Origin of the sequence: Rothia kristinae (genome assembly GCF_016028855.1) — a bacterium.
GTDB classification, from domain to species: Bacteria; Actinomycetota; Actinomycetes; order Actinomycetales; family Micrococcaceae; genus Rothia; species Rothia kristinae.
Window position 1 is genome coordinate 114,223 of sequence record NZ_CP065738.1, and the last position, 914,010, is coordinate 1,028,232.

General features: G+C 71.7%; 798 protein-coding genes, 15 tRNA genes, 4 rRNA genes, 1 other RNA gene, 16 pseudogenes, 1 CRISPR repeat array and 2 riboswitches (2 of these 837 cut by a window edge). Of the genes and pseudogenes, 339 read left to right on the forward strand and 495 right to left on the reverse strand.

Annotated features, from left to right (window positions below; genetic code table 11):
- Positions 1–849: the 5' portion of an NAD(+) diphosphatase gene (gene nudC / locus I6G21_RS00490; RefSeq protein WP_129357423.1), read on the reverse strand. It extends 273 nt beyond the left edge of the window; 849 of the gene's 1,122 nt are visible here — the first part of the coding sequence; the start codon lies at positions 847–849; the stop codon falls past the left edge of the window.
- 41 nt (positions 850–890) lie between these two features.
- Between nudC and I6G21_RS00495 the strand changes: the two genes are divergently transcribed.
- Positions 891–1,868, forward strand: coding sequence for a phosphotransferase (locus I6G21_RS00495; RefSeq protein WP_064725211.1), 978 nt, complete (start codon positions 891–893; stop codon positions 1,866–1,868).
- A gap of 114 nt (positions 1,869–1,982) precedes the next feature.
- On the opposite strand, the gene I6G21_RS00500 is transcribed toward I6G21_RS00495, so the two are convergent.
- Entirely contained in the window at positions 1,983–5,624 is a 3,642-nt protein-coding gene (locus I6G21_RS00500; RefSeq protein WP_129357422.1) for an ATP-dependent helicase, read from the reverse strand.
- Positions 5,621–9,091, reverse strand: a complete 3,471-nt coding sequence (locus I6G21_RS00505; protein ID WP_129357421.1) for an ATP-dependent helicase — start codon at positions 9,089–9,091, stop codon at positions 5,621–5,623. The genes I6G21_RS00500 and I6G21_RS00505 overlap by 4 nt, the downstream gene beginning before the upstream one ends.
- Positions 9,092–9,232: 141 nt before the next feature.
- Here I6G21_RS00505 and I6G21_RS00510 point away from each other — a divergent pair, with 141 nt between their 5' ends.
- Positions 9,233–9,955, forward strand: a complete 723-nt coding sequence (locus I6G21_RS00510) for a 3'-5' exonuclease (protein ID WP_129357420.1) — start codon at positions 9,233–9,235, stop codon at positions 9,953–9,955.
- A gap of 109 nt (positions 9,956–10,064) precedes the next feature.
- On the opposite strand, the gene hemL is transcribed toward I6G21_RS00510, so the two are convergent.
- The 8 genes and pseudogenes from hemL to hemE form a co-directional block, all read right to left on the reverse strand.
- Positions 10,065–11,405 carry a glutamate-1-semialdehyde 2,1-aminomutase gene (gene hemL / locus I6G21_RS00515; RefSeq protein ID WP_129357419.1) on the reverse strand — a complete coding sequence of 447 codons (1,341 nt, stop codon included), beginning with the start codon at positions 11,403–11,405 and terminating at the stop codon, positions 10,065–10,067.
- 73 nt (positions 11,406–11,478) lie between these two features.
- The gene (gene hemB, locus I6G21_RS00520; RefSeq protein ID WP_193553993.1) at positions 11,479–12,519 is read right to left on the reverse strand and encodes a porphobilinogen synthase; all 1,041 of its coding nucleotides are present in this window, start codon (positions 12,517–12,519) and stop codon (positions 11,479–11,481) included.
- 132 nt (positions 12,520–12,651) lie between these two features.
- On the reverse strand, positions 12,652–13,473 hold the full coding sequence (locus I6G21_RS00525) for a uroporphyrinogen-III synthase (protein ID WP_197939449.1): 822 nt from the start codon (positions 13,471–13,473) through the stop codon (positions 12,652–12,654).
- A 259-nt stretch (positions 13,474–13,732) separates the two neighbouring features.
- Positions 13,733–14,626 (reverse strand): annotated as a pseudogene (hemC, locus tag I6G21_RS00530) (hydroxymethylbilane synthase); the annotation flags it as partial.
- Entirely contained in the window at positions 14,623–15,954 is a 1,332-nt protein-coding gene (locus I6G21_RS00535; protein WP_058731133.1) for a ferrochelatase, read from the reverse strand. The gene I6G21_RS00535 and the pseudogene hemC, both read right to left, overlap by 4 nt.
- Entirely contained in the window at positions 15,951–16,724 is a 774-nt protein-coding gene (hemQ, locus tag I6G21_RS00540) for a hydrogen peroxide-dependent heme synthase (RefSeq protein ID WP_064725175.1), read from the reverse strand. Before hemQ ends, I6G21_RS00535 begins: the two co-directional genes overlap by 4 nt.
- A 96-nt stretch (positions 16,725–16,820) precedes the next feature.
- A complete protein-coding gene (hemG, locus tag I6G21_RS00545; RefSeq protein WP_129357416.1) occupies positions 16,821–18,272 on the reverse strand; it encodes a protoporphyrinogen oxidase in 1,452 nt (483 codons plus the stop codon).
- The gene (gene hemE, locus I6G21_RS00550; protein ID WP_224799736.1) at positions 18,259–19,431 is read right to left on the reverse strand and encodes a uroporphyrinogen decarboxylase; all 1,173 of its coding nucleotides are present in this window, start codon (positions 19,429–19,431) and stop codon (positions 18,259–18,261) included. The genes hemG and hemE overlap by 14 nt, the downstream gene beginning before the upstream one ends.
- A gap of 151 nt (positions 19,432–19,582) precedes the next feature.
- Between hemE and I6G21_RS00555 the strand changes: the two genes are divergently transcribed.
- From I6G21_RS00555 to I6G21_RS00570, 4 genes are all read left to right on the forward strand, one after another.
- Entirely contained in the window at positions 19,583–20,890 is a 1,308-nt protein-coding gene (locus I6G21_RS00555) for a glutamyl-tRNA reductase (protein ID WP_129357414.1), read from the forward strand.
- Positions 20,891–21,061: 171 nt separating this feature from the next.
- Complete coding sequence (locus I6G21_RS00560) at positions 21,062–21,295, forward strand: DUF3107 domain-containing protein (RefSeq protein WP_055684453.1); 234 nt, start codon at positions 21,062–21,064, stop codon at positions 21,293–21,295.
- A gap of 177 nt (positions 21,296–21,472) precedes the next feature.
- Positions 21,473–23,113, forward strand: a complete 1,641-nt coding sequence (locus I6G21_RS00565) for a DEAD/DEAH box helicase (RefSeq protein WP_129357413.1) — start codon at positions 21,473–21,475, stop codon at positions 23,111–23,113.
- Positions 23,114–23,172: 59 nt separating this feature from the next.
- On the forward strand, positions 23,173–24,003 hold the full coding sequence (locus I6G21_RS00570; protein WP_055684639.1) for a DNA-methyltransferase: 831 nt from the start codon (positions 23,173–23,175) through the stop codon (positions 24,001–24,003).
- Between the two features lie 7 nt (positions 24,004–24,010).
- On the opposite strand, the gene I6G21_RS00575 is transcribed toward I6G21_RS00570, so the two are convergent.
- Positions 24,011–24,865 carry a PHP domain-containing protein gene (locus I6G21_RS00575; protein WP_055684455.1) on the reverse strand — a complete coding sequence of 285 codons (855 nt, stop codon included), beginning with the start codon at positions 24,863–24,865 and terminating at the stop codon, positions 24,011–24,013.
- Between the two features lie 62 nt (positions 24,866–24,927).
- Here I6G21_RS00575 and I6G21_RS00580 point away from each other — a divergent pair, with 62 nt between their 5' ends.
- Entirely contained in the window at positions 24,928–26,490 is a 1,563-nt protein-coding gene (locus tag I6G21_RS00580; protein WP_081046287.1) for an aminopeptidase P family protein, read from the forward strand.
- A 76-nt stretch (positions 26,491–26,566) separates the two neighbouring features.
- Here the strand turns inward: I6G21_RS00580 and I6G21_RS00585 are convergent, their stop codons facing one another.
- On the reverse strand, positions 26,567–27,454 hold the full coding sequence (locus I6G21_RS00585; protein ID WP_129357412.1) for a general stress protein: 888 nt from the start codon (positions 27,452–27,454) through the stop codon (positions 26,567–26,569).
- 125 nt (positions 27,455–27,579) lie between these two features.
- Here I6G21_RS00585 and I6G21_RS00590 point away from each other — a divergent pair, with 125 nt between their 5' ends.
- The 3 genes from I6G21_RS00590 to I6G21_RS00600 are packed head-to-tail and all read left to right on the forward strand — an operon-like array spanning position 27,580 to position 30,702.
- Entirely contained in the window at positions 27,580–28,872 is a 1,293-nt protein-coding gene (locus I6G21_RS00590; RefSeq protein ID WP_055684457.1) for a magnesium transporter MgtE N-terminal domain-containing protein, read from the forward strand.
- Positions 28,865–29,548, forward strand: coding sequence for a DUF1003 domain-containing protein (locus I6G21_RS00595; protein WP_224799738.1), 684 nt, complete (start codon positions 28,865–28,867; stop codon positions 29,546–29,548). Before I6G21_RS00590 ends, I6G21_RS00595 begins: the two co-directional genes overlap by 8 nt.
- A complete protein-coding gene (locus I6G21_RS00600) occupies positions 29,545–30,702 on the forward strand; it encodes an Mrp/NBP35 family ATP-binding protein (RefSeq protein WP_061225063.1) in 1,158 nt (385 codons plus the stop codon). The genes I6G21_RS00595 and I6G21_RS00600 overlap by 4 nt, the downstream gene beginning before the upstream one ends.
- A gap of 65 nt (positions 30,703–30,767) precedes the next feature.
- Here I6G21_RS00600 and I6G21_RS00605 read toward each other — a convergent pair whose 3' ends face one another.
- The 4 genes from I6G21_RS00605 to I6G21_RS00620 form a co-directional block, all read right to left on the reverse strand.
- Positions 30,768–31,127 carry a Sec-independent protein translocase family protein gene (locus I6G21_RS00605; RefSeq protein ID WP_055684459.1) on the reverse strand — a complete coding sequence of 120 codons (360 nt, stop codon included), beginning with the start codon at positions 31,125–31,127 and terminating at the stop codon, positions 30,768–30,770.
- A gap of 96 nt (positions 31,128–31,223) precedes the next feature.
- Positions 31,224–31,391, reverse strand: coding sequence for a DUF3117 domain-containing protein (locus I6G21_RS00610; protein ID WP_064724935.1), 168 nt, complete (start codon positions 31,389–31,391; stop codon positions 31,224–31,226).
- 119 nt (positions 31,392–31,510) lie between these two features.
- Entirely contained in the window at positions 31,511–32,869 is a 1,359-nt protein-coding gene (locus I6G21_RS00615) for a hypothetical protein (protein WP_061225064.1), read from the reverse strand.
- Positions 32,866–33,030, reverse strand: coding sequence for a hypothetical protein (locus tag I6G21_RS00620; RefSeq protein WP_165590111.1), 165 nt, complete (start codon positions 33,028–33,030; stop codon positions 32,866–32,868). The genes I6G21_RS00615 and I6G21_RS00620 overlap by 4 nt, the downstream gene beginning before the upstream one ends.
- Before the next feature lie 104 nt (positions 33,031–33,134).
- On the opposite strand from I6G21_RS00620, the gene I6G21_RS00625 reads away from it, so the two are divergent.
- From I6G21_RS00625 to I6G21_RS00640, 4 genes are read left to right on the forward strand one after another with little or no spacing between them, the layout of a single operon-like run.
- A complete protein-coding gene (locus I6G21_RS00625; protein ID WP_061225065.1) occupies positions 33,135–33,917 on the forward strand; it encodes an amino acid ABC transporter ATP-binding protein in 783 nt (260 codons plus the stop codon).
- 34 nt (positions 33,918–33,951) lie between these two features.
- Entirely contained in the window at positions 33,952–34,788 is an 837-nt protein-coding gene (locus I6G21_RS00630; RefSeq protein WP_061225066.1) for a glutamate ABC transporter substrate-binding protein, read from the forward strand.
- Positions 34,789–34,801: 13 nt separating this feature from the next.
- Positions 34,802–35,476, forward strand: a complete 675-nt coding sequence (locus I6G21_RS00635; RefSeq protein WP_055684463.1) for an amino acid ABC transporter permease — start codon at positions 34,802–34,804, stop codon at positions 35,474–35,476.
- Positions 35,473–36,333, forward strand: a complete 861-nt coding sequence (locus I6G21_RS00640; RefSeq protein ID WP_055684464.1) for an amino acid ABC transporter permease — start codon at positions 35,473–35,475, stop codon at positions 36,331–36,333. The genes I6G21_RS00635 and I6G21_RS00640 overlap by 4 nt, the downstream gene beginning before the upstream one ends.
- 69 nt (positions 36,334–36,402) lie before the next feature.
- Here I6G21_RS00640 and dapE read toward each other — a convergent pair whose 3' ends face one another.
- On the reverse strand, positions 36,403–37,518 hold the full coding sequence (gene dapE, locus I6G21_RS00645; protein ID WP_061225067.1) for a succinyl-diaminopimelate desuccinylase: 1,116 nt from the start codon (positions 37,516–37,518) through the stop codon (positions 36,403–36,405).
- A 79-nt stretch (positions 37,519–37,597) separates the two neighbouring features.
- Here dapE and dapD point away from each other — a divergent pair, with 79 nt between their 5' ends.
- Both dapD and galE read left to right on the forward strand, forming a co-directional pair.
- On the forward strand, positions 37,598–38,569 hold the full coding sequence (gene dapD, locus I6G21_RS00650; RefSeq protein ID WP_061225068.1) for a 2,3,4,5-tetrahydropyridine-2,6-dicarboxylate N-succinyltransferase: 972 nt from the start codon (positions 37,598–37,600) through the stop codon (positions 38,567–38,569).
- A gap of 45 nt (positions 38,570–38,614) precedes the next feature.
- Positions 38,615–39,634: a UDP-glucose 4-epimerase GalE gene (galE, locus tag I6G21_RS00655; RefSeq protein WP_061225069.1), complete on the forward strand. Its 1,020-nt coding sequence runs from the start codon at positions 38,615–38,617 to the stop codon at positions 39,632–39,634.
- Positions 39,635–39,784: 150 nt separating this feature from the next.
- Here galE and I6G21_RS00660 read toward each other — a convergent pair whose 3' ends face one another.
- The 5 genes from I6G21_RS00660 to typA all read right to left on the reverse strand — a co-directional run bounded on the left by I6G21_RS00660 (position 39,785) and on the right by typA (position 46,313).
- The gene (locus tag I6G21_RS00660; protein ID WP_058731120.1) at positions 39,785–41,065 is read right to left on the reverse strand and encodes a citrate synthase; all 1,281 of its coding nucleotides are present in this window, start codon (positions 41,063–41,065) and stop codon (positions 39,785–39,787) included.
- Between the two features lie 289 nt (positions 41,066–41,354).
- Positions 41,355–42,482 carry a succinyldiaminopimelate transaminase gene (gene dapC / locus I6G21_RS00665; RefSeq protein WP_055684469.1) on the reverse strand — a complete coding sequence of 376 codons (1,128 nt, stop codon included), beginning with the start codon at positions 42,480–42,482 and terminating at the stop codon, positions 41,355–41,357.
- A gap of 8 nt (positions 42,483–42,490) precedes the next feature.
- Positions 42,491–42,814, reverse strand: coding sequence for a ferredoxin (gene fdxA, locus I6G21_RS00670; RefSeq protein WP_055684470.1), 324 nt, complete (start codon positions 42,812–42,814; stop codon positions 42,491–42,493).
- A gap of 208 nt (positions 42,815–43,022) precedes the next feature.
- Positions 43,023–44,375, reverse strand: a complete 1,353-nt coding sequence (locus tag I6G21_RS00675; RefSeq protein ID WP_055684471.1) for a PIG-L family deacetylase — start codon at positions 44,373–44,375, stop codon at positions 43,023–43,025.
- Positions 44,376–44,396: 21 nt separating this feature from the next.
- Positions 44,397–46,313, reverse strand: a complete 1,917-nt coding sequence (typA, locus tag I6G21_RS00680) for a translational GTPase TypA (protein ID WP_055684472.1) — start codon at positions 46,311–46,313, stop codon at positions 44,397–44,399.
- Between the two features lie 288 nt (positions 46,314–46,601).
- Here typA and I6G21_RS00685 point away from each other — a divergent pair, with 288 nt between their 5' ends.
- Positions 46,602–47,621, forward strand: coding sequence for a hypothetical protein (locus I6G21_RS00685; protein WP_129357411.1), 1,020 nt, complete (start codon positions 46,602–46,604; stop codon positions 47,619–47,621).
- A 33-nt stretch (positions 47,622–47,654) separates the two neighbouring features.
- Here the strand turns inward: I6G21_RS00685 and I6G21_RS00690 are convergent, their stop codons facing one another.
- Positions 47,655–49,562 carry an ABC transporter ATP-binding protein gene (locus tag I6G21_RS00690; RefSeq protein WP_129357410.1) on the reverse strand — a complete coding sequence of 636 codons (1,908 nt, stop codon included), beginning with the start codon at positions 49,560–49,562 and terminating at the stop codon, positions 47,655–47,657.
- Positions 49,563–49,637: 75 nt separating this feature from the next.
- Here I6G21_RS00690 and I6G21_RS00695 point away from each other — a divergent pair, with 75 nt between their 5' ends.
- Entirely contained in the window at positions 49,638–50,261 is a 624-nt protein-coding gene (locus I6G21_RS00695; RefSeq protein WP_129357409.1) for a PH domain-containing protein, read from the forward strand.
- A gap of 22 nt (positions 50,262–50,283) precedes the next feature.
- Here the strand turns inward: I6G21_RS00695 and I6G21_RS00700 are convergent, their stop codons facing one another.
- From I6G21_RS00700 to I6G21_RS00715, 4 genes are all read right to left on the reverse strand, one after another.
- On the reverse strand, positions 50,284–51,414 hold the full coding sequence (locus I6G21_RS00700; protein ID WP_408015181.1) for an ABC transporter permease: 1,131 nt from the start codon (positions 51,412–51,414) through the stop codon (positions 50,284–50,286).
- Entirely contained in the window at positions 51,411–52,964 is a 1,554-nt protein-coding gene (locus I6G21_RS00705) for an ABC transporter permease (RefSeq protein WP_129357408.1), read from the reverse strand. The genes I6G21_RS00700 and I6G21_RS00705 overlap by 4 nt, the downstream gene beginning before the upstream one ends.
- 163 nt (positions 52,965–53,127) lie before the next feature.
- Positions 53,128–54,861, reverse strand: a complete 1,734-nt coding sequence (locus tag I6G21_RS00710; protein WP_055684476.1) for an ABC transporter family substrate-binding protein — start codon at positions 54,859–54,861, stop codon at positions 53,128–53,130.
- Between the two features lie 291 nt (positions 54,862–55,152).
- Positions 55,153–56,979: a BCCT family transporter gene (locus tag I6G21_RS00715; RefSeq protein WP_100463099.1), complete on the reverse strand. Its 1,827-nt coding sequence runs from the start codon at positions 56,977–56,979 to the stop codon at positions 55,153–55,155.
- Positions 56,980–57,281: 302 nt separating this feature from the next.
- Here I6G21_RS00715 and pgi point away from each other — a divergent pair, with 302 nt between their 5' ends.
- Together pgi and I6G21_RS00725 are read left to right on the forward strand one after the other, a co-directional pair.
- Positions 57,282–58,958, forward strand: a complete 1,677-nt coding sequence (gene pgi / locus I6G21_RS00720; protein WP_129357407.1) for a glucose-6-phosphate isomerase — start codon at positions 57,282–57,284, stop codon at positions 58,956–58,958.
- Between the two features lie 119 nt (positions 58,959–59,077).
- Positions 59,078–59,692, forward strand: a complete 615-nt coding sequence (locus I6G21_RS00725; protein WP_058743725.1) for a DUF805 domain-containing protein — start codon at positions 59,078–59,080, stop codon at positions 59,690–59,692.
- 104 nt (positions 59,693–59,796) lie between these two features.
- On the opposite strand, the gene I6G21_RS00730 is transcribed toward I6G21_RS00725, so the two are convergent.
- The 5 genes from I6G21_RS00730 to I6G21_RS00750 all read right to left on the reverse strand — a co-directional run bounded on the left by I6G21_RS00730 (position 59,797) and on the right by I6G21_RS00750 (position 63,723).
- Complete coding sequence (locus I6G21_RS00730) at positions 59,797–60,486, reverse strand: pyroglutamyl-peptidase I family protein (protein WP_055684480.1); 690 nt, start codon at positions 60,484–60,486, stop codon at positions 59,797–59,799.
- 14 nt (positions 60,487–60,500) lie between these two features.
- On the reverse strand, positions 60,501–62,510 hold the full coding sequence (locus tag I6G21_RS00735; RefSeq protein ID WP_129357406.1) for a S9 family peptidase: 2,010 nt from the start codon (positions 62,508–62,510) through the stop codon (positions 60,501–60,503).
- A gap of 3 nt (positions 62,511–62,513) precedes the next feature.
- Positions 62,514–62,939 (reverse strand): NUDIX hydrolase, encoded by a 426-nt coding sequence (locus I6G21_RS00740; RefSeq protein WP_064724936.1) that lies wholly within the window; start codon positions 62,937–62,939, stop codon positions 62,514–62,516.
- Positions 62,940–62,986: 47 nt separating this feature from the next.
- Positions 62,987–63,271, reverse strand: a complete 285-nt coding sequence (locus I6G21_RS00745; RefSeq protein WP_129357405.1) for a hypothetical protein — start codon at positions 63,269–63,271, stop codon at positions 62,987–62,989.
- Positions 63,272–63,372: 101 nt separating this feature from the next.
- The gene (locus I6G21_RS00750) at positions 63,373–63,723 is read right to left on the reverse strand and encodes a DUF488 domain-containing protein (RefSeq protein WP_055684484.1); all 351 of its coding nucleotides are present in this window, start codon (positions 63,721–63,723) and stop codon (positions 63,373–63,375) included.
- Between the two features lie 171 nt (positions 63,724–63,894).
- On the opposite strand from I6G21_RS00750, the gene I6G21_RS00755 reads away from it, so the two are divergent.
- Positions 63,895–66,147 carry an NADP-dependent isocitrate dehydrogenase gene (locus I6G21_RS00755; RefSeq protein WP_129357404.1) on the forward strand — a complete coding sequence of 751 codons (2,253 nt, stop codon included), beginning with the start codon at positions 63,895–63,897 and terminating at the stop codon, positions 66,145–66,147.
- A 95-nt stretch (positions 66,148–66,242) separates the two neighbouring features.
- Positions 66,243–66,512: a DUF3072 domain-containing protein gene (locus I6G21_RS00760; protein ID WP_129357403.1), complete on the forward strand. Its 270-nt coding sequence runs from the start codon at positions 66,243–66,245 to the stop codon at positions 66,510–66,512.
- Between the two features lie 43 nt (positions 66,513–66,555).
- Here the strand turns inward: I6G21_RS00760 and I6G21_RS00765 are convergent, their stop codons facing one another.
- The 6 genes from I6G21_RS00765 to I6G21_RS00790 form a co-directional block, all read right to left on the reverse strand.
- Positions 66,556–67,995, reverse strand: coding sequence for an MFS transporter (locus I6G21_RS00765; protein ID WP_224799859.1), 1,440 nt, complete (start codon positions 67,993–67,995; stop codon positions 66,556–66,558).
- A gap of 137 nt (positions 67,996–68,132) precedes the next feature.
- A complete protein-coding gene (locus tag I6G21_RS00770) occupies positions 68,133–69,065 on the reverse strand; it encodes a DUF2382 domain-containing protein (RefSeq protein WP_055684487.1) in 933 nt (310 codons plus the stop codon).
- A gap of 229 nt (positions 69,066–69,294) precedes the next feature.
- Complete coding sequence (locus I6G21_RS00775) at positions 69,295–70,701, reverse strand: amino acid permease (protein WP_081101663.1); 1,407 nt, start codon at positions 70,699–70,701, stop codon at positions 69,295–69,297.
- A 220-nt stretch (positions 70,702–70,921) separates the two neighbouring features.
- A complete protein-coding gene (locus I6G21_RS00780; protein ID WP_058731359.1) occupies positions 70,922–71,368 on the reverse strand; it encodes a SufE family protein in 447 nt (148 codons plus the stop codon).
- Positions 71,369–71,376: 8 nt separating this feature from the next.
- A complete protein-coding gene (locus I6G21_RS00785; protein ID WP_055684489.1) occupies positions 71,377–72,273 on the reverse strand; it encodes a sulfurtransferase in 897 nt (298 codons plus the stop codon).
- 195 nt (positions 72,274–72,468) lie between these two features.
- On the reverse strand, positions 72,469–72,846 hold the full coding sequence (locus I6G21_RS00790) for a hypothetical protein (protein ID WP_129357402.1): 378 nt from the start codon (positions 72,844–72,846) through the stop codon (positions 72,469–72,471).
- 221 nt (positions 72,847–73,067) lie between these two features.
- On the opposite strand from I6G21_RS00790, the gene I6G21_RS00795 reads away from it, so the two are divergent.
- Positions 73,068–73,556 (forward strand): MarR family winged helix-turn-helix transcriptional regulator, encoded by a 489-nt coding sequence (locus tag I6G21_RS00795; protein ID WP_058731337.1) that lies wholly within the window; start codon positions 73,068–73,070, stop codon positions 73,554–73,556.
- Between the two features lie 22 nt (positions 73,557–73,578).
- On the opposite strand, the gene I6G21_RS00800 is transcribed toward I6G21_RS00795, so the two are convergent.
- Complete coding sequence (locus tag I6G21_RS00800) at positions 73,579–74,031, reverse strand: hypothetical protein (protein ID WP_058731338.1); 453 nt, start codon at positions 74,029–74,031, stop codon at positions 73,579–73,581.
- Positions 74,032–74,076: 45 nt separating this feature from the next.
- A complete protein-coding gene (locus I6G21_RS00805) occupies positions 74,077–74,889 on the reverse strand; it encodes an alpha/beta fold hydrolase (RefSeq protein WP_129357401.1) in 813 nt (270 codons plus the stop codon).
- 37 nt (positions 74,890–74,926) lie between these two features.
- On the opposite strand from I6G21_RS00805, the gene I6G21_RS00810 reads away from it, so the two are divergent.
- Positions 74,927–75,430: a phosphoribosyltransferase gene (locus I6G21_RS00810; protein ID WP_129357400.1), complete on the forward strand. Its 504-nt coding sequence runs from the start codon at positions 74,927–74,929 to the stop codon at positions 75,428–75,430.
- Between the two features lie 33 nt (positions 75,431–75,463).
- Here I6G21_RS00810 and I6G21_RS00815 read toward each other — a convergent pair whose 3' ends face one another.
- The 3 genes from I6G21_RS00815 to I6G21_RS00825 are packed head-to-tail and all read right to left on the reverse strand — an operon-like array spanning position 75,464 to position 79,608.
- The gene (locus tag I6G21_RS00815; protein ID WP_129357399.1) at positions 75,464–76,858 is read right to left on the reverse strand and encodes an MFS transporter; all 1,395 of its coding nucleotides are present in this window, start codon (positions 76,856–76,858) and stop codon (positions 75,464–75,466) included.
- Positions 76,859–76,868: 10 nt separating this feature from the next.
- Complete coding sequence (locus I6G21_RS00820; RefSeq protein ID WP_129357398.1) at positions 76,869–78,269, reverse strand: MFS transporter; 1,401 nt, start codon at positions 78,267–78,269, stop codon at positions 76,869–76,871.
- Positions 78,270–78,300: 31 nt separating this feature from the next.
- Entirely contained in the window at positions 78,301–79,608 is a 1,308-nt protein-coding gene (locus I6G21_RS00825) for a condensation domain-containing protein (protein WP_129357397.1), read from the reverse strand.
- 92 nt (positions 79,609–79,700) lie between these two features.
- On the opposite strand from I6G21_RS00825, the gene I6G21_RS00830 reads away from it, so the two are divergent.
- Positions 79,701–80,534: an alpha/beta fold hydrolase gene (locus I6G21_RS00830; RefSeq protein WP_100463119.1), complete on the forward strand. Its 834-nt coding sequence runs from the start codon at positions 79,701–79,703 to the stop codon at positions 80,532–80,534.
- 64 nt (positions 80,535–80,598) lie between these two features.
- Positions 80,599–81,249 (forward strand): mismatch-specific DNA-glycosylase, encoded by a 651-nt coding sequence (locus I6G21_RS00835; RefSeq protein ID WP_058731343.1) that lies wholly within the window; start codon positions 80,599–80,601, stop codon positions 81,247–81,249.
- Between the two features lie 42 nt (positions 81,250–81,291).
- Here I6G21_RS00835 and I6G21_RS00840 read toward each other — a convergent pair whose 3' ends face one another.
- Complete coding sequence (locus I6G21_RS00840) at positions 81,292–82,278, reverse strand: GIY-YIG nuclease family protein (RefSeq protein ID WP_129357396.1); 987 nt, start codon at positions 82,276–82,278, stop codon at positions 81,292–81,294.
- A gap of 20 nt (positions 82,279–82,298) precedes the next feature.
- Positions 82,299–83,297: a bile acid:sodium symporter gene (locus tag I6G21_RS00845; protein WP_232238458.1), complete on the reverse strand. Its 999-nt coding sequence runs from the start codon at positions 83,295–83,297 to the stop codon at positions 82,299–82,301.
- A gap of 64 nt (positions 83,298–83,361) precedes the next feature.
- On the opposite strand from I6G21_RS00845, the gene I6G21_RS00850 reads away from it, so the two are divergent.
- The 3 genes from I6G21_RS00850 to I6G21_RS00860 are packed head-to-tail and all read left to right on the forward strand — an operon-like array spanning position 83,362 to position 84,770.
- Positions 83,362–84,060, forward strand: coding sequence for a TetR/AcrR family transcriptional regulator (locus I6G21_RS00850; protein ID WP_129357395.1), 699 nt, complete (start codon positions 83,362–83,364; stop codon positions 84,058–84,060).
- Complete coding sequence (locus I6G21_RS00855; RefSeq protein ID WP_129357394.1) at positions 84,057–84,587, forward strand: hypothetical protein; 531 nt, start codon at positions 84,057–84,059, stop codon at positions 84,585–84,587. Before I6G21_RS00850 ends, I6G21_RS00855 begins: the two co-directional genes overlap by 4 nt.
- Positions 84,588–84,599: 12 nt before the next feature.
- Positions 84,600–84,770: a hypothetical protein gene (locus I6G21_RS00860; RefSeq protein ID WP_165869955.1), complete on the forward strand. Its 171-nt coding sequence runs from the start codon at positions 84,600–84,602 to the stop codon at positions 84,768–84,770.
- A gap of 140 nt (positions 84,771–84,910) precedes the next feature.
- Here the strand turns inward: I6G21_RS00860 and I6G21_RS00865 are convergent, their stop codons facing one another.
- The 13 genes and pseudogenes from I6G21_RS00865 to I6G21_RS00920 form a co-directional block, all read right to left on the reverse strand.
- The gene (locus tag I6G21_RS00865; protein WP_193553997.1) at positions 84,911–85,576 is read right to left on the reverse strand and encodes an alpha-ketoglutarate-dependent dioxygenase AlkB family protein; all 666 of its coding nucleotides are present in this window, start codon (positions 85,574–85,576) and stop codon (positions 84,911–84,913) included.
- 17 nt (positions 85,577–85,593) lie between these two features.
- Positions 85,594–86,145: a methylated-DNA--[protein]-cysteine S-methyltransferase gene (locus I6G21_RS10555; protein WP_232238465.1), complete on the reverse strand. Its 552-nt coding sequence runs from the start codon at positions 86,143–86,145 to the stop codon at positions 85,594–85,596.
- A 153-nt stretch (positions 86,146–86,298) separates the two neighbouring features.
- Positions 86,299–86,652, reverse strand: a pseudogene (locus I6G21_RS10870) (GNAT family N-acetyltransferase); the annotation flags it as partial.
- A 303-nt stretch (positions 86,653–86,955) separates the two neighbouring features.
- Positions 86,956–87,963, reverse strand: a complete 1,008-nt coding sequence (locus tag I6G21_RS00875; protein ID WP_129357391.1) for an NAD-dependent epimerase/dehydratase family protein — start codon at positions 87,961–87,963, stop codon at positions 86,956–86,958.
- 31 nt (positions 87,964–87,994) lie between these two features.
- Entirely contained in the window at positions 87,995–88,951 is a 957-nt protein-coding gene (locus I6G21_RS00880; RefSeq protein ID WP_129357390.1) for an alpha/beta hydrolase, read from the reverse strand.
- 76 nt (positions 88,952–89,027) lie between these two features.
- The gene (locus tag I6G21_RS00885) at positions 89,028–89,456 is read right to left on the reverse strand and encodes a type II toxin-antitoxin system VapC family toxin (RefSeq protein ID WP_100463124.1); all 429 of its coding nucleotides are present in this window, start codon (positions 89,454–89,456) and stop codon (positions 89,028–89,030) included.
- Complete coding sequence (locus I6G21_RS00890; RefSeq protein ID WP_232238467.1) at positions 89,453–89,683, reverse strand: type II toxin-antitoxin system prevent-host-death family antitoxin; 231 nt, start codon at positions 89,681–89,683, stop codon at positions 89,453–89,455. Before I6G21_RS00890 ends, I6G21_RS00885 begins: the two co-directional genes overlap by 4 nt.
- Before the next feature lie 145 nt (positions 89,684–89,828).
- Entirely contained in the window at positions 89,829–90,071 is a 243-nt protein-coding gene (locus I6G21_RS00895) for a type II toxin-antitoxin system Phd/YefM family antitoxin (RefSeq protein ID WP_129357388.1), read from the reverse strand.
- 154 nt (positions 90,072–90,225) lie between these two features.
- The gene (locus I6G21_RS00900; protein WP_058731353.1) at positions 90,226–90,474 is read right to left on the reverse strand and encodes a FitA-like ribbon-helix-helix domain-containing protein; all 249 of its coding nucleotides are present in this window, start codon (positions 90,472–90,474) and stop codon (positions 90,226–90,228) included.
- A gap of 152 nt (positions 90,475–90,626) precedes the next feature.
- Complete coding sequence (locus I6G21_RS00905; RefSeq protein WP_232238469.1) at positions 90,627–91,538, reverse strand: Abi family protein; 912 nt, start codon at positions 91,536–91,538, stop codon at positions 90,627–90,629.
- A 138-nt stretch (positions 91,539–91,676) separates the two neighbouring features.
- Complete coding sequence (gene ychF, locus I6G21_RS00910) at positions 91,677–92,762, reverse strand: redox-regulated ATPase YchF (protein WP_129357387.1); 1,086 nt, start codon at positions 92,760–92,762, stop codon at positions 91,677–91,679.
- Between the two features lie 87 nt (positions 92,763–92,849).
- Positions 92,850–93,911, reverse strand: a complete 1,062-nt coding sequence (locus I6G21_RS00915) for a hypothetical protein (RefSeq protein ID WP_129357386.1) — start codon at positions 93,909–93,911, stop codon at positions 92,850–92,852.
- Between the two features lie 109 nt (positions 93,912–94,020).
- A complete protein-coding gene (locus I6G21_RS00920; RefSeq protein WP_129357385.1) occupies positions 94,021–94,545 on the reverse strand; it encodes an OsmC family protein in 525 nt (174 codons plus the stop codon).
- Between the two features lie 109 nt (positions 94,546–94,654).
- On the opposite strand from I6G21_RS00920, the gene I6G21_RS00925 reads away from it, so the two are divergent.
- The 5 genes from I6G21_RS00925 (at position 94,655) to I6G21_RS00945 (ending at position 99,582) form a co-directional block, all read left to right on the forward strand.
- The gene (locus I6G21_RS00925; RefSeq protein WP_129357384.1) at positions 94,655–95,593 is read left to right on the forward strand and encodes an ABC transporter ATP-binding protein; all 939 of its coding nucleotides are present in this window, start codon (positions 94,655–94,657) and stop codon (positions 95,591–95,593) included.
- Positions 95,594–95,596: 3 nt separating this feature from the next.
- The gene (locus I6G21_RS00930) at positions 95,597–96,361 is read left to right on the forward strand and encodes an ABC transporter permease (RefSeq protein ID WP_129357383.1); all 765 of its coding nucleotides are present in this window, start codon (positions 95,597–95,599) and stop codon (positions 96,359–96,361) included.
- Positions 96,358–97,599, forward strand: a complete 1,242-nt coding sequence (locus I6G21_RS00935) for a sensor histidine kinase (RefSeq protein WP_129357382.1) — start codon at positions 96,358–96,360, stop codon at positions 97,597–97,599. Before I6G21_RS00930 ends, I6G21_RS00935 begins: the two co-directional genes overlap by 4 nt.
- Positions 97,596–98,204: a response regulator transcription factor gene (locus tag I6G21_RS00940; protein WP_129357381.1), complete on the forward strand. Its 609-nt coding sequence runs from the start codon at positions 97,596–97,598 to the stop codon at positions 98,202–98,204. Before I6G21_RS00935 ends, I6G21_RS00940 begins: the two co-directional genes overlap by 4 nt.
- Positions 98,205–98,382: 178 nt before the next feature.
- The gene (locus I6G21_RS00945; RefSeq protein WP_129357380.1) at positions 98,383–99,582 is read left to right on the forward strand and encodes a DNA recombination protein RmuC; all 1,200 of its coding nucleotides are present in this window, start codon (positions 98,383–98,385) and stop codon (positions 99,580–99,582) included.
- 39 nt (positions 99,583–99,621) lie between these two features.
- Here I6G21_RS00945 and I6G21_RS00950 read toward each other — a convergent pair whose 3' ends face one another.
- Positions 99,622–100,554: a hypothetical protein gene (locus tag I6G21_RS00950; RefSeq protein ID WP_165869954.1), complete on the reverse strand. Its 933-nt coding sequence runs from the start codon at positions 100,552–100,554 to the stop codon at positions 99,622–99,624.
- A 148-nt stretch (positions 100,555–100,702) separates the two neighbouring features.
- Here I6G21_RS00950 and xseA point away from each other — a divergent pair, with 148 nt between their 5' ends.
- Together xseA and I6G21_RS00960 are read left to right on the forward strand one after the other, a co-directional pair.
- Positions 100,703–102,211, forward strand: a complete 1,509-nt coding sequence (gene xseA / locus I6G21_RS00955) for an exodeoxyribonuclease VII large subunit (RefSeq protein ID WP_129357379.1) — start codon at positions 100,703–100,705, stop codon at positions 102,209–102,211.
- Entirely contained in the window at positions 102,208–102,459 is a 252-nt protein-coding gene (locus I6G21_RS00960) for an exodeoxyribonuclease VII small subunit (protein ID WP_055684515.1), read from the forward strand. The genes xseA and I6G21_RS00960 overlap by 4 nt, the downstream gene beginning before the upstream one ends.
- Positions 102,460–102,479: 20 nt before the next feature.
- On the opposite strand, the gene I6G21_RS00965 is transcribed toward I6G21_RS00960, so the two are convergent.
- The 3 genes from I6G21_RS00965 to I6G21_RS00975 are packed head-to-tail and all read right to left on the reverse strand — an operon-like array spanning position 102,480 to position 105,230.
- Positions 102,480–103,703: a pyridoxal phosphate-dependent aminotransferase gene (locus tag I6G21_RS00965; protein WP_061225782.1), complete on the reverse strand. Its 1,224-nt coding sequence runs from the start codon at positions 103,701–103,703 to the stop codon at positions 102,480–102,482.
- 43 nt (positions 103,704–103,746) lie between these two features.
- Complete coding sequence (locus I6G21_RS00970) at positions 103,747–104,781, reverse strand: ABC transporter substrate-binding protein (RefSeq protein WP_058730845.1); 1,035 nt, start codon at positions 104,779–104,781, stop codon at positions 103,747–103,749.
- Between the two features lie 17 nt (positions 104,782–104,798).
- On the reverse strand, positions 104,799–105,230 hold the full coding sequence (locus I6G21_RS00975) for an NUDIX hydrolase (RefSeq protein WP_224799845.1): 432 nt from the start codon (positions 105,228–105,230) through the stop codon (positions 104,799–104,801).
- A 201-nt stretch (positions 105,231–105,431) separates the two neighbouring features.
- On the opposite strand from I6G21_RS00975, the gene I6G21_RS00980 reads away from it, so the two are divergent.
- Positions 105,432–106,556 carry a mechanosensitive ion channel family protein gene (locus tag I6G21_RS00980; RefSeq protein ID WP_129357378.1) on the forward strand — a complete coding sequence of 375 codons (1,125 nt, stop codon included), beginning with the start codon at positions 105,432–105,434 and terminating at the stop codon, positions 106,554–106,556.
- On the opposite strand, the gene I6G21_RS10770 is transcribed toward I6G21_RS00980, so the two are convergent.
- Positions 106,450–107,430 (reverse strand): LysR substrate-binding domain-containing protein, encoded by a 981-nt coding sequence (locus tag I6G21_RS10770; RefSeq protein ID WP_129357377.1) that lies wholly within the window; start codon positions 107,428–107,430, stop codon positions 106,450–106,452. The two genes, I6G21_RS00980 and I6G21_RS10770, sit on opposite strands and share 107 nt — an antisense overlap.
- A gap of 89 nt (positions 107,431–107,519) precedes the next feature.
- Here I6G21_RS10770 and I6G21_RS00990 point away from each other — a divergent pair.
- Positions 107,520–107,592, forward strand: a tRNA-Ala gene (locus I6G21_RS00990).
- 88 nt (positions 107,593–107,680) lie between these two features.
- On the opposite strand, the gene I6G21_RS00995 is transcribed toward I6G21_RS00990, so the two are convergent.
- The 4 genes from I6G21_RS00995 to galU form a co-directional block, all read right to left on the reverse strand.
- Positions 107,681–108,139: an SNARE-associated domain-containing protein gene (locus tag I6G21_RS00995; RefSeq protein ID WP_129357376.1), complete on the reverse strand. Its 459-nt coding sequence runs from the start codon at positions 108,137–108,139 to the stop codon at positions 107,681–107,683.
- A 381-nt stretch (positions 108,140–108,520) separates the two neighbouring features.
- Positions 108,521–110,071: a CYTH and CHAD domain-containing protein gene (locus I6G21_RS01000; RefSeq protein ID WP_129357375.1), complete on the reverse strand. Its 1,551-nt coding sequence runs from the start codon at positions 110,069–110,071 to the stop codon at positions 108,521–108,523.
- Between the two features lie 25 nt (positions 110,072–110,096).
- Entirely contained in the window at positions 110,097–111,095 is a 999-nt protein-coding gene (locus I6G21_RS01005; protein ID WP_129357374.1) for a hypothetical protein, read from the reverse strand.
- Between the two features lie 106 nt (positions 111,096–111,201).
- Complete coding sequence (gene galU, locus I6G21_RS01010; RefSeq protein WP_058730850.1) at positions 111,202–112,116, reverse strand: UTP--glucose-1-phosphate uridylyltransferase GalU; 915 nt, start codon at positions 112,114–112,116, stop codon at positions 111,202–111,204.
- A gap of 132 nt (positions 112,117–112,248) precedes the next feature.
- Here galU and I6G21_RS01015 point away from each other — a divergent pair, with 132 nt between their 5' ends.
- The 3 genes from I6G21_RS01015 to I6G21_RS01025 all read left to right on the forward strand — a co-directional run bounded on the left by I6G21_RS01015 (position 112,249) and on the right by I6G21_RS01025 (position 114,025).
- Positions 112,249–112,905 (forward strand): 5-formyltetrahydrofolate cyclo-ligase, encoded by a 657-nt coding sequence (locus I6G21_RS01015; RefSeq protein WP_165869953.1) that lies wholly within the window; start codon positions 112,249–112,251, stop codon positions 112,903–112,905.
- A 60-nt stretch (positions 112,906–112,965) separates the two neighbouring features.
- On the forward strand, positions 112,966–113,178 hold the full coding sequence (locus I6G21_RS01020; RefSeq protein WP_058730852.1) for an FmdB family zinc ribbon protein: 213 nt from the start codon (positions 112,966–112,968) through the stop codon (positions 113,176–113,178).
- Between the two features lie 115 nt (positions 113,179–113,293).
- Positions 113,294–114,025, forward strand: coding sequence for a CpaB family protein (locus tag I6G21_RS01025; protein WP_129357372.1), 732 nt, complete (start codon positions 113,294–113,296; stop codon positions 114,023–114,025).
- Positions 114,026–114,144: 119 nt separating this feature from the next.
- On the opposite strand, the gene I6G21_RS01030 is transcribed toward I6G21_RS01025, so the two are convergent.
- The 5 genes from I6G21_RS01030 to I6G21_RS01050 all read right to left on the reverse strand — a co-directional run bounded on the left by I6G21_RS01030 (position 114,145) and on the right by I6G21_RS01050 (position 121,968).
- Positions 114,145–114,372 (reverse strand): hypothetical protein, encoded by a 228-nt coding sequence (locus I6G21_RS01030; RefSeq protein ID WP_055684528.1) that lies wholly within the window; start codon positions 114,370–114,372, stop codon positions 114,145–114,147.
- Positions 114,365–118,483 (reverse strand): DUF4011 domain-containing protein, encoded by a 4,119-nt coding sequence (locus tag I6G21_RS01035; RefSeq protein WP_165869952.1) that lies wholly within the window; start codon positions 118,481–118,483, stop codon positions 114,365–114,367. The genes I6G21_RS01030 and I6G21_RS01035 overlap by 8 nt, the downstream gene beginning before the upstream one ends.
- A gap of 187 nt (positions 118,484–118,670) precedes the next feature.
- Positions 118,671–120,266, reverse strand: a complete 1,596-nt coding sequence (guaA, locus tag I6G21_RS01040) for a glutamine-hydrolyzing GMP synthase (RefSeq protein WP_174520381.1) — start codon at positions 120,264–120,266, stop codon at positions 118,671–118,673.
- Positions 120,267–120,437: 171 nt separating this feature from the next.
- The gene (locus tag I6G21_RS01045) at positions 120,438–121,013 is read right to left on the reverse strand and encodes a DUF3817 domain-containing protein (RefSeq protein WP_055684530.1); all 576 of its coding nucleotides are present in this window, start codon (positions 121,011–121,013) and stop codon (positions 120,438–120,440) included.
- A gap of 4 nt (positions 121,014–121,017) precedes the next feature.
- Positions 121,018–121,968, reverse strand: coding sequence for an SURF1 family cytochrome oxidase biogenesis protein (locus tag I6G21_RS01050; RefSeq protein WP_058730499.1), 951 nt, complete (start codon positions 121,966–121,968; stop codon positions 121,018–121,020).
- Between the two features lie 120 nt (positions 121,969–122,088).
- Between I6G21_RS01050 and I6G21_RS01055 the strand changes: the two genes are divergently transcribed.
- Positions 122,089–124,068: a potassium transporter Kup gene (locus tag I6G21_RS01055; protein ID WP_224799841.1), complete on the forward strand. Its 1,980-nt coding sequence runs from the start codon at positions 122,089–122,091 to the stop codon at positions 124,066–124,068.
- A gap of 111 nt (positions 124,069–124,179) precedes the next feature.
- Here I6G21_RS01055 and I6G21_RS01060 read toward each other — a convergent pair whose 3' ends face one another.
- The 5 genes from I6G21_RS01060 to groES form a co-directional block, all read right to left on the reverse strand.
- Complete coding sequence (locus I6G21_RS01060; protein ID WP_055684532.1) at positions 124,180–125,310, reverse strand: GuaB3 family IMP dehydrogenase-related protein; 1,131 nt, start codon at positions 125,308–125,310, stop codon at positions 124,180–124,182.
- An 85-nt stretch (positions 125,311–125,395) separates the two neighbouring features.
- The gene (guaB, locus tag I6G21_RS01065; RefSeq protein WP_129357371.1) at positions 125,396–126,913 is read right to left on the reverse strand and encodes an IMP dehydrogenase; all 1,518 of its coding nucleotides are present in this window, start codon (positions 126,911–126,913) and stop codon (positions 125,396–125,398) included.
- A gap of 173 nt (positions 126,914–127,086) precedes the next feature.
- A complete protein-coding gene (locus tag I6G21_RS01070; RefSeq protein WP_129357370.1) occupies positions 127,087–129,216 on the reverse strand; it encodes an acyltransferase family protein in 2,130 nt (709 codons plus the stop codon).
- A gap of 294 nt (positions 129,217–129,510) precedes the next feature.
- Positions 129,511–131,100: a chaperonin GroEL gene (groL, locus tag I6G21_RS01075; protein ID WP_058730501.1), complete on the reverse strand. Its 1,590-nt coding sequence runs from the start codon at positions 131,098–131,100 to the stop codon at positions 129,511–129,513.
- Between the two features lie 62 nt (positions 131,101–131,162).
- Positions 131,163–131,459, reverse strand: a complete 297-nt coding sequence (gene groES / locus I6G21_RS01080; RefSeq protein WP_055684536.1) for a co-chaperone GroES — start codon at positions 131,457–131,459, stop codon at positions 131,163–131,165.
- Between the two features lie 226 nt (positions 131,460–131,685).
- Here groES and I6G21_RS01085 point away from each other — a divergent pair, with 226 nt between their 5' ends.
- Positions 131,686–132,966, forward strand: a complete 1,281-nt coding sequence (locus I6G21_RS01085; RefSeq protein WP_232238471.1) for a class I SAM-dependent methyltransferase — start codon at positions 131,686–131,688, stop codon at positions 132,964–132,966.
- A gap of 79 nt (positions 132,967–133,045) precedes the next feature.
- A complete protein-coding gene (locus tag I6G21_RS01090) occupies positions 133,046–134,191 on the forward strand; it encodes a glutamate--cysteine ligase (protein ID WP_232238473.1) in 1,146 nt (381 codons plus the stop codon).
- Between the two features lie 51 nt (positions 134,192–134,242).
- Here the strand turns inward: I6G21_RS01090 and tsaD are convergent, their stop codons facing one another.
- From tsaD to alr, 5 genes and pseudogenes are all read right to left on the reverse strand, one after another.
- A complete protein-coding gene (gene tsaD, locus I6G21_RS01095; protein ID WP_129357368.1) occupies positions 134,243–135,337 on the reverse strand; it encodes a tRNA (adenosine(37)-N6)-threonylcarbamoyltransferase complex transferase subunit TsaD in 1,095 nt (364 codons plus the stop codon).
- Positions 135,334–135,933 (reverse strand): ribosomal protein S18-alanine N-acetyltransferase, encoded by a 600-nt coding sequence (gene rimI, locus I6G21_RS01100; RefSeq protein ID WP_129357367.1) that lies wholly within the window; start codon positions 135,931–135,933, stop codon positions 135,334–135,336. The genes tsaD and rimI overlap by 4 nt, the downstream gene beginning before the upstream one ends.
- A pseudogene (gene tsaB, locus I6G21_RS01105) lies at positions 135,930–136,681 on the reverse strand (tRNA (adenosine(37)-N6)-threonylcarbamoyltransferase complex dimerization subunit type 1 TsaB). The gene rimI and the pseudogene tsaB overlap by 4 nt, the downstream one beginning before the upstream one ends.
- 44 nt (positions 136,682–136,725) lie before the next feature.
- The gene (gene tsaE / locus I6G21_RS01110; RefSeq protein WP_129357365.1) at positions 136,726–137,322 is read right to left on the reverse strand and encodes a tRNA (adenosine(37)-N6)-threonylcarbamoyltransferase complex ATPase subunit type 1 TsaE; all 597 of its coding nucleotides are present in this window, start codon (positions 137,320–137,322) and stop codon (positions 136,726–136,728) included.
- Entirely contained in the window at positions 137,319–138,641 is a 1,323-nt protein-coding gene (alr, locus tag I6G21_RS01115; RefSeq protein WP_055684540.1) for an alanine racemase, read from the reverse strand. Before alr ends, tsaE begins: the two co-directional genes overlap by 4 nt.
- Positions 138,642–138,777: 136 nt before the next feature.
- Between alr and I6G21_RS01120 the strand changes: the two genes are divergently transcribed.
- The 3 genes from I6G21_RS01120 to I6G21_RS01130 all read left to right on the forward strand — a co-directional run bounded on the left by I6G21_RS01120 (position 138,778) and on the right by I6G21_RS01130 (position 142,795).
- Positions 138,778–140,175: a glycosyltransferase gene (locus I6G21_RS01120; RefSeq protein WP_165869951.1), complete on the forward strand. Its 1,398-nt coding sequence runs from the start codon at positions 138,778–138,780 to the stop codon at positions 140,173–140,175.
- 206 nt (positions 140,176–140,381) lie between these two features.
- Positions 140,382–141,122, forward strand: coding sequence for a phosphatase (locus I6G21_RS01125; RefSeq protein WP_100464494.1), 741 nt, complete (start codon positions 140,382–140,384; stop codon positions 141,120–141,122).
- Positions 141,123–141,358: 236 nt separating this feature from the next.
- Positions 141,359–142,795 (forward strand): sugar transferase, encoded by a 1,437-nt coding sequence (locus tag I6G21_RS01130; protein ID WP_129357595.1) that lies wholly within the window; start codon positions 141,359–141,361, stop codon positions 142,793–142,795.
- On the opposite strand, the gene I6G21_RS01135 is transcribed toward I6G21_RS01130, so the two are convergent.
- The 3 genes from I6G21_RS01135 to glmS all read right to left on the reverse strand — a co-directional run bounded on the left by I6G21_RS01135 (position 142,789) and on the right by glmS (position 146,828).
- Positions 142,789–144,429 (reverse strand): bifunctional ADP-dependent NAD(P)H-hydrate dehydratase/NAD(P)H-hydrate epimerase, encoded by a 1,641-nt coding sequence (locus tag I6G21_RS01135; RefSeq protein WP_129357363.1) that lies wholly within the window; start codon positions 144,427–144,429, stop codon positions 142,789–142,791. The genes I6G21_RS01130 and I6G21_RS01135 overlap by 7 nt on opposite strands.
- Positions 144,420–144,824, reverse strand: a complete 405-nt coding sequence (locus I6G21_RS01140; protein WP_058730621.1) for a holo-ACP synthase — start codon at positions 144,822–144,824, stop codon at positions 144,420–144,422. Before I6G21_RS01140 ends, I6G21_RS01135 begins: the two co-directional genes overlap by 10 nt.
- Before the next feature lie 129 nt (positions 144,825–144,953).
- The gene (glmS, locus tag I6G21_RS01145) at positions 144,954–146,828 is read right to left on the reverse strand and encodes a glutamine--fructose-6-phosphate transaminase (isomerizing) (protein WP_129357362.1); all 1,875 of its coding nucleotides are present in this window, start codon (positions 146,826–146,828) and stop codon (positions 144,954–144,956) included.
- 81 nt (positions 146,829–146,909) lie between these two features.
- Here glmS and coaA point away from each other — a divergent pair, with 81 nt between their 5' ends.
- From coaA to mscL, 3 genes are all read left to right on the forward strand, one after another.
- Positions 146,910–147,866, forward strand: a complete 957-nt coding sequence (coaA, locus tag I6G21_RS01150; RefSeq protein WP_193553991.1) for a type I pantothenate kinase — start codon at positions 146,910–146,912, stop codon at positions 147,864–147,866.
- Positions 147,866–148,645, forward strand: a complete 780-nt coding sequence (locus I6G21_RS01155) for a M15 family metallopeptidase (RefSeq protein ID WP_058730623.1) — start codon at positions 147,866–147,868, stop codon at positions 148,643–148,645. The genes coaA and I6G21_RS01155 overlap by 1 nt, the downstream gene beginning before the upstream one ends.
- 121 nt (positions 148,646–148,766) lie before the next feature.
- Positions 148,767–149,174 carry a large conductance mechanosensitive channel protein MscL gene (gene mscL / locus I6G21_RS01160; RefSeq protein ID WP_055684656.1) on the forward strand — a complete coding sequence of 136 codons (408 nt, stop codon included), beginning with the start codon at positions 148,767–148,769 and terminating at the stop codon, positions 149,172–149,174.
- Between the two features lie 184 nt (positions 149,175–149,358).
- On the opposite strand, the gene glmM is transcribed toward mscL, so the two are convergent.
- The 52 genes from glmM to I6G21_RS10570 all read right to left on the reverse strand — a co-directional run bounded on the left by glmM (position 149,359) and on the right by I6G21_RS10570 (position 196,342).
- Positions 149,359–150,717, reverse strand: coding sequence for a phosphoglucosamine mutase (gene glmM, locus I6G21_RS01165; protein WP_129357361.1), 1,359 nt, complete (start codon positions 150,715–150,717; stop codon positions 149,359–149,361).
- Between the two features lie 52 nt (positions 150,718–150,769).
- Positions 150,770–151,840: a polyphosphate kinase 2 gene (gene ppk2 / locus I6G21_RS01170; protein WP_129357360.1), complete on the reverse strand. Its 1,071-nt coding sequence runs from the start codon at positions 151,838–151,840 to the stop codon at positions 150,770–150,772.
- A 106-nt stretch (positions 151,841–151,946) separates the two neighbouring features.
- Positions 151,947–152,447, reverse strand: a complete 501-nt coding sequence (gene rpsI / locus I6G21_RS01175) for a 30S ribosomal protein S9 (RefSeq protein ID WP_055684548.1) — start codon at positions 152,445–152,447, stop codon at positions 151,947–151,949.
- Between the two features lie 35 nt (positions 152,448–152,482).
- A complete protein-coding gene (gene rplM / locus I6G21_RS01180; RefSeq protein WP_055684549.1) occupies positions 152,483–152,926 on the reverse strand; it encodes a 50S ribosomal protein L13 in 444 nt (147 codons plus the stop codon).
- Positions 152,927–153,217: 291 nt separating this feature from the next.
- The gene (locus I6G21_RS01185; RefSeq protein WP_404434099.1) at positions 153,218–154,231 is read right to left on the reverse strand and encodes a tRNA pseudouridine synthase A; all 1,014 of its coding nucleotides are present in this window, start codon (positions 154,229–154,231) and stop codon (positions 153,218–153,220) included.
- A 207-nt stretch (positions 154,232–154,438) separates the two neighbouring features.
- Complete coding sequence (gene rplQ, locus I6G21_RS01190) at positions 154,439–155,143, reverse strand: 50S ribosomal protein L17, sunset domain variant (protein ID WP_058743639.1); 705 nt, start codon at positions 155,141–155,143, stop codon at positions 154,439–154,441.
- Positions 155,144–155,255: 112 nt separating this feature from the next.
- Positions 155,256–156,260, reverse strand: a complete 1,005-nt coding sequence (locus I6G21_RS01195) for a DNA-directed RNA polymerase subunit alpha (RefSeq protein WP_055684551.1) — start codon at positions 156,258–156,260, stop codon at positions 155,256–155,258.
- Between the two features lie 180 nt (positions 156,261–156,440).
- Complete coding sequence (gene rpsK, locus I6G21_RS01200; RefSeq protein ID WP_055684552.1) at positions 156,441–156,845, reverse strand: 30S ribosomal protein S11; 405 nt, start codon at positions 156,843–156,845, stop codon at positions 156,441–156,443.
- A 28-nt stretch (positions 156,846–156,873) separates the two neighbouring features.
- Positions 156,874–157,242, reverse strand: coding sequence for a 30S ribosomal protein S13 (gene rpsM, locus I6G21_RS01205; RefSeq protein ID WP_055684553.1), 369 nt, complete (start codon positions 157,240–157,242; stop codon positions 156,874–156,876).
- Between the two features lie 161 nt (positions 157,243–157,403).
- Complete coding sequence (gene rpmJ / locus I6G21_RS01210; protein ID WP_055684554.1) at positions 157,404–157,517, reverse strand: 50S ribosomal protein L36; 114 nt, start codon at positions 157,515–157,517, stop codon at positions 157,404–157,406.
- 85 nt (positions 157,518–157,602) lie between these two features.
- A complete protein-coding gene (gene infA / locus I6G21_RS01215) occupies positions 157,603–157,824 on the reverse strand; it encodes a translation initiation factor IF-1 (protein WP_030015001.1) in 222 nt (73 codons plus the stop codon).
- Between the two features lie 273 nt (positions 157,825–158,097).
- Entirely contained in the window at positions 158,098–159,273 is a 1,176-nt protein-coding gene (gene rlmN / locus I6G21_RS01220) for a 23S rRNA (adenine(2503)-C(2))-methyltransferase RlmN (protein ID WP_055684555.1), read from the reverse strand.
- Positions 159,274–159,326: 53 nt separating this feature from the next.
- Positions 159,327–160,154 (reverse strand): type I methionyl aminopeptidase, encoded by an 828-nt coding sequence (gene map, locus I6G21_RS01225; protein ID WP_129357359.1) that lies wholly within the window; start codon positions 160,152–160,154, stop codon positions 159,327–159,329.
- Positions 160,154–160,723: an adenylate kinase gene (locus I6G21_RS01230; protein ID WP_058731646.1), complete on the reverse strand. Its 570-nt coding sequence runs from the start codon at positions 160,721–160,723 to the stop codon at positions 160,154–160,156. Before I6G21_RS01230 ends, map begins: the two co-directional genes overlap by 1 nt.
- Complete coding sequence (gene secY, locus I6G21_RS01235; protein WP_129357358.1) at positions 160,720–162,030, reverse strand: preprotein translocase subunit SecY; 1,311 nt, start codon at positions 162,028–162,030, stop codon at positions 160,720–160,722. Before secY ends, I6G21_RS01230 begins: the two co-directional genes overlap by 4 nt.
- A 257-nt stretch (positions 162,031–162,287) precedes the next feature.
- Entirely contained in the window at positions 162,288–162,761 is a 474-nt protein-coding gene (rplO, locus tag I6G21_RS01240) for a 50S ribosomal protein L15 (RefSeq protein ID WP_129357357.1), read from the reverse strand.
- 2 nt (positions 162,762–162,763) lie between these two features.
- Positions 162,764–162,973, reverse strand: a complete 210-nt coding sequence (rpmD, locus tag I6G21_RS01245; RefSeq protein ID WP_055684560.1) for a 50S ribosomal protein L30 — start codon at positions 162,971–162,973, stop codon at positions 162,764–162,766.
- Positions 162,973–163,683, reverse strand: a complete 711-nt coding sequence (gene rpsE / locus I6G21_RS01250) for a 30S ribosomal protein S5 (RefSeq protein ID WP_129357356.1) — start codon at positions 163,681–163,683, stop codon at positions 162,973–162,975. Before rpsE ends, rpmD begins: the two co-directional genes overlap by 1 nt.
- Positions 163,680–164,042, reverse strand: coding sequence for a 50S ribosomal protein L18 (gene rplR / locus I6G21_RS01255; RefSeq protein WP_055684562.1), 363 nt, complete (start codon positions 164,040–164,042; stop codon positions 163,680–163,682). Before rplR ends, rpsE begins: the two co-directional genes overlap by 4 nt.
- Positions 164,043–164,045: 3 nt before the next feature.
- Entirely contained in the window at positions 164,046–164,582 is a 537-nt protein-coding gene (gene rplF, locus I6G21_RS01260) for a 50S ribosomal protein L6 (RefSeq protein WP_055684563.1), read from the reverse strand.
- Between the two features lie 28 nt (positions 164,583–164,610).
- Positions 164,611–165,009 (reverse strand): 30S ribosomal protein S8, encoded by a 399-nt coding sequence (gene rpsH / locus I6G21_RS01265; protein WP_055684564.1) that lies wholly within the window; start codon positions 165,007–165,009, stop codon positions 164,611–164,613.
- A gap of 67 nt (positions 165,010–165,076) precedes the next feature.
- Positions 165,077–165,637 (reverse strand): 50S ribosomal protein L5, encoded by a 561-nt coding sequence (gene rplE, locus I6G21_RS01270; RefSeq protein ID WP_055684565.1) that lies wholly within the window; start codon positions 165,635–165,637, stop codon positions 165,077–165,079.
- The gene (rplX, locus tag I6G21_RS01275; protein WP_058731653.1) at positions 165,637–165,972 is read right to left on the reverse strand and encodes a 50S ribosomal protein L24; all 336 of its coding nucleotides are present in this window, start codon (positions 165,970–165,972) and stop codon (positions 165,637–165,639) included. The genes rplE and rplX overlap by 1 nt, the downstream gene beginning before the upstream one ends.
- A 3-nt stretch (positions 165,973–165,975) precedes the next feature.
- Entirely contained in the window at positions 165,976–166,347 is a 372-nt protein-coding gene (gene rplN, locus I6G21_RS01280; RefSeq protein WP_055684567.1) for a 50S ribosomal protein L14, read from the reverse strand.
- A gap of 391 nt (positions 166,348–166,738) precedes the next feature.
- Positions 166,739–169,045, reverse strand: a complete 2,307-nt coding sequence (locus I6G21_RS01285; RefSeq protein WP_129357355.1) for an S-layer homology domain-containing protein — start codon at positions 169,043–169,045, stop codon at positions 166,739–166,741.
- A 168-nt stretch (positions 169,046–169,213) separates the two neighbouring features.
- On the reverse strand, positions 169,214–173,317 hold the full coding sequence (locus tag I6G21_RS01290) for a non-ribosomal peptide synthetase (protein ID WP_129357354.1): 4,104 nt from the start codon (positions 173,315–173,317) through the stop codon (positions 169,214–169,216).
- A gap of 14 nt (positions 173,318–173,331) precedes the next feature.
- Positions 173,332–173,562 carry a phosphopantetheine-binding protein gene (locus I6G21_RS01295; RefSeq protein WP_055684570.1) on the reverse strand — a complete coding sequence of 77 codons (231 nt, stop codon included), beginning with the start codon at positions 173,560–173,562 and terminating at the stop codon, positions 173,332–173,334.
- A 36-nt stretch (positions 173,563–173,598) separates the two neighbouring features.
- Positions 173,599–175,326, reverse strand: a complete 1,728-nt coding sequence (locus tag I6G21_RS01300) for a (2,3-dihydroxybenzoyl)adenylate synthase (protein ID WP_129357353.1) — start codon at positions 175,324–175,326, stop codon at positions 173,599–173,601.
- Between the two features lie 65 nt (positions 175,327–175,391).
- On the reverse strand, positions 175,392–176,636 hold the full coding sequence (locus I6G21_RS01305; RefSeq protein ID WP_129357352.1) for an enterochelin esterase domain-containing protein: 1,245 nt from the start codon (positions 176,634–176,636) through the stop codon (positions 175,392–175,394).
- Complete coding sequence (locus I6G21_RS01310) at positions 176,633–177,445, reverse strand: ABC transporter ATP-binding protein (protein ID WP_129357351.1); 813 nt, start codon at positions 177,443–177,445, stop codon at positions 176,633–176,635. The genes I6G21_RS01305 and I6G21_RS01310 overlap by 4 nt, the downstream gene beginning before the upstream one ends.
- A complete protein-coding gene (locus I6G21_RS01315) occupies positions 177,442–178,512 on the reverse strand; it encodes a FecCD family ABC transporter permease (protein ID WP_058731679.1) in 1,071 nt (356 codons plus the stop codon). The genes I6G21_RS01310 and I6G21_RS01315 overlap by 4 nt, the downstream gene beginning before the upstream one ends.
- A complete protein-coding gene (locus tag I6G21_RS01320) occupies positions 178,509–179,528 on the reverse strand; it encodes a FecCD family ABC transporter permease (protein ID WP_055684575.1) in 1,020 nt (339 codons plus the stop codon). The genes I6G21_RS01315 and I6G21_RS01320 overlap by 4 nt, the downstream gene beginning before the upstream one ends.
- Positions 179,529–180,548: a plasmid partitioning protein gene (locus I6G21_RS10775; RefSeq protein WP_129357349.1), complete on the reverse strand. Its 1,020-nt coding sequence runs from the start codon at positions 180,546–180,548 to the stop codon at positions 179,529–179,531.
- A gap of 2 nt (positions 180,549–180,550) precedes the next feature.
- Positions 180,551–182,893, reverse strand: coding sequence for a hypothetical protein (locus I6G21_RS01330; RefSeq protein ID WP_197939450.1), 2,343 nt, complete (start codon positions 182,891–182,893; stop codon positions 180,551–180,553).
- Positions 182,890–183,927, reverse strand: a complete 1,038-nt coding sequence (locus I6G21_RS01335) for an ABC transporter substrate-binding protein (protein ID WP_061225634.1) — start codon at positions 183,925–183,927, stop codon at positions 182,890–182,892. The genes I6G21_RS01330 and I6G21_RS01335 overlap by 4 nt, the downstream gene beginning before the upstream one ends.
- 194 nt (positions 183,928–184,121) lie before the next feature.
- The gene (gene rpsQ, locus I6G21_RS01340; protein ID WP_055684579.1) at positions 184,122–184,394 is read right to left on the reverse strand and encodes a 30S ribosomal protein S17; all 273 of its coding nucleotides are present in this window, start codon (positions 184,392–184,394) and stop codon (positions 184,122–184,124) included.
- A complete protein-coding gene (gene rpmC / locus I6G21_RS01345) occupies positions 184,391–184,714 on the reverse strand; it encodes a 50S ribosomal protein L29 (RefSeq protein ID WP_055684580.1) in 324 nt (107 codons plus the stop codon). The genes rpsQ and rpmC overlap by 4 nt, the downstream gene beginning before the upstream one ends.
- 2 nt (positions 184,715–184,716) lie before the next feature.
- On the reverse strand, positions 184,717–185,133 hold the full coding sequence (gene rplP, locus I6G21_RS01350) for a 50S ribosomal protein L16 (protein ID WP_055684581.1): 417 nt from the start codon (positions 185,131–185,133) through the stop codon (positions 184,717–184,719).
- The gene (rpsC, locus tag I6G21_RS01355) at positions 185,134–186,003 is read right to left on the reverse strand and encodes a 30S ribosomal protein S3 (RefSeq protein WP_058731520.1); all 870 of its coding nucleotides are present in this window, start codon (positions 186,001–186,003) and stop codon (positions 185,134–185,136) included.
- Positions 186,004–186,369 (reverse strand): 50S ribosomal protein L22, encoded by a 366-nt coding sequence (gene rplV, locus I6G21_RS01360; protein WP_055684583.1) that lies wholly within the window; start codon positions 186,367–186,369, stop codon positions 186,004–186,006.
- A gap of 62 nt (positions 186,370–186,431) precedes the next feature.
- The gene (gene rpsS / locus I6G21_RS01365; protein ID WP_055684584.1) at positions 186,432–186,713 is read right to left on the reverse strand and encodes a 30S ribosomal protein S19; all 282 of its coding nucleotides are present in this window, start codon (positions 186,711–186,713) and stop codon (positions 186,432–186,434) included.
- A gap of 12 nt (positions 186,714–186,725) precedes the next feature.
- Positions 186,726–187,562, reverse strand: a complete 837-nt coding sequence (gene rplB / locus I6G21_RS01370; protein WP_075515264.1) for a 50S ribosomal protein L2 — start codon at positions 187,560–187,562, stop codon at positions 186,726–186,728.
- Between the two features lie 34 nt (positions 187,563–187,596).
- Positions 187,597–187,899 carry a 50S ribosomal protein L23 gene (rplW, locus tag I6G21_RS01375; protein ID WP_055684586.1) on the reverse strand — a complete coding sequence of 101 codons (303 nt, stop codon included), beginning with the start codon at positions 187,897–187,899 and terminating at the stop codon, positions 187,597–187,599.
- Positions 187,896–188,519, reverse strand: a complete 624-nt coding sequence (gene rplD, locus I6G21_RS01380) for a 50S ribosomal protein L4 (protein WP_075515265.1) — start codon at positions 188,517–188,519, stop codon at positions 187,896–187,898. The genes rplW and rplD overlap by 4 nt, the downstream gene beginning before the upstream one ends.
- A gap of 4 nt (positions 188,520–188,523) precedes the next feature.
- Positions 188,524–189,180: a 50S ribosomal protein L3 gene (rplC, locus tag I6G21_RS01385; RefSeq protein WP_129357784.1), complete on the reverse strand. Its 657-nt coding sequence runs from the start codon at positions 189,178–189,180 to the stop codon at positions 188,524–188,526.
- Between the two features lie 16 nt (positions 189,181–189,196).
- The gene (gene rpsJ / locus I6G21_RS01390) at positions 189,197–189,505 is read right to left on the reverse strand and encodes a 30S ribosomal protein S10 (RefSeq protein WP_030015043.1); all 309 of its coding nucleotides are present in this window, start codon (positions 189,503–189,505) and stop codon (positions 189,197–189,199) included.
- Positions 189,506–190,075: 570 nt separating this feature from the next.
- A complete protein-coding gene (gene tuf / locus I6G21_RS01395) occupies positions 190,076–191,266 on the reverse strand; it encodes an elongation factor Tu (protein WP_055684589.1) in 1,191 nt (396 codons plus the stop codon).
- A gap of 174 nt (positions 191,267–191,440) precedes the next feature.
- Positions 191,441–193,555: an elongation factor G gene (fusA, locus tag I6G21_RS01400; protein ID WP_129357783.1), complete on the reverse strand. Its 2,115-nt coding sequence runs from the start codon at positions 193,553–193,555 to the stop codon at positions 191,441–191,443.
- 72 nt (positions 193,556–193,627) lie between these two features.
- A complete protein-coding gene (gene rpsG, locus I6G21_RS01405; RefSeq protein ID WP_055684591.1) occupies positions 193,628–194,101 on the reverse strand; it encodes a 30S ribosomal protein S7 in 474 nt (157 codons plus the stop codon).
- Positions 194,101–194,475: a 30S ribosomal protein S12 gene (gene rpsL / locus I6G21_RS01410; protein WP_055684592.1), complete on the reverse strand. Its 375-nt coding sequence runs from the start codon at positions 194,473–194,475 to the stop codon at positions 194,101–194,103. Before rpsL ends, rpsG begins: the two co-directional genes overlap by 1 nt.
- 422 nt (positions 194,476–194,897) lie before the next feature.
- The gene (locus I6G21_RS01415; protein WP_129357782.1) at positions 194,898–195,698 is read right to left on the reverse strand and encodes an IclR family transcriptional regulator domain-containing protein; all 801 of its coding nucleotides are present in this window, start codon (positions 195,696–195,698) and stop codon (positions 194,898–194,900) included.
- Positions 195,695–196,342, reverse strand: coding sequence for a CoA-transferase (locus I6G21_RS10570; protein ID WP_224799861.1), 648 nt, complete (start codon positions 196,340–196,342; stop codon positions 195,695–195,697). The genes I6G21_RS01415 and I6G21_RS10570 overlap by 4 nt, the downstream gene beginning before the upstream one ends.
- A gap of 573 nt (positions 196,343–196,915) precedes the next feature.
- Between I6G21_RS10570 and I6G21_RS01425 the strand changes: the two genes are divergently transcribed.
- A complete protein-coding gene (locus I6G21_RS01425; RefSeq protein WP_129357781.1) occupies positions 196,916–197,896 on the forward strand; it encodes a shikimate dehydrogenase in 981 nt (326 codons plus the stop codon).
- The gene (locus I6G21_RS01430; protein ID WP_129357780.1) at positions 197,893–199,752 is read left to right on the forward strand and encodes a bifunctional sugar phosphate isomerase/epimerase/4-hydroxyphenylpyruvate dioxygenase family protein; all 1,860 of its coding nucleotides are present in this window, start codon (positions 197,893–197,895) and stop codon (positions 199,750–199,752) included. Before I6G21_RS01425 ends, I6G21_RS01430 begins: the two co-directional genes overlap by 4 nt.
- Before the next feature lie 141 nt (positions 199,753–199,893).
- Here I6G21_RS01430 and I6G21_RS01435 read toward each other — a convergent pair whose 3' ends face one another.
- The 11 genes from I6G21_RS01435 to gcvP form a co-directional block, all read right to left on the reverse strand.
- Entirely contained in the window at positions 199,894–203,787 is a 3,894-nt protein-coding gene (locus tag I6G21_RS01435) for a DNA-directed RNA polymerase subunit beta' (protein ID WP_129357779.1), read from the reverse strand.
- Between the two features lie 55 nt (positions 203,788–203,842).
- Positions 203,843–207,358 carry a DNA-directed RNA polymerase subunit beta gene (rpoB, locus tag I6G21_RS01440; protein WP_129357778.1) on the reverse strand — a complete coding sequence of 1,172 codons (3,516 nt, stop codon included), beginning with the start codon at positions 207,356–207,358 and terminating at the stop codon, positions 203,843–203,845.
- A 338-nt stretch (positions 207,359–207,696) separates the two neighbouring features.
- Positions 207,697–208,875 (reverse strand): hydroxymethylglutaryl-CoA synthase, encoded by a 1,179-nt coding sequence (locus I6G21_RS01445; RefSeq protein ID WP_129357777.1) that lies wholly within the window; start codon positions 208,873–208,875, stop codon positions 207,697–207,699.
- A complete protein-coding gene (locus I6G21_RS01450; RefSeq protein WP_055684602.1) occupies positions 208,872–209,924 on the reverse strand; it encodes a hydroxymethylglutaryl-CoA reductase in 1,053 nt (350 codons plus the stop codon). Before I6G21_RS01450 ends, I6G21_RS01445 begins: the two co-directional genes overlap by 4 nt.
- Positions 209,921–211,078: a type 2 isopentenyl-diphosphate Delta-isomerase gene (gene fni, locus I6G21_RS01455; RefSeq protein ID WP_129357776.1), complete on the reverse strand. Its 1,158-nt coding sequence runs from the start codon at positions 211,076–211,078 to the stop codon at positions 209,921–209,923. The genes I6G21_RS01450 and fni overlap by 4 nt, the downstream gene beginning before the upstream one ends.
- Entirely contained in the window at positions 211,075–212,232 is a 1,158-nt protein-coding gene (locus tag I6G21_RS01460) for a phosphomevalonate kinase (RefSeq protein ID WP_129357775.1), read from the reverse strand. The genes fni and I6G21_RS01460 overlap by 4 nt, the downstream gene beginning before the upstream one ends.
- Positions 212,229–213,224 carry a diphosphomevalonate decarboxylase gene (gene mvaD, locus I6G21_RS01465; RefSeq protein WP_061225622.1) on the reverse strand — a complete coding sequence of 332 codons (996 nt, stop codon included), beginning with the start codon at positions 213,222–213,224 and terminating at the stop codon, positions 212,229–212,231. Before mvaD ends, I6G21_RS01460 begins: the two co-directional genes overlap by 4 nt.
- Entirely contained in the window at positions 213,221–214,300 is a 1,080-nt protein-coding gene (gene mvk / locus I6G21_RS01470; RefSeq protein WP_061225621.1) for a mevalonate kinase, read from the reverse strand. The genes mvaD and mvk overlap by 4 nt, the downstream gene beginning before the upstream one ends.
- A 166-nt stretch (positions 214,301–214,466) precedes the next feature.
- Positions 214,467–215,909 carry an L-serine ammonia-lyase gene (locus I6G21_RS01475; protein ID WP_129357774.1) on the reverse strand — a complete coding sequence of 481 codons (1,443 nt, stop codon included), beginning with the start codon at positions 215,907–215,909 and terminating at the stop codon, positions 214,467–214,469.
- A gap of 4 nt (positions 215,910–215,913) precedes the next feature.
- A complete protein-coding gene (gene gcvT, locus I6G21_RS01480) occupies positions 215,914–217,083 on the reverse strand; it encodes a glycine cleavage system aminomethyltransferase GcvT (protein WP_129357773.1) in 1,170 nt (389 codons plus the stop codon).
- A gap of 6 nt (positions 217,084–217,089) precedes the next feature.
- Positions 217,090–220,017: an aminomethyl-transferring glycine dehydrogenase gene (gcvP, locus tag I6G21_RS01485; RefSeq protein ID WP_129357772.1), complete on the reverse strand. Its 2,928-nt coding sequence runs from the start codon at positions 220,015–220,017 to the stop codon at positions 217,090–217,092.
- Between the two features lie 115 nt (positions 220,018–220,132).
- Positions 220,133–220,225, reverse strand: a riboswitch (glycine riboswitch).
- Between the two features lie 125 nt (positions 220,226–220,350).
- On the opposite strand from gcvP, the gene I6G21_RS01490 reads away from it, so the two are divergent.
- On the forward strand, positions 220,351–221,346 hold the full coding sequence (locus I6G21_RS01490; protein WP_165869987.1) for a LacI family DNA-binding transcriptional regulator: 996 nt from the start codon (positions 220,351–220,353) through the stop codon (positions 221,344–221,346).
- A gap of 52 nt (positions 221,347–221,398) precedes the next feature.
- Here the strand turns inward: I6G21_RS01490 and I6G21_RS01495 are convergent, their stop codons facing one another.
- The 9 genes from I6G21_RS01495 to I6G21_RS01535 form a co-directional block, all read right to left on the reverse strand.
- Positions 221,399–223,411: a sucrose-specific PTS transporter subunit IIBC gene (locus I6G21_RS01495; protein WP_061225617.1), complete on the reverse strand. Its 2,013-nt coding sequence runs from the start codon at positions 223,409–223,411 to the stop codon at positions 221,399–221,401.
- Positions 223,412–223,536: 125 nt separating this feature from the next.
- Positions 223,537–225,144 (reverse strand): glycoside hydrolase family 32 protein, encoded by a 1,608-nt coding sequence (locus I6G21_RS01500; RefSeq protein WP_129357770.1) that lies wholly within the window; start codon positions 225,142–225,144, stop codon positions 223,537–223,539.
- Between the two features lie 147 nt (positions 225,145–225,291).
- The gene (gene rplL, locus I6G21_RS01505; protein ID WP_055684612.1) at positions 225,292–225,681 is read right to left on the reverse strand and encodes a 50S ribosomal protein L7/L12; all 390 of its coding nucleotides are present in this window, start codon (positions 225,679–225,681) and stop codon (positions 225,292–225,294) included.
- Between the two features lie 135 nt (positions 225,682–225,816).
- Complete coding sequence (gene rplJ / locus I6G21_RS01510) at positions 225,817–226,356, reverse strand: 50S ribosomal protein L10 (protein WP_055684613.1); 540 nt, start codon at positions 226,354–226,356, stop codon at positions 225,817–225,819.
- A 386-nt stretch (positions 226,357–226,742) separates the two neighbouring features.
- Complete coding sequence (gene rplA / locus I6G21_RS01515) at positions 226,743–227,438, reverse strand: 50S ribosomal protein L1 (RefSeq protein ID WP_055684614.1); 696 nt, start codon at positions 227,436–227,438, stop codon at positions 226,743–226,745.
- Between the two features lie 157 nt (positions 227,439–227,595).
- Entirely contained in the window at positions 227,596–228,024 is a 429-nt protein-coding gene (gene rplK, locus I6G21_RS01520; protein WP_129357769.1) for a 50S ribosomal protein L11, read from the reverse strand.
- Positions 228,025–228,263: 239 nt separating this feature from the next.
- The gene (nusG, locus tag I6G21_RS01525; protein ID WP_408015182.1) at positions 228,264–229,214 is read right to left on the reverse strand and encodes a transcription termination/antitermination protein NusG; all 951 of its coding nucleotides are present in this window, start codon (positions 229,212–229,214) and stop codon (positions 228,264–228,266) included.
- 96 nt (positions 229,215–229,310) lie between these two features.
- Positions 229,311–229,577, reverse strand: a complete 267-nt coding sequence (gene secE, locus I6G21_RS01530) for a preprotein translocase subunit SecE (protein WP_055684617.1) — start codon at positions 229,575–229,577, stop codon at positions 229,311–229,313.
- Between the two features lie 89 nt (positions 229,578–229,666).
- Positions 229,667–229,739 (reverse strand) — tRNA-Trp (locus I6G21_RS01535).
- Between the two features lie 241 nt (positions 229,740–229,980).
- Between I6G21_RS01535 and I6G21_RS01540 the strand changes: the two genes are divergently transcribed.
- Positions 229,981–231,189, forward strand: coding sequence for a pyridoxal phosphate-dependent aminotransferase (locus I6G21_RS01540; RefSeq protein ID WP_129357768.1), 1,209 nt, complete (start codon positions 229,981–229,983; stop codon positions 231,187–231,189).
- Between the two features lie 193 nt (positions 231,190–231,382).
- On the forward strand, positions 231,383–232,417 hold the full coding sequence (locus I6G21_RS01545; RefSeq protein WP_055684619.1) for a 6-phosphofructokinase: 1,035 nt from the start codon (positions 231,383–231,385) through the stop codon (positions 232,415–232,417).
- 129 nt (positions 232,418–232,546) lie between these two features.
- Here the strand turns inward: I6G21_RS01545 and ygfZ are convergent, their stop codons facing one another.
- From ygfZ to I6G21_RS01560, 3 genes are all read right to left on the reverse strand, one after another.
- Positions 232,547–233,731, reverse strand: coding sequence for a CAF17-like 4Fe-4S cluster assembly/insertion protein YgfZ (gene ygfZ, locus I6G21_RS01550; RefSeq protein WP_129357767.1), 1,185 nt, complete (start codon positions 233,729–233,731; stop codon positions 232,547–232,549).
- Positions 233,728–234,348: a nitrobindin family protein gene (locus I6G21_RS01555; protein WP_129357766.1), complete on the reverse strand. Its 621-nt coding sequence runs from the start codon at positions 234,346–234,348 to the stop codon at positions 233,728–233,730. Before I6G21_RS01555 ends, ygfZ begins: the two co-directional genes overlap by 4 nt.
- 235 nt (positions 234,349–234,583) lie before the next feature.
- Positions 234,584–235,273 (reverse strand): hypothetical protein, encoded by a 690-nt coding sequence (locus I6G21_RS01560; protein WP_055684622.1) that lies wholly within the window; start codon positions 235,271–235,273, stop codon positions 234,584–234,586.
- A 209-nt stretch (positions 235,274–235,482) separates the two neighbouring features.
- Here I6G21_RS01560 and I6G21_RS01565 point away from each other — a divergent pair, with 209 nt between their 5' ends.
- Positions 235,483–236,169: a winged helix-turn-helix transcriptional regulator gene (locus I6G21_RS01565; protein ID WP_075515157.1), complete on the forward strand. Its 687-nt coding sequence runs from the start codon at positions 235,483–235,485 to the stop codon at positions 236,167–236,169.
- Positions 236,170–236,173: 4 nt separating this feature from the next.
- Here the strand turns inward: I6G21_RS01565 and I6G21_RS01570 are convergent, their stop codons facing one another.
- The gene (locus tag I6G21_RS01570) at positions 236,174–237,037 is read right to left on the reverse strand and encodes a VanW family protein (protein WP_129357765.1); all 864 of its coding nucleotides are present in this window, start codon (positions 237,035–237,037) and stop codon (positions 236,174–236,176) included.
- A gap of 61 nt (positions 237,038–237,098) precedes the next feature.
- Positions 237,099–238,571, reverse strand: a complete 1,473-nt coding sequence (locus I6G21_RS01575; RefSeq protein WP_129357764.1) for an aminotransferase class III-fold pyridoxal phosphate-dependent enzyme — start codon at positions 238,569–238,571, stop codon at positions 237,099–237,101.
- A 311-nt stretch (positions 238,572–238,882) separates the two neighbouring features.
- Here I6G21_RS01575 and mshD point away from each other — a divergent pair.
- From mshD to I6G21_RS01605, 7 genes and pseudogenes are all read left to right on the forward strand, one after another.
- Positions 238,883–239,821 (forward strand): annotated as a pseudogene (gene mshD, locus I6G21_RS10575) (mycothiol synthase); the annotation flags it as partial.
- Positions 239,822–239,851: 30 nt separating this feature from the next.
- Positions 239,852–242,116, forward strand: coding sequence for an RNA degradosome polyphosphate kinase (locus tag I6G21_RS01580; protein ID WP_375542949.1), 2,265 nt, complete (start codon positions 239,852–239,854; stop codon positions 242,114–242,116).
- 96 nt (positions 242,117–242,212) lie between these two features.
- Complete coding sequence (locus I6G21_RS01585; RefSeq protein ID WP_058730696.1) at positions 242,213–243,151, forward strand: NUDIX hydrolase; 939 nt, start codon at positions 242,213–242,215, stop codon at positions 243,149–243,151.
- The gene (locus I6G21_RS01590; RefSeq protein ID WP_100464466.1) at positions 243,144–243,974 is read left to right on the forward strand and encodes a thymidylate synthase; all 831 of its coding nucleotides are present in this window, start codon (positions 243,144–243,146) and stop codon (positions 243,972–243,974) included. The genes I6G21_RS01585 and I6G21_RS01590 overlap by 8 nt, the downstream gene beginning before the upstream one ends.
- Positions 243,971–244,552 (forward strand): dihydrofolate reductase, encoded by a 582-nt coding sequence (locus tag I6G21_RS01595; protein WP_081046210.1) that lies wholly within the window; start codon positions 243,971–243,973, stop codon positions 244,550–244,552. The genes I6G21_RS01590 and I6G21_RS01595 overlap by 4 nt, the downstream gene beginning before the upstream one ends.
- Positions 244,553–244,696: 144 nt before the next feature.
- Positions 244,697–245,836 (forward strand): aspartate-semialdehyde dehydrogenase, encoded by a 1,140-nt coding sequence (gene asd, locus I6G21_RS01600; protein ID WP_129357763.1) that lies wholly within the window; start codon positions 244,697–244,699, stop codon positions 245,834–245,836.
- 129 nt (positions 245,837–245,965) lie between these two features.
- Positions 245,966–246,379, forward strand: coding sequence for a GNAT family N-acetyltransferase (locus I6G21_RS01605; protein WP_129357762.1), 414 nt, complete (start codon positions 245,966–245,968; stop codon positions 246,377–246,379).
- A gap of 121 nt (positions 246,380–246,500) precedes the next feature.
- Here I6G21_RS01605 and I6G21_RS01610 read toward each other — a convergent pair whose 3' ends face one another.
- On the reverse strand, positions 246,501–247,031 hold the full coding sequence (locus I6G21_RS01610) for a PGPGW domain-containing protein (RefSeq protein ID WP_129357761.1): 531 nt from the start codon (positions 247,029–247,031) through the stop codon (positions 246,501–246,503).
- 145 nt (positions 247,032–247,176) lie between these two features.
- On the opposite strand from I6G21_RS01610, the gene dhaK reads away from it, so the two are divergent.
- The 3 genes from dhaK to dhaM all read left to right on the forward strand — a co-directional run bounded on the left by dhaK (position 247,177) and on the right by dhaM (position 249,311).
- The gene (dhaK, locus tag I6G21_RS01615) at positions 247,177–248,163 is read left to right on the forward strand and encodes a dihydroxyacetone kinase subunit DhaK (RefSeq protein ID WP_058731141.1); all 987 of its coding nucleotides are present in this window, start codon (positions 247,177–247,179) and stop codon (positions 248,161–248,163) included.
- 135 nt (positions 248,164–248,298) lie between these two features.
- Positions 248,299–248,910, forward strand: coding sequence for a dihydroxyacetone kinase subunit DhaL (gene dhaL / locus I6G21_RS01620; protein WP_196826217.1), 612 nt, complete (start codon positions 248,299–248,301; stop codon positions 248,908–248,910).
- The gene (dhaM, locus tag I6G21_RS01625) at positions 248,907–249,311 is read left to right on the forward strand and encodes a dihydroxyacetone kinase phosphoryl donor subunit DhaM (RefSeq protein ID WP_058731143.1); all 405 of its coding nucleotides are present in this window, start codon (positions 248,907–248,909) and stop codon (positions 249,309–249,311) included. The genes dhaL and dhaM overlap by 4 nt, the downstream gene beginning before the upstream one ends.
- Before the next feature lie 79 nt (positions 249,312–249,390).
- On the opposite strand, the gene I6G21_RS01630 is transcribed toward dhaM, so the two are convergent.
- The 8 genes from I6G21_RS01630 to I6G21_RS01665 form a co-directional block, all read right to left on the reverse strand.
- On the reverse strand, positions 249,391–250,482 hold the full coding sequence (locus tag I6G21_RS01630; RefSeq protein ID WP_129357760.1) for a UDP-N-acetylmuramate dehydrogenase: 1,092 nt from the start codon (positions 250,480–250,482) through the stop codon (positions 249,391–249,393).
- 109 nt (positions 250,483–250,591) lie between these two features.
- The gene (locus I6G21_RS01635; RefSeq protein WP_100464470.1) at positions 250,592–251,839 is read right to left on the reverse strand and encodes an MFS transporter; all 1,248 of its coding nucleotides are present in this window, start codon (positions 251,837–251,839) and stop codon (positions 250,592–250,594) included.
- Positions 251,840–252,020: 181 nt separating this feature from the next.
- On the reverse strand, positions 252,021–252,482 hold the full coding sequence (locus I6G21_RS01640; protein WP_058731146.1) for a MaoC family dehydratase: 462 nt from the start codon (positions 252,480–252,482) through the stop codon (positions 252,021–252,023).
- Positions 252,479–252,946 carry an FAS1-like dehydratase domain-containing protein gene (locus I6G21_RS01645; RefSeq protein ID WP_129357759.1) on the reverse strand — a complete coding sequence of 156 codons (468 nt, stop codon included), beginning with the start codon at positions 252,944–252,946 and terminating at the stop codon, positions 252,479–252,481. Before I6G21_RS01645 ends, I6G21_RS01640 begins: the two co-directional genes overlap by 4 nt.
- Before the next feature lie 134 nt (positions 252,947–253,080).
- Positions 253,081–253,154, reverse strand: a tRNA-Met gene (locus tag I6G21_RS01650).
- Positions 253,155–253,209: 55 nt separating this feature from the next.
- Positions 253,210–253,281: transfer RNA gene (locus I6G21_RS01655), tRNA-Thr, on the reverse strand.
- A 105-nt stretch (positions 253,282–253,386) separates the two neighbouring features.
- Entirely contained in the window at positions 253,387–255,408 is a 2,022-nt protein-coding gene (locus tag I6G21_RS01660) for a DEAD/DEAH box helicase (RefSeq protein ID WP_232238476.1), read from the reverse strand.
- Between the two features lie 388 nt (positions 255,409–255,796).
- Positions 255,797–257,518 (reverse strand): DUF2079 domain-containing protein, encoded by a 1,722-nt coding sequence (locus I6G21_RS01665; RefSeq protein WP_129357757.1) that lies wholly within the window; start codon positions 257,516–257,518, stop codon positions 255,797–255,799.
- On the opposite strand from I6G21_RS01665, the gene I6G21_RS01670 reads away from it, so the two are divergent.
- Positions 257,517–258,578, forward strand: coding sequence for a DNA-3-methyladenine glycosylase family protein (locus I6G21_RS01670; RefSeq protein WP_129357756.1), 1,062 nt, complete (start codon positions 257,517–257,519; stop codon positions 258,576–258,578). The genes I6G21_RS01665 and I6G21_RS01670 overlap by 2 nt on opposite strands.
- Before the next feature lie 94 nt (positions 258,579–258,672).
- Here I6G21_RS01670 and trxA (I6G21_RS01675) read toward each other — a convergent pair whose 3' ends face one another.
- From trxA (I6G21_RS01675) to I6G21_RS01685, 3 genes are all read right to left on the reverse strand, one after another.
- Positions 258,673–259,092, reverse strand: coding sequence for a thioredoxin (trxA, locus tag I6G21_RS01675; protein ID WP_058730738.1), 420 nt, complete (start codon positions 259,090–259,092; stop codon positions 258,673–258,675).
- A gap of 208 nt (positions 259,093–259,300) precedes the next feature.
- Positions 259,301–259,382 (reverse strand) — tRNA-Tyr (locus tag I6G21_RS01680).
- Positions 259,383–259,568: 186 nt separating this feature from the next.
- Positions 259,569–259,868 (reverse strand): hypothetical protein, encoded by a 300-nt coding sequence (locus I6G21_RS01685; protein WP_058730737.1) that lies wholly within the window; start codon positions 259,866–259,868, stop codon positions 259,569–259,571.
- Positions 259,869–260,022: 154 nt separating this feature from the next.
- On the opposite strand from I6G21_RS01685, the gene I6G21_RS01690 reads away from it, so the two are divergent.
- Positions 260,023–260,514, forward strand: a complete 492-nt coding sequence (locus tag I6G21_RS01690) for a YajQ family cyclic di-GMP-binding protein (protein WP_058730736.1) — start codon at positions 260,023–260,025, stop codon at positions 260,512–260,514.
- An 88-nt stretch (positions 260,515–260,602) separates the two neighbouring features.
- Here the strand turns inward: I6G21_RS01690 and htpX are convergent, their stop codons facing one another.
- Both htpX and I6G21_RS01700 read right to left on the reverse strand, forming a co-directional pair.
- Complete coding sequence (htpX, locus tag I6G21_RS01695) at positions 260,603–261,484, reverse strand: zinc metalloprotease HtpX (RefSeq protein ID WP_058730735.1); 882 nt, start codon at positions 261,482–261,484, stop codon at positions 260,603–260,605.
- 157 nt (positions 261,485–261,641) lie between these two features.
- Positions 261,642–263,651, reverse strand: coding sequence for a sigma-70 family RNA polymerase sigma factor (locus I6G21_RS01700; RefSeq protein ID WP_165869986.1), 2,010 nt, complete (start codon positions 263,649–263,651; stop codon positions 261,642–261,644).
- Positions 263,652–264,157: 506 nt separating this feature from the next.
- Between I6G21_RS01700 and I6G21_RS01705 the strand changes: the two genes are divergently transcribed.
- Entirely contained in the window at positions 264,158–264,655 is a 498-nt protein-coding gene (locus I6G21_RS01705; protein WP_129357754.1) for a Fur family transcriptional regulator, read from the forward strand.
- A gap of 93 nt (positions 264,656–264,748) precedes the next feature.
- Positions 264,749–266,233 carry a catalase gene (locus I6G21_RS01710; RefSeq protein WP_058730733.1) on the forward strand — a complete coding sequence of 495 codons (1,485 nt, stop codon included), beginning with the start codon at positions 264,749–264,751 and terminating at the stop codon, positions 266,231–266,233.
- A 159-nt stretch (positions 266,234–266,392) separates the two neighbouring features.
- Here I6G21_RS01710 and I6G21_RS01715 read toward each other — a convergent pair whose 3' ends face one another.
- Positions 266,393–267,859: an SseB family protein gene (locus I6G21_RS01715; RefSeq protein WP_129357753.1), complete on the reverse strand. Its 1,467-nt coding sequence runs from the start codon at positions 267,857–267,859 to the stop codon at positions 266,393–266,395.
- Positions 267,860–267,977: 118 nt separating this feature from the next.
- Here I6G21_RS01715 and I6G21_RS01720 point away from each other — a divergent pair, with 118 nt between their 5' ends.
- The gene (locus I6G21_RS01720; RefSeq protein WP_129357752.1) at positions 267,978–269,462 is read left to right on the forward strand and encodes a DUF6882 domain-containing protein; all 1,485 of its coding nucleotides are present in this window, start codon (positions 267,978–267,980) and stop codon (positions 269,460–269,462) included.
- Positions 269,463–269,569: 107 nt separating this feature from the next.
- On the opposite strand, the gene I6G21_RS01725 is transcribed toward I6G21_RS01720, so the two are convergent.
- The 3 genes from I6G21_RS01725 to I6G21_RS01735 form a co-directional block, all read right to left on the reverse strand.
- The gene (locus tag I6G21_RS01725) at positions 269,570–270,697 is read right to left on the reverse strand and encodes a polyprenyl synthetase family protein (RefSeq protein ID WP_129357751.1); all 1,128 of its coding nucleotides are present in this window, start codon (positions 270,695–270,697) and stop codon (positions 269,570–269,572) included.
- Between the two features lie 75 nt (positions 270,698–270,772).
- Complete coding sequence (locus I6G21_RS01730; protein ID WP_058743764.1) at positions 270,773–272,104, reverse strand: geranylgeranyl reductase family protein; 1,332 nt, start codon at positions 272,102–272,104, stop codon at positions 270,773–270,775.
- A gap of 4 nt (positions 272,105–272,108) precedes the next feature.
- Positions 272,109–272,810, reverse strand: coding sequence for a demethylmenaquinone methyltransferase (locus I6G21_RS01735; RefSeq protein WP_058731829.1), 702 nt, complete (start codon positions 272,808–272,810; stop codon positions 272,109–272,111).
- A gap of 67 nt (positions 272,811–272,877) precedes the next feature.
- Between I6G21_RS01735 and I6G21_RS01740 the strand changes: the two genes are divergently transcribed.
- Both I6G21_RS01740 and I6G21_RS01745 read left to right on the forward strand, forming a co-directional pair.
- The gene (locus I6G21_RS01740) at positions 272,878–273,525 is read left to right on the forward strand and encodes a TetR/AcrR family transcriptional regulator (RefSeq protein ID WP_129357750.1); all 648 of its coding nucleotides are present in this window, start codon (positions 272,878–272,880) and stop codon (positions 273,523–273,525) included.
- 100 nt (positions 273,526–273,625) lie between these two features.
- A complete protein-coding gene (locus I6G21_RS01745; protein ID WP_129357749.1) occupies positions 273,626–276,217 on the forward strand; it encodes an MMPL family transporter in 2,592 nt (863 codons plus the stop codon).
- 146 nt (positions 276,218–276,363) lie between these two features.
- Here the strand turns inward: I6G21_RS01745 and menD are convergent, their stop codons facing one another.
- The 3 genes from menD to I6G21_RS01760 form a co-directional block, all read right to left on the reverse strand.
- Entirely contained in the window at positions 276,364–278,283 is a 1,920-nt protein-coding gene (gene menD / locus I6G21_RS01750) for a 2-succinyl-5-enolpyruvyl-6-hydroxy-3-cyclohexene-1-carboxylic-acid synthase (protein WP_165869985.1), read from the reverse strand.
- 841 nt (positions 278,284–279,124) lie between these two features.
- Positions 279,125–281,059 (reverse strand): MDR family MFS transporter, encoded by a 1,935-nt coding sequence (locus I6G21_RS01755; RefSeq protein ID WP_129357797.1) that lies wholly within the window; start codon positions 281,057–281,059, stop codon positions 279,125–279,127.
- Positions 281,060–281,502: 443 nt separating this feature from the next.
- Positions 281,503–282,537 carry an o-succinylbenzoate synthase gene (locus tag I6G21_RS01760; RefSeq protein ID WP_129357747.1) on the reverse strand — a complete coding sequence of 345 codons (1,035 nt, stop codon included), beginning with the start codon at positions 282,535–282,537 and terminating at the stop codon, positions 281,503–281,505.
- Between the two features lie 175 nt (positions 282,538–282,712).
- On the opposite strand from I6G21_RS01760, the gene I6G21_RS01765 reads away from it, so the two are divergent.
- Entirely contained in the window at positions 282,713–283,639 is a 927-nt protein-coding gene (locus I6G21_RS01765; protein WP_129357746.1) for a phosphatase PAP2 family protein, read from the forward strand.
- 27 nt (positions 283,640–283,666) lie between these two features.
- On the opposite strand, the gene I6G21_RS01770 is transcribed toward I6G21_RS01765, so the two are convergent.
- Positions 283,667–284,572 (reverse strand): MBL fold metallo-hydrolase, encoded by a 906-nt coding sequence (locus tag I6G21_RS01770; protein WP_075515198.1) that lies wholly within the window; start codon positions 284,570–284,572, stop codon positions 283,667–283,669.
- 937 nt (positions 284,573–285,509) lie between these two features.
- Here I6G21_RS01770 and I6G21_RS10875 point away from each other — a divergent pair.
- Positions 285,510–286,701: pseudogene (locus I6G21_RS10875) on the forward strand (IS3 family transposase).
- A gap of 1,162 nt (positions 286,702–287,863) precedes the next feature.
- On the forward strand, positions 287,864–289,171 hold the full coding sequence (locus I6G21_RS01780) for an ISL3 family transposase (protein WP_129357744.1): 1,308 nt from the start codon (positions 287,864–287,866) through the stop codon (positions 289,169–289,171).
- Here the strand turns inward: I6G21_RS01780 and I6G21_RS01785 are convergent.
- Positions 289,162–289,473, reverse strand: coding sequence for a hypothetical protein (locus I6G21_RS01785; RefSeq protein ID WP_129357743.1), 312 nt, complete (start codon positions 289,471–289,473; stop codon positions 289,162–289,164). The two genes, I6G21_RS01780 and I6G21_RS01785, sit on opposite strands and share 10 nt — an antisense overlap.
- 213 nt (positions 289,474–289,686) lie before the next feature.
- On the opposite strand from I6G21_RS01785, the gene gluQRS reads away from it, so the two are divergent.
- The 7 genes from gluQRS (at position 289,687) to I6G21_RS01820 (ending at position 298,597) form a co-directional block, all read left to right on the forward strand.
- Positions 289,687–290,673: a tRNA glutamyl-Q(34) synthetase GluQRS gene (gene gluQRS / locus I6G21_RS01790; RefSeq protein WP_129357742.1), complete on the forward strand. Its 987-nt coding sequence runs from the start codon at positions 289,687–289,689 to the stop codon at positions 290,671–290,673.
- Positions 290,660–291,598 carry an EamA family transporter gene (locus tag I6G21_RS01795; RefSeq protein WP_129357741.1) on the forward strand — a complete coding sequence of 313 codons (939 nt, stop codon included), beginning with the start codon at positions 290,660–290,662 and terminating at the stop codon, positions 291,596–291,598. The genes gluQRS and I6G21_RS01795 overlap by 14 nt, the downstream gene beginning before the upstream one ends.
- A gap of 150 nt (positions 291,599–291,748) precedes the next feature.
- Positions 291,749–293,263 (forward strand): sodium/proline symporter PutP, encoded by a 1,515-nt coding sequence (gene putP / locus I6G21_RS01800; RefSeq protein WP_058731568.1) that lies wholly within the window; start codon positions 291,749–291,751, stop codon positions 293,261–293,263.
- A 99-nt stretch (positions 293,264–293,362) separates the two neighbouring features.
- Entirely contained in the window at positions 293,363–294,328 is a 966-nt protein-coding gene (locus tag I6G21_RS01805) for a 1,4-dihydroxy-2-naphthoyl-CoA synthase (protein WP_058731567.1), read from the forward strand.
- A 411-nt stretch (positions 294,329–294,739) separates the two neighbouring features.
- Positions 294,740–296,329 (forward strand): AMP-binding protein, encoded by a 1,590-nt coding sequence (locus I6G21_RS10580; RefSeq protein WP_232238481.1) that lies wholly within the window; start codon positions 294,740–294,742, stop codon positions 296,327–296,329.
- 46 nt (positions 296,330–296,375) lie between these two features.
- On the forward strand, positions 296,376–297,254 hold the full coding sequence (locus I6G21_RS01815; RefSeq protein WP_058743564.1) for a 1,4-dihydroxy-2-naphthoate polyprenyltransferase: 879 nt from the start codon (positions 296,376–296,378) through the stop codon (positions 297,252–297,254).
- A gap of 68 nt (positions 297,255–297,322) precedes the next feature.
- Positions 297,323–298,597, forward strand: coding sequence for an MFS transporter (locus I6G21_RS01820; protein ID WP_129357740.1), 1,275 nt, complete (start codon positions 297,323–297,325; stop codon positions 298,595–298,597).
- Positions 298,598–298,782: 185 nt separating this feature from the next.
- On the opposite strand, the gene I6G21_RS01825 is transcribed toward I6G21_RS01820, so the two are convergent.
- Entirely contained in the window at positions 298,783–299,088 is a 306-nt protein-coding gene (locus I6G21_RS01825) for a DUF4229 domain-containing protein (RefSeq protein ID WP_129357739.1), read from the reverse strand.
- 156 nt (positions 299,089–299,244) lie between these two features.
- Here I6G21_RS01825 and I6G21_RS01830 point away from each other — a divergent pair, with 156 nt between their 5' ends.
- Both I6G21_RS01830 and I6G21_RS01835 read left to right on the forward strand, forming a co-directional pair.
- Positions 299,245–300,495, forward strand: a complete 1,251-nt coding sequence (locus I6G21_RS01830) for an AAA family ATPase (RefSeq protein WP_129357738.1) — start codon at positions 299,245–299,247, stop codon at positions 300,493–300,495.
- Positions 300,496–300,558: 63 nt separating this feature from the next.
- Positions 300,559–300,915 carry a PLD nuclease N-terminal domain-containing protein gene (locus I6G21_RS01835; protein ID WP_058743623.1) on the forward strand — a complete coding sequence of 119 codons (357 nt, stop codon included), beginning with the start codon at positions 300,559–300,561 and terminating at the stop codon, positions 300,913–300,915.
- Between the two features lie 110 nt (positions 300,916–301,025).
- On the opposite strand, the gene ccsB is transcribed toward I6G21_RS01835, so the two are convergent.
- The 10 genes from ccsB to I6G21_RS01885 all read right to left on the reverse strand — a co-directional run bounded on the left by ccsB (position 301,026) and on the right by I6G21_RS01885 (position 309,932).
- On the reverse strand, positions 301,026–302,204 hold the full coding sequence (ccsB, locus tag I6G21_RS01840; protein ID WP_100464110.1) for a c-type cytochrome biogenesis protein CcsB: 1,179 nt from the start codon (positions 302,202–302,204) through the stop codon (positions 301,026–301,028).
- Positions 302,205–302,247: 43 nt separating this feature from the next.
- A complete protein-coding gene (resB, locus tag I6G21_RS01845; RefSeq protein ID WP_129357737.1) occupies positions 302,248–303,942 on the reverse strand; it encodes a cytochrome c biogenesis protein ResB in 1,695 nt (564 codons plus the stop codon).
- A 29-nt stretch (positions 303,943–303,971) separates the two neighbouring features.
- Positions 303,972–304,724, reverse strand: coding sequence for a cytochrome c biogenesis CcdA family protein (locus I6G21_RS01850; protein ID WP_129357736.1), 753 nt, complete (start codon positions 304,722–304,724; stop codon positions 303,972–303,974).
- Between the two features lie 9 nt (positions 304,725–304,733).
- Complete coding sequence (locus tag I6G21_RS01855; RefSeq protein WP_064725123.1) at positions 304,734–305,375, reverse strand: TlpA family protein disulfide reductase; 642 nt, start codon at positions 305,373–305,375, stop codon at positions 304,734–304,736.
- 81 nt (positions 305,376–305,456) lie between these two features.
- Positions 305,457–306,134, reverse strand: a complete 678-nt coding sequence (locus I6G21_RS01860) for a histidine phosphatase family protein (RefSeq protein WP_129357735.1) — start codon at positions 306,132–306,134, stop codon at positions 305,457–305,459.
- Between the two features lie 96 nt (positions 306,135–306,230).
- Positions 306,231–306,542: a glutaredoxin family protein gene (locus I6G21_RS01865; protein WP_058731631.1), complete on the reverse strand. Its 312-nt coding sequence runs from the start codon at positions 306,540–306,542 to the stop codon at positions 306,231–306,233.
- Between the two features lie 132 nt (positions 306,543–306,674).
- A complete protein-coding gene (locus I6G21_RS01870; RefSeq protein WP_003792170.1) occupies positions 306,675–306,773 on the reverse strand; it encodes a 30S ribosomal protein bS22 in 99 nt (32 codons plus the stop codon).
- A 40-nt stretch (positions 306,774–306,813) separates the two neighbouring features.
- Positions 306,814–307,761 carry a FadR/GntR family transcriptional regulator gene (locus I6G21_RS01875; protein WP_129357734.1) on the reverse strand — a complete coding sequence of 316 codons (948 nt, stop codon included), beginning with the start codon at positions 307,759–307,761 and terminating at the stop codon, positions 306,814–306,816.
- A 60-nt stretch (positions 307,762–307,821) separates the two neighbouring features.
- Positions 307,822–308,724, reverse strand: a complete 903-nt coding sequence (locus I6G21_RS10780; protein WP_129357733.1) for an ArsR/SmtB family transcription factor — start codon at positions 308,722–308,724, stop codon at positions 307,822–307,824.
- A 56-nt stretch (positions 308,725–308,780) separates the two neighbouring features.
- Positions 308,781–309,932 (reverse strand): acetoin utilization protein AcuC, encoded by a 1,152-nt coding sequence (locus tag I6G21_RS01885; protein ID WP_081046188.1) that lies wholly within the window; start codon positions 309,930–309,932, stop codon positions 308,781–308,783.
- A gap of 348 nt (positions 309,933–310,280) precedes the next feature.
- Between I6G21_RS01885 and I6G21_RS01890 the strand changes: the two genes are divergently transcribed.
- Both I6G21_RS01890 and I6G21_RS01895 read left to right on the forward strand, forming a co-directional pair.
- Positions 310,281–311,696: a TrkH family potassium uptake protein gene (locus I6G21_RS01890; RefSeq protein ID WP_058731627.1), complete on the forward strand. Its 1,416-nt coding sequence runs from the start codon at positions 310,281–310,283 to the stop codon at positions 311,694–311,696.
- Complete coding sequence (locus I6G21_RS01895) at positions 311,689–312,357, forward strand: potassium channel family protein (RefSeq protein ID WP_129357731.1); 669 nt, start codon at positions 311,689–311,691, stop codon at positions 312,355–312,357. The genes I6G21_RS01890 and I6G21_RS01895 overlap by 8 nt, the downstream gene beginning before the upstream one ends.
- Before the next feature lie 96 nt (positions 312,358–312,453).
- On the opposite strand, the gene I6G21_RS01900 is transcribed toward I6G21_RS01895, so the two are convergent.
- From I6G21_RS01900 to I6G21_RS01925, 6 genes are all read right to left on the reverse strand, one after another.
- A complete protein-coding gene (locus tag I6G21_RS01900) occupies positions 312,454–312,945 on the reverse strand; it encodes a GNAT family N-acetyltransferase (RefSeq protein ID WP_058743478.1) in 492 nt (163 codons plus the stop codon).
- A gap of 264 nt (positions 312,946–313,209) precedes the next feature.
- Entirely contained in the window at positions 313,210–314,049 is an 840-nt protein-coding gene (gene proC, locus I6G21_RS01905) for a pyrroline-5-carboxylate reductase (RefSeq protein ID WP_058731624.1), read from the reverse strand.
- Between the two features lie 236 nt (positions 314,050–314,285).
- On the reverse strand, positions 314,286–315,140 hold the full coding sequence (locus I6G21_RS01910; protein ID WP_375542915.1) for a sugar phosphate isomerase/epimerase family protein: 855 nt from the start codon (positions 315,138–315,140) through the stop codon (positions 314,286–314,288).
- Between the two features lie 13 nt (positions 315,141–315,153).
- A complete protein-coding gene (locus I6G21_RS01915; protein WP_058748409.1) occupies positions 315,154–316,134 on the reverse strand; it encodes a Ppx/GppA phosphatase family protein in 981 nt (326 codons plus the stop codon).
- Positions 316,135–316,138: 4 nt separating this feature from the next.
- The gene (gene topA / locus I6G21_RS01920; protein WP_129357729.1) at positions 316,139–318,994 is read right to left on the reverse strand and encodes a type I DNA topoisomerase; all 2,856 of its coding nucleotides are present in this window, start codon (positions 318,992–318,994) and stop codon (positions 316,139–316,141) included.
- 115 nt (positions 318,995–319,109) lie between these two features.
- On the reverse strand, positions 319,110–320,846 hold the full coding sequence (locus I6G21_RS01925; protein ID WP_129357728.1) for a methyltransferase: 1,737 nt from the start codon (positions 320,844–320,846) through the stop codon (positions 319,110–319,112).
- Between the two features lie 88 nt (positions 320,847–320,934).
- On the opposite strand from I6G21_RS01925, the gene I6G21_RS01930 reads away from it, so the two are divergent.
- Positions 320,935–322,017, forward strand: coding sequence for a glutathione S-transferase family protein (locus I6G21_RS01930; RefSeq protein ID WP_129357727.1), 1,083 nt, complete (start codon positions 320,935–320,937; stop codon positions 322,015–322,017).
- 113 nt (positions 322,018–322,130) lie between these two features.
- Here I6G21_RS01930 and I6G21_RS01935 read toward each other — a convergent pair whose 3' ends face one another.
- Positions 322,131–322,661 carry a VOC family protein gene (locus I6G21_RS01935; RefSeq protein WP_129357726.1) on the reverse strand — a complete coding sequence of 177 codons (531 nt, stop codon included), beginning with the start codon at positions 322,659–322,661 and terminating at the stop codon, positions 322,131–322,133.
- 111 nt (positions 322,662–322,772) lie between these two features.
- Positions 322,773–323,213 (reverse strand): pyridoxamine 5'-phosphate oxidase family protein, encoded by a 441-nt coding sequence (locus I6G21_RS01940; protein WP_224800047.1) that lies wholly within the window; start codon positions 323,211–323,213, stop codon positions 322,773–322,775.
- Positions 323,214–323,334: 121 nt separating this feature from the next.
- Between I6G21_RS01940 and I6G21_RS01945 the strand changes: the two genes are divergently transcribed.
- Positions 323,335–325,950, forward strand: coding sequence for a DEAD/DEAH box helicase (locus I6G21_RS01945; protein WP_232238483.1), 2,616 nt, complete (start codon positions 323,335–323,337; stop codon positions 325,948–325,950).
- Here I6G21_RS01945 and I6G21_RS01950 read toward each other — a convergent pair.
- The 7 genes from I6G21_RS01950 to I6G21_RS01980 all read right to left on the reverse strand — a co-directional run bounded on the left by I6G21_RS01950 (position 325,893) and on the right by I6G21_RS01980 (position 331,080).
- Positions 325,893–326,393: an Rv3654c family TadE-like protein gene (locus tag I6G21_RS01950; RefSeq protein ID WP_129357724.1), complete on the reverse strand. Its 501-nt coding sequence runs from the start codon at positions 326,391–326,393 to the stop codon at positions 325,893–325,895. The two genes, I6G21_RS01945 and I6G21_RS01950, sit on opposite strands and share 58 nt — an antisense overlap.
- Positions 326,390–326,818: a TadE family type IV pilus minor pilin gene (locus tag I6G21_RS01955; RefSeq protein ID WP_129357723.1), complete on the reverse strand. Its 429-nt coding sequence runs from the start codon at positions 326,816–326,818 to the stop codon at positions 326,390–326,392. The genes I6G21_RS01950 and I6G21_RS01955 overlap by 4 nt, the downstream gene beginning before the upstream one ends.
- Before the next feature lie 3 nt (positions 326,819–326,821).
- A complete protein-coding gene (locus I6G21_RS01960) occupies positions 326,822–327,193 on the reverse strand; it encodes a DUF4244 domain-containing protein (protein WP_081046178.1) in 372 nt (123 codons plus the stop codon).
- 66 nt (positions 327,194–327,259) lie between these two features.
- Positions 327,260–327,460, reverse strand: a complete 201-nt coding sequence (locus tag I6G21_RS01965) for a hypothetical protein (protein ID WP_197939453.1) — start codon at positions 327,458–327,460, stop codon at positions 327,260–327,262.
- A gap of 421 nt (positions 327,461–327,881) precedes the next feature.
- Complete coding sequence (locus I6G21_RS01970; RefSeq protein ID WP_061225352.1) at positions 327,882–328,643, reverse strand: type II secretion system F family protein; 762 nt, start codon at positions 328,641–328,643, stop codon at positions 327,882–327,884.
- Positions 328,640–329,791: a TadA family conjugal transfer-associated ATPase gene (locus I6G21_RS01975; protein ID WP_129357721.1), complete on the reverse strand. Its 1,152-nt coding sequence runs from the start codon at positions 329,789–329,791 to the stop codon at positions 328,640–328,642. Before I6G21_RS01975 ends, I6G21_RS01970 begins: the two co-directional genes overlap by 4 nt.
- Positions 329,791–331,080 (reverse strand): hypothetical protein, encoded by a 1,290-nt coding sequence (locus tag I6G21_RS01980; RefSeq protein ID WP_061225350.1) that lies wholly within the window; start codon positions 331,078–331,080, stop codon positions 329,791–329,793. The genes I6G21_RS01975 and I6G21_RS01980 overlap by 1 nt, the downstream gene beginning before the upstream one ends.
- A 135-nt stretch (positions 331,081–331,215) precedes the next feature.
- On the opposite strand from I6G21_RS01980, the gene I6G21_RS01985 reads away from it, so the two are divergent.
- Positions 331,216–333,069 carry a bifunctional 3'-5' exonuclease/DNA polymerase gene (locus I6G21_RS01985; RefSeq protein ID WP_232238484.1) on the forward strand — a complete coding sequence of 618 codons (1,854 nt, stop codon included), beginning with the start codon at positions 331,216–331,218 and terminating at the stop codon, positions 333,067–333,069.
- 64 nt (positions 333,070–333,133) lie between these two features.
- On the opposite strand, the gene I6G21_RS01990 is transcribed toward I6G21_RS01985, so the two are convergent.
- Positions 333,134–333,928: an NUDIX hydrolase gene (locus I6G21_RS01990; RefSeq protein WP_081101538.1), complete on the reverse strand. Its 795-nt coding sequence runs from the start codon at positions 333,926–333,928 to the stop codon at positions 333,134–333,136.
- Complete coding sequence (gene nth, locus I6G21_RS01995) at positions 333,921–334,823, reverse strand: endonuclease III (protein ID WP_129357720.1); 903 nt, start codon at positions 334,821–334,823, stop codon at positions 333,921–333,923. The genes I6G21_RS01990 and nth overlap by 8 nt, the downstream gene beginning before the upstream one ends.
- A 679-nt stretch (positions 334,824–335,502) precedes the next feature.
- On the opposite strand from nth, the gene acs reads away from it, so the two are divergent.
- Together acs and aroQ are read left to right on the forward strand one after the other, a co-directional pair.
- The gene (gene acs / locus I6G21_RS02000; protein WP_232238486.1) at positions 335,503–337,440 is read left to right on the forward strand and encodes an acetate--CoA ligase; all 1,938 of its coding nucleotides are present in this window, start codon (positions 335,503–335,505) and stop codon (positions 337,438–337,440) included.
- Between the two features lie 58 nt (positions 337,441–337,498).
- The gene (aroQ, locus tag I6G21_RS02005) at positions 337,499–337,939 is read left to right on the forward strand and encodes a type II 3-dehydroquinate dehydratase (protein ID WP_129357718.1); all 441 of its coding nucleotides are present in this window, start codon (positions 337,499–337,501) and stop codon (positions 337,937–337,939) included.
- Here the strand turns inward: aroQ and I6G21_RS02010 are convergent.
- On the reverse strand, positions 337,936–339,114 hold the full coding sequence (locus I6G21_RS02010; RefSeq protein WP_058731622.1) for a MarP family serine protease: 1,179 nt from the start codon (positions 339,112–339,114) through the stop codon (positions 337,936–337,938). The genes aroQ and I6G21_RS02010 overlap by 4 nt on opposite strands.
- A 286-nt stretch (positions 339,115–339,400) precedes the next feature.
- Between I6G21_RS02010 and I6G21_RS02015 the strand changes: the two genes are divergently transcribed.
- A complete protein-coding gene (locus tag I6G21_RS02015; protein WP_058731623.1) occupies positions 339,401–340,078 on the forward strand; it encodes a Crp/Fnr family transcriptional regulator in 678 nt (225 codons plus the stop codon).
- A gap of 125 nt (positions 340,079–340,203) precedes the next feature.
- Here I6G21_RS02015 and I6G21_RS02020 read toward each other — a convergent pair whose 3' ends face one another.
- Genes I6G21_RS02020 through I6G21_RS02030 form a run of 3 tightly spaced genes read right to left on the reverse strand, consistent with a single transcriptional unit; the run spans position 340,204 to position 341,864 of the window.
- Positions 340,204–341,187 (reverse strand): NUDIX hydrolase, encoded by a 984-nt coding sequence (locus tag I6G21_RS02020; protein ID WP_129357717.1) that lies wholly within the window; start codon positions 341,185–341,187, stop codon positions 340,204–340,206.
- Positions 341,171–341,662 carry a RidA family protein gene (locus I6G21_RS02025; RefSeq protein WP_058731152.1) on the reverse strand — a complete coding sequence of 164 codons (492 nt, stop codon included), beginning with the start codon at positions 341,660–341,662 and terminating at the stop codon, positions 341,171–341,173. The genes I6G21_RS02020 and I6G21_RS02025 overlap by 17 nt, the downstream gene beginning before the upstream one ends.
- Position 341,663: 1 nt before the next feature.
- Positions 341,664–341,864: a hypothetical protein gene (locus I6G21_RS02030; protein ID WP_058731151.1), complete on the reverse strand. Its 201-nt coding sequence runs from the start codon at positions 341,862–341,864 to the stop codon at positions 341,664–341,666.
- Positions 341,865–342,044: 180 nt separating this feature from the next.
- Between I6G21_RS02030 and I6G21_RS02035 the strand changes: the two genes are divergently transcribed.
- The 6 genes from I6G21_RS02035 to I6G21_RS02060 all read left to right on the forward strand — a co-directional run bounded on the left by I6G21_RS02035 (position 342,045) and on the right by I6G21_RS02060 (position 350,889).
- Positions 342,045–344,204 (forward strand): transglycosylase domain-containing protein, encoded by a 2,160-nt coding sequence (locus tag I6G21_RS02035; RefSeq protein WP_129357716.1) that lies wholly within the window; start codon positions 342,045–342,047, stop codon positions 344,202–344,204.
- Positions 344,204–345,346 carry a metallophosphoesterase gene (locus I6G21_RS02040; protein ID WP_129357715.1) on the forward strand — a complete coding sequence of 381 codons (1,143 nt, stop codon included), beginning with the start codon at positions 344,204–344,206 and terminating at the stop codon, positions 345,344–345,346. Before I6G21_RS02035 ends, I6G21_RS02040 begins: the two co-directional genes overlap by 1 nt.
- 47 nt (positions 345,347–345,393) lie before the next feature.
- Positions 345,394–347,238 (forward strand): ABC transporter ATP-binding protein, encoded by a 1,845-nt coding sequence (locus tag I6G21_RS02045; RefSeq protein ID WP_081046343.1) that lies wholly within the window; start codon positions 345,394–345,396, stop codon positions 347,236–347,238.
- Positions 347,231–349,183 (forward strand): ABC transporter ATP-binding protein, encoded by a 1,953-nt coding sequence (locus I6G21_RS10590; protein WP_232238488.1) that lies wholly within the window; start codon positions 347,231–347,233, stop codon positions 349,181–349,183. Before I6G21_RS02045 ends, I6G21_RS10590 begins: the two co-directional genes overlap by 8 nt.
- 861 nt (positions 349,184–350,044) lie before the next feature.
- Positions 350,045–350,722: a MarR family winged helix-turn-helix transcriptional regulator gene (locus I6G21_RS02055; protein ID WP_064725138.1), complete on the forward strand. Its 678-nt coding sequence runs from the start codon at positions 350,045–350,047 to the stop codon at positions 350,720–350,722.
- Between the two features lie 90 nt (positions 350,723–350,812).
- Positions 350,813–350,889, forward strand: a tRNA-Pro gene (locus I6G21_RS02060).
- Between the two features lie 67 nt (positions 350,890–350,956).
- Here I6G21_RS02060 and I6G21_RS02065 read toward each other — a convergent pair.
- Positions 350,957–352,465, reverse strand: coding sequence for an MFS transporter (locus I6G21_RS02065; protein ID WP_064725139.1), 1,509 nt, complete (start codon positions 352,463–352,465; stop codon positions 350,957–350,959).
- 131 nt (positions 352,466–352,596) lie between these two features.
- Between I6G21_RS02065 and I6G21_RS02070 the strand changes: the two genes are divergently transcribed.
- The 7 genes from I6G21_RS02070 (at position 352,597) to udk (ending at position 361,399) form a co-directional block, all read left to right on the forward strand.
- Positions 352,597–353,661, forward strand: a complete 1,065-nt coding sequence (locus tag I6G21_RS02070) for an NAD(P)-dependent alcohol dehydrogenase (protein ID WP_058731543.1) — start codon at positions 352,597–352,599, stop codon at positions 353,659–353,661.
- A 4-nt stretch (positions 353,662–353,665) separates the two neighbouring features.
- A complete protein-coding gene (locus I6G21_RS02075) occupies positions 353,666–355,195 on the forward strand; it encodes a dihydrolipoyl dehydrogenase family protein (RefSeq protein WP_129357714.1) in 1,530 nt (509 codons plus the stop codon).
- Positions 355,196–355,357: 162 nt separating this feature from the next.
- Entirely contained in the window at positions 355,358–356,983 is a 1,626-nt protein-coding gene (locus I6G21_RS02080) for an ABC transporter substrate-binding protein (RefSeq protein WP_165869983.1), read from the forward strand.
- Between the two features lie 64 nt (positions 356,984–357,047).
- Positions 357,048–358,013, forward strand: a complete 966-nt coding sequence (locus I6G21_RS02085) for an ABC transporter permease (RefSeq protein ID WP_129357712.1) — start codon at positions 357,048–357,050, stop codon at positions 358,011–358,013.
- The gene (locus I6G21_RS02090; RefSeq protein WP_061225344.1) at positions 358,010–358,927 is read left to right on the forward strand and encodes an ABC transporter permease; all 918 of its coding nucleotides are present in this window, start codon (positions 358,010–358,012) and stop codon (positions 358,925–358,927) included. The genes I6G21_RS02085 and I6G21_RS02090 overlap by 4 nt, the downstream gene beginning before the upstream one ends.
- 2 nt (positions 358,928–358,929) lie before the next feature.
- Positions 358,930–360,672 carry a dipeptide ABC transporter ATP-binding protein gene (locus tag I6G21_RS02095; protein WP_129357711.1) on the forward strand — a complete coding sequence of 581 codons (1,743 nt, stop codon included), beginning with the start codon at positions 358,930–358,932 and terminating at the stop codon, positions 360,670–360,672.
- A gap of 85 nt (positions 360,673–360,757) precedes the next feature.
- A complete protein-coding gene (gene udk / locus I6G21_RS02100) occupies positions 360,758–361,399 on the forward strand; it encodes a uridine kinase (protein ID WP_058731552.1) in 642 nt (213 codons plus the stop codon).
- Positions 361,400–361,411: 12 nt separating this feature from the next.
- Here the strand turns inward: udk and I6G21_RS02105 are convergent, their stop codons facing one another.
- The 4 genes from I6G21_RS02105 to I6G21_RS02120 all read right to left on the reverse strand — a co-directional run bounded on the left by I6G21_RS02105 (position 361,412) and on the right by I6G21_RS02120 (position 365,561).
- Entirely contained in the window at positions 361,412–362,146 is a 735-nt protein-coding gene (locus I6G21_RS02105) for an HNH endonuclease family protein (protein ID WP_129357710.1), read from the reverse strand.
- A gap of 222 nt (positions 362,147–362,368) precedes the next feature.
- Positions 362,369–363,019 carry a LutC/YkgG family protein gene (locus tag I6G21_RS02110; RefSeq protein ID WP_058731556.1) on the reverse strand — a complete coding sequence of 217 codons (651 nt, stop codon included), beginning with the start codon at positions 363,017–363,019 and terminating at the stop codon, positions 362,369–362,371.
- A 9-nt stretch (positions 363,020–363,028) separates the two neighbouring features.
- Positions 363,029–364,753, reverse strand: coding sequence for a LutB/LldF family L-lactate oxidation iron-sulfur protein (locus tag I6G21_RS02115; protein ID WP_129357709.1), 1,725 nt, complete (start codon positions 364,751–364,753; stop codon positions 363,029–363,031).
- 7 nt (positions 364,754–364,760) lie between these two features.
- Entirely contained in the window at positions 364,761–365,561 is an 801-nt protein-coding gene (locus tag I6G21_RS02120) for a (Fe-S)-binding protein (protein WP_058731550.1), read from the reverse strand.
- A gap of 410 nt (positions 365,562–365,971) precedes the next feature.
- On the opposite strand from I6G21_RS02120, the gene I6G21_RS02125 reads away from it, so the two are divergent.
- Together I6G21_RS02125 and I6G21_RS02130 are read left to right on the forward strand one after the other, a co-directional pair.
- Positions 365,972–367,636 carry an L-lactate permease gene (locus I6G21_RS02125; protein ID WP_061225341.1) on the forward strand — a complete coding sequence of 555 codons (1,665 nt, stop codon included), beginning with the start codon at positions 365,972–365,974 and terminating at the stop codon, positions 367,634–367,636.
- 255 nt (positions 367,637–367,891) lie between these two features.
- Positions 367,892–368,668, forward strand: a complete 777-nt coding sequence (locus I6G21_RS02130) for a FadR/GntR family transcriptional regulator (RefSeq protein WP_061225340.1) — start codon at positions 367,892–367,894, stop codon at positions 368,666–368,668.
- Positions 368,669–368,827: 159 nt separating this feature from the next.
- Here I6G21_RS02130 and I6G21_RS02135 read toward each other — a convergent pair whose 3' ends face one another.
- Positions 368,828–369,751 (reverse strand): phosphoribosylaminoimidazolesuccinocarboxamide synthase, encoded by a 924-nt coding sequence (locus I6G21_RS02135; RefSeq protein ID WP_064725146.1) that lies wholly within the window; start codon positions 369,749–369,751, stop codon positions 368,828–368,830.
- A gap of 90 nt (positions 369,752–369,841) precedes the next feature.
- Entirely contained in the window at positions 369,842–371,134 is a 1,293-nt protein-coding gene (gene purD / locus I6G21_RS02140; RefSeq protein ID WP_129357708.1) for a phosphoribosylamine--glycine ligase, read from the reverse strand.
- A 195-nt stretch (positions 371,135–371,329) separates the two neighbouring features.
- Here purD and purF point away from each other — a divergent pair, with 195 nt between their 5' ends.
- From purF to purM, 5 genes are all read left to right on the forward strand, one after another.
- Positions 371,330–372,844, forward strand: coding sequence for an amidophosphoribosyltransferase (gene purF, locus I6G21_RS02145; RefSeq protein ID WP_129357707.1), 1,515 nt, complete (start codon positions 371,330–371,332; stop codon positions 372,842–372,844).
- Between the two features lies 1 nt (position 372,845).
- Positions 372,846–373,928 (forward strand): asparaginase, encoded by a 1,083-nt coding sequence (locus I6G21_RS02150; RefSeq protein WP_129357706.1) that lies wholly within the window; start codon positions 372,846–372,848, stop codon positions 373,926–373,928.
- A complete protein-coding gene (locus tag I6G21_RS02155) occupies positions 373,928–374,332 on the forward strand; it encodes a sterol carrier family protein (protein WP_100464144.1) in 405 nt (134 codons plus the stop codon). The genes I6G21_RS02150 and I6G21_RS02155 overlap by 1 nt, the downstream gene beginning before the upstream one ends.
- On the forward strand, positions 374,333–374,755 hold the full coding sequence (locus I6G21_RS02160; RefSeq protein ID WP_129357705.1) for a hypothetical protein: 423 nt from the start codon (positions 374,333–374,335) through the stop codon (positions 374,753–374,755). It abuts the gene before it with no gap.
- 75 nt (positions 374,756–374,830) lie between these two features.
- Positions 374,831–375,991, forward strand: a complete 1,161-nt coding sequence (purM, locus tag I6G21_RS02165) for a phosphoribosylformylglycinamidine cyclo-ligase (RefSeq protein ID WP_100464147.1) — start codon at positions 374,831–374,833, stop codon at positions 375,989–375,991.
- Between the two features lie 167 nt (positions 375,992–376,158).
- Here purM and I6G21_RS02170 read toward each other — a convergent pair whose 3' ends face one another.
- Both I6G21_RS02170 and I6G21_RS02175 read right to left on the reverse strand, forming a co-directional pair.
- Positions 376,159–376,365 (reverse strand): DUF3073 domain-containing protein, encoded by a 207-nt coding sequence (locus tag I6G21_RS02170; RefSeq protein WP_058730662.1) that lies wholly within the window; start codon positions 376,363–376,365, stop codon positions 376,159–376,161.
- Positions 376,366–376,506: 141 nt separating this feature from the next.
- Positions 376,507–377,443: pseudogene (locus I6G21_RS02175) on the reverse strand (Sir2 family NAD-dependent protein deacetylase).
- Positions 377,444–377,584: 141 nt separating this feature from the next.
- On the opposite strand from I6G21_RS02175, the gene I6G21_RS02180 reads away from it, so the two are divergent.
- On the forward strand, positions 377,585–378,835 hold the full coding sequence (locus tag I6G21_RS02180) for an alpha-hydroxy acid oxidase (RefSeq protein WP_224799673.1): 1,251 nt from the start codon (positions 377,585–377,587) through the stop codon (positions 378,833–378,835).
- A gap of 44 nt (positions 378,836–378,879) precedes the next feature.
- Positions 378,880–380,223, forward strand: a complete 1,344-nt coding sequence (locus I6G21_RS02185) for an MFS transporter (protein WP_224799672.1) — start codon at positions 378,880–378,882, stop codon at positions 380,221–380,223.
- Positions 380,224–380,432: 209 nt separating this feature from the next.
- Here the strand turns inward: I6G21_RS02185 and clpB are convergent, their stop codons facing one another.
- Together clpB and I6G21_RS02195 are read right to left on the reverse strand one after the other, a co-directional pair.
- Positions 380,433–383,039, reverse strand: a complete 2,607-nt coding sequence (gene clpB, locus I6G21_RS02190; protein ID WP_064725150.1) for an ATP-dependent chaperone ClpB — start codon at positions 383,037–383,039, stop codon at positions 380,433–380,435.
- 220 nt (positions 383,040–383,259) lie between these two features.
- Positions 383,260–383,823 (reverse strand): hypothetical protein, encoded by a 564-nt coding sequence (locus I6G21_RS02195; protein WP_129357704.1) that lies wholly within the window; start codon positions 383,821–383,823, stop codon positions 383,260–383,262.
- Positions 383,824–383,904: 81 nt separating this feature from the next.
- Between I6G21_RS02195 and I6G21_RS02200 the strand changes: the two genes are divergently transcribed.
- The 5 genes from I6G21_RS02200 (at position 383,905) to trmB (ending at position 388,414) form a co-directional block, all read left to right on the forward strand.
- Positions 383,905–384,597, forward strand: coding sequence for an HAD family hydrolase (locus I6G21_RS02200; protein WP_129357703.1), 693 nt, complete (start codon positions 383,905–383,907; stop codon positions 384,595–384,597).
- A 158-nt stretch (positions 384,598–384,755) separates the two neighbouring features.
- Positions 384,756–385,262 carry a Dps family protein gene (locus I6G21_RS02205; RefSeq protein ID WP_058730657.1) on the forward strand — a complete coding sequence of 169 codons (507 nt, stop codon included), beginning with the start codon at positions 384,756–384,758 and terminating at the stop codon, positions 385,260–385,262.
- Between the two features lie 211 nt (positions 385,263–385,473).
- Positions 385,474–385,935: a hypothetical protein gene (locus I6G21_RS02210; RefSeq protein WP_058730656.1), complete on the forward strand. Its 462-nt coding sequence runs from the start codon at positions 385,474–385,476 to the stop codon at positions 385,933–385,935.
- 114 nt (positions 385,936–386,049) lie between these two features.
- Complete coding sequence (locus I6G21_RS02215; RefSeq protein ID WP_129357702.1) at positions 386,050–387,606, forward strand: alanine/glycine:cation symporter family protein; 1,557 nt, start codon at positions 386,050–386,052, stop codon at positions 387,604–387,606.
- A gap of 52 nt (positions 387,607–387,658) precedes the next feature.
- Positions 387,659–388,414 carry a tRNA (guanosine(46)-N7)-methyltransferase TrmB gene (trmB, locus tag I6G21_RS02220; protein ID WP_224799670.1) on the forward strand — a complete coding sequence of 252 codons (756 nt, stop codon included), beginning with the start codon at positions 387,659–387,661 and terminating at the stop codon, positions 388,412–388,414.
- A gap of 358 nt (positions 388,415–388,772) precedes the next feature.
- Here trmB and I6G21_RS02225 read toward each other — a convergent pair whose 3' ends face one another.
- From I6G21_RS02225 to dnaK, 5 genes are all read right to left on the reverse strand, one after another.
- Positions 388,773–390,236, reverse strand: a complete 1,464-nt coding sequence (locus I6G21_RS02225) for an alanine/glycine:cation symporter family protein (protein ID WP_058730654.1) — start codon at positions 390,234–390,236, stop codon at positions 388,773–388,775.
- A gap of 141 nt (positions 390,237–390,377) precedes the next feature.
- Entirely contained in the window at positions 390,378–390,803 is a 426-nt protein-coding gene (locus I6G21_RS02230; protein ID WP_058730653.1) for a heat shock protein transcriptional repressor HspR, read from the reverse strand.
- 3 nt (positions 390,804–390,806) lie between these two features.
- Positions 390,807–391,823 carry a DnaJ C-terminal domain-containing protein gene (locus tag I6G21_RS02235; protein WP_058730652.1) on the reverse strand — a complete coding sequence of 339 codons (1,017 nt, stop codon included), beginning with the start codon at positions 391,821–391,823 and terminating at the stop codon, positions 390,807–390,809.
- A gap of 222 nt (positions 391,824–392,045) precedes the next feature.
- A complete protein-coding gene (locus I6G21_RS02240) occupies positions 392,046–392,642 on the reverse strand; it encodes a nucleotide exchange factor GrpE (RefSeq protein WP_058730651.1) in 597 nt (198 codons plus the stop codon).
- Between the two features lie 5 nt (positions 392,643–392,647).
- Positions 392,648–394,501: a molecular chaperone DnaK gene (gene dnaK, locus I6G21_RS02245; protein ID WP_058730650.1), complete on the reverse strand. Its 1,854-nt coding sequence runs from the start codon at positions 394,499–394,501 to the stop codon at positions 392,648–392,650.
- A gap of 231 nt (positions 394,502–394,732) precedes the next feature.
- Here dnaK and I6G21_RS02250 point away from each other — a divergent pair, with 231 nt between their 5' ends.
- The 4 genes from I6G21_RS02250 (at position 394,733) to I6G21_RS02265 (ending at position 398,242) form a co-directional block, all read left to right on the forward strand.
- Complete coding sequence (locus I6G21_RS02250; protein ID WP_058730649.1) at positions 394,733–395,245, forward strand: low molecular weight protein-tyrosine-phosphatase; 513 nt, start codon at positions 394,733–394,735, stop codon at positions 395,243–395,245.
- 6 nt (positions 395,246–395,251) lie between these two features.
- Complete coding sequence (locus I6G21_RS02255; protein ID WP_061225333.1) at positions 395,252–395,845, forward strand: nucleoside/nucleotide kinase family protein; 594 nt, start codon at positions 395,252–395,254, stop codon at positions 395,843–395,845.
- Between the two features lie 104 nt (positions 395,846–395,949).
- Positions 395,950–397,167 carry a multidrug effflux MFS transporter gene (locus I6G21_RS02260; protein ID WP_129357700.1) on the forward strand — a complete coding sequence of 406 codons (1,218 nt, stop codon included), beginning with the start codon at positions 395,950–395,952 and terminating at the stop codon, positions 397,165–397,167.
- Positions 397,168–397,330: 163 nt separating this feature from the next.
- Entirely contained in the window at positions 397,331–398,242 is a 912-nt protein-coding gene (locus tag I6G21_RS02265) for an aminotransferase class IV (protein ID WP_129357699.1), read from the forward strand.
- 246 nt (positions 398,243–398,488) lie between these two features.
- Here I6G21_RS02265 and I6G21_RS02270 read toward each other — a convergent pair whose 3' ends face one another.
- From I6G21_RS02270 to I6G21_RS02290, 5 genes are all read right to left on the reverse strand, one after another.
- Positions 398,489–399,928, reverse strand: coding sequence for an FtsX-like permease family protein (locus I6G21_RS02270; RefSeq protein ID WP_129357698.1), 1,440 nt, complete (start codon positions 399,926–399,928; stop codon positions 398,489–398,491).
- Positions 399,929–399,932: 4 nt separating this feature from the next.
- On the reverse strand, positions 399,933–400,709 hold the full coding sequence (locus I6G21_RS02275) for an ABC transporter ATP-binding protein (RefSeq protein WP_375542920.1): 777 nt from the start codon (positions 400,707–400,709) through the stop codon (positions 399,933–399,935).
- Between the two features lie 369 nt (positions 400,710–401,078).
- The gene (locus I6G21_RS02280) at positions 401,079–401,861 is read right to left on the reverse strand and encodes an energy-coupling factor transporter transmembrane component T family protein (protein WP_064725174.1); all 783 of its coding nucleotides are present in this window, start codon (positions 401,859–401,861) and stop codon (positions 401,079–401,081) included.
- Between the two features lie 10 nt (positions 401,862–401,871).
- Positions 401,872–403,587, reverse strand: a complete 1,716-nt coding sequence (locus I6G21_RS02285; RefSeq protein ID WP_193554000.1) for an ABC transporter ATP-binding protein — start codon at positions 403,585–403,587, stop codon at positions 401,872–401,874.
- A 20-nt stretch (positions 403,588–403,607) separates the two neighbouring features.
- On the reverse strand, positions 403,608–404,228 hold the full coding sequence (locus tag I6G21_RS02290) for an ECF transporter S component (RefSeq protein ID WP_058731216.1): 621 nt from the start codon (positions 404,226–404,228) through the stop codon (positions 403,608–403,610).
- A 73-nt stretch (positions 404,229–404,301) separates the two neighbouring features.
- Positions 404,302–404,406, reverse strand: a riboswitch (TPP riboswitch).
- Between the two features lie 222 nt (positions 404,407–404,628).
- On the opposite strand from I6G21_RS02290, the gene I6G21_RS02295 reads away from it, so the two are divergent.
- A complete protein-coding gene (locus tag I6G21_RS02295) occupies positions 404,629–404,901 on the forward strand; it encodes a DUF4235 domain-containing protein (protein ID WP_058731217.1) in 273 nt (90 codons plus the stop codon).
- Positions 404,902–404,935: 34 nt separating this feature from the next.
- On the opposite strand, the gene mnhG is transcribed toward I6G21_RS02295, so the two are convergent.
- From mnhG to I6G21_RS02325, 6 genes are read right to left on the reverse strand one after another with little or no spacing between them, the layout of a single operon-like run.
- Positions 404,936–405,397: a monovalent cation/H(+) antiporter subunit G gene (mnhG, locus tag I6G21_RS02300; protein ID WP_081046370.1), complete on the reverse strand. Its 462-nt coding sequence runs from the start codon at positions 405,395–405,397 to the stop codon at positions 404,936–404,938.
- A complete protein-coding gene (locus I6G21_RS02305; protein WP_129357696.1) occupies positions 405,394–405,714 on the reverse strand; it encodes a monovalent cation/H+ antiporter complex subunit F in 321 nt (106 codons plus the stop codon). Before I6G21_RS02305 ends, mnhG begins: the two co-directional genes overlap by 4 nt.
- Complete coding sequence (locus I6G21_RS02310) at positions 405,714–406,397, reverse strand: Na+/H+ antiporter subunit E (protein ID WP_129357695.1); 684 nt, start codon at positions 406,395–406,397, stop codon at positions 405,714–405,716. The genes I6G21_RS02305 and I6G21_RS02310 overlap by 1 nt, the downstream gene beginning before the upstream one ends.
- Positions 406,397–408,004, reverse strand: coding sequence for a Na+/H+ antiporter subunit D (locus tag I6G21_RS02315; RefSeq protein ID WP_129357694.1), 1,608 nt, complete (start codon positions 408,002–408,004; stop codon positions 406,397–406,399). Before I6G21_RS02315 ends, I6G21_RS02310 begins: the two co-directional genes overlap by 1 nt.
- The gene (locus I6G21_RS02320) at positions 408,001–408,519 is read right to left on the reverse strand and encodes a Na(+)/H(+) antiporter subunit C (protein ID WP_058731220.1); all 519 of its coding nucleotides are present in this window, start codon (positions 408,517–408,519) and stop codon (positions 408,001–408,003) included. Before I6G21_RS02320 ends, I6G21_RS02315 begins: the two co-directional genes overlap by 4 nt.
- On the reverse strand, positions 408,516–411,638 hold the full coding sequence (locus tag I6G21_RS02325; RefSeq protein WP_232238581.1) for a Na+/H+ antiporter subunit A: 3,123 nt from the start codon (positions 411,636–411,638) through the stop codon (positions 408,516–408,518). Before I6G21_RS02325 ends, I6G21_RS02320 begins: the two co-directional genes overlap by 4 nt.
- A 27-nt stretch (positions 411,639–411,665) precedes the next feature.
- On the opposite strand from I6G21_RS02325, the gene I6G21_RS02330 reads away from it, so the two are divergent.
- Positions 411,666–413,096 carry an MFS transporter gene (locus I6G21_RS02330; protein ID WP_331250955.1) on the forward strand — a complete coding sequence of 477 codons (1,431 nt, stop codon included), beginning with the start codon at positions 411,666–411,668 and terminating at the stop codon, positions 413,094–413,096.
- A gap of 19 nt (positions 413,097–413,115) precedes the next feature.
- On the opposite strand, the gene I6G21_RS02335 is transcribed toward I6G21_RS02330, so the two are convergent.
- Genes I6G21_RS02335 through dcd form a run of 3 tightly spaced genes read right to left on the reverse strand, consistent with a single transcriptional unit; the run spans position 413,116 to position 416,236 of the window.
- Positions 413,116–414,228: a TlpA family protein disulfide reductase gene (locus I6G21_RS02335; RefSeq protein WP_058731222.1), complete on the reverse strand. Its 1,113-nt coding sequence runs from the start codon at positions 414,226–414,228 to the stop codon at positions 413,116–413,118.
- Positions 414,225–415,634, reverse strand: coding sequence for a hypothetical protein (locus I6G21_RS02340; RefSeq protein ID WP_129357692.1), 1,410 nt, complete (start codon positions 415,632–415,634; stop codon positions 414,225–414,227). Before I6G21_RS02340 ends, I6G21_RS02335 begins: the two co-directional genes overlap by 4 nt.
- Positions 415,631–416,236, reverse strand: a complete 606-nt coding sequence (dcd, locus tag I6G21_RS02345) for a dCTP deaminase (protein ID WP_058730839.1) — start codon at positions 416,234–416,236, stop codon at positions 415,631–415,633. Before dcd ends, I6G21_RS02340 begins: the two co-directional genes overlap by 4 nt.
- Before the next feature lie 97 nt (positions 416,237–416,333).
- Between dcd and I6G21_RS02350 the strand changes: the two genes are divergently transcribed.
- Positions 416,334–416,407: transfer RNA gene (locus I6G21_RS02350), tRNA-Gly, on the forward strand.
- A 96-nt stretch (positions 416,408–416,503) separates the two neighbouring features.
- Here I6G21_RS02350 and I6G21_RS02355 read toward each other — a convergent pair.
- The 3 genes from I6G21_RS02355 to I6G21_RS02365 form a co-directional block, all read right to left on the reverse strand.
- A complete protein-coding gene (locus I6G21_RS02355; protein ID WP_129357691.1) occupies positions 416,504–417,154 on the reverse strand; it encodes a class I SAM-dependent DNA methyltransferase in 651 nt (216 codons plus the stop codon).
- Between the two features lie 70 nt (positions 417,155–417,224).
- The gene (locus I6G21_RS02360; protein ID WP_058730837.1) at positions 417,225–417,914 is read right to left on the reverse strand and encodes a hypothetical protein; all 690 of its coding nucleotides are present in this window, start codon (positions 417,912–417,914) and stop codon (positions 417,225–417,227) included.
- A gap of 10 nt (positions 417,915–417,924) precedes the next feature.
- A complete protein-coding gene (locus tag I6G21_RS02365; protein WP_058730836.1) occupies positions 417,925–419,862 on the reverse strand; it encodes an NHL domain-containing thioredoxin family protein in 1,938 nt (645 codons plus the stop codon).
- A 186-nt stretch (positions 419,863–420,048) separates the two neighbouring features.
- Between I6G21_RS02365 and I6G21_RS02370 the strand changes: the two genes are divergently transcribed.
- Positions 420,049–421,041: a class I SAM-dependent methyltransferase gene (locus tag I6G21_RS02370; RefSeq protein ID WP_061225323.1), complete on the forward strand. Its 993-nt coding sequence runs from the start codon at positions 420,049–420,051 to the stop codon at positions 421,039–421,041.
- A 53-nt stretch (positions 421,042–421,094) separates the two neighbouring features.
- Here I6G21_RS02370 and I6G21_RS02375 read toward each other — a convergent pair whose 3' ends face one another.
- The 13 genes from I6G21_RS02375 to I6G21_RS02435 all read right to left on the reverse strand — a co-directional run bounded on the left by I6G21_RS02375 (position 421,095) and on the right by I6G21_RS02435 (position 432,819).
- Positions 421,095–423,281, reverse strand: a complete 2,187-nt coding sequence (locus tag I6G21_RS02375; protein ID WP_129357690.1) for a cytochrome c oxidase assembly protein — start codon at positions 423,279–423,281, stop codon at positions 421,095–421,097.
- Positions 423,282–423,481: 200 nt separating this feature from the next.
- A complete protein-coding gene (locus I6G21_RS02380; RefSeq protein WP_058730833.1) occupies positions 423,482–424,216 on the reverse strand; it encodes a copper resistance CopC family protein in 735 nt (244 codons plus the stop codon).
- 197 nt (positions 424,217–424,413) lie between these two features.
- On the reverse strand, positions 424,414–425,052 hold the full coding sequence (locus tag I6G21_RS02385) for a hypothetical protein (RefSeq protein ID WP_058730832.1): 639 nt from the start codon (positions 425,050–425,052) through the stop codon (positions 424,414–424,416).
- A gap of 212 nt (positions 425,053–425,264) precedes the next feature.
- A complete protein-coding gene (locus I6G21_RS02390) occupies positions 425,265–425,549 on the reverse strand; it encodes an HU family DNA-binding protein (protein ID WP_058730831.1) in 285 nt (94 codons plus the stop codon).
- A gap of 67 nt (positions 425,550–425,616) precedes the next feature.
- Entirely contained in the window at positions 425,617–425,922 is a 306-nt protein-coding gene (gene rpsN, locus I6G21_RS02395; RefSeq protein ID WP_058730830.1) for a 30S ribosomal protein S14, read from the reverse strand.
- 7 nt (positions 425,923–425,929) lie between these two features.
- Positions 425,930–426,100, reverse strand: a complete 171-nt coding sequence (gene rpmG / locus I6G21_RS02400; RefSeq protein WP_030015328.1) for a 50S ribosomal protein L33 — start codon at positions 426,098–426,100, stop codon at positions 425,930–425,932.
- A 2-nt stretch (positions 426,101–426,102) separates the two neighbouring features.
- A complete protein-coding gene (gene rpmB, locus I6G21_RS02405) occupies positions 426,103–426,339 on the reverse strand; it encodes a 50S ribosomal protein L28 (RefSeq protein ID WP_058730829.1) in 237 nt (78 codons plus the stop codon).
- A gap of 291 nt (positions 426,340–426,630) precedes the next feature.
- Complete coding sequence (locus I6G21_RS02410; RefSeq protein ID WP_081046218.1) at positions 426,631–427,527, reverse strand: SGNH/GDSL hydrolase family protein; 897 nt, start codon at positions 427,525–427,527, stop codon at positions 426,631–426,633.
- A 130-nt stretch (positions 427,528–427,657) separates the two neighbouring features.
- On the reverse strand, positions 427,658–428,623 hold the full coding sequence (locus I6G21_RS02415; protein WP_129357689.1) for a siderophore-interacting protein: 966 nt from the start codon (positions 428,621–428,623) through the stop codon (positions 427,658–427,660).
- Positions 428,624–428,675: 52 nt separating this feature from the next.
- On the reverse strand, positions 428,676–429,581 hold the full coding sequence (locus tag I6G21_RS02420; protein ID WP_197939455.1) for an ABC transporter ATP-binding protein: 906 nt from the start codon (positions 429,579–429,581) through the stop codon (positions 428,676–428,678).
- Positions 429,578–430,681 (reverse strand): FecCD family ABC transporter permease, encoded by a 1,104-nt coding sequence (locus I6G21_RS02425; RefSeq protein ID WP_224799637.1) that lies wholly within the window; start codon positions 430,679–430,681, stop codon positions 429,578–429,580. Before I6G21_RS02425 ends, I6G21_RS02420 begins: the two co-directional genes overlap by 4 nt.
- A complete protein-coding gene (locus tag I6G21_RS02430) occupies positions 430,678–431,643 on the reverse strand; it encodes a FecCD family ABC transporter permease (protein WP_232238490.1) in 966 nt (321 codons plus the stop codon). Before I6G21_RS02430 ends, I6G21_RS02425 begins: the two co-directional genes overlap by 4 nt.
- Positions 431,644–431,757: 114 nt before the next feature.
- Positions 431,758–432,819, reverse strand: coding sequence for an ABC transporter substrate-binding protein (locus I6G21_RS02435; RefSeq protein ID WP_129357687.1), 1,062 nt, complete (start codon positions 432,817–432,819; stop codon positions 431,758–431,760).
- Between the two features lie 180 nt (positions 432,820–432,999).
- On the opposite strand from I6G21_RS02435, the gene I6G21_RS02440 reads away from it, so the two are divergent.
- Together I6G21_RS02440 and I6G21_RS02445 are read left to right on the forward strand one after the other, a co-directional pair.
- Complete coding sequence (locus I6G21_RS02440) at positions 433,000–433,839, forward strand: HAD family hydrolase (RefSeq protein ID WP_165869982.1); 840 nt, start codon at positions 433,000–433,002, stop codon at positions 433,837–433,839.
- A gap of 55 nt (positions 433,840–433,894) precedes the next feature.
- Positions 433,895–434,488 (forward strand): hypothetical protein, encoded by a 594-nt coding sequence (locus I6G21_RS02445; RefSeq protein WP_129357685.1) that lies wholly within the window; start codon positions 433,895–433,897, stop codon positions 434,486–434,488.
- Between the two features lie 186 nt (positions 434,489–434,674).
- Here I6G21_RS02445 and I6G21_RS02450 read toward each other — a convergent pair whose 3' ends face one another.
- Entirely contained in the window at positions 434,675–435,238 is a 564-nt protein-coding gene (locus I6G21_RS02450) for a GNAT family N-acetyltransferase (protein WP_129357684.1), read from the reverse strand.
- Positions 435,239–435,603: 365 nt separating this feature from the next.
- On the opposite strand from I6G21_RS02450, the gene I6G21_RS02455 reads away from it, so the two are divergent.
- From I6G21_RS02455 to I6G21_RS02465, 3 genes are read left to right on the forward strand one after another with little or no spacing between them, the layout of a single operon-like run.
- Entirely contained in the window at positions 435,604–436,467 is an 864-nt protein-coding gene (locus I6G21_RS02455; protein WP_129357683.1) for a MetQ/NlpA family ABC transporter substrate-binding protein, read from the forward strand.
- Positions 436,468–436,499: 32 nt separating this feature from the next.
- Positions 436,500–437,558 (forward strand): methionine ABC transporter ATP-binding protein, encoded by a 1,059-nt coding sequence (locus I6G21_RS02460; RefSeq protein ID WP_408015183.1) that lies wholly within the window; start codon positions 436,500–436,502, stop codon positions 437,556–437,558.
- Complete coding sequence (locus I6G21_RS02465; protein ID WP_058730821.1) at positions 437,558–438,271, forward strand: methionine ABC transporter permease; 714 nt, start codon at positions 437,558–437,560, stop codon at positions 438,269–438,271. Before I6G21_RS02460 ends, I6G21_RS02465 begins: the two co-directional genes overlap by 1 nt.
- Here I6G21_RS02465 and I6G21_RS02470 read toward each other — a convergent pair.
- Positions 438,268–439,974, reverse strand: a complete 1,707-nt coding sequence (locus I6G21_RS02470) for a long-chain-fatty-acid--CoA ligase (RefSeq protein WP_129357682.1) — start codon at positions 439,972–439,974, stop codon at positions 438,268–438,270. The genes I6G21_RS02465 and I6G21_RS02470 overlap by 4 nt on opposite strands.
- Positions 439,975–440,028: 54 nt before the next feature.
- On the opposite strand from I6G21_RS02470, the gene I6G21_RS02475 reads away from it, so the two are divergent.
- From I6G21_RS02475 to I6G21_RS02485, 3 genes are read left to right on the forward strand one after another with little or no spacing between them, the layout of a single operon-like run.
- Positions 440,029–440,187 carry a hypothetical protein gene (locus tag I6G21_RS02475; RefSeq protein WP_165590101.1) on the forward strand — a complete coding sequence of 53 codons (159 nt, stop codon included), beginning with the start codon at positions 440,029–440,031 and terminating at the stop codon, positions 440,185–440,187.
- A 52-nt stretch (positions 440,188–440,239) separates the two neighbouring features.
- On the forward strand, positions 440,240–440,962 hold the full coding sequence (locus tag I6G21_RS02480) for a sugar O-acetyltransferase (protein ID WP_232238491.1): 723 nt from the start codon (positions 440,240–440,242) through the stop codon (positions 440,960–440,962).
- Positions 440,959–441,963: a hypothetical protein gene (locus I6G21_RS02485; protein ID WP_129357681.1), complete on the forward strand. Its 1,005-nt coding sequence runs from the start codon at positions 440,959–440,961 to the stop codon at positions 441,961–441,963. The genes I6G21_RS02480 and I6G21_RS02485 overlap by 4 nt, the downstream gene beginning before the upstream one ends.
- 166 nt (positions 441,964–442,129) lie before the next feature.
- Here the strand turns inward: I6G21_RS02485 and I6G21_RS02490 are convergent, their stop codons facing one another.
- The 6 genes from I6G21_RS02490 to I6G21_RS02515 all read right to left on the reverse strand — a co-directional run bounded on the left by I6G21_RS02490 (position 442,130) and on the right by I6G21_RS02515 (position 449,810).
- Complete coding sequence (locus I6G21_RS02490; RefSeq protein ID WP_100464185.1) at positions 442,130–443,785, reverse strand: dihydrolipoamide acetyltransferase family protein; 1,656 nt, start codon at positions 443,783–443,785, stop codon at positions 442,130–442,132.
- A 68-nt stretch (positions 443,786–443,853) separates the two neighbouring features.
- Positions 443,854–444,825, reverse strand: a complete 972-nt coding sequence (locus I6G21_RS02495; protein ID WP_058731827.1) for an alpha-ketoacid dehydrogenase subunit beta — start codon at positions 444,823–444,825, stop codon at positions 443,854–443,856.
- 151 nt (positions 444,826–444,976) lie between these two features.
- Complete coding sequence (pdhA, locus tag I6G21_RS02500) at positions 444,977–446,128, reverse strand: pyruvate dehydrogenase (acetyl-transferring) E1 component subunit alpha (protein ID WP_058731825.1); 1,152 nt, start codon at positions 446,126–446,128, stop codon at positions 444,977–444,979.
- 140 nt (positions 446,129–446,268) lie between these two features.
- On the reverse strand, positions 446,269–447,435 hold the full coding sequence (locus I6G21_RS02505; RefSeq protein ID WP_061225367.1) for a histidinol-phosphate transaminase: 1,167 nt from the start codon (positions 447,433–447,435) through the stop codon (positions 446,269–446,271).
- Between the two features lie 42 nt (positions 447,436–447,477).
- On the reverse strand, positions 447,478–449,280 hold the full coding sequence (locus I6G21_RS02510; RefSeq protein ID WP_196826079.1) for a hypothetical protein: 1,803 nt from the start codon (positions 449,278–449,280) through the stop codon (positions 447,478–447,480).
- A complete protein-coding gene (locus I6G21_RS02515) occupies positions 449,277–449,810 on the reverse strand; it encodes a hypothetical protein (protein ID WP_058731823.1) in 534 nt (177 codons plus the stop codon). The genes I6G21_RS02510 and I6G21_RS02515 overlap by 4 nt, the downstream gene beginning before the upstream one ends.
- A gap of 287 nt (positions 449,811–450,097) precedes the next feature.
- On the opposite strand from I6G21_RS02515, the gene purB reads away from it, so the two are divergent.
- Positions 450,098–451,561, forward strand: a complete 1,464-nt coding sequence (purB, locus tag I6G21_RS02520) for an adenylosuccinate lyase (RefSeq protein ID WP_061225305.1) — start codon at positions 450,098–450,100, stop codon at positions 451,559–451,561.
- A gap of 148 nt (positions 451,562–451,709) precedes the next feature.
- On the opposite strand, the gene I6G21_RS02525 is transcribed toward purB, so the two are convergent.
- From I6G21_RS02525 to I6G21_RS02545, 5 genes are all read right to left on the reverse strand, one after another.
- Positions 451,710–452,546, reverse strand: a complete 837-nt coding sequence (locus tag I6G21_RS02525; RefSeq protein WP_064725595.1) for a hypothetical protein — start codon at positions 452,544–452,546, stop codon at positions 451,710–451,712.
- A 63-nt stretch (positions 452,547–452,609) separates the two neighbouring features.
- Positions 452,610–453,440 carry a spermidine synthase gene (locus I6G21_RS02530; protein ID WP_129357679.1) on the reverse strand — a complete coding sequence of 277 codons (831 nt, stop codon included), beginning with the start codon at positions 453,438–453,440 and terminating at the stop codon, positions 452,610–452,612.
- A complete protein-coding gene (locus I6G21_RS02535; protein WP_129357678.1) occupies positions 453,437–454,417 on the reverse strand; it encodes a cation diffusion facilitator family transporter in 981 nt (326 codons plus the stop codon). Before I6G21_RS02535 ends, I6G21_RS02530 begins: the two co-directional genes overlap by 4 nt.
- Complete coding sequence (locus tag I6G21_RS02540) at positions 454,414–454,731, reverse strand: acylphosphatase (protein ID WP_129357677.1); 318 nt, start codon at positions 454,729–454,731, stop codon at positions 454,414–454,416. The genes I6G21_RS02535 and I6G21_RS02540 overlap by 4 nt, the downstream gene beginning before the upstream one ends.
- A gap of 168 nt (positions 454,732–454,899) precedes the next feature.
- On the reverse strand, positions 454,900–455,577 hold the full coding sequence (locus I6G21_RS02545; RefSeq protein WP_058731365.1) for an SDR family oxidoreductase: 678 nt from the start codon (positions 455,575–455,577) through the stop codon (positions 454,900–454,902).
- A 324-nt stretch (positions 455,578–455,901) separates the two neighbouring features.
- On the opposite strand from I6G21_RS02545, the gene I6G21_RS02550 reads away from it, so the two are divergent.
- A tRNA-Thr gene (locus tag I6G21_RS02550) sits at positions 455,902–455,977 on the forward strand.
- Positions 455,978–456,052: 75 nt separating this feature from the next.
- Here I6G21_RS02550 and I6G21_RS02555 read toward each other — a convergent pair.
- Complete coding sequence (locus tag I6G21_RS02555; RefSeq protein WP_197939471.1) at positions 456,053–457,033, reverse strand: Abi family protein; 981 nt, start codon at positions 457,031–457,033, stop codon at positions 456,053–456,055.
- A gap of 343 nt (positions 457,034–457,376) precedes the next feature.
- Between I6G21_RS02555 and I6G21_RS02560 the strand changes: the two genes are divergently transcribed.
- Entirely contained in the window at positions 457,377–458,228 is an 852-nt protein-coding gene (locus I6G21_RS02560; protein ID WP_129357675.1) for an HpcH/HpaI aldolase/citrate lyase family protein, read from the forward strand.
- Positions 458,229–458,264: 36 nt separating this feature from the next.
- Here the strand turns inward: I6G21_RS02560 and I6G21_RS02565 are convergent, their stop codons facing one another.
- Both I6G21_RS02565 and I6G21_RS02570 read right to left on the reverse strand, forming a co-directional pair.
- Positions 458,265–459,119: an ABC transporter ATP-binding protein gene (locus I6G21_RS02565; RefSeq protein WP_232238493.1), complete on the reverse strand. Its 855-nt coding sequence runs from the start codon at positions 459,117–459,119 to the stop codon at positions 458,265–458,267.
- Positions 459,119–460,252 (reverse strand): ABC transporter permease, encoded by a 1,134-nt coding sequence (locus tag I6G21_RS02570; RefSeq protein ID WP_129357674.1) that lies wholly within the window; start codon positions 460,250–460,252, stop codon positions 459,119–459,121. Before I6G21_RS02570 ends, I6G21_RS02565 begins: the two co-directional genes overlap by 1 nt.
- Positions 460,253–460,421: 169 nt before the next feature.
- On the opposite strand from I6G21_RS02570, the gene I6G21_RS02575 reads away from it, so the two are divergent.
- Both I6G21_RS02575 and I6G21_RS02580 read left to right on the forward strand, forming a co-directional pair.
- Positions 460,422–461,984, forward strand: a complete 1,563-nt coding sequence (locus I6G21_RS02575) for a sensor histidine kinase (protein WP_232238495.1) — start codon at positions 460,422–460,424, stop codon at positions 461,982–461,984.
- Entirely contained in the window at positions 461,984–462,634 is a 651-nt protein-coding gene (locus I6G21_RS02580) for a response regulator (RefSeq protein ID WP_129357673.1), read from the forward strand. Before I6G21_RS02575 ends, I6G21_RS02580 begins: the two co-directional genes overlap by 1 nt.
- Positions 462,635–462,678: 44 nt before the next feature.
- On the opposite strand, the gene I6G21_RS02585 is transcribed toward I6G21_RS02580, so the two are convergent.
- Positions 462,679–463,197 (reverse strand): dehydrogenase, encoded by a 519-nt coding sequence (locus I6G21_RS02585; protein WP_318247399.1) that lies wholly within the window; start codon positions 463,195–463,197, stop codon positions 462,679–462,681.
- Positions 463,198–463,474: 277 nt separating this feature from the next.
- Here I6G21_RS02585 and I6G21_RS02590 point away from each other — a divergent pair, with 277 nt between their 5' ends.
- From I6G21_RS02590 to I6G21_RS02605, 4 genes are all read left to right on the forward strand, one after another.
- Entirely contained in the window at positions 463,475–464,608 is a 1,134-nt protein-coding gene (locus I6G21_RS02590) for a trans-sulfuration enzyme family protein (RefSeq protein WP_129357672.1), read from the forward strand.
- 80 nt (positions 464,609–464,688) lie between these two features.
- Positions 464,689–465,531 (forward strand): transporter substrate-binding domain-containing protein, encoded by an 843-nt coding sequence (locus I6G21_RS02595; RefSeq protein ID WP_061225302.1) that lies wholly within the window; start codon positions 464,689–464,691, stop codon positions 465,529–465,531.
- Positions 465,532–465,535: 4 nt separating this feature from the next.
- Positions 465,536–466,210: an amino acid ABC transporter permease gene (locus I6G21_RS02600; RefSeq protein WP_058730758.1), complete on the forward strand. Its 675-nt coding sequence runs from the start codon at positions 465,536–465,538 to the stop codon at positions 466,208–466,210.
- Entirely contained in the window at positions 466,203–466,943 is a 741-nt protein-coding gene (locus I6G21_RS02605) for an amino acid ABC transporter ATP-binding protein (protein WP_064725723.1), read from the forward strand. The genes I6G21_RS02600 and I6G21_RS02605 overlap by 8 nt, the downstream gene beginning before the upstream one ends.
- Before the next feature lie 147 nt (positions 466,944–467,090).
- Here I6G21_RS02605 and I6G21_RS02610 read toward each other — a convergent pair whose 3' ends face one another.
- The 5 genes from I6G21_RS02610 to I6G21_RS02630 all read right to left on the reverse strand — a co-directional run bounded on the left by I6G21_RS02610 (position 467,091) and on the right by I6G21_RS02630 (position 472,540).
- Positions 467,091–467,708 (reverse strand): NAD(P)H-binding protein, encoded by a 618-nt coding sequence (locus I6G21_RS02610; RefSeq protein ID WP_129357670.1) that lies wholly within the window; start codon positions 467,706–467,708, stop codon positions 467,091–467,093.
- Between the two features lie 55 nt (positions 467,709–467,763).
- Positions 467,764–468,723 carry an alpha/beta hydrolase gene (locus tag I6G21_RS02615; RefSeq protein ID WP_197939456.1) on the reverse strand — a complete coding sequence of 320 codons (960 nt, stop codon included), beginning with the start codon at positions 468,721–468,723 and terminating at the stop codon, positions 467,764–467,766.
- A 175-nt stretch (positions 468,724–468,898) separates the two neighbouring features.
- Positions 468,899–469,114, reverse strand: coding sequence for a YbdD/YjiX family protein (locus I6G21_RS02620; protein WP_311197649.1), 216 nt, complete (start codon positions 469,112–469,114; stop codon positions 468,899–468,901).
- Positions 469,111–471,420, reverse strand: a complete 2,310-nt coding sequence (locus tag I6G21_RS02625) for a carbon starvation CstA family protein (RefSeq protein ID WP_129357669.1) — start codon at positions 471,418–471,420, stop codon at positions 469,111–469,113. The genes I6G21_RS02620 and I6G21_RS02625 overlap by 4 nt, the downstream gene beginning before the upstream one ends.
- A gap of 64 nt (positions 471,421–471,484) precedes the next feature.
- A complete protein-coding gene (locus I6G21_RS02630; protein ID WP_058730754.1) occupies positions 471,485–472,540 on the reverse strand; it encodes an NAD(P)H-quinone oxidoreductase in 1,056 nt (351 codons plus the stop codon).
- Positions 472,541–472,646: 106 nt separating this feature from the next.
- Here I6G21_RS02630 and I6G21_RS02635 point away from each other — a divergent pair.
- A tRNA-Ser gene (locus I6G21_RS02635) sits at positions 472,647–472,734 on the forward strand.
- Positions 472,735–472,795: 61 nt separating this feature from the next.
- Here I6G21_RS02635 and I6G21_RS02640 read toward each other — a convergent pair.
- Together I6G21_RS02640 and I6G21_RS02645 are read right to left on the reverse strand one after the other, a co-directional pair.
- Entirely contained in the window at positions 472,796–473,110 is a 315-nt protein-coding gene (locus tag I6G21_RS02640; RefSeq protein ID WP_058730753.1) for a hypothetical protein, read from the reverse strand.
- Between the two features lie 43 nt (positions 473,111–473,153).
- Positions 473,154–475,142: an FAD/NAD(P)-binding protein gene (locus I6G21_RS02645; protein ID WP_129357668.1), complete on the reverse strand. Its 1,989-nt coding sequence runs from the start codon at positions 475,140–475,142 to the stop codon at positions 473,154–473,156.
- Positions 475,143–475,265: 123 nt separating this feature from the next.
- On the opposite strand from I6G21_RS02645, the gene I6G21_RS02650 reads away from it, so the two are divergent.
- Positions 475,266–475,354, forward strand: a tRNA-Ser gene (locus I6G21_RS02650).
- 219 nt (positions 475,355–475,573) lie between these two features.
- Here the strand turns inward: I6G21_RS02650 and I6G21_RS02655 are convergent.
- From I6G21_RS02655 to upp, 3 genes are all read right to left on the reverse strand, one after another.
- Positions 475,574–476,098 carry a SixA phosphatase family protein gene (locus tag I6G21_RS02655; protein WP_058730751.1) on the reverse strand — a complete coding sequence of 175 codons (525 nt, stop codon included), beginning with the start codon at positions 476,096–476,098 and terminating at the stop codon, positions 475,574–475,576.
- A 75-nt stretch (positions 476,099–476,173) separates the two neighbouring features.
- Complete coding sequence (locus I6G21_RS02660) at positions 476,174–476,959, reverse strand: winged helix-turn-helix domain-containing protein (RefSeq protein ID WP_061225298.1); 786 nt, start codon at positions 476,957–476,959, stop codon at positions 476,174–476,176.
- Between the two features lie 336 nt (positions 476,960–477,295).
- On the reverse strand, positions 477,296–477,934 hold the full coding sequence (upp, locus tag I6G21_RS02665; RefSeq protein ID WP_058730749.1) for a uracil phosphoribosyltransferase: 639 nt from the start codon (positions 477,932–477,934) through the stop codon (positions 477,296–477,298).
- A 39-nt stretch (positions 477,935–477,973) separates the two neighbouring features.
- On the opposite strand from upp, the gene tadA reads away from it, so the two are divergent.
- From tadA to I6G21_RS02700, 7 genes are all read left to right on the forward strand, one after another.
- Positions 477,974–478,474: a tRNA adenosine(34) deaminase TadA gene (gene tadA / locus I6G21_RS02670; protein ID WP_061225297.1), complete on the forward strand. Its 501-nt coding sequence runs from the start codon at positions 477,974–477,976 to the stop codon at positions 478,472–478,474.
- A 57-nt stretch (positions 478,475–478,531) separates the two neighbouring features.
- Positions 478,532–479,416 (forward strand): P-loop NTPase family protein, encoded by an 885-nt coding sequence (locus I6G21_RS02675; RefSeq protein ID WP_129357667.1) that lies wholly within the window; start codon positions 478,532–478,534, stop codon positions 479,414–479,416.
- Between the two features lie 9 nt (positions 479,417–479,425).
- Positions 479,426–482,146: a YhgE/Pip domain-containing protein gene (locus tag I6G21_RS02680; protein WP_058730746.1), complete on the forward strand. Its 2,721-nt coding sequence runs from the start codon at positions 479,426–479,428 to the stop codon at positions 482,144–482,146.
- A gap of 4 nt (positions 482,147–482,150) precedes the next feature.
- Positions 482,151–482,825, forward strand: coding sequence for a TetR/AcrR family transcriptional regulator (locus I6G21_RS02685; protein ID WP_058730745.1), 675 nt, complete (start codon positions 482,151–482,153; stop codon positions 482,823–482,825).
- Positions 482,826–482,861: 36 nt separating this feature from the next.
- Positions 482,862–482,949, forward strand: a tRNA-Ser gene (locus tag I6G21_RS02690).
- Between the two features lie 180 nt (positions 482,950–483,129).
- The gene (locus tag I6G21_RS02695; protein ID WP_197939457.1) at positions 483,130–484,086 is read left to right on the forward strand and encodes an ornithine cyclodeaminase family protein; all 957 of its coding nucleotides are present in this window, start codon (positions 483,130–483,132) and stop codon (positions 484,084–484,086) included.
- A 2-nt stretch (positions 484,087–484,088) separates the two neighbouring features.
- Complete coding sequence (locus I6G21_RS02700; protein WP_129357666.1) at positions 484,089–486,887, forward strand: ATP-dependent RNA helicase; 2,799 nt, start codon at positions 484,089–484,091, stop codon at positions 486,885–486,887.
- A 23-nt stretch (positions 486,888–486,910) separates the two neighbouring features.
- Here I6G21_RS02700 and I6G21_RS02705 read toward each other — a convergent pair whose 3' ends face one another.
- Entirely contained in the window at positions 486,911–489,082 is a 2,172-nt protein-coding gene (locus I6G21_RS02705; RefSeq protein WP_129357665.1) for a RecQ family ATP-dependent DNA helicase, read from the reverse strand.
- Positions 489,083–489,220: 138 nt separating this feature from the next.
- Here I6G21_RS02705 and I6G21_RS02710 point away from each other — a divergent pair, with 138 nt between their 5' ends.
- Both I6G21_RS02710 and I6G21_RS02715 read left to right on the forward strand, forming a co-directional pair.
- Positions 489,221–489,934, forward strand: coding sequence for a VTT domain-containing protein (locus I6G21_RS02710; RefSeq protein WP_129357664.1), 714 nt, complete (start codon positions 489,221–489,223; stop codon positions 489,932–489,934).
- Between the two features lie 103 nt (positions 489,935–490,037).
- Positions 490,038–490,976 (forward strand): NADP-dependent oxidoreductase, encoded by a 939-nt coding sequence (locus I6G21_RS02715; RefSeq protein ID WP_129357663.1) that lies wholly within the window; start codon positions 490,038–490,040, stop codon positions 490,974–490,976.
- A 58-nt stretch (positions 490,977–491,034) separates the two neighbouring features.
- Here I6G21_RS02715 and I6G21_RS02720 read toward each other — a convergent pair whose 3' ends face one another.
- From I6G21_RS02720 to I6G21_RS02735, 4 genes are read right to left on the reverse strand one after another with little or no spacing between them, the layout of a single operon-like run.
- Complete coding sequence (locus I6G21_RS02720) at positions 491,035–491,796, reverse strand: NAD(P)-dependent oxidoreductase (protein ID WP_197939472.1); 762 nt, start codon at positions 491,794–491,796, stop codon at positions 491,035–491,037.
- Positions 491,780–492,364 (reverse strand): TetR/AcrR family transcriptional regulator, encoded by a 585-nt coding sequence (locus I6G21_RS02725; protein ID WP_061225911.1) that lies wholly within the window; start codon positions 492,362–492,364, stop codon positions 491,780–491,782. Before I6G21_RS02725 ends, I6G21_RS02720 begins: the two co-directional genes overlap by 17 nt.
- A gap of 26 nt (positions 492,365–492,390) precedes the next feature.
- Positions 492,391–493,386, reverse strand: a complete 996-nt coding sequence (locus I6G21_RS02730) for an SDR family oxidoreductase (protein WP_129357661.1) — start codon at positions 493,384–493,386, stop codon at positions 492,391–492,393.
- A gap of 30 nt (positions 493,387–493,416) precedes the next feature.
- On the reverse strand, positions 493,417–495,774 hold the full coding sequence (locus I6G21_RS02735; RefSeq protein WP_129357660.1) for a bifunctional metallophosphatase/5'-nucleotidase: 2,358 nt from the start codon (positions 495,772–495,774) through the stop codon (positions 493,417–493,419).
- A 226-nt stretch (positions 495,775–496,000) separates the two neighbouring features.
- On the opposite strand from I6G21_RS02735, the gene I6G21_RS02740 reads away from it, so the two are divergent.
- The 4 genes from I6G21_RS02740 (at position 496,001) to I6G21_RS02755 (ending at position 500,299) form a co-directional block, all read left to right on the forward strand.
- Positions 496,001–496,714, forward strand: a complete 714-nt coding sequence (locus tag I6G21_RS02740) for a phosphatase PAP2 family protein (RefSeq protein WP_165869980.1) — start codon at positions 496,001–496,003, stop codon at positions 496,712–496,714.
- A 251-nt stretch (positions 496,715–496,965) separates the two neighbouring features.
- The gene (locus I6G21_RS02745) at positions 496,966–497,535 is read left to right on the forward strand and encodes a DUF6318 family protein (protein ID WP_129357658.1); all 570 of its coding nucleotides are present in this window, start codon (positions 496,966–496,968) and stop codon (positions 497,533–497,535) included.
- 343 nt (positions 497,536–497,878) lie between these two features.
- The gene (locus tag I6G21_RS02750) at positions 497,879–498,481 is read left to right on the forward strand and encodes a hypothetical protein (protein WP_129357657.1); all 603 of its coding nucleotides are present in this window, start codon (positions 497,879–497,881) and stop codon (positions 498,479–498,481) included.
- Between the two features lie 174 nt (positions 498,482–498,655).
- Entirely contained in the window at positions 498,656–500,299 is a 1,644-nt protein-coding gene (locus tag I6G21_RS02755; RefSeq protein WP_058730574.1) for a long-chain-fatty-acid--CoA ligase, read from the forward strand.
- A 225-nt stretch (positions 500,300–500,524) separates the two neighbouring features.
- Here the strand turns inward: I6G21_RS02755 and I6G21_RS02760 are convergent, their stop codons facing one another.
- The gene (locus tag I6G21_RS02760) at positions 500,525–502,210 is read right to left on the reverse strand and encodes a helicase HerA-like domain-containing protein (protein ID WP_061225675.1); all 1,686 of its coding nucleotides are present in this window, start codon (positions 502,208–502,210) and stop codon (positions 500,525–500,527) included.
- 291 nt (positions 502,211–502,501) lie between these two features.
- Here I6G21_RS02760 and I6G21_RS02765 point away from each other — a divergent pair, with 291 nt between their 5' ends.
- From I6G21_RS02765 to I6G21_RS02775, 3 genes are all read left to right on the forward strand, one after another.
- Positions 502,502–502,819 (forward strand): DUF2316 family protein, encoded by a 318-nt coding sequence (locus tag I6G21_RS02765; protein WP_058730576.1) that lies wholly within the window; start codon positions 502,502–502,504, stop codon positions 502,817–502,819.
- A gap of 198 nt (positions 502,820–503,017) precedes the next feature.
- Complete coding sequence (locus tag I6G21_RS02770; protein ID WP_058730577.1) at positions 503,018–503,758, forward strand: SDR family oxidoreductase; 741 nt, start codon at positions 503,018–503,020, stop codon at positions 503,756–503,758.
- A 73-nt stretch (positions 503,759–503,831) separates the two neighbouring features.
- Positions 503,832–505,331: an MFS transporter gene (locus I6G21_RS02775; protein WP_129357656.1), complete on the forward strand. Its 1,500-nt coding sequence runs from the start codon at positions 503,832–503,834 to the stop codon at positions 505,329–505,331.
- A gap of 98 nt (positions 505,332–505,429) precedes the next feature.
- Here I6G21_RS02775 and I6G21_RS02780 read toward each other — a convergent pair.
- Positions 505,430–505,514, reverse strand: a tRNA-Ser gene (locus I6G21_RS02780).
- 178 nt (positions 505,515–505,692) lie between these two features.
- Between I6G21_RS02780 and ffs the strand changes: the two genes are divergently transcribed.
- The 3 genes from ffs (at position 505,693) to recR (ending at position 510,085) form a co-directional block, all read left to right on the forward strand.
- Positions 505,693–505,789, forward strand: an RNA gene (gene ffs / locus I6G21_RS02785) — signal recognition particle sRNA small type.
- Between the two features lie 72 nt (positions 505,790–505,861).
- Entirely contained in the window at positions 505,862–509,167 is a 3,306-nt protein-coding gene (locus I6G21_RS02790; RefSeq protein ID WP_129357655.1) for a DNA polymerase III subunit gamma and tau, read from the forward strand.
- A 69-nt stretch (positions 509,168–509,236) separates the two neighbouring features.
- The gene (gene recR, locus I6G21_RS02795; RefSeq protein ID WP_081101635.1) at positions 509,237–510,085 is read left to right on the forward strand and encodes a recombination mediator RecR; all 849 of its coding nucleotides are present in this window, start codon (positions 509,237–509,239) and stop codon (positions 510,083–510,085) included.
- A gap of 64 nt (positions 510,086–510,149) precedes the next feature.
- On the opposite strand, the gene I6G21_RS02800 is transcribed toward recR, so the two are convergent.
- Entirely contained in the window at positions 510,150–511,076 is a 927-nt protein-coding gene (locus I6G21_RS02800) for a siderophore-interacting protein (RefSeq protein WP_129357654.1), read from the reverse strand.
- Positions 511,077–511,276: 200 nt separating this feature from the next.
- On the opposite strand from I6G21_RS02800, the gene I6G21_RS02805 reads away from it, so the two are divergent.
- Together I6G21_RS02805 and I6G21_RS02810 are read left to right on the forward strand one after the other, a co-directional pair.
- Entirely contained in the window at positions 511,277–512,572 is a 1,296-nt protein-coding gene (locus tag I6G21_RS02805; RefSeq protein WP_129357653.1) for an aspartate kinase, read from the forward strand.
- Positions 512,573–512,574: 2 nt separating this feature from the next.
- Positions 512,575–513,528, forward strand: coding sequence for a 3-methyladenine DNA glycosylase (locus I6G21_RS02810; protein ID WP_129357652.1), 954 nt, complete (start codon positions 512,575–512,577; stop codon positions 513,526–513,528).
- Positions 513,529–513,557: 29 nt separating this feature from the next.
- Here I6G21_RS02810 and I6G21_RS02815 read toward each other — a convergent pair whose 3' ends face one another.
- Entirely contained in the window at positions 513,558–513,746 is a 189-nt protein-coding gene (locus I6G21_RS02815; RefSeq protein WP_061225680.1) for a hypothetical protein, read from the reverse strand.
- Between the two features lie 28 nt (positions 513,747–513,774).
- Positions 513,775–514,038, reverse strand: a pseudogene (locus I6G21_RS10880) (CPBP family glutamic-type intramembrane protease); the annotation flags it as partial.
- A gap of 531 nt (positions 514,039–514,569) precedes the next feature.
- Here I6G21_RS10880 and I6G21_RS02825 point away from each other — a divergent pair.
- From I6G21_RS02825 to I6G21_RS02870, 10 genes are all read left to right on the forward strand, one after another.
- On the forward strand, positions 514,570–515,664 hold the full coding sequence (locus I6G21_RS02825) for a FecCD family ABC transporter permease (RefSeq protein WP_232238497.1): 1,095 nt from the start codon (positions 514,570–514,572) through the stop codon (positions 515,662–515,664).
- Entirely contained in the window at positions 515,661–516,824 is a 1,164-nt protein-coding gene (locus I6G21_RS02830; RefSeq protein ID WP_129357651.1) for a FecCD family ABC transporter permease, read from the forward strand. The genes I6G21_RS02825 and I6G21_RS02830 overlap by 4 nt, the downstream gene beginning before the upstream one ends.
- A complete protein-coding gene (locus I6G21_RS02835) occupies positions 516,821–517,711 on the forward strand; it encodes an ABC transporter ATP-binding protein (protein WP_100464833.1) in 891 nt (296 codons plus the stop codon). Before I6G21_RS02830 ends, I6G21_RS02835 begins: the two co-directional genes overlap by 4 nt.
- Positions 517,712–517,894: 183 nt before the next feature.
- Positions 517,895–518,947 (forward strand): Fe2+-enterobactin ABC transporter substrate-binding protein, encoded by a 1,053-nt coding sequence (gene fepB / locus I6G21_RS02840; protein WP_165869979.1) that lies wholly within the window; start codon positions 517,895–517,897, stop codon positions 518,945–518,947.
- 166 nt (positions 518,948–519,113) lie between these two features.
- Positions 519,114–520,292, forward strand: coding sequence for a polysaccharide deacetylase family protein (locus I6G21_RS02845; RefSeq protein WP_129357649.1), 1,179 nt, complete (start codon positions 519,114–519,116; stop codon positions 520,290–520,292).
- A gap of 164 nt (positions 520,293–520,456) precedes the next feature.
- Positions 520,457–520,708 (forward strand): phosphoribosylformylglycinamidine synthase subunit PurS, encoded by a 252-nt coding sequence (purS, locus tag I6G21_RS02850; RefSeq protein ID WP_061225684.1) that lies wholly within the window; start codon positions 520,457–520,459, stop codon positions 520,706–520,708.
- 5 nt (positions 520,709–520,713) lie between these two features.
- A complete protein-coding gene (gene purQ, locus I6G21_RS02855) occupies positions 520,714–521,493 on the forward strand; it encodes a phosphoribosylformylglycinamidine synthase subunit PurQ (protein ID WP_100464835.1) in 780 nt (259 codons plus the stop codon).
- A 58-nt stretch (positions 521,494–521,551) separates the two neighbouring features.
- Positions 521,552–523,855 carry a phosphoribosylformylglycinamidine synthase subunit PurL gene (gene purL / locus I6G21_RS02860; protein ID WP_129357648.1) on the forward strand — a complete coding sequence of 768 codons (2,304 nt, stop codon included), beginning with the start codon at positions 521,552–521,554 and terminating at the stop codon, positions 523,853–523,855.
- A gap of 20 nt (positions 523,856–523,875) precedes the next feature.
- A complete protein-coding gene (locus I6G21_RS02865) occupies positions 523,876–524,673 on the forward strand; it encodes an LGFP repeat-containing protein (protein WP_165869978.1) in 798 nt (265 codons plus the stop codon).
- A gap of 42 nt (positions 524,674–524,715) precedes the next feature.
- Positions 524,716–525,651, forward strand: coding sequence for an SGNH/GDSL hydrolase family protein (locus tag I6G21_RS02870; RefSeq protein ID WP_061225688.1), 936 nt, complete (start codon positions 524,716–524,718; stop codon positions 525,649–525,651).
- Between the two features lie 124 nt (positions 525,652–525,775).
- Here the strand turns inward: I6G21_RS02870 and I6G21_RS02875 are convergent, their stop codons facing one another.
- Positions 525,776–526,243, reverse strand: coding sequence for a hypothetical protein (locus tag I6G21_RS02875; protein ID WP_058731022.1), 468 nt, complete (start codon positions 526,241–526,243; stop codon positions 525,776–525,778).
- Between the two features lie 204 nt (positions 526,244–526,447).
- Here I6G21_RS02875 and I6G21_RS02880 point away from each other — a divergent pair, with 204 nt between their 5' ends.
- Entirely contained in the window at positions 526,448–528,958 is a 2,511-nt protein-coding gene (locus tag I6G21_RS02880) for an HAD-IC family P-type ATPase (RefSeq protein WP_129357646.1), read from the forward strand.
- Between the two features lie 317 nt (positions 528,959–529,275).
- Positions 529,276–531,483: a glucose PTS transporter subunit IIA gene (locus I6G21_RS02885; RefSeq protein WP_058731020.1), complete on the forward strand. Its 2,208-nt coding sequence runs from the start codon at positions 529,276–529,278 to the stop codon at positions 531,481–531,483.
- A gap of 103 nt (positions 531,484–531,586) precedes the next feature.
- On the opposite strand, the gene I6G21_RS02890 is transcribed toward I6G21_RS02885, so the two are convergent.
- Entirely contained in the window at positions 531,587–532,060 is a 474-nt protein-coding gene (locus I6G21_RS02890) for an acyl-CoA thioesterase (RefSeq protein WP_058731019.1), read from the reverse strand.
- A gap of 103 nt (positions 532,061–532,163) precedes the next feature.
- The gene (locus tag I6G21_RS02895) at positions 532,164–533,648 is read right to left on the reverse strand and encodes an amino acid permease (RefSeq protein WP_232238499.1); all 1,485 of its coding nucleotides are present in this window, start codon (positions 533,646–533,648) and stop codon (positions 532,164–532,166) included.
- Between the two features lie 129 nt (positions 533,649–533,777).
- On the opposite strand from I6G21_RS02895, the gene I6G21_RS02900 reads away from it, so the two are divergent.
- The gene (locus tag I6G21_RS02900; RefSeq protein WP_061225691.1) at positions 533,778–534,671 is read left to right on the forward strand and encodes an MBL fold metallo-hydrolase; all 894 of its coding nucleotides are present in this window, start codon (positions 533,778–533,780) and stop codon (positions 534,669–534,671) included.
- Here the strand turns inward: I6G21_RS02900 and I6G21_RS02905 are convergent.
- Positions 534,661–535,437, reverse strand: coding sequence for a queuosine precursor transporter (locus tag I6G21_RS02905; protein WP_081047775.1), 777 nt, complete (start codon positions 535,435–535,437; stop codon positions 534,661–534,663). The genes I6G21_RS02900 and I6G21_RS02905 overlap by 11 nt on opposite strands.
- A gap of 102 nt (positions 535,438–535,539) precedes the next feature.
- On the opposite strand from I6G21_RS02905, the gene I6G21_RS02910 reads away from it, so the two are divergent.
- Positions 535,540–536,352 (forward strand): hydroxymethylpyrimidine/phosphomethylpyrimidine kinase, encoded by an 813-nt coding sequence (locus tag I6G21_RS02910; RefSeq protein ID WP_224799592.1) that lies wholly within the window; start codon positions 535,540–535,542, stop codon positions 536,350–536,352.
- A gap of 15 nt (positions 536,353–536,367) precedes the next feature.
- On the opposite strand, the gene I6G21_RS02915 is transcribed toward I6G21_RS02910, so the two are convergent.
- From I6G21_RS02915 to I6G21_RS02930, 4 genes are all read right to left on the reverse strand, one after another.
- A complete protein-coding gene (locus I6G21_RS02915) occupies positions 536,368–537,063 on the reverse strand; it encodes a TetR/AcrR family transcriptional regulator (protein ID WP_061225692.1) in 696 nt (231 codons plus the stop codon).
- Between the two features lie 36 nt (positions 537,064–537,099).
- A complete protein-coding gene (locus I6G21_RS02920) occupies positions 537,100–537,426 on the reverse strand; it encodes a type II toxin-antitoxin system VapB family antitoxin (RefSeq protein ID WP_058731800.1) in 327 nt (108 codons plus the stop codon).
- A 40-nt stretch (positions 537,427–537,466) separates the two neighbouring features.
- Positions 537,467–539,128: an MDR family MFS transporter gene (locus I6G21_RS02925; RefSeq protein ID WP_232238586.1), complete on the reverse strand. Its 1,662-nt coding sequence runs from the start codon at positions 539,126–539,128 to the stop codon at positions 537,467–537,469.
- Positions 539,129–539,241: 113 nt separating this feature from the next.
- A complete protein-coding gene (locus I6G21_RS02930) occupies positions 539,242–539,895 on the reverse strand; it encodes a TetR family transcriptional regulator (RefSeq protein WP_058731801.1) in 654 nt (217 codons plus the stop codon).
- Positions 539,896–540,183: 288 nt separating this feature from the next.
- Here I6G21_RS02930 and I6G21_RS02935 point away from each other — a divergent pair, with 288 nt between their 5' ends.
- Entirely contained in the window at positions 540,184–540,915 is a 732-nt protein-coding gene (locus I6G21_RS02935; protein WP_081101646.1) for an HNH endonuclease family protein, read from the forward strand.
- A gap of 118 nt (positions 540,916–541,033) precedes the next feature.
- Here the strand turns inward: I6G21_RS02935 and I6G21_RS02940 are convergent, their stop codons facing one another.
- On the reverse strand, positions 541,034–541,846 hold the full coding sequence (locus I6G21_RS02940; RefSeq protein WP_100464846.1) for a carbon-nitrogen hydrolase family protein: 813 nt from the start codon (positions 541,844–541,846) through the stop codon (positions 541,034–541,036).
- Between the two features lie 272 nt (positions 541,847–542,118).
- On the opposite strand from I6G21_RS02940, the gene I6G21_RS02945 reads away from it, so the two are divergent.
- Both I6G21_RS02945 and I6G21_RS02950 read left to right on the forward strand, forming a co-directional pair.
- Complete coding sequence (locus I6G21_RS02945) at positions 542,119–543,270, forward strand: hypothetical protein (RefSeq protein WP_064725309.1); 1,152 nt, start codon at positions 542,119–542,121, stop codon at positions 543,268–543,270.
- Positions 543,267–544,697: a lipopolysaccharide biosynthesis protein gene (locus I6G21_RS02950; RefSeq protein ID WP_058730400.1), complete on the forward strand. Its 1,431-nt coding sequence runs from the start codon at positions 543,267–543,269 to the stop codon at positions 544,695–544,697. Before I6G21_RS02945 ends, I6G21_RS02950 begins: the two co-directional genes overlap by 4 nt.
- A 33-nt stretch (positions 544,698–544,730) precedes the next feature.
- Here the strand turns inward: I6G21_RS02950 and I6G21_RS02955 are convergent, their stop codons facing one another.
- Together I6G21_RS02955 and serS are read right to left on the reverse strand one after the other, a co-directional pair.
- Positions 544,731–545,552, reverse strand: coding sequence for an HAD family hydrolase (locus I6G21_RS02955; RefSeq protein ID WP_224799591.1), 822 nt, complete (start codon positions 545,550–545,552; stop codon positions 544,731–544,733).
- Complete coding sequence (gene serS / locus I6G21_RS02960; RefSeq protein WP_100464847.1) at positions 545,549–546,883, reverse strand: serine--tRNA ligase; 1,335 nt, start codon at positions 546,881–546,883, stop codon at positions 545,549–545,551. Before serS ends, I6G21_RS02955 begins: the two co-directional genes overlap by 4 nt.
- Positions 546,884–547,016: 133 nt before the next feature.
- On the opposite strand from serS, the gene I6G21_RS02965 reads away from it, so the two are divergent.
- Both I6G21_RS02965 and dld read left to right on the forward strand, forming a co-directional pair.
- Positions 547,017–548,075 (forward strand): diacylglycerol/lipid kinase family protein, encoded by a 1,059-nt coding sequence (locus I6G21_RS02965; protein WP_165869977.1) that lies wholly within the window; start codon positions 547,017–547,019, stop codon positions 548,073–548,075.
- A 122-nt stretch (positions 548,076–548,197) separates the two neighbouring features.
- Positions 548,198–549,913 carry a D-lactate dehydrogenase gene (gene dld / locus I6G21_RS02970; protein WP_232238500.1) on the forward strand — a complete coding sequence of 572 codons (1,716 nt, stop codon included), beginning with the start codon at positions 548,198–548,200 and terminating at the stop codon, positions 549,911–549,913.
- Between the two features lie 19 nt (positions 549,914–549,932).
- On the opposite strand, the gene pheA is transcribed toward dld, so the two are convergent.
- Together pheA and I6G21_RS02980 are read right to left on the reverse strand one after the other, a co-directional pair.
- Entirely contained in the window at positions 549,933–550,874 is a 942-nt protein-coding gene (gene pheA, locus I6G21_RS02975; RefSeq protein WP_129357644.1) for a prephenate dehydratase, read from the reverse strand.
- Between the two features lie 2 nt (positions 550,875–550,876).
- Entirely contained in the window at positions 550,877–551,200 is a 324-nt protein-coding gene (locus tag I6G21_RS02980) for a rhodanese-like domain-containing protein (RefSeq protein WP_058730396.1), read from the reverse strand.
- 168 nt (positions 551,201–551,368) lie between these two features.
- Here I6G21_RS02980 and hutG point away from each other — a divergent pair, with 168 nt between their 5' ends.
- On the forward strand, positions 551,369–552,466 hold the full coding sequence (gene hutG / locus I6G21_RS02985; protein ID WP_129357643.1) for a formimidoylglutamase: 1,098 nt from the start codon (positions 551,369–551,371) through the stop codon (positions 552,464–552,466).
- A gap of 9 nt (positions 552,467–552,475) precedes the next feature.
- Positions 552,476–554,110: a phosphoglucomutase (alpha-D-glucose-1,6-bisphosphate-dependent) gene (gene pgm / locus I6G21_RS02990; protein ID WP_058730394.1), complete on the forward strand. Its 1,635-nt coding sequence runs from the start codon at positions 552,476–552,478 to the stop codon at positions 554,108–554,110.
- A gap of 3 nt (positions 554,111–554,113) precedes the next feature.
- Here pgm and I6G21_RS02995 read toward each other — a convergent pair whose 3' ends face one another.
- Positions 554,114–554,677, reverse strand: coding sequence for a DUF4190 domain-containing protein (locus I6G21_RS02995; protein WP_129357642.1), 564 nt, complete (start codon positions 554,675–554,677; stop codon positions 554,114–554,116).
- Between the two features lie 220 nt (positions 554,678–554,897).
- Between I6G21_RS02995 and I6G21_RS03000 the strand changes: the two genes are divergently transcribed.
- The 9 genes from I6G21_RS03000 (at position 554,898) to I6G21_RS03040 (ending at position 562,998) form a co-directional block, all read left to right on the forward strand.
- On the forward strand, positions 554,898–555,161 hold the full coding sequence (locus I6G21_RS03000) for a hypothetical protein (protein WP_058730392.1): 264 nt from the start codon (positions 554,898–554,900) through the stop codon (positions 555,159–555,161).
- 21 nt (positions 555,162–555,182) lie between these two features.
- Entirely contained in the window at positions 555,183–555,536 is a 354-nt protein-coding gene (locus tag I6G21_RS03005; RefSeq protein ID WP_058730391.1) for a hypothetical protein, read from the forward strand.
- A gap of 46 nt (positions 555,537–555,582) precedes the next feature.
- On the forward strand, positions 555,583–557,058 hold the full coding sequence (locus tag I6G21_RS03010) for a peptide MFS transporter (protein WP_058730390.1): 1,476 nt from the start codon (positions 555,583–555,585) through the stop codon (positions 557,056–557,058).
- A 150-nt stretch (positions 557,059–557,208) separates the two neighbouring features.
- Complete coding sequence (locus I6G21_RS03015) at positions 557,209–557,757, forward strand: DUF4242 domain-containing protein (protein WP_129357641.1); 549 nt, start codon at positions 557,209–557,211, stop codon at positions 557,755–557,757.
- An 11-nt stretch (positions 557,758–557,768) separates the two neighbouring features.
- Entirely contained in the window at positions 557,769–558,872 is a 1,104-nt protein-coding gene (locus I6G21_RS03020) for an acyl-CoA dehydrogenase family protein (RefSeq protein ID WP_232238502.1), read from the forward strand.
- Positions 558,869–559,600, forward strand: coding sequence for an ABC transporter ATP-binding protein (locus tag I6G21_RS03025; protein WP_232238503.1), 732 nt, complete (start codon positions 558,869–558,871; stop codon positions 559,598–559,600). Before I6G21_RS03020 ends, I6G21_RS03025 begins: the two co-directional genes overlap by 4 nt.
- Positions 559,597–560,838 (forward strand): ABC transporter substrate-binding protein, encoded by a 1,242-nt coding sequence (locus I6G21_RS03030; protein ID WP_129357640.1) that lies wholly within the window; start codon positions 559,597–559,599, stop codon positions 560,836–560,838. The genes I6G21_RS03025 and I6G21_RS03030 overlap by 4 nt, the downstream gene beginning before the upstream one ends.
- Positions 560,831–561,592, forward strand: coding sequence for an ABC transporter permease (locus I6G21_RS03035; protein ID WP_129357639.1), 762 nt, complete (start codon positions 560,831–560,833; stop codon positions 561,590–561,592). The genes I6G21_RS03030 and I6G21_RS03035 overlap by 8 nt, the downstream gene beginning before the upstream one ends.
- A gap of 125 nt (positions 561,593–561,717) precedes the next feature.
- Complete coding sequence (locus tag I6G21_RS03040) at positions 561,718–562,998, forward strand: uracil-xanthine permease family protein (RefSeq protein WP_232238587.1); 1,281 nt, start codon at positions 561,718–561,720, stop codon at positions 562,996–562,998.
- 192 nt (positions 562,999–563,190) lie between these two features.
- On the opposite strand, the gene I6G21_RS03045 is transcribed toward I6G21_RS03040, so the two are convergent.
- From I6G21_RS03045 to I6G21_RS03070, 6 genes are all read right to left on the reverse strand, one after another.
- Positions 563,191–564,135 carry a hypothetical protein gene (locus tag I6G21_RS03045; RefSeq protein ID WP_129357637.1) on the reverse strand — a complete coding sequence of 315 codons (945 nt, stop codon included), beginning with the start codon at positions 564,133–564,135 and terminating at the stop codon, positions 563,191–563,193.
- A gap of 310 nt (positions 564,136–564,445) precedes the next feature.
- Complete coding sequence (locus I6G21_RS03050) at positions 564,446–565,450, reverse strand: glycerophosphodiester phosphodiesterase family protein (protein ID WP_165869976.1); 1,005 nt, start codon at positions 565,448–565,450, stop codon at positions 564,446–564,448.
- Positions 565,451–565,512: 62 nt separating this feature from the next.
- Entirely contained in the window at positions 565,513–566,295 is a 783-nt protein-coding gene (locus I6G21_RS03055; protein WP_129357636.1) for a hypothetical protein, read from the reverse strand.
- On the reverse strand, positions 566,292–567,128 hold the full coding sequence (locus I6G21_RS03060) for an HAD family hydrolase (RefSeq protein WP_058730383.1): 837 nt from the start codon (positions 567,126–567,128) through the stop codon (positions 566,292–566,294). Before I6G21_RS03060 ends, I6G21_RS03055 begins: the two co-directional genes overlap by 4 nt.
- Complete coding sequence (locus I6G21_RS03065) at positions 567,129–567,668, reverse strand: YbhB/YbcL family Raf kinase inhibitor-like protein (RefSeq protein ID WP_058730382.1); 540 nt, start codon at positions 567,666–567,668, stop codon at positions 567,129–567,131.
- 74 nt (positions 567,669–567,742) lie between these two features.
- Positions 567,743–568,681 (reverse strand): carbohydrate kinase family protein, encoded by a 939-nt coding sequence (locus I6G21_RS03070; protein WP_129357635.1) that lies wholly within the window; start codon positions 568,679–568,681, stop codon positions 567,743–567,745.
- A 204-nt stretch (positions 568,682–568,885) separates the two neighbouring features.
- Between I6G21_RS03070 and I6G21_RS03075 the strand changes: the two genes are divergently transcribed.
- Complete coding sequence (locus I6G21_RS03075) at positions 568,886–569,980, forward strand: excalibur calcium-binding domain-containing protein (protein ID WP_129357634.1); 1,095 nt, start codon at positions 568,886–568,888, stop codon at positions 569,978–569,980.
- Between the two features lie 238 nt (positions 569,981–570,218).
- On the forward strand, positions 570,219–571,670 hold the full coding sequence (locus I6G21_RS03080) for a glyceraldehyde-3-phosphate dehydrogenase (RefSeq protein WP_064725294.1): 1,452 nt from the start codon (positions 570,219–570,221) through the stop codon (positions 571,668–571,670).
- Positions 571,671–571,799: 129 nt separating this feature from the next.
- On the opposite strand, the gene I6G21_RS03085 is transcribed toward I6G21_RS03080, so the two are convergent.
- Together I6G21_RS03085 and I6G21_RS03090 are read right to left on the reverse strand one after the other, a co-directional pair.
- The gene (locus I6G21_RS03085) at positions 571,800–573,131 is read right to left on the reverse strand and encodes a M18 family aminopeptidase (protein WP_129357633.1); all 1,332 of its coding nucleotides are present in this window, start codon (positions 573,129–573,131) and stop codon (positions 571,800–571,802) included.
- Complete coding sequence (locus I6G21_RS03090) at positions 573,128–574,225, reverse strand: CPBP family intramembrane glutamic endopeptidase (protein WP_129357632.1); 1,098 nt, start codon at positions 574,223–574,225, stop codon at positions 573,128–573,130. Before I6G21_RS03090 ends, I6G21_RS03085 begins: the two co-directional genes overlap by 4 nt.
- A 104-nt stretch (positions 574,226–574,329) precedes the next feature.
- Between I6G21_RS03090 and I6G21_RS03095 the strand changes: the two genes are divergently transcribed.
- Together I6G21_RS03095 and I6G21_RS03100 are read left to right on the forward strand one after the other, a co-directional pair.
- Complete coding sequence (locus I6G21_RS03095) at positions 574,330–576,336, forward strand: 5-oxoprolinase subunit B/C family protein (protein ID WP_165869975.1); 2,007 nt, start codon at positions 574,330–574,332, stop codon at positions 576,334–576,336.
- Positions 576,321–578,183 carry an acetyl/propionyl/methylcrotonyl-CoA carboxylase subunit alpha gene (locus I6G21_RS03100; RefSeq protein WP_129357630.1) on the forward strand — a complete coding sequence of 621 codons (1,863 nt, stop codon included), beginning with the start codon at positions 576,321–576,323 and terminating at the stop codon, positions 578,181–578,183. Before I6G21_RS03095 ends, I6G21_RS03100 begins: the two co-directional genes overlap by 16 nt.
- Before the next feature lie 132 nt (positions 578,184–578,315).
- On the opposite strand, the gene I6G21_RS03105 is transcribed toward I6G21_RS03100, so the two are convergent.
- The 3 genes from I6G21_RS03105 to I6G21_RS03115 all read right to left on the reverse strand — a co-directional run bounded on the left by I6G21_RS03105 (position 578,316) and on the right by I6G21_RS03115 (position 581,805).
- Positions 578,316–579,647 carry an NRAMP family divalent metal transporter gene (locus tag I6G21_RS03105; protein ID WP_081275473.1) on the reverse strand — a complete coding sequence of 444 codons (1,332 nt, stop codon included), beginning with the start codon at positions 579,645–579,647 and terminating at the stop codon, positions 578,316–578,318.
- A gap of 221 nt (positions 579,648–579,868) precedes the next feature.
- A complete protein-coding gene (locus I6G21_RS03110; protein WP_129357629.1) occupies positions 579,869–581,344 on the reverse strand; it encodes a TIGR01777 family oxidoreductase in 1,476 nt (491 codons plus the stop codon).
- A gap of 5 nt (positions 581,345–581,349) precedes the next feature.
- On the reverse strand, positions 581,350–581,805 hold the full coding sequence (locus I6G21_RS03115) for a pyrimidine dimer DNA glycosylase/endonuclease V (protein ID WP_058730522.1): 456 nt from the start codon (positions 581,803–581,805) through the stop codon (positions 581,350–581,352).
- 264 nt (positions 581,806–582,069) lie between these two features.
- Between I6G21_RS03115 and I6G21_RS03120 the strand changes: the two genes are divergently transcribed.
- The 4 genes from I6G21_RS03120 to I6G21_RS03135 all read left to right on the forward strand — a co-directional run bounded on the left by I6G21_RS03120 (position 582,070) and on the right by I6G21_RS03135 (position 584,988).
- Positions 582,070–583,440 (forward strand): sodium/glutamate symporter, encoded by a 1,371-nt coding sequence (locus I6G21_RS03120; RefSeq protein ID WP_197939458.1) that lies wholly within the window; start codon positions 582,070–582,072, stop codon positions 583,438–583,440.
- Positions 583,441–583,653: 213 nt separating this feature from the next.
- Complete coding sequence (locus I6G21_RS03125) at positions 583,654–584,478, forward strand: siderophore-interacting protein (protein ID WP_061225708.1); 825 nt, start codon at positions 583,654–583,656, stop codon at positions 584,476–584,478.
- Positions 584,479–584,512: 34 nt separating this feature from the next.
- Positions 584,513–584,668 (forward strand): hypothetical protein, encoded by a 156-nt coding sequence (locus tag I6G21_RS03130; RefSeq protein WP_165590078.1) that lies wholly within the window; start codon positions 584,513–584,515, stop codon positions 584,666–584,668.
- Between the two features lie 11 nt (positions 584,669–584,679).
- Positions 584,680–584,988 carry a hypothetical protein gene (locus I6G21_RS03135; protein WP_100464874.1) on the forward strand — a complete coding sequence of 103 codons (309 nt, stop codon included), beginning with the start codon at positions 584,680–584,682 and terminating at the stop codon, positions 584,986–584,988.
- 80 nt (positions 584,989–585,068) lie between these two features.
- On the opposite strand, the gene I6G21_RS03140 is transcribed toward I6G21_RS03135, so the two are convergent.
- On the reverse strand, positions 585,069–585,860 hold the full coding sequence (locus I6G21_RS03140; RefSeq protein WP_129357628.1) for an IclR family transcriptional regulator: 792 nt from the start codon (positions 585,858–585,860) through the stop codon (positions 585,069–585,071).
- A gap of 230 nt (positions 585,861–586,090) precedes the next feature.
- Between I6G21_RS03140 and I6G21_RS03145 the strand changes: the two genes are divergently transcribed.
- From I6G21_RS03145 to I6G21_RS03160, 4 genes are all read left to right on the forward strand, one after another.
- Positions 586,091–586,984 carry an alpha/beta fold hydrolase gene (locus I6G21_RS03145; protein WP_129357627.1) on the forward strand — a complete coding sequence of 298 codons (894 nt, stop codon included), beginning with the start codon at positions 586,091–586,093 and terminating at the stop codon, positions 586,982–586,984.
- Between the two features lie 98 nt (positions 586,985–587,082).
- Positions 587,083–588,639, forward strand: a complete 1,557-nt coding sequence (locus I6G21_RS03150; protein ID WP_129357626.1) for a flavin-containing monooxygenase — start codon at positions 587,083–587,085, stop codon at positions 588,637–588,639.
- 115 nt (positions 588,640–588,754) lie between these two features.
- Positions 588,755–589,498: a trehalose operon repressor gene (gene treR, locus I6G21_RS03155; protein WP_129357625.1), complete on the forward strand. Its 744-nt coding sequence runs from the start codon at positions 588,755–588,757 to the stop codon at positions 589,496–589,498.
- Positions 589,495–591,195 (forward strand): alpha,alpha-phosphotrehalase, encoded by a 1,701-nt coding sequence (locus I6G21_RS03160; protein ID WP_061225712.1) that lies wholly within the window; start codon positions 589,495–589,497, stop codon positions 591,193–591,195. The genes treR and I6G21_RS03160 overlap by 4 nt, the downstream gene beginning before the upstream one ends.
- Before the next feature lie 85 nt (positions 591,196–591,280).
- Here the strand turns inward: I6G21_RS03160 and I6G21_RS03165 are convergent.
- A pseudogene (locus I6G21_RS03165) lies at positions 591,281–592,792 on the reverse strand (sugar porter family MFS transporter); the annotation flags it as partial.
- A 238-nt stretch (positions 592,793–593,030) separates the two neighbouring features.
- On the opposite strand from I6G21_RS03165, the gene I6G21_RS03170 reads away from it, so the two are divergent.
- Positions 593,031–594,032: a hypothetical protein gene (locus I6G21_RS03170; RefSeq protein ID WP_129357623.1), complete on the forward strand. Its 1,002-nt coding sequence runs from the start codon at positions 593,031–593,033 to the stop codon at positions 594,030–594,032.
- Positions 594,033–594,143: 111 nt separating this feature from the next.
- On the opposite strand, the gene I6G21_RS03175 is transcribed toward I6G21_RS03170, so the two are convergent.
- A complete protein-coding gene (locus I6G21_RS03175) occupies positions 594,144–594,713 on the reverse strand; it encodes a YagU family protein (RefSeq protein WP_058730530.1) in 570 nt (189 codons plus the stop codon).
- A 282-nt stretch (positions 594,714–594,995) separates the two neighbouring features.
- Between I6G21_RS03175 and I6G21_RS03180 the strand changes: the two genes are divergently transcribed.
- Both I6G21_RS03180 and I6G21_RS03185 read left to right on the forward strand, forming a co-directional pair.
- Positions 594,996–596,480: an NCS2 family permease gene (locus tag I6G21_RS03180; protein WP_061225716.1), complete on the forward strand. Its 1,485-nt coding sequence runs from the start codon at positions 594,996–594,998 to the stop codon at positions 596,478–596,480.
- A 222-nt stretch (positions 596,481–596,702) separates the two neighbouring features.
- On the forward strand, positions 596,703–597,119 hold the full coding sequence (locus tag I6G21_RS03185) for a YchJ family protein (protein ID WP_061225717.1): 417 nt from the start codon (positions 596,703–596,705) through the stop codon (positions 597,117–597,119).
- A 35-nt stretch (positions 597,120–597,154) separates the two neighbouring features.
- Here I6G21_RS03185 and I6G21_RS03190 read toward each other — a convergent pair whose 3' ends face one another.
- The 4 genes from I6G21_RS03190 to I6G21_RS03205 form a co-directional block, all read right to left on the reverse strand.
- Entirely contained in the window at positions 597,155–597,826 is a 672-nt protein-coding gene (locus tag I6G21_RS03190; protein ID WP_129357622.1) for a GNAT family N-acetyltransferase, read from the reverse strand.
- Positions 597,823–598,176: a thiamine-binding protein gene (locus tag I6G21_RS03195; RefSeq protein ID WP_058730534.1), complete on the reverse strand. Its 354-nt coding sequence runs from the start codon at positions 598,174–598,176 to the stop codon at positions 597,823–597,825. The genes I6G21_RS03190 and I6G21_RS03195 overlap by 4 nt, the downstream gene beginning before the upstream one ends.
- Before the next feature lie 194 nt (positions 598,177–598,370).
- Positions 598,371–599,240, reverse strand: a complete 870-nt coding sequence (locus I6G21_RS03200) for a spermidine synthase (RefSeq protein ID WP_129357621.1) — start codon at positions 599,238–599,240, stop codon at positions 598,371–598,373.
- A gap of 47 nt (positions 599,241–599,287) precedes the next feature.
- On the reverse strand, positions 599,288–600,808 hold the full coding sequence (locus tag I6G21_RS03205; protein WP_129357620.1) for an MFS transporter: 1,521 nt from the start codon (positions 600,806–600,808) through the stop codon (positions 599,288–599,290).
- A 123-nt stretch (positions 600,809–600,931) separates the two neighbouring features.
- On the opposite strand from I6G21_RS03205, the gene I6G21_RS03210 reads away from it, so the two are divergent.
- From I6G21_RS03210 to I6G21_RS10595, 4 genes and pseudogenes are all read left to right on the forward strand, one after another.
- The gene (locus tag I6G21_RS03210) at positions 600,932–601,699 is read left to right on the forward strand and encodes a TetR/AcrR family transcriptional regulator (protein WP_081101643.1); all 768 of its coding nucleotides are present in this window, start codon (positions 600,932–600,934) and stop codon (positions 601,697–601,699) included.
- A 35-nt stretch (positions 601,700–601,734) separates the two neighbouring features.
- A pseudogene (locus tag I6G21_RS03215) lies at positions 601,735–602,635 on the forward strand (IS5 family transposase).
- Between the two features lie 140 nt (positions 602,636–602,775).
- The gene (locus tag I6G21_RS03220; protein ID WP_058731821.1) at positions 602,776–603,519 is read left to right on the forward strand and encodes a VIT1/CCC1 transporter family protein; all 744 of its coding nucleotides are present in this window, start codon (positions 602,776–602,778) and stop codon (positions 603,517–603,519) included.
- Positions 603,520–603,696, forward strand: a pseudogene (locus I6G21_RS10595) (IS256 family transposase); the annotation flags it as partial. It abuts the gene before it with no gap.
- A 43-nt stretch (positions 603,697–603,739) separates the two neighbouring features.
- Here the strand turns inward: I6G21_RS10595 and I6G21_RS03225 are convergent.
- Positions 603,740–604,640, reverse strand: a pseudogene (locus I6G21_RS03225) (IS5 family transposase).
- Positions 604,641–604,707: 67 nt separating this feature from the next.
- Between I6G21_RS03225 and pta the strand changes: the two are divergent.
- Complete coding sequence (gene pta, locus I6G21_RS03230) at positions 604,708–606,816, forward strand: phosphate acetyltransferase (RefSeq protein WP_129357993.1); 2,109 nt, start codon at positions 604,708–604,710, stop codon at positions 606,814–606,816.
- A 90-nt stretch (positions 606,817–606,906) separates the two neighbouring features.
- Here the strand turns inward: pta and I6G21_RS03235 are convergent, their stop codons facing one another.
- Complete coding sequence (locus I6G21_RS03235) at positions 606,907–607,266, reverse strand: nuclear transport factor 2 family protein (protein ID WP_129357994.1); 360 nt, start codon at positions 607,264–607,266, stop codon at positions 606,907–606,909.
- A gap of 140 nt (positions 607,267–607,406) precedes the next feature.
- Here I6G21_RS03235 and I6G21_RS03240 point away from each other — a divergent pair, with 140 nt between their 5' ends.
- The 6 genes from I6G21_RS03240 to I6G21_RS03265 all read left to right on the forward strand — a co-directional run bounded on the left by I6G21_RS03240 (position 607,407) and on the right by I6G21_RS03265 (position 616,482).
- Positions 607,407–608,651 (forward strand): acetate/propionate family kinase, encoded by a 1,245-nt coding sequence (locus I6G21_RS03240; RefSeq protein ID WP_129357995.1) that lies wholly within the window; start codon positions 607,407–607,409, stop codon positions 608,649–608,651.
- Between the two features lie 274 nt (positions 608,652–608,925).
- On the forward strand, positions 608,926–610,287 hold the full coding sequence (locus tag I6G21_RS03245; RefSeq protein ID WP_058743599.1) for a M48 family metallopeptidase: 1,362 nt from the start codon (positions 608,926–608,928) through the stop codon (positions 610,285–610,287).
- A 254-nt stretch (positions 610,288–610,541) separates the two neighbouring features.
- Positions 610,542–612,185 (forward strand): GMC oxidoreductase, encoded by a 1,644-nt coding sequence (locus I6G21_RS03250; protein ID WP_129357997.1) that lies wholly within the window; start codon positions 610,542–610,544, stop codon positions 612,183–612,185.
- A gap of 54 nt (positions 612,186–612,239) precedes the next feature.
- On the forward strand, positions 612,240–612,884 hold the full coding sequence (locus I6G21_RS03255; RefSeq protein WP_058743761.1) for a hypothetical protein: 645 nt from the start codon (positions 612,240–612,242) through the stop codon (positions 612,882–612,884).
- Positions 612,885–613,274: 390 nt separating this feature from the next.
- Positions 613,275–614,945 carry an ATP-binding cassette domain-containing protein gene (locus tag I6G21_RS03260; RefSeq protein ID WP_100463374.1) on the forward strand — a complete coding sequence of 557 codons (1,671 nt, stop codon included), beginning with the start codon at positions 613,275–613,277 and terminating at the stop codon, positions 614,943–614,945.
- Positions 614,946–615,267: 322 nt separating this feature from the next.
- Positions 615,268–616,482, forward strand: coding sequence for an ABC transporter ATP-binding protein (locus tag I6G21_RS03265; protein ID WP_100463375.1), 1,215 nt, complete (start codon positions 615,268–615,270; stop codon positions 616,480–616,482).
- Positions 616,483–616,581: 99 nt separating this feature from the next.
- On the opposite strand, the gene I6G21_RS03270 is transcribed toward I6G21_RS03265, so the two are convergent.
- Entirely contained in the window at positions 616,582–617,907 is a 1,326-nt protein-coding gene (locus tag I6G21_RS03270; RefSeq protein ID WP_100463377.1) for an ROK family transcriptional regulator, read from the reverse strand.
- 139 nt (positions 617,908–618,046) lie between these two features.
- Between I6G21_RS03270 and I6G21_RS03275 the strand changes: the two genes are divergently transcribed.
- From I6G21_RS03275 to I6G21_RS03290, 4 genes are read left to right on the forward strand one after another with little or no spacing between them, the layout of a single operon-like run.
- Positions 618,047–619,354, forward strand: a complete 1,308-nt coding sequence (locus I6G21_RS03275) for an ABC transporter substrate-binding protein (protein WP_224799560.1) — start codon at positions 618,047–618,049, stop codon at positions 619,352–619,354.
- 2 nt (positions 619,355–619,356) lie between these two features.
- Positions 619,357–620,331 (forward strand): carbohydrate ABC transporter permease, encoded by a 975-nt coding sequence (locus I6G21_RS03280; protein ID WP_061225207.1) that lies wholly within the window; start codon positions 619,357–619,359, stop codon positions 620,329–620,331.
- Positions 620,332–621,261 carry a carbohydrate ABC transporter permease gene (locus I6G21_RS03285; RefSeq protein ID WP_081275563.1) on the forward strand — a complete coding sequence of 310 codons (930 nt, stop codon included), beginning with the start codon at positions 620,332–620,334 and terminating at the stop codon, positions 621,259–621,261.
- 46 nt (positions 621,262–621,307) lie between these two features.
- Entirely contained in the window at positions 621,308–622,987 is a 1,680-nt protein-coding gene (locus tag I6G21_RS03290; protein WP_129357998.1) for a glycoside hydrolase family 13 protein, read from the forward strand.
- Positions 622,988–623,119: 132 nt separating this feature from the next.
- Here I6G21_RS03290 and I6G21_RS03295 read toward each other — a convergent pair whose 3' ends face one another.
- A complete protein-coding gene (locus I6G21_RS03295; RefSeq protein ID WP_129357999.1) occupies positions 623,120–625,105 on the reverse strand; it encodes a glycoside hydrolase family 15 protein in 1,986 nt (661 codons plus the stop codon).
- A 145-nt stretch (positions 625,106–625,250) separates the two neighbouring features.
- Between I6G21_RS03295 and I6G21_RS03300 the strand changes: the two genes are divergently transcribed.
- The 4 genes from I6G21_RS03300 to I6G21_RS03315 all read left to right on the forward strand — a co-directional run bounded on the left by I6G21_RS03300 (position 625,251) and on the right by I6G21_RS03315 (position 628,919).
- Complete coding sequence (locus tag I6G21_RS03300) at positions 625,251–625,589, forward strand: metal-sensitive transcriptional regulator (protein ID WP_058730337.1); 339 nt, start codon at positions 625,251–625,253, stop codon at positions 625,587–625,589.
- Positions 625,590–625,660: 71 nt separating this feature from the next.
- Positions 625,661–625,879, forward strand: a complete 219-nt coding sequence (locus I6G21_RS03305) for a heavy-metal-associated domain-containing protein (protein WP_058730338.1) — start codon at positions 625,661–625,663, stop codon at positions 625,877–625,879.
- A complete protein-coding gene (locus I6G21_RS03310) occupies positions 625,876–628,194 on the forward strand; it encodes a heavy metal translocating P-type ATPase (RefSeq protein ID WP_269148353.1) in 2,319 nt (772 codons plus the stop codon). Before I6G21_RS03305 ends, I6G21_RS03310 begins: the two co-directional genes overlap by 4 nt.
- 188 nt (positions 628,195–628,382) lie before the next feature.
- Positions 628,383–628,919 (forward strand): YbaK/EbsC family protein, encoded by a 537-nt coding sequence (locus I6G21_RS03315; RefSeq protein WP_058730340.1) that lies wholly within the window; start codon positions 628,383–628,385, stop codon positions 628,917–628,919.
- 24 nt (positions 628,920–628,943) lie between these two features.
- On the opposite strand, the gene I6G21_RS03320 is transcribed toward I6G21_RS03315, so the two are convergent.
- From I6G21_RS03320 to pdxR, 3 genes are all read right to left on the reverse strand, one after another.
- The gene (locus tag I6G21_RS03320) at positions 628,944–629,393 is read right to left on the reverse strand and encodes a hypothetical protein (protein WP_058730341.1); all 450 of its coding nucleotides are present in this window, start codon (positions 629,391–629,393) and stop codon (positions 628,944–628,946) included.
- A gap of 43 nt (positions 629,394–629,436) precedes the next feature.
- Positions 629,437–630,090 (reverse strand): hypothetical protein, encoded by a 654-nt coding sequence (locus I6G21_RS03325; protein ID WP_193554011.1) that lies wholly within the window; start codon positions 630,088–630,090, stop codon positions 629,437–629,439.
- Positions 630,091–630,180: 90 nt separating this feature from the next.
- Positions 630,181–631,785: a MocR-like pyridoxine biosynthesis transcription factor PdxR gene (gene pdxR, locus I6G21_RS03330; RefSeq protein ID WP_129358000.1), complete on the reverse strand. Its 1,605-nt coding sequence runs from the start codon at positions 631,783–631,785 to the stop codon at positions 630,181–630,183.
- Positions 631,786–632,019: 234 nt separating this feature from the next.
- Here pdxR and pdxS point away from each other — a divergent pair, with 234 nt between their 5' ends.
- The 3 genes from pdxS (at position 632,020) to I6G21_RS03345 (ending at position 635,184) form a co-directional block, all read left to right on the forward strand.
- Positions 632,020–632,973: a pyridoxal 5'-phosphate synthase lyase subunit PdxS gene (gene pdxS / locus I6G21_RS03335; protein ID WP_081046336.1), complete on the forward strand. Its 954-nt coding sequence runs from the start codon at positions 632,020–632,022 to the stop codon at positions 632,971–632,973.
- Positions 632,970–633,575: a pyridoxal 5'-phosphate synthase glutaminase subunit PdxT gene (gene pdxT / locus I6G21_RS03340; RefSeq protein WP_058731045.1), complete on the forward strand. Its 606-nt coding sequence runs from the start codon at positions 632,970–632,972 to the stop codon at positions 633,573–633,575. Before pdxS ends, pdxT begins: the two co-directional genes overlap by 4 nt.
- A gap of 118 nt (positions 633,576–633,693) precedes the next feature.
- Complete coding sequence (locus I6G21_RS03345) at positions 633,694–635,184, forward strand: DASS family sodium-coupled anion symporter (RefSeq protein WP_129358001.1); 1,491 nt, start codon at positions 633,694–633,696, stop codon at positions 635,182–635,184.
- A gap of 61 nt (positions 635,185–635,245) precedes the next feature.
- On the opposite strand, the gene I6G21_RS03350 is transcribed toward I6G21_RS03345, so the two are convergent.
- The 7 genes and pseudogenes from I6G21_RS03350 to I6G21_RS03380 form a co-directional block, all read right to left on the reverse strand.
- A complete protein-coding gene (locus I6G21_RS03350; RefSeq protein ID WP_058731043.1) occupies positions 635,246–636,319 on the reverse strand; it encodes a TPM domain-containing protein in 1,074 nt (357 codons plus the stop codon).
- 87 nt (positions 636,320–636,406) lie between these two features.
- Positions 636,407–637,681 (reverse strand): annotated as a pseudogene (gene efeB, locus I6G21_RS03355) (iron uptake transporter deferrochelatase/peroxidase subunit); the annotation flags it as partial.
- A gap of 299 nt (positions 637,682–637,980) precedes the next feature.
- Complete coding sequence (efeO, locus tag I6G21_RS03360) at positions 637,981–639,306, reverse strand: iron uptake system protein EfeO (RefSeq protein WP_100463394.1); 1,326 nt, start codon at positions 639,304–639,306, stop codon at positions 637,981–637,983.
- Complete coding sequence (gene efeU, locus I6G21_RS03365) at positions 639,303–640,196, reverse strand: iron uptake transporter permease EfeU (protein WP_100463396.1); 894 nt, start codon at positions 640,194–640,196, stop codon at positions 639,303–639,305. The genes efeO and efeU overlap by 4 nt, the downstream gene beginning before the upstream one ends.
- Positions 640,197–640,444: 248 nt before the next feature.
- On the reverse strand, positions 640,445–641,803 hold the full coding sequence (locus I6G21_RS03370; RefSeq protein WP_232238594.1) for an MATE family efflux transporter: 1,359 nt from the start codon (positions 641,801–641,803) through the stop codon (positions 640,445–640,447).
- Between the two features lie 140 nt (positions 641,804–641,943).
- Positions 641,944–642,945, reverse strand: coding sequence for a TPM domain-containing protein (locus tag I6G21_RS03375; RefSeq protein WP_165870003.1), 1,002 nt, complete (start codon positions 642,943–642,945; stop codon positions 641,944–641,946).
- The gene (locus tag I6G21_RS03380) at positions 642,942–644,003 is read right to left on the reverse strand and encodes a hypothetical protein (RefSeq protein ID WP_129358004.1); all 1,062 of its coding nucleotides are present in this window, start codon (positions 644,001–644,003) and stop codon (positions 642,942–642,944) included. Before I6G21_RS03380 ends, I6G21_RS03375 begins: the two co-directional genes overlap by 4 nt.
- A gap of 181 nt (positions 644,004–644,184) precedes the next feature.
- On the opposite strand from I6G21_RS03380, the pseudogene I6G21_RS10885 reads away from it, so the two are divergent.
- Positions 644,185–645,251 (forward strand): annotated as a pseudogene (locus I6G21_RS10885) (lipoate--protein ligase family protein).
- Positions 645,252–645,361: 110 nt separating this feature from the next.
- Here I6G21_RS10885 and I6G21_RS03390 read toward each other — a convergent pair.
- The 3 genes from I6G21_RS03390 to I6G21_RS03400 all read right to left on the reverse strand — a co-directional run bounded on the left by I6G21_RS03390 (position 645,362) and on the right by I6G21_RS03400 (position 647,010).
- The gene (locus tag I6G21_RS03390) at positions 645,362–645,838 is read right to left on the reverse strand and encodes a DoxX family protein (RefSeq protein WP_232238507.1); all 477 of its coding nucleotides are present in this window, start codon (positions 645,836–645,838) and stop codon (positions 645,362–645,364) included.
- Between the two features lie 128 nt (positions 645,839–645,966).
- Positions 645,967–646,356 carry an RNA-binding S4 domain-containing protein gene (locus I6G21_RS03395; RefSeq protein ID WP_058731036.1) on the reverse strand — a complete coding sequence of 130 codons (390 nt, stop codon included), beginning with the start codon at positions 646,354–646,356 and terminating at the stop codon, positions 645,967–645,969.
- Between the two features lie 48 nt (positions 646,357–646,404).
- Positions 646,405–647,010, reverse strand: coding sequence for an NAD(P)-dependent oxidoreductase (locus I6G21_RS03400; protein WP_129358005.1), 606 nt, complete (start codon positions 647,008–647,010; stop codon positions 646,405–646,407).
- A gap of 357 nt (positions 647,011–647,367) precedes the next feature.
- Between I6G21_RS03400 and I6G21_RS03405 the strand changes: the two genes are divergently transcribed.
- From I6G21_RS03405 to I6G21_RS03415, 3 genes are read left to right on the forward strand one after another with little or no spacing between them, the layout of a single operon-like run.
- Positions 647,368–648,180, forward strand: coding sequence for an SDR family NAD(P)-dependent oxidoreductase (locus tag I6G21_RS03405; RefSeq protein WP_129358006.1), 813 nt, complete (start codon positions 647,368–647,370; stop codon positions 648,178–648,180).
- 11 nt (positions 648,181–648,191) lie between these two features.
- A complete protein-coding gene (locus tag I6G21_RS03410; protein WP_129358007.1) occupies positions 648,192–649,118 on the forward strand; it encodes a DUF808 domain-containing protein in 927 nt (308 codons plus the stop codon).
- Between the two features lie 53 nt (positions 649,119–649,171).
- On the forward strand, positions 649,172–649,690 hold the full coding sequence (locus I6G21_RS03415) for a ferritin (protein ID WP_058731032.1): 519 nt from the start codon (positions 649,172–649,174) through the stop codon (positions 649,688–649,690).
- 192 nt (positions 649,691–649,882) lie between these two features.
- Here I6G21_RS03415 and I6G21_RS03420 read toward each other — a convergent pair.
- A tRNA-Leu gene (locus tag I6G21_RS03420) sits at positions 649,883–649,969 on the reverse strand.
- A gap of 260 nt (positions 649,970–650,229) precedes the next feature.
- On the opposite strand from I6G21_RS03420, the gene I6G21_RS03425 reads away from it, so the two are divergent.
- Genes I6G21_RS03425 through pknB form a run of 7 tightly spaced genes read left to right on the forward strand, consistent with a single transcriptional unit; the run spans position 650,230 to position 660,509 of the window.
- A complete protein-coding gene (locus tag I6G21_RS03425; protein ID WP_058731031.1) occupies positions 650,230–651,249 on the forward strand; it encodes an FhaA domain-containing protein in 1,020 nt (339 codons plus the stop codon).
- The gene (locus tag I6G21_RS03430) at positions 651,234–651,752 is read left to right on the forward strand and encodes an FHA domain-containing protein FhaB/FipA (RefSeq protein WP_058731030.1); all 519 of its coding nucleotides are present in this window, start codon (positions 651,234–651,236) and stop codon (positions 651,750–651,752) included. Before I6G21_RS03425 ends, I6G21_RS03430 begins: the two co-directional genes overlap by 16 nt.
- Positions 651,753–651,757: 5 nt before the next feature.
- Complete coding sequence (locus I6G21_RS03435) at positions 651,758–653,584, forward strand: PP2C family protein-serine/threonine phosphatase (protein WP_081101471.1); 1,827 nt, start codon at positions 651,758–651,760, stop codon at positions 653,582–653,584.
- Between the two features lie 5 nt (positions 653,585–653,589).
- Positions 653,590–655,116 (forward strand): FtsW/RodA/SpoVE family cell cycle protein, encoded by a 1,527-nt coding sequence (locus tag I6G21_RS03440; protein ID WP_129358008.1) that lies wholly within the window; start codon positions 653,590–653,592, stop codon positions 655,114–655,116.
- Entirely contained in the window at positions 655,113–656,555 is a 1,443-nt protein-coding gene (locus I6G21_RS03445) for a peptidoglycan D,D-transpeptidase FtsI family protein (protein WP_129358009.1), read from the forward strand. The genes I6G21_RS03440 and I6G21_RS03445 overlap by 4 nt, the downstream gene beginning before the upstream one ends.
- The gene (locus I6G21_RS03450; protein WP_064725859.1) at positions 656,552–658,339 is read left to right on the forward strand and encodes a protein kinase domain-containing protein; all 1,788 of its coding nucleotides are present in this window, start codon (positions 656,552–656,554) and stop codon (positions 658,337–658,339) included. Before I6G21_RS03445 ends, I6G21_RS03450 begins: the two co-directional genes overlap by 4 nt.
- 7 nt (positions 658,340–658,346) lie before the next feature.
- A complete protein-coding gene (pknB, locus tag I6G21_RS03455; protein WP_129358010.1) occupies positions 658,347–660,509 on the forward strand; it encodes a Stk1 family PASTA domain-containing Ser/Thr kinase in 2,163 nt (720 codons plus the stop codon).
- Positions 660,510–660,639: 130 nt separating this feature from the next.
- On the opposite strand, the gene I6G21_RS03460 is transcribed toward pknB, so the two are convergent.
- From I6G21_RS03460 to I6G21_RS03470, 3 genes are read right to left on the reverse strand one after another with little or no spacing between them, the layout of a single operon-like run.
- Complete coding sequence (locus tag I6G21_RS03460; RefSeq protein ID WP_061225186.1) at positions 660,640–661,278, reverse strand: anthranilate synthase component II; 639 nt, start codon at positions 661,276–661,278, stop codon at positions 660,640–660,642.
- Between the two features lie 48 nt (positions 661,279–661,326).
- Complete coding sequence (locus I6G21_RS03465; protein ID WP_165590132.1) at positions 661,327–661,500, reverse strand: hypothetical protein; 174 nt, start codon at positions 661,498–661,500, stop codon at positions 661,327–661,329.
- Positions 661,501–662,253 carry a class E sortase gene (locus I6G21_RS03470; protein WP_058731759.1) on the reverse strand — a complete coding sequence of 251 codons (753 nt, stop codon included), beginning with the start codon at positions 662,251–662,253 and terminating at the stop codon, positions 661,501–661,503. It lies immediately after the preceding gene.
- A gap of 261 nt (positions 662,254–662,514) precedes the next feature.
- Between I6G21_RS03470 and I6G21_RS03475 the strand changes: the two genes are divergently transcribed.
- Both I6G21_RS03475 and I6G21_RS03480 read left to right on the forward strand, forming a co-directional pair.
- The gene (locus tag I6G21_RS03475) at positions 662,515–662,907 is read left to right on the forward strand and encodes a cell division protein CrgA (protein WP_058731758.1); all 393 of its coding nucleotides are present in this window, start codon (positions 662,515–662,517) and stop codon (positions 662,905–662,907) included.
- Positions 662,908–663,240 (forward strand): hypothetical protein, encoded by a 333-nt coding sequence (locus I6G21_RS03480; protein WP_058731757.1) that lies wholly within the window; start codon positions 662,908–662,910, stop codon positions 663,238–663,240.
- A gap of 27 nt (positions 663,241–663,267) precedes the next feature.
- On the opposite strand, the gene I6G21_RS03485 is transcribed toward I6G21_RS03480, so the two are convergent.
- The 3 genes from I6G21_RS03485 to I6G21_RS03495 form a co-directional block, all read right to left on the reverse strand.
- Positions 663,268–664,074: a hypothetical protein gene (locus I6G21_RS03485; protein ID WP_058731756.1), complete on the reverse strand. Its 807-nt coding sequence runs from the start codon at positions 664,072–664,074 to the stop codon at positions 663,268–663,270.
- A 220-nt stretch (positions 664,075–664,294) separates the two neighbouring features.
- Positions 664,295–665,290, reverse strand: coding sequence for a hypothetical protein (locus I6G21_RS03490; protein WP_061225184.1), 996 nt, complete (start codon positions 665,288–665,290; stop codon positions 664,295–664,297).
- 193 nt (positions 665,291–665,483) lie between these two features.
- Positions 665,484–666,032 carry a YceI family protein gene (locus tag I6G21_RS03495; protein ID WP_129358011.1) on the reverse strand — a complete coding sequence of 183 codons (549 nt, stop codon included), beginning with the start codon at positions 666,030–666,032 and terminating at the stop codon, positions 665,484–665,486.
- A gap of 208 nt (positions 666,033–666,240) precedes the next feature.
- Between I6G21_RS03495 and I6G21_RS03500 the strand changes: the two genes are divergently transcribed.
- The 4 genes from I6G21_RS03500 to I6G21_RS03515 all read left to right on the forward strand — a co-directional run bounded on the left by I6G21_RS03500 (position 666,241) and on the right by I6G21_RS03515 (position 670,522).
- Positions 666,241–667,848: an FAD-dependent oxidoreductase gene (locus tag I6G21_RS03500; RefSeq protein ID WP_197939461.1), complete on the forward strand. Its 1,608-nt coding sequence runs from the start codon at positions 666,241–666,243 to the stop codon at positions 667,846–667,848.
- Between the two features lie 261 nt (positions 667,849–668,109).
- Positions 668,110–668,763: a metal ABC transporter solute-binding protein, Zn/Mn family gene (locus tag I6G21_RS03505; RefSeq protein WP_058730564.1), complete on the forward strand. Its 654-nt coding sequence runs from the start codon at positions 668,110–668,112 to the stop codon at positions 668,761–668,763.
- Positions 668,763–669,674, forward strand: coding sequence for a metal ABC transporter ATP-binding protein (locus I6G21_RS03510; RefSeq protein ID WP_081101469.1), 912 nt, complete (start codon positions 668,763–668,765; stop codon positions 669,672–669,674). The genes I6G21_RS03505 and I6G21_RS03510 overlap by 1 nt, the downstream gene beginning before the upstream one ends.
- Positions 669,662–670,522, forward strand: coding sequence for a metal ABC transporter permease (locus I6G21_RS03515; RefSeq protein ID WP_408015184.1), 861 nt, complete (start codon positions 669,662–669,664; stop codon positions 670,520–670,522). Before I6G21_RS03510 ends, I6G21_RS03515 begins: the two co-directional genes overlap by 13 nt.
- A 153-nt stretch (positions 670,523–670,675) precedes the next feature.
- Here the strand turns inward: I6G21_RS03515 and I6G21_RS03520 are convergent, their stop codons facing one another.
- The 3 genes from I6G21_RS03520 to I6G21_RS03530 all read right to left on the reverse strand — a co-directional run bounded on the left by I6G21_RS03520 (position 670,676) and on the right by I6G21_RS03530 (position 673,632).
- Positions 670,676–671,446, reverse strand: a complete 771-nt coding sequence (locus I6G21_RS03520) for a metal-dependent transcriptional regulator (RefSeq protein WP_058730563.1) — start codon at positions 671,444–671,446, stop codon at positions 670,676–670,678.
- A 111-nt stretch (positions 671,447–671,557) separates the two neighbouring features.
- On the reverse strand, positions 671,558–672,958 hold the full coding sequence (locus I6G21_RS03525; RefSeq protein WP_058730562.1) for a GntP family permease: 1,401 nt from the start codon (positions 672,956–672,958) through the stop codon (positions 671,558–671,560).
- Between the two features lie 125 nt (positions 672,959–673,083).
- Positions 673,084–673,632 (reverse strand): gluconokinase, encoded by a 549-nt coding sequence (locus tag I6G21_RS03530; protein ID WP_058730561.1) that lies wholly within the window; start codon positions 673,630–673,632, stop codon positions 673,084–673,086.
- Positions 673,633–674,039: 407 nt separating this feature from the next.
- Between I6G21_RS03530 and I6G21_RS03535 the strand changes: the two genes are divergently transcribed.
- Positions 674,040–675,347, forward strand: coding sequence for a M20/M25/M40 family metallo-hydrolase (locus tag I6G21_RS03535; RefSeq protein WP_081046376.1), 1,308 nt, complete (start codon positions 674,040–674,042; stop codon positions 675,345–675,347).
- Here the strand turns inward: I6G21_RS03535 and I6G21_RS03540 are convergent.
- On the reverse strand, positions 675,311–676,315 hold the full coding sequence (locus I6G21_RS03540) for a LysR family transcriptional regulator (protein ID WP_061225179.1): 1,005 nt from the start codon (positions 676,313–676,315) through the stop codon (positions 675,311–675,313). The two genes, I6G21_RS03535 and I6G21_RS03540, sit on opposite strands and share 37 nt — an antisense overlap.
- A 93-nt stretch (positions 676,316–676,408) precedes the next feature.
- Between I6G21_RS03540 and I6G21_RS03545 the strand changes: the two genes are divergently transcribed.
- The 4 genes from I6G21_RS03545 (at position 676,409) to I6G21_RS03560 (ending at position 681,650) form a co-directional block, all read left to right on the forward strand.
- Positions 676,409–677,611: a TDT family transporter gene (locus tag I6G21_RS03545; RefSeq protein ID WP_058730559.1), complete on the forward strand. Its 1,203-nt coding sequence runs from the start codon at positions 676,409–676,411 to the stop codon at positions 677,609–677,611.
- 151 nt (positions 677,612–677,762) lie between these two features.
- The gene (locus I6G21_RS03550) at positions 677,763–678,881 is read left to right on the forward strand and encodes an MIP/aquaporin family protein (RefSeq protein WP_081046213.1); all 1,119 of its coding nucleotides are present in this window, start codon (positions 677,763–677,765) and stop codon (positions 678,879–678,881) included.
- Positions 678,882–678,935: 54 nt separating this feature from the next.
- Positions 678,936–679,373: a hypothetical protein gene (locus tag I6G21_RS03555; RefSeq protein ID WP_058730558.1), complete on the forward strand. Its 438-nt coding sequence runs from the start codon at positions 678,936–678,938 to the stop codon at positions 679,371–679,373.
- A gap of 135 nt (positions 679,374–679,508) precedes the next feature.
- Positions 679,509–681,650: a S8 family serine peptidase gene (locus I6G21_RS03560; RefSeq protein ID WP_129358013.1), complete on the forward strand. Its 2,142-nt coding sequence runs from the start codon at positions 679,509–679,511 to the stop codon at positions 681,648–681,650.
- A gap of 121 nt (positions 681,651–681,771) precedes the next feature.
- Here the strand turns inward: I6G21_RS03560 and I6G21_RS10605 are convergent, their stop codons facing one another.
- The 11 genes from I6G21_RS10605 to arsM form a co-directional block, all read right to left on the reverse strand.
- Complete coding sequence (locus I6G21_RS10605; protein ID WP_232238509.1) at positions 681,772–684,093, reverse strand: ArnT family glycosyltransferase; 2,322 nt, start codon at positions 684,091–684,093, stop codon at positions 681,772–681,774.
- Between the two features lie 249 nt (positions 684,094–684,342).
- Positions 684,343–685,008 carry a histidine phosphatase family protein gene (locus I6G21_RS03570; RefSeq protein ID WP_058730768.1) on the reverse strand — a complete coding sequence of 222 codons (666 nt, stop codon included), beginning with the start codon at positions 685,006–685,008 and terminating at the stop codon, positions 684,343–684,345.
- 240 nt (positions 685,009–685,248) lie between these two features.
- Positions 685,249–686,079 (reverse strand): LLM class flavin-dependent oxidoreductase, encoded by an 831-nt coding sequence (locus I6G21_RS03575; RefSeq protein WP_058730769.1) that lies wholly within the window; start codon positions 686,077–686,079, stop codon positions 685,249–685,251.
- 186 nt (positions 686,080–686,265) lie between these two features.
- Complete coding sequence (locus I6G21_RS10835; protein WP_174520361.1) at positions 686,266–686,496, reverse strand: low molecular weight phosphatase family protein; 231 nt, start codon at positions 686,494–686,496, stop codon at positions 686,266–686,268.
- Positions 686,497–686,569: 73 nt separating this feature from the next.
- Positions 686,570–686,737 (reverse strand): hypothetical protein, encoded by a 168-nt coding sequence (locus I6G21_RS03585; RefSeq protein WP_165590097.1) that lies wholly within the window; start codon positions 686,735–686,737, stop codon positions 686,570–686,572.
- Between the two features lie 45 nt (positions 686,738–686,782).
- Positions 686,783–687,661, reverse strand: coding sequence for a permease (locus I6G21_RS03590; RefSeq protein ID WP_058730771.1), 879 nt, complete (start codon positions 687,659–687,661; stop codon positions 686,783–686,785).
- Positions 687,651–688,019 (reverse strand): ArsR/SmtB family transcription factor, encoded by a 369-nt coding sequence (locus I6G21_RS03595; protein ID WP_224799551.1) that lies wholly within the window; start codon positions 688,017–688,019, stop codon positions 687,651–687,653. Before I6G21_RS03595 ends, I6G21_RS03590 begins: the two co-directional genes overlap by 11 nt.
- Positions 688,020–688,093: 74 nt before the next feature.
- Positions 688,094–689,164, reverse strand: coding sequence for an ArsO family NAD(P)H-dependent flavin-containing monooxygenase (locus I6G21_RS03600; protein ID WP_081046163.1), 1,071 nt, complete (start codon positions 689,162–689,164; stop codon positions 688,094–688,096).
- Complete coding sequence (locus I6G21_RS03605; protein WP_075514598.1) at positions 689,157–689,582, reverse strand: arsenate reductase ArsC; 426 nt, start codon at positions 689,580–689,582, stop codon at positions 689,157–689,159. Before I6G21_RS03605 ends, I6G21_RS03600 begins: the two co-directional genes overlap by 8 nt.
- Positions 689,579–690,697: an ACR3 family arsenite efflux transporter gene (gene arsB / locus I6G21_RS03610; protein ID WP_081046164.1), complete on the reverse strand. Its 1,119-nt coding sequence runs from the start codon at positions 690,695–690,697 to the stop codon at positions 689,579–689,581. Before arsB ends, I6G21_RS03605 begins: the two co-directional genes overlap by 4 nt.
- 38 nt (positions 690,698–690,735) lie before the next feature.
- Complete coding sequence (gene arsM, locus I6G21_RS03615; protein WP_058730794.1) at positions 690,736–691,563, reverse strand: arsenite methyltransferase; 828 nt, start codon at positions 691,561–691,563, stop codon at positions 690,736–690,738.
- An 87-nt stretch (positions 691,564–691,650) separates the two neighbouring features.
- On the opposite strand from arsM, the gene I6G21_RS03620 reads away from it, so the two are divergent.
- Together I6G21_RS03620 and I6G21_RS03625 are read left to right on the forward strand one after the other, a co-directional pair.
- Entirely contained in the window at positions 691,651–692,034 is a 384-nt protein-coding gene (locus I6G21_RS03620) for an ArsR/SmtB family transcription factor (RefSeq protein ID WP_058730776.1), read from the forward strand.
- A 78-nt stretch (positions 692,035–692,112) separates the two neighbouring features.
- Positions 692,113–692,562 carry a hypothetical protein gene (locus I6G21_RS03625; protein WP_129358014.1) on the forward strand — a complete coding sequence of 150 codons (450 nt, stop codon included), beginning with the start codon at positions 692,113–692,115 and terminating at the stop codon, positions 692,560–692,562.
- A 77-nt stretch (positions 692,563–692,639) separates the two neighbouring features.
- Here I6G21_RS03625 and I6G21_RS03630 read toward each other — a convergent pair whose 3' ends face one another.
- Together I6G21_RS03630 and I6G21_RS03635 are read right to left on the reverse strand one after the other, a co-directional pair.
- Positions 692,640–693,215, reverse strand: coding sequence for a recombinase family protein (locus I6G21_RS03630; RefSeq protein WP_058730778.1), 576 nt, complete (start codon positions 693,213–693,215; stop codon positions 692,640–692,642).
- Positions 693,216–693,411: 196 nt separating this feature from the next.
- Positions 693,412–693,621, reverse strand: a complete 210-nt coding sequence (locus I6G21_RS03635; protein ID WP_456239056.1) for a helix-turn-helix domain-containing protein — start codon at positions 693,619–693,621, stop codon at positions 693,412–693,414.
- A gap of 3 nt (positions 693,622–693,624) precedes the next feature.
- Here I6G21_RS03635 and cmtR point away from each other — a divergent pair, with 3 nt between their 5' ends.
- Positions 693,625–693,984 carry a Cd(II)/Pb(II)-sensing metalloregulatory transcriptional regulator CmtR gene (cmtR, locus tag I6G21_RS03640; RefSeq protein ID WP_006590980.1) on the forward strand — a complete coding sequence of 120 codons (360 nt, stop codon included), beginning with the start codon at positions 693,625–693,627 and terminating at the stop codon, positions 693,982–693,984.
- Positions 693,981–694,583 carry a cadmium resistance transporter gene (locus I6G21_RS03645; protein WP_016997609.1) on the forward strand — a complete coding sequence of 201 codons (603 nt, stop codon included), beginning with the start codon at positions 693,981–693,983 and terminating at the stop codon, positions 694,581–694,583. Before cmtR ends, I6G21_RS03645 begins: the two co-directional genes overlap by 4 nt.
- A 220-nt stretch (positions 694,584–694,803) precedes the next feature.
- On the opposite strand, the gene I6G21_RS03650 is transcribed toward I6G21_RS03645, so the two are convergent.
- The 4 genes and pseudogenes from I6G21_RS03650 to I6G21_RS03665 form a co-directional block, all read right to left on the reverse strand.
- Positions 694,804–695,652, reverse strand: a complete 849-nt coding sequence (locus I6G21_RS03650; protein ID WP_058730780.1) for a hypothetical protein — start codon at positions 695,650–695,652, stop codon at positions 694,804–694,806.
- Between the two features lie 89 nt (positions 695,653–695,741).
- On the reverse strand, positions 695,742–696,080 hold the full coding sequence (locus I6G21_RS03655; protein ID WP_058730781.1) for a hypothetical protein: 339 nt from the start codon (positions 696,078–696,080) through the stop codon (positions 695,742–695,744).
- Positions 696,081–696,163: 83 nt separating this feature from the next.
- Positions 696,164–696,709: pseudogene (locus I6G21_RS10925) on the reverse strand (antirestriction protein ArdA).
- Between the two features lie 176 nt (positions 696,710–696,885).
- Positions 696,886–697,275 carry a heavy metal-responsive transcriptional regulator gene (locus I6G21_RS03665; RefSeq protein WP_058730782.1) on the reverse strand — a complete coding sequence of 130 codons (390 nt, stop codon included), beginning with the start codon at positions 697,273–697,275 and terminating at the stop codon, positions 696,886–696,888.
- A 106-nt stretch (positions 697,276–697,381) separates the two neighbouring features.
- Between I6G21_RS03665 and merA the strand changes: the two genes are divergently transcribed.
- On the forward strand, positions 697,382–698,806 hold the full coding sequence (gene merA, locus I6G21_RS03670) for a mercury(II) reductase (protein WP_058730783.1): 1,425 nt from the start codon (positions 697,382–697,384) through the stop codon (positions 698,804–698,806).
- 370 nt (positions 698,807–699,176) lie between these two features.
- On the opposite strand, the gene I6G21_RS10615 is transcribed toward merA, so the two are convergent.
- The 7 genes from I6G21_RS10615 to I6G21_RS03705 form a co-directional block, all read right to left on the reverse strand.
- Positions 699,177–700,064, reverse strand: coding sequence for an ABC-2 transporter permease (locus I6G21_RS10615; RefSeq protein ID WP_232238511.1), 888 nt, complete (start codon positions 700,062–700,064; stop codon positions 699,177–699,179).
- Positions 700,065–700,212: 148 nt separating this feature from the next.
- Positions 700,213–700,938: a relaxase/mobilization nuclease domain-containing protein gene (locus I6G21_RS10620; protein WP_232238513.1), complete on the reverse strand. Its 726-nt coding sequence runs from the start codon at positions 700,936–700,938 to the stop codon at positions 700,213–700,215.
- The gene (locus I6G21_RS03685; RefSeq protein WP_058730784.1) at positions 700,935–701,525 is read right to left on the reverse strand and encodes a hypothetical protein; all 591 of its coding nucleotides are present in this window, start codon (positions 701,523–701,525) and stop codon (positions 700,935–700,937) included. The genes I6G21_RS10620 and I6G21_RS03685 overlap by 4 nt, the downstream gene beginning before the upstream one ends.
- The gene (locus I6G21_RS03690) at positions 701,522–702,943 is read right to left on the reverse strand and encodes a Rep family protein (protein WP_058730785.1); all 1,422 of its coding nucleotides are present in this window, start codon (positions 702,941–702,943) and stop codon (positions 701,522–701,524) included. Before I6G21_RS03690 ends, I6G21_RS03685 begins: the two co-directional genes overlap by 4 nt.
- A 318-nt stretch (positions 702,944–703,261) precedes the next feature.
- Positions 703,262–703,510, reverse strand: a complete 249-nt coding sequence (locus I6G21_RS03695) for a helix-turn-helix domain-containing protein (protein ID WP_035123395.1) — start codon at positions 703,508–703,510, stop codon at positions 703,262–703,264.
- Between the two features lie 394 nt (positions 703,511–703,904).
- Positions 703,905–705,341: a recombinase family protein gene (locus I6G21_RS03700; RefSeq protein ID WP_058730787.1), complete on the reverse strand. Its 1,437-nt coding sequence runs from the start codon at positions 705,339–705,341 to the stop codon at positions 703,905–703,907.
- Between the two features lie 42 nt (positions 705,342–705,383).
- On the reverse strand, positions 705,384–705,635 hold the full coding sequence (locus I6G21_RS03705) for an LLM class flavin-dependent oxidoreductase (RefSeq protein WP_081046169.1): 252 nt from the start codon (positions 705,633–705,635) through the stop codon (positions 705,384–705,386).
- Between the two features lie 143 nt (positions 705,636–705,778).
- Between I6G21_RS03705 and I6G21_RS03710 the strand changes: the two genes are divergently transcribed.
- Complete coding sequence (locus I6G21_RS03710; protein ID WP_058730789.1) at positions 705,779–706,693, forward strand: arginase family protein; 915 nt, start codon at positions 705,779–705,781, stop codon at positions 706,691–706,693.
- On the opposite strand, the gene I6G21_RS03715 is transcribed toward I6G21_RS03710, so the two are convergent.
- Positions 706,680–707,837: an AI-2E family transporter gene (locus tag I6G21_RS03715; protein WP_058730790.1), complete on the reverse strand. Its 1,158-nt coding sequence runs from the start codon at positions 707,835–707,837 to the stop codon at positions 706,680–706,682. The two genes, I6G21_RS03710 and I6G21_RS03715, sit on opposite strands and share 14 nt — an antisense overlap.
- Positions 707,838–708,157: 320 nt before the next feature.
- Between I6G21_RS03715 and I6G21_RS03720 the strand changes: the two genes are divergently transcribed.
- Positions 708,158–708,592: a hypothetical protein gene (locus I6G21_RS03720; protein WP_058730791.1), complete on the forward strand. Its 435-nt coding sequence runs from the start codon at positions 708,158–708,160 to the stop codon at positions 708,590–708,592.
- 103 nt (positions 708,593–708,695) lie between these two features.
- On the opposite strand, the gene I6G21_RS03725 is transcribed toward I6G21_RS03720, so the two are convergent.
- The 6 genes from I6G21_RS03725 to I6G21_RS03750 form a co-directional block, all read right to left on the reverse strand.
- The gene (locus I6G21_RS03725) at positions 708,696–710,354 is read right to left on the reverse strand and encodes a protein adenylyltransferase SelO (RefSeq protein ID WP_129358015.1); all 1,659 of its coding nucleotides are present in this window, start codon (positions 710,352–710,354) and stop codon (positions 708,696–708,698) included.
- Between the two features lie 48 nt (positions 710,355–710,402).
- Positions 710,403–710,831 (reverse strand): carboxymuconolactone decarboxylase family protein, encoded by a 429-nt coding sequence (locus I6G21_RS03730; protein WP_129358016.1) that lies wholly within the window; start codon positions 710,829–710,831, stop codon positions 710,403–710,405.
- Positions 710,713–711,168 (reverse strand): carboxymuconolactone decarboxylase family protein, encoded by a 456-nt coding sequence (locus tag I6G21_RS10900; protein WP_129358017.1) that lies wholly within the window; start codon positions 711,166–711,168, stop codon positions 710,713–710,715. The genes I6G21_RS03730 and I6G21_RS10900 overlap by 119 nt, the downstream gene beginning before the upstream one ends.
- 169 nt (positions 711,169–711,337) lie before the next feature.
- Complete coding sequence (locus I6G21_RS03740) at positions 711,338–712,423, reverse strand: YdcF family protein (protein WP_165870005.1); 1,086 nt, start codon at positions 712,421–712,423, stop codon at positions 711,338–711,340.
- Between the two features lie 277 nt (positions 712,424–712,700).
- The gene (locus I6G21_RS03745) at positions 712,701–713,894 is read right to left on the reverse strand and encodes an MFS transporter (protein WP_165870006.1); all 1,194 of its coding nucleotides are present in this window, start codon (positions 713,892–713,894) and stop codon (positions 712,701–712,703) included.
- A gap of 512 nt (positions 713,895–714,406) precedes the next feature.
- Positions 714,407–715,312, reverse strand: coding sequence for an aldo/keto reductase (locus tag I6G21_RS03750; protein WP_061225155.1), 906 nt, complete (start codon positions 715,310–715,312; stop codon positions 714,407–714,409).
- A gap of 92 nt (positions 715,313–715,404) precedes the next feature.
- Here I6G21_RS03750 and I6G21_RS03755 point away from each other — a divergent pair, with 92 nt between their 5' ends.
- Positions 715,405–715,899 carry a GNAT family N-acetyltransferase gene (locus I6G21_RS03755; RefSeq protein WP_058730238.1) on the forward strand — a complete coding sequence of 165 codons (495 nt, stop codon included), beginning with the start codon at positions 715,405–715,407 and terminating at the stop codon, positions 715,897–715,899.
- Between the two features lie 152 nt (positions 715,900–716,051).
- Positions 716,052–718,004, forward strand: a complete 1,953-nt coding sequence (locus I6G21_RS03760) for a choline/carnitine O-acyltransferase (RefSeq protein WP_129358020.1) — start codon at positions 716,052–716,054, stop codon at positions 718,002–718,004.
- Between the two features lie 32 nt (positions 718,005–718,036).
- Here the strand turns inward: I6G21_RS03760 and I6G21_RS03765 are convergent, their stop codons facing one another.
- From I6G21_RS03765 to I6G21_RS03880, 25 genes are all read right to left on the reverse strand, one after another.
- The gene (locus I6G21_RS03765; RefSeq protein WP_061225153.1) at positions 718,037–718,780 is read right to left on the reverse strand and encodes a hypothetical protein; all 744 of its coding nucleotides are present in this window, start codon (positions 718,778–718,780) and stop codon (positions 718,037–718,039) included.
- A 139-nt stretch (positions 718,781–718,919) separates the two neighbouring features.
- The gene (locus I6G21_RS10845) at positions 718,920–720,422 is read right to left on the reverse strand and encodes a YeeE/YedE thiosulfate transporter family protein (protein ID WP_129358021.1); all 1,503 of its coding nucleotides are present in this window, start codon (positions 720,420–720,422) and stop codon (positions 718,920–718,922) included.
- Positions 720,423–720,681: 259 nt separating this feature from the next.
- On the reverse strand, positions 720,682–722,019 hold the full coding sequence (locus tag I6G21_RS03775; RefSeq protein WP_129358022.1) for a M20 family metallopeptidase: 1,338 nt from the start codon (positions 722,017–722,019) through the stop codon (positions 720,682–720,684).
- 143 nt (positions 722,020–722,162) lie between these two features.
- Positions 722,163–723,185 carry a zinc-dependent alcohol dehydrogenase family protein gene (locus I6G21_RS03780; RefSeq protein ID WP_058730364.1) on the reverse strand — a complete coding sequence of 341 codons (1,023 nt, stop codon included), beginning with the start codon at positions 723,183–723,185 and terminating at the stop codon, positions 722,163–722,165.
- A gap of 67 nt (positions 723,186–723,252) precedes the next feature.
- Positions 723,253–723,669: a (R)-mandelonitrile lyase gene (locus I6G21_RS03785; protein ID WP_232238518.1), complete on the reverse strand. Its 417-nt coding sequence runs from the start codon at positions 723,667–723,669 to the stop codon at positions 723,253–723,255.
- Entirely contained in the window at positions 723,666–724,652 is a 987-nt protein-coding gene (locus I6G21_RS03790) for a helix-turn-helix transcriptional regulator (RefSeq protein WP_129358023.1), read from the reverse strand. The genes I6G21_RS03785 and I6G21_RS03790 overlap by 4 nt, the downstream gene beginning before the upstream one ends.
- A gap of 161 nt (positions 724,653–724,813) precedes the next feature.
- On the reverse strand, positions 724,814–726,328 hold the full coding sequence (locus I6G21_RS03795; RefSeq protein ID WP_061225150.1) for an amino acid permease: 1,515 nt from the start codon (positions 726,326–726,328) through the stop codon (positions 724,814–724,816).
- 180 nt (positions 726,329–726,508) lie between these two features.
- Entirely contained in the window at positions 726,509–727,249 is a 741-nt protein-coding gene (locus I6G21_RS03800; RefSeq protein WP_129358024.1) for a GTP pyrophosphokinase, read from the reverse strand.
- 2 nt (positions 727,250–727,251) lie between these two features.
- On the reverse strand, positions 727,252–728,814 hold the full coding sequence (locus tag I6G21_RS03805) for an LTA synthase family protein (protein ID WP_129358025.1): 1,563 nt from the start codon (positions 728,812–728,814) through the stop codon (positions 727,252–727,254).
- 384 nt (positions 728,815–729,198) lie between these two features.
- The gene (locus tag I6G21_RS03810) at positions 729,199–730,722 is read right to left on the reverse strand and encodes an RNA-binding domain-containing protein (protein ID WP_232238535.1); all 1,524 of its coding nucleotides are present in this window, start codon (positions 730,720–730,722) and stop codon (positions 729,199–729,201) included.
- Between the two features lie 241 nt (positions 730,723–730,963).
- On the reverse strand, positions 730,964–732,322 hold the full coding sequence (gene dnaB / locus I6G21_RS03815) for a replicative DNA helicase (protein ID WP_129358027.1): 1,359 nt from the start codon (positions 732,320–732,322) through the stop codon (positions 730,964–730,966).
- Positions 732,323–732,640: 318 nt separating this feature from the next.
- Positions 732,641–732,994 carry a hypothetical protein gene (locus tag I6G21_RS03820; protein ID WP_129358028.1) on the reverse strand — a complete coding sequence of 118 codons (354 nt, stop codon included), beginning with the start codon at positions 732,992–732,994 and terminating at the stop codon, positions 732,641–732,643.
- 120 nt (positions 732,995–733,114) lie between these two features.
- The gene (gene rplI / locus I6G21_RS03825) at positions 733,115–733,564 is read right to left on the reverse strand and encodes a 50S ribosomal protein L9 (protein WP_058730492.1); all 450 of its coding nucleotides are present in this window, start codon (positions 733,562–733,564) and stop codon (positions 733,115–733,117) included.
- A 21-nt stretch (positions 733,565–733,585) separates the two neighbouring features.
- The gene (gene rpsR / locus I6G21_RS03830; protein ID WP_058730491.1) at positions 733,586–733,822 is read right to left on the reverse strand and encodes a 30S ribosomal protein S18; all 237 of its coding nucleotides are present in this window, start codon (positions 733,820–733,822) and stop codon (positions 733,586–733,588) included.
- A gap of 84 nt (positions 733,823–733,906) precedes the next feature.
- A complete protein-coding gene (locus tag I6G21_RS03835) occupies positions 733,907–734,536 on the reverse strand; it encodes a single-stranded DNA-binding protein (RefSeq protein WP_058730498.1) in 630 nt (209 codons plus the stop codon).
- Between the two features lie 91 nt (positions 734,537–734,627).
- Positions 734,628–734,933, reverse strand: a complete 306-nt coding sequence (gene rpsF / locus I6G21_RS03840) for a 30S ribosomal protein S6 (protein ID WP_058730490.1) — start codon at positions 734,931–734,933, stop codon at positions 734,628–734,630.
- A 168-nt stretch (positions 734,934–735,101) separates the two neighbouring features.
- A complete protein-coding gene (locus I6G21_RS03845) occupies positions 735,102–736,337 on the reverse strand; it encodes an NAD(P)/FAD-dependent oxidoreductase (RefSeq protein ID WP_058730489.1) in 1,236 nt (411 codons plus the stop codon).
- 149 nt (positions 736,338–736,486) lie between these two features.
- Positions 736,487–737,044, reverse strand: coding sequence for a TM2 domain-containing protein (locus tag I6G21_RS03850; RefSeq protein ID WP_196825865.1), 558 nt, complete (start codon positions 737,042–737,044; stop codon positions 736,487–736,489).
- A gap of 150 nt (positions 737,045–737,194) precedes the next feature.
- The gene (locus tag I6G21_RS03855) at positions 737,195–738,091 is read right to left on the reverse strand and encodes an ABC transporter permease subunit (RefSeq protein ID WP_064725070.1); all 897 of its coding nucleotides are present in this window, start codon (positions 738,089–738,091) and stop codon (positions 737,195–737,197) included.
- A complete protein-coding gene (locus tag I6G21_RS03860) occupies positions 738,088–739,053 on the reverse strand; it encodes an ABC transporter ATP-binding protein (protein WP_058730487.1) in 966 nt (321 codons plus the stop codon). The genes I6G21_RS03855 and I6G21_RS03860 overlap by 4 nt, the downstream gene beginning before the upstream one ends.
- A 219-nt stretch (positions 739,054–739,272) precedes the next feature.
- On the reverse strand, positions 739,273–739,419 hold the full coding sequence (locus I6G21_RS03865; protein ID WP_165590104.1) for a hypothetical protein: 147 nt from the start codon (positions 739,417–739,419) through the stop codon (positions 739,273–739,275).
- The gene (locus I6G21_RS03870) at positions 739,416–740,432 is read right to left on the reverse strand and encodes a zinc ribbon domain-containing protein (RefSeq protein ID WP_129358029.1); all 1,017 of its coding nucleotides are present in this window, start codon (positions 740,430–740,432) and stop codon (positions 739,416–739,418) included. The genes I6G21_RS03865 and I6G21_RS03870 overlap by 4 nt, the downstream gene beginning before the upstream one ends.
- 112 nt (positions 740,433–740,544) lie before the next feature.
- A complete protein-coding gene (locus I6G21_RS10635) occupies positions 740,545–741,324 on the reverse strand; it encodes a hypothetical protein (RefSeq protein ID WP_129358030.1) in 780 nt (259 codons plus the stop codon).
- A 22-nt stretch (positions 741,325–741,346) separates the two neighbouring features.
- Entirely contained in the window at positions 741,347–742,018 is a 672-nt protein-coding gene (locus I6G21_RS03875) for a hypothetical protein (protein ID WP_129358031.1), read from the reverse strand.
- 100 nt (positions 742,019–742,118) lie between these two features.
- Positions 742,119–743,543, reverse strand: a complete 1,425-nt coding sequence (locus tag I6G21_RS03880; RefSeq protein WP_129358032.1) for a CCA tRNA nucleotidyltransferase — start codon at positions 743,541–743,543, stop codon at positions 742,119–742,121.
- A 129-nt stretch (positions 743,544–743,672) separates the two neighbouring features.
- Between I6G21_RS03880 and I6G21_RS03885 the strand changes: the two genes are divergently transcribed.
- The 5 genes from I6G21_RS03885 (at position 743,673) to trxA (I6G21_RS03905) (ending at position 749,066) form a co-directional block, all read left to right on the forward strand.
- Positions 743,673–744,173 carry an NUDIX hydrolase gene (locus I6G21_RS03885; RefSeq protein ID WP_058730484.1) on the forward strand — a complete coding sequence of 167 codons (501 nt, stop codon included), beginning with the start codon at positions 743,673–743,675 and terminating at the stop codon, positions 744,171–744,173.
- 52 nt (positions 744,174–744,225) lie between these two features.
- Positions 744,226–745,860: a murein biosynthesis integral membrane protein MurJ gene (murJ, locus tag I6G21_RS03890; protein ID WP_058730483.1), complete on the forward strand. Its 1,635-nt coding sequence runs from the start codon at positions 744,226–744,228 to the stop codon at positions 745,858–745,860.
- 82 nt (positions 745,861–745,942) lie between these two features.
- The gene (locus tag I6G21_RS03895) at positions 745,943–747,457 is read left to right on the forward strand and encodes a discoidin/SUN/FTP domain-containing protein (protein WP_129358033.1); all 1,515 of its coding nucleotides are present in this window, start codon (positions 745,943–745,945) and stop codon (positions 747,455–747,457) included.
- Between the two features lie 287 nt (positions 747,458–747,744).
- The gene (trxB, locus tag I6G21_RS03900) at positions 747,745–748,713 is read left to right on the forward strand and encodes a thioredoxin-disulfide reductase (protein WP_058730496.1); all 969 of its coding nucleotides are present in this window, start codon (positions 747,745–747,747) and stop codon (positions 748,711–748,713) included.
- A gap of 26 nt (positions 748,714–748,739) precedes the next feature.
- Positions 748,740–749,066, forward strand: coding sequence for a thioredoxin (gene trxA, locus I6G21_RS03905; RefSeq protein WP_058730481.1), 327 nt, complete (start codon positions 748,740–748,742; stop codon positions 749,064–749,066).
- An 81-nt stretch (positions 749,067–749,147) separates the two neighbouring features.
- On the opposite strand, the gene I6G21_RS03910 is transcribed toward trxA (I6G21_RS03905), so the two are convergent.
- From I6G21_RS03910 to rpmH, 8 genes and pseudogenes are all read right to left on the reverse strand, one after another.
- Positions 749,148–750,608: a ParB/RepB/Spo0J family partition protein gene (locus I6G21_RS03910; protein ID WP_331250958.1), complete on the reverse strand. Its 1,461-nt coding sequence runs from the start codon at positions 750,606–750,608 to the stop codon at positions 749,148–749,150.
- A 1,676-nt stretch (positions 750,609–752,284) separates the two neighbouring features.
- Entirely contained in the window at positions 752,285–753,211 is a 927-nt protein-coding gene (locus tag I6G21_RS03915) for a ParA family protein (RefSeq protein ID WP_081046270.1), read from the reverse strand.
- Between the two features lie 606 nt (positions 753,212–753,817).
- Positions 753,818–754,438 (reverse strand): 16S rRNA (guanine(527)-N(7))-methyltransferase RsmG, encoded by a 621-nt coding sequence (rsmG, locus tag I6G21_RS03920; RefSeq protein WP_232238537.1) that lies wholly within the window; start codon positions 754,436–754,438, stop codon positions 753,818–753,820.
- Between the two features lie 326 nt (positions 754,439–754,764).
- A pseudogene (locus tag I6G21_RS03925) lies at positions 754,765–755,337 on the reverse strand (Jag family protein); the annotation flags it as partial.
- 91 nt (positions 755,338–755,428) lie between these two features.
- A complete protein-coding gene (gene yidC / locus I6G21_RS03930) occupies positions 755,429–756,400 on the reverse strand; it encodes a membrane protein insertase YidC (protein ID WP_061225138.1) in 972 nt (323 codons plus the stop codon).
- 13 nt (positions 756,401–756,413) lie between these two features.
- Positions 756,414–756,848, reverse strand: coding sequence for a membrane protein insertion efficiency factor YidD (gene yidD, locus I6G21_RS03935; protein WP_224799966.1), 435 nt, complete (start codon positions 756,846–756,848; stop codon positions 756,414–756,416).
- On the reverse strand, positions 756,845–757,192 hold the full coding sequence (rnpA, locus tag I6G21_RS03940) for a ribonuclease P protein component (RefSeq protein WP_058730476.1): 348 nt from the start codon (positions 757,190–757,192) through the stop codon (positions 756,845–756,847). The genes yidD and rnpA overlap by 4 nt, the downstream gene beginning before the upstream one ends.
- Before the next feature lie 105 nt (positions 757,193–757,297).
- The gene (gene rpmH, locus I6G21_RS03945; RefSeq protein ID WP_081046273.1) at positions 757,298–757,435 is read right to left on the reverse strand and encodes a 50S ribosomal protein L34; all 138 of its coding nucleotides are present in this window, start codon (positions 757,433–757,435) and stop codon (positions 757,298–757,300) included.
- Positions 757,436–758,021: 586 nt separating this feature from the next.
- Here rpmH and dnaA point away from each other — a divergent pair.
- From dnaA to I6G21_RS04005, 13 genes are all read left to right on the forward strand, one after another.
- The gene (gene dnaA / locus I6G21_RS03950; protein WP_064725058.1) at positions 758,022–759,755 is read left to right on the forward strand and encodes a chromosomal replication initiator protein DnaA; all 1,734 of its coding nucleotides are present in this window, start codon (positions 758,022–758,024) and stop codon (positions 759,753–759,755) included.
- Between the two features lie 483 nt (positions 759,756–760,238).
- On the forward strand, positions 760,239–761,363 hold the full coding sequence (gene dnaN, locus I6G21_RS03955; protein ID WP_058730474.1) for a DNA polymerase III subunit beta: 1,125 nt from the start codon (positions 760,239–760,241) through the stop codon (positions 761,361–761,363).
- 45 nt (positions 761,364–761,408) lie between these two features.
- Complete coding sequence (recF, locus tag I6G21_RS03960) at positions 761,409–762,638, forward strand: DNA replication/repair protein RecF (RefSeq protein ID WP_129358035.1); 1,230 nt, start codon at positions 761,409–761,411, stop codon at positions 762,636–762,638.
- A complete protein-coding gene (locus I6G21_RS03965) occupies positions 762,631–763,248 on the forward strand; it encodes a DUF721 domain-containing protein (protein ID WP_224799965.1) in 618 nt (205 codons plus the stop codon). The genes recF and I6G21_RS03965 overlap by 8 nt, the downstream gene beginning before the upstream one ends.
- A gap of 231 nt (positions 763,249–763,479) precedes the next feature.
- Entirely contained in the window at positions 763,480–765,507 is a 2,028-nt protein-coding gene (gyrB, locus tag I6G21_RS03970) for a DNA topoisomerase (ATP-hydrolyzing) subunit B (RefSeq protein ID WP_061225136.1), read from the forward strand.
- 98 nt (positions 765,508–765,605) lie between these two features.
- Complete coding sequence (gene gyrA / locus I6G21_RS03975) at positions 765,606–768,287, forward strand: DNA gyrase subunit A (RefSeq protein ID WP_058748372.1); 2,682 nt, start codon at positions 765,606–765,608, stop codon at positions 768,285–768,287.
- Positions 768,284–768,871, forward strand: a complete 588-nt coding sequence (locus I6G21_RS03980; RefSeq protein ID WP_064725056.1) for a DUF3566 domain-containing protein — start codon at positions 768,284–768,286, stop codon at positions 768,869–768,871. Before gyrA ends, I6G21_RS03980 begins: the two co-directional genes overlap by 4 nt.
- A gap of 112 nt (positions 768,872–768,983) precedes the next feature.
- Positions 768,984–769,057: transfer RNA gene (locus I6G21_RS03985), tRNA-Ile, on the forward strand.
- Positions 769,058–769,086: 29 nt separating this feature from the next.
- The gene (locus I6G21_RS10640; protein WP_208854710.1) at positions 769,087–769,206 is read left to right on the forward strand and encodes a DLW-39 family protein; all 120 of its coding nucleotides are present in this window, start codon (positions 769,087–769,089) and stop codon (positions 769,204–769,206) included.
- Between the two features lie 7 nt (positions 769,207–769,213).
- Positions 769,214–769,289, forward strand: a tRNA-Ala gene (locus I6G21_RS03990).
- 230 nt (positions 769,290–769,519) lie between these two features.
- Complete coding sequence (locus I6G21_RS03995; protein WP_081046266.1) at positions 769,520–770,791, forward strand: inorganic phosphate transporter; 1,272 nt, start codon at positions 769,520–769,522, stop codon at positions 770,789–770,791.
- Between the two features lie 3 nt (positions 770,792–770,794).
- The gene (locus I6G21_RS04000) at positions 770,795–771,091 is read left to right on the forward strand and encodes a hypothetical protein (RefSeq protein WP_100463477.1); all 297 of its coding nucleotides are present in this window, start codon (positions 770,795–770,797) and stop codon (positions 771,089–771,091) included.
- A gap of 79 nt (positions 771,092–771,170) precedes the next feature.
- On the forward strand, positions 771,171–771,560 hold the full coding sequence (locus tag I6G21_RS04005) for a DUF3349 domain-containing protein (RefSeq protein WP_081046267.1): 390 nt from the start codon (positions 771,171–771,173) through the stop codon (positions 771,558–771,560).
- A gap of 183 nt (positions 771,561–771,743) precedes the next feature.
- Here I6G21_RS04005 and I6G21_RS04010 read toward each other — a convergent pair whose 3' ends face one another.
- The gene (locus I6G21_RS04010; protein ID WP_165870007.1) at positions 771,744–772,646 is read right to left on the reverse strand and encodes a hypothetical protein; all 903 of its coding nucleotides are present in this window, start codon (positions 772,644–772,646) and stop codon (positions 771,744–771,746) included.
- A gap of 230 nt (positions 772,647–772,876) precedes the next feature.
- Here I6G21_RS04010 and I6G21_RS04015 point away from each other — a divergent pair, with 230 nt between their 5' ends.
- A complete protein-coding gene (locus I6G21_RS04015; RefSeq protein ID WP_058731391.1) occupies positions 772,877–773,419 on the forward strand; it encodes a peptidylprolyl isomerase in 543 nt (180 codons plus the stop codon).
- A 194-nt stretch (positions 773,420–773,613) separates the two neighbouring features.
- Positions 773,614–774,411, forward strand: a complete 798-nt coding sequence (locus I6G21_RS04020; RefSeq protein ID WP_058731392.1) for a rhomboid family intramembrane serine protease — start codon at positions 773,614–773,616, stop codon at positions 774,409–774,411.
- A 479-nt stretch (positions 774,412–774,890) separates the two neighbouring features.
- Here I6G21_RS04020 and I6G21_RS04025 read toward each other — a convergent pair whose 3' ends face one another.
- From I6G21_RS04025 to I6G21_RS04040, 4 genes are all read right to left on the reverse strand, one after another.
- Positions 774,891–775,085, reverse strand: a complete 195-nt coding sequence (locus I6G21_RS04025; protein ID WP_058731393.1) for a CsbD family protein — start codon at positions 775,083–775,085, stop codon at positions 774,891–774,893.
- Between the two features lie 213 nt (positions 775,086–775,298).
- Entirely contained in the window at positions 775,299–776,705 is a 1,407-nt protein-coding gene (locus I6G21_RS04030) for a galactokinase (RefSeq protein ID WP_129358037.1), read from the reverse strand.
- Between the two features lie 71 nt (positions 776,706–776,776).
- Entirely contained in the window at positions 776,777–777,373 is a 597-nt protein-coding gene (locus I6G21_RS10785) for a TetR/AcrR family transcriptional regulator (RefSeq protein ID WP_058731395.1), read from the reverse strand.
- Between the two features lie 152 nt (positions 777,374–777,525).
- On the reverse strand, positions 777,526–778,062 hold the full coding sequence (locus tag I6G21_RS04040) for a type 1 glutamine amidotransferase domain-containing protein (RefSeq protein WP_058731396.1): 537 nt from the start codon (positions 778,060–778,062) through the stop codon (positions 777,526–777,528).
- A gap of 332 nt (positions 778,063–778,394) precedes the next feature.
- Here I6G21_RS04040 and I6G21_RS04045 point away from each other — a divergent pair, with 332 nt between their 5' ends.
- A complete protein-coding gene (locus I6G21_RS04045) occupies positions 778,395–779,417 on the forward strand; it encodes a serine hydrolase (RefSeq protein ID WP_058731397.1) in 1,023 nt (340 codons plus the stop codon).
- A 452-nt stretch (positions 779,418–779,869) separates the two neighbouring features.
- Here I6G21_RS04045 and I6G21_RS04050 read toward each other — a convergent pair whose 3' ends face one another.
- From I6G21_RS04050 to I6G21_RS04105, 13 genes are all read right to left on the reverse strand, one after another.
- Complete coding sequence (locus I6G21_RS04050) at positions 779,870–780,532, reverse strand: LuxR C-terminal-related transcriptional regulator (RefSeq protein ID WP_129358038.1); 663 nt, start codon at positions 780,530–780,532, stop codon at positions 779,870–779,872.
- A 57-nt stretch (positions 780,533–780,589) separates the two neighbouring features.
- On the reverse strand, positions 780,590–782,014 hold the full coding sequence (locus I6G21_RS04055) for a sensor histidine kinase (RefSeq protein WP_058731398.1): 1,425 nt from the start codon (positions 782,012–782,014) through the stop codon (positions 780,590–780,592).
- A 49-nt stretch (positions 782,015–782,063) separates the two neighbouring features.
- Positions 782,064–782,618 carry a CPBP family intramembrane glutamic endopeptidase gene (locus tag I6G21_RS04060; RefSeq protein ID WP_129358039.1) on the reverse strand — a complete coding sequence of 185 codons (555 nt, stop codon included), beginning with the start codon at positions 782,616–782,618 and terminating at the stop codon, positions 782,064–782,066.
- 15 nt (positions 782,619–782,633) lie between these two features.
- Positions 782,634–782,912, reverse strand: a complete 279-nt coding sequence (locus I6G21_RS04065; protein WP_129358040.1) for a PLD nuclease N-terminal domain-containing protein — start codon at positions 782,910–782,912, stop codon at positions 782,634–782,636.
- A gap of 69 nt (positions 782,913–782,981) precedes the next feature.
- Positions 782,982–783,866: a CE1759 family FMN reductase gene (locus tag I6G21_RS04070; protein ID WP_129358041.1), complete on the reverse strand. Its 885-nt coding sequence runs from the start codon at positions 783,864–783,866 to the stop codon at positions 782,982–782,984.
- 38 nt (positions 783,867–783,904) lie between these two features.
- Positions 783,905–785,116, reverse strand: coding sequence for an LLM class flavin-dependent oxidoreductase (locus tag I6G21_RS04075; protein ID WP_129358042.1), 1,212 nt, complete (start codon positions 785,114–785,116; stop codon positions 783,905–783,907).
- A gap of 202 nt (positions 785,117–785,318) precedes the next feature.
- Positions 785,319–786,152 (reverse strand): glutamine amidotransferase, encoded by an 834-nt coding sequence (locus tag I6G21_RS04080; RefSeq protein WP_058731401.1) that lies wholly within the window; start codon positions 786,150–786,152, stop codon positions 785,319–785,321.
- 9 nt (positions 786,153–786,161) lie between these two features.
- Positions 786,162–786,623 (reverse strand): thiol-disulfide oxidoreductase DCC family protein, encoded by a 462-nt coding sequence (locus I6G21_RS04085; RefSeq protein ID WP_058743537.1) that lies wholly within the window; start codon positions 786,621–786,623, stop codon positions 786,162–786,164.
- Positions 786,624–786,677: 54 nt separating this feature from the next.
- A complete protein-coding gene (locus I6G21_RS10650; protein ID WP_064725045.1) occupies positions 786,678–787,121 on the reverse strand; it encodes an EamA family transporter in 444 nt (147 codons plus the stop codon).
- Positions 787,073–787,726, reverse strand: coding sequence for an EamA family transporter (locus I6G21_RS10655; RefSeq protein ID WP_064725044.1), 654 nt, complete (start codon positions 787,724–787,726; stop codon positions 787,073–787,075). Before I6G21_RS10655 ends, I6G21_RS10650 begins: the two co-directional genes overlap by 49 nt.
- A 108-nt stretch (positions 787,727–787,834) precedes the next feature.
- Positions 787,835–789,151 carry a glutaminase gene (locus I6G21_RS04095; RefSeq protein WP_081101456.1) on the reverse strand — a complete coding sequence of 439 codons (1,317 nt, stop codon included), beginning with the start codon at positions 789,149–789,151 and terminating at the stop codon, positions 787,835–787,837.
- Positions 789,152–789,300: 149 nt separating this feature from the next.
- On the reverse strand, positions 789,301–790,494 hold the full coding sequence (locus I6G21_RS04100) for a zinc-dependent alcohol dehydrogenase (protein WP_058731499.1): 1,194 nt from the start codon (positions 790,492–790,494) through the stop codon (positions 789,301–789,303).
- A gap of 140 nt (positions 790,495–790,634) precedes the next feature.
- The gene (locus tag I6G21_RS04105) at positions 790,635–791,882 is read right to left on the reverse strand and encodes a MalY/PatB family protein (RefSeq protein WP_129358043.1); all 1,248 of its coding nucleotides are present in this window, start codon (positions 791,880–791,882) and stop codon (positions 790,635–790,637) included.
- 200 nt (positions 791,883–792,082) lie between these two features.
- Between I6G21_RS04105 and I6G21_RS04110 the strand changes: the two genes are divergently transcribed.
- Positions 792,083–793,174 carry an alkene reductase gene (locus I6G21_RS04110; RefSeq protein ID WP_058731501.1) on the forward strand — a complete coding sequence of 364 codons (1,092 nt, stop codon included), beginning with the start codon at positions 792,083–792,085 and terminating at the stop codon, positions 793,172–793,174.
- 104 nt (positions 793,175–793,278) lie between these two features.
- Here the strand turns inward: I6G21_RS04110 and I6G21_RS04115 are convergent, their stop codons facing one another.
- Complete coding sequence (locus tag I6G21_RS04115) at positions 793,279–794,079, reverse strand: SDR family NAD(P)-dependent oxidoreductase (protein WP_129358044.1); 801 nt, start codon at positions 794,077–794,079, stop codon at positions 793,279–793,281.
- Between the two features lie 124 nt (positions 794,080–794,203).
- Positions 794,204–795,763, reverse strand: coding sequence for an MFS transporter (locus I6G21_RS04120; protein ID WP_408015185.1), 1,560 nt, complete (start codon positions 795,761–795,763; stop codon positions 794,204–794,206).
- A gap of 193 nt (positions 795,764–795,956) precedes the next feature.
- Here I6G21_RS04120 and I6G21_RS04125 point away from each other — a divergent pair, with 193 nt between their 5' ends.
- The 3 genes from I6G21_RS04125 to I6G21_RS04135 all read left to right on the forward strand — a co-directional run bounded on the left by I6G21_RS04125 (position 795,957) and on the right by I6G21_RS04135 (position 797,614).
- Complete coding sequence (locus I6G21_RS04125; RefSeq protein WP_165870009.1) at positions 795,957–796,478, forward strand: TetR/AcrR family transcriptional regulator; 522 nt, start codon at positions 795,957–795,959, stop codon at positions 796,476–796,478.
- Positions 796,479–796,504: 26 nt separating this feature from the next.
- Positions 796,505–797,101, forward strand: a complete 597-nt coding sequence (locus tag I6G21_RS04130) for a DUF421 domain-containing protein (RefSeq protein ID WP_061225127.1) — start codon at positions 796,505–796,507, stop codon at positions 797,099–797,101.
- A 90-nt stretch (positions 797,102–797,191) separates the two neighbouring features.
- A complete protein-coding gene (locus tag I6G21_RS04135) occupies positions 797,192–797,614 on the forward strand; it encodes an organic hydroperoxide resistance protein (RefSeq protein WP_129358046.1) in 423 nt (140 codons plus the stop codon).
- Between the two features lie 27 nt (positions 797,615–797,641).
- Here the strand turns inward: I6G21_RS04135 and I6G21_RS04140 are convergent, their stop codons facing one another.
- Positions 797,642–798,742: a hypothetical protein gene (locus tag I6G21_RS04140; RefSeq protein WP_061225126.1), complete on the reverse strand. Its 1,101-nt coding sequence runs from the start codon at positions 798,740–798,742 to the stop codon at positions 797,642–797,644.
- 63 nt (positions 798,743–798,805) lie between these two features.
- On the opposite strand from I6G21_RS04140, the gene I6G21_RS04145 reads away from it, so the two are divergent.
- Positions 798,806–799,612, forward strand: a complete 807-nt coding sequence (locus tag I6G21_RS04145) for a rhomboid-like protein (protein ID WP_058730412.1) — start codon at positions 798,806–798,808, stop codon at positions 799,610–799,612.
- A 25-nt stretch (positions 799,613–799,637) separates the two neighbouring features.
- Here I6G21_RS04145 and I6G21_RS04150 read toward each other — a convergent pair whose 3' ends face one another.
- The 6 genes from I6G21_RS04150 to I6G21_RS04175 all read right to left on the reverse strand — a co-directional run bounded on the left by I6G21_RS04150 (position 799,638) and on the right by I6G21_RS04175 (position 807,542).
- Positions 799,638–800,411 (reverse strand): HAD-IIB family hydrolase, encoded by a 774-nt coding sequence (locus I6G21_RS04150; RefSeq protein WP_232238539.1) that lies wholly within the window; start codon positions 800,409–800,411, stop codon positions 799,638–799,640.
- A gap of 305 nt (positions 800,412–800,716) precedes the next feature.
- Entirely contained in the window at positions 800,717–801,925 is a 1,209-nt protein-coding gene (locus I6G21_RS04155) for an NAD(P)-binding domain-containing protein (RefSeq protein WP_129358047.1), read from the reverse strand.
- A 48-nt stretch (positions 801,926–801,973) separates the two neighbouring features.
- Positions 801,974–804,133, reverse strand: a complete 2,160-nt coding sequence (locus I6G21_RS04160; protein WP_129358048.1) for a DUF6541 family protein — start codon at positions 804,131–804,133, stop codon at positions 801,974–801,976.
- Between the two features lie 92 nt (positions 804,134–804,225).
- Positions 804,226–805,260, reverse strand: coding sequence for a glycosyltransferase family 2 protein (locus I6G21_RS04165; RefSeq protein ID WP_224799956.1), 1,035 nt, complete (start codon positions 805,258–805,260; stop codon positions 804,226–804,228).
- A complete protein-coding gene (locus I6G21_RS04170) occupies positions 805,257–806,204 on the reverse strand; it encodes a PRD domain-containing protein (RefSeq protein WP_064725037.1) in 948 nt (315 codons plus the stop codon). The genes I6G21_RS04165 and I6G21_RS04170 overlap by 4 nt, the downstream gene beginning before the upstream one ends.
- Positions 806,205–806,525: 321 nt before the next feature.
- On the reverse strand, positions 806,526–807,542 hold the full coding sequence (locus tag I6G21_RS04175) for an alpha/beta hydrolase (RefSeq protein ID WP_129358049.1): 1,017 nt from the start codon (positions 807,540–807,542) through the stop codon (positions 806,526–806,528).
- 217 nt (positions 807,543–807,759) lie between these two features.
- Between I6G21_RS04175 and I6G21_RS04180 the strand changes: the two genes are divergently transcribed.
- Both I6G21_RS04180 and I6G21_RS04185 read left to right on the forward strand, forming a co-directional pair.
- On the forward strand, positions 807,760–808,512 hold the full coding sequence (locus I6G21_RS04180) for an MmyB family transcriptional regulator (RefSeq protein ID WP_129358050.1): 753 nt from the start codon (positions 807,760–807,762) through the stop codon (positions 808,510–808,512).
- Positions 808,513–808,719: 207 nt separating this feature from the next.
- Positions 808,720–809,223, forward strand: coding sequence for a mycothiol transferase (locus I6G21_RS04185; RefSeq protein ID WP_064725034.1), 504 nt, complete (start codon positions 808,720–808,722; stop codon positions 809,221–809,223).
- Between the two features lie 144 nt (positions 809,224–809,367).
- On the opposite strand, the gene I6G21_RS04190 is transcribed toward I6G21_RS04185, so the two are convergent.
- The 3 genes from I6G21_RS04190 to I6G21_RS04200 form a co-directional block, all read right to left on the reverse strand.
- Positions 809,368–810,141, reverse strand: a complete 774-nt coding sequence (locus tag I6G21_RS04190) for an SDR family NAD(P)-dependent oxidoreductase (RefSeq protein ID WP_064725033.1) — start codon at positions 810,139–810,141, stop codon at positions 809,368–809,370.
- Complete coding sequence (locus I6G21_RS04195) at positions 810,138–811,088, reverse strand: helix-turn-helix transcriptional regulator (RefSeq protein WP_129358051.1); 951 nt, start codon at positions 811,086–811,088, stop codon at positions 810,138–810,140. The genes I6G21_RS04190 and I6G21_RS04195 overlap by 4 nt, the downstream gene beginning before the upstream one ends.
- Positions 811,089–811,340: 252 nt before the next feature.
- Positions 811,341–812,786 carry a glycoside hydrolase family 1 protein gene (locus I6G21_RS04200; protein ID WP_064725031.1) on the reverse strand — a complete coding sequence of 482 codons (1,446 nt, stop codon included), beginning with the start codon at positions 812,784–812,786 and terminating at the stop codon, positions 811,341–811,343.
- A gap of 190 nt (positions 812,787–812,976) precedes the next feature.
- Between I6G21_RS04200 and I6G21_RS04205 the strand changes: the two genes are divergently transcribed.
- A complete protein-coding gene (locus I6G21_RS04205; protein ID WP_129358052.1) occupies positions 812,977–815,709 on the forward strand; it encodes an excinuclease ABC subunit UvrA in 2,733 nt (910 codons plus the stop codon).
- Between the two features lie 250 nt (positions 815,710–815,959).
- Here the strand turns inward: I6G21_RS04205 and I6G21_RS04210 are convergent, their stop codons facing one another.
- Both I6G21_RS04210 and I6G21_RS04215 read right to left on the reverse strand, forming a co-directional pair.
- On the reverse strand, positions 815,960–817,633 hold the full coding sequence (locus I6G21_RS04210; protein ID WP_100463505.1) for a sensor histidine kinase: 1,674 nt from the start codon (positions 817,631–817,633) through the stop codon (positions 815,960–815,962).
- Complete coding sequence (locus I6G21_RS04215; RefSeq protein ID WP_058731667.1) at positions 817,633–818,388, reverse strand: response regulator transcription factor; 756 nt, start codon at positions 818,386–818,388, stop codon at positions 817,633–817,635. Before I6G21_RS04215 ends, I6G21_RS04210 begins: the two co-directional genes overlap by 1 nt.
- A 160-nt stretch (positions 818,389–818,548) precedes the next feature.
- Between I6G21_RS04215 and I6G21_RS04220 the strand changes: the two genes are divergently transcribed.
- The 5 genes from I6G21_RS04220 to I6G21_RS04240 all read left to right on the forward strand — a co-directional run bounded on the left by I6G21_RS04220 (position 818,549) and on the right by I6G21_RS04240 (position 825,394).
- Positions 818,549–819,595, forward strand: a complete 1,047-nt coding sequence (locus tag I6G21_RS04220; RefSeq protein ID WP_100463506.1) for a hypothetical protein — start codon at positions 818,549–818,551, stop codon at positions 819,593–819,595.
- Positions 819,596–820,374: 779 nt separating this feature from the next.
- Positions 820,375–820,875: a hypothetical protein gene (locus tag I6G21_RS04225; protein ID WP_061225116.1), complete on the forward strand. Its 501-nt coding sequence runs from the start codon at positions 820,375–820,377 to the stop codon at positions 820,873–820,875.
- 280 nt (positions 820,876–821,155) lie between these two features.
- Positions 821,156–822,526 (forward strand): bifunctional glycosyltransferase family 2/GtrA family protein, encoded by a 1,371-nt coding sequence (locus tag I6G21_RS04230; RefSeq protein ID WP_081101453.1) that lies wholly within the window; start codon positions 821,156–821,158, stop codon positions 822,524–822,526.
- 48 nt (positions 822,527–822,574) lie between these two features.
- Positions 822,575–824,722, forward strand: a complete 2,148-nt coding sequence (locus I6G21_RS04235) for a glycosyltransferase family 39 protein (RefSeq protein ID WP_058743661.1) — start codon at positions 822,575–822,577, stop codon at positions 824,720–824,722.
- Positions 824,723–824,914: 192 nt separating this feature from the next.
- Positions 824,915–825,394 carry a pyridoxamine 5'-phosphate oxidase family protein gene (locus tag I6G21_RS04240; RefSeq protein ID WP_129358053.1) on the forward strand — a complete coding sequence of 160 codons (480 nt, stop codon included), beginning with the start codon at positions 824,915–824,917 and terminating at the stop codon, positions 825,392–825,394.
- A gap of 90 nt (positions 825,395–825,484) precedes the next feature.
- Here I6G21_RS04240 and I6G21_RS04245 read toward each other — a convergent pair whose 3' ends face one another.
- From I6G21_RS04245 to I6G21_RS04255, 3 genes are read right to left on the reverse strand one after another with little or no spacing between them, the layout of a single operon-like run.
- A complete protein-coding gene (locus I6G21_RS04245) occupies positions 825,485–825,832 on the reverse strand; it encodes a hypothetical protein (protein WP_058731714.1) in 348 nt (115 codons plus the stop codon).
- Positions 825,819–826,478 (reverse strand): hypothetical protein, encoded by a 660-nt coding sequence (locus tag I6G21_RS04250; protein ID WP_129358054.1) that lies wholly within the window; start codon positions 826,476–826,478, stop codon positions 825,819–825,821. The genes I6G21_RS04245 and I6G21_RS04250 overlap by 14 nt, the downstream gene beginning before the upstream one ends.
- On the reverse strand, positions 826,475–827,062 hold the full coding sequence (locus I6G21_RS04255) for an RNA polymerase sigma factor (RefSeq protein WP_058731712.1): 588 nt from the start codon (positions 827,060–827,062) through the stop codon (positions 826,475–826,477). Before I6G21_RS04255 ends, I6G21_RS04250 begins: the two co-directional genes overlap by 4 nt.
- 328 nt (positions 827,063–827,390) lie before the next feature.
- Here I6G21_RS04255 and I6G21_RS04260 point away from each other — a divergent pair, with 328 nt between their 5' ends.
- The 5 genes from I6G21_RS04260 to I6G21_RS04280 all read left to right on the forward strand — a co-directional run bounded on the left by I6G21_RS04260 (position 827,391) and on the right by I6G21_RS04280 (position 829,770).
- Positions 827,391–827,876 carry an Asp23/Gls24 family envelope stress response protein gene (locus I6G21_RS04260; protein WP_058731711.1) on the forward strand — a complete coding sequence of 162 codons (486 nt, stop codon included), beginning with the start codon at positions 827,391–827,393 and terminating at the stop codon, positions 827,874–827,876.
- Between the two features lie 141 nt (positions 827,877–828,017).
- Entirely contained in the window at positions 828,018–828,200 is a 183-nt protein-coding gene (locus I6G21_RS04265; protein ID WP_058731710.1) for a hypothetical protein, read from the forward strand.
- Positions 828,201–828,203: 3 nt separating this feature from the next.
- On the forward strand, positions 828,204–828,614 hold the full coding sequence (locus tag I6G21_RS04270) for an Asp23/Gls24 family envelope stress response protein (RefSeq protein ID WP_081046368.1): 411 nt from the start codon (positions 828,204–828,206) through the stop codon (positions 828,612–828,614).
- Between the two features lie 5 nt (positions 828,615–828,619).
- The gene (locus I6G21_RS04275; RefSeq protein ID WP_058731709.1) at positions 828,620–829,174 is read left to right on the forward strand and encodes a DUF6286 domain-containing protein; all 555 of its coding nucleotides are present in this window, start codon (positions 828,620–828,622) and stop codon (positions 829,172–829,174) included.
- Positions 829,171–829,770, forward strand: coding sequence for an Asp23/Gls24 family envelope stress response protein (locus I6G21_RS04280; RefSeq protein ID WP_058731708.1), 600 nt, complete (start codon positions 829,171–829,173; stop codon positions 829,768–829,770). The genes I6G21_RS04275 and I6G21_RS04280 overlap by 4 nt, the downstream gene beginning before the upstream one ends.
- Before the next feature lie 209 nt (positions 829,771–829,979).
- Here the strand turns inward: I6G21_RS04280 and I6G21_RS04285 are convergent, their stop codons facing one another.
- The 3 genes from I6G21_RS04285 to I6G21_RS04295 form a co-directional block, all read right to left on the reverse strand.
- Entirely contained in the window at positions 829,980–830,606 is a 627-nt protein-coding gene (locus I6G21_RS04285; protein WP_100463510.1) for a hypothetical protein, read from the reverse strand.
- Positions 830,607–830,709: 103 nt separating this feature from the next.
- Positions 830,710–832,026 carry an MFS transporter gene (locus I6G21_RS04290; protein WP_100463511.1) on the reverse strand — a complete coding sequence of 439 codons (1,317 nt, stop codon included), beginning with the start codon at positions 832,024–832,026 and terminating at the stop codon, positions 830,710–830,712.
- A gap of 7 nt (positions 832,027–832,033) precedes the next feature.
- On the reverse strand, positions 832,034–833,128 hold the full coding sequence (locus I6G21_RS04295; protein WP_129358055.1) for an aldo/keto reductase: 1,095 nt from the start codon (positions 833,126–833,128) through the stop codon (positions 832,034–832,036).
- Between the two features lie 179 nt (positions 833,129–833,307).
- On the opposite strand from I6G21_RS04295, the gene I6G21_RS04300 reads away from it, so the two are divergent.
- The 4 genes from I6G21_RS04300 to I6G21_RS04315 all read left to right on the forward strand — a co-directional run bounded on the left by I6G21_RS04300 (position 833,308) and on the right by I6G21_RS04315 (position 836,982).
- The gene (locus I6G21_RS04300; protein WP_232238542.1) at positions 833,308–833,745 is read left to right on the forward strand and encodes a fluoride efflux transporter FluC; all 438 of its coding nucleotides are present in this window, start codon (positions 833,308–833,310) and stop codon (positions 833,743–833,745) included.
- Positions 833,742–834,146 (forward strand): fluoride efflux transporter FluC, encoded by a 405-nt coding sequence (locus I6G21_RS04305; protein WP_058731457.1) that lies wholly within the window; start codon positions 833,742–833,744, stop codon positions 834,144–834,146. The genes I6G21_RS04300 and I6G21_RS04305 overlap by 4 nt, the downstream gene beginning before the upstream one ends.
- A gap of 160 nt (positions 834,147–834,306) precedes the next feature.
- Positions 834,307–835,428 carry an alpha/beta hydrolase gene (locus I6G21_RS04310; RefSeq protein ID WP_058731458.1) on the forward strand — a complete coding sequence of 374 codons (1,122 nt, stop codon included), beginning with the start codon at positions 834,307–834,309 and terminating at the stop codon, positions 835,426–835,428.
- Positions 835,429–835,593: 165 nt separating this feature from the next.
- Positions 835,594–836,982: an MFS transporter gene (locus I6G21_RS04315; RefSeq protein WP_129358056.1), complete on the forward strand. Its 1,389-nt coding sequence runs from the start codon at positions 835,594–835,596 to the stop codon at positions 836,980–836,982.
- 82 nt (positions 836,983–837,064) lie between these two features.
- Here the strand turns inward: I6G21_RS04315 and I6G21_RS04320 are convergent, their stop codons facing one another.
- On the reverse strand, positions 837,065–837,571 hold the full coding sequence (locus tag I6G21_RS04320) for a PTS sugar transporter subunit IIA (protein WP_058731459.1): 507 nt from the start codon (positions 837,569–837,571) through the stop codon (positions 837,065–837,067).
- Between the two features lie 137 nt (positions 837,572–837,708).
- Here I6G21_RS04320 and I6G21_RS04325 point away from each other — a divergent pair, with 137 nt between their 5' ends.
- Positions 837,709–838,476 carry a DeoR/GlpR family DNA-binding transcription regulator gene (locus tag I6G21_RS04325; RefSeq protein ID WP_058731460.1) on the forward strand — a complete coding sequence of 256 codons (768 nt, stop codon included), beginning with the start codon at positions 837,709–837,711 and terminating at the stop codon, positions 838,474–838,476.
- A 25-nt stretch (positions 838,477–838,501) separates the two neighbouring features.
- Here I6G21_RS04325 and I6G21_RS10790 read toward each other — a convergent pair whose 3' ends face one another.
- Positions 838,502–838,630 carry a hypothetical protein gene (locus I6G21_RS10790; RefSeq protein ID WP_260007669.1) on the reverse strand — a complete coding sequence of 43 codons (129 nt, stop codon included), beginning with the start codon at positions 838,628–838,630 and terminating at the stop codon, positions 838,502–838,504.
- A gap of 330 nt (positions 838,631–838,960) precedes the next feature.
- Here I6G21_RS10790 and exaC point away from each other — a divergent pair, with 330 nt between their 5' ends.
- The 3 genes from exaC to I6G21_RS04340 all read left to right on the forward strand — a co-directional run bounded on the left by exaC (position 838,961) and on the right by I6G21_RS04340 (position 842,048).
- Positions 838,961–840,484, forward strand: coding sequence for an acetaldehyde dehydrogenase ExaC (gene exaC / locus I6G21_RS04330; protein WP_100463512.1), 1,524 nt, complete (start codon positions 838,961–838,963; stop codon positions 840,482–840,484).
- A 65-nt stretch (positions 840,485–840,549) separates the two neighbouring features.
- The gene (adhP, locus tag I6G21_RS04335) at positions 840,550–841,569 is read left to right on the forward strand and encodes an alcohol dehydrogenase AdhP (RefSeq protein WP_058731462.1); all 1,020 of its coding nucleotides are present in this window, start codon (positions 840,550–840,552) and stop codon (positions 841,567–841,569) included.
- A complete protein-coding gene (locus I6G21_RS04340) occupies positions 841,569–842,048 on the forward strand; it encodes a DUF779 domain-containing protein (RefSeq protein WP_081046114.1) in 480 nt (159 codons plus the stop codon). Before adhP ends, I6G21_RS04340 begins: the two co-directional genes overlap by 1 nt.
- A gap of 86 nt (positions 842,049–842,134) precedes the next feature.
- On the opposite strand, the gene I6G21_RS04345 is transcribed toward I6G21_RS04340, so the two are convergent.
- Positions 842,135–842,842, reverse strand: a complete 708-nt coding sequence (locus I6G21_RS04345; RefSeq protein ID WP_061225105.1) for a hypothetical protein — start codon at positions 842,840–842,842, stop codon at positions 842,135–842,137.
- A gap of 154 nt (positions 842,843–842,996) precedes the next feature.
- Here I6G21_RS04345 and I6G21_RS04350 point away from each other — a divergent pair, with 154 nt between their 5' ends.
- Complete coding sequence (locus I6G21_RS04350; protein ID WP_129358057.1) at positions 842,997–844,997, forward strand: acyltransferase family protein; 2,001 nt, start codon at positions 842,997–842,999, stop codon at positions 844,995–844,997.
- Between the two features lie 25 nt (positions 844,998–845,022).
- Here I6G21_RS04350 and I6G21_RS04355 read toward each other — a convergent pair whose 3' ends face one another.
- The 4 genes from I6G21_RS04355 to I6G21_RS10665 all read right to left on the reverse strand — a co-directional run bounded on the left by I6G21_RS04355 (position 845,023) and on the right by I6G21_RS10665 (position 848,674).
- A complete protein-coding gene (locus I6G21_RS04355; RefSeq protein ID WP_129358058.1) occupies positions 845,023–845,982 on the reverse strand; it encodes an SGNH/GDSL hydrolase family protein in 960 nt (319 codons plus the stop codon).
- A 35-nt stretch (positions 845,983–846,017) separates the two neighbouring features.
- Positions 846,018–847,052 (reverse strand): alpha/beta fold hydrolase, encoded by a 1,035-nt coding sequence (locus tag I6G21_RS04360; RefSeq protein ID WP_129358059.1) that lies wholly within the window; start codon positions 847,050–847,052, stop codon positions 846,018–846,020.
- A gap of 142 nt (positions 847,053–847,194) precedes the next feature.
- The gene (locus I6G21_RS10660) at positions 847,195–848,094 is read right to left on the reverse strand and encodes an MFS transporter (protein ID WP_207483734.1); all 900 of its coding nucleotides are present in this window, start codon (positions 848,092–848,094) and stop codon (positions 847,195–847,197) included.
- On the reverse strand, positions 847,991–848,674 hold the full coding sequence (locus tag I6G21_RS10665; RefSeq protein ID WP_232238545.1) for an MFS transporter: 684 nt from the start codon (positions 848,672–848,674) through the stop codon (positions 847,991–847,993). The genes I6G21_RS10660 and I6G21_RS10665 overlap by 104 nt, the downstream gene beginning before the upstream one ends.
- A gap of 361 nt (positions 848,675–849,035) precedes the next feature.
- On the opposite strand from I6G21_RS10665, the gene I6G21_RS04370 reads away from it, so the two are divergent.
- On the forward strand, positions 849,036–849,308 hold the full coding sequence (locus tag I6G21_RS04370; protein WP_100463522.1) for a hypothetical protein: 273 nt from the start codon (positions 849,036–849,038) through the stop codon (positions 849,306–849,308).
- 76 nt (positions 849,309–849,384) lie between these two features.
- A complete protein-coding gene (locus I6G21_RS04375; protein ID WP_058730979.1) occupies positions 849,385–850,185 on the forward strand; it encodes a trimeric intracellular cation channel family protein in 801 nt (266 codons plus the stop codon).
- Positions 850,186–850,207: 22 nt separating this feature from the next.
- Here the strand turns inward: I6G21_RS04375 and I6G21_RS04380 are convergent, their stop codons facing one another.
- Positions 850,208–850,729 carry an asparaginase domain-containing protein gene (locus I6G21_RS04380; RefSeq protein ID WP_129358060.1) on the reverse strand — a complete coding sequence of 174 codons (522 nt, stop codon included), beginning with the start codon at positions 850,727–850,729 and terminating at the stop codon, positions 850,208–850,210.
- Positions 850,730–850,878: 149 nt separating this feature from the next.
- Here I6G21_RS04380 and I6G21_RS04385 point away from each other — a divergent pair, with 149 nt between their 5' ends.
- Positions 850,879–852,450 carry an MFS transporter gene (locus I6G21_RS04385; protein WP_081047763.1) on the forward strand — a complete coding sequence of 524 codons (1,572 nt, stop codon included), beginning with the start codon at positions 850,879–850,881 and terminating at the stop codon, positions 852,448–852,450.
- Between the two features lie 141 nt (positions 852,451–852,591).
- A complete protein-coding gene (locus I6G21_RS04390) occupies positions 852,592–853,554 on the forward strand; it encodes an aldo/keto reductase (protein ID WP_129358061.1) in 963 nt (320 codons plus the stop codon).
- A gap of 173 nt (positions 853,555–853,727) precedes the next feature.
- Here I6G21_RS04390 and I6G21_RS04395 read toward each other — a convergent pair whose 3' ends face one another.
- From I6G21_RS04395 to I6G21_RS04430, 7 genes are all read right to left on the reverse strand, one after another.
- On the reverse strand, positions 853,728–853,988 hold the full coding sequence (locus I6G21_RS04395) for a SemiSWEET family transporter (RefSeq protein ID WP_058730982.1): 261 nt from the start codon (positions 853,986–853,988) through the stop codon (positions 853,728–853,730).
- Between the two features lie 254 nt (positions 853,989–854,242).
- Complete coding sequence (locus I6G21_RS04400) at positions 854,243–854,740, reverse strand: hypothetical protein (protein ID WP_100463524.1); 498 nt, start codon at positions 854,738–854,740, stop codon at positions 854,243–854,245.
- Positions 854,737–855,624: a PTS system mannose/fructose/sorbose family transporter subunit IID gene (locus I6G21_RS04405; protein WP_058730984.1), complete on the reverse strand. Its 888-nt coding sequence runs from the start codon at positions 855,622–855,624 to the stop codon at positions 854,737–854,739. The genes I6G21_RS04400 and I6G21_RS04405 overlap by 4 nt, the downstream gene beginning before the upstream one ends.
- A 10-nt stretch (positions 855,625–855,634) precedes the next feature.
- The gene (locus I6G21_RS04410) at positions 855,635–856,435 is read right to left on the reverse strand and encodes a PTS mannose/fructose/sorbose transporter subunit IIC (RefSeq protein WP_129358062.1); all 801 of its coding nucleotides are present in this window, start codon (positions 856,433–856,435) and stop codon (positions 855,635–855,637) included.
- On the reverse strand, positions 856,432–857,574 hold the full coding sequence (locus tag I6G21_RS10670) for a mannose/fructose/sorbose PTS transporter subunit IIA (protein ID WP_232238546.1): 1,143 nt from the start codon (positions 857,572–857,574) through the stop codon (positions 856,432–856,434). The genes I6G21_RS04410 and I6G21_RS10670 overlap by 4 nt, the downstream gene beginning before the upstream one ends.
- 169 nt (positions 857,575–857,743) lie before the next feature.
- The gene (locus tag I6G21_RS04425; protein WP_058730987.1) at positions 857,744–858,127 is read right to left on the reverse strand and encodes a VOC family protein; all 384 of its coding nucleotides are present in this window, start codon (positions 858,125–858,127) and stop codon (positions 857,744–857,746) included.
- Between the two features lie 146 nt (positions 858,128–858,273).
- Positions 858,274–858,843: a TetR/AcrR family transcriptional regulator gene (locus I6G21_RS04430; RefSeq protein WP_058730988.1), complete on the reverse strand. Its 570-nt coding sequence runs from the start codon at positions 858,841–858,843 to the stop codon at positions 858,274–858,276.
- Positions 858,844–858,919: 76 nt separating this feature from the next.
- Between I6G21_RS04430 and I6G21_RS04435 the strand changes: the two genes are divergently transcribed.
- Positions 858,920–859,792, forward strand: coding sequence for a DMT family transporter (locus I6G21_RS04435; protein WP_196826278.1), 873 nt, complete (start codon positions 858,920–858,922; stop codon positions 859,790–859,792).
- Between the two features lie 61 nt (positions 859,793–859,853).
- Positions 859,854–860,840, forward strand: a pseudogene (locus tag I6G21_RS04440) (IS481 family transposase).
- A gap of 168 nt (positions 860,841–861,008) precedes the next feature.
- Here I6G21_RS04440 and I6G21_RS04445 read toward each other — a convergent pair.
- Positions 861,009–862,400, reverse strand: a complete 1,392-nt coding sequence (locus I6G21_RS04445; RefSeq protein WP_129358161.1) for an IS1380 family transposase — start codon at positions 862,398–862,400, stop codon at positions 861,009–861,011.
- A gap of 118 nt (positions 862,401–862,518) precedes the next feature.
- Here I6G21_RS04445 and I6G21_RS04450 point away from each other — a divergent pair, with 118 nt between their 5' ends.
- Positions 862,519–863,139 carry a DeoR/GlpR family DNA-binding transcription regulator gene (locus tag I6G21_RS04450; RefSeq protein WP_151196570.1) on the forward strand — a complete coding sequence of 207 codons (621 nt, stop codon included), beginning with the start codon at positions 862,519–862,521 and terminating at the stop codon, positions 863,137–863,139.
- 27 nt (positions 863,140–863,166) lie between these two features.
- On the opposite strand, the gene I6G21_RS10675 is transcribed toward I6G21_RS04450, so the two are convergent.
- The 3 genes from I6G21_RS10675 to I6G21_RS04460 form a co-directional block, all read right to left on the reverse strand.
- The gene (locus tag I6G21_RS10675; RefSeq protein WP_058730992.1) at positions 863,167–863,580 is read right to left on the reverse strand and encodes a ChaB family protein; all 414 of its coding nucleotides are present in this window, start codon (positions 863,578–863,580) and stop codon (positions 863,167–863,169) included.
- Positions 863,581–863,615: 35 nt separating this feature from the next.
- Positions 863,616–865,019 carry a carboxylesterase family protein gene (locus I6G21_RS10680; protein ID WP_058730993.1) on the reverse strand — a complete coding sequence of 468 codons (1,404 nt, stop codon included), beginning with the start codon at positions 865,017–865,019 and terminating at the stop codon, positions 863,616–863,618.
- Positions 865,020–865,679: 660 nt separating this feature from the next.
- Positions 865,680–866,690, reverse strand: coding sequence for an LLM class flavin-dependent oxidoreductase (locus tag I6G21_RS04460; protein WP_058730994.1), 1,011 nt, complete (start codon positions 866,688–866,690; stop codon positions 865,680–865,682).
- Between the two features lie 674 nt (positions 866,691–867,364).
- Between I6G21_RS04460 and I6G21_RS04470 the strand changes: the two genes are divergently transcribed.
- The 13 genes from I6G21_RS04470 to I6G21_RS04530 all read left to right on the forward strand — a co-directional run bounded on the left by I6G21_RS04470 (position 867,365) and on the right by I6G21_RS04530 (position 881,458).
- Positions 867,365–868,895 (forward strand): 16S ribosomal RNA (locus I6G21_RS04470).
- Between the two features lie 423 nt (positions 868,896–869,318).
- Positions 869,319–872,412, forward strand: a 23S ribosomal RNA gene (locus I6G21_RS04475).
- Positions 872,413–872,587: 175 nt separating this feature from the next.
- A 5S ribosomal RNA gene (rrf, locus tag I6G21_RS04480) occupies positions 872,588–872,705 on the forward strand.
- A gap of 221 nt (positions 872,706–872,926) precedes the next feature.
- Positions 872,927–873,044: ribosomal RNA gene (gene rrf / locus I6G21_RS04485) — 5S ribosomal RNA — on the forward strand.
- Together the 16S, 23S and 5S rRNA genes form the textbook arrangement of a ribosomal RNA operon.
- Before the next feature lie 114 nt (positions 873,045–873,158).
- Positions 873,159–873,644, forward strand: coding sequence for a GNAT family N-acetyltransferase (locus I6G21_RS04490; protein ID WP_081046239.1), 486 nt, complete (start codon positions 873,159–873,161; stop codon positions 873,642–873,644).
- Positions 873,645–873,971: 327 nt separating this feature from the next.
- On the forward strand, positions 873,972–876,020 hold the full coding sequence (locus I6G21_RS04495) for a DUF6541 family protein (protein ID WP_081046240.1): 2,049 nt from the start codon (positions 873,972–873,974) through the stop codon (positions 876,018–876,020).
- Between the two features lie 83 nt (positions 876,021–876,103).
- On the forward strand, positions 876,104–876,859 hold the full coding sequence (locus tag I6G21_RS04500) for a glycosyltransferase family 2 protein (protein WP_064725766.1): 756 nt from the start codon (positions 876,104–876,106) through the stop codon (positions 876,857–876,859).
- Positions 876,856–877,374: a DUF2304 domain-containing protein gene (locus I6G21_RS04505; RefSeq protein ID WP_064725765.1), complete on the forward strand. Its 519-nt coding sequence runs from the start codon at positions 876,856–876,858 to the stop codon at positions 877,372–877,374. Before I6G21_RS04500 ends, I6G21_RS04505 begins: the two co-directional genes overlap by 4 nt.
- Positions 877,371–878,246, forward strand: a complete 876-nt coding sequence (locus I6G21_RS04510; protein WP_129358108.1) for a glycosyltransferase family 2 protein — start codon at positions 877,371–877,373, stop codon at positions 878,244–878,246. Before I6G21_RS04505 ends, I6G21_RS04510 begins: the two co-directional genes overlap by 4 nt.
- A gap of 13 nt (positions 878,247–878,259) precedes the next feature.
- Positions 878,260–879,693 (forward strand): hypothetical protein, encoded by a 1,434-nt coding sequence (locus tag I6G21_RS04515; protein WP_174520384.1) that lies wholly within the window; start codon positions 878,260–878,262, stop codon positions 879,691–879,693.
- Positions 879,690–880,235 (forward strand): DinB family protein, encoded by a 546-nt coding sequence (locus tag I6G21_RS04520; RefSeq protein WP_061225877.1) that lies wholly within the window; start codon positions 879,690–879,692, stop codon positions 880,233–880,235. Before I6G21_RS04515 ends, I6G21_RS04520 begins: the two co-directional genes overlap by 4 nt.
- 161 nt (positions 880,236–880,396) lie before the next feature.
- Positions 880,397–880,948, forward strand: coding sequence for a hypothetical protein (locus tag I6G21_RS04525; protein WP_129358107.1), 552 nt, complete (start codon positions 880,397–880,399; stop codon positions 880,946–880,948).
- Between the two features lie 24 nt (positions 880,949–880,972).
- Complete coding sequence (locus I6G21_RS04530; protein ID WP_129358106.1) at positions 880,973–881,458, forward strand: lamin tail domain-containing protein; 486 nt, start codon at positions 880,973–880,975, stop codon at positions 881,456–881,458.
- A gap of 94 nt (positions 881,459–881,552) precedes the next feature.
- Here I6G21_RS04530 and gdhA read toward each other — a convergent pair whose 3' ends face one another.
- Positions 881,553–882,902 carry an NADP-specific glutamate dehydrogenase gene (gdhA, locus tag I6G21_RS04535; RefSeq protein WP_100464945.1) on the reverse strand — a complete coding sequence of 450 codons (1,350 nt, stop codon included), beginning with the start codon at positions 882,900–882,902 and terminating at the stop codon, positions 881,553–881,555.
- Between the two features lie 57 nt (positions 882,903–882,959).
- A complete protein-coding gene (locus I6G21_RS04540; RefSeq protein ID WP_232238548.1) occupies positions 882,960–883,136 on the reverse strand; it encodes an EamA family transporter in 177 nt (58 codons plus the stop codon).
- Positions 883,137–883,432: 296 nt separating this feature from the next.
- Between I6G21_RS04540 and I6G21_RS04545 the strand changes: the two genes are divergently transcribed.
- Positions 883,433–888,508, forward strand: a complete 5,076-nt coding sequence (locus tag I6G21_RS04545) for an NAD-glutamate dehydrogenase (protein ID WP_232238550.1) — start codon at positions 883,433–883,435, stop codon at positions 888,506–888,508.
- 229 nt (positions 888,509–888,737) lie between these two features.
- Here I6G21_RS04545 and I6G21_RS04550 read toward each other — a convergent pair whose 3' ends face one another.
- Positions 888,738–888,941, reverse strand: coding sequence for a cold-shock protein (locus tag I6G21_RS04550; protein WP_058730262.1), 204 nt, complete (start codon positions 888,939–888,941; stop codon positions 888,738–888,740).
- Positions 888,942–889,266: 325 nt separating this feature from the next.
- Entirely contained in the window at positions 889,267–890,091 is an 825-nt protein-coding gene (locus I6G21_RS04555) for a class I SAM-dependent methyltransferase (RefSeq protein WP_081101691.1), read from the reverse strand.
- Positions 890,092–890,217: 126 nt separating this feature from the next.
- Between I6G21_RS04555 and I6G21_RS04560 the strand changes: the two genes are divergently transcribed.
- Together I6G21_RS04560 and I6G21_RS04565 are read left to right on the forward strand one after the other, a co-directional pair.
- A complete protein-coding gene (locus tag I6G21_RS04560; RefSeq protein WP_061225882.1) occupies positions 890,218–890,928 on the forward strand; it encodes a TetR/AcrR family transcriptional regulator in 711 nt (236 codons plus the stop codon).
- Between the two features lie 210 nt (positions 890,929–891,138).
- Complete coding sequence (locus tag I6G21_RS04565; protein WP_129358105.1) at positions 891,139–892,911, forward strand: oleate hydratase; 1,773 nt, start codon at positions 891,139–891,141, stop codon at positions 892,909–892,911.
- 108 nt (positions 892,912–893,019) lie between these two features.
- On the opposite strand, the gene I6G21_RS04570 is transcribed toward I6G21_RS04565, so the two are convergent.
- Positions 893,020–893,871: a 3-hydroxyacyl-CoA dehydrogenase gene (locus I6G21_RS04570; protein ID WP_058743503.1), complete on the reverse strand. Its 852-nt coding sequence runs from the start codon at positions 893,869–893,871 to the stop codon at positions 893,020–893,022.
- A 289-nt stretch (positions 893,872–894,160) separates the two neighbouring features.
- Here I6G21_RS04570 and I6G21_RS04575 point away from each other — a divergent pair, with 289 nt between their 5' ends.
- Positions 894,161–894,568, forward strand: a complete 408-nt coding sequence (locus I6G21_RS04575; RefSeq protein WP_129358104.1) for a cupin domain-containing protein — start codon at positions 894,161–894,163, stop codon at positions 894,566–894,568.
- Between the two features lie 64 nt (positions 894,569–894,632).
- Entirely contained in the window at positions 894,633–895,304 is a 672-nt protein-coding gene (locus tag I6G21_RS04580) for a GAP family protein (RefSeq protein ID WP_129358103.1), read from the forward strand.
- Between the two features lie 147 nt (positions 895,305–895,451).
- On the opposite strand, the gene I6G21_RS04585 is transcribed toward I6G21_RS04580, so the two are convergent.
- From I6G21_RS04585 to cas3g, 8 genes are all read right to left on the reverse strand, one after another.
- Positions 895,452–896,711, reverse strand: a complete 1,260-nt coding sequence (locus tag I6G21_RS04585; RefSeq protein WP_129358102.1) for a M20 metallopeptidase family protein — start codon at positions 896,709–896,711, stop codon at positions 895,452–895,454.
- 71 nt (positions 896,712–896,782) lie between these two features.
- Positions 896,783–897,742: an exonuclease domain-containing protein gene (locus I6G21_RS04590; protein WP_061225884.1), complete on the reverse strand. Its 960-nt coding sequence runs from the start codon at positions 897,740–897,742 to the stop codon at positions 896,783–896,785.
- A 49-nt stretch (positions 897,743–897,791) separates the two neighbouring features.
- Positions 897,792–899,369, reverse strand: a complete 1,578-nt coding sequence (locus I6G21_RS04595; RefSeq protein ID WP_129358101.1) for a PTS ascorbate transporter subunit IIC — start codon at positions 899,367–899,369, stop codon at positions 897,792–897,794.
- Between the two features lie 45 nt (positions 899,370–899,414).
- The gene (locus tag I6G21_RS04600; protein ID WP_129358100.1) at positions 899,415–900,245 is read right to left on the reverse strand and encodes a PTS sugar transporter subunit IIA; all 831 of its coding nucleotides are present in this window, start codon (positions 900,243–900,245) and stop codon (positions 899,415–899,417) included.
- A gap of 164 nt (positions 900,246–900,409) precedes the next feature.
- A CRISPR array of direct repeats spans positions 900,410–908,584; the repeat unit is 36 nt; unit sequence CCCTCAACGAAGGCCTCCCCACGAAGGGGAGGCGAG.
- A 202-nt stretch (positions 908,585–908,786) separates the two neighbouring features.
- On the reverse strand, positions 908,787–909,089 hold the full coding sequence (gene cas2 / locus I6G21_RS04605) for a CRISPR-associated endonuclease Cas2 (protein WP_129358099.1): 303 nt from the start codon (positions 909,087–909,089) through the stop codon (positions 908,787–908,789).
- The gene (cas1, locus tag I6G21_RS04610) at positions 909,086–910,702 is read right to left on the reverse strand and encodes a CRISPR-associated endonuclease Cas1 (RefSeq protein WP_129358098.1); all 1,617 of its coding nucleotides are present in this window, start codon (positions 910,700–910,702) and stop codon (positions 909,086–909,088) included. Before cas1 ends, cas2 begins: the two co-directional genes overlap by 4 nt.
- Positions 910,699–911,787: a hypothetical protein gene (locus I6G21_RS04615; RefSeq protein ID WP_061225852.1), complete on the reverse strand. Its 1,089-nt coding sequence runs from the start codon at positions 911,785–911,787 to the stop codon at positions 910,699–910,701. Before I6G21_RS04615 ends, cas1 begins: the two co-directional genes overlap by 4 nt.
- Positions 911,784–914,010, reverse strand: partial view of a type I-G CRISPR-associated helicase/endonuclease Cas3g gene (gene cas3g, locus I6G21_RS04620; RefSeq protein WP_129358097.1) — the 3' portion only. The gene runs 710 nt beyond the window's last position; only the last 2,227 of its 2,937 coding nucleotides appear in the window; the start codon falls outside the window, past its right edge; it ends in the stop codon at positions 911,784–911,786. The genes I6G21_RS04615 and cas3g overlap by 4 nt, the downstream gene beginning before the upstream one ends.

The window sequence follows — 914,010 nt, forward strand, 5'->3', positions numbered from 1 at the left end:
GCGCGGGAAGGGCCAGGGCTGGGAGCCGCGGTATTCGGCGCGCACCACCCTGACTCCCGCCTCCTCGCCGACCTCCCGGGCGACGGCGGCTTCCAGGCTCTCCCCGGCCTCCACGAAGCCGGCGAAGGTCGAGTAGCGGTCCGCGGGCCACCGGGCGGAGCGGCCCAACAGGATCCGCTCCTCCCCGTGTTCGTCGGTGTGCACGACGGCGGCGATGATCGCCGGATCGGTGCGGGGGAACAGCTCGGTGCCCTCGGCGGCGCAGGTGCGGGCCCAGCCGGCCCGGGCGGGCTCGGTGGGGGCACCGCACCGGGGGCAGTGCCGGGCCTGCTCGTGCCAGCGGTACAGGGCCAGCCCGGCGGTGAACCACCCGGTCTGCTCCGGGTCCAGCATCTCCGCGGCCTCGCGCAACCCGAGCCGCCGCGATGGTGCCCCGGCCGCGGTTCCGGACGTGGTGGCGGTGGAGGCCTCGCCGGGGGTCTGTGCGGTGGGCAGGGCCAGCAGGACGGGGGCGCCGTCGGCGGCGAGCCCCAGGTGGGCCAGGGGGCCTGCGACCGGCGCGGTCCCGGCCCAGGCGATCTCGGCGCGGGCGCCACCCCGGGTGGTCGCTGGGGCGGCGTCGCGAGCGGGGGCGGCGTCGGCCGTCGCAGCGTCGGCGGGATCCGGCAGGCACCGGATGGGCGCCCGACCCTCGGCGTCCAGAGTAAGCACGCGGGTGCGCGGGTCCCGGAGCGCGGCGGGCAGCAGCGCGGAGGTGTCGGCTTCCAGGTCGTTGCGGCGCAGCGGGTGGGTCCCCAGCAGCAGCGCCCCCAGGGGCGGGAGGATCCCGGGGTTCTCGGCGGTGCTCATGCGCTCAGCGTGCTCCCGGGGGTCTCTTGTAGTCTGTGGGGGTGACTTCCACACCGCTAACGTTAGCCGCTATGGCCTCGGCCGGGGTGCCCGGGCTCTTCCCCGTGGCCGTCGACGCGTATGAAGTCGAGAACCCCGAGTACGTCGGCGCGGTGGTCCTCGACTCCGCGCGCCAGCGGTGGATCGTGCGCTGCCCGCGCACCCAGGAGGCCAGCGTCCGGCTGGAATCCGAGCACGTCATCCTGCATTCCTTCACCCCGGGGCTGCGGGCTCGCCTGCCCTTCCAGCTGCCCACCGTCGTCGGCTCGGCGGACCGGGACGGGCTGCGGACGTTCGTGTACCCGGAGATCCCGGGTGAGGTGGTGGACATCGAGGAGCTGGTGCGCCGCTCCCACGTGGTCTCCCCGGAGCGGGAGCCGCTGAGCACCCAGCTGGGCAAGGCCCTGGCCACGATCCACACCCTGCCGATCGAGATCGTGCGGGAAGGGGATCTGCCGACCTACACGGCCCAGCGCTGCCGGGACCGGATGCTGGCGGAGCTGGACCGGGCGGCAGGCACCGGCAAGGTCCCGGCGCCGCTGCTGCGCCGGTGGGAATCCCGCCTGGAGGACCCCCGGCTGTGGCGCTTCCGCCCGACCGTGATCCACGGGGACCTCTCCGAGGAGAACCTGGTGCTGGACGGCACCCGCCTGGCCGCGGTGCGCGGCTGGCACGACATGCAGGTCGCGGATCCCGCGGCGGATTTCGCGTGGCTGATGAGCTGCCCGGACCAGGACTTCGCGGACGCGATCGTGGAGGTCTACACGGTGCAGCTGCCGCACACCCCGGATCCCCACCTGCTGCGCCGGGCCTACCTGCACGCCGAGTTCGCGCTGGCCCAGTGGCTGGTGCGCGGCACCGAGCAGGGGGACGAGGCCACGGTCAGCGAGGCCCAGGCGATGCTGCGCACCCTGGAGCGGGACCTGCGCGAATCCGGCGCCCTCGACGAGCCCCGGGATGCCGACGCACCCGCCGACTGACGCCCGCTCCCTCGACTGAACCGCGCTCCCGACGACGGGCGAGCTCCACTCAGTCTGTCCGCCTCGGGCGCGCCGAACCGACCGATCCGCCGTCAACCCCCGGGCGCCCTGTGCTCACCGCGGGGCGTGTCCCAGCCGGGCCAGCAGCGCGCTCAGCTCCTCCTCCCCCGGCAGGTGCTCCGGGGTGATCTCCCGGTTCTGGGCGATGTAGTGGAAGCTGGCGCGCACCGTCGCCGGGTCCAGATCCCGCAGGCGGGCGAAGGCCAGCCGGTACACGGCCAGCTGCACGGACCGGTCCGCCAGCTCCCTCCCGGTGGGCACCCGGCCGGTCTTCCAGTCCACCAGCTCCCATTCCGGTTCCCCCGGGGCCGGGTCCGGGGTGCGGAACACGGCGTCGATCCGCCCGCGCACCGTGATCCCGCCGAGGCTGGTCTCCAGGGGCAGCTCCACGGCCCACGGCTGACGATCCGCCCACCGGGAGGCCAGGAACTTCTCCTGCAGGGTGCTCAGCTCCTGCGGGGTCTCCTCCTCCGGGTCCGCCAGCCGCTCGCCCAGATCCAGCATGGCCGGGGCCCCGTAGCGGTGCTCGAGCCACTCGTGGAAGCGGGTCCCGGCCCGCGCCTGGGCCGAGGGCCGCCGCGGCATGGGGCGACGGACGGCGCGCAGCACCGCCTCCGGGTCCTCGGCCAGGCCCACCACCAGGGAGGCGCTGACGTGGCGGGGGATCTCGGTGCGCTGGGCGGCGCGGGCCCGGGTCCGACGCAGGGCCAGCAGCAGCTCGGTCTCCTCCTCCCAGGCCAGGGTCTCGGGAGTGCTCTCCCCCGGCGCCTCACCCGCTCGGGCTGCGGCGTCGGCGGCAGGCCCGCCGGTGCGCTGAGCGATCCGCTGGCGCACCAGGGCGGCCGCCCGCTCCACCTCGGCCCGGCGGCTGCGCACCGGACCGGGGTCCAGCGCGGCGTCGGCCTGCGCGGTCCCGGTGAGCCCGTCCAGGGTCTCGAGATCCTCCCATCGGGTCACCGCCGGCTGGGTCAGGGGATCAAAGGGCCACAGGGCCACCAGGACGCTGCTGCGCTGGGGGTTCTGTTCCCCGGCCTCCAGCGGCGCGGCCTCGTGCACGATCCGCACCGACTCCTCGGGCAGGTCCGCCAGGAACCGGGAGGGCACCCGGGGCTTGGCGCGGGTGCCGGTCCAACGGCTGGATCCGATGCTCACCAGCTCCCGGGCGCGGGTGATGGCCACGTACGCCAGGCGCCGCTCCTCGGCGACCACCCGCTCGTCGTTGTCCTCCAGGAAGGCCGTCCAGCTCTCCTGCAGCCCCGTGGTGCCGGTCTGGTCCGTGTCCCACTGGGGCAGGTGCCCGCGGTCCCCGCGCAACGGCCAGGGCAGGGCGCCGAGGCTGTTGAGCCAGTGCTCGCGCTGATCCGTGGGGAAGATCCCCTCGGCCATGCCGAACAGGTGCACCTCATCCCATTCCAGCCCCTTGGACCCGTGCACGGTCAGCAGCTGCACGGCCCCCGGGACGGCGGGTCCGGCGGGCAGCGGCAGGCCGCTCTCCTCCCGGGCGGCGGTCTCCAGCCAGGCGAGGAAGGCGGTGACCCCGGCGGCGGAGGACGTCACGGTGTAGCGGTGCTCCTGCGGGGTGGCCTGCTCCGCCGCGTCCGAGTCGGCGCCCGCCGGGGCGAACAGCTCCGGGTGGGTCCCGGCGTCCAGGGTCGCCGCCATGCGCGGGGCGGTGGCGCAGTACTGGGCGGCGGCCTGGTGGAAGGCGTCCAGGTGCATCCGCGCCTCGTGCGCGGAGCGCCCTGGGTGGGAGGCCAGCTCGATGTCCAGCAGGCTCAGCCGCTCGATGTGGTGCAGCAGCGTGGTGAGGTCCTCGCCGAGGTAGCCGCGCAGCTCCTCCAGCTCCCGCGCGCACCGTTCCAGCCGCTGCCGGGCCTCCGGACTCAGGGCGCGCCCGGTCGCGGAGGTCCAGGCCGGTCCGGGCAGGGTCTCGATGCCCTCGATGAGGCTGGCCCCGTCCGTCTCGTCCCCGCCGCCGGTGCGCAGCAGCTCCTGCACGGCTTCCCGGGCCTGGGCCTCGGCCTGCTCCGGATCCGGGGCCTCGCCCCGCCCGGCGCGCAGCCCCTCCTCTCCGGGAACCTGACCTTCGGGGGTGGTGAGGTCCTCGGCGATCCCGCGCTCCACCGCCCGGCGGCGGCGTCGGGCGAGGAAGCGAGCCCAGTCGGTCAGGGCCATCAGGTCTCGGGCGCCGAGCCGCCAGCGGGCCCCGGCCAGCAGCCGCATCAGGGCATCGGCGCGGGACGGGTCGGAGAGCACGCGCAGGGTCGCGACCATGTCCACGACCTCCGGGGTCTGCAGCAGCCCGCCCAGACCCAGGACCTCGGCGGGCACCCCCTGCCGCTCGCATTCGGCCCGCACGGTCTCCAGCTGGGCCCGGGCCCGGCACAGCACCGCGGCGGTGGCCGGCTCCCGGCCCTCGGCCCGCGCCTGCTCGGCCCGCTCCCGGATGCCGCGCACCAGGTCTGCGGCTTCCTCCTCCTCGCTGACCCAGGTGCCGGTGAGCACCTGGCCCGCGGTGGGCTCGGGACGGGGCACGAGGTCCGGGACGGGGAAGCGCCGCTCCCCCGGCGCCCAGGGTGCCGGCCGTCCCAGGGGGGCGGCGACGGCGTTGGCGGCGTCGAGGATGCGGGTGCCGTTGCGCCAGGCCGCGGTCAGGTAGGACGGTGCGGCGTCCTCGGCCGGGAAGTAGGCGGGGAAGTCGAACAGCTGACCCTCGGAGGCGCCCCGGAAGCCGTAGATGGACTGCTTGGGATCCCCCACCGCCATGACGCTGTGGCCGTCCCCGAACAGCGTGGAGAACAGCACCATCTGGGCGTGGGAGGTGTCCTGGAACTCGTCCAGCAGCACCACCTTGTACAGCTCCCGCTGCTCCCGGGCGACGGCGGGCACCTCGCGGGCCAGGCGGGCGGCATCGAGCAGGAGGTCCCCGAAGTCCATGACCTGCATGGTCTGCTTCAGCCGCTGGTAGCGCACCGCCAGGCGGGCGACCAGCAGCTTCTGCTCCAGCTTGGTCACGGCGGCGTTACGGGCGGCTTCGGCCTTCTTCAGCTGCTTGGGGTGGTCGTTGGGCAGGACCCGCAGGCGCGCCAGCTCGGTCTCGCAGGTCGCCGCGACATCGGCGGGGTCCACGAGGTGCTCGGCGCACTCCCCGCTGAGCTGCAGCACGGCGGTGACCAGGGTGGAGGCGGCCGGCACCTGCTCGGGCAGAGGCCCCTCCCAGCGGGCCACGAGCTGAGCGGCCAGCTGGTGGCTCTGGGCCGCGCCCAACTGGGCGGCGTCGCGCTCGACGCCGATGCGCAGCCCGTACTCGCTGACCAGCGCCTTGGCGTAGGAGTGGTAGGTGGACACGGTCGGGTCCAGTTCCGGGGCCTGCGGATCCTCTCCCGGGGGGCGCAGGCCGTGCTCGGCCAGGGTCGCCAGCCGGGAGACCATGCGCTGGCGCAGCTCCGCGGCGGCCTTGGTGGTGAAGGTGACACCGAGGATCTCCTCGGGCCGGGCGAAGCCGTTGACGACGAGCCACACGACCCGGTCCACCATGGTCGCGGTCTTCCCGGACCCGGCCCCGGCCACGACCAGGCGCGGGGCGAGGTCGGCGCTGATGATGCGCGACTGCTCCGCGGTGGGGGCGGGACGCCCGAGGATGCGGGCGATCTCCTCGGGGGTGTGGCGGGCCTGGGCGGCGAGGGGGGTGCTCATGGTTGGGTGACCTGCCTTCCGGAGGCGCACAGGGGACAGATCTCGGGCAGGGCGCAGCCGAGTCCGTGGGCGCCGGTGTTCTGCTCGGTGTGCCGGGCTTGGAAGCGCTCGTGGGCGATCAGCTCGGCGCAGCGCTGCACGAGGTCCACTGCCCACTGATCCTCCGGGCCCAGGGCCTCCTGCTGCTGGTTCCCGTAGGAGGCGGTGCCGGTGCCCAGCTGCACGAGGGCCGCCCCGCCGGAGAGCTCGGTCAGCCGGGCCCCGCGCAGCTCGAGGACCTCGGGCTCGGCGTCCTGCCGCCCGGAGACCTGCTGCGAGGCGGTGGCATCGAGCGAGTCCCCCGGGTCGGCGGCGTCCGACGGTCCGGCATCCGCCCCGTCTCGGGCTTCCGCCCCGTCCCGCGCAGCCTGGGCGGCCATCGCCTGGCCGGCCCCGGCGGCCAAGGCCACCTGGTACCCGGCCAGCTGGGGGTGGTGGGCCATCTGCGCTTTGGTGGGCGCGTGGCGCCCGGTCTTCAGGTCGATCACCACGTACCGGCCGAGCTGGTCCACCTCGAGGCGATCCACGCGCCCGGTGAGCAGGGCGTCGCGGGCGGGCCCGGGCACGAGCACCTGGAAGGAGCCTTCGATGCCGGCCAGCCGGCGGCCCTCCTTCAAACGGGAGTCCACGGCGTACTGGGCGAATTTGCGGATCATGGTCTCGGCGCGCTGCCAGGTCTGCTCGGTCTCCCAGGTTTCAGGCAGGCGCAGGGCCTCGAAGCGGCGGCGCAGCTCGGCGACGAGCTCGTGCCCGGGGGCTTCGGGCAGGTCCTGGGCCACCTCGTGGATGAGGGTGCCGAGGGAGCGGGACAGGTCCGTGCCGGCCTGCCCGCCGGAGACGGCGACGAACCAGTCCAGCGGGGAGCGCACGATCCCCTCCATCCGCGAGGGGGTCACCGGCACGGGCTTCTCGGCCGGCAGGGCGGGCTCGGTGCTGGACAGCGGGGCCAGACCCCACCAGTCCTGCGGGTGCGCCCCGGGCACCGGCGGCAGCGGGGCCCGCGGCGCACCATCCTCCGCGGCGGCCCGCGCGGCGTCGTCGGCCGGACCGCCCTCACCCGGGGCGTCAGCATCCGGGGCGCCGTCATCCAGGGCGAGGCGGGCCAGGCAGTCCGCGGCGCGCAGGGCCCGATCCGGGTCCTGAGGGTCCTGGGCGGCCCGACGCAGCTCGGCGACCAGCCCGCGTAGGGTCATCGGCCGGCGCACCGGGGTCAGGGCGGGCTGCTGCATCTGGTCCGGGGCGAGCATGGCCAGCAGCTCGCTGGGCTCGGTCTCGGCGTCGGCGACGGCGGTGACCACCAGGCGCCGCGAGGCCCGGGAGATGGCCGCGGCGAACATACGCAGCTCATCCACCCGGGTCTCGCGCACCCGCATCCCGTGGGTGACGCGGGCGGCCTGCTCGGGACCGAGGAACACGGCGTCGGCCAGCTGCGGGGCGGCCAGCAGTCCGCCGCGCACGGTGAGGTTGGGCCAGACCCCGTCCTGCACGCCGGAAACGATCACCACGGGCCATTCGCGCCCGGCCGCGGAGGCCGGGGTCAGCAGGCTCACGGCCGCACTGGGGCCGCCGACCGGTGCGAGGGTGTCCATGGGCAGGTCCTGGCTGTCCAGGTAGTCCAGGAACTGCTCGACGCCGGCGCCGGTCTGCTGCTCGGCGAAGCGCTCGGCGGATTTGAACAGCTCGACCATCGCGTCCAGGTCCCGGTGGGCCCGCTGGGCTGCCGGACCGGCGCCGCGGGAGGCTTCTTCCCAGGTCTTCGCCAGGCCGCTGGCCTCCCACAGGGCCCACAGCACGGTCTCGGCCGAGGGCTCGGGCGCAGCCATGGCGGCCCGCCCCGCGGACAGCACCGCGCCGACCCGGCGCAGCCCGGCGGTGCCGGGGCCGCTGCCGCCCAGATCGGGGCCCTGCTCCCCGTCGACGGAGGCCTCGGTCCCGTCGATCTGGCGCAGGGCGGCCAGCAGCAGCTCGTCCCCGGAGCGCCGTCCCCCGGCCCGCAGCTCGCGGGCGCGCAGGGTCTGGCGCAGCCGACGCAGCCCGGAGGGGCTGGTGCCGCCCAGGCGGGAGGTGAGCAGGTCCAGGGCGCGCGCCCCGGCCTCCTTCTCCCGGTCGGTGAGGATCCACAGGGCGTCCAGGAGGGGCCGCACGGCCGGCTCCTCGCGCAGCGGGGTCTCCGCCACCGGCACGGTCGCGGCGATGCCGTCGGCGTCCAGGTGCCGCTGGATCCGCGCCAGGGAGGAGCCGTTGCGCACGATCACGGCCATCTCCTCCAGCCCCCGGCCGCCCAGCACGTGCTCCTCCAGGATCAGCTGGGACAGCAGCCGCAGCTCCTCCTGCTCGGAGCCCACGAGCAGCACCTCGGGGGCGTCGTCGCCCTGTCCCGCCACTCGCCTCCGCTGGTGCACGGCTCTTTCCGGAGCCACGTCATCGGGCTGCCCCTCGGTGGATTCGGCGGGCTGGGCGGGGGTGCGCTGGGTCAGGGCTCCGGCGACCACGGGGATCCGGTGGGCGATCCGCTCGAAGGCCGGGACCAGGCCCGCGGGCATCCGGTGACTGGTGGCGAGGCTGATGCTACGCAGGCCGTCCAGGGCGGGCAGGCGGCGCTCCAGGCTGGTGAGCAGTTCGGGTCGGGCGCCGCGGAAGCCCTGGACCACGGTGTCCGGGCAGGCGGTGAGCACCAGCTCGGCCGGGTCCGCCAGCCCCGCGGGATACAGGGCGCCGAGCAGCCGCACGACGGCGGGGCTGGCCTCCTGCAGGTCATCGGCGAGGATCAGGCGCAGGCGGGTGTGCTCCTGCTTCACGAACTCCGGGTGGGTCTCCAGGAAGGCCGCGGCCTCGTGGATCAGGGCGGAGGGGTCGTAGGCGTGGGGCATGCTCAGCCGGCGCAGCTGCTCGTACTCCACCCGGAAGTCCGCGGCGGCCACCCACTCGGGGTGCGCCATGGACCGTCCGAGCTCGCGCACCTGATCGGGGCTGAGGTCGAACTCCGCGCAGCGGTCCAGGAACTCGCGGATCTCCCGGCGGAAGCCGCGGGTGCGCAGGGCCTCCCCCAGATCCGTCGGCCAGGCGGGCGGGTGGCCGATGCCGCGCCGGTGGGTCTCGATCATCTGGCCGATGAGCACGTCCTGCTCCGGCCCGGAGAGCAGGCGCGGTTCGAAGGCCACCCCCGGCAGCTGCCCGGCCGCGTGGGCCCGGCGCAGCAGGTCGAAGGCGTAGGAGTGCCAGGCGCGGGCCGGCGGGGAGGAGACGGTGGCCCCGATGCGCTCGGAGAACTCCTGGCGCAGCCGGTCCGCGGCCAGGCGCCCGGGGGCCAGCAGGAGCACCGAGGCGGCGTCGTTCCCGGCGCGCACGAAGTCCAGGGCGCGGCGGATCAGGGCGGTGGAGCGCCCCGTCCCGGGGGCCCCCAGCAGCAGGGTTCCGGTGCCCGCCATGTGCTCCTCCTCGTCTCGCCTCTCACTCCGGCGCCGTCGTCGGGGTGTCTGTCCGCTCTCCATGAGACCACGGGCGACTGACAGATCGAAGCAGCCCCGCGGCGTCGGGCCCGGTGGCGCTGACCGGGTACGGTGATTCCCATGAGCACCGACGGCGCGACCGATCAGCGGCCCTGGACCGAGCTACCCCGGGCCACCTTCGACCTGGAGACCACCGGCCCCAACCCCATGACCGCGCGGATCGTGACCGCCTCGCTGATCCTGGTGGCCCCGGACGGCGAGGTGCTGCGCCACGGGGAGTGGCTGGCGGATCCGGGGGTGCCGATCCCGGAGGAGGCCGCGGCGGTGCACGGCATCACCACCGAGCACGCCCGGGAGCACGGCGCCCCGGTGCGGCAGGTGACTTACGAGCTGGCCTCGGCCCTGGGCGGGCTGTTCGCCGACGGGGTGCCGGTGTTCGCCTTCAACGCCTCCTATGACTTCACGGTGCTGGACCGGGAGCTGCAGCGCCACGAGCTGCCGCCGCTGGAGCCGTTCCCGGTGGTGGATCCGCTGGTGCTGAACAAGCAGGCGGATAAGTACCACAAAGGCAAGCGGACCCTGGGCGTGCTCACCGAGGAGTACGGCGTGGAGCTGAAGAACGCGCACACCTCGGCCGCGGACTGCCTGGCCACCGAGCGGCTGGGAGCGGCGATGGCCCGGAAGTTCCCCCAGCTGGCGATGCCGGCCGGGCGGCTGCACGAGCAGCAGGTGCAGTGGGCGAAGGAGCAGGCCGCGGACCTGCAGGCCTACTTCCAGCGGATCGGCAAGCAGGCCACCGTGAACGGGGACTGGCCGGTGCGGCCGGGTCGCTCGGATCGGTAGCCGACGACGCCGCCGGGCCCCTTGACGTTTCCCATGACAGAAACATGTGTTTCTGTTGATGACGACGTCGGCGTCACCGCTCGGGGCGGACGTTCGGCTCTGTGCCCCCCTACTCCCCCGGCCGTTGCGCCTCGGCCGCCGCGCGGGCGGCGTCGGGCAGGGCGGAGAGGATGCGGTCCATCGCGGCGTCATCGTGTGCGGCGGAGAGGAACCACGCCTCGAAGGGCGAGGGCGCCAGGTACACCCCGGCGTCGAGCATCGCGTGGAAGAAGGCCGGGTAGCGCCAGGACTCCGAGGCCTTGATGTCCGTGTAGTTGCGCACCCCGTGCTCCCCGGTGCCGAAGGCCAGGGAGAAGATGTTCCCCGCGGTCTGGATGGAGTGGTCCACCCCGGCGGCCGTCAGGGCCTCGGTCAGAGCCCGGCGCAGCTGCTGCGAGCGGGCGTCCACCGTCCGGTACACCTGCGCGTCCGCGTGGTCCAGGGTCGCGATCCCGGCGGCCACGGACAGCGGGTTCCCGGACAGGGTGCCCGCCTGGTAGACCGGGCCGGTCGGGGCCAGCTGCTCCATGACCTCCCGGCGCCCGGCCAGAGCCGCGATCGGCATTCCCCCGCCGATCACCTTGCCGAAGGTGAAGATGTCCGGGGCCCAGCCGCCCTGCTCGGGGCTGGTCAGTCCCCAGAACCCGGCCGAGGAGGCGCGGAACCCGGTGAGCACCTCGTCGAAGATCATCAGGGCGCCGTGCTCCCGGGTGATCTCCCGCAGGCCCTCGTTGAACCCGGGCCCCGGCGTCACCACACCCATGTTGCAGGGGGCGGCCTCCGTGATCACCGCGGCGATCTTCCCCGGGTGCTCCTCGAAGGCCTTCCGCACCGCGTCCAGGTCGTTGTACGGCAGCACGATGGTCTCCGCGGCGGTGGCCGCCGTGACCCCGGCCGAGCCAGGCATCGCCAGGGTCGCCACCCCGGAGCCGGCCTCGGACAGCAGCGCGTCCACGTGCCCGTGGTAGCAGCCGGCGAACTTGATGATCAGGTCCCGTCCGGTGATCCCGCGGGCCAGGCGGATCGCCGTCATCGTGGCCTCGGTGCCGGTGGAGACCAGCCGGACCTGCTCGATCGCGGGCTGCCCGGCGGCCGCGGCGTTGATCCGCTCCACCACGGTCTCCGCCAGCTCCGTCTCCCCGGCCGTGGAGGCGCCGAAGGACAGCCCGTTCTCCACCGCCGCGTGCACCGCGTCGATCACGGCCGGGTGGCGGTGACCCAGCAGCGCCGGACCCCAGGAGCCCACCAGGTCCACGTACTCGAAGCCGTCCGCGTCCGTGACGTACGGGCCCTGCGCCTCCACGATGAACGGCGGCACCCCGCCCACGGAGTTGAAGGCCCGCACGGGCGAGTTGACCCCGCCGGGGATGACGCGGCGGGAGCGGGTGAACAGATCCTCGGAGATGCTCATGACGACTCCTTCGAGACGATGACGATGGTGCGGACGCGCCGGGACCTCCCCGGCGCGCGGAAACGGCGGGAGATCAGCGGCGGCCGGCGCGCAGCCAGCCGGCGACCTCCGTGGCGTAGTAGGTGAAGATCAGGTCCGCCCCGGCCCGGCGGATCCCGGTCAGGGCCTCCAGGACGATCCGCTCGCGGTCCACCCACCCGTTGGCGGCCGCGGCCTCGATCATCGCGTACTCCCCGGAGACCTGGTAGGCCGCCACCGGCACCGGCGAGAAGTCCGCGACCTCCCGCAGCACGTCCAGGTAGGCCATGGCCGGCTTGACCATCACCATATCGGCTCCCTCCTCCAGATCCAGCCGGGTCTCCAGGAGGGACTCACGGCGGTTGGCCGGATCCTGCTGATAGGTCTTGCGGTCCCCAGTCAGGGAGGAGCCGACGGCGTCGCGGAACGGGCCGAAGAAGGCCGAGGCGTACTTCGCGGAGTACGCCATGATCGAGACCTCCTCGAAGCCCTCCTCGTCCAGGGCCTGCCGGATCGCGGCGATCTGCCCGTCCATCATGCCCGACGGGCTGACCACGTGCGCCCCGGCCCGGGCCTGGGAGACGGCCATCCGGCAGTAGGCGGCCACGCTGGCGTCGTTGTCCACGACGGTGGTGCCGAAGCGGTTCTGCGTCAGCGGCCCGCAGTGCCCGTGGGAGGTGAACTCGTCCAGGCAGGTGTCGGCCATGATCACGACGTCGTCGCCGAACTCGTCGTGCACGGCGCGGATGCCGCGGTTCAGGATGCCGTCCTCGGCCCAGGCGGCCGAGCCCTCGGCGTCCTTGTCCGCGTCGAGGGGCACCCCGAACAGGTCGATGCAGCGCACGCCCGCGGCCACGGCCTCGCCGACGGCGCGCACCAGGGATTCCACGGTGTGCTGGTGCTGACCGGGCATCGAGGGGATCTCCTGCGGGGCGTCGATGCCGTCGCGCACGAACAGCACCTGGATCATGTCCTCCGGGTGCAGGCGGGTCTCGGCGACGATGTCGCGCATCGCGGGGTTGGTGCGCAGGCGCCGGGGCCTGCGGATCAGGTCCAGGCGGGTGCGGGCGGGGGTCTGGGGGTTCTGCTCGGTCATGGGGTGGGTCTCCTCCCGGGTAGTTCGGATGGGTTCGGATGCATTCGGAAGCGTTCGGGGTGGCGGCGACTCAGCCGGAGCGGGCGCGCAGCGCGGCTTCGGCCAGGTCCGCCGGGGCGGGGCTCACGGCGGTCACGGCGGCCAGGCCGAGCTCCCGGGCCCGGGCGGCGGTGGTGGACCCGAGGCAGACCACGGGCTCGGGCAGCGGGCCCAGAAAGTGCAGGGCCTCCAGCTGCCGGGGGAGGTGACCAGCACGACGTCGGCGGCACGCTCGTGCAGGACCTCGGCGGTGGCCTGCCGATCCAGCGCCGGGGCGGCGGACTCGGCGGGACGCTCCTCCCCCGCGCCGCCCGGGGCCTGCCCGCCCAGGGGTTCCGGGGCCGGCCAGTCGGCCATGGCGTAGGCGACGGCCTCGGTGACCTCCGCCCCGAGCTCGCGCAGACCGTCGGCCAGCTCCGGCCGGTGCGGCCGACCGTGCACGCACAGCACGCTGCCCGGCGCCCCGGCGCGGCCCAGCCGGGTCAGCAGCCCGCGAGCGCTCTGCTCCTCCTCGCCGGCCGCGGTCTCGGCGGCAGGCGTCAGCCCCTGGGCGCGGGCCTCCTCGGCGGTGGCCCGGCCCACGCAGTGCACTTGCGTGCCGGCCAGCAGCGCGGCGGGCTCGGCGTGGACTGACCGGCCCGCTGCGTGCAGCCGGGCGAGCCCGGTGCGCAGCCCGCGCAGCCCGTTGACGCTGGTGAAGGTCGCGGCCTCCCAGGGACCGCCGTCCAGGGCCGAGTCCAGCGCGTCCAGCTCGGGCTCGGTCAGAGCACGCGGGGCCCGCAGCGGGCTGAGGATCAGGCGCAGCCGGCGCTGGCGCAGGGCCTCGGCCAGGGCGCGCGCCCGGTCCGGGGTGCGGGTGGCCAGCACGACGCCGTCCCGACCCGCGCTCGTGCGCCCCGCGTCGGTGCGGTTCACGCCCGGCCCGCCTCCGCCCCGTGTACCGGTCGGCGCCGCGGCCCAGCAGGGTCTCGGCCAGCTCCGTGCCCAGCCGGGCGGCGGCCCGCTCGGCCTGCTCCAGCGGCTCCGGCCCGGGAACCCGACCGGAGACCTCCCCGGACCTCGCGCCGGGGGTCTCGGTCGCGGCGTCGACCCCGGGGAAGCCCGCCGGCAGCGGGGTGCGGGCGGTCTCCCTCAGGATCTCGGGACCCTGCTTCCCGGAGCTGTGCCCCTCGGACCTCTGCAACCCAGATTCCCGCGGATCCGCCACGACGGCCTCCAGGACGAGCACGGGCGCCCCGGCCTCGTCGGTCTCCAGCTGGGCGTAGGCTCCGACCGGTGCCGCGCAGCCGGCTTCCAGGCGCAGCAGCAGGGCCCGCTCGGCCCGCACGGCCACGCGGGTGGCCGAGTCCTCCAGGGCGCGCAGGGCGGTGAGCACCTCGGGGGCGGTGTCCTCGGTGCGGTACTCCACGGCCAGGCACCCCTGGCCCGCGGCCGGCAGCACCCGGTGCGGGTCCAGGAAGTCCGTGACCACGGCGGATAAGCCCAGGCGGGCCAGCCCGGAGGCGGCCAGCACGACGGCGTCCAGGTCTCCGCGGGTCTCCCGCCCGACGCCGATGTCCGTGACCCCGTGGTGCTCCAGCCCCCGGACCCGGGACAGCCGGGTGCCCACGTTGCCGCGCACGTCCGCGATCGCGCACTCCGGGCGCAGCGCCCGGATCTGGGCGGCCCGGCGCGGAGATCCGGTGCCGATCACCGCCCCGGCCGGCAGCTGCTCCAGGGTGAGCCCGTCCCGGGCCACCAGCGCGTCCCGCGGATCCTCCCGCGGGGGGTGGGCCAGGGCCAGGGCGCCGTCGAAGGCGTCCTGGGTGGGCAGGTCCTTCAGGGAGTGCACCGCCAGATCCACCCCGCCGGTCAGCAGCTCCTGGCGCAGGGCCGCGGCGAACACCCCGGTGCCGCCCATCTGGGCCAGCGGCCCGGAGGTCACGTCCCCGGTGGTGGTGACGATGGACAGCTGCGCCGGGACCCCGTGGGCCGCCAGGAGGTCGGCGACCTGCTGGGACTGGGTGGTGGCCAGCTTCGAGCCGCGAGTGCCCACCCGCAGCGGCGTTCCCGCACCCTCGGGGCTCATGCGTCCTCCGCGGGGGCGATCCGCTCGGCGTCGTCCCCGGTGTACTCGGCGATCACGGGCTTGACCCGCGCGGCCCGGGCCGGCTTGCAGCACTCCGGGTTGCAGGCGTCGAACCAGCCCTTGCCGCCGCAGGCGCTGACCCGGGCGGCCTGCACCCCGTCGGCGTCCTCGGCGGGGGCGGTCTGGGCCACCCGCTCGGCGATCAGGTCCCGCAGGCTGGCCACGTAGGCCGGGTGGGTGCCGGGGGTGGGGGTGCGCACCGCCTGGATGCCCAGCTTCTGGCAGGTCTCCATCGCCTCGGTGTCCAGGTCCCATTTGACCTCCATGTGGTCTGAGACGAAGCCCAGCGGCACCATCACGACGCCGTCCACGCGCCCTTCGAGCTTCTCCAGGGCGTCGTTGACGTCCGGCTCCAGCCACGGGGTGGACGGGGAGCCGGAGCGGGACTGGTAGACCAGCTCCCAGTCGCACTCGGCCAGCTCCGCCGGGTCCAGGGAGCCCAGCACGGCCCGGGCGGCCTGCAGGTGCTTCTCCACGTAGGCGGAGCCGCCCTCGTAGTCCGCGGCCCGCGGCCCGGCCTCGTCGGCCGCGGTGGTGGGCACCGAGTGGGTGCAGAACACGATGCGGATGCGCCCGTTGCCGGCGGCGGGATGCTCGGCGGCGGCGATCTTCTCGCGCACCTCGCGCAGGCCCGCTGACAGGCCCTCCGCGAAGGAGGCGATGAATCCGGGGGCGTCGTAGTGCTGGCGCAGCTTGTCGATGCGCAGCTTCCCCTCCAGGCCCAGCTCCTCCAGGGCCATCCCGTAGTCCTCGCGGTACTGGCGGCAGGAGGAGTACCCGGGGTAGGCGCTGGTGGCCAGCACCAGCAGCCGCCGGTGCCCGGCGTCGTAGGCCTGCTGCACGACGTCGTTGACGTACGGCTCCCAGTTGCGGTTGGCCCAGTACACGGGCAGGTCGGGTCCGCGCTCGGCCAGCTCCCGACGCAGGGCGGCCAGCAGCTCCCGGTTCTGCTGGTTGATGGGGCTGATCCCGCCGTTGGCGCGGTAGTGGGTGGCGACCTCCTCCAGGCGCTCATCCGGGATGCCGCGCCCGCGGGTCACGTTGCGCAGGAACGGGATGACGTCCTCCTGGCCCTCGGGTCCGCCGAAGGAGGAGAGGATCACGGCGTCGTAGGCCGCCGGCGCCTCGGCGCGGGGCCGGATCAGGCGCTGCTCGGAGACGAACTGCTCGCCCGCGCGCAGCTCGGCGGGGCCGTGGCTGGCGGTGTTGTCCGGATCGGTGCGGTTGGGGATCGGGTCGGCGGGGATGTCGGCGGCGGTCAGGGTCATCGCAGCACCTCCACGGCCTCGGCGGCATCGATCCGCCGGCCGGCGTAGAACGGGGTCTCCTTGCGCACGTACAGGCGGGCCTCGGTGTTGCGGAAGTGGCGCATCATGTCCACCAGGTCCACCAGCTCCGGGGCCTCCAGGGCCAGCACCCACTCGTAGTCGTTCAGCCCGAAGGTCGCGATGGTGTTGGGCAGCACCTGCGGGAAGTCCCGGCCCTTCAGCCCGTGGTTCTTCATCATGTCCGCCCGGTGCCCGGGGTTGCGGTAGTACCAGTCCCAGCTGCGCACGAACGGGTAGACGGTCACCCACTGCTCCGGGGGGATCCCCTTGGCGAAGCTGGGGGCGTGGCGGCGGGTGAACTCGGCGTCGCGGTGCACGCCCATCGTGGACCACACGATCTTCGTCCCGGCGAAGGCGGCGGTGCGCCGGTAGCGGCGGATCGCGGCCTGCAGGGCCTCGGGGGCCTCGCCGTGGATCCAGACCATCACGTCCGCGTCATCGCGCATCGCGGAGACGTCGTAGAGCCCGCGCACGGTGACCCCGTCCGCGGCCAGCTCGGCCTCCAGCGCTTCCAGCTCCTCGGCGGCCTCGTCCCCGGGGGCCGGGGCACCCAGGTGCGGGTCGCGGGCGAAGACGGTGTACAGGGCGTAGTACAGGCGGTCATCGCCCTCCGCGGCGCCGTGGGCAGTGTGGGCCTGCGGGGCGTGCCCGGAGGCGTGCTGTTCGGAGCCGTTCTGCTCGGTGCTGTGGTGTTCGGTGTGCTCGGTCATGGCGGGTGCTCGACCTTCCTTTCCTTACGTTCCGTGCGGGCGCGCCGGTGATGCGGGCGGCGCGCCGGCGATCTTCGCGGCGGGGTGCGCTGGGCCTCATCCCCCGCGGGGTGCGGGCAGATCCAGGGCGGCGACGGCGCGGCGGGCGTCCGGGACCACCGAGGCCAGGCCGGTGCCGGCCAGCCACGCGCCGACGGCGCCGGCCCCGTCGACCTCGGCCAGGGCGCTGCGGAACCGCTCGGCCCGCGCCCGGTGTCCCGCCGGGACGCTGGGCATGGCCCCGTCCCAGCGGACGACGTCCGCGCCGAGGACGTCCTCCCGGCTCAGGGGCACCCCCAGGATCCGGGCGGCGTCGTGCAGGGCGAGGGCGGCCAGCTTCCCGTCGGGCAGCCGCACCTCCTCCCCCGCGGCTCCTCCGGCCCGCCCGTAGGACAGGCGCAGCACGTGCTGGTACTCCCCGAGGCGCTCGTCGATCCAGGCCCATTTGGCGTTGGCGTGGGTCAGCGCCTTGGCGCGCACGTCCCGGGCGGCCTCGGAGACCAGGACGCCGGTGCCGCGGGGCGCGTCGTCCAGAGCGGGGGCGCGCACCACGAGGGTGGCCAGCGCCAGCCGCGGCCCCGGCGCCAGCCCCGGCACGGCCTCCGGCGGCAGGTGGGGCCCCAGCAGCCGCACCGCGGTGGGGCCGTCGGCGGCCACCACGACGACGTCGGCGCGCAGGGCCGAGCGGTCCCCGGCCCCGCGCTGGCGGCGGATGGCCATCCAGGGCCCGTGTCCGGCGTCCCGGTCCAGGGCCAGCACCTCGCAGGCATCCACCAGGCGCACCCCGCGCCGGGTCAGATCGGCCACCAGGGCCTCGGAAAGCTGGTTCATCCCGCCCTCGATCCCGGCGACCTGGCTGCCGGCCGGGGAGGCTGCGCGCAGGGCGGCGGCGGAGGCGGCGAGGCTGCCGTGCTCGCGGATCCCGGCGCGCAGACCGGGGGCCACGGTGTCCGCGTCCAGCTCATCCGGATCGGTGGAGTGGATGCCGGTGGTCACCGGGGCGACGAGGTTCTCGGCCACGGCCCGGCCCATCCGGGCGCGCACCAGTCCGCCGAGGGTGCGCTCCTGGGCGCCGACGCGGGCGGGCAGGAGGCGATCCAGACCCGCCCGGTACTGCCCGGACCGGCCGAGGGCGGGGGTCAGGGCGGTGTCCAGCGGGTTGCCGGGGATCCCGAGGATCCCGGAGGCGGGCATCGGCACGGAGCCTGCGGGCAGGTGCAGCCAGGATCCGGTGGGGCGGGGGCGCACGATGCGCTCGGCCAGGCCCAGCTCGCCCAGCAGGGCGGGCACGGCGTCGTTGCGGGTGGCGAAGGACTCCGCGCCGGAGTCCAGCACCAGTCCGGCCAGCTCGTGGGCGGCCACCACGCCGCCGAAGTGCTCGCGCCGCTCCAGCACGGTGGTGCGCAACCCGCGCGCGGCCAGCTCCCGGGCCGCCACCAGCCCGGCGATGCCGCCGCCGATGACGAGGGCGGTGCAGGGACGGCGGGCGCGGGACTCAGCGGCGGGCATCCGCGTCTCCCTCGGGCCGGTCCTGCTCGGGGCCGTGGGCCGGCTGGGCGTGGATGAGCCGGACCAGGCGGGTGAGCACCTCCGGCTCGGTCTCCGGGGGCACGCCGTGGCCGAGGTTGACCACGTGGGTGCGGGCGGCGCGTCCGCGGCGCAGCACGTCCAGGGTGTGCTCGCGCAGCGGCTCCCACCCGGCGCCCAGCAGCGCGGGGTCGATGTTGCCCTGCAGCACCGGGTCCCCGCCCAGCCGGGCCGCGGCCTCGTCCAGGTCCAGGCGGTGGTCCACCCCGACGACGTCGGCCCCGGCCTCGCGCATGGCCCCCAGCAGCTCGGAGGTCCCGGTGCCGAAGTGCACGCGCGGCACCCCGTAGGCCTCGACCGCCGCCAGCGCCGCGGCCGAGTGCTCCTGGACGTGCTCGCGGTACTCGCGCAGCGGCAGGGAGCCGGCCCAGGAGTCGAACAGCTGCACCGCGGAGGCCCCGGCTTCCACCTGGGCGCGCAGGAACCGCCCGGACAGCTCGGCGGTCCAGGCGGCCAGCTCCCGCCAGGCGGCGGGGTCCGCGTGCATCATGGTGCGCGGGGCCAGGTGGTCTCGGGAGGCCGCCCCCTCGACCATGTAGGCGGCCACGGTGAAGGGGGCGCCGGCGAAGCCGATCAGCGGGGTGTCCCCCAGCTGCTCGACGGTGCGGGTCACGGCCTCGCGCACGGGGTCGAAGGCGGAGTCGGGCACCTCGGGCAGGGTCCGGATCGCGGCGGCGTCCCGGTACGGGGTGCCCATCACGGGCCCGCGACCGGGCACGATGTCCACGTCCAGCCCGGCCACCTTCAGCGGCACGACGATGTCGGAGAAGAAGATCGCGGCGTCCACCCCGTGTCGGCGCACCGGCTGCAGGGTGATCTCCGCGGCCAGCTCGGGGGTCAGGCAGGCCTCGAGCATCGAGGTGCCCTCGCGGGCCCGGCGGTACTCGGGCAGGGAGCGTCCGGCCTGGCGCATGAACCACACGGGCGGGTGCCCGGGGCGCCGTCCGGTCATGGCCCGGATCATGGGGGATTCCGCGGCGCCGCGGCTGCGCAGGGGGTGCTCGGCGGGCAGCAGCGCCAGCTGCTCCTCGCCGAGCAGGGTCCGGCCCGCCGTCGGGCGCGGTGAAGAGGTCTCAGGCATGGTGCCTCCCATTGTGCCAACCAGCGCCCCCGCTTTTGTCGACAGGGTGTCATCCCCGGGCGGGTTCGCGGGTGGGATCCGACACCCCGGCGTGTCGTCGGTCTCCGCGCACCCTCCGACCGCGGAGCGGCGTGGTTATTATGAGCGAGTCGTGGTTACCTTCTCTCTCGTCGCATCGCACAGGACCGTGGACCTGAACACCGTCGCCCGCCTCTCGGCCGGCGTCGGCGCGCTGCCCCCTGCCCTGGTGCAGGGCGGCGGCCTGCAGGGCATGGTCGCCCTGTCCACCTGCAACCGCCTCGAGCTGTACGCCGAGGCCTCCGGCTCCGAGCAGGAGCTGGAGGAGTCCCTGGCCCACATCACCCGCAGCATCGCCGCCACCTCGGGGCTGGACCCGGAGTTCGTGGCCGATTCCTTCCAGCTGCACACCGGCCAGGAGGTCCCCGAGCACCTGTTCACCGTGGTCTCCGGGCTGGAGTCCGCCGTGGTCGGGGAGCGGGAGATCGCCGGGCAGGTCCGCCGCGCCCTGGGTACGGCCCGGGAGCAGCACACCGCCTCCGGCGAGCTGATCCGGCTCTTCGAGGCCGCCGCGCGCACCGCCCGCGCGGTGGGCACACAGACCTCCCTCGGCGAGCGGGGCCGCTCGATCGTCTCGGTGGCCCTGGACCTGGCCGAGGACGTGGCCACCGAGGACTGGGCGGACACCCGCGCGCTGGTCTTCGGCACCGGCGCCTACGCCGGGGCCGCGATGGCGGCCCTGACGGCCCGCGGATGCCGGGAGATCCGGGTCTACTCCGCCTCCGGGCGCGCCGCGGAGTTCACCGCCAAGCGCGGGGGCACGCCCATCACCCGCGAGCAGCTGCCCGAGGCGATGGCCGCGGCGGATCTGGTCGTCGGCTGCAGCGGCGGCTCCGCCCCGCTGTCCGCGGCCGTCATGCCGGAGGGCCCGCGCGTGGTCGTGGACTTGGCGCTGACCCGGGACTTCGACCCATCCGTCGCGGATGTGCCGGGGGTCGAGCTGATCACCCTGGAGTCGGTGCGCCTGGCCGCCCCGGAGGAGACCGTGGAATCCGTGCAGGCGGCCCGCCGGATCGTCGAGGATTCCGTGCGGGAGTTCGCCGAGCAGCGCAGCGAGCGCTCCGTGGACGGCGCGATCGTCGCGCTGCGCCAGCACACCATGGCCGTGCTGGAGCAGGAGATGGCCAAGGTCCGCCACCAGTACGGCTGCGGGGCGCAGGCCGACCAGCTGGAGTTCGCGATGCGCCGGATGATGCGCTCCCTGCTGCACCAGCCCATGGTCAACGCCCGCCGCCTGGCCGCGCAGGGCCGGGCCGGGGAGTTCGTGGCCGCCGTCGAGGCGATGTACGACCTCGAGGTCCCGGCCGCCCCGGCGTCGCAGGACGACGCCGAGGCGTCCTGCCCGGTCACCGGCCGGCTGCCGGAGTCCAAGGCCTCCTGAGGCGGCCCGCCGCTGAACGCACTGGGACAGCGCGCCCCTGACGCGCACAGCGAAATCCCGCGGGACCCCGGCCGGGCAACGGTGCGGGCCTCGGTATCCTGGGCCGGGAGAGCAGTCACGGGCGGTTGCCCTGCGGTGCCAGCCGCCCGCCATCGAGCTACTGGAGGAGACATGGAGATCAAGATCGGCATCAAGGATGTGGCCCGCGAGGTCGTCCTGGAGAGCTCCGAGAACGCCGGGGAGATCTCCCGGCAGGTGGCCGAGGCCATCGAGAACAAGACCCTGCTGAAGCTGACCGACGCCAAGGGCAACGTGACCCTGGTGCCCGGGGAGGCCCTGGGCTACGTGGAGATCGGCGCGGACACCAAGCGCCACATCGGCTTCGGCCCGTTCTCCGAGGCCTGAGCAACCCGCAGCCGAAACCACCCGCACGGGGACCCGCGCACTGACGGTGCGGGTCCCCGTGCGCGCATCCACGCCCCCGCCACCGACGCCGCCCGCCCCTTCCCGAAGGCGAAGGCCCACGCGCGGCGCGCGGTACAGTGGAGGCGATCACGAGACCCTGGGAGACCCCTTTCATCCATGAGCCAGAACACCGCTGAACACCCTAGCCCCGAGGGCTCCGCCGCCGAGGCCGCGCCGAGCACGGACGCGAGCATCGAGCAGGCCCTGACCGACACCACCCCCGCCCCGGAGCCGGAGAAGACCTTCGCGGACTTCGGCGTGCGCCAGGACATCTGCGAGGCCCTCGCCGCCGAGGGCATCACCCACCCCTTCCCCATCCAGTCCCTGACCCTGCCGGTGGCCCTGTCCGGGCAGGACATCATCGGGCAGGCCAAGACCGGCACCGGCAAGACCCTCGGCTTCGGCCTGCCCGTGCTGCAGCGGGTCGTCGGCCGGGACGACGCCGGCTGGGACAAGCTCACCTGCCCCGGCGCCCCGCAGGCCCTGATCGTGGTGCCCACCCGGGAGCTGGCCGTGCAGGTCGGGTCGGACCTGACCGCCGCGGCCCGCACCCGCAACGCCCGCGTGGCCACGATCTACGGCGGGCGGGCCTACGAGCCGCAGATCGAGGAGCTCGAGCGCGGCGTCGAGGTGGTCGTGGGCACCCCCGGGCGCCTGATCGACCTGCACCGGCAGAAGATCCTCAACCTCTCCCAGGTGCACGCCGTCGTGCTGGATGAGGCCGACGAGATGCTGGATCTGGGATTCCTGCCGGATGTGGAGCGGATCCTCTCCGCCGTGCCGGACAAGCGTCAGACCATGCTGTTCTCCGCGACGATGCCGGGCCCGGTGATCGGCATGGCCCGGCGGTACATGTCCCATCCGATGCACATCCGCGCCTCCTCCCCGGATGATGAGGGGGCGACGAAGAAGGACATCACCCAGGTGATCTACCGGGCGCACCCGATGGACAAGGACGAGCTGATCGCCCGCGCCCTGCAGGCCGAGGGCCGGGGCCGCACCATCATCTTCACCCGCACCAAGCGGGCCGCGGACCGGCTGGCCCGGGAGCTGGTGGACCGCGGATTCGCGGCCGGGGCCATCCACGGGGACCTGTCCCAGGGTGCCCGGGAGCAGGCCCTGCGCGCCTTCCGCAACGACAAGGTGGACATCCTGGTGGCCACCGACGTGGCTGCCCGCGGCATCGACGTCACGGACGTGACCCACGTGGTCAACTTCCAGGCCCCGGAGGATGAGAAGACCTACCTGCACCGGATCGGGCGCACCGGCCGGGCCGGCAAGCGGGGCACCGCGATCACCCTGGTGGACTGGGAGGATGTGCCGCGCTGGTCCCTGATCGACAAGGCCCTGGACCTGGGGGTCCCGGAGCCGGTGGAGACCTACTCCTCCTCCCCGCACCTGTACGCGGATCTGGGCATCCCGAAGGGCACCAAGGGGCGCCTGCCGAAGGACAAGCGCACCCACGCCGGGCTCGAGGCGGAGCGCCTGGAGGACCTGGGCGGACCCGAGTCCCGCTCCGGGAAGGGCGGGTCCTCCCGGGGACGCCGCTCCGGCGGTTCCCGGTCCGACGGCGGGCGCTCCCACGGCCCCCGCTCGGGTGGTTCCGGCCGGTCCCGGCGCTCCGAGGATCGCCCCGGCCGTCAGTCGCGCGAGCAGCGCGGCGGCGACAACACGGCGGGCTCGGGCGAGTCCGGCGAGGGCCGCCCGCGGCGTCGTCGTCGGCGCACCGGGGGCTCCGGGTCCGCGCAGGGCGCCTGATCCGATCGCGCGTGCTCCTCGAGGCTGACGGCCCGGACCTGGTGGTCCGGGCCGAGAACATGGATGTGCTGCCGCAGCTGCCGCGCGGCGCCTTCTCGATGATCTACGTGGATCCGCCGTTCAACACGGGGCGGGCGCAGGTGCGGCGCACCCTGACGACGGCCCCGGCCCGAGACGGGCAGGCCGCGGACCGCACGGGGTTCAAGGGACGCGGCTACGCCTCGGTGCTGCAGCGGCTGACCCGCTACGACGACGCCTTCGAGGACTATTGGGGGTTCCTGCTGCCCCGGCTGGAGCAGGCCTGGGAGCTGCTGGCCCCGGACGGCACCCTGTACCTGCACCTGGATTACCGGGAGGTGCACTACGCGAAGGTCATGTGCGACATGGTCTTCGGCCGGGAGTGCTTCCTGAACGAGATCATCTGGGCCTACGACTACGGGGCGAAGGCCCGACGCCGCTGGCCCACCAAGCACGACAACATCCTGGTGTACGTCAAGGACCCGAAGGCGTACCACTTCGACGCCGCGGAGGTGGATCGGGAGCCGTACATGGCCCCGGGGCTGGTGACCCCGGAGAAGGCGCGGCGCGGCAAGATGCCCACCGACGTGTGGTGGCACACCATCGTCTCCCCCACGGGGAAGGAGAAGACGGGGTATCCCACACAGAAGCCGGTAGGGCTGGTGCGCCGCATGGTCGCGGCCTCCTCCCGTCCCGGGGACTGGGTGCTGGACTTCTTCGCCGGCTCCGGCACGCTCGGGGCGGCGGCCGCGTCGCTGGGGCGCCGCTACGTGTGCATCGACAGCAGCGAGGAGGCCGTGCGCGTCATGACCGAGCGCCTGCCCGCCGCGCGGGTCCTCGACCAGCCCGATTCCGCCCGACTCGGCCCGTGACCACGGCTCAGCCTCCTGACGGGTTCAGCGGTTTCCGTCCCGCCATCTCCCGGATGGCCGCCAGCACCTCCGGATCCGTGGTGTTCTCCCCCAGCCGGTTGGGTTTGCCCTCCCCGTGGTAATCGGAGGAGCCGGTGACCAGCAGGTCGTGACGGGCCGCTAAGTCCAGCAGCCAGCGCCGTCCCGCCTCCGGGTTGTCCCGGTGGTGCACCTCCACCCCGGCCAGCCCCTCCTCGACCATCGCCTCGAAGGTCTCCTCCCCCACCACGCGGCCGCGGGCGCTGGCCACCGGGTGGGCGAAGACCGGCACCCCGCCGGCCGCGCGCACCAGCCGCACCGCGCGCACCGCGTCGATGGCCCGGTGCGGCACGTAGTACGGGGAACCGCCGCCTAAGATCGTGGCGAACACGGCCGAGCGGTTCGGGGCGACACCTGCGGCCACCAGGGCGTCGGCGATGTGCGGGCGGCCCACCGTGGCGTCCCGGCCCGCCTGGGCCAGCACGTCATCCCAGGTGATCGGGTAGTCCTCGGCCAGCAGCTCCACCATGAGCCGGGCCCGGACCCGGCGGGCCCGGCGGGTCCGCTCGATCTCCCCCAGCAGCGCCTCATCCCGGGGGTCCTGGAGGTAGCTGAGCAGGTGCACCGAGATCCCGCGCGGATCCTGGCAGGTCACCTCCATGCCCGGAACCAGCTCGATGCCGCAGCGCTCGGCCTGCTCTGTGGCCTCGGCCCAGCCGGCGGTGGAGTCGTGGTCGGTCAGGGCGACGGCGTCCAGGCCGGCGGCCGCCGCGGCGCGCACCAGCTCGGCCGGGCTCTCGGTGCCGTCCGAGACGGTGGAGTGGGTATGCAGATCGATGCGCACAGCCACAGGCTACCGCCGACCCGCCGCTGACCGGCGCGTGCGCCCCGCGTTATCGTGGGCACATGACTTCCCAGAACCAGACCCCCGCAGAGACCCCCCTGCCCGAGGGGGAGAACCAGCCGCTGGGCGAGCGGGTCACCAACCGCTCCCAGCCCCCGCGCTCGGCCGCCTTCAAGGAGTTCATCGGCTCCCAGTGGGCCCCCCGCTCCGAGCAGCTGCCGGCCCGCGCCGAGGTGGCCGAGGCCGCCGCGCGCCGTCGAGCCGCGATCTCGGCGAAATTCCCCGGCGAGCGCCTGGTCATCCCGGCCGGCCCGCTGAAGGTTCGCTCCAACGACGTCGACTACCGCTTCCGCCCGCACTCCGCCTTCGCGCATCTGACCGGGTTGGGCGTGGACCACGAGCCGGACGCGGTGCTGGTCATGGAGCCGCTGGCCGAACCCGCCGCGGACGGCTCCGGGCACGAGGCCACCCTGTACTTCCGGCCCCTGGCCGGGCGGGACACGGACCAGTTCTACTCCGACCCCCGCTACGGGGAGTTCTGGGTCGGCCCCCAGCCCACGCTGGAGGAGATCCACGCGGAGTACGGCATCGCCACAGCGGACCTGTCCGAGCTGGAGGTCGCGGTGACCAAGAACGCCGGGAACCGGGCCCTGGGCGGGGTGCAGGTGCGCCTGGTGCGCGAGGTGGATCTGAACGTGGACGCCCTGGTGGACACCTCCCGGTACAACACGGGGGTGGACCTGGAGCAGGCGGACACCCAGGACGCGGCCCTGACCGAGGCCCTGTCCGAGCTGCGCCTGATCAAGGACGAGGTGGAGGTCGCGAACCTGCGCCGGGCGATCGCCGCGACCGTCACCGGCTTCGAGAACATCATCCGCGCCCTGCCCGCCGCGAAGGCCCACCGGCGCGGGGAGCGGGTCGTGGAGACGGCGTTCTTCTCCGCCGCGCGCACCGAGGGCAACGACGTCGGCTACGAGACCATCGCCGCGTGCGGGAACAACGCGACCGTGCTGCACTGGATCCGCAACGACGGCACGGTGCGCGACGGCGAGCTGATGCTCGTGGACGCCGGCGTCGAGGATGACACCCTGTACACCGCGGACATCACCCGCACCTTCCCCGTGGACGGCACCTACACCCCGGTGCAGAAGCGCATCTACGACGCCGTGCTCACGGCCTCGGAGGCGGCCTTCGCCGCCGCGAAGCCCGGCAACCGCTTCCGGGACGTGCACGCCGCGGCCATGCGCTCCCTGGCCGAGTCTCTGGATTCCTGGGGGCTGCTGCCGGTCTCCGTGGAGGAGGCCGTCTCCGATGAGGGCGGGCAGCACCGCCGCTGGATGCCGCACGGCACCAGCCACCACCTGGGTCTGGATGTGCACGACTGCGCGCAGGCGAAGCGGGAGCTGTACATCGACGGGATCATCGAGGAGGGCATGGTCTTCACCATCGAGCCCGGCCTGTACTTCAAGGAGGATGACCTCGCGGTGCCCGAGGAGTACCGGGGCATCGGGGTGCGCCTGGAGGATGACGTGCTGATCACCGCGGACGGGGCGCAGAACCTCACCGCGGCCCTGCCGCGCACCACCGAGGAGATCGAGGCCTGGATGGCCGAGCTGGCCGGCTAGTCGCCCTCTGCGCTCCCGAGGGCGGTGAGATGAGGGTTCCGTGTTGAGATGCGAGGATCCGGCATCTCAGCGGGGCCTAGCGGTGGTCCTCGTCGCGGATGCCGTAGCGGGGACGCCCGTCGGGCAGGTCCTGGTAGTCCGCGGCCTGGGTGCGCCGGGGGTTCTGCCCGCCGGTCTGCCCCGCCTGCTCCTGGCCGGTCTGGTGCTCCTGGCCGGGCTGGGAGCTCGACGCCGCGGCGTCGGCTTCAGGGGTCCCCGGCTGGGCGGCCGGTCCGGCCTGTCCGGGTCCGGCCTGCGGCGCCTGCCCCCCGGACGGCTGTCCCCCGGACGGCTGTCCCCCACCGGAGCGGGGATCGCCCTGCGGGCCGGGGGCCCCGTATCCGCCCTGGCCGTAGCCCGGTCCCTGCTGGGGAGCACCCGGGCCGTACCCGCCGGGGGCACCCGTCTGCTGGCCCGGGGCCGGGCGGAAGGGGCTGGGCGCGGCGCCGCCGCCGAGCAGACGCCGGGCCTCCTGCGCCTCCTGCGGGGAGCAGACCAGCTCGTAGCTGCCGGCCACGATCTGCCCGACCGCCGTGTAGTTGCGGGCCCCGCCGTTGCGGGAGTAGCTGATCACCGCCAGGATCATCCAGAAGAAGATGCCCAGCGGCACCGCGGTGGTGAACGCGACGGCGGGGCTGTCCTGGGCGAAGGCGATCATCAGGAAGGCCATGACCACCCCGAAGAACGCCCCCTGCAGGGCCCCGGAGAGGGCGACCTTGGCATAGGAGAGGGTGCCCACCACGTGCTCCACCTGGCGCAGGTCGGTGCCCACGATGCTCAGATGCTGCACCGGGAACTCCCGTTCGGCCAGCAGATCCACCGCCGCCTGAGCGTCCTCGTGCCGCGAGTACCGCCCCACCGGCACGGTGGAGGACAGCTGCAGCGAGCGCTGGTCGGCGAGCCTGTTCTTCCCGGAAGTAGCCATGTCCACCATTGTCCACAACCCCGCCCCCGCGCGCGGGAGGGCCCGCGGATGATCGCCACCGGTGAACCGCGCGCGGACCTGCGAGGGCCCGGGATCCCGCCCCGGGCGCCGGGTAGGCTGGATGGGTGAGCAACCAACCGAGCAGAATCTTCATCGCCAGACTCCTGGGCCTGGACGTCTTCGACCCGCTCGGCGACCGGCTGGGGCGCCTGCGCGACGTCGTCGTCCTGAACCGGGACAATCTGCCCAAGCACCCCCGCCCCCTGGTCGTGGGCATCGTCGTGGAGGTACTGGGCAAGAAGCGCGTCTTCGTGCCGATGACGCGGGTGACCAGCATCGACTCCACCCAGCTGATCGTCACCGGCCTGGTGAACCTGCGCCGCTTCGAGCAGCGCGGCGCCGAGGAGCTGGTGATCGGGCAGATCTTCGACCGTCGGGTGGAGTTCGTGGACGGCTCCGGGACCGCGACCATCGAGGACTGCGCGATGGAGCAGTCCAAGAACGGGGACTGGTCCATCTCGGAGCTGTTCGTGCGCCGGGTGGGCGCCGGAGGCGGGCTGATGCGCCGCAACCGCAACCAGGCCCTGGTGGTGGACTGGGACGAGGTCACCTCCGGGCGCAGCGCGGACCCGCAGGGGGCCGAGCACTTCCTGGCCACCCACGAGGACTCCCAGCCGGCGGACCTGGCCGACGCCCTGCAGGATCTCAACGAGAAGCGGATGCTGGAGGTCGCCGAGGAGCTGCAGGATGAGCTGCTGGCGGACGTGCTGCAGGAGCTGCCGGAGGATGACCAGGTGCAGATCCTGTCCAACCTGGACCTGCAGCGCGCCGCGGAGATCCTCGAGGAGATGGAGCCGGACGATGCCGCGGACCTGCTCGGGCTGTTCACCGACGCCCAACGGGAGACCCTGCTGGAGCGGATGGAGCCGGATGAGGCCGACGACGTCCGGCGTCTGCTGGAGTACGAGGAGGGCACCGCGGGCTCGCTGATGACCCCCGTGCCGATCATCCTGCCGCCGGAGGCCACCGTGGCCGAGGCGCTGGCGCAGATCCGGCAGGAGGAGATCAGCCCGGCGGTGGCCGCAGCGGTGCTGGTGTGCCGCCCGCCGCTGGAGACCCCCACGGGCCGGTACATCGGGATGGTGCACATGCAGCAGCTGCTGCGCTTCCCGCCGCCGGAGCCGGTGGGCAACATCATCGACCGCAGCATCGAGCCGGTCCGGGACATGGCCTCCCTGGAGGAGGTCTCCCGGGTGCTGGCCACCTACGATCTGACGATCATCCCGGTGGTCAACGGCCACGACCGGCTGGTCGGGGCCATCACCATCGACGACGTCCTGGACGCGCTGCTGCCGGATGACTGGCGGACCAACGACGACGGCACCCCGGTGCGGAAGGCAGGTCGGAAGTTTGAGTGAGGCATCGAAGTCCCGGCGCGCCCGCGAGGTGCGCCCGGCCGGTCTGGATACGCCCCTGGAGTCCAAGCCGCGCTGGTACCGCCGCTACCGGCCCAACCCGGAGGCCTTCGGCGTGGTCTCCGAGGGGATCGCCCGGTGGATGGGCACCCCGCAGTTCCTGGTGTGGATGACGGTGTTCGTGGCCGTGTGGCTGGGCTGGAACACGTTCATGCCGGAGAACCTGCAGTTCGATCCCCGGGCCCTGAACTACACCCTGCTGACCCTGATGCTGTCCCTGCAGGCCTCCTACGCCGCTCCCCTGCTGCTGCTGGCCGACAACCGCCAGGCGGACCGGGACCGGGTCCAGGCCGAGCAGGACCGGCAGCGGGCCGAGCAGAACCTGGCCGACACCGAGTACCTCACCCGGGAGATCGCCTCGCTGCGGATCGTGCTACGGGAGGTCGCGACCCGAGACTTCGTGCGCTCGGAGCTGCGGGATCTGCTGGAGGAGCTGACCGAGGACGAGGACGACGCCGAGGAGTCCGGCGGCGAGCGGCCCGGGCGGCGCAAGCGGGTCAAGTCCAATCCGGAGACCAAGACCTCGATCCTGGATCTGGCCCAGGCCGATGAGACGGGGCCCGGCACCTCGCTCGGGGCCGCGGGCGAGCCCGGGAGGTCCCGCGGGGCCGGCTCGTGAGCCCCGCGGTCGAGGATCTCGACGCCGCCCTGGGCCATGCCCTGGCCCGGGTGATCGACCCCGAGCTGCGTCGGCCCATCACGGAGCTGGGCATGGTGGACTCCGCCGTCGTGCGGGAGGGCCGCGCGGAGGTCTCCGTGCTGCTGACCGTGCAGGGCTGCCCCCTGCGCGGCACCATCGAGCAGGACGTGCGGGAGGCGGCCCTGACGGTCGCGGGGATCGACGACGTCGCGGTGAGCGTGGGCTACATGAGCCCCGAGCAGCGGCAGCGGCTGCGCGAGCGCCTGGGCCACACCCGGACCAATCCCTTCGCCCAGCCGGATTCCCTGACCCAGGTCTACGCGGTGGCCTCCGGCAAGGGCGGGGTCGGCAAGTCCACGGTCACGGTCAATCTGGCCGCGGCCCTGGCCTCCCAGGGCCGCTCCGTGGGCATCGTGGACGCGGATGTGCACGGCTTCTCCGTGCCGGGGCTGCTGGGGATCACCCAGGCCCCGACCAAGCTGGAGGACATGATCCTGCCGCCCGTGGTGGAGGTGCCCCACCGGACCCGGGAGGATCCCAGCGCGGGATCCGTGCGGGTGATCTCCATCGGGATGTTCGTGGACGGCAACCGGCCCATCGCCTGGCGCGGCCCGATGCTGCACCGGGCGCTGGAGCAGTTCCTCACGGACGTGCACTTCGGGGACCTGGACGTGCTGCTGCTGGATCTGCCCCCGGGCACCGGGGACATCGCGATCTCGATGGCGCAGCTGCTGCCCACCGCGCGCCTGCTGCTGGTCTCCACCCCGCAGCAGGCGGCCGTGGAGGTGGCCGAGCGGGCCGGGACGCTGTCCCTGCAGACCGGCCAGGAGGTGATCGGCGTCGTGGAGAACATGGCGGCCATGCTCCTGCCGGACGGGTCCACGATGGAGCTGTTCGGGGCCGGCGGCGGGCAGCGGCTGGCGGGGCGGCTCACCGAGGATCTCGGCTACGACGTCCCGCTGCTGGGCTCGGTGCCCCTGGATCTGGCCCTGCGCGAGGGCGGGGACGCAGGCACCCCGGTGGTGTGGTCGGCTCCCGAGTCCCCGGCCGGCTGCGCGCTGCGGCGGATCGGACAGGCCCTGGGCTCCCGGGGCCGGGATCTGCCCGGGCGGTCCCTGCCGCTGAATCTCTGACGCGGTGGGCGTCTGCGAAGCGGTGGACCGGAGGGCCGCCGTCGCGCTGATCGGGTGAGGCGGGCTCAGGTGGCCTCGGTGTCGAAGGGGGCCAGCTCCCCCGGCGCCAGGCGCACCAGGTTCTCCTGCGGCGGCCGGTTGGCCCAGGCCCGCTCGCGGCGCTGCTCTTCCTCGTCCTCGCGCAGCGCGTCGCGCACGATGCGGCGCGGATCATACTGGCGGGGGTCGTAGGCTCGCCAGTTGAAGCCCTCCAGGTCCGGCCCCAAGGTCTCCTTGACCCCGTCCTTCGCCTCCATCGCGGTGCGCCGCAGGGACTTCACGAGATCCCGCAGCTGCGCCGCGTACTCGGGCATGCGCTCGGGCCCGATGACGAAGAAGACGATGACCGCGAGCACGAGGAACTCGCCGCCGTTGATACCAAACACAGTTGGCAGAGTATCAGTCGAGACCCGCGCGATCCCCGCCCGCGGCGGGTGATGCTCCCGACGTCGGGGCCGGGGCGGCGGGGAGCGCGCGACGGATCAGTCGGTGATGGGCTCCAGGCACTCCTTGAGCGTCTGGGCCTCCTCCTTGGTGATCTCCAGGACCATGCGCCCGCCGCCTTCCAGCGGGATGCGCATGATGAGGGATCGCCCCTCCTTGACCACCTGCATGGGGCCTTCGCCGGTCCGGGGCTTCATCGCGGCCATCGTCGCTCCTTCACAGATCTCTGGACGGTTCCTGATGGACGGTCCCCCGAATGGTCCGGGCCGCACACCTTCTCCCATGATAGCCCGGTCACGTCCGGATGCGTCAGCCCGGGAGACGATCACGGCGGGAAGTCCCCGCCGCTGGGCAGCTTCTTCCAGTGCCACAGCCACCCGACCCACAGCAGCTGGCCCAGCCCCGCCCCCACCAGCAGCAGCACGCGGTAGGCGCGGGACCGGGAGACCTCCACCAGAGGTGCGGCCAACGGGAAGGCCGGCAGCAGCAGCCGGAAGGTCGAGGACTGCGGGAAGAGGAACACCAGCAGATAGACCGCGTAGCAGCCCAGCCACATCCGCACCGCGCCGGGCAGGCTCCCCCGCACGGCCCGGGAGCCCAGCAGGGCCCAAGCGCCCAGCAGCAGCAGGGCCAGCGCGAGCCACCCGGCGTCACCGAAGAAGACCCGGGCCTGCTGGAACCACGGCTGCACGGGCAGCAGGTGCTCCCCGCGCCAGGCGGTCTCCGTGGCGGTGTAGGCGTCGGGCCGCCCGGTCACGGCCCAGGCGATGCCGGGCCAGATCAGGGCGCAGGCGCAGGCGAACAGGGCCAGGGCCAGCTCGGCGCGGGTGCGTCGAAGCGCCAGCAGCGTCGCCCGCCCCGCCGAGGCGGAGGCGGCCCCGGACTCGGACCGCACCTGACGCACGGTGCGCAGCCAGCCCACCAGCCACCACAGGCCCAGGGCGGCACCCAGGGGCACCCCGACGGGCCGGGACAGGCAGGTGGGCACCAGGAGCACCGCGCAGATCCCCCACCGCCGGGCCGTCAGAGCCCAGAGCACCGCGACCAGGAACATCAGGTTCATGGACTCCGCGTACGGCACCTGCAGGATCGGGGCGATGGGGTTGAGCAGGACCAGGGCCGTGGCCAGGGCCGGGCCGGCGTCGATCGTGCGGGCCGGCGAGGTGAGCCCGGCGGAGCGTCCGTCGCGGCGGCAGGCCCGGAAGAAGCCGTAGAGCAACACCGCGGTGACCGCCCCGCAGGCCAGGGAGATCGCCGCGCCCGCCGGCACGAAACCCAGGCCGGTGATCCGCATCAGGGCGCGGGTGGCCAGCGGGAACAGCGGGTAGAAGGCCCACGGGTTCTGCCGCACGTGCCCGTCGAGATCGGTGGGCAGCTGCTGCGGGTAGCCGGTCGCGGCGATCTGCCGGTACCAGTCCGCATCCCAGATTCCGATGAACCTGCCGTAGTCCATCGGCCCGTCCACCCAGGGGTTGGTCCCCTGCTGGCGGGCGACGAGGCTGAAGACGATCCAGCCCCAGACCCGGGTCAGCAGGTAGATGCCCAGGAGCACGACCCACACGGGCAGGCGCCCGAGCGTCGGGGCGACGGTGCGCGCGAGGCGGCGGCTGAGCCGGCCGGCGGGCCCGGCGCCCGGTGCGGGCCCGGGGCCCGGCGCGGCGGTCGCGGCGTCGGACTGGGTCACCGCTCGAGGGGGCCGCGGGCCGGGCCGGGGGTGTCCAGGCCGTCCTCGGACAGGCGCTCGGCGGCGCTGATGCGATCGGTGCCCAGCACAGCACAGGAGATGATGACCACGGCCATGACGATCAGCGTCAGGCCCACGAGCACGTAGTTCATGCTCCTCATCCTCCCATCCCGTCGGGGACCGCGACGCCGTCGCGTAACGTGCGTGACATCACCTGTTCCTATAATCTGATTCACATCATGTCCGCACCACCGAACGGGGTCCCATGCCCAGCACCGCTCCGCTGACCGAGACCGCCCTGATCTCCCAGGCCGGCGCCGAAGTGCGCCTGTCCGGGGTGCAGAAGCACTTCGGGGACCTGCACGTGCTCAAGGACATCGAGCTGACCGTCGCCCCCGGCGAGGTCGTCGTGCTCATCGGCCCCTCCGGCTCGGGCAAGTCCACGCTGTGCCGCACGATCAACCGCCTGGAGACCATCGACGGCGGGGAGATCACCGTGGACGGCCAACCGCTGCCGGCCGAGGGCCATCAGCTGGCCCGGCTGCGCTCCGACGTCGGCATGGTCTTCCAGACTTTCAACCTCTTCGCCCACAAATCTGTGCTGGACAACGTGACCCTGGGACCCATCAAGGTCCGCGGCAAGTCCCGCAAGGAGGCCGAAGCCACGGCCCGAGCGCTGCTGGAGAAGGTCGGAGTGGCCGATCAGGCCCACAAGCTGCCCGCGCAGCTGTCCGGCGGTCAGCAGCAGCGCGTGGCCATCGCCCGCGCGCTGGCGATGAAGCCGCGGGTCATGCTCTTCGACGAGCCCACCTCCGCCCTGGACCCGGAGATGATCACCGAGGTCCTGGAGACCATGGAGTCCCTGGCCCGGGAGGGCATGACGATGATCGTGGTCACCCACGAGATGGGCTTCGCCCGCAAGGCCGCGGACCGGGTGGTCTTCCTGGCCGACGGGCGCATCCTCGAGCAGAACACCCCCGAGGAGTTCTTCACCCACCCGCAGACCGAGCGGGCCCGGGACTTCCTCGGCAAGATCCTCAACCACTGACGCCCTCGCAGCACCGCACCCGAAGGAGCACACCATGACCCGCCGCACCCTCCTCCGCCGCCTGAGCACCGCCGCCGCCCTCGGCGCCGTCGCGTCCCTCGCCCTGACCGGGTGCGGGGACTCCGGCTCCGACGGCGACACCGTGCGCATCGGCATCAAGTTCGACCAGCCCGGCCTGGGCTACCAGGACGGCGACACCTACACGGGCTTCGACGTCGACGTCGCGAAGTACGTCGCCAAGGAGCTCGGCTACGACGAGGACCAGATCGAATGGGTCGAGGCGCCCTCGGCCAACCGGGAGAACATGCTGGCCAACGACCAGGTGGACATGATCTTCGCGACCTACTCCATCACCGACACCCGCAAGAAGACCGTGGACTTCGCGGGCCCCTACTTCGTGGCCGGCCAGGACCTGCTCGTGAAGGCGGACAACACCTCCATCACGGGCCCGGATGACCTCAACGGCAAGAACCTCTGCTCCGTCAAGGGCTCCACCTCCGCCCAGAAGATCAAGGACTCCTACGCCCAGGGCACCAACCTGGTGGAGCAGTCCGGCTACGCCGACTGCCTCGGGGCCCTGGAGGCCGGGACGGTAGATGCCGTGACCACGGACGACATCATCCTGGCGGGTCTGGCCTCCACGGACGCCAACAAGGGCAAGTTCAAGGTGGTCGGCAACACCTTCACGGAGGAGAAGTACGGCGTCGGGCTGCCCAAGGGCTCGGACAAGTGCCAGAAGATCAACGAGGCCATCACCAAGATGGAGGACGACGGCACCTGGAAGAAGGACCTGGACGAGGCCACCAAGGGCGCGAACTTCCACTACAACGAGAAGCTCAACCCGCCCAAGCCGGATTCCTCCTGCGCCTAGGGGCCCGCCCGCCGTGGATCAGTTCCTCTCCCTCTTCCGCCAGTACGACGTCCTCGGGGCGTTCTGGGCGAACCTGCAGCTGACCTTCTGGGGCGCGATCGGCGCCTTCATCCTGGGGACGCTGCTGGCCCTGATGCGCATCTCTCCGGTGCCCTCCCTGCGCTGGCTCGGCACCGGCTACGTGCACCTGCTGCGCAACACGCCGCTGACCATCCTCATGGCCGTGGCCGTGCTGGGCTTCTGGACCCAGCTGAAGATCACCCTCTCGGATGACTTCAATCGGAACTTCTTCGCCTGGGCCGTGGTCATGCTGGTGGTCTACCACGCGGCGTTCGTGTGCGAGGCGATCCGCTCCGGGGTCAACACGGTGCCCCTGGGGCAGGCGGAAGCGGCCCGCGCCATCGGCCTGGGGTTCCTGCCGGCTGCGCGGATCGTGATCCTGCCGCAGGCGCTGCGCGGGGCCATCACCCCGCTGGGCAACACGCTGATCGCGCTGACCAAGAACACCACGGTGGCCTCGGTGGCCTCGGTCGCGGAGGCCTCCGGGCTGATGAAGACCATGATCGAATTCGACTCCGACGTGATCCTGGCGATCTTCTTCACCTTCGCCATGGGCTTCGTGATGATCGTGATCCCGATGGGCCTGATCACCACGTGGGCGTCCCGGAAGTGGGCGGTGAGACGATGAGCGCGCAGCGCAGCGTCCTGTTCGACGCGCAGGGGCCCCGGGCCCAGCGGATCACCCTGGGGTTCAACGTGCTGGGTCTGGTCCTGGTCGCCGGCATCTGCTGGTGGATCCTGGCCGGGCTCGCCGCCAAGGGTCAGCTCGACGCCGAGCACTGGGACTTCCTGTTCACCTCCCGGGCCTGGCGCAACTTCTTCCTGCCCGGCCTGGAATCCACGCTGAAGGCCGCGGGCCTGGCGATCGTCACCTCGGTGGTCTTCGGCCTGGTCTTCGGCATGGGCCGGCTCTCCGGGCTGGCCCCGGTGCGGTGGGTGTGCACCGTGATCGTCGAGTTCTTCCGCGCCGTGCCGGTGCTGCTGATGATGATCTTCTTCTATCTGTGGCTGGGCGGGCTGGGGGTGGTCAGCCCCCGGCAGCTGCCGCTGTACGCGGTGGTGCTGGGCCTGACCCTGTACAACGGCTCGGTGATCGCGGAGCTGGTGCGCTCCGGGGTGCAGCAGCTGCCGCGCGGGCAGGGCGAGGCCGGTCTGGCCCTGGGTCTTTCCCGGGCGCAGGTGATGCGGATCGTGCAGCTGCCGCAGGCGCTGGTGGCGATGCTGCCGTCCCTGCTCAGCCAGTTCGTGGTGATCCTCAAGGACACCGCGCTGGGCTACATCATCACCTACCCCGAGCTGCTGGCCGCGGCCCGGCGGCTGGGCTCGGCGCACTCGATGCTGCAGGCCCTGCTGATGGCGGCGGCGCTGTTCATCGTCATCAACGTCCTGCTCACGGCCCTGGCCGGGTGGGTCTCCCGGTGGCTGAGCAGCCGCACCTCCGGGCGCACCCGCCCGGATGCGACCGCCGCGGTGGACCCGGTCTGACCCGCCCGCCCAGGTTCGAGCCCGGTCCGATCCGCGCCGCGGTGTTCCCCGCGGCGCCGTCCGGGTCAGTCAGTCAGTGAGCCAGCCATGCAGGGCCGAGAAGCAGTCCCGCACCGCCTGGGCGCTGACGTGCTCGTCGTCGGTGTGGGCCAGCAGGGCGTCCCCGGGACCGAAGTTCACGGCGGGGATCCCCGCGGCGGAGAAGCGGGCGACGTCGGTCCACCCGTACTTGGGCTTCGGCTCCCGGCCCACCGCGGCGACCAGCTCCCGGGCCAGCGGGGCATCCAGCCCGGGCCGGGCCGCGGCGGAGAGGTCCGCGAACTCCAGGGCGTACCCGGCGAACAGCTCCCGCACGTGCTCCTGAGCCTGCTCCAGGGTCTTGTCCGGGGCGAAGCGGTAGTTGACGTGCATCCGGGCGGCATCCGGGATGACGTTGCCGGCCACCCCGCCCTCGATCTGCACGGCGTTGAGACCCTCGCGGTAGTCCAGGTCCTCCACGGTCACGGTGGCCGGGCGGTACTCCTCCAGGATCCGCAGGGCCGGGCCCAGCCGGTGGATCGCGTTCACGCCCTTCCAGGCGCGCCCGGAGTGGGCGGCCACGCCCTCGGTGCTCAGCCAGAACCGCAGGGTCCCGTTGCACCCGCCCTCGATGGTCCCGTCGGTGGGCTCCAGCAGCACCGCGAAGTCCGCGTCATCCACCAGCCCGGGCTCCTCCCGCAGCAGCCGGCCCAGGCCGGAGGCCTCCGCGGCCACCTCCTCGTGGTCGTAGAACACGTAGGTGACGTCCCGGCGCGGCGCGGTCAGGGCGGCAGCCAGGGCCAGCTGCACCGCGACCCCGCCCTTCATGTCCGTGGCCCCGCGCCCGTACAGGATCCGCTGCCCGTCGGCCTGCTCCCACCGGGAGGGCACGGTGCCGCGGGCCCCGGGGGTCGTGGGCAGCGGGACGGTGTCCAGGTGCCCGGCCAGCACCACCCGCTCGGCCCGGCCCAGCTCGGTGCGGGCCACGATCGCATCATCGTTGCGATGCACCCGCAGGTGGCCCAGCGGCGTGAGGGCCGCGTGGACCGCGTCGGCGATCGACGTCTCCTGCCCGGAGACGGAGGGGATGTCCAGCAGGGCGCGGGTCAGTTCGGCGACGTCGCCGGTCAGGTCCAGGGCGGGGGGTGCGCAGGGGGAATCGTGCATGGTTCCACCCTAGGCGGCACAGCCGGCGGACAGGGGCGGCTGACGGGACTGACATGCCCGCATCCGTAGACTGGTGCCCATGACTGAGACCACCCCTGAGAACACCTCCGCCGAGCGCCGGGTCGCCGCCCTGGGTCTGGCCACGACGGTCGCCGCGGGCGAGCGCGCCGGCACCGTCCTGGACGTCTGGTACCCTTCCCCCCGCCTGGGCGGGAACCCCGAGGAGTCCGTGCGCGCGGGCCTGGAGGAGGCCGCGGCCGATGACCCGGCCCGCAACGTGATCCAGCGGGTCGTGGAGACGGTCGCGGATCTGGACGCCGCCCCGGCCGACGCCGCCGACGCCTGGCTGCGCCTGCACGCCCTGTCCCACCGACTGGTCCGCCCCAACGGGCTGAACCTGGACGGGATCTTCGGGCACCTGGCCAACGTGGCCTGGACCAGCGCCGGACCGGTGCTGGCCGCCGAGCTGGAGGGTCTGCGCCTGGGCCTGCGCGCCCGCGGGCCCCTGACCGTGTACGCCGTGGACAAGTTCCCCCGTATGGTGGACTACGTCGTGCCCTCCGGGGTGCGCATCGGGGACGCGGATCGGGTGCGCCTAGGCGCGCACCTGGCCGAGGGCTCCACCGTGATGCACGAGGGCTTCGTGAACTTCAACGCCGGGACCCTGGGGGCCGCGATGGTCGAGGGCCGGATCAGCCAGGGCGTGGTCATCGGGGACCACACCGACGTCGGCGGCGGCGCCTCGATCATGGGCACCCTCTCCGGCGGCGGGACCCAGCGGATCACCCTGGGCGAGCGGGTGCTGCTGGGCGCCAACGCGGGGGTCGGGATCTCCCTGGGCGATGACTGCGTGGTGGAGGCCGGACTGTACGTGACCGCCGGGACCCGGGTCACGGTGCGCACCGAGGCCGGGGCCGACGTCGTCAAGGCGGTGGACCTCTCCGGCACCCCGGGGCTGCTGTTCCGCCGCAACTCCCAGACCGGCACCGTGGAGGCCATCGCCCGCTCCGGCGGTCAGGTGGAGCTGAACACCGCGCTGCACCAGAACTGAGCGGCGCCGCCCGCGCCGCACCACCATCAGAAAGGGACCCCTCAGATGAAGATCATGGTCACCGGCGGAGCCGGGTACATCGGCTCCCACACCGTCCTGGCCCTCCTGGAGGCCGGGCACGACGTCGCCGTGCTGGACAACCTGGCCAACTCCTCCCGCGTCTCCCTGGACCGGGTCTCGGAGCTGGCCGGGGGACGGCGGATCGCCTTCCACGAGACCGACATCCTGGATGCCCGCGCGACCACCGAGGTCTTCCAGCGCGAGCGCCCGGACGCCGTCATCCACTTCGCCGGTCTCAAGGCCGTCGGCGAGTCGGCCGAGAAGCCGCTGTGGTACTACCGCACCAACGTCACCGGCACCCTGAACCTGCTGGCCGCGATGGAGGCCAGCGGCTGCCGGTCCCTGGTCTTCTCCTCCTCCGCGACCGTCTACGGGGCGCCTGAGGAGATGCCGCTGACGGAGAAGCTGCCGCTGGACGCCCAGTCCTGCTACGGGCGGACCAAGGAGCACGTGGAGGACATGCTCGTGGATCTGGCGGCCGCAGACTCGTCCTGGAACATCGCCCTGCTGCGCTACTTCAACCCGGTGGGCGCGCACCCGTCGGGTCGCATCGGCGAGGACCCCACCGGGGTGCCGAACAACCTGCTGCCCTTCATCGCGCAGGTCGCGGTGGGCCGGCGGGAGAAGCTCAAGGTCTTCGGCGATGACTACCCCACCCCGGACGGCACCGGCGTGCGGGACTACATCCACGTGATGGACCTGGCCGACGGCCACGTCAAGGCGCTGGCCGCGATCGCCGAGCGGGGCGGGCTGCACACCTGGAACCTGGGCACCGGCAACGGCTACTCGGTGCTGGAGGTGCGCCGGGCCTTCGAGGAGGCCTCCGGACGGGAGATCCCCTACGAGATCGTGGACCGGCGTCCGGGCGACGTCGCCGTGTCCTACGCGGATCCTTCGGCGGCCCTGGCCGATCTGGGCTGGTCCGCCGAGCGGGACCTGGCGCAGATGTGCGCGGACCACTGGAACTGGCAGAGGACCAACCCGGAGGGCTACCCCGCCGCCTGAGCAGGGGGCGGGGCCGCGATCCGGCGGCCCCGCCCCCCCATCTCCGCCTCCCGTCTCCGGGCAGACGACGACGCCGCGGCCCGCTCCCCTCTCGTTGAGAGAGGGGAGTGGGCCGCGGCGTCGTCGTGCGGGCGGGGCGGAGGAACCGGGCTACTTGGCCGGGTACTCGCGGTGGGTGGGCCCGGTGTAGACCTGGCGCGGGCGGCCGATCTTGGTGGCCGGATCCTCGACCATCTCCCGCCACTGCGCGATCCAGCCGGGCAGGCGCCCGATCGCGAACAGCACGGTGAACATCTGCTCCGGGAAGCCCATCGCCTTGTAGATCAGGCCGGTGTAGAAATCCACGTTGGGGTAGAGCTTGCGCTCGACGAAGTAGTCATCGGCCAGCGCCTTCTCCTCCAGGCGCATCGCGATGTCCAGCAGCTCGTCGTCCCCGCCGATCTTGTGCAGGATCTTGTCCGCGGTGGACTTCACGATCCGGGCCCGGGGGTCGTAGTTCTTGTAGACGCGGTGCCCGAAGCCCATCAGGCGCACCCCGTCCTCCTTGTTCTTGACCTTCTCCATGTAGTCCTCGGGCTTGATGCCCTCGGACTGGATGCGGCGCAGCATGTTCAGCACGGCCTCGTTGGCCCCGCCGTGCTTGGGCCCGTACAGGGCGTTGATGCCGGCGGAGACGGAGGCGAACATGTTGGCGTCCGCGGAGCCGACCAGACGCACCGTGGAGGTGGAGCAGTTCTGCTCGTGGTCGGCGTGCAGGATGAACAGCTGGTCCAGGGCCTTGGCGATCTCCGGGTCGATCTCGTAGTCCTCGGCCGGCACCCCGAAGCACATCCGCAGGAAGTTCTCCGCGTAGTTCAGGTCGTTCTGCGGGTAGAGCATCGGCTCCCCGCGCTGCTTCTTGAACGCGTAGGCGGCCAGGGTCGGGACCTTGGAGAGCAGGCGGATGGTGGAGACCTCCACCTCGTGCTCGTCGTGGATGTCCAGGGAGTCCGGGTAGAAGGTGGACAGCGCGGAGACCGCGGAGGCCAGCACCGGCATGGGGTGGGCGGTGCGGGGGAAGCCGGAGAAGAAGATCTTCAGGTCCTCGTGGACCATGGTGTGGCGGCGGACGAGGGTGTCGAAGTCCTCGAGCTGCTCGGCGGTGGGCAGCTCCCCGTAGATCAGCAGGTAGGCGACCTCCACGAAGCTGGACTTCTCGGCGAGGTCCTCGATGGAGTAGCCGCGGTAGCGCAGGATGCCCTCATCGCCGTCGATGTAGGTGATCGCGGACTGGGTGTTGGCGGTGTTCATGAACCCGGGGTCGTAGGTCACGTGTCCCCCGGTGGCGCTGCGCAGCTTCGCGATGTCGAAGGCGGAGTTGCCTTCGGAGGGCTCCACCGCGGGGAACTCGACGCTGGAGTCCCCGATGGTGAGCGTGGCGTTGTCGGACATGATTCCTCCCGTGTGGTGGCGTGGCGTCCTCGCGCGCGTCATCGGCCCGGAATCCACCGGGGACGACGTCGATGCGGCGGCGGGCCCGCGCCGTCCTCGGCGTCGTACCCATCCCGGCACCCGCCCGCAGGCGTGCGCGAGGACACACTTCAACTCTCCCCCAGCCTACTCGGTCCGAGGTTCGGCTCACGAATCGGGGAGGGGCCCGCCACAGGCGCGGCCGACGTCGCGTCGGCGCCATCGGCGGCGCCTGCGGAGCGTCGGCGGGTCGAGGTCGGGTCTGGGCGCCTCAGCCGCGCAGGCGACGGGCCGCGGCGGCCACCCGCTCATCCGTGGCCGTCAGGGCGATGCGCACGTAGCCGCTCCCGGCCTCGCCGTAGAAGGTCCCGGAGCCGGGCACGATGCCCAGATCCGCCAGGCGCCCGATGGTCTCCCAGGTGTCCTCCCCCGCGGTGCACCACAGGTACAGCCCGGCCGCGGAGTCCTCCACGCGCAGCCCGAAGGCCTCCACCGCGGGCTTGAGCAGCTCGCGGCGGGCCCGGTAGCGGTCCTTCTGCTCGGCCACGTGCGCGTCATCGGTCAGCGCGGCGATCATGGCCGCCTGGATCGGGGCGGGCACGATCATCCCGGCGTGCTTGCGGGTGTTGATCAGGTTGGCCACCAGCTCCCGGTCCCCGGCGACGAAGGCCGCCCGGTATCCGGCGAGATTCGACTGCTTGGACAGGGAGTAGACGGACAGCAGCCCGGTATGGTCCCCGTCGGTGACCTGCGGGTCAAGCACCGAGGGCACGCGGGCCCCGCCCCGGGCCTCGTCCCAGGCCCCCCAGCCCAGCTCCGCGTAGCACTCGTCCGAGGCGACGACGGCGCCGATCCGCCGGGCCTGCTCGACGATGCGGCGCAGGGAGGCGGCGTCGCGCACCGCACCGGTGGGGTTGCCCGGGGAGTTGACCCACACCAGGCGCACACGGTCCCGCACCTGCGGATCCAGCTCCTCGAGGTCCTCCGCGGCCACGGCGCGCGCCCCGGCCAGGCGGGCCCCGATGTCGTAGGTCGGGTAGGCGACGCGGGGCCGCACGACGACGTCCTCGGGACCCAGGCCCAGCAGGGTTGGCAGCCAGGCCACCAGCTCCTTGGACCCCACGGTGGGCATCACCGCGGCCGGGTCCAGGCAGGTCACCCCGCGGCGTCGGGCGTACCAGGCGGCCACGGCCTCGCGCAGGGCCTGCGTACCCTGGGTCGTGGGGTAGCCGGGGGCGTCCGCGGCGGCGGCCAGGGCCTCACGCACCAGCTGCGGTGTGGGATCCACCGGGGTGCCGATGGAGAGGTCCACCGTGCCGTCCGGGTGTTGCGCGGCGCGCTCCCGGTACGGGGCCATCTGGTTCCAGGGGTAGTCCGGCAGCTGCAGTCCGAGGCTCATGGGTGCGGCTACTCCTCGCCCTGCGGGGGCAGGGACTGGATGAACGGGTGGTCCGCCTCGATCTTGCCCATGCGCGCGGCCCCGCCCGGGGAGCCGATCTCATCGAAGAACTCGGCGTTGGCGGTGAGGTACTCCTCCCACTCCTCGGGCAGGTCATCCTCGTAGTAGATGGCCTCCACGGGGCACACGGGCTCGCAGGCGCCGCAGTCCACGCACTCGTCGGGGTGGATGTAGAGGGTGCGCTCCCCCTCGTAGATGCAGTCGACCGGGCACTCCTCCACGCAGGCCCGGTCCTTGACGTCGACACACGGCTGGGCGATCACATACGTCATGGGGACCCTTTCACTGTGCCCGCCGGGGTGATGCCTCCGACGGCGCGGCGGCGGCGCGCGATTTCCGCCTCAGGGGCGGAAAAGGCCCCGCCTTCTTCCTGGCTGATCAGTCTAGCCCGGCCAGTCTGGCACACCCAGGGCCGGGCCGGGGACTGTCGGCGGGATCACTGCGGCCGATGACGCCCGGTGACGGCAGGCGTCAGCGTCGTCAGCGCCGTCGGCGGCGCCCTCGCCCGGAGCGCCCGATGCCGCGCAGCACGGTGCGGTCCGCGACCACCACGCCCACGGCGGTGGCCAGCACCGTGCCCAGGGTCCAGATGATCCCGGCCACCCCGATCGGGGCCTCCAGGGTCGGGATGACCAGCCGAGAGTCGGAGCGGGCGAGGGTGAAGAAGCCGACGACGGCGAAGGCCGCGAGCCCGGGCACCAGGGTCATCCCCCGGCGTCGGGTGTATCCGGCGGTCCACACGGTCCCGGTGAACACGCCGAGCACGGCGAGGATCGCGCCCCACGGCAGATACCAGCCGTCGAAGTAGGCCACCGAGGCGTGCAGCATCGTGCCGAGGAAGCCCAGCAGCAGCCCCACCACGACCGCGGTGATCGCGGAGGAGATCGGACCCGCGGGCTCCTGCTCGGGATCCGCGGCGTCGGGACTGAGGGCATCCTCGCCACGGTCGCTGGTGCTGAGCGCGCCGGCGGGTCGGGCATCCGCCCGGGCGGCCAGCAGCCGGTAGGTCTCCACCGGGCTGATCGGCTGCACGACGTCGTTGGAGTAGCGGAAGGTGTGCCCGGGGTCCACCCGGATCTGGGTGGCGTGGGCGGCCATGGCCCGCTCCTTGGCGGGCAGGTCCCCGTGGATCACGGCCTGGCGGCGGGTGTCTCCCGCGTCGGCCTCGCCCTCCTCGCCCCAGACCAGGCGCGGCAGGGCGCCGTCGGGCAGCAGGGGCAGGGCCGCCATCACGGCCTCGTGGGTGCGCCGGTGGTCCGGGTGCCCGTAGCCGCCGTCGGCGTCGTAGGTCACCACGACCTCCGGGCGCAGCCGACGGATCTCGGCGGCCACCGCCTCGGCGGCCTGGGACAGCTCCGCGCGCATCAGGCAGTCGGGGGCCGCGTTCGGATCCGGGGCGGCGGTGCCGTCGGCGGCCCAGGACATCCCGGAGTCGCGGAAGGCCCCGCCCTTCGGGCGCTCAGCGAAGCGGTGCCCGGTGACCCCCAGGGCGTTCAGGGCGGCACTCAGCTCGGTCTCGCGCAGGGCCCCGAGGGCGTCCCCGGGATCCTGCGGGTCCCGGGTGCGCACATCCAGCTCGGCGTGCTCGGGGCCGATGACCTCGCCCATCTCCCCGCGGGACATGGTCAGCAGGTGCACGGCCGCGCCCTCCCGGGCCAGCCGGGCCATGGTGGCCCCGGTCGAGGAGGATTCGTCATCCGGGTGGGCGTGGACGAACAGCACCGTGGCCGCCGACGCCGCGAGGCCCTCCGGCAGGAGGGTCGTCACGGCGTCGGCGTCCCGGTGGGCGCCCTGCTGCGGATAGCGCGGGCGGGCGGCGTCGGCCTCGGTCATCGGCGTGGCGAGCCCGGGGCGCTAGTTCGCGCGGGTGCGGGCGCGGAACGCGCGCACGCGGTCGTGGGAGTCGAGGATGACCTTGCGGATGCGGATGGCCTCCGGGGTGATCTCCACGCACTCGTCCTCGCGGGCGAACTCCAGGGACTCCTCCAGGGTCAGCTTCTTGGGCGGGGTGAGGTTCTCGAAGGTGTCCGCCGTGGAGGAGCGCATGTTGGTCAGCTTCTTCTCCTTGGTGATGTTCACCTCCATGTCATCGGCCCGGGAGTTCTCCCCGACGATCATGCCCTCGTAGACCTCGGAGGTCGGCTCCACGAAAAACGTGCCGCGCTCCTGCAGGTTGATCATCGCGTAGGGGGTGACCACCCCGGCGCGGTCGGCGATCAGGGAGCCGTTGGTGCGGTACTCGATGTCCCCGGCCCACGGCTCGTAGCCGTCGGCGTAGGAGGAGGAGATCCCGGCCCCGCGGGTCTCGGTGAGGAACTGGGTGCGGAAGCCGATCAGGCCGCGGGCCGGCACCCGGAACTCCATGCGCACCCAGCCGGTGCCGTTGTTAGTCATGGTCTCCATGCGGCCCTTGCGGGCGGCCATCAGCTGAGTCACCGCGCCCATGAACTCGTCCGGGACGTCGATGATCATGTACTCGATCGGCTCGTGGACCTTGCCGTCGATGGTCTTGGTGACCACCTGCGGCTTCCCCGCGGTCAGCTCGAAGCCCTCGCGGCGCATCTGCTCCACGAGGATCGCCAGGGCCAGCTCGCCGCGGCCCTGGACCTCCCAGGCGTCGGGGCGCTGGGTCGGCAGGACCTTGATCGAGACGTTGCCGATCAGCTCCTTGTCCAGCCGGTCCTTGACCTGCCGGGCGGTGACCTTGGCGCCCTTGACACGCCCGGCCAGCGGGGAGGTGTTGATGCCGATGGTCATGGAGATCGCCGGATCGTCCACGGTGATCAGCGGCAGGGGCTTCGGGTTCTCCGGGTCGGTGAGGGTCTCGCCGATGGTGATGTCCTCGATCCCGGCCACCGCGACGATGTCGCCCGGCCCGGCCTCGTCGGCCGGCACCCGGTCCAGGGCCTGGGTCTTCAGCAGCTCGGAGATCCGCACATTCTTGATCTGCCCGTCCTGCCGGGCCCAGGCGACGGTCTGGCCCTTCCTCAGGGTGCCGTGGAAGATGCGCAGCAATGCGAGGCGGCCGAGAAACGGCGAGGAGTCCAGGTTGGTCACGTGGGCCTGCAGCACGCCGTCGGGGTCGTAGGTCGGGGCCGGGACGTGCTCCAGGATGGCCTGGAACAGCGGCTCGAGGTCCTCGTTCTCGGGCAGGGCGCCGTCGGCCGGCTGCTCCATCGAGGCGCGTCCGGCCTTGCCGGAGGCGTAGACGACGGGCACATCCAGCACCGCGTCCAGATCCAGGTCCGGGACCTCGTCGGCCAGGTCCGAGGCCAGGCCCAGCAGCAGGTCCATGGACTCGGAGACGACCTCGTCGATGCGGGCGTCGGGCCGGTCCACCTTGTTGACCACCAGGATCACGGGCAGCTTGGCCGCCAGGGCCTTGCGCAGCACGAAGCGGGTCTGCGGCAGCGGACCCTCGGAGGCGTCCACCAGCAGCACGACGCCGTCGACCATGGACAGGCCGCGCTCGACCTCGCCGCCGAAGTCGGCGTGGCCGGGAGTGTCGATGACGTTGATGGTCACCTTCTCGCCGTGGGAGGCCGGACCCGCGTAGGTCACGGTGGTGTTCTTGGCGAGGATGGTGATGCCCTTCTCCCGCTCCAGGTCACCGGAGTCCATGACGCGGTCCTCGACGTCGGCGTGGTCGGAGAAGGCGTGGGTCTGCTTGAGCATGGCGTCGACGATGGTCGTCTTGCCGTGGTCCACGTGGGCGACGATGGCGACGTTGCGCAGATCGGAGCGCGTGGCGGTGCTGGAGGTTTCTGACATACGGGGAGTGAGCCTTCGATCGAGGATGCGTGCGGGGCGGGCCCGCGCACGCGGACTGCCGTCCCATCATACGCCCGCGCGCAACCCCTCCCCTCCCGCCGCCGCATCCCCTCAACCTCACCTCCCCCTCCCACTCATTCCCCTTCCCCAGCGCCGAGTCATCGATCTCGACCGAAAATCGCCGAATTTCCGGTCGGAAGTGATGACTCGGCGCGCGGGGTGCGGGGGCTGTCCACAGGTGGAGGCTCGGGGGTGGCGGCCCGGCAGGGGGTCGGGGACAGTGTGGGCATGGCAGCGATCCCCTCCCCCGAGCCACCCCGGGCCGACGTCGACGCCCTGACTCGCGCCGAAGCCCGCCTGCGCGGCGTCCCGGAGGCGCTGCTGCGTCGGCGCTCGACGGTGCGCCGGGATCCGGGGATCTACGCCCCGCCCGGCCACGAGATCACCGCGTGGGACGTGGTCGCCGCTTTGGCCCGGGCCATCCCGGGATCCGCGATCAACGGGCTCAGCGCGGCCCGGCATCACGGCTTCCGATTGCCGCGGCACCTGCAGGAGGATGAGACCCCGCACCTGAACACCCCGCCGCTGCGCTCCCCCGTCCGACGCCGCGGCCTGCGCAGCACCCAGTACGCCTACGCCGCCTCGGATCTCACCCGCACCCCGGAGGGCCTGGCCGTCACGACGCCGGAGCGCACCCTCTACGAGATGAGCCTGCGCCTGGGCCATGAGGATCTGGTGGCCGCCGGGGACGGGATCCTGAACACCCACGCGGACGGGTACGACGCCGGCCGCCCGCCGCTGTGCACCCCGGAGGATCTGCGTCGGTACCTGCGGGCCCACCGGGGCGCGCGGGGCATCCGCGCCTTCGACCGGGCCGTGGCGAGGATGCGCCCGGGATCGGATTCCCGCCCGGAGACCTTCCTGCGCCTGGCCTGCGAGGATCACGGCATCGACGGACTGGTCCCGGGATTCGCCGTGCGCAACACCCGGGGGATGCTGCTCTTCCAGGCCGATCTCGCCCTGCCGAGGCTGCGGCTGAGCATCCAGTACGAAGGCGCCCACCACGACCGGCCCGAGCAGGTGCGCCGCGACGTCGAGCGGGCCCGGCGCACGGCCGAGGCCGGATGGGTCGAGGTGCGCATCACCGCCGCCGACCTGCGCGAGGCGGTGTGGTGCGCGGGATCGCGGATGCCGCGCGCCGTCGCCATCATCCTCCGCGCGATCCGCGACCACGACGCCGCAGCCACCCCCAACGACGCCGAGTCATCGATCTCGACCGAAAATCGACGGATTTCCGGTCGGAAGTGACGACTCGGCGCGGGGAGCGGGGTGATGCGGGGGTCAGCTGACCTCGGCCAGCAGCTTGGCGCGCAGCTCGCGGCGCTCGCGCTGCTGATCCGGGTCCGGCAGGGGCACCGCGGCCAGCAGGCGCTGGGTGTACGCCTCGCGGGGGTGGCGCAGGATCTGGTCCCGCGGCCCCTGCTCCACGATCTTCCCGTGCTGCATCACGCAGATGTGGTCCGCCAGGGCGTCGATCACTGCGAGGTCGTGGGTCACGAACAGGCAGGCGAAGCCCATCTGCTCCTGCAGCTCCTTGAACAGCTCCAGCACGCGCGCCTGCACGGAGACGTCCAGGGCCGAGGTCGGCTCATCGGCCACCAGCAGCTTGGGCTTCAGGGACAGGGCGCGGGCGATGCCCACGCGCTGCTTCTGCCCACCCGAGAGCTCGTGCGGGTACCGGTTGCGGTAGGAGCGGGGCAGCTCCACCTGATCCAGCAGGGTCTCGATGCGGTGCTGCAGCTCAGCACCCTTGGCGACCCCGGCCAGGTACATCGGCTCGCCGATGGACTCGCCGATCGGCAGGCGCGGGTTCAGGGAGGAGGAGGGATCCTGGAAGACCATGCCGACGTCCTTGCGGACCTGGTTGATGACCCGGCGCCCGGCAGCCTTCAGCTCCTGGCCGGCCACCACCAGCGACCCCTCGGCGACATCCAGCAGCCCCACGGAGGCCCGCCCGATCGTGGACTTACCGGAGCCGGACTCCCCCACCAGACCCACGACCTCCCCGGCGTGGATGCGCAGATTCGCGCCCTCCACCGCCCGGAAGGCCGGGACCCGGCCCTGCTTGGGGTACTCCAGGGCCACGTCCTTCAGCTCCAGGACGGTCTCGCCCTCGCGGGGCGGGGCCACCTGCTGCAGCTCCACGGTGGCCGGGCGGGTGCCCTCCGCCGCGTCGTCCAGGGCTGCGTTGACGTCCAGCCCCTCGCCCTCGCCCTCACCCAGGTGCAGCACGGCCGCCAGCAGGGCCTTGGTGTACTCGTGCTGGGGGTTGCCGAAGACCTCGTGGATCTCCCCGGTCTCCACGATCCGCCCGCGGCGCATCACCGCGACCCGGTCCGCCAGGTCCGCGACCACACCCATGTCGTGGGTGATCAGGATGATCGCCGAGCCCAGCTTCTTCTGCAGGTTGCGCATCAGGTCCAGGATCTCCGCCTGCACGGTCACATCCAGGGCGGTGGTCGGCTCATCGGCGATCAGCAGCTTGGGGTCGGTGGACAGGGACTGCGCGATCATCGCGCGCTGGCGCTGACCGCCGGAGAGCTGGTGCGGGAAGGAGTCGAAGGCCTTGACCGGATCCGGCAGCTCGACGAGCTGGAGCATCTCCAGGGCGCGCTTCTTGGCCTGGGCCGGGGAGATCTCCCGGTGCAGGCGCAGGGTCTCCACGATCTGGTCCCCCACCGTGTACACGGGGTTCAGCGCGGTCATCGGCTCCTGGAAGATCACGGCGACGTCGTCACCGCGCACCTTCAGCAGCTCGCTGTTGGACTGCCCGATCAGCTCCTCGCCGTTGAGCTTGACGGAGCCGGTGACCTTCGCGTTGGAGGGCAGCAGCCCGATCATGCCCATCGAGGAGACGGATTTGCCGGAGCCGGATTCCCCGACGATGGCGAGCACCTCGCCGGCGTCGACGTGGTAGCTGATGTCCGTGGCGGCCGGCACCCACTGGCGGTCCACGCCGAAGGCCACGGACAGGTCCTTCACCTCCAGGACGCGCCCGGTGGGGTTGCCGACGACGGGCTGGGACCCGGTCTTGGTGCGGCGCCACGGGATGGCTCCGGTGCGGGGCCCGGAGCGGCGGGCGGCCCGTTCGGCGGCGCGCCGCTCGGTGCGGGTGGCGGGCCGCTGGGCGGCGGCGTCCTGGGCGGAGTCCTCGGCGGGGGTTCCGCTGGGGGTGTTCTCGGTGGTCATGGGAGCTCTCTCCTACGGGTGGAGCCGACCGGCGCGGCGGTGGCCGGGGCGGGTCGGGTCTGGGACGATGTGGGCATGGCGACGAGATATCTGCGGGAGGAGGGGGCGACCCTGCGCTCCCGTCCCATGCTGGTCCTGGTGGTGCTGGTGGAGCTGGTGCTGGCGGGGCTGCTGATCAGCGTGACGGTGCACGACGGCGCCGCGGCCGGGCTGCGGGCCTTCGGGCCGTGCGCGTTCCTGGGCTACCTGATCTGGTGGTTCCTGGCCTGGCCGTGCGTGCGGCTGAGCCAGGAGGAGATCACCGTGGTCAACCCGGTGCGCACGCACCGACTGGGCTACTCGGACCTGATCGACGTGCAGACCCGGTACGGGCTGCACCTGGTGACCCGGCACCGGCGCATCCAGGCAGTAGGCGCACCCGCCGGCGGGGCGGCCACCGCGGTGTGGGGGCAGCGCACCGCCCACATGCCGGATGATCCGCACCTGGGCTTCCGCGGCGAGGGCGCGAGCCTCATGCCCAGCGACCTGCGCTCCACCGCCTCCGGCCGGGCCGCGGAGGTCATCCGCGGCCACTGGCAGGAGCAGGTGGAGGCGGGGACCCTGCGGGAGGAGGCGGAGCCGGTCAGCACCGCCAACACCACCCAGCTGGTGATCCTGGCGGTGCTCGCCGCGGCGGCCGCGGCGGGCCTGCTGCTGTGAACGCATCGACGCTCTCCGGTTCCTAGGCGTTCTTGCCCGGTCCGACGTCGCGCACCGGCTGCTCGCTCTGCAGATCCACGTCCACGCGCCCGTCCGGGTCCAGCCCGTTCTCCGCGGAGTGGGCGGTCACGGTCTTGGCGCGGCGCGGGTTGAACTTCTTCTGCCGCGGATCGAAGGCGTCGCGCAGGCCGTCGCCGATGAAGTTGATGCACAGGCAGATCACGACGATGAACAGGCCCGGGTACCAGAACAGCCAGGAGCGGGTCGAGAACGCGGACTCGTTGGCGCTGATCAGGGAGCCCAGGGACACGTCCGGGGACTGCACGCCGTAGCCGATGTAGGACAGCGAGGTCTCGATGAGGATCGCCGAGGCCATCAGCAGGGTCACGTTCACGATGATCACCCCAACCGCGTTGGGCAGGATGTGCTTGAAGATGATCCGCGGGGCGGAGGCCCCGGCCAGGCGGGCGGCGTCGACGAACTCCCGCTCGCGCAGGGTCAGGAACTCTCCGCGCACCAGGCGGGCCAGGCCCGTCCAGGCCGCCAGGCCGATCAGCAGCGCCAGCGCGGTGATGCGCTGCGGGCCCTGCGGCAGGTGGCTGATGACCATCTGCCCGAGGACCGCGGTGAGCACCAGCAGCGGGATGATGATGACGATGTCGGTCAGACGCATCAGCACGGCCTCGACCCAGCCGCGGAAGTACCCGGAGACGCCGCCGATGACGACGCCGATCACCCCGGCGACCAGGCCGACGATGACCATCACGAACAGCGAGGTCTGCGTTCCGCGCATGACCATGGCGAACAGGTCGCGCCCGGTGGTGTCCTGCCCGAAGGGGTGCTCACCGAGATGGAAGAGCCCGATGGTGGGCTTGCCGCCGTTGGTGACGGGCATCATCTCGGAGTAGTCGTACTTCCACCAGCCGGGGATCGGGCCGAAGCCGATCGAGGAGTACGCCAGGACGATGATCAGGAACAGGATCACCAGGGAGGCGATGGCCCCGCTGTTGCCCATGAAGCGCTTGCGGACGATCTGGCCCTGGCTGAGCCCCTTGGTCTCCGCGTCGGGCTGGACCTTCTCCAGGCGCATCTCGCGGGTCTCGGTGGTCGGCTCCTTCGGCTCCGGAGCCTGCGATGCATTCGTGGCGCTCATGCTTTCACCCTCACGCGCGGGTCGAGGACCGAGTAGAGCAGGTCCGCGACGAGATTGAAGACCATGGCGGTGATGCCGGTGATCAGGAAGAAGCCCATGATCGGGTAGATGTCCAGCTGGCCCAGGGAGTCGTTGAACAGGTTCCCCATGCCCGAGAAGCCGAACACCTTCTCCGTGATGACCGCGCCGCCGATGATGCCGCCGATGTCGAAGGCCACGAGGGTGGCCAGCGGGATCAGCGCGTTGCGGAAGGCGTGCTTGACCACCACGGAGCGCTCCGAGACGCCCTTAGCCCGGGCGGTGCGGATGTAGTCCTGGGACATGATCTCCAGCATCGAGGCTCGGGAGTACCGGGAGTAGGAGGCCAGGGCCAGCAGGGTCAGGGCGATGGTCGGCAAGATGAGGTGGGTGTAGCTGTCGATCCCGGTGATCCAGAAGTCCCCGGACATGCCGGGAGTCGCGGAGTTGGCGGTGGCGATGGGCCGTCCGGAGATCCGGCCGTCGCGCATGTACGCGGGCCAGGACTGCATGAACCGGTCCAGCACGACCAGGCCCGCGACGATGAAGGCGGTCCACATGGCCACCTTGACGGACTGGCCGAGGTCGTAGGTCTTGCGCAGGCGTCCGACGACCCAGCCGATGCCCGCCCCGATGAGCAGGGTGAGGATGCCCAGCAGGAGCATCATCAGCCAGGTCGCGCGGTTCAGCAGCGGCTGGATCGGGAAGTAGAGGGCCAGACCGACGATCACCGAGGCCAGCCCGGCGTAAAGAGCTGTGCGGTTGCGCAGCCCGGCCAGGAGGAAGGTGAAGGCCACCGCCGTGAGCACCCCGAGGATCGCGATCAGCGGCAGTCCCAGGGAGGGGCGGGCGAACCAGCGGGTCACGCTGAGGAAGATGAGGATCGCGAAGGTCAGCGCGAAGCCGAAGAGCCCCAGCAGGACCCGGGTGCGCATCCTGCCATAGGAGGCGAGGAACCAGATGATCCCGGCGACGAGCCCCACGGCCGCCGCGCTGGCCACTCCGATGGTGGGGTTGCGCAGGAAGTTGTTGAAGCCGATGGCCCCGTACTGCTTGAGCAGCACCGCGATCCAGAAAGAGGGCAGGGAGTAGCAGACGAAGGCGAGGAAGGTGATGCCGTAGTCCAGAGTGGAGTACTGCCGCAGCGCGGCGACCACACCGAGGGCCACGCCGATGATGATCGCCAGGATCGTGGCGGCGGTGATCAGGGTCAGGGTCTGCGCGATCGCGCCCTTGAGGGCGTCGGTCACGGCCTGACCCTGGAAGGTGGTGCCCAGGTCGCAGGTGGTGCCCAGCGGGTTGAGGCAACCCAGGGCCCCGCCGAGCCACATGAAGTAGCGCGGGATCAGGGGAACGTCCAGATGCAGGGCCTTCTCACGGGCGAGCATCTGGGACTGGGCGGTGGGCGAGGGGTTCTCGCGGAACTCCTGGAGGGGGTCACCGGCGTAGGTGACCAGAACGTAGACGAGGAACGTGGCGGCGAACAGGATCAGTACCGCGGCCACGAGCCTTCGGACGGTGTACATCAGCATGGCGGCATCCGTGGGGTGGGAGGGAAGCGGGCATCGCAAGCGCGATGGCGGGCGTCAGCGGCGGCTTCTCGCCGGTGACGCCCGCCCGGTGCGGCCGGGCTCCCTGGGGTGCCGGCCGGTTCGTCACGTGCTCGCGACGGTGCGAGGTGGGTTCAGGACGGGATCAGTTTTTGATGTCCCACTTCTCGACGTTCCACCACACCTGGGTGCTTCCGGGGTTGAAGGTCACGTTCTCCACGTTGTCCTTCACTCCCACGACGCCGGCCTGCTGGAACAGGGGGAGGCCGTAGGAATCATCGAACAGATCCTTGTCGATGCCGATGGCGAGGTCCTTGACCTTGGCATCGTCCCCGACGGTGGTGCGGATCTCGTCGGCCTTCTTGTTGACGTCCTCGTTGTCGTAGCCGTTGTAGTTGCCGCCACCGCCGGCCGCGAAGATCTGCCCGTAGGAGGAGTGGCCCACACCCGGGGAGGTCCAGCCGAACAGGGAGGCGTCGTAGTCACCGCCCGGCAGCTTCTTCGACCAGTCCGCAGCACCCAGGTCCTCCACGTTGAACCCGGCCTTCTTGGCGGACTCCTGGATCATCTGGAAGATGTCCGCGCGAGCCTTGTTGCCGGAGTTGTACAGCAGGCGCACGGTCGGGGTCTTGCCGCCGAGCAGCTCCTTGGCCTGGCTGATGTTGGCGTCCATGTCCGAGGAGGGGAACTCGCTGGAGTCGTTCTTCTCCACCGCGTCCTTGTACTCGTCCTGGGAGCTCACGTAGACCTGGGAGTCCAGGACCTCGGCGTCGGAGTTCATCGGCTTCATCAGCTTGTCCACGATGGACTGGCGCGGGATGGTCAGCAGGAAGGCCTTGCGGGTGTTCTCATCCTTGAACACGTCGGAGTTGAAGTTCAGGTCCACGTGGTCGTAGAGCAGCTGATCCCCGGTGAGGGTCTTGACGCCGTCGGCGTCCTTGAGCTGCTGGATCGTGTCCACGTTCGCCTGCGGGGAGATGACCTGCACCTCGCCGTTATTCAGGGCCTGGAGCTGGCCGTTGGCGTCGCCGATCGAGCGCATGGTGATCTCGTCGATCTTGGGCGCATCCCCGGTGTACTTGTCGTTCTTCTCCAGGGTCACGGACTGGTTCTCGACGATGTCCTTGATCTTGTAGGGGCCGCTGGCGACCAGCAGGTCCTTGTCATCGGGCATCTTGGTGGTGTCGAAGCCGGTGTTCCAGGCATCCGCGATCTTGGACAGCTGCTCGTTCTTCTCGCCCGGCTTGGCGGAGGTCAGGGTGTTCACGAGGTCGTCCTCGCTCATCCCGGCCTTCTTGGCGACCACGTGGGCGGGCAGGCGGACGTCGAAGGCGGTCTCCCAGTCGATGTACGGCTTGGAGTAGGTCAGGGTCATGGTGCGCCCGTCATCGCTGAACTCCGGCATGCTGGTCAGGCCCAGGCCCTCGCTGTCCCCGGCGTAGTCGAAGAACTGCTCGCCGTTCTCGCCCTCGCCGTTGAAGTGCCCGGACTGGGAGGCCCAGGCCAGCAGCAGGTCGCCCTTGTCGATCTTGTTGCCGTCGGACCACTGCTGGTCCTCGTTGACCGTGTACTTGACCTTCAGGGGGTTGTCGGAGATCTTCTCGAAGCTGCCGAAGTCGTCGTTGTGCTTGACCTCGAGCTGGTCCGTGATCGAGTAGAAGCCGTTGTGGGTGGCCGTGGCGATCTTGCTGTTGATGTCCGTGTTGCCGGACGAGGAGTCGGTGTTCAGGGACGAGAAGGTGTTCAGCTCGGCCACCGAGATGGACTTGGTGGAGCCGCTGTCCCCGTCGCCGCCGTTGTCGGTCGATGCGCAGGCGGAGAGGGCGAGGGCGGAGACCGCCGCGACGCCGAGGGCCTTGGAAATGCGGGAGAAGCGCATTTCGCCTCCTAGAGGGGTCGTACGAAGTGACTCGTGGTGGGTGTGCCGCATCCGCCGTCGGCGGTCCATCCCGTGGCTCGGCGGTGGCCGATGCCATGTGAAGGGCAACACATGTGTGAGTATCGTAAACCAACTTCGTTGCCGGCGTGTAACCGGCGACGTTCGCATGTCGCCTCGGCGTCATCCGACGTCCCCGGCGACGCCGAAGGGCCCGCCGGCGCCCTCCCCCGCTGGGGTGGGCGACGGCGGACCCTTCGGACTCACCGGCGGATCAGGCGCGTCGGGGTCGGATCAGGAGTCCGATCCCTGCTCACGCTGCTGACGGCGACGCCGGGTCCGCTCCCCCGGGCGCGCCACCTGGGTGCGCCGGGCGAAGGTGGAGGTCCAGTCGTGATCCACGGAGGGATCGTCGGGGCTGGCCGCCACCGTCGCGTTGCGCTCGCCCAGCTGCTCCTCCAGCTGCGCGAGGTTCTCCACCATGCGCCCGTTCACGGTCTCCGAGATCTCCTCGGTGAGCTCCTGGCGCACCTGACGCCGCTGGGCGCGCACGTACAGGTTGTGCTCCTCGCTCAGCGACTTGAACAGGGAGATGCACATCAGGCAGATCACCACGGAGAACGGCAGGGCCGTGAGGATGGAGACCGTCTGGATGGCGTTCAGCGAATCCGTGCCGCCCGCCCACAGCAGGGCGGTGGCGGTGCCGCCGGCCACGAACACCCAGAACACCCGCACCCAGGTCTTGGGGTTGGGTGAACCGGAGGAGGAGATCATGCCCAGCACCAGCGCACCGGAGTCCGCCGAGGTCACGAAGAACACGATGATCAGGATCACGCAGCCGATGATCAGGGCGGTGGAGGCCGGCAGGTCCTGGAGCATGGTGAACAGCACCGAGTCGCTGGACAGGTCGGCCAGGCCGCCCTCGCCGAACAGCTCCTGGTGCAGGGCGGTCCCGCCCATCACGGCGAACCAGAAGAAGGACATCGCGGCCGGCACCAGCAGCACCGCGAAGACGAACTCGCGCACGGTGCGCCCGCGGGAGACGCGGGCGATGAACATGCCCACGAAGGCGGACCAGGAGATCCACCAGCCCCAGTAGAACGTGGTCCAGGCGCCGACGAAGTCCTCGCCCGCCTGCCCGTCCAGGGCGAAGGTGGAGAAGGTCATCTGGATGACGTTCTGCAGGTACGCGCCGATGGACTGGACGAACTCGCGCAGCAGGAAGATGGTGGGGCCCATGATCAGCACGAACAGCACGATCACGGCGGCCAGGATGAGGTTGCCGTTGGACAGCCACTTCATGCCCTTCTCCAGGCCGGTGACCACGGAGAACAGGGTCACGGCGGAGAGCACCACGATGATGAGGGTGTAGCCCCAGTTGCTGGTCAGGTCCACGTGCAGGAAGCCCATGCCGGAGGCGATCTGCATGACGCCCAGGCCCATGGAGGTGGCCACGCCGAACAGCACGCCCACCAGGGCCACGACGTCGATGACGTCACCCCACACGCCGTTGATGCGCTTGCCCAGCAGCGGCTTCAGGGCGAAGCGGATGGACAGGGGCATCTTCTTCCGGTGCGCGGCGTAGGCGATGGCCATGCCGACGATCACGTAGATGGCCCACGGGTGCAGGCCCCAGTGCAGGAAGGAGTAGGACATGCCCGCCTGGGCCACCTGCTCCCGGGTGCCGGTGACCTCGGGGGCCGGGTCCAGGTAGTGCGCCAACGGCTCGGAGGCGCCGTAGAACACCAGGCCGATGCCCATGCCGGCGGCGAACAGGAAGGCCAGCCAGGTCATGAAGGAGTAGTCCGGGGTGGAATCATCCGGGCCGAGCTTGATGTCGCCCAGCCGGGAGAAGCCCAGGTACAGCGCGAAGATCACGAACACGGCGACGATGGCGGTGTAGTACCAGCCGAAGTAGCCGATGACGTCGGTCTGCAGGGCGGAGAAGACCTCGTTGGCCTGCTCGGGGAACGCCAGGGTGATGCCGATGAACAGGGCCATGAGCACGGCCGCCGGGATGAACACGCGCTTGTCGATGTTGCCGCGCTTCATCTTCTCGGCCAGCCGGTCGGGCACGTCGCCCACGCTCAGGTCGGGTTTGCGGGTGAGGAAATTAGCCATGGAGCACCTGTATTCGCACCTCGAGGTTCAGGATCGATGGAGGATGGACTGCCGCACCCGCCCCGCGGGGCGCGCGAGCGCCCCTCGCGGACGCAGACGGCGCGCCGATGCCCTGCGGGCACGGGCGACGACCGCCCGATACGCGGGTGGGTACCGAACTACGGTAGCCAACCATCAGCAGGCTTCCAAACGTCCGCGGGAAAGGGTGAGCAAACTCGCCCCGCTCCCGCGCCTCGCCCGAGACGCGTCATATCCGGCACCGGGTCCGTGCGTCGGGGCCCCCGCGGGAGGACAATGGCCCCATGAGCGATAACCTTCCCGACATCACCCAGTCCCCCGCCTGGCAGGCCCTGGCCGAGCACCACCGCGAGCTGACCCCGGATCTGCGCGGCTGGTTCGCCGCGGATCCCGAGCGCGCCGAGAAGCTCACCGTCACCGCCGGGGACCTCTACGCGGACCTGTCCAAGAACCTCATCACCGAGCAGACCCGGGACCTGCTGCTGCAGCTGGCCCGCACCGCCGACGTCGAGGGCCGACGCGAGGCCATGTTCTCCGGCGAGCACATCAACGTCACCGAGGACCGCGCGGTGCTGCACACCGCGCTGCGCCGCCCCGAGGGCTCCTCCCCCGCCCTGGAGGTGGACGGGCAGAACGTGGACGAGGACGTGCACGCGGTGCTCGCCCGCATCTACGACTTCGCGGACCGGGTGCGCTCCGGGGAGTGGACCGGGATCAGCGGCAAGCGCATCGAGACCGTGGTGAACATCGGCATCGGCGGCTCGGACCTGGGCCCGGTCATGGTCTACGAGGCCCTCAAGCCCCTGGCCCAAGAGGGCCTGTCCGCCCGGTTCATCTCCAACATCGACCCGACCGACGCCGCGGAGACCGTGGCGGACCTGGACCCGGAGACCACGCTGTTCATCGTGGCCTCCAAGACCTTCGGCACCCTGGAGACCCTGACCAACGCCCGGGTGTGCCGCACCTGGCTGCTGGAGCGCCTGCGCGAGTCCGGCGCCCTTGACGGCCAGGACGACGCCGCGGCGGTCGCCAAGCACTTCGTGGCCGTGTCCACCGCCCTGGACAAGGTGGAGGCCTTCGGCATCGACCCCGCCAACGCCTTCGGCTTCTGGAGCTGGGTGGGCGGGCGCTACTCCGTGGACTCCGCGATCGGCACCATCCTGGCCGTGGTGCTGGGTCCGGACGTCTTCGAGGAGCTGCTGGCCGGCTTCCACACGATGGACGAGCACTTCCGCACCGCAGCACCCGAGGCCAACCTGCCGCTGCTGATGGGCCTGATCAACGTCTGGTACGTCAACTTCTGCGGCGCGGACTCCCACGCGGTGCTGCCCTATGACCAGCACCTGCACCGCTTCCCCGCCTACCTGCAGCAGCTGACCATGGAGTCCAACGGCAAGTCCGTGCGCTGGGACGGCTCCCCGGTGACCACCGAGACCGGGGAGATCTTCTGGGGCGAGCCCGGCACCAACGGCCAGCACGCCTTCTACCAGCTGATCCACCAGGGCACCCGCCTGATCCCCGCGGACTTCCTGGCCTTCGCCGAGCCCGCGCACCCCACCCGCGACGGCGACGCCGACGTGCACGAGGTGTTCCTGGCGAACTTCTTCGCCCAGACCAAGGCCCTGGCCTTCGGCAAGACCGCCGAGGAGGTGCGCGCCGAGGGCACCGAGGAGTCCGTGGTGCCGGCCCGGGTGTTCTCCGGCAACAGGCCCACCACCTCGATCATGGCCCCGAAGCTGACCCCGTCCGTGCTGGGCCAGCTGATCGCCCTGTACGAGCACATCACCTTCGTGGAGGGCACCATCTGGGGCATCGACTCCTTCGACCAGTGGGGCGTGGAGCTGGGCAAGCAGCTGGCTCAGCAGCTCACCCCGGCCGTGGCCGGAGACCGGGAGGTCCTGGCCGAACAGGACGCCTCCACCCGCGGGCTGATCGACTACTATCTGAACCACCGCAAGTAATCCCGGTCACCCCCGGTGGACGACGGCGGCCGGTCTCGCAGCAGCGCGGGACCGGCCGCCGGCGTCTGCCGGAGGAGGCGCAGAGAAGGCCCCGCGACCACGAGCACCGAGGACCCACCATGACCGAGAACCCCCAGCACGGCCGCCCCTCTCCTGATGCCCGGCAGCCGTCCGCACCCTCCGGCGCCCCCGCGCCATCCCCGCAGCAGGGGGCCTACCAGACGGCCCCCGCCGGATACGGCGGCCCCCAAGTCCAGGGCGCAGGTCCCCGCCCCGGGGTCGGCATGGGCCGGGCCCTAAAGAACTGGTGGGGCTACAAGTTCCAGGGGCACGGCCGGGCCTCGCGCTCCGAGTACTGGTGGGTGGCCCTGGCCCTCGCCCTCCTCAGCGCGGTGCTGCTGATCCTCATGATGGTCATCACCTCCGCGACCGCGGAGCAGATCACCAGCTACAGCCAGCACAGCCAGTACGGCTACTACTCCGGGACCGACGTCCGGCTCAGCGGCGTCGGCATCGCCACGACGCTGATCACCACCGTGATCCTGCTGGTGCTCGGCCTGCTGACCATCCCCCTGCAGGTGCGCCGTCTGCACGATGCGAACATGAGCGGCGGCTTCTGGTTCCTCAGCCTGGTCCCCTTCTTCGGTGGGATCATCCTGCTGGTCCTGATGTGCCTGCCGTCGAATCCGCAGGGGCAGCGCTTCGACACCCCGGAGGACATCGGCCGGCCCTAACAGCAGCCGTCCCCCCCCCCCCGGCCGGCCGCCTGCCGCGTCCACGCCGAGGCCGCCCGCCCCCGGAAGCGCGTCTTCCGGGTGCGGGCGGCCTCGGCGTATCCTCAGTCCTCCAGCAGGCTGCCTACGGCCAGGCGCACCCCGTGGTCGATCCGATCCTGGGGCATCTGGCGGGTGTCCGGGACGTGCAGGAAGCCGGCCCGGGACACGCCCAGCCGCTCGGCGCGGGCCAGGGCCTCGAACATCACGCGGTTGCACACATAGGTTCCGGCCGTCTCCGAGATCCGGGCGGGCAGGCCCGCCTCCTGCCAGGTGCGGAGGATCCGCCGGATCGGCAGGGAGGAGAACAGGGCCGCGGGCGCGGCCGGGTCGATCCACTCATCCCGCGGCTGCGCCCCGGTGTTGTCCGGGATGCGCGCATCGGCGCAGTTGAGGGCGACCCGCTCCACGCACAGCTGCTCCCGCCCCACGGCCACCCCGAGGCACACCACCGTCTCCGGGCGGACTTCCCGGATCGCCTCGACGAGGGCCCGCGGTGCCGCCCGGTACTCCACCGGCAGGATCCGGGCGCGCACCCGCGGCAGGGCCTCCGCCGCGGCCAGGGCCGCACTGCGGCTGGGGTTCTCGCTCAGCCCGCCGAAGGGCTCGAAGCCGGTGACCAGCACGGTCCCGCCGCCATCGCGCTCCGGTCCCCCGGCGGGACCGAACCGGTGCGGGCACGAGTGCCCGTCGGCCTCCGCTGCGGCGGGCTCGCTCGTGTCATCGGCTCGGCTCGCGTCGTCGGCTCCTCTCATCCCACGAGCCGTACTCATCCGAGCAGCTCCGGGCGCACCCATTCTGCCCCGCGCACGTGGCGGTCCGCGAAGGCCAGCACGGTCTGGTACCACAGCCGGGAGTTGCCGGGCTTGAGCACCCAGTGGTTCTCATCCGGGAAGTACAGGAAGCGGTGCCCCAGCCCGGGGTCGGTGCGTCGGCGCAGGTCGGCCCACAGCAGGTGCGCCTGGGAGACGGGCACCCGGTAGTCCAGGTCCCCGTGGATGACCAGCATCGGCACCTGGATCCGATCGACGAAGCGGCTCGGGTCGTTCTCGGGCCCCTGGGCGCCGTCGCGATCGAACAGCCACTCCTGCCACACGCCGTTGTCCGTGGTCCGGGCCATCACGTCGGTGTCCCACAGGGAGGCGTGGGTGACGATGCACCGGAACCGGGTCCCGGTGTGCCCGGCCAGCCAGTTGGCCATGTACCCGCCGTAGGAGCCGCCCAGAGCCGCGGTGCGCTCGGCGTCGACGTCCTCCCGTTCCTGCGCCGCATCGGTCAGGGCCAGGACGTCGCGGTAGGGCTGCCCGTCGAGGGCGTCCGTGCCGCGGTCGATCATGTCCTGGCCGTAGCCGGTGGACAGCGCCGGATCCGGCAGCAGCATCGCGTAGCCCGCGGCCACGAAGGGCCAGGGGTTCCACCGCCAGGTCCAGGAGTTCCACGAGCCCCAGGGGCCGCCGTGCACGAAGACCAGCAGCGGATGCGGCCCCTGCCCCTGCGGCAGGGCCAGCCAGGCCCGGATCGTCGCGCCGTCGTCGGCCCGGGTGCTCACCTCCTCCAGGCGCCCGACGCCACGGGTCACCGGGGCCGCTGCCGGCAGGGCGGTGACCTCGGCAGGTCCCTCCTCCGGCACGTCCAGGGCCACGGCCTCGGCCGAATGGTCCACGGCGTCGCGCAGGGCCGCCAGGCGTCCCGGCCCGGTCACGGTCAGCGCGGAGAAGTGCGCCTGCTCCTCGGTCAGCCGCCGGGCGCAGGGCTGCCCCACGCGCGTGGCCCATACCGCCCCGCGCCCGCGATCATCCGAGGTGAACACGAGGGTCTGCTCGTCCAGCCAGAGCGGGTTCTCGGGCCAGCGGTCCAGCTGCGGGGCCACCGGGGTGCGCTCGCCCGTGTCCAGCTCCAGGACCTCGGCCGAGACCTTCAGGGACTGCCCCGGCAGAGACTCCCGGTACCGCAGCAGCACCAGCCGGGACCCGTCCGGGCTGAACGGGCCCGGGGCGAAGGAGGTGGATTCCGCCTCGGTCTCGGCCTCCGGGTCCGCGGGCAGCGCCAGCGGGCGCGGGGCGGATTCGTGCTCCAGGTCCACCAGCCACACCCCGGTGCGCACGTGGATGCCGCGGCGCACCGCGGACACGGCCACCGCGGCGGTGCGGCCCTGCGGGTCGGGTTCGAAATCCTCGAGGCGGCCCTCGGGCATCCGGATCCTCCGCGCCGCGTAGTCGGGGGCGTCGGCGGTGAACAGGTCGGGCTCGCCCGGGCCCAGGTCGTGGTCCCAGGAGCGCACCGGGAAGGACTCGTGCAGCACCCCGGAGACCTTCTGCTTCCGACGGCGGGCGCTGAGCTCGTCGTGGGCGCCCTCATCCGGCGCCGAGGGCAGCACCGGGGCGGAGAACACGAGACGACCGCCCCGCACCCGCAGCTTCCCGATGCCGCCGGCGCGGCGCAGCACCGGTCGGGCCTCCCCGCGCGGGGGCAGGGCCCACAGGGTCTGTTGGGAATCGTCCTCGGCGGCCTCGTCCTCGCGCTCCAGGCTCAGCCACGCGGTGCCGTCCTCGCCGACCTCGTGCAGGCGTGCCCGGGCGCCTGGCTGGGTCAGCGCCTGCGGCAGGTCCTCGGCGGGGACTCCCGGTGCGGCCAGCAGGTGCACCGCGGTGCGCCAGGAGGCGCCGTCGGGATCCAGGGACTGCACGGTGGCCAGCACGGTGCCGTGGCGGTTGGCGGCCAGCCCGGTCAGGCGGTCCGCGGCGAACAGGTCATCCAGGGAGGTGATCGGCTGGGTCATGGCTCACACTCTAGTTCCGGGCAGCCCCGGCAGGACGCAGTCGCGGGTCAGCGGCGCCACGTCCGGGCGGGTCATCGCCTCCTGCGGGCTCAGCCACAGCAGCTCCTCGATCTCCGCGTGCGGCTTCAGCCGGGCGAGCTGACCGACGTGCCGGGTGGATTCGGTCCAGGCGAAGACCTCCCCGATCAGCCGGTGTCCAGCCTCGTTGGCCGCGGCGGTCTCATAGCGACCCAGCGGGGCGAGCTCACCGAGCGGGATCCTCAGCCCCAGCTCCTCGCGGATCTCGCGGGCCGCGGTGGCCTCCGGTGCCTCGTCCCGCTCCGGTTTGCCGCCCGGGAGCATGAACGCGGCGGTCCCGCGCTTGCGCACGGACAGGAAGCGGCCGTCGCGGTCGGTGATCAGCACGGCGGAGACGGTGATGGTCGGCATGGGCTCCACCCTAGTCATCCGACTCCGCTCCGGGAGGCCCTGCGGCGTCAATCCCGGGGGCGCCCGGTCGAGGCCGCGGAGGACTCCGTGGTGGTGGTGGCGGTGGTGACGACGCTGTAGTTGGCCTGCTTCACGTGGGCCTGGCTCGCCTCGGCGGGGCTGAGCGCACCGACCCCGCCCACGGCGAGCAGGGCGATGGCCCCGACGCCGCTCAGGCGGCGCAGCAGCGAGGTCCGCCGCCGGCCGGTGGTGATCCGGGTCTTCGAGGCGCCGAAGTCGGGCTCCTCGCGGCGGGTGGTCGAAACGGGGGTGGTGGATGCGGTGGTGTTCATGTCCTCCACGATCCTCAGGAAGGCTGTGCTCGGGCTGTGCCGCGGTGCTCCGCTTCCCTGTGCGTCCCCGCCCGCCTCGGAGCGGCGGCGAGGAGGCGGGCTCAGCGCCGGTGGCGGCAGAAGTCCCGCAGCACCACGGCCTGGTTGTGCTCCTCATCCTTCGCGGCGTAGACGAAGGTGACCGTCTCCTCTTCGGGCAGCCCGTCCAGGGCAGCCTGCTGCTCCGTCCCGCGCAGCTCCTCCCGGTAGCGGCGGGAGAACTCCTCGAAGCGCTCGGGGTCGTGCCCGAACCACTCGCGCAGCTCGGTGGAGGGCGCCAGGTCCTTGGCCCACTGGCGCAGCCGCGCGGCGTCCTTGGCGATCCCGCGCGGCCAGATCCGGTCCACCAGGACCCGGGCGCCGTCGCTCTGACTCGGCTCGTCGTAGATCCTCTTGATGCGATAGCTCGTCATACCTCCACGCTAGGCCCGCGGGTCTCGACGCGCAGGTTCCGTGACGCGAGCCCGAAACGCGGCGTCAGAAGCGCGGCGCCCGGAGCGCACCGACCCCGGGTGAGCGGCCGCACATCCGGTATATTGGCCGGCGGAACCGAACCTCCATCGACGCAGGGAGCATGTCGCCTCATGGCAAAGATCATCTACACCCAGACCGACGAAGCGCCGCTGCTGGCCACGTACTCGTTCAAGCCGATCGTGGAGGCCTTCGCCTCCACCGCCGGCGTCGAGGTGGAGACCCGCGACATCTCCCTCGCCGGGCGCATCCTGGCCCAGTTCGCGGACCGGCTGCCCGCCGAGCAGCGCGTGGACGACGCCCTGGCCGAGCTGGGGCGCCTGGCCCAGACCCCGGAGGCCAACATCATCAAGCTGCCGAACATCTCCGCCTCCCTGCCGCAGCTGAAGGCCGCGATCGCGGAGCTGCAGCAGAAGGGCTACGACCTCCCGGACTACCCGGAGGAGCCCGGCACCGAGGAGGAGACCGAGATCCGCGAGCGCTACGACCGGGTCAAGGGCTCGGCCGTGAACCCGGTGCTGCGCGAGGGCAACTCGGATCGGCGCGCCCCGCAGTCGGTGAAGAGCTACGCCCGCAAGAACCCGCACCGCATGGGAGCCTGGTCCCCGGAATCCAAGACCAACGTGGCCACGATGGGCCACGACGACTTCAAGTCCAACGAGCAGTCCGTGGTGCTGCCCGCCGATGATCGACTGACCATCCGCTTCACCGGTCAGGACGGCACCCAGCGGGTCCTCAAGGAGGGTCTGAAGGTCCTGGAGGGCGAGATCGTGGACGCCACGGTGCTGCGCGCGGCGGCCCTGGACGAGTTCCTCCGGGAGCAGGTGGCCCGCGCGGCCGAGGAGGACGTGCTGTTCTCCGTGCACCTGAAGGCCACGATGATGAAGGTCTCCGACCCGATCATCTTCGGCCACGTGGTCCGGGCCTTCTTCGCGGAGGTCTTCGAGACCTACGGCGAGCAGCTGGCCGCCGCGGGCCTGTCCCCCAACAACGGCCTGGCTGCGATCCTCAACAGCCTGGATGCCCTGGATGAGGACACCGCCCGCGGGGTGCGCGAGGGCATCGAGCGCCGCCTCGAGGAGGGTCCGGCGCTGGCCTACGTGGACTCCCACAAGGGCATCACCAACCTGCACGTGCCCTCGGACGTCATCGTGGACGCCTCGATGCCGGCGATGATCCGCACCTCGGGGCACATGTGGGGGGCGGACGACGCCGAGCACGACACCCTGGCCGTCATCCCGGACTCCTCCTACGCCGGGGTCTACCAGACCGTCATCGAGGACTGCCGTCGCAACGGCGCCTTCGATCCCACCACCATGGGCTCGGTGCCCAACGTGGGCCTGATGGCCCAGAAGGCCGAGGAGTACGGCTCCCACGATAAGACCTTCGAGATCCAGGGCGAGGGCACCGTGGAGGTGCTCGACGCCGCCGGGAACGTGCTGATGAGCCACGAGGTGCACCCCGGGGACATCTGGCGGGCCTGCCAGACCAAGGACGTGCCCGTGCGCGACTGGGTCAAGCTGGCCGTGCGCCGGGCCCGGGAGTCGGACACCCCGGCCGTGTTCTGGCTGGACCCGCAGCGCGCCCACGACGCCAACCTCATCGCCAAGGTGGACGAGTACCTGAAGGAGGAGGACACCGAGGGGCTGGATCTGCGCATCCTCTCCCCGGAGGAGGCCACCCAGTTCTCCCTGGACCGCATCCGCGAGGGTCAGGACACCATCTCGGTGACCGGCAACGTGCTGCGCGACTACCTGACGGACCTGTTCCCGATCCTCGAGCTGGGCACCTCCGCGAAGATGCTGTCCATCGTCCCGCTGATCAACGGCGGCGGGCTGTTCGAGACCGGGGCCGGCGGCTCGGCGCCCAAGCACGTGCAGCAGCTGCTGGAGGAGAACCACCTGCGCTGGGACTCCCTCGGCGAGTTCCTGGCCCTGGCCGCCTCCTTCGAGCACCTGGCCTCCAGCACGGACAACGCCCGGGCGAAGGTCCTGGCGGACACCCTGGATGCGGCGACCGGCCGTTTCCTGGAGGAGAACAAGTCCCCGTCCCGGAAGGTCGGGGAGATTGACAACCGCGGCAGCCACTACTGGCTGGCCCGCTACTGGGCCGAGGAGCTGGCCCACCAGCAGGCCGACGCCGAGCTGGCCCACCAGCAGGCCGACGCCGAGCTGGCCCGCGGCTTCGAGCGGATCGCCCGGGAGCTGGTGGAGAACCAGGAGAGCATCGAGCAGGAGCTGCTGCAGGTGCAGGGGCGGCCGGTGGAGCTCGGCGGGTACTACCGGCCGGAGGATGAGCAGGCCGAGCCGGTGATGCGTCCCTCCGCGACGCTGAACGCGATCATGGATCGGCTCACGGCCGCCTGATCGACCGAGCACCGCATCTGAAAAGACCGGGGGAGGTGGTTCGCCGAGGGGTGAGCCCCTCCGCCGGCCGCGTGCGGGCCCGTATTCTGGGAGGCATGAGCGAGACGAACCACGAGAACCAGAATGCCGCCGGGAACGGCCCGGAGCAGGAGACCATCGGCGCGGGCTCCGCGCAGAACACCAGCCTGGAGCGGGAGCCGCAGGAGTGGACCACCGGGGATGAGCCGATGACCGACGCCCAGCGCAGCTACCTGGACACCCTGGCCAAGGAGGCCGGTGAGGAGCTGCCCGCGGATCTCACCAAGGCCCAGGCCTCCGAGCACATCGACCGCCTCCAGAAGACCAACCCCCGCGCCCAGGGCTGATCGCCCGACACCGAGCCCGGCGGCCTCGACGGCCGGCACCCGCTCACAGACGGGTGCCGGCCGTCTCGCGTGCCAGCAGGTAGGTCAGCCCGCCCAGGCCCAGCAGCGCCCCCATGATCGTGAAGGCCGGAGTGATCGCGGCCTGCGTGGCCGCCGGGCTGACGAGGTTCCCGGAGCCGGAGACCAGGGCCAGCAGCATCGGCCCCACGACCTTCCCGCAGGCGCCCAGCCCGTAGCCCAGGCCCAAGCCGCTGGCGCGCACCGGGGTCGGGAACAGCTCCGCCCCGTACGCGTTGAGGATGCCGAAGGCGCCGTCGCCGAACAGCATGATCGCCGCCATCGCCAGATAGAACACCCCCACCGGGCCCAGCTGAGCGGACCCGGCGTGCGCGGCCCACAGGCTCGCCGCGGCCCCGCCCAGCCCGCACACCAGCAGCACCGGGCGCCGGCCGACGACGTCGGCCAGGCGCGCCGCGGCGAGCCGGCCCACGAGGGAGGCCAGGGAGATCCCGATGAACCACCGGGCCGCCTGGGCGGGGGTGATCCCCTGGACCTGCACCAGCAGGGTCTGGCCCCAGGACTGCACGGTCACCGACCCGGTGACGAAGCAGAAGGTGCCCACCGCGACGATCGCCAGGACCCAGCGATGACGGGTGAGGATCTCGCGATACGGCGCGGGACGCTCGGGCTCGGGCTCACCGGCCGGCACGGGTGCCACCTGCTCCACCGGCAGGCGCAGGGCCCAGGCGACGGCGGCCCGGGCCTGGTCCTGCCGACCCCGGGCGGCCAGGAAGCGCGGGGACTCCGGCACCCGCAGGATCCACACCACCAGCAGGATCGGCGTCGCCCCCAGCGCCATGAGCCCGCGCCAGGTCAGCGGCTCCAGCAGCAGCCACGTGCTCACCGAGCCCAGCAGCAGCCCCACCGGGATGAACACCGAGGCCAGTCCGGACAGCCACCCGCGCCGGGAAGCCGGCACGAACTCCTGGATCCACGGGATCGAGACGATGTTCAGCCCGCCCACCCCGATGCCCACCAGCAGGCGCAGCCCGACCAGCAGGGCCCACCCGCCGTCCGGGGTGAGCACGGACAGCCCGGTGAACACCGTGAAGATCAGCACCGTGGCCACCAGGGTGCGCCGGCGCCCGATGACGTCGGAGACCCTCCCCCACAGGATCGCGCCGATCATCGTGCCGATCCCGGAGGCCAGCAGCACCAGCGCAGACTGCCAGAAGGTCAGCCCCCAGGGCTTGGTCAGGTCCGAGACGATGAACCCGATGAGGAACATGTCGAAGAACTCGGCCGTATTGGCCAGCACGGCCAGGAGGATCAGGGATCGCTGCCTCCCGGTGAGGGCGGCGGCGTCGATCTGGGCGAAGGCATCGATCTCCCGGGATCCTGCGGGGCCGCGGCTTGCGGGCCGGAGGGGTTCCGGGTCCGCAGGCTGGCCGGGATGGTCGCTGCTGCTCGGGGTGGAGGGCACGGTGAGTTTCTCCCGGGATGGGGTGCGGTGCTGGTGGGATGCGGACAGGCGCAGACCCCGCCGGACCTGTGCGGTCCGACGGGGTCTGGGCCTGGGGCCGCCCGCGCCGCGGGAAGCGGGGCGGGCGGCCGGAGGGCTCAGCGGCGGGGACGGCCGTCCTCGTCCACCTCGATCTCCTCCTTGCGCACCTCGCCGGAGACGCGCTCGGTGGACTCGGTGGCCTCCTTGTTCAGGCTCACCCGCTCGGTGGCGACGGTCTCGGTGGACACCACGGGGCGCTCCTCGTAGGTGGTCACCACGGTCTCCTCACCGTCGCCGGTGAAGGCGTCCTCGGCGCCGACCTTGGCCTCGGGGGAATCGGGGTCGATGCTCTCGCGCTGGATGTGCAGCTCCTCGCGGCGCACGGGGACCTCGACGGTCTCGGTCTCGGTGACCACGTGCTTGCGCAGACGGGCCCGCCCGGTCTCGCGGCGCTCGGCCTGCCCGGTGGCCCGCAGCCGCTCCTCGTGGGCGACGACGTCCTGCGTCCCCGCCGTCTGCCCGCCGCGGGTGTCGGCGGCGACGCCGTCGGTGCCGTTCTGCACCGCGGTGCCGCGCTGCTGGGCCGCACGCTCCTCGGCCGGGGTGTGCCCGTCGTGGGCTGCGGCGGCGCGGTCATCGGTCGCGGTGCCCGCGGCCGCGGTGCCCGCCGTGCCGGTGTGATCGCGTCCGCGGGTCTGCGCCTGCGTCTCGGCGGCGGCGTCGTCGCGGCGCGTCCCGGAGTCCATGGAGTAGTACTCGTAGAGGCGCTGCTCCTCCTCGGGGCTCAGCGAGCCATCGTCGTCGATGGTCGGGGCGCCCTTGATGAAGTCCTTCTCGTAGGGCACCGTGATGCCCTCGTCGGTGGTCTGGGCCCGGTCCAGGGGGACGAAGGTCTCCTTGGTGCCGAACAGGCCGGTGTGCACGGTGGCGAAGGTGGGCTGGTCGGTCTGGTCGTCCAGGTAGATCTCCCCGACCCGGCCGATCTTCTCGCCGTCGCTGCCGTAGACGGTGGCGCTGCGCAGGGATTCGATGCTGCTGTGGTTCGTCATCTCATGACCCTCTCGTCATTCGCGGCGCGGACCGGACGGTCCGCGACGGTCGGGTCCCCAGATGGGTCCGGGCAACGCCTACCGTGCCCTCAACCTATGCCCGGGCGGTGACCCGGTCAACACCCGGGCAGCACCTCAGGGCGAACGCGCAGGATGACCGGAAGAGCGATCTGACGTGGTAAGAGACCACCGCACCGGGACGGCGGCGCCGGCATGGCAGCCGGACGGGTCAGCGTTTGGCGAGGTCCTCGGCCCCGGAGATGTCCACCTGGTCCAGGGGCACCAACCGGTCCCGGGTCAGCACCTTGTGTCCCAGCCAGACGGCCAGGAAGATCGGCAGGCCGATGTAGGAGCTGGCGACCTTCAGCAGCTCGCCGTCGAAGACCGCCTCGTAGTTCTGCCCCAGGATCACCACGATGCACAGCGTGAAGGCCACCAGCGGGCCCAGCGGGAACAGCGGCGCCCGGTAGGGCAGGTCCGAGAGCTTCCCGCCCTGGGCGAGGTAGGCCCGGCGGAATCGGAAGTGGCACACCGCCACCCCCACCCAGACGATGAACCCGGACAGCCCGGAGATGTTCACCAGCCACGTGTAGGCCTCGCCCTGTCCGAACAGGGAGGCGATGAAGCCGATCAGGCCCACCGCGGAGGTGGCCATCAGGGCGCGCATCGGCACGCCGCGGTCGTTGACCTTGGCGAAGAACCGGGGTGCCTGGCCGTCCCGGGCCAGGCTCAGCAGCATGCGGGTGGAGGCGTACAGCCCCGAGTTGCCGGCGGAGAGGATCGCCACCAGGATGACGGCGTTCATCAGCGAGGCGGCGAAGGCGATCCCCGCCCGCTCGAAGACCAGCGTGAACGGGGAGGAGGCCACCTCGGAGGCGTCCGAGGCCAGCAGGTTCGGGTCGGTGTACGGCAGCAGGAAGCCGATGACCACGATCGCCCCGATGTAGAAGAGCATGATGCGCCAGAACACCGTGCGCAGGGCCCGGGGCACGTCCCGGCGGGGGTTCTCCGCCTCACCGGCGGCCACCCCGATCATCTCGGTTCCCTGGAAGGAGAACCCGGCGATCATGAACACCGAGATGATGCTGAGCACCCCGCCCTTGAACGGGGCCTCCCCCGTCGTCCAGTTGGCGAAGCCCGGGGAGGTCCCACCCAGCACGCCGAAGATCATCAGCACCCCGGCGATCAGGAACACGATCACCGCGACCACCTTGATCCCGGCCAGCCAGAACTCGGACTCCCCGTATCCGCGGGCCGAGAGGGCGTTCAGCCCGGTCAGCAGCACCAGGAAGGCCGCCGCCCACACCCAGCCCGGCACCTGCGGGAACCAGAAGGCCATGACGATGCCGGCGGCCACCAGCTCCGCGGCCACGGTGATCGCCCAGTTGAACCAGTAGTTCCAGCCCATCGCGAAGCCGAAGGACGGGGAGACGTAGCGGTGGGCGAAGGTCTGGAAGGAGCCGGCCACCGGCAGGTGCGCGGCCAGCTCGCCGAGGGACTGCATGAGCAGCAGCACCATCAGTCCGATGACGGCGTAGGCCACCAGCGCACCACCGGGCCCGGCCTGGGCGATCGTGCCGCCGGAGGCCACGAACAGGCCGGTGCCGATCGCCCCGCCGATCGCGATCATCTGCATGTGCCGGGAGTGCAGGCCTCGCTTGAGGCCCTCCTCTGTGCGCGCCTCGGAAACCGGCTGCGTCTGTGTGGCCACGGTGTCTCCCCGATCGGTCAGGCCTGAGATGTCAGTTCAGGCTACCACCGTGAAGGAGCGCACTCCGGCCTCGGGAGACCGCCTGCCGACGCCGCGGCCCGTCGCAGGCTCGCCGGTCCGGATGCGGCAGCCCTCGGCCCGCGGCTCAGCCCTGGGACTTCTCCCTGACCTGCCGCTGGATGCGGGTCAGCATCCCGCTCATCCCGTTCAGCCGCAGGGGGCTGACCGCCTCGGTCAGGGACAGCCGCAGCGCCAGATCCCCCGGAACCGACAGCACGGTCTGCACATCCGCCCCGTCCAGACCCTCCTGCAGGATCCCCGCGAAGCCGCGGGTGGTGGGAGCCTCCGGCGGCGCGGAGAAGAACAGGTGGACCACCCCGTCTTCCACCTCGGTGAGCAGGAAGATCGGCGACTGGCATTCCGGCACAGGCTCGAGCAGCTCGGGATGATCCGCCAGGCGCTCCGGCAGGGCGGGCAGCCCGTTGCTGAACTCCAGCAGCAGCTGCAGCCGATCCTGCGGGGCCAGTTCGGCGAAGTCCCGGACGATCTCGGCCAGGGCCGGCGGCAGGGAATCGGTGTTCGGCTGGGTCATGCCCGCGCTCACGCGGCCTCTCCGGGCTGCTCGCCCTTGACGATCGGCACCCGGACCACGTTGCCCCACTCGGTCCAGGAGCCGTCGTAGTTGCGCACGGTGGGGAAGCCCAGCAGGTGCTGGAGCACGAACCACGTGTGCGAGGAGCGCTCCCCGATCCGGCAGTAGGCGATGATGTCCTGATCCGGGCTGAGCCCGAGCTCCTCCTGGTAGATCCGGCGCAGCTGCTCGGCGGTCTTGAAGGTGCCGTCCTCGTTGGCCGCCCGGGCCCAGGGCACGGACCGGGCGGTGGGGATGTGCCCGCCGCGCAGGGCCCCCTCCTCGGGGTAGTCGGGCATGTGGGTGCGCTCCCCGGTGTACTCCTGGGGACTGCGCACGTCGATCAGCGGCAGCGTACCGATGGCCTCGCGCACCTGCGGCAGGTAGGCCCGCACGGGGGCGTCCTCGCGCTGCACCACGGGGTAGTCGGTTTCCTGCGGCCGCGGGGTCTCGGTGGTCATCTCCCGACCCTCCTCCTGCCACTTGGCGCGGCCGCCGTCCATCAGGCGCACGTCTTCGTGGCCGAAGAGGGTGAACACCCACAGGGCATAGGCCGCCCACCAGTTGGACTTGTCCCCGTAGATGACCACGGTCGTGTCCCGGGTGATGCCCTTGCGCGACATCAGGGCGGCGAAGCCCTCGCCGTCCACGTAGTCGCGGGTGACGGGGTCGTTGAGCTCGGTGTGCCAGTCGATCTTCACGGCACCCGGGATGTGCCCGGTCTCATAGAGCAGCACGTCCTCGTCGGATTCGACGACGACGACGCCGTCGTCGCCGCCGTGCTCGGCCACCCACGCGGTGCTGACCAGCCGCTCCGGGTGCGCGTACTCGGCGAACTTCTCGTTCTTCTCGATGGGCGCTGTCACAGTGATTCCTCCGTTGCCTTGGGCTGTGCGGACGGGCCGTTCACCTCCTGGAACGGCCGACTCTCCGACCATTATTCCCCCGGCGCGTGCTCGAGCGTCTGCCCGGTGACCTCCGGAGTCCGCCGATCCCCCGGCTTCGGGCGATCGGGCAGATCAGCGCCCGGGAGTCAGCGGAGGTCCGAGGAGGGGTCGCGCTCAGGCGGCGAGCAGCCCGGTCCCCGCCCCGGAGCCGATGCGCGAGAGATCCGCTGACGCATCCGGGAGCGTCTCCCGAGTGTAGTGGACGTCCGCGCTGAGGAACGGCTCGCCGAGGATGGCCTCCAGCGCTGGGATGATCTCCTCGCGGGCCTCCCGCAGGATCCGTTCGCGGTCCTCTCCGGGAGCCAGGAGCAGCTCGATGACCACGCGCTCTGCGCCGGGGCGCCCGGTGAAGGAGACCTCGGCCCGGTGCACGGCCGGGCGCACGGAGATCCCGCGGGCGGCTGTCCGGGACAGCAGCAGGAGCAGGTCCTCCCGGGAGAGCTCGTGGGGGCGGGGTTCGGCGGCGAGCTCCTCGCGGATGGTCTCGGTCATGCTGGGCTCCCTGGGGTCGCGGTGCGGCTTCCACACCGCGGAGGGCTTCCGAAGGCGGCGACGCCCGGCCGTGGCCGCGACGTCTGCTTGGTATCGTATCCTAACTGTTGGTTATCCTAACAGTCTCGCGGGGCGGCACCCGGCGAGGACCCCCGGGGCGGAGTGCTCCGCGGGGATCACGCAGATTCCGGGTGAGGCTCGGCGCGAGAGGAGGCGGAGGCATGCAGGGCAGCGCGGATGAGGCCGACCCCAGCGGGTACTGGTACCGCGAGCCGGGCCAGATCACCGCCGTCGAGGTCCTGAACCTGCTGCGCACCTACCGCCGCCACGAGACCGCCATGCGCACCCGCGTGCGCGGGGACATGGGCATGGGCGAGCGCGACATCGAGGCCCTGCGCCACCTGCTGGCGGCCCAGTCCCGCGGCGCGAGCCTGCGCCAGAAGGACATCGCGGTGGCCCTGGGGATCACGGCCGCCTCGACCAGCGCGCTGGTGGATCGGCTGATCCGGGACGGCTACGCCGAGCGCGTGCCGCACCCGGAGGACCGCCGCTCCGTGGCGGTGGTGCCCACCGAGCGCGGGGACCGCGAGGTGCGCGCCACACTGGCGCGGATGCACGAGCAGATGCTCGCCGCCGCCGAGCGGCTCACCGAGGAGCAGCGCCGCGTCGTCGCCGGATTCCTCCGGGAGGTCACCGCGGCCTTCGGCTGAGCATCGGGCGAGGTCGGCGGTCTCAGTCCCGGCCCAGCCCCGTCAGCTGCGCGCGTACCCCGCGGGTGCGCTCCAGCAGCCGGGCCAGCCCGCGCAGGGCCCGCCTGGCCCCGTCCGCGTCCGTGCGCCGCGGCACCCGCAGGATCATCTGCACCCGTCCCCGCTCCGAGCCCTCGCCGAGAGCGACGTACTCGATGCTCGCCCCGGGCTGCTCCGGGACCGGGTAGACGTAGCGGCGCACCCCCACCCGCACCGTGAGATCCGCGGCCTGCTCCGCCGGGGCCCAGTTCTGCTCGGTCAGCAGGGCGGTGGCCTCCTCCGAGCGCAGCGCGATCAGCAGGGACTCCGGGCTCGGGGCCGGCTTCGGCTCGGCGAAGGGATCCTCCGGCATCTCCGGGTCCGCAGGCTCCGCCGGGACGGGCTCCTGCGGCAGGTCGACGGTCAGGGACATGCGGGGTGAGGCGAACAGGGCCACGGGGATGCTCCTTCGGGGTGGGACGGGACGGTCGGGGGATGCGGGTCAGGTCAGGAAGATGCGCAGGGCGGAGAGCACCTCGGCCGGGCGATCCGCGTGCACCCAGTGCCCGGCGCCCTTGATGACCACCCGGCGCACCCGCGGGAACAGGACCGCCATCGGCTCCCGGTCCTCGGCGGTGACGTAGTCGGAGCGCTCCCCCGTGATCCACAGGACCGGACCCGGATACGGCTCGGCGTCGGTGTCGGGCCAGCCCATGAGCACCGGCAGCCGCTCGCGCAGGCCGCGCAGGTCCGGCTGCCACGCCCAGCCCTCGGCCCCGCGCCGCAGGTTCTGCAGGAGGAAGGAGCGCACGCCGTCGGCCGGGATCGCCGCTTGCAGGGCGGCGTCGGCCTCGGCCCGGGAGCCCAGGGTCTGCAGGTCCAGGCCCAGCAGCGCGTCCAGCAGCTCGGCGGAGTTCCCGCGGGTCTCGCGCGGCTGGACCGGGGCGATGTCCATGACCACCAGGCGCTGCACGAGATCCGGGTGGCGCAGCGCCAGCTGCATCGCGGTCTTCCCGCCCATGGAGTGCCCGACGACGTCCACGGGTCCATCGGCGGCGAAGTCGGCCCGCAGGTGTGCCGCCACGGCGTCGGCCATCAGGGGGTAGGAGATCTCCGGGACCCAGTCCGAGGCGCCGTGATCCGGCAGGTCCACCAGCAGGCTCGTGCACTCCTGGCCCAGCTGCCGGGCGATGCTCGTGAAGTTGCGGCCGCGCCCGAACAGCCCGTGCAGGAACACCACGCGCCGCGGCCCGGAGCCCACCCGTGTGGAGGCCAGGTGCATGGCGGAGGGATCGACGGCGGCGGAGGTGCTCATGGCTCCAGGGTACCGACCCGGCGTCTAGACTCTTCCCATGGCTTATCACGCAGACTCCAGCGAGCTTCCCGAGAAGGAGATCCTCACCTGGGAGGCCTTCGGGACGTTCTCCCGGCAGATGGCGCAGACCATCGCCGACTCCGGCTTCGTTCCGGACATCATTATCGCCGTGGCCCGCGGGGGCCTGCTGCCGGCCGGGGCGCTGTCCTATTCGCTGGGCGTGAAGCTCTCGGACGCGATCAACGTGGAGTTCTACACGGACGTCGCCGAGACCCTGCCGGACCCGGTGCTGCTGGCCCCGATGCTGGACACCGAGTCCATCGCGGGGAAGAGGCTGCTGGTGGTGGACGACGTCGCGGATTCCGGGCGCACCCTGGCCCTGGTGGTCCAGCTGCTGCAGCGCTACGACGCCGAGGTCCGCTCCGCGGTGATCTATTCCAAGCCCCGCTCGGTGGTCTCCCCCGACTACGTGTGGAAGCGCACCGACCAGTGGATCGTGTTCCCCTGGTCCGCCGAGCCCCCGGTCACCGCCCGCTCCTGACCCCGCCCGCTCCTGGCCGGTCCCGTCCGGTGCTCAGCGGGCCCGGTGCAGCCGCTTCAGGTGCTCCCGGCGGGCCTTGGGTCGCTCGATGAGCATCATCGTCAGGCCCAGCAGCCACACCGGCACCTGCACGGCCATCGCCCAGCGGAAGGCCGCGGAGGAGTAGGTCTCCGGGGTCCCGGCGCCCTGCGCATCCAGCAGGACCCCCACCAGCAGGACCGTGGTCAGCGCGGCCGTGAACCCTCCCATGTTGGTCAGGCCCGTGGCCACCCCGAGCTGGCGCACCGGGGCGTGGGTGCGCACGATGTCGAAGGCGATCATCGACAGCGGCCCGCCCAGGCCCGTGCACACCGCGGCCAGGCTCATCACCGGCACCGGGGCGGAGCACGGCCAGGCGAGCACCAGCACCCAGGACAGCAGGATCGCCGTCGTCCCGCCGACCGCGATCCACACCCGGTGGGCCGAGAACCGGGAGATCACCGGCCCCAGCAGCACCGCCCCGGCCATCGACGCCGCCACGGTCAGGCTCAGCACCAGGTGGGAGGTCGCCTCGGGGTAGCCCAGGCCGCCGGTCATGAACGGGGTGCCCCACAGCAGCATGAAGCTGTGCATCGCGAAGACCGTGGAGAAGTGGATCCAGAAGGCCAGGCGCACCCCGGGCCGGCGCACCAGCGAGCGCAGGGCCGGCAGCACCCCGGTGGATTCCGGGCCGATCACCGGGAGCACGTCCGTGACCACCGAGTCGGTGCGCTGCCCCGCCCGGGCCGCGGCCACGTCCCGCCCGGTGGTGCGGTTGGCCCCGGTGATCCGCTCGAGGATGGTGCCGGCCCCGGGGGCGTCGCGCAGGACCAGCAGCACCAGCACCAGCACCGCGGCCCCCACCGCGGCCAGGGCGGCGAAGCCGGCGAACCAGCCCAGCCCCGCGACCAGCGCGGCCAGCGGGGCGACGGCCAGCAGCTGACCGACCTGCCCGGATAAGCCCGTGAGCTGGTTGACCACGGGCATCTGCCCGAGCGTGAACCAGTCCTGGACCAGGCGCACCACGGCGGTGAAGATGCAGGCGTCCCCGGAGCCGACGAGGATGCGGGCGAGGATCGCCAGGGGGATGCTGTCCGTCGCCCCCAGCAGCAGCTGCCCCACCGCCATCACTGCGGTACCCGCGGCGATCACCGTGCTGATCTCGAAGCGATCCAGCAGGATGCCTACGGGGATCTGCCAGCCGGCGTAGACCACCAGCTGCACGACCACGAACACGGACAGGGCCGTGGCCTCCGCGGAGAAGTGCTCCTGGGCGGCCGGGCCCAGCGCGGAGAAGGAGCTGCGGTTGATCACCGCGACGAGGTAGGCGGCCAGGCCCACCGACCAGATGATCCACTTCCTGGACGGGGGCTGGGCGGCGATGCCGGAGGCGGGGACGGACTCGTGCATGGGCTCCACCCTACGGGGCGGGACGAGGCTGCGGCGCCTCGGGCGGGCGGGATCCGCGGCGATGCCGCTGCAGGTCCCGCAGCGCCCGCGGGCGCTCCACGGCGATCATGATCCCGCCGAGCAGCCACAGCGGCAGCTGCACCGCCATGGCCACACGGAAGGCCTGCAGGGAGTAGGTCTGCGGGGTCCCGGCCCCCTGCGCGTCCAACAGCAGGCCGACCCCCAGGACCGTGATCAGCGCGGCCGTGAACCCGCCCATGTTCACCAGTCCGGTGGCGACCCCGCGCTGGCGGGCCGGGGCGTGGGAGCGCACGACGTCGAAGGCGATCATGGACAGCGGGATGCCCATGGCCATCACGACGGCGACCAGCGCGGTCAGCGCGAAGGGCGCGGGCCCGGGCCAGGCCAGCAGCGCGATCCAGGACCCGGCCATCAGCCCGACCCCGCCCAGGGCCAGCTGCACCCGGTGCCCGGAGAAGCGGGAGATCACCGGGCCGAAGGCCAGCGCCCCGACCATCGAGGCGATCACGGCGATGTTCAGCACCGCGTGCGCGGCCGCATCGGAGTAGCCCAGGCCACCGGTCAGGAACGGGGTGCCCCACAGCAGCAGGAACGCGTCCGGGGAGAACATCGTGGCGAAGTGGATCCAGAAGGCCAGCCGGATGCCCGGGCGCCGGATCAGCGAGCGCACCGCGGGCAACACCCCGGAGGAGCCGGGCCCCACCACCGGCAGGACCTCGGTGATAATCAGCGCCCCGGTGTCGGTGGGCACCGGCGCCGGGGTGGTCAGGATCTCCCGGCCGCGCCCGGTGATGCGCTCGGCGATGGTCGCGGCCCCCGGGCCCTCCCGCAGGAACAGCACCACCAGCACCAGGACCACCGCGCCGAGGGCGGCCAGCCCGGCGAAGCCGGCGAACCAGCCGAAGGCCCCCACGGCCAGGGCCAGGGGTGCCACGGCCAGCAGCTGCCCCACCTGCCCGGCCAGCCCCGTGATCTGGTTGACCACCGGCATCTGGCGCGGGGTGAACCACTCCGCGACCAGGCGCACCACCGAGGTGAAGATGCAGGCGTCACCGGCACCCAGCAGGATGCGGGTCAGCACCGCCGTCGGGACGGCGTCGGCGGCGGCCAGCAGCAGCTGGGCCGCGGACATCACGAGCATCCCGGTGGCCACCACCCAGGAGACGCCGAAGCGGTCCAGGCACACCCCCACCGGGATCTGGCACACGGCGTAGACCACCAGCTGCAGGAACACGAAGGAGGACAGGGCGGTGGCCTCGGCCCCGAAGTGTTCCTGGGCCACCGGCCCCAGCGCGGAGAAGGAGCTGCGGTTGATCAGGGCGAGCAGGTACGCGGCGACCCCGACGGCCCAGATGGCCCATTTGACGTGGAGGCGGCGGGTGAAGGACATGGGGCCCACCGTATCGCGGCGCCGCGGGGTCTCAGGCGGCCAGCTCCTGCATGCCCGCCACCAGAGCGTCCAGCCACCCGCCCACCGACTCCCGGGCCTGCGGGGAGTCCGGGTAGCGGCAGCGCAGATGCGCCCCGTCCTCGCTGAGGATGAACCAGATCATCACCCCGTCCGTGCGGATCGCAGCGGAGACGTACTGGGCCTCCAGGCTCGCCGCGTTCTCCACCTGCACCGGCAGGCGGCGCAGATCCAGCCAGGAGATCGCGAACATGCCCGGGGTCTCCGGCATCCCGCCCCACGGGGCCAGGATGGGCCGCAGCGGCCAGGATCCCAGCCGCACCGCCTCCTTCACGGCCGCGGCACACGCGGCGGGCTCCGGATCGGGGGATTCCAGGATGGAGTTGGTGATGAACCAGCCGACCGAATCGTGCCAGGTCTCGTCGTAGCGGGAGTGCACGGGGAACACCGCGCGCAGCGGGATCCCCGCCAGCTCTCGGGTGATGCGCGTCATCACCGAGACGGTCTGGGCCAGGGAGGAGACTCCGGCCTCCCGGGCGTGGGCGGCATAGGCGGCCAGCCCCGCGACGTCGAGGATCTCCCGCACCTCCACCCGCTCCGGCTGGTGCCGGGGATCCCCCAGCGGCAGGGGGAAGCGCGGCATGGACTGGTTGGCGTGCCCCAGGATCTCGGCCCACCGCTGGGCGATCTCCGGCGGGGCGGGCGGCATCCGCTCCAGGGCCGCGGTGTGCTCCGGGAAGCCGAGCACGGCGGGTCGCGGCCCGGTCCGCGCCGCGTCGGACGCGGAGGCCTCCGCATCCCGCAGGGCCGCCAGGAAGTCCCGCAGGATCACCAGCATGGACCACATGTCCACGTGGGCGTGGTCCGCGGCGATGGCCACCGTGGGCCCGGCGGCGGTCTCCACCACGCACAGCCGGTGCGCGGGCCGGGCGTACGGGGTGCACGCGGCGTCGAAGACCTCCCCGAGGGCGGCGTTGACCTCCTGCCCGGGGGCGATCTCGTGCTCGCGCCAGGCGCCGGGACCCACCTCCACGGCGTGCAGATGGGGGCCCTCCCCCGGCTCGCCGGGCAGGAAGACGGTGCGCAGGGTCTGGTGTCGGGCGATGACCGCGAGCCAGGCGTCGCTGAGCCGCTCCCGCGGCACCGGGCCCGGCAGGGTGAAGGTCAGGGCCATCCAGGACCCGGGACGCTCCCCCGCCCCGACGTGGCGCTGCTGGTCGAAGGAGATCGGCAGCTGACGGCCCGGCGCGGAGACCGCGACGTCGTAGCCCATGAGGCGCCCGAAGGGCAGCCGCAGGCGGGTGATGTTGGTCAAGCGCATGGGGGTAACTTAACCAGAAGCATCGGGCGGGCGCGCGAGCGCATCCCGAACGGTGGACGGACGGACCGGGTGAGAGCGGGAGATGAGGCGCGATGGACGCTGACCAGGAACGACGCGGTGCCACGGTGATCACGGAGGGCGGGTTCCCCGTCCCCGGGGCGCGGCTGGCGTGGGAGCTCAGCGACGAGGGCGGGCACCCGGTGGTCCAGCTGCACGGCCTGACCTCCTCCCGCGCCCGGGACCGCACCCTCGGCCTGGATCTGGGTCGGGGCCTGAGCGGGACCCGGCTGCTGCGCTACGACGCCCGCGGGCACGGGCGATCCACCGGGCGCCCCATGCCCAGCGACTACCGCTGGCCCGTGCTGGCCGATGACCTGCTACGGCTGCTGGAGGGGATCTTCCCCGGGGAGGCGGTGCACGGCGTCGGGCAGTCCATGGGTGCTGCGACCCTGCTGTACGCGGCGATCCGGGACCCCGAGCGCTTCACCGGCCTGACCCTGATGCTGCCGCCCACCGCGTGGGCCACCCGCGCCCGCAAGGCCGAGGAGTATCGGGCGGCCGGGGAGCTGGTGCGCCGCCACGGGGTCGAGGCCTTCGTGACCGCGGGGCTGGACGGGCCGCAGCCCCCGGCCAAGCCCGAGGCCCCCCGCACCGTCCCGGACGTGGACCCCGCGCTGCTGCCCTACGTCTTCGAGGGCGCCGGGACCTCCGATCTGCCGTCCCTGGCGGACATCGCCCAGGTGCACGTGCCCGTGACCGTGCTGGCCTGGGTGCGGGACCGGGCCCACCCGGTCTCCACGGCGCAGATCCTCGCCGAGACCCTCCCGACGGTGGACCTGAAGGTAGCCGCGACCCGTGAGGAGGTCAGCGCCTGGCCGGAGGTGCTGTGCGCCGACGTCGCCCGGAACGACAAGGCCGCTGTGTAGCCGACCTGCCGGGTGGGGGCCGGGCGCCCGGCGTCGTGCGGCGGCGTCGCTCTAGGGTGGGAGGATGAGCACCGAGTTCCGATCCCGCCGCCGGCCCTCCCCGATGGGCGGGGCCAAGCCCACCCGCGCGGACCTGGAGCGCTTCGCCACGGATGACCCGCACGCCCGCGATGACGTGCTGCCCTACGGGCCCTACGCGGGGCGGCGGATGCGGATGCTGATCGTCGGGGTGAACCCCAGTCTGTGGACCGCCGCCGTCAACGCGCCCTTCGCCCGGCCGGGCAACCGCTTCTGGCCCTCGCTGCACGAGGCCGGGGTGACCGAGTATCGCCTGGACACCTCGCGGGGACTGAGCGAGCAGGACGAGGAGTATCTGCTGCGCCGGGGGTTGGGCATGACCAACCTGGTGGGTCGGGCCAGCGTCCGTGCAGATGAGCTGAGCCGCGAGGAGCTGCGCGACGGTGCGGCCGAGCTGGTGCGGCTGGTGCGCGAGTACCGCCCGGAGCGGGTCGCGGTCGCCGGGATCACCGCCTTCCGCACGGCCTTCCGCCGCCCGAAGGCCGCCCTGGGCCGCCAGGACGTCGCCGAGATCGAGGACTGGCCGGAGGACGTGGCCCTGTGGGTGGTGCCCCAGCCCAGCGGCCTGAACGCCCACGAGACCGTGCACACCCTGGCCGAGAAGTGGCGGGCCGTCTGGGAGGCGGACCTGGCCTGACGGACGGAGTTCCCGCTGACAGGCGGCCCGCCGTACGGTATCTCAGCGGTGGACGCCGGGGTCCGGGGACTCCTCGAGCTGCTCGGCGATGGAACAGAAGACGTCATCGGCGAGATGGTCGTTGTGGAACCGGGCGAACATGCTCGGTCCCTTGCGCAGCAGCCCCATCGCCAGCCGCGCCGCTCCCCCGGCGAGCTCAGGAGCAGCCAGCACTGCGGCCAGCTCGTCCGGGGTATCCGTGAAGATCTGCCGCACTGCTCCGACGGGTCCGTAGGAGACCTCCTGATGAACGCCGGGATCCAGGACGGCGACGTCGGTGTCCGCAGCGACGTTGATGAATCCCTCGATCCGTGATCGGCCATCCCCGAGGGCCTCCCCGATCACCAGAGTCTCCACGTTGTTCACGCTGATAGCCGCCAGCCGCCGCCAGTCCGGACGGCGCCCCGTAGAGGGCAGAGCGGTCATCACCCAGAAGCGACCCTCTGTCACATGGGGCCAGGGCAGGCAGCGCCGAACGTAGCAGGCAAGCATCGCGACGACGTCGTCGAAAGCATCCTGCCGACGCAGCCGCTCATACCCCGAGCGAGCGCGGCGGCGACGCCCCGCGGACGCTGCGCGGTCCCCGATCACGCATGGCTCCGTCCGTCCATCCAGCCACTCGGCCTGCTCCTGCCGATCCACCAGCACGTCGAGGGCATCCGAGCGCAGAGGGAGGCTGACCAGATCGATGTTGCGCAGCGACACCCCCTGCGCGGCGAGTCGGGAGATCACGTCTCTCTCGATCTGGTTGAGCCGTTCCCGTTCTGCGGGCAGGAAGCTCACCGCGACGATCTCCGCCGGCCAGCGACGTCGGTGGGAGGCGAAACGCGACAGCAGATCCACGGTCTGTCCGACGTAGCGCTCTCCATCGGAGAACTCGAGGATGTAGATGCCCATCCTGGGTCTGTCCGGCTCCAGGATCGCAGCGAGTGCTGTTGCGTCGTCGAGAACCCACCGGGTGAAGCGGGATGACGGGCTCCTGGATTCCATGCCGCCCATTCTCGCCCATGTCAGCGGGGAGGCGTCGGGGCGGGGGCCCGGGTACCCGCGGGCAGCAGGCCGGGAGCCGCGCGCAGCAGCAGGAGCAGGAAGGGCAGCTCCACCAGGGTCTGCACCACCACCGCGGGGGCGGCAGCGGACAGCTCGGCGGGCAGGGCCAGCACCAGGGGCAGCACCACCAGGGAGTTGCGGGCCACCCCGCTGAAGACCACCGCCCGCGCACCCGCGGCATCCAGGCGCAGCACCCGGCACGCTAGCGTTCCCAGCAGCGTCATCACCACGGCGAACAGCAGATGCACCGGCACCAGCCCCAGCAGACGACCCAGCATCGGCAGCACCTGCCCGATCTGGGAGAGCACCGCCGCGGCCAGCACCAGGGCGGTGGTCGGCACCATCCCGGCCTCCACCACCTCGACCGCACGGGCCCCGGACCGGCGTCGGGCCGCCCACGTCTGAGCGGCGACGGCGGCCAGCAACGGCAGGAGGATCAGCACCGCGAAGGCCTCCGCGAAGGGCCCGGCCCGCACCGTTCCCGCGGCCTGCGGGCCGGCCAGGAGGGTGAGGGCCGGGGGCAGCAGGAGCATCTGGCCGGACAGCAGCAGCGGGGTCGCGGCCAGCAGTCGGGCCCGATCCCCGCCGGCCATCCCCGCGAAGACCAGCACCCAGTCCACGCACGGCGCCAGGAGCACGAACAGCACCCCGACGCGCAGCGCCGGATCGGGGACCAAGCAGAAGGCCAGCAGCACCGCAACGGCCGGGGCGATCACAGCATCCACCACGGCCAGGGCCAGCAGGAACCGCCGATCCCGCAGCCCGCTGCTCAGGTGCGCAACCGGCACGCCGAGGAAGGTCTGGAACAGGAGCAGGCCGAGCAGGGGCGTGAGGACCGCCCCGGCCGGCTGCGCGGCATCGGGCACCAGGACCCCCACACCCGCAACCAGCGCGACGGCCGCCAGGTACACCCACACCTGGTGCCGCTCAGCCCACTGCCCCGCCGTCATGGCAGCCATGGTGACACGCCCCAACGAACTCTCGTGCGTTACATTTGTAACGTTCATGGGATAGGGTGGGGCCATGACCTCCTCACCGACCCCGTCACCGCGTGCGCGGATCCTGGCCGCCGTCGTGGATCTGCTGCGCGCCCAGGACCCAGCCCAGGTGAGTATCACGGCCGTGGTCCGGCAGGCGGGGACCACGCGGCCGACCTTCTACCGGCAGGTCGGGGATCTGCCCACAGCCTTCGCCGAGGCCGCCGTGACCCGCATCGACGCCGCATTCACCGCCGCCGGAGTGGGCCCCCTCGGTGCCGTGGACGGTGCGTCCCGGGCCTCATCCGCCGCGCGCCGGAGGGTGGACCTGCACGACGTCGCCCCGGAGGACCTGCCCGCGATGGAGCGGGTGATCACCGGCATCGTCGAGGATCTGGCTCCGGACGCCGCCTTCTTCCGCCGCGTACTCCTGGGCCACGGCGGCCATCGGGTCCAGCTGCGCGTGATCGAGGCCGTGGCCGAGGAGCTGCGCATCGCCAGCCCCCTGGCCCCGGCCCTGGCCCGAGGCCCCCTGCCCCCCACCTTCGCCGCGCAGACCCTGGCCGCCGGGGTCTCCTGGGCCATGCTCGACTGGTTCGCCGAGGACCAGCGCCCGCCGGCCGCGACGATCGCCCACCGCCTGACGACCTATCTGCACCGCAGCGTGATCGGCGGACTCGGCGCGCCTCCCACCGCACCGACTCCTGACCTCCCCACGACCCCTGAAGAGAGGAAGAACCCATGATCCCCGTCGACGACGCCCTCCGCGAGCAGCGCCTGCTGGCCCGGCGAGCCCTGCAGCGCGCCGGCAAGCTCGCCTTCAAACCCGTGTCCTCAGCGAAGTGGGCGGACGTCTCCGTGGATCGTCGCGGGGCGCTGCTGGTGCGGATCGACCACGACGATCTGCAGGGGGTCACCCCGCCCATGCTGAAGTGGTGGTTCGAGAACCTCGCCGGAACCACCACCTGGAACGGCGCGGACTTCACCGGCCCGGAGATCCTCAACTACCACCTGTGGCACCACCGGGACCATATCCGGGTGACTCCGATGACGGACGCCCCGGACGGCACCCGCAACACGGGATTCCGGGTCGGTGCCCGCTCCCGCATCGACGAGCAGTTCAACGATTACCGAGACCGGATCCATCAGGTCATGCACACGACCGTGCTCGACGAATCCGAGTTCACCTTCCACATCCTGGGTCCTGGAGATCGACCGGCCGGCCGCATCACACACCGGTACGCGCCGGTTCCGGGAGGCGTCAGCTTCTAAGCGGAGACCGCCGTGGACTTCCAGACCCCGCTGGTGGGGCCGCTGCTCAACCGGGTCATGGGCCCGATGGTGTTCTCCAAAGCGACGGCGGACCACTGGATCCGCCACAACATCGAGGAGACCGGACGCACCCAGGACATCCTGCCGGTGCTCTACGCGGCGGCCCACCCGGAGCGGTCCTGAGGCTGAGGATCGGTTGAGAGGTGGATTTTGTGCTGAGATGCGGGGTTCGTGCTGAGGTGCGGTCCGCCGTGCGGTATCTCAGCACGAACGCCGCAGCTCAGCACCGCACCCGCATCTCAACACCCGGCGGGCGGCCCCGATCAGCCCTCGGACAGGCCGGTGACGCGCAGGGTGATGTTGATGCGCCCGGCCTGCAGGCCGCAGTCGGCAGGTGCCGTGCCGGGGAAGATGCGCGGCACCCCGTGGAAGGCGAAGCGGGAGGGGCCACCGAAGACGAACAAGTCCCCGGAGGCCAGCCTGAGGTCTGTGTACGGGCGGGAGCGGGTCTCGGTGTTGCCGAAGCGGAACAGACAGGTGTCCCCGATGGATACGGAGACCACCGGGGCGGAGGAGCGCTCGTCCTTGTCCTGGTGCATGCCCATGCGCGCGGCGTCGTCGTAGTAGTTGACCAGGGCGGTGTCCGGCACATAGGCGCGGGCCGCGGCGTCGTCCCCGGTGACGGCTGCGATGCCCTGCTGGCCCATGCGCACCATCCAGTCCGGCACGGGCAGCACCCGCCGACCGTTCACGTCCACGGCCTCGCGGGTGTAGCCCTCGGGACGCCAGTGCCAGCCCAGGCACACGGTGCGCACGCTCATCTCGTGTCCGCGGATGCTGGCCGCGCGCGGCGGAACGGGGCCCGCGGCCCAGTCGCGGAATCGGGCGACCAGCCACCGCTGCTGAGCCGGGGTCAGCCACCCGGGGACGTGGTGGGCGCCCTCGGGCAGCTCGACGGCGGGTCGGGCCAGCGCGTCGTCGCCGAACAGGCCGGGGCTGGTCGAGTTCACGCGTCCGTGCCTTCGAGGGTGAGCAGGGTGCGTTTGGCCTCCAGTCCGCCGACGTAGCCGCCGAGTCCGCCGTCGCTGCGCACGACCCGGTGACACGGCACGATGACCGGCAGCGGGTTGGAGGCGCACGCTGTGCCGACGGCGCGCACAGCCTTCGGGTTGCCCGTCCTCTCAGCGAGCTGGCGATAGGTGCGGGTGACGCCGAAGGGGATGCGCTGAAGGCCCCGGTGCACCCGCTCGGCGAAGCCGGTGGAGAGGCTGCGGTCCAGGGGCAGGTGGAAGTCCCGGCGCCGCCCGGTGAAATACTCCCCGAGCTGAGCCGCAGCTGAGTCCAGATGGTCCCGGGCCTGCGGGGCGGTCTCGGCGGCGTCGGTGGCTCCCTCGAGGTGTCGAGTCAGCTGCTCCACCACGTCGTCGAATCCCTGTTGCTCGAAGGCGACCCGCACCAGCCCGCGGGGTGTGGCCGTCAGCAGCAGCGGACCGAGCGGAGTGTCCAGGGTGCGGTGGGCGAGCAGAGAATCAGCTTTCCACGGGCCCTCGTCGACCATCGAGATCCCGGAGCCTCCCGGGATCTCGCCGCCGCCAGACGGCAGAGGCCTCGGGGAGGATGCCAGGGTGGAACAGGCCGGTAGCTCGCAGCGATAGCGACGACTGGTCGGCCACCGTGGATCCGCCGCCGCAGCAGAGATGCGAAAACCGAGGCGACGGTAGAAGTCCACGGCGTCGTCATCCGTGTGGGCGACGATCCGTACGCCCCCGTGGGCTTCTCGGAGGCGACTGAGCAGTCCTGAGCCGATGCCACCACCGGTCGCGTCCTGCGCTACAGCGAGGTATTCCAGCTCGATCTGCTGGGTCCGGATGCTGGCGGCGGCGAAGCCCACGAGCTCATCCCATCTGCGCGCGGCAAGGAGCTCCATCCCGGGAAGCTCTTCATCGCGGATCCGCTGAAGCTCGGCTTCCGGCAGCTCAGCCGCCCGGTGCAGGAGGGCGAGGAAATTCGGGGAGTGCAGGTCCCGCCAGGTCAGTGGGCCGAGGATGCATGGAGGGCCAGTCATGGATCTACGGTACGCCCCAGCGCATGGGTTTTTCAGAGCAAAGCGCGGCGCTCGTCCTCATCAGCGCTTGCGCCGACGTCGGCCACCAGGGGCCGACGGGCATCGGCAGGAGCGGGAAGGAGTGGGCCGTCTCCTCGCCGGTGTGCCGGCACGGAGTCGTTCATCGGTACACCTCTCGGCGGTGCCCGACCCTGAGCATGAGGATCATGAGTTCTTCGTGGTAGATGTCCCAGAATCTCGCAACTTGTACATGTTGCACTCCAGGGGTCGGAAGGACGACGTCGTGCCCCTCCGCGAAGGTCGCTACCCCACCAGCCCGTGGTCCAGGAGGTAGTCGGCGGCGTCGAAGACGGTGTCCTCCACGGGGCGGGGCTGCCACCCGAGGAGGCGGGATGCCTTGGTCGCGTCGTAGGTCGGCTGCGGGCCGATCAGCGTGTTCATCACCGCCATGGTCGGGCTGAGGCGGGCGCCGAGCCGGATGACGAGGTCGGGGATCGTCATCGTCCTGACCCTCCGGCCCTGCTCGCCGAGACTGTCCTGGAGCAGGCGGGCCATCCGCGGCATCGTGATCCGCCCGGGCTGGGCGAGGAACCGCTGCCCGTCGGCCTGCTCGTCGGCCATGGCCAAGAGGTGCAGGGCGGCGAGGTCGCGGACGTCGACGGCGTGGTAGGTGGCCTTGGGGCTGGGTGCCCCGCGCAGGATGCTGGTGAACAGCCGGTCCGTGCTCGATCCGCGCCCGCCCATGAACGGCCCGAGGATCGCCCCCGGCAGGATCGTGGTGAGGGTCGTCGTCGACTGCCGTGCGATGATCTGCCAGGCCGCCTTCTCGGCGACGACCTTCGATCGCATGCACTGGGTGATGCGCCGGTCCTGCGGGCCGGTCCAGTAGGTCTCGTCGATGGTCCGCCCGAGGTCGGCGGGGCTGGGATAGGCCGCCGCGGCCGAGGAGGTCATGACGACCTTGCCCACCCCGACAGCGATCGCGGCGTCCAGGACGTGGCGGGTTCCGGCCTCAGCCATCGGCACGAGGCTCGGGTCCTGGTGGTTCTCGCCGCTCAGCGGGGAGGCGGTATGCAGGACGACGTCGGCCCCCTCGACGGCTTCGGCCCAGCCGGCGGCCGACCCGAGATCCGCGGTGGCGAAGGAGAGCTTCTCCGTGTTCACCCCTTCCTCGGCGAGCATCTTCACCACGGCCTGCCCCTTGGCCTCCTGCCGGACGGTCGCGCGGACGGTGTGGCCCTGGTCGAGCAGCAGGCGGATGGTCCATCCGGCGAGGAAGCCGGTGCCTCCGGTGACGACGACGACGCTCATGGTGCGGTTCTCCTTACGTTAAGCGTGGTTCTCAGCGCTCGGACGCCGGGGTCTGGAGGTGCCGGGCGAGCCAGGACTCGGAGGCGGCGAGGTACGCCTTGGTGACCGGGGTCCCACGGAGGAGGGATTCGAAGGCGTGCGGAGCGCCGGGAACGACCTCGAGGGCGGTCGGCACGCCCGCGTCGATGAGCCGCTCGGCGTAGCGGCGGTCCTCGTCATAGAACAGCTCGATGTCCCCGACGCCGATCCACGTGGGCGGCAGCCCCGTCAGGTCCTCCCGGCGGGCGGGCACCCCGTAGTCGGGCACGGACTGCGCACCGGCTTCCCGCCCGAGGTAGGCCGACCAGCCGACGGCGTTGGAGGTGTTGTTCCACAGGTAGTGCCGGATGCCGTCGAGGGAGCGGTCGGCGGCGGTGCGGTCATCGAGCATCGGGCAGAACAGCCACTGCGCCGCCGGCTGCTGCCCGCCGTCGTCGTGGATGCGCTGCACGAGGGCTGCGGCCAGTCCCCCGCCGGCGCTCTGCCCGGCAACGGCCAGACGGGTCGGGTCGACGTCGTCCTCCCCCGCCCGCTCGAGGAGGTGCCGCCACACCGCGTGCAGGTCATCCAGCGGTGCGGGGAAGGGCGCGCCCGGGGCCAGCCGGTATTCGGCGGAGTAGACGACGACGTCGAGGTCCCGGGCCAGCCGGGCGCAGCGGCCGTGGTCCTGGGCGGCGGATCCGACGATGAAGCCGCCGCCGTGGATCCACAGCACTCCGGCCCGCTCGCGTGCTCCGGCGGGGGTGAACACATGCACGCCCGCGCCCGGCCAGAGCTGGTGGAACCGATGCCGCATCCCGTCCGGCAGTCTTCTGGGGGCCCACACCCGGGCGCTGCCCGCCTGCATCAGCCGCAGCAGCAGCGGACGGTTGACGGGCGGGTTGGGGACGAACCGGAAGACCGGGCGCAGCTGCGGATGCAGCGCGGAGGGGCGCAGGCGCTCGGTCATTTTCGGTCCCCTCGGTGTCTTCGCGGAAGGGCGGTATGTGTCGATGGTGTCACCGGAGCATCGGTGAGGGAAGGCCTCACCCGCGGGGGCTGTCCCAGGGGTTGATCAGCGCGACGCCCATCGGCTGGAAGTCCGCGACGTTGCGCGTGATCACGGTCAGACCGTGCACCGCTGCGGTCGCAGCGATCAGCGCGTCCCGTTCCGGTCGCGGATCGGGCACGTGGAGCCGAGCCGCCCGCCGCGCCACGGGAACGTCGACCGGCAGCACACGGCCGCTGAACATGGGCAGCAGGTCCTCCTCGAGCCACGTCTGAAGCCGAGCGGCCTGCGAGGGATCGCGCCGACCCACGCGGGTGATCCCGAGTTCGACCTCCAGCACCGTGATGGCGGAGAGGTAGAGGTCGGAGGGCCTGCGCTGGGATACCCACTGACGCACCGAGGGGTCCGCGCGACTCTTCGACCGGCGCAGCTCGCTGATGACGTTCGTGTCCAGCAGGCACCTCACAGCTCCGGGTCCTTCAGCTCCATCTGAAGCGGCTCGAAGTCGACGTCGATGTCATCGTCCATGCTCAGGCGCTCGCCCAGGTCGGGCCCATCCTCCGCGAACCCGCGGTACTCCTCGATGGTGAGCAGCACGTAGGCAGGCTGACCACGATCGGTGATCACCACCGGCCCGTTCTTGGCGGCGCGTTTGGCCGCACTGACATCCCGGTTGAACTCCCGTGCGCTCATCGTCGTCATGGTCAACACCCCCTGTAGGTACGTACCTACACCTTATTCGGCTCCGGCGGCCGCGACGGCCATGACGAGGGGGCGTCATCGTGGATGAGGTTGCGGATCTGGCGACACGCGGCGGATATGATGCGAACCGTGTAGGTCACAGGCCGAGCTCGTGTCGAAGCACGTCGAGCGTGACGCTCTCCCCCTCCTCGGCCTTCGCCGCATCGTAGGCGGCGATATCTTCGAGCTCCTCGGCCGCCGCCGTCAGCCGATCGAGGGTGTCGGCATCTACGATCGCACCCACCCGCCGATCATGGCGCGTGAGATATACGGGCTCGCTGTGCGCCAGGTCGATGAGCCGACCCAGCTGATCGCGCGCCTTGGTTGCAGGGATCTCCATGAACAGAGAGTAGCCCAGAAACTCGTTTCAGATGGGTCCGCACTCGAGGCTCCGCGAGCGGTTTCGGTCAGAGCGACATCGGGATCACCCCAGTGGAGCCACGGCGGACGGAGGATCCTCCAATCCGGCATACATGTTAAAGCCGAGCTCCACCTCATCCCCCGCCGCCGTCGAAGAACATCATCGCCCGCGCGAGGTCATCGCGCACCGGGGTCGGCAAATCGTTGACTCCGCCGACATCCTGTGCGGCGGTCAGCAGAGCGGTTCCGATGTGAGGCCTGCGGGCAGCTCTGCTGAGGATAGCGGGGTCCTCGGCTTCTATGGACCGACCGTCCTCCTTCGCCTGGGTGCCGATCTGCTCCTTCACGGCGTCATCAAGATCCCGCACGATAATGGATGCCATCGGGAGCCACCTCCTCTGCTATCAGTCACGCTAGCGTCCGGCGAGGGCCCTCGCTAGGGATTCCATCGCTCGAGGGAACGACGAGACCGCCGTCCTCTCGCAGCGAGAGCCCCCCGCTCGCGCGCGGTTCGGGATGCCCAAAGCTCACACGGTCAGCTCGTAGCCCACAGGCGAATCTCCTCCCAGCCGTCAGGCACTCCCATGTGGGAGAGGGGAACGATCGCCACGGTGGGGAAGGTCTTCACGACGGCGGGGAGAATCCTGCCTCTTCCTAAGCCCAGCCGGTCCAACAAGAATTGGACGAGCGTGAGCTGGGCGAACGTACGGTTCCATTCCTGCGAATCCATGTCGAGGTCCGGGTGACGTCCGGCCTGCGGCAGTTTTGGTGTGATCGTGTGGACACGGTTGAACAGTCGCCCGTGGTGTGCGCAGATATTGCGGACGAGATTGAGTGCTTTGAGCCAGCTAGCCAGCTGCGGTGCTCTGAGCTCGCACGCTCCGGCAACGGCCTCCTGAACATTCCGGGGAGAAAATCCGTAGAGGTAGGTCAGGCTCCCCCAGTCCATGAGTTCGGTTGCCACCCATACCGGCAGCACCCCGCCATATTTTGCGTGATGGTGGGCGACGAAGTCCTCGCGGGACCGTCTCAGTTCCTTTTTGTAGCGACGAAGCCACGTCGGGTAGCGGTCACCTTGTCGGGCGGTGGGGCCGAGCTTCGACGGCTCGAGGTGCGCGCACGGGTCGATGCGGCCGAGCTCGTGGCCCAGCAGCGCTCGGATGGTCAGCTCGATCGGCGCCAGGGCCGCGAGGGTGGCCGCCCTGAGATTCATATCGAAATCGTACAGCGCGACGACATCACTGAAGCGCGACCCAACGAGGAAGTCATCGCAGCGACCGGAAGGTGCCTGCCTCCGAAACGGGTACCAGTAACCGCTAAGACGGTAGTAGTTCACTCTGCGAAGCGTCTCGGCCGCGGCGTCTCGGTCTCCCATGTCCATGCCACGCCCGGCTAGGATCTCCACCTGCTCGGCATACGTCTTGTACGCCTTGACGTTCTCACCCACGAACACCGCCTGAGGGTAAAATGAGGACCGGCCCTGGGCCTAGCGAAGTAGGCGGAACCGGTCTTGGTGCTCTCACCTTACCCGGTCGCAGGGGCTCTCGCAAGAGCAGGCGGTGCCGACCATGTCAGCCCAGTGAGCTCACACGTTGAACCGGAACTCCACCACGTCCCCATCCGCCATCACGTAGTCCTTCCCCTCCATGCGGACCTTGCCGGCGGCCTTGGCTTCGGCCATGGAGCCCAGCTGGTCCAGGTCGGAGAAGGAGACGATCTCGGCCTTGATGAAGCCGCGTTCGAAGTCGGAGTGGATGACGCCGGCGGCCTGCGGGGCGGTGTCCCCCCGGCGGATGGTCCAGGCGCGCGCCTCCTTCGGCCCGGCAGTCAGGTAGGTCTGCAGGCCGAGGGTGGAGAAGCCGACGCGGGCCAGCTTGTCCAGGCCGGATTCCTCCTGCCCGGACATCTCCAGCATCTCGCGGGCCTCCTCCTCGTCCAGCTCCACCATGTCCGCCTCGAGCTTGGCGTCCAGGAACACGGCCTCGGCCGGGGCCACCAGCTCGCGCAGCTGCGCCTGGCGCTCCTCGGAGGCCAGCACGGCGTCATCGGCGTTGAACACGTAGATGAAGGGCTTGGCGGTCAGCAGGTTCAGCTCCCGCAGCTGGGTGGTGTCCAGCTTGGCGGAGGCAGCCCCCCGGAAGATGGTCTCCCCGGACTCCAGGATCTTCTGGGCGGTCTGGTACGCCTCGAGCTGGGCGGGGTCGCCCTTCTTGATCTTAACCTGCTTCTCCAGGCGCGGAATGGCGTTCTCCAGGGTCTGCAGGTCCGCGAGGATCAGCTCGGTGTTGATGGTCTCCATGTCGCTGGCCGGGTCGATCTTCCCGTCCACGTGCACCACGTCCGGGTCCTCGAAGGCGCGCACCACCTGGGCGATCGCATCGGCCTCGCGGATGTTCGCCAGGAACTGGTTGCCCAGCCCCTCCCCCTCGGAGGCGCCCTTGACGATCCCGGCGATGTCCACGAAGGACACGGTGGCCGGCAGGATCCGCTCCGAGTGGAAGATCTCCGCCAGACGCCCCAGCCGCTCATCCGGCAGGTTCACCACGCCCACGTTCGGCTCGATTGTCGCGAACGGGTAGTTCGCGGCGAGCACGGTGTTGCGGGTCAGTGCGTTGAAGAGGGTCGACTTGCCGACGTTGGGCAGTCCCACGATTCCGATAGTCAGTGCCACGTCAGCCCACTCTACCGGCTCGCCCGGCCCCGCACCGCCGCCCCTCCCGGCGCGTGCCGGCCGGCTCCGGACGACGACGCCGCGCCGTCACAGCTCGAAGAGCGGAACATCCTGGAAACCCGCGGGATGGTCTGCGGCGCGCTCCGCCGCGCCCCGTCTCCCCGCACTCCGGTCCTGCGAGCGCCCCCGCCGCGAGGCCGAGCCCGCCCTACCCGACCCGTCCGCGGCGTCGGCATCGGCATCCGGGGTGCGCAGCAGCCGACCCAGCTGCTCCACCCGCCCGCCGGCGTTCTCGACGTCGTTCACAGCCCGGGCGATCAGCTCCAGGGAGATCTCCGGCATCGGCTCCAGCCCGTGCACCACCCGCTCGTGCAGCTGACTCGGGGTGTACGGCAGGCCCAGGCGCCGAGCCACCAGCCACGTCACGGACTCGGCCTCGGTCTCCGCGCCGGCGTCACTGACCCACTCCCGGCGCGCACCGGCCGCCCGGCCCGACGACACCCTGGCGCCGGTCTGAGCGTCATCCTCCGCGGGGTGGCGCACGTGCCCCAGGCACACCACCGCGAGGCCCTTGACCAGGGTCAGGAAGGTCGCGGTGGGATCCGGGCCGGGCACCAGCCGCGCCTCCCACCACACGGTGCTGCCCGGCCTGGCCGCGACCTCGCCCTGACCGGGCGGACCGAACTCGGCGTGTGGCAGCGGGACCATGCGCACCGACGGGGCGGAGGCCTGCTCGGCGAGGTCCGGGGTCACGTTCAGCGCCCCCAGGCGCAGCAGGACCCGGCGCAGTCCCTCCCGCGTCACGGCGCCCTCCCCCGGGAAGGGACGGTGGAAGCTCTCCGGCGGAGTGGGACCCTCGGTGTCCGTGACGTCGTAGAGGAACTCCACCGGGCCGAAGGGCTGCAGCGTGATCAGCCGCTGCGCCCCGGGACGGATGCGCCGCCCGACCTTCCGCCACCGCTCCTGGGTAGCCACCCGGCGGGCCTCCGGCCGCTGCACCTGCACCAGCCACGCGTTGTACCCGCCGATCCGCGGCATCCCGGCCACGGCGTCTTCGAAGCGGCGCAGCTGGGCGCCGGTGCGCGGGGCGCGGGCGGCGTCCAGCTGATCGGTCTGGAAGAGATCACCCTGCTGCTCCCGCGCTGTCATGGCACCATCCTACGGAAGCGCTGCGCGAGCATGGCCGCCGCGGCCGCACGCAGCTCCGGGGCCGACGACGACGCCACCTCCGACGCCGCCACCCCGGGCCCGCCGGAGCTCACTCCACCCGGGAGGTCACCGACGTCGGGTGCTCCACGGTGCGCGAGACCGTGCAGTCCTTGTCATGGGACAGCGCCACCAGCCGCGGCACCATGCGCTCGGCCTGCCGACCGGGCCCGTCGTCCGGGAAGCGCACCCGGAAGCTCAGCTCCACATCGTTCAATCGGGCTCTGCCGGTCTCGTCCGTGCCCTTGATCGCCGAGGCCTCCACCGCGAAGCTCTCCGGTTCGGTGCGCCGGGAGGTCACCACGTCCACGTCCACCGCGGAGCAGCCGGCGGTCGCGGCCAGCAGCAGCTCCACCGGGGAGAGCAGGCCCTCCCCCTGCCCGAAGTCCAGGGTGGCACCGGCGGCGTTGACCGCGCGGTAGCGCTTCTGCCCGATCCGCTCGATGGTCACCGACCGGTAGCCGGGGTCCTCGGTGCGGGCTGCACTGGCGGCGTCCTCCGAGGAGGGAGCGGTGGAGGCGGCGACGTCGGCCGCGTCGTCGGGCTGGGCGGGCTGGGGCTGCGTGTTCTCACTCATGCCCGGCACAACCGGGAGGCTGCGGCGGGGTATTCCCCTGACGGATGTCACGGGCAGGTCATGACACCGGCGATCCGCCCCGGCCCCGCCCCAGCGGGAGGCTGGAGGCATGACAGACAACGCCATCCGGGCTCGCAGCCTGGCCAAGACCTTCCCCGCCCGCCGCGGCGCCGGACCCGTGCACGCCGTGCGCGGGGTGGACCTCGACGTCTCCCCGGGGGAGGTGATCGGGCTTCTCGGACCCAACGGCGCCGGCAAATCCACGCTGATCGACATGATCCTGGGGCTGACCACCCCCACCGGCGGTGAGCTGCGGGTCTTCGGCGCCTCGCCGCGGGCCGCCGTTCGCGCCGGACGGGTCGGGGCCATGCTGCAGTCCGGCGGACTCCTGCCGGATCTGCGCGTGAAGGACACGGTGCGCATGATCGCCGCGACCCACCCCCACCCGCTGCCGGTGGACCGGGTGCTCGCCGAGGCGGACCTGACCGGGATCGCCGATCGGCGCGTGGGCTCCTGCTCCGGCGGGCAGCAGCAGCGGCTGCGCTTCGCCCTGGCGGTGCTGGCGGACCCGGACCTGCTGATCCTGGATGAGCCGACCGCCGGCATGGACGCCGCCGCCCGGCACGACTTCTGGCGCGCCATGCACGCCCAGGCCGAGCGGGGCCGCACCATCGTGTTCGCGACCCACTACATCGAGGAGGCCCAGGACTTCGCCGAGCGCATCGTCATGGTGGGCGCGGGCCGCATCCTCGCGGACGGACCCACCGACGTCGTGCGCCGCCGGGTGGCCGGCGCCACCGTCTCCGCGGTGCTGCCCCCGGGCCTGGACCCGTACACCCTGCCCGGGGTGCTGGCCGCGGACCGGGACGGGGCGCGCACCCGGCTGTCCACCGCGGATTCCGACGCGCTGGCCCGCCACCTGCTCACCGCGACCGACGCCCGGGAGCTGGCCATCTCCCCGGCCTCCCTGGAGGATGCCTTCCTCGCCCTGACGGATGCCGGGCATCCGTCGGATCCCCACGACGCCGCCACCCCCGGAAAGGCCTGATCCATGTCCCTGACCACCTACACTCTGCTGGACCTGCGCCGCGTGCTCACGGATCGCGCCGGCCTGTTCTTCTCCGTGGCCCTGCCCGTGCTGTTCTACCTGATCTTCGGCGCCATCCAGGACTACTCGGACACCCCGATCGGGGACGGAAACACCGCCGCGTACGTGATGATCGGCATGGCCGTGTACGGCGGCGTCACCGCGGCCGCCGGCAGCGCCGGGTCCACCGTCGTCGAGCAGTCCACCGGCTGGGGCCGCCAGCTGGCCCTGACCCCGCTGAGCCCCGGGAGGTTCCTGCTCTCCAAGACCGTGGTGATCCTGGTGCGCTCCGTGTTGCCGGTGCTGGCCGTGAACCTCGCCGGACTGTTCACCCCGGCCCAGATGCCCGCGGGGCAGTGGATCGGCACCGCAGCGCTGTCCGTGCTGGTCTCCCTGCCCTTCGGGTTCTACGGGATCCTCTTCGGTCAGCTGTTCCGCAGCGAATCGGCCGTGTCCATCTCCTCCACCGCCCTGGTGATCTTGAGCTTCCTCGGCAACGTCTTCTCCCCGCTGCCGCAGTCCCTGCTGGAGGTCGGGCGGTTCACGCCGCTGTACGGTCCGGCCGCGCTGGCCCGGTATCCGCTGGCCGACGGCATCCAGGGCATCAGCGACGCCCCCTACTCCGTCACGGACCCGCTGTGGTATGCCATCATCAACACCGTGGCCTGGGCCGTGATCTTCGCGGCGGTCTGCGCCGGGCTGCTGACGAGGGAGAGAGGACGCGGATGAGCCCGACGACGCCGCGCACCCCCTCCGCGTCCGGCACGTCCGCCGGCTCCCTCGCAGGCTCTCCCGCCCGGGACCGCGGCCGCGGGGTGCGCGGCGGCCTGGCCTGGGGGAACATGCTGCAGGCCGGCATCTGGCTGATCTTCCTGGCCTACCCCGCCAACCTCATCCTGCGCGAGGATCTGACCGGCGGCGAGCGCCTCCTGGCCGTCGCGACCCTGGTCCTGTTCGCGCTCGCCTACCTGCTGGGCTTCGGGCGCATCCCGCTGACCGTGGACGAGGGAGCCGAGAGGGCCGCGTGGCGGATGCTGGTGGCGTGGTGGGCGCTGCTCATCGGGTGCGGCCTGGTGCTGGCCGCGGTGCTGGGCGGACAGGCCCTGGCCGGACTCACCCCGTACTACGTCGCCACCGTCATGTTCACGACGACGCCGCGGCTGGGCCTGCCCCTGTCCGCGGTCATCGTGCTGGGGGCCACCGGGGCGGCCGCGCTCAGCGCCGGCCCCCAGGGGGTGCTCTACCTCAGCGGGGCCCTGTACATCGGCTCGGGCATGGTGATCGTGTCATCGCTGATGGAGCATCGGGAGCGCGGCCGACGCCGGACCGCCGAGGCCCTGCAGGCCGCCCGCGAGCGCGAGCAGGTGGCCCGCGACGTCCACGATCTGCTGGGGCACTCCCTGACGGTGATCAATCTGAAGGCGGAGGTGGCTTCGCGGCTTCTGGCTTCCGATCCGGAGGCGGCGCGGGCCGAGCTGGAGCAGATCTCCCGGACCTCCCGCACGGCCCTGGCCGAGGTCCGCTCCACCGTGACCCGGCTGCGTCAGCCGGATTTCGCCGGTCAGATCCGGGCCGCGGCCCGCGCCCTGGAGACCGCCGGGGTGCGCGCCGAGCTGCCGGACCCGCAGGCCGCGCAGGACGCGGCGGGGGCGGATGCGACGGTGTTCTCCTGGGCGCTGCGCGAGTCCGTGACCAACGTGGTGCGCCACGCCCGGGCGGGCACCTGCCGGGTCACGGTAACCCGGGGGCTGCTGGAGGTCGCCGACGACGGCGTCGGCTGGTCCGGACGCTGCGGCGACGGTCTGCAGGGACTGTCCCGGCGCATCGCGGAGGCCGCCGGCGGCCGGCTGGAGATCCTCGCGGCGGAGCCGGAGACCGGCACGGTGGTGCGGGTGCACACGACGTCGCGGGCCGCAGCAAGCGCCGACAGGCCCGCGGGCCGGACCACGGGAAGGGAGAGCAGATGAGCATCCGCGTGCTGATCGCCGATGACCAGGACCTCGTGCGCGGGGCGCTGGCCGCGCTGCTGGGCATGGAGCCGGATCTGGAGGTCGTGGCGCAGGTGGGCCGCGGCGACGAGGTCGAGGCCGCGGCCCGGGAGTCCGGGGCCCAGGTGGCGCTGCTGGACATCGAGATGCCCGGGGCCACCGGCATCGAGGCGTGTGCGGCCCTGGGTCGGGAGGTGCCCGGATGCTTTCCGGTCATCGTGACCACCTTCGGGCGTCCCGGGTACCTGAAGCGGGCCCTGGCGGCCGGGGCCTGTGGCTTCGTCGTGAAGGACACCCCGCCGGATCGTCTGGCCGAGGCGGTGCGCCGGGTGCACGCCGGGCTGCGGGTGATCGACCCGACCTTGGCCGAGGAGTCCCTGTTCACCCCGGAGAATCCGCTGACCGAGCGGGAGGCGGAGGTCTGCCGGGCCGCGGAGGACGGCGCCCGGCTGCGCGAGGTGGCCGCCCGGGTGCACCTGAGCCCGGGGACGGTGCGCAACCACCTGTCCGCGGTGATCGGCAAGACCGGGACGGACACCCGCTACGAGGCCGTGCGCCAGGCCCGGGACAACGGCTGGCTCTGAGCCGATCCCGACGAGCCGCACCGGGGCTGCGACGCCGGGCCGCGATCCTTGGGCCCGATCTGGCGCTCCGATCCCGACCTTCCGGGTCTGCGGGCTCGGTGCTCCGGTCTTCCGGGGCGGGCGGGGCTCGGCGGGCCCAGCGTTCGATCTGTCAGTCGGGGCTGGCACAGTGGAGGCCATGGACCCTCTCTCGCTCATCGTCGTCGCCATGCTGGCCCTGCTCCTGGGGATCGCGCTCGGGTATCTCCTGGCCGGCCGGTCCCGATCCTCGGATGCCGGGCTCGCGGAGCAGAACTCCCGGCTGCGCGCGGAGCTGGCCGGCGCCGCGTCCACCGCGGATCAGCTGCGCGAGCGCGTGGACGCCCTGGAGGCCCGCTCCGCACGGGATCAGGACGTGCTGCAGGCCCTGGCCCCGGTGCGCACCCAGCTGGCCACGGTGGAGCAGCAGGTGCGGCTGATGGAGCGGGAGCGGGCGGACCAGTTCGGCGCGGTGCGCGAGGCCCTGGAGGGGGCCCGGCGGGGGCAGGAGGAGCTGCGCGAGACCACCCACGGGCTGTCCTCGGCGCTGCGCTCCACCAGTGCCCGCGGCTCCTGGGGCGAGGTGCAGCTGCGCCGGGTCGTGGAGGCCGCGGGGATGACCTCACACGTGGATTTCGCCGAGCAGGTCCACGGCCGGGGTGCTGACCGGGACGGCGCGGACCGCGCGGTGCGCCCGGACATGGTGGTCGCCCTGCCCGGGGGCAAGGAGATCGTGCTGGACGCCAAGGCGCCGCTGAGCTCGTACCTGGAATCCCAGGAGGCCCAGGAGGAGTCCGAGAAGGCCGCCTGGGAGGCCAAGCACGCCAAGGCCGTGCGGGCCCACGTGGACGCCCTGGCGCAGAAGCGGTACTGGGAATCCCGCCAGGTCAGCCCGGAGATCGTGCTGTGCTTCCTGCCGGTGGAGTCCGCGCTCTCGGCGGCGCTGCGAGCGGACGGCACCCTGTTGGATCACGCCGCGGCCCGCGGCATCGCCCTGGTCTCCCCCGTCTCCCTGCTGGCGGCGCTGAAGGCCGTGGCCCTGTCCTGGCGGCAGGAGAGCGTCTCCGAGAATGCCCGCGAGCTGCTGGCCCTGTCCCGCCAGCTCTACGACAGGCTCTCCACCGTGGGCGGTCACCTGCAGGACATGGGGCGGGCCCTGACCCGCTCCGTGGAGTCCTACAACAAGATGCTCGGCTCCCTGGAATCCCGCGTGCTGGTCACCGCTCGGCGCATCAGCGACCTGGATCCGGCGGCCACCGCGGATCCGCGGCTGGAGGTGCCCGGGGTGCAGGCCGCGGCCAAGCCGATCACGGCCCCGGAGCTGCTCCGGGAGCAGCCGCCGACCACGCCCCCGCGGTGAGCGCCCCGGCCGTCGCCTCGTCGGGGTCTCAGCGTCTGGTCACAGCACCTCGGCGTTGCCCCGGCGGGCGGCGAGCACCACGTGCGCGATGATCAGCAGGACGGCGGCCCCCAGCCCCACGCCCAGGCTCGTCAGGCCCCAGCTCGGCTGGTTCTGCGTCAGCGCGGAGACCAGGTGCCGGGCCACGACCCCGCCGGCGCCCTCGGCTCCGGCCACGGCCTCCTGCATCCGCTGGTGCAGCAGCAGGAACGCCCCCCAGGTGGCAAGCCCGGAGGCCGCGCACACCGCGCCCAGGGTCAGGGCCCACCAGCGTCCGGCCAGCACCGCCGCGGCCAGAGCGGCCACCCCCGCCAGGGTGATGAGCACCGGCAGGCGCCCGGTCCACTCCTGGCCGACCCGGATGAAGGCCGCTCCGGGCGCCTCCTGGGCGCCGTCGGGAACCTGCTCCACCGCCACGAGGTGGTCGCCGTCCTCCAGGCCCAGGTCCACCCCGATCGCCGAGCGGACCCGCTCGTCCACGGCCCGGTACAGCGGGGAGGCGTCCACCACCAGGGTCTTCCGGTCCGAGCCGTCGAAGTCGGCCTGGTGGGTCTGGCGCGCCGTCTGCTCCCAGACGCTGCGGAACTCCTCCGAGTCCGCGGCCTTCTGGGCGGCGTCGTGCATGATGCCCTCGGCCTTGTCGTGGAACCAGTTGCTCAGCCCGCTGAACAGGTGCCCCTGGGAGTTCCCGTCCCCGAGGTACTGGGTGACGACCTCGGAGGACATCACATCCTGCACGGAGGCGTCCACCAGCTGATCCCGGAACTGCTGATCCGAGGAGAGCGAGCTCGTGGTGGCCACGAAGCGGTCCTCGTTCTGCAGGTCCTGCTGGAACCAGCACAGGGCCACGCTGAGGGCGGCGAGCGCGACGGCGACCAGCCCGAGCAGCACGGCCAGGACGCCGCGGATCGCGGAGGAGAGGGAGTGGGACATGGGCACCAGCGTAGCCGCTGCCGCCGGTGGGCGAGCCTGGGGACTGCCCCGGCCCGGGCCCCGTCCGTCCACAGCGGGAGCGGCCGAGGCGGCGCACAGGGGCCCGGCGAGTCCCGATCTGTCAGTCGCACCTGGTAGGGATGGACCCATGACCTCCACCTCCGATCCCTCCGCGGCCGCCGGGCACCAGAGCGCGGCCGCGCCGCGCCGCGCCGGTGCGGACCCCGCCGGGGCCCAGGGGTCCGCCCCTCCGCCGGCCCGCGCCAGCCAGACCACCCCGGAGAACCCCTGGCCCCTGCACGTGCTGTCCCGGAAGATGCACGAGTACATCGCCCGGTGCGCTCCCACCTGGGTCGAGGGGCAGATCATCGAGCTGAACCGCCGCGCCCGGGTCACCTACCTGACCCTGCGGGATCTCAGCGAGGAGGTCTCGGTGCCGGTGACGCTGTTCGCCCAGGAGACCGCCCGCCTGGGTGCGGATCTGGAGCGCGGCATGCGGGTGGTGGTGCGGGTCAGCCCGGACTTCTGGCAGAAGACCGGGCGGCTGTCCATGATCGGCTCCGGCATCCGCCAGGTGGGCCTGGGAGACATGCTCGAGCGCATCGAGCGGCTGCGCCGCAAGCTCGACGCCGAGGGCCTGTTCCGTCCCGAACGCAAGCGCCGCCTGCCCGTGCTGCCCCACCGGGTCGGGCTGATCACCGGGCGGGATTCGGATGCGGAGAAGGACGTCATCCGCAACGCCCGGCTGCGCTGGCCGGCCGTGGAGTTCGCCGTCCGGGAGGTCGCCGTCCAGGGGGTGCACGCGGTGCGCCAGGTCGGGGCGGCCCTGGCCGAGCTGGACGCGGACCCGGAGGTGGACGTCATCGTCATCGCCCGCGGCGGCGGCGCCCTGGAGGACCTGCTGCCCTTCAGCGAGGAGGAGCTGATCCGGGCGGTGGCCGCGGCCGGAACCCCCGTGGTCTCGGCCATCGGGCACGAGGCGGACCAGCCGCTGCTGGATCACGTGGCCGATGTGCGGGCCTCGACGCCCACGGACGCCGGCAAGCGGGTGGTCCCGGACGTGGAGGAGGAGCATCTGCGCATCGGGCAGGCCCGGTCCGGGATCCGCCGGGCCGTGGAGCTGTTCCTGGATCGGGAGTCCGCCGGCCTGGCGCAGTTCCGCTCCCGGCCCGTGCTCTCCCGCCCGGAGACCATGCTCCTGGCGCGCGAGGAGGAGACCGACGCCGCCCGGTCCCGGGCCCTGCGGGCTGTGGAGATCGCGGTGGATCGGCATCGGGAGCGCATCGAGGCGCTGCGTTCGCGCGTGGTGGCCCTGTCCCCGCAGCGCACCCTGGACCGCGGCTACGCCGTGGTCCAGACCGAGGGTGGCGCGGTGATCCGCGACGCCGACACCCTGGCCGCCGGGGCCGAGGTGCGGGTGCGCGTGGCCGCCGGCGCCTTCGACGCCGCGGTCACCGCGGTGCACCCCGCAGGCGCCGAACCCCCAGCGCCCGAGGAACCGGTCCCCGAGAAGCCAGCGCCCGGCGAGCCAGCCGCCGACGCCGGAGGCGCCGTCGAAGACCGAGAGACCCCGGAGCCTCCCGAGGCGGCGGATCCCGCCGCGGACCAGAACCCATCACCCGAATCAGCATCCGAGAACGAGGAGCACCGATCATGACCGACCAGCAACAGCAGCAGGACGCCGAGGGCTTCGCCCCCGTGGAGCGGCTGAGCTACGAACAGGCCCGCGAGGAGCTGATGGGCATCGTCTCCCGGCTGGAGTCCGGGGCATCGAGCCTGGAGGAGTCCCTGCGCCTGTGGGAGCGCGGGGAGGCCCTGGCCCAGCGCTGCGAGCAGTGGCTGGACGGGGCCCGCGAGCGCCTGGACGCCGCCAAGGCCCGCCGGGCCGACGCCGCCCGGGACTGAAGCCCCGCACGCGCCCCGGCTCAGCCCTCCTGGTGGTAGCCGTCCAGGAACTCCCCCAGCCGGTCCAGGGCTGTGTCCAGGGTGGAGACGTCCGGGAGGGTCACCAGGCGGAAGTGGTCCGGGGCCACCCAGTTGAAGGCCGTGCCGTGGCTGATGAGGATCTTCTGCTCCTTGAGCAGGTCCAGTGCGAAACGCTCGTCGTCGACGATCCCGAAGCGCTCCACGTCCAGCTTGGGGAACAGGTACAGGGCGCCGTCGGCCTGCCGGCAGCTCACCCCGTCGATCGCGTTGAGCTTGCGGTGGGCCAGGTCGCGCTGCTCCTTCAGCCGCCCGCCGGGCAGGATGAGGTCGTTGATGGACTGGTAGCCGCCCAAGGCGGTCTGGATCGCGTGCTGGGCCGGGACGTTGGCGCACATGCGCATGTTGGCCAGCAGCTTGATGCCCTCCAGATAGTCCCGCGCCTTCCACAGCGGCCCGGTGACGGCCAGCCACCCGGCCCGGTACCCGGCCACCCGGTAGGCCTTGGACAGCCCGGAGAAGGTCAGGCACAGCACGTCGTCCTCGGCCAGCACCGCGGTGTGGACCATCTCGGCGCCGTCGTAGGTGATCTTCTCGTAGATCTCATCGGAGAACAGCACGAGTTCGTGCTCGCGGGCCAGGTCCACGATGGCCTGCAGGGTCTGGCGGGAGTACACCGCCCCGGTGGGGTTGTTGGGGTTGATCACGACGATGCCCTTGGTGCGCGGGGTGATCTTGGCCCGCAGGTCCTCGATGTCGGGGTTCCACCCGTCGGCCTCGTCGCACAGGTAGTGCACCGGGGTGCCGCCGGACAGGGCGACGGAGGCCGTCCACAGCGGGTAGTCCGGGGCGGGCACGAGGATCTCGTCCCCGGGATCGCAGAAGGCCTGCAGGGACAGGGTGATCATCTCCGAGACCCCGTTGCCCAGGAACACCTCGTCCGGCTGCAGATCCAGGATGCCCTGGGTCTGGTAGTACTGCACGACGGCGGTGCGCGCGGAGTAGATGCCCCGAGAGTCCGAGTAGCCCTGGGCGTGCGGCAGGTGCCGGATCATGTCCATCATCACCGCGTCCGGGGCTTCGAAGCCGAAGGGCGCGGGGTTGCCGATGTTCAGCCGCAGGATCCGATGCCCCTGGGCCTCCATCCGCTCGGCCTCCTCCAGCACCGGGCCGCGGATGTCGTAGAGGACGTCATGGAGCTTGTGGGACTGCCGGAATTGAGCCATGTGATCCAGCGTATACCGATCCGGTCTCAGAACCGGACCCGGCTCAGTCGGTGCCCTCCTGGACCCAGAACGCGGCGGCATCCTGCGCGGAGACCGCATCCGGCCCGCTCATCAGCTGATCCAGGAACGTCAGGTCCGAGGTGCTGAGCTTCCCTGACACGGTGTTCAGGGCGTCCACGGCGGAGGAGGGCAGGGTGTCCGCGCGCACCACGGGCACCACCTGCTGGGCGATGAAGTCGGCCTGGGGGTCCTCCAGGACCACGAACCCGTTCTGTCCGATCGCGGCCGACGCCGTGGGGATGTCCGCCACGTCCACGGTGGCATCGGCCAGCTCATCGACCAGCCGGGAGGGATCGGACTGCTCCACGTAACGTCCCGGGGAGCAGTCGTAGAGACGGCGCAGCCCGGCCGTGCCGTAGGAGCGCTCCGCGAACCCCGGCGGGGTGCCGAAGCGCAGCTTCCCGCAGTGCGCGGCCAGGTCCGAGATGCTGGACAGCTCGTACTTCGCGGCGGTCGCGCGGGTGACCACGAGGGCGTCGCGGTTCTCCGCGGAGGCGGGATCCAGGGTGCTCAGCTGCCGCGGCAGGACCCGATCCACGGTGGAGGAGATGTCCCCCGGGGACATTCCCTGCACGTTCAGCCCGGTCGGGGTCGGGGTGGGTCCCCCCGAGGCCGAGGCCGCCCCCGACGCCGCCGCGGAGACGCTCGGGGTGGGGGCCTCGGTCACGCTGGGGTTGCGGGCGCCGTCGTCGGTCAGGTGCAGCAGCAGGGCCCCGGTGTAGTCGGGGGTGATCAGGGGCGCCTGGTCCCCGCCCTCGGCCATGGCGCTGAGGTACTCCTGCCGGGTCCCGCCGTCCACGACCTCCACGGTGTAGCCGGCATCGCGCAGGGTGCGGGCGTAGATCTCCGCGATGACGCCGGTCTCGGCGCTGGTGCCCCGCCCGATGCGCACGGTGCCGAAGGCCGAGGCGGAAGGGTCCGGGGTGATCTCGTCGGTGCCGCCGCACCCGGTGAGCAGGAGCAGCAGGGCCCCGGCGAGGCAGAGCAGGCGCACGATCCGGCGGGACACGGAGCTCATGGTCTTCGTCCCCTGCTTCAGTGCTTCAGGCCGTAGTAGCGGGCGGCGACCTCCACGAGGGAGACCTTGCGCAGGGAAGGCAGCTCCTCCAGCGGCACCCACCGGACCCCGTCGGTGGAGTCATCGTGCGCGGTCACGCCCTCGGAGCCGCCCACGATGTACCCGCGGTAGAGGATGCGCAGGGCGTGGAAGGTGCGGGCGTGGCCCTCCTCGTAGTACTTGCTGTCCACCCCGAGCAGCCCGTCCAGGGCCACCCGGTACCCGGATTCCTCGTAGGCCTCGCGGATCGCGGCCTGCTCGGCGGTCTCCCCGACCTCCATGCCCCCGCCCGGCAGGGTCCACGCGGCCCGCTCCGGGTGGCGCTCGCCGGTCCAGTGCGTGAGCAGCATCCTGCCCTGCTCGATGATCACCACGTAGGCGGCCGGTCGCGTGTCCATCACAAGTGCCATGCCCTCCAGTCTAGAGAATCGCCGTCGACGATCGCCGGGGTCCGATCCCTCCGGCCAGGCCCCACTCCGTCCATCCGCCGCGGCCCGGCACCCGGGTGGCGCCACGGCCTGGCACCCGGTGCCACCCCGACGCCGGAAGGTCCACCGGGCGTCCAGGCGGCGCTGAGCGGCGGCGCAGGCGGCGCGGATAGGATCGCGTGCATGAGCACCACCAGCGCGCCTCTGCTGAACGCCGTCACCGCCGCCTCCGTGTGGGACGAGGTCTCCACCCCCTCCTTCTGGCTGGACGCCCCGCTGCGGATCGTGCTGATCCTGCTGATCGCGGGTGTGGCGAACATCCTGGCCCGCTTCCTCATCCGCAAGGTCACCGACGGGGTGGCCCGGGGCACCAAGGCCCGCATCATCTCCCGGCGCACGGAGAAGGGGCTGCGCTGGGTCGAGGACACGGGGCTGTCCAACGAGCGCCAGTACCAGCGGGCCAAGACGGTCGGGTCCGTGCTGCGCTCGGTCGCCACGATCACCATCTGGACGATCGCGGTGCTGATGATCATCTCCGAGCTGGGATTCAACATCGCCCCGGTCATCGCCTCCGCCGGTATCGCCGGTGTGGCCCTGTCCTTCGGCGCGCAGTCCCTGGTCAAGGACTACCTGGCGGGGGTGTCCATGGTTGCGGAGGATCAGCTGGGCATCGGCGACGTGGTGGACCTCGGGGAGGCCAGCGGCACCGTGGAGTCCGTGGGGCTGCGGGTCACGCAGGTGCGCGACGTCGAGGGCACCCTGTGGCACGTGCGCAACGGGGCCGTGGTGCGGGTGGGCAACCAGTCCCAGGGCTGGGCTCGGACCGTGCTGGACATCCCGGTGGCCTACAACAGCGACCTGGATGCCGTGACCGAGCTGCTGCTGGAGACGGCCCGGCGGGTGCGGGAGACGACGGAGGAGGGCAAGTCCATCCTGGATGACCCGGAGGTGTGGGGCGTGGAGCAGATGAGCGGCGAGTCCCTGACGCTGCGCCTGGCGGTGAAGACGGCGCCGCTGCAGCAGTGGGCGGTGGCCCGGGTGCTGCGCGCCCAGATCAAGCGGGCCCTGGACCGGGAGGGGTACCGGATGCCGCTGGCCAACCAGTCGATCATCCACCAGACCTCCAGCTTCGCCCGGATCACCCCGGAGCAGGCGGCACAGGGCGCGCAGGGGGCGACCTCGGCCGGCACGGCCGCGGCGGTCAGCGCGGAGACCTCCGACCCCTCCGTGGGGTCTTCCTCCCGCGGTGGGGGGCACTCGACGGGGAGCGGGTCCGCCGGGAACCGGCAGAAGTCCGGTCGCCGCTGACCCGGCCCCGTTTCCCCGCTGGTGCGGGCCGCTCCTGCGCGGCCTCGCCCCGGGAGCTTCCCGCCCGGCGGCCCCGGGTGATGCCCACGAACTCCTGGATCACGGCCTCCTCCGCGGCCGCCTGCTCACCGGAGGCCTGCGGTTCCGGCAGACGCGGCCACACCAGGTGCACCTCGGTCTCGGGCAGGTCCGGGACGGGGCGGTGCACCAGATCCTTCCGGTGGTGAAGCCGCGCCAGGGACATCGGCACCACGAGCAGCCCCAGCCCCGCCGCGACCAGCTCGACGGCGTCGCCCGTGTGCCGCATCGCCGGGAGCTCCCGCTCGATCTGCCCCGCGGCCTGAAGGTGCTCGGCGCGCAGCCGCGCCCACGCGGGGACCTCGGCCAGGTCCTGGAGCAGCCGCTCGGAGGCCAGCTCGGCCACGGGCACCTCATCCAGGAGGGTCAGCACGTGGTCGGCCGGCAGCACGACGACGGGCCGCTCCCGGTACAGCGGCACGGCGTGCCAGCGGTCCCGGTCCCGGCTGCCCGGGGCGGCCTCGGGGCGCAGGAGCGCGGCGTGAGCCTCTCGACGCTGGAGCACCGCCAGCGGATCCCCATCCTCTTCCAGGGGCACGGGGTCCAGCGGGATCCGGGCGCCGAAGCGCTCCTGCCACCGCCCGAACCACTTGCTCGGCATGATTCCGGGGACGAAGGCGACGCTCAGGCCCCCGGTGGCGGGCCGCACGGTGGGTCGGTGCGCCGACGCGCTGGTGCCGGGCTCGTCATCGGTGCCATGGACGTCGGAGGCCTCGACGCAGACGGCCTCGACGTCGGCGGTGGGGTGCTCCGGAGCGGCGTCGCCGGGCAGCGGGTGGGGCGGCTGGTGGGACATGGGGACAACCTAGCAGGCGCCCGTCCGGTGACCGGCCTCCGGTTTTGACGCGCGCGGACACAGGCCATACGATGGGGTGGTTGCCGCACGGGGCTATAGCTCAGTTGGTAGAGCGTTTCGTTCGCAATGAAAAGGTCAGGGGTTCGATTCCCCTTAGCTCCACTGCCAGGAAGGCCGCGGATCCGCCAGCACGGCGGGTCCGCGGCCTTCCGCCGTTCCCGCGCCTCCCATCTCGGTCAGCCCGGCCCGGTCAGCCGCGCAGACGGCGGGCGCGCAGGCGCACGAGCAGCACCAGGATCAGCGCGAGCGCCGCGGCGAGGCCGAGCACCCACGGCCGCTCCAGCCAGGCCCAGACCACGGCCATCCCGACGGTGCCGTAGATGCAGCCCCAGATCAGGGTGCCCAGCAGCATCGCGGGGATCCACCGCGTCAGGGGCATGCGGGTGATGCCGGTGGTCAGGATGACGGCGGTCTGGAAGCCGACCGTCACGAAGCAGACCGGCACGGCCAGCGCTCCCCACCGATTCACGAAGGCCGCGGCCCGGCGGTACAGGGGCGTGCGCAGCGCCGCGCGGACCCGGTGCACGCGCCGTCCTCCGGCGGCCGCACCCCGGCCGAGGGCGTACACGATGCTGGTGCGCAGGATCCCGACGGCCCAGAAGAAGAGGATGGCCAGCCCCCAGTGCAGCCCTTCGATCCACTCCTGCATGCGCTCCACCTTAGCCCAGCCTGACCTGACTCGACGCCGAATCGACGGTTTTGCCGACGCTGCGTCAGCAAGAAATTCCGGGGAATCCGTCCGTCGGGGTGGCGCCCCGCCCGGGATTAGGATATGTTTTCATTACCAAATAGCCGGGAGGCACCTGCGGGGACGGTCAGCTGGGAAGCTCGCCGGATGAAGCGCAGGCGGCAGCCTCCATGTGAGTGAAGACCTTCTTCCTGTGTGTGATGCAGAATGGCCCCGGGGTTCGCCCCGGGGCCATTCGTCTGCCCGGCCCCCTCTCCCGCCCACCGCGCCGGCATCGAACGGGAGCCGCTCCGACGCCGGGCGGCGTCGGGGCGGCAGATCAGCGGATCGCGGGCCGGTGGGTCAGCGGGTCAGGCTGGAGAATCCCTCGGCCAGCTTCCAGGACAGCGCGGTGCGCAGCTCCCCGGCCAGCAGGCCCGCACCGTAGCGGTCCAGCCCTCGGCGGCGCATCACCCGGGCCGCCCGATCCAGCCACTGCACCGCGGCGCGCAGGTCCAGGAGGCGCCCGACCTCGGACTGCACGGACTTCGCCTCCTCGCGGGCCTCCCCGGCGTCCTCGCGCTGCTTCTTGCGGATCAGGTCCGCCTCGTCCAGGGATTCGATGACGTAGCGCAGGCCCTTGGCCGCCTTGCGGACCTCGTGCAGGCTCTCCGCGGCTTCCTCGGGCTCGGCCTCCTCCACGGCGCGGCGGGCCGGCTCGATGCGCTTGCGGTAGCGCTCATCCAGGGTCTCCATCATGTGGGTCCCCAGCTTCTTGGCAGAGAGGTCCTCCGCCCACCCGCACAGCTGCGGGCGGCGCACCAGGGACTCCAGGGCGGCCAGCACGTCGCGGTAGCCCTCGGAGTCCAGGACCGCGTACCCGCCGCGCAGAGCGGCCTCCCGGTCCTCCTCGAGCAGCTGGCTCAGCTGGCGGCGGGCCTTGCGGGTCAGCTCCGCCCACTGCTCCGCGCGCATCAGCACCTCCCCGACGACCTCCAGGTCCCGGGCCGCGCCCAGCGCCTCGCCGGCCTCCTTCAGCCCCTGCGAGACGGTCTCGTCGAACTCCGGGTCCAGGCCGCCGCGCAGGGCCCGCAGGATCGAGCGCATGGTGCGCAGGCGGATGCGCATCTGGTGCACCGAGTCCTCCACGCCCGCGCGCACCGCGACGTCGAGGATCCGCAGATCCGCGAGCACCGGGCCGGCCAGCTCCGCCACGAGCCGCTGGCCGCCGGTGAGCTGCTGCTCCTCCGGCTCCGACTCCGACGGCTCCGGAGCGGAGGCGATCCCCGCCTTCTCGTCGAAGGCCGCGTCCTGACCGAGCGCGCGGGCGATCTTGGCGACCGCGGTGGACCTGCTCGCTCCGGCCTCCTTCAGGATCTTGCGCACCCGCTTGAAGATCTTCTCCTGGCGCTTCTCCGAGAGCTCGGGATCGGTCAGCTCGACCTCCCACTCCCGCCAGGTGCGCTCCTGCCCGGTGCGGTGATCCACGGAGCGCACGACGTCGTCGGCGAACTCGGCCACCTCCCGCCCGTCCTCGTCCAGCACCGCGGTGCGGGTGCGGCGGGTGGCCAGGTGCGCGATCGGCTCCAGCTTCCGGCCCAGGGTCAGGGCGCTGACCAGGTCCCGGGCCGCTGCGGGCATGCTCGTGCGGTCCTTGAGCAGCGGCACGTGGATCTCGTGGCGGCGCCCGTCCAGGGTGAACTTGACGTGCCAGCCCTCGTCCGGGCCACCCCGGCGACGGCGCAGCACGGTGCTCGCGGCGGCGAGATCCCGCGCGGCGGTGTCGTAGTAGGTCGCGTCCAGCTCGTCCACCGCGGTGGTTCCCGGGCGCAGCCGCTTCAGGGCGGACCAGTCCGGGTGCGCCTCGGCGGGTGCTTCGTACTTGCGTTCGATCTCCACGTGCGAGGTGCTCATGGCTGAGGGCTCAACTCCTGGGGTCTCAGGCGCGGCGACGGGTCAGCACATCGTCCAGGTCCAGGGCGCCGCGGCCCTTGGCCTCGGCCTCGGCGAGGCTGCGGGTGGTGCTGCGCGGGGCGGCGGGCTGGCTCAGCGGCGCCGGAGCGGGCCGCTGAGCCTCAGGGGCGTCCATGTAGGTCGGCCGCGGCACCGCGACCGGCTCCCAGGTGGCATCGCGAGGCACGAAGTCCCCGTGGCCGGCGGCGACGCGGCGGGCCTGCTCCCGCAGCATCTCCCGCTGCGCGCGGGCGTCCTCGGCGGACGAGGCCGCGGCGCCGGAGGGCGTCGGACCGGAAGCGGTCTCCCGGGTCGCCTCGGCGGGCGCGGCGCTTCGGGCCTCACCGGACTGCAGGTCGAAGGGCTCGGCCGCGGTACGCGCGGACGGACGCGAGGCCCCGGCGTCGGAGGCGGTGCCGGTCGGCAGATCCTCGACCTCGCGCACCGGGCGGGTGCGCACGGTGGTCCTGGTCCGCTCGGTCAGCGCGAGCCAGCGCAACCCCGCCAGGCACCCGATGCCGAGGATCAGCAGGAACGCCGGCAGCGGCCAGGTCAGGGCGGTGAACGGCGCGAGGACCAGGCCGATCAGGCCGAGGGCCAGGCAGGCCAGGGCACCCAGGGCGACCCCGACGCGCCCGCGGCGCAGCCCGGAGCCGGTCGCGGGGGCGGAGGAGGCGGCGGAACGGGTCCGCCGCGGCACGGTGACGCCGTCGCGACGGGGCTGCTCGGCCTCGTCGGCCTCAGGCGTGAGCACGGCGCCTTCTGGGGCGGGGGGCGGGGTACTGATCATGTCGTTCCTTTGACGCAGTAGCACGGGGTCCCGGGGGAAGGCGGGGTCCGGTCTCTCCTCGAGCACGTCCCGGGCGAGCACCTGCGCGACGACGTCGGGACGCCGTCGGCGGTCGAAGCCGTAGGCCCACTTCAGGAGCAGGGCGACGGCCAGGACCAGCAGCACGCCGGAGGCGGAGAACACGGAGGATGACACATCCGGGAGTCTACCGCCTGCGGCGCGCGGTTTCGCGCTCGTCCACAGCAGTCGCTCCCGGAGAGGACGAGGGCCGCCGTCGGCGTGCGACGGCGGCCCTGAGCCTTCAATCCTGGGGCAGCTCGGCCACGAAGTCCTTGAGCCAGGAGCGCAGCCCGGGCCCGAGGTCCTCGCGCTCGGAGGCGAGGATGACGTTGGCCTTGAGGTAGGAGAGCTTGTCTCCGGTGTCGAAGCGGCGGCCCTTGAACACGACGCCGTACATCCCGGCGCCCTCCCCCTCGGCCTGGCCGAGGGTCTGCATCGCGTCGGTCAGCTGGATCTCCCCGCCGCGCCCGGGAGGGGTCTGCTCCAGGACCTCGAAGATCCGCGGGTGCAGCACGTAGCGGCCGATCACCGCGAGGTTGGACGGCGCCTCCTCCGGGGAGGGCTTCTCCACCAGGCCGGTGACCCGCACGTACTCCTCACCCTCTACGGGCTCCACGGCGGCCGCACCGTAGGCGCTGATCTGCTCGCGGGGGACCTCCATGAGGGCGACGACGCTGCCGCCGGTCTTCTGCTGGGCCGCGATCATCCGCGTCAGCAGATCCTCCTTCTCATCGATGAGGTCATCGCCGAGCAGCACGGCGAAGGGGTGATCGCCCACGTGGGTCTTGGCCCGCAGCACCGCGTGGCCCAGGCCCTTGGGGTCCCCCTGGCGCAGGTAGTGCAGCTCGCCCAGGGCGGTGGCCTGCTGAACGGAGGCCAGCAGGTCGTCCTTGCCGGACTCCTTCAGGGAGGCCTCCAGGTCCGGGACGCGGTCGAAGTGGTCCTCCAGGGCGCGCTTGGAGCGCCCGGTGATCATGAGGATGTCGTCCAGCCCAGCGGAGACCGCCTCCTGCACGACGTACTGGATGGCCGGACGATCCACGACCGGCAGCATCTCCTTGGGGCTGGCCTTGGTGGCCGGCAGGAATCGCGTGCCCAGACCGGCCGCCGGGATGACGGCCTTGGTCACGGGCTTCGGTGAAGTATTTTCGGTCATATCGTTACCTTAGCCGAGTCCACCCGCGCGAACCCGTGGATGACCTGGGCGCCCGGCCAGCATCCGCTGTGCCTGCCCGCCCCCGTTCCGGTTCCGCTCCCGGACCGGCCCCGACCGAGGATGGAGGACCCGATGGCACCGAGCGGCCCCGAGGCGCAGCTGGCCCGGGCCAAGCAGGACCTGCGCGCGGAGCTGGTGCGCCGGCGTCGGCGGCGCGGAGCCGGTCCGGATGCCGCGGTGCGACGCCGAGAGCTGGGCCTGCGCTGGGCCGAACACCTGGAGGCGCTGCTGCGCCGCCTGCCCGACGGGGCGCTGATCGCGGCGTATCTGCCCACCGACACCGAGCCTCCCCTGCTGCCCGCCCTGGCGGGCGCCCACGCGGCCGGGCACCGGGTGATCGCCCCGGTGAGCCTGCCGGGACGGCGCCTGGACTGGGTGCGGTGGGAGCCGCAGACGCCGGTGCGCACCTCGGCGTTCGGGGTGGCCGAGCCGGTGGGGCAGCGGCTCGGCCCGGAGGCCTTCGCGGCGGCCGACGTGCGCCTGATCCCCGCCCTGGCCGTGGATGGGCGGGGCGTGCGCCTGGGTTGGGGCGGGGGCTTCTACGACGCGGCCCTGGCCGCCGCCCGGGCCCGCGATGCGCAGGCCCTGGAGATCGGCGTCGTGTTCCACGACGAGCTGCTGCCGGCCGGGGCCGTGCCCGCGGGGCCGCACGACGTCGCGGTGCCGCTGGTGTGCACCGAGCGCGGCCTGCTGCGCCGCACGGATCGCGGGTGGGTGCCGGCGGACTAGAATCGTGCGCGGCCACCGCGCCGTGTCACCGCTGATCGCCTCGTCAGGAGTCCCGTTCCCGTGCCCGTCTACGCCTACGAATGCAAGAGCTGCCACCACGCCTTCGACATCCGCCAGTCCTTCGATGACGAGGCCCTGACCCGGTGCCCCGCCTGCGGTGAGCAGACCCTGCGCAAGAAGTTCGGCACCGTCGGGGTCACCTTCCGCGGCAGCGGCTTCTACAGCACCGACTCCCGCGGCTCCTCCTCGTCCTCCGGCTCCTCGCAGGACTGACCGGGCCGCCGGACCTGGGGACCGGGAGGCAGCACCCCGTTCCCGCTCCACAGCCGCCCCGTGTCCCCGCGCCCGCGACGCCGGATCGGCGGGCCCGGTGGGCCAGGCTGGGGGCATGTCACCGCTGAGTCTGCCGCGCCGAACCTCCTCCCGCGCCCGGGTCGTGCCCTGGGGCATCCGCTGGCGCTCCCGCATCACCCGCCGGGCCCGCACCCTCGGGGTGCTCCTGCTGATCGCCGGGGCGCTGAGCACCCTGCTGCTGCCGCGCGGCCCCGCAGCCGAGGGCGGTGCGCAGGTGCTGGTGGCCGCCGGGGATCGGCCGGTGGGGCACGTGCTCACCGCCGAGGACCTGCGGATCGTGGACGCCGCCGGGGGCTTCGCCGAGTCCGCGGATGCCCCGGATGCGCGGGGCCTGCGGGAGGAGCTGGAGGGCGCCGCACTCGCCGTGCCGGTGCGCTCCGGCCAGCAGCTGGCCTCCGGGATGGTGCTCGGTCCCGATCTGGCCGAGCACCTGCCCGAGGATCTGGTGGCGACGTCGGTGCGGGCCAGAGATCCCCAGGCCCTGTCCCTGCTGCGCGTCGGCGGTCCCGTCACGGTCATCGGCGCGAGCGCCGAGGGCGCCGGAGTGGAGGTCTCGGGAACGCTTCTGTGGGCTCCGCGCGGCGCGGCCGAATCAGCCGGCGGGCTCGGCGGCGGCGAGGACCCGGCATCGCGACTCGCGCTCGTGGCCGTCACCCCGCAGGATGCCCGGCGCCTGGCCGGGCTCAGCGGCGAGGCCACGGTGGTCATGGGTGCCGCGGACGAGCCGAGTCCGGAAGCCCCGGAGACCTCCGCCGAGGCGCCCTGAGCGCGCGCCGTCCAAGACCGAGACGACGGAGCACCGGCCCGAGGGGCACCGGAAAGCAGAGAGACGCCGCGGCGCCCTGCCCGTCGGGCGTCGCAGGGGTCACCCCCGGGGAAGGCGCTTCAGCCCCAGTGCGGCGGGCGCTGCTCGCGCAGCCACCGCCCCCGGGCGTCCTCCGAGCCCTCCCGATTCTCCCCCGACACGCCGGTCCCCCGGCTCGAACCCGCCTCGGTCTGCCGGGCCGAGAACCCGGCCAGGCGCTGCGGCTCCCCCTGGCTCACGGTGGTGCCGCCGGTGGCCCGGCGCGGACCCCGATGCCGGATCCGGCGGGGCCCGCGGGGGTCACTCATCGTCCTGCTCCCCGTCGTCGACCGCCGGCTCCAGGCCGAGCAGGCCGAGGATCCGATCGGCCACCCGCTGGGGATCGGCGAACACGTCCACGGCCCAGACGGGTGCGGGATTCCAGCCGGTGGACTCCATCCGCTCCGGGCGCAGCCGGGAGCGCTCCCGCACGGACAGCGCCGCGTAGTCCCGGGTGCCGTCCGAGATCAGCCCGACCGGGAAGCGCAGGTCCTCGGCCCGCAGGCCGCCGCGGGTGCCCTGCCCCGCGGTGCGCTGGCGGGGGCTGGGCACCGCCCCAGCGGAGAGGGACTCCCGCCCGGAGGTCGCGACGGCGTCGACCTCCTCCCCCGGGCTCACGCGCACCTGCGCCCCGCCGACCCGCAGACGCCGGGCCAGATCCGCCAGCAGCCAGTCCGCGGCCTGCTCCTCCTCCCGCGGATCCACCACGGACAGGAACGCGCTGGAGGAGGCGGCCGGGCCCTCCTCCGGGCGTCCTTGCGTCTCGCGGGCCCGCTCGGCCTCCTCCTCGCGGCGACGGCGCACCCGCCGCATCAGCTCGAGGAGATCGGGCATGCCCCCGCGCAGCGCCGAGGCCTCCAGGCGCTCGACGTCGAAGGAGGTGACGATCCGGGTGTGGAAGCGGGCCGCGGTCACGGCCATGACGAAGCGCTGGGGCCCGTGCTCCTGGGCCAGCTGCCCGAAGTGCTCGGGTCGGGATCCGGCCTCCGGAGCCACCCCGAGGCTGAAGATCACCCGGTCCCGGCGCAGCCCGGCGGCCCGGGCCAGGTCCAGCACCCGGAAGGGCTCGCGCCCGGGCCGGAAGAACCCGGCCAGCTCCGGGTGGCGGCCCAGGCCGTAGCGGACCCCCTCGGCGATGCGCGCGGCGTGCCGGGGGCTGGCGGTGATCACCGCGAGGGACTGGCGCGGGTTGCGGGCGGCGTGGTCGAAGACCATCTCCACCACGGCGCGCACCTCCGCGGCCGGGGAGTCGATCAGCGGGGCCCCGAGCCGGTCATCGGCCCGGTCCGGGTGCACCACGTCCACCCGCAGGGACCGGACGGGACCCACCAGCTCCTCGCCGTAGGGCAGGGCCCGCAGGGCGCCGTCGTAGCGGGTCTCGTTCAGGTGCTCCAGCAGCGCGGGGTCCCGGCAGTCCTGCACCCGGGTCAGGGTGCGCTGCGGGAGGATCCGGGAGAGCACCTCCAACGCGGATTCCACGGGCTGATCCGTGGGCTCCTGCTCCGCACCCAGGGTCGGGGAGACGACGAAGGGCTGCGGGTACCCGGCGTGCACGTCGCCGAAGGCGATCACCTGCTCGGTGCGCGCCAGAGCCGCCAGGCAGGCGCCCAGCGGGGTGGACTCGGCATCCAGGATCACCACGGCGTCCACCGCGGCCTCCGGCGGCAGGGTCCTCCCGACGGCGAAGGGACTGGCGCACCACACGGGCTTGAGCCCCGCCAGCACCTCCGGGGTGCGCTGCAGGTAGGTGCCCAGCGGGGCCGGGGCGCCCTTGAGCAGGCGGCGCAGCTCCCGGGCCTGCACGGGGCGCCGGTTGATCCGGCGCTGCCAGCCGCGGGCGATGCCGTGGCGCACCCGCGCCGGCCCGGAGGCCACGTGCGCCAGGTCCGCGCGGCGGAAGGCGGACTCCCAGGCCGCCAGCCGCTCGCCGGTGACCAGGGCCGTGTCCGGGTGGTCGAGCATGATCTCGAAGGCGGACTGCCACCAGGCCAGCTCCAGCTCGTCCGCGACGCGCCGGCCCGGGACCTCGCGCCGCTCCAGGTCGGCCAGCAGCTCCTGCAGCCCCTTGCCGCGCAGGACCGCCAGCAGCCGCTCCCGCTCGGGCAGGGTGTCCAGCAGAAAGCGGTCCCCGGCCATCTCCTCCAGCACGCCGACCAGCTGCTCCACGGGCAGCTCGGGGTAGTCCCGGCGAGCGGGGCTGTCCTCCATGACGATCTCCAGGCCCGCCAGCTCCTCGCCCAGGTGGCGCTGGGTCGCGACGAGCCCGTCCAGCTCCTCCGGCACGCTGACCTGGCGATCGTCGACGGCGTCGGCGCGCCACTGCTCGCGCTGCTCCTGGACCTTCACCAGCGCCCGGTGCAGGTCCGCGATGTGCACCTGGGCCAGGATGTGCTCCTTGGCGGCCCGGCGCAGCCGGGAGCGCTGCATCGCGGACATGTCGATGCCGCGTTCCCGCCGCCACCCGGCCGAGGCCGTGGCCGCGATGAGGTCCGTGACGGGCTCGGCGAAGACCTCCGGGCGGAAGCGGGTCAGGGACTCCCGGATGCCCTGCAGCAGCTGCAGCTGCTCCTCCCACCGGCGCAGGCTGGCGCCCGGGCGCAGGCCGACGGACTCGAAGGCGGCCGCCACGGCCCGGGAGTGATCCCGCGTGGTCTGCAGCAGGTGGCGCACCAGGGCCCGGGCCTGCTGGGTGTCCTCGGCGCTGACCAGGCGAGCCCCGTACCAGGGGGCCTTGCGGGTGGCCGGGGAGAAGGCCCGCAGCTCCGCGGCCCGCTCCAGCTGGGCCACCGTCTCCCGGCGGTCCACGGTCGCATCCAGGACGGCGCGGGTGAAGCGCACGCGCGTGGCCGGGGCCGGATCCTTGGCGGTCAGCGCCGCGAGGGTCTGCATGGCCTGATACGGGGTGATGTCCCAGCGCTCCTCGCGCCGGTGCAGGGAGCGGACATGGCGGCGCAGGTTCTCCCGGGTGCGCACCAGCTTCTCCCGGTGCTCCTCCAGGCGCGGCGCCTCGCTGCGCTCCACCTCCACGAGGGTGCGCACCAGGTCCGCGCTCAGCTGCTCCGGCTCGACCTGCGCCTCCAGCTCCAGCAGGTGCTGCCCCAACCCCAGCTCCCGGAGGCGGGCGACGGCGCTGGCGAGGCTCTCGCGCCGCTCGGCCAGGACCAGCACGGAGCGGCCCTGTTCGGTGAGGGCGGCCACGGTGTTCACGGCCGCGCGCAGGGCCCCGGTGCCGGCGGGGGCGGTCACCGCGAGGGACTCCCCGGCCCGGGCCAGCTGCAGGATCTCGGAGACGTCGTCGTCGGCGTCCTCGACCAGCACCTCCTCGGCCGGGTCCAGCTCATCCGGGTCGACGACGCGGTGGCGCAGGGCCCGGGGCTGACGCGGGGCGTCCACCTGGGCGCGGTTGAGATCGGACAGCTCCCGCAGCAGCCCCGAGGCCCCCCGCTCGGGCAGGGGCCCGACCGTGTCGGAGAGATCCGCGAAGGTGGAGACCACGGTGGTCGCCTCCACGTGCATTCCGGGCACCCCGGCGGCCACGGCGCGCAGCGCCTCGAAGACCGGCTCCGGGGTCAGGCGGGAGCCGGAGGTGGCCTTGGCGGGCAGGCCCGCGGCCTCCAGGTCCACGCCGTGGGCCCGGCGCAGCACGCGCACCAGGGCGGGATTCAGCCGGGCGCCGCCGCTGATGCGCAGGTCGAAGTCCTCGCCGTCGGGGTGCGGGGTGATGCTCACCGGGGCCAGCACAACGGGGGCGATGTGCCGGCGCTGGGCGCCGGTGCGGGCATCCCGGGTGATCCAGGAGGCGGTGCCGGCGGCGAGGAATCCCACGGAGAGCCCGTGCTGGGCGTCCAGCTCGACGGTCTTGGCGCGGATCGCCTGGGCCGAGCGCATGCCGGCGGACAGGGCCGTGCGCTCGCGCAGGATGGTGGACAGACGCGTGCGGCGCCCGGCCAGCAGCTGGGCGTAGCCGGAGGGGTTGGAGGTCGTGAAGTCGATGTGGACGTTGTCCACCAGGTTGAAGTCCAGCAGCGCATCCGGGCCGGTGTAGGCGTCCACCTGCCGCAGCCACGGGTCCAGGATCAGGCGGTCGTCCTCGGCCGCGGCCGACGACGACGCGGGCTCGGTCTCTGCGTCCTCCGCGGCGTCCTGCCCGGGGGCGGACGTCGGCTCCGGGGCCGATGCCGCCTCGACGTCGGGTCTCTGCTCGGTCCCCTCCCCGGCGACGTCGGTCTCCGGGGCCTGCGGGGCCGGGCGGGCGTCGGCGGCCCGGTCCGGTGCCTCGGCGGTGGCCGGGGGCGCGCCCCACGGCAGGGGGTGGCCCGCGGGGGTGGTCTCCGGCTCCCGGGCGGATGCGGCGTCTCCGGTGGCTGGCGGCTGGGTCACGGTGCCTCGGTCTCCCGTCGGTGGATGGGGCGGTGCTCGCGGGCGCGTGGGCGTCCGCACACCGATTCTAGGCGCTGGGCCCGCGGGTGCGCGCGGTGGGCGCGGTGGGCGCGGAAACGCGCACGGGCCCCGGGGCCGCCGTCGAAGGCGGCCTCGGGGCCCGCACCGTCCGAGCCTGGCCGCAGGCTCATTCCCACTCGATGGTTCCCGGGGGCTTGGAGGTCACATCCAGCACCACCCGGTTGACCTCCTCGACCTCGTTGGTGATCCGGTTGGAGATCCGCGCCAGCAGGTCGTAGGGCAGGCGCGACCAGTCCGCGGTCATCGCGTCCTCGGAGGAGACCGGGCGCAGCACGATCGGGTGACCGTAGGTGCGCCCGTCGCCCTGCACCCCCACCGAGCGGACCTGGGAGAGCAGGACCACCGGCATCTGCCAGACCTCCTCGTCCAGCCCGGCCCGGGTCAGCTCGGCGCGCGCGATCGCGTCCGCGGCGCGCAGGATCCGCAGGTTCTCCCGGGTGACCTCCCCGATCACCCGGATCCCCAGGCCCGGGCCCGGGAAGGGCTGGCGGGCCACGATCTTCTCCGGCACGCCCAGCTGCCGCCCGATCGCGCGCACCTCGTCCTTGAACAGGGTGCGCAGCGGCTCCACGAGCTCGAACTGCAGGTCCTCCGGCAGCCCGCCCACGTTGTGGTGGGACTTGATGTTCGCAGCACCCTCGCCGCCGCCGGATTCGACGACGTCGGGGTACAGGGTGCCCTGGACGAGGAAGCGGATGTCCTCGGCCGGGCCCTCGATCTCGGCGACCAGCTTGCGCTGGGCGTCCTCGAAGGAGCGGATGAACTCCCGGCCGATCGTCTTGCGCTTGGTCTCCGGGTCGGTGACCCCCTCCAGGGCGGAGAGGAAGCGCTCGGACTCGTCGATGGTCACCACGCGGATGCCCATGGTCTCGGCGTAGTCCTGCTCGACCTGCTCCCGCTCGCCCTCGCGCAGCAGGCCGTGGTCGATGAAGAAGCAGGTCAGCTGGTCCCCGACCGCCCGGTGCACCAGGGCCGCGGCCACGGAGGAGTCCACCCCGCCGGACAGCGCGCAGATGACCTTCGCGTCCCCGACCTGGGCGCGGATGCGCTCCACCTGCTCCTCGATGACGTTGCCGGTGGTCCAGGTGGGCTCCAGCCCGGCCACCTCGAACAGGAAGCTCTCCAGGACCTGCTGGCCGTAGTCGGAGTGCCGCACCTCCGGGTGCCACTGCACCCCGGCCAGGCGCCGGTCCGCATCCACGAACGCGGCCACGGGGGCCCCGTCGGTGGTGGCCAGGACCTCGAAGCCTGCGGGGGCCTCGGTCACGGAGTCGCCGTGGCTCATCCACACGTTCTGGGTCACCGGGGTGCCGGCCAGGAAGGAGGCGCCGCCGCTGAGCGTGGCCTGGGTGGCCCCGTACTCGCGCAGCCCGGTGCGCGCGACCGTCCCGCCCAGCGCCCGGGCCATGACCTGGAAGCCGTAGCAGATGCCGAACACCGGCACGCCGGCCTCGAACAGGGCCGGGTCCCCCGCGGGGGCCTCGGGGGCGTAGACGCTGGCGGGCCCGCCGGAGAGGATGATCGCCGCGGGGTTCTTCGCGAGCATGTCCTGCGCGGACATCGTGTGCGGCACGATCTCCGAGTAGACGCGGGCATCGCGCACGCGGCGGGCGATCAGCTGGGCGTACTGGGCGCCGTAGTCCACGACGAGGACCGGGCGGTCCTCCAGATCACCGGCGGCTGGGGTCTCGGTGGGGGTCACACTCGTCCCTTCGGAAGGTCTTCGGGGTCTGCTTCCGACCCGGGCGGGCGCACGCGTGCGGCCGCGGGGTCGGCTCCGATCCCCCAGTCTAGGACACCCCGCCCGTGGGCCGGGGCGGGCTCGCGCGGCGGCGTCGCGGGCGGTGTCCGAGACGGATGAGCGGCGGGCGGGTCAGTAGCGGCGAGTCGCCTGCGGGTTCTCCCGCAGCTGCGCCAGGGTCTCCCGGTGGATGCGCCGCTCCACGATGAAGGACAGGAACGGCACGACCCCGCCCAGGGCCATCACGATCAGCTGGGGCAGCGGCCAGCGCATCAGCAGCCACACCCGGAAGCAGGCCAGCAGGTAAACGACGTAGAACCAGCCGTGCACGATGAGCACCCCGGTGGAGACGTTCACTCCGCCGGTGAGGTTCCCGGTCTCCCGGTTCAGCCAACCCAGGGCCACGTGCTCCCCGGTCTGGGCGTTCTGCGCGGAGGCCAGCAGATCGTAGCCGAAGCCGTAGCGGGTGATCATCTCCGCCACCAGCAGCAGCAGGAAGGTCCCGGAGATCCACGCGCAGTACTTGTAGAAGGTCAGGGCCCCGCGGATCTGGGCCTCGGTGCCGCCGAACTTGCGTCGGCCCACCCGCAGGTTCGCGGCCTGCTCGGGGCTGGCGCCGGGCGGCAGCGGCACGGTCTTGCCGTCGGTGCGCTCCACCGGGCGGGGCGCCTCGGCGGGCTGGGACGGGTCGGCGGGATGCTGGGTCATTCGGTCACCTCGTGGGGTCGGGGGACGCGGCGGCGTCGTCGAAGTAGTAGTACTGGCCGGCCTCGGCATCGTAGTAGAAGTACCGGCCGGTGGACTGCTCGTAGTAGATCCGGCCCTCCTCCCCCGCGGCCGGCGCGGGGTCGAAGAACTCCTCGGGATGCTGCCGACGCCGGTGGGAGTCCGCGAGCATCCGCCACCACAGGAACAGGGCGAAGCCGGCGAAGACCACCCATTCCGCGGCGTAGAAGATGTTGAGCCAGTTCAGGGAATCGCTGGTGTACTGCTGGGCGCGGATCGGCACCAGACCCTCATCCGGGGCGGACAGCCGGGCCGCATCCGTGAGGTGGTCCGCGCCGTCCAGGGGCAGCGACTGCCCGGCCGGCACCTCCGCATCCGCGGTCACCGGCGCCGCGTACAGGGGGGCCTGCCAGGTGTTGGTCAGCTCGGCCGTGGCCGCGCTGCCCAGGATCCGCGGGTCCCGGGAGCCTTCCGAGGAGACCGGCCCCTCGTTGGCCACCAGCCGCCCGATGACGGTCAGCTCCCCGTCCGGCTCGGCCGGGATCCGCGCGGGGTCCGCCTCGGTGGTGAAGCCGCGGGCGACGGCGACCGAGAAGGTCCCCTGCGCCCGATCCGGCTGCTCATCGGGGATGAAGCGGGACACCACCCAGTAGCCGTGCTCCCCGTCCTTGACCCGGGAGCCCACCAGCACGGAGGATCCGTGCTCGTAGTGCCCGCTGGTGCGCACCATGGCGTCCGCCTCGGAGGCGAGCACCGGCTGCAGCGGGGCGGCCACGGAGGCCAGCGGGACCACGGCCTCCTTGGCGGGGTCCGCGGAGACCTCGTGGGCCGAGGCCGAGCCGAGCTGCCACCGGCTGAGCAGCATGAACCCGGTCGCGAAGACCAGGGCCAGCAGCAGCCCCGCCAGCCAGCGGGGCGTCAGAGCGAGTTTCAGCACCCCACCACCCTATCCCGCCGTCGGCGAGCCCGCCCCTGAGCCCAGCGCCCGCGGGGCCCGTGAGACCCGGGCGCGCCATCCGCTTGCCACGCCGGGAGCGTGGTGGCAGGATGACGCTTCGTGAACGCACCCGCGGGCCCTGCACCACTGCATCCGTCGGCTCCCGCCGACTCCTCCTCCGCACCCTTCGACACCGTCTCCCTGGAGCTGCCCCACGGTCACCCCGGACCGGTGCTGCCGCTGGTCATCGCCGCCCTCGGCGTCGTCTTCGGGGACATCGGCACCTCCCCGCTCTACGCCGTGCAGACGGTGTTCACCCTGCACGACCGGTTCATCGCCCCCACCGAGGAGGACGTACTCGGCGTCGTCTCGATGCTGCTGTGGTGCCTGTTCCTCATCGTCACCCTGGCCTACATCACCTTCATCATGAAGGCCGACAACCAGGGCGAAGGGGGCATCCTGTCCCTGGCGGCCCTGATCCGGCGCAAGCTCGGCCTGCGCTCCCGACGCGCCGGCGCCGCGCTGGTGCTGGCGATCATCGGCGCCGCCCTGTTCTACGGCGATTCGCTGATCACCCCCGCGGTGTCCGTGCTCTCGGCCGTGGAGGGCCTCAGCGTCGCGGACCCGGGGCTGGAGGAGGCCGTGGTGCCGATCGCGCTGGTGATCCTCACCGTGCTGTTCCTCGTCCAGCGCTGGGGCACCGGGACCATCGGGAAGGCCTTCGGGCCGGTCATGGTCGCGTGGTTCGCGGTGCTGATCCTGCTCGGCCTGCCCCACCTCGTGCAGAACCCCGCGATCCTGCGGGCGCTGTCCCCCACCTACGCGCTGTCCTTCGCCGCGGACCGCCCGATCGTCGCCTTCGTGGCGCTGGGCGCGGTGGTCCTGGCGGTGACCGGCGTGGAGGCGCTGTACGCGGACATGGGCCACTTCGGGCGCCGGCCGATCCTGCTGGGCTGGCTGTGCCTGGTGCTGCCGGGCCTGGCGATCAACTACCTCGGGCAGGGGGCGCTGATCCTCTCCGACCCGGCGGCCATCGCCAACCCCTTCTACCTGCTGGCGCCTTCCTGGGCGCAGCTGCCGCTGGTGGTCCTGGCCACCTGCGCGACCGTCATCGCCTCCCAGGCGGTGATCTCCGGGGCCTTCTCCGTGTCCCGGCAGGCCACGCGCCTCTCGCTGCTGCCGCGGCTGAAGGTCGTGCAGACCTCCCGGGAGCAGGGCGGGCAGATCTACATGCCCACCGTGAACTTCCTGCTGTTCCTCGGGGTCCTGGCCCTGGTGCTGATCTTCCGCTCCTCCTCCTCGCTGGCCGCCGCCTACGGGCTGTCCGTGACCGGCACCCTGCTGCTGGAGTTCTCGCTGTTCCTGCTGCTGGCCCAGGCCGTGTGGGGCTGGTCCTGGCCGCGGCTGATCGCGCTGGGCGCGGTGATCGGCGGGCTGGAGCTGCTGCTGTTCGGGGCCAACGTGCTCAAGGTCCTCTCCGGCGGGTGGCTGCCGCTGCTGATCGCCTCGATCGCCGCGACCCTGATGCTCACCTGGCGGCGCGGCTCGCGGATCATGTTCGGCCGGCGCGCCGAGATGGAGGGGCCGATCGAGCAGTTCGTCGCCTATGTCAAGGAGCACCGCGTGCCCCGGGTGCCCGGAGTGGCCGTGTATCCCCACGGGGATCCCAGCACGGCGCCGCTGGCCCTGCACTCCAACGTGCAGTTCAACCACGTGCTGCACGAGCACGTGGTGATCATGACGATGAAGAACATCGGGGTCCCGCACGTGCGCCACGAGGACCGGCTGGTGGTCACGGAGCTGGGCGATCCCGGGGACGGCATCGTGCACGTGCTGTGCCGGGTCGGGTTCAACGACTCCCAGGACCTCCCGGACGCCCTGCGCCTGGCCGTGGGCCGCGCCCCGGAACTGGAGTTCGACCCGCGGGAGGCCACCTACATGCTCTCCGTGTTCCGCATCGAGCGGGGCCAGGACCGCTGCATGCCGCGCTGGCAGAAGGCCGTGTTCCGGCTGCTGGAGAAGTTCTCCGCCAACAAGACCCAGGTCTTCCACCTGCCCCCGGACTCCACCACGGTCATGGGCGCGCAGGCCGAGCTGTAGACGCCGCCCGGTCCGGCGCCGGCGTCCCAGCTCCGGCGCGCCGACGTCGACGGCCCCGCACCCGTCCCGCCCTCGGGCGGTCGGGATGCGGGGCCGTCGCAGCGGGGTCGCTCAGTAGCGCTGGCGGTGGGTCAGCACGACGTCGGAGCGCTGGAACTCCTTCAGATCCGAGTACCCGGTGGTGGCCATCGCCCGGCGCACCGCGCCCATGAGGTTCGAGGTGCCGTCCACGTGGTGGCTGGGCCCGTAGAGGACCTCCTGCAGGGAGCCGACCTGCTCCATCGGGGTGCGGGTCCCGCGCGGGAACTCCGGGTGGTGGGCCTCCGGACCCCAGTGGTACCCGCGCCCGGGGGCCTCCGCGGCCCGGGCCAGGGGCGCGCCGATCATCACGGCGTCAGCCCCCATGGCCATGGCCTTGACCATGTCCCCGGACAGGCCCATCCCGCCGTCGGCGATCACGTGCACGTACCGGCCGCCGGACTCATCCAGGTAGTCCGAGCGCGCCTGGGCGGCGTCGGAGATGGCCGAAGCCATCGCGGCGTGGATGCCCAGGGCGCGGCGGGTGGTGCTGGCCGCTCCCCCGCCGAAGCCCACCAGGACCCCGGCCGCACCGGTGCGCATCAGGTGCAGGGCCGGGGCGTAGCCGGCGGCCCCGCCCACGATCACCGGGACGTCCAGCTCGTAGATGAAGCGCTTGAGGTCCAGGGGCTCCTGATTCTGGGACACGTGCTCCGCGGAGACGGTGGTCCCACGGATCACGAACAGGTCCACCCCGGCCTTCACCACGGTCTCGTAGTGCTCCTGGGTGCGCTGCGGGGTCAGGGCCCCCGCCACCACGACCCCGGCCTCGCGGATCTGGGCCAGGCGGGCGGTGATCAACTCCGGCTTGATCGGCTCGGCGTAGATCTTCTGCATCCGGGAGGTCACCCGCGGCATGTCGTCCCGGGGCAGCAGGGAGATCTCCTCCAGGTACGGCTCCGGGTCCTCGTAGCGGGTCCACAGCCCCTCCAGGTTCAGCACCCCGAGCCCGCCCAGGCGCCCCAGGGCGATGGCCGTCTCCGGGGACATCACGGAGTCCATGGGCGCCCCGAGGATCGGGGTCGGGAAGGAGAAGGCATCGATCTGCCAGTCCGTGCTCACGTCCCGGGGATCGCGGGTGCGCCGGGAGGGGACCAGGGCGACGTCGTCCAGGGAGTAGGTGCGGCGGGCGCGCTTCCAGCGCCCGATCTCGATGTCGTTCACGGGTGTTCTCGTCCTTTCGGGCTCCGACGCCGGGCGCGGCACACCACCCGGGAAGGGGCGTGAGTGGGCCGGGTCGGAGCGGGCCTCAGCGGCGGTAGTTGGGGGCCTCGACGGTCATCATGATGTCGTGCGGGTGGGACTCCTTCAGCCCCGCCGGGGTGATGCGCACGAAGCGGCCCTTGTGCTTGAGCTCGTCGATGTCGTGGGAGCCGACGTAGAACATGGTCTGGCGCAAGCCCCCCTCCAGCTGGTGCAGCACCGCGGCCAGCGGCCCGCGGTAGGCCACCTGCCCCTCGATGCCCTCCGGGATCAGCTTGTCCTCGCCCTTCACATCCGCCTGGAAGTAGCGGTCCTTGGAGTAGGAGACGTTCTTGCCGCGGGTCTGCATGGCCCCCAGCGACCCCATGCCGCGGTAGGCCTTGAACTGCTTGCCGTTGACGAAGATCAGGTCCCCGGGGGACTCGTCGCACCCGGCGAGCATGGACCCGAGCATCACGGAGTCCGCCCCGGCCACCAGGGCCTTGCCGATCTCCCCGGAGTGCTGCAGCCCGCCGTCGGCGATCAGCGGGACGCCTGCGGGGATGGTGGCCTTGGCGGATTCGTTGATCGCGGTGATCTGGGGGACGCCGACGCCGGCGATGATGCGGGTGGTGCAGATCGAGCCCGGCCCCACCCCGACCTTCACGGCGTCGGCCCCGGCGTCGACGATGGCCTGGGCGCCCTCGCGGGTGGCGGCCTGCCCGCCGATGATGTCCACGTGGTCCGCGGCCGAGTCCTTCTTCAGCCGCGCGATCATGTCCAGCACGCCCTGGGAATGGCCGTTGGCGGTGTCGATGAACAGCGCGTCCACCCCGGCCTCGATCAGAGCCATGGCCCGGTCGTAGCCGTCGCCGAAGAAGCCGACGGCCGCGCCCACGCGCAGGCGGTCCTCCTCGTCCTTGGTGGCGTGGGGGTACTGCTCGGTCTTGGTGAAGTCCTTGACGGTGATCAGCCCGGTGAGCTTCCCGGCGTCGTCCACCAGCGGCAGCTTCTCGATCTTGTGGGAGGACAGCAGGGCGAAGGCCTCGTCCTTGCTCATCCCCTCGTGCCCGGTGACCAGCGGCATCGGGGTCATCACCTCGCGCACGGTGCGCACGGGGAACTCGGATTCCGGCAGGTAGCGGGTGTCCCGGTTGGTGATGATCCCGACCAGCGTGCCGTCCTCGTCCACGACGGGCAGCCCGGAGACCTTGTAGTGCCCGCACAGCTGGTCCAGCTCCTCGAGGGTGGCCTCGGGGCCGACGGTCACCGGCTTGGTGATCATCCCGGATTCGCTGCGCTTGACCCGATCCACGTGCTCGGCCTGGTCCTGGATGGACAGGTTGCGGTGGATCACGCCCATCCCGCCGAGGCGGGCCATGGCGATGGCCATGCGGGAGTCCGTGACGGTGTCCATGGCCGCGGAGATGATGGGGGTTTTCAGGGTGATGCGCCGGGACAGGCGGGTGCGGGTGTCCGCCTCCGAGGGGATCACGCTGGTGTTGCCGGGCAGCAGCAGGACGTCGTCGTAGGTCAGGCCGGTCAGGCCGAACGGGTCCTCGGACAGTGCGGTGGGCTGGGTCACGGGTGGTGAGCCTTTCGCTGGGCGCGGGCCGCGTCCGGGCGGGCCGAGGGGCCCGACGGCGCCCGGACGGGCACTGTGGTGTCGGTAGCCATCCTAGTCACCGAGTCCAGTCGCATGAGCTCCCGTCACGACTGCGGCGGCCGCCCCCTCCCCCAGCGCAGACGGTCGGGACGTCACTCGGCCCCGTCCTCTGCGGCCGCCCTCTCCGCGGCATCGACCCGCTCGTCGAAAGCATCCTGCATACTCCGGATGTACGTCGCCGTGAGATGGTTGTCGTCCCGGTAGGTGTAGACGTTGCCGATCACGGGCGGACACCCGCCATCGGGGCAGATCAGATCATCCATGTCCACCGCGCCGTAGCCGCCGATGCTCTGCTGCCACCCGCGCGTCGGATCCGCGGTACGGGCGGTGACATGGTCGAACACGCATTCCGACAGCCCCTGCTCGCGCTCGCACTGCGCGTGGGATCGAGCGAAGCGGGCATTGTCCCGGATGCCGATCACCTGCACACCGCGCCCGGTCCAGCGACGCACCTGCTCCTCGGTCCCGGCGCGGATGCTCTCCCCGCCCCCGCCGTATGCGGTGAAGGTCGATTGGATGAACAGCTGGTCCGGGGAGATCTCCTGGATGAGCGCCTCGGCGCGGGGCAGCCACTCCTGGCACTCCTCTGCGAACCAGTTGTCGGCGACGGTGGTGAAGAAGCATCCCACCTGACGGATGAAGATCAGATCTTCGTTGCGCTCCTGCGCCCGATGGATGAGGGAGACCATCCACTGCTCGGTGTGGGAGTTGCCCACGGCCACCACGGTCCGAGACGGATGCTCCTGGCGCACGGAGTAGAAGCACTGGTCCCGGGCCAAGCCGTGCAGCGACCATGATCCGGACTTCGCGCACGACTCCCCCAGCAGGGGCTTCGCGGTGTCCTCATTGCGCTTGGCGCTGACCGGGATCGGCGAGGCGTCAGACGCCTCCGCCCCCGCGTACAGGACGCGAGCTCCCGGATAATCCTCGATGCCCCGGGACACGAGACGCTGCTCCTGCCGGTCGATATGCGCCCACCACGCCCCCGCCGACCCCAGCCTCAGGCACAGGCACAGGCCGATGACCGCCAGGGAGCGCCAGCGCCCGGCCTCGGCCCACCGCCAGGAGCGCAGCGGCGCATCCACCCAGCGGGTCAGAGCGACGGCGCCGGCCAGCGACAGGGCCACCAGGCCGACCCCGGAGACGAACCCGGCCTTCTCCTGGCCGACGTGGGAGAGATAGAAGACCAGCAGCGGCCAGTGCAGCAGGTACAGGGCGTAGGAGTATCCGCCCAGACGCACCAGAGGACCCCAGGACAGCAGACGGTCCGCACCCCAGCGGGTGCCGGTCTGCCCCGCGAAGATCACGAGGCTGGCCGCCAGCGTCGGCCACAGGGCGATCCATCCGGGGAACGCTCCCTGCACATCCAGGACCGCTCCGCACAGGAGGATCGCCGCGACCCCGATCCACCCCAGCCCGGCCCGCACCCGGGCCGGGGCGCGCAGCAGCGGCAGCAGGATCGCCAGCAGGGAGCCCAGGGCGAACTCCCACAGCCGAGCGAAGGTGTTGAAGTACGCGGACTGCTGATCCGCACTGGTGAGGATCACCGAGAAAGCCAGCGACGCCGCGAAGACCAGACCGAACAGCGTCCCCAGCACGGCACGGGCCGGTAGGCGCAGGCCCCGGATGATGAGGGCCCCGAGCGCGAACAGCAGGGGCCAGGTCAGGAAGATCTGCCCCTGCACGGACAGCGACCAGAAGTGGCGCAGCGGGGAGGCCGCACCGGAGTCCGCGGCGTAGTAATCCACCGCGTGGGCGATCGAGTACCAGTTCTCCCAGTACGTCAGCACCGAGACGGACTCCCGCAGGATCGGCAGCCAGCGCTCCGGACCCAGCAGCGCCCGCGTGCCGACCAGCACCAGCAGCACCGTGAGCACCGCCAGGGGCAGGATCCGTTTGAACACGTGCACCCAGTACGTGCTCAACCGCCGCCACCCGATCCGCTCCCCGCGTTCGATCCGGCGGGTGAAGGACAGCGTCATCAGGAACGCGGAGATGAACAGGAACACATCCACCCCGCCGGAGACCCGACCGAACCAGATGTGGTACGCGGCGACCAGCAGCACGGCCAGCGAGCGCAGCCCCTGGATCTCCGGCCGGAATGCCGGGGCGGGGGCAGGGGCCCGACCCGTGCCCAGCCCCACGGCGTCGCGGACGGTGGACGGCGGCTGCATGCCCGGGGCCGCGGCGGGGGCTGAGGGGATCGATGATGGCGGGGTCATGCGGAGAAAGGGGGATCCTCGACGGGGCGGCGACTGCGGAAGTGAGCGTCCCCGCTCCGAGCGGGGGCAAACCCTCACATCCTAGCCGAATCGGGGCTTCCGGCTCGGCAGCCCCGTCCCCCTCCCCACGGGGTTCCGACCTGAGCGCACCGGCTCCGCGGCCCTCGCCTCCGGGCTGATGCGGCGGACGGAACGCGCGATCCCCGCCGCCGGAGGCCCCGGTTGGACGGGGCATCGGGCGACGGGGATCGCGCGGAGACGGGCCCGCGCATCACGGGACCCGGAGGGAAGAGGCTAGTCCTCGTCCTCCTCCTCGGGCTGATCCACCACCAGGGTCTCGGTGGTCAGCACCAGGGAGGCGATGGAGGCGGCGTTCTCCAGGGCGGAGCGGGTGACCTTGACGGGGTCGATGACCCCGGCCGCCACCAGATCCTCGTACTGCCCGGTCGCGGCGTTGTAGCCGTGGCCGACCTCCTGCTCCGCGACCCGGGCGGCGACGACGAATCCGTCGGCCCCGGCGTTCTCCGCGATCCAGCGCAGCGGCTGGTTCAGGGAGCGGCGCACGATGTCCACCGCGGTGCGGGCGTCCTCGGTGCTCAGGCCGAGGTCCTCATCCAGGGCCTTCGCGGCGTGGACCAGGGCGGAGCCGCCGCCGGCGACGATGCCCTCCTCCAGCGCGGCGCGGGTGGAGGAGACAGCGTCCTCGATGCGGTGCTTGCGCTCCTTGGCCTCGACCTCCGTCGCGGCGCCGACCTTGATGACGGACACGCCGCCGGCCAGCTTCGCCAGGCGCTCCTTGAGCTTCTCGCGGTCCCACTCGGAGTCCACGCGCTCGACCTCGGCGCGCAGCTGGGCCACGCGCTCGGCCAGGGCCTGCTCGGAGCCGCCGCCGTCCACGACGGTGGTCTCGTCCTTGGTCACGGTGACCCGCCGGGCGGTGCCCAGCTGGTCCAGGGTGACCGAGTCCAGGGTGATGCCCAGCTCGGAGGTGATGACCTCGCCGCCGGTGAGGATCGCCAGGTCCTGCATGATCGCCTTGCGGCGGTCCCCGAAGCCGGGGGCCTTCAGGGCGACGACGTCGAGGTTGCCGCGCAGCTTGTTCACCACCAGGGTGGACAGAGCCTCGCCCTCGACGTCCTCGGCGATGATGGTCAGCGGCTTCTTGGCCTGCACGACCTTCTCCAGGACCGGCATGAGGTCCTGCACGGAGGAGATCTTGCCCTGGTGGATCAGCACCAGGGAGTCCTCCAGCACGGCCTCCTGCCGCTCGGCGTCGGTCACGAAGGACGGGGACAGGTAGCCCTTGTCGAACTGCATGCCCTCGGTCACGGACAGCTCGATCTCCGTGGAGGAGCCGTCCTCGATGGTGATCACACCGTCCTTGCCGACCTTCTCGAAGGCCTCGGCCAGCAGCTGGCCGATCTGCTCGGACTGGGCGGAGATGGCCGCGACGTGCGCGACCTCCTGACCCTCGACCTCGCGGGCGTTGGCCCGCAGGCGCTCGGAGACGGCCTGCACGGCCGCCTCGATGCCGCGGCGGATCTCGTTGGGCGCGGCACCGGCGGCCACGTTGCGCAGCCCCTCGGTGACCAGCGCCTGGGCGAGCACCGTCGCGGTGGTGGTGCCGTCGCCGGCGACGTCGTTGGTCTTGGTGGCGACCTCCTTGGCCAGCTGGGCACCGAGGTTCTCGTAGGGGTCGTCCAGCTCGACCTCGCGGGCGATGGTCACGCCGTCGTTGGTGATGATCGGCGCTCCCCACTGCTTGTCCAGCACCACGTTGCGCCCGCGGGGGCCGAGGGTCACCTTGACGGTGTCGGCGAGCTTGTCCACACCGGCCATGAGGGCCTTGCGGGCGGCGTCATCGAATCGCAGCTGCTTTGCCATGGAACGTCATGACTCCTTGTCGTGAAGGGTGGATGCGGGTCTCGTGCGCGGTGCGCGCGAGACTACTTCTCGACGACGGCCAGCACGTCCCGCGCGGAGAGCACGAGGTACTCCTGGCCGGAGTACTTGACCTCGGTCCCGCCGTACTTGGAGTAGATGACGACGTCGCCCTCGGCGACGTCCACGGGCACGCGGTTGCCCTTGTCGTCCACGCGGCCGGGGCCCACGGCCACGACCTTGCCCTCCTGGGGCTTCTCCTTGGCGGTGTCCGGGATGACCAGCCCGGAGGCGGTGGTCTGCTCGGCCTCGACGGGCTGGACGACGATGCGGTCTTCCAGGGGCTTGATGGAGACGGACATGGTGGACCTTCTTCCTTGGGTTGTCGGTACGCGGCATGAGCCTGTGGGTGAGGCGAGCCAACCGTCGTCGCGGTGCCGATTGAGCGCCAGGCCCAGTTAGCACCCTGAGTGCCAGAGTGCTAAAGCCGACTCTATTCCGGGCGTTAGCAGAGGGTCAAGGCGAGTGCCAGCCTCCGCCGAGGGCGGAACCGACGCCGCCGTCCGGGGCCCGGTTAGGGTGGAGCGCGTGAGCCTCCCCAACCTCTCCCCCGCCCCGCCAGCACCCTTCGACGAGCAGGAGCTGACGCTGCTGGCCGGCCTGGACTACCGCGAGCAGGACGCCCTGGCCGCCTCCACCCGGCTGCGCGCGGCCGGACTGGACGCGGACCGGGCCGCCGCCGTGCTGACCCAGGCCAAGCTGCGCGGCGAGGCCGCGGCCAAGTTCGGACCCGAGGCCGAGCACCTGCTGCTGACCCGGCCGGGGCTGGAGCAGGCCACCCGCCGGGCCGTGGCCGAGCACCACGCCGCCCGGTTGCGCGCGGCCGGACTGGGCTCGGTGGCGGACCTGGGCTGCGGGCTGGGCGCGGACACCCTGGCCTTCGCCCGGGCCGGGCTCTGCGTGCTGGCCGTGGAGATCGACCCGCACACGGCTGCCTGCGCGGCCGCGAACCTCCGGTCCTTCCCCGACGCCCGGGTGCTGGTCGGCGACGTCGAGCAGCTGGAGCCGGGGCAGCTGAGGTGCCCGGACGGCGGCGCGATGACGGCCCTGTGGCTGGATCCGGCCCGCCGGGAATCCGGCCGCGGGCGCACCCGGCAGCGGATCTTCGACCCCGAGGCCTTCTCCCCGCCGTTCTCCGTCATCCGCCGCCTGGCCGCGACCGGCGTGCCGATGGGGGTCAAGATGGGCCCGGGCATGGACCGGGCCGCGATCCCCCCGGAGGCCACCGCCGAATGGGTCAGCCACGGCGGGGACGTGGTGGAGGTCGTCCTGTGGTTCAACGCCCTGGCCACCCCCGGGGTGCGCCGGCGCGCCACCGTGCTGGGACCGGACCCGCTGGTCCCGCGGGCTCTGCACGTGCTGGACTCCCCCGTGGCCGCCGAGCAGGAGCCCGCGGCCCCCGTCGGCCCGCCCGGGGCGTACCTGTACGAACCCGACGGCGCCGTGATCCGCTCCGGGCAGGTGCGAGCCCTGGCCGAGGCCGTCGACGGGCACCTGCTGGATGAGCGCATCGCCTACGTGACCTCCGATGACGCCCGAGAGCTGGACTGGGCCCGGTGCTGGCGGATCGCGGCGCGCCTGCCCCTGCACGAGAAGACCCTGCGCCGCTGGGTGCGCGAGCACGGCGTCACGTCCCTGACCGTGAAGAAGCGGGGGGTCGACGTCGTGCCGGAGCGGCTGCGCAGGCGCCTGCTGGCCGGTGCGTCCCGGGGGCCGGGGTCAGGCGGGAGGCACGCGACGCTGCTCGCGGCCCGCTGGGACGAGCCCGGCGGGGAGCAGCGGGCCTGCTTCGTCGTCGAACCCGTCTGAGCCCGCTCACCTGCTGGGATGCCGCCATCGGCCGGTGACCGGCGCGGATAGGATGAAGCGATCACGTCTGGAGGCCCTCATGCTCGAATTCGCCAGCTCCACCCAGTCCACCCTCGGCATCGAATGGGAGGTCGCCCTGGTGGACCGCGCCAGCGGCGCGATGATCGGGGCCGCGCCCGAGCTGTTCGAGGTGCTCACCGCACCTCACCGGGACCTCATCCACCCGGAGGGGCTGACCCCGCACCTGACCCGGGAGTTCCTGGCCAACACCATCGAGATGGTCACCGGCGTGAATGAGCGGGTCGGCGAGGCCGTCGAGCAGCTGGCCGGGATGGTCGAGAAGATCCGCCGCCACACCGACCCCCTGGGCGTGGAGATCTTCTCCGCCGGGACCCACCCCCTGGCCCGGTGGGAGGAGCAGGTCATCTCGGACAAGGAGCGCTACCGCAAGGTCCTGGAGCGCACGCAGTACTGGGGCTACCAGATGATGATCTACGGGGTGCACGTGCACGTGGGCGTGGATTCCCGGGACAAGGCCCTGCCCACCGTGAACCACCTGGTCAACCACTACGGGCACCTGCTGGCGCTGTCCGCGAACTCCCCGTTCTGGCAGGGCCACGACACCGGCTACGCCTCGCAGCGGGCCATGATCTTCCAGCAGATCCCGACCTCCGGGATGCCGTACCTGTTCCAGCGGTGGGAGGAGTTCGAGCAGTACACCCGGGATCTGATGGACACCGGCGTCATCGAGGAGGACTCGGAGAACCGCTGGGACGTGCGCCCGGTGCCGCGCTACGGCACCGTGGAGATGCGCATCTGCGACGGCGCCTCGACCCTGCAGGAGATCGGGGCCATGGCGGCCCTGACCCAGTGCCTGGCGGAGGAGGCCTCCCGCACCGTGGAGGCCGGCGGCACCATCCCAGTGCTGCGCCGGTGGAACGCGGAGGAGAACAAGTGGCGGGCGGCCCGCTACGGGCTGGATGCCGAGGTGATCCTGGATCCGAGCAACCGGGAGGCGCCGCTGCGCGAGGAGATCCCGCGGATGCTGGATCGGCTCGCCCCGCTGGCCGATGACCTGGGCTGCGCCGAGGAGCTGGCGGAGATCGAGAGGATCCTGGAGCGCGGCACCGGGGCCGAGCGGCAGCGGCGGGTGGCCGCCCGGCACGACGGCGACCTGCGCGCCGTCGTGCGGGACCTGACCCGCCTGACCCGCACCGGCTACTGAGCGGCGTCGGCCCGGGCCGGGTCTCAGGGCAGGCGGCTCACGAAAGGAGAATCAGGGCAGGCAGATCGAGGTGACCGGCAGGGACGGGTCCGGGGTGAAGCCCAGCCCCGTGGGGGCCGTGCCCGCCGCGACCAGGCGCGAGCCCAGAGCCGCGACCATCGCGCCGTTGTCCGTGCACAGGCTCAGCGGGGGCACCACCAGGCGCACCCCGTGCTGCCCGCAGCGCTGCTCGGCCAGGGCCCGCAGCCGCGAGTTGGCGGCCACGCCCCCGCCCAGCAGCAGCGTGCCGATGCCCTGCTCCGCGCAGGCCAGCATGGCCTTGGCGGTGATGACGTCGGCCACGGCCTCCTGGAAGGAGGCGGCGACGTCGGCCACCGGCACCTGCTCCCCGCGCGCCTCGAAGCCCTCCACGACCCGCGCCACGGCCGTCTTCAGCCCGGAGAAGGAGAAGTCGTAGCGGTGCGGCCCGGGCGCCTCGGCGCTGCCGAGGTACTTGGGCGCACTGAGCCCCCGGGGGAAGCGGAAGGCCCGAGGGTCCCCCTCGCGGGCGACCCGATCGATCGCGGGACCCCCGGGGTAGGGCAGCCCGAGGATGCGGGCCACCTTGTCGTAGGCCTCCCCGGCCGCGTCATCCAGGGTCGCCCCGAGCAGGCGGACGTCCCCGGCGATGTCGTGCACCCGCAGGATCTCCGTGTGCCCCCCGGAGACCAGCAGCGCCCCGAGATCCTCCGGCAGCCTCCCGTCCGGGCCGGTGACCGCGCCGGACTGCCCCTCCAGCAGGCCCACCCCCACGTGCGCGACGAGGTGGTTGATCGCATACAGCGGCTTGCCGGTGGCCGCGGCCAGCGCCTTGGCCGCGGCCACCCCGACCATGAGCGCCCCGGCCAGGCCCGGGCCGCCGGTCACTGCGAGCGCGTCCACCTGCCCCAGCTCGACGTCGGCCTCGGTCAGGGCCGCGTCCAGCGCGGGGATCATGGCCTCCAGGTGCGCGCGGGAGGCGATCTCCGGGATCACCCCGCCGAAGCGCACGTGCTCGGCCATCGAGGAGGAGACGGTGTTGGTCAGCAGCCGGTTCCCGGCCACGATCCCGATCCCGGTCTCATCGCACGAGGACTCGATGCCCAGCACGATCGGCTCGCGGTTCATTCCTGCTCCTCCTCGGTCTGCGGGTTCCCGGCCAGAGCCTCGGCGCCGACGGCCCCGATCGACGCCGCCCCGGTGGGGGCGGCACCGGTCGGGCCGGCACCGATCGACGCAGCACCGTCCCGTCCGGGCTGCGGGGCCAGGTCCCTCTGCATGATCACGGCGTCGGCCCCGTCCCGGTAGTAGCGGGGCCGGGTGTGCACGGCGCGGTAGCCGAGCGCCTCGTACAGGCCCCGGGCCCGGGCGTTGTCCTGGCGGACCTCGAGCATCATCCGCTGCGCCCGGGCGGTGCGGGCCTGCTCGTGCATCCGGTGCAGCAGCCAGCGCCCGATGCCGCGGCCCTCGTGTTCGGGGGCCACGGCCACGGTCTGCACATCGGCGATCTCGGCCACGGCCATCATCCCGGCGTAGGCGATGATCCGGTCGGCCTCGTCCAGGACCACGGTGTAGGCGCGGGTCGGGTGGGCGATCTCGGCGCGGAACATTTCGGCCGGCCAAGCGTCGTGCGGGAAGAGGCGGGTCTCCAGCGCGTGGACCGCGGGGATGTCCGCCGCGGCCATCGGGCGGTGGCGGCAGTCTGCGGGCAGGGCGGGGCTCATCGGGTGGCCTTCTTGCGGGCGGCGGGCACGACGGCGTCGGATTCGCGCAGGTACAGGGGGCTGGTGCCCGCGTCCAGGCTGTTCAGGCCCCGGCGCACCCCGGCCCGGGCGAGGTCCGCGGCCTGCGGGTGCGCCTGCTCCCACCCGGGCAGGGCGGGCAGCTGCTCGGGGTACAGTCCGGCGCCGCGCCCGACGACGGGCGGCAGCCGGTCCTGCCCGGTCAGGGCGGGGCCCAGCAGGTCCCGGATCCCCTCGGCCTTCCCGACCGCGGGGCCGGCCTCGCGCGCCCAGCCCCGGGCGGGGTCGGTGCGGTAGGCCGCGGCGTAGACCTCTCTGCGGCGGGCGTCGGCGGCGGCCAGGAAGGGCGCGCCGTGGACGGGCAGGTCCCGGTGGGCCGCCTCGGCCAGGGCGTCCAGGCTCATGACCCCGCGCACGGGCACCCCCAGGCCCAGCCCAGGGCCCGGGCGGTCATGATCCCGGCGCGCAGTCCGGTGAAGGGGCCGGGGCCGATGCCGACCAGGATGAGCCCCAGCGCCGTGCCGGGCACCCCGGCCTGCTCCAGGAGCCGACGCAGCCCCGGCGCGGTGGCCTCCGCGTGGGAGCGGGTGTCCTCGGTGGCGAAGGAGCCCAGCACCTCGGCGCGGCCGACGAGGTCGGGGCCCGCGGCCTCGGGGGCGCCGGCGTCGTCCGGCACGCGCAGCAGGGCGCCGCTGGCGATGGAGGAGGTGTCGCAGCTGAGGATGAGCACCCGCCTAAGTGTAGTTCCCCCTCCCGACGCACCCCCGAGGCGCGTCAGCCGCGCAGGGCGGCCTCCAGGCGCCGGGCCAGGTCCCGCCCGGCCTGCCCGGTCCAGCGGGGCCCGAACGCCGCCAGCCGGGCCCGACGCGGGTCCTCGTCGTCCTCGTCGCCCTCCACCACCGGGGCGGCCTCCCCCGTGGCCCGCTCCAGGGTCAGCTCCAGGCGAGACTCGGCCAGGTGCTCCACCAGCCCGCGCCCCCATTCCACGACGGTCACGGCCCGGTCCTGGGTGGCCTCCAGATCCAGGTCGTCCACCTCCTCGACCGAGCCCAGCCGGTAGGCGTCCACGTGCACCAGGTCCGGTCCGCCGGGCCGGGGGCCGTCGGGGTCGTTGGGGTGGATGCGGGCCAGGACGAAGGTCGGGGAGATCACGGAGCCGCGCACCCCGAGGGCCTTCCCCAGGGCGCGGGTGAAGGTGGTCTTCCCGGCGCCGAGCTCACCGGTGAGCACCAGGAGGTCCCCGGCGCGCAGCGCGGCGGCCAGCGCCCGGGCCAGACGGCCGGTCGCGGCGAGGTCGGGCAGGGCCACCTCGGTCAGCGGTTTGGGCAGTATCTCCTCTTCCCCGGGACCGGGGGCGGCGGGCCGGCTCATGCCGACTCCCCCGCCGCGGCCTCGCCCTGCCCGCGCGCCCCGTCGGCGGCCTCGGTCTCACCTTCGGCTTCGGAGCGGGGCGTGAGGTAGACCCGGTCCACGCGCGGGGAGATGCGGGTGACGATCTCGTAGTTGATGGTCCCGGCGGCCTGCGCCCACTCCTCCACCGCGGGGTTCTCCCCGGTGCCGAACAGCACGGCGGGGGCGTGCAGGTAGCCCAGGGCGGGGTCGCTCAGCCCGGGCTCGCCGAGGTCCACGACCATCTGGTCCATCGCGACCCGCCCCACGACCCGGAAGGTCCGGGCGGGCGCCCCGGCCGGGTGGATGCGCACCGGGCCGTGTTCGGCCACGCGGGGGACGCCGTCGGCGTAGCCGACCGGGATCAGGGCGAGGGTGGTGGGGGTCTCGGTTCGGTAGCGCAGCCCGTAGGAGACGCCCTGCCCGGCCGGGACCTCCTTGACGGAGTCCACGAAGGTCTGCAGGGTCATCGCCGGGCGCAGCCCCAGCTCCTCCGACGGGATGCCTGGGAACGGGGACAGGCCGTAGAGAGCCAGGCCCACGCGCACGGCGTCGCGCAGGATCTCCCGGTGCTGGGCGTCGTCGCCGTCGGCCAGGGCCCCGGGGGTGTTGGCCAGGTGGCAGGTCCGCGGGTTCAGGCCCACTTCCCGGGCCTGGGCGACGGCGGCGTCGAAGCGGGCCAGCTGCTCGCGGGTCTCCGGGCGGGTCGGCTCATCGGCCACGGCCAGGTGGGAGAAGATGCCCACCACCTGCACGAGGCCCTCCTGCTCCAGGGTCCTGGCCCGGGCGGCGAAGCCGGGCCAGTCGCGGGCGGTGGCGCCGTTGCGGCCCAGGCCAGTGTCGATCTTCAGGTGCACGCGCGCGGTGCTCCCGGTCTGCCGGGCGGCCTCGGCGGCGGCCTCCAGATCCCAGCCGGAGACCCCGAGCTCGACGTCGCGGGCCACAGCCGCGGCGAAGTCCGTGGCGCGGGTGTGCAGCCAGGCCAGCACGGGCGCGTCGATCCCGGCCTCGCGCAGCTCGAGGGCCTCGCGCACGTGGGCCACCCCCAGCATGTCGGCACCTGCGCGCAGGGCGGCCCGGGCCACGGGCACCGCACCGTGCCCGTAGGCGTCGGCCTTCACGACGGCGATCAGCCGGGCGGGGGCGCAGCGGCGACGCAGCACCCGGACGTTGTGCTCGACGGCGCCCAGGTCGATCAGCGCGGCCCGCTCCGGGGGGAGCTGGGCGGAATCGGCCGTGGGGAGCGTGCTGGATGAATCGGGATCGGCGGAGGGGTCGGGGCGCTGTTCGGGCTTGCTCATGCGGCCATTGTCCCACCGGTCCCCGCGCCCGCGCGCCGCACCCGGCGGGCGGTGCGCTGGACGGCGGGCAAGCGGACGCCGGGGTGTCGGTGAGCGCACCGCGGCGGCGCGCGGGCATGGCCTAGACTCGGGTGCTGTGACTGCGCCCCCGGATGCCCCACCACCCGCCGCCCAGCGCACCGTCGCCGCCGACGAGCGCGCCCCGGGATCCCGGGGGCTGGTCCTGCACGTGCTGAGCATGCACACCTCTCCCCTGGCCCAGCCCGGCGACGGGGACGCCGGGGGCATGAACGTCTACATCGCGCACCTGTGCGCCGCCCTGGCCCGCGCCGGGCATCGCGTGGAGGTCTTCACCCTGGACACCTCGCCCGACGCCGCGAGCGCCCCGTCCGTGCGCACCGCGAGCCCCGCGCCGGGACTGCGGGTGCACACCCTGGCCCTGCCCGCGGCCGCCGGGGCCGGCAAGGCGGATCTCGCCCGGCTGACCGGGGCCTTCGGGCGCGCCTGCGCCGAGGTGGCGCAGCGGCTGCCGGCCCCGGATGCGCTGCACGCGCACTACTGGCTGTCCGGGCAGGCCGCCCTGAGCCTGCGCGAGCAGCTGGGGCGCACGGCGGAGCGGCTGCCGCTGGTGCTGACCCTGCACACCACGGCCCGGATCAAGAACCGCCACGCCGGGGCCGGGGAGCCGCCGGAACCGCAGGAGCGGGCCGCGGCCGAAGAGGAGCTGCTGCGCGCTACCCAGGCCGTGATCGCCAACACCGACACCGAAGCGCGGGAGCTCGTGCAGCTGTACGGGGCGGATCCGCGGCGGCTGCACACGGTGCCCCCGGGGGTGGACGCCGCGGTCTTCCACCCGGACCCCGAGCGACCCACCTCCCCAGCGCCCGCCTCGCAGGAACCCGGATCGCAGACACTCGCCTCTCCGGAGTCCGCGCCGGAGGATGCCGCACCATCCGCGCGGGAGACGAGCGAGGACCCCGCGCCGTTCCGCATCCTGTTCGCAGGGCGCCCCCAGCCGCTGAAGGGCCCCGAGATCCTGATCCGGGCCCTGCCGGAGCTGATCCGCCGGGTCCCGGAGGCGCGGCTGGAGATCCGCGGCAGCGCCTCCCCGCAGTACCTGACGCGGCTGCGCGCGCTGGCCCGGGACGAGGGCGTCCTGGCGCGCTGCCGGTTCACCCCGGCCTGCCCCGCGCCCCAGCTCGCGTCCGCGATGCGCGCGGCCGACGTCGTGGCCTGCCCCTCCTCCTCCGAGACCTTCGGTCTGGTGGCCCTGGAGGCCCAGGCCTGCGGCACCCCGGTGGCCGCCTCCGACGTCGGCGGGCTGCGCACCGCCCTGGAGGACGGGCGCGCCGGGCTGCTGGTGCCCGAGCGTACCCCGCGGGCCTGGGCCCGGTCCCTGGCGCTGCTGGCCGAGGATCCGGCGCTGCGCGCCCGGCTGCGCGCCCGCGGCCTGGCCCACGCCCGCACCCTGACCTGGGCCGACGCCGCCCGACGCACCGCCGCGGTCTACGAGGCCGTGGTCAGCGCCCGCTGACCCCACGGTCCACGGCACATCCCCGCCCCGCCCCCCAATCCGAGCTGATCCGTTCCGATCCGATCCCCCGGCCTCATCCGCCGACCCGACGCCCCGACCCGACACCCCGAACCGGGCCCCTGACCCGATCCCCGAGCCGAGAGGACCCCGTGAACACCCCCACCCCCGCCGCCTCGACCCCGACGAGCCCCGATGCCGAGGCCGCGCTGCGTGAGCACCTGGACCGCGCCCGCATCACCGGCCGGGTGGCCACCCCGCGGGAGGACAACCTCGCCCACATCCAGGGCTTCCTGGACGGCGTCGAGCACCTGGGCTTCGGCGTGGTCCAGGACCACCCGTGGACCTGGGAGGAGGTGTTCGCGCTGATGGTGGAGAAGGTCGGGATCGACCCGGACCCGCGGCATCGAGAAGGCCAGGACACGATCGGCGCCCGGCAGTGCGTCACCGCCCTGCGCACCTACCGGCGCCTGCTGCACGAGGCCGTGGACCGCGGCGCGCGCCTGCTGTTCGCCACCGGGCACCCGGCCGGGCTCTACCCGATCTACCGGGAGCTGGCCGCGTGGGCCGAGTCCCGCGGGGCCGAGGTGGTGGGCATCGAGGAGGGCATCGCCTTCGACGGCGGGGACCTGCGCCAGATCGAGGGCGTGGTGATGTTCCAGCAGTACGGCTCCCTGGCCCATACCCACCTGCCGCAGCCGATGGACCTGGTCCTGGAGCAGCTGCGCCGCAGCCCGTCCGGTCTGCCGGATCTGGTGATCGCCGATCACGGCTGGGCCGGGGCCGCCGCCCAGGCGGGGCTGGCGACCCTGGGCATCGCCGACTGCAACGACCCGGGCCTGTTCGTCTCCGAGGCCCAGGGTCAGCTGCTGGTGGCGGTGCCGATGGATGACAACGTCCTGCCGCACCTGTACGAGCCGGTGATCCGCTACCTGACCGCACGGGACTGACGCCCGCATCACCCGGGTCCCGGGCGGGCGGGCCCCAGCGGCTCCCTATACAGAGGGGCGGGGGACGGAATCAGCGCGACCCCGCGGGGACCCCGCGGGCCGCGCGATACGGGGCGGTCGGGGACCGCCCGCGTTCCGTCCCGATCGATCACATCAGACTTCTTGGGGGAGAGGTTCCGAAGACCGTGGCACCACGCGCGCACCGGCCGCCGCTGACCGACGGCGACGTCCATCGCATGACCTGGCCGAACAAGGCCGTCCGAGTCCTGGCGGTCACCGACGCCCTGTGCATCATCCTGGCGGTGGTCGTGGCCCAGGCAGTGCGCTTCACGGACGACGGCGCCCACCTGCCCACCACCACCGGGGACTCCTCGGTCTCCTACACGCTGCTCTCGGCCTGCCTGGTGCTGGCCTGGTGGGGTGCCCTGTGGCTCGGGGGCGCGAGGAACTCCCGGATCCTGGGGGCCGGCAACGCCGAGTACATCGCGGTGGTGCGCTCATCGCTGTGGCTGTTCGCCGCGATCGCGATCGTCTCCTACGCCTTCCCGGTGCCGCTGGCCCGCGGATACGTGCTCATCGCGCTGCCGGTGGGACTGGTCCTGCTGATGCTGGCCCGGTGGGCCTTCCGCGTGTGGCTGGTGCGCCGACGCAGCAGCGGACGCGCCCTGATCCGGGTGCTCATCATCGGCGACGCCCCGTCCTCGGCGCACCTGGCCAACGTGCTGCACGGGGCCCCGGCCTACGGATACAGGCCGGTCGCGGCGTACCTGGCCGGGTCCGCGCCGGGCAGCGTGCTGGAGGAGCACCCCGAGCTGCCCATCCTGGGCTACGCCCCGGACCCGGAGCAGATCATGGCGGCGGTGCAGGAGCTGGCGATCGACGTCGTGGCCGTGTCCACCGGTCACCGGATCAAGCCCCGGCGGATGCGCCGCCTGGGCTGGCTGCTGGCCGATGAGCACGTGGGCCTGATGATGGCCCCGGCCCTGACGGACATCGCCGGGCCGCGGTTCCACACCCAGCCGCTGAACGGCCTGCCCCTGATCCACGTGGGCACCCCGCGCATGCGCGGGCCCGCAGCGGCCGTCAAGCGCCTCATCGACGTGGCGGCCTCGGGCCTCGGCCTGCTGCTGCTCTCGCCCCTGCTGCTGGTGCTGGCCCTGCTGGTGAAGGCGGACTCCCCCGGCGGGCCGGTGCTGTTCCGCCAGGAGCGGGTCGGCTATCAGGGCGAGCCCTTCCGGATGCTGAAGTTCCGCTCCATGGTCCCGAACGCGGAGCAGCTCAAGGCCCAGCTGATGGAGCGCAACGAGGGAAACGGCGTGCTGTTCAAGATGGCCGACGACCCGCGGATCACCCGGGTGGGTCGGTTCATGCGCCGGTACTCCCTGGACGAGCTGCCGCAGCTGTTCAACGTGCTGCGCGGGGACATGTCCCTGGTGGGTCCGCGCCCGCCGCTGCGCGAGGAGGTGGAGCACTACGAGCAGGACGTGCACCGGCGGCTGCTCGTCAAGCCCGGCATCACCGGGCTGTGGCAGGTCTCCGGGCGCTCGGACCTGTCCTGGGAGGAATCCACCCGCCTGGACCTGTACTACGTGGAGAACTGGTCCGTGCTCTCGGATCTGCTGATTCTGCTGAAGACCGTGCGCGCGGTGGTCGGCAAGGACGGGGCCTACTGACCCGCGGCCAGTCGGCCCAGCACCCCGGGGATCCGCTCGGCGGCCACCGTCGGCGGCACGGGCCCGGGCGCGGCGGTGGAGATCCCGCGCTGCACCAGCAGCCCGGCCGCGGCCACGGCGGCCCATTCCCCGTCGGCGCCGTCGGCCCGGCCCGTCTCGACTCTCGCCCGGTGCGCGGCCAGTCCCGCCCCGAGGATCCCGGAGAGGGTGTCCCCGGAGCCCGCGGTGGACAGCCATGGGCTGTTGCCCCGGTGGGCCCACACGGCGCCGTCCGGGGCCGCGACGAGCGTCGTGGTGCCCTTGAGCAGCAGGGTGCCGCCGAGCACCTCCCGGGCCGCGCGCACCCACACGAAGGGCGCTGCCTCGATCTGGGCGCGGTTCGGGGAGGTCTGCACGTCCTCGCCCTCGGCCAGCCCGGCCTCCCGGGCGGCGCGCACCAGCCGCCGCCCGCGCTCCGGGGCCAGCCGGGCCACCCACTCGAGGGCCTGAGCCAGCTCCCCGGCGTGCGGGGTGAGCAGCACGTGCGCGGGGGCCGGGTCGCCGTCGGCGGCGCGGTGGGCCAGCATCTCGATGGCCGCGGCGTCGGCCAGCACCGGCACCCCGGCGTCCAGGGCCTGGTCGACCTGAGCCTGCTGGGCGCGATCGGTGGCCCCGGAGCCCACGGCCCAGGCCTGCACCCGGTGAGCCCCGACGTGCTCGCTGCGCACGGCCTCGGGGGTGCTCACCGCCAGCGCCGAGGCCAGGGCGTCCCCGCCGACGAAGCGGACCATCCCGGCCCCGGCCCGCACCGCCGCGTGCACGCACATCAGCCCGGCCCCGGGGTACTGGTCGGATCCCACCACGGTGCCCAGCACGCCGCGGGAGTACTTCTGATCCCCCTCCCCCGGCACGGACCAGTACCGGGGGAAGTCCGCATCCTCGGCCTCGCGCAGCGCGGGGGCGGGCAGATCCGCCCCGATGCCGAGGTCCGCGCAGCGGATCCGGCCCACCAGGGAGGGTATCGGGGTGGCCAGCAGGCCGGTCTTGATGCCGATGAAGGTCACGGTGGCGTCCGCGGCCAGCACCGGCCCGGCGACGGCGCCGGTGGTGGCATCCAGCCCGGAGGGCACGTCGCAGGCCAGCACCAGCGGGCGGGTCCGATGCCCGGTGCTCCGGTCCCGGGTGCTCCGATCCCCGGCGCTCTCCTGGATCCGCCGGACCAGCTCGGCCGAGGCCTCGCGCAGCCCGCCGCGACCGCCGGTGCCGAGCATCCCGTCGATGATCAGGTCCGCGCCGGCTGCGGCCCGGGCGCCCTCCTGCGCGCCGGCCTCGCTCAGCGTCAGGACGAAGCCGCCGGCACCGCGCAGGGCGGCCAGGCCCTCCTCGTGGGCCTCGGAGCCGGTGAGCACCGCGGTGACGCGGGCGCCGCGGGCGCGCAGCAGGGCACCGGCGTGCAGGGCGTCCCCGCCGTTGTTCCCGGAACCGGCCAGCACCACGACGTCGGCGCCGTAGGCCCCGGAGGTTCGGTGCGCGAGCATCCGGGCGGCCTCCGCGGCCAGGGCATGGGCGGCGCGGGCCATCAGGGGCGCCCCGGCGGCCAGGTGGGGCTTCTCGGTGGCGGTGATCTGCGCGGCGGTGTAGGCGTTCAGGACCATGTGGACTCCTCCCAGCGGCGGGCTAGCTCCAGCTCGTCGGGGCTCAGGTGCTCGGCGATCACGGTGGCGACCGCGACCCCGGCGTCGTGGGTGATGGACAGGTGCCAGCGGTTGATGCCCAGCCGCTGGGCGGTCTCCTGCACGGTGCCGGTGACCACCAGGCGCGGGGCGCCGTCGGCGTTCTTGCGCACCCAGCAGTGCTTCCAGATCATCCCGGGCGGGGCGTGCAGGGTCTTGGCGACGGCCTCGCGCACCGCGAAGCGCCCGGCCAGGGTGTGGGCGGGCAGCTCGTGCTCCTCGGGGGTGAACAGTCGATCCAGCAGGCGGGGGGTGCGCTCGATGATGCGGCGGAACCGCTCGATGTCCACCACGTCCACGCCGGTGCCCATGATCATCGGTGCCCTCCTTGCGGGGTCGGTGCCGTCCCGGGTCCCGCCCGGGGTGGTGCTGCGGATGCGACGGCGCCCGCCGCACGGGTCTCGCGCGGCGGGCGCCGTCGGGGGTGTCGCCTCGTGGGGGTCCGGCTACTCCACGGTCACGGACTTGGCGAGGTTGCGCGGCTGGTCCACGTCGTAGCCCTTGGCCGCGGCCATCGCGCAGGCGAAGATCTGCAGGGGCACGGTGGCCAGCAGCGGCTGCATGAGGGTCGGGGCCTGGGGGATGCGGATCACGTGGTTGGCGAACTGCTCCACCGCGTCGTCGCCCTCCTCGGCGATGACGATGGTGATGGCGCCGCGGGCGCGGATCTCCTGGATGTTGGAGACCACCTTGGCGTGCAGGGAGTCCCGGCCGCGCGGGGAGGGCACGATGACGAAGACCGGCTGGCCCTCCTCGACCAGCGCGATCGGCCCGTGCTTGAGCTCCCCGGCGGCGAAGCCCTCCGCGTGGATGTAGGCGATCTCCTTGAGCTTCAGCGCCCCCTCCAGGGCCACGGGGAAGCCGACGTGGCGGCCCAGGAACAGCACGGAGCCGGCGTCGACCATGTCGGTGCCGAGCTTCTTGACCTGCTCCTCGGCGTCGATGACGGCCTGGACCTTCTCCGGCATGGCCTGCAGCTCCTCGAGCACGTCCTTGATCTCGTCGGAGTACATGTTCCCGCGCAGCTGGGCGAGGTAGAGCCCGAGGAGGTAGGCCGCGGTGATCTGGGCGAGGAAGGCCTTGGTGGAGGCCACCGCGATCTCCGGTCCGGCGTGGGTGTACAGGGAGGCGTCGGATTCGCGCGGGATGGAGGAGCCGTTGGTGTTGCAGATCGCGATGACCTTGGCGCCCTGCTCCCGGGCGTGGCGCACGGCCATGATGGTGTCCATGGTCTCCCCGGACTGGGACAGGGCCACCACCAGGGTCTTCTCGTTGACGATGGGGTCCCGGTAGCGGAACTCGTGGGCCAGCTCCACCTCGGTGGGGATGCGGCACCAGTGCTCGATGGCGTAGCGGGCGACCTGCCCGGCGTAGGCGGCGGTGCCGCAGGCGATGACCACGATCTTGTCCACGCTGCGCAGCACGGACTCGTCGATGCGCAGCTCGTCCAGGGTCAGGCGGCCCTTCTCGTCCAGGCGGCCCAGAAGGGTGTCGCGCACGGCGGCGGGCTGGTCGTGGATCTCCTTGTCCATGAAGGAGTCGTAGCCGTCCTTCTCGGCGGCGGCGGCGTCCCACTTGACCTCGAAGGGCTTGCCCTCGGCGGGGGTGCCGTGGAAGTCGGTGATCTCGTAGGAGTCGGGGGTGATGGTGACGATCTGGTCGTTGCCCATCTCCACGGCCTGCTTGGTGTAGTCGATGAACCCGGAGACGTCCGAGCCGAGGAAGTTCTCCCCCTCCCCCAGGCCGATGACCAGCGGGGAGTTGCGTCGGGCGGCGACGATGCGGTCCTCGTGGTCGGCGTGGATGGCCAGCAGGGTGAAGGCGCCCTCCAGGCGCTGGCAGGTCAGCTGCATCGCGCGGGTGAGGTCCTCGTCGGCCTCGTGGGCGTAGATCTCGGCCAGCAGGGTCGCGGCGACCTCGGTGTCCGTCTCGGAGACGAACTCGTAGCCCTTGCCGGTCAGTTCGGTGCGCAGCTCGGAGAAGTTCTCGATGATGCCGTTGTGCACCACGGCCAGGCGTCCGTCCGCGACCACGTGCGGGTGGGCGTTGACGTCGGTGGGGCCGCCGTGGGTGGCCCAGCGGGTGTGCCCGATGCCGTTGACCGCGTCCGGCAGGGGGTGAGCCGCAAGCTCGGCGTCGAGCTGGGAGACCTTCCCGGCCTTCTTCCGGGCCTCGATCCGGCCGTCCGCGATGACGGCGACGCCGGCGGAGTCGTAGCCGCGGTATTCCAGGCGGCGCAGGCCCTCGAGGATCACGTCGAGGGCGGTGTACTCACGATCGGCTGCCGCAGGGGTGCCCACATATCCAACGATTCCACACATGCGGGCCAGTTTATCCCACCGGTGTCATCCTGGGAGTTCGCTGGCAGCTGTACCGCGGCCCGGAAGCTAGACTGGTGCCCCGTGACTTCCGTCCCGGCGCCCCCGCGCACCACGCCCTTCGTGTCCCTGGACCGAGACACCTGGTCCCGACTCTCGGATGAGATCGAGGTGCCGCTGACCTCCGCGGAGATCGAGCGGCTGCGGGGGATGGGCGACGTGCTGGACATGGAGGAGGTCCGGCAGGTCTACCTGCCGCTGTCCCGCCTGCTGAATCTGTATGCCAACGCCGCCGGTGCCCTCAACGAGGCGACCAACGACTTCCTCGGCGGGCACCACCAGCGCACCCCGTTCGTCATCGGCGTGGCCGGTTCCGTGGCCGCCGGCAAGTCCACGACGGCGCGGCTGCTGCGGGCCCTGATGAGCCGCTGGCCCACCACCCCGGACGTGCAGCTGGTGACCACCGACGGCTTCCTGCACCCCAACGCGGTGCTGCGCGAGCGGGGGCTCATGGAGCGCAAGGGCTTCCCGGAGTCCTACGACCGGCGGGCCCTGCTGCGCTTCGTCGCCGAGATCAAATCCGGCGCGCCCCGGGTCACCGCGCCGAAGTACTCCCACGTCACCTACGACATCCTCCCGGACGAGGAGGTGGTGGTCACCCGCCCGGACGTGCTCATCGTGGAGGGGCTGAATGTGCTGGCCCCCGCCCAGCTGTCCGCCGACGACAAGGGGGCGCTGGCCCTGTCGGACTTCTTCGACTTCTCCGTGTACGTGGACGCGCGCACCCAGGACATCGAACGGTGGTACGTCAACCGCTTCCTGTCCCTGCGCGACTCCGCCTTCCGGGACCCCCGCTCCTACTTCCGCAAGTACGCTGGCCTGACCGACGCCGAGGCTTCCGCGACCGCCCTGAACATCTGGCGGCGCATCAACGAGCCCAACCTCGTGCAGAACGTGGGCCCCACCCGGGGCCGGGCCAAGCTCATCCTGTCCAAGGACGCCGACCACACCATCCGCCGCGTGCTGCTGAGGAAGACCTGATGCCCCGACTGCGCCTGATCGCCGCACCCGCCGTCCTGCTGCTCGGGCTGACCGGCTGCGCCGCCGGATCCTACGACGACGCCGGATCCCCCGCCCCGACGGCCTCGGCCGGGACCGCGACGACCGCGACCGAGCCGTCCGCGGCAGCCAGCGACACCGCGAGCGCTCCCGCCGCCTCTGCCTCGGCCGCACCCGGGGAGCACCTGGACATCTCCTCCCCGGACTCCCCCACGGTGCTGGTGAACAAGACCCACCCGATGGACCCGATCGACTGGGCCCCGCAGGACCTGCAGACCGTGGGCTCGGTGCAGCTGCGAGCCGACGCCGCCGCGGCCGCCCGCCGGATGATCGAGGCCGCGGCTCGGGACGGGGTGAGCCTGAGCCCCATCTCCGGCTACCGCTCCCACCAGACCCAGGAGGCCACCTACCGGCAGTGGGTGAGCACCTACGGGCAGGAGCGGGCCGACGTCGCCTCCGCCCGGCCCGGGTACTCGGAGCACCAGACGGGGCTGGCCGTGGACTTCGGCGGGTCCGGGGCGTGCGATCTGCAGCCGTGCTTCCGGGACACCCCGGCGGCGCACTGGCTCGCCGAGCACGGCGCAGAGTACGGGTTCATCCTGCGTTTTCCCTGGCAGCAGCAGGACACCACCGGGTACTGGTACGAGTCCTGGCACCTGCGCTGGATCGGGCAGGAGCAGGCCCAGCGGTACCGGGATTCCGGGGTCCACAGCTACGAGGAGTTCGTGGGGGCGGGGCCGGCCCCGAGCTACCGGGACTGATCCGGACGGTGCCCGCGGTGCGCCAACGGTGCCGACCATCACGGTGAATACTGCGTGATCTGTCCGTCATTCGCCGCACAAAGCCTCCGCTGAGAGCGAAACCTGCCGTACGATGGCGATCATGCTCAGTGGATTCAAAGACTTCATCTCCAAAGGCAACGTCATCGACCTGGCCGTCGGTGTGATCATCGGCGGTGCCTTCAGCACGGTGGTCAACGCCCTCGTCGAGTCGGTGCTCATGCCCCTCATCTCCATGCTGATCGGCTCCCCGAACTTCGACTCCTTCCTGGTCTTCGGCCAGGTCAAGGTCGGCGTGTTCCTGACCGCCGTCGTCAACTTCCTCATCATCGCCGCGGCGCTGTACTTCTGCATCGTCATGCCGATCAACAAGATGAACGAGGCCCGCGCCCGCAAGCTGGGCCTGGAGGACGAGGAGCCGGCCGTGGATCCGCAGGTCGCCCTGCTGACCGAGATCCGCGACTCCCTGGTGGCCGGCAAGAACGCCACCGGCGCCACCCCGGAGAAGTAAGGCTTCCCCACCCATCATCATCCGCACGCCGAAGGGCCCCGCACCACCACGGTGCGGGGCCCTTCGAGGTTCCGGGAGCTCCCCTGTTCCCCTGCCTCCCCGAGTCATCACTTCCGACCGAATAATCGGCGATTTCCGGCCGGAAGTGATGACTCGGCGCGGGGATCTCGGGAGGGGAAGGGTGTCAGAGGGCGAGTTCGCGGGCGACGACCTCGGCCAGGCGCCGGGCGTGGCGGTCCACGGTCTCCTGATCCGGGCCCTCCACCATCACCCGCACCAGCGGCTCCGTGCCGGAGGGACGCAGTAGCACCCGGCCGTCCGCACCCAGCTCGCGCTCGACGGCGGCCACCTCGGCCTGCACCGCCTCATCCGTGTCCGCGGCGGCCTTGTCCACCCCGGGCACGTTGATCATGGTCTGCGGCACCGGCTCGAAGCGGTGCGCCAGGGAGGACAGGGTCTCTCCCGTCCGGTTGACCTCGGCCGCCAGGTGCAGGCCGGTGAGGATCCCGTCCCCGGTGGTCGCGTAGTCGGACATGATCACGTGCCCGGACTGCTCCCCGCCCAGGCTGAACCCGTCCCGGTTCATCGCCTCCAGCACGTAGCGGTCCCCCACCTGGGTGCGCACCAGGGTGATCCCCTCGGATTCCAGGTACTTCTCCATGCCCAGGTTGGTCATCACGGTGGCCACCAGGGTGTTGTGGGCGAGCTGGCCGGCGTCGCGCCGGGCCGTGGCCAGGATGGACATGATCGTGTCCCCGTCCACCACGTCGCCCGTCTCATCCACGGCCAGGCACCGGTCGGCGTCTCCGTCGTGGGCGATGCCCAGGTCCGCGCCCAGCTCCCGCACCTTGGCCTGCAGGCCCTCCAGGTGGGTGGAGCCGACGCCGTCGTTGATGTTGGTGCCGTTGGGGTCCGCGGCCATGACGTGCACCTGCGCCCCGGCGATGCGGAAGGCGTCCGGGGAGCACCCGGAGGAGGCGCCGTGCGCGCAGTCCAGCACCACGGACAGCCCCGCCAGGGCCGACGGCGCCGGCAGCGTGGAGATCAGGTGCGTGACGTACCGGTCCTCCGCGTCCGCGAAGCGGGAGATGCGCCCGACTTCGGGGCCCTCCGGGTACCGGAAGTCCTGCGCCCGGTAGACCTCCTCGATGCGGTCCTCCACCGCGTCCGGCAGCTTCTTGCCGCCGCGGGCGAGGAACTTGATGCCGTTGTCCGGGTACGGGTTGTGGGAGGCGGAGATCATGACGCCGAAGTCCGCGTCCAGATCCGCCACCAGGTACGCCGCCGCCGGAGTCGGCAGCATCCCGGCGTCGTACACGTCCACCCCGGAGGCCGCCAGGCCCGCGGAGATCGCCGCGCCGATGAACTGGCCGCTGATCCGCGAGTCGTGGGCGATCACGGCCTTGGGGCGCTGTCCCTCGGACACCTGGTCGAAGCCCAGCACCACCGCGGCGGCCTGAGCCAGCTGCAGGGAGGACAGCGCACACATCGTCTCGCTGTTGGCGCGCGCACGCACCCCGTCGGTTCCAAATAATCTAGCCATCGTTCCTCAGTCTACGCGGGCGGGTTCTCGGTGCTCGGGCGGTGGGGTCGTCTCAGGGGCGCTCGGGGGTGACCACCGGGAACTGCTCGGTCGTGGCCGGCTGGTCCTCCTCGAAGGTCTTGGACACCGGGCCCACGATCAGCGGGTCCGGGCGGCCCACCACGGAGTGGTCCTTGTCCGGGTACTCGTAGAGGGACAGCACGTGGCGCATCGCCTCCAGGCGGGCGCGCTTCTTGTCGTTGGACTTCACGATGGTCCAGGGGGCGTCGCCGGTGTCCGTGTAGAAGAACATCGCCTCCTTGGCCTCGGTGTAGTCGTCCCACTTGTCCAGGGAGGCCAGGTCCGTGGGCGAGAGCTTCCACTGGCGCACCGGGTCCGTGCGGCGGGCCTCGAAGCGGGCCAGCTGCTCCGCTCGGGTCACCGAGAACCAGAACTTCACCAGCCGGATCCCCGAGTTGACCAGCATCCGCTCCAGCTCGGGGGCCTGGCGCATGAACTCGTAGTACTGGTGCGGGGTGCAGTAGCCCATGACCCGCTCGACCCCGGCCCGGTTGTACCAGGAGCGGTCCATCAGCACGATCTCCCCACCGGAGGGCAGGTGCTCGATGTAGCGCTGGAAGTACCACTGGGTCTGCTCGATGTCGGTGGGCTTCTCCAGGGCCACCACCCGGGAGCCGCGCGGGTTCAGGTGCTCGGTGAAGCGCTTGATGGACCCGCCCTTGCCCGCGGCGTCCCTGCCCTCGAAGATCAGCAGCAGCTTCTGCCCGGTCTCCTTGAACCACAGCTGCAGCTTCAGCAGCTCGATCTGCAGGGTGCGCTTGGTGCGCTCATAGTCCTTGCGCTTGAGCTTCTCGTCGTACGGGTACCCGATCCGCCAGGCGTCGGAGACGTCGTGACGGCCCTCCAGGGAGCGGGTCAGGGAGCCGATCTCATCCAGCTCCGCGGCGTAGTCCTGGACCACGGAGACCCGGCGGGAGCGCTTCTTCAGGGCCTCCTGCACGGCGGCCCGGCGGGTCTCCTCCTGGGCCTCCTCTCCCAGCTGCTCCAGGCGCTCGTCATCGGAGAGGTGGGACTTGTCGGGTCGGGCGCTCACGGCATCGTCGTCGTGGTTGTCACTGCTCATGGGCACCAGCTTAGCCAGGGGACGCGGAAGAACCCGCCCTCCCACACCGGGGAGGACGGGTTCTTCGCGCAGACAGCTCACCGCGCCGCCGGGCGGCGCGCGCGCATCAGCGCTTGGAGAACTGCGAGGCCTTGCGGGCCTTCTTCAGGCCGGCCTTCTTGCGCTCGATGACGCGGGCGTCGCGGGTCAGGAACCCGGCCTTCTTCAGCTGCGGACGGTTGTTCTCCGCGTCGATCTCGTTCAGCGCGCGGGCCACGCCCAGGCGCAGCGCACCGGCCTGGCCGGAGGGGCCGCCGCCGTGGATGCGGGCGATGACGTCGTAGGAACCCTCCAGCTCCAGCAGCTTGAAGGGGTCGTTGACCTCCTGCTGGTGCAGCTTGTTGGGGAAGTAGACGTCCAGGGCGCGCCCGTTGAGGGACCACTGCCCGGTCCCGGGGACCACGCGCACGCGGGCCACGGCCTGCTTGCGCCGCCCGACGGCGGAGCCGCCGACGGTCAGGGCCGGGCGCTGGGCGGCGGCCTCGCCGGCCACGGGGGCGGTGGACTCGGAGGTGTAGCTGGTCAGCTGCTCCTCGGTGATGGTCTGCTCGTCAGTAGTCTGAGCCACGATTTCTCCTTTGAGTGCTGTTGTCGCAGGCCCGATTACTGGGCGATCTGGGTGAACTCGTAGGTCTTCGGCTGCTGAGCGGTGTGCGGGTGCTCGGCGCCGGCGTAGACCTTGAGGTGCTTCATCTGCTGCGCGGCCAGCTTGTTCTTGGGCAGCATGCCCTTGACGGCCTTCTCCACGGCGCGCACCGGGTTCTTCTCCAGCAGCTCCTCGTAGGAGACGGAGCGCAGGCCGCCGGGGTAGCCGGTGTGGCGGTAGGCCCGCTTCTTCTCCAGCTTGGCGCCGGTCAGGGCCACCTTCTCGGCGTTGACGATGATGACGAAGTCACCGCCGTCCACGTTCGGGGCAAAGGTCGGCTTGTGCTTGCCGCGCAGCAGCGTTGCGGTCTGGCTGGCCAGGCGACCCAGCACGACGTCGGTGGCGTCGATGACGTGCCACTGGCGATCGATGTCGCCGGGCTTCGGGGTGTACGTACGCACGTTTCTTGAACCTTCGTGTCGGTATTTTCTGTGTCGGCGCTAGTTGGGTGTCACGCCGTTCTGCGATGCGTTCGAAGGGGTCTGGGTGAGGGCCAGACGCATCCGTTCGTCCCGATGTCTCGACGCCGCGCCGTCTCCTCGCCCTGCAACTGGGCCGACGGTCGCTGGCGGGTGAACCGAGGTGGGACACGCACAACAGCACCCCACTATAGCTGAGGGACCCGTACTTAATCCAGGATCCTCCCTGCTGATCCGGGGCGAAATCCTTCACACCCGGACTGATCCCCCTCCTCAGGAGCCCGGTGCCTCCGACGGCGCGGCCCGGCGGGCCCGGGCCCGCTCGGCCTGATCGGCCCAGCCGGCCGCGTCCTGCGGGTAGGCGATGCGCTCCAGGCACAGTCCCTCCGGCGGGGCCAGCCGGATCTCGGAGTCCCGCACGGGGTGCTCCAGGCGCCCGCGCAGCCAGGCCTCGTCCCGGCGGCCCTCCCCCACCGCCAGGCAGGCCCCGACGATCGCGCGCACCATGTGGTGGCAGAAAGCGTCGGCCTGAAGGCGGGCCTCGATCAGCCCGGACTCCGCCCGACGGAAGTCCACCGAGCGCAGCTCGCGCACGGTCGTGGCGTGCGGGCGGGGCTTGCAGAAGGAGAGGAAGTCGTGCAGGCCCAGCAGCTGCCGACCCGCGGCGCTGAGCTGCTCGGGGTCCAGCTCCCGCGGGGTCCAGGCGGTGTACCCGCGGGTCAGCGGAGACTGGTGCCGGGGGCCGTCGGCGATCCGGTAGACGTAGGAGCGCGACAGCGCGGAGAAGCGGGCGTCGAAGGAGGGGTCCACCGCCGCGGCCGAGCGCACGAGGATCGCCCCCAGCCCGGCGGGCCGGGCGCCGGGGCGCGGGGCCGGGGCGATGCCGGAGAGCACCCGAGTCAGCGCCCCGTTGAGCTTGCGCACCAGCGCCGCACCGGGGTCATCCGGGGCGTGGCGCTCGGCCGTCCCGCGGCGTCCGGGCAGCGCCTCCCAAGCTGCGCGCGGCAGGTCCAGGTGGGCGACCTGGTGCTGGGCGTGCACCCCGGCGTCGGTGCGCCCGGCCACGGTCAGGTGCACCGGGTGGCGCAGCACCAGCTGCAGGGCGTCCTCCAGGCAGCCCTGCACGGTGGTCAGCCCCGGTTGGCGGGCCCACCCGGAGAAGGGGGCGCCGTCATAGGCGAAGTCCAGGCGCACCCGCACCGGCGGGTCTGTCTCCGGGAGCGCCGCGCCCAGCGGGTGCTCGCCCGGGGCCTCCGGGGCGGGCTGGGGGCGGGACGCGGCGTTCACGGCGGGGACCTCCTGACGGGCGGGGCGGCGACGGTGCGGGAAGCAGGGTTGCGGGACTGCGACGGCTGCGGGAAGCGGGATTGCGGTCTGGTGCGGATGCGCCACGGGCCCCGAGGCCCCGGTGGGGGGGTGTCTCGGGGCCCGTGGCGGGTCCGCGATGGGAGCCGGTGATCCGAAGGATCTGCTCCCGGGCTCAGGTCGTGCCGATCAGGAGACCTGCTGGGCGGCCTCGCCGCCGGCCGGGGCGTAGCCGGCGGCCTTGGCGGACTCGGCGGTGTCGAACCAGATCTCCGCAGTGGTGGACTTGTACCAGCGGGAGCCGGGCACGTGGTACTTCATGGAGTCCGAGTTGCCCTTGACCTCGAAGCCCTCGGGGGCCTCGCCGGACTCCAGCGGGGCGTGCGCACCGGCCGGCAGCTGCTCGTCGGCAGAAGCCTCGGCCTGGGCCGGGGCCTCGGCGGCGGCCGAGGACTCGGCCGGGGCCTGTTCGGCGTTCGAGTTGGCGGCGGCGCGGGCGGCGGTGGTCGCCTCCTCGACGACGGCGCGGGAGGCCACCGGCTCCATGACCAGCTCGATCACGGCCATCGGGGCGTTGTCCCCGGAGCGGTTGCCGATCTTGGTGATGCGGGTGTACCCGCCGGGCCGATCCGCCATGGCCGGGGCGATGCTGGTGAACAGCTCGTGGACCACGGATTTGTCGGTCAGGGAGCGCATCACGCGACGGCGGGAGGCCAGGTCGCCCCGCTTCGCGAAGGTGATCAGGCGCTCGGCCACCGGGCGCAGGCGCTTGGCCTTGGTCACGGTGGTGGTGATGCGCTTGTGCTCGAACAGCTGCTGGGACATGTTCGCCAGGATCAGCCGCTGGTGGGAGGGGCTGCCCCCGAGGCGGGGTCCCTTGGTGGGAGTAGGCATATCAGTGAATCTTCCGTTTCGTGCGGTCCCGGGTCCGGCGCATCAGCCGCGCCGGGACGGGACCAGGGTTTGCTTCTCGAGTGCGAACGGCCGGTGGTCCGGCCCGAGCGGATCAGAAGGAGGTCTCCTCCTCGTCCTCCTCCTCATCCACCGCGGCGAAGGGCTCGAAGCCGGCCGGGGAGTCCTTCAGGGACATCCCGAGCTCCTGCAGCTTCTCCTTGACCTCGTCGATGGACTTCTGGCCGAAGTTGCGGATGTCCATGAGGTCCGCCTCGGAGCGGGAGACCAGCTCCCCGACGGTGTTGATGCCCTCGCGCTTCAGGCAGTTGTAGGAGCGCACGGACATGTCCAGGTCCTCGATGGGCAGGGCCAGATCCTGGGCCATGGACTCGTCGGCCGGGGACGGCCCGACCTCGATGCCCTCGGCTTCGGTGTTCAGCTCCCGGGCCAGCCCGAACAGCTCCACCAGCGTGTTGCCGGCCGAGGCCACGGCGTCGCGCGGGGCGATCACCTCCTTGGTCTCGACGTCGAGCACGAGGCTGTCGAAGTCCGTGCGCTGCTCCACGCGGGTGGCGGCGACCCGGAAGGTCACCTTCAGCACGGGCGAGTAGATGGAGTCCACCGGGATCCGGCCGATCTCCGACTCGCCGGCCCCGGCCTTGTTCTGCTGGGCCGAGACGTAGCCGCGGCCGCGCTCCACGGTCAGCTCCGCGGAGAACGCGCCCTGCGCGTTGAGGGTGGCGATGTGCAGATCCGGGTTGTGGATCTCCACCCCGGCGGGCACCTCGATGTCCGCCGCGGTGATCTCGCCCGGGCCCTGCTTGCGCAGGTAGGCGACCACGGGCTCGTCGTTCTCCGAGGAGATCGACAGCTTCTTGATGTTCAGGATGATCTCGGTGACGTCCTCCTTGACCCCGTCCACGGTGGAGAACTCGTGCAGCACGCCGTCGATGCGGATGCTGGTCACGGCGGCGCCGGGGATCGAGGACAGGAGGGTACGCCGCAGCGAGTTGCCCAGGGTGTAGCCGAAACCGGGTTCGAGCGGGGAGATGGTGAAGCGCGAGCGGTTCTCCGCGACGACTTCTTCACTCAGAGAGGGGCGCTGTGCAATGAGCACTGATGTTTCCTTTCAGCGAGCATCCGCTATATGACGCAACACAGGTGGGGGAAAACAGGATCGGTGGGCGCCGCCCGGAGGTGGCGGCCGTAGACGGCCCCGCCGACAGGCGGGGTCTTCCGGACCGGGCCCGCCCCTCCCCGGAAGGAGGATGCGCTCGGTGCCGGCAGAGGCGGCGGATCAGACGCGACGGCGCTTGGGAGGGCGGCAGCCGTTGTGGGCGCTGGGGGTCACGTCCTGGATGGAGCCGACCTCCAGGCCGGTGGCCTGCAGCGAGCGGATCGCGGTCTCACGGCCGGATCCCGGACCCTTGACGAACACGTCCACCTTGCGCACGCCGTGCTCCTGAGCGCGCTTGGCGGCGTTCTCGGCGGCCATCTGGGCGGCGTACGGGGTGGACTTGCGGGAGCCCTTGAAGCCCATCTCGCCGGCGGAGGACCAGGAGATCACCGCGCCGGAGGGATCGGTGATGGACACGATCGTGTTGTTGAACGTGGACTTGATGTGCGCCTGTCCGGCGCTGATGTTCTTCTTGACCTTGCGGCGAGAGGTGCGGGCGGCCGCAGCGCGAGTCTTTGGGGGCATGAGTTGGTTCTCCTACGCGAGAGGGTGCTTACTTCTTCTTACCGGCGACCGTGCGCTTGGGACCCTTGCGGGTGCGGGCGTTGGTCTTGGTGCGCTGACCGTGCACCGGCAGGCCGCGGCGGTGGCGCAGGCCCTGGTAGCTGCCGATCTCGACCTTGCGGCGGATGTCGGCGGCCACCTCGCGACGGAGGTCACCCTCGACCTTGAAGTTGCCTTCGATGAAGTCGCGCAGCGCGACGAGCTGGGCGTCGGAGAGGTCCTTCACGCGGATGTCCGGGCTGACGCCGGTCGCTTCCAGGGCCTCGTGGGCGCGGGTGCGGCCCACGCCGTAGATGTAGGTGAGGGCGATCTCCACGCGCTTTTCGCGGGGCAGATCCACTCCTGCGAGACGAGCCATGACGGCGGTTCTCCTTGTAGTTGATCCAGAGGTTTGAGGCATCACTGCCCGGGTGTCCCCGGTCTCCGGCCTCTGTGTCCGGAGGTATCCCCGCGTGTCACGGGGAGCGGTGCCATGTTCTCGAGGCGTCGGAAGCGATCAGTCCCGACAAGGCCGGGGCTTCAGCCCTGGCGCTGCTTGTGACGCGGATTCTCGCAGATCACCATGACCACGCCGTGGCGGCGGATCACCTTGCACTTGTCGCAGATCGGCTTGACGCTCGGCTGAACCTTCATCGCATTCCTTTGCGTTGTTGCAACTGGGGGTCGGACGGCGCGATGCGCGGATCCCGGAGGGATCCGGCGGCGCCGTCGGGGAGCCCTACTTGTAGCGGTAGACGATGCGGCCGCGGGAGAGGTCGTACGGCGAGAGCTCCACGACCACGCGATCCTCGGGGAGGATGCGGATGTAGTGCTGTCGCATCTTCCCGGAGATGTGGGCGAGCACCTTGTGGCCGTTGTCCAGCTCCACGCGGAACATCGCGTTGGGCAGTGCTTCGACCACGGCTCCCTCGATCTCGATGACGCCGTCTTTCTTGGCCATATCCTCCGCTAACGTCGGTGCCCCGCCTGCCGTGGCCCGCGGGGCAGTCTTGCTCGTATCGGTCGGCTCCCCCGCGGCACCTCACCGCGGACACGGGAGGATGACGGCAGAGACGGCCAACAGTCGAGTGTACGGCATCCCCGCGGGAAAGTTAACCCCGGCGCGGGTGAGCTGCGGCTCACGTGGCGGCGAGTCCCACCCTCGCCCCGCCCGACGGCGTTCGGCCCGGCCGGGGCCGATGGGTCGGGGGGCGGTGGCTCACGAAGCGGCGGATCAGGAGGCGGCGGCCAGCTGCCCGCAGGCGCCGTCGATGTCCGAGCCGCGGGTGTCGCGCACCGTGGTGGGGATGCCGTGGGCGCGCAGGCGCTCCACGAAGTTCTGCTCGACCCCGGGGCGGGAGGCCGTCCACTTGGAGCCGGGGGTCGGGTTCAGCGGGATGGGGTTCACGTGCACCCAGCCGCGCCCGCGCTGGGCCAGCTTCTTGCCCAGCAGGTCCGCCCGCCAGCCCTGGTCGTTGATGTCCCGGATCAGCGCGTACTCGATGGACACCCGCCGTCCCGTCTGGCGGTAGTAGTCGTAGGCCGCGTCCAGGGCCTCGTCCACCTTCCAGCGGGTGTTGATCGGGATCAGCTCGTCGCGCAGCTCGTCGTCCGGGGCGTGCAGGGACAGCGCCAGGGTCACCGGCAGGTTCTCCATCGTGAACTTGCGGATGCCCGGCACCAGCCCGACGGTGGACATGGTGATCCCGCGCGCGGAGATGCCCAGCCCCTCCGGGGAGGGATCGATCAGCCGGTGCACCGCACCCAGGGAGGCCTTGTAGTTGGCCAGGGCCTCCCCCATGCCCATGAACACGATGTTGGAGACCCGCAGCGGACGGGTCGCCTCCGTGCCGTGCTCGGCCTGCTCCAGGCCCTGCATGGACTTCAGCCGCCGGGCCCCGGCCACCACCTGCTCGACGATCTCCGCGGTGGAGAGGTTGCGGGTCAGCCCCGCCTGCCCGGTCGCGCAGAAGGGGCAGTTCATCCCGCAGCCGGCCTGCGAGGAGATGCACATGGTCACCCGGTGCTCGTAGCGCATCAGCACGGACTCCACCAGGGCGCCGTCGAAGAGCCGGTACACGGACTTGATGGTGTCACCGCCGTCGGCCTCCAGGGTGCGCACCTCGGTCAGCAGCTGCGGCATCGCCGCGGCGACCATCTCCTCCCGGGTGGCCGCGGGCAGATCGGTCATGCGCTGCGGATCCGTGGTGAGGTGGTCGAAGTAGTGCGTGGACAGCTGGCTGGCCCGGAAGCCGGGGTGGCCCAGCTCCGTGAGGAACTCCTTGCGCCCGGCCAGGTCGAAGTCCGCCAGGTGCTTCGGCGGCTTCCCGCGGCGCGGGGCCTTCAGCAGGATCCTGCCGGGTTCGGGCCGGGTGGTGATCTCCACCGGCGTGGCGGTGCTCTCAGACACGTGGGTGCCCCTTGATCTGTGGTGGTGTGCGTGGTTCCGGTGCGGGCCCGCGGCTACTGCGGGATCGGCGCCACCCGCACGCCTCGGCGCGCGAGCTCCTCGGCGCCGCCGTCCTCGGCGGTCAGGACCCAGATCCCGTCCCGGTGGAAGGCCACCGAGTGCTCCCACTGGCTGGAGTGCGAGCCGTCCAGGGTCACGACCGTCCAGTCGTCCTCGAGGACCTCGGTCTGCGTCGATCCTGTCACGAGCATGGGCTCGATGGCCAGGGCCATGCCCGGCTTGATCCTGGGACCCGCCTCACGGGTGCGGTAGTTGGGCACGTCCGGGGCCATGTGCATGGCCGAGCCGATGCCGTGGCCCACGTAGTCCTCGATGATGCCGTAGGTCCCGCCGGACTCGGCGCGCACGAAGTCCTCGATCGCCGCCCCGATCTCCCCGACCCGCTGGGCCGAGGCCGCCGCGGCGATGCCGTGCCACATGGCTTCTCGGGTGATCTCGGACAGCTCCCGATCCTCGGAACCGGCTCGGGACATCAGCACGGTGCGCGCGGAGTCCCCATGCCAGCCCTCCACGATGGCCCCGCCGTCGATCGAGATGATGTCGGCCTCCCCCAGGGCCCGCGGGCCCGGGATGCCGTGGACCACGATCTCGTTCGGGGAGGCGCAGATGGTCGCCGGGTAGTCGTAGTAGCCCAGGAAGTTCGACGTCGCCCCGTGCTCGGCGAGCACCTCGCGGAAGACGGCGTCCAGGTCCGCGGTGGACACCCCCGGGGCCGCGGCGGCCACGGCCGCGTCTAGCGCCCGCGAGGTCACGACCCCGGCGCGGGCCATGGTGCGCAGCTGCGCGTCGGTCTTGTACTCGATCCTCCGGCGTCCGAACATCAGGACCGGCCCAGCGCGGCCAGCAGGCGCTCGGCGACCTCCTGGACCGTGCCCAGGCCGTCCACGCGGGCCACCAGGCCCCGCTGCTCGTAGAGCCCGATGATCGGGGCGGTCTCGGCGCGGTAGACCTCCAGGCGGTGGCGGATGACCTCCTCGGTGTCGTCGCTGCGGCCCTGCTCGGCGGCCCGGCCCAGCAGACGCTGGACCAGCTCGTCATCCTCGGCGGTCAGCAGCAGGACCCGGTCCAGGGACTGGCCGAGCTCCTCCAGGATCGCGTCCAGCTCCTGCACCTGCGCGGTGTTGCGCGGGTAGCCGTCCAGCAGGAAGCCGCCCCGGGCGTCGTCCTGGCCCAGGCGGTCGCGCACCATGCGGTTGGTGACCTCGTCCGGGACGAGGTTGCCGGCGTCGATGTAGGACTTCGCCTCCCGGCCCAGCTCGGTCTGCTCCGAGATGTTCTTGCGGAAGATGTCCCCGGTGGAGATCGCGGGGATGCCGAGCTCCTCGGCGATCCGGGCGGCCTGGGTCCCCTTGCCGGCCCCGGGGGGACCGATGATCAGCAGGCGGTTCATCGCAGCAGTCCTTCGTAGTGTCGTTGTTGCAGCTGGGCGTCGATCTGCTTGATGGTGTCCAGACCGACGCCGACCACGATCAGCAGCGAGGTGCCGCCGAACGGGAAGTTCTGGTTGGCGTTGACCAGCACGAGCGCGACCAGCGGGATCATCGCGATGATCCCCAGGTACAGCGAGCCCGGCAGGGTGATGCGGTTGAGCACGTAGGCCAGGTAGCGCTCGGTGGGTCGACCCGCGCGGATGCCCGGGATGAAGCCGCCGTAGCGCTTCATGTTGTCCGAGACCTCCTGCGGGTTGAAGGTGATCGAGGCGTAGAAGTACGCGAAGGCGATGATCAGCAGAAAGTACACGGCCATGTACAGCGGATGGTCCCCGCGCACCAGGTAGGAGTTGATCCAGTTGACCCACTCCGGCGGGGCCGTGCCGTCCTTCGGCGTCGCGAAGTTCGCGATCAGCCCGGGCACCATGAGCAGGGAGGAGGCGAAGATCACCGGGATCACGCCGGCCATGTTGACCTTCAGCGGGATGTAGGTGGAGGTCCCCCCGATCGTGCGCCGCCCGATCATGCGCTTGGCGTACTGCACGGGGATGCGCCGCTGGGACTGCTCGACGAACACGACGGCGACGATCACCAGGAGGCCCACCAGCAGGATCAGGGAGAACACCCAGCCGCCCTGCTCCTTGAAGATGTTGCCCAGGGCGGTCGGGAAGGAGGCGGCGATCGAGGTGAAGATCAGCAGGGACATGCCGTTGCCGACGCCCTTCTCCGTGATCTGCTCGCCCATCCACATGATGATGCCGGTGCCCGCGGTCAGGGTGATGATCAGGATGATGACCATGAGGATCGAGTCATCGGGGATGATCGGCAGCGGGCAGCTGCCCAGCAGGGAGCCGGAGCGGGCCAGGGAGATGATGGTCGTGGCGTTCAGGGCCGCCAGCGCCAGGGTCAGGTAGCGGGTGTACTGGGTGAGCTTCTGCTGGCCCTGTCCGCCCTCCTGGTGCAGCTCCTGGAAGCGCGGGATGACCACGCGCAGCAGCTGCACGATGATCGAGGCGGTGATGTAGGGCATCACACCCAGGGCGAAGATGGACAGCTGCAGCAACGCGCCGCCGCTGAACAGGTTGACCATGTCGTAGATGCCGCCGGTGGTGCCGCCCAGGGCCAGGCACTGCTGGACGTTGCCGTAGCTGACCCCCGGGGCGGGGATGAACGTGCCCACGCGGTAGATGACGATCATCGCGAGGGTGAACAGCAGCTTGCGTCGCAGGTCCGGGGTCTTGAACGCCCGTCCGAAAGCGCTGAGCACATGGCCTCCTGTGGCAGAAGATGGGGTGGCGGGGATGACGCCGCGGGCCCGCGCACCGTCGGGGCGGGCGGGCGCCGTCGACAGACGGCGGGATCTCCCCGGGCCAGTCTAGGACACTCTACCCGGGGTCGCCGGGCGGGGCCGGGACGGGTACGGGGGAACGGCGCAGGCCCCTCCCCCGGAAAGATCGCTCTCCGGGAGAGGGGCCTGGCCTGATCGAGGAGGGTCCGACGCCGAGGGCGCCGGGACCCCCTCGACTACTGGGCGGTCGCGGTGGCGGTGCCGCCGACGGCCTGGATCTTCTGCGCCGCGGAGGCGGAGAACTTGTCCACGGTGACGTCGACCTTCACGGTCAGCTCACCCTGGCCCAGGACCTTCACGGGCTGGTTCTTGCGCACCGCGCCCTTGGCGACGAGGGACTCCACGGTCACCTCACCGCCCTCCGGGTACAGCTCCGAGATGCGGTCCAGGTTCACGACCTGGTACTCCACCCGGAACGGGTTCTTGAACCCGCGCAGCTTCGGCAGGCGCATGTGCAGCGGCAGCTGCCCGCCCTCGAAGCCGGCCTTGACCTGGTTGCGGGCCTTGGTGCCCTTGGTGCCGCGCCCGGCGGTCTTGCCCTTGGACGCCTCGCCGCGACCCACGCGGGTCTTGACCTTGTGCGCACCGGGGGCCGGCCGCAGGTCGTGCAGCTTGATGGCGCCCTGGCGCTCTTCGTTGGTCTCTGCCATGGTTACTTGACCTCCTCAACCTTCACGAGGTGAGCGACGGTGTTGACCATGCCGCAGGTCACCGGATCCGCGGTGCGGGTCACGGTGTTGCCCGGGCGCTTCAGGCCCAGGGAGCGCAGGGTGTCGCGCATGTTCTGCTTCTGGCCAACGTAGGACTTGATCTGCGTGATCTCCAGCTTCGCGTCGCTGGGCTGAATCCGCTTGCCGGTCATTACGCACCTGCCTTTTCGCTGCGACGCAGGTAGCTGGGGATGACCTCGTCGTTGGGCAGGCCGCGACGGGCTGCCACCGCGACGGGCTCCTCCAGCTGCTTCAGCGCCTCGACGGTCGCGTGGACGATGTTGATCTGGTTCGAGGAGCCCAGGGACTTCGACAGGACGTCGTGGATCCCGGCGCACTCGAGCACGGCGCGCACCGGACCGCCGGCGATCACACCGGTACCGGCGGTGGCCGGACGCAGCATGACCACGCCGGCCGCGGCCTCACCCTGCACGCGGTGCGGGATGGTGCGGTCCTCGACGCGGGGGACGCGGAAGAAGTTCTTCTTGGCCTCCTCCACGCCCTTGGAGATCGCGGAGGGCACCTCCTTGGCCTTGCCGTAGCCGACGCCGACCATGCCGTTGCCGTCGCCGACGACGACCAGCGCGGTGAAGCTGAAGCGCCGACCGCCCTTGACGACCTTGGACACGCGGTTGATGCTCACGACGCGCTCGAGGAACTTGTCCTTGTCCTCATCGCGCCCGCCGCGGCCGCGGTCGTTGCGTCCGCCGCGGTCGTTGCGACCCCGGCCGCCGCGCTCACCGCGACCGCCGCGGCGGTCGTCGCGCTGCTGGGCGCCGTTGTTCTGGGCCTCGGTGCTCTCGGGTGCAGCGGTGTTGTCTGCCACCTGGGTTTCCTTCTTGTTCGTGGTCTGCTCGCTCACAGTGCCAGCCCACCTTCCCGGGCGCCGTCGGCCACCGCGGCCACGCGGCCGTGGTACTTGTTGCCGCCCCGATCGAAGACGACGGACTCGATGCCGGCGGCCTTGGCGCGCTCGGCGACCAGCTCGCCGACGCGGCGGGCCTTGGCGGTCTTGTCCATCTCGGTTGCGTTGCGCAGCTCGGCCTCCAGGGTGGAGGCGGAGGCGATGGTGTGCCCCTTGGTGTCGTCGATGACCTGCACGAACATGTGCTGGGTCGAGCGGAACACCGACAGCCGCGGGCGGGCCGGGGTCCCGGACACGTGCTTGCGCACGCGCTGGTGACGACGCGTGCGAGCAGCGAACTTCGTCTTGTTAGCCATGGATTACTTACCAGCCTTTCCGACCTTGCGGCGGATCTGCTCGCCGGCGTAGCGGATGCCCTTGCCCTTGTAGGGGTCCGGGGCCCGCAGGCCGCGGATGTTGGCGGCCACCTGGCCGACCTGCTGCTTGTCGATGCCCGAGACGGTGAGCTTGTTGTTGCCCTCCACCGCGAAGGTGATGCCCTCGGGGGCCTTCACCGTGATGGGGTGGGAGTAGCCCAGCGCGAACTCCAGGTCGGTGCCCTTGGCCATCACACGGTAGCCCGTGCCGACGATCTCGAGCTTCTTGGAGTAGCCCTCGGAGACACCCTGGATCATGTTGGAGATCAGGGTGCGGGACAGCCCGTGCAGCGAGCGGGAGACCCGCTCGTCGTCCGGACGGGAGACGGTGATGACGCCGTCGTCCTGGGAGACGGTGATCGGCGCGGAGATCGTGCGGGAGAGCTCCCCCTTGGATCCCTTGACCGCGACGCGCGAACCGTCGATGGTTACCTCGACACCAGCCGGCACCGAGATGGGGAGACGTCCGATACGTGACATAAGATCTCTTCCTTTCTCTATGTACCGACTACCAGACGTAGGCGAGGACTTCCCCGCCGACGCCCTTGGCAGCGGCCTGCTTGTCAGTGAGCAGACCGGAGGAGGTGGACAGGATGGCGATGCCGAGCCCGCCCAGCACCTGGGGCAGGTTGGTGGACTTGGCGTACACGCGCAGGCCCGGCTTGGAGATGCGGCGCACCCCGGCGATGGAGGACTCGCGGTTCTGGCCGAACTTCAGGTCCAGGGTCAGCGTCTTGCCGACCTGGGCCTCCTCTTCGTGCCAGTCCTTGATGTAGCCCTCGGACTTGAGGATCTCGGCGATCCGGCCCTTGAGCTTGGAGAACGGCATCGACACGGAGTCGTGGTGCGCCGTGTTGGCGTTGCGCAGGCGCGTGAGCATGTCTGCGACAGGATCTGTCATGGTCATGTGGGCTCTGGCCCTTCCTCGTGACGGTTTCCTCCCGCCCGCGGGCAGGGGACCTGAAACGTAGTCGTTAGTTGGTCTTGAACGGGAAGCCGAGCGCCTTGAGCACGGCGCGGCCCTCGTCGTCGGTGCGGGCGGTGGTCACCACGGTGATGTCCATGCCGCGCACGCGGTCGATCGAGTCCTGGTCGATCTCGTGGAACATCGACTGCTCGGTCAGCCCGAAGGTGTAGTTGCCGTTGCCGTCGAACTGGCGGTCGGACAGTCCGCGGAAGTCGCGGATGCGCGGCAGCGCCAGGGTCACGAGGCGGTCCAGGAACTCCCACATGCGGTCACCGCGCAGGGTCACGTGGCAGCCGATGGGCTGGCCCTCGCGCAGCTTGAACTGGGCGATGGACTTCTTGGCCTTGGACACCTGCGGCTTCTGACCGGTGATGAGGGTCAGGTCGCGCACGGCCGAGTCGATGAGCTTGGAGTCGCGGGCGGCCTCGCCCACGCCCATGTTCACGACGACCTTGACCAGCCGCGGGGACTGCATCGGGTTGGCGTAGCCGAACTGCTCCTGCAGCGCGGGCACGACCTCGTCGTTGAACTTGGCCTTGAAGCGGGGGGTGGTCTTGGTCTCAGTCATCACAGATCCTTCCCCGAGCTCTTGGACACGCGCACGCGCACGGTGCGCTGGCGTCCGTCGCGCTCGACGGTCTCTTCGCGGAACCCGACGCGGGTGGGCTTGCCGGTCTCCGGGTCGACGATCGCGACGTTGGAGATGTGGATCGGGGCCTCGGTCTTGACGATGCCGCCGCCCTCACCGGTGGTCGGGTTGGCCTTGGTGTGCTTGGTGATGACCCGGACGTTCTCCACCAGCACGCGCTGGGTGGAGGGGAACACGTGCAGGACCTTGCCCTGCTTGCCCTTGTCCGCGCCGGAGATGACCTGAACGAGGTCGCCGCTCTTGATCTTCGCCATGAGTTACAGCACCTCCGGGGCCAGCGAGATGATCTTCATGAACTTCTTGTCGCGCAGCTCGCGCCCAACGGGCCCGAAGATGCGGGTGCCGCGGGGGTCGCCGTCGGTGTTCTTGAGGATCACCGCCGAGTTCTCGTCGAACTTGATGTAGGAGCCGTCCGGGCGACGGGTCTCCTTGCGGGTGCGGACGACGACGGCCTTGACGACGTCGCCCTTCTTCACGTTGCCGCCAGGGATCGCGTCCTTGACGGTGGCGACGATGATGTCGCCGATGCCTGCGTAGCGACGGCCGGAGCCGCCGAGAACGCGGATGGTCAGGATTTCCTTCGCACCCGTGTTGTCGGCGACCTTGAGCCGTGACTCCTGCTGAATCACTGAATACTCCTGTCGTCTCGCCGGTTCTCACGCCGCCGCCGGATGCGCCCTTCGTGAGGGCGGCAGGGCCGGCCGACGCGCCGTGGGCCTTGCGGAACACTTTGGTCGGGATGAGGTGACGCGCCGGTCTCCGCGGCCCGTCCGCTGGGAAGCGGACAGCTGCGGGGTTGGCGGTCGCGCCTGGGATCCCCCATGCCAGGAGCATCTGGACCCGCCCGAGGTCTCGGGCGAATGCGCCCGTCTCAGCGGCATTATGCACTGGCACGAAGGATCCGTGGTGGTGTGCGGTCACGAAGGCCGCACGAATACACAACCATACCACAGCGCACGCGACGGCGCCCCCGCCGCGTCGCGGGGACGACGGGCGGGGGCGCCGACGGGGCGGGTCAGATCACTGCGCGGAGACGGTCACCTTGTACCGTCCGGAGAAGCGGTCCACGAAGGCCGCCATCTGGTCCCGCTTGATCGCGGTCCAGGGACGGAAGGTGCCGTCATCGTAGCCCTTGGTGATGCCGCTGTCCTGCAGCCAGGCGATCTCCTTGTAGAAGGTCTCCCCGCGCTGCACATCCGAGAAGGCGGGGTTCCCGGCCCGGTACTGCGGGGAGCCCGCGGCACGGTAGAAGAACGCGGCCATAGCCCCGCGCTCGACCTTGGCGTTCGGACGGAACGTGCCGTCGCTCCAGCCCTGGGCGATGCCGGTGGCGTGCAGCCAGGAGATCTCCTTGTAGAAGGGGTCGTCCTTGCTGACGTCGATGAACTGCGGGCTGGCCGGCGCCGTGTAGGACGGGGAACCGGCCATCCGGTAGATGTAGGCGGCCATCTGCCCGCGCTCGATGTTGGCCCAGGGGCGGTAGGTGTTGTCGTCCCAGCCCTCGGTGATGCCCTTGTTGGCGATCGAGCGGATCTCCTTGGCGAAGATCGTGGAGTCGGTGACGTCCTTGAAGTCCCGGTCCGTGAGGACCTTGTCCGTGGTCTTCGTGGCCGCCGGGTAACCCTGGAAGGCGGTGGCCTGCGGGGAGACCTGCGAGACCTCGGAGGCCTCGTCGGCGGAGGCGGGGGCAGCGGCGACGCCGACGGTGAGCACCGCGTTGCGGGCCACATCCCCCTCCTTGCCGGACCCGGAGAGCACGTGGATCGTGTGGGTCGAGCCCACCGTCCAGGCGGCATTCGAGTTACCGGATCCCGGGAACGGGAAGGTCGCGGAGAACTCGCCCTGGGCGCTCGCGTCCACCGTGGCCACCACGGCATCACCACCGATGGTGGTCTTGCCCTTATCCAGCTTCACACTCACATTCGAGCCCGAACCGTCCTGGGCCTTCCACCCGGTGCCGGTCACCGTCACCTCAGCGCCCTCACGGACCGTCTTCACCGAGGTCACCGTCGCCGTGCCGTCGGAGGCCTTCACAGTCTGCTCCTCCGCGGGAGCCTCCGACTCCGGGGAGGTCTCGGTGACCTTGGTGTCGATCTTGTAGAGGGTGTCCGCGTTGATGGGGCTCAGCTGGGCGCCGTAGCCCTTCTGCTCGGTGTTGGAGGTGCGGGTGGTGCCGCTGGTGAAGTCCAGGGTGAACGGCACGGACTGGTTGGCGTAGGCGCCGGCCTTGTCCACCGCGAAGGCCCCCTCGGGGGTGACCAGGACGTCGTTGGTCGCCCGGGAGCCGGTGTCCACGGAGCTGACGACCTTGCCGGTGCGGGCGTCGATCACCCCGACCTCGCCCTTGCCGAAGTCGGTGACGTAGACCAGGTCACGGGCCTCATCGTTGTCGATGGCCAGGGCCTGGGTCCCGAAGGGGATGGACTTCTTGTACTCACCGGTGGTCAGGTCGTAGACCGTGACCCCGGAGTTCTTGCCGCCCTTGCCCTGGCTGGAGACGTAGATCTCGTTCAGGGACTTGTCCACCGTCACGTCCGACGGGGACAGGCCCGCGGAGGAGTCGTCCGCGTGCACGGTGATGGTCTGCACGACCTTGAGGGTCTTGGTGTCGATCACGCTGACGACGCCGCGGGAGATGTCCGGGGTGTACAGGCGCCCGGCCTCCTCGTCCAGGAAGGAGTTCATCCCGGTGCCGGCGCCCTCGCCGACGTCGATGCGCTGGGCCTCGTGGGTGGTCAGGTCGAAGGCGACGACGCCCTTCCCGTCGGTGACGAAGGCGCGGCCAGTGGCGTCGTCGATCTTGACCTCGCGCGGGTGGTCCACGACCTGCTCGGAGGCCGCCGGGTCGTAGGAGGTCCAGATCTGCTTCAGGGTGGTCTGGTCGAACACGGATACCGCACTGGAGCGGGTGTTGGTGACCCAGACGGTGTTGTTCGCATCGTCCGCGGCGATCCCGTAGGCGCCGTTGTACTGGTAGCCGGCGTTCTGGCCGGTGCCGGTGCGCAGCGTGGGCATCGCGGCGTTGGCCTCGATCTTCATCGTCGAGGGGTTCACCCGGGCGATGGTGGCGGTCTCGATCGGGGGACGCCCGGAGGAGCCGGTGACCCACAGCTTGTCGTTCTTCTGGGAGTAGGCCATCTGGTACTGACCGGGCAGGCCCTGGGTCTGCTGGGCCGAGACTTCGACGCTGCGGGCGCTCGAGGCGGCGCTCTTGGCCGGGGCGGCCTGGGCCGGGACCATCAGGGCGGAGGCCAGCAGGGAGGCGGCGGTGGCTCCCACGGCCAGGTTCTTCAGACGGCGCCGGGGGCGCTGGTAGGAGATCGTCATCTTTCCTCATTCGTCGGGTCCCCGCCGTGGGCGGGGACGGTGCGAGGTGGACAGCCGCGCATCACAGGACACACAGCTTAGCCTTTCCTAAATGTGGGCTGAGATAGAGCTTACGCCTCAGTGCGCCGTGCGCCAATGCCGTGGCCGATCGGGATCGACGCGCCGGGCTCAGCCCCGCCCGTCGCCCAGCATCGAGGCCAGGGCCCGGGCGCCCGCGCCCCGGATGACCGCGGCGTGATCCCCGGGCACGGTCTGACGCTCCAGCGCCCCGGTGCGGGCCCAGGCCTGCGCCGGGGCCCCTTCGCCCAGGGTCCGCTCGGCCCCGACGTGCAGCAGCCGGGCGCGCACCGGGGCCGGGTCCGCCCCGCGGGTGTGGGCCATGGCCCGGCGCACCGCCGCGATGCTGGTGCGCAGGGCGGCGTCGTCCAGGGCCGCCAGGGGCGAGCCGTGCTCGCGCAGAGCCGCCAGGGTCTCCTCCAGGTTTCGCGGCGGGGCCTGCGGTTCCACCCCGCCCATGCGCATCAGGGCCCGCCACAGCTCCCCCGGGCCCGGTGCGGGCAGGGACCGCCAGTACGACGGCGGGTAGGCGTCCAGCAGCCCCACCGCACCGATTCGCGGGCCACCCTCCCGTTCGGCCAGGCCCGCCAGGTGCACCGCGGCCATTCCGCCGACGGACCATCCGGCCAGATCCGCGCCGTCGGGGGCGATCTCGCGCAGCAGCGGCAGCTGCTGGGGGGCCAGCTCCTCCAGGTCCGCAGGCTCCGGAGCCTGCGGGTCGGTGAACTGCGGGGCCTGCAGCGTCCACACGGTGCGGGCCGGGCCCAGGGCGGGCAGCAGCCCCGCGTAGCACCAGCCGAGACCCCCGGCCGGGGGCAGCAGCACCAGGGGTGCTGCGGCAGGGTCCGAGCCGCGGCGCAGCAGCAGCGTCGGCGCCAGATCCGCCCCGAGACCGGCGGTCGATTCCTCCCCCAGGGCCGCGGACAGTGCGGCCGGGGTCGGGTGGGCGAAGATCTGCGCCAGGGAGCAGGGCAGGCCCAGCCGCTCGTCGATCCGGGCCACCAGCTCCAGCGCGGTCAGGGACGCGCCCCCGGCCGCGAAGAAGTCCGCGCCGGGCCCCAGCGGCTCGCGCTCGAGCACCTGCCCGAACAGCTCTCCCAGGACCGCCTCCCGCCAGGTGGCCGGGCCGCCCTCCCGTCCTGGGGCGCCGTCCTGCCCCGGGGCCTCGGTGATCTCCCGTTCGGCCAGCGCCCGGCGGTCCGCCTTGCCGTTGGCGGTGATCGGCAGGCGCTGCAGCACCTGCCAGACCGTGGGCACCATGTACCCGGGCAGGTGCCGTTCGGCGTGGTCCCGGGCCCGCTGCACGATCCGGTCCTCCTCCGCTGCGGCCTCCAGGAAGCCGACGAGCACCTCCTGCGCCCCGATCCGGCGCACCAGGGCGACGGCGGCGCTCACCCCGGGCACCGCGGCCAGCACGGTCTCCACCTCGCCCAGCTCCAGGCGCTGCCCGCCGATCTTGACCTGGTGGTCCGTGCGTCCCCGGTACTCCAGGGCCCCGTCCGGGCGCCACCGGGCCAGATCCCCCGTGCGGTAGACCCGCACCCGCTCCGGGCCCTCGTCCCCGAGCCGTCCGGCCGGCAGGTGCCGGAACGCGGCGGCGTCGGCCTCGGGGCGGTGCAGGTATCCGGGAGTGACCTGCACCCCCGACAGGCACAGGTGCCCCACGACCCCGACCGGGCAGCGGTGCCCGCTCGCGTCCAGGACGTGCACCCCGGTGTTCCAGGCGGGCCGGCCGATGGGCACCACGGGCTCCTCCGGGTGCTCCTCGGTGGCCCAGGCGGTGACGTCCACGGCGGCCTCCGTGGGGCCGTAGAGGTTCAGCGGCCCGGTGCCGAGCATCCGGCGGCACCCGGCCACCTGCTCCCGGGTCAGGGCCTCCCCGCTGCACACCACGGTGCGCGGCCGGTGCGCCCCGGCCGCGAGCGTCCGGGCCGCCCCCGGGGAAGCCAGGAACGCCGAGAGCATCGTGGGCACGAAGTGCAGGCAGTCCACCCGGGCCTCGGTGATCAGCCGGGCCAGGTGCTCCGGGTCCTTATGCCCCTCGGGGGCCGCCACGACGACGCCGGCCCCGTGTCGCAGCGGCCAGTACAGCTCCCACACGTGCACGTCGAAGGAGACGGCCGTCTTGTGCGCCACCCGGTCCCCCGGACCCACGGGAGCCAGGTGCTGCTGCCAGGCCAGCCGGTTGTCGATCCCTGCGTGGGTGATGGGCACGCCCTTGGGACGCCCGGTGGACCCGGAGGTGAACAGGATATAGGCGAGGTCCTCCGGGGCGCGCCGGGTGCCGGGCAGCGGGTCCTCGAGGCCTGCGGATGCGGCCTGCTCAGCGCACACCCGCTCCTCGGCCCGGGCCAGGTCCGCAGCGGTCAGCGCGGTCACCGGGTGCTCGGTCACCGGGTGCTCGGTGGCCGAGGAACCCAGCTCCAACGGGTCCAGGCCCGGGCCCTCCAGCAGCCAGGGGCAGCCTGCGTCGGCGAGCATCCCGGCGACCCGCTCGGCCGGCAGCTGCGGGTCCACCGGCAGATAGACCGCACCCGCCGCGAGCAGGGCGTACACGCTGACGTACTGGTCCAGGCCGCGGTGGGTGCGCAGGGCCACCGGGTCCCCGGGGGCCACGCCCAGGCTCGCCAGGGCCGCGGCGCGGGTGCGCGCGGCCTCGGCCAGCTCGGCGTAGGTCAGGCGCCGACCGCGGAACCCCTCCCCGGGGCCCGGGTAGGCCGGGCCCTCGATCACGGCGGTTTCCTCAGGGTGCTCGGCCGCGGCGGCCGCGAAGCCCTCCCACAGGGTTCCGGAGCGCCGCGGCACCCGGGTCTCCGCCAGCTCGTCCAGCCGGGCTAGCTCCGCCGGGGTGGCCTGCTCCAGCTCGTCGACGTCAGTCCCGTCAACGGCCGCCCGCCCCCACGCGCCCAGCCAGTGCACCAGGCGCTCGGCGTGGGCCTCGGCCTGCTCACGGCCGTACAGGGCGGGGTTGGCGTCCAGCTCCAGGCTGATCGGGTGCCCGCGCCCGGGCATCCCCCGCACGGTCACCGTCAGGTCCGGGACCGGCCCCGCGCTGACGTTGTGCACGCGCGCCGTGCCCTGCCCGAAGGGCAGGACGGCGTCGAAGGGGACGACGTTCAGCTGCGCACCGAACAGCCGGGCCCCGCGGCGCCGGGCCTGCCGCTCCAGCTCCTCCTGGCGCACCAGCCCATGGGCCTGGTTGCGGGCCAGCTGAGCGGTCACCTCCCCCAGCTGCGCTGCCGGGCTCCCGCCGGCGGACACGGCCACCGGCAGCAGGTTCACCGCCGTGCACCCGGTGCGCGCGGCCACCCGGGGCCCGCCGGGCAGCACGCGGTTCATCTGCGGGACCCCGTAGCGGGCGCTGGACAGGCCGAGCACCCGGGTCAGGTAGGATCCGGCCGCCGCGACGACGGCCGCGGGCCACCCGGTCCCGGCGGCCTTCCCCGCCCCCAGCAGCGCCTCCTGCAGTGCCGGGTCCAGCTCCCGGCGGGCCCGGTGGGCCACCGCCGGGGCGTCCGCGGCGCGTCCGGCCAGGGAGTGATCCTCCCCCTGCTCCAGCTCCTGCAGCAGCGGCTGGAAGGCCTCGGCGTGCTCGGCGCGCACCGGTACGTCGTCGGCGTCCTGGGCGGCCAGCTCGGCCAGGCCCGGGCGCTGCGACGGGACCGGGTCCTGCCCGTTCAGGATCTGCCCGTAGACCCGGCCCAGCCGGCGCAGGGCGTCGAAGGCCGCGAAGCCGTCGGCGACGAGGTGGTGGAAGCAGTGCAGCAGGAAGAACCGGCCTCCGCACTCGATCAGGGCGCTGCGCACGGTCTGCCCGGACAGCGCCTCCAGGGGGTGCCGCAGCTGCTCGGAGCACCAGGCCAGCACCGTCTCGCGGATCGCCTCCTCCCGCTCCCCGTCCGTCTGATCCCCCGCGGCCTCGGGGGCCGGGAGGGTCACCGGGCGCAGCACCTCGACGCCGTCCAGGAACCGCTCCAGCGGGATCTCCCGCCACAGCACCCGCCCGTCCCGCTCGGCGCAGCGCACGCGGAACCCGGGGTTCTCCGCGTACACCAGGCGCAGGGCCCGCTCCAGGGCGGCGACGTCGGGCGCGGCGGGCAGCTGCACGCACTCGGCGGTGGTGTAGCAGGGGTTCTCCGGGTCCAGGCGCGCGGCCATGTAGATGCCGCGGGCGGCCTCGGTGATCGGGTGCCAGGGGTGCTCGGGGGCTGTCATCGGCGGATCCGGTCCTAGCGCTGGGAGGCCTCGCGCAGGAAGGACACGGTGGGCCGGGCGATCAGCTCCGTGAACTCCGCCTGCACCCCGGCCGCGGCCAGGTCATCCAGCAGGGCGAAGGTCGCGATGGAGTCCAAGCCCAGCTCGAACAGGCTGGCCTCCGGGTCGGCCAGGGCCCGCTCGGCGGCGTCGGCCTCGGGCAGGTGGGTGCTCAGGATGGTGCGCAGGGTGGCGTCGTCGATCATGGTGGTGCTCCTCCTCAGATGGGGATGGTGGGTGCGTCAGTCGGCCAGGCGCTCGGCCAGGTGGGCGCGCAGCTGCTTGCGGGAGATCTTCCCGACGTTGGTCAGCGGCAGGCGGTCCATGACCACCACCCGCTCCGGGATCTTGAACTCGGCCAGGCCCGCCTCGCGGAAGCTCGCGCGCACCGCGGCCCGCGGGTCCTCCCCCAGCTCCTGCCCGGGGCGGGGCACCAGGATCAGACCCACCCGCTCGCCCACGGCCTCGTCCGGGATGCCCACCGCGACGGCGTCGGCCACGGCCAGGCGGTCCAGGGCCAGGTCCTCCAGCTCATCCACCGCGATCTTCTCCCCGGCCCGGTTGATCTGGTCCTTGGCCCGGCCGGTGACCTCCAGGTGCCCGGAGGGGTGCCGGCGCACGATGTCCCCGGTGCGGTAGAAGCCGTCCTCGGTGAAGGAGGTGCGGTTGGCGTGCTCCTCCCCGTAGTACCCGCGGATGGTGTAGGGCCCACGGGTCAGCAGGTGCCCGGGCTGCCCCTCGGGCACGGGCCGACCATCGTCGTCCAGGATGAGCACCTCGTCGTCCGGGCTGATGGGGGTCCCCTGGGTGGTGAGCACCAGCTGCTCGTCGTCGTCCTCCCGGGTGTAGTTGACCAGGCCCTCGGCCATCCCGAAGACCTGTTGCAGCCGGGCCCCCAGCACGGGCCGCACCTGCGCGGCCGCGGCCGGGGCGAACCGCGCCCCGCCCACCTGCACGAGGCGCAGGCTGGACAGATCCGGGGCCCGACGCTTGGCGGAGGCGATCCAGGCCTGGGCCAGCGGCGGGACCAGCGGCGCGATGTCCGCCCGCTCCCGCTCGATCAGCGCGAAGGCCGTCTGCGGGCTGGGGTCGGCGGCCAGGATCACCGCGCCCCCGGCCCACAGGACGCCGAGGATGCCCGGGGAGCTCATCGTGAAGTTGTGCGCGGCGGGCATGGCCACGAGCATCCGGCTGGAGGCATCCAGCCCGCAGATCCGGGCGGATTCCCGCACGGAGTACAGATAGGCGGCGTGGGTGCGCGGGATGAGCTTGGAGACCCCGGTGGTCCCGCCGGACAGCTGCAGGAAGGCCGCGTTCTCGGACAGCCGCTGCGCCCCGCGGTTGCGCACCGGCTCGGGCAGCTCCTCCCGGCGCAGCGGGGTCGGGGCGTGCGCCTGCGGGTCCGCGACGTCGATCAGCGTCGGGGGGATGAGCCCCTGCTCCTCCAGCCGGGCGGCGTACTCGGCGTGCAGGGCCCGGTAATCGTGGTTCTCCGCGCCCTGGGCCACCACGTGCGCGGCGGCGTCGGTGCGCGCGGCGAACTGCTCCAGCTCCCCCGCCCGGTGCTTGGGCAGCGCGAACACCGGCAGGGCCCCGTACAGGAAGGCCCCGACCATGTGCGCCAGGAACTCCACCGTGTTGGGCAGCTGCAGGATCACCCGGTCCCCCGGGCGCACCCCGGCCTCCCGCAGGCGAGCGGCGGCGGCCAGGGCCTGCTCCTCCAGCTGCCCGTAGGTCCAGCGCACCGTGTCCAGGCTGGATCCGCCGGGCAGGCCGTCGGCGGTGCGCCCGACGACGGCGAGGCTCTCCCGGTGCGCGTCGATGCTGCACAGCAGGAACTGCTGGAAGGTCTCATCCACCCAGTGCCCGGCCTCGCGGTAGCGGCGGGCGGCCTCCTCCGGGATCGCGGGAAACGGCGCCAGCGGCGAGCGCCCGGCGGCGCCGGTGCTGGTCGGGGAGGATGTGCTCACGGAAACGGTCTCCTTTGCGGGGTCGGTTCGATGGGGCTGGGCCCGGCGGGATCGGCGGGCCCGGCTCAGTCGGCGGGGTACAGCCGCACGAGGGCGGGGATCAGGGAGCCGCGCCAGCAGGCGTAGTCGTGTCCGCCGTCGTAGCGCAGGTACTCCACCCGGGCCGGGCTGCGGCGCAGCTCGCGGGCGAAGTCGTCGTGGGGGCCGGTGAGCACCCACTCCTGATCCCCGACCTCCAGCACGAAGCGGGAGTCAGCCAGGGCCTGGGCGCCGTCGCGCTCCAGCAGCTCGGCCAGGGCGCGGGCGGGGGCCTCCTGCCACAGGGAGGCCGACTGGGAGACCACCGCGCCCACGACCCGCGGGGCCAGCAGCCCGCACAGCAGGCTGGCCAGGCCGCCGAGGGACTGACCGACCGCGCAGGTGCGCGCCGGGGCAGGGTCCAGCCCGTGCTCGGCGCGCAGCCACGGCAGCAGTGCTTCGGCGACGTAGCGGTGGATCGGCTCGGTGCCGTCCAGCTCCCGCCAGCGCCGCTCCCGGCCGCCGGAATCCAGCAGGACCAGGTGCACCGGGGCCAGGTCCCCGGCGCGCACCGCCTGCTCGACGGCGCCGATCAGTCCGTGCCGGGCCCAGACCTCGCCGTCGAAGATCAGGATCACCGGGGATTGCGAGCCGGCCCCGGCGCTGCGGTGCAGGGCCACCCGGTGTTCCTCCGGTGCTGCGTGCCAGACCAGCTGGGTCTCATCCGCCGGGGCGAAGACGTAGGGCTGCCGGGGTGCGTCGGCCAGCTCCACCACGCTCAGCGCCCGCCCGTCCCGGTTGGGGCAGGTCAGCGCGTTGCGCGGGTCCGGGACCCCGGCGTCCAGGGCCGCGCGCAGCTGCACGTGGTCCTGGGCCGAGATCCAGGGGGCCGGTGCGCCGGGGCGGGCGGGGATGAAGCAGTAGGAGGCCCGCCAGGTCCGGCGCATCCGGAAGGAGGCGTGCCAGGGGCCGTCGGGCCCGAGCCGGTGCATCAGCGTCGCCCCCAGCGCGGATTCGTCGGTCAGACGGTTGGCGAAGAGCAGGACCTGCTCGGCCTCGTCGTCCTCGTAGAGGAAGGTCACGATCTGCCGGGCGGGATCCTGCAGGTCCTCCTCCAGCAGCGGCAGCGGCCCGTCCAGCAGCTCGCGCAGCCGTCGGTGGGCCGCGGCGGCGGCCTGCGGGTCGGACAGCTCCTTCTCGAGTGCGCTCAGGTGCGGCGAGTCCGTGCGGGGCACGGGCTCGGGCCGGGGCGGCTTGGGCGGGCGGCGGGCGGCGGGCATCGGCTGCGTCATTCCTCCTCCTCGGTGGGCACGACCATCGGCGAGCCCGTGCACGGGTCCGGCACGATCACGCAGTCCAGGTCGAAGACCTCGCGGATGATCTGCGCCGTCACGATATCCCGCGGGGCCCCCTGGGCCGCCACCTGCCCGTCCTTCATCAGCACCACGTGGGTCGCGTAGCGGAAGGCCAGGTTCAGGTCGTGCAGCACGACGACGACGGTCTTCCCCGCCCGGTGCAGGCGCCGGGTGAGGTTGAGGACCTCGATCTGGTGGGTGATGTCCAGGTACGTGGTGGGCTCATCCAGCAGCAGCAGCTCGGTGTCCTGGGCCAGGGTCATCGCGATCCAGACCCGCTGGCGCTGCCCGCCGGACAGGGCCTCGATCGGGCGGTCGGCCAGCTCCAGCACCCCGCAGGCGGCCATGGCCGCAGAGCAGATCCGCTCGTCCTCCCGGCTCCAGGTGCGCAGCAGGGACTGGTGCGGGTACCGGCCGCGCCCGACGACGTCGGAGACCGTCACCCCGCTGGGGGCCTCCGGGGTCTGCGGGAGCATGGCCAGGGCGCGGGCGACCTCCTTGGAGCGCCAGTCCCGCAGGGGCGTCCCGTCCAGCAGAACCTGCCCGGAGGCGGCCGGCAGCACCCGCGAGAGGGTCTTCAGCAGCGTGGACTTGCCGCAGGCGTTGGGCCCGAGGATCACGGTCAGCTCGGCGTCGAGCACGTCCAGGTCCACCCCGTGCAGCACCTCGCGGTGCTCGTAGCCGCCGTGCAGGTCCTCGGCCCGCAGCCGGGCGGGGGCCTCGGGGGCCGTGGTGGATGCGGTCATGGTCTTCTCCGTTCCGCGGCGATGAGGTAGACGAGGTAGCACCCGCCCAGAGCCCCGGTGACCACTCCGACGGCGAGGGTCCCGGGCAGGGCGTGCTGGGCGAGCAGGTCAGCCCCGAGGACGAGCACCGCGCCCGTGAGCGCGGCCCCGGCCAGGCCGGCCCCGGTGACTCGGGTGAGGGTCCGGCAGATGTGGGGGGCCGCCAGGGCCACAAAGGCGACGGGCCCGGTGGTCGCGGTGGCCAGGGCCACCAGCAGCACCCCGACGAACAGGGAGAGCACCCGCACCCGGCCCACGGGCACGCCGATGCCGGCGGCGACGGCGTCGCCGTACATCAGCGCGGTCAGGGGCCGGGCCAGCCACAGCAGCGCGGGCAGCAGGATCAGCAGCGCGATCCCGAGCAGGGCGACCTTGGCCCACGTCATGGCGTTCAGCGAGCCCACGAGCCAGGCGGCCGCGGTCTGGGCCTGCGTCAGGGAGGCCCGCACCACCAGCAGGGAGTTCAGGGCGGACAGGGTGGACCCGACCCCGATGCCGATCAGCACCACCCGGTAGCCGCCCAGGCCGGTGCGCCGGGTCAGCCCCCACACGACCACGGCGGTGCCCAGCCCGCCGAGCACCGCGCCCAGGGCGACCCCGCCGGGGCCGGCGTCGAAGACGATGATCTGCAGCAGGGCCCCGGTGGCCGCCCCGTGGGTGAAGCCGATGATGTCCGGGGAGCCCAGCGGGTTGCCGGAGACCACCTGGAAGATCGCCCCGGACAGTCCCAGGGCCGCCCCGACGAGGATCGCGGCGAGCACCCGCGGGGCGCGCACCTCGGTCACGAAGTACCGGGCCAGCCGGGGCCCGCCGCCGGTGAGGGTGTGCAGGACCTCCCCGGGGCTCAGCCGGTACTCCCCCTGCATCAGGGCGAGCACGGCCAGCCCGAACAGCACCACGGCCAGTGCGGTCAGCACGAGCGTCTGGCGCAGGCTCACCCGGAGCCCGAATCCGCGGGGCCCGCCGCCCAGGCGCAGGGTGCGCGCGGGGCGGGTCTGGGTCGGGGGACGACGGCGCACGCGGTTCACAGGGCCTCGACCTTCCTGCGGCACATCAGGGCCACGAACACGGGGGCGCCCACGAGGGTCGCGATGATCCCGACCTGCGTCTCCTCCGGGGCCAGGATGGTGCGCGCGAGCACGTCGGCCAGCAGCAGCCAGACCGGTCCGAGCAGCAGGCTCAGGGCGGTGACCCAGCGCAGGTCGGCACCCATGAGCTGGCGGGCGATGAACGGCACCGCGAGCCCGACGAAGGTGATCGGCCCGATCGCGGCCGTGGCCGCCCCGGCCAGCACCGCCACGCACACCAGGGCGATGGTCTGGGTGCGCCGCAGGTGCACACCCAGGGCCACCCCCGCCTCCTCGCCCATCGACAGGGCGTTGATCGCCGGTGCCGCCCAGAGGGCCAGGGCCAGCCCCAGCAGCATCAGGGGCGCCACCGCTGCGGCGATGTCGTAGCCGCGGTTCTCCAGGGATCCGGCCACCCAGAAGCGGAATTCGTTGAAGGCGGTCTGGTCCGCGAGGATCAGCGCCTGGTTCAGCGCGGCCAGGGCCGCGGAGATCGCGACGCCGGCCAGGGCCAGGCGCACCACGGAGGACCGACCGGTGCCCCCGGAGCCCAGGGCGTACACCGCGACGGCGGCCAGCCCCGCGCCGACGAGGGCGCACAGCAGGTAGGCGTGGATCCCCAGGGCCCCGAACAGCACGACGCAAAGCACGACCGTCACGGAGGCGCCGGCGTTGATGCCCAGCAGCCCGGGCTCGGCCAGGGGGTTGCGGGTCAGGGCCTGCATGACGGCCCCGGCCACCGCCAGGCTCGCCCCGCACATGATCCCGAGGAGGGTCCGCGGCAGCCGCTGCTGGGTGACGATGGTCTCGGCCTGGCCCTGGCCGTGCCCGGTCAGCGCCGCCCAGACCTCGCGCGCAGGCAGGGCGTGGGAGCCGAAGGCGATCGACGCGGCGATCGCGGCGACCAGGAGAACGGCCGCGGCGATCAGCCACAGGACCCGGCGGCGTCGGCGCCGGGTCGCGGAGATGGAGCCCATCTAGTCGGCGGACCCCGCGGAGTCGGAGGACTCGGCCTGAGCCGCACGGCGGCGGCGCACCAGCACCACGGCCGCCACGATGGCGACGGCGGCCAGGGCACCGGCCCCGATCCACGGGAACTGGGAGCCGGAGTCCTCGGTGGTGGCCGAGGCCTCGCGGGCGCCGCGGGAGTCCGCGGAGGCGCTGGCCGAGGCCGAGGCGGTGGGGGTGGCCGAGGCCGAAGCCGACTGGCTCTCCTCGACCTCCTCGGTCACCTCCTTGACCTGCCCGCCCTTGCCCTCCTCCTGCAGGGCCTTGGCCTGCTCCTCGGTCAGGGGGTTGCCGTTCTCGTCCACGTACTGGGTGGTGGTCCCGCCCTGCCCGGAGGTCCCGGCATCCGAGCCGGAGCCGCCGTTGGAGCCCGAGTTCCCTCCGGACCCGGAGCCGGAGCCCTGGCCACCGTTGGATCCGGAGTTCCCGTTGGAGCCGGAGCCGCCGTTGGACCCGGAGCCGGACCCGCCGGAGTTGGAGCCGGCGTTGGGATCCACCTGGGTGCCGGACACGGACCCGCCGCCCTGGGCGGCGGAGTTCACGCCGGTCACGGTGAACTGCGGGCTCTTGTTGGAGTACCCCTTGGAGGACCCGTCATCGCCGACGCGCACCGCGGTGAGGAAGCGCAGGGTGTGCTTGCCCTGCTTGATGTCCTTGGGAACCTGGAAGGAGCCCTCCAGCAACCCGTTGGAGGGGACGACCTGCTGGTGCACCACGCAGGCCCCCTGGGGCGCATTCGAGGAGCAGGTGTTGCCGTCGTCGAACTTGATGGACACGGTGGATCCGGCGGGGAAGCCGTTGAGGGTGAAGCTCAGGTAGTCCCCGGCCCGCACGGATCCGGAGACCGTGCTGGAGGTGCCGGGGCTGTTCCCGGAGGCGCCGCCCGGGGGCAGGGCCATGGCGGCGGAGGAGCCGATGATCAGGGCGGCGAGGACGGCGACGAGGGTCGCCAGCCATCGGCGGATGCTGGGGCGAGGGTGCGTGCGCATGCTCAATCCTTGGTTGCGGAATCGGAGGCGGAGCCGGCGGCGCCGGCCGTGGTCTGGGTCTTCTTCTTGCCGCCGGTGAGCACGAGGGCAAGGAGAATGGCGGCGGCGGCCACGAGCAGCAGGTTCTCCCAGGAGAACCAGGAGTGCTTCCGGGCGGTGCTCTGGGCGGCGGCCTGGTCCTGATCCTGCCCGGAGCCCTGGGCCTGCTGGGCCTGGGCGGCCTGGGCGGAGGGGCTGGCGGTGGGCTTCTTCGCGACCTTCTTCTTCACCACGCGCTTGACCACGGTCTCGATGTCCGAGCCCGGGGCCCGGCGGACCACGACGTAGGAGGTCTGGTCCTGCGCGGTGTCGGAGAGGCTGCTGGCGTTCCCACCGGGCACGGCCGCGCCGGTGAGCACCGAGGTGCTCCCGGAGCCCGCCACGGGGCCGGAGGTCTGCTCCGCGGTGCCGGAGGTGCGGTTCGGCGAGGTCGCGGTGGCGCGACCGGAGCCGCTGGTGCCGTGGCCGCCGGAGGAGCCGGAGTCCCCGGAGCCGGTGTCCTTCAGCTCCAGAGTGGTCCAGCCCAGGATCTCCCCGACGTGGCCCTCGTTGCCGTTCTGCACCAGGAGCTGGTACTTCCCGGCCAGCAGCACCTCGCGGTCCACGGTGTAGGTCACGGACCTGCGCGCGTCCAGCTGGTGCCACTCCCCCAGCCAGGCGCTGCGTCGGGAGCCGTCCATGTAGGCGCTGGTGTGGATCCAGTCTCCCTGCCGGCCCTCCGGCACGGTCACGGTGAGCTTGTCCCCGTCCAGCGTCGCGGAGACGCCGTGCCGGTTGCCGGAGGTCAGTGCGGAGCCCTGATCCACCGGGTCCGGGGCGCCCTGCGGACGGTACTGCCCGACCACGAAGTCGGCGACGCCGGCCCCGCCGACGGTGGAGCCCTTGTCTCCCGGCTTGAGCGAGCCGGAGAGGAAGCGCAGGGTGTGCGCCCCCTCGGGGAAGGCCGGGGTCGAGGTCTTATCGGTGCCGTCGGGCAGCTGGATCCAGGTGTCGAAGGTGCCGTTGGACTGATCGGTCTCGATGATCTGCCAGATGGTCCGGTTGGTGCTCACGGCGTCATCCAGGCGGCTGTACTTGCCCTCGTCCAGCTTCACGGCCACATGGGCGGCACCGGTGTTGGCCGTGGGGTTGCAGTATCCGGAGCCGGTGACGTGCACCTTCCCGCCCACGCCGACGTTCTTCGTCTCCACCGTCACGGTGGGCCGGCTCGTGACGTCGGTGCACTTGACGTCGGAGGTCTGGCTGTCCTCGTCGGCAGCCACCCCGTCGACCTTCAGCGGCCCGACGGCCGTGGAGCGCTGCACGTCCTTCCAGGACGCATCGACATACTCCGCGTTCTTACCGGAGAGGAACTGGGCCTTGAGATACTGGCCCTGCTTCAGCCCATCGGGCAGGGCGATGTCGACATCGAACTCGCCCTTCTCATCGATGTGGAAGATGCCCGCGGCCTTGTCCTCCTTGGACTGGTCCGGGGTGAGCAGCACCCACACGCTGTCGTTGTTGCCCGCCCGAGCGGTCAGATAGTCGTTGATCTTGGTGTTGGGGGTCCGGGTGTAGGCGTCGCCCTTGCTGTTCTTCAGCAGCTTCACGGCGATGACGGAGCCGCGCTTGCCGTCGGCCATGGTCCAGCCCTCGCCGTGCAGCTTCAGGCGGGCGCCGTCTCCGGTCCCGATCGGCGCGATGCGCACGGTGGCGTCATCGACGGCCGTGTCCCCCACCTTGCCGGGGATGGCGTAGGAGTCCCAGTGCTGCGGATCGTCGGGGTCCACGGTGGTCCCGTCGGCCTTCACGACGCCGACGGTGAGCACCGCGTTGCGGGCCACATCCCCCTCCTTGCCGGACCCGGAGAGCACGTGGATCGTGTGGGTCGAGCCCACCGTCCAGGCGGCATTCGAGTTACCGGATCCCGGGAACGGGAAGGTCGCGGAGAACTCGCCCTGGGCGTTCGCGTCCACCGTGGCCACCACGGCATCACCACCGATGGTGGTCTTGCCCTTATCCAGCTTCACACTCACATTCGAGCCCGAACCGTCCTGGGCCTTCCACCCGGTGCCGGTCACCGTCACCTCAGCGCCCTCACGGACCGTCTTCACCGAGGTCACCGTCGCCGTGCCGTCGGAGGCCTTCACAGTCTGGGTCTCGTCCTCGGCCGCATGGGCCGGGCTCAGGCTCGGCAGACCCGCGGGCAGGAGCAGGGCCAGCGTCAGCAGCGCGGCCACGGCCAGACGCAGCGGGTGGGAGATGAGGCGGTTCACGGCGGCGGGGGCTTCCTTCGGGGTGCGGTGGGCGGACAGCGGACGGATCACTGGTCCAGGTCCTTCATCACGTCGGCGACGATGCCCTGCATCAGCAGCGGGCCGCCGGTGGAAGTCCATCGGGAGCCGTCCACGGGGATGATGTGTCCGTCCTTGTAGGCGGTCAGGTCGGTGAAGCCGGAGGCCTTCTCGGCTTCCTTCAGCGCGGTCTGCGCGCCGCTGAGATCGGCGGTGCCGCCGGCGTTGGGGTTGTCCTGGCTGGATCCGCCCAGGGTGCCGAAGAACATGTAGTCGGCGTCGATCTGGTTCAGGTTTTCCAGCGAGACCGGGTCGGAGTGGCCCAGGCCCATGCGGTCCTGGTTCTGCGGGCGCTTGAGCCCGAGGTCGGTCAGGGCTCGGCCGGCAGGCAGCTCCTTGAGGATCAGCGAGGCTCCGCCGCCCTGCCAGCGCACGATGGAGAAGGTCTTGTCCCCGTAGCGACCGGCCAGCTTCTGCTTGTCCTGCTCCACGGTGGAGCGGTAGTCCTGTTCGATCTGCCGTGCCTTGTCCTGCAGGTTCAGCGCGTCGGCCACCCGATCGAAGTTCTTCTCCCAGGGTCCGCCGGCGTACCCGGTGAACACCACCGGGGCGATCTTGCGCAGGATCTCCAGGACGTCCGGGCGGTTGTTCACGCTGGTGCCGTCCACCAGGATCAGGTCCGGGTCCATCGCGCCGATGGCCTCGTAGTCCAGCTCCGAGACGCTGCCCAGCAGCTTCACCCCGTCGGCCTTGTCGGCCAGGTAGTGCGGCACCCCGGACTGCCCGCGCCCAGCCACGGACCCGACGGGCTTGACCCCCAGGGCCAGCGCCCCGTCCAGGGTCGGCTCGGACAGGGTCACGACCCGCTGCGGGTTCTCCGGCACCTGCACCTCGGTGCCCTCGATGTCCTTGACGGTGCGGGTGGGCCCGGCGGAGTCGGACTCGGCGTCCCCGGCGTCGGACCCGCACCCGGCCAGCACGCTGGCGCACAGGAGTGCCAGCAGGAGGGCGAGGAGGGTGCGCAGACGCCCGGTGCGGCGCGGTCCGGCTGGGACGATGACGGGCATGAAGGCTCCCCGGAGTGATCGATTAGCTCAGGCTCACCTTAGTCGGCGGATTCGTTCGCTTCAAGCGATAGCAGCCCCGGGTCACGCAGATGCGACGCAGGACACGAAGGAGCCCCTCCCCCGCAGACGGGGAAGGGGCTCCTTCACGGGATGGAGACGGCGCGCTGGGCACCGCACTCCCGGAGACGCAGGGCTTACTTGGCCCGCTCCAGGATCTCCACGATCCGCCACCGCTTGGTCGCGGACAGCGGGCGGGTCTCCATGATCCGCACCAGGTCGCCGACGCCGGCGGTGTTCTGCTCGTCGTGAGCCTTCACCTTGGAGCTGCGGCGCATGACCTTACCGTACAGCGCGTGCTTGACGTGGTCCTCGACCTCGACGACGACGGTCTTGTCCATCTTGTCGGAGACGACGTAGCCGCGGCGGGTCTTGCGCAGGTTGCGCTCTTCCGTCTTGACTTCACTCACTTGGCATCACCTTCGCTGGCCTTCGCGGCCTTCTTCGCAGCCTTGGCGGCCTTCTTGTCGGCCTTCTTGTCCGAGGCTTCCGGGGCCGAGGCCTCGACCTCGGGGCGGATGCCCAGCTCGCGCTCGCGCAGCACCGTGTAGATGCGGGCGATGTCGCGCTTGACGGCCTTGAAGCGGCCCGGGTTCTCGAGCTGGCCGGTGGCCTTCTGGAAACGGAGGTTGAACAGCTCCTCCTTAGACTCACGCAGCTTCTCGGTCAGAGCCGCGGAGTCCAGGTCCTCGAGCTGATCGATCGACAGATCCTTCGATCCAACTGCCATTTCTATTCACCACCTTCGCGGCGCACGATGCGTGCCTTCATGGGGAGCTTGTGGATGGCCAGGCGCAGGGCTTCCTTCGCCACCTCATCGGTGACGCCGGACAGCTCGAAGAGCACGCGGCCGGGCTTGACGTTGGCGACCCACCATTCCGGGGAGCCCTTACCGGAGCCCATGCGGGTCTCGGCGGGCTTCTTGGTCAGCGGGCGGTCCGGGAAGATGTTGATCCAGACCTTGCCACCGCGCTTGATGTAGCGGGTCATGGCGATACGCGCCGCCTCGATCTGGCGGTTGGTCACGTACGCCGGGGCCAGCGCCTGCACGCCCCACTCCCCGAAGGACACCGTGGTGCCGCCCTTGGCGACGCCGGTGCGCTTGGGGTGGTGCTGCTTGCGGTACTTGACGCGACGGGGAATCAGCATTTATGCCTCACCATTCTCTGCGGTCGTGGTCTCGGCCTGCGCGGAGGCACCGGTGCGAGCCGCATCGCCCTGGGGCTGCTGGCTGTCGGTGCGCCGCTCCTGCCGATGCTCGGCGGAGGCCCCGCGACGACGGCGCTCGCCGCCGCGACGCTCGCCGGCACCGCCGCGACGGTCCCCGCCGCGGCCGCCGCGCCGGTTGCCCTGCGCGGCCTGCTGGGCGGCCAGCTCCTTGTCGGTCAGGTCGCCCTTGTAGATCCAGACCTTCACGCCGATGCGGCCGAAGGTGGTCTTGGCCTCGAAGAAGCCGTAGTCGATGTTCGCCCGCAGGGTGTGCAGGGGCACGCGGCCCTCGCGGTAGAACTCCGAGCGGGACATCTCGGCCCCACCCAGACGCCCGGCGCACTGGATCCGGATGCCCTTGGCACCGGCGCGCTGAGCGGACTGGATGGCCTTCTTCATCGCGCGGCGGAAGGCCACGCGGGAGGCCAGCTGCTCGGCCACACCCTGGGCGACCAGCTGAGCGTTGACCTCGGGGTTGTTGACCTCGAGGATGTTCAGCTGGATCTGCTTGCCGGTGAGCTTCTCCAGCTCGCCGCGGATGCGGTCGGCCTCGGCGCCGCGGCGGCCGATTACGATGCCGGGGCGGGCGGTGTGGATGTCCACGCGCACGCGGTCCCGGGTCCGCTCGATCTCGACGTTGGCGATGCCGGCGCGATCCATGCCCTTGGACATGAGCTCGCGGATCTTGATGTCCTCACGGACGAAGTCCTTGTAGCGCTGGCCTTCCTTGGTGGAGTCAGCGAACCAATGCGACTTGTGGTCCGTGGTGATCCCCAGTCGGAATCCGTGCGGGTTGATCTTCTGTCCCACTTAGCGGTCCTCCTCGTTCTCCGGGGTAGCGAGCACCACGGTGATGTGGCTGGTTCGCTTGTTGATGCGGTATGCGCGCCCCTGGGCCCGCGGCTGGAACCGCTTCATGGTGGGGCCCTCGTCCACGAAGGCCTCGGACACGTACAGGTCCTCCTCCGTGAAGGCGACGCTGTCGCGCTGAGCCAGCTGGCGGGCGTTGGCCACCGCGGACTCCACGATCTTGAACACCGGCTCCGAAGCGCCCTGCGGGGCGAACTTCAGAATCGCCAGAGCCTCATTCGCCTGCTTGCCACGAATCAGGTTGACGACGCGCCGGGCCTTCATAGGCGTCACGCGAACGTAGCGCGCAGATGCCTTGGCTTCCATTGCCTATCTCTCTTTCGTCTTCTAGCCGAAGAGCGTGAGCTGCTGGATCGGGGGAACCCGACCTAGCGGCGCTTGCCCTTGCGGTCGTCCTTCACATGGCCGCGGAAGGTCCGCGTGGGAGCGAATTCGCCGAGCTTGTGCCCGACCATCGACTCGGTGATGAACACGGGGATGTGCTTGCGTCCGTCGTGCACGGCGATCGTGTGCCCGAGCATGTCGGGGATGATCATCGAGCGGCGGGACCACGTCTTGATGACGTTCTTGGTGCCCTTGTCGTTCTGAGCGGCGACCTTCAGGTAGAGGTGCTGATCGACGAAAGGGCCCTTCTTCAGACTGCGAGGCATGTGTCAGGCTCCTTAGCGCTTCTTGCCGGTGCGACGGCGACGGACGATGAGCTTGTCGCTGTCCTTGTTCGGACGGCGGGTGCGCCCCTCGGGCTTGCCGTTCGGGTTGACGGGGTGCCGACCACCGGAGGTCTTGCCCTCGCCACCGCCGTGCGGGTGGTCCACCGGGTTCATGACGACGCCGCGCACGGTCGGGCGGATGCCCTTCCAGCGGTTGCGTCCGGCCTTGCCCCAGTTGATGTTGGACTGCTCGGCGTTGCCGACCTCGCCGATCGTGGCGCGGCAGCGCACGTCGACGTTGCGGATCTCCCCGGAGGGCAGGCGCAGCTGGCCGTACTTGCCCTCCTTGGCCACCAGCTGCACGGAGGCGCCGGCGGAGCGGGCGAGCTTAGCACCCCCGCCGGGACGCAGCTCCACCGCGTGGATCACGGTGCCCACGGGGATGTTGCGCAGCGGCAGGTTGTTGCCGGGCTTGATGTCGGCGTTGGGGCCGGACTCCACGACGTCGCCCTGCTGCAGGCGGTTCGGGGCGATGATGTAGCGCTTCGCCCCGTCCACGTAGTGCAGCAGCGCGATGCGCGCGGTGCGGTTCGGGTCGTACTCGATGTGCGCGACCCGGGCGTCCACGCCGTCCTTGTCGTGGCGGCGGAAGTCGATCAGGCGGTACTGGCGCTTGTGGCCGCCGCCCTTGTGCCGGGTGGTGATGCGCCCGGAGCTGTTGCGCCCGCCGTTCTTGGGCAGCGGACGGACCAGGGACTTCTCCGGGGTCGTGCGCGTGATTTCTGCGAAGTCGGCGACGCTCGAGCCGCGGCGGCCCGGGGTCGTCGGCTTGTGCTTACGGATTGCCATAGTTGTCTTCCTCGTTCAAGTGGTCTCCGCAGGCTCAGGCCTGCGGACCGCCGAAGATGTCGATGCTGCCTTCGCGCAGGGTCACGACGGCACGCTTGGTGCTCTTGCGCGCTCCCCAGCCGAAGCGGGTGCGCTTGCGCTTCCCGGCACGGTTGATGGTGTTCACACCCGAGACCTTGACGCCGAAGATGCGCTCCACGGCGTCCTTGATCTCGGACTTGTTCGAGCGGGGGTCGACCTCGAAGGTGTACTTGCCTTCGTCGATCAGGCCGTAGCTCTTCTCCGAGACGACGGGGGCGATGATGACGTCGCGGGGATCCTTGATGGTGGCGCTCACTGGGCGACCTCCTGGTTCTTTCCGGCCTTGCTGGCCACGGCCACGAACACGTCGTAGGCGTCCTTGGTGAAGACCACGTCGTCGGCCAGCAGCACGTCGTAGGTGTTCAGCTGGTCGGCGTAGAGCACGTGGGCGTTCACCAGGTTGCGCACGGACAGCGCGACGGCGTCCTCCTTGCGGTCGATGACCACCAGGACGTTCTTGCGCGGGGTGATCTCGGCCAGGGCGGCCTTCGCGGCCTTGGTGGACACGGAGTCCACCAGGGAGGAGACCACGTGGATGCGACCGTGGGCGGCCCGATCCGAGAGGGCCTGGCGCAGGGCCGCGGCCTTCATCTTCTTGGGGGTGCGCTGGGAGTAGTCGCGCGGGACGGGCCCGTGGACGATCCCGCCGCCGGTCATGTGCGGGGCGCGGATGGAGCCCTGGCGGGCCCGGCCGGTGCCCTTCTGCTTGAAGGGCTTGCGCCCGGCCCCGGAGACCTCTCCGCGGTTCTTGGCCTTGTGGGTGCCCTGGCGGGCGGCGGCCAGCTGCGCGATGACGACCTGGTGCAGCAGAGCCGTGTTGGGCTCCAGCGCGAAGACGTCCTCGGGCAGGTCGACGTTCAGGGTTTCGACTGCCATGGTGTCAGGCTCCCTTCACAGCGGTGCGCACCAGAACGACGCCGTTCTTGGGGCCGGGGACGGCGCCCTTGATCAGCAGCACGTTGTTCTCGGTGTCGACACCCTGGATCGTGAGGTTCTGGGTGGTGTGGCGGGTGTTGCCCATCCGACCGGCCATGCGCATGCCCTTGAACACGCGCGCGGGGTAGGAGGCACCGCCGATGGACCCGGGCTTGCGGTGGTTCTTGTGCGCACCGTGGGAGGCGGAGACGCCCTTGAACCCGTGGCGCTTCATGACGCCGGCGAAGCCCTTGCCCTTGGTCTTGCCGATGACGTCGACCTTCTGGCCGGCCTCGAACATCTCGACCTTCAGCTCCTGGCCGAGGGAGTACTCGGAGGCGTCCGCGGTGCGGATCTCGACGAGGTGGCGGCGCGGGGTGGTCCCGGCCTTCTCGAAGTGCCCCGCCATGGGCTTGGTGACCTTGCGCGGATCGATCGCACCGTAGCCGATCTGCACCGCGGAGTAGCCGTCGGTGTCCTGGTCGCGCAGCTGGGTGACGACGTTGGAGTCGGCCTTGACGACGGTGACCGGCACGAACTTGCCGTTCTCGTCCCAGACCTGGGTCATGCCGAGCTTGGTGCCCAGCAGGCCCTTCACCTGGCGCTCGAAGTGGTTAGTCATGGGGATGCGATCCTCTTTACAGCTTGATTTCGATGTTCACGTCTGCCGGGAGGTCGAGGCGCATGAGCGAGTCGACGGCCTTCGGCGTGGGATCGACGATGTCGATCAGCCGCTTGTGCGTGCGCATCTCGAAGTGCTCGCGGCTGTCCTTGTACTTGTGCGGCGAGCGGATCACGCAGTACACGTTCTTCTCGGTGGGCAGCGGCACGGGGCCGACCACCGTGGCGCCCGCGCGGGTCACCGTCTCAACGATCTTGCGAGCCGAGGAATCGATGACCTCGTGGTCATACGACTTCAGCCGGATGCGGATTTTCTGTCCCGCCATCTGTCGGACTCTCTTTCTTCAAGTACTTCCCTGTGATGGGACCGGACGGTCCCTTGTGGTGGCGTCTTCAGGCAAGCACCCGCGAGCCGCTCGCCGCTGGGGCGAGAGCTGCGGGATCCTGGCGCCGCTTCGCACGAGCTGAATCCGGACGGATTCCGGGTTCCTCACCTCGCCGAAGCACCGACCCCCGAACTCGGGCGTGTCGCGCGCGCTGCGCGCGGAGACGCCGTGAACATCTCGGACCGGGTCGTTGTGGCTTGCGCGGAGCGCACCGCCGTGAGCCGGAAGCGGGACTTCCGGTGCACGCGGCGCATCGACGCCTGCAAGCGCTTGAACAACGTCCTCCATCCTGCCATGCCCGGCAAGCCGCCCGCAAGCGCTGGAGGGATTCGTGGTCGAACACACACCCACCGAGGGCAGCGGGCGATGGCGGCGACCCATGGCCGGCGATCGCGCGGCACGCGCCCGGGGACGCGGGAAGGCCCCGACACACCTGAAGTGTGCCGGGGCCTTCTCGCAGATCCGGTCGGCGCGGGGGCTGCCCGCGCCGACCGAGCAGGTCGGGTGACCTTACTTGACGATCTTCGTCACACGACCGGAGCCCACGGTGCGGCCACCCTCGCGGATGGCGAAGCCGAGGCCCTCCTCCATGGCGATCGGCTGGATCAGCTCGACCGACATCTCGGTGTTGTCACCGGGCATGACCATCTCGGTGCCCTCGGGCAGGGTGATGACGCCGGTGACGTCGGTGGTCCGGAAGTAGAACTGCGGACGGTAGTTCGAGTAGAACGGGTTGTGACGCCCACCCTCGTCCTTGGACAGGATGTAGACGTTCGCCTCGAAGTTGGTGTGCGGGGTGATGGAACCCGGCTTCACCACGACCTGGCCGCGCTCGACGTCGTCGCGCTTCAGGCCGCGCAGCAGCAGACCGCAGTTCTCGCCGGCCCAGGCCTCGTCGAGCTGCTTGTGGAACATCTCGATCCCGGTGACCGTGGTCTTCTGGATCGGGCGGATGCCGACGATCTCGACCTCGGAGTTCAGGGCCAGGGTCCCGCGCTCGGCGCGACCGGTCACCACGGTGCCGCGCCCGGTGATGGTGAAGACGTCCTCGATGGGCATCAGGAACGGCTTGTCCTTGTCGCGCACGGGGTCCGGGATGTACTCGTCCACGGCCTCCATGAGCTCCTCGATGGACTTGACCCACTTCTCGTCGCCCTCCAGCGCCTTCAGCGCGGAGACGCGGATGACGGGGGCGTTGTCGCCGTCGAACTCCTGGGAGGACAGCAGCTCGCGGACCTCCATCTCGACGAGGTCCAGCAGCTCCTCGTCCTCGACCATGTCGGCCTTGTTCAGGGCGACCAGCAGGGTCGGCACGCCGACCTGGCGGGCGAGCAGCACGTGCTCGCGGGTCTGGGCCATCGGGCCGTCGGTGGCGGCGACCACGAGGATCGCGCCGTCCATCTGGGCGGCACCGGTGATCATGTTCTTCACGTAGTCCGCGTGGCCGGGGGCGTCCACGTGGGCGTAGTGGCGCTTCTCGGTCTGGTACTCGATGTGCGCGATGTTGATGGTGATGCCGCGCTGCCGCTCCTCGGGAGCGGAGTCGATCATGCCGAAGTCCTGGAGCTCGTTGAGGTCCGGGTACTTCTCGGCGAGGACCTTGGAGATCGCGGCGGTCAGGGTGGTCTTGCCGTGGTCGACGTGACCGATGGTGCCGATGTTGACGTGAGGCTTGGAGCGCTCGAACTTAGCCTTAGCCAAGGGTGTTCCTCCTAGAACGTTTGTGTGGAAGCTTGCGCTGGCCGCGCGCAGTCCGCTGTGGAAGACGGATTCCCTGTCTACCTTAGCGGATTTCCCGCAGACGCGTGAAGCGCCGGCGCAAGCCGGGGGTCCCCGTCGGCCCGCCCCGTGCGGGGCGGGCCGACGGAGTGGGGATCACTCCCCGCGGGACTTCTGGATGATCTCGTCCGCCACGGCCTTGGGGACCTCGGCGTAGCTGTCGAAGGTCATCGAGTACACCGCGCGGCCCTGCGTCTTGGAGCGCAGGTCGCCGATGTAGCCGAACATCTCGGACAGCGGGACGAGGGCGGCCACCAGCTTGATGCCGGCGACGTCCTCCATGGACTGGATCTGGCCGCGCCGGGAGTTCAGGTCGCCGATGACGTCGCCCATGTACTCCTCGGGGGTGCGGACCTCCACGGCCATCAGGGGCTCGAGCAGGACCGGGTTGGCCCGCCGCGCGCCCTCCTTGAAGACCATGGAGCCGGCGATCTTGAAGGCCATCTCGGAGGAGTCGACGTCGTGGTAGGCGCCGTCCACCAGGGTGGCCTTCACGCCCACGACCGGGTACCCGGCGAGGATACCCAGCTGCATCGCGTCCTGGATGCCGTGATCCACGGACGGGATGTACTCGCGCGGCACGCGCCCGCCGGTGATCTTGTCCTCGAACTCGTAGAGCTCCTCGGAATCCAGGGCGATCGGCTCGAAGGAGACCTGCACCTTCGCGAACTGACCGGAACCGCCGGTCTGCTTCTTGTGGGTGTAGTCGACCTTCTCCACGGTCTTCTTGATGGTCTCGCGGTAGGCCACCTGGGGCTTGCCCACGTTGGCCTCCACGCGGAACTCGCGCTTCATGCGATCCACCAGGATGTCCAGGTGCAGCTCGCCCATGCCGCCGATCTCGGTCTGGCCGGTCTCCTCGTTGAGGTTCACGGTGAACGTGGGGTCCTCGGCGGAGAGCTTCTGGATGGCGGTGGACAGCTTCTCCTGGTCGCCCTTGGTCTTGGGCTCGATGGCCACGAAGATCACGGGCTTCGGGAAGGTCATGGACTCCAGCACGATCGGGTGGGCCGGATCGCACAGGGTGTCCCCCGTGGTGGTGTCCTTCAGCCCGATCGCCGCGTAGATGTGCCCGGCCTGGATCTCCTCCACCGGGTTCTCCTTGTTGGAGTGCATCTGGAACAGCTTGCCGATGCGCTCCTTGCGGCCCTTGGTGGAGTTGGTGACCTGCTGGCCGGAGGAGGCCACGCCCGAGTAGACGCGGATGTAGGTCAGCTGGCCGTAGAACGGGTGGGCGGCGACCTTGAAGGCCAGAGCCGAGAACGGCTCGTCCTTCGAGGGCTTGCGGGTCAGCTCGACCTCCTCGTCCTTGGGGTCGTGCCCGATCATGGGGGGCACGTCCAGCGGGGACGGCAGGTAGTCGATGACCGCGTCCAGCATGGGCTGCACGCCGCGGTTCTTGAAGGCGGAGCCGCAGAACACGGGGTAGGCCTCGTTGTTCACGGTCAGCTGGCGCACCCCGGCCTTGATCTCATCGATCGTGAGCTCTTCGCCCTCGAGGTACTTCTCCATGAGCTCCTCGGAGGCCTCCGCGACGGCCTCGACCAGCTCGCTGCGGTACTGCTCCGCGCGGTCCTTGAGCTCCTCGGGGATCTCCCGGGTCTCGTACTCCGCGCCCATGGTGACGTCGCCCTTGGCGTCGCCCGGCCACACGTAGGCCTTCATCTCCAGCAGGTCCACGACGCCGACGAAGTCGTTCTCCGCGCCGATGGGCAGCTGCATGACCAGGGGCTTGGCCCCCAGGCGCTTGACGATGGTGTCCACGGTGAAGTAGAAGTCCGCGCCCAGCTTGTCCATCTTGTTGACGAAGCAGATGCGGGGGACCTCGTACTTGTCGGCCTGGCGCCACACGGTCTCGGACTGGGGCTCCACGCCCTCCTTGCCGTCGAAGACCGCCACGGCGCCGTCGAGCACGCGCAGGGCGCGCTCGACCTCGACCGTGAAGTCCACGTGGCCGGGGGTGTCGATGATGTTGATCTGGTTGTTCTTCCAGAACGTGGTGGTCGCGGCCGAGGTGATGGTGATGCCGCGTTCCTGCTCCTGGGCCATCCAGTCCATCGTGGAGGCGCCGTCGTGGGTCTCACCGATCTTGTGGTTGATGCCCGTGTAGAACAGGATGCGTTCGGTCGTCGTGGTCTTGCCGGCATCGATGTGGGCCATGATGCCGATGTTGCGGACCTTGTTCAGGTCGGTAAGCACGTCACGTGCCACGGTGTCTCCTTCAGGTGGATCCGTGCCCTCGGGACCCGCCCGCCGGTGCCGGCGGGCGGGTGGGGCATGAGATTACCAGCGGTAGTGGGCGAAGGCCTTGTTGGACTCGGCCATCTTGTGGGTGTCCTCGCGGCGCTTCACAGCGGCACCGAGACCGTTGGAGGCATCCAGGATCTCGTTCATCAGACGCTCGGTCATGGTCTTCTCGCGGCGCAGCTTGGAGAAGCCGACCAGCCAGCGCAGGGCCAGCGCGGTGGCGCGCCCGGCGCGCACCTCGACCGGCACCTGGTAGGTGGCGCCGCCGACGCGGCGGGAGCGGACCTCCAGGGAGGGCTTGATGTTGTCCATGGCCTTCTTCAGCGTGGCCACGGCGTCGCCGCCCTCGGCCTTCTGCGCCACGCCCTCGAGGGCGCCGTAGACGATGCGCTCGGCGGTGGACTTCTTGCCGTCCTGCAGGACCTTGTTGATCAGCTGGGTGACCAGCGGGGAGCCGTAGACCGGGTCGACGACGAGAGGACGCTTGGGAGCGGGACCCTTACGAGGCATTACTTCTTCTCCTTCTTCGCGCCGTAGCGGGAGCGGGCCTGGCCGCGGTTCTTGACGCCCTGGGTGTCCAGCGCGCCGCGCACGATCTTGTACCGCACGCCGGGGAGGTCCTTCACACGACCGCCGCGCACGAGCACGATGGAGTGCTCCTGCAGGTTGTGGCCCTCACCGGGGATGTACGCGGTGACCTCGACGCCGCCGTTGAGCTTCACGCGAGCGACCTTGCGCAGCGCGGAGTTCGGCTTCTTCGGGGTGGTGGTGTAGACGCGGGTGCACACGCCGCGCTTCATGGGGCTGCCCTTCAGTGCGGGCGCCTTGGTCTTCTCGACCTTGGGAGTCCGGCCCTTGCGGACCAGCTGCTGAATGGTAGGCACTGTTCGTGTTCTCCAGTTGGTGCTTCGCCGCGGCCGTCCCCGTGCTGGACACGGGGGAAGCCGCTGCTCGGTGTCTGTCCCAGGCGGTCTCGGGTGAGGAGCCGGTTCTGAGGCACTGATACGTCGCCGACCGGCGGGAGGGGGGATCGGGGCGGTTTTGGGCACGCGGAGACGATGGCATTTTGGCGCAGAGCGTGCGCGCCAGAGGACCGTATCCATACCTGCCATTGATTCCGAAGCCCGCCGCCGTGATCGCCTCCGGTGTCGCGTCCGCGAGACTCCGAAGCCGGAGCCTTGTGGGCACGCGCCCGCGCTGGGGCTGGTACTTCGTCGTCCAGCATACACGAGGCCCCGCCACCCTGGAAGGGCCCATGAGCCACGACACATCCCACCGGCTCCGGGCCCCGCGGCCCGGGGCGGTCTCACACCCGGTGCTCACCCAGGCGCAGCTGCTCCTCGATCCGCCCCGCGCAGTCTCGCAGCGCCTCCAGGGTGGGCCCGAGCAGCCGCCGCGGCTCCGCGTGCTCCGTGCCCACGCGCGTGGAGACGTTCAGCCCCGCCACGACCTCTCCCCCGGCCCCGCACACCCCGACGGCCAGCGAGCGCAGCCCGACCTCCAGCTCCTGGTCCACCAGCGCCCACCCGTCCCGGCGCACCTGCTCGATCCGCTGGGCCACGGCCTGCGGATCGGTCAGCGTGTGCCGGTTCAGCGCCCGCGGCGGGTGCTCACCCAGGTGCCGCTCCACCTCCTGCGGGGATCGCCCGGCGAGCAGGACCCGGCCCATCGACGTCGTCGCGGCCGGCAGCCGGGTGCCCACCGAGATGTCCACGGCCATGATCCGCTGCGCGGCCACCCGCGCCAGGTAGACGATCTCCGCCCCGTCCAGCACGGACAGGGACACCGACTCCCCGAGCCGGGCGGACAGCTCCCGCAGCGGCACCTCGGCCACCTGCTTGAGGGTCTGCCCGGACAGGTAGGCGTAGCCCAGGGACAGCACCTGCGGGCCCAGGCGGAAGGCCCGGCCCTCCACCTGCACGTAGCCCAGGTGGGCCAGGGTGTGCAGGAACCGCCTGGCGCTGGCCCGGCTCATCCCCGTGCGCTCGGCCACCTGCGCCAGGGTGAGCTCCGTGCGCTCGGCGTCGAAGGCCCGGATCACCGCCAGGCCCCGCTCCAGCGAGCGCACGTAGGTGCCGGCGGTCGGCTCCGGCTCGTGGTGGCTCACGCGGCCTCGCCGTCGGGGAAGACCAGGTGCACCTCGGGCATCAGCTCGCGCAGACCGGCCGCGTCGATCCCGTGCATCTGGCGCACCCGCACCGTCCCGTCCCCCTCCAGCAGGAACACCCCCAGGTCCGTGTAGACCCGGGAGACGCAGCCGACGCCGGTGAGGGGGAAGATGCACTCGGGGACGATCTTGGCCGCGCCGTCCCGGGTGAGCAGGCGCATCATCACCCAGGTGGACTTCGCCCCGATCGCCAGGTCCATCGCCCCGCCCACCGCGGGGATCGCGCCGGGCTTGCCGGTGGACCAGTTGGCCAGGTCCCCGCCGGCGGAGACCTGGTAGGCCCCCAGCACGCACACGTCCAGGTGCCCGCCGCGCATCATCGCGAAGGAGTCCGCGTGGTGGAAGTAAGAGGCGCCCGGGGTCTCGGTCACCGGGATCTTCCCGGCGTTGATGAGGTCCTCGTCCACCTCCTCCCCGTGCGCGGCCCGGCCCATGCCCAGCATCCCGTTCTCGGTGTGCAGGGTGACCCCCTGCTCGGGGCCGAGGTGATCCGCGACGGTCGTGGGCTGGCCGATGCCGAGGTTGACGTAGGAGCCTGGGGCGATGTCCGCGGCGACCAGCCGGGCCAGGGCCTCCTTCTCCAGGGGCCCCTCCCCGGGGAAAGGGGCCCCGCTCCGCCGGTCATCGCCGTGCCGTCCTGGGGTGCCGTGCTCGGGGGTCTGCTGCTCGGGGGTGCTCAGCGGGTGCTCGGCGCGCTCGCGCGCGGCCAGCCGGCCGGAGTCGCTGGGGATGCGCACCAGCACATCCGTGTAGATCCCGGGGGTCACGATGGCCTCCGGGTCCAGCGGCTCCGGGGAGATCTCATCCACCTGCGCGATGGTGCGCCGAGCGGCCGCGGCCAGGGCGGATTTGCCCGGGGTCTTGCGCACCGGATCCGCCGGATCCGGCGCGTGCGATCCGGTGCGGGAGGCCTGCGGCGCGGGGGCCGGGGCGGTCTGCTCGCTCATGGGACTCCTTCGTCTCGTGGGCACGGGTGGCGCGCGGTGCGACACCCGCCGCAGAAGGGCCCATGTGTTCGCTGTGCGAACTGTTGTACGTGATGCGCACCTCCGCGTAGTGTCGACGACGATACCCCGTCGGCGAGATCTGCGCCACTGCGGCGCCGCTGCCCCGACGCACCGACCCCGGGGACCCTCCCCGGACCAAGGAGCACCCCCATGAGCCTTCCCGGCCGATCCCACCTCGTGGGTCTGATCGGCGGCGGCATCACCGCCTCCCTGGCCCCTCCCCTGCACGAACGCGCCGCGGACCGCCTCGGGCTGCGCTACCTCTACCGCCCGGTGGACCTCGAGGCCCTGCCCGGACACCCCGGTCCCGTCTCCGCCCAGCACGGGGTGCGCCTGCTCGGCGCGGCCCGCGAGCTCGGCTTCAGCGCCTGCAACGTGACCCACCCGTGCAAGCAGCTGGCCGTGGCCCTTATGGACGAGCTCTCCGAGGAGGCCTCCCGGCTGGGCGCGGTGAACACCGTGCTGTTCCGGGACGGACGGATGATCGGGCACAACACCGACGTCACCGGCTTCGCCGCCGCGCTGGCCGCGGGCCTGCCCGCGGCAGACCTGACCCGGGTGGTGCAGCTGGGCACCGGCGGGGCCGGCTCGGCCACCGCCTACGCCCTGCTGGCCGCGGGGGTCCAGCGCCTGGAGCTGTTCGACGTGGATCGGCCACGGGCCGAGGAGCGGGCCGCCGAGTACGCCCGGCTATTCCCCGGGGCCGAGGTCCGCGCCCTGTCCGGCGAGCAGCTGCCCGAGGCCGTGGGCGAGGCGACCGGGCTGCTCAACGCCACCCCCATCGGGATGCACCACCACCCCGGCGCGCCCCTGGATCTGGAGCTGGTGCACCCGGGACTCTGGGTGGCCGATGTGATCTACCTGCCGCAGGAGACCCCGCTGATCCGGCGCGCCCGCGCCCTGGGCTGCCCCGTGCTTCCCGGCGGCGGCATGGCCGTGGGGCAGGCCGTGGACGCCTTCACCCTGATCACCGGGCAGGCCCCGGACCGGGAGGCGATGGCCCGGGACTTCGCCGAACTGGTCACCGCCCAGCAGGGGCCCAGCGCCCCGACGCCGCCGACCCCCGTCGAGTCGACCCCCGCCCACGCGGAGAGCCAGCCCGCCGCCGAGGACGAGGAGACCGGACGATGAGGACCTCGATCGCGACCGTGAGCCTGTCCGGGACCCTGGTGCAGAAGCTGCGCGCGGCCGCCGCGGCCGGATTCGACGGGGTGGAGATCTTCGAGCAGGACCTCGTCGTCGCCCCGGAGTCCCCGGAGCGGATCCGGGAGCTGGCCGCCTGGCTCGGGCTGAGCCTGGACCTGTACCAGCCCTTCCGCGATGCGGTGGGGGTCAGTCAGGAGGACTTCGCCCGGGTCCTGCACCGAGCCGAGGCGAAGTTCAAACTGATGGGCCGGCTCGGGATGGACCTGATGCTGGTCTGCTCCACCGTCGCCGGCGGGGTCACGGCCGATGACGCCGCCGGCGACGAGCTGACCGCCCGGCAGCTCGGGGAGCTGGCCGACGCCGCCGCGGCCCACGGCATCCGCCTGGCCTACGAGGCCCTGGCCTGGGGGGCCGCGGTGAACGACGTGGACCACTCCTGGCGGATCGTGCGCGCCGCGGACCGGGAGAACCTCGGGGTCTGCCTGGACAGCTTCCACATCCTCTCCCGAGACTGGCCCACCGAGGGCATCCTGGACATCCCGGCGCAGAAGCTGTTCTTCCTGCAGCTGGCCGACGCCCCGCCGATGTCCCTGGACGTGCTCTCCTGGTCCCGCCACCACCGGGTCTTCCCCGGGGAGGGCGGCTTCGCCCTGGCCCGGTTCCTGGACACGGTGCTGCGCGCCGGCTACGCGGGGCCGCTGTCCCTGGAGATCTTCAACGACTCCTACCGCCAGACCAACGTCTACCGCACCGCCCAGGAGGCCCACCGCAGCCTGGTCTGGCTGCAGGACCGCGTGGCCGCGCTGCGGGCGCAGCGCGGGGAGGACGAGCGGCTTCCCGCCGATGCCGCGCTGACCCGGCTGCCGCAGGCCCAGGCGCCCACCGGGATCCAGTGGGCGGAGGTGCGCGGGCAGCGCACCGACGGGCTGCAGGCCCTGCTGGCGCAGCTGGGCTTCCGTCCGCGCGGACGGCACCGGACCAAGCCCGTGCGGCTGTGGGAGCAGGGCGCGGCGCGCGTCGTGCTCAACGTGGACCACTGGGCCCGGGAGGAGGCAAGCCTGGCCTCCCTGGCCGTGCAGGTGCCCTCCGCGCAGGCGACCGCCCGCCGGTGCCGCGAGCTGGGCTTCCGCGAGGTCGCGCGCCTGGCCCACGACGACGAGCAGCGCTTCCCCGCCTTCCTCGCCCCGGACGAGACCGAGGTCTTCCTCACCGAGGCCTCCGAGGGCCAGCCCGCGTGGGTCGCGGAGTTCGACCGGCCCGACGTCGGCGCGGCCCCCGCGGCCCAGCCGGAGGCCGACGCGGCGCTGATCACCGGGATCGACCACGTCAACCTCGCCCAGCCCCGCCACTACCAGGCCGAATCCATGCTGTTCTACCGCGCGGCCCTGGGCCTGGAGCGCCGGGCGGCCACGGACGTTCCGGGCCCGGACGGGCTGATCAGCTCCCAGGTGGTGCGCACCGAGGACGGGTCGGTGCGCCTGCCGCTGAACGTGGCCCCGGACCTCAGCGCCCACCCGGGCCGGGGGCACGTGGCCTTCGCCTGCCGGGACATCCTGGCTCTGGCCCGGCGGGCCCGGGAGGCGGGGCTGGGCTTCCTGCCGGTTCCGCAGAACTACTACGAGGACCTCGCGGCCCGCTTCGACCTGCCGGCCTCGCGCCTGGCGGACCTGCGGGAGCTGGACCTGATGTACGACCGGGACGAGCGCGGGGAGTTCCTGCACTTCTACACCCGCACCGTCGGGCAGGTGTTCTTCGAGGTGGTCCAGCGCCTGGACGGCTACGGCGGACCCGACGCCCCGGTGCGCCTGGCCGCCCAGGCCCGCCTGGCCGACGGGCTCTGAGAGCCCCGACGAAGCACCTGGGAAACGGGGAAGGGCCCCGCCCCGGTCCCGACGCTCATCAAGCGTCGGGACCGGGGCGGGGCCCTTCACGGTGCCGTCACCGTGCAGGCGCGGGGTTCACCGCGCCCGCACGGGCTGGCCTCAGGAGCCGTACCCGGGGTACTCCTCCAGCGGGATCGCGTGGAACTCCGCGGCCACGGACCCGTCGGTCTCCCCCGCGTAGGAGAAGTCGGCGAATCCGGTGGAGTTGGCGTACATCTGCTCGCGCGCCTCCTCCGTGGGCTCCACCTCGATGTCGTTGTACCGATCCAGACCGGTGCCGGCCGGGATCAGCTTGCCGATGATCACGTTCTCCTTCAGGCCCACCAGCGGGTCGGACTTGCCCTCCATCGCCGCCTGGGTCAGCACCCGCGTGGTCTCCTGGAAGGAGGCGGCCGACAGCCACGAGTCCGTGGCCAGGGAGGCCTTGGTGATGCCCATCAGCTCCGGACGGCCCGCGGCCGGACGGGCCTGCTCCTGCACGGCCTTCTTGTTGGCCTGCTGGAACTGCACCGTCTCCACCAGCTCACCCGGCAGCAGATCGGTGTCACCGGACTCGATGACGGTGATCCGCCGGGTCATCTGGCGCACGATGACCTCCACGTGCTTGTCGTGGATGCCCACGCCCTGGGAGCGGTAGACGCCCTGGACCTCATCCACCAGGTGCTTCTGCGCCTCGCGGGGCCCGCGGATGCGCAGCACCTCCTTGGGATCCACCGCACCGGAGACCAGCTGCTGGCCGACCTCCACGCGGTCCCCGTCCGAGACCAGCAGCCGAGCGCGGCGCAGCACCGGGTAGGACATCGGCTCGTCGTCCTTGCTCTCCGGGGTGATGACCACCTTGAGCGACTTCTCCGTGTCCTCGATGGTCACGGTCCCGGCGATCTCGGAGATCGGGGCCACGCCCTTGGGGGTGCGGGCCTCGAACAGCTCCTGGATGCGGGGCAGACCCTGCGTGATGTCATCCGCGGAGGCCACACCGCCGGTGTGGAAGGTGCGCATGGTCAGCTGGGTGCCCGGCTCGCCGATGGACTGCGCGGCGATGATGCCCACGGCCTCGCCGATGTCCACCAGGTTCCCGGAGGCCATCGAGCGGCCGTAGCACTTGGCGCACACGCCCACCGCGGACTCGCAGGTCAGCACGGAGCGGACCCGCACCTTCCGGATCCCGGCCTGGTACAGCTTCTGGATCACGGCGTCGGAGACGTCCGCGCCGCCCTCGGCCAGCACGGTGCCGTCCTCGTCCTTGACGTCCACCGCGAGCACGCGCCCGTGGATGGAGTTCTCGACGTCGTCGTGCAGGTGCACGGCCCCGGTGTCCGGGTCCACCTGGACCAGGTCCAGGTTCAGGCCCCGCTTGGTGCCGCAGTCCAGCTCCCGCACGATGACGTCCTGGGAGACGTCCACCAGACGCCGGGTGAGGTACCCGGAGTTCGCGGTGCGCAGCGCGGTGTCGGCCAGGCCCTTGCGGGCGCCGTGGGTCGCGATGAAGTACTCCAGCACCGACAGGCCCTCGCGGTAGGAGGACTTGATCGGACGCGGCATGATCTCGCCCTTGGTATTGGACACCAGGCCGCGGATGCCCGCGATCTGGCGGACCTGCATCCAGTTGCCTCGCGCCCCGGAGGAGACCATCCGGTTGATGGTGTTCAGCCCGGTCAGGTTCTCCATCATCGCCGCGGCGACCTCGTCGGTGGCCTTGGTCCAGATGTCGATCAGCTCGGAGCGGCGCTCGTCGTCGTCGATCAGACCCATGTCGTACTGGCCCTGGATCTCCCCAGCCTGCTTCTCGTAGCCGGCCATGATCTCCGGCTTGGACGGCGGGGTGGCGATGTCGGAGACGGCCACCGTGACGCCCGAGCGGGAGGCCCAGTAGAACCCGGTGTCCTTGAGGTTGTCCAGGGTGCGGGCGACCACGTGCATCGGGTAGTTCTCGGCCAGGTCGTTGACCAGCGAGCCCAGGCCCTTCTTATCCGCGATCCCGGTGTACCAGGGGTAGTCCTCCGGCAGGGTCTGGTTGAACAGCACCTGCCCCAGGGTGCACTCCAGCAGCACCGGCTGACCCGGCTCCCAGCCCTCGGGGGCTTCCCAGCCCTCGTAGGGCACGAAGTCCTCCAGCTCGATCTTCACCATCGAGTTCAGGTGCAGCTCGCGCCGGTCCAGGGCCATCAGGGCCTCCGCGATCGAGGAGAAGGACCGGCCCTCGCCGGCGGCCCCCTCCCGGACCGTGGTCAGGTGGTACAGCCCGATGATCATGTCCTGGGACGGCACCGCCACGGGGCGCCCGTCCGAGGGCTTGAGGATGTTGTTCGAGGACAGCATCAGCACGCGCGCCTCCGCCTGGGCCTCCGGGCTCAGGGGCAGGTGCACGGCCATCTGGTCGCCGTCGAAGTCCGCGTTGAACGCCGAGCAGACCAGCGGGTGCAGCTGGATGGCCTTGCCCTCCACCAGCTGCGGCTCGAAGGCCTGGATGCCCAGGCGGTGCAGGGTGGGGGCGCGGTTGAGCAGCACCGGGTGCTCGGTGATGATCTCCTCCAGCACATCCCACACCTGCGGGCGGAAGCGCTCCACCATCCGCTTGGCGGACTTGATGTTCTGCGCGTGGTTCAGGTCCACCAGGCGCTTCATCACGAAGGGCTTGAACAGCTCCAGGGCCATCTGCTTGGGCAGACCGCACTGGTGCATCTTCAGCTGCGGGCCCACCACGATGACCGAGCGGCCCGAGTAGTCCACGCGCTTGCCCAGCAGGTTCTGGCGGAACCGGCCCTGCTTGCCCTTGAGCATGTCCGACAGGGACTTCAGCGGGCGGTTGCCCGGCCCGGTGACCGGACGGCCGCGCCGACCGTTGTCGAACAGGGAGTCCACGGCCTCCTGCAGCATCCGCTTCTCGTTGTTCACGATGATCTCGGGCGCACCGAGATCCAGCAGGCGCTTCAGGCGGTTGTTGCGGTTGATGACCCGGCGGTACAGGTCGTTCAGGTCCGAGGTTGCGAAGCGGCCGCCGTCCAGCTGCACCATCGGGCGCAGCTCCGGCGGGATCACCGGCACCGCATCCAGAACCATGCCCAGCGGGGAGTTGCTGGTGGTCAGGAACGCGTTGACGACCTTCAGCCGCTTCAGGGCGCGGGTCTTGCGCTGGCCCTTGCCGTTCTGGATGGTCTCCTTCAGGGCCTCCGCCTCGGCGGCCATGTCGAAGGTCTCCAGGCGCTTCTTGATCGCCTCGGCGCCCATCGCGCCCTCGAAGTACATGCCGAACTTGTCCACCATGGACCGGTACAGCGCCTCGTCGCCCTCCAGGTCGGTGACCTTGAGGTTCTTGAAGCGGTCGAAGACCTTGTCCATGTGGGCGATCTCGGCGTCCACGCGCTTGCGCACCTGGGCCATCTGGCGCTCCGCGGCGTCGCGCAGCTTGCGCTTCTCCGCGGCCTTGCCGCCCTCGGCCTCGATGCGGGCCAGCTCCTCCTCGGTCTCCTTCGCGATCGCGGCGATGTCCGCGTCCCGCTCGGATTCCAGGGTCTTCTTGTCCCGGTCGTGGGCGGCCTGCAGGTTCGGCAGGTCCTCGTGGCGAGCCTCCTCGTCCACGGAGGTGATCATGTAGGCGGCGAAGTAGATGATCTTCTCCAGATCCTTCGGCGCCAGATCCAGCAGGTAGCCCAGGCGGGAGGGCACGCCCTTGAAGTACCAGATGTGCGTGACGGGCGCGGCCAGCTCGATGTGGCCCATCCGCTCACGGCGCACCTTGGCCCGGGTCACCTCGACGCCGCAGCGCTCGCAGATGATGCCCTTGAAGCGCACGCGCTTGTACTTGCCGCAGTAGCACTCCCAGTCGCGGGTCGGCCCGAAGATCCGCTCGTCGAACAGACCCTCCTTCTCCGGCTTGAGGGTGCGGTAGTTGATGGTCTCCGGCTTCTTGACCTCGCCGTACGACCACGAGCGGATCTCCTCGGCGGTGGCCAGACCGATCCGCATCAGTCCCAGTGAAGATTCGTTGGACATGGGGTCCTTTTCTCTTGAAAAACGAATGAACGATCTCGTGGATGGGGTGGGAGGATCAAACCTCTTCGACCGAGCTGGGCTCGGCGTGGGAGAGGTCGATGCCCAGCTCGTCGGCGGCCCGGTAGCTCTCATCCTCGGAGTCGCGCATCTCGATGGCGTGCCCGTCGCTGGAGAGGACCTCCACGTTCAGGCACAGGGACTGCATCTCCTTGATGAGCACCTTGAAGGACTCCGGCACCCCCGGCTCAGGGATGTTGTCGCCCTTGACGATGGCCTCGTAGACCTTCACGCGACCGTGCACGTCGTCGGACTTGATGGTCAGGATCTCCTGCAGGGTGTAGGCCGCGCCGTACGCCTCCAGGGCCCACACCTCCATCTCGCCGAAGCGCTGACCGCCGAACTGCGCCTTACCGCCCAGCGGCTGCTGGGTGATCATCGAGTACGGGCCGGTGGAGCGGGCGTGGATCTTGTCGTCCACCAGGTGGTGCAGCTTCAGGATGTACTGGTAGCCCACCGAGATCGGGTCCGGGAACGGCTCGCCGGTGCGCCCGTCGAACAGCTGGGCCTTGCCGGAGGAGTCGATCAGCCGCTCGCCGTCGCGGTTGAGGTTGGTGTGGTCCAGCAGGTCGAAGATCTCGTCCTCGTCCGCGCCGTCGAACACCGGGGTGGCGACCTTGGTGGGGCCGGACTCCTTGGGGAAGTTCGGCAGCTTCTCCAGCCACGCCGGGTTCCCCTCGATCTTCCAGCCCTGCTTGGCCAGCCAGCCGGTGTGCACCTCGAGCACCTGCCCGATGTTCATGCGCCCGGGCACGCCCAGCGGGTTGAGGATGACGTCCACCGGGGTGCCGTCGGCCATGAAGGGCATGTCCTCCACGGGCAGGATCTTGGAGATCACGCCCTTGTTGCCGTGGCGCCCGGCGAGCTTGTCCCCGTCGGTGATCTTGCGCTTCTGGGCCACGTACACGCGCACCAGCTGGTTGACCCCGGGGGGCATGTCCTCGTCGTCGTCCTCGCGGTCGAACACGCGCACCCCGATGACGGTGCCGGACTCGCCGTGCGGGACCTTCAGGGAGGTGTCGCGCACCTCGCGGGACTTCTCGCCGAAGATCGCGCGCAGCAGCCGCTCCTCCGGGGTCAGCTCGGTCTCGCCCTTCGGGGTGACCTTGCCGACCAGGATGTCCCCGGCCTCGACCTCGGCGCCGATGTGGATGATGCCGCGCTCGTCCAGGGCGGAGAGCACGTCCTCGGAGACGTTCGGGATGTCCCGGGTGATCTCCTCGGCGCCGAGCTTGGTGTCGCGGGCGTCGATCTCGTGCTCCTCGATGTGGATCGAGGTCAGCACGTCGTCGGAGACCATCCGCTGGGACAGGATGATCGCGTCCTCGTAGTTCAGCCCCTCCCAGGACATGTACGCCACCAGGAGGTTCTTGCCCAGAGCCAGCTCGCCCTGGTCCGTGGAGGGACCGTCGGCGATCAGCCCGCGCACCTCCACGCGGTCCCCCTCGGAGACCACGACGCGGTGGTTGTAGCAGTTGCCCGGGTTGGAGCGCTGGAACTTGGAGATCGGGTAGGAGGTGGTGGTCCCGTCGTCGTTGCCCACCACGACCAGGTCCGCGGAGACCTCCCGGACCACGCCGGCCTTGCGGGCCAGCACGGAGTCCCCGGAGTCCAGGGCCGCGTAGCCCTCCATGCCGGTGCCGACCACCGGGGACTCGGACTGCAGCAGCGGCACGGCCTGACGCTGCATGTTCGCGCCCATCAGCGCGCGGTTGGCGTCGTCATGCTCCAGGTACGGGATCAGCGAGGTGGCCACGGAGACCATCTGGCGCGGGGAGACGTCCATGAACTGGACCTCGTCCGCGGCGATCGCCTCGGCCTCGCCGGAGCCGTTGGCCGCACGGCACAGGACGGTGTCCTCGGCGAAGCGCTGGTCCTCGGTCAGCGGGGCGTTGGCCTGCGCGATGATCGAGCCCTTCTCGTCATCGGCGGTCAGGTACACGACCTTGTCGGTGACCTTCCCGTGCTCGACGACGCGGTACGGGGTCTCAATGAACCCGAAAGGGTTGATCCGGCCGAAGGTGGCCAGCGAGCCGATCAGGCCGATGTTCGGGCCCTCAGGGGACTCGATGGGGCACATGCGGCCGTAGTGGGAGGGGTGCACGTCGCGCACCTCCATGCCCGCGCGGTCGCGGGACAGACCGCCCGGGCCCAGCGCGGACAGGCGCCGCTTGTGGGTCAGGCCCGCCAGCGGGTTGTTCTGGTCCATGAACTGCGACAGCTGGGAGGTCCCGAAGAACTCCTTGATCGAGGCCACCACGGGGCGGATGTTGATCAGGGTCTGCGGGGTGATCGCCTCGACGTCCTGGGTGGTCATGCGCTCGCGCACGACCCGCTCCATGCGGGACAGCCCGGTGCGGATCTGGTTCTCGATCAGCTCGCCGACCGCGCGGATGCGGCGGTTGCCGAAGTGGTCGATGTCGTCGGTGTCCACGCGGATGTCCACGGACTGCCCGTCGCGCACGCCCTTCATGGTCGTGCCGCCGTCGTGCAGGGTCACCAGGTAGCGGATCATCGCGACGATGTCCTCCTGGGTCAGCACCGAGGAATCGTTGTCCGCGAGGTTCTTGTCCAGGCCCAGCTTCCGGTTGATCTTGTACCGGCCGACCTTCGCCAGGTCGTAGCGCTTGGGGGTGAAGTACATGTTGTCCAGCAGGGACTGGGCGGCGTCCACCGTCGGCGGCTCACCCGGGCGCAGCTTCTTGTAGATGTCGATCAGCGCCTCGTCGCGGGTCTCGACGGTGTCCTTCTCGAGGGTCGCGCGGATCGAGTCGAACTCGCCGAACTCCTCGAGGATCTTGGACTCGGTCCAGCCCAGGGCCTTCAGCAGCACGGTCACGGACTGCTTGCGCTTGCGGTCCAGGCGCACCCCGACCTGGTCGCGCTTGTCGATCTCCAGCTCGAACCAGGCCCCGCGGGAGGGGATGATGCGCGCGGAGTAGATGTCCTTGTCCGAGGTGCGGTCCGCGGACTTCTCGAAGTAGGCGCCCGGGGAGCGGACCAGCTGGGAGACGACGACGCGCTCGGAGCCGTTGATCACGAAGGTGCCGGACTCGGTCATCAGCGGGAAGTCGCCCATGAAGACGGTCTGCTGCTTGATCTCGCCGGTCTCGTTGTTCATGAACTCGGCCTTGACGTACAGCGGGGCCGAGTAGGTGGCGTCGCGGTCCTTGCACTCCTCCATGGAGTACTTGGGGTCGGCGAACTCCGGCTCGGAGAAGGACAGGGACATGGTGCCCTGGAAGTCCTCGATCGGGGAGATCTCCTCGAAGATCTCGGTCAGGCCGGAGACGGTGGACACGGAGGTGTCCCCGGTCTTCTCCGCCTCGGCGACGCGCTGGGCCCAGCGCTCGTTGCCGACCAGGCGGTCGAAGCTGTCCGTCTGCAGGGCCAGCAGATTCGGAACGCTCAGCGGCTCGTGGATCTTCGCGAATGAGATGCGGGACGCGGAGCCGTCGTGCTGGGCTCCGGTCGCGCCAGCGGCGTCGTTGTTTGAGGTGCTCGAGGCGACCAAGATTGGATCCTTCCACAGACCTGTCTGTACTCGAAGGCTCCCCTTCAGGATCCGACCGCTCCCGCGGGTCCTCGGCGCTGCACGACGCTCACCCGGCGCCCGCGCCGCGCGGTGGCGGCGGCGTCATGCGGTGCGGACGGTGGTCGTGCTGGCGTGGACGGGAGGAAGCTGGATCCATCGGTTGTACCCACCGCTATATGAAGGCACAAAGAACTAGGGAAAGCGCAAATCTCCACACTACACACACCCTGCCGTCCTGTCCAGGGGACGGGCTCAGCGCTTCCCGCGGTCTCGACGACGCCGCCGGGGCGCTCGGGCGCCGGGCTCGGGACTGGAGCTCAGGCGCCGGTGGCCTCGTACCGGCGGACCCCGCCCTCGATGCCGGCGAAGCGGTAGGGGCCGGCGGTGACCCGCGGGTTGGCCTGCTGCTCGGCGGCGGAGACCGCCGTGCCCGGGTGCAGCTCGCGGTAGCGGGTGACGTCCACGGGCTCGCGGGCGGCCAGCTGGGCGGCGTGCTCGGCCCGGTGCAGGTGGGCCCGGTAGCCCGGGAGCACCCGCACGGAGAAGAACTCGGAGACCGCCCCGGAGCCGTAGGAGAAGATCCCGATGCGCCGCCCGGTCAGGTCCGCGTCCCCGTCCAGCAGGGCCAGGAGGGCCAGGAACACGGAGGCGGTGTAGCTGTTGCCCACCACGCGGTTGTATCCGACGGTCGGGGCGAGCTCCTCGACCACCTCCGCCTTGGGCAGGGGCTCCCCCACGTGCCGGCGCAGGCGCTGGTGGGCCTTGACCGCCATCATGGTGAAGGGCTGATGGTAGCAGAAGGCGTCGATCTCCTCGAAGGCGGCCCCGCCGTGGGCGCGGTAGTCCTCCCACGCCCCCTCCAGGGCGTCCATGTACGCGGAGATGGAGAACTTCCCCTCCACCAGCGCCGTGACCCGGTGGTTGGGCCGCCAGAAGTCCGGGACGTCCGCGGTGTGCACCCCGGAGGCCGGCTCCACCTCCAGCAGGGCGGGATCGGCCTGCACCAGGAAGGCCACCGCGGCCGCGCCCTGGGTGGGCTCCCCCGGGGAGTCCAGGTCGTAGCGGGCCACGTCCGAGGCGATGACCAGCACCTTCTCCTCCGGGTGCCGGGCCACCACGCCCAGGGCCAGCTGCAGGGCCCCCGCCCCGGAGTAGCAGGCCTGCTTGGTCTCCAGCACCCGGATCTGGGCGGGCAGGCCCAGCAGGGCGGCCACGTGCACCCCGGCGGCCTTGGACTGGTCGATCCCGGATTCGGTGGCGAAGATCAGGGTGCGCAGCCCCTCGACGTCGTTGTCGGCCAGGATCCGGGCCGCGGCGGCGGCGCCCATGGTGACGACGTCCTCGTCCTCGGCGGGCAGGCTCATGGCCTCCTGACCGATGCCCACGGAGAACTTGGCGGGGTCGATGCCCAGGTGCTGGGCCAGCAGGTCCAGGTCCAGGCGGTGGTGGGCGGTGGCGAAGGTGATGTCCTGGATGCCCAGGGCGGGGGTGGTCATCGGGCGTTCCTCTCGATCTTCACGTGGGCGGCCATCAGCTCACCCGGATTGGTCTGGGCGGCCAGCAGGGACAGCTCCCCGCACAGCACCGCGCCCGCGCACAGCACGGCCAGGCGCCGGGCGTTGGCCCCGGGCTCGCGCTCCTCGCGGCAGCCCAGCCGCCGCAGGTTCTCCTCCACGGTCTCCAGCCCCGCGCCCTTGCCGTTGCCCACCGAGCCGACGATGAGGCTGGGCAGGTTGCAGGCGAAGTACAGGTCCCCGTCGCGCACCTCGGCCTGGGTGATGCCCTGGGAGCCCTCCACGATGTTGGCCGCGTCCTGCCCGGTGGCCAGGTAGAAGGCCAGCAGCATGTTGGCGTAGTGGGCGTTGGCCGAGCGCAGCCCCCCGGCCAGGGTGGTGCCGATGAGGTTCTTCTCCGTGTTCAGCCGGGCGATGGCCTCCGGGGTGGATTTCAGCAGCCGCTGCACGATCCGCCGCGGGATGGTCAGCTCCGTGACCACGTTCTTGCCCCGGCCCAGGATCCCGTTGACGGCGGTCGCCTTCTTGTCCGAGCAGAAGTTCCCGGAGATCGAGCCGTACTCCAGCTCGGGGTGCAGCTGGAGGATCCAGGGCATCAGGTGGTCCGCGGCGAGGGTGACCATGTTGTGCCCGGAGGCGTCCCCGGTGGTGAACTCGAAGCGCACGAACAGCAGGTTCCCGGCGTGCTGCACGTGCAGGTCCACCAGCCGGGCGAAGCGCGAGGCCCCGGAGACCACCTCCTGCATCTGCTCCCGGCGGGTGCGCAGGTCCTCGGCGGCGGCCAGCGCGGCCCCGGCGTGCTCGGCGCGGAAGTACACGGAGCGGCTCATCCGCTCGTCCACCAGGGTCGCGCGGATGCCGCCGTCGACGAACGCGGAGACCTTCGCCCCGCGTTTGACGGAGGGCCACAGTGGGGATTCGTAGGTGGCCAGCGGGACGCTGACCTCCTCGCCGTCGATCACGTTGCCGCTGAAGCGCAGCGGGCCGACCCATTGCAGGGGGATGGGGGCGTAGAGGGGCTGATCGGTCATGCGCGGTCCTCCTCGAAGGCGGTGGTCTCGGAGCGCGCGGCCAGGGCGGCCAGGTCCGCTCCGCGCAGGGCGGCGGCGTGGGCCAGGCGGCCCTCCACGAGCACGTCCGTGCGGGTCAGCTCGGCCGGGGTGCGCACCCCGAGCAGGGCGCACAGCTCGCGCAGCCGCTCGGTCCAGGCGCGGATCAGCCCGGTCAGGCGCTCGGCGCCGTCGGGGGCGACGGGCCCGGCGGACCCGGCCGGATCCTCGGCGAGCACGGCGTGCAGGAAGGTCCCGGCCACCCCGACGGCCCGCGCCCCCAGGGCCAGTCCGCGCACGACGTCGTAGGGGTGGCGCACCCCGCCCGAGGCCAGCAGGGCGGGCAGCCGGGTTCCCGCACGGGCGCCGAGGGCGTCGAGCAGGACCATCGGGGCGGACTGCCCGAAGCCCTGCAGGAAGGCGTAGTCGCGCCCGTCGCGCCGGTCGTTCTCGATGCGGGCGAAGTCCGTGCCGCCGCGCCCGGCCACGTCCACCAGCTGGACCCCGGCGCGGGCGAGCTTGGCCAGGGTGGTGCGGGTCATCCCGCAGCCGACCTCCTTGACCACCACCGGCACGGGCAGCTGCTCGGCCAGGGCCGTGATGCCGTCGCACCACGCGGAGAAGCCGCGGGCGCCCTCGGGCATCACGGTCTCCTGCACCGCGTTGATGTGGATCTGCAGGGCGTCGGCCTCCAGGGCCTCCACGACGCGGCGGGCCTGATCCGGGGTGGCCTCGGCGGAGAGGTTGGCCATGACGAAGCCCTCCGGGTTGGCCTCGCGCAGCACCCGGAAGCTGGGCAGGGTGGAGGGGTCCTTGAGGTACATACTCATGGACCCGGTGGCGATCGGCAGGCCGGTGGCCGCCGCGGCCTCCCCGAGGGCTGCGTTGACCGCACCCGTGTGCTCGGAGCCGCCGGTCATGCCGTTGAGGTAGAAGGGCACGGGCCAGCGCACCGGCCCGCGCTCCCCGGCCCAGGGCAGGGTCACGGACAGGTCCACGTCCTCGGCCTCGATCCCGGCCAGGGCCTCGTGCAGCAGGCGCACGTCGTCCCAGTCCGTGGGGACCGGGTCCCGGTGCAGCTGCCGCTGCTGGCCGGCGGCCAGGTGCAGGTGGTCGTCCTTGCGCTGTCCGCTCATGCTGCCGCTCCTCGGCTCATCGGCTGTTCCTCCTCCCGCGTGCGGCGCACGCGCAGTCCCTCGGGGGCCAAGGCCAGATCCAGCGGTCGGATCCCGGCCGCACTCCAGGCCGCGCCCAGCCGGCCCGGGTCCGTCTCGCGCGCGGCCAGGGCGATCCCGCAGTCCCCTCCCCCGGCTCCCGAGGACTTCGCGGCCCAGCCGTGCGCGGCGGCGGTCTCGCACAGCACCCGCAGGTGCGGGGTCTCGATGACGGTGCCGCGCAGCGCGGACAGCTCGGCCAGCACCGCGCGGGCCGCCTCCACGGCCTTCCCGGCCGCCTCGACGTCCGCCGCGCGCAGGGCGGCGCGGAAGGCGGTCACGGCGGCGTCGCTGCGCTGCAGCAGGTGCTGGGGGATGCGCGCGGTGCGGCGCACGGCCCCGACCAGCTCGGGGGTGTCCGCGGGGGTTCCGGTCCACCCGATGGCCAGGCGCACCGGCAGGGGCGTGCCGGCGGGCAGGGCCGGTTCCAGGCGCAGCCCGGGCCAGGGAGCCCGCAGGGTGCGGCTCACGCCGTCGCGGGCCAGCATGTCCGCCACGGCCTGGCGGTCCGGGGAGGCGTAGTGCACCCACCCGCCCAGGGCGGAGGCGGCCAGGTCCCCGCCGGAGGTCAGGGTCGTGACCATGACGGTGGCCATCAGGGCCAGGCGGTAGACCTGCTCGGGGGTGGGATCCAGCCCGTAGGCCGCGGCCACGGCCCCGACGACGGCCACGGTGACCGCCGCGGAGGAGCCCAGGCCGAACTTCGCGCCGGAGACGGCGTCGTCCAGGCCGCTGGTGATGCGCAGTCCGTAGTGGCGCGGGGCCAGCCCGGATTCGGCGCGCCAGGTCTCCACCACGGTGATCGCCGCGCGCACGTACCGGTAGTAGCCCTGGCCCTCCTCGGAGAAGCTCGGCCCGCCCGCACCGTGGCGCCAGGTGACCGGGGTGGGGTCCGGGGCGTGGGGGGATTCCAGCAGCCCGGTCTCCTCCAGGTCCCGCAGCTGCACGGTGACCCGCCGGTCCACGGCCACCAGCACGGCCTGGCGTCCCGGCTCCACGACGGCGTACTCCCCCAGCAGGTACAGCTTGCCGGGGGCGTCGGTCGTGACCCGCGGGGCGGGGTCCTCCGGGATCATGCCCGCCCCCGGTCCAGCAGGTGCGCCCCGGGGCCCGCCTGGGCGCTGATCAGCCGGAGATCCGGGAAGCGCTCGGCCAGCCGGTCCCGCAGGGTCGGGACATCCTCGGCGCGGGTCAGCACGGCGACGTTGGGGCCGGCGTCGGCGGTGGCCCAGGCGCCCAGGCCCTCGGCGCGCAGGGCGGCGACGGCGTCGAACAGCGCCACGGAGGTAGGGGCGAGGTAGCGCACCGGGGGCCGATTGCCCATGATCGCGGCGTGCATGCGCAGGGCGCTGGACTCGGTGAGCTCTCCGACGGCCTCCACGTCCCCGGCGGCCAGAGCCGCGCGCATGTCCCGCAGATCCTGAGCGGTGGACTGCACCCAGCCGGGGAAGTACGGGGAGGTGGCCACGGTCTCGCGCATCGCGGTCCGGGAGGAGACGGCCTTGGTCCGCGCGGAGACCACCGCGATGACCATGCCGAGCTGCGGGCCGGGCACCTGCTCGGCGAAGGAGGCGGCGTCGGGATCCTCGGCCCCCTTGCCGTCGTGCCAGATCACGAGGTTGCCCAGCACCGAGCGGGCGGCGGAGCCGGAGCCGCGCCGGGCCAGGCGGGAGACGGTGCGGGCGTCCTCCGGCAGGCCGTAGGCGGCGGCCGCCGCGCGGGCCAGGGCGGCGAAGCCCGAGGCGGAGGAGGCCAGCCCCGCCCCGGTGGGCACGGAGTTCTCGGAGACCACCCGCGCGTGCGCGGTGGAGCCGGCCAGCCGGCGCACCAGGTCCAGGAAGGCGGTGACCCGTGCCGCGGAGGTGCCGGTCTGCTCGACGCCGTTGAGGGTGAAGGCGTCCGCGCTCAGTTCCGGGTCCGGGGTGACGGTGGTGGTAGTCGGGAAGACGTCCAGGGTCAGGGAGAGGCTGCCGGTGTGCGGCAGGACGAGCTGCTCGTCGCGTTTGCCCCAATACTTGATCAGGGCGAGGTTGGGGTGGGCCACGGCGGTGGCGGGCTGCCGGCTCACGCGGTGAACTCCTCGGGGTCGATGATCCAGGTCTGGGCGGCCCCGGCCTCCTCCAGGGCCCGGGCCAGCTGGGGGGCGTGGCCCCGGTCCCGGGCCAGGGCGATGATGCAGCCGCCGCGCCCGCCGCCGGTGAGCTTGGCCCCGTGGGCCCCGGCCGCGCGGGCGGTGCCGACCAGGTGGTCCAGCTCCTCGCAGGAGACGGACAGGATCTGCAGGGTCTCGTGCACGGCGTCCATGTGGGCACCGAGGGAGGCGGCGCGGTCGGCGGCGAGGTCCGCCCGGGCGGCGACGGTGTGGTGGCGGATGGTCTCGAAGTAGTCGGCGGCCAGCTCCGGGTCCGAGCGGCGGATCTCCCCGACGGCGGCCACCGCGGAGTGGGTGTCCCCGGGGCGCCCGGAGTCGGCGACCACCAGCGGGGCGGACAGCGCGACCTCGAGGTCCTCGACCCGCCCGGCCTGGAACCAGATGGGCCGCTGGGTGACCACGGTGTAGGCGTCCAGCCCGGAGGGGCTGCCGTGGGCGACCCGCTCCCCGGTCTGGACCAGCTCGTAGCGGGTGCGCTCGTCCAGCTCGGTGCCCATCAGGTCCGCGAGCGCGTTGACGATCGAGGAGGCCCCGGCCGCGCTGGATCCGAGGCCGCGCTCCAGGGGGACGTCGCCCAAGCAGGTCACGTGCACGCCCTCCAGGGGGTGGTGCAGCAGGTCCAGGGTGGATTCGATGGTGGTGACCAGGGAGCCGAGGCGGGCCGGGGCGTGGGCCAACGGGCCGTCGTAGATGTCCACGGTCAGACGCAGCGGGCCGGGCACGGGAGCGGCGGTGGCCTGCAGGCCGATCTTGCGCAGCGGGAAGGCGATGGCGGGCTGCCCGTGGACCACGGCGTGCTCGCCGAAGAGGATGATCTTGGCGTGGGCCCACCCGGTGCCGATGTGCCCGGGGGCCGCGGCGGTGTCGGGCCCCGGGGTCCGGGTGGGGTGGGCGGCCGGGTGCGCGGGGGTCTGCGGGGCCGCGGGGAGGGGGTCGGTGGCGCCGGGTGCGGCGCGCAGGTCCGAGCGGTTCTCGACAGCGCCGTGTTCCATCCTGAGCTGTTTCCGTTCCTCGCCTGTGCTGTGCCGGGCCCCGCGGGCGGCGTCCGCTCGGGGCGCGGCGCGTGGGGGCCGTGGTCCTCCCGCCCGCGGCGAGGGGATCCCCTCGATCCTACGTCCTGTCCCGCGGGAGGGCCCATTCGGCCCCTGTGCGCCCCCGTCAGCACTCGACGACGTTGACCGCCAGCCCGCCCTCCGAGGTCTCCTTGTACCGGTGGGACATGTCCGCGCCGGTCTGGCGCATCGTCTCGATGACCTGGTCCAGGGAGACCCGGTGCTCCCCGTCCCCGCGCAGGGCCATCCGGGCGGCGTTCACGGCCTTCGCCGCGGCCATCGCGTTGCGCTCGATGCACGGGATCTGCACCAGCCCGCCCACCGGGTCGCAGGTCAGACCCAGGTTGTGCTCCATCGCGATCTCCGCGGCGTTCTCCACCTGGTGCGGGGTCCCGCCCATCACCTGGGCCAGTCCGGCCGCGGCCATCGAGGAGGCGGAGCCCACCTCCCCCTGGCAGCCGACCTCCGCCCCGGAGATCGAGGCCTTCTTCTTGTACAGGGTCCCGACGGCGGCCGCGGCGAGGAAGAAGTCCACCACGGCCCGGTCCCGGGCCCGGCGCCCCGCCGTGCGGATGCCCGGCAGGTAGTTCATCGCGTAGTGCAGCACCGCCGGCAGGATGCCGGCGGCCCCGTTGGTCGGCGCGGTGACCACCCGCCCGCCGAAGGCGTTCTCCTCGTTGACGGCCAGGGCGATGAGGTTGACCCAGTCGATGGCCCAGCTGGGCTCCTTGCGCGGATCCTCCTCGAGCAGCTCCCGGTGCCACTGCCCCGCCCGGCAGCGGACCTTCAGCGGGCCCGGCAGGTAGCCGATGCGGGACAGGGAGGAGCCGATGCACTGGCGCATCACCTGGTAGATGTGCAGGATCCCCGCGGTGACCTCCTCCTCCGTGCGGGCGGTGGTCTCATTGGCCAGCTTGATCTGGGCGATGGACAGCCCGGCGTCGTCGGCGATCTGCAGCAGCTCGGCCGAGGAGGTGAAGGCGTGGGGCACATCCGTCAGGCTGTCCCCGCCGGCGGCCTCCTCCCCCTCCTCGATGACGAAGCCGCCGCCGATCGAGAAGTACGTGCGCTGCTGCAGCACCGCCTCATCCGCGTCCACGGCGGTGAAGCGGATCCCGTTGGTGTGCCGCTCGAGCACGGTCAGCGGGCGCAGCACCATCCCGGCCTCGGTCAGCGCGACCGCCGGGCCGGACACCAGGTCCTCCCGGGCGGCCTCGCGCGGCTCGATGCCGGGGGCGAACCCGGCCAGGCGCAGCCGCCCGGTGGCCTGATTCTCCTGCACGAGCCGCTCCGAGGCGGGCACGTCGATGGTCTCCGGGACCCACCCGGCCAGGCCCTTCAGCGTGGCGGACATGGTGCCGTGCCCGGCGCCGGTGGCCGCCAGCGAACCGTACAGGTCCACCCGCAGGTCCGCGACGTCGTCCAGCTGGTGCGCGCGGATCAGCTCCGTGATGAAGCGGTTGGCCGCTCGCATCGGGCCCACCGTGTGAGAGCTGGAGGGTCCGACGCCGATGCTGAACAGGTCGAACACGCTGATGTCGGTGGCCACGGGCCTAGCGCTCCCGCCGGTAGAAGGGCAGCGGGACGACCTCGAACTGCGCGTGCTTCCCGCGGATGTCCACCGTGACCTCGGTGCCGGGCTCGGCCCGGTCCGCGCGCAGGAAGGCCATCGCGATCGGATGGCCCAGGGTGGGCGAGGGGATCCCGGAGGTGACCTCCCCGATCGTCTGCCCGTCCTCCACGATCGCAGCACCGGCCCGGGCCGGGCGCTTGGCCAGGCCACGCAGCCCGACCAGGACGCGGGCGTCCTCGGCCTCGGCCCGCTCACCGGCCCCCTCCAGCCCGGCGCGGCCGACGAAGTCCTCCTTGGCCTTCAGCCCGGCGCGCACCAGCCCGCCCAGGCCGGCCGCGTAGGGGGAGATCCGCGCGCCCAGCTCGTGGCCGTACAGCGGCATCCCGGCCTCCAGGCGCAACGAGTCCCGGGCCGCAAGCCCCGCCGGCATGACCCCGCGGGACTCCCCGGCCTGGGCGAGCACGCTCCACAGCTGCTCGGCCTGCTCCCGGGCGACGTACAGCTCGAAGCCGTCCTCCCCGGTGTAGCCGGTGCGGGCCAGCAGCACGTCGATCCCGCCGACCACCGCGGGGGCGCAGGCGTAGTAGCGCAGCCCGGACAGCTCGGTGCCGCCGTCGGCCAGGTGCAGCTCCTCGAGCGCATCCCCGAGGATCTCGACGGCGGCCGGGCCCTGCAGGGCCACCAGGGCGGTGGCCGCGGACTCATCGGCCACCTCGGCGTCGAAGCCGGCCCCGCGCACGGTGAGCTCGCGCAGCACGGCGTCGACGTTGGCGGCGTTGGGCACCACCAGGTAGTCCCGCTCGGCCAGGCGGTAGGTGATCAGGTCATCCACCACCCCGCCGTCCTCGGTGGCCATCAGGGAGTACTTGGCCCGTCCCACGGCCAGGGCGCCGAAGGCGGAGACCAGGGCGTGGTCCAGCAGGTCAGCGGCCTGGGGCCCGCGCACCCGGATCTCGCCCATGTGGGAGAGGTCGAACAGCCCGGCGGCCTCGCGCACGGCCTGGTGCTCGGCGACGTCGTTGGCGTACTTCAGCGGCATGTCCCAGCCGCCGAAGTCCGTGAACTGCGCCCCCAGGGCCTCGTGCACGGCGTGCAGGGCGGTGCGGCGCGGGCCGTCCTCGACGGCGGGGGGAACGGGGGTCTCGGTCATGGCGGTTCAGTCCTCCTGGGCCGCGGCGGACTGCGCGGCGTCGTCGTGGGCGTCGATGTCGAAGGCGGAGATCGGCGGGCACTCGCACACCAGGTTGCGGTCCCCGGCGGTGCCGTCGATGCGGCCCACCGGCGGCCAGTACTTCCCGGTGCGCAGGGCGGGCAGCGGGTAGGCGGCCTGCTCGCGGGTGTACGGCCGGTCCCAGTCCGCGCCCAGCAGGGCCTCGGCGGTGTGCGGGGCGCGGCGCAGCGCGGATTCCGCGGCCGGCACCCGCCCCTCGGCCACCGCGGTCATCTCCGCGTGGATCGCGCTCATCGCGTCGACGAAGCGGGTCAGCTCCGCGAGGTCCTCGGACTCGGTGGGCTCGACCATCAGGGTGCCGGGCACCGGGAAGGCCAGGGTCGGGGCGTGGAAGCCGTAGTCCATGAGCCGCTTGCACACGTCCTCCGCGGTGATCCCGGAGGCCTCGGTCAGCGGGCGCAGGTCCAGGATGCACTCGTGGGCCACGAGCCCGCCGGGCCCGGTGTAGAGCACCGGGAACAGCGGATCCAGCTTCCGGGCCAGCCAGTTGGCGTTGAGGATCGCGGTGCGGGTGGCCTCGCGCAGGCCTTGAGCCCCCATCATCGCGATGTACATCCAGGAGATCGGCAGCACCCCGGCGGAGCCGAACAGCGCCTGGGAGACCGCCTGGGCCCGGCCGGCAGCGGTGCGGGAGGAGCCCGACGCCGCGGCGTCGTGCCCGGCACCGGCGGCGGCCGCATCCCCCGGCAGGTAGGGCAGCAGCTGCTCGGCCACCGCCAGCGGCCCGACGCCGGGCCCGCCCCCGCCGTGCGGGATGCAGAAGGTCTTGTGCAGGTTCAGGTGGGAGACGTCCCCGCCGAAGGCGCCCGGCGCGCCGAGGCCCACCAGGGCGTTGAGGTTGGCCCCGTCCAGGTACACCTGGCCGCCTGCGGCGTGCACCCGGGCGCACACCTCGGCGACGTCCTCCTCGAAGACCCCGTGGGTGGAGGGGTAGGTGATCATGATCCCGGCCAGCTCCTCGCGGTGCTTGCCGATCTTCGCGTCCAGGTCATCCAGCAGGATCGAGCCGTCCTCGGCGGTGGCCACCGCGACCACCCGCAGCCCGGCCAGGGCGGCGGAGGCGGCGTTGGTGCCGTGCGCGGAGGCCGGGATGAGCACGACGTCGCGGCCCTCCTCGCCGCGGTCCCGGTGGTAGCCGCGGATCGCCAGCAGCCCCGCGTACTCCCCCTGGGAGCCCGCGTTGGGCTGCAGGGAGACCCCGGCGTACCCGGTGATCGCGGACAGCCACCGCTCCAGGTCCTCGATCAGCTCCAGCCACCCGGCGGTCTGCTCGGACGGGGCCAGCGGGTGGATCCCGGCGAACTCGGGCCAGGAGATCGGCTCCATCTCCGCGGCGGCGTTGAGCTTCATGGTGCACGAGCCCAGCGGGATCATGGTGCGATCCAGCGCCAGGTCCTTGTCCGACAGCTCCCGCAGGTAGCGCATCATCGCGGTCTCGGAGCGGTGCCGATGGAAGACCGGGTGGGTCAGGTACTCGTCCCGACGGGCCAGCGGCGCAGGGATCTCCCGGCCGAAGCCGGCCCCGGGCTGCCCGTCCGGGGCGGCGTCGAAGGCGGCCAGGACGTCGTCGAGCTGGGCCCAGGTGTGCGGCTCGCCCACCGAGATCCCGAGGGTGTCAGCGTCGATCCGGCACAGGTTGATCCCGGCGCGCTCGGCGGCGGCCAGCACCGCGTCGGCCCGGCCCGGGACCCGCACGGTCACGGTGTCGAAGAAGTCCGCGTGCACCGGCTCCAGGCCCGCAGCGCCGAGCCCCGCGGCCAGGTAGGCGGCCTTGACGTGCACGTCCTCGGCGATGCGCCGCAGGCCTTGGGGCCCGTGGTAGACGGCGTAGGCCCCGGCGACGATGGCCAGCAGGGCCTGGGCGGTGCAGATGTTGGAGGTGGCCTTCTCCCGGCGGATGTGCTGCTCGCGGGTCTGCAGGGCCAGGCGGTAGGCCGGGCGGCCCGAGGAGTCCGTGGAGACCCCGACCAGGCGCCCGGGCAGGGAGCGCTCCAGGCCCTTGCGCACCGCGAGGAAGGCCGCGTGCGGGCCGCCGAAGAACAGCGGGACCCCGAAGCGCTGGGAGGAGCCGACGGCGGCGTCGGCGCCCAGCGACCCCGGGGAGGCCAGCAGAGTCAGGGCCAGCGGGTCGCAGGCCACGGTGGCCATGGCCCCGGCCTCCTTGGCGGCGGCGATCAGCGGGGCGACGTCGATCAGCTGCCCCTCGGAGCCGATCTGCGTCAGCAGCACCCCGAAGACCGGCTCCTCGGGCAGGGACTGGCCCGCGGCGAAGTCCACGGTGCGGTGCTCCAGACCCAGGGCGTCCAACCGGCCCCGGGTGATCTGCAGGGTCTGCGGCAGCAGCCGGGCGTCCAGCACCGCGACCCCCCGCTTGACCTTCCGGTTGGCCCGGTGCATCAGCAGCACGGCCTCGGCGGCGGAGGTGGCCTCATCCAGCATGGAGGCGTTGGCGATGTCCAGGCCGGTCAGGTCCATCATCGCGTTCTGGAAGTTCAGCAGGGCCTCCAGCCGGCCCTGGGAGATCTCCGCCTGGTAGGGGGTGTAGGAGGTGTACCAGGCCGGGTTCTCCAGGATGTTCCGGCGCAGCACCGCCGGGGTCACGGTCTCGTGGTAGCCCTGCCCGATCATCTGGGCGCGCACCGTGTTCTTCGCCGCGAGCTCGCGGATGCGGGCTAAGGCGGCGGTCTCGTCCAGGGGCTCTTCCAGCCCGGGCAGGGTCAGCTCGTCGGCGCGGCGCACCGATCCGGGCACGGCTGCGTCGATCAGGGCGTCCAGGGAGTCGCGTCCGAGGTCGGCGAGCATGGTCTCGATCTCGTCGGGGCGGGGTCCGAGGTGGCGGTCGAGGAAGGTCATGGCAGCTCCGCTGGGGGTGGGGTCTCGCCTCCCCGCTCTGTCCGGTGACCTGAGGGTTTCGGCCAGCGCCTTGCCCCGTCGGCGGGTCCTGCTGAGGGCCCTCTCCAGAGTCGCCTGGGCTGCGGCGGTACCTTGGCCTGAGAGTTTCCCGGGGAGGGTTTGCTCCTTCGGCGCCCGGTGGGTCCCGGGGCTCTCCCGCCGCGCGTGATCGGCTGGGTCCAGTGTGCCACACCGCACGCGCGGGCGCGTCATCGAGGGGCCGCCGGTGCCGGTCCCGACGCGGGGGCCGCCGCGTAGACTGTGTCTGCCCCGTTCCCCGCGCAGGAGATGACCGTGCCCCAGCCGAAGCTCGCCGATGTGGCCGCCGCGGCCGGGGTCTCCCCGACCACCGTCTCCCGGGTGCTCAACGATCGCGGCTACCTCTCCCAGAAGACCAAGGACGCGGTGCACGCGGCGATGGCGGAGCTGGGCTACCGCCCCAATGCCATCGCCCGCTCCCTGCAGCAGCGCTCCAGCCGCCTGGTCGGCATCATCTTCCCCACGGTGGCCCACCCGTTCTACGGGCAGATGGCCGAAGCCCTGGAGACCCGCCTGGCCGGGGCCGGCTACAAGGTGCTGCTGTGCGACTCCGCCGGGCGGCCGGATCGGGAGCGGCGGCACCTGGACATGCTGCTGGCCAACCAGGTGGACGGGATCATCACCGGGGCGCACTCCCAGGTGGTCGGCGGCTACCCGGGGCTGCGGGCGCCGGTGGTCACGATCGACCGGCCGAAGGGCCACGACTTCCCGGACATCTCCTGCGACAACCGGACGGTGATGCGCGAGCTGACCCGCGGCGTCATCGCCCGGGGCGCCCGGCGGATCCTGCACCTGACCTCCTCGCGGGATCCGCAGGCCCCGCGCCTGCTGGGCCACGCCGAGGCGATAGCCGAGGCGGGGCTGGAGCCTGCGGTGCTGCGCCCGGAGCCCTCTCGGGGCTGGTGGCCCGACCCCGAGCAGATCGATCCCGTGCTGGATCGGGCGTGGGAGGCCGCCGCGGCCCCGGAGGCCGTGATGTGCAGCAACGACCTGCTGGCCGCCGCGGTGCTGAGCTGGGCCCGACGCCGGGGCCTGCGGGTGCCGCGGGATCTGCAGGTCACGGGCTTCGACGGCTCCGCGGCCTCCCGGATCTTCTGCCCCGAGCTGAGCACCGTGGTGCAGCCCTACGGGGCGATGGCCCGGGAGGCCGTCGCGGCGATCCTCGCCGCGGTGGACGGCGAGCCGCTGCCGGCCGGCACCCGCGAGCTGCCGGCCACCATCGACTGGCGCGAGACCACCCGCCCGGCCTGAGCCCCGCGCCCGCATCGGGGCGGGGGCCCGGGCCGGGCGGGCTCGGGTCGGCTCAGGACTGCGCGGCGGCGGCCGGCTTCTCCTTCGGGGTGATGCTCAGGAATGCCTCCCCGTGGGCGACGGTGCTTCCGGTGTCCGCGGTGAGCTGCGTACCCTCGATCCGCTTCGCCGAGGTCACGACCATCGGGGTGGTCAGGTCGTAGCCGGCCGCGCGGATGGCCGCGGCGTCGAAGCGGGCCAGGACGTCCCCGCGGCGCACCACGTCTCCCTTGCGCACCAGCGGGGTGAAGTGCTCCCCGTCCAGGGCCACGGTGTCGAAGCCCAGGTGGATCAGCACGTCCAGCCCGCCCGCGGTGCGCAGCCCGTAGGCGTGGCCGGTGGGGAAGGCGACGGTGACGACGGCGTCGGCCGGGGCGTAGAGCACCCCGTCGCTGGGGTCCACGGCCGCGCCGGGACCGAGCATCTGCTGGGCGAAGGTGGGGTCGGAGACCTCGGACAGGGCCAGCACCCGCCCGTCCAGCGGGGCGGTCAGGCGCCAGTCCTCGGCGTCGTCGGCCAGCACCGGGCCGGCTTCTCCCTCGTACCGCTCGGCGTCGTCGCCCTCCGCGCCCAGGGCCACGGCGGCCCCCTCGGCGGCGGCCGCGGCGTTGCGCTGGGCCGCACCGACCTTCCGGCGGGCCACCGCGTAGGTCACGGCGAAGGAGATCGCGGTGGTGATCAGCAGGGCGATGAAGAACCGGCCGATGTCCGTGGCCCGGATGGACACGAAGCCGAGGTAGCCCGCGGCCCCGAGGGCGACGGCGCGGATGTTCATCAGCGCCACGAGCGCCCCGCCGACCGCGGCCGCGCCCATGCCGATGAACAGCGGGTAGCGCAGGCGCAGGTTCACCCCGAAGATCGCCGGCTCGGTGATGCCGAGGAACGCGGAGAAGGAGGAGGCCCCGGCCACGCCCTTGAGCTTCTTCTCCCGGGTGGTCAGGTACACGGCGAGGCAGGCCGCGCCCTGGGCGGCGTTGGCCATCGAGGCGATGGGGAAGATGAAGGAGCCGCCGGCGGCGATCAGCTGCAGCTCGATCGGCGGGAAGGACTGGTGCAGCCCGGTGATCACGATCGGGCTGTAGAAGAACGCGAAGACCATGCCGCCGAGGGGCCCGGCCACGGTGTAGAGCCATTCGATGCCGCGCCCGAGGGCGTCGCCGGCGGTGAACAGGAACGGGCCGATCGCGACGAAGGTGATGAAGCCGGTGATCAGCAGGGACAGGGTCGGGGTGAAGATGAAGCCGATGGTGCCCTTGAGCACGCGGTTCAGCCCCTTCTCCAGGTTCGCCAGGATGAAGGCGACGACGAGGATGGGCAGCACGGTGCCCTGGTAGCCGGACTGCTGGACCTGCAGGCCGAAGACGTCCCAGTAGGTCATCCGGTTCTCGGCCAGGGCCTGGGCGACGTCGTAGCCGTTGACCAGCTGCGGCATGACCATGGCCATGCCCATCGCCGCACCCAGGTACGGGTTGCCGCCGAAGCGCTTGGCCGCGGAGAAGCCGACCAGGATCGGCAGGAAGGCGAAGGGGGCGGCCGCGAGCATGTTGATGATGCCGGCCAGGCCCTCCCAGGCGGGGTTGGCCTCGATGAACGACTGCCCGCCGTACCAGGGCATCAGCCCCTCGGCGGTGAGGACGTTGTTCAGGGCCATGAGCATGCCGCCGCCGACCAGCACCGGGATCAGCGGCACGAAGATGTCGGCGAAGACCTTGAGGAAGCGCACGAACCAGGAGGAGCGCTGGTCGGCGACCTGCTTGAGTTCGTCCTTGGAGACCTCCTTGACCCCGAGCGGGGCCAGGTGGGCGAAGACCCGGTCGACGTCGCCGGGCCCGACGATGACCTGGAACATGCCCCCGCCCTCGAAGGTGCCCTTCAGGTCCGGGTCCGCATCCAGCGCGGCCTGGTCCACCTCGTCGCTGTCCTGCAGGACGAAGCGCAGGCGCGTGGCGCAGTGGGCGGCGGCCTGGATGTTGCTGGGTCCGCCGACGGCGTCGACGACCCTCTCTGCTACGGCGGCGTGTTCCACGGAAGTCTCCTTCGCTCGGCCGTGGGCGTCCGCGGGATGCGGCGCCTGTCAATCGATTGACACACTAGCACGGCCGCGCCCCGGCGTGACCCCCTCCCGTTGTGCGTGGCGGGTGCATGGCGGGCCTAGGGCCCGGGCAGGAGCGCGGCCTCGGCGCTGAGGAGGCGGGCTCCGGCGTCGCACCGGGCGGTGACGGCCACGGGACCGGTGAGGAAGATGCGCTGGGTGAACACGCAGGCGCCGTCCTCGGCAAAGATCTCCAGGCTGGATGAGTCCGCGAAGAGCTCAACGGCGCGGTGCGGCGCCGCGGGAAGGGTGCGGGTGCGCTCGGGACCGCCGGCCTGGTACTGGCTGCCGCCGCGGTCCACGGTGATGCCGGTGGCGCAGATGCTGACGGTCACCGCGTTCCCCCGCGGATCCAGGTACTCCAGGCGAGACGCAGGATCCGGTACCGCGCCGGCCGAGGGGCCCTCGAAGGAGACCTCCACCCGCAGCCGGTGCGCGGGGCGAGGCTGCGGCGGGATGAGCTGCGCGGCGTCGGCATCGGGCAGATCCAGCTCCCGCAGGGGCAGCAGCCGGTCCGCCTCGGGCATCGGCCGCTGGAGCAGCCGACCGCCGCGCAGGACCAGCTCCCGGGGCAGGGTCATCTGGTGGACCCAGCCGCGGGCGAGGGAGGGCTGGTCGTCCTCCCCGGCGTTGCCCAGCCAGCCCATCAGGACGGTGCGCTCTCCGGTCCCGGCGAAGACCTGCGGGGCGTAGAACTCGAAGCCGGCATCCAGCTCCTCCAGCGCGGTGGCCTCCCGGAAGGCGCACCCCTTCAGCACCCCCACGGTGTACGCGCAGGGGTGGGGGTTGCGGAACCGCTCCCCCTCGGGTCCCAGGCCCTGCGGGCAGAAGATCAGCACGTGACGGTCCTCCCCGGTCTCCTCATCGCGCAGTCGCACCAGCTGGGGGCACTCGTCCATGAACCCCGGGGCCCGAAGCTCGGGACGGTCGAAGCGCAGCTCCCCCGTGAACCCCCATCGGCGGCGATCCGCGGAGTCCCACCGCAGGATCGCGCCCGTGCCGTCCTCGCGCTGGGCCCCCAGCAGCATCATCCAGCCGCCCTCCGGGGCGGGCAGCACCTGCGGGTCTCGGAAGTGCGCGGTGTATCCCGGCGGCGGGCCCGGGATCAGCGGGTTGTCCGGGTCCGGGAGCAGCCGCCCGGACCCGTCGCCGGCGGGCACGGCCCGGCACTGGTATGCCTCCCGGCCGCCGTTCCGGGTGCGCACGTTGCCGGTGTAGTAGAACTCCACCCCGCCCCCCGGCAGCGGCAGGGCCCCGCCGGAGTAGCAGCCGTCGCGGTCGTACCAGCGCACCGGCTCCAGCGCGGTGCCGAGGTCGCGCCAGCGCAGCAGGTCCTCGGAGACCGCGTGGCGCCAGAACACGGCCTTCTCCGGGTGCAGAGGGCTGTACTGGTAGAAGGCGTGCCAGCGCCCGTCCAGATGCACCAGGCCGTTGGGGTCGTTGAGCCTGCCCACCGGCGGGGCCAGGTGGTAGCGGGGGCGGTCCGGGTCCGCGCGCACGGCGGCGGCAAGTTCGCGTTCGCGCGCCGCGGCCCGGCGGGCCCGATCCAGCAGCTCGGGATCGACGACGGCAGGATCCTCGACGCCGGGGATCCCGACGGCCGGGTCCTCGGCGGCAGCCCCCTCGGCATCGGGGCGGGCGGGCTCGGGAAGGCAGGAAGGGGGCATGAGACCACCCTAGACACTGTGACCATCGTTTGACACATCGCTTCGACCCGGAGGCGGACGCGCGAGAGCCCCCGCCCTCCCGCGAACGGGATGACGGGGGCTCTCGCGGATCAGCAGGGGCTCTCCCCGGTGCGGGGAGAAGCGTCCTTACTTGAGGGTGACGGTGGCGCCGGCGCCCTCGAGCTGCTCCTTGGCCTTCTCGGCGTCCTCCTTGGAGGCGCCCTCGAGGACGGCCTTGGGGGCGCCGTCGACCAGGTCCTTGGCCTCCTTCAGGCCGAGGGAGGTCAGGGCGCGCACCTCCTTGATGACCGCGATCTTCTTGTCGCCGGCACCCTCGAGGATGACGTCGAACTCGGTCTGCTCCTCGGCGGCGTCCGCGCCACCGTCGCCACCGGCGGCGGGGGCGGCGGCCACGGCGGCCGGGGCGGCGGCGGTGACGTCGAAGGTCTCCTCGAAGGTCTTCACGAACTCGGAGAGCTCGATCAGGGAGAGCTCCTTGAAGGCCTCGATCAGTTCGTCGATGGACAGCTTAGCCATGTGATTGGCTCCTCACTTCGTCTGGTTGCAGGTCGGAACTGCAACGGATCTTGGTTCCCTGGCCCCGGGTGGGCACCAGGCACAGCGTGCGATCCGCGAGCGGATCAGCGGCTGTCGGCATTCGCGGAGAATGCCTTAGGCAGCGGATTCTCCACCCTGTTCCTCGACCTTGACGCGCAGCGCCTCGGCGGTGCGCACGGTCTTGGACAGCGGTGCCTGGAACAGTGCGGCGGCCTTGGCCATGGTGCCCTTGGCGGCACCGGCGACCTTGGCCAGCAGCACCTCGCGAGATTCAAGATCCGCAAGCTTGATGACGTCAGCTTCACTGAGCGGCTTACCCTCGAAGTAACCGCTCTTGATGATCAGCTGGGGGTTCTCCTTGGCGAAGTTGCGCAGGCCCTTGGCCGCCTCCACCGGTTCCCCGGTGATGAAGGCGACGGCGGTGGGGCCCTGCAGGTCGTCGAAGTTCAGGCCCTCGACGCCCGCCTCCCTGGCCGCGATCGCGGTCAGGGTGTTCTTCACCACGGCATATTCGGCGTGCTCACCGAGGGAACGGCGCAGCTCCTTGAGCTTCGCCACGGTGAGACCACGGTACTCAGTCAGAACAGCGGCAGTGGAGGAGGAGAAAAGATCCCTCAGCTCCGCTACGGCGGCTGCCTTCTCCGGTGTCGCCATGGTTCTCCTTCCGGTCTGAATGCCGGGCGCCCATGAGCCCACGAAAAAAGCCCCGCACAGGCGGCGGGGCGACGCTCCCCTCACGGAATCCTCGATGCGCTGGGCAGAGGAACCCGGGGGTTCGGCGTGTCACGGTCACCTGCGCTGGCCGTCCTCGCGGGACTCTTATGGCGGATTGGTCTGCCTGGCGGCATGACCGAACCTACGACCGGCGGTCTTTGGTGTCTCCATTGAACCACACCCGCGGCGGATGCGCCAGCGGGCGGGGCGCGGCACGCGAGGTGCGGATGCGAGAACGCCCCGCCGGACCCGGTGCCTGACCGGATCCGACGGGGAGCTGCGACCGCCATGGCGGCGGCTCACCGAGGCTCAGCTGCGCCTGCGGCTCACTTCTCCGCGACGGAGGGGTCCACCGGCACGCCGGGACCGAAGGTGGTGGCCACCGTCAGCTTGGAGATGTAGCGGCCCTTGGAGGAGGACGGCTTCAGCCGCACGATCTCCTCGACGGCGGCGCGGAAGTTCTCCACCAGCTGCTCCTGGGTGAAGGAAGCCTTGCCGATGATGAAGTGGAGGTTGGCGTTGCGATCGACGCGGAAGTCGATCTTGCCGCCCTTGATGTCGCCCACGGCCTTGGCCACGTCCATGGTCACGGTGCCGGTCTTGGGGTTCGGCATCAGGTTGCGCGGACCCAGGACCTTGCCCAGGCGCCCGACCTTGCCCATCATGTCCGGGGTGGCCACGGCGGCGTCGAAGTCCGTCCAGCCGCCGGCCACGCGGGCGATGAGGTCATCGGAGCCGACGAAGTCCGCACCGGCCTCCTCGGCGGCGGCGGCCTTGTCACCCTGGGCGAAGACGACCACGCGGGCGGTCTTGCCGGTGCCGTTGGGCAGGTTCACGGTGCCGCGGACCATCTGGTCGGCCTTGCGGGGGTCCACGGACAGCCGCATGGCGACCTCCACGGTGGGGTCGGCCTTGGAGCTGTTGATCTCCTGGGCCAGGGCGATCGCCTCGGGGGCGCTGTAGAGGCGGCCCTCCTCGATCTTCTCGGCGGCTGCCTTGTACGCTTTGCTGCGCTGTGCCATCTGCTTGCTCTCTCCTTGTGCAGTCGTGGTCTGTCGGATCGCGCGCGATCCTGCCACACGCCCGGCGCCTGCTGCGCTGCGGACGGCCCGCCGCGGCGGCGGGTCTTTCGGGTCGGCATCGGGATGATGCCGGTGCCTCGCGGTGGAGGCGAGGGGACTACTCGACGGTGATGCCCATGGAGCGGGCCGTGCCGGCGACGATCTTCTCGGCGGCGTCGATGTCGTTGGCGTTGAGGTCGGGCATCTTGGTCTGGGCGATCTCGCGGACCTGGTCCATGGAGATCTTGCCGACCTTGTTGGTGTGCGGGACGCCGGAGCCCTTCTGCACGCCCGCGGCCTTCTTGATCAGGTCAGCGGCCGGCGGGGTCTTGGTGATGAAGGTGAAGGAGCGGTCCTCGTAGACCGTGATCTCCACCGGCACCACGTTGCCGCGCATGGATTCCGTGGCGGCGTTGTACGCCTTGCAGAACTCCATGATGTTGACGCCGTGCTGACCCAGGGCCGGGCCGACCGGCGGGGCCGGGTTGGCGGCGCCTGCCTGGATCTGCAGCTTGATGAGGCCAGAGACCTTCTTCTTGGGAGCCAATGCTTGGTCCTTTGCTTACGTGGGACGGACCGCCGCGCAGGAGCGCACGACGGCGGGTGGCCGCCGTGGCGCGGCGACCGGCGTAAGGGCGCACCCCAGCGTTCGGGTGCGCACACGCAACCATCCACTCTACGCCGCGGCGGGGGTCGGGCACCACCCGCAGCGGCCCACCTCACAGACAGACGGCGCCCGTCGTCTCCCGGTGCGGGAGGCGGCGGGCGCCATCGGAGCCTGGCGGATCAGATCTTGGAGACCTGATTGAACCCCAGGGTCACGGGGGTCTCGCGCTCGAAGAGGGAGACCAGGACCACCAGCTGCTGGGCCTCGGGGTTGATCTCGTTGACGGTCGCCGGGAGGGTCTCGAACGGGCCCTCCTTGACGACCACGGACTCCCCGATCTCGAAGCCGACGCTGACCTGCGGGGCCAGCGGCTCCGGGATGGGCTCGCCGGCCTGCTTGGCGGCCTCCACCTGCTCGGCCTCGAAGACCGGGGCCAGCATGTCCACGACCTCGTCCAGGCGCAGCGGCACGGGGTTGTAGGCGTCCTGCCCGACGAAGCCGGTGACCCCGGGGGTGTGGCGCACCACGCCCCAGGACTCGTCGGTGAGGTTCATCCGCACCAGCACGTAGCCCGGGATGCGCACGCGGCGCACGGTCTTGCGCTGGCCGTTCTTGATCTCCACGACCTCTTCCATGGGGACCTGGATCTCGAAGAGATCGTCCTCCATGTTCATCGACTGCGCGCGGGTCTGCAGGTTGGTGCGGACCCGGTTCTCGTAGCCGGCGTAGGTGTGGATGACGTACCAGTCGCCCTCCTGGCGGCGCAGCTTGGAGCGGAACTCGGCCATCGGGTCCGGCTGCTCCTCCTCGGCCGCCTCGGAGCCCTCCTGGGCCTCCTGGGCCTGGACCGCCTCCGCGGCCTCGGCCGCGGAGTCCTCGAAGCCCTCCTCCGGGTTCTCCGGCTGGGCGTCGGTGGCCGCGATCAGCCCGGCGTCGGTGTTCTCGAAGCCGGAGCGGGACTCCCCCGCCTGCGCGGCGGCGGCCTGCTCGGCCTGCTCCGGGGAGACCTCCTCCGGGGTGCCGGCCTGCTCGGGGCTCTGGGCCTCGCCCAGGGTCTCGGCGCTCGGGCTGTCGTTGGTCGGGGTCTCGGGGCTCACGCCCTCGGCGTTCTCACGTTCCTGCTCGGACACTGTTGCTGTTCCTGCTTTCTTGGAGGGTGCGCCGGACGCCGCCCCGCCGGGGGCGGGTCCGCGCGAGCGGACCGGGGATCGGACGGACGGTGCTGGCTACTGTCCGGTCATGGACTGGCCGTTGCCGAACAGCCAGAAGGCTCCCTTGCCGAAGAGGAAGTCCAGACCGGAGATCAGCAGCAGCATGAAGGCCACGAAGATCAGGACGATGATCACGTAGTTGACCAGCTCGCGGCCGGTGGGGGTCACGACCTTCTTCAGCTCGGCGAGGACCTGGCGGAGGAAGAGGAAGATCCTCCCGAAGAAGCCGCGGGCCCGGGCGTCCTCGATCCCGGCTCCTCCTGCGGCGGCGGCCTTGGCCATGGGATCCGCCCCTTTCTGCGACGTGCGACGAGCGTGCGGGGCCCTGAGGCCCCGGTCCCCGCGGACGGGCCGCGACGACGGGGTGCGTGCAGGGCAGACAGGACTCGAACCTGCAACCTGCGGTTTTGGAGACCGCTGCGCTACCAATTGCGCCACTGCCCTTCGGAAGGCCCGATGCCTTCCGCGGAAACCCTCCCCGCTCGGGGCCCGTGACGGCGCGCGGGATCCTCAGGGGGGTGAGTACCGGGTATCGACTGTAGCCGAGAGCGCGCACTCGACGCAATCCGCACCGGCGCCGGGCCCGGCTCGACGCCTGACCCTAGGATGGGAGCAGGGCGGGCTCCCCGCGCCGCGCGGATCCCGCACCGGCCAACGCCCCCGACGTCGAAGGAAGCCGCCGACCATGACCTCCCACGAGCGCATCTCCGCCCGCATCAGCGCGATCGCCCCCTCGGCCACCCTCGCGGTGGATGCCCGCGCCAAGGAGCTGAAGGTCGCCGGGCGCCCGGTCGTCGGCTTCGGCGCGGGCGAGCCGGACTTCCCCACGCCGGAGTTCATCGTCGACGCCGCCCGGAAGGCGCTGGAGGACCCGGCGAACTTCCGCTACACCCCCGCCGCGGGGCTGCCCGAGCTGCGCCGGGCCATCGCCGAGAAGACGGCGCGGGACTCCGGCTGGGAGGTGGAGCCCTCCCAGGTGGTGGTGACCAACGGCGGCAAGCAGGCGGTCTACGAGACCTTCGCGACCGTCATCGGGCAGGGGGACGAGGTCCTGCTGCCCGCGCCGTACTGGACCACCTACCCCGAGGCGATCCGCCTGGCCGGGGGCGAGCCCGTGGAGGTCTTCGCCGGCTCCGAGCAGGGCTACAAGGTGACCCCGGAGCAGCTGGAGCGGGCCTGCACCGAGCGCACCAAGGCGCTGATCTTCGTCTCCCCCTCCAACCCCACCGGCGCGGTGTACTCCCCCGAGGAGACCGCCGCGATCGGGGCGTGGGCCGCGGAGAAGGGGATCTTCGTGATCACGGACGAGATCTACGAGCGGCTCACCTACGACGACACCCCCTTCACCTCCCTGGCCGAAGCCGCCCCGCAGCTGCGGGAGAACCTGGTGATCCTCAGCGGGGTGGCCAAGACCTACGCGATGACCGGCTGGCGGGTGGGCTGGCTGGTGGCGCCGGCCGACGTGGCGAAGGCCGCGACCAACCTGCAGTCGCACCTGAGCTCCAACGTCAACAACATCGCCCAGCGGGCCGCGCTGGCGGCCCTGACGGGCCCGCAGGAGGAGGTCGAGGCGATGCGCCGGGCCTTCGACGCCCGCCGTCGGCTCATCGTGGATGGGCTGAACGCGGTGCCCGGCTTCTCCTGCCCCGTCCCGCAGGGCGCGTTCTACGCCTACCCGGACGTGACCGCCCTGCTGGGGCGGGAGATCGCCGGGCGGCGCATCGAGTCCTCCCAGGACCTGGCGACCCTGATCCTGGAGGAGGCGGAGGTCGCCGTCGTGCCGGGCGAGGCCTTCGGCCCCTCCGGGTACCTGCGCCTGTCCTACGCCCTGGGCGAGGAGGATCTGCGCGAGGGCATCGGGCGGATCCAGCGGCTGCTGGCCGATGCCGCCTGAGCGCACCACCCGAGCCGACCGCCGATTCCCACACGAACCCACATGTCGGAAGTGTGACTCCCCTCGCCCTGAGGCCGTGATTCCCCGGAATTCCGCGGAATCACGGCCTCTGCCGACTCCACAGAAACGCAACCGCTCGCTAGACTGGTTCCGGTTGACGAATCCATCCGAACCATCAGTCGAGGAGACCACCATGAAGATCGGACTGCTCACCAGCGGCGGGGACTGCCCCGGCCTGAACGCCGTGATCCGCGGCGCCGTGCTCAACGGAGTCAAGACCTACGATGACGAGTTCGTGGGCTTCCGGGACGGCTGGCGCGGCCTCGTGGAGGACGACATCATGGATCTGCCCCGCACCAAGGTGCGCGGCCTGGCCCGCACCGGCGGCACGATCCTCGGCACCTCCCGCACCAACCCCTACGACGGCCCGCACGGCGGCCCGGAGAACATCTCCATCGTGCTGGAGAAGAACCAGATCGACGCCGTCGTCGCGATCGGCGGGGAGGGGACCCTAGCCGGGGCCCGCCGCCTGGCCGACGCCGGCCTGCCCGTCGTCGGGGTGCCGAAGACCATCGACAACGACCTCAACGGCACGGACTACACCTTCGGCTTCGACACCGCAGTGCAGATCGCCACGGATGCGATGGACCGCCTGCGCACCACCGGCGAGTCCCACCACCGCTGCATGGTCGCGGAGGTCATGGGCCGCCACGTCGGGTGGATCGCGCTGCACTCCGGCATGGCCGCCGGCGCGCACGCCGTGCTGATCCCGGAGCAGCAGGTGCCGATGACGCAGGTGGCCGAGTGGGCCAAGGAGGTCCACGACCGCGGCCGCTCCCCGCTGGTCGTGGTGGCCGAGGGATTCATCCCGGAGGGCTTCGACGAGGTCATGCACGACAAGGGCGTGGAGAAGGACGGTCGCCCGCGCCTGGGCGGCATCGGCGAGTACGTGACCCGGGAGATCGAGAAGCTCACCGGCATCGAAACCCGCAACACCACGCTGGGGCACATCCAGCGCGGCGGCTCCCCCACCAGCTTCGACCGCGTGCTGGCCACCCGCTTCGGGATGAACGTGGTGGACCTGGTGCACGACAAGGAGTGGGGCAAGATGGTGGCCCTGCACGGCACCGACGTGGTGCGCGTGGGCTTCCACGAGGCCCTGGACTCCGGGCTGAAGGAGGTTCCGCAGGACCGCTGGGAGGAAGCCAAGACCCTCTTCGGGCGCTGATCCCCGCGCCGCTCCCCCGGGCGCAGGCCGGATCCACCGGCACCGCCCGGCCGAGCACGACGACGGCCCGGCCGTCCTCCCCTCATCGCGAGGAGTGGACGGCCGGGCCGTCGTCGTCGGTGCGGCCGGCTAGCGCAGGAAGTCCTCCCGGTGGCGCCGACCGGCCACCTGCCCGGCCTCCGGGTCCACGATCACGGTCTGGGCCGCGGCGTAGACGGTCTCCACGGGCTCACCGTCCTCCCCGGGCTGCCCCGGATCCACCACCCGCAGGGCGGCGGCGGGGTCCACGGAGCGCTTAAGCACGGCCAGGGCGATGGGCCCGGCCTCGTGGTGCAGGGCCGCGGAGGTCACCCGCCCCACCGGGCGGGCACCACCCTCCGCGTAGACCGGCGAGCCGAGAGCGGGCAGGGTGTGCTCCGAGCCGTCCAGGTCCAGGAAGGCCAGGCGCCGCGGCGGGTGGCCCAGGTTGTGCACGCGGGCCACGGTCTCCTGACCCTTGTAGCAGCCCTTGGCCAGGTGCACGGCGGTGCGCATCAGATCCAGCTCGTGCGGGATGGCCCGCTCGTCGACCTCCCGGGCGGCGCGCGGGCGCCACTCCTCGATGCGCAGGGCCTCCGCGGCCCACAGCCCGGCCCAGCCCAGCGGCGCCGGGTCCGCATCGGCCAGGCCCGCCAGCTCCGGCAGCCGCTCGCGCGGCACCAGGGCCTCGTACCAGGTGCGCTGGGCCCCGGGGTGCTCCGCGGCGGCGGCGTAGCTGGTGCCGCCGGGTACGACGCCGGGCCACGGGTCCCGCCACACCAGCGGCAGCTCCGATTCACCCGCGCGGGCCAGGAAGGGCGCTAGCACGGCGGCCTCCCGCGGGTCCACGCGCAGCCCCACCACGGCCCAGTCCGCGGAGGCCGCGCGGACCTGCACCCGCAGCATGAAGCGCATCGAGTCCAGGAACGCCGTCAGCGGCTCCTCCTGCCCCGGCTCCACGATCAGCAGGATCCGGTCCTCGCCGATGATCGCGTGGGGGACGTACTCGAGTCGCCCCTGCGCGGAGAGCAGGGCCAGCTCCGCGGAGGAGCCGGCAGGCAGGCCGGTGAGCACCTGGGAGGACAGCGTGGTCAGCCAGCTGGCCCGGTCCTGCCCCGTCACCTCGACGACGCCCAGGTGGGATGAGTCCACCAGCACCGGGGAGGCGGGGGTGGAGCGGGCCAGGCGGCGCTGTTCGCGCAGGGGGTCGCCGTAGTGGGCGGGAACCGCCTGATCCGGGGCCTCCGCAGGCACCGCACCGTGCCGGCCCAGCAGGGGTGAGCGTTCGGGACTCACCGCACCACCTCGGCCGCGTCCGTGCGGCGCAGGCGGGCGGAGGCGTGGGAAGCCATCTCGTGGCCGAGGGCGGCCATGTCCCAGGCCCACATCAGCTCGCCGTTGACCAGCCCGTACATCCGGGAGGCCGCGGTGTACTCCTTGGCTCCCTCGGCGCGCATCACGGCGTCGGTGGCCATCTGGATGCGGGGCCCGTCGATGACGCCCACATACAGCTCGCTGACCCCGCCGGGGTGGTTGATGTTCGCGGTGATCTCGAAGCCGCCCTCCTCTCGGCGCAGCTTCTCCACGTCCGCGGCGGTGGCCAGGGTCGGTTCGGCCGCGCCGGGGATGAGCCCGGGGCCGAGGTCGCCGTCCTGCAGCTTCCGGCCCAGCTGCCAGAAGCCGGTCTCCACGCTGATCGGGCGGGTGCGCCGTCCCTCCTCATCCAGCAGGTAGGACTCGGCGCGGTACTCGATGAAGGGCAGGCCGGACTGGGTGAAGGAGACGATCTGCCCGAACTGCCGATCGGGGACGTCCTGGCCGTAGCCGAGCACGCCCACGCCCTCCCACTGGCCGAGCAGCCAGGCGAAGGGGACGAGCTCGGGAGTCATGTCTGAGGGGATCTCGATAGCCATGGCCCCATCCTAGGCGCGCGGCCTTACGGCCCGCGCGGGCTTTCCCTCGGACGCGAACGGGCCCCGGGCGGCAGTGCCCGGGGCCCGTTCGCCCTACCGCCGCGGCGGTCAGCGTCGATGGGTCACTTCTGGCCCTTGAACAGCCGGGCCACCACGAGGACCGCGGAGCCCGCGATGCCCAGGGAGGCCAGGCCCAGCAGGGACAGGAAGAAGATCTCGAGTGCCATGATCATGGTCACCAAGCTACCACGCGCAGCAGCAGGAAGGTTCCGGCGCAGCCCAGGATCCCGAAGAACGCGACCGGCACCAGCCCGAGGGTCACGGCCCCGCGTCGCGGGCCGTCCGCCGGCCCCGCCGCGATCAGCCGGACGCCGACCCCGGCGATCAGCACCGCGATCACCGCGCCGCAGACCCACACGGCCCATCCGGCCCGGGTCTGCTCGTGCACCAGGGCCATCGCGATCCACCCGGCCGAGCTGACCGCGGCCAGCACCCCGGTGACCGCGGAGATCACGGACTCCAGCCGGGCGGGCGCCCCCTCGCCGCGCACCAGCTCCCCGATGAAGCAGGCCAGCACCCCCACGGCGACGACGGCCGGCAGCAGCGTCACCAGCGAGGCCGAGGCCGTCAGCAGCACGACCGCGCAGGCCGCCAAGCCGCTGGCGCCGATGATCCCGGTGTGCACCGGCACCACCTCACCGCCGCGCTGCTGGGCCACCCCGGAGGCGGCCGGCCACCCCCACGCGATGACCAGGACCATCGCGACGGTGGCCACCGCGGAGGCCTGCGGGGCCCACACCGCGCACAGCAGGGAGACGGCCAGGCCCAGGACGGCGGATCCGGCGACCAGCCGGTAGCGGGAGGGGCCGGAGCGCCCGGCGCTGCGCAGCCGCTCGCCGCGGGTGGGAGTCGCTGACGGGGTCACGGCGGGCGGGCCTCCTGAGTCGATCGGGGCGGGCGTCGGCACGGGCCTGCACGGGCCTGGCGGCACCCGAGGGCGGACGGTGCCGAGTGTACCGGGCGCCGTCGCCGACGTCGGAGGCGCCTCGGGCCCCCGCGTCATCGGCCTATACTGTGCTCGTCCGCACAGACGCGGTCGCATCCCGTACCCGTGACCGAGGGAAGGAAGCCTCCGTGTCCCAGATCCTCGTCCTCAGCGACACCGCCGAGCAGGCCGCGGCGGCCCTGCCCGCCCTGGAGCTGCTCGCCCACGACGTGCACAGCGTGGGCCTGGGGACGAGCCTGGAGTCCATCCGCCACCACGGCCCGGACCTGCTGCTGCTGGATGCCCGCGCGCAGGTGCTGCAGGCGCGCAACACCGCCCGTCTGCTGCGCACCCAGGCCCCCGAGCTGCCGATCCTGGCGGTGCTCACGGAGGGCACGCTCAGCGCGGTGACCCCCGAGTGGCCCGTGGATGACTTCCTGCTGCCCGACGCCGGCCCCGCCGAGACCGAGGCGCGGCTGCGCCTGCTGCTGGGGGCCCGTCGGGCTCCCGCCCCCGGGCCCGCACCCGCCGCGGAGCTGATCCGATGCGGGGCCGTCGTCGTGGACGAGGCGGGCTACAGCGCCCGGATCGACGGGCAGCCGCTGAACCTGACGTACAAGGAGTTCGAGCTGCTGAAGTTCCTCGCGCAGAACCCCGGGCACGTGTTCACCCGCGCCCAGCTGCTCAGCGAGGTGTGGGGCTACGACTACTACGGCGGCACGCGCACCGTGGATGTGCACATCCGGCGCCTGCGGGCCAAGCTCGGGGCGGATCACGAGCAGATGATCACCACGGTGCGCAACGTCGGCTACTCGATGCACGCCCCGAAGGGCTGACGGCTCAGCCGCCCGCGGCCCCGGGTTTGGCGGCCAGGATGGTCCCGCGCACCAGCTCGCGGTCGTAGCAGACCAGGGCGTCGTTCTCCAGGAGGCGCTCGCGCCCGATGGTGTCCCCGGTGCGCCGGCTGCGGGTCTCGCGCACGATGACGTTGTGCCGACGCACCTGGGCGGCCCCGGCGTCATCGGCGGCCTCGTAGAAGTACGCGTCCTCCTCGAGGATGTGGTACTTGAACTCCCCCGGCCGCTCCGCGCGCAGCTGGCCCCGCAGGTGCTCCCCGTCCACGGCCACCCGGAACTGGTGGGTGCGGTCCGTGCCGTTGTGCACCCGGTAGTCCAGGAAGTTGTAGATGATCGAGGTCCCGGTGCCGTAGGGGATCTGGCGCTTGAAGTCCGGGAACAGGTCCAGCCCGGAGTGGTGGTGGTGCTCGGTGATGGTCAGCCCGGAGTGCAGCGCCATCCAGTGCAGCAGGTTGGTGAACTGGCACATCCCGCCGCCGATGCCCGACTCCGCGTGGTCCCCCTGGATGACCACCCCGGGCTGGAAGCCGCGGGCGGCGGTGGGGTTGCCCACCAGCCGCCAGAAGGAGAAGGTCTGCCCCGGCCGGATCAGGATCCCGTCCACCAGGGGTGCGGCGATGGCCAGGGACCGGGCCTTGCCCTCCTGCAGGTGCTGCTCCGTGCTGCCCAGCCGACGCCGGATCAGCGAGTTGTGCCCGTAGATCCGCGTCGGCAGATCCTCGGCGCTGCGCTGCGCGGCGAAGCTCCGACGCCGCGGCAGGTCGGCCAGGTGCCGCTGCAGCCGCTGCCGCTGGATCGCGATCTGATACGTCAGCGGGGAGATGTCCGAGAAGAGTCTGCGAGCCATATCACAGAAGATAGCCCACGGTGGGGCATCCGCCCAGCCCCGTCCCGCAGCCCGGCACGGCTCAGTCCTCCCGGTCCTTCGCCGCGGCCCGCCGGGCCGGCAGCACCTCGCGGTCCACCCAGCCGAGCACCTCGTCGAGGATCGGCAGGACCTGCTCCAGCTCCTGGGTGGTGATGGTCAGGGGCGGGCTGACGTGCAGGGTGTTCTCCCGACCGAAGGTGCTGAAGCCCCGGTCGTAGAGTCGGCCGATGATCTGCTTCATCACGGGGTCCGAGGACCGGTACCCCACCAGCGGGGTGCGGGCCTCCCGGTTCGAGACCAGCTCCACCGCGGCGAACATCCCGAGGTGGCGCACCTGGCCCACGCACTCGTGCTCCCGGGCCATCCGATCCAGGAACTCCGCGAGCACCGGGGCGGTCTGCGCCACGTGCTCCAGCACCCCGTCCTGCTCGTAGGCGTCCAGGGCCGCGTTGGCCGCGGCGCACGCGAGGGTGTGCCCGGAGTAGGTGAGCCCGCCGGGCAGCGGGTGCTCCTCGAAGAACCGGGCGATCTCCCGGGAGACCAGCACTCCGCCCAGCGGCACGGCCGCGTTGTCCACGCCCTTGGCGAAGGTCATCAGATCCGGCACGACGCAGAAGACCTGCCAGGCGAACATCGTCCCGGTGCGCCCGAAGCCGGTCATCACCTCGTCGAAGATCAGCAGGATCCCGTACCGGTCGCACAGCCGCCGCAGCCCGGGCAGGTAGCCCTCCGGCAGGATGATGACGCCGTTGGCCCCGACCACCGGCTCCACGATGATCGCGGCGACCGTCTCCGGGCCCTCGAAGCGCAGCTGGCGCTCCAGATCCGCCAGAGCCAGGTCCGTGGCGGCGGCGTCCTCGGCCCCGCCGGACCAGCCGTCCTGGTACGGGTGCGGGGACAGGTACTTCACGAAGCCCGCGCCCGCGCCCTGCTCGGCCCCGAGCCGGCGCCAGTCCCCGGTGGCCTGCGCGGCCCCGGCCGTGGCCCCGTGGTAGCTGCGGTAGCTGGAGAAGACCTTGGTCCGGCCCGTGACGGTGCGGGCGATGCGCAGCGCGTGCTCGTTGGACTCCGCCCCGCCGTTGGTGAACATCACCCGGGCGAAGTGCTCCCGCCCGGCCAGGGCGACCAGGCGCGCGGCCAGCCGAGACTTGGGCTCGGTGGCGAAGGCGGGGGACATGAAGCAGAAGCGGCGCGCCTGCTCGGCGATCGCCTCGGCGATGCGGGGGTGGCCGTGGCCGAGGTTGGCGCAGACCATCAGCGAGGACATGTCCGCGATCCGCCGACCGGTCTCATCCCACAGCCAGATCCCCTCCGCCCGGGTGATGGTGTGCACCGGGCCCCCGGAGACGGACCAGGACTGCAGCACGTGATCCCGATGCTGGGCGGCGATCTCCTGGGTGTCGATCCCCAGAGTGTCGATCTCCGAGGTCCGGCCCGGATCCGCACCGGGCGCGGGATCGGCCTGCCCGCAGGCGTCGGAGACGGGGGTGATGCGGGCGGAGGTGACGGTCATGGCGGGTCCTTCCTCGTGCCGGAGGTCGTCCCGGAGCGGGTCCGGCGCGGCGTACGGCGAGCCTAGGAGCCGCGTGTTTCCCGCGCATTGCCGCCGGACGACGAGCGCGCACCGTCGGAACGACGTCTGCGCCGTCGCACCGGGCGGGCAGTAGACTGGGAGCAGTCGTCGCGCGTGCGCGGCGCGATCCTGGCCGCGAGAGAAACGGGAACGTCCACGTGTCTACTTCCGCCGAGCTGCACACCCAGAACCCCTCCCAGACCCCCAGCGGGCAGCCGCACCCCGCGGTCCTCGCCCCGACTCCCGAGCGCGTGCGCGCCGTCGAGCGCCTGGCCGAGCAGGCCCGCGAGCACGACGGCGCCGCCCCCTTCACCGAGCAGACCCTCGTGCAGCTGCGCCGGGCCGCCCGCGACGACGCCGAGCGGATCCTGCTGGTCATCGCCGAGGAGGACGGGCAGGCGCTCGCCGCGGCCGTGGCCACCGCCCCGGACCCGCAGGACGAGGAGTCCACCGGTACGCTGGAGGCCGTCGTCGCCCCCGATCGACGCGGCGCCGGGCTCGGCCGGGCCCTGCTGGAGACCGCCCTGGGCGAGGAGGGCCTCGGCGAGGACCTGCCCCGCTACCGCGCCTGGGTGCACGGCTCGGGGCTGGCCGGGGACTCCCGGGAGTACTCCGCGCCCCTGGCCGCCGTGCAGCTGGCCAAGGACCTCGGGCTGCACGCGGTGCGCGAGCTGTGGAAGATGCGCCTGGAGCTCACCGATGCCGCCCGCCGCTCGATCGCCGAGCAGGCCGCCGCCCATGAGCCCGCCGCCCCGGTGCACCTGCGCACCTGGACCCCCGAGGACGCCGAGGCCTGGCTGCGCCTGAACGCCCAGGCCTTCGCCGAGCACCCCGAGCAGGGCCGCCTGACCCGCGCGGACCTGGACGCCCGCACCGCCGAGGACTGGTTCCGCCCCGAGGGCTTCTTCCTCGCCGGGACCTCCGAAGGCGCCGACGGCGGCTCCGGGCTGCTGGGCTTCCACTGGACCAAGATCGAGACCGATCAGCAGGGCCCGCGCGAGGGCGAGGTCTACGCCGTCGGCGTGGCCCCGGACGCGCAGGGCACCGGGCTGGGCAAGGCCCTGACCTTGGCCGGCATGGACTGGCTGGCGCGCCTGGGCACCGGCGAGGACGCGCAGGAGGAGCCGCTGGCCGCCATCGTCCTGTACGTGGACGCGGACAACGCCCCGGCGGTGAGCCTGTACCGCTCCCTGGGCTTCGTCCCGTGGGACGTGGACACGATGTACGCCCCCGGGCCCGCCGGGCAGGACGACGCCGCCCCCGCCCCGAGCGCGAACCTCACCCGCCCGGCCGAGATCTCCGACATCGCCAAGATCGAGCGCGCCGAGACCCGCGGGGACCGCATCGACGAGCCCGAGCACTTCTCCACCCCGCTGCTGCAGGGGGACTTCGGCTCGGAGCGCTTCCTGGACCGGGAGACCTCCTGGCTGGACTTCAACACCCGGGTGCTGGAGCTGGCCGAGGACCCGAACCTCTACCTGCTGGAGCGGCTGAACTTCCTCTCCATCGTCGCCTCCAACCTGGACGAGTTCTTCATGGTCCGGGTCGCCGGGCTCAAGCGGCGCATCGCCACCGGCATCGCCGTGCCCTCCGCGGCCGGGCTGACCCCGGAGGAGCAGATGGAGGAGATCTCCGAATCCGCCCACCGGCTGCAGCAGCGCCACGCGCAGGTCTTCCATGAGCAGGTGCTGCCCCGCCTGGAGGAGGAGAACCTGTTCATCGTCGGCTGGGAGGACCTGGAGGAGGAGGCCCGGCAGCGGCTGTCCGCCGAGTTCCAGGAGCGGGTCTTCCCGATCCTCACCCCGCTGGCCGTGGACCCGGCCCACCCCTTCCCGTACATCTCCGGGCTGGCCCTGAACCTCGCCGTCATCGTGCGCAACCCGCAGACCGGCAAGGAGCTGTTCGCCCGCGTCAAGGTCCCGGACCAGCTGACCCGGATGATCTCCGTGGACGGGCCCAAGACCACCAACTCCTCCTCCCGCCCGGCCCGGTTCATCCCGCTGGAGACCGTCATCGCCCAGCACCTGGACCAGCTGTTCCCCGGCATGGAGGTCGTGGAGCACCATGTGTTCCGGGTGACCCGCAACGAGGACCTGGAGGTCGAGGAGGATGACGCCGAGAACCTCCTGAAGGCCCTGGAGAAGGAGCTGCTGCGCCGACGCTTCGGCCCGCCCGTGCGCCTGGAGGTGGAGGACTCCATCAACCCCGCGATCCTGGACCTGCTGGTCTCGGAGCTGCGCATCGACGAGTCCGAGGTGTACCAGCTGCCCGCCCCGCTGGACCTGCGCGGGGTGTCCAACATCGTCAAGGTCAACCGGCCCCGGCTGCACTACCCCACCTATGTGGCCCACACCAGCCGCTTCCTCAACGCCGCGGAGACCGCCAAGGCCGCGGACGTGTTCGCCGCGACCCGGGACCACGACGTGCTGCTGCACCACCCGTACGACTCCTTCGCCACCAGCGTCCAGGCCTTCCTGGAGCAGGCCGCGGCGGACCCGAACGTCATGGCGATCAAGCAGACCCTGTACCGCACCTCCGGGGACTCCCCCATCGTGGACGCCCTGATCGAGGCCGCGGAGGCCGGCAAGCAGGTGCTGGCCCTGGTGGAGATCAAGGCGCGCTTCGACGAGCAGGCCAACATCTCCTGGGCCCGCAAGCTCGAGGAGGCCGGGGTGCACGTGGTCTACGGCATCGTCGGGCTGAAGACCCACTGCAAGCTGTCCCTGGTGGTGCGCCGGGAGGCCGACGGGCTGCGCCGGTACTGCCACATCGGCACCGGCAACTACCACCCCTCCACCGCCCGGTTCTATGAGGACCTCGGCCTGCTGACCTGCGATGCGCAGATCGGTGAGGACGTCTCCCGGCTGTTCAACCAGCTCTCCGGGTACGCCCCGAAGACCACCTTCAAGTCCCTGCTGGTGGCCCCGCGCTCGCTGCGCTCGGGCCTGATCGACCGGATCAACCGGGAGATCGCCCACCAGCGGGCCGGGCTGGCCGCGAAGATCCAGATCAAGTGCAACTCCATGGTCGATGAGGCGATCATCGACTCCCTGTACCGGGCCTCGCAGGCCGGGGTGCGCGTGGACGTCGTCGTGCGCGGGATCTGCGCGCTGCGCCCGGGCGTGCCGGGACTGTCCGAGAACATCACGGTGCGCTCCGTGCTGGGCCGGTTCCTGGAGCACTCGCGGGTGTTCACCTTCGCCAACGGCGGCAAGCCGGTGGTCTACATCGGCTCCGCGGACATGATGCACCGGAACCTGGATCGGCGCGTGGAGGCGCTGGTGCGGATCAAGGACCCGGTGCACGTGGAGTACCTGCTGACCCTGTTCGACCTCTACCTCTCCGAGCGCACCTCCACCTGGCACCTGGACGGCGACGGCGTGTGGACCCGCCACGCGCTGGACGCCCAGGGGCGCCCGCTGATGGATGTGCAGAGCCACTACCTGGAGTCCCGGGCCCGGCAGGGCTCCTCCTCCCGAGGCTGAGCCAGCCTCCCGCGGGTCCCGCCGCCCCGGCGCGTCGGGGCCCCAGTGCGCGCGCAGCCGTCATCGATCCCCTCACCCGAAGGAAGCTCCCCGATCATGTCCAAGCCCTCTTTCCCCGCCGTCGTCGCCGCCGGCGCCCTGTGCTGGCGCGAGCGCGAGGGCGTGCTGGAGGTCCTGATCATCCACCGCCCCAAGTACGACGACTGGTCCTGGCCCAAGGGCAAGCGCGACGACGGCGAATCCGTGCCGCAGACCGCGATCCGGGAGGTCGCCGAGGAGGTGGGCCTGAGCATCACCCTGGGCGCCCCCCTGGCGGTGACCACCTACCAGGTCAAGCAGGGCCGCAAGGACGTGCACTACTGGGCCGCGCACGTGCCCGCCTCCGCCCAGGCCCACCAGGACGGCGGCGAGGTGGACGAGCTGCGCTGGGTCACCCCGGAGCAGGCCCGGGACCTGCTGACCAACGCCACGGACACCGAGCCCCTGGACCGGCTGGTGGCCCTGCACGAGGCGCAGGACCTGCGCACCCGCGCCGTGATCGTGGTGCGCCACGCGAAGGCCAAGCCGCGCTCGTCGTGGTCCCGGGCCGAGGGCGATCGGCCCCTGGCCGCGACCGGCAAGCGCCAGGCGGTGGCCGTGGGGAAGCTGCTGGCGGCGTGGAAGCCGCAGAAGGTCATCTCCAGTCCGTGGGTGCGCTGCATGCAGACGGTCGCCGGGTACGCGAAGGCCGAGGGCCTGGCGATCAAGGAGAAGAAGCGCCTGACCGAGGCTGAGCACTCCCGCAAACCGGGGAAGGTGGAGAAGCTGATGGAGGCCGTGTTCGAGTCCGGGACCTCCACCGTGGTGTGCACGCACCGGCCGGTGCTGCCCACGGTGCTGGCCGTGGTGGATCGACACCTGCCCAAGGCGCTGCGCGCCCAGCTGCCCACCGAGGACCCGTACCTGAGCCCCGGGGAGATGATCGTGCTCAATGTGAGCCGGAAGCACCGAGGCCGCGTCGTCTCCCTGGAGCAGGTGAAGCCCAGCGATGACTGAGACGACGTCGATCCCCACGCCCTACGAGGACCTGCTGCGCGACATCCTCGCCCACGGCACCCACCGTCCGGACCGCACCGGCACCGGGACCACCGGGGTGTTCGGCCGGCAGATGCGCTTCGACCTGGCCGCGTCCTTCCCGCTGCTGACCACCAAGCGGGTGCACTTCAAATCCGTGGCCCTGGAGCTGCTGTGGTTCCTGCGCGGCTCCTCCAACGTGCGCTGGCTGCAGGAGCGCGGGGTGAGCATCTGGGACGAGTGGGCCGATGAGGACGGCGAGCTGGGCCCGGTCTACGGGGTGCAGTGGCGCTCCTGGCCCACGCCGTCGGGCGGGCACATCGACCAGATCGCCCAGGTGATCCGCTCCCTCCGGGAGAACCCGTTCTCCCGCCGGCACGTGGTCTCCGCGTGGAACCCGGCCGAGGTGGAGGACATGGCCCTGCCCCCGTGCCACGCGCTGTTCCAGTTCTACGTGGTTCCGGATGCCTCCGGGGCGCCGCACCGGCTGTCCTGCCAGCTGTACCAGCGCTCCGCGGACATGTTCCTAGGGGTGCCGTTCAACATCGCCTCCTACGCGCTGCTGACCCTGCTGGTCGCCGATCAGGTGGGTCTGGAGCCCGGGGAGTTCGTGTGGTCCGGCGGGGACTGCCACATCTACGACAACCACCGGGAGCAGGTGGCCGAGCAGCTGAGCCGCGAGCCGCGCCCGTACCCTCAGCTGCGGTTCCGGCACCGCGACTCCCTGGATGCCTACGAGTACGAGGACTTCGAGCTGGTGGGCTACGACCCGCACCCGACGATCAAGGCGCCGATCGCCGTATGAGCGGGGTGGGCCCCGAGCTGGCGGCGATCTGGGCGCAGGCCGCCGGAGAGGTGATCGGACGGGACGGGGGGATGCCGTGGCACTGTCCCGCGGACTTCGCGTTCTTCCGCGAGCGCACGATGGGCTATCCGGTCATCATGGGCCGGGCCACCTGGCAGTCCTTCCCGCAGCGGTTCCGCCCCCTGCCGGGGCGGACCAACATCGTGCTCTCGCGTACCGTCTCCCCCGGGGAGCACGACGGCGCCCGGTGGGTCCGCGATCTGCCCGAGGCCCTGCGGGTCGCCGCCGAGGCGCCCAGTGGGTCGGAGCGGATCTGGCTGCTCGGCGGGGCGTCCCTGTACGACCGGGCGCTGGGGGCCGAGGACCTTCCGGTGGTGCGCGGGGGCCGGGTGTCCCGGGTGCTGGTCACGCAGCTGGACGCCGAGGTGCCCGGAGACGCCCGCGCCCCGCAGCTGGGCCCGGAGTGGTCCGTGCGGGAACTGGGCTCCGGCGTCGACCCGAAGGCCCGAGTGGCCGGTCCCGACGGCGCCCTGTCCCCCGCGGCGCTGCCCTATCGCTTCCTGGAGGCCACCCGCTGAGCTCACGCTCCGCGGCCGTTTGGGGAGCGGTCGGCGGGTTGTGGAGCGGCCTCACCGCTTCGCAACCCGCCGACCGCTTCCGAAACGCCCGGCCACCGCGGCGCGGCCCCCACCCGGCGGGGCATCTTCCGTAGACTGGGGCCCATGACTTTCCACCCTGGAGATCCCGTAGGATTCGTCGGCTGGCGCGGCATGGTCGGCTCCGTGCTGATGCAGCGCCTGGAGCAGGAGGGGGACTTCGCGGACTTCACCCCCGTGTTCTTCTCCACCTCCGCCGCCGGCTCCCCCGCGCCGACCTTCCGCGGCGCCGAGGAGCCCAGCACCCTGCAGGACGCCCACGACCTGGACGAGCTGGCGCTGCTGCCGGTCATCGTCACCACCCAGGGCGGGGATTACACGAAGGCCGTGCACGGGAAGCTGCGCGAACGCGGGTGGGACGGGCTGTGGATCGACGCCGCCTCGACCCTGCGCCAGGAGCCGGACTCCGTGATCGTGCTGGATCCGGTGAACAGGGACGTCATCGACCGGGCCCTGGAGGCCGGGATCCGGGACTTCATCGGCGGCAACTGCACCGTGTCCTGCCTGCTGATGGGCCTGGGCGGACTGTTCCGCCGCGGGCTGGTGCAGTGGAGCACCGCGATGACCTACCAGGCGGCCTCCGGCGGCGGGGCCCGGCACATGCGCGAGGTGCTGGCCGGGTTCCGCGACGTCGCCGGGACCGTCGCGCAGGAGCTGTCCGATCCGGCGTCGGCGATCCTGGAGGTGGACCGGAGGGTGCTGGCGATGCAGCGCTCCGGTGAGCTGGACACCACCCAGTTCGAGGTGCCGCTGGCCGGCTCCCTGATCCCGTGGATCGACGCGGATCTGGGCAACGGGCAGTCCCGCGAGGAGTGGAAGGCGGATGCCGAGACCAACAAGATCCTGGGCCTGGACGGCGATGACCGGGTGGTCATGGACGGGCTGTGCGTGCGGATCGCGACGATGCGCTCCCACGCCCAGGCCCTGACGATGAAGCTCACCGAGGATCTGTCGGTGGAGGAGATCGAGCGGATCATCGACGAGGACAACGAGTGGGCGCACGTGGTGCCCAACACCAAGGAGGACACGATCCGCGACCTGACGCCGGTGGCGGCCTCCGGCTCCCTGCGGATCCCGGTGGGGCGCGTGCGCAAGCTGGCGATGGGTCCGGAGTACATCTCCGCCTTCACCGTGGGGGATCAGCTGCTGTGGGGCGCGGCCGAACCGGTGCGACGGATGCTGAAAATCGCCGTCGGCACCCGCTGACGCGCGGCCCGCCCCCGACCCGGCTTTGGGAGGGGTTTCGGCGTCTAGGAGCGTCCTCGTGCCTCCCGAACACCGAAACCCCTCCCAAACACGTGCAGAGAGGTCGCGGGCGGCGGATAGGGTGAGGGAATGGACATCTGCGCCACCCGGGCGCTGGAGCGCGCCGAGCTGATCCGCCTGTACGACGCCGTCGGCTGGTCGGCCTACACCCGTGAGCCCGAGCTGTTCGACCCGATGATCGACGGGGCCTGGCTGGTGCTCAGCGCGTGGGACGAGGACCGACTGGTGGGGTTGGTCCGGATGGTCGGCGACGGCGCCACCGTCGCCTGCATCCAGGATCTGCTGGTGCTGCCCGAGCATCAGGGCCGCGGCATCGGGAGGGCGCTGCTGGGCCGGGCGCTGCAGGCCTGCGCGGGTATCCGCCAGATCTACATCACCACGGACGACGCGGCGGAGAATCAGCGGGTCATCGATCTCTACCGTTCGCTGGGCTTCCGCGCCACCTCGGAGATGGGGCTGACGACCCTCACGCTGCAGCGCTGAACTGCGTTCCCGGCTCGCGCCCAGACGTTGCGGGAGGGGTTTCGACGTTCGGCAGGCACAAGAACACTCCCTAACACCGGAATCCCTCCCACACGGGCACGGAGGGGAGGGTGGGGGAGGCTCAGGCGCGGGCGGCCGGGCGGTGCGGGGCGCAGCAGTGGCGGGAGTGCCAGGCGGCCTTGATGCGCGCCTGCCGGGCCTTGGCCTCGGCGCGGCGCTCGGCCCGCCGCAGCCTGCGCTGGGCCTTCGCCGCCCGACGCTCGGCCCGCCGCGCCTGGATCCGGTGCCACACGGCCAGCACCTTGGCCTTGGCCCACTGGTTGAACCGGTGCACGATCGGGTACTCGGTGGCCAGCACGCCCAGCCCCAGGAAGATCGCCAGCCACCCCGGCCCGGGGGTCACCAGCATGACGACGCCGGCCAGCACGATCACCCCGCCGACCAGGGTCACCAGGGCCTTGTGGACGAAGCGCAGCACCGGGTGGCGATGGGTGAAGGCCTTGAAGCGCCCCAGGGCGCGGTGCACGCGCCCTTCGCGCTGGCCCTGCTCGATCTCCCGCTCCAGGGAGGAGGTGGGCTGGGCGCGCACCCCGACGGCCGCCTCGGCGGAGGCGGTGCTCGGGTGCGTACGGGCTGCAGTGGATGATGCCATCAGTCGGCATCCTACGGCCTGGTCCCCCGGGAATCCATGGCCCGGACCGCCGGCGGATCGATTCTCCTCGCATTCTCCGGGAACGCACCGGAAACACTCCGCTCAGGTCCTTGTCCGCGTCGGCGGCCGGTGGTGTGATGGCGGTATGAAGAAGCTCATCAACGATCCCGCCGACGTGGTCCGCGATTTCCTCACCGGATTCGCCGCCGCGCATCCCACCACCCACCGCGTGGACGCCGAGCAACGCCTGGTCCTGCGCTCGAGCATTCAGGAGGGCAAGGTCGGCGTCGTCTCCGGCGGCGGCTCCGGACACGAGCCCCTGCACGCCGGCTTCGTCGGCCCCGGGATGCTCGACGCCGCGGTGTGCGGGGAGGTCTTCACCTCTCCCGTCCCGGACCAGATCCAGGCCGCCACCGAAGCCGCTGACACCGGCGCCGGGGTGCTGCACATCGTGAAGAACTACACCGGCGACGTCATGAACTTCGACATGGCCGCGGAGCTGGCAGAGGACACCCGAGTGGAATCCGTGATCGTGGCCGACGACGTCGCGGTGGAGGACTCCTCCTTCACGGCCGGTCGCCGAGGGGTCGGCGGCACGGTGTTCGTGGAGCGCCTGGCCGGGGCCGCGGCCGCCGAGGGTCGGGACCTGGACGGCGTCGTGGCCGTCGCCCGGAAGGCCGCCGAGTCCTGCCGCTCGATGGGGGCGGCCCTGACCTCCGGCACGCTGCCCGCCCACGGGAAGCCGTCTTTCCAGCTGGGTGAGGATGAGCTGGAGCTGGGCGTCGGGATCCACGGCGAACCCGGTCGCTCCCGTGAGCCGATGGCCCCCGCCGCGGAAATCGCCCGGAAGCTCACCGAGCCCGTACTCGCCGAGATCCCCTCGGGCCAGCCCGTCATCGCGATGCTCAACGGCATGGGCGCCACTCCCCTGTCCGAGCTGTACCTGATGTACGGCGAGGTCGCGAAGGTCCTGGCCGAGCACGAGGTGGAGGTCGCCCGCGTGCTGGTGGGCGACTACATCACCAGCCTGGACATGGCCGGCTGCTCCCTGACCCTGATGCCCGCCGATGACGACCTGCTGCGCCTGTGGGATTCCCCCGTGGACACCCCCTCGCTGCGCTGGGGAGCCTGAGACTCCCGGACGATGCCGCCCGGGAGCCGGGCCGATTCTCGGCCCGTCCCAGCCCCGATACCCCGTCCGCCGCGGCCCGAGTCCGGGAGGCCGCCTCGGATGTCACCCCGTTCCCGGACGGATGCGAGGAGAAGCATGGATACCGCCGATGCCGCCACATGGGTCGAGCGCGCCGCCGCGCTGATGCACGAGCACGCCGAGGAGCTGACCGAGCTGGACGCCGCGATCGGGGACTCCGATCACGGGGCCAACATGGATCGCGGCTTCGCCGCCGCGGCCCGCCTGGGCTCCGCGGATTTCGACGACGCCGCGGCGTACCTGAAGAAGGTCGGGATGACCCTGGTCTCCACCGTGGGCGGGGCCTCCGGCCCCCTGTACGGGACGTTCTTCCTGCGCTTCGCGAAGGCCTACGATGCCGGGCAGGATCCGGCGTCGGCCTTCGCCGCGGCCTTCGAGGCCGGGGCCGAGGGCACAGCCGAGCGGGGGAAGTCCCAGGAGGGCGAGGCGACGATGCTCGATGCGTTGCTGCCCGCCTCCCGGGCCCTGACCGAGAAGAGTGGGGACGGGCTGGGTCCCGCCCTGGAGGCCGCGCAGCGGGCCGCCGAGGAAGGGGCCGCCGCGACCGAGGACATGGTGCCGACCAAGGGCCGGGCCAGCTACCTGGGCGAGCGGGCCAAGGGCCATCGCGATCCCGGGGCGGCGTCGGCCGTGCTGCTGGTGCGCGCCGCACGGGAGGTGCTGGCATGATCGGGATCGTCATCGCCTCTCACTCCGCGCCGCTGGCCGAGGCGGCCCGGGAGCTCGCCCTGCAGATGGTCGCCAAGAATCCGCCGGCCCTGGAGCTGGCGGCCGGCACGGAGGACGGCGGGCTGGGCACCGACGCCGCGAAGATCGTGGAGGCCGTGCAGCGGGCCGATTCCGGAGACGGGGTCGTGGTCCTGATGGACCTCGGCTCGGCCGTGATGTCCGCCGAGATGGCCGTGGAGATGCTCGAGCCGGAGCTGGCCGAGCGCACCCGCCTGTCCCCCGCCCCGCTGGTGGAGGGCCTGGTGGTCGCGGCCGTCACGGCCGCTTCCGGCGGGGACCTGGACCGCGTGGATTCCGAGGCCCGCGGCGGCCTGCGCCCCAAGGAGAAGCACCTGGGCTGACGCACCGGGGCGGCCACCCGGGCCGCCCCGGCCGCGCCCCGCCTCACCTGCGAGGCCTGCGGGGTCCGGCGGGGTCCCGTCAGATCCGGGTGCCGACCACCACGGGCTCGGCCTCCAGGCGCACCCCGAACTCCCGCTGGACGCCCTCGCGCACCGCGCGGGCCACTGCCACGACGTCGGCGGCGGTGGCCTGCCCGCGGTTGGTGATGGCCAGGGTGTGCTTGGTGGACAGGGCGGCCCGGCCGCCGGCGACGGCCGCGGACTCCCCCTCCAGCCCGTAGCCCTTGTCGAAGCCCGCGTGCTGGATCAGCCAGGCCGCGGAGAGCTTGGTCAGGGACTCGTCCACCGCGCCGTCGGCGTCCAGCACCGGGTAGCGCGGGGCATCGGCCGGCAGGTCCGCCCCGGCGTCGGCCGGGATGATGGGGTTGGTGAAGAAGGAGCCGGTGGAGTGCGTGTCGCGGTCCGCCGGGTCCAGGACCATGCCCTTGCCGGCGCGCAGACGCAACACGGCCTCGCGCACGCGGGACGCCGGGACCCGCTCACCGGCCTCGGTGCCCAGGCTCCGGGCCAGCTCCGCGTAGCGCAGGGGCGCGGAGTCCCCGCGGACCTCCAGATCGAAGCTCACCTGCAGCACCGCCCAGCGCGGGGAGGGCCCGAGCATCTCCCGCTTCAGCGCGGAGTCCCGGTAGGCGAAGGCCATCCGCTGCCGGTCGAAGACCTCCACGCGCCGTTCGACCCGGTCCCACAGCCGGGCGGAAGCGAAGTGCTGGGAGATCTCCGTGCCGTACGCGCCGACGTTCTGCACCGGGGTGGCCCCGACGGTGCCGGGGATCCCGGAGAGGGTCTCCAGCCCGGACAGGCCCTCCTCGAGGCTGCGGGCCACCAGGCCGTCCCAGTCCTCCCCGGCCTCGGCACTCAGGCGCGCGCTGCGTCCGTCCTCGGCGCGGCGCACGGTGACGCCGGTGCTCGCGGTGTGCACCACGGTGCCGTCGAAGCCGTCGTCGCCGACCACCAGGTTGGACCCACCGCCTAAGATCAGCACCTGATCCCCGGCGTCATCGGCCGCGATCAGGGCGTCGATGATCTCCTGCTCGGTGCGCGCACGCACGTAGGTGCGGGCCGGGCCGCCGACGCCGAGGGTGGTCAGTTCGCTCAGAAGGGTCTCGCTCACCCGGCCCAGTCTAGCCGCGGGTCGTCAGCCGCCAGGCCCGGCACCCGTGCCGTGCCCGCACGGTGCCCGCCGGGACGCGGGCGGCTCGGGCAGCACCGACGAGACGGACTCAGCTGAGCCGGTGCACCCGCTCCTCCTCCGGGGTGGCCAGCTGCGGGACCAGAAGGAAGGACACGACGACGAGCACCAGGACCACGGACAGCCCCTGGCGCACCCCCAGCGCCTCCCCGAGCAGACCCAGGATCGGCGGGCCGCCGAGGAACGCGCCGTAGCCGACGGTGGAGACCACCGAGACCCGCGCGGAGGCCTTCATCGGATTGTCCGCCGCGGCGGACATGCCCACCGGGAACCCCAGGGCCGCCCCCAGACCCCACACGAAGATCGCGCCCATGCCCAGCCACAGCCATGGGGACAGCACGAAGGTGCCCAACCCCACCACGGCCAGCACACACGCGATCCGCATGACCCGCACCCGCCCGTAGGCGTTGAGCAGCCCCGTGCCCAGCAGCCGCCCGGAGGTCATCGCGGTGACGAACAGCCCGTAGCCCACGGCCCCCACGGAGTCGGAGGCGCCGTAGCCGTGGGTCAGGGCCAGCGCGACCCAGTCGTTCGCGGAGCCCTCGGCCAGGGCCATGCCCAGCACGAACACCCCGAGCAGCACGGTGCGCTTCTCCATCCACGCGTGGCGCACCGAGAACCTGCCCGGCACGGCCTCCGGGTCCACGATGGCCATGATCCCGGTGGTCGCCGGGCGCACATCCTCGGACTCGGTGCGAGTGAAGGCCATGCCCACCACCACCAGCACGATCACGACGGCGTAGACCGCTGTCATGTGCGCGGCCACGGACACGCCCAGGGCCGTCATCGCGGTGCCGACGATCGAGCCGATCACCGTGCCGACCGAGAAGCAGCCGTGCATCAGGGGCATGCGCTGCTTGCCCAGGGCCCGCTCCACGGCCGCGCCCTGCACGTTCGCGGCCACCGAGTAGGTGGCCTGCCCGAGGCCGAACAGCCCCAGCCCGATGCCGGCCAGCGTCACCGAGCCCAGCACCGACACGGCGTAGGCCAGGCCCAGCCCGCCGAGCATCATCAGCGCGAAGGTGATCCACAGGGTCCGCTGGGCCCCCAGGCGCATGACCACCATCCCGGAGGCGGACACCGACAGAAACGCCCCGAGGGTCTGCGCGAGCAGCAGCAGCCCGAGCGGGCCGGCGCTGAGGTGCAGCTGCTGGGCGATCGCCGGGACGCGCACGAGCCACGCGGAGATGGACAGGCCGCTGGCCAGGTAGATCCCGAGCACAGCGAAGAGCCAGGCGCGGTCGGTCACGGGGCGGCGCCCGGTGGTGCGGGTGATCATGGTCTCCTCCTGGCGACGCACGAGAGCGGATCCGGTGCGGATCCGGCGGCAGGTGTTGCGATGACGAGGCGGCGCCCCTCCCGGAGAGGGCGTACCCCTCCGGAGGGGCCGGGGCAGGAGCCCGAACGCCGCGGGATGCCTCCGGGCGCGGCAGGGCTGTTCCCGGCGGCGGCGCCGGGTCTCAGAGGGCGACGACCGCCTGGGCCTTGACCAGCACCTTCTGCGCGGTGCCCTCGGCGTCCGGGGCGGTGACGGTCAGATCCACCCGGGCCGTGCGCGCCTGCGGATCCAGCGCGCCGATCTTCCCGGACACGGCCAGCACGGTGCCGCCGGTCTCGGGGCTGGCCGCCCCCTCGGCATCGGGCACGGGCACGGGCTTGGTGAAGCGGGTCTGGTAGTCCACGATCGCCGCCGGGTCCTGCGCCCAGTCGGTGACCAGCTGCACCGCCGCCCCCATGGTGAGCATCCCGTGGGCGATCACCCCGGGAAGCCCCACGGCCTCGGCGAAGCGCTGGTTCCAGTGGATCGGGTTGAAGTCCCCGGAGGCGCCGGCGTAGCGGATCAGATCCGCCCGGGTCAGCGGGATCTCTCGAGTCCCGATCTGCTGGCCCTTCTCCAGGTCATCGAACTGCGGCCTGCTCATGCCTGCTCCTCCCCTCGCACCAGCAGGGAGGACACCGCGGTGCACACCGGGGCTCCCTGCGCGTCGGCGATCTCCTCGCGGGTCGTGATCACGGCCCCGGTTCCCAGGGCGCGCACCGCGTCCACATGCACGACGGCGCGCAGCTCGTCCCCGGCCACGATGGGCCGGTGGTGGGTGAAGCGCTGGTCGGCGTGGACCACCCGGGAGAAGTCGATGCCTGCGGTGGGGTCCTGGATCAGCTGGGCGTCGGCGGCCTGGGCGATCACGACGGCGTAGGTCGGCGGGGCGACGAGATCCGGGTGCCCGAGCGCCCGGGCGGCGTCGACGTCTGTGTGGGCGGGGTGCTCGGCGTGCACCGCGCGGGCGAAGGCGCGGATCGCCTCGCGGGAGACCTGGTAGGCGGGGGCGTCCTCGTAGACGCGCCCGGCGAGGTCTGCGGCGAGGCCCGGCTGCTGCTCGGGCATGGCTCTCCTCGTGGTCGGGATGGGGGCGCTCCCCAGCCTATCCCCCGCGCCCGTTCCCGCTCCCGGACCGGGGATGAGAGAAGGACCCCCGTCCGCCGCGGCGATGGCCGCGGGGACGGAGGTCCTTCTGTAGGTAGCGGTGGACGGGCTCGATCCGTCGACCTCACGATTATGAGTCGTGCGCTCTAACCAGCTGAGCTACACCGCCATACATGTGAAGCGCCCGCGCGCGGCCTCAGCCGTGCGCGGGCCCTCATCATGAGAGCCCCGACCGGGAATCGATCCCGGGACCTCCATCTTACCAAGATGGCGCTCTACCACTGAGCTATCGGGGCAACGACATAAGACTATACAGACCGGTTCACAAGCCCGCCAAATCCGTCAGCCATGTCGTCCATCACAGCGGATCCGCTGTGATGAGCTCGCCGTCGGGCGGGGCCTCAGCGGCCGCGGTAGCCCTCGCGCCCGCCGCGCTCGAAGCGGTCCCGGTGCCCCCGGTACCCGCCGCGATCCCCGCGGTCCCGGTTCCCGCGGTAGCCGCCGCGGCCGTCCCGGTCACGCCCGCCGCGGTAGCCCCCGCGGGGACCGCCCTGGCCGCGTCCGCCGGGACGCCCGCCCGAGCGCCCGCCGCCGGCGCGACCGCCGCGATCCGGGGCGATGTCGATCCGGTGGCCGTTGATCTCCAGGTCCCGCAGGGAGTCCACGTCCAGGTCCTCCGGCAGGTCCACCAAGGAGAAGCCGCCGCGGATGTCGATGTTGCCGACCTGGGAGCCGGTCAGCCCGCCCTCGTTGGTCAGGGCCCCGACGATCGCGCCGGGCAGCACCCGCTGATCGTGGCCCACCTGGATCTTGTAGGTGCGCAGGCCCTCGTCGCTGCGACGCCGCGGGCCGCGCTCCCGACCGCCGTCGCGATCCCCGCGCTCCCGGTCCCGGCCGCGCGCCGGACGCTCCGGCAGCTCCTCGGCGAAGAACGGGCGCCCGTCCTGGGCGATGAACGCGATCGCGGCGGCGACGTCCTCGGCGGGGACGTCGTGCTCGGCGACGTAGCCCTCCACCAGGCCCTTGAACAGGGTCAGGTCCTCGGACTCGAGGGTCTCGGTGATCTGCTGGGCGAAGTTGTCCAGGCGGGACTGGTTCACGTCCGCGGCGCTGGGCATGTGCATCTGCTCGACCTTCTGGTGCGTGGCCTTCTCGATCTGACGCAGCATGTGCTTCTCGCGCGGGGTCATGAACAGGATGGCCTCACCCTCGCGCCCGGCCCGCCCGGTGCGCCCGATCCGGTGCACGTAGGACTCGGTGTCGTGCGGGATGTCGAAGTTGACCACCAGGGAGATCCGCTCCACGTCCAGCCCGCGGGCGGCGACGTCGGTGGCCACGAGGATGTCCACCCGACCCTCGCGCAGGGCCTCCACGGTCCGCTCCCGCTGGGTCTGGGGGATGTCCCCGTTGATCGCGGCGGCCTGGAAGCCGCGGGCCTTGAGCTTGTCCGCGACCTCCTCGGTCTCCTTCTTGGTGCGCACGAAGGCGATCACGCCGTCGTAGTCCTCGACCTCCAGCACCCGGGTCATGGCCTCGAGCTTGTGGGAGTGCATGACCTGCATGTACCGCTGCCGGATGTTCGCCGCGGTGGTGGTCTTGGCCTTCACGCGCACCTCCACCGGGTCGCGCAGGTAGTCCTCGGCGATGCGGCGGATGGACTTGGGCATGGTCGCGGAGAACAGGGCCACCTGCTTCTCCGCGGGGGTCTGGGAGAGGATCTCCTCGACGTCCTCGGCGAAGCCCATGCGCAGCATCTCGTCGGCCTCGTCCAGCACCAGGTGGCGCAGCTGGGACAGGTCCAGGGAGCCGCGCTTGAGGTGGTCGATGACGCGCCCGGGGGTGCCGACGACGACCTGCGCGCCGCGGCGCAGACCGGCCAGCTGGGGGCCGTAGGGGGAGCCGCCGTACACGGGCAGGACGGTGAAGTCCTCGAGGTGCTTGGCGTAGGAGGAGAAGGCCTCCCCGACCTGCAGGGCCAGCTCGCGGGTGGGGGCGAGCACCAGCACCTGCACGGCCTTGGAGAGGCCCTCCAGGTCGGACAGCTCGGCCAGGTGGGACAGGGCCGGCAGCGCGAAGGCCGCGGTCTTGCCGGTGCCGGTCTGGGCCAGGCCGACGACGTCGCGGCCCTCCAGCAGCAGCGGGATGGTCTCCGCCTGGATCGGGGAGGGGGTCTCGTAGCCGATCTCCTCCAGCGCGGCCAGCACTCGCCCGTCCAGGCCGAGCTCGACGAAGCGGGGCCCGGCGGGCTCCTCGGCCGGGGCGGCCTCGGCGGAGGAGGCCTCCGCGGCGGGGGCCGGAGTCTCGGCCTGCTGGGTCTGCTCGGGCTGCTGGGTCTCAGCCGGGGCGGTCTCGGCCGTCTGGGTCTCGGGGTCCGCGGGGGTGGTGCGGGCGTCGTCGGGCAGGGGGGTGGTGTTTTCGCTCACCGAAAGGTCCTTTGCTTGGCGGGGGTCGTGTCCCGGCGAAGATCTCGCCGGAGGCCGGATGTCTCCCCTCATGGCTCCGCCCGCGTGGGCCGACTCCGAGTTGCAGCGGAGGACGTCATCTTCGGTGGGCGCACCCGTCCCGCTGATCTGCGGGTGTCTGTGGTCTTCAGGCGGTGCGCGCGGCGGCGAGCTTGAGATCGAGTGACGGCCTTCCGCTCCGCTGTCTCAGCGGGCGTGGGGGCGCGTCTCGGGGAATCCCGGTGTCCCCCACCCTACCCCACCGCGGTGCGCCCGCGGCCGGGGCGTGACGCACCGCTCGGTGCCCCGCACCCCCGATCGGACGGGGCCGGGCGTGGGGCGGCGTCGGACCCCTGCGGGGCGGGCGCGGTCAGGCCCGGCGCAGCACCACGACGCTGCGCTCCCGGAACACGACGTCGTAGGACGCGCCGTAGTGCTCCCGGGCGTAGGCGCCCGGATCGGCGGGGCCGCGCCCGCCCCAGGTGGCGCCGTCGGTCTGCAGCACGAGGTACTCCGGGGCCGGGTCCCCGGCGGTGCCGATCCAGTGCACGTCCCGGCCCGGGACCAGGCGGGTGAGCACCGAGAGGTCCGCGGCCACGCTCACGCCCTCCGGCACGTGTTCGACGGCCCGCTGCCGCGCCTGGATCACCTGCCGCTGCGCGGCATCCGGCTCCCGCTGCCGCCAGGCCTCGGCCAACGGTCCCGAGGGCACCAGGGCCACCGCGAGGACGGCGGCCAGCACCGGCCCGGCCGCGCAGACGGCGTCCACCGTCGCTCGCGCCCGCGAGCGCAGGACGGCGGCGCGCCCGCTCGCCCCGGGATCCCCGGCATCGCCCTGGTGCACGACCTCGCGCCGACGGCGCTGCGCGGGGGCCGCAGCGCGGGCCCGCAGGGCGGCGTCGAAGACCGCGGCGAACAGCACGGGCATCAGCACGAGGCTGTAATGCCAGGTGGGCCCCCAGTACCCCTCGTTCGGGGAGAGGAAGCGCCACACGAGGGTCGGCAGACCCACCCAGGACAGCGGCGAGCGCAGGAACACCACGGCCCCGCTGAGCAGCAACAGCCCCCAGGTGCGCAGCTTGGCTTCAGGGGTGAACAGCTGGGCGAAGGCCTGCAGCGGGTCGCCCAGGGCCCGCGGCACATCCACTTTGTCCGCGTAGTCGAAGGTCCCGTGCGGATTCAGCGCGGGCAGGATCACGCTGACGGCCAGCACGCTCCAGGCCAGGCCCCAGCACGCCAGGATGATGCCGGTCGGCGCCCCGGGCCGACGCAGCGCGCCCCGCACCCGGTGCGCCGCCGCGCTGCACAGGCCGGGCGCGGGGCGGATACCGGACGCGGATCGCTGCTCGCCGGAGCCCTCCGACGCCGAACCGGACCCGGGCTCAGGCCCCGCGCCGTGCCCGTCCGCGGCGGGGGCGCGAAGGGCCGTCCAGAGGATGACCAGCCCGATGACCGCGACGGTGATGCCGAGGTCCTCCTTGACGAAGACCAGGGGCGCTGCCCACCCGGCGGCCGCGCGCAGGCGGCGCAGGGCCAGCAGGCACAGGCTCATCGCCAGCAGCGGCACCGCGAAGGCGACCTCGTGGAACTGCACCCGCACCGCCTCGAGCACCCCGAAGCTGAGGGTGAAGGCCGTGCCCAGGCAGAGCCCACGCGCCCACCCGAGGAAGCGGGTGCCGAAGCCGGCGAGGATCCCGGCCCCGAGACCGAGCAGCGCGTCCTGGGTGATCATGACGGCCAGGCCGCTGGGCCACAGCGCCCAGACCGGGCCGAGCAGGATGAGCAGGGGGTGGAAGTGGTCCCCCAGGAGGTTGAAGCCGTGGCCCTTGATGTCCACGATCGGGGCCCGCAGGTGCGCGTAGTCCTGGGCCAGCTGGGAGAAGATCGCCAGGTCCCAGGAGGGGCTGTCCCAGCGTTCCCACTGCCCCACGGACATCCAGGAGAACAGCCCCGCAGCGAGCAGCGCGCAGACCGCGCCGAGCGCCCAGGTTGCGCGTCGCGAACCCCGCGGCGCGACAGCCCGACCGGCGGCGGGGTCGGCGCTGCCGCCGGAGGTGGCGGCGCGTCGACCGCGTGAGACGATGGATCCCATGCCTGCTCCCTGCGTTCGCGAGCGTCTGCTGCGCCCGGATTCACCCGTGGATCTGGCGCGCACGCTCGCGGTGCTGCGGCGCGCCACATCGGACCCCACTGTACGCATCCGCAGCGGATCCCACGGCACCCGCGCGGTGCTCACCGCACGCATCCCGGAGGACACCGGGTCGGGGGTCACCGCGGTGCTCGAGCAGGGCCCGCACCTGGTGCCCGACGCCGCGGCGCGCGAGGCCGCGTCGGGTCCGGCCTGCTGGCCGATCCTGGTCCGGGCCTGGGGGTGGGATCCGGAGGAGATCGCGGCCTTCCTGGATCGAGCCGCCGGACTGACGGGGCTGGCCGATGACTGGCCCGGCTTCGCGGCCTCACCGGAGCACCGGCTGATCCCAGCGGACATCCGGGCGGCGTTCCGCACCCGTCCGGGGCTGCGGCTGAGCTCCTCCGGGTGGGTCTTCCGCCACGCGGTGAGCGCGGTCTTCGAGCAGAAGGTCACGGGTGCGGAGGCGATCGGGGCGTGGCAGCGCCTGACCCGCGAGCACGCGGACCCCGCGCCGTCCCCGGGTGGGACGGCCCCGGCGTGGGCGCGGGACCTGGTGCTGCCGCTGACGCCGCTGCAGTGGCGCCGGATCCCGTCCTGGCACTGGCGCACCGCCGGGGTGGATGCCCAGCGCAGCGCCGCGGTGGGTCGGTTGGCGGAGGCCGCCGGATCGCTGATCCGCGCCGAGGAGGCGCGACGACTCCCGGGCGGGGCGGCGCACGGGGTGGCTGCTCTCGCCCGGGGGCTGGCGGCGGTGCCGGGGATCGGCCCGTGGACGGTGGCCGAGACGATGCAGCGCTCCCACGGTCTGCCGGATGCGATCAGCGTGGGCGACTACCATCTGGCCCACGGCGTCTGCTACGCCCTGGAGGGGCGCGCCGGGGACGATGAGCGGATGCTGCGGCTGCTGCGCCCGTGGGCGGGCAACCGCCAGCGGGTGGTGCGCATGATCCTGGCCGCCGGGCCCCGCCGACCCCGGCGCGGGCCCCGGGTGGCCCCGCAGGCCCACCGCTTCGGGGGCTGACGACGCGGCTGCGGCCCCGGAACGGGTGTTCCGGGGCCGCGGGGCGGAGATCCCACGGCCGCCGGGCGGGCGCGGGATCGGGTGGGTGCCGGGCTCAGGCCTGCGCGGGATCCGCGGACGGGGCCTGCCCGCCCTCGGCCTGCTGGGCCGCCTGCTTCTCGGCCTCGGCGATCTGCCGGCGCACGTCGTCCATGTCCAGGCCCTGCACGGCCTCGATGACCTGGTCAAGCTGGGAGCCGTTGAGGGCGCCGGGCTGGGCGAAGACGAGGGTCTGCTCGCGGAAGGCCATCAGGGTGGGGATGGAGGTGATCCCCGCTGCGGCCGCGAGGCTCTGCTGGGCGTCGGTGTCCACCTTGCCGAAGGCGATCTCCGGGTGCTTCTCCGAGGCGGCCTCGAAGACCGGCCCGAACTGCTTGCAGGGCCCGCACCACTCGGCCCAGAAGTCCACGAGCACAATCTCGTGGTCCTGGATGGTCTGGTTGAGGTTGTTCTCGGTCAGTTCGACGGTAGCCATGCGCCCGAGACTACGCACCGACCCCGGGCGAGCCCCAGGCCTTTCACTGTGAGCACAGCATCCTGACCGCGGCCGGTTGGCACCCGCCGGCTCGGCGTCGGCCTCCGCACCCGCCGGAGGCGGGGCCGCGGCGGAGGTGGAGACGCCGAAGGGCCCCGATCCGGTGGATCGGAGCCCTTCGGGTGGCGCGCCCTGTGCAGGGCATCGGTGGCAGGTGAGGGATTCGAACCCCCGTAGGCAGTGCCAGCTGATTTACAGTCAGCCCCCTTTGGCCGCTCGGGTAACCTGCCGAGCCTCCGCCGCGCCGGCGCCTCGGCCGTCACGATGGATCATCGCTCCCGCAAGCGGGAGCGGATACCACCGTAGCGGACCCGAGCCTCCCGGCACAAACCCCGGCCCCTGCGCGGACCCGACCTGTGAGCAACGGCACCGGGAGGGGCGCTCTCTCTCCCGAGGTCCGCCGCATCGGGCCCGCCTCACCGACCGCCGGGCACGCGCGGCGGCGTGTGCTGCTCGACCAGCAGCGCGGCCTCGATGCGGGCCAGGAACCGGGCGGACTGCCGGGCGCTGATCTCCCCGCGGGCCACCGCCGCGCGCAGGTCCTCTCGGACCCCGCGATGCCGGGCCACCAGATCCGCCCGGTGCAGGCCCGCGGCGGGCACCGGGGCGGAACCGGGACGGGGGCGCGACGGCGCGGGAACGGGCAGGGCGGCGACGGCGCCTGCCTCCAGCTCGCCGGGGAGGACTCCGTGGGGAAGGACGGTGTGCATCTGCATGACTCCCACCCTCGGACGCCCGCCTGTGCCCCTGGTGAGAGGACGATCAGGGCCAGGTCGGGGAACGCTGGCCGATCGCCGATCCCTCCCCCGCCGCCCGGCCCAGCACGTACCCTGGTGGAGAACATCCGATCTCGACCCCGCAGGAGGGCCCATGGCCAGCGAATCCTCATTCGACATCGTCAGCACCGTGGACAAGCAGGAGGTCTCCAACGCGCTGAACCAGGCGCAGAAGGAGGTGTCCCAGCGCTACGACTTCCGCGGCGTCGGCGCCTCCGTGGAATCCTCCGGGGAGAAGATCCTCATCAAGGCCAACTCCGCCGAGCGCGCCCAGGCCGTGCTGGACGTCTTCCAGTCCAAGCTGGTCAAGCGCGGGATCTCCCTGAAGTCCCTGGACGCCGGGGAGCCGTACCCCTCCGGCAAGGAGCACCGCATCGAGTGCTCCATCAAGGAGGGCATCGCCCAGGACCAGGCCAAGAAGATCTCCAAGCTCATCCGGGAGGAGGGCCCCAAGGGCGTGAAGGCGCAGATCCAGGGCGATGAGCTGCGGGTCTCCTCCAAGTCCCGGGATGATCTGCAGGCCGTGCAGGCCCTGCTGAAGGAGGCGGACCTGGAGGTCGCCGTGCAGTTCGTCAACTACCGGTAGACCCCTCCGCCCCCGATCCGACGCGACGCGGCCCGCACCCCGATCCTCCGGGGTGCGGGCCGCGCGGCGTTCGGCCGGAGGCTGCGGCTCAGCGGGCGGCGTTCCCGCCGTAGCCGGCCATCTGCTCCAGGCGGGCGATGCGCTGGTCCATGGGCGGGTGGGTGGAGGTCAGGCGTCCCACGTTCAGCCCGCCGAAGGGGTTGGCGATCATCACGTGGGAGGCGTTGGCGACCTTCGGGTTCTCCGGGTCCATCGGGGCACGGGCCGTGCCCGTCTCCAGCTTGCGCAGCGCCGAGGCCAGGGCCAGCGGGTCGTCGGTGAGCCGGGCGCCGTCCTCATCGGCGTCGTACTCGCGGGTGCGGCTGATGGCCATCTGGATGACCGAGGCCGCCAGGGGGGCGACCAGGGCGATGAGCAGGCTGCCGATCACGTTGCCGCCGCGCTCCCGGTTGCCCCCGAAGAACAGGGCGAACTGGGCGATGGAAGAGACGACCCCGGCGATGGCCCCGGCCACGGAGGAGGTGAGGATGTCCCGGTTGTACACGTGCATCAGCTCGTGTCCGAGCACCCCGCGCAGCTCCCGCTCGTTGAGCAGCTGCAGGATGCCCTCGGTGCAGCACACGGCGGCGTGCTCCGGGTTGCGCCCGGTGGCGAAGGCGTTGGGCGAGAGGGTCGGGGCGATGTACAGCCGCGGCATGGGCTTGCCGGCCCGGGCGGAGAGCTCCTGGACGATCCGGTGCATGGCCGGGGCCTCCTGCGGGGTGACCGGTCGGGCGTTCATGGAGCGGATGGCGATCTTGTCGCTGTTCCAGTACCCGTAGGCGGAGGTGCCCAGGGCGATCAGGGCGAAGATCCAGATGAATGCGGAGCTGCGGGTTCCGGCGGCCAGCACGCCGCCGATCCCGAGCAGCACCGCCCAGAGTCCGCCGAACAGCAGGGCGGTCTTCAGCCCGTTGTAGTGCTGGTGCATGGTCCTTCGATGTCTCCTCGGATGACGACGACGGTCCGCGGACGCCCGCGGGGGGACGCCGAACGCGGTGCTTCAACCGTAAAGCATCCGGGTCAGGGAGTGGTTGCGCAGACCTGTCAGCCAGCTGAGGACTGGCTGGGCGGTCTCGGACAGTCGGTCAGCCGCGCCAGCGCACCACGACCCACGTCGCGGTCCAGACCGGGATGGGCCGTGCGCTCGCAGCCCGCGGGGCAGCAGCGCACGGAGCGTACGCGCGGGGGGCGTACGCGCGGGGGGCAGCAGCGCGCGGAGCATACGCCCGGGGCTCCCCCATCGGCAGCTCACCAGCGGGCAGCCCCTCATCCCCGGTCTCCTCGACCACACCGACCCCCGCGGCACGAGGGAGCCGCGCCTGGGGAACCGGCTGCCCGTCCTCCGGGAGGTCCGCGGGTGCCGCGGAGGCCGGAGTCTGCGGCCCGGCGGCGTCCTCGGCCACGGCGTCCCCGGCCGCAGCATCCTCGACCGCGGCTTCCCCGCCTGCATCCTGCTCGCTCGCGCTCTCCCCGGCGGCCACCGGCCCGGTCTCCGGCTGCGGCTCCGGGTCCACCGGATCCGGAAGCACCGGGGACTGCGCCCCGGTCGCGGGCCGCTGCGCCGCAGGGACGGGGCCGGGATCGACATCGATCGGGACGAGGTCGGTCTCCGGCTGCGCCTGTGCGGGCACCGCGGCCGCGGCGGTGCGGATCACCGGCTCCTCCTCGGGCTCCGCCGAGGGCCCGGAGGCCTCCGGCTCGGCGTCGGCGGGCCGCACCTGGGCGCTGCTGAAGGAGGCCTGCGGCACCGGCACCGCGCTCCCCCGATCCTCGACGGGGGACGAGGACCCGTCGGCGCGCCCGGCGGGTCCGGCCTCACCGGAGGAGCCCCCCTCGCCTCGGATCCCCTGGCCGTTCCCGCGGTCCGGCTCGGGCGAAGCCGTGGTGCGCGCGGCGAGGACCGTGCGCACCAGCACCGGACGCTCCGCCTCCTCACGCGCCGCCGGTGCGCCGGCTGCGGCCCGCGGGGCGGTCTCGGTCTCCGCGAACTCGGTGGGTGGGAGTCGCGACGGGGAGGACGGGGCATCGGCTTCCGATGACGGCGCGGAGATCTCCGCCCCGATGGTGGGCGAGGGCCGGGCTCCCTCCGGAGGCAGCTGTACGGTGGAGGCGAACAATGCGACCGCGGCCAGGGCCGAACCGAGCCGCACCCACCGCCACCCGGGATGTCCCGCACCCAGGTGCGCGCGCCCGGAGGGCGCGTGTCGGGGCGGGTCCGCGATTCCCCGGGGAGATGCCGCGCCGTCGGCCACGGGACCCGACGCCGCGCCGACGGCGGCCAGGGCGTGAGCCCGCTGCCCGCCGTGCAGCAGGACTCCGCCCAGGAGCATCCCCGGCAGCACCCAACCGCGCATCAGATCGGAGGTGCTGACCAGCGCCAGGTGCTCGGCGGAGCAGCGCGGGCAGGTCTCCAGATGCCGCAGCAGGCGCCGACGACGAGCAGACGTCAGGCGCCCGCGCACCAGCTGCGGGAGCATCGGCGCATATTCGGCGCACTCCCCCGTCGCCGGACGCAGCGCATAGTGGGAGAGATACCCTTCCCGGAGGCGTTCGCGGGCCCGCACGGCGGCCTGGGAGACGGCGTTGGGCGTCATCTCCAGCTCCGCCGCCAGCTCGCGAGGCGCACGCCCTTCCACATCCAGACCCCACAGGATGGTGCGCCAGCGCGGGGGCAGATCCTGATAGGCGCGGGTGACGATGCGGGCCTCCTCGCGGCGGCCCACCACGGCCTCGGTGGTCTCCGCCAGCGGCAGCGCCTCCGGGGACTGCGGATCCTGCGGGGCGGGGCCGCTGCGGCGCTCGCGCACCACCGTGGCGACCGTTCGCATCAGGTACCGCAGGAAGGCCCGACGGGGCCCTCTGCCGTCGGCGAGCATCCCGAGGATGCGCACGAAGGCCTCGGCGACGGCGTCCTCGGCCTCCTCCGGGTTCGCGCCGGAGCGTCGGGCGATCCGCACCGCGGTGCGCGCATGGCGCTGATACAGCCGCTCGGCCACACCGGCCGGGTCCTCCGGGTACCGGCGCAGCAGCGCCTCGTCCTTCTCCGGCGTCTGCGACCCCTCGGCCGCGCTGCCCGCCGCGTCTTCCGGTTGCATCACGAAACATTCACCCCCGATATTCCGAGACCCTGTCCCCCGGGCACTCGTCCCGATAACCTTAGGCCAGGATGGGCGCGGAAGCATCGCATCGAACGACGCAAGAGTCGCCACAGGATGCTCGTCATCGCAGCGTGAGAGTCCGACGACGCCGGGGCCATCCCGATGCACCGGGATACCCGGGTGCGCCCCGCCCTGCTCCATCCCCCATGGAGCACATCCCCCGATGGGGCGGCGACGCACCCGCGCCTGGCTCCCCCCTGCCAGGCGCCCCCGGAATGCGGATCCGGACATCCCCCATGTCCCGGTCCGTGAGCGGGCGGCCGCATCCCCCGATACGGGCTGCCGCGGTGTCGGGGCCTCCTCCCCGGAGGCCCCGACACCTTCTCCAGAGCACCGCGACCCCGGATCGTGACGCGATTTCAGCCGCAGATCTTCCATGATCCATATCACTCGCCCAGCGGCCTCCTATTGTGAGTGGCTCAGAATAACGCTAGGGTGGTTCCATGACCTCACAGACCACGCCGACGCACCCTCCGGCCCACGACGCCGCGGCCCTGCGCGCGCAGTGGTCGGACGAGCTGCGCTCCCTGGGCCGTCGGGTGACCCGGCAGCGCCTGGCCGTGCTGCACACCGTGCATCGGCACCAGCACTCCACCGCCGAGGAGATCGTCCGCCACGTGCGCGCCGTGCTGCCGAGCATCACCGTGCAGTCCGTCTACGTGGTGCTGGCCGACCTCACCGCGGTCGGCATGCTCCGGAAGTTCCAGCCGCCCGGCACCCCGGGGCTGTACGAGACCCGCGCCAACGACAACCACCACCACAGCGTGTGCGTGGACTGCGGGCGCGTGGAGGACGTGGACTGCGCCGTCGGGCAGGCCCCGTGTCTGCACCCGAGCCAGACCCATGGGATGCAGATCCTCAGCGCCGACGTCGTCTTCCGCGCCCTGTGCCCGCAGTGCCGGGCCCCCCGGGAGCGCGCCGAGGCCGAGTCCCGGGACTGATCCCGGGGTCGCCATCTCAGACCACCCGAACCGCTCCGCACCCGCGGAGCCCGGGCCCATCCCCAGTCACACCCACGACGAAGGAGATCCACCATGACCGAACAGCAGTTCGATCCCCATCGCCCCTCCACCACCGAGACCGGCGTGCCGCGCCAGTCCGACGAGTACTCGCTGAGCGTCGGCGCCAACGGCCCGCTGCTGCTGCACGACGTCGAGCTGGTCCAGAAGCTGGCCCGCTTCGACCGCGAGCGCGTCCCGGAGCGCTCCCCGCACGCGAAGGGCTCCGGCGCCTTCGGCGAGCTGGAGATCACCGAGGACATCTCCGCGTACACCTACGCGAAGTTCCTGCAGAAGGGCACCAAGACCCCGATGCTCGCGCGCTTCTCCACCGTGGCCGGTGAGCTGGGCTCCCCGGACACCTGGCGCGATGTTCGCGGGTTCTCGCTGAAGTTCTACACCGAGGACGGCAACTTCGACATGGTCGGGAACAACACGCCGATCTTCTTCATGCGCGACCCGATCAAGTTCCCGGACTTCATCCACTCGCAGAAGCGCACCGCCGACTCCGGTCTGCGCAGCGCCAACATGCAGTGGGACTTCTGGACGCTGTCCCCGGAGTCGGCCCACCAGGTCTCCTACCTCATGGGCGATCGCGGGCTGCCGCGCAGCTGGCGGCACATGAACGGGTACTCCTCCCACACCTACATGCTGGTCAATGCGGAGGGGAAGAAGACCTGGGTCAAGTGGCACTTCATCTCCGAGCAGGGCGTGGAGAACATGACCAACGAGGAGGCCGAGCGGCTGGCCGGCTCCGACGGGGATTACCACCGCCGGGACCTGTTCGACGCGATCCAGCGCGGGGAGTACCCGTCCTGGTCCGTGGAGATGCAGTTCATGCCCTACGAGGACGCGAAGGACTACCGCTTCAACCCCTTCGACCTGACGAAGGTCTGGCCGCAGAAGGACTACCCGCGCCACAAGGTCGGCCGGTTCACCCTGAACCGGAACCCGGAGAACTTCTTCGCCCAGATCGAGCAGGCGGCCTTCGCCCCGGCCAACATGGTCCCCGGCACGGGGCTGTCCCCGGACAAGATGCTGCTGGGCCGGGTGTTCTCCTACCCGGACGCCCAGCGCCACCGCATCGGCACCAACTACAACCAGCTGCCGGTCAACGCCCCGGTGGTGCCCATGAACTCCTACGACAAGGAGGGCTTCATGCAGTACCACCACTCCGGTTCGGCCGCGCCGTACGCCCCGAACTCCTACCGCTCCTACGTGAGCAAGGAGGAGTCCCGGGTGGACAACGGCTGGGAGGCCGACGGCGAGCTGGTGCGCGCCGCGTACACCCTGCACGCGGAGGACGACGACTTCGGCCAGGCCCACACCCTGGTGCGCGAGGTCTACGATGACGCCGCCCGCGAGCGCCTGGTGAACACCGTGGCCGGGATGATGGCCGACGTCGAGGAGCCGGTGCTGTCTCGGGTGTTCTGGTACTGGAAGAACATCGACCAGGAGGTCGGCGAGGCCATCGAGAAGAAGGCCAAGGAGCACCGCGGGGACGACGTCCCCGGCGCCTGATCGCCGCCCCCACGGCTCTGACCCTCCCCGGTCCTGAAGCCGTATGACCGGAAGGCCCCCGTCTCCCGTCCCCGCCTCGCGCGGGGGTCGGGAGGCGGGGGCCTTCTCGCGTGCCCGCGCGGCGGCGGGCCGAGGCTCGGGCCGCGGGATGTCCGCGCCTCAGAGACGGTCCTGCATGGCCGCCAGCTCCAGCAGCTCCCGGACCTGCTCGATGGGCAGCACGGCCGAGGGACTCAGCGCGTTGATGCGCACGTGTCCGGCGCCGGCGTCCACGGCCAGCTGCAGGGCCTGCCGGGCGGGGGCCGCGCGCAGGGTCAGCTTCGGGTCGATGGCGGCGGCCTCGGGGGCAGAGGTGAACAGCAGCATGGTCTCCGGGGTGGAGCCGTCCTCGGTCTGCACGCAGAGGGGGTAGGCGTCCTCCCCGGGGCCGTCCAGGGCGACCAGCAGTCGGGCGTCGGGGGCGATGAGGCTGCCGAGCAGCCGCGGCATGGACTCCTCGAGCAGGGCCTCCTTGGCGGTGTCCAGGTGCGGGGCGGCCAGGGCATCGGCGATCAGGGCGCGGTCCAGCCGGCAGCTGGCTCGCCCGTTGGGCTCCACGACGATCCCGTCGCAGGCAGTCTCCTCCAGCATCTGGCGCAGGATCTGAACCCCGGGGCGGGCCTGGGTGCGGAAGTCGGTGCCGGTTCCCCCGACGGCGTGCAGGGCGCGGGCGGTGTCCTCGGTGGCGAACACCGCCAGCAGGGTCGCCCCGTCGGGGCCCTGTACGGTCTGCAGCCGCAGGGTCGAGCCGGGGCCGATCCGCTCGCCCCGCGGACCGGGGATGAGGTCCGAGCCGGAGATGTCCAGCAGCGCCTGCCCGCCCATCAGCGCGCGCAGCACGTTGAGCTGGGTGCGGTGCTCGGGGCGGCGCCCGTAGTGCTCCAGGGCCTGCAGCAGGTCGGGATTCTGAGCGGGACCGGTGGTCGGCTGCGCGGCGGCGGGGGGAGTCTCAGCGGGCGCCGCGCTCCCCGGTGTCCCGCCGTCCGCGGTCCCGCCGTCGGCCGCAGCCTCCGGCTGCGCGGCGTCGGACCCCGTCTCCTCGGGGACGGCCGGGGGCACGGCGAGCCCGGCCTCCTCCAGCCGCTTCGCCATCCACGCCGGCAGCGCCTCGGCGGTGCGGGGGTAGGCCCGCAAGTCCTGGGCCAGCGCCGCGGCGGTGGCCTCCTCCCCCGGAAGCCAGGAGGCGGGCTCCTCCTCATACTCGGCGTCCAGACCCACCTGGTACTGCGGTTCGGGCCAGCCCTGGGCGTCGATGACGATGCTCGCGGACAGCCACGCCCCCGTGTCCGGTTCGTAGGAGGCCGCACGCAGCTGCTCCAGCAGCGGCACCACGGTCGTCGCGGGCCCGACCGCGCCGGTGGAGCCGACCAGCTCCTCGCCGTCGCGGATCTCGCTGATCCGGGCCAGGTAGGAGCCCGGCGAGGACCAGGCGGGGGCGAAGTCCGCGATGAGCTGGTCCCAGCCCGGGGTGGTCTGGGTGGAGGAGAGCAGCCAGTGCCCCAGGGTGTTGACCGCCTCCTGGACGCGCTGCTCGCGCTGCTGCTGCCCGGGACGCTCGGTGAGGCGGTGGCTGGGGGTGGTGGACATGGCTTCTCCTCGCGGATGCGCTGGCCGGTGGACTCGCCTTCCGAGCCTACACAGCGCACACCCCGCGGACCCCCTGGGAACCCGGCCCGCGCGGGGCATTCCTTGCTAGCCTGTCCCCATGACCAAAACGCTGCAGGATCTGATCGACGAGGCACTGTTCATCTCCACCGAGCACCAGGCGCGCCTGGCCGAGCTCACCGGGGATTCGGACTGGGACGTGGACTTCTCCGCGCCGTCGTTCACCCTGCAGGCGGACCCCTCCGTGTCCCTGACCCCGTCCCTGCTGGGCACCGAGTCCGAGCAGCGCGGCTCGTGGATCTGGTCCTGGCAGGAGCTGGGCCACTTCCCGGACGCCGTGGTGGCCGCGGCGGTGCAGGCCCGGGAGACCGGCGAATCCCTGGGCGTGCAGGAGCTGGCCACGGATGAGCTGATCCTCTCCGAGGGCCTGGCCCGGCGCCTGACCCTGGCGGCCAAGGCCGTCACCGGCATCTACGCCCACTACCCGGCCACCGCCGGCGGCGGGGTGCGGGCCTGGTTGCTGCTGGACGGCCCGCAGTTCGAGCTGCCCGAACCCACCGTGCAGCGGATGGGCCGGGTCATGGCCCAGGCCCTGCAGACCGGCACCGCGGTGCACCACCAGCGCGCGGTGGATTCCTACGCGCGGCTGCGCGGGGCGCACATCACCTGGGACACCGAGGCCTGCGCGGTCATCACCGCGGCCGACGGCGCCCTGCGGCTGTGGTTCGACGACCAGCAGATCACCGGCATCGAGGCCGCCGAACCCGTGGTGGATTCCCGCGAGCTGGCCCGCTGCGCCCGCGCGGCCGCCGAGCATCGCCAGCGTCTGCGCGAGGAGGGCCGTGAGGCCCTGCGCCTGGCCGCCGCGGAGGGCGAGCGCCAGCGCCGGGCCCGCGAGCAGGAGGAGGCCGAGCGGGTGGCCCGCACCCAGGCCGCCCTGGTCGAGCAGGAGGACGAGCGCGCCGTGGCCGCCGCCGCGGACCGCGCGGCGGAGGAGGAGCCCCTGCCGGAGCGGGTGGAGGAGCTCTCCCCGCGTACCGCCGCGACCGCGAGCACCGAGTCCGCCCAGCCGGAGGGCGTGCGCCGGGCCGAGACCGGCGGGGAGGGCGCGCCCTTCGACCACTCCCCCCGCGCCGACGCCGAGCCCGGCCTGGTGGCCTCCTCCCCCGTGGATGCCGACGAGGCCCAGCCGCGCACCGACCAGCACACCCAGGTCCCCGCCGCGGAGCAGGAGCCCGCCGAGGCCCCCGCCCGCCGGCAGGAGGAGCGGCAGCCTCGCTGGGAGGCCGAGGAGGCCACCGGACGCCACGAGGTCGTCCAGGAGTACGCGGAATACGGGGAGGACGCCGAGGAGCTCACCGAGACCCCGGGGCGCGATGCCGAGCAGGAGCCGGAGGAGAACCTCACCGCCCTGGAGCGGCTGCGCCGGGCCAACGCCCAGGCCGGTCCGCAGGAGGCCGGGCGCACCCGCCGCGAGGAGCGGGCCGAGCAGGAGCCGGAGTACGTGGTGGAGGACCAGCAGCAGGAGGAGCAGCAGCCCAAGGGCAGGAAGAAGGGCTTCTTCAGCCGCTTCCTCGGCCTGTAGACCCACCCGCACCCGCGCACCACAGTGCACAGGGGCCCCGCGAGCGGATCCGCTCGCGGGGCCCCTGTGCACGGGTGAGCCCTCGGCTCACCCGCCTGCGGCCGGGCTCAGGCCTGCCGGTGCACCACCGCGTGGGCGAAGCTCTTCAGGGCCTCCTTGACCGTGGACTCCGGCAGCGGGGCCAGGGCCTCGATCGCGTCGTCGGCCCACCGGTAGGCGATGCGCCAGGCCTGCTCGGTCACCGAGTGCGCGGCCAGGGCCGCCACCGCCTCGGCCAGGGCGGTGTCCTCGGTCAGGTCCCCATCGATCAGCTCCACCACGTTGGCGGCCTCCGCGTCCCCGTCTGCAGCGGCCTGGCGCACCAGGATGCTCGGCAGGGTCGCCACGCCCTCGCGCAGGTCCGTGCCGGGGGTCTTCCCGGAGGTCTCGGCGTCCGCGGTGACGTCGATGACGTCATCGGCCAGCTGGAAGGCCACCCCCACCAGCTCGCCGTAGCGGACCAGCACCTGCACGATCTGCTCCGGGGCCCCGGCCAGGGTGGAGCCGTACTCGCAGGCCGCGGCGATCAGGGAGCCGGTCTTGCCCTCGATGACCTTGATGTAGTGCGCCAGCCGGTCCTCGTCCGCGGCGGGCCCGGAGGTCTCGTGCAGCTGCCCCAGGACCAGCCGCTCGAAAGTCTTGGCCTGGATGGCCAGGGGCCGGGCGCCCAGCTCGGAGACGATCAGGGAGGCCCGGGAGAAGATCAGGTCACCGGTGAGGATCGCCACGGAGTTGCCCCAGATCCGGTGCGCGGCGTCGGTGCCGCGGCGGGTGGCGGCCTCGTCCATGACGTCGTCGTGGTACAGGGTGGCCAGGTGGGTCAGCTCGGTGACCACGGCGGCGTCCAGCACGTCCCCGGTGATCTCGGCGGCGCCGGCGGCCCGGGCGGCCAGCAGGGTCAGCAGGGGCCGGACCCTCTTGCCGCCGGCCTCCAGCAGGTGCCGGGCGGCGGTGTCGGCCAGCGCGTCCGTGTACCGCAGGGCCTCGCCCAGGCGGATCTCGACGTCGGCCAGGCCCTGCAGCACGTCCGGGCCCAGGGCCTCATCCTGGGCGATCAGCTCGAAGCCGGCCGGCAGCGCGATGCCCCCGAAGCCGGGGAACTCCTCCCGCCCGGCGGCGTCGGCGCCCTCCCCGGGCAGGGTCTGGTCCGGCTCGGTGTGTCCGGGGGTGGCTGCAGTCACGGTATCTACACTCATCTGTCGTCGGGGAACGGATCGGCCGGGCCGGTGGTGGCGGGGGCTCAAGGGGCGGTCGGTCGACCACCGGCCATCTTAGCGGGTGGAGGTGGGCGGGGTCAGGGCCTCCAGGGCGTGCACCAGGCGGTCCGTCGTGGTCCGCGGGTGCTCCGGGGTGAGGTTGGCCATGATCGCCACGGCCAGGCGCATCAGGGCGGGGGCGCGCATGCCCGCGGCCAGGCCGGCCCGCATCACGGCCGGGTGCCCGATCAGCTGGGCGCAGGCCCGCCCGAGGGTGAAGTGCGAACCCCACGCGCCGCGCAGCAGCTCCGGGTACCCGGCCAGGACCCGCTCCCGCTGGGCCGGGCCGTTGGCCCGGGCGGCGTCGTCCACGAGCTGCGCGGCGCACCGGGCGGATTCCATCGCGTAGGAGATGCCCTCCCCGTTGAAGGGGGACACCATGCCCCCGGCGTCACCCAGCAGCAGCAGGCCGGGCAGGTGCAGCGGGGTGCGGTTGAACCCCATGGGCAGGGCCGCGCCCAGCACCCGGCCCTCCCGGTGCTCGGGATCCAGCTGCCACTCCGGCGGCATCGCGGCGGTCCACCGAGCCAGGACCTCCCGGTAGTCCAGGGTGCCGAAGTGCTCGGAGGTGTTCAGGATGCCCAGACCCACGTTGGCGGTGCCGTCGCCGACGCCGAAGATCCAGCCGTAGCCGGGCAGCAGCTCCCGTCGACCGGAGCCGGGCTCGGCCCCGTCCAGCTCCAGCCAGCCCTCCATCCAGTCCAGCTCGCTCAGCGGGGAGTGGAAGTAGGTACGCACCGCGACCCCCATCGGGCGGTCGTCGCGCTTGGCCAGTCCGGCGGCGACGGCGGTGCGGGTGGAGTTGCCGTCCGCGGCCAGCACCAGCTGGGCGAAGTGCTCCTCGGTCTTCTCAGTGCGCCGCCCGCGCTCGTCGTGCACGCGCACCCGCACCCCCACGATCCGCTCGGGGTCCCGCAGGTCCGCGGGCGTCAGCCCGGAGGTGCCCGTATCGGTCTGGCCGGCGCGGATCACCTCGTGGACCGCGCGGCCCTCCAGGATCCGGGCGCCGGCGGCGCGGGCGTGGGCGGCGAGGTCCGCGTCGAATCCGTAGCGGGTGCGCACCAGGCCGTAGCCGGGGAACTCCCCCTGGGATTCGAAGGGCACGTCCACCCGGCGCCCGGCCGCGCGCAGGCGCAGGCCGCGCTGGCGGCGGTAGCCGTGCTCGGCGTCGTGGGGCAGTCCCATCAGCCGCATCTCGCGCACGGCCCGGGGGGTCAGCCCGTCCCCGCAGACCTTCTCCCGGGGGAAGCGGGTCTTCTCCAGGACGGTGACCTCGTGGCCCGCGGCGGCCAGCCAGTACGCGGCGGTGGAGCCCGCCGGGCCGGCGCCGGCGATCAGGATGCGCACCGGGCTACGCCTTCCTCGCCCGGTGCAGGGCGACGACGCCGCCGGTGAGGTTCCGGTACTGGACCCCGGCCCAGCCGACCTCGCGGATCTGAGCGGCCAGGGTCTGCTGATCCGGCCAGGCCCGGATGGTCTCGGCCAGGTACGCGTAGGACTCCGGGTTGGAGGAGAACATCCGCGCCAGCGGCGGGAAGGCCCGCATCAGGTACTCGCGGTAGATGAAGCGGAAGGGGGCCAGCAGGGGGGTGGAGAACTCGCAGATCACCAGGGTCCCGCCGGGCTTGGTCACCCGCAGCAGCTCGGCCAGGGCCGACTGATGCTCGGCGACGTTGCGCAGCCCGAAGGACATGGTCACGGCGTCGAAGGAGGCGTCGTCGAAGGGCAGGTCGGTGACGTCGGCGCGCACGAAGTCGATGTCCGGGTGGCGTCGGCGCCCCTCGGCGAGCATCCCCTCGGACAGGTCCGCGGCCACGACCTCGGCCCCGGCGTCCCGGTAGGGCACGGAGGAGGTCCCGGTGCCGGCGGCGACGTCGAGGATGCGCTGACCCGGGCGGGGGGCGAGGGCCTCGACGGTGCGTCGGCGCCAGCCGCGGTCCATGCCCAGGGACAGCAGCGCGTTCATGAGGTCGTAGCGCGGGGCGACGCCGTCGAACATCGCGGAGACGTCCTCGGACTTCTTGGTCAGGTCAGCTCGGTTCACGTGTCCCATTGTGGCAGACCGGGCCGAGACCCCAAGATGTTGCACTCGGTGCACCGACCTAGTTAGGCTGAGCGCCATGTCCTCCCCCGATCGGCGCGCCCAGCGGCGCGAGAGCACCCACCGCGCGATCGCCGCCGCGGCGCTGCAGCTGATCGTGGAGCAGGGCGCCGAGGGCCTGTCCGTCGCGGAGCTGGCCCGCCGCGCCGGGGTGTCCCGGCGCACCGTGTTCAACCACTACTCCTCGATCGAGGAGGCGGCCGTGGCCCAGACCCTGCGGGAGCTGGACGAGCTCAGCGAGACCATCCCCCTGCCGCAGATCCCCGACGACGCCGCCCTGCCCGTGGTGGTGGCCCGACTGGTGGAGGCCTTCGTCGCCAGCCCCGCCTCCCTGGAGCTGATCCTGCGACTCCCGGCCCTGTCCCGGGAGCTGCGCAGCCACCCCGCGGTGGCCCAGTGGGGTCAGCGCACGGTCGAGCACGCCGTCGGCATTCTCACCGAGCGCACGGCGCGCCTGCGTCCGGGCGCCGATCCGCTGCAGGTGCGCATCCTGTGCCTGTCCCTGGTCGCCGCCTGCGCGGCGGCCCTGGACGATCCGGCCCGCTGCGCCGGACCGGGCGGGGCGCCCCCGGAGGACATGGGGCGGCTGCGCGAGCGCACCCTGGGGGCGCTGCGGCTGCTGGCCGGGCTGCCCCCGGATCTCGGCGCCCCGGCCGACTCGAGCTGAGTCCGGCCCTCCCCCGGCCGCGCTCGCCCACCCCGGGCCGCGCCCCACCGCCTCTCACCGCATCTGTCTCCCGTCCCGCGAATCGAAGGAAGTCCACCCCGTGGCAACACTCCTGTATAAGATCGGGCGCTTCGCCTCCCGCAAGGCCTGGCTGGTCATCGTGATCTGGCTGCTGGCCCTCGGCGGGGCGATCGGCGCCTACTCCGCCTTCCACACCCAGCTGAGCACCTCCTTCACGCTGCCCGGGTCGGAGACCCAGCGGCTGCAGGATGAGCTGAAGGAGAAGCTGCCCGACGCCAGCCACGGCACCGGGCAGATCGTGCTGAGCACCGACGACGGCAAGGCCTTCACGGACCAGCAGAAGACCGAGGTTGCCCAGGCCCTGGACAAGGTCTCGGACGTGGACGGCGTCGCCTCCGTGATCAACCCGTTCCAGTCCGAGCAGTCCCTGTCCGACGCCAAGAAGCAGCTGGACTCCGGCAAGCAGCAGCTGGACGAGGGCCGCGCGCAGCTGCAGGACGCGCAGCAGCAGGTCTCCGATGGGCGCACCCAGCTGCAGCAGGCCCAGCAGCAGCTGGACGAGCAGCGGCAGAAGCTGCCGGACGACGCCCCGGAGCAGGCCAAGACCGCCCTGGACGACCAGCAGAAGCAGCTGGACGCGAGGAAGAAGGAGCTGGACGAGGCCGCCGCGCAGATCCAGCCGAAGGCCGACGAGCTGAACACCCAGCAGAAGAACTACGAGCGCAACCTCAAGCTGTGGCAGTACTCCTCCGAGGCCAACAGCGTCTCCGATGACGGCTCCACCGCGCTGGCCATGGTCCAGTTCGACGACCCCATCGAGAACGTCTCCGATGAGACGAAGTCCGGGGTGATGGACGCGATGACCAGCTCCTCGATCGACGGGGTGCACGAGAACTTCGATCAGAACATCGCCCAGACCATCGGCGGGCTGGCGGGCCCGGGTGAGATCATCGGCGTCGTCGTGGCCCTGGTGGTGCTGCTGGTGATGCTGGGGACCCTGGTGGCCGCCGGCCTGCCGATTATCGCGGCCCTGCTGGGGGTGGGCATCGGCGTGCTGGTGACCATGTCCCTGTCCAAGGTCGCCGACATCCAGCAGGTCACCCCGATGCTCGGGATGATGCTGGGCCTGGCCGTGGGCATCGACTACTCCCTGTTCATCCTCAACCGGCACCGGAGCAACCTGCGCGAGCGCATGGAGCTGCACGAGTCCGTGGGCGTGGCCGCCGGGACCAGCGGCAACGCCGTGGTGTTCGCCGGCACCACCGTGGTCATCGCGCTGCTGGCCCTGAACGTCATCGGGATCCCGTTCCTGGGCGTGATGGGAACCACCGCGGCCCTGTGCGTGGTGATCGCGGTGCTGGTATCCGTGACCTTCACCCCGGCGATGCTGGGCCTGGTGGGCACCCGGGTGCTCAACCGCACCGAGCGCACCTGGTACCAGGGCACCGGCGGCAAGCACGCGCAGCGACGCAGCGAATCCGAGGCCCGCGGCTGGGCCGGATTCGTCACCGGGCACCCGGTGCTGGCCGGGCTGGGCGCGATCGTGCTGCTGGGGGTCCTCGCGATCCCCACCGCCTCGATGCGCCTGGGCCTGCCGGACGGCTCCACCGAGCCCGAGGACTCCACCCAGTACCGGGCCTACCAGACCGTGCAGGAGAAGTTCGGGGCCGGGGCCAACGGCTTCGTGCTCGTGGTCGGGCAGCTGCCGGACGGCCTGGATGAGACGGCCGCGCAGGACAAGGAGCTCGCGGTGGCCGATGAGCTGAAGAAGCAGGACGACGTCGTCTCCGTGGTCCCGGCGGGGATCTCCGATGACCGCTCCGTGGCCGTGTACCAGGTGACCCCGAAGGAGGGGCCCAGCGCGCAGTCCACGGTGGATCTGGTCAACCGGCTGCGGGATCTGTCCGCGCAGACGGAGAAGGACGAGGACGTCAGCCTCGGGGTGACCGGACAGACCGGCGGCAACATCGACGTCTCCTCGATCCTGGCCGAGGCCCTGCCCAAGTACATCGGGATCGTGCTGGGGCTGAGCTTCCTGGTGCTGATCCTGGTGTTCCGCTCCATCCTGGTGCCGCTGACCGCGACCCTGGGCTTCCTGTTCTCCCTGCTGGGGGCTTTCGGCGGGGTCGTGGCTATCTACCAGTGGGGCTGGCTGGGCCCGGTGTTCGGGGTGCATGACCCGTCCGTGGTGCTGTCCTTCCTGCCGACCCTGCTGGTGGGTATCCTGTTCGGCCTGGCCATGGACTATCAGATGTTCCTGGTCTCCGGGATGCGCGAGGCCTACGTGCACGGGGCGGACGCGCGTTCGGCGGTGGTGCGCGGGTACAACCACTCGGCCCGGGTGGTGGTGGCCGCGGCGATCATCATGCTCAGCGTGTTCGGCGGCTTCGTGTTCTCCGAGCTGACGATGATCCGTCCCATCGGCTTCGGCCTGGCCTTCGGGGTGCTGCTGGACGCCTTCGTGGTGCGCATGACCCTGATCCCGGCGCTGCTGCACCTGCTGGGTGAGAAGGCCTGGTGGCTGCCGAAGTGGCTGGACCGCATCCTGCCGAACGTGGACGTGGAGGGTGCCGGCCTGGAGCGGAAGCTGGAGGGTCGGGACGAGCACCTGGCCCAGAAGGCGGCCCAGGATGAAGCCCAGGGCGAGAAGCAGAAGGCCGCAAGGGCCTGACCCGGCGAGTCCTGCGCGCGCGGGACGGCGAGAGCCCCGGATCCAGAAGGGTCCGGGGCTCTCGCCGTGTCTGCGGTGTCGGGTCAGGCGGGGCGGGCCGGTCCCCGGCGGGGGCAGGGCCGGGCCGGTCAGACGCGGGTGCGGGGTCAGGCAGGGTGGGCCAGGGCGTCGTGGAAGGGGCGCAGGTCCGCCCGGGAGCCGCGCACCTCGATGACCTCGATCCCCTCCTCCGGCTCCCGCAGGGCCGCGCGCAGGGCGGCGACGTCATCGGCGCGGACGTAGCGGTGGCCGAAGCCGCGCACCAGGTGTTCCAGGTCCGCCCCGTGCGGGGTGGAGAAGAAGCGCTCGAAGGCGTCGGCCCACCCCTGATCCTCGGCGACCTGCCCGTGCTCCAGGGTGGTGAAGATGCCGCCGCCGTCGTCGTTGAACACCACGATCTGCAGGCGCGGGCGCGCCTCGCGGGGCCCGAGGTTCAGGGAGCCGAGGTCGTGCAGGAAGGTGAGGTCCCCGACGAGCAGGCGGACCGGGACGCCCAGGCCCAGGCCGATGCCGGTGGCGGTGGCCGCGGTGCCGTCGATCCCGGCCAGGCCCCGGTTGGCCCACACCCCCGTCAGGGCGCGGTCGGGCGCGGGGGCGAGATCCGCGTCGCGCACGAGGTTGGAGGAGCCCAGGACCAGCGCCGACCCGTCCTGCTCGCAGGCCCGGGTCACGGCCGCGGCGACGGCGGGCCCGGTGGGGAGCTGCCCGGCGGCGGCCAGCCGCTCGATCCGGGCGGCCAGGGCGGCGTCGGCGTCTCGCCAGGCCCGTAGCCAGCCCGGTTCCCCGGTGCCGGCGAAGGCCGCGGCCTCCGCGAGGGTGCGCACGGGCATCTCGGGGCGACGGCGCGGGTCGGCCCAGGCCACGGGGCGGGGCAGGTAGATCACGGCGTCGGTCTGCGGGTCGGCGAGCAGGCGGGTGACCGGCCGGGAGAGGGTGGGCCGACCGAAGAGCACGACCCGCTCGATCCGCCCGCCGAGGCTCTCCTCACCCAGCAGCACCCGGTAGGCGCCGATGGCGTGGGTCCCGCTTCGGGCGTTCGAGGACGGTTCGGCCAGCAGCGGCAGCCCCTGGGCCTCGGCGAAGTCCCGGGCCAGCGGACCGGCCCCGTCCCCGGCGATGACGACGCTGCGCCGCAGCATATCGGCGGGCCGCTCCGGGGTCTCCCCCGAGGCTCTGTTCCCCGCGGCCGCCCCCTCGTCTGCCGCGGGCTGACCCTGGGGCCCGGGCTGGTTCTGGAGTTCTGGCCGGTCCTGGGGCTCCGGCCGCCGACCGGCGGTCACCGAGTTCGTCGAGCGCGCAGCCGGGGGGCGCGCGGCGTCGGCCACGACGGCCTCGAGGGTCGGGTCCGGCAGCGTGGGGGCGGGCTCGGGCTCGAGGCCGGTCACGCCGTCGGCCCAGGCGCGCAGGATCTGGCGCATGCGCCGGTTCGGGTGCAGGGGCTCGTCGAAGGCGCAGTTGATCTGCACGGGGCCGCGAGGCCGCAGGGAGGGCTGGGTCCAGTCCTCGGGGTCGCGACCGGTCAGGGCGGCGAGGGCGTCGGTGAATCCGGCGGTCTGCGGGCCGGGGGTCTGCTCGGGGTAGTCGGTGAGGTCCACGCCGACCCGCACGTGGGTGCCGAAGATGCCGGGCTGGTCCGTGGTCTGGTTGGCGCCGGTGCCGCGCAGCCGCGGGGGCCGGTCCGCGCTGAGCACGGCCAGGGGGACCTCGGCGTGGTGGGCTTCCATGACGGCCGGCAGCAGCTCCCCGACCGCGGTGCCGGAGGTGGTCACCACCGCCGCAGGCGCGCCGGTGGCCTTGGCCAGGCCCAGGGCGGTGAAGCCGGCGGTGCGCTCGTCGATGCGCACGTGCACCTGCAACGCCCCGGCGTCGGCGGCGGCCGCCAGCGCGTAGGCCAGGGGCGCGGACCGGGAGCCGGGGGCGATCACCGCGTGCCGCATCCCCGCGCGGATCAGCGAGTCCAGGACGGAGACGGCGGTGAGGAACGCGTCGGGACGCTGATCGGGGGCGGGCTCGGCTTCAGGGGTCACCCGCGCCAGTTTACGCGGGCCCGCACCCCGCCCGACGACGCCCACCATCTTCCCCCTGGCATCGACCTCTTCCGCCGGCCTTCCATTGCCCCGTCCTCCCATCGCCGCCGCCCCGCCGACGTCGGATGCCTCGACGCCGCGCCCCAGATCCGCGGTCTCCGTCCTCTTGAAATTTCAGCAGGCTCGGCAGGCTGCACCCTGCGGACCGCCTGAAATTACAGCACCGCCAACGGGAAATGACCCGCAGAAACTCTTGAAATTTCAACGTCCTGGAGGCAGAGATGATCTTCCGAAACTCTTGAAATTTCAGTTTCCTCGACGACGCTTGAATTTTCAGTTCCCGCGACGGGGAATCTCCTGCGAGAGGCTTGAATTTTCAGCGCCGGCGACGGGAGCCATCCGGCCGGGCCCTTGAAAATTCAGCAGGCACGGGGGGTGAAGGCCTGTGGGGGAGTTGAAAATTCAGCTGGCGCGGGTGTAGCTGAATTTTCAGGAAACCGCGAACAACACATCGAGGGGGTGCCTGTTGAAAATTCAGGTGACGCCTCCCCTCCCGCCGGCGGCTCAGTCGCACCGCTCCTCGGCGGCGCAGCGGCCCCCGCTGCCCCGCGACGGCGAGGTCGCCACGACGGCGGGCCGACCGTGGCAGCGGAAAGCGGTCGGCCCGTGAGGGTCACAGCCGCCGCGGCCGGTCGGACGGACCTACCGAACCGGCCTGCCCGGGCGGCGGCCGAAGGCTTGCCCCTTCTAGGCCTACCCCAGCCTGGACCTGCTCCCAGTTCTCGCCCCAGGCCCGGGGCCGGACCTAGGCCCGGCCCCGCCCTCGCCCTAGGGCCTAGACCTACGCCTGGGTCCCGCCACCCTCGGTACGGCCACCCTCGGCCGCGCGGGTTTCGGCGGAGGCGGCGTCGTCGGCCTGAGACTGCAGGCCGGAGCGCTGGCTCAGCGGGGGCACCCGGAAGAACCAGGAGAGCACGAAGGCCGCGAGGATCACGCCCAAGCCCACCCAGTAGATGGTGCGCGCCGAATCGTTGAAGCCCTTCATGAACGGCCGGGCCAGGGCGGCGTCGGCCCCGTTGAGATAGGAGGTGTCGCTCGTGCTGGAACCGGCGCTGCTGCCCATGTCATCCGAGGAGCTGCGGATCTGATCGGCCAGCTTCGGGGCCAGCTCATCCACCCAGTGCTCCCGCTGGGACTCATCGGACCAGTTCACGCTCACCGTGTCCCCATCCACCGACGCCTCGGCCTTCTCGGCCACGGCCTGCAGCACCTGCTGCTTCGCGGCGTCGGGGGCACCGGCGGGCAGCTGCTGCTCCGCCTGCTGCACCGCCTGATCCAGCTGGGACTGCACCTGCTTCTTCACCGGGTCCGTGATGGGATCCCAGATCTTCTCCATCACCCCGGCGTTCTCCGCCTTGCCCGCCACGGACGGGTCCAGGGCGGCGTTCAGGGCGGAGCGCAGATCGCCCTCGTCGCCCATCGCGTGGGAGATGTTGGTGGGCATCGCCGTGAACAGCACGGACAGCAGCACCGCCGTGCCCAGGGTTCCGCCGATCTGGCGGAAGAAGGTCGAGGAGCTGGTGGCCACCCCCATGTCCCGCGGGGCCACCGAGGACTGGGAGGCCAGGGTCAGGGACTGCATCAGCTGACCCAGCCCCAGGCCGATGAAGAACATCCCGAGCATCAGGAACCACACCGGCAGGTCGATGGTCATGAAGGTCAGCAGGTAGTAGCCGATCGCGGTGATGAACGTGCCGATCACCGGGAAGATCCGGTACCGGCCGGTCTTGGCCACGATCTGACCGGAGATGATCGAGGAGATCATGAGCCCGCCGACCATCGGCAGCGTCGCGAACCCGGATTCGGTGGGGGTCAGCCCGACGACGATCTGCAGGTACAGCGGGATCGTCATCATCGCGCCGAACATCGCGAAGCCCACGAGGAAGCCCAGCACGGTGGCCATGGAGAAGGTCCCGGAGCGGAACAGCTTCAGCGGGATGATCGCATCCGGGCCCATCTTCGCCTCGATCAGCACGAAGGCGGCGATGCCGACGGCGCCGATCACGTAGCAGGTGATCGCCCCGGCGGAGTCCCAGCCCCAGTCCCGACCCTGCTCGGCCACCAGCAGCAGCGGCAGCAGGGCGGTGATCACGGCGGCCGCACCCCACCAGTCGATGCGCGGCTTCTCGTGCTCGCCCAGGCGCGGCAGGTGCAGGAACGCGATGACCAGGGCCAGGGCGATCACGCCGATGGGCACGTTGATGAGGAAGACCCAGCGCCAGCCCGGGATCCACAGGATCTGGGCGGAGCCGGCGAAGATCCCGCCGAACAGCGGACCGAGCACCGAGGAGATGCCGAACACGGCCAGGAAGTACCCCTGGTACTTGGCCCGCTCCCGCGGGGCGAGCATGTCGCCCATGATCGCCAGCGGCAGGGACATCAGGGCCCCGGCGCCGATGCCCTGGAAGGCGCGGAACCCGGCGAGCATGATCATCGACGTGGAGAAGCTGGACAGCAGCGAGCCCACGATGAACACGCCGATGCCGAAGATGTAGAGGGGTCGGCGCCCGAACACGTCGGAGAGCTTGCCGTAGATGGGCGTGGAGATCGTGGAGGTGATCATGTACGCGGTGGTCACCCACGCCTGCTGATCCAGCCCGTGCAGGTCATCGCCGATGGTGCGGATCGCGGTGCCGACGATGGTCTGGTCCAGGGAGGCCAGGAACATCCCGGACATCAGCCCGACCATCACGAGCATGATCTGGCGCTGGGACATCACGGCCGAGGCCTTGGGCTGCGCCCCCGTCCCGCCGTCTGCCTTCCCACTGCCGGCTTTCCCGCCGCCGGACTTCTCGGCGTGCGGGGCGACGGCGGGCAGGTGCCCGCTGGCCGGTCGGGCGGTCCCGGCGGCGTCGGCCGCGATGACGGCGGCCGTGCCGGTTCCGGTGCCGGCCCCGGCGCCCGGGGTGTGGTGGGTGGCTGACTCGTGTGCGGCGTCTGCCGCGACGTGCCGGCCCTGGTAGTTCGACATGCAGTTCCTGACCGTGGGTGGTGCTGGGGCCCGCGGCGCGTGAGGGCGGCGGGCGCGGGGCGCAGTGTCCCGCAGGCTCAGAGAACACTACCCCCGGCATCGGCCCCCGGTCACCCCGGTGGTTCGTGATGCTCTGCACTGAGTGCACCCTGACCGCGGCATGCGTTTCTCCCGGGCCCGGTTCCGCTTCAATCCGCCTCGCGGCGCGCGCGCAGCGCCTCGTAGGCGGCGCGGGTGCGCTCCAGCCACCACTCGCGCCGCTGTCCCGTCACCTCGTGGCGCGCCAGCAGATGCTGCTCCGGGGCGGGTCGCGTGACGGGCAGCTCGCCGTCGCGCGGGATGAGGGGGTTCTCCACCAGGTCCTCGGCATAGAGGGAGGCGGTGCCCAGACCGCAGGCGTGGGGCAGCTGCGGCAAGGCGGCGACCAGGGCGAGTCCCGCGGCCATGCCCACGGAGGATTCCAGGGCGGAGCTGACGACGGCGGGCAGCCCGGCCTGCCGGATCACCCGCAGGGCCGCGCGCACCCCGCCCAGCGGGGCCGCCTTGACCACGATCAGGTCGGCCGCGCCCCGCCGGGCCACCTCCAGCGGGTCCGTCTCCTTGCGCACGGACTCGTCGGCGGCGATGGGGGTGCTCAGGCCGCGGCGTCGGGCCTCCTGACGCAGCCGGGCCAGGCCGTCGATCCCGGCCACGGGCTGCTCGGCGTAGGCCGGGGAGAACTCCTCGAAGGCCTCCAGTGCGGCCAGGGCCTGCTCATGGGTCCAGCCGGCGTTGGCGTCGGTCTTGATGACGGCCTGGGGGGCGGCCTCGTGCACGGCGCGCAGGCGGGCGAGGTCCTCGGCGAGGCTCTGGCCGCGCTCGGCGACCTTGACCTTGACCTCCCGCACCCGCCCGTGGGAGCGGGCCAGCACCGGGGCCACCTGCTCCGGGGGCACGGCCGGCACGGTCGCGTTGATGGGCACGGTGGTGCGCACCGGGGCGGGTGGTTCGCGCCAGGCCATCTCGATGGCGCAGGCCAGCCACCGGGAGGACTCCTGCGGCCCGTATTCCAGGAAGGGGCAGAACTCCCCCCAGCCGGCGGGCCCCCGGAACAGCACGGCCTCCCGGTGGGTGACGCCGCGGAAGCGCACGGACAGCGGCAGGCTCACCACCCGCGCGGTCTCGAGGATCTCCGGCAGGGCGGGCAGGGCGGGTTCGGGTGCGTCGTCGACGGGGGTGCTCATGGTCCCATCGTCCCCCATCCGCCCCATTCAGGAAACGTCCAGGGAAAACGCCCGGAACGGTGAGGTTGTGCTGACAGGATCGACTCCGGTCGATCCCCCGCCGTCCGCCGGCGCGCGGGATCGCAGGCAACTGCGGCACGCGAGAGATGACGGGCGGTGAACGGCGACGAATCCCATGGGACCTGCCCCCGTCTCCGCCGCCTCCGCCCTGCCCCCGGAGGAGCCCACCCCGGCCCGGCGCCCCGGCGTCGGGACCGTGATCCGGCACCTGCTGGGTGTGGGGCTGATGATCGCGGGGCTGTGGGCCACCATCGAGCTGCTCCTGCATCGCAGCGCCGGTCAGCAGATCGACGAGACGGCGCTGGCGGAGGTCAGCAACCGGCTGCAGCGCTACACCGCGCAGTCTTCCTCCCTGCTCAACGCCCTGCCGGCGATCTCGGCGGGCCTGGCGGTGGCGGGGATCCTCATCGTGCTGTTCCGGCGCCACCGCTTCGCCCCCGCCCTGGTGGGGGTGCTGGTGGCGGTGGGCGCCAACGGCAGCGCGCAGCTGCTGAAGTCCACCCTGGTCAAGCCGAATCTGGGCATCCAGGATGCGGTGCTGAACTCCCTGCCCTCCGGGCACACGACGTTCGCGATGGCGGCCGGCTCGGCCCTGTTCCTGGCGGCCCCGCGCCGGTGGCGTCCGGGGCTGGCGATCCTGATGTGCGCGTTCGCGGTGGTCACGGGGGTGGCCACGGTGATCAACGGGTGGCACCGTCCGGCGGATGTGGTGGCCGCGATCTTCCTGGTCTCGGCGTGGACCATCCTGGGGATGCTGGTGCTGCGCTTCCTGCCCGCGGAGAACCGGGATGAGTCCGGCACGCGCTTCACGGGGCTGCTGGTGATCCCGCTGTTCACGATCTTCGGGCTGTTCCTGGGGTTCACCGCGCTGGTGACGTACCTGGTGTCCACGTATCAGCATTACCCGGGGGCGGCCCTGCTGGGCAGCCTGTGCCTGATCGGGGCGGTGGGGATGCTGTGCACCGCCCTGATCGTGTGCTTCCTGCGGGGCGGTCTGCGCGCCCCGGTGGAGCGGGCGTACACCAAGGTCTGGACGTACTGACCCCTCCCCCGGGGCCGCCGCCGGGACTCAGACCTGTTCGCCGCGGGTGATGGGGCCGGTGGCGCCTTCCGGGGTCTCCTCGGCGACGAGCGCGTCCCCGGTGAGGCCCTGGGATTTGAGCCATTCGAGCCGGTCCAGGAGCACGCGGGTGACCCCGGCTTCGTAGGGCAGCTTGTACATGGCGGCGGTGGTGGGCCCGGCCAGGGGGTTGGCGGCGGAGGCTTCGATGCGGTTGATGGCTTCGCGCATGGTCTCGGCTTGGCGCTGCACGAAGGTGCGCTCCACGGGCAGGCCGTGGCCGGGGACGAACACGCGGTACCGGTCCAGGCCGGCGACGGTCTGCAGGACCTGCACCCACATGTCGGGGAAGGAGTCGTCGAAGGCGGGGTCCGCGCCCTGCTCGACGACGTCGCCGGTGAACAGGACCTCGTCCACCCCGGCGAGGACGTCGTTGTCGGTGTGCCCGAGGCCCAGGTAGAAGAGGGTGACGGCGCGGTGGCCGAGGTCCACGCGGGTGAAGGAGGCGCGGCCGCCGTCTCCGGGGAGCATGCGGGTGGGCAGGATGATGTCCGTGTTGGGGCCCTGGTGGTGGGCCATCTCGGGTTCGAGGGTCTCCACGAAGCTGCGCTGCCGGTCCGCGTAGCGGGTCATGGCCCGCACGGCCTTGGGGTGGGCCCAGAAGTCCGTGACGCCGTCCGCGGCGAACACGGCGTTGCCGAAGATGTGGTCGTAGTGGGCGTGGGTGTTGACGACGACGAAGGGCAGGTCCGTGATGCGCCGGGCGGCCCGGAAGATCTCCGCGCCCTGGCGGGGCCCGGCCCCGGTGTCGATGACCATGGCCTTGTCCGCCCCGACGACCAGCCCGGAGTTGAGCCGGTAGTCATCCGTGGCGATCAGGTAGATCCCATCCGCGATCTCTTGTGTGCGAGCCATGCCCCCTACGGTACTGGATGCGGCCGCACCCCGCCTGCTGGTGGGGTACCGGAGCGCCGGGGAGGTTCCGCCCTGGCCAGGAACGGATGAGCGAAGAGGTCTTCCAGATGACGCAGCCACACACCGAGGACTGAGCGACTGATCGGGGCCTGCATATCAGTTTTTTGTGAGTTCGTACTTACGGCAAACGCCACATTTTTGCGATTCGAACGAGCTACCTGTAGATGTTCACCACATCCTTCGAGCCGCCAGGGAACCTGATATAACCCAGATCCATCCTATAGGTCTTATTTAATTTTATTCTATATTGCAATCTGTCCGGACTATCTCCCCAAATATTTTGATTGACCGCAATATTCCCACACTCTTTGGTCTCCAAATTCAAAGACGATTTATCCCAGGCGGTCGACCCGTCATTACCCCTAGCATACGTAACGCGCTTATTTACAGGGGTACATTCTGCAGAATAATTGAATATATTATTCACAGGAGCCGTGAACGCGAGGAGCAGTGCACACGCCCCGAAAATTATTGCGGCGGTGAATATGGTCAGCTTAAGTCTACTCTTGAATCTTTTCACTTGAATTCACCGTTCCATAGGGTCGCGATCTGCTTCACCACCCCGTCCTCTCCTGACACAGCCATATTCATCCAGCTTAGTCAGGGAGTTGCCGCGCTGACGCCCACCCCTAATGATCACGTCGCCCCCGTTCCCGATCTCTAGTGCGCGACCCATGCACCTTACCATTACCTTACTGGATGGTGGGGTCGAGCGTTGACGGTGGCTGTACGGACCTGGTGGATCGAGGAAGCTGCCACCCAGCTGCTTCTGCGCACGAGGTTCTGAAGCGTCCTGGGTTCCGTTCCGGCCTACTTCCTCAAGGAGGATCAGAACACGCCCCAGAAATACGGCCCCGAATTCAAGACCCGGGCCGTGATGCTCATCGACGAACACCTCCGATCCGAGCAGTGCTCTGCCTGGAGCGCCTGCATCGCAGTCGGTGAAGCCCTCAGCGGGATCTCAACCCCACACCCTGCGGGGCTGGTAGAGACAAGACCGCATCGACCATGGCCAGGCCCCCGGGACTGAGCACCGCTAAAGCCGAGGAGATCACCAGGCTGCGCCGAGAGAACCGCGAGTTGCGCCGAGCGAACGAGATCCTGCGCAAGACCTCAGATTTCTTCGCAGCGGAACTCGACCGTCCCACGACGAGATGATCGCGTTCATCGACGAGAACCTGGATCAATTCGGGGTCCGGGTCATCTGCCGCACCGTGGGTGCGGCGGAATGTGGTTTCATCACCTCCATCGGCTACCGCTCGGCCAAGGCCCGGCCTGGCTCCGCGCGAGCCCTACGCGATGAGATTCTCATCCAGGAGCTCCAACGGATCCACCAAGACAACGACAGCGTCTACGGCGCCAGGAAGATGCACTAGGCGATGCTCCGTGTCGGCTGGCAGATCGGCGGGGACCAGGCCGCCTGACTGATGAAACTCGCCGGGCCAGAAGGGGCCAGACGCGGCCGTCAGCTGATCATCCCGCGTCCTACCGGGGCACCGGATGACCGTCCCGACATGGTCGAACGCCGTTTCGCTGCTGAATAGCCCCACCAGCTGTGGGTCGCTGACATCACCTACGTGCGCGTCCTGGGAGAGTTCGGCTACACGGCGTTCATCACCGATATCTGCTGCCGTCGGATAGTCGGCTGGTCTGTATCCTCTTCGCTGCATACTGACCGGCTGCCATTGCTGGCACTGGAAGACGACCTGGTGAGCACCGAGGGCCAGCAGTAGCGGGCAGGGGCTGACCCACCCACTGCGACAGAGGCTGCCAGTACGTCAGCCGGCCTACTCGGATGCGCTCATCGCCGCCGGGGTGACTGCTTCGGCGGGCACTGTGGGCGACAGCTACGACTAAATCCTCGCCGGGGACAGTCATTGACCTCTACAAGGCTGAGATGACCCACTCCAAACGGGTCTGGGAATCCACCGCGGCCGTGGAGCTGGTCACGATGGGGGGTGTCCTGGTGGAACACGACCCAGTTGTACGAGGCCCTGGGCTATCATGCTCCTGCGGAGGTCGAAGGGACCTACCATCAGGAGCAGGGCGTAGCGCCCGTTGCGTCATAACCTCGGAACGAAACCCAGGACGCTTCAGCAAGATACCCGCTCATCTACTGAGAGCCTGTTTTTCATCCCGGAGTGGTGAGTATGGCTGTCGGTGTCGCGTAATGGACCGTCCAAGTGACGGAAGGATTACTTTTTGCGGCGTTTTAATATTAACCATTTTATGCGTGCTCCAATTATTGCCCCATATAGTGCTGAGCTGATGGCGAACAGGCTGACAATCTTAGGATCATGGTAATATCTAGGGTATATGGCGGCGCATGCAAAAATGTCCAAGAGTAAGATGAAATTCGCCATACGGGACGGTGGCACCACAAATGATAATACACCAACGAAAAACCATATTGATGAATGCGCGGCGATATTTTCAATAGAATTAGGTGTTTGATATTCCTTGGTAATGGAATAAATGATAATACATACCAGAATACCGGCAGTCCCGAATATGAAATTTGATCGGGTCATTCGAAGCCAATCGAAGGATGCATTTGTTTTAGTTTTCATTTTCTTTTCAATCATTTGGATTCAGAAGGTCAAGTCCTGCTGACCACGCCGCAGAAGATGTCGTGGTTTATATCAGCCTTTGGCCGTTGCTCTTATTGTGCAGTCCTGTCAATATCGGTGTTTTCATAAAAGACATCTGATTGAGCGAATTCATGTTATTTGATCCCCCTCGACCCTGGTAATTTTCTTGACAATAATGTTTGAACCATTTTCCCACAGTACATCATTACACCCTAACTACTCACCCAACGGACATTCCTAAGCTCTTCCCAGAGTCTATGACTCCAGCCCGCGCAGCCTCTGGATATTTTGCTCCATCGGGTATCATGTAGGCTCTGGCGGCACCCCCAAGGAAACTTCCTGCAGCGTCGACTCCGCCGCAGGTAAGCTTCCCGCCACGGATGACCTCCAAGCGGGGAAAAATGCCAAATCGAAGCATCATCACGAGGCACTCGGTGTGCAATGAACAGGGCAGCTGATCTCGGATTCACTCGCACTGCTCTACTTCAGATAGACGTAGTGGGAAACCCTGGACATCCCCAATATGGTGGCTCTTCACGAACGAGGGTGTAGTCGGTTGAGCGCGTCGGTGGCCGGGTAGGGGTCGAGGTCTCCCGGATGATGGAAGTTCTTCACGCTCGCCATCCCGAAAGACCTCGACGTGCTCCACCCTACTTTCGCGACCCCTGACCTGACCACGTTCTGCCGCCTCGACGAGCTCGGCCTCGTCGCCGTCGGCCAGCTGATCGAGCCGGATCGGGCCACGATCGAATGCCGCGTCGTCGAGGACGACCCGTGGTGTCGGAAGTGCGGTGTCGAGGGCGTGCCGCGGGACACGGTCACGCGTCGACTGGCGCACGAATCGTTCGGGCACCGGCCGACGACCCTGCTGGTGCGGGTGCGCCGGTACCGGTGCGGACACTGCCGGCGCACGTGGCGGCAGGACATGACGCGGGCAGCGGCGCCGCGTGCGAAGATCTCCCGCGGCGGCCTGGAGTGGGCGCTGCGGGGCATCGTCATCGACCACCTCACCGTCACCCGCGGCGCCGCAGGTCTCGGGGTGTCCTGGAGTGCCGCGAACGCCGCCGTCCTCGCGGAAGGCAAGCGGCGCCTGATCGACGACCCCGCCCGGTTCGACGGGGTCACCACGATCGGTGCCGACGAGCACGTCTGGCGACACACGAGGCTGGGCGACAAGTACGTCACCGTGATCATCGACCTCACGCCCGCGAGGAACAAGACCGGGCCGGCGAGGCTGCTGGACATGGTCGAGGGCCGCTCCAAGGCGGTGTTCAAGCAGTGGCTCGCCGCCCGCCCTGCGGACTGGGCGAAGCGGATCGAGGTGGTCGCGATGGACGGCTTCGCCGGGTTCAAGACCGCTGCCGCCGAGGAACTCCCCGACGCCGTCCCCGTCATGGACCCGTTCCACGTGGTCCGCCTCGCCGGCGACGCGCTGGATGTCTGCCGGCGTCGGGTCCAGCAAGACACCACCGGTCACCGCGGGCTCAAGGGCGACCCGCTCTACAAAGCCCGCCGCACCCTGCACACCGGGGCGAGCCTGCTCACCGACCGGCAGCGGGCACGCCTGGACGCAGTGTTCGCGAGCGAGGAGCACGTCGAGGTCGAGGCGACCTGGGGCATCTACCAGCGCATCGTCGCGGCCTACCGGGAGCCCGACAAGAAGAAAGCGAAGACGATGATGCAGGAGGTGATCGCTGCGATCAGCAGCGGCGTTCCCGCGGCGCTCGTCGAGGTCCGCAAGCTCGGCCGGACCATGAAGCAGCGGGCGGGCGACATCCACGCGTTCTTCGACCGCCCCGGCACCAGCAACGGCCCGACCGAGGCCATCAACGGGCGACTCGAACACCTCCGCGGCTCCGCCCTCGGCTTCCGCAACCTCACCCACTACATCGCTCGGTCGCTGCTCGAAGCCGGAGGGTTCAGACCCGCGCTACACCCTCATTCGTGAAGAGCCAATATGGTTATCTGAAGATCGCCGAACTTGAATCTATAGCTCTGCCCCGGCCGCAAGGACTCCGCCAGTTCCTTTCGATCCGGTCCGTCGTCCCAGGTCTCCAGTGCGAACTTTCCACAATCCTCAGTTCTCACCGAAACACCCGCACCAGCCGTAAATGATGCCTTGCCGACGCCGTCTTTCGCCGAATACGGTTTGGCGCTGATGATTCTGCACGATCTGATCGTAAAGTGTTTCTCGTTGTAGTCATTATACAACTTGAGTCCAGGAAATGCGATCAGAAACAGCGCGATCATGAATGTGTAGAATAGATACAGGCATACTCTCGCACTGACAGTTTTCTGCCTATTCTTCCGTTCCTACTCCCCGGCCGCATCGCGAGGATCCATCTTATGAGATGATGTCAGCGATCCAACAAGAGCCATCCCCACCGACATCGCCCTCCTGCGCCGTCGATCCATCAGCTCCACACTCTCACTCGCCTCGATGCCCCTGGCTACCATGGTCTCATGCCCCTGGATCCCACCGCACCCGAGCACGCCCTGAGCAGCCCCGCCACCCCCGGCGCCGGACGCTACGCCCCCTCCCCCTCCGGGGACCTGCACCTGGGCAACCTCCGCACCGCGCTGCTGGCCTGGCTCATGGCCCGCACCACCGGGCGCGCCTTCCACCTGCGCATCGAGGACCTGGACCGCGTGCAGGAGGGCGCGGCCCAGCGTCAGCTGGCGGACCTGGAGACCCTCGGCGTGGACTGGGAGGGGCCCGTGCTCATCCAGTCGCAGCGTCAGGACGCCTACGACGACGCCGTCGCCCGCCTGCGCGAGGCCGGCCTGGTCTACGAGTGCTACTGCACCCGCCGGGAGATCCAGGAGGCCTCCTCCGCCCCGCACGGCGCCCCCGGCGCCTACCCCGGCACCTGCCGGAACCTCACCGACGCCCAGCGCGAGCAGCGCCGAGCGCAGCGGCCCGCCGCCCTGCGCCTGCGCGCCCAGGTGACCCAGTGGACCGTGCAGGACCGCTGGGCCGGGCAGCACACCGGCGAGGTGGACGACGTCGTGCTGGTGCGCAACGACGGACGCCCCGCCTACAACCTCGCCGTCGTGGTGGACGACGCCCACCAGGGCGTGGACCAGGTGGTGCGCGGGGACGACCTGCTGGCCTCCGCGCCCCGGCAGGCCCACCTCGCCCACCTGCTCGGCCTGCCCCCCGTGGAATACGCCCACGTGCCGCTGGCCCTGAACCGGGACGGCAAGCGCCTGGCCAAACGCGACGGCGCCGTGACCCTGGCCCAGCTGCGCGCGGCCGGCGTCAGCCCGGAGCAGGTGGGGCGGATGATCGCCGGATCCATCCCCCTGCCGCCGCTGCGCACTCCGGACGGCCCGTGCCTGCCGCACACCGCCGCGCAGATGCTGGAGGTCTTCGACCCGGACCGCATCTCCCACCGACCCTGGACCGTGCTGGACCCGATGATGGAGGGCACCTGTGGAGCTTGCTGAGCGCATTCCCAAGAAGCACCGGGGCACCGCCGCCCTGATCGCCGTGCTCATCGGCTCCACCGGCATCCAGGTGACCACCGCCGTGGCCACCGGCCTGTTCGAGCGCTTCTCCCCGCCGGCCGTGTCCGGGCTGCGCCTGCTCACCGCCGCCGTAATCCTCCTGGCCGTGGCCCGCCCCCGCTTCTGGCGCTTCACCCGCCGGGACTGGACCGCGGTCCTCTCCTACGGGGTGGTCGCCTCCCTGATGAACGTGTTCTTCTACCTCGCGGTCCAGCGCATCCCCCTGGGCGTGGCCGTGACCATCGAATACCTCGGGGCGTTCACCGTCGCGATCCTCGGGGTGCGCCGCCTGCAGGACGGGATCTTCGCCCTCGGCGCCCTGGCCGGGGTCGCGATGATCGCCGGACCCACCTTCGGCTCCACGGACTGGTGGGGCTACCTCTTCGCCGCCCTCGCGGCCGCCTCCATGTGCGGATACACCCTGCTCTCCGCGCGCATCGGCTCCGGGACCCCCGCCTCCTCGGGGATCCGCGGGCTGGCCGTGTCCATCACCATCGGCGCCCTGCTGTGGCTGCCGGCCACCGCGACCGCGATCCCCCGGATGACCGGGCAGGACTGGCTGCTGGCCGCCTTCATCGGCGCCTTCGGTCTGGCCCTGGCCTTCTCCTGCGACGCCTTCGCCGCCTCCGCGACCGGACCCGCCGTCGTCGGGGTGTTCTTCAGCCTGGACCCGGTGGTCTCCTCCGTCGTCGGCCTGGTGATGCTGGGGCAGGTGCTCTCCGTGCCGGCCTACGTGGGGATCGGGCTGATCGTGGTCTCCGGGGCGGCGGTGACGTGGAAGGCCAACCGCTCCGCCGCGCGCATCACCACCCACACCGAGGCCCTGCAGATCATCGACACCCAGCAGATCCCCCGCATCGACTGACTCGCCCCCGCCCCGCCCCGCTCCACTCCCCCGACCGGCCGGGCGCATTTGGTGGCTCACACCACCCTTGGCATACTGAGCCATCGACGCGCACGTCACACTGACGGTGTGGCCCGTGCGATCAGCGCACCGACGATGAGGGGATGCCACATGTCAGACCAGGCCTTCCAGTACCTCGCCCTGGGGATCTACTTCCTCGGGATGATCGCCATCGGCCTGTGGGCCAGCACCAAGAACAAGGACACCGAGGACTACATGCTCGGCGGGCGCTCCCTGCGCCCCGGCGTCGCAGCCCTGTCCGCCGGCGCCTCGGACATGTCCGGCTGGCTCGTGATGGGCCTGCCCGGCGCGATCTACCTGACCGGGCTCGTGGACGCGTGGATCGCCATCGGCCTGACCATCGGGGCGTGGCTGAACTGGAAGTACACCGCCCCGCGGCTGCGGGCCTACTCCGAGGTCGCCGGCAACGCCATCACCATCCCGTCCTTCTTCGACAACCGGCTCAAGGCCGACGGGCTGGCCTCCCGCATCCTGCGCATCTCCTGCGGCGTGATCATCCTGCTGTTCTTCATCTTCTACGTCTCCTCCGGGATGGTGGCCGGCGGGAAGTTCTACCAGACCACCTTCAACGGGGACTACCTCGTGGGCATGCTCATGATCGCCGCGATCACCGTGCTCTACACGTTCTTCGGCGGCTTCCTCGGCGCCACCTTCACCGACGTCGCCCAGGGCCTGCTCATGCTCATCGCCCTGATCATGGTGCCGATCGTCGCCCTGTTCGAATTCGGCGGGCCAGCCGAGGTCTTCGACGCCGTGCGCCACGCCAACCCGGACGCCCTGTCCCTGACCGCCGGGGCCACCGTCATCGGCGTCATCTCCTCCCTGGCTTGGGGCCTGGGCTACTTCGGGCAGCCGCACATCATCGTGCGCTTCATGGCCCTGCGCTCCCCCGCCGACGCCCCCGCCGCCCGGCGCGTGGGCATCAGTTGGATGGTGCTGTCCGTTGCCGGCACCATCTGCACCGCCCTGACCGGCATCGCCTACTTCTCCACCCACCCCGACGCGCACCTGACCGACGCGAAGTCCGCGGAGACCGTGTTCCTGGACCTCTCCCAGATCCTCTTCCACCCGCTGGTCGCCGGATTCGTGCTGGCCGCGGTGCTCGCCGCGATCATGTCCACCGTCTCCTCCCAGCTGATCGTCTCCTCCTCCGCCGCTGTGGAGGACCTCGCGATGCTGCTGATCAAGCGCAAGCCCTCCCCGCGGGCCCAGCTGTGGATGTCCCGCTCCGCCGTGCTGGCCGTGGCCGTGATCGCCGCGCTGATCGCCCTGGACTCCGACTCCGCGATCCTGGACCTGGTGGCCTTCGCATGGGCCGGCTTCGGCGCCGCCTTCGGCCCGATCATGCTGCTGTCCCTGTACTGGCGCCGCCTCACCGCCGAGGGCGCGCTGACCGCCATGATTTCCGGGGCCACCGTGACCATCCTGTGGAAGCAGCTCGTGGAGGACCCCGCCTCCACCGGCATCACCGGGCTGTACGAGATCGTCCCCGGCTTCGCCGTCGCCCTGGTGCTGGGCGTGGTGGTCTCCCTGGCCACCCACAAGCCCTCCGAGCGGATCGACCGGGAGTTCGACGAGGCCCGGGAGCTGGCCGCGGGGCGGTAGGCGGTTGCGGGGCGCTGGCTTGCCGCGGTCCGCTGGCTTGCCGCGGTCCGGTCGCCGGTTGCGGCGCGGCAGCTGGCCGCGGCCCGCTAGGATCGGGGCGTGACCGATACAGCATCCGCCGACCTGCCCGCCGTCGTCTCCGAGACCTTCGACCCCGCCCGCTGGCGCGTCGTCGAGGGCTTCGAGGACCTCACCGACGTCACCTACCACCGCCAGGTGGAGCGCGACCAGACCGGCCGGGTGGTCCGGGACCTGCCGTGCGTGCGCATCGCCTTCGACCGCCCCGAGGTGCGCAACGCCTTCCGCCCCTCCACCGTGGACGAGCTGTACCGGGTGCTGGACCACGCGCGGATGACCGGCGACGTCGGCACCGTGCTGCTCACCGGCAACGGCCCCTCCCCCAAAGACGGCGGGTGGGCCTTCTGCTCCGGCGGGGACCAGCGCATCCGCGGGCGGGACGGCTACCGCTACGCCGAGGGTGAGACCGCCGAGACCATCGACCCCGCCCGCGCCGGACGCCTGCACATCCTGGAGGTCCAGCGGCTGATCCGCACCATGCCCAAGGTGGTCATCGCGGTGGTCTCCGGGTGGGCCGCCGGCGGCGGGCACTCCCTGCACGTGGTGTGCGACCTGACCATCGCCTCCCGGGAGCACGGGAAGTTCAAGCAGACCGACGCGACCGTCGGCTCCTTCGACGCCGGCTACGGCTCGGCCCTGCTGGCCCGGCAGGTGGGGCAGAAGTTCGCCCGGGAGATCTTCTTCCTGGCCCGGGAGTACAGCGCGCAGCGGATGCTGGAGATGGGCGCGGTCAACGAGGTGGTGGACCACGCCCGCCTCGAGGAGACCGCCCTGGAGTACGCCGTGGACATCGCCCGCCAGTCCCCCCAGGCCATCCGGATGCTGAAGTTCGCCTTCAACCTGCCCGACGACGGCATGGTGGGCCAGCAGGTCTTCGCCGGAGAGGCCACCCGCCTGGCGTACATGACCGACGAGGCCGTGGAGGGCCGCGACGCCTTCCTCGGCAAGCGCGACCCGGACTGGTCCGCGTACCCGTACTACTTCTGAGCGGGGTCGGGGTGGGGCTGGACTGAACGCCGACCCGGCGCACTCGTACCCATAGGCCCCGAGATCATCGCCGAGGCGGCGCATCCGTTCCCGCTTACGGCGTTTCCGGGAACGAATGCGCCGCCTCGCGTGGGGGTGGGTACGGATGCGCCGCCTCGCGTGTGAAATGAGCGGAGTTGAACCGAAACGGCGATCCCGACCCGGCGCTCTCGTACCCACCGAGGCTGGGCCTTCCCGCGAGGCGGCGCTCTCGTACCCGGTTTCCGCGTTTCTGGGAACAGATGCGCCGACTCGCGTGGGGATGACGCTCGGGTGGGAACGGATGCGCCGTCTCGGCGTCGGACGGACAGGAACGGGCCGCCACCGACCAGACCGGCCCCACCCGGAAACGTTGCGGATAGCCTGGTGGGCATGGACTTCTCCGCGCTCACCCCCGCCCCCGAACCGCCCGCCCCTGGGCCCGGCGTGCCGGTGCTGGATGGTCCCGGTTCCCAGACGCCGCAGTCCCTGACCCGCGGGCTGAGTTCGCTGCCGGAGGCGGATCGGGACGCTCCCGCGCTGGTCGTGGCCACCTCCGGCTCCACCGGCACCCCCAAGCGGACCCTCCTCACCGCCGGGTCGCTGCGGGCGTCGGGGCGGGCCACCGCCGAGACCACCGACTCGGACGGGGCGCAGTGGCTGCTGGCCCTGCCCGTGCACTACGTCGCCGGGGCCCAGGTGATCGCCCGCTCCATGCTGGCCGGGACCACCCCCGTGACCACCGCGTCCCTCGCTCCCGGGACGGGGTTCACCGCCGGAGACTTCCTGGCCGCCGTCGAGCGCATGACCCACCCGCGGCGGATGACCGCCCTGGTGCCCACCCAGCTGCACGTGCTGCTGGAGGCCGCCGAATCCGGCGTCGTCCCCGCCGACCAGCTGCACGAGGCGCTGCGCTCCTTCCGCGCGATCCTGCTCGGCGGGGCCCCGGCCTCAGCGAGTCTGCGCGCGCGCATCCGGGAGCTGGGGCTGCCGGTGGTCACCACCTACGGCAGCGCGGAGACCGCCGGCGGCTGCGTGTACGACGGGCGCGCCCTGCCCGGGGTCGAGGTGCGCATCGAGCCGACGACGACGGCGGGCGGCCCGGCGACGGAAGACGGGCCGGACTCGCACGGACCAGGCTCCGCACCCGGAACTCCGGTCTCTGCCGCCCCCGGCGTGCTCGATGGATCATCCCCCAGCGCGGTCGACGAGGGCCCCGCCGGAGGTCCGGGGCGGATCTGGCTCGGCGGACCCACCGTGGCCGCGGGCTACCTGGAGGACCACGCGCGCCACACCGAGCACTTCCGCGTGGACGCGCACGGCACCCGCTGGTACCGCACCGACGACCTCGGCACCCTGGAGGACATCACGTCTCTCGCGGGGTCCCGGCCCGGAACCGAAAGTGGTTCCCCCACCGGGTCCGGACCCGGGCCCGGACCCAGGCCCGAGACAGGATCTCGCTCCGCATCCCGCCCCACAGACCACTCCGACGCCCCCCGCCCCGAGCACCTCGCCGGGCAGCGCCTGAGGGTGGCCGGGCGAGCCGACGACGTGATCATCACCGGAGGGATCAAAGTCTCCGCCCGTGCCGTGGCCGCGGCCCTCGAGGAGGTCCGGGGGGTGCGCGAGGCCCTCGTGGTCGGGGTGCCGCACCCGCGGTGGGGACAGGCGGTGGCTGCGATGGTCGCCGTCCCCGGCCTGTCCGGCACGACGCCGAGCGCCCCCGCCCACCCCGCGGATGCGCACGAGGACCCGGACGCGCGCGGGAACGCGGATGCGCGCGAGACCGCGGAGCTGGAGGACCGGCTGCGCGCCGCGGTCCGCGAGCGCCTGGGCCCCGCCGCGGTGCCGAAGCGCCTGGAGGTGGTGCGCGCCCTGCCGCTGACCTCGACCGGCAAACCGGACCGGGCCGCCGTCGCCCGCGCCCTCGCCGCGCCCCCGCCGTCGTCCCGAGTGAGGCACCACCCCCGCCGCCCCGAGTGAGACAATGGGGGCCGTTCGTGAGCGCATCGAGGGAAGGACGTCCGCCGTGGCAACCGTGGGGCAGTGGGTCGAGGGGGCGCGGCTGAGGACGCTGCCGCTGGCGGTGGCGCCGGTGATCGCGGGCTCCGCGGCGGCCGCGCAGATGGACTCCCTCCACGTCGGGCCGGCGGTGCTCGCGCTGCTCGTCGCGTTCTTCCTGCAGGTGGGGGTCAACTACGCCAACGACTACTCCGACGGCATCAAGGGCACCGACGACGAGACGCGCGTGGGCCCGCTGCGCCTGACCGGCTCCGGCGCCGCCGCCCCGCGCCAGGTGAAGCTGGCGGCGTTCGCGTGCTTCGGCGCGGCCGGGGCCGCCGGGCTGTGGCTGATCATCCTGGCGGGGCAGTGGTGGTTCCTGCTGATCGGGGCCTCCGCGGTGCTGGCCGCCTGGGGCTACACCGGCGGGAAGCACCCCTACGGGTACCTCGGGCTGGGCGACCTGTTCGTCTTCATCTACTTCGGGCTGGTGGCCACCCTGGGCACCACCTTCACCCAGGCCTCCCGCCTGTCCGCGACCGCCTGGTGCGCCGCCGTCGCCATGGGGCTGATCGCCTGCGCGCTGCTGATGGCCAACAACCTCCGGGACATCCCCACCGATGAGGTGGCCGGCAAGCGCACGATGGCGGTGCGTCTGGGCGACGCGCGGGCCCGGCTGGCGTACGCCGGGGAGATCGTGCTGGCCTACGCCGTGATGGTCTTCGCCGTGCCGGAGAACCCGTGGGTCCTGCTGGTGCTGTGCTCGCTGGTGCTGGCCGTCCCGGCGGTGCGCACCGTGCTGCGGACGCAGCAGATGCGCGCCCTGATCCCGGTGCTGCGCCAGACCGGATTCCTCAGCCTGGCCTTCGCGCTGCTGCTGGTCGTCGCCGCGGTGATGGCGGCGTGAAGCGGCCCGACGACGGCGGGGTGAACGGTCCCGACGCCGGCAGCGCGCGTCGTCCCGGCGACCCTGGCATGAGCCGACCCGACGCTGCCCGGTCCGGAGCCGCCCGCCCCTTCCCGTGGGGCTGGTGCCTGCTGGTGCTGCTGGTGGCCTCCTGCCTGCGCCCGGCCCTGACCTCCGTCGGGCCCGTGGTGGAGCCGCTGCGCGCCGCGACCGGCCTGTCCGCGGCCGGCGCCGGCCTGCTCGGGGCGCTGCCCCTGCTGGCCTTCGCGGTGCTCTCCCCGGTGGTGGCCCTGCCGGCCCAGCGCGTGGGCCTGGAGCGGGCGGTGCTGGCGGCGCTGGCGGTGCTCGCCGCGGGGATCCTGGTGCGCTCCACGCCCGGGCCCGGCCTGCTGTGGGTCGGCACCCTGCTGGTGGGCGCGGGGATCGCGGTGCAGAACGTCGTCGTGCCGGTGATCGTCAAACGGGACTTCCCCGGCCAGGTATCCGTGATGACCGGGATGTACACCGCGGTGCTCTCGGTGGCCGCGGCCCTGGCGGCGGGGTTCTCCGAGCCGCTGGCCGCCGTCCTGCCGGGCGGGTGGCGCACGAGTCTGGCGCTGTGGGCGGTGCCGGCGGGCGCGGCGGGTCTGTGGTGGGCGGTGCGCACCCGCGGTCGACGCCGCACCCAGCAGCGCACCGTCCCCCTGCGGGAGGCGGTCACCGGGGCGCTGCCCGTGCTGCCGTCGGCCCCGGAGCCGCCGTCCCTGCGCCGGGTGTCCATGCTGCGCTCCCCCATCGCGTGGGCGGTGACCCTGTACATGGGTCTGCAGTCGGCGGTGTTCTACACGGTGATGATGTGGCTGCCGAGCATGGAGGCCCGACTGGGCGTGGGAGCCGCGGCCGCCGGGTGGCACCTGTTCACCCTGCAGGTCACCGGGATCCTGGGGAACCTCTCCGTGAGCTTCCTGGCCGAGCGCCGCGCGTCCCAGTCGTGGCTGGCGATACTGCTGTCCTCGATGATCGTGGTGCCGGCAGTAGGAGCGCTGCTGTGGCCGGGCGGGGCCGTGCTGTGGTGTGGTCTGGTCGGCATCGGCTGCGGCGGCGGCTTCTCCCTGTCCCTGGCGATGATGGGTCTGCGCACCGTGCACCCGGCCCACACCCTGCGCCTGTCCGGGATGTCCCAGTGCCTGGGCTACCTGCTGGCGGCGACCGGCCCGCTGCTGGCCGGCTCCCTCGCCGAGGCCACCGGATCCTGGGCGGCGGTGCTGTGGTCGCTGCTGGTGCTGGCGTGCGTGCAGTTCGCCGCGGGCGTCGTCGCCGGCCGCAACCGCCGCATCGGGGAGCCGACGCCGCCCCGCCCCTGACCGGCTTCTCGGGGGTGGGCCTGCCCCAACACGACCCGGCGCATCCGTACCCACCCCTCCCCCCGGCCCACGCGAGACGGCGCATCCGTTCCCTAAAACGCCGAAACAGGGAACGAAAACGCCGCCTCGCGGAAGAATCCAGGGCAAGAGGGAACGAAAGCGCCGCCTCGCGGAAGAACCCGGGGTCAGATGCTACGGTCCTCGCGGCGCAGCTGCTCGTCCACGTACTCGTCCTCCACCGCGGCGTCCTCCTGGGCGGTGCGCGGGTGGATGCGTCGGGCCTCGCTGCGGGTGCGGCGGCGGCGGAAGAAGGCGGTGAACTCCTGCCCGGCGGCGGTGTGCAGGCGCGGGAAGGCCAGGTAGCCCACGGCCAGCCCGATGAGCACCGCGAAGATCCCGGCCAGGAACGGCCCGATGCCGATCAGCATGCACAGCAGGAACACGACGACGATCAGGCCCAGGCGGATCAGCGAGTACTTCAGGAAGTTCACGCCACCACTGTACCCGCGGCACCTGCACGCCTTCTGAAGACGGACCCGCCCCGACCATCGGCCCCGCAGCCCCCGGTGGATCAGCCGTCACGCCCCCTCCCCCGACGGTCTCTGATAAATTTATCAGCAGATCGAATAGGTGATAAATTTATCACCATGAGAACGCCCGTTGACTGTCCCTTCAACCCGGGGTCGGACACGGTCCCCGAGATCTGGGCTGGGCGCCGCGAGGAGCTCGATGACTGGCATCAGGTGCTCCGGCCTCGTCGTCTGGCGGGTAGGGCCGAACGGGGCAGGACCATCCTGGGTGAACCGGGCACGGGGAAATCCTGTCTGGTCAACAGGATCAGCGAGGAAGCCCGGCACCAGGGGGACTGGACCACCGGCCAGCTGCGGATTCCCCGGGGGACCGATCCGCTGCGCCGCCTCGCCCGGGCGCTGGTGGATCTGGCCCGGCAGGCGGGCCTGACCACGGCCCGAGAGCACTCGGTGACCGCCTTGATCCGTCGTGTTGAGAAGATCGCAGCTGCGGGAGTGTCCCTGAGCCTGCGGGATGCGCAAGCCCCCGAGCCGTACACCGACCTGACCGATCTGCTGATCGAGATCGGACGCTCCGCCTTGCGGGCCCGCAACACCATGGTGCTGATACACCTCGATGAAGTGCAGAACATCGACGATGACGATGTCCGCTCCCAGCTGCTGGTCGCCCTCGGCGATGCGCTCACCCACGAAGAGACGGTCCAGGCGCCCGGCGGATACTCCTTCTCGCGGGTGCTTCCCCTCGCCGTCTACCTCACCGGTCTTCCGGAATTCGCGGAGATGGCCGGAGCGCGCACCGGTGCGACCTTCGCCCGACGCTTCAAGACGACGGTGCTGGAGGCCATCAGCGACGAGGATCTGGAGATGGCGCTCGAGCCCTTCGTCGCCGACGGGTGGGAAGTCCCCGACGACCAGGGCGGCCTCACCCGCATCAGCATGCACCCGGACGCCCGCCGAGCGATCATCCAGCTCTCCTGCGGCGAACCCTTCCTCTTCCAGTTGGCCGGGGAACAGGCCTGGAACGCCGGCACCAGCGAGGTGATCACCGAGCGTCAGGCCTTCCGAGGGTGGGAGCGGGCGGCGGACGCCGCGGAGACGCACGTCGAGCGCATCCTCCAGAGGCTGCCGACCCGTGAACGAGAATTCCTCGACGCCATGGTCGCGCTGCCGGCTGAGTCGCGGACCCTCAGTGCGATCGCGGAGGAGGCCGGGTACGCGAAATCCAGTCAGGCAGGGCCCACTTCACAACGCCTCGACGTCGTGCGCGGCATCATCCAGCGCCGCGGACGCGGCAAGGTGTACCGCTTCCGAAATCGCGCCGTGGAGGCGCTGCTCGCCACTGACTGGCCCTACGAGGAGCGCGCTTGACATCATGTCGCGCAGGGGCGACCCCAGGAGCGGGGCCCGGCGGGCCCCGGTAGAATCGCTGGCATGCGCGCCGTTCTGATCATCGCCGTCGGGGCCCTGCTGGTGGGGCTGAGCATCTACGCCCTGCTCGACGTCGCCCGCACCGAACGGAGCCGGATCCGGGCCCTGCCCAAGCCGGCCTGGTTCCTCATCGCCCTGCTCTTCCCGGTGATCGGTCCCGTGCTGTGGCTGAGCCTCGGCACCCGCCGGGACCGACCCGCAGGCGGTGAGCCCCGTCGTCGTCGCGGTCCCTCCGCGGGACCTGCCCCGCAGGCCGGGCGCGCCCCGGACGACGACGCCGCGTACCTGGACTTCCTGGCCAAGCAGGCCGAACGACGTCGGAAGGACCGGGAGCGCGAGCAGCGCCGCAAACCGGACTGACCCCGCCCACTCCCCCACCAGCCCGCAAAACTGGAGATGCTTCGCAGAACGGGACGATACAGGTCCCGAAATGCGAAGCATCTCCAGTTTTGCGGCGAGGGGGAGGGGGTTTACAGGCCCGAGTAGGAGTGCAGGCCGTTGAAGACCGTGTTCACGGCCGTGAAGTTGAAGATGATGCAGGCGTAGCCGATGATCGACAGCCACGCCGAGCGGGCGCCCGTCCACCCGCGGGTCGCCCGGGCGTGCAGGTACGCGGCGTAGACCACCCAGATGACGAAGGTCCACACCTCCTTGGCGTCCCAGCCCCAGTAGCGGCCCCACGCCTGCTCCGCCCAGATCGCCCCGAAGGCCAGGGTGATGGTCCACATGACGAACCCGACGGCGTTGAGCCGGAACGCGAAGTTCTCCAGGGCCTGCGCGGAGGGCACCAGGCGCAGGAACGGCATCCGGTCCCGCTCCCCCTCGATCAGCCGCCGCTCCCGCCAGCCCTGCAGCAGCTGCAGCACCGCCATCGCGAAGGTGATAGTGAACACCCCGGAGGCCATCACGGCCACGGACACGTGGATCACCAGCCAGTAGGACTGCAGGGCCGGCTGCAGGTGCCCCACGGGAGTGGGGAAGCCGATCGTCGCCGCGACCATCATCACCAGCGCCAACCCGGAGACCAGGGTCCCGACGAAGCGCAGGTCCCGGAACAGCAGGGAGATCAGGAACACCGCGGAGACGACGAGGGCGCCGGTGGTGCAGAACTCGTACATGTTGCCCCACGGCACCCGCCCCGCCGCGAGCCCGCGGGTCACGACCCCCGCCAGGTGCACCACGGCGGCCAGCACCATCACGGCCACGGCCACGTTCGCGGCCGGGCGCCGCTCCCCCGAGTACAGCATCGCGTCATCGGCGGTCTGCCCGGCCAGGCGGGCCTTCTCCGCGCGGGAGCGTCCGCGGCCCCGGGTGCCGACGCCGGTCTGCTCGGCGGCATCCTCCGGGTAGCCCGGAGCAGCCCGCCCCGACGGCGCCGCACCCTCCTGCCCGCGGCCGGCACCAGACCCAGCCCCAGCATCAATACCAGCATCAGCACCGGCCCCGCCCGCGGCCACCCCGGCCGGGACCCGCTCCAGCCCGAAGGCGGCGTCGCCGGACTCCGCGCGGGTGGCCTCCTCGGCGCGGCGGGTGGCCCGGGAGTGGGAGGCCAGGTCCCAGGTGAAGGCCACGAAGGCCACCACGTAGACCAGGGCGGCCAGGAACATGAGCATCTCGCTCCACTGGCCGAGGTTCTCGTTCAGGGTCATGACTGCCTTTCCTCGCGAGTCTGCGCGCGGCGCGGCCGGGGGCTCACGCTTCGCTGAATTCTAGTCCCCACTCCTTGGCGAACAGCTGGGTCAGCCGGTCCGCCTCCGCGCCGATGCGCGGGTCCTCCCCGCGGGCCAGCAGCCCGTACTCCACGACCACGGCGTCGGTGCCGTCGGCCAGGCGGGTCGCACGCGCGGTGACCCAGGCGCGGCGCCGGGCCACGAACAGGGAGACCACCAGTCCGGCGAAGGCCAGCAGGAAGGAGACCAGGACCACGGGCTTGCCCGGGTCGTAGTGGATGTCCAGGCCGACGTAGCGGCTCACGCCCTCCAGCTCGATGCTGCCCTTGCCCTCGGGCAGCTCGGCCTTGGGGTTCTGCTCGGTGAGCACGATGCCGTTCTTGTTGCGCATCGAGTTCAGCTCGTGCAGGGAGGAGGTGTCCAGCACGTACACGTTCTGCGGGGTGCCGCCGTCCAGCCCGAGGTCCCCGCTGTAGGAGGAGAGCACCAGGGCCGGGTTGGACAGGCTGGGGTCCGCCGAGTACGGGGACTGCCCGTCCTGGATGACGGCGGAGGGCAGGAACATCCCGACGAAGCCGAGCTGATCCGGGCGGGCGTCCGGGACCTTCAGGACCGTGGAGGAGGTGTAGGTCTTGTCCGTGGCGAGGCTGACCACCGGGCCCTCGTAAGCCACCTTCCCGTCCCCGTCGGTGACCTTCACGATCGGGGCGTAGCCGTTGCCGGACAGGTACACGCGGGTGCCGTCCACGCTCAGCGGCTGGTTGACCTTGAGGGTCTCCTTCCGGGCCTTGGAGTCGGCGTCGTCCTTCACGGACACGTCCGCGGTGAAGTCCAGGGGCTGGGCGTAGGTGGGCGAGCCCTGCTGCCTGTCGAAGCTGACGTGGAAGTCGTCCAGGGTCAGGGAGAAGGGACGCAGCCGGTCGGCGTCGAAGTCCGTGCCGGGGGTGAAGGTGTCGTAGCTGACCAGGGTGTTGACGAAGGACTCCCCCTTGACCACGATCTTCTGTCCCGAGTACCCGAACAGGGAGCCGATGGCCATGCCCACCAGGACCCCGATCAGCGCGGCGTGGAACAGCAGGTTGCCCAGCTCCCGGACCATGCCCCGCTCCGCACCCACGCTGGGGGCGGGGCCGTCCAGGCGCAGGTCCGTGCGGTAGCGGCGCCGGCGCAGGATCCGCTGGGCGGTGCGCACCGCGGTCTGCGGGTCCAGCGGGGCTCCGTCGGCGGTGCGCACGGAGTCCGCGGGGATGGTCAGGGTGCGGTGCTGGGGCAGCCGGGAGAGGTTGCGGGGGGTGCGCGGGGGCTTGGCCCGCCAGTCCTTGGCGTGCTTCACGGCCCGCGGCAGGACGCAGCCGATCAGGGAGATGAACAGCAGCAGGTAGATCGCGGAGAACCACACGGAGGAGAAGACGTCGAACAGCTGCAGCTTGTCCGCGATCGGCCCCCAGGTGGGGTGGGCCTCGAGGTAGGTCTGGACCTTGCCGGGGTCCTGGATGTTCTGCGGGAAGATGGACCCGGGCACCGCGGCCACCGCGAGCAGCAGCAGCAGGAACAGGGCCGTGTTCATCTTGGTCAGCTGGGTCCAGGCCCAGCGCAGCATGCCCAGCGGCCCCAGCGCGGGGGCGTCGGCGGTGCGCGACCGACGGCGGGAGCGTCGGCTGTCCCGCCGCGGCTGGGCGTCCTGCGAGGTCTGCTCCGGGGAGTCCTCGGACTTCATGGCGTGGCTTCCCTTCGACGATTCCGGGCTCATACCGGCAGCTCATAGCCGGGGGTCACGGACTGGATCCAGGACAACAGCGAGCCCCACACCCCGGTGGCCATGAGCACCCCGACGACGACGAGCACCGCACCCCCGGTGATCTGCAGGCCCCGACGGTGCCGCTTGAGCACCCCGAAGGCCTCCGCCGAGCGGCGGAAGCCCAGGGCGATCAGCAGGAACGGCACCCCCAGGCCCAGGCAGTACACGGTGGTCAGCAGGATCGCCTTGGCGCTGGTGGGTCCCTGCACGTAGACCAGGGCCTGCACCGCGGCGAAGGTGGGCCCGATGCACGGGGCCCAGCCCAGCCCGAAGGTCATCCCCAGCACCGGGGCGCCCCACAGTCCGGCCGGGGGACGGGCATGGATCTTGCGGTCCCGCTGGAACCAGGGGATCCCGCCCATGAACACCACGCCCATGAGGATCACCAGCAGGCCCAGCACCACGGTGATCCAGGTCTGCCCGCGCAGCCAGGGGGCGGCCCCGACCTGCGCGAGGAGCACGGACATCAGCACGAAGACGAAGGAGAAGCCGAGCACGAACAGCCCGGTCCCGGCCAGCATCCGCCCGCGGCGGCGCTGCTGCAGGTCCGATCCGGTCAGCCCGGTGACGTACCCGAGGTACCCGGGCACCAGGGGCAGCACGCACGGGGAGGCGAAGGAGATCAGCCCGGCCAGGGCGGCCAGGGGCACGGCGGCCCACAGGGAGCCGTCCAGCACCACCTGACCGAAGGAGGAACCCACGCCCGTGCCCTACGCCGTCGCGGAGGCCGACGGCGCGGCGCTGGCCCCGCCGAGCTGGTCCTGGATCAGGGTGCGCACGGTGGATTCGTCGATCTGCCCGAGCACCCGGGCGGCCACCCGACCCTGGGCATCGAGCACCAGGGTCGTGGGCACGGCCTGGGCCGGGACGTAGTCGGACATCGCCATGAGCACCTCGCCGGTGCGGTCCTCGACGGAGGGGTAGTCCACCCCGAAGTTGCGCTCGAAGGCCTCCGCGGTGCCCTTCTCATCGCGCAGGTTGACCCCGTAGAAAGCCACCCGGTCCCCGAACTCGTCGTGCAGCTTGACCAGGTGCGGCGCCTCGGCCCGGCACGGGGCGCAGCCGGCGTACCAGAAGTTCAGCAGGGAGGGCTTCCCGTGCAGGGAGGCGCCGGTGAGCTGGCCGCCGTCGAACAGGTTCCCGGTGAACTGCACGGGGTCCGTGCGGTCCTTCTCGGCGTACTCGGTGACCGTGCCGTCCCCGGAGATGAAGCCCTTGCCGTCGGCGCGGTTGGCCTGCTCGGCCAGGCCGTCATCGCCGGAGGAGCAGGCCGTGAGCGCGGCCAGGCCCAGAGCGGTGCCGGCCGCGAGGAATCCTCGGCGGGTGAGTCGCGTGCGATCGGGAAGGGGCATGGTGCTTTCTTGACGGGGTGTTCCGGGCGGTGGCTGGCGTGCGGGCGCGCTCGAGCTGCGGCCCGGGCGCGGGTCCGGCCATTATGAGCCGGGAAGCTGAATGACCCCTGGGTACAGGGGGGCCGCGGGTTCGGTGTAGCGGATCCGCGGGCGGCCCGGGGCGTGTACGTCGGGCAGCTCCAGGGAGGTCAGGGAGGCCAGGTTGCACTGGCGACTGCGCGGATCGTGCGGCAGGGACCGACCCTCGATGCTGCGGCGCAGGATCCAGATGGGCAGCTGGTGGGAGACGAGCACCGCCTCCGCCCCGTCCCCGCCGATCTCGACGGCGCGCACCGCGGCGGCCTTGACGGCCTCGGCCATCCGGGTCACCTGCTCCCGGTACGGCTCCCCCCAGGAGGGGCGCAGCGGGTTGAGCAGCTTCGGCCAGTGCCGGGGGCTGCCGACCAGCTCCCGGCGGTCCACGTGCAGGCCCTCGAACCAGTTGCCGGCCTCGATCAGGCGCTCATCGGTGTGCACGGGCAGGCCCAGCTCCCGACAGACGGGGGCGGCGGTCTCCTGGGCGCGGGTCAGCGGGGAGGCGCCCAGCCAGACGATGCGCGCGCTCTCGGCGGCCCGGCGGGCCAGCTCCGCGGCGGCCAGCTCCGCCATCTGCCGCCCGGTCTCGGACAGGTGGTATTCGGGCAGGCGCCCGTAGACGATGCGCTCGGGGTTGTGGACCTCGCCGTGGCGCAGCAGGTGCACCGTCGCGGATGCGGTCATGGTGTTCCTTTCCGATTCCTTGCGTCTCCCGGCGGGCGGGGGGCGCGGGGGCCGGGAGCGGGCCGACGGCGTCGGGCCCGAGGGGTGCGCGGGCCGTCAGGCCTCGGGATCCCGCCCGGCCAGGAGCCCGGCGAGGAGGCGACGCAGCCGCGGGACGTCGATGCGCCAGAAGTCCCGGGGGGTGCCGTCGATGAGCAGCACGGGGATCTCGGTGCCGTAGCGGCGCAGCAGCTGCGGGTCCCCGTCGATGTCCCGGGCGCTCCAGTCGAGGCCGAACTCCCCGGTCACGGCGTCCAGGTCCCGCCGGGCCTGCTCGCACAGGTGGCATCCGGCGCTGGTGAGCAGCTCCAGCCGGGGCGCGGACCCGGCGGATCCCGCGGCGGCGGAGGGGGAGACGGCGGCACTCATATCCCCCAGCCTAACCGCCTGCGCCCGGCCCGCGCGCCCACAGCGCCCGCAGACGACGCCGGCCGCCCACCGCGGGTGCGGCGGGCGGCCGTAGCGCACCCGTTCGGGTGCCGCGCGGTCCGCTGTCAGGGACTACTTCTTGTTGCGGCGCTGGTGGCGGGTCTTGCGCAGGAGCTTGCGGTGCTTCTTCTTGGCCATGCGCTTGCGGCGCTTCTTGATGACGGAACCCATAGATGTACCTGCCTTGTCTTCTCGACGGTCCTCAGACACTTTACAAGGTCGAGTCGGCTTTCCCCGAATCCGCGGCCTCGGCGGGGGCCGCGGGGCGATCCGCATCCTCGGCGTCGTCCTCCGCGCGGAAGCTCTCCAGCCCGTCCTCTCCGGCGGGGGCGGAATCCGGCAGGTCTGCGTCGGAGTCCCGGGAGTCGGCGACGCTGCCGGCCAGGGTCGAGGCGTTCTCCCGCGGCTGGACCTTCCCCTCCTCGTCGGTCTGCGGCTGCATGAACACGCTGGCGGAGGAGCGCTGCTTCCGGTCCGGGTCCACCCCCGCCTCCAGGTAGTGGCCCTCGATGTGCTCGGCGACCATGCGCGCGGCCAGCTCGTTGTCCCCGGCTTCCAGAGCGGCGACGATCGCGCGGTGCTCGGCCCGCAGGCGGGTGGCGGTCGCGGACCACAGGGGCACGTAGCCGACGAGGGACATCGTGTACTCGCAGATGGAATCGCGCAGGGAGGTCAGCAGACCGGTGACCAGGCTGTTGCCGGCCAGCCGGGTCAGGGCCACGTGGAAGGAGACCTCCAGCTGGTGGAAGTCCTTCAGCCCCAGGTCATCCCGGTCCATCTCCTCCATGATGGCGTGCAGCTCGCGCATCGCCGGGTGCTCCCGGTCCGCCCGGCGCACGGCCCAGGTCTCCAGGAGCACCCGGGTGTGGACGATGTCGCGCAGGGGATATTCGGCGGTGGCCATATGCAGCTTGAGCGCCGGGCCGGCGGAGGCCGCGGGCTCGCGCACGAGCTGGGCGATCAGCTGGTGACGGCGTCCCTCGTAGAGTCGGAGGACCCCCATGGTCTCGAGGGACTTCAGCGCCTCGTGGGTCGCGCTGCGCGAGGCGCCCACGGCCGCGGCGATCCGCCGCTCGCTGGGCAGCTGCTGGCCGAGCACCAGGGCGCCGTCGAACAGCTCGCTCTCCAGCCACTGGAGGATCTTCCGGTCGGTAGCCATGTCGTTGCTGATTCTTCCCTACGGTCGACGGTGGTGGTCCAGGACGTGAGGATGGCCCTCCTATCGCCCGCGCTTCCTGCCAAACAGCGTAGCCAAGAATCCCGACTGTCCCGCATCGGCCGGTTCCGATGACGTGCGGCGCGCCAGCGGGTCCACCGCCTCCACCGGACCCGAGGGGTCGGCATCTGCGGGTGCGGGCTCCTGCGGGGGCTCCGGCCGATTTGGCTCGATCGCGGCGGGTGCGGCTGCGGACTCGACGTCTGCGGGTGCGGGATAGGCCGGTGCGACGTCAGACGCGATGTCCTGCTCGACGGAGGGAAGAGCGGGCTCGGCATCGGTGGGCACGCCCTCGGCCGGGTGCGAGGGGGCCGAGGCCAGGGCTGCCTCCAGGTCGAAGGGCTCCGGGGTCGGCGGGGCGGCCGGCTGGGTGGTCGCCGGCAGCGGGGTCAGCGGCTGGAAGCGCCGGGGAGTGCGGCGATGGGCCGGGCGGTGCTGCACCACCCCGGCCGCCGGCGCCGAAGCCCCTGCGGGGCGCTCCTGCGGTCTCGACTCCTGAGACTCAGACCCCTGAGCCTCGTCCTCCGCGGCCGGAGCCGCGGCATCGGCCTGCTCTGCCGGGGCCTCCCCCGCGTCGGACTTCTCCGCCGTGCCCAGACCCGTCGTCTCCTGCTCCGGCGCGGTCTGCTCCGCCGGAGCCTCTTCGCCCGCGGCGATCAGCTCCTCCAGCCACTGGCGGACCGGCTCCAGCGGCTCCGGCAGGAGGGAGTACAGGCGCCGCTGACCCTCCGCGCGCACGCTCACCAGCCCGGCCTCGCGCAGGACCTTCAGGTGCTTCGAGACCGTCGGCTGGCTGACCCCCAGCTCCGTGACGATGCCGTTGACCGGGCGCGCCTGCCCCTGCACCGCCCGCAGGATGCGTCGGCGGGTGGGGTCGGCGATCACGGAGAAGACATCGGTGCTCATGTCCTCCACCTTAACGGCGGATGTCCGGGCACCGTCGCCGGGGTCCGCCGACCGGCTCAGTCGTACCACGGGTCCAGCCCCCACAGCGGGAACACCTGCTTCCTGGTGACCATCACGGTGCGGTCCAGGTCATCGGCCGGGTCGTACCCGATCTCCCAGGAGCGCCACCACACGTCCACCTCGTCGCCCATCAGCTCCGGGGCTCGCACCCCGTAGCGCTCCCGCAGCCAGGAGCGCCAGCTGGGCGGCGTCGGCGTCGCGGGATCCAGGTACCGGCCGGCGGCGATGCCGATCAGGTGCGTCCAGGAGCGCGGCACCGCATCCAGGGCGTTGTACCCGCCGCCGCCGGTGGCGATCCAGCGGTCCTCCGTCAGCTCCGCGGCGAGGTCCGCGATGCTCAGCGCCGCTTCCCGCTGCGCGTCCACGGACAGCCGCAGGTGCGTCATGTCGTCCTTGAAATGGGAGTCGCAGCCGTGCTGGGAGACGATCACCTCGGGGGCGAAGGCCCGCACCAGCTGCGGCACGACGGCGTGGAAGGCCCGCAGCCACTCCGCGTCCCCCGTGCGCGTGGGCAGGGCCACGTTCACCGCGGTGCCCACCGCCTCCCCCTCCGGGCCGGACTCGTTGGCGAAGCCGGTCCCGGGGAACAGGGACATCCCGGTCTCGTGCAGGGAGATGGTCATGACCCGGGGGTCGTCCCAGAAGATGGCCTGCGTGCCGTCCCCGTGGTGGGCGTCGATATCGATGTAGGCGACCCTGCCGACCCCGTGGTCCAGCAGGTGCCGGATCCCGACGGCGCAGTCGTTGTACACGCAGAACCCGCTGGCGTGGTCCCGGTGGGCGTGGTGCATCCCCCCGCCGAAGTTCACCGCGTGCTGCGCCGTACCCTCCAGGATGGCCTCGGCCGCCTGCAGGCTGCCCCCGGCCAGCCGGGCCGCGGCCTCGTGCACCCCCGCGAATCCGGGGGTCTCCTCCCCGTCCAGACCGGTGCCGGGGATCCGCAGCGAGGGGTCCGCGCTGATGCGCCGCACCGCCGCCACGTACTCGGCGTCGTGCACGGTGAGCAGACCGGCGTCGTCCAGCACCTCGGGGCTCTGCCGGGTGACCTGGGGTAGGTCGAACAGTCCCAGGTCCGCGGCCAGGCGCGCGGTGGCCTCCAGGCGGCTGGGATGCATCGGGTGGTAATCCCCGAAGAAGTACGCGGTCATGGCCGGGTCCCACAGCACCGTGGTCTCCGGCTGGGCCCCGCGCCCGGAGGAGGCGGATGGCAGAATGCTCACGTCATCGATTGTGACACGGCGCACCCGGCGGACCCGAACCGCGCCCTCCCAGATGACGCCCGGACCTCGCCCCGGGGGTGGAGGCCACCGGCCATCGTCGCGATCCCGGCCCCGCGGCGTCGCCCCGGGGCGGCAGTCTCGTCCCCGGGCCCACCGAGCCGCTACGCTGAGAACCGGCCCCCGCCGCCGCGTCCTCTGAAGCTCTCCGCCCGCCGCCTGGACGCCCGTTCGGCTCGGACCCGTCACGACGCCGCAACGCACCCGGGAGGAGGAGGCGTGCTCAGCAGGGACACCGCCACGACCCTCTCCCGTGAGCCGCGCACCCGCGCCCAGCAGGCCCGGGACTTCGCCGGACGGATCTTCGGCACCTCCCCCGCGCGGATCTCCATCACCGCGTTCCTGCTGGTCATCATCGTCGCGACCCTGCTGCTGAGCCTGCCCATCGCCAATCGCAGCGGGCACGCCCCGGACCTGGCCACGACCCTGTTCACCGCGACCTCCGCGGTGACCGTGACGGGGCTGACCGCGGTGTCCACGGCCAGCCAGTGGAGCGTGTTCGGGCAGCTGGTGATCCTGCTGGCCATCCAGATCGGCGGACTGGGCACCCTGACCATGACCTCGCTGCTGGCCATCGCCCTCGGGCGCAAGCTGGGGCTGCGCACCAAGCTGTTCGCGCAGGAGGGGCTGAGCATCGCCGGCAAGCAGGGCCGACTCGGGGAGGTCGCGCAGCTGCTGCGCACCGTCGTGCTGACCTCGGCGAGCATCGAGGCGAGCATCGCCGTGCTCCTGGCCCCGCGGTTCATGCTGCTCGGGGAGAACCTCTTCACGGCCGTGTGGCACGGCATCTTCTACGCCGTGTCCTCCTTCAACAACGCCGGATTCACCCCCCACTCGGACGGGCTGGTCCCGTACGGGACGGACTGGTGGATCCTGCTGCCGCTGTGCGCCGGGGTCTTCGTCGGCTCCCTCGGCTTCCCCGTGATCCTCGTGCTGCGGATGGTCGGGATCAACCCCAAGCGCTGGAACCTCAACGCCCGCATCACCATCTTCGGCTCCCTGATCCTGCTGGTCGTGGGGGCGCTGCTGTGGGGAGCGGCCGAATGGGGCAACGAGGACACGCTCGGCGGGGAGACCGTCATGGAGAAGACCCTGCACGCGGTGTTCGCCTCCGTGATGACCCGCTCCGGCGGGTTCAACCTGGTGGACATGGACCAGATGAACCCCATCACCAAGCTCATCACGGACATGCTGATGTTCGTCGGCGGCGGCTCCGCCTCCACCGCCGGCGGCGTCAAGATCACGACGATGGCGGTGGTGTTCCTGGCGATCCTCGCCGAGGCGCGCGGCGACCAGTTCGTCACCGCCTTCCACCGCACCATCCCGGATTCGGTGCTGCGCATCGCGATCACGGTGATCGTGCTGTCGGCGACCTGCGTGGTGCTGGGCACCGCCGCGCTCATGATGGTGTGCCGGGAGCCCCTGGAGACCATCCTGTTCGAGGTGATCTCCGCCTACGCGACCTGCGGGCTGTCCGTGGGGCTGTCCGGGCGCCTGCCCGCCAGCGGCTTGTGCATCCTGTCTGTGCTGATGTTCATCGGCCGGCTGGGCACGGTGACCGTGGCCACCGGCCTGGCCCTGCGCTCCCGCTCGCGCCTGTTCAAGTACCCGGAAGAGAGGCCCCTCATTGGCTGAGCGTCCCGCCCACAACGCCCCCGTCCTGGTGATCGGCCTGGGCCGCTTCGGCGCGTCCACGGCCCTGCAGCTGCTGCGCCAGAACAAGGAGGTCCTCGCCGTCGAGCGCAGCGCCGCGACCGTGCAGAAGTGGTCCGGGGTGCTCACCCACGTGGTGGAGGCCGACGCCTCGGACATCGACGCCCTGCGCCAGGTCGGCGCGGAGGACTTCGGGGCCGCCGTCGTCGGGGTGGGCACCTCGATCGAGTCCAGCGTGCTGATCGTGGCGAACCTGGTGGACCTGGGGATCGAGCGGATCTGGGCCAAGGCCATCACCCCGGCGCACGGGAAGATCCTCTCCCGCATCGGCGCGCACCACGTGATCTACCCGGAGGCCGACGCCGGGCGCCGCGCAGCGCATCTGGTGTCCGGGCGCCTGCTGGACTACATCGAGTTCGACGACGACTTCGCGATCGTGAAGATGTACCCGCCCCAGGAGACCCACGGGTTCACCATCGAGGAGGCGAACCTGCGCGACCGCTACGGGGTGACCATCGTGGGTGTGAAGTCCCCCGGGGAGGACTTCACCTACGCGACCGCCCAGACGAAGATCACCTCCCGGGACGTGCTGATCGTCTCCGGCCAGGTGGACCTGATCGAGCGCTTCGCGGCCCGGCCGTAGCCCCTCCGACGCCGAACCGTCACTGCCGTGGGCTCCGAGGCCTCCAGACGCCACGGCAGTGACGGCTCGGCGACGGCGATGGCGAGAGACTGGCCATCAGACGTTCCTGAGCCAGAGCTCCAGTCCGCTGTGCGGGTCCGAGCCCTCGCGGGTGAAGCCCTTGCTGTCGAAGAGCCTCCTGCTGGGTTCATTCCGGTGGTCGATCTTCGCGACGAGGACATCCGCCGTCGCGCGCAGCACCGCTCCCGCAGCGAACCGGATGCACTGTTCGAGCATCACCTCGCCCATATGCTGACCTCGATACGCCTCAGCCCGTGCAAGCGCTCGGATGATCGTCGCTCCGAAATCCTCGGAGAAGTCCAGGTGAGCGACGGCCCGAAGCTCCGGCCCGTGAAATGCGCCCCAGAGGACTCCGGGAGTCTTCGGCTTCAGGGTGCGCAGATAGGACTGCACCTCCAGCTCCCAGGGGCGAGGATCCCACGGTCGACGCCCTCCTTGGTATCTCGCGTTCGCCGGCGAGGTGCAGACCCACTGCTGGAGCTGGGGAAAATCCGCGCGATCGAGTTGCCGCAGCTGCTCAGCCGCCATGCCGTCGAGCGCGGAAGCGCTGGATGATCTCCCCTTCGGCATCCGTCAGGGGCGCGCCGGGGCCGCGGCGGTACCGCTGCGACAGCGCTTCCCGCTGCCGGTCCGTCAGACCGTCGTCGCCGGTGGGGTGCTGCCCCTGAGCCTCGGGACAAGCCACCACGAAACGCGGGGCATGGAGGGCCCGGCGCTCCGTGGGTGAGGGGATTCGTCTCATGCCCCGCACGCTACCATCGCCCCGTCGGGGATGACAGGGCCCGGTGAGCATCACCGGCGGAACTGCTCCTCCATGGCCGCGCCCTTCTCGGCGCTGGCGCGCACGGCCTTCTCGGTCAGCTCCACCAGCCCGCCCTCGGCGAAGACCTTCAGCGCCTGCTCGGTGGTGCCGCCTGGACTGGTGACGGCCTCGCGCAGGGCGGCCGGGTCGGCGTCGTCGGCGTGCAGCAGCTCCCCGGCCCCGGCCAGGGTCTCCTTGGCCACCAGCCGTGCGGTCTGCTCATCCAGCCCCAGGGCCTGCCCGGCCTGCTGCAGCGCCTCGGCGAAGAAGAACGCGTAGGCCGGGCCCGAACCGGAGACGCCGGTGATCGCCCCGATCTGATCCTCGGAGACCTCCAGCACCGTGCCGGAGTGGCGCAGCACGTCCTTCGCCAGGCCCAGGGCCTCCTCCCCCGCGTGGGTGCCGGGCACCAGGGCGATCACCCCGCGGCCCACCGACGACGGGGTGTTGGGCATGGAGCGGACCACCGGCTGGCCCTCGGGCAGCTCCTGCTCCAGCATCGCCACGTCGATGCCGGCGGCCACCGAGAGCACCACGGTGCTGGGATCCAGGGCCTCGGCGAGGCTCGCGGCCAGATCCTGGATGCCCTTGGGCTTGACCCCCAGCAGCACGATGTCCGCGCCGTCGACGGCCCGCAGGTTGGCCCGCTCATCGTCCTCCTCGCTGAGCACCGTGATCTCCGGGTGCTCGGCCGCCAGCCGCTGGGCGCTGGTCGCGGAGCGGGTGGTCGCGCGCACCGCGGACGGGTCGGCCCCGCCGGCGAGCACGCCGTCGAGGATCGAGCCGTTCATGGAGCCGGTGCCGAGGAAGGCGATCACGGGGGCGGACATGCGGCACTCCTTGTCTCGCGCGGCACGCGGCCGCGCGGCGTCGGGGACGGATGGACTCTGCCCGGTGCAACGGCGCGACGCCGTCCCGTTATTCCGCGCGTCACAGGAGACCACTCGATGACGACGCCGCACGCGAGCGCCGAACCGTCACCCACGTGGCGCATAACGTGCCCATAACGCACACCACTGACGGCTCGGCGTCAGGAGACCCTCGCGAGACGCCGAAAGGGGCAGCCTCAGTCGCGCTCCCGGGGGGCCTCCCCCAGGTGGGCGCGGGCGAAGGCCAGGGATTCGGCCAGCCACTCATCGCGCATCGAGACGTCCTTGGCCTTGCGGGTGGAGACCTCCACCCCCACCACCCCGTGCCAGTCCACCGCCGCCAGGTGATCCAGGGTCTCGGCCACCGGCTGGGTGCCGTGCCCGGGCCGCAGGTGCTCATCCATGATGGCCTTCCCGGAGCCGTCGGTCAGGTGCACGTGCCCCAGCCGGCCGCCCAGCTGGCGCACCGCCTCCAGGGAGTCCGTGCCGGAGGCCGCCGCGTGGGAGAAGTCCCAGGTGACCCATTCGTAGTCCTGATCCAGCGGGGACCAGTGCGGGGCGTAGGCCTGCACCGAGTGTCCGCGCACCGTCCACGGGTACATGTTCTCCACCGCGATCTTCACGCCCTCCTCCCGAGAGATCCGGGAGACGTGCTCGGCGAAGCCGCGGGCGTAGCGCCGCTGCCACACGAACGGCGGGTGGGCGACCATGACGTCGGCGCCGACCCGCTCCACCATCTTCGCGGCCAGCCGGATCTTGTTCCAGGCATCCCCCCACACATGCTGGGTCAGCAGCAGGGTCGGGGCATGGATCGCGGCGATGGGCAGCTGGTGCTTCTGCTGCAGGTCCAGCAGCTCGTCCGGGTCCCGGGACAGCGGGTTCCCGGTGATCATCACCTCGACGGCGTCATAGCCCAGGTCCTGCGCGGTCGCGAAGGTCTCCGGGACCCCCAGCGGGTAGCAGGCCGAGGTGGACAGGGCCACCGGCCGCGCCAGACCGGGCACCTCCGGCAGGGGCGCGTCGTCGGGGGCGGGAAGGGAGGGGGTGGACACGGAAGAGATGCTCCTAGGCGAGGTCCGAGAGGGTCTTGGGGTCGATCATCGCCGTCGGCCCCTGGGCGGAGTTCAGCCGCTCCATCCGGCGCAGGATCAGGCCCTCGCGCAGGGCCCACGGCACCGAGCGCATGGTCTCCACGCCGTACAGCTCCAGCGCGGTCTCCGCGACGATGCCGCCGGCCAGGATCTGCGCGGCCCGCCGAGCGGAGACCCCGGGCAGGTCCCGCCGCTCGGCCACGGTCATGGCCTCCATGCGCCGGGTCCACAGCCGCAGGTCCGTCAGGTGGAACTCCCGCTTCACGTAGGGACCGGCCGAATAGGGCGCGGCCCCGCAGATCCGGGACAGGGAGCGGAAGGTCTTGGAGGTGCCCACCACCATGTCCGGGGTGCCGGCCGCGCGGATCTTCTCCACCGCCGGCTTGAGGGTCTGGCGCACGTGCTTGCGCAGCGCCTTGATCTCCTTGGGCTTGGCCGGGTCGTGCTCGATGAACCGGCGGGTCAGGCGCCCGGCCCCCAGCGGCACGGACACCGCGGCGTCGGGCAGGGCGTCCTGGCCGATGGACATCTCGAAGGAGCCGCCGCCGATGTCCAGGTCCAGGATCGTGCCCGCACCCCAGCCCTGCCAGCGGCGCACCGCGAAGTAGGTGATCGCGGACTCCTGGTCCCCGGAGATCTCCGTGAGGGTCACCCCGGTGCGGGACTGCACGTGCTCCAGCACCTGCGCGCCGTTGCCGGCCTCGCGGATGGCCGAGGTCGCGAAGGCCAGCAGGTCCTCGGCGTCGTGCGCGGCGGCGAAGTCCCGGGCCTCGGCGACGAAGCTGGTCAGCAGGTCCCGCCCCTTCTCGGAGATGTCCCCGTCCTCGGTGAGGTGCTGCACCAGCTGCAGCGGCATCTTGTGGGAGGCGTAGGGCTCCGGGCGGGAGCCGGGGGTCACGTCCAGCAGCAGCAGGTGCACCGTGTTGGAGCCGACGTCGAGCACGGACAGACGCATGGGTTCAGGCCTTCCCGGTGGTCTTCGCCGACGACGCCGCACCGGAGCGCTTCGCCGTCGTCTTCTTCGCGGTCGTCTTCCTGGCGGTGGCCTTGGTCCCGGTGGTCTTCTTGGCCGTCGTCTTGTTGGCGGGGCTCTTCCGGGCGGGCTTCTTGGCCGGGCCCTTGGCCCGCTTCTCCGCGAGCAGCTGCACGACCCGCTCGGTGGTCAGGCCCTCCAGGGTCTCCGAGCGGGGCACCGTCACGTTCGTCTGCCCGTCGGTGATGTACGGGCCGAAGCGCCCGTCCTTGACGACGATCGGCAGGTCCGTGCTCGGGTCCTTCCCGAACTCGGCCAGCGGCGGCTTGGCCGCGGCCCGCCCGCGCTGCTTGGGCTGGGCGTAGATCGCCTCGGCCTCCTCCAGGGTGATCGTGAAGATCTGTTCCTCGGAGGCGATCGAGCGGGAGTCCAAGCCCTTCTTCAGGTACGGCCCGTAGCGCCCGTTCTGCACCGTGATCTCGGTGCCCTCGGCGTCCTTGCCGACCACCCGGGGCAGGCTCAGCAGCTTCAGCGCCTCCTCCAGGGTCACGGTGGCCAGGTCCATGGACTTGAACAGCGACGCCGTGCGCGGCTTGGCGGCCTTGGGCTTCCTGATCGGCTTGGGCTTGCCGTTCTTGTAGTACTCGACGGGCTGCTCGGCCTTCCAGCGCTCGAACTCCTCGTCGGTCATCTCCGGGATGAGCTCGGTGACGTAGGGTCCGAACCGCCCGTCCTTGGCCACGATCATGTGCCCGGATTCCGGGTCCACGCCGAGCTCGCGCCCGTCGGACTTGCCCTGCTCGATCAGCTCCCGCGCCTTCTCCGGGGTCAGCTCATCCGGGGCGAGGTCCTGCGGGATGTTGGCCCGGATCGGGTCCGTGACCTCCCCGGTCTGCTCATCCACGCCGCCGCCGGACTCCAGGTACGGCCCGTAGCGGCCCACCCGCAGGGTGATCCCCTCGGCGATCTCCACCGAGTTGATGGCCCGGGCGTCGATCTCCCCGAGGTCCTCCACGATCGGCAGCAGCCCGTGCTTGGTCTCGTTGCCGTAGTAGAAGCCGGTCAGCCACTCGTCCTTGCCCTGTTCCCCGCGGGCGATGCGGTCCAGGTCCTCCTCCATCTCCGCGGTGAACTCGTAGTCCACGTACTTGGAGAAGTGCTCCTCCAGCAGGCGCACCACGGAGAACGCGATCCACTGCGGCACCAGGGAGCCGGAGCGGTTGGCCACGTACCCGCGGTCCACGATCGTGGAGATCACCGCGGCGTAGGTGGAGGGCCGCCCGATTCCCAGCTCGTCCATGGCCTTGACCAGGGAGGCCTCGGTGTAGCGCGGCGGCGGGGCGGTCTCGTGCCCGTCGGCCGCCACGTCGCGCCCGGTCAGCGCGTCGCCTTCGGCCAGCTTCGGCAGGCGCTTGTCCTGCCCGCGCCCGTCGGCCTCCTCCTCGCGGGCGGCGTCGCGGCCCTCCTCGTAGGCGGCGAGGAACCCGCGGAAGGTGATCACGGTGCCCGACGCCGAGAACTCGGCGGTGCGCCCGTCCGCGGTGCGCGCGGCCAGGCGGATCGAGGCGGTCTGGCCCTTGGCGTCGGCCATCTGGGAGGCGACGGTGCGCTTCCAGATCAGCTCGTAGAGCCGGAACTCGTCCGCGGAGAGCTGGGACTTCACGGCCGAGGGTGTGCGGAAGGAGTCCCCCGCCGGGCGGATGGCCTCGTGGGCCTCCTGGGCGTTCTTGGACTTGGAGGCGTAGTGGCGCGGGGACTGCGGGACGGACTCCGCCCCGTACAGCTCGGTGGCCTGGCGGCGGGCGGCGTTGATCGCCTGCTCGGACAGGGCCACCGAGTCCGTGCGCATGTAGGTGATGTACCCGGACTCGTAGAGGCGCTGGGCCACCTGCATCGTGGAGCGGGAGGAGAAGCGCAGCTTGCGCGCGGCCTCCTGCTGCAGGGTCGAGGTGGTGAACGGGGCGGCCGGGCGGCGGGTGTACGGCTTGGTCTCCACCGAGGTCACCACGAAATCAGCGCCCTCCAGCGCGGCGACCAGTCCACGGGCGGTCTGCTCGTCCAGGTGCGCGACCTTCCCCCGGGAGGCCGGCTTCAGGGCGCCGTCGTCGGCGAAGTCCCGGCCGGTGGCCACCCGGGCGCCGTCCAGGGCGGACAGGCGGGCGGTGAAGGACTCCTCGGCCTTGGTGGCGAAGGTGCCGGTCAGGCCCCAGTACTCGGCGGCGCGGAAGGCCATCCGCTCCCGCTCCCGCTCGACCACCAGGCGGGTGGCCACGGACTGCACGCGCCCGGCGGACAGCCCCTGCTTGACCTTGCGCCACAGCACGGGGGAGAGCTCGTAGCCGTAGATGCGGTCCAGCACCCGGCGGGTCTCCTGGGCGTCCACCAGGTCCGCATCGATCTCCCGGAGGTTCTCGAAGCCGCGCTGGATGGCCTCCTTGGTGATCTCCGGGAAGGTCAGCCGGTGCACCGGGACCTTCGGCTGCAGCACCTGCAGCAGGTGCCAGGCGATGGCCTCGCCCTCCCGGTCGCCATCGGTGGCCAGGTACAAGGCGTCGCTGTCCTTGAGCAGCCGCTTGAGCTCGGCGACCTTCTTCTTCTTGTCCGGGCTGATGACGTAGTACGGCTCGAAGTCGTGCTGCACGTCCACCGCGAACTTCCCGTACGGGCCCTTCTTCATCTCGGCGGGCAGCTCCGACGGCTGGGGCAGGTCGCGGATGTGCCCCATCGAGGATTCGACGACGTAGGCGTCGCCCAGATAGCCCCCGATGGTCTTGACCTTGGAGGGGGACTCCACGATGAGGAGGCTCCTCCCGCTGCCCTTGCCCTTCGCCTGTGCTGGCACGTGACTCCTTCGGAATCGAGATGACCGGTGGATGAGTGGATGCGGTTCCCACGATAGCCGAGGACGCCGCGGGCCCCGCCGAGCATCCCCAGGCCGGGTGCGGGCGGGGTCGGACTCAGCCCGCGGCGGGAGCGGCGCCCGACGTCGTCTCCGGCAGCACCAGGAACCCGCGCTCCACGAGGGTGCGCACCCGCGCCAGCAGGGCCACGGCCGGGTCCGGACCCTCCCAGCCGAGCAGGGCGCCCAGGGCGTCCAGGATCTGCCCGACGGACAGCTCGCCGTCGCAGGCGGAGACGAAGCCGGCGTCCTGCGTGCTCAGCAGCTCGGTGCGCCGGAATCCCGTCCCCTGGCGCAGCAGGATCACCCCCGGGTGCTCCGCTCCCGGGCGCTGGTGGCGCTCCTCCGTGACGTCCTCGCCCACCGTCAGGTGCTGTTCGCGCAGGGCCGCATCGTCCAGGCCCGCCGCGGCGTCGTGGGCCGCAACAGCCGCCGTCAGGAACGGGGCCAGCGGCTGCTGCAGCGGGTGGGTGATCTCCTCGAAGCGGCGCAGGGCCCGCCCCTCGGCGTCGGCGGGGGCCTCGGACTCGGCGGGGCGACGCAGCCAGACCATGCCGAAGCCGACGGCGGCGACCCCGCGGGCCGCGAAGTCCTCGAGGTAGGCCAGGAACGCCTCCTCGTAGGCCGCCGGATCCCGCTGCTGGCTGGCATCGCGCAGCCAGGTCTGGGCGTAGCCCTCCGGGGTGAGCTCCTCGCGCTGCACGAACCACGCCTCGGTCTCCGCGCCGACCCACTGGCGGGGCCGGGTGTCCCAGTCCGCCTGCTGACCCGGCGCAGTGGCGGGGATCTCCCAGTTGGCCAGCAGCTGGGCCCGACCGCCGGGGACCAGGTGCTCGGGCAGCTCGCGCACCAGCCGCTCCACGAGCTGATCCCCCGCCATCCCGCCGTCGCGGTAGGTGTAGCGCCGCCGCGGATCCTCCCCGGGGGTGCGCGGGGTGATGACGAAGGGAGGGTTGGACACGATCAGCTCGAAGCGCTGTCCCGCCACCGGCTCCAGCAGGCTGCCGCGCAGCAGCCGCACCCGCTGCTCCGGGTGGGCCGGGTCCAGGCCGAGGGCCGCGGCGTTGAGCACCAGGTTGAAGCGGGTGAAGGCCAGGGCGCGCTCGGAGAGGTCCGTGGCGGTCACGTGCCGGGCGTGGGCCAGCAGATGGAAGGTCTGGATGCCGCAGCCGGTACCCAGGTCCAGGGCCGTGTCCACGGGGCGGCGCTCGGTGATCTGCGCCAGGGTCAGGGAGGCCTGCCCGATGCCCAGCACGTGATCGGCGGGCAGCGCCCCGGGGTGCTGGTGGGCGCCCAGGTCCGAGGCCACCCACAGGTCCGTGCCGTCGTCGGCGGAGTGCGGGCGCAGGTCGAAGGCCGCCCGGTAGCGGGGCGCGGCCGCCGGGGCATCGGGGGCGTCGGTCTCGGGGTCCTCGCTCGCGGGGGTGAGGAAGCCGAGGTGATCCAGCAGCCGGGCGGCGCCCTCGCCGAGGGTCGCGTCCAGGGCCTCAGCACTCAGGGTCCCGGCCAGCAGGAAGAAGTCCACGGCCCCGGCCAGCCGACGCCGCCCCGCGGTGACCCGTGCGCCGTCGGGCATCGCGGCGGTGCCGGCCAGGATGGTGCGCACCCGGTGCCGGGCGGGGGCGATCTGATCCCGGGCCATCGCCTCGAAGGGCCCCTCGCCCAGCAGGGCCAGGACGCCGTCGTAGGAGTAGTCCACGGCGGCCAGGGCCTCGGCCAGGGATTCGAGGGCTGCGGGGTCGTCGCTGCGCGGGGCGTGCGGGATGCGGGAGAAGGCGGGGGCGTCGGAGGTCACGGCCTCCAGTCTCCCACGACGCCGAGCACCCGCCGCGCGGCGCACGAGATTGGTTCACAGATCAAGCGTTATCGCGCACAATGGCAGGATGAGCACCGATCAGCACAGCACCCGCGGCACCTACGTGACCCCGGGGCAGGAGTACACCCGGGACACCGACTACATCGAGGACCGCATCCTCGCGGACACGGGGCTGGCACCGGGCACGGATGAGCGCGAGCGCGGCGTCTGGCCCGTGGAGGCCGGGCGCTACCGGCTCGTCGCGGCGCGCGCCTGCCCGTGGGCCAACCGCACGCTGATCGTGCGGCGCCTGCTGGGCCTGGAGGAGGCGATCTCCGTGGGCATGCCCGGACCCACCCACGACGCCCGCTCCTGGACCTTCGACCTGGATCCGGACGGGGTGGACCCGGTCCTGGGCATCGAGCGGCTGCAGCAGGCCTTCCTCAAGCGCTTCCCAGACTACCCCAAGGGGATCACCGTGCCCGCCGTCGTCGACATCCCTTCCGGGGAGGTGGTGACCAACGACTTCGCGCAGATCACGGAGGACTTCTCCAAGCAGTGGCGGGCCTTCCACCGCGAGGGCGCCCCGGACCTGTGGCCGGAGGCCCTGGAGGAGGAGATGCGCGCGGTGATGAAGCGGGTGTTCACCGAGGTCAACAACGGGGTGTACAGGTGCGGGTTCGCCGGCTCCCAAGAGGCCTACGACGCCGCCTATGAGCGGCTGTGGACCGCGCTGGACTGGCTGGAGCAGCGCCTCTCCGAGCGCCGCTACCTGATGGGCGAGCACATCACCGAGGCGGACGTGCGCCTGTTCACCACGCTGGTGCGCTTCGACGCCGTCTACCACGGGCACTTCAAGTGCAACCGGTCCAAGCTCACGGAGCTGCCGAACCTGTGGGGCTACGCGCGGGACCTGTTCCAGACCCCGGGATTCGGGGACACCATCGACTTCCAGCAGATCAAGCGGCACTACTACGTGGTGCACGAGGACATCAATCCGACGCAGATCGTGCCCCTGGGCCCGGACACCTCCGGGTGGCTGACCGGGCACGGGCGCGAGGCGCTGGGCGGGTCCCCGTTCGACGCCGCCGCGGGGGCCACCGCCCCGGGCCCGGTGCGGGAGGCGGAGCGGGTGGCCGCCGGGCACAACCCGCTGTACCCGGCGGCCTAGTCCCGCTCCGGTCCTGCCCCGGCTCGGACCAGGCCCGGCCCAGCCGAGCCCCGGGTTCCGCCGGGGCTCGGCATTCAGGCGCGGGAGGACTCGGTCGCGGGCCGGGTCAGCGCTCAGTCGCGGGCCGGCGGCGTCCAGACCTCGGCTTCGGAGTCCTCGCCGTAGTAGTGGCCGTGGGGCAGGGTCTGCAGCTCGATCAGCATCCCCCACGGGGCCTTCACGTACACGCTGCCGTTGCCCTCGGTGTCCTCGTGCCGGGAGTTGCCGTGCACCTCGGACAGCGCCTGCCCGCCGGCGTCGATCAGCCGCTGCCGGCTGGTCTCGATGTCGTCGGTGTAGACGCTGAGGTGGTTCAGCCCGTAGTCGGCCAGGCCCGCGGCCGGCTGGTGCGGGCCCTTGATCTGGAACATCTCCAGGCTGGGGCCCGTGCCGATGACGATCATCCGCTGCCGCACGATCTTCGCCCCGGCCGGCAGGCCCAGCTGCCGCTCGACCTCCTCGCCCTGGCGCGGCTCGTCCTGCCCGGTCAGCCCGTCGTAGGCCACCTTGGCCCCGAGCCCCTCCCGCAGGAAGCGCGTGGCCTCCTCCAGGTCCGGCACCGTCACTCCCAGGTGGTTGATTCCCCTGATCTCCTCGGCCGTCATGGGCCCTCCTCACGTTCGCTCCGGTGGATTCACCGGCTGATCAGGGGCGACGCCGGGTGGCCTCGCTCGTCCTCCCCGAGCCTACGTCGCCTGCCGCGGCCTCGTCGGCCGTCAGTCGCCGAGGCGGAAGGCGCGCCCGGTGATGTAGTCCGGGGCGATCTCCACGTACTCGAGCTTCTCGGTGCGCAGCCAGGGCTTCAGCCCCAGCGCGTCCACCTTCGCCGTCTCCTCCGGGTCCGTGAGGATGCGGGCGGTGCCGCGGACCATGACGCTGTAGGCCGTGCCGCCCTGCACCGAGTCGATCTCGAAGGCCACGTGCGGGTTCAGCTGCAGCGTGGTGAGCTTGGAGCCCTTCGCGGAGCGGAAGTACAGGTGCCGGTGGGAGGCGACGATGTTCAGCGGGGTGATGTCCACCCGCCCGACGTCGGCGGTGCCCAGGCGTCCGAAGCGGGCCGCCTCCAGCAGCTGCCAGCTCTCGTCCAGGCTCAGCTCCCGCACCCGCGGCTCCTGCTCCTGCCGGTCCTGACCGGAGATGTTCATCGGAAAGCTCATGCGGACATTGTCCCATGATCCACCCGCACATGTGAGCTGCGCGACCCGCTGCGGCGACCCCCGGACCGGGCCGCACCGGGGCCCGGGCGCCCGTCCCGCGCCCGCGGTGCACAATGGACGGGTGCCCGCCCCCGTCCCCGCCGAGAACCCGCTGCTGCGCGCCCTACACCGCGGCAGCCAGCCCCCGGAGATCACGCACGTGCGCGTGCTGCCCGAGCGCGAGGCCGTCGTCGCCGACTGGCCGGACTGGGCCCATCCGGCGGTCATCGATGCCTTCCGCGGGCTGGGCGTGCCCCACCCCTACCGCCACCAGGCGCTGGCCGCCGACGCCGCCCACGCCTTCCAGCGCACGGCCCGCGCCCGGGCCCGGCAGGCGCGCCGGGCAGGAAGGATGGTCTCCCCGCGCGGCGGCGAGCACCTGATCCTGGCCACCGGCACCGCCTCCGGCAAGTCCCTGGCCTACCAGCTGCCCGCCCTGGATGCGGTGCTGCGCGGGGAGGTCGGACCCGAGGAGGGCGGGGCGGCGGAGCCGGCGACGGTGCTGTACCTGTCCCCCACCAAGGCCCTGGCCGCGGATCAGCTGACCTCGCTGCGAGCGCTGGGCCTGTCCGCGGTGCGCGCGGCGACCTACGACGGGGACACCCCGACCGAGGACCGGCGGTGGATCCGGGACTACGCGAACGTCATCCTGTGCAACCCGGACATGCTGCACGCAGGGATCCTGCCGAACCACGAGCGGTGGGGGCGGTTCCTGCGCCGGCTGACCTACGTGGTGGTGGACGAGGCGCACGGGTACCGGGGCGTGTTCGGGGCGCACGTGGCGATGGTGCTGCGCCGGCTGCGCCGGGTGGCCGCCCTGCACGGGGCCGCGCCCACCGTGATCGGCGCTTCGGCCACCTCGGCCCGACCCCGGGAGTCCTTCGCCCGGCTGCTCGGGGCGGAGCCGGAACAGGTCACCGCCGTCACCGCGGACGCCTCCCCGCACGGGGCGGTCACGGTGCTGCTGTGGGAGCCGCTGCTGGAGGAGGAGGTCGCGGACGGTCTGGCCGCCCGGCACCGCCCGTCCGGCACCGGTGGGTCGATCCCGTCCTCTTCCGCCGACACCGCCCCGCCGGTGCCCGGGATCGGGCCGGGGCAGGGGCGCCCCGGGCCCGGGGAGAACGGGGGGCCGCGGCGTCGCTCGGCCCTGACCGAAGCGGCCCAGCTGCTCACCGAGCTGGTGGCCGAGCGGGTGCGGACCATCGCGTTCATCCGCTCCCGGCGCGGCGCGGAGACCCTCGCCCGGATCGCCCAGGAGAGCCTGGGCGAGCTGGATCCGGCGGTGGCCCACCGGGTGTGCGCCTACCGCTCCGGGTACCTGCCGGAGGAGCGGCGGGAGCTGGAGCGGCAGGTGCGCTCCGGGGAGATGCTCGGGGTGGCCTCCACCCCGGCCCTGGAGCTGGGCATCGACGTCGCCGGGCTGGACGCGGTGCTGGTGGCCGGCTGGCCCGGGACCCGCGCCTCCTTCCAGCAGCAGATCGGACGGGCCGGCCGGGCCGGGCAGGAGTCCCTGGCGGTGCTGGTCGCCGGGGACGACCCGCTGGACACCTACCTGGTGCACCACCCGCGGGACGTCTTCGACGTCGCGGTGGAGACCACCGTGTTCGACCCGCACAACCCGTACGTGCTGGCCCCGCACCTGTGCGCGGCCGCCGCGGAGCGCCCGATCCGCCCCGAGGAGCTGGACCTGTTCGGCCCGCGGGCCGAGGCCCTGCTGGACGGGCTGGTGCGCGACGGCTACCTGCGGCGGCGCCCGACGGGCTGGTTCTGGACCCACCCGGAGTCCGCGGCCGCCGCGATCGACCTGCGCGGGGCCGGGCGGCGCCTGCAGATCATCGACGCGCAGACCGGCGGGATCATCGGCACGATGGACGACGCCCAGGCGCACCGGCAGGCCCACCCCGGGGCGATCTACGTGCACCAGGGCCGCACCTGGCACGTGGAGGAGCTGGATGAGGCGGGCGGGGCCGTGCTGGTGACCCGGGCGCACCCGGATTTCTGGACCCAGGCGCGGGACATCACGGAGGTCTCGGTGCTGGAGACCGAGCGGACCCGGGACTGGGGGCCGGTGCGGGTGCATTCGGGCACGGTGCGGGTGCGCACCCAGGTGGTCTCCTTCCAGCGTCGGGCCGTGGCCACCAACGAGGTCATCGACGAGCAGCCCCTGGAGCTGGCGCCGCAGGAGCTTCTGACCCGGGCCGTGTGGTGGACCGTGCCCGGACCGGTGATGGCGGGGCAGGGCGTGGCGGAGCCGGAGTTCCCCGGGGCCCTGCACGCCGCCGAGCACGCCGCGATCGGCCTGCTGCCGCTGGTGGCCTCCTGCGATCGGTGGGACATCGGCGGGCTGTCCACCGCGCTGCACGCGGACACGGAGCTGCCGACGATCTTCGTCTACGACGGATACCCCGGCGGGGCGGGCTTCGCCGAGCACGGCTTCGACGTCGCCCGCGCGTGGCTGAGCGCGACCCTGGAGGCGATCCTGGCCTGCGAGTGCGAGACCGGGTGCCCGTCCTGCGTGCAGTCCCCCAAGTGCGGCAACCGGAACCACCCGCTGAGCAAGGCAGGCGCTGTGGCCCTGCTGCGGGGGATGCTGCAGACCGCCGATGAGGACGCCGAGCCCGGATCCGCCGCCGACCCGGATCACGAGCCTGATCCCGCGGACCCCGAGGGCGGCGGACCGGCCCGGGCCACGCCGTAGGCCGGTCCCAGCAGCCGCGCCCCCACGGCCAGATCCACGGCGACCCGCACGTCCATGATCTCCGGGTCCTCCGGAGCGGGTGCGCAGGAGACCATGCGGGCCCGGTTCTCCCGGGCGGTGCGCGCGGCCTCGTCGCAGGCCACCCCGGGGCGCAGCCCCCGGGCGGTGTCCGCGGCCGCCAGGGCGGCCAGATCCGCGGCCGTGGCCGCCCGATGGGTGCACAGGGCCACGTGCCCCAGCAGGCACACCGCGGCCAGCAGCACCCCGATCACGGCGATGATCCCGACCATCGCGACGGTGGAGGCCCCGCGCTCCCCGGCCGGCTCCGGCGCCGTCGGCCCGCGCTCCCGTCCCGATCGGAGAAGCTCCGGCGCAGCCCACCGGCGCGGCCCGGGCGCTCGGCGCGGGCGAGGGATTCGGTGCGGCGGGGTCCGGCCGGTCATGGCTGGGCCTCCCGTGCGGCATCGGCCCGGGCGCTGTCCACCCGGGTCGTGGCCTCGGCGGTGATCTCCAGCCCGCCCCACGCCCCGATGATCCCCGGGGCCCGGGTGCGCACGGAGACCGTCGTGCTGTCCCCAGTGGTGGCCACGCCGATGCGGGCCTCGGCCCCGATGATCTCGCGGGCCGTGCGCTGCGCCTCGGCCGGGGGATCCCCGCGGGCCAGAGAGCGGGCCGCCAGCCGCGCGGCCTCCTCGGCCCGCACCGACGTCGCGGCGCAGGCCCCGGCCCCGAGCACCACGGCCAGCAGCAGCACGATGCACGGCAGGACGACGGCGAACTCCGCGGTCGCGCTGCCCCGCTCGATCTCGGTCGGGTGCGCGGGCCCGGGACCGGTGTGCACCGGCCCCGGGCCGTTGCGGTGTCCCATGGCTCAGCCCGTGGACAGCGCGGTGCGGATGATGCCCATGAGCAGCTCCTTCACCTCGCCGGACTTGAGGATGACCACGAGCAGACCGGCGAAGCCGACGGCGGCGAGCATGACGATGCCGTACTCGGCGGTCGTCGCGCCCAGCTCCGGGTCATCGGCCCCGGCCCGGCCGGGGTGGCGGACCACGTCACCGGTGAGCGTCGGCGGGTCCTGGACGGCCCGGGCCTCGACGGCCCGGGGGTCTGCTCCGGGATCCGCGACCTCCGGGACGGGCGCCGCCTCGGTGGCCGCGGGGTGCGCGGTCTCGGGCTGCGCCGGGGCGGGGTCCGCGGCCCAGGTGGGGTCCGCGGCGGGGGTGTTCGGTTCGCGTCGCATGATGCGTCCTCTCCTCGTTCTCTTCTGGATCACCCGGCGGCAGCCGCCGACCGGGGGTTCTTGGGGTCACCACAGGGCGGGGACCAGGCCGATGAGCACCGGGATCACGCCCAGGCAGACGAAGGCGGGCAGGGAGCACAACCCCAGGGGCAGCATCAGCCGGACCCCCAGGGCCGCGGCCTGCTGCTGGGCGTCGCGGTGGCGTCGGTTCCGGATCCGCCCGGCCTGCGCCCGCAGCAGCGCGGCCGCCGGGGCCCCGGTGCGCACCGCGATGTCCAGGGCCTCGCGCAGGGTCCGCAGCTCCTGCGCCTGCTCCCCGGGCGGCGCTTCCTCTGTCCCAGTGGGCTCTGGCCTCGCAAGCTCTGGCCCCGCAGGCTCCGCCCCCGCGCCCGCTGGCTCTGCGCCCCCTGGTCCGCGGCACCCGCCCAGGCCCGGTCCCAGTCGAGGCCGGCCTCCAGCAGGGCCGCGACCCGCCGCAGCGACGTCGCGCGCTCCACCTCGGCCAGGACCGAGACCGCCCGGGTCACGGACAGCCCGGCGTCGAGCATCGCCCCGATCAGCTCCAGCCGGATGGCCGCCGGAATGCCCGCCGCACGGGAGGGCTCCCGGGCGACGGCGGAACCCGCCCGCCGCAGCGGATGGCGCCCCCACAACGCCAGGACCGCGCCGAGGATCATCGCGAAACCAGTCATGGCGCGGCCTCCTCGGCGCCTCGGACCAGCCGACGCGTCCAGAGCAGTCCCGCGGCGGAGAGTCCGAGCCCGAGGGCTAAGGCCAGATGTCCCCAGACCATCCCGAGCAGCACCCCGAGCGGGTCCGTGCCCATGACCATCCCCAGCCCGAGGCCCAGCAGCGGCAGGGTGGACAGGATGCGGGCGGTGGCCTTGGGGCCGGCCAGGGCGGTGTCCCGGGCGGCCAGGGCATCCAGCTCGTCCTCCACGGCCCGGGCCAGGCCCTCCAGCACCCCGGCCAGCGGGGCCCCGGTGCGCCCGGAGACCGCCCAGGCGGCCGCCAGCGCATCGCGTACCGCCCGGGATCGGGGGTGGTGCAGCCGGGCCGTGCGCAGGCTGCGGGCCGGGTCCGCGCCGAGCAGGGCCCCCTCGTGGGCGCAGCGGATCAGCTCGTCGATGTCCCGCCCGACCGCACCCGCCTCCTCCCGTGCCTCGCCGCGGCCCTGCTCGCGCAGCGCGGCCCAGACGGCGGCCGGTTCGATGCCCGCCCGCAGCAGGGCCGCCATCTGCTGGATCAGCGCCGGCCACCGTTCCAGATCGATCCGCTGCGCCACGGCCCGCCGGGAGCCGCCCACCGCGCGCATCCTGCCCAGCAGTTCGTCCCACGGGGCCGGGCCCGTCTGGCGGGATGAGTCCACGGGCAGCGGTCGGGACCTCCCGACGCGGGGCCCGAGCAGCAGCAGGAGGCTCCCGGTGATCAGCAGCAGGGTCGCGCTCATGTCCACTCCTCCCCCGGTGTCTCCCCGAGCCCCAGCAGCCGACACAGCGCGGGCAGGCCCGGGCCCGGGTGGGCGGCGTCGTTCTCCGGGCAGATCCACGCCGGGCACACGGACAGGCCCTCGCCGCCCGCCGCGCCGGACGCGCCGCCAGCCGCCGGGGCGCGCCCGACGTCGTCCGGGCCGGGAAGCGCGCCGGGCAGGCGATCGTCCCGGAAGACCCCGATCTCCCGGACCCGGCGCCCGCGGGGTCCCCGGTCCAGGTGGATCACGGCCCCGAGCCCGGTGAGCACCTGCCGGCGCACGGCCTCCGGCGCCAACCCGGCCAGGGCACCCAGGGCCAGCAGCCGGGAGGGCACGGCCTGCGCCGAATTGGCGTGCAGGGTCCCTCCCCCGCCTTCGTGGCCGGTGTTCAGCGCCAGCAGCAGATCCTTCAGCTCCTCCCCGCGGCACTCCCCCAGGACCAGCCGATCCGGACCCATGCGCAGGGCCTCCCTGATCAGGACGGTCAGCCCGATCCCGCCGGTGCCCTCCGCGTTGGGCTGGCGGGTCTGCAGGGAGACGACGTGCGGGTGCTCGGGGCGCAGCTCCGCGGAATCCTCGATCAGCACGAGCCGCTCCCGGGCCGGGCACAGCCCCAGCAGGGCGTTGAGCAGGGTGGTCTTGCCCGAGCCGGTGGACCCGGAGATCAGGAAGGAGATCCGCGCGGCCACGATCCGGCGCAGCAGCCGCGCCGTGGTCTCCTCGCACAGCCCGGAGGCGCACAGCTGCGCGAAGTCCGGGCGGTGCTCCGGCTGCAGCCGGATGGACAGCAGCGGGTGCTCCGGGGCCACCGGGGGCAGCACCGCGTGCACCCGGTACCCGGCCGCGGTCTGCACATCCGCGCAGGGGTGGCTGGTGTCCAGCCGGCGCCCCGCCAGGGTGATCAGCCGCACCGCGAGCTCCCGGACGGCGTCGTCATCGGGGAAGGCGAGGTCCCGACGCCGCGGTCCCTGGGCGCCGTCGGTCCAGATCTCCCCGGGGGCGTTGACGTAGATGTCGGTCAAGCCCGGCTCGTCCAGGAGAGGCTGCAGGATGCCCAGGCCCCGCAGCTCCGCCCGCTCGGCCTCCCAGCGGGCCAGGCGCCCGCTCGCGCTGCCCACCCCGCGCATCACACACCCACCTCGAGGGAGCGCCGGGCCAGTCCGGGCCCGGCCTCGGACCCGCCGGGGGCCTCGGCGGCGGCCAGGGCGGCGTCGGCCACCGCGGCCACGGGGCGGCGCAGGCCGCGTCGTCGGGAGACCTCCAGGAGGGCGCCGTCATCGTAGGCGGCGTACACGGCCGGCACGTGGGGCAGCGCCGCGGCCAGCGGGGCGCCGAGGATCTCGGCGACCTCCGCATCGGAGACGTCGCAGACCCGCGGGCCGGCCCCCACCGGCACGATGGGCAGCACCGGGGCCCACCGGCGCATCGCCGACTGGGCCTGGCAGATCCCCCGCAGCGTGAAGGGCACGAGCAGGACCAGGACGCTGCAGCGGGAGACCCACTGGGTCTCCAGGCCGCCCGGCGGGACCATGGCCGCGGCCGAGCCGAGGTCGATCACGGGCAGGGCCACCGTGCCCAGCGCGTCCACGACGCTCCACCGCCCGGCATCGGGCCGGGTGCCGAACCCGGGGTGCGCGGGGTCCGCGGTGAGCACCGGGATGCCCTGCGGAGCAGGAAGGGAGGCCAGCAGCCGGGCCGGCTCCGGGCGCCGCGGCAGGGCCTCGAGCTGCTGCCAGCGCAGACCGTCCAGGCTGCGGGCGCTCAGGCACGAGTCCAGGCCGATGCTCGCCGCGACGGCGTCCACCACCACGGGTTCGCGTCCGTCCTCCCGCAGCCGGTCGGCCAGCCACAGGGACAGGGCGGAGGCCCCGATGCCGCCGCTGGCCCCGAGCACCCCGATCCGCGGGTGCCCGGGCTCTGCGGCCCCCTCCTGAGCCAGGTGGTCGGCCAGCCAGGCCCGGCCCTGAGGCAGCAGCACGACGTCGGGCTGGCGCCACACCGCGCCGATCCGGTGGGCCGCCGCCCACGGGTCCGCGCCCCCGCTGATCCCGGCGATCACCGCGGGCCGGCGCGGCTCCGGCGGGGCCGCCGGGCCGATCAGCAGCTGGTGCAGGCCGGGGACGTCGTCGGCCTGCACCAGCAGCACGTCCTCAGGGCCGCACAGTGGCGGGTGTTCGGCATCGGCGGTGCGCAGGGACATCCGGGCGGCCCGGGCGACATCCTCGGCGATGCCGAGGAACCCGGGGGAGCTGCCCCAGACCAGCACGCCGCGTCCGCTCTCCGGGGCCCGGTGGGCCGGTTCGGCGCCGAGGCGGTCGGCGATCAGCCGCTCGGCCTCGCCGTCGGGGGCGGGCGCGGGGCGCAGGGGTCGGGCCCGGTCCGGGATGCTCAGTGGGCTGGCCGCGGTGGTTCTCATGGGCCCACCCTGCCCCGCGCGCCGCACCGGCCCGCCGGCCCGGCCCCGGTCCTGCGGGCCGACTGTGGAGGACGCCCGGGAATCCGCGGTGGCATGCGCCCCTGTGGATGCCCGCCCGCCTGGGATGATGGGTCCATGCACATCCTCCTGGGCCCGGCCCCCGCCGCGGACGACGCCGCCGCAGGCCACGCTCGCGACGCCTGGCGGCTCGTGCGGCCCGAGGCCCCGGATGACCCGGCCGACGGGGCATCGCCGGTGCCGCGGCGCTTCCGTGAGGTGCCGTGGGAGCAGCTGGGCGAGGCCGTGGGGGCGACGCTGCGGTCCCTGCCCGCCGAGGAAGCGGCCCGGATCCGGTGGGTGCTGCCCTCGTGCCGGGAGGTGATGCCGCAGCTGCTGGCCTCCGGGGTCTCACCGGATCGCTGCTGGGATCTGACCCTGTGCCAGCGCATCCTCACCGGAGTCGCCTCCTTCCCGGACGGGACGCTGGACTACACCCCGACGGTGCCGCTGGACCCGCAGCAGCAGGAGCGGCCGCCGGGCCGCCTTCCCACACCGCGGGCGGATCCCGCGCAGACCTCCCTGTTCGATGCCCCGGCCGCCGCGCGGGGCCCGGCCCGCCCGGATGCTGCGGTCCTGGCGGCGGAGTTCCGCGCTCAGGAGGCGGCGGTGCGCGCCTCCCCGGCCGCGTCCCGGCTGCGGCTGCTGCTGGCCGCGGAGTCCCAGGGCGGGCTGATCGCCCAGGAGATCGAACGCGAGGGCCTGCCATGGGACCGTGCGGTGCACGAGGCGCTGCTGGAAGACCTGCTGGGCCCGCGTCCGCCGGAGGGGCAGCGGCCGCAGAAGATGCAGGCCCTGGCCGAGCGGATCGCCGAGCAGTGGGGCCTGCCCCAGGTCAATCCGGATTCCCCGCAGGAGCTGCTGCGCGCCATGCAGTCGGTGGGCATCACGGTGGATTCCACCCGCAAACACGCCCTGCTCGAGTGGGCCGAGCACGGCGGCACCCGGGCCCCGCGCCGTCGGGAGATGATCGCCCCGGTCCTGGAGTACAAGGGGCTGTACCGGCTGTGGACGGCCAACGGGTGGCACTGGCTGGACGAATGGGTGCGCGACGGCCGCTTCCACGCCCGCTACGTGGTGGGCGGGGTGATCACGGGCCGGTGGGCCGCGCACGGGGGCGGGGCCCTGCAGATCCCGCACGCGGTGCGCGAAGCCGTCCGGGCCGACCCCGGGTGGGTGCTCACGGTGGCCGATGCCTCCCAGGTGGAGCCGCGCATCCTGGCCGCGATGGCCCAGGACCGGGCCCTGGCCGTGGCCGGGCAGGGCCGGGACCTGTACGAGGGGATCGCACGGCTCGGGGAGCGCACCGGCTCGGCGCTGACCGAGCGCAAGGCCGCGAAGGTCACGCTGCTGGGCGCGATGTACGGGGCGAGCACCGGGGAGGCCGGGGCCCTGGTGCCGCACCTGCGGCGGATGTTCCCCGAGGCGATCGGCCTGGTGGAGCAGGCGGCGTCGGTCGGGGAGCGCGGCGGGCAGGTGCGCACCTGGCTGGGGCGCACCTCGCCGCTGCCGGATGCGGACTGGTCCGCGGCCGTCGCGGACGTCTCCACGGCCGCCGCGGAGGCCCGTTCGGTGCGGCTGCGTCGGGCGCAGGGCCGGTTCACCCGCAACTTCATCGTGCAGGGCACGGCCGCGGAGTGGGCGATGTGCTGGATGGGCGAGATCCGGCGGCGCCTGCGCGGCGCGGGAACGGGGGACCCAGCCGGGCCCGACGGCGCCGGGGCCGACGATGCCCCGGGCCCGCTGCGCACGCGCCTGGTGTTCTTCGTCCACGACGAGGTGGTGCTGCACGGTCCCGCCGAGGAGGCCCCGGCGGTGCGGGCTATCGTCCGGGAGGCGGCGGCCGCCGCCGGGCGGCTGCTGTTCGGGCAGGCCCCGGTGGAGTTCCCGCTGACCGTGGCCCAGGTGAGCTCCTACGCCGAGGCGAAGTGAGCCGGGCGGCATCCCCGTCCCGACGGCGCCCCGCCGGCAGCGGCCGACGCCGCGCCGACGGGACTCACCGCGGGGCGGGGATCCTGCGGGTGGCGTCCCATGGCAGCTCCCAGCCCAGCCGATGCAGCAGCCGATCCAGGAGGATGCCGGTGAATCCCCAGATCGTCACGGATTCCGCGCCGACGGGCACCGTGAAGGCGGGCGTGTGATGGGTCGCGGGCCCGCGGGTCACCGTGGCCAGGTGCCGATGGGAGGGGTCCAGCAGGTCCCGGACGGGCACCCGCACGACCAGCGAGGACTCGGCGTCGTCCACCACCTGCACCAGGGACGGCTCACGCCACCAGCCGAGCACCGGGGTCACGAGGTGGCCGCTGACGGGCAGGGGCACGGGGGCCAGGCGCCCCAGGACGTCGATGCCGGCCCGGTCCACCCCGGTCTCCTCCACGGCCTCGCGCAGCGCGGCCTCCACGGCCGGATCCTGCGCGGCCCGGTCCTCGGGGTCCACCCGGCCGCCGGGGAAGGCGGGCTGCCCGGCGTGCTGGCGCAGCGTCGCGGCGCGCACGAGGATCAGCACGTCCGTCTCCGCCACAGGTGCCGCGGCGCGGGCGCCGTCGCTGACGCCGATGCCGGCGCCGTCGCGGGAGCCGAAGAGCATCAGCACGGAGGCCTCCCGGGCCCTGCCGGCGGGCAGGTTCCCCAGCCGCCAGGGCTCGCGGTCCACCAGCTGCAGCCGCTGGCCCCGCGCGCCCAGGGCGGCCAGCTCCGTCCGGGCCTCCCGGGCCAGGACGGCCCGCGCCGCCGCGGTGCCCAGCCCGCCGGACGGCGCGGTCGAGGCCGGCGAGGCATCGCGCTCAGGCACCGAGACCGTACCCCTCGACGCGCAGCTGCCGACGAGTCGCACCCTCCAGGAACCGCCGGTGCAGCTGCTCCCGGCCGGGGGCGAACTCGTACTTAAGCAGCCGGGCGGCGGCTTCCGGGTCAGTCTCCCCCGCGCCGTAGGAGGGACACAGGTCCGCGACCGGGCACACCCCGCAGGCCGGGCGTCGAGCGTGGCAGATGCGGCGTCCGTGGTAGATCAGCCGGTGGGAGAGCATGGTCCAGTCCTTCGGCGGGAACAGCGCGGCGACGTCGTGCTCCACCTTCACCGGATCCTCCTGCTCGGTGAAGCCAAAGCGGCGGGCCAGGCGCCCGAAGTGCGTGTCCACGGTGAGCCCGGGGCGGCCGAAGGCGTTGCCCAGCACCACGAACGCGGTCTTGCGCCCCACCCCCGGCAGGGCCGTGAGCCCCTCGAGGGTGTCGGGGACCTCGCCGTCGTGCTCATCCACGAGCCGGTCGGCCAGCGCGATGATCGAGCGGGTCTTGGCCCGGTAGAAGCCCAGGGGGCGCACGATCTCCTCGACCGCCTCGTGCGGGGCCTGCGCGAGATCCTGCGGAGTGGGGTAGGCGGCGAACAGCCCGGGGGTGACGGCGTTGACCTTCACATCCGTGGTCTGCGCGGAGAGCACGGTGGCCACCAGCAGCTGGAACGGGGAGTCGAAGTCCAGCTCCGCGACGGCGTAGGGGTAGGTCTCGGCGAGGATGCGGTTGATGCGCCGGGCCCGGCGCACCCGCCCCGTGTGCGTCTCCTCCTGCCCCCGACGACGCCGCCCGGCCGCCCCGGCGCGGGCCTTGTCCTCCGGGAGGCGGCGGATGGCCGGTCCGGGCGCGTCGACCGAGGTGGGCGGGGTCTGCGGGGCGGATCCGGTGGGGCTCATGATCTCCGAGGGTACCCGTTCTCAGCCCCGCGGCGGCGGGGCACGCGCCCCGGCGCAGGCCCTCCTCGGCGAACCGCCGATGCACTTCCCAGACACCTCTTGTCATTGCGATGGGTTCTCAATACTGTGGTGCCGATGCCGCACCGTGACGGGTAGCACTGCCTCGCGAGCGCCTCGCCTCGCGCAGGTTCGACGCCTTCTCCTCGAAAGGAACCCCATGGCCGCCTTCGACTGGTCCGTCCTGACCGATCTGCTCAAGTCCGCTCTGGACATCGCCTCCCAGATCATCAAGATCCTGCAGGCCGCCGGCGTCTTCGGCTGACCCACCCCCTCCCCCACCCCATCCGAGAAGGAGATCCCATAACCGTGGACGTCGCCGCCATCATCCAGGCCGCCATCGCCATCGCCCAGGACGTGCTGCCCTGGCTGGAGAAGCTGGCCCGCGCCATCTTCGGCGGGTGAAGCACCCCCAGGACCGACCCTGAGCACCCCGGGCCCCGCCCTGCCGCACCGGCAGAGCGGGGTCCGCGGCGTCCGGGGCCGCTCCGCTTTCCCGGCGCACGGGCTCGCGGCCCGCACGCACCGCACGTTCTGGCCCCGCCACCATCCACAGGTGAGCGGGATCACGAGCGCTCCGCTACAGTGGGAGGCAGTTCACACGATCCGAAGGAGCATCCCGTTGAGCGAGAACGCACTGGTCTTCCCCCCGTCCGAGGAGTTCGCCGCCCAGGCCAACGCCACCGCCGAGCTGTACGACGAGGCGCAGCGCCGAGGCGATGAGTTCTGGGCTGAGCAGGCCCGCACCCTGCTGCACTGGGACACCGAGTTCACCGAGACCCTGGACTGGTCCACCCCGCCCTTCGCCAAGTGGTTCCAGGACGGGCGCCTGAACGCCGCCTACAACGCCGTGGACCGCCACGTGGAGGCCGGGCACGGGGACCGGGTCGCCCTGTACTTCGAGGGCGAGCCCGGGGACACCGAGGAGTACACCTACGCCCGGCTGAAGGATGAGGTCTGCCGTGCCGCCAACGCCTTCGCCGAGCTCGGCGTCGGCCACGGGGACCGCGTGGCGGTGTACCTGCCGATGATCCCGCAGGCTGTGATCACGATGCTCGCCTGCGCGCGCCTGGGCGCGATCCACTCGGTGATCTTCGGCGGCTTCTCCGCGGATGCGATCCACTCCCGGGTCAACGACGGCGAGGCCAAGCTGGTGGTCACCGCGGACGGGTCCTACCGCCGCGGCAAGCCCACCCGCCTCAAGCCCACCGTGGACGCGGCGCTGGCCAAGGGCGCCCCGTCGGTGGAGCACGTGCTGGTGGTCCGGCGCAACGGGGAGGAGATCGAGTGGACCGAGCAGCGCGACGTGTGGTGGTACGACGTCGTGGACCGGGCCTCCGCCGAACACACCCCGCAGCCGCACGGGGCCGAGGATCCGCTGTTCATCCTCTACACCTCGGGCACCACCGGGAAGCCCAAGGGCATCCTGCACACCACCGGCGGCTACCTCACCCAGGCGGCCTACACCCACCGGATGGTCTTCGACATCAAGCCGGAGACGGACGTGTACTGGTGCACCGCCGACGTCGGGTGGGTCACCGGGCACACGTACATCGTCTACGGCCCCCTGCTCAACGGCACCAGCCAGGTCATCTACGAGGGCACCCCGGACTCCCCGCACCGCGGGCGCTTCTGGGAGATCGTGGACAAGTACGGGGTGAGCATCCTCTACACCTCCCCCACCGCGATCCGCACCATGATGAAGTGGGGCGAGCAGATCCCCGGGGAGTACTCCCTGGAGTCCCTGCGCCTGCTGGGCACGGTGGGCGAGGCCATCAACCCGGAGGCCTGGACCTGGTTCCACCGGGTCATCGGCCACGGTCGCTGCCCGATCGTGGACACCTGGTGGCAGACCGAGACCGGCGCCATCATGATCTCCCAGCTGCCCGGGGCCACCGCGGCCAAGCCGGGCTCGGCCCAGCGCGCGCTGCCGGGCATCAGCGCCGAGGTGGTCGACGACTTCGGCCAGCCCCTCGGCGCCGGGGAGTCCGGCCTGCTGGCTCTGACCCACCCGTGGCCCTCGATGCTGCGCACCCTGTGGGGCGATGACCAGCGCTTCCAGGACACGTACTGGTCCCGGTTCGGGGAGCGGACCTACTTCGCCGGGGACGGCGCGCGCCGGGACGAGGACGGGGACATCTGGGTGCTGGGCCGGGTGGACGACGTCATGAACGTCTCCGGGCACCGGCTGTCCACCCCGGAGATCGAATCCGCGCTGGTCTCGCACCCGGCGGTCGCGGAGTCCGCGGTCGTGGGGGCCGCGGATGAGACGACCGGGCAGGCCGTGATCGCCTTCGTGATCCTCTCCGACGCCGCCGCCGAGCAGGACGGGGACCGGGAGGAGCTGGCCGCCCAGATCCGGGCCCACGTGGGCGAGGCGATCTCCCCGATCGCCAAGCCGAAGAAGGTGCTCATCGTCCCGGAGCTGCCCAAGACCCGCTCCGGCAAGATCATGCGCCGGCTGCTCAAGGACGTGGCCGAGGATCGCCCCGTGGGGGACACCTCGACCCTGGCGGATTCCACGGTCATGGACCAGATCACCCGGTTCCTGCGCTCCTGAGCGGCCCCCTGAGCCACCCTGCCCCCTCGGGAGCCGTCGGAAGAGGACAATGGAGCCCATGAGCAAGCCCCTGTACGTCCTGAACGGACCGAACCTGAACCTGCTGGGCACCCGCAACCCGGAGGTCTACGGCACCACCACGCTCGCGGACATCGAGGCCATGGTCCGCGAGCGGGCCGGGGCCTGCGGTCTGGAGGTGGTCTTCCGGCAGACCAACGGGGAGGGGACGCTGGTGGACTGGATCCAGGAGGCCCGCTCCGAGGCCTGCGGGATCCTGCTCAACGCCGCGGCGTACACGCACACCAGCGTGGCGATCCACGACGCCCTGGAGGCAGCGGAGCTGCCGGTGGCGGAGGTGCACCTGTCCAACGTGCACCGGCGCGAGTCCTTCCGCCACCGCAGCTTCGTCTCCCCGCAGGCCGACGTCGTGCTGGCCGGGGCCGGCGCGTGCGGCTACGTGATGGCCGTGGACTGGTTCGCCCAGCACCTGGACCGCTAGCCGGCGTGGCAGGTGCCGGTGCCCACCGGTGCGGACATGGTGCCCAGGGCATCCAGGACGGGGCGCAGCTCCGCCAGGGACAGGGCGTAGCCGGTCTCGCCCTGCTCGGCCTTGGCGAAGATCACCCCGATCACCTGCCCGTCCGAGTTCAGCAGCGGCCCGCCCGAGTTGCCCTGCTGCACGTCCGCGGCCAGCTGGTAGATCTGCCGGGCGGGGGCCCGGTTCCCGTCGGCGTCGCGGGTGCGGGTCTCGCTCAGGCCCTGCACGGTGGCGGTGCGGGAGGCGAAGGGCCCGCCCAGGGGGTAGCCCATGAACTCCACGAGGTCCCCCGCTGCGGCGTCCGGGCCGGTGCTCAGGGCGGCGGCCGGCAGGTCCGGCGCGGAGATCACCGCGAGGTCCGTGGCGGCGTCGTAGTGCACCACCGTGCCTGCGTAGGCGCTGCCGGTGCGGGTCTCCACCGTGGTCTCCTCCACCCCGGCGACGACGTGCGCGTTGGTCACGACCATCCCGGGAGCGACGACGAAGCCCGAGCCGGTCTGGTTCTGCAGGCAGGCCTCGGCGGTGCCGCTGACGCGCACCACCGAGTCCGCCGCGGTGTCCAGCGCCGGGTTCTCGAGAGTCTGGGTCGGGGCGGATTCGGCCGGGAACAGCCGCTCGGACAGCTCGGGGATCCCGGATTGGGCGAGCACCGCGGCACGGGCCCGGGCGATGCCCTCGCGCACCGGATCCGGGGTGAACCCCTCCAGGGAGGTGACCACCCGGGAATCCCCGAGCGCCCGGGTGATGGAAGCCACCCCGAGCTGGCCCACGGAGAAGCTGAGCACCACGATCACCAGGGCGCACGTCGCCACGTTCAGCACGGCCCCGGCCAGCCGCTCGAGGAGCCCCAGGCCGGTGCGGTCGCTCAGCCGGCGCAGGGGCCGGCCGAGGGCCAGTCCCAGGGCCTGCCCGAGGCCGATGAGCCCCACGACGCTGAGCACAGCGACGAGGATGCGCCAGCCGCCGCCGACCATGCTCACCACGAGCGGCGTGAGGTAGAAGGCCGCGACTGCGCCGAGGGCGAACCCGACGACGGAGCCGAGCGTGAGGAAGAAGCCTCGGGAATATCCGCCGATCGCGTACAGGACCATCACCAGGATGAGGATCCAGTCCAGCAGGGTGAGATTCAGGAGCATGGTGCCCTTCCGTTCGGAGGAGGCCCGCGGCGGCGCCGGTGCGGGCCGCCCCCGGGAGAGCCCTGCCATGGTACGCGGACGAGCTGGCAGGGACCTGCCGGGGCTCTGGGAACTCGATGCGCATCCTCGCCGACGACGCGATGCTGTGGCAGTTTCCCGGGGCAGCTTATACAGTGGAAGAAGGCGTTGATTACATCACAGGGTGATCTTCGTCTGCGCGGGAGGCTGGATCTTCCCCTCTGGACGAGAAGCCCTGTGACGAACCCGAAGAGAAGTGAGGAGTGCAATGGACAACGAGATCCTGCGGCGCGCGCCGCTGTTCGCGTCCCTGGACGATGAGGCCTTCGCGGCCCTGACCGAGGAGCTCACGGAGGTGGACCTCTCCCGCGGGGCCACCCTGTTCTACGAGGGTGACCCGGGAGATCAGCTCTACTTCGTGATCTCCGGGAAGATCAAGCTCGGCCGCACCGCCTCGGACGGCCGGGAGAACCTCGTGGCCATCATGGGCCCGGGGGAGATCTTCGGCGAGATGGCCCTGTTCGATCCGGGCCCCCGCTCCACCTCCGCCACCGCGGTCTCCGAGACCCGGCTGGCCGGGGTCAAGCACGCGAGCCTGAAGAAGGCCATGGAGAAGTCCCCGTCCATCTCCGCCCAGGTGCTCCAGGCCCTGGCCCGGCGCCTGCGCCGCACCAACGAGAACCTGGCGGACCTGGTGTTCTCGGATGTTCCGGGGCGCGTGGCCAAGGCCCTGCTGGATCTGGCGGACCGCTTCGGGCGCCCGGCCACGGACGGCATCCTGGTGGCCCACGAGCTCACCCAGGAGGAGCTGGCCCAGCTGGTCGGCGCCTCCCGCGAGACCGTGAACAAGGCCCTGGCCGAGTTCGTGCAGCGCGGCTGGATCCGCCTGGAGGCCCGCGCCGTGGTGATCCTGGACCTGCAGCGCCTGCGCCAGCGCAGCCGCTGAGCCCAGCCCCTCGAGGGCAGTGGGAAGGGGCGGGGCGGCGTCGAGATGATCTCGACGCCGCCCCGCCCCTTCTCTGCTCTCTGCGCGCGGATGCGGCCCCGTGCCGGGCGTAAGAGCCTTGCGGCTCAGACCCCCTTGGCGCGGGGCGCGCATCCGGTGGCCGGCGGCGTGAAGCACAGGGTCAGGGCGCCGTCGCGCCGCTCCAGCTCCGGCTTCTGGGTGTGCACGGTGCGCTTCTTGGTGAGGAAGCCGATCGCGGACTGGGAGCGGGCCAGGGACTCCAGGATGCACAGCACCCCCGGGGTGATCAGCTGCTGCACCGTCAGCCCGCGGGTCTTCTCCTGGCCGATCTCCTCGCCCAGGGCGGTGGAATCCAGATCAGCGACCAGCTGGGCGGCGGTGACCCACCGGCCCCACACCCCGCGGGATTCCAGCAGCCGCGGCTTCTGCCCCACGGGCACGACGGCGGCGAAGTAGTGCGTGTCGTAGCGACGATGGCTGAAGTTGGGGCTCTGCCAGCGGCCGATGGGCTTGAGCAGGTCGGTGCGCAGCTTCAGGCCGCCGCGTTTGAGCCAGTCCACGAAGTCCAGCTCGCGCCCGGTGATCCGCTCCCGGCAGGCCATGGTCTCGCTGGCCTCGGAGTTCTCCACGGTCGCGGTCTCATCCGGTCCGGCCAGCAGCACCCCGACCTCCTGGAAGGTCTCCCGGATCGCGGCCACGACGGCGCAGCGGGCGGGGAGGATCTCCTCGTGCCCGAACTTCTGCGCCCACTGCGTCGGGGTGGGGCCGAACCAGCCGACCGGCTGCTCGTCGGCGGCCGTGGCCGCCCCACCGGGGAAGCCGACCTTGCCCAGCGGCGAGTCCGGGGAGGTGCGGTAGGTGAGGAAGGCCTCCAGACCGTCCGCACCCTCCCGGATCAGCACCACGCATCCGGCGGTGCGCAGGGGGCAGCAGGCCGCGTCGGTCTGCTCCTCCAGCCATGTCTTAGCCGCCGCCGACTCCCGCTCGGACAGGCGCAGGTGGCGCGGGGTGCGCTCCTGCTCCTCGGGGGTGCCGGTCCGGGCGATCACCCGGGGGCTGCGGGTCAGCACATCAGTCGCGGACTTCAACGATCAGTTCCACTTCCACGGGGGCGTCCAGGGGCAGGACGGCCACGCCGACGGCGGAGCGCGCGTGCGCCCCGTCCTCACCGAAGGCCAGTCCGTACAGCTGCGAGGCGCCGTTGAGCACCCCGGCCTGACCCGTGAACTCCGGGGCGGAGCTCACGAATCCGGTGGCCTTCACAACGCGCACGACCCGATCCAGATTCCCGATCGCGGATTTCACCGCGGCCAGGGTGTTCAGCGCGGCTTGCTGGGCCAGCTCCTGGGCGGTCGCGGGATCCACGGTGCCGGGCTCGCCGGAGTCGGAGACCCGGCCGGCGGCCGGCAGCTTCCCGTCGCGCAGCGGCAGCTGCCCGGCGGTGAACACGAAGGATCCGCCGCGTCGGGCGGGAACGTAGGAGGCGACGGGCGCGGCGACCTCCGGCACGGTCAGTCCGTGCTCGGCCAGCCGGGCCTCGACGGCGGAGTCGGCGGCGGCCATCTCAGGCCTCCCTGCGGCGCTTGAAGTAGGCGATGGGGTTGCTCTGCTGCGGGGCGACCATGTTCCCCGCCGGGGCATCCCCCGCGGGGGCGGCGCCGGGCAGCACGGTGACCAGCTCCCAGCCGTCCTCACCCCAGGTGTCGAGGATCTGCTTGGTCGCGTGAATCATCAGGGGCACGGTGGCGTATTCCCATTTCTCCATGCGCCCCAGCGTAGCCGCGCGGGCCCGGGCGGGCCATTCCCCGCCGCAGGCCGGTCGACGACTCTCCGCGACGAGTCCCCGAGACCTGCCCCGGCTCTTCCAGGCGGCCGGGTGCGCTGCCCCACGTGCGACGGCGTCGGGACCCCGGGACGGCACAGGGTCTGCTTGTATGCTGTGCCCATGGCTTCATCCACGAGATCCACCCGGCGTCGGGATCGCCGCGAGCGGCGCAGGCCCAGCGACCTCCTGCAGTTCATCGCGCTGAGCATCGTCGCGGGCTTCGTCACGGCCGGCCTGCTGATCCCGCCGGCCGCGGCCGCCGGGCTGACGGCCAACGCCTCGATCAACTGGTTCAAGGGCCTGCCGGATGACCTGCAGGAGGGGCCGCTGTCCCAGCCCTCCACGATCCTCGCCAGCGACGGCTCGGAGATCACCAAGTTCTTCTCCGAGAACCGCGACGAGGTGCCGCTGGATCAGATCTCCCAGCACATGATCGACGCGCAGCTGTCCATCGAGGACAACGACTTCTACGACCACGGCGGCGTGGACGGGATGGGCATCGCCCGCGCGATCCTGAACAACATCGTCAACCCGGGCAAGCGCCAGGGCGCCTCGACCATCACCCAGCAGTACGTGAACAACCTGCTGATCGACTCCGCGGTGCAGAACGGCGGGGACCCGACGGCCACGCTGGGCGCCAACAAGGGGATGATGGACAAGATCAAGGAGATGAAGCTGGCCATCTCCATGGAGCAGAACAAGTCCAAGGACCAGATCCTCAACGGGTACCTGAACATCGTCAACTACGGCGGCTCCAACTACGGGGTCCAGGCCGCGGCGAAGTACTACTGGGGGATCGACGCCAAGGATCTGAACATCCAGCAGTCCGCGACCCTGGCGGGCATGGTGCAGTCCCCGGTGCTCTACGACCCGGCGACCAACCCGGAATCCTCCAAGAAGCGACGCAACATCGTGCTGGGCACGATGCTGCGGGACAAGAAGATCACCGAGGACCAGTACGACAAAGCCATCGACTCGGGTCTGGACCTGGACATCCACCCCACCGATTCCGGGTGCACCGTGGCGAAGAAGGACTCGCAGTACTTCTGCTCCTACGTGCAGAACGCCATCGCCCTGGAGGAGTCCCTGGGCACGACCCCGGAGGAGCGGGCCGCGAAGCTCAACCGCGGCGGGCTGACCATCAAGACCACCCTGGATCCGAAGGCGCAGTCCAAGGCCCAGGATGCCGTGGAGGGCACCCAGCCCACGGACTCCAACCCGGACAACGTGAACACCTCGCTGGTCTCCGTGCAACCGGGCACGGGCAACATCCGCTCGATGGCCCAGAACTCGCACTACTCGAATGAGCAGGGCGCGGAGAACACCATCTACAACTACAACGCGGATGAGCTGATGGGCGGCACGCAGGGCTACGCCCCCGGGTCCACCTTCAAGCCGTTCACCCTGACCGAGTGGATCAAGGAGGGCAACGGCGTCAACGCCACGGTGGACGCCTCCCCGCTGAGCTACCCGGCCGGGACCCTGTGGCACACGCCGTGCTTGGACTCGAAGACGAGTCCGAACCCGGGCACCTCCGTCTGGTCTTTCCAGAACGCGACGCCGGGATACAACTGGGCCGGGCAGAGCGTGAACTTCGGCATCTACAACTCCATCAACTCCAACCTCTTCGCCACGGCCCGGTACCTGAACCTGTGCGCCATCGGCGATGTGGCCGGGGACCTGGGGGCTGTGAACGGGGTGACCGGGGATCACATGCACCCGGAGAAGGGCATCGCCCAGCTGATCGGCACCCAGCCGGTCCCGCCGCTGTTCATGGCCAACGCCTTCGCGACCTTCGCCTCGGAGGGCATGTACTGCAAGCCGCGCGCCATCGACTCCATCACGGACCGCAACGGCAAGGCCGTGGACGTTCCGGGCACCCAGTGCACCCGCAAACTGGACAAGGACGTGGCCCGCGGGGTGAGCTACGTGCTGAAGAACGTGCTGACCCAGGGCTCGGGCTACCAGCGCGGCATCGGCCTGGAGAACGCCTCCGCGGCCAAGACGGGGACCACGGATGACTCCACCCAGACCTGGATGGTGGGCTACACCTCCGGGCTGGCGACGGCCTCGTGGGTCGGCAACAACGACCTCGGCGGTCGCTCCCTGAACGGGCTGAGCATCGGCGGGCAGTCCAAGAGCTACGTGGACGGCGCGACCTTCGCCGGCGCCCAGTGGCAGTGGTACATGAACCAGGTCAAGAACGACTACGAGCACAAGACCTTCACGGACCCCTCCGCGAAGGTCATGGGCACGCAGATCGTCTCCAAGCTGCCCTGATGAGCTCGACGGCGCGCCCGGCGGCCTTCGGTCCCCTCGCTCCCCCGCACTCCTCCGTCCGCAGGCTGGTGCGCGGCGCGGGGATCGCGGCGGGGGCCGCGGCGGGACTGGGGGCCGCCGCGCTGCTGTACGGGCGGTTCGTGGAGCTGAACCGCTTCACGGTGCGCCGAGAGAGCCTGGCGGTGCTGCCGCCGGGTTCCCCGGACCTGCGGGTGCTGCACCTGTCGGATCTGCACATGATCCCGGGGCAGCGGCGGAAGATCGAGTTCGTGCGGTCCCTGACCGGGCTGGCCCCGGATCTGGTGGTGAGCACCGGGGACAACTTCTCCCACCCCGAAGCCCTGGACCCGCTGCTGGAGGCCCTGGACCCGCTGCTGGATCTGCCCGGGGTGTACGTGCCGGGGTCGAACTGCTACTTCGCCCCGCAGCTGAAGAACCCGGCCCGGTACCTGTGGAAGGACACCTCGGCGGAGTCCGCGGCCAAGGCGGCCGCGGCGGGCGGGCACCCGGCGAGCCTGGCCGAGGGCCAGGTCTCAGCCTCCGGCGGTGCCCGCCGGGTGCTGCCCTTCCGGCGGATGCACGAGCACTTCGACGCCCGCGGGTGGACAGGGCTGGTGAACCGCACGGATTCCCTGACCGTGCGCGGGGTGCGCCTGGACTTCTCCGGGGTGGATGACCCGCACCTGGGCTACGACGAGCATCCCGGCTTCGCCCCGCAGGCCTACGCGCGGGACCCGCAGCGGCCTTCCCTGCGGGTGGGGGTGCTGCACGCCCCGTACCAGCGGTGCCTGGAGCGCTTCGCCGAGGACGGGGCCGAGGTGGTCTTCGCCGGGCACACCCACGGTGGGCAGATCTGCCTGCCGGGCGGGCGCGCGGTGGTCTCCAACTGCGACCTGGAGCCGGCCCGGGCCAAGGGCATCTCCTACCAGCGGGGGATCATGCCGGTGCAGGTCTCCGCGGGGCTGGGCACCTCCCGCTTCGCCCCGGTGCGCCTGTTCTGCCCGCCGGAGGCCGTCCTGGTGACCCTCACGGCCGCACGCGCTGAGCCGCCGTCCTCCCCCTCCTCGCAGCTGCCATGGCTCATGTCACAGGTGGGGATCCGCGGGCGTAGGGTGGAACGGTGCCTCTTCGCCTCCCGCTGACCCGCCGCTCTCCCGCCGATGAGCTGTTCGCCGAGTACCTGGCGCCCATGCGGGGCAGGCTGCGGGCCGGCATCGTCGTCGCGGTGCTGGGCGGGGCCATGGCCCTGGCCATCCCGCAGGCCCTGCGCTGGCTCGTGGACACCGTCCTGGCCCCCGGGGCCACCCCCGCCCGCGTGTGGGAGTCCGCCGGTGTCATCGCGGTGCTCGGGCTGGCCCAGGTGCTCTTCCAGTGGCTGCGCCGTCGCCTCCTGCTGGAGCCCTCCACCCGCCTGGAGATGGACATGCGGGAGCGGCTGTTCGACCACCTCCTGCGCCTGCCCGTCGGCTTCCACGACCGCTGGCCCTCCGGTCAGCTGCTCTCCCGCTCCATGTCCGACCTCGGGCTGTGCCGACGCTGGGTGGCCTTCGGCATCAGCCAGACCGGGCAGACCAGCACCATGGTCGTCTTCGGCCTGCTGCTCATGGTCGCGAACTCCTGGCAGCTCGCCCTGATCTACCTGATCGCCGTCGGCCCGGTGCTCTGGGTCATCGTGCGCACCCTGCCCCGCACCCGCGAGCTGACCCGCGCCACCCAGCAGCAGGCCGGGGACCTGGCCACCGACGTCGAGGAGTCCGTGCACGGGATCCGGGTGCTCAAGGCCCTGGGTCGCGGGGAGCACGCCCTGGGGGAGTTCTCCGAGAAGGCCGCCTGGCTGCGCGACACCGAGGTGACCCGCAGCCGCGTCTTCTCCGGGCTGAGTGCCCGGATCTGGCTGATCCCGGAGATCGTGATGGCCGCATGCCTGCTGATCGCCGGGTTCCTGGTGGCCGCGGGCGCCCTCAGCACCGGGGCGGTGGTCGCGTTCTTCGCCACCGCGGTGCTCGTCTCCACGCGGCTGCGCGACGCCGGGATGCTGCTGAACATGTACCAGTCCGCCCTGGTCGCCCGGGAGCGTCACCAGCAGATCATCGCCCAGACCGGCACCGAGGCCGTGCCGATCACCGGGGCCACCCACCCGGTCCGACCCCGCGGCGCCGGGGCCGGCTCCGTCGGGGCGGGCTCCCCCGGAGACGAGCCCTCCGGGGCGGATTCCGCGGGGGCGGAGTCCTCCGGGGCCGCGGTGAGCCTGGAGGGGGTCGGCTTCTCCTACCCGGACGAGGCCGGGGCGGAGGCGCCCGTGCTGCGCGGGGTGGATCTGCGGCTGCGCCCCGGGGAGACCGTCGCCCTGGTCGGGGCCACCGGCTCCGGCAAATCCACACTGCTGATGCTGCTGCCGCGGCTGTACGAGGCCGACGCCGGGCGGATCCTGCTGGACGGGCGGGACGCGGCCGAGCTGTCCCTGGACGAGCTGCGCGGGCAGATCGCCGTCGCCTTCGAGGAGCCGACCCTGTTCTCCGCCTCGGTGCGCCAGAACGTGCTCATGGGGGTCCCGGACGTCGTCGGACCCGATGGCCAGCCCGTGCCCGATGAGCTGCTGGACGCGGACCAGGCGGCCCGGCGGGAGCAGATCCTGACCACCGCGCTGCGGGCGGCGGCCGCGGAGTTCGCGTGGGAGCTGCCCGACGGGGTGGACACCCAGATCGGGGAGGAGGGGCTGAGCCTGTCCGGCGGGCAGCGTCAGCGCCTGGCCCTGGCCCGCGCGATCGCCGCCGATCCCCGGCTGATGCTGCTGGATGATCCGCTCTCCGCGCTGGACACCCGCACCGAGGCCGCCGTCGTGGACAACCTGCGTCGGGTGCTCACCGGGACCACGACCCTGCTCACCGCGCACCGACCCTCCACCGTGGCGCTGGCGGATCGGGTGGCCCTGCTGCGCGACGGGCGGATCGCGGCGGTGGGCACGCACCGCGAGCTGCTGGCCCTGCCCGAGTACCGGTACGTGATGAGCGCGGAGGAGGCCACCCGTGGCTGAGCGGACGACGTCGCCGGTGGGTGTGGCCGGTGAGGACGCGGTGCGCCTGGATGCGCGCCAGCGCCGGGCGGTGCGCCGGCGCAGCTTCCGGCTGCTGGCCTCGATGCTGCGCCCGGTGGCCTGGCCCGCGCTGGGCACCCTGCTGCTGGTGGTCATCGCGGACGGGCTGGGGTCGCTGGGCCCGGCGATCACCGGCTGGGGGATCGACGTCGGCTTCCCGCAGCTGCAGGCCGGGAACCCGTGGCCGCTGGTGTGGCTGACGCTGGCCTTCGCCGGGTCGGTGGGGATCTCCGCGCTGACGATCTACCTGAACGTGCTGATCACCGCGAGGATCTCCCAGCGGGTGCTCTACGACCTGCGCCGACGCACCTTCCGGCACGTGCAGCGGCTGAGCCTGGAGTTCCACGAGAAGTACACCTCCGGGCGGGTGATCTCGCGGCTGACCTCGGACCTGGAGGCGATGCGGGAGTTCCTGGATTCGGGGCTGTCCGCGATGGCCTCCTCGCTGATGTCCATGGTCATGATGAGCGTGCTGGTGGTGCTGCTGGATTGGCGCACGGCCCTGGTGATCCTGGTGGCGATGGTGCCGATGGTCGCGCTGACCCTGTGGTTCCGCCGCGCCTCGGAGGTGCGCTACCGGGCGCAGCGGGTGGCCTCGGCCCGGCTGGTGAGCCGCTTCACCGAGACGATGACGGGCATCCGCGCGGTGATGGCCTTCCGGAATCAGCCGCGGGTGCGCCGGGAGTACCTGGAGCAGGCCGACGACTACCGCGTGCAGAATCTGCGCTCCGTGCAGATCTTCGGGCTGTACATGCCGGGGGTCATGCTGATCGCCAACATGACGGTGGCGGTGGTGCTGCTGTTCGGCGGGTTCAACGTGCTGCACGGGACCCTGGCGGTGGGGACCCTGCTGTCCCTGGTGCTGTACACGCAGCGGATCTTCATGCCGATCATGGAGCTGTCCAACTTCTACAACACCCTGCAGTCCGCGGCTTCGGCCCTGGAGAAGGTCTCGGGGCTGCTGGAGGAGCAGCCGAGCGTGGCCGAGCCGAGCGACCCGCTGCCGCCCGGAGGCGGAGCCGAAGGCCGGGGCGCGGCGTCGGCGGCCGGAGGCCGGGGCGCGGCGTCGGCGGCCGGAGGCCGGGGCGCTGCGGTTTCGGGGGCTGACCGCCGGGACGCGGCGGTGTCCGAGGCTGCCTCATCCCGGGGTGCCCTGCGCTTCGACGGCGTGGAGTTCAGCTACTCCCCCGACGCCGAGCGGCCGACCCTGGAGCGGCTGGACCTGGTGATCCCGGCGGGGCAGAAGGTCGCCCTGGTGGGGCGCACCGGTGCCGGGAAGTCCACGGTGGCCAAGCTCGTGGCCCGGTTCTACGACCCCACCCGCGGGACGATCACCCTGGACGGGGTGGATCTGCGCCGGCTGCGCGATGAGGACCTGCGCGGGCAGATCGTCATGGTCACGCAGGAGGCATTCCTGTTCTCGGGCACGGTGGCGCAGAACATCGCCCTGGGCCGCCCCGGCGCGACGCGGGCGGAGATCGAGGAGGCGGCCCGCGCGGTGGGGGCCGACGAGTTCATCCGGGCCCTGCCGGAGGGGTACGACACGGACCTGCAGCAGCGGGGCGGGCGAGTCTCGGCGGGCCAGCGGCAGCTGCTCTCCTTCGCCCGGGCCTTCCTGGCGGATCCGGCGGTGCTGATCCTGGACGAGGCCACGGCCTCCCTGGATCTGCCCTCGGAGCGCCAGGTGCAGCGGGGCCTGGACCGGCTGCTGGGCGGACGCACGGCCCTGGTGATCGCGCACCGACTCTCCACGATCCTGGACGCGGACCGCGTGCTGGTGGTCGACGCCGGCCGAGTGATCGAGGACGGCTCCCCGACCGAGCTGATCGCCGCCGGCGGCACCTTCGCCCGCATGAACGCGGCCTGGGAGGAATCCCAGAGCTGAATCCCCCTACCGCGCCGCGCGCAAGCACACCGCGCCGACCACGCAGCCTGCCCCGCCCGGCGCAAGCACACCGCCCCGCCCCGTCCGAACACACCGCCCCATCCGCCCGGTCCATCCCGACCCGCCACTGAATCTTCAGTCCGCACCATCTGACACTGGTGATCGGCAAAACCTGAATATTCAGTCAACGTCCCCACGACTGAAGATTCAACTCGAACCATCGGCAGTGATGCTCAGCGAAAGCTGAATATTCAGGAAGCGCAGCCTGGGTTGAATATTCAGCTTTTCCCAACGCTCTTGACCCCATGGCACGGCCTGAATACTCAGGCTCCGCGGTGGGCAACGATCCCCATTCGCGCCGTCATCCACAGTTCGCCGGCCACCCCTCCGCACACCACCACCCACTGTCTGCCGAGATCATCCACCCCCTCCCCAGATCATCTACCTCCCAGATCCACTGGCCGTGAAGCTGAACGATCACTGAATATTCAGGCCTCATCATCAGGGCTGATGGTCGACAAAAGCTGAATATTCAGGCCACATCGTGAGCACAGGTGATCCCTGAATAATGGATATTCAGATAACGCCCCCACAACTGAAGATTCAGCACGGACCATCGGCAGTGGTGCTCGGGGAAAGCTGAATATTCAGGAAGCGCGGCCGGAGCTGAATATTCAGCTTTTCCCAACACCCATGGGTCCAGGGCGCGGCCTGAATCTTCAGCCCATGCACGTCACGTGGGCCCGTGGACCTCTGCTCGATCCCCGACTCCCACCCCCGTGGGCCATCCTGCCCTCCAAGTTATCCACAGGGAGCCGCCGCGGTCTGGGCACGTGGCAGATGATGCGCCAGACTCCTCGCATGGACCACAGCCACGACCTCGACCCCATGACCGACCCCCGCACGCATACCAACACCGCGATGGACACCCACACACACGCCGGCGTCGAGAACGGCATCGGCGCGGATGACGGCATCGAGTATGACGACCTCGAGGCTCCCGAGATGGAGGATCTGCTCGATCAGGACGACCTCTTCGACTACGAGGATCCGCTGGATGCCCGGGACGACTTCACCCGGAGGCCCCCACCGGATGAGCTCGCACCCGCGGAGCAGCAGGCCTGGACGCTGTGGCTGCGAGCGCACGCGCTGCTCGAGGCGCGCTTCACCCAGGCGTGTGCCGGCAGCGCGGGCATCTCCCTGCCGGAGGCCACCGTCCTGCTGCTGGTGGGCCAGTATCGAGGTCGTCGCCGCCGGGCCCAGATCGTGGAGATCACCGGATGGTCCGAATCCCGCACCAGCCACCTGCTGCGGCGGATGGAGCGGGCCGATCTGGTGGTCACGGTGCGCGACTGGTGCGGGACGATGGTCGAACTCACCCGTCACGGCTGGGAGGTCCACCACCAGGTGCGGCCAGAGCACAGCGAGGTCCTGCGCTCCTCGCTGCTGTGGCCCATCGAGCGCAGCGGCCACCGGCTGACCCCGGCACTGGCGGCGATCGTGGACCGCCTGGATCCCGTCTACCCCTCCGAGTGGTGAGCGGGACAGGACCGGGTTTGCCGGGGCGCGGAGGGTTCGCTATCCTGGAGAGGTTGCTTGACGGCCTCGAAGGCTTCGAGCGGCAGACCACGGGATGTGGCGCAGGTTGGTAGCGCGCGTCGTTCGGGACGACGAGGTCGCAGGTTCAAATCCTGTCATCCCGACCATTGAGAAGGCCCCGGCATCGCAACGCGATGCCGGGGCCTTCGCCACGTCCGACGGTCGACCGGCGGATCAGCCGCGCTCGGCCCGGGCCTGACGCTGGTCCCGCACCCCGACGAGCCCGGCCAGCACCACGATCACCGCAATCAGGCCGAAGCCCACCGCCACCGCCATGTTCCAGTCCGTGCGGGCCAGCACCGAGAACGCCACACCGGTGATCGCAGCGATCCCGATGGAGGTGCCCACCCGCTGCCCGGTCTGCAGCACCCCGCCGGCCGCCCCGGCGTAGCGCACCGGGACGTCCGCGAGCGTCAGCGTCTGGTTGGGGCTGACCACCAGGCCCTGCCCCACTCCCACGAACACCATGGTGCCCAGCAGGAACCACTCGCTGAGCCCCACGCTCTCCCGCAGCACCACGACGCCGATGCTCAGCAGGATCCCGGTCAGCACCAGGCCGATCCCCCACAGCACCATCGGGCGCCCCACCTGCACGACCTTCCGCCCCGCCAGCGGCGCGGTGATCGCGCTGGCCAGGGCCGAGGGCAGGCCGATGAACCCGGCCGCGAGCGCGGTGTGGCCCATCCCCTCCTGCATGTACAGGGCGATCAGCACCCACACGCTGGTCATCCCCACGAAGTACAGGGCGATCAGCAGGGAGCCGTTGGCGAAGGAGCGGGTGCGGAACAGCCCCATGTCCACCATCGGCTCACCACCCCGGGCGGAGTAGCGCCGCTCCCAGCGCACCCACGCGACCAGCAGCGCCGCCGCCACCGGCAGCGCGATCCACACCCACGCCCCGGCCGAGGACTCCACGAAGGGCAGCATGACCAGGAAGATCGCCACGCCGAACAGTCCCAGCCCCACCGGGTCCAGATCCACCCGACGACGCCCGGAGGCACCGGCCCCGCCGGCCCCGTTGCGGCGCACCACGGGCAGGGATGAGGTCGACGTCGAGTGCTCCTCGGGCACCGGCTCCCACGCCGAGGCCGGCAGGAACGGCTTGGCCGCGATCAGCGCGACCAGGCAGATCGGCACGTTGACCAGCAGGGAGGCCCGCCACCCGGCGCCCGCGCCGAGCACGCTGATCAGCAGCCCGCCCAGCACCGGCCCGATCGCGACGGAGACCCCCACGATCCCGCCGAAGATCCCGAAGGCCCGGCCGCGCTGGGTCCCGGAGAAGTACTGCTGCATCAGCCCGATCACCTGCGGGTTCAGCAGCCCCGACCCCAGGCCCATGACCACCCGCGCCAGGTTCAGCACCAGCGGGGTCGGGGCCAGCCCCGCCACCAGGGACCCCGCGCCGAACAGCACGACCCCGGCGATGAACAGCTTCGCCCGCCCGAACACGTCCCCGGCCCGGCCCGCGGCCACCAGCACGACGCCGAAGGCCAGGGCGTACCCGGAGAGCACCCACTGCAGCGCGGAGCTGCTCGCCCCGATGTCGGCCTGCACGGACGGCAGGATCACGTTGACAATCGAGACGCTGAGCAGGGACATGAACAGCGGCACCAGGGTCAGGGTGAGCAGGCGCCGCTGGGTCGGGTCGAAGGCGGTGTCGCCGGTGCGGGTTTCGCTGGGCATGGAACTCCTGTCGTGCGGGGCGGGGATTCGGGCAGACTGGTGGATGGAACCACGCCGGGCCCGCTTTTCTTCCGGGGCCGCCTCCCGCGGCCCGCGGGCGAGCCCGCGCATCGACCCACGTCAGGAGCATCATGCCCATCACCACCAAGGCCCTGCAGAAGACCGGACCGGATCAGCCCTTCCGCGTCGTGCAGATCCGGCGGCGCGACCCCCGCCCGGACGACGTCGTCATCGACATCAAGGCGGCCGGCATCTGCCACAGCGACATCCACACGATCCGCAACGAGTGGGGCGAGGCGCACTTCCCGCTGACCGTCGGCCACGAGATCGCCGGGGTCGTGGAGGCCGTCGGGGAGAACGTCACGAAGTACCGGGTCGGGGACCGCGTGGGCGTGGGCTGCCTGGTGAACTCCTGCGGCGAGTGCGAGGAGTGTCGGGACGGGCAGGAGCAGAACTGCCTCAACGGCGCCGTCGGCACCTACAACTCCGAGGACGTGGACGGGACCATCACCCAGGGCGGGTACGCCCAGAAGGTCGTGGTCAACGAGCGCTTCGTCCTGCGCATCCCGGACGCCCTGGACTTCGACGTCGCAGCACCCCTGCTGTGCGCGGGCATCACCACCTACTCCCCGCTGGCCACCTGGGAGGCGGCCGAGGGCAAGAAGGTGGCCGTGCTGGGCCTGGGCGGTCTGGGCCACATGGGTGTGCAGATCGCCGCGGCCAAGGGCGCGGAGGTCACCGTGCTCTCCCGGAGCCTGAAGAAGGAGCAGGAGGCGAAGGACCTGGGGGCGGCGCGCACCCTGGCGACCACCGAGGACGGGTTCTTCCGGGATCACCGCGGGGAGTTCGACATCATCCTGAACACCATCTCCGCGGACATCCCCGTGGACGACTACCTCGGGCTGCTCAAGCCGCGCGGGGTCATGGCCGTGGTGGGACTGCCGCCGCAGGCCCAGCCCCTGCACTTCGGGGCGCTGATCGGCGGGCGCAAGGCCCTGGCCGGGTCCAACATCGGCGGCATCCCGGAGACCCAGCAGATGCTGGACTTCTGCGCCGAGCACGGCTTCGGCGCGGTGATCGAGAAGGTCTCCGTGGACGAGGTGGACGAGGCCTACGACCGGGTGGTGGCCGGGGACGTGAAGTTCCGCTGCGTCATCGACGTCTCGACCTTCGACGACGCCGAGGTCCAGGCCTGAGCCCATGGGATCCGAAGGCCGCGAATTCGACGTGATCGTCCTCGGCGGCGGCCCGGTCGGGGAGAACGCCGCCGAGCACGCGGTGCGCGGCACCGACGGCAGCGCCGCCCTGGTGGAGGCCGAGCGCTTCGGCGGGGAGTGCTCGTACTGGGCCTGCATGCCGTCCAAGGCGCTGCTGCGCCCCGTGGACGTCGTCGACGCCGCCGACCACCTGCAGGGGGTGGCCGGGCCGGTGGCCCTGGACCGGGAGCAGCTGCTGGCCCGGCGCGACGCCTGGACCTCCCACTACGACGACGCCGGGCAGTTGGACTGGGCCCGCTCGGCCGGGCTGACCCCCGTGCGCGGCCGCGGACGGATCACCGGGCAGCGCGAGGTCACCGTGACCGGTCCCGGCGGTGCCCGCACGGTGCTGCGGGCCCGACAGGCCGTGGTGATCGCCACCGGCAGCGTCCCCGTCGTGCCCGAGGAGCTCGCTCCGGTGCGCCCGTGGAGCACCCGGGATGCGACCGGGGTGCGCACGGTGCCGGCCCGCCTGGGGATCGTGGGCGGAGGGGCCGCCGCGGTGGAGGCCGCCCGCTGGATGCGGGCCCTGGGCAGCGAGATCACGCTGATCGTGCGCGGGCCGCGCCTGCTCGCCGACGCCGAGCCGTTCATCGGGGAGGCCGTGGCCCGGGGATTGGAGCAGGAGGGCGTGCGGGTCCTGCTGCGGACCCGCGTGCTCAGCGCCTCCCGCTCCGAGACCGCACCGGACGACGCGCCGGACGCGACACCGGAGACCGCCCCGCTGGGCGCGCCCCACGGCGGACCCGTGCGGCTGCGCCTGGCCCGAGTCGAGCAGGACCAGGAGGCCCCCGGGGAGACGTCCCCGCGGACCGGGGCGGAGCTGGTGGTGGACGAGGTGCTGGCCGCGACCGGGCGACGCCCGGCCCTGGAGGACCTCGGGCTGGAGAGCATCGGGGTCAGCGCGGAGCAGTTCACCGCCCATGCCCACGGCGGTCCGGGCTCCCCGCTGCCGGACTGGCTCTACGCCGTCGGCGACGCCTCCGGGGAGGCCCCGCTGACCCACTGGGGCAAGTACCGGGCGCGCCTGGTCGGCGCCTCGGTGCGGACCGCGGCCCGGGGCGAGGACCCGTGGGCCGTGTTCGATCCGCACCGGGACGGGGCCGCCGCGGCCCCCGTGCCCCAGGTGGTCTTCTCCCGCCCGCAGGCGGCCTGGACCGGACTGAGCACCGCCCAGGCCCGCGAGCGCGGGATCGCGGTGCACGTGCGGCGGGTCCCGTACACGGCGGCGGCCGGGGCCGCCCTGCTGCGCGACGACGCCGAGGGCACGGTGCAGCTGCTCAGCCGCGCCGAGGACGATGTCCTGCTCGGCGCCGCCTTCCTCGGCCCCGAGGTGCAGGAGCTGGTGCACGCCGCGACCGTCGCGATCACCGGGGGCCTGACCCTGCGGGCCCTTGCGCACGCGGTGCCCTGCTACCCCACGGCCTCGGAGGTGTGGCTGCGGGCGCTGGAGGCCGAGCCCGCGCGCGGATAGCACCGGGGTCGCCCGCTCGTCGAGCCCTCGGGACACGCGGCGCCATCTGCGCACACGCGGGGACACACGGCTTGGCCGGCGGGGGCGGACGGGACTGAGATGGCACCCGTGGACGGGATGGACCGCCCACCGCTGATCCGTCCCCACCCGGAAAGACCCCGTATGCCCGCCCGCACCCCCCTGTCCCGTCGCACGCTGCTGCGCTTCGCCGCCGGATCCCTGGCCCTCGCGCCGATCCTGGCCGCCTGCGGGACCTCCCAGGCCCGGGACCGGGGCACCGAGGAGCTGGCCGTGGGCTTCCCCGAGGACTCCGAGAACTGGGACCCGCACCAGCCGCCCTACACGGTCTCGCGCACCATCGCCCGGCAGATCACCGACACCCTCGTGGACCAGGACCCGGACACCGGGGACATCGTGCCCTACCTGGCCCGCCGGTGGGAGGTCTCCGAGGACGGCTCCCGCTTCACCTTCCACCTGCGCGATGACGTCACCTTCTCCGACGGCACGGCCTTCACCTCAACGAGCGTGAAGAACAACTTCGACCGGATCATCCGGCTGGGCTCCCTGTCCTACATCGGGGCCAGCCACCTGCGCGGCTACCAGCGCACCGAGACCCCGGATGCCCACACCGCCGTCGTCGTCTACGACGGGCCCAACGCCCAGTTCCTGCAGGCCGCGACCACCCAGACCCTCGGGATGCTCGCGGACGCGACCCTGGGCAAGGGCCCCAAGGACGTGGCCCGCGGGGACGTCATCGGCTCCGGGCCGTACGTGTTCAGCGAGTACCGGCAGGGCCAGTACGTGCTGCTGACCCGCCGGGAGGACTACGCCTGGGGCTCGGATGCCCGACGCAACAAGGGACCGGCCCGCTTCCGCACGGTGCGCGCCCAGTTCATCCCGGACCCCACGACCCTGGCCGGGGCGGTGACCTCCGGGCAGGTGGACATCGGCACCATGCTGGACGTGTCCACCCTCGCCGGGATCAAGACGGCGGACCTGCACCTGTCCCAGGTCCCCGGCAAGGGCATCTCCACCCCGCTGATCCCCTTCATCTACCGCCCGATCTTCCAGGACGCGCACGTGCGCCGGGCCATCAACGCGGCCACGGACCGCCAGGAGATCGCGGACCGGATCTACCAGGGCAACGCCAAGGCCGCCACGGGCCTGCTCACCGCCGCGACCCCCGGCTCCGCGGACCTGTCCGATCTGCTGCGCCACGACCCGGACCGGGCGGTGGCCGAGCTGGAGCAGGCCGGGTACACCCGGGTGGATGCAGACGGCTACCGGCACCACGAGGACACCGGGGAGCCGCTGACGATCGTGTTCATGTACACCGGCTCCGGGACCACCAAGGAGCAGATGCTGCAGCTGCTGCAGAACCAGTGGAAGAAGGTCGGCATCCGCTTCGACCTGCAGCCGCGCACCGAGGCGCAGCTGAGCGACTATACCCTCTACGACGCCCCCTACGACCTGTCCACCTGGTCCCAGGGCCGGGCGGACCCGGACGTGCTGCGGGTGGTGTACTCCTCCTTCTACGAGAACCAGTCCTTCTTCTTCGGCCACCCGATCAAGGAGGTGGACGAGGCGCTGCTGAAGCTGCAGTCCACAACGGACCCCGCGAAGCGCCAGCAGGCCAGCGAGGATGCGCAGCGGCTGCTGCTGGAGGGCGGGTACTCCTTCCCGCTGGTGGACGCCTACACCTCCACGGCCGCCTCGATGCGCCTGACCGGGATCCCGCTGGATGCGGAGAACAAGCTGGTGGCCGCCGACGTCGCCCTGTCCGGGTGAGCCCGGCCCCGCTGAACCGACCGCATCCGCCCTTCCCGCCCGCCACCTGCCCAGGAGTCCCGCCGTGACCCGTTACGTCCTGCGCCGCCTCGCGCACGCGCTGATCGTGCTGTGGGGTGCGATCACCCTGTCCTTCCTCATCGTCCAAGCCACCCCCGGGGATCCGGCCCGCCTGCTGATGGCCGGCTCCGACGCGGGGGACGCCGGGGCGGCCGACGACGCCCAGCTGGCCCAGCTGCGCCACGAGATGGGCCTGGACCAGCCGCTGCTGGCCCAGTACTTCGGATACCTGTGGCGGGTGGTGACCCTGGACTGGGGCACCGCCTACTCCAAGCAGCGCCAGCCCGTGCTGGAGGTGATCCGGGACGGGCTGGGGTCCACGGTGCAGCTGGGGCTGGCGAGCCTGCTGATCATGGTGGTGCTCGGCGTCGTGTTCGCCCTGGGCTCGGTGCTGCTGCCGAACCGCTTCCTGCGCTCGGTCTTCGAGGGCTTCACCGTCCTGGGCATCGCGGTGCCCAGCTTCGTCATGGCGATCCTGCTGCTGCAGATCTTCGCGTTCCGGCTGGGCTGGTTCCCGGCGTTCGGGGCCGGCGGCCTGGACTCGCTGATCCTGCCGGCGGTGACCATCGCCCTGCTGGGGGCCGGGACCCTGTCCCAGGTCTACGCCCGCAGCATCCGGGAGGTCCGGGCCCAGGAGCACGTGCAGGTGGCCCGCGTGCGGGGCCTGGCCCCGCGCAAGGTCGTCACCCGGCACGTGCTGCGCCAGGCCAGCCTGCCCGTGTACACGATCGTCGGGATGCTCGTGGGCGGGGTGGTCTCCGGGGCGGCGATCATCGAGACGATCTTCGGCCGCCCCGGCATCGGCAACCTCTACGTCGCGGCGGTGCAGGGCCGGGACTTCCCGCTGATCCAGGCGCTGATCGTGCTCACCGGCGGCCTGTACGTGCTGGTGACCCTGATCGTGGACCTCACCTACCCCCTGATCGACCCGCGGGTGGCCTCCCCCGTGGCCGGAAGGAGCCGAGCATGAGCTCGACGGACATCACCTCCTCCCCCGCCGCGGCGGGCGCCCCCGACGCCGAGCGGCCCGGGCCCCCGCTCTCCGACGCCCGGACGCGGGCCCGTCGCCCCGGGGCCCGGACGGGTGCGGCCCTGCTGCGCCGCCCCGGCACCGTGCTGGCCGGGCTGTTCGTGCTGCTGATGATCGGCTGGGTGCTCTTCCCGGGGCTGTTCGCCACCGCCGACCCGACGGAGATCGTCGGGGACTCCCTGGCCGCCCCGAGCTGGCAGCACTGGTTCGGCACGGATCTGAACGGGCGGGACGTGTACTCCCGGGTGGTCTACGGCGCCCGGGTCTCCCTGCGCGCCGGGGTCCTGGCGATCACGATCTCCCTGGTGGTCGGGGGCCTGCTGGGCATGCTCGCCGGGTCCGTGGGCGGCTGGGTGGATGCGGTGATCTCCCGGTCCGTGGAGGTCATCGTCTCCATCCCCGGGCTGCTGCTGTCCCTCGCGCTGATCTCCGTGCTGGGCTTCGGGGTCACCAAGGTCGCCATCGCGGTGGGCATCTCCGGGATCCCCGGATTCGTGCGCATCGCCCGGGCCGAGACCCTGCGCGTGAGCGCGATGCCGTACATGGACGCGGCCCGCACCAGCGGCACCCGCCGCTTCCTCGGCCTGTTCAGCCACGTGGTGCCCAACGCGGCCGGGCCGGTCGCGGTGGTCGCCGGGATCGACCTGGGCGGGGCGATCCTGTCGATCGCCGCCCTGAGCTTCCTCGGCTTCGGGGCGGTGCCGCCCACCGCGGAGTGGGGCTCGCAGATCAACGAGGGCCGGCTGTACGTGGCCAGCGCCTGGTGGTGGAGCATCTGCCCCGCGATCATCGTCGCGCTGACCGTGCTCAGCGCCAACCGCCTGACCCGCAGCATCGGCACCCGAGAGGTCTGACCATGAACACCGCTTCCTCCTCCCCCGCCCCCGTCCTGGAGCTGTCCGGGCTGCGCGTGGCCTACCCGGGCCGGCGCGGCGCGGTCTCGACCCCGGCGGTCGACGGCGTCGGCCTGAGCGTCGGGCGCGGCGAGTCCGTGGCCGTGGTCGGGGAATCCGGCTCCGGCAAGACCACCCTGGCCCGCAGCGTGCTGGGCCTGCTGCCTTCCGGCACCCGCCGGGAGGGGAGCCTCCGGCTGGCCGGGCAGGACCTGGACGCGCTGGATGCTACCGGGCGGCGCCGGCTGGTGGGCCGGCGCATCGGCTACGTTCCGCAGGATCCGGGAACCTCCCTGGATCCGCTGCTGCGGGTGCTGGAGCAGGTGGTCGAGCCGCTGCGCATCCACGGCATCGGGGACCCGGACACCCATCGGGAGCGGGCTCTGGCCGCGATGCGGGAGGCGGGCCTGCCGGACCCGGAGTCCCTGGCCCGGCGCTGGCCCCATGAGCTCTCCGGCGGGCAGCGGCAGCGGGTGCTGATCGCCGCGGCGATCGTGACGGACCCGGATCTGGTCCTGGCCGATGAGCCCACCAGCGCCCTGGACGTCACGGTGCAGAAGCAGATCCTGGATCGGCTGCAGGAGCTGGTGCGCGAGCGCGGCACGGCCCTGCTGATGATCACCCACGATCTCGCGGTGGCCGCCGAGCGCACCGACCGGGTGATGCTGATGAGCCGGGGCCGGGCCGTGGAGCAGGGCCCCAGCGAGCAGGTCCTGCTGCACCCGAGCACCCCGCAGGGCCGGGCCCTGGCGGAGGCGATGGCGCTGACCGCCGACGCCGTCGACACCGACGGCCTCGGGGTCGACGGCGAGGGGGCCGGCAGGACCGCGGTCGACGGCAAGGCTGCCCCCTGGGCCGACCAGAACCCGGCGGATTCCCCTGCGGCACGGACCGACGCCGGAGCAGAGGCACCGGTCGGCGTCGACGGCGCGCGCACCCCGGTGCTGACCGGTGAGGGGCTGTCCCGCGCCTTCGGCTCCCGACGCGAACCGGTGCACGCGCTGCGCGAGGCCGCGTTCAGCCTGGCCGAGGGCGGCAGCCTGGCCGTGGTCGGAGAGTCCGGGTCCGGCAAGACCACGCTGGCCCGGATCCTGCTGGGTCTGGAGCGGGCCGACGCCGGTCGGATCACCCTGCGCGGGGCGGAGGTGACCCGCCGGGACCGGTCATTCCGCCGTACGGTTCAGCCGGTGTTCCAGAACCCGCACTCCTCCTTCGATCCCTCGCACTCGGTGGGCTGGTCCGTGCTGGAGCCGGTGCGGGCCCTGGGCTCGGTGGGCCGGGCCGAGCGGCGGGAGCTGCTGGGGCGGCTGTTCGACGACGTCGGGCTGGACCGCCGGCTGGCCGCGCGCCGCCCGCGGGAGCTGTCCGGCGGTCAGCTGCAGCGCGCGGCGATCGCCCGGGCGCTGAGCGTGTCCCCGGATGTGCTGGTCTGCGATGAGGCGGTCAGCGCCCTGGACGCCTCGGTGCAGGCCCAGGTGCTGCGGCTGCTGCAGCGGCTGCGCGACGAGCGCGGGCTGTCCCTGCTGTTCATCACCCACGACCTGGCGGTGGTGCGGTGGCTGTGCGAGGACGTGCTGGTGATGCGCGAGGGCCGGATCGTGGAGGCCGGCCCGGTCTCCCGGATCTTCCGCGCCCCGCAGCAGGAGTACACGCGGGAGCTGATCGCGGCGATCCCGCGGCCGCTGCGCGCGGGTGCCGCGGCCTGAGGCCTGCGCAGGGAGGCGGGGCTGGCGGCAGCGGCCATAATGGGGGGAGCCGCATATCGCCGACGTCGTGAGGAGCGGGCCACCCATGCCCCTGGAGCAGCACAGCCGGACCAAGCCCCTGGTCATCGGGATCGCCGGGGGCACCGGCTCCGGGAAGACCACCCTGACCCGCGAGCTGATCGAGGCGGTGCGCGAGCGGGTCGCCGTCGTCTACCACGACAACTACTACAAGCGCCACGATGACCTGACCTTCGAGCAGCGCTGCCGGCTGAACTACGACGCGCCGGAGGCCTTCGACGACGAGCTCATGGTCCGGCAGCTGGACACCCTGATCGCCGGCGGGTCCATCGAGTGCCCGGTCTACGACTACGCGGATCACAACCGCTCCGAGGAGACCCTGTTCATCGAGGCCCAGCCGATCATCATCGTGGAGGGGATCCTGCTGTTCGCCTCCGAGGCGATCTGCCGCCGCTGCGACATCAAGATCTTCGTGGACACGGACGCGGACGTGCGCATCCTGCGCCGGATCAAGCGGGACGTGCTGGAGCGGGGTCGCTCGGTGGAGTCCGTGGAGGCCCAGTACCTGTCCACCGTCAAGCCCATGCACGAGCTGTACGTGGAGCCCTCCAAACGGAAGGCGGATCTGATCATCCCGGAGGGCGGGGGCAACCTGGTGGCCCTGGACATGCTGGTGCACCGCGTCCAGCGCCAGCTCGACGGCGCCTGAGCCCGCTGAGAGTCACGGGCCCCCCAGCTGGAACCCCGGGCAGTCCCCCAGCACCTCCAGCAGCGCGGCCCGCTCGGGGGCGCTCACGCTGAGCCCGTACTTCGCCTTCACGCGGATCTGCCGGGCCGCATACACGCAGCGGTAGTCCTCCTGCGGCGGCAGCCAGGAGGCGGCGTCCTGCGCGCCCTTGTCCTCGTTGGCCGGACCGTCCACGGCCAGCAGATTCTCCGGGTCGTTCGCGTACTCGGTGCGACGCCGGGGCTCCCAGGCGGAGGCGCCCGAGGCCCAGGCGTCGGCCAGCGCGACGACGTGGTCGATCTGCACCTGCCGAGACCGGGCCCCGGCCGTGAACGCGATCTGCCGCCCCGTGTACGGATCCGCGAGCAGGCCGCCGGCCACCGCGCACCGCTGGGCGTTCTTGTAGGACACCTCGGTGAGGTCCCGGGCCAGGATGTCGTTGCGGGTGTCGCACCCGTTGCGATCCGTGTCCGCCCACGCCTGGCCGAAGGCCTCCCGCCGGTAGGCGGGGCTCGTCGTCTTCTCCCGCACCGGGATCGCCGCCAGCTCCCGGGCGGTGGCCTCCGAGAGCACCACCTCACGGGGCGCACCCCACCCGCCCAGTCCCCCGGACCACGGCGGGCTCAGCAGGCCGCGCCACCACAAGCCGAAGACCAGCAGGACGACGGCGGCCAGCAGCACCGGGACCGAAGCGGCCCGGCGCGAGAGTGCCGGCCGTGGTGCGGGCATCGGCCGCGGCGTGCGATGGCGTCCCATGGGCCCATACCAGCAGCACCGGGTGGACGGCGTCGAAGGCTCTCCTGCGCGGACCCGCGTGCTGACGGGGCGGCTGTGGATGCTCCGGCGACAGCCGGGGCGAGATCCACCGGCTCGGGGACAGAAGGAGACGGTGCGGCGACCGGTCGGTCACCGCACCGTCATCGGCTCAGCCCTTCGCGTCAGCCCGTCGGCTCAGCTCTTCGCGCCGAGCAGGATCACGTCCAGGCGCCGCGGGCCGTGCACGCCCTCCACGCGCTGCAGCTCGATGTCCGAGGTCGCCGAGGGCCCGGAGAACATCGTCACCGGGTGCGCCCGATCCACCCGGGCCAAGGCCTCCGGGACGATCTCCACGATGGTCTCCTCCGGGACCACGCAGATGTGGTGGTCTGGGATCAGGGAGATCGCCCGACGCCCCTCGTCCGGGTTGGAGTTCAGGAACACGGTGCCGGTCTCCGCGCAGGAGACGGTGGAGGAGGTCACCACCGCATCCATCGCATCCAGCTCCTTGTTGCTCAGCGCCCCGGACTTCTCGGTGTTCCCGGAGTCCACGAAGCGGGTGCGGGTGGCCGTGTCCTCCGGCAGCCACTCGGACTTCAGCCCGGTGGGCACCACGTACCGGGCCCGGTCCCCGAGCAGGTCCGCGATCGTCGTCGCGATGGTGTCCTCGGTGGCCTCGTGCACCTGCGCCTTGTAGTCGATCAGCCGGTCCGCCAGCAGCTCCCGGCGGTCCTTCAGGCTCGCCGAGGAGGTGTGCCGGTAGTCCCGGGTGGGCTCCGGCGGGGTCGGGTTGTCCGCCAGGGCCGTGCGGATCCGCGCCAGGATCTCGCTCTTCGCGTCGCTCACCATGTCCTCCTAGGCCTCGTAGTCTTCCTCGGTGCCGCGGGCGTAGTCGGCCACGGTATCCCCCTTCGCCTGCGAGCGCTGGATGGCCACCCGCTCGGAGGCCATCAGGCGGGTGTAGTCATCCTGGTCCTTGGCGTAGCGCTTCGCCTGCTGCTCGTGCAGGGCCTCGGCCTTGCCGCGGTTGGCGCGGATCAGCTCCTCCACGTCCACCCGCTCCGAGGCCGGACGCGGGGCCGCGGCCTTGCCGCGGTTCTTCTTCCACCAGGACCGGAAGGACTCCTTCGGCGGGGTGTCGATGTCGCGGTACTTGGTCCAGCCGCCGACCAGCCCGGGCAGCTTGTCGATCCGCTGGTCCTTCCCGGCGACGACGCGCCCGGCCGGCAGCGCCTTCTCCGCCAGACCCAGCACCTTCCCGGAGCCGAAGGCCACCCGGGCCCCGGCCATCATGCCGTCCATCTGGGTGGGCAGGCCGCGCTTGGTGCCCTCCTCGCCCTTGCCGTGCTGGGCGTCGATGTCCTTGCCGCGCAGGTGCACCAGGATGTCCGGGATGTTGATCTTCACCGGGCACACCTCGTAGCAGGCCCCGCACAGGGAGGAGGCGTAGGGCAGGGAGTTGTTGGCCTCCGCCTCGATGCCGCCCAGCTGCGGGGACAGGATCGCCCCGATGGGTCCGGGGTACACGGAGCCGTAGGAGTGTCCGCCGGCCCGCTGGTACACCGGGCACACGTTCAGGCACGCGGAGCAGCGGATGCAGTGCAGGGCCTGGCGGCCCAGCTCGTCCTTGAGCACCGCGGTGCGGCCGTTGTCGATGAGGATCACGTGCATGTTCTGCGGGCCGTCCCCGGGGGTCACCCCGGTCCACAGGGAGGTGTACGGGTTCATCCGCTCCCCGGTGGAGGAGCGCGGCAGCAGCTGCAGGAACACCTCGAGGTCCTCGAAGCGCGGGATGACCTTCTCGATACCCATGAAGGTGATCAGGGTGTCCGGCAGGGTCAGGCACATGCGCCCGTTGCCCTCGGACTCCACGATGGTCAGGGTCCCGGACTCGGCCACCCCGAAGTTGGTCCCGGAGACCGCGACCTTGTTCTCGAAGAACTTCCGGCGCAGCCTCTTGCGGGAGGCTTCGGCCAGCTCGGCCGGATCGTCCGAGAGGTCCTTCCGGACCCCGGGGATCTCCTTCTTGAAGATGTCCCGGATCTCGCTGCGGTTGCGGTGGATCGCGGGGACGACGATGTGCGAGGGCTTGTCATGGCCCAGCTGCACGATCTCCTCGGCCAGGTCCGTCTCCACGGCCTCGATCCCGTGGGCCTCCAGGTACTCGTTCAGCCCGGTCTCCTGGGTGGCCATGGACTTGATCTTGGAGACCTCCGTGACCCCCTGCTCGCGGATCAGGTCCAGGGCGATGCGGTTGGCCTCCTCGGCGTCGCGCGCCCAGTGCACGTGCCCGCCGCGGGCGGTGAAGTTCTCCTCGAACTGCTCCAGCAGCTCCGGCAGGCGGGCCAGCACGTTCTGCTTGATCTCGGATCCGGCGGTGCGCAGGTGCTGCCAGTCCGGCATCTCGGAGACGACGGTGGCCCGCTTGGTGCGGATCTTGCTCATCGCGAAGTTGAGATTCCCGCGCATGGTCTCATCGTGCAGATCCCGGGCGGCGTGGTGGGTGAAGGACTCCTCGGCGAAGATGTTGCCCTGCCCGTGCGGGGGCACGGTGGGCATGCCGAGCTGGGTGACGGTCATGGTGTTTTCAGTTCCTCCCTGCGCCCTGCATCGCGACGCGTCCGGTGACCTCCAGCGGGTGCTCCCGGGTGCTGGCCAGGATCTCCGCGAAGTGCACGGTGGTGATGTCTTTGTTCTCCTTCAGGGCCGCCCCGCCAATGTTCATCAGGCAGGACACGTCCCCGCCGGCGCAGATCGAGGCGCCGGTCTTCTCGATGTTCTTGAGCTTGTCCGCGGCCATGGCCCCGGAGGTGTCCGCGTTCTTGAAGGAGAAGGTCCCGCCGAAGCCGCAGCACTCCTCCAGGTTGGGCAGCTCCTTGAACTGCACCCCCTCCACGGTCTTGATCAGGTCCGACTGCCGGGAGCCGAGCTTCATCAGCCGCATCCCGTGGCAGGAGGAGTGGAAGGTGACCTCGTGCGGGAAGTACGAACCCAGCTGCTCGGCGGCGTCGGTGATGCCCAGGACGTCGATGAGCAGCTTGGACAGCTCGAAGGTGCGTCCGGCGATCTCCTCCGCCCGCTGCGCGGTCTCCTCGTCCCCGGCGTGGCGGGCGACCATGCCCTGCTGGTGGTTCAGGGAGACCACGCAGGAGGCCGAGGGGGCGACGGCGACGTCGTAGTCCGCGGCGGAGAAGGCCTTCACGTGGTTCTTCACCACGGGGTAGGCGTCATCGAAGTAGCCGCTGTTGACGTGCATCTGGGAGCAGCAGGTCTGCCCCGGGGGGAAGACGACCTCGTGGCCGAGGCGTTCGAGGATGTCCACGGTGGCGCGGGCGACGCGGGGATACATCGCGTCGACGATGCACGTGGAGAAGAGGGCGATCCGCATGGTCTCTCCGTTTCCGGTGGATCTCCCGGGGCCGGCGGGGCGTCGACGGCGGCGCGCGGCAGGCGGCGGGATGGGGCTTGTCCCTTAACACGATAGTGACGGTGTGTCGCCGTCGGAAACTCTGTGTGCGATTTCTCGGGAAGTTCACCGGCGACATTAGATCAGCTTTTCTTTGCCTAATTCCGGGATGCACGTCTCCGTGCGGTCGGAGCGGGCCCGAGGTCATCCGCGCGCACCGGAGTTGGCCCGGGCGGCGTGATCGAGTAAGCTGTGGTCCGACCACCGGCTGTTAGGTGAGACACAATCCACCGTGACGGCCCTTCCAGTCCACCGACCGCACCAGCGACGCTGCGGCCACGCCGCCCGTCCCGGTGCGCTCGCGACCTCCGATCCAGACCCAAGGAGTCCGCGTGAACACCTTCACCGCCGCCACCGACGCCGTCGGCGGCTCCCCCGGGCTGTCCGCCCTCGTGGCGCTGATCCCGCTGCTGACCTTCTTCATCATGCTGCTGGGCGTGAAGGCCCGGGCCCACACCTCCGCGCTCACCGCGCTGCTGGCGGCCCTGCTGGTCGCCTGGCTCGGCTTCGGCATGCCCCTGGACCTGGCCCTGATCACCGCGACCCAGGGCGGAGCCTTCGGCGCGTTCCCCATCGTGTGGATCATCGTCATGGCCCTGTGGTTCTACGAGCTCACGGTGAAGTCCGGGCGCTTCGAGGACCTGCGCCTGACCTTCGACCGCATCGGCGGCGGGGACCTGCGCATCCAGGCCATCCTCATCGCCTTCTGCTTCGGCGGGCTGCTGGAGGCCCTGGCCGGCTTCGGCGCGCCCGTGGCCATCACCGCGACCATGATCATGGCCCTGGGGGTCAAGCCCCTGAAGGCCGCCGTCGTCGTGCTGCTGGCCAACACCGCCCCCGTCGCCTTCGGCGCCCTGGCCATCCCCATCACCACCGCAGGGACCCTCACCAACGAGGACCCGGCCGTGATCGGCGCGATCGTCGGACACCAGGCCCCCTTCGTCGCGTTCTTCGTGCCGCTGATCCTCCTGCTGCTGCTGGACGGGTTCAAGGGCGTGAAGGACGGCTGGCCGGCCGCCGTCGTCATCGGGCTGTCCTTCTCCGTGGCCCAGTGGTGGTCCGCGACCCACTTCTCCTACGAGCTGACCGACATCGTCGCCTGCCTCGTCTCCCTCGGCGTGGCCGTGCTGTTCCTCAAGATCTGGAAGCCCCGCGGCGCGGAGGCCTTCCGCGAGCGCCTGGGCGTGGGCCCGGCCGCGCAGGACACCACCCTGCGCCCGGTGCGCGTGTGGATGGCGCTGCTGCCGTACCTGCTGGTCGTCGTCGTCTTCGCGATCGGCAAGATGTGGAAGCTCGGGGTGGACGTGCCCGCGGCCCTGACGGCCACGGACCTGAAGATCCACTGGCCCGTGATCCACGAGCGCATCCTCACCTCCGCCGGGGAGCCGATCTCCGGGACCACCTACACCTTCAGCTGGCTCTCCAGCCCCGGCACCATGCTGCTGATCTCCGGGATCCTCGTGGCGATCATCTACACGATCTGGACCGAGAACGGCCGCTACCGCCTCGGGATGGGCCCGGCCCTCGCCCAGATCGGGGTGTGCTTCCACCGGATGCGCTGGTCCGCGCTGACCATCATCGCGGTGCTGGCCCTGGCCTACGTCATGAACTTCTCCGGGCAGACCGTCTCCGTGGGCGTGTACCTGGCCTCCCTCGGCGGGGCCTTCGCCTTCCTGTCCCCGATCCTCGGGTGGCTGGGCACCGCCGTGACCGGCTCGGACACCTCCGCCAATGCGCTGTTCGCCAACCTGCAGCACACGGCGGCCACCAACGCCGGGATCGACCCGAACCTGCTGGTCGCGGCCAACACCACCGGCGGTGTGGTCGGCAAGATGATCTCCCCGCAGTCCCTGGCGATCGCGGCCACCTCCGTGAAGATGGAGGGCAAGGAGTCGGAGATCTTCAAGGCCGTGTTCCCGTGGTCCGTGGGCCTGCTGCTGATCATCTGCGTCCTGGTGTTCCTGCAGTCCCACGCCCTGGCCTGGATGATCCCGTAAGCCGACGCCGGGCCCCCGCCGCGCGCGCCCCGTTGCCAGCGCCCCGCACCGGCCCCGACCCTCCGGCTTCGGCCGGGGTGGTGGGTCGGGCGGGGCGCCCGCGTCCCAGCCGGGCTTCGCTGGTCCGGGCGGGCTCGCCGGTCCGGCGGAGCTGCCGGTGCCTCCGATCCAGCCGGTCGGCCGCCGTGGCCGGCCCCGCCGACCAGCCGGTCCCACTGATCCCATCGACCAACCGATCCGGAGAGGAGGCGGCAGATGCCCGCCAGCCGCACCTACGACGTCGTGCTGACCTGGCTCGAGACCGGGCTGCGCACCGGGCAGCTGCGGGTGGGGCAGCGGCTGCCCTCCGAGCGCAGCCTGGCCGAGCGCTTCGGCATCTCCCGCGGCTCGGTGCGCGAGGCCATCCGGGTGCTGGACGCGATGGGTCTGGTGCGCTCCGGGGTGGGCTCCGGTCCGAACGCGGGGGCCGTGGTGATCTCCGAGCCTTCGGCCGCGCTGGGGTGGGGGCTGCGGATGCACCTGGCCTCCCGATCCCTGCCCGTGCCGGACGTGGTGGCCACCCGCATCACCCTGGAATCCCGCGCGGCCGCCGACGCCGCCCGCACCGTCGGTGTCGCCCGCGATGGTGAGGCCACCGACGCCGTCGAGGACGGGGCCGCCGACCAGGAGCGGCTCGCCCGGACCACGGCCCTGCTGGCGGAGGCATCGGACCTGCTGGCGGAGCTGGACGATCCTGGACTTCCGGATGAGCGCTTCCACGCGCAGGACGCCGCCTTCCACCTGCTGATCAGCTCGCTGGGCGGGAACATCGTGGTCACCACGATCCTGGATTCCCTGCGCCAGGCCACCGTCGGCTACGTGCAGGAGGGGGTGCTGCGCCTGGACGACTGGCCGGGGGTGCGGCGTCGGCTGCAGGTACAGCACCGCCGGATCCTGGCCGCGGTGGAGCGGGCCCGCCCGGAGGAGGCCGCGGCCGCCGTCGCCGAGCACATCTCCTGGTTCCACGCCACCGCCTGGCCGACCCCCGCCTGACACAAGCCCCGCCGCCCTCTCCCCCGGGTTTGGGAGCGTTTCCGACGTCTGGGAGCCACGAGAACGCTCCCACACACCGAAACCCCTCCCCAACGCGCCGGAAGGGGGCGCGGGGAGGGGCAGAGCGCGGCGGAGCGCAGGACGGGCGCCCCGCCTCCCCTACGGGGTGAACTCGGTGCCGGTCAGGCGCTCGAAGGCCTCGACGTAGCGGCCGCGGGTCATCTCCACGACGTCGCCCGGCAGCTCCGGCGGCGGACCCTGCCGATCCCAGCCGGACTCCGGGGAGGTCAGCCAGTCCCGGACGAACTGCTTATCGAAGCTGGCCTGCGGGCGGCCCGGCTCCCACTGGGCCCCGTCCCAGAAGCGGGAGGAATCGGGGGTGAGCACCTCGTCGCCGAGGGTCACCTCCCCCCGGTAGGAATCCAGGCCGAACTCCACCTTGGTGTCCGCGAGGATGATCCCCTGCTCCCGGGCGATCCGCTCGGCCGTGGTGTAGATCTGCAGGGTCAGCTCGTGCAGCCGGTCCCCCATGGCCTGCCCCACGGCCTCGTTGACCTGCTCGATGCTGATCGGCTCGTCGTGCTCGCCGACCTCCGCCTTGCCGGTGGGGGTGAACACCGGGGTCTCCAGGCGCGAGCCGTCGGCCAGACCCTCGGGGAGGGGCCGGCCCCACAGGGTCCCATGGGCCTGGTACTCCTTGAGCCCGGAGCCGGTGAGGTAGCCGCGGGCGATGCACTCCACCGGGAACATGGACAGGGACTTGCAGATCATGGCTCGCCCGGCCACCTGCTCCGGAACGTCCAGGGTCAGCACGTGGTTGGGGATGTCCGCGAGCTGCTCGAACCACCAGGCGGACATCTGAGTGAGGATCTTGCCCTTGTCCGGGATGAGGGTGGGCAGCACGTGGTCGAAGGCGCTGATGCGGTCCGAGGCCACGACCATCACCGCCCCGGCGCGGATCTCGGCGGTGTCGGAGAAGGAGGAGCCGGACAGGTCGGCGCCGTCTTCGGGGACGTAGAGGTCCCGGACCTTGCCGGAGTAGATGTGTCGCCAGCCGGGGACGGCGATGGACTCAGCGGTCATGCGGTGGACTCCTGTGCGTGGGGGCGTGGGATGCGGGGTGCGGATGCGGAGACCGCCCCGCTCGGGGATCGAGCGGGGCGGCGGTTCGGGTCAGGGTGCGGGGATGGTGATCCGTCCCTCGGCGGCGCGGCGGGCGATGTCGGTGCGGTGCTGCTCGCCGGGCCAGGAGATCGCCTCCACCCCGGCGTAGGCGCGGGCGCGGGCGTCGGCCAGGTCCTCCCCGAGGGCGACGACGGCCAGCACCCGCCCACCGGCGGTCACGACGCGGGTGTTCCCGACGCCGTCGGGCTGCTCGGCGGTTCCGGCGTGCAGGACGGTGACGTCGGGCAGCTGCTCGGCGTCAGCCAGCCCGGTGATCTCATCCCCGGTGCGGGGGGTTCCGGGGTAGTTCTCGGCGGCCATCACGACGTCGACGGCCGGGCGCAGGTCCCAGCGCAGCTTCTGGTCCGGGTCCAGTTCCCCCTCGGCGGCGCTGAGCAGCAGCTGCCCCAGCGGGGTGCGCAGCCGGGCCAGGACAGCCTGGGTCTCGGGGTCCCCGAAGCGGGCGTTGAACTCGATGACCCGCACGCCGCGGGCGGTGACGGCCAGCCCGCAGTACAGGACGCCGACGAAGGGGGTGGCCCGCCGGGCCATCGCGTCCACGACGGGCTGGGCCACCGCGGCCACGACCTCGTCGGTGAAGCCCTCCGGCAGCCAGGGCAGCGGGGTGTAGGCGCCCATGCCGCCGGTGTTGGGTCCGGCGTCGTCGTCTCCGATGCGCTTGAAGTCCTGGGCGGGGCTCAGCGGAACGGTGTGGACGCCGTCGCACAGGACGAACAGGGAGACCTCCGGGCCGTCCAGGTACTCCTCGATGACCACGGCGGAGCCGGCCTCGAAGCAGGCGGCGGCGTGGGCCTCGGCCGCGGCGGGGTCCTCCGTGACCACCACGCCCTTGCCGCCGGCCAGCCCGTCGTCCTTGATGACGTAGGGGGCGCCGAAGCGGTCCATGGCCGCGCGGGTCTCCTCGAGGTCGCGGGCGACGGCAGCCTCGGCGGTGGGCACCCCGGCCTCGACCATGACCTCCTTGGCGAAGGCCTTGGAGGATTCCAGCCGGGCCGCGGCGGCGTCGGGACCGAACACGGGGATCCCGGCCTCGCGCAGGGCGTCGGCCACCCCGGCGACCAGCGGGGCCTCGGGGCCGATGACGACGAGGTCCGCGTCGAGGTCCTCGGCCAGTCCGGTGGCCTGCTCGGGGGAGGACGGGTCGATGCGGTGCACGGGCACGACGCGGGCGATCCCGGCGTTGCCGGGGGCGGCGTGCACCTCGGTGACGGCAGGATCGCGCAGCAGCGCGGTGATGATCGCGTGTTCGCGCCCGCCGGCGCCGAGGACCAGAACCTTCATGGCCCAATGGTAACGAATCGATAACGGTGCGCAGGACGCCCGCCGCCCACGGCCGCGCCTCGACCACGGAACGACCACCGCGCGACGCGAATCGCATCCGCCCCGCGCAGGTGGGATACTCGTTGCGGCGTCACGGATCACACCCCGGCCGGGACGCCGCACCCCCTCACCGCGAACCCCAGGAGCGAAGCGCCCGTGTGTGGAATCGTCGGCCATTTCTCGGCCGGTCCCGTCAACCAGCAGGTCTACGACTCGCTGCTGCTGCTGCAGCACCGCGGGCAGGACTCCACCGGCATCGCCACCGCGGAGGACCGCACCCTGCACCTGCAGAAGAAGGTGGGCCAGGTCCGGGAGGCCTACCGCACCCGGGACATGCGGGAGCTGGTGGGCAACATCGGCCTGGGCCACGTCCGGTACGCGACCAAGGGCAGCGCGGTGAACCTGGATGAGGCGCAGCCGTTCTACGTCAACGCCCCGTACGGCATCGTGCTGGTGCACAACGGGAACCTGACCAACACCCGGGAGCTGACCGATGAGATGAAGCGCCGGGACTTCCGGCACCTGAACTCCTCTTCGGACACGGAGCTGCTGCTCAACGTGCTGGCGGCCTCCCTGCAGGAGAACGTGGGCCGGCGCCACCTGGACGCCTCCGGGATCTTCGACGCCGTGATGAAGACCCACGCCCGGATCCGCGGGGCCTACGTGGTGATCGCCCTGATCGCCGGTCACGGGCTGCTGGCCTTCCGGGACCCGCACGGCATCCGCCCGCTGGTGCTGGGCCGCCGGCCGGTCACGGAGCAGACCGCGCAGGCCGCGCGCACCTACCGCGAGACCTACGGGATGGATCAGCGGCTGCCGGAGCAGGAGTGGGTCGTGGCCTCGGAGTCCCTGGTGCTCGATGCCGGGGGGTACGAGATCGTGCGGGAGATCGAACCGGGCGAGGCGGTGTTCATCGACGAGTCCGGCACGCTGCACTCGCGCCAGTGCGCCCGGGAGACCACCCTGGTGCCGTGCGCCTTCGAGTACGTCTACCTGGCCCGCCCGGATTCGGTGATGAACGGGATCTCGGTGTACGAGGCGCGGCTGCGCATGGGCGAGAAGCTCGCCCAGACCATCCGCAGCCAGGTCCCGGACGAGGATTTCGACGTCGTGATGCCGATCCCGGATTCGGCGCGCCCGGCCGCCCTGGAGGTGGCCCACTCCCTGGGTAAGGAGTACCGGGAGGGCTTCTACAAGAACCGGTACGTGGGCCGGACGTTCATCATGCCCGGGCAGGAGGTGCGCCGGAAGTCCGTGCGCCAGAAGCTCAACGCCCTGCCCAGCGAGTTCGCCGGCAAGCGGATCCTCATCGTGGACGATTCGATCGTGCGCGGGACCACGTCCAAGGAGATCGTGGAGATGGCGTACGCGGCGGGCGCGGAGAAGGTCACCTTCGCCTCCGCGGCCCCGCCGGTGCGCTACCCGCACGTGTACGGGATCAACATGCCCACCGCGGGCGAGCTGGTGGCCCATGACCGCTCGATCGAGCAGATCCGGCAGATCCTGGGCTGCGATCACCTGGTGTACCTGGGGGTGGAGGACATGCGCACGGCGATCACCGAGTCCACGGACATCGCGGACCTGGAGATGTCCTGCTTCACCGGGGAGTACATCACCGGGGACATCACCCCGGAGTACCTCGACTACGTCGCCGCGGAGCAGGAGTCCTGAGATGAGCCAGCCCCTGGAGACCGTCGAGTCCGCTGCGGCGGCCGAGCTGGCGGTGGTCACCCGCAGCGGCTTCGTGGAGTCCCGGCACGTGGGCTCGGCCGTGGTGGTGGAGCCCGACGGCGCGGTCTCGCGCCGCCTGGGCGATCCCGACGCCCTGCTGTTCCCCCGCTCCACGCTCAAGCCCTTCCAGGCGATCGCGGCGATGAAGGCCGGTGCGCCGCTGGTCGGCGCGCAGGTGGCGATCGCGGCGGGGTCGCACACCGGCTCCCTGGAGCATATGCGCACCGCGGCGGGGATGCTCGCCGCGGCCGGGCTGTCCCCGAAGGATCTGCGCTGCCCGCCGGCCTGGCCGAAGGACGAGGACGCCCGGGACCGGCTGCGCGAGCGGGGCGAGGGGAAGCAGGCCCTGGCGATGAACTGCTCGGGCAAGCACGCGGCGTTCCTGTGGGCGTGCGCGGTGCGGGGCTGGGACACCGCCTCCTACCTGGACCCGGACCACCCGCTGCAGCGGCTGGTCCTGGAGACCGTGCAGGAGTTCACCGGGGACGCCCCGGCGCTGGTGGGGGTGGACGGGTGCGGTGCGCCGCTGCCTGCGATCACCCTGACCGGGCTGGCCCGCGGCTACGCCCGCCTGGGTGCCGCGATCCGCAACATCGGGGAGGACGCCCGCACCGCGACCCTGGCCACCGCGATGGTGGACTACCCGGAGATGGTCCAGGGCCACGGGGAGCCCAACACGGTGGTCATCGAGGGGCTGGACGTCATCGCGAAGCTCGGCGCCGAGGGGGTGCTGTGCGTGGCCACCCCGCAGGGGGCGGCGGCTGCCGTGAAGGTCCTGGACGGCTCCTCCCGCCCGGCCACCCTGACGGCCCTGACCCTGCTGGCCGGTGCCGGGCACCTGCCCGGGGCGGCGGTGGAGGCCGTGCTGGGGAAGATTCTGCATCCGATCACCGGCGGCGGTGAGCCCGTGGGCGCGATCCGCCTGGGTGCGGCCTTCGACGACGCCGAGCAGGGCTCAGGCGACGCCGACCAGGGCTTCGCGGATGCCGGCCAGGCCGCCGACGACGCGGGACAGGAGGCCTGATGGCGGCCCGGCGGATCTCGGACGAGACCGGGCTGGCGGCGGTGCGCGCCTGGGAGGCCGACCCGGAGGGGGCCGGGCGCTCCACGGTGGCCACGGCCGTGCGCTACGCCCTGGAGGAGCTGGCCCACCGCGCCCCGGGCAACTCGGTGGAGGTCCGGGTCCCGCCCTTCGGGGTCACCCAGGCCATCGAGGGTCCGCGGCACACCCGCGGGACCCCGCCCAACGTCGTGGAGATGCCGGCCCCGGTGTGGCTAGGTCTGGCCACCGGCTCCCTGACCTGGGGGCAGGCCCGCGCCGAGCACGCGGTGGACGCCTCCGGCAACCGCAGCGACCTCTCCGCCCTGCTGCCGCTGTTCGCGACCCGCGCCGCCGCGCGGCGGGCCCGGAAAGGTACCCTGGGGTAGATGAGTCAGCACCCTTCCGCCCCCCGTTCCCCGCAGTCCTCCTCCCCCGCGGGCTCCCCGGACGCCGACGCCGCGAACGACGTCGAGACCGTCCGCCCCGCCGCGGATGATGAGGCGACCCCCGAGCGCGCGGGGGCCGAGCCGGTGGAGGCCTTCGAGGTGCGCCGGGCCCCGTCGGTGATCGCGTTCCTGCTGGTCGGGGTGGCCGTGGGGCTGGTCGTGGCCCTGTTCTCCACGCTGCTGGGCCCGGTGGACCAGGCCTACACCCTGGGCGCGATCTTCGGCATGATGGCCGTGATCTTCGGGACCGCCGGCGCCCTGGTGGGCGCGATCATCGGCCTGATCCTGGACCGGCGCTCCAAGAAGAGGGTGCGCCGCTACCGGGCGGTGCCCGTGGACGAGCACGGCCAGCCCCTGAACTGACACCCCCCCTCCCGACGACCGGATCCGATCCACGCCCCTCCCCCGCGCGGGGAGGACCGACCCGAAGGACACCACATGGCAGACACCCAGCAGCCCGAGACCGGCCTGACCTACGCCGAGTCCGGCGTGGACGTCGAGGCCGGGGACCGCGCCGTCGACCTCATGAAGGAGGCCGTGAAGGCCACGCACGGGCCCGGGGTGGTCGGCGGGGTCGGCGGCTTCGCGGGGCTGTACGACCTCTCCGCGCTGCGCGGCTACCGCAAGCCCTACCTGGCGACCTCCACGGACGGGGTGGGCACCAAGGTCGCGATCGCCCAGACCCTGGAGATCCACGACACCATCGGCTGGGACCTGGTGGGCATGGTCGTGGACGACATCGTGGTGGTCGGCGCGAAGCCGCTGTACATGACCGACTACATCGCCTGCGGGAAGGTGGTCCCGGAGCGGATCGCCGGGATCGTGCGCGGGATCGCCGCGGCCTGCTCCGCGGCGGACACGGCCCTGGTGGGCGGGGAGACCGCCGAGCACCCGGGGCTGCTGGGCCCGCAGGAGTACGACGTCGCCGGGGCCGCCACCGGCATCGTGGAGGCCGACGAGCTGCTCGGCCCGGACCGGGTGCGGGCCGGCGACGTGCTGATCGGGATGGCCTCCTCCGGGCTGCACTCCAACGGGTACTCCCTGGTGCGCAAGGTCGTGAACGTGGCCGGGTGGTCCCTGGACCGGGAGGTCTCCGAGTTCGGCCGCACCCTCGGCGAGGAGCTGCTGGAGCCCACCCGGGTCTACGCCGCGGACGTGCTGGACCTGGCCCGCACCTTCCCCGTGCTGGATGAGGACGGCGGGCTGGGCACCGGGGTGCGGGCCTTCAGCCACGTGACCGGCGGCGGGCTGGCCGCGAACCTGGCGCGCGTGTTGCCGCAGGGTCTGGAGGCCCGGGTGGATCGCAGCAGCTGGCGGATCCCGCCGATCTTCCGGGTCATCGGGCAGCTGGGCAAGGTCCCGCAGGCGGACCTGGAGCGCACCCTGAACCTGGGCGTGGGCATGGTGGCCGTGGTGGACCCGTCCGTCGCGGATCAGGCGGTGGCGCACCTGGGCGAGCGCGGCGTGGACGCCTGGGTCATGGGCACCGTGGAGCAGGGCGAGGCCCCTGCCGCTGCGGACCTGGAGGACCCGGACTATGTGCAGGGCGCGAAGGGCGTGGACGGCGGCGCAGTGCGCCTGCTCGGCGAGTACGCGTAAGCCCATCGATCCGGCACCTGCCGACGCGCAGCGTGCCGAACCCGCGAACGACGCGCGAGGGCCCCGGAACCTGCTCGGTTCCAGGGCCCTCGCGCTGCCGATGCGGCTGCGGGGTGTGACGTCCGTGCTGCCGGGGACGTCGCCCGCTGGCCGGGGGTGACGGGCGCTCAGCCGCGCTCGTCGTACTCCTCGGCGTACGGATCCTCGTAGTCGGCGAACTCCTCGCGCGCGCCGCCGGAGCGGTCCGCGGATCGGTCGGACTTCTTGGCACCGGTCAGCTCCCGCTCCAGCGCCGTGTAGTCGGTCTGCGGGGAGTAGTACTTCATCTCCCGCGCCTGCCTGGTTGCCTTAGCCTTCTGACGGCCGCGCCCCATGGCGTGACCCCCTCTTATCGCTCACTCCGGGCGCAGCCGCGCTGAGCGCACACTGCGACCCCGGATCCCTGTCAGTTCTGTCGTGATCCCAGGGTACATGGTTTGTCCAGCCCGTGCCCACGCGCGACGGGGCGCCGCCGCTCACAGCGGCAGGGCGTCCAGGATCTCGCCGAAGGCCTCCCCCACCCGGGTGCGCCACAGGATGTCCGCCCGGGCATCGGCCCGCCCCGGTCCGCCGTTGATCACCGCCAGCGGCAGACCGCGGGCCAGACCCGTCCAGGACGGGACGGTACCCGCTCATCACCGCCAGGGAGGACCCGGCCACCAGCAGCGCCCGGGCCTCCCGGACCATCTGGCGCGCCCGCGCCTTGCGCTCGGGCGGCACGGACTCGCCGAAGTACACGACGTCGGGCTTCAGCCGCACGGAGCCGCACACAGGGCACCCGACCATCCGGAAGCCCGCGATCTGCTGCTCGGACAGCTCCACGTCCCCGTCAGGGTTCACCGCGCGCGGATCCAGCCGGATCCGCTCCAGGTACCCCGGGTTCGCCGCCGCCAGGCGCTCATCCAGCGCCCGACGGTCCTCGCGGTGCCCGCAGTCCAGGCAGGCCACCGCATCCAGCCCGCCGTGCAGCTGGAGCACGGTCCGGGAGCCTGCGGCCCGGTGCAGCCCGTCCACGTTCTGGGTGATGATCCCGCTGAGCATGCCCGCCCGCTCCAGCTCCACCAGGGCGTGGTGCACGGGATTCGGACGAGCCCGGTCCATGATCCGCCAGCCCACGAAGGAGCGGGCCCAGTACCGGTGGGAGGCGTCGGGATCGTGCAGGAACTCCTGGTACGTCATCGGCCGGTGCCGCCGCAGCGAGCCGCGCGGTCCCCGGTAGTCCGGGATCCCGGAGTCGGTGGAGACCCCCGCCCCGGTGAGCACCAGCACCCCGCCGGCCCGCAGCAGCCCGACGATCCCGGCCAGCGCGGCCGCGGGCTCCGTGGGGCGGGCCGTCTCCTCGACCACGCGGGCGATCGAGCGCAGGGCGGCCCGGTGGGCGGCCCCCGCAGCGGCGGGGAAGGAGGAGGTCACGGGCCCAGCCTACGCAGACCGGCCGCACCGCGACGTCGGGACCCGGCGTCATCTGGGCGACGCGACGCAACGAATGGGCGGATATCTCGCGGATCACTACAGTCGGGGACAACCCGATCACCGTCCCGGAAAGGCCCCACCGTGCCCCTGCACAGCCCGCGCCTGGCGCCCCTGCGCCGTCGCCTGCCCGATCTGCCGACCCTGCGGGACTACCTGCACCTGCAGAAGCCCACCCTGGACCGCCGGGCCGCACGCCTGGCCAAGGCCGCGGACCTGTGGGACCTGCGGCGCATCGCCAAGCGTCGCACCCCCACCGGGCCCTTCGACTACGTCGACGGCGCCGCGGAGCGGGAGATCTCCCTGGGCCGTGCCCGGCAGGTCTACGACGAGCTGGCCTTCCGCCCGCAGGTGCTGCGCGACGTCGGCTCCGTGACCCCACAGACCACCGTGGCCGGCGCGGCGAGCGCGATGCCGCTGGTCATCGCCCCGACCGGCTTCACCCGGATGATGCACAGCGAGGGCGAGACCGCCGGGGTGCGGGCCGCCCACGCCGCGGGCATCCCCTTCACCCTGTCCACCATGGGCACCGCGACCATCGAGGAGGTGGCCGAGGCCGGGCCCGACGGGCGCCGCTGGTTCCAGCTGTACCTGGCCGGACAGGACCGCGGGATCGCCGAGGACCTCGTGGCCCGGGCCCACGCCGCCGGGTACGACACGCTGATGGTCACCGTGGACACCCCCGTGACCGGGGCCCGGCACCGGGACACCCGCAACGGCATGACCTTCCCGCCGCAGCTGACCGCCAAGACGTTCCTAGATGCGGCCTGGCGCCCGGAGTGGTGGATCAACTTCCTGACCACCGAGCCCCTGGGCTTCACGAACTTCGGCTCCGGGTCCCAGTCCATCCAGGCGATCGGGTCCCTGTTCGACCCCACCCTGGCCTTCCGGGACCTGGCCTGGCTGCGCGAGCAGTGGCCCGGGACCCTGCTGATCAAGGGCGTGCAGACCCCCGAGGACGCCGAGCAGTCCGTGGCCGCCGGGGCCGACGGCGTCGTGCTGTCCAACCACGGCGGGCGCCAGCTGGACCGGGCGCCGGTGCCGCTGCTGACCCTGCCGGAGGTGCGCCGTCGGCTGGGGCCGGAGCCGACCGTGCTGGTGGACACCGGGATCATGTCCGGGGCCGACGTCGTCGCGGCGGTGGCCCTGGGCGCGGATGCGGCGATGATCGGGCGGGCCTACCTGTACGGGCTGATGGCCGGCGGCGGGGAGGGCGTGGCCCGGGCCCTGGAGATCTTCCGCTCCGAGATGGTGCGCACGATGCAGCTGATGGGCGTGGCCCGGATGGCGGAGCTGACCCCGGAGATGGTGGCCCTGGATTGGAGGAGCGCGTGAGCCGCGTCGTCGGAGGAGGGCCCGCGCCCGGGGCGGGGGCGGACGTGAGCGCTGGTACTGGCACTGGAGCGGGCGTCGAGCAGGTGGGACGAACGGGGCTGCGCCCCGGGGCCGGGCGGGCGCTGATCGCGTCCATGATCGGCACGCTCGTGGAGTGGTACGACTACGCGCTGTACGGGGCGGCGGCGTCCCTGGTCATCGGCCCGCTGTTCTTCGGGGGCCTGGAGGGCGGGCAGGCGGTGGCGGCCTTCGCGACCTTCGCGGTGGGCTTCGTCGCCCGGCCGCTGGGCGGAGTGCTCATCGCGCACCTCGGGGACCGGCGCGGACGCAAGCCGGCGATGCTGCTGACCATCCTCATCATGGGGGTCTCCACGGTGGGGATCGGGCTGCTGCCCACCCACCAGAGCCTCGGGGTGTGGGCGGTGGTGCTGCTGATCCTGCTGCGCTTCACCCAGGGGCTGGGAGCCGGGGCCGAGCTGACCGGGGCGCTGACCCTCGTCGCGGAGTACACCCCGCCGGCCCGACGCGGCTTCTGGACCTCCCTGGTGCTCTCGATGCCGGCCGCGGGCTCGGCGATCGCGATCCTGAGCTTCCTGGCCGTGGCCGGGCTGGGGCAGGAGGCGTTCCTCGGGTGGGGCTGGCGGCTGCCGTTCCTGGTCTCGGTGGTGCTGTTCGCCCTGGCCATCTGGATCCGCACCCGCCTGGAGGAGTCCCCCGAGTACCGGGCGGCGATGGCCGCTCAGCGGCAGCGCCGCGAAGCCCGACGCACCCCGCTGGGCGAGGTGCTGCGCACGGACTGGAAGGGCGTGGTGCTGGGCTTCATGGCCGTGACCGGACACAACGCCAACAACTACATCATCTCCATCGTCTCCATCACCGTCATGACCACCTACGGCGGACTGGAACGCCAGCAGGCGCTGACGGCGGTGCTGCTGGCCTCGATCCTGGGGGTCCTGCTCTCCCCGGTGGCGGGTCTGGCCGCGGACCGGTTCAGCGCGGCGAAGGTCATGGGCTTCGGGGCGGTGGCCGGCGCGCTGTTCGCCGTGCCGCTGTTCCTGGGCCTGACCTCGGGCAGCTGGGCGGCGAGCCTGGGCGTGCTGTGCGTGTCCTACGGCGTGGTGCTCTCCTGCACCTCGGGCCCGCAGGGCGCGTTCGTGGCGAACCTGTTCCCCACCGAGACCCGCTTCACCGGCACCGCCCTGGCCCGGGAGACCAGCGGGGCGCTGGTCGCGGGCTTCACCCCGATGATCGTGGCCTGGCTGCTGCAGACCGCGGACGGCGCCGTCGGCCCGGCCGCCGGGTATATGGGCGTGTGCTTCGCGGTGACCGTGGCCGCCATGGTCCTGGCCCGCGGCCGCGGCAACAACCCGGCGACGCCGGGGGCGTAGGGCCGGCGGGCGTCCCGGGGCCGGCATGTCCGGGGATTCCCGGGCACGTCCGGCCCTCGGGTGCACCGAGACGGCGCTCCCGTTCCCATTCCCCCGCCCACCTGCGCCGAGGCGGCGCTTTCGTTCCCAAGAATCCGATTTCTGGGAACGAAAGCGCCGTCTCGGTGGGAGGTGGGTACGAGAACGCCGTCTCGCGGGGCCTCCGGGGGTCAGGCGCGCTCGGAGGTGACCGTCAGGCCGTCCTCGGCGACGTCCGGGTTCACGTCCACCCGCACGGTGTCCCCGTCCCAGATCTGCCCGGCGAGGATGCCCTTGGCCAGGCGGTCCCCGACCTCCTTCTGCACCAGGCGGCGCAGGGGGCGGGCACCGAAGGCCGGGTCGTAGCCGGTCAGGCCCAGCCACTCCTTGGCCGCGGGGGTGACGTCCAGGGTCAGGCGCCGCTGCTGCAGGCGCTGAGCCATCGCCTCGATCATCAGCTCCACGATCCGCCCCAGATCCTCGGTGGTCAGCGGGTCGAACATGATGATGTCGTCCAGCCGGTTGAGGAACTCGGGCTTGAAGGAGGCGTTGACCACGTTCATCACGGCCTCGCGCTTCTTCTGCTCCTCCTGGGTCTGATCCACCAGGAACTGCGAGCCCAGGTTGGAGGTCATGATCAGGATGACGTTGCGGAAGTCCACGGTCCGCCCCTGCCCGTCGGTCAGGCGGCCGTCGTCCAGGACCTGCAGGAGGATGTCGAAGACGTCCGGGTGAGCCTTCTCCACCTCATCCAGCAGCACCACGGAGTAGGGCCGACGCCGCACGGCCTCGGTCAGCTGCCCGCCCTCGTCGTAGCCGACATACCCGGGAGGGGCGCCGACCAGCCGGGAGACGGTGTGCTTCTCGCCGTACTCGGACATGTCGATGCGGATCATCGCGTGCTCGTCGTCGAACTGGAACTCCGCGAGGGACTTGGCCAGCTCGGTCTTCCCGACGCCGGTGGGGCCCAGGAACAGGAAGGAGCCGATGGGCCGATCCGGGTCCGAGACCCCCGCCCGGGAGCGGCGCACGGCGTCGGCCACGGCCTGCACCGCGCGGTGCTGGCCGATCAGGCGCTTGCCGAGCTCCGCCTCCATGTGCAGCAGCTTCTCGTTCTCGCCCTGCAGCATCTTCCCGGCGGGGATCCCCGTCCAGGCGGAGATGACGTCCGCGATCTCATCGGCGGTGACCTCCTCGGAGACCATGGTGTCCCCGGCCTCGGTCTGCTCCTCAGCCCGCTGGGCCTCCTCCAGCTCCCGCTGCTTGGCGGGGATCTCCCCGTACAGCAGCCGGGAGGCTTCCCCGAGGTTGCCCTCGCGCTGGGCGACCTCGGCCGCGGAGCGCAGCTCGTCCACCTGCTTCTTGATCTCCCCGACGCGGTTCAGCCCGGCCTTCTCCGCCTCCCAGCGGGCGTTCAGGGCGTCCAGCTCCTCGCGCCGGTCGGCCAGCTCCTGCTGGAGGGTGGCCAGCCGGTCCTGGGAGGCGGCGTCGGTCTCGTTCTTCAGCGCCAGCTCCTCCATGGTCATCCGGTCCACCTGGCGGCGCAGCGCGTCGATCTCCTCCGGGGCGGAGTCGATCTCCATGCGCAGGCGCGAGGCGGCCTCGTCCACGAGGTCGATGGCCTTGTCCGGCAGCTGGCGACCCTGGATGTAGCGGTGGGAGAGGTTGGCTGCGGCCACCAGTGCGGAGTCGGCGATCTGCACCTTGTGGTGCGCCTCGTAGCGCTCCTTCAGTCCGCGCAGGATCGCGACGGTGTCCTCCACGGAGGGCTCGCCGACGTAGACCTGCTGGAAGCGGCGCTCCAGGGCGGCGTCCTTCTCGATGTTCTCGCGGTACTCGTTCAGGGTGGTCGCCCCGATCATCCGCAGCTCGCCGCGGGCCAGCATGGGCTTGAGCATGTTGCCCGCGTCCATGGACCCGTCGGAGCCGCCGCCGGCCCCGACGAGGGTGTGCAGCTCGTCGATGAAGGTGATGACCTGCCCCTCGGACTTCTTGATCTCGTCCAGCACGGCCTTGAGCCGCTCCTCGAACTCGCCGCGGTACTTGGCGCCGGCGACCATCGAGCCGAGGTCCAGGCTGATGAGGGTCTTGCCGCGCAGGGTCTCCGGGACGTCCCCGGAGACGATGCGCTGGGCCAGGCCCTCCACCACGGAGGTCTTGCCGACGCCGGGTTCGCCGATCAGCACCGGGTTGTTCTTGGTGCGCCGGGAGAGCACCTGGATGACGCGGCGGATCTCCGCGTCCCGGCCGATGACCGGGTCCAGCTTGCCCTCGCGGGCGACGGCGGTCAGGTCCGTGCCGTACTTCTCCAGGGACTGGAAGGTGCCCTCCGGATCGGGGGTGTCCACGGTGCGTCCTCCTCTGACGTCGGGGATGGTCTGTTCGATGGCCGCGGCCCCCGCCCCGGCCCGGGACAGGGCCGCGGCGGCCGGGTCCTCCGAGCCCAGCCGGGCGATGCCCAGCAGCAGCACCTCGGTGGAGACGAACTGGTCCCCGAGCTGCTGCGCGGCCTGCTGCGCGCCCTGCACGACGCGCAGGGACTGGCGGGAGAACTGGGCCTGGCCCACCGAGGATCCGGAGGCGGCGGGCAGGGCCTTGATCGCGGCCGAGGCCCGCTCGGACAGGGCGTCCACGTCCACCTCGAGGGACTTCAGGACGGCCACGGCCACGGACTGGCGCTGGTCCAGCAGGGCCTTGAGCAGGTGCGCGGGTTCGATCTGCGGGTTGCCCGCGGTCTGCGCGTTCATGTTCGCGGCGTTGAGAGCCTCTTGGCTCTGGGTGGTGAATCGGGTGTCCATGGCGGCTCCTCAGGGTGGTTCCGGGGCGAGGGGCGGGCCGCTGCGCCCGCCGATCTGCCCACGTCTGTATCAACTACCTTGAGTCTACTCCGCTCAACTTGAGGGGGCAAGGGGTTCCGCAGGAGTTTTCCACAGGTTCTTCCGCACGATGGCGGGGCTCGGGCGGCGCCCGGACGCAGCCGAGAGCCGGCGGATCGGCCCCGCAGGTCGGCCAGCCCGTTCAGCCCAGCCGGCCGCCGTCGTACCCGGCGGCGTCGAGGATCTCGTCCTCCGTGGCCGGGCGCCCCTCGGCCGCGCGGCGCCCGCGTCGGTTCTGGGTGATCGCCAGGCCCAGGGTCGCGAAGGCCGCGACGAAGGTCAGGATGCCGAAGGTGTTGCCGAAGCCGGCGGAGAGCCCGACGACGTCCGGGCCCAGCACCGCCGAGGCCGCCGAGACCACCTGCCCCTCCACCCGGTCCGGGACGAGGAAGCCGAAGATCAGCGCCAGGACCCAGGTGCACGCCAGCGCGCCGGCGATCGCCGGGGTCGTGGCCCCGCCCGGGCGGCGTCGGGCATCGCGCAGCAGGTGCCAGCAGGCCAGGCCCAGCACCGCCAGGTACACCGGCAGGACGGTCACCGCGAAGACGCCGACGAGCAGCCCGCCCGCCCCGAACAGGGCGCGTCCGGCCGTGATCCACAGCCCCGTCAGCACGGCCATCGGCAGGGCCGCGCCGGTGCACAGGCGCACCGCGGCCGAAGGGGAGGCGGCGCGAACGGGAGGGGTCATCGGGGAGGTGCTGCTCACGGAAAGCCAGTCTAGGACGCGCCCCGCCCGACCGCGGGGAGCCGGGCCCGCGATCCGGGCGCCGGCCGATACGCTGGGACCATGACCGATCAGCGCCGCTCCGTCTCCGACTCCCCCGCTCCCAGCACCGCCCTGCCCGAGGCCGTCCTGTTCGACCACGATGGCACCCTCGTGGACACCGAGCCCGTCTGGGCCCGCGCCAAGGAGGAGGTGGCCGCGGAGTTCGACGCCGTGTGGACCGAGCAGGACACCCTGGCCTGCTTGGGCCAGCCGATGTCCATGACGGTGGATCGGCTGCGAGAGCTGGGGGTGCGGCTCTCCCCCGAGGAGATCGTGCGCCGCCTGGCCGCCACCGGCCAGCAGGTGGTGGCGCAGGAGGGCATCGGCTTCCTGCCGGGGATCGAGCCGCTGCTGCGCGAGGTCGCCGCCGCCGGGATCCCGGCGGCCATCGTCACCAACGCCACCACGGAGATCGCCCGGGTCACCGCCTCCCGCGCCCCGGAGGGTCTGTTCCGCACGGTGATCGGGGATGAGGATGTGCAGCGACCCAAGCCGGATCCGCAGCCGTACCTGCTGGCCGCCGAGCGGCTCGGCGTGGACATCACCCGCTGCGTCGTCGTGGAGGACTCCCCCTCCGGGGTGGCCGCGGCTCACGCGGCGGGCGCGCGCGTCGTCGTCGTGCCGGGGATGCAGCCGGTGCCCGACGGCGCGGGGGACGCCCGAGCGGAGCACGAGCAGCTGAGCCTGGCGACGCTGCGCTCGGTGTTCGCCTGAGGCGATCGATGGCACCTCCGCAGGTCCTTGACCCGCCCGCGCTATTTTGATTGACTCATAACAACGCAGTTATGAGTCACTCATAACAACGTCCGCGGGCCCATCGCATCACACACACCGCATCACACACCGGGCCCGCGCACACAGGAAGGAACGCCATGTCTGAGAAGAACGCCCCGTACACCGTCCCCGGCCTGTCCGTGGACGGCGGTCACCAGGTCGCCGAGATCCTGCAGCCGCGCCTGCACGCCCTGAACGACCTGCAGCTGACCCTCAAGCACGCCCACTGGAACGTGGTCGGGCGCAACTTCATCGGCGTGCACGAGATGCTGGACCCGCAGATCGAGCTGGTGCGCGGCTACGCCGACGAGCTCGCCGAGCGCATGTCCGCCCTCGGGGTGGCCCCCAACGGGCTGCCCGGGGACCTGGTCCAGACCCGCGACTGGGAGGACTACAAGCTGGGGCGCGCCTCGGCCATGGATCACCTGCGCGCGCTGGACGAGGTCTACACCGGCCTGATCGAGGACCACCGCGCCGCGATCGCCAAGGTCGGGGACGTGGATCCCATCACCGAGGACATCCTCATCCAGCAGACCACCGAGCTGGAGAAGTTCCAGTGGTTCATGCGCGCCCACCTGGAGGACGCCGACGGCCAGCTGAGCTGACCCCGCCTCCCGGCTCCACGACGACGGCCCCGGCTTCCCGCCGCACCGGCATTTCGCTGGTGGCGAGAATCCGGGGCCTTCGCGTCTCCCGGTAACACGACCGACACCTGCCCGACGCCCCCCGAGGGTTAGGGTGGAGCAGGACGATCGGTCCCCCGGAGCCCGCTCCGACCCGACCGAACACCACCGGATCTCCACGAAAGGATCACCTATGGCCTTCCACCTCGCCAACGCCGCCCTGCGCGCCGTGCCCGGCGCCTTCATCCTCAACTCCGGCCTCGGCAAGCTGAACCTCGACGAGGACACCGCCAAGACCCTCCAGGGCATGGCCGTCAACGGCGTCCCCGCCCTCGGCAGCCTGAGCCCCCAGACCTTCGGCAAGGTCCTGGCCGGCTCCGAGATCGCCGTCGGCGCCGCCCTGCTGACCCCCATCGTCCCGCGCCGCCTGGCCGGGCTGGCCCTCGGCGCCTTCTCCGCCGGACTGCTCGCGATGTACTTCAACACCGACGAGATGACCGAGGAGGACGGCATCCGCCCCTCCCAGGCCGGCACCGCCGTCGCCAAGGACTCCTGGCTCGCCGCCATCGCCGCGGCCCTGATCCTGCAGTCCAAGAGCGACAAGAAGAAGGCGAAGAAGGCCGCCAAGAAGGCTGCGAAGAGCAGCAAGAAGTAGCGCACCGCGCTTCGGCTTTCCCGCATGACGACGACGCCCGCCCACCAGCCCCGGTGAGCGGGCGTCCGCGTCTTCCGGTGACCGCCTGACGCGCGAGCGCGGGAACGAGGAGACATGGACACCCTGCAGACCATCCTGGACCGGGCCGACGCGATCGTGTGGGGACCGTGGCTGATCCTGCCGCTGCTGCTGCTCACCGGCCTGTTCCTCACCGTGCGCCTGGGCGGGCTGCAGTTCCGCCTGTTCGGCAAGGCCATGTCCCTGGCCTTCGGGCGCCGCTCCCGACAACCGGGCCAGAAGGGCGAGATCTCCTCCTACCAGGCGATGGCCACCGCCCTCGGAGCCACCGTCGGCACCGGCAACATCGTGGGCGTGGCCCTGTCCATCCACCTCGGCGGGCCCGGGGCCCTGTTCTGGATGTGGATCACCGCACTGATCGGCATGGCTTCCAAGTACGCCGAGTGCTTCCTCGGGGTGCGCTTCCGCACCCGGGACAAGAACGGGGAGCTGACCGGCGGGCCCCAGGTGTACCTGGTGCGCGGCATCCCCAACCGCTTCGGCTGGTTCCTCTCCGTGGCCTTCGCCGCCTGCGCCGTCGTCGCGACCTTCGGCGTCGGCAACACCACTCAGTCCAACGCCATCGCCTCCAACATGGAATCCACCTTCCGCGTGGCCCCGACGATCACCGCCGTCGTCATCGGGGTGCTGACCCTGGGGGCGCTGGTGGGCGGCATCAAGTCCATCTCCAAGGTCACCGTGTTCTGCGTGCCGCTGATGATCGCGCTGTACGTGGGCGGCGGACTGTACATCCTCGCCGTGAACTGGTCCGGCATCCCGCACGCGCTGGCGCTGATCTTCGGCAACGCCTTCACCCCCTCCGGGGCGGCCGGCGGGGCCGCGGGCTCCCTGCTGATGACCATGCAGATCGGCGTGGCCCGCTCCCTGTTCTCCAACGAATCCGGGATGGGCACCGCCTCCATCCCCTCCTCCATCGCCCAGACCGCCCACCCCGTGCGCCAGGGCCTGGTGTCCATGACCCAGACCTTCATCGACACCCTCGTGGTCATCTCCATCACCGGGCTGCTGGTCATCACCACCGGCGTGTGGGAGAACGGCGAACCGGCCACCATGACCTCCACCGCCTTCGCCACGGGGCTGCCCGGCAGCTGGGGCGGGATCATCGTCACCATCTGCCTGATCCTGCTCGGCTACTCCACGGTGCTGGGCTGGGGGTACTACGGCGAGCGCTGCATCGAGCGCCTGGGCGGCGGACACCGGGGCATCCTGATCTACCGGATCGTGTTCGCGGTGGCCTGCGGCTTGGGCGCCGTCGCCCCGCTGACGATGGTGTGGACCTTCTCCGACGTGATCAACGGGATCATGGCCATCCCCAACCTCATCGGGCTGCTGATCCTCTCCGGGCTGGTGGTGCGCGAGACCCGGCGGTACCTGCGCCACGATCCTCACTTCACGGCCACCGCCGAGCAGATCGACGCGTTCATGGGCGAGCACCCGGGCAGCCTGGACGCCCAGATCGACCACCAGGTGGACCTCACCCGGCCGCACCCGGTCCTGGAGCACCCGGACACCACCCGGATGCGGGTGCTGCGCGAGGAGGAGGTGCGCCGAGCCGCCGCCCTGCGCGACGCCGCCGGGCGGCCCTCCGCCTGAGGCACCGGGTACGATGACGGGTTGGACCGCCACCACCCGAAGGGAAGAGCCCATGTCCGAGGACGTCCCCCAGCAGTTCCACCGTCAGCCGTACTCCTTCGTGCGCCGGGGGGACCGGCTGACCGCTCGGCGCCAGAAGGCCTGGGACGAGTTCTCCCCGACCCACGTGCTGGACGTCCCGCGGCTGGTCACCGACACCTCGGTGGCCCCCGAGGCTCGCTTCGACCAGGCCGAGGTCTTCGGCCGAGAAGGGGCGCCGTTGGTGGTGGAGGTGGGCTCCGGGCTCGGTGAGGCCATCGTGCACGCGGCCTCCGAGCACCCGGAGAACGACTATCTGGCGGTGGAGGTCTACACCCCCGGCATCGCCGACCTGCTGATGAAGATGGGCCAGGCCGGTGTGCAGAACGTGCGGGTGGTGCAGGCCAACGCCCCGGAGGTGCTGGAGAACCTGCTGGAGCCGGCCAGCGTGGACGAGCTGTGGGTGTTCTTCCCGGACCCGTGGCACAAGACCCGCCACCACAAGCGCCGCCTGGTCTCCCCGGACTTCGCGCGGCTGGCCGCCCGGGTGATCCGGCCCGGCGGGCTGTGGCGCCTGGCCACGGACTGGGAGGAGTACGCCCTGGTGATGCGCGAGGTGCTGGAGGCCTCCGAGGACTTCCGCAACGAGCACCCGGGCCGCGGCGCCACCGAGGAGGACCCGACCGGCGGCTGGGCCCCCCGCTGGGAGGGCCGGATCCTCACCAGCTTCGAGCGCAAGGCCGGGGAGGCCGGACGCCACCCCTGGGACCTCACCTACCGCCGGGCCTGACCCCCGGGGGGGTGACCGGAGTTCGGGGCTCGGAGCACCCGCGACCCGGCGCATCCGTACCCTCTCGCGGCATCCCCTTCCGCGAGGCGGCGCATCTGTTCCCATTTTCCGCGTTTCCGGGAACGAGAGCGCCGGGTCGATGAAGGGTAGGAACGAGAGCGCCGCGTCGGCGAAGGATAGGGAGACGCAGTCGCACCCACCCGGCGCATCCGTACCCGCTCCCGGCATCCCCTCTCACGAGGCGGCGCATCCGTTCCCGCTTTTCGCGTTTTCGGGAACGGATGCGCCGGATCGGCGAGGAGGGGCGGGAACAGGGGCGCCGGGTCGGCGTCGGGCGGGGTCCGCCCCCCGCCCGGGGTCAGCGGCGGTCCACCTGGGGGATGGACTGGGTCTCGTAGGTGTCGATCGCCCCGGGGTGGCCCTTCATGAACTCGTCCACCTCATCCTTGTCCGCCGTGACGGAGGGGTCGTTGCGCAGGTAGTGACGGGTCTCCCGGGCGATCAGACCGGAGAGGATCAGCAGACCGATCAGGTTGGGGATGGCCATCAGGCCGTTGGCGATGTCCGCGAAGGTCCACACCAGCGACAGCGGGACGGTGCAGCCGACGTAGACGATCACGGAGAAGAGCACCCGGTAGGCCGGCACCCCGCGCCGCCCGAACAGCCGCTCGATGCACCGCTCGCCGTAGTAGGCCCAGCCGAGGATCGTGGAGTAGGCGAACAGCACCAGGCCGATCGTCACGATCCACCCGCCCCAGCTGCCCGGCAGCCCGGTGGAGAAGGCGCGGGAGGTCATGGTGCCGGCGGCGTCGGCCCCGGCGGTCCACTGCCCGGTGGTGATGATGACCAGCCCGGTGCAGGTGACCACGATGATCGTGTCGATGAAGGTCTGGGTCATGGATACCAGGCCCTGACGCACCGGGTGGGTGGTCTGCGCGGCCGCCGCGGCGATGGCCGCCGAGCCCATCCCGGACTCGTTGGAGAAGATGCCGCGGGCCACACCCATCTGCACCGCCAGGATGATGGTGGAGCCCAGGAACCCGCCGACGGCGGCGTGCCCGGTGAACGCGGACTCGAAGATCGTCGCGAAGGCCTCCGGGATCCCCCCGACGTTCACGCACAGGATGTAGATCGCCCCGACGACGTAGAAGACGATCATGATCGGCACCAGGTTGGAGGTGACCCGCCCGATGGACTTGATGCCGCCGACCAGCACCAGCAGGGTCAGCACGGCCAGCACCAGCCCGGTGATCCACTCCGGCACGTGGAAGGAGTCCACCATGTTCACGGAGATGGAGTTGCCCTGGGTGGTGTTCCCGATGCCGAAGGAGGCGATGATCGCGGCCACGCAGAAGAACAGGGCCAGGAACTTCCCGAAGCCGCCGCGGATGCCGCGCTGCAGGTAGTACTGCGGGCCGCCGGAGATCTCGCCCTTGGCGTCCGTGGTGCGGAAGCGCACCGCCAGGAAGGCCTCCGAGTACTTGGAGGCCATGCCGAAGATCGCGGTGATCCACATCCAGAACAGGGACCCGGGACCGCCGGTGCCGATCGCGGTGGCGACCCCGACGATGTTGCCGGTTCCCACGGTCGCGGCCATCGCGGTGGTCAGCGCCTGGAACTGGGAGATGTCCCCGCCCTGGGCGCCCTCGTCCTTGCGGGTGAAGAAGGCCAGGCGCAGGGCCTGGAAGAGCTTGGTCAGCTGGATCCCGCCGAGGCGGATGGTCAGGTACAGGCCCGTGCCCAGCAGCAGCGGGATGAGGATGAACGGGCCCCAGAGGACCTTGTCGATGGCGGAGAGGACGGAGTCCAGGGTCTCGAGCATGCGGTGGCCCCCACGGATCGGTGCGGTTGAGAAGTGATGCGGATCATCATGCCACACCCGTGTTTCCGCCCGGAAAACCCGCCGACCCCCGCCCGCGGACCCGGCTCGCTCACCCCAGCACAGAGTCTCCCAGCAACAGCCTCACCCCCGGTACAGGGTCAGCGCCCGGCTCGTCGAGAAGCGCTCGGGGCGCTGCCCGCGGCCCAGCCGCACGACGTCGCCGCGCAGCCCGGCCGCGAACACCCGCCGGGACTCCTGGATCCGATCCTGGCTCTCCTGCAGCTGCTCGGTCAGCTCCCGGACCCGGTGCTGCAGGGCCTGGACCTGGTTCTCCAGCTGGATGATCCGCCGGATCCCCTCCAGCGAGACCCCCTCGGAGGACAGCTGCTGGATCTGGCGTAGCTTCTCCACATCCCGCTGCGAATACCGCCGGGCCTTCCCGGGCAGCCGGGAGGGGGTGACCAGACCCAGCCGGTCGTACTGGCGCAGGGTCTGGGGGTGCATCTCGGCCAGCTCGGCGGCCACCGAGATCACGAACAGGGGCTGGTCCGCGTTGCCGAAGGCCATGGTCTACACCCCCGCTTCCCGCAGCAGATCCGCCCGCACATCCGGCTGGTGCGCCAGTTCCGTGAACCGGCGCAGCGCCTCGACGGCCTCCTCGGACAGCTCCGAGGGCACCTGGACCTGCGGGATCACGTACAGGTTGCCGGTGTGCTTCTTCGTCGTCACCCCGCGGCCCTTGACCCGCATCCGGGTGCCGGGCTCCTGACCGGCCTTCAGCCGCAGCTTCACGATCTTCCCGCCGGGGGCGGGGGCCGTGATCACCGCGCCCAGGGCGGCCTCCTCCACGGTCACCGGCACATGCACCGTGAGGTCATCGCCTTCCCGGGTGAACACCGGATCCGGGCGCACGTGCACGGTCACGATCAGGTCCGAGGACCCGCCGGGGCCGGTCTGGCCCTTGCCGCGCAGACGCACCTTCTGCCCGTCGCGCACCCCCTGCGGAATCCGCATGGTGACGCTGCGCCCGTCCTGCTGGCTGACCCGCAGCTGGGTGCCCTCCAGCGCCTCGGCGAAGTCGATGGTCACGCTGGTCTCGACGTCGGCCGGGGCCGGCTGGCGCGGCTGCCCGAAGGGGCTGGCCCCGCCGGCCCCGCCGAACAGGTCCGCGAACGGATCGCCGCCGCCGGTGCTGGTGTACTGCATCCGGGGTCCCCCAGCGCCGCCGAAGCCGCCCCGGGAGCGGCGTGCCCCGCCGCCGAACAGGTCGCCCAGCAGGTCCTCGAAGCCGGCCGAGCCTCCCGCCCCGGGGCCGCCGGCCCCGCCGGCGCCGGCGCTGAACCGGGCCCCGGAGCCCATCGCGCGGATCGCGTCGTACTGCTTGCGCTGCTCCGGGTCCGCCAGCACGGTGTGCGCCTCGGAGATCTCCTTGAACCGCCGCTCGGCGGCCTCATCCCCGGGGTTCTGGTCCGGGTGGTACTTCCGGGCCAGCTTCCGATACGCCTTCTTGATGTCCTCGTCACTGGCGTCCTTGGAGACGCCCAGCACCTTGTAGAAGTCCTTCTCCAGCCAGTTCTCGCTCGCCATCGACGCCTCCTTCCCACAGTCTCGCTGTGCTCGTTTCCGTCTGCTGATGTTCTGTTGTGCGCCCGGGCGGGGCGCGCCCGGGGCGGTTGCGCAGATGAGAAGCGACGCCGGGTCCGCACCCGCCGCGCCCGCCCATTTTCGGACGGGAACGACGGCGCGGGGACCCGGCGTCGCAACTGACCTCCGCAAGCGCGGGGTCCGGGGATCCTGCCTACCCCTGGGTCACGGGGCCACGGCCACGGCCACCTGGGCCGGGCGCAGCACCCGCTCGCCGATGCGGTAGCCGTTGCGCATGACCATGGCCAGCCGGTCCGGCTCCACCTCCTCGGTGGGCTGCTGCATGACCGCCTCGTGCACGTGCGGGTCGAAGGCCTCCCCGACCTCGCCGAAGCGCTCCAGGCCCTGACGGGTCAGCGCCTCCTCGAGCTTCCGGGCGATCGAGGCGAAGGGTCCCTCCGCCAGGTCCCCGTGCCGGCGCGCGGCGTCGATGTCGTCGATCACCGGCAGCAGGGCCGTGACGACGTCGCCCACCACGTACTCGCGCAGACCGTCCTTCTCCTTGGCCGAGCGGTTCCGGAAGTTCTGGAACTCCGCCTGCAGGCGGCGCAGATCCTCCAGACGCTCCTCGGCCAGCCGGTGCCCGTCCTGGGCCGCGGACTCGGAGTCCGCGGGCTCCTCCGCGGCCTCCTGCTCGTCCGCAGCGCTCTGCGCGGTGGCCTCGGCGCCCTCGGCCTCCGAGGCGGATTCCGCGTCGGGGGCGTGGAAGGCCTCCTCCAGCGGGTCCCCGTCCTGCGGGTTCTCGGTGGTGTTCTCAGCCATATCCCTTACTTCTTCTCGTCTTCGTCGTCCACGACCTCGGCGTCGACGACGTCATCCTCGTTCGCGTCCGCGTTGGCCGCACCGGCGTCCGCGGCACCCTCACCGGCCTGGGCCTGGGCGTAGATGGCCTCGCCCAGCTTGGTCTGGGAGGACTGCAGCTTCTCGAAGGCGGACTTCACGGCGTCGTCGTCCTCGCCCTCCAGGGCCTTCTTCAGCTCGTCGACGTCGGACTGGACCTCGGACTTGACGTCCTCGGGCAGCTTGTCCTCGTTGTCCTTGAGCAGCTTCTCGATCTGGTAGGCGCTGTTCTCCGCGGTGTTGCGCAGATCCTGGGCCTCGCGGCGCTTCTTGTCCGCCTCGGCGTTGGCCTCGGCGTCCTTGACCATGCGGTCGATGTCCTCCTTGGACAGCGAGGTCCCGCCGGTGATGGTCATGGACTGCTCCTTGCCGGTGCCCTTGTCCGTGGCGGACACGTGCACGATGCCGTTGGCGTCGATGTCGAAGGTGACCTCGATCTGCGGCACCCCGCGCGGGGCCGGGGCGATGCCGGTCAGCTCGAAGGTGCCCAGGTTCTTGTTGTCCCGGGTGAACTCGCGCTCGCCCTGGAAGACCTGGATGGACACGGACGGCTGGTTGTCCTCGGCGGTGGTGAAGGTCTCGGACCGCTTGGTCGGGATCGCGGTGTTGCGCTCGATCAGCTTGGTCATGACCCCGCCTTTGGTCTCGATGCCCAGGGACAGCGGGGTGACGTCGATCAGCAGGACGTCCTTGCGGTCGCCCTTGAGCACGCCGGCCTGCAGGGCCGCGCCGTCGGCGACGACCTCATCCGGGTTCACGCCCTTGTTCGGGTCCTTGCCGGAGAGCTCCTTGACCAGGTCCACGACGGCGGGCATGCGGGTCGAGCCGCCGACCAGCACGACGTGGGCGATGTCGGAGACCTTGACCCCGGCCTCGTCGATGACGTCGTGGAACGGCTTCTTGGTCCGATCCAGCAGGTCCTTGGTCAGGTCCTGGAACTTGGCGCGGGACAGGGACTCGTCCAGGTGCACCGGGCCGTCGGAGGTGACGGACAGGTACTGCAGGGAGATGTTGGTGGAGGAGGCGGAGGACAGCTCCTTCTTGGCCTGCTCCGCGGCCTCCTTCAGGCGCTGCAGGGCGATCTTGTCCTTGGACAGGTCAGCCCCGGTCTTGGACTTGACCTGCTGCAGCAGCCAGTCCACGATCCGCTGATCCCAGTCGTCGCCGCCCAGGCGGTTGTCGCCGGCGGTGGCGCGGACCTGGATGGTGGAGAAGCCGTCGTCGTCCTTGCCGACCTCCAGGAGGGAGACGTCGAAGGTGCCGCCGCCGAGGTCGTAGACCAGGATCAGCTCATCCTCGTTGCCCTTCTCCAGGCCGTAGGCCAGGGCCGCGGCGGTGGGCTCGTTGACGATGCGCAGGACGTTCAGGCCCGCGATCTCGCCGGCCTCCTTGGTGGCCTGGCGCTCGGCGTCGTTGAAGTAGGCCGGGACGGTGATGACCGCGTCGGTGACCTTGTCGTTGAGGTAGGCCTCCGCGTCCGCCTTCAGCTTCTGCAGGATGCGCGCGGAGATCTCCTGCGCGGTGTACTTCTTGCCGTCGATCTCCTCGGTCCAGTCGGTGCCCATGTGGCGCTTGACGGAGGAGATGGTGCGCTCGACGTTGGTGACGGCCTGGCGCTTGGCCACGCCGCCGACCAGGGTCTCGCCGTCCTTGCCGAAGGCGACGACGGACGGGGTGGTGCGGGTGCCCTCCGCGTTGGCGATGACGACGGGCTCCCCGCCCTCCAGGGCCGCGACGCAGGAGTTGGTGGTGCCGAGGTCGATGCCGACTGCACGTGACATGTGGTGATGCTCCTTCATGGTCTCGAGTGAACCGGGGCCCCGCCCGCTGCCCGCGGGAGGTGAGCACCCGGAGGTCTCACTTCTTGAGTTGTCCTGACTCAAGTCTACGCATCGGGCCCCACCTGTCAACAGGTTTGAGTCGGTTCGACTCAACTTTTCTGCGCCGCCTTGGATCGCGCCGGTTCCGGCACCCGCCGCCCTTCCCTCACCGCGCCTGGGTAGGCTGAACCCATGACCCGCATCATCACCGTGTGCACCGGCAACATCTGCCGCTCCCCCATGGCCGAGTACCTGATCCGCCGCGCCGTCGAACGGGCCGACCTGCCGGAGGTGACGGTGGAGTCCTTCGGCATCAGCGACGAGGAGCGGGGCAACCCCGTGGATCCGCGCGCCGCCCGGGTGCTTCAGGCGGAGGGCATCGACGCCTCCGGGCACCGGGCCCGCCAGGTCACCGCCGCGGACCTCGCCGCGGCCGACCTCGTGCTGGCCCTGGACCTGCCGCACGAGCGAGCCCTGCGCAGCCTGGCCGAGACCGAGCGGGACGCCGAGAAGATCCACCTGCTGCGCGAGTTCGATCCCGAGGCCGCGCACCTGAAGCACCGCAGCCTCGGCATCTACGACCCCTGGTACGGCGACGAGGAGGACTTCGAGACCACCTTCGAGATGATCGACGCCGCCGTGCCCGGCGTCGTGGACTGGGCCCGCGAGCACGGTCCGGCCGACGCCGAGACCGCGCGGGGCTGAGCCGCCGTGTCCGCCGGGCGCACCTGGGTCATCGAGAACCACGACCCCGAGGACGCCGACGTCGCCGGGATCCTCGAGCAGCTGCTGGGCCGCGACGGAACCCTCCCGCCCGAGCACTGGAGGAACCGGGCGCCGCTGGTGCTCGCGGTGGACGGGCGCTCCGGAGCCGGCAAGACCTCCCTGGCCGCCCGCCTGGCCGCGGCCGCCGCGGCCCGGTGCCCGGCCGGCGTCGTGCTGTTCCACCTGGAGGACCTCTACCCCGGCTGGGATGGGCTCACCGAGGGCGTGCGCCTGTGGACCGAGATGCTCACCCGCCTGCTGGACGGGCGCGACGCCGCCTGGCGCGCCTGGGACTGGGCGGCCGGCGCCCCCGATCCCGCCGAGCGCATCCTGTCGGCCGAGGCCGCCCTGATCATCGCCGAGGGGGTCGGGGCCAGCGCCCCCGGACACCCCGAGGTCGTGCCGGACCTGACCGTGTGGCTGCAGCTGCCCGCGGCGCAGCGGCGTCGGCGGGCGCTGGCCCGCGACGGGGAGCTCTACCGTCCACATTGGGAGCGCTGGGCCGCGCAGGAGGACGCGCTGCTGGCCCGACTGCCCTGAACGACCGCTTTTCCTCTACCATCGTCCCGTCAGCCGGCGCGACGCCGGACTCCCCGCCGACCGCCTCGACCGGTCCGCGCTCCCCAGGAAGGGACCCCTCGCCCATGGGCCACCAGAGCACCGCCCCCCGCGTGAGCGTCCCCCTGCTGATCGTGTTCGGCACCCTCTCCGGGATCGGACCGCTGGCCACGGACATGTACCTCGCGGCCTTCCCCCGGATGTCCGAGGACCTGGACACCCAGGCCTCCACCATCCAGCTCACCCTCTCCGCGTGCATGCTGGGGCTGGCCCTGGGGCAGCTGCTCATCGGCCCGCTCTCGGACCAGTGGGGCCGACGCCGCCCCCTGATGATCGGCTCGGCGGTGTGCTTCCTGGCCTCCCTGGGCTGCGCCCTGGCCCCCACCGTGGAGGTGCTCATCGGCTTCCGGCTGCTGATGGGGCTGTCCGGGGCTGCCGGCATCGTGCTGGCCCGCTCGATGATCGCGGATCTGACCGTGGGCACCCAGACCACCCGGTACATGAACTACATGATGATGATCAACGGCCTGGCCCCGGTGCTGGCACCCACCGTGGGCGGGCTGATCCTGGCGGTGTCCACCTGGCGCACCGTGTCCTGGGTGCTCACCGCGGTGACCCTGCTGATGGCGGCGGCGGTGTTCGTCCTGGTCCCGGAGAGCCTGCCTGCCGAGCGCCGCCACTCCGGGGGCCTGCGGACGGTGGGCCGCGGGGTGGCCGCGATGGTGCGCCGCCCCCGATACGTGGGGTTCGTGATCGCCTTCGTCCTCTCCTTCGGCACCCTGTTCTCCTACATCTCCGGGTCCACCTACGTCCTGCAGAACGTCCTGGGGATGAGCTCCACCGCCTACGCCCTGGCCTTCGGGGCGAACTCCCTGGGGATCCTCCTCTTCTCCGTCCTGTCCAACGCGCTGCTGAGCCGCACCGTCCCGGAGCGGATCGCCCCGGTGGGGCTGAGCATCGTCGCGGTCTCGGCCCTGACCCTGCTGGGCCTGACCCTCGCCGGGGCCCTCTCGCTGCCCGTGGTGCTGGTGCTGCTGTTCCTGTGCGCCGGCTGCCAGGGCCTGATCTTCGGCAACATCACGTCGCTGGCCCTGAGCCAGGGCCGGGACTACGCCGGGGCGGCGTCGGCCCTGCTGGGGTGCCTGCAGTTCGGCATGGGCGGGCTCGTCTCCCCGCTGGTCGGGCTCGGCGGGGACCACGCCGTCGCCCCGATGGCGATCAGCATGAGCATCTGCGCCCTCGCGGCCCTGACGGTGTTCCTGACGACCCGCGCCCGCACCGCCACCCACCCCCAGACCACCTGATGCGACGCCCCCTCTCTGACGCCCGGTCCGACGCCCCGCCCCCGACGCCCGCCCTGGCGCCGAGTCATCGATTCCGACGACTTTTCGCCTGAAAATCCGTCGGAATCGATGACTGGGCGCCAGGGCGCAGGGGATGCTGCGGCGGGGTAGGCAGAATGGGGGCATGAGTGAGCTTCCCGCAGACCGCAGGCCGCCCGTCGTCGTCCGAGTGGATGACGCGCACCCGGACGGCGAGGTGCTCGACGCCGCCGCGCCCCTGATCGGCATCGAGGACGAGGGGTACACCCGCGGGGACGGGGTCTTCGAGACCATGCTCGCCGTCGACGGCGCGGTGCGGAAGCTGCCCCGGCACCTGGCCCGCCTGGCCCACTCCGCCCGGCTCCTGCAGCTGCCGGCCCCGGACGAGGACCGGTGGCGCGCCGCCGTCGCCACGGTCCTGCGGGTGGCCGCCCGGGAGGGCATCGGCACCGCCACCGACCTCGGCGAGGAGACCGTGGTGAAGCTGCTGGTCAGCCGGGGAGACCCGACGCGCGGGGCCTACGGCCTCGTCATCGTCTCCCCGGTCCCGGAATCCACCCTCGCCGCCCGTGAGCAGGGGGTGCGGGCGCTGCTGCTGCCCCGCGGGCACGATCCCGCCGAGGACGCCGCCTACCCGTGGCTGCTGACCGGCGCCAAGACCCTCTCCTATGCGGTGAATATGGCGGTGCTGCGCCACGTCCGCTCCCTCGGCGCGCAGGACGCGATCTGGACGGCGTCGGATCGCCGGATCCTGGAGGGGGCCACCAGCTCGGTGATCGCGGCCCGGCGCACCGGGGACCGGATCACCCTGCTCACTCCGGAGCCGAACCACGGCATCCTGCCCGGCACCACCCAGGGGACGATCTTCGCGGCGGCGCGCGAGCGCGGCTGGGAGCTGGGCTACGGCCCCCTGTACCCGGTGGACCTGCTGGAGTCCGACGGCGTGTGGCTGGCTTCCTCGGTGCGTCTGCTCGCCCCCGTGACCCACCTGGACCACCAGGTCCTGCCCGTGGATCGGGAGCTGACCCGCCTCCTGACCTCCTTCCTCACGGCCTGAGCACCGGCCGCCCGGCGATCTCCCCGCCGGGCCGGCGCTTTCGTTCCCACACAGGAGGCCACCCCTCGCCGAGTCGGCGCTCCCGTTCCCACACGAGAGGCCATCCCTCGCCGAAACGGCACTCTCGTTCCCGAAAACCGCGATTATGGGAACGGCTGCGCCGTCTCGCGAGAGACCGGGAACGAGAGCGCCGGGTCGCGAGGGGTCGGGAACGAGAGCACCGGGCCGCCGGGGCACGGCGTCGGCTCAGCCCGCGGCCAGGGCGGCCACCGGGGAGACCCGGGTGACCCGGCGGGCCGGCAGCGCGGCGGCGATCCCGGTGATCACCGCGCACCCCAGCAGCACCAGCCCGATCATCGCCCACGGCGGCGTGGGGAGGAAGAACCCGATCCCATCCACGCTGGCCAGCATGGACAGCGCGCCGCACCAGCCGTAGAGGATGCCCAGCGGGATCGCGAACAGGGCCGCGGCCAGCGTCAGCTGCGCCGTCTCCGCGAGGATCATCCGCCACAGCCCCGCGGTGGACAGGCCGATGGTGCGCAGCATCCCCAGCTCGCGGGTGCGCTGCATGACTGAGGCCTGCATGTTGTTGACCACCCCGATCGCGGCGATGACCAGGGAGAACACCAGCATCGCGGTGAGGAACCACAGCACGTCGTCGATGCTGCGCATGACCGAACTGGTCTGATCCTCCGCGATCCCCAGCTCCCGACTCCACCGCGTCATGACCGTCTGGAACGTCTGCCCCAGGGTCGCGAACATCATGATGAGGGTGATCCCGATGACCAGGCCCATCGAGGTGCGCGAGGCGCGCAGCGGGTGCCGTCGGGCGCTGCCGGCGGCCAGTCGCCCCGCGGCCGAGGCCCGCAGCGGCAGGCCCGCCAGCCCCAGGAACGCGGGCATGATCCACGCCGAGCCCAGCGCGATCCCGGTGAAGGAGACGATGCCGCCGAGGAAGCCGAGGAGCACCCCCGCCGAGGAGGCGAAGCCCACCAGCACGCCCAGACCCAGCAGGCCCGCACCGAGGACGATGCCGAGCAGCGCCAGGACCAGCAGCGCCCGGCTGCCGCGGCGCAGGGTCTTCAGGGCGGGTTCCACGGTGCGCCGGGTCCCCTCGATCGGGGAGACGGCGAGCACCGGGCGGGCCCCGCGCCAGGCTGCCCACCAGGCCATCAGCACCACGACCGCACCGGGCACTGCGGTGCCGGGGGTGATCGCGAAGCCCAGGGGCGCGGCGTCGGGCCGGTGCTCGAGCCAGGCGGCCGCGCCGAGGGCGGCGACGTCGGCCAGGACCGTGCCCAGCACCGCGCCGACCCCGCCCACGATCAGCCCTTCCACGCCGATCCCGCGGCGCAGGGAGGGAGCCGAGGCGCCGAGCAGGCGCAGCAGGGCGATGGTGCGGGTGCGTCCGGCGACGACGATCGAGAAGGTGTTCACGACGACGATCGCGGCCACGAAGATCGCGATGCCGAAGAAGACGGTGCCGAGCAGGCCGAGCATCAGCGCGATCCCACCCTCCGCTCCGTCCGCGCCTTCCGGACCGGCGATGAGGTGGGCGAGCAGCTGGGTCCCCGCGATCATGGCGGCCCCGAAGAAGGCGGCGACGGCGCAGATCAGCAGGGTCGAGAGGTGCTGGCGGGGCTCGCGGGCGATCTCGCGGACGGCGTTCCTGACGGTCTTGGCCATGGTGCTACGCTTCCAGGTTCAGCATGGTCGCGGCGATCTGCTCGGGGGTTCCGGAGCCCTCGGTGCGGACGATGCGCCCGTCGGCCAGGTAGACCACGCGGTCCGCGTGGGCGGCGGCCTTGGGGTCGTGGGTGACCATCAGGATGGCCTGGCCCATCTCCCGGGCGGCGGCCTGCAGCAGGCTCAGCACCTCCCCGGCCGCGCGGGAGTCGAGGTTGCCGGTGGGCTCGTCGGCCAGGACCAGGGCGGGACGGGTCGCGAGCGCCCGAGCGATGGCCACCCGCTGCTGCTGCCCGCCGGAGAGCTCCCCGGGCCGGTGGTTGACGCGCCCGGTGAGACCCAGACGCTCCAACAGGAGGTCGATCCACTGCCGCTGCTCGGCGGTGGGCCTGCGGTCGTCCAGTTCGAAGGGCAGGAGGATGTTCTCCCGCACGTCCATGGTGGGCATGAGGTTGAAGGCCTGGAAGATGAAGCCGACGCGGCGGCGGCGCACCGAGGTCAGCGCGGCGTCGGACAGCCCGGTGATCTCCTGCCCGCCGATCCACACGCGGCCCTCGGTGGGGGTCTCCAGCCCGGCCATCAGGTGCATCAGGGTGGATTTGCCGGAGCCGGAGGGTCCCATGACGGCGGTGAATCCGCCCGGGGCCACCTCCAGGTCCACCCCGCGCACCGCGGTGACGGCCTGCGGGCCGGTGCCGTAGATCTTCCGAACCCCGCGGGCGACGGCGACGGGGGCCGCTTCCCGGGCGGGATCGGGCTGGGCGGTGGCGGAGGCGGGGATGGCGGGCTCGGAGTGAGCGGGCTCAGGCCCGGGCTGTACGACGGTGGGGGTGGCCCAGGGAGAGTCTGGCTGGGTGGTCACGGTGGGATCGCTCCTCGGGGGATCGGGGACGTTTTCTGTCACCCTCCACTCTCGTGAAGCGCGGGGCTGGAGTCAGTGGCCCCAGATCTGATCCGGGGTAGACCTGGCTCCACTGTTCCCCTCCCCGCCAGCCCTCACATGACGTCCGTCCCCCACGACCCGGCGCATCCGTACCCAGAATCCGCATTTTCGGGAACGAATGCGCCGCCTCGCGAGAAGGAAGGAGAGGGATGGGAACGAATGCGCCGGGTCGCGGAACCGAACGGAACGGGCCGGATCCCGGGCGGGTCAGAAGATCGTGCGGTAGGAGCCCAGGGCGAGGGAGGCGCCGACCGCGATCACCGGGATCAGCAGCCCGAGGATCAGCACCACGACGTCGACCCGGTGGTAGGTCGGCGGGTTCAGCCAGGTGCGCGGCCCGGCGCCGAAGCCGCGGGCCTCCATCGTCACCGCCAGCCGCGAGGCGCGGCGCAGGGCCTGGACCATGAGGGCGAAGGCCTGCTGGGCGAAGCCCGTGGTGAGCGCGACCAGCGCGGAGCGGGAGCCGATGCCGCGGGCCCGCCGGGCGGCGGCCAGGGTCTGCCACTCCGCGGCCAGCAGACCCATGAGACGGAAGGCCGCCACCGCGGAGAGCACGAAGCGGGCGGGCAGCCGGAAGGTCTGGGCCAGGGACTCCCCCAGCTCGTGGGCGTCGGTGCTGGCCAGGAACATCACCGAGATCAGGGCCAGCGCGCAGCCGCGCAGCATGATGGCGATCCCGGAGTCGAGGGAGCCGGTGCTGACCTGCCACGGCCCCAGATCCAGCAGCAGGCGCCCCGACTTCTCCGCCATCAGGGCCGTGGCCCACCCGGAGAGCACCGCGGCCGCGAAGATGAACCACAGCTTCCGGGCCACCGCCCACGGGCGCATCCCGGCCGCCGTCATCGCCGCGAGGAGCAGGACGAGCCCCAGGCTGGAGGTCACCCAATCCAGGCTCACCACGAAGACGAGGGTCTGCAGGGTGGCCACGACGATCTTGGTGGCGGCGTTGGTGCGGCCCAGGGCGCTGGCCCGGGCGAAGACCGGATCCATCAGCTCCACCTCAGCCCACCTCCCCGAGCCCGACGGCGCGGCGGGCGCCCCCGTCGTCGTCGGCCTCCCGCGGGCGATGCTCGGGCGCACCCAGGTCCAGGCGCCGCCCGCCGAGGGCGGCCGCGAAGTCCAGGTCGTGGGTCACGGACACGACGGCGGTGCCCTCGGCCATCAGCTCGCCCAGCAGCCGCACGAGCCGGGCCCAGGTGATCGCGTCCTGCCCGAAGGTCGGCTCGTCCAGGACGAGCACCCGCGGGCGGGCGGCCAGGGCCGTGCCCACGGACAGCCGACGCTTCTCCCCGCCGGAGAGGGTGAAGGGGTTGGCCTCGGCCACCCGGTCCAGGCGCAGCCGCTCCAGCAGGTCCTCGGCCCGGGCGCCCGGATCCTCGGCCCCGCTCAGCCGCGCCCCCAGCTCCAGCTCCTCGGCCACCGTGGCCTTGACGAACTGGTGCTCGGGCTCCTGGAACACGGTGCCGATGCGCCGGATCAGCTCCGGTGAGGACCAGCACATCGGGTCCCAGGACACCCCCGGGTCCCCGCGCAGCCCCTCGGCGGCGACGACGAGCCCGGCGGCCGGCCACTGCAGACCGGCCAGGGTCAGGGCCAGGGTGGACTTCCCCGCGCCGTTGGGGCCCACCACGGCCAGGTGCTGCCCGGCGCGCAGCGTCAGGTCGATGCCGCGGGAGGCCACCGGGGCCGTCCGGGCCCACGGCTCCCGTTCGGCCGCCGCGGCCGGAGGCGCCTCGGTGGACGACGCCGCGGCGCGGCGTCGGACCCGGGCCCAGCGCCGCTGCGGATGGGTCCGGGTCACCGCCAGATCCCGGGCCGCCAGCAGCCTCTCGCCTCCCGCGGGGGGTTCGGCACCGCCGGAGTCCTGCCCGGTGCTCCAGGCATCGGCGGTCCCCGCCTCCTCGGTCCCGGGCACGGCGGGCCTCGACCCGCCTCCCGCGACGCCGTCGGCCTCCCCCGGACCCACCGGGACGTGCCCGGGCACCCACACCCCGGCGTGGATCAGCTCCCGACGGCCGGCCCCGAGGACCTCCTCGGGGGCGCCGTCGTGGCTGATGCCGCCGGCCGGGCGCAGCACGATCACCCGGTCCACGTGCGGGGCCCACACCCCCACGCGATGCTCCACCACGACCAGCGTGGAGCCGTACTCCCGCACGGCGCGCAGCACCGCGTCGCGCACCTCCTCCACCCCAGCCGGGTCCAGGTTGGCGGTGGGCTCATCCAGCAGCAGCAGACCCGGGCGCATCGCGAGGATCCCGGCCAGTCCCAGGCGCTGCTTCTGCCCGCCGGACAGCGCCGACGTCGGACGCTCCCAGTCCAGGTCCAGGCCCACCGCCGCCAGGGCCTCCTCGCAGCGGGGGCGGATCTGCTCGCGGGGCACCCCGAGGTTCTCCGGGCCGAAGGCGAGGTCCTGACCCACCCGGGAGAGCACGATCGAGGCCTCCGGGTCCTGCTGCATCAGCCCCACCCGGCCCCGAGCCCGGGCGGCGGGGAACCCGTCGATCAGGGCGGTGCCCAGCGCCGGGTCCTCCTCCTGGTCCAGCACCCCGGCCAGGGCGTGCAGGAGCGTGGACTTCCCGGCGCCGGAGGGCCCCAGCAGCAGCACCTTCTGCCCCGGCGGGATCTCCAGGGTGACGTCGCGGAAGGCCGGCTCGGACCGGTTGGGGTAGTGCCAGCCGAAGCCCTCGGTGGTGACGGCGGCCGCGCGAGACGCCATCGGTCGGGTCTGCATCGGGGTCAGGCCGGGCGACGTCGGGAAGCGGCGCGCCGGGCGTCCCGACCGGCGGCCACGGAGTCCAGGACGCCGGTGGCCACCAGCCCGCGGGTCAGCGCCCAGGCGCCGAGACCCGCGAGGACCAGCCCGGAGACGGCGCCGCACAGCACGTAGACCAGCTTGTAGTCCATGGTCCACTCGGGGTTGTAGATGATGTTCTCCATGACGGCCATGACCACCCCGGAGGCGAGACCGGAGAGCAGGGCCACCGGCAGGTCGAAGCGGCGGTAGGCGAACAGCAGGAACACCAGCTCCGCCCCGACGCCCTGGTACAGCCCCGACCAGATGACGGTCAGCCCGAAGCTGGAGCCCAGCAGGGCGGAGATGATCGCGGCGACCAGCTCGCAGTACAGGGCGGCCCCGGGCTTGCGGATGATCAGCCCGCCCAGGGGGCCGGCGATCAGCCAGGCGCCGCCGATCAGCCCGCCCAGCGGCGGGAACCCGGCGGTCGCGGCGCTGCTGGCCGGGTACACGGCGTTGTTCCAGACGAAGAAGATCAGCGAGCAGGCCGCGGCGATGACCGAGGCGATGACGATGTCCACGACCCGCCAGCTGCGGCGTCGGGTGCTCGTGGTGGTGTTCATGAGGACTCCTCCTGGGGATGGCAGGAGGGGAGACGCCGCGACGTCGCCCGGCGAGGGGCCGGGATGGGCCGCGGGGTCCGAGAACTCGACTTCCTCCGGCGGTATGAACCGCGTCAGGTTCGAGGGTCTGCACCGGTGTGCACTCTCAGCCCCGGTCGGGGCTCCCCTGTCGTAGTGGACGCCCCCACCCTACCGCAGCGGCGGTTCGGGAGCCTTCCGGTGTTTCGGGAGCCCTCCGAGTGCTCCCAAACCACCGGAAGGCTCCCGCATCGGGGCGCCCCCTCCCGCACCGGCGGGTGCGGCGGGGCCGAGCGGGCCGTAAGCTGAGGTGGATGCGCGGGAGATCACTCGACGACGCCGGGTGCCCGCGCCGGCGAACCACGAAAGCTAAGGAGCAGGAATGAGCAATCCCCTGATCAAGATCGGTTCCACGGTGGCCTCCCTCGGCGGGGTCGCCCTGGCCAACAAGGTGCTCAGCGCCGGGTGGCGGAAGGTCACCGGCAACGAGCCGCCCGAGGACAACGCGGATCCCGAGGAGTCGCTGCGCGACATCATCGTGTGGTCCCTGATCACCGGCCTGGTGGGCACCCTCATCAAGGTGGGCATCACCCGCGCGGCCAACAAGGCCGACCGGAAGGATCAGGTGCAGCGCGGCGGCCAGCGGGAGGTCTGAGCCGCACCGGCCCCGCCGACGCCGCGCGGGCGGGTCAGTCCGATCGACCGGTCCGCGCGGCGTCGGCGTCGGCGTCCGCGCCGGGTTCGCGCACCCCCGCATCATCCGCCCCGGTCTGCGGGGCGTTTCCGGCGTCCGCCCGCTGGGCGTCCTCCTCGGACATCCGCTGCACCAGGTCCGCCAGCTCGTTGTGGGACAGGGACTCGGGCCGGAAGTGCTTGTTGCGGAACCCGGAACGGCTCACCATGTGCGAGGACACGGGGATCACCACCAGCTGCAGCACCCACACGAACACCAGCAGGGGCACCAGCGCCCAGGAGCGCGCGGCCAGCCCCACCCCCAGCAGCAGCATGAACAGCCCGAAGACCTGGGGCTTGGCCCCGGCATGCAGACGGGTCAGCACGTCCGGGAAGCGCACGATGCCGATCCCCGCGCCCAGGGACATCAGGCACCCGATGATCAGGCAGATTCCGGCCGCGACGTCCATCCCGCTCATCGATCCACCCCCGGGTCCCCGGCCGTGGTCGGCACCTCGGAGGCCGGGGTCTCCTCCGCGGGCTTCTGGTTGTTGGCGAAGCGCGCCACCGTCACCGAGCCCAGGAAGCCCACCAGCGAGACGATGAGCAGCAGGGTCATGTTCTCGTAGCTGCGCCGGTAGACCATGTCCACGGCCACCGCGGCCCCCACGATCGCCAGCTGCACATCCGAGGCCACCACCCGGTCCAGCAGGGTGGGTCCCTTGGCCAGCCGGTAGATGGTGCACAGGGTCGCGGCCACCAGGATCACCCCGCACACGACGACGAAGCCCTCCATCACTGCCTCTCCTCCTCGCTGCCCGCGCCGGGCCCCGACGAGGGGGCCGCGGCCTCCGGGCGCTGCACGGCCCGCTCCGGCCCGGTGTTCTCGAATCTGCGCACCCGGGTGCGTCCGCCGGTCCGCCCGCGGACCTCGGCCAGGTGCTCCCGGCTGCCCATCACCTCGACCACGAGCCGCTCCACCGCGAACACCCGGTCGCGGAAGCGGCGGACGTCCTCGTCGGTGGCGACGTCGATGGCGTGGAAGTAGATGGTCGCGCTGCGCCGGTCCACCTCCACCACCAGCGAACCGGGGATCAGGGAGACCACCTGGCCCACTGCGGTCATGATCAGGTCATCCGTGGAGCGCAAGCGCACCGAGACCACGGCGTTGCTCGGCTGCGGTCCCGGACGCACGGCCAGCCACAGCACCTGCACCGAGCCGAGGAAGACCCACCAGAGGAACTTCGCCAGGAACTCCAGGGCCCGCAGCGCGTTGAACCGGCCCGAGGAGCGCACCGGCGGCAGCTTGAACACGCGCACCACCAGCACCGCGAGCACCAGCCCGAAGACCAGGTTCCCGATGCCGTAGTCCTGCCACAGCGCGCCCCACAGCACCACCAGCCACAGGATCAGCACGACCTCGGTCAGGTGCGCCCCCGAGGGGCGGGTGGTGGGCAGGCGCCCGGTCGGCTCGTTCATCACCGGCCTCCTTCCGCCGCTTCGCCCAGCACGGCGCGGATGTAGGTCTGCTGGTCATCCAGGCTGTGGGCGGCCGCACCCGAGAAGTCGAAGATGGGCCCGGCGAACACCGTGAGAGCGACCCCCACGGCCACCAGGGCCGCCGTGGACCCGACCATGGTGCGCGGCAGGAGGGTCACGTCCTTCTCCGAGTAGGCCCCGGAGGCCGTCTGACCGGAGGTCAGCACCCCGTAGTCCCCGTCGCCGGACCGGGCCAGCAGGATCGGGTCCGGGAACTCGGCGTCCTCCGGACGGCGCCAGAACACGCGGTTCCACACCCGGGCCAGGACCATCAGGGTCAGCAGGGAGACGAACACCCCGACGCCGGCCATCGTGTAGGCCTCCCAGCCGCCCTTCTGCACGCTCGCGTCGATCAGAGCGACCTTGCCGAGGAAGCCGGAGAACGGGGGGATGCCGCCCAGGTTCATCGCCGGGATGAAGTACAGCACCGCCAGGACCGGGGCGATCTTCGCCAGCCCGGCCAGGCGATCCATGTTGGCGGTGCCGCCGCGCCGCTCCAGCAGGCCCACGACCATGAACAGGCTGGTCTGGATGACGATGTGGTGGGCGACGTAGAACACCACCGCCATCAGCCCGGCCTCGGTGTCCAGGGCGATGCCCCAGATCATGTACCCGATGTGGCTGATGAGGATGAAGGACAGGGTGCGCTTGATGTCCGTCTGGGTCAGCGCACCCAGGATCCCGACCACGAGGGTGAGGATCGCGACCCAGGTCAGCAGGTCGCTGACCGGGTTGCCGGGGAACAGCAGCGTCTCCGTGCGGATGATCGCGTACACCCCGACCTTGGTCAGCAGACCCGCGAACACCGCGGTGACCGGGGCGGGGGCCGTCGGGTAGGAGTCCGGCAGCCACAGGGACAGCGGGAACACGGCGGCCTTGATCCCGAAGGCCACGAGCAGCAGGAGGTGCAGCTGGGTCTGGGTGCCCTCCGGCAGATCCGGGATCTTCGCGGCGACGTCGGCCATGTTCACGGTGCCCACCGCGGCATAGACCATCCCGATGGCGATGAGGAACAGCATCGAGGAGACCACCGAGACCACCGTGTAGGTGACCCCGGCGCGGATGCGCGGGGCCGAGCCGGACATCGTCAGCAGCACGTAGCTGGCGGTCAGCAGGATCTCGAAGCCCACGTACAGGTTGAACAGGTCCCCGGCCAGGAACGCGTTGGAGACCCCGGCCAGCAGCACCAGGTAGGTGGGGTGGAAGACGGAGATCGGGGAGTCGTCGTCGCCGTCGGCCAGGCCCTGGCCGGTCGCGTAGACCAGCACCGCCAGGGACACGGTGGAGGAGACCACCAGCATCAGGGAGGCCAGCCGATCCACGACCAGCACGATCCCCAGCGGCGCGCCCCACCCGCCCAGGGAGACCGAGACCGGCCCGGAGGACCAGCTGGCCGCCAGCAGCCCGATCTCCAGGACCAGCACCGCGACGACGGCGGCCAGGGAGACCACCCGCTGCACGTTGGGGCGGCGGTAGAAGACGAAGTCCAAGCCGGCGGTCATCAGCGGCAGGATCACCGCCGCCGGGGCCAGATCGAAGATGGTCATCGGCGGCGCTCCTTCCGTGCTCGTCGTGCCTCATCGCGGGTTCCACCCGCGGCGGCCTGGCGCTCCTTGCGCCGTCGGTACTCGGCTTCGCGCTCCTCCTCGGAGCCCTCGAACTCGGAGGGCTCGATCGGGGCGGCGTCGTCGTCCTCCGGGTCGTAGTCGGACTGGGCGGCCACGCGCCGGTCCTCGGCGTCGTCCTGGATGTCGTCCTTGCGGGAGAGGACCCAGCTGCGGTAGATCATCCCGAGCATCAGCGCGGTGACGGCGAAGGAGATGACGATCGCGGTGAGGATCAGCGCCTGCGGCAGGGGGTCGGTGTAATCCGCCGGATCCGTGGTGCCGTCCCAGAAGGCGGCCCGGCCCGGCAGGCCTCCGGCGTGCAGGATGAAGATGTTGGTGGCGTTGGTGATCAGCATCAGCCCCAGCAGGACCTTGGTCAGGGCCTTCTCCAGGATCAGGTAGACCCCGACGGCGTAGAGCACGCCCATCACCAGCAGCAGCGCGGCGTCGATCATGCTCGGCCTCCTTCCCTGGCGACGGCGGCGGTGTCCGCGGTCGCCTCGCCGTCCTCGTCCACCGGGGTCGCGGTGACCGGGCCGGAGGGGGTGGCTGCGACGGTCGAGGAGCGGCGCACCTGGATGCGCCGCGGCCCGCGGGCCCGACGCGCCGAGGCCTCCCGCTCCTGCTCGAGGTTCTCGTCGATCTTCCCGCCGAGGGAGCGCAGCACGTCCAGGATCAGCCCGACCACCACGAGGTACACCCCGATGTCGAAGATCAGGGCCGTGACCAGGTGGACCTCCCCGAACACGGGCAGGTGCAGGTCGAAGGCGTAGGAGGTGAACACGTCCCCGCCCCACAGCAGCGGGGACAGGGCGTAGGCCCCGGAGATCAGCAGGCCCGAACCCAGCAGCACCCCGGCGTTGACCGGAGAGGCCTCGGACAGCTCGTAGCGCCCGCCGGCGAGGTAGCGCAGGGCCAGGGCGAGCCCGGCCAGCAGTCCCCCGGCGAAGCCGCCGCCGGGCAGGTTGTGCCCGGCCAGGAGCAGATAGAGGGAGACGATGAGGATGCTGTGGAAGATCAGTCGGGTCACGACCTCCAGCATCAGCGAGCGGTTCTCCGGGGCCAGGGTCCGCCCGGCCACCAGGAACGGGTCCCGCTGCACGTCCATGAAGTCGTTGGCCACCTGCGCGCCCGGGGAGAGATCGGTGCGCTCGGCATAGCGCCGGGTCACGGTGCGCAGCCCCTGGGTGTCCAGGCGCTTGCGGGCCCGGGAGAGGTCCTGGCGCCCGGCGATGAAGATCAGAGAGGCCACGCCCGTGGCCGCCAGGGCCAGCACGGAGGTCTCCCCGAAGGTGTCCCAGGCGCGCATGTCCACGAGGATCACGTTGACGACGTTCTTGCCGTGCCCGATCTCGTAGGCGGCCTGCGGCATCGCCAGGGAGATCGGGTCGGTGATCCGGGAGGACAGGGCGAAGGCGGCCAGCACCATCATGAACGCGCCGAAGCCGACGCTGATGGCGACTCGGGCGGCCCGGTGACGCACCCGAGCGCCCAAGCGGTTCCACAGCCCGGAGGGCAGCATGCGCAGCGCCAGGACGAAGGCGATCAGGGAGATCGTCTCCACGAGCATCTGGGTCAGGGCCAGGTCCGGGGCCCCGCGCAGGGCGAACAGCAGGGAGATGCCGTAGCCGGTGACGGAGACCATCAGGATCGCCAGGAAGCGCTTGCGGGCCCGCTGGGCGATCAGCGCCGCGGCGATCATGATGATCACGGTGGCCCACTGGGCCGGGGAATCGGTCCAGCGCAGCGGGTTCAGCGGCGGGGTGTCCACCAGGAACAGCCCGACCGTGGGCACCAGCACGGCCGTGACCATGATGACGGCCAGGTAGAAGCTCAGCGAACCCCGCTGGGTCGCACCCGTCACGCGCACCGCCGCCCAGTCGATCGCCCCGACGACGGCGCGGTACACGGCGTCGGCGGCGGGCCACTGCGGCAGGGCCAGCTGGAAGGACTGCACGGGCCGCCGCGCGGCGAACAGGCCGAGACCGGCCGCGATGATCAGGGCGGAGACCCCCAGTGCCGGGGTGAGTCCGTGCCACAGGGCCAGGTGCAGGTGGCCGTGGCCGTACTGCTCGGTGTAGGCGTGCACCGCGGCAGAGACCGGCTCCGGCCACAGCCCCAGGCCCAGGCCCAGCACCGCGAGCACGGCCGGGGCGACGGCGAAGGTCGGGGAGATGCGGTGGAAGCCGGTGGGGCGCACCGCGCCGTCCTCGTCCCGCGACTCGGCCAGCACGTCCGAGGGCCGCTTGTCCGCGAAGGCGCCCCACAGGAAGCGGGCGGTGTACGCGAGGGTCAGCACCGAGCCGACGGCGATGCCCAGCAGGACCAGCCAGCCGACCCCGGCGCCGAGCCCGGCCACCTCCCCGTGGGAGGCGTCCAGCCCGACCTCCACCACGGCCTCCTTGGCGACGAAGCCCAGCAGCGGCGGGATGCCCGCCATCGAGGCGGAGGCCACCACGGCCATCGCGAACAGCCACGGGGCCCGGTGCCGGATCCCGGACAGGCGCCGGATGTCCCGGGTGCCGGCCTGGTGGTCGATGACCCCGGTGAGCAGGAACAGGGTGGACTTGAACAGGGAGTGGGCCACCATCATCGCCAGCCCCGCGTACAGCGCGTCCGGGGTGCCCAGGCCCACGACGGCGGCGAGGAACCCCAGCTGGCTGATGGTCCCGTAGGCGAGGATCAGCTTGAGGTCGTGCTGCTTCAGCGCCGCGTAGCCGCCGAACAGCATGGTGAACAGCCCCAGCCCGAGCACCATGGGCAGCCACGGCTGCACGGGGGCGAGCACGGGGGCCAGGCGGGCGATGAGGTAGATGCCGGCCTTGACCATGGCCGCGGCATGCAGGAAGGCGCTGACCGGCGTCGGGGCGGCCATGGCGCCGGGCAGCCAGAAGTGCAGCGGGAACAGCGCGGACTTGGACCCGGCCCCCACCAGCACCAGCACGACGACCGCGGCCAGATAGCCCGGGTCCGCACCGACCAGCCAGGTGGGCGCGGTGTCCACGATCTGCGAGATCAGGTAGGTCCCGGCGAGGTTGCCGAGCATGACCAGGCCGATGAACATCGCCAGCCCGCCCGCCGTCGTCACGATCAGCGCCTGCAGGGCCGCCCGTCGCGCGGACTGGCGGGCGTTGGAGTACCCGATCAGCAGGTAGGACAGGACGCTGGTGACCTCCCAGAACACGAACATGACCATGAGGTCATCCGCGGTGACCAGGCCGAACATGACCCCGGCGAAGGCCACCAGCTCCGCCGCGAAGCGCCCGGAGTGCTGGTTGGTGTGGCGGAAGTACTGGGCGCAGTAGAACAGGACCAGGGCGCCGACGCCGAGGACCATCGCGGAGAGGATCCAGGACAGCGCGTCCATGCGGAAGGTCAGGGAGATCCCCAGGGACGGGATCCAGGGCAGGGAGGTGCTCAGCTGCTCGCCGCGGCCCAGCACGGCCGGGGCCAGGGTGCACAGCCAGACGAAGCAGACGGCGGGGACGAGGGACAGGACGTAGAAGCAGGTGCGACCCCAGCGCCGGAAGAAGAACGGGCAGACCAGGGCGGCGATCCCGTGGGCGAGGATCACGGCGGTCAAACGGGTGAACTCCTTAACATGGCCCGGGGAGTAGGTCCTCCCCAGGATACCAAGAGCCCGCAACCCGCCCGGGGGCCGCCGAACGCAGATCCCCGGAGCGGTGCACCGCCCGGGCTGTACCCTGTAGGCATGATCACACCCCGCCGCCGTCCGACGCTGGCCTGGGCCCTCTGGGACGCCGGTTCGGCGAGCTTCAACGCCGTGATGACCACCTTCGTCTTCTCCGTGTATCTGACCAGCGCCTCCTTCGGCGACGAGGCGCACACCTCCCGGGTGCTCTCCACCGGGCTGGCCATCGCGGGGCTGGTCGTCGCCCTCAGCGCCCCGGTCGTGGGGCAGCGGGCGGATCGGGCCGGGTCCCGACGTCGGGCGCTGGGGCTGAACACCGCCCTGGTGGCGGTGTGCGTGGCCGCGTGCTTCTTCGTGCGCCCGGAGCCGGCCTACCTGTACCTGGGGGTGGGGCTGCTGGGGCTGGCGAACATCTTCAGCGAGATCGCCACGGTGCACTACAACGCCCTGCTGCCGGTGATCTCCACCCCGAAGACGGTGGGGCGGGTCAGCGGGATCGGGTGGTCCTTCGGCTACTTCGGCGGGATCCTGGCGCTGCTGATCGTGCTGCTGGGGTTCATCTCCCCCGGCCTGCTGGGCCTGCCGGAGGAGGAGGCGCTGAACCTGCGCGGCGTCGCGGTGTTCTCCGCGGTGTGGCTGGCAGCACTCTCCCTGCCGATCCTGGTGCGCTTCCCCGAGACCGCGGTGGAGGACCTCGCCCCGCAGGCCGCGCGCGAGTCCATCCGGGACTCCTACCGACGCCTCGGCAGGACCCTCCTGCGGCTGCTGCGCGAGGAGCCGGCGACGCTGCGCTTCCTCATCGCCTCGGCGGTGTTCCGGGACGGGCTGGCCGGGATCTTCACCTTCGGCGGGGTGCTGGCCGCCGGGACCTTCGGCTTCTCGACCAACCAGGTCATCGTCTTCGCGATCGCCGGCAACCTGGTGGCCGGGGCCGGAGCGCTGCTGGGCGGGCGCCTGGACGATCTGCTGGGACCCAAGCGCGTCATCGTGATCTCGCTGGTCTGCCTGATCGCCGCGGCCAACCCCCTGCTGCTCCTGCGCGGGCAGGCGGCGTTCTGGGTGTGCGGGCTGATCCTGTGCGGCTTCGTCGGGCCGGCCCAGTCCGCGGCGCGCACCTACCTCTCCCGGATCACGACGCCGGGGAAGGAGGGCGAGTACTTCGGGCTGTACTCGACCACCGGACGGGCGATGAGCTTCCTCGCCCCGGCCCTGTTCTCCCTGTTCGTGGCGATCACGGGGCAGCAGATCTGGGGGGTGGCCGGGATCATCCTGGTGCTCGCCGCGGGGCTGATCCTCGCCCTGACCCTGCCGCGGGTCGGCGGTGCCCAGCAGCCGGCCGCGGAGGCCGACGCCGACGGCCTGCGGGTGCGCGAGGGCTGAGCCCCCGCGGGGGCCGGGCTCAGCTCGCAGGGCGGGCCTCACCGCTCTGATCGGCATCGGCCTGCCCGGTGTCGTCCTGGGCGGGGTCGAGCTGCTCCGCCTCGGCCAGCTGGTCCCGGATCTGGGCCACGAACTCGCGGATCGCCTCGTAGCCGCCGACCGGTCCCCCGGCCAGGGCGCCGTCGGCCCCCACCAGCACGGCCGTGGGCGTGCCGGCCATGCCCAGCAGCTCGTAGGCGAAGCCGCCGACGTCGTACAGCGCGTCCTCGTGCAGGGATGCGTCCGTCTGGGCCTCCAGGGACTCCTGCGGGGCCTGGGTCATCAGGTGCAGCGTGACCGGGCCCAGGTTCCCCCGCCACTGCACGGCGTCGGCCATGGTGATGGTGCACGAGCCGCACCCCGGGGAGACCAGCAGCAGCAGCCGTGCCCCCTGCGAGGCGAGGCTGCGCAGAGAGATCAGCTCGCCGGAGGCATCGCGCAGCAGCATGCCCGGGGTCGGGCGGCGCACGTAGTCCTCGGCCTCCTGATCGGCGCTCGCCTCACCCGGGGCGCCCGCGGGGCGCGGCGCGCCGAGGGTCCCCGCGCCCGCCGCGGGGTCGACGGCGGCGGGGGCGGCCGCACCGCGCGGCATGCTCAGCCACAGGGTCAGCGCGCCCAGCGCCCCGCCGAGCAGCCACAGGGCATCCGCCCCGCGCAGGGCCGCGATCAGCCCGGGGCCCGAGGTGACGAAGGAGCAGGCGACCCAGCCCAGGGCCACCAGGGCCAGGACGGTGTTGCGGGCCAGGGTCCACCCGCTGACCGGCTCCGCGCTGGCCTCCCCGAAGCAGCCGCAGCTGACCGGCTTCTCGAAGGACAGGGCCCGGCGGATCAGCACCCAGTAGGCCAGGAACAGCAGGGCCGCAGCGATGGCGGCCACCGGGGCCAGCGCCCCGGGGGCGGCGAGCAGGGCCGCGGCCAGAACCAGCTCCCCCCACGGCAGGAGAGCGCGCAGCCAGGCCCGGTCCAGAGCGGCGGGCACACGCAGGTCCCGGAAGCCCGCGGCGACGGTCTGCGGGGCGCGCAGCTTGGCGATCCCACTGAGCACCAGGACGACGGCGAGGATCAGGGGCAGGGCCAGAGCGGCGGTGATCATGGGGCGGGTTCCTCTTCGACGGGACGGGGTGCTTCTGCGGATGGCCGGGGGCCTGCGGCCGGGGCGGTGCTGACTGGGGCGGCAGTGTTGGTCACCGCGGGGTCGGCGCTCTGCCCGGGGTCCCGGAGGAGTCCCTCCTCGGCCAGCGTGGCCAGGATGTCCTCCACCGCCCCGTCGGGGGCCGGGCCGTGGCGGCGCTCCAGTGCGCCGCGCAGGTCGGTCGCGGTGCGCCCGGGGCCCTCCAGCAGCAGCCAGGCGTCGGCCGCGGCTCGGGTGAGCACGTAGCTGTGCCCGGGGCGCAGCACGAGGGCCGCCTGCTCGGTGTCGATCCCGTGGGTCTCGGGGGCCCGGCGCCATCGACCCTCCCGCCCGGATCGGGGCGCCCCCTCCTCCTCGGCGATGCGGGTCCAGGGCTCGCGGACCGCGGTGGCCTCAGGGTCCCGGGCGAGGCCCCGCAACACCGGGTCCAGGGTCGCGGCCTCCCGGTACAGGACCCGACGCACCCCGCCGGTGTCCTGCACGAGCCGGGCCAGCTGGACCACGCCGTCGGGCATCCGCTCCAGCCCGGAGGACTGCTCGGCCAGGGCCTGCAGCCCCTCGGCCAGCGGCAGGGGCTCGATGCGCGGCACCGGGCCGCCCGGGTCCTCCTCCTGGCCGAGCCGATGCAGCAGGACGAGTCCGCCCAGCGGCGCCCCCCGGTGGCGCACGGCCAGCCCCATTCCGCCGACGGCGCGCTGGACCTTGGGGCGCCCGGCCTCCTCGATCACGGACAGCGGCTTGGGATAGGGGGCCACCGACCGATCCGCGGGGTCGATCACCGCGGTCTCATCCGAGAGGTAGCCCCACCCGGCCCGGGCCAGCGCCAGGGAGGCGGTGGTCTTGCCGCGCCCGGAGGGGCCGACCAGCACCAGGGCCGACGACGGCCCTTCCCCGGCGGCCTCGGGGGGCGTCAGGGCCGCGGCGTGCAGCAGGTGAACCCGCCCCACCAGCAGCCCCAGCAGGGTGGTGGTGACCAGGGTCGTGAAGGACTGCTCCGCGCCGGGCCAGGTGGATTCCGTCCCCACCACGAGGCAGGCGGGTTCGGGGGCGTCGGCGCCCTCCGGACTGGAGGGAGCGGGATCGGCATCGGCGGATGCGGCGGATGCGGGATCGGCGGGCGCGAGGTCCGGGCCGACCAGCCGGAGCACGGCATCGGCCCGGGTGGCGCGCTCGGCGCCCGCGGACTCGGCCCCCGCCGGTTCGGCGTCGTCGGGCACCACGTCATCGGGCACCGCGTCATCGGGCTCCAGGCAGTCCGCCCAGGACGCGCGCAGCCGCTCGAGGAACTCCTCGGGCACGCCCCGCTCGGCCCGCACGTGCACGCACCGCCCCATGGCGCGCAGGGTGAACACGCGCGGCGGGGTCATGCCCGCGAACTCGGTTCGGAGGATTCCGGGATGCGGGTGCGGTGGAAGTTCAGGTAGCCGCGGGAGGCGGTGGGCCCGCGCTGACCCTGGTAGCGGTTGCCGTACTCGCCGGTGCCGTAGGGGTGCTCGGTGGGAGAGCTCAGTCGGAAGAAGCACAGCTGCCCGACCTTGGAGCCGGGCCACAGCATGATCGGCAGGGTTGCCATGTTGGACAGCTCGAGGGTCACGTGACCGGAGAACCCGGGGTCGATGAAGCCCGCGGTGGAGTGGGTGAGCAGCCCGAGCCGGCCCAGGGAGGATTTGCCCTCCAGGCGGGCGGCGACGTCGTCGGGCAGGGTGACCTTCTCGTAGGTCGCCCCGAGCACGAACTCCCCCGGGTGCAGGATGAACGGCTCGTCGGCCCGGGTCTGCACCAGCCGGGTCAGCTCGGACTGGTCCTGGGACGGGTCGATGTGGGGGTACTTGTGGTTGTCGAACAGCCGGAAGAAGCGGTCCAGGCGCACGTCGATGCTCGCGGGCTGGAGCATGGCGGGATCGTAGGGGTCCAGGCCGATGCGGCCCTCGTCGATCTCCCGGCGGATGTCACGGTCCGATATCAGCACGGTTCCACTGTAGAGCACGGGCGCCGGCGCGCCGCGGGTGCGGTTTGTGCCGCCTCCGGATCGTGGGGTAGAGTCATGGGGTGCCGGAACGGCGCATGCGGCTGTAGCTCAATGGTAGAGCGCACGCTTCCCAAGCCTGATACGCGGGTTCGATTCCCGTCAGCCGCTCCATCGTCTCGACGACGTCGAGACCGCACGAAGATGCCGAGACCGCACCCGCCGGGTGCGGTCTCGGCTTTTCTGTGCGGTCTCGCGGGGCGCCGGCCCTCAGAGGAGGCTCGTGCGCGCCCCGGCGTCGCGGGCCGGATCCTGCGGGCGACGCAGCAGGGCCACCAGGAAGTCCGAGTCCGGGGTGAGCGGCTCCAGATCCCACGTGCCCAGCAGGGTCGCCGGCTCCAGGCCGACGGCGCGGGCGTCGTCGAGGAACTCCCCGAAGCCGTAGCCGCGCCCCGCGCCGAAGCCGACCGCCGCCCGGGCCCCCGGCTTCAGGGCGGCGGCGAATCCGGCCAGCACGTCCCGCCGGGTCGAGGGCGCCAGGAAGGTCATCACGTTGCCCGCGCACACGATCCCGTCGAAGGACCCGAGGTAACCCGCGGGCAGGACCGTGCCGAGCTGCGCCAGGTCCCCGACCAGCCACTGAGCCCCGGGATGATCCGCCCGCGCCTGCTCGACCAGCACCGGGTCCACATCCACCCCGACCACGCGGTGCCCGAGCGCCAGCAGCTGCCCGCCAACCCGGCCGGGCCCGGCGCCGGCGTCGAGCACGAGAGCCGCGCGCGGCAGCAGGGCGTCCATGGTCCGGGCCTCCCCGGCCAGGTCCGCGCCCGCGGCGCGCATGGCCTCGAAGCGCTGGATGTACCACCGGGAGTGCTCGGGATTCCGCTGGACCTGCTGCTCCCACAGAGACGGTTCACGCATGGGGCCAGTCTAGGAGCCCGCCGCCGGGGCCCGCGTCGGGCGGCGCCCCTCGGGGCAGGGCCTGCGGGGATCAGACGAGGCGCTGGGCGTGCAGCAGCTCCGGCCAGAAGGCCAGCAGCAGCACGAGCACCAGGATGAGCACCCCGAGCACGGTCAGCACCGTGGAGCGGAACCGAGGGTGGCGCTCGGCGAAGGTGATCAGGTGCGGGTGGGCGGCGTCGATCTGCTCGACGTCGGCCAGCTCGTACACCTCGGTGCTGGGGGTCAGCTTCCCCGACAGCCCCCGCAGGGTCTTCGCATCCCAGATCCGCCCGTCGAAGCGCATCAGCCGGCGTCCCTGCGCGTCCGTGAACCACAGGGCCGGGACCCCGCGGGACCGCAGCCGGGCGAAGGGCCCGCGGGCGGCATCCGCGCCCGCCGGACGCAGCCGGGCGACGAACACCGTGCCCGCGATCCGCTCCCGGGGCACCGCCGTCCATCCGATCAGCCGGGCTTTGAGCAGGTGCGTCTCGGTCAGGGCCGCGGTGGCCGGGCGCAGCACCGAGTAGCAGGCGGCCGCCGACCCCGCGATCAGCAGCACCGCGATCACGGTGATGGTCGCCGCCGGACGCTTGTACGCCAGGTAGGCCAGCAGGAGCGCCGCCAGCAGGAGGTTGGGGGCCACGGCCAGCAGCCTGCGCCCGTAGGAGCCGATGCGCGGGTGGAAGCCCTGCACGAGCTTCCCGTACCGCTCGGGGATGTCCCGGGTGTTCTCCGCCATCGGGAGGCCCTCAGTTCACGCCGCGCAGGTCCAGGACCATCTCCGCCTCGTCCGCCGGATCCCCGGTGACGACGACGGGGATGCCCCAGTCCTGCTGGTACAGGTGGCAGGCCGCGTGGTCCGGGATCTCGCCGCCGGGCTCGCCGTCGCAGGCGGCCGCCCGCGCCGTCACGTGCAGCACGGCCTCGGTGATCTCCGGGTTCAGCCGCAGCGTGCGCTCCAGGCCCTGGGCGGCCCCGGCGCCGTCGAGGAGGAACTCCGGCGGGGTCGCGGAGACCTTCAGCTGGGTGGGATCCCCCCACCGGTCATCCAGCTTCTGCCCCGTGGGGGCGGTGAAGCGCGAGCGCAGGGTCAGCGTGCCCCCGGCGATCTGGGAGACCGCGCGCTGGCTTCGCGCCGCGCCCTCGTCCACCCGCTGGGCCTCGGCGGGGATCGGCAGGCGGGTGATGCGGTGGGCGTTGGTCTCCACGACCAGCAGCAGCGGCTCCTGGTCCTGCCCGCGCTGCTCCAGCAGCACGTCGGAGGGCTCGGCCAGGCCCCGGGCCAGGGTGCTCAGCTGCCCCGAGGCCGGGTCCCAGCGGCGCACCGCCCCGTTGTAGGTGTCGGCCACGGCCACCGAGCCGTCCGGCAGCACCGCGACCCCCAGGCAGTGCTGCAGGCGCGCGGTCGCGGCGTCGCCGTCGCGGAAGCCGAAGTCGAACAGGCCCTCGCCCACCGCGGTCTCCGCGCGGACCTGCTCGCCGGCGTCGAAGCGCAGGCGGCGCAGGGCGGAGGTCTCCGAATCCGCCAGCCACACGGTGCCGTCGGCGGCCGCGGCCAGGCCGGAGGTCTGGGCGAACCAGGCCTCGTGGGCGGGCCCGTCCAGCAGGCCCTCGGCTCCCGTGCCGGCGAAGACCTGCACGGAGCCGGTGACGGGGTCGAAGGAGAAGATCTGGTGGGTTCCGGCCATCGCCACGAGCACCAGCCCGGCCGCCTCGGACCAGAGCACATCCCACGGGGAGGACAGGGACACGCCCAGCGGATCGGCGGCGGGGTCGATGCGGTTCGGGTCCCCGGTGCGCGCGCCCTCGGCGTCGAGCAGGCGCTGCACGCCGCTGCCGGCGACGGTGCTGACCGCGCCGTCGGCCAGCCGGATCCCGCGCAGCCGGTGGTTCACGGAATCCGCCACGAGCACGTCGTACCCGGCGGCCTCGCGGATGGCCGGCGGCAGCACGGCCAGGCCCTGCGGCTCGTCGAAGCGGGCGTCCCCCGGGCCGCCGTCGGCGTGGCCCTTCTCCGGCCCGCCCCAAGAGCGCAGCACGGTCTCCAGGGTATCGTCCAGCTCGACGACGCGGTGCCGGCCCGTGTCCGTGACCAGCCAGGTGGGGCCCTGCGCGTCCGGGGCGGCCAGCTCGGGGGGCAGGGCCGTGATCTTGCCGGGGAAGGAGAGCACGCCCTCCTGCGGCGGGCGCGGGACGTAGGGCCCGTCCCCGCGGTGCAGGGTGCCCTTGGCCTCGTGCGCGGCGGCCAGCTCCTCGACGAGGGAGACCAGCCCCTGCACGTGGCCCTCCCCGGACAGGTGCGCGACGACGTATCCCTCCGGGTCCACGACCACCAGGGTCGGCCAGGCCCGAGCGGTGTAGGCCTGCCAGGTGCCCAGCTTGGGGTCGTCCAGGACGGGGTGGCGCACGTCGTAGCGGTCCACGGCCGCGGCCAGCGCGTCGGGGTCCGCCTCGTGCTCGAACTTGGGCGAGTGCACACCCACGGTCACCAGGACGTCCGCGTAGCGCTCCTCCAGCTCGCGCAGCTCGTCCAGCACGTGCAGGCAGTTGATGCAGCAGAAGGACCAGAAGTCCAGGATCACGATCTTCCCGCGCAGCTCCTGCAGGCTCAGGTCTCGGCCTCCGGTGTTCAGCCAGCCGCGGCCGGTCAGCTCGGAGGCGCGCACGCGCGGTTCGCGGTCTGCCATGGGGTGCTCCTGGGGTGATCGGGGATCTCTTCGTCGAGGGTAGCAACGTCGGATGGGCCGCGGCTCTTCCCACCGCGGTCCCGACGTCGGGGCGATGCGCTTGCCCCGCGGGCCCCGGTGGCCGAAGATCGAGGAAGCGATGCCCATCCACCGCCGCGGCCGCGGCGAGAGCCCAGGAGGCCTTCCGTGTTCGCCGATCATCAGGACTCCCTGGCCGGTTTCGACCTCTCCTCCGTGCCGGGGCAGCTGCTGGCGCCCCTGCTGGCCCGCGAGCGCGCCGCCCGGCGCTGGCCTGGGACCCTCGAGGATCCCACCGGCCAGCTGCTGCTGCGGCGCCTGCGCGGCCTGCGCCGGCGCGCCCCGCACCCGGGTCCGTCTCCGGCGGCCCCCCGGGGCGGCGAACCGGACGCGGGTCAGAGGGCGGATCCGGGTGCCGATCCGAAGACGCAGAAGAAGGGCGCCGAACCGGAGGCCCCGCTGCCCGGCCAGGGGCTGCTGTCCACCGGGCCCACCGCGGAGTTCGCGGACCTGTGCTGCCTGGCCCGCACCCGCAGCCTGGATGCGCAGGTCCAGCGGTTCGTGGCCGAGCACCCGCGGGGCGCGATCATCGAGCTGAAGGCCGGGCTGTCCACGGCCCTGTGGCGGGTCGCCCCGCAGCAGGCGCACTGGTGCGCGGTGGACCGGCGCGAGGTGATCGCCCTGCGCCAGCGGCTGCTGCCCACGCACCTGCGGGTGCACGGGGTGCCCTCCGCGGTGACGGATCCCGCCTGGCCGAAGGAGGTCGCCGAGACCCTGGGGCTGCGCCCCGGAGATCCGGTGCTGATCCTGGCCCCGGGGGCCTTCGCGGGCCTGAGCCGGGAGCAGCTGCGCCCGCTGATGCGGGACCTGGCCGCGCGCTTCCCCGGCGTCGAGGTGCTCACCGACGCCGCCACCCGCCGCGGGGCCCGCCAGGCCGGGACCCTGCTCGGCCCCGCCGACGGCGCCCCGCTGCCCGCGGCCCACCTGCCGGCGGAGGCGGCCTCCTGGGAGGCCGACGCCAGGGTCCTCGACTCCGAGCCCCTGTTGCGCGAGGGGCCGCTGCCGGCCGGGCTGTCCGGGGCCACCCGGGCCCGGGCGCGCCTGCTGCGTCTGACGGGGGTAGTGCGCCTGGTGCGCCTGCGGCTGGGCGACCCGGACTGAGCCGGGCCGGCGACGCCAGCCTCAGCGGCGGCCCGCTCGACGTCGGGGCCTGCTCAGCGACGGCGCCCGGCGGACTCGTCCTCGTTCAGCCGCTCGAACATCGCGTTGTAGGCGCGCAGCTCGGCGTCGTCGTCCCGCTCGGCCTGCCGGTCGATGCGCCGGGCCTCCCGGTCCCCGGCCCGGGACCACTGGATCGCCAGGATCACGGCGAGCACCATCGTCGGGATCTCCCCTAGCGCCCACATGAACGCCCCGCCGTACTGCTGGTCCTCGATGGCGCTGCGGCCCCAGGCCCGGCCGAGGTTGCCGTACCAGGAGGCCTGCAGCAGCACGGTCGTGGACATGATCGCGATGCCGACGAAGGCGTGGTAGCCCAGGGTCGCGACCAGCATGATGATGCGGATCGGGTAGTCCGGGCGGCGCGGGATAGGGTCCACCCCGATGAGCACCAGGCAGAAGATGTACCCGGTGACCAGGAAGTGCACCATCATGAACTCGTGGCCCACGTGGTAGCGCAGGGTGACCCCGAACAGCGGGGTGAAGTAGAACAGCACGATGGACCCCGCGAAGTTCACCGCCGCGAAGATCGGGTGGGTGATGACCTTGGACCACCCGGAGTGCACCAGGCGCAGGATCCACTCGCGCGGCCCGCGGGTGCCGTCCTGACGCGGTTCCAGGGCCTGCAGCAGCAGGGTCACGGGCGCCCCCAGGACCAGGAAGATCGGGATGATCATGGTCAGGGACATGTGCTCCATCATGTGCACCGAGAACAGCACCCGGGAGTACACGGCGAAGGCCCCCGACGTCGCGTAGGTGACCAGGGTCAGGCCCACCAGCCACGAGGCCAGGCGCAGCACCGGCCACCTCCGGCCCTGGCGGCGCACCCGCACGAAGGCCCACACGTAGGCCCAGGCCAGCATCGCGACGACGAAGACCCAGAACCAGTCGAAGCGCCACGTGCCCAGCCAGGTGCCGATCCCGTGCGGCTGCGGCGGCATCTCGTACCAGGTGATGATCCGGGCCGGGGAGGCGGTGGGCGGCAGCTCCTCGCTGACCGGGGGGGCGGTGCGCGAGAGGGTCACGGCCAGCCCCGCGGCCCCGGCCATGATGATCAGCTCCGCGGCGATCACCTGCCAGATCCCCCGGAAGGCGCTCAGCCGCCCGTCCTCCACCCGCGGGATCAGCCACAGCCGATGCACGGCACCGGCCAGGCCCAGCAGCGCCGTCAGGCACGCCTTGGCCACGATCAGCAGCCCGTAGGAGGTGCCCAGATCGGAGAAGCCGTGCAGGCGCACCGCGGCGTTGAGCACCCCGGAGATCGCCACCAGCAGGAATCCCAGCAGGGCCACGGCGGAGTAGCGGCGCAGCACGGCCACGGCCATGGGCACCCGGCGGGAGGCCGCCGTCGCCTTCCCGCGCACCCGTTCGGGGACGGTGCCGGTGCCGGCGTCGGGCCCGGTGAGGTCCCGGGAGAGGTAGGCCAAAACCAGCAGGCCGCCGAACCACAGGACGACGCCGAACAGGTGCAGTCCCAGCGAGTTGACCGCGCCCATGTGGTCGTCCCCGCCGGAGGAGTGTCCGCTCAGGGCCATCGCGACGATCGCGATGAAGGAGAAGGCGAGGGTCAGGAACAGGCCCAGCAGCTGGCGCACCGCGAAGACGAGGGTCGTGGTCACCGCGCCCACGATCACCACGGTGGCCTGCTCCTGGCCGGTGCCGATGCCCTGGATGTAGCCGAGCAGCTGGCTGGTGAAGGCGGCGTCGGCGGAGATCCGCGTCCCGGAGATGTCCGCGTAGGCCAGGACCAGCACGGTAAGCCCCGCGATCGTCCAGGTCAGAGCCGAGACCGCCGCGAGGTTCAGAACCGCGGCGAAGGGCCCGTACTCGGCGCCCTCCTCCCCCGCCGGACGACGCCGGGCGCGCCCGCCGGCCGAGCCCCGGGGGTCGCGGGCGTCGCGGGCGAACCGGGGGATGAACGCGAAGGCGAACAGCAGCGCCCCCATCGTGGCGGCCATGGACAGGTTCAGCACGGCCTCGGCCACCGGCAGCGCCCAGCGCACGAAGGCCCCGGGGTCCTTCAGGGCGGTGCCGGCCGCGGAGCCGCTGAGCACCAGGGAGACGACGAGGAAGATCAGCATGGCCGCGGGCACCGCCAGCAGCCACGGCCGGTGCAGCCCGCGCGCGATCCCCGTGGGCAGGGGATCCGGCGTGGAGGCGGCGGGTGCGGTGGCTGGGGGCATGGGGTCCTCGGTTCGGCGGTCGGAAGTCGGGTGCGGCGGGAGCGGCGGTGTCCGGGGCGGATCAGGAGAACAGGGTCCCGCCGACGAATCCATTGTCCTCGCACCCGGGAGGGACCGCGAGGACCGCGGCGGGAGCGGCACGGGGCCGGAAGCCCCGCCTCCCCCGCCGCGGGCGAGCGGATTCAGGCCATGGAGGAAGGTCAGCGTCCGTCCGCGGCGTCATCGCCGCGCTCGGGATCCCGTGTCCGTCGGGCGCGCAGCGAGGCGACCACCAGGGCGATGACCCCCAGCAGCACCACGACCCCCACGACGGCGATCAGGACGATCGCCCACTGGGGCAGGCCCTGTCCCTCGTCGGAGGCGGCGGACGCGGGGCTGGCCGTCTGCTCCGTGCTCTCGGGGCTCGTGGCGTGCTCGTGGTGCTCGGCGGCGTCGTGGTCGCCGTGGTCGTGATCGTGGGCCGCGGCGGAGGAGGACGCGGCGGGCTGTCCGGCCCCGCCCTGACCGACGGTGAAGGAGTAGGTGCCCTCGATGGGGTGGCCGTCGGAGGAGACCACCCGCCAGGAGACGGTGTAGGTCTCGTCCCCGGCGTCCGGGCTGATCCGCTGGATCACGTGGGTGCCGTCCACGGTGACGTCCCCGGTGGAGACGGTCTTCCCGTGGGAGTCGGTCACGCGGACCTCGTTGCCCAGCGCGGTGATGTCCCCGGAATAGGTCAGCGTGACCCGGTCCGGGGCCTGCGCAAGCCTCGCCCCGTCGGCCGGATCGGCCTGCAGCAGCTCATCGTGGGCCTGGGCCGCGGGAGCCCCGGCGAACAGGGCCAGGCACAGGGCCAGCAGGGCGGCGAGGAGCGCGGGCAGGCGATGGGCGGCAGGACGGAGGCGGGTGCGGTGGTCGGGGCGCGCGCCGGCGCCCGGGGTGCGGGAGATTCCCATGGTGGGTGGACCCTTTCGGTCGATTCCCCGCGCAGCGCTCGAGACCGGACGGAGCCGGGTGGGCGATGCTGATGCGGGGGGCGTGCTTGCGGTGCTGCGGCGACGGACCCCGGCGACGACGCGGCGGCCGGTCCGCAAGGACTCGGCGTTCGACGCCGCGGTGCGGCGGGATCCTGTGGTGGGCCCGAGCGCTCGGCTCAGGCGGGCAGCGTCAGCGGGGGACCGCGGGTGGCCACCGTGCCCGGGCGGATCCGGGAGACCAGGACGGCCGGGCAGGAGAGGATGAGGGGCCGGGGGCGACGCGAGGAGGTCGGCACCGGGCCCGGCAGGGTCAGCAGGCACCGCAGCCCCAGGCGCACCGCGCGCAGCAGACCGGCCACCGCGGCGTCGCCCCGGCGGATCGCGAGGATCGTCAGGACGGCGGCCAGCGCGTGCACCGCGAGCATGAGGGGGCTCAGCTGATGCACCGCATCCGCCGAGGCCGCCGGCTGCACGGAGCCCAGCGCAGCCGCACCGTGGTGGCCGGCGTGGGCCGCAACGGCACCCGTCCCGACCCCGCCGTGCCCGGCGAGCGTCAGGAGGGTGTGCAACCCGGCCTGGGAGCCCAGCACCCCGAGGCCCATGGAGAGTCGGGGCAGGCGCAGCCCCGCCAGGAGCACGCACAGCATCCCGGACAGGGACCAGCACAGGCCCAGGATCAGGGGGTGCGGGAGGTGTCCGGTCAGGACCGCGTGCGAACCCGCGCCGACGAACACCGCCACCGAGGCCACGCCCCACCCGCGCAGCAGGCGATGGATGCGCTCGGGCAGGCCCCACGGGTTGGGGGTCGGGACCACGGGCACCTCCTCGGGTCGGGCGGCGATTGATGAGCGGAACGCGGAAGCGGCCTCCATCCTACCGTCCGACCCCCGCTCACCTCCGGTGCCGCGCCCCGGGCGATCCCGCCGGATCCCCGCCCGGCGTCGGGACGCGACGAGGGCCCCGCGCTCGCGATCACGGTGGATAGCGGGCGCGGGGCCCTCGGGTGCTGATGCCTCAGCGGGAAGAGCTACTTCTTGGCGACGGCGGCCTTCAGCTTGGAGCCGGCGGAGAGCTTCACTCCGTGGCCGGCCGGGATCTCGATGGACTCACCGGTCTGCGGGTTGCGCCCGGTGCGAGCGGCCCGATCGGTGCGCTCGACGGAGAGCCAGCCCGGGATGGTGACCTTCTCGCCCTGCGCGACGGAGGACTCGAAGACCTGGAAGAGGGCATCCAGCACGCCGTTGACGGCGGACTGGGACATCCCGGACTTCTCGGCCACCTCGGCCACGAGTTCGCTGCGGTTCTTCGCCATGTTGTGTCCCTCCTGAGACATCGGATGTAAGCGGCTCAGGTCAGCATAGCCGACCCGCGGCCCCAAATTACCAGCTGGACTTGGTGATGCCCGGCAGCTCGCCGCGGTGGGCCATCTGGCGGAAGCGCACGCGGGAGATCCCGAACTTCTGGAAGGTCCCGCGGGGGCGGCCGTCGATCTGGTCGCGGTTGCGCACGCGCACCGGGGAGGCGTTGCGGGGCAGCTTCTGCAGGCCCAGGCGGGCCTCCTCGCGGGCCTCGGGGGAGGCGTTCTCGTCGACGAGGGTCTTCTTCAGCTCCTCGCGCTTGGCGGCGTAGCGCTCGACGATGGCCTTGCGCTGCTCGTTGCGGGCGATCTTGGACTTCTTGGCCATGTGTGTCTCAGCGCTCCTCTCGGAAGTCGACGTGCTTGCGGACCACGGGATCGTACTTCTTCATGACCAGGCGATCCGGGTTGTTGCGGCGGTTCTTGCGGGTCACGTAGGTGTACCCGGTGCCGGCCGTGGACTTGAGCTTGATGATCGGACGAACGTCCTTGGTGTTGGAAGCCATGATCAGATCTTCTCCCCGCGGGCGATGATGTCAGCGACGACGGCGTCGATCCCGCGCGCGTCGATGACCTTGATGCCCTTGGCGGACACGTTCAGGGTCACGTTGCGGCGCAGGGACGGCACCCAGTAGCGCTTCTTCTGGATGTTGGGGTCGAACCGGCGCTTGTTGCGGCGGTGCGAGTGGGAAATGCTGTGTCCAAAGCCGGGAACAGCTCCGGTCACCTGGCAGACGGCTGCCATAGTTACTCCTCCAATGTTGACGAAATGACGGTGCGCTCTCGCGCCAGCCGGGCGGGCGGCTCGAACAGCGCCCCGTCACCTACCGTGAGAGCACCGGATGAGTCGCCGGGCCTGAGTGTGGGAGTCAGGCCCGGTGTGAGAGGTCCGGGACCTGCCCCTGCCGCGGGATCACGGTGAAGCTTGGTTCGGTGCCGAAGGGTGGACGCACCACTACGACAGCGTTAAATACTAGGGATCCCGGCCCGCGATGGCAACCTCTGCGCCGCGCCCATGGCCTTAATCACCGCGGAATCACGCGGGCGGGGCGCCGGCCTCCCCCTCCTCCCGGCCCCGGACGGCGTCGCCGCCCTCGGTGACCTGCAGGGACTGCAGGTCCGGGTAGCGCGGGCTCAGGGAGTCTCCGGAGGAGGTGCCGCGCAGGCGCCGCCCCACCCACGGCAGGGCGAAGGTGCGCACCCACTCCAGGTTGGCGCGGGTGGCCTGGACCCGGGAGACCTCCCGCATCTGCGGCAGGGGCTCCAGCCCCAGCTCCCCGGACCCCACCTGCAGGGCCTCCAGGACCTTTCCGGCCATCTTGATGTGCCCCGGGGTGTTCATGTGCAGGCGGTCCTTGGACCAGTACCGGGCGTCGGAGAACTCCTCGGAGAAGCGCCAGAAGTCTACGAGGATCAGGTCGTGCTTCTCCGCGATCTCCCGCAGCAGCTCGTTGTAGATCGCGGTGCGCCCGCGGGTGGCCTTGAAGACGCCGTAGAAGTGCTTGACGTCGAAGCCGGTCAGGGTCAGCACCTGGGCCCCGGAGGCCCGCAGCCGTCCGAAGGCCTCGTCGTAGTCGGCCATCAGGGAGTCCACGTCGATGCTCGGGCGCAGGATGTCGTTGCCCCCGCCGTACAGGCTGACCAGGGTGGGGCGCAGGGCCAGGGCGGCGTCCACCTGCTCCTCGAGGATCGGCTCCAGGGTGCGCCCGCGGATCGCGAGGTTAGCGTACAGGGTCCGGGGGAAGCGCAGCGTCAGCTGCTCGGCCACCCGGTCCGCCCATCCGCGCACCCCGTTGGGCCGGGACGGGTCCTCATCGCCGACGCCCTCGGTGAAGGAGTCCCCCAGCGCGACGTAGCGGATTTGGTGCTCCTCCGGCTCCCGGGCCCCCGGCTCGTCCTCCGCCGCGGTGTGCTCGCTGTACTCGGTGCTCATGGATCTCCTGCCTGGCTGCTCGATCTCGCGCCCCGCCGCCCGTCGCCGCCTCCAGCGACGTCGGCGCTCCTGCGGTGCCCGCAGGCGGCGTCGTCGACGCGGCGGACCCGCGAGGCGCGGTGCCTCCAGCTTAGGACTCCGCCTGACCGGCCTTCCAATAGCCCATGAAGGAGATCCGACGCCGGTCGATCCCGGCCTCGTTGACGCACACGCGGCGGGCCGCGCGCACGACGGCGGCCTCCGCGGCCAGCCACACCGACAGCCCCGCGGGGTCCTCGCCGCGCTCTGCCCGGCCCCACACCAGCTCCCCGGGTTCGGCCCGCTGCGCGGCGATCCCCGCGGCGTCCTCCTCCGCGTCTCGCGGGACCAGCCCCAGCTCCTCCCGCAGCGCGCTCAGCAGCGCCCGACCCCGCACCTGCTCCGGGGCCCGCTCCAGCCAGCGCACCCGCACCTCGGGCCGGGCGGCCGCCTCCGGCAGGCCGGCGGCCAGCTCCCGCGCGTTGCCCGCGGGCACCTCCAGCAGCACGGCGGCCTGGGTTCCGGCGGGCAGGGCCTCCAGCACCGAGCAGGCCGCCGGCACCGCGGTCTCGTCCCCGCCCAGCAGGTACCGCTCGGCCCGGCCCGGATCCCAGGTCCCCCACAGGACGTCCTCCCGGGTCGGGCCCAGCAGGCTCAGTTCGTCGCCGACGCGCGCCGCGGCCGCCCAGGCGGCCCCCGGCCCCTGCTGGTCCCCGTGGCCGTGCAGCACGAAGTCGACGTCGATCTCCACCCCCGGGGTCCCTTCCGGGGAGGTCCACGGGCGGGCCGCGCGCAGCGTGTAGGTGCGCATCCACCCGCCGCGCTCGCGCGCCGAGGCGGCGAACCAGGCGCGGTGCCAGTCCGCGGCCTCCAGGTCCGGCAGCACCGGTCCCTCGTGCTCCGGGTGGGGCAGCAGCAGCTTGAGGTAGGCGTCCAGCACCGGGCCCGACCCGTCCCCGGCGGGCAGGGCCAGCTCGGTCAGCTCCGGAGCGGCCAGGCTCACCCGCAGGAAGTCCCGGCTCAGGGGCCGGACACGGGTCACCCGGGTGCGGAAGACGGTCATGGGTCGGCGCGGCATCGTGTCTCCTCTGGGTTCGGGTGCGGGTGCTCCGACGGCGTCGGGCGCGGGCTCACGAGGCGGGCGCGCCCGGTGCGGCGTCTTCGGACCCTGGCGCGGGGCGCTCGGCCTCCGGGGCGGGGCACGGGGGACGACGCCGGGGCACCACCACGGGGGCCCCGCCCTCCTCGGCGCGCAGCACCCGGGCGTCCAGGCCGAACACGCGCGCTAAGTGCTCCTCCGTGAGCACCTCCTCCGGGGCGCCGGCCACCTCGATGCGCCCGTCCTTCATGGCCACCAGGTGGTCCGCGGCCCGGGCGGCCAGGTTCAGCTCGTGCAGCACCATGACCACGGTGGTCCCGTGCTCGCGGTTCAGCTCCACCACCAGGTCCAGGACCTCCACCTGGTGGGCCAGGTCCAGGTAGGTCGTGGGCTCGTCCAGCAGCAGGACATCGGTCTGCTGGGCCAGGGCCATCGCGATCCACACCCGCTGGCGCTGCCCGCCGGACAGCTCCGCCACGGGCCGCTCGGCCAGCTCCCCGGTCCGGGTGGCCGCCAGCGCCCAGGCGACCGCGGCGTCGTCCTGCGCGGAGGCCCGGGAGAACAGCCCCTGGTGGGGGTAGCGCCCGCGGGAGACCAGGTCCGCGACCGTGATCCCGTCCGGGGCCACCGGCTGCTGCGGCAGCAGGCCCACGGTGCGGGCGAACTCCCTGGCCCCGAAGGAGCCGAGGGGTCGCCCGCCCAGGGTCACGGTCCCGGCGCTCGGGCGCAGCAGCCGGGAGAACCCGCGCAGCAGCGTCGATTTGCCGCAGCCGTTGGGCCCGATGATCGCGGTGACCCGCCCGGTCGGCACCCGCAGGCTCAGCTCCCGGACCACCCGACGGTCCCCGTAGCCCAGCTCCAGCCCCTCGGCCACCAGCTCCGGCGGACTCGAGCGCGGCGGGGCGCCGGGGGTCGTGCTCTCAGTGCTCATGCTCATGTCCTCTCCTTGTGCTCCCCCGCGACCAGCCACAGCAGGACCGGTGCTCCGATGAGTCCGGTGATCACGCCCACCGGCAAGCGGCCCCCGGGGATCAGGTTCGCCGCGGTGAAGTCCGCCAGCACCACCAGGATCGCGCCCACCAGCGCGGATCCGACGAGGGTGTGCCCGCCGCCGACCAGGCGCCGGGCGACGGGCCCGGAGACGAAGGCGACGAAGGCGATCGGCCCGGTCATCGACACCGCCACGGCCGCCAACGCGGTGGCCAGCCCGATGCCCAGCCACCGCACGGCGGTGACCGGGACCCCCAGGCCCGCGGCCAGCTCCTCCCCCACGGCCATCGCGTGCAGGGGGCGGGAGAGGAGCGCCAGCAGCGGCAGGAGCGCGATCAGCGCCGCGCCCGTCAGCCCGATCCGCTGCCAGGAGGAGGCCCCGAGAGAGCCGGTGAGCCAGATCGCGGCGTCGGCGGCCTGGTACACGCTCATCCGGGACAGCAGGTAGTTGGTCACGGCGATGGCCAGCACGGAGATCCCCAGCCCGGTGAGGATGAACCGCCCGCCCACGGCCTCCCCGGCCCCGGGGCCGCTCGCGGCCCGTCCGGAGACGCTGAGCAGGAACACCGCGACGGCGGCGAGCCCGGCCCCGATCAGCCCGCCCGCGGCCAGGCCGAGCCCCGCCGCGCCGAAGAACGCGGCCGAGGCGATCGCCCCCAGGCTCGCGGAGGCGCTGATGCCGATGACGTCCGGGCTGGCCAGGGGGTTGCGCAGCAGCAGCTGGAACACCGCCCCCGCGGTGCCGAAGGCCAGCCCGGCCAGGGCCCCGAGCACCGCGTGCGGCAGCTTGTCCTCCATGACGATGAAGGAGGCGGCGGGCGCGGCGTCCACGGTGCCCCCGCCGAGGATCGTGAGGAAGTCCGGGATGGTCACGGTGTAGGTGCCCAGCAGCACCCGCACGGCCATCGCGCCCAGCAGGGTCAGGCCCAGGACGGCGAGCACCGCTCGCGGGCGGCGTCGGGAGCGGGCGCGCAGCCGGGAGAGGTCCGCACCGGTCAGGGCCCGGTGCGCAGATGAAGGGGAGGTGCGGGTCGCGGCGGCGGTCACAGGCTCATCGCCTTCCGCGAGCGGATCGTCGCCAGGAACACGGGCACGCCGACGACGGCCATGCTGACCCCCACCTCCACCTCGGTCGGCGGCAGCACCACCCGCCCGACGGCGTCGGCCAGCAGCAGCACCACGGGACCGGCCAGGGCGCTCAGCGGCAGGATCCACCGGTAGTCCGGGCCGGTCAGCGAGCGCACCGCGTGCGGGACCATGAGCCCGACGAAGGCGATGGGCCCGGCCAGGGCCACGCCCGCCCCGCACAGGAGGGTGACCCCGGCGAAGACCAGGGCCCGGGCCGGCCCCACCCGGGTGCCCAGGGCGCGGGCCATGTCATCGCCCAGGGCGAAGCTGTTGACGGAGCGGGCCATCCCCACGGTCAGGAGCAGGCCCAGCAGGATCAGGGGCAGCAGGATCAGCACATCGGCGTAGGAGGCGCGGGTCAGGGCGCCCAGCTGCCACCGGCGGAAGGAGTCCAGGGTCTCCTGGTGCTGCAGGTTCATGGCCGAGGTCAGCGACGCCGCCCCGGCGGAGAACGCCGCCCCGACCAGGGCGAGCTTGATCGGCGTCGCCCCCTCGCGTCCGATGCTGGCGATCGCGTAGACCACCACCGCGGCCAGGCCCGCCCCGATCAGGGCCCACACGGCGATGGCCATGGTGCCGCTGATCCCGAGCAGGGTGATGCCCAGGACCACGGTGGCCGCCGCCCCGGCGTTGATCCCGAGGATCCCGGGATCGCCCAGCGGATTGCGGGTGACCCCCTGCATCGCCGCTCCCGCCGCGGCCAGGCTGGCGCCGATGACGACGCCGACGACGGTGCGGCGCACCCGATCCGCGACGATCACCCCGTCCGGGCTCACCGGATCGTCCAGCTCGGCCAGGGCGTGCCAGACGCGCGCGGGGCTCAGCGGGTTCGCCCCGATCAGGATGGAGGCGAGCACCGCCGCGGCGAGCAGGGCGAGCACGATCAGCAGCGCGGGGCCGCGGCGTCGAGAGCGCGCGGACGCGCCGGCCCCGGCCGCTCCCGCGGTGGGCGGGGCCGGTCGGGTCGGCGTCGTCTGGGCGGCGGACAGGGCGGACTACTCCCGACCGGTCTTGGCGGCCTGGGCCACCTTGTCGATGAAGTCCGTGTGCTCCACCAGCCAGTCCATGCCCAGCGGGGAGATGCCCAGGGCGAGGGTCTCCTTCTTGTCGGAGTCCAGCACGGAGGCGCCCTTGGCGATCGCGGGGATCTGCTTCAGGGTCGCGTTGTCCTCGATGGTCTGGACGTCGGAGTCCTTGTCGATCCAGGAGTAGATCATGTCCGACTTCAGATCGGCGGCCTTCTCGTTGGACCACTGGATGTAGAAGGTGTCGGCCTTCGCGTTCTTCACGGCGTCGGCCTCCTCCATCCCGAGGGACTTCATGAAGGTCACCCGGCCGTCGCCCTTGGTGTAGACGCTGATGGAGGGCTGCCCGTCGGTCACGGCCAGGGCCGAGGAGATGAAGGTGGCGCCCTTGAGCTCCTCGTGCTGGGCGGCCTTGTCCTGGATCTTCTCCTCGGTCTCGGAGATGACGGTCCCGGCGTGCTCGGGGCGGCCCAGGGCGGTGCCGATGACCTTGGTGTAGTCCTGCCAGGGGGTGGTCCACCCGTCGGAGTCCTTGGCGTGGGTCACCGTCGTGGCGATCTTGGAGAGCTTGTCGTAGGCCTCCTGGTCCACGGTGCCGACGACGGCGAGGATCAGGTCCGGCTCGAGCTTGGCGATCTCCTCGTAGTTGATGCCGTCGGTCTCGGTGAACCGCGTGGGCTGCTGCGCGCCGAGCTCCTTGATGCGGTCATCGAACCAGTCCGTGGAGTGGTTGGAGTTCTCCCCCCAGCCGACCTGCCCGGAGCCCACGGGCACGACGCCGAGGGACAGGGCCACCTCCGCGTTGATCCAGCCGATGCCGACGACGCGCTTCGGCTCGGCGTCGATGGTGGTCTTGCCGTAGGCGTGCTCGATGGTCACCGGGAAGGCATCCTGCTCGGCGGAGGAGGAGGCCGAGGCGGAGGAGCTGGAATCCGAGCCGCCGTTGGAGCCGGTGGAGCAGGCGGCCAGCGCGAGGGCCGCGGCGGAGGCGGCGGCGGTCTTGAGGAACGCGCCGCGGGTCAGAGAGGGCATGGGGGTCTCCTGTCGAGAGCCGGTGTGATTCTGCCGGTTCGGCGCCGCGCGCCGGACCCGCCCCATCCTAACCGCCCCGGACGCCATTAGCGCACTCGGATGTGCTGTTATCCCCAGACCCCGCCATGAGCACCGCCACGGTGCAGGGCCCGGGGGATGGTGCCTGGAAGGATGGAGAGCATGTCCTTCCTTCCGAATCCCGCCGCCTCCTCCCAGCCCTCGCCCCTGGATCCCGGGTGGGTGCCCCGCTGCGCCGTCTTCGACTGCGACGGGGTGCTGATGGACACCGAGCGGCAGTGGGTGGATTCCGTGGCCACCGTGGCGCGGGAGTACGGCCTGGCCGACCCCCAGGGTCTGGCGGAGGGGCTGACCGGGATGACCGCGGAGCAGATCGCCCACCGGGTGGCCGAGGCGGTGGCGGCCGAGCGCCTCCCGGGTCGGGCGTCGGCCCCCGGTTCCGCTTCCGCACCGGGAGCATGCGCGGGGGACGCCCGCGATCCGGAGGGGGCGGCCCCGGCGTCGTTGGAGGCGGAGATCCTCACCGCGCTGACGGACCTGGACATGGAGCGCCTGTCCCGCGGGGTGGATCTGCTGCCCGGGGCCCTGGAGCTGGTGCGCGCCCTGGCCGCCGTCATGCCGGTGGCGGTGGCCTCCAACTCCCGCCGGGACGTGCTGGATCTGAAGATGCGCTCCGGCGGCTACGCCCCGCTGCTGAGCACATGGGTCTCCACCGATGACGTGCCCGCCGGCAAGCCGGCCCCGGACATGTACGCGGAGGCGGTGCGGCGGATGGGCTGCGCACCGGGGCAGGCGGTGGCCTTCGAGGATTCCGCGCCCGGGGCCACCGCGGCGGTGCGGGCCGGGACTCGGGTGGTCGGCCTGGTCGCGGCCGACGGGAGCGGGGATCCCGTCTCGGCGCCGGGCTTCCCCGCGGCCGCACTGGTCTGCTCCTTCCTGGACCCCCAGTTCCTGGGGGTGGTGCGCGGGTGGACGGGTGCCCGCGCCGCGCGGCGGGATTAGCATCGGAAGGAGAACGTGACCTGCGGATCCGAGCGCGGCGGGAGGTGATGGGCGCATGGCACCTGAGATGGAGGGTGAGCCGCCGCTTTCGGGCGACGCCGCCCGCGCCGCGCGGCGGATGGTCGGCGGGATCTCCTTCGCCCTGTGCCTGCTCGGGGTGCTGACCGTGCTGGGCCTGCTCGCGCTGGGCCATCCCCGATGGACGCTGATCGGGGCGGCCCCGCTGCTGGCGGGAGTCGCCGGGATGATCGCGGTGCGACGCCGCCTGCACCCCGCCCTGCGGGATCCCGGCCAGCCGCGCCCGCGCACCCGCGGCAGGGGGTGGTTCCTGCTGCCGCTGGGGTTGGCGGTGCTCGGGTTGGCGGCGGTGATCGTGGGCAACCGGATGCCGGAGCTGCTGGCGGGCCGGGATCCCGGGTGGATCCGCAACATCGTGATGCTGTGGGTGGAGATCGGCTTCGTGCTGATCCTCGCCGGCGGGCTGGGCACCGGTCTGGTGGCCCTGTCTCTGTGGACCGTGCCGGATGAGGACGACGCGATCCTGCGCCGCACCGACTACGCCCGCCGGGCCCGCGAGCGCGAACGCCGTCGCGATGGCGGCGACCCCGGACTCTACGACTCCGACTGGCTGCGCGGCCGACGCCGCTGACCCGGCGCTCTCGTTCGCTCCCCTGCGCCGAGCCGGCGCTCCCGTTCCCACCTCCCCACCGAGCCGGCGCTCTCGTACCCGCAAACGCGTTTTTCGGGAACGGATGCGCCGGCTCGCGCATGTGGGTCCCCCGGGGATGCGCCGGCTCGCGCACGTGGGCCCCCGGGGAGACGGTGGATCACTCGTTCACCCCGCGAGGCGCCGCTCCAGCCCGTCCCGCACCCGCGGCCACTCCGCTCGCAGGACGCTGAAGTAGTCGACGTCGGCCACGGTCCCGTCAGCGGCGCGCCGGTACCCGCGCAGCGTGCCCTCGAAGCGGGCGCCGAGCCGGGCGATCGCCCGGTGGGAGCGGAGGTTCCGGTGATCGCAGCGCAGCGCGGCCCGGCCGACGTCGAGCTCCTCGAAGGCGTGCTTGAACAGCAGCAGCTTGCACACGGGGTTGACCCGGGTCCCCCACGCCGAGCGCAGGTAGACGGTGCTGCCGATCTCCGTGCGCAGGCCGGGGACCAGGTCGTAGAACGTGGTGCGGCCGAGCACGCGGCCCTCCTCCTCCACAGCGAAGGCCAGGCAGTCCGGGCGGTTGATGAGCGCGCAGAACTCCTCGGCCAGCGCCTCCGGGGAGGGCGGCAGGGGCGCCGACATCCCCGCCCACATCCGCTCATCCAGGTGCGGGTGCAGCACCTCGGCGTCCTCGGGCCTCAGGGGGCGCAGCAGCACCCCATCCCGTTCCAACCGCACCTCGTGACGCATCCGCGCTCCCTTCCCGACACCCAGCCCCGACGACGTCGGAACCCGACGACATCCGCCCCCGCCCCAGCCGATCCCCGAGGCCCATCCGACCCTGCTCACGATGCCCCAGGCGCCGTCGCCGACGGCTCTCACCGCGGCGCGCCCTCCCCTCTGTGACGCCGTATGACACCCGGTGTCGGCGTCGGTTTCATCTGCCGACGTCTTTGGAGAGGCCGGAAAACCCCGTGGTCTAATGGACGCATCGCGCCGCCGTCGGCGCTCCGCCGGCCCTGACCTGGGCCCGGAATCCGGTCGACCTTCCGGATCGGCGGGAGTCCGACGCGCGGCGTTTGCGCACCACCCGCCACCGCATCGAGGAAACCACCATGAAGAAGAAGCTGGGAGCACTGCTCGCCATCGTCCCCCTGACCTTCGGTCTGGCCGCCTGCGGCGGATCCGGTGACGGCGACGAGACCGTCAAGATCGCCATCACCGAGCACAACCAGGTCCAGGACACCCTGCAGGAGGAGGCGAAGAAGGAGGGCATCGACGTCGAGTACGTGGAGATGGGCGACTACTCCCGCCCCAACCCCGCCGTCGCCCAGGGGCAGGCGGATCTGAACTGGTTCCAGCACATCGCCTACCTGGCCAACTACAACGTGGACAACGACGACGACCTGCAGATCGTCGGCCCGACCTCGATCTACCCGCTGGGCCTGTACTCGAAGAAGTACAACAAGGTCGAGGACATCCCCCAGGGCGGGGAGATCGCGATCCCCAACGACGCCGTCAACGAGACCCGCGCGATCCTGGTGCTGAAGGCCGCCGGCCTGCTGACCCTCAAGGAGGACAAGGCCCAGCCCACCCAGGACGACGTGGACACCGCGAACTCCAAGGTCACCCTCACCGCGGTGGATGCCAAGCAGACCGTGGTGTCCATGGATTCGGTGGCCGCCTCCATCGTGAACAACACCTTCCTGGAGGATGCCGGCCTCTCGCCGGAGGACGCCCTGTACCAGGATGACCCGAAGAACGAGGACGCCCTGCCGTACGTGAACCTCTTCGTGTCCAAGAAGGGCGATGAGGACAACGAGACGTACCAGAAGATCGTGGACGTCTACCACTCGGACGCCGTGCAGGAAGCCGAGAAGAAGCAGTCCGGCGGCACCGCCGTGTCCGTGAGCAAGGACCGCACCGACGAGCTGCGCAAGGTGCAGACCAGGCTCGAGGACGAGAAGAAGAACAGCTGACCCGTCCCAGCCACACCCACCCGAGGGAAACCATGACAGCACAGACCCGCACCCGCCCCGAGCAGACCGGGACGGACATGGTGGTCCTGGACGGGGTGAGCAAGACCTTCCGGGTCGGCTCCCGCTCCGTGACCGCCGTCGACGACGTCAGCCTCACCATCCGCCGCGGCGAGATCTACGCGATCATCGGCTACTCCGGGGCCGGCAAATCCACCCTGGTGCGCCTGATCAACGGCCTGGAGACCGTGACCTCCGGGACCCTGACCGTGGACGGGCAGGAGATCTCCGGGGCCGGGGAATCCCGGCTGCGGCGGATCCGCACGGAGATCGGCATGATCTTCCAGCAGTTCAACCTGATGAACTCCAAGACGGTCGCGGCCAACGTGGAGTTCCCGCTGAAGATCGCCGGCTGGTCCAAGGAGAGGCGCCGGGCGCGGGTCGCGGAGCTGCTGGAGTTCGTGGGGCTGGCGGACAAGGCGAAGAGCCATCCGGATCAGCTCTCCGGCGGGCAGAAGCAGCGGGTGGGCATCGCCCGGGCCCTGGCCACGGAGCCGCACCTGCTGCTGGCCGACGAGTCCACCTCCGCGCTGGACCCGGAGACCACCGAGGAGGTCCTGGACCTGCTCAAGCGGGTCAACGAGGACCTGGGCATCACGATCGTGGTCATCACCCACGAGATGGACGTCGTCGCGAAGATCGCGGACCGGGTGGCCGTGATGGAGAAGGGCCGCGTGGTGGAGGAGGGCAACGTCTACGACGTGTTCTCCGATCCCCAGACGGCCCCGGCCCAGCGCTTCGTGTCCACCACCGTGAAGCAGGCGCCGACCGGGGATGAGGCCGCGGAGCTGAAGGCCCGGCACCGCGGGCACCTGGTCAACGTGGAGATCCACGATCAGGCCGAGGTCGGGCAGGTGCTGTCCCGACTCGGGGAGCGCGGGGTCACCTTCACCGTGGTGCAGGGCGGGTTGGAGACCCTGCAGGGCCGCACCTACGGCCGCCTGACCCTGGAGCTGCTCGGCGAGGTCACCGCGATCGACGCCGCCGTGGAGCAGCTGAAGCTCGTGACCACCGTGAAGGAGGTGCGCGCCTGATGCACGCACAGTTCGACGCCGCCCTCGCCCACGCCCCGGTGCTGGCGGCCAAGACCACCGACTGGGACACGGTGCTGCCGAAGATCGGTCCGGCCGTGACCGAGACCCTGCAGATGGTGCTGGTGACGATGGTCCTGGCCGGGATCTTCGGTCTGATCATCGGGACCCTGCTGTACACCACCCGCTCGGGCAGCATCCTCGCCAACCGGCCGGTCAACGCGCTGCTGAACTTCCTGGTCAACCTGATCCGCCCGATCCCCTTCGTGATCCTGCTGGCCGCGCTGAGCCCGGTCATGCTGCAGACCATCGGCACCAGCATCGGGATCAAGGCGGGCATCTTCGCGATGGTGGTGGCCGCGACCTTCGCGATCTCCCGGATCGTGGAGCAGAACCTCGTCTCCATCGACCCCGGGGTGATCGAGGCCGCCCGCGCGATGGGCGCCTCGAAGCTGCGGATCATGTTCTCGGTGATGCTGCCGGAGGCCCTGGGTCCGCTGATCCTCGGATACACGTTCATCGTCATCGGCGTCGTGGACATGTCCGCGATGGCCGGCGCGGTGGGCGGCGGCGGCATCGGCGACTTCGCGATCCGCTACGGCTACCAGCGCTTCGACTGGAACGTGACCCTGGTGGCGATCATCATCATCGTGATCCTGGTGCAGCTGGTGCAGCTGGTCGGCAACCTGCTGGCCCGGAAGATCATGCGCCGCTAGTCGGAGGCGCGGTCGAGCTTGGCCTCCACCTGCTTCTTGACCTCCCGGCGCAGGGTCTTGCCGAGCATGGAGCGGGGGAACTCCTCGACCTCTACGATCCTTCGGGGCACCTTGTACCGGGTGACCTTGGTGTAGCAGTGCTCGCGCAGCGCCTGCTCGTCCAGGGCGGTGCCGGGGCTCATGATGACGGCGGCCACGACCTCCTCCCCGCCCTTCGCGGAGGGGATCCCGACGACGGCGGCGTCGACCACCGGGTCGAAGGTCTTCAGGGCCGTCTCCACCTCGGACGGGGAGACGTTGAAGCCCCCGGTGATGATGATCTCCTTGACCCGGTCCACGACGAACAGGAACCCGTCCTCGTCCATGGTCACCACATCCCCGGTGCGCAGCCAGCCGTCCGCGGTGAGGGTCTCCCGGGTGGCGACCTCGTTCTTCCAGTACCCCTGGAACTCCTGGGGGCCCTTGACCCACAGCTCGCCGGGGCGCCCCTCGGCGGCGTCCTCACCCGTGTCCGGATCCACCCGGCGGATGAGGGTGGAGGGGAAGGGGATGCCGATGGACCCGGCCCGGCGGGTGTCGTTGAGCGGGTTGCAGGAGACCAGCGGGGCGCATTCGGTCAGCCCGTAGCCCTCCACCAGGTAGCCCCCGGTGCGGGTCTCCCACGCCTGGACCAGCTCCACGGGCAGGTTCATCGCCCCGGAGACCGAGTACTTGATCCCGGACAGGCTCACGCCCCGCTCGTCCGCGGCCTCCAGCAGCCGCTGGTAGACGGGCGGGACCGCCGGGAGGATGGTCGGCGGGGACTTGCGCATGGCCGTGAGGATCAGGTCGATGTCCACAGTCGGGAACAGCACGAGCTTGGCCCGGATGGCCATCGCGATGCCCAGGCCCAGGGTCATCCCGTAGGCGTGGAACAGGGGCAGCACGGCGTAGATGGTCTCGTGCTCATCCGGCTGGATCCACTCCCGGCCCATCGCGGCGTTGGATTCCAGGTTCCGGTGGGTGAGCACCACGCCCTTGGGGGTCCCGGAAGTCCCGGAGGTGTACATCAGCAGGGCGAGGTCCCGGGCGGTGGGGCGGCGGTGGTCCTCGGCGATGGGCGCGTTCTTCAGCAGCTGGCGCCACGGGATGCACCCGCGGGCCGGGCCCTCCAGCTTCGCCCTAGCGGCCTTGGCCTTCCCGACGGGCAGCTTCAGGGCCAGGCGCATCCCGGCGGGCATCGCCTCCACCATGTTCACCGCGATGATCCTGCGCGGCCGCAGGTCGTAGGGCAGGTCCGTGATGTTCGCGGCGGCCTTGTCCCACACGATCGCGATCTTCGCCCCGTGGTTCTCGAACTGGTGGCGCAGCTCCCCGGCCGTGTACAGGGGGTTGTGCTCCACGACGACGCCGCCGACCCGCAGGATCGCGTAGAAGGCGACCACGTGCTGCGGGCAGTTGGGCAGCACGAGCGCCACCCGGTCCCCGGGCTGCACCCCCATGACCCGCAGCCCTTCGGCCACGCGGGAGACCTGCTCGGCCAGCTGCGCGTACGTCGTCCTCGCGCCGAAGAACTCCAGGGCCGGTCGGGTTCCGGCCCGCCGCGCGGATTCCTCGAACACGTGGACCAGGGAGGTCTCCGGCAGGTCCAGGTCGTGGGCCACGCCGGGGTTGTAGTTCTTCAGCCAGGGCCGCGGCGGCGCGGCGGGGGACGTATCAACCATGGGGGAGATTCTACCGATCGGCTTCGCACCGGTGACCTGGAATACTGGTGGCCCATGAGCACTCCCCGCCGCCCCCAGCGCACCCGTCCGTTCACCGAGGCCGAGGTCCGCCAGGTCATGAAGCAGATCAACCGGCGGCTGCTGGTCGCCACGGGCGTCGCCATCGGCGTCGGTCTGCTGGTGATCCTGCTCGTGGTGATCTTCGGGCGCTGAGCCGACGGCCCCGCACGCCATTCCCCTTCCCCACCTTCCGAGGAGCATGTCCATGTCCGAGCACAGCGATCCCGTCCGTTCCGCGGCCCCCTCCCCCGCCCCCGGCGACGCCGAGCTGAGCATGCGGGAGCGGATGCACGCGGGTCTGCCCTACCGCAGCGGCGGAGCCACCCCCGCCGAGGGTGCCGACGGCGTCGTGCACCGCAGCTCCGGGGAGGCCGCCGCGATGGCCGCCCGCTACGGGGAGCTGATGCTCAGCGATCGCTCGGCGGCCCAGGAGCTGCTGGGCGAGCTGCTGGGCTCGGTGGGCGAGCACGTGGCGATCCGCCCGCCCCTGCACGTGGACTACGGGTACAACATCCACGTGGGCAGCCGGGTCTTCGCGAACTTCGGGCTCACGGCCCTGGACGTCACCGAGATCCGCATCGGCGACGACGTGCAGATCGGCCCGCACGTGCAGCTGCTGTGCCCCACCCACCCCCTGAACCCGGTGGATCGGAAGCGGCAGTGGGAGGGCGGGCTGCCCATCACGATCGAGGACAACGTGTGGCTCGGCGGCGGGGCGATCGTGCTGGCCGGGGTCTCCGTGGGGCGGGATGCGGTGGTGGCCGCCGGTGCCGTGGTGACCCGTGACGTGCCGCCGGGCACGGTGGTCGCCGGGGCCCCGGCCCGGGTGATCCGCCGGATCGATCCGACCGAGCGGACGGGGCAGTACGCCCTGGAGAATTTCCCGGCCGAGTACCGGGATCAGGTGCGCGCGGAGGAGGGCCGGTGAGCCGGGACGGACGGACGCCGTGGCGCTCCTCCGAATCATCGGGAGCGGATGGGGCCGGGGATGGCTGGGTGGATGACGGCACCACCCGCCCCCTGGAGCCCGGCTCCTCGCGGGACGGCGGGTGGTGGGATCCGGATGCCCAGGCCACGCAGGTGATCCGGGATCCCGAGGCCACCGAGGTGCTGGGCGCCGCCCCGCGGCACCTGTCCGCCGTCGAGGGGGACCCGGAGGCCACGCAGGTGCTGGAGGATCCCGACGCCACGCGGGTGCTGGGTGCGGGCTCCCACCCGGCGGATCCCAGCGCGACCCGGGTGCTGGATGCCCCCGGGGCCCCCGGATCGCGGCGCGACGCCTCGACGGCCTGGCTCGAGTCCCCGCACGCTCCCGGCGGCGCGGGGACCTACGGGGAGGAGGAGCCGGCCCGGGTGCTCTCCGGGGAGCAGCTGCGCACGGTCGTGGTGGCCCGGCAGAAGGAGGAGTACGCGCGGGTGCAGCTGCTGCCCGGGCTGCTCGGCTGGCTGGCGGCCCTGCCGCTGACCGGCTTCCTGGTGTGGCTGGCGCAGCAGGCGCTGCCGCGCTTCGGCGTCGGACCCGCCCCGGAGTCCTCCGGCGCGGCCCTGTCCGGTCTGGGCGCGGGGGAAGCGGATGCCGGGATGTGGGTGCTGGCCTACGCGGTGGCCGTGTTCCTGGGGTATCTGGGCGGCGGCTACGCCGCGGGCCGGGCGGCCCGCTTCGGCGGAGCCAAGCAGGGCGTCGGGGTGTTCCTGTGGTTCCTGATGATCACGGCGGTGTCCAGCATCGTCGTGCAGGCCCTGGGTCTGGGGGCCGCCGGCGGGACGATGCCGGTCGCGGCCCAGGACTACGGCGGGGCGAACCTCGGGTGGACGGGCCTGACGGTGGCCGGCACCGCGCTGATCGCGCTGGCCGCGGCCACCTTGGGCGGGTGGTGGGGCACCGCCTACCACCGCCGCGCGGACCGATGGGGCTTCCAGGCGTTCTGAGCGTCCCGGGCAGGGACGTGGGGCGACCGTCCGCCTGGCGCGGCCGGTCGCGGATCTCGGACGTCGTCCTCACCGGCCAGGAGTCCCTCCGCCTCCTCGGGAGCCGCCGTCCCACCCGAGCCCCGCCTCGGAGCGGGGGCTCGGATGGTCCGACGGCTCCGGATCCTCACATATCCAGCAGCAGGGCCGGCTCCTCGAGCACCGAGGCGACGTCGGCCATGAACCGGGCGGAGAGGTCCCCGTCCACGATCCGGTGATCGAAGGAACCGCCCAGGGTGGTCACCCAGCGGGGGATGACCTCCCCGTCCACCACCCACGGTTTCTGCTTGATGGTCCCGAAGGCGACGATCGCCGCCTCACCGGGGTTGATGATGGGGGTTCCGGTGTCGATGCCCAGGGCGCCGATGTTGGTGATGGTCAGCGTCCCGCCGGTCATATCCCCCGGCTGGGTCTTGCCCTCGCGGGCCGTCTTGGTCAGCGCCTGGATCGCCACCGCGAGCTCGCGCAGGGACAGCTCCTGGGCGTCCTTGATGTTCGGGACCATGAGCCCGCGCGGGGTAGCCGCGGCGATGCCGAGGTTGATGTACCGCTTGATGAGGATCTCCGAGTCCGTCCAGGAGGAGTTCACCTGCGGGTTGCGCGCGGTGGCCCAGATGATCGCCTTCGCCAGGATCAGCAGCGGCGTGACCTTCACCCCCTCGAAGCTCGGGGAGGCCTTCAGCCGCTTGACGAACTCCATGGTCCGGGAGGCGTCCACGTCCACGAAGATCGACACGTGCGGGGCCTCGAAGGCGGACTTGACCATGGCCTTGGCCGTCACCTTCCGCACGCCCTTGACGGGCACCCGCTCCAGCCGGTCCCCGCCGCGGCCCTGCGGGATCCAAAAGTGCTCGGGCTTGGCCGCCTCCAGATCCTGGCTGTTCGCGGCGTAGTTGATCAGGTCCTTCTGCGTGACCTGGCCCTGCGCTCCCGTGCCCGGCACATCGGCGAGGTCGATGCCGAGGTCCTTGGCGGCCTTGCGCACCGGCGGCTTGGCGAGGGTGGGACGACGCGGCGGCTCCCCCGGGACCCGCTGGTGGGCGTCCGGGGTGGGCATCGGCTCGTCGTGGGAGCGACCCGGCAGCCGGTTCAGGGCATCGCGGGCCCGCTCGGCGAGGTTCGCCCCGAAGGTCCCCGCGCTGAAGGAGTTGAGCCCGGCCAGAGGCCCGCGCCGGTGCTCCTCGGCCGGAGGGGTCGGCGGGGTCTGGGGCGCTGGGGACGGCTCGACGACGCCGCTGGGGCGCTTCCGGGCCCGACGACGCACGGGATCCGCCTTCGGTCCGGAGCCCACCAGGGCCGCCCCGCCCTCGGAGCCGGCAGGGGAGCCGGCCGGGGAATCGGCGGGGGATCCGCCCGGGGCGCGGGAGGACGAGCCGCCCTCCCGGCCGGCGGTCCCGGTGGTCTCGGGGTGCCGCCCGGTCCCGGCCGCATCGGGGGCCTCCCCCGGCGCGCCGACCGGGGCGGACCGGTCACCGGGTCCCGCACCGTCGGCCTCCTCGGCCGCACCGGCGGGGGCCTCGGGGTCCCCGGAGTCCTCGGCAGCGTCCGCCCCGGCGATCTCGATCAGCGGGGCGCCGACCTCCACGGTCTGCCCCTCCTCGGCGAGGATCCGGCGCACCGTGCCCGCGAAGGGCGAGGGCAGCTCGACCACGGACTTCGCGGTCTCGATCTCCACGATCACCTGGTTGGATTCCACCGTGTGACCGGGGGCGACCTTCCAGGAGAGGATCTCCGCCTCGGTCAGTCCCTCCCCGACGTCCGGGAGGGTGAAGATGTCAGTCATGGCTCACTCCTGTGCCGGCAGCAAGCCGGCGTCGCGACCACCGCGCGCGGCGCGGGGGCCAGGGAACTTCAGTACGCGAAGGAACGGTCGAAGGCCTCCAGCAGGCGGTCGATGTCCGGGAGGTAGTCCCCCTCCACCGCGGCCACCGGGTAGGGCATGTGGTACCCGCCCACGCGCAGCACGGGCGCCTCCAGGGCGTAGAAGCAGCGCTGCGCGATCTGCGCGGCCAGCTCCCCGCCGATCCCGCCGAAGCTCGGCGCCTCGTGGGCGATGACCAGCCGACCCGTCTTGTGCACGGAGGCCGCCACGGCGTCGACGTCCAGGGGGGAGATGCTGCGCAGGTCCAGGACCTCGATGCTGCGCCCGTCCTCCTGTGCGGCCTGGGCGGCCGCCAGCGCCACCGGCACCAGCGGGCCGTAGGCGGCCAGGGTCAGGTCGCGGCCCTCGCGCACGATCTGCGCCCGCTGGGTGTCCGCGGTGATCCGCCGGTCCACCTCGCCCTTGAGCCAGTAGCGGCGCTTGGGCTCCAGGAAGATCACCGGGTCATCCGAGGAGATCGCCTCGCGCAGCATCGAGTAGGCGTCCTGCGGGGTGGAGGGGGTCATCACCCGCAGCCCCGCGGTGTGGGCGAACAGCGCCTCCGGGGACTCCGAGTGGTGCTCGATCGAGCCGATGTTCCCTCCGTCGGGGATCCGCACGACGACGGGCAGGCTCAGGTGCCCGCCCGAGCGAGCCCGGATCTTCGCCAGCTGCGAGGTGATCTGGTTGAAGGCCGGGAACACGAAGCCGTCGAACTGGATCTCGCACACCGGCCGGTACCCGCGCAGGGCCAGGCCGATCGCGGTGCCCACGATCCCGGCCTCCCCGAGCGGGGTGTCCATGACCCGGTGGGCCCCGTAGGTCTGCTTCAGCCCCTGGGTGACCCGGAAGACCCCGCCCAGGGTCCCGATGTCCTCGCCCATCAGCAGGACCTTCTCGTCCTCGGCCATGGCATCGTCCATGGCCAGGTTCAGGGCCTTCGCCATCGGCAGGGTCTGCACCTCGGGGCGCGGCTCGTCGTGGGCGGTCGCGGAGCGGCGGATCTCCGTCTCCGGGATGCCGGCGCCCGGGGCCTCGGGCTCCGGAACGCGGTCGGTCGGCGTCGTCTCGGGTCCGGTGCCGGACCCGGCTGATTCGCGGGGTGCCATCATCTCAGCGCTCCTCCTCGTGCTCGCCGTCGGCCGCCGCATCGGCGAAGCCCGCCTCATACTCCCGGAACCACGCCTTCTCCGCGGCCGTGAGGCTGTTCGGCTCGGCGTAGACCCGGTCGAAGAACTCCTCCAGCCCGGGGGCCGGCACCGCCAGGGCGGCCTCCCGGATGGATCGGGCGCCCTCCCTGGCCTGCGCCTCGGCCTGCTCGAAGAACTCCTCGGGCGTCCCTTCGGCGCGCAGGTGCCGCTCCAGGCGCACCAGCGGATCCTTGGCCCCCCACTCCTGCTCCTCCTCGCGGGTGCGGTACTTGGTGGGGTCATCGGCGGTGGTGTGCGCGCCGAGCCGGTAGGTCTCCGCCTCGATGAGCACCGGCCCCTGCCCGCGCCGGATCTTCTCCAGGGCGTAGGCAGTCACCGCATAGACGCCGAGGAGGTCGTTGCCGTCCACCCGGATCCCCTCGAAGCCGTAGCCGGCGGCCCGCTCGGCCAGGGGGACGCGGGACTGGGTGGCGAACGGCACGGAGATCGCCCAGCGGTTGTTCTGCACGAAGAAGAGCACCGGGGCGTCGTAGGAGGCGGCGAAGACCATGGACTCGTGCGCCTCCCCCTCGGTGGAGGAGCCGTCCCCGAAGTACACGACGGTCGCCTCGTCCCGGGCGCCGTCCAGCTTCTGCCCCATGGCGTACCCCACGGCATGCGGGATCTGGGAGGCCAGGACGAAGGAGTACAGGTGGAAGCGGTGCTCCTGCGGGATCCAGCCGTGGCCGGAGACCCCGCGGAAGATCGTGAGCAGCTGGGCGAGGTCCACGCCGCGGTGCATCGCCAGGGCGTGCTCGCGATAGGACGGGAAGACGTAATCCGTGGGGCGCATCGCCATCCCGGAGCCGATCTGCGCGGCCTCCTGCCCCTTGGAGGGGACCCACAGCGCCAGCTTGCCCTGCCGCTGCAGGGCGGTGGCCTCGTCGTCGAAGCGGCGCACGGCGAGCATCTGCCGGTAGGCCTCCTCCAGGTGCTGCCGGGACAGCTCCCGCAGGTACGGGTCGAAGCGCGGGTCTGCGGTGCGGCGCCCGTCCTGGTCCAGGATGCGGACCAGCGGCAGGGCTCCTGCGACGGCGCCCGGGTGGGCGGCGGACGCCTCCGGCGAGGTGACCATGGATCCTCCGTGGCTGGGGTGGATGGGCGGCGTCGCGAAGAGGGGCCGTGGAGCGGGCCGGGATGAGCCCCGGGCGCACCGCGGCGGCCTCCGGCCGCCCTGTCCCCAGCCTACCCGCCCCGGGCCTCGCGACGGCTTCCTCAGACGCGCTCCCGGAAGTGCCGGCAGATCTCCAGGAAGCGGTCATTGGCCTCGCGCGGGCCGACGCTCACGCGCACCCCCTCCGGGTGGAAGGCCCGCACGGACAGGGCGTGCTCTTCGGCCAGCTGCGCGAAGGCCGCCGAGCGCTCCCCCAGCGGCAGCCACACGAAGTTCGCCCGCGTCGTCGGGACCTCCCAGCCGTCCGAGCGCAGCGCCGCGACGATGCGCTCCCGCTCGGCCACGATCCACCGGACCTGCTCATCGACCTCCTCCTGGTGGGCGATCGCGGCGACCGCGGCGGACTCAGCCAGGGTGCTCACCGCGAAGGGCGTGGCGGACACGCGCAGGCTGCGGGTGATCTCCGGGTGGGCGATCGAGTACCCGACGCGCAGCCCGGCCAGCCCGGCCGCCTTGGAGAAGGTCCGCAGCACCACCAGGTTGGGGTGCTCCCGGTACAGGGACACCCCCTCGGCCAGGCCGCCCTCGGCCCGCTCCCGCTCGGTCAGCTCGGAGAGGCGGCAGAACTCGTAGTACGCCTCATCCAGCACGACGACGACGTGCTCCGGGACCTTCTTCAGGAACGCCTCCACGGCGTCGCGGGTCAGGGCCGGGCCGGTCGGGTTGTTGGGGGAGCACAGCAGCACCACGGTGGTGCGCTCGGTGATCGCCGCGGCCATGGCCTCGAGGTCGTTGCCCCCGTCCTCGGTCAGCGGCACCTGCACCGAGCGGGCCCCGGCCAGGCCCACCACGATCGGGTAGGCCTCGAAGGAGCGCCACGGGTAGACGACCTCGTCCTGGACCCCGTCCGGGTTCTGCCCGGCGAAGGCCGCGAGGATCTGGGTCAGCGCCCCGAGGCTGCCCGCCCCGGTGACGATGTCCTCCGCGGGAACCTCCAGGTGCCCCGCCAGGGCCTCGCGCAGCCGGGTGGACAGCGGATCCGGGTACAGGTGGGTGTCCCGGAAGGCGTCGATGACCTCCGCGACGGCCGGCACCGGTCCCAGCGGGTTCTCGTTGGAGGACAGCTTGAACTGTCGGAGCCCCTCCACGACCTTCGGCGGCTTCCCGGCGGCGTAGGCCGGCAGCTGGTCGAACACGGGGCGCGGGGTGATGCCGCGGTGCCCGGCGGCGTCGCGGGCGGGGGGCTCGGAGGAGTTCTCGGGACTCATGGACACCACTGTAGCCGCTGCCCCTCCCCGGTGTGCCGGGCCTCACTGCAGCACCGGGGAGGGCATCGGATGCCCGGGCAGGCGCGGCGGGCGGATGGTCCCCGGGAACTCCCCGCCCTGCGGGATCTGCGGGGCGGGGCACGGCTCGGGCAGCCGGATCTCCGGCATCCGGGTGAGCCCGCCCACCGCCGCCTTCCCCGCCTCGCCGGCCAGCTCCTTCCCCGCGGCGAGCGCCTCCTGCGCGGTGCCCACCGACGCCGGATTCACCGGAGCGATGGGACGGCGGGGATCGTCGGGGTCGGCGTTGTAGTACTCCGCGCCGGCCTCGTAGGTCACGGTGCTCACCGCCGCGCCCTCCGGCATCATCCGATCCAGCATCGCCAGATACTCCCGCCCCTCCCCGGTGCGGCCCAGCTGCTGGGCCACCGCGGGAGCCATGTGCTCATAACCAGCGCCGTTGTGCGTGCCGAACAGGCCGATGCCGTACTCCTCCTCACCCATGTTCACGTGCACCTCCTGCGTCTGGGCGTTGGCCGGGCGGCTGCCCTCGGCCAGGACGGCGGGCACGACGTCGTTGACGTCCTCGACGCTGAGCACCGGGATGTCCTCGGGGATCCCGCCGTAGGCGGAGGTCGGCGCCCCCATCGACAGGACCCCGGCCACCTTCCACCGGCTGCGGAAGTCCCCGTTGGCGGCCAGCGCCTGCGCGGTCATGCCGCCCTGGCTGAATCCGGTGAGCAGCACCTCGTCGGAGGCGGAGGCCCCGGCCTCCCGCAGGGCCTGATCCACCATCTGCATCAGCACTGGGGACTGGGCGAGGCTCGCGGTCCCGTCCGCGGAGGCCAGGTCCAGGGCGGAGAAGGTGCCGTTGGGTTCGTTCTCCGCCCACAGGTTGTCGAAATCGGAGCCGGGGATCGAGACCGTGTAGGCCCGGGTGCCGTCGGGCCGGGTCACCACCTGCACGTCCACGTGCCCCAGGGCGGTCTCCTCCTGGGCCCCGTGCTCGGCGTCGAGCCGGACGTCCGTACTTCCCGCCGCGTTGATCCGCGCCATGATCCCGCCGACGCCGCCGCGCTGCACGGTGCCGCTGCTCCTTCCGGCCTCCCGGAACCCCGTGACCCGCCCCAGGCCGATCCCGGCGGCCCGCTCCGCCTGCTTCATCCCCCGGGCCCCGTGCAGGGTGGCCTCCAGCTTCCCCTGGGAGCCCCCGCGCAGCAGGGAGGAGGCCGCGGCCCGTCGGCCCCGCAGGTGCGCATCCGCACCGAATCCGCCCACCAGCGCGACCCCCACCAGCGCCATCGTCCCCAGCCCTCCGGCCGCACCCGCGGCCCCCTGCGGGGTCAGCACCAACGGCAGGCTGCGCACCGTGGTGAACGCGGAGGTGAAGATCTGACGCACGGCCCCGCTGTAGAAGGAGTCGAAGACGCCCACCAGGGCCCCCGCGATCTGCTCCGCGTGCTCGTAGGACAGGGCCGCAGCCTGCAGCTTGGCGGCGTAGTCCGCGGCGTCCGTCGTCAGCTCCAGCATCGTGGACTGCGCCTGCAGCAGCAGGTCCGCGGCGCGCGCGGCATGCACGGACAGGTGGGACCAGGCCAGGGCCGTCTCCGTCTGCACCGGCAGCGCCTCCAGCTGGGTGGCCCCGTACTCCACACCGGCCGCACCCAGCAGCAGGGAGGCCCGAGACACCTCCTCGGTGTCGATCCGCTGCTGCCGGACGGAGGTCTGCAGCAGCGCCCCTCCCTCCGGGACGGCGCCCAGATCGTGCTGCAGAGCTCCGGTCTCCTGCGCCGGGGCGCCCAGGAACGTCTCATACTCCCCCAGCCGGGAGAACACCCCGCCCATCACCGCACCCCCGCCTGGGCCAGGGCGCTGCGCACCCCGGCGGCCAGCGGATCCCCGCCCAGCGCCTCGGCGGCGGCCCGGGCCCCGCAGACCTCCACGGACTCCAGGGCCCGCCGCCCAGCCTCCACGGTGTCCCCGGCCAGATCCTGGACCCCGTCCAGCAGCCGCTGGGTCTCCCGGTGCAGGGCCTGCCCCAGGCGGTCCCGGGCCGCGGCCATCGCCGTGGCCAGGCCCTCCAGGTGCGCCCGGATCTGCTCCCCGGCCAGCTCCAGCTCCACGGCCGCCTGCTCCAGCTGGTCCCGGGCCAGCACCACCTGGCTCCCGTGCCGGGACATCCCGGTGCGGAACAGCTGCGCCGCCTCCGATTCCCACTCAATCCGGGTGGCCCCGGCCGCCTGCTCACCGGCGCCGTGGATCTGCCGGGAGCAGGTGCGGGCCTGCTCGGCCAGGGCGCGCAGCCGCTCCTGCGCGGCCGCCCCGGCCCCGGTCAGCGCTCCGGGGGCCACCAGCCCCAGCGTGTCCATCATGTCCATCTCCGCCGCCCTCCTCAGGTGCCCAGTGATCGGCCGTCCCGCAGCCGGCGGCGGCTCGAACCCCATCGGGGGCCAGCCGCCGTCCGTGCGGTGCGACCGGCGTCCCGCCCATCCTGCGCCGGACCGCCCGGGCCCGAATCGCCCCTCCCGCGGGATCCCGGGGGTCCTGTGGACGGCGGGCCCGCTTCACCCGCGGAAGGAGCCGGCTGTGGATTCCCGCCGAGGATTCCCGCAGCACCGGCGTCGCGGATCCCCGGGGCGCGGGGAGGCCGTGCGAGAATGACCGCATGGCCTCACCGACCCCTTCCGGCTCCCCGTCCGAGCACGCCGACCCCCGCCTGCCCGACGGCCGCCTCAGCCTCGCCGCCCAGTCCCCCGCCCCGGCCCTGGGGCCCCTGGACGGCCGATACCGGCGCCAGAGCGCGCCCCTGACCGAGCACCTCTCCGAGGCGGCCCTGAACCGCAACCGCGTGCACGTGGAGGTGGAGTGGTTCATCCACCTGTGCGAACACCGTGTGCTGCCCGGGCTCGAGCCGCTGAACGCCGAGCGGCAGGCCGGCCTGCGGTCCCTGGTGACGGACTTCGACGCCGACGCCGTCGCCGAGCTCGCCGAGATCGAGGCCGTCACGGTGCACGACGTCAAGGCCGTGGAGTACTACATCGGACGCCGCCTCGAGGCCCTGGGTCTGGAGCGACTGACCCCGCTGGTGCACTTCGGGTGCACCTCCGAGGACATCAACAACCTCGCGTGGGCGGTGGGCATCCGCGACGCCGTCGAGCAGGTGTGGCTGCCCGCCGCACGCGACCTCGTGGATCAGCTCCTCGCGATGGCGGAGCAGACCCGCGAGATCCCGATGCTCTCGCGCACCCACGGGCAGCCGGCCACCCCCACCACGCTGGGCAAGGAGCTGGCCGTGCTGGCCTTCCGGCTGCGGCGGCAGCTGAAGCGGGTCACCGAGCAGGAGATCCTCGGGAAGATCAACGGAGCCACCGGCACCTACGCCGCGCACATCGTCGCCGTGCCGGGGGCGGACTGGCAGGAGGTCTCCCGCACCTTCGTCGAGGGACTGGGGCTGACCTGGAACCCGCTGACCACGCAGATCGAATCCCACGACTGGCAGGCCGAGCTCTACGCCGGCATCGCCCAGTTCAACCGGGTGCTGCACAACCTGTGCACCGACGTGTGGTCCTACATCTCCATCGGCTACTTCCGCCAGATCCCGGTGGAGGGCGCCACGGGGTCCTCGACGATGCCGCACAAGATCAACCCGATCCGCTTCGAGAACGCCGAAGCCAACCTGGAGCTGTCCACCTCCCTGCTGGACACCCTGGCGACGACGCTGAGCACCTCGCGGTGGCAGCGGGACCTCACGGACTCCACCACGCAGCGCAACATCGGCACGGCCTTCGGCCACTCGCTGCTGGCGATCTCCAACGTCGCCCAGGGGCTGGCCAAGCTCGCGGTGGCCGAGGAGGTGCTGGCCGAGGACCTGGAGCACAACTGGGAGGTGCTGGCCGAGGCCATCCAGATGGTCATGCGCGCCGAGGCGATCGCCGGCGCGCCGGGCCTGGACAGCCCCTACGAGCGGCTCAAGGAGCTGACCCGCGGGCACCGGGTGGACCAGCAGCGGCTGCGGGAGTTCGTCGGGAGCCTGGGGCTGCCCGACGCCGCCGCCGGCCGCCTGGCCGAGCTCACCCCCGCCGCCTACCACGGCATCGCCGCCGCCCTGGTGGACTGGGCCCGGGACTGAACCCCGGTCCGGTCTCAGCCGGGGCGACGGCGGGCGGGCCCCGCCGGCCCGATTCACGCGACGGCCCCGGGCACCCCCTCGTCGAAAGGGGCCCGGGGGCCGTCGCGCTATCCGAGCGGCGCTATCCGAGCAACTCGGCCCGGTCGGCTCAGTCCTCGGCGGCGGGCCCGGCCTGGTCGGACTTCTTGGGCCAGATCTCGCCGGAGAGGATCTTGGCCCGGCGCTCATCGCGCCGGTCCTCGAACTTGGGGGCCACGCCGTCCAGCTGCAGCGAGTCCGGGAACAGGGCCGGGGCCTCGCCGAAGGCCTCGTGGGTCGAGGAGATGACCTTCCGGCCCAGCGCCAGGTTGGCCCCGCCGCCCACCACGGCCCCCAGGCCGAAGGGCAGGGCGCGCCCGAGCATCGCACCGGACTGGCGGGCCAGGAAGCGCTTGACGAACATGGTGCGGATCGTCTTGGACACGGAGAAGCCCTTGGACTCGTCCTTGCCCATCATCTGACCCCACTTGCTGGACAGGCCCCGACCCTTGCCGGCCTGCCCGAGGATCTGGGACATCAGCACGTTGCCGTCCTCACCCAGCATCAGCGCCATGACCATGGTGCGGGCCTTCTCCGGGTCCTGCACGTGGACCCCGTTGAGCTCCGCGACGGACTGGCAGTAGATCGCGGTGCGCTCCAGGTACCCGCCGATGGCGACGAAGGACAGGCCCAGCGACGTCGCGGTGCCGATCCCGGGCACGAACGCGGAGGCGCCGATGGCACCGCCGCCGACGGTGACGTCGCGCAGGTAGATCTTCTCGATGCGCTTCAGGATCTGCTCGGGGGTGTCCTTCGGGTGCTTCTTGCGCATCCGCTTGATGGACCCGACCACCAGCGGCCGCTGGATCCGCAGCACGGAGTCCAGGGCCTTGTTCAGGGCGGGCTTGGGCTTGCCGTCGTCGTCGAAGGCGTTCTTCAGGGCGGACTCGGAGAGATTCGGTGCCATGGGTTCATTGAACCACGTCAGAAGGCCCTCGGCCCGAGCGATCATGGGACGCGCCCGCGCGGATCAGGGCTGGAAGGACCGGGTGCGCACCGGGTCCAGGACCGCCGCCGGATGCGGCCCGGCCGCCTCCAGTCGGTCCCGATGCTCCTCGCCCAGCCCGGGACCGGCGGCCAGGATCAGGTTTCCGGGGCGGCGGCCGGTGAGCATCCCGGCGTCGGCGAGGGTCCAGGGACCGAGCAGCCCGGCGTCGGCGGCGGCCGCATCCAGCGCCGCGGCCTGCGCGGTGAAGAAGTCCAGGGGCGGGTCGTCGTCCCCGACGTTCACCGCGAGGATCCCCCGCGAGCCCAGCTGCGCCAGGGCCTCGGCGTAGAAGCCCCGGCAGGCCAGGTGCGCCGGGGAGTCCGCCCCGGCGAAGATGTCCACGACCACCAGGTCGAATCCCTGCGCCGACCCCATGCCGGCGGCCGAGCGCAGCCCGGGCAGAGCCGCGCGGGCGTCGTCGATGACCACCCGCAGATCCGTGCCGGGCGGCAGCGGCAGGTGCCGGGTGATGAAGCCGGGCAGCTCGCGTTCGATCTCCACCGCGACCTGCGCCGACCCGGGCCGGGTGGCCTGCACGTATCGCGGCAGGGTCAGGGCCCCCGCCCCCAGGTGCGCCGCCGCGATCGGCTCCCCCGGCTCCCCGATCAGATCCGCGAGGTGGGCGATGCGCCGCAGGTACTCGTAGCGGATCCGCTCCGGGTGGGCCGGGATCACGTGGGACTGCTCGGCGCCGTCGATCTCCAGGACGACGCCGCCCTCACCCCACCCGTCGGGGCGCACCCTGGCGGTGGCCCCGGAGAAGGACAGCTGCACGGTGGCCTCCGGGCCCTCCCCGGCGTCGCCGACGCTCATACGGTGAAGTCCTGGGCCTCATGAGCGGCGTGGCGGGCCGGCTCCAGCTGGATCGTGGAGTGGGCGATGGAGACGTCGAAGTGCTCCGCGATGCACTCCTGCAGGGTGCACAGCAGCTGCGCGGAGTGCCCGTCCTCGAAGCACTCGTCCTCCAGCACCACGTGCGCGGTGAGGAAGGGCAGGTCCGTGGAGATGCGCCCGGCGTGCAGGTCATGCACCCGCACCACGTGCGGCTGGGCCTCGATGTGCTGACGCACCCGATCCAGGTCCAGGCCCGGCGGGGTGCGCTCCAGGAGCACCCCCACGGCCTCGGCGAGGATCTTCAGGGCCCGCGGGATGATCAGCAGCCCGATCAGCAGGGCGACGACGCCGTCGGCCTGCACCCACCCGGTCCAGGTGATGATCAGGGCGGAGAGGATCACCGCGACGGAGCCCAGGGCGTCGTTGACCACCTCCAGGAAGGCCGCCCGCAGGTTGAGGTTCTGTTGGCCGCCGGTCAGCACGAGCAGGGCGGCGATGTTGCCCACGAGCCCGATGACCCCGAACAGGATCATCTCCGGGGCGGCCACCGGCTCGGGATGCACGAAGCGCTGCACCGCCTCGATGACCACGAACACTCCGACGCCCAGCAGCACCGCGGCCTGCACGGTGGCCGCGAGGATCTCCGCGCGCTTGAGCCCCCAGGTGTGGTGGGCGGTGGCCGGACGCTGGGCGAGCACCGCCGCCCCCAGGGCCATGGCCAGCCCGGCGGCGTCGGTGAGCACGTGGGCGGTGTCGAACAGCAGCGCCAGGGACCCGGTGATGATGGATCCGATGAGCTGGGCGACGAACAGCACCAGCCCGATGCCCAGGGCGATGCTCAGCCGACGCCGCCCCGCCCCGACGCCGTGGCTGTGCCCGTGTCCCCCGGCCTCCTGGCCGTGGGAGTGCTCTCCCGGGGTGTGTCCGCCGTCCCCGCGGCCGTGGTTCCGGCTCACCGGGTGCCGAAGTCCTCGAACTCGCCGGTCGCACCCGTGTAGCGGTGTCGGACGTCGCTGACGTGCCCGGCGGTGTCCCCGGAGGTCAGCTGGGCGTACAGCGCCTCCACCCCGTCGCGGGTGCCTTCGGCCACCACCTGGACGTCCCCGTCGGGCAGGTTCTCAGCGTAGCCGGTCAGGCCGTGGTCCACGGCGACGCCGCGGGTCCACCACCGGAACCCCACGCCCTGCACGCGTCCGGAGACGGTGGCCTCCAGCCGCGCCTCGGGGGCGGGGCGCTCGGCGTCGTCGTTCTTGCGCTGCCGGAAGACCATGGTGTGCTCCTCGCGTCTCGGACGGTCAGGTCTGCGTGAGCCCGCGGCGCGGGCCCCGGGAGTCAGTATCTCCCAGCGCGGCCCGGGACGCGATGACGCCGCCCACACCCGCCGGAAGGGGCGGGTGCGGGCGGCGTCGAGGTGGGAGGGCGGCCTCGGTCGGGCGGCTCAGGCGAGCCGGGTGCTCTCCGGGGCGCCGGCCACGGCCTCGGCGATCGCGGTGTCCCCGTCGGTGAAGGGGATGGCCTTGCCGATGGTGGAGTCATCGGCCAGCACCGCGGCGATCACACGGGCCACGTTGGCGCGGGAGGTGTCGGCATCCTGCGGGTCCGTGGTGACGTCGATCTTCCCGGTGGGCTCCTCCAGGGTCAGCATCCCGGGACCGAGGATCGTGTAGTCCAGGGAGGTGCCGCGCAGGTGCTCATCGGCCTCGGCCTTGGACTGGGCGTAGGCGTAGAAGTCGTCCTCCTTCGGGACCTCGTGCTCCAGGGAGGAGCCCAGGTAGGAGACCATGACGTAGCGGGAGACCCCGGCCTGCACGGCGGCGTCCATGGTGCGGATCGCGGCGTCGCGGTCCACCTTCCAGGTGCGCTCCGGGTCCCCGCCGCCCACGCCTGCGGACCACACGACGGCGTCCAGCGCCTGATCGCGGAACAGCGCGGCGATCTGATCGGTGGACAGGTCCATGACGTCGCGGACCACAGCCTCGGCCCCGGTCTGCTCGACGTCGGCGATCTGCTCCTGCTTGCGGATGACGGACCGGACCCGGTGGCCCTGCTCGACCAGCAGGGGGGCCGCCAGCAGGGCGACCTTGCCGTGTCCGCCGATGATGCCGATGGTGCTCATGGTGTGCTCCTGTTCTGCGGGGTCCCCGTGCAGCGTCCACCGTGTCGGGAGCCGCCGGGACCACCGCCGTTCGCGGCGTGTCACTCGGTGCAACGGGGTCAGCCGGGGCCGTTATTCCAGAGCATCCGCTCCCCTCCCCGCCCACTCTCCCCCGCGACCCGGCGCATCGGTTCCCGGAATCGCCGGATTCGGGAACGGATGCGCCGGGTCAGCGGAGAGGTGGGCACGGATGCGCCGGGTCGGCGTCGTGCGGGCCCGCGCGGGGTCTGGTAACCTGATGGTCGCGTTGCGCCGCTCCCTCCCGCCGGGGCGCGGCCAGCGCTTGCCTCCTTAGCTCAGTCGGTAGAGCGAATCCCTCGTAAAGATTAGGTCGCCGGTTCGATTCCGGCAGGAGGCTCCACCACCGCGGGCCGCGGCCTCGTCACCACGACGACGCCGCGGCCCGCGTCGCGTCGCCATCGGGACATGAACGCCCTCAGCGCAGGTGCCGCTCCCAGAACTCATCACGGAACCAATCCGAGGGCACGCCCATCCCACGATGCACCAGCTCGCTGCGCCCCCGCAGGAGTGCGGCGAGTCGTCGAGCCCAGCCGCTGCGTGGAGAGATCGTCCCCAACATCGTCTGAAGCGAGACGAGGACCGGATAGAGACGGTATCGAGACCTCTCCGGCAGTGCGTCCTCGGCGGTGAGCCACGCGACTGACGGGGAGGTGGGGATCCTCGGATAGTCGCCGAGACCCACGTTCCACAGTCGACCGTGGTGAGCGCAGATGTTCCTCACCCTCACATACGTCTCAAGCCACGAGGTGAGCAGCGGTTCGGTGAGTCCCAGCGATCGAGCCACCGCCGTCCTATCGGCACGCCGCGCAAGATTCCGGTACAGACCACTCAGCTGCCCGATGGTGAGGCCCTCCAACATCACCCACGATGGCGGCAGCTCAGGCTCTCCGTAGGTCAGCAGGTAGTGCTCGAGCGCCGAGGGGTGGTGCAGGCGGTCTCGGCCGCGCTCCGGGGGGCGCCGCAGCTGTTGGTCACTCGTCTCCCGGATGAGGTGCAGCAGTTTCTGGTGGCGGCGTCGGTCTCGGAAATGACGCGCATCCGCGTACCAGTGAGCGTCATCGGTGCTTGTTGCCATATGGTCAGTCAGCGCGGCTCGAACCGCCACCTCGATGCGCTCCAACGCATCCATGACGAGCAGTCGAAGTGATCGGTCGAAGACATACAGCCCCAGCAGATCATCGAACGATACCCCGGGACGGAAGAGGTGCTCCGGGCCCTCGTGCTGGAAGGGGATGGCATATGGCGAGAGCCGATAGTACCCGATGTGTCGGAGGTACCGGCGGGCCCGTGGCTGGTCCGGGACGAGCAACCCCCGCTCCATCAGCCGCTGGACCAGTTCGTCCAGCGTCATCGGCGGCTTGTCGTAGACCCGGGTACCCCGCCCGCGCTGTCCCATCACCGTCGCTCCTGTCGCCGGGGTAGAGAAAATCCCCCAAGTGCGCATCGTGGAGAGGCGTGGGGGATGTGATGCCCTCACCTTATCACCCTCGCCGCAGCAGCCACCCGACCTCCGCATCCGCGCCCTCCCGGCGCCGCCGGATGATCCCGCGATCCGGTTCGGGAGCCTCCCGGTGTTTCGGGAGCACCGCGAGGGCTCCCGAAACACCGCACGGCTCCCAAAACGCGGCCGGAGCCCGCCAGCAGGCCGACGGCGCCGTCGCGCGGCCCGGCCCACAGACAGCCGCGAAGGCCCGCGCGTAGGGTGGGGAGCCGAACCGACGACGTCCGAAAGGGTCCCCATGCCGCACACCTTCCACCGCAACGAGCGCGCCGCGCAGCTGCCCGCCCGCCTCTCCCGCTCCTGGCTGCTGACCTCCGCGGCCAACGAGGACTTCTTCGAGCCCAACTACGAGTCCGAAGCGGATTCGATCATCCTGGACCTGGAGGACGGCACCCCCGCGGATCAGAAGGACTCCGCCCGCGAGCGCGTGGTGCGGGCCCTGAACTCGGGGATGCGCGCGTGGGTGCGGGTCAACGCCATCACCACCGATCAGTGGAGCGAGGACCTCGCGGCCCTGTCCGAGGCGGAGGGGCTGCGCGGGATCGTGCTGGCCGAGACGGAGCAGCCGGATCACATCACCCGCACCGCCATGATGTCCCGCGCGGGCACCCCGGTGATCGGGCTGATCGAGTCCGCGGTGGGCCTGGTCAACGCGGTGGACATCGCCAAGGCCCCGGGGACCTTCCGCCTGGCCTTCGGCACCGGGGACTTCCGCAAGGACACCGGCATCTCCGATGACCCGATGGCGATGGCCCACGCCCGCTCCACCCTGGTGATCGCCTCCCGGGTGGGCAATCTGCCCGGGCCCATCGACGGCCCCGCCAACGGGGTGGACGAGGCGGGCCTGCGGGAGGCCTGCCGGATCACCGCGACCATGGGCATGACGGGCAAGCTCACCCTGGATCCGGGGCAGACGGATGCGATCAACCGCGGCCTGGCTCCCTCCGAGGAGGAGATCTCCTGGGCGCGGGAGATGCTGAAGAAGGAGAAGGACGGCGCCGTCCCGAAGGAGGGCTCCTACCTGCCGCGCCTGGCTCGAGCCCGGAAGGTCTCCACCCTGGCCCAGACCTACGGCCTCTGGCGGGACTGACCCGCACCCCGTCCCCGCGCCGACGGACCGGCGGGCTCAGGCACCCTCGGTCAGGCGGCCGTCGCTCATCGTCACCACCCGGTCCGCCGCGTCCAGCAGCTCGGTCTCGTGGGTGACCATGAGGGTCGCGACGTCGAATTCCCGGGTGATCTCCGCCAGCAGCCGCACGACCTCCCGCGAGCGGGAGGCATCCAGCGCGGAGGTCGGCTCGTCGGCCAGCAGCACGGACGGGGAGCCCATGAGCGCGCGGGCGATGTTGACCCGCTGACGCTGCCCGCCGGAGAGCTGGTGCAGGCGCCGAGCCCCCAGACCGGCCAGGCCCACCCGGTCCAGCAGCTCCTGGGCCCGCTCCCGGCGGGCCCGCAGCCGCTTCCCGCGCAGCCCGCGGATGTGCTCGGCGATCAGCAGCTGCTCGAGCGCGGTCAGGGAGGCGATGAGGTTGGGCTGCTGGAAGACGACGCCGACCTCCTCCCGCCGCAGCCGGGCCCGCTCCTTCTCCGCGGCCCCGACGGTCTCGGTCCCGGCGATGCGCACGGACCCGTCGGTGGGGGCGATCAGCGTGGCGGCCACGGACAGCAGCGAGGACTTCCCCGAACCGGATTCCCCGACCACGGCGCACAGTCGGCCGCGCTCGACGCTCAGATCCACGGAATCCAGGGCCTGCAGGGTCCGGGGCCGGCCGTCCTCGTCCGTGCCGTCCGGGTACTCCAGACTCACCCCGCGCAGGACCAGCGGCGATGAGGCGGCCTCGCCGGCCGGCTCACGCCGTGACCGCTCGACCGGGCGTTCGTCGGCCCGATGGCCAGCACCCCGGCGCGCGCCGGCCCGGTGCTCGGGGGTGTGTCCGGCGGTCGGGTGCAGGTTCTCCTCGATCCGTTCGATCATGCTCATCAGTTGCCTCCCAGGGCGATCATGGGGTCCACGGTGGCGACTCGGCGCACCGCGATCAGCGAGCCGAGGATCCCGAGGACCCAGATTCCGGCGGCCGGGACGAGGGTCGTGGCCGCGTCCAGTGTGAAGGGCACCCCGCGCGCGGCGAGGGCGCCGAGTCCGGTGGCTGCCAGCGTCCCGGCCGCGACCCCGACGGCGAGGATCACCGCGGCCTGCCCGACGGCGTCGCGCACCAGGTAGGACCCGGCCGCGCCGAGGGCCCGCAGCACCGCGATGTCGCGGGTGCGCTGGATGGTCCACACCGTCAGGAAGGAGATCGTCACCAGCGCGGAGATCCCGTACAGGAAGCCCTGCATGGTCAGCAGGGAGCCCCGCTCCGAGGAGTAGGAGGCCAGCCCCTGGAAGGATCCGCGGGTGGTGGCCGTGACCGTGTCGGTGCGGTGCTCGGCGGCGCTCCAGGCGGCGTCGTCCAGGGTGCCCCGCACCGCCAGCACCGTGCCGACGGGGGTCTGCTCTCCGGCGCCGGAGGCGTGGGCCAGGCTCTGCCAGGCGGCGGTGTCCGTCCAGATCACGGGGCTGTGGCTGTACCACTCGTCCGGCAGCACCCCGGCGACCTCCAGCTTCTGGCCGCCGACGGTGACCCGGTCCCCCACCCCGACGCCGAGGTCAGAGGCCGCGGTGCGGGAGACGACGGCGGTCCCGGAGCGGATCTGCGCGGTCCCCTGCAGCGCCTCGCCGGCGGCCCGGTGCGGCAGGTCGGAGCCGTCGGGCACCCCGAAGATCGCGGCGGTGGCGGCGGAGTCTCCCTCCACCCGGGTCTGGGTGATGCCGATCGGCGTCGCCTGCTCCACCCCGTCGGTGCCCCGCCAGGTCTCGGCCTGCTCCCGGGTGATCCCGGAGGCGGTGAAGGAGACCTCGGCCTGCGGGATCTTCCCGTCGGCGGTCTGCGAGGTGCCGGCACCGAAGACGAAGCGGTCCGCCTTCAGCGCGCTCAGCGCGGAGGTGTTCTGCGCCCCCAGTCCTCCGGTCAGGCCGGTGAGCATGACCAGCAGCAGGGTGATCAGTCCGACCACCGAGCCGATCAGCGCGAACCGGCCCTTCGCGGCGCGGATGTCGCGGATGCCCAGGTACATCGTGGGCTCCTTTCTCAGGTCTCGTGCGTATCGATCTCCACTCTCCGGCGGCGGGGGTGTCCGGCACATCGGGGCCTCGGCGGATCCTGAATCATCCGTTCGGTTGATGTCCGGGGCCGACGCCGCCCGCACCCGACCCGGCGGGGTCCGCGGCGGCTACAGTGATCCCGTGCCCCGCCCCCTCGATCGACCCTCCGCACCCCAGCCGGACCCCGCCTCCTCCTCGCGCGCCCGCGCCGCCGGCTCCGGCGCCGGTGCTTCCCGGGCGCGCCGGGGCCCCGGGCACGCCCAGCTGCCCGTGCTGCGGACCCTGCGGGTCGCGCTGCACGTGATGTTCGCGTTCCTGCTGGGCTTCGGACTGGTGCGTTACCTCTGGACCGGCACCCGGGTTCCCGACGCCGCCCCGGCGGCCTGCGCCATCGCGGCCACCGCGCTGCTGGCCGCGGTGTACCTGGCCGGGACCGTGTGGGAGAACCGCCACGCGCGCCGGGCGGGGCGAGATGAGACCGCCCCCGGCACCGAACAGGGAACCGGGCCGGAGGGGGCGTCCTCTGGGGTTCCGCGGCGGTGGGCCGGGTCGTGGCTGGCGGCGGTGACGCTGCTGTGGCTGTGCCTGGTGCTGATCTCCCCGGACTTCGTGTGGGTGGTCTTCCCGCTGATGTTCCTGTTCCTGCACCTGTGCCCGCACCGGACCGGCCTGGTCGCGGTGGTCCTGCTGTGGGCGGTCTCGGCTCTGGTGCCCCTGGCCCACGGCGGCGGGGACTACTCCGCCGGCGCCGCGGTGGGTCCGCTGCTGGGGGCCGTGCTGGCCGTGGTCATCTCCTCCACGTACCGCGCCCTGGCCGCCGACGCCGAGCACCACGCCCGCACCGCGGAGGCCCTGCGCCTGGCCCAGGCTGAGCTGGCGGAGCGGGAGCGGCGGGCCGGGCGCGCCGAGGAGCGCGAGCGGCTGGCGCGGGAGATCCACGACACCGTGGCCCAGGGCCTGTCCTCGATCCTGCTGGTGGCCCGGGCCGCGCGCGCCGGGTTGACGGCCGGGAACACCCGGCAGGTGCAGCGGCAGCTGGCCGTGATCGAGGAGGGCGCCGGGGAGAACCTCGCGCAGGCGCGCCGGTTCGTGCGGGATCTGGCCGCCGTCCCCGAGGGTCCGGGGCTGCCGGAGGCGCTGACGGCCCTGTGCCGGCGCACCGAGGCGCAGGAGGCGGCCCGCGGGCAGCGCCTGGAGTGCTCGCTGCGGCTGGAGGGCCGGGAGGCGGCGGACCTGCCGGAGCCGGTGCAGACCGCGCTGCTGCGCGGGGCGCAGGCGAGCCTGGCCAACGTCGCCGCCCACGCCGGGGCGGCCCGGGCCGTGCTGACCCTGACCGTCTCCGCAGACGAGGCGCTGCTGGATGTGTACGACGACGGCGTCGGCTTCGACCCCGCTGCCCTGGAGGATCCCCGGGCCGCCGGCGGTTCGGATTCCGGCTACGGGCTGCCGGGGCTGCGGCGTCGGCTGCAGACCCTGGGCGGGAGCCTGACGGTGGATTCCGCACCCGGGGATGGCACGGTGATCGGGATGCGCCTGCCGCTGACCTCCGCAACCGGCGACGCCGCCGGGTCCGCGAGCGCCGCGGATGACGCCTCGGAGGACACCGCGCCGGCCTTCGATGCGGCGGGCGGGACGGCCGGGCCGGTCACCGGGGCGGCACCCTCGGCGGGCCGGGAGCAGACGCAGGACGGAAGGAGACGGTGATGGACGGGATTGAGGCGCCGCACCCGGTGCGGGTGCTGCTGGTGGATGACCACCCCGTGGTGCGCGCGGGGCTGCGGGCCCTGCTGGAGGGGTTCGCGGAGCTGAGCGTGGCCGCGGAGGCCGCGGACGGTGCGGCGGCGCTGGAGCGCGCAGCCCAGCTGGCGGCGGACGGGGAGCCGGCCGACGTCGTCGTGATGGACATCCAGATGAAGGGCATGGACGGGATCACCGCGACCCGCCGCTTCCGGGAGGCCGGCGGCCCGCCCGTGCTGATCCTGACGACCTTCGACACGCAGGCGGACATCCTCGCGGCGGTGCGGGCCGGGGCCCTGGGGTACCTGCTGAAGGACGCCCCGCCGGAGGACCTGCGCCGGGCGGTGCTGGACACCGCGGCCGGGCGCAGCACCCTGGCCCCGGAGGTCTCGGCGGCGCTGCTGCAGCGGATGAGCCGCCCGGAGACGGCCCTGTCCGAACGGGAGACGGAGATCCTGCGGCTGCTGGCCACCGGGGCGAGCAACCGGCAGCTGGCCCGGACCCTGTTCATCTCCGAGGCCACGGTCAAGACGCACCTGGTGCACATCTACGAGAAGCTGGGGGTCGGCTCCCGCACCGCCGCGGTGGCCGCGGCCCGCGAGCGCCGGCTGCTCTGAACCGAGCCGACGGGGCCGGGCCACCGCCCCGGTGCGGACGGGCCTCAGGCGGCGGAGTCGGCCGGGGCGGGCACGGCGGGTGCTGCGGGCTGGGGCTGCTCACGGCCGGGCAGCAGCGCCTCGGCGGCGGCCACCTGCTCGACGACGGCGGCCACGCGCCGGCTCACGGCGTCCGCCTTGGCGCATCCGCTCGCGCAGGCGCCGCTGCAGCGCATCATCGCCAGGGCCTCCGCGCACTGCGCGACGGCATTGCCGGCTTTGGACAGCGCCCGGTGCAGCTCGGACCAGCGCCCATCCCGGGAGGCCGGGACGTCCGTGGAGGAGCTGGGGGCTGCGGCCTGGGCGGCCGCGGCCACGGCGCGCACCCGCGGCAGCAGATCCGCCAGCTCGTTGGCCAGGGGGATCGTCTGCTCCAGCACCTCGCCCTCGGGCAGGCGCTCCAGGATCTGGTGGAAGCGGTCCAGGCCCCGGCGGAAGCGATCGTGCGCGCGGCGCCACACGCCCTCACCCAGCTCCGCGGCATCGCGGCGCGCCTGCAGGAACGTCGTCAGCCCCATGTCCATCACCGCCTTCCCGTCGCGCCCGTGTCGGCGACGCCACCGCGGCGCGGCTCGCGCGCAGGTGAGGTCACCCTAAGTCCCCACCAGTCTACCGCCGGCGGGGACTTGGCGACAGAGCGTCATCGGGATCGGTCGCCACACCCAGGAAATCACCAGCTGACGGACACGCGACGTCATACTGGCCGCGGTGCGACCCACAAACCCACCGACCCGGGAATTTCCTCCCCCTCTGCCATGCTTGGCTCAGGTGACACCGGACGCACCCGATCGAGGAGGCCCCTTGGCAGGCATCACCACCCGCACCATCCACGCGCTGCACGACGTCGAGCAGGGCGGGGTGGTCCCGCCGATCTACACCGCCTCCACCTTCCTCCAGCCCACCGCGGGCGGGGAGGGCGAGTACGAGTACCAGCGCGGCGCCAACCCCACCCGCACCGCCCTGGAGCAGACGCTGGCCGCCCTGGAGGGGGCCCGCCACGCCTTCGCCTTCGCCACCGGCATGGCCGCGACCTCCGCGGCGATGGGCCTGCTGCGCACCGGGGACTCGATCATCATGAGCCTGCCCGTCTACGGCGGGAACTACCGCTTCGCGACCATCGAGCTGCCCCAGCGCGGCATCGGGCACCGCTTCGTCACGGACCTGAACGAGCTGACCGACGAGGACTTCGACGACTCCGTGAAGATGGTGTTCATCGAGACCCCGGCCAACCCGACCCTGCGGGTCACCGACATCGCCCGGGTCGCCGAGCTGGCCCACCGCCACGGCGCGTACATCGTCGTGGACAACACCTTCCTCACCCCGTACCTGCAGCGCCCGCTGGCCCTGGGTGCCGACGTCGTCGTGCAGTCCGCGACCAAGTACCTCGCCGGGCACGGGGACCTGCTCGGCGGCGTCGTGAGCACCGACGACGACGAGATCGCCGCCCGGATGACCCAGTCCCAGCTGGTCTCCGGGGCGGTGCTCTCCCCCATCGACTCCTACCGGCTGCTGCAGGACGTGAAGACCCTCGCGGTGCGGATGGACCGGCAGCAGGACAACGCCCGGAAGGTCATCGCCGCGATGGAAGCGCACCCGGCGGTGGCGAAGGTCCACGTGCCCGGTTCCCACAGCGAGGCCGAAGCCGAGATCCAGGCCCGCCAGGCCGACGGTCCCGGCGCGGTGTTCTCCATGGAGCTGGCCGAGGGCCGGGACGTGCGCGCCTTCCTCGGGGCCCTGCGGGTGTGGGGCTTCGCGGTGAGCCTGGGCGGCATCGAATCCCTGATCTGCCTGCCCGCGCACATGACCCACGGGGCCTACACCGACGAGCACCGCGAGGCCGCCCTGATCCCCGAGCAGCTGCTGCGCGTGGCCGTGGGCATCGAGGACGCCGAGGACCTCATCGCGGACCTCACCCAGGCCCTGGAGGCGGCATGAGCACCGCCCGTCCTCCACGAAGGGGCGGGCACCCGTCAGGGCCGGGAGCCCCCGGTGGGCCGGGAGCCCCCGGTGGGCCGGTGACCCGGCGTCGGGCCCTGGGCCTGGCGGGACTCGCCGGCCTCGGCGCGGTGCTGGCCGCCTGCGGCACCGCCGGCTCCGATGCCGAGGGCTCCTCGAGCGCCTCTGCCGGCTCCGACGACGCCCTGGCCCGGATCCGGAAGGACGGGGTGATCCGCATCGGGATGGAGGGCACCTTCCGCCCCTACGGCTACCACGACTCCTCCGGGAAGCTCGTGGGCTTCGAGAAGGAGATCGCGGACCTGATCGCCGCGGACCTCGGGGTGAGGGCCGAGTACGTGGAGACCCAGTGGGACTCCCTGATCGCCGGGGTGGACGCCGGACGCTACGACATCGTCATCAACAACATCGCCCCGACCGACGAGCGGAAGAAGGCCTTCGACTTCTCCATCCCCTACGCGGTGAGCGAGGGCCGGGTCGGGGTGGCCAAGGACTCCGCCCTGCACTCGGTGGACGAGGTCTCCGGACACTCCGCGGCCCAGACCCTGACCTCCAACTACGGCCAGCAGATGGCCGAGCACGGGGCCCAGATCGTGCCGGTGACCGGCTTCGACGAGGCCGCGATGCTCGTGCACTACGGCCGGGTGGACTGCACCGCCAACGACTTCGTCACCTTCGACGCGTTCTTCCGGGAGCGTCCCGACATCAACGTGCGCCTACTCGACGGCGTCCTGGGCGATGCCGTGGACTCCGCGATCCTGATGGGCAAGGGACAGACCGCATTGAAGGACGCGATCGACGCATCTCTGCGCCGGCACATCGACGACGGGGACCTCACCCGCATCTACGCGAAGTACGTCTCCCAGGACCTCACTCCCTCCGCCTCCCAGACCAAGGGCTGAACCCATGACCGACCTGCTGAACCTCTGGGGAGAATCCCTGCCCCAGCTGCTCCTGGCCACCCTCAAGGTGACCATTCCGCTGTCCGCCGTCGCCTTCGCGCTGGCCCTGCTGATCGCGGTGCTGGCCACCGCGATGCGGCTGTCCCGCGTGGCCCCGCTGCGCTGGATCTCCGCGGTGTACGTCTGGCTGTTCCGCGGCACCCCGATCCTCGTGCAGCTGTTCATCATCTTCTACGGGTTGCCGGCCATCGGGGTGACCTTCTCCGCGTGGACCTCCGCGATCATCGCCTTCAGCCTGAACACCGGGGCCTACGCCGCGGAGACCCTGCGCGCCGCGGTGCACTCGATCCCCCGCGGGCAGCTCGAGGCCGCCCGCACCCTGAACTACACGGGACCGCAGATGCTGCGCCACGTGATCGCCCCGCAGGCCCTGCGCATCGCCCTGCCCCCGCTGGGCAACGACCTGATCGACCTGGTCAAGGGCACCTCCCTGGTCATGGTCATCACCCTGTCCGACGTCTTCCAGGTGGGCCGTCAGATCGCGGCCACGACCTTCCAGCCGCTGGCCCTGTACACCGAGGTGGCCCTGGTCTACCTGGTGATCTTCACGGTCCTGTCCTGGATCCAGTCCCGCGTGGAGCGGGCCTCCAACCGCTACCTCAGGAGCAGCAATGCTTGAGCTGAAGAACATCGCCAAGTCCTTCTCCGGCCAGACCGTGCTCAGTGGAGTGGACCTGACCCTGCGCGACGGGCAGACCACCGTGGTGCTGGGGCCCTCCGGCTCCGGCAAGTCCACCCTGCTGCGGCTGATGAACCTGCTGGAGATCCCCGACGACGGGACCCTGCGCATCGGGGAGGACGCGGTGGACTTCGATGGGGCCCGCCCGGCCGAGGCCGCGATCCGCCGGATACGCCGACACTCGGCCATGGTCTTCCAGGACTACCACCTGTTCCCCAACCAGACCGTGCTGACCAACGTCTCCCTGCCGCCGGTGCTCAACGGGAAGCTGAACCGGACGCAGGCCCGCGAGCGCGCCGTCGAGCTGCTGGAGAAGGTCGGCATGGGCGGGCGCCTGGAGGAGTACCCGCAGAACCTCTCCGGCGGTCAGCAGCAGCGCGTGGCGATCGCCCGGGCGCTGGCCGTGGAGCCGGACTACCTGCTCTTCGACGAGCCGACCTCCGCCCTGGACCCGGAGCTGGAGGCCGAGGTCATCAAGGTCATGGTGGAGCTGGCCAGGGAGCGCCGCTCCCTGGTGGTGGTCACCCACAACATCGGCTTCGCCCGGAAGGTCGCGGACCGGATCGTGTTCCTGGCCGACGGCGGCATCGGCTTCGACGGCACCCCGGAGGAGTTCTTCGCCTCCGAGTCCGAGCGGGTGCGCCGGTACCTGAACATCTTCGACGCGATCTGAGCGGCGCGGGCCCCGCGTGAGATGCGGGGTTTCTGCTGAGATGCGAGGTTCGTGTTCAGATGCGTCACGGCGTGCGGCATCTCAGCACGAACCCCGCATCTGAGAACGAAACCCGCACCTCAGCGCAGGTGCTTGACCCCCGGGGCGTCAGTACCAGGAGGGCTTGTCGCCGTCGGTGCCGGGCTTGCCCAGTCCCAGGTTCTCCCGGACGTGCTCCTGCGGGTGGGCCGCGAGCTCGGCGACGAAGGCGGCCACGGACTTCCGGGACACCTCGGTGCCCCGGAAGGTCTCTTCCCGGCCGGTCAGCTCGTAGTCGACCTCATCGGCGTCGGTCAGCCAGGCCGGGCGCAGGATGGTCCACTCCAGATCCGAGGCCTCCACGGTGTCCGCCGCCCGGCGGAACACCTTCAGCGGCTCCCCGATCATGGACTGGTTCCAGTCGTTGAACGCGGGCGGCAGCTCGTCGTAGATGCCCAGGGCGTCCACGAAGATCAGCCGGGAGACCCCGGCCCGGCCCATCGCCTCCACCAGGATCCCCGCCTGCACGTCCAGGTCCGCGCCCAGGTTCGCGTAGACCACGTCCTGGCCGGCCAGGGCCTCGGCGAGCGCACCCTCGTCCTTCACATCGGCCTCCACCACGCGGGCTCCGGCCGGGGCCTGCACCCGGGAGGCGTCCCGGGCGTACAGGGTCAGCTGGGCGCCTGCGGCGTCGAGCATCGGGATGGCCTGCCGGGCGATCCGCCCCGCGGCTCCGAGCACCAGCACCTTCGTCCTCGTCGTCTCCTTCTCTCGTTGTGCTTCCACCGGACCTGAGGCCCGATCAGGCCATCTTCTCGTCGAAGAACCCGATGAGCTTCTCCGGGTACTGCCCGAAGTGGTTGTAGGCGTAGAACCGCTGGTTGGAGTCCTCGATCCAGAACAGCTCCTTGTCCTCCGCGCCCAGGGCCTCGAAGATCTCGCGCCCGTCGCCGTCGGCGTCGATGAGGAAGTCCCGGTGCAGCTGCGCCATGAGGGTCGGCACCTTCACCGCCGGCGCGTGGGGAGCCGGGGTCTCCTCGGCCAGGCGCATGCCGTTGGTCTGCAGCAGCTTCTCGCTCAGCCGCGCCACCGCTTCCCGCGGATCCGCTCCGATGTTGCGCGCGCCCTGCTCCACGAAGGTGCGCCCGGAGACCACGTTGAGCACCGCCAGCGCCTGCACGTCCCGGAACTCCTCCGGCCAACGGTCCATCGCGATGATCGTGGAGTTCCCGCCCATGCAGCGGCTGAACAGGCCCAGCTTCATCCCCGCGAGGTCCTCGCGGGAGCGGGCGTAGCGCACGGAGCCGACGACGTCGCGCGCCTCCAGCAGACCCAGCCCGGAGAAGCCGCCGTTGCCCTGACCGGACAGCCCGCAGTTGCGCAGATCGTAGGTGAGGATGGTGTACCCGGCCTCGTGCAGGTGCTTCAGCTCCGGCAGGAAGTCCACCTCGAAGCCGCCGAACATCTGGTCGTAGGGGGCGAGATGGCCGGGGAAGCCGTAGCGGTTGCAGGTCATCGGGTGGTTGATGATCAGCAGCCGATCCGAATCCGCCGGGATCAGCCAGCCCTCCAGCGGCACCCCGTCCAGGGAGGGGAAGGTGACCTCCTCGAAGGCCATGCCGTAGTCGTCCGGGCGCTTGAGCACCGGGGTGCGCACCCCGGTGGCGAACATCTGCGCGTACTGGTCCACCAGCTGCTCCAGGGTGGCATCCCCCGGCTGCGGGGCGGCGGCGTCGTGCTGTCCGATGTTCTTCTCCGTCATGATCCCTCCGGTGGCGGTGGTTCCTCACGGGGTCGAGCCCGTGCGACCCGGGGTCCGGGTTCTCCGAGACCACTGTCTCGGACGGCTCCGCACCCGGGCAACCCCGTTCCGGGAGATGCCCTCTGGGCGGAAACGGACCCGATGACGACGACGCCGCGGCGAGAGGCGGGCGGTTTCAGCAGCAGCGAGCCCCCGGGTGGGCCTCCTGGTGCTCGGCCAGGCGGCGCCAGTACTCGCGTTCGGTCATCGGCGGATCGGCGAGGCCTGCTCGGCGGTGGTACTCCAGGTAGCCCCGGTACTTGTCCGCCCCGAGCACCCCGGCGGCGAAGCGCACCGGAGCGGACTCGCGCAGCCGCATCAGCAGACCCATCCCGCCGCGGCCCCCGCTCACCGGTCGGCCCCCGCACCGGCATCGGTACCGGCCCCGGAACTGCCCCCGGCACCGCCCCGCGGGCGGGCGGCGTCGAACGCGGCCCATTCCTTCTCCAGTTCCCTCTCCGCGCGGGTTGGGATCAGACCCGCCGGGGCGTACATCCGGGAGGCGACGAACGGGTCGTCGCGGTCCGGGCCCGGCCGGCCGCGCAGCGCCCGGAGGGTGACCGCCACCGAGCAGGCCACCACGATCAGGGTCAGCACCACGAACAGCACGGACAGCGTGCCCTGCACCGCGGTGTTGCGCACCACCGCCGCGATCGCCTCCGGAGTCTTCGCGGTGCCGTACGTCCCGGCACCGGAGTCCAGCGCCTCCCTGGCCGCGGCGTGATTGGCCCAGTAGCCGATCTTCGGGTTGGCCGAGAAGATCTTCTGCCAGGAGCCCACCGTGGTGACCACGACGTCGAAGGCCAGCGGCACCGCGATGATCCACAGGTACCGGGCCCGCCCCTTGTTCGCCGCGATCGCCAGGCACACGGCCAGCCCGATCGCGGCCAGCAGCTGGTTGGCGATGCCGAACAGCGGGTAGAACGTGTTGATCCCGCCCAGCGGGTCCGTGACCCCCAGCAGCAGGATCGACCCCCAACCGGCGACCATCACCGCGGTGCACAGCCACGCCCCGGGCCGCCAGCGGGGATCCTTGAACCGCGGCACCACGTTCCCCAGGGAGTCCTGCAGCATGAAGCGGGCGACCCGGGTTCCGGCGTCCACCGCGGTGAGGATGAACAGGGCCTCGAACATGATCGCGAAGTGGTACCAGAAGCTCATCAGGTCCAGGCTCGGCATCAGCTGGTGCATGATCCCGGCCATGCCCACCGCGAGGGTCGGCGCGCCGCCGGTGCGGGAGACGATCGAGTGCTCCCCGACCGCGTGGGCGGTGCCGTCCAGCAGCTCGGGGGTCACGTGCACCCCCGTCAGGCCGAGGGAGTTCACGAAGGCCACCGCCCCCTCGACGGTGCCGCCGGTGGCCCCGGCCCCGGAGTTCATCACGAAGTACACGCCGCGGTCCACGGTCAGGGCGGCCACCAGCGCCATGATCGCCACGAAGGACTCCATGAGCATCCCGCCGTAGCCGATGAAGCGGGTCTGGCGCTCCTTCTCCACGAGCTTGGGCGTGGTGCCGGAGGCGATCAGCGCGTGGAAGCCGGACAGCGCCCCGCAGGCGATGGTGACGAACAGGAACGGGAAGAGGGAGCCGGAGAACACGGGGCCGTCGTCGCGGGAGGCGAACTCGGAGAAGGCGGGGACAGAGATCTCCGGGCGCACGAGGATGATCCCCGCGGCCAGCAGCACGATGGTGCCGACCTTCATGAATGTGGAGAGGTAGTCCCGGGGGGCCAGCAGCAGCCAGACCGGCAGGATCGCGGCGATGAAGCCGTAGCCGATGACGCACCAGGCCAGGGTCACCTTATCCAGGGTGAACAGGGCCCGGCCCCACTCCGTGCCCGCGATCCAGCCGCCGGCGATGATCGCGGCCAGCAGCAGGGCGAAGCCGATCAGGGAGATCTCCATGACCTTCCCGGGCCGCAGCCAGCGCAGGTACACCCCCATGAACAGGGCGATGGGGATCGTCATGCCGACGCTGAACACGCCCCACGGGGATTCGGCCAGCGCGTTGACCACGACCAGCGCGAGGATCGCGGTGATGATGATCATGATCGCCAGGGTCGCCAGGATCGCGGCGAACCCCCCGATCGGCCCGAACTCGTCCCGGGCCATCTGCCCGAGGGAGCGCCCGCCGCGGCGCATCGAGAAGTGCAGCACCAGGTAGTCCTGCACGGCCCCGGCGAAGATCACCCCGACGATGATCCAGATGGTCCCCGGCAGGTAGCCCATCTGGGCGGCCAGGACCGGGCCCACCAGCGGACCGGCCCCGGCGATCGCGGCGAAGTGGTGCCCGTAGAGCACCCGCCGGTCCGTGGGCATGTAGTCCCGGCCGTCCTCCTGCGCCTCGGCGGGGGTCGCGCGCCGGTCATCCGGGCGGACCAGCTTGTCCTGGATGTAGGTGGACCAGAAGCGGTAGGCGATGAGGTAGCTGCACACCGCGGCGAAGACGAACCAGATGCCGTTGACGGTCTCCCCGCGCACCAGGGCCAGCATGGTCCACCCGAGCCCGCCGAGCAGCCCGACGCCGACCCACACGGCGATCCGGGCGGGGGTCCACCGGCGGGATTCCGCGGCCAGGACCTCGGGATCGACGTGGTTGGGCGGCTGGTCCTGCGGGGCCCGGTCCTCGGGCGGGGCGGCGGGCGCGGTGGTGCTCATGGGTCTCCGTCGACTCCTCGTGCGGGTGATGTGCCCCACCATTGTGGCACAGACGAGACCCCCGTCACGCCAGACGCAGCACGACCTTCCCGCAGTGCTCCCCGGAGTCGAAGTACTCGTGGGCCTCGCGCACCCGCTCCAGGGGGAACGCCCGGTCCACCATCGGGTCGATGACCCCGGATTCCAGCAGAGGCAGCTCGGTCTCCGAGAGGTCGCTGAGGATCTCCCCCTTGGCCTCCGGGGAGAGCACGCGCAGCGTCGTCGCGGTGATGCTGGCCCGCTTGGACATCAGGGCGGACAGATCCAGCTCGCCCCGCGCCCCGCCCTGCAGCCCGATGATCACCAGGTGTCCGCGCCAGGACAGCGAGTCCACGTTGGCCTGCAGGTACTTCCCGCCGACGACGTCGAGGATCGCCGCAGCCCCGACCCCGCGGGTGGCCTCCCGGACCACCGCGGCGAAGTCCTCGCGGGTGTAGTCGATGACGCGCACGTCCCCGGCCTGGTGGGCGCCGGTGAGCCGGATGGTCTCATCCTGCTGCGCGACGAGCCGGCGGACCCGCTCGGCCTTGTCCCGGCTGCCCACGGTGGTCAGCACCCGGTAGCCGAGGGAGCGGACCAGCTGGATCGCGTGCATCCCGATGCCGCCGGTGCCGCCGTGGATGAGCACGAACTCCTCGTCGTCGTTGGGCCCGTCCGGGCTGAGCCCCTCGGTCACGAACAGGTTGGACCACACGGTTGCGGCAACCTCCGGCAGGGCCGCGGCCTGCACGAAGTCCAGGTCCTCCGGCATCGGCATGACCTGGGCGTGGTGCACGGCGACCTTCTCGGCGTAGCCGCCGCTGTCCAGCAGGGCCATCACCGGGTCCCCGACCTTCAGCCCGTGGTGCCCCTCCGCCTCCCGGCCGATCTCCAGGACCGTGCCGGCCGCCTCCAGCCCGTAGATGTAGGTGGCCCCCGGCGGGATGGGGTAGTTCCCCTGGCGCTGCAGGACGTCGGCGCGGTTGATGCCGGCCGCGTGCACGCGGATCAGGACCTGCTGCGGCCCGCAGGCCGGGTCCGGGATCTCGGTGACCTCCAGGGCCTCGGGGCCGCCGTGGCGGGATTCCACTACTGCTCGCATGGGGATGGGGCTCGCTTTCCGTGACAGCTTTCCAGCGGGGCCGGTAAGATGGGCTACCGCGTCGAGTCGAACCTCCATCCTACTGGCAGGAACCCGGCGCTGACTTGGAAGCTTGTCCGAGCGGCCGAAGGAGCCGGTCTTGAAAACCGGTGTGCGGCGACCCCGCACCGAGGGTTCGAATCCCTCAGCTTCCGCTCTCACTCCCGGCCCGGGGCGCCCCACCGATCACGGACGCGCCCCGGGCCGCGTCCACCCTCAGGCTCCGGCCGTCATGTTCACGATCACCGAGGCGATCGGCATGAACAGGAAGGCCGCCGCGGTATTCAGCGCCACCAGGGGGATGTTGCGCGTCTCCAGGGCCAGGCGCGCCCCGGCCAGCCCCAGCACCAGCGGCCCGACCATCAGCATGAACGCCGCCGCACTGGTGGGCCCGGGCGTCAGGCCCACCAGCCACGGCACCGCGATCGTCAGGGCCGTGGCCAGCAGGAACAGGACCAGGGACCACGTCTCGGTGCCGGGCCGCCGAGGCCGCTCCGGACGACGCGGCTCTCCGTCGCGGTGCTTCAGCATGGCCGGCCCCCTTCCATGAACATCCGAAAATATGCCGACCCGCTCATGCGCCCACCGGGCCCAGGATCGCGGCGACCGCCGCCTCGGCGTCGGCCAGGGTCGAAGCGCTGAAAGCCAGCTCCGCGTCGGTCTGCGCGGCGATCGCCGTGCCCCACTGCGCGGAGGACAGCTGCAGACCCAGCACGTAGACCCCGGGCTCCGGGGCGCCGTCGGCCCGGATCAGCCGGTACGGGGAGGCCGTGACGTCGAAGCCGCGCCCAGTCGTCGGCGCCGCGCCGTCCCCGAGACGCAGGGGATACGGCCGGGCCAGCCCGTCCTCGAACAGTCCCCCGATCAGCGGAGAGGTGCTGGCGCGCACGTCGTTGGCCGGGGCGAGGGCCTCGACCATCCATGTGGCCTCCACCGGCTCGTCGCGCACCCACGGGGAGGAGGCCGCGAAGCACCCGGTCTCCGGATCGGTGGAGAACACCGGGTCCGGGCCGAGGAAGCGCAGGATTCCGGCGCGGGCCAGGGCCGCCGTCTGCTGGATCCGCAGCACCGGCGGGCCGGAGGCCAGACCGTCCGTCAGGGCGCCGAAGCTGCGCTCCAGCCCCCGCAGCCAGGATTCCCCCGAGATGCCGCGGTCGCGCACCGCGTGCTTGGCCAGCGCGCGGGCGAGGTTCAGGGAGCCGATGGCCATCTTCAGCGGGCTGTCCTGCGCGGCGAAGGAGGCGGCGACGTCGCGGTCCAGGAAGTGCACCAAGGCCGCGGCGTACTCCTCGTGGGAGTCGAAGCTGACCCCGGCGAAGGGGCGCATCAGCCGCTCCGGCCGCAGGATCAGCCGCTCCTGCACCCGCTGCGCGGCGAACCGATCCATCCTGGCCCACCAGGAGCCCTGGTCCGGATCGGTCAGGATCCGCTCCACCTCCCGCAGGAACTCCTGCGGGTCCCCCTGCACGGCGTCGGGGTCGGTGCGCACCAGCGTGCGGTAGTAGTTCCACTGGGCGTCCCGGCGGATCAGCGGCCAGTACTCGGCCTCGAAGTCCACCTCCCGGCCCTGCTCGGCCGCCGCCGCGCGCGTTCGGTCCACGACCTCGCGGGTGAAGAAGCGGTTGTCCACCGACGGCGGGTAGTAGCTGTCCAGCACGGCCTTGGCCCGGTAGGGGGTCCCGCGGCGGGAGGCCACCCAGATCTTCGGCTCCCGGCCGCTGGGCCGGTAGATCAGCCGCTGGGAGTCGGCCGGGTCCTCCTCGAAGACGCCGCCACGGCCCTCGGTGACCCGGGTCAGCACGTCATGGAAGTTCAGTCCCATCCCGCGCACCAGCACGTTGCGCCCGGCCGGCAGCGCGCCCCAGCGCACATCCGCCGGAACGGCCGGGGGCTGGTAGCGGGCCCCGTGCTGGGCGGCGAACTCCATGAGGTCCTGCTGGTCATCGCGCAGGGTCGCGTCCGTGTGCCCCAGGGCCAGGATCACCGCATCGGCGGAGAGCACGACGCCGTCGCCCAGCTCCACCCGGTACGGCCGATCCGCGCGGGGCCCGGCGGCGGCGACCCGCACCGCCTCCTGGGCGTGGTGGGACACCCCGATCCCGGCGGGCAGCGCGCCCATCAGCCGGGCGTGCACATCCGAGAGGTAGGTCCCGTAGATCTTGCGGGACGGGAACCCGGAGGGTCCCATCGCGCGCAGCTCGACGACGTCCTCCTCCGACAGCCCGACGACGGCGCGGGACGGGTCCTCGGCCAGCAGCTGTCGCCACCGGGCGAAGGTCAGCCCGGCCACGGCCGGCACGGGCGCGGGCGGGGTCGGCCCCTCGGCGGTGGCCAGGGTCCGGTCGCTGGGCACCACGGTGGGGAAGAACGCGGGGGTGTTCATGAGGTACAGGCGGGACTGGTCCGTGCGCCACACGTGCCCCGCCCCCGGCGGAAAGGGGTCCACCAGGTGCACTTCGGCGGCGAGCTCCGGATGCGCGGCCGCCCGGGCGACGATGCGCTCCAGCGCGGACAGTCCGCGCGGGCCGACTCCGACGATGACGATCCGCTGCTTTCTGGCCATATCCCCAGCCTATCGGGGGCGCGAGCTCAGCACCGGGGGTTTTGACCTGGCTCGCGGGCACTCGGTACGCTGGAAGAGCTGTTCTCCCGGATGTGGTTCCGCCCGACCCCCGGGAGAGCACACGGAGACGTGCCAGAGCGGCCGAATGGACTTCACTGCTAATGAAGGGTCCGGCTAACACCGGACCGGGGGTTCAAATCCCCCCGTCTCCGCCGAAGGGAAGGCCCTCGGATCCCTGCTATAACAGGGATCCGAGGGCCTTCTTCGCGTCCTGGAGGGGCGCGTGATAGCTGATCGATAACATCGGCTGGCTGAGATGCGGCGTTCGTGCTGAGATGCCTCCCGCCGTGCGGCATCCCCAACACGAACCGCGCACCTCAGCACGAACCTCGCACCCGAACGCCGCCCAAGGCCGACGCCGGGCCCGTGCCTCAGAAGGCGGCGAAGGCGGTGAGGCGGGCGTCGGCGCCGTCCAGGGCTGCCCAGTCGGCGTCGAAGGAGAACACCGCCAGGGACGACGGTGGGAAACCGGCGGAGGCGTCCATCACGGCGTCGTAGTCCGAGTCCCGGGAGGCCAGGCGCTCGGTCACCTCCTGCACCGCCGGGTAGTGGGCGATGACCAGCAGGGAGTCCACGGTCTCCGGGACCCGGTTCACCGCCGTCAGCAGCGTGGCGGGGGAGCAGTTGTACAGGCGCTCGTCCAGGCTCGCCGTGGGCGCCTCATCGCCCAGGGCATCGGCGACCCACGTGCAGGTCTGCCGAGTGCGCAGGGCGGCGGAGCACAGGATCATCTCCGGGACCGCGCCGTGCTCCAGCAGCCACCGTCCGGCCGCCGGGGCCTGCTCCCGACCGCGCCGGGTCAGGGGGCGGTCGAAGTCGCCGGTCCCCCACGGCATGTCCGCCTCGGCGTGGCGCATGATCACGAGGGTCTTCGGCAGGGAGGTCGGAGAGCTCATGGCGTCAGTCTAGGGATGATCCCCGCCCGGCGCCCGCGCAGCGCACGCCAGGGAGACGGCGGTGCGAAACCAGGATCAGATGGAGTACTCGGGGGCGGCCCAGACGATGACCTCGGGGTGCTCGTAGAACCGGTAGCCCTGCCCCCGCACGGTGCGCACCGTGTTGGCCAGGCGCCCCAGCTTGGAGCGCAGGCGCCGGATGTGCACATCGATGGTGCGCTCATTGGGGGTCTCCTCGGCGTCGCGCCACAGGGAGCTCAGCAGCTCCTCGCGGTTCACGGTGCGCCGAGAGTTCTCCACCAGGTAGTTCAGCAGCTCGAACTCCTTGTAGGTGAGGTTCAGGACCTCCCCGTCCAGGAAGACCTCGCGGCGGGAGAGGTCGATGAGCACGCCGGCGGGCCGGCTCGGCGAGGATTCGGGGCCCAAGCCCTGCTGCGCGCCGACCTCGGCCTGGTGGCGCGGGGTGGTCGGATCGCCCAGCGCGTCGCGCACCACCTCGAGGTCCGAGCCGTCGGTGCCGGTGGGGGCGATCGCGACGGCGGCGTAGGACTCCGCCTGGGGCACCAGGGTCTGGGCGTAGGCGCGGATGTCCTGGACCATGCGCACCAGGGAGGTGCCGTTCTCCGCCGCAACGTCCTCGTTCAGGCCCACGTACAGCACGAAGCCGCGGGCCTCGTGATCCGTGGCCCCCGGGGCGGCGTTCGAGGCGACGGGGCGCGGCCCGGAGCGCAGGGAGTGGTAGGAGGAGGGTTCGCCGACGGCGCCGCGCCCGCTCACCGGAGCGGCCATCCCGCGCATCCCCCGCGCCGGGACCACGCGGTTGCGCTGGGAGATGTGGACATAACCGGGGGCGCCTGACATCGGAGTCTCGTCTCTTCGTGGGGTCTGCGGGGCGACGGGTCCGCCGTCGGGAGAACCCGTCGCGTCCATCGTCGTCCGAACCCGCACCAGCCGCAAGTAACATGCCCGCAATCATCTCGCATCGTGAGATGGATGTGGGGGATCCGACAGCCTATGCAGCCTCGACGGCACGTGCCGCACACCCGGGGGCACCGGAGCGCAGGGCGTCTCCACCGCGGCAGCTCGGGCTGCGGAGCGGAGCTCCCTCCGCCCTGAGCCCCCCGAGGGGATTCGAGATCACAGCATCGCGAAGCTGTCAAGGGCTCCCGCGATCGTATCCGATTCACCCGCGCCGGGTCAGTCCACGACGCCGTACAGCCGGTCCCCCGCATCCCCCAGCCCGGGGACGATGTAGGCCTTCTCGTTGAGCCGCTCATCCCGCGCCGCGAGCACCAGATCCACGTCCGGCAGATCCGCAACCCCTTCCTCCAGAGCGGCGATGCCCTCCGGGGCGGCGAGGATGCACACACAGGTGATGTGGTCCGCCCCGCGCTGGCGCAGGAAGCGGATGGCCTCGATCAGGGTTCCGCCGGTGGCCAGCATCGGGTCCAGCACGTAGACCTGGCGTCCGGTGAGGTCATCCGGCAGGCGCTCGGCGTAGGTGACGATGTCCAGGGTCTGCTCGTTGCGGGCCATGCCCAGGAACCCGACCTCCGCCGTCGGGATCAGCCGGGTCATCCCCTCGAGCATGCCCAGCCCGGCGCGCAGCACCGGGACGACGAGCGGACGGGGCCGGGAGATGCCCACCCCCCGGGCTTCGGCCACCGGGGTGCGCACGGTGACCGGCTCCACACGGATGCTGCGAGTGGCCTCGTAGGCCAGGAGGGTCACGAGCTCATCCACCAGGGCCCGGAACTGCGGGGAGGAGGTGCGCTCATCGCGCAGGACGGTGACCTTGTGGGAGACGAGCGGGTGGTCCAGGATCGTGACGCGCATGTCCCCACGCTATCGCAGGCGATGCCCGACAATGGTGGAATGGCCAGCCCCCCTCCCCCGGCGCGTCGCGCCCCCATCCCGTCCGAGTCCGAGCGCTGGATGGACGCGGCGCTGCGCGAGGCCCGAGCGGCCCTGGAGACTCACGACGTGCCGATCGGGGCCGTGGTGATCGGTCCGGACGGGAGGATCATCGGCCGGGGGCGCAACCGCCGGGAAGCCGACGCCGATCCGACGGCCCACGCGGAGATCCTCGCGATCCGCGAGGCGGCCCGGGAACTGGGCACCTGGCGTCTGGCGGGGTGCACGCTGGCGGTGACGCTGGAGCCGTGTTCGATGTGCGCGGGCGCGATCGTACTGGCCCGGGTCCCCCGCGTGGTCTTCGGCGCCTGGGATGAGAAGGCCGGCGCCGCAGGCTCCGTCTTCGACGTGCTGCGGGAGCGGCGGCTGAACCACTGGACCGAGGTGCTGCCCGAGGTCCGGGAGGCCGAGTGCGCGGGGCTGCTGCGGGAGTTCTTCGCGGCCCGCCGCCCGGGTGCATAACCTCACAAAGCATTCGGGGCTCCGATCTAGAACTGACCGGTCAGTTCAACTAGAGTGGTGCTCTGCTCGACGACGCGCGCTCGACGCCGGGCGTGCACCGCCACCCATCCCACCCCCACCCTGGAGGCTTCCTCCGCCGTGCTGCACGCCGAGAACATCACCGCCAAGGGGCGCCACGCCCCCCTGATCCAGCGCACCTCCCTGGACGTGGCCCCCGGAGAGCTGCTGCTGCTGCAGGCCTCCGGACAGCTGACCCGCACCGCCCTGGCCCTGGTGCTCACCGGGCGCATGAAACCGGAGTCCGGATCCATCACCTGGAACGAGGAGTCCTCCCGCAAGGCCCTGCGCCGGCACGCGAGCATCGTGGACGCCCCCGAGCTCAACGAGATGGAGAAGCACATGCGGGTGCGCGACTACGTCTCCGAGATGCTCTCCTACATGCCCCACCCCTTCCTGCAGCGTCCCCACTCCGGGCGCTGGCTCGAGGAGAACGGCCTGGCGGATCTGAACAACCTCTGGGACGAGCAGCTCACCGGCGAGCAGCGGATCCGGCTCATGACCGCCCTGGCCCGGCACAACTCCGGGGCGGACCTGCTGGTCTTCGACACCCCCTCCCGCCACGCCCACTACTCCGTCACCTGGATCCCCCGCCTGCTGGAGCTGGCCCAGGACGAGGAGCACCCGCGGGCCGTCATCGCCGTCGTCCCCCACGTCTCGGACAAGTGGTACGGCCCCGTGGCCATCGAGGGGGACCCGCAGGGCGGGCGCGGACCCGACATCGCCGACGAGGAGGAGGGCGGACGCCACCGGCAGCCCGCGGAGGACCCTCTCCCGCCCACCCGGATGCTCTCCCTCGAGGAGCTGTTCGACCTGGAGGCCGCGGCCGAGGAGATCGAACCCGAGGGCGACGACGCCGACCAGACCGCCGAGAACGAGAACTAGGAGAAGACCGTGACGTCCTTACGCCTCGCCCTGACCGAGCTCAAGCGCTTCTCCCACGGCGTGCTGCCCAAGCTGGTCATGCTCGCCGTGACCCTCGTGCCCCTGCTGTACGGCGGGGTGTACCTGTACTCCAACTGGAATCCGTACGGTCGGGTGGACAACGTCTCGGCCGCCCTCGTGCAGTCCGATCGCGGCGCCACCGACGAGTCCGGCAAGCATGTGAACACCGGCGAGGACGTCGCGAAGGAGCTCAAGGACGCCGGCAACTTCGACTGGCAGGACGTGAGCACCCGACAGGAGGCCGTGGACAAGGTGGAGAAGGGCGAGCTCGGCTTCGCCCTCGTCATCCCCTCGGACTTCTCCCAGAAGCTGCTGTCCACCTCCCGGTTCCAGCCGGATGAGAACGGCAAGACGGGCGAGGTGGATCCCCAGAAGGCCGGCCTGGAGATCATCACCAACGACGCGAACAACTACCTGCTGACCAACATCGTGGAGAAGGCGGGCACCTCGGTGCGCGACACCGTCGCCAGCCAGGTCGGCGACGAGACCGCCAACCAGCTGCTGGCCAGCTTCACCGACATCCACGGCCAGCTGGTCGAGGCCCGGGACGGGTCCCAGAAGGTCACCGATGGGACCGTGCAGCTGGGCAGCGCCATCGATCGCCTCAAGGGCGGCACCTCGGACCTGGTCAGCGGCTCCCAGCGGCTCAACAGCGGCGCGCACCAGCTGCACGACGCCGAGAACCAGCTGGTGGACGGGCAGCGGCAGGGTCTGGACGGGGCCCAGCAGCTCGATGACGGGGCCCAGCAGCTGGATTCCGCGACGGGGCAGCTGGCCGACGGCACCGGGCAGCTGCGCAGCGGCGCCGGGCAGCTGAAGGACGGCACCCAGCAGCTGGCCGACGGCTCCGGCCAGCTCAAGGACGGCACGGCCACCCTCGCGCAGGGCGCCACCCAGCTCAAGGACGGCACCGCACAGCTGTCCTCCGGGGCCACCCAGCTCAAGGACGGCACCGCACAGCTGTCCTCCGGGGCCACCCAGCTGAAGGACGGCACCGGCAAGCTCGTGACCGGCGCGACCCAGCTGGACCAGGGCATCGGCCAGCTGGACACCCAGCTGAAGGAGTCCGGGATCAGCCAGGTCGGCGACAACCTGACCGGAGTCTGCCGGGACCTGTCCTCGTTCAACGACCAGAAGGCCACCGGTCGCCTGGGCACGGACGTGTCCAACGCCGTCGTGTCCGAGAACGCGAAGATCGTGCGCGAGACCCTGCAGCAGCAGGTCAAGGACGGCACGATCGACCTCACCCAGCAGCAGATCGACGCGATCGTGGGCACCCTGGGCGGGGAGCAGGCGCACCAGCGCATCAACGACGCCACCGCGAAGGGCCTGAACGACTTCGAGGCCACGGACATCGGCAAGGATCTCGCCTCCCTGCGCAGCTCCACCTGCGCGGCCAACGGCGTCTCCCAGATCGCCCAGCAGATCGACCAGCTCACCGGCGGCGTCGCCCAGCTGAAGGACGGCTCCAGCACGCTCGCCCAGGGAGTGAAGTCCGCGGATTCCGCCGCGGGAACGCTGGCCGACGGCGCCAAGACCCTGGACGAGAAGACCGGCGAGCTGGCCGACGGCGCCAAGACCCTGGACGAGAAGACCGGGGAGGCGAAGTCCGGCATCGCGACCCTGGATGAGAAGACCGGCGAGCTGGCCGACGGCGCCAAGACCCTGAACGACAAGACCGGTCAGCTGGTCTCCGGGGTGAACCAGGTGGATGACGGCGCGCAGCAGCTGAACTCCGCGACCGGTGAGCTCACCGACGGCACCGGCCAGCTGGTCAGCGGATCCCAGCAGCTGCTGGACGGGCAGACCCAGGCTCGCGACGGCGCCTACACCCTCGCCTCCGGCACGGACGACGCGGTCTCCGGCGCGACCCAGCTGGATGACGGCGCCGGGCAGCTGCAGAGCGGCTCCTCGGACCTGGAGGACGGGTCGAAGAACCTCACCGACGGGCTGCGCCAGGGCGCGAACAAGGTGCCCAACCTGGATGAGAGCCAGCGCAGCTCGCTGGCCAAGGTCATGTCCGATCCGGTGGCCAACGACCACGACTCGCTGGCCACGGCCGCCAACTACGGCGAGGGCATGGGGCCGTTCTTCATGTCCCTGGCGCTGTGGATCGGCGTGCTGATCACGGGTCAGTTCGTGCGGCCCTCCAATGAGCGGGCGCAGGCGTCGAACACCTCGAACTTCCGGATCATGCTGGGTTCCTGGATCCCGTTCGCCGTGGTCTCCGTGGCGCAGGCCGCGATCCTGTTCACCGTCGTGAAGTTCGCCCTCGGGTTCGAGATGGCCCACCCCTGGCTGGTGCTGTGGTTCATGCTCCTGGTCTCGGTGACGTTCAGCGCGATCGGGCAGGGCCTGATCTTCCTGCTGGGCAATCCGGGCAAGCTCCTGGTGCTGATCCTGCTGATCCTCCAGTTGGTCACCGGCGGCGGTCTGATGCCGTATCAGACCCTGCCCCAGCCGCTGCTGTGGATGCACGACGCCTTCCCGATGGGGCACTCGATCACCGCGATCCGGCGCCTGGCCTACGGGGTGGATGAGTCCTCGGTCTGGACGATCGTGTGGATGATGGTCGGGTACCTGCTGATCGGCATCGCCCTGGGCTTCCTGGGCGCGATCCGCTCCCGAACCTGGACCCTGTCCAAGCTGCACCCCGAGATCGAGGCGTAGGACGATGACCGCTCGCACCGACAACCGCCCCGACGCCGCCGGCACCGCGCCCGCGTCGGGGCGGCGCCCCGGGGCCCGGCGCCCCGGGCGCACCTCCCGCACCCAGCTGAAGCTCTTCGAGGCCGCGATGGTCATCATGAGTGAGAAGGGCCCCACCCAGACCACGGTGGATGAGGTCGCGGCCGCCGCCGGGGTCTCCAAGGGCACCGTCTACTACAACTTCGGCTCCAAGAAGTCGATGGTCGAGGGGCTGATGCGCCACGGCATCCAGCTGGTCCTGGAGGCCATCGAGGACGCACAGGTCGGCGTCGAGGATCCGCGGGAGCGGCTGCGCCGCGGCATCATCGCGGCGCTGCGGTTCCTGGAGGAGCACGGCGGCTTCGCCCGGCTGGCCATCGCCGAGATCTGGCGCCCCTCCGGGTCCCTCTCCGAGGTCATCGGGGATCAGCGGACCCTGCTGCTGGAGCGGGTCACCGAGCTGATCACGGACCTGTCCCGCACCTACCGGGTGAACGAGCACCCGGATCCGCACACCCTGGCCGTGGGGCTGTTCGGCACCACGTTCATGCTCGCGATGGACCGGGAGCTGAGCCGGACCCGACGCACCACCCAGGAGGCCGCCCGCGCCGCGATGACCCTGGTGGACGGGTACATCCAGAGCCCCCTGTCGGAGAGTTGAGCGGGCACCGGCCACCCGGTACAGTGCTTTGACGTTGGTGACGTGTCCGAGCGGCCGAAGGTGCGACACTCGAAATGTCGTGTACGGCAACCCCGTACCGAGGGTTCAAATCCCTCCGTCACCGCGCCGAGCGAAGGCCCCTGCTCCCCGGCATCTCCGGGGAGGCGGGGGTCTTTCGCATACCCCGGGGCGACGGCGCGCTCCCGGATCGTGGGGACGGGCCTGGGTACACTCGGGGCAGGCCAGCACCGTCGATCGGGGCGCTCAGGCACCGGCCGTTCCGCGCCCCGGAAAGGGATGTCCCGTGCCCGCGCAGCCCTCCGCCTTGATCCGCCACGTCGGCGCCGACCAGGTCACCGCCCACCTGCCGATGCGCGCCGCCGTCGACGCCCTGCGCCAGTCCCTCCTGGACGGGCTGGACCCGGCCGAGGATCTCCAGCGGTGTACTGCGCCCCTGAGCCGCGGCCGGTTCCTGATGATGCCCAGCGAGGTCGGCGGCTACGCCGGCATCAAGATCCTCACTCTGTGCCCGGACAACGCCGACCGCGAGCTGCCCACCATCCAGGGCGGCTACCTGCTGCACGACGCCGAGACCCTCTCACCCCTGGCCATGATCGACGGCACCGCCCTGACCGCGGTGCGCACCCCCGCCGTCTCCGCCCTGGGGGTGGACCTGCTGGCCGACGGCGAGGCGCGTGAGCTGATCGTCTTCGGCACCGGCCCCCAGGCGCTGCAGCACGTCCACGCCATCGCCGCGATCCGCCAGATCTCCCGCGTCGGCCTGGTGGGGCGGGACCTCGCCCGCACCCGCGCGGCCGTGGAGAGGCTGCGCCGAGACGGGTATCGGGTGCACGTGGCCCACGCCGACGACACCGCCGGAGCCCCGATCATCGCCTGCTGCACCGCCTCGGCGGATCCCCTGTTCGACGGCTCCGTCGTGGATGAGCGGGCGGTGGTCGTCGCGATGGGCTCCCACACCCCCGACGCCCGGGAGGTGGATGACGCCCTGCTGGCCCGGGCCCGCGTGTACGTGGAGGACCCGGAGACCGCGCTGCGCGAGGCCGGGGAGATCGTGCAGGGGACGGCCTCCGGGATCCTCAGCGCCGAGCGGCTGCGGCCGCTGCGCGAGCTGGTGTGCGCCCCGGGGCCGCAGGACGCCCCCGACGCTCCGGGGCCCGCCCTGTTCAAGACCGTGGGCATGGGGTGGCAGGACCTCGTGACCGCGCGCGCCCTGTACGAGAACCTGCCCGGACGGGGCTGAGCGTGGCCCATCCCTCCCCTCACCGGGCGGGCCCCGGGCCCGACGACGCGGGAACTGCCGATGCGGACCCCTTCGACCTCCGGCGGATCGGTGCGGACCTGCCCGCCCTGGCGCTGGCACCCCAGATCCGCGGGTGGCTCTCGAGGACGGGGCGGCTGCGCGGCGTCGTCGAGGCCCCGCCCGGCACGGGCAAGACCACGCTGGTGCCGCCCCTCGTCGCGAACCTGCTGGCCGGCCTGGCGGATCGGCCCGGCCGGGTGGTGGTCACCCAGCCGCGACGCATCGCCGCCCGATCGGCCGCGCGCCGCCTGGCGGCGTTGAGCGGCACCCGGCCGGGACAGCTGGTGGGGCACACCGTGCGCGGCGAACGCGTCATGGGCCCGGATGTGCGAGTGGAGTTCGCGACCACCGGGGTGCTGCTGCGTCGGCTGCTCGCGGACCCGGAGCTGAGCGGGGTGGACGCGGTGATCCTGGACGAGGTGCACGAGCGGCATCTGGACTCGGATCTGGTCTTCGCGATGCTGCATCAGCTGGTGCAGCTGCGGGAGGATCTGGGGCTGCTGGCCATGTCCGCGACCCTCGACGCCCCGCGGTGGGCCCGGCTGCTCGGCGCTCCGGAAGCGGGAGGCGCCTCCGACGGCGGGGCCGAGGTCCCCGCGCCGATCGCGACGGTGGACGCCGCGATCCACCCGCTGGAGCAGCGCTGGGCGCCCGCCCCCGGTCCGGCGCAGGACGCCCGCGGGGTCACGGACGCCTTCCTCGCGCACGTGGCCTCGGTGGTGCGCGAGCATCACGACGCCGCCCCGGCGCACGCCGCGAGCAGCGCGCCCGCAGGGAGCGCATCTCGCGGGGCCACGTCCCGGCGCGCGGACCCTGCCGGGGAGGCGGCGCCCGCCGGTGACACCCTGGTCTTCCTGCCCGGGGCGCGGGAGATCGAGCGGGTCGCGGGCCGGCTGCGGGATCTGCCGGCCCCGGTGCTCACGCTCACCGGCGCCACCCCCGCCGCCGAGCAGGATCGCATCCTGGACCCGGCCGCGGGTGGGACGGGCCGGATCATCCTGGCGACGAACCTGGCCGAATCCGCCCTGACCGTGCCCGGGGTGCGGCGGGTGGTGGATGCGGGGCTGGACCGGCAGCCCCGCGTGGATACCGTGCGCGGCATGAGCGGACTGGTCACGGTGGGTGCGTCCAAGGCCGCGATGATCCAGCGGGCCGGGCGCGCGGCCCGCGAGGCGCCGGGTACGGTCATCCGCTGCATGTCCGAGGCGGAATATGCTGCGCGACCGGCGGAGACCCCGCCGGAGATCACCACGGCCGAGCTGACCCGGGCCGTCCTGGACCTGGCCTGCTGGGGGACGCCGGACGGGCGGGGTCTGGCGCTGCCGGATCCCCTGCCGGAGCGGACCCGCGCCCTGGCCCACCGCGAGCTTGCGGCCCTGGGGGCGCTGGACGAGGCCGGGGAGGCCACCGACCTGGGTCGGCGCCTGGCCGCGGTGCCGGCGGATCCGCACCTGGCCCGGGGCCTGTTCGACGGCGCCGCGCTGGTGGGTCCCCGGGCCGCCGCGGAGGTCGTGGCCGCACTGGCTGGGGATCAGCGCGCCCCCGGGGCGGACCTGACCGCCCTGCTGCGCGGGCTGCGCCGGGACCGGGACCGGACCTGGCGGCGGGAGACCCGCAGGCTGGAGCTGCTGCTCGCCGAGGGAGACGGCGCGCCCGACGGTACCGGAACCGGGTCCGAGTCCGGGTCCCGGGACGTCGAGGACTCCTCCCCCGCGGCATCCGGTGCGGCGGATGCCGCGACGGCCGGGCTGGTGACGGCCCTATCCTTCCCGCAGCGGATCGCCCGACGTCGTCCCGACACCGACCGGGAGTATCTGCTGGCCTCGGGCACCGCCGCCGAGCTGCCGCGCGAGGCCGCCTGGTCCGGGCAGGAGTGGCTGGCCGTGGCGGAGGTGCAGCTGCTCGGGGATCGGGCCCTGATCCGCTCGGCCGCGGGCATCGACCGGGAAACCGCCGAGCTGGCCGCGGGCTGCCTGCTGGTCACGGAGCAGACGGGGAGCTTCGCTGCCGGGAGGGTCACGGCGCGGGAGGTGACCCGGCTCGGAGGCATCGAGCTGTCCGCCACCCCGGTGCGCCCGACCCGGCAGATGGGGCGCCGCGCCGTCGCCGAGTCCCTGGCCCGGGAGGGGCTGATGCAGGTGCTGCGTCCCGGTGAGGGCTTCGAGGCCCTCCGGTCCCGACTGGGGCTGCTGCACCGGGTGCTCGGGGAGCCCTGGCCCTCGATGCTGCCGGCCGACCTGGCGCAGACGGCAGAGGATTGGCTGGGTCCGGAGCTGGAGCAGATCGCCGAGGGAACGCCCGCCGCCCGGGTGGATGCGGTGTCGGCGCTGCGTCGGCTGCTCCCGTGGCCCCAGGCCTCCCGGCTGGAGGAGCTGGTGCCGGAGCGGATCCGGGTGCCCTCCGGGGCGGCGGTGCGCCTGGCCTACCCGGCCCCGGAGGAGCACGATGACGATCCCGATGCACAGCCCGCCCCGCCCGTGCTGGCCGTGAAATTACAGGAATGCTTCGGCTGGGCCGAGGGTCCGCCCGTGGTGGACGGCCGGGTTCCGGTGCTGCTGCACCTGCTCTCCCCGGCCCGTCGCCCCCTGGCGGTCACCGCGGATCTGCGCTCCTTCTGGGAGAACGCCTACCCGCAGGTCCGGGCGGAGAACCGCGCGAAGTACCGCAAGCACCCGTGGCCGGAGGACCCGTGGAATGCGGTGCCCACCTCCAAGACCAACCGCCGCCTGGCCGAGGGCTGACGGCCCGGCCTCACCGAACCCGGCTACCCGCGCATGGCCAGGGCGAAGGGCAGCACCGCCGGCGCACCGGCCAGGCGCAGCTGCCGGGCGGCCACGGTGAGGGTCCAGCGGGTGTCCACGAGGTCATCCACCAGCAGCACCGGGCCCTGCGCCTCGGCCAGCCGCGCCGCCAGCTCCGGCCCGACGCCGAAGCGACCCCACACCCCCGCCAGGCTGTAGGCGCTGTTCCCGCCGCGCGGCCCCGTCGGCACCGCAGCGTCCAGCTCCAGGGCCCCCAGATACGGCAGGCGCCCGGCCGCGGCCAGGCCCCGGGCCAGGGAATCCACCAGCCGCGGCCGGGAGACCGAGGGCACCGCGACCACCCCCACGGGGCGGGCGGACCAGTCCCACTCGGCCAGCACCCCCACACAGGCCCGGCCCACATCCGAGGGGACCTCCCCGTCCACGGGGTTCCCGGCGTCGTCGGCGGCGAAGATCTCCCGCAGCCGGTTGCCCCATCCCAGATCCGTCAGGCGGGCCAGGGCCCGGCCCCGCTCGGCGCGCTCCTGCTCCGGGATCCTCCCCCTGACCTCCAGGCCCAGGGTCGCCATGCCGCTGGGCCACTGCGAGCGCGCCTCGATCGGGACCCCCACCCGCACCAGACCGTGCTCGGCCCGGCGCACGGCCTCCTCATCCGCCCCCGTCGGATACCAGGGTCCGGCGCACACGTCGCACCGGCCGCACGGGGCGGCGTCAGGATCATCCAGCTGGGCGGCGAGGAACTGCATGCGGCACATCCGCCCGGCCTCGTACTCCAGCATCGCGTCCTGCTCGGCCCGGCGCGCCTGGGCGATCCGCTCGTACCGGGCGGCGTCGTAGGTCCAGGGCGCACCGGTGCTGGCCCAGCCGCCGGAGACCTTCTCCACCGCGCCGTCCACGGCCAGCACCTTCAGCAGCAGCTCAAGCGACGAGCGCTTCACGTCCACCGCGGCCTCCAGGGCGGCCACGGACATCGGCCCGCCGGCCCGACCCAGGGCCCCCAGGATGCGCTGGGCGTTCTCCTCGGTGGGCATCGAGGCGGTGGCGAAGTACCGCCAGATCTCCCGGTCCTCCTTCCCGGGCAGCAGGAGCACGTCCGCGCTGTCCGTGGCGCGCCCCGCGCGCCCCACCTGCTGGTAGTAGGCCACCGGGGAGCTCGGCGCGCCCAGGTGCACGACGAAGCCCAGGTCCGGTTTGTCGAAGCCCATCCCCAGCGCGGAGGTGGCCACCAGCGCCTTGACCCGATTCTCCTTCAGGGCGGACTCCGCCTGCTCCCGATCCTGCGCGTCCGTGCGGCCGGTGTAGGCCAGCACCTCGTGCCCCGCCTCGGCGAGGATGCGGGCGGTGTCCTCCGCGGCGGAGACGGTCAGGGCGTAGACGATGCCGCTGCCCGGCAGATCCCCCAGGTGCGCCAGCAGCCACGCGATCCGGGCGGCGTTGTCCGGCAGGCTCAGCACCCCCAGGCGCAGGGAGTCCCGGGCCAAGGGGCCGCGCAGGGTGAACACCTCCTGACCCACCCCCAGCTGCTCCTCGATGTCCGCGACCACCCGGCGGTTGGCCGTGGCCGTGGTGGCCAGCACCGGCACCCCGGCGGGCAGGGCGCGGATCAGATCCCGGATGCGCCGGTAGTCCGGGCGGAAGTCGTGGCCCCAGTCGGAGATGCAGTGGGCCTCATCCACCACCAGCAGGGAGCAGGTGCGCATCAGCTGCGGCATCCACTCCTCGCGGAACCGGGGGTTGTTCAGCCGCTCCGGGCTGACCAGCAGCACGTCCAGCTCTCCCGCGCGCACCCGGTCCTGGATCTGCGCCCACTCGGTGGCGTTCGCGGAGTTCACGGCGGCAGCGCGCACCCCCGCCCGCTCGGCGGCGGCCACTTGGTCCCGCATCAGCGCCAGCAGCGGGGAGATGATCAGGGCCGGTCCCCCGCCCTCCTGGCGCAGCAGCAGCGCAGACAGGAAGTACACCGCGGACTTGCCCCACCCGGTGCGCTGGACCACCAGGGCCCGGGCGCGGTCGGCCACCAGCGCGCGGATCGCCTCGAACTGCCCCGGATGGAAGTCACCAGACGGGGCGCCGGTCAGCGCCCGCAGGGCCGTCAGGGCACGCTCGCGCAGGGCGGCGTCGGGATCGGGCTGGGCGGGATCGAGGCTGGGCCGGGCGGCGTCGTGGGTGTCCATGACCCCATGGTGGCACCGGCGACTGACACGCCGAAGCGCCCGCCGGGCTCCTGTGGATACGGTCGGTGATTCTCAGCCGCGCCACAGCGCCGGGCGCGTACCATGAGGTGACCCCGCCCGCCCACCGGAAACGGACCCATGACACCTCTGCTGGATCTCGCCGCCCACGTCGCGACCCTGCCCACGGCACCCCTCGGCCTGTTCGGCGTGGACCTGAAGCAGCTGCTGGCCGACGCCGGCCCGTGGGTGCTCGGCGTCGTCGCCCTGATGATCTTCATCGAATCCGGCGTGCTCTTCCCGTTCCTGCCGGGGGATTCGCTGCTGTTCACCACGGGGCTGCTGCACCAGCAGCTCGGGCTGAATCTGGCGGTGCTGCTGCTGACCGTGGCCGTCGCCGCGGTGGCCGGGGACCAGGTGGGGTACATGCTGGGGCGGTGGTTCGGGCGCAGGCTCTTCTCCCCCACCGGGCGCATCCTCAACTACGAGAACCTGGACAAGGCCGGTGCGTTCTTCGCCCGCTACGGCGGCAAGGCGCTCGTGCTGGCCCGCTTCGTGCCGATCGTGCGCACCTTCGTCCCGCTCACCGCGGGCATGGCCCGCTACCGGTACCGGGACTTCGCCAAGTGGAACATCACCGGCGCCCTGCTGTGGGTGCTGCTGCTGACCTTCGCCGGGGTGTGGCTGGGCAACGTGACCTTCATCCGCGAGCACGTGGACCTCATCGTCATCGTCATCGTGCTGGTCTCCGTGATCCCGGTGGGCCTGGAGATCTGGCGGGAGAACCGCAAGGCCAAGGCCCGCCTGGCCGCCTACCAGGAGGAGCACGGGAAGCCGCTGAACCCGGAGTCCTGAACCGGCGGCACCGCCGCAGGCCACCGTCGCGACACGGCCGGGAGACGGCCGGAATGCGGGCCGGCCGCACTCGGTTGCACTGCCCATGAGCCAACAGCAGAGCATGAGAGCGCAGACCTACTCCTCCTTCGGCGACGACGCCGTCCTGCAGCTGCAGGAGCGTCCCCTCCCGGAGGTCGGGCCGGGCGAGGTCCTGGTCCGGGTCCGCACCGCGGGGATCAACCCGGTGGACTGGAAGATCATGTCCGGCGGCCTGTCCTCCCTGATGCACACGGAGTTCCCGGTGGTGCCGGGGTGGGACGTCGCCGGCGTCGTCGCCGCGACCGGCATCGACACCCCCGGCCTGTCCGAGGGCGATGAGGTCATCGCCTACAACCGGCGGGACTGGATCCACCACGGCACCTTCGCCGAATACACCACCATCCCCGCCCGGGCCCTCGCCCGCAAGCCCGCCGCGCTGGACTGGGACCAGGCCGGGGGTCTGCCGCTGGCGGGCCTGACCGCGCTGCAGGTGCTGACCCGGCTGGGGCTCTCCCGCGATCCGCAGGAGAACCGCGGCACGACCGTCCTGATCCACGGGGCCTCCGGCGGCGTCGGCTCGATGGGCGTGCAGATCGCCGTAGCCTACGGCGCCCGGGTGATCGGCACGGCTTCGCAGCGCAACCACGCCTGGCTGCGTGAGCTCGGGGCCGAGCCGGTGGAGTACGGGGAGGGCCTCGCCCAGCGGGTGCGCGAGCTCGCCCCGGACGGGGTGCAGATCGTCGCGGACTTCGTCGGCGGCGTCGTGGAGACCACCACCGCGGTGCTGGCCGAGGGCGGCGCCCACGCCTCGATCGCCGACCCGGAGGTGCTGGAGCACGGCGGGCAGTGGCTGTGGGTCCACCCCGATGCCGAGGGGCTGGCCGAGCTGGCCCGCCTGGCTGAGGACGGCGCGCTGACCGTGCGCGTGGCGGACACCTTCCCGCTGGACCGGCTGCCCGAGGCCTTCGCCGCCAGCCGCGAGGGCCACACGGCGGGGAAGATCGTGCTGCGCGTCTCCTGAGCCCCGCGGTCCGGCCCCTGGGGCCGGCCCGCGGACGGGCCCCCGGGCTGACGCGGCCTCAGTCCCGGGCCGGCTTCCAGCCCTTCCGGGTCGTGATCAGCAGACGCTGACCGGCAGCATCCGGGTCCACGGCCACCCCCAGCAGGGCGGCCGCGGCCGCATCGAAGGGCAGGGTGGGCAGCCCCGGCACGGTGGCCACCGCATCGAGAGGCTCGACGGCGGCCTCCTCCCGCGCCGGGGCGTCCTTGAGGCTCACGGGGTAGACGATCGTGTGCTCCAACCCCGAGTCGATCAGCAGCCGGTCCGCGGCCTCCTTGTCCGCCAGGAATCCGCGCAGCGCGGTGCGGTAGATCCCGCGGGCGAACCACGAAGCCTTCTGCGCGGTGTCTCCGGCGCCGAACACCGACGTGAGCACCACCCGGCCGGCTCCGGCGGCCCGCACGGCCTCGAGGATGGACGGGAGGCTGCGCTGCATGAAGGTGCGGTCCTTCATCGGGCCGGTCACCGCCACGATCACGACCTCGGCGTCTCGGGCCGCGCCGGTCAAGGCCTCGACATCGTCGAGCTGGCCGCCGACGATCTCCAGACCGTCCCTGGCGGTGAGGGCTTCGGGGCGGCGGACGTAGGCGGTGACGCGGTGCCCGGCGTCGAGGGCCTGGGCGAGAATGCGGGAGCCGACGTTTCCGGTGGCACCGAGCAGCAGGATGTTAACGGGAGTTCTCCTCAGGGGATGGGGGTGGGTGTGGGGTTGGTGCGGTCTCAGACCCGCGGTCCGGGCTCTGACGTCGGGGGAGGGACGATCTCTAGGGCAGGGGGCGATCCAGCACGGCCTCCAGGGCGGCGAGACAGCGCTCGATCAGCTCGCCTCGATAGGCTCCGGGAGCGTGCCTGCGCGTCGTCGCCAGGTGCTCGACCAACGCCAGCCAGCCTCCGATCAGCACACGGGTTTCCGCGGTGTCCGGGACGCCGGTGAGCTCGATGATGCGCCGCAGCTGGACGTCGTGGTTGGCGGCGGTGATCACGTGCACTCCGGCGACGGTGTCCGCGGTGGGGGCGTACAGCTCCCGGATGCCTCCGGAGCTGGCGTCGAAGGCCTGGAAATAGGCGTCCAACGCGCGTCGGGCCGCCTCACGAGGGCTGAGTCCGACGGCGGGTTCGGTGGCCTCGAGCAGACGCCGGGACTCCTCGGCCAACACCGCCTCGACCAGCGCCTCCTTGCCGGGAAAGTAGTGGTAGAGCAGGGCCCGGCCGATCCCGGCCTCCTGGGCCACCGCACTCATGGAGAGGTTCCCGACGCCGCCCTCGGCCAACAGCCGGGTGGCCACGCGCAGCAGCTGCGCGCGCCGGCCTTCGGAGCTCAGTCGCGTCCGCGACGGCTTATTGGACATGTGTCCAATATAGGACCATCCAGTGCTCAGCGGAAGTACCGGGCCAGGACCGCGTCCTTCAGGCGGGGCGGGGCGGCCGCCGCGATCAGGCGGGCCGCGCCGACGCCGCGCCCCAGGGAGTACCGGGCCCGCGGATGGGAGGCGGTGGCCGCGTCGATGATCCGGCGGGCCGCCCGCGCCGGATCCAGACCCCGCGGGGCCCGGCGCTCGGCCCGGTCCGCGACCCTCTCGGCCAGCGCCTCGTAGCGGCCGCCGCGCGCCGCCTCCCGCAGCTCCTGCGCCTCGCGGCGCTGCCACCCGGTGTCCACCGGGCCGGGCCGGATCTCCACCACGTCGATGCCGCTGCCGCGCAGCTCCAGGCGCAGCGTGTCCGCCAGCGAGACCAGCGCCGCCTTGGAGGCGCAGTACCACCCGCTCATCGGCTGGTGCAGATCCGCGGCCACGGAGGTCACCAGCAGGATCCGCGGCTGGCGGTCGACGTCGGTGGGCCGGGTGTCGGCGGCCCGGCGCATCCCGGGGAGCAGCGCCCGCGTCAGGGACATCGGGCCGAGCACGTTGGTGCGCAGCTGGCGGGTCGCGGCGTCGTCGTCGACCTCTTCGAGGGCGCCCTGCTGCCCGTACCCGGCGTTGTGCACCATCAGGTGGGGGCCGGGGCCGAGCTCGCGGATGCTCTGTGCGGCGCGGCGGATCGACTCCTCATCCGCCAGGTCCAGGACCACCGGCACGGCCCCGCGGGTGAGCAGCGGCTCCAGGCTGTCCTCGGAGCGGGCGGTGACGACGACGCGGAACCCGGCGTCCAGCAGCCCCTCGGCCACAAGCCGACCGATGCCGCGGGAGGCCCCGGTGACGACGGCGAGCGGTCCCCGCCGATCACCCGGGTTCCCGTGATGCGGGCTGCCGGGATGCTGACTCCCGTGATGCGGGGTCCCGCCGTTCGGATCTCCGGAGGACTCGGGGCGCTCCTCCGCCGGGCCCGCCGATCCGGTCTGCGGGGAGAGGGGTCTGCGCTGGTTCGCCGTCATGGCGCCGAGTCTAGGCCCCCGTGAGTCCGCTCAGCGGGTGCGTCGGGGACGGATCAGCACCAGGGCCGCACCAGTACCGAGCACGAGCAGACCGGCCAGGACCATCCGCACCGGATCCTGGGCGCCGGTCCTCGCCAGCCCACCCGGCCCCGTCTCGGCGGAGTCGGCCGCGACCCCGTTCGGCTCCACGCTCAGGGCGCCGCCGGAGGGCAGGTCATCGCTCCCACCCCCTCCGATCCCGGCCCGGCCGTCAGAGGCGGAGGGTCCCGGTGCGGGGAGATCCGGCCCCGCCGTGGCCGTCGGAGCGGCGGTGGGGACCGGTTCGCCCGTCGGGACAGGGCCCGGCGCGCTGGTCGGCGCGCCCGTCGGGGCCGGCGTCGGCTCACTCGTCGGAGCAGGGCTCGACTCCGGCGTCGGCTCGGCCCCGGCTCCGGTGAAGTCGGCGTTCATCACCACGTGCGTGCCGGTGGTCGGCTCGGTCAGCTCGACCTCGTGCGTCCCGGCGTCCAGGCCCAGCCCGGACAGCGGCATGGAGACCTCCGCGGCGCCGTCTCGCACGGAAACCTCACCGGCGTCGCGCCCGCCGATGCGCACGCTCAGCCGCTCGGGAGTCGGGATCCCGGGGGAGGCGACGGCGAGGTCGGAGACCCACACCGTGTACATGCCGGAGAGGTCATATGCCTCCGGCTTCTCGGACACCCGGACGGCCTGCTTCTCCGGTCGCGGCGTCACGACCCCGAGCTCGCGCAGGTAGTCCTGGAAGGCGTCGGAGTCCACGACGGCGGTGTCCTTGGTGTTCCTCCCCTGGGCGAGGGTGGAGAAGTTATCCCCGCCGCCGAGCAGGAAGGAGGGCAGGGCCACGGTGTAGGTGCGCCCCTCCTCCAGGGGCTTCCCGTCGATGCGCACCTCGTCGATGTTGTCGCCGCGGGTCGCGTAGCCGGCGGCACCGGGCTCGCCGGTGTAGGTGTAGGTGACGTTGGAGGACAGCCCCAGCTGCAGGTACGGGCGGGTGGCCATGGATCCGGCGTTGTCCTGCTGCCACTGCTCCTCGAGCACCTGGCGCAGCTGGGCGCCGGTCAGCTGCGTGGTCCAGAGGTTGTTGGCGAAGGGCAGCACGGAGACGGCGTCGGCCACCGTGATCTGATCCGCGGTGGTGGAGGGGTCGCTGCGCAGGCCCGCCGGGAACTCGTCGCGCAGACCCCCGGGGTTGACGATGGCCAGGTCCGCGGGCGTGCGCCCCGTGCCCTTCGCCGCGTGCAGGTACATGTCCGCGACGAGGTGTCCCATGGTCGATTCCCGGTCGCGCTGGTCGAAGCCGCCCTTGGCCTCGGCCTGGTCCGGGTCCCAGCCGGTGGTCACGGGGGCGGCGAGGTCGGCGAGCTTCCGACTGCCGATGCGATCGGCGTGCTCCTTCGCGTCGGTGAGCACGCGCTGCGCCTGCTGCAGGACGGGGTCCGCCGCGATGGTCTGGGCGTTCGGGATCTTCTTGGGGTTGGCGATCAGCTCGGCCCGGGCGCCGCGCACCTCGTGCCGGGCGTCCAGGGTGAGGGTGACGGCGCCGAGGTTGTCCCCGTAGTTGCCGGTCTGCAGGACGGGGCGCTGCCCGGGTCCGGTCTGGCCGCCGGGCGGCAGCACGTACTCCTCGTGGGTGTGTCCGGTGAAGATGACGTCCACGGCGGGGCTGGTCTGGGTGACGATGCGGTCCTGGGGATCGTCCGTGCGCACCCTCTCGTGGTATTCGGCGACGATCACGTCGGCTTCGCCGTTGTCGAGGTCGCCGTCGCTGAGCTGCTCGGCGTAGCGGTTGGTGGCGGCCACGGGATCGGTGAACTCCATGCCGCCCAGCGCGGAGGGGTCCACCAGCTGGGGCGTCTCGGCGGTGACGGAGCCGATCACGGCGACTCTCACGCCGTCGTCGGTCTGGAGGATGGTGTAGGGCTTGAGCACGGGGTCCCCGGTGGCGGGGTCGACGACGTTGGCGCCGAGGATCGGGAAGTCCGCGTGCTCGGAGATGCGCCCGGTGAGGTCAGCCAGGCCCTTGTCGAATTCGTGGTTGCCGGCGGCGCTGGCCTGCAGACCGAGGGCGTTGAGGTAGTCCAGGGTCGGCTCGTCGTCCTGGACGGAGGAGACGAACAGGCTCGCGGAGACGTTGTCCCCCGCGGAGAGGAAGAGGCTGTTGGGGTGTGCGGCGCGCTGCTGCTGCAGCGTGGCAGCCAGGCTTATCCCGATCTCCGGGGTGATGCGGCCGTGGAAGTCGTTGATGTTGAACAGGGTGAGCTCGGTGGTCCCGGCGTCCTCGACGGCGTGGGCGGCGGGCGCGGCGGGCAACAGGACGAGCAGGGCGGCGACGGCGGCCCCGGCACCCGAGCGCAGATGGCGGATGGTCATGGGTTACCCCCGGGAAAGACGGTGCGAGTGATGTGCGCAACTGTACCGAGGGCGGGTGAACCGCGGGTGAACACCCTCGGGTGCTGTGGACAACGCGGCGATCCGGGTTTCTCCCCGGGTGGTTCCAGCCGGGGTCCAGCGCCGCCCCCTAGTCTGTGCCGTTGGAACGATCCCCTGCTGCCGCAGCCTGCCGCCGCGAGGGGGCCCGGTGAGGAGTGAGCGGATGATGCGCGGGAGCAGACGGTGCGACGTCGTCGTGGGGACGATGCTGCTGGCGCTGGGTGCGGTGGGCACCTGGCGGATCTGGGACTGGGAGGTCGAGGGCGAGCATCTGGCGCTGTTCGATCACCCTCTCCAGCGCCTGGCGGCCGCCGACCAGCATCGGATCCTGGACGAGGCGGCCACCGCGGTGACGTGGGCAGCGACGCCGGAGGTGATCCCGATCCTCGCGGTGCTCGCCGCGATCCCCTGGTTCTTCAGGACCCGCCGCCGGGACCCCCTCCTGTTCGCCGGGGCCGTGGTGCTGGCCAGCGTCTCGGTCACGGCGCTGAAGGTCCTGGTGGCCCGGACCCGGCCGCCGGCGGCCTTCATGGTGGACGGCGCGGACCGCAGCTTCTCCTTCCCCAGCGGGCACACCTGCCTGTTCGCCACGGCCGCCCTGGTGCTGGCGTGGCTGCTGACCCGTGGGCGGGCGCGGGGCCCGCGTCTCCTGGCCTTTGCGATGGCAGCGCTGGCCTCGGGCACGGTCGCGGCCTCCCGGATCTACCTGGGGTATCACTGGCTCACGGATGTGTGCGCCTCCCTGGGGATCGCGGTGGCGCTGCTCGGCGCGGTGATGCTGACCGACGCGGCTCTGCCGCGGGGTGCGGCGGCCCCGGGACCCTCGCGACGGCGAGGCCGGGCGCGCCCTGCGCGAGACGGCGCTCCCGTTCCCGAATAGCCCTCGACCGGGAACGGATGCGCCGGGTCGGTGGGGTGGGCGGTCCGGGGTGTGGAAAACCTTCCGGGCCGGGTGCGGGATGGGCTAGTCTCGGGGGACCTGAGTGATTCACCTCGCATGATCACCGTCTGACCCTCGAGCACCCGGAGGCTCCCGTGGCCCGTTCGCACCGTCCCGCATCATCCCTGGCGCCCCTGGTCCTGGCCGGCGCCCTCCTGTTGTCCGGTTGCGGGGGTGAGAGCAGCGGTGAGGTGGTCGGCACCGCGGACCCGCGGGCATCGGCCAGCGCCTCGGCCAGTGCTTCGTCCTCGGCGTCGGCGTCCTCCACCGGGTACGAGAAGGCGACCCCGGAGCACCCGGCCCGCAACGTGCCGGTGCCGACCCTGCCGGAAGCCGCCAAGGAGGAGACCTTCGACGGCGCCAAGGCCTTCATGCAGTACTGGCAGGACTCTGTTCAGTACCTGGTCCAGACCGGAGACAAGCAGTACATGCTTCCCGCCATAGATCCGGAGAATCCCGGATACGGCGACCTATTCAACCCCCTTCAAAAACCATACAAAAATAATCAATGGATCGTTGACGGTCTCCCGACATATAGGGTGGAGCGAAATGGGGAATGGGAAAGAGTGGAGGGGAAGTATATTCTACACGTCTATCAGTCCCGCACCGACGGTGAACTGTGGGGCACCTCCGGAAAAGTTGATGATATCGGAGGGCATGACTACAACGGGCAACCGCAGATGCTCTTTCTAGATTTCATTGATGGCCATTGGGTTATAAACCGTATATCTGACATAGAGGGGATTGATTACGGTGACTAATAGGGCAAAAGGTCTCACTCTGTTGATTCTGATGGCATCCCTGGCCTTCCCCTCCCCGGCCGTCGCAGATTCAAAAAAAGAGTTCTGGGGGAACTCCCGGGGTGGCGAATTCCATGTCGGTGGTCAAGGAACAACCCCCGGAGGGAAACCCACGGAACCCGCCAGCACCGAAGGCGGCGGAAACGGTGGAGGCGGGAGATCCTCAGGTGTTGTCGCACCTGAGGACCCCTACGAGTATTACGCACACTATGGATGCCCCCTACCCGGCACCGACGCAGCGGATGACTACTGCTCACTGAACAGCACCTGCAATCTCGGGGAAGACAAGGAAGGCATCGTCCATGTGATCCACCGACGCCTGAAGTCCGGCGGGGAATGGGAGCGAACCAGCAGCGAATACTGCGCCGCCCCCGGGTCTCAGTCCCCTGAGGATGCCGCCGAAAGAGTCACCGCACCGCCGACCCCGACCGTCACCGCCGAGGATCTGAAGAAGATGCCCATCCAGCCGGGGACCGTGAGCGTCCAGCCCGGCCCCAACACGCTGAAGAACTACCACACCAACATCTACGTCGACAGCCGGCCCCAGGAACTGGAGGTCACCCTGCTGGGGCAACCGGTGCGGGTGCGGGCCACCCCGGTCTCCTACACCTTCGACTACGGCGACGGCACCACCACCGGACCCACCACAGACCCCGGGCGCGCCTTGCCGGAGAACAGCTGGGACACCCCCACCTCGACCTCCCACCAGTACCGGGAGACCGGGGACTACGCCATCGTCATCTCCACCGAGTTCCGCGGGGAGTACCGGGTGGGGGACGGCGAGTGGCAGCCGGTCGAGGGTACCGCGACCCTCCCGTCGCAACCGCAGACGGTGAGCGTGTGGCGGACGAAGTCCGGGTGGGTGAAGGACGGCTGCTCCGCGAACCCCCGCGCCTGGGGCTGCTGAGACCCGGACACCCCACGGGCGGACCTCACTCCGCTTTCCGCCACCCTCCGCTCGCCCGGCCTCACAGCCCGAACCATCGGTATGGCATGGCTCACTCCGGATGCGGTAACCTCGACTCCACCGTGCCGCTCCCCGCGGCGTCGGCACCTGGTCCCAGGAGAAGAAGGAGCGACGATGCTCAAGGGCATGCAGGCCACCACCGGCGAGGACTACCCGCTGAACATCACCACCCTGATCCGGCATGCGGCCCGGAACTTCCCGGACCGGGAGGTGGTGCACCGCGGCAACGACGGCGCCTGGCACCGCTCCACCTACCGCGAGGAATGGCGGCGCCTGGCCCGCATGGCGCACGCGCTGAGCGGTCTGGGGATCGGGCCCGGCGACGTCGTCGGCGTCATGGACTGGAACTCCCGCCGCCACTTCGAGCTGTACTTCGCCGTGCCCGGTCTGGCCGCGGTGATGCTGCAGCTGAACCTGCGCTTGGCCGCCCAGGACCTGCGCTACGTCATCGACCACTCCGGGGCCTCCTGGATCTGCGTGGATGAATCCCTGCTGCCCCTCGCGGAGCAGCACGCCGACGCCGAGAACGTGCGCGGGTGGATCGTCCTCAGCGACCGCCCCGGCTCCCAGGTGAGCACCACCCTCCCCCGCGCCGTCTTCCTCGAGGACCTCATGGCAGACCTGGACGATTCCGCCGACCAGTACCCGTGGGAGCTGATCGACGAGCACTCCGCGGCCTACGCCGGATACACCACCGGCACCACGGGTCGCCCCAAGGGCATCTTCTACTCCCACCGCGCCATGTACCTGCACAGCCTCGCCCTGATCTCGGCCCTGCAGATCGGCCCGGAGGACTGCGTCATGCCGGTGACGCCCATGTTCCATGTGATGTCCTGGGGCTTCCCGCAGGCCTCGTCCGCGGCGGGAGCGAAGGTCGTGCTCCCGGGGCGCTACGGCCTGGACGAGCTGGATTTCCTCGCGGACGCGATGGTCGAGGAGCAGGTGACGGTGGCCAACGGCGCGGCGGCGATCTTCGGGCCCGTGCTGGAGCACATCCGCGGCCTGGAGCAGGCGCCGGACCTGTCCCGGGTGCGACTGGTCTGCGGAGCCACGGAGCCGCCGCTGGCGATGATGAAGGGGTACAAGGAGCTGACCGGCGCGGACGTCGTGCACGCCTACGGCGCCTCGGAGACCTCCCCGGTCGTCACCTACAACTACCGGCTCAAGCCGGGCCTGGAGGATCTGGACGAGGAGCAGCGCTGGGACATCAAGCGCTGCCAGGGCCTGCCCGCGCTCGGCCTGGAGATCAAGATCGCGGATCTGGACGGCAACGAGCTGCCGGCCGACGGCGCCACCAGCGGCGAGCTGCTGGTCCGCGGCCCCTGGGTCACGGTGGACTACCACGACCGGCCCGATGCCGGGGAGAGCTTCCGCGACGGGTGGTGGCGCTCCGGCGACGTCGGGGTGATGCGTCCGGACGGGTACCTGAAGCTCACGGATCGTCTCAAGGACGTCATCAAATCCGGCGGGGAGTGGATCTCCTCGATCGACCTGGAGAACGCGATCCTGGACAACGCCCGAGTCGCGGAGGCCGCGGTGATCGGGGTGCCGCACCCGCGCTGGCAGGAGCGCCCGGTGGCCTACGTCGTCGCCAAGCCGGGGGCCGAGCTCACCGAGGACGCCGTGCTGCAGACCCTGCGCGGGCGCTTCGCGGACTGGCAGCTGCCGGATCGGGTGATCCTGGTGGAGGAGCTGCCCAAGACGTCGGTGGGCAAGCTCAACAAGAAGCTCATGCGGGAGCAGTACGCCGCGTCCTGACGCCCCGCGCCGTCGTCGGCCGCCCCCCGGAGCGGACCGGGACCGGATCGTGCACCGCGAGCCGGATCATCCGGTCCACGCTGCACACAACGGCCCACGACGACGCCGGAACCCGGCAGCACCACCCGCACAGGTCACTCTGGGTGCAGGATGACGCGAACCGTGCGCGACTTCCTGCACCCAGCGTGACCACGGGGTCGGGGGCCAGCGATCAGACCCCCGGACTCAGCCGGACAGGCCGCCGAAGCCGCCGCGGCCCTTGCGGGAGCGGGAGCGGCTGGTGCCGAAGATGCCGCGCACCAGCTCCCGGCCGATCTGGGAGGCCACGTTGGTGCCCACGCGCATCATCGCGTCGTTGCGTTTCTGCCGCTCGCGCTCCTCCTCCTTGCGACGCCGCTCCTCCTCCTTGGCCTGCTCCCGCGCCGCGCGCTCGGCCTCCTTGCGCTCCTGGGCCGACGACGCCGCCCCGGAACCGTCCGCGCCCGTCGCGCCGGAGGCACCAGCCCCGGAAGCACCGGCACCCCCGGCCCCAGCACCCGCGGACCAGGCCCCAGCAGCACCGCCGGGCCCCGCCTGCCCGCTGAGCTTCTCGAAGGCGGAGTAGGAGTCCACGACGGTCGCGTACTTCGGCATCAGCGGGGACGCGGCCACGACGGCGTCGACGGCCTCCGGGGCCGGGCCCATCAGCGAGCGCGGCGCGAACATCCGGGTCCACGCCACCGGGGAGGGCGCCCCGGTCTCGGTCATCACGGTCACCACGGCCTCTCCGATCCCGGCGGAGGTGAGCACCTGCTCCAGGTCGTACCCGGACTTCGGGAAGGTCTTCACGGTCGCGGTCAGGGCCTTCTGATCCTCCGGGGTGAAGGCGCGCAGCGCGTGCTGCACCCGGTTGGCCAGCTGCCCCAGTACCTCGGACGGCAGGTCCTTGGGGGTCTGGGTGATGAAGAAGATGCCCACGCCCTTGGAGCGGATCAGCCGCACGGTCTGGGTGATGGACTCCTTGAAGGCCTTGGAGGCACCGGTGAACAGCAGGTGCGCCTCGTCGAGGAAGAACACCAGCTTGGGCTTGTCCGCGTCCCCGACCTCGGGCAGGTCCTGGAAGAGGTCCGCGAGCAGCCACATGAGGAAGGTGGAGAACAGCTGCGGCTTGGACTGCAGCGTGGACAGCTCCAGCACGGAGATGACCCCGCGCCCGTCCTCGGCGGTGCGCAGGAACTCGGCGGCGTCGAACTCCGGCTCCCCGAAGAACTGGTCCATGCCCTCGGCTTCCAGCCCCACGATCTCGCGCAGGATCACCCCGGCGGTGGCCTTGGACAGCCCGCCCAGCTGCGCCAGGGCCTCCTTGCCCTCGGCGCTGGTCAGGTGCTGGATGACGGCGCGCAGGTCCTCGAGGTTGTACAGCTCCAGGCCCTGCTGGTCCGCCCAGTGGAAGATCAGCTGCAGGCTGGACTCCTGGGTGGCGTTCAGGTCCATGACCCGGGAGAGCAGGAGGGGCCCGAAGGACTGGATGGTCGCGCGGATGGGCACGCCCTTCCCGTCCCCGCCGAGGGAGCAGAACTCGGTGGGGAAGGACGACGCCGTCCACTCCTGACCCAGGGCGGCCGTGCGCGCGGAGAGCTTCTCGTTGGGCTGGCCGGGGGCGGCCAGACCGGAGAGGTCCCCCTTGACGTCCGCGAGGAACACCGGGACTCCGGCGTCGGAGAGCTGCTCGGCCATCAGCTGCAGGGTCTTGGTCTTGCCGGTGCCGGTGGCCCAGGCGATCAGACCGTGCCGGTTCATCATGGACAGAGGCAGGCCGACGACGGCCTCCGGGTGCGGCTGGCCCTCGCTCATCGCCGCGCCGAGGCGCAGGGTGGGGCCGTCGAATCGGTAGCCGCTGCTGATCTGGGCCAGCTGTTCCTCGTGTGTCATGGGGCCCACAGTACCCGGCGTCGGCCCCGGAACGTCCGGTGGATGCGCAGCATCGCCACAGGTGCATCCCAGGATGCGTCCCTACAGTGGAGAGCACCTCAAAGGTGCGAGTGATTGATGGGGAACGGCCCCGGTCCGATGCGGACCGGGGCCGTTCTTTGCCCAGACGACCTTCCCTGACCGACGTTCCACCGCCCGGGAAGGGGTGACGCCGCGAGTCCCCGCCCTCTGCGCCCGCGCGCGGGCTTGGTATCTTGAGGGCATCGACCCATCCACCGCCGGAGGCATCCCTTGTCCCTGAACGCCGAAGAGCGCAGGACCACCAGCGAGGAGCTGCGCGCCAACCTGCTCCTGTCCGACCTGTCCGAGACCGAGGTCCTGGACACCCTCGACCTCACCCCCAGCCAGCTGGAGCGGATCCTGGACGTCTCCCCCGAGGCCGACCCGGCCGACGTCTGGCTGGTGCGCGACTTCATCCTGCAGACCCTCGAAGGCCAGTCCCGCGAGCCGCGGCCCTTCACCGTGCTCACCGAGCAGGCCCGCACCGACGCGCAGCGCTGGTTCGGCCTGCACGAGGTCCCGCCGACGCCGCAGGCCAGCCCCGAGTAGGCCGCGCCGCAGGCCCACACCCCCTGCGAAACACCTGGTCAACACGCAGAGGGAACTCAGGGAAACCTCAGCATCGATCCGTACGGTAGGAACTACCTCAAAGGTGCGAGTGATTGATGGGGAACGGCCCCGGTCCGATGCGGACCGGGGCCGTTCTTCTTAACCACCCGCGCCCACTCCCGCAAGAACGGAGCCCCCATGACTCGCATCGCCGTCGCCGGCGCGTCCGGCGCCATCGGAACCCTCGTCCTGCGCGACGCCGCCCAGGCCGGGCTGGACACGGTCTCCCTGGACCGCGCCCACGGCATCGACCTGCTCACCGGAGAGGGGCTGGCCGCGGCCCTGGAGGGAGTCACGGCCGTCATCGACGTCTCCCAGGTCGCCCCGCCCGACCATGAGAACCCCACCGGCCCGATCCTGCGCGCCGCAGGCCACCTGCTCGAGGCCGCCCAGGCCGCCGGCGTCCGGCGTCTGGTCATGCTCTCCATCAACGGCGTGCAGGACGAGGGGCTGCAGCAGTTCCCCTTCTACGCCGCCCGCGCCGCCCAGGAGGAGCTGGTGGGCCGGTCCCCGGTGGAGCACCTGATCGTGCGCAGCGCCCAGTGGTTCGAGTTCGGCATGAATCCCGCGGCGGTCACCGAGGAGCAGGACCGGGTGCGAGCGCAGGACTGGGCGATCCAGCCGCTGGCCGCCGCCTCCGTCGCCAGCTTCCTGGTGGAGGCGGCCCAGGGCCAGCATGGCGCCGGCATGGTCACTCTGGCCGGCCCGGATCGGATGCGCCTGCCCGAGCTCACGGAGCGCACGCTGCGGGCCCGCGGAGACCGGCGGCCCGTGCACGCCGAGGATCCGGTCCTTCCGGGGCTGGGCGACGGCACCCTGCACGCGCCGTCCGACGCCCGCATCCTGGGGCCGGGGCTCGCGCAGTGGCTGGAAGGATGATCGCCAGAGACGCTTAGAGTCATATTGACAATAACCTCGCTTTCCGGCCGTCTCGCGGGTAGTGTCCTGGGCCATGACCACCACGCGCACCCGCACCGAGCGGCTCGACGAGCTGCCCCTGACCCGCAAGCACACCCGCCTGCTCACCGGCTCCGGCATCGGCTGGGCCCTGGACGCGATGGACGTCGGCCTGATCTCCTTCATCATGGCCGCGCTGACTGCCCAGTGGGGCCTGACCCCCACCGAGGCTTCCTGGCTGGGTTCCATCGGCTTCATCGGGATGGCCCTGGGCGCCACCCTGGGCGGGCTGCTCGCCGACCGCTTCGGGCGCCGCCAGATCTTCGCGACCACCCTGCTCGTCTACGGGCTGGCCACCGGCGCCTCCGCGCTGTCCACCGGTCTGGCGATGCTCATGGCGCTGCGCTTCCTGGTCGGGCTGGGCCTGGGCGCGGAGCTGCCGGTGGCCTCGACCCTGGTCTCCGAGTTCGCCCCGCGGCGGATCCGCGGCCGGATGGTCGTGCTGCTGGAGGCCTTCTGGGCGGTGGGCTGGCTGGCCGCGGCCTGCATCGGCGCCTTCGTGGTGGGCGCCTCCCCGGAGGGCTGGCGGTGGGCCCTGGCCTTGGGGTGCCTGCCCGCGGTCTACGCACTGATCGTGCGCCTGGGGCTGCCGGAATCCGTGCGCTTCCTGGAATCCCGGGGGCGGCACGAGGAGGCCGAGAGGGTGGTCCGCTCCTTCGAGGAGGCCGCGGAGCACTCCGGGAAGACCGGTGCCGCGGGTGCGGCCGACGGCGCGGGTGCGGCCGAGACCACGGGTCGGGCCGCCGCGGGTGCGGCGAGTGCGGCCGACGCCGGGACCCGAGCCGGGACCGCCGGTGCCGCGGATGCGGCGGGGGCCAGCGCGGGTGCGGCCGACGGCGCGGCGTCGCCCTCGGGGTCGGCGGCCGCCCGCACGACGTCGGACTCCGCCCCCGAGCCGAGCGGCGGCCTCGGAATCTGGTCCGCGCAGCTGCGGGGACGCACCGCGGCCCTGTGGACCGTGTGGTTCTGCATCAATCTGTCGTACTACGGGGCGTTCATCTGGATCCCGTCCCTGCTGCACGCGCAGGGCTTCACCCTGGTCAAGTCCTTCACCTTCACCCTGATCATCACGCTGGCCCAGCTGCCCGGCTACGCCACGGCGGCGTGGCTGATCGAGCGGTGGGGACGCCGGATCACGCTGGCCGTGTTCCTGGCGGGCTCCGCGGCGGCGGCGATCGGCTACGGGCTGTCCACCTCGGAGACGGCGATCATCGTGTGCGGCTGCCTGCTGTCCTTCTTCAACCTGGGAGCCTGGGGCGCGCTGTACGCGATCGGCCCGGAGCTGTACCCGACGACGGTGCGCGGGGCCGGAACGGGGGCCGCGGCCGGATTCGGTCGGATCGCCTCGATCATCGCGCCGCTGATCGTGCCGCCGCTGGTGGCCCTCGGCGGGCACGTGCTGCTGTTCGGGGTCTTCGCCGCGGCCTTCGCGGTGGCCGCCGCCGCGGCCTTCACCCTCCCGGAGCAGCGCGGGCGCGCCCTGACGGAGGGGTGAGTCGCGGCGGACCCAGACCCGGAGCGACGCCGCCCCGAACGCGAAAAGACCGGCCCCCGGTTCAGTGCTGCCACTGGCTCGGGGGCCGGTCTGCTCGGCGGAGGATGGGGGATTTGAACCCCCGAGGGCGTGAACCCAACACGCGTTCCAGGCGTGCGCCATAGGCCGCTAGGCGAATCCTCCAGGCGTCGCTTGCATCCATGCGGTCAGGGCCGCACGACATGCTCACGAAAGCGAACGGATACGAGCCTACACAACCGCTCCGGAGGCTGACAACCCAACTCAATCACGGGTGGCGCAGAACACCGACCCAGGGCGGGTCCGCGGTGTGACACCCGCGCGGGGCCTCCGCTAAGCTGGCACCAGCCCCTCGCGTGGCGTCATCGTGGAAAACTCCCCCAGGGCCGGAAGGCAGCAAGGGTATCTGCGCTCTGACGGGTGCGCGAGGGGTCTTCTCGTCTCCGCCGTCCCCCTCCACAGACCCGCGGACGCCGTTCGATCTGTCAGTCCCAGCCGTTAGTGTTGTTCGCGTGAGCACCGCACTGTACCGCCGTTACCGCCCGGAGACGTTCGCCGACGTCATCGGGCAAGAGCACGTCACCGAGCCCCTGATGACGGCGTTGCGGAACAACCGCGTCAACCACGCCTACCTCTTCTCCGGGCCGCGCGGCTGCGGCAAGACCACCTCCGCGCGCATCCTGGCCCGCTGCCTCAACTGCGCCGAGGGCCCCACCCCCACCCCGTGCGGGCACTGCGAGTCCTGCCGGGACCTCGCCCGGGACGGCGCGGGCTCGCTGGACGTCATCGAGATGGACGCCGCCTCCCACGGCGGCGTGGACCACGCCCGTGACCTGCGCGAACGCGCGACCTTCGCCCCCGTGCGGGACCGGTACAAGATCTTTATCATCGACGAGGCGCACATGGTCACCCGCGAGGGGTTCAACGCGCTGCTGAAGATCGTCGAGGAGCCGCCGGAGCACATCAAATTCGTCTTCGCGACCACCGAGCCGGCCAAGGTCCTCGGCACCATCCGCTCCCGCACCCACCACTACCCCTTCCGCCTGGTCCCCCCGGAGACCCTGCGCACCTATCTGGCGCACCTGTGCGAGCAGGAGGGCATCGCCGTCGAGCAGGGGGTGCTGCCGCTGGTGGTGCGCGCCGGAGGAGGGTCCGTGCGGGATTCGCTGTCCGTGCTGGATCAGCTGATGGGCGGCTCCGGGTCGGAGGGCATCACCTACGACCTCGCCGTCGCCCTGCTGGGCTTCACCCACGCCGAGCTGCTGGACGGGGTGGTGGACGCCTTCGCCGCGGGGGACGCTCCGGCCGTCTTCCAGGCCGTGGACCGGGTGATCAGCACCGGGCAGGATCCGCGCCGGTTCGTGGAGGATCTGCTGGAGCGGTTCCGGGACCTCATCATCGTCCGGGCCGCTCCCGACGCCGCGGCCTCGATCCTGCACGGGCTCTCCGAGGACCAGGTGGATCGGATGCGCGGGCAGGCCCAGCAGCTGGGGGCCGCGGAGCTGTCCCGGGCCGCGGACATCACCAACGCCGCCCTGACCGAGATGACCGGGGCCACCACCCCTCAGCTGCACCTGGAGCTGCTGTGCGCCCGGATCCTGCTGCCGACCGCGGATGATTCCACCCGCGGGGTCGGGGCCCGGGTGGATCGGCTGGAGCGGCGGATCAACCTGGGCACGGTCGGCGCGGTGGCGGCCCCGCTGCGCCAGGATCCGGCCGCCCTGACCACCCCGGAGACCCCCGCCGAGCACGCGGCCGCCCAGGCGGCGGGCACCGAGGAGGGGCCCGAGCGCTCCGACGGCTCAGCGGCTGAGGGTATGGCGGCGGCCCCGGACGGTCGCGAGGCCGCGCTGGCGATGGCCCGGCGGAACCGTCCCGTCCCGCCGGGGCAGCAGACCGGGGACGAGGACGCCGGAGCCGATGCCGTCGATTCCCGCCGGGTCGAGGCCGGCAGGACGGGGAACGACGCCGCCGGGAACGACGCCGCCGAACCCTCCGGCGCCCCATCGCCTGCGGCCGACCAGCACCCGGAGGCCCCCGAACGGGAGACCTCGGCATCGCACATGGCGGAGGACGCCGGACAATACCAGCCGCAGCCCACGGCCCCGGCCGACGCCGGCCAGGTCACCATGATCCAGCGCTCCTGGGCCGATGTGGTGGCCGCCGTCGGCAGCCGCTCCAAGGTGGGCCAGGCGACCTTCCGGGAATGCCAGCCCTCCCGCTTCGAGGACGGCGTCCTGTACGTCTCCTCCCGCGGGCCAGGGATCCAGTCCCGGGTGCAGCGCTACGCCGGTGCCCTGTCCGAGGCGCTGCAGGAGGTCCTGGGGATCTCCTGCCAGGTGGCCGTGGACGGCGGCCCCGGGCCCTCCGACGGCGGCGGGCGCGGCCCGCAGGGGCCGTCCGGGCCTGGCGGGCCCGGTGGATCTGGAGGGCCCGGTGCGCCCGGTGGATCCGGTAGGGGACCGGGCGGCCCCGCGTCGTCGTCGCCCGCTCGCGGACAGAGCGAACAGGACGGACAGCGCGGACACGGCGGGGCCTCCTTCGCGGGTGCCCCCGGCCGCGGACCGGAGCGCTCCGGCCACGCCGCGTCCACCGCGCGCGCGGAGGAGCCGGAGTGGCCGGATGAGGATCAGTGGGAGCGGGCTGCCCAGCAGGCCCTCCGGGAGCGCCCCGCCGCGTCCTCCGCGGGTCGGGCACCCGATGAGTCGGGGCGCCCGCGCGTCACCCCGGATCTGCCCCAGGGCCCGCGGGCCGAGGAGGAGGCCTGGCGTCGTCACGGGGAACCGGCCGAGGGCGGGGCCCCTGCCTGGTCCGAGGATGCCGAGGGCGAGGACTTCGGCAGCTGGGAGGTCGCCGCGATCCCCGGTGACGGTCCCGAGCAGGCCGAGGCTACTCAGGACACCGCTTCGCAGCGTTCGGCTCCGGAGGTCGCGGAGGGGCAGCGTCCCGCGCGTCCCGCCCCGGTGCCCTCCCAGGGCTCGCCCGATCCGCGCACCCCGCCCACCGGCAGCCTGAGCGTGGTCCCCTCTCCGCAGGAGCCCGGTGAGGCCCCCGCGGATTCCGGCGACCCCGGACAGCACCCCGCGCCGGATGCGACGGTCGATCCCACCCAGGAAGCCGCGCCCGACCACGCCCCGACGAACCACGCTGCTCCGACTTCCGACGCCCACCCGGCCGACCCCGGCGCGTCGTCCCCCGGGGCTTCGTCGAGCGGATCTGAGACGGAAGAGGCCGGGCCGGCACACGACTGGTCTGTGGCCGCCCGACGCGCCGGCGCCCCGGGCGAACCGGTGGACGGGCGCCGCAGCGGCTGGGGGTACGCCGGGCCCGATGACGGCTCCGCACGGCACCCGTCCCAGTGGGGCGAGCGCGCCCCGCACCTGGTCGAGATCCCCGGCGGCGCGGGCGCACCCGGCGGCGGGGCCTCCTCCCGCCATCTGCGCGCCGTCCCCGACGACGCCGCCTCCAGCGCCCCCTCCAGCAGCCCGGCCGACGGGCAGGCGCCCCCGGACACTGGTCCCGCCGGCCCGGAGGGGCACGCGCCGTCGACTCCGCCCACCGAACCCGCCGGGCCCGCCCGGGATCAGCCGCACCGGTCCTTCCGGGAGCGCCACGCCGCGGCCATCGCCGCCGGGGCTCGCTCCCACGGGGGCCCCGGCGTCGACTCGCAGGCCCCGGAGCCGCCCGAGGACTGGGAGGACTTCGCCCCGACCCCGGAGGATGAGGACCTGGAGGACTCGGCGATGTACGGTCAGGCGGCGGTCGAGACCCTGCTCGGCGGCCGGGTGATCGAGGAGCGGCCCCACCAGGCGCGCTGATCCCGACCGCCACCCACCAACCACCGCACCGGAGCGCTGAATCCGGTGCCCCCGCGAGAATGAGGAGCCGTGTACCAAGGCGCAGTCCAGGATCTGATCGATGAGCTCGGCCGTCTGCCGGGGGTGGGCCCGAAGTCCGCCCAGCGCATCGCCTTCCACATCCTCAACTCCCCGGCCGAGGAGATGGAGAAGCTCTCCGCGGCCATCACCACCGTGAAGCGGAAGGTCTCCTTCTGCGAGATCTGCGGCAACATCTCCGAGACCCCCAAGTGCTCGATCTGCCGCGACGCCCGCCGGGACACCTCCCTGATCTGCGTGGTCGAGGAGCCGAAGGACGTCTCCGCGATCGAGCGCACCGGCAGCTTCGACGGCCGGTACCACGTGCTCGGCGGCTCCATCAATCCGATGCAGGGCATCGGCCCGGAGCAGCTGCGCATCCGCCAGCTCGTCACCCGCCTGGCCGACGAGAACGTCCAGGAGATCATCCTGGCGATGGACCCCAACCTGGAGGGCGAGGCCACCGCGACCTACCTCTCCCGTCTGCTCAACCCCATCGGCGTCACGGTCTCCCGCTTGGCCTCCGGGCTGCCCGTGGGCGGGGACCTGGAGTACGCGGATGAGATCACATTGGGCCGGGCCCTGGAGGGCCGTCGCATCCTCACCGCCGGGATGCGCCGGGCCGCGGAGGAGGCGCGGCTGGCCGACGAGGAGGACGCCGAGGACTTCGCCGCGAACCCCGAAGCCTCGGACCACAACACCGACGACGACGGCTCAGAAAGCTCTGGGAGCTCCGAGGAGCCCGGTGAGGGCGAACCCGAACGGGGCGGTGCGGGCTCGGAGGCCTCCCCCGAGGTGCCCGCGCGCCGCTACCCGACGCCCCGGCGCGGCGAGCGCTTCGCCAATCCCTGGGCGGACTGAGGAGCCTCGAGCGGGCAGCGGGGCGCACGGAATGCCCGGCGCCCCGGCCCGGGGCGTCGGGCGCTCACCGCTTCCTGGTCCAGTAGCCCTTCGCGTGCATCGAGCGCTTGTCCAGCCCCCACTGCTCCAGTAGGAGCCGACGCACCGGGCGCAGGGCGGCGCTCTCCCCGGCAAGCCACGCGAACGCGGGGCCCTCGGGAACGGGCATCCGCTCCACGACCTCCAGGGCCGTGCGACCGGCCAGCACCTCCGCCCGGTCCGGCACCCCTGTGTTCGCCCGCGCGTCGGCCTCCGGGCTCGCTCCTCGGCTCGCCGCCCCGTCCCCGTCCCCAGGTCGGCCGTCCGCAGACTCCCCGTCCGCAGACTGGCCGTCCGGACCGTCCTCGCCCGGCACCAGCCACGTCAGGCGCACCCCGGCGGGGGCTGAGAGGTCCTGGACGGAGTCCGGGCCGGGCACCTCGAGGATCACCCGCCCGACGGCGTCGGCGGGCAGCTGCTCCAGCCAGCGAGCGATGCCGGGCAGGCCCGTCTCATCCCCCACCATGAGCAAGAAGCGCCCCGGCTCCGGGGCCTCGCGGCCGCTCTTGGGTCCCAGCAGGTGCACCGGATCCCCCGGGGCGAGCGCCTGCGCCCACCGGCTGCCGGGGCCCTGACCGTGGGCCACCACGGCGATCTCCACCGTCCCGAGCCCGGGATCCACCCGGCGCACCGTGTACTTGCGGGTCAGCGGGGCGGGCTTGGCCCAGCGCGGCTTGCCGCCGGTGAGGTCGGGCTCGGGCACCCGGCCGGTCTCCGGATCCGGCAGCACCACGCGCACGGTCTCCCCCACCGCGTGCCGGGTGGGGAATCCGGGCAGGCCCTCCACCACCACCCGCGTCATCGTGGGGCTGAGCCGCTCGACGACGCGCGCCCGGCCCACGCGATAGCGCGGGGCCCGCTCCTGCCGCCCCGTCTCCTGCGTGCCCTGCTTCCGGTGGTCCCGTCCGCCCATGCGCGATGCCGTCCTCTTTCCGCTTCCTGCGCCGCAGTCATGCCATCCGCCGCGGTCCGCATCGTGGGACACCGGATGCGAAGCGGCGTCCTCCTGTGCGGGAGGATACCCTGGGACGGGCGGCCACGCGCCCCACCACCCGCCCTGCCCCGCCCCGGGGGCGCCGGGCCAGCAGGACGAGAACGAGGACGGGAGCACCCATGAGTCTGATCGTGCAGAAGTTCGGCGGGTCCTCCGTGGCCGATGCCGAGGGCGTCAAGCGCGTCGCCCGGCGCATCGGGGACACGAGGGCCGCCGGGGACGACGTCGTCGTGGTGGTCTCCGCGATGGGCGACACCACGGACGATCTGCTGGATCTTGCCTACGAGGTCTCCTCCTTCCGGGGGCCCAGCCGCGAGCTAGACATGCTGCTGACCGCCGGGGAGCGGATCTCCATGGCTGTGCTGGCCATGGCCGTGCGGGAGCTGGGCATCCCCGCGCAGTCCTTCACCGGCTCCCAGGCCGGGATGATCACCGACGGCATCCACGGCGCGGCCCGCCTGGTGGAGGTCAACCCGGATCGGATCCGGGAGTCCGTGCAGGCCGGTAACGTCGCGATCGTCGCCGGCTTCCAGGGCATGAACCGGCAGACCCGGGACATCACGACCCTGGGCCGGGGCGGTTCGGACACGACGGCGGTGGCCCTGGCCGCGGCCCTGGACGCGGACGTGTGCGAGATCTACTCGGACGTGGACGGGGTGTTCACCGCGGATCCGCGGATCGTGCCCACCGCGCACAAGCTGGACGAGGTCTCCAGCGAGGAGATGCTGGAGCTGGCCGCCAACGGGGCGAAGATCCTGCACCTGCGCAGCGTGGAGTACGCCCGGCGCTTCGGGCTGAAGCTCCACGTCCGCTCGTCCTTCAGTACCCTGGAGGGGACCTGGGTGATCCCGAGCCCCACCGACGCCGACTCCCGTGACCTGACGAAGGAGATCCCCTTGGAACAGCCCCTCATCTCCGGTGTGGCCCACGACCGCTCGCAGGCGAAGGTCACGATCGTCGGCGTCCCTGACGTGCCCGGCTACGCCGCGAAGATCTTCGGCAGCCTCAACGACGCCGAGGTCAACCTGGACATGATCGTGCAGAACGTGTCCACCAAGTCCGCCAAGCGCACGGACATCTCCGTGACCCTGCCGCAGGATCAGGGGGACACGGCCCTGCAGGTGCTGCGTCGCGTCCAGGAGGAGGTGGGCTTCGAGGACGTGCAGTACGACGACCGGATCGGCAAGCTCTCCCTGGTGGGTGCGGGCATGAAGTCCAACCCGGGGGTCTCCTTCCAGTTCTTCAAGGCCCTGTCCAACGCCGGGGTGAACATCGACATGATCTCCACCTCGGAGATCCGCATCTCCGTGATCACCCGCCTGGATCTGCTCGACGACGCCGTGCGCGCGGTGCACAGCGCCTTCGACCTGGACCGGGAGGGCGAGGCCACCGTCTACGGCGGCACCGGCCGCTGAGGATGCGCCTGCTCGACGCCGCCCGGTGGCGCGCGCTGGCCGCGGAGCACGGACAGCGTGCGGATCGGCACGGGCAGCCCTTCGTAGATCGTCGCAGCCGGGGCGAGAAGCACCCGGTGGAGGACTTCCTGTTCACCTACTACACCCTGTCCCCCGGGCAGCTGCGCCGCTGGCATCCCGGGGCCGGGGTGATCCTGCTGGACGCCGCCGAGCGTCGAGACTGGAAGCACTACCGGCCCGCCGTCGAGGACGAGCTGCGCGCCGCCGGGCTGGAGACCGATGCCGCCCGGGACATCGCCGCGGCCGGCACCGCGGTGACCGTGGACGTCGAGGGATTCCTGTCCCAGCGGCAGCGCACGGTGGAGTTCGTCCGGGATCTGCTCTCCCGCACGCTGGCGAAGCCGGGATCCTTCGGGTGCTTCGGGCTGCACGAGTGGGCGATGGCCTACCGCTCCGAGGTCAACGGGCATCGGCACGAGTACCTGGACCTGCGGCTGGGCGCGGCGGGCACGGATGAGGTGGTGGAGGGGCATCGGATCACGTGCACGCACTTCGACGCCTTCCGCTTCTTCCAGCCGCAGGCCGTCCCGCTGAACACGATCCAGCCCTCCCGTCGGACGCAGCGGGAGATGGAGCAGCTCGGGTGCCTGCACGCGAACATGGACGTGTACAAGTGGGCGTACAAGCTGCTGCCCCTGGTGGATTCGGATCTGCTGCTGGAGGCCTTCGAGCTGTCGCGGGAGATCCGGGAGATGGACATGCGCGCGGCCCCCTACGACCTGGCGGATTGGGGATACGCGCCGATCCGCATCGAGACCGCGGAGGGCAAGCGGGAGTACGCGCGGCTGCAGCGGGCCTTCGCGGAGCGCTCCCAGCACCTGCGGGAGCGCCTCACCTCTCTCCTCCGCACAACGGGAGATCCTTCCCATATCGGGACCGCACACGTCCCGGAATGAGAGGGATCTCCCGTTTTGCGGGGGTGGGTTCAGCGACGGTGTCGGGAGAGCAGCAGCCAGCCGATCAGCCCGGCGGGGGCGGCGAACAGCACGGTGGAGATCGCCACCGTCACGGAGGTGTCGGCTTCGCCGGCCTCCAGGACGTGGCGAGACCACTCGGGATCGAACATCGCGCCCACGGCAGCGCCGCAGTTGAACAGGAAGTGCAGCAGGATCACCGCGCCGGTGCTGCGTGCGGGTTCGCAGCCATACCGCGCCGAGCAGCAGGCCCAGCAGAGCCGCGTAGACCACCTGCCCGAGCACGGGCACCAGGGCGCCGGGGTTGTGGATGAGGTTGAGCAGGTGGGCCAACCCGAAGATCACCGCGGGCAGGGCGACGACGCCGCGCGGACCCATCCTGCCGGTGGCCAGCAGCGCCCCGGCCAGCATCGCGAGGACCCCGGCGCGGAAGAACAGCTCCTCGACGGCGGCGGTGCCCAGCTGCCCGAGAACTGTGTCGAGGGCCGCCAGCGGCGGGGCGGAGAATCCCCCCGCCCTGGGCGGTCCAGGACAGGGCGCTCAGGACCAGGACGAGCGCGCCGGCGGCCGGCATGTACCAGCCGAGCAGCAGCCCGCGCCCCATCCGCCCTGGGCGCAGGGCCTGCGGGAGGAGCCCGAGGGCCCGGAGCAGGACCACGGCGGTGGTCAGGGGGATCAGGGTGCCGATGGGGTCCGCCCAGGTGCCCAGCGGCAGGGCCGCGGCGGCCAGGCCCGCCAGCCATAGGCTCACTCCGAAGCCGGCGACCAGCAGCAGCACGGCGGGCAGGGGGCGGCATCGCGCGGTCGCGAAGGGGAGATCGGTCACGGGTCTTCCTCTCAGGGATCGGACAAAAGCGCGAATGATTATCATGTGCAATCCTGGGGAGAACCTGGGACTCCCGCCCCCTTCCGCAAAACTGGAGATCCTTCCCATCTCGGGACCGCACACGCCCCGGAAGGAGAGGGATCTCCCGTTGTGCGGTGAGGAGGAGGGGTGGGGTGAGGCATGGCTATCCTGAACGGGTGACCTCCTCACCGCCCATCGTCGACGACGCCGCCCCCGCGAGCGCCCCGGGGCGGCTGCGCAGCCTGCACCTGTGGTTCCCGCTGGCGCTGCTCGCGGTCATCCTCATCTGCGCGGTGGCCAGCCTCATGGTCGGCGGCCGAGCCAATACGATCGCCCAGGCTTGGGAGCGCATCCCGGACGCCCTGACCTACGCGGGGGACCCGCAGCGCGTGCCCGCCTCTCGCAGCGGCGACGAGCTCGTCGTCGTCATGGGGCTGCTGCGGCTGCCGCGCACCGTGCTGGCCCTGCTGGTCGGCGCGGCCCTGGGTGCGGCCGGCACGGTCATCCAGGGGCACACCCGCAACCCGCTGACGGACCCCGGGATCCTCGGGATCAACGCCGGGGCTGCCGCGGCCGTCGTGCTCTCCCTCGTGTTCGGCTGGACCGATTCGCCCACCGGGTACGTGTGGCCCGCGCTGATCGGCTGCGCGCTGGTCACCGCCGCGGTGTTCGCCCTGTCCTCCACGGGGTCCACGGCCGCCAACCCGCTGAGCATCGTGCTGGCCGGGGCCGCCCTGTCGGCGATCCTCATGGCCGTGGTCAATGCCCTGGTGCTCTCCGACGACGACGCCCTGGAGGGTCTGCGCCAGTGGGCCACCGGCTCGGTGGCCGGGCGGGATCTGGACGTGGCGTGGGTGGTGCTGCCGATCATCCTGGTGGGTCTCGTCCTGGCCTGCGCGCAGGGCTCGGCCCTGAATCTGCTGGCCCTCGGGGAGACCGTGGCCCGCTCGCTGGGGCTGGCCACCACCCGCTGGCGGGTCCTCGGCCTGCTCAGCGTGGCGCTGCTGGGCGGGGCGGCCACCGCGGCCGCCGGGCCCGTGGCCTTCGTGGGGCTGGCCGCCCCGCACATCGTGCGCGCCGTCGTCGGGCCGGACTACCGCCTGGTGGTGCCCTACGCGGCGCTGCTCGGCGCGGCCCTGGCCCTGGCGGTGGACGTGCTGGGGCGGATCATCGCCCGCCCCGGGGAGCTGCAGATGGGCATCGTCATGGCCCTGGTCGGCGTGCCGTTCTTCGTCATCCTGATCCGCCGGGGGAAGGTGCAGGCCCTGTGAGCGCGTCCCGCATCCCCCAGACTCACATCACCCAGCCCCGAACCGCCGGCTCCCGCGAGACCAGCACCGCCGACGCCGGGACCGCCCGCGCCGACCTGGGCCTCCGGGCCGTACGCCTCGGGCCGCTCTCCGCGGTGCTGCGCCCGCGGCGCATCGTCGTCGCCGTGGTCCTGATCCTGGTGACCGTGCTCGTGTTCGCCGCGAACCTGGGGCGCGGGGACTTCCCCATGAGCGTGCCGGACGTGCTGCGCACCCTCGCCGGGGGCGGGACCCGGCTGGAGGAGACCATCGTGTTCCGGTGGCGCCTGGGCCGGGCCGTGGTGGGCCTGGCGGTGGGCGCGGCCCTGGCCTTCTCCGGGGCGCTGACCCAGTCCGTGGCCCGCAACCCCCTGGCCAGCCCGGACGTCCTGGGCATCACCAACGGCGCCTCGGTGGCCGCGGTCTTCGTCATCACCGTCTCCGGCACGCACGGGCTGTTCGGCGACGCCGCGGTCTTCGGCCGGGATGTGCTCGGGGTGCCCGTGGTCGCGATCATCGGCTCCGTGCTGACCGCCGCCCTGGTGTGGTGGGTGGCCGGGAAGGACCGCGGCTCGATGCTGCGGCTGGTGCTGATCGGGGTGGGCGCGTCCATGTTCCTCAACGCGATCTCCACCTGGCTGATGGCCGGGACCACCCTGGATCAGGCCGCCGAGGCCCGGCTGTGGCTGACCGGTTCGCTGAACGGACGCGGCTGGGACCAGGCGTGGGCCCCGCTGATCTGCTCCCTGGCCGCCCTGGCCCTGGCCGGGGGGCTGGCCTTCCAGCTGGCGGGGCTCTCCCTCGGCCCGGAGATCGCCCACGGGCTGGGCCACCGCCTCCGGGTCGCGCAGGCGAGCCAGCTGCTGGTCGCCGTCGTGCTGGCCGCGGTGGCGGTCTCCGCGGCCGGGCCGATCCCCTTCGTCGCCTTCGTGGCCCCGCAGATCGCCCAGCGGATCACCGGGGCGGCCACCCCGCCGCTGTGGTGCTCGGCCCTGACCGGGATGCTGCTGGTCAGCGCGGCGGACCTCGTGGCCCGCACGGTGCTGCCGTGGGAGCTGCCCCTGGGCATCGTGACCGCCGTGTGCGGCGCCCCCGTGCTGATCTGGCTGGTGCTGAAGATGAACCGAAAGGCCTCCGCATGACCCCGTTCCGCGACCGCACCTCCCGCCGCGCGATCCCGCCGCAGACGCCGAGCATCGCCCCGGACCCGACGGCGGAGACCCCGGCGGGAGCCCCCGCCTCCCCGTCCGAGGCGCCCGCCGCCCGGATCACCGCGCGCGGGCTGACCGTGGGCTACGGGCAGGACCCGGTGCTGCGGGACCTGGACCTGCAGATCCCGGCGGACCGGGTGACCACCCTGATCGGCCCCAACGGCTGCGGGAAGTCCACCCTGCTGAAGTCCCTGTGCGACCTGCTGCCCTTCAGCGGCGAGGTCCTGCTGGAGGGGCGCAGCATCCGGGAGCTGAAGGGGGTGCGCCGGGCCCGGCGCCTGACCCTGCTGCCCCAGTCCCCCACCGCCCCGGAGGGGCTCACCGTGGCGGGGCTGGTCGCCCGCGGTCGGCACCCGTACCAGTCCTGGCTGGCGCAGTGGTCCGCCCGGGACGACGACGTCGTGCGCGACGCGCTGGAGGCCACCGGCCTGCTGGGCCTGGCGCACCGGCCCATCGCGGCGCTGTCCGGCGGGCAGCGCCAGCGGGTGTGGATCGCGATGGCCCTGGCCCAGGACACCCCCACCCTGCTGCTGGATGAGCCGACCACCTACCTGGATCTGGCCTACAGCATCGAGGTGCTCTCCCTGGTGCGCCGGCTGAGGCAGGAGCGCGGCAAGACGGTGGTCATGGTACTGCACGACCTCAACCTGGCGATCCGCCACTCGGATCACCTGGTGGCCCTGGCCGGCGGTGCGGTGGCCGCCCAAGGCTCCCCGGAGGAGATCATCACCCCGGAGCTGCTGGAGGAGGTCTTCGGGCTGAAGGCGCTGGTGGTGGCGGACCCGGTGACCGGCGGCCCGCTGGTGGTCCCGGCCTGAGCCGGTGCGAAGCTCCGGCACCGGGCCCCGACATCGGGCCCCGGCCCGGCGTCGGCGGGACGCGCTTCACATCCGGGTGAGGCTCTCCTAAGCTGATGGGGAGCCGGACGACGCCGACGGCCCCGCCGTCGCCCCTCCGGCCTGGAGCACACCCGCCCGTCCCCGACCCGAGGAGACCGCACCGTGACCCCGACCAAGACCCCGCTGCGCCGCCTGCTGGCGGCCCTGATCTTCGCCCTGTGCGGCGTCTTCGCGCTCAGCGCCTGCGGCTCCGGCGACGGCAGCTCCGAGGACTCCTCGGATTCCGCCAGCGCCTCGGCCTCCTCCGGGGACTGGCCGCGCACCATCAAGGACGACAACGGCGATGAGGTGACCATCGACTCCCAGCCGAAGAGCATCGTCTCCACCTCCGTGACCCTGACCGGCCCCCTGCTGGCCGCAGACGCCCCGGTCAAGGCCACCGGCATCACCCAGGCCAACACCCCCGTCTCGGATGACAAGGGCTTCTTCACCCAGTGGGGCGACGTCGCCGAGCAGCGCGGCGTCAAGGCGCTGAGCGGCATCACCACCAAGCCGGAGGAGGTCGCGGCGGAGAACCCGGACCTGATCATCGTGTCCAAGACCGGCCAGGACTCCGCGATGGAGCAGCTGGACCAGCTCAAGGAGATCGGCGCCCCGGTGTTCGTGGTGGACTACGCGGACAAAGACTGGCAGGACGTGACCGAGAAGCTCGGTGAGGTGACCGGCCACGAGCAGCAGGCCGAGGACGTCGTGAAGAAGTACGAGGACAAGCTCGCCGAGGTCAAGGACGCCATCGAGCTGCCCGAGCAGCCCACCACGGCCCTGAACTACAACCCCAGCCGCGACGGCTCCGGCTCCAAGGCCAACATCTGGACCGACAAGTCCGCCCAGGGCCGGATGCTCAAGGAACTCGGCTTCGAGCTGACCACCGTGCCCGATGACGCCAAGTCCGGCAGCTCCCAGATGGGCGGCCAGCGCGAGGACATCGTGCCGGTGGACAGCGAGAACCTCTCCAAGGCCATCACCGGCAAGACCGCGGTGATCTTCAACGCCGACGAGAAGAAGGTCCAGGCCTTCGAGAAGGACCAGCTCGTCGCCGACACGGACGCCGTGAAGGACAGCCGCGTCTACGCGATGGGTCTGGACTCCTTCCGCCTGGACTACTACTCCGCGGGCAACGTCCTGGACGTCATCGAGAAGGAGTTCGGCAAGTAGCCGACGCCGCGGGATCCGCGAGCCCCCGCCGGGTGCGGACCTGCGCACCGCCTCGGGCCCCTCTCCCGGTGGGAGAGGGGCCCGAGCCCATATCCCCGAAGGCCGGCGCGGGCCAGGTGCCCGCGTTCGGCCGCCATCGCCTCGAACCACGGAGGAGAACCACCCCATGAGCCTCTCGCGCCGCTCACTCATCGCCTCCGGAGCCGCCGGCCTCGCGGGCCTGGCCTTGTCCGCCTGCGGGCGCACGGGCGGGCAGGCCGGGCCCAGCGCCGGATCCTCGGAGGGCCCCGAGTCCCCGTCCGCCTCCGCCTCCTCGGCCAGCCAGGCCCCCGGCGTCGCCCTGCAGGACATCAGCACGGTCCCGCACCTGTTCTTCCACTCCCTGGTGGCCGATCCCCAGCGGGCCTTCGACGGCGATGACCAGCAGGCCGGGTACCTGGACTACATGGTCACCATCCCGGAGTTCCGGAAGATCATCGCCGAGCTGCACCGACGCGACTTCCAGCTGGTGACCCCGCACCAGCTGCTGCGCGCCGAGGCCGACGGCCGGGTCACGACGCTGCACCCGGAGATCACCCGCGGGAAGAAGCCGCTGATCCTGTCCTTCGACGACCTCTCCTACTACGAGTACATGGACGGGGACGGGTTCGCGCAGAACGTCACGCTGCACGACGGGGAGCTGACCTGCACGTACACCGACGCCGCGGGGAAGACCACCACCGGGGAGTACGACTACGTGCCGATCCTGGAGCGCTTCGTGGCCGAGCACCCGGAGTTCTCCCACGCCGGGGCGAAGGGCACCGTGGCCCTGACCGGGTACAACGGGATCCTGGGCTACCGCACCTCCGAGATCTCCTACGGCCAGGAGAACCGGAACATCCGCCGGGACCAGGAGACGGCCCGGACGGTCGCCCAGGCCATGAAGGACCGCGGCTGGGAGTTCGCCAGCCACTCCTGGGGGCACCTGAACTTCACCCAGGAGGGCGTGGCCAACCTGGAGGCGGACACGCGGAAGTGGAAGGCGGAGGTGGAGCCGCTGGTGGGCCCCACGGACCTGCTGATCTACCCGTTCGGCGCGGACATCGCCGGGGTCGAGCCGTACACGGACGCCAACCCCAAGGTCCGGATGCTCACCCAGCAGGGCTTCCACGCCTTCTTCAACGTGGACGCCTCCCAGGTGGCCTGGTGGCAGATCCAGCCGACCACGATCCGCGCCAACCGCATCAACGTGGACGGGATCTCCCTGAAGGCCGCCATCGACGGGGACAACGACGTGCTGCAGCACTTCTTCGATCCGCGGGCGGTGCTGGACCCGGCCCGCCCGGCGTCCATCGCCGGCTCCTGAGCGCCGGCGCCGTCGCGGTGGTGTACCGCACGCGACCCCCGGGTAGACTGATCCCGCAAGCTCGCGGAGCGTGCGGCGGCCGCGCCCGGCCGACGCGCGTGAGACGGCACCTTCCGCTCCCCTTCCGCGCGCCCACACCGTCCGCCTCGCGTACAGGAGCCCCGATGCCCCGCATCATCGTCGACGTCATGCCCAAGCCCGAGATCCTGGACCCCCAGGGCAAGGCGATCGCCCGGGAGCTGCCCCAGATCGGCCTGGACGGCTTCACTGCCGTGCGCCAGGGCAAGCGCTTCGAGCTGAGCGTGGAGGGCGAGGTCACCGAGGCCCGCCTGGCCGAGGCCCGCAAGGCCGGTGAGGAGCTGCTGTCCAACCCGGTGATCGAGGACGTTGTGGCCGTGACCGTGGTGGAGGACTGAGCGCGATGACCGTGGAGACCCCCCTCGTCGCGGACCTGCACCAGGACGCCCCGGACGCCGCGCTGGCCGCGGTGCGCGTCGGCGTCGCCACCTTCCCCGGGACCCTGGACGAGCGCGACGCCGCCCGCGCCGTGCGCCTGGCCGGCGGCACCCCCGTGCCCCTGTGGTTCAAGGACTCGGACCTGCAGGGGGTGGACGCCGTGATCATCCCCGGCGGCTTCTCCTACGGGGACTACCTGCGCGCCGGGGCCATCGCCGCGAAGGCCCCCATGATGGCCTCCGTGGCCGACGCCGCCCGCTCCGAGCACGCCCTTCCGGTGCTGGGCATCTGCAACGGCTTCCAGGTGCTCACCGAGACGCACCTGCTGCCCGGCTCCATGATCAAGAACGACCACCTGAAGTTCATCTGCCGGGACCAGCGCCTGCGCGTGGAGACCACCGCGACCCCGTGGCTGGCGGAGCTTCAGCGCGGCGAGGAGATCGTGGTGCCGCTGAAGAACCAGGACGGGCAGTACGTGTGCGATGCGAAGACCCTGGAGAAGCTGGAGGCCGAGGACCTGGTGGCCTTCCGCTACCTGGGCGGCAACCCCAACGGCTCCCGCAACGACATCGCGGGGGTGCGCAACGAGCGCGGCAACGTCGTCGGGCTCATGCCGCACCCGGAGCACGCCGTGGAGGGCGGCTTCGGCCCCTGCTCCTCCGGGCGCGAGGCCGTGGCCATGCGCTGGGGCACGGACGGGCTGCGGATCTTCTCCTCCCTCCTGCGCCAGCTCGTGAACGCCTGAGCCCCACCCACCACGACGACGTCGCCCACCCCCCTCTCCGAAGGAAGCTCCGCACCCCATGACCGAGCAGCAGTTCAACCTGGACACCGTCGAGCACGCCGCACAGACCCCCGATGAGGAGCTGCCCTGGGCGGAGCTGGGCCTGAAGGAGGACGAGTTCCGCCAGATCGTGCGGCTGCTGGGCCGGCGCCCCACCGCCGCGGAGCTGGCCATGTACTCCGTGATGTGGTCCGAGCACTGCTCCTACAAGTCCTCCAAGGTGCACCTGAAGCAGTTCGGGCAGAAGGTCACCGAGGAGATGAAGAGGGACCTGATGGTGGGCATCGGGGAGAACGCCGGGGTCACCGACATCGGCGGCGGCTGGGCCGTGACCTTCAAGATCGAATCCCACAACCACCCCTCCTACGTGGAGCCGTACCAGGGGGCCGCCACCGGGGTCGGCGGGATCGTGCGCGACATCATCTCGATGGGCGCCCGGCCCGTGGCGGTCATGGACCCGCTGCGCTTCGGGGACATCGACCACCCGGACACCGCGCGCGTGGTGCACGGGGTGGTGGCCGGCGTCGGCGGGTACGGCAACTCCCTGGGCCTGCCGAACATCGGCGGGGAGGTGGAGTTCGACCCCTGCTACCAGGACAACCCCCTGGTCAACGCCCTGGCCGTGGGCGTGATGCGCCACGAGGACATCCGCCTGGCCAACGCCTCCGGGGTGGGCAACCGGGTGATCCTGTTCGGCGCGCGCACCGGCGGGGACGGCATCGGCGGGGCCTCCGTGCTGGCCTCGGAGTCCTTCGACGACGCCAAGCCCTCCAAGCGCCCCGCCGTGCAGGTGGGAGACCCCTTCGCGGAGAAGGTGCTCATCGAGTGCTGCCTGGAGCTGTTCAAGGAGTCCGTGGTGGAGGGCATCCAGGATCTCGGTGCCGCCGGGATCTCCTGCGCCACGTCCGAGCTGGCCTCCAACGGCGAGGGCGGGATGCACGTGGATCTGACCAAGGTGCTGCTGCGCGACCCGACCCTGACCCCCGGGGAGATCCTCATGTCCGAGTCCCAGGAGCGGATGATGGCCGTGGTGACCCCGCAGAACCTGGGCCGCTTCGAGCAGATCATGGACAAGTGGGACGTGGAGTACTCCGTGCTCGGAGAGGTCAACGACTCCGGGCACCTGACCATCGAGTGGGGCGGGGAGATCATCGTGGACGTGGATCCGCGCACCGTCGGCCACGACGGCCCCACCTACGAGCGTCCCCTGGCCCGCCCGGACTGGCAGGACGCGGTGGTCGCAGATCGCTTCGCCGGCTCCGCCGCGGACGCGGACCGGCCCTCCGGGGCGGACCTGGGCCCGGCGATCGTCGAGCTGATGTCCTCCCCGAACCTGTGCTCCAAGGCCTGGGTGACCGACCAGTACGACCGCTACGTGCAGGGCAACACGGCCATGTCCCAGCCGGACGACGCCGGGGTGATCCGGGTGGATGAGCAGACCGGGCTGGGCGTGGCCCTGTCCACGGACGCGACCCCCCGCTACGCATACCTGGACCCCTACGAGGGGGCGAAGGCGGCCCTGGCCGAGGCCTACCGCAACGTGTCCACCGGCGGCGCCCGGCCCGTGGCGGTCTCCGACTGCCTGAACTTCGGCTCCCCGGAGGACCCGGCGATCATGTGGCAGTTCGCCGAGGCCGTGCGGGGTCTGGCCGACGGCTGCCTGGAGCTGGGCGTGCCGGTGACCGGCGGCAACGTCTCCCTGTACAACCAGACCGGCGGGCGGGCGATCAACCCGACCCCGGTGGTCGCGATGATGGGCGTCATGGACGACGTCGCCCGCCGCACCCCCTCCGGGTGGGAGGCGGACCAGGATGGGCAGGCGATCTACCTGCTGGGCACCACCGCCGAGGAGCTGGACGGCTCCGAGTGGGCCCGGCTGCGCGGGCACCTGGGCGGGGTGCCGCCGCGGGTGGACCTGGCCCGGGAGAAGCTGCTCGGGGACATCCTGGTGAACATGAGCCGGGACGGGATGATCGACTCCGCCCACGACGTCGCCGCCGGCGGGCTGGCCGCGACCCTGGCGGAGGCGTGCCTGCGCTTCGGCGTCGGGGCCCGGATCGGCCTGGGCGAGGTGGCCGAGCGGGACGGGGTGGATGAGTTCACCCTGCTGTTCTCCGAATCTCAGGGGCGGGTGGTGTGCGCGGTGCCGCGCACCGAGGAGGTGCGCTTCAAGGACATGTGCACCGCCCGGGACTACCCCTTCGCGCGCATCGGCGTGGTGGACGCACAAGCCGGGGCCCTGGATCTGCAGGGCATCGCCTCGGTGGACCTGGACGAGCTGCGCGCGGGATGGGCCGGCACCCTGCCCGCCCGCTTCGCCTGAGCCGCACCGGGAGGGATGCGATGGCCGCACGGGCATCGTCCTGGACCGCGCTGGGGACGGTGCTGCTGCTGGGCGCCGGTCTGCTCACCGGGTGCGCTCAGCGCGCCCCGGAGGTGACCGGGGCGATCCTCGACCACTACCGGGCGCAGGGCGTGCGGGAGCTGCTCGGGGAGCCGGTGGAGGATCAGCGCTGCGGGCTGCCCGGGGACGGCTGCGAGCAGGCCTTCCAGCGCGGGCGGATCTTCTGTTCCCCGTCCAGCGGCGCCGCGCACCTGGTCGCCGGGCCGCTGCTGGACTGGGACACCGGCCACGGCGGCCCCGAGGGCGACTACGGGTGGCCCGCGGAATCCCTCGAGGCCGGGGCCCGCCAGCTGCGCACCGGTCACGCCGCCGACGGCGCCTCCTGGCTGCTGGTGCGCCGGGAGGGCTCGGGCGAAACGCCGGGGCGGAGCGCCGCGAGCGCCGCCACGCAGGAGCAGGACGCGGAGGAGTCCGACGACGGCGTCGTACCGGTCCGGACCAGCGGGGCGATCGGCGCGTACTGGCTGGCTCACCGGGAGCAGCTGGGCGCCCCGAGCTCGCGCACCCCGGAGGGCGAGCGCTGCGACGAGGCGCCGACGCCGGTGTGCCGGCAGAGCTTCGACCGGGCGGACCTGCTGTGGGACGCCGCCCACGGGGCCCAGCCGCTGCGCGGGGCGTTCCGCGGGCGCTACGAGGAGGCGATGGGCGCGGCCGAGGCCCCGGAGCGCACGCTGCCGGGCGGCGTCGTGCTGCAGAGCTTCCTGGCCGCGGACGGCACCCGGACCGTGCTGCGCTGAGGTGCCCGCGACGGCGTCGCCGTCGGCGCGCTGCACGGACGGGTGCAGGCCGATGAGCAGGGGTACCTCAGCGTGCTGCCGGAGCGGGGCCGGGAGGATCCCGCGCGGGCCCTGGACGCGGTGGCCGCCGTGCACGGGCTGGGCGAGGCCCGCGGGCCGGTGCAGCACGGGCCCGCCGGGGTGGTCTCCCGGGAGCACGCGGGTGGGGTCGCCGTGCTGAGCCCCGAGGGCACGGCCGTGGTGATGTCCGCGCCGGTGCTGCGGCAGTGGCTGCGCGGGCCCGCGCTGGTCGGGGCCCCGGTGGCCTCGGCCCGCGGGGAGGACGGCCGGATCCGCACCCGCTTCACCGCGATGACGCTGGCCCACCACCCGGAGCGGACGGGGCTGGTGATGGCCGAGGATCAGGCCCTGGGAGCCGGGGACGCCCTGGTGCTCGGGGATTCCCAGCTGCTGGACGGGGACCACGACGGCTCATGGGTGTCCCGCTCGATCCGCGCCCTGGGGTGGACCCCGCACTACCGGGCCCGCGGCGGGATCGGCGTGGTGGCGGACGGCTCGAAAGACCACTACGGCTCGTACCTGGACGGGGTGGCCGGCGGCCGGTGGGTGCTGCCCGCGGGGGACCCGGGGTTGGTGTACGTGCAGGGCTCCGGCAACGACGTCGGGGTGGCCCCGGAGCGGCTGCGGGAGGGGACCGCTCGGCTGCTGCGCACGCTGAAGGAGGCGTATCCGCAGTCGCGGATCGTGCTCAGCGGGGTGATCTCCAAGAAGGGCGCGACGGCGCGGGACCGGGTGGCCGATGCCCTGGAGCAGGTGGCCCGGGCGGAGGGCGTGGAGTTCGTGCCCCTGCGCGGGAAGATCACCGAGTGGCACGCGGAGGGGGACCTGGTGGACGGGAAGCACTTCTCCGCCCCCACCGGCCACGAGAAGATGGCCGCCGCCTACACCCCGCACCTGCGCGAGCGCCTGGCCCGCTGATCCTGGCCCGGCCTGCCGGATCGCGTTCGGGACCGGTTTGTCGATTCGGGACGGGATATTCCGGTCCCGAAGCGACGAACCCGTCCCGAAACGTCGTCGGGGGCGCGCCCGGCCCCGGCCCGGGTCAGGCGGCGGGGGCGGTGGAGGCGGTCACGGCGATGAACAGGGCCAGGGAGAGCAGCATCCCCACGGGCCCGGCCACCCCGGCGGCCCACACCCAGGCGCGCCGGTAGCCGCGGGCCAGGCCGATAGCCAGCAGCAGGAAGCCGATGAGCACCAGCGCCGCCCAGAGCACCTGGGAGGCCAGGGCGATCAGGGGCAGGGCGTACTCGCTGTACTGCCCGGCCTCGAAGGCCTCCTTCATGGTCGTGTAGGAGGATTCCAGCTGCACCCGCACCAGCACCACCGCCCCCAGCAGGGAGGCGAACACGGAGAAGATCACCCCGATCAGGCTCAGCGTCGCCCCGACGACGGCGGTGCGCCGCCCGCGCACGGGACGCTCCAGCGGCGCGCCCTCCGGGACGTATTCGGTGCCGGGGATCTCCGGCGCGGCGGGGCGGCGGGCAGAGCGTCGGCTGGTGCGGCGGGCCATGCGATCTCCTCCTCGGGAAGCGAGTGGGCTCCTGGTGCGTGCGGGGGCGCCTCCCAGGATCTCACGAGCCCCCGCCCGACGCCGCGCACCGCGCACCACCGGCGGCCCGGGGACCACCCCGGGGACGGCGTCGGCTCCGGTCCGGGCGGGGTGCTCGCGGATAGACTGGGCGGCGCAGCACCCCCACCCCAGCCGAGGAGAGCGATGAGCGTCCGGACCCACCAAGCACCCGCCCTCCCCCGGGCCGACGACGCCGAGCTGGTCCGCACCGGACTCACCGCCGAGCAGGTGGCCGCCCGCCGCGAGCGCGGCCTGACCAACACCCAGCCCACCACCACCTCCCGCAGCGTGTGGGCGATCATCCGCACCCACCTGCTCACCCTGTTCAACCTGATCCTCGGGCTGTGCGCGGCCGTCATCATCGCGCTGGGCCGGTGGCTGGACCTGCTGTTCTCCCTAGCGGCGCTGAGCAACATCGTCATCGGCTTCATCCAGGAGTTCTCCGCCAAGCGCAAGCTGGACCGGATCGCCCTGCTGCGTCGGGACCCGGCGCGGGTGGTGCGCGGCGGCGAGGTCGTCGAGGTGGCGCTGGAGGAGCTGGTGCTGGACGACGTCCTGGTGCTCACCCGGGGGGATCAGGTCCCGGCCGACGGCGAGGTTCTCACCGCGGACGGGCTGGACCTGGACGAGTCCCTGCTGACCGGGGAGAACGACCCGGTGACCAAGAGCCCCGGGGACACAGTGCTGTCCGGCTCCTCGGTGACCGGCGGGTCCGGGCGGGTGCGCCTGAGCGCCGTCGGCTCCCGCTCCCACGCCGCCTCCCTGGCGGCCGAGGCGCGCACCTTCCGACCGATCTTCTCCGAGCTGCGCGCCGGGATGCAGCAGGTGGTGCGGTGGCTGAGCTGGGCGCTGGTGCCGATCGTGGCGGTGGTGCTCAACGGGCAGATGCAGGCCGTGGGCGGGTGGCACGCGGCGTTCGCCACCGGGGCGTGGCGCGATGCCCTGGTGGTCGCGGTGTCCTCGGTGGCGTCGATGGTCCCGCAGGGGCTGGCGCTGATGACCACGATCGCCTTCGCGGTGGCCGCGGTGAAGCTGGCCCAGGACGAGGTGCTGATCCAGGAGCAGCCGGCCGTGGAGGTGCTGGCGCGGGTGGACACGGTGTGCTTCGACAAGACGGGCACCCTCACGGAGGGCGGGGTCTCCTTCGACGCCGTGCACCCCCTGGACCCCGCCGATGCGGGGAAGACCGAGACTCCCGCAGGCGCCGCGGCGGCCCTGGCGTGGTTCGGCGCGGACCCGCACGCCAACCCCACGGCGGCGGCCCTGGCCGAGGGCTTCCCGGAGGCGCCCGCGGAGGATCCGGAAGGTGTGCTGCCGTTCTCCTCCGCGCACCGCTTCTCCGGGGTGCAGCTGCCCGGGGCGGGGGCGTGGCTGCTGGGCGCCCCGGAGGCCCTGCTGGCCCCGTCGGCCCTGGCCGATCCGGACCGCTATGACGCCGCCCGAGCCCGGGCGCGGGAGCTTGCGGCGTCGGGGCTGCGCACCCTGGTGCTCTCCCGGGCGCAGGCCCTGGCCCGGGGGCGGGACGGGAAGCCCGGCCAGGAGCTGCCCGGTGACCAGGAGCCGGTGCTGCTGGTGACCTTCCGGGAGCAGGTGCGCACCGACGCCCGGGAGACCCTGGAGTTCTTCACCCAGCAGGGCATCGCCGCGAAGGTGATCTCCGGGGACAACCCGGCGACGGTCGCGGCGGCGGCCCGCCAGGCCGGGGTGGACCTGCAGGGGGAGGCCGTGGATGCCTCCGCCCTGCCGGAGGAGGGCCCGCAGCTGGCGGAGGCGGTGCGCGAGCACGCCGTGTTCGGGCGGGTCTCTCCCGCACAGAAGCGGAACATGGTGCGAGCCCTGCAGGAGGACGGGCACGTCGTCGCCATGACCGGGGACGGGATCAACGACGCCCTGGCCCTGAAGTACGCGGACCTGGGGATCGCGATGGGCAACGCCGCGCCGGCCACCAAGGCGGTGTCCCGGCTGGTGCTGCTGGACGGGCAGTTCTCCCGGCTGCCGGCGGTGCTGGCGGAGGGGCGGAAGATCATCGCGAACATCGAGCGGGTCACGCACCTGTTCCTGTCCAAGACGGCCTTCGCGGTGCTGATGGGGGTCACGCTGGGGCTGCTGGCGTGGACCTTCCCGTTCCTGCCGCGCCAGTACTCCACGGCGGATCTGCTGATGCTGGGCGGGCCCACCTTCGTGCTGACCATGCTGCCCAACAACCAGCGGTACGTGCAGGGGTTCCTGCGCCGGGCCCTGCACTTCGCGCTGCCGAACGCGGTGATCGTGACGGCGGCGGTGGTGGCGGTCAACGGGTACGCCCTGTTCGCCGATCCCACCCCGGTGGGCACGCGCGCGGTGCAGACGGCGAGCTTCCTGGTGCTGGTGCTGGTGGGCCTGTGGATCCTGTGCGTGGGCTCCCGACCCCTGACCCTGGCGCGGGCGGGGCTGCTGGCGGCGATGTACGCGGGTCTGGTCCTGGTGCTCACGGTCCCGATCTCCCGGTGGTACCACGAGTTCCAGATCCCGGATGCGGACCTGCTGGCGGTGGCCCTGGGCGTGGGTGCGCTCGGGTGCGCGCTGGTGGAGGCGAACTTCCGGTGGCACCGGCGGTGGCTGCGCCGCACCCAGCCGCAGGCCGTCGACGCCGCCGCGGCCGCAGGCCAGCTGTAGCCCCTCCCCGCGGGCCCCGGCGGCAGATGGTTTCGCGAGCAGCCAGGGGCCGGGCGGTGAACGGGGTGCGGAAACAGTCCGGCACGGGGCCTGCCGAGCGTCTATACTGGGGGCCGAGCGGCGGCCCCCTGAGGCCGTCGGATCCTCAGGATTGTTACTGACGATCAGGCAAGACCTGGGTCTCCCAACCGCATGAGCAGCGCCTGCGTGCGCCACAAGGACCGTGGCTCGCGCGCGCCGTCGTGCCCCCGGGAGGCTCAGGTCTTTCGTGTATCTGCCCCGGGAAGCGCCCGGGCACTCGCACCAAGGAGCGACACATGGATCACCAGAAGACGGCGCAGTCCGTCCTTGACGGGCTGGGTGGGCCCGAGAACATCAACTACTTCACCCACTGCGCCACGCGCCTGCGCGTGACGCTCAACGACAAGTCCAAGGTGGACAAGCCCGCCATCGAGAAGACCGACGGCGTGCTCTCCGTGATCGAGCAGTCCGGGCAGACCCAGGTGGTCATCGGCAACGAGGTCGCGGATGTCTACGACGCCATGGCCAAGATGCCCGGGATGGAGAAGGAAGGCGGCTCCGCGCAGAAGCCGGCCGCCGGCGAGGGCGCCGGGGACGAGAAGAAGGCCGGGATCATCACCCGGATGTTCGACGTCCTCTCGGACTCCTTCCGCCCCGTCCTGTGGGCCCTGCTGGGCTCCTCCATGATCCTCACGCTGATCGTGCTGCTGCAGACCCTCGGCGTGTTCGGGCACTACACCAACTTCCAGGGCGAGTCCGTGACCGTGGACCTGGTCAACGGGCCCAAGCTCGGCGACGACGCCCTCAACGCGGACATGCTCAACCAGTGGCGTGCCCAGTTCCCGTTCTGGTTCATCATCCTGGGTGCGGCCCTGTCCGTGCTGAACTTCATGCCCATCATGGTGGGTGCGACGGCGGCCAAGCGGCTCGGCGCCAACATGTGGGTGGGTGCCGCGATCCCCGCGGCCCTGATGACCGACGCCTTCAAGGGCCTGTCCGACATGGCCGGGGGCGCTGACCACATCACCCTGTTCCACATCGGCGGCTTGGACGTGCCGCTGTACCTGTTCAACTACACCGGGCAGATCTTCCCGCCCCTGTTCGCGGTGGCGCTGCTGGCCCCGCTGGAGCGGCTGCTGAAGAAGGTCATCCCGAACATGCTGCACATGGTCTTCGTGCCCATGATCTCCCTGCTGATCATGGTCCCGCTGACCGCGCTGATCATCGGGCCCATCGGCGTGAAGCTGGGTCTGGGCATCTCCGACGTGTTCCAGTGGCTCAACGACATCAACCCCGCCATCGTGGGTGTGGTGGTCGCCGGGTCCTACCTGTTCATGGTGCCCCTGGGCCTGCACTGGCCGCTGAACGCCGTGATGATCTCCAACCTGTCCACCCTGGGCTACGACTTCATCCAGTCCCCGATGGCCGCATACAACTTCGCGGTGTTCGGCGTGGTCACCGGTGTGGCCATCCGCGCCAAGCGGGACAAGGAGCTGCGTCAGACGGCCACGGGTGCGGCGGTCTCCGGTCTGCTGGGCGGCATCTCCGAGCCGTCCCTGTACGGCGTGGTGCTGCGGTACAAGCGCGTGTTCCCGCTGATCCTGGTGCCCGCGATGATCGCCGGCGGTCTGATCTCCTGGATGGGCGTGCGCTCCTACGCCTTCGCGTTCACCTCCCTGCTGTCCATCCCCGCGATGCAGCCGATCCCGCTGTTCTGCATCGGCCTGGCCATCGCCTTCTTCGGCGGTATGGCCGGGGTGCTGATCTTCGGCTTCCGCTCCAAGGATCAGCGCGAGGCGGATCTGGCCAAGCAGAACCTGGCCGCGGATGAGGTACCCACCGAATCCAACGCCCCGGATCTGGTGGCCGCCCCGGCCGGCGCCGTGGCCGCGGCCGCCGGCGGCACCGCGGTGGGTGCCGCGGGCACGGCCGGCGCCGGGACGGGCGAGGGCGTGTCCTCCACCCGCGACGACGCCGGCTCCGCCAGCGCCGAGCCCGCGAAGCCCGCCGCCCCGGCGAAGCCGAAGCCGACCTACGAGCCCGGCACCGAGCTGAGCGTCGGCTCCCCGCTGGAGGGCAAAGCCGTGGCCCTGTCCGAGGTCCCGGACCCGATCTTCTCCGCGGGGAAGCTGGGTCAGGGCGTGGCCATCGAGCCGACCGGCAACACCGTCTACGCCCCGGCCGACGCCAAGGTCATCGCGACCCCGGGGTCCGGGCACGCGATGGGTCTGCGGCTGGACAACGGCGTGGAGCTGCTGGTCCACGTCGGCATCGACACCGTGAACCTGGGCGGGGAGGGCTTCGAGGTCCTCGTGTCCAAGGGCGATGAGGTCACCGCCGGGCAGGAGCTGTACCGCTTCGACCGGCAGGTCATCAAGGACGCCGGGTACCCGCTGATCACCCCGGTGCTGGTGACCAACACCCCCAAGTACGCCAGCGTGGAGGGTCGCCCGGCCGACGCCGTGACCCCCGGGGACGCGGTCATCACGGTGACCACCAAGTAGTCCCACCCGGCGCACAGCACGACGGCGCCCGCCTCCTCTCGGATCCCCAGCGGGTCCGGGAGGGGGCGGGCGCCGTCTCGCGTCTGGGGGCTGCCGGGGCCGTTCAGGCCCGCAGGTGCCGCTGCAGGGTGCGACGCTGCTCCGGGCTCAGACGCACCAGCCCGCCGTCGGGCCGGACGAAGGCCAGCACGGTGCTCGCCGCACAGCACGCGGTCCCGGTCGCGGCATCGCACACCCGGTAGCCCACGGTGAGGCTGGCCGGGGTGACCCGCTGGACCCACACCTCCACCCGGGCCGGATCGCCTCGGTAGGGCAGGGGCGAGCGGTACTTCACGGTGTGCTCGGCCACCAGCGCCTGGGTGCCCGCGGGCAGGTCCGCGAACACGGGGATGGGCACCTCCTGGCGACGCTGCTCCGGGACCTCGCCCGCGCTGGGCGGGGCGCCGAAGGCCAGCGCGCGGGCCTCCTCCAGGATCCGCACGATCTGCACGTTGTTCACATGCCCGTACGCGTCCATGTCCCCCCAGCGCAGGGGGACCTCCAGGATCACGGGCTCGGGATCGACTGCTGCACTCATGCCACCCACTCTAGGAGCGCGCTCCGCCCGCGCGCTCCCGCGAACCGGCCCCTGAGTCAGCAGGCCGGGGGCCCGGCCCGCCCGCGCCGGACCGCGCCGCGCCTCAGCGGCGACGCTGCGGAGGGGCGACCGTCGGCACGGCGCCGGTGGCGTCGTGAGCCTCCTGGAAGGCGGACTCATCCAGCTGGGCGTGGTGGCGCACGGCGGCGAAGAACACCACCACGAGCACCGCGAAGAACGCCACGGCCACCAGGCCGGGCACGACCATCGTCGCGCTGGAGAACACGGCGACGAACACCGCGACCAGCCCGAGGATGCCCACACCGGCCATCGCGGACCCTCCGAGCAGGCGGAACTGGTCCGCGGCCCCGTCCCGGCGCCGGTAGGAGATGTAGGAGACCAGGATCAGGCCCCACACCACGAGCACCAGGGTGGTGATCATGGACATCATGATCTGGAAGACGGACTCGGTGAACAGCGCCAGCACCACCACCAGCAGGATGCCCAGGCTGGACACGGCCAGGGCCCCGGCGGGGATGCCGCGCGACGTCGTCGCCCGCAGCCGGCGCGGGGCCATGCCCTCGTAGGACAGGGAGTGCATCAGGCGGGTGCCGGCGTACACGTTCGCGTTCGCCGCGGACAGCGCCGCGACCAGCACGATGAAGTTGATGACGGCCGCGGCCGCCGGGATCCCGACGTCGGAGAACACCCGCACGAACGGGCTGGAGCTGAGCCCCTCCTCCTGGGTGAGGGTCTCCGAGGACATCAGGCACATCACCACGAACAGGGACAGCACGTAGAAGGTGGACAGCCGCCACACGGTGGCCTTGGCGGCCGAGCGCACCGAGCGCACCGGGTCCTTGGCCTCGGCCGCGGAGATGGACACCAGCTCGATCCCGCCGAAGGAGAACATGACCACGGCCATCGCCAGCCAGATCGACGCCGGCCCGTTGGGCAGGAATCCCCCGCCCTCGGTGAGCCGGTGCAGGCCCTCCGCGGGGTGGCTGGGCAGCCCGAAGAACACGATGATCAGGCCGATGATGATGAACGCGATGACCGCGAGCACCTTGATCCCGGAGAGGATGAACTCCACGGAGCCGAAGGACTTCACGCTGAAGGCGTTCAGCCCCAGCACGATCGCCCCGAACACGACGATGCCGACCCACAGCGGCAGCTCCGGCCACCAGAACTTCAGGTACGTGGCCACCGCGACCAGCTCCGCCCCGGCCACCAGCACGGTGGTGGCCCAGTAGGACCAGCGGGAGATGAACCCGCCGAAGGGCCCGAGGTAGCGGGCGGCCATGGAGCCGAAGCCGCCGCGCACGGGGAAGCGCACGGCCATCTCCCCGGCGGCGCTGGCGATGATCGCGGCGATCAGGGAGCCGATGGCGTAGGAGACGATCACGGCCGGGCCGGCGATGGCGATGGCCGCCCCGGAGCCGAGGAACAGGCCGGTGCCCAGGGCGGAGCCGAGGGCGATCATGGTCATCTGCTCGTGGGAGAGGGAGCGGGTCAGCCCGCCCTGACCGGGGGCAGGCTCCGCGGGGGTGGGCGCGGCGGCGCCGGGATTCTCGGGTGCGTGGGACACGGCGGAAGTGCCTTTCGGGTGCGAACCGGATGATCCGACCAGCATATCCGCCCGGCGCGGGCGAGGTCGGGCGGCGGCGGGCGGCATCGCGCGCCCCGGACCGGGCGCGGATGTGGTGGACTGGACCCCATGGACGTCACGCCCTCCTCCCCCGACCCCGGGCACGACGCCGTCGGGCCTGGCGGCCCCCAGCCCGGCGGCACGGCCGCGCCCGGCTGGGTCCGCACCAGCGGGCACACGGCCTGCCTGCGCGCGCCCAATCCGGGGCCGATGACCCTGGAGGGCACCAACACGTACGTGGTCGGGGATCTTCCGCGGGACTGGCCGGGAGACGGCTCCCGGCCGGGCGTCATCGTGGTGGACCCGGGCGCGGAGGACCCGGAGCACCTGCGCCGCCTGACCGAGCGGACGCGGGTGGAGCTGATCCTGCTGACCCACCGGCACGCGGATCACGCCGCGGGCGCCCCCGCCCTGCACGCGATGACCGGTGCCCCGGTGCGCGCGGCGGAGCCCTCCCTGTGCCGCAAGGGCCCGCCCCTGGAGGACGGGGAGGTGGTCGGCGCGGCGGAGCAGGAGCTGCTGGTGCTGGGCACGCCGGGGCACACGGCGGATTCGGTGTGCCTGCGCCTGGATGCCGATTCGGTGATGTTCACCGGGGATACGGTGCTGGGCCGCGGCTCGACCATGCTGGACTACCCGGACGGCGCCCTGGAGCCGTACATCGACTCCCTGCGGGATCTGCTGGAGCAGCGCGAGCACACGGTGCTGCCCGGACACGGGGCGCCGGGCGGGGACCTGCACGCCCGGTGCGAGGCGCTGCTGGAGCACCGGCTGGACCGGTTCGAGGCGCTGCAGGAGCTGCTGCGGGAGACCGACGACGACATCGGGCCCTCCGCCTCCGCGCTGGCTCGGCGGATCTACCCGGGGGTTCCCGACGCTGCCCGGGCGGCGGCCGTCAAGACCCTCAAGGCCCAGCTGGCCCACCTGGTGGAGCTGGGCGCGATCGCCGGGTTCAGCGAGTAGCGGGCCCCGCCGCGGCGTCGTCCTCCACGCGCGGGTAGGTGGGCTCGTGGCGCTTGAACCAGGCGATGGTCGGGTAGGTGATGGGCAGGATGATGACCTCCACCGCGCACTTGTACACGTAGCCCACGAGCACGTAGTTGAGGAAGTCCGCGGGCTCGGTGATCCCCAGGATGGGGGCGGCCACGGTGCAGAAGATCAGGGTGTCCGCCAGCTCCCCCACCAGGGTGGAGCCGATCAGGCGCACCCACATCCACCGCTCGCCGGTGGCCCGCTTGATCAGGGCCATCACCCAGGCGTTGAGCAGCTGCCCCACCAGGAACCCGGCCAGGGAGCCGGCGAGGATCCTCGGGACCGGGCCCAGCACGGATTCGAAGGCCGCCTGGTTCTCGTAGAAGTCCGCGGCGGGCAGGATGATGACGATCCAGAAGCACAGGCTCGCGAACGCCCCGGCGAGGAAGCTGGTGATGATCGCCCGTCGAGCGGAGCGGAAGCCGTACACCTCGGTGACCACATCGCCCAGCACGTAGGCCAGGGGGAAGAGGAAGAAGCCGCCGTCGGTGATGATGGGGCCGAAGGCCACACCCTTGGTGGCCCCGATGTTGGACAGGATCAGCAGCACGCAGTACAGCGCGAGCAGCAGGTCGAAGTAGGTGCGCGGCCGTCGGGCGTAGCGCGGGGCGGGGGCGGAGTGCGGCACGGGAGGCTCCTGAGTGCGAGGAGGGGACGACGATGACGCGGCCCGCCTGCCACCCGGGCCGCACAGCATCCTACCCACCCCTGCCCCATCCTCACCCCTCCCCTGCCTCCGCAAAACGGGAGATGCGGTGGGGGTGCGGCGGGTGGGGTGACCCGTGCCATCATGGGGTGCATGACTACCTCGCAGACCCCCATCGCCATGACCATCGCGGGTTCGGAAGCCACCGGCGGCGCCGGTGCGCAGGCGGACCTGAAGACCTTCCAGGCCCTCGGGGTCTACGGGTGCCTGGCCCTGACCTGCATCGTCTCCTTCGACCCGAAGAACGGCTGGGCCCACCGGCTGACCCCCGTGGACCAGCAGACTCTTCAGGATCAGCTGGAGGTCAACACCACCGTCTACGACCTCGACGCCGTGAAGATCGGGATGCTCGGCTCCCCGGACACCATCGCCACCGTCGCCGAGGTGCTCACCGAGCAGAAGCCGCGCCGGATCGTGCTGGATCCGGTGCTGATCTGCAAGGGACAGGAGCCCGGCGCCGCCCTGGACACCGACGAGGCGCTGAAGGCGAAGATCCTGCCGCTGGCGGACTTCGTGACCCCCAACCACTTCGAGTCCCTGTCCCTGTCCGGGCTCGAGGCGATCGACACCGTCGAGGACCTGGAGAAGGCCGCGCGGATCATCCACGAGCGCTCCGGGGCGGCCGTGCTCGCCAAGGGCGGGGTGCGCCTGGACGGGGACGACGCCGTGGACGTGTTCTACGACGGGCAGACCACCGAGGTGCTCTCCGCTCCGAAGATCGGCGAGGTCCAGGTGGCCGGTGCCGGCTGCTCCCTGGCGGCCGCGGTGACCGCGGAGCTCGCGCAGGGCCGCACCCCGCTGGAGGCGGCGCGGGCCGCGAAGGACTTCGTGACCCGCGGCATCGAGGCCCGGATCTCCTCCCACGCCCCGTTCGACTCGCTGCGCCAGATCAACCGGCTCGCCTGAGCGGGCACGCGCAGGTCAGGAGGCCACGGAGCGCAGGCGGGGCGCCTCGTCCTCCGCGGTCTCCTGCGCTTGCGGGACCCGGTGGGTGGGGACGGGGCGGCCCTCGGCGTCGAAGGAGGCGCCCAGGCCCAGCTGGATGAAGCGGATGGTGTTCCCGATGCGGGTCTCCCGGGCGGCCTCGTCCTCGGCGCGCCCGCGATCCGCGGCGGAGGACAACGAGCCGTGCACCAGCTGCGCCATCTCGCGGATGTCCGACTCCGGCAGGTACCCCTGGTCGATGCCGGCGCGCAGGATCTGGGCGAGCACCGCCTGCAGCTCCCCGACGTGGTGGCCCAGCTTCTCGAAGGACTCCGGGGAGAGCACCGAGCGCATCGCCGGACCCGGAGGCAGGTGGCGGCGGGACATGTCCTCGATCTGCATCCGCACGTACACGGCCAGCTGATCCACCGGGTTGGTCACGGTGGCCAGCTCGGTGCGCAGATCCCCGATGAACCGCTCGGTCTCATCCAGGGCGTAGGCCACCAGCAGCTCACCCATGTCCGCGAAGTAGTTGTACACGGCCGTGCGCCCGATCCCGGCGTTCTTGGCCACGTGGGTCATGGTCAGGCCGGTCAGCCCGTTGGTGTAGAGGAGCTCGCCGAAGGAGGCCAGGATGGCGTTCTTGGTGTTCTCCCGCTGGGCGGCGTTGGTCGCGGCGCTGATTCGAGGCATGCTGACATCATACGGGCAGGTGTCACCAAAAGACAGTCATGACGACGCCGCGTCGCCATCCGCGGTCGCATCCAGGTCCAGGACGCGGGCGTACATGACCTGCCGATGCTGCAGCGCGGTGCGCAGGGCCCGGTGCACCCCGTCCTCCAGGTACAGCCGACCCCGCCACCGGACCACGTGCGGGAACAGGTCCCCGTAGAAGGTGGAGTCCTCATCCAGCAGGGTGCCCAGGTCCAGGGTGCGCTGCGTGGTGATCAGCCGGTCCAGGCGCACCTGCTGCGGCGGGATGGTCCCCCACTGCCGGGGCCCGTCGTACCCGTGGTCCGGGTACGGGCGGGAATCACCGACGGCGTGGAAGATCATGCCCCCATGATCCCACGGGCACCCCCGAGGACCCGGGATCTCACGAGCGGATCGGGATCATGCCGGTCTCCGGCAGCGGGATCTCCCCGGTGCGCGGGTGGCGCCGCTCGGCCTCCTCCTCGGAAGCCGCCTCCCGTCGCTCCTCCTGCGCTCCGGCAGCCGCGGTGGTCCCGGAGGCCGCGACCGTGGTGGCCAGGTCCTTCTCCACGACGAACAGCAGCACCAGCGCCGCGGCGATCCCCAGCGGCATGATCCACAGGAAGATCGGGATCAGGGCGTCGCTGTACGCCCCGATGATCACCTCGCGCACCGGATCCGGCAGGGACTGCACCACCGAGGGGGTCAGCGAGTTGGTGGAACCGAGGCTCGTGGCCTGCCCCTGCTGCCGGGCCGCGGCCAGCACCGGGGCCAGGCGATCCGCCAGCAGATCCTTCAGCCGGGCCGTGAACAGCCCGCCCACCAGGGCCGAGCCCACCGTGGCGCCCACCTGGCGGAAGAAGTTGGCCCCCGCCGTCGCCGTGCCGACCATGCTCACCGGGAAGCTGTTCTGCACCACCAGGGTCAGCAGCTGCATGGACATCCCCAGGCCCAGACCCACCACGGCCAGGGCCAGGCAGATCAGGTATGTGGCGGTGTCCGTGGCCAGGCGCGAGAGGCAGAACAGCCCGGCCGCGATCAGCAGGGAGCCGGCCACCATGAAGGCCTTGTATCGGCCCAGCTTGGACACCAGCGCCCCCACGGTCACCGAGGTCACCAGCATCGTGCCCATCATCGGGATCATCAGCAGGCCGGCCTGGGTCGCGTCCACCCCCAGCACCATCTGCAGGTAGGTGGGCATGTACCCGATCGCCCCGAACATCGCGATGCCCATGCACAGCCCCGCCACGGTGGTCAGCACGAAGTTGCGGTCCCGGAACAGCGCCATCGGCATCACCGGCTCGGCCGCGCGCAGCTCGACCGGCACGAACAGCGCCGCCGCCACGACGACGGCGCCCAGCAGCCCCAGGATGGTCGGGGAGTTCCAGGCGTACTGGTTCCCGCCCCACGTCATCGCCAGCACCAGGCAGGCGGTGGCCGCGGCCAGCAGGGCCATGCCCAGGACGTCGATGCGCGCCCGGCGCGTGCGCGCCCCCGCGTTGGTGTGCGGGATGAGGAACACGGCCGCGGCCAGGGCCAGCGCGCCCAGGGGCACGTTCATCCAGAAGCCCCAGCGCCAGCCCGGGCCCTCGGTCAGCCACCCGCCCAGCAGGGGCCCGGCCACGGAGGAGAACGCGAACACGCCCATCAGGGCTCCCATGTACTTGCCGCGCTCGCGCGCCGGGATGACATCGGCGATCACCGCCTGGGACAGGATCATCAGGCCGCCGCCGCCCAGACCCTGCAGCCCACGGGAGACGATCAGCCCCGTCATCGACTCCGCGAGCGCACCGGTCACGGACCCGGCCGTGAAGGCGAGGATCGCGAAGATCAGCAGGGGCTTGCGGCCCCAGAGGTCCCCGAGCTTGCCGTAGATCGGCATCATGATCGTGGAGACCAGGATGAACGCGGTGATCACCCAGGACATGTGCTCCACCCCGTCCAGCTCCCCGACGATGGTGGGCAGGGCCGGGGAGAGCACGGTCTGGTTCAGCGAGGACATCAGCATGATCAGCATCAGCCCGATGAACAGCAGCAGGATGCTGGGGGCCGGGGCGGGATCGATGGCCCCGCCGGGCTCGGACGACGTGGCCGACTCGGCCGCCGACGACGGCGCGGGGGCGGTCTGCGGGGCGCAGGCCCGGCCGGGGCGCGCGTGACGCGGGGTGTAGGTGGTGGTCAACGTTCCTCCTGGAGGATCTGAGAGAAGAGGGCGGCGGAGCGGGCGATCTGGGCGTCGGCCTCGTCGATCTCCCGTCCCGCACCGAAGTCGATGTGGCGCAGGATCGCCGCGGAGAGCAGGACCAGGGCCCGGACGCGGCGCACCTGCTCCGGGTCGGGCTCGGCGTCGGGCTCGGTGCGGGGCACGAGCTCTCCCCGCTCGGCGTAGGCGGCCCAGTCCATGCCCAGCAGGAACTGCTGCAGGGCCTGCTCGCAGCGCAGCATGTGGATCTTCATCCGCTGGCGCAGCTCCGGCAGCTCGCGGATGACCTCGCGCGACGCCGCGGCGGCTTCCGGGGACATGGACCCGCGCAGCACCCGCAGGAAGATCTGCGCGGCGTAGGCCGGCAGAGCGCTCTTCGCGGGGTGGGGCACGGTGCGCAGCAGCTGCTCGCTCATCTGCGGTTCGCGCAGCCCGAGGACGGCGTCCTCCTTGCTGGGGAAGTAGTTGAAGAAGGTCCGGGTGGAGACCCCCGCCTGCTCGGCGATGGACTCCGCGGTGGTGCCCTTCAGGCCCTTGGCGCGCGCCTGCTCGGCGGCGGCGGCGTGGATGGCCTCCCAGGTGCGGGTCCGGCGGCGCTCGCGCAGCGACGGCGATTCGTTTTCTTGCACTACTGCATCTTATGCACTGATGCAGTATCTGCACGAGTGCATCTTCTATGGGATCGGTCACCGGATCCGCCGGCGGGTCCGTCAGAGGGCAACGCCGACGGGCGGCGGTGGGCGACGCGGGGCGGCGGGCGGGTCCGTCGGCGGACGGCGGGCGGGTCGGGCCGAGGGCGGCGGTGGCAGAATGGTGCGCCGTCGTCCTCCCCGGCCTCACTTCCCCACCGTCCCAGGAGTCCCGTGTCCCCGCGCCGTTCCCGCCGATCCCGCAGCCGTCCCCGCCCGCGCGTGCGGATGAGCACCCGCACCCGGTTCATCGTCACCGTGGTCGCGGTGGTGGTGCTCGCCGTCGTCGGGCTGGGCACCCGCGGGCTGGATCTGTTCCGCGGCGAGGACGGATCCGCAGATCGGTCGGGCGCGACCGCATCCCGGGCGGCCGGCCCCCTGCCCACGGGCCTCACCGCGCAGCAGGCCCTGGATTCCCTGGAGACCAAGGGCAAGGCCGCCCGGACCGGGTACTCCCGGGACGCCTTCGGCGCGCGGTGGGCGGATGTGGACCACAACGGCTGCGACACCCGCAACGACATCCTCGCCCGGGACCTGACCCAGACCACCCTGCGCCCCGGGACCTGCAAGGTGGCCACCGGGGTGCTACAGGATCCGTACACGGGTCGGCGCATCGACTTCACCGCGGGGGCCCAGACCAGCGCGGCGGTGCAGATCGACCACGTCGTCGCCCTGTCCGACGCGTGGCAGACCGGCGCCCAGCAGCTGTCCACCGCGGACCGCATGGCCCTGGCCAACGACCCTCTGAACCTGCTGGCCGTGGACGGGCCCGCCAACAACGGCAAGTCCGACGGCGACGCCGCGACCTGGCTGCCCGAGCAGAAGTCCTTCCGCTGCGAGTACGTGGCCCGGCAGGCCGGGGTCAAGCGCAAGTACGACCTGTGGGTGACCCGTGCCGAGCGGGCCGCGATGCAGCGGGTCCTGGACACCTGCCCCGGCCAGCGCATCCCCACCCGGTAACCCGCCCGGCCCGCTCCACTGGGTTTCGGGCCGGGTTCGTCGCTTCGGGACGGGTTATTCCGGTCCCGAAACGACGAACCCGTCCCGAACCGATCTGATCAGGGCCGGGCCGGGCCGGTCAGTAGCCCAGGCGGGCGTTCTCCAGCACGGGCAGAGCCTGCCGGGCCCGGGGCACCACGTCCAGATCCAGATCCACGATCTCCAGGTGCTCCCCGCCGTCCAGCTGCGCCAGGGCTTCTCCGAACGGGTCCGCGACGACGGAGTGCCCCACACCCGTGGGCGCGCCCTCCGGCACCGCGGCGCCGGTGACGGCCGGGTCCGCCTGGCCCACCGCGAGCACGATCGTGTTGCTGTCCAGGGCACGGGCCCGAGTCAGGATCTCCCACTGCCGGACCTTGCCCTCGCCGGCACCCCAGGAGGCCGCACACACGATGACCTCGGCCCCGGCGCGAGAGAGCTCAGCGAACAGCTTGGGGAAGCGCACGTCGTAGCACAGGGCCAGCCCCACCCGGTGCCCGGCGACGCTGAGCACCACGGGCTCCCGACCCGCAGCCACGGTGTCCGACTCGCGGAACCCGAAGGCGTCGTAGAGGTGGATCTTCGCGTAGTCGAAGCGCTCGCCCTCGGGGGTGTACGCCGCCAGCACGTTGCGCACCCGGGGGCTACCGGACCCGGCCGGAGCCTCCTCGAACTCCCCCGCCACGATGGTGATCTCCCGCTCGGCGGCCAGCCACATCAGCTCGGTCTTCCAGTGCTCGGCATGCTCCCGGGCCGCACCCAGCAGGTCGTGGCCGAACCCGATCATCGTGGCTTCCGGGAAGACGACGAGCTGCGCACCGGCGGCCGCGGCGCGCTCGGTGTGCTCGCGGACCAGGGCGAGGTTCCCCGCGACGTCGGCGGTGGTGCTGATCTGGGCGATGGCGGCTCTCATGCCTCCACCCTGCCACGTCCGTCCGGGACCCGCGCACAGGGGCCGGGACCGGCCCCCGAGGCATGACGCCCGGGACTGGATCCCCGGGCCGGGCAGCGGGCACGGCACAGAATCCGCACAGCGACCCTCCGATAGACTCGCCCGAGGCGCACCGATGCCCGCACCCCGGTTACGCCCGGGCCGCAGACCCCCACGGGCGGCCCCGGAGCGCCTCCGGGGCGGACGCGGAAGCACCCGGACCATCGCACCCCATTCGCACCAGGACACACACTGTGGACATCCAGAACCACTTCTACGGCCACTCCGCCGCCTACGCCGCCCACGCGGGCCTGTCGGCACCACGCCACATCGCCGGTCTGGTGCAGCACGGGTGGACGCCCACCTCCCCGGTGCGCAGCCACTTCACGGAGCTGGCCTCCGCCGCACCAGCCGGAGGGCTGTTCGTGTGGTCCCACGGTTCCCGGGCCTGGGATCCCGCACGGGATGAGGAGGAGACCGGATACCGGAGCACAGCCATCGGGGCGCCGTTCCTGTACCTGGCAGACCAGGTGCGCGCCCGCGGGGCGATGCCGGAGCGCACGATCCCCACCGTCGTCGTCCCCTTCCACGGCTCCAAGATCTTCCAGCTGGAAGGCGACCAGTCCGTGTACGCCCGCCAGGTCTACGAGAAGGAGGGCCCGGCCGTGGTCTGCCTCCACGTGGATGACATGGAGCACGAGGAGATCGTGCGCGCCTGGACCGACGCCGGGCACCGGGTGACCACCTGCGGTCAGCGCCGGGACCCGGAGTTCCTCTCCCGCAACCTGTGGCTGCTGGCCTCCGCACGCAAGGTGGTCACCAACCGGGTGGCCACGGCCTCGTTCTACGCCGCAGCCCTGGGCACCCCCGTGCACACCTACGGGCCCTTCTACTCCGTGCGCAACGCCGCCGCGACGGATCCTGACGAGGCCGCGATGCGCGCCATGTTCCCGGAGTTCTTCGCCGAGCAGCCGGACCAGGAGGCGCTGCGGCGGATCGCCGAGGTGGAGCTCGGCCGCCCCTGGATGCGCCGCCCCGAGGAGCTGACGCGCCTGCTCGGCTGGGACGGGTCCACCCTGCGCCCGGCGCTGCAGTACTGGCTGACCGGGCCGGTGGACAAGGCCCTGAAGGTCCTGGGACTGCGGACCAGCGCGGTCACGACCCCGCAGAGCCCCACCCACGACGGGCAGGCATCGGACCCGACCCCCGCTCCGGCGGTCCCGAACCGGACGGAGCCGAACGCGGGCGGGGAGCCGGCGGAGCCGAGCGCCGGCCCGAAGCCGCACCCCCTGGCGTTCCTGCGCCACCCGCTGCAGCATCTGCCCGAGCGCCTGCCCCGGAGCACCTACCCGCAGGCCGTGGCGCCTGGCATTGAGGACGCCCCGGCGGGGAGCCGCCGGGCATGAGCCGCACCCCGCCCTGGGCCGAGCCCGCCCCGGAGCCCGCCGAACCCCTCGGCGTCCCGGGCCCGGTGGGTCCCGTCCAGCCGTCGAGCCCGCAGCCCCGGACCGCGCAGACCACCCCCGTCGGGTCCCCGCGCCGGGGCCTCCCCCCGCGGGTGGTGCCGTACCTGTACCTCATCGCCTCGGCGGTGCAGGGCATGGCCGCGGTGCTCGTGCAGCCGTTCTCCATCCACCTGTTCGGCGGGGTCCGCTCCCCCGGGTGGAACTCCGCCTCCTTCGCGATCTCGGTGATGCAGGTGGGCCTCGTCGCCTTCTCCGCGGGCTTCCCGCTGGCCATCACCCGCGCCTGGCTGGAACCCGGCGACGGTCCCCGCAACGCCCGAGCGATCAACGGCTTCAACGTGCTGCTCGCGGTGCTCGGCGGCGCCCTCGGACTCGGCATCGCCGCCCTGGCCGGCGCCCCTGCCTACCTGCTGGCCTCGATCTGGTCCATGGCGGCCCTGGCCGTCGTGGTCGCCGCCCAGGCCCAGCTGCGCGCCCAGGCCCGCCCCCTGACCTTCGCGGCCCTGGCCGCCGGCTCCTCGCTGATCGCCCACCTGTTCGGTCTCACCGCCATCGCCCTGTTCGGCGCCCATGCCGCGGTGTTCATGGGCGGCTTCGCCGTCTCCACGACCCTCACGGCCCTCGCCGGGATCCTCCTGACCCGCCCCACCGCACCGCAGAGGGCATGGGGTGCGGTGAAGACAGCGGTGGTGGCCGGGGCGCCCCTGCTGCCGCACTCCTTCGCGATCATCCTGCTGATGCAGGGCGACTCCATCCTGCTCAAGCGCCTGGCCTCCCCCGGGGAGACCGGGGTCTACCTGGCCGCGCTCGTCTTCGCCCAGGGGCCCATCGCGGTGCTGGCCGGACTGAACAACGCCTGGTCCGCGACCGTCCTGAAGGCCTCCCACGGGGACCCGGCCGAGTTCGAGCGGATCTCCCGGTCCACCCTGCGCACCGCGACCCGGCTCGGAGCGCTGATGGCGGTGCTCGGGTCCATCGGCGCGCCCCTGGGGATCCTCGTGCTGGCCCAGGGCAACCCGGACACCACCCGCGTGGCCGTCGTCCTGCCGGTGCTGGGCATCGGCTACGCCCTGTACCTGGTCTCCACCAACATCCTGTTCGGGCGGCTGCGCACCACCGCGTTCTACTGGGTGACCCCGGCCGTCGTCGTGCTCGCCGCCGCGGCCGCCGCCTGGCCGGCCTCCCGCGACGCCCTGGTGGGGGTCGCGTGGGCGAAGGTCGCGGCCTTCACTCTGCTGGGTCTGGCCTATGCGTGGAACGCCCGCAAGGACGTCGCTCTGCCGATGCTGCGCACCGTGGGGCTGGTGGCCGCAGCGGGGCTCGTCGCCGCCGCAGTCCTCGCCGTCTACACGCTGCTGCTGGCCTGAACCGGGCACCGGGACCAGCCCCGGCCCACCCACTCAGTCCAGCAGGGATTCCAGGACGACGGCCGCGCCGTCCTCGTACACGCTGGGCGCCACCTCGTCGGCCACCGCCCGCACGCCCTGCGCGGCCTGGCCCATCGCGACCCCGCGCCCGGCCCACGTGAGCATCTCGACGTCGTTGAAGCCGTCCCCCACCGCGACGGTGCGCTCGCGCGGGATGCCCAGCCGCGAGCGGATCTGCTCCAGCGCGGAGGCCTTGGACACCCCGTGCGCGGCCACATCCAGCCACGGCGTCCACCCCACCGCGTAGGCGACCCCGTGCAGCCCGGCCCGCTCGATCGCCTCGGTGAAGTCCTCCAGGTCCAGCTCCTCGGAGAAGACCACCACGCGCACCGCGGACATGCTCGCCAGCTCCTCGAAGCCCACCACCCGGGCGGGCGCGCCGAAGCTGGCGTCGTGCACCGGGACGGTGGACCAGAACGCCCCCTCGGCGGTCTCCAGGGCGAAGCGAGCCCCCGGCACGGCCTCGCGCAGGGTGCGCAGGGCCGGTTCGGGGCGGAACTCGGCGGCGTCGATCACCGCGTACCCGCCGGGGGCCTCGGCGTCGATGCGCAGGGTGATCCCGCCGTTGGAGGCCACCGCGTAGCCGCGGGTGATCCCCGCCAGCTCCACCACGGGCAGGGCCGCGGCCCGGGAGCGCCCGGTGGCGATGACCACGTGGTGTCCGGCCGCGACCACCGCCTGCACGGCCCGGCGCACCCGGGCGGACATCGCGCCGTCGTGATCCACCAGGGTGCCGTCCACGTCCAGGGCCACCAGGTGGGGTCCCGACGCCGGGCTTCGGGGCGCGGAGGTCACCGGCTCCCGGCCTCGCGCACCGCCGGGATGACCTCCAGGCCGCCCAGGTAGGGGCGCAGCGCCTCCGGGATGCGCACGGAGCCGTCCGCCTGCTGATGGGTCTCCAGGATCGCCACCAGCCAGCGGGTCGTGGCGAGGGTCCCGTTGAGGGTCGCGACCATGCGCGTCCCGCCCTTCTTCCCCTCCGCGCCCTCGGGGGTGCGCTCGCGGATGTTCAGGCGCCGGGCCTGGTAGGTGGTGCAGTTGGAGGTGGAGGTCAGCTCGCGGTACGTGCCCTGGGTGGGCACCCACGCCTCGCAGTCGAACTTGCGGGCCGCGGAGGAGCCGAGGTCCCCGGCGGCGGTGTCGATGACGCGGTAGGACAGCTCGCACAGGCCGAGCATCTCCTCCTCCCAGGCGAGCATCTGCGCGTGCATCGCCTCGGCGTCCTCCACCCGGGCGTAGACGAACATCTCCGCTTTGTTGAACTGGTGCACGCGGATGATGCCGCGGGTGTCCTTGCCCGCGGACCCGGCTTCGCGCCGGTAGCAGGTGGACCAGCCGAGGTACTTCAGGGGGCCCTCGGACAGGTCGATGATCTCGTCCGCGTGGTACCCGGCGATCGCGACCTCGGAGGTGCCCACCAGGTAGAGGTCGTCGCGCTCGAGGCGGTAGATCTCGTCGTCGTGCTTGACGTTGAAGCCGGTGCCGGCCATGGTCTCCGGGCGCACCAGGGTGGGGGTGGTGAGCATGGTGAAGCCGCGTCGGCTCGCGTAGTCCAGGGCCATGCTCAGCAGGGCCTGCTCCAGGCGGGCCACGTGGCCTTTGAGGAAGTAGAAGCGGGCCCCGGAGACCTTGGCGCCGCGGGCCATGTCGATGCCGTCCACGATCTCGCCGATCTCCAGGTGGTCCCGGGGGGCGAACCCCTCGGCCTCGAAGTCTCGCGGCTGTCCGACGGTCTTGACGACCTCGAAGTCCTCCTCGCCGCCGGTGGGCACCCCGTCGATGATGAGGTTCTCCATGCGGGAGGTCAGCTCGTCCTGCTCCCGCTGGGCCTGCTCGGCGCGGGCCTCGGCCTCCTTGACCTGACCGGCCAGCTGGGCCGCCTGGGCCTTGGCCTGCTCGAAGGCACCCTGCTGGGAGGGGTCCTTCTTCGCGGCCCCGGCGAGCCGGCCGATGTCCTTGCTGGCGGCCTTCTGCTCGGCGCGCAGGGACTCGAACTCGCTGATGGCCTGCCGACGGGAGGCGTCGGCCTCCAGGATGCGGTCCACCAGCTCGACGTCGGCCTGGCGGGCGCGCTGGGAGGCTCGGAAGAGGTCGGGGTTCTCACGCAGAAGACTGAGGTCGATCACGCCCCCAACCTACCGCACGGCCGTCCGCGTCGAGCGGCCTCCCCCGGGGCCGGCTCTGCCGCTCTCGGCGACAGGTCCCGCCGGCGAGGGGCAGGCCACCCCTTCCGCTCGCTCCTCACGTAGCCTGGGAGACATGACTCGACCTTCCAGGCTCCTGGCCGCCGCGGGCCTCGCCGTGTTCGGCGGCGCCGCGGCCGCCAGCATCACCGCGGCCTGGCTGCGCAGCTCCCCCCTGCCCCCGGCGATCGCCGCACCGGACCGCCCCCCGCTCACGCCGGGGCCGCCGCGGCGGGTCGGCGTCGTCGTCAATCCGGCCAAGCACGGGGCGCGGGAAGCCCTCGACGCCGTGCGATCGTCGCTGCGCCGGGCCGGCTGGGAGAAGCCCCGGGTCTACGAGACCACCGTGGAGGACCCCGGTGCCGGTCAGGTGAGCGCAGCCCTGGCCGACGGGTGCGAGCTCGTGCTGGCCATGGGCGGGGACGGCACCGTGCGCCAGGTCGCCGCGGAGCTGGCGGGAACCGAGAAGACCCTCGGCATCGTCCCCCTGGGCACCGGGAACCTGCTGGCCCGCAACCTGGAGCTGCCCTTCACCGACCCGGCCGGCTGCGTGCAGATCGCCCTGCACGGGCACCCGCACCGCATCGACCTCATCGGCATCCGCGCCGAGCTGGCCGAGGGGGAGGCAGTGCGGCAGCGCTTCACCGTGATGGGCGGGGCCGGATTCGACGCCCAGATCATGACCGACACCCGGGATCGCCTGAAAGCCCGCATCGGCTGGATCGCGTACGTGGAGGCCGGGATGCGCAACCTCGTGGCCCGCCGCCACTCCGTGAGCATCACCGTGGACGATGCCGCCCCCGTGCACCGCAAGACCCGCTCGGTGATCGTCGCCAACACCGGGGACCTCACCGCCGGGATCCGCCTGGCCGAGGCCTCCCGGCTGGACGACGCCCGCCTCGAGACCATCGTGCTCACCCCCCGCAGCCTCCTGGACTGGGCCGCCCTGACCTGGCAGGTGATCTCCCGACGCCGCGGACTGCTGCCCGTGATCGAGCACCTGCACGGGCGGCGGGTGCACGTGGACTTCCTGCACCACCCGCAGCCCATGGAGGTGGATGGGGACTACGTGGGCGAGGTCCGCGCCTTCACCGCCGAGGTCCAGCCCGGGGTGCTGCGGGTGCAGACCGCCTGAACCGACGTCGACGCGGGGTGGTGCGGCGCAGCGCGCGGCGGCGCGGCGTCATCGGGAGTCACCCGGCCGGGCGGAGGACTACGCTGGACGCGCATTCGCCGCCGCCGTCGAAAGGAATCCCCGTGGGCACCTCGTCCGCCGCCGCACCCTCCGCCACCGCCGCTCTGGATCAGTTCCGCAGCATCATGGGCACCCAGCACGTGCTCACCTCCGAACGCCGCACCGCCCCCTATGCCCGCGGCAACCGCTACGGCTCCGGGAAGGTGCTGGCCGTGCTCAGGCCCGGCACCCTCGTCCAGATGTGGCAGGCCCTGCAGGTCTGCCTGGACCACGACATCGCCATCATCAACCAGGCCGCGAACACCGGGGTCACCGGCGGATCCTCCCCCGCCGCACAGGACTACGACCGTGACCTCGTGATCATCTCCACCCTGCGGATCAACCAGATCCACCTGATCAACGACAACCGCGAGGCCGTGTGCCTGGCCGGGTCCACCCTCTACGAGCTCACCGCCAAGCTCACGCCGCTGGGCCGGGAGCCGCACTCGGTGATCGGCTCCAGCTCCATCGGCGCCTCCGTGGTCGGCGGCATCGCCAACAACTCCGGCGGCTCCCAGGTCCGCAAGGGCCCCGCGTACACCGAGCACGCTCTGTTCGCCCGGGTGGACGAGCACGGGAAGGCGCACCTGGTCAACCACCTCGGCATCGAACTGGGCGAGGACCCCGAGCACGTCCTGGAGCGCGCCCAGCGCGGGGACTGGGATCCGGCGTCGGTCACCGCCCCGCCGGAGGACACCACCGGCACCGACTACGCCGAGCACGTCCGGCAGATCACGGACACCCCGGCCCGGTACAACGCCAACCCCAAGTTCCTCTTCGAGGCCTCCGGCAGCGCCGGCAAGCTGATGATCTTCGCCGTGCGGGTGCGCACCTTCCCCCTGGAGAAGGACACCGCGACCTTCTACATCGGCACGGACAGCCCCAAGACCCTGGAGGACCTGCGCCGGGAGATCCTCACCTCGGACCGGCGCCTGCCGATCTCCGGGGAGTACCTGGGCCGGGAGTCCTTCGACATGGCCCGGAAGTACGGCAAGGACACCTACGTGGCCCTGAAGTACGCCGGCAGCCGCACCCAGGTGCGGATGTTCGCCCTGAAGAACTGGGCCAACGGGGTGTTCGCCAAGCTGCCCGGCTTCGGCCCGACGACGGCGGACACCATCGCCCAGAAGCTGTTCGCCCTGCTGCCCGAGCAGGTCCCCGAGCGCCTGCGCGCCTTCCGCGACCGGTGGGAGCACCACCTGATCCTGGTGGTCAGCCACGACCAGCGGGAGGAGACCCAGCAGATGCTCACCGGGTTCTTCGCCCAGGACGGGCACGACGGCGGGTTCTTCCTGTGCGACCCCGCCGAGGCCGAGGCGGCCATGCTGCTACGCTTCGGCGTGGCCAGCGCGACCAACCGGATGTTCAACCTGCGCCGGGAGGAGTTCTCCGACTTCGCGAGCCTGGACGTGGCCCTGCGCCGGGACGACGAGGACTGGCTGGCGCAGATGCCGGAGGAGATCACCAAGGACATCGCGGAGAGCTGCTACCTCAGCCACTTCCTGTGCCACGTGGTGCACGCGGACCACATCATCCGCAAGGGGGTGGACGCCCCCACGGTGAAGCAGAAGATGGTGGACTTCCTCGAGGCCCGCGGGGCGGTGCTGCCGGCCGAGCACAACTACGGCCGTGTCTACCACGCCCCGGACAGCCTCGTGGAGCACTACAGGTCCCTGGACCCGTGCAACGTGTTCAACCCCGGGGTGGCGATGACCTCCCCGAAGCGCAACTGGGCGTAGCCGTCGGCCGGGTCGCGGCTCAGGCGCGCTCCGGGGCCGCGCCCATCAGCCCGGCCACCCAGCGGTCCGCGGCGTCGAAGGCGGCATCCGCGTGGTGGGCGTCCACCGCGGGTGCCGCGCCGTCGGCCCGGGGGTAGGAGCCCAGGAACACCACTCCCGGGGAGATCCGGTGCAGACCGCGCAGCGCGTTGCGCATCCGCGCGTCAGCCAGGTGCCCTTCCGCGTCCACGGAGAAGAAGTACCGGCCCAGGGCCTCCCCCGTGGGCCGGGACTCGATGCGCGAGAGGTTGACCCCGCGGGCCGTGAACTGCTCCAGCAGCTCCATCAGCGCCCCGGGGCGGTCCGCGGGCAGCGGGATCATCAGGGTGGTCTTGTCCGCGCCCGTGCGCTCCGGCAGCGGGGCGTGCGCGGGAGCCACCAGGACGAAGCGGGTCACCGCGGTGGAGACGTCCCCGATGTCCTCGGCCAGCACCGCCAGCTCCGGGTGCTGCTCCAGCACCACCGGGGAGCAGACCGCGGCCTGGTACCCGGGGGACTCCGCGCCCAGCAGGGCCAGGGCGGCGGCCGCGGTGGACCCGGCCGGGAGGTAGTCGGCCTCCGGCAGGTGGGCGTGCATCCAGCCGCGCACCTGCGCCCAGGCGTGGGAATGGGTGGACACGGTGCGCACCTGCTCCAGCCGGGTGCCGGGGGCGCCGACCAGCACGAAGCGGATGGGCACCAGCACCTCGCGGATGATCCGCAGGTCCGCCCCGGCCGCGATCGCGTCCAGGGTGGCGGTGACCCCGCCCTCCACGGAGTTCTCGATCGGCACCATCGCCGCGTCGACCTCCCCGGCGCGCACCGCGGCCAGGGCCGCCGACACCGACGGCGACGGCGCGCGCTCGGCGTCGGGCGCGTCCTCCACGGACAGCAGGGCGGCCTCGGTGAAAGTTCCCTCCGGACCCAGGAACGCGTACCTCACGGTCAGCGGACCTGCGGGTCCTGGCCGTTCTCGGAGACCATGGGATACTCGGCGTCCTGCCACGCCCCCATGCCGCCGCGCACGTTGATCGCGTCGAAGCCGTTCTGGTTCAGGTACTCGGTGGCCTTCAGCGAGCGCCCGCCGGAGCGGCAGATGACGTAGACGTCCTCGTCCAGGGGGATCTCGCCGTAGCGGGCGGGGATGTCCGCCAGGGGCAGGTGCTGGGCCCGCTCGATGTGCCCCTCCTCCCACTCGTAGTCCTCGCGGACGTCGAGGATCTTGGCGTCCTCGGGGATCTCCTCCACGCTCACGCTGGGAATGTCCACGGTGCGCTCCTTCGCTGCTCGGCTGGCTCGGATTCCGCCGCCCAATCTACCCGGCGCCCGTCCCGCGCGGGAGGGCACTTGCGCCGGACCGCCCCCGGGTGTTGTCTGTAACGCGAGATATGGTTCACACCTCAGCGGGTGCGGGCCGCGGCAGAGAGGAACCCCAGCATGAGCACCACCCCGTGGCAGGGCCGCGACGACGGCCCCGGCGCCATCCACACCCGCTGGCACCACATGGTCTACGCCGGGCAGAAGGAGACCGGGGAGGAGGCGCAGAGCCTCGCGGTGCTCGGCTTCGACTCCCACGAGGGCACGATCCGCTCCCAGGGTCGGCCCGGGGCCGCGGAGGGCCCGCACCGGCTGCGCCACGCCCTGGCCCAGCTGGCCTTCCACGGGGCCAACGTGGTGCACGACCGCGGGGACATCGAGGTGGACGGGCACCACCTGGAGGAGGCGCAGGCCGAGGCCGGGCGGCGCATCGCCGAGGCGGTGCGGGATCACCGGATGACCCTGGTGCTGGGCGGGGGACACGAGACCAGCTACGCGGGGTACCTGGGTCTGGCGGCCTCCGGGCGGCTGGACGGGGTGCGCACCTGGGGCGTGGTCTCCTTCGACACCCACCTGGGCACCGCCCAGGAGCCGCAGGCCACGGCCACCACGGTGTTCGACCAGATCGCCCGGGCGGAGCGGAAGGCCGGGCGGGAGTTCCGGTACGTGGCCCTGGGCATCTCCGAGACGGACAACACCCGCGCCCGCTTCGAGAACGCGGGGCGGATCGGGGCCCGGTACCTGAAGGATGCTCAGCTGCGCGAGGCGGAGCTGCCCGAGGCCGAGGCCTGGCTGGAGGAGCGGCTGGCGGACCTGGAGGTGATCTACCTCAGCGTGGATCTGGACGTGCTGCCGGGGGAGACCGCCCCGGGGGTCAGCGCGCCGGCCACCCTGGGGGTGCCCCTGTTCGTGGTGGAGCGCCTGGCCCGCCGGGTGGCGCGCACCGGGAAGGTCGCGGTGCTCGATGTCGTCGGGCTGGTGCCGCGCCTGGACCTGGATGAGCGCACCGCCCGCGCCGGGGCCCGGCTGATCCACTGGATCACTGCCGACGGCTTCGAGCGTCCGGCCGCGGACGCCTCCTCGGAGACCGCCCGGCCCCTGCTGGCCGAGCGCCAGCGGCACCTGGACTCCGGGACCGCGGACCCCGGCGGCACCACCGCCACCACCCAGCCCGTCACACAGGCCGCACAGGGCACCGGCACAGCGGCGGCGCGTTAGGTTGGTCATATGAGCGATCGAGCCGGAACCCCCGCACAGCCGCAGGACCTCGTGGACATCGAGGAGCTGCTCACCGCCTACCGCGAGCGCGTGCCCGACGCCGAGGACCCCGCCCAGCGGGTGGCCTTCGGCACCTCCGGGCACCGGGGTTCGGCCCTGAGCGGCTCCTTCAACGAGGCACACATCGCCGCGATCACCCAGGCGATCGTCGAGTACCGCACCGAGCAGGGCATCGACGGGCCGCTGTTCATGGGCCGGGACACCCACGCCCTGTCCGGTCCGGCGCAGGAGACGGCCCTGGAGGTGCTGGCCGCGCACGGCGTCGTCGTGCTGCTGGACGCCCGCGACGGGTACGTGCCCACCCCGGCGCTGTCCCGAGCGATCCTGGTGCACAACGCCCGACCCGGGGCCTCCCAGGCCGACGGCATCGTGATCACCCCGAGCCACAATCCGCCCACGGACGGCGGGTTCAAGTACAACCCGCCGCACGGCGGGCCCGCCGGGGCCGAGGCCACCGGGTGGATCCAGGACCGGGCCAACGAGCTGCTGGCCGACGGGAACCGCGGGGTGCGCCGGGTGCCGTACGCCCAGGCGAAGCTGGCCGAGACCACGCAGACCTACGACTACCTGGACGCGTACGTCTCCGAGCTGCCCGAGGTGGTGGACCTGGAGGCGATCCGCAAGGCCGGGGTGCGCATCGGGGCGGACCCGATGGGCTCGGCATCGGTGGAGTACTGGAAGGAGATCGGGCGCCGGTACGGGCTCGAACTGACCGTGGTCAACCCGGACGTGGACCCGCAGTGGGGGTTCATGACCCTGGACTGGGACGGGAAGATCCGCATGGACTGCTCCTCCCCGCACGCGATGGCCTCGCTGATCGCCAACCGGGACTCCTACGACATCGCGACCGGCAATGACGCCGACTCGGACCGGCACGGCATCGTCACCCCGGACGCCGGGCTGATGAACCCCAACCACTTCCTGACCGTGGCCATCGACTACCTGTACCGGCACCGTCCGGACTGGCCGGGCGACGCCGGGGTGGGCAAGACCCTGGTCTCCTCCTCGATGATCGACCGGGTCGCCGAGGACCTGGGGCGCACGCTCGTGGAGGTGCCGGTGGGGTTCAAGCACTTCGTGGACGGGCTGCTGGCCGGCACCCTGGGCTTCGGCGGGGAGGAGTCCGCGGGGGCCAGCTTCCTGCGCCGGGACGGGGCCGTGTGGACCACGGACAAGGACGGGATCATCCTGGCCCTGCTGGCCTCGGAGATCCTCGCGGTCACCGGCAAGACGCCGTCGCAGCGCTACGCGGAGCTGACCGAGCGCTTCGGGGACCCCGCCTACGAGCGGATCGACGCCCCCGCGACCCGGGATCAGAAGGCCCGGCTGAAGCAGCTGAGCGCCGAGGACGTCACGGTCGAGGAGCTGGCCGGAGAGCCGATCACCGCCACACTCACCGTGGCCCCGGGCAACGGGGAGCCGCTGGGCGGGCTGAAGGTGGTCACCGAGTCCGCCTGGTTCGCCGCCCGCCCCTCCGGCACGGAGGACGTGTACAAGATCTACGCGGAGTCCTTCCGCGGCCCGGAGCACCTGCGGCAGGTGCAGGCCGAGGCCAAGCGGCTGGTGGACGGCGTCATCGGCTGAGGCTCAGCCGAACAGCACCCGCAGCGGGGCGGTGAGGCCGGCGGCGGACGGGGTGCCGGTGGGACTGTTGTGCAACGCGGTCCCCAGGATGCTGAACACGAAGATCACCGAGCCGAGGATCAGCAGGACGGACAGCGCGCCGATGATGGTGGCGATCCACCCGAGCACCCGCCCGGCGGTCGCGTCCGCCCCACCCTCGCGGGCCTTCTTCGCCTGCACCAGGGCGATCGGCCCGAGGATCACGCCCAGCATGCCAACCAGCCCGACGATGCCGAGCACCAGAGCCGTCGTCGCCTGGGACTGCGCCCGCGGATCGACCGGCGGGTACGGGTAGCCGTACCCACGCGGATAGCCCCCGTGCTGCGGCTGCTGAATATGCCCCTGCCCGCAGTCGCCAGCGGGCTGGCCGTACTCACCCGGGGTCTGACTCTGGCCCGGCTGTTCCCCGTGCCGGCCGCCCTGCAAGGGGTGGTCGGGCTCGTCGCCGGTGCGGGCGGAGGCACCCTGGATCTCCGCCTGGCTGTGGTGGTCCTCGGGATGCTGGGGATCGCGGTGGTGCTCGCTCATACCCGCCACAGTATCCGCCGGACATCCCACCGGACCAGGCCTGACGCTGCCTGCGACGGAGCACGCAGGCCCCGAGGCCGATGACGATGAGCACCGGATGCTCGGCGCCGGCATCTCGTGCCGTCCCCGGGGCGAGGACCCCGCCCTGCTGCAACAGTCTCCACCCGCCACTGGAGTATGACGCGGATCATCCTCATCGGAATGAATGGGATGGAGCCGGATGAAGCACGCTGACGAAGAATCTGTCGACATCTCCAAGATGTCCATCTGGCGTTTTCGGGAGTATCGCCGATGGCTCACCCTGGGCACCTCCCATGATTTCGCCTCCGCCATCAAGCGGTTCACCTTCCCGATGCTGACCCTCATGGCGACAGGGGATCCCCTCCTCGCAGGGCTCGTGGGAACGCTGGGAGTCGCCTCCGAAGCGATCGCAGGTTTGGTCGGGGGGGGTATTTCGCGGACCACCATCCCAAACTCGGTCTGATGATGCTGGCATCATCTGTCGGTGCGGTATGGACTCGTCGGATCAGCCTCCACCGGCCAGCTGGTGGAGATCCTGGATGAGCGCGTGATAGGCCGAGCCCTGGCGGCGAACCAGGGGCGTGATGCGACGATCTCCCTGACCGGCGCTCCGCTCGGCGGGTTCGCCCTCGGGCTCTCCACCGCCCTGGTCGCACCGCTGCTCCAGATCCTCGACCTGCTGGGCCTCGTCGGCCTCAGTGCGGCGGTCCTGGTGGTCCTGCTCAACAGATCGCTCCGAGGCATCCCCAGACCCGAGGACCTGAAGGAGTACGCAGTGAGTCGGGTCAGCCGGGAGGCGCACCCCCGCCGAGAGCCCGCGGGGACGACGACGTCGTAGAGTGGGGACGATCGTCCCTGACCTCGACCGAACGGTGCATGACCCCATGTCCCACACCACCGCAGAACCCCGCGGCGTCGACGCCCACAATCCCAGCGGCAAGACGTTCTTCGGCCACCCCCGCATGCTCGCCAACCTCTTCTCCGTGGAGATGTGGGAGCGCTTCTCCTTCTACGGCATGCAGGCCATCCTGGTGTACTACCTGTACTACTCCGCCGCGGAAGGCGGGCTGGCCCTGGACAAGGGCGCGGCCACCGGCATCATCGGCGCCTACGGCGGCATGGTCTACCTCATGGCCATCGTCGGCGGATACCTCGGGGACAAGATCCTCGGGCCGGAGCGCACCCTGTTCTACTCGGCGATCGCCATCATGTTCGGGCACATCGCCCTGGCCCTGCTACCCGGGCTGGTCGGGGTCATCGTGGGCCTGGTGCTCATCGCCGTGGGCTCCGGGTGCCTGAAGACCAACGCCTCCGTGCTGGTCGGCTCCCTGTACGACCTCAAGGACACCCGCCGCGACGCCGGCTTCACCATCTTCTACCTCGGCGTGAACATCGGCGCCCTGGTCGGTCCGCTGCTGACCAACTGGCTGTGGGGTCTGGCAGGCTTCCACTTCGGCTTCGGCCTGGCCGCGATCGGCATGTTCGCCGGCCTCGTGCAGTACGTGGCCACCCGCAAGCGCCTGCCCGCCGAAGCCCGGGTCGTGCCCACCCCCGCCTCCGCGAAGGAGAAGGGCCTGGCCGGCGGCGCCGTCGTCGTCTTCCTGCTCCTGGTGGCCCTGATCAGCGCGACCGGCCTGCTGACCCCGGACAACATCGACAACTGGGTGATCGGACTGACCCTGGTGGGCGCCATCGCCCTGTTCGCGGTGCTGCTGACCAGCAAGCGCACCACCGCCGATGAGCACTCCCGGGTGCTCTCCTTCGTGCCGCTGTGGCTGGCCAACGTGGTGTTCTGGGCGCTGTTCCAGCAGCAGTTCACCGTCATGGCCGTGTACTCGGACACCCGCCTGGACTGGCACCTGTTCGGCATGGAGCTCAAGCCCGGCCTGGTCAACTCCATCAACCCGATCTTCATCATCGCCTTCGGCACCCTGTTCTCCGTGATGTGGACCAAGCTCGGCGAGCGCCAGCCGACCACCGTCACCAAGTGGTCCTTCGGCCTGGTCGGCGCCGGCATCGCGTTCCTGATCTTCCTCACCCAGGCCGGCAAGCCCGTGGTGAGCCTGTGGTGGATCGTGCTGATCCTGTTCGTGCTCACCCTCTCCGAGCTGTCCATCTCGCCCACCGGCTCCTCCCTGGCCACCAAGCTCGCCCCGGAGGCGCACAAATCCCAGATGATGGCGCTGTTCTGGACCTCCGTGGCCATGGGCACCACCCTGTCCGGCTGGCTGGCCGGCTTCTACTCGATGGACACCGAGATCCCGTACTTCACGACCATGGGCCTGATGTCCATCGCCGCGGGCCTGCTGGTGTTCTTCGGGCGCAAGCCGATCCTCAAGCTCATGCGCGGCGTGCGCTGAGAGGCGGGAGGCGCAGATCGGGTCATCCGGACTCGGAAGCAGGTGACCCCGGATGACCCGATGTGTCCTCGGGTTCCGAGGCCCTTGGGCCGCCTCCCCGGCCGGTTCTAGGTTGAACGGGACATCATCCCCGTCGAAAGGCCACGGACCATGGCTCTGCACCTGCTGGAACTGACCCCTCACACGCCCTCCCAGGAGAACGCGACCGCCCTGCTCGACGCCGTCGCCCAGACGCTGGGAGACGCCTCCGCCGCCGAGCTCATCGAATCCCAGGTCACCGCGGACCACACCCGGCTGTTCGTGATCGTGGAGACCGACGACACCCGGGAGCAAGCGGCCGAGAACGCCGCCGACCGGGTCCGCGCGGCCGTCTCCGCGGACGCCGAGGTCACCGGACCCGATGCGGTGCGGCTGGTCGGGGCGGAGCTGTCCGACATCAAGAAGCTCAAGAAGGACGCCGACTACCTCGTGGAGTGGGACATCCCCGCCGAGATCACGATGGACCAGTACCTCACCCGCAAGAAGGCCAACGCGCCCAAGTACGCCGAGGTCCCGGAGGTCTCCTTCCTGCGGACCTACGTGCGCGAGGACACCGTCAAGTGCCTGTGCTTCTACGACGCCCCCGACGAGGAGGCCGTGACCCGCGCCCGCCAGGCCGTGGACACCCCCATCGACCGCCTCTTCCGTCTGCGCGCCTGAGAGGACCGACGATGAGCACGACGACGAGCACCACCCGCCCCGAAGCCCCCAGCCGGCAGAACCAGGCTCCCGCCGGACGCCCCCTGGACGAATACCCACACCGGGAGAAGGTGCTGGAGCTGGCGGAGCAGGCGGCCGAGGCCGTGGACCGGGACCAGGTCTCCCCCTTCGCCACGCTGCGCGCCCTCGGGGACCTGGGGCTGCTGACCCTGGGCCGCACCGGATCCCTCCTGCCGCAGGCAGCCGTGGTCCACGACATCGCGACCCGCTGCGTCTCCACGGCCTTCAGCCTGTGGGCGCACCGCAGCGTCATCGCCTTCTTCGATGCCGTGCGCCGCCCTCTCCCGGCGGGACTGGACACCGCCCGGGTCTCCGGGACCACTGCCATGGCCGCGGCCTTCAAGGACGCCGCCGGGATCGGGGAGCTGGGGGTGCAGGCTCGCCCCGGAGCGGACGGCGGACTCATCCTGGACGGGGTGATCCCGTGGGCTTCCAACCTGCATCCCGGCGGCATCGCCGTCGTCCCGGTGGCCCTGACCGACCGGGACGGCACCCGCACCGGCCGCGCCGTCGTCGCCGTGCCCACCGACCAGCCGGGCTTCGACACCGCCCCGATGCGGGACCTGCTGGCCCTGAACGCCACCGGCTCGGGGTTCACCAGGGTCCGCGAGGTCCCCGTCCCCGCCGAGGACATCCTCACCGACGACGTCCCCGGCTTCCTCGCCGCGATCTCCGCTCCGTTCCTGCTGCTGCAGTCCTCCCTGTGCCTGGGGCTGGCCGCGGCCGCCGTGGACTCCGCCCACCCGGGCGCGGACCACACCGGAGGGGTCTTCCGCGAGCAGTACGACGCCGTGGCCGCGTCCCAGCAGCGTCTGCGCGAACGGCTGGCGGTGCTCGCCGAGCACCCCGGGACCGCCTCCCGCCGGGAGCTGCTGCAGCTGCGCCTGGACGCCGCCCACCAGGCCAAGGAGGCCACGGACCTGGAGCTGATGGTGGTCGGCGGGCGCGGTTACGTGGCCCACTCCGGGACGGCCCGGCGCGTGCGCGAAGCCGCCTTCCTGCCGGTGCAGTCCCCCACGGAGGGGCACCTGCGTCTCGAGCTGCAGCGCTCGTGACCGGGGCGCCCGTCCTCCTGGAGGTCAGGGGGGCCCGCAAGACCTACCCCGGAGCCCGCGCCCCCGTGCTCGACGGGGTGGATCTGCGGATCCGGCGAGGTGAGTCCGTCGTCTTCCTGGGTCCGTCCGGCTCCGGCAAGTCCACCCTCCTGCGCGCCATCGGCGGTTTGGAGCCCCTGGACGCCGGGACCGTGCGCACCGCGAGCCGCCCCGCCGTCGTCTTCCAGGACCCCGCCCTGTACCCCTGGCTGAACGTGGCCCAGAACATCGCCCTGGCGGGACGCTTCCGGGCCCACCGGGGACGAGTTCCCGAGCCGCGGGTCCGGGAGCTGCTGGAGGTCCTGGGGCTGGTGCCCCTGGCCGAGGCCTCGCCGGCGCAGCTGTCCGGCGGGCAGGCTCAGCGGGTGGCGGTGGGTCGGGCCCTGGCGGCTAGGCCGCAGCTGCTGCTGCTGGATGAGCCCTTCTCCGCTCTGGACCCCGCCACCCGCGAGGACCTGCAGCGCTGGCTGCGTCGGCTCATCGACGACCTGGGGCTCACCGCGGTGACCGTGACCCACGATGTCGCCGAAGCCGCCGCCCTCGGGGACCGGGTGGGCTTCTTCCGCGCCGGGGTCGGCTTCGAGCGCTGGTGGGACGTTCCCCGCACCGCCCAGGAGGCGGACGCCGATGCCCTGACCGCGGATCTGCGCGACCACTACCGGGAGGCCCGCGGGGAGTGGGTCATATGACCCCGCGCGACCCTGCGAGGCAGGGTCGGACGGATCCCCGCCTCACCCGCCCGCAGCCCGGCGCGGCCTACCCACCGGATCGACGCACCGTGCTGCGGCGGGCCGGTCTGACCGGACTGGGCCTAGCCGGCGCCGGGCTGGTCGGGTCCGGCACCTGGGCGGCCGGAGACACCGTGGCCGCCGCCGGGACCGCCCCCAGCAACGCTCCGCTGCGCATCGGATACCTGCCGATCACCGACGCCGCCCCCCTGCTGGTGGGACACGCCCGGGGACTGTTCGCCCAGGAGGGCGCCCCCACCGCGGCCCCGGTCCTCTTCCGCTCCTGGTCCTCCCTGTGCGAGGCCTTCGTCAGCGCCGAGGTGGATGCGATCCATCTGCTCATGCCCCTGGCCTTCCACCTGCGCTACGGTCTCGGCGCCGATGCGCGGGTGACCGCCTGGAACCACGTCAACGGCTCCGCGCTGACCGTGGCCCCGGAGATCCGGGAGGTGGCCCAGCTGGCCGGGAGGACCGTCGCGGTGCCCGCCTGGTGGTCCCTGCACAACGTCCTGCTGCAGCGGCTGCTGCGCGAGGCCGGGCTGCGACCGGTGATCCGCCGAGCCCCGGGACCTCGGGAGACCGCGCTGGTGGTGATGTCCCCGGCGGATATGCTCCCAGCCCTGCATCAGCGCACCATCTCCGGCTTCGCCGTCGCCGACCCCTTCAACGCGGCCGCAGCCGCCCGCGGCGTGGGACGGACCCTGCGCTTCCTGGGTGATGTGTGGCGCCAGCACGCCTGCTGCGTGACGGTGCTGCGCGGAGACCTCGTGGACGGCGATCCCGGGCGCACCGAGGCCTTCCTGCGCGGACTGGTGCGAGCCCAGGCCTGGGCCCGGGAGCACCGCGCGCAGGCCGCCCCGCTGCTGGCGGACGGACTGCTGCCCCAGCCCGAGCCGGTCATCCTGCGCGCCCTGACCGATCATGCCGACGCCGCGGTCGCGGTGCGACACCCGGAGTGGGCCGGTCAGCTGATCGACTTCGCCCCCTACCCCTACCCGGGGTTCACCGCCCGACTGCTGGAGGAGATGCGGGAGACCCTGGTGGACGCTCCGCGGGACTTCCTGGACGGCCTGGACGCAGCCCGCGTGCACGAGGACCTCGTGGTCACTGGACCCGTGCGCGCCGCGATGGAGACGCTGGGCGGGCCGAGCGCCTTCGGACTGGACGGATACGAGCGGACGGAGCAGCTGGATGGATGAGCGCAGATCGGCACGGGGGCGGTCCTGGGCCCTGGGGGCCGCGGGGGCAGCCGGCGCGGTGGCGCTGTGGTGGCTGTTCACCCGCGCCGCAGGGGCGGAGGACCCGCTGCTGGCAGCCTTCCGCCCGGAGAAGATCCCCGCCGCCCTGGGGGAGCTGATCTCCCGGGGCGTGCTGCTTCCGGACATCGGGGTGTCCCTGCTGCGGCTGGGCCTCGGCCTGGTCCTGGCGGTGGTCGTCGGACTGCCCCTGGGGCTGTGGTTCGGCTCCTCCCGCACCGCGGAGCAGGTCGCGCACCCGGTGGTGCAGTTCCTGCGGATGGTGTCCCCGCTGTCCTGGGCGCCGGTGGCGGTGGCGCTGCTCGGCGTCGGCCATGCCCCGGTGGTCTTCCTGGTGGCCGTGGCCGCGGTGTGGCCGGTGGTGCTGGGGACCTCCGCCGGGGTGCGAGCGGTGGATCCGGGGCATCTGCGAGTGGCCGAGAGCCTCGGGGCCACCCGCGCGGAGCGGCTGCGGCACGTGGTGCTGCCCAGCATCCGCCCGCATGTGCTCACCGGAGTGCGCACCGCCCTGGGCATCGGTTGGGTGATCCTGGTTCCCGCGGAGATGCTGGGAGTCTCCTCCGGCCTGGGATACGAGATCCTCAATGCCCGGGATCGGCTCGCCTACGACGAGATGCTCGCCGTCATCCTCGTCATCGGACTGCTGGGCACCGTGCTGGATGCCGCCGCCAGGATGCTGCTGCGCGCCCGCGCGTAGAATCATCCCGATCTCCCGTCCCGCTCGCCCCTCGGAGGAGAACTGTGACCAGCACCGACCATCGCCCCGCCTCCCCCGATGAGGACCGCCCCGGAGCGGCCCACCGCCTCGGCTTCGGCTGGTCCCTGCACGGCGACGGGCGCACCGTCGCCCCGGGGCAGGTGGTGGGCCCGCGGGAGCGGCTGCGGTGGGGCCGCACCGTGAGCATCGGCGCCCAGCACGTGGTCGCCATGTTCGGGGCGACCTTCCTCGTCCCGCTGATCACCGGGTTCCCGCCGGCCACCACCCTGTTCTTCTCCGGGGTGGGCACCATCCTGTTCCTGCTGCTCACCGCCGGGCGGGTGCCCTCCTACCTCGGTTCCTCGTTCGCGTTCATCGCCCCGATCGGGGCGGCGAGCGGCCAGTACGGTCCCGGCGGGGCCCTGGGCGGGGTGGTGATGGCCGGGGTCGCGCTGTTCGTCGTCGGGCTGATCGTGCAGTGGGCGGGCACGGACTGGCTGCAGAAGCTCATGCCGCCGCTGGTCACCGGCGCGATCGTCGCGCTGATCGGCTTCAACCTGGCGCCCTCAGCCAAGGACAACTTCATGAAGGCGCCCGTGACCGCGCTGGTCACCCTCGGCTCGATCATCCTGATCTCGGTGCTGTTCCGCGGGATGATCGGGCGGCTGTCCATCCTGCTGGGGGTGGCCATCGGGTACGTCACCGCCGTGGTGCGCGGGGAGGTGGACTTCTCCGCGATCCGCGCGACGTGGGAGGCCGAGGGGCTGATCGGGCTGCCGCACTTCCAGACCCCCGAGTTCCACCTGTCCCTGGCCGGGCTGTTCATCCCGGTGATCCTGGTGCTGGTGGCGGAGAACATCGGGCACGTGAAATCCGTGGCCCTGATGACCGGGGAGAACCTGGACCGCTACGCCGGACGCGCCATCATGGCCGACGGCCTGGCCACCACCATCGCCGGATCCGGCGGCGGCTCCGGAACCACGACCTACGCGGAGAACATCGGCGTGATGGCCGCTACCAAGGTGTACTCCACCGCCGCGTACTGGGTGGCCGCCGTCGTCGCGCTGCTGCTGTCCGTGTTCCCGGTCTTCGGCGCGGCCGTGGCCACCGTGCCGGCCGGAGTGCTCGGGGGCGCGGCGACCGTCCTGTACGGCATGATCGGGATGCTCGGGGTGCGGATCTGGGTGCAGAATCGGGTGGACTTCTCCGACCAGGTCAACCTGACCACGGCCGCCGTCGCCCTGATCGTGGGGATCGCGGACTACACATGGGAGATCGGCGGGCTGCAGTTCGCCGGCATCGCCCTGGGCACGGGCGTCACCCTGGTGGTCTACCACCTGATGTCCGCCATCGCCCGGGCGCGCCGGACGGCACAGCCCCAGCCCCGGGAGGAGCACCCGGAGTAGGCCCCGGTATGGGTGCGGGTATGGGTCCGCCGGGTCGGTGAGGCCGAGCCGCCGCCGCATCGCCCCCATCCGGTCACCGAGACCGTACGTGCTGGCCGAAACCGTACAAGAGTGCCGAGACCGGACCCGGCGGGTACGGTCTCGGCACCTTTGTACGGTCTCGACCACGGTGTACGGTTTCGCCGCGCCTCCTCACCCCCACCCGGGCACTCCGAGCTCGGCCGCGCGTCGGGCCGCCAGATCCATGAGCCGAGCCTTCAGCTCGGGACGGCGACGCCGCACATCGGCCCACCCGGCGCGCAGCAGCATCACCCCCGCCTCCTGGATGTCCAGCTCCCGCTGCCGCTCCTCGTACAGCTTGGTCCGGGTGTCCCCGTAGTCGAAGTACTTGGCCTTCCCATCAAGCTCCAGCCCCATGCGCAGCGGCTCCCAACCCAGGTCCACGCGCCGGCGACCGCGCCTGGTCTGCACCGGCATCTGGGGCCGCGGGGCGGGCAGCCGCAGCTCGTGCACGGCCACCCGCGCCAGACTCTCCAACGCCGACTCCGACCGGGCGTCCGCGAAGTCGAGCACCCGCCGGACTCTCCTCACACCGCGAAACCCGGGAGCCCCCTGCAGCAGCCCGAGGACATCCTCCGATGCGACCCCCACCCGCACCACGTGGTCGGCCAGAACGACGGCGTCCTCGAATCCCATCGACGCCGCGCAGTCCAGGAGAGTGCGCGGCAGATCCGTCACGGGGATCTGCCCGCCGAGCAGGCTCCGATGCGCCCCGATGCCCGGCCGGTGGTGCACCGCGATCCGGGGATCACGGGTGGAGGGCTTGCCGACGGAGCTGACATGCACGCGGTCGGGCAGACGCAGCAGGGGCAGACCGTGCAGGAGCGCCGCGGAGGCATCGGAGAAGACCCAGGGGGCGGTGGTGCGAGACAGGAACGCGAGGTGCATGGCCAGGCACTGCTGCCGCGGGGAAAGCTCCTGCCAGCGGCGGGCCCGGACGTAGCAGCGAGGTGCGATCCGCACCCAGTCGGTCCCGAGGCCGCCCCGACTCGGACGCGGATCCCCATAGCCGAGCTCGCGCAGCTGCTCGGGCTGCAGGATCTCCTCGAGGCTCAGGTCAGCGATCGTCGTTCCCATGCCGGCCAGCATGCCGCACCCTGAGGTGGCCGATGGCGTCTCAGAGGCAGGATTGTGCGGTGTGGGCGCAGGTGGAGGCCACCGTCCACAGATCCGGGAAACGCCAACCCCGCCCCGAACCCGGTGGGACCCGATCACGGCGCCCCAGCAGATCGGTGAGACCGCACCTGGTGGCCGAAACCGTACATAGGTGTCGAGACCGGACCCGACGGGTGCGGTCTCGGCACGTTCGTACGGTCTCGGCCACGGTGTACGGTTTCGGCCGCACACCGCGCACCGCACACCGCAGCCAGCGGACCGCGAGCGCGGGTCAGGGGCGGGGGAAGAGCTTCCGGGCCAGGTCCGCGCGGTTGGTGACCAGCCCGTCCACGCCCAGCGCGGCCAGGCGGCGCATGTCCTCCGGATCGTCCACGGTCCACACGTCCACCCGCAGGCCGCAGGCGTGCGCAGCATGCAGGAACCGACGGGTCACCACCGGCACCCGCACCGGACCGAGCCGGTGGGACTCCGGAACCTGCAGGGCGTCGAAGGGCGGGACCCACCGGCCGAGCAGCCGCAGCGCGATCCGCCAGCCGGGCCGCACCCAGCGCATCGGCAGCCTGCTGACCAGCAGGAACAGCGCCGTCCCCGCGATCCCCGGGCTGGACGGCGGCAGCGGAGCGCGCCGCTGCTCGGGAACCGAGGCGCCCGAGGCCGCCCCGGAAACCTCCGCGTCGTCTCCGGAGTCGATCCCGCGGCGAGCGGTCGCCCCGGGAGTCTCCGCACCGTCCCCGGAGGCGATGCCGTGGCGAGCGCCCTGCCCGAAAGGCCCGGCCGTCGTCCCCGCCGCGGACCGCCGCGGCCCACCGGTGCCGGCCCCCGACGCGCGCAGGGCGGCCAGCGCGCGGCGTCGTCGGGCATCCGAGAAGGAGGCGATCCGCACCCGGTCCACCGCCCCCGCCTCCCGCAGCACCCGCGGCACGGCTTCCACCGCGCCCTCGTCCTTCAGGTCGATGTTGAACCGGGCCGTGGGGAAGGCCTCGAGGGCTTCGGCCAGGGTCGGGATCCTCTGCCCGTCCGGCAGCCGCACCTCGGCCACCTGCGCGGCACTCAGCTGCGAGACCCGCCCCGGCACCCCGGCCACCCGATCCAGGGAGGGGTCGTGCAGCACCAGCACGACGCCGTCGGCGGTGGTGTTCACGTCCGTCTCGATCCACTCCGCGCCCGCCTCCACCGCGGCGCGGAAGGCCTCCAGGGAGTTCTCCGCGGCTTCGAGGGCCAGGCCACGGTGGGCGTAGACGGTGGGGACGGTGCGGTCACGGGGGCGCTCTGACATGCCCCCGAGCCTAGCGGCCATCCCCGGGGAAGGCGCACCGCCACCGGCACAGCCGCAAGATCCTAGCCGTCCGGGCCCGCCCCGCCGCCGGGAGTCTCGGCGTCGCCTTCCGCGGCCCTCGGGGGTCCGGCGGGCACGTCCAGGATGGTGAACAGCTGCCCGATCACCCGCATCGCGTCCTGCTCCTGGGCGGTGATCGAGGTGGGCGGGTCCGAGACGATCACGACGTCGGCGCGCTCCAGATCCACCCCGTCGTCATCGATGGCCGGACGCACCGTGATCTCCAGGGGGTAGTCGGGGACCTCGAGGGCCGCCCGTCGGGTGACGTTCATCCCCTGCTCGTCCAGGCGCTCCAGCCGGTACAGCTCATCACGGTCCAGCACGGAGGCCAACCGCGCCAGGCACATCCCCGGGGACAGATCCGCCCGATGCCGCCCGGTCACCTTCCCGTACACGGCCTCGATCTGCCCGGGTCCCGCCGACCGCGCCCCGAAGATCCCCGGGGAGAATCCTCCGGTGCCGAACAGCTGCGCGCCAGACAGCCCCCGGCGAAACGGCGCCAGGGCCTCGCCGAGCGTGGGGCGCGGGGCTGGGCCGGCGTCCTCACCCGCGAGATCCCCGGCGGCCTCCTGCTCCCCGGCATCCCGGCCCCGCTCCCCCGCGCCGCCGCGGCGGAACCTGCCGAGGCCCTGCATCAGCATGGGGACGAGGAAGAGCAGCATCAGGACGACGCCGGGTGGCAGTCCCACCGCCCGCAGCAGCATCGGCCCCAGCAGCACGGCCGCGATCATCAGCCCCACCCGCAGCCCCTCGCCACCGGCCCAGCGGCTCTCCCGCGAGCTCATCGGTCCTCCCGGGTCCCGGCGTCGGCCGCGCCCTCGGCCAGCAGCCGCTCGATGGTCTGGGCGACGCCGTCCTCCTCGAAGCCCGGGCAGGTGCGGCCCACCTCCTCGATGACCTGGGGCCACCCGGAGGCCATCGCGTATCCGTGTCCGGCCCAGCGCAGCATCGCGGTGTCGTTGGGCATGTCCCCGAAGGCCGCGACCTGCTCCGCCCGGATGCCGCGTTCGGCGCACCAGCGCGCCAGGGTGCGGCCCTTGGACAGCCCGGCCTGGCCGATCTCCGCCAGCGGGAGGGTCGCCACGGCGTGGGTCACGGACACCTGCTCACCGGCCAGCTCCCGCACCCGCTCGTACAGCGCCCCCGGATCGGTCCCGTCCTGGCGCACCAGCAGCTTCACGACCCCGGCGTCGGCGGGCAGCACCTGCTCCAGGGGCCCGCGCACGACGTCGGGGGAGGTCTCCAGGACGTTGGTCTGCCCCCAGCCGGGATCCGTGTAGATGCCGTCCAGGGCCTCCGCGGACAGCGCGGCCTCCGGCAGCTCGGCCCGCAGGCGCGCCAGCAGCTGCGGGATGACGCCCGGGTCCACGGTCTCCGATGCCAGGATCCGGTCCGCCCCGAGGTCGTAGATCACGGCGCCGTTGGAGCAGATCGCCACGGACTCGTAGGCCAGCTGCTCGCGCAGGGGCTGCAGCCAGCGGTACGGGCGCCCCGTCACGAACACCACGTCCACCCCCGCGTCCTCGGCGGCCGCGAAGACCTCGAGAGTGCGGGGACGGAAGCGGAAGTCCGGGCCCAGGACGGTGCCGTCCAGGTCCGTGGCGATCAGCCGGATCACTCAGGAGTCCTCGGCCGGCACCTCGAAGGTGGGGGTCAGGAAGGCGCGGGCGATGCCGTGGAAGAACAGCTGGAAGTTCACGACGGCGGGGCTCGCGCTCTCGTCGATCTCCAGCTGCTCGGTGTCCACCGCGGTCACGCAGAAGATGTACCGGTGGGCGCCGTGCCCGGCGGGCGGGGCGGCGCCGGTGAAGTCACGGTTCCCGCCGTCGTTCAGATGCTTGATCACCCCGTCGGCGATCTCCCCGGAGGCCCAGTCCCGCGGCAGGGAGGTGACCTCGCCCGGGATGTTGGACACGCAGGCGTGCCAGAAGCCGGAGGGGGTGGGGGCGTCCGGGTCGAAGCAGGTCAGCACGTAGGACTTGGTGCCCTCCGGTGCCCCGGACCAGGACAGCTGCGGGGCGACGTCCTGCCCGCCGTCCACGCCCATGGCCCCGGAGGCGAACTCGACGGGCATGGGCTGACCCTCGGCGACGTCCTCGGAGGTCAGGGTGAAGGTCGGCAGCTCGGGCAGGCCCTCGTAGGGGCGGCGGTCCAGCATGGGATTCTCCTTCGTCGGGTGTCGGTGGTTCGGTCCGGCCCTGACGGGGGTCGGTGTCGGTTCGGCCGGTCGGCTCAGCTGTCCAGGGCGGCGTCCAGCTCCTCGCGGGTGGGCGGGTTGGCCCCGGCCCGGGAGACGGTGATGGCGGCGGCCGCGGCGGCGCGCTCGAGGATGCTCTGCAGGTCCTCGCGGTCCAGCTCCCCCAGACGCTCGGCGGCCTCCCGGCCGGTGACGCCGCGGTCCGCGAGCGCGCTGAGCAGCCCCGCCATCAGCGCATCACCTGCGCCGACGGTGTCCGCGACCTCGGTGGTGCGGGCGGGCACGCTCACGCCGTCCGGGCCGGTGACCGGCGTCAGGGCCCAGGAGCCCAGGGCCCCGCGGGTCACGACCACCAGCCCCGGGCCGGCCTCGAGCCAGGCCGCTGCGGTCTGCTCGACGGTGCGGTGCGGGTACAGCCACAGCAGGTCCTCGTCGGAGGCCTTGACGACGTCGGCGTGCTCCACCACGGCCTCCGCGCGGGCGCGGGCCGCGGAAGCGTCCGGGACGATGCTGGGGCGGCAGTTGGGGTCGTAGGAGATCAGCGCGTGGGGGGCGGCGGTGCGCACGGCGTCGAGCACCGTCTGGGCACCGGGGTCCAGCATCGCGCCGATGGAGCCGACGTGCAGCACCTCGGCCGCGGTGAGCAGCTGCGGCAGCTGGTCGGCGACGGCGTCGAGGTTCCAGTCCAGGGTGAAGTCGTACTCCGCGGCGCCGTCCTCGGCGAGGGTGGCTTCGGCGACCGGAGTGGGGCGCTCGTCGGCGGGCACGGGGATCTCCACGCCGGCGCCCTCCAGGTGCTCGCGCACCAGCTGCCCGTGCTCGTCCTGGCCGTGGCGGCCGATGAAGCGCACGGGGTGGCCCAGCCGGGCCAGGCCGACGGCGACGTTCAGGGGGCTGCCGCCGGGCAGCGTGCGCGGGGCGTCGTCATGGGGGCGGACCACGTCCACGAGGGCTTCTCCGATGACCGTCAGCATGCTCCCACTCTACCGAGGGGCCCGGCGTGGGTGAACCAGGCCACCATGGGGTCGTCGCCGAGGCGGACAGCCCGAGGGATCACCGGTCATCAGGTCCCGCCCAGGGGTTTTTGAGGGTACGCTGAGCCTGGTCTGGATGGCCCAGCCGCCTTCCCCGGCCGGCCGTCACCGACCCCATCGCATTCGCTGAACCCAAGGATCATCATGACCGCTCCCCGCCCGCTGCGCGCCCTCGTCGGCGTCGGTGCCTCTCTGACCCTGGCCGGCGGCCTCCTGCTGGGCGGCCTGCCCGCCCAGGCCGACGAGACCCCCGCCCCGACCGCACCGACGGCCACCGCCCCGGTGGTTCCGGCGGACACCACCGTCACCCGCACGTACCCGGATGGCGCTGCGGCCACCATGGATGTGGCCTGGGCTCAGGGTCGGACCCTGCACGTGTCCGGCACCGGCTTCTTCGCCGAGGACGGCAAGACCCCCTCGACCATCGCCATCAAGCTGACCTCCGGCACGGACAAGCTGAACAACGGCGCCGTGACCGCCCAGTTCCAGGCGCAGGCCGACGGCACCTTCTCCGTCGAGCTGCCGTACCCCACCATCGCCAACGGCGGGGCGATCCGCCAGGGCAAGGCCGATTCCTCCGAGGAGCTGAAGATCGGCGAGCCGGTGGGTGTGAACCTGCTGACCGGCTCGCTGCAGACCGGCGACCGGATGCGCGGCGGCCCCATCGGCTACGCCGCGATCACCGCCGCCCCCGCACCCACCGAGGACCCGACGCCGGAGCCAACCACGGACCCGACGACCGATCCGACCGGCGAGCCGACCCCGGTGCCGAGCACCGATCCCACCTCCCCGGCGCCCACCACCGATCCTTCCGAGGAGCCCAGCGAGACCCCGACCGCTGATCCCTCCGCCTCGACCGAGCCGGGCGCACAGCCCTCCGCATCGGCCAGCACCCAGCCCGAGGCCTCCGCCAGCCCCACCGGCTACCAGAACTGCCGCGCCGTCTGGGATGACCTGGGTCGGTCCATCCACTCCGATGAGCCCGGCTACTCCCTGGATCTGGATGCCGACCGCGACGGCATCGGCTGCGAGCAGGAGCCCGACTACACGAATGACAACGGCACCGGCAGGTACGGCTCCGGGGCCTCCGGTTCCGGCACCACCGGCGCCGGCTCCGCCAGCGGCCTGGCCAGCACGGGTCTGGGCCGTCAGGCCGGGCTGATCGTCTCCGGCGGGCTGTTCGTGCTCGCCGCAGGCACCGCCCTGGTCGTGTTCGGACGCCGCCGCTCCGCCGAGTAGCACCGCCCCGAGCGCATCCCGCCGCGGATCCCCGCGACGGCACACGCGACGCACGCCCCCGGACCCCGCGGTCCAGGGGCGTGCGTCGTCTCATCGGCCGGTCCCGGCGTCGGATAAGGTGGTGGGGTACCCCACAATGACGTGAGCTCCGCCCCGTACCGCCGACCCCGCAGCCCCGTCCGCCCCGCCGCGGATGCGGGCCGCCCCGGGGACGCGGCACCCCGGGGCGGGAAGGAGAATGGATCCCGCCGTGAGCACCCCCACCACCCCCGCCGCCTGGTCCCGCCGCGAAGAGCTGGCCGAGCAGATGATCCCCCTGATCGGCCGCCTGCACCGGGAGAACCAGGTGGTGGTCAACATCCACGGGCGCAGCCTCATCAACCGGTCCGTCACGGACATCATCAAGGCCCACCGGTGGGCCCGGCAGATCGACACCGTGGAGCTGGACCTGGAGGAGACCCTCCCCCTGGTGCAGGCCCTGACCGAGCTGGAGCTGGGCGCGGCCTCCGTGGACCTGGCCCGACTGAACTCCCTGTACCGCAGCGAGGGCGAGGGCCGGGAGCTGGACGCCTGGCTGCGCGAGCAGCTGGCCGAGGTGGTCGGGGGGAAGGGCCGGACCGAACCCGCCGGGCAGGATGTGGTGCTCTACGGCTTCGGGCGCATCGGCCGGCTGCTGGCCCGCATCCTCATCGAGCGCGGGGCCGGCTCGGGGCTGAACCTGCGCGCCGTCGTCGTGCGGAAGAACGCGGAGAACGACCTGTTCAAGCGCGCCTCCCTGCTGCGCCGGGACTCCGTGCACGGCGCGTTCAACGGCACCATCCAGGCGGACCCGGAGACGGACGTGATCACCGCCAACGGGGTGCCGATCCAGTTCATCTACTCCTCGGACCCGGCCGCCGTGGACTACGAGCGGTACGGGATCCGCGATGCGGTGGTCATCGACAACACCGGCCGCTGGCGCGATGAGGAGGGCCTGTCCCAGCACCTGAAGGCCAAGGGCGTGGCGAAGGTCCTGCTGACCGCGCCGGGCAAGGGGGACCTGAAGAACATCGTGTGCGGGGTCAACGACCACGTCATCGAGGACTCGGACCGGATCCTGTCCGCCGCCTCCTGCACCACCAACGCGATCACCCCGGTGCTGAAGGTGCTCGACGACGAATACGGCGTCTCCCACGGCCATGTGGAGACCGTCCACTCCTTCACCAACGACCAGAACCTCATCGACAACTTCCACAAGGGGGACCGCCGCGGCCGCTCGGCGGCCCTGAACATGGTGCTGACCGAGACCGGCGCGGCCAAGGCCGTGGCCAAGGCCCTGCCGCAGATGGCGGGCAAGCTCACCGGCAACGCGATCCGTGTGCCCACCCCGGACGTGTCCATGGCGATCCTGAACCTGCAGCTGGGCAAGGCCCCGGAGTCCAAGGAGTCCCTGAACGCCTACCTGCGGGACATGTCCCTGAACTCCCCGCTGCGCAAGCAGATCGACTACACGGACTCCCACGAGGTGGTCTCCACGGACTTCGTGGGCTCCCGGCGCGCCGGGATCGTGGACGGTCTGGCCACCATCGTGTCCGGGAGCTCCGTGGTGGTCTACGTCTGGTACGACAACGAGTTCGGCTACTCCTGCCAGGTGATCCGGGTGGTGGAGGAGATGGTCGGGGCCCACCCGGCCAGCTTCCCGCGGGACTGACCCGCGTCCGGCGCCGAGCCGTCAATCCGGGAGGGATGTCCCCGAAAATCGGGGATCGTCCCTCCCGGATTGACGGCTCGGCGCTGAGAATTCTTGGCGCTGGAACGTCTTGGCGCCGGGGAGGAGCGCTCAGGCGCGGTAGAAAGCATCGATGACGGCGCCCAGCGCGGCGGCGTCCTCGATGTGGCACATCTCCCGGGCCGAGTGCATGGACAGCAGGCCCAGCCCGACGTCGATGGTGCGCATCCCCAGGCGAGTCGCGGTGATGGGTCCGATGGTGGAGCCGCACGGGACGTCGTTGTTGGACACGAACTCCTGATACCGGGCCCCCGCGTCACGGCAGGCCTGCGCCCAGATCGCCGCGCCCACCGCGTCCGTGGCGTAGCGCTGATTCGCGTTGATCTTCAGCAGCGGCCCGCGGCCGGGCTGCGGACGGTTGACCGGGTCGTGATGCCCCGAATAGTTCGGGTGGACCAGGTGCCCGGCGTCGGAGGACAGGCACACCGAGGCCACCAGGGCCCGACGGTACTCCTCCGGGGAGTCCCCGCGGGCCGCGCTGATCCGCACCAGCAGGTCCTCCAGGATGGGCCCGGCGGCACCGGAGCGGGTCGACGAGCCGATCTCCTCGTGATCGAAGGCCGCCAGCACCAGGGTCTGCTCCGACGCCGAGCCGCCGGCGGCCGCCGCACCGATCAGGGCCTGCACTCCGGCGTGCACCGAGGAGAGGTTGTCCAGCCGCCCCGCGGCCAGGAACTCCTCCTCCGCGCCGAACAGCCGCGGCTCCTGGGCATCGGCCAGCACCACGTCCCAGCCCAGGACCCGCTCCGGGGCCACCGGCGCCGGGTGGGCCCCCGCGGCGTCCAGGGCCTGTTCGCCCAGGTGGGCCAGCACATCCCGCGGCTCCTCCCCCGCCGCCCAGATCGGCTGGGTGTGCCGCTGACGGTCCAGGGTCAGCCCCTCATTCTGCGTGCGGTCCAGGTGGATGGCCAGCTGCGGGATCCTGGCCACCGGACCCGTGGCCACCAGACGCTGCCCGAGGCTCCCATCCTCCTCGCGCACGGCCAGGCGCCCGGCCAGACGCAGCTCCCGGTCCAGCCACGAGTTCAGCAGGGCCCCGCCGTACACCTCGACGCCCAGCTGGCTCCACCCCAGGGACCCGGTGCTCGGGTGCGGCTTCAGCTTGAAGGAGGGCGAGTCCGTGTGCGCGCCGAGGACGCGGAAACCCCCAGCCCGCTGCCCGGTCTCCGGCTGCACCCAGGCCAGCAGGGCGCCGTCGCGCCGCAGGAAGTACCCGCCCGGAGCCGTGGGGAAGGGTTCGGACTCCCGCACCGGGGTGAACCCCTCGGCCTCCAGGCGGCGGGCCCCCTCGGCGGCGGCGTGGAAGGAAGACGGGGAGGCGGCGAGGAAGCGGCCCAGATCCAGGGCGTGCTCGCGGGCGTCGGGAATGGGGGCGGTGGTCATGGATTCCTCCTGGATTCGGGGATGGGGTCGAATCGGGTCGGCGGGGGCGCCATCGGCGGGGCCATGAGGGGCATGCGCAGGCGCGGCAGGTTCCGGCGTCGGGCCAGGCGCACCACCAGCAGGGCGTACAGCCCGTCCACCACGACGGCGACCACCAGGTCCCCCGGGGCCCCGCCGGACGAGGCCGTGGGATCCGCCCAGCCGATCAGCCCGAGGCCCAGGCCGATGACGTTGTTGGCCGAGTGCAGGCCGATCGCCGCCTCCAGTCCGCCGGTGCGCCAGGTGAGGTAACCCGCCACGACGGCGAGCACCCCCACGCTGGCCTGCCCCCACGGATCGTAGCCGTGGCCCAGGACGAACACCGGCACCGGCAGCAGGATGGCCCACGCGGGGTGACGCAGCCAGCGGCCCAGGGTCTGCATGGGCAGGCCCCGGAAGACCACCTCCTCGGTGGCGCACTGCACCGGCACCAGCAGCAGGATCATCACGAGGATCGCCAGGCTGGTCCCGCCGTTCCAGACGGTCTGCGGCAGGCCCGCCTGCGCCGCGCCGGTCTCCGCCTGCTCCACGGGCAGCAGCATCATCACCGCCTGCACCGCGACGAACACGGCGACGGCGAGCCCCGTGCACCGGGTCAGCCAGCCCCAGCGCAGGCGCCCGGCCGCGGAGAGGATCAGACCGATCGGGCGGGGCCCCATCACCAGGCGACCCACCAGCACGGCCGGCAGCATCACGATGATGCCGAGGAAGGTCATCAGGAAGATCCCGGGGCGGGTGAACAGCTCCACCGGGTACCCGGAGGGCCCCAGCTCGATCCGCGCGGAGGCGGGGTCCCCGGCGTGGACGGCGAACCAGACCAGCCCGAGGGCGAAGGACAGCGCGAGGTACACGGCTCCGGCCAGCGGAATCTCGACCAGCGGGGACCACCAGCGGTGCCGCGGATCGGCGAGCGCGAGCCGGTGGTAGGCCAGCCCGGCGGCGGGTGCGGGTGCCTGGCCCGGCTGGGCGTGCCGGGTGTCCGGGCGGGGGCCGACGTCGTGAGGGGGCTCGGCGGGCGGCGTCGCGCCGGGGCGCTCGGGCGGGGGCTGGACCATGGTCTCCACTGTATCCATCCGCCTCCCGGCCCTTCCGGACGAGTCGTGACCCGAGCTATAGACTGGTGGGAATCGCCGTCCGCCGCCCCGCCGGAAGGAGTGCCGTGCCGCAGCCACCCGCCGACGCCGCCCCTGCCCTGCACGCGCTGGGCCCGCGCGCGGTGCTCGCAGATCTGCCGGACCTGGCCGCCGTCCTGGACCTGCGGGAACGGGTGCTCGCCGATCCGCCGGAGCACCTGCTGGCCGGGCGCGCCGGGACCGTGCCCGCCGCGCGGACCCTCCTGCTGCGCTTCGACCGACCCCTGGACGAGGCCGCCCGCACCCGCCTCGCCCGGCACCTGGGCCGACTCACGGCCCAGGATCCGGGAGTGCAGGCGCCGGCAGACCGGGAGCGCGTGGTGGAGATCCCCGTGCGCTACGACGGCGCGGATCTGACCGCCTGCGCGGAGCACCTGGGCTGCACCCCCGAGGAGGTGGTGCGCCGCCACACCGAGACCCGCTGGCGGGCCGGATTCGCTGGCTTCGCCCCGGGCTTCGCCTACCTCACCCCGGACGGCGGAGCGAACGGCACTCCGGACGCCACAGGCCCCGGCGGGCTCGAGGTGCCGCGTCGGGACTCCCCGCGCACCCGGGTGCCGGCCGGCTCGGTGGCCCTGGCCGGGACCTTCTCCGCGGTCTACCCGCAGGACTCCCCCGGAGGCTGGCAGCTCATCGGACGCACCGACGCCCCGCTGTGGGACGTGGACCGCGACCCTCCAGCGCTGATCGCCCCCGGCGACGTCGTGCGGTTCCGGGAGATCACCGACGACGCCGACGACGCCGAGCCCCGCGGGGCGGCGGAGGATTCCCCCGACGGCTCACCTCGTGCGACCGATCGGGACTTCGGCGCGGCCGCCGAGACTCCGGAGCCCCGCACCGTCCGGGACGACACCGGGGCGGAGCAGACCGCCGCCCGGCTGCGGATCCTCGCCCCGGGGCTGTCCACCACGCTGCAGGACGCCGGGCGGCCGGGGCTGGATGACCTCGGCGTCGGGCCCTCCGGGTGGGCCGATCCCCTCGCGGCGCACGCGGCCAACCGGCTGGTCGGCAACCCGCCGGGCTCGGCCGTGCTGGAGAACGCGCTGGGCCGGCTGCGGGTGATGGTCCCGGAGGACGCCCCGGATGCGGTGCTGGCGCTGACCGGAGCGCGAGTGCAGGCGAGCCTCTCCGGTTCCGATACTCAGGGACCGCGGCCCGCGCCCCTGGATCGGCCCTTCCTGCTGCGCGCCGGGCAGACCCTGGAGATCGGTCCGGTCCGGTGTGGCCTGCGCCTGGTGCTGGCCGTGCGCGGCGGCTTCACGGGTCGGGCCGTGCTGGGGTCCCTGGCCACGGACACCCTCTCCGGGGCGGGCCCGGCGCCCCTGACCCGCGGGGACGAGGTGCCCGTGGGGCCGACCCCGCGCGCCGCCGTCGAGCCGTGGTGCCCGCCGGTGCCCCTGCCCGAGGACGACGCCGTGCTGCGCCTGCCGCTGGCCCCGGGGCCGCGTGCGGACTGGTTCGCCGACGACTCCATGGCCGCCCTGCACCGGAGCGTGTGGCGGGTGGCCGAGCAGTCGGATCGGGTGGCGGCCCGCCTGGAGCCCGAACCCGCCGACGCCGTCGGGGCTGTCGGGGTCGAGGACCGCGGGCCGGCGTCCGGGCGGGGGTCCTCATCCGACGCCGATGCCGCCCGCACTGACGCCGCTCAGACCGCAGGCTCCGGCGCCGTCGCGGCCGGGCTGCGTCGCACTCCGGAGCGCGAGGGGGCGGAGCTGGCCTCCGAACCGCTGGTGCGCGGGTCCGTGCAGATCCCGCCGAACGGGCACCCGGTGGTGTTCCTGGCCGACCGTCCCGTGACCGGCGGCTACCCGGTCCTCGGTCTCGTGGCCCCCGAGCACCTGCGGCTGCTGGCCCAGGCCCCGCCGGGCACGCGCGTGGTGCTGGAGCCGCCCGCCATCACCCCGGCCGCACCCGCCGACCAGCCCGCCGGCGTCGTCGCAGGCCCCGATCCGCCTGACCCCGCCGGGATCATCCGTCCCGATTCGCCCGAGAACGCCGCACCCACCGAGGAGAGCCGATGCGCACCGTCCTGATCGCCAACCGCTCCGAGATCGCCGTGCGGATCATCCGCGCCTGCGCCGAGCGCGGCATCCGCACCGTCGCCGTGTACGCCGATGCCGACGCCGAGGCGCCGCACGTTCTCCTGGCCGACGAGGCCTACGCCCTGGAGGGGGATTCCCCCGCCGAGACGTACCTGGATCAGCGGAAGCTGCTGGAGATCGCCCGGCGCGCCGAGGCCACGGATGTGCACCCCGGCTACGGGTTCCTCGCCGAGTCGGCGGGCTTCGCCCGGGCCGTGATCGCGGCGGGTCTGCGGTGGATCGGCCCCTCCCCGGAGACCATCGAGGCGCTGGGGGACAAGATCCGGGCGCGGGAGATCGCCCGGGCGGCCGGCGCCCCGCTGGCCCCGGGCACGGACGGCCCGCTGGAGGATGCCGCCCAGGCGCGGGCCTTCGCCGAGGAGCACGGGCTGCCCATCATCATCAAGGCCGCCCACGGAGGCGGGGGCCGCGGGATGCGCGTGGTGCGCGAGGTCGACGAGGTGGGGGAGGCCTTCGAGGCCGCGGCTCGGGAGGCCCGCGGAGCCTTCGGGCGCGGGGAGTGCTTCGTGGAGCGCTTCCTGGAGCGGCCCCGGCACGTGGAGGCGCAGGTGGTGGCCGATGCCGCGGGCGGCGTCGTCGTGCTGGGCACCCGGGACTGCTCCCTGCAGCGGCGCAACCAGAAGCTCGTGGAGGAGGCACCCGCGCCCTTCCTCACCGAGGAGCAGCGGCGCACCCTCGAGGGCGCGGCCGCGGCGATCTTCCGGGAGGCCGGGTACGTCAACGCCGGAACGTGCGAGTTCCTGGTGGGCGCGGACGGGCTGATCAGCTTCCTGGAGGTCAACACCCGCATCCAGGTGGAGCACCCGATCACCGAGGAGGCCTACGGGGTGGACCTGGTGGGGCTGCAGCTGGACGTCGCCGCCGGGGAGCCCCTGCCCTTCGACGAGGCGCCCGCACCGCGCGGGCACGCCATCGAGTTCCGGATCAACGCCGAGGATCCGGGCCGCGGCTTCCTGCCTGCCGGGGGCGCGGTGCGCGCGCTGGCCCTGGGCGGCGGTCCCGGGGTGCGGGTGGATGCCGGGGTGGGTCCGGGCACGACGGTGGCCGGGGAGTTCGACTCCCTGCTGGCCAAGCTGGTGGTCACCGCCCCGACCCGCCGGCAGGCGCTGGCCCGGGCGCGCACGGTGCTGCGGGAGGCCGCGGTGGACGGGGTGGCCACGACCCTGCCCTTCCACCGGGCGGTGCTGGCACGCCCGGAGTTCGCGGCCGAGGAGGCGGAGGGCTTCGGGGTGCACACCACGTGGATCGAGGAGACGCTGACCCCGGATCTCGAGCCCGACGGCGGCTACGCCGCGCCCCGGTTCGCGGACCCGTGGGGCGAGGACGGCGGCTCCTCCGGCCCCGCTGGCGTGGCGGCCGCGGTGGAGGTGGAGGGCCGCAGGCTGCGGGTGCGCCTGCCCGAGACCGCTCTGGCGGCCCTGGGCGAGGGGCTGGGCCGGCACCTGGCCGCGGCGCCGGGCGGGCGCGGTGCCTCGGGCGGTTCGGCGGGGTCCGGCGCTTCCGCGGGTGCGGGCGGTTCCGGGGGCGCTGACTCTGGTGAGGGGGCGGCCGACGGCGCGGGCGGCGTCGTCGTGGAGGCCCCGCTGGCCGGCTCCCTGGTGCGCTGGGTCGCCGAGGACGGCACCCAGGTAGCCGAGGGCGAGCGGCTCGCGGTGCTGGAGGCCATGAAGACCGAGATGCCGGTGGAGGCCCCGGGAGCGGGGGTGTTCCACCGGGCGGAGCTGGAGCCGGGGGCCAAGGTCGCCGCGGGCACGCAGCTGGGGCGCATCACCGGCTGACCCGCCGCCCGAGGCGCCGCGCTGATCGGGCCGCGCAATCATCCCCGCGCGACGGCGGTTCGGGGCCCTGGTCCGGCCGAGCGGCCGCTGGTTGGAATCGCTCGCCGCGCCGTCGCACCGCTGCGGACCCCGTCAACCCCACAGCTTCCCGAGGCTCTGCACGGCGTTGGCACCCAGCCACAGGGTCAGGGCCCACACCGCCACGCCCACCGCGATCAGCCACGCCGGGTAGCGGTACCCGTGCAGGAGATCCCGGCGTCGGAAGATCGCCACCACCAGGATCACCGTGAAGCCGACGGGCAGGATCAGCCCGTTGACCGTCCCCGCGATGATCAGCAGGTTGGCCGGGGCCGTGCCCAGGGAGGCGAACACGATGGTGGAGACCACGATCATCGCCACCGTCAGCCCGTTGCGCACCAGGGGACGAGCCGTGCGCGGGACCATGAAGGACACCGAGGTGTACGCCGCCCCGATCACCGAGGAGATGGCCGCGGCCCACAGGATCAGCCCGAACAGCCGCAGCCCCACCTCCCCGGCCGCGTGCTGGAAGGCGCTGGCGGCGAGATTTCCACCGGCCAGCTGCGCCCCGCCGGCCACCACCCCCAGGATCGCCAGGAACAGCAGGAAGCGCATGATCCCGGTGACCACGATGGAGACCACGGAGGCGTTGGAGATCGAGCGGACCTCCTCCACCCCGTGCACCCCGGCGTCGACCATCCGGTGCGCCCCGGCGTAGGTGATGTACCCGCCCACGGTCCCGCCGATCAGCGTGATGATCACAGCCATGTCGATGACGTCCGGGGCCACGGACTGGCGCAGCGCCTCCCCCACCGGCGGATTCGAGACCACCGCGACGTACCCGGTGATCAGGATCATCACCACCCCGAGGACGACGACGATCCGGTCCAGCGCCGCCCCGGCCTTCCGGGACAGGAACACCGCCACCGCCAGGGCCGCCGTGAGGATCCCGCCCCAGGTGGGGTCCAGCCCGAGCAGGGCGTTCAGCCCCAGGCCGCCGCCGGCGACGTTGCCGACGTTGAACACGAAGCCGCCGAAGACCACGAAGACCGCCAAAACCGCGCCCAGACCCGGCACCAGGGCCCCGGCCAGCTGGTTGGCGCGCAGCCCGGACACGCCGATGACCCGCCACACATTCAGCTGCACCGCGATGTCCACGAGGATCGAGAGCAGGATCGCGAAGGCGAAGGCCGCCCCGAGCTGCACCGTGAAGTTGGCGGTCTGGGTGATGAAGCCGGGGCCGATCGCGGAGGTCGCCATGAGGAAGAGCGCTCCCAGCAGGATCGAGCGCTTGGACTCGGTATGCGGCAGGCGCTGCTTGGCGACGACGTCGCCCGCGGCCGTGGGCGGTGCCGACTCCGTGACGGGGTGCCCGGCGTGGTCGTGGTCCGGGCGGTGTTCGCGACGGCGGTCGCGGTGGGAGCGGCGGGAGGGATCAGGGGTCATGACGGGGCCTCTCGGAGCATCAGTGTGGCACGACACACGCGAGCCTACCAGCGCGGTCGATGCTGAGACGGCGCTCTCGTTCCCACCCCCTCACCGAGACGGCGCTCTCGTTCCCACTTTCGGAATTTCCGGGAACGGATGCGCCGCCTCGCGGAAGGAACGGGCCGGGAAGGGAACGGATGCGCCGGCTCGGGGATGGGGTGGGGCGGGCGGGGCCGGGGTCAGACGAAGCGGCCCAGGGTCAGGCGCAGGGCGTCCTCCAGGTCCTCGAAGCGGAAGCGGTACCCGGCCTCCCGCAGCGCCGCCGGGTCCATCGCGACGTCGGCCAGGGCCAGTTCCCGGGCGCCCTGCCGGCCCAGCACGGCCGTCGGGGCCGCGGCGGGGGTCGGGACGACGGCGGGGCGGCGCAGCACCCGGCCCAGGGTGCGGGCGAACTCCCGCTGGGTCACCGGGTTCGGGGCGGCGGCATTGAGCGGACCGGAGATCTCCGGGTTCGCGAGCGCGACGGCGTAGATCTGGACGAGGTCGTGCAGGGAGATCCACGGCTGGCGCATCCGACCCCCGCCCATCGGGCCGCCGGCCCCGGCCAGGTACAGCGGCAGCTGGACACCCAGCAGACCGCCGGCCGCGCTGAGCACCAGGCCGGTGCGCACCAGGGCCACCCGGATCCCGAAGTCCTCGGCGCGGCGGGCCTCGGCCTCCCAGCGGCGGCACACCTCGGCGAGGAAATCCGTTCCGGACGGGGATGCCTCGGTGACGGGTCCGGCGTCGTGGCCGTAGTACCCGGAGGCCGAGGCGCTGACCAGGGTCATCGGCCCGTCCTCGCCCGCCGCCTGCGTCATCGCGGTGACCAGGGTCCGGGTGGCGTCCAGCCGGGAATGCAGCACGGCCCGGCGGTGGGCGTCGGTGAAGCGCCCGGCGATGCCCGCCCCGGAGAGGTTCACGACGGCGTCGGCCCCGGCCAGCAGCTGCGGGTCCAGGACCCCGTGGGCCGGATCCCAGGTGATGACGTCCGCGTCCAGGCGCACCGAGGGGCCCTCCCGGCGCTGCAGGGTGATGACCCGGTGCCCGCCGGCGCGCAGCAGGGCGCTCAGCTGCATGCCGACCAGCCCCGAGGCCCCGGCGATCACCACGGTCATCGGCTCGGGGCGGATCCCGCGCAGGGCGGCGTGGAAGTCCAGGTCAGCGCGAGTCTGGCGGGTCCGGTACTCGAAGACGCGCTCCAGCTGCCGCCGCATCTCCCGGACGCTGAACCCGATCCTCGCATCCAGTCGGGCCGGCAGCTCGTAGTCCACCTCGTCGTGCACGCGGGTGGCCGCCGCCTCCGTGCCGCCCTCCACCTCACCGTCGCCGTCCCGGGCGCCCCCGGGAGCGTCGGAGAAGACGTGGTGGTGGGTCCAGGAGCGCAGGGGCCCGCGGTCCATGACGTCCGTGAAGGTCTCCCCCGGGGTGTGCTCGGTGTGCACCGCGGTCCAGCGGACCCCGGCGTGCAGGGAACCGGGCAGGAAGGTCTCCGCCCACGGCAGGCCCATCAGCAGCTTGGTCACCGACCCGCGGTCCAGCCCGTCGGTGGGCTCCTGCAGCACGGTGCCGCTGAACTCCGGGGTGAGCCGTCGGATGGCCCCGGGGGAGCCGTACCAGCCGGTCACGGTCGAGCGCGGGTGGTCTATGACGGCGTCGTGGGTGTAGGTGCTCATGGGGCTCACCTGGCTTTCTCCCAGTCCGCGATGGGACCGGGGACGATGGTGAACAGGGGGTGCGGGCTGATGCGCCCGGCCTCCCTGTCGGTGCGCAGCGCGGGAACCCGCTCCGGGTCCCGCACGGCGAGCTTCTCGGCGAGGAATCCCGCCTCGTAGTCGATCTGCCCGGCGCTCACCGGGATCGGGTCCAGGGCCTGCGCGCGCGCGAGGGCCTCGGCGTCGATCTTCGCGGCGTCGAAGCGGTACCCGCGGCGAGCGGAGTCGGCGTGCAGCTCCCGCAGGAACATCGCGATCCCCGCCAGCGGGTCCGGGCAGGCGCGGAAGCGGGCCAGCTGCGGGTGGTTCCGATACCCGGTGGTCCGCCCCTGCAGCACCTTCTGGGCCAGCAGGGCCTCACGCCACCCGGCCACCAGGCCCTTGGGGTCGAGGTAGCGCGGGTGCAGGCTCCACAGTCGCACGGTGGCCTCCTCTTCGGATCGGGGGGCGCTCGCCGACGGACCGCCCTCTCTCGGCCCACGCTACCGCGCGGAAGGCGCCCCGGCCGCCCGCAGGCCGCCGCGCCTCCCAAAGGGATCCGCTGGTCAGGGCGCGGTCCGGGCGTCATCGAGCACCGAAGCTCGCACCATCGAGTAGGGTGTTCGGGCATCCCCGATCACCCGCCGCCGGCCCCGCGCGCGACGACGACGCCGCGTCAGCCTCCGCCGTCGGCCCGCACCCGGAAGGTGACTCCCCTGGATTACACCCCGTACACCCTGCTCTCGGACATCGGCTGGATCTCCGGTCTGCTGCTGCTCGGCAAGCTGATCCGCCGGTTCATCCCTGTCGCCCAGCACCTGCTGCTGCCCGCGCCGATCACCGGCGGTCTGCTGGGCATCCTGTTCGGCCCGGCCGGGCTCGGCTGGATCCCGTTCTCGGACCAGCTCAACGCGTACTCCTCGATCCTCATCGCCGTGGTGTTCGCGGCCATGCCCTTCTCCATGGAGTTCTCCGGGAAGGTCGCCAAGGGCGCCCGGACCATGTGGTCCTACTCCACCGGCATGTACGTGGGCCAGTGGGGCATCGCGGTGCTGTTCGGCCTGATCGTGCTGGTCCCGCTGTTCGGCACCCCGGACTGGTTCGGGATGATCATGCCGGTCGGCTGGGTCGGCGGCTTCGGCACCGCCGCCGCGGTGGGCGCGGCCCTGGACGGGGACGACGGCGCCGCCGTCGCCACGACCCTGGGGTTCACCTCCGCGACCGTCGGCACGCTGGTGGCGATCATCGGCGGCGTCATCATCGCCAAGTGGGGCTCCTCCACGGGGCGGACCTCCCAGATGGGCTCGTACAAGGAGCTGCCGGATGACGTGCGCACGGGCCTGATCTCGATCATCGGGGAGCGACCCTCCATCGGGAAGGGCACCTCCTCCCCGTCCTCCCTGGAGCCGCTGGCCCTGCACCTGTCCGTGATCGCCGGGACGACGTTCGTGGCGTACCTGGTGACCAACGGGATCAAGACCGCCACGGGGATCTCCATCCCGATGTTCGCGATGGCCTTCGTGATCGGCTTCATCTTCCGCCTGATCCTGGACGCCACCAAGGCCTCCGCGTACGTGGACGGCACCACCGTGAACTCGATCTCCGGCGGGGCCACGGACTACCTGGTGGCCTTCGGCATCGCCTCGATCGTGCCGTCCATCGTCGTGGACTACGCGGTGCCGCTGGTTCTGCTGTTCGTGCTGGGCCTGGTGTACTGCCTGCTGGTGTTCCGCTTCCTCTCCCCGGCGATGTTCCAGCAGGCCTGGCTGGAGCGCGGCCTGTTCGGGTGGGGCTGGGCGACGGCGTCGGTGGCCACCGGCATCGCCCTGCTGAAGATCGTGGACCCGCGGATGAAGTCCGGGACCATGGAGGAGTTCGGCGTGGCCTACGTGGGGTACGCGCCCTTCGAGATCGGCACCACGATCCTCGCCCCGATCATGGTGACCCTGGGCCTGACCTGGGCCTTCGGCGGGATCGCGACCGTGGTGGCCGTGGTCGTGATCGTCCTGGCCTTCGCCCTGGGCTGGGTGCGCGCCAACCGCGACGGCGAACACGAGGCGGTGCGGGTCCGCACCTGACGCCCCCGGGCGGGGCGCCTGCGGGCGGGGCGCCTGCCCGTTTGGGAGCCGTTTCGCCGTTTGGGAGCCACGAGGACGCTCCCAAACACCGAGACGGCTCCCAATTCGCGGTGGTGAGGCATCCCCGCGGGCGGGAGCCGCGGGTGGGCACACCGCGGAGCGGGCGTTAGGGTGAGGTGAGCCTTACTCGTCCCGATCGGATCGGAGGTCCCCATGACCGCCCCGCAGCGCAAGCCCAAGCCGCAGACCCTCCTGCAGGTCGTCGAACGACGGCAGCTCACCCCGCACATGGTGCGCCTGATCCTCGGCGGGGAGGGATTCTCCGCATTCCAGGACAACGGCTTCACGGATCAGTACGTCAAGCTGGTCTTCGCCAAGCCGGAGCTGGGCCTGAGCGCCCCCTTCGACATGATGCACGTGCGGGAGACCCTCCCGCCGGAGGACGTTCCCGTGACCCGCACCTACACGGTGCGCGCCGTCGACCATGAGGCGCAGACCCTGACCATCGACTTCGTGACCCACGGGGACGAGGGACTGGCCGCCCCGTGGGCCGCGCAGGCATCCCCCGGGGACCAGCTGGTGCTCATGGGGCCCGGCGGGAAGTACTCCCCGGATCCCGACGCCGACTGGCACCTGTTCGCCGGCGACGCCTCGGCGCTGCCCGCCATCGGCTCCGCGATCGAGGCCCTGCCCGACGACGCCCGCGGGTACGCCTTCATCACCCTGGACCACGACGAGGACCGCCAGGAGTTCGCCTCGGTGCCGGAGGGCTTCGAGGTCGTGTGGAAGGTGCAGGAGGGCACCGGCGCGGATCCGAACCGGCTGACCGCGCTGATGCAGTCCCGCGAGTGGCTGCCCGGCACCGTGGACGTCTTCGCCCACGGGGAGCGGGAGTCCATCAAGCAGGTGCGTCGCCTCCTCAAGGAGCGGGAGGTCCCCCGGGAGCGGATCTCCATCTCCGGGTACTGGGCCTACGGGCGCACCGAGGACCGCTTCCAGGCGGAGAAGCGCGAGCCGATCGGCAAGATCGAGGACTGAGCGAGCGGCCGTCATCGATCGCTATCCTCGGGGCATGCAGTCGATCAAACCGGCATCAGTGAGTCCCGAACGGCGCCACCGCTGGGAGCGGAGGCTCCTGCTGTCCGGGTTGATCGCGGCCTTCACCGTGATCGTGGTGAATGGGCTCGGCTCCCGCTTCCTGGGCTGGTGGCCCGGGGCTCTGCTCTGACTCAGATCTGGGTGCAGTTCACCCTCATCCTGTCCTTCCTCCTCCTGATGAGCGCCTCCACGCCGACCCCCGCCCAGCAGCCGCTGGCTCGCTCGCGTCGGCTCGGCTGGACGGCGTGGTTCTACGGCGCAGCGGGCCTTCTCCTCACCGGCCTGGCCCTGTTCTCCGCTGGTGACGGCTCGGCGGATTCTCGCGATCGGGCGTGGAGGTTCGCGGGTCTGGCGCTGCTGTTCCTCTCCCTGTGCTCCACCCACGCCATCGTCAGCATCCGGGCCCGCCGACGGCTCGCCGCGCGCGACGCCGAACCGTCACTCACGTGAGGTCTGCGCACCCCAGAGCCCACGTGAGTGACGGCTCGGCAAGGTGACCGTCCGACGACACACACCACCGCACCCCGCCCTCAGGGCAGGGCGATGCTCTCGGCCAGGCGCCCGGCGGTCTCGCGCATGGAGGGCAGGATCCCTCGGATGCGCTCCGGGCTCAGACGCGAGTGCACGGCGGAGATGCTCACTGCGGCCAGCGCAGCCCCGGCGGCGTCGTACACGGGCACCGGCAGGGACAGCCCAGACAGCTCCGGGACCACGTGGTTGGGACCGGCGGCGTATCCGAGGTCGGCGACGTCGGCCAGAGCGCGGCGCATCATTGCCTCGTGCTTGGCGGAGGAGGCGGCCACCCACTCGGGGGATCGGCGGCTGCGCCACTGGCCGAGCTCCCGTTCCTGTTCGACGGCCGGCAGGGTGCCGAGGATCGCCAGGCCGCAGTACGTGTTGCTCAACGGCAGGATGTCCCCTGGGTCGATGGCGTACGCCCGCAGCGGGTAGGTGCCGCTGGTGCGGGTCACGTACCTGACGCCGTCCGCGTGGCGCACCCCCACGTACACGGTGTCTCCGCAGATCCCGGACAGCCGCTGCGCCTCGTGCCGGATGCGGTCGGCGTTGAGCACCGGTCCGGGAGCCGCCAGACCCAGCGCGTACAGCTTCGGTCCGCACGCGTACCGGCGCTGAGCGGTGGCCCGCACCAGCCCGACGGCCGCCAGCTCACCGAGGATGCGGTGCACCGTGGGGCGGGCGATTCCGGTTCGCTCGGCGAGGTCCTTCAGCCGCGCCCCGTCCTGCCCCGCCACAGCCAGGGCGTCCAGGATCGCAGCGATCTTGGGGACGGTGCCGGGGCCCCGCGTCGGTGCTGATGCCATCGCGCCTCCTTCCGTGCAGAGCAGAGAGTCCGCAGAGCTGACTTCCGATGATCCGCCATCTCTTGTGATGCAGACTACGCCGTCGTAGAAATATCACCACGACGGCCGCGACGGACCCCGCTCCGAACCCCCGGCGCCGCGGCAGCGAAGCCGCGGCCCCGAGTCGGAGGGGCCAACGCCCCCAAGGGCCGTCACTCCGACCACCTTCGACGCCGCAGGAGGCCCACCCGATGTACGACGATCTCCCATCCCTCGCCCACACCGTGCAGACTCAGGACAGCGCAGGCTCCGCCGTCGACGTCACCTGGTACGACTCCCGCGATGCCCACGACCGCGACGACGTCATCCTCCTGGTCCACGGCACCGGAGGCTCCACGGCCGCGAACTTCGGCTTCCTCTTCCCGGTCCTGGCGACGCGTCAGCGGACTCTGGCCGTGGACTGGACCGCCCCTGAGGGCACCACCGCCCCGGCAGGTGAGTCCGCTCAGCGGACCCTGGAGCTGGAGGACCTGGCGCTGCAGGTCATCGCCGTGCTCGAGGAGGCCGCCGTCGAGGCCGGGCACGTGACCCTGCTGGGCTACAGTCTCGGCGCGTGCGTGGCCGCCCTCATCGCCGCCCGCCGCCCCGAGCTGATCGGACGGCTCGTGCTGCTCAACGGCTGGGCGCGCACGGACCTGCAGCAGCTGATCCGCAACGACGTCTGGAACCGCCTGTACGCCGCGGACCACGAGGCCCTCGCCGAGTACACGGCCTTCTGCGCTTTCGGCGGCCCCTTCCTCGCCGGCAAGACGATGGCGGAGATCGCCCCCGCCCTGAAGGCCCAGTCCTTCACCCCCTTCACCGCGGCGCAGATGGAGCTGAACCGGCGGGTGCAGATCGCCGAGGAGACGGAGGCCATCCCGCATCCCACGCTCGTCATCGGCTCGGAGGAGGACCAGATGGTCCCGCTGCGCCACCAGCGGCAGCTGTTCGGGGCCATCCGGGACGCGCGCCTGGCCGTGATCGGCACCGGCCATGCCTCCGTGCTGGAGCGGCCCTCCGAGATCAGCTTCCACGTGCAGGGCTTCCTCGACGACCCTCAGCGCCATGACGCGGGGACCCTCATCCCCGCACCGCGGCCGTGACCCCGACAGCCGACCCCATCGATCCCAACCCCACCCGAGTCCGGCGGCCGCCGGAGCCCAGCCTCGGCCGCAGGCCTCCCACCCTCCAGGAGCACACCATGACCACCACCGCCGACACCCACATCACCACCCCGACCCCCGCGAACACCGAGCCAGGCACCGCCCCAGGCAATGATCCCACCCGAGTGAAGACCGCGATCATCGGCTCCGGCTTCGCCGGTCTGGCCATGGGCATCCGCCTCAAGCGCCGCGGGGACGAGGACTTCCTCATCATCGAACGCGCCTCCGACCTCGGCGGCACCTGGCGGGACAACACCTACCCCGGGGTCGCCTGCGACGTCCCCTCGCACCTGTACTCCTTCTCCTTCCGCCCCAACCCCAACTGGACCAGCCTCTTCTCCCCCGGGGCCGAGATCCAGGAATACCTGCGCGAGTGCGCCCGCGAGGAGGGACTCACGCCGCACTTCCGATTCGACGCCGCCCTGCGGGACGCCACCTGGAACGAACGGACCCAGCGATGGGAGCTGAGCACCGACGGGGGTGAGGTGGAGGCCCGCTACCTGATCATGGCCACCGGACACCTGGCCGATGAGCACCTGCCGGAGGTGCCCGGCCTCGAGGGATTCACCGGACGCGCCTGCCATTCGGCCCGCTGGGATCCGAGCATTCGACTGGAGGGCCTGCGGGTCGGCATCGTCGGCACGGGCGCCAGCGCGATCCAGCTGGTGCCGGAGGCGCAGCAGGCGGCGAGGGAGCTGGTGGTCTTCCAGCGCACCCCGGCGTGGGTGATCCCCCGCCCGGTGAAGGAGTACACGGACGGGGAGAGGCGGATGTTCCGACGGGATCCCTCGACCATCCGTCGGGTGCGTGAGGAGCTGTTCTGGAATCAGGAGAACACGTACCCGGCGCGCCGCGGCATCGATCCGTATCTGAGCGGGATCAAGGCGATGGCCGCCGCGCACCTGGCCGCACAGGTGCAGGACGAGGCGCTGCGGGAGAAGCTGACGCCGCACTACGAACCCGGATGCAAGCGTCTGCTGCTGTCCAACACGTACTATCCCGCCATGGCCGCGGAGAACACCACGGTGGAGGCTTCCGCGCTGGCCTCGGTGCAGGGCTCGACGGCGGTGGCCGCCTCGGGTGCCCGCTACGACCTGGATGTGCTGATCTTCGCGACCGGGTTCGAGGCCGCCCAGCCTCCGTTCGCGCGACTGGTGCACGGCGTGGGCGGGGTGAACCTGGCCGAGCACTGGTCACGCGGGATGCGGGCCCTGGATTCCACGGCGGTGGCCGGGTACCCCAACCTGTTCTCGATCAACGGACCCAACACCTCGCTGGGGCATAATTCGATCGTCTACATCATCGAGTCCCAGGTGGAGTACATCCTGGGGGCGATGGACTACGCCGGGCAGCACGACGATGCCGTGCTCACCCCGATCCCGGAGCAGGAGGAGGAGTACGTGGCGCAGATCGACCGGAAGGCGCGCGGCTCCGTGTGGACCGACGGCGGATGCGATTCCTGGTACCTGGATCCGCGCACCGGTCGGCTGACGCTGATCTGGCCGGATTTCGGGTACGCCTTCCGGGAGGCCAACGGCACCTTCCACCCGGAGCGCTTCGAGCTGCTGCCGGATCGAACGACCGCGGCCGCCTGAGCCCTAGACGCGCTGCCCCGGGCCGCGACATTCCCCGCTGCCCACCTGTCTGGACAGGTGGGCAGCGGGGAGCACAGTGGTGTCTAGACAGGTAGGCACGACCAGGGGGAACCACATGACCGGCAAGGCGGCTGCCATCGATCGGGATCTGCGCGCCCGCATCGAGGACAGCACCTACCCCGTCGGCGGGTTCCTCCCCAGCGAGCACCAGCTGGCCACCTCCTACGGGGCCTCCCGCGAGACCGTGCGCCGGGCCCTGCAGGAGCTCACCGAGGATGGCTGGATCCAGAAGATCACCGGGCGCGGCTCCAAGGTCCTCGAGCGCTCCCACTACGTCTTCCCGGTGACACGACTGCTCGGATACAAGGAGTTCTCCCTCGCCGAGGGCCTGGATCTGGATAACCGCGTGCTCGCCGTCGAGCAGACGATGCTGCCGGTGGCCGCGTTCGCCGGTCTGCGCGACGGAGGAGCGCGCCTGGAACCGGTGCCCGTGACCCACGTGGCTCGACTGCGCGTGATCGACGGGGAGCCGGTGATCATCGACCACGACTATCTGGTGACCGCGCTGGCCCCCGGCATCACCGAGCAGGTCGCCCAGGACTCCCTGTACGACCACCTGGAGGGCACCCTCGGGCTGTCCCTGGGGTACTCCGTCAAGGAGATCCGGGTGGTCCCCGCCGACGACGAGGACTGCCGCCTGCTCGGGTTGGATGCCTCCGACGTCGTGGTGACCACCACCAGCATCACCAGCTTGGAGGACACCGCGGACATCCAGTTCACGGTCTCCCGCCACCGCGCGGACCGCTTCCGGTTCCGCGACTTCGCCCGCCGTCGCCCCGAGGAGAGGAGAACCCGGTGAGCTTCCGTGAGAAGGTCATCTACCAGATCTATCCCAAGTCCTTCCGGGACTCGGACGGGGACGGGGTCGGGGATCTGCGCGGGGTCATCGAGAAGATCCCGTATATCGCCTCCCTCGGGGTCGACATGGTGTGGTTCAATCCGTTCTTTCCCTCCCCGCAGCGGGACAACGGCTACGACGTCGCCGACTACCGCGCCGTGGACCCCGCGATGGGCACCATGGACGACGTCGAGGAGCTGATCGCCCGGCTGGGCGAGCACGGCATCGGCGTCATGTTCGACATGGTCTTCAACCACACCTCCACCGCCCACGAATGGTTCCAGTGCGCCCTCGCCGGTGAGCGGAGGTACCGCGATTACTACATCATCCGCCCGCCCCAGGCGGATGGCTCCCTGCCCACCGACTGGGAGTCCAAGTTCGGCGGGCCGGCGTGGGCGCCTTTCGGGGACACGGGGGAGTATTACCTGCACCTGTTCGATGAGACCCAGGCGGATCTGAACTGGCGCAACCCGCAGGTCCGGGCGGAGATGGCGGAGATCGTGAACTTCTGGCGCGCCAAGGGCGTGCGCGGGTTCCGCTTCGACGTCGTGAATCTCATCGGCAAGGACGCGCAGCTGCGCTCGGCGGGTGACGGCTCGGACGGGCGGCGCATGTACACCGACGGCGCCGACGTCGACGCTTACCTGCGCGAGCTGAATCGCGCGAGCTTCGGTCGGGATCGGGATTCGGTGACCGTCGGGGAGATGTCTTCGACCACGGTGGAGCGCTGCGTGGGCTACTCGGACCCGGACAACGAGGAGCTGGACATGGTCTTCAGCTTCCACCACCTCAAGGTGGACTACCGGGATGGACGCAAGTGGACGCTGATGCCCTTCGACTTCTCCCGGCTGAAGGCCACCCTGCACGAGTGGGCCGCGGGGATGCAGGCCGGGAACGGGTGGAACGCCCTGTTCTGGACCAATCACGACCAGCCGCGGGCCCTGGACCGCTTCGGCAACGCGACCGTGTGGCGCGAGCGCTCCGCGACCATGCTCGCCACCGTGATCCATCTGCTGCGCGGAACCCCGTTCGTGTACATGGGCGAGGAGATCGGGATGACGGACCCGGTCTACACCTCGGTCGAGGAGTACACGGACGTGGAGGCGCGCAACGCCTACGCGACCCTGCGCGCCCAGGGGCTCAGCGAAGCCGACGCCTTCGACGTCGTGCATTCCAAGGCTCGGGACAACGCCCGCACCCCCATGCAGTGGGATGCGAGCGAGCACGCCGGGTTCTCCTCGACCGTGCCCTGGCTGCGTCCGACCAATCAGGAGGCGATCTCCGTGGCCGCGGAAGAGGAGTCCGGGAGGATTCTGCCGTACTACCGGGAGCTGATCCGGCTGCGCCACGAGAGCCCGCTGATCGCGCACGGGACCTACGAAGCGTGGGCCCTGGAGCACCCGAGCGTGTTCGCCTACATCCGGCGGTTGGAGAGCGGTTCGCCGGAAGGGCCCGCGTCGGAATCCGGGGAAGCCCTGCTCGTGCTCACGAACTTCTACGGCGAGAGCACCGCCGTCGCCGTGCCGGAGGAGTTCCGCACCGGTCGGGTGCTGATCGGCAACGTCCACGACGACGACGCGCGGCTGGCCGCCCTCGCTGAGGGGGCCTCCGAGCTGGAGCTGGCCCCGTACGAGGCGATCGCGATCCTCGCGGGGTAAGCGCCCTGAGGGGTCCCCCGGCAGCCTCACCCGCTCCAGGGCCGGGTGAGGCCACCGGGACCGGCGGACGGCCGTGCCGCCGCTCTCAGTCCTCCTCGCGCCCCGGGACGACGAAGATCGCTCCCGTGGCGACGTCCTCCTCCACCTGCTCGAGGGTGCGCCCGCGGGTCTCCGGGAGGAAGCGCCACATCACCAGCACCGCGAGGGCGTTGAGCACGGCGAAGCCGAAGAAGCACGCCGTCATGCCCAGGTGGGCGATGAGCACCGGGAAGAACAGGCTGAGCAGGCCGTTGGCCACCCACATGCACAGCACGGACACGCCCATGCCGACGGCGCGCATGTGCAGCGGGAACATCTCGGAGAGGATCACCCACGTGGCCACGTTGAGGAAGGTCTGCATGGACCCGACGAACCCGACGATCAGCACCAGCATGATGTAGGGGCGGGCCGGGCTGTCCTGGGGCACGGCGAGGGTCGCGGCGCCGATGAGCACGTGGAACACCGTGACCAGGGTGTAGCCGGTGATGAAGGTGGTGCGCCGGTCGACCCGCTCCATCATCCACAGGGCGATGATCGCGCCGATCACCCCGATCACGCTGGGGGCGATGTTGGCGACCAGCGCGGCGTTCTGCCCGAAGCCGGATTCGGTGAGCACCACCTGGCCGTAGTACATGATGACGTTGATGCCGGTCAGCTGCTGGAACACGGCCACGGCGATGCCGGTCAGCAGCAGGCGCAGCAGCCACCGGTTGGTCAGGACCCCGCGCAGGCCCTCCCCGCGCTCCTGCCGGTCCTCGTGCACGAGGCGCTGGACGTCGTCGACCTCGGCCTGGGCGCGCTCCTCGGAGCGGACGGTCTTGAGCACCTCGAGGGCTTCATCGGTGCGGCCGCGGGCCATCAGCCAGCGGGGGGATTCCGGCATCCGCAGCATCCCGAAGAACAGGGCGAGGGCGGGCAGGGCGGCCACGGCCAGCATGATCCGCCAGACGCCCTCGAGGTGTCCCAGGGTGTTCCCGAGGATCGCGTTGATGACGATCGCGGCCAGCTGCCCGAGGACCACCATCATCTCGTTGCGCCCGGACAGGGAGCCGCGGATCTCGTAGGGGGCGAGCTCGGCGAGGAACACCGGCACCACGGTGGAGGCTCCGCCGACGGCCAGGCCCAGGATTACCCGCCCGGCGATCAGCAGCCCCAGTCCGGGGGTGAACACGCACAGCATGGCGCCGAGGAAGAACATCACGGCGAGCAGGAGGATGGTCCGGCGTCGACCCCACGCATCGGAGACGTATCCGATGGTCAGGGCGCCGATGGCCGCGGCGAACAGCAGGGAGGAGGTGACCACGCCCTCGGTGACCTCGGTGAGCCCGAGCTCGGCGGACATGGGCAGCAGGGCGCCGTTGATGACGCCGGTGTCGTAGCCGAACAGCAGGCCGCCCAGTGTGGCGACCAGGGCGATCATGGTCAGCCGGTGCTGATGGGCTCCGTTGCCCAGCGGCGGGAGGTCCGGGGCGGCGGAGGCGCCTGGGCCGGAGGGAGTGCTGTCGGTGCTCATCGGGTGCTCGGCCTCCTGGGGTGCTCGGCGGCGGGTCCGCCCAGGTCAGCATAGCCGCCCGAAGGACGACGGCGTGCGGTACCGAACCGTCACTCACGTGGGCTCTGATGCTCCCATACGCCACACCAGTGACGGTTCGCGGGAGGGCTGGGGCGCTGAGCGCGGCGGGAGGCTCCGGCAGCGGGGGATCCACACCTGAGATGCCGCGGGGAATCCACAGGGGCGCCGTCGTCGTGCGGATCCGGAGGCGTTCACCGGATGCCCCGCCCGGTAGAACCGGGGCATGAGAGTTCCCCAGCCCCTCCCGACGCCGCTGCTGAACACACCGATCACCGCGAGCGCACTGGAACGGCACGGGCTCTCCCGGTTCCGGGCGTACGCGGGGGACCTGCGGCAGCTGCGCCGCGGCATCCGCTGCGTCCCCGGGGCGGAGCCGACGCCGGCGCAGGTCGCCGCCGTCGTCGCCGCGCAGGCGGGGCACGCCGTGATCTGCGGGGTGACCGCCGCACAGCTCCATGGGATGCGCCTGCCTGGAACGTTGTCGCGCAGCACCCTCCTGCATCTGGCGCGCACGGATGGCAGGCCGCGGTTGCGTCGCCCAGGCGTCGTCGGCACCGAGGCGGCGTACCGTCCGGGGGACGTGATGATGGTCGGGGAGGTCATGGTGACGACGCCGGCGCGCACCTTCCTGGACCTCGCGCGGATGCTCAACCCGGTGGCGCTGGTCGCGGTGGGTGACGGTCTGGTGTGCACACACCGTCACGGCATCCGCGCCGGTGTGCCGCCGCTGTGCACCGTGGAGCAGCTGCGGAGGATGCTCGACGAGCACCCGGGGGTCCGCGGGGTGCGGCGGGCCCGGCTGGCGCTGGGCCGGGTGCGCGTGGGCGTGGATTCACCCCAGGAGACGCGGATGCGCCTGCTCCTGGAGGATCACCGGGTGGGCGAGTGGATCACGGATCACCGTCTCATCGGGGCAGACGGGCGCGAGGTGCTGCCAGATCTGTGGGATGAGTACAGTCGCACGAGCGTCCAGTACGAGGGGATGCACCATTCGGATCCGCGGCAGGTCCACCGCGACGTCGCCCGGGAGCGGGCGACCCGCAGCGTGGACGCCGTGGAGGTGCGCGTGGTCGCCGCAGACCTGGACGCACTCGCGCCCTACCGCGGTCAGCTGGTGCCGCGGGTGGTCGCGCTGGTGGCAGCTGCGGTGCACCGAGCCCGCTGGCCTCACCGACCCTCCCTCCCCAGCACCGAGCCGTCACCCACGTGGACTATAAGCCGTTGAGAAGCCACACCAGTGACGGTTCGCGGCCATACGACAGACACAAGACTCCGAGCCGTCACCCACGTGGGCTATGAGCCATACATAACCCACGCCAGCGACGGTTCGCGCGAATCAGCCCGCGGCCTCTCCTGGCTGCCGCACCCACGGGTCCGGCTGGCCGGTGATCCGGCTGCGCAGGTCTCGGCGCACGATCTCGATGGACCACGCCCACACCACGTGGCCCAGGGCCTCGGAGAAGTGCTCGCCGAAGGGCTGCTCCCACGGGGCGGGCACGATGCCCATCAGCGGCATGACCACGAGGTGGAAGGCCACCCACACCGCCAGACCGAAGACCGCACCCTGCCACAGGGTGATTCCGGGCCGGTACTCGGCGATCACGCAGTACAGGACGGCGAAGGAGATCGCGAAGGCGAAGTGCACGATGAAGCTGACCCACGGCAGGTCGTTGCCCAGGTAGGTGTAGGTCTGGTGCGTGGACTCGGGGGACATGCCCAGCAGCTCCAGCAGGGCCTGGGGCGGGTTGGTCGCGTTCCGCTCGGGTGAGCGCGGCGGGAACGGCACCTCCCACCCGAACTTCACGATGCCGGAGAAGATCCCGGCGATCACCCCGACCAGCACGGCGACGGCGGGGCGGCGTCGCACGGGGTCGGTCACGGTCCTCAGCAGGGTTGCAGCGCTCATCGGGCGTCCTTTCCACGCGGCCGGCGGGGATCCCCGCCGTCACCCCACCCTAGTGTGGGTTCGTGTGGCTTTATGTGGGATGACGTGATGTTTCCCGGGTCGGCTGGAAAAGCGGGGTAGACTCGAGCTCGCGCGGTGATCCGCACCACCGGATCCCGCGCCCATGCACCCCCGACGGCGGGGCCGCCCTCCCCGGCGCACCCGCCCGGACCCGGCGGCGCGACCGATCCCGGCGCTCATGGTGACCCCGCACCCACGAGAGTATCTACGGATTTTCACGCCATGACTGAAAACACCGCGGCTCCGCGCCGCACCCCCGCCGCCGACACCCCGACGCCGCAGCCTCGCGGCGGCCTGGATCGGTTCTTCCACATCACCGCCCGCGGCTCCACGGTGGGCACCGAGATCCGCGGCGGCCTGGCCACGTTCTTCACGATGAGCTACATCGTGGTCCTGAATCCCCTGGTCATCGGGCTGATCGCGGACGCGAACGGCTCCCAGCTCGGCCTGGCCCGGGTCGCCGCCGCCACGTCGCTGGTCTCCGGGATCATGACCATCCTGATGGCCGTGATCGCCAAGCAGCCCTTCGCGATGTCCGCGGGCCTGGGCATCAACGCCTTCCTCGCCGCGACCATGACGACGACGCCGAACCTCACCTGGCCGGAGCTGATGGGCATGGTCGTGTGGGCCGGCGTCATCATGTTCGTCCTGGTGCTCACCGGCTTCCGCACCGCGGTGTTCAACGCGGTGCCGGAGTCGCTGAAGGTCGCGATCGTCGTCGGCATCGGCCTGTTCATCTCCTTCATCGGCTTCGTCAACGCCGGCTTCATCCGCCGCACCCCGGACGCCGCGGGCACCACCGTGCCGGTGACCTTCGGGGTGGACGGGCAGCTGATCGGCTGGCCGATCCTGGTGTTCCTGGTCGGGCTGTTCCTGACCATCGCCCTGATGATCCGCAAGGTGCGCGGGGCGATCCTCATCGGCGTCATCGCCTCCACGATCCTCGCGGTGATCCTCGAGGCCGTGGCCCCGTCCGGGACCTCCGCGGACTCCGCCACCGGCTGGTCCCTGGTCGCCCCGGCCCTGCCCAGCCAGTGGCTGAGCCTGCCGGATCTGTCCCTGGTCGGGGCGGTGGATCTGTTCGGCGGCTTCACCTCCCTCGGGGCGATGGCCGCGAGCCTGCTGGTCTTCGCGATCCTGCTCTCGGTGTTCTTCGACGCGATGGGCACCTCGGTGGGCCTGGCCACGGAGGCCGGGACCGTGGACCGGCAGGGCAACATCTACGGGATGAACCGCGTGCTGGCCGTGGACGCCCTGGGTTCGGTGGCCGGCGGCGGCGCCTCCGCATCGTCGTCGCAGATCTTCGTGGAGTCCGCGACCGGCATCGGCGAGGGCGCGCGCACCGGCCTGGCCACGGTGGTCACCGGCCTGCTGTTCCTGGCGGCCATGTTCTTCTCCCCGCTGGTGAACATCGTGCCCTTCGAGGCGGTGGCCCCGGCGCTGGTCGTGGTCGGCTTCCTCATGGTCAGCCAGGCCGTGCACGTGCAGTGGGACGACTGGGGCCTGGGCATCCCGGCCTTCCTGACCATCGCGATGATGCCGTTCACCTACTCGATCGCCGACGGCATCGGCGCGGGCTTCGTCTCCTTCACCTTCATCCGCCTGGTGCAGGGCCGCGGCCGGGAGGTCCACCCGCTGATGTACCTGGTGTCCCTGGCCTTCCTGGCCTACTTCGGGATGGGCCTGATCCAGGGCTGGACGCACTGACCCTCACCGCATCCGCGCCGATGGCGGACGCGCCGCCATCGCCGAGCCGCTGGAGGCCGCACGAGCCGAACGCACCGAAGCCCCGGTCCTGGAACACCAGGCCGGGGCTTCGGCTCATCAATCACTCGCACCTTTGAGGTGGTTCCCACCGTACGCACCGACCCTGGGGTTCTCCTGTGCCGCACCTCGGACTTCCCCCCGACGCCGCCTATCCTGGACCCCATGCCCACCCTGGATGACGACGCCCGCTGCCCCTGCGGCACCGGCGAGACCTACGGCGCCTGCTGCGCCCGGCACCACCGGGGCGCACCCGCCCCCACGGCGGAGGCGCTGATGCGCTCCCGCTTCACGGCCTTCGCCCTGGGGCTGGCCGACTACCTGCTGGCCACCTGGTACCCGAGCACCCGGCCGGCCTCATTGGAGCTGGACCCGCAGATCCGGTGGCAGCGCCTGGAGATCCTGCAGACCTCCGGAGGTCCCTTCGACGACGCCGCCCGCGTGCGCTTCGCCGCGCACTGGCGCTCCGTCCCCGGCATCCCGGGCGAGCATCGGCGTCGCGGGGTGCAGGAGGAGGACAGCCGGTTTCTGCGTGAGGACGGACGCTGGTACTACCTGGACGAGGCGCCCGCCCGACGCTGACCGGTCCGGGCCGGGCCGGACAAAGCTGGGCCGGATCAGTCCCGGCCGGATCGCGCCCGATCATCGGGGCGGGTCAGCCCGCGCGCCATCCGCCCGGTGGTGGCCGGCTCCCACGCCCCGCCCCCGGGGTAGGCCTCCCCGAGGGAGCGGAAGCCGCGGCGGGCGTAGAAGCGCTCGGCGCCGTCGTTGCCGTTGATGATCCACAGGTACGCCGGCTCCTCGGCGCCCAGGACGGCGTCCAGCAGGTGCCCGCCGAGCCCGCGGCCCTGCGCCTCGGGCAGCACGTACAGGGTCACCAGGGTGCGCGGCGGCTTCCCAGCGACGCCGGGCAGGGGCTCAGCGCCCGCCTTCGCCTCCCACGACTGAGGCCCGTCCGTGCTCAGCGCCAACCCGACGGGGCGGAACCACAGGTCCGGGTCCGCCCCGATCGAGCAGCAGCCGAACTCGTTGCTCTGCCCGAAGCCGGGATTGGCCCAGGCGATCACCGCGCGGGTTGCGGGCGCGGCGAGATTCTCCCGATCCTCGGCGGCGACGCTCTCCGCCTCGGCGCGGATGCGCCGCCCGAAGTCCTCGTCGATGATCCGCGCGTAGGCGGTCTCCAGGCACTGTAGATGCAGGCGGGTGAAGGTCTGCGGATCCGCGGAGCCGGGGCCGGCATCCACCGGGGCGATGCGGAATTCGCCGTCGCCGACGAACCACCCGCTCACGCGGCGCCCGTCCCGGCGTCCTTCCCGCCCTGCCCGCTCTCCAGGGCGCGGCGCTGCACGGCCCGCTCGAGCCGCTCGATCTTGCCGGTGAGCTCCCCGGTGTACCCGGGGCGGATGTCCGCCTTGAGCACGAGGGAGACCCGCGTGCCGTACTCGCCGACGGCCTCGGCGGCGCGCTTGACGACGTCCATGCACTCATCCCATTCGCCTTCGATGGTGGTGAACATGGCGTCGGTGCGGTGCGGCAGACCGGAGTCGCGGACCACGGTGACGGCGGCCGCGACAGCGTCGTGCACGGAGGCGTCCGGGGACTCGCCGCCGGAGGGGACCAGGGAGAAGGCAACCAGCATGATCCCAGCCTGCCACTTTTCCCACCCCGTGGGGAGGGGGACTCACGGTCGGCGACCCGCCCGACGGGCGAAGTCATCCAGGGCCTGCGCCACGAGGGGAACGGTCCGACGCGCGGCTGAGCTTATTGAGACGCCGGTGCGTCGATCTTCTCATCAAGCGTCTTCCTGAGACTACCGGGCGCCCGACGGGGGACTCAGTCCCGGCGCGGTGACGCGCCGGCGGCGAAGCGGCGGGTCCACGCCTCGTCCCGGTACTGGGCGGGCACCGCCCCGCCGAGCAGCTGCCTGGCCAGGCGGGCGGCGTCATCGGAGCCCTCGACCGGCAGCGGAGCGTCCGAGGCGAGCAGGATGACGTTGCCGTAGCGGCGCCCCTTGAGCATCGGCGGATCCGCGATCACCGCGACGTGCCCGAACACCTCGGCCAGGCCGGCGATCTCCTCCCGCACCCCGAGCATCCGCCGGTCATCCCCGCAGTTGGCGACGTACAGCCCGCCCGGGGCGAGGGAACGGTGAGCGTGGGCGAAGAACTCCGCGGTGGTCAGCGGCCGCGGGGTCACGGCCCCGGCGAACACGTCCCGGATGATCACGTCCCGGCTGGCCTGTGCGAAGCCCTCGGTGACCTGCCGGGCCTCCCCCACCCGGATCCGCACGGCGGGAGCGCGGGGCACGTCGAACCACTCGCGCACCAGCGCGGCGAGCCGGGCATCCAGCTCGACGACGGTGCTGCGGCTGCGCGGCCAGGTCGCGGCCGTCCAGCGGGCCAGGGAGCAGCCCGCGCCGCCCAGGTGGGTCGCCCGCAGCCGCTCGGGGTCCAGGTGCGCGGGGACGAACAGCTCGAGGAAGGCCGCGATCCACCGCATGTACTCGAAGGCCAGCTCCCGGGGCTGCCCGAGGATCACGTGGCTGGACTGCACACCGTTGACCAGCAGCAGCCAGGCATCCGGGTGGAAGCGATCCGGCACGAGCTCGGCGGTGCCGGTGTCGATGGGGTGCTCCCTGGGCACGGGCCCGGCCGGCGTCGTCTCCGGGGTGTGCTCCTGCCGTGCGCCGCGCTTCCTGCCCATGGCACCCCACCCTACGACGCCGCCGTCGGCCTGATGCGCCGGCCGGGTCAGTGCTCCTCGGTCTGGGTGGAGTCCGTGAGGGTCCGCACCCCGATGCACCCCATGATCAGCACGATCCCGGCGAGGATCGCGAAGGAGATCTGCTGGGAGTGCACGAAGCCGTCCACCATCGCCGCGTCCCAGGCGCCCTGAGGGAGGCTGCTGCCCACCACCGCGGCCATGACGGTGCCGACGATCGCCACGCCCACGGCGTTGCCCAGCTCCTGGGCCGTGTCGTTCAGGGCGGAGCCGATGGAGGTGTGGGACTCCGGCAGGGCCCCCACCAGGGCCACCGCGCCCGTGGTCATGATGATGCGCATCCCGGCGGTCATGATCAGCATGCCGACGGCGCACCACAGGTAGCCGCGGCTCAGCGCCTCGATCCAGATCACCAGGGCCGCCAGCACGCACACCAGCCCGATGAGGCTGGTGCGGCGGTGTCCGATCCGGGCGACCAGCCCGTCCACCGCGGGGCCCACGAACAGCATGCCGACCACGAAGGGCAGGTTGGCCAACCCGGCCCGGAACGCGGACCAGCCCCAGGCATACTGGTACAGCTGGGTCGAGACGAACATGACGCCGACCATCGCGATCATCACGGAGGTCTGCAGGATCGCGGAGCCGCGCACGGTGCGCAGACCCAGCAGCCTCAGATCCAGCATCGGGTCCGCGGCGGTGCGCTCCCGCCGGAGAAAGCCCAGCAGGCAGGCCAGACCGCCGACGAGGATCAGCAGCGTGCAGGCATCGGACCAGCCCCATTCGGTGCCGGCGGTGAAGGTGTAGAGGGTCAGTCCCAGCGCTCCGACGGAGAGCAGGCCGCCGGGGACGTCCACCCCGCCGCGGCGCAGGTCCTCGGCGCGGTCGGCGGAGACCCCGAAGCGCACGCCGATCCAGGCGAGCAGGGCGGCCGGGGCGTTGAGGACCAGCAGGGCCTGCCAGGGCAGGTGCTCCACGGCCAGACCGGCCAGGGTGGGGCCCACGGCGAAGCCGATCATGGAGACCATCATGATCAGGCCGATGGCCTTGCCGCGCAGGAGATCGTCGTCGAACAGGCGGAAGATCAGGGACATGGTGATCGGCGCCATGAGCGCGGCGAAGGCCCCGGGCAGGGCGCGCACCGCGATCAGCTGCCCCGGGGTGTGCACCAGCAGCACCGCCACCCCGGCCAGCCCAAACAGCGCGAGGCCGGTGAGCAGGGTGCGACGGCGCCCGAGCTTGTCCCCAATGGTGCCGCCGACCATGAGCAGGCCCCCGAAGGTCAGGGAGCAGGCCCCGACGATCCACTGCAGGTCCGTGGGGCTGGCGTGCAGATCCCGGCCGATGGTGGGCAGGGCCACGTTGAGGATGGAGTTGTCCACCATCTCCACGAGCATGGCCAGGCACAGCCCCAGCAGGGCGGGCCAGGCCGCGCGCAGGGACTGGGGGGAGGTGGTGCGGCGGGCGCGGTGGCGTGCGCCGGGGTGGGGTGCGACGGCGGCGCGCGGGGCGCCGTCGGAGACCGCGGGGGTCTCGAGGGTATCGGTGGTCATGGGAAGAGCCTTTCGGGAGGATCGAACGCGGCTCGATTCTGGAACGACGTTCGATTTATCGAACCGCGTTCGAGAATAGAACGATGTTTGATTCCCTGCAAGCCCGTGCGTAGCCTCGGTGGCATGAGCCCCGACCCCCGCGCCTCCCGCCGCCCCGCCCGACGCCGCGCCACCCTCTCCGTGGAGGCCATCGTGGACGCCGCGATCGGCTTCCTGGACCGCGAGGGCGCGGAGAAGCTGACCCTGCGGGCCCTGGCCGCGAGCCTGGACAGCGGGGTGGCCAGCCTCTACTGGTACGCCTCCGGCAAGGACGAGCTGATGGCGATGGTGGCCGACGAGGTGCTGGGTCGGGCCCTGGCCGAGGACGAGCGGCTGGCCGCAGCAGGCCGCAGCGCCCCGGCCTCCTTCGAGGGCTTCCCCGCTCCCGCCCCGGACCCCCGCACCAGCCCGGGCACGGCCGAGGCCCTGGGGGACCTGCGCCGACTCTCCCTGTGCCTGTTCACCCAGATGCTGGAGCACCGCTGGCTGGCCGAGCAGCTGATCCACGCCGGCCCCGACGAGGAGCACGCGCTGCGCACCTGGGAGCGCACGGGCCGGATCCTGCAGCGCATGGAGCTGAGCACCGCCCAGCAGTTCCACGCCTCCCTGGCGGTGACCAACTACGCCTCCGGCATGGGCGCGGAGATCTCCCAGCGCCAGAGCGAGGAGGAGGACGCCGACGTCGAGCAGATGTTCCGCGAGCAGCTGGAGCGCTGGGGGCACACCAGCACCGAGCAGTTCCCCTTCGTGCACTCCGTGCTCGGGGAGTTCCACCGCCATGATGACCGCACCGAGTACATCGCCGGCCTGGAGCTGCTGCTGGGCGGCATCGAGCGCCAGACCTGGGGCTGACCGGGGCGCCCGCGCCTAGGCCGTGTTGCTAAAGGGTGCTCGTGGGCACGTGGGTGATCCTTGTGTTCGTGGCGCGTGTGGAGATCTCTGATGATGATTGGGCTGTGATCGGCCCATTGTTTCCGGCCGTGGGCACGACTGGCCGTCCGCCGGTCGACCGTCGCGCGGTGGCCGAGGCGACGGCGTGGCGGTTCCGGACGGGATCGCCGTGGCGGGAGGTGCCCGAGCGGTTCGGGAACTGGAACACGATCTACAAGAACTTCAACCGGTGGGCCGAGCAGGGCGTCTGGACTCGGGTGCTGGAGGCGGTGCAGTCCCTCACGCATCAGCGTGGAGAGTTGGACTGGGTGACTTCGATCGACTCCACGATCGTGCGCGTGCATCAGCACGGCGCGACCCTTCCCCGAACCACAGGGAGATCCGCCGAACTACAAGAAGTACGGCGAGGAACCGCCTGATCACTCGATCGGTCGCTCTCGAGGCGGGTTGACGACCAAGATCCACCTCGTCTGCGACGGAAAGGGGAGAACCCTGGCGTTCGTCCTCACGGGAGGACAGGTCGCCGACACGAGCATGCTCCCCGACACGATCGACGAGATCCGTGTCGTCGGCGCGAAAGGACGCCCCAGGACCCGTCCGGAACGGGTTATCGCCGACAAGGGCTACCCGTCGAAGAAGAACCGAGCCTGGCTACGCCAGCGAGGAATCGCTACGACCATTCCTGAACGCGACGACCAGATCGCGCACCGTCGCAAGAAGCCCGGCCGGCCGATCGACTTCGGGCGCGATCAGAAACGACGCTACAAAGGCCGTAACGCCGTCGAGCGCTGCTTCAACAAGCTCAAGCAGTGGCGCGGAATCGCGGCCCGATCAGACAAGACTGCCCGGAACTTCCACGCCGGGCTCAGCCTCGCAGCCACCCTCCAATGGGTTTAGCAACACGGCCTAGGGTATAAGTTCGCAATCGGGCTCTGGGTATTCTGCTCCCACGCATGGCCGATGCCCCCCGTCTCGCCCGGCGATAGGAGAGCCTTTCCTTCATGGACAGCCGCCGGCCGGCGTGTCATCATCGAGCGATGTCGCAGAATCTTCCCAACACCACCGAGCCAGTCGGTCAGCATGCCGCCGAACCACACCGCGGCGGAATCGCTCAGAAGATGAACTGGCTGCGTGCTGGCGTCCTGGGCGCGAACGACGGCATCGTCTCGGTCGCAGCCATCGTGGTCGGCGTTGCGGGCGTCACGACCGCAACGGCGCCGATCCTGACGGCCGGCGTGGCGGGCCTAGTCGGTGGCGCCATCTCGATGGCGCTCGGTGAGTACGTGTCCGTGAGCAGTCAACGTGACAGTGAACACGCGATGATTCAGAAGGAGAAACGCGAGCTGGCCGAGATACCCGAGGAGGAGTTGATCGAACTCGCCGGGTTGTATGAGCAGAAGGGGCTCCGGCCCGAAACGGCCCTCCAGGTCGCGACCGAGCTCACGGAACGGGATGCACTTCGCGCGCACCTTTCCACCGAACTCAACATCGACCCGGATGATGTTCCGAGTCCTTGGCATGCCGCCTTCTCCTCCGCCATGGCGTTCCTGATCGGGGGGATCCTGCCTCTTGTCGTGATCCTCTTGCCGCCCGAGCAGTGGCGGGTGCCCGCGACGTTTGTTGCCGTCATTCTCGCGCTCGGGATCACGGGGGCGATCGGTGCACGGGTCGGGGAAAGCTCCGTGCCGCGGGCCGTGACCCGCGTGATCGTCGGCGGCGCCGCGGCTCTCGCCGTGACCTTCGGCATCGGCAGTCTTCTCGGAACATCCGGACTCGTATGAGCCCGATGCGACATCGAGGACAAACGCGCCCGTGACCGGGCGCGGGAACGCGGCCGCCCATCCACCGAGCGCAAGGCCTCCGGCCGGCTCATCGAGGGTCAGGTCGTGACGAACTGGATGAAGGCCCTCGAACAAATCGCGATCGCGTTCCCCGAGCGCATCGAGCACTACCTCTAACCCCGAAACACCGCCCGCTTACACACACAACTAGGCCGTGTTGCTAAACCCATTGGAGGGTGGCTGCGAGGCTGAGCCCGGCGTGGAAGTTCCGGGCAGTCTTGTCTGATCGGGCCGCGATTCCGCGCCACTGCTTGAGCTTGTTGAAGCAGCGCTCGACGGCGTTACGGCCTTTGTAGCGTCGTTTCTGATCGCGCCCGAAGTCGATCGGCCGGCCGGGCTTCTTGCGACGGTGCGCGATCTGGTCGTCGCGTTCAGGAATGGTCGTAGCGATTCCTCGCTGGCGTAGCCAGGCTCGGTTCTTCTTCGACGGGTAGCCCTTGTCGGCGATAACCCGTTCCGGACGGGTCCTGGGGCGTCCTTTCGCGCCGACGACACGGATCTCGTCGATCGTGTCGGGGAGCATGCTCGTGTCGGCGACCTGTCCTCCCGTGAGGACGAACGCCAGGGTTCTCCCCTTTCCGTCGCAGACGAGGTGGATCTTGGTCGTCAACCCGCCTCGAGAGCGACCGATCGAGTGATCAGGCGGTTCCTCGCCGTACTTCTTGTAGTTCGGCGGATCTCCCTGTGGTTCGGGGAAGGGTCGCGCCGTGCTGATGCACGCGCACGATCGTGGAGTCGATCGAAGTCACCCAGTCCAACTCTCCACGCTGATGCGTGAGGGACTGCACCGCCTCCAGCACCCGAGTCCAGACGCCCTGCTCGGCCCACCGGTTGAAGTTCTTGTAGATCGTGTTCCAGTTCCCGAACCGCTCGGGCACCTCCCGCCACGGCGATCCCGTCCGGAACCGCCACGCCGTCGCCTCGGCCACCGCGCGACGGTCGACCGGCGGACGGCCAGTCGTGCCCACGGCCGGAAACAATGGGCCGATCACAGCCCAATCATCATCAGAGATCTCCACACGCGCCACGAACACAAGGATCACCCACGTGCCCACGAGCACCCTTTAGCAACACGGCCTAGACTGGAGGACGGACCGCACCCCTGCCACCGACCGCGAGGAACCCCTGATGAGCACCGGCATCTTCCTGGACGCCATGACGCCGCGGGCCGGCAAGACCCTGATCGCCCTGGGCCTGGCCGACTCCCTGATCCGCCACGCGGACCGCGTGGGCTACTTCCGCCCCGTGCACCTGGGGGACACCCCCGCCCAGGATCCGCGCGTGCGGCTCATGCAGGAGACCTTCGGCCTGGACGACGACGCCGCGCGCGGCGGCGTCAGCCTGGCCCAGTGCCGGGAGTACCTGGCCTCCGGCCAGCAGGATGAGCTGGTCAGCGTGTGCCTGGCCGTCTACGCGCAGATGGCCCCGAGCTACGACGTCGTGATCGTGGACGGCACGGACCTGCTGGCGCACAACGCCGCGACCGCGGAGTTCGACCTCAACGCCCGCCTGGCCAACACCATGGACTGCTCGGTGCTGGCCGTGATCAACGGGGGCGAGGCGGAGTCCGTGGAGGACATCGTCAACTCCGTGGAGGTCACCCGCTCGGAGCTGCACGCCGCCCGCACGGACCTGCTGGGCGTGGTGGTCAACCGGGTGGACCCGGAGTGGGCGCAGGAGGTGGCCGAGCGCACCCCCGCCGGGCGCCGCGGCGGACACGTGTACGTGATCCCGGAGAATCCGGCGATCTCCCAGCCCACCGTCGCCGACGTCATCCGCAGCCTCGCCCTGGACGACACCGCCCTGGGCGCCTCCGCGGACCGGGACATCCAGGCGGTGAAGGTCGCGGCGATGACCGTGGGCAACTTCCTGGAGCAGATGGGCGACGGGGACTTCATCATCACCCCGGCGGACCGCGCCGACGTCGTCATGGCCACCCTGGCCTCCGCGCTGTCCCCGAACTTCCCCGTGCCCTCCGGGGTGCTGCTGTCCGGGGACCACCTGACGGGCACGGCCACGCAGGCGCTGATCGACGCCGCCCCGTTCCCCGTGCTGCGCACCCCGCAGGACACCTACTCCGCGGCGCAGTCGGTGGGCGCGGTGCACGGGGAGCTGCGCGCCGGGGCCACCCGCAAGATCGCCGCGGCCCTGGGCGAGTGGGCCAAGCACGTGGAGGAGAAGGAGCTGCTGCACCGGCTGGAGCTGCCCCGCCCGGCGACGATGACGCCGCTGCGGTTCCTGCATCAGCTCATCGAGGCCGCCCGGGCGGACCGCCGGCGCATCGTGCTGCCGGAGGGCGAGGACGTGCGGGTGCTGCGCGCCGCGGAGATCATCACCCGCCGGGACTTCTGCGACCTCGTGATCCTGGGCGACGCGGCCCGGATCCGGGAGCTGGCGCAGAACGAGGGCATCGCCCTGGAGGTCTCCGAGGACGAGGAGCCGACCCGCGGCGTCGTCCGGCTGATCGACCCGGCCTCCTCCCCGCTGCGCGAGGAGTACGCCCGGGCCTACGCCGAGCTGCGCGCGCACAAGGGCGTGACCCAGGAGCAGGCGATGGAGCGGATGCTGGACGGCAGCTACTTCGGCACCATGATGGTCCAGCTAGGCGACGCCGACGGCATGGTCTCCGGGGCCGCGCACACCACCGCCAACACCATCCGCCCCGCCCTGGAGTTCGTGAAGACCAAGGAGGGCGTGAAGATCGTCTCCTCCGTGTTCTTCATGCTCCTGGAGGACCGCGCCCTGGTCTACGGGGACTGCGCGGTGAACCCCAACCCGGATGCGGCGCAGCTGGCGGACATCGCCCGGGCCTCCGCGGCCACCGCCCGGCAGTTCGGCGTCGAGCCCCGGGTCGCGATGCTCTCCTACTCCACCGGCGGCTCCGGGTCCGGGCAGGACGTGGACACGGTGCGCGAGGCCACCGAGCTGGTGCGCTCCGCGGATCCGGACTTCCCGGTGGAGGGCCCGATCCAGTACGACGCCGCCACGAACGCCTCGATCGCCGCCTCCAAGCTCCCGGACTCCGCGGTGGCCGGGCAGGCGACGGTCTTCGTGTTCCCGGACCTGAACACCGGGAACAACACCTACAAGGCCGTCCAGCAGTCCTCCGGCGCGGTCGCGGTGGGTCCGGTGCTGCAGGGGCTGCGCAAGCCGGTCAACGACCTCTCCCGCGGCTGCACCGTGGACGACATCGTCAACACCGTGGCGATCACCGCGATCCAGGCGCAGCAGGACTGAGCCCCGGGGCGGCGGGCTCGCCCCGCCCCGCCTCCGAACGGCTCCGGCCGGGGAGGGGGTCGGGGTGGGCGGGACGGCTGGGGCGGGGGCTCAGACCTGGGTGTCGTCGAAGTAGGTCTGGCGGCGCCGGATCAGCCCGGCGTCGTCGAACTCCAGGACGTCCGCGAAGGGCGCGCGCACCTCGGTGCCGTCCTTCAGCCGCCCGGTGAACACCCCCTCCACGAACACGGTGCGGGAGGCCTCGTCGGGGATGAGGTGGGTGACGCCGTGCTTCCCGGAGGCGATCACCCGCTCCCCGGTGTAGAAGGCCACCAGCGCGTCCGCGCCCTCGAAGGCCGGGTAGCCGGGGCGCTTGTACACGGCGTCGGAAGCGAACAGCGGGGGCACGTCGGCCGGGACGGTGTCCACGGTGTCGTAGTAGGTGCGGGCCAGCTCTGCCAGGGTGCTCACGGGTGTTCCTCTCCTCGATGCGGGGCGTCGCTGCTGCGGCGACGCGCCTTCCGACGGCGCGCTCCTCCAGGCTAAGCCCCGCCGCGGATGAGATGATCGGGGGGTCACATTTCCCGCACGTCCCCGGCGAAGGAGCCCCCTTGCTCGTCCTGGTCATCAACTCCGGATCCTCTTCGATCAAGTACCAGGTGCGGGAGGTGAGCACCTCCGAGGAGAACACGGACCCGTACACCTCCTCGATGCCCGCGATCAACGAGCGGATCACCCTGGAGCGGGCCACCCTCGGCGTGGACGGGGATCAGGTGCTGGCCAAGGGGCTGATCGAGAACATCGGGGAGCCCGGCGGGGCGAAGGACCACGCTGAGGCCCTGGACCAGATGAGCGAGGAGCTGGACGCCGCGCTGGACGGTCGGGAGATCGACGCCGTCGGGCACCGGGTGGTGCACGGCGGGGAGCGCTTCTCCGCCCCGGTGATCGTCAATAACGAGATCGTGCGCGCGATCGAGCGCCTGGCCCCGCTGGCCCCGCTGCACAACCCCGCCAACGCGATGGGCATCCGCGCGATCCAGCGCAAGTGGCCGCACCTGCCGCAGGTGGTCGTGTTCGACACCGCCTTCCACCGCTCCATGCCGGAGTACGCCTGGCGCTACGCCCTGCCGGATGAGTTCTACCGGATGCACGGGATCCGCAAGTACGGCTTCCACGGCACCAGCCACGACTACGTCACCCAGAAGGCCTGCGAGCACCTGGGGGTGGAGCGCAGTAGCTTCGACGGGATCATCGCCCACCTGGGCAACGGCGCCTCGGTGACCGCGATCCGCGGCGGGGAGTCCATCGACACCTCGATGGGGTACACCCCGCTGGCCGGGCTGGTCATGGGCACCCGCTCCGGCGACGTCGACCCCTCCGTGCTGACCTCCGTGATGCAGCGTCAGGGCATGGACCCGGAGGAGATGGCCCGGACGCTCAACAGCGAGTCCGGGCTGAAGGCCATCGGCGGGACCAACGACATGCGGGAGCTGTCCATCCGCGCGGTCAACGGCGACGAGTCCGCGCAGCTGGCCCTGGACATGGCCGCCTACCGCCTGGCCCTGTACATCGGCGGATACCACGTGGCCGTGGGCGGGGCGAAGACCCTCGTGTTCACCGCCGGGATCGGGGAGAACTCCGCGTACTTCCGCGAGCTGGTGCTGCAGCGCCTGGGCGCCCTGGGCATCACGCTGGACGAGCACGCCAACGCCCGCCGCTCCTCCGAGACCCGGGTGATCTCCGGGGAGGATTCGGCGATCACGGTGCTCGTGGTGCCCACGGACGAGGAGCGGGCGATCGCCGAGGCGACGGCCGGCCTGGTGGTCGCGCGCCGTCAGCGGGGCGCCCGTCGGTAGCACCCGGCTACAGTAGTCGGAGATCACCGCCGCCTGTGCGGCGCACCATCGCGGGGAAGGGGCAGCCATGACCGATCAGCCCGACGGCGCAGCGCGAGGACCGGAGGGATCCGGGGCGGGCTCCGGGCCGGGGGGTCCCGGGGGACCCGGTGGTCCGACGTCGGGCGGGGCCGGGGCAGGCGCCCCGGGCGGACCGACGTCGGGCGGGCCCGGCGGACAGGGAGGCCCCGGGGGCCCGGGCGGGACCGGGCCGGGCTTCCCGCCCCCGGGGATCGTGCGGCGGACCTACGGCGCGCCGGGCACCACACCCGCGGCCGCCGCCTTCCCTCCCCAGCCCCTGCCGGATGACCTCTCCGGCGGCTGGGTCCCGGAGGACGCCCGCCAGAACCCGGCCAGCCCGTTCCCGGCGCCGAAGCTGTTCGGCTTCCAGTCCCTGCTCGCCGGCCCGCTGCTGGGCAGGATCCGGCACGCCGCGGAGATCCCGTGGGTCGTCGTCGGCGTGGTGATCACCGTGGTGGGGTGGCTGTTCGCCTGGTACGTGATGCTGGTGAACCTGGTCTTCGGCCGGCAGATCGCCGGGATCATGCGCCGAGGGCAGCCCGGCGAGCCGCTGTACGAGCTGATCGGCTTCGCCCAGTCCCTGTCCGCGCAGATCATCGCGCTGGCGATCGTCGCCCCGATCGTGTTCTTCCTCGCCCGCGCCCTGATGTACGCGCAGATCCGGCTGAGCGGGGTGCGGATCACCCCCACCCAGTTCCCGGAGGCCTACCGGATGGTCGTGGAGGCCGCCGAGGCCGCGGGTCTGCGTCGTGTGCCGGACGCCTACGTGATGCTGGGCAACGGCCAGATCAACGCCTTCGCCGCCGGTCACGGGCACCGCCGCTTCATCGCCGTGTACTCGGACCTGTTCGAGATCGGCGGGGCGGCGCGGGACCCGGAGGCGCTGCGGTTCATCATCGGGCACGAGGTCGGGCACATCGCCGCCGGCCACGTCTCCTACTTCCGACTCCTGGGGCTGTCCCTGTTCAACCAGATCCCGGTCCTGGGCAACATCCTCTCCCGCGCCCAGGAGTACACCGCGGACAACTTCGGCTACCGCTTCTGCCCGCAGGGGGCGCGCGGGCAGATCAAGGTGCTCGCCGCCGGCAAGTACCTGAACGCGGACGTGAACTTCGACGAGTTCGCGGACCGCGCCGTATACGAGCGCGGTCTGTTCACGTGGCTGGCGAACCTGGGGATGACCCACCCGGCCAACACCTGGCGAGCCCACGCCCTGCGAGACCGCTCCCGCCCCGGGCGCCTGATCTGGCGGCCCAAGCAGAACCCGCCGCGCGAGCCGCTGAGCATGGTCCCCGCCGCCGAGCCGGCCGCCTCCTGGGCGGATCCGCTGCAGGCCGGGCGCTTCACGGATGCCTACCACCCCGCCCCGGAGAACCAGCACTGGGGCATCAACGCCACCCACCGGTGGGTCCCGGTGGAGCGGCGCGACGCCCCCGTCCCGGATCTGCTGGACACCCTGTGGGTGGCCCCCGGCGTGCGCCGCAGCCCCGTGCCCCCGCAGGGCCCGGCCGGGGCGGGTTCCTCCGACGGGGATCCCGAAGCGGACGGCCCCGAGGCAAGCGGCCCCCGCCGGTGAGATGCGGGTTCCGTTCTGAGATGCGCCGTTCGTGTTGAGATGCGCCCCGCCGTGCAGCATCTCAGCACGAACGGCGCATCTGAACACAAACCCCGCCCCGCAGCGACCGGCCGACGCCGCCGCGCGGGAATCCTGTCACCCGTTCCGTGCAGGGAGCGGACCCGGACCGCGCCCGGACCCTACGATGATCCGCGATGCGCCGCACCCGTCGCGGCGCCTCGGCATCACTCGCACTCCCAGGACAGAGATCACCCATGCCCCTGCACGATCGCCGCGCCGTCCTGCGCGCAGCCCTGACCAGCGGCACGCTCGCCGCCGGCGCCCTGGCCCTCACCTCCCCCGCCTCCGCCGCAGAGCGCACCGACGCCGCCCGGGCCGCCGAACAGCGCGCCGGCCGGCGGGTGGCCGTCATCGGCTCCGGATACGGCGGGGCCGTGGCCGCGGACCGGCTGACCCGCCGCGGCATCCCGGTGGACCTCATCGAGATGGGCGTGGACTGGGACTCCTTCCCCAAGGACGGCGGGCGCACCTTCACCTCGATGACCAAGCCCACCTCCCGCTCGGTGTGGTTCGAGACCCGCACGGACATGCCCTTCAGCACCCTCGGCGGCTTCGACCTGATCAACCGCGACGTCGCCGCCGGCGCCGGGGTGCTCGGCATCGAGCACTTCGAGCAGATGAAGGTGTACGTAGGGCGCGGCGTCGGCGGCGGCTCCCTCGTCAACGGCGGCATGGCCGTGACCCCGGATCGGGCGTTCTTCGAGCAGGTGCTGCCGCAGGTCGACGCCGCACAGATGTACTCCCGCTACTTCCCCGAGGCCAACCGGGCCCTGGGCGTGCAGGCCCCGGCGACCGCCCTGGTGGGCACCGCCGCGTACTACCAGTTCGCCCGCGTGGCCGCCTCCCACGCGGCCAAGGCCGGGTACCGCACCGTGCCGGTGCCCAACGTCTACGACTGGGACCACATGCGCCGCGAGGGCCACCGGCGCGCCGAGCGCTCGGCCCTGGCCCAGGAGGTGATCTACGGGAACAACCACGGCAAGAAGTCCCTGACCCGGACCCTGCTCAAGAAGGCCCTGGACACCGGGCTGGTCAACCTCACCTCGCTGACGGAGGTCACCGGCATCACCCGCCAGGAGGACGGCGCCTACCGGCTGGAGCTGAAGACCATCGACTTCAGCGGGAACGTCCTGTCCCGCAGCACCCGCGTGTACGACCGCGTCATCCTCGCCGCCGGCTCCGTGGGCACCGCGCGGCTGCTGATGAAGGCACAGCACGACGGCGGCGTCGCCGGTCTGCGCGGCAACGACGGCATCGGCGCCGGGTGGGGTCCCAACGGCAACACCATGCTGGCCCGCTGGCTGGGCTTCGGCACCCGCACCGGCTCCCTGCAGTCCACCATCCCCGCCCTGGGCATCCGGGCCTGGGACGGCTCCCAGAACTCCGTGTTCGCGGAGATCGCGCCGTTCCCGGCTGGTCTGGAGACCCACTCGAACGTGTACCTGGCGATCACCAACAACCCGAATCTGGCGCGCTTCGGGTGGGACCCCGCCCGCGGGCTGAGCCTCGGCTGGACCCAGCAGATGTCTCAGCCCTCCGTGGCCGCGGTGCGCGCGGTCTTCGACCGCATCAACGCCGCGAATCCGGGCACCCGGTACCGCGGGGATCTGTTCGAGGGCGGCAAGCAGTTCACGGACTACTTCACCTACCACCCGCTCGGCGGGGCGGTGCTCGGCCAGGCCACCGACGAGCAGGGCGAGGTCCGCGGCGCCCCGGGGCTGTTCGTGATGGACGGCTCCCTGATCCCCGGAAAGATCGGCGTCAACCCGTTCGTCACGATCACCGCCCTGGCGATGCGCTCCATGGACCGGCTGCTCGAGGCCGGCCGCTTCTCCTGATCCGCCCCGCACGAGGACCTCTCCGCACCCGACTCGCACCGAATCGAGGAACCCATGTCATCCACCTCCCGGCCGCATCTTCCCGCTCCCACCCGCCGCGCGATGCTCAAGGGCGCCGCGTGGGGCGCCCCCGCCGTCGTCGTGGCGACGGCGGCGCCGGCGGCCGCCGCGAGCGTCCTGCCCGATCAGCCCACGGACCTGGCCATCGACGTCGTGGACCCGCCCGTGGATATGGACACCTGGCAGCCGGAGATGACGGTGCCCGTCTACCAGCAGGACCTGAGGACCGTCGCGCAGATGGCGAGCCTGCCGCCCATGGTGCGGGTGACCAACGTGGGCTCCGTGCCGGCCGTGAACCCGGTGGGGACCTTCGAGGCGGCGATGAAGGACTACGCCTCGGACTACATCCCGCTGGGCAGCAACCAGGTGAAACTCGCCTCCGGGACCCCGCAGGCCACGCTCACCGAGATCCCCACCCCGGTCTTCGCCAAAGGCGAGGGGTCCAAGTGGAACTGGTCCTGGTCCGGCACCCTGCAGCCCAGCGACGTCGCGGAGATCCCGCTGAAGTACTGGGTGCGCTCCCCCTTCGCCAACGTGACCTTCGAGCTGCTGGTGGTCGCCTTCGTCCAGGACGAGCAGGAAGGCGACTGGGACGACAACTCCGAGCGCCTCGGCCAGGTCCCCGGCTTCACCGCCTGAGCTGCCCAGCCTCTCTCCCCTCCGCGACGTCACCCCCCACCTCCCTCCTCCCCCCGGCGTCGCCGAGTCATCGATTCCTGCGGGTTTTCGGCCGAAAACTCGTCGGAATCGATGACTCGGCGCTGGGATCTCTGCGGAGAGTGGGGCGCTCCGAGTCGGCGATCCGCTCCCGGAGCGCTGCGGCATCGTGCCAGGCTCCATGGATCAGGAGGATGCGGGGAAGGCAGCCATGGGCCATACCCTGTCCCCTCAACCGTGACGCATGTTACCCTGGGGTCGTCAATGCCCCCTGCGTCAGGAATCCCGGTGGATCTGCTCCCTCTCAGCCGATAAGCGCCGAGGAGCCCCCGCGCCCCTCGGCACCCGCATCTGCCGACGAGGGAGCGCACCATGCCCGCATCCGCCATCGCCATCCACGACCTCACCTTCTCCTGGCCGGACTCCACCCCCTGCCTCGCCGCCGCCGACGCCGCCTGGGGACCCGGCCTGCACGGGATCATCGGACCCAACGGCTCCGGGAAGACCACCCTGGTACGTCTCATCACCGGAGACCTCACCCCCGCCGTCGACGCCGTCTCGGCTCCGGCCCCCATCCACGCGATGCCCCAGGATCTGGGGCTGCGCGCCGAGGCGCGGGTGGCCGAGGTGCTCGGTGCGGCCGAGACCCTCGACGCGCTCGAGGCCGTCATCGCCGGGGACGCCGACCCCGCCCTGTACGAGCGCATCGGCGAGGACTGGGACGTCGAGGAGCGCATCGCGAGCGCCCTGGGCCGCGCCGGACTGCCCGGGCTGGACCCGCACCGGCGCATCGGAGAGCTCTCCGGGGGCCAGGCCGTGCGCGTCGCCCTGGCGGGGATCCACCTGGCCCGCCCGAAGGCGCTGATCCTGGATGAGCCCACCAACAGCCTGGATGCCGCGGGACGCGAGCTGCTGGCCGCCCTGCTGGCGGAGCTGCGCGGGCGCATCCCAGTGCTCGTCGTCAGCCACGACCGCACCCTGCTGGAGGAGTGCGACACGATCACCGGGCTGGTCCCCGCGCAGTTCACCCGAGGGCATCGGGCGGTGGCCGCGACCCTGCGGCAGGTCGAGGGCCCGTACTCAGTGTGGGAGCAGACCGCGAGCGCGGAGCAGAACACGGCCCGACGTCGGGTGCGGGAGGCCGCGGCGGACCTGGACCGGCAGCGTCGGGAGCGGATCGCCCTGCAGACCCGGGAGGTCCGGGATGCCCGGCGCGGAGCTCGGGCTGAGCGCGAGGGCAGGTACGCTCCGCTGGCGGCCGGGAACAAGAAGCGCGCGGCGCAGCGCACGGCGGCCCGGCGTCGCGGGGTGCACTCCGAGCGGGAGGAGGCCGCCCGCGAGCGCCTCGAACAGGCGCAGGCCGGGCTCGCCGTCCGCCCCCGGGTGCACCTGGAGCTGCCGGAGACCTCGGTGGCGGCCGGGACGAAGATCGTGGAATTGCAGATCTCCGACGATCTCGCGCAGCGGGAGGAGCCCCTGCCCACCGAGCTGGCGCACGTGATCCTCACCGGACCGGAGCGGGTGCGCCTGGCCGGGGCCAACGGGTCCGGGAAGTCCACGCTGATCCGCCGCATCCTCGCCCACCCTGGCGAGGTCCCCCCGGCCGAAGCCCCGCCGAGTCCGTACACGGTGCGCTTCCGGGTGCCGGAGACGGGGCACCTGCCGCAGCGGATCCTGCTGGACCCGGAGGCCACCGTGCTCTCCTGCGTGGCGGCGTCGAACCCCGGGGCCTCCGAGCAGCAGCTGCGGGATCGGTTGGCGGCCCTGCTGTTCCGGCGCGAGGAGGTCTTCTCCCGGGTCGGGGACCTCTCCGGCGGAGAGCGGCTGCGGGTCGCGCTGGCCCGGGAGCTGCTGGCCGCCCCGGCCCCGCGCCTGCTGATCCTGGATGAACCCACCAACGCCCTGGACCTGCCCACCGTGGACTGGCTGGTGGACGCATTGAGCACCTACCGGGGCGCGCTGCTGCTGGTCACCCACGACGACGATGTCGCGGCCCGCGTGGGCATCCAGCGCACGCTGAACCTGGACGCCGTCGGGCCCTGACCCACCCCCGCCACCCCTTGCCTCCCTCGCGCCCACCGACGTCGCCGAGTCATCGATTCCTGCCGGTTTTCGGCCGAAAATCCGCAGGAATCGATGACTCGGCGCTGGGGGCGGGGCGCTGAGGTGGGCGGGCGGGTGAGCGGGTGGGGCGCTGCGCTGGGCGCGGGACGGGCGACGCGCCTGTGACGCAGGCTATGCAATCCGGGCCCGGGAGTTTATTCTGGTTCTAAATAAACTCGTTCGGGCCGTGCCGCAGCGTCGCGCGCACCCGGCCCGCCTCCCGGACGACGACGCCCGCGCTGCCGCGAGAAATGAGGACACCATGGCCGCCATCTCCTTCGACGACGTCACCTGCCGCTACCCCGGGGCGGATCGGGACTCCGTCTCCCACCTGGACCTGGACATCCGCGACGGCGAGTTCCTGGTGCTCGTGGGCCCCTCCGGCTGCGGCAAGTCCACGGTGCTGCGGATGCTCGCCGGGCTGGAGGACGTCACCGAGGGCAGCATCCGCATCGGCCAGAAGGACGCCACGGACCTGCCCTCCAAGGAGCGGGACATCGCGATGGTCTTCCAGAACTACGCCCTGTACCCCCACCTGTCCGTGCGGGAGAACATCGCCTTCCCGCTGAAGATCGCCAAGATGCCCAAGGACAAGCGGGACAAGCGCGTGGAGGAGGCCGCCCAGCTGCTGGACCTCACCGAGTACCTGGACCGCAAGCCCAAGGCCCTCTCCGGCGGGCAGCGCCAGCGGGTGGCGATGGGCCGGGCGATCGTGCGTCAGCCGCAGGTGTTCCTGATGGATGAGCCGCTGTCCAACCTGGACGCCAAGCTGCGCGTGCAGACCCGCACCCAGATCTCCGAGCTGACCGATCAGCTGGGGGTGACCACCGTGTACGTGACCCACGACCAGACCGAGGCCATGACCATGGGGGATCGGGTCGCGGTGCTGCGCGCCGGGAAGCTGCAGCAGGTGGACACCCCCGCGAACCTCTACGACCACCCGGCCAACGAGTTCGTCGCCGGGTTCATCGGCTCCCCGTCCATGAACATCCTGCAGGGCCAGCTGCGGGCCGACGGCGTGCACCTGGGCGACGCCGTGTTGCGCCGTCCCACCAGCCTCGCCGGCCGGGCCGAGGGCGCGGTGGATGTGGGGGTGCGCCCGGAGGACTTCGGGATCGTCGCCGAGGGCGAGGGCTTCGAGGTGCACGTGGACCTGGTGGAGGAGCTCGGGGCGGACGCCTACATCCATGCCTCCCTGCCGCGCCGCTCCCCGGTGAGCATGAAGAGCCCCAACACCGAGCGTCCCGCGCAGATCATCGTGCGCACGGACGGGCGGACCCCGGTGCGCCGCTACGACCGCCTGTTCATCGCCCCCACCGGGCGCCCGCACTTCTTCGACCCGGAGACCGAGGAGAACCTGGAGCCCACCGGGCCGCTGACCGGCGCGATCGACGTCGCCGCGGTGGCGGGGCAGGAGCAGCGAGCGCAGGTGGACACCTCCGCCGTGGAGGCCGACGCCGCCCCCTGGGCGGAGTAGCAACCGCGCCCACCGGCACGGGCACGGGAGAGCAGGACCCCGGCGGCACCTCCCCGCAGCCCTCCGACGCGGGCGTGCTCCCACCCCCGGGGGGCAGGGTCAGTCTTCCAGGGCGGCCGCGCGCACGGCCTCGATGCCGGCCCAGCAGGCGCCGATGCGCACGGCGTCGGCGCCGGCCGCCGAGGTGGACAGCCGCAGCCACGGGGCGTGGAGGTAGCGCTGGACTCGCTCGTGCAGCCACTCCAGGCGGGGCCGGATGGCCGGGGCGATGCCGCCGCCGATCACCACCGCATCCAGGTCCAGCGGTCCCGCCAGCACCGCGCACACCCGGGCCAGCCGGTCCAGGGCGTCCTCCACGATCCCGACGGCGACGACGTCGCCCTCTTCGGCCAGGCGGAAGACGTTCTCCGCGCGCACCTGCTCCGGGGCCCACCGGGTCAGCCCGGTCCGACGGCGCTCCCGCCCGTCGGAGCCCGCCGGACCGGCCTCCTCCGCCCCAGTGCCCCCCGAATCGCCCCGCACCGTGTCGGCGGTCTGCGCGGCGGCGATCGCGGCCGCCGCGGCTTCCCGGACGGTCTGGCCCACCGCTCCGGTGCCCTCCACGCCGGAGACCAGCCCCAGCACGCCCAGCTCCCCGGCCCCGCCGCGGCGCTGGCGCAGCAGCTCGCCACCGAGCACCAGCCCCGCCCCGTAGCGCTCCCCCGCCAGCAGCAGGGCGAAGCTCTGCTCGGTCCGCGCCGGGTCCAGGGCCAGCTCGGATAAGGCGGCGAGGTTGGCGTCGTTCTCCACCCGGCAGACCCAGCCGCGCTCGGCGAACAGATCCGCCAGTCCGGGGTTCATCAGCTCCCAGTACTGGTTGGCCCCCTCCGGGGAGTGCCCGGCGGCATCCACCGGGGCGGGGATCCCGAGGACCACGCAGCCCACCCGCTCCGGTTCGACCCCGGCGATGCCCAGGGCCGTGTCCACGACGGCGCGCACCTCCTCGCGGCGCCGGGCGGCCTCCGCCGCGATCCGCTCGGCCGGGCGCGGGGGCTCTCCGGGCTGGGGGACGGTGAGGTCCTGGGCGCGCTCGGCGAGCCCGAGATCCCGCCCGGCCAGGTCCGTGACGCGCGCGGCGATCCGGTGCTGCCCGGCGTCCACCCCCACCACGAGCGCCTTCTCCGCGGCGAAGGCGTAGCGCAGGGCGGGCCGGCCCTTGGTGTAGGCGGCGCCGGCGGCGCGGGTGTCCCGGGCGGGGCGCAGCCAGCCCTGTTCGGTCAGCTCCCGGCACACCGCCAGCACGGTGGCGCGGGTCAGCCCCGTGCGGCGCATCAGATCGCTGGCCGTGGCCGGCCGTCCCGCCCACATCGCATCCAGGACGGTGCGGGTGTTGAGGCGGCGCAGCAGGGCGGCGGAGCTGCCGCCTGCCGGGTCAGGGGTCGTCATGAGGCGCCATCCTTCCACGAGGTCGTTGCCTCGATTATATTTACGGTCTATATTTAGTCGAAGCGGTGCTGTGCGCCGCACCACAGCCCATCCGCGACGGCGCCGTCGGGCCCGTCGTCCGCCCTTCCAGGAGGTCGCCGTGCCCCACCTGCCGCCGGCTCGTTCCGCCACGGCTCCCGGGCCCCGCCCGCTGTCCCGCCGCTCCTTCCTCGGCGCGGCCGCCCTCGGCTCGCTGGCCCTGGGACTGTCCGCCTGCGGCGGCCCGGACGTCCCCCAGGTGCGCTTCTACCAGTCCAAACCCGAGGCCATCCCCTACTTCAAGAACCTGCTGAAGACGTTCAACGAGCAGCAGGACGGGAAGATCGAGGCGATCCACGACAGCGCCTCCAACCTCTCCAGCGGCTTCGCCCGCGCCGACCCGCCGGACCTGGGCTGCCTGAACTACAACTACGAGATGGCCCGCTTCCAGGAGCGCGGGGAGCTCTCCGACCTCTCCGATCTGCAGGCCGAGGCGAACATCGCCGATTCCATCCAGCAGCTCGTGGACCAGTACCCCACCTACCCGGGGCGGGTGTGCACCATCCCCTACTCGATGATGGCCGCCGCCGTGTTCTACAACAAGGCGATCTTCGACCAGCATGGGGTGCAGGTCCCGCAGACCTGGTCCCAGCTGCTGGAGGTCTGCGAGAAGCTCAAGTCCGCCGGGGTCACCCCGTTCTACCTCACCAGCGCGGACGCCTGGACCGTCTCCCAGGGCATCGCGGACTACAGCATCGGCGGGGCCATCGACGTCGGGGACTTCTTCCAGAAGCTGCGCGCGCAGGGGAAGGACTCCGGGCCGGACCGGGAGATCTCCTTCACCCAAGTGTTCAAGGAGCCGCTGAGCAAGGCGCTGCGGCTGATGGACTACGCCAACGGCGACGCCGCCAACCGCAAGTACGGCGACGGCAACGTCGCCTTCGCCAACGGCCAGGCCGCGATGTACCTGCAGGGCCCCTGGGCCCTGAACGAGATCCTCACGGTGAACCCGCAGGCCGACATCGGCATCTTCCCGCTGCCCATGACCGAGGACCCCGCGGACCGCAAGGTGCGCGTGAACCTGGACCTGGCCCTGTGGATCCCGGAGAAGTCCGACCAGCCGGAGGCCGCCCGGACCCTGCTGCGCTATCTCATCACCCCCGAGGTGGCTGACGCCTACAACCAGCAGAACCTGGGCTTCGGGGTGCGCAATGACTCCCCGCCCGTCACGGACCCGCGCCTGCAGGACCTGCAGAAGTACGTGGACCGCTCCGCCTTCTACCAAGGCGCTTCGGTGTCCATGCCCAAGACCGTGCCCTTCGAGAACTACATGCAGGGCATCTTCACGGGGCAGGACCTCGAGGAGACCCTCCGCAAGCTCGACGGTGACTGGCACCGCCTCGCCGAACGCCAACCCGCCAAGGACTGACCATGACGACACCGAGTCACGCCCAGCCGCCCGCCGCGGGCGCCCCCGCCGCAGGCTCCGCCGCGGCCTCGCAGCCGCGCACGGGCACCCGCGCCGCCGCCCCGACCCGCCGTCGACGCCGACGCCGCGTGGATCCGGTCTACTACTGGTTCCTCGTCCCCGCGCTGGTGCTGTTCAGCCTGTGCATCGCCCTGCCGGCCGTGATGGGCATCTTCTACAGCTTCACCGACTCCATCGGCTTCGGCGACTGGGAGTTCGTGGGCCTGACCAACTACGCCGTGCTGTTCAGCGATCCCGGGATGCTCGGGGCCTACGGCTTCACCATCGGCGTCGCCCTGGTCACCGTCATCCTGGTGAACATCATCGCGCTGCTGCTGGCCATCGGACTCACCAGCCGGATCCGCTTCCGCACCACCCTGCGCACCATCTTCGTGCTGCCCATGGTGGTCTCCGCGATCATCATCGCCTTCGTCTTCCAGTTCATCTTCTCCAACACCATCCCCGCCGCCGCCGAGGCCATCGGCATCGACGCGCTGCGCGAGTCCATCCTCGCCAACCCGCACCTGGCGTGGATCTCCATCGTGCTGGTGACCACCTGGCAGGCGGTCCCGCAGGCCATGCTCATCTACATCGCCGCCCTGGTGACCATCCCGGGTGACGTCTACGAGGCCTCCTCCCTGGACGGGGCCACCCCGTTCCAGCAACTGACCCGCATCACCGTGCCCATGATCTCCGGATACGTGTTGGTCAACGTGATCCTCGGCTTCAAGAACTTCCTGAGCACCTACGACATCATCGTCGGCCTGACCGGGGGCGGCCCCGGCACCGCGACCCGGTCCGTGGCCATGCAGATCTTCTCCGGCTTCGAGAACGGGGACTACGCCTACCAGATGGCCAACTCCACCATCTTCTTCCTCATCACCCTGGTCATCGCGCTGTTCCAGCTGCGCGTCTCCCGCGGAAGGACCCAGTTCTAGATGTCCGTCGATCCCAACATCTCCGCCACCCCGCTGCCCGGCGGCCCCGAGCGCACCGCGCACGACGCCGCCGCCACCGGCTCCTCGACCACCCGGCGTCGTCGCCGCTCGGCGCACGGGACCAACTGGCCGCTGACCATCATCCTCATGGTCTGCTCCCTGTCCGTGCTCCTGCCGTTCTTCGTGGCCGTGTCCATGGCCTTCAAGACCACGGACCAAGCCGTGCTCGGCCAGGCCTTCAAGCTGCCCGCCCCCTGGAGCCTGGAGGGCTTCCGCGAGGCCTGGGAGCTGACCGACTTCCCGAAGGTCTTCGCGATCTCCCTGACCATCACCGTCGTCTCCACGGTGGGCGCGGTGCTGCTCTCCGCGATGGCCTCCTACGCCATCTCGCGCAACTGGAACCGCCGGTTCTTCCGCATCTCCTGCTACTACCTGCTGGCCGCGATGTTCCTGCCCTTCCCCGTGCTGGCCCTGTCCCAGGTCAAGCTCTCCGGGTACGTGCACCTGGCCAACCCGGTGGGCGTGATCGTCCTGCACATCATGTTCAGCCTGTCCTTCAACGTGCTGCTGTTCACCGCGTTCATCCGGTCCCTGCCGGAGGAGCTGGAGGAGTCCGCCCGGATGGACGGGGCCTCCACCTGGCGGATCTTCTGGACCCTGATGTTCCCGCTGATGATGCCGATGGCCGCGACCGTCGGGATCTTCACCCTGCTGGCCTCCTGGAACGACTTCATGATGCCCTCGATGATCATCGCGGACCCGAGCATGCAGACCCTGCCCGTGGTGCAGAAGATCTTCCAGACCCAGTTCAGCAACAACTACAACATCGCCTTCGCCTCCTACCTGCTGGCGATCGGCCCGTCCGTGATCGCCTACGCGATCTCCCAGAAGTGGGTCATGGCCGGTCTCACCCAGGGCGCCGTCAAGTAGCCCCGCGCCCCTTCCGCTTCCCGTCTCGAAAGGACACCCGCACCGCATGAGCACCGAGCGCACCGAGAACGCACCCGCCGTCGGCCTCTCCCCGGACCCGCAGTGGTGGCGCCAGGCCGCCGTCTACCAGATCTACCCCCGCTCCTTCGCGGACGCGGACGGCAACGGCATCGGGGACCTGCGCGGCATCACCGAGCGCGTGCCGTACCTGCGCGAGCTCGGGGTCGATGCCGTGTGGCTGAGCCCGTTCTACCCGTCGGACCTGGCCGACGGCGGCTACGACGTCGCCGACTACCGGGACGTGGACCCGAAGATCGGCACCCTGGAGGACTTCGACGCGATGGTCGAGGCCCTGCACGCCGCGGGGATCCGCCTGATCGTGGACATCGTGCCCAACCACACCTCGGATCAGCACGCCTGGTTCCAGGAGGCCCTGGCCGCCGGGCCCGGCTCCCCCGCACGCGAGCGGTACATCTTCCGGGACGGGCAGGGCCCGGACGGGGCCGAGCCGCCGGCGGACTGGATCTCGATCTTCGGCGGGCCCGCCTGGACCCGGGTGGACGACGGGCAGTGGTACCTGCACAGCTTCGCCCCCGAGCAGCCGGACCTGAACTGGGACAACCCCGAGGTGCGGGCGGACTTCCTGACCACCCTGCGCTTCTGGTCCGATCGGGGCGTGGACGGCTTCCGCATCGACGTCGCCCACGGCCTGGCCAAGGATCTGCCGGATCGGCTGCCCACCCAGGCGCAGCTGGACGAGATGCCCATCGACGGCACCCACCCGCTGTGGGACCGGGACGAGGTGCACGAGATCTACGCCGAGTGGCGGAAGGTCTTCGACTCCTACGACCCGCCGCGCACCGCCGTGGCGGAGGCGTGGGTGGAGGCGGACCGACGCCCGGCCTACGCCAGCCCGAAGGGTCTGGGCCAGGCCTTCAACTTCGACCTGCTCTCCGCGCACTTCGACGCCCGCAGCTTCAAGGACATCGTCTCCTTCAACACCGATCTGGCCGCCCGCTCCGGATCCTCCAGCACCTGGGTGCTGTCCAACCACGACGTCGTGCGCCACGCGACCCGCTACGGCCTGCCGGAGGTGCCCGGCAGGACGGACAAGGAGACCGGGGTCGCCTGGATCCTCTCCGGCGGAACCGAGCCGCAGCTGGACGCCGAGCGGGGCCTGCACCGGGCGCGGGCGGCGACCCTGTTCGAGCTGGCCCTGCCCGGCAGCGCCTACCTGTACCAGGGCGAGGAGCTGGGCCTGCACGAGGTCGCGGACATCCCCGACGAGGACCGCCAGGACCCCACCTTCTTCCGCAGCCCCGGGGTGGACAAGGGCCGGGACGGCTGCCGGGTGCCGCTGCCCTGGACCCCGGAGGGCTCCTCCTTCGGCTTCGGCCCGGACGGGGCCCACCTGCCGCAGCCGGACTGGTTCGGCCGGTACGCGGTGTCCGTGGAGGTACAGGATGAGGACTCGACGCTCACCCTGTACCGCCGGGCCCTGGCCGCCCGGCGCGAGCTGCAGGGGGCCGAGGAGCTGGAGTGGCTCGAGACCGGGGACCCGCAGGTGCTGGCCTTCGCCCGACCCGGCGGCTGGGTGTGCGTCACCAACTTCTCCGACCAGCCGGTGCGGCTGCCCGAGGCGCTGGCCGGCCAGGTGGTGCTGGGCTCCGCCGCGTCGTCGTCGGGAACCGTCCCCGCCGAGGCCACCCTCTGGCTGCGCCGCTGAGACTCACCCTCCCTCGCCTCCCCCGACGTCGCCGAGTCATCGATTCCGACGAGATTTCGGCCGAAAATCCGCAGGAATCGATGACTCGGCGCTGAGGACGGGGCGCTGGGGTGGGTTGTCGGGTGGGCCGGGCTAGGCGCCGAGCAGGGCGTCGATGGCGTCCACCAGGGCGATGTGCGCCAGGGACTGCGGGAAGTTGCCGGTCATCCGGGACCTGCGCAGGCTGTACTCGGTGCTGAGCAGGCCGACGTCGTTGGCCCGGTCCAGCACCGCGTCCAGGATCAGCCGACCCCGCTCGGTGCGCCCGGAGCGGATGTGCTGCTGGGCCAGCCACAGCGAGGAGGCCAGGTGCGGGTTGTCCTGGCCTTCGATGCCGTCCAGCCCGTCCGCGTTGCGGTACCGGTAGATCAGCCCGGCCTCGGTGCCCAGCTCCTGTTCGATCCGCTCGGCCGTGCCCAGCATCCGCGGGTCGTCGAAGGCCACGAAGCCCACCTGGGCGATGTTCAGCAGCGAGGAATCCACCTCGGTGCCGCCGTAGACCTGCACGAAGGAGTTCAGCTCGGCGTCGTAGCCGTGCTCCCAGATCTGCTGGGCCAGCCGGTCCCGGGCGCCCGCCCACGCGGCGTCGTCCCCGGCCAGCCCGTGCACCCGCACCGCCCGCACCCCGGCGTCGAGCGCGGCCCACAGCATCACCTGCGAGTGGGTGTACACGTGGGTGCCCCCGTGCATCTCCCAGATGCCCTGGTCCTCCTCCCCCACGTGAGCGACGGCGGCGCGCAGCAGCGCCTGCTGCAGCGGCCAGGAGAGGTGATCCTCGGCGAAGCCCAGCCCACGCAGGCGCTCGAAGGTCACCATGAGCTGACCCATCGCGTCCCCCTGCAGCTGCTCGGCCGCGCCGTTGCCGCGGCGCACCGGCCGGGAGGACTCGTAGCCGGGCAGGAAGTCCACGGTGCGCTCCAGCTCATCGGACTCCCCGGCCACCCCGTACACGTTGTGCAGCTCCGAGGGGTCGTTGGCGATGGCCCGCAGCAGCCAGTTGCGCAGCTGGGCGGCCTCCCGCTCGTGCCCGTGGGTCGCGGCCACGTCCACCGCCTGGGCGACGTCGCGCAGCCAGCAGAAGCGGTGGTCCCAGTTGCGCTGTCCGCCGAGGACCTCCGGCAGGGAGGTGGTGGGCGCGGCGATCAGCCCGCCGGTCTCCCGGTTCATCAGGGCGCGGATCACCAGCAGCGAGCGCAGCCGGGCGTCCCGGTAGTCCTGCAGCCGCGGGTCCCGCTCGGCCTCCTCCGTCCCGGGATAGGCGGCCCCGTCCGCGGGCAGCACGGGCATCGTGGTGGTGGCCAGGGGCGCGGTGGTGGTCGGCACGGGGGCCGGGGCGGAGGAGTCATCCCACAGCTGGGTCCACTCGGACCAGTGCCCGACGGTGCGGTGCAGGGTGTCGTTGACGTCCAGCGGGGCCGGGGGGTTGCGGTGGGAGGGGAAGTAGGTGAGGGTGAAGTCCCGGATCTGCCCGGCGGCGATCTGGAACTGCCCGGCGTGGCAGCGGTCCCCCTCCTCCGGGACCGGGTCCCCGCGGAAGACGAGAGCATCGGGCCCGGCCATGGCCACGAGCATCGCCTCGGCCGGGTCCGGCAGTCCCGTGGCGGGGTCCGGGGCGCCGTCGTAGCGGGTCATCCAGGGGTGGGTGCGCCCGTAGCTGAAGCGCAGCTGCAGCTCCTGGTGCATCGTGACTTCGCCGATCAGCCCCTCCACGCGGCGCACGATCTCGGTGCGCCCGTTCAGGGGCATGAAGTCCGTGACGCGCACGGAGCCGGTGTCCGTGGTCCACACGGTGTGCAGGACGAAGGAGTTCTCCCCGTAGAAGCGCTCCACGACCTCCGCGCGCGGGGCGTCCTGTTCGGCGGCGCCGCCGGGGGCGACCTGCGCGGCGGCCGGGGCGAAGGCGGAGGCCGCGGGGGCCAGCAGCCAGCGGCCGTGATCGGGGGTGCCCAGCAGCGCGGCGAAGGCGGCCTCGGCGTCGAACCGGGGGGTGCAGAACCAGTCCACGGAGCCGTCCCGGGAGACCAGGGCCGCGGTGCTCATGTCCGAGAGCAGGGCGTAGTCCTCGATGTGTGAAGCCATGATCCCCAATCTATCGGCTGATGATCAGCAGGCGTGCTTTTCCTGTGGCGGCGGGGCGAAGATCACCGGCCCGTGAGGCCGCGCCCTCCCGCGCCATTCCGCCCCGACCCTTGCGCAGGATACCCCTCGGGGGTATACCGGGAGTATGAGCCAGCCGGAGAACGACGCCGCGGACACCACCGCCCAGACCCCGCACCCGCCGCACGGGTACACCCACGACAAGGACCGCTACCTCAAGCGGATGCGCCGCATCGAGGGGCAGGTGCGCGGGGTGGCCCGGATGATCGACGAGGACCAGTACTGCATCGACGTCCTCACCCAGATCTCCGCGGTCAGCAGCGCCCTGCACGCCGTGGCCGTGGGACTGCTTCAGGAGCACCTGGGCCACTGCGTGGCCGGGGCCGCTGCCTCCGGGGACGAGGAGCAGATGCGGGCCAAGGTCGCGGAGGCCTCCGCCGCCGTCGCCCGCCTGGTCCGCAGCTGATACCCACCCGCGCCCGGGCCCGGTTCCGCAGCGGCCCGGACGCACACACCACCATCGGAAGAGGAAGCACCATGAACACCACCGTGAACGTCGAGGGCATGACCTGCCAGCACTGCGTGGCCTCCGTGACCGAGGAGCTGCGGGAGATCCCCGCGGTCACCGACGTGAGCGTGCACCTGAACAGCGGCGGCACCTCCCCCGTGACCATCACCCACACCGGGGACCTGGACGCGCAGGCCGTGGAGGCCGCCGTGTCCGAGGCCGGCTACCGGGTGGTCGAGCACCGGTGAGCCAGCGCGTCGTCGACCTCGATATCCAGGGGATGACCTGCGCCTCGTGCGTCGGCCGGGTGGAGCGCAAGCTCGGGAAGATCGACGGGGTGCACGCCAGCGTCAACCTCCCGCTGGAATCCGCGCAGGTCACCGTGCCGGAGGGCGTCACGGATGAGCAGATCCTGCAGACCGTGCGCGACGCCGGGTACACCCCGTCCCTGAAGCGCCCCCCGCAGGAGGACGACGACGCCGCGCAGCGCGCCGAACCGGGCACCGCCGCCCTGCGCCGCCGGGTGTGGGTCAGCCTGCCCCTGGCCGCGGTCGTCTTCGCGATCTCCATGATCCCCGGCCTGCAGTTCCCGCACTGGGGCTGGGTCGCGGCCGTGCTGTCCCTGCCCGTGGTCACCTGGGGGGCCTGGCCCTTCCACCGGGGTGCCGCCGTGAACGCCCGGCACGGCTCCTCGACCATGGACACCCTGGTCTCCCTCGGGGTCGCCGCCGCCTACCTGTTCTCCCTGGGCCACCTGCTGGCCGACCCGGGGATGACGGCGCACGCGCACCTGGGTCACGCCGTGTCCATGGCGGATCACCAGCTGTACTTCGAATCCGCGGGCGTCATCACGGTCTTCCTGCTGCTGGGCCGGTGGCTGGAGGCCCGCGCGCAGGACCGCTCCGGGCAGGCGCTGCGCAAGCTGCTGGACCTGGGCGCCAAGGACGTGGAGGTCCTGGACGAGGACGGCGTCGGGCACCGCGTGCCCGTCTCGCGGCTGGCCGCGGGCCAGCGCTTCATCGTGCGGCCCGGGGAGAAGGTGGCCGCGGACGGCGTCGTCGTCGAGGGCCACTCCGCGGTGGATGAGTCCATGCTCACCGGGGAATCCGTGCCCATGGAGGTCTCGGAGGGAGACCGCGTCACCGGCGCGACCCTGAACACCGGGGGCCGGCTGATCGTGCGCGCCGAGCGCGTGGGCGAGGACACCACCCTGGCGCAGATGGGGCGCCTGGTCTCCCAGGCGCAGTCCACCAAGGCCCCGGTGGCCCGGCTGGCGGACCGGATCTCCGCGGTGTTCGTGCCCGTGGTGCTGGGCATCGCGGTGCTGACCTTCCTGCTGTGGCTGCTGATCGGCGGGGCGGCCGACGGCGGGCTGAACGCGGCCTTCGTCGCGGCGGTCTCCGTGCTGGTCATCGCCTGCCCGTGCGCCCTGGGTCTGGCCACCCCGACCGCCCTGCTCACCGGCACCGGGCGCGGCGCCCAGCTGGGCATCCTCATCAAGTCCGCGCAGGTCCTGGAGGACACCCGCGGGGTGGACGCTGTGGTCCTGGACAAGACCGGCACCGTGACCCGCGGGCAGCTGTCCCTGGAGGAGGTGCGCCGGCCGGAGACGACGGCGCACTCCGCCGGGGGCGAGGCGCCCGCGGCATCGCAGACCGGCGAGGGCCGGGGTGCCCCGGGCACCGCCGAGGAGCTGCTGCTGCTGGCGGGAGCCGTGGAGGAGGCCTCCGAGCACCCCATCGCCCGGGCCGTCGCCGCCGGCGCCCGCGAGCGCACCGGGAAGCAGCTGCCCGCGGTGCGGGAGTTCGCCAGTGCGGCCGGCGGCGGGGTCTCCGGTCTGGTGCGCCTGGCCGAGGACGACGAGGAGCACCGGGTGGCCGTGGGCCAGCCGTCCTGGCTCGCCGCCGAGGGCATCGAGGTGCCCGCCGCCCACCGGGAGACGCTGACCGCCGCTCAGGGCGAGGGGCGCATCGGCGTCGTCGCCGCGGTGGACGGGATGAGCGTCGGACTGCTGCTGCTGCGCGACGAACCCAAGGAGGACGCCGCCTCCGCCCTGGCCCAGCTGCGCGAGATGGGCCTGCGCCCGGTGCTGCTCACGGGCGATGCCGAACCGGTGGCCCGGGCGATCGCCGAGCAGGTGGGCATCGCCGCCGAGGACGTCATCGCCGGGGTCTCCCCGGAGCAGAAGGTGCGTGCCGTCGAGCGGCTGCAGGGCGAGGGCCGGGTGGTCGCGATGGTCGGGGACGGGGTGAACGACGCCGCGGCCCTGGCCCGGGCGGACCTCGGGGTGGCGATGGGCGCGGGCACGGATGTGGCCCTGGAGGCCGCGGACCTGACCCTGATGCGCAACGAGCTGGCGGCGGTGCCGCAGGCCATCCGACTGTCACGGGCGACCCTGCGCATCATCCGCTCCAACCTGTTCTGGGCGTTCTGCTACAACGTCATCGCGATCCCGGTGGCGGCCCTGGGGCTGCTCAACCCGATGATCGCGGGTGCTGCGATGGCGTTCTCCTCAGTGTTCGTGGTGCTGAACTCCCTGCGCCTGACCCGCTTCGACCGGTAGGCGTTCCCCTTCTACCTCGCGAGACGGCGCATCCGTTCCCGGTTTTCGCTTTCCCGGGAACGGATGCGCCGTCTCGCGTCAGGGGTGGGAACGGATGCGCCGGGTCGCGATGGGAAGGTGTGCGTCCTCGCTGGTCCTCGTGTGGCGCGGGACCCATCTTCCGTCCCGTCCGGTCCTACACTGGCCCCATGCCGACACCACAGGGAACCCTCGACTGGACCGCACTGACCGACGATCCCGACGCCGTCGCCCCGGCCGTGGCCGACGCCGTGCGCGCCGGCGCCGTGCCGACGGCTCGCCTCGCGCGCATCGACCCCGAGCTGTCCGACACCGCCGCCTTCTGCGAGGCCTACGACGTCGATGTGCAGGCCACCGCCAACTGCGTGGTCGTGCAGGGCAGGCGCGGCGAGCGGGTCACCACCGCGGCGGTGCTCGTGCTGGCCGCGGATCGGGCCGACATCAACACCACCGTGCGCAAGCACCTGGACGCCCGGAAGGTCTCCTTCGCGGATCAGGAGGAGACGGAGCGGCGCACGGGCATGACCTCCGGCGGCATCACCCCGGTGGGGCTGCCTGCGGACTGGCCGGTGCTGATCGACCGGGCCGTGGCCGACGCCGAGGCCGTGGTGATCGGGGCGGGTCGACGCGAGGCGAAGCTGCTGGTCAGCGGCGCGGAGCTGGCCGCGCTGACGGGCGCCGAGGTGCTGGACCTCGTGCGCCGCTGATCCCGACGCCGCGGGCCCCCGGCCTCAGTTGTGGGTCTCGGGGTGGGCGCGCTGGCCCCAGGTCGGCCCGTCGTCTTCGGGGGACTCCTTCGTGGCGGCATCGTCACGCTCGCGGGCGCCCGCCGCGGCGTCGCCGGTGCCCGAGCCCGCCTGCTCCCGCTCGCGGCGCTCCCGCTCCTCCTTGCGCGCCTTGGCCGCGGCGTACAGGTCCGCGGAGCGGCGGTTGATGCCGGTGCCCTGGCCCAGCTCCTCGTCGTTGGGCCGCTCGACCATGATCAGGGTCGCGCACACCACCAGGGTCACCACGAACACGCCGCCGGCCGCGGACAGGGCCAGCTTGATCTCCGGCTGGTTGTTGGTCCCGCCCGTGGCGAACACGAAGACGCCCACGAACGCGATGATCGCGAGGATGGCCGCGAGGATCAGCGGGGCCTTGATGTCGGCCTTGAGTCCGCGCTTGGGGCGCTGTGCCACGAAGATGCTCCTCCTGGGGGTGTGGTGAGGTCCGTCTGCCAGTCTACGGCCCGCCCGGGTCGCCCGCCCGGTTCACAGAGTCGCCGCGCGTCCCGTGCCGCTGCAGCACCCGGGCGTCGTGGCGGAAGGTCAGGGCCGCGATGAGGTGGAAGACCCCCACGATCATCGCCGCCCCGCCCACGATGCCGAACAGCGCCTTGGAGCCCATCTCCCCGAACAGGAACAGCCCGGCCGCCGCGAGCACCGCGACCAGCCCGGCGATGGTCCAGTCCCGGCCCATCGCGGAGGTCTGGCTGGTGCGCAGTCCGAGGATCAGCTCCGTCAGCCCGGCGATGCCGTAGACCAGGCCCACGATCAGCACCAGCTGGCCCAGCTGCCCCGCGAAGAGGAGGGCCACCGCGCCGCCGAGGGCGTAGAGCACCGCGAAGGACTGGATGGCCGAGCGCTCCGGGCCCTCGGCCAGCGGTGCGGCGAGGCTGCGGTGCAGCCACAGCAGCACGGCCCCGTGGGCGATCATGAACAGCCCCACCGCCCAGGTGACCGCGGACAGCCCCGGGTCCCCCCAGGACCAGTAGTTGGAGGGCTGCCAGAACACGGTGAGCAGTCCGAAGGCCAGGCACAGCAGGGCGCGGGCGAGCACGGGCCGGTGCAGGGCGCGCAGCTCCTCGAGGGTCGCGCTGGCTTCGGTGACGGGCATGGGGGCGGACGGCCTTTCGCTGGGCGGGCTGGGGCGGGCGACGTCGCCCACCAGCTTATCGTGCGCGCCGCGGGCCCAGCCGGGCTCTTCTCAGCCGGCGGGCAGCTCCCGGCCCAGTGCCGCGCGCAGCCGCCGCAGGGCCTCCTCCAGGCGCGGCTCGCTCAGCCCGCCGAAGCCGACGACGAGCCCGGCCCGCGCCCCGGGTCGGCTCCAGTACCCCGTCAGCCCGGCGACCCCCACCTCCTGCCGCGCGGCGGCGTCGACGAGGCGGCGCTCCCCCGCGGTGCCCTGCCCGTCGGGCAGCTCCACGACGGTGTGCAGCCCGCCGTCCATGGGCAGCACCCGCACCCCCGGCGGCAGCCGATCCGGGGCGAGGACCCGGGCCAGCAGGTCGCGGCGTCGCCGGTACTCCCGGCGCATCCGGGCGGTGTGCCGACGCAGCCCGCCCTCGGCGAGGAAGCCCGTCATCGCGTCCTGCACGATCCCGGAGACCGGGGCGCCGGCGTCGCGCTTGTGGGCCAGCAGCCGCCGGCGCAGCTGGGGCGGCATGAGCAGGAACCCCAGGCCCAGGCCCGGGGTGAGGGTCTTGGCGAAGGAGCCGAGGGTCGCGACCCGGTCCCCGGCGCCGTAGCGGGCGGTGTCCATCGCGGCCAGGGCCGGCAGCGGGTCCCCGACGTAGCGCAGCTCGGAGTCGTAGTCGTCCTCCACCAGCAGGGCCTCGTGCTCGACGGCCCACGCCAGCAGCTCCGCGCGCCGGGCGGCAGGCATCGACGCGCCCAGCGGGTACTGGTGGGAGGGGGTCACCAGCACGACGTCGGGCCGGGCGGGGCCCTTCTCCAGGTGGGCGGGGTCCAGGCCCTGGGCATCCAGGGGCACGGGGACCACCCGGTGCCCGAGCGCGGCGGGCACCCGGTGCAGAGAGGGGTAGCCCGGGTCTTCGACGGCGACGGTCAGGGCCCGCCCGAGCCGCTGGGCCAGGACGGTCAGCAGCAGCCGAAGCCCGTCCCGGGCACCCCCGGTGACCAGCAGATCCTCGGGGTCGGCGGGCACCGAGCGGCCGATGCGCAGGTGCTCGGCCAGCTCCCGACGCAGCGCCGCCGAGCCCTGGGGTGGGTGACCGAGGCTCGGCTGGGCGGCGGCCGCCCGCCACGCGGCCCGCCAGGCCGTGGTGGTCAGGGCCGAGACATCCGGGGTGCCGGGCCGCAGGTCATACCGGAGGGCGGAGGCGGCTTCGGTGCGCGCCTCGGGGGCGGTGGTGGCTTCGGCGGCGGGGCCGGTTTCGGCATGGACGCCCGGCCCACCGGCGGCATTCTCCCCGGGGTCGGCAGCGACCGCGGTACCTGGCCCAGCGGCGGCGGCCACCCCGGAAGCGGCAGGCACGCTGCGGCGCGGGGTGTCCGGCGTCGTGCCTCGGGGGCGCGGCGGCAGGGCCGGCAGCTCGGGGGTGATGCGGGTGCCGCCCCGATCCGCGATGAGGAAGCCCTCGCCGGTGAGCTGGTCGTAGGCGGTGGTGACGCTGCCGCGGGAGATGCTCAGGCGGGCCGCGAGCGCCCGGGTGGAGGGCAGGGCGTCGCCGGGGCGCAGGGTCCCGACGGCCACGAGCTCGCGGATCTGCTCGACCAGCTGGGTCGGCAGCGGCCCGCCCCCGCGGCGGATCCGCACGGGCAGCTCGGCGTCGGTGCGGTGGCGGGACATGGCACCCCAGTGTAGGCGCGACCCCGCCCCCACCGGCCCCGCCGCGCCGCTCCTCCGCGCCGCTCTGGTGCGTTTGGGAGCGGTTTCGGTGTTCGGGAGCCACGAGAACGCCCCCAAACACCGAAACGGCTCCCAAACGCGACGGCGGGACGCGGGGCCGGCACCTGTGGACCAAAAACCTGGGCGGATTCTGGACCTGTCGTCGGTCCAGCGCCGCGCGCCAGGATGGTGGGCATGACTGAGCAGCACAGCGCCCCGGAGAACACCGCCCCCACCACCAGCACCGAGCATCAGGGGGCCCGCACCGGGTCACCCCTGGTCAAGCGCGGCCTGGCGGACATGCTCAAGGGCGGGGTGATCATGGACGTGGTCACCGCGGACCAGGCGCGCATCGCCGAGGACGCCGGCGCCGTCGCCGTCATGGCCCTGGAGCGGGTGCCCGCGGACATCCGCGCGCAGGGCGGGGTGGCGCGCATGTCCGACCCGGACCTCATCGAACAGATCATCGACGCCGTGGACATCCCGGTCATGGCGAAGGCGAGGATCGGGCACTTCGTGGAGGCGCAGGTGCTCCAGGAGCTGAAGGTGGACTACATCGACGAGTCGGAGGTCCTCTCCCCCGCGGACTACGTCAACCACATCGACAAGCAGGGCTTCACGGTGCCCTTCGTGTGCGGGGCCACCAACCTGGGGGAGGCGCTGCGGCGCATCGCGGAGGGCGCGGCGATGATCCGCTCCAAGGGTGAAGCCGGCACCGGGGACGTCTCCGAGGCCACCAAGCACATCCGCACGATCCGCGGCCAGATCGCCGAGCTGCAGGCGCTGTACGCCGCCACCCCGGAGGCGCTGTACGTGAAGGCCAAGGAGCTGGCCGCCCCGTACGACATCGTCCTGGAGGTGGCTCGCACCGGGAAGCTGCCGGTGGTCCTGTTCACCGCGGGCGGGGTCGCAACCCCGGCGGATGCGGCGATGATGATGCAGCTGGGCGCGGACGGCGTGTTCGTGGGCTCGGGCATCTTCAAGTCCGGAGATCCGGCCCGACGGGCCGCCGCGATCGTGAAGGCCACCGCCTTCTACGACGACGCCGCGGCGATCGCCCAGGCCTCCCGCGGCCTGGGCGAGGCGATGGTCGGCATCAACGTCGCGGACCTGCCCGCCCCGCACCGCCTGGCCGAGCGCGGCTGGTGAGCCAGCCGAACACCGCACCCCGGGCCGTCGGGGTGCTGGCCCTGCAGGGCGGGGTCGCCGAGCACCTGCGGATGCTGGAGTCCCTCGGGGCCGACGCGCGGAAGGTACGCCACCCGGCGGATCTGGAGGGACTGGACGCGCTGGTGCTGCCCGGCGGGGAGTCCTCGACGATCGACCGGCTCACCCGCACCTTCGGGCTGCGCGAACCGCTGATCGACTTCGCCCGCGCCGGGCACCCCGTGCTGGGCACCTGCGCGGGGCTGATCCTGCTGGCCCGGACCATCCGCGACCCGGCACCCGGCCAGCGCAGCCTCGGCCTGCTGGATGCCGCCGTGGCCCGCAACGCCTTCGGTCCCCAGACCTCCTCCGCCGAGGCCCTGCTGACCTGGGGCGGGAGCGCGAGACCGGAGGGCACCGTGCGGGCGGCGTTCATCCGGGCCCCGGAGGTCGTGGAGCACGGGCCCGACGTCGAGGTGCTCGCCCGCTTCGAGGGGCGGGTCGTCGCGGTGCGGCAGGGCCGGGTCCTCGGGATCTCCTTCCACCCGGAGCTGACCGGGGACACCACGGTGCACCGGGAGCTGCTGGGCCTCATCCCCGACTGAGCCCATCCGCCGCAGGCTATGAGCGTCATCTCCCGGGAGCCTCCCGGATCCCCCGGCCGACTGAAACTAGCATGGATCATGCCAGTTCATTCGCACCGCACGGATCGAGGCACCGACGATGACGTCCCCGCAGACCGCCGAGAAGACCCGCTCCTCCTGGGTCGCCCCCGTAAGCTTCGGCCTCGCCGTGCTCGCGCTCGTCGTCATCCTGATCCTGCCCACCCCGGAGGGCCTGAGCGTCGCGGGCCACCGGGCCCTGGCCGTCCTGGCCTTCGCGGTGATCCTGTGGGTCACCGAGGCCGTGACCTACCCGGTCAGCGCCCTGCTGATCATCGGGCTGCTGGCCGTGCTGCTGGGCACCGCCCCGGACCCCGAGGATCCGGGGCAGCTGCTGGGCACCAAGGGCGGGCTCACCGCGGCCCTCGGCGGCTTCTCCTCCTCGGCGGTCGCGCTGGTCGCCGCCGCCCTGGCCCTGGCCGCGGCCATGCAGGCCACCGGGCTGCATCGGCGCCTGGCCCTGCACGTACTGCGGGTGGCCGGGGAGAAGACCAGCCACCTGGTGGCCGGGGCCATCGCCATCTCCGTGGTGCTGGCGTTCTTCGTCCCCTCGGCGACGGCGCGGGCCGGCGCCGTCGTGCCGATCCTGCTGGGCATGGTGGCCGCCTTCGGGCTGCCGAAGGACTCCAAGCTCGCCGCGCTGCTGGTGATCACCGCGGCGCAGGCGGTGTCCGTGTGGAACGTGGGGATCAAGACGGCGGCCGCGCAGAACATGGTGGCGATCGGGTTCATCGAGAAGCAGCTGGACACCACCGTCTCCTGGCCGCAGTGGTTCCTGTGGGCGGCACCCTGGTCCGCGGTGATGTCCGTGCTGCTGTTCTTCATCATGCGCCGGGCGATCCGTCCGGAGGTGGACCGGATCAACGGCGGCCGGGAGGTCGTGCACCGGGAGCTGGGCGAGCTGGGGCCGATGACGGGTGCGGAGAAGCGCCTGGTGGGGATCTCGGTGCTGCTGCTCCTGCTGTGGGCCACCGAGGGCACCGTGCACTCCCTGGACTCCTCCACGGTCACGGTCATCGCGGTGGCGCTGATGCTGCTGCCGAAGGTCGGGGTGTACGACTGGAAGACCGTGGAGCACCTGGTCAACTGGGGGACGCTGGTGGTCTTCGCCGTCGGGATCTCCCTGGGCAGCGTGCTGCTGAGCACCGGGGCGGCGTCCTGGCTGTCCGAGAAGACGTTCTCCGCGATGGGTCTGGCGCAGCTGCCGCTGCTGGCGACGATCGCGCTGGTCTCCGCGTTCACCATCCTCATCCACCTGGGCTTCGCCTCGGCGACGTCGCTGTCCAGCGCGCTGATCCCGGTGTTCATCGCCCTGGCGCAGAGCCTGCCGGGCCTGCCGGATCAGGGGATCGGCTTCGTGGTGATCCAGCAGTTCGTGATCTGCTTCGGCTTCCTGCTGCCGGTCTCCGCGCCGCAGAACATGCTGGCCTACGGCACGGGGGCGTTCACCACCCGCCAGTTCCTGAAGACCGGCATCCCGCTGACGGTGGCCGGGTACCTGCTGGTGCTGCTGTTCTCCGCGACCTACTGGAAGTGGCTCGGCCTGGTCTGAGCCCACGGGGGGCCGACGCCGGCCCCGTCCTGATACCGGCCGGCCCCGACGCCGACTCCGCTCAGAAGCGGCCCGAGGCCCCGCCGCCGGTGAATCCTGCGCCGCCGCCGAAGGAGGTCGTGGATCCGGCGGCCCCGGTGGACCCGTCCCCACCGGCGGCCGGCGGAGTGGTCCCGGAGCCCGAGTACAGGCTCGGGGCCGCCATGTACAGGGGCAGCCAGGATCCGAAGGTCGGGGTGTAGTGGGTGTACTCGGTGGGGTCGTCGATGCTCTCCGGCTCCCGGCCCTCCCGCCGGGCCTGCTCGCGACGCCGGTCGATCTCCTCCTGCCAGGACGGCACCTTCCGGTGGTGGAAGCGGTACTTCCGGTAGTCCCGGCGGACCTCCGGGGTGACCTCCTGTCCGGGGTGCTCGGCCAGGTACCGGTCGATCTCCCGGTCCGCGATCCGCCGCCAGCGCCGCACCTCCCACCAGATCCACCCCAGGAGGCCGAGCAGGGCGAGGCCGACGAGGCTGAGGATGACGGTCGCGACGATCACACCCAGCCGGTGCCCCTCCCGGCCCTCGGCCACGGCTGCCGGGGTGCGCCCCTCGGCCTGGTCGTACACGGCCTCCACGGTCTCCCGCACGCCCCGCACGTACTCATCGTCCTTCAGGGCGGGTTCGGTCACCTCGTCCAGGATCGCGGCCGCGGCGTCGTCGTCCAGGCGCTGGCGGACGCCGTCGGCGACCTCCAGCCGGGTGCGCCGCTCGCCCATGTCGATGGCCAGCAGCACCCCGTTGTCCGCCCCGGCGTCCCCCACGCCCCAGGTGCCGGCGACCTCGCGGGTCCAGCGCTCCCAGTCCTGCGGGGCGCGGTTCACGGTGATCACGGCGACACGGGCGGCATCGGATTCCCGGTTGCGATCGGCGATGACCCGATTCACCTGGGCCATCCCGTCCTCGTCGAGGATCCCGGCCTCATCCAGCACGGCCCCGCTCTCCGGGCGCGCGGGCACCCCGCGCTCCGCCTCCCCGCCGGACCCGGAGGAGGAGCCGCACGCGGTGAGCAGCAGCAGGAGGACGACGGCGGCGAGCGCGGCCCAGCGGACGGGCAGCCGGGCGGCACGGGCCGGGCGAGCGATGAGCGTGACCATGGGGGCGGACTCCTCCGTGGCGAGGTGGCGAGCGTCTGCGCCCATCCTATGCACCGCGGCCTCACCGGCGCCCCGCCCGGGGAGGGCCTACTCGAACAGGCGCTGCCCGACCATCGTGTCCCCCTCGGCCACCCCCGGGGGCACCGCGAACAGGGCGGAGCCCACGTGCTGCAGGTACTCGGTCAGCGCATCCTTCTCCGTCATCTTCCGCAGGATCGGGAAGAATCCGGCGCGGGGGTCCCGGGCGAAGGCGATGAAGAACAGGCCCGCATCCAGCCGCCCCAGGGAGTCGTTGCCGTCCGTGTAGTTGTACCCCCGGCGCAGCATCCGGTGACCGCCGTTGTTCTCCGGGGCGACGACGGCCACGTGCGCGTCCTTCGGGATGGCCAGCTCCCCGTCCTTCCGGGCGGACAGATCCAGGGCGTCGAACTCGTGCTCCGCGCTGGGATCGGCCACGGACAGCGGGGCGCCGTAGCGCTTATCCCGCCCGATGACCTGCTCCTGCTCGGACAGGCGCACCCGGTCCCAGACCTCCAGGTACATGTGGATCTTGCGGGCGGCCAGGTAGCTGCCGCCGACCATCCACCCCGCCGCGGCGTCGTCGCCGTCCTGGACCCACACCTCCTTCTCCAGCACGTCATCGCCGTCCTGGGATTTGATGTTGGCGGTGCCGTCCTTGAAGCCGAAGAGGTTGCGCGGGGTCTCCTGATCCGCGGAGGTGGAGGAGGTGCGGCCGTAGCCGATCTGCCCCCACCGCAGCACCGCGGTGCCGAAGGCCATCCGGGTCAGGTTCCGGATCGCGTGCACACAGACCTGGGGGTCGTTGGAGCAGGCCTGGACGACGAGGTCCCCGTCGCTGGAGGCCGCGCGCAGGTTCTCGTCGGCGAACCGGGGCACGCCGTCAGCCAGGACGCCGGGCATCTTGGCCTTCAGCCCGAAGCGGTCCTTCCCGTCGGCGTCCTGGAACAGGCTGCGACCGAAGCCGAAGGTGATGCTCAGCCCCGCCGGCGGATACCCCCATGCCTCACCCGTGTCCGCGGGCGGCTTGTTGGGGTTGGCGTCCGGCTCCCCGCCCACCAGCTCCCCGGCGCACATCTGCTCCGCGGCCACGGTCCAGCGGGCCAGCAGGTCCTTCAGCTCCGCGACGTCGGTGGTGCTGACATCGTAGGCGGCGATGTACATGTTGTCCTGCGCAGGGGTGGTGATGCCCTGCTGATGCTGGCCGCGGAACGGGTAGGTCAGCTGCGTGGGGGCTTCCCGGGCCGCCTGCTCCCGACCCAGGTGGTGCCCGAGGGCGCCCCCGCCGAAGCCGGCGATGCCCAGGGCCCCGGCGATCCCCGCCCCGGCCACCAGCCGACGCCGGGTGAACCCGCGGGTGCGCCCGCCGGTCGCCGCGGCGTCGTCCCCCGCAGCAGGGTCCCCGGCGGCGGGATCCCCGGCGGATCCGGACGAAGCGGCGGCCGCCCCGGCGTCGGGATCCGCCCAGGGGGCGGACGATGCGGGGGTACCGGTGCGGTGCTCCTGCGGTTCCTCGGTGCGGCGGTTCGTGGTCGATCCCTCCTCGGGGTGCGATCGGTGGGGTGCGGGACGGTGCGGTGCGCGGCGCCGGGCGCCCGAGGGGCAGCGCCGACGCCGGGCACCGGTGGCCGGGCCGGGGACTACTAGTGCAGGACGGTGCCGGCGACCTGGGACAGCGGCTCGCTCAGGGCGTTGACGGCGTCGGAGAACTCCCGCTGGACCTTCGTGTAGTCCTTATCCGAGGGGGCCTCCCCGGCATCCTTCTGCACCGCGGCGATCTGGTCATACGGCTTGTAGGTGGCCTGCCCATCCACCTCGCCGTCCTTCTGCGCGTCGATCAGCCCGTCGACCTTCTCGAAGCTCTCGGTGATCTTCCGGTCCAGGTCCGCGTCCTGCTTCTTCACCAGGTCCTGCACGTTGCCGTAGGCGACCTTCGCGCCCTCCACGTTGGCCTTGAAGTCGTACATGTCCGTGTGGGAGAAGGTCTCCTCCTCCCCCACGATCTTGGACTTGGCGACCTCCTCCATCAGGGAGGAGGCGCCGTCGACGACGTCGGAGAGCTTCAGCTGGAACTTGCCGCTGGCCCCGTCCACCTTCCCGTAGACGAGGTCGTAGAGCTTCTGGGTGTCCTCATCCAGCTGGTCGGCGGCCTTCTTCCGGTCCGCCGCGGAGGCGAACGTGAAGGGCGAGCCGTCCTCGGTGAACAGGTCCGCCTCGATCCGGTGCCACCCGGTCCAGTCCTTGAGCACCTCGGGGTCGGTGACCTTCTTGTCCGCGTCTGCGGCGAGGTCCTGCACGCGGGCGTCCATCGCGGTGTCCAGGTCCCCGGCCTCCTTGATGCCGAAGGACTCCGCGGTGGGCTCGATCCGCTCGTAGTGCTGGCGGGCCAGCGGGTACAGCTGCTTGGCGCGCTCGGTGTCCCCGGAGGTGTAGGCCTGCGTGAACTCCTGGGTGGCGGTCAGCAGCTGACCGACCTGGTCCTTGGTGTAGCTGGTGTAGTTGGCGATGGCCTTGTCCTCGGCGGCCTTCGTGTCGTCGCCGATCTCCACCTTCTCGCCCTGGGTCACCGTGAACTGGCTCAGCCCCACGAAGTCCCCGACCATGTTGGGCTTGCACGCAGTGTAGTAGGTGCCCTGCTCCAGGGCGGTGGTGAGCTGGGCGGTGGTGCCGGGGCCGACGTTCTCCTGCTCGGACTCGATCTGCAGCTTGTTCTCCGCCAGGACCTCCAGCTCATTGGGCTTGGTGCCCTGGTTGGTGATCTCGAACTTCACCTTCCCGGACTTCACCTCGGCGGGCTCCACCTGGCAGGTGTCGTCCGTGATGGTGACCTTGACGGTCTGGGTGTCCCCGGAGCCCCCGCCGGCGCTGGAGTCCGAGGAGGCGGAGTTCTGGGGGTTGTCGGTGCAGCCGGCCATCGTGACGGCCAGCAGCACGGCGGCGGCGGCGCTCAGGGGGCGGGTGATTCTCATGGGTTCCTCCGGGATTCGACGGGACGGACGGATTCGACGGGGTGGGCCGCGGGCCGCGGGGCGCTGCCGCGGACCTGGCGCAGGAAGAAGAACAGCACGGGGACCAGGTACAGCCACCAGCCGATGACCTGCAGGACCGTGGGCTGCAGGTTCACCTGGAACATGGCCTGCAGCAGCACGTAGAGCCAGAACAGCGGGGAGGAGTTCTCCGGCAGCCAGGTGCTGAGGTCCCAGGCGTGGTGGAAGACCCCGGGCAGCACCCCGGCCTCCTGCAGGTCGCCGATCCCGTAGGAGACGATGCCGGCGACCACGAAGATCAGGAACAACCCGGTCCAGGAGAAGAAGCGGTGCATGTTGATCCGGCGGGTGCTACGGAAGACCACCCAGCCCAGGATCACGGCCAGCACCAGCCCGGTGATCACCCCGGCGGTGGTCAGGAAGGCGTTCTGCTCGATCGAGGAGCGCACCGTGGCCCAGATGAACAAGGCGGTCTCCACGCCCTCGCGGCCCACCGCCAGCACGGCGATCCAGACGACGCCCCAGCCTTTGGCGTCCTTGGCGAGGGAACCCGCCATCGAGCTCTCCAGCTCGTGCTTCATGGCGCGGGCGTTGCGGCCCATCCAGAAGATCATGGTGGTGACCAGGGCCGCGGCCACCAGGGACAGCCCGCCGCCGATGATCTCCTGGGCCTGGAAGGTCAGGGTCTTGGGGCCCCAGGTGAGCAGGGCGCCCACCCCCAGCGGCAGCAGCACGGCCAGGCCGATGCCCGCCCACAGCTTGGGCAGCACGTCCCGGCGCCCGGCCTTGACCAGGTAGGCCACCAGGATGCCGACGACGAGGCTGGCCTCGAAGCCCTCGCGCAGGGCGATGAGCAGATTGGCGATGAACATGGACGCGACGATCCTCGGGGGAAGAGCGGATGTGAACTCGCTCGCCGCGTCTCCGCGGGGCACGCCGATGGACGGCGGCACGACGTCGGGGGCCCAGGCGGGCGGACTCAGTATAGCCTTACCTCGCCCTTGGCCGCCCCTGCTCACCGCACCGTTACACACAACGGGAGATGCGTGACATTCCGGGGTGCTGCACGCCCAGGAATGTCACGCATCTCCAGTTCTGCGGGAGGGAAGAGGGAGGCTGGTCAGGTGCGGATCCAGACGTCGCGGCGGGCGCGCAGACCCAGGGTCAGCCCGCGCAGACCCATGAACAGCCCGGCATATGCCGCCCAGAGCCACACGAATCCAGCGGGATCCGGCCCCGCACCGGTGCCGCTCGGACCGGAGGCCCACCCCACCGCCAGCAGCCCGGGCAGGTACCCGAGCAGCGCGATCAGCGAGGCCACGGCCAGATACCGGACATCCTCCGCGCCGATCAGCACGCCGTCGAGGATGAACACGTAGGCCGCCAGCGGCTGACCCGCCGCGACCACCAGCATCGCCAGCAGGAACAGCCCCCGCACCTGCGGGTCCTGCGTGAACGCCGGGCCCAGCGCCCACCCGATCAGCGGGCACAGCAGCCCGGTCACCACCCCGAAGCCCAGGGACCAGCGGATCAGCCGGTCCATCAGGTGCCTCACCTGCGCTCGGTCCTCGGCCCGTCGCACGTCCCGGGCGCCCATCTCCTTGCCGAGCATGGCCTGCGCGGCGATCGCCAGGGCGTCCAGACCGAAGGCCAGGAAGCTGAACACGGACATCGTCAGCTGATACGCGGCGAGATTGGTCTCCCCCTGGCGGGTCGCGACCACCACCGTCGCGAGGATCGCGATCCGCATGCACAGGGTGCGCAGCATCAGCCAGGACCCCACGGACAGGATCGCCCCGAGGCGCCGCGGCGTCGTCGTCAGCGCCACGCCGTGCCGGCGGGCCCCGCCCACGATCATCACCAGGTACACCGCGGCCATGCCCCACTGCACCAGGGAGGTGCCCAGCGCGGAGCCGGCGATGCCCATCCCCAGCGGGTAGACCAGCACCCAGTTGATCCCGACGTTCGCCGCGGCCCCCACCGCCGCGACGTACAGTGGGGTCCGGGTGTCCTGCAGGCCCCGCAGGATGCCCAGGGCCGCCAGGACCACGAGCATCGCGGGCAGGCCGGGCATGGACCAGCGCAGGTAGGCCACCGCGTGCTCCAGGGTGGGCCCGTGCGCGCCCACCGCGGCCAGCAGCGGCCGGGCGAAGCTCCAGCCCAGCACGGCCAGCACGACGCCGAGCCCGGCCGCCGTCCACAGCCCGTCCCCGCCCTTGCGGTAGGCCCCCGCCAGGTCCCCGCGCCCGTAGGCCCGGGCCACCGCGGGGGTCGTGGAATAGGAGAGAAAAACCATCAGCCCGACGACGGTGGTGACCACCTGGGAGGCCGCGGCCAGGCCCGCCAGCTGCGGGGTGCCCAGGTGCCCGACGATGGAGGTGTCCGCGAGCACGAACAGCGGCTCGGCGATCAGCGCGCCGAAGGCCGGCACCGCCAGGGCGAGGATCTGGCGGTTCAGGGAACGGGGGTCCGCGGCCACAGACCCGGCCGGGGCGCTCGAGGCGGCGTCTGCGGCAGGGGCGGCGTCGGGCTGCTGCGGGGACTGGCGGGAGGTCACCGGATCAGTCTAGGAGCCGAGCGACACCCGGGCTGGCTCGGACTGCCCGGCGTCGGGAGAGATCAGAAGCTGCCGCTGGCCCCGCCGCCGGAGAACCCGCCGCCCCCGCCGAAGGAGGAGCCGCCGCCGGAGGAGGAACCCGCGGAGGACCCGTACGCGGGGGTCCAGGAGGATCCCCAGGCCGGACGGCCCGAACCGCTGTAGAGCCGGGGCACCTGCTGGTACAGGGCCAGCCAGGCGGGGAAGGTCGCGACCCAGATGGTCCGCACGGTGGGATCGACGGAATCCTGATCCCCCGGCCTCGGCATGTCGATGTAGTACGTGCGGTATCCCAGGTAGGCCTGGCGCGTGGTGCGCGAGACCCGCACCCCCGGGTGCTCCCGCTCGAAGCGGTCCATCTCCGCCATCGCGGTCTGGCCGCCGTCCGGGGTGCGGCGGGCCGGGTTGCGGTACCGGCGCGTGAGCACGACGATCGGCCAGATCAGGATCGCCGCGAGCATCCCGCCGGTGCCGAAGGCCATCACGCCGACCACGACGGAGGCGGCGGTGCTGCGGGGGTACGGGATCGGCGAGCCGTCGGCCCGGCGGTAGATCTGCTGGATCGTGGAGGACAGGGCCTGCCGGTAGCGCTCCTCCTTCAGGCCGGGTCCCAGGACGTCGTCCAGCAGCTCCTCGGCCGCCCGATCCGGGAGGATCTCGCGGGCACCGTCGGCCACCTCGATGCGCGTCTTGCGCCGGTCCATGTCCACGGCGATCAGCACGCCGTTGTCCCTGCCGGCATCACCCACGGCCCAGCGGGTGGCCAGCTCCCGAGTCCACTGCTCCCAGTCGCCGCTGGACTTCTCCACGATGGCGACGGCGACCCGCACCCGGTCCGTGGTGCGGTTGCCGTCTTCGATGAGCCGGTTCAACTCCCGCAGGTCCGCTGCGGAGAGCACGTTCGGCTGGTCCAGCACGTTGCCGCCGGGCGGCCGCTGGGGCAGATCACCGGGCTCCCCGCCGCAGCCGCCCAGGGCCAGGATCAGCGCGGCCAGCAGCAGGGCGATGAGGGCCCTGAGTCTCATACCCATCTCCACCGCCCCTTCCCGGTCATCCGACGGTGCCCCACGATCCACAGGATGGGCCCGAGGATCAGCAGGAGCAGGGCGGGCAGGAGCAGCACGGCCGCCGTCTCACCGAAGACCCCGGGGGCGATGCCGTGGTCCGCGGTCCACATCCGGTGCGGCCCGGCCGCCGTCGCCTTCTTGCCGTCCGGGCAGGAGACCCGGTACGTCCCGGCCTCACCGGTGCGCACCGTCGCGACGGGACGCAGCAGGGCCTCCCCGTCCCACCCGGTGCTGGCGGTGTCCAGGGGCAGCGGGCGCACCCGGCCGTCCCCGCCCGCCTCCACCGCCTCCACGGTGCACTTCTGCGGATACGGTCCGGACATCCATTCGGCCCGGTAGATGCTGATCTCGGCATCCGCGGGCAGGGTGATCTCGCGGGACCCTGAGAAGCTCTGCCCGCCGGGGATCCCCGCCGAGGGGGTGAGCATCGCCAGCCCGATCGCGGTGAGGATCATGGCCCCGCCCAGCACGGTGAGGTTCCGGCCCGTCTTCTGCCGGCCCTCCCCGGGGCGGCGTCGACGTCGCGCGGAGCCGACCCCGCACAGCACCGCCCTCAGCGGCAGGCCGAGGAAGGCCCCCAGGAGGACGGCGACGTCCGCGTCGTTCTCACCCATCACCGCGGTGTTCTGCCGGTGCTGATCCGGGATCTGCTGGGGATCGGCCAGCAGCATGGGGTGCCCGGCCTCGCAGGAGAGCCGATACTCCCCGGCCGCGCTCACCCGGAAGGTGAGCACCGGCACCCAGAGGACTTCGTCCTGCACCACGGCGCTGTCCAGGTCCAGGTCCTGGCGCAGCACCGCTCCGGTTCCGCCCTGCGGGGTCACGGTGCAGGCGTCCTCCAGCAGCAGCACCTTGCTGTAGATGTCGTAGGTATGCCCGGACTCCAGCCGGTAGGTCTGCGCGGAGCGGAACTGGGCCGTGGCGCTGCTGGGCGTCTCCCACGGCATCCGGCCCACCAGCGTGCCGGCGACGACGCCGAGCACGGACAGCGCCAGGACGAACAGCCCCACGGGCACGTGCCAGGAGGACCTCCACCGGGGCGAGGCGCGGACCGGGCGCGAGCGCGCCTGGCGGCCCGCGAGCCGGCGGTCTTCGGTCTGCGCGGACGGGTCCGGCGGGTTCCGCGGTCCTGGTCGTATCCGCCGGAAGCGGGATCGGGTCGGGCGGAGGGACCCGGGCGGTCCTAGGCTGGAGGATATGAGCGGACACCATGCTGAGATCAAGGTCCCCGGCGGCAAGCTCGTCGTCGCGGACGTGACCACCGACGCCGAGCGCATCACGGCCGCGACCATCTCCGGGGACTTCTTCCTGGAGCCGGAGGAGGCCTTCGAGAGTCTGGCCCCCGCCCTGGTCGGCGCCTCCGTGCACGAGGACGGCGCGGCCCTGACCGCGCGGCTGGATGCGGCGCTGGCGCCCTTCGGGCAGGAGCTGCACCTGCACGGCTTCTCCACCGCCGACGTCGCCCTCACGGTGCGCCGGGCGGTGACCGAGGCGCAGGACTTCTCCGACTTCTCCTGGGAGATCCTGCGCCCGGGGACCCTGCCGACGGCGCTGAACGTGGGGCCCTGGATCAGCACCTGCTGGAGCAGGTGCAGGCCGGGCGGCGCGGGCCGACGCTGAGGTTCTGGGACTGGGAGGACAAGGCGACCGTGATCGGCTCCTACCAGTCCTACGCCAACGAGCTGCACCCGGAAGGGGTGGCCGAGCACGGGATCGACGTCGTGCGCCGGATCTCCGGGGGCGGGGCGATGTTCATGGAGGGCGGCAACTGCGTCACCTACTCGCTGTACGCCCCGGATTCCCTGGTGGCGGGGCTCAGCTACGAGCAGTCCTACGCGTTCCTGGACCAGTGGGTGCTGCAGGCCCTCGGGGAGCTGGGGGTGCAGGCCTGGTACAAGCCGATCAACGACATCACCTCCACCGGCGGGAAGATCGGCGGGGCCGCCCAGAAGCGGGTGCCGGGCGCGATCCTGCACCACGTGACCATGTCCTACGACATCGACGCGGACAAGATGATGGAGGTGCTGCGGATCGGGCAGGCGAAGATCTCCGACAAGGGCATCCGCAGCGCCAAGAAGCGGGTGGACCCGCTGCGCCGGCAGACCGGGGAGTCCCGGGAGGGCATCATCGCGGCGATGACGCGGGTGTTCCGCGCCCGCACGGGTGCGACCGACGGCGCGCTGAGCGAGGAGGAGCTCGATGCCGGACGCCGCCTGGTGGAGGAGAAGTTCGGCACCGAGGAGTGGACCCACCGGGTCCCCTGAGGTGGTGCCGGTATGAGCTGGCCGCCCCCGGGCCAGCTCGTCGAGTGGTCGGTTCTGGCAGGGTTTCGGCGCGTCTTCCCCACCGGAAGCGACCACTCGGCCTCGTCCGCTCAGTCCTGGCGGGTGCTGGACAGGGCCCAGTCCACCAGCACGGGCTGGAAGAGCAGGCGCGCGGCGCGCTTGCGGTCCGTGTCCAGCCCGAAGCCCTCCTTGCGCTCCACGAACTGCGCGACGTTGCCGGGGAACACCCCGATGAACAGGCCCGTGGCCAGGTGCCCGAACATCTTCGGCCTCTTCCCGGAGATCAGGCCGAGCCCCAGGGCGATCTCCACGACCCCGGAGCCCAGCACCACCAGATCCGGGTCCAGCGGCATCCAGGAGGGCACCTGCGCCTGGAACTCCCGGCGGGAGAACGTCAGGTGCCCGACCCCGGCGAAGGTCAGGAATCCGCCGAGGGCCACCCGCGCCAGACTGCGGCCCGGGTGCCCGGGCACCACGCGGTCCTCCCCCTGCGGCACTCCGGCGGCCTGCTGGAACCGCTGCAGCCGGCGCTCCTGCTGACGACGCTGACGACGCTTGCCCATCATGTTCGTGCCTTCCCTTCTCTTCTCTTGAACGGACCGCCGCGCGCTCGTCGTGCGGCCGATCCTGTCTCGGCTGCGATTCTTCTCCACACCGGAGCGCGGCGTCGGCCCCGGACCCGCCGATTAAGCTCTCAGCGGGCGCGCAGCCGATCCAGCTCGCGCCGCTCCTTCTTGGTGGGCCGCCCGGCCCCGCGCTCGCGCCGCGGGACGGGGGCGGTGAGCGCGCTGGGTCTGGGCGGGGAATGGTCCACGTAGCATTCCCGGGCCACGGGCGCCCCGACGCGCTTGGCGATCAGCCGGGTGACTTCGAAGACCCGCTCCCAGCCGGGCTGGCGGACCTTCACGACGTCGCCGACGCGCACCGGCTGGGAGGCCTTGACCGGCTGGTCGTCCAGCCGTACGTGCCCGGCCCGGCAGGCGGCGGTCGCGGCGGAGCGGGTCTTGAACAGGCGCACGGACCACAGCCACGCGTCCAGCCGGACGCTGCCGGGACCCTGCGGGGCGGGGTCGGTGGTGCTCATGGCGACCACTCTATCGACGCCGCACCCGGGCCCCCGGCCCCCGGCGGCTCAGTTGGCGACGGTGAAGCGGCGGCCGGCGTGGGCGTCGGACTCCGCCTCGTCCACCAGGGCCACCGCGAAGTCCTCGGCGGAGATGCTCTCCCCGGCCGGCACGTCCAGCTCGGTCCGGTAGCTGCCGGTGCGCTGCCCGGGAGCGATCATCGGCGCGGGGGCGAGCATGCTCCAGTGCAGACCCTCGGATGCGCGGTACAGGTCCAGCACGTCGGAGAAGATCTGGGCCTCCGTCCTGAACTGCTCGGGGAAGTCCGGGGTGTCCTTGAGGCGGGTCTGGGCATCGGCCTGCAGGGCCCCGGCCCCGCCGACCACCACGAGCCGACCCACGGGGGCGGCCTCGATGAGGGCCCGGTGGTCGGCCACGTTCTGGTCCATCTCCCCGCCGCGACCGGAGACGGCGGCGATCAGGGTGACGTCGTGCCGGCCGATCACGTCGATGACGGCGGCGGTGTCCGCGAGGTCCAGCGCCGCGGAGGCGTCCGCGCCCTCGACGGTGCGGCCGCTGCGGCTGTAGGCGTCCACGACGTGGCCGCGGCGCACGGCCTCGGCGACGGTGCGGGATCCGATCATGCCGGTGGCTCCGATGACGGCGATCTTCATGGCTTCCTCCTCGTCCCGGCCCTCACGGCCGATTGCTTTACGGATCAATCAACTCGCGGGGCGGGGACTCTATTCCCGGACGCGGGGGGTGCGCGCAGGAGCGGGTCCCGCAGACGCCGACAGCCCGGACGCCGCGTCGTGGGAGACGCTGCGGCCGGGCCGTCGGTGGGAGCGGATTCGCGGTCCGCCCCTCATCAATCACTCGCACCTTCATGAGGTACTGATGACGATAGGGGCCGATCCTGTGGCCGCACCCCCAGGGACCTGGGAACCACCTGACAATACTGAGCTTGCCGAAGCATCCGGGGTCGGCGCGCACCCGACACGCACCCCCGGCTCGCCCCGTAGGCTGTCCCCATGAGCACCGAGCAGCACAGCACCCTCTCCGCAGATCTCGACGCCATCCAGGACGCGACCCAGCGCTCCGACCTGCCCGTCGTCGTCGTGACCGGCGCCAGCGGCGGCATCGGCTCGCGCATCGCCCTGGACCTCGCCCGGGACCGGCTCGTGGTGGCCGTCGGGCGCCGCCGCGAGCGCCTCGAGGAGCTGGCCGCCCGCGCCCAGCAGGGCCCCCGGCACCCGGAGGCCGCCCCCGGGGCGATCCTGCCGCTGGTCGCGGACCTGACGGACCTGGAGGGCATCGACGCGGTGTTCTCCCGGCTGCCGCGCGCGGACGCCCTGGTGCACGCCGCGGCGATCGCCCCGCGCGCCACCGTGGCCGACGCCGACGTCCCCCACTGGCGGAGCATGCTCGAGACCAACGTGATGGCCCCGGCGGAGCTGACCCGGGTGCTGCTGCCCCTGCTGCGCGAGGCCGCGGCCCCGGTGGAGGCGGACGCCCTGCCGGGCACCGTGGTGTTCCTGGGCTCCGGGGCCTCCCGGGCGGTGAACCCGTACAACGTGGCCTACGCCGCCTCCAAGCACGCGGTCCAGGCCCTGGCCGACGGGCTGCGGCAGGAGACCGCGCAGACCGGGCTGCGGGTGGCGACCGTGGCCCCCGGGCCCGTGGACACCCCGATGGTGCAGTGGGATGACGACTACCCGAAGGCCGCCCCGGCCCGGCTGATCGAGCCGGAGACCGTGGCCCGGTCGGTGCGCCACGTCCTGGACGCCCCCGCGGACACCCAGCTGACCGAGGTGTGGGTCCGCCCGCGCGTCGAGGCGAAGTAGCGGACCCGGTCATGGCGGGAGGGCTCGCGGCGCTGCTGGATGACGTGGCGGCGCTGGCGAAGATGGCCGCGGCCAGCACGGACGACGTCGCGGCGGCGGCCGGACGGGCCAGCGCGAAAGCGGCCGGCGTCGTCGTGGACGACACCGCGGTGGCTCCGCGCTACGTGCAGGGGGTCAGTCCCGCGCGGGAGCTGCCGATCATCTGGAAGATCACCAAGGGCTCTCTGCGCAACAAGATCCTGCTCATCCTGCCGCTGGCGCTGCTGCTGAGCCAGTTCGCCCCGTGGGCGCTGACCCCGCTGCTCATGATCGGCGGCGCCTACCTGTGCTTCGAGGGCGCGGAGAAGATCTGGGAGAAGCTGACCGGGCATGCCCCGCAGGAGGAGCCGGCCGCGCACCAGGGTCCCGATGCGGAGCGGCAGGTGGTCTCCGGGGCGGTGCGCACGGACTTCATCCTCAGCGCGGAGATCATGGTGATCTCCCTGAACGAGGTGGCTTCGGAGGGGTTCTGGTCCCGCGCGGTGATCCTGGTGATCGTGGCCGTGGTGATCACGGTGCTCGTGTACGGGGTCGTGGGGCTGCTGGTCAAGGCCGACGACGTCGGGCTGGCCCTGTCGCGCCGCGGCGGGCCGGCCTCCCGGCGCGTGGGGGCCGGTCTGGTGCGGGCGATGCCCGCGGTCATGACGGTGATCTCCGTGGTGGGGGTCTTCGCGATGCTGTGGGTCGGCGGGCACCTGCTGCTCACGGGCGCGGATGAGCTGGGCTGGCACGCGCCGATGGCGCTGGTGCACGCCGCGGAGCACCTGGTGCACGGCGCGGGGGCTGCGGCCGGGGCGCTGACGTGGCTCGTGGAGACGCTGTGCGCGATGGTCGCCGGGTTCCTCGCCGGCACGGTGGTGGTGGGCGCCGTCGCTCTGGTGCGCCGCACCCGCGGCTGAGGCAAGGCTGGGCACTGCTGACACGGAGCGGTTTCGCCGATATCGTCGGGACCATGAAGATGTCTGCAGATCTTGAGAAGAAGTTCCAGGCCCAGGTGACCATGGAGTTCGAGGCCTCCCTGACCTACCGTCAGCTGGCCATCGAGGCCGAGGAGCAGGACCTCCCCGGCATCGCCGCGTGGCTGCGCCACCAGGCGGACGAGGAGATCGTCCACGCCAACAAGTTCATCGACCACCTGGCGGACCGGGACAACCACGCCGCCATCGGGGACATCCCCGCCCCGGGCGTGAAGCGCGGGCTGTCCGTGCTGGAGATCTTCGAGGCCGCCCTGGCCCACGAGCAGAAGGTCTCCGAGTCCATCCGCGAGCTGTACCGCGAAGCCGACGCCGAGGGCGACTACGACTCCCGTCCGCTGCTGAACTGGTTCGTGGACGAGCAGATCGAGGAGGAGGCCACGGTCTCCGAGATCATCGGCCGCGTGAAGCTGGTCGGCGATGACGGCTCCGGCATCCTGCGCCTGGACGCCGAGCTGTCCCAGCGCCCCGAGGAGGGCACCGAGGCCGACGACTGATCCGGCCTCGCGAGGAGATCACCCCACCTCACCCCACCCGTTGAGATGCGGGGTTTCTGCTGAGATACCGCACGCCGGGACGCACCTCAGCAGGAACCCCGCATCTCAGCACATAGGCCGCATCCGGACCGCGAGAAGGGTCTCCAGACGCGAAGAACCGACTGACCGCCGAAGCGATCAGCCGGTTCCGACTGGTGCGCGAGGGGGGAGTTGAACCCCCACTCCGATTAAGGAACACGGACCTGAACCGTGCGCGTCTGCCTATTCCGCCACTCGCGCGTGGACCTTCGCAGCGACCCTGGAGGGTCGTCGCGAAAAGCAACGCTGTTGATCGTACCCAGCTCCCGGCGGCGCTGTCCAATCCGCGCGAGCATGAGCTGCGCCACCCCCGTCCCGGCCCGCACCATCCCGCGCCCAGCGGATCCCCAGGTCCGTCCCGGCACGGGGCGGCGCGGTCTCCTCTATCCTGGGACGAGGCCCGCGAGAGCCCTGCGCCGCGCAGGGCGCCCCCGACGGCGGCCCGGAGCGAGGAGGACTCAATGGGAGTCATCGAGAACATCGAGCGCGGCCTGGAGAAGGCCGTGCGGGGAGTCTTCAGCGCGGGCTCCAAGCACCGCCTGGAGCCCGTGGACCTGGCCAGCCGCCTGCGCGCGGAGATGGACAACAAGGCCTACGCGATCGCCGAGGGCCGCACCATCGCCCCCAACGTCTTCGTCATCGAGTTCTCCGAGACCGACTTCCCCCGCGCCCAGGACTGGGGTCAGGACCTCGCCGAGGAACTGTGCGACGTCGCGATCCGCCACGCCCGCGCCCAGGGCTACACCCTGCGCGGGGCCGTGCGGGTGAGCTTCACCCGGGACCGCACCGGCGAGCTGCGTCCCGGCGAGTTCGTGGTGACCTCCGGGCAGGAGCGCTCCGGGCGCCACCCGCAGGAGGCCTCCCGGGACCGGCGTCGGCCCCGCCCGGCCGCCGCGCGCCCCCGCGAGGACGGGACGCGCACCGCGTCCTCGGATCAGGGCCAGTACCGGCGTCGCGCCCCGCAGGCCCCCGACGCCGGGGCGCCCATCCCCGCGGAGGCAGCCCCCGCCGCCGCGGCCGCGGCCGCGGCAGGCTCCCTGCCCACCGGCTCCTCGCGCATCGCCCCGCGGGTGCCCAGCTCTCGGCGGGGTGCCGCCCGGGCCCAGGCCGCCGCTGCCGAGGGGCGCTCCGGTGCCGGTGCGGTGCGGCACCCGGAGGCGGCGCCCCGACCGCAGCCCGTCCTGGACATCAACGGGCAGCGCTTCACCCTGCGGGCCCCGTCGGTCGTCCTGGGCCGCTCCTCCGCGGCGGACATCACCGTGGAGGACACCGGGGTCTCCCGGCGCCACCTGGAGATCCTCCACCAGGACGGGGTCTACCTCGCCGTGGACCTCGGCTCCACCAACGGCTCGACCGTGGACGGGGAGCGGCTGCGGGGGCGACGGGAGCTCACGGACGGGTCCGTCATTACAATGGGCAGGACCACGATCGTCTTCCGTCTGCTGACCCCGAGGAGTGGCACCGCATGGCCTCAGAGCTGACCGTCACCCTGCTGCGCTTCGGGTTCCTGGCCCTGCTGTGGGTCTTCGTCTTCGTGATCCTCGTGGCTCAGCGGCGGGATCTCGGCGTCGGGCAGGGTGTGCGCTTCACCGCTCTGCCGGGTCGCCGTCGCGCCCGCTCGGCCGAGGCCGCGCCCCCGGCGGAGAGCTCCGCGTCCGCCGGATTCCGCCAGCAGATGCCCCCGGCCCCCCAGCTGCCGGGCCAGCTGGTGATCGTGGACGGCCCGGAGGCCGGGCGGGTCGCGGCCCTCGGGCACGGCCCGGTGCTGCTGGGACGGGCCCCGGACTGCACCGTGACCCTGCAGGATGACTACTGCTCCGGGCACCACGCCCGCCTGTTCCCGCAGGGCTCCCGCTGGTTCCTCGAGGACCTCGGCTCCACCAACGGAACTTTCGTGGGCGATCAGCGCCTGAGCCGCACCGCCCGTCTGGAACCCGGGGAGCCGTTCACCGTGGGGCGCACCGTGCTGGAGCTGAGAGCCTGAGGCCCATGAGCATCGCCTTCCGCTACGCCGCCGCCTCGGACACGGGTCGGGTGCGGTCCAAGAACGACGACTCCGCCTACACGGGGCGCTACCTCGTCGTAGTCGCGGACGGGATGGGCGGGCACGTCGGCGGCAACGTCGCCTCCGCCGCCACCGTGCTGGACCTGACCCCCCTGGACCACCCGGGCTACCACGGCTCCGCCGGAACGTACCTGGCCGATGAGATCCAGACCGCCAACATCATCCTCAACCAGCTGGTGGAGCTGAACCCGCTGCTGGCGGGGATGGGCACCACCTGCACCGCGCTGCTGGTGGACGGGGACCAGATCGAGGTCGCCCACATCGGGGACTCCCGGGCGTACCGGCTGCGCGGGGAGGACTTCGAGCAGGTCACCACGGACCACACCTTCGTGCAGCGCCTCGTGGAGGAGGGCCGCATCCGCCCGGAGGAGGCCGAGCACCACCCTCACAAGAACGTGGTCATGCGGGTCCTCGGGGACACCGACGCCTCCCCCGAGCTGGAGCTGCTGCGGGTGGACGCCGTCCCGGGGGACCGGTGGCTGCTGTGCTCGGACGGGCTCTCCGGCGTCGTGCCGGAGGAGGAGATCCGCGCGGCCCTAGCCGGCGGCGAGGACCTGGACCGGATCTGCCGCACCCTGATCGAGCGGACCCTGGACGGCGGCGCCCCGGACAACGTGACCGTGGCGATCGTGGAGGTCATCCCGGACCCGGATGCCACGCAGCCCACGACCAGCCGCCTGCCCGCCCAGGATGCCCCGGCGCTGCCCACCGCGACCACCCGCACCCTGCGTTCCAGCCCGCCCGTGGACGCGGACCGGCGGGCTCCGGACTCGCCCGCCGAGGACGCCGCGACCGACACCGCCCGTCCGCCGGCCGAGCAGCCGGTCGAGCACTCAGGCGAGCAGCCGAGCGGGGACCCCGCCGAGCGCGAGGACCCGGAGACCGCGGAAGAGACCCCCGACACCGACGCGCAGCAGGCCGATGCCCAGCCCGGCGGACCCGAGCAGGCCCGGCCCCTGCGCCGGGTGGCCCCGTGGCGTCGTCGCCTGCCCCGCGAGCACGGAGCGATGGTCCGGCACACCCTGCGCCACGGCGCGTGGCAGGGCGACTCCTTCTCCGACGGCGTGCTCAACGCCATGACCCAGCGCTCCGGGATGGACCTGGAGGATGCCGGCACCCAGGAGCTCAGCTCCGCCTCGGCGCTGCGCACCGAGCTGGCCGAGCGCCCGCACGTGCTGGTGGGAGCGGCCTCGGAGGCCACCCGCACCGGTGCGATCCCCGCCGTCGCGGAGGTGACCGTGCAGCGTCGGGCCAGCCTGGCCCAGGCCACCGCGGCCGCCCCGGGTGAGGAGCTGCCGGAGGGACTCGTGGAGGAGACCCCCTCCCGGCGCCGACGCCGCTGGGTGCTGCCCCTGTTCATCGCCGCCTTCGCTCTGGTGCTGGTGGTGGGGGCGGCGTGGGCCGTGCTGCACTGGGTCAGCCAGCAGTACTACGTCGGCGAGTCCGAGGGCCACGTCGCGGTGTACCGCGGCGTGGATCAGTCCCTGGGTCCGATCCACCTGGACGACCTCGAGCAGCGCAGCGACGTGCTGGTCGCGGATCTGCCGGACTACGACCAGTCCCGGGTGCGCGCGGGCATCGCCGCCAGCTCCCGCGCGGAGGCGGATCAGATCGTGGGGGACCTGCGGCAGGAGGCCTCCGGTGCCGCGAAGCCCTCCGCCTCCCCCGCCCCGCAGGGCACGGTCTCCACCGCGCCCTCGTCCCCTTCCTCCTCCGCCAGCCCCTCCCGGACGGACGGTGAGCGCCCGTGAACGCGATGACCGCAGCCCCGAGCCCCCGCGCGGGCGAAGATCCGGACTCCGGCACCCCCTCGCGTCCACCGCGCCCGCGGCGGCTGATCGAGCTGCTCCTGCTGGTGCTCTCCTGGGTCATCGGCATCGGCGGGATGTGCCTGGTGGACCTGGAGCTGGCCGAGTCCCTGGACCATCGCATCGTCTCGGCCGCCGTCGTGCTGGTGGTCGGCTCCCTGGTGATCCACGTGATCCTGCGCGCCAAGGCCAAGTACGCGGACCCGTTCATCCTGCCCATCGCCGTCGCGCTGAACGGGATCGGGCTGGCCCTGATCTACCGGGTGGGCCTGACCACCTCCGCCAAGGTCATCGGCTCCCAGACGGTCTGGTCGGGACTGGGGATGGTGGTCTGCGCGGGCACGGTGTGGTTCCTCACCGATCACCGGGTGCTGCGCCGGATCACCTACATCTGCCTGGCGGCCTCCGTGGTGCTGCTCCTGCTGCCCCTGGTGCCGGGGCTGGGGCAGGAGATCAACGGGGCGCGCATCTGGATCTCCCTGGGCGGGCGCACCTTCCAGCCGGGGGAGATCGCCAAGATCACCCTGGCCGTGTTCTTCGCCGGGTACCTCTCCGCCAACCGGGACCTGCTGCTGCTGGCCGGTCGGCGCATCGGCCCGGTGCGCCTGCCCCGGTTCCGGGACTTCGCGCCGATGCTCGTGGCCTGGCTGGTCAGCATCGGGGTGCTGGTCATGCAGCACGATCTGGGCTCCGCGATCCTGTTCTTCGGGCTGTTCCTGGTGATGCTGTACCTGGCCACGAACTCCCTGACGTGGGTCGGCATCGGGCTGGTGCTGGTGGCCGTGGGCGGGGTCTTCGCCTACCGGACCATGGGCCACGTGACCGTGCGCATCGACTCCTGGGTGCACGCCTTCGACCCGGAGGTGTACAACCGGGAGTTCGGCGGCTCCAGCCAGGTGGTCCAGGGCCTGTTCGGCCTGGCCTCGGGCGGGCTGTTCGGGCGCGGCCTGGGCAACGGTCGCCCGGACCTGGTGCCCTTCGCCAACTCGGACATGATCGTCTCCCTCATCGGGGAGGAGCTGGGCCTGCTCGGGCTGGGCGCGGTGCTCATGCTGTTCTTCCTGCTGGCCACCCGCGGGCTGCGCGCGGCTCTGGGCACCCCGGACACCTTCGGGAAGCTGCTGGCGGCGGGGCTGTCCGCGGTCATGGTGCTGCAGCTGTTCGTCGTCGTCGGCGGGGTCTCCAGACTGATCCCCCTGACCGGGCTGACCACCCCGTTCATGTCCGCCGGCGGCTCCTCGCTGCTGGCCAACTGGGTGATCGTGGGCCTGCTGTTGGCGATCTCCCACTCCGCCCGCGCCCCGCGGGTGGTCGACGACGCCGCCGAGCCGACGTCGGAGGAGCCGGGACGCCCCGCCGCCCCCGCCGAGGAGCTCGGGGCCACCGCGGCGATCTCCCACTTGGGCCGGTCCCGCGCAGACTCCCACGGCGCCGCCCCCACCACCTCCCCGCAACCGGATGGAGACCGTCGATGAACCAAGCGATCCGCCGCACCTGGCTGGCCGTGGCCGGGGTGTTCGTGCTGCTGCTGGGCTCCCTGACCTACGTCCAGTTCTTCGACGCCGACTCCCTGGAGGCCAGCGCCTGGAACTCCCGGCGCCTGTATGACGAGTACGGCTCCGCCCGCGGCCCGATCCTCGTCGGGGGGCAGGAGATCGCCTCCTCCCAGCCATCCAAGGACGGCTTCAACTACCAGCGGGTCTATGCCGACTCCGAGACCTACTCGGATGTCACCGGCTACTTCTCCCTGGTGTACGGCGCCACCGGGATCGAGCAGGCCATGGACCAGGAGCTGTCCGGAGACTCGGACTCCCAGTTCTACGACCGCATCTCCCGGATCTTCTCCGGACAGCAGGCCCGGGGCGCCTCCGTGGAGCTGACCCTGGACGCCAAGCTGCAGAAGCTGTCCACGCAGCTGCTGCAGGGCCACCGCGGGGCGATCGTGGCGATGGAGCCGAAGACCGGGAAGATCCTCGCGATGGCCTCCAGCCCCTCCTACGACGCCAACGCGCTGTCCTCCCACGATTCCAAGTCCACGATCGCCGCGTACAACGAGCTCAACGGGAACCCGGACAAGCCCCTGGCCAACCGGGCGATCGGCGGGGACCTGTACGCCCCCGGGTCCACGTTCAAGATCATCGACGCCGCCGCCGCCTTGGAGTCCGGGGAGTACGACAAGGACTCGGTGATCCCCAACCCGCAGAACCTGACCCTGCCGGATTCCACCACGACCCTGCCCAACTACGTCAACGGCCAGTGCCACACCCGCTCGGAGGCGACCATCGAGTGGGCGCTGGCGCAGTCCTGCAACGTGCCCTTCGCCCAGATCGGCATGAAGCTGGGCCAGCAGCGGATGCAGGAGGCCGCGGAGAAGTTCGGCTACGGCCAGCAGCTGGGCATCCCGCAGGAGGTCACCTCCTCGACGTTCCCGCAGAACATGAACGGCTCCCAGCTGGCGATGGCCTCGATCGGGCAGTACGACGTGCGCACCACCCCGCTGCAGGTCGCGATGATGTCCTCGGCGATCGCCAACGACGGCGTGCAGATGAAGCCGACCCTGGTCAGCAAGGTCCGCTCCTCCAGCCTGTCCACCCTGTACGACTTCAAGGCCCAGCAGCTGCGCCGCTCCACGACGGCTCCGGTGGCCCAGCAGATCAAGGAGTGGATGGTCAACGACGTGGACGACGGCATCGCCTCCGGGGCCAAGGTCCCCGGGGTGGAGGTGGCCGGGAAGACGGGCACCGCGGAGACCGGACAGGACGGGCTCAACGACGCCTGGTTCACCGGCTTCGCTCCGGCCGACGATCCCCAGGTTGCGGTTGCTATTGTCTATGAAGACGTAGATGCGACGACGGGCGCGCAGCTGACCTCGCCCGGCGCACAGAAGATCTTTGAGGCGGTGTTGGACAAGTGAGGCCCTCATCATCCACGACCCTGGGTGGTCGCTACGGGCTGACCGAGCGCATCGCCGTGGGCGGCATGGGCGAGGTCTGGAAGGCCAAGGACAAGGTCCTCGGCCGGACCGTCGCCGTGAAGATCCTCAAAGAGGAATACACCGGGGATCCGGGCTTCCTGGAGCGCTTCCGCGCCGAGGCCCGGCACACAGCCCTGCTGAACCACCCCGGCGTCGCCAACGTCTTCGACTACGGCGAGGAGGACGGCTCCGCGTACCTGGTCATGGAGCTGGTTCCGGGCGAGCCGCTGTCCAACATCATCGAGCGGGAGAAGACCCTCCCGGCGGATCGGGTGCTGAACATCATCGCCCAGACCGCCCGCGCCCTGGCCGCGGCCCACGCGCAGGGCCTGGTGCACCGGGACGTGAAGCCCGGCAACATCCTCATCACCCCGGACAACCGCATCAAGGTCACGGACTTCGGCATCGCCCGCCTGGCGGACCAGGTGCCGCTGACCGCCACCGGCCAGGTCATGGGCACCGCCCAGTACCTCGCCCCGGAACAGGCCACCGGACAGACCGCCACCGCCGCCTCGGACCTGTACTCCCTGGGCGTCATCGGCTACGAGTGCCTGGCCGGCAAGCGCCCCTTCACCGGCGAGTCCCAGATCGCCATCGCCCTGGCCCAGGTCAACGACCCGCCGCCGCCGCTGCCCAAGACGGTGCCGGTGCCGGCGCAGGCGCTGATCATGTGCCTGCTGTCCAAGGACCCCGCGCAGCGCCCGGAGAACGCGACCACCCTGGCCAGCGCCGTGGACTCGATCCGCCGCAACGACCTGCGGGCGGCCGTGAAGTCCGTGCCGGGGCTCGCCCCGTACCTGGACCTGGGTTCCGAGGATCCCACCCAGGCGATGACGGCCCCCACCGAGGCCCTCGGGGACGCCCCCACCCGCACCTTCGGCTCCGGAGCAGCGGCCGGTGCCGCAGCCCACCCGAGCACCGCCTCCCTGCCGGCGGTGGATCAGCAGCCGCGCTCCCTGGAGTACCAGGGCGGCTACGACGGACCCGGCTCGACGGCCTCCGGCAAGGACGGGAAGCGACGGGGCCCCTGGCGGTGGCTCGTGCCCCTGCTGGTGCTGATCGTCGCGATCGCCGTCGGCGTGGCCCTGCTGCTGACCAACGGGGCCAGCGGCGACGACGACCCGGGCACCCAGCCCACCCAGGGCACGGTCACCTCCGCCTCCGCCGAGCCCACCCAGGCCCAGGAGAGCAGCTCGGGGCAGCAGACCGTGCAGGTGCGCTCCTCGGACTACGAGGGCCGCAAGCTCGACGCCGTCGTCTCGGAGCTGTCCGGGAAGGGGCTGAGCGTGAAGTCCTCCGGCCAGCGCTCCGACCAGGACGCCAACACGGTGCTCGGCGTCTCCCCCGAGGGCCAGCTGGCGGTGGGCTCGGACGTGACCGTCACCTACTCCACCGGACCCGGCTCGGTGACCCTGCCCTCCAGCATGGAGGGCCGGGACGCGGACACCGTGATCGATGAGATCACCTCCGAGGGGGTCAACGTGACCCGCCACGACGAGGCTTCGGACAGCGTGGGCTCCGGCAAGGTCATCCGCACCAGCCCGTCGGCGGGCAGCACCGTGGAGGTGGGCTCGAGCGTGGACGTGTACGTCTCCACCGGCTCCTCCTCCCGGGACTCCGGCGGCTCGGATCAGGACTCCGGCTCCGACCAGCGTTCCACCTCCCCCTCGGCCTCCCCGAGCCCGACCCCCACCGAGCAGGCCTCCCAGGACACTGACGGATGATGCACCCATGAACCAGCGCGTTCCCCGCATTCTCGATTCCCGCTACGAGCTGCACGACGTCATCGGCTCCGGGGGGATGGCCACCGTCTACGCCGCCGAGGACACGCGCCTGGGCCGGCAGGTGGCCATCAAGGTGCTGCGCCCCGAGCACGCGAAGGACCCGACCTTCCGTGCCCGCTTCCAGCGGGAGGCGGAGGCCGTGGCCTCCCTGAACCACCCGTGCATCGTCGCCGTGTACGACACCGGGGCCTTCGCCCCGCTGGACGAGGAGTCCCGGGATGACGGGGATCCCCAGGCCACCGCTCCCATGCCGGCGCTGAAGCCCGAGCTGGAGGGCGACCCGACCGTCGCCCTGGATGCCGGGGACGGGGCCGCGCAGGTCCCGTACATCGTCATGGAGCGCCTGCGGGGAACGACGCTGAAGGACCTGCTGGCCGAGCAGGGCGAGCTGAGCCTGGATGACGCCGTGAGCTACGCCGAGGACATCCTGGATGCGCTGGCCTACAGCCACGAGCACGGGGTGATCCACCGGGACATCAAGCCGGCCAACGTCATGGTCCTGGACCGGGACGAGGAGGATGAGTCCCTCGGGCGGCCCTCCCGCATCAAGGTCATGGACTTCGGGATCGCCCGCGCCCTCACGGAGACGGCGACCCCGCTGACCGAGACGCACACGATCATGGGCACCGCCCGGTACATCGCCCCCGAGCAGGCCCGCGGCGCCGTCGTGGACGCGCGCACGGACCTGTACTCAGTGGGCGTGGTGCTGTACCAGATGCTCGCCGGGCGCCCGCCCTTCGACGGGACCACCAGCGTGGAGGTGGCCGGCCAGCACCTGACGGAGCGGCCCGAGCCGCCCAGCACCCACCGCCCCGAGGTCTCCGAGGCCCTGGACGAGGTGGTGCTCACGGCCCTGCAGAAGACCCGCGCGGATCGCTTCCAGTCCGCCGAGGACTTCCGCTGGGCCCTGGACAACGCGGCCCGCGGACTGGTGGTGCGCGCCCCGGGCGCCTCCGCCGACGCCGCCGGGGCCCACGGCGCCGGGGCCGGTGCGGCCGCCGCGGGGCTCGCCGCGGCCGCGGCCTACGGCGGTCGAGCCCACGATCAGACCGCCGGCGGGTACGGCCCGGACAGCACCAGCATGGAGACCGTGGACGACCCGTACACCACCGCCACCGGCGAGCAGCCGCAGCTGGAGGAGGCCGGGGTCTCCGGGTTCTTCCCGCAGGCCCAGGACGAGTACTCCGAGGACGAGCTGTACGAGAACGAGCGCAACGAGGCCGTGGCCGCGAAGCGCCGACGTCGTGCGGCATGGAAGAACACCATCCTCGGACTGGTGATCCTGCTGCTGGCGGCCACCGCGGCCGGGGCCTGGCTGTACTACAGCCACGAGCTGAACAAGCCCGTGTACGTGGACGTCCCGGCGGTGCGCAACGTCGCCCAGGACCAGGCCGAGGAGTCCCTGCGCAACGAGGGCCTGAAGGTCACGGTCAAGAAGGAGTACGACGACTCCATCCCCTCCGGCTCCGCGATCAAGACGGACCCGCGGGAGGGCACGCAGGTGGAGAAGGACTCCACCGTCACCCTGGTCGTCTCCGAGGGCCCGGCGAACCTGACGATCCCGACGGACTTCGCCGGGCAGTCCGAGGCGTACGTGCGCTCCCAGCTGGAGAAGATGGGGCTGGTGGCCGGGTCCACGAAGACCGTGCACCATCCGTCCATCCCGGCCGGCATGGTCGTGGACACAGATCCGGCGCAGGGGCAGCAGGTGGCCAACGGATCCACCGTGAACCTCGTGCTCTCCGACGGCAAGGTGGCGGTGCCGCAGCTGGTGGGGCTGACCCGCGATCAGGCGGTCGCGGCCCTGACGGACAAGGACGTGCTGCTGAGCACCCAGATCGAGACGGAGCACTCCAGCCAGCCGGCCGGCACGGTGATCAGGCAGTCCGCCGCCGCCGAGACCGCGGTGGCCCAGGGCTCCACGATCACGATCACGGTCTCCCAGGGCCCGGCGGGCACCACCCGCACGGCCTCCCCGACGCCGTCGGCCTCGGCCTCCGCTGCAGAGGAGAGCACCGAAGAGGATTCCTCCGAGGACCGCAGCCCGGCCGGGGACACCGCCCCCACCGCGAGCGCGACCCCCAGCCCGAGCGCCAGCCGCCGCGGCTGAGCCCCGCGGGACCGGGAACCGCCGGTCCGGCATCGATACGACGATGGGCCCGCCCCTCCTTCCGGGAGGGGCGGGCCCATCGTCGTCGGGTCCCGGTCTCGTCTGGTCCGGGCGGCGTCGGTCCGGCGGGTCAGGAGGCCAGCAGCGGGGACATGCCGCGGGCGCGGCCCGCCGCCCCGTGCAGCCCCGTCATCTCCAGCCAGTTGCCGACCATGAGGTAGCCGTCCTCGGTGAGCACGGACTCGGGGTGGAACTGCACCCCGTGGATCGGGGCGGTGCGGTGGGCGACCCCCATGATGATCCCGGATTCGGTCTGCGCGGTCGCGCGCAGCTGCTCCGGCAGGGTGCCGTCCTGGATGGCCAGGGAGTGGTAGCGGGTCGCGGTGAAGGGCATCCGCACCCCGGAGAACACCCCGGTGCCGTCGTGGGTGAGCACGGAGGTCTTGCCGTGCATCAGCTCCGGGGAGTGCGAGACGGTGCCTCCGTAGGCCTCCGCGATGGCCTGGTGGCCCAGGCACACCCCGAACAGCGGGGTCCCGGTCTGCTCGGCCCAGGGGATCAGGTCCATGCTGACCCCGGCCTCCGCGGGGGCGCCGGGCCCGGGGGAGAGCAGGACGCCGTCGTGCTCGGCGGCCAGGGCGCGGGCCTCGTCGGGGCTCAGCGCGTCGTTGCGGATCACGGTGGTCTCGGCGCCGAACTGCTGGACGTAGCCGACGAGGGTGAAGACGAAGCTGTCGTAGTTGTCCACGACGAGGATCCGGATGCTCACGGGTTCCTCCTGGGTCGGGGTGCGATGGGCGGGCGCCCGGCGGGCGGGTCAGGCGCCGTCGGGCTGGTCCACGGTGACGTCCGGGCTGAGCGGGCTGTACTCGGCCAGCCACGGGAAGACCCACTGCATCAGCGCGAGGACGACCGCCAGGATCAACAGTATCGCGAGCAGGATGCGCACCCACAGGGGTCCGGGCAGGTGGCGGAAGATCCAGGCGTACATCTAGCGCTCCTCGGCGAGGTGGTGGGCGATCTCCTGCGGCGGGCCGGCGGAGGCGGGCTGCCAGCGCTCCAGCACCGCGTAGACGATGAACCGCTCGGTGCTGCCGAAGCGGGGGTTGCAGCTGGTCAGGGTCAGCAGGCGGTCCGCCGGCTCCTTCCCGGGCTCGCCCGGTACGGGGGCGATCACGGAGGCGTCCGAGGGCAGCACGATCTCCCGGTTGCGCACGGCGTAGGTGTAGTACCCGTCCGCGGTGCGCACGTAGATGCGGTCCGCGGGGCTCAGCTCGTCGATGCGGTCCAGCACCTTCCCGTTGGTCTGCCGGTGCCCGGCCACGGCCACGTTGCCCACCGCCCCGGGCATGGCCGAGGAGTCATAGTGGCCCAGGCCCAGGGTGTCCAGCACGTCCTGGGAGGTGCCCTGCACCAGGGGGCGCTCGTAGTCCTCGCCGAAGCGGGGGATGTAGACGATGCCGAAGGGCTGCCCGTGGGCCGGGGCCTTCCCGACGACGGGCTCGCCCCAGTCCTTCTGCGCGTCCGGCTGCGGGGTGGTGGGGCCGCTGAACTGCTCGTTCAGCCGCTGCACGGCCTGCGCCTGGGCGCGGTCGGCGTCGATGTTGGTCCACCACAGCTGCCAGCCGACGAACAGCAGCAGCACCAGGCCCAGGGTGATCAGCAGCTCCCCGAGGATCTGCACGGTCCAGCCGACGACGCCGCGCGGGGCCCGCGGGGCGGCGGGACGGCGTCGGGAGGTCATGCGGCTCCTTTCCTGGGGCGCGGTACGCATCGGCGCCCCCGGCGGCATCGGACGATGCGGTGGGTCCGCCCCGGTCGTCCGCCCCGGTCGTGCGCCCGGGGCGGGGCCCGCGGGCGAGCCCGGTGCGGGTGCCCGCTCGGCTAGACTCGGGGCAGAGACGGGCGGGACGCTCCGCACGCACGGTCGCGCCCCTACGCCCCACCAGATTACCGTGCGCCGCGCCGTCGCCATCGGCCCGGCGCGTGATGCCCAGGAGGATCCGTGGCCCGACGCAAGAAGAAGCACGTCCCCGAGCTGATCCCGGAGGAGGAGACCGCGGGATCGTCGTCCGCGGCCGAGGCCGAGCCCAGCGTCGACGAGCCCGCCGCCGGGGGGAAGAGCGGGAAGAAGACGATGACCGTGGCCGAGGAGCTCGAGGAGGAGCGCCTGCGGCGGATCGCGGAGGAGATGACCGCGAACGTCGGGGAGGTCTCGCGCACCCCCACCTGGTACCTGGCCCTGATGTTCGGGTTCATGGTCATCGGGCTGCTGTGGCTGATCACCTTCTACATCACCGAGACCGTGTACCCGGTGCCCGGCATCGGGTACTGGAACATCGGCATCGGGGTGGGGCTGATGATGATCGGGCTGATCATGACCACCAGGTGGCGCTGAGTGCCCGCCGAGCACCCTGAGCGGGCATCGGCCTCGGAACCCGAGGAGGAGCCCGCTGGGCCGGAGAGCGGGGAGCGCCCGAGCCCGGGCTGGAAGGGTCGCGACGGCTCCCGACGGGCCCGGAAGCGGGCCGACGGCCCGGTGGGCGAGCTGTCCGATCCCACCCCCGGCGGGGAGTCCGCGGCCCGCGCGAGCACCGGGGCGCATCAGCGGGTGCCCGAGGACCGTCCGGACATCCGCGCGGCGAAGCTGGAGACGCGGGTGCGCCGGTGGGCCCTGGCGCTGCTGATCGCGGTGCCGGCGGTGTGGTTCCTGGTGCAGAAGCTGACCTGAGGCGACGGCCGGCCGCCGGCTCCCGGCTCAGGCGCCGATGAAGCGGGTGATCCCGGCGTCGGCGGCCAGGTACAGCGGCACCAGCCAGGCCACGAGGATCTGCGCCACCGGGTATCGGCGGCGCCATCCCAGCAGGCTCGCCCCGACGGCGACGAGCACCGTGACACCGGCGCACACCACGGCGACCGGTCGCGGATCCAGCAGTACCAGCACGGGCAGGGGCAGCTTGGCCAGCAGCACCGCGCCGATGCCGCACACCACCCCGATGATGCCCAGACCCAGGGTGCGCCGCGCGAGGGTCTGCGCCCGCGGATCGGGCGGGGTCTGCGGGGCGGTCTCCCGCCGGTCCCGGACCGCCGGGTCCGCCTGGTCGGGGTGTGACTGCTCAAGATGGGACCGCTCGGGGCGCTGCGAGGCGGCCTCTCGACGTCGGGCCGCGGCCGCGCGCAGGGGCAGCGCGATCAGCCCCAGCAGGACGAGGCCGAGCAGGCCCCAGCAGATCAGGACGGCGAGGTTCAGCCGCAGCGGGGCGCCGAGGATCCACCCGCGCACGGCGTAGACCCCGACGAACAGGACCATGGCCTGCAGCACCACGGGCAGCAGGCCGCGCAGCAGCTCGGCGCGTCGGCGCTGACCCGGGGAGATCCCCAGGTTCCAGGCGTAGCCGGCGGCCGGGCCCAGCACCCGGGCCGGGTCCCCTCCGGCGGCCCGATCCCGCGCCGTCGACAGCTCCGCGGCGATGCGCTGGGGCGCCACCCGGGAATCGCGCAGGGTCAGGACGAACTCATCCGTCCACTCCCGATGCCGTGCCGTCCAGTCCTTCAGCGTGCTCACGCCGGCACCCTACCGCACCCGCCCCTATGTCCCGCACCGTCCCGACCGCCGCACCCTTCGACGCGGGGAGGCGACTTGGGAGCCCTCCGGTGTTTCGGGAGCACTCCCAGCGCTCCCGAAACACCCCGCGGCTCCCGAAACAGGGGGTGCGGCGGGGCGGCATGCGGGGAGCGGTGTCGGGCGTGGGCGACGATGCGGGCGGATGGGTGCGCGGCGTGGTTCAGCGCGGTGGGAAGATCGGCTGCATCCGGGCCACCCGGCGTCGGACCCGGTCCAGGTCCAGGGGCGGCAGCCCCAGGCGCAGCTGCTGGGCCAGCAGGCAGTGCGCCAGCTCCACGAGGAAGTCCCGCGGCCCGCGGGACTGCTCGTGCCAGCCCGTGCGCCGGATCAGCCACCCGACGTTCTGGATGCGCTTCTCCCGCTCCCTCTCGGCGATCAGCACCTCCTGGGTGGGACCGTAGTCTGTGTACTTGATCCGCCCGTCCACCTCCACGGCCACCCTCAGCTGCGGCCATCCCAGATCCAGGAAGCTGCGCCCCTGGGAGGTGCGCACCTCGATCTGCAGCTCGGGCTCCGGCAAGCCCGCCTCCCGGAGGCGCCAGCGCGTCAGGGTCTCCGCCGGGGAACCGGCCCGCGCATCCGCCGCGCTCACCGCGAGCAGAGCCTGCTGATTGCCGTGGGTGCCGGGACTCGTGCGCAGCAGATGCGCCAGCCGCGCCAGGTCGACGCGGCGCGCAGCCAGGTGATCCAGTACCACCAGGGCGTCGAGCATCGGCAGGGTGCGGGCGCAGGCCAGGGCCGTCTGCTCCAGGGAGGTGGCCGGCAGATCCAGGTCGGTGCGCACCCGGTGCCTCGCGACGTCGGGAAGCCGGTGGGTGCGCAGGCTCCGATGCCGGTATCCGGGCTTGGGGTCCCCGGCCAGGTGCAGCTCTTGGGGCACGCGCAGCAGGGAGATGCCGTACGCCAGCGCCGCCGAGGTGTGGGAGTAGATGATGCGGGCGCCGGTCTTGGCGTGGAAGGCGTAGTGGATCGCGAGGGCCCTCTGCTGCGGGATGAGCTCCTCCCACAGCTGCGTGGGGATGTAGCAGGCGGGCCACAGGCGCGTCAGCCGCCCGGCGGCCACGGCGGCGCGCAGCGCGGAGGCGGGGGTCCCGAGGGCTCGCGCCTGGGCGGCGGTGCGGATGTCCTCGGCGGTGACGATGCGAGAGGGGTCCATGAGGACACCCTCCCCGCTCATCGGGTCGAGCGCACCCGCCGGCGGGGCGGCTGTGGATAACCCGCGCCGCCGTCGGGCGTGCCGCGCCCGGCCGACGCGGATGCGGCTCGGGAGCCGCGCGGTGTTTCGGGAGCACTCCCAGTACTCCCGAAACACCGCGCGGCTCCCGAAACGGCCGGGGCGACGGCGTCGATCAGTTCTGCGGGGCGGTGAACTCCGCGTCGATCTCGATCTTCACCTTGTCCGAGACCATGACCCCGCCGGCCTCCAGGGCGGCGTTCCAGGTGATCCCGAAGTCCTTGCGGGAGATCGTGGTGGAGGCGGAGAAGCCCGCGCGGGTGGTCCCGAAGGGATCCACGGCCACGCCGCCGAACTCGCCGGTGAAGGTCACGGGGCGGGTCTCGCCCTTGATGGTGAGGTTGCCGACCAGGGTCAGGTCCTCGCCGTCGGCGGTGATCTCGGTGGACTCGAAGACCATCTGCGGGTGGTTCTCAGCGTCGAAGAACTCGGGACCCTTGACGTGCCCGTCGCGGCCCTCGTTCATGGTGTTGATGGAGGCGATCTGCACGGTGGCGCGCACGGAGGAGTCCTGCGCGGTCTCCCCGGCGTGCAGCTCGGCCTCGGTCTGCTCGAAGATGCCGCGGACCTTGGAGATCCCGGCGTGGCGGACGGTGAAGGCCACCTCGGAGTGTGCGGGGTCCAGGGTCCAGGTGCCGGCGGTGAGTCCTTCGAATGCGGTCATGATGTGCTCCTTCGATGTCGATCGTGCGTTCGTCGATTACTTTACACATCAACTATTTACGGCGCAAGGGTATTCCCAACCGTGTCCGCCGCGCCGACCGGATGACCTCCGATGGCTCCGCATGACATCCGCACACCCCGGCCCCGCTGGCCCGGTCCGCCCCCGGTTAGGCTGGATCCACCGCCGTCCCCGAGCCCACGGAGGATCCGTGACCCCCGCGCACAGCACCCCCGCAGACCAGAACCCCTTCCCCTTCCGCGAGCGCGCCGAGAGGCACGAGGCCGACGTCGTCGTCCTCGGCGGGGGTGGTGCCGGCATCGCCGCCGCGCTGGCCGCCGCCGAGGCCGGGGCGCGGGTGGTGGTCCTGGAGAAGGGCAACAAGCCCGGGGGTGCTGCGATGTTCGGCGGCACCGGCTACGCCGCCTACGGCTCCTCCGCCCAGCGCGAGGCCGGGGAGACCTTCTCCGCCGAGGAGGCCGTGCAGGCGATCCTCGAGCACACGGAAGGCCGGGCCGACGAGGCCCTGGTGCGCGCCGTCGTCGCCCGTTCGGGGGAGACCGCGGACTGGCTGAGCGCCCACGGGCTGAAGGCCACCCTGGCCGAGGCCCCGCACGATCCCGCGGATCCGGGCGAGGACTCCGGGCTGCTGGCTCGGCACCGGCGGGCCCGCACCTACCACCGCTACGCCTCCAAGTTCGGCGGCTTCAAGAAGCTGCTCAAGGCCATCGAGGAGGCCGGCGGGCTGGTGATCCCCGAGGCCGCCGCGACCGAGGCCGTCACCGACGAGCAGGGGCGCATCCTGGGGGTGCGCGCCGAGCGGACCGAGGCGGGCAAGCCGCTGTCCCCGGAGCGCCGCGAGCAGCTGCGGGCTGACGGCGTCCCGGAGACCATCGACGTCGCCGCCCCGGCCGTGGTGGTGGCCACCGGCGGGTTCGTCGGGAACCAGGAGCTCGTGGGGCGGGCCGCCCCGGAGCTGGAGACCTCCCGGCTGCGCTTCACCGGGGAGCGCAAGTCCGTGGGCACGGGCCGCAGCGTGGTCCAGGCCCTGGGCGGTGCGGGCGCGGAGCCGGCGGCCCTGGACGCCCCGGCCTTCAGCGTGCCCGGGCGCTATTCCTCCAAGGCGCTGGCGCTGCTGGCGAACCTGCCGCTGCTGTGGGTGGACGACGACGGCCGGCGCTTCGCGGATGAGGCCTCGACCTACCGCTTCGGGGACCGGGGCCGGGCCGGCCTGGAGCGCGGAGGCCGATTCTGGATGATCCTGGACTCCGCGACCGTGCAGCGCCTGACCGACCAGGGGCTGGAACTGCCTCCGGCTGAGGACCACGGCGCGCCGCTGCCCCCGGGCACGGAGGGCACCCCGGCCCAGCCGCAGCTGGTGGAGGCCCTCGAGGAGGCGGTGGAGCAGGGTGCCGCCGTCCTCGGTGCGGCCCCGGATGATCTGGCGGGGGCGGCCGGGTTCCACCCGGAGCGGTTCGCCGAGACCCTGGAGCGCTACAACGCCGCGGTGCAGGCCGGCCGGGACGAGCAGGCCGGCACCCCGGCAGCGATCCTGCGCCACCCGGTCCAGGAGGGTCCGCTGTACGCGGTGCAGGTGGTGAGCACCGTGCGCGGGACCCTGGGTGGGGTGCGCATCGACGAGTCCGCCCGGGTGCTGGACGCCGCCGGGAAGCCGGTGCCGGGACTGTATGCGGTGGGCAACGAGGCCTCGGGGTTCTGGGGCGGACGCTACCCGCAGATCGACGGGCTGACGCTGCTGTTCGCCTTCAACTCGGGACGCATCGCCGGAGAATCCGCGGCGGCAGACCTCCCCCGCTGAACATCCTCTGGCCCTCCGCAGAACGGGAGATGCCGCCTGAAACGGGACGCCACACGTCCCGAGATGGGCGGCATCTCCCGTTCTGCGTGGGGGTGGTGTGGGTGGGGCGGTTTTTGATGCGAACGATTCTTGCAGAGTTCGACCCCTCGAACTTATGGTGGGGGGGTCGGGCGGCGGTGGTGCGGATCCGATCCAGCAGAAGCCGCTGAGCCCCACCCCGCCCGGCGCCCCCGACATCGTCGTCCCCGAAAGGCGTCCGCCATGCGCGCTGCCCGCCGCCCCCGCCGCCATGTCCTGCGGCTGCCCGCCCTGCTCGGCGTCGCCCTCCTGCTGCTCACCGGCTGCGCCGCCGGAGCCTCCGAGGGCAAGCCCAACCCGCACGCCTGGATGAGCCCGCGCGCCGCCCAGCGGTACACGGACAGCATCGCCGAGGCCCTGGCCGAGCTGACCCCCGAGCACGCCGAGGAGTTCCGCGAGAACGCCCGGAGATACCAGGAGCAGCTGGAGCAGGTGCAGACCGAGGTCCGGGACATCGTGGCAGCCCTGCCCGCGGATCACCGGGTCCTGCTCACCTGCGAAGGCGCCTTCAGCTACCTCGCCCGGGACACCGGCCTGACCGAGCACTACCTGTGGCCGGTGAACTCCGATGACCAGGGCACCGCCCAGCAGATCCGCTCCGCCATCGACACGGTGCGTCAGCGCGGCGTCCCGGCGGTGTTCTGCGAATCCACCGTCTCCGACCGCACCATGCGCCAGGTGGTGGACGCCACCGAGGCCCGCTACGGCGGCACCCTCTACGTGGACTCCCTCTCCGAGGAGGGCGGCCCCGCGCCCACCTTCCTGGACCTGCTGCGTCACGACGCCCGCACCATCACAGCCGGGCTGAGCGGCGATCAGGGCGGGGAGGGCTCCTGATGCCCTTCCCGCACGCCCGCGCCTCCCGCCGCACCCGTCGCATCGAGGCGGCCCACGCGGCGACACCCCGGCCGCCCGCCGACCACGGCCCCGGCGCCGAGCTTCCCGACGCCGGGCTCACCGCCGAGCTCACCGCCGACCGGAACCCCGACGCCGCGCCGCGGGATCAGCCCCCGGCCCTGGAGATCCGGGACCTGACCGTCACCCGCGCAACCGTGCTCGCGGTGCAGGACGCCAGCCTCACCCTGCGGCCCGGCACCGTGACCGCCCTGCTCGGGGTCAACGGCTCCGGCAAATCCACCCTGATGGACGCCGTCGCCGGCTTCGCTCCGGCCCGACGCGGCGTCGTGCGCATCCGCGGGATGCCGGCCGAGACCGCCCGGCGCCACAGCCTGCTGGCCTACATGCCGCAGAGCGAGGGCGTGGACTGGGACTTTCCGCTGAGCGTGGCGGATCTGACCATGCAGGGGCGGGTCGGCTTCCAGGGGCTCACCCGCCGACCCCGCCCGCAGGATCGGCAGGCCGCGGCCGAGGCCCTGGCGCGGGTGGGGCTGACGGCGCTGGCGCACCGGCAGATCGGGCAGCTCTCCGGCGGGCAGCGGCGCCGCGCCTTCCTCGCCCGCGCCCTGGCCCAGGGGGCTCCCCTGCTGCTGCTGGACGAGCCGCTGGCGGGGGTGGATCGGGTCTCCGCCGTCGCGATCGGGCGGATCCTGCGCGAAGCAGCCGACGCCGGTGCCGCCGTGCTGTTCTCCGTGCACAGCATCGAGGGCCTGGAGGCCGTGGCCGATGACGCGGTGCTGCTGCGCCGGCGCATCCTGCTCACCGGGCCCACCGCCGAGGTGCTGCGCCCGGAGCACCTCGCCCTGGCCTTCGGCTCCCCCGACGACGAGGCCGCCCCGTGGACGCGCTGAACGCCGTCGGCCAGCTGCTCGCCGACCCGCTGACCTACCCCTTCCTGCGCCGGGCCTTCGCGGCCGCCCTGGCCGCCGCCGTGGTGTGCGCGGTGCTCTCCTGCTGGCTGGTGCTCACCGGGTGGTCCCTGCTGGGGGACGCCGTCTCCCACGCGGTGCTGCCCGGGGTGGTGCTGTCCTACATCCTCGGGCTGCCCTTCGCGCTCGGGGCCACCGTGTTCGGGCTGCTGGCGGTGTGGCTGATCGGCGGGCTGCGGCGGACCAGCCGGGTCAAGGAGGACGCGAGCATCGGCATCGTGTTCACCACGCTGTTCGCCCTGGGGCTGGTGCTGGTCTCCGTGACGCCCTCGCAGGTGGACCTGCACCACATCGTCTTCGGGAACCTGCTGGGGGTCTCCCGCACGGACCTGGTGCAGGTGCTGGTGCTGGCGGCGGCGTGTCTGACGGTGCTGCTGATCCGCCGCCGGGACCTCACCCTGTGGGCCTTCGACCCCCGGCACGCCCGGGTGGTGGGGCTGAATCCGCGGGTGCTGGCCGGGATCCTGCTGGGCTGCCTGGCGCTGACCTGCGTGGTGGCGATGCAGACCGTCGGGGTGGTGCTGGTGGTGGCGATGCTGGTGATCCCCGGGGCCACCGCGCAGCTGCGGACCCGCCGCTTCCCCCGGATGCTGGGGATCGCCGTGGCCTCCTCCCTGGTGTGCACGGTGACCGGCCTGTACCTCTCGGTGGCCCTGGACGCCTCCTCCGGCGGGTGCGTGGTGCTGTGCCAGGGCATCTGGTTCGCGGTGGTCTACGCGCTCACCCGGGTGCGCACCCTGCGGCACTCCCGCCCGGCGTCGGCGCAGTGACCGCTGCCGGGGTGGGCACCGGCGGCACGACCCGTTTCTGGAGCCTCGCGGGGGTTCGGGAGCGCTCCGCGTGCTCCCGGAACACCGGAAGACTCCCGAACCGCCCCCGGCGGGGGTGAGACACCGGCGCTGGGGCGTCGGGCGCGTGTCGGATCAGCTCAGCGAGACGTAGAGGGCGGCCGCGGCCTCCCGCGCGAGCGTGCGGTGCCGCCCGGCGTCGGCCGCCAACCGGACGGCGACGGCGCCCGGGCGGTCATCCGCGTGCCGGCCCGCGGCGTCGGCATCATCGACGCCGCCCGCCTCCGGTGCGCTCGGCACGCGCATCCGGGTGCCCACCCCGATGCCCGCTGCGGCCAGGTCCCGCAGCACGGCCGGGTCGGCGTCGGAGATGCGCGCGACGGTCACGCTCAGCCCGTCCGCGGCCTCCCGGCGACGCCGCGCCGAGGGATCGGCCAGCAGCTCGGGCAGGGGCCGGGCGTCGGGGCGGGTGACGGTGCCGTCGGCGGCGGGGATGGGGTCCCCGTGCGGGTCCCGCTCCGGGTGGCCCAGCACGGCCGCCATCCGCTCCACCATGAAGTCCGAGACGGCGTGCTCCAGCGCCTCGGCCTCGTCGTGGACCTGGTCCCAGCGGTAGCCCAGGGTGCGCACCAGGAAGGTCTCGATGAGCCGGTGCCGGCGCACCATCACCAGCGCGGTGGCCCGCCCGGTCTCGGTCAGGCGCACCGTCCCGTAGGGGGCGTGCTCCACCAGGCCCTGCCCGCGCAGCCTCTTGAGCCCGTCGGAGACGGTGGAGCGGCGCAACCCGAGGGCCTCGGCCAGGGCCGCGGCGGTCACCGGCTCCTCGCTCCACTCACCCAGGGACCAGATGGTCTTCAGGGAGTTCTGCGCGGCCTCGCTGAGACCGTCCACCTGCTCGTCACCCATGGGCTCCATCCTCCCAGACCGGCCCCATCGCAGAACGGGAGATGCGCTGCATTCCGGGACGTGTCATGCCCAGGAATGTCACGCATCTCCCGTTGTGCGCCGGGGAAGGGGCTACAGCAGCGCCCCGGCGTAGAAGATCACCGCGGCCACCGCGAAGCCGATGACGCCGATCAGCGTCTCCAGCACCGTCCACGTCTTGAAGGTGGTCTTCACGTCCATCTGGAAGAACCGGCCCACCAGCCAGAACCCGGAGTCGTTGAAGTGGGAGAGCACCACGGACCCGGCGGCCACCGCGACCACCAGGGTCGCCAGCTGCACGTCGTTGTACCCGGCGGAGGCCACGCCGTCGGAGATCAGCCCGGCCGTGGTGGTCAGGGCCACGGTGGCCGAACCCTGGGCCACCCGCAGGATCGCGGAGATGAGGAACCCGGCGAAGATCAGCGGGATGCCCCACCCGCCCAGCACCTCGGTCAGGGAGGCGCCGATCCCGGAGGTGCGCAGCACCCCGCCGAACATCCCGCCGGCCCCGGTGATGAGGATGACCGAGCACACCGGGGGCAGGGCGCCCTCCATGATGGACTGCACCCCGCCGTGCTCGGTGCCCAGGCGCCGCCCCAGCACGAAGGCTGCGACGATCAGCGTGATCAGCAGCGCCACCGGCGTCTCCCCCAGCAGCACCAGGCCCTGGAACCACTCGGTGCCGCTCGTGGCCTCATCGATCACCCCGGACTTGGCCAGGGTGGTCAGTCCGGTGTTGAGGAAGATCAGCAGCATCGGCAGCAGCAGCAGCGCCACCACGGTCTGCCACTTCGGCGGATTCTGGGGGTCGTGGACCTCCTGGTCCCCGAAGACGCTGGGCACCGGCAGGTCGATCCGCCGCCCGATGACCTTGGAGAACAGGTACACGGCCAGGTACCAGGTGGGGATCGCGACGACCAGACCCACCAGCAGCACCGTGCCCACGTTCGCGCTGAACAGGGTGGCCGCGGTGACCGGGCCCGGGTGCGGCGGCACGAACACGTGCATCACCGAGAACGCGCCGACAGCGGGCAGGCCGTAGAACAGCATCGATCCGCCCACCCAGCGGGCCACGGAGAAGACCACCGGCAGCATGACCACCAGGCCGGCGTCGAAGAAGATGGGGAAGCCGAACAGCAGGGAGGCCACGCCCAGGGCCAGGGGCGCCCGGTCCTCCCCGAATACGCTGATCATCTTGTGCGCCAGCACCTGGGCGCCGCCGGAGACCTCCAGCAGGGCCCCGAGCATCGCACCCAGGCCCACCAGCAGGGCCACGCTGCCCAGGGTGGTGCCGAAGCCGTTGGTCATGACCTTCACGACCTGCCCCAGCGGGATCCCCGTGGCGACGGCGGTCAGCAGGCTGACCAGGATCAGGGCCGGGAAGGCGTGCATCTTGAATCTGACGATCAGCACGAGGAGCACCACGATGGCGCCCGCGGCGATGGCCAGGAGGGGGCCGGCGGTGAGCGTCTGGCTCCAGCCTTCGATCTCCATGGGGTACCTGCTTCGGTGAGAGGGGATGGGGAGGGTGCGCTTGGCGCGCGGTCCCGGCGTCGGGCCCGAGGGATCGACGTCGGCAGCTTCAGGGGAGGGCGCGGCGCGGCACCCCGGGGTGCGGGCTAGGCGCGGCGCTCGGCCAGGCGCAGCAGGAAATCGGGGAGGGTGTCCAGGATGTCCTGGACCTCCTGCTCCACGGTCCCCCGGATGTCCACGGTGAACCCGGGCTCATCCTCCTGCAGCGGCTGCAGGGTCTGGAACTGCGAGTCCAGCAGGGAGGTGGGGAAGAAGTGCCCGGAGCGCTCGGCCAGGCGCTGGGCCACGACGTCGTGCGGGCCCTGCAGGTGCGCGAAGACCGTCACTGCGCCGTTGTCCGCGAGGATGTCCCGGTAGGCGCGCTTCAGCGCGGAGCAGGTGATGACCAGGCCGCGGCCGGTGGCGGCGGATTCCTGCATCCGCTCCACGATCCGGGCCAGCCAGGGCCAGCGGTCCTCGTCGGTCAGCGGGTGGCCGGCGGCCATCTTGGCCCGGTTGGCCTCGGGGTGCAGGTCGTCGCCTTCGACGAAGCCGACCCCCAGGCGCTCGGCCAGCTGCTGGGCCACGGAGGTCTTCCCGGTGCCGGACACGCCCATCACGACGATGTGCAGGGGCTGTTCTATGGTGGTGTTCATCGCCTTCGATTGTCTCGCTCTCGCGGGCCGGGCGCGCACCCCGTCTCGCCGGTGCGCCGGTTGGGGGGTCCGCTGCGGCGGCGGTGCCCACCGGGGATTCCGGGGCGATCCCCCCGATCTCCGCTCAACACCGCGACATCTGTGTGTCACATCCGCGGTTGACCTGTGTATATGAGGTAGTCTTCATACACAGGGTTGCCGTGTCCTTCCCCCAGGACGCGTGCGCTCCGCCGTCGTGTCCCCCCAATGTCGACGGCGTCGAGCATCGTGCCGCTCCCCGGGACCGTTCCACCCCCCCAAGAGGAACGCGGAAGGACGCGGCAGCCCGTTCCCGTCGGATGACCCCGCGTCTCGCCCGAGCGGTCCGATCCTGGGCGCCCGGCGGTGCGGGACCTTAGAGTGGGCGCATGACCCAGGACACCTCCGCCACCACACCCACCCCCGAGAACCCCACTCCTGAGAACTCCGCCCCCGAGACCGCCGGCACCGAGAAGACCGGACTGCCGGCCGCCTGGCCCTGGATCGAGCGCCTGCTGCGCATCCCCACCGTCTCCTACGAGTCCGACGAGGCCCTGCTGGAACTCATCCGCGCCGAAGCCGAGCGCCTCGGGCTCACCGCGCACCTGACCTGGGCCGACGAGCACAACCGCGCCAACCTGCTCATCACCGTGTCCGCCGCGGACGGCGCCACCTCCGGGGGCGTGCTGCTGTCCGGGCACACCGACGTCGTGCCGGTGCAGGGTCAGCCGTGGGACACCGATCCCTTCGAGCCGGTGATCCGCGACGGGCGGCTGTACGCCCGGGGTGCCGCGGACATGAAGAGCTACGTCGGGGTGATGCTGTGGCTGCTCGGTCAGGCGGCCGAGGCCGAGCTGGCCGAGCCGCTGCACTTCGCCTTCACCTACGACGAGGAGCCCGGCTGCCTCGGGGCCCCGCGGCTGATCGCGGACCTGGCCGAGCGCGGCATCCGCCCGGACTTCGCCCTGGTCGGGGAGCCGACGCTGATGAACATCGTCGTCGCCCACAAGGCGCCCTTCCGCGGGAAGGTGACCTTCCACGGGGTGCCCAAGCACTCCTCCCTGGCCCCGTACGGCATCAACGCGGTCTCCGCCGCCGCCCGGTTCATCGCGTTCTTCGACGACCTCGTGGAGCGCGAGCGCACCGACGGCCCCCAGGCCGAGGGCTTCAACATCCCCTGGACCACCGGCGGGGTCAACGTGATCCGCGGCGGCGCAGCCCACAACATCGTCGCCGAGGAGGTGACGCTGGAGTACGACCTGCGCATCGTGCCCGCCACGGACCCGGAGGAGCTGCGCGCCCGGATCCAGACCTTCCTGGACGAGGAGATCGAACCGGCCCTGGCCGAGGAGGTCCGCCGGGTGCGGGAGCTGGGCGGGGCCGATGAGCAGGCCCTGGCCCGGGTGGGCACCGAGCACGAGGTGCTGGCCAGCGTGCCCGCGCTGAGCGAGTCCCCGGAGGCCCCCGTGGTGCGTCTGGCTCAGGAGCTGGGCGCGGTGCTCGACGGCGGCGGGGAGGTCCCGTACGTCTCCTACGGCACGGAGGCCGGTCAGTACTACGAGGCCGGGATCCCCGCGATCGTGTGCGGACCGGGATCCATCGCCCAGGCGCACACCGCGAACGAGTGGGTGGCCCTGGAGCAGATCGAGGCCTGCCAGCGCTACCTGCTGGCGGTCCTGGAGCGAGCCCGGGGCTGAACCCGGGGGGAGGCTTCCCCCGGGGTGCCGTCCGCGACGCCCTCCCCCGCGGCTCCGTCCCCGGTGCCGTCCTCGACGGCGGCGCGCACCAGCGCCGCCGCCAGCGGGTGCACCGCGCCCGGGCGGACCACCGCGCGGATCGGGCGGACCACGGCCACCCCGGGCACGCGGATCTCCCGCAGCGGCGCGGCCACGGCCCGGCGCGGCACGAAGGCCGGGATCCCCGTGGCCCTGGACGTGGAGATCAGCGCGGACAGCGAGCCCAGCTCTCCGGCAGGCTCGGCGAGCTCGGGCAGGGCCCGCTCCACGGCCACCCGGGTGCCGGAGCCCTCCTCCCGCACCAGCACTCCGGTGCGGGCCAGCTCCGCCCGGGAGACCTGTCCGGCGCGGGCCCAGGGGTGTCCCGCGGGGGCCGCCAGGACCACCGCGTCCCGGGCCACCGTGCGGAACAGCAGACCCCGGTCCGGATCCGGGCCCGCCGGATCGACGGCGTCCAGGGTCGCCGGGCTCTCCACGAAGCCCAGCTCCGCCAGTCCCTCGCGCACCTGGCGCAGCACCTCCCGGGAGTTGACCGCGTGCACGTCCACGCGCGCCCCGGGGTGTCCGCCCAGCACCGTCTGCAGCCACGAGGGCAGGTAGTGCTCCGCCACGGTGTTGCTCACGGCCACCCGCAGCCGAGCGGCCGCCCCCGCACCCACAGCCCCCACCGCCTCGGCGAGGGACCGGGCCGCGTCCAGGTAGGGAGCGGCGGCATCGAGCACGGCCCGACCCTGCTCCGTGGTGCGGGTCCCGCGCGGAGAGCGCGCGAAGAGCGCAACGCCGAGGACCCGCTCGGCCGCGCGGACCCTGGCGGAGGCCGCCTGCTGGCTGAAGCCGGCCCGACGCGCCGCCGCCCCCACGCTGCCCAGGCGGTCCACGGCGTCGAGCAGGAGCCAGGTGGGCAGATCCGGGAGCTTCTCGACGCGCATGGCCCCACCCTACCCCGGCCACAAACCCAGGTTGTGGGGGGACAGGCAGCTGCTCTCTACCGGACCCGCCGGGGCCTCCCTAGCGTGGGGAGCATGAAGACCTCAGCCGCCGCACCCACGACGGCGCGCCCCGCTCCGACGCCGCAGGAAGCCCCCTCCTCCGACGACGCATCCCGGCCCCTGCCCCCCGGCTCCGGCGGAGCCCGCTCCTGCCCCGAGGATCACCCGGAGGCCGCCCCGAGCGGGCGGCGCGAGCCCCGTCGGGCTCCCGCCCTGGTCCCGCCCGCCGGGCCCGGCTGGTACGGCGCCGTCATGGGCACCGGCATCCTCGCCAACCTCTCCTTCACCCATGCGGGGCTCATCCCGTCGGTGCCGATCCTGGTGATCGGGTGGGTGATCCTGCTGTGGCTGAGCATCGGATTCGCCGCCCGCTGCCTCAGGGATCCGGAGGTGCTGCGCCGGTCCGTCGCGGATCCGGGGCAGCTGCCCGCCTGGGGCATGGTCTCGATGGGCATCCTCTCCGTGGGCTCGGCGACCTCCGCCGTCGTGCCCGCGCTGGCCCCTGGCCTCACCCGCGCGGCGTGGACGGTCGACTGGGTGATGTGGATCCTCGGCACCGTGATCGGACTGTTCTCCTGGGTGGCCTTCACCCTGATGCTCACCGCGAAGGACTGCGGGCGCCCGCACTTCACCTGGGGTCTGCCCATCGTGCCGCCCATGGTCTCCGCGACCACCGGCGCCGCCCTGATGAGCCACACCCCGAACGAGCTGACCCGGATGCTCGTCAACGTGATCTGCGCCGGATGCTTCTTCGCGGCCCTCTCCCTGGGCATCTCGATCTTCGGCATCGCCTACCACCACCGCTGGCTGCGCGACCCCCTGGGGCACGACGCCGCGGCCACGACCTTCATCCCGCTGGGGGTGATCGGCCAGTCCACCGCGGCCGCGCAGGCGCTGGTCACCGCGACCCGGAACTTCCTGCACCCGGACGCCGTGCAGGCGCTGCACCAGATCGCACACGCCTACGGCATCGTCATGCTGGCGATCGGCGCGCCGCTGCTGGTGTGGGCCATGATCCGCACCTACTCGGCGTGGGCCCACGGGGCGGGGTTCGTGCCCGGCTGGTTCGCCACCACCTTCCCGGTGGGCACCTGCGCTCTGGGGTCGCACCTGATGGGCTGGGATGCGGTGTCCATCGCGCTGACCCTACTGCTGGCCGCGCACTGGCTGATCGTCTCCTGCGCCGCCGTCATCGCGCTGCTGCGGCGGGTTCGCACGGCGCCGGCCGCGGGCTGAGCCGGGGGCTCGGACGGGAGTCCCCGGAGGGGAGATCCCGGGTCACAATCGCGCGCCGTGTTGAGCGGCCTGGGCGGCGGTGATTGGATATAGGCAATCATTCCCACTCGAAGCCACATGACCCCACACGTGGGGGTTGCGGAGGTCCGCGATGTACGAGATCAATCCCTACGCCGCCGAGTTCCTCGGCACGATGATCATGTGCATCATCGGCTGCGGCGCCATCGCCACCGTGGAGCTGCGCCGCTCCAAGGGGCACGGAGACAACTTCTTCACCATCGCCTTCGGCTGGGGCTTCGCCGTCGCCTTCGGCGTGTACGCCTCCCACCACTACTCCGGCGGGCACCTGAACCCCGCCGTGACCCTGGGCCTGGCCGCCTACGGCGAGTTCCCGTGGGCCCGCGTCCCCGGGTACATGCTCGCCCAGCTCGGCGGGGCCATGGTCGGGGCCGGCTTCGTCTTCCTGAACTACCTGCCGCACTGGAAGGCGACCGCGGACCCCAAGATCAAGCTCGGCGTGTTCGCCACCGTCCCGGCGATCCACAACTACTTCACCAACTCCCTCTCGGAGATGATCGGCACCTTCATGCTGGTCTTCTCCGCGCTGTACACCGGCGTGAACTTCACCCCGGGCCTGGAGGGCTCCGCGCTGACCCTGAACCTCAACGACGTCCTCAAGCCCCTGGCCTACGGGTTCATGGTCGCGGTGCTGGTCGTCGGGCTGGGCGGGCAGACCGGGTACGCGCTGAACCCGGCGCGCGATCTCGGCCCGCGGATCATGCACGCGATCCTGCCCATCCACGGGAAGGGCTCCTCCCGCTGGTACTACGCCTGGGTGCCCGTGTTCGCCTGCCTGTCCGGCGGGTTCATGGGCGGGGCGTTCTTCTCCCTGTACTACCGCGGCCAGTTCACCCCGTGGCTGTGGATCTCGATGGCGTGTGCGGTGGCCGTGCTGCTGTTCGGGATGTGGGCCAACACCCACATGCCCCGCTCCGCCTCGGCCGAGGTGGTCCCGGAGGGCGAGACGACCGTGGCCACGGCGGCCGCTGGGGCGGCCACCTACATCCCCACCGGGGCGATCCCGCGGGTGGTGGTCCAGCAGGCCGGGGACGACGCCGGGGACGCCTCCCCCGAGGAGGGCTCGGATCCGGCCGATCGTCGTCGGGCGGTTACCGACCGGGAGGGTCTGCGCCCGGGTCCGGCCGGGGGCACGCGCGGGGTCCGCTCCGGGGATCCGCACCGGCCCGACGGGCGGGGTCCGCTGGACTGAGCGGCGGGGCCGAATCCGGTGTTCGACGTCGGGCGGGTGTGAAAGGATGGGCGCATGAATCCCACTCCTGTCCAGGACCTCCGCCATGCCCTGCGCGAGGCCGGGGCCCAGTCGGTGCGCGGCGAGCAGCTGCAGGTGGGTGACTGGATCCTGGCGGGCGGCTCGGTCGCGTGCATCCAGAAGATCACCCCGCGGGTCATCCAGACCGGCCCGGACACCTACCTCCCCTTCCACGACGACGAGGAGTACCTGCAGATCCCGGTCGGCTTCCTGCCGCCGCAGGCCACCGGCCGCACCCGGCGCCCCGCGGATCAGACCGGCTCCCCCTTCGACCTGCCCGCCCCCGCCGCACCGACGACGCCGGCCGGTGACGCCGATCGCGGGTCGGGCCCTTCTGCCGCAGAGCCGGGGCCGGACGCCGAGTCCCGCCGCTCGTCGGGATCCCCGCGCGAGGCCGCTCCGTCCTACCTGGACCCCTTCCGCGTCAGCTGACTGGCCCCTCCCCTTCCCCGCGGCCGCTCCCGCCGCGTTGGGGAGGGGTTTCGGCGTTTGGGAGCCTCGAGAACGCTCCCAAACACCGAAACCACTCCCACAGAATCGTCGATCACCCCGCCGAGGAACCGCACCTTGAGATCTTGCACCCCATCACGTCCCTGGCTCGCCCTGACCATCAGCGCCGCCCTGCTGCTCGGTGCGGGCGCGCCAGCAGCCGATGCGGCCCCGCCGAGCGGGCCGATCCCCTCGGCGCAGACCGCCCAGTCCGACACGTCGGGGCCCACACTGGCCCGCACCGCCGAAGGTACGGGCAAAGCCGAGCAGGCCAGCACTGAACCGGATACGGACCGGATCCTCGTGGACTTCGCCGATGGGGTGGATGATGCGACGAAGCAGCGCGTCATCGCCGAGACCGACGCCGAATCCCAGCCGCTGCGGGACGCCAAGGAGATCAAGGAGACCGCCACCGGACAGACCGTCGTCGCCTCGGCGGAGAAGCTGACCCCCACCGAGCAGAAGAGCGTGGTGCGAGACCTGCAGGCTGATCCCGCCGTCGTCTCCGCCGAACCGGACACCATCGTGCACCGCGCCACCGCCGCCTGGCAGGACAACCCGTCGGACTCCTACTTCTCCTCCCAGTGGAACCTCCGGGATATCGATGTCCCCGCGGCCTGGAAGCTGGCGACAGGGAAGAACGTGACCATCGGGATCACGGACACCGGCATCACCTCCCACCCGGAATTCAGCGGCAAGACGGGCACCGGCTACGACTTCGTCAGCGGAGACTACGACCGGGACGGCACCGGCGGGCGGGATGGGGACCCCACCGATCCCGGTGTCCTCAACAGCAGCGAGAACTGGCACGGCACCCACGTCGCCGGCATCGCTGCGGCCAAGACCAACAACGGCCTGGGGATCGCCGGGGTCGCCCCCGACGCCAGGATCTCCATGGCACGTTCTCTCGGGACCGGGGCCAGCGGCTACCAGTCGGACATCGCCGACTCCATCGTCTGGCTCTCCGGAGGCACCGTCCCCGGGGTGCCCCGGAACCCCAACCCGTCGGGCGTCATCAACGCCTCCATCTCCTGGCCCTCAGGCACCTGCCCGCAGATCATGAAGAACGCAATCGACTCCGCCCACGCGCGCAATGTGCCCGTGGTCGTCGCGGCCGGCAACACCGGGACCAACGCCGACTACGCCACCCCGTCCAACTGCCTCGGCGCGATCGTCGTCGGCGCGACGACCACGAACGACATCATCACCGGCTACTCGAACTGGGGTTCCATGCTGGACATCATGGCTCCCGGCGGGGCCGTGGGAGCAGGACAGGTCTTCTCCACCTGGAACAACGGGTGGTCTCAGCCCGGCGCCGCCTCCTACCGCTACATGAACGGGACCTCGATGGCCGCGCCCCACATCACCGGGGTGATCGCCCTGATGAAGGAGCGCAATCCGAGCCTGAGCGTCGAGCAGATCCGCAGCATCCTGTACTCCACGAGCACCTACAACGCCGGGTACCGCACGGTGGATGCCCGGGCGGCCGTCGCCGCCGTCACCCCGCAGTATCGCCTTGAGGGCAACATCAAGCGCTTCTACGACGCGAACGGAGGAGCCGCCCGCTTCGGGGCTCCGACCATGAACGAGCTCAGCGTCACCAACGGGGGCCGCACCCAGAACTACGCCAACGGGTATGGCATCTACTGGACGCAGCGCACCGGAGCGCACAGCCTCAGATGGGGCAGCGCCATCCCCAATGCCTTCGCCGCGGCGGGATGGGAGAACGGGTGGGGGTATCCCGACTCCGAGGAAGCAAGCGCCGGTGCCGGAGCGCGGTACCAGTCCTTCGACAAGTGGTTCGATGACGGGAAGAAGCCCATCGCCTTCTGGAAGTCCGGCACGGGGACCTTCACGGTGGAGCGCCGTTACAACATCGGGAAGTACTGGACCTCCCACGGCGCCCAGAGCGGCCTGGGAATGCCCGTCTCACAGGAGAAGCGGATCGGAGATACCGGGGCCTACCAGTTCTACCGATCCCTCGACGGCCAGTGGAAGTCCACCCTGGTCATGTGGACCCCGCAGCGCGGGGCGCACGCCATCAAGCAGTACGGCGCCATCGGGGCCTCCTGGGCCGCCGGCGGCCGTGAGACCGGGAAGTACGGCTGGCCCGTGAGCGACGAATACCGCAGCGGCAACACCATGCGGCAGGACTTCTCCAAGGGCTGGTCCCTGGAGTACGACCTGACCACTCACAACACCCGAGCCGTCAGAAGCTGATCCGGCCCCAGGCCGTTGCCCGGTGCCTCATATGGGAGCGGTTGCGGTGTCTGGGAGTGTTCTCAGCGCTCCCAGACACCGCAACCGCTCCCCAACCCGCGTCGCGGACGGGGTCAGGGGGTCACGACCCCGCCTGCGTGGCGTCGGTGAGGTCGTAGACCGTGGTGCCGTCCACCGTCGCCGAGGTGAAGTGGGCCTGCACCCACTCGTCGATCTGCTCGGCGGCATCCGATCCGCTGGAGGAGCCGCCCATCCCGGAGCTGATGGTCCCGGCGATGTAGTAGTGGATCTTCCCCTGGGCCACGAGCTTCTGGAACTCCTCCAGGGTGGGGGCGGGGTCCGTCCCGTTGTACCCGCCGACCGGCATCACGGACTCCCCCGAGGCCAGCTGGTACCCGGCGGCGTTGTTGGAGCCGACCACCGCCAGCATCCACTGGTAGCGGTCCGCGTCCTGGGAGAGGTAGCTGATCAGCTCGTCGCTGGGCTCGGAGGTGTTCAGCATCAGCCCGACGCCGCCCATCCCGCCGCCGGCACCGCCCGCGGCGCCCGGTTGGGTCGCGTCCTCCCCGGAGGAGGTTCCGGCCTGGCCCGCGCTCGACGATCCCGCTCCCGTCTGCCCGGATCCCGCCGCACCGGCGCTGCCGCCGCCATTGCCACCGGCTCCACCGGTTCCCCCGGCGCCGCTGCCGCCGCCGGATCCCCCGGGGCCGCCGCCCGTCGCGGCACCGCCACCGCCGCCACCGCCGCCGGGGGCGCCCATCCCGCCGCCACCGGGTCCGGCGGTGATGATGGACCCGGTGTGTCCGGTGTTCAGCGTGGCGGCCGTGTATGCGGTGGGTCCGGCCAGGGAGGCCAGCACCGCCCCGGCCACCGCCAGACCCAGCAGCTGCCGGTGCAGCTGCGCCCCGAAGGCCAGGGCCGCCCCGCTGATCAGGGCGAGGAACAGGATCATCCAGCGCAGCAGCGGCAGGTACCCGTCCCGGCCCAGCAGCACGAAGGCCCAGACCCCCGTGATCGCCGTGCAGAACCCCAGCACCGCGAACTGCCACGTGCCCCCGGCCAGGGCCTCCCGCCAGCTGCCGACCCGCTCGGGCGCCTCCCGCCGCGGGGCCTGCCCGACGTCGGCCCGGTGCAGCGGGGCCGTCTGCGGATCCACCGCGATCTCCTCCTCCGGGACACCCGTCACGCTCATCCCTGCCGAGGTGTCGGCGACGTCGCGGGCGAACCACCGCTCGGCCCGCGCGGCATCCCACACGATCGCGGCACCCGTGCCGATCATCGCGGCGATCGCCGGGGCCAGGGCCACCGAGTAGTAGGCGTGCTGGATGCCCTGCATGATCGAGAACACCACCCAGGTGGTGAGGAACCACGAGCCCCACACCACCAGCGTCGCGCGGCGTCGGTCGGTGCGGGCGGCCCGCCGGGTGATCCACAGGGCCGCCGCGGTGAGGATGATCGCGGCCGGCATCAGCCAGGAGATCTGCCCGCCGAAGGAGGAGTCGAACATCCGGAACATCGTGGGGCTGGCGGTAGCGCCCCCGCCGACCGACCCGGTCTCCTCCCCGGAGATCCGTCCCAGGCCGTTGTACCCGAAGGTCAGATCCCAGAAGCTGTTGGTCTGCGATCCGCCGATGTACGGCCGATCCGACGCCGGGGTGAGCATCACCAGCGCGACCCACCAGCCGGCCGCGACCACCAGGGCCGCGAGCGCCGCCGCGAGCCCTGCCAGCCGGCGTCGGAGCGTGCCCCGGGCCAGCACCAGGTACGCCAGGCCGAAGCCCGGGACCACCAGCAGACCCTGCAGCTGCTTGGTGAGGAACGCGAAGCCCAGGGCGGCACCGCACAGCACCATCCAGCGGATCCGCCCCGAGTCGATGGCCCGCACCGTCGCATAGGCCGCCAGGGACATCAGCAGCAGGAGCAGGGCCTCCGGGTTGTCATACCGGAACATCAGGGCCGCCACCGGGGTGGCCGCCAGCGCGTACCCGGCCAGCAACCCCGGACCGCGCCCGACGGCGCGCGCCACCGAGGCGTACACCAGCGCCACCGAGGCGACCCCCATCAGCACCTCGGGGACCATCAGGGACCAGGTGGACAGCCCGAACAGCTTCACCGATAGCGCCATCGGCCACAGGGAGGCCGGCGGCTTGTCCACGGTGATGGAGTTGCCGATGTCCGAGGAGCCGAACAGGAAGGCCTCCCAGTTATCCGCCCCCGCCTGGGCGGCCGCGGCGTAGAAGCCGTTGCCCCACCCGTTGGCGCCCAGGTTCCACAGGTAGGCGGCGGCCGTGACCGCCAGCAGCAGCCAGGCGGGCCAGGACCAGCGGACCCGCGCGGTGGTGGCGGTGGGAGGCTCGACGACGTCGTCGTGACGGCGGCAGCGGCGCGAGCGCGCGATCCGCGGGGATCGGGCGGGGCGCTTCGGGAGGGACTGGGTGGCCACGAGGGTCTCCTTGCACGGGGTTGCGGAAGCGGAATCTGCCTCCACGGTGGCGCCCGCGCGTGTGCGCCGCACCGGCCGCGCCTGTGGCCCTCCTGTGCACGGGGACCTCCGCCGCCCCCCTCCCCCCCCCCGCGGGGACTCCCGCCGCATTTGGGAGGGGTTTCGACGTGTGGGAGCGTCCTCGTGGCTCCCAAACACCGAAACCCCTCCCACACCGGGCGGGGCAGGCGGAGTAGGGGGCGAGGCGGGTCAGCCCTGGGCGCCGGTGGGGTCCCCCGCGGGGGTGGTGACCGCCAGGGCATCGCCGCCGGCCGGGGCGTTGTGGAATTCCACGAGCTCCCAGCCGCCCCGCGGGTCCCCCTCGGCGATCACGTACCCGGTGTTGGCCAGCGGGGTGTCCTCCATCTGCGCCACGTCCAGACCGCGGATCCGGGCGGAGGACCAGCAGCGGATCGCCGCGCCGTGGGAGAACACCGCTGCCGTGCCCTCGGGGCCGACGGCGTGCGCGGCGCGGGCCGCGGCGTCGTCGTACCGGGCGAAGAACTGCGCACCCGTGGGACCGCCGGGCATCGCCAGCTCCCTGTCCCCGCGGGCCCAGGCGAAGGCGGTGCCGATGTAGGTGCGCTGGTTCTGCGCGGTGTTGGTCCCCTCCAGGTCCCCGGCCTGCACCTCCCGAAAGCCGTCCAGCTCCACGGGCTCGACGCCGCGGGCGCGCACCAGCGGGGCCGCCGTGAGGTGGGTGCGCACCAGGGTGGAGACGAAGATCCCGTCCACCGCCTGCTGCGCGAGTGCCTCGGGGACGGCCTCGGCCTGCGCGACGCCCAGCTCGGTGAGACCGGGACCGGGGGCGTCGGTGTCCAGCAGGCCGTGGATGTTGGAGGGGGTCTGCCCGTGGCGGATGAGGATCAAGCGCATGGCTCCGATCCTTTCACGCCCCGCCCACCGGCCCCTCCGACGACCCCGGGTGATCTCCCCCGGCGACGTCGTGGCGATGCCCTGACGACGTCGTGGCGATTGGGGAGCCTTCCGGTGCTTCGGGAGCCCTGGCAGTGCTCCCGAAACACCGAAAGGCTCCCGAGACGGCGGCACCCCTGAAACAGGGCCCGGAAAACGGCACCCCCGAAGCGGGGCCCCGAGACGGGAAGGCCCGGGCCCCTACGCCAGCGGCTCCCCCTGCATCGGCCCCTCGGTGTTGGGCTTCCAGCCCAGCTCCGGGGCGATGTGCTCGGCGAAGTTCCGCAGGATGTGCACGTTCAGGTCCACCCCGATCTGCGAGGGGATCGTGAGCATCAGGGTGTCCGCGGCCTGCACGGCGGCGTCGTTCTTCAGCTGCGCGACCAGCTCATCCGGCGCGCCCGCGTAGGTGCGGCCGAAGGTGGCGCGGTACCCGTCGATGATGCCGATCTGGTCCCCGTCCGTGCCCCCGGCGCCGAACAGCATCCGGTCCCGCTGATCCACCACCGGGAACACCGACCGGGAGACGGACACCCGGGGGCTGCCCTCGTGTCCGGCCTCCTTCCAGGCGGCCCGGTAGCGCTGGATCTGCTCGGCCTGCAGGTCCCCGAAGGCGTCGCCGGTGGCCTCGGTGAGCAGGGTCGAGCTCATCAGGTTGACCCCCATGCGCCCGGCCTGCTCGGCGGTGTCCCGGGAGCCTGCGCCCCACCAGATGCGCCGATCCAGCCCCGGGGAATGCGGCTCCACCGCCAGCTTCCGACCGGGCCCGTACTGCTCCGGGTCCGCCGTGGCCAGGGCCTCCCCGCGCACCGCGCGCAGGAAGAGGTCGAACTTCGCCCGGGCCAGGTCCGCCCCGCGGGGATCCTTCGACCCCGTGTATCCGAAGGTCTCCCAGCCGCGCAGGGCCGGCTCGGGGGATCCCCGGGACACCCCCAGGGCCACCCGGCCGTCGGAGAGCAGGTCCAGGGCCGCGGCCTCCTCCGCCAGGTGCAGCGGGTTCTCGTACGACGAGCGGATGGAGCGGGTCGACATGCTGCGGGCGCTGGGCAAGCAGCTCGAGAACGAGGCGCTTCGTCATGAGGACGAGGCGCGCAGGATCACCGGCAGGGTCCGATGATGGAGATGACGGAATAGCCCCGGCCAGGGCCGGCCGGGGCTATCGGTGAAGAGGGAGAGGTCCATGCTCGGCAGGTGCGCTGGGCCGGTCGTGATCTTGGGTCAGGTGAGTTCGGTGATGAGGTCGCGGATGCGGGATCCGATCTCGTTATGGATGGGGTGCACCGCGTCGAGCTCAAGTCCTGCGGGGTTGTTCAACTGCCAGTCCTCGTAGCGTTTGCCGGGGAAGATCGGGCAGGTGTCGCCACATCTCGTCGTGCTCACTGCAGCCGAGGTCTGCGCGGTATCGGTGGCGAGCAGCGTGGCATGGTCGAAGGGTTGGATTGCGCACACGGCGAGGGCCTCGCCAGTGGCGAGGCCCTCGTGGCTGTTCCTATGACACAGCATCGAAGTTCCGTGGGAAGGATCAGCCTTCTGTCTTGGCGTCCTGGCAGCAGCTCATGTCTGCCTGCCGAGGTGCTTCAGTGTTGGTGTTCTGCTGCTTATCGTCTTCGTCGGCCGGGACGATCTCGACGTTGCAGCAGTCCGACTGCTCGTTCTTCGAGCGTCCGGTGAACAGGTCCTTCAGTCCCATGGTGGTTCCTTTCCTGTGGTGGGTTTACGGGGACAGTTGTCGGGATCAGGCTGTGATCGTGAGGATGTAGCCGCCGGCGATCGCGACGGCCAGGATGCTAACGACGAATGTCACGAGAAGCCGTGGCTTGAAGACCGCCGTGAGCATCGAGACCTCTGGCGGGGAGGCCCCGGCCCCGCCGATCATCAGGGCGAAGATCGGGCCGAGGGCCACACCGGCGGACTGGAGGGCCAGCCCGATCGGGAGCATGGTCTCCAAGCGGATGTAAAGTGGGATGCCGATGATCGCCGCGAGGGGCACCGCCCACCAGATGTTGGCTCCGGCGAAGGCGGTCAGCTGATCCTCGGGGACGAACTCGTAGATCGCGGCTCCGATCGCCACGCCGATGAGCATGGGCACAAGCAGGGGGCGCAGATCGGTCCAGGCTTGGCGGAGCGCTCCGGGCATCTCGTCGCGCATTCCTTTCCACGGCTCGGGCGTCTTCTCGCCCTGTACGCGCACGCGCTTGAGCGCCTTCTCCAGGCCCAGGCCGCGCCATACCCACGGGGCGAGCAGTGAGACGGCCAGGGTGAAGAGCGTGTAGACGATGGCGGTCGTCCACCCGAAGATGATTCCGATGCCGCCGACGATGATCGGGTTGAGCAGCGGTGAGGCGATGAGGTAGGTCATCGCTGTCTGGAAGGCGACCCCGGCGTTGAGCATTCCGACCAGCATCGGCAGTGTCGAGCAGGAGCAGAATGGAGTCACCGCCCCCAAAAGTAGTCCCTTGATGGGTCCGGGGACTTTCCCGCTGCTCATCCAGTCGCGCATCTTCTCCGGGCCGAATCGCCGGTTGATCAGCGCGACGACGGTCGAGACGACGAGGAAGAGGGCCAGCAGCTCGCCCAGCAGCAGTGCGAAGGTGCCGAGCGTGTCAGTCAGCATCGGTCACCACACTGCGTGCCGGGATCTCGGCCTCGGTGCAGCAGGCTCGCTGTCCGGCGGGAGTCAGGGTTGCAAGGTGGGCCAGCCATTGGACTGGGGCGGCCAACTGTTCGCAGCAGATCGAGATGAGGTTCGACCGGCCCTGCGGGGCCACTTCGATCAGTTCCGCTTTGAGCAGGGCGGAGACGTGGTGGCTGACCAGTGCCTGGCTGAGGCCGGTGGCCTCCTGCAGCTGCTTGTTCGTCTTGGCGCCATCGGCGAGGCACAGCACGATTGTCAGACGGTTCTCGTCGGCCAGAGCCGAGAGGGTGGGGGCCAGGTAGGCGGCGCGTTCTTTGGCCGAGAGGTCCGAGGCCACGGCCGGAATTTGTATCGGTGAAGACATACCCCCACACTTACAAGCGACTGCTTATGACACAAGCGACGGCTTATCTATTGTGGGGGTGACGCCGCGGGGAGATGGCTGGTGATGTCATGGACTGCGTCCTTGGCCGTCCTGCCCGTCCCGATCAGGGTGGCTGAGGCGAAGCCGGTCCAGTCCCCGTACCCGAGCAGGTGCAGGCGGGGCTCGTCGGCGGAGCGTGTGCCGATGGTCTTGGGCACGCCGTTCTCGCGCCTCAGGCCCAGGGAGGCGAGATGGTTCAGGGCGGGACGGAAACCCGTGCACCAGATGATCGCGTCGTAGGGATCCATGGTGCCGTCGCTCCAGGCCGCTCCCTCGGCGGTGAGCCGGTCGAACAGGGGGCGGGGACGCAGCACGCCGCGGTCGCGGGCAGCACGGACACTGGGGACCATGACGATGTCGCCCAGACCGGAGACGCCATCGGCATGTGTTCCCGCCTTCCGGGCGGCTTCTTCTCGGGTGGCGGTGTCGAAGAGCACGCGGCCATCGACATCATCGGGCATGAATCGGGGCGGGTGTCGGGTCGCCCAGGTCGTCTCCGCGATGGTGGAGACCTCGGCGACGATCTGCGCGGCGGAATTGCCGGCACCGACGACCAGCACCCGCTGGCCGCGGAATCGCTCCGGGACGGAGTAGTCGACCGTGTGTAGCTGCTCGCCCGCGAACTCGGCCATGCCCGGATAGGCGGGCATGAAGGGGGTTTCCCAGGTGCCGGTAGCACTGATGACAAACGCGGCGTGCCAGGTGCCCCGGTCGGTCTCAACGCTGAGCCCGCGGCTGTGGGCGCGGACGTCGCTGACCTGGACGGGCCGGTGCACCGGCAGCTCGTAGCGCTGTTCGTAGTCGTGCAGGTACTCGACGACGTGACCGGCGGTGGGGAACCTCTCGCCCCGCTGGCGCGGCATCGGCCAGCCCGGCAGCGGGCTGTACTCGGCCGGGGAGAACAGTCGCAGCGAGTCCCAGCCGTGACGCCAGGCCCCGCCTGCACGGTCCTGCCGGTCGAGGATCACGAAGTTCAGCCCCGCCCGGCGCAGATAGTAGCCGGCGGCCAGGCCCGCTTGGCCACCGCCGATCACAACGACGTCGGCATGCTCACTCATCGGTCTCCTGAGGACCGAGCAGTTCGGCGATGAGGATGCGGACGCGGGTCTCGATCTCGTTCCGGATAGTGCGCACGGCCTCGAGCCCAAGCCCTGCGGGGTCGTCGAGCTGCCAGTCCTCGTAGCGCTTGCCGGGGAGAAACGGGCAGGTATCGCCGCACCCCATCGTGATGACCACATGAGCGGTCTGCACCGCGTCGGGGGTCAGCAGCTTCGGACGCTCGGCCGTGATGTCGATGCCGACCTCGCGCATGGCCTCGACCACGGCCGGGTTGAGCTGGTGGGCGGGCTCCGACCCAGCGGAGCGGACCGCGATGCGGCCCGCGGCGTGGTGGGTTAGGAAGGCGGCGGCCATCTGGGAGCGCCCGGCGTTGTGGACGCAGACGAACAACACCGTCGGAGTGGTATCGGTGGTCATCGGGGGCTCGTTTCGTTCTGGTAGGGGTCGGTGCGGAACCAGCGGCGTGCAGCCCACAGGGAGACGTAGACGAGAGCGACGAGGACAGGCACCTCGATCAACGGGCCGACCACCCCGGCCAGCGCCTGCCCACTGGTTGCGCCGAAGGTGCCGATGGCGACGGCGATGGCGAGCTCGAAGTTGTTGCCCGCCGCGGTGAACGCCAGCGTGGTCGATCGGGCGTAGCCGAGGCCGATGCCCTTGCCGAGTAAGAGGCCCGCGGACCACATGAGCGCGAAGTAGACCAGCAGCGGCAACGCGATCCGGGCGACATCGAGGGGATTCTGCGTGATGGCTTCGCCTTGGAGGGCGAAGAGCAGCACGATCGTGAACAGCAGTCCGTAGAGCGCCCACGGCCCGACGCGCGGGATGAACTTCTCCTCGTACCAGGCGCGGCCCTTGCGTTTCTCACCGATCCAGCGGGTCGCGAACCCCGCGAACAGCGGTACGCCGAGGAAGACGAGCACGTTGAGGGCGATCTGCCCGACCGAGACGTGCAGACCCTGGGTGTCGAGGCCGAGCCAGCCGGGGAGAGTCGTGAGGTAGAACCAGCCGAGGAACGAGAACGCGATGACCTGGAAGATCGAGTTGATCGCCACCAGCACGGCGGTGGCTTCGCGGTCACCGCAGGCGAGGTCGTTCCAGATCACGACCATCGCGATGCAGCGGGCCAGGCCGACCATGATGAGGCCGGTGCGGTACTCGGGCAGATCGGGCAGGAACAGCCACGCGAGGGCGAACATGACCGCGGGGCCGACCAGCCAGTTCAGCACCAGCGACGAGACGAGGAGTTTCTTGTCTCCGGTGACGGCGGCGATCTTGTCGTAGCGGACTTTCGCCAGCACCGGATACATCATCACCAGCAGGCCCAGGCCGATCGGCACCGAGATGCCCGCAATCTCCATCTTCGTGAGCACGTCGGCCAGGGCGGGGATGAAGCGGCCGAGGAGGAGGCCGGCGATCATCGCCAGCCCGATCCAGACCGGCAGCCACTTATCCAGCGTCGACAACTGCCGCCTCGCCGCAGCCGCAGGCGCTGGGGTGTTCGTGCTCGTGGTGTTCGGGGGTGCGGGCATCGTGCTGCTCAGCCTCCTCGTCAGCTCGGGGTATGCGGTTAGTTCGTAGGCTTAGTGGCGCGGATGATCGCGGCGTGCATCCCGTCCGCGGCCTCGTGCGTGAACTCCACGCTCGCACCCGTGAACCCCGCCTTGGCGAGGCCGTCGAGGTACTCGGTCTTCGAGAGGGCTCCGGCGATACAGCCGACGTAGGAGCCGCGCTCGGCCCGCTCTTCGGGGGTGAGGCGGTCTTCGGCGACGACATCGGAGACCCCGATCCGCCCGCCGGGGGTGAGGACGCGGAACATTTCGGCGAGCACGGCGGGCTTGTGGGTGGAGAGGTTGATGACGCAGTTGGAGATCACCACATCCACCGCCCCGTCCGGCAACGGCACGTCCTCGATCGTGCCCTTGAGGAACTCGACGTTCTCCGCACCGGCTTCGGCCTTGTTCTTCTCGGCCAGGGCGAGCATCTCGTCGGTCATGTCCACCCCGTACGCGAACCCGGTCGGCCCGACCCGACGGGCGGACAGCAGCACGTCAATACCGCCGCCGGAACCGAGATCGAGCACGCGCTCACCCTCGTGGAGCTCGGCGACCGCCGTGGGGTTACCGCAGCCCAGGCTCGCCTCAACAGCATCGAGTGGGAGCCCGGCGGCGGTGGCGTCGTCGTAGAGACCCGCGCCGAAGCTACGCTCGGTAGGAGCGCAGCACGACTCGTCCGCCGCCTCATTCGATCCCTCTGTAGCAGGGGTGCTGGAACAACACGAGGAGGCAGGCGTCTCTTCGACCAGGAGGTCGGCGTTGCGGGTGCCGGTGCTGACCGCGGTCGCGGCCTGGGCGTAGCGGGCGCGGACCTGTTCGCGCAGCTCGGTGTTCTCGCTCATCATCTGCTCCTCGGGATCGTAAACCTCTACGCATTGATACTCTTCGATGCATCGACAGTTGTCAATGCGTGGCGTAGGATCGGGAGCATGACAACCTCACTGCCGCTGATCGCGACCGATGCCGGAGGGTGCTGCGCCCCGGTGACCGGCGGGGTGCTCGCGGTCGGGGATGCGCAGCAGTTGGCGCGGATGTTCAAGGCCCTGGGTGATCCGACCCGTGTGCGGCTGTTGTCGATGATCGCTGCGCAGTCCGGAGGGGAGGCGTGCGTGTGCGATCTGACCGAGCCTGTCGGCCTCTCCCAGCCCACGGTCTCGCATCACATGAAGCAGCTCGTCGACGCCGGCCTGGTCACGCGTGAGCAGCGCGGCAAGTGGGCCTACTACGCGGTCGTTCCCGAGATCCTGGGGATGCTCTCGGCCGCGCTCGACCCGCAGACACTGAGCACTAACACTCCCGCGTGCTCCTGCTGAGGAGATTCGGGGTTCAGCGGCGCAGGGCGGCGTAGCGGTGCCACGATGCTCCCGCGAGGGTTCCAGTTCGTCGGGCTCATGCTCAAGGCGGGGCTGCTGGTGCTGCCGGAGGACGACGGCCCCGATTTCCGCGAGACGAAGGGTGCGCTGCGCACGGCATGGCGGGAGTTCCAGGCGTTCCAGGCCCGCTCGCCCATCTGGCGGCTCGCGCTCATGGCCGTGCTGTACACGGTCGGCTTCATGGTCGTGCGGCTGCTGCTGACGCAGGCGATGGGGATCTTCCAGAACGTCTGGATCGCAGGCGGCATCTCGGCGCTCGTCGCCTCGGTGATCGTCGCCCCGACGCTCATCAGCAACCTCATCAAGGGGGTCGGCTCCAAGACGGGCGTGAAGGTCACGAAGGACAAGAGCGACCGCGATGTCGAGCATGTGCGCCGGGACGAGGGCGTGAAGCCGTCGCCGGCCGACGAGGCCGGGTTCATCCCTGAGGTCCCTGAGGACGACAGCGACTGGAGGCAGTCTGCGTGAGACCCGCACTCCGTTACCTCCCACACGGCAAGCGCCCCGGACGAGATGTCCGGGGCGCTTCTGTGTGTCGTGGGGGCTCAGGTGGTCGCGTAGGCACCGGAGCCGCTCAGGGCGGCGTAGAGGGTCGTGCGTGACACACCCAGCTCCCTGGCCACCCGAGCATGGGCGACGCCCGCCTCGACCCGCTCGCGGGCCTCAGTGATCTGCTCGGGGCTCAGGCGCACCGTCCTGGCATAGGTGCCCTTCTTCTTGGCGATGGCGATGCCCTCGGCCTGGCGCTCTCGGATGGTCGCCCTCTCGAGCTGTGCCATCGCAGCCAGCACGGTGAGCATGAACTCTCCCTGCGGCGTATCGGTGTTCAGCGCAGGATTGTCGATGAACTCGATCTGGACGTCCTTGGCGCGCAGTTGCTCGACGAGGGCGAGCAGGTCGGTGGTCGACCGGGCGAGGCGGTCGGGGCTCTTGACGAGCACGGTGTCGCCCTCGCGGACGTACTCGATCATCCGGGTCAGCTCGGGGCGCTCCCGACTGCTGCCGGAGATCTTCTCCGTGAAGATCTTGTCGGCCCGGCTGAGCACCTCGAGCTGCCGGTCGAGGTGCTGGTCGGCCGAGCTGACCCGCGCGTAGCCGACGAGCTTACCTGTGGTGTTCATATCGTTTAGACCCCCTGTGCAGATGTGTCCATCCTATCAAAATGCGACCCTGGTGAACAGCTCGTAGTCAGGGACTCGCCCCGTGTTCAACGGGTACACCTCGCTGGACAGGTGCTCAGCTGGTAGGTGACCACACTGTGGATGTGATGGCTTGGTGGCGGGTTTCTGTGATTGCTCAGTGGCGGTGCAGGCGCGGTCAGGTGTCGGCCGTGGTGCGGCGCAGCTCGCGGTAGATGGTGGTGCGGGAGACGCTGAACAGCTCGGCGAGCTCGGCTTGGGTGTGTTCGCCGGCCGTGTGCAACGTCAGCAGGTGCTTGCGCTGAGAGGGCGAGAGCTTGGGCTTCTTGCCTTTGAGTTTGCCCTTGACGCCTGTGGCCGAGTGTTCAGTTCGCGCTGTATAGTTCACTGCATGCTGACTATTGCTTCGCGTCTCGACGTGATGAACCGCCTGGGTCGTGCACTGGCCGACCCCACTCGATCCCGGATCATCTTGACCCTGCTCGACCATCCCGCTTACCCGGCGGAACTGGCCCGAGATCTGGACCTGACACGCCCGAACGTGTCCAACCACCTGGCATGCCTGCGCGATTGCGGGATCGTCGTCTCCGAGCCCGAGGGTCGTCGGACACGATATGAGATCGCCGATTCGCACCTGGCGCAGGCGCTGACGGCACTGGTCGATGCCACCCTGGCAGTGGACGAAGACGCCCCGTGCATCGATCCCGCCTGCTCGCTTCCCGGATGCGACGCAGCTGGGGAGGGCGCATGATCCTCACCTCGGTCTTGCAGGCGATGGGCCTGTTCGCAGCGACCAACATCGACGACATCATCGTGCTCTCCCTCTTCTTCGCGCGAGGGGCAGGCCAGCGCGGCACTACCGCCCGCATTCTGGCCGGCCAGTACCTCGGATTCGCCGGCATCCTCGGTGCCGCGGTCCTGGTGACCATCGGTGCCGGAGCATTCCTGCCCTCGGCAGCCATCCCGTACTTCGGTCTCATCCCTCTGGGCCTCGGCCTCTGGGCCGCATGGCAGGCCTGGCGCGGAGACGATGACGACGATGACGACGAGGCCAAGGTTGCCGGCAAGAAGGTCGGCGTGTGGACAGTCGCAGGCGTCACCCTTGCCAACGGCGGCGACAACATCGGCGTCTACACCCCTGTCTTCCTCAGTGTGGAACCTCTCGCAGTAGTCGCCTACTGCATCGTCTTCCTCGCGCTCGTCGCGGTCCTGGTGGCCCTGGCAAAGTTCGTCGCCACCCGCCCCCCGATCGCCGAAGTGCTCGAACGCTGGGAGCACATCCTCTTCCCCATCGTTCTCATCGGCCTCGGCATCGTGATCCTTGTCAGCGGCGGAGCCTTCGGACTCTGACGTAGCGGCAGCGATCCAAACGGCCCCGACCGGGCGCACCCCTCTCGGTCCAGACCGCGACACCTACCTGCAGCCAGTCCTGCGTGATCGCGGCAACAAGACCGCCACAGAGCGCTGCAAAAACCCCGCCACCAAGCGAACGAAGCCACAACCACACCTCCCGATGCCCGGTGATCCGACGAAGGAGGATCGACGGGCGCCCTGTTCTGCGTGCGGGACCTCAGCCGTCCTCGAGTCGACGCAAGATGTTCGCCAACAGAATCACGGCATCCGCGGTGATGCCGGTCGTGGTCCGGTCGGCCTTCGGTGAGTGCTTCATCTTGTGGGCGAGAGCCGATGCCTTCTTGGTCAGCCCCCGCAGCTCCTCATTGGACTTGCCGGGCAAACGGTGGTCGATGTACGCGCCGATGCGGATGTCGGTCTTGTCCACCGGAGGCTCTGAGAGTCCCGGTGGGCAGTGCACCTCAGGGTCGTAGACATGGGCGCTGAGCGCCTCGAGGACGCCGACGCAGCGGTTGCCCACGTCCTTGTAGTCGACAGGCGTGGAGGCTGACCTGAAGCGATGCCGCAGCTGTGAGATGTGATCGTCGACGTCAGTCCAGCCGAGATCGCCGTGCGGCGAGATGCCTTCGGTCAGTTCGCCCATGAACTGCTGTTCCTCTGCCTCCTCGAGCTGATCTTGGATCGGCCGGAACACCTTCTCGATGATGTCGCGCCGAGCTTGCCAATCCCCATAGGCACCTTCAGCGATCCAGTGACTGTGGAAGGACGAGAAGTCGCGCCACGGAGGGTCGAAGACGATGCCTCTTCGCTTGAGGAGCATGCGGAGCGCCCTGAGCGCGGCCCTCGCCTCGTCCTCGTCGGTCCGCAGGTGCGACTTCTCGGTGCCGTAGGACTCGTACTCTGCTCGGACGAGCCTGGTGAGCTCGAGCGCTGTCTCCGGTGGGTTCGGGTCGTGGGCGGTGCCCTGTGCGAGCTGGGTGATCAGGTCAGCGTTGAGAACCGGCTTCGATGAATCCCAGGGGTTGCCAGTCCCTGCTGGCTCCTGGAAGAAATCACTAATGCGCATGCTTCATTATCCCTTGACCCCTGCATTCACGGAGATCAAGAAAAAGACCCCCGAGGAGCGGATGCTCCCCGGGGGTCTCGTGATCGCGCTCAGCTCTCCTGCTTCTGCAGCAGCTTCGAGGTGACGTGGTTCTGGTGCGGGATGGTGATCGAGCCGTCGTCGTTGACCGTGCCGTAGACGTTGTAGCTCATCAGGCCGACGAAGGTCAGCTCGTCGCCGTTGCGGCTCCACGAGCAGTCCTCGTCGATCTCGGCCTGCGGGTTGGTCCGCTCCTGGTGGCCGCAGGTGCCGTCCTCGCCGAGGATCAGCATGTAGCGCCCCTCCTTGGCGTCGAGGTAGGTGCCCTCGAGGTTGTTGCCGCTGCAGCCGGCGAGCAGGGCGGTGGCGGCGATGGCGAGCGTGGTGGCGGTGATCAGGTGGCGTCGCATGGTGGGGCTCCTATGGGAGGCAGGGATCTGTCAGACATGCTATAGGCGCGTTTACGTGACAGTGCAGTAAACGCGCCTATAGATCAGAGGTTGCGGAAGACGATGACGCCGCCGTCCTCGGCGTCCTCGACCGTGTAGTCCATGAGCAGGTCACGTGCCCACTGGTCGTAGTCGATGTAGCGGCGGGCCTCATCGGAGACACCCTCAAGGAGGCCGCCCTCCTCAAGCATGTGGTCGGCGTACTCGCGTCATGAGCACCACTCGCCCTTGTACACGTCCTCGAACGCCTCGAGCGACGGGAAGTCGCCCTCACCCTCGGCGACATAGCTGCCGGACCGGACCCAGGCGAAGAGGGCTTCCTGCTGGTGCTCCGGCACCGAGGTGAGGACGCGACCCCACTGGGCCGCGGTCATGGGGTCCATCTCGCCGGTGACAGGGATGCCCTCGTGGTCCATCACCCAGAGTTCTTCGTGGTCGGTCGCGTGACCGTGCAGCTGGGCCGGCGTGACCTCGTCGCAGTCCTCGGCGTCGTACCACCTGCCGACGAGATCGGCTTCTGAATAACACGTGAGACAGCCAAGCCACGCGCGGGGCTCGGTGTGGCGGATGATGCGGGCGCTGGTCGTCATGGGGTCCTCCTCGTCCGTGAGCAGGCTGATCACCTACTCCTCGGGAGGTCTCCCGGCCACGCCTGGCGTGGCGTGTCAGCGGCTGCTGTGCCACTTCGACGACACGAGCGTCATGAAGCTAAGTGCTCGTAGCGCATGTTCGTTTTATGGCTCTCGTTTTCTCGGTCCGCGTCCCTCTACAGGTACCGGCAGACCTGGTCTGGGCTGCATGTGTCGGGGTCCGGGTGCGCCGCGTCGTGCCGGAGGTCGGCGATGGTGCCGTGCAGGGCGGTGAGCTGGGCGATCTGCTGCTCGATCTCGGCCAGGCGCGCGTCGAGGAGGTCTCGCACGTGCTCGCAGGGCGCGTGGCCGCTGTCGCGGATGTCGAGGATTTGGTGGATCTGGGCGAGGGTGAGGCCTGCGGCCTGGCCACGGTGAACGAAGTCGATCCGGGCGACGGCGTCGGGCGCGTAGTCGCGGTACCCGGATGGCGTCCGGTCGGCCGGGGGCAGCAGTCCCTGCTCTTCGTAGAACCGGAGCGTCTTCGAGGTGGTGCCCGCGCGTTCGGCGAGTTCTCCGATGCGCATTGCGGCCTCCGATCATTCGGCAGGGGCCACGCTTGGCCTTCCCCTGCACTGGAAGGTCCAGTATGGCTGAAACGGAACAGAAGTCCAAGCCTTGACGGGAGCAGCGATGCCTACGAAGTACGATCTCGCCATCATCGGATCGGGCGGCGGAGCGTTCGCCGCCGCGATTCGCGCGACCATGCTCGGGAAGTCGGTGGTGATGATCGAGCGTGGCACGCTCGGCGGCACCTGCGTGAACACGGGCTGCGTGCCGTCGAAGGCCCTCATCGCCGCCGCCGATGCACGGCACGTCGCCGCCGACGCCGCCGACCGGTTCCCGGGGATCGCGACGACGGCAGGCCCAGTGGACATGCCCGCGCTGATCGCCGGGAAGCAGGCGTTGGTCGAGACGATGCGGGGCGAGAAGTACGCCGACGTCGCCGATTCATACGGGTGGCACGTCCGGCGGGGAGACGCCGGGTTCGCAGGCACCCCGGACGCGCCGGTGTTGGAGGTCACCACCGCAGACGGAGCGGTCGAGACGATCGAGGCCGAGCACTACCTGGTCGCCACCGGTGCGCGGCCGTGGGCTCCGCCGATCGACGGCCTGGACGAGGCCGGGTACCTGACCTCGACCACGGCGATGGACCTGACCGAGGTCCCCGAGTCGATGCTGGTGCTCGGCGGCGGCTACGTCGCCCTGGAGCAGGCGCAGCTGTTCGCCCGCCTCGGCTCCCAGGTCACCGTGCTGGTGCGGTCCCGGCTCGCGTCGAAGGAGGAGCCGGAGGTGTCCCGGACACTGCAGGAGGTGTTCGCCGACGAGGGCATCCGGGTGGTCCGCCGCGCGGTGCCGACCCGGGTGTCCCGGGACGCGGCGACCGGGCAGGTCGTGGTTACCGCGGACGTGTCCGGCGGCTCGCAGGAGTTCCGCGCCGACCAGGTGCTCGTCGCCCTCGGACGCCGTCCCGTCACCGACGGCTTGAACCTCGATGCGGTCGGGGTGAAGACCGGGGACTCCGGCGAGGTGGTCGTCTCCGACCATCTGCAGTCGTCGAACCCGCGGATCTGGGCCGCGGGCGACGTGACCGGGCACCCGGAGTTCGTCTACGTCGCGGCCCACCACGGCACCCTCGTCGCCGAGAACGCGTTCGCCGACGCCGACCGGTCCGTCGACTACTCCCATCTGCCGCGGGTGACGTTCACCGGACCGGCGATCGGCGCGGTCGGGATGACCGAGAAGGAGGTCGTCGCCGCGGGGATCCGCTGCGACTGCCGCGTGCTGCCCCTGGAGTATGTGCCCCGGGCGGTGATCAACCGCGACACCCGCGGGTTCATCAAGATCGTCGTGAACGCCGATACGAGCGAGATCCTCGGCCTCACCGCCGTCGCCAAGGACGCCGGGGAACTCGCCGCCGCAGGCGTCCACGTGCTCGGCAAGACCATCGCCGAAGTCGCCGACGCCTGGGCCCCCTACCTGACCATGACCGAAGGCATCCGGATCGCCGCGAAGTCCTTCACCACCGACCCGTCACTGCTCTCGTGCTGCGCATGAACGGCAACGCATGCAATCGGGGAGATCTCATCCGGAAGAGGTGCAGACGATGAGCGCCGATCACGACCGCGACGAACGGCGCGCCGGTCCCATCGTCGCCGCAGGGACCGGGCTGCTCCTACTGGCATGCTGCGCGCTTCCGTTGCTGCTCTCCTGCGGCCTGCCGCTCATCGCGGCGGGCGGAGCACTCGCAGGCGTCGGAGGGCTCCTCGGCAATCCCTGGATCATCGGTGCCGGGATCGCCGTCGCGATGGCCGTCACGGCCGGTATGCTCGTCAGGCTACGGCGGCGGCACCGAGGCCGCAGGACTGGCTGCTGCGAAAATCCTTCGACTGCTGATCGGAACCGGTAGCTCGATCGGATCCAGCCATCACCGCCAACGGGGCCACCTCGGCATCCCGCGGCCCTTCCAGGTCTCCACGAGACCGGCGACCCAGCGGACGGATGCGAAGAGTCCGTAGCCAGCCCCGGCGAGGCCCATGGAGACCACGAGCCAGCGACCGATCCCGAGCCACACGCTCCCGTCCACGTCGAGGGCCCACTGAGCGCCCGTGATAAGCCCGGCGACGGCCATCCAAACACCCGCGACGATCACTGCGACCGGCAGCAGCGCGAGGCACATCGACGCGGCGACAGACCAAAGCTGACGGGCCTCCAGCTTCGCCGTTGTGGCGATGATCTTTTCGGCCCGCTCGTTCGCGGCGTCAATCTTGGCTGTTGCCACGGCCCCGGCGACGGCAGCGGCCCTCTCGATCGACTGCACAGCCTGATCCCGGGCCGTGCTGATCGCACTCGTCGCCTCGACGCTGGCTTGGGTGATCGACTCCCGCCAGGCCTTCTGCGCACCGTTCGCGGCCCGCTCGAACTTAGCCCGGCTCTCATCGAGATGCTTGGCGGCAGCCTCGGACTTAGAGGCTGAGCCCTTCAGACTCTCCCCGTTGAGGTTCACGCTCATACCCGCGAGAGTGGACGCGATTCCGGCGAGCAGTTCGCTGTTCTCGTTCGACTCCGGCGGCGGCGACGTTGAGGTCAGCTGATGCGAGATCGCGGAGAGCTGCTTCTCCTGCTCCTCGCTGTCCACCTTCACGAACCCCGCGAGCTTCTTCTGCTGCTCGGTCAGCGTGGCGATCCTCGTATTCTGCGCCTCGACGGCGACGAGGATCGAGGTCAACAGCTCCATCGTCTCCGGACTGCCGAGCGGTTGCGGCGACTGCACGGGCCCGTTCTGCTGCTTCAGCCTGTCGAGTGCTACGCTCATGTTCCTGCTCCTTCTGCTGCTGGTGGTAGTCGAAGAACGCCTGCGCGCCCTCCGGGGTGAAGTCCGCCGAGAGTGCGCTCGTGCGCTTGCGGCGCTCGGCACGCCCGGACTCGCCGCGGCGGTCCTCGATGTAGAGCGTCCAGGTCTCCTACCCGGCGCGTTTGCCCTTCTTGCTGACGGGGCTGTGCAGCCGCATCCGTGGCACCCGATCCCCGTCATCACCGAGCTGCTGGTTCTGCTCCTCGATCACCGAGACCAGACCGGCCTTGTCCACCGCGCGGGGATCGGCCAGCGCCGCACTCATCCGGTCGCCCATCTCGCGGTCGAGCGACCCCTCGGCGAAGTCTTCGCGGCGCAGCTCCCAGTCCTTCGGCGCGTGCTCCAGCCGCTTCACGACCGAGAGCCCGTGCTCGCGCATCAGCTCGTCGTTCGCCGACTGCACGCCCTTCTGATTCCCGGCCTTGCGGTCGTGGAACGTGCGATAGTCCGAGAGCGCCTTTCCCGTGCGGTTGTTGTGATTGAGAACCAAAATATGGTTGTGCGGCTTCTTTCCCCGCCCATCCACACGACTGACGACGAGGCAGTCGGAATCCGGGTGCATCTTCTTGGCGAGCTGGTAGCCCAGGTCGTTCACCCGCTGCACGTGTTCGGGGTTCTTCGGGTCGAACTCCTCGTCGCTGAACGACTGGCGGTAGTGCAGCGTCTCGACCTCGCGCGTCGTGTTCTGCGTGAGCGCCCGAGCGCGCGCCGAGAACGCGCCGGGGCCTCCCGGCACATCGCACGTGATCGCGACGCCCCGCTCGTCCTCCTTGCCCCGGATATAGCGCTCCGTGTCGGCGGCGCTGGCGCTCGGGCTGTAGTGCGTCGTGCTCATGACGCCGTCCGATCACCGAGCAGGGCGCGGACCTCGCGCAGCAGCTCGATCAGCTCGGGCACCTCCGACGACAGCGCCACCGCCTCACCGGCACGTGCTCGGTGGTCCAGGTCGTTGACGTTGATCGCCAGCGGGCGGATCTGCGCGGCCAGCTCGCGCGCGTCCGCCGACACCTGCGCGCGCGCCTCGACGCCGAGCAGGTGCGCGGCCACGGCGGCGTCCAGCTCCTCGCTCCGAGAGGCGTGGAGGGCATCGCGCACGACGGCCCGCACCCACGTGCTCGGAGCCAGCCCGAGCCGCTTCGCACGAGTGCGAAGCGCCGCGAGCGTGGCCTCTCCGAAGTCGGTATCGAGCTTCGCGCGGCCCCCACGACGACGCTTCGCGCCGCCGTGACTCTGCCGCACAGCCTCCGCATCAGCCCGACCCGTGTTCACCTGGGAGTCGGTCTGCTGCTCCACCTGTACGCCAGAGTGGCAAGCAGTAGGCATGTCGGACACATCGCTGACGCTCGTGTCCTCCATGTCTGCTTGCGAGGGGCCTCCGGCCCCCTCGACCCCCTGGAAGAGCGCGTCCAGTTCGGTGCTCATGCGGCACCTCCGATCAGTGCCAGCGGCACGTCCGGACTCCGCACGGCGAGCCCGCTCAGCAGCTCCGCGACCGCGCCGTCCGCGTCGTGGTCGGCCGAGGTCTCCGGACCGTAGGTCAGTTCCCGCGACCCGGCGTTCCGGTGGTACGCGTTCCCGTACATGCCGGGCGTGTGCGCGGCGGCCGGAACGCTGCACTGATGCCACTCGTAGGGCTCGATCCTTCCGATGTGCTGCACGAGGTAGCGGTTGATCTCGTCGGCACGGTAGACCTTCACGACCGAGGCCAGGCGGCGGATGAACTGGTCCAGCGCCTCGTCCACGTTGCCCTTCTGACGGGCGTAGTAGAAGAACTCGACGGGCTCGATCGTCGCCGTGATGACGATGAGACGCGGGGCCACCTCGCCCTTGTTCTTATAGCGCGCCTTCGCCGGGGAGGCGTTGTACGGATCGAGCAGCAGCAGCCAGTCGTTCGCGTCCATCGCCGAGGCGCGCAGATCGTCGAGCAGCAGCAATTCCTCCCCGCGCCAGTCATCGAGGGGGTTCCCCGTGGCGGCCCGGTAGACCTGCCACCGCTCGCCGTGGGCGTTCGCCGCGTTGATCGCCTCGGTGATGAAGTCCGTGGCGAACCGGGTCTTGCCGATACCGGCATCCCCGTGCACGAATACCACGTGCGTCGAGAACTCACCGGCGCGGAGCTTCGCCGCCGCCCGGTACGCGCGGCGTTGACCGTAGGCGGACAGGGCATCGTCGATCTCCCGCTGATGCCGCGAGTAGATGTCGAACAGTTCATCGGTAAGCATGATCTGATCGCGCGTGATCTCGCCCTGGAGCACGCGCTCGCGCATGTCCTCGAAGTTCTCGGCGACGACCTTCTTCTTCACGTGGGCGCGACCCTTGAGCCACGTCTCCCGGCGCTGGGCGTCGATGCCGAGGTAGTCCGGCCCGCGCACCGTGGCGACCTCCGAAGGCGCGTACTGGTGCTTGTCCGCGTACTTCACGTGCGTCAGGTACGAGAGCATGTTGTCGAAGGCGTACCGCCCGCGACCGGGCTTCTCGACGTACTGCGGTTCGACGCCGATGCCAAACGCGAGCCGATCCAGAGGCGCGCTCTTCGCGCGGCTGGCGAACTTGATCACCGCGTGCAGGTGATCCGGCTTCGGCTCGACCACGAGGGTCTTCTCGGTGTCGCTCCAGACCTCGCGCTCGTCCTTGTCGTGCACGATGCCGTAGGCCTCGACGACCTCACAGCCGATCGCCTCGAGCCGCTGCACCACGTAGGCGAGGATCGCCCCGGCTCCCTGCTGGAGCAGCGCGGCCCCGTTCGCGTCCTCGGCGGCCCAGGTCCAGTACGACGGATCGAGGTACTGCGTGAGCCCGATGCTCGTCGGGTTGTTCTCCTGCTTAGCCACGGCGACCACCGCCCAGGACGTCGGAAGGAGCGTGCGGCGCCTTAAATGACCCCCTATTGACCCCCAAATGATCCTGCGGGGTCACGCGGTGGAGCGAAGGCGAAACCGGCAGCTGACCAGGCATGTTGTTGCATGGCGCGGCAATCGACAAGCCCTTGCCGCGCCCGTAGGAACGGATGAGGCTTCCAGAACTCTTGGAGTGCGGAGCACGGATGAGGACGGGCATCACGACGACGGGCAGCCCGCCTCCGGCGGATGCCAGGCCAGGCCCATCGGTCGGGCTGGTCAGGTCAGCGGGAGCGGTGGCGCTGGTGCGTTCGGCGGCGTTCATCGGGCACCACCCTTGCGGTAACGCTTGATGACGGCCTGATGCGTGACGCCGAGGGCGTCGCCGATCTTGGCCCAGGTCACCCCGTCGGCGCGGGCATCGGCGACGGCCATCTCGACGGCCTCCTCCAGCACGGAGCGGAGCACGCCGAGGTCGTAGAGGTGCGCTTCGCTGTCGGCGAGGGTGGGGTCGCCCACACGCCAGCGGAAGCCGTTCACGTGGGCGAAGGCGGCGGAGTTGGCGCTCATCAGCGATCACCACCCATCACGGCGGCGACCGCGGCCCGCTGGCGCGGAGTCAGCGGCATGCGGGCCAGGCGCTCACCAGCTCGGCGACCGGCGGCGAGGGCGGCAGCGATGACGGGATCGAGCCCATCAGCCTGCGGATCGGGGGGCGAATCCTGGTCGAGCCCAGGGCAGTCCAGCGCAGATGCGCGGGGAGCGTCGATAACGACAGACATCGGAAGTCCTCAAACATGAGTGTGCTTCCGGTTCCCCGCCACGGTAATTGGGCTGTTTGACCGGCTACTCATCCGGGAGTAGTACCGCCAGCTTCAAAGTCTGGCCCCCGATGGGATCTTCTTGTCTGCAACCAGACTCCTACGAGTCGACTCACCAGTCCACTGACGAGTCGACTCGCGTGTCAGTCGCGACGCGGCTCTATACGAATGAGGTCGGGGTCGAACTTCACGTGACCGGGCGCGATGGGCTCGATGGTCACCGTCACCAGCTCGTCCACGAGCATCCGGCGGCGGTCCACGTCCAACGTCTTCCACTTCGCCTCGACCACCTCGCGGCGCTCCGCGGTGCCGACCGGCTCGTCCACGTCCGCGAGCAACTTCGCCGCCACCGACACCGAACGGTCGAGCAGCTCCGCGTCGATCTCATCGATGCGGGCCTTCACGTCGTTGATCGCCGCCGTGATCTCCAGGACCGGCTGATGGATGTCACGCAGCAGCGGGCTCAGCTCCTTCACCCGCTCGACCAGGGCGTTCCGCTCCGTCAGCAACTCCTCGTGATCTGGCCCATCGTCCTCCTGCGGCATCACGAGGTTGTGCACATCCACCGAGGACAAGCGGGTGAGCACCGCCTCGGTCACCATCGCATCGACGGGCTCGCGCTGGCGGGTGAGATGGAACTGCTCGCCGCAGCGGTACGTCGGCTGCTTGCGACTGTTCGTCCCGGAGACGAGCGTCGCGCCGCACTTCCCGCACAGCCCGATCGTGGACAGAAGGTACTTCGGCTGGTTACCCTGCCTCGCCGACCTTCGCACGTTGTCCTCCAGCTTCGCCACCGCGGCCCGCCACGTTTGCTCGCCAACGATGGGCGGGAACGCGTCGCCCTGCACCGGGTACAGCTCGCCCGACGCGTAGTGCTTGATGTAGCCAGCGTAGAGCGGGTTCGCCAGGAGGTAGCGCACGGCATCGACGGAGAACTCCGACCCGCGGGCGGTGAGATGACCGGCACCGTTCAGATCCTCGCGGATTCGCCGGATCGACAGCGACGGCTCGCCGAGGAACGCGGCGAAGGCCCGCCGGACGGCGTCGGCCTCCTCCGGGATCAGCTCGCCCTCTCGCGTCCACCCGAACGCCTTCCAGGCGCTCGTCGGGATGCCCTCGAAGCGTCGGCGCTCGTTCGACCTGATCTGACGCTCCGCCTTACGCCTGGCCTCGAACCGGGCCAGTGCCGCGAGCATCGTCGCTCGGAACTCACCGTCGGCCGTCGAGAGGTCGATCTCGCCGTCCACGGTGACGACCCGCAGCCCCAGGTCAATCAAGGTGTTGAGGTCCTTCGTGCTGCGCAGCAGCCGGTCCATGTCCACGGCGACCACCATCGAGAAGCAGCCCGCGCGGGCGTCGTCCAGCATCTCGGCCCAGCGGGTGCCAGCGCGGCGCTTCTTCGTCGCCGACACGGCGTTGTCCTCGTAGACCTCGACGACGTTCCAGTCCTTGGCCTCGGCCAGCGCCCTGATCTTCCTCAGCTGCGTATCGACCGTCCAGCGGTCGCCCTTGCGGTCCATGGAGGCGCGGACGTACGCGGCCACCTCGTTCGTCTTCCTCAGCGCTACCAGTTCGACCATGCAACCAAGCTTACGGAACGAGTGTCACAACCGCGACATGCTCTAGCGCATGTCGATGACGCCGGTGCCCACCTCGATGCGGGAGGTGCGCGCGGCGATCGCGGACAGCAGCGGCATGGGTGCGGCCGCCTGCGGGGCGAAGTGGTGAACCCGGAAGTACGCGCCGTTCACCCCCAGCTCCTCCGCGCCGACGGCGATCTCCACGGCGTCGTGCAGCATCTGCCGGGCATCCACCCCGTTGCCCGCGGGGCCGGTGCCGTAATGACCGAAGCTCAGGAATCCAAATGCTTTCATGTTCAAGCAAACCGCCCCGGGATGACGGTTATTCCCGCCGGCATTCCGGGGATCCGCTGCCCCGCCGGCGGTGCGGCGCAGAACATCCGCAGCGGCGGCCCGGTTGTGCCGGGGGAAGCACCCGAGCACACGGAGGAGAACCCATGAGCACCGGAAGCGCATCCCCAGCCGACGCCCCCCGGGAGCAGGGCCGCACCCTGCGCCTGATCTGGCCGCAGTGGCAGGGGGCCGGGCAGGAGATGGTGGGCCAGCTGCTGCCGGAAGCGCCCCTGGACCGGGCCCGCCGCGGCTACGCCCTGGGCGCCCGCTTCCTCGAGGCCATGCTGCCCGAGCACGACGGACCCACCGAGGTGGTCCCGGTCCCGCAGGAGGAGTCGGGATCCACCGGCGGCATCGAATCCCGGGAGCAGATCCTCGCCTCCCTCGACGCCGCCCAGGAGATCCTGTCCCGGCACGGGGACGCGCCGCGCATCCTCACCCTCGGCGGGGAGTGCTCGGTGAGCGTCGTCCCCTTCACCGAGCTGGCCCGCCGCCACGGGGAGGACCTCGCGGTGGTGTGGATCGACGCCCACCCGGACGTCGACACCCCGGAGACCGGCTACGACGGCTACCACGCGATGGCCGTCTCCGCGATCGTCGGGCAGGGAGACCCGGAGATCCTGGACAGGCTGCCGGCGGCGGTGGATCCCGCGCGGGTGGCCCTGGCCGGGCTGCACGACGGCGAGCAGGACGCCCTCGCCCACCTCGACGAGTGGGGTCTGAGCTCCTTCTCCCCGGCGGATCTGCGTGAGAGCACCCGCCCGCTGCTGGACTGGCTGGCCGGGACCGGGGCGGGCAAGGTCGCGGTGCACCTGGATGTGGACGTCGTGGACAGCGACGAGGCCGCGCTCGGTCTCGGCCTGGTGCCCGGCGGGCTGACCCGGGCGCAGGTGCGCCGCATCATCGCGGACCTGGACGAGGCCGCCGACGTCGTGGGGCTGAGCATCGCCGAGTTCATCCCCCGCTCCGTGCTGGCCATGGAGGCCCTGGTGGACGGGCTGCCGCTCACCGAGCGGTAGCGGCCTGCTCCTGCGGGTCCGGGGCGGGCAGTCGGTGCGCGACGCGCCCGCGCATGTCCCGGAACACCCGGACGCTGGCCCACACCACCGCGGTGAGCGGGACCGCCAGCAGCGCCCCGGCCACCCCGCCCTCGTGGGCCCCGATCGCCAGCACCGAGATGATGACCACCCCGTGCAGGCTCAGGGCCGAACCCATGACCTTGGGCTGCAGCACGTGGTGCTCCACCTGGTTCACGATGATCACCACGATCGTCAGAACCACCGCGGCCGCCGGGCCCGCCGCGACCAGGGCCACCAGGGCCGCGGCGAAGCCGGTGACCAGGGCCCCGACGATCGGGATGAACGCGCCGAGGAAGATCAGCGCGGCCAGCGGGAAGGCCAGGGGCACGTGCATCACGAGCATCGCCGTGAGATCCACGATCGCCGCGAAGGCCGCGATGATCACGGTCCCGCGGATGTAGCGGCCCAGCACGTGCACGCTGGCCCGCCCGGCCTCGTTGGCCCGCTCGGTCAGCCGCTGCGGCAGCCACCCCACCAGGAAGGCCCACATGCGGGGGCCGTCCAGGAGGAAGAAGAACAGCATCACCACCATCAGGAGGGATCCGGCCAGCAGCTCGGTCACCACCGAGACGCCCTCCACCGCGCTGGAGCCGGCGTCGCTGGTGCGCAGGTACTCCCCGGCCTTGAGCAGGTACTCGTTCAGGTGCGTCTCATCCAGGGGCACCCCCCAGCCGGTGAGGATCTCGGCGAGCCGGTTGGCTCCCTGCTGCGCCTGGGCGGAGAGGTCCGGCCATTCGTCGATCACCGTCATCACGATCCCGGAGATGATGCCGGCCAGCACCAGCAGGATCGCCAGCAGCGCGGTGACCGCCGCGCCCACCCGGGAGAAGCGGGCGCGGGTGCGCAGGGCCCGGATGATGGGGTTCATCGCGGCGGCGATGATCAGGGCGATCAGCAGCGGCAGGGTCACCAGCTTCAGCGTCGCCGCCACCCACACCCCCAGGCCGACGACGCCCGCGATCAGCAGGGTCTGCAGGCACCGGATCGCGGCCCGCCCGTAGGCGTCGCGCCACAGGCCCCGCACGGGGGCGGCCGGCGACGCGGCGGGGGTGGTCTCGGCCGGCTCGGCCGCGGGGGTCTCCATGACTCCACACCCTAGACCCGCACCCGTCCCGCCCGCCCGGGCGCGGGCAGCTGGGAGTCTCCTGGGGATCCGGTCACGCTCGGATCACGCGGCGGCACCCGAGCGCCCCGACGGCGAGGCTCGAAACCCGGTCCCGGCAGCGGTGCGCCCCGCCGTCGCCGGCCGCGACGGGGCGCCGCACCCGGGGTGACCGTCCCGTGACCTTCTCGGACCGCGGATCACGGCCCGGTGAAGCCCCGGCGCGGCGGGCCTACGGTGGGGGTGTCCCCCGGGAGGAGACCCCTTCCGCGGGCAGCGACACGCAAAGGAGCATTCGGATCATGACCCGCCATCCTCAGCACCGCATCGCCGCCGTCTCCGCCGCCGGAGCCGCCCTCGCCCTGGGCGCCGGCATCCTGGTGGCCGGTCCCGCGCAGGCCGAGGACGCCGCGTCGACGCCGACCGGCACCGCGACCTCCACGCAGCAGACCACGGCTCAGCAGGCCGCCGCCTCGCAGAGCCCCGAGTCCTTCGCGAACCTGGCCCTCGTGCGCTCGGCCACCGAGCCCACCGTGTACTGGCTGAAGGCCCCCGCCCCGAACGGGATCGGCGAGGTGCCCGCCCCCGACGGGACCTACAGCGTGGATCTGACCAGCGGGGATCAGCACGAGCACTTCGAGGTCACCTCCCACGAGGGTCGGCTGGATCTGAAGGACTCCCACATCCTGAAGACCGCCGCCTTCGACCCGCAGATCACCGTTCAGTGGGTGGGCTGAGGCCCGCCCCCTCCCCCGACGCCCGAGCCCGCGCGCGCACCCTTTCCCGGAGGCGCTGCGCGGGCTCTCGCGTGTCCGGATGAGGCGGCGTGAGGGGTGATCCTCAGGTGCCGCAGTAGGTGGTGAACCCGCGGGTCTGCGCCCCCGACGGTGCGCCCAGCCGGGTGTTGCCGGGCCGGTGCTCGAAGGGGTGGGAGACGGCGTCGAGGATCTCCAGCACCGGGCCGATCTCCCCCGCCTCCGCCGCGTCCAGGGCCTCCTGCAGCGCGTGGTTGCGCGGCACGACCCGCGGGGCGGAGCGCCGCATCAGCGCGGGATCCGGTCCCAGCTGATGCCAGCGGGCGAGCCACTGCCGGAAGCGCGGGTCCGCTACGAGGCCGGGGTCCGGGGAGGGGTCCGCTCCCGGCTCATCCCGCGTGCCCTCCGCGGCGCGTTCGGCCCGCGGCCGGGCGCCGCGGGAGCCATGCCCGTCGGCCCGCGCGGGATCCCCCGACTCGGCCACAGGGATCAGGGCGCGGAAGGTGTCCGTGTGGTCCGCGGCGTGCTGGGCCATCAGCCCCAGCAGGTCCTCCACCGCAGCGGCGGTCGAGGGCGCGGCGGCCTCCCCCTGCACCCGCAGCCCGATCCTGGCGGCGAAGAGCCGGAGCCGCTCGGCCTCGTAGACGGGCGGGAATCCCGCGAGCGCCTCCTGGGCGAGGTCCACGGCCCGGTCCGGCTCGGCGTCGAGCACCGGCAGCAGAGCTTCCGCGAAGCGGGCGAGATTCCACTGCGCGGCCGCGGCCTGGTTCCGGTATCGGTAGCGCCCGGTGCGGTCGATCGAGCTGAACACGGCGTCGGGGTCGTGGGCGTCCAGGAAAGCGCAGGGGCCGTAGTCGATGCCCTGCCCGGAGATCGCCATGTTGTCCGTATTCATCACCCCGTGGACGAAGCCCACCGCCTCCCACGCGGCCACCAGCCGCGCCTGGGCGAACACGACCCTCCGGTACAGCTCCAGCGGCGGGTTCGCGGCGTCGGCGGCCCCCGGGTGGTGGCGGGTGATGCACCAGTGCGCGAGCCGGCGCACCAGCTCCGGTCCCCCGGTGCTCAGCGCGTACTGGAAGGTGCCCACCCGCACGTGGCTGTCCGCGACGCGGGCGAGCACTGCTCCCGGCAGCTGGACGGTGCGCCGCGGGTCCATCCGGTCCGGGCGGGACACGAGGGCCCCGGTGGCGGCCACCCCCAGGGACCGGGTGGTGGGGATGCCGACGGAGTGGAGGAACTCCCCGACCACGTGCTCGCGCAGCATCGGGCCCAGGACCGCATTGCCGTCGGCGGCTCCCCGAGCGAAGGGGGTGCGTCCGGTGCCCTTCAGGTGCAGCTCCCGCAGGGACGCCGGATCCGGGGCTCGGCGGGCACCGGTCGCCGCGGCGGCGGGTGGCCGGGGCGGTTCGGCCCCGGCAGAGGCGCAGCCGCCGGCGGTCTTGGGCGGGGCGGCATCGACGTCGGGGAGGTCACCCAGCAGCAGGGCCCGACCGTCGCCCAGGCGCGGGGACCAGCCGCCGAACTGGTGCCCGGCGTAGGCCAGGGCGGCGGGCCGGGTGCCGGCGGGCAGGTCGGTGCCGGTGAGCAAGGCGGCACCGGTGCGGGTGCGCAGGCGCTGCGGGTCCAGGCCGAGCTGTGCCGCGAGCCCGTCGTTGACGAGGACGCTGCGCGGAGCCGGTGCAGACTGCGCGCGCCACGCGATGCCGAGCTCGGGGAGATCCTGGAGGAAGGAGGAGCGCATGCCCCCAGTCTCCCACCGGGATGCGGGGGCGGCAGGCCCCTCGGGGGATCAGGCGTCGTCGACGGCGGCGCGCAGCTGCCGGTACGCGTTCAGCGCCGCCGGCATCCCGGTGTACGGGGCGCAGTGCAGGATCGCGGCGGCCACGGTCTCCCGGGACAGGCCCGCCCGCAGGCACCCCTTCACGTGCGCGGCGACCTGCGGGGCCAGCCCCATCGCCACCAGGGCGCACAGGATCAGCAGCTCCCGCTCGGCCGTCTCCAGGCCCTCCCGGGACTCGAAGTCCCCGAAGGCGAACTCGGTGAGCAGCCGCGGCAGGGCCGCGCCCGCGGCGGTGCCGTCGTCGAACTCCTCGCGGATCTCATCCCCGTACAGCCGCTGCTGCAGGACCGTGCCGCGTTCGAAGCGCTCCTCCTCCGGCGTCGTGGTGCGCGGGTCGAGAGGCAGCTGGACGCCGGCGGCGCGGAATCCCTCGTTCATCGCGGCGATCGCGTTGAGGGTGCGGGGGGAAGCCGAGGAACGGGGCCAGCCCGTAGATCGCCTCGCGGATCTGCTCCGGGGTGGCGCCGACGTGCAGGGCGGCCCGCGTGTGGGCGGTGAGCTGGCCCGGGCACTGCATCGCGGCGAGGATCGTGACCGTGATGAGCTCGCGGGTGCGGTCCTCCAGCTCCCCCACGGAGAACACCTGCCCGAAGATCACCCGGCGCAGGATCGCCATGAACTCCGGGTCATCCCCGGCCTGCGGGTCCGGGGCCGCCCCGAAGAGCCGCTCGAAGACCTCATCGCCGCGTCGGGTCAGCTCCTCCGACATCGCCATCACCTCATCGTCCGGTTCGCTCCGCCCGGTCTCGGGCGGTCTGCACACCTCCCGTTCTACCCCGACGACGCCCCGCGCGGCAGTCCCCGCCCAGGGGAGGCACCGCGAGGGCCCCTCTCGGAGGCCCCCCGGCGAACGCCGTCGAGGGGCGCCGTCGGGGAACGGCGGCTCAGACGACCTGCGTGAGGACCACCCCGTAGAAGGCGAGGATCATCGCAATGATGGGGGCGAACGCCAGGAGATGCGCCCACCGGTTGGTCACCAGCACCGCCGCGTACTCCCGCAGGAACGCCGAGGGGACGTAGTACCCGGCCGTGCGCGAGCCCACCGCGCGCCCCCGCAGTCCGGCCTTCCGCAGGAGCATCGCGGCCCGGTACACGTGGTAGTCGCTCGTGGCGACCACCACGGGCCGGTCGGGGTCTTCCAGCAGCTCCCGGGAGAACAGGAGGTTCTCCAGGGTGGTGGTGGAGCGGGTCTCCGGGCGCAGGTGCTCCGCGGGCACGCCGCGGTCCGCGAGGTAGCGGCGCATCGCCTCCCCCTCGGGGATCACCTCATCCGGGCCCTGGCCGCCGCTGGGGATCATCACCGGGGCCCGCCCGCGCGCCGTCTCCCGGTGATACACCTCCAGGCCGCGATCCAGCCGCCCGGCCAGCAGCGGCGTCGGCTCCTCCCCCTTCAGCCCGGCGCCGAGCACGATGATCGCGTCCGGGGCGAAGCGCCTGGCGAGCTTCCGGTACCCGACGGCGGAGGTCAGGAACCCGAGGAAGAAGAACGCGACGTACGCGGTGGCCGCGAAGAGCACCGAGTAGATCGCGGCGAAGACCACCAGCACCGCGTCCTGACGCAGGGCCCCGGTCGCCGCGAGCACGACGGGCAGCGCGGGCAGCAGCACCATCCACGCCCCGGCGGCGAAGGAGAGCAGGGTGGCCGGGCGCCGCCCCTCATTGCGCATGATGGTGACCCCGTTGACCAGCAGGAACACCGTGAGCACCAGGTACCCCAGGCACAGACCCAGGAACACCAGCAGGGCGATGACGCCGCCGACGACGTCCACCCACGGCACCCGCGCCGACCCAGCCAGACGCAGGACGGCTCCGATCAGCAGCACGACGCCGATGGGCAGGATGATGCCGTAGCGCAGCCGGTGCCCGGCCCGGCGGAAGCCCACCAGGCAGTACACGACGACGCCGAGGGCGATGGCCAGGTGCAGGACGCCGTCGACGGCGGGGTCCTGCAGGATGTCGCGGATGCTCACGAGCCGGATGCTCCGTTTCTCATCGGGTCGCCGGGGATGGCCGGGCACGGGCCATTCTGCCCTGTCCGGACCCGAGGGCGCCGGCGCTTCTCCGGTGCCCCCGCATCCCGCAGGCATCCCCAGCGCCTGTCGCCTCTGGACGCACAACGGGAGATGCCGCGCAGTCCGGGAGATCTCCTCTCCCGTTCTGCGCGGCATCTCCCGCGGAGGAAGGGCCGAGCCAGCGGCGGCCCACACCGGCGCATCCGGTGCGGCCCAGCCCGGCGCGTCCGGGCGGTCAGTGCAGGATCGGCACCAACCCGGTGATCGGCGCGGTCGCCGTCGGCACCTCGAAGCGCACGGCGTGGCTGTCGATCGGGCTGCGCCGGTCCACCAGCACGTTGACGACCAGCAGGGCCAGACCGCCCATGGAGAAGGCGACCGCGACCCAGCCGGTGGAAGCCCAGCCGCCGCCCATGCCCATCACGGTGCCCGCGACCAGCGGACCCACGCCGTTGGCGAGGTTGAAGGCCACGTGGTTCATGGCCGCAGCCAGGGTCTGGGCGTCCCCGGCGGCCATCATCAGGCGGGTCTGCAGCGGCACCACCAGGCCGCCGCTGGCCCCGATCATCACCATGGCCACCCCGGTCAGCCACGCGTTGCCCACGCTCACCGCGTACAGCGCGGAGGACAGCCCGAGCACCGCCTGGAAGCCCAGGGCGGAGTACAGCAGCGTCTCGTGCTTGATGAATCCGGCGAGGAAGCTGCCCGTCGTGGACCCCACGCCGTAGAGCATGAGGATCAGGGACAGCGCCCAGCCCGGGCCGGCGCCGGTGGCCTGGAAGGCGGAGGTGAAGTAGGAGTAGATCGCGAAGATCCCGCCGAAGCCCACGGCGCCGGTGACCAGGGTCAGCAGCACCTTGGGGTTCTTCAGCGCGGTCATCTCCAGCTTGGCGCTGGTCATCCGGTTGCCCGCGGTGTTGGGGGCGGTGCGCCACAGGGCCACGAGGACCGCGGCGGCGATCGCGCTCATCAGCACGAAGCACAGCCGCCACCCGGCCACGTGCCCCAGCAGGGTGAAGGCCGGGACGCCCACGATCGTGGCGACGGTGATGCCCAGCTGCACGTTGGACACGGCCCGCGCCTGCTTGGTGGGCAGGGTCAGGCTGGAGGCGAAGAGCATGGCCACCCCGATGAACGCCCCGTGCGGGATGCCGGAGAGGAACCGGGCCAGCACGAGGGTGCCGATCGTCGGGGCCGAGGCCGCGAAGAGGTTGCCGAGGATCAGCGCGGCGAGGAGGGACAGCATGAGCGGCTTGCGCGGCCACTTGGCCCCGAAGACCGAGATGATCGGCGCGCCGATGACGACGCCGAGCGCGTACGCGGTGATGATGTGGCCGGCGGTGGACTCCTGGGTGCCCAGGTCCGCGGCGATGGACGGCAGCAGGCTCATCGAGGCGAACTCCCCCGCCCCGAACGCGAACGTCCCCATGGCCAGCCAGAATGTGACCAACCCGACTTTTGGTGATGCGTGACGCATGGTGAACAGTCGATTCTCCGACATGATCCCTCCCTTCAGCAGTGACTCGAGACAGCTCACCGTGCGGCGCTGCGCGGCGGGCAGGCGCCCGTCCGTCCCCGGCAGGCACGGGGGAACAACGGGAGACCTGCCGCCATTATTTCGCGATCGGGAAAGAAGATCTGTGAAATCCGTGTTACATCCGGATATGTGGCTCATGCCACTTATCAGCATGGTCTGGTGTGAGCGCTAACGGCGCGTGGGGGCGGCATCGTCAGTCGCGGCGGACACGCTCCGTCGGTGTCGGTAGGCGCAGATGCTGCCGATGCGCGCATGGCACACCCCGCCATCCCTCCCCCTCGAGCGCGGTGTTGGGAGCGGTTTCGACGTTCTGGAGCGTTCTCGTGGCTCCCGAACGCCGAAACCGCTCCCACACCGGGGGAAGGGGCCGAGGAGGGGGCGGTCGGCCACCGCGGAGGCCCTTCCTACGCCTCCGGGATGTCCATGCCGAAGGACTCCAGGGTGATCTCCTCCGGCTCGGGACCGCCGCGCACCCCGCCGTCGAGGGCGTCGATGCGGGCCATCTCCTCCTCGGACAGCTCGACGTCGAAGACGTCCAGGTTCTCCCGGATGCGGTGCTCGTGCACGGACTTGGGGATCACCTGCACCCCGTGCTGCAGGTGCCAGCGCAGCATGACCTGCGCAGGGGACTTGCCGTGCTCCTCGGCGATGCCGGTGATCACCGGATCCGTGAGGGTGGAGGTCTGCCTGCCGTCGATGCCTCGGTAGCTGGTGATGCCGCCGATGGGCGACCACGCCTGGGTGAGGATCCCGTGCTCGCGGTGGAAGGCCTGCAGGTCCGCCTGGCGGAAGTACGGGTGGGATTCGATCTGGTTCACGGCCGGCACGACGTCGGTCTCGGCCAGCAGGCGCTCCAGGTGCGGAACCATGATGTTGGAGACGCCGATCGCCCGGACCTTCCCCTCGGACAGGAGGGACTCCAGGGCGCGGTAGGCGTCCAGGGTCCGCTCGAACTCGGAGGGCAGGGCCTGGTGCAGGATCAGCAGGTCCAGCTGGTCCACCTCGAGCTTGCCGACGGCCTTCTCGAAGGCGTGGCGGGTCTGGTCGTAGCCGTAGTCGGAGATCCAGACCTTCGTCTCCAGGAACACCTCCTCGCGGGAGATCCCGGAGGCGCGCAGGCCCTGCCCCACCTGCTTCTCGTTGCCGTAGGCGGCCGCGGTGTCCACCAGGCGGTAGCCGGTCTCCAGGGCGGTGCGCACGGCGTCGGCGGTGTCCTCCGGGGAGGACTGGTACACGCCCAGCCCGATCACGGGCATCTCGACGCCGTTGTTCAGGGTGAAGGTGCTGTCTGCGGTGAGCTTCTCGGTCATGCCCCCACCCTGACCCCTGATCCCGAGTCTCAGCCAGGGACTGTCAGTACCTGTCTCGCGATCGCGCTTCCCCGGCCCGCTACCCTGACCCCATGCGCATCCGAACCGCCGAGCACCGCGATGTCCCCGCCATCACCGGGATCTACAACGATGCCGTGGAGAACACCACCGCCATCTGGAACGACGCGACGGTGGACGACGCCGACCGGCTGAGATGGCTCGCCCGGCACCGGGAGGCCGGCCAGCCGGTGCTGGTCGCGGTGGATGAGGACGACGCCGTCCTCGGCTACGCGACCTACGGGCCGTGGCGGGATTTCGACGGGTACGCGCGCACGGTGGAGCACTCGGTGTACGTGCACCGGGACGCCCGGGGCGGCGGCATCGGCCGGGCGCTGATGGAAGAGCTGATCGACGCGGCCCGCGCGCGGGGCATGCACGTGATGGTCGCCGGGATCGACGCCGGGAACACCGGATCCATCCGCCTGCACGAGCGGCTCGGCTTCACCCGGGTGGGGCTGCTGCCACAAGTGGGGCGCAAATTCGACCGGTGGCTGGACCTGGCGTTCCTGCAGCTGACCCTGGACTGAGGGGCGGGTGCGGCTGCGGCTGCGGCTGTGGACGGTTTGGGAGCGGTTTCGACGTTTGGGAGCGCAGAGAACACTCCCGAACGTCGAAACCCCTCCCAAACCTGCTGAGTGGGGCCGGCACAGCCGGGCCGAGGATGCGAGAAGATGAGGGGATGAGCACCGCCGCGCCGAAGCCCCTGCCCGTCCCTCCCTTGGAGCACACGGTGGAGGCGGTGGTGCGGGCGGTGGGCGCCGTCGTCGACGCCCCAACCCTGCGCGCGACCGAGGCGGCGGCCCGGGCCTTCCTCGCGGGCCCCGGTCCCGCCCTGCAGGAGCGGCTGCGGCAGCGAGCGACCCGGGAAGCATCGGCCGGTCGCAGCTGGCTGTCCGCGTGGTGGCTGCGCGACTACCTCGCGGTGCGCGAGCCGCTGCCGCTGAGCACCAACGTGGCCTTCCAGATCAACCCGAGCTTCCTGGATTCGACGTGCGGGGAGCCGACGGACGCGGACGCGGAGGATATGGGGTCGGGAGATGCCGATCCGGGGCGGACGGACGGGGCTCCCGACGCCGGGCGGGCGGCGCGGTTCATCCACCGGGCCGCGGCCGTGCACCTGACCCAGGCTCGCGGGCAGACCCCCCAGGAGACGGATCCCCGCGGCAACCCCGTGGATATGACCCAGTGGGAATGTCTTGCTGGCGGGCTGCGGCATCCGCGACCGGGGGTTGATGAGATCCTGGCGCCGCGCGCGGCGGCCGCGCACCGGGAGATCGGGGTGTTCCGGGCGGGGCGGCTGTTCGCGGTGCCCGTCGCGGACGACGACGGCGCGCCCCTGCCGGTCTCCACCCTCGCCGAGTCGCTGCGGGCGGTGCTGCGGGAGGCGGGGCGGCCCGACCAGAACCAGGAGAGTCCGGGCAGCCGGCCCTCCCTCGTCGGGCCCGAGGCGCTGCCGTTCGCGGCGGCGTCGTCCCTGGGCAGCAGTGAGCTGGCCCCGCCGCTGGAAGATGCCCTGCAGGATCCGCGCAACGCCGCGACGTATGCGCGTCTCCGGGATCTGCTGTTCACCGTGTTCCTCACGGACGAGGTGCTGGAGGAGGCGGAGCACCTGCGGCGCCTGGCCTTCGAGCCCTCCCGGGTGTGGCCATACCGCACGATCAGCTACGAGATCGGCCTGCGCGATGACTGGCTGTGCCTGCACGCCGAGCACTCCACCGTGGACGGGGCCACCCTGGTCGCCGCGATCCGCCGGATGCAGGAGGTCACGGAGGACGCGGGCGGGTCCTCCCGGGTGGTCTCCGGCTCGGCCCCGGCCGAGGCCGGGCGGTGCGTCGAGCGGGCCGCGGCTGGGGAGAACCGGCCGGAGGAGACCGCGACCCGGGACTCGATCCAGGGGCCGGCGGAGCTGGTGTGGCACTGGCCCGACGCCGCCTGCGCGACGATCCGGGACGGCTTCGCCCGCGGGCGCGAACGGGCGCGGGAGCTGAAGACAGCCATCGTTCGCGTCCCGCGACCGCCGGCGGAGGGACTGCCGCTGAAGCTCAGCGTCGATGCGGTCTCCCAGTTGATCCTCACCGTTGCCCAGCAGCTGGCCTACGGCCGCACGCGCGCCGTATATGAAGCCGTGGACATGCGAGAGTATCGGGCCGGGCGCACCGAGTGCCTGCGGCCGGTGACGCCGGAGGCCGTGGCCTTCGCCCGCGCTCTGATCAGTGAAGATGCCACACTCGACATGTTCTCCGAGGCGCTGGAAGCTCATCGCTCCTGGGTCAAGGCCTGCAAGCGCGGGGAGGGCGTGGACCGGCACCTGCTGGGGCTGCGGCGCATCGCCGCGGAGGGCCGTGACGTCGACGCCCCGGCGCGGGCGTTCCTGGAGGACCCGGGGGTGGCCGCGGCGACGACCGACTTCCTGTCCACCACCTCGATCGGCGGGGCGCAGCAGATCGTGCGCTACGCCTTCGCGCCCACCGTCCCGGAGGGCTTCGGCATCAGCTACACCCCGCACCCGGAGGCCATCGAGTACTGCCTGACCTGGCACCGGGACACCGCCGACGCCCCGGAGGAGTTCCTGGCCGCCCTGCCGCGCGCGGCGACGCTGCTGGGGGAGTTCGTGCGCGGGCTCGGGCAGTGACCCGCCGGGCCTGAGCTTGCGACCCGCCCGGTTCACCCGATCCCGGACACCAGCACCCCGATGCCGAGCAGTGCGCCTCCGAGGATCCAGCGCGCGGTGGCGCCCCGGGAACTCCGCGCTGAGGCGTCACCCAGCTGCCCGGCGACCAGCTGCCACAGGAGCACCGCGATGCCGCAGGCGAAGCCCAGCCACGCCAGGGCCAGCGCCGTGGAGGACCCGAAGATCCCCAGTCCCAACCACGCCATGGGCACCGCGCCCAGCAGCCAGTGGCCACCGAAGATCACGGCGATCGGCAGGAGCACACCGATCAGCCAGGCGGGACGAGCCGGAACACCCGCGCGCCACCAGGAGCGAGCCGCGACCAGCTGCATCCCCACCCCGAGCAGGAAGGTCACCGAGTACAGGAGGTCGAAGGGCACCGCCATCTGCACGACCCACACCGCCAGCACGATCAGCGCCAGCAGCATCAGCGCCCCCGGCCCCCAGATCCCGGCCCCGACCCGTCCGGAACCCCCGCCGCCCGGCGTCGACGGCGACGACGCGGCGGACAGCGCCAGACCCACCCACAGCACGCTCCCGGCCCAGGCCAGGCAGGCGATCCCCAGGCCCGCCGTGACCGCCCGACGACGCGCGACTCCGGCCTCCGAGCACGCCGCATCGTGGATGCCGCAGCTTTCCGGACCGACCATGGGCAGCATTCCCGCAAGCACCGCGACCGTGAGCACCATGAGGCCGCAGGTCAGGAACGGAAGGCGGCGGCGGGCGGTGTCGCTCATGGGCCCATTGCACCACAGGCCATCACCCCTGGGAACCAGATTCGGGACGGGTTCGCCGCTTCGGGACGGGATATTCCGGTCCCGAAGCGACGAATCCGTCCCGAATCGATCGGAGAGATGGGAGAACAGGGCTGAGAGCTCAGGCCCGGGCGGCCCCGCCCTTGCGCAGGGTGATCTGCCAGCTCGCCGAGCCCGTCTCGCGGAAGTCCTCCACGGCGTGCCCGTCCTTGGCGGCCCACTGGGGGATGGCGTCGGTGGCCTGGGTGCAGTCGAAGTCGATGACCAGCCTGTCACCGGCGGACAGTTCACCCATGACCCGCTGGGCCTGCAGCAGCGGGAAGGGGCAGACCGCGCCGAGGGAGTCCAGGGCGTAGCGGCCGTCACCGAGGTCGCGCACCTGCTCCTTCTCCTCGAGCCGCTGCAGCACCCCGACGCCGCCCGGGGCCATCGCGATCCCCGCGAACGCGGTCGACGCGGCGGCGGGAGCGCCGACGGAGGGCCCGGCGGGGGCAGCGGGGACGGACCCCGCCGACGTCGCCTCCCGGTCCTCCTCCGGCAGGGCCTGATCCAGGCTCTGCGCGGTGGTGTAGGTGCCCTCAGCCTCAGACCCGGCGCCGGCCCCGGAGGCGGCGGGCCGGTCGCGCACCGGGGCCAGCCACAGCTTGGCGCCCAGGCCGACGCCCAGGGCGATGAAGACCAGCGCGACCCAACCCTGCACGGTGAACAGGCCGGTCTGCACCATGCCATTACCGACGGTGCAGCCGCCGGCCAGGGAGGCGCCCACGCCCATCAGCACGCCGCCGGCCGCCGCGCGGACGGTGGTCTGGGCGTCGGGCACCCGCACCCGGAACTCCCCAGTGGCCTTGGCCGCGAGGAACGAACCCGCGAGCAGGCCGAGCACCAACAGCACGCCCCAGTCCAGCTTCTGCGGCTCCCCGGTGATGAGGAACCCCATGAGGTTGGACGACGGCGTGGTGATGCCGAGACCGTCGTTGCGTCCCGTCGCGGCGGACAGCGGCCAGGCGATGACGCCGAGCAGCCCCACCAGGATCCCGGCGCTCCACAGTCCCAGCGGGCGCTGCCACGTCGGGCGCCCGTCCAGGCGCGCGGGACGGGGCCGGGCGGCGTCGGCCCGGCGGTAGCGGGCCACCGCGAGCGCCGTGATCACGGCCAGACCGACGGCGAAGACCCAGGCGGGCAGGCCGAGGGCCTCCGGGATGGTGGTCAGCCCCGTGGTCCCGGACTTCATCCAGGTGGTGAAGCCGCTCAGCGGACCGGACTTCATCACGGCCGCGGAGGTGGCGTACAGGGCCAGCGCGACCCAGGAGCCCACCAGCCCCTCCCCGGAGCGGTACCAGGTGCCGGAGGCGCAGCCGCCGGCCAGGACGATGCCGAGGCCGAAGACGAGTCCGCCGATCACCACGGCCGCCGGGGCGAAGGCCGGGTACTCGGGGGTGATCGCCCCGGTGGCGGTGAGGAGTGCCAGGCCCAGCCCGTGCACGGAGATCACCACGAGCAGGGCGGTGAACCCGCGCCACGAGCGCTGCAGGAAGATGTCCCGGAGCATCCCGGTGACGCAGAAGCGGCCGCGCTGCATGATGATGCCGAGGAGGATGCCGATGCCGAGTCCGGTGAGGATCATGGGTGCCCCGTTTCCGTCGCGAGTGGGTGGCCCGCCGATCGCGGGCCTGGCCCGAAGCTACGCGGGCGGTCGCGGCGTCGTCGAGGGTCGCGTCATCCGGGGACACGACGACGCCGGCGGTCATCTCCCGCAACGCAGCGGTGGGCAGCCCCGCCCGACAGGAGATTCGGGACGGGTTCGTCGCTTCGGGACGGGATATTCCGGTCCCGAAGCGACGAACCCGTCCCGAGACGAGGTGATGGGCGACGGGCGGGGGCGCTCACGACCGGAAGTAGTCCTGCGCCGTCGCGAAGCCGCCGGCCCGCTCGAAGTCCTCGCGCACCGCGGCGGCCAGGGCGTCGTCGTGCAGGAAGTCCAGGGCGGCGCAGGCCAGGCCGAATGCCCCGTCCATCCCGGCCCGCTCGGCGTCGGGGGTGCCCGCGGCGACGGCGAACTCCCGGGTGTGCAGCCCCACCCCGTCGGCCGAGACCCGGATCAGCGGGTGGAGGCCCGGCACCCGGTGGCTGACGTTGCCGAAGTCCGTGGAGGCCGCCAGCACCTCGGAGACCGTCCCGCCCGGGTACGGGTCCCGCCCCCGACGCCGCTGGGCCAGCACCCACCGATCCGTGAGCGGCCCGTTGGAGCGCACCGGCAGGGTCGCCGGCGCCTCATCCCACCGCACCTGCGCCTCGACGCCGGCCATCATCGCGGCCCCGCGCAGCACCTGCTCCACCCGCGCGGACAGCTCCGCCAGGGTCTCCGGGTCCTGGGAGCGCACATACAGCAGCATCTGCGCGGACTCCGTGATGATGTTCGGCTGGCTGCCGCCCTCGGTGATCACCGCGTGGATGCGGTCGGTGGGCGGGGTCTGCTGACGCAGCAGCCCGATCCCCTGGTAGGCCAGGCTCGCCGCATCCAGCGCGTTGCGGCCCAGGAACGGGTGGGAGGAGGCGTGGGCGGCCCGCCCGGTGAAGCGCACCCGGCAGTCCCGGCGCCCCAGCCACGCCTGGTCCGCGGTGTCCGTGAAGTAGGAGTGGACCATCACGGCGGCGTCGAGATCGTCGAAGGCGCCGTCCCGGGCCATGAGCTCCTTGCCCGCCTGCCCCTCCTCCGCGGGGGTGCCGAGGAAGACGACCCGCCCGCGGAAGGCGCGGGGCTCGGCGCGCAGCAGGTCCGCGAGCGCGGTGAACGCCCCCAGCCCGGCCACGGCGATGACGTTGTGCCCGCACCCGTGCCCGATCTCCGGCAGCGCGTCGTACTCCGCGAGGATGCCGACGGTGCGGTCCCGCGTCGGGTCGAAGTCCTGCGAGCGCACCTCGGCGCGCACGGCGGTGTCCAGCCCGTGGGAGGGACGCTGCGCCGCGATCCCGTGGGATGCCAGGTGGCCCACGACGACGTCGGCGGCGTGGTGCTCCCGGAAGGCGGTCTCCGGGTGCTCGTGCAGGTCGTGCAGGATGGCGGTCAGCTCGCCCTCCTGGGCATCGACGGCGCGCTCCAGGGCGTCGACGACGGCCGCGGGGGCGCCGTCGTGCGGGGCGAGGTGGTGCTGGGCGGTCTCCCGACGCCGTGCGGTGCGTCGCTCGAGGATCTCCAGGTACGGATGTGATGCGTCTCCCATGGGAAAACGCTATCAGTCCGCTGTGCGCCCTCCTCTCCCCTCCCGGCGCAAAACGGGACATGCTTCCCACATCGGGACGTGTAGCGCCCGGATATGGGAAGCATGTCCCGTTTTGCGGAGGGGAGAGGGAGAGGGGGAGAAGGCTAGGGGCGGAGCATGACCTTCACGGCCTCCCGCTGATCCATCAGCCGATACGCCTCGGCGGCCTCCTCCAGCGGCAGGACGCGGTCGAAGACCTTCCCCGGGTCGATCTCCCGGTCCCAGATCCGCCGGATCAGGTCCGGCAGGAACCGACGCACGGGGGCGGGCCCGCCGTGCAGGTGGATCAGGCCGAAGAACAGCTCATCCCCCGGCAGCTGGACGTCGTGGGAGACCCCCACGTACCCCACGTGCCCACCGGGGCGGGTGCTGCGGATGGCCTGCATCATCGAGCCCTGGTTGCCCACGGCCTCGATCACGCTGTGCGCGCCGAGCCCGTCGGTCAGCTCCTTGATCCGCGCCACGCCGTCGTCCCCGCGTTCGGCGACGACGTCCGTGGCCCCGAACCGGCGGGCCAGGGCCTGCCGGTCTTCGTGCCGGGACATGGCGATGATCCGCTCGGCCCCGAGCTGACGGGCCGCGAGCACGCCCATCAGGCCGACGGCGCCGTCGCCGACCACGGCCACCGTCTTCCCCGGCCCGGCCTGGGCGGCGTCGGCGGCGAACCACCCGGTGCCCAGCACGTCGGAGGCCGCCAGCAGGGACGGGATGAGGTCCTCGTCGGGCTCCCCGGGCAGACGCACGAGGGTGCCGTCGGCCCACGGGATGCGGGCCCTCTCCGCCTGGGTGCCGATCTCCCCGTGCACGAACACGGCGTGCACGCACCGGGACTGGTACCCGGCCCGGCAGATCTCGCAGGTGTTGTCCGAGATGACGAAGGAGCCGACCACCCAGTCCCCCGGGGTCAGGGTGCTCACCTCATCGCCGACCTGCTCCACGACGCCCACGTACTCGTGGCCCATGGGCAGGTCCTCACCGGGGTCGTCCCCGCGGTAGGGCCACAGGTCCGAACCGCACACACAGGCGGCTTCGATCCGGATGACGGCGTCCTTGGGGTCCTCGATCCTCGGGTCCGGGCGCTGCTGCACCCGGACGTCTCCGGCGCCGTGCAGGACGACTCCTCGCATGATGGCTCTCCTTCAGCTGTGGATGATCGCGGCCGTAAGCCGCACTTCTGTGGTGCCCCGTCTGGGGTCAGGGGCGGCGGACGTAGTCCTCGTCGCTGACGTGCTCCAGCCCGGTGGTGGTGGTCGACGGGTCCTCGGCGTTCTCCAGCATCGCCAGGTGCTCCATGAAGTGCTCCGGGTCGGCCCCGTGCCAGTGCTCCTCCCCGGCGGGGCAGTACACGGTCTGCCCGGGCAGGGCGCGCAGCACCTCGCCGTCGCGGGTGCCGAACAGGGCGACGCCATCGGTGACGTGCAGGGTCTGCCCGTGGGCGTGGGAGTGCCAGGCGGTGCGCGCGCCGGGGGCGAAGCGCACCTTCGCGACGACCATCCGCTGGCCCTCCTCCTGGGGGACGGCGATGGGGTCCACCCACACGTCCCCCGTGAAGTTCTCCGGCGGGTTCTTGGTCGTCGCCCCGTGCTCGATGACGCGGTGTGCCATGGTCATGCCTTCCTCTGGTTCTCGATGGTCTGGTTCCCGTTGGTCTGATTCCCGGCGACCTGCCCGGTGCCCTGATGCTTCGCCGCACCCCGCCGCTCGGCGGCCTGCTGCGCGGCGTCGGCCGCCGCGTCGGTCGCGGCGAGCGAGGCCAGCAGCCGCAGCTTCTGATCCGCCTCCGAGCCGGCCGGGGCGGAGTAGACGTAGAGCACCTGCCCCGGGTCCGCGGTCACGGCCAGCTCCTCGTAGGCCAGCTCCAGCCGCCCGACCTCGGGGTGGTCGAAGCGCTTGAGGCCGTTGCCGTGCACCCGCACGTCGTGGGCGGCCCACAGGGTGCGGAACAGGTCGCTGCGGGTGGACAGCTCCCCCACCAGCTCCTGGATGCCGCGGTGATGCGGGTTCCGGCCGGCGTCAGCCCGGAGGATGCCCACGCACATGCGGGCCATGGTCTCCCACTCCGGGTAGAGCGTCCGGCTGGCGGGGTGCAGGAACTGGAAGCGGGCCAGGTTGGGCAGGGCGCCGACGGAGCCGATGGCCGGGGCGTAGAAGGCCCGACCCAGGGCGTTGACGGCGAGCATGTTCTGGGCCTCGTCGCGCACGAACGCGACGGCGCCGGTGATCGCATCCACCATCTGCTGCAGGGCCGGGCGCACGGGCGCGGGCCCGACGCCGCCCCGGCCGGGATCCCGGGAGTGCGGGGAGCGGGTGCGCTCGGCGGGGCGGGCGAGGTCCAGCAGGTGGGCGCGCTCGGCGTCGTCGAGCTGAAGGGCCGCGGCCAGCCCGTCCAGCACCGCCGGGGAGGCGCTGGCCAGGGCGCCGCGCTCCAGGCGGGTGTAGTACTCGACGCTGATCCCGGCCAGCTGCGCCACCTCGGAGCGACGCAGCCCCGGCACCCGGCGGGGACCGGGCCCGGCGGGCAGGCCCACCCGCTCCGGGGTGATCTTGGCGCGCCGCGAGGAGAGGAATTCGCGGATCTCGGCGGATTGGTCCATGTCTTCGAGGCTAAGCCGCACCGGGCGCCCGGAGGGAGACCCTGACAGGGCACCCCACCTCCTCCTCTTCCGCAAAACTGGAGATGCTTCCCATATCGGGACGTGTAGCGCCCAGTTATAAGAAGCATCTCCCGTTTTGCGCAGAGAAGGGAAGGGGCGCGTCAGTCGAGGTGCTCGGAGAACTGCTTGCGGATCTGCTCCGCGGTGACCGTCGGGATCTCGGCGGTCAGCGGCCGGTCCTGGGAGATGAGGCGGCGCTTGACCACCTGCCACATGACCGCCAGGAACCCGAACCAGACGGGGCTGACGTACAGCGCCACGCGGGTGTCCGGGGACAGCGCCAGGCAGCAGGCGATGAACGCGAAGAACGCCAGCGAGATCCACGGGGTGACCTTGGGGAAGGGCACCCGGAAGCGGGAGGCCTCGTGGTGGGTGGGGTGGCGCCGGTGGTACAGGATGTAGCTGACGACGATGGTGCCCCACGTGAACAGGATGTACGCCGAGCACAGGGAGCTGACCATCGTGAACGCCTGGGTGAGGGCGTCCCCGGCCAGCAGCACCGGCACGGAGGCGAACAGGAACACGGTGGAGAAGAAGACCGCGTTGCGCGGCACCCCGCGGGAGGAGGCGAAGCGCAGCCAGCGCGGGGCGTGCCCGTCCTTGGCCAGGCCGTAGGCCATGCGGGTCGCGGAGTACACCCCGGAGTTGGCGCTGGAGGCCGCGGAGGTCAGCACCACGAGGTTCACCACGAAGGCCGCCCCCGCGAAGCCGACGTTGCCGAACATCGTGATGAACGGGCTCTGGGCGGGGTCGATGGAATCCCACGGGGTGACCATCATGATCACCGCGAGGGAGCCGATGTAGAAGATCGCGATGCGCAGCACGATGGAGTTGACCGCGCGCGGCAGGTTCCGGTGCGGGTTCTCCGTCTCCGCGGCGGTGGTGCCCACCAGCTCCACCCCGATGAAGGAGAAGATCGCCAGCTGGAAGCCCATCAGGAAGCCGTGGAAGCCGGTGGGGAAGAAGCCGCCGTGGTTCCACAGGTGCGCGACCTGCGCCTCCTGCCCGGCCGGGTTGCGGAAGCCGGTGGCCACCAGGATGATGCCGACGACGATCAGCGCGAGGATCGTGACGATCTTGATGATCGCGAACCAGAACTCCGTCTCCCCGAAGGCGCGCACCGGCTGCAGGTTCAGGAGGATCAGGCCCAGCGCCGTCGCCACGGCCGGCAGCCACACGGGCACCTCGGGCCAGAAGTACTGGACGTACGCGGTGATCGCCACGAGGTCCGCCACGCACCCGATGACCCAGGACAGCCAGTAGTTCCAGGCCACCATGAACCCGGCCCACGGCCCGATCTGGTCCTTGGCGATGTCCCCGAAGGTCTTGTAGTGCAGGTTGGACAGCAGCAGCTCCCCGAGCTGGCGCATCACCAGGAACAGGATGAAGCCGATCAGCCCGTAGACCAGGAGGATCGCGGGACCCACCAGGTGGATGGTCTGCCCGGAGCCGAAGAACAGGCCGGTGCCGATGGCCCCGCCGATCGCGATCAGCTGCAGGTGGCGGTTGTGCAGCCCGCGGGCCAGCCCGCCTTCGTTCTCGCCGCTGGCGACGTCGGCCGGGACGCGCCCGGAGGACGCCGCCGCGTCGGGGGTGCTCGCGGGGGATTCGGTCATGGCTGGGCCTTCCGTGGGGGCCGACGCCGCACGTCGACCGGTCGAATGCTTCCCTCAGCATATGGGGTGGTGGCCCACGGTGATCCAGGCTACCCCCGGAGAGGTTTCCGGCGGTTTTCCCCGCCGCGGTCGTCTCACGGTGCGGAACGAGTCAGTGTGCGGAACGGGCGGAGCGCTCCCTCAGTCCCCCAGGCCGCGGGCCAGGCGGGTGAGGGTGCGCAGCACGGCCTCGGTGACCTCGGCCTCAGTGATCTCGGCCTCGTCGTCGGAGGTGCGGAAGGACTGCATCTCCTGGTGCAGCCGCTCCATCTCCCCGTCCATGGACGCGGCGGAGTCGGCGGTGCGGGTGAGGTCGTCCAGCAGCCCGGAGGGGACGTCGCCGTCGTACTTGTAGAAGATCTTGTGCTCCAGGCTGGCCCAGAAGTCCATGGCGATGGTGCGCAGCTGCACCTCCACCGGCACGGTCACCGGGCCGGTGGACAGGAACACGGGGATCTCCAGGATCAAGTGCAGGCTGCGGTACCCGTTGGGCTTGGGGTCGGCGATGTAATCCTTCTCCACCACCAGGCGCACATCGTCCTGGCGACACAGCATCTCCCGCACCCGGTACACGTCCGCGGTGAAGGAGCAGATCACCCGCACCCCGGCGATGTCCGTGATGGACTCCCGGATCTGCGGCAGGGAGCCCAACCCGCGCTTCTGGGCTTTGCGGGCCAGGCTGTCCAGGGACTTCAGGCGGGAGGAGAAGCTCTCGATCGGGTTGTAGGAGTGGATGGCGGACAGCTCACGACGCAGCACCCGCACCTTGGTCTCCACCTCGTCGATGGCGCACTCGTACTCCAGGAGGAACCGCTCCACCGTCTTGCGGTGCCGGCTCAGCTCCGTCGGATCCAGGGCCCCGGAGCCCTGCGCGTCCCCCATGGTCAGCTCCGCCCGGCGCCCTGCCAGGCGCGGTCGTAGAACTCCTGGGAGCGGGAATCCAGCAGCAGACGGTAGTCCTCGGGGCTCAGCGACTGGGCGGAGCCCCCCGGCAGCTTCCCGGTGAACGCGGAGACGCCGAGGCCGGCCTCACCGTCCTTCAGCTCCAGACCCGCGGCCTCGAGCATGGTCGGGTACATGTTCAGCTGATCCGCCCCGGAGCGCAGGGCGCCCTTCTTCCGGTCGGCTTCCGGCACCCAGATGCGGTTGAAGATGGTGCGGTTCGGGTGGTCGTCCAGCTCCTCGTGGAAGGCGTCCCCGGCGCTCATGTGCTTGAGGTGGTCGCCCATGATGACGACGGCCGTGTCCTCCAGGTACCCCTTCTGCTTCATGTACTGCACGTAGTCGGCGACCTGGTTCATCGAGCAGGCGTACACGGAGGTGACCTCGCTCTGGGTGTCCACGTTGCAGTAGTCGAACACGTGCACCGGCTCGTGGGTGTCCAGGGTCAGCATGGAGAGGTTGAAGGGCTGCCCGGTGCGCTGGGCTTCGGCGTGCAGCTGGTCGATCTCGTCCTTGGCGTGGGCCATCAGCCGCTGGTCGCTCAGGCCCCAGTCGCTGCGGAAGTTCTCCTCCGGCTCCCCGGCGGCACGCCAGTCGTGGAGGTCCTTCTGCTCGTCGTAGCCGTGCCCGCCGAGGAACTTCTTCTTGGCGGCGAAGTCGCCGTTGGCCCCGCCGAGGAACACGTTCTTGTACCCGTGGTCCTTGAGGACGTCGCCCATGCAGGTCAGCCCGCCGAGGTACGCCGCGTTCTCGTCCTTCTCGGCGGAGTCGGCGATGGAGCTGGAGCCGGAGCCGCCCTTCAGCGGGACCCCGCACTGGGTGGAGACGATCCCGGCCATGGTCCATCCGCCGCCTTCGTACTGCCGGTAGTCCGGGATGGACTGCCAGCCTTCGCTCTCCGGGGTCGCCTCCTCCAGACTCTTGAAGGCGTCCTTCTCGAACAGCTGGTCATCGGCCAGGGTCTGCTCCCCGGATTCCAGGTAGATGACCACGAGGTTGCGCTTGCCGGCGTCGGAGGTGACGGTCGGCGTCGTGTAGTAGTCGTCCAGGGTGTACGGGGAGTTGGCGGCGCGCAGGTAGTCGCGGATGCCGACGGTGCTGGCGAAGGCGCTCGTCCCGCCGATGCCCAGGGCCAGAACCGAGAGCGTGGCGAGGATGTTGCGGGGCCAGCGCCAGCTGCGCGGCGGGCGGGGGGCGCCGTCGGCCATGCGCCGGCGCACCACCCGGCGGCGCCAGGCGATGATCCCGGCGACGGCGAGGGTCACCACCACGGGCAGCACGCCGACGCCGAGGATGCCCTTCCAGACGATGGCCCCGCCGCCGCCGTCGGTCTGCACGGAGAAGAGGTTGGTGCGCAGCTGGTCGAAGGTGATGGGGCCCCAGTAGTGGCGGATGCCGAGGGCGGCGATGAGGCAGGTGAGGCCCAGCCACAGCAGCAGGTAGGCGAGGATCCGGCCGAGCACCCGCCCGACGGCGCGGGTGGCCGTGCCGATGCGTCCTGCCATCGTGTGCTCTCCTCCTCGCGTGCGCGCTCCACCGGGGGACACCTCGGTATGGGCCATGCGGATTCATGGCGGGGACGCGCCGAACCCATCGAAGTCTAATGAGGGGTCACCTGCTGTTCAACAGCATGTCGCCGTGAGATGGACCCGGTGACCCGCGCCCCTGCGCCCCTCCACCCGCCTCCGCCCCTCCACCCGCCTCCACCCGCGTTTGGGAGCGGTTTCGTGGTTTGGGAGCCTCGAGGACACTCCCAAACACCGAAACCGCTCCCAAACCGGCCAGACGAGGCGGGTGCCCGGCGGGGCCTCATAGAGAGTCACAGTGAGAACCACACTGAGAAAACTCTCAATGACGTTCTCAGTGGGACCCTCATTCTCAGCGCGTGCTCAGCCGATCCGGCTGCCCTCGACGACTCGGTAACGGGTGTCCCGCTGTCCTTGGCGCCCCTCCATCACCACCAGGCCCTCCGCGATCGGACGGGCCAGTGCATAGCGGATCTGAGAGACGCTCAGGCCCGCTGTCCTCGCGAGCTCCCGGATCGGCATCGCCCCGGATTCCACCAGCAGTCGCAGCACATGCGATTCATGCCGGGTCGGGCGGGAGCTGGCCGGCATCGGCAGGCCTGCCGGAGAGTCCACAGCCGCCTTGCGTTCGGGCACTCCCCGCGGAGGCAGCACCTCATCGCGTCTGCGACTCCGATCTGCAGCCCTCCAGAGCCAGGCCGTGAACCGCACTGACGCATCCGTCAGCTTGGGGCGCGGGAGTCCCCTGTCCGCAACGGACCGGAAGACCTCTCGGATGCCGCCGCCCTCGCCCTCGATCACTGCGGCCCCATCGGGCAGCTTGAGCTTCTTGGCCATCTGGTAGAGCCTCTGGTTCACAGCGGCCTGAGCGTGCTCGACGCTCTCCAGCTGCTCCAGGGAGACTCCTCTGAGTCCGCCGGGGCTCTGGATGAACAGGGCATCCGGCCTCAGACGCACCTGGATCCCCTTCCCTGTGCCCAGGGTGTTCGGTCCGAGATCCCGATGCACCAGCGCATTCGCCACGAGCTCTCGGACGGCGTTGAGCGGAAGCTCGGCCACGCTCTCCATATGACCGTCCGGCCGGTAGCGCCGGACGATATCCAGGTTGTCCTCCACCCACTCCATGACCTCGGCCAGCAGCACAGGCACCGGACCCGTGAAGTCCTGGAGGTTGCGATTCCGCGGACTCCCCTCACCTCCGGGCAGCTGCACCGCAGCCGTCACCGTGAGAGAGGGATACTGGCCCTGCGGGTAGTCACCGAGCGCGTAGAGACCGGCGAGGGTGGGCTCCCCCGAGGCCTTGAGCACGTTGGTCAGCTGAAGGATCTGCTCATCGGTGCGCCCACGCAGACGCCGATCCTGTGCACGAACCTCCTTGAGGTACGCCTCGACGAGCTCGGGGATGAGGTCCTCCCTGTTGCGACCGTGGGCAGGAGTGAGGTCATAGTCGACCTGCTCCTCGACGTGGAGCTTGGCCACCTCGATCATCCGCAGCTCATGATCCTGCATCCGATAGTCTCCATCGGACTGACGCAGGTAGGAGTGTCCTCGCGTCACTGCAGGCCGCTCCTTCAACGGCAGTGCGATCACCTCGATGACGAGGACATCGCCCTCTCGGCAGCGGATCGTCTGCGGCTCGAGAGTAGGGCAGGGACGGACGGACTGCCGATTGGCGGAGATGACCCGGGCCTCCAGACTGGCAACGTCCTCCACCCCGGTGATGTTGAAGTCCCCTCCTGCTTCATCGACGCCGAGGATGATCGTTCCGCCCTCCGGCATATTCGCGAAGGCGCACAGCGTCTCCGTTAGGTTCGGCAGTCCCCCGGCCGCCCGCTTGACTTCGATGGACGTGGTGTCACCACGGCGTGCCCGGAGTTCATCGAGCACGGAATCCAGAGTCTCAGCTGTCCACTCCATGAGGTCACACTACAACTCACACTGAGAAAAATTCTCAATGATGTTCTCAGTGTGGACTCAGTCGCCCCGACGACGCGCGGGTGCGCACCCTGCCGACTCTCTCGGTCCCCATGCACTCCGGTTTGGGAGGGGTTTCCGTGTTTGGGAGTGTCCTCGGGGCTCCCAAACACCGAAACCGCTCCCAACCCGGCCGGTTCCCCGCCCCCGCGGGTCAGAAGCCGCCGGCGTCGGCGGCCATGTTGGCGAAGCGGGAGTAGTGGCCCTGGAAGGCGACCGTGATCGTCTTGGTGGGGCCGTTGCGGTGCTTGGCGACGATGACGTCGGCCTCCCCGGCGCGCGGGGACTCCTTGTCGTAGATGTCCTCGCGGTGCAGCAGCATCACCATGTCCGCATCTTGTTCTATCGAGCCGCTTTCGCGAAGGTCCGAGACCATGGGCTTCTTGTCCGTGCGCTGCTCGGAGCCGCGGTTGAGCTGGGACAGGGCGATGACGGGCACGTCCAGCTCCTTGGCCAGCAGCTTCAGGGAGCGGGAGAACTCGGAGACCTCCTGCTGGCGGGACTCCACCTTCTTGCCGGAGCTCATCAGCTGCAGGTAGTCCAGGACCACCAGGCGCAGGTTGTTCTTCTGCTTGAGCCGGCGGCACTTGGCGCGGATCTCCATCATGGACATGTTCGGGGAGTCGTCGATGAACAGCGGGGACTTGTCCATCCGCCCCATGACCTCGGCGATCTTGGACCACTGGGCGTCCTCGAGGGAGCCGCGGCGCAGGTCGGAGAGGTTCAGGGAGGCCTCCGCGGAGAGCAGTCGCATCGCGATCTCGTTGCGGGACATCTCCAGAGAGAAGATCACGGTGGCCATGTCGTGGTGGATGGCGGCGGAGCGGGCGATGTCCAGGGCGAGGGTGGATTTGCCGACGGCGGGGCGAGCGGCGACGACGATCATCTGCCCGCCGAGCAGCCCGTGGGTGAGGTCGTCCAGCTCGTAGAAGCCGGTGGGCACGCCCTGCATGCCGTCAGCCTTGTCCCCGTTGGCTTCGATCTCCTCGACGGTCTCCCCGATGACCTCCTTGAGGATCACGTAGTCCTCGGCGGCGCGCCGCTCGGCCACCTGGTAGATCTCGGTCTGGGCCTGGTTGACGAGGTCGTCCACCTCGCCGTCCTGGGAGTACCCGAGCTGCACGATCTTGGTTCCGGCCCCGACCAGCCGCCGCAGCACGGCCCGTTCGCGCACGATCTCGGCGTAGAACCCGGCGTTGGCGGCGGTGGGCACGGAGGAGATCAGGGAGTGCAGGTACGCGGCACCGCCCACGCGCCCGAGCTCCCCGCGCTTGGTGAGCTCGTCGGCGACGGTGATGGCGTCGGCGGGTTCGCCCTTGCCGTAGAGGTCGATGATCGCTTCGTAGATGGATTCGTGGGCGGGCTTGTAGAAGTCGACGCCGCGCAGGACCTCGACGACGTCGGCGATCGCGTCCTTGGACAGCATCATCCCGCCGAGCACGGACTGCTCGGCGACGTTGTCCTGGGGCGGGGTGCGACCCCCGCCGTCGCGTTCGGAGACGACCTCAGACACGTGCTCTCCTCGTCGTAGTTATCCACAGGTTGGGCCCGCGGTGGGCCGATGTGCACCGTTCGGGGCAGTTCATCCACAGGTTCGCCGCGTTCTTCCACAGAAACTGTGGACAGCGGTGGGGATGGGGCGGACGATGCCGCGCGCATCCTGTGGATAACCCTACCCGCTCCCGCCCCCTCGGACCCGGCCCCGGCCCCGGCCCCGAAGCCAGGTTTCGGGACGGGTTCGTCGTTTCGGGACCGGAATATCCCGTCCCGAAGAGACGAACCCGTCCCGAACACGATTCCGGCGGGGCCGAGGGCCGGCGGGTGGGCCGGGTCAGCTGTTGGCGGCGGCCACCATGAACACCAGCACCGGGTTGGTGAGCACGGAGACCACGAGCAGCAGCAGGTTCAGGACGCGGCGGCGTCGGTACTTGAAGAAGCCGAAGACCGCGAAGAAGGAGGCGAAGGCCGCCGCGATCGAGGAGACGACGAGGCAGATCAGGAAGATCGCGAGGATCACCTGGTTGCTCCCCCAGTTCCCGCCGAAGAACCCGAGGATGATCAGCAGCATCGCGGCCAGCCAGAACCCCAGACCCATCGCGAACAGGCGGGTGCTGGGCAGCCAGCGACGGCGGGGTCCAGGGCGGCCGGGGCAGGCGTCGTCGGCGGTGGTGTGGCTGGGGGTCATGGGCTCCATCTTCGCATCGGCGGCTGGGAGCATCCGCGGGGTGGATGCGCCAGGGCCCGCCGTCCGCACCACGGTGGGTGCGGGGGCGGGCCCTGGATCGGCAGGCGTCAGGCGCGGGTGCTACGCGGCGACGACGTCCAGCTCCACGGAGGCGACGACGTCCTCGTGCAGGCGGACGGCGACCACGTGGCGGCCGGTGCGCTTGATGCTCTTCTCGATGGTGATGGTCCGCTTGTCCACGGCACCGAGGCCGGCGGCCTCGATCGCCTCGGCGATCTGGGCGGGCTTGACGGTGCCGAACAGGCGACCCTCGGCCCCGGCCTTGACCGGCACGGAGACGGTCTCACCGGTCAGACGCTCGGCCTGGGCCTGGGCGTCCTCGAGGTTGTGCTGGGCACGGGCCGCGCGGGCGGCGCGGATCGACTCGACCTGGCGCTCCCCGCCCTTGGTCCACACGGTCGCCAGACCGCGGGGGAACAGGTAGTTGCGGGCGTAGCCGTCCTTGACCTCGACGACGTCGCCAGCGGCGCCGAGGCCGGTGACTTCCTGGGAAAGAATGATCTTAGCCATGTGTTCTGGTCTCCTTCTCGATCAGCGGCCGGCGCCGGAGTAGGGCAGCAGGGCGACCTCGCGGGCGTTCTTCACGGCCTGCGCGATCTTACGCTGCTCCTGCACGGTCACACCGGTGACGCGACGGGCGCGGATCTTGCCGCGATCGGAGATGAACTTGCGCAGCAGCGCGACGTCCTTGTAGTCGATCTCGGTGATGTCAGCAGCCTTGAGCGGGTTCTGCTTGGGTTTCGGCTTGCGGAGTTCAGCCTTGGCCATCGTGGTGCTCCTTGTTCTCTCAGTTGGAGCCCGCGGGTTCGTGCCCCGCGGGATGGGTGGGTGTCAGGGGAGGGCGGGTGCGGTCTAGAACGGCGGTTCGTCGTCCTGGCCGGCACCCCAGTCGTAGCTGCCGCCGGAGCTCTGCCCCCAGGGGTCCGCCGCCGGGGCCTGCTGGCCTCCGCGGTTGCCTCCCTGGTTGTAGCCGCTGCCGCCGTAGCCGTTGCCGGGCCCCTGGCTGGGGTTGCCCCCGCCGAAGCCCTGCTGCTGGCCGCCGCCCTGGTTGAAGTTCTGCTGTCCGCCGCCGAAGCCCTGACCGCCCTGGTTTCCGCCGAAGTTCCCTCCGCCGGAGCGCTGGTTGCGGTTCACGGATGCGGTGGCGAAGCGCAGGCTGGGGCCGATCTCGTCGACGTCCAGCTCCATCGAGGTGCGGCGCTCGCCCTCCTTGGTCTCGTACGACCGTGCCTTCAGCCGCCCCTGGGCGATGACGCGCTGGCCCTTGGTGAGGGACTCGGCGACGTTCTCCGCGGCTTCGCGCCAGATGGAGCAGCGCAGGAAGAGGGCTTCCTGGTCCTTCCATTCGTTGGTCTGGCGGTCGAAGGTGCGGGGGGTGGAGGCGATCGTGAAGTTCGCGACTGCCGCCCCGGAGGGGGTGAAGCGCAGTTCGGGGTCGGCGGTGAGGTTGCCGACGACGGTGATGATGGTCTCTCCGGCCATCATGACCTCCTTGCAGTCGTAGCGAGTGGTGCTCCTACCAGTGGACCACGGGGGACTGACAGATCCAATGTCCCGGGGCCCCCTGTGGAAGCTACTTGGAGGAGATCTTCTGCTCTTCCGGGCGGATGATCTTGGTCCGCATGATGTTCTCGTTGAGGTTCAGGACGCGGTCCAGCTCCTTGGCGACGTCCGGCTCCGAGGTGAAGTTCACGACGGCGTAGATGGCCTCGCTCTTCTTCTGGATCTCGTAGGCCAGGCGGCGGCGGCCCCAGATGTCGATGTTCTCGATGGTGCCGTTGCCCTTGCGGACGACGTCGAGGAACTTCTGCAGGGTCGGCTCGACGGCGCGGTCGTCAACCTCGGGGCTGATCAGTGCCATGAGTTCGTATTCACGCATGTGGGAACCCACCTCCTTCGGTCTCGGCGGCTGCGGTCTCTCCGCAGCAGGAGGTTCGCTTGCGCGGGTGCGGTGCGCGAGGGGTCCGGGAACGGTCCCGGTCTCGGCACAACCTGCCCGAGTCTACCCCATCCGCGCCGCGGCACCCAGGGGCCGGGTCACGCGGGGTCAGCCGATGCGTCCGCGCAGCTGCTCGGGGTCGGCCGGCGGGGCGGCGAGGACCTCCCGGGCGGCGTCGACGGCGTCTTCCACCTTCCACAGCAGGACGCCGACGGGGCGGCGGTCGGCGTCGAGGTAGTAGACGACGCGGCGGCCGTCGCCGAGGTCGTCCTCGAGGGTCTCCAGGGTGGAGTCCAGGGTGCCGACGGCCTCCCAGCGGGTGCCGTTGACGAGGGAGTAGAAGTACGGGGTGTGGGCGTACCGCTCCCCGCCGGAGGCCATGGAGCGTCCGGCGGTGGTGCCCATCTGCAGGGCGTTGTCCTTGTGCTCCACGCGGGTGCGCCCGAGGATCACGTCCGGGTAGGAGGCGATGTCCCCGGCGGCCCAGATGTGGGGGTCGGAGGTGCGCAGCTGCTCGTCCACGCGCACCCCGCCGTCGGCCAGCTCCAGTCCGGCGGCTTCGGCGAGCTCGGTGCGGGGGGTGGCGCCGAGGCCGAGGATGAGCACGTCGCCCTCGACGTCGGTGCCGTCGTCCAGGCGCACCCGGATGCGATCGCCGTCGACGTCGGCGCGCTCGGCCCGGTGCCCGCCGCTGACCTGCACCCCGGCGTCGGTGAGCAGTGCCTGGTACTGCACGGCGAGGTCCGCGGGGAATTTGGCGTCCCCGAGGGTGGTCTCCGGGATGATCAGGTGCACGGAGACGTCCTCCTGGCTGAGGACGGCGGCGAGCTCCGCGCCGATGTACCCGCCGCCGAGGAGCACGAACTCGCGGTGGGTGCGGGTGAGCTCGCGCAGGCGCCGGTAGTCCTCGGCGGTGCGGTAGGTGAGGATGTGCGGGTGCTGTGGGGCGTCGAAGCGGTTCGGCTCCGCGCCGGTGGCGAGCAGGAGCTTGCCGTAGCCGATCTGCTGGCCGTCCGCGGTGCTCACCCGGCGGTTCTCCCGGTCGATGCCGGTCACGGTGGTGCCGGTGCGCACCTGCGCCCCGGTGGCTTCGGCGGTGCCGGTGAAGAAGTCGTCGAGCTTCGCGTCCGGGTTGAGCCAGAGCAGCTTGGACAGGGGCGGGCGGGCGTAGGGCTCGTCGTCTTCGGCCCCGAGGATGCCGATGCTGCCGGTCGCGTCGATCTCCCGGATGCCGCGGGCGGCGGTGTCCGCGGCCATGCCGGCGCCGGTGATGAGGTAGTCGAACCGCTCCGTGCCCGATTCCCGCGCTGCGCGGGTCTCCTGCTGGGTGTGTGATGCGTCCATGGGTGCTGCTCCCTTCCGGTCCGCGGGCGGCACCCCGGTGGGCGGGGTGGCGCGGACCGAGCGTCGTTCCTCATTCCACGCTACTGCGCGGCAGCGGCCGCCGGAACCCCGCTGACCTGGGCAGACGCACGACGACGGCTCGATGCCGGTCAGCGCAGACCGTAGGCCTGAGGCTGGGGGTGGTTGCTGCGGGCGGTCCACCCGGGGATGAGGCAGGCGTCGACGATCAGCCAGATGAACTGGGCGGTGCCGATCAGAGCCGGGATCACCAGGGTCCAGGAGAACAGGATGATCAGGATCGTGAGGATGATGTGTCCGACGGCGTTTCCGGTCTTGCCGAGGTAGAAGGAGTGCGCCCCGAAGCCGCCGAGGAAGAACCAGAGGACGTAAGCCAGGCCCATGCTCTTGGGGGTGATGACGGTCTGATGCACCACCGTGGGGTAACCGGGCTGACCGTACTGCGGCTGACCGTACTGGGGCTGCGACGGGTTCCGGTCGAATCCGCCGGTGGGGCCGACGCCGGGGTGATCGTAGGCATCGGAGGTCGCCGGGAACTGCTGGCCGGGATGGCGCTGGAGCTCTCCGGCGGTGTCGGATGCAGCACCGTAGCGCGCCTCTTGCCCGGAGCCCTCAGGACGCTGGGCGGGAGAGGAGCCGGTGGGAGCAGAGGTCGTCTCGGCGGGGTGCTCTTCAGGCTGCTGGCTCATGGTGCGAGGTCCCTTCCGATCGGGCGGCGAATGATGTGACCCACACTACACCCGGGGTGCGACGAAGGGCTGAACCTCAAGTGGTCATCGTCGTGGGGCCTGCCGGCGCAGACCCTACGACGATGACCACCCGGTGATCCGAAGGGTTTCCTACTTCGGGTCCCGGCGAGTGAAGGAGAAGAACCCCGCCACCAGCGGTACCGCGCACCACAGGGCGTACCACCAGCCGGCCGGGACCCGCTGCGGATCACCCACCGGGTCCGAGGCGGTGGTCAGGGTGTTCGCCAGGTTCATCGGCAGATACGGCATGAAGTCATTGGCCCAATCCAGGTTGGTCAGGAAGGACCACACCAGCGGCAGCACGAACAGCACCACCACCACGACCACGATCGCCCCCGCGCTGTTGCGCAGCAGCGCCGCCAGCCCCAGGCCCATCCAGGAGGTCAGCACGAAGACCACCAGCAGACCCAGCACACAGGTCCAGTACCCGGAATCCGTGAAGTCGAAGTGCGCGTCATCATCGGACAGGATCAGCTGCGTCAGCGGGTAGGAGACCACCGCGGAGATCAGCGCCACCAGCGCGGAGAACACGGAGATCACCAGCGCCTTCGCCACGTACACCGCCCACCGGCGCGGGGCCGCGGTGAACGTGGAGATGATGGACTTGGTGCCGAACTCCGTGGACAGGATCATCACCGCCATCGCACCCACCACGATGAACCCCAGGGTCGCGCCCGCCGTCGGCGTCATCACCGCCAGGTCATGCACGTTCCCGGACAGCGAAGCCTGCATCTCCGCGCCGCCCTCCGCGGCCGCGGGATCCTGCGACACGGACTGGCTCGCGGAGGTCATGAAGTTCACGCTCCACGCGGCCATGGCTGCCATGCCCGCCATCAGCGCGATCGTCACGATCATCAGCACCCACGAGGACACGAGGGTGCGGAACTTCAGCACCTCCGCGCGCAGGATCCCCAGGAAGCTCAGCCGGTACGGGGAGGTGTGCGCGGCGCGGTCGGTGCGGGGGGTCTCGGAAACGGCGGTGCTCATGCTCGGCTCTCCTTCGCGACGTGCTGGGCCTGCGGGGCCTGCTGGGCCTGGGGTGCGTTCGGGTCCGCGGAGCGGTACTCCACGGAATCCTGGGTCATCCGCATGTACACCTGCTCCAGGGAATCCCGCTGCGGGGTGATCTCATACAGCAGGATGCCGGCCGACTGCGCCCGCTCGGCCACCTCGCGGGCCTCGGCCGCCACCAGCAGACCGTCCTGCTCATGCGGGGTGGACTCCACGCCGTCGGCGCGCAGCCGATCCGCGAAGGCCGCGGCGTCGTCCGTGCGCACCAGCACCCGGTGCTCCCCGTTGGCGTCCAGGAAGCTCTGCAGGGGCTCATCCGCGAGGATCCTGCCCTGCCCGATCACGATCAGGTGATCCGCGGTCTGCGCCATCTCCGACATCAGGTGCGAGGACAGGAACACCGTCTTGCCCTCCGAGGCCAGGTGCCGGGCCATCTGCCGCACCCAGATCACACCCTCCGGGTCCAGGCCGTTCACCGGCTCATCCAGGATCACCGTGGAGGGGTCCCCCAGGATCGCCGTCGCGATGCCCAGGCGCTGACCCATCCCCAGGGAGTACCCTCCCACCTTCCGCTTCGCGGCCGAGGCCAGGCCGGTGATCTCGATGACCTCATCCACCCGGGACTTCGGGATCCCGTGGGTCACGGCCATCGCCCGCAGGTGGTTGACCCCCGAACGCCGGGGGTGCACCGCGCGCGCCTCCAGCAGGGAGCCCACCGACGTCAGCGGCGAGCGCAGGGCCGCATACCGCTGCCCGTCCACCAGCGCCTGCCCGCGGGTGGGGTGCTCCAACCCGAGGATCATCCTCATCGTCGTGGACTTCCCGGCGCCGTTGGGCCCGAGGAAGCCGGTCACCTTCCCGGGTTGCACCGTGAAGGACACATCATCCACGGCCCGTTTGGGGCCGTACGTCTTGGTGAGGCCGCTGACCTCGATCATGGAATCGCTCCCGTTCTGCAGGGGTCTTGGTGGTCTTCTGGTCTTCTCCGGCGTGTGTGACCCACTGTATAAGGAGATCCCGGCCGCTCCCGCAGCACAGCGAGGAAACGGCCGGGATCTCATCCTCAGGGCGGAGGCCGGGGTGGAGCTGGCTCCACCCCGGCGCCGAGCCGGACCCCCTTCCGGCCCCGAGCCGAGCCCGGTCAGGGCCGGCGCGGGTCAGTACCCGTTGCTCGAGTGCGAGTCCTGCACCGTGATCTCCTCCGGGGTCACCGTGATCATGAAGGCCCCGGAGAGGGGCGAGGTGGTGCTCTTGTCCTCCCACGGCTCGTCATCGTCGAAGCGGTACTGGTAGGAGAACTTCACCTTCCCGCTCTCCGAGGTCCGCACGTACAGCTGCTGCCGGTCTCCAGCTCGTCCACCGGGTCCGAGTCCGTGCTGTTCAGGCCGTCCGTGAGCATGAACGTCGGGTACTCCTCCACGGACCAGCTGGGGTTGCGGTGCTCGTCATCGGCCTCGTAGTAGCTGTTCAGCCTGCACTCGGCGACCTTGAACTCCTTCTTCGCCACGCACGCGTCGATCTTCTCCTTGGCCTTCGCCGCGGCATCCGTCACCGCCTGCTCGGTGAGCCTCTGCCGGAACTCCACCGTGGAGCCGGACAGCTCCGAGGAGGTGTCCTCGTCCGCGGTGACCGTGACCTTCTGGTCATCGCCGTAGGTCAGGTACTTCCCGCCCTTCGGCGCGGCGAAGGTGTACTCCCCGGGCAGCACCGTCAGGCTCACCGCGTCCGGGTCCTCCTCGAACACGGAGCGGCGGTGGTACCCGGAGGTGGGCGACGGCGAGGCCGACGACGCCGGCACGCTCACCTCATGGCCGTTGACCGTCAGCGTGTCCTGACCGGCCGGCACCGAGACCCGCACCGTCTTGTACAGCCCGGACTGGTCCGGGGCGATCTCCCACTGCCGCAGCCCCAGCACCCCGCCGGCACGCGTGAGCTGCAGCGTGGTGTCCGTGGAGCGCTGATCCTGGGTCACGGAGACGGTGGCCGTGGCGGACTGGCCGTCATCGGCCACCTCCACGTCCTTCACGTCGTACCCGGAGATCCGCTGCCCGGCGTCCTTGTACACGTCCCCGGTCAGCAGCACGCGCTGCGCGGAGGGGACGTTCGGATCGATCAGGTTCGTCGCGGCCTGGGCGTCCCCGTCCACGACGGCGTCGAAGTACTCCTCCACCACGTGCTCGGGGCTGTACACGGTGGCGTTGGCGATGCGCACCCCGGCGAACGCCAGGATCAGCACCAGCACCAGCGCCCCGGCGATGATCCCGGAGATCTTCAGCCGCTTCTTCGCCCTCGGGGACAGCGGCGCGGCCTCGCGCACGGCCGCCGTCTGGGCGGTCTGCTCGGACGGGGACGAGGAAGCCGGCAGCCCGGGTTGCGGGGCGGTGAAGGGACGGGTCTGCTTCGCACCCTCCCCGACGATCGGTGCGGCCTCAGCGCCGGACCGGGCGTCCGCCTGGGCATCGGCCTGAACGGCGGTCTCGGCACCGTTCTCGGCGGCGACCGGCGCGCCGGCTCCGAAACCGGCGGCCCCGGCATCGGCACCTCCGTTCCCGGCGCGCTGGGTGAACAGCACCGGAACCGGGGCTCCGAACAGCACGGCGCGCGCGACCCTGCGGCACGGCCCGGGCCAGGTGCGGCACCGCATACCGGGCCAGCACCTCCACGACCCCACCCCACAGGGCGAACACCACCGGCGTCCACCACGCCGAGCCCATGGACAGGCGCGCGGAGTAGCCGCTGTAGGCCTGCACGGATATCTCCGCGCTGATCCGGCCGAGCATCAGCGTGACCAGCCCGGCGAGGAAGAACACCAGCGGCATGGCCACCCAGGAGGTCCACCGTCCGAGGCCGGGGCGGCGCCCGGCCCACGCGCAGGCCAGAACCAGGATCCCCACCACCAGGAACAGCCACATCAGCATCGGCCAGGCGGTGGCGACATCCCGGGTGCCGCCGGACCACAGGAACAGCGTCTCCCGAGCGTTGCCGCCGTCGCCGCGGGCCACGGCCGTGACGGCCCCGAGGTGGGTCATGGAGACGAGGTCGACGCCGGCGAAGGTCCCGATCAGCAGCACCGCCAGGAAGGCGGCGAAGGAGCCCTCCTCCACACCGGAGCCGATGGACAGCAGGATCAGACCGAACACGGACAGCGCACCCAGGTACAGCGCGCTCAGCCGCGCCGCCGGCGCGAGGCCCGGCACCCACTGGTGCACCAGATCGGAGACCCGGGTGGGCTCAGGCCCCAGGGCGGTGCGCCGAGCCCAGACGCCCAGCAGCGTGTCGGAAGACCAGCGGGCAGATCACCAGGCCAGGACTCATCGCCCAGAAGTGCAGACGCACGGCGTAGTCGCCGTCCTCCGTGGCTCGCCCGGCCAGCACCATGGTCAGCACCATCGCGAAGACCGTCAGCAGCCCGGCGGTGACCAGGGAGGAGAGCCACACCTGGTCGGGAGCCACCCGCTCCTGGCGGCGGACCTGGCGGGCCGCCACCACCCGGGAGCAGATGAACAGCGCCACCGCTCCCACCACGGTGATCATCACCGGCAGGAAGCCGATGGACAGGTGCAGGAGATCCGACCTGGAGTCCACGGCGGTCACGCTCAGGTGCATCCGTCCGCCCAGGGCCATGGAGACCAGCTGCACGGTCAGCGCGACGACGAAGTACACCCCGGTGCCGTTGCGGAGCAGTCCCACCACGTCATCGGCGTCCAGCAGACCTGCGCCACTCAGGGAGCCCGCCGTCTCGGAGCGGATGGCCACCACGATCAGCACGGAGAAGACGACGGCGGCCAGGAGCATCGCCCCGTAGGTGATGCCGGCGGCGGCCCGCGGGTTCTCGTTCCTCTCCGGCTCGCGGGCAGCGCCCGAGGGCTCGGAGGGGGTGGGCTGACCGGGGGAATCAGTCATGATGCATCCTCAGAGGTGATGGTTGCGGGTGATGATGCCCACCAAACTATCGGATCGCACGGCGATGCACGTCACCGGCACGCCGCGTGCCGGCGTGGGATCAGGCCCCGCCCTCCGGCTGCTGCGCCCACCACGCCAGCAGGCGACGCCGGGCCTCCTCCTCGCCCAGGCTGCCCTCATCCAGGCGCAGCTCCAGCAGGAAGCGGTACGCCTTCCCCACCGTGGGCCCCGGGGCGATCCCCAGGATCGCCATGATCTGCTCCCCGTCCAGGTCCGGGCGCATCGCGTCCATCTCCTCCTGGGCCGCCAGCTGCTCGATGCGCCGCTCCAGGTCGTCGTAGGCCCGGCGCAGCCGCCCCGCCTTGCGCTGGTTCCGGGTGGTCACATCCGAGCGGGTCAGCCGGTGCAGGCGCTGCAGCTGATCCCCGGCGTCGCGCACGTACCGACGCACCGCCGAGTCCGTCCACTCCGCATCGCCATATCCGTAGAAGCGCATATGCAGCTCCACCAGCCGCGCCACGTTCCGGATCGTCTCGTTGTCGAAGCGCAGAGCCCGCATCCGCTTCTTCACCAGCTTGGCCCCGACGACGTCGTGGTGCCGGAAGCTCACCGCGCCGTCCTCCTCCAGGCGCCGGGTGGCGGGCTTGCCGACGTCGTGCATCAGGGCGGCGAAGCGCAGGGTGAAGTCCGGGGCCGGCACGGGACCCTCCGGACCCGTCTCCAGGTCCACGGCCTGCATGAGCACGGTCAGGGAGTGCTCGTACACGTCCTTGTGCTGGTGCGCCTCATCCCGCTGCATCCGCAGCGCGGGCACCTCCGGCAGCACGTGATCGGCCAGACCCGTGCTCACCAGCAGGTCCACGCCGCGGCGGGGGTTGCGCCCCACCATCAGCTTGACCAGCTCATCGCGCACCCGCTCCGCGGAGACGATGCCGATCCGCTCGGCCATGTCCGTCATCGCCGCGACCACCTCCGGGGCCGGAGCCACGTCCAGGCGGGAGGCGAAGCGCGCCGCGCGCATCATCCGCAGCGGATCGTCCGAGAAGGAGTCCTCCGGGGCGCCCGGGGTGCGCAGGATCCCGGCGTGCAGGTCGCGTATGCCGCCGTAGGGATCCACCAGCTCCAGCCCCGGCAGGCGCAGGGCCATGGAGTTGATGGTGAAGTCCCGGCGGAACAGGTCATCCTCCAGCCGCCGCCCGAAGGCCACCGTGGGCTTGCGGGAGTCGGCGTCGTAGGCCTCCGCACGGTAGGTGGTCACCTCGATCATCGCCTCGCCCTTGCGCAGCCCGATGGTGCCGTATTCCCGGCCGATCTCCCAGTGCGCATCCGCCCAGTCCCCGGCGGTTTCCAGGATCTGGTCCGGAGTGGCGTCGGTGGTGAAGTCCAGGTCCAGGGCCTCAGCACCCAGGAACAGGTCCCGGACGGGCCCGCCGACCAGCGAGAGCTCGTAGCCGCGCTCGGCGAAGATCCGGCCCAGCTCCAGGGCCGCCGGGTGGATCGCAGAGGTGTCGAAGAGGTGTGCCATAGTCCTTCGATCGTGCCAGATCCGCGCCGACGACGACGCCGCGCCCCTCCCGGGGACGGGCCGCCGCAGGCCCCGGGGCGGGCAGCCGGGCCCGGGAGCCGGTCGCGGACGACTCTGTAAGGTGGACACATGAGCTTTCCAGTACCGCGGGCGCCGAAGAGACGGGTGCTCCTGCCCGTCTCGGCCACGCCCACGGTGGAGGAGGTCTCCGCCGGGGGCCTCGTCGTGGACCTGGAGACGCCGGGCCAGCCCGTGGCGATCATCGCCCGCCTCAACCGCGGCGGGCGCGTCGAATGGTGCCTGCCCAAGGGCCACCCGGAGGGCCAGGAGACCAACGCCCAGGCCGCGCGCCGGGAGATCGAGGAGGAGACCGGGGTGGCCGGGGAGATCCTGGCGGGCCTGGGCTCCATCGACTACTGGTTCTCCGTCTCCGGGCACCGGGTGCACAAGACCGTGCACCACTTCCTCCTGCAGGCCACCGGCGGGTACCTGACCACGGAGAAGGATCCGGACCACGAGGCGATCGACGTCGCCTGGGTGGGCATCGACGACCTCGGGCGCAAGCTCTCCTTCCCGAACGAGCGCCGCATCGCGGACATCGCCCGGGAGTACCTCATCCACCAGCTCTGACGGGCCCGGCCGCCGCGTCGACACGGAATATCACGGACAGGGAATACCTCCTATGGCAACCACCGGTGCGCGCTCGAGCGCCATCATGGCCGCCGGGACGCTGGTCTCGCGCATCCTCGGCTTCCTCAAGACCATGCTGCTGGCCGTCGCCATCGGCGGTGCGACCAACGTCGGAGACGTCTTCGCCCTGGCCAACACCCTGCCCAACCAGATCTACGTGCTGGTGGCCGCGGGCGTGTTCAACGCCGTGCTGGTCCCCCAGGTCATCAAGGCCTCCAAGCATCCCGACGGCGGCGCGGACTACATCTCCCGGCTGCTCTCCCTCGCGGTGATCGGCCTGTTCGCGGTCACCGGACTCGTGGTCCTGCTGGCCCGACCCATCATCTCCGTGATGGCCTCCGGGTGGTCCGAGCAGCAGATCGACCTCGGGGTGACCTTCGCCCTCTGGTGCTTCCCGCAGATCTTCTTCTACGGGCTCTACACGGTGGTCGGCCAGATCCTCAACGCCCGCGGCGCCTTCGGGGCGTATATGTGGGCGCCGGCCCTGAACAACGTCGTCGCGATCGGGGCGCTGCTGGTGTTCGTGTGGCTGTTCGGCACGCAGCAGTCCGCCCAGCACACCCCGGAGAGCTGGACCTCCCAGCAGACCTTCTGGCTGGCCGGGATGGCCACCGTGGGCGTCGCGCTGCAGGCCCTCATCCTGTTCATTCCGCTCAAGGCATTGAAGATCGGCCTGGGGATCAAGCTGGGCTGGCGCGGGATCGGGCTGCGCACCGCCGGGCGCCTGGCCAGCTGGACGCTGGCCACCGGCGTCATCGCCAACCTCGCGTTCCTCTACGTCGCCCACCTGGCCACCACCCCCGCCGGGTTCCGCGCGGACTACGACGTGCCGATCGCCGGGAACAACGCCCTGGACAACTCGACCATGCTCTACCAGCTGCCGCACGGGGTGATCGGGCTGTCCGTGGCCACGGTGCTGTTCAACCAGATGTCCCGCTCCGCCGCGGAGGAGGACCGGGACACCCTCATCGCGACCCTCTCCCGCGGCCTGCGGATCACGTGCGTGGCCACGATCTTCTGCGCCGTGGCCCTGGTGGTCTTCGCTGGGCCCATCGGCGTGCTGTTCGGCGGCGGCGGCCCGGTGGCCGGGGCGGTGGTCGGGCAGGTCATCACGGTGATCGCCCTGGGGGGTCCGTTCCTGACCACGTCCTTCATGATGGGGCGGATGTTCTACGCCCACGAGGACGCCAAGACCCCGCTGATCAACCAGGCGATCTGCGCGGCGTACCTGATCATCGGAGGATTCCTCATCAAGCATATTCAGCCGGATCACATCGTCTTCGGCTTGGCCGGTCTGTATGCCGGTCAGAACATCCTCGCGACCCTGCTGTACCACCGCAGCCTGCGCCGCTGGCTGGGGGACTACGACGTCGCGAACATCATGACCACCCACCTGCGGGTCACCGTGGCTGCCCTGCTGGCCGGGATCGGCGGCTTCGCGGTGCTCACGCTGCTGGGCGGCTCGGACTTCTCCGGGTTCGCCTGGAGCAACCAGATCACCTCCCTGATCACGATCGCCGCGGGAGGGACCCTCATGGGGGTGCTGTACCTGGGGGCGCTGAAGCTGCTGCACGTGCGGGAGCTGGACGGCATGGTCCGCATGGTGCGCACCCGACTGGGCCGGTAATCCCCGCCACACCCCGGTAGGATCGTGGGCAGCGGTCCGCACCGGGCCCGGAAGAACCCTCGCAAGGAGAGCTGGAGGACTCGTGACGCAGGCTATCGAGCTGGGCACCGTGCTGGGCGGTCGCTACAAGGTGACGGCGCAGGTGCTGACCACGGCCGCGCGCGACCAGGTCCTGGAGGGCCGGGATCAGGTGCTGGGCCGGCAGGTGTCCATCCTAGCCGCGGGCCCCCAGCACGCCGAGCTGCTCATCGACAACGCCCGCTCCCTGGCCTCGGGGCCGCGCTCCAGGTCCCTGCAGATCCTGGACCTCGGCCAGTCCGAGGACACCACCTACCTCATCACCTCCCACACCGACTCGGAGGAGCTGCTGGACCTCCTGCTGCCCGGAGGCGCGGACCCGGATGACGGCGGAGAGGCCCTCGGCTCCGAGATCTTCGGCACCGAAGATGCCCCGGCGGGCGCGGAGGACGGCTACGAGGCCGTCACCGGCCCGGTCGACGAGTCTCGAGCCGAGGAGCGGGAGCAGGACGGTCCGGCCGTGACCCGCTGGACCGACGCGGATTACGAGTCCTTCGGCGAGGAGCCGCCCGCCCAGCGCTCCGGGCGCTCCAGCCGCTCCGGAGGCACCCTGTTCGATCGCGCCGCCTCCGATGCGGCCGGCGGCGCCGCGGCGTCGGCCGCCTCTCGGCGCGCCGCGGACGCCGGCTACGACGGCAGCGGCGTCGGGGACGCCGACGATGACCGGGCCTACGACTACGGGTACGACGAGGCGGAGCCCGCCTACGCCGGGCCGACCTCCCCGGATCCCGCCACCGGAACCTATCCCGGGGCCGAGACCGTCGCCGATGAGGACCCCGAGGACGAGGATCTCTCCCCGGACGATGAGGAGGAGTACGACGACGAACCGCGCCGCCGCGGCCCCGGCGGGGGCCTGTGGATCACGACGCTGGTGGTGATCCTGCTGCTGGCCGGACTGGTCTTCTTCGGCTTCACCCGGCTGGGAGCGATGGTCTCCTCGATCGGCGGCGGCTCCTCCTCTGCTCCTGCGTCTTCAGCTTCCTCCGGGGGCTCCGAGGCCTCCGGGACCGGCAGCTCCTCCGCGTCGGCCTCCGCCTCGCCCACCGAGGACGACGGCGCCGAGCCGCGCGCCGTCTCCGCGCAGCGGATCGTGCCGGGCAACGCCTCGTTCATGGCGGATCAGGACGGAACCCTGTCCCAGGTGGTGGATGGGAACCCGTCCACCGTGTGGACCAGCTACGGCTTCTCCTCGGCGCAGTTCGGCTCCCTGATCTCCGGCTTCGGCATCGCCGTCCAGCTGCAGGATCCGGCGAAGGTCAGCCAGGTGACGGTGGATCAGCAGGGCGGGACCGGCGGGTCCTTCACCGTCTACACCAGCGATTCCCCGTCCCTGGACGGCGCCACGGAGGCCGGGAAGGGCACCTTCGACGCCGCGCAGACCACGGTGCGCCTGAACGAACAGGCCTCTTCGAAGACCGCCCGGTACGTGATCGTCTTCGTGGATTCCGCTCCGCGGCTGTCCCAGCCGATCGGCGGGTACCCCTACGGGCTGCGTCTGGGGGAGATCTCGGTCCGGTGAGGCGCTGTGCGCCCGGCGGTCCGGTGAGGCACGGCTGGCCAGGTGGCCCGGTGAGGCGCTGTGGCCCCGGGCTCGTCGCGCGGAATATCCCTCCCCGGTCCCCGGTTCCACCCTGTAGAAGCACCGGGGCGTCTTGCGAGGCGCCTCCTCCCGCCCGAGCGCGTCGGCCCGGCATCCCGCGGGCCGCAGGAAAGGTCCCCCAGCACGTGAACGAGAACGTCTTCGCCGCGGGTTCCCCCGTGATCTCCCTGAACCAGCAGCCCGCCGCCGAGGGCCGTGACGACGCCGTGCCGTCGTCGGCCGCGGAGGCCATCGCGCCGTCCGCGGAGGACTCAGTGCACGACGTCGCCATCATCGGCTCCGGGCCGGCCGGGTACACGGCCGCGATCTACACGGCCCGCGCCAACCTCAAGCCCATCGTGTTCGCCAGCTCGGTGGCGGCCGGCGGGGACCTGATGACCACCACGGAGGTCGAGAACTTCCCCGGCTTCGTGGATGGCATCCAGGGACCCGAGCTGATGTCCACGATGCAGCAGCAGGCGGAGCGCTTCGGTGCGGATATCCGCTACGAGGATGTGGAGTCCGTGGAGCTGGCCGGCGAGCTGAAGAGGATCACGGTCGCGGACGGGTCCGTGCACTGGGCCAAGGCCGTGATCGTCTCCACCGGGTCGGAGTACCGGAAGCTCGGCCTCGAGGATGAGGCGCGCCTGTCCGGGCACGGCGTCAGCTGGTGCGCAACCTGTGACGGGTTCTTCTTCAAGGAGAAGCCGATCGCCGTCGTCGGGGGCGGGGATTCCGCCCTGGAGGAGGCGCTGTTCCTGACCACCTTCGCCTCCTCGGTGACCATCATCCATCGGCGCGATTCCATGCGGGCCTCGGAGATCATGCAGCGCCGGGCCCTGGAGCACCCGAAGATCACCTTCGTGTGGGACTCCGAGGTGGTGGGCATCGAGGGTGCCGCGCAGACGGAGGCCCTGCAGGTGCGCAACGTGAAGTCCGGGCTGACGCAGCGCCTGGAGGTCAGCGGCCTGTTCGTGGCCATCGGCTCGGACCCCCGCACGGAGCTGGTCAAGGACCAGCTGGAGCTGACCGCCGAGGGCACGATCGCCGTGCAGGGCCGCTCCTCCAAGACCAGCCTCCCCGGGGTGTTCGCCGCCGGGGACGTCATCGACCCCACCTACCGCCAGGCGATCACCGCGGCCGGCTCCGGCTGTGTGGCCGCCATCGACGTCCAGCATTACCTGGAAACCCTGTAACACCCTTCCCACCGAAAGGAGCTGTCATGAGCAGCGCCAGAGCAGTCACCGATGCGTCCTTCCAGGAAGACGTTCTGAACAGCGATCGCCCGGTCATCGTGGATTTTTGGGCCGAGTGGTGCGGCCCGTGCCGGATGGTCGGCCCCGTCCTCGATCAGATCGCCGAGGAGCACGCGGAGAAGGTCGACGTCGTGAAGCTCAACGTGGATGAGAACAGCGAGACCGCCGCGAAGTACGGCATCACCTCCATCCCCGCGATCTACGTGTTCAAGGGCGGCGAGGTGGCCAAGACGAGCGTGGGTGCCAAGCCCAAGGCCGTCCTGGAGAAGGAGTTCGCCGAGTTCCTCGGCTGATCTCCCCCGCCTGACGCGCCTCCCATCCGACGACGAGGCCCGCATGTTTCACGTGAAACATGCGGGCCTCGTGCTGTGTCGTCAGCCGCGCTCGATCTCCGGATCCAGCACGCTGATGATGCGGTTGAGATCGTCCACCGAGGCGAACTCGATGGTCATCTTCCCCTTGCGGGCCCCCAGGGCGATCTTGACGCTGGTGTCGAGCTTGTCCGCAAACGCGTCGGCGATGTAGTCAAACCTCTCATGATGCCGAGGGGCCGACGGCCGGCGCTTCTTCTTCTCCGGACCGGCGGCCGCCCCGGACTGGATGATCTCCTCGACGGAGCGCACTGATAGTCCCTCCGCCACGATGCGCTGTGCGAGCCTCTCCATGGCGGCGGGGTCCGACAGCGCCAGCAGGGCGCGGGCGTGCCCGGACGAGAGCACTCCCGCCGCAACCCGACGCTGCACCAGGGCGGGCAGACGCAGCAGGCGAATGGTGTTGCTGATCTGCGGGCGCGACCGGCCGATCCGGCGTGCCAGCTCCTCCTGGGTGGTCCCGAATTCGTGGAGCAGCTGCTGGTACGCCGCCGCCTCCTCCAGCGGATTCAACTGGCTGCGGTGGAGATTCTCCAGAAGAGCATCACGAAGCAGGTCGATGTCCTGCGTCTCGCGGATGATCGCCGGGATCCGGTCCAGCCCGGCCTCCTGGCTGGCTCGCCAGCGCCGCTCACCCATGACCAGCTCGTACTTCTCCGGGCCGTCCTCCTGGCTGGGGCGGATCACGATCGGCTGGAGCACCCCGATCTCCCGAATCGAGTGCACCAACTCGGCCATGTCATCGGGGTCGAACTCCTGGCGCGGCTGCTTCCGGTTCGGGTGGATGTCCCGGACGGGGATCTCTCCGAACAGCGCCCCGGGGACGGGCACCAGGTCCTGATCCGTCTCGGACACGGGTGCGTCCGCAGAACCGGTCCGAGTCCTCGTGGTCCGCTGCTCGCCCTCCTCTGTGCCGGAGCGGTCAGACTTTGAGGCCTGGGCAGAGTCATGTGTCGATGCGGAGGCGGAGACGGGCCTGGAGGATCGATCGTCCGGGCGACGGTTGGTCGAGGAGGTGCCAGCGCTGGATTCCGCCGTTTCACGTGAAACAGTCGCGTTGCTCGACGAGGAGCTCCCCCGTTCACCGGTCCCCGCCTCGGCGGTTCGCGGATCCTCGCTCTTCGTTTCCTGGGCGGCGGCGCTCGGCTCGAAGAAGAAATCAACCGGTCGCCGGCCCGCACCGCTCTTGCGAAGGGCGGCGCCCATATCGGCGCGCCCAGCGGATCGCCCGCTCTTCTTCGCAGAACGACTTGTAGAGGCTTTCTTCTGGGGCTTCTCCGGAGCGTTGTCGGTCTGTTCGCCGTTCTTCGCCCCGCTCGCCGAGGTCGCAGCGGAAGCCTTCTTGGCGGCCGACCGCCCGCTCGTCCCTCGACCGCCACTCTTCGCGCCGACCTTTCCGCTCGCTCCAGCGGAGGTCGAGGCCGTTCCCTGTCCGCTCGGCGATGCAGCCTGGTTGTCGGCCACGGAAGAGCCTCCACCGCTCGACGCCTCAGCCCTCGATGTTTCACGTGAAACGGTCGGGCCGTTCGCACTCGATCGGCCCGACGAGCCTGACGTCGACCTTCCGGCCGGGGTACGCCGACGTCCCGCCTGGTCCTTCGTCTCCGCCCCAGCATCACCGGTATGACCGGCAGCAGCCGATGAATCGACGGATGTCGTCGGTTCCTCTTCGGGTGAGCTCGGTATGAGAGCCCCCAGTCCGCGCCCCAATCCACGTCGTCTCTCTGCCATGTCCCTCGACCTTCCCACTCGACACTCGTCGCTCCGATTCTACTGGGCCTCGGTGTCATCGAACCGTCCTCCTCCACAGGAATCGACCTCCCACCGCGGGCCATTCGCTCGAACCGGGGCCGGATCGTGTGAATGTACGGCATCCACTGCAGGCTCACCTTCATCGCATGGGTCAGAACCGCCCATCCTCAGTGCCACCGATTCCCAAACCGGCGTGTTGACTCCACCCTCCCCACTGGGGCGCCGAGACCATCTGCCCGGAGGACGCCGGGTTCCCTTCAACGGGAGCACACGGACAGGGGCAGACAATCCGGGCTGCTGCCGGTCGACAGGGCAATATTGGCCGGACGGGTGAAGACCACCTCCTGGACGCTCATCGTGAAGGCAGTAGACAGCGACAGATGGGTCGGGATGGGGGGCCAGACACGTGAAAGCTCTTGTGCCAAGCTGTCCCCCTTCGGAGCGGATCCCCTCAAGTCCGCGTGGAGAGCAGCAGATGGACACCCGAACATAACGACTCACGGCAGAGGTCTCCTGCGCCCTTCGGTCTGACCAGCCCTAGGGGCGGACGACACCTGCGCAGCACAGCCGAGCCCCACGCGTTCCCATGGCGAACGTCGAAGGTGCCACGTACTCCTCCGTTTCACGTGAAACGGGCGCTGGATTGGGCGAAAGCGCCTACGCTCCAACTCCGGCAGGGCGCGACTGATCTATGGGTCCGGTACGCAGGGACGTCCGCGCCTCTCCACGGAGAGTGCTTCTCACATCCCTGAGGATGTACCGAGCGAGCCCACGATAGAGGTCTATCCCTCGGGTCGTGTGCCGAATTCTTGCGTCCCCGATCACGATGGCGTTAGGTGTTGGGTCAGTCGCGGACTACCGGGAGATGTGGTCCAGACCCAAGGTTTCGGGGATCCAGACGCTCGGCTTCCCGGCTTCCCGGCTTCCCGGCTTCCCGGCTTCCCGGTCATGATGATCGTCTGTGCGCGCGTGTTTCACGTGAAACATGACGTGAACTTGCTGGACGCTCCGCCCTCGACTCGGACAGGATGCCGTCGCCTTGGGTAGTCCCCCGGGGGTCTGGTGACTCTCTCAGCACCGCCGGTGTGCCCGATCCGGGCGCATCAGGCCCTCCTCCCCCTGGACGGGATTTGGAAGGTCAGACTCTGCGACCATCCGGCTCGCGCAACCCCACGAGGACTGCCTTCCGCATTGGCCGTTGGCAAACAATAACGGAGATCAATCGTTTCGGATCTATCAAGGGGACAGCTGAACCTGAACGTTCGAAGGTGCTGCCGCTCCCGGACCGGTAATGCCCTCCATCCACCGCCCGGACCTCCGCACGGACCAAGCATGTTTCACGTGAAACACATGGAGCAGCGGGCCGCCGCCTCGCCCTCCGTCGTCTCCTAGAGGTGGCGGGCGCGATGCTGCCCGGGGGCAGCATCCACGTCGGCCCGCTGCGCGATCTCGACGGCCGCCTCCAGGTAGGACAGGGCGCCGGTCGAATGGGGATCATAGGTGAGGACGGTCTGCTGATAGCTCGGCGCCTCGGAGATCCGCACCGACCGCGGGATCATCGCTTCCAGGGTCTGCTGCGGGAAGTGGTCTCGCACCTCCTGGGCCACCTGAGAGGACAGATTGGTGCGGCCGTCGTACATGGTCAGCAGGATCGTGCTGACCTCGAGTCCGGGGTTGAGGTGCTTCTTCACCATGTCGATGTTCTTGAGCAGCTGGCTCAGCCCCTCCAAGGCGTAGTACTCGCACTGGATGGGGATCAGGACCTCACGCGCGGCCACGAAGGCGTTGATGGTCAGCAGCCCGAGGGACGGCGGGCAATCGATGAACACGTAATCCAACCGCGGGAGGTCGTTGACGGCAAGATACTTGGCGTAATCGCCGAGAGCCCGGCTCAGCCGCTGCTCCCGAGCCACCAGAGAGACCAGTTCGATCTCGGCCCCGGCCAGGTCGATGTTCGAGGGCAAGCAGTACAGATTCTCCACATCCGGGCAGGGGCGCACGGCCTCCTGCATCGGGGTGTCCTCGATGAGCACATCGTAGGTGGAGACGATGTCCGTCCCGTGCTCGATATTCAGCGCTGTGGAGGCATTGCCCTGCGGATCGATGTCGATCACCAGCGTCTGCAGGCCGCGCTCAGCCAGGGCGGCCGCGAGGTTCACGGCCGTGCTGGTCTTCCCGACCCCGCCCTTCTGGTTGCTGATCGTGAAGATCCGCGTCTCCGCAGGGGGCTGCACCTGCTGTTGGTTGAGCTTCTTCCAGCGCTTCTTCTCGTTCATGAGCTCTCTCGCTACAGGCGACTGTACGGCCTCCGCCATCGCGGCGGACTCCACGGACGATGTTTCACGTGAAACACGACGGCCGACGTCGGGGTGGATCGGGGTCGGGAGGTCCCGGGGTTGCGGCGGCAGTGCATCCCCGAAGACACCCTTCAGACGGTGGGAAGGTGGGGGAGAGGTCATGGCGTCCGCAGACCTCCTCCTCGTCCAGAGTCGCACCGCGGCCGTTCCGGGTGATCACGTCTCGTCCCAGCGTACCCGGCTAATGGATGCCCCGGCGGCGGAGTCCACAGGCATACGCAGTCTCCGGCACCGCCGCCCCTGGCGACCCCGCTCCACACGGACTACACCCACGCGGAGTACCCACGCCGACTGAACCCACACACAGCCTCCACCACCGCCTGCGGACACCGCAGACACTGGCAGACGCTGCGTCGGGGAAGACCGAACACAACCTGTCGCGGATGTGCGAGACGGCGTGAGGCGAGGCGCAGACGCCCGCACCGCGCAGCCTCACAGAGCCACAGCCTCACAGCCTCGCGAACCCACAAGCCTCAGCGACTCAGCACAGCACAATGCCAGAGGCGCATCACAGCGCCCCAGCCTCACCACCCCGGAGACCCACAGCCCGGGAGACACGGAGCCTCAGAGGCTGACGCGCACCACCGTCGTCGGCTCGCTGAGCAGCCGATCCCCGACGGTGAGGATCTCGGTCTCGCGGGCGCCGTACTTGGAGAGCTTCTTGCGCGCCTTGCGCACCTCTTCCTCGGCGGAGCGGCCCTTCAGGGCCAGCAGCTGCCCCGTGCCCCGCAGGATCGGCAGGGTGATGTCCAGGAGACCACCCAAGGCCGAGACGGCGCGCGCGGTGACGATGTCCGCCTCGACCTCGCCGACGATCTGCTCGCCCCGGCCGCGCAGGATGCGCACCGAATCCCCCAGCTCCAGGTCCCGCACCACCTCGTCCAACCAGATCACGCGCCGCTCCAGCGGCTCCACGAGAGTCAGGGACAGATCCGGTCGGGCCAGAGCCAGGCACAGCCCCGGGAGGCCCGCTCCGGAGCCCACATCCACCACGGAGACGCCCTGGGGGATCAGCTCCTGGACCACCGCGCAGTTCAGAACGTGACGGACCCACAGCCGCGGAACCTCCCGGGGGCCGATCAGGCCTCGCTCGATCCCGCTGTCCGACAGATGACCCACGTAGCGGCGGGCGAGATCCAGGCGTTCACCGAAGACCTCCTCGGCCGCCCGCAGCTCCTCGCCCACAGGCTCCGGAGCCTGCGCCGGCGACGCGGCGGTCCCGGCACCCCGAGAGCCGGCGTCGGCGTGGGAACCCCGCGTCCCAGCGCCGCCACCCTGAGGCGCGACGTCAGCGCCCCGGGAATCCGAGGCAGCATCACGCGCGGCGGATCCGGTGTGCGGGCGGCTCATGCCGGCTCCTCACCCGGTGCCGTGAAGTCCACGGTCACCTCCGCCGGATCCGGGTGCTGGGGCACAGCCCCCGGCGCACCAGGCACACCGCCAGTCGCACCGCCAGCGGCGTCGGCGGCATCAGCACCGGCGACCGACGCCGCATCCTCGGCGGCCTCCCGGGGGCCGGTCACCACGATGTGGCGCTTCGGCCCCTCGCCCTCCGAGGCAGAGAGGAAGCCCAGCTCGGCGACGAAGTCGTGCACCAGTTTGCGCTCATAGGGGCTCAGGGGCTGCAGGTGGCGGTCCTTCCCGGACTCGCGCACCGAAGCCACGGCCTCCTCGGCGAGGCGGCGCAGCTCGCCCTTGCGCCGCTCCCGATGCCCCGCGATGTCCAGGATCAGCCGAGACCGGTTGCCGGTGGCCGCCAGCACCGACAGCCGCACCAGCTCCTGCAGGGAGTCCAGCACCTCGCCGTGCTTGCCCACCAGCATCTTCAGGTCCTCGGCCTGCTCGCCCTCGGCCACCACCGAGAGGAAAGTGCGGTTCTGGTGCACCTCGATCTCGATGTCGCCGTCCAGGTCCGCGATGTCCAGCAGCTCCTCGAGGTAGTCGGCGGCGATCTCGCTCTCCTCCTCGCGCAGCGCCGCCTCCTCAGCGCTGGATTCTGAGGCCGCGGCCTCCGCGGCGCTGGCGTGTGCGGTTTCCGCGGCGTCGTCGTCGCGGCGCTGGTCGGTGGGCTGCTGTGCTGACATCAGATGCTCCTTGCTCCATCCGTGCGGTCGGTGCGCTCGAGGGCCGCGGGAGGGCACTCCGAACCCGTGGTCGCGCCCATCCCGCCGCGGATCACTTCCGCTTCTTCTTCTGGCGCTGCTTGCTCACGGGCTGACGGCGCTGCCCGGCCTGGGCCTTCGCCCGCTGGGCCTCCAGCTCGGCTTCGTGCTCCTCCTTGGTCTTGCCCACGGGGGGAAGGCCCTTGGCGGCCCGGCGCTCGTTGAGCTCGCGCTCGGCCTGAGAGCCCGGCGTCGGGTTGTTGCGGATGACCCACCACTGCTGGCCCATGGACCAGAAGTTGGAGACGGTCCAGTACACGAGCACACCGAGAGGGAAGTTGATGCCGCCGACGGCGAAGATGATCGGGAACAGGTACAGCATCATCTGCTGCTGCCGATACATGGGCGATTCCTTGGCCTGGTCGCTCATGTTCCGGGAGGTCAGCTGACGCTGGGTGAAGAACTGGGTCGCGCTCATCAGCACGATCATGAGGATCGCGAGCACGACGGTGGCCGTGTGGTTGCCATGGCCGGGCTGCATGAGCGTGGAGAACAGCGGCGCCCCGAGGATCGTGGCGTCGTTGAACTGGTGCACCATATCCGCGGGCAGCACCAGAAGATTGGATCCCGACGACGCCGCCGCCGGCACCCCGCGCAGCACCTGCAGGAGGCCGAAGAAGATCGGCATCTGCACGAGGATCGGAAGACAGGAGGACAGCGGGTTGGAGCCGGTCTTCTTGTACAGCGCCATCTGCTCCTGCGCCATCGCCTGGCGGGAGAGCTGATCCTTCTTGCCCTTGTACTTGGCCTGGATCTTGGCCATCTCCGGCTGCAGCTCCTGCATGCCGCGCATGGACTTGATCTGCTTGACGAACAGCGGGATGGTCAGGGTCCGCATCACCAGGGTCATGAAGACGATGGCGAGCACCCACGTCCACCCGGAGGCGGCGTCCATGCCGATCGCGGTGAACACCGTGTGGAAGAACCACAGGATCGCGGAGACGATCCACTTGAAGGGCCACAGGATGAGGTCGAAGAGGTTCATCGGGGATTGACTCCTAGCCCCGCGGTTCCACGGGGGTGTCATGTGCGTGCGCGCAGCGCGGATGGTTCAGCAGCAGGATCTGGGGGGCGCGTCCCGGCGCGAAGGTCCGGGGGCCGACGGGCACCGGGTCCAGGCCGCCGGAGGCCCAGGGATGGCACCGCAGCAATCGTCTCACGGTCAGGCCCAGTCCCCGCACCGCGCCGTGCACAGTGAAGGCCTCCAGCGCGTACGCCGAGCACGTCGGGAAGTACCGGCACACCTCCCCGTACAGGGGCGAGATGATCCTGCGGTACAGGCGCAGCAGGCCGATGGCGAGGTTCTGCGGCAGCGTCCACAGCGCCTGCCCGACGCCGCGGACGCGCACGTACTCCGTCGGCGCCCGCTCCAGCAGCTGCTGGGGCTCCATCGCGGCCTCGAGGGTTCTTCCGGCGTCCTGGTCGGGGCTCATGCGGCGAGCTTCCGCCGGGCGGCGATCAGGGCCGCCCGGTAGTCCGCGCCGAGGCGGCTCCAATCCGCCTCGGCCGAGGCCGGCAGGGCGCGGACCACCAGGTGCAGTCCGCGAGGGGTCTCGGCGATCGACTCGGCGGCGAGCTCGCGCAGCCGCCGCTTGACCCGGTTGCGCACGACGGCGTTGCCCACCGCCTTGGACACGATGAAGCCGACGAGGGTCGGCTCCTGCGGTGCGCAGGGGTGGGCGTAGACGACGACGTTCCGGCGCCCGCTACGGGCGCCGGAACGCGTGGCTGCTGAGAATTGGACCGACGTCCGCATCCGGTGCTGCTGGGCCAGCACTGAGCGGCTCCTTCGAAGACGTGCCGGGGTGCGGGTGCCTCCGCGCGGGATCATCTCCCGGGCGCGGCGGGACAGCGCCTCAGTCCCCGACGACGGGGGTGCGGCTCAGGCGGAGAGGTTCGCGCGGCCCTTGGACCGGCGGTGGGCCAGGATGGCGCGGCCGGCGCGGGTGCGCATCCGCAGACGGAAGCCGTGCTTCTTGGCACGACGGCGGTTATTCGGCTGAAAAGTCCGCTTGCTCACGGTGGGTACTCCATTGACGTCGATTCGGGCGCTGCCCGCGCTGGTGGATCCGACGGGGATCCGCAGGGGCGACGCGTGGGGCGATGCGATCCGCGCGGCGTGCAGGGCCGCGCACCGGGTCTCCTCGAACCGCCGATGGGCTGCGGGGCAGCCCGGGTTGGAGGGTCGGTGGGCACACTGACGGCACACGGACGACTGATCGAGTCTAAGAGGGAGGCGGTGGGGCGGTCAAGCCCTGCGCGGCGCACCGATGTCGTCAGACGAGGTGCATCCCGCTTCCCCAGGGTGTGCATCCACCGACCATCCCAGTCTGTGGATAAACCCCAGAGAAGTTCCCACCATCCCCAACCCCGAGAAGACGCGGAACTACAGTCCTGTGATTACCGGAAGCGGCCGACTGCGGCGGATTCCCGCGGTCGGGATGCTCTAGGCTGGCAGGAGCCGCCTCTCGTTATCCACAGAGCAGGCGGGTGTGTACAACCTTGTGGACAGACCGGGGAGAACCGGTGGAGGACCGCGCCCGACCCGCCGGCGCGAACGCCTCCAGCGCCCTCGATCCGTCCCGTCGCCGACTTCGAGGAGCACCGTGAGCGTTCAGGGCAACGAGCAGATCCAGACGCGCTGGGAGGCGTGCATCGCGGACCTGCAGAACAACCCCGACCTGACCCGCCGGGTCAAGGGCTCCCTGGACAAGGCGCAGCCGCAGGGGCTGTTCGGCACCACCCTGATCATCGCGGTGCCCAACGAGTACACCCGCGACGTCTTCCAGCGGGAGCTGAACGTCGCCTTCAAGGAGGCGCTGAACCGCGCCTTCCCCGAGGACATGGGCATCACCGAGGCCTTCGTCATCGACCCGGAGCTGGAGACGCCGGTGCCCGGCCGGGCCCAGGCCACCGCCTCGCCCCAGCAGCTGCGCAGCCCCCGCGCCGACGCCGCCCCGACGCGGACGTCCGGAGAGTCCGGGCACTCCACCGCCGAGGGAGGGCTTCCCACCGATCACCCGCGGGCGGATCAGGCCCGGCACGCGAGCTCGGAGCAGGGGCCCGGCCTGCCGCCCATCAGCGAGCTGGAAGCCGAGCGCGGCCACGTGGGCACCGTCCCCTCTCCGCTGCACGTGCCCGGGGCCGGACAGGAGCCGGCCTCCCTCACCGGTTCCCGCCCGACGTCGGCCCCGGCCGGCTCCCCGGAGTCCGAGGCCCCGCGCCCCGAGGTGGTCACCCCCGGCCAGGACATTCCCCAGATGGCATCCAACACCGCGCCGAACGACGCGGAGTGGGAGTCCAGCGCCCGGCTGAACAGCAAGTACGTCTTCGACACCTTCGTCATCGGGCAGTCCAACCGTTTCGCCCATGCCGCGGCCCTGGCCGTCTCCGAGATGCCGGCTAAGTCATATAACCCGCTGTTCATCTACGGGGATTCCGGGCTGGGCAAGACCCACCTGCTGCACGCCATCGGGCACTACACCAAGCGGATGTTCCCGCACATGCGGGTGCGGTATGTGAACTCGGAGGAGTTCACCAACGACTTCATCAACTCCATCCGCGACGACGAGGGCTCCAGCTTCAAGCAGATCTACCGCAACGTGGACCTGCTGCTGATCGACGACATCCAGTTCCTCGCGGGCAAGGAACACACGCAGGAGGAGTTCTTCCACACCTTCAACGCCCTGCACAACCACCAGAAGCAGGTGGTCATCACCTCGGATCTGCCGCCCAAGCAGCTGACCGGCTTCGCCGAGCGGATGCGCTCCCGGTTCGAGTGGGGCCTGATCACGGATGTGCAGCCGCCGGAGCTGGAGACGCGGATCGCGATCCTGCGCAAGAAGTCTCAGAGCGAGAACCTGGACGCCCCGGACGAGGTCATGGAGTACATCGCCTCCAACATCACCACCAACATCCGGGAGCTGGAGGGCGCGCTGATCCGGGTGACGGCCTACGCCTCCCTGAACAAACAGGCCGTGGACCTGCCGCTGGCGGAGCTGGTGCTCAAGGACCTCATCACGGATGAAGGCGTCTCCGAGATCACCGCCTCCACGATCCTCGGGCAGACCGCGGCGTACTTCGAGGTGTCGCTGGAGGAGCTGCGCAGCAAGTCCCGCAACCGCACACTGGTCACCGCGCGGCAGATCGCCATGTACCTGCTGCGCGAGCTCACGGACATGTCCCTGCCCAAGATCGGCCAGGAGCTGGGGGGCCGGGACCACACCACCGTGATGCATGCGGAGCGGAAGATCCGCAAGCTCATGGCCGAGCGGCGCAACATCTTCAACCAGGTCACCGAGCTGACCAACCGCATCAAGCAGCAGCACCGCGAGGGCTGAGGCCCGGTCCGGGGCCCGCCCGAGCTCATCCACCGTTTCCACAGGGTGATCCGGGCCCTGTTATTAACAGCTGTGGACAGAACTGTGGACAACCCCGCTCGGACTGTGGAGCTTAAGGGGATGCACCGCCCGCAGGCTGTGGATCCCGCATCAGGCCGGTCTCGCGGCTCCACATGCCGGCAGGATCCGTCCCCGACGACGACCACAGGTTGCCCACACCCGCGATCCGCGAGCCGGCAGGGATCCGGGCGTTTTTCCACAGAATCCACACGGGTTGTTAATACTCCCGATCCTTTAAGAGATCATCCCCGACAACGAACCTCCCAGACCCTCGAGCCTGCCGGCAGGGCCGGGATCCGGCCGTGACCGGCCGCCCGGCCTGTGGAATTCCAAGAATCCCCGAGGTCCGGCTCCGGTAAGCTGGCCCCAGATCCGATCCCCTCGTACCCCGCGCGCTGCGCGCGGAAGAAGGACAGCGCCACCGTGAGATTCTCAGTCGACCGCGACGTACTGGCCGAGGCCGTCACCTGGACGGCCCGCTCCCTGTCCCCCCGGCCCCCGGTGCCGGTGCTCTCCGGGCTGCTGATCACCGCCCAGGGCGGGGAGGTCTCCATCGCGAGCTTCGACTACGAGACCTCCGCCAAGCTGTCCATCGCCGCCGAGGTCATCGAGGAGGGTCAGACCCTCGTCTCCGGGCGGCTGCTGGCGGACATCTGCCGCTCCCTGCCCTCCGCCCCGGTCGCCGTCGAGACGCGGGATTCCAAGGTGTACCTGACCTGCCGCTCCGCGAAGTTCAACCTCGCGTCCATGCCCGTCTCGGACTACCCCGAGCTGCCCGGACTGCCGGAGGTCTCCGGCACCGTGGACGGCGCGGCCTTCGCCCACGCGGTCTCCCAGGTGATCATCGCCGCCAGCAAGGACGACACCCTGCCCATCCTCACCGGGGTGCGCATGGAGATCGACGGACCGAACATGACGCTGCTGGCCACGGACCGCTACCGGCTGGCCATGCGCGAGCTGATCTGGGAGCCCGCGGACCAGGGGCTGCAGACCGCCGCCCTGATCAAGGCCCGCACCCTCAACGAGGTCGCCAAGACTCTGGGTGGGGCCGGGCAGCTGTCCATCGCCCTGTCCGGATCCCACGAGCTCATCGGCTTCGAATCCGGCGGGCGGCGCACCACCAGCCTCCTGGTGGACGGAGAGTACCCCAAGATCCGCTCGCTCTTCCCGGATCAGACCCCCATCCACGCCGTCGTGCGCACCGGGGAGCTGGTGGAGGCCGTGCGGCGCGTCTCCCTGGTGGCCGAGCGCAACACCCCTGTGCGCCTGGCGTTCGTGCAGGGCCAGCTGACCCTGGACGCCGGGACCGGGGAGGACGCCCAGGCCAACGAGGTCATCGAGGCCCAACTGGAGGGCGAGGACATCACCGTGGCCTTCAACCCCGTGTACCTGTCCGAGGGGCTGGGCGCGATCGGCGGGGACTACGTCCGCTTCTCCTTCACCACCCCGCCCAAGCCGGCGGTGCTCTCCCCGCAGGAGAGCCCGGAGGCGGAGGAGGATCGGCGCTACCGGTACCTGCTGATGCCGGTGCGCCTGCCGCAGCAGTAGCGCCCGCGCGCAGCGGATCAGAGCAGGAAAGGAGGAGCCGGCCCGGTGCACATCGACCACCTCTCGCTGATGGACTTCCGCACCTACCGGTTCCTGGATCTGGCCCTGACGCCGGGGCTCACCGTGCTGGTGGGGCGCAACGGCGTCGGGAAGACCAACATCGTCGAGGCCGTGGACTACTGCGCCGAGCTGGCCTCCCACCGGGTCAGCGCCGATGCCCCGCTGGTGCGGGTGGGTGCCGAGCGCGCTTACATCCGGGCCCGGGTGGTGCGCGGCGGCCAGCAGACCGTCATGGAGCTGGAGATCACCCCCGGCAAGGCCAACCGGGTACGGCTGAACCGCGCCGCGCCCGTGCGGGTGCGCGAGGCCCTGGGGATCTGCCGCACCGTCCTGTTCTCCCCGGAGGACCTGGCCCTGATCAAGGGCGAACCCGCGCTGCGTCGTCGCTTCCTGGACGATCTGGCGGTCTCCCTGCGCCCGGTGGTCGCCGGATACCGGGCGGACTATGAGAAGGTGCTGCGCCAGCGCAACGCCCTGCTGAAGTCCCTGCGCCGCTCGGGACGCACCGGACCGGAGGAGCGGGCCACGCTGGAGGTGTGGAACGGGCAGCTGGTCAACCTCGGCGCCCGGATCCTGCACGCCCGCTTCCAGGTCCTGGCGGCCCTGCTGCCGGAGGCCGACCGGGCGTACGGGCAGCTGACCGACGGCGGCAAGGAGCTGGCCTTCCGCTACGAGTCCCTCACCCTGGGCGCCCGGCCGCGGGAGGACGTCGCCGCCCTGGCCGCGCTGAGCCCGGCCCGGCTCGGGCAGATGCTGGCCAGCGCGCTGGAGGAGAAGGCCCAGGATGAGATCGAGCGGGGGATGAGCCTGGTGGGGCCGCACCGGGACGAGGTGCAGCTGATGCTCGGCGGGATCCCGGCGCGCGGCTACGCCTCCCACGGGGAGACGTGGTCCTACGCCCTGGCCCTGCGCCTGGGCTCCTGGTACGTGCACCGGGCCGACGACGACGCCCCCGGCGCCTACCCGATCCTCATCCTGGACGACGTCTTCGCGGAGCTGGACGCGGTGCGCCGTTCCCGGCTGGCGCGGATCGTCTCCGCGGCGGAGCAGGTGCTGGTGACCTGTGCGGTCGAGGAGGATCTGCCGCGGGAGCTGCCCGGGCGGCGTCGGGTGCTGCAGGTCAGCCCCGGCGAGGTGCACCCGGTGGACTCCGACGCCGGCGCCCCTGACGCCGCGCCGGAGGAGCCGGAGGGCCCGGGGGCGCCGGGTGCCTGAGCGGGGCGAGGAGGTGCGCCGGGAGCTGGAGCGGGACGAGATCGACGCCCCGGCCTCCCTGCTGCAGCGCCTGCGCGAGGCGGCCGTGGCCCGGGGCGAGGGGAGGGTCACCGGGGGTGCCGCGCGCCGGATCATCAAGGACTTCGGCGCCGTCGTCTCCGCGGCGCCGGGGCAGTCCCGCAGGCGGCGCTGGCGCGAGGAGGGCTGGGATCCGCGCGTGCTCGGCGGGTACACCGGGCCGGGGAAGTCCTCGCGGGACCCGCAGGGGGTCGGCCCCGTGATGGCGCACATGATCGCCGCGCGCGGGTGGAAGGAGCCGGTGGCGGTGGGCAGCGTGCTCTCCCGCTGGGAGGAGCTGGTGGGTCCTTCGATCGCCGCGCACGCCAGCCCGGAGAGCTATGAGAACAGCGAGGTCACGGTCCGCTGCGACTCCACCAACTACGCGACCTACCTGCGCACCATGCAGGGGCAGCTGCTGAGCACCTTCGAACGGGAGCTGGGCCCGGGCATCGTCACCCGGGTCACCGTGCGGGGGCCCGCCGCGCCCTCCTGGCGGAAGGGCCGTCGAGTGGCCCCGGGTGGTCGGGGCCCGCGGGACACCTACGGCTGAGCGCCCGCTGCCGTCCCGAACCCCCGGTCACGGGGGATCCCCCAGCCAGACGGGGTCAGGACGACTCAGCCGCCTTCTGTGCCCGATGACGGGGCAGATGCCACCTCGGGAAGCTCCTCAGTGGGCGGAATCGGCGGTGCGCCCGGGGCTCGGCCCGCTAGAATCGAGGAAAGACTGAATGATGGGCGTCCGCACCCGCGACGCCCGGACCCAAGGAGCTTGATTCCCCCAGTGGCATCCGCAGAGCAGCACGAATACGGCGCGAACGAGATCACGGTCCTGGAAGGGCTGGAGGCGGTCCGCAAGCGCCCGGGCATGTACATCGGCTCCACCGGTGAGCGCGGCCTGCACCACCTGGTCTACGAGGTCGTGGACAACTCCGTGGACGAGGCCCTGGCCGGGTACGCGGACCACATCGAGATCACGATCCTCGCCGACGGCGGGGTGAAGGTCGTGGACAACGGCCGCGGCATCCCGGTGGACATCCACCCCACCGAGGGCCGGCCCACCGTCGAGGTGGTCATGACCGTGCTGCACGCCGGCGGCAAGTTCGGCGGCGGCGGGTACGCGGTCTCCGGCGGTCTGCACGGCGTCGGCATCTCCGTGGTCAACGCCCTGTCCACCCGCGTGGAGACCACCGTGCGCCGCCAGGGCTACGAGTGGACCATGGCCTTCGCCGACGGCGGGGTGCCCCAGGGGGAGCTGGTCCGGGGCCGGGAGACCACCGCGACCGGCACCACCCAGGTCTTCCACCCGGACCCGGAGATCTTCGAGACGGTGGAGTTCGACTACGAGACCCTGCGCGCCCGCTTCCAGCAGATGGCCTTCCTGAACAAGGGACTGCGCATCACGCTCACGGATGAGCGCACCGCGGTGGACTTCGAGGACCATGTGGCGGAGGAGAAGAAGCCCAAGGAGCTCAAGCTCAACACGGAGACCACCACCGCGGAGGGCCACCGCACCGTGGTCTACCAGTACGACCGCGGGCTGCTGGACTACGTGCAGTTCCTCAACGCCAGCCAGAAGTCCCCGGTGATCCACGAGGACGTCATCGCCTTCGACGTCGAGGACACCGAGCGGATGCTCTCCCTGGAGCTGGCGATGCAGTGGACGGAGGCCTACCGGGAGTCCGTGCACACCTACGCCAACACCATCAACACCCACGAGGGCGGCACCCACGAGGAGGGCTTCCGCGCGGCCCTGACCACGCTGGTCAACCGCTACGCCCGGGACAACCGGCTGCTGCGGGACAAGGACGACAACCTCACCGGCGATGACATCCGCGAGGGCCTGACCGCGGTGATCTCGGTGAAGATCGCCGAGCCGCAGTTCGAGGGCCAGACCAAGACCAAGCTGGGCAACTCCGAGGTCAAGGCCTTCGTGCAGCGGGAGGTCTCGGATCAGCTGGGCGACTGGTTCGAGCGCAACCCCAACGAGGCCAAGGCCATCGTGCGCCGGGCCATCACGGCCGCGCAGGCGCGGGTGGCCGCGCGCAAGGCCCGGGAGACCACCCGGCGCAAGGGCCTGCTGGAGTCCGGCGGGATGCCGGGCAAGCTGAAGGACTGCTCCTCCAAGGATCCGACGATCTCGGAGATCTACATCGTGGAGGGCGACTCCGCGGGCGGCTCGGCCGTGCAGGGCCGGGATCCGGAGCGCCAGGCGATCCTGCCGCTGCGGGGGAAGATCCTCAACGTGGAGCGGGCCCGCCTAGATCGGGCGCTGTCCAACGCCGAGGTCCAGTCCATGATCACCGCCTTCGGCGCCGGCATCGGCGAGGAGTTCAAGGTGGAGAAGGCCCGGTACCACAAGATCGTGCTGATGGCCGACGCCGACGTGGACGGCCAGCACATCACCACCCTGCTGCTGACCCTGCTGTTCCGGTTCATGCGCCCGCTGATCGAGGCCGGGTACGTGTACCTGGCGCAGCCGCCGCTGTACCGGATCAAGTGGTCCAACGCTGCGGACGACTACGTCTACTCGGATGCTGAGCGGGACGAGGTGGTGGCCCGGGGCCTGGCCAACAACCAGCGCCTGCCCAAGGAGAACGGGATCCAGCGGTACAAGGGCCTGGGGGAGATGTCCTACACCGAGCTGTGGGAGACCACCATGGACCCCGAGCACCGCACCCTGCTGCAGGTCACGATGGATGACGCCGCCGCGGCGGACCAGGTGTTCTCGGTGCTGATGGGCGAGGACGTGGAGTCCCGCCGCGAGTTCATCCAGAAGAACGCGAAGGACATCCGCTTCCTCGACATCTGATCGCATGCCGTCCGGATCATATTCCCCACGCGGAATGAGCCGGGCGGCGATGCGGCGAGACAGCGCAGAGCACACCCCAGAACGGAAAGCACACAGCCATGAGCGACGAGAACGCCACGCCGGAGAACGGCGCAGAGAACGAGGAGCGCGAGGTCCACGAGGGCGAGGTCGTGGACCCGGCCGTGCCCGGTCCGGAGATCCGTCTGACCGATCGGGTCGAGGCCGTGGACCTGCAGACCGAGATGCAGCGCTCCTACCTGGACTACGCGATGGCCGTGATCATCGGCCGCGCCCTGCCGGATGTGCGCGACGGCCTGAAGCCCGTGCACCGGCGCGTCATCTACGCGATGTACGACGGCGGGTACCGCCCGGACCGCTCCTTCAACAAGTGCGCGCGCGTCGTCGGCGACGTCATGGGCCAGTACCACCCGCACGGCGACTCCGCGATCTACGACACCCTGGTGCGCCTGATCCAGGACTGGATCATGCGCTACCCGCTGGCCCTGGGCCAGGGGAACTTCGGCTCCCCGGGCAACGACGGCGCGGCCGCACCCCGGTACACCGAGTGCAAGATGGCGCCGCTGGCCATGGAGATGGTCCGGGACATCCAGGAAGACACCGTGGACTTCCAGGACAACTACGACGGGAAGAACCAGGAGCCCACGGTCCTGCCCGCCCGCTTCCCGAACCTGCTGGTCAACGGCTCCTCCGGCATCGCCGTCGGCATGGCCACCAACATCCCGCCGCACAACCTGCGCGAGGTCGCCGACGGCGTGCAGTGGTTCCTGGACAACCCCGAGGCCTCCGACGAGCAGCTGCTGGAGGCCCTGATCCAGCGGATCAAGGGCCCGGACTTCCCGACCGGCGCGCAGATCCTCGGGCACAAGGGCATCGAGGACGCCTACCGCACCGGGCGCGGGTCCATCACGATGCGCGCGGTGGTCAACGTGGAGGAGATCCACGGGCGCACCTGCCTGGTGGTCACCGAGCTGCCGTACCAGGCCAACCCGGACAACCTGGCCATCAAGATCGCCGAGCTGATCAAGGACGGGAAGATCTCCGGGGTCGCGGACATCCGCGACGAGACCTCCGGGCGCACCGGGCAGCGCCTGGTCATCGTGCTCAAGCGCGACGCCGTGGCCAAGGTGGTGCTGAACAACCTCTACAAGCACACCCAGCTGCAGGAGAACTTCTCCGCGAACATGCTGGCGATCGTCGACGGCGTGCCGCGCACCCTCTCCCTGGACGCGTTCATCCGCCACTGGGTCACCCACCAGATGGACGTCATCGTGCGCCGGACCCGGTTCCGGCTGCGCCAGGCCGAGGAGGAGGCGCACATCCTGCGCGGCCTGCTCAAGGCCCTGGACGCCCTGGACGAGGTCATCCGGCTGATCCGCAGCTCCCCCACCGTGGAGGAGGCGCGCACCGGGCTGATGCAGCTGCTGGACATCGACGAGGCCCAGGCCCAGGCGATCCTGAACATGCAGCTGCGCCGCCTGGCGGCTCTGGAGCGGCAGAAGATCCAGGATCGCCATGCCGAGCTGATGCGCCAGATCGAGGAGTACCGGGGGATCATCGCCTCCGAGCAGCGCCAGCGGGAGCTGATCTCCGAGGAGCTGGCGGAGATCGTCGGCCGGTACGGGGACGAGCGGCGCACCCAGATCCTCATGGGCTACGACGGGGACATGTCCGTGGAGGACCTCATCCCCGAGGAGGACATGGTCGTCACGATCACCCGCGGCGGCTACGTCAAGCGCACCCGCATCGACCAGTACCGCTCCCAGCACCGCGGCGGCAAGGGCATCCGGGGCGCGCAGCTGCGCGGGGACGACGTCGTCGAGCACCTGGTGGTCACCACCACGCACCACTGGATCCTGTTCTTCACCAACCTCGGCCGGGTCTACCGGACCAAGGCGTACGAGCTGATCGAGGCCGGCCGGGACGCCAAGGGCCAGCACGTGGCCAACGTCCTGGCCTTCCAGCCGGGGGAGACGATCGCGCGGGTCATGGCCCTGCGCTCCTACGAGGACGCGCCGTACCTGATCCTGGCGACCAAGCACGGGCTGGTGAAGAAGTCGCGCCTGTCCGACTACGACACCAACCGCACCTCCGGGGTCATCGCGATCAACCTGCGCGAGGAGGACGAGCTGATCTCCGCGCAGCTGGCCGGGGCGGAGGATGACCTGATGCTCATCTCCCGCAAGGGCCAGTCCCTGCGCTTCACCGCCACGGACGAGGCGCTGCGCCCGATGGGCCGGGCCACCTCCGGGGTGACCGGGATGAAGTTCCGCGACGGCGACGAGCTGCTGGCCGCCTCCGTGGTCACCGACGACGCGTACGTCTTCGTGGTCACCGAGGGCGGCTGGGCCAAGCGCACCCGGGTGGATGAGTACCGGGTGCAGGGCCGCGGGGGCCTGGGCATCAAGGTCGCCAAGCTCGCGGAGGACCGCGGGGACCTGGTGGGCGGGCTGATCGTCGGCGCGGACGACGAGGTGCTGGTGGTCATGGAGTCCGGCAAGGTGGCGCGCTCCCACGTGGCCGAGGTGCCCGCGAAGGGCCGGGACACGATGGGCGTGATCTTCGCGAAGCCGGGCAAGAAGGACCGCATCCTGTCCATCGCCCGCAACCAGGACAAGGGCGTGGACGACGGGGAGCCCGTGGCCGAGGGCGGGGCCGTGGGGGTCCCGGGGGCGGATCATGAAGTACCGTTGGACGCAGACACTGATCGCACCGACGCACCGGCAGCAGCCGGTCCGCAGTCCCACGGAGGTAACGAGTGAGCACGAAGAATTCGGGATCCGAGGCGCGCAAGCCCTCCTCGGCGTCGGGCACCTCCGCCCGGCGGCCCGCCCCGAGCCGGGGCCGGGATTCCGTCACGGCCACCAAGTCCTCCGCCTCCTCCGCGGGACGCGCAGGCTCGGGGCGCACCTCCTCGGCGGGTGGGGTCAAGCGGCCCGCCGGCTCGGCCAACCGCCCGCTGGTGCGCCCCGCCCCGCGCTCCAAGGTGCGTCGTGCCCACCTGACGGTCGCGAAGATCGACCTGTGGTCCATCGCCAAGCTGGTGTTCCTGCTGTCCGTGGCCGTGGGCATCGTGACCGTGGTGGCCACCGTGATCCTGTGGCTGGTCTTCGAGGTCACCGGCATCTTCGACGGCATCAACTCGATCCTGTCCATGCTCTCCAGCCAGGGCAACGCCGTGCAGCTCACGGACTACCTCTCCCTGGGGCAGGTGGCCGTGTACGCCACGATCCTGTCCGTGCTGAACGTGGTGCTGCTGACCCTGCTGGGCATCATCGCCGGGTTCCTGTACAACATCGCGGCCAAGCTGGTGGGCGGCATCGGGGTGACCCTGACGGACGACTGACCCGGTGGTCCGCCGCCCGGCGGCCCCGCCTGTGCGCGAGGTCACCGGGGGCGGATTTGGCCGCCGCCGCGGGCAGCCGGTAGTGTTTCATCGTGGCCCACGGGCCGCGTGAGGGCGTATAGCTCAGACGGTTAGAGCGCTACACTGATAATGTAGAGGTCCCAGGTTCAATTCCTGGTACGCCCACCGAATCCCTCACTCGAGGAGGTCCGCTCATGCGGAAGATCCTGGCGGCGCTGGCCGCCGGTGCCGCGGCCCTCGCCGTGGCCAAGAGGTACCGGGGTTCCCAGGAGACCAAGTCCACGTGGCAGGCGTCCACGGATCGGGTCGACTGAACCACCCGGGGACGTGGCGCAATTGGTAGCGCATCTGCTTTGCAAGCAGAGGGTTAGGGGTTCGAGTCCCCTCGTCTCCACCACGGACATCGGAACGAAGCCGCGGCTCCCGCATCGGGACCGCGGCTTCGCCGCATCCGCCCCGTGTCCCCGCCCGCGCGGCATCTCCGGTCCCCTCCGCGCAGCACCCGTGATCGCCTCTGTGACGCCGACCATGTGACTCGCTGCGGTGTCCAGCTTCGCGCGGCGAAGTTCATCTGAAGTTCACCCTGGCGGGCCTCGCGTCCGGTCCGCGCGGCGGCATAATCGATCCGTGACCCCTGAACTCATCATCCTCGCGATCGTGATCATCACGGCGCTGGTCTTCGACTTCACCAACGGCTTCCACGACACGGGCAACGCGATGGCCACCTCCATCGCCACCGGGGCGCTCAAGCCCAAGGTCGCCGTCGCCCTGTCCGCGGTGCTCAACCTCGTGGGCGCCTTCCTGTCCGTGGAGGTCGCCAAGACCGTCGGCAAGGAGGTCGTGAACCTCAAGATGGCCGAAGGGGACGGGCTGATCCTCATCGTGTTCACCGGCCTGGTCGGCGGCATCGTGTGGAACCTGCTCACCTGGCTGCTGGGGCTGCCCTCCAGCTCCTCCCACGCCCTGTTCGGCGGGCTGATCGGCGCGACCATCGCCGGTCTCGGGGTCTCCGGGGTGCTGTGGTCCGGCATCGTCGCCAAGGTCATCATCCCGGCCCTGGCCGCACCCGTCATCGCCTGCCTCATCTCCACCGTGGGCACCTCCCTCATCTACGGCTTCACCCGCCGGGTCGGGGAGCAGCAGAAGGAGCGCGGCTTCCGCTGGGGCCAGGTGGGCACCGCCTCCCTGGTCTCCCTGGCCCACGGCACCAACGACGCCCAGAAGACCATGGGCGTGATCTTCCTGGCCCTGGTGGCCTCCTCCGCGATCGATCCCTCCGCCGACATCCCGTTCTGGGTCAAGCTCTCCTGCGCCGGGGCCATCGCCCTGGGCACCTACCTGGGCGGCTGGCGGATCATCCGCACCCTGGGCAAGGGCCTGGTGGAGATCGACTCCCCGCAGGGCATGGCCGCCGAGGGCGCCTCGGCCGCGATCATCCTGACCTCCTCCCACTTCGGGATGGCCCTGTCCACCACCCACGTGGCCACCGGATCCATCCTCGGCACCGGCCTGGGCCGCAAGGGCGCGGACGTGCGCTGGGGCGTGGCCGGGCGGATGGCGGTGGCCTGGGTCATCACGCTGCCCGCGGCCGCCGCGGTCGGCGCGGTGTGCTGGCTGATCGCCCACGGCGTGTCCCTGGTCAGCAACCAGCTGGTCGGCACCGGCGTCGTCTTCCTGATCATGGCCGCCCTGGCCGGGTACATGTGGCGCCACTCCCGGAAGAACCCGGTGGACTCCGGCAACGTCAACGCCGATTGGGAGACCGAGGCCGCCCTGTCCGTGGAGAACGGCCCGGATCGCCCCATGGTCTCGGCCGCCGCCGGGGAGATCCTCGACCAGGACCACCTCACCCCCGTGGGCGCCACCGCGTCCCGCCGCCAGCAGAAGCACGGAGCCTGACCCATGGAGATGCTCTCCCTCATCGCCAACCTCCTCCCCGTGACCATCGCCGGACTCGTGCTCGGCGCGGGGATGCCAGCCCTATTCGCCCTCGCGATGCGGATCTCCGCTGGGAGCACCGAGACCCGGCCGGACGGGACCGTGGTGCAGACCGCGCCCGCCAGCCCCGTGCTGCGGGCGGTCTCCGCGGCGATCTTCGTCCTGATCGCGGCGATCATCCTCCTCGGCATCCTGTGGATCGCCAAGGACTTCATCTACCACACCACCGGGTTCGACCTGCTGGGCGCCGCCAAGAAGTGACGCGGCCCGCGGGATCAGGAGACGCTCCCGCCGTCGACATCGGAACCCGCCGCCACACGCGGGAGGACGGGGGACACCAGTGCCCAACTTCGTGAGCTCGCTGATCCAGTGGCTGCGTGCCGGCTACCCGCACGGGATGCCCTCCCAGGACTACATCCCGCTCATGGCGGTGCTGCGCCGCCGCCTCGGCGAGGAGGAGATCCAGGACGTCACCCGCCAGCTGGCCGCGGCCGGTCTGGTGCCCGCCGACTCCGTGGACATCGGCGTGGAGATCACCAAGGTCACCGACGAGATGCCCTCTCCCACCGACGTGCGCCGCGTGGAGGACAATCTGCGCTCCCTCGGCCGGGCGGAGGACCCGGAAGACCCGCAGGACGACGATGACGAGGGCCCGAGCCTGGGTGCCGCGGGCGAGGGCCGGCCCGGCTCCCCGGATGACGACGACCGGGAGGACGACGACGGCGCCTGAGCCCCGTCGAGCGCCCCCGCACGACGCAGCGGAGGGACACCCCGCCCGGGCGCGCCGGCCACGGCAGCGCGTCGCCGCCGGGGACCCGGCACCATGAGAGACGCCGCCGCCCCCTCATCGTGAGATGAGGGGGCGGCGGCGTTCTCGCGCGGCCGGGCAGGCCGTGGGATCAGGTCAGGAGGCTCAGGCCTCCTTGCCCTCCACGTTCTCGCGGCTCTTGGCGCCGGACTTCTGCGAGTCCTTGACCTCGGCGGGCTTGGCGGTGTCCGCCTTCTTGGGGTCCGGGGTGGCCGCCTTGTTCAGGGGCGCGCCCGGGCCGGGGTGGCTGGTGTCCTTGGCATCCACGTGCTCGGAGACCTCCTGGTTGGAGGGCGCCTTCGCGGAGGCCGGCTTGGTCACCTGCTGATCCTTCAGCGTGGACTTCCCGGCGGACCCGGCCTGGGAATCCGCGGCGGTCTCCTCGGCGGGCTTGGCCGGGGCGGCCGGGCGGGAGGACTGGTCCTTGGCCGGCTGGGCGGCGTCGGCCGGGGTCTTCCACGGATCCTCCACGGGGCGGGAGGCGCGCCAGGCGGCCACGGCCGCGGCGGTGCCGGCGGCCAGCAGCCCGAAGACCAGCCAGCCCTTGTGGGACTTGCGCTGGGCCTTCTTCTGCTCCTTGGCGAAGCTCTTCGCGGACTTCACGGCCTGCTTCTGGTACTTCTTCACGGCCTTCTTGTCCCCGGTGAGCTTCTGGGCCAGGGCCTCCACGCGGTCATCGCCGGCGTCCACGGAGTCCAGCTTCTGGGCCAGGGCCGCGGCGGCCGCACCGGCCTGCGCCCGGCCCTTGGCGACGGCGTTCTCCACGGCGGGGGAGGCCTTGTCCAGGCCCTCCTGCACGCGCGGAGTCACCTCCTTCTGCACCCAGTGGTTGGCCTTGTCGGCCTGGTCCTGCAGCTTGGCGCCGAGGCCCTGGGCGAGATCCTGGGCTTTCTCTGCCTGGTCCTGGAAGCGGGAGCTGACGACCTTCTGGGCCTTCTTCGCCTTCTTGGCCGCCTGCTTCTGGGCTTCCTTGGCCTTCTTCTCAGCCTTCTTCTGGTGGCACGCCACGAGTCATCCCTCCTTGCGGACGCGGTGCGGCCGGGGCCTCTCCCCGGACGTGTCGCGCGTATCCGCCGGGGTAACACCGGCGGGACGGCACCGCGTCACTTGTCGTCCGTCACCAGCTTATGGGCTGGGACGCCGCGGTGTCGCGCGGAGGCGGCACCGGCCCGTCGTCGTTTTCACTCAAGGCGGAAAGATCTTGGGCGGCCTCGCGCGCGCGTGGGAGGATGACGAGCATGACTGCTAACCCCACCGCGCAAGCGACCATCCACACCAACCACGGGGACATCGTGGTGGATCTGTTCGGGAACCACGCGCCGAAGACCGTCAAGAACTTCATCGGCCTCTCGGACGGCTCGCAGGAGTGGACCGATCCCAAGACCGGGGAGAAGAAGAACACCCCGCTGTACGACGGCGTGATCTTCCATCGCATCATCCGGGACTTCATGATCCAGGGCGGGGACCCGCTGGGCCAGGGCATCGGCGGCCCCGGGTACCAGTTCGACGACGAGATCAGCCCCGAGCTGGACTTCAACGAGCCGTACATGCTGGCCATGGCCAACGCCGGCACCCGCGGCGGCAAGGGCACCAACGGCTCCCAGTTCTTCATCACCACCGTGCCCACCACCTGGCTGCAGGGCAAGCACACCATCTTCGGGCAGGTCGCGGACGAGGACTCCAAGAAGGTCGTCGACGAGATAGAGGGCGTGGCCACCGGCATGATGGACCGGCCGGTGGAGGACGTCGTCATCGAATCCATCGACATCAAGCAGCTGTAGCACCAGCCGCACCCGCACGACGCCGCCCGGGCGCCGCGCGCCGTCTCCCGCTTTCCGGGAGCCGCGCCGCGTGAGCCCCGGGCCCGGCGCCGCCCACGCTTCCAGGCCCATCCGCGCTCGCGGGTGGGCCTGAGCCGTATCCGCACGCTCCCCCCGCTTCCCGGCGGGGACCCATCGACCCACGAGGAGACCCCATGGACCAGGACCCGCCCCGGTACGGGCAGCGCATCGAGGATCAGCCCGGCGAGGTGCCCGTCTGCCCCCGCCACCCCGACCGGCCCGCCTACGTGCGCTGCTCCCGCTGCGGGCGCCCCGTCTGCTCCTCCTGTCAGGTGCAGGCGCCGGTGGGCGTGCAGTGCGTGGACTGCGTGCACCAGGCGCAGCAGGCCGCCGGGGGCGCTCGGCGCGGGGGCGGGGCCGGGCTGTTCCCGCGGGCCGGGGTGCTGCCGGTGACGTGGGGGATCATCGGTGTCTGCGTGGTGGTGTTCCTGCTGCAGGTGGTCACGGGGGATCGGATCACCGCGCAGCTGGCGTACCATCCCGCGCTGACCGCGGTGCAGCCGTGGCGGATGCTCACCAGCGCCTTCGTGCACGGCTCCCTCACCCACCTGCTGCTGAACATGTACAGCCTCTACATCGTGGGCCAGGCGCTGGAGCCGCGCCTCGGGTCCTGGCGCTACGCCGTCGTGTTCGCGCTGTCCGTGCTGGGCGGATCCGCCGCGGTGTACCTGCTCTCCCCGGGAACATGGGTGGTGGGCGCCTCCGGCGGGATCTTCGGGCTGTTCGGCGCCTTCTTCGCCTGGACCCGCTTCCGCGGCGGGGAGACCGGGGGACTGGTGGTGCTGATCGCGGTGAACCTGGTCTTCGGGTTCGTGGTCCCGGGGATCTCCTGGCAGGCCCACGTGGGCGGTCTGATCGTGGGGGCGCTGACGGCCCTGCTGTTCGACGTCGCCTCCCCGCGGCTGCGGGCCCGACGGCGTCGGCTGCGCTAGCCGCTCCGGGGCGGCGGGTCCGGCCCTGAGATTCTTGTGATTACACGAATCCTGAGGGTGGGGAGGGTTCTCCACAGGGTCTGTCCACAGCTGTTAATAACTACACGGGTGTCACTCCACCGTCGCAGGCACCCCTGTGGATGGCCGAGATCCGCGGAAGATCGGGCCGGATGACCGCCTGCCGGCCGGAAACCCACAGACTTGTCCACTCCTGTGGATAACTTTTCTGCACGGGTGGGGAGAGTGGTGGACGGCCCGAGCCGGGATTCTTGTGATTCCCGCCGGCAGGCCCCGGACCCGCGTCGGGTCTTCGCCGCGCGGTGGGCGACAGCCCCCGATCCCCGGAGACGACGAAAGGCCCGCGACCGGAGCCACCCGGGGGTGGCCTCGATCGCGGGCCTTCTCGGCGGGAGCCGTCACGGTCCCGGCGTCTGCAGACGCGGGTGCCGCGGCGGCGCTCCCGAACGCGGGGAGTCAGCTCACTTCTTGAACTTCTCGCCGATGTTGCGGGCGGCGTCCTTGACCTTCTCCGCGCCGTCCTTGACGGCGGCGGAGAGCTGGTCGGCCTTGCCCTCGTTCTTCAGATCGTCGTTGCCCACGGCCTCGCCGACCTTCTCCTTGGCGGTGCCGGCGAAGTCCTGGCCCTTGTTCTCGGCCTTGTCCTCGATACCCATGGTGGCTCCTTTCGTGAGGCGATGGCCCCCCTCGGTATGCGGTGCGGACCACCTGTTGATTCCTCACCCTAGGCCACCGCGGGTGTGCTGTGAACCTCAGCGCTGCCGCGCGGGCCCGTGTTCACGACCGGCAGACACGAGCCCGCGCGAACCCGGCGTCGGGCCGGTGCTCGGCGGTCCCGGTGTTCAGCGGTGCTGACGTCGAACCGGTGCTCAGCGGTCCCGGTGGGCCGGCCGTCCCGGGGCCAGCGGCAGGAACACCGGGGCGGCGAAGTCCCGCGCGGCGAAGGCCTGCGCGACGGCCTGGGCCGTGGACTCCACCCGGTCGGCCTCCACCAGGGCCAGCACGGCCCCGCCGAAGCCGCCGCCCACGATCCGAGCCCCCAGGGCGCCGTGCTCCAGGCAGGTGGCCACCGCGACGTCCAGCTCCCGGCGGGAGGCCTGCAGGTCATCGCGCATCGAGGCGTGGGAGGTGGTGAACAGCTGCCCGAACTCCTCCCACACGGCCCGCACCTGTTCGGGGTGCTGCCGCGGATCGGCCGGGAAGCGGCGGGTGAACAGGGCGCGGGCCCGCTCCACCAGCGCCATGTCCGTGAACACGTGGCGGATCCACCCGGTGAGCACCACCGGCTCCACCTGCTCCGACAGCCCCGGCACCTCCCGCAGCCGCGCCAGGGCGTCGTCCACGGCGCGCTCGCGGGCCCGCCGAGCCTCCTGCGCGTTCAGCTCGGGGAAGCCCAGCTCCTCCGGCAGCAGGTCCCGCAGATGCTCGACGCCGGCGGCGCGGGCCGCCGTCTCGCAGGCCTGCCGGCGCGCCGAGTACTGACCATCGGCCAGATCGTGCGGGGCGTTGGTGTCGATGACCAGGAAGGCCAGGCCCGCCGCGGCGGCATCCACCGGCACCGGCTGGAGGGAGAAGTCCCGGAAGTCGATGGCCACGGCCTGACCGGGCAGCGAGCGCAGGGCCGCCGTCTGGTCCAGCCCGCCGGTGCGGGCCCCGGCCACCCGGTTCTCCGCGGTGATGCAGACCTGGGCCAGGCGGGCGCGCAGGGCGTCGTCGTCCGGGGAGCACCCGCCCACCGGCAGGCCCGGCAGGCCGGCGGGGGCGCGCAGCGGGCAGGACAGCTCCAGCAGGGTCAGCGCGGTGGCCGCCAGCAGGGCCGCGGAGGAGGACAGGCCCCCACCCACGGGCACCGTCGAGTCGATGAGCAGGTCCGCCCCGAAATCCGGGGGCAGGGCCAGATCCGCCCCGCCCTCTTGGTTCAGGGCCCAGGCGACGCCGCCGACGTAGCTGAACCACCCGGAGACCGTGCCCGGAGCGATGTCCGCGACCCGGGATTCCGGGGCGCCGGGCAGCTGCAGGGACTCGGCGTGCAGCACGCCGTCGGTGCGCAGCCGGGCGGCGATCAGCGTGCGGTACGGCAGCGGGGTGGGCAGGGCGCTGCCGCCGTTGAAGTCCACGTACTCGCCCAGCAGGTTCAGCCGCCCCGGGGCGGACCACACGCCGTCCGGGTCCTGGCCGTAGCGCTCCCGGAAGGCCCGGGTCACCGTGCGCACGTGCTGCTCGTGGTCCGGCAGCTGCGCCCACCGGGCGAGGACGTGCTGGGGGGACTGGGGCATCGAAGCGGACTCATTTCTGGATCGTGGGGGCGAGGAGATGCGGCGTCGGGACGCCGCGGTCCCCGACGATTCTAGGTGCTCGGCGGCATGGGGCCGCCGGGTGGGTGCGGCAGCAGCCCGCGCACGACGGCGCGCACCCCGAATTCCTCGGCCGCCCGGTCCGCCCGGGCCGCGGGGGAGGACTCATCGGGGCCGGCGTCGAGCATCAGGGCGCGATCCTGGGCCTGCTGGGCCAGCCCCAGCACGCTCGCCAGCAGCAGGTGCGCACCCCACTGCGCGCGGCGCGGGGTCAGGCCCGCGGCCAGCAGGAGACGGCGGACGCGCTCGCGCTGGGGTACGGAGTCGGGATGCAGGGCCAGGGCCACGGAGACCACCTCGGGGGCGTCGGTGACCTCGGTCAGGGCCGCGAGCACGCTCAAGGCGGTGGCGGTGAGCTCCTCGGCGATCTCCCGGAGGTCCTGCGGGATCTCCTCGGGCCGGGTCGTGTCGGCCAGCAGCCGGGTGGCCAGCAGGCTCAGCAGCTCCTGCTTGCTGCGCACGTGGTAGTAGAGGGCCCCGGGGGCCACGCCCAGCTCGGTCGCGAGCCGACGCATGGACAGGTCCCCCAGGCCGTAGGAGCGCAGCAGATCTCGGGCGGTCTCGAGGATGCGCTCACGGGTCAGGGCCACCCGTGCAGTCTATCCGGGCCGCCGGGGCGACTCGGCCGATCCCGCGAGGATGGCTCGGTCGGCCCTGCGGGAATGGCGGCCGGGACGCGAGTCGGGCAGGGCCGACCTCGGTCAGCCCTGCCCTCGCTCAGTCCCGTCGGATCAGCCTCGGATCAGGAGAGGGCGTCGATGATCGCGGCGGAGAAGGCCTCGAGGTCGCCGGGGTTGCGGCTGGTGATGAGGTTGCCGTCCACGACCACCTGGGAGTCCTCCCACTGCGCCCCGGCGTTCTTCAGATCCGCGGCGATGGACTCGAAGGAGGTCAGCCGGTGGCCGCGGGCGACGTCGGCCTGGGCCAGCAGCCACGGGGCGTGGCAGATCGCGGCCACGGGCTTATCCGCATCCAGGAAGGCGGTGAGGAAGTCCGTGGCGCCGTCCTGGATGCGCAGGGTATCCGCGTTGATGGTGCCGCCGGGCAGTACGAGGGCGTCGTAGTCCTCGGCCTTCGCCTCGGCCAGCGGCTGGTCCACGGGGAAGGTGTCCGCGTGGTCCCAGTCCCCCTTCATCGCGGTGAGGGTGCCTTCGGCGGGGGAGACGATGACGGTCTGCGCCCCCGCCTCATCCAGGGCCTTGCGGGGCTCGGTCAGCTCCACCTGCTCGACGCCGTCGGTGAGCAGGAAGGCGATCTTCTTTCCGGTGAGGTCAGCCATGACGTCCTCTCGTAGTCGGTGAGGTGCGGCGCTCGCCGGCTCCCGGACTCGCTGGGCCCGCGGGCGGGGCGGCGCCGCCTGTTCCGCTTCCAAACTAGGCCCTGACCAGGGGCTCGGGGAACGGGCGTCCGCTCTGCGCTGAGGACGCCGCCCTCCGGCGTCGAGACCGTACATCGCTGCCGAGACCGTACGAAGGTGCCGAAGCCGTACCCGACGGGTGCGGTCTCGGCACCTATGTACGGTTTCGGCGAGACAGTGCGGTCTCGGCGTCGAGGGGATTCCGGCGCCCCGGGGCATGGACCCACCCCGACCGACTTCCCTAGGCTGAGCGGATGGAGTACACCTCAGACCCGAACCGAGGGAAGAGAACCCGCTCCGCGACGTCCCCGGCGGCGGGCACCCGGCCGATCACGCGGCGTCGGGCCCTGGGAATGGGCTCGGCCGCCGTGCTCGGTCTCGCCCTGAGCGCCTGCGGGGCGTCCACGGCAGAGCGGCAGGCCGCCGAGAGCACCGTGTCCGATGCCGCCCAGGCCCCGCGGGATGAGGCCTCGGACGCCGTGACCGCCGTGCTGGACGAGGTCAGCGGGAAGTACGACGGCGCGCGGCTGAGCCTCGCCGCCTACGACGTCGCCGCCGGCCGCACCTACGCCTACCACCCGGATACGTGGAGCTACGAGGCCAGCGTCGTGAAGATCCCCATCGCCCTGTCCGTGCTGCGCCAAGCCAAGGAGGCGGGTGGCCGGCTGGGGGAGCACCAGAAGGACCTGATGACCCAGTCCGTCGTCTACTCAGACAACGCCGCGACCCAGCAGCTGTTCCTCGGGCTCGGTGACACCCAGCGCAGCATCACCGGGGACCTGCCCGGCTCCGCCGCAGACACCTCCGGCATCGTCGACTACCGGGACCCGCAGGCCGCGGAGGTTCTGAACACCACCTACGAGAAGCTGGGCGTGCGGCGCACCCGCTCGCAGGGCTCCTGGGGAGATGACCGCACGTGGGCGCAGGACCAGGTGCAGATCATGCGCGGCATCGCCGAGGGCGTGGACTGGGTGGAGGCCGATGACCTGGACTACCTGCGCTCGCTGATGACCCCGGATAACTCCTCCCAGAACTGGGGCGGGGGCGTGATGTCCGGGAAGGAGGTGGCTGGGCGGAAGGTCACGGACGTCTCGGTGAAGAACGGATGGCTGCCGGAGGACACCGGGGCCTGGCACATCACCTCCTCCGCCGTGGTGACCGTGGGGGAGGACGCCTACGCCGTCGCGGTCGTCTCCCAGGGGTTCGCGGACCAGCAGACGGGTCAGCAGGCGGCCTCCGACGCCGTGCAGGCCTACTTCAGCGCCAAGGCCGCCTGACGCACCAGGACAGGATCAGGACACACAGAGCCCCAGGGCAAGGATGAACGAGGAGTGGGAGATGCTGAACAGAATCAGGGAGATTATTCACTCCTGGAGGGTCAGGAAAATCGATGACGATGAGCTGATCATGGCTCCCGTATGGGATGAGTACCCGTTCACCGGTATCTCCTGGGTTGAGGAGCGCGAGGATGCTGAGTGGTTCATCGCCCTTCCTGATGACCTGAAGAGGGATCTGCGCACCTGGGCGAGTCTGTGGTTCGAACTGCACGGGATGATGAATTCAACAGCTCTGATGGTGAGCTGGCGATGGCGCTCTGGTTCCGGGGGCTCGCCGAGAGGGTCAGCAAGGAGATTCATCCCCCGATCCATCTCACCGTCGCCTACAACTGGACCGACATCGACTTCTCCCGGTACCCGTAGGCGGCATCACCCCGACGCCGCCACGCGCCTCAGCGCTGCAGGAAGGCGAGGACCGCGCGCACGCGGCGGTTGCCGGTATCCGGGTCCAGCCCCAGCTTGTCGAAGATGTTGCCGATGTGCTTGGCCACCGTCGCCGAGGAGACGAACAGCTGCGCCTCGATCTCCTGGTTGGACTTCCCCTCCGCCATCAGCTGCAGGATCTCCCGCTCCCGCGGGGTCAGCCGCTCCAGAGCACCCGAACGCTGATCCTGCCGTGCCGAACCCATCAGGTGCTGGACCACGTCCGGGTCGATCACACTCCCGCCGCCGGTCACCGTCTCCAGGGCACGAGAGAAATCCTCGATCCGCCCCACCCGGTCCTTCAGCAGATACCCCAACCCGGCGGAGTCCGCGGAGAACAGCTCCCGGGCGTAGGCCGCCGCGATGTACTGGGACAGCACCAGCACCGGCAGCCCCGGGTAGCGCTGACGCAGCTGCTGGGCGGCCTGCAGCCCGTCCGAGGCGTTGCCCGGGGGCATCCGCACGTCCGTGATCACCACGTCCAGGCCCTCCCGGCCCTGCTCCTCGGCCACCGCCGCCAGCAGCCCCGGGGCGTCGCCCACCTGCCGGATCACCTCGTGGCCCATGCGGGTCAGCACCATCACCAAGCCCTCGCGCAGCAGGGTCGAGTCTTCGGCGAGGACGATGCGCACGGTACGGGGCCTTTCCCACGGGGACGACGGCGAGCGCGGGCCGACCGCCGGAACCGGTCAGATCCGGGTGACCCGCGGGGCGCCCCACGGCAGGCTGTGCCCGGGACGCTCCGCAACCAAGGGTAGCCACAGCCGCAGCACCGTGGGCCCGCCCACCGGAGAGTCCACGGTGACCGAGCCGCCGAGGGCTTGGGCGCGCTCGTCCAGTCCGCTGATCCCGGAGCCGCGGGCGGCGTCCGCCCCGCCCTGCCCGTCGTCGTGCACCTGCACCGTCAGCGCCCCCTGCGCGGTGTGCGCGGTGATGCGCAGCCGGGTGGCCGCGGAGTGCTTCAGCGCGTTGGTCATGGCCTCGCTGACCGCGTAGTAGGCGGTGCGCTCGACGTCGGGCGGCAGCTTCGCGCACGCCGCCCACGTCAGCTCCGTGGGCAGCAGCGCGTTGTTGGCCAGCTCCTCCAGGGCCGCCCGCAGCCCGTGATCCTCCAGCACGGCCGGGTAGATCCCGCGGACCGTGTTGCGCAGGGTCTGCAGGGCGTGGGTGGTCTGCTCCTGTGCCTGGGCCAGCTGCCGCTGCGCCGGCCCGGTCCGGGCGCCCTCGGCGCTCAGGGTCCCCAGCTCCATCTGCACCATACCCAGGCGCAGGCTGAGGTTGACCAGCTCCTGCTGCACGCCGTCGTGCAGGTCCCGTTCGATCCGGCGCCGCTCCGCCTCGAAGGACTCCATGATGGCGGCGCGGGAGAAGGTCAGCCGGTCCACCTGCCGCTGGATCTCCTCCGGGCGCGGGGCCAGCAGCGCCTTGGTCAGGGAGGCCCACGCGGCGGCCACCAGACCGTTGAGGTACCCGAAGATCAGCAGCGCCACCAGCCCGGCGGCGGCGAAGCGCCACCAGTCCTCCGGGGTGTAGGAGGCGGAGCTGCCCGTCAGCTCCCCGTCCACGATGCGCAGCCGCCACGGGGCGCCGGTCATGTCCTCCAGGGGCGCCCGGTAGATCCCCAGGTACCCGGCGCAGAAGGCGCACACCCCCAGCACGAAGGCCTCCGCGCCCAGCAGGAGGGTGAACAGCACGGCGGCGACGGCGTCGATGACGCTGGCCAGCACCTCCCGCCACGTGGCCGGCTCCCGGTACCGCACGGAGAACCACCGCTTCACGGGCCGCACCGGCAGCGGCACGTGCGCGTTGGACACCCCGCGGAAGCCGAGCATGCGCAGCAGCCACCGCTGCACGTGCCCGTACCAGACGGCGCCGGCCGGGGCGAGGGCCAGCAGCAGCAGGGGACTGACCAGGATGAGCAGGCCGAAGATGGCGGTTACCACCGGGGGCACCGCCGTCTCCCCGCCCAGCACCAGGATGGGCACGAACACCACGATCCCGGTGCACAGGAGCAGCGTTACCGGCGGGGTGATCAGGGCGAGCAGCGCCGCCCACGGGGCGGCGGAGAAGAGGTACGCGGGCCGGGCCAGGCACCGCCACAGGCTGGTTCTCATCGTGGTCCATTCTCCCCGCGGTGCAGGGGGTCGGTGGTCGGCATCGGGATCACGGGGCGAGCAGGACGACGAGCGTGGCCCCGGCGAGCGGGGCGGTCAGGGCCGCGTGCAGGATCCACGGGGCCCACAGGCTGGCGTGCCAGCGGTAGGACAGCGCACAGGCGAGTCCGCCCACCGCGGCCGGGAGCATCAGCACCGGCACCGGATGCAGCAGAGCCGTGGCCGCAGCACTCAGGGCGACAGCCCCCGGCGCCCCCGTGCGCGGGAGCAGCCAGTCCAGGAGGCCGCGGCGCAGCAGCAGCTCCTGCAGCAGCGGAACCGCCACCACCGTCAGCACCACCCCGAGGACGAACACCCCGCAGGGCATCTCCCGGTACGCCGGGCCCGCGGGATCCCGGGCGGGCACGCCTTCCGTCAGCAGCACCGACGCGGAGACGGCCAGCACGAGACCCTGCGCCAGCAGGGCCAGCGGGACCTCCCACCACAGGTGGTGCAGCGAGCGCTGCGGGGCCACCAGACCCAGCCGCGCCGCGAGACCGCCCGTGGTGCGCCCGCCGGCCGCGGCGTCGTCGTGGGGGAGGGTACCCAGGACGTGCTCGGTCATGGCGGGTCCCCCTCGTCAGCGCACCGGGGCGGGGGAGCGCTCGAGGCCCGTGGTGCGCCCGGCGATGAACCAGGCCAGCGGCCCCAGCACCGGGAAGGCGAAGACCGCGAGGATCCACAGGGCCTTGCCGCCCGCCGCGTAGCGCGGGGAGGCGACGATGGAGACCAGGGTCGCGAACAGCAGGGCCAGCAGACCCAGGGAGACCGCCGCGATCACTCCCAGGGTCCCCCAGGTCAGGGCGGACTCCTGGAGGGTCACGGCGGCCAGGGTGGCGGAGAAGATGTCGGTGATCATGGCATCCAGTCTTCTCGCGCCGCCCCGGCCGCACAGTGGGGGAGGGTGTGAACCGGGGTAGAGCTGGGTCTACTTCCCGGCCCGGGCCCCGCCCGACGAGGACGACGGCGCCTGGTCCCCCAGCAGCTGATCGAACGGGGTCAGCTTCAGCGCGGAGAGTCCCGAGGCCGGGCGGAAGCCCTCACCCTGGCCCGCGTTCAGCTCCGAGTCCACCGCCCGGGCCGCCCGCGCGTCCGGGATCGGGCCGTCCGCCGCCGAACTCGCAGATCCTGCGCCGTCGGGCCGGTGCGCGCCGCCCTCGTGCGCGGTTCCCTCGTGCTCGGCGGGCACGGCGTCCTCATCCGGGACCGACGCCGGGATCGGCACGTCCTCGGCATCGTCCCGGCTGCCCAGCGCGGTCCCGGCGCGCCAGGCCACCCGCTGGGCCAGCTCCGCCCCGGCCCGATCGATGCGCTGCTGCAGGGCGGCGTCGGCACCGAAGTCCTCCGTGGCCGCGAAGACACCGGTGGGCACCAGGTCCGCGCGCAGATAGGAGAACAGGGGGCGCAGGGCCGTGTCGATCATCAGCGAATGCCGGGCCGAGCCGCCGGTGGCCGCCAGCAGCACCGGGGTCCCGGCGATGTCCCCGTCCTCGGTGAGGTCCCAGAAGGACTTGAACAGCCCCGTGTACCCCGCCTTGAAGGTCGGCGTCACCGCGATCACCGCGTCCGCCGCGCGCACCGCGTCCAGCGCCTGAGCCAGCTTCCCCGAGGGGAAGCCCATGGTCAGGTGATCCGCGATCCCGTGGGCCAGGCCCCGCAGGCCGATCTGCTCGATGCGCACCGCCAGCCCGGAGGCCTCCAGGGCGGCCCGGGAGGCCTCGGCCAGCCGCTCGCCCAGCAGGCTCGTGGAGGAGGGCTCCCCCATCCCGGCGGAGACCACCACCAGGCGGATCCTCTCCGATGCTCTCGTCATCACCGTCAACTCCTCGCTGCCGTCTGCTCGTGCGGACTCTACCGCTGCGTCGTGTCCTGCCGGGCGCCGGCGGCGTCGACGTCGCCCCCGGCCTGCTCGGCCTGCCGCTCCTGCTGGGCGGCGCGCTCCCGGCCCGCCGGGGAATCCGGGCGACCCCCGGGCACCGGGTCCATGCCGTCCTCGTGGCGGCGCACCAGCCACTCGTGGGTCGGGGCCTCGGGGACGTGGGCCGGGCGCCCGGCGTCGAACTCCCTGCGCAGGGTCGGCAGGATCTCACCCAGCTGGTCCAGCTGCTCCAGCACCGTCTTCTGCGGCAGGCCCGCGTGGTCGATGAGGAACAGCTGCCGCTGGTAGTCCCCCGCGTACTCGCGGAAGCTCAGCGTCTTCTCGATGACCTCCTGCGGGGAGCCCACGGTCAGCGGGGTCTGATCCATGAAGTCCTCCATGGAGGGCCCGTGGCCGTAGACCGGGGCGTTGTCGAAGTACGGGCGGAACTCCCGGCGGGCGTCCTGCGAGTTGGGCCGCATGAACACGTGCCCGCCCAGGCCCACGAAGGCCTGATCCGCCGCGCCGTGGCCGTAGTGCTCGTAGCGCTGCCGGTACAGCTCGATCATCTGCTGGGTGAACTCCTTGTTCCAGAAGATGTTGTTGTGCAGGAAGCCGTCGCCGTAGTACGCCGCCTGCTCCGCGATCTCCGGGGAGCGGATCGACCCGTGCCACACGAACGGCGCGACGCCGTCCAGCGGCTGCGGGGTGAGCGTGAAGGACTGCAGCGGGGTGCGGAACTTGCCCTGCCAGTTCACGGTCTGCTCGTGCCACAGCCGGTACAGCAGGTTGTAGTTCTCCACCGCCAGCGGGATGCCCTGCCGGATGTCCTTGCCGAACCACGGGTACACCGGGCCGGTGTTGCCGCGGCCCATGATCAGGTCCACCCGGCCCTCCGCCAGGTGCTGCAGGTAGCTGTAGTCCTCCGCCAGGCGCACCGGGTCATTGGTGGTGATCAGGGTGGTGGAGGTGGACAGGATGATCTTCTCGGTCTGCGCGGCGATGTTGGCCAGCAGCACCGGCGGGTTGGCCGGGGCCACGAACGGCGGGTTGTGGTGCTCGCCGGTCGCGAAGACGTCCATGCCGATCTCCTCGGCCTTCTTCGCGATCTCCACGGTGCTGCGGATGCGCTCGTGCTCGGTGGGGGTGGTGCCGGTGGTGGGGTCCTGGGTGACGTCCCCGATGGTCATGATCCCGAACTGCATGGTCTCGGCTCCTTCGCCTCGTGCTCCGCCTCCCGGCGGTGCTGCTTCGTGGTCTGACCGGTCCAACCTCGGGTGTGTGGGCTTTATTCCCGGGTAAAAAAAGTTGATGCGTCAAATGATTCGGCGGTGGTCGCAAGTGCCGACGACGGGCCCGCGGCGTCCGATGACGGGTCCGCGGCGCCCCGGGGAGGGGGAGGGCCGCTCAGGCCGAGCGGGCGTAGCGGCGGCGGAAGTTCGCCAGGATCCGCTGGGGCTGGGTCACCTCGGCCGCGCGCACGGCGTCGAAGCGCTCCTGGGCGTTCTCCGGGTCGTAGTAGCCGTGGTTCGCGTACACGCGCAGCCGGTGCAGCAGGCCCCGCTGATCCAGCTCCGGGTGGAACTGCGTGGCGTACATGTTCGCCCCGATGCGGAACATCTGCACCGGGCAGGCCTCGCCCCCGGCCAGCAGCACCGCCCCCGGCGGCAGCGTGCGCACCGCCTCCTTGTGGCCCACGAAAGCCTGGAACACCGGCTCGACGTCGGCCAGCAGCGGATCCTGCCGACCCTGCGGGGTCACCGTCACCCGGATCGGCCCGGCCTCCTCGGAGAAGGTCCGATCCACCACCGCCCCCTGGTGCAGGCCCAGAGTGCCCACCCCGTAGCAGGCGCCGAAGAACGGGTAGTCCCGGCGGACCACCTCATCCAGCATCCGCCGCAGCTCCGCCTCCACCCGCCGCTGCAGCGCGGACTTGGACTCTTCCGGATCCGAGGAGTTGAACGGGCTGCCGCACAGGATCACCCCGGAATGCGCCTGCAGGATCGCCGGCCAGTCCAGGGCCGGGGGCGCCTGCTGCTCCGACGACGCCAGGGGGCTGTCCGCCTCATCGCCCGGCTCCGGCGCGCCGGTGGCCGGGCGCGGATCCTCCGCGAAGATCCGATCCAGCTGCAGCTGCACCAGCTCACCGGGACCGAAGCCGCCCAGCTCGGCGGTGGAGCGCAGCTCGTCGGCCACCACGGCGTCATCGTCGCGGGTCTGGATCAGCAGGAAGGGCAGCATGGCCCCAGCTTAGCCAGCCGGCGGGAAGAGCGGATTGAGCACCCGACGATGCCGGGCCACCCACCCGTACACCCGGCGGGCCGCCGGGGCGACGGGGCGGGCCAGGATCACCCGGCCGGCCAGCCGATCCGCCCGGTGCGGGGAGGCCAGCAGCGCCCGGGCGATCGCCGCGTGCCCCCAGGCCGCGCGGCCCGGCAGCTCCCACCCCGCGGGCATCGCGCGCACCGCTGCCGCCGGGCGATCCCCCGCAGAGCCATCCGCCGGAAGGGTGCCCGCCGGCGCCGGGCCCTGCGCGTACAGGGCCTCGCGGGTGAAGCGCTCGCGGGCGGCGCCATCCAGCTCCTCGCGCACCTGGGAGAAGGGCAGCACCGTCAGCCCCGCGTCCGCGGCACCCGCTCCGGCGCGTCGGTGCAGGAAGGCCGCCGCCCGGGTGCACGGGCCGCAGGCATCGTCGAAGACGAAGACTCGCATGCGGCCCAGGATAGCCGCGTCCGTCCCACCGCATGCGGTGGTCACGCCGCGAGCTCACCCCAGGGGATGCGACGGTCCCTGCGCCTGACGGGAACCGCTCGGCGCTTCCGGTGCGGCGGCCACCACCGGCAGGGCGCCGGTGCCCACCCCCACCACGACCTCCTCCGGCGGGACGAGCCCGGCCGGCTCATCCTCGGCCTGTCGCGCCACCCGGCGCCGGGTACGCCGCGCCCCCAGGGAGGCGGAGACCGTGGTGCCCATCGAGGCGAGGACCACCAGGGCGATCGCCAGCAGCCGCAGCCCCTCGATGCGCTGGGACAGCAGCAGCCAGCCGAACAGCGCCGCGAACGCCGGCTCCAGGCTCAGCAGGATGCTGAACACCTGGCCGAGCACCCGCCGCAGCGCCGCCAGCTCCAGGGAGTACGGGATCACCGAGGCCAGCAGGGCGGTCAGCAGCGCCAGGCCCAGCAGATGCGGCTCCTGCCCTGCCCGCACCACGCTGCCCGCCCCACCGGCAGCAGGAGCAGACCCGCCACCGTCATCGACGCCGCCAGTCTGCCCGTGCCCGGCACCAGCCGACCCACGTGCCCGCTGGCCAGCACGTACCCGGCCCAGAACAGCCCGGCGATCAGCGCGAAGACCGCCCCGAGGGGATCCAGACCCGCCCCGCCCAGCACGGACTGCACCCCCAGCAGGGCCATCCCGCCCAGGGCCAGACCCACCCATGCGAAGTCCAGTCCCCGCCGGGAGGTCACCGCGGAGAGCACCAGCGGCCCCAGGAACTCCAGGGCCACCGTCACCCCCAGCGGGATGCGGGCGATCGCGGCGTAGAAGAAGCCGTTCATCAGCGCCATCGTCGCCCCGAACAGCACCACGGCCCGCCACTGCCGCCGGTCCCACGCGCGCACGGCCGGGCGGGTGAGCACCAGGAGCACGACGGCGCCGAGCACCAGGCGCAGCGTCGTCACCCCCCAGGAGCCCAGCGGGGCGAACAGCTGGGTGGCCATGGCCGCGCCGAACTGCAGGGAGATGCACGAGCCGATGACCAGCAGGACGCCGGATCCGGCCCGCGTCTGCTGGGCGGGGTGTGCGGTGGTGCTCATCGGCCCGGTCTCCTCTCCTCGGGGGCCCGACGCCGCGGGGCCGGGCACCCCGCGTGGACGCTCGGGTGAGCGTCGTCGGAACCGGGGGCGTCAGCGCGATCGGCGATGTCAGCGGGTGCTGTGCGGGTACGTCGTCTCCGGCTGGCGCAGGGTCTGGGCGGTGCGCAGGGCGGCGCGGATGCGCCCGCGCCGCTCCGGGTAGGTGCCATCGCCCAGATCCGGATCCGGCAGCACCCCGTCCGTGTCGATCAGCCCCACCCGGGCACCATCCTGCTTCAGCCGCAGCATCCCCTCCAGGAGCATCCGCCGCCCGACGTCGTTCAGGCTCGTCACCCGCGTGAGATCGAAGATCACGGCGCCGTGCTCCGGGGGCTGCACGTACTCCAGCTGGGAGAGCACGGATTCCGCACCGGTGAACCCGATGTTCCCCTGCAGCTTGATGATCAGATCCCGGCCCACCTGGCGCACCGAGCGCACCGCGTCGTGCCCATAGGCGTGGACGTTGATCAGGTGCAGGCCCATGTCGTCGGAGAGCTTCCGGAACACCTGCACCCCGCGCACCGAATTGCCCTGCGCATCCAGGCGCGGGGAGAGCACGCCGATGCCCAGCTGCCCCGGCAGCACCCCCAGCACACCCCCGGCCACCCCGGACTTCGCCGGGATCCCGACGTCGGCGAACCACGTCCCCGAGGCGTCGTACATCCCCGCGGAGACCATCACCGCCAGCACCTGCCGGGCCACCTCCGGGGAGCAGACCCGCTCCCCGGTGCTCGGCTGCACCCCGCCGTTGGCCAGCGTGGCACCCATGATCGCCAGGTCCCGGACCGTGACCCGGATGGCGCACTGGGCCACGTACCCGGCCACCACGTTGTGCGCGTGCTCCTCGAACATCCCGTAGTTGCGCAGCATGTGCGCGAGGGCCATGTTGCGGTCCGTGGTCTCCAGCTCGGAGCGGAACACCTCCTCGTCCATCTGCAGCTCCCGCCCGGCCAGCCGGGAGAAGAACTCCACCGTGTGCGCGGCGCGCTCCTCCAGGGAGGCCTCCGGGTTCATCAGCAGACTGTGCACCGCGATCGCCCCGGCGTTGATCATGGGGTTCTTGGGGCGGTTGGTGCCCCGCTCCAGGGACAGCTCGTTGAACGCCTCCCCGGAGGGCTCCACGGAGACCTTGGACATGATCTCCTCCACCCCGCGGTCCGTCAGCGCCGCGGCGTAGGCGAAGGGCTTGGAGATGGACTGGATGGAGAACTCGTGCTCGTCGTCCCCGGCGGAGTAGGTGCGCCCGTCCACGGTGGTCAGGGCGACGCCGAACAGCCCCGGGTCCGCTTTGGCCAGCTCGGGGATGTAGTCCGCGACGGCACCTCCGTCCTTCTCGCGCACGGCATCCAGCAGCTCGGACAGGTACTCGGGCACGGGGGTTCTCATGGGAATCCAGCGTAGTGGGTGCGGCCGCGCCGTCCTCGGCGCGGGTCGTCACGCTGGGTGCAGGATGTCGCGGACCGTCCGCGACATCCTGCACCCAGCGTGCCATCGGGCCTGGACCGGAGCCGGGGCCCGACTGAGCCGGCCCGGCGTCAGCGGGTGGGGTCCAGGACCACCTTGATGCAGCCGTCCCGCTTATCCCGGAACATGTCATAGGCTTCCGGGGCATCGGAGAGGGCCAGGTGGTGGGTGGCCAGCTGCTCCACCCCCAGCACGTCCTCGTCCTGGAAGAGGATCTCGGACAGCTCCTCGGTCCACTGCCGCACGTGGCACTGACCCATCGCCAGGCGGATCCCCTTGTCGAACATCGTCATCATCGGCAGCGGATCGGCGGTGCCGCCGTACACCCCGCTGATGGACACGGTGCCGGAGCGGCGCACGCCGTCGATCGCGCTGAGCAGCGCCGCGGTGCGGTCGATCCCGGCGGTCTCCATGACCTTCTGCCCGACGCCGCCGGGCAGCTTCCCCACGGCCTTCACCACCTGCTCGGCCACCGGGTTCCCGTGGGCCTCCATGCCCACGGCATCCAGCACCGAATCCGCTCCGCGTCCGCCGGTCAGATCCCGGATCGCATCCCCGACCGAATCCACCTCGCGCAGGTCGATGGTCTGCGCGCCCCAGGCCCGGGCCAGCTCCAGCCGCTCATCCACCAGATCCACGGCGATGATCCGCTCCGCGTGGCCCTGCTGGCGTGCCGAGCGCACGGCCAGCTGACCGATCGGCCCGGCGCCGATCACCGCCAGCGTGCCGCCGTCGGGGACGTTCGCCCACGCCACGCCCTGCCACGCGGTGGGCAGGATGTCGGAGAGGTACAGGGCCCGCTCGTCGGCGAAGCCGTGGGGGACCTTCACCGGTCCGAAGTCCGCATGCGGCACCCGCACGTACTCGGCCTGCCCGCCCGGAACCTCCCCGTAGAGCTTGCTGAAGCCGAACAGCGACGCGCCGGTGCCACGTTCGGTGTTCTGGGTGGTCTCGCACTGGGCGTAGAAGCCTCGCGAGCACATCCAGCAGCGCCCGCAGGAGATGTTGAAGGGCACGACGACGCGGTCCCCGACCTGCAGGCCGGTCACCTCCGCGCCGACCTCCTCCACGACGCCCATGAACTCGTGGCCCAGGACGTCTCCGCGGCCCATGTACGGCCCGAGCACCCCGTACAGGTGCAGGTCCGAGCCGCAGATCGCCGTCGAGGTGACCCGAACGATCGCATCGGTGGGATCCCGCAGCTCGGGCATGGGGACCTCGGCGATCTCGACCGATCCGGGACCCTGCCAGGTCAGTGCGCGCATGGTGTTCTCCTCCGTGTGGTTCGGTGGCTCCAGCGGCCTGCGGCGCGGATCCGTGTCCCTCCATTATGCGACCTTCTGAGCCGACGTGTCACCAGGTCAGCGGCCGATTCGACGGGTTCGGCCGCCTCCTCGGACCGCGCTCAGGCCAGCTGGGCTGCGGCCCGACCCATCCGCTCCACGGCCTCGCGCAGCACCGGGCGGGGCATCCCGAAGTTCAGGCGCACGTGCCCGCCCAGGCCCTGCCCGCACTGGGCGCCGTCGGTCAGGCTCACCGCGGCCCGCTCCAGGAAGAACTCCTGCGGACACCCCGGGATGCCCAGCGCGGAGACATCCAGCCAGGCCAGGAAGGTCGCCTGCGGCGGGATCCACCCCACCCCCGGCAGGTGCTGGGTCAGCAGATCCCCCAGCTCATCCCGATTGCCCTCCAGGTAGTCCCGGGTCTCCCGGGCCCAGACGCGGGCCTCGCGGTAGGCCGCCGTCGTCGCCAGCATCCCCGGGTTCGACGCCGACTTGGAGACGAACTCCCCGCGCTCGGCCCAGCGGGCGGCGTCGGCCTCGTCGGAGAAGAGCAGCTGGGCGCAGCGCAGCCCCGGGATGTTGAAGGCCTTCGACGCCGCGGTGGCCGTGACCGTGTGGCCCGCGGCCGCGGCCCCCGTGGAGGCGTAGGGAACGTGGCGGGCACCGGAGTAGACCACGGGGGCGTGGATCTCATCGGAGAAGACCCACCCGTCATGGGCCTGCACGACCCGGGCGATCTGGGCCATCTCCTCCCGGGTGTGGACCTTGCCCGTCGGATTGTGCGGATTGCACAGGATCAGCACCGGACCCCGATGGCGCGGTCCCTCCCCGGCCGTGGACCGCGAGGCCGCGTCCCCGGATGCCGCGGCCGCGGCGAGCTCGGCGTCGGCCGCCGCGAAGGCCGTCTCCAGATCCGCCGGATCCAGCCGCCAGGGGGTGCTCGCCTCGGGATCCCGGCGCATCGGCACCTCGATGATCCGGCGCTCGTGCAGCCCAGGGACCCGCAGGAACGGCATGTACGCCGGGGTCGGCAGGATCACCGGGGCCCCGGGGGCGGTGAACACGTCCAGGAAGGCCGCGAACCCCGCGATCACATCCGGCAGGGGCGCGACCTGCCGGGCGGGGACGCGCCAGCCGTGCTCCTGCGCGTACAGCTCGGCCGTGGCCTCCTGCAGCTCCCGCACCATCCACGCGGGGGCGTAGCCGAACAGGTCCCGCTCATCCAGGTCCCGCAGGGCCGCGCGGATCGGCTCGGCCACCCCGAAGTCCGTCTCCGCGATGAACGCCCCGATCACCCCCTCGCCCTGGGACCACTTGATCCCGGACTTGCCCACCAGGGATTCCACGGTGATCTGGTCATAGGGGTGCACACAGGTCTCCTGGTCTCTCGCTCGTCCTCGCCTCGAGGGCTCATGCTCCCCTCAGACAACTGCGCCCACCCGCGGAATGCAACCGGTGACCCCGCCCGGCACCGCGCGGCGTCATACGGGGACTTCGAGGGGTGGGAATAGCCGGGCATGCGGGGTGGTTCCACGGCACAGTCCGCATCCCCGAGGGAAGAAGCACGCCCGTGACCACCCTGTTCGATCCGCTGCAGGCCGGTGCCCTGCACCTGCGCAACCGCATCACCATGGCCGCCCTGACCCGCCAGCGTGCCGGGGAGGACGGCGTGCCCACGGACCTGCACGCGCGCTACTACGCCCAGCGCGCCTCCGCCGGCCTGGTGGTCACCGAGGGCACCTTCACCGCCTTCACCAACCGGGCCTTCCCCGGCCAGGCCGGCATCGCCGACGACGCCCAGACCACCGGCTGGGCGAAGGTCGCCGAGGCGGTGCACGCCGAGGGCGGCACCCTGGTGCTGCAGCTGATGCACGGCGGGCGCATGTCCCACCCGGATCTGCTGCGCGGCGCCCAGCCCGAGGCGCCGAGCGCCATCGCCTCCGGCACCGGCGTGCACACCTTCGCCGGCAAGGCCGAGGCCCCCGTGCCCCGCGCCCTGGGCACCGAGGAGGTCCCCCGCATCGTCGAGGAGTTCCGGGCTGCCGCCCGCCGGGCCGTGGACGCCGGGGCGGACGGCGTCGAGCTGCACGGGGCCAACGGGTACCTCCTGCACGAGTTCCTCAGCCCCTCGGCCAACCACCGCGAGGACGCCTGGGGAGGCTCCCCGGCCGCCCGGGCGCGCCTGACGGTGGAGGCGGTGCGCGGCGTCGCCGAGGAGATCGGCGGGGATCGGGTGGGTCTGCGCATCTCCCCGGAGCACAACGTGCAGGGCACCCTGGAGCGGGATCGGCAGGATGTGCTGGCCACCTACGATGCGCTGCTGGACGGCATCGCCGAGGCCCACCCGGCCTATCTCTCGGTGCTGCACCGGGAGATCGACGGGGACCTGGTGGCGCACCTGCGCGGGCGCTTCCCCGGCGCGTTCCTGCTGAACTCCGGGTTCGCAGAAGTCACCGAGCTGCCCGAGGCGCGGCGCATCGTGGCCGAGGATCTCGCCGATGCCGCGGTGGTGGGGCGGGAGCTGATCGCCAATCCGGATCTGGTACGCCGCTGGCGGGAGGGACTGGAGCTGAACACCCCGGACCCGTCCACCTTCTACGCCCCCGGCCCGCACGGGTACACGGACTACCCCTTCGCCGGCGAGGGGGCTCAGGCCGGCTGAACCTCCGTCGCCGATGACGCGCTGGGTGCAGGATGTCTACGGACCGTCCGCGACATCCTGCACCCAGCGTGACGAGGGCGGTGCGCCGGCCGGCGCGTGCTGGGTCAGAGGGTGGCCACGGACCCGGAGTCCACGCGGTAGTTGGACCCGTTGACGAAGGACGCCAGGTCCGAGCACAGGAACGCGATCACGGGGGCCACCTCCTCCGGGGTGCCGCGGCGCTTGAGCTCCATGTGCGGGCGCTGCTCGTCCAGGAAGGATTCGATCGCCTCGTCGAAGGAGACGCCCAGCTGCTCCGAGCGCCGCCGCATCATCGCGTCCGTCATCGGCGTGCGGATGAAGGCCGGGGAGACGGCGTTGACCAGCAGCCCCTCCCGCGCATACGTGCGGGACAGGCCCTTGGCCAGCGCCAGGATCCCGGCCTTCGCCGCGCAGTAGGGCAGCTCGTCGTCGTAGGGCTGCACGGCGTCCTCCGAGGCCAGCAGCACCAGCCGGCCCCAGCCGCCCTCGCGCAGATCCGGCAGGAACTCCCGGATCAGGCGCACCGGGCCCAGCAGATCCACCTCGAGGGTGTCGGTCCACCCGGCGTCGTCGATCTCGTGGAAGTACCCCTGGGCGCCGGTGATCCCGGCGGACTGCACCAGGATGTCGATGCTCCCGGCGGCCTCGCGCACCTGCTCGTGCAGACGGCGCAGGTCCTGCTGGCTGGTGATGTCCGCGGGGAAGGCGTGCAGGCGGCCCTCCGGGGCCTCCAGCCGCTGGGCGGCCTCGGCCAGCTTCTCCTCATCCCGATCCGAGATGACGACGACGGCCCCCTCCGCCAGCAGCCGCTGGGCGGTGTGCCAGCCGATCCCGGAGTCCCCTCCGGTGATCAGCGCGATCTTGCCCACGATGCCCAGGTCCATGGTCTCAAAGCCTTCCGATGACGGTGGTGTACCCCACCAGTCTCTCCCGGGCAGTGGGTGCTGACCAGGGGTTTCGCTCTCAGAGGCGGTCTCCTCCCCGGGGGGTGGCGCCGGCTGCGACGGTTCAGTCCCGGGTGGTCTCCAGCTTCTCGTCCGCTCCGCCGAGGGTGCGCCAGGCCATCACCGCGGCGGCGAGCATCAGCACCACCCCGATCAGGCTGGTGATCAGCACCCCCGAGTCGAAGGCGCGCCGGGCCGAGTCAAGCAGGGCCTCCCCGAGCTGTCCGGGCAGGGTCCCGGCGGTGTCCACCGCCCCGCCGAGGGTCTCCCGGGAAGCCTCCCGGGCGTCGTCGGGAACCCCGGCCGGGATCTCCAGGTGCAACCGGTACGCGAAGTTCAGCACCGATCCCAGCACCGCCGTGCCCAGCACGGAGCCGGTCTCGTACGCGGTCTCCGAGATCGCCGAGGCCGCCCCGGCCTTCTGCGCCGGCACCGCGGCCAGGATCATGTCGTTGGCGATGGTCTCCGCGAAGCCGATGCCCGCGCCCAGCACCGCGAAGGCCGCGATCAGCCCGACGTCGGAGCCCTGCGGACCCGCCCAGGCCGCCAGCGCGAAGCCCGCCGCGTTGAGCAGCAGCCCGCCGGTGACCACCCGGGAGGGCCGCCACCGCTTCACCAGGCGCACCACCACCAGGCCCGCGACGATCGTGATCGCCAGGCCCGGCAGCAGCAGGAAGCCGGCCCGCATGGGGGAGTAGCCGCTGACCAGCTGCAGGTGCTGGGAGATGTAGTACAGGAACCCCACCAGGGAGAACACGCTGAACAGGTTGGACAGGATGGCCCCGGTGAACACGGGGTTGCGGAACAGCCGCACGTCCAGCATCGGCTCGGGACGGCGCAGCTGGCGCCGGACGAAGGCGAAGCCGGCCGCGAGCGCCACCGCCGCCGGAACCAGGGCCTGCCAACCCGGACCCTCGGTGGCGAAGGTCTTGATGCCGTAGATCAGCGGCGTCATGGTGGCCAGGGCCAGCAGGATGCTCCACGGATCCACCGGGCCGGGGTGGGGATCCCGGGACTCCGGGACGAGGATCGGGCCCAGGGCCAGCAGCGGCAGCATCACCGGCACCGCGAGCAGGAACACCGAGCCCCACGTGAAGTGCTCCAGCAGGAAGCCGCCGACGATGGGCCCCAGCGCCGCCCCGCCGGAGAAGCCGGCCGCCCAGATGGCGATGGCCAGGCGACGCTCGTGGGGGTTGGGGAAGATGTTGCGGATCAGGGAGAGGGTGGCCGGCATGAGCATGGCCCCGAAGAAGCCCATCGCGGCCCGCGCGGCGACCAGCCAGCCCGCCGACGGCGCGAAGGCGGCCGCCGCGGAGAGCGCGGTGAACCCGGTGGCCCCGATCAGCAGGAGCCGACGCCGACCGATCCGGTCCCCCAGGGAGCCCATCGGCACCAGCAGCCCCGCCAGGACCAGCGGGTAGACGTCCACGATCCACAGCAGCTGGTTGCCGCTGGGGCGCAGCGCCTCGGAGATCGCGGGCAGGGCGAAGGAGAGCACGGTGTTGTCCACCGCGACCAGCAGCACCGGGAGCATGAGCACGCTCAGCGCGGCCCAGCGGCGTCGTGCGCTGGCGGGGTGCGGGGGCTGGGCGGCGGTGCGGTGCTGCCCGGTGGTGGGGGTGATGCGGGGCAGGGGCGCGGTGTACACGGGTCCTCCTCACGGTGCTGCTCGGGTCTCCCCTCGCCGAGTCGTCACGGGCGTGGCTTCCGGATGGTTCAGAGGCCACGGGAGTGACGGTTCGGGGAGGGGCGGGGTCGATCGTCCGCCTACTGTACCGTCTGGACGGTTCAGCGCGCCAGGGGCTAGGGTCGTGACCATGAGCTCACGGGACCGCATCCTCGACGCCTACGAATCCCTCCTCATCGAAGGAGGAGAGCGCGCGGCCACGCTGAACGCCGTCGTCGAACGCGCCGGGCTGTCCAAGGGCGGCCTGCTGTACCACTTCAAGGACAAGGACGCCCTGGTCCAGGGGCAGCTGGAGCGGCTGCGGGAGATGATCCGGGAAGACCTGCACACCATGCGCACCTGCCCCGAGGGCGCCTCCGTGCACTACGTGCGCTCCTCCGCCTACGAGGACGCCCCCCTGGATCGGTCCATGGTCGCCGCCGCCCAGCTGAGCCAGGACTCCCACCCCGCGGTGCGCGAGCTGCTGGAATCCATCCACCGGGACTGGTACGCGCTGATCCTCGAGGAGGTGGGGGATCCGGGCAGGGCCCGGGCGATCCTGCTGATCGGGGACGGGCTGTACTACGACGCCGGACTGTCCGTGGCCGTGCAGACCACCGGGGAGGACCTCGAGCGGGTGCTCGAGGTGGTCCGGGGTCTCGTCAGGGGGTGAGCGGCGTCGTCATTAGGATGGGCGGCATGAGTCTGCCGCCGGATCTGGGTCACCTGGTGTGGAGGGAGCTGGGGATCGAACCCTGGCGGATCCCCGTGGTCATCGCCGCAGCCGTGGGCATCTACCTGTGCTTCGTGCTGCTGGTGCGGGTCTTCGGAGTGCGGCTGCTGTCCAGCTGGAACGGCCTGGACGCGCTGATCATCATCATGTTCGGGGCGGTGGCCGGGCGCGTGATCCTCGGCAACCACCCGACCCTCGGCGCCGGCATCGTCGGGCTGGGGACCCTGATCTTCCTGGAGATCCTCTTCGGCACCCTGCAGCGGGTGAGCGCCACCCGGCGGCTGCGCCACCAGCCCCTGGCCCTCATGGCCCACGGCGAATTCCTGGAGCGATCGCTGCGCCGCGCCCACCTGACGCACCGGGAGATCTGCGCGGCCCTGCGGGCGGCCGGCATCACCCGGCTGGACCAGGTGCGCGGGGTCATCCTGGAGGACACCGGGCACCTGAGCATCCTGCGCACCGGGACGGAGCCGGACCCCGCGCTGCTGGACGGCGTGCGCGGTGCGGAGCTGATCCTCGCACCCGCCGCCCGGGACCGGGACGACGACGGCGCCTCGCGCTGACAGCGGAACCGGGCCGGGCGGCGTCGTGCCCGGCCCGAGACCGGGCCTAGTGTGGAGCTCGACCACCGGAAACGTCCCGAGGAGGATCCCATGGAACCGAAGTACACCACCGAAGCGCTGTCCACCGGCGAAGCCCGCAACGGCCACGTCTCCGTCAAGGACGCCGACCTCGAGCTGGACCTGGCCACCCCGAAGTCCATGGGCGGGTCCGGGAACGGGTACAACCCCGAGCAGCTGTTCGCCGCCGGGTACGCCGCCTGCTTCCACTCCGCCCTGAAGATGGTCGCCCGCCAGGCGAAGGTGGACACCTCCGACTCCGCCGTCGGCGCCAAGGTCAGCATCGGGGACAACGGGAAGGGCGGATTCGGCCTGGCCGTGGCCCTGGAGGTCGTGCTGCCGCACCTGGAGCACGACGTCGCCCAGCAGCTGGCGGACCAGGCCCACCAGGTCTGCCCCTACTCCAACGCGACCCGCGGCAACATCGAGGTCACCGTCAGCGTCGTCGAGGACTGACCCCGGCCCGACGCCCGCGCCCGGGACTCACCCCCGGTGGGTCCCGGGCGCGGCGTCCTGCGAGCCCTCCCCGCTCTCCTCCGTCAGGCGGCGCTGGCGCTCGCGCTGCCCGTGGGTCAGGCGCCGCAGATCCGTCTGCGAGTCGAAGCTGGAGCCCAGAGCCCCGGCCACCACCCCCATGGCCGCGCTCATCCACGCGATGTCCAGGTAGTTGGTGAACCCGACCTCCCCGGTGCCGAGGGTCGCGGCCATGAACTCCGGGTCGATCACCACCAGCCCCGCCAGCAGGATCAGCACCACCAGCCCCGCGTAGAGCACCAGCACGCACAGCAGCAGCGTCAGCACGGTGGAGGCGTTGTAGAGGCCGACGACGGTGCCCAGCCGCTCCTTCGCCGGGCGATCCCACAGGCGGTTGCTCACCAGCAGCCATCCCGTCATCAGCACCACCGCCAGCACCCCGATGCTCAGCAGCCGGGCCGTGCTCAGCGCGTCGGACATCTGCCAGATGGAGCTGTAGAACACCCCGAACGCCCCCACACCGGCCGCCGCCGCCATCGCGCTGGACAGCTTCGGGGCGGTGCTCCAGGGGTCGTTGGCCGCGACCATCCCCAACACGGTGCGCGGCACCCCCGTGATCGTGTGGGCGAACAGGCTCAGGTGCCCCGTGGCAGGGTGGCGCTTCCACCGGTTCCAGTGCTGGCTTCCCCGGTCCTCCTTCGCATCCAGCAGCCGGGCCGCGCAGGCGAGGATGGTGCGCACCAGGCGGCGTCGGGGGAAGAGCACCCCCAGGGTGGGGCAGGAGACGACGGCGACGCGCTGGTCCGCGAAGGTCTCCGCGACCAGCGGGTGCCCGCCGGCGTGCCGCGGCATCTCCGTGAGCAGGATGGTCGCATCCACGGTGCGGTCATCCGGGGCCAGATCCGCGGCGACGCCGAGGTCGATGGTGTCATCCGGGCGCACCCGCACGGTTCCGGTGCGGGTCAGCAGGCGGGCCCCACCCGGCGTCGTCGTCTCCAGCCGCCGGACCAGATCATCCTGGATCCGGCGCAGCCGGCGGGTGGGCAGACCGGGGTCGGCGATGATCAGCAGCGTCGCGGGGGAGTCTGCGGTGCGGCGGGAGGAGGTCATCGGGAGAGTCTACGGGAGGACCCGCGCCGTCCCATCCTCCCGCGACGCTTAGGATGGTGGTCCATGCTCCCCATGATCGCGCGGCTGCTCGCGCTCGGTGCGGCCGTGCTCGTGCTGATCTCCCTGGCCCAGGGCTGGGCCCCCACCCGCTGGATGCGCACCTTCTGGCAGCGGCACGGCGGATACCTGCGGTGGTACGTGGCCAGTGCCCCCGGAACCTGCATCTACGTGGGGATCCTTGCGGTGACCACCTGGGTGCTGCTGGGGATGCCGGAGCATGCCAAGGAGCTGTTCCTCGCCGCGCAGTCCACCAACCTGGAGCACCTCACCCGCGACCCCCTGCGGGTCCTGGTGCGCAGCGCGTTCTTCGTCTCCGGGACGGAGCTGCTGCTGTGGGGCGCGCTGTTCCTGGTGTTCCTCGCTCCGGCGGAGCGGTGGCTGGGCACAGGGCGGGCCGTCGTCGTCTTCGCGACCGGGCACATCGTGGCCACCCTGCTCACCGCGTGGGGCGTCTACGTGCGGATCCGCTGGTTCCACGGGCCGGAGTCCCTGTGGAACGTGCAGGACACCGGCGCCAGCTACGGGTTCATGGCCCTGGCCGGGATCATGGTCTACCGGCTGCGCGGATGGAACCGGGCGGCGCTGCTGACGGTGCTGCTCGGCGTAGTGGTCTACGGGTTCCTGCCGGGCACCGGATTCACGGCCACCGGTCACTCCTTCGCGGTGATGGTGGGGCTGAGCCTGTACCCGCTGACCCGCCGCCCAGAGGTCCGCACCCGCGTGCACGACGGCGAGGACTTCGCGGACCTGTGCCGACGCTCCACCGCCGACGGCCGCACCTTCGTCCTGGAGCCCTACCCGCGCCGCTGACCCCCCCTGTGTGGGGCGCTGCGGATCAGGCGAGCAGGCGGCGGATCCACTCCGCTGCGGTGGGCACCACGGTCTCGGTGGCCTCCTGCACGGCCTGCGGGGAGTACGGGAAGGACGCCGAGTGGTCCGCCCAGGCGTGCATGCCCAGGTCATTCCACGAATCCCCGATCGAGTACGTCTCGTAGCGACCACCCAGGTGGTGCTCGTCCAGCCATGCCAGACCCGTGCCCTTGTGCGTATCCGGCGGCACCAGGTCCAGGAAGGTCTGGTTGCGGTGGCAGTCCATGACCCCGACGTAGCGGGCGGACAGCTCCTCGTGCAGCGGGTCGATCTTCTCCGGGTCCGTCACCCACAGCGGCACGCCGACGAACTCATGCTCCGGGATCTGCGCGGCGTCCATCTCCACGAAGTGCGGCAGGATCTCCGTGCTGGCCCGGCCGGTGCGGTTGGAGAAGCGCACGTCGTCGGTGTCCAGGGTGGTGCCGTACACGGCGACGCCGGATTCCCCCGACATCCGCTGCACCACCTCCTGGACCACCTCACCCGGCAGCGTCCTGGCGCGCAGCACCCGAAGATCCGCGTCCGTGATGACGGCGCCCGTGTACGTCACGCAGTAGTCGAAGCGCAGGCCCGTGCCCTCCAGCGCGTGACGGGTGGAGGCGATGGACTTGCCCGTGGCGCACACCGCGAGGTTCCCGGCCTCCTGCCAGGCGCGGATCGCGTCGATGCTCTCCTGTGCGATCCGCAGATCGAAGATCAGGGTGCCGTCCAGATCGAAGGCCATCAGCTGGGGTGCCACGAAGCCGTCCTTTGCGCGCGGGGAGGATGTCCGCTTCCAGGCTAGCCGCCGCCCACGCGGGGGTCCCGCCAGCTGCAGGTCCGGGCGGAAGGAGCGGAACAGCTAGCCGCCGCCCACGCGGGGGTCCCGCCGCGCCACCCGGGCAGCGGAGCGGGTTCGGCCGAAGCGCTTTGGGAGCCGCGCGGTGTCTCGGGAGCACTGCGGGGGCTCCTGAAATACCGCACGGCTCCCGAAATCATCCGGCGGAGCGACGGGGTGGGCAGCGAGAGCTGGGCGAGAGGGAGGGCGTCGGTGGTGCCCCGGCGTCATCCTCGGGGGCGCTCGTCCTCGGCGAGACGGCGGGCCAGGGTGCGACCGGCCAGCCGCCCGGCCCGGTTGGCGCCGATCGTCGACGCCGTGGAGCCGTACCCCACCAGCAGGATCCGTCGGTCGCGGGCGGGGCTGACCTCATCCAGCATCCGGATCCCGCCGCCGGGTTCGCGCAGCCTCAGGGGCGCCAGGTGATTCATGGCCGGGCGGAAGCCGGTGTTCCAGAAGACCACCTCCACCGGCTCCTCATGCCCCGCAGGGAACGGATCCCAGCTCGCGGGCATCACCAGCTCCTCCGATGCCGAGGGTCCCAGGCCTCCGGAGGCGGCGGCTTCCGGTTCCCGATCCGCGGGCAGCTGCTTTCCGGAGGGATCCGGGCCCCACACGGCCCCGGTGGGGGTGAGCCGCTCCGGCATCCCGCGGCTGACCAGCACCCCCTGCTCGACCCCGCGCACGTACTCCTCCCACAGGGGGATGCCGGTCGTGCGCACCACGCTGGCGGGGGCGCGGCCCGCGGCGGTCCGGGTCCGCACGGCCTCCTCCACCTCCCGGCCCCACCCGGCGTCGAATCCGCGGTCCGTGAAGTTGGGAGGGCGCCGGGTGGCCCAGATGGTCTCGGTGACCGGAGCCAGCTCCAGCAGGAACTGCACCGCGCTGAGCCCGCCGCCGACCACCAGGGTGCGCCGACCCGCGAAGTCCTCGCGGCGCACATAGTCTCGGGTGTGCAGCTGAGCCCCGCGGAACTCCCCGATGCCCGGGATCGTGGGGACGTAGGGGCTCGTCCAGGTGCCCGCCGCACTCAGCACATACCTGGCCAGGTACATGCGATCTTCGGAATCCTCGCGGGCGGTGAGGCGCAACAGGTCCGGCCGATCGGCGTCCTCCTCGACGCGCGTCACCCGCGCCGGCCTGCGCACCGCCAGCCCGAACTCCTCCTCATAGCGGCCGTAGTATTCGGCGACCACCCGGGAAGCCGGCACCTCCCGCGGCGGCTGTCCCAGGGGCAGCCCGGGAAGGTCCGCGATGCCGTGGGCCCGCCCGAACACCAGGGAATCCCACCGATGCCGCCACGCGCCGCCGGGACCGTCATCCGCGTCCAGCACCAGGAAGTCGGCACCGGGTGCCAGTCCGCGGCGCACGAGCTCATGGGCCGCGGCCAGACCGGCTTGGCCGGCCCCGATGATGATCGCAGTGTAGGTCTGCACATCCGCTGCAACCGCGGCCGACGTCGGTCTATGCCCGGGTGGTGCGGGTCAGTAGCCGCAGGCGGTGATCCGCAGCAGCTGGGCCTGCCCGTCCTGGTACACCGGCTCCGCCACGCCATCCTGCACCAGATCCTCCAGCCCGGGGTACGTGTGTCCCGGATTCCTCACCAGGGCGGGTGCGGAGAAGTCCGCGACGTACCAGTACCCGGAGCTCTCCACGGCCTCGCACACGGAGGGATCCGAGTAGGCCTGGTTCAGCTTCTCCCCCAGCACGGCGGCATCGGGGTCATCCCGGTAGGCCAGGTGGGTCGCGGAGACCTCACGATCCACCAGCGCGTAGATCAGCGACCCACCTCTGGACGGATCCACCAGCACCTTCTGGCCCGCCGGCACGTACTGGTCCACATGCTCGATCACGTCCATCTCCTGCGCATCCACCAGGGCGGAGTCGGCGGAGACGGTGAAGCGCTCCCGGACATCCTGCTCCATGGTGCGCATCGGCTGGCCCAGCTGGGTGCTCAGCACGATCGCCAGCAGCAGCAGAGCCGTGGACGGTCCCGGCGCGCTCAGGGCGTGCAGCAGGCGACGTCGTCCGCGCCCGCTGCGCGACGCGGCGGATCCCCCCTCGGCGGGGACCTCGACCCACGGGGGCAGCTCCCCCGACGGGTTCTCCTGACCCCGGATGGTCTCCGGCGCGGCTTCGGTGCCGCCGTGTGCCCTCCGGGTCTCGTACCATGTGCGCTCCTCCCAGCCGTGGCGGACCACCCGGAGCACGGCATCCGCGCCCACCACGGCCAGCGGCACCGCGACCACCGGCAGCAGCGCGGCCAGCCGGTAGGCGTCGTTGTACCAGACCCCGGTGATGAAGATCCGCCCGTGCGCCTCGTCCAGGAAGCGCACGGCGATGTAGAACCAGGCGCCGGTCAGGTACGTCAGCAGCACCCAGACGTACCGGCGGCGGCGCACGACGGAGACCGCGCCGATCAGCACCAGGGCGGCGACCATCCACTCCGGGTGGTACGCGCCCATCGGGGACATGGACACGGCCTCCCAGATGGCCTGCGGGCCGGTGGCCTCGGGCTTCCAGATGTGCAGCACCCGATCCGCCGGGCGCACCACGCCCCACAGGATCCACAGCACCCCCAGGCACGCCGCGATCAGACCGAGCTGCAGGAGGAACCTCCCCCAGCCGATCCGCCCGGCGGCCACGGCGCGCACCTGTCGTGCGCCGCGCACCAGCAGGATCGGCGCGGAGAGCACCAGCAGGGACATCAGCGCATTCGGGTGGGACAGGGCGATGCCGGCCAGGAACGGCAGCACCAGCAGCCCCGCCTGCCCGGTGCTCAGGATCCGGTGGGTGCTCACCCGCAGCAGCTGCACCGCGATCGCCAGACCCGCCGGCAGCACGGACAGCCCGAGCAGGTTGGGGTAGAGGATCCCGAACCACAGCAGCAGCAGCGGGAATGCGGTGCACCCGGCCGACAGGACGCCGGCGGCCAGGACGGTACCGCGGCGGAACCGGCCCATCGAGCGGACCAGCAGCACCACGGACAGGGGCCACACGACCCCGCCGACGGCCAGCGTCATGGCGTTGGTGGCGGCCGGCACGCTGCCGCCGGCCACCGGCAGGGCCAGGGCGGTGACCGCGTGCCATGCCGTGGGATAGAACCCGGCCGACTGCCCGCCGGAGGTCATCTGCTGCACGGTCAGCGAGGAGGCGTCTCCGGTCTCGGAGATCCAGCGCACGGCGTTGAGATGGAAGTTGTTGTCGTAGGTCTGGGAGAAGCCCTGCGGATCGCCGATCGCGCTCACCAGGTCGAGCAGACACAGCGCCGTCCCCAGGAGCAGTGCGAGCCAGGCGGTGCCCTGCGCCCGCGAGCGCCACGACGCGGCGACCGGCGGCGCCGAGCCGCGGGGAGGCCGGGGCCAGTCCAGCAGGTCCCGGCGGGCGAGCAGACGGCGCAGCCCCAGCAGGGCCGCACCGACCAGCAGCCCCCCGACCAGGGGGATCCACAGGGCCCAGCGCAGCCCCAGCCATGACGCGAGGATCGCGGTGAGCGCGGTGACGCCGAGGGAGAGCCCGGGGGCCAGGGCGACGGCGTCGAAGCCCCGCACCCGGGTGCCCAGGGTGATGAGCAGGCCGGGGGTGATGAGGACCAGCAGGCACACCCCGACGGCGGGGGCCAGGCTCAGCCACTCCACGGTCATCGGCTCCGTTCTGCGGGAAAGGGACCCGATCGGGGGAGGCGGGCCATGACCAGTGTAGTGAACACCCCGGGCGAGCTCGGGAGGCGGTGGGGCTACAGGCCGTAGGTGCGGCGCACGTACGACCCGTAGATGAGGCGGTACAGGGCGGGGGAGAGCTTCAGCAGCGCCCCGGCCGCCGCGTACAGCGGGGCCGCGGAGGCGGTGCCGGCCAGCTGTCTCCAGGTGATCCGGCGTCGGGAATCCCGGATCACCGCGAGAGCCTGGGCGCTCTCCTCCTGCCGGGCCTCGGCGGAGAGGCTGTCCGCCAGTCGGGGCAGCAGCATCCGCCGCATCAGGGACTGCTGGGCGGCGTTGAGGAAGATCAGCACCCAGGTGACGGTGTACGCCCGGCGCCCCTCGGGGGCGTCCAGGAGGTCCCCGACGGCCCGGGCCAGCCCGTGCATGAGACGCAGGGACTCCTCGGGCGGGGTGACGCGCCCCCACGTCAGGGAGCCCGCACCCACCCCGTATTCGTAGAGGGAGCTGGGCACGACGACGACGCGCCGGGCCGCGGTGAGCACGGCGGCGCAGAACACGGTGTCCTCCCCGCGGTGCACATCCGGGAGGAAGCGGATGTCCCCGACGGTGTCGCGGCGCACGAGTTTGTCCCACACGAAGGAGGTCATCTCATCGCGCAGCAGCTTCACGGCGGCCTGGCGCCCGGTGAGCACCCCGGCGGGGGTGCGGAAGCGGTCCTGCTCCTCCCCGGTGGTGCGCACCAGGGTGTGCCCGCAGGCGGCGACGTCGGCGCCCTGGTCCGCGGCGAAGGCGTGCAGGGTCGCCAGGTAGTGCGGGCGGAAGCGGTCATCGGCGTCGAGGAAGCAGACCCATTCCCCGCGGGCTTGGTCCAGGCCGCGGTTGCGCACCGCGGAGACGCCGCGGTTCTGCTCGTCGTCGAAGACCCGCACCCGCTCGTCCGGGTGCTCGGCGAGGAAGGCGCGGACCTGCTGGGAGTCCTCCGGGGAGCCGTCGATGAGCACGAGCAGCTCGAAGTCCGGGTCCGTCTGGGCCAGGGCGGAGCGGATCGCCCCGATGACGCGTCCGCCGGTGCGGTGCACGGGCATGATGATGGAGGTTCTGGGGGTCACGGGGTGTCCTTCGGTGACGGCTGATCGGGCTGGGTTCCGGCGTCGTCCGGGAGCGGCGCCTCGGCCGGGCGGCCGGGGTGGTGCGCGGCGTCCTCACCCCACATGTCCGCGGCGAGGCGGGCGATGTGGATGGTCAGGTAGGTGTGCTCGTCCTCGCCGAGGGTGGTGTCCAGGTGCATGTCCAGCAGCAGCATCACCTTGTCCGCGCAGGCGTAGGCCTCCGGGTAGCCGGTGCGCACGGCGTCGTGGATCGCGGGCAGGGTGGGGTCCGCGACGGTCGGCCGGCGCCCCTGCTCCGCACGCACGAAGAGGTAGCGCAGGTGGGTGACGAAGCGGGCCACGGACAGCTGCGTCTGGTCCACGGGGCGGCCGTAGTAGGAGGAGATGACGTCGAAGATCTGCGCGAAGATCTCCGTCATCCGGTAGGTGCGGCTCAGGTCCGTCCCGGAGAACTGTGCGTTGACCAGGTGCAGGGCGATCGGCGTCGCCTCCTCCGGGGGCAGGCGCACCCCCAGGCGCTCGTTGGTCAGCTCGACGGCGCGGCGCCCGAAGGCCGCCTCCCGGGGGTACAGCTGTGCGACCTCGATGGCCAGCGGGTACTCGATGTGCATCCCGTCCCGGGCACGCACCACCGCGAAGTTCAGGTGATCCGCCAGCGGCAGGACGAAGGAATGCGGCAGGTCCCGGCCGAACTCGGCGCGGGCCTGCTCCTCCAGCTCGGTGGCCAGGGTGAGGATCCCCGGCGGCAGCTCGGACAGCAGCGCGCCGATCTGATCCGGACCGCCCGCGCCCTCCGGGACGAAGGTCTGCTCCACCTTCTCCGGGTCCAGGCGCTGGCCCTTCCTTTTCCCGAAGCCCAGGCCGCGCCCGATCATCACGGCCTCCTCGCCGGCGTCGGTGGAGGCCAGCACCACGTTGTTGTTGTAGATCCGCAGGATCCGCACCGGCGCACCTCCTTCCACGCTGCTCGACCGCGCGCAGTCCCCCCCAGTCTACGGGCGGGGGGTCGGCAGATGCCTGGGAAGGTGGTGCCTGCTCCCACGGGTCCGGACCTGCTCGCCGAGGCGGCGCTCTCGTTCCCGGGCGCCCCGCCCTGTTCGCCGATCCGGCGTTCTCGTTCCCACTCGCCCCACCCCGTGCGCCGAGACGGCGCTCTCGTTCCCAGATTTGCGGATTTTGGGAACGAAAGCGCCGTCTCGCGGGGGAAGCCGAGCTAGATGGGAACGAATGCGCCGGGTCGCGCACCCCGCGCACCCCCGCGCCCCTCAGGCCAGGTGCTCGCCGAAGAACGCGCGCAGCTGCTCGACGGCGTCGTCCACGTACTCCGGCACCCAGTAGGTCTGGATGTGGGAGGCGCCCTCGATCACGTGGAAGCGCTTGTCCTGGGTTCCCGTGGCGCGGGCGAACACGTCGTCGCTCATGTCCTTGGTGTCCGCCGCGGAGCCGGCCATCATCAGCAGCGGCTGGTCGATGAGCTCCACCTGGTCCCGGGCGTCGAAGGCCATCAGGTCGATCATGCTCGAGGCGGTGTACCGGGAGCTGGAGCGCGGGTGGTGGTGGGTCTGCAGATAGTACTCGAAGCCCTCCCGGTACAGGCTGCCCTCCGGCAGGGCCTCGATCTGCTCCTGCGTGGGGGTGGCATCCGCCAGGTACCGCACCACCCCGCCCATCGCCTCGATCCGCCGGGCCTCGGCGGCCTGCGCCAGCCGCTGCCCGATGGTGTCCACCGCGGAGTCGTTCATCCCGTTGCGCCGGATCAGCCCCGAGTTGAACATGCTCAGCGTGGCCACCGCCGTGAATCGCTTGTCCGTCTGGGCGGCCTTGATGGCGTACCCGCCGCCCCCCCACACCCCGAGCAGGTCGATCCGGGCGGCGTCGACCCCCGGGAAGGTCCCCAGGAAGTCCGCCATCCCGCGGATGTCCTCCACGCGGTGCGCGGGCTTGTCGGTCTGCCGGGGCTGACCCTCGCTGGCGCCCTGGAAGGCGGCGTCCGCGGCGATCGCCACGTATCCCAGGTCCGCCAGGCGCTGGGCGAACAGCCCGGAGACCTGCTCCTTGGTGCCGCCGTTGGGGTGGGCGACGGCGATCCCCGGGTATCGCCCGTCCGGCCGGTACCCCGCCGGGGTGTACACATTCGCCGCGATCCGGCGGCTGTCCAGCAGGTAGCTCACCGGGTGGATGTTCACCGCTCCCGGCTCATTGGCGGTGATCGCGCCCTGATACACCAGGGTCCACGGGTTGGCCTGCCAGTCGCCGACGTACTCGGGGGTCTGCTCGCTCATGGGGTCCTCTTCCTGTGCTTGTCCTGGGGACGACGCCGACGCCGCCCTTCTGATCCCCCACCCTGCGCCCCGCTGCGCCGCCCTGGCAGTCCCGGCCCATGAGGGGGCACAGCACACCCCCTCTGGCCGGGGCTGATCGGGACCCGCGGAGGGGACCCGGGTGCGATGCTGGTGCCCGGACATCCGCGTCCCCACCCGGGATCTGCGGAGGCATCGGATGAGGCACGAGGACGAGGAGCGGAGGCGGCGCGTGGACGGCAGCGCACTGGGCGATTTCCTGCGGGCACGGCGGGAGGGACTGACTCCTCACGACGTCGGACTCACCCCGGGACCGGGGATGCGGCGCACCCCGGGGCTGCGCCGCGAGGAGGTCGCGGTGCTGGCCGGGGTCAGCCCCATCGCCGACGACGCACCGGCGCACCGACTGCCGGGTTCCGTCCCGCAGATCCTGGAGGCGCTGCGGCCCTTCCCCGCGTACGTGCTCACCCGCACCGGGGACATGCTGGCCGCCAATCCGCCCGCCGAGGCGCTGTTCCCGGGCATGGATGAATGGCCCCCACACCGGCGCAACATCATCCGCTATCTCTTCCTGGCCCCGGCGGCGCGGACGCTGTACCCGGAGGACTGGGAGGTGCATGCCCGGCACTGCATCGCGGGGCTGCGCTCGCTGGCCGGCACGGATCCGCAGGACGCCGCGCTGGCCGAGCTGGTGGAGGAGCTGCGCCGGGACAGCGAGGAATTCGCCGCGCTGTGGCAGGCCTACGACGTGCGCACCCACGCGCAGGCGGTGAAGGTGCTGCACCACCCCGTGGTCGGCCGGGTGGCGCTGGACTTCCAGGCGATGAGCATCGAGGGCACACCGGGGCAGCGGCTGAGCGTGTACTCGGCGGCCCCGGGGACATCGGAGCACGAGGCCCTGGTGGCACTGGATGGCCTCGGGGCGGAGGGAGGCACACTCGCGGGCGGATGAGGCTGTCTTCGGTGCCAGGTGGGTTTGGGCGCCTTCTCTCGCTGAGACGGCGCTTTCGTTCCGACAGGGGAGCCTCCTCTTCGCCGACCCGGCGTTCTCGTTCCCGGATTCGCGGATTCTGGGAACGAATGCGCCGGGTCGGCGTCGGCCGGTGGATGTCGGCCGCCTCGCGACTCCGGGCGGGGGCGGGGGAGTAGGGTCGCGGGCATGGATGCCATCGATGTTCTCCAGGACCTGGCCGCCCGTCCCCTGCAGGCCGCCGAGGGATTCGCGGAGCGGCTCACCGCCGAGAAGCTCAACGCCCACCCGGGCGGGCAGGACAATTCGATCGCGTGGCTGCTGTGGCACGCCGCCCGGGAGATCGACGCACAGGTCGCGGACCTGGCCGACGCCGAGCAGGTGTGGACCGCGCAGGGCTTCGACCGCCGCTTCGACCTGGGGCTGGACCCGCAGGATCACGGGTACGGGCACACCCCGGAGCAGGCGCGTGCCGTCGTCGTGGAGGACGCCGACCTGCTGTACGCGTACCTGCGGGCCGTGGTCGACGCCGAGCAGGCGTATCTGCGCACCCTCTCCCCGGAGGATCTGGCCGAGGTGATCGACCGCAGCTGGGATCCGCCGGTGACCCGCGCGGCCCGGCTGGTCAGCGTCTCCGAGGACGCCCTGCAGCACATCGGCCAGGCCGCCTACGTGCTGGGCATGGACTTCTAGAACCTCCCACCACCGCCCCGTGCCCGACCCCCGGAACCCACCCACCCCCACACCGAGACGGCGCTGCGGTTCCCGAAATCCGTGGGAAAGGGAACCGCAGCGCCGTCTCGGCGGCGAAACGTGAAGGCACGGGACGCCGTCGCCTCACTGCTGCGGGCGGGAGTCCTTCGCGAAGCGCCGGGCTTTGGCCTCCTCGGAGGAGAGCTTGTTCAGCAGGGCCGCCCGCTGCGTGGCGCGGTTCCCGCCGATCACGTGGTCCCGCCCGTCGAACAGCGCCTGGACCCCCTGGTGGGCGACCTCGGCGGGATCGTTCTTCCAGGAGTTGTCCCCGAACTTCGTCTTCTGCATGCCCGCGCGGTCGTGGAAATCGGTGGCCGTCGCCCCCGGCAGCAGGGCGGTCACGCTGACCCCGTGCTCCTTCATCTCCTCCCGCAGCCCCTCGGCGAAGCTGAACATGAACGCTCGGGTGGGCCCGTAGATGGACTCGTAGGGCGTGGGGGTGGTGGCGGACAGCGACGTCGTGATGAGGATCCGGCCGCCGCCCTGCCGCGCCATCGTCTGCACGACGTGCTTGGCGAGGATCACCTGGGAGGTCACGTTCAGCTCGAGCAGCTGCAGCTGGTCCTCCAGGTCGGTGTCGAGGAAGGATCCGCCGAGGCTGCGTCCGGCGTTGAGCGCTGCGACGTCCAGGGTGCGCCCGGTGCGCTCGAACTCCTCCCAGAGCCGCTCGACGTCGGCCCGGTCGGTGAGGTCCGCGCGCAGGGGGATCACCTCGACGTCGGGCAGCTTCTCCGGCAGCTCGAGGATGCGCTCGCTGGAGCCGACGCCGACGATGTCGTAGCCGCGCTGGGCGAGTTCCTGGGCGATGTGGAAGCCGATGCCGGAGGATGCTCCGGTGACGAGAGCGGTATGCGTCATGAGATCTGCTGCCTTTCTGATGCTTCGGGTGCGGTCACGGCGGAGGAGGTGGCGGGCGCGGCAAGCTGCCCCGGAACCGGCGCGCCGGGGGCGACGTCGTCGCGGTCCCGGAGGAGGGTGGCGCGCCAGCTCGCCAGCAGGCGCAGGGCCTCCGCCGAGCCGGCGTCGTGCGGGGAGTAGATGAACAGGGTCTGCGTGGAGTCATCCGGCACCGCGAACGCCTCCCACTCGATGGTGAGATCACCCGCCTGCGGGTGGCGGAACCGCTTCATCCCGGAGGTCCTGCCTTGGGGGTTGGGGCGGGTCCACCACCGGGCGAACTCGGGGCTCGAGGCCCTCAGCTCCCGGACCAGCGCCTCGATCTCCCGGTCCCGTGGGCGGGCGCTGGCCTCGAGCTGCAGGACGCCGACCATCTCGGAGGCGATCTTCTCCCAGTTCCGGTACAAGCCCCGGGCATCCGGATCGGTGAGGATCCACCGGAGGAGGTTGCGATCGTCTGCGGGCTTCGCCGGGAAGTCTGCGAGCAGGGCCCACGCGAGCTCATTGCCGGCGAGGACCTCCATCCGCGGGCCGAGCACGAACGCCGCCTGCCCGCTCATCCCGTCGAGCATCCTGCGGATGCCCGGGCGCACGGCGCCGTCGCGCTGCAGCGGGTTCGGGGTGCGGGAGGGCCGGGCCAGGTTGGACAGGTACTCCCGCTCCGCGTCGTCCAGGCGCAGCGCCCGGGCGACGGCGTGCAGCACGGATTCCGAGGGGGTGACCTGCCGCCCCTGCTCCAGACGCACGTACCAGTCCACGCTGACCCCGGCGAGGACGGCGACCTCCTCTCGTCGCAGCCCGGGCACCCGACGCGGCCCGGAATCCACGATGCCGACATCCTCAGGTCTCACGGTCGCGCGTTTGGCGCGCAGGAATTCCTTGAGCGTCTGCTTGGTGTCTCGGGGCATGGATCCATCCTCCACCCTGGGCCGCCGCGGTGGGAGGGACAGCTTGTCCCACGTTCCTCGGCTGGATTCTCCTCTCCCTCCGACGCGCGAGACGGCGCTGCGGTTCCCACACCTTTGCCGACCCGGCGCATCCGTTCCCAGAATCCACGGATCTGGGAGCGGATGCGCCGTCTCGCGTCCTCGAGAGGGGGAAGTGGGAACCGCAGCGCCGTCTCGGTGGCGCGTGGCGGGACGGGCCGGACGCCTGCCCACTCAGTACGACGGCGTCCAGTCCTTCGGGGGGAGCTCGCCGGTGCGGATCAGCTGCTGGTACCAGTAGAAGGAGTCCTTGCGGTATCGGGCCAGGTCCTTCAGGTCATCGTCCGTGCGGTTGACGTAGATGAACCCGTACCGCTTGGCGATGCCCTGGTGGGTGGAGACCAGGTCGATCGCGGACCACGGGGAGTACCCGAGGATCTGCACGCCGTCGGTGATGGCCTCCTGGGTCTGCTCCAGGTGCTGGCGCAGGTAGTCGATCCGGTAGTCGTCGTGCACGTGCCCGTCCTCGGTGAGCTCATCGAAGGCGCCCAGGCCGTTCTCGGTGACGATCAGCGGCAGGTGGTAGCGGTCCCAGATCGCCCGATAGGTCATGCGCATGCCGACGGGGTCGATCTCCCAGCCGAACTGCGTCATCCCCAGGTTCGGGTTGGACACGGCCTTGAAGTAGCCCTCCTCGCCCTCGGAGATCTGCTGGTCGGCCTCCTCGGAGCGCTCGGAGGCGCCGCCGCCGAAGGGCGCGTCCGCCATCGTGGTGGTGTTGTAGTAGTTGAAGGCGATGAAGTCCGGCTTGGCGGCCTTCATGATCGCCATGTCCCCCACCTCGATCTGCGGGGCGATGCCCTTCTCCTCCAGGTACGCCCACGCGGTGGAGTTGTATTCCCCGCGCGCGGCCAGGTCCAGGTAGAGCCAGTTGCGCACCGCGTTGTAGTTGTCCGCGGCGATGACGTCCTCGGGCTTGGAGGAGGCGGGGTAGACGTAGGAGATGTTGGGGGCGGGCCCGATCTTGGCCTGCGGGTGCATCTGGTGCAGCAGGATCATGGCCTTGGCCTGCGCCAGGAACATGGTGTGGTTGACCTGGTACAGCTCCTTCTCCGGGTCATCGGTGAGCGCGTTGATGATGCCGAGCTTGCGCCCGTGCAGGATCATCATGTTCTGCTCGTTGATGGTCAGCCAGTACTTCACCTTGTGCCCGTACTCGCGGAACAGCACCTCGGCGTAGCGGACGAAGGCGTCCGCGGTGGAGCGGGCGGCCCATCCGCCCTTGGCGTCCAGGGCGGCGGGGGTGTCGAAGTGGAACATCGTGACGATGGGCTCGATGCCGTGCTCCAGCAGCGCGTCGATGAGCCGGTGGTAGAAGGCGATGCCGGCCGGGTTCTCCTCGCCGTCGCCGTCCGGGATGATGCGGGTCCAGGCGATGGAGAATCGGTAGGCGCGGAAGCCCATCTCGGCCATCAGGGCCACGTCCTCCTCGACGTGGTGGTAGTGGTCCGCGGTCACGGTGTAGTCCGCGGTGCCCTCGGGCAGCTCGTCGGCCGGCTTGGTGTCGATGACGGAGGGGCCCTTCCCGTCCTCGTTCCACGCGCCCTCCACCTGGTAGGCGGAGGTGGAGGCGGACCAGAGGAAGTCCTGCGGGAACGGCTTGAGGTGCTGGTGGTACATGGTGTTCCTTTCTCGGTGGTCTGTCTCCCTCCCCAGCGTTTCACGTGAAACGCCGGGGAAGGGTGGGGGAGGATCACCTCCCCGAAGATGACGTCCATGGCGGGGCCACGACCGTTCGACTCCACGGCTCCCCGCCCCTCCTCCACCCATGCCCACCTGCCCCTCCCCACCGGCGTGGTAGGCATGGGACATGCCCACCGACCAGCCCAACGCTGCCCCCGACGCCCCCACATCGCCCACCGCCGTCCAAGTCTCACCCACCCCCGCCACCCCCGCCCCCGACGTCGTGCGGGTGCGCGGGGCCCGCGAGCACAACCTGCGCGACGTGGACCTGGAGGTCCCGCGCGACGCCATCGTCGTGTTCACCGGGGTCTCCGGGTCCGGGAAGTCCTCGCTGGCCTTCGGGACGCTGTTCGCCGAATCCCAGCGGCGCTACCTGGAATCCGTGGCCCCCTACGCCCGTCGGCTGATCGACCAGGCGGGCGTGCCGGAGGTGGACGCCGTCGAGGGCATGCCCCCGGCCGTGGCCCTGCAGCAGCAGCGCGGCACCGGCGGCTCCGCCCGCTCCACCGTGGGCTCCGTGACCAGCCTGTCCAACGTCCTGCGGATGCTGTACTCCCGCGCCGGGATCTACCCCGCGGACCAGCCCATGCTCTACGCCGAGGACTTCTCGCCCAACACCCCGGAGGGCGCCTGCCCGGAATGCCACGGCATCGGCCGGGTCTACGACGTCACCGAAGACCTCATGGTCCCGGACCCCACCCTGAGCATCCGCGACGGCGCCATCGCCTCCTGGCCCGGGGCCTGGCACGGGCAGAACCAGCGGGACATCCTCGTGAACCTCGGCTACGACATCGATGCGCCCTGGCAGGACATGCCCGCTGACGCCCGCGAGTGGATCCTCTACACCGAGGAGCGTCCCACCATCCCCGTGTACCGGCACGCCGAGAGCCCGGAGGCGGTGCGGCGGCTGAAGGCCGACGGCGCGGAGCCCAGCTACCGGGGGACCTTCGTCGGGGCGCGCCGCTACGTGCTGGACACCTTCGCCGGGTCCAAGTCCGCCGCCGCCAAGAAGCGCGCCGCCCGCTTCCTCACCGGCGCCGTGTGCCCCGCGTGCCGCGGCCGGCGCATCAAGGCCGAGGCGCTGAGCGTGACCTTCGAGGGCCTGGACATCACCGAGATCTCCGCGCTGCCCCTGCACGAGCTGCGGGACCTGCTGGCCCCCGTGCTCGACGACGCCTGGACCCCCACCGCCCCCGAGGACGTCCGGGCCGCCGCCCTGCCGGATGAGGCCGCCCGCCGCGCCGCCGTCGAGGCCCGGGTGGCCGCGGGCGGCTCGGCCCACGCCGGCGGCGGGGACGTGCGCACCACCCCCAATCTCTCCGCGGAGAAGATCGCCGCGGCCCGCAGCCTGGTCCGGGATCTGCTGGCCCGGCTGCGCCCCATCCTGGACCTCGGCCTGGGCTACCTCTCTCCGGACCGCGCGACCCCCACCCTGTCCCCGGGGGAGCTGCAGCGGCTGCGCCTGGCCACGCAGCTGTCCAGCGAGCTGTTCGGCGTCGTCTACGTCCTGGATGAGCCCTCCGCCGGGCTGCACCCGCGGGACCGGGAGGCGCTGCTGGGGATCCTGCGGGACCTGCGCGCGGCCGGGAACAGCGTGTTCGTCATCGAGCACTCCCTGGACGTCATCCGCGCCGCGGACTGGCTGGTGGACATCGGCCCCGGCGCGGGCTCCGACGGCGGGCGTGTGCTCTACAGCGGGGAGCCGGCGGGCCTGGCGCGGGTGGAGGAGTCCGTGACCCGCCGCTACCTCGCTGACGACGCCGCCCGCCCCGAGCCCGCGGGCCGCACCCCCACCGGGTGGCTCGAGCTGACCGGGGTGCACCGGCACAACCTGGACGGCACCGACGCGCGGATCCCCCTGGGCTGCCTCACCGCCGTCACCGGGGTCTCCGGGGCGGGCAAGTCCACGCTGGTCGGGCAGGCCCTGCCGGAGCTGCTGGCCCGCGCCGGGGCGAACGCCGCCGGGGGTGCCGCCCACCCGGAGGAGACCGCCGAGCAGGCCCCGGATGAGGCGTCCCTGCTGCTGCAGACCGACGCGGAGACCACCCGCGGCGCGGTGGCCGGCGACGTCGCTCGGGTGCGCCGCGTCGTCGGCATCGACCAGAAGCCCATCGGGCGCACGCCGCGCTCCAACGTGGCCACGTACACGGGCCTGTTCGACCGGGTCCGCCGCCTGTTCGCCGGCACCGACGAGTCCCGCAGCCGCGGGTACAAGCCCGGCCGGTTCTCCTTCAACGTGCCGGGCGGACGCTGCCCCACCTGCGAGGGGGAGGGGTGGATCATGGTCGAGCTGCTGTTCCTGCCCAGCGTCTACTCGCCGTGCCCGGACTGCCACGGCGCCCGCTACAACCCGGAGACCCTGCAGATCACGTGGAACGGGCGGAACATCGCCGAGGTCCTGGACCTGACGGTCGCCGAGGCCCGGGAGTTCTTCGACGAGGTGCCGGAGGTGCGCCGCACCCTGGAGGTCCTCGACGACGTCGGTCTGGGCTACGTGCGCCTGGGCCAGCCGGCCACGGAGCTGTCCGGCGGGGAGGCGCAGCGGGTCAAGCTGGCCGCCGAGCTGCAGCGCAGCCACCGCGGGGACGCCCTGTACGTGCTGGATGAGCCGACCGCGGGCCTGCACCCGGCGGACACGGACCGGCTGCTGGCCCACCTGCAGCGACTCGTGGATGCCGGGTCCACCGTGGTGGTCGTGGAGCTGGACATGCGGGTGGTGGCCCAGGCCGACCACGTGATCGAGCTGGGTCCCGGCGCGGGGCAGGACGGCGGCCGGGTGGTCGCCGCCGGCACCCCGCGCGAGGTGGCCGACGGCGCCGGCGCGAGCGCGAGCTACCTGGCGGCCCAGCTGGGGGAGTAGGCCGGGCCGGAGGGTTCCGGTCTCGGGGAGGGGTCTGGTCTCGGACTCGGGGCTCCGGGGTCCCGGTTTTCCCGCGCGAAGACCCGCCGACCCGGCGCACCCGTTCCCACCCTCCATCGACCCGGCGCATCCGTTCCCAAGTTTGCCGTTCCTGGGAACGAATGCGCCGCCTCGCCGCCCGGGGAGGCCCGGATGGGAACGGATGCGCCGGGTCGGTGAGCCGTCTGGCCTCCAGCCCCGGGCCCCTCGGCTACGACGCCGTCGCCGTCGCCGTCGGGAGGCGGACCTCGAACTCGGTGCGGCCCGGGCGGGATGCCACCGCGATCCGGCCGCCGTGGCTCTCCACGATGGCTTTGACGATCGCCAGGCCCAGGCCCGTGGTGCCGACCTCCCCGGAGCGAGCCTGATCCGCCCGGGCGAAGCGGGAGAAGATCCGCGGGAGGAAGTCCGGGTCGATGCCGGGGCCGTCGTCGGTCACCGTCAGCACGGCCTCCCGGCGGTTGGCGCTGACCCCCAGGGCCGTGGTCACGGTGGTGCCGTCGTCGGTGTGCTTGCGGGCGTTGGACAGCAGGTTCATCAGCACCTGGCGCAGCTGCCGGGGGTCCCCGCGCACCACCACCGGCTCCTCGGGAAGCTCCAGGGCCCAGCGGTGCGAGGGGGCGGCCACCTGCAGGTCGGAGACGCTCTCCACCACCAGCTCGGTCAGGTCCACGTCCTCGCTGACCGGCTGGTGGCCCTGGTCCAGGCGCGCCAGCAACAGCAGGTCCTCCACCAGGGCCGCCATGCGCTGGGACTGGGAGTCGATCCGGCCCAGGGAGCGCTGCCCGTCCCCGGTGAGGTCCTCGGTCCACTTCAGCAGGTCGGAGTACCCGCGGATCGCCGCCAGCGGGGTGCGCAGCTCGTGGGAGGCGTCCGCGACGAACTCCCGCACCCGGTCCTCGGAGCGCTGCCGCGCGCTCAGCGCCGAATCCACGTTCTCCAGCATCAGGTTCAGCGCGTGCCCGACGGCGCCGACCTCCGTGCTCGGGCGGGCATCCGCGGGAGCCACCCGCGTCTCCGGGGGCAGCTGGCCCGCGCCCAGATCCAGCTGGGAGACGTCCGTGGCGACGGCGGAGACCCGCTCCAGCGGCTTCATGGTGCGCCGGATCGCCCAGGAGCCGAGCAGCCCGGCCAGCACCAGGGCGGCCGCGCTGACGCCGACGGTGATCAGCAGCAGGGTGGTCAGGGTGCGGTCCACGTCCGCGGTGGGCAGCCCGGTGATCACGGTCTGCCCGCTGGCGTCCTTCTCCGCGAGCGCCAGGTAGTCCCCCTGGGACAGGCTCACCCGCTGCGCCTCCTTCCCGACCGGCAGGTTCAGCAGGGTCTGCTCATCGGCGGCGGTCAGGGCGACGGCGGAGCCGCGGGTGTCCAGCATCCCGCCGAAGACGAACTCGCCGCCGACGACCCGGGCGTTGAGGGTTCCGGCGGCTTGGCCCGGGGCGTTCAGAGGGTTGGGGGCGGTGGAGGAGGGACTCGGGGTGCTCGTGGCCGCATCCTGGCCGCCGTCGGCTCCCCCGGCGGAGCCATCGGCGCCGGTGCCGTCCTGGCCGCGGTGCGGTCCGGCGAAGCTGGTGGCCCGGTCGGAGGCCTCGGCGAGTCGGGTGCGCAGCTGTCCGGTGAGGTTCGCGTCCATCGCGGCGTAGCTGGCGGCGCCGATCACCAGGCACGCGATGCCCAGGAACGCCAGGAGGATCGCGATCAACCGGGTGCGCAGCCGCCACCGGCCCGGGTGCAGCAGCCCGGCGCGCGCGGGGGCCGCCGGGCGGCGCGGGGCCGTCGCGGAACCGCTCGCGGCCGTCCCGCCCCCGGCGGCCCCGGTCGCGGCCGCCTCATTCGTCGCCGGCCCGCGCGGGGCGGGGGTGGCGTCGTCGTGCGCGAGGGCCATCAGACGGCGGGTTTGATGACGTACCCGGCCCCGCGCACCGTGTGGATCATGGGTTCGCGGCCGACGTCGATCTTCTTGCGCAGGTAGGAGATGTACAGCTCCACGATGTTGGCCTGTCCGCCGAAGTCGTAATTCCACACGCTGTCCAGGATCTGCGCCTTGGACACCACGCGCTTGGCGTTCTCCATGAGGTAGCGCAGCAGCTCGAACTGCGTGGCGGTCAGGGTGATCTCCTCCCCGCCGCGGGTGACCTCGCGGGTGTCCTGGTTCAGCACCAGGTCCCCGACCACCAGCTCGGCGTCGTCCACCGCGGCGACCCCGGAGCGCTGCACGAGCCGGTGCAGGCGGATGATCACCTCCTCCATGGAGAAGGGCTTGGTCACGTAGTCATCGGCCCCGGCGGCCAGGCCCTGGATGCGGTCATCCACGGAGTCCTTGGCGGTCAGGAACAGGCACGGGACCTCCGGCTGGAAGGCGCGGATGCGGGAGAGCAGCTCGACGCCGTCGTACCCGGGCATCATGATGTCCAGCACCAGCACATCGGGGCGGAATTCGCGGGCGGCGGCGAGGGCGGAGGGGCCGTCCCCGGCGGAGCGCACCTCCCACCCGGTCATGCGCAGGCCGGAGCCGATCAGCTCGGCGAGCATCGCCTCGTCGTCGACGACGAGCGCCCGGATGCGGCTGCCGTCCGGGTGCTCGAGGGCGGGCAGGTTCCGGGCGAGCTCGGTGGCGGAGGCGGCGGTGTTCTGGCTCATGCTCCACACACTAGCCCGCGGTCTGCCCGCCACGGGGGCCTGGGCGGCGTCTCGGGGCCAGGTCACAGCAACCCGAACACGCCGACACAGCCGGGGCACAGGCGGCCTCCGGATCGTCGGTAGGGACCAACCACGGACCCGACCGAGAGGATCCCCAGCCATGACCACCCGCGACTCCGCACAGCATCCGCAGGATGACGCCCGCCGATCCGCCGAGGAGGCGGCCCGCCGCGCCGAGGACGCCAACCGTTCCGCCGACGGCGTCCACCGTTCCGAGGGCGTCCACCGTGTCGACGACGGCTACGGCGTCGACGACGTCCGCCGCACCGAGGCCGGCTCCCGCCGCCGAGAGGCGACCCGCCCCGCCGCCTCCTACCCCGCCACGCACCGACAGGAGACCGAGCCGATCGCCGGGGGTCCCGCCCCGGCCTGGGGCGCTCCCGCCGAGGAGTGGGAGCGAGCCCGGGACCGCAGGGCGGGGCGCACCTGGAGCACCCGGAAGACCGCGGCGACGGCGGCCATCGCGATCGCCGTGACCGGCGGCGCGGCCGCGGCCGCCTACGGGCTGTCCTCCGCCGCGGACTCCTCCAGCTCCCAGGGCCAGGGAGGACCCGGCGGCATGGGCGGCGGGATGGGTGGCGGCCAGGCGGGCGGCACCGGCCAGGCGGGCGCGGGCCAGTCGGGAGACGGCTCCGGCGCCGCGGGTCAGTCCGGGCAGCAGGGCGGCACGGGCCAGTCGGGGACGGGCCAGTCGGGGACCGGCCAGTCGGGCACGGGCGCCGGCGGCACCGCGCAGGGCGGCGCACCGGGCATGGGCGCTGCGGGGCTGGGCATCGCCGGCGGGCAGCCGCTGTATTCGCAGAGCGTCACCGAGCAGAACGGCGAGTACGTCACCACCATCACCCAGACCGGCACGGTGGAGAAGATCTCCGACTCCTCCGTGACCGTGAAGTCCTCCGACGGGCACACCCAGGTCTACACCGTGTCCGATTCCTCCCTGGTGAGCGGCATCTCCACGGGGGATGAGGTCATGGCCTCCGGGACCAAGAAGGACGACGCCGTCACCCTCGTCTCGCTGCAGGCCGCCCAGTCGGGGACGGGCTCGACCGGCTCGGGTTCGTCCGGGGCGGGTGGGGCCTCCGGCGGGCAGGGGGCCGCGGGCCAGGGCTCGGGGTCGTCGTCGGACTCCTCCGGGACGGACTCCTGACCCAGCCCCTGATGGTGAGGAATATCACTCTCGGGGGGTCTCGGCGCGTGCCCAGGGGAGACGCCCCGCACCCGCGATGGCGCGGGGGCTGGGCGTCTCCTTCGGGTTGCCTCACCTCGTGGGGGAGAGCACGATGGTGTCTCATCCGCGGGGCATCGGCTCCATCAGGACCGTCAGCCCTCCCGTTCTCCCCGCCTCCGGCGTCATGGGACGGGCTCGCACCCGCGGACGCTCCCGGTCCGCGCTCCGGGGCTTCGCTGCCCCGAGACACACTTCTGCCGGATCCGGAGGGCATGGATGCGGTCTGCGCCCGCGGTTGTGGTTCCCGGGGGTGCAGACCGCATCGTCTCATCCTCGCGGTACCGCGCTCTCGCCCGGCCTGCTCGAATCGATCGGGGGAGAGGGCGAGGCCGCGGCGGGCGCGTCCCGCGTCGGCACCCCGAGCTCGGGCTTCGACCGTAGGGTCCTGCCTCGAAGCCGCCCGCGAGGGATGAGTTTGACGGAGCCCACATGATGTCTGACACTTCTCATCAGGCACCGGATCGCGCTCCGTGGTGTGGGCCTGCGTGCCTTGTCGAGGGGGTCGCGATGCCGCTTCCCGTCCTGCCCCGACCTCGGATGCTGATGGCATCGCGAGGCTCGGGTGCTGCGGATGGAGCCGGAGGATCTGAGCGCTCCGCCGGATCTGATGAGCGGCACCCGGTGCCCGGAAGAGACCGGGTCCTCTCGATGACATCAACCCACGGGCATTGGGCGTTTCGATGATCAGGTCCTCACCGATGGAGTGGCATTTCGGATATCTTCCGGCGGGGACGGCTGGGCTCATCCTCAGTTCGGCGGCGACGAGGATAACGCTGGCGGCAACCTCTGAGGAATCATACGCCTGGGCTTATTCGTATGCCCTGACCTTCGCCGCCTGTCTTCTGCTGGGCGCAGTACACCGGATCAGGTTGCGCCCCTGGCATGCCGAGTACACGCAGGGTGTGAAGACATTCAAGATCACGAGGAGCGGGGTCAGGTCCACCGGTTCCCTGCGCATCGACAGACCGATGGAAGAGGCGCAGGAGGTCTTCCTCCTCGGTGTCGCGACCGTCGAATCCGTGAAGTTCGATGGGCGCGATGGTCGCATGCTGCACTTCCGCCAGGGGTTGTCCATCAGATCATGGGGCGAGAAGTTCACCGCAGAATTCACCGAAGAGGGCCGGGGCGTGTCCGTGAAGCTGACGGCCAGGCCATCCGTCAAGACCACGGTCCTCGACTTCGACCAGGGAAGATCATGATCTATGAGATCCTCTCGGCGGTGGATGCCCAGAACCGACTGCAGGGGGCGATTTCTCGTTGAAGAGGGGCGATGCTGGACTCGCTCTTCAAGAACCCCCATGCGGATGACGATCCCGTCTGAGCCCTCTGAGACAGCGCAACGCCGTAAGGACCGCCGTCTCGCCTGACCAGGCCACCCGCTGCTGCCCCAGCCCCCATCCCGCCCCGCCCCTCCGCAGTCACAGCAACGGCACAGCAGCGCCACACAGGCGGCACACACCGGGCCTCGACGCTGGTCCCATGACCACCACAGCCCCCACCCCCCAGTCCCTGACCTCCCGCACCGCGGCCGCCGCCCGCGTCGTCGACATCGGCCGGGACCCCGTGGACACCCGCGGACCGCAGCCCGTGCTGGACGTGACCATCCCCGTGTACAACGAGCAGACCGACATCGAGGCCTGCGTGCGCCGGCTCAACGCCTACCTCGCCGAGCACTTCCCCTACACGTACTCCATCACCGTCGCGGACAACGCCTCCACGGACGAGACCCTCGTGATCGCCGAGCGCCTCTCCCGCGAGCTGCCCGCGGTGCGCACCGTGCACCTGGACCAGAAGGGCCGGGGCCGGGCGCTGCGCGAGGTGTGGACCCACCCGGCCGCCGCCGTGCTGGTGTACATGGACGTGGACCTGTCCACGGACCTCGCCGCCCTGCAGCCGCTGGTCGCCCCGCTGATCACCGGGCACTCGGACCTGGCCATCGGCACCCGCCTGAACCGCAGCTCCCGGGTGGTCCGGGGGGCCAAGCGCGAGTTCATCTCCCGCTGCTACAACCTCATGCTGCGCACCTTCATGGGCGCCCATTTCTCCGACGCCCAGTGCGGCTTCAAGGCCATCCGCGCCGACGTCGCCCAGAAGCTGCTGCCCTACACCGAGGACGCCGCCTGGTTCTTCGACACCGAGATGCTGGTGCTCGCCGACAAGGTCGGCCTGCGCGTGGCCGAGGTCCCCGTCGACTGGACCGATGACCCCCACTCCAGCGTGGACGTGGTCAAGACCGCCACGGACGACATCAAGGGCATGATCCGGCTGTCCAAGGAGATGGCCACCGGCCGGATCCCGGTCAGCGCCCTGCGCGCGGAACTCGGCCGCGGAGCGATCGCCGGGCAGTCCAACGCCCTGTTCTCCCAGGCCGTGCGCTTCTGCGTCGTCGGCGTCGGCTCCACCCTCGCCTACCTGCTGATCTTCGTGCTGTGCCGGATGACGATGAGCGCGCAGTGGGCCAACTTCCTGGCCCTGATCATCACGGCCGTGGCCAACACCGCCGTGAACCGCTTCTTCACCTTCGGGGTCACCGGCCGCGCCGGAGCGGCCAAGCACCAGCTGCAGGGCCTGATCGTGTTCTTCCTCGGCTGGGGCCTGACCGCCGGGGCCCTGGCGGGCCTGGACGCGCTGGGCGGGAACCACCCCGTGCTGGAGGTGATCGCCGTCGTCCTGGCCAACCTCGCCGCGACCGTCCTGAAGTTCCTCCTGTTCCGCTGGTGGGTCTTCCGCCCCCGCGAGGACGCCGCAGCCGAATCCGCAGCCGACGCCGCCGAGGCGCGCCTCGCCGGCACTCCCGAGACGGTGCGACCGGCGGAGCCCGCCGAGGCCGACGCCGCCCGCGCCGCCTGAACCCACCCCTGACCCCCTCCCCAACCCCTTGATCCTTTGAGGAGCACCATGCTGACCCAGAGAACCCCCGGCCGCTTCCGGCGGCTGATCGCCGGGACACCCGGCGAACCGCGATGGCTGAACCCCGCCGTCGCCCTGATGATGCTCGGCACCGCCGTGCTGTACCTGTGGAACCTGACCATCTCCGGCTGGGGCAACAGCTTCTACGCCGCCGCCGTGCGTGCCGGATCGAAATCCTGGACGGCGATGCTGTTCGGCTCCCTGGACGCCAACAACGGCATCACCGTGGACAAGCCGCCGGCCGCCTACTGGATCCCGGCGCTGTTCGCCCGCCTCTTCGGCTTCAGCTCCCTGACGGTGCTGCTGCCGCAGGCGCTCATGGGCATCGCCGCCGTGTGGGTGCTGTACCTGGCGGTCAAGCGCACCAGCGGCAAGATCGCCGGGCTGATCGCCGGAACCCTGATGGCCCTGACCCCGGTGGCCGTGATGATGTTCCGGTTCAACAACCCGGACGCGATGCTCACCCTGTGCCTGACCCTCGGCGCGTACTTCACCATCCGCGCGATCCAATCCGACCCGGCCCGGCGCTTCGCCTCCACCGGGTGGCTGTTCGGCGCGGGACTCATCCTGGGTCTGGCCTTCCTGGTCAAGATGCTCCAGGGCTTCCTCATCCTGCCCGCCCTGGCCCTGGCCGTGCTGGTGGCCGCCCGCGGCGGATGGGTGCGCAGGATCCGCGATCTCGCGGTGGCCGCGGTGGGCGTGTGCCTGCCGGTGCTGGCCTACGCCGCGGTGTTCTACGCCTGGCCGGCCGATTCCCGCCCGTACATGGCCGGCACGGAGAACAACTCCTTCTGGGAGCTGGTCTTCGGGTACAACGGCCTCGGCCGGATCTTCGGCGGCTCCGGCAACGGCGGCGGAGGGGGCGGCGGTGGCGGCTCCATGTTCGGCGGCTCCACCGGCGTGCTGCGGATGTTCAACTCCGGCTTCGGCCCGGAGATCTCCTGGCTGCTGCCCGCCGCCGCGGTGCTGCTCGTGGCCGGCCTCTGGTTCACCCGCCGCGCCCCGCGCACGGACGGCACCCGCGCGGCCCTGCTGGTCTGGGGCGGCTGGCTGGTGATCACCGCCGGGATCTTCTCCTTCATGCAGGGCACCATCCACCCCTACTACGTGGTGGCCCTGGCCCCGGCCGTCGCCGCCCTGGTGGCCATCGGCGGCGTCGAGCTGTGGCGAGGACGCGAGTACGCCCCGGCCCGCTGGACGCTGGCCGGAACCCTCCTGATCACGGTGATCTGGAACTTCGCCCTGCTGCGCAGCGCCGGGGCGGACTGGCTGCCGTGGCTGCCCTGGGTCATCCTGATCGGCGGGTCCCTCACCGCGGTCGCGATCGCGGCCGGTGTGCACCGGCTGCGCCCGGGCGGCTTCCGCCGGATGGGTACGGTGCTGGCCCTGGCCGCGCTGATCTTCGGCGGCCTCGGCACGGCCTCCTGGGGTGTCGCCACCGCGGGCCAGGCTCACACCGGCTCCACCCCGTCCTCCGGGCCGGCCGTGGCCGGTGCATCCGGGATGGGCGGACCCGGCGGCGGCACGGGTGGTGCCCCCGGCGGCGGGGCCGCGGGGCAGACCGACGGCGCCCAGACGGATGGCACCCAGACGGACGGAACCCAGGGTGGCACCGGTCAGACCGGCACCGCGCCCGGGGGTGCCGCCCAGAACGGCACCTCCCAGGACGGAACCGGTCAGAGCGGCGCGGGCCAGACCGGGACCGACTCCGCGCAGACCGACGCGTCCGCGTCCGGAACCTCCGACGGCACCCAGACCGACGGGGCCCAGGGCGGCATGGGCGGCGGCATGGGCGAGTCCAACGCCGAGCTGACCGAGCTGCTGGAGAACGCCGGCACCGAGTACTCCGCGGCCACCATGGGCGCGACCGGGGCGGCGAACTACATGCTCGCGTCGGACACCGAGGTCCTGGACATCGGCGGCTGGAACGGCTCGGACCCGTACCCCACGCTGGACGAGTTCAAGCAGATGGTCTCCGAAGGGAAGATCCACTACTTCATCGCCGGCGGCATGGGCGGCGGCGGGATGGGTGACTCCAGCTCCTCCGCCATCCAGCAGTGGGTCCAGGAGCACTTCACCGCGACGACGGTGGGAGGCACCACGGTCTACGACCTGACCTCCTCGTCCTCCTCCTGACCCTGCGCACCCCGTAAGAGGGACCCGACGCCGCCGCCCATGATGTTGGGTGGCGGCGTCGGCTCCGTCCGCCGTGCGCGCAACCGGCCCCGCACCCTGGCCAACGGGAGCGGGGCGGCGGAGCATGGGAGGCGGAACCACCCGCCGTACGAGCCCCGGGCTCGGCGGCACCCCAACCCCAGGAGGAGAACCATGGCCGAGGAACTGACCCGCGCGGACATCGTCGAGATCATGCGCGGCGAGCGCTTCGTGATGATGGCGTCCGTCGCCGCCGACGGCACCCTGCAGTCCTACCCGATGACCCCGCAGGAGGTCACCGAGGAGGCCGTGGTGCGCTTCTTCATCGGGCTGCAGGGGGATCAGGCGGAGAACCTGCGGAAGAACGGCCAGGTCAACCTCGCCTTCGCCGAGGCCGGATCCTGGCTGTCCGTGTCCGGGACCGTGGAGTTCGAGGAGGACCGGGCCACGATCGATCGGCTGTGGAACGACGCCGCCGGCGCCTGGTTCGAGCACGGCAAGGAGGATCCGAACCTCGGGGTGCTGCGCTTCGAGGGGGAGTCCGCCCAGTTCTGGGGTCAGCCCGGTGGGCGCGCGAAGGCCCTCGGCGCGATCCTCAAGGCCAAGGTCACCGGGCAGCGCCCGCAGGGCTCCTCGGAGACCGTCGAGCTCTGAGGACCGACGGGCCTCGGTGATCCCGGGGCCCAGCAGAGCGTCGAGCCTGCGCCGCGGTGAATCTGCGGCGCAGGCTCGCGCTGTCTCGGGCTATTCCGTGCCGAGGATCGTGAGATCCAGCAGGGCCGGTGCCCGACCCGTCTGCTCGAGCACCGCCGCCTCCACCGCGTCGCGCAGACGACGGTGGATCTCCAGGAGGGAACGCTCCCGCCGGACCGTGATCTCCGCGTAGACGCGCACCCCGGCGTCGGTCTCGGAGACCCGCAGCCCGTCCACCCGCTCGCGGGCCTGCCCGCGGCGCAGGCTGGTGACGAACTGGGCCAGGGTCGGCTCCCGGCGCACGACGTCGGGGTCGGCGTCGAGGACCTCGGCGATCCGGTGGATGAGGCTGGTGGGCGCCTGCCCCTGGGGGGCGGCGGCCGTGCTAGACGCGATCATTGATGTCCTCGATCTCCAAGTCCACCGTCTGGGCTGTCAGTCCCAGCTCATCGCGCAGATCCTCCACGATGGCGGTGCGCAGGTTCCGGTCATAGCTGGTGTAGACGCTCTCCGGGGAGATGTTCATGCTCACCCGCAGGTGCAGGGGCCGCTCCCCGTCCGGCAGGGTCTGCTCGGTGCTGACCCGGCAGCGCCGGGCGGTGAGACCCGGGAAGGAGTCCACGGTGCGACGCACCCGCGCGGCCACCGCGGCCTGGCTGACGAACAGCTCCGAGGAGTCGGTGCGGAACGCCAGGACGGGGTGGGACCGGCGCACGTGCATCCGGGCGAAGCCCATCACCCGCGAGCGGATCGAGGGGGCCGGTGCCAGCTCCTGCTCCTCGGCCCGGGCCGCATCGGTCAGGGCCGCGAGGGACTGCAGGCTGTGCCGGGCCTGGGTGCAGTACTCGCAGCTGCGCTGGTGCTCATCGGGCGGGCCGTCCAGGGTGGCCCAGATCGAGTCGATGGGGCGCCCGCAGCCCAGCAGCTCCTCACCCTCGTCGGGCGCGGCGGGGTCCGAGGGGCCGACGACATGTGGTTCCGGGGCGGCGGGGCCCGTGCCGGACCGCTGCCGTTCGGGGTCGACGTCCTGGTGCTGGCTGCTCATCGCCACGCCTCCATTCCTTGCGCCAGATTCTTCCGGGTGCGGGCCAACCGGCCCCGGACCACGGTTTCGCTGACTCCGAGCGTCTCTGCCAGTTGATTGTAGGAGTACCCGTGCAGCTCCCGGAGGATCCATACCAGCCGCTGATCCTCGGGGAGGGTCTGCAGCAGCCGGTTCAGCTGATCCATCCCGGCCCGGCTCTCCGCCCGGCGGTGCGGGTCCTCCCCGGCCGCCGCCGAGGGGATGCGCTCCAGGGTCTCGTCCTCCACCGCCTGGGTGCCGCGGCGGGAGTCGCTGCGGATCGCATCCTTGCAGCGGTTGGCCCCGATGCGCAGCAGCCAGGTGGGGAAGGTGACCGGCTCCCGGAGGGTCTCCAGCTTCTGCCACGCGTAGATCAGGGTTTCCTGGGTGACGTCCTCCGCTTCGGATCGGTCCCCGAGCATGCGGTAGGCCATGCGGAACAGGGAGGTCTCGTAGCGGATGACCAGGGACTCGAAGGCCTCCAGGTCTCCGTCCTGGGCGCGCTCCCCGACCGTTGCGAGGTCCATGTCCTCGAGGTCGGGCCCTGCGGGCTCGTGCCGGACCATGCCGTGGTTCCCCTCCGTTCGTCGGTGGTCGCTGCTGCTCGGTGGCCGTGTCCGGGGATTCCGCGGGGTCGCGGGCCGGGCGGCTGCCCTCCCCAGGGTACGTGACGCATCTGACGTCGCCCCTCGGGGTTCTCCCCCGGCGTACTCCTCACAATCCCGGTCCGACTGGGGACGATGCGGTCCTCCGGGCTCCCGCGGGGAGGCCCGCGGGCACCCCTCCGGGAAGCCGCCGGAAAAAAATCTCGAGAACCTGCGTGAGGATTCCGCACGGGCGGCGTCTGTACTGGTGACCGTCGCCGATGGCGGTCATGAGGAAGGAGTCATCGACATGGCCAACACCAACGACATCAAGTCCACCACCTCCTCTGCTCAGCAGAACGGGCAGCGCTCCGAGGACAAGGGGGCCAACAACAGCCCGCTGCAGACCTCGCAGGGCACCACGACCATCAACGACACCGTGGTCGCCAAGCTGGCCGGCATCGCCGCCCGCGAGGTCGGTGGGGTGTACAAGATGGGCAACGCCGCCCGTCGCGCCTTCGACGCCGTCTCCGAGCGGATCCCCGGCGCCCAGACCTCCGTCTCCGGCGGCGTGTCCGTGGAGAAGGGCGAGCGCCAGGCCGCGGTGGACCTGTCCATCATCATCGAGTTCGGCGCCTCCGTCGTGGACGTCGCCCGCTCCATCCGCCGCAACGTCATCTCCACCGTGGAGCAGGCCACCGGCCTGGAGGTCGTCGAGGTCAACATCAACGTGACCGACGTGCACCTGCCCGAGGAGAACGACGACAACGAGGACGAGGGCAAGCAGCTCCAGTAGTCCTCCCCGCCACCCCAGCGGGGGCGGCATCCCCACCGGCCGCGCCGACGCGCCGCGAACCACCCGCACAGCTCCGATCCGTCGGACCTTCGCGGGGCGCGGCGGCGCGGCCCTCTGGACACTCATCTCTAAGGATTCATCATGAACACCACTCGTTTCGGTCTGCTCGTGGGCCTGGTCCTCGGCATCGTCGCCGCCTTCGGGACCTTCTCCATGTTCCTGATCGTGGTGCTCTTCGGCGCGATCGGCCTGGTGGTCGGTCTGGTGCTCGAAGGCCGCCTGGACCTGCGCTCCCTGATGGGCAAGTCCTCCGACCGGAGGTGACCCATGGCTGAGACCACCACCGCGGGCCGCCGCGCCGCCGACGCGCAGGCCCCAGCGCCCGACGAGCGGGGACGCACCGTCCTCGCCGAGCGCGTGATCGAGAAGATCGCCGCGCAGATCGCCTCCGAGCAGCCCCACATCGGGGGCACCTCGGGTGGGGTCCTGGGCATCGGCAAGCAGGAGAGCCTCTCCGCCCGCCCCTCCGTCAAGGTGGAGCTGACCGGGCGGATCGCGACCCTGGCCCTGGAGGTCGGCGTGCGCTACCCCGCACCCATCCGCCAGGTCACCGAGGACCTGCGCGAGACCCTGCGCCGGCGCGTCAGCGAGGCCACCGGCGTGCAGATCCGCCAGGTCGACATCCGCGTGGGCTACCTGCAGCCGCGCACCGAACAGGGAAGGAGGGAGCTGCTGTGAAGGGAATGCGCCAACGTCCCACCCGGCTGACCCCCGTCATCGTCACCTGCGTGGTGCTGCTCGCCCTCGGCGCGCTGCTGATCTGGCTGTCCGTGGACCAGCTGAGCTCCGGACGCTGGATGCCGCAGGTCGACGACGCCGTGGACGGCGCCTCCGGGCTGGCCTGGGATTCCCCGGTCGGCTGGACCGTCGCCGTGATCCTGGTGCTGCTGGGTCTGGTGCTGCTGATCGGGGCGATCGTGCCCGGTCGCCACCACGCCGCCCGGCTGAGCCTGCCCGTGGCGGAATCGGTCGCCGTGGACGGGAGCACCGAGGCCGTGATCACCAACAAGTCCCTGGCGGGGCTGGCCTCCGCCGAGGCCTCGCTGGTGGACGGCGTCACCAAGGTCAGCTCCTCCGCGGATCCGCGCTCCGTGATCGTGCAGATCACCACCCCGCTGCGCGAGCACCGGGACATCGTGGAGGAGGTCCGCGGCAGCGTCCAGCGTCGGCTGTCCGAGGCCGGGGTGACCCCCGTGCCGAAGGTCCGCGTGCGGGCCGTGACGAAGGAGATGTCATGAGGAAGAGAGCAGGCGCGCTGAACCGCGCGTGGCTGGCCGTGATCGGCCTCGTCCTGCTGCTGGCCGGGGCCTTCTGGATCCTGACCGCCGCCGGTCTCGTCTCCTCCTGGGGACTGAACGGCTTCGACGCCGGATCCCAGCCCCTGCAGGGGGCCTCGGACGTGCTGGGGCAGCAGTGGCTGCCCGGCGCGGCCCTGGCCGCGGGGATCGTGCTGGTGCTGCTGGCCGTGTGGTGGCTGGCCGCCCAGACCCCCCGCAAGCAGGAGGCCTCCCCACTGCAGCTGCACCGGGACGCCCGCCAGGGCACCACCGTGATGCCGGCGTCGGCCGTCACGGATGCCCTGGAGCAGCGGGTCGAGGACCTGGAGCATGTGACCCGGGCCAAGGCCGTGCTGCGCGGCACGGCCCGCGCCCCCGAGCTGGCCTTGGACGTCACCGCCAATGAGCGGGTGGACGTGCAGGAGCTGTTGGGCGCCATCCAGCAGGAGATCCTGCCGGAGGCCGCCCAGGCGCTGGAGCAGCGCTTCACGAATCTCGGCGTGCAGGTGTCGGTCTCCCGGGAGACGGCCAAGCGCCATCAGGTCGTGGTCGCCTAGCCGGCGCACCCGGATCCGGGTGCCGTCAGCTGGGGATCCGCCCGGCAGGGCGGAGCCGACCATGGGGCCGACCATAGGGGGTGGTCGACCGCGGCGGTGCCGCGGGCCTTCGGAGGAGGGTCCGCACCGCCACGGAGGGGCCGTTCCCGCGTCGTCATCGACGGCGTGGGAACGGCCCCTCCTTTTTCTCTGCGCGCAAGCCCGCGGTCTCAGCCGCCCGCGGGCAGGCGCACCGTGCTGGTCAGGGCCGTCAGGCACGGGGTGCGCGGGGTGGAGCCGAAGCCGAACTGCGGGGCCGGGTCCACCGGCGCCAGGGGTCCGGCGTCGCGCCCGCGCCACCGGACCCGGGAGTCGGCGATCCGGTGCAGGTCCGCGGCCGCGTACCACTCGGTGCGCCCGTTCCCGGCGGTGCCCAGGGTGCGCACCCCGGGCAGGAGCCGGCGGGCGACGGCGTCGGTGATCCCGGCGAAGCTGCGGGAGCGGCCCACCGGCCCCGGCACGGCGCGCAGCAGCAGCCCCAGGGGGTCCCGGGCCCCGACGGCGAAGTTCCACTCCAGGGGCCCGGCCGAAACCTCCCACCGGGAGGCCCGCCCCGTCCCGGTGCGCGCCAGGCGCACGGGCAGGACGCGGGCGTCGTCGAAGGTGTAGGTGGCGCTCACGAAGTCCCGGACCCACGGGTCCGGGGCCAGCAGCTGGCGGGTGCCGTCCGGGTGGGCGAGCATGACGTCGGCGAAGGGTCCGTGGGGCGTGGTGTGCCAGGCTCCCAGGACCAGGCGCAGCCCCGAGGCGGTGCCGACCCCGGCTATGTGGCCGGTGAAGCGCTGATCGCGGTGCATGGAGCCCATCCTGTCACCATCGATGTGGAAGCCGGCACCGAGTGAGCACGGGGCCGACCCGGTGCCGGTTCAGCGGCGGGTCGGCTCCCGGGTCGGCGTCGGCTCAGCGCCGCGGCCCGGGCAGGCCGGTGCGCCGCCCGGTGGCCGCCGTCCACACGGCCCCGCCCAGGGTCACCGCGCCCGCGCAGATCAGGGCCGCCGGCAGGCTGGCGATGCTCAGCAGCGCGGAGACCAGGGCGGGTCCGCCCAGCTGTCCGGCATTGGTGAACACCGCCCACACCCCGAGGAACCGGGCCCGGCCGACCGCGGGGCTCAGGTCCGCCCCGATCGTCATGTTCACCCCGGCGCCCAGGCCGTTGCCCACCGCCATCACGACGACGGCCGCGACCAGCCCCGCCACCGTGGGCACGGCGCCCATCAGCACGAAGCCCGCGCCGAACACGGCCAGGCACGCGGTGAGCACCGCGACCCGGCCCAGCCGGTCCTTCAGGTACCCGCCGGGGAACATCAGCACCAGCTCGATCGCCGCGCCCACCGCCACCAGCAGGGAGATCCCGGATTCGTGCAGCCCGATGGACGCGCCCCACAGCTGCACCATCAGCGGCTGCAGCACCCGGGCCACGGCCAGCACCAGGATCCCGATCCCGGCCAGCCAGACCGCGTGCCAGTCCACCGCCAGGGCCCGCAGGGACGGGCGCGGGCTCGCCGGTGCGGGCTCGGCCCGTTCGGCCAAATCCGCGGCCGCCTCGGCGGGTCCCTCGGGTTCGGCGGCCCCCGTGGCCGCCCCGATCTCCGGGACCGGCTCCTCCGTACCCGCGCGGGAGGAGCGGGCCGCGGCGTCGTCGAAGCCGCGGTTCAGGGCCGGGATGTTCAGGATGACCACGGCCAGCACCGCGCACAGGCAGGAGAACACGTACACGGACCACAGCGGCAGCCACACCAGCAGCGCCGCGCTGATCAGCGGGCCCAGCAGGTTGCCCACCCGCATGGTCCCGCCCAGGGCGGTCATGGCCTTGCCCAGGTGGGCCGGGGGCATGTGCTCGGCGACCACCGCCTGCCGGGCCAGGCGCCAGATGTCCTCCACGGGGGCGCGCAGCAGCAGCAGGACGATGTACAGGGTCAGGGCCAGCGGCTGGGCCAGGGGAGCGGCCAGCGCGAACACCGTCAGGGCGGTGACGACGACGGCCGCGACCGTGCCCAGGGTCATCGCCCGGCGGTCCCCGACCCGGTCGATGAGGATGCCCACCGGGACCGTGAAGATCAGGGAGACCGCGCCCATCAGGGTCACGGTGCCGCTGGCCAGGGCGTTGCCGGCCCCCAGCTGCAGCGCGGCCAGCACGTACACCGGGATCGTCGCCCCGATGCCGATGGAGAACAGCAGGGACGGGACGAGGACCGGCCAGAGGATCGGCTTCAGCACGGGCGGCTCAGTCGTCGTCGCCGGACGCGCCGTCCAATGCGCCGAAGACGTGCTCGCGCTGCTCCGCGAAGAACTCCGTCTCGGCCGGCTCCGGGCGGTCCTGGCCGTTCATCAGCCGGTGCCACAGCGGGTAGTAGGCCGGCAGCTGGGAGGCGCGGGTGATGCGATCGCGGGCCTCCTGCGGCAGGTGCAGTTCGGCGGCGTCCAGGTCCTGCTCCAGGTGCTCCTGGCGCCGGGCCGCGATCACCGTGCCGGCCACCCCGGGGCGACCCAGGATCCAGGAGATCACCACCTGCGGGATGCTCCACCCCAGCTCCTGGGCGATCTCGTCGAACAGCTCGATGAGGTCGTAGGCCCGGTCCCAGTCCGTCACGTGTGGCTCGGGCCAGCCGGTGCCCTGCCGGGTGTCGGACGGCGTCGGGCGCCCGCGGCGCACCTTCCCGTTGAGCAGTCCCTCCCCGAGCGGGGACCAGCCGAAGGTGGCGACCCCCAGGTCCCGGGCGGCCGGGATGATCTCGTACTCGATCTCCCGGGCCTCGGGGGTGTAGTAGACCTGCTGGGCGATCGGGGCGGGCAGACCGGCCATGCGGGCCTCGTACACGGTCTTCGCCAGCTGCCAGCCGCTGTAGTTGGACACCCCCCAGTAGCGGATCTTCCCGGCCCGGATCAGCTGTGCCATGGTCTCGATGGTCTCCCGGATGGGGGTCTGCCCGTCCCACTGGTGCAGGTACAGCAGGTCCAGGTGGTCCGTATCCAGGCGGCGCAGGGAGTCCTCGACGGCGCGGGTCAGGTGCAGCCGGGAGGCCCCGGAGTCGTTGGGTCCGTCCCCGACGGCGGTGCGGGCCTTGGAGGTCAGCACGATCTCCTCCCGGTGCCGGCCGAGGATCCGGCCCAGCACCTTCTCGGAGTCCCCGCCGTTGTAGATGTTCGCGGTGTCCACGAAGTTCACCCCGCGCTCCAGGGCGGTCTCCAGCTGGCGGGTCGCGGCGGCGTCGTCCAGCCCGGCAATCTCCTCCATGCCGCCGCCGGAGCCGAAGGGGATGGTGCCCAGGGCCAGGCGGGAGACGTACAGCCCGGAATCGCCGAGTCGGATGTGGTCCACGGTGGTGCTCCGTTCGCGAGGGGATGCGTAGTCCTCCCATTGTGCTCCCCGTTTCCGGGCTCCTCCGGCGCTCCCCGGCGCTCTCCTGCTCCGGGGGCGTCGGGGTCGGGGGAGGGACTACCGTGGAGACGGATCATCTCCGGATCCGCCGTCCATCCGTCCGACCTGAGGAGGCAGCCGTGCGCCCCCTGCATCTGAGGTTCCGCTACCTCGGCCTCGCGTTCCTCGGCGGCGCGCTGGGCACGGGGCTGCGGTACGGGCTGACGCTGCTGCTGCCCGGGGCCGGTCAGGGCCGCGGGGCGGTGCTGGTCGCCAACGTGCTCGGCGCCTTCCTGCTGGGCCTGCTGCTGGAGGGTCTGGCGATGCGCGGCCCGGACCAGGGCATCCGGCGCACCGGGCGCATCCTCGTGGGCACGGGCCTGCTCGGCGGGTTCACCACCTACTCCACGCTGTCCGAGACCACCGTCCAGCTGCTGGGGGAGCGGGGCCTCGGGGTGGGGCTGGTCTACCCGGCGGCCACCCTGGTGCTGGGGCTGGCGGCGGCCTTCCTCGGCGTCGCGCTGGGGCACCGGCTGGTGGCCCCGGCCTCCCCGGAGCGGGAGGTGCAGGACGCATGAGCCTCGTCCTGTTCCTGGGCGTGTGCCTGGCCGGAGGGCTGGGTGCCGCCGTGCGGATGCTGCTGGACGGGCTGCTGAAGTCCGCCGTCGCGGCAGGTTCGGCGCCGCTGCGCGGGTGGGCGGCGTTCCCGTGGGCCACCGGCGTCATCAACGTCACCGGCTCCTTCCTGCTGGGCCTGGTCACCGGTCTGGCCCTGGGTGGGCTGGTGTCCCCGGTGTGGCAGGCGGTGCTGGGCACGGGCTTCCTCGGCGGGTACACCACCTTCTCGACGGCGATGGTCGAGACGGTGCGGCTGGTGCAGGAGCGCCGGTGGGGGCTGGCCGCGGCGAACCTGCTCGGGGTCATCGGCCTCGGGACGCTCGCGGCCTGGGGCGGGATGCTGCTGGGGCTGCACCTGTAGCTCCCGACCCCTGTCGGCCGTCGGCCCGGCACCCTATTCTGAGGCTATGCGAATCTTGTCGCGACGGGGACGCGAGGTCGCTGTCGATCCGGCGGGGCCGCGACGCCGGTCCCCGGGCGCATCGGCCCGCCGCGGTCGACTGCGTCGGGTCCTCGGCGCGGTGCTCTGCGCGCTCGCGGGCATCCCCGCCGCCCTCGCCATCGTCCCGGCGGCGGAGCAGGTGCCCTTCGCCCTCTCCGTCCTGCTGCCCACCCTGGCACCCTTCCTCGCGCCGGCCGCGCTGCTCGGGGCGGGGCTCGTGCTCTCCGGGATGCCGGCACGCCGCCGCGTGCGGGTCGCGTCCCGGATCCGCGATCTGAGCACCCTGGCCCTGGCGGTGCTGGGCGCGGTGGTTCCCGGGGCCGCCTACGGCGCCGTCGTTGTGACCGCTGAGCGCGCCGGGGCTCCCGTGGACCTGGTCCGCACGCTCGCCCCGGGGTCCATGACCGCGCCCCCGGATCGCACGATCCCCGCTCAGGATGAGGTCCACGGTCGGCTGCAGATCTGGACGCCGCCCGGCGGGGCCCAGCACGCCCCGATCCTGTTCGATGTGCACGGCGGCGGCTGGACCACCGACGCGCAGATGCAGGCCACGCTGCGGGATCTGGCCCAGCGCGGCTGGCTCGTGGTGCGCCCGGAGTACCCGCTGGCCTCCCCGGGGCGCCCGACCTGGCAGGAGGCGCCGCGCTCCCTGGCCCGCTCCTACGCCTGGGTGGCCCGCCACGCGGGCACGCTGGGCGGGGATCCCCGGCGGATCTCGGTGTTCGGCGACTCGGCCGGCGGGGGCCTGGCGGTGAATCTGGCGGATCGGATCGCGGCGGGGACCCTCGATGGGATCGACGACGCCGCCGCCCTGCCGGTGCCGCGCGCCGTCGTCGCCCTGTATCCCACGGTGGACGTGGCCGCGGTGCAGCGGGTCCGGGCCCTGGGGGCCGGGAAGGCCGCGGAGGAGTTCGTCGGCGGCACCCCCGCGGAGCCTCCCGAGCGCTACCAGACCCTGGATGCGCGCACCTGGGCGACGCGCGGTGACCCGCCGACGCTGATCATCCGCGGCGGAGCGGACACGTTCGTGCCCCCGGATTCGGTGCGGGACTTCGTCGCCGCGGCCCGCGCCCGGGGAGCCGCGGTCACGGATCTGCGGGTCCCGCTGGCCAATCACGCCTTCGACGCTCAGGCGCGCGAGTCCGCGGGCTACCAGCTGGTCACAGGAGCCGCCGAATGCTTCCTCTCCGAGCACGGCTGAGGTGCCTTCCCCCGCGGTCGCCGAGCCGTCACCCGCGGGGGCTCTGAGGGGCTCAGACGCCACGCCGGTGACGGCTCGGCGCGGGGTAAGTCGGCGTCGGTGACGTGGATTACTCTGAGGGAAGTATTCTGAGGCGAATATCTCTCATCGGATCGAGGAGCTGCCATGTCCCCCGTGGAACCTTCCCGCCGAACCCCCGAGGAGGCCCCAGTCGAGTCCGAGGCTCGACGGCATCCCGGACCGGGCTCCGCCGATCCCGGCGCGGGCTCCACCGCGAGCGTCGTGAAGTCCATCCTCGCCGCCTCCAGCGGCAACCTCGTGGAGTGGTTCGACTTCTACATCTACGCGTTCTTCAGCGTGTACTTCGCGCCGCTGTTCTTCACCGGCACGGGAGAGACCGGGGCCTTCGCGAAGTCCGCGGCCGTGTTCTTCGTCGGCTTCCTGATGCGCCCGATCGGCGGGTACGTGTTCGGGCGGGTCGCGGACCGATACGGCCGCAAGACCTCGATGCTCGCCTCGATCCTGCTGATGTGCGCCGGGTCGCTGTGTCTGGCCATGCTGCCGACGGCGCAGACCATCGGGGCGGCCGCGCCGTGGCTGCTGCTGCTCGTCCGCTGCGTGCAGGGCCTGTCCGTGGGCGGGGAGTACGGCTCCACCGCCACGTACATGTCCGAGGTCGCCACCGCCGGCAAGCGCGGGTTCTTCTCCTCCTTCCAGTACGTCACGCTGATCGGCGGACAGCTGCTGGCCAGCCTGCTCGCGGTGATCATGACCCACACCCTCGGCGATGAGGCGATCACCGCCGGGTGGTGGCGCCTGCCCTTCGTGATCGGGGCGGCGGCCGCCGTCGTGTCCCTGTGGCTGCGCTCCGGCCTGGCGGAGACGACGACGCCCGAGGAGCGGCAGCGGCGCACCACCGGCCGGTTCCTGACCATCCTGCGCGACTACCCGCGGGCGTTCTGGGTGGTCCTGGGGATCACGAGCATCGGCTCGCTGACCTTCTACGTGTTCACCACGTACATGCAGAAGTACCTGATCAACACCGGCGGCTTCGCCAAGGGGGAGGTCGCGGATGCGATGACCGTGTGCCTGCTGCTGTACCTGCTGATGCAGCCGGCGGCCGGGTGGCTCTCGGATCGGATCGGGCGCAAGACCTCCATGCTGATCTACGTGCTCGGGATGATCGTGCTGGTGGTGCCGCTGCTGACGCTGATCGGACGGGCCTCCTCCCTGGTCACCGCCTCGCTGCTGGTGCTCGTGGCGATGCTGTTCCTCAGCCTGTACACCTCGATCTCCGGGATCGTGAAGGCGGAGATGTTCCCCGCGCACGTGCGCGGGCTGGGGGTGGGCTTCACCTACGCGATCGGCAACTCCCTGTTCGGCGGGTCCGCGGAGTACGTGGCGCTGTTCCTGAAGGAGCAGGGGCTCGCGGGCGTCTTCCCCTGGTACGTGGTGGTCGTGGGGGTGCTGGGCCTGGTCGCGGTGCTGTTCATGCACGACAACCGGAGCCATTCGACCCTGGATCACCCGGAGTCCAGCGCCTACGGGCGGTAGGGAGCGTGCGGAATCGCCGAACCGTCACGCGCGGGGGTTCCGGGGCGCTCAGATGCCACGCAGGTGACGGTTCGGCGCGGGGTCAGGCGGCGGTGAGGCGGACCAGCGGCGTCGAACCGGCGGTGGCGTGCGCGGTGCCGAGGCTGATCGCGGTGCCCTCGGGGCGGGCGGTGATGACCACGGGGGAGAGGGTGGAGCTGGCCTGAGCCTCGAGGATCTCCAGATCGGCTCGGCACAGCGGCTGTCCGGCGGTGACCCGCTGCCCGTCCGCCACCAGCGGGATCACCGCCGGGGCCTGTGCGCGGCAGCTGTCCGTGCCCACCAGCACGAGGATCTCCAGGGGGCTGCCGCCCAGCGTGTCCTCGGAGCGGATCCAGTAGGCGTGCGGGCTGCGCGGGCTGGTGCGCACGACGCCGTCCAGGGGTGCGACGAACAGCCCATCCTCCGGGGCGACGGCCACGCCCGGGCCCAGCACGCGGCGGGCGTGCAGCAGATCCGGCACCTTGGACAGGGAGACGAGGTCCCCGGAGGCGGGAGAGAGGAGGGTTGCGATGGTGTTCCGGTTCAGGGTTCGGGTGCGCTTGAACATGATCGTTACCTTTCGCTTATGCTCAGAAGGAGCGTAGAACGAAAGCTAGTGATGTGCAACGATCACGAACGAAACCACGTGGGGGGTGGAGCCCGTCGCCCCGCGATCGCTGGGCGACGCCGGTATCCTGGGGAGCGATGAGAGCTCAGAGCACGGACTTCGCCGAACAGCGCCGCCGCAAGATCGCCGACCTGGTCCGACGCGCCGGCAGCGTCCGGCTGGCCGACCTCGTGCAGCCCTTCGGCGTCAGCGAGCCCACGCTGCGCAAGGACCTCACCGCCCTGGAGCAGGAGGGACTCCTGCGACGCACCCATGGTGGAGCGATCGCGATCGAAACCAGACCGCAGTCCACCAATGACGCCAGGAAGGCCCGCCACATCGAGGCCAAGCGGGCGATCGCCGCGTGCTGCGCGGAGATGGTGCAGGAGGGACAGTCGGTGTTCCTCGATTCCGGCACCACGATCGAGGTGCTCGCCGAGCATCTGGAGCGGGATGCGGTGAACGTGCTGACCAACTCGATCGGCGCGGCGATGGCCGTCGCGGAGCGCCCCGGCCTCCGCCACACGCTGCTCGGCGGGGAGTACAAGCGGGTCGGCGGCTCTCTGAGCGGGGCCATCACCGTGGAGACCCTCTCCCGCTTCCATGTGGACACCGCGTTCATCGGGGTCAGCGGCATCACCCCGCAGGGGATCTTCACTGTGGATGTGGCCGAGGGGTATGTGAAGCAGGCGGCGATCCAGGCGGCACGGCGCGTCGTGGTGCCCCTGGACACCTCCAAGGTGGGATACCAGGATTTCTACCACCTGGCGGCCCTGGGCGTCATCGACGACATCGTCACCGAGGCGCCCCATGAGGACCTGGCCCGCTGGTGCGCGGAGCACGGGGTGCGGCTGCACGCCGCATAGCCCTGCGCCCCGCGGGGAGACGGGGTCAGCTGCCGCGCCGCTCCTGCGCACCGCCGGAGATCTGCTGCTCGGCGGCCTCCTCGGTGGTCTCGCCCTGGCCGGGCTCCTCCTCGGAGGCGGTGTGCTCCAGGTCGTCCTTCGTGGGATCGGGCATGACGGGCTCCTTCGGTGGCTCGAGGCGCCCCGGATGGGGTGCCGCTTCCAGCATGGCCCATCCCGACGCCGCGGACCAGGGTGATCGCCCTGCGGGAACGCATCCTCCCGCCCCCGCCGCCCCGCCCGCTCCCGGATCGACACTCCGCAGTGCATGAGTCCGCCGCTCCGCTCGGCGAAATCCCGAATCCGCCGCAAGTCCGGTGGCCGGGGGGTCGAGCCATGAATCCGCTCCGTCTGTTCGGATCGCGCACTCCGCTTCACATGAGCCCGAAGGGTGACTAGCATCACCCATGGGTGCGATGAGGCGCCCGAAGACGGAGGAGATCCCATGACCGTGTACGCGAATCCCGGCACCGACGGCTCGCTGCTGACCTTCAAGGACCGCTACGAGCACTTCATCGGCGGTGAGTGGACGCCGCCCGCCAAGGGCCGGTACTTCGAGAACGTCACCCCGGTGACCGGGAAGGTCTTCTGCGAGATCGCCCGCGGCACCGCCGAGGACATCGACGCCGCCCTGGACGCCGCCCACGCCGCCGCCCCCGCCTGGGGCCGGACCGCCCCCGCCGAGCGGGCCGCGGTGCTGCTGAAGATCGCCGAGCGCATGGAGCAGAACCTGGAGATGCTCGCCGTCGCGGAGACCTGGGACAACGGCAAGGCCGTGCGGGAGACCCTGGCGGCGGACCTGCCGCTGGCCGTGGACCACTTCCGGTACTACGCCGGGGCGATCCGCGCCCAGGAGGGGCGGCTGTCCCAGATCGACGAGGACACCACCGCCTACCACTTCCACGAGCCGCTGGGCGTGGTCGGGCAGATCATCCCCTGGAACTTCCCGCTGCTGATGGCGGTGTGGAAGCTGGCCCCCGCGCTGGCCGCCGGCAACGCCGTCGTGCTCAAGCCGGCGGAGCAGACCCCGGCCTCGATCCTGGTGCTCATGGAGCTGATCGGGGACCTGCTGCCGGCCGGCGTGCTCAACGTGGTCAACGGCTTCGGGGTGGAGGCCGGCAAGCCCCTGGCCTCCTCCCCGCGCATCGCGAAGATCGCCTTCACGGGGGAGACCACCACCGGCCGGCTGATCTCCCAGTACGCCTCGGAGAACATCATCCCGGTGACCCTCGAGCTCGGCGGCAAGAGCCCCAACATCTTCTTTGAGGACGTCATGGACCGGGAGGACGCCTTCTGGGACAAGGCCCAGGAGGGCTTCACCCTGTTCGCCCTGAACCAGGGGGAGGTGTGCACCTGCCCCTCCCGGGCCCTGGTGCAGGAGAGCATCGCGGAGGGGTTCCTGGAGGCCGTGGTGGCCCGCACCGAGCGGATCCGGATGGGCAACCCGCTGGACACGGACACGATGATGGGCGCCCAGGCCTCCAGCGACCAGCTGGAGAAGATCCTGTCCTACCTGGACATCGGGCGGCAGGAGGGCGCCGAGGTGCTCACCGGCGGGGAGCGGGCCGTGCTCGACGGCGAGCTGGCCGACGGCTTCTACGTGCAGCCCACCATCTTCCGGGGGGATAACTCGATGCGGATCTTCCAGGAGGAGATCTTCGGGCCCGTGGTCTCCGTGGCCACCTTCGCCGATTACGACGACGCGATCTCGATCGCCAACGACACCCTCTACGGGCTGGGGGCCGGCGTCTGGTCCCGCAGCGGCAACGTCGCCTACCGGGCGGGCCGGGCCATCCAGGCGGGGCGGGTGTGGGTGAACAACTACCACGCCTACCCCGCGCACGCGGCCTTCGGCGGGTACAAGTCCTCCGGCATCGGCCGGGAGACGCACCTGATGATGCTGGACCACTACCAGCAGACCAAGAACCTCCTGGTCTCGTACTCGGAGGACGCGATGGGCCTCTTCTGAGGCGAGCACGCCCCTCCCCGAGCACCCCTGGAACCCTTTCACGACGATTCGAAGGAGAATCCCTGATGAGCACCATGACAGCAGCCGTGGTCGGCGCCTTCGGCGAGGAGCTGGACGTCACCGACGTCGAGCGTCCCACCCCCGGGCCCGGACAGGCCCTGGTCAAGCTGATCGCCTCCGGCGTGTGCCACACGGACCTGCACGCCAAGGACGGCGACTGGCCGGTCAAGCCCACCCCTCCCTTCATCCCCGGCCATGAGGGCGTGGGCGAGGTGGTGGCCCTCGGCGAGGGGGTGGCGGACCTGCAGGTCGGCGACCTGGTGGGCAACGCGTGGCTGTGGTCGGCCTGCGGTCGCTGCGAGCACTGCCAGACCGGCTGGGAGACCCTGTGCGAGGAGCAGGTCAACGGCGGGTATTCGGTGGACGGCTCCTTCGGCGAGTACATGCTGGTGGACGCGGACTTCGCGGCCCGCATCCCCGAAGGCGCCGACCCATACGAGGTGGCGCCGGTGCTGTGCGCCGGGGTGACCGTGTACAAGGGCCTCAAGCGCACCGAGGTGAGGCCCGGCCAGTGGGTCGTCATCTCCGGGATCGGCGGTCTGGGGCACCTGGCGGTGCAGTACGCGGTGGCGATGGGGATGCGGGTGGCCGCGGTGGACGTCGCCGAGGACAAGCTGGCCCTGGCCCGCCAGCACGGGGCGGAGCTCACCGTCAACGCGATGTCGGGGGATCCGGCCGCGCAGATCCAGGAGGCCACCGGCGGGGCGCACGGGGTGCTGGTCACCGCGGTGCACCCGGACGCCTTCCGGCAGGCCATCGACATGGCCCGCCGCGGCGGGACCATCGTGTTCAACGGCCTGCCCCCGGGGGAGTTCCCGGCGCCGATCTTCGACATCGTGCTCAAGGGCCTGACCATCCGCGGGTCGATCGTCGGCACCCGACGGGACATGGAGGAGGCCCTGGACTTCTATGCCCGCGGCCTGATCCATCCGACCTTCTCCAAGCGCCCGCTGCAGGACATCAACGGGATCTTCGACGAGATGCACCACGGGAAGATCGAGGGTCGTGTGGTGATCGAGTACTGATGCCGGCCCACGACGACGCCCGCCCGGCGTCCTCCGACGCGAGCCGCCGCGAACCGGGGGCCGGGGCCGACGGCGCCGCCGGGCGGGAGACCATCGAGGCTCACCCCGCCGTCGCGGGGGAGACGGCCTCCCGCGTGGCCTTCACGGGGGAGGCGGTGGCCCTGTTGCGGAGTCTGTGGGAGATCCACGGGCCGCTGATGTTCCACCAGTCCGGCGGCTGCTGCGACGGCTCCTCGCCCATGTGCTTCCCGGCCGGGGAGTTCCGCACCGGCGCGGCGGACGTGCTCCTGGGCGAGCTGGATCTGCCGGACGGGCGCGGCGCGGTGCTCGGGCGGATCGGGTTCTGGATGTCCCGCGAGCAGTTCGAGTACTGGAAGCACACGCACCTGACGGTGGACGTGGTGGACGGGCGCGGGTCCGGCTTCTCCGTGGAGGCCCCGGAGGGCAAGCGCTTCCTGATCCGCAGCCTCCTGCTGTGACGGCCCCGCCCGGCCGCCCCTCCCGGGCTCTGGCCGCGAAGGGCGGCCGGGGCGCTGGAGGGAATGGGCAGCGGATCGTGGGCGCGTCACCGGGTGAGCAGGGCAGGCGGGAAGGCCAGGAGCAGGAACGCCAGGCCGAGCACCAGGAGCACCACCGCGAGGATCACCCGGGCATCCCAGTGCATCAGCCAGTCGAACCCCGCCCGCACCCAGCCGCTGGCCCGCGGGAACCGGTTCCACACCCACGAGGAGAGCAGGTACGGTCCCATCAGCGCGCCCAGCAGCAGGCCGACCAGCACCAGCTGCAACGGCCACGCCTCGGTGGTGCGGGTGATCAGCCGGCTCGTGGCGTAGGTGAGCAGGATCCGGTTGGTGCTCAGCCCCGCGCTGAGCGCGCCGAACAGGTAGATGCCCAGCGGCGTCATCGCCTGGGCCGTCGCCCCGGTCCGGGCGGGTGGACGGGGCGCGGCGGAGCGGGCGGCCTCCCAGCCGGCGGCCAGCAGGAAGAGCACCCCCACGGCGAGGTCCAGGTTCCGCTGGGTGAGCAGCCGCCGCACGGCGCCGCCGACCTCGCGGGCCAGCTGGCTCGGATCGAAGACCTGGAACAGCAGCAGGAGCAGCAGCGTGCCCGTGCCCAGACCCAGGGCCAGGCAGCGGATCATCGTCGCCGCGCGCGGGGAGCGGTTCAGCTGGTGCAGGACGACGGCGTACAGGGTGGGGCTGAACCCCATGGACGCACCCAGGACCGCCATGCCCACGCCGGAGCCGATCACCTGAGCCGTCTGCGAAGCCATCGCTGACCAGTATCCGCCACCGCGGGTGAGCCTCGCACATCGGAACCGCCCGTCGAGGCCCCCGAGCGCACGCAGCCCGGGTTAGAATCGGCGACGGCGCCGGGTGGACCCGCGCTCCCCTCTTCGCATCCCCGTCTTCGCCCCTCGAGGATCCATGTCCTCTGCCTCCCCCAGCGACCGCCCCGCCCACACCGGACCCGCAGCAGGCCGCCTCCCGGCGGGTCCCGACGCCACCGCCGCGAGCTCGCCGGCCCGCCGCTTCCACATCAGCGGCCTGGACGCCCTGCGGGCGATCGCGGTGCTCGCCGTCGTCGTCTACCACGTGGACCCGGGTCTGCTGCCCGGCGGCTTCCTCGGGGTGGACGTGTTCTTCGTGGTCTCGGGTTTCCTCATCACCACCCTTCTGCTGCGCGAACGCGCCCGCACCGGGCGGATCGACCTGCGCGGCTTCTGGGTCCGGCGGGCCCGGCGCCTGCTACCGGCGCTGCTCGTGGTCATCACCGTGTGCTGCGCGGCGTCCCTGCTGGGCGGCCCGGATCTGCGGGTGCACCTGGACCGGCAGGTCCTCGGCGCGCTGACCTTCTCCACCAACTGGCTGGAACTGGCCGCGGGCGGCTCCTACTTCCACCACACCGCCCCCGTGCTGTTCATGAACTTCTGGTCCCTGGCCGTGGAGGAGCAGTTCTACCTGGTCTGGCCGCTGCTGTTCCTCGGGATCATGGCCCTGACCCGCCGCCCCGCCCCGCGCATCCTCCTGGCCCTGGCCGGGGCCGTCGCCTCCGCGGCGCTGATGGCCGGTCTCTACGTCCCGGGCGAGGACCCCACCCGCGTCTACTACGGCACGGACACCCGCGCCTTCGGGCTGCTGCTGGGCATCGCCCTGGCCTTCGCCTGGCAGCTGGGCCGGGGCCCGGCCGCCGGCCTGCTCGCCCGGCGCGGTCCTGCGTCGGCGCTGCTGGGCGTCGGGACGCTTGTCGTCGGCGCGTGCTTCGCGGTGCTCACCGAAGACGGCGCCGCCACCTACCGCGGGGGGCTGGTCCTGGTCAGCCTCGGCGCCCTGGCGATGATCGCCAGCCAGCTCGGCCCGGCCCCGGCCCTGGGGCGGGTGCTGGAGGCCCGGCCCCTCGTATGGGTGGGGCACCGCTCCTACGGGATCTACCTGTGGCACTGGCCCGTGCTGAAGATCCTCAACGACCTGGCGCCCACCGGCGTTCGCACCCCCGCGTGGTGGGGGGTGCAGGCCGCGGCGGTGGCGCTCACCGTGGTGCTGGCCGCCGTCTCCGAGCGGTGGATCGAGCAGCCCGTGCGCCGCCGCGGCTTCCGCGCCGTCCTGCTCGGGGCGGCCACCGTGCTCAGCGCCGGACTGGCCGCCATCGGCTCGGCCGACGCCCGGCGCACGATGTCGTCTCGCCTGCGCGCCGCCCTGGCCGGCGGGCTGGTGGGGGTGCTGCTGTTCGGCACCGCCGCGGTCGCCGTCGTCACCGCCCCGCAGCGCAGCCAGGTGGAGCAGGACGTGGACGCCGCCCAGCAGGCCATGGCCGAATCCCAGCAGAAGGCGCGCGAGCGGGCGAAGGAGCGGGCCGAGCAGCGGGCCAGCGCCGCCCCTTCGGCCAGCGCCTCCGCCGCCCCCTCCGCCAGCCCGACGCCGAAGGGATCGCAGTGCGCCTCCCCCAAGCCCGAGGACATGACGTTCATCGGGGACTCCCTGATCGCCGTCTCCGCGCCCGGGCTCATGCAGCAGTTCCCGGGGGCGGTGATCGACGGGGTGCCCAACCGCAAGTGGGACGAGGCCGAGGGGCTGGTGCGCTCGCACCTGGATGACGGCACCCTCGGGCCCTGCGTGGTCCTGGACTTCGGCACCAACGGCGGCATCCCCGAGCCCGGGGTGCTGGACCGGGTGCTGGACATGATCGGCCCGGACCGCGACGTCGTGCTGGTGACGATCTACGGGCAGTCCACCTTCATCGAGGCCGCCAACCAGCTGCTGTGGGATCAGGCGAAGAAGCGGCCGAACGTGCGGATCGCGGACTGGTACGCGATCGCCTCCACCCGCCCGGACCTGCTGCAGTCGGACCTGACCCACCCCAACATCCCCGGCGGCACGGTCTTCGCCGAGACCATCGAGAGGGCCTTCCAGGGGTTCGGGAAGCGCTGAGCCCGGCCCGGTCGGGCTGCCCCGGTCAGGCGGGCTGCCAGTCCTCGGCCGGGCCCTGGGCCAGCCCCAGCAGCCACCGCGCCAGCATCCGGTGACCCTCGGCGTCGGGGTGCAGCCCGTCCGCGCGCACCCGCTCGGGGTGGCCCTCCAGCACCGGCCAGGGATCCAGGTGGTCCCGGTGGGTCTGCCGCGCCCACGCGGCCAGGCGCTCGCGGTGCTCCCGCACCAGGGTCGGGTCCACCTCGTGGCCCAGCACGGTCCGGACCCGCTGGGCGTCCAGCCACGTGGGGCCCAGGACCACCGGGCGCATCCCCTCGGCCTCCAGGTCGGCGCACAGCCGCTGCACCAGCTCCACCAGCTCCCCCGGGGAGGTGCCGTCCAGCAGCAGATCGTTGATCCCCGCGCTGATCAGCACGGTGTCGGCCCTGCGCGCGGTGAGCTCCGGGAGGATGTGCTGGGCGATCCGGCGGATCGTGGTGCCCGGGTAGGCCAGCTGGTACAGCCGGTGCTCGGCTTCCTCGCGGCCCACGTGCCAGGCGCCCAGGGCCGCCGCCCACCCGCCGTCGAGACTGGCTCGGCCGTAGGCGATGGAATCCCCGATCACCGCGATCCGCTGGGCGACGGCCAGCGGGTTCGCGCTGAGGTAGGCCCACGCGGGCCGGGTCTCGGTGGCGCCGGGGGGGCGGGTGAGGGTGCGGCGCCGGGCGTAGGCGGCCACCTCGTAGGCGTCCGCGGCGGCCAGCTGCTGCGCGTCCAGGGGCAGCAGGGCCCCGGCGACGCTGCGGCGGATCCGGCGCACGACCCCGGGGTGCACGTCCTTGCCGCTGGCCGCGATCACCGCCGGATCCAGGATGGGCACGTCGACGACGTCGTGGTCGGCCAGCTCCGTGGGCTGGGCGTGCACGGTGTGCCCGAACAGGTGCTCCTGGACGCGGGGGTTGAGGAGGGTTCCGAAGGAGAAGACGGGGAGGTCGGTGCTGCTCATGCTCCCATTCTGCGCCGCGGACCCGTGGGAAGGGGCTAGAGCCGCCAGGGGTGCGGGGTGTAGGCCCGGCGCCCGGGCAGGCAGCCGGCCAGCGCGCGGATCTCGGCGGCCACCTGCTGCGCGGCCAGCACCGGCAGCCCCGCCCCGTCGACCCCGGGCAGGATCACGTGGCGGCCGTGGCCGGTGGCCCTGGCGCGGCGGGCGTGGGCCGCGGTCAGGGCGGCGCGCAGCCGGGCGGGCTGGCGGGCCTCGCGCCGTCCGGCGGAGATCACCGTCACCGGGATCCGGCCGAGCTTGGGGGACTGGTCCAGCCAGCCGCGCAGGGTCTCGTCGAGGGAGGCCCGCAGCTGCGCGGAGGCCGTCCGGCTGGCGGCGTCCCAGCCGTCGGCGGCCAGGTCCGCGCGGACGTCCTCCGGCAGCAGGTGCAGGCAGCGTCCGTGCCGCGCGAGGGCCGCGAGGCGGCGGGCGGCGTCTGCGGTGCCGGACAGCGCTGCGGCCCACCGGGGGCGACGCCGCTCGGAGAGGCCGCGGCGCGGGCTCTCCGGGCTCTCCGGGCTCATCAGGCTTCCCAGGCTCACCGGGCCGAGCCGGCACTGGGTCGGGGCGGGGCCCAGCTCGTCCACGGGATCCACCAGCACCAGTCCGGAGATCCGCTCCCGACGCCGGGCGGCCACCGCGCGCACCACGGGCCCGCCGGTGCCGTGCCCCACGAGGACGAAGGGTCCGGGGCCGAAGTGCTCGAGCAGATCCTCCAGGTCCGCGGTCATACGCTCCAGGGTCCACGGGGCAGCCGGGCGGCGACCCGATCCGACGGAGCGGCCCAGCCCGGTGCGGTCGTAGACCACGGTGCGGGCGGAGACGCCGACGGTGCGCTGCACGAGCGCCCACATCGAGCCGGTGTCCGCCGCGTCGGCCTCGACGATGACGGTGGGGCGGGGACACACGGCCCCGGCGGCCTCGGCCGCACCGCAGCGGGGGCCGTCGATGACCATGGCGCACAGCTCGCGCCCGTCCCGGGTGGTGACCCATTCCCGGCGGCCCTGGCTGTGTCTGGCGCGTGCCCGCAGCATCGTCGGCGCTGACCTCCTCGCCGGCCCCGGGGCCCGGTGTCTCCGAGCCTGCCCTCCCGGGACGCTGAGGCCATCATAACCCTCGGGGAAGGGCTTGGCGAGGTGGGGCCGGGGCGGATGTCCGGGCGGGCGTCCGCGCTGGTCAGCCCGCGGTGGGCGCCTTCTCGCGGGGCTGCTGCGCGGCCTGGACCCGGCCGTTGAGCTCGGCGACGTGCTCGGGGGCCTCCTCGGGGCGGGCCACGGCCGGCGTCGACCCCCACAGCGGCCGTCCGTTGGACTCCGGGGTGAAGCGCAGGGAGATGAACCCGATGACCCCGGTGATCATCAGGTAGTAGGCCGGCCACATGAGGTTCTGGGTCTTGCCCACCAGGGTCTCCATGACCACCGAGGTGGTGCCGCCGAACAGCGAGATGGAGATGTTGAAGGCGATGGACAGGGCCCCGGCGCGCAGGGCGGTGGGGAACAGGGAGGGCAGGGTCGAGGGCATGGTCGCGCTGAAGCAGATCAGGGACAGACCCATGATGAGCAGGCCGAACAGGGTGCTCAGCGTCCCGTCCGCGCGGATCAGAAGCAGGGCGGGGACGGCCAGCAGGATCAGCGCGGCGGAGCCGGTCAGGGCGACGGCGCGCCGGCCCACCCGATCCGAGAGCCACCCGAGCACGGGGATCAGCGCCAGGCACACGGCCATGACGATGATCTGCAGGATCTGGGAGGTCAGCTCGGAGACGGCCCCGCGCCCGCCCTGCATGCTCGCCATGATCGGGATGTAGGAGGGCATGTAGGCGGTGAGCATGTAGTTGGCGACGTTCCAGGCGATCACCAGGCCGCAGCACACGAGCATGTTGGGCCAGAGCCGGAAGGTCTCCTTCAGCTGGGCGCCCACGCGGTGCTCCTCCTTCGCCGCGGACTTCTTCTCCATGGCCTCGAAGGCGGGGGTGTCATCCAGCTTGGAGCGCAGGTACAGGCCGACCACGCCCAGGGGCAGGGCGACGTAGAAGGGCACCCGCCAGCCCCAGGCCAGCATGGCCTCGGGGCTGAGCACCCCCGGACATGATGGTGGCCAGGGAGGCGCCGAGCAGGTAGCCGGTGAAGGTGCCGGCCTCCAGCATGGAGCCGAGCAGGCCGCGGCGTCGGTCCGGGGCGTATTCGGCGATGAAGGTCATGGCGTTGCCGTACTCCCCGCCGGTGGAGAAGCCCTGCAGCAGCCGGCACAGCAGCAGGAAGGCCGCCCACAGCCCGATGGAGTGGTAGTCCGGCAGGCAGCCGATGAGGAAGGTGCCGGCGGCCATGAGCAGCATGGTCAGCGCGAGCACCCGGTTGCGCCCGATCCGGTCCGAGAGCGGGCCGAAGAACATCCCGCCCAGGGGGCGCACGAGGAAGGCGACGGCGAACAGCCCGGCCACGAGGATGCTGCCGAGCACGCCGTCGGTCTCCGGGAAGAAGACGGTCTTCATGGTCAGCGAGAGGTAGCCGTACACGCCGAAGTCGTACCACTCGGTGATGTTGCCGATGGCGGCCGCCGCGATGGCGCGCTTGATGACGGGCGGTTCGGTGACGGTGACGTCCTCGACCTCCCAGTGCCGATGCTGCTCCCGATGCGAGGGTCCGGCGACCATGCTCATGCCCTTTCCGTTCGATGCCGCGGGCGCCGCCGGTGGGCCGCGTCCGGCCAGGGATCGGGGCGGCGCGGCGGTGGTCCCGGCGGGCGGCCCTGCGGTCGGCGGGATCGGCAGATCATCACCGTACTGATCTTCTGGCTTCTCGATCCTACAGTGCAAAGGGAAGCTAAGTACCTGCGAGGGTCGTGGTTCTGGACACGCCGCCGCGGTGGGGTCGGGAGCCGTCGCGGACCTGGCCGCACCCGCCCGTCTTGACCGGGCCGCACCCGGCCCGCATGCTGGATTCCGGCCCCGCCCGCGGGATCCGGCGCCCGCGCCGCCCGCACCCCGGCCGGGCCCGCCATCGCACCCCGAGGAGTCCGCCATGATCCCGCTCGCCGCCGCGTCCCCGCTGGCGCTGTCCCTGGGGGAGCTGACCATCGGGATCCTCGCCCTGATCTGTGCGGTCCTGTTCCTGGTCGCCCTGGTGGTGGTGGGCAGGTCCCGCCGCATCGATCCGATCGGCAAGCTCGGCTACCTCGTGGTCATGCTCGCCTTCCCCCTGGTCGGCCCGCTGTGGACCCTGTGGACCGTGCGCGGCAAGTCCCGGCCCGACGCCGCGCAGACCGACGACGTCGACCCCCGCCCGCGTCTCTGACCTGGGCCGCGCGCCGAATCCTCTCGACCGACCGCCCCGACCAGACCGACCGCCCCGACCCCGAAGGAGACCGCCCGTGGAGCACTGGGACCCCAGCGTGATGTTCCGGACCGTGGACATCGCGGCGGTGGCCGCCAACGGGCTGCTCGGCGGCGCGGTCGCGCGGGCCTTCCGCTTCGACATCGTCGGCTTCGTCATGCTCGCGATCGTCTCCGGGATGGGCGGGGGCATGATCCGCGACGTCCTGCTCAACTCCGGGTTCCCGGTGGCCCTGACCGACGCCGGGTACTGGGTGGGAGTCCTGGCCGCGGCGGCGGTGGCCTACACCATCGATCTGGGGTCCCGGTGGGCGGATCGGCTGCTGATCGTCCTGGACTTCGTCGGCATGGGGGCCTGGACGGCCACCGGCACCCTGAAGGCCCTCGGGCTGGGGCTGCACTGGCTGCCCGCCGTCGCCCTGGGGGTCACCACCGCGGTGGGCGGCGGGGCCATCCGGGACATCATGGTCAACCGCATCCCGGCGGTGTTCGGCGGGAACTCCCTCTACGCGACGATCGCGGTGATCGGGGGTGCTGAGATGGTGGTCTTCCAGGAGCTGCTGCACCGGCCCAACGTGGGCATGGGTGTGGCGATCGTGACCTGCGGGGTGCTGGGGATCCTGTCCCGCTGGCGCAACTGGCGCCTGCCGGCCCCGGTGGATCTGACGGTCCCGCGCCCCAAGCTGCGCCTGGGGCGGCGTCGGATCCGCCGGGGCCCGCTGAAGGAGCAGGGCTGGACCCCGGGGGAGCCGCTGACCCGCAACCTGGAGACGGTCACCCCGGAGCAGATCCGCCGGCATCGGCGCCGCCGCCGACGCCGCGTGCGCGACCGCGCCTGAATCCGCCGGACTCGCCGGACCCTCAGTGGTCCACGAACACCCCGCGCGCCCGGTCCTTGGCCACGGTGCCCGCCGGGAAGACCCGCCCGGACATCGCGAGGTACACCCCGGGGTCCAGCAGCTGCGCGGCGGTGACGGCCGAGCCCACGTTGAACGGGGCATCCGTGATCCTCATGCAGGAGGGCTGCATCGCCCCGGTGAGCACCACCGTCTTCCCCGCGACGGCCTCCGGATGGGCGAGCAGGTGCTCGGCGGTCTCGGTCATCGTGTCCGTGCCGTGGGTGATGACGATGCGCGGGGTCTCGGCCGCGGCCACCGCCTCGGTGAGGATGCGTCGGTGCTCGGCGGTTATGTCCAGGGAGTCCACGGCGAGCACGCCGCGCACCGCGGTGCGCAGGTTCGTGGCGGCCTGCTCGAGGATCGGGCCGACGGTGGGCTCGTGGATCTCCAGCTGACCGGCGGTGGAGTAGATCTTGTCGATCGTGCCGCCGGTGGTCAGCACCAGCAGGTCGGGGGCGGCGGCGTCGGCGGGCAGTGCGGACATGGGTCTCCTTCGGGAGCGGGGTGGGACCGGACCAGCGTAGACCAGCCCGGGGTGCCGTGAATTCCCCCACGAACCGAGGATCTGCATTGCATCGCTCAGCAGAAGGAGTACCGTAGTCCGGGTTTGTCGACCGGAAAGCATACTTACTGATGAGCCGAACCCATCCCTCACCCGACCGTGTGGCGCTGAGCCCCGACGACATCCACGTCGTGGATCAGCCCGAGATGAAGAAGGCGCTGCGCGCGACCCTCCTGGGCAACTTCATGGAGTGGTTCGACATCGGCGTGTTTGCCTACGTCATGACCTACATCGCCGCGGTGTTCTTCCCGCTGCCGGACCCGTGGGGCCAGCTGGCCACCTTCGCGACCCTGGCCGTGACCTTCGTCGTGCGGCCCTTCGGCGGCCTGGTCCTCGGGCCCCTGGGCGACCGGATCGGACGCCGGGCCATCCTCGCGTTCACGATCATCATGATGTCCCTGGGCACCTTCCTCATCGGCTGCCTGCCCGGCTACTCCGCCTGGGGCCTGGCCGCGCCGATCCTGCTGATCCTGCTGAAGTTCGTCCAGGGCTTCTCCACCGGCGGCGAGTACGCCGGGGCCGCGACCTTCATCGCCGAGTACGCCTCGGACCGTCGCCGCGGCTTCTGGGGCTCCTTCCTGGATCTGGGCTCCTACCTGGGCTTCGCCGCGGCGGCCGCGCTGGTGACCGTCGTCGAGCTGGCCACCACGGACGAGCAGATGCTGGCCTGGGGCTGGCGCATCCCGTTCTGGGTGGCCCTGCCGCTGGGGCTGATCGGGCTGTACATGCGCAGCCACATCAAGGAGTCCCACGCCTTCGAGGCGCAGAGCGAGCAGGTCGCCCAGGATGAGCGGGAGATGGAGAAGACCGGCATGTGGCGCCAGATCGGCTCCCTGATCCGGGACTTCTGGCCGCAGATCCTCATGGGCACCGCCCTGGTCATGTGCGCGCAGGTCGTCGGCTACGCCGTGACCACCTACATGCCCACCTACCTCACCGAGACCCTGGGCTACGACACCCTGCACGGCAACGCCCTGCTGATCCCCGTGCTGATCATCGTCTCCGTGGGCCTGCCGCTGTTCGGGGCCCTCTCGGACCGCATCGGGCGCCGCCCCGTGATGATCACCGGCTGCGTCGTCGGCATCCTCGCCGCGATCCCCGCGTTCCGCCTGATGATGCTGGGCCACACCTGGTCCACGTTCCTGGGGCTGCTGATCATGGGCGTCATCATGATGTTCCAGGTCTCCGTGCAGGCCTCCGCCCTGCCGTCGCTGTTCCCCACGGACCGGCGCTACACCGCGATGGGCCTGATGTTCAACGTGGCCGTGGGGCTGTTCGGCGGCACCACCGGGCTGGTCATCTCCGCGCTGCAGAACCTGTTCGGCACCGAGATGATGGGCGCGTACTACATCATGTTCGCCTGCCTGGTGGGCGGCATCGGCGTGTACTGCATGAAGGAGTCCTCCGGACGCAACCTCATCGGGTCCATGCCCGCTGTGGAGCACGAGGAGGAGGCCCAGGAGGTCGCCGCCACGATCCACGAGAACGAGAAGTACGACCTGTCGACCATGCCGATCGACATCTCCCAGATCCGCACCGACGGCGACGCCGCGGCGTCGTCCGCGGCTGGCCCGTCCGCTGGGACGGGTGCCGGGTCGGGTGCGGCCGGCGGCTCCGGGCAGGAGGCCGCCGGGGTGCGCTGACCCACCCCATGCCGGGTTCGTCCCGGCATCCACACGAGGGGACCGGCGGAATACCTCTTCCGCCGGTCCCGTTGTGCGTGGTGACGATGACGACGGACCGCGCCCGCGGCGCCGTCGTGAGCCTCGAGACAAGGAGTCCCCATGACCGAGCGCAACGACATCCCCCGCACCGACCTGTCCGTGTTCCCCCTGAACCTGGGCGGGAACACCTTCGGCTGGACCTCGGATGAGGAGCAGTCCTTCGCCGTGCTGGATGCCTTCGTGGCCGCCGGCGGCAACTTCATCGACACCGCGGACGTGTACTCCGCGTGGGCCGAGGGACACTCCGGCGGGGAGTCCGAGGAGGTCCTCGGGAAGTGGCTGGCCACCCGCGAGAACCGCGCGGATGTGGTCATCGCGACCAAGGCCGGCCAGCATCCGGAGCACTCCGGGCAGAGTCGCGAGGCCGTGCTCGGGGCGATCGACGCCTCCCTGGAGCGGCTGCAGACCGACCACGTGGATCTGTACTACGCCCACTTCGACGACGAGTCCGTGACCATCGAGGAGCAGGCCCGCGCCTACGACGAGGTCGTGCGCGCCGGGAAGGCCCGGTACGTGGGCCTGTCCAACTACTCCCCGGACCGGATGCGCCAGTGGTTCGAGTTCGCCAAGGCCGAGGGCCTGGCGGTGCCGGTGGCGATCCAGCCGCAGTACAACCTGCTGCACCGCAAGGACTACGAGCAGGGCTACCGGGAGATCGCCCAGGAGTACGACGTCGCCGTGTTCTCCTACTTCTCCCTGGCCTCCGGCTTCCTGACCGGCAAGTACTCCAGCAAGGAGGACCTGGAGGGCGCGGCCCGCAAGGACTTCGTCTCCGGGTACTTCTCCGAGACCGGGATCGACGCCGGGCTGAAGGTCATCGACGCGCTGAAGCGGGTGGCCCTGAACCACGACGTCGAGGTCACCACCGCGGCGCTGGCGTGGCTGCTGGCCAAGGGCGTGACCGCCCCGATCGCCTCGGCCCGCACCCCGGAGCAGCTCGAGGCCCTGATGGCCGCCCCCGGGGTGAAGCTGATCCAGGCCGAGGTGGACGCCCTGGACGAGGCCTCGGAGTCCTTCGCCTGATCCCTGGCCCGGGTGGCCGGGCCGCGTGAGATGCGGGGTTCAGATCCCACCGCAAAACTGGAGATCCTTCCCATAACGGGACGTGACACGTCCCGTTATGGGAAGGATCTCCAGTTTTAGGGGAGGAAGGGCATGCTTCTGCACCGGGTCGGCCGGGTGCGGGTGCCCCGCGGTCAGAACAGCGCGGTGGAGAAGGCGAGCAGGCCGAAGACGATGCCGGGCATGTTGGCCACGGCCAGGGGCCAGTCCCGCGGGGAGTAGAGCATCCCGTAGATGACCCACAGGGTGCAGTTGATGGAGGCGACCAGCGGCTGGATCCAGTCGCCCTTGTCGCCCTCCAGGTTGCCGATGATCTGCGGGATGTAGGCCACGTACATGGCCACCGACATGCAGGTGGCCACCCATCCCAGGGTCGCGAGCTTCTTGTCCTCCACGGGTCCACCGCTTCCGTCGTCGTCAGTGGACGCCGGTCGGCGCCCTCGCAGAAGCTTAGCGCGCCGCTGGACCGCGCTCCGCCGCCCAGCCCTGCCGCCGGAATCGACCGCGCGAGGTGCGAGATTCGTTCTCAGATGCGTCGTTCGTGCTGAGATGCCGCACGCCGGGCCGCATCTCAGCACGAACGGCGCACCTCAACACCAAACCCGCATCTCAGCACGCACCAGCCCCGCCCCCGACGAGGCCGCCGCGCTCAGTCTCCGTCCGGCGTCTGGACGCTGCGGCGCGCCCACGCCAGGTGCTCCTGCACGGCGTCGCGCCCCGCGGCGGTCAGGGCCCGGTTGTCCCGCAGCATCTGCTCGGCCCGCAGGCGCACGAACTCCGAGTACTCCGGATTTCCGGTGGCCGCGAAGGACTCCCGGGCCGAGGACATCTGGGCGAGGTCCCGGGTCACCTGCCGCAGGATCATCCACCGGCCCCACAGCAGCACCACGGCGCACACCAGCAGGGTCACGGACAGCCACGGCAGCCAGGTGTACGCCACCGCCGCCAGCACCATCAGGACGGTGACGGCCACGGCCACGGAGACGACGGGGGCGGCGTCGTACCGGGATTTGTCCAGGGTCTGCTGGCCCACGGCCACGAAGGTCTCCCGGAAGCTCGGCCGCTCCTCCGTCCGTCCTCCGGCCCGCCTGGAGTCGGCCGGATCCTCCGGGTCCCCGGCCGCCTGCCGGTGCGCCCGGCGGCTCACGGGGCGAGGATCCCGGCCCAGTAGCCGAGGATCCCGACGGCGAACATCCCGAAGATGATCCAGATCGCGTTGACCTTGTGCCGCAGCAGCCACATGCACAGGAAGGTCAGCAGCAGCGGCACCAGGCCCGGCAGCAGGGAGTCCAGGATGGACTGGACGGTGTTGGTCACGTGCTTGCCGTCGGACTGGGTGTACTCGGAGAGCACGAACGGGATGTTCACGGTGGTCCACTTGGACACCAGCGCGCCCATCACGAACAGACCCATCACGGAGGCGATCTGGGTGAGGCGCTTGAGGGTGTTGCCGCCGACCTCGGAGACCACCTGCACGCCCTTCTGGTAGCCCAGCCGGAAGCCGTACCAGCGGGTCGCGATGCGGATGATGTTCAGCACCACGAAGAACAGCAGCGGTCCGAGGATGGATCCGCTCATCGCCAGGGACGCGCCGAGGGCCGCCAGCACGGGGCGGGCGGTGCCCCAGAACAGGGGGTCTCCGACGCCGGCCAGCGGACCCATCAGGCCCACCTTGACGTTGGTGACGTCCGCGGCGGAGATGTCCTCCCCCTCGGACTTCTGCCGCTCCATCGCGGCGGTGACCCCGAAGATCGGGGAGGCGATCCACGGCTGGGTGTTGAAGAACTCCAGGTGCCGACCCAGGGCCGCGGCCTGGTCCTCCTTCTTGGTGTAGAACCGCCGGATCGCGGGGATCATGCTCACGCACACGCCGATGGCCTGCATGCGCTCGAAGTTGAAGGAGCCGAGCATGAAGGTCGAGCGGAAGTACGTGGAGACGTAGTCGCGGCGGGTCAGGCGCTTCTGGGCGGTGGCCGTCGCCTCGGCGCCGGAGACGGCGTCGGGCTGGGCGGGGGTGTGCTGCACGGTCATGGGGTGGCTCCTACTCGAGCTCGTTGTCCAGGCGCGGGCCGGTGCTCGCGGCGGGTGCGGGGGCCTGGATGCGGTCGTGGAAGACGGGGTTCAGCTGCACGTAGACGACGGCCAGGCAGGCGCCGATGATGCCCAGACCCACGAGGTTGAAGTCCGGGATGAAGGCGGCCAGCACGAAGCCGAGGAAGAAGAACGGCATGAGCGAGCGGGCCTTCATCATGTTGATGACCATCGCGTACCCGACGACGACGATGAACCCGCCGGCGATCTGCAGGCCGGTGGTGACGACGTCGGGGATCGCGTTCAGCCACTGCTCGACGATGCTGGTCCCGGCCACCGCGGCGACGGCGGCGGTGGGGATCGCCACGCGCAGGCCCTGCAGCAGCAGCGCGGAGAAGTGCATCAGCTCGATGCCGCGGAAGTTGGCCTGTTCGGCGAAGCGGTCGGCTTGATGTTGGAAGAACACGGCGATGGTGCGCACGAAGATGGTGAGCACCTGCCCGGCCGCGGCCAGGGGCACGGCGATCGCGATGCCCTCGCCCACGGATTGGTGGCCGAGGATCACGACGGCGGAGGCGACGGTCCCGGCGAGGGCGGCGTCGGGGGCCATGGCGGCGCCGACGTTCATCCAGCCCAGGGCGATCAGCTCGAGGGAGCCGCCCAGGACGATGCCGGTCTGCAGGTCCCCGAGGACCAGGCCCATGAGGGTGCAGGTGACGATGGGGCGGTGGAACTGGCGCTCGTCGAGCACCGAGGCCATGCCGGCGATCAGCGCGACGAGCACGACCAGGACGAATTGGACGGGGGTCATCGGAGCATGCCTTTCTCCTTCAGGGTGGCCATCATGTCCTGGCGGGAGCTGCTGGGCACCTGCTGCAGGGTGAGGGGGACGCCGAGTTCGTGGATGGCGCGGTAGGCGGCGACGTGCTCGTCGTCCACGGACACGGCTTCGGAGACCTGGGTCATGCCCTTGCGGTAGGTGACCCCGCCGACGTTGACTTCCTTGACGCGCACGCCTTCGCGCAGCAGCCGCAGCGCGTCCATCGGGGATTCCACGACGATCATGGTGCGCATCCCGGCGTAGTCGGGGTTCCAGTACACGCGCACGGTGCGCTCCACGGTGAGCACGTTGGTGCGCACCGAGGCGGGCCCGACCTGCAGCAGCAGGGTCTTGCGCAGGGTGTCCTGGGCGGCGGCGTCGGAGGCGGCGATCAGGGTCTTGGGGGCGATGTCGTTGACCCAGTTGTTGGCGACCTGCCCGTGGATCAGGCGGGAGTCGATGCGCAGGAACGCGACGTCCATGTGGCGTTCGGGGTCCCGGGGGATCTCCTCCAGGGGGACGACGGCGCCGGTCGGGGCCGCCTGCGGGGCCTGACCCGCTGCGGCCGGGGCGGCGGTGGCCTGGCCCTCCGGGGCGGCGGTGGCGCCGGGCGGGGTCAGGGCGGAGCGGGCGGCGGCGTCGGTGGAGGCCTGCCCGTCCGGGCTCGTCTGCTCGGCACCCGCGGCGGGAGCCGAGCCGGCGGCCGGGGCCTGCTGGGCCGGGGCTTTCTGCGCCGGGGCCATGGTCTCCTTGAAGCTGCGGACCCCGCGGGCCCCGGCCTTCACGGCCTTGGCGACGAGCTTCTCCACGGTGGCGGTGGGCCGCTTGGCGGCGGGCAGGACCTCCAGGAGCATGGGCACGTTGACGCCGGTGACGACGTCGGCGTGCTCGCGTTCGGCGACGAAGCGGGCTCCGGCGTTGTAGGGGCTGCCGCCGAAGAGGTCGACGAGCAGCAGCACGTCCTCCTCCGGGCCGACGGCGGCTGCGTAGGCCTCCAGCAGGTCCTCGGGGCCCTGGCCGGGCAGGAACGTCACGGGGGTGACGCCCTCGATCTCCCCGAGGATCATGCCGGAGGTCTTCAGCAGCGCCGGGGCCGTCTCCCCGTGGGCTGCGACGATGATCGCGACCATACGTCATCCTCCGATGGTGCGGCGGGACGGCGCCTCCGTGCGGAAGCCCGGTCCCGAAGTGATGGGTGGAGCCGGGGCGGGCGGTGCGGCGCGTCTCGGCGCGCTCAGTGTAGCTCCGCCGGAGATCGGAGGCGGGCAGGCGCGCGAGTATGACGGCGCGGCGGCGGGGTCAGACGGTGATCTCGATGCGGTTGCCCTCCGCATCCAGGAAGGCGGTCTCGTAGTAGCCGTCCCCGGTCGTGCGCGGGCCGTCGAGGATCTCGTAGCCGTCGGCGCGCAGCCGGTGGGTCAGCTCGTCCACGGCCTGCTCGGAGCCCAGGGACAGGGCCAGGTGGTTCCAGCCGAAGGCCGTGTGCCCTGCGCCGTCGGTGAGCTCCGGACGGGTCATGATCTCCAGACGGGTGCCGTCCTGGAAGGTGAGGAAGTGGGTGCGCAGCCCGGTGCGGGGGTTGTGGTAGCCGGCGTCGGCGGTGGCGCCGAAGTAGGTCTGCCAGAAGCCGCGGGCGGCTTCCAGGTCCCGGACGCAGATCGCGGTGTGGTCGATGCGGGGCATGGGTCTCCTCCGAGGGGATCGATGGCGGGGCGCGGCCTCGCGGCCGCGCGATGCGATCACGGTAAGTGGTTGGATGATCACAGCTGTACTAACCGGACACGTTGATCGAGAAGCGCGCCCCGGAGCTCGACGGTTGCCGGTCGAGCTCATGACCGGCTGGCCAGCAGGTGGTGGGATGCGGTGCGAGCCTCAGTGAAGACTGTGGGGTCCTGGTGGATGGATGCGGTGACCTGGGCACCTTCGTGGAGTAGGTGGAGTAGACCGGCCATGCGGTGGTTGCCTTCGGCCAGGATCGTGAAGAGTGCCAACATCCAGTTCTTCTCGTTCAGGATGATCCTTGTGGCCTGGTGGTCACTGGCCCCGATTTCGGCCCAGGCGTTGGCGAAGGCGCAGCCGCGGAGTGTGTCTCCGGCCCACCGGATGGTGTGGTCGTAGACGATGTCGAGGCCTTCCGCGAGGCTGGCTTGCTGCAGTGCGGTCACGAGTTCGCCCTGCCAGTTATGGGCGCGTTGTTGCAGGTAGCAGGCGACGAGATGGTCCTTGGAGTCGAAGCGCTGGTAGAGGGTTCGCTTGGTCGTGCTGGCACGCTCGGCGATGCTGTCGACGCCCGTGGCGGTGATGCCCTGTTCCCGGAAGAGCCATGTCGCGGCGTCGAGGATCCGGTGGCCCGCCGGGGTGGTGCTCACTGGAGCGAAGGGTTCGAGATCCATGTCCATGGTTGCTCCTGGCTCGGATGCGGATATACTGACAGTATACCGACCGGTATGGTTACCTGTTGCGATGCGATGGATCTTGGCTGCAGCATTCGTGATGACGTGGAGCTCTGGTTTCGTGGGCGCGTCCTTGGCCGACCAGACGGCGGTGGGAGTCTGGGGGCTACTGGCTTGGCGCTACCTGGTGACCGCGGCAGTGCTCCTTGTCGTCTCTATGGTGACGTCCTCGACCCGCCGAGCGGTGGTCGACGTGGGACGCGGTGATCTGTTGCGACAGGTTGCCTTGTCGCTGCTGTCGCATGTCGTATTCCTCGGCGGGGTGTTCCTTGCCGCCCACCACGGGCTAGATGCCGGGCTGTCTGCCCTGGTGTGCGCACTGCAGCCCTTGCTGGTCACCGCCGTGGGGCGACTGGTCTTCTCTGATTCCGTCAGCATTCGCCAGTGGGCTGGTCTTGGTGTGGCGCTTGCCGGTGTGACCCTCAGCGTTGGTGGGATCAGCGCGGCCGGCGTGGCCAGTGTCGGCCTGGTGGTGGCAAGCCTGCTCGGCCTGTCCACGGCTGCGCTCCTGGAGCGCGTGTGGCAACCGGCAATGCCGGTCATGCTCAGCCTGACCATTCAAGTCTGTGTGGCGGCTGGATTCTTCATGCTCTGCGCGCTCGCCGATGGGAGCTTCCGCGTTCCCGTCTCCGGACGGTTGGTGCTGGCGCTCATCTGGCTCGTTCTCCTGTCAGGCCTGGGCGGCTATGCCACCTTCACCTGGTGCCTGCGCCACGTGGGGGCCACCGCAACCAGCACCCTGCTCTACCTGACAGCCCCCGTCACGATGTTGTGGGCCTGGGCCATGTTCGGTCAGCGGCCTTCCCCCATCCAATGGGCGGGGCTGCTTGTCGTGCTGGGCGGAGTGGCCTGCGCCACCACACGCATTGAAAGGTCAGCGGCAGAACCGGCATGAGCCAGCGCACACAACTCGCCCATGTACCCGCGAGGCAACCACTCTAAGAATGAGGCCATGAATGACTCACCAGAACGCTGCGCTGACACCCCGCCATCGCCTCAAAGTCGCCCAACTCGTGGTTGACCACGGGTGGCCGATCAGTGAGGTCGCCGCCCGTTTCCAGGTCTCTTGGCCGACTGTGAAGCGCTGGGCCGATCGCTACCGCCAGGGCGAGTTCATGCAGGACCGATCATCCAGACCCCGCTACTCACCCAACCGGACCAGCCCGCAGACCACCCGGCGCTGCATCAACCTGCGACTGCGCCTTCGCGAGGGGCCAGTCCAGTTGGCCTGTCGACTCGGCATCGCCCCGTCCACGGTCCACCGCATCCTGGTCGACGCGCACCTGAACCGGCTGTCCCACGTCGACCGCGCCACCGGCGAGCCGGTCCGCCGCTACGAGCACGACCATCCCGGCGCGATGCTGCACGTCGATGTGAAGAAGCTCGGCAACATTCCCGACGGCGGCGGCTGGCGCTACGTCGGACGCCGCCAAGGCGAGAAGAATCGCGCGACAACCCCGGGCAAGCCGAAGAACAAGCACTACGACCCGTTGATGGGCAAGGCCTACGTCCACACCGTCATCGACGACCACTCCCGCGTCGCCTACGCCGAGATCCACGACGACGAAACCGCGATCACCGCCACCGCGGTCCTGGTGCGGGCTGTCGAGTGGTTCAACGCCCGCGGCGCCACCGTCGAGCGCGTCCTGTCGGACAACGGCGGCGCCTACCGCTCACACCTATGGCGCGACACCTGCGCAGAGCTCGGCATCCGGCACAAGCGCACCCGTCCGTATCGGCCGCAGACCAACGGAAAAATCGAGCGCTTCCACCGCACCCTGGCTGACGGCTGGGCCTAAGCCCGCTGCTACACCTCCGAAGCCGAACGCCGAGGTGAGCTGGACGGGTGGCTGCACTACTACAACCAGCACCGGCCCCACACGGCCTGTGGCAACCAGCCGCCGTTCTCACGATTGACCAACGTCCCCGGTCAGGACAGCTAGCCCGGATGTTTCATCGGGCAGCGGCGCCGGTGTGACGGGCGCCGCTGCCGTTGAGATCGGCTGATTCTTGCAGGTGGGTACGACAAGGGCCGGGATGTCGCTTCCGGTGGGCGTCGTCTTCCACGGAACGAGGACGGTGCTGGCTCGAAGGGACGGGGGTGGCGCTGGTCAGGGTGGGGCCATGGTCGCGAGTTTGTCCCATGCGGTGGTGAACAGGACTGCCCAGGACGCGGTGTCCTTGATGTGGAGAAGACGTTGACGGGCGGATCGCGCGAGTGTTGCGGCGATGGTGAACAGACGGTGCCGCAGTGTTTTGAGTTCCCACCGGCGGGCGGCGTGTCCGTTCAGGGCGAGCATTCCCATCCAGGCGAGCAGATCGTTCGCGAGTTGCACGATGAGCAGCCAGATCCGGTTCTGGGCGAAGCCCTGCAACGGGAGGTTGTGCAGGCCGGTGTCCTTGGCGATCCGGATGCGGTCCTCACACCTGGCCCGCCGACGGTGGCGTAACTCCAGCTCAGCGAGCTGTCCACGCTGCGTATTGGTGACGAACGCGGTCAACCGGTAACCGTCGATGTCCTCGAACCGCAGCTGAGCTCCGGGGTGGGGACGTTCGCGACGGACGATGACGCGCATGCCCGGCGGGTAGTCCTTCAGCGTGAGCAGGTCGGTGAGCTCAGCCACGTGCGCGCCCTCACGCACGGCCCCGTCGGCGTCGTACGCCGGCTGCCACACGCGCTCGGGCACGAGCCGGTACAGCTGCGGCATCGCGGCCGGCAGGGTCCATCCGATCGAATACGACACCCCGCGCCGGTGGCAAAACCACAACAGGTCACGGGTGCCACCAGCGCCATCGGTGCGGATCAGGACCTTCTTACCCGGCCTCCTCGGGTTGATCCCTGGTGTGGCGGCCAGCGCTTGCTTGATGACTGTCTCGTGGTCCGCGGCCGTGTTCGATCCGGCGTTGCCCGGGCACAGGAGCATCGCCAACGGTTCCCCGGTGCCGTCGCCGCCGTGGTCCACGAAGGCGCACAGCGGGTGGAACCCGTAGCCGCGTTTGAACGTCGGCGCACCCTGTTCCTTGTCCGAGTGCGCCGTCACCAGAGTCGCGTCAAGGTCAATGACCAGCGGATTCGCCGCTGACGCGTCGTGGCTCGGGGCGCGGTCACCGGCCAGACGCCACGCGTGTCCGCGCGCTGTGGCACGGGCTCCAGGGATGGCCTTCTCGGCCTTGTCGACCTCAGCGGCCAAGGCCGCGATAGTCCGGCTGATCGTGGCGTCCGAAGCGACCGGCCCGTACACGCCGGGTTCGGCCCGCAACAACGCCGCGTCTCGGCACGCGTCCCCACCCAACGCCAACGAAACCGCCAGATCCGTCACGACCTTCGCCGGATCGTGCCTGACCAGCGGCTTCCGCCATGGTCGCAGCGCCTCCCTCAACGCCACATCCAAGCCCGAGACCCGCACCGTGCGCGTCAACAGCACCCCGCCCGCATGCGCCACCGCGGGAACGTCCGCAGCATCAACCCGGACATGCGGGTACAGCCCGCTACGCTTACTCACCTGAGAAGTGCCCCTCTGATCCTGCAAGTATCGACTTCAGCAATCGACATCCTTGCAGGTCAAGGGCACTTCTCGCGTTCAGGGGTCACCTACCCCCATGAAATCTCCGGGCTAGCTGGTGCGCACCCACGGCGGGGCCCGGCGCGGCACTGCCCACGGCGTCCCCCGCCCCTACGCCGAGCGGGCGGAGGAGGATCCGGGGCTCAAGGCGGCGATGGCGCGGGCCGCGGCCGAGCTGATCGGGGACGGGGAGGCGGTGATCGTGGATGACGACACCACCTGCGCCGCGCTCGCCGCGCGGCTGGCCGGGCGTCCGATCCAGGCCCTGGCTCTGTCCCTGCGCGCCGCGGGGGAGCTGGCGGCCCGTCCCGGGGCCGACGTCGTGGTGCCGGGCGGTCCGGTGCGCCCGGTGGCGCTGTGCTTCCGGGGTGCGCAGGCGGTGGAGGCGGTGCGGGATTTCCGGGCCGACGTCGCGGTGCTCGGCGCCTGTTCGGCCGCCCCCGGGCACGGGCTCACCGCCACGGAGGCCGAGGACGCGCGCCTGAAGCGGGCGTGCTTGGAGACCGCGGGGCGCAGCATCCTGCTGGTCTCCCCGGAGAAGCTGGAGCGCAGCTCGGTGCACCGCTTCGGGCGGATCGAGGACGTCTCGGTGCTGGTCACGGGGGCGACGGCCCGCCCGAGCCACCTGGAGGCCTTTCGGGCCGGGGGGGTCCAGGTCGTCACGGTGGCCCCGGAGTAGCCGGTCCCGGATGCCGCGTCGGCCGCCTCAGCTGCCGGAGGTTCGGCGCCGACTCTCCTTCTCCAGGGCCTCGATGAGCTCGTCCTTGGTCATCTCGGAGCGGCCCTCGATGCCCAGCCGCTGCGCCTGCTCGTACAGGTGCTCCTTGGAGGCCCGGGCGTTGACCCCGCCGGCGGTCTCGCCCTCGTCGCGTCCGGCGGAGGCGGCCCGATCGTCCGAGTCCCCGTACTGCTCCTTCTGCTCCCAGCGGTCCCCGACCTTCTCGTGGGTGTGCTTCAGCTGGGCCCACGCCGTGCGGGCGGCCCGCTCGGCGTCGTCGTACTCCTCCATCGCGGAGTCGTAGGTCTGCGCGTAGGTGTCCTGGGCCTTGCGGTCCGAGCGCTGCAGGGTCTTCGGCAGCTCCTCGGCGCGGGCGCGGTCGTTCCCGTCGGTCTTCGGCACGGGGTTCTCCTCTCGAAGGCGGTTCGCCTCCCAACCTAGCCCCGGCGCCCGCCCACCGGCAGCATCCGCAGGACCCCGGGGATCCCGGTCAGCTCGCCCGGGTCCGCCCCGTGCAGGACGGCGCCCCACCGCGCTCGCAGCTCCCGGCCGGCCCGCTCCAGGGTGTCGGGATCGTAGGAGTCCATCAGCTGCGGCCCGGTCACCCCGGCCCCGGCCTCCTCCTGCCCGGTGCGCCAGGCGGGGTGCGGGAAGAGCAGCGGCAGCTCGGCCAGATGGCAGCAGGCCAGGGGATGCCCGGGGCGCCCGAACTCGAAGCGGTACAGCCCCACCCGGCCCCCGGCGTCGCGGAACCGGCGTGCCCAGCGGCGGGCGTCCTTGGCGTAGATGCGCCGGGTCAGGGCCCGCACCAGGGGTTCGACGACGCCGCGCGAGCCCCAGCGGGTGCGTCCCAGGCGCTGCAGGGGCGGCAGGATCCCGGTGAACAGGCCGACCTCCCGCGCCGTCGTCCCGATCAGCAGGTCCACGGCCTCGGCCGCGCGGCGCCATCCCTCCTCCAGCCGCTCCTCGGGCGGCAGGGGGTCCGCGCCGTAGCGGGTGGAGAAGGGCATGAACCTCGCGGCTCCCCGGCGCAGGGCCAGCCGGTTGATCCCGGATTCCCGGGCGACGATCTGCTCCGGGGTCTCCGCGAGCATCCGCTCGGTCTGCTCGGCGGAGGGGGCCAGGGCCTCCCAGACTCGCTGGGTCCGCCCGTGCACGATCCCCAGGGGCGCGGACTGCACGATCGCCCGGCGGATCATCCGGGTCGCGGGGCCCTGCGCGTCCGCGGCCAGCAGCAGGTCCCAGGCGGCGTGCCCGCCCGCGGACTGCCCGGCCACGGTGATGTTGTCCGGGTCTCCGCCGAAGGCCGCGATGTTGCGGTGCGTCCAGCGCAGGGCCTCGAGCTGATCCAGCAGCCCGGCGTTGGCCTCGCGGGAGCCGGCGTCGCCGAGGTAGCCGAACAGCCCCAGCCGGTAGGTCACGCTGACCACGATCACGCCCTGCTCCCGCACCAGCCAGCGCGGATCGTAGTGCGGGAGGTCCCCGGCGCCGCCGGTGTAGGAGCCGCCGTGGATCCACAGCAGCACCGGCAGGTCCGTGCGCCCATCCTCCGGCCGGGTGATGCTCAGCCGCTGGCAGTGCTCGTCGAAGCCGAGGGCGATCAGCCGTTCATCGGTGTCCTGGTGGCGCTGGGGGCAGGCTGGGGCGGGGGTGTCCGCGGTGAAGGGCTGCTGCGGAGTGGTCTGCGGGTAGGCGAAGGGCGCGGGGGCGGCGAAGCGCTGGGCCTCGGCGTACCGGATGCCCCGGGCCCGCACGACGCCGTCCTCGCGCACCGTGCGGAAGGAGCCTGCGGGTGCGGTGACGATCTGCCAGGGGCGGACATGCTGCGGGGCGTCGGTCATGGACTGAGCCTATCCGGGCCCGTCCCCAGCGGTGCCGCCCGATGGCGGGCACCGGGCGGCACCTGCGGTGCACCCCCGGACGCACTCATGCCGACCCGTCGGCCCCCTGCGTCGGATCCGGATGGCTGCCGCCGTCGTCACGGAGGACGGGCGGTGCGAGCGGCTCGAGGAGCCGTGGATCGCGGGTGGGGGCGTCGAGGTCGGCATGGCGCCAGAGGAGGAGCGGGACTCAAGCAGTGAGTCCGTCTCCTGTGAGCTGTGGGAGGCGGGTTCCTCCGGTTCCTCGGTGGGGTCTCGCCCTCATCGCGGCGACCGGGAAGCCTCGCTCCGCTGCGATGCGGAATCCGTGGGGTCCGGGCCGGTGCCTTCCGTGCTGTGTCTCGCCGTACGGGATGCCCTGGGCGGTGTGCTGTCAGCTCAGCGGGGTCGAAGCGGTCCGGGGCCTCAGCGGGCCCGCGCGTGCTCTTCTGCGGGGTCAGCGATCATGTGCTCTCCCGTCTGCCGGTGGAATCGGTCCGGTTGATCAACCACCTCCAGTATCCCACCGCCCGCCCGCGAGGGGAAGACCTGAACGCGACTTTTCGTGATCCGGATCGCAGACCGGCGCGATGCCGGATCGCGAGGTGTCGTACGGAGTCCCGCGCGGGTCGGCGGGCCGGATCAGGCGGACGCGGCGGCGTCGTCGTTCTCGGCGGGCAGCCCCCACGCCTGGGCGAGGATCTCCATGGAGCGGCGGGACTGCTCGGTGGTCGGGGACTGCAGGGACACCATCAGCTCGTCGGCCTGCGCCTGGGCGGTGAAGCGCTCCAGGTACTCCCGCACCTGATCCCCGGTGCCCTGGGCGGTGAAGCGCAGCATGTCGATGATCTGGTGCCCGGCGGGGGAATCCACCAGCAGGTCCAGCTCCTCCTCCGTGAACTCCCTGCCGCGGCCCACCATGGCCTTGACCCGGTTGCGCCGGACCAGTCGGGTCTGCTCGGCGGCCTCCTCCTCGGTGTCCGCGGCGGTGACGTTCACGGCGGCGATGACGTACGGCTCGGCCAGGTGCTCGGAGGGCTGGAAGGTCTCCCGATACACCGTGGTGGCCTGCTCCAGGGCCGCGGGGGCGAAGTGCGAGGCGAAGGAGTACGGCAGACCCAGCCGGGCCGCCAGCTGCGCGCCGAACAGGGAGGAGCCCAGGATGTACAGGGGAACGTTGGTCCCGCGCCCGGGGATCGCCTCCACCCCGGGGATGCGGGAGGAGCCGGACAGGTACCCCTGCAGCTCGACGACGTCGCTGGGGAAGCGCTCGGCGTCCTGGGGGTCCCGGCGCAGCGCCTGCAGGGTGCGCATGTCCGTGCCGGGGGCCCGGCCCAGCCCCAGGTCGATCCGGCCCGGGTACAGCTCCGCGAGGGTGCCGAACTGCTCGGCGACGGTCAGCGGTGAGTGGTTGGGCAGCATGACGCCGCCGGCGCCCAGCCGGATGCGGCGGGTGTGCGCTCCGATGTGCGAGATCAGCACGGCCGGGGCGGCGGAGGAGATGCTGGGCATGTTGTGGTGCTCGGCGTACCAGATCCGCGAGTAGCCCAGGGCCTCGGCGCGCTGGGCCATGTCCACGGAGCGGACATAGCTGTCCGCGGGGGTCTCGCCGTCGTAGACGGTCGCGAAGTCGATGAGGGACAGGGGGAGCATGAGGGCCTTCCTTCCGTGGCGGGTGCCTCGGCGGCGGCGTGCCGGGCGGGCATCCCATCGGGGACGAGGGCGGGACGGGGACGCCGGAGGCTGATTCTGCCCGGTGCAACCGCCCCGCCCCGTGGTGCTATTCCGCCTCGGGGTGGGGCGCTGGGCACGGAGGTCTGGACGGGTGACCGGCGTCGCCGTAGGCTGTGGTCTGGACGATGACACCGAGGCGGACCCGCGGATTTCCGGGCCTCCGCGGCGGTGGCGCACTTCACTGCCATCCGGCTTGCGTGCCCTGGTGGGGGGCTGTAAAGTCTTACAGGTCGCCGCGAGGCGGGCCGGTCCTGACCGGCCGGATCATCACCGAGGATCCGCAGGTTTGCGGGATGGTGTGAGGGTCTGGTACGCTGGACAGGTTGCCGCCGATCGAGACGGTGACGTTTTTCCGAGAGACCGATGGTCGTCTCTGGTTCCGAGTGTTCGGGGCTGGTGGTGGCTGTGTGGTTCGTTGTTTGAGAACTCAATAGTGTGCTTTGTTCACTCTGATGGTGCATACCAAGTATTTTTTGTGAATGACTGTGGTCATCATGCAGAGTGTTGGTGCAGCGTGGAGGCCACCCCGTGGCTGGTGATGCGCTGCGCTGTTCATTTATTTTGATGAGTCCAGTGTTCATGCTTTTTGTTTTTCAACGGAGAGTTTGATCCTGGCTCAGGACGAACGCTGGCGGCGTGCTTAACACATGCAAGTCGAACGCTGAAGCCTGGTGCTTGCACCGGGTGGATGAGTGGCGAACGGGTGAGTAATACGTGAGTGACCTGCCTTTGACTCTGGGATAAGCCTGGGAAACTGGGTCTAATACCGGATGCGACTACTGCCCGCATGGGCTGGTGGTGGAAAGGGTTATGTACTGGTCTTAGATGGGCTCACGGCCTATCAGCTGGTTGGTGGGGTAATGGCCTACCAAGGCGACGACGGGTAGCCGGCCTGAGAGGGTGACCGGCCACACTGGGACTGAGACACGGCCCAGACTCCTACGGGAGGCAGCAGTGGGGAATATTGCACAATGGGCGCAAGCCTGATGCAGCGACGCCGCGTGAGGGATGACGGCCTTCGGGTTGTAAACCTCTTTCAGCAGGGAAGAAGCGGAAGTGACGGTACCTGCAGAAGAAGCGCCGGCTAACTACGTGCCAGCAGCCGCGGTAATACGTAGGGCGCAAGCGTTGTCCGGAATTATTGGGCGTAAAGAGCTCGTAGGCGGCTTGTCGCGTCTGCTGTGAAAGCCCGGGGCTTAACTCCGGGTGTGCAGTGGGTACGGGCAGGCTAGAGTGCAGTAGGGGTAACTGGAATTCCTGGTGTAGCGGTGAAATGCGCAGATATCAGGAGGAACACCGATGGCGAAGGCAGGTTACTGGGCTGTTACTGACGCTGAGGAGCGAAAGCATGGGGAGCGAACAGGATTAGATACCCTGGTAGTCCATGCCGTAAACGTTGGGCACTAGGTGTGGGGGACATTCCACGTTTTCCGCGCCGTAGCTAACGCATTAAGTGCCCCGCCTGGGGAGTACGGCCGCAAGGCTAAAACTCAAAGGAATTGACGGGGGCCCGCACAAGCGGCGGAGCATGCGGATTAATTCGATGCAACGCGAAGAACCTTACCAAGGCTTGACATACACCGGATCGTTCCAGAGATGGTTCTTCCCTTTTGGGCTGGTGTACAGGTGGTGCATGGTTGTCGTCAGCTCGTGTCGTGAGATGTTGGGTTAAGTCCCGCAACGAGCGCAACCCTCGTTCTATGTTGCCAGCACGTGATGGTGGGGACTCATAGGAGACTGCCGGGGTCAACTCGGAGGAAGGTGGGGATGACGTCAAATCATCATGCCCCTTATGTCTTGGGCTTCACGCATGCTACAATGGCCGGTACAATGGGTTGCGATACTGTGAGGTGGAGCTAATCCCAAAAAGCCGGTCTCAGTTCGGATTGGGGTCTGCAACTCGACCCCATGAAGTCGGAGTCGCTAGTAATCGCAGATCAGCAACGCTGCGGTGAATACGTTCCCGGGCCTTGTACACACCGCCCGTCAAGTCACGAAAGTTGGTAACACCCGAAGCCGATGGCCTAACCCTTGTGGAGGGAGTCGTCGAAGGTGGGACTGGCGATTGGGACTAAGTCGTAACAAGGTAGCCGTACCGGAAGGTGCGGCTGGATCACCTCCTTTCTAAGGAGCTCAACTTTGGTTGGCCCTGTTCGTGCCCGAGTGTGGTGCGTGGGGTTTGCTCATGGGTGGAATGTGCGCCTGTTCTTGTCATGCTGCCGGCTTGTGTGGCTGGTGGTGTGGTGAGTGGAGTGGATGGAGCATGCTGTTGGGTTTTGAGGCAATGAGCTTCTGACCCGTGCTGGTGATGGGTTTCCTGTTGCTGGTGTGGGTTGGGGTGGTTGTCTTGGGTTTGCCTGGCTGCTGCTGGTGCCATGCGTTGTGTGTGGTGTTGGTGGTGGTGTGGGTTGTTGTTTGAGAACTATATAGTGGACGCGAGCATCAATTTTATTCTGGTATGCCGTGTCTGGTGACTGCTGGGTTTCTGGTGGTTGCTGGGTGTGGTGTATCTGCGATTGTTGAGTTTATCTGTGATTATCTGTGTGTGGCTAAGTTGTTTAGGGCGCACGGTGGATGCCTTGGCACAAGAAGCCGATGAAGGACGTGTGAATCTGCGATAAGCCTCGGGGAGTCGATAACAGGACGTTGATTCGAGGATTTCCGAATGGGGGAACCCCGCCACTTGTCAAGGGTGGTGACCTGCACCTGAATGTATAGGGTGTGTGGAGGGAACGAGGGGAAGTGAAACATCTCAGTACCCTCAGGAAGAGAAAATAACTAATGATTCTGTGAGTAGTGGCGAGCGAAAGCGGATGAGACTAAACCTGTGGTGTGTGATACCGGTGAGGGGTTGCATCATGGGGGTTGTGGGAGTGATGCGTGCCAGTTCTTACCGGCTGGTGGTGTGGTGTGTTGCGGTAGGCGAAGCGCCTGGGATGGCGTGCCGTAGAGGGTGAGAGTCCTGTAGCTGAAACCGTGGCTGCTGCATGGTGTTGTTTCCCGAGTAGCACGGGGCCCGTGAAATCTCGTGTGAATCTGCCAGGACCACCTGGTAAGTCTAAATACTTTCTTGTGACCGATAGTGGATCAGTACCGTGAGGGAATGGTGAAAAGTACCCCGGGAGGGGAGTGAAATAGTACCTGAAACCGTGTGCCTACAAGCCGTCAGAGCCTTTTGGGGTGATGGCGTGCCTTTTGAAGAATGAGCCTGCGAGTTAGTGTTCTGTCGCGAGGTTAACCCGTGTGGGGTAGTCGTAGCGAAAGCGAGTCTGAAGAGGGCGTGTGAGTGGCAGGATCTAGACCCGAAGCGGAGTGATCTACCCATGGCCAGGTTGAAGCGTGTGTAAGAGCGCGTGGAGGACCGAACCCACTTCAGTTGAAAATGGAGGGGATGAGCTGTGGGTAGGGGTGAAAGGCCAATCAAACTCTGTGATAGCTGGTTCTCCCCGAAATGCATTTAGGTGCAGCGTTGCGTGTTGCTTGCTGGAGGTAGAGCTACTGGTTGGCTGATGGGCCTTATCGGGTTACTGACGTCTGCCAAACTCCGAATGCCGGTAAGTTTTAGCGTGGCAGTGAGACAGTGGGGGATAAGCTTCATTGTCGAGAGGGAAACAGCCCAGACCATCAACTAAGGCCCCTAAGCGTGTGCTAAGTGGGAAAGGATGTGGAGTTGCTGAGACAACCAGGAGGTTGGCTTAGAAGCAGCCATCCTTGAAAGAGTGCGTAATAGCTCACTGGTCAAGTGATTCTGCGCCGACAATGTAGCGGGGCTCAAGTACACCGCCGAAGTTGTGGCAACAGCGTTTTGTTGTTGGGTAGGGGAGCGTCGTGTGGCCGGTGAAGCTGCCGTGTGAACGAGTGGTGGAGGCTATGCGAGTGAGAATGCAGGCATGAGTAGCGAATGATGCGTGAGAAACGTATCCGCCGGATGATCAAGGGTTCCAGGGTCAAGCTAATCTTCCCTGGGTTAGTCGGGGCCTAAGGCGAGGCCGTCAGGCGTAGTCGATGGATAACGGGTTGATATTCCCGTACCGACGAAGGACCGTCCATACTGAGCTGGTGATACTAACCACCCGAACCGCTGTGGCCGCATTTTGTGTGGCTTCTGGTGGGGAGCGTGGGGCCTGAGCCAGGGAGGTAAGCGTGTTAACAGGTGTGACGCAGGAAGGTAGCCGGGCCACGCGGTGGTTGTCGTGGTCTAAGCATGTAGGGTGGGGTGTTGTTAAATGCGCGCCCCGTGTGCCTGAGATGTGATGGGACCCCCTTTGGTGGGGGGATTCGGTGATCCTATGCTGTCGAGAAAAGCATCGGCGTGAGGTTCTAGTTGCCCGTACCCTAAACCGACACAGGTGATCAGGTAGAGAATACTAAGGCGTTCGAGAGAATCATGGTTAAGGAACTCGGCAAAATGCCCCCGTAACTTCGGGAGAAGGGGGACCTTGAGCGTGAACCGGGCTTGCTCCGGGGAGCGTGTATGGGTCGCAGAGACCAGGGGGAAGCGACTGTTTATCAAAAACACAGGTCCGTGCGAAGTCGCAAGACGATGTATACGGACTGACTCCTGCCCGGTGCTGGAAGGTTAAGAGGACTCGTTAGGCCCTTCGGGGTCGAAGCGGAGAATTTAAGCCCCAGTAAACGGCGGTGGTAACTATAACCATCCTAAGGTAGCGAAATTCCTTGTCGGGTAAGTTCCGACCTGCACGAATGGAGTAACGACTTCCCTACTGTCTCAACCATGAACTCGGCGAAATTGCAGTACGAGTAAAGATGCTCGTTTCGCGCAGCAGGACGGAAAGACCCCGTGACCTTTACTATAGTTTGGTATTGGTGTTCGGTGTGGCTTGTGTAGGATAGGTGGGAGACTGTGAAGTCATCACGCTAGTGGTGGTGGAGTCGTTGTTGAAATACCACTCTGGTCATATTGGATGTCTAACTTCGGCCCATGATCTGGGTCAGGGACAGTGCCTGATGGGTAGTTTAACTGGGGCGGTTGCCTCCTAAAGAGTAACGGAGGCGCCCAAAGGTTCCCTCAGCCTGGTTGGCAATCAGGTGTTGAGTGTAAGTGCACAAGGGAGCTTGACTGTGAGACTGGCAGGTCGAGCAGGGACGAAAGTCGGGACTAGTGATCCGGCGGTTCATTGTGGAATGGCCGTCGCTCAACGGATAAAAGGTACCTCGGGGATAACAGGCTGATCTTGCCCAAGAGTCCATATCGACGGCATGGTTTGGCACCTCGATGTCGGCTCGTCGCATCCTGGGGCTGGAGTTGGTCCCAAGGGTTGGGCTGTTCGCCCATTAAAGCGGTACGCGAGCTGGGTTCAGAACGTCGTGAGACAGTTCGGTCCCTATCCGCTGCGTGCGTTGGAGAATTGTGGAGGCCTGTCCTTAGTACGAGAGGACCGGGACGGACGAACCTCTGGTATGTCAGTTGTACCGCCAGGTGCATGGCTGATTGGCTACGTTCGGGAGAGATAACCGCTGAAAGCATCTAAGCGGGAAGCTTGCTTCGAGATGAGTTCTCCTTGCCCTTTTGTTGGGTGTGAGGCTCCCTGTAGATGACGGGGTTGATAGGCCAGGTATGGAAGCCGGGACTGAAGACTGGTGGAGTTGACTGGTACTAATAGGCCGAAGACTTATCTACACATCATGGTGATCATGGTTGTTTGATGGTCGTGTGTTGGTGTTCGTGTTCACTGTATGGTTTTGGGATAGCAACCCGTGTGGGGTGCTGACCATGAACCCGTGACCCTTGGGGGTGTTTCCCTGGTGGGTGGGGTTGGTGGTGGGTGCCTGGATGGTGGTTGGCCCGTGTTTTTCTCGGTGGTTATGGCAAGAGGGGTACACCCGGTCCCTTTCCGAACCCGGTAGTTAAGGCTCTTAGCGCTGATGGTACTGCACCCGGTAGGTGTGTGGGAGAGTAGGTCGCCGCCGAGATTCATTTTTTGATGGTGGTGGGGGTCCCCGGTCGGGGATCCCCACCCTTTTTTTGTGCCCGCGGGATGCCCGGGGCGCGCCTGCAGGTACCGACGCGGCACCTGGAAGGGCTGCGGAGGAACCGCCCGGCGTCGGGGTTGCCCGTCCGGCCGGGACGGCCTAGACTGGGAAGCGTCGAGAACGACGAGACTTGCCGACGCCGCGGCGTCGAGCTCGAGGTTTTCGGTGGTTATAGCCAGAGGGAGACACCCGGTCCCATTCCGAACCCGGTAGTTAAGGCTCTGAGCGCCGATGGTACTGCACCCGGTAGGTGTGTGGGAGAGTAGGTCGCCGCCGAGATACACCACCCGAAGGGGCGGATCCGATGGAGGACCCGCCCCTTCGTCGTCTCCGGAACCCCTTCCCGCTCCCGCGCTGTCTCCGCCCTCTGCCGCGGGCCGGTAGAGTGCCGGTATGCCGCAGACCCCTCCGCAGACCCAGACCACCCCGACCGTGCACCGCGGGAACTGGCTCACCCTGGACCCCCGGCTGACCTACGGTCTCGCGCAGCTGCGCTGTGAGGTCTTCGTGATGGGCCAGGGCATCACCTCGGAGCCTGAGCTGGACGGCCGGGACCTGGAACCGGAGGCCGTCAGCTACTGGATCGCCGATCAGACGGGGCGGCCCGTCGCCACCCTGCGCACCCTCGCCGGGGATCCGGAGACCAAGGAGGTCGTCATCGGCCGGGTCGCCACCGCCGCCTCCCACCGCGGGCGCGGACTGGCCGGGGCGCTGCTGCGCGCGGTCATCGCGGACCACCCCGGCCGGGTGCTCACGATGCACGCCCAGGCCCACCTGCGCGACTGGTACGCCCGCTACGGCTTCCTGCCGGTCGGGCCCTCCTTCCAGGAAGCCGGCATCGAGCACCTGCCCCTGCGGCGGGAACCCTCCGGCGACTGAGGTCGACCCGAGCGGGGGGGCCAACCCTTGTCCGGGGTGCTGTTCCCGCCCGTCGCGCAGCCTCCGATGCCGCCTCCGGCCTCACCCGCCCGAGGGAACGGCGGCGGCCCGACGGGCCGGGCTACACTGGACGGGTCCCGCGCCCCGGCAGCCCCCGGTCGTGTTCGGGCGCGTCCCAGCCCCGTGCCGCCGACGACGGGCCGGCCCTCCGGTTCTGCGCCGGGGCTGCCGTCGTCGACGGACGACGCCCGAGTGGCGGCTCGCGCCCACCCAGCGCAGACCCGTCGGCACACCGAAGGAACCCCACGGAAACGGAGCCCGCACCCCATGGCATGGCTGAGCCTCGTCCCCTCCCTGGCCCTGTGCGCCGCGATCCTGGTGATCCCGGGGCTGCTCGTGACGCTGGCGGTGCGGGTGCGCGGCTTCGACGCCCTGGCCCTGTCCCCGGCCGTCTCCGTGGCCGTGATCGCCGTCAGCGCCATCGTCGCACCGCATCTCGGTCTGCGCTGGGCGCTGTGGATCCCCCTGCTGGGCGCACTGCTCCTGGCCCTCGTGCTGGGGGCCGTGCACCTGCTGCTGACCCGCAGCGGCCTCGCCGATCGACCCGCCCCCCGGCCCACCGACCGATCCGCCGAGACCCCCGCCTCCGCTGCCGCCGGGAGCTGCCGGCCCGCGTCCCGGTGGTTCGACCGCGAACAGGGTCGATACTGGGTCGCCCTGGTCCTGGCCGGCGGGCTCATGCTGCGGGTGCTCACCAATGCGGTCGGCAGCCCCCAGTGGTTCTCCCAGACCTTCGACAACAACTTCCACCTCAATGCCGTGCGGTGGATCGCGGACACCGGCGACGCCTCCTCGATGACCCTCACCGCGATGACCTCCGGGGACGAGGCACCCGCGTTCTACCCCGCGGCCTGGCACGACGTCGTCTCCCTCGTGTTCATGACCGGAGGGGACACCATCCCCGCGGCCACCAACGCGATGATCCTCGTGGTCGGCGCCCTCGTGTGGCCGCTGAGCGTGCTCTTCCTGCTGCGCAGCATGCGCCGCTTCGGGCTGCTCGCCGTCCTCTGCTCCGCGCCCCTGCTGGCCGGATTCAGCGCCTTCCCCCTGCTGCTGATCTTCTTCGGGGTGCTCTACCCCAACGTCCTGGGCCTGGCCCTGATCCCGGCCGGCCTCGGAATCGTCCTGGAGCTGTTCCGCCTGGGGGAGGCCCGCCGACTGGACACCGTCCAGGCCGTGCTCCTGGGCCTGCCGTCCGCCCTCGGCGTCGCCCTGGCCCACCCCAACGCCGTCATGTCCCTGCTGGTCATGGCCGTTCCCATCCTCGTGCTGCGCGCCCTGCGCCAGATCCGCCGCGCCGCCGCCGGAACCACCCGTCCCCTGGCCGCGCTCGGGCAGGTCCTGCTGATCGCGGGACTGCTGTGGTTCGTGTGGTACCTGTGGGGCGTCGTGCGCCCGCAGGAGAGCGCGGCCGCGTGGGGCCCGTCCACCAGCGACAGCCAGGCCTTCGGCGAGGCCCTGCTCAACGCGCCGCTGAGCCTCGTGTGGGCCCAGTGGACCGTGAGCATCTTGGCGGTGCTCGGCGTCGTCGCCGCCTTCCGGGCACGCACCAACCGGTGGCTGCCCCTGACCTACGGCGTGCTCATCTACTACTACGTGGCCGTGCGCTACCTGCAGTGGGACCAGGATCGCATGTGGGTGACCGGGGTCTGGTACAACGATCCGTACCGCCTGGCCGCGCTGCTGCCCCTGGCCGCGATCCCGCTGGCCGTGCTCGGGGTGCAGATGATCGCGGAGGACCTCGCCCGCTGGCGCCCCCTGCAGGTGCTGGCGCGCCGCTCGCCCCGGGCCGCCGGGCGGGTCGGTTTCGGACTGGGTGCGGTCAGCCTGATCCTGGTCACCGCCCTGACGCAGTTCGCCCGGCCCCTCACCCAGATGATGGACAACTCCTACTGGACCTACTACCCTGGCCCCGGGGCGGCCCTGGTCTCCGCGGACGAGCTGGACGTGCTGGAGGCCATGGATCGCTGGGTGCCCGCGGAGGACGTCGTCGTCGTCAACCCCTTCACCGGCGGTGCCCTCGCCTACGCCCTGGCCGACCGGCGCACCACCGCCGAACACACCCTCTACACGCCGACCCCCGCCGAGCGGACCATCGACGAATCCCTGAGCGAAGCCCGCGAGGACCCCGCCGTGTGCCGGGCGGTGGAGGAGGCCGACGCCCGCTGGGTCCTGGACTTCGGGGATCGGGAGGTCAACAACGGGGACCACTCCGATCGGTACCGCGGCCTGGAGGGTCTCGAGCAGGCCGGGGTCGCCCGCACCGTCTACCGCGCGGGAGACGCCAAGCTGCTGGAGATCACCGCATGCCGCTGACCCCGTGTACCCGCCGCGCCGCGTCCGGTCCCGCTGCGCAGGCGCCGGTGCCATCGGGTTCGGCCCGGTAGACTGGAGGCACTATGGCACAGACTCCCGAGGCCCCGCAGCAGCCGAGCTGCCTCATCATCATGCCCGCGTGGAATGAGGAAGAGGTCATCGACTCGACCCTGCGCGAGCTGCAGGACACCATGCCCGGCCATGACCTCCTCGTCGTCGACGACGGATCCACCGACGCCACCGCCCGCGTGGCCCGCGCCGCCGGCGCCAACGTGCTCCAGCTGCCCTACAACATGGGGGTCGGCGGGGCCATGCGCGCCGGGTACAAATACGCCCAGCGCCTGGACTACGACCGCGCGATCCAGGTCGACGCCGACGGCCAGCACGACCCCCGCGATATCGAGCGCGTCCTGGCCGGGCTGGAGCACGCCGACATCTCCATCGGGGCGCGCTTCGCCGAACGCGGCACCTACAAGGCCTCCGGGCCCCGGCGGTGGGCCATGAGCCTGCTCGCCCGGATGTTCTCCCGCGTGGCCGGGACCCGGCTGACCGACGTCACCAGCGGCTTCCGGGCCGGCAACCGCCGGGCCATCGCCCAGTACTGCCGCTACTTCCCCGCCGAGTACCTCGGCGACACCATCGACTCCCTGGCCATGGCCCTGCGCGCCGGACTCACCGTGACCCAGGTGCCCGTGGAGATGCGCGAACGGCAGGCCGGCACCCCGTCGAACAACCCCTGGAAGTCCGCGGTGTACCTGGTCCGCTCGCTGTTCTCCTTCCTGCTGTCCATGACCCGGCGCCGCATCACCCCCCACGCAACCGAAGGAGGGCAGGCGTGAGCATCTCCACCGTCTTCTTCCTCATCCTCGGCCTGATCGTCCTCGTCGCCGTGGTCAGGCTCGTGCGGAACCTCAAGCTGCGCGAGAAGTACGCCGCCCTGTGGCTGTTCCTCGGTCTGATCACCGTGGTCCTCATGCTCTTCCCCCGGCTGCTGGACCGGCTCGCCTCCTGGGTGGGGGTGGCCACGCCCGTGAACCTGCTGTTCCTCATCGCGATCCTGCTGCTGCTGGGCATCTGCCTGCACCTGTCCCTGGAGATCTCCCGGCTGGAGGATGAGACGCGGGTGCTCGCCGAGGAGTCCGCGATCCAGCGCTCGCTGCTGATCCGGGAGCTGGAGCGCACCGGGCAGCGACGCAACCCCACCGCCTCCCTGCCCATCATCCACCCCGATGACGTCCCCCGCCCGGACATCGCTGAGGCGGGTGCCGCCCGCGGCGGCGCCTCCGGCCGACCGGGTCGCACCGGGGCCGGGCCGACCGAGACCCCTGACACCGACACCCCGGAGAAGCCATGACCGTCGACATCCTCTTCCCCTACTACGGCGACGTCGCCCTGATGAAGCAGGCCGTGAAGTCCGTGCTCGGCCAGACCGAACGCGACTGGCGCATGGTCGTCATCGACGACGGCTACCCGGATGACTCGATCCCCGGCTGGTTCGACTCCCTCGGGGATGAGCGCGTCACCTACCTGCGCAACGAGCAGAACCTCGGTGCCAACGGCAACTACCGCAAGGCCCTGACCTTCGTGGAGAACGAGCTCGTCGTCGTCATGGGCGCCGACGACGTCATGCTGCCCAACTACATCGAATGGCTGGTGGCGGCCGCCCAGGCCCAGCCCGAGGCGCAGATCTTCCAGCCCGGGGTGTTCGTGATCGACGAGCACAACGCCCCTTCCAACACGCTCGTGGAGAAGACCAAGGCCGTGTACCGGCCCAAGCGCACCACCCTCCTGAAGGGCGAGGACCTGGCCGTGTCCATCCTGCGCGGGGACTGGCTGTACTTCCCGTCCCTGGGGTGGCGGGCCGAGACCATCACCGAGCTCGGCTTCCGCGAGGGCCTGGACGTCGTGCAGGACATGGCGCTGGTCATGGACGTGGCGATGAGCGGCGGGGCGCTGTACTACGACGAGACCGTCGCGTTCATGTACCGCCGCCACCAGGCCTCCGACTCCTCCTGGCGCGCCCTGGAGGGCACCCGCTTCGACGAGGAGCGACGGTTCTTCCAGACCATGGCCGATGAGATGGGGGCCCTGGGCTGGACCAAGGCCGCCGGAGTGGCGAAGCTGCACCTGTCCTCGCGCCTGCACGCCGCGAGCCTCCTGCCGCGCGCCGCGATGGCTCGGAAGTGGTCCGGCGTGAGGAACCTCGCCGCGCACCTGGTGAGATAGCGGAGCCACCGCGGTGTCAGCGGGATCCGAGGAACCGGTGCTGATCGGGCAGCGGGAGCTGGCCGCCGAGCGCCCCGGGACGGGCCGGGGCATCACCGCCCGGGAATCCGGGGCCATCCTCGTGGCTTCCGCGGTCACCGCCGTCTCCGCGCTGGGGGCGACCGTGATCGCGCAGTACGCGCTGCCGGCCGGGCAGGTCTCCGAGTTCCTGGTCTTCTGGTCCCTGCTCTTCGGCCTCTACGGGGTCATCGCGGGCATCCAGCAGGAGGCCACCCGCGCGGTCGGCGCCGCGCGGCTGTCCTGCGCTCCTGGAGGCGAGCCGATGCACCGGGGCGGTGAGGGGGCCGACGGGGCTCGCCCCGGGGCGCGGGTGGTGCCGGTCGCGGTGGGCATCGGCGCTCTCCTCGCGGTCCTCGTTGCGCTGAGCTCCCCGGCCTGGGCGGATGACCAGGTGCCCTCCGGCAGCACCCGGGCGGTGCTCCTGGTGTGCCTGGGGGTGTGCCTGTACGCGGTCCACGCCGCGATGAGCGGGGCGGCCGCCGGGCGCCAGCGCTGGTACCAGTTCGCCGGGCTCGGCGGCGGGGAGGCCGCGTGGCGGCTGCTGGCGATGCTTGGCGTCGGCGCCGCGGCCGGCACCCTGGGAGGGCTGGAGGCCGCGGTGGTCTCCCCGGTGCTGCTGTGGGCGGTCCTGGTGCTCCTCAGTCGGGAGGGACGGCGCACCTTCGCCGCCCGCGCCGACGTCCCACCCGGGCGTCTGACGCGCAACACCTTCCTGGCGATGGGCTCCTCCGCGGCCTCCGCGGTGCTCATGGTCGGGTTCCCCGTGGTGCTGAAGGCCACCGAGGGGGAGCACCCGGATCAGTACCGCTCGATGGTCCTCGGGGTGCTGATCCTCGGGATCTCCATCACCCGCTCGCCCATCATGATCCCGCTGCAGGCCTTCCAGGGGGTGGCGATCAGCGCGTTCCTCAGGCAGCGGCACCGGCCCCTGGCCGCGATGCTCCGCCCCGCGGCGGCGCTGCTGGGCATCGGGCTCCTCGGCGGCGGGCTGGCCTGGGTGATCGGGCCCGTTCTGTTCCGCCTGATCTACCGCCCCCAGCCGGAGCAGGTCCGGGTCTACGACGACGTCGTGCACGGTTGGCTGCTGGGCCCGCTGACCTTCGCCTCCGCGATCATGGCGCTGCTGGTGCTGACCGGGACCGCGGTGCTGGCCTTGGACGCCCACCGGACCTACGTGCTCGGCTGGGCGGTGGCCGCGGTCGTCGCCGTCGGGCTGCTGCTCCTGCCCCTGGGGCTGATCCCGCGGGCCATGATCGCGCTGTACCTCGCCCCGGCCTGCGGCGTCGCGGTGCACCTGGTCGGCATGGTGCGCGCCGCGCGGCGGTACCGAATTCAGGAGTCTTCACAGACGGCAGTTCCTGGCGGTCAGCTGGCGGCCCGGTCGTGAGCGGGCGCGCGATCGACGGACAGGGCAGGGCGGAGCCCTCAGGCATCGGCGACGAACTGAGCCTGCTCATGCAGTTCCTGGAATTCCACCGGGCCACGGTGGCTTGGAAGTGCAGCGACGTGGATGATCAGCGGCTGCGGCAGAAGCTGCCGCCCTCGGAGCTGAGTCTTGCGGGTCTGCTGAACCACCTGGCCTTCGTGGAGGACTACTGGTTCTCACATGTGGTCGCATCGGCACCACTGCGGGAGCCATGGGTGTCGATGCCCTGGGGGCGGGATCCGGATGCGGAATTCCATCAAGCGCATAAGCTGACCGGGATTGGGCTGCGACGGCGGTGGGGGGAAGCCTGCGATAGGAGCCGCGATGTCCTCGATGGCCTCATCGCTGGTGGTTCCCACCTCGAGACGGCGTATCGGCGCCCGGGGGACAGCTCTCCCCGCTCCCTGCGCTGGATCCTGCTCCACATGATCGAGGAATATGCGCGCCACAATGGACACGCCGATCTGCTGAGGGAGGCTGTCGATGGGCTGACCGGCGAGTGAGGTCTCGGTGGGTTCCTCCGACTCCCCGGAGGGGTGCCCGTGGACGGGGGCAGTCCTGGTCTCAGGTACGATCCTGAACTGTGAGCAGAAGATCACTCGCATTGTCCTTCGCTGTCCTTTCCCCGCTTCTGCTGGCTGGTTGCGGCCAGGGGTCAGACGATGTGGAAGAGACCCGGTCACCCTTGGCGGTGGACGCGCCGGCGTCCGCCGATTCCGAAGAGGCGAAGAAGCGGGGGACGTCCATGCAGAAGCTCGGTGACGAGGTGGCGGTGGAGCAGGACGGCGAGATGCTCTATCGCTTCCGCGTGATCTCCATGGAGACCATGACAGTGGAACAGTGCCCTAATGGCGGTGGAAGCATGGGAGACCTGGTGGAGAATGGTCGTCTGATGAAGCTGTCGATCGACGAGGAGATCGGAGACGTCGCGGGGTCGGACAACCCCACGATCCGTTCCTTCGATGACGACGGTCTTCTGGGTGTCAGCCAGGCGTCGTGGACCTACACCACCGACAAGGACACCAGGGTCAATGAGATCATGACACCCATCACGTACAATTGTCTCGGTCCGGGTGAATCGCTGCCGGACATGATGCAGTCCGGCGAGAAGGCCTCCGGCGACATGATGCTCGATCTTCCAGGCGACGCCGGGGTCCTGACCTACACGGATGCTTACACCTCCCAGAGATTCCGATGGGAGGTCTCCGCCCAGTAAGCCCCCACACGACGGATGGAACCGATGCCTTTCCTCTACTCCCGCTCCCTGCGCACGGCCGCCGCTGCCGCCGCGCTCGCCGTCCTGATCCCCGCCGCGACGATGGCCCCGGCCGACGCCGCCGTCGGCAAGCCCGTGGACATCGTCAAGATCCGCTACGACCTGCCGGGAAATGACGGGAGCGGCAACCGCCAGTACGTCCAGGAGTTCATCCAGCTGCGCAACGTCAGCGGCAGACCCGTCAACCTGACCGGCTACCGCGTCCAGGACGACGGCGCCAAGCACACCTTCGCCTTCCCCCGGAACTTCGTCCTCGGCGCGGGGAAGACCGTGGAGGTGCACAGCGGGAAGGGCCGCGCCACCGGGTCCATCCAGTACTGGAACACCACGAGCTTCGTCTGGAACAACGACCATGATCGCGCCACCCTGCGCGACGGCCGCGGCAAGGTCCTGGACACCTGCGGCTACGTCGGAACCCACGCGAAGGGCGGAGCCACCAAGACCTGCTGACTCCCCGGCGATGCGCCGCCCTCCCGGCGGTACGGCCCTCGGCAGCCGTCGCACCTGGGGGGACGGCGCATCGCCCACCGCGCCCGGCGTCCGGTCAGATGACGCCCTGCGCCAGCATCGCGTCCGCGACCTTCCGGAAGCCGGCGATGTTCGCGCCCGTCACGTAGTCCCCGGTCCGCCCGTACTCCTCCGCGGTCTGCTCGCAGGCCGTGAAGATGTTGGTCATGATCTGGCGCAGCCGCTGATCCGTGTACTCGAAGTCCCAGGTGTCCCGGGTGGCGTTCTGCTGCATCTCCAGGGCCGACGTCGCCACCCCGCCCGCGTTCGAGGCCTTCCCCGGGGCGAAGGTGATACCCTCCTCGCGGTACACCTCGATGGCCTCCTGCGTGGAGGGCATGTTCGCGCCCTCCGCCACGAAGCGGCACCCGTGCGAGGCCAGCAGCCGGGCCGCCTCCCCGTCGAGCTCGTTCTGCGTGGCGCACGGCAGGGCGATGTCGCACTCCAGCTCCCACAGGTTCCCGCCCTCCACGAACCGGGCCCCCGCCACCTCCTCGGCGTAGGCGGAGACGCGCTCGCGGCGCTGCTCCTTGACCCGGCGCAGCAGGTCCACGTCCACCCCGTCCGGGGTGTGCACGTACCCGGAGGAGTCCGAGAAGCCGACGACGGTGGCGCCCAGCTGCTGAGCCTTCTCGATCGCGTAGATCGCGACGTTCCCGGACCCGGAGACCAGCACCTTCGCGCCGTCGAACGACGCCCCGTGGGCGCGCAGCATCTCCGCGGTGAAGTACACCAGCCCGTAGCCGGTGGCCTCGGTGCGCACCAGAGACCCGCCCCAGGCCAGGCCCTTGCCCGTGAGCACCCCGGACTCGTGGCGGTTGGACAGGCGCCGATACTGGCCGAACAGGTACCCGATCTCCCGGGCGCCCACCCCGATGTCCCCGGCGGGCACGTCCGTGTACTCCCCGAGGTGCCGGTGCAGCTCGGTCATGAACGCCTGGCAGAAGCGCATCACCTCGGCATCGGACTTGCCCTTGGGGTCGAAGTCCGAGCCGCCCTTGCCGCCGCCGATGGGCAGACCGGTCAGGGAGTTCTTGAAGATCTGCTCGAAGCCCAGGAACTTCACCACGCCCAGGTTCACGGACGGGTGGAAGCGCAGCCCGCCCTTGTACGGGCCCAGCGCGGAGTTGAACTGCACGCGGAACCCCCGGTTGACCTGCACCCGGCCGTGATCATCCACCCACGGCACCCGGAAGATCAGCTGCCGCTCCGGCTCCACCAGGCGCTCGATCAGCCCGTGGTCCCCGTAAGCGGGGTCCTTCTCCAGGAGCAGGCTCAGGCTGCCGAACACCTCGGCCACGGCCTGATGGAACTCCGGCTCACCCGGGTTGCGCCGCAGCACCTCCCGGTAGAAGCCGTCGATCTTCTCGCTCACGTCCGATGCCACGGTGTGCTCCTCATCTCTCGGCTGCCGTCCGCCGCCCACTCTACGGGGACAGCCGGATCATCCGGAGATCAGGGCGACCCCGCCGAGCACCACCGCGGCCCCCAGCAGACGCCGGCCCGGGTTCGCCTCCTTGAAGATCAGCCACCCCAGCAGCGAGCCGATGACGATGCTCGTCTCCCGCAGCGGGGCCACCAGGGACACCGGCTGGGTCTGCATCGCGATCAGCACCAGCACGTACGCGGAGGGGGGAGAACGCCGCGATCGCCAGGATCGGCCACACGTTCTCCCGGAGGGTCCGGCCCAGCACGTACCACCAGATGAACACGAAGGAATCCCCCGTCTTCGCCTTCGCCGCGAGGTTCCAGATCGCGTGGAACACGGCGGCCGTCAGGACGAGGCCGAGGGCTGCGGGTGTCATGGGTCGAGTCTAGGAGCTCGCGCTCGGACCGTCACCCGGCGGAGGCTATCCTGGGACGAGGCCGAGACGACCACAACGACGTGTCCAGTCTTCCAGGAAGGTATCCGCCACCGTGCCTCTGAACCCGAGCACCGAGTCCACCGAGCCCCTCGCCGATCCCCGCGATCCCCAGATCGACCCCTGGATCCGGCGGTACTACCAGCACTCCACCGCCGAGGACCTGGCCGAGAGCACCCGGGAGGAGCTGCTGGAGCGGGCCCGCCTGCACCGGGACCTCGCCGAGCATCGCCGGCCGCAGGAGGCCTCCGTGCAGGTGGTGCGCACCGGGCGCGGCTGGACCCTGATGATCGTCACCGACGACATGCCCTTCCTCGTCTCCTCCGTGACCGCGGAGGTCGCCGGGAACCACGGCGGCTCCGACGCCCTGTTCCACCCCGTCTTCCTCGTGCACCGGGACCCGGACACCGGCGCCCTGGAATCCCTGCGCGGACTGGAGACCAAGCAGCCGGTGGCCAGCGGGGACACCGCCGCGATCCCGTCCCTGGGGCCGGCCGTCGGCAAGGCCTCCGCGATCGAGTCCTGGATCAGCATGGACCTGTCCGACGTCGACGACGAGCGCTCCGCCCAGCACCTCACCGCGGCGATCCACCGGGTCCTGGCCGATGTGCGCCGGGCCCACCGCGACGCCGAGGCCGTGCGGGAGAAGGTCCTGGACCTCTCCGAGCGGGTCGGGACCCTCGCCGACCCGGAGCAGGGCACCGGGCCCCTGCGGGTCCAGGACGCCGCCCCGGACGCCGCCGAGCATCCGCAGGTGGTGCGGGAGTTCCTGGCGTGGCTGGCCCGGGAGAACTTCCTGTTCTTCGGGTACAAGGAGCGGGACCTGCGCGAGGGCCCCGACGGGCTGAGCATCTCCGACCGGCCCGGCACCGGCCTGGGCATCCTCGCCGAGGAGGGCGGGCACGACGTCGACCCCGAGCCGCGCCTGCTCACCGGACGCTCCCGGGACAACGCCGCCGACCGGAAGATCGTCTACATCACCAAGGCCAACTCCCGCTCCACGATCCACCGGCACGAGTTCCTGGACTACATCGGGCTGCGGGACCTCGACGCCTCCGGGCGGGTGATCGGGGAGTACGTGATCCTGGGACTGTTCTCCCTGCGGGCCTACTCCCTGCCCGCCACCGAGACGCCGCTGATGCGCGAGCGGGTGCGGGTGGTGCGCAACCGGCTGGGATTCCAGCCCGGCTCCCACTCGGACAAGACCCTCACCGGCATGATCGAGGAGTACCCGCGCCTGGAGCTGCTGCAGGCGGACCAGGACACCCTCACGGACACCTTCGCGGGGATCATGGGCCTGGAGGAGCGGCGGCGCACCCGGCTGTTCCTGCGCCCGGACGAGTTCGGGCGGTTCGTCTCCGCCGTCGTGTTCCTGCCGCGGGACCGGTACAACACCGGGGTGCGCCAGCGCATCGAGGCCGTGCTGCACCGGGAGATCGACCTGGCCTCCAGCGACTTCGAGGTGCACCTGTCCGTCTCCGCCCTGGCCCGGATCTTCTTCCGGCTGCGCCTGGCGGACCCGGATCAGGTCCCGGACCTGGACGTCGCCGCGATCGAGCGGAAGCTGCAGGCCGCGACCCGCTCCTGGCCCGAGGCCCTGGAGACCGCGCTGCATGCGCAGGGCACCGCCGACGCCGCCTCCTGGGCCGACGCCGCCCCGGCCACCTACCGCGCGGACTACGAGATCGAGGACGCGGTGGCCGACGTCGCCGTGTTCACCCGGCTGCTGGCCGCCGGAGCGGACCGCCCGGCCGCGGTGCGCCTGCACCGGCCCGACGGGCACGGGCAGCACCACCCGGACCAGACCCGGGAGCTGCGCCTGAAGACCTACCTGCGCGAACCCCGCACCCTCACCGCCCTGCTGCCGCTCATGCAGCACCTGGGCCTGACCGTCGTGGATCAGCGCCCCTACGACCTGCGGGCCCCCGGCGGGCAGGACGTGCTGCTCTACGACTTCGGGGTGATCTTCCCCGACGGGGTGGATCCGGAGGCCGTGCTCGAGCTGTACGAGGACGCCCTGTGCGCGGTGCTGTCCGGGCGGGCCGAATCCGACTCCCTGGACCGGCTGGTGCTGGCCGAGGCCCTGCCGTGGCGCACCGTCGCGATCCTGCGCGCCTACACCCGCTACCTGGTGCAGCTGGGCACCGGGTTCACCCCGGCGTTCATGGCCGACACCCTGCTGGCCCACCCGCGGGTGACCCGGCTGCTGGTGGAGCTGTTCGAGGCCGGCTTCGCCCCCGCGGCTTCCTCCCCGGCCGACGTCGACCCCGACGCCGCGCCGACGCAGGCGGACGACGTCGCGGCCCGGCGCGCCGCCCGGGAGGAGATCCGGGAGCGCATCGGGCGGGCTCTGGACGAGGTGCCCACCCTGGACGCGGACCGGATGCTGCGCGCGCTCGCGGAGGTCGTCGCGGCCACGGTGCGCACCAACGCGTACCAGGACCGGGCGAGCATCGCCTTGAAGGTGCGGCCCCGGGAGATCTCCTTCGCGCCGCTGCCGCGCCCGGCCTTCGAGATCTGGGTGCACTCCCCGCGCGTGGAGGGCGTGCACCTGCGCTTCGGGGAGATCGCCCGCGGCGGGCTGCGCTGGTCCGACCGGCGCGAGGACTTCCGCACCGAGGTGCTCGGGCTGGTCAAGGCGCAGATGGTCAAGAACGCCGTCATCATCCCGACCGGCGCCAAGGGCGGATTCTACGCCAAGCAGCTGCCGGACCCGGCCGCGGACCGCGAAGCCTGGCTGGCGGAGGGGCGGGCCGCCTACTCCCTGTTCATCCGCTCCCTGCTGGACGTCACGGACAACCTCGTCACCGACGACGCCGGGCACCAGAGCGTGCGGCGCCCGGAGGGCGTCATCGCCCTGGACGCGGAAGACACGTACCTGGTGGTCGCCGCGGACAAGGGCACCGCGACCTTCTCGGACCTGGCCAACTCCATCTCCGCGGAGTACGGGTTCTGGCTGGGCGATGCCTTCGCCTCCGGCGGATCCGTGGGCTACGACCACAAGGCCATGGGCATCACCGCCCGCGGCGCGTGGGAGTCGGTCAAGCGCCACTTCGCGGAGCTGGGCATCGACTGCCAGGCCGAGGAGTTCACGGCCGTGGGCATCGGGGACATGTCCGGGGACGTGTTCGGCAACGGGATGCTGCGCTCGGAGCACACCCGGCTGGTGGCGGCCTTCGACCACCGGGACATCTTCATCGACCCGGACCCGGACCCCGCCTCCTCCTACGCCGAGCGGCAGCGGCAGTTCACCACCCCGCGCTCCAGCTGGCAGGACTACGACCGCTCCCTGATCTCCGCCGGCGGCGGGGTGTTCTCCCGCCGGGAGAAGTCCATCGAGCTGACCCCGCAGATCCGGGAGGCCCTGGGCATCGAGGAGGAGGTGGCGCGGCTGTCCCCGCCGGAGCTGGTCTCCGCGATCCTGAAGGCGCCCGTGGACCTGCTGTACAACGGCGGCATCGGCACCTACGTGAAGGCCTCCGGCGAGACCCACGCCGAGGTGGGGGACAAGGCCAACGACGCCCTGCGCGTGGATGGTGCTGACCTGCGCTGCCGCATCGTCGGGGAGGGCGGGAACCTGGGCTTCACCCAGCGCGGGCGCATCGAGGCCGCCCGCGCCGGGGTCATCCTCAACACGGACGCGATCGACAACTCCGCCGGGGTGGAGACCTCGGACCGGGAGGTGAACCTGAAGATCCTCGTGGACCGGCTGGTGGCCCGCGGGCTGCTGGAGGCCGAGGAGCGGGCGGGGTTCATCGAGGAGCAGACCGACGCCGTCGCCCGCGCCGTGCTGGAGACCAACCGGGAGCAGAACGTGCTCCTGCAGGCCGAGCGCCTGGGCACCATGCCCACCCGCTCCTCGGCCGTGCGGCTGATGCACCACCTCGAGGAGCACGCCGGGCTGGACCGGGGCATCGAGGACCTGCCCTCCGACGCCGAGCTGACCGCGCGCTTCGAGGACGGCTGGGGGCTGACCGGGCCGGAGCTGTCCGTGCTCGCCGCGTACGCGAAGATCGACGTGACCGCGGCCCTGCTCGACGCCGGCTTCGGCGAGGACCCGTGGCTGGCGCGCATCCTCGAGGAGTACTTCCCGGAGGAGGTGATCCGCCGCTTCGGCGGTGAGCTGGACGAGCACCCGCTGCGCCGGGAGATCATCTGCACCCGGGTGGCCAACGAGATGGTCAACACCGCCGGCATCACCTTCGCCTACCGGGTGCTGGAGGAGACCGGGGCCTCCGCGGCCAGCGTGGCCGCGGCCTTCCTGGTGGTGCGCGAGCTGTTCGGGATCCGCGGGCTCATGGAGCGCTTCCGCGCCCTGCCGGCCGACGTCGCCCCGGAGGCCTGGCGGGCCGTGGGCCGGGAGATCCAGCGGCTCGTGGACCGCGGCACCCGCTGGTTCATCGACGAGGGCACCCTGGCCGCCGGGGAGGTCGCGCAGTCCGTGGCGGAATCCCAGCGGATCGCCGCGGTGATCCGGCGGTACCGCCCGGCCCTGGAGCTGGCCGGGGACGTCCCGGAGCTGCTGGGGCCCGAGGCCGCCCGGCGCTGGACCGAGCGCTTCGAGGACGCCCGCTCCTGGGGGGTCCCGGAGGATCTGGCCCGGGACTGGGCCGGCCTGCTGGAGGCCTACCCGCTGCTGGATGTGGCCCGGCTGGCCGAGCAGGCCCCGGTCGGTCTGCGCTCCTGCGCCCTGGTGCGCTACGCGGTCGCGGACCGGTTCGACGCCGAGCTCCTGCTCGAGGCGATCACGCATCTGCCGCGAGGGGACCGCTGGGAGACCCTCGCCCGCTCCTCCCTGCGCTCGGACCTGTACGAGACCCTCGCGGACCTGACCCTGGCGGAGACCGAGGAGATCGGCGGCGCTGCGGCCGGTGACGGTGACGCGGCGGGCAGTGCTGGTGGCGACGGCGGGCCGGCTGAGGACGGCGCGGCGTCGTCCGGTGCCGACGAGGTGTCCGGGCCTGAGGAGGCCGAGCGCGCCGTGGCCGCCTGGGAGGAGCGCCACCCGGTGCACACCGCGCGGGTCGAGCGGCTGATGGAGGAGGTGCGCGCGCAGCTGGAGCACTCCCCGGATGCCCCGCGCCTGTCCACCCTGTCCGTGGCGGTCCGGGCCCTGCGCGACCTGGTGTAGCCGCCCTCCCCTCCCTCCCCTCACGCCGAACCGTCACTGGCGTGGCGCATCCGGGGCTCAGAAGGCACGCGAGTGACGGTTCGACGCCGTCACGTGCGCCGAGCCGTCACTCACGTGGGCTATCCGGGGTCCGGAAGCCACGCCGATGACGGTTCGGTGCGCACGGAAAAAGGGGCGGCCCCGGGACTGGTGAGTCCCGGGGCCGCCCCCGTCGCATCGGGTGCGAGGATCAGATCGCGCGGATCGAGCTGGCCTGCATACCCTTGGGGCCGCGCTCGGGAGTGAACTCCACGGCCTGACCCTCCTCGAGGTTGCGGAAGCCGTTGCCCTCGATGGCGGAGTAGTGGGCGAACAGGTCGTCCGAGCCGTCGTCGGGAGCGATGAAGCCGTAGCCCTTTTCGCCGTTGAACCATTTCACGATGCCAGTGGCCATAATCTCTTGCTTTCGTTGGGGTGGCCGCGGAAGCGGCCGGTGCTGCTTCGCCGGCGGGGATGCCGGCGCGGGCGTCCTGCTCCGTGGGCGGCCGATCACCGGGACGCACGGCAGGTGCAGGAAGTCAGATGGAGAACTCATCGAGAAGTCCGGCCGGGCGCACCGGCCTGGGACTGCGAAAAGACCGCATCAGGGTCGTCATGAAGATCATGGGCGGTCCGTGCGAAGGTGATCTCCGAACCGCCGGATCACGTGCACCGTCAACACTACCAGCTCCAGGCCGCCGGCGGGGGAGCGTCGGTGAGTCCCTCGTCCCTCCGGCGTGTCACCGGGGTCGACGCAGCACCAGGGCCATGCCGCTGAGGTGGCGGCGGTGATCCCAGAACACCCGGTGCATCCGCTGCGCCCGCCGGGCCGCCCGAGGCCGACGCGCCATGTTCCCCAGGATCCGGAGGACTCCGGCGGCACCTTCGTCCGCCAGCATCCGCCGCGGCTGCAGCATGGACATCGGCACCAGCTTCATCTGCTCCGGCCGCAGCCCCTGCGACTGGGCGAGGTCCTCCCAGTCCGGCACGGTCAGCGGACGGGCCGGCAGGCGCAGCTCCCGCGCCAGGTTGCGGCGGATGCCCTCCTGCTCCAGCGCGGAGAGCTGACCGGGGCGCAGGGCCAGCTCGTGCACCCCGCACACCCCTCCCGGACGCAGGATCCGGTGGGCCTCGGCCAGCACCGCGGCCTTCTCCTCGTCTCCCAGGGTGGACAGCACCGCCTCGATGAGCACGACGTCGGCGGATGAGGCGGGCAGGCCGGTGCGCTCGGCGCGGCCGATGACCGCCCGGTATCGGGAGCCCTCCGGCAGCAGGTCCGCGATCATCTGCTGGGTCTCCTCGTCGGACTCCACCCCGGTGTACCCGGCGGGCGCGTCCGCCAGGATCGCCCGGGTGCCCAGACCCCGGCCGGGGAGGATCTCCACGACGTCGCGTCCTTCGACGGCGAGCTGAGTCAGCAGCCAGCGGGTGGTCTCCAATCCTCCGGGGCGCAGGACGCGCTTGCCCAGCTGAGCCAGAATCCACGGGGCCCGCGCCGCGGCCGATGGGCCGGCCCCTCCCCGATCACGGGCGGGATGAGTGCCGGTGCTCTCCGGGGGAGTCATCGTGCGGGCTTCCTCTCGGCGTCGATGCTGATGGGGGCGCTTCCAGCTTAGGCCGAGCGGAGTGCGCTCCGGGAGAGCGTGACGTTCTCCCCCGCGCCCTTCGGGCGACCCCGGTACCGTGGTGCCATGAGCACCGCCGCCCACGCCTCCGCCTCCTCCGCCCCTCGCGTCGCCGTCGAGCCCGCTGCCGATGCCGCCGCCGGGCCGGCGATCCCCGAGCCGGCCCTGGGCAAGCGGGCCGCGCAGCGCCAGCGCAAGACGGCCGCCATCGTGGAGGCCGCGACCCAGCTGTTCCGCAGCCGCGGCTATGAATCCGTGACCACCCAGCAGATCGCCGAGGCCGCCAGGGTCACCAACGGGGCCTTCTTCCGGCACGTCGGCTCCAAATCGGATCTGCTGGTGCGGGTGGTCAACGACCAGCTGCGCACCGGGCACGACCGCGCCCTGGCCTCCCTCGAGGAGGGGGCCGACCCCACGCAGGCGATCCTGGACCTGATGGTCCCGCTGCGGGACCTCTCCCTGGAGCACCCGGAGCTGGCCACCGCCTACATCCGCGAGGTGGTCTTCGCCCGCAGCACCCTGACCGAGGGCTCCCTGGAGCAGATCGATCGGATGCGCTTCGCGATCGAACGGATCCTGCGTCACGCGGATGCCGCGGCCGACGCCGACCGGGCCGGGCAGCGCCCCGCGGACTACTGCGCATTCGCCGCGGACACCGTGTTCTCCTCGATCTGCATCGAGCTGGTGCGCGCCTCCCTGGGCCGCTCCGACGTGCTGAGCCTGCCCGAGCGCTTCCGCACCATGATCACCCGGCTGGTGGAGATGCTGCTGCGCTGAGGCCCGCGAGTCCGGACGGTGCGACACCCCGTGCATCGCGCCGTTGCTCGGCTCGTCATCGACGATGGCGCTCGGCCCGACCGGGCGGGGTGATGGGGGAGACCGACGGGCGTCATCGTGCTCTCAGGGCGACCCCTGCGCCGAAAAAGCGGAGTACACTCCGAATTGAGGGCGGGCCCGATGGAGCGACTCGCCGGAAGGAGACGAACCATGTACTACAGCAGCGGCAACTACGAAGCATTCGCCCGGCCCCGCAAGCCCGAGGGGGTGGAGCACAAGCACGCCTACCTCGTCGGCGCCGGACTCGCCTCCCTGGCCGCCGCCGGATTCCTCGTCCGCGACGGGCAGATGCCGGGGGAGAACATCACGATCCTCGAGGCCAGCGACATCGCCGGCGGGGCCCTCGACGGCGTCGAGGACCCCCACCGGGACGGCTTCCTCATCCGCGGCGGGCGCGAGATGGAGAACCACTTCGAATGCCTGTGGGACCTCTTCCACTCGGTGCCCTCCCTGGAGACCGAAGGCGCCAGCGTGCTGGATGAGTTCTACTGGCTGAACAAGGACGACCCCAACTACTCCCTGATGCGCGCGACCCGCAACCGCGGCGAGGACGGGGGCACGGACGGGAAGTTCGACCTCAGCCTCAAGGCCCAGAAGGATCTCCTGGACCTGTTCATGTCCCGGGACGAGGACCTCTACGACAAGAGGATCAACGACGTCATGGGCCAGGACTTCTTCGACTCCACCTTCTGGCTGTACTGGCGCACCATGTTCGCCTTCGAGGAATGGCACTCCGCCCTGGAGATGAAGCTGTACGTGCAGCGCTTCATCCACCACATCGGCGGCCTGCCGGACTTCTCCGCCCTGAAGTTCACCAAGTACAACCAGTACGAATCCCTGGTGAAGCCGCTGATCGCCTGGCTGCAGGAGCAGGGCGTGAAGGTGCAGTTCGACACCCGGGTGACCAACGTCGTCTTCGACATCACCGCGCAGAAGAAGACCGCCCGGCGCATCGAATGGCTGCGCGGCGGCGAGAAGGGCGGCGTCGACATCGACGAGGACACCCTCGTGTTCGTCACCAACGGCTCCCTGGTGGACAACTCCTCCTGGGGCACCAAGGACACCGCCCCCGCATGGGATTACAGCACCCCTGAGGGCGGGGCTTGGAGCCTGTGGAAGAACATCGCCCAGCAGGACCCGGACTTCGGGCGCCCGGACAAGTTCATCCACGCCCCCAACGTCCACGCCGAGCACGAGACGGCCTGGGAATCCGCGACCATCACCACCCTGGATGACAAGATCACCCCGTACATCGAGAAGATCTGCCGACGGGACCCGCATTCCGGGCGCGTGGTCACCGGTGGCATCGTCACCGCCCGGGACTCGTCCTGGCTGCAGTCCTGGACCATCAACCGCCAGCCGCACTTCGCCGCGCAGAAGCCCAACGAGCTGACCATCTGGTTCTACGGACTGTTCATCGACACCCCCGGCGACTTCATCAAGAAGCCGATGCGCGAGTGCACCGGGGACGAGATCTGCCAGGAATGGCTCTACCACCTGGGCGTGCCCGAGGAGCAGATCCCGCAGCTGGCCAAGGAATCCTGCATCACCCGGCCGTGCGCGATGCCCTTCGTCACCGCGTTCTTCATGCCGCGCACCGCGGGTGATCGTCCCCAGGTGGTGCCGGAGCACGTCACCAACTTCGCGTTCCTCGGGCAGTTCGCCGAGACCGTGCGGGACACGATCTTCACCACCGAGTACTCGGTGCGCACCGCGATGGAGGCCGTGTACCAGCTGCTCGACGTCGAGCGCGGCGTGCCCGAGGTGTGGGGCTCCGTCTACGACGTGCGGGACCTGCTCCACGCCACCACCGCCGTGCGCGACGGCAAGCCCCTGCCGGTGCCCGGCTGGCTGCGCAAGCAGCTGGACAAGACCATGGTCGGGGACATGCTCGAGCGCTACGGCGTGATGAAGCAGGCCTGATCGAGGCCGGCACGTCCCGGGAGCCCAGCACGACGCCGCCCGGCCCCTCCCCGGTGAGGAGGGGCCGGGCGGCGTCGTCGTGTCCGCCGGGCAGATGGGTGCGTCGGGTCAGTAGGTGTAGAACCCGCCGCCGGCGTCCCGGCCGCGGCGACCGCGGTCGATGAACTCGGTCTTGATCCGCTGAGCCACCTTCTTCGACTCCTCGGTCCCGGCGTTGAGGTTGATCTGGTAGACCGTCTCCATCCCGACGACGTCGAGGATCTGGAACGGGCCCAGCGGGGAGCCGGTGGCGGTGCGCCAGGTCTTGTCGATCTCCTCGGGCTCCGCGATGTCCTGGACCCACAGGTGCGTGGCGGCGTTGAGGAACGGCACCAGCAGCGTGTTCAGCACGTAGCCGGGCTGTTCCTTCTCCACGTGGATGGGCACCAGCCCGATCTGTCCCGCGAACTCCAGCACCTGCTGCACCGCCTGGGGGTCCGTGCCCGCGTGGCCCATCACCTCGCCGGTGTTGTTCTTCCACACCTCGTTGGCGAAGTGCAGGGCAAGGAACCGCTCCGGGTGTCCCGTGGCCGCGGCGATGTCGCTGGGCAGCAGGGTCGAGGAGTTGGTGCACAGCACCGCCTGCTCCGGGGCCGCTGCCCCGATCTGCGCCCACACCTTCCTCTTCAGCTCCAGGTTCTCCGGCACGGCCTCGATGACGACGTCGGCCTCGGCCAGCGCCTGCGCGAGATCGGCGCTGTGGTGCAGCCGGGAGCGGGTCTGCTCCAGCTGGTCCTCGGTGGCCTCCATGTCCCGAACGTAGAATCCGGCCAGCCGATCCCACCGGGTGGGGAGCTCGGCGAGGATCTCCTCGGAGATGTCATAGACCATCACCTCCTTCCCGAAGAACGCCGCCTGGAAGGCGATCTGGGAGCCCAGAACCCCTGAGCCGATGACGGTGACGTGCGTGAAGCCGCTCATGGTGTGCCTCGATCCTCGAATCGGTCCGGGAGCGCATCCTCGCGCCCCTCGCCGCCCACGATAGTCCTTCCGGAGTGCGCTCCGGAATGGGGTCAGGGTGGGTGGGTCCTGGGCTGATCCCCGGCGATCGGTGCCTTCCGGGGGCTGCGGCTGACCTAGAATCGGTATAGAAGATACCGAATATCTGGGAGGGGTCATGGCTCGAACGGGCATTCCAGGACGCGGCCCCGGTGCGCAACAGCCACGCCGAGCTTCTGCGCAGGGTCGGGCTGAGCTCGAGGAGGCGCAGATGAGCTCCGGAACCGCTGTCCACCTGCTCGACGCCGCCCCCGTTCCGGACCCCGGCCGTCCTCGCCCTGCAGTGGCCCGCGTGCTGCAGGGAGCCGGGGCGAATCTGATCCTGTTCGCCTTCGCCCCGGGGCAGAGTCTGCCCGAGCACCGGGCCGCGCACCCGATCACGGTGCAGTGCCTGCGCGGCACCCTGGACTTCACCTGGGGCGGACGCACCGAGCGGTTGGACCCCGGCACGGTGGTGCACCTGCCCGCACACGTCACGCATCGTGTGGACCGCCCGGACGACGACGCGTCGAACCCCCGTGACGGGGAGATCTCAGCCGTGCTGCTGCTGACCATGCTGACCGGCGCGCCGGAGACGGTGCCGCATCAGGCGGACCCGGGCTCGGCGTCGAAGAGCTGACCCCGGTGCCCGCCCCCGTCTGCCATGATGGTGCGCGACGTCGAGGAGAGCGGGGTGAGGGGCGATGGTCGCCGCCGGAGCGTCCCTGGTGGGGCTGGGACTGGTCATGGGGTTCAGCCCCAGCATGTACGCCGTCGTGCTGCACCTGCTGACCACCGAGAACCGGCCCGCCCGACTGATCCGGTGGCTGACCCTCGGCATCGTCCTCGGGGCGACGATCCTGCTGTTCGCGTTCCGCGCCGTGGACCCGGATGTGCTGGCCCGGCTGCTGGAGGACCGCACCCGGGAGCTGCTGGTGCGCCGCGGCGTGGACCTCGCCGCGGGCCTGGTGTTCCTGCTGCTGGCCGCCTGGCAGTGGCACCGCTCCCGCCGACCCCTGAAACCCCACCGCCCGCCGTCCCCGGGGGACGCCAGACCCTCCCGGATGGTGCTGATCGGGTTGGCCAACACGTTCATCGGCTTCAGCGGTCCCGCCACCATGTACGTGGCCGGGCGCGCGATCCGTGGGGCCGGGCACCATCACCTGTGGGTCGAGGTGCTCCTGTACCTGGTGTTCCTGCTCGGAGTGGCCGGGCCGTACCTGCTGGCCGCCTGGGCCTGGGGTGCGTTCCCCCGCGCCGCCCGGGCCGTGCGCGCCGGCTCCGCGTGGGCGGCCCGCCAGGACATCCGCCCGCTCGTGGCGATCCTGTTGGCCGCGGCCGGCGTCGTCTTCCTGGTGCTGGCCGCGGTGGGGTGAGTCGGCTGCGCTCGCTCTCTGGGGCGGGGCCGGGGTTGGGCGGGTGGGCGTTTTGGGAGCGGTTTTGGTGTGTGGGAGCCTCGAGAACGCTCCCAAACGTCGAAACCCCTCCCAAACCGGCTGGCTCGGCTCGCCAGGCGCACCGGCTCACCCGGCCAGGCGGTCGTGGGCGAGCTGGGCCAGGCCCGCGGCCATGACGGGCAGGACCGCGTCGTCGAACCGGACGCGCGCGGAGTGGTTGGTGGGCGAGGTCGCCGGGTCCTCGTCCGGGTAGGAGGCGCCGACGTGCAGGAACGCGCCCGGCACCTGCTCCAGGACGTAGGAGAAGTCCTCGGACCCCATCCGGGAGTGCTCCCGCTGCGTCACGGCATCCTCCCCCAGCAGACCCCGCAGGCCCCGCGCGGCGAAGTCGGCCTCCGCCGGGTCGCAGATGGTGGCCGGGTACAGCTCGGAGAAGTCCACCGTGACCGTGCAGCCGTGGGCCGCGGCGATGCCCTGCGCCAGCTCCTCCACCATGCTCCCGAACCGCTGGGTGCCCGCCCGATCCATGGTGCGCACGGACCCGCCGATGAAGGCCTCGTCCCCGATCACGTTCTCCGCGGCACTGCCCGCGCGCAGCTGCGTGATGGTCGCGACCACCGGCTCCGTGGCCGGGAAGGTCTGCTGGATCTTCGCCGGCAGGGTGGCGGCGATCTCGACGGCGGCCGGCACCGGATTGCGCGCGTTGTGCGGCTGCGAGCCGTGCCCGCCGGCCCCGTGGACGGTGATGCCCAGGATGTTGGCCGCGGCCATGTAGGTGCCCGGTCGGTACTGGAAGGTGCCCCGCCGACCGGGGTGCACGTGGAAGCCGTAGGCGGCGACGACGCGCGGGCCCGCGGCGTCGAGCACCCCCTCCTCGATCATGGGCAGCGCGCCACCCGGGTTCTCCTCGCCCGGCTGGAACATGAACACGACGTCGCCGGCCAGCGCCTCCCGGTGGGCGCTGAGGAGCCGCGCGGCCCCGACCAGGCCGGCGGTGTGCAGGTCGTGCCCGCAGGCGTGCATGGTGCCGGTGGTGGAGGCGAACTCCTCCCCGGAGTCCTCGAGCACCGGCAGCCCGTCCATGTCCCCGCGCAGCAGGACGGCGGGTGCGGATGCGGCGGTGGGCCGCCCCTGCCCGCGCAGCACCGCGGTGACGGAGGTGAGGGAGCGGCCCGTGGTGATCTCCAGGGGCAGGCCCTCCAGCTGCTCGAGCACCCGCTGCTGCGTCCACGGCAGGTGTGTGCCCAGCTCCGGATTGCGGTGCAGCTCCCGGCGGAACCGCTGAAGGCCCGGGCCGATGGCCTCGGCGGCGGGCAGGAAGGCTGGGGAGGGGTGGGTTGTGTCGGTGGTGGAGGTGGTGTCGTTGGCGGGGGTGATGTGCGGCATGGGGGTGATGGTAGCGGGCTGGTGTTTCGGGGGTGGGGGCTCGGGGGAGTGTTCCGGACGGGTACAAGTCGCTACTGGGAAGCTTCCAGCTCGCTGAGCATGGCGAAGAAGGTCTCCTCGGTCATGGCTTCGATCTGCTGTCCGGATTCGGCGAGGGCCCGGGCCTTGCGGGTCTTCGATGAGCCGTCCGCACCGGGACGCCACCGGGCGGGATCGGAGATTCCTTCCACCAGGATGCGCGTCTTCTTGGTGACGCCGTCCTGAGGCGTTCCGCCCAGCTTCCTCACCAGGGCCTTGGCGGTATTTCGATTCATGCGATCCAGGGTTCCGGTGAAGCAGATCCCCGCTCCCGCCAGGATGTCGGAGTCCGGCCAGGACTCGATTTCCACCTCGTCGATGGTGTCCAGAGCAGCCAGGCTCCCGGACCGGGAAGCGTAGAACCTGCTGCCTAGGGGACGCCTCCCGGAGGAATCCAGCGAGAATTCCCTGACCAACGTGGCCAGGTCGACTTGGATGTTCGGGAGCATCCCGAAGAGGACGTGAAGGCAGGCGGCGGCGTCATCGGATGCTCGATGGTGGGCGAAGTCGACCTCGGGTGCAAACTCCGCCGCCAGAGTCTTCAGGTCATTGGGGCGATCATGACGGCGCAGGATCTGCCGTGCGATACGCAGGGTGCACAGGCGGCGGGAGTTGAGACCGGGCTGCCCGATGGCGGCCGAGGCGGCGTTCCACACGGAGTAGTCGAAAGCCATGTTGTGCGCGATGACGGGCGATTCCCCGATGAACTCCCGCAGCTCGGGGAGGGCCTCTTCGAAGGTGGGTGCATCCTCCACATCCTCGGCTGTGATCCCGTGGATGGAGACGTTGAAGTGGGAGAAGTAGTCGAAGCCGGGGGCGGGTCTGAGCAGCGTGGAGTACCGGTCGATGATCTGCCCGCTGGCATCGGCGCGCACCATCCCGATGGCACAGGCGGAGGCTCGCTGTTCGTTGGCGGTCTCGAAATCCAGAGCGACGATCTGCTCAGTGTTCACCGGTGTACTCCTGTGAGGTCTGGGTGGGATATCGGTGGATGTGGGTGCCTCACCGCTTCGGCGGTGTCGGGGCGCCGACCGGCGGGGCGATGCGGGGGTAGCGATCTGCGGCGTCGGTTTCAGGCCGGGCGGTCGGTGCGCCGGTCTCCGCCGTATCCCCGGTGATCTCGGCGGTGTCTCCGCCGGGTGCCGAGGCGCGGGCCGGTGCCGGGTCCCAGGGGCGGTCCATGAGCCGCTTCTGCACGAGGATGGCGGCGCCGAGCAGCACCAGACCGATGATGATGAGGATGATCGATCCGAGGACCACCCCGGGCTTCGCTCCGTAGCCGATGAGGATGCCGAACCACCCGAAGTCGGTGTCTCCGAACGTCGTGTTGGCGGAGCCGAAGGACCCCAGGACCTTGAGCAGCAACGCCGGCAGGAAGGTCAGGAGCAGGCCGTTGACGAAGGCCCCGGCGACGGCGCCGCGTCGTCCGCCCGTGGCGTTGCCGTAGACGCCGGCGGCACCGCCGGTGAAGAAGTGGGGGACCAGCCCGGGCAGAATCAGGGCGAGGCCGAACATCGGGCCGAAGACGGTGCCGAGCAGCAGCAGCCCGATCAGGCCTCCGGCGAAGCTGGAGAGGAATCCGATGAGCACCGCGTTCTGCGCGTACGGGAACACGATGGGGGCGTCCAGGGCGGGGATGGCGCCGGGGACGATCTTGGCGGCGATCCCCTGGAAGGCCGGTACCAGCTCACCGAGGATGGTGCGCACCCCGAAGAGGATGACGGCCACGGCGATGCCGAACTGCAGCCCCTGGGTCACCGAGAGCATCATGTAATTACCGACGTCGGTCGCTCCGCCGTCGAAGGCCTGGAACGCGGTCTCAGATCCGGCTCGGACGAGGTAGATGACGGCGACGATCACGTACATGACCACCATGGACAGCGCGGTGGCGACCATGGAATCGCGGAGGAACCGCAGCCCTTCCGGGACCTTGATGTCCTCGGTGGAGCGGCTCTTGCCACGGGGGTCCACGAGGCGCCCCACGGCTCCGGAGGCGATGTATCCGGCGGTGCCGAAGTGCCCGATGGCGATGGAGTCGTCACCGGTGACTTTGCGGGTCCAGGGCTGCGCGAGAGCGGGCAGAGCGACCATCAGGATGCCCAGCAGCACCGCGCCCAGGCAGACGACGAGCGTCCCGGGCATCCCGGCGGAGGCCATCACGATGGTGATGAGCGTGGCCATGAACAGCAGGTGGTGTCCGGTGAGGAACACGTAGCGCAGGGGCGTGAACCGGGCGAGGAGGATGGCCACGAAGAACCCGAGGATCATCAGCCAGGACACCTGGGCGCCGTATTCCTGCTGAGCGATCCCCGCGATGGCCTCATTGGTGGGGACCACTCCCTGGGCGCCCAGGGCCCCCTGGATCATGGTCCCGAGTGGGTCCAGGGAGGCGGTGACGAGGGTGGCTCCGGCGCTGATGAGGAGGAATCCGAGCACCGCTTTGATGGCGCCTCCGACTACCTGGCCGGCGCTCTTCCGCAGCGCGATGAGGCCGACTGCCGTGATGATGCCGATCAGATAGGCGGGGACGCTGAGGATCTCATTGACGATGAACTGGCTGATCGCGATGAGGACGTTCATGGGGTGTGCTCCGGTTGGCGGGTGGTACGGATGTGCCGGGGGACCTCAGATGGCGTAGCGGCGGCGCAGGGCGGCGTCGACCTCTTCCTGGGAGGAGAAGTTCTCGATCACCTCGACGGGCACGCCGACATCCCCCAGCGTCTGGGCGATGGCCCCGGAGGTGAGGAGGAAGTCGGCTTCCTTGGCTCGGCCCTTGGCGGAGATGGTGTCGGTGGCTTCGACGGAGAGGTACGGGGACCAGCCCCAGCGGTCCAGGACCTGCTCGGTGGTGTTCTTGAGGAAGAGACTGGTGCCCAGGCCGTTGCCGCAGACCGTGAGCAGCAGGTTCTTGGAGGGGATGGTGTCGCCGGATGCGGCGGGGTCATCCGGCGTCGGCCTCTGCTGTGCGCTGTGCTGCCGCGGTGCTCCGGTGCTGGGAGCTCGTGTGGGGGCTGAGGCGAAGACCTCGAGAACCTCCTCCGGGGTGGCGGCGTCGTCCAGGGCGGCTCTCTTCTGCGTATCACCCAGGACCTGAGCGAGGGAGGCGAGAGCCTGCTGATGGGCGCCAGGGTCCTGTGCGGCCAGCGCCATCACGATGGTGACGGGGTCGTTGGAGGCGTGACCGAAGCGCACGGGTGCGGCCAGGCGGACGAAGGACAGGCCGGTGGCGGTCACCGAGGCGTCCGGTCGGGCATGAGCCAGGGCGAAGCCAGGCGTGATGACGATGTACGGCCCGTGCTCCTCGACGACGTCGACCATGGCCTGGGTGTAGGACGGCCCGGCGACGCCGACGTCGGCCAAGAGCGCTCCGGCGTGCTGGATGGCGCTGCGCCAGTCCTCGGCATCGACCTCCAACTGGATCGCTGGGACGGAGATGAGGTCGCTGAGGCGGACCATCGCTGATCGCTCCTTGCTCGGTGGCGCACGTCGTTGTGGCTTCGATTCTACTGTGGCGGACGTCGACGATGCCTGAGGTGCGTCCGGCTGTTGGAGCGGGCGAAGGCCTCCCCCTAAAGGGGAGCGTGGGTCGCGTGTGCTACCTGCACCTCGGCGTCGACATTTCCTCAACGAAGGCATCCCCACGAAGGGGAGGCGAGACGATTCCCAGGAATGGCGCGGGTTACCTGAACCCGCCCTCAACGAAGGCCTCCCCACGAAGGGGAGGCGAGATCCATGCGTCCAGTGTCGGCACGTCCATCCGAGAGCCCTCAACGAAGGCCTCCCCACGCAGGGGAGGCGAGATCACGATCCCGTCAGCGCGCAGACCAGTCTTCAGCCCTCAACGAAGGCCTCCCCACGAAGGGGAGGCGAGTTCGACGCCGCGGCCGCGAAGCACCCCGACACGGACCCTCAACGAAGGCCTCCCCACGAAGGGGAGGCGAGACGAAAGACCTGAGCCTCCCGGGGGCACGACGGCGCCCTCAACGAAGGCCTCCCCACGAAGGGGAGGCGAGCTGGAGCTTCCGACTGCTGTCATCCACCGCGGACTTCCCTCAACGAAGGCCTCCCCACGAAGGGGAGGCGAGGCACCGGCATCACGACCCCCGTCACCCTTCAACGCCCCCTCAACGAAGGCCTCCCCACGAAGGGGAGGCGAGCCTCCTTCTGCGCCAGGAACTCCGCCCGCTGGGACTCCCCTCAACGAAGGCCTCCCCACGAAGGGGAGGCGAGCCCCGTGGGGGTGTGACCGGTGGTTTCGTCTTCTCGCCCTCAACGAAGGCCTCCCCACGAAGGGGAGGCGAGACGCACCAAAGATGGCCAGGCCCATGCCGACAAACCCCTCAACGAAGGCCTCCCCACGAAGGGGAGGCGAGCGGGGGCAGCTCGTTGGTGATGTGCGCCCGCAGCAGGCCCTCAACGAAGGCCTCCCCACGAAGGGGAGGCGAGAAAGACGTGGGAGACAACGAACGTATGACCATTCACACCCTCAACGAAGGCCTCCCCACGAAGGGGAGGCGAGAAAGACGTGGGAGACAACGAACGTATGACCATTCACACCCTCAACGAAGGCCTCCCCACGAAGGGGAGGCGAGAAAGACGTGGGAGACAACGAACGTATGACCATTCACACCCTCAACGAAGGCCTCCCCACGAAGGGGAGGCGAGTGCCGGGCGCACGGGGCCCTCGACGAGTACTCCACCCCCTCAACGAAGGCCTCCCCACGAAGGGGAGGCGAGCGGCGATGTCAGCGCGCAGGGCGGGCCCGTTGTCCACCCTCAACGAAGGCCTCCCCACGAAGGGGAGGCGAGTCAAGGCCGAGGTGATCCCGTGGGCCTGGAACCCCCTCAACGAAGGCCTCCCCACGAAGGGGAGGCGAGCACCACCTCCGTATCGCCTGCCCGAAGCACCTCGTCCCCTCAACGAAGGCCTCCCCACGAAGGGGAGGCGAGTCTTTGATGCGGGACGCGAGCTCCCCCGTCACGGCCCTCAACGAAGGCCTCCCCACGAAGGGGAGGCGAGGCGGCCCTCCGCGGAGAATTCGACCCCCTCGAGCACCCTCAACGAAGGCCTCCCCACGAAGGGGAGGCGAGCTGCACTCGCCGGTCGTAGACCCGGATCGGGGGGAGCCCTCAACGAAGGCCTCCCCACGAAGGGGAGGCGAGATCCCCCGACGGCCAGAAAGAGGGCTTGTTGGTGCCCCCTCAACGAAGGCCTCCCCACGAAGGGGAGGCGAGAGCACGGTCTACTCCGACGATCCGTTCGCCTCCACGCCCTCAACGAAGGCCTCCCCACGAAGGGGAGGCGAGGAAAGTACAGTTGGGTGGGGACGTTCAGGTCTATAAGGCCCTCAACGAAGGCCTCCCCACGAAGGGGAGGCGAGGACGGAGCGGACGTTCGAGCAGGCGTTCGCCCAGGCCCCTCAACGAAGGCCTCCCCACGAAGGGGAGGCGAGCCTGCATACCGGCTTGACGGCTCCCCGTCATGCCGCCCTCAACGAAGGCCTCCCCACGAAGGGGAGGCGAGCGACGGCGACGGCGGCGACAGACCGGGCACCGCGCGCCCCTCAACGAAGGCCTCCCCACGAAGGGGAGGCGAGGGATGATGGTGTTGCTCATGATGCTCCTCAGAAGTCCCCTCAACGAAGGCCTCCCCACGAAGGGGAGGCGAGGAGTCGATCCTTCCGATGATGCGGTTCAGCTCGGCCATCCCTCAACGAAGGCCTCCCCACGAAGGGGAGGCGAGCGCGGGATTAGGCAAACTGTCCGGCGTCGCAACAGCCCTCAACGAAGGCCTCCCCACGAAGGGGAGGCGAGCTCGTATTTACCGCTGAGGTCTCGGATTTTCCTTACCCCTCAACGAAGGCCTCCCCACGAAGGGGAGGCGAGGCCGGTCCACGGGCTCGGCTCGGGGGTGACGTTCGCCCCTCAACGAAGGCCTCCCCACGAAGGGGAGGCGAGTTTCCACCACTGGCGGCACCACCGGCGCGAATGCCCTCAACGAAGGCCTCCCCACGAAGGGGAGGCGAGACGCCAGATTCATGTGCCGCACTAATGTTGATTTTCCCCCTCAACGAAGGCCTCCCCACGAAGGGGAGGCGAGGGACCAGCGCCCGCACCCTACCCCCCGTGTTCTGCCCTCAACGAAGGCCTCCCCACGAAGGGGAGGCGAGTTGCGATTGCTTCCCGCAGCTGATTGCGCTTCGCTCCCTCAACGAAGGCCTCCCCACGAAGGGGAGGCGAGCTGGCCTCCCCGGAGTGGAAGCGGACCCGCGGGGCCCCTCAACGAAGGCCTCCCCACGAAGGGGAGGCGAGTAACAACCAAGGTCCACACGGTGAGCTTCCCAGGCCCCCCTCAACGAAGGCCTCCCCACGAAGGGGAGGCGAGCGGGTAGACGTAACGCTATGGGGTTCACGGTTACCGCCCTCAACGAAGGCCTCCCCACGAAGGGGAGGCGAGCGGCATGGACTTGAAGCGCGCTAAGGCGGGTAGACCCCTCAACGAAGGCCTCCCCACGAAGGGGAGGCGAGGCTCACCCAGCACGTGCTCCGGGTGCTGCGCGAACCCTCAACGAAGGCCTCCCCACGAAGGGGAGGCGAGCAGCGGGAGCTGCACGACGCCGTCGCCGTCGCCAACCCTCAACGAAGGCCTCCCCACGAAGGGGAGGCGAGCGCAGCGCGGCCTCGAAGTCGGCGGCGTCGTGGAGTGCCCTCAACGAAGGCCTCCCCACGAAGGGGAGGCGAGTGGCCGACGAACGAGGAGTTGGGTGGGTCGCTGACCGCCCTCAACGAAGGCCTCCCCACGAAGGGGAGGCGAGCGTCAGCGGCGACCTCACGCCGCTTGATTGACGCACCCTCAACGAAGGCCTCCCCACGAAGGGGAGGCGAGCTGCTGACGTCATCCAGAGCCCGGACCTGCCGCACCCCTCAACGAAGGCCTCCCCACGAAGGGGAGGCGAGTTCGAGGGGTCACCCGTGAACCCCATCAAGTCGGTCCCTCAACGAAGGCCTCCCCACGAAGGGGAGGCGAGCTTCACGGTCAGGTCCAGGTCTTCCTCCGGCTTGTTCCCTCAACGAAGGCCTCCCCACGAAGGGGAGGCGAGGTACTTCAACTGGGACTCCTGGACCCGTGACCTGCGCCCTCAACGAAGGCCTCCCCACGAAGGGGAGGCGAGGGGTTGCGTCGTGCCCTGGACCTAGCTAGTCTTGAGCCCTCAACGAAGGCCTCCCCACGAAGGGGAGGCGAGCTCCAGGGACGTGCCCTCCACGCCGTCCCGCGTGGTCCCTCAACGAAGGCCTCCCCACGAAGGGGAGGCGAGCGCCCGGGACCTGATGGCCCCGGAGCTGGTGTCCGCCCCTCAACGAAGGCCTCCCCACGAAGGGGAGGCGAGTGGGTGGCATCTACTCAGCGGCACAGGGGATCGGTCTCCCTCAACGAAGGCCTCCCCACGAAGGGGAGGCGAGCTTTTGGTCACGGGTGTGTGTACTCTCGTGGACGTGCCCTCAACGAAGGCCTCCCCACGAAGGGGAGGCGAGCGCCTAGACATCTACGCCTGGCTCGTCCGGCGACTCCCTCAACGAAGGCCTCCCCACGAAGGGGAGGCGAGCAGGACGCGCACGACCTCCGCGGAGCCCTCCATCACCCCTCAACGAAGGCCTCCCCACGAAGGGGAGGCGAGGGTCTACACGGACGACCCAGCAGCCGCGCAGGTCGGCCCTCAACGAAGGCCTCCCCACGAAGGGGAGGCGAGGCACTCTCAACTAGCTTGCCAGGGAACCTTGCAGGCGCCCTCAACGAAGGCCTCCCCACGAAGGGGAGGCGAGGCGGGCCCTTCCCATACCCCAAGGAGGGCGCATGGCCCCTCAACGAAGGCCTCCCCACGAAGGGGAGGCGAGCACCAGCTCCGCCTCGGTGCCGAAGTGGATCACGATGTACCCTCAACGAAGGCCTCCCCACGAAGGGGAGGCGAGTTGGACGTGGTGCCGGAGTGCGCGGGTTCGTTTGGTCCCTCAACGAAGGCCTCCCCACGAAGGGGAGGCGAGTGGTCCGGTACGTTCGATCCTCCGGCCCTCCTACCCTCAACGAAGGCCTCCCCACGAAGGGGAGGCGAGCCGCCATGGGGAATGCCAACCGAGTAGACAACTCACCCTCAACGAAGGCCTCCCCACGAAGGGGAGGCGAGGTTAGGAGCCGGAGATGCGGGCACCGGACGCGGAAACGCGCCCTCAACGAAGGCCTCCCCACGAAGGGGAGGCGAGACGCGGGAGACTGGAGCGAATGAGTTGGACCGCTGCCCCCTCAACGAAGGCCTCCCCACGAAGGGGAGGCGAGTTAAGCACACCACGGATGCGGGGCGCCTCACCTGGGTCCCTCAACGAAGGCCTCCCCACGAAGGGGAGGCGAGGTTCGAGGAGGGCTACGTTCCGGAGTGGAGCTTCGGCCCTCAACGAAGGCCTCCCCACGAAGGGGAGGCGAGACGGGGCTAAGTACCAGCCGGCCGGTGTCGTGCACCCTCAACGAAGGCCTCCCCACGAAGGGGAGGCGAGCTTCTGGGCCTGGTAGTAGGCGCCCACCCGGGTCATCCCTCAACGAAGGCCTCCCCACGAAGGGGAGGCGAGATGGCCTACTCCCCTGCCTCGTCCTCTTCGGCGGTGCCCTCAACGAAGGCCTCCCCACGAAGGGGAGGCGAGTTCAGCTCCCGCATCATGTGCCGGCCGGCGCGGGGATCCCTCAACGAAGGCCTCCCCACGAAGGGGAGGCGAGTCACGGTTAGGGACGATGGGGATTGCGTTACTCAGTCCCCTCAACGAAGGCCTCCCCACGAAGGGGAGGCGAGGGTCTGTTCGACCTGTCCGCCTTGGCGATGACTCAACTCCCTCAACGAAGGCCTCCCCACGAAGGGGAGGCGAGGCAGGGTGATCCCGCGAGCGCTGGATTCGAGGTACCCTCAACGAAGGCCTCCCCACGAAGGGGAGGCGAGGTCCAGCTCGATGCGGTTCCCCTTGTGCACGGCCACCCTCAACGAAGGCCTCCCCACGGAGGGGAGGCGAGCCCCTCTGGCTCACGACGACGACGGGGGCCTGGGCCCCTCAACGAAGGCCTCCCCACGAAGGGGAGGCGAGGGACGGTGTCCTGGCCACGATCAAGGCCTTCTTGGCCCCTCAACGAAGGCCTCCCCACGAAGGGGAGGCGAGCCTGTGAGTCAGGTCGGCCGCGAAGCGGCGCGATTCGGCCCTCAACGAAGGCCTCCCCACGAAGGGGAGGCGAGTCGAGTTCCCGTGTCGTCGTACGGCTACATGACGTCACTCCCTCAACGAAGGCCTCCCCACGAAGGGGAGGCGAGTCGAGTTCCCGTGTCGTCGTACGGCTACATGACGTCACTCCCTCAACGAAGGCCTCCCCACGAAGGGGAGGCGAGCTGGGTTGTTCCCGCGGCCTTGTAGAGGTAGTCGCTCCCTCAACGAAGGCCTCCCCACGAAGGGGAGGCGAGGGGTGTGCGGAGGATCTGGGACGGATTCACGGACTGCCCTCAACGAAGGCCTCCCCACGAAGGGGAGGCGAGGCGGATGGCCGTCCACACCGGCAGCACGACGTTCTGCCCTCAACGAAGGCCTCCCCACGAAGGGGAGGCGAGCCCGGGTCCCGCGCACGAAACACCTAGTCGATCCACCCTCAACGAAGGCCTCCCCACGAAGGGGAGGCGAGGACCGGCAAAGACGCTAGCGCCCGGTGGAAAGACCCCTCAACGAAGGCCTCCCCACGAAGGGGAGGCGAGACAGGCGCAGAGCCGCAATCAAGGGGAATGATGGGTGCCCCTCAACGAAGGCCTCCCCACGAAGGGGAGGCGAGTGGATGACCGTTTCAGTTCCGACGAACACGGGTGACCCTCAACGAAGGCCTCCCCACGAAGGGGAGGCGAGGGCACCCAGTCGCCGTCCTCATCCCGGGTCTCGCCCCCTCAACGAAGGCCTCCCCACGAAGGGGAGGCGAGTCACCGCTGGTGTCATCGAGGGCCCGGACTTGTCTCACCCCTCAACGAAGGCCTCCCCACGAAGGGGAGGCGAGTGTGTCCGGCTAGGGCGGCATGATCTTCTCCTTTGCCCTCAACGAAGGCCTCCCCACGAAGGGGAGGCGAGCCCGTGAAGCTGGGGTGTGCACCCCACTAAGGCAAAGGACCCTCAACGAAGGCCTCCCCACGAAGGGGAGGCGAGGTCTCGAATCGGACCAAGATCAGAACCCCCACCGCTCATCCCTCAACGAAGGCCTCCCCACGAAGGGGAGGCGAGGTGTTTGCAAGGGTTCTGAGCGCTTCCCTTTAACTCCCCTCAACGAAGGCCTCCCCACGAAGGGGAGGCGAGGTCTGACCGTGGCTCAGCGCCGGGCCGTCGAGTGCCCCTCAACGAAGGCCTCCCCACGAAGGGGAGGCGAGGACACCAAGGCCCTGCGCGTGGTGTTCCGCGTGGGCCCTCAACGAAGGCCTCCCCACGAAGGGGAGGCGAGCTCTGGAAAGTCCCAGGTGGAGCTGGCCCTGGCCGCCCCTCAACGAAGGCCTCCCCACGAAGGGGAGGCGAGCCATGATGGGGTACGTCTCCCGGCACCGCTCCAGCCCTCAACGAAGGCCTCCCCACGAAGGGGAGGCGAGTACTGATGACTCGCTAGAGCTCTTCCGTAGCGCCGTCCCCCTCAACGAAGGCCTCCCCACGAAGGGGAGGCGAGGTTGGCGGGGGTGTTCGCGGCGGGGTTGCCGGGGGTCCCTCAACGAAGGCCTCCCCACGAAGGGGAGGCGAGTCGCCAGCCCAGTCTCCGAGGTTGTTGGCGTCGCACCCTCAACGAAGGCCTCCCCACGAAGGGGAGGCGAGCCTCGTGCGAGCCTTGAGCACCTGAGCCTTCGACCGCCCTCAACGAAGGCCTCCCCACGAAGGGGAGGCGAGTCTTGGCGATGACGCCCCGGCGGACACCCCACCGCCCTCAACGAAGGCCTCCCCACGAAGGGGAGGCGAGAGAACCGTGCGCACATGACCGGAGAGCCCTATGAGGGCCCTCAACGAAGGCCTCCCCACGAAGGGGAGGCGAGCGAGGGAGGTCGAGGCGCGGGAGGCCATGGAGTCCCCTCAACGAAGGCCTCCCCACGAAGGGGAGGCGAGTACCGACGGGCCACCGGCGCGAAGGGCTCCCAGTCACCCTCAACGAAGGCCTCCCCACGAAGGGGAGGCGAGAACCTGGGTACCGGCTTGACGGGTTGCCGTCATGCCGCCCTCAACGAAGGCCTCCCCACGAAGGGGAGGCGAGGCGTATGTCGTGCTTGAGAGTACGGAGAATCTTCCCCCCTCAACGAAGGCCTCCCCACGAAGGGGAGGCGAGGGGCGAGCACCTCACCCGGCCGGCACCCGGTCCCGGCCCTCAACGAAGGCCTCCCCACGAAGGGGAGGCGAGTCAGGGACTCCAGCCCGGCCGGGGCGGGTAGGTCCTTCCCTCAACGAAGGCCTCCCCACGAAGGGGAGGCGAGCTGCTCGTTCGTGCACTTCGGCCCATCCCGCGGCCCCCCTCAACGAAGGCCTCCCCACGAAGGGGAGGCGAGATCGCCGGATCCTTGACCTTCATCCAGTAGTCCCTCCGCCCTCAACGAAGGCCTCCCCACGAAGGGGAGGCGAGGATCACCAAACATCCCGGACAAGCCCTAGAGGACTGCCCTCAACGAAGGCCTCCCCACGAAGGGGAGGCGAGGCAGGGCGCCCCTAGCCTGCCACTCCCGGACAGCGGACCCTCAACGAAGGCCTCCCCACGAAGGGGAGGCGAGCCTGACCGAAATTGACGCGGTCTGACTATGGGAAACCGAGGGTCATGCGAGCGCTCGCTCCACAGCCTAGCGGAAGCCGGCCGTGTCACCCCGGGATGGGGCGCTCCGCCGCGGAATACCGGGGAAAGCAGTGGCGCGACGGCTCGCCGAGGATCCGCTACCGCCGGAGCGCTCGCGGTTCCTCGAGTACGCACCAGGGCCGTCAGAAGATCATCACGGAGTCGTCCGTGATCGGACGCTCCACTCCCAGGTACTGGAAGTTCTTGTCGGAGACCTCGGACTTCAGTCCCAGATCACAGATCAGCACGGAATCCTCCCCCGTATCCACCAGATCCAGGATCTCCGTCTTCAGTCGCAGCATCGCCGCCGGTGAGACGTCGAAGAGGAATACGCTGTACTGGATCCTGTCCCCGTAGTGCTCCAACTCCTTCGCCAGCCGGGTTCGGCGCCGGTCCTGAGCCACGTCATAGGTGACGAGATACCGGCGGACATCATCCCGGCTCATCGGGTGACCACCCCGCGGTACGTCGGCTGAGTTCCGTCGATCACGCCAAGGACGAGTCGGGCCTGGATCTCCAGCGCTCGTCGCCACGTCACCGAATAGCCGAACAGCGGATGTCGGAACTGCGCGGTGATTCGCTGCTCCACCGCCCGGATGATGGCCTTGCGTCCCTGATCTGTCAGCCGGGCTGACCCCAGACTGACGTCGAAGGACTCCTCCCGCAGCTCCCCGTTGTTGAACGCCCTGAACACCGCCGAGTCCGCCACCGGCGCCCGGAACTCCTCCATCAGATCCAGTGCCAAAGCAGGCTTGTTGCGGCCGCTGCTGTGGAGAAAACCCGCGTGGGGATCCAGGCCACAGGCGGCCACGGCGCGGATGGCTTCCGCAGTGAGCATGCCGTAGGCATAGTTCAGCGCCACATTCACCGGATCCACCGCGCCGCGCCCCACCCGGCCGGTGAACCTCCCCAACCACGGCTGGTTCTCGAAGCCGCCGAGGAACAGCGGAACCTGCTCGAAATACACCGCCGCGGCCTGACCCTCGACACCCATCAGCGCGGTCAGCGAGATCGCCGAAAGCGCTTCTCGCTGCAGAGCCCGGAGCCGCTTCACGGCGGTCTCCGGGGCACCGTAACGACGCGCGATCGTCGCCTGATTGGCGATCTTGGCCGTGATGAACTGCGCCGCCAGCGCCAGGTCCCCGCGAGCGCTGGCCACATGCTGCTCCACCCGCGCCAAGCCGTTCGCCGTGCGGGCCGTCTGGGACCACCCGACCACCCTGCCGGAGCCTGTGCACCAGACGATGGGCAGGTTCCGCCACAGGCACTCGCGGATCATCGCACCGGACAGATCCACATTTCCGTGAACCACCATCGCCTGGACCTTCTCAATCGGCACCGACGCCAGCTGCTCATCCCACTTCTTCACCAGCACCCGCCCCGAGGAGAGCGAGACTCTGGACCCATAGGTCGCGGCATGAAGCACCGCTCCTTCCGGGTCAGGGACCAGGATCCTCCGCTGGATCTCCCGGAAGGTCCGCTCCTCCGGAAGGCAGATCGATGCGTGAGAGCAGCTGCGGCACCGGGGATCATCCTCCAAGGGTTCAGGAGCCGAGGAGGACGAGACGGTGGCGCGGGTGGCCGCCACCGCCTGCCGGGCCGCGGTCTCATCGCCATCGTCCAACTCCACGAAGACCCGCCGCTTATGTCCGGTGAAGTACACCGCCTGATCGAGCACCGGAACCCCGGCCTCCTCCAGGGCCTTCCGCTGGAGTGTGAGCTGGATGCGGTTGGCCACGGTGACCTCGGGGATCCGCCGCACCGGGGTGGCCTTGTACTCCACCAGCACCACCCCGGTCTCCGGGTCGCCCTCAGCCACGTCGATGCGCCCGTGGATGCCCAAAGAGGGGGAGCGGACATCGATGCCTCGCGCCGTCCCGTGATCGCTGGCATTCGGATCGTGGGCACGTCGATGTTCGAAATGCCCCTGCTCGATCTGCGAGGACTGGCGGATGCGCTCCCCACTGGCTTCCAACCACGCCCGCCGCGGACAGAACTGATGATGAGCCACCCAGCCGATGGGGATCGAGTCATCCTCCTCCAGGGATTCGACGGTCATAGGATCGTCACCACCCCGGTCTCCGCCCGGCGCTCGGGGGCACTGGGGTTGTCCGATCGGGACACCTCGAAGAGCACGACGGCCGCCGCCCCCTCTTCAGCGAGACGGGCCTGGGCCGTCTCCGCCACCGCCGGATCCACATCCTTCCTCGCCGGGAATCGCACCAGGGGCGCGCTGCGCTGGAGTCTCGCCCACCGCATCGGAGAGATCAGCTGCCCGGGCATCACCGTGAGCAGCCGCTCCTTCCCGTCCGCGCTCTGCGCCCCGGTCACCCGACCCGCGAAGGACGAGGGGCGGGGGCGTACCAGACCCCTGCCGTGGGGATTGCTCGGCTGGGTCCGATGCAACGGCGGCTGCATGGCCATCCCCCACAGGGCGCACCACGCCAGCGCGTTGTCACACGGCCCGGGAGGGGCGAAGCCCGTCGCCGTCCGGGACTCGGCCTTATTCCCCCCGACGGCGTCGTCCCGGGACTCGCCCGTCAGCCCGGCGATGATCTTCTCCGGATCCCACGTCGCGACCTCGGCCGCCAGGGGCAGGAAGCGATTCTTCAGAAACTCCTCGCCGCGGTTGCGCGTCTTCATCTCCCAGGGTGAGGCCCCCAGATCAGGGCGGAGCCCGGAGGGCTCGGACAGCCACCAGGAGCGCTCACCCAGACCGCGCACCAGCTCCTGCTCCAGGGGTGTGAGCTCCGCCATGATCGACGCGCGACGATCCTCCAGCTGCTGCCACCATCCGGGAGCCTCACCGGAGAGGTCCTTGAACTTCGGCAGACCCGTGCGAGGGGTCAGCAGGCTCACGGTGTGCTCCTTGGCGTCGCGCCAGGCCACCTGAGACGCCCAGTGCTCGCTGGCTGAGACCCGCAGCGCCAGCCCCTGGATGATCCGGCCGATCTCGATCTCGGAGACCCCGTCCGCCTCGATGACGGCCTGAGGATTGAGCAGCGCAGCCGACCCATCCTCATCCAGCCATCCCGCACGCACACGGGACGGTCCGAGGTCCTCGGTAAGGATCATCGCCGTCCCCCACAGCGCCGCGTGGGTCAGCAGGGTCTGGTGGTCTCCGGTGATGGTGATCCGTGTCATCGTCCCTCCTGGGAGATCGTGACGTCCGCCGCTCGCAGCAGCGCTTCCAGGTAGCTCGCGCCCCAGGGCCCGAAGGTCCGCTCCATGAGAGCGGCCAGGTCCTCCCAGAGGCCGACGCCGTAGAGCAGCCGCACCGCCTCCTCGACGCCGTCCTGCCTCTCCTCGGCGGAGAGAACGCCCAGCAGCTGGGCTACCCCGACGGGGAAACCGCACCGACCCAAGCCATGATGGGTGCCGATCAGCCAGGCCGTCAGCTCCGTCTGGCCGGCGGTCTCCGGCAGGACGGCGGGGTTCCCCACCGTCTGGTCCGCCCAGAACATCGCGGCGGAGACCATCTCGTGGCGCCAGCCCTTCGGAACGGGATCCGACTGGGTGCGGGACAGCGGCAGCAGACCCTCGGATTTCGCGTAGCTCATCTTTCGCTGCTTCTTTCGGAAGTCTCCGCGTTCCTGTGTGCTGAGACCCTCTCCCCGATGGTTGCCGCCGAGGAACAGCCGCGTCTGGAATGCCGACGTCTTCTTGCCGGCGTCGTGCTTCAGGCCGGCTTCGCGCAGGGCATCTCGAACGAACGGCGGCAGGGCGAGGAGCTCACCCAGCGCCTTCGCGCGAACCGCCACATCCTCCTGATGGTCCTCCAGCAGCACCGGCTCTGGGTCCTGCCCGCCCTCCGACAGCGCCAGACGCTCATCCTGGACGGCTTCCCGTCGGATCGTGCAGGTCACCCAGGCCGGTTCCCCTTCGGTGGCTTCGATGACGGGGCCGAGGAGCACGTCGTAGGCACCCTCCGGGAGGCCATCCCGGAGAGGGAGGTCTTCGACGGCGATCCGCCCGTCCTCGTCCGGCTCCGCCTCACCTGCGGCACGGCAGATGCGGGTTTCCTCCGTCTCCTGATCCGCGGGAACCGCGGGAATCTGGTGCAGGAAGGTCCAGACCCCCAAGGCCTCGGGGTGGCTGTGATCCCCGATAGGACGATCTCCTTCAGGCAGGAGGACGGTCCCCGGACCCTGGGCCCCGGCGGCCTCATCGGCGGAGATCCCCAGTGTGCAGGGGAATGCGGCATCCAGCACCACCAGATCCCCGCCGCGCAGCGGGAAGCCGCTTGCGGCCACCGCGTGAGGCAGACCCTCACTGCTGCCGGGTCGGAGCAGCGTCCATTCGCCGTCCCGCTGGACCCAGGCCTGATGCACCGGGTCCATGCCCTTCCTGGTGAGCACCGCTCGAACCCGGGCGGGGGTGCTGGGGTAGATCTCCTGATCCTCATACTCCAGCTGATGCAGCAGCTGATATGCGGCGTCGACGACTTCGCCCTGCAGCCCCGGATCCAGGTTCTGGTCGAGTCTGGGGAGCGTCCGACCGATCACCCGCACCTCCTGCTCATCGCTGTCCAGGCTGTCCCGCAGCCAGAAGGTCAGATCCGGTTCCGCGAAGAGGTGCTCGCTGGTGCGACTGAGCAGGCGGGCGTCCGCATCACCCAGATGGGAGAGCACCGGGCGGTCCGGGGCCGTAGCGGGGATGGCCCGATCCCGCAGCGCCCGGGGGCTGATCCCCGCGGGATCCTGGGACAGCTCCCGGATCCATTCCCGAGCCTGACGCAGGTCATCTCCCTCATAAGGCAGCGCCTCGGGCGGAGGAACCGCCCCGGAGCCCTCCGGCCCGATCACGATGACGCGCCCCTGCGCGCGCTCACCTCGACGGTTCACCCGGCCCGCACGCTGGATGAGCGCGGAGGCGGGAGCCAGATCCGTGACCATCCCCGCGAAGTCCACGTCCACGCCGACCTCGATGGTCTGCGTGGCGACCACCAGATCCGCCTCCTCCAAGCGCAGGTCACGGGGTTCGCCGACGCGCTGGGGGCCGACGAGCAGCCTGGTGCGCAGCCCGCTGCGGTGGGCCAGCTCCTGGATCTCCACCGCCGTCTTGACCCGGTTGACCACGACGCCGATGGTCCCGGAGGATTCTGCGCGCAGCGCTTCCACCTGCTCCAGGACAAGGGAGGCGTGGTCAGCCAGCGCCTTCTTCGTTCCGCTGTTCCAGCCCTCCAGCCCCAGGTACTCCACGGGTTTGGGCTGAGTGAGGATCCTGGCCAGGGGCTCCTCCAGCTGGTCCCAGTCCAGACTGATGCGCTCCTGTACCGCGTCCTCCCGCCCGCCCGGGCCCTGGTCAGCTGGAACGTGGGTGGCGGTCGCGGCGCAGACCTGCAGAGCGGGAACCTCGGCGGTGGCC

Excerpts from the sequence above, each read along its gene's own strand:
- dhaL (WP_196826217.1), top strand. The coding sequence starts at position 248,299 with ATGGATACCGCCGATGCCGCCACATGGGTCGAGCGCGCCGCCGCGCTG.
- I6G21_RS02225 (WP_058730654.1), bottom strand. The coding sequence starts at position 390,236 with ATGCTCGAGACCCTGGACTCCGTCCTCTCCGCCATCGACAAGGTCCTC.
- I6G21_RS02095 (WP_129357711.1), top strand. The coding sequence starts at position 358,930 with ATGAACACCGCTTCCTCCTCCCCCGCCCCCGTCCTGGAGCTGTCCGGG.
- I6G21_RS03170 (WP_129357623.1), top strand. The coding sequence starts at position 593,031 with ATGAGAGTTCCCCAGCCCCTCCCGACGCCGCTGCTGAACACACCGATC.
- I6G21_RS03530 (WP_058730561.1), bottom strand. The coding sequence starts at position 673,632 with ATGAACACCACCATAGAACAGCCCCTGCACATCGTCGTGATGGGCGTG.
- I6G21_RS04085 (WP_058743537.1), bottom strand. The coding sequence starts at position 786,623 with ATGCGAGTCTTCGTCTTCGACGATGCCTGCGGCCCGTGCACCCGGGCG.
- I6G21_RS00945 (WP_129357380.1), top strand. The coding sequence starts at position 98,383 with ATGGACCCTCTCTCGCTCATCGTCGTCGCCATGCTGGCCCTGCTCCTG.
- I6G21_RS03535 (WP_081046376.1), top strand. The coding sequence starts at position 674,040 with ATGACCCAGGACACCTCCGCCACCACACCCACCCCCGAGAACCCCACT.
- I6G21_RS03625 (WP_129358014.1), top strand. The coding sequence starts at position 692,113 with ATGCTCAAGGCGGGGCTGCTGGTGCTGCCGGAGGACGACGGCCCCGAT.
- I6G21_RS04065 (WP_129358040.1), bottom strand. The coding sequence starts at position 782,912 with ATGATCACCGACATCTTCTCCGCCACCCTGGCCGCCGTGACCCTCCAG.
- I6G21_RS00745 (WP_129357405.1), bottom strand. The coding sequence starts at position 63,271 with ATGAACACCACCGCATCCACCACCCCCGTTTCGACCACCCGCCGCGAG.
- I6G21_RS04410 (WP_129358062.1), bottom strand. The coding sequence starts at position 856,435 with ATGACCCCCGTCCAATTCGTCCTGGTCGTGCTCGTCGCGCTGATCGCC.
- dapE (WP_061225067.1), bottom strand. The coding sequence starts at position 37,518 with ATGCACGATTCCCCCTGCGCACCCCCCGCCCTGGACCTGACCGGCGAC.
- I6G21_RS04210 (WP_100463505.1), bottom strand. The coding sequence starts at position 817,633 with ATGGCCCTCGCGCACGACGACGCCACCCCCGCCCCGCGCGGGCCGGCG.
- I6G21_RS03520 (WP_058730563.1), bottom strand. The coding sequence starts at position 671,446 with ATGGGTGACGAGCAGGTGGACGGTCTCAGCGAGGCCGCGCAGAACTCC.
- trxA (WP_058730481.1), top strand. The coding sequence starts at position 748,740 with ATGAGCAGCGCCAGAGCAGTCACCGATGCGTCCTTCCAGGAAGACGTT.
- I6G21_RS01595 (WP_081046210.1), top strand. The coding sequence starts at position 243,971 with ATGAGCGGGGTGGGCCCCGAGCTGGCGGCGATCTGGGCGCAGGCCGCC.
- gluQRS (WP_129357742.1), top strand. The coding sequence starts at position 289,687 with ATGCCCCTGGATCCCACCGCACCCGAGCACGCCCTGAGCAGCCCCGCC.
- I6G21_RS02160 (WP_129357705.1), top strand. The coding sequence starts at position 374,333 with ATGAGTCAGCACCCTTCCGCCCCCCGTTCCCCGCAGTCCTCCTCCCCC.
- I6G21_RS01985 (WP_232238484.1), top strand. The coding sequence starts at position 331,216 with ATGCACATCCTCCTGGGCCCGGCCCCCGCCGCGGACGACGCCGCCGCA.
- I6G21_RS00685 (WP_129357411.1), top strand. The coding sequence starts at position 46,602 with ATGGCAGCGATCCCCTCCCCCGAGCCACCCCGGGCCGACGTCGACGCC.
- I6G21_RS04195 (WP_129358051.1), bottom strand. The coding sequence starts at position 811,088 with ATGCCCCGAGACACCAAGCAGACGCTCAAGGAATTCCTGCGCGCCAAA.
- I6G21_RS02120 (WP_058731550.1), bottom strand. The coding sequence starts at position 365,561 with ATGCGGATCGCCCTCTTCTCCACGTGCATCGTCGACGCGATGTATCCC.
- I6G21_RS03780 (WP_058730364.1), bottom strand. The coding sequence starts at position 723,185 with ATGCGAGGAGTCGTCCTGCACGGCGCCGGAGACGTCCGGGTGCAGCAG.
- I6G21_RS00610 (WP_064724935.1), bottom strand. The coding sequence starts at position 31,391 with ATGGCCGCGATGAAGCCCCGGACCGGCGAAGGCCCCATGCAGGTGGTC.
- I6G21_RS04345 (WP_061225105.1), bottom strand. The coding sequence starts at position 842,842 with ATGGCTTCGCAGACGGCTCAGGTGATCGGCTCCGGCGTGGGCATGGCG.
- I6G21_RS04070 (WP_129358041.1), bottom strand. The coding sequence starts at position 783,866 with ATGACGAGAGCATCGGAGAGGATCCGCCTGGTGGTGGTCTCCGCCGGG.
- I6G21_RS02480 (WP_232238491.1), top strand. The coding sequence starts at position 440,240 with ATGTCCGAGCACAGCGATCCCGTCCGTTCCGCGGCCCCCTCCCCCGCC.
- I6G21_RS04560 (WP_061225882.1), top strand. The coding sequence starts at position 890,218 with ATGAGCACCGCCGCCCACGCCTCCGCCTCCTCCGCCCCTCGCGTCGCC.
- I6G21_RS04510 (WP_129358108.1), top strand. The coding sequence starts at position 877,371 with ATGACCGTCGACATCCTCTTCCCCTACTACGGCGACGTCGCCCTGATG.
- I6G21_RS02130 (WP_061225340.1), top strand. The coding sequence starts at position 367,892 with ATGCCCGCCAGCCGCACCTACGACGTCGTGCTGACCTGGCTCGAGACC.
- I6G21_RS03605 (WP_075514598.1), bottom strand. The coding sequence starts at position 689,582 with ATGACCACCGATACCACTCCGACGGTGTTGTTCGTCTGCGTCCACAAC.
- I6G21_RS03755 (WP_058730238.1), top strand. The coding sequence starts at position 715,405 with ATGCGCATCCGAACCGCCGAGCACCGCGATGTCCCCGCCATCACCGGG.
- I6G21_RS00780 (WP_058731359.1), bottom strand. The coding sequence starts at position 71,368 with ATGACCCAGCCGAACACCGATTCCCTGCCGCCGGCCCTGGCCGAGATC.
- I6G21_RS03790 (WP_129358023.1), bottom strand. The coding sequence starts at position 724,652 with ATGGACCAATCCGCCGAGATCCGCGAATTCCTCTCCTCGCGGCGCGCC.
- I6G21_RS03570 (WP_058730768.1), bottom strand. The coding sequence starts at position 685,008 with ATGCGCTTGATCCTCATCCGCCACGGGCAGACCCCCTCCAACATCCAC.
- I6G21_RS03390 (WP_232238507.1), bottom strand. The coding sequence starts at position 645,838 with ATGATGGGCAAGCGTCGTCAGCGTCGTCAGCAGGAGCGCCGGCTGCAG.
- I6G21_RS00675 (WP_055684471.1), bottom strand. The coding sequence starts at position 44,375 with ATGACCGAGGCCGACGCCGCCCGCCCGCGCTATCCGCAGCAGGGCGCC.
- I6G21_RS02580 (WP_129357673.1), top strand. The coding sequence starts at position 461,984 with ATGGACGGGATTGAGGCGCCGCACCCGGTGCGGGTGCTGCTGGTGGAT.
- I6G21_RS02505 (WP_061225367.1), bottom strand. The coding sequence starts at position 447,435 with ATGAGTCCCGAGAACTCCTCCGAGCCCCCCGCCCGCGACGCCGCCGGG.
- I6G21_RS00875 (WP_129357391.1), bottom strand. The coding sequence starts at position 87,963 with ATGAGCGTCGTCGTCGTCACCGGAGGCACCGGCTTCCTCGCCGGATGG.
- I6G21_RS03730 (WP_129358016.1), bottom strand. The coding sequence starts at position 710,831 with ATGAACGAGGGATTCCGCGCCGCCGGCGTCCAGCTGCCTCTCGACCCG.
- I6G21_RS02915 (WP_061225692.1), bottom strand. The coding sequence starts at position 537,063 with ATGCCTCGAATCAGCGCCGCGACCAACGCCGCCCAGCGGGAGAACACC.
- I6G21_RS02135 (WP_064725146.1), bottom strand. The coding sequence starts at position 369,751 with ATGACCGCTGAGTCCATCGCCGTCCCCGGCTGGCGACACATCTACTCC.
- I6G21_RS03410 (WP_129358007.1), top strand. The coding sequence starts at position 648,192 with ATGGCGGGAGGGCTCGCGGCGCTGCTGGATGACGTGGCGGCGCTGGCG.
- hemL (WP_129357419.1), bottom strand. The coding sequence starts at position 11,405 with ATGAGCATCTCCGAGGATCTGTTCACCCGCTCCCGCCGCGTCATCCCC.
- I6G21_RS03150 (WP_129357626.1), top strand. The coding sequence starts at position 587,083 with ATGACCACCACCGCCGACACCCACATCACCACCCCGACCCCCGCGAAC.
- I6G21_RS02625 (WP_129357669.1), bottom strand. The coding sequence starts at position 471,420 with ATGAGCACCACCGCGCCCGCCGCCCCGCCCGAGGACCGGGCCCCGCAG.
- glmS (WP_129357362.1), bottom strand. The coding sequence starts at position 146,828 with ATGTGTGGAATCGTTGGATATGTGGGCACCCCTGCGGCAGCCGATCGT.
- I6G21_RS03105 (WP_081275473.1), bottom strand. The coding sequence starts at position 579,647 with ATGACCCCTGATCCCTCCCGCCGCTCCCACCGCGACCGCCGTCGCGAA.
- I6G21_RS01575 (WP_129357764.1), bottom strand. The coding sequence starts at position 238,571 with ATGACCGTCACCTCCGCCCGCATCACCCCCGTCTCCGACGCCTGCGGG.
- I6G21_RS01870 (WP_003792170.1), bottom strand. The coding sequence starts at position 306,773 with ATGGGTTCCGTCATCAAGAAGCGCCGCAAGCGCATGGCCAAGAAGAAG.
- I6G21_RS04570 (WP_058743503.1), bottom strand. The coding sequence starts at position 893,871 with ATGAGCGGCTTCACGCACGTCACCGTCATCGGCTCAGGGGTTCTGGGC.
- I6G21_RS03030 (WP_129357640.1), top strand. The coding sequence starts at position 559,597 with ATGACCCCGCGCGACCCTGCGAGGCAGGGTCGGACGGATCCCCGCCTC.
- I6G21_RS03720 (WP_058730791.1), top strand. The coding sequence starts at position 708,158 with ATGACCCGCCATCCTCAGCACCGCATCGCCGCCGTCTCCGCCGCCGGA.
- rpmC (WP_055684580.1), bottom strand. The coding sequence starts at position 184,714 with ATGGCAGTTGGATCGAAGGATCTGTCGATCGATCAGCTCGAGGACCTG.
- I6G21_RS00810 (WP_129357400.1), top strand. The coding sequence starts at position 74,927 with ATGGCTTATCACGCAGACTCCAGCGAGCTTCCCGAGAAGGAGATCCTC.
- I6G21_RS03590 (WP_058730771.1), bottom strand. The coding sequence starts at position 687,661 with ATGCTGACTGACACGCTCGGCACCTTCGCACTGCTGCTGGGCGAGCTG.
- I6G21_RS02070 (WP_058731543.1), top strand. The coding sequence starts at position 352,597 with ATGCCCATCACCACCAAGGCCCTGCAGAAGACCGGACCGGATCAGCCC.
- I6G21_RS04265 (WP_058731710.1), top strand. The coding sequence starts at position 828,018 with ATGAACACCACTCGTTTCGGTCTGCTCGTGGGCCTGGTCCTCGGCATC.
- I6G21_RS03430 (WP_058731030.1), top strand. The coding sequence starts at position 651,234 with ATGGCCTCAGAGCTGACCGTCACCCTGCTGCGCTTCGGGTTCCTGGCC.
- rplR (WP_055684562.1), bottom strand. The coding sequence starts at position 164,042 with ATGGCTAACAAGACGAAGTTCGCTGCTCGCACGCGTCGTCACCAGCGC.
- I6G21_RS04305 (WP_058731457.1), top strand. The coding sequence starts at position 833,742 with ATGAGCCTCGTCCTGTTCCTGGGCGTGTGCCTGGCCGGAGGGCTGGGT.
- I6G21_RS01460 (WP_129357775.1), bottom strand. The coding sequence starts at position 212,232 with ATGATCCCGGAGGACCCCGCCCCGCGGGTCACGACCGACGCCCCCGGC.
- I6G21_RS03745 (WP_165870006.1), bottom strand. The coding sequence starts at position 713,894 with ATGGGGACGTTCGCGTTCGGGGCGGGGGAGTTCGCCTCGATGAGCCTG.
- galU (WP_058730850.1), bottom strand. The coding sequence starts at position 112,116 with ATGACCGAAAATACTTCACCGAAGCCCGTGACCAAGGCCGTCATCCCG.
- I6G21_RS00730 (WP_055684480.1), bottom strand. The coding sequence starts at position 60,486 with ATGAGAGGAGCCGACGACGCGAGCCGAGCCGATGACACGAGCGAGCCC.
- I6G21_RS01975 (WP_129357721.1), bottom strand. The coding sequence starts at position 329,791 with ATGCGCGGGGTGGGCAGCGCGAGCGGGCGCCTGGCCCGCTGGGAGGCC.
- I6G21_RS02445 (WP_129357685.1), top strand. The coding sequence starts at position 433,895 with ATGGCACCTGAGATGGAGGGTGAGCCGCCGCTTTCGGGCGACGCCGCC.
- I6G21_RS01435 (WP_129357779.1), bottom strand. The coding sequence starts at position 203,787 with ATGTCCAACGAATCTTCACTGGGACTGATGCGGATCGGTCTGGCCACC.
- I6G21_RS00725 (WP_058743725.1), top strand. The coding sequence starts at position 59,078 with ATGACCGAGAACCCCCAGCACGGCCGCCCCTCTCCTGATGCCCGGCAG.
- I6G21_RS01835 (WP_058743623.1), top strand. The coding sequence starts at position 300,559 with ATGCGCGCCGTTCTGATCATCGCCGTCGGGGCCCTGCTGGTGGGGCTG.
- I6G21_RS02285 (WP_193554000.1), bottom strand. The coding sequence starts at position 403,587 with ATGGCGTCTCGCGCGGCCGCCGTCACCACCGAGGGCTTCGGCTGGCAC.
- I6G21_RS01830 (WP_129357738.1), top strand. The coding sequence starts at position 299,245 with ATGAGAACGCCCGTTGACTGTCCCTTCAACCCGGGGTCGGACACGGTC.
- rplI (WP_058730492.1), bottom strand. The coding sequence starts at position 733,564 with ATGGCTAAGATCATTCTTTCCCAGGAAGTCACCGGCCTCGGCGCCGCT.
- I6G21_RS10670 (WP_232238546.1), bottom strand. The coding sequence starts at position 857,574 with ATGGTCGCGATCATCGTCGCAGCCCACGGGGAGACGGCCCCGGCGCTG.
- I6G21_RS04115 (WP_129358044.1), bottom strand. The coding sequence starts at position 794,079 with ATGGACCTGGGCATCGTGGGCAAGATCGCGCTGATCACCGGAGGGGAC.
- I6G21_RS00660 (WP_058731120.1), bottom strand. The coding sequence starts at position 41,065 with ATGTCCGACAACGCCACGCTCACCATCGGGGACTCCAGCGTCGAGTTC.
- I6G21_RS01590 (WP_100464466.1), top strand. The coding sequence starts at position 243,144 with ATGACTGAGACGACGTCGATCCCCACGCCCTACGAGGACCTGCTGCGC.
- I6G21_RS02335 (WP_058731222.1), bottom strand. The coding sequence starts at position 414,228 with ATGATCACCGCCGCTCTGGCCCTGCCCCTGATCCTCGCCGTCGTCCTG.
- I6G21_RS02735 (WP_129357660.1), bottom strand. The coding sequence starts at position 495,774 with ATGACCATCCGCCATCTGCGCTCGGGTGCCGGGGCCGCCGTCGCCGCC.
- I6G21_RS00845 (WP_232238458.1), bottom strand. The coding sequence starts at position 83,297 with ATGGCTGCCATGACGGCGGGGCAGTGGGCTGAGCGGCACCAGGTGTGG.
- I6G21_RS03915 (WP_081046270.1), bottom strand. The coding sequence starts at position 753,211 with ATGGCGGAGGCCGTACAGTCGCCTGTAGCGAGAGAGCTCATGAACGAG.
- I6G21_RS04490 (WP_081046239.1), top strand. The coding sequence starts at position 873,159 with ATGCCGCAGACCCCTCCGCAGACCCAGACCACCCCGACCGTGCACCGC.
- I6G21_RS03715 (WP_058730790.1), bottom strand. The coding sequence starts at position 707,837 with ATGGAGACCCCCGCGGCCGAGCCGGCCGAGACCACCCCCGCCGCGTCG.
- I6G21_RS04325 (WP_058731460.1), top strand. The coding sequence starts at position 837,709 with ATGAGAGCTCAGAGCACGGACTTCGCCGAACAGCGCCGCCGCAAGATC.
- I6G21_RS04160 (WP_129358048.1), bottom strand. The coding sequence starts at position 804,133 with ATGACCGTGGAGTGGCTGAGCCTGGCCCCCGCCGTCGGGGTGTGCCTG.
- I6G21_RS03750 (WP_061225155.1), bottom strand. The coding sequence starts at position 715,312 with ATGACCGAGAAGCTCACCGCAGACAGCACCTTCACCCTGAACAACGGC.
- I6G21_RS02725 (WP_061225911.1), bottom strand. The coding sequence starts at position 492,364 with ATGTCCAATAAGCCGTCGCGGACGCGACTGAGCTCCGAAGGCCGGCGC.
- I6G21_RS04320 (WP_058731459.1), bottom strand. The coding sequence starts at position 837,571 with ATGTTCAAGCGCACCCGAACCCTGAACCGGAACACCATCGCAACCCTC.
- I6G21_RS02530 (WP_129357679.1), bottom strand. The coding sequence starts at position 453,440 with ATGAGCGTCGGCGACGCCGGGGAGGGCCCGGAGGCCACCGTGCAGCTG.
- mvk (WP_061225621.1), bottom strand. The coding sequence starts at position 214,300 with ATGGAACACGGCGCTGTCGAGAACCGCTCGGACCTGCGCGCCGCACCC.
- I6G21_RS01140 (WP_058730621.1), bottom strand. The coding sequence starts at position 144,824 with ATGATCATGGGCACCGGCGTGGACGTGGTGGACATCGAGCGGTTCCGC.
- I6G21_RS00695 (WP_129357409.1), top strand. The coding sequence starts at position 49,638 with ATGGCGACGAGATATCTGCGGGAGGAGGGGGCGACCCTGCGCTCCCGT.
- I6G21_RS00980 (WP_129357378.1), top strand. The coding sequence starts at position 105,432 with ATGAGCACCACCAGCGCGCCTCTGCTGAACGCCGTCACCGCCGCCTCC.
- I6G21_RS03280 (WP_061225207.1), top strand. The coding sequence starts at position 619,357 with ATGACGACACCGAGTCACGCCCAGCCGCCCGCCGCGGGCGCCCCCGCC.
- I6G21_RS02415 (WP_129357689.1), bottom strand. The coding sequence starts at position 428,623 with ATGCCGCGCCGACCCATGACCGTCTTCCGCACCCGGGTGACCCGTGTC.
- asd (WP_129357763.1), top strand. The coding sequence starts at position 244,697 with ATGACTTTCCACCCTGGAGATCCCGTAGGATTCGTCGGCTGGCGCGGC.
- I6G21_RS03080 (WP_064725294.1), top strand. The coding sequence starts at position 570,219 with ATGGATCCCGCCGTGAGCACCCCCACCACCCCCGCCGCCTGGTCCCGC.
- I6G21_RS02040 (WP_129357715.1), top strand. The coding sequence starts at position 344,204 with ATGAGCTCGACGGCGCGCCCGGCGGCCTTCGGTCCCCTCGCTCCCCCG.
- I6G21_RS03375 (WP_165870003.1), bottom strand. The coding sequence starts at position 642,945 with ATGAGACTCAGGGCCCTCATCGCCCTGCTGCTGGCCGCGCTGATCCTG.
- I6G21_RS02805 (WP_129357653.1), top strand. The coding sequence starts at position 511,277 with ATGAGTCTGATCGTGCAGAAGTTCGGCGGGTCCTCCGTGGCCGATGCC.
- I6G21_RS04190 (WP_064725033.1), bottom strand. The coding sequence starts at position 810,141 with ATGACGCATACCGCTCTCGTCACCGGAGCATCCTCCGGCATCGGCTTC.
- cas2 (WP_129358099.1), bottom strand. The coding sequence starts at position 909,089 with ATGAGCCGGGATGATGTCCGCCGGTATCTCGTCACCTATGACGTGGCT.
- I6G21_RS04040 (WP_058731396.1), bottom strand. The coding sequence starts at position 778,062 with ATGGCTGACCTCACCGGAAAGAAGATCGCCTTCCTGCTCACCGACGGC.
- tsaD (WP_129357368.1), bottom strand. The coding sequence starts at position 135,337 with ATGAACCGCGAGCCGATCGTGCTGGGCATCGAGTCCTCGTGCGATGAG.
- I6G21_RS03125 (WP_061225708.1), top strand. The coding sequence starts at position 583,654 with ATGACCGCCCCGCAGCGCAAGCCCAAGCCGCAGACCCTCCTGCAGGTC.
- I6G21_RS02555 (WP_197939471.1), bottom strand. The coding sequence starts at position 457,033 with ATGGGACAGCGCGGGCGGGGTACCCGGGTCTACGACAAGCCGCCGATG.
- I6G21_RS00715 (WP_100463099.1), bottom strand. The coding sequence starts at position 56,979 with ATGGCTAATTTCCTCACCCGCAAACCCGACCTGAGCGTGGGCGACGTG.
- I6G21_RS02115 (WP_129357709.1), bottom strand. The coding sequence starts at position 364,753 with ATGACCGTCACCCAGCTCGGCATGCCCACCGTGCCCCCGCACGGGCAG.
- I6G21_RS02835 (WP_100464833.1), top strand. The coding sequence starts at position 516,821 with ATGACCCCGTTCCGCGACCGCACCTCCCGCCGCGCGATCCCGCCGCAG.
- I6G21_RS03070 (WP_129357635.1), bottom strand. The coding sequence starts at position 568,681 with ATGCTGACGGTCATCGGAGAAGCCCTCGTGGACGTGGTCCGCCCCCAT.
- I6G21_RS03010 (WP_058730390.1), top strand. The coding sequence starts at position 555,583 with ATGTCCCACACCACCGCAGAACCCCGCGGCGTCGACGCCCACAATCCC.
- I6G21_RS00710 (WP_055684476.1), bottom strand. The coding sequence starts at position 54,861 with ATGCGCTTCTCCCGCATTTCCAAGGCCCTCGGCGTCGCGGCGGTCTCC.
- aroQ (WP_129357718.1), top strand. The coding sequence starts at position 337,499 with ATGAGCAAGCCCCTGTACGTCCTGAACGGACCGAACCTGAACCTGCTG.
- nth (WP_129357720.1), bottom strand. The coding sequence starts at position 334,823 with ATGAGCCCCACCGGATCCGCCCCGCAGACCCCGCCCACCTCGGTCGAC.
- I6G21_RS01025 (WP_129357372.1), top strand. The coding sequence starts at position 113,294 with ATGTCACCGCTGAGTCTGCCGCGCCGAACCTCCTCCCGCGCCCGGGTC.
- I6G21_RS03345 (WP_129358001.1), top strand. The coding sequence starts at position 633,694 with ATGACGTCCCCGCAGACCGCCGAGAAGACCCGCTCCTCCTGGGTCGCC.
- I6G21_RS02465 (WP_058730821.1), top strand. The coding sequence starts at position 437,558 with ATGCACGCACAGTTCGACGCCGCCCTCGCCCACGCCCCGGTGCTGGCG.
- I6G21_RS04245 (WP_058731714.1), bottom strand. The coding sequence starts at position 825,832 with ATGATCGCGTCTAGCACGGCCGCCGCCCCCCAGGGGCAGGCGCCCACC.
- I6G21_RS03650 (WP_058730780.1), bottom strand. The coding sequence starts at position 695,652 with ATGCGCATTAGTGATTTCTTCCAGGAGCCAGCAGGGACTGGCAACCCC.
- murJ (WP_058730483.1), top strand. The coding sequence starts at position 744,226 with ATGGCAACCACCGGTGCGCGCTCGAGCGCCATCATGGCCGCCGGGACG.
- I6G21_RS03050 (WP_165869976.1), bottom strand. The coding sequence starts at position 565,450 with ATGTCAGAGCGCCCCCGTGACCGCACCGTCCCCACCGTCTACGCCCAC.
- gcvT (WP_129357773.1), bottom strand. The coding sequence starts at position 217,083 with ATGACCGAGACCCCCGTTCCCCCCGCCGTCGAGGACGGCCCGCGCCGC.
- I6G21_RS01755 (WP_129357797.1), bottom strand. The coding sequence starts at position 281,059 with ATGTCCCAGCGCCAGATCATGCTCGTGATGGTCGGGCTGATGTCCGGG.
- I6G21_RS04250 (WP_129358054.1), bottom strand. The coding sequence starts at position 826,478 with ATGAGCAGCCAGCACCAGGACGTCGACCCCGAACGGCAGCGGTCCGGC.
- I6G21_RS04185 (WP_064725034.1), top strand. The coding sequence starts at position 808,720 with ATGGATGCCATCGATGTTCTCCAGGACCTGGCCGCCCGTCCCCTGCAG.
- I6G21_RS01090 (WP_232238473.1), top strand. The coding sequence starts at position 133,046 with ATGCTCGAATTCGCCAGCTCCACCCAGTCCACCCTCGGCATCGAATGG.
- I6G21_RS00640 (WP_055684464.1), top strand. The coding sequence starts at position 35,473 with ATGAGCGCGCAGCGCAGCGTCCTGTTCGACGCGCAGGGGCCCCGGGCC.
- gcvP (WP_129357772.1), bottom strand. The coding sequence starts at position 220,017 with ATGACCTTCCTCGACCGCCACCTCGGACCCCGCCCCGACGAGATCGAG.
- I6G21_RS03795 (WP_061225150.1), bottom strand. The coding sequence starts at position 726,328 with ATGACCGAATCCCCCGCGAGCACCCCCGACGCGGCGGCGTCCTCCGGG.
- I6G21_RS04015 (WP_058731391.1), top strand. The coding sequence starts at position 772,877 with ATGACTGCTAACCCCACCGCGCAAGCGACCATCCACACCAACCACGGG.
- I6G21_RS00770 (WP_055684487.1), bottom strand. The coding sequence starts at position 69,065 with ATGACGAACCACAGCAGCATCGAATCCCTGCGCAGCGCCACCGTCTAC.
- I6G21_RS03800 (WP_129358024.1), bottom strand. The coding sequence starts at position 727,249 with ATGGGGGACGCGCAGGGCTCCGGGGCCCTGGATCCGACGGAGCTGAGC.
- I6G21_RS01310 (WP_129357351.1), bottom strand. The coding sequence starts at position 177,445 with ATGACCGCATCCACCACGGCCCCCGAGGCCCCCGCCCGGCTGCGGGCC.
- ppk2 (WP_129357360.1), bottom strand. The coding sequence starts at position 151,840 with ATGAGCAGTGACAACCACGACGACGATGCCGTGAGCGCCCGACCCGAC.
- rplE (WP_055684565.1), bottom strand. The coding sequence starts at position 165,637 with ATGACTGAGACCAAGACCACCCCCCGCTTCAAGGCCAAGTTCAACGAC.
- I6G21_RS02015 (WP_058731623.1), top strand. The coding sequence starts at position 339,401 with ATGGACAACGAGATCCTGCGGCGCGCGCCGCTGTTCGCGTCCCTGGAC.
- I6G21_RS02210 (WP_058730656.1), top strand. The coding sequence starts at position 385,474 with ATGGCCTTCCACCTCGCCAACGCCGCCCTGCGCGCCGTGCCCGGCGCC.
- I6G21_RS04315 (WP_129358056.1), top strand. The coding sequence starts at position 835,594 with ATGTCCCCCGTGGAACCTTCCCGCCGAACCCCCGAGGAGGCCCCAGTC.
- I6G21_RS02490 (WP_100464185.1), bottom strand. The coding sequence starts at position 443,785 with ATGACTGACATCTTCACCCTCCCGGACGTCGGGGAGGGACTGACCGAG.
- I6G21_RS01855 (WP_064725123.1), bottom strand. The coding sequence starts at position 305,375 with ATGCCCCTTCCCGATCGCACGCGACTCACCCGCCGAGGATTCCTCGCG.
- I6G21_RS02645 (WP_129357668.1), bottom strand. The coding sequence starts at position 475,142 with ATGGCCAGAAAGCAGCGGATCGTCATCGTCGGAGTCGGCCCGCGCGGA.
- I6G21_RS00880 (WP_129357390.1), bottom strand. The coding sequence starts at position 88,951 with ATGACCGAGCGCCTGCGCCCCTCCGCGCTGCATCCGCAGCTGCGCCCG.
- I6G21_RS01725 (WP_129357751.1), bottom strand. The coding sequence starts at position 270,697 with ATGAGTGTAGATACCGTGACTGCAGCCACCCCCGGACACACCGAGCCG.
- I6G21_RS10775 (WP_129357349.1), bottom strand. The coding sequence starts at position 180,548 with ATGCGCACGCACCCTCGCCCCAGCATCCGCCGATGGCTGGCGACCCTC.
- rpsM (WP_055684553.1), bottom strand. The coding sequence starts at position 157,242 with ATGGCTCGTCTCGCAGGAGTGGATCTGCCCCGCGAAAAGCGCGTGGAG.
- I6G21_RS02455 (WP_129357683.1), top strand. The coding sequence starts at position 435,604 with ATGAAGAAGAAGCTGGGAGCACTGCTCGCCATCGTCCCCCTGACCTTC.
- hemG (WP_129357416.1), bottom strand. The coding sequence starts at position 18,272 with ATGCCCGCCGCTGAGTCCCGCGCCCGCCGTCCCTGCACCGCCCTCGTC.
- I6G21_RS01555 (WP_129357766.1), bottom strand. The coding sequence starts at position 234,348 with ATGGCTATCGAGATCCCCTCAGACATGACTCCCGAGCTCGTCCCCTTC.
- I6G21_RS01135 (WP_129357363.1), bottom strand. The coding sequence starts at position 144,429 with ATGGTCCTGAACGCCTACACCGCCGCGCAGATCACCGCCACCGAGAAG.
- I6G21_RS02380 (WP_058730833.1), bottom strand. The coding sequence starts at position 424,216 with ATGGGAATCTCCCGCACCCCGGGCGCCGGCGCGCGCCCCGACCACCGC.
- I6G21_RS02260 (WP_129357700.1), top strand. The coding sequence starts at position 395,950 with ATGGGCCACCAGAGCACCGCCCCCCGCGTGAGCGTCCCCCTGCTGATC.
- I6G21_RS02035 (WP_129357716.1), top strand. The coding sequence starts at position 342,045 with ATGGCTTCATCCACGAGATCCACCCGGCGTCGGGATCGCCGCGAGCGG.
- I6G21_RS02250 (WP_058730649.1), top strand. The coding sequence starts at position 394,733 with ATGACCCGCATCATCACCGTGTGCACCGGCAACATCTGCCGCTCCCCC.
- cmtR (WP_006590980.1), top strand. The coding sequence starts at position 693,625 with ATGCTGACTATTGCTTCGCGTCTCGACGTGATGAACCGCCTGGGTCGT.
- rpsG (WP_055684591.1), bottom strand. The coding sequence starts at position 194,101 with ATGCCTCGTAAGGGTCCCGCTCCCAAGCGTCCTCTCGTCGTCGACCCG.
- dnaK (WP_058730650.1), bottom strand. The coding sequence starts at position 394,501 with ATGTCACGTGCAGTCGGCATCGACCTCGGCACCACCAACTCCTGCGTC.
- I6G21_RS04530 (WP_129358106.1), top strand. The coding sequence starts at position 880,973 with ATGCCTTTCCTCTACTCCCGCTCCCTGCGCACGGCCGCCGCTGCCGCC.
- I6G21_RS03440 (WP_129358008.1), top strand. The coding sequence starts at position 653,590 with ATGACCGCAGCCCCGAGCCCCCGCGCGGGCGAAGATCCGGACTCCGGC.
- arsM (WP_058730794.1), bottom strand. The coding sequence starts at position 691,563 with ATGAGCGAGAACACCGAGCTGCGCGAACAGGTCCGCGCCCGCTACGCC.
- I6G21_RS03630 (WP_058730778.1), bottom strand. The coding sequence starts at position 693,215 with ATGAACACCACAGGTAAGCTCGTCGGCTACGCGCGGGTCAGCTCGGCC.
- I6G21_RS03760 (WP_129358020.1), top strand. The coding sequence starts at position 716,052 with ATGAGCACCGCCGCGCCGAAGCCCCTGCCCGTCCCTCCCTTGGAGCAC.
- I6G21_RS01570 (WP_129357765.1), bottom strand. The coding sequence starts at position 237,037 with ATGGCTCGCAGACTCTTCTCGGACATCTCCCCGCTGACGTATCAGATC.
- I6G21_RS00630 (WP_061225066.1), top strand. The coding sequence starts at position 33,952 with ATGACCCGCCGCACCCTCCTCCGCCGCCTGAGCACCGCCGCCGCCCTC.
- I6G21_RS00705 (WP_129357408.1), bottom strand. The coding sequence starts at position 52,964 with ATGCTGATGTACACCGTCCGAAGGCTCGTGGCCGCGGTACTGATCCTG.
- upp (WP_058730749.1), bottom strand. The coding sequence starts at position 477,934 with ATGCGCGTCACGATCCTGGACCACCCGCTCGTCTCCCACAAGGTCACC.
- I6G21_RS04240 (WP_129358053.1), top strand. The coding sequence starts at position 824,915 with ATGGCCGAGGAACTGACCCGCGCGGACATCGTCGAGATCATGCGCGGC.
- I6G21_RS04075 (WP_129358042.1), bottom strand. The coding sequence starts at position 785,116 with ATGCAGTTCGGGATCATGACCATCGGGGACGTCACCCAGGACCCCACC.
- I6G21_RS02030 (WP_058731151.1), bottom strand. The coding sequence starts at position 341,864 with ATGGAGAAATGGGAATACGCCACCGTGCCCCTGATGATTCACGCGACC.
- I6G21_RS04430 (WP_058730988.1), bottom strand. The coding sequence starts at position 858,843 with ATGGACATGGATCTCGAACCCTTCGCTCCAGTGAGCACCACCCCGGCG.
- I6G21_RS02310 (WP_129357695.1), bottom strand. The coding sequence starts at position 406,397 with ATGAACGAGCCGACCGGGCGCCTGCCCACCACCCGCCCCTCGGGGGCG.
- I6G21_RS01155 (WP_058730623.1), top strand. The coding sequence starts at position 147,866 with ATGCCCCGACTGCGCCTGATCGCCGCACCCGCCGTCCTGCTGCTCGGG.
- I6G21_RS00500 (WP_129357422.1), bottom strand. The coding sequence starts at position 5,624 with ATGAGCACCCCCCTCGCCGCCCAGGCCCGCCACACCCCCGAGGAGATC.
- rpmD (WP_055684560.1), bottom strand. The coding sequence starts at position 162,973 with ATGACCGGCAAGCGGATTCAGCCCAGCGACGCGAAGCTGGAGATCACG.
- I6G21_RS00750 (WP_055684484.1), bottom strand. The coding sequence starts at position 63,723 with ATGACGAGCTATCGCATCAAGAGGATCTACGACGAGCCGAGTCAGAGC.
- I6G21_RS03305 (WP_058730338.1), top strand. The coding sequence starts at position 625,661 with ATGAACACCACCGTGAACGTCGAGGGCATGACCTGCCAGCACTGCGTG.
- I6G21_RS03200 (WP_129357621.1), bottom strand. The coding sequence starts at position 599,240 with ATGGGCAGGAAGCGCGGCGCACGGCAGGAGCACACCCCGGAGACGACG.
- I6G21_RS03090 (WP_129357632.1), bottom strand. The coding sequence starts at position 574,225 with ATGGTCCAGCCCCCGCCCGAGCGCCCCGGCGCGACGCCGCCCGCCGAG.
- I6G21_RS00900 (WP_058731353.1), bottom strand. The coding sequence starts at position 90,474 with ATGGCATCCATTATCGTGCGGGATCTTGATGACGCCGTGAAGGAGCAG.
- rpsR (WP_058730491.1), bottom strand. The coding sequence starts at position 733,822 with ATGGCCAAGGCTGAACTCCGCAAGCCGAAACCCAAGCAGAACCCGCTC.
- I6G21_RS04495 (WP_081046240.1), top strand. The coding sequence starts at position 873,972 with ATGGCATGGCTGAGCCTCGTCCCCTCCCTGGCCCTGTGCGCCGCGATC.
- resB (WP_129357737.1), bottom strand. The coding sequence starts at position 303,942 with ATGAAGTCCGAGGACTCCCCGGAGCAGACCTCGCAGGACGCCCAGCCG.
- I6G21_RS01540 (WP_129357768.1), top strand. The coding sequence starts at position 229,981 with ATGACCTCCCACGAGCGCATCTCCGCCCGCATCAGCGCGATCGCCCCC.
- I6G21_RS03695 (WP_035123395.1), bottom strand. The coding sequence starts at position 703,510 with ATGAGCGCCAACTCCGCCGCCTTCGCCCACGTGAACGGCTTCCGCTGG.
- I6G21_RS04555 (WP_081101691.1), bottom strand. The coding sequence starts at position 890,091 with ATGACTCCCCCGGAGAGCACCGGCACTCATCCCGCCCGTGATCGGGGA.
- purS (WP_061225684.1), top strand. The coding sequence starts at position 520,457 with ATGCCCCGCATCATCGTCGACGTCATGCCCAAGCCCGAGATCCTGGAC.
- I6G21_RS03055 (WP_129357636.1), bottom strand. The coding sequence starts at position 566,295 with ATGAGCTCGCGGGAGAGCCGCTGGGCCGGTGGCGAGGGGCTGCGGGTG.
- I6G21_RS03655 (WP_058730781.1), bottom strand. The coding sequence starts at position 696,080 with ATGCGACGCCACCTGATCACCGCCACCACGCTCGCCATCGCCGCCACC.
- I6G21_RS02900 (WP_061225691.1), top strand. The coding sequence starts at position 533,778 with ATGGACGTCACGCCCTCCTCCCCCGACCCCGGGCACGACGCCGTCGGG.
- I6G21_RS02075 (WP_129357714.1), top strand. The coding sequence starts at position 353,666 with ATGGGATCCGAAGGCCGCGAATTCGACGTGATCGTCCTCGGCGGCGGC.
- I6G21_RS03490 (WP_061225184.1), bottom strand. The coding sequence starts at position 665,290 with ATGGACCCCTCTCGCATCGTCACCGCCGAGGACATCCGCACCGCCGCC.
- ccsB (WP_100464110.1), bottom strand. The coding sequence starts at position 302,204 with ATGACCCTGAACGAGAACCTCGGCCAGTGGAGCGAGATGCTCATGTTC.
- pdxS (WP_081046336.1), top strand. The coding sequence starts at position 632,020 with ATGACTGAGCAGCACAGCGCCCCGGAGAACACCGCCCCCACCACCAGC.
- I6G21_RS01665 (WP_129357757.1), bottom strand. The coding sequence starts at position 257,518 with ATGGGATCCATCGTCTCACGCGGTCGACGCGCCGCCACCTCCGGCGGC.
- I6G21_RS04615 (WP_061225852.1), bottom strand. The coding sequence starts at position 911,787 with ATGACACGGATCACCATCACCGGAGACCACCAGACCCTGCTGACCCAC.
- I6G21_RS02560 (WP_129357675.1), top strand. The coding sequence starts at position 457,377 with ATGCCGCACACCTTCCACCGCAACGAGCGCGCCGCGCAGCTGCCCGCC.
- I6G21_RS01640 (WP_058731146.1), bottom strand. The coding sequence starts at position 252,482 with ATGAGCAGGCCGCAGTTCGATGACCTGGAGAAGGGCCAGCAGATCGGG.
- I6G21_RS02775 (WP_129357656.1), top strand. The coding sequence starts at position 503,832 with ATGACCACCACGCGCACCCGCACCGAGCGGCTCGACGAGCTGCCCCTG.
- I6G21_RS01875 (WP_129357734.1), bottom strand. The coding sequence starts at position 307,761 with ATGGCTACCGACCGGAAGATCCTCCAGTGGCTGGAGAGCGAGCTGTTC.
- trmB (WP_224799670.1), top strand. The coding sequence starts at position 387,659 with ATGTCCGAGGACGTCCCCCAGCAGTTCCACCGTCAGCCGTACTCCTTC.
- I6G21_RS02205 (WP_058730657.1), top strand. The coding sequence starts at position 384,756 with ATGTCTGAGAAGAACGCCCCGTACACCGTCCCCGGCCTGTCCGTGGAC.
- pgi (WP_129357407.1), top strand. The coding sequence starts at position 57,282 with ATGAGCGATAACCTTCCCGACATCACCCAGTCCCCCGCCTGGCAGGCC.
- I6G21_RS02280 (WP_064725174.1), bottom strand. The coding sequence starts at position 401,861 with ATGGATCCGGTCTTCGCCCGGGCCAGCGCCCTGGGCCGCACCAACGCC.
- I6G21_RS01960 (WP_081046178.1), bottom strand. The coding sequence starts at position 327,193 with ATGCGACGCGAACCGAACACCCCCGCCGCGGACCCCACCTGGGCCGCG.
- I6G21_RS02730 (WP_129357661.1), bottom strand. The coding sequence starts at position 493,386 with ATGACGGCGAACCAGCGCAGACCCCTCTCCCCGCAGACCGGATCGGCG.
- I6G21_RS00930 (WP_129357383.1), top strand. The coding sequence starts at position 95,597 with ATGTCCCTGACCACCTACACTCTGCTGGACCTGCGCCGCGTGCTCACG.
- I6G21_RS04275 (WP_058731709.1), top strand. The coding sequence starts at position 828,620 with ATGCGCCAACGTCCCACCCGGCTGACCCCCGTCATCGTCACCTGCGTG.
- I6G21_RS03555 (WP_058730558.1), top strand. The coding sequence starts at position 678,936 with ATGAATCCCACTCCTGTCCAGGACCTCCGCCATGCCCTGCGCGAGGCC.
- I6G21_RS03880 (WP_129358032.1), bottom strand. The coding sequence starts at position 743,543 with ATGGCACACCTCTTCGACACCTCTGCGATCCACCCGGCGGCCCTGGAG.
- rpsH (WP_055684564.1), bottom strand. The coding sequence starts at position 165,009 with ATGACCATGACAGATCCTGTCGCAGACATGCTCACGCGCCTGCGCAAC.
- I6G21_RS00825 (WP_129357397.1), bottom strand. The coding sequence starts at position 79,608 with ATGCGCTTGACCAACATCACCCGCCTGCGGCTGCCCTTCGGGCGCCTC.
- I6G21_RS02170 (WP_058730662.1), bottom strand. The coding sequence starts at position 376,365 with ATGGGGCGCGGCCGTCAGAAGGCTAAGGCAACCAGGCAGGCGCGGGAG.
- I6G21_RS02340 (WP_129357692.1), bottom strand. The coding sequence starts at position 415,634 with ATGACCCCGCCGCGCGTGTTCACCCTGCGCGCCATGGGGCGGTGCGTG.
- I6G21_RS04255 (WP_058731712.1), bottom strand. The coding sequence starts at position 827,062 with ATGGTCCGGCACGAGCCCGCAGGGCCCGACCTCGAGGACATGGACCTC.
- mscL (WP_055684656.1), top strand. The coding sequence starts at position 148,767 with ATGCTCAGTGGATTCAAAGACTTCATCTCCAAAGGCAACGTCATCGAC.
- I6G21_RS00510 (WP_129357420.1), top strand. The coding sequence starts at position 9,233 with ATGAGCACCGACGGCGCGACCGATCAGCGGCCCTGGACCGAGCTACCC.
- dhaK (WP_058731141.1), top strand. The coding sequence starts at position 247,177 with ATGAAGAAGCTCATCAACGATCCCGCCGACGTGGTCCGCGATTTCCTC.
- I6G21_RS01930 (WP_129357727.1), top strand. The coding sequence starts at position 320,935 with ATGAGCACCGATCAGCACAGCACCCGCGGCACCTACGTGACCCCGGGG.
- I6G21_RS04140 (WP_061225126.1), bottom strand. The coding sequence starts at position 798,742 with ATGACCTCCTCCCGCCGCACCGCAGACTCCCCCGCGACGCTGCTGATC.
- I6G21_RS03775 (WP_129358022.1), bottom strand. The coding sequence starts at position 722,019 with ATGGGAGACGCATCACATCCGTACCTGGAGATCCTCGAGCGACGCACC.
- I6G21_RS10555 (WP_232238465.1), bottom strand. The coding sequence starts at position 86,145 with ATGGTCGACGAGGGCCCGTGGAAAGCTGATTCTCTGCTCGCCCACCGC.
- I6G21_RS00775 (WP_081101663.1), bottom strand. The coding sequence starts at position 70,701 with ATGCAGATGATCGCGATCGGCGGGGCGATCGGCACCGGCCTGTTCGTG.
- I6G21_RS01130 (WP_129357595.1), top strand. The coding sequence starts at position 141,359 with ATGACCTGGCCGAACAAGGCCGTCCGAGTCCTGGCGGTCACCGACGCC.
- I6G21_RS02605 (WP_064725723.1), top strand. The coding sequence starts at position 466,203 with ATGCTTGAGCTGAAGAACATCGCCAAGTCCTTCTCCGGCCAGACCGTG.
- I6G21_RS03075 (WP_129357634.1), top strand. The coding sequence starts at position 568,886 with ATGACCGCTCCCCGCCCGCTGCGCGCCCTCGTCGGCGTCGGTGCCTCT.
- I6G21_RS04425 (WP_058730987.1), bottom strand. The coding sequence starts at position 858,127 with ATGCCCCGCATCGACCACACCGCGATCTGCGTCCGGGACCTGGAAGCC.
- I6G21_RS03110 (WP_129357629.1), bottom strand. The coding sequence starts at position 581,344 with ATGAGCACCTACACCCACGACGCCGTCATAGACCACCCGCGCTCGACC.
- I6G21_RS01970 (WP_061225352.1), bottom strand. The coding sequence starts at position 328,643 with ATGAGCGCGACCCTGCTGCTGATCACCGGGAGCCTCCTGCTGCTGCTC.
- I6G21_RS04355 (WP_129358058.1), bottom strand. The coding sequence starts at position 845,982 with ATGAGCAGCACCGACCTCCCCGTCTTCTCCTTCGGAACCCTCCTCAAC.
- I6G21_RS04220 (WP_100463506.1), top strand. The coding sequence starts at position 818,549 with ATGACCACCCGCGACTCCGCACAGCATCCGCAGGATGACGCCCGCCGA.
- I6G21_RS02540 (WP_129357677.1), bottom strand. The coding sequence starts at position 454,731 with ATGGTCTTCCGGCAGCGCAAGAACGACGACGCCGAGCGCCCCGCCCCC.
- I6G21_RS01670 (WP_129357756.1), top strand. The coding sequence starts at position 257,517 with ATGCCTGCTCCCTGCGTTCGCGAGCGTCTGCTGCGCCCGGATTCACCC.
- I6G21_RS02875 (WP_058731022.1), bottom strand. The coding sequence starts at position 526,243 with ATGGCCCGCCGCACCAGCCGACGCTCTGCCCGCCGCCCCGCCGCGCCG.
- hemE (WP_224799736.1), bottom strand. The coding sequence starts at position 19,431 with ATGCCTGAGACCTCTTCACCGCGCCCGACGGCGGGCCGGACCCTGCTC.
- I6G21_RS02940 (WP_100464846.1), bottom strand. The coding sequence starts at position 541,846 with ATGAGAGCCGCCATCGCCCAGATCAGCACCACCGCCGACGTCGCGGGG.
- I6G21_RS01645 (WP_129357759.1), bottom strand. The coding sequence starts at position 252,946 with ATGCCCGAGCAGCAGCCGGGCCTCGCCGCAGACCTCGCCGGGCGCGTC.
- fni (WP_129357776.1), bottom strand. The coding sequence starts at position 211,078 with ATGAGCGGACAGCGCAAGGACGACCACCTGCACCTGGCCGCCGGCCAG.
- I6G21_RS02235 (WP_058730652.1), bottom strand. The coding sequence starts at position 391,823 with ATGGCGAGCGAGAACTGGCTGGAGAAGGACTTCTACAAGGTGCTGGGC.
- I6G21_RS01000 (WP_129357375.1), bottom strand. The coding sequence starts at position 110,071 with ATGAGCACCTCGCACGTGGAGATCGAACGCAAGTACGAAGCACCCGCC.
- I6G21_RS03015 (WP_129357641.1), top strand. The coding sequence starts at position 557,209 with ATGGCTCTGCACCTGCTGGAACTGACCCCTCACACGCCCTCCCAGGAG.
- I6G21_RS00690 (WP_129357410.1), bottom strand. The coding sequence starts at position 49,562 with ATGACCACCGAGAACACCCCCAGCGGAACCCCCGCCGAGGACTCCGCC.
- mnhG (WP_081046370.1), bottom strand. The coding sequence starts at position 405,397 with ATGAGCGGGATGGACGTCGCGGCCGGAATCTGCCTGATCATCGGGTGC.
- I6G21_RS01070 (WP_129357370.1), bottom strand. The coding sequence starts at position 129,216 with ATGACCCCGCCATCATCGATCCCCTCAGCCCCCGCCGCGGCCCCGGGC.
- I6G21_RS02420 (WP_197939455.1), bottom strand. The coding sequence starts at position 429,581 with ATGAGCATGAGCACTGAGAGCACGACCCCCGGCGCCCCGCCGCGCTCG.
- I6G21_RS03805 (WP_129358025.1), bottom strand. The coding sequence starts at position 728,814 with ATGGCAGGACGCATCGGCACGGCCACCCGCGCCGTCGGGCGGGTGCTC.
- I6G21_RS01820 (WP_129357740.1), top strand. The coding sequence starts at position 297,323 with ATGAGCCGACCCGACGCTGCCCGGTCCGGAGCCGCCCGCCCCTTCCCG.
- I6G21_RS02435 (WP_129357687.1), bottom strand. The coding sequence starts at position 432,819 with ATGCCCTCTCTGACCCGCGGCGCGTTCCTCAAGACCGCCGCCGCCTCC.
- I6G21_RS00815 (WP_129357399.1), bottom strand. The coding sequence starts at position 76,858 with ATGCACGAGTCCGTCCCCGCCTCCGGCATCGCCGCCCAGCCCCCGTCC.
- I6G21_RS02685 (WP_058730745.1), top strand. The coding sequence starts at position 482,151 with ATGACCGCTCGCACCGACAACCGCCCCGACGCCGCCGGCACCGCGCCC.
- I6G21_RS03620 (WP_058730776.1), top strand. The coding sequence starts at position 691,651 with ATGACAACCTCACTGCCGCTGATCGCGACCGATGCCGGAGGGTGCTGC.
- I6G21_RS10665 (WP_232238545.1), bottom strand. The coding sequence starts at position 848,674 with ATGAGCATGGTCGCCGGACCCTCGCATCGGGAGCAGCATCGGCACTGG.
- I6G21_RS03210 (WP_081101643.1), top strand. The coding sequence starts at position 600,932 with ATGAGCCCCGACCCCCGCGCCTCCCGCCGCCCCGCCCGACGCCGCGCC.
- purB (WP_061225305.1), top strand. The coding sequence starts at position 450,098 with ATGGCCTCACCGACCCCTTCCGGCTCCCCGTCCGAGCACGCCGACCCC.
- I6G21_RS01320 (WP_055684575.1), bottom strand. The coding sequence starts at position 179,528 with ATGGGCTCCATCTCCGCGACCCGGCGCCGACGCCGCCGGGTCCTGTGG.
- I6G21_RS01980 (WP_061225350.1), bottom strand. The coding sequence starts at position 331,080 with ATGAGAACCACCGCGGCCAGCCCACTGAGCATCCCGGACCGGGCCCGA.
- I6G21_RS02585 (WP_318247399.1), bottom strand. The coding sequence starts at position 463,197 with ATGGACATGGGGCTGACGACGTTCCTGCAGGCGCGCCGCGATGCCGCG.
- I6G21_RS01955 (WP_129357723.1), bottom strand. The coding sequence starts at position 326,818 with ATGGGACACCGCAACGGCCCGGGGCCGGTGCACACCGGTCCCGGGCCC.
- I6G21_RS02440 (WP_165869982.1), top strand. The coding sequence starts at position 433,000 with ATGTCCTTCCTTCCGAATCCCGCCGCCTCCTCCCAGCCCTCGCCCCTG.
- typA (WP_055684472.1), bottom strand. The coding sequence starts at position 46,313 with ATGTCAGAAACCTCCAGCACCGCCACGCGCTCCGATCTGCGCAACGTC.
- I6G21_RS00830 (WP_100463119.1), top strand. The coding sequence starts at position 79,701 with ATGGACGCTGACCAGGAACGACGCGGTGCCACGGTGATCACGGAGGGC.
- I6G21_RS04235 (WP_058743661.1), top strand. The coding sequence starts at position 822,575 with ATGCTGACCCAGAGAACCCCCGGCCGCTTCCGGCGGCTGATCGCCGGG.
- purM (WP_100464147.1), top strand. The coding sequence starts at position 374,831 with ATGGCAGACACCCAGCAGCCCGAGACCGGCCTGACCTACGCCGAGTCC.
- I6G21_RS10620 (WP_232238513.1), bottom strand. The coding sequence starts at position 700,938 with ATGAGCACGACGCACTACAGCCCGAGCGCCAGCGCCGCCGACACGGAG.
- clpB (WP_064725150.1), bottom strand. The coding sequence starts at position 383,039 with ATGGACACCCGATTCACCACCCAGAGCCAAGAGGCTCTCAACGCCGCG.
- I6G21_RS03470 (WP_058731759.1), bottom strand. The coding sequence starts at position 662,253 with ATGACCTCCCGACGCCGTCCCGCCGCCCCGCGGGCCCCGCGCGGCGTC.
- I6G21_RS02025 (WP_058731152.1), bottom strand. The coding sequence starts at position 341,662 with ATGGCCGCCGCCGACTCCGCCGTCGAGGCCCGGCTGGCCGAGCACGGA.
- I6G21_RS02910 (WP_224799592.1), top strand. The coding sequence starts at position 535,540 with ATGACTACCTCGCAGACCCCCATCGCCATGACCATCGCGGGTTCGGAA.
- dapC (WP_055684469.1), bottom strand. The coding sequence starts at position 42,482 with ATGAGCCTCGGACTGCAGCTGCCGGACTACCCCTGGAACCAGATGGCC.
- I6G21_RS04205 (WP_129358052.1), top strand. The coding sequence starts at position 812,977 with ATGCCCACCGACCAGCCCAACGCTGCCCCCGACGCCCCCACATCGCCC.
- rplQ (WP_058743639.1), bottom strand. The coding sequence starts at position 155,143 with ATGCCTACTCCCACCAAGGGACCCCGCCTCGGGGGCAGCCCCTCCCAC.
- I6G21_RS01580 (WP_375542949.1), top strand. The coding sequence starts at position 239,852 with ATGTACGCCCCCGGGCCCGCCGGGCAGGACGACGCCGCCCCCGCCCCG.
- cas1 (WP_129358098.1), bottom strand. The coding sequence starts at position 910,702 with ATGACCGTCGAATCCCTGGAGGAGGATGACTCGATCCCCATCGGCTGG.
- I6G21_RS03395 (WP_058731036.1), bottom strand. The coding sequence starts at position 646,356 with ATGAGCACCACCGACCCCGCCCCGCAGGGTCCCGGCAGCGTCCGGCTG.
- I6G21_RS02880 (WP_129357646.1), top strand. The coding sequence starts at position 526,448 with ATGAGCGTCCGGACCCACCAAGCACCCGCCCTCCCCCGGGCCGACGAC.
- rpsN (WP_058730830.1), bottom strand. The coding sequence starts at position 425,922 with ATGGCCAAGAAGTCCAAGATCGCCCGCAACGAGCAGCGCAAGGCCATC.
- I6G21_RS03295 (WP_129357999.1), bottom strand. The coding sequence starts at position 625,105 with ATGGCTTCACACATCGAGGACTACGCCCTGCTCTCGGACATGAGCACC.
- I6G21_RS03035 (WP_129357639.1), top strand. The coding sequence starts at position 560,831 with ATGGATGAGCGCAGATCGGCACGGGGGCGGTCCTGGGCCCTGGGGGCC.
- I6G21_RS03860 (WP_058730487.1), bottom strand. The coding sequence starts at position 739,053 with ATGATCGAGGTCAGCGGCCTCACCAAGACGTACGGCCCCAAACGGGCC.
- I6G21_RS00505 (WP_129357421.1), bottom strand. The coding sequence starts at position 9,091 with ATGGCGGGCACCGGAACCCTGCTGCTGGGGGCCCCCGGGACGGGGCGC.
- I6G21_RS02885 (WP_058731020.1), top strand. The coding sequence starts at position 529,276 with ATGGATCACCAGAAGACGGCGCAGTCCGTCCTTGACGGGCTGGGTGGG.
- I6G21_RS01450 (WP_055684602.1), bottom strand. The coding sequence starts at position 209,924 with ATGACCGATCAGCCCCTCTACGCCCCCATCCCCCTGCAATGGGTCGGC.
- I6G21_RS01715 (WP_129357753.1), bottom strand. The coding sequence starts at position 267,859 with ATGTCCACCACCCCCAGCCACCGCCTCACCGAGCGTCCCGGGCAGCAG.
- yidD (WP_224799966.1), bottom strand. The coding sequence starts at position 756,848 with ATGAGCCCCGACCAGGACGCCGGAAGAACCCTCGAGGCCGCGATGGAG.
- rplP (WP_055684581.1), bottom strand. The coding sequence starts at position 185,133 with ATGCTGATTCCCCGTCGCGTCAAGTACCGCAAGCAGCACCACCCCAAG.
- I6G21_RS01735 (WP_058731829.1), bottom strand. The coding sequence starts at position 272,810 with ATGGGACACGTGAACCGAGCTGACCTGACCAAGAAGTCCGAGGACGTC.
- rpmJ (WP_055684554.1), bottom strand. The coding sequence starts at position 157,517 with ATGAAGGTTCAGCCGAGCGTCAAGCCGATCTGCGACAAGTGCAAGGTG.
- I6G21_RS00920 (WP_129357385.1), bottom strand. The coding sequence starts at position 94,545 with ATGAGTGAGAACACGCAGCCCCAGCCCGCCCAGCCCGACGACGCGGCC.
- I6G21_RS03290 (WP_129357998.1), top strand. The coding sequence starts at position 621,308 with ATGAGCACCGAGCGCACCGAGAACGCACCCGCCGTCGGCCTCTCCCCG.
- I6G21_RS03405 (WP_129358006.1), top strand. The coding sequence starts at position 647,368 with ATGAGCACCGAGCAGCACAGCACCCTCTCCGCAGATCTCGACGCCATC.
- I6G21_RS02545 (WP_058731365.1), bottom strand. The coding sequence starts at position 455,577 with ATGAGCACCATCGGCATCATCGGCGGACACGGCAAGGTCGCCCTGCTG.
- I6G21_RS03260 (WP_100463374.1), top strand. The coding sequence starts at position 613,275 with ATGCCCGCATCCGCCATCGCCATCCACGACCTCACCTTCTCCTGGCCG.
- I6G21_RS03100 (WP_129357630.1), top strand. The coding sequence starts at position 576,321 with ATGCGCACCGTCCTGATCGCCAACCGCTCCGAGATCGCCGTGCGGATC.
- I6G21_RS04595 (WP_129358101.1), bottom strand. The coding sequence starts at position 899,369 with ATGAACGTCCTCATCGCGATCAGCCAGTTCATCGTCAATGAGATCCTC.
- I6G21_RS00890 (WP_232238467.1), bottom strand. The coding sequence starts at position 89,683 with ATGAGCGCACGGGAGTTCAACCGGGATGTCAGTGCGGCCAAACGCGCC.
- I6G21_RS04000 (WP_100463477.1), top strand. The coding sequence starts at position 770,795 with ATGGAGATGCTCTCCCTCATCGCCAACCTCCTCCCCGTGACCATCGCC.
- I6G21_RS00580 (WP_081046287.1), top strand. The coding sequence starts at position 24,928 with ATGACTTCCCAGAACCAGACCCCCGCAGAGACCCCCCTGCCCGAGGGG.
- I6G21_RS03585 (WP_165590097.1), bottom strand. The coding sequence starts at position 686,737 with ATGGGACTGAAGGACCTGTTCACCGGACGCTCGAAGAACGAGCAGTCG.
- I6G21_RS03300 (WP_058730337.1), top strand. The coding sequence starts at position 625,251 with ATGAGCCAGCCGGAGAACGACGCCGCGGACACCACCGCCCAGACCCCG.
- I6G21_RS00895 (WP_129357388.1), bottom strand. The coding sequence starts at position 90,071 with ATGGAGATCCCTGCAACCAAGGCGCGCGATCAGCTGGGTCGGCTCATC.
- I6G21_RS03550 (WP_081046213.1), top strand. The coding sequence starts at position 677,763 with ATGTACGAGATCAATCCCTACGCCGCCGAGTTCCTCGGCACGATGATC.
- htpX (WP_058730735.1), bottom strand. The coding sequence starts at position 261,484 with ATGCACCAGCACTACAACGGGCTGAAGACCGCCCTGCTGTTCGGCGGA.
- I6G21_RS03435 (WP_081101471.1), top strand. The coding sequence starts at position 651,758 with ATGAGCATCGCCTTCCGCTACGCCGCCGCCTCGGACACGGGTCGGGTG.
- I6G21_RS03465 (WP_165590132.1), bottom strand. The coding sequence starts at position 661,500 with ATGTACGCCTGGATCTTCCGCCACCTGCCCGGACCCCTGTGGGTGCGC.
- I6G21_RS02740 (WP_165869980.1), top strand. The coding sequence starts at position 496,001 with ATGCGCGGGAGCAGACGGTGCGACGTCGTCGTGGGGACGATGCTGCTG.
- groL (WP_058730501.1), bottom strand. The coding sequence starts at position 131,100 with ATGGCAAAGCAGCTGCGATTCGATGACGCCGCCCGCAAGGCCCTCATG.
- I6G21_RS00760 (WP_129357403.1), top strand. The coding sequence starts at position 66,243 with ATGAGCGAGACGAACCACGAGAACCAGAATGCCGCCGGGAACGGCCCG.
- I6G21_RS01900 (WP_058743478.1), bottom strand. The coding sequence starts at position 312,945 with ATGGCGGCTGAGCAGCTGCGGCAACTCGATCGCGCGGATTTTCCCCAG.
- I6G21_RS01765 (WP_129357746.1), top strand. The coding sequence starts at position 282,713 with ATGGGACCTGCCCCCGTCTCCGCCGCCTCCGCCCTGCCCCCGGAGGAG.
- I6G21_RS03600 (WP_081046163.1), bottom strand. The coding sequence starts at position 689,164 with ATGAGTGAGCATGCCGACGTCGTTGTGATCGGCGGTGGCCAAGCGGGC.
- hutG (WP_129357643.1), top strand. The coding sequence starts at position 551,369 with ATGAGCACCACCCCGTGGCAGGGCCGCGACGACGGCCCCGGCGCCATC.
- I6G21_RS03265 (WP_100463375.1), top strand. The coding sequence starts at position 615,268 with ATGGCCGCCATCTCCTTCGACGACGTCACCTGCCGCTACCCCGGGGCG.
- I6G21_RS02760 (WP_061225675.1), bottom strand. The coding sequence starts at position 502,210 with ATGACACACGAGGAACAGCTGGCCCAGATCAGCAGCGGCTACCGATTC.
- rplL (WP_055684612.1), bottom strand. The coding sequence starts at position 225,681 with ATGGCTAAGCTGTCCATCGACGAACTGATCGAGGCCTTCAAGGAGCTC.
- rpsF (WP_058730490.1), bottom strand. The coding sequence starts at position 734,933 with ATGCGTGAATACGAACTCATGGCACTGATCAGCCCCGAGGTTGACGAC.
- I6G21_RS00925 (WP_129357384.1), top strand. The coding sequence starts at position 94,655 with ATGACAGACAACGCCATCCGGGCTCGCAGCCTGGCCAAGACCTTCCCC.
- I6G21_RS00840 (WP_129357396.1), bottom strand. The coding sequence starts at position 82,278 with ATGGAATCCAGGAGCCCGTCATCCCGCTTCACCCGGTGGGTTCTCGAC.
- I6G21_RS02570 (WP_129357674.1), bottom strand. The coding sequence starts at position 460,252 with ATGTACCTGGGCATCCGCGACATCCGCGCCGCGAAGGGCCGGTTCGCG.
- proC (WP_058731624.1), bottom strand. The coding sequence starts at position 314,049 with ATGTCCGCCCCCGTGATCGCCTTCCTCGGCACCGGCTCCATGAACGGC.
- I6G21_RS03885 (WP_058730484.1), top strand. The coding sequence starts at position 743,673 with ATGAGCTTTCCAGTACCGCGGGCGCCGAAGAGACGGGTGCTCCTGCCC.
- I6G21_RS01430 (WP_129357780.1), top strand. The coding sequence starts at position 197,893 with ATGAGGACCTCGATCGCGACCGTGAGCCTGTCCGGGACCCTGGTGCAG.
- I6G21_RS02450 (WP_129357684.1), bottom strand. The coding sequence starts at position 435,238 with ATGCGTCACGAGGTGCGGTTGGAACGGGATGGGGTGCTGCTGCGCCCC.
- I6G21_RS04270 (WP_081046368.1), top strand. The coding sequence starts at position 828,204 with ATGGCTGAGACCACCACCGCGGGCCGCCGCGCCGCCGACGCGCAGGCC.
- I6G21_RS03415 (WP_058731032.1), top strand. The coding sequence starts at position 649,172 with ATGAAGATGTCTGCAGATCTTGAGAAGAAGTTCCAGGCCCAGGTGACC.
- I6G21_RS01015 (WP_165869953.1), top strand. The coding sequence starts at position 112,249 with ATGGCACCGAGCGGCCCCGAGGCGCAGCTGGCCCGGGCCAAGCAGGAC.
- I6G21_RS02355 (WP_129357691.1), bottom strand. The coding sequence starts at position 417,154 with ATGCGTGAACCGTCTCTGTGGGAGCAGCAGGTCCAGCGGAATCCCGAG.
- I6G21_RS04580 (WP_129358103.1), top strand. The coding sequence starts at position 894,633 with ATGGTCGCCGCCGGAGCGTCCCTGGTGGGGCTGGGACTGGTCATGGGG.
- I6G21_RS03540 (WP_061225179.1), bottom strand. The coding sequence starts at position 676,315 with ATGCGCGTCGAGAAGCTCCCGGATCTGCCCACCTGGCTCCTGCTCGAC.
- I6G21_RS02270 (WP_129357698.1), bottom strand. The coding sequence starts at position 399,928 with ATGGCCAAGACCGTCAGGAACGCCGTCCGCGAGATCGCCCGCGAGCCC.
- efeU (WP_100463396.1), bottom strand. The coding sequence starts at position 640,196 with ATGTTCATCGCCAATCTGCTCATCGCCCTGCGCGAGGGCTTCGAGGCC.
- I6G21_RS01445 (WP_129357777.1), bottom strand. The coding sequence starts at position 208,875 with ATGACCACCCCCGCCCTGGGCATCCAGGACATCACCTTCGCCACCGCC.
- I6G21_RS02660 (WP_061225298.1), bottom strand. The coding sequence starts at position 476,959 with ATGTCAGGCGCCCCCGGTTATGTCCACATCTCCCAGCGCAACCGCGTG.
- I6G21_RS00935 (WP_129357382.1), top strand. The coding sequence starts at position 96,358 with ATGAGCCCGACGACGCCGCGCACCCCCTCCGCGTCCGGCACGTCCGCC.
- I6G21_RS02330 (WP_331250955.1), top strand. The coding sequence starts at position 411,666 with ATGGCCCGGGGAGTAGGTCCTCCCCAGGATACCAAGAGCCCGCAACCC.
- pknB (WP_129358010.1), top strand. The coding sequence starts at position 658,347 with ATGAACCAGCGCGTTCCCCGCATTCTCGATTCCCGCTACGAGCTGCAC.
- I6G21_RS02710 (WP_129357664.1), top strand. The coding sequence starts at position 489,221 with ATGACACCTCTGCTGGATCTCGCCGCCCACGTCGCGACCCTGCCCACG.
- purD (WP_129357708.1), bottom strand. The coding sequence starts at position 371,134 with ATGAAGGTTCTGGTCCTCGGCGCCGGCGGGCGCGAACACGCGATCATC.
- I6G21_RS00755 (WP_129357404.1), top strand. The coding sequence starts at position 63,895 with ATGGCAAAGATCATCTACACCCAGACCGACGAAGCGCCGCTGCTGGCC.
- rimI (WP_129357367.1), bottom strand. The coding sequence starts at position 135,933 with ATGAGCCCCGCCCTGCCCGCAGACTGCCGCCACCGCCCGATGGCCGCG.
- I6G21_RS02615 (WP_197939456.1), bottom strand. The coding sequence starts at position 468,723 with ATGACGGAGAAGAACATCGGACAGCACGACGCCGCCGCCCCGCAGCCG.
- I6G21_RS04390 (WP_129358061.1), top strand. The coding sequence starts at position 852,592 with ATGACCGAGCGCAACGACATCCCCCGCACCGACCTGTCCGTGTTCCCC.
- I6G21_RS03665 (WP_058730782.1), bottom strand. The coding sequence starts at position 697,275 with ATGCGCATCGGAGAACTCGCCGAACGCGCGGGCACCACCTCGAAGACG.
- I6G21_RS10845 (WP_129358021.1), bottom strand. The coding sequence starts at position 720,422 with ATGATCCTCACCGGACTCGGCATCGGCATCCTCCTCGGCATCATCATG.
- I6G21_RS04080 (WP_058731401.1), bottom strand. The coding sequence starts at position 786,152 with ATGCTGCCCTTCCTGCTGATCCAGACCCGCGACGATGACGCCGTGGTG.
- rpmG (WP_030015328.1), bottom strand. The coding sequence starts at position 426,100 with ATGGCTTCCAACACCAAGGACGTTCGTCCGATCATCAAGCTCAAGTCC.
- I6G21_RS10615 (WP_232238511.1), bottom strand. The coding sequence starts at position 700,064 with ATGAGCGTAGCACTCGACAGGCTGAAGCAGCAGAACGGGCCCGTGCAG.
- I6G21_RS00795 (WP_058731337.1), top strand. The coding sequence starts at position 73,068 with ATGCAGGGCAGCGCGGATGAGGCCGACCCCAGCGGGTACTGGTACCGC.
- I6G21_RS02105 (WP_129357710.1), bottom strand. The coding sequence starts at position 362,146 with ATGCCCGCACCACGGCCGGCACTCTCGCGCCGGGCCGCTTCGGTCCCG.
- rplJ (WP_055684613.1), bottom strand. The coding sequence starts at position 226,356 with ATGGCGACACCGGAGAAGGCAGCCGCCGTAGCGGAGCTGAGGGATCTT.
- I6G21_RS02950 (WP_058730400.1), top strand. The coding sequence starts at position 543,267 with ATGAGCCGCACCCCGCCCTGGGCCGAGCCCGCCCCGGAGCCCGCCGAA.
- rpmB (WP_058730829.1), bottom strand. The coding sequence starts at position 426,339 with ATGGCAGCCGTCTGCCAGGTGACCGGAGCTGTTCCCGGCTTTGGACAC.
- I6G21_RS02365 (WP_058730836.1), bottom strand. The coding sequence starts at position 419,862 with ATGGCAGACCGCGAACCGCGCGTGCGCGCCTCCGAGCTGACCGGCCGC.
- I6G21_RS03285 (WP_081275563.1), top strand. The coding sequence starts at position 620,332 with ATGTCCGTCGATCCCAACATCTCCGCCACCCCGCTGCCCGGCGGCCCC.
- I6G21_RS00995 (WP_129357376.1), bottom strand. The coding sequence starts at position 108,139 with ATGCAGGAGTGGATCGAAGGGCTGCACTGGGGGCTGGCCATCCTCTTC.
- I6G21_RS04145 (WP_058730412.1), top strand. The coding sequence starts at position 798,806 with ATGCTCCCCATGATCGCGCGGCTGCTCGCGCTCGGTGCGGCCGTGCTC.
- I6G21_RS02470 (WP_129357682.1), bottom strand. The coding sequence starts at position 439,974 with ATGGTTGATACGTCCCCCGCCGCGCCGCCGCGGCCCTGGCTGAAGAAC.
- I6G21_RS03505 (WP_058730564.1), top strand. The coding sequence starts at position 668,110 with ATGCGCGCTGCCCGCCGCCCCCGCCGCCATGTCCTGCGGCTGCCCGCC.
- rpsK (WP_055684552.1), bottom strand. The coding sequence starts at position 156,845 with ATGCCCCCAAAGACTCGCGCTGCGGCCGCCCGCACCTCTCGCCGCAAG.
- I6G21_RS03575 (WP_058730769.1), bottom strand. The coding sequence starts at position 686,079 with ATGTCGACCCGCTCCATCCGCTCGTCGTACGAGAACCCGCTGCACCTG.
- I6G21_RS03180 (WP_061225716.1), top strand. The coding sequence starts at position 594,996 with ATGACTGAAAACACCGCGGCTCCGCGCCGCACCCCCGCCGCCGACACC.
- pgm (WP_058730394.1), top strand. The coding sequence starts at position 552,476 with ATGAGCGATCGAGCCGGAACCCCCGCACAGCCGCAGGACCTCGTGGAC.
- I6G21_RS01605 (WP_129357762.1), top strand. The coding sequence starts at position 245,966 with ATGGACATCTGCGCCACCCGGGCGCTGGAGCGCGCCGAGCTGATCCGC.
- I6G21_RS02045 (WP_081046343.1), top strand. The coding sequence starts at position 345,394 with ATGCGGGGCAGGCTGCGGGCCGGCATCGTCGTCGCGGTGCTGGGCGGG.
- gyrA (WP_058748372.1), top strand. The coding sequence starts at position 765,606 with ATGAGCGACGAGAACGCCACGCCGGAGAACGGCGCAGAGAACGAGGAG.
- I6G21_RS03425 (WP_058731031.1), top strand. The coding sequence starts at position 650,230 with ATGGGAGTCATCGAGAACATCGAGCGCGGCCTGGAGAAGGCCGTGCGG.
- I6G21_RS01860 (WP_129357735.1), bottom strand. The coding sequence starts at position 306,134 with ATGACCGCATCCGCGACGGTGCACCTGCTGCGCCACGGCGAGGTCCAC.
- rplO (WP_129357357.1), bottom strand. The coding sequence starts at position 162,761 with ATGGCAGAGACCAACGAAGAGCGCCAGGGCGCCATCAAGCTGCACGAC.
- I6G21_RS03710 (WP_058730789.1), top strand. The coding sequence starts at position 705,779 with ATGAGCACCGGAAGCGCATCCCCAGCCGACGCCCCCCGGGAGCAGGGC.
- rplF (WP_055684563.1), bottom strand. The coding sequence starts at position 164,582 with ATGTCACGTATCGGACGTCTCCCCATCTCGGTGCCGGCTGGTGTCGAG.
- I6G21_RS01690 (WP_058730736.1), top strand. The coding sequence starts at position 260,023 with ATGGCCAGCGAATCCTCATTCGACATCGTCAGCACCGTGGACAAGCAG.
- I6G21_RS02475 (WP_165590101.1), top strand. The coding sequence starts at position 440,029 with ATGAGCACTCCCCGCCGCCCCCAGCGCACCCGTCCGTTCACCGAGGCC.
- I6G21_RS03085 (WP_129357633.1), bottom strand. The coding sequence starts at position 573,131 with ATGACCACCGCCCCCATTCCCGACGCCCGCGAGCACGCCCTGGATCTG.
- I6G21_RS03700 (WP_058730787.1), bottom strand. The coding sequence starts at position 705,341 with ATGGTCGAACTGGTAGCGCTGAGGAAGACGAACGAGGTGGCCGCGTAC.
- map (WP_129357359.1), bottom strand. The coding sequence starts at position 160,154 with ATGTTCGGACGCCGGAGGATCGAGTACAAGACCGACGCGCAGCTGCGC.
- galE (WP_061225069.1), top strand. The coding sequence starts at position 38,615 with ATGAAGATCATGGTCACCGGCGGAGCCGGGTACATCGGCTCCCACACC.
- I6G21_RS00735 (WP_129357406.1), bottom strand. The coding sequence starts at position 62,510 with ATGACCCAGCCGATCACCTCCCTGGATGACCTGTTCGCCGCGGACCGC.
- I6G21_RS00560 (WP_055684453.1), top strand. The coding sequence starts at position 21,062 with ATGGAGATCAAGATCGGCATCAAGGATGTGGCCCGCGAGGTCGTCCTG.
- I6G21_RS10770 (WP_129357377.1), bottom strand. The coding sequence starts at position 107,430 with ATGTCCCACCAGCCGCCCCACCCGCTGCCCGGCGACGCCGCTCCGGAG.
- dhaM (WP_058731143.1), top strand. The coding sequence starts at position 248,907 with ATGATCGGGATCGTCATCGCCTCTCACTCCGCGCCGCTGGCCGAGGCG.
- I6G21_RS03195 (WP_058730534.1), bottom strand. The coding sequence starts at position 598,176 with ATGCTGGTTGCCTTCTCCCTGGTCCCCTCCGGCGGCGAGTCCCCGGAC.
- I6G21_RS01770 (WP_075515198.1), bottom strand. The coding sequence starts at position 284,572 with ATGGCTCGCACACAAGAGATCGCGGATGGGATCTACCTGATCGCCACG.
- I6G21_RS02065 (WP_064725139.1), bottom strand. The coding sequence starts at position 352,465 with ATGCCCAGCGAAACCCGCACCGGCGACACCGCCTTCGACCCGACCCAG.
- I6G21_RS03140 (WP_129357628.1), bottom strand. The coding sequence starts at position 585,860 with ATGGCATCAGCACCGACGCGGGGCCCCGGCACCGTCCCCAAGATCGCT.
- I6G21_RS03445 (WP_129358009.1), top strand. The coding sequence starts at position 655,113 with ATGAACCAAGCGATCCGCCGCACCTGGCTGGCCGTGGCCGGGGTGTTC.
- I6G21_RS02305 (WP_129357696.1), bottom strand. The coding sequence starts at position 405,714 with ATGGAGGGCTTCGTCGTCGTGTGCGGGGTGATCCTGGTGGCCGCGACC.
- I6G21_RS02410 (WP_081046218.1), bottom strand. The coding sequence starts at position 427,527 with ATGAGCACCGAGTACAGCGAGCACACCGCGGCGGAGGACGAGCCGGGG.
- I6G21_RS02240 (WP_058730651.1), bottom strand. The coding sequence starts at position 392,642 with ATGGCTGAGAACACCACCGAGAACCCGCAGGACGGGGACCCGCTGGAG.
- I6G21_RS04200 (WP_064725031.1), bottom strand. The coding sequence starts at position 812,786 with ATGTACCACCAGCACCTCAAGCCGTTCCCGCAGGACTTCCTCTGGTCC.
- purQ (WP_100464835.1), top strand. The coding sequence starts at position 520,714 with ATGACCGTGGAGACCCCCCTCGTCGCGGACCTGCACCAGGACGCCCCG.
- I6G21_RS03875 (WP_129358031.1), bottom strand. The coding sequence starts at position 742,018 with ATGACTGATTCCCCCGGTCAGCCCACCCCCTCCGAGCCCTCGGGCGCT.
- I6G21_RS04350 (WP_129358057.1), top strand. The coding sequence starts at position 842,997 with ATGTCCTCTGCCTCCCCCAGCGACCGCCCCGCCCACACCGGACCCGCA.
- I6G21_RS04280 (WP_058731708.1), top strand. The coding sequence starts at position 829,171 with ATGAGGAAGAGAGCAGGCGCGCTGAACCGCGCGTGGCTGGCCGTGATC.
- I6G21_RS01045 (WP_055684530.1), bottom strand. The coding sequence starts at position 121,013 with ATGACCCAGCATCCCGCCGACCCGTCCCAGCCCGCCGAGGCGCCCCGC.
- I6G21_RS03845 (WP_058730489.1), bottom strand. The coding sequence starts at position 736,337 with ATGGACGCATCACACACCCAGCAGGAGACCCGCGCAGCGCGGGAATCG.
- I6G21_RS04055 (WP_058731398.1), bottom strand. The coding sequence starts at position 782,014 with ATGAGAACCAGCCTGTGGCGGTGCCTGGCCCGGCCCGCGTACCTCTTC.
- exaC (WP_100463512.1), top strand. The coding sequence starts at position 838,961 with ATGACCGTGTACGCGAATCCCGGCACCGACGGCTCGCTGCTGACCTTC.
- I6G21_RS02845 (WP_129357649.1), top strand. The coding sequence starts at position 519,114 with ATGAGCCTCTCGCGCCGCTCACTCATCGCCTCCGGAGCCGCCGGCCTC.
- I6G21_RS01740 (WP_129357750.1), top strand. The coding sequence starts at position 272,878 with ATGTCCTCCCCCGATCGGCGCGCCCAGCGGCGCGAGAGCACCCACCGC.
- I6G21_RS02265 (WP_129357699.1), top strand. The coding sequence starts at position 397,331 with ATGAGTGAGCTTCCCGCAGACCGCAGGCCGCCCGTCGTCGTCCGAGTG.
- I6G21_RS03185 (WP_061225717.1), top strand. The coding sequence starts at position 596,703 with ATGCCCACCCTGGATGACGACGCCCGCTGCCCCTGCGGCACCGGCGAG.
- I6G21_RS03315 (WP_058730340.1), top strand. The coding sequence starts at position 628,383 with ATGCCGACACCACAGGGAACCCTCGACTGGACCGCACTGACCGACGAT.
- I6G21_RS02705 (WP_129357665.1), bottom strand. The coding sequence starts at position 489,082 with ATGGACACCCACGACGCCGCCCGGCCCAGCCTCGATCCCGCCCAGCCC.
- I6G21_RS00790 (WP_129357402.1), bottom strand. The coding sequence starts at position 72,846 with ATGACCGAGACCATCCGCGAGGAGCTCGCCGCCGAACCCCGCCCCCAC.
- I6G21_RS01950 (WP_129357724.1), bottom strand. The coding sequence starts at position 326,393 with ATGACCGGCCGGACCCCGCCGCACCGAATCCCTCGCCCGCGCCGAGCG.
- I6G21_RS04030 (WP_129358037.1), bottom strand. The coding sequence starts at position 776,705 with ATGCCCCAGTCCCCCCAGCACGTCCTCGCCCGGTGGGCGCAGCTGCCG.
- I6G21_RS02865 (WP_165869978.1), top strand. The coding sequence starts at position 523,876 with ATGGCCGCACGGGCATCGTCCTGGACCGCGCTGGGGACGGTGCTGCTG.
- I6G21_RS03705 (WP_081046169.1), bottom strand. The coding sequence starts at position 705,635 with ATGAAAGCATTTGGATTCCTGAGCTTCGGTCATTACGGCACCGGCCCC.
- trxA (WP_058730738.1), bottom strand. The coding sequence starts at position 259,092 with ATGGCTACCGTCGAACTGACCGAGAACAACCTCAACCAGACCATCCAG.
- I6G21_RS01335 (WP_061225634.1), bottom strand. The coding sequence starts at position 183,927 with ATGCCCGTCATCGTCCCAGCCGGACCGCGCCGCACCGGGCGTCTGCGC.
- I6G21_RS03020 (WP_232238502.1), top strand. The coding sequence starts at position 557,769 with ATGAGCACGACGACGAGCACCACCCGCCCCGAAGCCCCCAGCCGGCAG.
- I6G21_RS02320 (WP_058731220.1), bottom strand. The coding sequence starts at position 408,519 with ATGATCGACGCCGCGCTGCTGCTGGTGATGGGCGTGCTCTACGCCGTC.
- I6G21_RS04360 (WP_129358059.1), bottom strand. The coding sequence starts at position 847,052 with ATGCTGCGGGCACGCGCCAGACACAGCCAGGGCCGCCGGGAATGGGTC.
- I6G21_RS03785 (WP_232238518.1), bottom strand. The coding sequence starts at position 723,669 with ATGACCATGGCACACCGCGTCATCGAGCACGGGGCGACGACCAAGAAC.
- efeO (WP_100463394.1), bottom strand. The coding sequence starts at position 639,306 with ATGAGAATCACCCGCCCCCTGAGCGCCGCCGCCGCCGTGCTGCTGGCC.
- I6G21_RS02920 (WP_058731800.1), bottom strand. The coding sequence starts at position 537,426 with ATGATCTTCCACGCCGTCGGTGATTCCCGCCCGTACCCGGACCACGGG.
- I6G21_RS02935 (WP_081101646.1), top strand. The coding sequence starts at position 540,184 with ATGAGCACCCGCACCCGGTTCATCGTCACCGTGGTCGCGGTGGTGGTG.
- I6G21_RS01425 (WP_129357781.1), top strand. The coding sequence starts at position 196,916 with ATGAGCCTTCCCGGCCGATCCCACCTCGTGGGTCTGATCGGCGGCGGC.
- I6G21_RS02905 (WP_081047775.1), bottom strand. The coding sequence starts at position 535,437 with ATGCTGTGCGGCCCGGGTGGCAGGCGGGCCGCGTCATCGTCGTCCCCT.
- I6G21_RS02600 (WP_058730758.1), top strand. The coding sequence starts at position 465,536 with ATGACCGACCTGCTGAACCTCTGGGGAGAATCCCTGCCCCAGCTGCTC.
- I6G21_RS04285 (WP_100463510.1), bottom strand. The coding sequence starts at position 830,606 with ATGCACCGCGATCAGCGCTTCACCGGCCACATAGCCGGGGTCGGCACC.
- putP (WP_058731568.1), top strand. The coding sequence starts at position 291,749 with ATGTCAGACCAGGCCTTCCAGTACCTCGCCCTGGGGATCTACTTCCTC.
- rplD (WP_075515265.1), bottom strand. The coding sequence starts at position 188,519 with ATGGCAGTCGAAACCCTGAACGTCGACCTGCCCGAGGACGTCTTCGCG.
- I6G21_RS10640 (WP_208854710.1), top strand. The coding sequence starts at position 769,087 with ATGCGGAAGATCCTGGCGGCGCTGGCCGCCGGTGCCGCGGCCCTCGCC.
- I6G21_RS02290 (WP_058731216.1), bottom strand. The coding sequence starts at position 404,228 with ATGAACACCACCACGAGCACCCGACGCCGCAGCTGGCGGGTCGTGGAC.
- I6G21_RS02390 (WP_058730831.1), bottom strand. The coding sequence starts at position 425,549 with ATGGCGAAGAACCGCAGCGAACTCGTGGCCGAGGTGGCCGAGAAGTCC.
- I6G21_RS02215 (WP_129357702.1), top strand. The coding sequence starts at position 386,050 with ATGGACACCCTGCAGACCATCCTGGACCGGGCCGACGCGATCGTGTGG.
- hemB (WP_193553993.1), bottom strand. The coding sequence starts at position 12,519 with ATGACCGAGCAGAACCCCCAGACCCCCGCCCGCACCCGCCTGGACCTG.
- I6G21_RS02525 (WP_064725595.1), bottom strand. The coding sequence starts at position 452,546 with ATGGCACCGAATCTCTCCGAGTCCGCCCTGAAGAACGCCTTCGACGAC.
- treR (WP_129357625.1), top strand. The coding sequence starts at position 588,755 with ATGACCGGCAAGGCGGCTGCCATCGATCGGGATCTGCGCGCCCGCATC.
- I6G21_RS01285 (WP_129357355.1), bottom strand. The coding sequence starts at position 169,045 with ATGACGATCTCCTACCAGCGCCCCCGGCGCCGTCTGAAGAACCTGGCC.
- I6G21_RS02630 (WP_058730754.1), bottom strand. The coding sequence starts at position 472,540 with ATGCGAGCAGTAGTGGAATCCCGCCACGGCGGCCCCGAGGCCCTGGAG.
- I6G21_RS00570 (WP_055684639.1), top strand. The coding sequence starts at position 23,173 with ATGGATGTGCTGCCGCAGCTGCCGCGCGGCGCCTTCTCGATGATCTAC.
- I6G21_RS03145 (WP_129357627.1), top strand. The coding sequence starts at position 586,091 with ATGTACGACGATCTCCCATCCCTCGCCCACACCGTGCAGACTCAGGAC.
- rpsJ (WP_030015043.1), bottom strand. The coding sequence starts at position 189,505 with ATGGCGGGACAGAAAATCCGCATCCGGCTGAAGTCGTATGACCACGAG.
- I6G21_RS00915 (WP_129357386.1), bottom strand. The coding sequence starts at position 93,911 with ATGACAGCGCGGGAGCAGCAGGGTGATCTCTTCCAGACCGATCAGCTG.
- I6G21_RS00820 (WP_129357398.1), bottom strand. The coding sequence starts at position 78,269 with ATGTCCTTCACCCGCCGCCTCCACGTCAAATGGGCCATCTGGGCCGTC.
- I6G21_RS02360 (WP_058730837.1), bottom strand. The coding sequence starts at position 417,914 with ATGGCGGAGAACACCCGGGACATCCCCGAGCGGTACGGGAAGCTCGTG.
- I6G21_RS04405 (WP_058730984.1), bottom strand. The coding sequence starts at position 855,624 with ATGACCGTGCAGCACACCCCCGCCCAGCCCGACGCCGTCTCCGGCGCC.
- I6G21_RS03725 (WP_129358015.1), bottom strand. The coding sequence starts at position 710,354 with ATGCGCTCCTCCTTCCTCCAGGATCTCCCCGAGCTCGGCATCGCGTGG.
- I6G21_RS03685 (WP_058730784.1), bottom strand. The coding sequence starts at position 701,525 with ATGAGCACCGAACTGGACGCGCTCTTCCAGGGGGTCGAGGGGGCCGGA.
- rplA (WP_055684614.1), bottom strand. The coding sequence starts at position 227,438 with ATGGCACAGCGCAGCAAAGCGTACAAGGCAGCCGCCGAGAAGATCGAG.
- I6G21_RS03855 (WP_064725070.1), bottom strand. The coding sequence starts at position 738,091 with ATGAGCACCGCCGTTTCCGAGACCCCCCGCACCGACCGCGCCGCGCAC.
- xseA (WP_129357379.1), top strand. The coding sequence starts at position 100,703 with ATGACCTCCACCTCCGATCCCTCCGCGGCCGCCGGGCACCAGAGCGCG.
- I6G21_RS03545 (WP_058730559.1), top strand. The coding sequence starts at position 676,409 with ATGAAGACCTCAGCCGCCGCACCCACGACGGCGCGCCCCGCTCCGACG.
- I6G21_RS00835 (WP_058731343.1), top strand. The coding sequence starts at position 80,599 with ATGAGCACCGAGTTCCGATCCCGCCGCCGGCCCTCCCCGATGGGCGGG.
- I6G21_RS04385 (WP_081047763.1), top strand. The coding sequence starts at position 850,879 with ATGAGCCGAACCCATCCCTCACCCGACCGTGTGGCGCTGAGCCCCGAC.
- I6G21_RS02460 (WP_408015183.1), top strand. The coding sequence starts at position 436,500 with ATGACAGCACAGACCCGCACCCGCCCCGAGCAGACCGGGACGGACATG.
- I6G21_RS04020 (WP_058731392.1), top strand. The coding sequence starts at position 773,614 with ATGGACCAGGACCCGCCCCGGTACGGGCAGCGCATCGAGGATCAGCCC.
- I6G21_RS10680 (WP_058730993.1), bottom strand. The coding sequence starts at position 865,019 with ATGACCGACGCCCCGCAGCATGTCCGCCCCTGGCAGATCGTCACCGCA.
- I6G21_RS02965 (WP_165869977.1), top strand. The coding sequence starts at position 547,017 with ATGACTCGACCTTCCAGGCTCCTGGCCGCCGCGGGCCTCGCCGTGTTC.
- I6G21_RS03495 (WP_129358011.1), bottom strand. The coding sequence starts at position 666,032 with ATGACCGCATTCGAAGGACTCACCGCCGGCACCTGGACCCTGGACCCC.
- infA (WP_030015001.1), bottom strand. The coding sequence starts at position 157,824 with ATGGCCAAGAAAGACGGCGTCATCGAGATCGAGGGAGCCGTGGTCGAA.
- I6G21_RS10900 (WP_129358017.1), bottom strand. The coding sequence starts at position 711,168 with ATGGCGATGTCGGAGGAGCTGACCCGACGCGGCGATGAGGTCTTCGAG.
- I6G21_RS01710 (WP_058730733.1), top strand. The coding sequence starts at position 264,749 with ATGACCGAACAGCAGTTCGATCCCCATCGCCCCTCCACCACCGAGACC.
- I6G21_RS01500 (WP_129357770.1), bottom strand. The coding sequence starts at position 225,144 with ATGCCCCCTTCCTGCCTTCCCGAGCCCGCCCGCCCCGATGCCGAGGGG.
- I6G21_RS04060 (WP_129358039.1), bottom strand. The coding sequence starts at position 782,618 with ATGACCGAGCACGTCCTGGGTACCCTCCCCCACGACGACGCCGCGGCC.
- I6G21_RS00565 (WP_129357413.1), top strand. The coding sequence starts at position 21,473 with ATGAGCCAGAACACCGCTGAACACCCTAGCCCCGAGGGCTCCGCCGCC.
- I6G21_RS03525 (WP_058730562.1), bottom strand. The coding sequence starts at position 672,958 with ATGGAGATCGAAGGCTGGAGCCAGACGCTCACCGCCGGCCCCCTCCTG.
- I6G21_RS01610 (WP_129357761.1), bottom strand. The coding sequence starts at position 247,031 with ATGGCATCATCCACTGCAGCCCGTACGCACCCGAGCACCGCCTCCGCC.
- rplX (WP_058731653.1), bottom strand. The coding sequence starts at position 165,972 with ATGGCGAAGATCAAGAGCGGCGACCTCGTTCAGGTCATCTCCGGCGCG.
- I6G21_RS03765 (WP_061225153.1), bottom strand. The coding sequence starts at position 718,780 with ATGAGCGACACCGCCCGCCGCCGCCTTCCGTTCCTGACCTGCGGCCTC.
- I6G21_RS04175 (WP_129358049.1), bottom strand. The coding sequence starts at position 807,542 with ATGAGCGAGCAGACCCCCGAGTACGTCGGCGACTGGCAGGCCAACCCG.
- I6G21_RS03510 (WP_081101469.1), top strand. The coding sequence starts at position 668,763 with ATGCCCTTCCCGCACGCCCGCGCCTCCCGCCGCACCCGTCGCATCGAG.
- I6G21_RS01700 (WP_165869986.1), bottom strand. The coding sequence starts at position 263,651 with ATGCAACCGGAAGACGCGGCGGGCAGCGCGGCCGAGGGGTCGCAGACG.
- I6G21_RS00940 (WP_129357381.1), top strand. The coding sequence starts at position 97,596 with ATGAGCATCCGCGTGCTGATCGCCGATGACCAGGACCTCGTGCGCGGG.
- yidC (WP_061225138.1), bottom strand. The coding sequence starts at position 756,400 with ATGAACCTCTTCGACCTCATCCTGTGGCCCTTCAAGTGGATCGTCTCC.
- I6G21_RS01635 (WP_100464470.1), bottom strand. The coding sequence starts at position 251,839 with ATGATCACCCGCACCACCGGGCGCCGCCCCGTGACCGACCGCGCCTGG.
- I6G21_RS00950 (WP_165869954.1), bottom strand. The coding sequence starts at position 100,554 with ATGTCCCACTCCCTCTCCTCCGCGATCCGCGGCGTCCTGGCCGTGCTG.
- I6G21_RS03350 (WP_058731043.1), bottom strand. The coding sequence starts at position 636,319 with ATGGTCACGCTCATCGCTCGCCCGGCCCGTGCCGCCCGGCTGCCCGTC.
- I6G21_RS03820 (WP_129358028.1), bottom strand. The coding sequence starts at position 732,994 with ATGACCCCCAGCCACACCACCGCCGACGACGCCTGCCCCGGCCGCCCT.
- I6G21_RS00620 (WP_165590111.1), bottom strand. The coding sequence starts at position 33,030 with ATGAGGAGCATGAACTACGTGCTCGTGGGCCTGACGCTGATCGTCATG.
- fdxA (WP_055684470.1), bottom strand. The coding sequence starts at position 42,814 with ATGACGTATGTGATCGCCCAGCCGTGTGTCGACGTCAAGGACCGGGCC.
- I6G21_RS03205 (WP_129357620.1), bottom strand. The coding sequence starts at position 600,808 with ATGACCACCGATACCCTCGAGACCCCCGCGGTCTCCGACGGCGCCCCG.
- I6G21_RS02715 (WP_129357663.1), top strand. The coding sequence starts at position 490,038 with ATGAGAGCGCAGACCTACTCCTCCTTCGGCGACGACGCCGTCCTGCAG.
- I6G21_RS02155 (WP_100464144.1), top strand. The coding sequence starts at position 373,928 with ATGGCGGCCCGGCGGATCTCGGACGAGACCGGGCTGGCGGCGGTGCGC.
- I6G21_RS03400 (WP_129358005.1), bottom strand. The coding sequence starts at position 647,010 with ATGAAGATCGCCGTCATCGGAGCCACCGGCATGATCGGATCCCGCACC.
- I6G21_RS04460 (WP_058730994.1), bottom strand. The coding sequence starts at position 866,690 with ATGCTCCCCCTGTCCCTCATCGACTTCGCGACCGTCTACGACGGCGAG.
- I6G21_RS04100 (WP_058731499.1), bottom strand. The coding sequence starts at position 790,494 with ATGCGCGCACTGACCTGGCAGGGTCCCGGATCGGTCGAGATCGCCGAG.
- I6G21_RS01545 (WP_055684619.1), top strand. The coding sequence starts at position 231,383 with ATGAAGATCGGACTGCTCACCAGCGGCGGGGACTGCCCCGGCCTGAAC.
- I6G21_RS00625 (WP_061225065.1), top strand. The coding sequence starts at position 33,135 with ATGCCCAGCACCGCTCCGCTGACCGAGACCGCCCTGATCTCCCAGGCC.
- I6G21_RS04380 (WP_129358060.1), bottom strand. The coding sequence starts at position 850,729 with ATGTCCGCACTGCCCGCCGACGCCGCCGCCCCCGACCTGCTGGTGCTG.
- glmM (WP_129357361.1), bottom strand. The coding sequence starts at position 150,717 with ATGGCTAGATTATTTGGAACCGACGGGGTGCGTGCGCGCGCCAACAGC.
- I6G21_RS01290 (WP_129357354.1), bottom strand. The coding sequence starts at position 173,317 with ATGACAGCCCCCGAGCACCCCTGGCACCCGATCACCGAGGCCGCCCGC.
- I6G21_RS02150 (WP_129357706.1), top strand. The coding sequence starts at position 372,846 with ATGAGCCAGCCCCTGGAGACCGTCGAGTCCGCTGCGGCGGCCGAGCTG.
- I6G21_RS02755 (WP_058730574.1), top strand. The coding sequence starts at position 498,656 with ATGCTCAAGGGCATGCAGGCCACCACCGGCGAGGACTACCCGCTGAAC.
- alr (WP_055684540.1), bottom strand. The coding sequence starts at position 138,641 with ATGAGCAAGCCCGAACAGCGCCCCGACCCCTCCGCCGATCCCGATTCA.
- pdhA (WP_058731825.1), bottom strand. The coding sequence starts at position 446,128 with ATGGTCACCTCGCCGGAGGCGTCCGCCGCCCACCCGGGCGCCGTCGCA.
- I6G21_RS02640 (WP_058730753.1), bottom strand. The coding sequence starts at position 473,110 with ATGCTGAAGCACCGCGACGGAGAGCCGCGTCGTCCGGAGCGGCCTCGG.
- I6G21_RS01785 (WP_129357743.1), bottom strand. The coding sequence starts at position 289,473 with ATGATCGCGCTGTTTCTGATCGCATTTCCTGGACTCAAGTTGTATAAT.
- I6G21_RS10790 (WP_260007669.1), bottom strand. The coding sequence starts at position 838,630 with ATGCCCGATCCCACGAAGGACGACCTGGAGCACACCGCCTCCGAGGAG.
- I6G21_RS02315 (WP_129357694.1), bottom strand. The coding sequence starts at position 408,004 with ATGACCATCTTCGATCTGGCCCCGGCGGCGGTGATCCTGCCGCTGATG.
- I6G21_RS03045 (WP_129357637.1), bottom strand. The coding sequence starts at position 564,135 with ATGGGAACGACGATCGCTGACCTGAGCCTCGAGGAGATCCTGCAGCCC.
- I6G21_RS01685 (WP_058730737.1), bottom strand. The coding sequence starts at position 259,868 with ATGCAGATGCACACCGTCCTTCCCCACGGAGTCCTCCCCGGCGAGCTG.
- I6G21_RS02200 (WP_129357703.1), top strand. The coding sequence starts at position 383,905 with ATGACCGATCAGCGCCGCTCCGTCTCCGACTCCCCCGCTCCCAGCACC.
- rplB (WP_075515264.1), bottom strand. The coding sequence starts at position 187,562 with ATGGCAATCCGTAAGCACAAGCCGACGACCCCGGGCCGCCGCGGCTCG.
- purL (WP_129357648.1), top strand. The coding sequence starts at position 521,552 with ATGACCGAGCAGCAGTTCAACCTGGACACCGTCGAGCACGCCGCACAG.
- I6G21_RS00740 (WP_064724936.1), bottom strand. The coding sequence starts at position 62,939 with ATGCCGACCATCACCGTCTCCGCCGTGCTGATCACCGACCGCGACGGC.
- I6G21_RS04225 (WP_061225116.1), top strand. The coding sequence starts at position 820,375 with ATGGAGTGGCATTTCGGATATCTTCCGGCGGGGACGGCTGGGCTCATC.
- dapD (WP_061225068.1), top strand. The coding sequence starts at position 37,598 with ATGACTGAGACCACCCCTGAGAACACCTCCGCCGAGCGCCGGGTCGCC.
- I6G21_RS04550 (WP_058730262.1), bottom strand. The coding sequence starts at position 888,941 with ATGGCCACTGGCATCGTGAAATGGTTCAACGGCGAAAAGGGCTACGGC.
- secE (WP_055684617.1), bottom strand. The coding sequence starts at position 229,577 with ATGGCCAAGGCCGCCGCCGCAGGAGGAGCCGGGATCGAGGACGCCCGG.
- I6G21_RS00700 (WP_408015181.1), bottom strand. The coding sequence starts at position 51,414 with ATGAGCGCCACGAATGCATCGCAGGCTCCGGAGCCGAAGGAGCCGACC.
- I6G21_RS01305 (WP_129357352.1), bottom strand. The coding sequence starts at position 176,636 with ATGACGCAGCCGATGCCCGCCGCCCGCCGCCCGCCCAAGCCGCCCCGG.
- I6G21_RS01720 (WP_129357752.1), top strand. The coding sequence starts at position 267,978 with ATGACCAAAACGCTGCAGGATCTGATCGACGAGGCACTGTTCATCTCC.
- I6G21_RS04095 (WP_081101456.1), bottom strand. The coding sequence starts at position 789,151 with ATGAGAACCCCCGTGCCCGAGTACCTGTCCGAGCTGCTGGATGCCGTG.
- I6G21_RS02995 (WP_129357642.1), bottom strand. The coding sequence starts at position 554,677 with ATGAGCGAGCACCACCGCGATCCCCAGCATCCCGAGGACCACCACAGC.
- I6G21_RS04260 (WP_058731711.1), top strand. The coding sequence starts at position 827,391 with ATGGCCAACACCAACGACATCAAGTCCACCACCTCCTCTGCTCAGCAG.
- I6G21_RS01295 (WP_055684570.1), bottom strand. The coding sequence starts at position 173,562 with ATGATCGACGACGCCACCCTGCGCACCATCCTGAGCACCCACCTGCCC.
- I6G21_RS04215 (WP_058731667.1), bottom strand. The coding sequence starts at position 818,388 with ATGAGCCAGAACACCGCCGCCTCCGCCACCGAGCTCGCCCGGAACCTG.
- I6G21_RS01030 (WP_055684528.1), bottom strand. The coding sequence starts at position 114,372 with ATGAGTGACCCCCGCGGGCCCCGCCGGATCCGGCATCGGGGTCCGCGC.
- I6G21_RS00805 (WP_129357401.1), bottom strand. The coding sequence starts at position 74,889 with ATGAGCACCTCCGCCGCCGTCGATCCCTCCGCCATGCACCTGGCCTCC.
- I6G21_RS04340 (WP_081046114.1), top strand. The coding sequence starts at position 841,569 with ATGCCGGCCCACGACGACGCCCGCCCGGCGTCCTCCGACGCGAGCCGC.
- I6G21_RS01865 (WP_058731631.1), bottom strand. The coding sequence starts at position 306,542 with ATGAGTGCCGCCGTCTCCCCCTCCGCCGCCGCGGGATCCGCCGGGTCC.
- I6G21_RS01885 (WP_081046188.1), bottom strand. The coding sequence starts at position 309,932 with ATGACCGCGTACTTCTTCGGGGATTACCACCCGATGCATCCCAGCCGC.
- I6G21_RS04370 (WP_100463522.1), top strand. The coding sequence starts at position 849,036 with ATGATCCCGCTCGCCGCCGCGTCCCCGCTGGCGCTGTCCCTGGGGGAG.
- I6G21_RS10580 (WP_232238481.1), top strand. The coding sequence starts at position 294,740 with ATGGACTTCTCCGCGCTCACCCCCGCCCCCGAACCGCCCGCCCCTGGG.
- I6G21_RS00970 (WP_058730845.1), bottom strand. The coding sequence starts at position 104,781 with ATGAGCTCCGTGTCCCGCCGGATCGTGCGCCTGCTCTGCCTCGCCGGG.
- I6G21_RS04025 (WP_058731393.1), bottom strand. The coding sequence starts at position 775,085 with ATGGGTATCGAGGACAAGGCCGAGAACAAGGGCCAGGACTTCGCCGGC.
- merA (WP_058730783.1), top strand. The coding sequence starts at position 697,382 with ATGCCTACGAAGTACGATCTCGCCATCATCGGATCGGGCGGCGGAGCG.
- I6G21_RS01760 (WP_129357747.1), bottom strand. The coding sequence starts at position 282,537 with ATGAGCACCCCCGTCGACGACGCACCCGAACCCGCCCTGCCCGCCCTG.
- I6G21_RS04565 (WP_129358105.1), top strand. The coding sequence starts at position 891,139 with ATGTACTACAGCAGCGGCAACTACGAAGCATTCGCCCGGCCCCGCAAG.
- I6G21_RS00850 (WP_129357395.1), top strand. The coding sequence starts at position 83,362 with ATGACCTCCTCACCGACCCCGTCACCGCGTGCGCGGATCCTGGCCGCC.
- I6G21_RS01230 (WP_058731646.1), bottom strand. The coding sequence starts at position 160,723 with ATGAACCGCCTGCTGATCATCGGTCCCCCCGGGGCCGGCAAGGGGACC.
- I6G21_RS01935 (WP_129357726.1), bottom strand. The coding sequence starts at position 322,661 with ATGACGGCCGAGGAGATCAGGGGAATCAACCACCTGGGAGTGACGGTG.
- I6G21_RS01705 (WP_129357754.1), top strand. The coding sequence starts at position 264,158 with ATGACCTCACAGACCACGCCGACGCACCCTCCGGCCCACGACGCCGCG.
- I6G21_RS02565 (WP_232238493.1), bottom strand. The coding sequence starts at position 459,119 with ATGAGCATGATCGAACGGATCGAGGAGAACCTGCACCCGACCGCCGGA.
- I6G21_RS04130 (WP_061225127.1), top strand. The coding sequence starts at position 796,505 with ATGAGTCTGCCGCCGGATCTGGGTCACCTGGTGTGGAGGGAGCTGGGG.
- tadA (WP_061225297.1), top strand. The coding sequence starts at position 477,974 with ATGGCCAGCCCCCCTCCCCCGGCGCGTCGCGCCCCCATCCCGTCCGAG.
- I6G21_RS03250 (WP_129357997.1), top strand. The coding sequence starts at position 610,542 with ATGCCCCTGCACGATCGCCGCGCCGTCCTGCGCGCAGCCCTGACCAGC.
- I6G21_RS10655 (WP_064725044.1), bottom strand. The coding sequence starts at position 787,726 with ATGAGCACCACCGCACACCCCGCCCAGCAGACGCGGGCCGGATCCGGC.
- hemQ (WP_064725175.1), bottom strand. The coding sequence starts at position 16,724 with ATGACCGAGCACACCGAACACCACAGCACCGAGCAGAACGGCTCCGAA.
- I6G21_RS03220 (WP_058731821.1), top strand. The coding sequence starts at position 602,776 with ATGTCGCAGAATCTTCCCAACACCACCGAGCCAGTCGGTCAGCATGCC.
- I6G21_RS02890 (WP_058731019.1), bottom strand. The coding sequence starts at position 532,060 with ATGAGTGCAGCAGTCGATCCCGAGCCCGTGATCCTGGAGGTCCCCCTG.
- I6G21_RS04045 (WP_058731397.1), top strand. The coding sequence starts at position 778,395 with ATGGAGTACACCTCAGACCCGAACCGAGGGAAGAGAACCCGCTCCGCG.
- I6G21_RS04575 (WP_129358104.1), top strand. The coding sequence starts at position 894,161 with ATGAGCTCCGGAACCGCTGTCCACCTGCTCGACGCCGCCCCCGTTCCG.
- I6G21_RS03270 (WP_100463377.1), bottom strand. The coding sequence starts at position 617,907 with ATGACGACCCCTGACCCGGCAGGCGGCAGCTCCGCCGCCCTGCTGCGC.
- I6G21_RS02010 (WP_058731622.1), bottom strand. The coding sequence starts at position 339,114 with ATGCTCCTGAATCTCACCCTGCTGGACTGGATCCTCATCCTGGTGATG.
- I6G21_RS04500 (WP_064725766.1), top strand. The coding sequence starts at position 876,104 with ATGGCACAGACTCCCGAGGCCCCGCAGCAGCCGAGCTGCCTCATCATC.
- I6G21_RS01585 (WP_058730696.1), top strand. The coding sequence starts at position 242,213 with ATGTCCAAGCCCTCTTTCCCCGCCGTCGTCGCCGCCGGCGCCCTGTGC.
- rplC (WP_129357784.1), bottom strand. The coding sequence starts at position 189,180 with ATGACTAACCACTTCGAGCGCCAGGTGAAGGGCCTGCTGGGCACCAAG.
- I6G21_RS03000 (WP_058730392.1), top strand. The coding sequence starts at position 554,898 with ATGAAGCACGCTGACGAAGAATCTGTCGACATCTCCAAGATGTCCATC.
- groES (WP_055684536.1), bottom strand. The coding sequence starts at position 131,459 with ATGTCCGTCTCCATCAAGCCCCTGGAAGACCGCATCGTCGTCCAGCCC.
- I6G21_RS01940 (WP_224800047.1), bottom strand. The coding sequence starts at position 323,213 with ATGAGCTTTCCGATGAACATCTCCGGTCAGGACCGGCAGGAGCAGGAG.
- pdxR (WP_129358000.1), bottom strand. The coding sequence starts at position 631,785 with ATGTCCCGCCACCGCACCGACGCCGAGCTGCCCGTGCGGATCCGCCGC.
- I6G21_RS00965 (WP_061225782.1), bottom strand. The coding sequence starts at position 103,703 with ATGGCTCAATTCCGGCAGTCCCACAAGCTCCATGACGTCCTCTACGAC.
- I6G21_RS02800 (WP_129357654.1), bottom strand. The coding sequence starts at position 511,076 with ATGGGCGGACGGGACCACCGGAAGCAGGGCACGCAGGAGACGGGGCGG.
- I6G21_RS02090 (WP_061225344.1), top strand. The coding sequence starts at position 358,010 with ATGAGCTCGACGGACATCACCTCCTCCCCCGCCGCGGCGGGCGCCCCC.
- I6G21_RS04180 (WP_129358050.1), top strand. The coding sequence starts at position 807,760 with ATGAGGCACGAGGACGAGGAGCGGAGGCGGCGCGTGGACGGCAGCGCA.
- I6G21_RS02810 (WP_129357652.1), top strand. The coding sequence starts at position 512,575 with ATGCGCCTGCTCGACGCCGCCCGGTGGCGCGCGCTGGCCGCGGAGCAC.
- I6G21_RS00975 (WP_224799845.1), bottom strand. The coding sequence starts at position 105,230 with ATGGCACTTGTGATGGACACGCGACCGGCCGCCTACGTGGTGATCATC.
- I6G21_RS00535 (WP_058731133.1), bottom strand. The coding sequence starts at position 15,954 with ATGACCCTGACCGCCGCCGACATCCCCGCCGACCCGATCCCCAACCGC.
- I6G21_RS04230 (WP_081101453.1), top strand. The coding sequence starts at position 821,156 with ATGACCACCACAGCCCCCACCCCCCAGTCCCTGACCTCCCGCACCGCG.
- I6G21_RS02295 (WP_058731217.1), top strand. The coding sequence starts at position 404,629 with ATGAGCAATCCCCTGATCAAGATCGGTTCCACGGTGGCCTCCCTCGGC.
- I6G21_RS03835 (WP_058730498.1), bottom strand. The coding sequence starts at position 734,536 with ATGGCCGGAGAGACCATCATCACCGTCGTCGGCAACCTCACCGCCGAC.
- I6G21_RS04125 (WP_165870009.1), top strand. The coding sequence starts at position 795,957 with ATGAGCTCACGGGACCGCATCCTCGACGCCTACGAATCCCTCCTCATC.
- I6G21_RS03255 (WP_058743761.1), top strand. The coding sequence starts at position 612,240 with ATGTCATCCACCTCCCGGCCGCATCTTCCCGCTCCCACCCGCCGCGCG.
- rpsS (WP_055684584.1), bottom strand. The coding sequence starts at position 186,713 with ATGCCTCGCAGTCTGAAGAAGGGCCCTTTCGTCGATCAGCACCTCTAC.
- I6G21_RS04600 (WP_129358100.1), bottom strand. The coding sequence starts at position 900,245 with ATGGTCCGCCTCAGCGACCTCATCTCCGTCCCAGCGATCCAGTTGGAG.
- I6G21_RS02770 (WP_058730577.1), top strand. The coding sequence starts at position 503,018 with ATGACTCGCATCGCCGTCGCCGGCGCGTCCGGCGCCATCGGAACCCTC.
- I6G21_RS03325 (WP_193554011.1), bottom strand. The coding sequence starts at position 630,090 with ATGCCCGTCACCGAAGCCAGCGCGACCCTCGAGGAGCTGCGCGCCCTG.
- I6G21_RS03850 (WP_196825865.1), bottom strand. The coding sequence starts at position 737,044 with ATGAGCCAGCAGCCTGAAGAGCACCCCGCCGAGACGACCTCTGCTCCC.
- I6G21_RS03065 (WP_058730382.1), bottom strand. The coding sequence starts at position 567,668 with ATGCTGGACCGCCGCCCCTACGAGGGCCTGCCCGAGCTGCCGACCTTC.
- adhP (WP_058731462.1), top strand. The coding sequence starts at position 840,550 with ATGAGCACCATGACAGCAGCCGTGGTCGGCGCCTTCGGCGAGGAGCTG.
- I6G21_RS02055 (WP_064725138.1), top strand. The coding sequence starts at position 350,045 with ATGGACCACAGCCACGACCTCGACCCCATGACCGACCCCCGCACGCAT.
- I6G21_RS00585 (WP_129357412.1), bottom strand. The coding sequence starts at position 27,454 with ATGGCTACTTCCGGGAAGAACAGGCTCGCCGACCAGCGCTCGCTGCAG.
- udk (WP_058731552.1), top strand. The coding sequence starts at position 360,758 with ATGCCCCTGGAGCAGCACAGCCGGACCAAGCCCCTGGTCATCGGGATC.
- I6G21_RS10780 (WP_129357733.1), bottom strand. The coding sequence starts at position 308,724 with ATGAGCACCGATGTCTTCTCCGTGATCGCCGACCCCACCCGCCGACGC.
- I6G21_RS04585 (WP_129358102.1), bottom strand. The coding sequence starts at position 896,711 with ATGCCGCACATCACCCCCGCCAACGACACCACCTCCACCACCGACACA.
- I6G21_RS03130 (WP_165590078.1), top strand. The coding sequence starts at position 584,513 with ATGCAGTCGATCAAACCGGCATCAGTGAGTCCCGAACGGCGCCACCGC.
- arsB (WP_081046164.1), bottom strand. The coding sequence starts at position 690,697 with ATGCCCGCACCCCCGAACACCACGAGCACGAACACCCCAGCGCCTGCG.
- I6G21_RS02515 (WP_058731823.1), bottom strand. The coding sequence starts at position 449,810 with ATGGACATGATGGACACGCTGGGGCTGGTGGCCCCCGGAGCGCTGACC.
- I6G21_RS03175 (WP_058730530.1), bottom strand. The coding sequence starts at position 594,713 with ATGAGCGCTGCAACCCTGCTGAGGACCGTGACCGACCCCGTGCGACGC.
- I6G21_RS01915 (WP_058748409.1), bottom strand. The coding sequence starts at position 316,134 with ATGCGTCTGTCCGTGCTCGACGTCGGCTCCAACACGGTGCACCTGCTG.
- rplV (WP_055684583.1), bottom strand. The coding sequence starts at position 186,369 with ATGGAAGCCAAGGCATCTGCGCGCTACGTTCGCGTGACGCCTATGAAG.
- I6G21_RS02375 (WP_129357690.1), bottom strand. The coding sequence starts at position 423,281 with ATGCCCCCAGCCACCGCACCCGCCGCCTCCACGCCGGATCCCCTGCCC.
- I6G21_RS02230 (WP_058730653.1), bottom strand. The coding sequence starts at position 390,803 with ATGGCCTTCGGCAACGCGGACCAGCCCCTGTTCGTGATCTCGGTGGCC.
- I6G21_RS00960 (WP_055684515.1), top strand. The coding sequence starts at position 102,208 with ATGACCGACCAGCAACAGCAGCAGGACGCCGAGGGCTTCGCCCCCGTG.
- I6G21_RS00855 (WP_129357394.1), top strand. The coding sequence starts at position 84,057 with ATGATCCCCGTCGACGACGCCCTCCGCGAGCAGCGCCTGCTGGCCCGG.
- I6G21_RS02655 (WP_058730751.1), bottom strand. The coding sequence starts at position 476,098 with ATGAGCTCTCCGACCTCCCTGCCGAAGACCCTCGTGATCATGCGCCAC.
- tsaE (WP_129357365.1), bottom strand. The coding sequence starts at position 137,322 with ATGAGCCGGCCCGCCGCCCCCGGTCCCGGGGAAGAGGAGATACTGCCC.
- pta (WP_129357993.1), top strand. The coding sequence starts at position 604,708 with ATGAGCACCGGCATCTTCCTGGACGCCATGACGCCGCGGGCCGGCAAG.
- I6G21_RS04135 (WP_129358046.1), top strand. The coding sequence starts at position 797,192 with ATGGAACCGAAGTACACCACCGAAGCGCTGTCCACCGGCGAAGCCCGC.
- I6G21_RS02080 (WP_165869983.1), top strand. The coding sequence starts at position 355,358 with ATGCCCGCCCGCACCCCCCTGTCCCGTCGCACGCTGCTGCGCTTCGCC.
- I6G21_RS03645 (WP_016997609.1), top strand. The coding sequence starts at position 693,981 with ATGATCCTCACCTCGGTCTTGCAGGCGATGGGCCTGTTCGCAGCGACC.